Consider the following 922,746-nt stretch of genomic DNA (forward strand, 5'->3'; position numbering starts at 1 on the left):
ATTGCCAAAGGAGATGATGAATATACGGCGGAGTCACTACTAGGCTTATATACAGTTGCAAATATTTTATATTCAGTATTATAAAAAGATGTAGGCATAGTCACACTATACGAAGCTGTAGATGAACCTCCAACTCTGCCCCATTGTACAAGTAATCCATTATTGAATTTTGCATAACCGTTCAAGGATAGGTTTACGCTCATTGCGTTCGATAGATCAGCTAAAGCATACGTAGTCCCGAGAGAACTTAGTAAAGTTTTCTCCGCATCCGTCATGAATTTTCTTGTAGTACTTTCTTCAATCATTGATGCTGGATGAGAAGCCGGATGAGAGTAATTATTAGCTCCGGAGGCTATTCCGCTAAGTTTTGTACGTTCTGCATCCGTCATAAAACGATGAGTCGAATCTTCTTCAACGTCCGTCGCTGTATGTTTATGAGAACTTGCAGCATAACTACCCTTGGGTTGGTATGCTGAATCGTGGTTGTGATTTCCTGCCGCCTTACTATTCCAAGTAGATCTTTCCGAATCTGTGACAAATCTATGTGTAGAATCGTCCGTAATGTCAGTTGCTGCATGTTTATGAGAAGACGGTGCATAGCTACCTTTAGGTTGATATACTGAATCGTGATTATGGTTTCCCGCAGCTTTACTGTTCCAAGTGCTTTTTTCTGCATCAGTAACAAAGCGGTGAGTACTATCCGGAGTAATATCCGTTGCTTCGTGTTTATGCGAACTCGCTGCATAACTTCCTGCTGGCTGATAGACCCCTGTATGAGTATGATTCGACGGGGACGCACCAACCTCGGAAGCTGTATAAGATGGTTTACTTGCAGCTTTCGCCCATGCAGGCACATCGCTTGCTGGCATAGAAGTTGGAAAATCACTTATTTCAGACTTCTTATGAGTATGCGCTTTAGGTGTACGTGCGTCACTTAGTCGACTATCATTTCCTTGGCAAACAGTTCCGGAAGTTGTGCCAAAGTTCTTATTGAAAGCTGTATTTTTTGAGAATACAGGTTCGTATATTCCTGCATGGTTATGTGTATCCAAAGCTGCTTTCAAAACCTTCCCTTGTTCGGCAGAAAGGACCTTGCCAGTACCACCACTTGTTAGGTTGTTGACAATATCGGAAACGTTGATTTTCTTCCCTAACTCTGTTGCCATGGTAGCGGCGAAGTTCGGATCATTATTAAGGGCATTAGCCAATTCAATAAGCGTGTCGAGGGCTTCCGGTGCTCCAGCTACAAGTGCATCCACTGCATCTTTTACTTTAGCATCAACTCCAGAAACTGCGTTATTGGCGGCCTGTGCTGCCGCATTTGCGCTATCTGTGGCAGCTTTAGCAAGAGCTGTTTGCGCTACTGATGCGTTTTTGGCTGTATTAGCATCATCAGTAGCTTTTTTCGCTAAAGCTGTTTGGGCTTCCGATGCAACTTTGGCAGCGTTAGCCTCTTCTGTTGCTTGGTGGGTTTCTTCTTTGGCAGCATTAATACTTATAATTGCTGCGTTAGCGTCATTAGTAGCTTTCTTTGCAAGAGCAGTCTGTTCAACTGATGCGTTTTTGGCAGCATTTGCATCATTCGTAGCTTTTTTTACAAGTTCTAGTTGTGCGGTAGCATCTCCTGTAGCAGATGTCATTTCTTGTATAATACCGCTATACTCTGACTTACGTTGGGATTCGGCTTCTACACGTTCTGTTTCAGCAGAGACACGCCTAGTCTCATTTGAGGAACGAGTATCTTCTGCAGCTTTGCGGGTATCTTCATTTTGCTTTCTTTTATTTTCTTCGGATACCCGGGCTGTCTCCGCTGATTTACGTTCTGTTTCAGCGGACTTTCTTTTGTTTTCTTCTGATACTCGGGCTGTCTCCGCTGATTTACGGTCTGTTTCAGCAGATACGCGTTCAGATTCGACAGTAACGCGATTATCTTCGGCTGTCACACGTGCAGTTTCATTCGTTTCTCTCGTGGATTCGGCTTCTTTTCGTTCATCTTCGGCTGTTACGCGATCTGTTTCAGCTGTAGAACGTGTTGTTTCAGCCGCTTTTCGTTTGTCTTCTTCCTTCACACGTTCCGATTCTGCAGAAGAACGTCCTGTTTCAGCGGTCTTACGTGCATCTTCATTACTTTTACGTGTTTGTTCATCTGACACTCGTTTATTTTCTGTTTCAACGCGGCTAAGTTCTGCAGATACACGTTGCCCTTCAGCGGTCGCACGAGCTGCTTCCTCTGCTTTACGGGTATTCTCATTTATGATACGTACTGATTCTGCAGCTGACCGGGCTTGTTCTTCATTTGAACGATTTCTTTCAGCATCGATACGAGTAGCTTCATTGCGTTGTCGAGTATCTTCATTCGCTTCTATTTGGGTTCGGGAATCATCGGCCGTCTTTGCTGCGTCATTGGCCTTCTTTGTTGCTGCAACTACGTCATCATAGGCTTTCTTTATGAATTCAAGACTAACTTTTACACTTGTTTGTACGCCATTCACCATTTTAACGCCAATAGTGTACAATCCTACCATGCTATCAGCAAGCGTTAATTCGCTGATTTTTTTCTTTTTAATTGGCATAATTTTTTAAGTCAATATAAAATATTCCATCTTCTGTTATGATAAATTCTCCTGCTTCGGATGCAAGCAGGAAGTCTGTTTCTCCAATCCGGAAACTAGTAAATACAAGTTTCAAGGTAAATTCCCACCATACCCCATTATTAAGAAGAAAATTGTTTGTCTGGCAACTCTTATAATAGCAAGGATAGCTTTCACTCCACTCATCACAATAAAATATACGTTCCGCATCGGAATACTCATATCCTTCATTATCTGTCTTAGCAGACAGTTTTGTGAGATCATAGAGTAGGGCATCGCGATTACGCCAGAACGTTTCAATCGTCCCGGCCCGCATCAGGCATTTGAGAGATACTTCTTTGGTTTGGAATTTCACAACTTCACCGTCATAGATTGCTCCATCTTGACGTTTGAAATTCTGTAATAGGTTCTTTTTTACCGTCGGAGCCTTTAGTATTTCAGCATTGCTACCTTGCAATACGACTACGCCATAATCGGATAAGTCTTTGTTATCAATCTCGTAACCTTTAGGCATTGGAAGCTCATTTACGGGCTCCTGGTATTCGTAATCGACTTCTCGGGGGAAGTCGTTACTAAAAATAAATTTAGCAACTTCAAGGCTCGGATTAATAACATAGTTGCTTTGGGAAGACAGACGTAACTTATAACTCCTGCCGATTAAGGGAAAGTAAAATTCATGATAACTCAAGTCAGAAAGTATATCAATCAGTCCACCAATACCCAAACTGCCTATATATGCAAACTCAATGCTTACTTCAGCTGTATTAAGAGTTGGTGTAGTCAGATCAAACTCCTTCCCGTCTTCTTCCGGCCAGTCGTTTTTGTCCGGCTCTTTCATAGCTGGAAATGCTACAAGATTATTGTAACTTCCCCTTGTAACACATATACCCAATCTGGTATAAGCATCTGTTCTGTCTATTAGTAATTGCCCTTTCATCGCTTAAGTGTTATCCCTTTAGTGTTAAGTGAATCAATTCCTAATTTCATAGAATACATGAATTGTCTAATGTCAACAAGATTTGCTGTATACCCTTCAATGTTAGAAAGATGGGCTACGATTATATCATGTCCTCTAACCATGTCGCTCATGTTCTTGTCCATGCTGGTAAGGAATGATAGTTTTTCGGCAATCTTCGCTGTATCCGACTGGATCACTTTCACACCACTGTTGATTTCGTAGGTATGTCCCTGAATGACTGTAAAGCGTCCGTTAAGTTCATCAACAGAATCTTGTGAAGCCGTTGCAACACCCTTCTTTGAAGCTTCACGTGATGATTCAGAACCAGAGCTACCTACTATTTTCTCCCAAGCTTCGCGGTCTGATAATGCACCGTTTACAATGTTATCCCATTTCGTTTTTAAATCATTGACATCATCTGTTGTTATACCTCCTTCCTTATCATTTGCCTTGGCAAAATCCTTATACCAGTTTTCTAACTCTGTTTCATAGTTTTTGGCAAACATTGAAGTAAAAATCGCTTTTCTCATGTATTCTTCGAAATTATCAGCAAAGTCCTGAGAAGAAGCATCCATATCCATAAGAGTATTTACAAAACTATCAAATAGGCTATCAAAAGAAGTCTGGGTTAGTTGTTCATTGATAGATTTAATGATTTCATTTTCGGTATCCCCATACTCAATAATATCATCCAAATACCCCCTGAAATCACCATCCATTTTTGACCATAACCCAGAATAATTGGTTTTTATCCATTCCAACTGTTCTGCTGACATATCAAGCATACTCCACATGCTACTGAAGTCAACACCGCCAAGGGATTTAGATATATCGCCAGCCACATCTTTCCAGTTAGTACCGTTGTAATCATAAGAACCTTTCCACATTCGATAATTCATAGAATGACTACCAGAACTTGCACCTGCATCCAAGCGCGAACTAGCTAGTTCCCTTGTTATTTTCCTCTCGGAATTTAATAAGTCCAATGCCTCTTGTCCGGCTTTTGTCGCTTCTATTCCGTAAGATTCTTTTATATATGCCTTTTTCTTATCTAGTAGCTGATCCCAGACATCTATCAAAGTGTCATACTGCTCAACAAGTTCGTTGTAGTCGTCATAATCAGCACTTTTCATGAAACTCATATCTAGTCCAGTTATGGATTCTGTGTCCCTCGCGAAAGCGTCGGTTACAGTACTTGATATGTTTTCGATAATATCCATACCATATTGAAAAGTACCCACTTCACCTGCAGCATCTATAATAGATAAGATAGCCGAAATGATTCCACCTATTTTGGTTCCTGAAGAGCTTAGGGCATCAACAAGGGCTCCAACTGTATTTCCAATATCAGACAAACTAACATTCTCTTTGCCGAGCTGCACGATGGCATTGGAGATAGCAGTAATATTACTGATTGCCTTGTCTTTAGACTTTTCTACATTTGCCTGTGCATTAGCTTGATTTTGTTCTGCTGCGTTCTTTTTCTTCTTCGCTTTCTCTATAGCAACTTCATCGCCTGATTTCAATGCCTTTTCCAACTCCTCCTGTGCCTCTTTTACTTTATATACAGTGCCTTCATATTCAGTAAGAGAGTCCGTCAATCCTCCAAAGAAACCACCTTTATCAACCAATGCTGTATTTATGTTATTCAAAGCTTCTTCTATCACTTTGATCTGTTCCGGGGTGGAGGTTTTGAACTCAGGAGACCTTTTAAATTCTTGCAACTGTTTCTTTACCTGCTGTAATTGTTTCTTGGTAACTTTACTCATATCACCAAAGATCATCCCCCAATTTATATCCTCTTTGAGCTTACTTAGATCAAGGTTTGCTAATGCTTCATCCCATTCTTTTTGAATTACCCCCTTTCCACCGAATGTTGTTTCTTTATCCATAGCAGCACGGTACTTCTTGTCTATGGCTTCTTTCTTTTGGGAGAACGTACCATATTTCAATAAATATTCATTCATGGCGTCCTCTCGTTTCTGCCATTCATCGATACCTTGTTTAGTTTTGGTGTTCTCAATCACTTCATCATACTTAGAAGTATTAACCTTAACGGTAGAATCGTTGAAGGTTTGTTTTTTATATCCCTTGATTCGTTTTGCTTTCAATTCCTCTTCAGCATCGAACTTTTCTTTCTCCGCTTGGATATAGGCACGGATATAATCTTCCTTTTGGCGTTGGAGGGCTTGGATTTCTTTCTTGTTGTTGAGTTCTCTTTGAGAATATTCTTTGAGGAAGCCGTCAGACATGGCGTCAATCTTGGATTGGGAAAGTTGAGTTTCCATGTCCTCTTGTTGGCGTTGACGCTCTAACCCTTGCTTATCGAGAAGAAGTTTGTATTTCTCTGTTTCTTTACGGAGTTTTTCAGCTTGGTTTTCTTCTTTTGTAAGTTTACTTCCGGTCAGACCACCAAGTTTTTTATACGTCTTTTCAGCCGTTTCTTCCCGTTTTTTTGCTTCTTCATATTGTTTTGAAGTGAACTTGGACTTATCTTTTTCTATCTCAGATAAAGCTTTTTTGGCTTCATCCCATTCTTTCTTGGCTTTTTCATAATCTACTTTGTAGGTAGTCTTACTCCGTGAGTCGTATTCGGATTGAAGGATAGCTATCCTATTAGCTAATTCACTCTCCGTAGTTGAGCCTTTCATTGAGCCAATTCCTACATTTAAAGAATACCGTTTATTGTTTTTTCGAGCTTGTTGGAGTCGTTTCATCTCCTCAAGTTCTGTTTTAATTTGAATATCTGTGGATTTCTTTAAATCAAGTTGCCATTGTGCTAGCTCATCAGAACGAACATCTTCCTGATACAAGTCTCTTGACGGTTTTGCGAGTTCCAATTTTCTTCTTAAAGAAGATTCTGTTTCTCCTTTGTATTTTTCAGCCAATTCGAACTCTTTCTTAGATAGTCTATTTTTGCGATAATAAGGATTTTCACCTAACTTCTTCCATAGTGATAACATCTTCTCATATTCTTCAATCCTCGCTGTAGAGTCACTAAGATTCTTTTTATTTGTCTCTACCTTATTTTTAGTAACTTCCTCATTATACTCTTTCCATAATCCGATAAGGTCTTTAATATGCCCTTTTTCGTCTATGTATTTTTGAAACAGAGAAGGATACTCTTTTTTTATGGCCTCTATAGCCTTCACTCTGTTCATGGAAGAGGTATATTCGTTTTGAATGGTTGCTATTAAGTTCTCTAACCTGGATTTATGTTCTTCTTCTTTCTGTAAAGAATCTGCTTTTGTCTTGTTGTATTTCTTTTGAGCCCTTTCCGCTGCAGTAGTAGAATCATGTAAAGCCCACATTGCGGTTGCTGCGCCAACAATTAAGGTTGCAGCCAAAACATAAGGATTTGCTTTCATTGCAGCATTCAAGGCTAGTTGAGCTACGGTCTGCGCTTTAGTTGCAATAGTCTGTATTCCTTTGGCGACTGCATCAGCTCGTGCAGCTACTGTCCAGCTATGAGTTAATGCAATGTTCGTGATAAGAGCAGTTTTATACACCCCATAGGTGGCAATCATTCCTACAAGCACTTTACCTATAGTTTCATAGTTTTCTATCAGGGAAGTAGTCAATTGAATACCAGACATAATAATACCTTCCGACTTTTGCCCCATCTCATTGAAAGCATTATCCATAGCATCTTGCATCATTGAAAGCTGACCGTTGATAGTCTTAGAGGCGTTTTCGGACATTCCAAAGAACTTGCCACCGGCAGAAGTAGCATCAATAAACGCCTGCTGTACCATTTCAGCGGAGATAGCCCCCTTGGACATTTCATCTTTCAATGTAGCAATAGACTTTCCTGTCTTTTCGGAAATGGTTTGCAGTGGATTAAATCCGGCATTGATCATTTGGTTAAGGTCTTGTCCCATCAGCTTGCCAGCAGCGGACATTTGGGAGAAAGCTAAGGTAAGAGAATTGAACTTATTGGATTCCCCCATGGAAATATCACTAATGGCTTTCAAGTACTTGATAGTGTCCTCTGCTTGAATATTGAAACCCAGCATCATTTTTTCAGCACCTACCATATCAGTCAAAGTAAGAGGCGATATTTTTGCCAATTCTTTAATTTGGGGGATGATTTGACTAGCAACATCTTTTCCAACCATTGTTTCAATTGCTGTCTGCATAGACTGAAACTCACCACGCACTCGGATTATTTCAGAGCCTAATTTCTTCAGAGCTGCAACGCCTCCAATAACACCTAACAATTTCCCGAAAGACAGAGACATCTTTTCATTTGCGTTTACCACTGTTTCTGTTTCTTTCTGATATAGCTTTTGTTCGTCTTTTAATTTACGCACTGACAAACGGGCTTGCGCTTGTTGAGTTTGAAGTTCGAACAATGCGCTCTTTTCCTCCTGTAATGCACTTTTTGCACCTTTAAAATCAGCAAACAAAGCATTTTTCTTAGTTGTGCCTTCTCCTGCTTTTTTATATGCTTCGCCAAGTGTCCGAACATCATGTTCAATATCCTTTATCAAAACCTTCTGTTTGATGATTTTTTCAGTTAAGGTATTGACAGCCTGTGCCCCCTCATAAACCTGTTCTTTCAAGACATTACCAATATTGACATTGCCTGAAACATCGCTGAAAGTAGAGCCTAACTTGCCATTGCCAACACTCGCAATTCTCTGGTTTAATCGCTCAATATGCTTTTCAAGTCCATCAATTTGCCTTTGAAATGATGAAATACCCTGCACTTCATTAGGGAAGTTCTTCATTATTTGTTGCACACGTTCAAGACTTTTCAACGAAATCTTTTCAAATGCTGCATCAATCCTCCGCCCTTGAATTTCAGCCGAATTTCCAAGTTCTACAAAAGCCTTTTGAGACTCACGAATTTTTCGCATTACTTCTTCATTGTTGTATGTCGCATCGAAATGTAAGTTTCCCATATACTCTATTTTATTAATCAAAAATCAACAACCTTTCAAACTTGTTTCAACACAAAGACTTCAACGAAAGATTCGAGATAAAAGTAGACAAATGTGATGTAAAAAGAACTTTTCAAATAGTTTGATATGCAACAAGACAAAGATTGTTGTGAAATAATTGGGAGTAATTAGATTTCTTGGTAGTTTTGCAAGAAAAAAAGTAAGAACATGAATAAAATAACATTTCTATTACTATGTATTGCTCTGCTATGGGGTTGCTCTACAAATCATAATATTGACTCTGCTATAAAAGATATATACGGTTCAAATGTGCCATCCAAAGAAGAGGATGGGGCTTATATTTATGTCTTAAACTATCTTGAAAAAGAAAATAAACAAGACGCAGATTTAGCAAAACTAAAGGATAAAATAGATAAATACACAAATTCTTTATCCGAGAATGTAGGAAACGATGTTTCTTCTAAATCAGATGCTAATACATCTGCAACATGTAAAGACGATTGTTTAAGTGACTTCTATAAATGGGAAACTCCATCTATTCGTGTTGTGCTTATTTCACGCAAGTGTATAGACAATAACGGTAGAGACATTACAATTATAATAACCAATAAAGGGTGATTCACTCACCCCTTACACTTAAAAGCATCTGTGCTGATACAAATTAACTACTTATCTTTAACTTTGAAAGTTATTAAATCAAATAGTGCAATTCCTAAATCATATATTACTTCAAGATAATATATAAATGCAGCGATTACAAAAGAGTCAGAAACAATATTTATCACTGATTCTTCAATGATATTTTTATTCTTAAGAAAGGCGCATAAAGTTTGAATTACGAACAAGCATACCAAAACAACTATTTGCATAATTAATCCATGCTTCAATTCATTAAAAGTTGCCGTAGAATGAATATCCATCTTTTCTTTTATCCTGTTTATTTCTGAAATAATAAGGGTACTTGTAGGTATGTTAATTGCTAGAATTGTGGTAAGTAATGATATAATATTTGAAGAGAATCCTTTTATAAACTCTCTATCACCATTATTTGCCAAATAACTCAATAATGATGCGATTGCTAAGTATGCTATTATTTTTATAGCTCTATTCATCAAACTATACTCTTTAAAATGTCTTTTATATCATTTGGATTTCCTATTATTTGTAGTTCATCCAATTCTATTTCCTTAGTAGTATGACCTGTTCTTATTTTCCTCCTAAATCCTTTGAGTCCAATAGCAACTTCTGATCCACAATCAGCTGCACCATTATTCAACTCTTGAATATCCTTATCGTTTTCATCGATATATAGAGTTTTATCTTTTTCAGCTTCAAATTCAAGCGTAGTTGTAGAACTCCTTGTTCGTGCACTTGCATTTTTCAGCATTTCAGGAATCAACGACCTTACTCTAGGTAAATTAGGATAATCAAATTTAAACTTAATACTTGTGATTTGATCTGAATTCGCATTTACAATATCCCAAAACTCACTTCTACTATACTCCCTTCTAATAGAGATTTGCAGAAAAGCATCCTGTAATACTTGTCGCACAGAATTTGCAATAATACTAGCAACAACATTAGTGTCTGAAAAAGCTAATAAATCTTGCTGAATAGCCATTCGTTGTACTTCTCTATCATTATGTATAATTACATAAGCACTTGGCTCATTCAATTCTTCACTCACTTGAAAAGACTTTTCTATGATAATTTTTCTTGGATTAGATATCTGAAAAATAAAAAAATCATTTGTCTTAACTATGAAGTGAACGTTATGCTTTTTATTTCTGTATGCAAAGATAACATCTTTCAAAGCTTCAGCAAATTTAATATTCTTTTTCTCCATTGCTTTTTTAGCCTCCAAGTCAGGATCGCAAAATAAGGTACGTTCTTGATATATTGGTTTAAATTGGTATGTGTAAATATTGAAAATCATAGTACTTGATTTATATCATTATTTAATCGCGTTTCTTGAAATGTTTATACAATCACAAATAAACACACAATTATGAAGAAAATCAAGTTTTTACTATTTTTTTCTTTGATTCAAGCAACATTTTCTCAAAATACACTCAAATAGAACATGCGCACGTCAATCTAACGACGTGCGCATGTTGTTTAATTCCTACTGTTAAAAAGCTTATGTAAAATATCCATATCTTTGAAGTTTCCTTCAAGTAAGCATGACATATCCTTTCCTATGGAAATTAATTCAGCCTTATTATCTTTAAAATTATCAAGTGCCCTAATCTTTTCTATAATTAACTGGATGGTCTAAAGATGATAAAGAAGCAGTGATAGAAGGTATTTTTATTGGAGAAGTTAAAGCAATTGAAGACTGCACTAATTAGTTCAAATTCTCATAACATAATAAAAGTAATTAAAGCCGGATTTCTCCGGCTTTTACTTTACCTACCATAGTTCTACAAAGTCACCACGATGGTCGAATTGGAGAAAATTGTGGCTGAAATCAAAGAAAAGTAGGAAAATAGTTGATTAGTTAAATATTGTTTCTACATTTGTGTATTGTTTAATATTTAAAACACACGATTATGGAAAATTTTCTGTCCTCACTAGGGTTTGATGTAATCACAACAATAGTATCTGCATTTATTATATTTTTATGTCGTAATTTTATTATGATTACCCTAAGTTATATTATCAATTTGTTTTCTACCGATGATGTTAATATAAATGGAGTATGATATGGACGACCTATTGGAGATGATTACGAGGACCCTAATTACGAGGAGAAGATAATAATTCATCGACTAGGTAAGAATGTTATTGGAACAGTAGAAACGATAAATGGCATTTTTAAAAATAGAAAGTATTACTTTAAAGGCAAATTTTGCAATTTAACTTTTGTAGTCTGGTATAAATCAAAAGATAATAAAAACATGGAGATGGGAAACTACTCTCTTTGCTTCTTAAATTGTGGTAGTGAAATGGAGGGATATGTTACATATTATCGGGATGATAAGAAGGAGATGAAAGCGGCAAAATATATATTGAAGCGCAAAGGTTAGATTCTAATATTTAGTGAATATTTCATTTAACATAATGCAATTTAACGCAGTAGTGGGAGCTATCCGTATAGGAGACAATACTCATGTAGTGAATAGTAAAGAGGATATTAAGAAACTGGCTGAGAAACTTTAAAATTAGAAGAACATGAAAAATAATAAAAAAATAAAATATAAAAATAGATTTCGATGTCAATACCAGAAGGGCGATACATGCATAAGTGAGAATTTCAATAGCAATAATCCAATTTCTGCTCCAGATATTATATTGACATTATCAAAGTTAGCAGTAAAAGTTAAAGAGGAGATTAATTCAGAAGTCGGTGGAAGAGTTGCATTACAAGTACTCAAAATTCACGAATATTTCATTAAAACAGTAAATTTGCAAAAACACGGAAATAGAAAAAACAAGAGTTACTATTTTGACCCCAAAGCAAAAAATAAAACAGATAGGTCTGAAAGGGTCGATTTAGAGATTTTAGGTGATTATGGCTTAGATAACAAAACTCTTACGCTCTCAACTTACATAAAAAGATATAGACAAATTAAAGGATGGGAATAATATTTTAACAGTCCACCCAACGCCTGCAAAGGCCTGCCAATCAATATATGTCCAATAAAGATGATACTATGACAAATGAAGAAATAGAGGAAAGCTTGAAAGAGGCTGATGAAATGATTAATAACTTCAAAGAACAAGAAAAGCAAGGATTACGGGATATTCTCCGGTATTATGATAGAATACATGATAAACTTTTCTCCTTCAACAATATGCTAATTGCTGGATATTTCGTAATTATAGCTATGCCAAATTCTCAGACAAATCCATGGTGGATTTTACTACCCATTTTTAATATGCTAAATTTGGTCTTTGTTGATTACGAAATGATGGAGAAAAGCCGTTTTGAAAGTGCAATAATGAGCAAATCACAGAAAGAGATACAAAATCATGGGAAAAGGATTAGCAAAACAACATGGCGTTCTTTGTTTACCATTATTTCGACATTGATAGTCACATTTGTTTTTGTAATACAATTAATAAAGCTAACATAACAAAGCCACCACGATAGTCGAATTAGAAAAAATGTGGATGAAATCAAAGAAAAGTAGGGATAAATTTGCTTTTGTGTGGTTTTGTATGTTGATTTGTAGAAGTATTAACACATAAAAGCACGATTATGAGTGTACTCAGCGCAAATACTTTGTTTCATTTCACAAAAAGTAAAGAGAATCTTACGAGCATATTAAAAAGTAATTTCCGACCAAATTATTGTAATGAAAGGGCTTACTTTACAGATGAATACCCCAATTGGAATATTCCTATGGTATGTTTTTGTGATATTCCTTTATCCCAAATAAAAGAACACACATCATGGTATGGGGAATACGCCATAGGGATAACAAAAAAATGGGCTATTCAGAATAATGTTAATCCAATACTATATATTAATGATAATATTGAACTGATTAATACTTTAAAAGAAAACCTCAAATTTTTGCTTGATTTAAGAGATAAAGAAAACTGTATAAATAGTAACATACAGCCATATATTACCAATCTTTTTTATCAATGTGCTTATATCAAACCTTATGAAGGAGAACAATATAACCACAAGCAAAAACAGGTAAAGACTAAACGTTTTTATGATGAAAGAGAGTGGAGGTACATTCCATCAAGAGCTAAATTTTCCGAACCCAATTCTATGTTTCGTTTTGGTAATGATTCATTTATTAAAGGTGGATTTAATAGCTATATCACAGATGATTTAGGATTGAGTTTTGAACCTAAATACATAAACTATATAATAGTATCAAAAGAAAAGGAAATATTAGAAATTAAAAGAGAAATCGAAATGATCAAAGGTGAATACTCTCGGAATGATGTTGAATTACTTACTACCCGTATTATTTCAATGGAACGAATAAAAGAAGATTTTTAATATAATGCAAAACACTGTCACCTGCCCCAACTGTGGGAAGAAGTTTAAGATGAAGGAATAATACAATAAAAGTAAAAATACTATGAAACGATTTAGAATACCTTTAATATTGTTAGGCATATTAGTTTTATATTGTTTAGCAATGTACTTCTCAAAAGATGTTGCAACATGGATATATGGAGAAGTTCCAACAGATTGCAACAACGACACCCTCACAAGAACTGGACAATTTGGAGATAGTGCAGGGGCGATAAATGCACTATTCTCAGCGCTAGCTTTCTTTGGTGTTCTTTGGGCCTTAATAATCCAAAGGCAAGATTCTAAAATTACTCGTTTTGAAAACACCTTTTTTCAGATGTTAAGCTTACAACAAGAAATAGTTAAAGACTTATATTTCTCTTACGAAAAAGATGCAATAACGAGAATAGACGGTGACATTTCAGGACCAACTACACAAGAATCAAAAGAACAACGATCAATAATTGGACGAGAGCTCTTTAGGTATGCTTTTGAAGAAGCTAAACAGCGCTTGTATTTTGACGATACCTGGCATTCCTATAAAGGTATGAAAGGATTAATCTATGCAAAAGGAAAAGAGATTTACGAGAATTCATATATCGTTCCATATTTTGACCACTATTTTAGACACTTATACCGAATAATTAAATTTGTCGATGAAACAGATTTATTGCCTAACAACACTGAAATACGTTACAAATATACTAGTATAGTAAGAGCGCAATTATCAAGGTATGAGTTAATATGGATATTCTATAATTGCTTATCGGGTAATGGAATAACGAAATTCAAACGTCTTGTCGAAAACTACTCTCTATTAAAAAATATCCGCATTGAATTATTAGCTACTTCAGAAGATAGAGAACTTTATAACAAAAAATGCGAAGAGAACTATATTGAGCAAACAACAGATTTCAGCAAAGAGTACAAAAGAATAGCTTTTGTTCCAGAAGAACAACCTAAGAAAAAATACAGATATATATTACCTTTCATTTTGGACATTAATATACGAATATATCGCACACTGAAAAAGTAACAAACTCACCAAACGCCCGCACCCAGTTTGCCGACCAGTGCGAGCGTTCAATAAAACACTAATACTATGAAATTATATAAATATAGAGCTGATATATATAGAGATTTGTTGACTCTTGTCAATAATCAAATATATGCGCCAACCGTACAGAATCTTAACGATCCAGCTGAAACTATGGTCAATGATAGTAAGATATATGAAGTTTTTAACCTCATAGAGAAAAGTGGACTTCCTATAAATATAGCAAAAGATAATTATGCAAAGATAATAGCACAAGCTAGAACTAAATTGGGAATATTCTCTTTAAGCAAAACAGTCTTTAATGAATTACTATGGGCATATTACGCTAATGGACACAAAGGTTTTTGTATTGAATATGATTTTGAACAGCTACAAAAATCTTTTCCAGATGGACTCTTGCAAAGTACTTTTGAAGTTCAATATAATAATGATACCCCAGAATTTTCAATAAATAGTATAATTAATTATTTAGAAAATGATGCACAATTTGTAAAATGCATAATTGCTACTAAATCAATGGCATGGGAACGTGAAGAAGAAATTAGAATAACTTTATATTCCTCTGGCTTATTTGAAATATCACCCGAATCTGTCACTGGGATATATTTTGGTCTTCGAATGGCTGAATCCGACAAAGAACTGGTAAAAAACTCTTTGAAAGGTCGAAATATAAAGTATTATCAAATGAAGCTAAAGCCTAATAGCTATCTATTAGAAGCTGAATTAATTAAATAGAGTACTAAAATTAAGATGGAGGAATGAATGATGAATATTGGAATTTTGATAATAGGTATAATCCTGATAATAGGAGAGTTAGTTTTAGGCTTAATCTTATTATTTGGACAATCATATGTAAAAAAGAAAGGAGAACATGTTGCAGATAAAGAAGATTCGCGTGGAATTGCATATGAGCAAGAAAAAGGAAAGCAATTGGCTACACAAGAAGATCTCAAAAAAGTTACTGAACTTATTGAAAACATCAAATCAGAGATTAGAGATATTTCATACAAAAAGCAAGACAAATTTATCCAATTCAAGGAAGCAGTAATTGATTTTAATCTTAGCGTTCGATTGTTGGTTGAATACAATATTAAAGATATTTCTGTCACAAACACGATCTCCCCTAGTTCTGAAAAAATAAGGAATAAGCTTAGCGATTTACAATTTAGATTTGGGGAATCATCACACCTATTAGGAAAAATATCCATTTACTCTGAAAAAGATGACGAAGAATGGGTTGCAAAGATGCACCAAACATTTAATAAAATCCTCCCTCTATATAAGCTAACTATAACTATGCTAGATTCATGCGCATTATGTGCTGATAATATTTTGAAATTTAGAAATGAGAATGTTGATAGCATACATATATACAATGATTACAATAACATAATAAATCAATTCGTTCCGAAGCGAAATGAGATAGAAAAAGATGCCCACAATGCCATCAATGAAATAGAAGCACTGACAAAAGAAAAACTCAATATAAAATACAACTCGTAGACAAAAAATAAGAAGCCGGATTTCTCCGGCTTCTTATTTACTCTCTAATCATCTCCCTGACTAGTTCCCTATTTCTCGGATCATCTGCATTTATCACTTCTCCTGCACCTTTTCCAAGTAGTTTTCGTTCATCCTCACTCAAATAAATAGTAGTGATAGCATCAGCCATGAGCATCTTTAAATTGGCATAGCTGATTCCCCATACGACATAATCCATCGTCCATCCGTAACGCTGACAGGCAAAGTCTATCAATGTTCCATAGGTACTATTGCCCCCGAAAGTAATACTATTATTATCTTTCTTAACTGCAGCTATTCTGTTACGCTCTAAGCGTTCTTTATCTATCCCGAAGAACTTGATAAACTCTTCTGTATTATCTCCGGATAGAACGATTGTAAACATGGTAGCAAGCTCCTCCACTTCCAATTCTGAAAACTCTTTTGTCCGCGCCTCTATCTTAACACTATCAAAGACATCCTCCTTCCGGTTGAACGTAAAGTTAGACAGTATTCGGCAAACGACCTCTTTCTTTTCAGTACATAATCGAATGGCTTCCAAATATGGATTAGTAGATACCAATCTAGCATCAGCTCCCAAACTCTTGAACAATCCTGCAAGGTGATAAGTCATCCCCAACGTAGGAGGATATAGGTAAAATTGCTGACTACCAATATTGAAACCAATAGGTCTCTCAATGATGGTATCAGCAATGTTCATTTCAAGCAATTCTTTATCTTTCATAATGCTGAATAATTAAAGAGTGCTGTTGAAAGCACTCTTTTAAAAACAATATTCTCAACCCTCTGGAGCAGTAGGTGCTGTATATGGTTTTACTTGATTACCCGTAGCTGGTTTCAAGACATCAGCCGTATACTTCCACTTCTTACCTTCAGCCGTGTCAAATGTATCTTCTACTGACACAGTAGAGCGTTCAATCAAGAACCCTTCACATTCAGGATTCTCCGGTGTCAAACGGAAAGCATACTCATCTGCGACTACCCCATCTTCGTCTTCAATAGGCTTAGTACGTCCTTTAGCAGCACGAATTTCGAACTCAAACGTATAAGTGTTCTTTGCATACTTAACAGCTTCATTCTCACCGCCTTCGACTTTAGCTTCTTTCTTCTCACCTTTGGTAGGTGTCAACTTTGTAGAGTTTTCTACCGGATCATACGGTAACTTAGTCCATGTCGTAGGTGCAGCGCCATCAGCACCGCACTTACCGAATTCAATTGAGGGTTTACCCCATGATAATTGTGCCATAATCTTTTATTCGTTAGATATTTGAATTAATAATTTATTATTGATGAAGTGCTCGTCTTTACCGCTCACTTCTAATACACGCTGTTTGGAGCCTTTGGAATCAACCCGAAAGCCAGCACCTCGGCAATTAAACAGAAGTTCATAAGACATCTTGCAAAGCTCGCGCAATCGGATGGTATTCTCTTCTGCTTGACCGTCCCGGATATAATCAGGAACATATATATTCACGTTAACAAAAGCCTTTTGCATCTGACCACTACCGTTGTCGAGAATGGAAATGACAATATCCTCTTTATCAGAGCTGGTAGGGCGTTTTGTTTTCTTCAACTTCCCGGTAACAGCTTTTTCTAAAGAAGAGCCTTTTATAACCGCATAAATCGCGTCCTTTATTTCTATATCCGATTTCATTTCGCAACTTGATTTCTAAGTTTCTCCATCACATTGTAAAATTCTGCATGTGCTAATAGTTCAGCAGATGCAAGAACAGATTTATTGTCTCTGGCTTCTACAAGTTCGGCATAGTTCATTCCAGCAACAACGATAAGAGCATAACCGTTTGAATACTTCTTCGCACGTTCTTCAGCCAAAGCCTTTCCCGCCCTTGAACCTTCCGAGCCATGAAGTACAGTTCCAAAATCAGAGCTTTTAACAATACGACCATGAGCGACAACCACATAACCTACAGAACTTCTTAGATTACCAGTTTGATTGAACCAGCTTTCTTCTTGTGCTCTATCTCTAGCTTCAGCGACACACATATCACCCAAATTTGAGAGAGCCTGAATAGCTATTTTATCTACCCGTTCAGTTTCTGCTTTAATCAAAGCGTCAATTTCACTCATTGATGTAGTAATTCTTATAGCCATAACTTTGCATTTAGTTGCCCTCTGTGGAATCCTTGAACCTGCTTTTCAGCTACAATAGCCCCATTATTCAGAAGTCGGATAATATCGCCACATTTGAACTCTCTACAGTCCTGATTCAAATAGACTACATACTGATACACATAAGTCTTCCCATCTTCGAAGGCTATTGTATTGGCTTTCCCGTTCGGTTCATATCGGCAGGGAATGCTACCTTCAAATGAAGATGTACCGGGATGATAATCACCGTTATTATCTTCGTAACCTCCAGTGTTTACTTGGTATTGCAATATATGAGGTCTGAACTGTATCATAAATAATCTGCTATATCAAGTACTTTAATCCTATTCCCTAACGCATTGGGTAAATCATACTCACGGCATAATACTGTATAGTAATCCTTAATTCCCTGGATATTCCAAGACATAGAGAAACCACTTTCGCTGATTGAAGTGGCACGGAGTAGGAGAGAGGGGATGAACTTTGCGATAGCCACCGACACCCGCATGCGGTTATCCTCATTCATTTCATCCTCTCCGCTTATCTTCGAGTTCAGACACATATCCAAAAGGTCAGCCTCCGACAAGTTAATGCCGAAGGTTTGGAACTTTTGTTTTATGTAGTCTCTTGCTTTCATGTTAATATGGTGTAATCAGTCGGCTATAGGAAGTATTACTATAATGCGTGCAATACTTTGACCTGTATAGATATCGGAACGGACATTTAGGCACTACGGTTGGTTTGTTCTCAATGGTTATAATTTCAATACTGCATAGAGGTGGAGCGATATTTATCGCAAGAACGTTCATCGGAGCAATAGAAATGACACCAGCTTGAACAGTAGGCGTATCAACAAAGCTAATAGGCGCATCTACAGACTTAGACGGGATTGATTCACTGAAACTGGACGCTTGCACACCTAGAGATGTAAACAGCATCATAAACGAGCAAAACAGAAAACAAATAAACTTTTTCATCTTTTCTTGATTTATAAATTATACATTTGTCAGGGTGTAGTCTCCCACACCCTGACCTTTTACTCAATACCAAGAGCAATTTTTAGTTTGGAATTTGCTTCTTCGTCAAGTTCGGCAACCTTATCAAGAAGAGTTTTCTCCCCCATGTTTCCAGTCACTTGAACACCGATACCCTTCAACGCATCAACCAAACCCTTTTTCTCAAATTCCTTTTCAAAGAGGGAGATTTTAACCTCTTTCTTTTCTTCGGGAACTTCGACCCGTTTAGCGAGTTTGCGACTTTCCAAGTCCTGTACACGGGCTTCATCCTTGATGTCAAAGGAATCTCCACAGTTATATAACCGATGAGTGAATTTATCGCGGAAAACACTAGTCACTATTACTTTCATGCCTGTACAGTTTTAGAGTCCATACAATAAATTCTATCAACATTGTCGATTACAGGAACTACCATAGCCTGAGAAGAAGTAAATTCCTGAAGAGGATCGTTCTTCGCATACTTAGACAATAAAATGAAGTCATCAGCTTCCTGATAGACTACCCCGGCAACCGGTCTTGTCTTTTCTGCAAGTGTGGTCCATACCAAAGAGCCTAACTTTTCATCACAAGTAAATACGGCCGTACCATCCTTCCAGGGTTTGTGAGACTGGCGTACGCCATTAATCTCAGTCTTGATCTTGCGGTTAATACGATGGAGGGTAATACTAAACTTCTTCTTTAAAGTTTCAGTGGCAGAATCCAAGTCCAAGGCCGGAACAGAGGTGCCGACAAACTTATTGATAAAGGCCCATTGTTCTCTAGCCTGCTGATTGGTATAGAAAGCATTCAGCCAAGTATCATCAGCCCAAACGTCAGTAATGGTATTGCTGTCTTCGTCTGCCTTATCCATTACACGTTTGATATCATCCACAACTTTAGCATCTGCACTACTCCACAAAGCAGCAACACCAAACTGATTTTCATCCTTATACCCATAAGATAACCTAATCCCGGTTCCGTTATTTCTCGTTGATAGAGCAACACCAGTAGAAAGGCCGGACAAGAACATATCTTCAATACGCTCCCAAACACCTTCAAGACATCGTGGGGTATCAGCAAAGATTTTATTGATAATAAGATTCACTGAAAGTCCCTGTGCAATCATATTATCAATATCCTTCATCTGCTTTTCAGTCAGGTAAAGTTTCATTCCCAACTTGGGAATATCACCTGTGGCAGTGGAAAGAGAATCACGCTTTTTCAGCGGAAGTTCTGAATCTAAAGATACAACATCGGCAGCCACACGGCTGTAATCAGCTAATATGCTGGCCCACTTCCCATCAGCAGAGAAATCTGGATTAAGCAGATTTTTATACATATAAGTCTGCTTAGTCTTGTTTCTTTCATTTATCTTCTCAACAATGGATAACACCAACTGAGGAAAGAACTTTTGAGCGTACTCGAAATAAAATGATTTTTCCATTATGCTTCCTCGTCTTTTCTAAATTCAACCAAAGGCAACGCTGCTTTCAACGCATCCAAAATAGCATTGTAAGGGTACGGAGCTGCTGCCGGATTAACTCTACCTCGTGTCATGATTGCAGCAAAAGGTTTTGCAGTACGGATAGTACCTTTAATAATACCTGCATAGGAATATCCTTCAGGAAGTGCCGCAAATGCAGTTCCTTCTGCATTAAGGGGCATAGGTTTGTATGTCCCGGCACCATCAGTAATGGCAGGAACACCAGCCTTAATTACCTTCAATGGATAACCGGTCACATCCAAAGAACGCCCACCGTCAATACCGTCAAGGTATTTAGCAATAACGATGTTATCATTTCCTGTGATAATCTCGTTCGGTTCATTGTTTAGATTCACTTTTGTCATCTTTCAATTTTTAATGGATTAAAGAATTTGCAATGTCTGAAATCTGTTCCTTAGACGGTTTTCCGTCATCAAGGACGTGTCCCAGTCTATTGCTTGGTAAATTTGCCGTCTTTAGGTTTGTTGCGACTGTAGTAAGGTGTGAGTTGATTGCTGCTTCATCCGCTTCTGCAGAAATAGCAAACCCCTCTTTGATACGCCATTCGGGGATACCTAACTCTTTGGCTTTAGACAAAATCGTATTGGCTCTGGCAGACTCGGCTTTTTCCTTCTCAAGAGCTTCGTATTTTTCTTGCAAAGCCTTGAATTCCTTCTCGCGCTCGACCTCTTTCTTCGAGAACTCTTCGAAGCGTTTGTCCATCTCCTTTTGCCATTCCGGTTTGTCCTTGTTTTCAGCGGCTTTCTTGGCATCTTCCTCAGCTTTCTTTCTCTCGGCTTCTGCTTTCGCTTCGTCTTCGGTCTTTTTAGCGTCAGCTAATGCCTTTTCACGTGCTGTTGTTACTCGTTTGTCAATTCCGCTTTGAAGACCTGTCAAAAAATCTTTTTGAGCGGCAACGACAACACTAAGGTTTTCGTCAGTTACAAGTCCTATTGCTGCAAGTGCATTGGCGTGTCCCTGCAAAATTTCATCACTTAACCCAAGGGCTTTATACTCTTGTTTTAAAGCATTGAAAATCTTTTCTTTCATATTGTATAAATATTAATTTGTTAGAAGTTTAATTTGTGAAAGTAAAAATACCACCAATACAGATAATTAGTTAATATTTAGACATTCCATTCACAACAAGTTGACTATTGTTGTGAATACGGTATAAAAGTAGTGAGTAAGTGGGTGAAAGGGAGATTATTGGATGGTTAAGAATTTACTAAGAAGAGATTGTGAAGAAGTAGAATAAAAAAGGCGTGAAACCAATGGAATCACGCCTATACTTAGATAAAACTATTTATTTCTCCTTCGAACTCTTAATCTAACCATCTCTTTTCTTCCGTATGGAGTTAATATCCAATAGGAATACGGTCCATCAGTTTTTAACAAATCTGTTTCTATCAACCCGAGAGACATGAGTTGAATTAAGATTGTCTGAAAACATTCATCATCTATTGTATCAAAGCCACCTAAGTTTAATTTAGAATGCAATATTTCCATAATTTGCTCTTTAGACTTTGGTGTTAACAAACTATCAGATAAATACAGAAACAATTTGTTCCATGTTTCTTCAATAGTATAATACCCTACATTTAAACAGCTGCAATCAAACGGGTCTTCACTATGAAAATACGCTACATCAAATTTATCCTCACCATGTTCTAAATCCTCAATATCAACTGGTGCACTTGCATCTATTTCCTTAATCCTAGACAATAAATAATCTTTTTCTTTTTTAAGTTGAAGCAATTCTTTATTCGCTTCAGCAGAAGAAACTTCATCTGCTTTAACCCATCCTATACGAGGATGGATTTTTATCTCATTATTTAATCCTAACACTACTTGGGACGCCAATTCATCAGCATTACTCCAAAATTTACAAGACTTCTTTTTTACACATAATTTAAAATTTTCTAGCTTATAACGTTTAGATTGTTCTTGCTCTATTTTGGTGCCAGGCAAAGATTCGGGATTCTTATGCACAAACGAAATGACTGGAACTCCTTGCTCAATTGCATATTCAAACTCCTTTTGGGTATAGCTCTTCCCTGATTCTTCTTCAATAGAACCATAACGACCTGCAACTATAAGAACATAGTAGTCACACTCCCGAATGAGGCTCTTTATAACCTCCCATTGTGATGAATCAGAAGCATTAAAATATTCCATTCCGACAGGAAAACAATTCATTTGTAGAAGAGCCTCCATCACTTTTTTACGTTCTTCCTGTAAATCCTCGTATGTTGAGCTAACAAACACTTGATATTTCTTTTCCATAGTAATTTTATCGTAAATATAAATTTCAGTTACTTTTCTTATTTGTTGATTTCAGTTTTTTTTAATCGAATAATGTTCCTCTTCATACTCAATAACCAACTCAGATAGAATCCTTAACTCTATCAATCTCGGATCAGTCAATGGAGTTTCATCATCTGTCAAAGGAAGAAGTTCTTCTATTCTTTGACAGATTGCATCATGTTCTACCTCATTTTCTATCTTAGCCATCACATAGCTGGAGTTAACTCAACTGTCAATCCCAATGCGGAAGCGATACGATAAAAAGTAGAAACTTTTGGTTCCGTTCTTCCTGTTTCAACACGGGAAATATAAGACTTATTAGTTCCGATCTTTGCAGCAAGTTCCGCCTGTGTCATATTAGCTTTCTTTCTGGCTTCCTCAATTAGTTGACCTGTAAAGAAAGCATTAGCTCTATCCTCAGCAGCTTTACGCTCCGGGGTTCCTTCTTTGCCGAATGCGGCATCTAATTGCGCATCGACATCAAACATCTTTAGTTCTTTTTCGCTCATAATATTCTTTCTTTAATTTTAATGCTTTATCTATTTCTTTATCGGGCGTTTTCTGTGTTTTCTTCTGAAAGCCATTGAATAAAATCACAATCTGTCCTTCATCAAAACAGAAGAAAATCCGATAAATATTACTTTGCCACTCAATTCTTAACTCAAACAGGCCGTCTTTAATAGACTTCACATATTTAGCAGATAGCCTGTCTACGGTCTTTAACATGAGTAAACCGTATAATACCTTTTCTTGCGCACCTTTGTTCAAGGTGTCAAAAAAATCTTTATAGTAGTTTTCGTATGCTATTATCTTTCTGTTCATGTAGCAAAGATAGTAAAAGTTTATCAGTTGAGCAACTTTTGCGAGATGAATTTTAGCCAATAAACAAAAAATAACGGCAACTCTATCGAATCACCGCTATCCAAAAGAAGGCCTAACAGCCTTTACCTTTTTTCTTTGAACCTTTCTTCTTTCCCATGATTAAAATGTTCTATTTATCCTATTAGAAAATTATAACCCTCGTAATTTTTATGACTAAGATGTCGGCTGATGTTCTTTTTCACTGATTTTTTTCTTTTCTGCCGCTTCTCTTAGAATCTTTTCTACCTCTTCATCTGGCTTATCAGTTATACCCAAGAGCCTAACAGCGGTATTCAATGATATTATTCCATTGGAATAAGCACTACCAATAGATGACCACCGAGTTTGTCTGTCTTCTTCAAATGGTTCTTGAAACTCAAACGAGACAACCAACTCGTCAAGGAGCTTCGCTTTATCTGGATGAAGGAATTTCAATACTGATATAATAACCTTTACTTCTCGGTCAACCAAGATGTCATATATCTCAAGATTCTTCAACCGCTTGATATAGCCGATAATCAAAGCCCTCTTTATGGCTTCTCCCGAAAGAGTACCCATACCTTTCATTCCTTCAAAAGACATATCAGGGGTAAGGGAGTCTTCGAGGATAGATGATTTCAAATCTTTCTTCTCGGCTTCACGTGTTTCAGAAGAAAGAGGAGGGTCTATGTATTCAAACTTAGAATCTTTCCCATAGTACTGAATCAATGTACCTATTGCATCCGGATCTTTTAAGTTTTCGATAACATCTGCTGTAGCTGCTGCCATAGGATCAGAGAAATAGTTATTGATATCTCCGGTTTTAGAATCAAGCATTTCCTCTCTTTCTGCCCGATGTTGCACACCCATCCAAGCCTTTTCCTGCTGATAGAATATAATGTTTATCTTTCCAGTAGGGTTCTGGTAAGTCTCCACTTCCCATCCCACTGTTCCCTTTTTACAGTTGAAATAAAAGTCTTTAGTTTGAATATCCCAATGTTGCACGGACTTACCTGATGATTTAACGGAATACCCGAAAGCAAAGGCAACCAATGTGCCAAACTGGTCAAACAAAGGTCTTAGTTTATACCCTGTGGAGCGGGCCAGCACAACCACCTTGACTTCTGCCTGGTTACTTTCGTTCCTGTATAGATGATAAAGCTTTGCACTCTCTGTTTCCGCTCCGGCAAGCCTCTTTACTTTGCGCATGGTGACATTAAACCTCGTTTTATCAATGAAGTCAAGAAACATCTGATAAACATCATCATTGCCGTTTTTCTTTTCCCACTTAATCGGTTTACCAAGAAGAAAGAATAATTCTACTTCATTGATGAATTGCTGCCTGTTCCGGGGAAGCTTCTCGCTGATATACGGGTCTTTGTTCTTTCTGAACTTATTAGGACGCTTCATAACCTTGTGAAGTTCCGGCTTGTACTCACTTAAAGCGATATCCACTTCATCCTCCCTATTCTGCATCAGAGCGATGGCTGTACTAATATCACCATCCTTTATAAGTTGGAATATGTCTCTCTCAACACCCATTGAGTTAAGGGCCTTATTCCTGAATAGTGTTAATAATTCCTGTATATAATTCATAGTCTGTAAATTTACCAAATTCCTAATTCTTCTTTTGAAACTTTTTGTGACTTTATTATCTTACCAAGAAGCTCACCCAAAACCCAGTAACGAGCGGCATCTATTCCGTGATTATCATGGTCTTCCGGCTCGTTGATATAGTTTCCGTCTTTATCCTTTGCCCATACATATTTTCTATACTCTCTTTGTAAGTTATACGAACGTTTGGTTATGTATATTTCATACTCCTTCATCTTATCTATACCCGCTACAACAGAACCGGGGTATTTACTTACAGCATATATCCTCACACCTCCGTTATGAATCTCTTGAATGGTTCTTGGGTCTGCACTATCAGCTATAGTTTTTAATCCCCAAGGGCGTATAGATTTAACAATGTCGGATGACAGCAGTCCAGTTCGATAGTCTACTTCATCAAGATATAGGCGATTATCAATAACTCCACACCGAATTGCTGCCGTTGGATCATTGGTGAAACCAAAGTCAAGACCTAAACCGACTTTTTTGCATTCCTGCGGGAATTCGTCAATAATACCCCACTTCTTGAATACAGCACCCTCTGCCACGTCAGCCCAACGACCGATAACCACGTGAGCATACTTTTCAGGATTCTTCTCTTTCATTTCCTGCACTTCCCGAAGGAACTCAGGAGAAAGGTTCTCTAAGTTGTCAAAGTAGGTAGTGTGAATATGAAGTACATTCGGATGGGTAGAAACCTGAACTTGCACACCGTCAATCTCTACGAGCTTGTGAGTATTCTCGATGTACTTTTTATAAATGAAGTGATTAGAGTCGCAGGGGTTCATTATGATGATAATCCGGTTCTGAATCCCCTTTTTACGGATGGAGAGCATTATCTTATCAAATTCTTCTTCATTCGTCCACTCTTCCGCTTCATCACAGACGAAAGTAGTAATCCCCTGAATAGATTTTAGTTTTGCCGTCTGATTACCGGAAGAAGTCTTGATGCCTCGAAACATGATACGGCTATTAGTCATTTTATTGACTATATCCGTCTTGGTAGTCTTGAAATACTTAGTTGTTCCGTCTAGTTCTATCTTCTCCATCATTTCCGGGATGATAGACATACCAGCGGAAACCATCGTGTAACGGGTGTAGAGAACCTGATGCACTATCTTTTCGGCTTCCGTCATTTCAAAGGTCAGACGTTCAATGAAGGTGGAAGCATTGAAGGATTTCCCCGAATTATGTGTCACAGTGCCATCTGAGTGCAAATAGCGTTGATTTCCATCAAGACAGATACCACACCAATCGCCCATGCCAACTGACTCTATTGAAAGCTGAGATAGATGCCAATCCTTATTTTTACGCACTTCGTCTTTATTGATTTTCTTCCTTGATATCTTGCACGGGATTCTCCATACATCTCCGTTTATGAAAACACGATATACAAAACCGCAATCCTTACCATTACATCTTGCCAGCTTTTTATTGATACTTGTCCTAAACCCAAGTGTGTCGGCAACATATTTTATTTGCTTTGCAAGTTTCTCATTCTTTTGAATAATCTCATACCCATTCCTAAGCATACAACCATCCGTATCTATAAGTCCTGCAAGCAAATCAAGCCTTACATTTTCGCTATTTGATATATAATCTTGTGGAATATGCTTATTACTAATCAAATTATATTCACGCAGAGTGTCCATTAATGGATTTGTCAGACCTCCGTTCTTTGCAAGTCTATAAGTTATGGCATTTCCTCTTATCCCATTTATGGCTAATCTCATATTATTTCTATCCGCATATTCTCGCAAATAGTCTTTTATCTCAAAATCAGCGGTTGTTACTTGAGGAAACATGCTTGTTCCATCACCCAACCACACACCAAGAAGATAAGGCTCAATGTTCACATATTTTTCAATGTATGGTATTGAGTTTGATTTATAGCCACGGAAACGGTCTCTGAAACGCTTACTTTGATTCACAAAGTCGGTAATGCGCATATCCAAAAACTCAGGATAAGCGGTATATCTTCCATCTCTAATTGAATCTCCACTCTTTCTTAAGCTTATTATATGCGCATCATTCACAAAATAATCTTCCGCACTTGTTTGCTGGACACGAAACATTTCACTTTGTCCTCGCATCGTCCCAATTACCTTTCGTGGGCATCCATCATCACCCATGACAAAATCGCCTACTTTAATATCCTTGATTTGCTTTACCGTCAAATCAGACATTATTACTTCTTGCGTGGGTGTTTCACATCCACGACCGCCAGTGATAAGGATAATGAATTTCTCATTATCGGTGTAAAGGGGGTGATATATCGCTTGGGGTTCTATCATTTCAGTTTATCTTTAATCCAGGAATCAATACTGATACCGTGTTTTATGTCGGTAGGAATGTCAGCTTCTTCATCCTGCTTACGTTCAACCTTTCTCCAATCTTCATCGTAATGGTAGAGCCAAACAGACTGCGCCTGCAAACTGGGAGCCAGCTCACCTTCTACAACTTGAACTTCTTCTTCACCTGTCAGATTTCCGTCCCTATCCTTTATCTTTCGTATAGTGGTACTTTTCGTCTTGACACCCCCCAAAGCCATAGCTAGGAACTTTGCCCGGACTGTTGCAGTTATGGTCGCTCGCCCGCGCGTTAATACTTCACTTAATTCAGAGTACTGACTTTTCTTCTCACAAAATGTCTGTGGGGCCAATCCTACAGCAAAAGCAATTTCCTTATCTGTGAATCCCTTTTTTGCATACGATTCTATGAGAGAAAGAAAGTCTTTATTTGTATAGTCAAACTTAGGCTTTCTTCCTCCACGACCTTTTGTATTTTGAGATTCACTATTATTCATAAATTTATCCGTTACTTAATCCCCTGCTCGAGGTTGTTTTTTCCATCCTGCTTCTTGTATTGATAAAAGCGTTTCGTACTCTCAACTCATTCCTTAAAGCATTTCTTCCAAGCATGTGCTCACTGTTTCTCAATCTTTCATATTGATTTTCGAGTTGTTTCACCGTCTTTCTTCTTCTGACTCGGCTTTCCTCCTAATTTTAAGTTATTAATCTATTCTTTCAATTTGCTCATCAAAGACTTCCCCCTTGATAAACTTCATATCCGGATCATAACCGAACCGTTTGCAGAAAGCCGCTTTAGCTTTATAGGAATCAAAGGATAACATTACATAAGCATCCATATTCTCGGCTTGCTTTTGTGCGTTCTCCTTGACTTGTTGCTTGACTTCTTTCATGTGGGCTACTTTTTCGGCACGTTCCAACTGTTTGGCGGCTTTATCGGCTTCTTTCTGTTCGGTGACAGGTGACATCATATCAGACAAAGCATCAGCAATGGAGCTTTCTTCTTCAGTCTGCAACAGATAATCAACACCAATCATGTTTAGGTCAGCATCAGTCAGACCTGCGTCTTTCCAATCAATATCAGGAACAATCTGCGCAAGAGCGTCGAAATCCCAGGTACCTTGTGCATTTGGGTTATTCATCAGAATATTTAGTTCCTTCTCCTGTTTTTCGTCCACGTCTATCACATCGACCCGGATGCGGTAATCGTTATCGGGGAACTTCTGCAATTCATCCATGACAGACAAACGCTGATGTCCGCTGACTACGGTCAATCCAGTACGCTTGTTCACGACAATTCCACCGACCAACCCGAATTTCTTGATACCACGTTTTAATGTCTTTCGTGATTCATCGGAAAGTTTTCGAGGATTATAATTTGCAAAGTGAATGGCAGAACGATTTAGTTCTACCGATTCGCTCTTTATGTACTTACTTAGTTCCATGTTATCCGTTACTTAAACCTAATCCACCACTGCGTCCTTGACGAGCAGACCTTGAATATTGTTGGTACACGCTTCCGTTTCTTGCATAATTTAAACGGCTAAGGTTACGATACATGGCACCGCCAATACTGTTAATTCTTGCCTGCCTTCCTGGATTACCAGCTGCAGCATTACTCAAACGATTGGTTTGTACGCCTATATCGGCAGCACTTTTCATTCTTCCTCTTCTTCTATTTCTGACTCGGCTATTTGTTTTTTATTATTATACTCAAATAAAATTCTTTCACTCATAGGAAATACCCGATAGATTCGTTGTAAATCCTGCGGATAGTTCTCTTTTAACCAAAGCATACAATCAAGATTAAAACCCACTCCTGAACTGGCTTTTAAAGAATATCTAACTGGTTCTGGCAATCCATGTTGTCTCATGTATGCAAGAATATCCATTTGCGTCCAGTCAGCCAAAGGATAACATAAGCCGTTGTTCTCATATCCGTTAGCTTCATACCCTTTCAGCATCAAACGTCTATTCATGCCATCGGCTTTCTTCATCCCCAAGAACGTGTAATAAACTCCATGGGCAAGTTGCATAGCTTTTACCACATCAGCAAGTTTCAGCAGCTTCACCTTTGGATTAGGGACACAATACAACCCGCCACGAAGAATGTAAGTAAGATTCCAGTGAGGCGCTTGCACAAACTCAATCTTTGGATATTTGGCTTTAGTCCAGCCAATCCATCGGTTTATGTGCTCCAAGTCTTTGACGAAGTACATAAACACACAAACGATCCGATCAAACTTTGGATAGATTAAATCAAGTAAGACAAGCGAATCTTTACCCAAGGATAAAAACAGTAAAGCCTCATTCGATTTTACCCGAATGAGGTCTATATACCGGTTCGCTTGCTCTACTTTATTCATAGCTAACCACCAGATAATCCAAATGAAACACGAAGATCACCGTAACGTTGTCTACGTGAACCTAACTGGGTGGCACTTGCCGTACCCCTACGATTAGCAACTAATCTACCACCAGCACCTGCGCCATTCATATTTCTGCGCGGTCCGGCTACTCTGTTTACTCTTCTTGCGACTCAGCAATAATTTTTAAATTAAACAATCAATCTATATGTTTCTCTAATACCTCGCCTAAAGTATAGTCCATTTGGGCTGTAAGGTATTCTTCGCCTTGGTGTTCGTAGACAATATCGTTACCATCTTCATTGGTAAGGATCGAAGCTTCTGCACCTTTAACCTCTACAATAGCATAAGGTCGTTTGCCTTTGTACTCACCAGTGAGAAATTTAATAGCATCGTACTTGATAGGCTTTAACTCGATTTCACCCTCTTCGGGAAGTTCTTCATCAGCTTTATATTCTTTACCACCACATAAGTAGGTTATGTACTTTTTTGCATTGGTAGGTCTGATTTCGCGGTATTCGTGCGTTTTCTTACCAGCCAAAATTTCATCGAAATATATTTGCTTAATACTAAGCGTTAGAATGTTCATAATCGTGTCTTTTAAATTAATAATTAAGTAGTTGCGGAAACAGGACTCGAACCTGTGACCACCGCCAAGTCAAAGCGGTAAGCTAACCAACTGCTCCATTCCGCGATATATTTCTTTTAAGTATATAATTCAATGTGCCTTTGCTACTTATCGAATATTTTTTCATAAGCTCTCTATAATTAGAACCCTTTGAGTATTCTAATTGAATCTGTTGTGCTAATTCATCTGAGTATTTTTTAATTGCCTCTGATGCTTTTTTAGCGCAGCGCATTCTTGTTTCTTTAGCCTTATCCATCGCATTTTCAAACGGTGTACCTATTGCTATATTCTCATACGAATTATCAAAAGAATCACCATTTAAATGTCTAACTTCAATGCCTTTGTCAAAAATAGCATCACCAAATTTTTGATAAGCCTGCAATCTATGTACATAGACCTTGATAACTTTCGTTTCACTCACCCTTATGCCAATATACATATACGGGTCACTGCCACGCGTACCGACTTTTTTACCGCGTGCAGAAAAGGCATTGCCTTGTGAATCGACATAATATCCTTTATCTTTGGCTAATATTTCATATCTGCTCTTCATATTTTAAATATTCACTTCAAAGGTACTATCACAACCAAAGATAACGAAATTTATCTTAGTCTGATACACAACAACTGTCTTATTGTTGTAAACTAAGCCACTTATCACGTTTTTCTCTGCACTTTTCTAAGGTTGCCGCGCAACAGGTAAATAATTCACCACTTTCAGTACGGTAGTCATACTGGTACATTCTCACTCTCTTGCCTTTCAACTTAGCGTTGTAGGTACAGTAGTTCTCTTTACCAGGGGTGCATACACTGCAGCCGTTTTTGTTTATTGAGTTCATAATCGTTTAATTTATTTGTTCGATAAATATGTACTTAGTATAACAATCATAACCATTTGATTTGAAATGGTGTACATAAACACCGTCTACAAATGGATACGGGTAACTCTTAAAAATGCGGTGATATTCTTCTTCGGTGAATACTCTATCTTTATTACGTTCATCTGTAGCAAAAGGTAGATTGTTTAAATCAGGCTGGCAGGCCAAAAATTTAGGGGCATAAATCTGCACCTGTATTGTACCTATTTTCATAAGAGTGTTATTAAAGATTCATATATAAACAAGTCAGATCACATTCTTCATCGTAGTCGTATTCAAGCGATACGGGTGCAAAGTATTGCTGTATCTTCTTTGCTGCTGTTTCATTCTTACCCTCAAAAGAGAAAGTAAAAGAGCGTTTGCCTCTGACTGTTATTTCAACCGGTATACCTGCTACCTTAGTCATGTTGTTTTCAAGTTCTTGTTTTGTCATAATCGTATATTTAAGCCTTAATACCAATTGCATTTCTCATAAAGTCACTCGCTTGCTCTACTGACATATTCAACTTCTTTTGGATCAGAATAAGCATACAGCTTACTTGCTCTTTTGTATTTAAGTTGCCTTGTACAAATTCTGACATGATGAACTTTTCTATTGTTCTTTGTTTAATTACTGATGTTGCCATAATCGTGTGTATTGTGGTAGCCCGAAGGCTACCGGATTAAACCAAACCCAATCTTTTCGCAATGTAAGCGTCATGATTAATCTCGCCATAAGAGGCATATTCATTCGGGCTGTTTCTTTCAAGGGTTCTGCGATACTCATCGCATAATTCTTGCGCCTCAATCTGCGTGAGATTTGATGCTATTAGACACTCTTTGTTGCCAACTATCTCTTGTATGTATACAAACCAAGTATTTTTGCTTTTCATAATCTTCTGTGTTACGCAGGGCTTTTGCCCTGCTGGTTAATACTATTGTTTAATACCGCAAAGTTTTGAAACTTTCAATAGCTCTTTATCGTTCATAAATATGAGGTCGAAGAAAACACCTTCATCAAAAGGTTTATTTTGTAATATAGCTGCTGATTTCATTTCAACCATGATTCTAGTAATCAATTCACCTTTTACCTTATCACTCATTTTTGTTGCCATAATCGTATATTTTTTAATTGTTATTACTTCGTTTTTGATGATGCAAAGATAAAGTAAACTTTATTAAATATAATATATATGATAAAGTTTTATTTATTAATTAAGAATATTTAATAAATTGGACTTTATTAATATTAGGCTGTTTGATAAAGTTTGCATTACTTTGTAGAGTAATCAAAATAAAGTATAGTTTATGGAATTGAAAATAAAAGAAACAATGAATGAGAGAGGTGTTACTTCTGCATGGCTTGCAGAACAAGTAGGCATTTCAAAGGTGGCTGTTAGTAATATCGTAACCGGCAAATCTTCGCCATCACTGGATAATATTCTAAAGATTGCTGATGCTTTGAATGTATCTATAACAGAATTAATAGGAGAAGAAAAAGCTGATAACACTATCACCTGTCCTCATTGCGGAAAGAAAATAAAAATAGAGAAAGGAGAATAATATATGGAAAGTAAAATCTCAAAATTTATGCGTGATGACACGATTGACAAAGACGGGAAGCTGGAAACCATTATGGATTACGTTATATCATGGACGCTAAGAATGGCCCAAAATTCATGCAGTACAGCAGATTCTCTACTATATGAATACTCGCGTGCCATTTTGGGAAAATTACTTCATAGAAATATTGATAATTTGACTAATATAGAATCTGTCAAGGTTGAAAAGCAATGCTATAATATAGATTTATGGGTTAATGTAGTTTTAACTATCAATGAGCAAAAGGAGAAACATGCCATATTAATAGAAAATAAGGCGTATTCTCCTATTCATAATGCAACAGACGAAGATGGAGCTTCTAGGTGTCAACTAGAAGTATATAAGAAAAAATTTAATAGAGACTATGCTAACGATGAAGATGTTATTAAGCACTACTGGTTGATAACATGTCATGAAGAAGAGAAATACCTGAAACCTATTAGAGAAATATGTCAATTGCATGATTTCGAACTTATCCCATTAACCGAACTTCAAGATAATGGGGCTCCGGATACTCAAAGTGACATCTTTAATGAATTTTGGTTAAGGTATTGGTAAACAAAGTATGCCGGAGTTAAGTGCTCCGGCACATTAATTGATTAGCCCTTTGAATTTCAAACGATTTATAATTTCTGTGTAAAGATAGTCTATATCCTCGCTAAAATCACCGTAATTTTGATACAGAAACACAACATCTTCGCAGTTGTTGGAAATTGTACTTTCAGATTGAATGCCAACAACCTTTGCAATTTCCCCTCTTATCCCATAAACAGTCTTTCCACCGGCAAGTGTACTGGGTGAAAACAAGTATAGAATAATAAAGATGAACTTCTTTCTTTGGGTGACATTTTCGAGGCATGGGGGACAATCTCTTTCGTTGAGTATCTCAGCGAATATCTTATAGATTTCATAAATAAGGCTTTTATCAGATAGAATAGGCGTAGATATTGCATTCTCTTCTTCGGAAAGTTCTGATTTCTTGATTCTAATCTTTTTTAAGCGAATAATTCTATCAAAATTCAGTTCCATAACACGATTATTTTAAAAGTAAATAGTATATTTGCATCATAATCGTGTAAGATTTGGGAGAATCAATGCTTGGTCGTGCTGGCAGATTCTCCCTTTCTATTTTAAAGCCCTATTCCTTTTGAGAATGGCTTTATTTTTTTTGTCTACTTCTCTGCTCCATATTGAAGCATTATAGATAGAAGTTGCATATAATCTCAATTCCTCGCTATTAGCAAGAAAATCTACTCGTAATGCCTTTATCATAGATTCAGCATACAAATTTTTGTCAATATTATTATCCATATATCTATTGTTTTAATTAAAGCATAAAAAACCGAATAATCCTTGATAAGAATTATTCGGCATATCAAATTCCTGCTACATCATAGCCCAGAACAAAGAATTAATATATTGTGGGAGAAAGAATGTATACAGAAATGCAACATCAAAATCCTCACATTAGAAATTTAAATGGCTAGTATCTTGCCTTTTATATGATACTATTGTAATTATGGTTAGTTTTATCCAAAAGGTTTATTCTAATTTAATTTCTGTATTATGCGAACAACTACCACATGAGTGTACCTTTTTCTGTGGTTCTCCAAAAAGTCTATTAAGCTCATAGCTATTGATCCATTCCTCAAATTCATCCACTAAATTTTGAACTTTTATAATTCTATGCCCACGCCCTTTTTTTCGAAAATTCAAAAATTTAGTCGGCAAAAATATGGCAGAATCACCAAAATAATAAAAATGTGTTGATAACAAAACATTTATTCCACTTAAATCCCGCTCACTATCACACATATTATGGGCTCCGGCCCTTTGTATAGGAGAATCTCCCTTAGAATAATCATAGATACAATCTCCTCTACGTTCAATTATATCATCAGAATTTATTTGGGGAATTTTAATATGCAACTTAGATCTGCATAGGATATCATACTCTTTAAAAGATAAAACTTCCGTTATTTTCATTGCATAAACCAAAGTATCACCTAAACCTAATTCAAATGATCCAGTTCCAATAACCCAATCACCCACTTGGGCTTTTTTTCTAATGACAGGCTTGCATATTGCCAAAGTACAGACACCACCATAAGGGTTAGGCGCCACTCCATCATCATATCTTAGCACATACGAATAAATTTGACCCATAACACATTTTTTTATAATAATATTATTAAGACATTTTACTTTATAAAGTAATAAGCAGTATTTCCTTCTTATCGTTCCAAATATATACAAAAAAAATCGATATCAGCTTAATAGTACATCATAGTCTATTGAAAAACATATATTTTATTATAAATATATAGTATAAGAAAAAGAAATCTATTTGTTTATGGATTATGTTAGCAAAAACAACAGTTAAACATTTGTTTCTTTTCGGTAAATAGAAAAATAAATCGTTTCATTAAAACAAATTCATTACCTTTGCAACCGTTAATAGATTTCTTAACTAGGAAAATATTAAAAAATTAGAGTACAACATAATATAAAAAACACGGTATCATGATTTTTTCGCTTAGTATGTCAACAATTTTATGCCTTGGCTTAATTATTTTCTGCACACTCATATCCTATGGGTATATCAGAAGATTAAATAGTAAAGGCAAGTTAGTATCAAACCGTCGTTGGGTTGAAAATATCCCTTCAATTATTTCTACATTAGGAGTATTAGGTACATTCTATGGTATCACAACAGGACTTATTTATTTCAATTCTAATGATCTTGACACAAGTATTCCCGAACTATTAGACGGATTAAAAACGGCCTTTTTTACATCAATTGCTGGTATGTTAGGTTCTCTATTTTTGTCTAGAATAACCAACTCATATTTTGATAAAACAGACGGTGGCATTTCAGACGCCAATCATGCAGCATCACAAATATGCCAGGCAGTTCAACAGATGGGCCAAAGTAACATGACCACTCTTAATGCTTTAAGAGAACAAGCTGAAAACCAAGCTAAAGACCAGACTGCATTCTATCGTACTGTAAGTGATATCCTCACCTCCCTTCAAACGTCTTACACAAATACAGAAAATGCAATAAACTCAATGGTTATTTTAGCTCGAAGCCAAGAAGTAGCTCTCAACGACCTTAGAAATAAAGCCGAAAGTGTTACTCTATCTCTGGGCACAGTAGAAGAAAACTCCACCTCTCAAACTGCTGCACTCACAAATATCCAACTACAAACGAAAGATTTATCAAACATTAATCATAACATTAATGAAATGCTTGACGTTCTTTCAGGCATGAGTAGCACCCAAGAAGAAATATCCGAAGAAGTTAAAACGTTTGGAGGAAAACTTCATTCAGAAGTAGTTGAAATTGAGGATAAAATGGATGCCACAAATCATCTTTTAGTTGCTAAATTCAATGAGTTTTCTGAACTATTGAAAAAGAGCAATACTGAAGCCCTTGTAGAAGTAATGAAAACTGTTACAGAAGAATTTCAGAAACAGATGAATGCGCTCATTAATAAACTTATTCAAGAAAATTTCGATCAACTAAACCAAAGTGTAGAGAAACTCAATACTTGGCAACAAGAAAATAAAAACATGATATCCTCTCTTACTAAGCAATATAAAGAAATGGCGAACAATTTTGAAAGTACTTCTACTACACTTACAAAAGTTAGTGATGACACAAAAACTCTCGTCAGTGAAGGTGGCAAGCTCAAACAACTTATTGACTCTCTTAATCAGGTTATTATTGAAGACCAAAAATTTATTGATGTTTCAAATAAACTTCAAGAAACAGCGACTCTCTCAAAAAACAATATGGAACAATTTGACGAATCTACGAAAGTTTTAAATGATTGGGTTCGAAAACAACGTAATTTTGTAGATGGCGTTCAACTTCTTATTGAAAAACTCGACGAACTCAATAAAATCCGTGATTATGGCGAACAGTTTTGGAAAGGTACAAAAGAAAAAATGGAAGAAGGAGTCAGCATAATCACAAAAGGATCTCAAACTCTCAACACACAATTAACTTCACTTGATCGCCAATTTTATAATCGGTTAGGTGCCACACTTGCTGAACTAGACAACTGTATTACTAAAATGGTTGAACACGTCAATAATCGTAGATAATTATGGCTAAGTCTAATGTTTGGATGTCAGTTTCTGACCTAATGACAGGTCTCATGGTTATATTTCTGTTCATAGCAATAGCCTACATCAGTCGTGTAAAACAGAATCAAACTGTACTTACAGATTATATTGAAACAAAAAACGAACTTCACAACAAACTTGTTAAAGAATTCGCTGGTGATACTTTACAATGGCAAATGGCTATTGGCAAAGATCTTTCCATGAAATTCAAGGAACCAACTGTTCTTTTTGCTTCAGGGTCAGCTGATTTGACACCTCGTTTCTGTCAAATCCTCAATAACTTTCTGCCCAGGTATTTCAACATCTTACTCAATGATAGTTTACGAAGCAATATTAGAGAAATTCGAATTGAAGGCCATACAGATAATGTACCGATGCCTAGTTATGATATGGATTCTTATATTGCCAATGTTATTTTATCCCAAAAACGTTCACTTAGTGTATTAAAGTATTTCCGAAAAATGGAAGTTTTCGAAAGATACACTCAAGAGCAACAACGCTTACTTGAATTTTGGTTCACAGCTAACGGGCTTTCTTATGGCAAATCACTTGATAGTAATGGTGATTATACTATTACTACAGGTAAGGAGATTGATAAAGAAAAATCTAGGCGTGTAGAGTTCCGAATAGTTACAAGTGGCGATGATATACTTGAAAACTTCGTGAATAAAAATAAAAACTGATATCTATGAATACTGAAGAGCCTTTTTACCAGTTTGATCGTCTAAAATCGCAACTTAGGACTATGGGGATCGAGATTGGAGAAGCATCACCATGGACCCCAGTAGGAACAATTGAAGTTCTTCCTGAAGATATTGGAACAAAAATAAAGTTTGAAGAAAACGGCATCTTTTACATTGATGACAACAAGATAGAACATCAAGGTTTCATGTATAAGCGTAATTTCTATTTTCATGATTATGGAGAAGCAATGCCAAAATTTCATATAAGAAATTGCGAGGCACTTCAACTCTATGGCAAAGATGCTTATCGTTTTGCAAACAATGAACCTATTAAAGTCTTTGCAAGAGATAGAGCAGTTCGCCATGAAGTAGAAGTTTCCGGATTACAACTATGTAACTATTGTGCCAATATACTTGCTGGAGAATTAACTAATAAAATTCATAATTCCACTGATTTTGTAGAGTTCCTCAAACAAACAGAAGGAATTTTCCCTGATGAAAATGGAGATGTTGATGTTGACATCTTTGGCTATACCAAGAATTGGGAACAAATAAGTCATGCGTATCGTTCTTTACATCAATTTACATGTGAACGATGCGGTTTGCAAATAACTAACCTTTTTGATCAACATTATATGCATACCCACCATAAAAATGGAAACAAAATAGATAATCGAGAGACTAACCTCGAATGTCTTTGTGTTCGTTGCCATTCAGAGGTAGATGATCGGCATAGAAAACGTCTTAGTACTGGAGCAAATAGGATTATACTAGAAGATTTCAATGAGAAGTACCCTTCATATAATAAATATATTTTAGAAGACAATGATTTACCTTTTTAATATGCCAATTCGAATCACCTAAAAAGTTCAAACTCATCTTCCTGACCTATTCGATCAACAGGGAATGTTGCAAAGTTATGAGACAACTTCTTCTCTTTTAATATCAGATACCTTATGTCTTCGAATAGTCAACTCTCTTTGGGGAACTTCTATTTTCCTACGAGTTATATATCTATATTTATCTTTATAATCATTCATATCTTTCTTGTTTTACTCTAATTAAAATGCACCTCCATCACAGGCGTAAAGAATAATTGCTACTATTCTATCACTTTTCATTCTTCCATTTTCGCCTACTCCATCATTATCATCCTTATCAAGTTTCAAGATGTTTAAATTTCCATCAGCAAAGAGAGTTAGATTCTTAGGTCTCTTTCGGATTAACTTCTTCAGCTCCTTAATCCATTCCTCTTCTTTCTTCGTTAGTTTGATTATTTCCATAATGTTCCTTATTGATTTGAGTTGAGTTATTCTTCATCAATAAAAATTTGCCTCTTATTATCGGGCCAGCCTTTTCGGATCATAGTTGATATTTTCTTTTTCTGAAGATTATTGAGAGCTTTTTCTTTAGCTTCCTTCTTATCTTTAGCGGATACTATAAATTCAAAAGTGTCTAATTCAATCGTTACACGATATTTTTTCATTTCTAAATTATTTTACGTTAGTTTATAATGCTAATTTTGGTTCTCGCATAGCCTGTAATACACGTTCACAGGCTGTATAATAATGCTTTCCCAAATTCTCAAATCCGATAAAATGTCTATTAGTGTTTATACAGGCTACTGCAGTGGTACCACTTCCAATACAATTATCCAGGACGGTTTCACCATCATTGGTGTAAGTCATAATTAGGTACTCCAAAAGCTTCACCGGCTTTTGGTTAGGATGAAGCGAAGAGTTCTGTGTGTCTGTTTTGAAGACTTGTATACTACGCGGATACCTTTCTGTTGAATCATAATGGTAATCCTGATTCATTGCTCCGTACACTTCTGTTTGGCAGTTTTTTGATCTGAAAGTTTTTTTTCTTTCATGACCAGATGTTTTTTGAGGATTATAGGTACATTGCTTTTTGTAGAATACACTAATCAATTCATGATTACGGAGAGGTTGCTTCTTAGCATTTAGAAAGCCAACCCCTTTTATCTTATCCCAAACCCAGTCGTATTTGTACCACTCAATATTACTTAGTCTTAAATAGCTGGAAAAGGGTTCCGCACCAAACAATACAATAGCCCCATTGTCTTTAATGATGCGTTTGTATTGTTCCCATAGAGGTTCAAACGGAATTATTATATCCCATTTACTTTGAGTGGTACCGTATGGAAGATCGCATATTATAGCATCGACACTTTTATCTGGAATACGTTTCATTCCTTCGATACAATCTTCATTGTATATTTTATCTAATTCAATCTCGCACATATCCTGTCTATTGAAATAATGTTTGTTGGACTTGCGACAACACTAGCTTATTCGCATCAGCAAAGAACTTTTTCTTTATCTCGAATCCGTATGCTTTGCGTCCTAGTTGGGCGGCAGCTAGTAAAGTAGAACCGCTTCCGGCACATGGATCAATAACTACATCACCTTTATCAGTGAATATTTCTATTAACCTACGAAGTAATGGTACTGGCTTTTGGGTATTGTGAACCTTCGGTGTTTCATTATCCTGTACCCAATCAAAGCAATTGAATATCATCCGTCCGTCGTTGTTAAACTTTGGAAGCTTGTCACGATACAACAAAAGACCATATTCGCAGTTACCAACCACTTTCATGTTTGCTTTTAAAACCTGCGATGAAAAGTTTTTTCTAAATACAAGATTTATGTATTTACCCAAACCGTATCTCTTACCAAGTTCGATATATCGGAACTGGTCTTCAAATTCACAAAAGATTATCATACATGGTGCACTTTTTTTAGTCTTAGGTTCTTTTACAAGCATTTGGCTACAGAAGTGCATAAACTCTGCCGGGCGAAAGTCTTTATCGGTATCAAAGAATTGTTTGCCCGCCTTATCACTTTCTCCGTTCTTATTATCACCATCCACATACCATGAGGGATTAGAGGCATAAGCATTATTTCCTAAATTGTAAGGGACATCAGCTATAATTAGTTGAGCTTTAGGGATTCCATAAACTTTGTAGTTCTGGAAATGGTCATTATATAGTTCGACTTCTTTCATATCTTACTAATCTTGATTTAATTAATATTATCCATCAGGTGGGCCGCTATCGCATAAACCACCAGGTAAAATAAGATGTTTACTCCTAGGAGAAGGAGGATGTTTAGAAGTATTCTCATGACTAATCCGGCTTCTTATTACTTTCGAAAATATGAGCGAATGTACTTTTTTCATCTGATAGATCGAGTTCAAGTTGTGAAGGGTGACGTTTGATGTAATTATAAAATGCGAACATCTTCTTGTCATCGTCACCGCAGCGGTCTACCAACAGCCGGATGAAAGCCAAAAGGCAATCGGAGTCGTTTCCGAAGTTTTCCTGTGTGGATAGCTGGGATTTATCCACATCTTGTTTCAATTTACGGATCGCGGCTATTGCTGTGTTGAAATTGCGTTTTGCATCGTGGCGTAACTCATAGCCTTGCTTTCCCATTTCGCTTCTCAAATCATAGAGAAGGGTTTCTACGACATCTGTCAACACATAGGTTAAGTTGAGAGTCGTATTAAGATTTGTTGTTCCTATTAACATGATTTTATTTATTTCTTATTTGGATAAATCCACGATTTTCTGTCTCTCTAAGGAGTTCAATATCTTCTTCCTTGATATCGCAAGGAGTTTCACCGTTTACGGTAGTATAGTCCGGGATATTAAACTTATCCCTGATTTTCTTTTTGATTCTAGGGATGTCTTTAGGATCAAGATGCTTTGTTTTCCAATAGATAGTTACTTTCATGATTCTTGCTTATTATAAAACTCTTCTAATTGCATTTTCTGCTTTTCAAACTTTCTTTTGGATAGCTCATCCATTAGACTATTAGATATACGCAAAGCATTGATAGCAGATTCATCTCCAGATGCTGCACGCTTTTCAAGTTCTGTTCTATATTCTTCATAGAACATGCCGGATATAGGCTTTAACTCATCCGCTATATGTGATTTATGCTCATTCCAAGACTGTGTGTCGGCAGCAGCACATCGCTCCTTATTATACTCACGAAGCCAACTCATAATCACCTGCCCATCAATACGATTGTATATTCGTCCGTATTTCATCTTCATGGCATTTTTGAAACAGAGTTTCAAGTCGTCCATTTTGAAGTATGGATATTCCTCCATAATCAAATCAACGGTCATAGCTACTTGAATATCAGACATAGTTTCAGTAGCATTGAAAAATTCCAAAGCATCGGCAAGCAAAAGAACAACGGCGGCTCTTGACTTTGTTTCCCCAAGTATCCTTGTAATTGTTCCTATTGCTGGTTCTGAACTTAAAAATACATCTTCAATCGTTTTGGGGCGAAGCATCTTGCAGTATTGCTCCGGCGAGGTTTTTAAGGCGACCAACCGACTCTCTTCTTGTGGCAGCAGTATCAGTTCGTTTTCCATTGTAATTACCTTCTAAAATTTTAGTATAATTTGCTTGTTTAAATATCCAATCAAAATCACATTTCCAATTGCGGTCATTTCCTCCAAGAAGAAAGGGACTCTGAAGAACAAGATTAAAAGCTGTTCTGATGGATTCTTTGCCATATTGGGATATCCGGGCTTTAACGGCTTTCTTTCTAGCCTCGGTCATTGACTTTATCTGCTGAAGTTTGTTCTTGAATGTAGAGTTATAGTATTCCATCAATCCGTTGTAATCAACCTTTTCAGAAAGGGAGGGCGAAGAAAGCTTGTCTTTCTTTGATACTCCGTTAGGAGTATTTTCTTTCTTTTGATTATTAAGAGATATATCTATATACTCTCTTTCTTTATCTTTCTTTGTATTTGTGCCCTCCGTGTGCCCTAATTTTTGTGAAAATTCAGATTGTGGCGGATGATTATTCGTAGGCTGTGCCGCAAGTTGTGCCCTTAATTGTGCCCATTCTTCTTTTAAACTATTGATTTCCATGCCAATATCTGTGCCCTTGTTTGTGTCCTTTGTTGTGCCGGCATCGTTATATTCGTCATATTTGCACAATGTTATGATATTGATACCTTGTGTACATTCAGAAGTTATCATACCTTCTTTCCGTAGATGCTCCAAAAAAGAACGGACTTTCTTTTCTGACCATTGCCAACGTTTTGCTAAAAATCTGATGGATGCTGGGTATTGCCCACGATTATAGACCACCTCTCGACCTCCGATACACTCCTTTCGGGGCGTTGCATCAAATCGTGCAGATTGTATTAAATCTAACCACGCTTCGCAACTGCTAAATGTCCGGGCTTCATTCCACATTATATTCGAGAAGAACCTGCGGCTTAGTTTTATAAATCCTTTATCGTTTTCCATTCGATTAAAATCTCACGTTTGTTAATTGTCTTCCTTTAGAGCAAACTACCCATTTACCATTACCGCTATCAAACAACCGTAAATCAGAGACTTCGCCAAAACGTTTGATGTTCCCACATAAATCTACGATCCAGCCACATTCTTTAGAAGGGTGGGGGCGAATAGCCCGACCGACTATCTGATACCACATAGCAAGTGACATCGTAGGACGTGCCATAACGATTGTATCAAGCTCTGGATAATCAAAACCCGTAGTAAGTACTCCAACATTAGCAACTACCGGAATTTCGCCTGATTTGAATTTATTAAGTATCATTTCACGGGTAGCCATTGGAGTGTCACCCGAAACAATTGCACATCCTGGTATTGACATCGTAAGCCGTTCGGCTTCTTTCAAGAACCGAGTAAATACTAAAATGCCTTTTCTTTTACCACCTGCTTTGGGGGTCATCAGCCTTTGAACGATATGAACGAGATAACCATAGAAGTCTATCCGTTCATATTCTCGTTGAACTGATTTATCGGTATAGTCGGCACCGGTGGTATTTACTTTCAGGTTAAGTTCATTCCATCCTGAAGGATTCATTGGATAATAGTTTAGCTTCGCCAAGTAGCCCATATCTAATAGGGTTGATACCTGTACATGGTAAATGACCTCTGAAAAAACATGAGACTTTGTCCGGGTGATGAATTTCAGCATAGAACCGAAATTACGACTGGATGATAACCGATAAGGCGTAGCTGTCAGCCCAAGAACCTTACACTTCACCGCATCGAAGAAATCCTTATACATTCCTTCTTTGGGGTTTACCAAATGACATTCATCCACAATGATGTTTTTGAAGTGAGTAAAGAGTTCGGGATGAGCTTTCACAGAACCGATGGTAGCAAATGTTATCCGGTTTATCTCCTTTGAGTTGAAGGAAGCAGAATAGATGCTACAGTCGAGAATGCCGTATGAACATAGTTTTTTGAAATTTTGCTCGAGTATTTCCTTACTCGGCTGGAATACTAAAGTATGGCCCTCAAGTCTTGCAGCTATATCCGCAATGATAAGCGACTTTCCCGATCCTGTAGGCAATACCATGATGGCGTTAGTTTTCTTTGCCTTGTTGCTGAAGAAAGAAACGGCTGAATCAGATGCTTTCTGTTGATAATCACGTAGTTTGTACATTGTCTGCTCTTCTTTCTGTAACGGTTCTGATTCTTCCGAGTTTCATTATCTCATCGCACATCCAAGTATATCCACAGAAACCTTTAGATTTCCGCATTATTTTTTTAGATTCGCTTGGTGTAACATATCTGACTTCCACATTTGCTACCCATCCATCGCCAAAATCATAATAGAAGTTTCCTTCTTTTAGATTTGAATAGATTGGCTTTCCACGTCTAAATGCAACCTGCGAATAGGCATATAAATTTCCTTCTCCAGTCCATTTACCATTCCATGAATTGTTTTTGGGCATAGTGAGGATAAATAAAGCTACTGTCTTATTTTCTTTTTTTATCGGTGTGAGTTTATACTCAACTCCTTCAATGATAGTGGATTTCATATTCCTTTCTCCTTTCGTAGTTTCTTATTAAGTGCTTTGTAATACTTGATAAGCTGCTCATAATCAAAATCAGACTTCTTAGAAGTACCGGCAGCTTTCACTTTCAGCAAGTCGAATTTCTGTTGTCCAATTTTGGCTATCAGATTCACCCGATATCCTTCCAGATGATCAGCTTTGAACCTATTGCAGTGACGGCATTCGGCATGGCAGTTATTCTCATCAAACCGTGTCGCCAAATGCGTGCGACTGAAGTAGTGCCCGCAATCGGCTTGCTCAAACGGTTTTATCTGTCCGCAACTGATACAGCGAAAATATCCGTTCGGCATACAATCACGAAGCCGGATAAAGAGAGAGAACTCCTTATCAAGTTTAGCTTTCAAATTCGGCTTCTTCTTTACTGTTACCCCTGCTTTATCAAACAGAGGTAAAGGCTTGTCTTTCTTCTTAGCCTTGGTTCGTTTTATGTAATATGGCATTCTACTATTGGTTTACATAGTTCAATAACTCGCTTACAATCATCCACATCGAACATTCCTATATGGCAAACTTCACGGGGTATATTCAGTTGGTTAGATAGCCATAAGTAAGCTTTGTTTCTGTTCGAGGTATTGGGAATGTGTTTCTTCCAAATCTTATTGATTAGGTCTGTTTTGGCAATCTGGTCAAAATAGAAGTGAGCTTCTTTCTTTGCTTCTCTCAATTCCGCATTTGCTAAACGTCCTAATGCTTGGTTCGTACCCTTATGTACACCAACGTAAGCTCTACAATCACGACACAGATAAATCATGCCGTAGGAACGTCCGTAGATTATGGAACTATCCACGTATTCAGTAGGCTTACCGCAATAGGGGCAAATCTTAGCTGCTATAATTTCATCCATAATTTTCCAATTAAAAGCCCCGAAGCGTATTCTCCGGGGCATTACATACAATTTAGTCTATGCAGTTGAACAGTGCTGCTCACTTTATTACGTCGGGGACACTATCTGTCTGCGCACAACAGAAACATTCATTTGCAACTGAATGCTTTCGTGTCCCCTTTCTCACACAAGTTTGTGGATAAGCCAGGACTCGAACCTGGACGATAGGAGTTATTTTTGCTATTACATTTAAAATAGCTATGCCCGTTACTTTTATGCACTTAGCTTGGGTGCAACCTACCTATAAACATATCACTTTAGCGTCTAACCAATTCCGCCACTTATCCAATTTTGCCTGTACCACGCTTGATACAGGACTTGTCCTAACTTTAAATAATACTATGAAAAACAAAATATACACCCTCACGGGCTTATTCTTTAGTCTCAATGTAAGCCATTGAGAACTCCATCGGAATATATCTACCAACTGGAATAGGTTTAGCAGATTCAACCATAGCGTGAACTTCTTCTTTGTCATACTCACGCCCGGCCTTTCTCGCTTCCTCTTCTCTTTCGTATTGCTTTTTCTTTAGGTAGTCGGTGATAATCATCATTGCACGGTCAACGTTGAAAGTGTGGACCACAAACGTATAGGTTGATTCACTACCACCACTACCGAAGACTATTCTCGATTCAATTTGGTAGAACTTCTTTTCATCCGGCTTTTCATCTTCTTCATTGTCACCTTCTACATTCAAGTTTTTTTCTTCCCAATCAAGAGGTAAAGTATCAATCTTACGTTCTTTCAAAGTGTCAGTAAGGATGATACAAGTATCGAACTCTTTCACCATGACAATAGTAAAGCCGAAAGAGTAATTGAGTTCTATGTAGTCTTTGAGGATAAGCAAGGCTGTATCAAGCGCACTGGCGTAGAATAGAAACTTATGCTTCTTATCTTTGATTTTAGCCTGTGCGATATATGGATGAAGGTAAGTACTTGGCTGTTCTTGGGCGATACGTTTCTGATTGCTCACCTCTACCTCTTTGATTCCATCAGCTTCCATACTAAAGCGAATTTGTGCCAATCGATCTTGGTCGATTAAATCGCCACGCTCAAATAAGACTTCGTTTCGTTCGATTGATACGACTTGTCCCGTATCTTCGTCTACAAAGTCTTCAGTCCACGTTTTTAGGACACGTTTTGCAAGATACATATTGAGCATCTTGTGAGGATCGGATGTTATATAGCGTTCCTCATTTTTCTTGGTTTCTATCATGGCTTATATTTATTGATTGTTGAGAGAATATCTTCAATAGGTAAAGACACCGCTGTTTTGCCTGGTTCTTCGTATTCTTTCAAATACTCATAAGCATCAGGAAATTGTTCTTTTGCTCTTTTAAATGTCCTCAAAGAAAGAAGGGCTGATACAATTGAATTGTAAGTCTTTTCTTTTTCATCGTTTAGTTTATCAATCTTTATCCGCAGTTTATCAAGATGTTCAATGACTTGACTACCAACTTCGATATGCGGATACCAAGATGATGAAGCAGGAAAATATGATAGCTTCTCAATCCTAATTTCATGTTTACCGGAGTAGAGGGTTGCGCAGGATGATTTCTGAAAGCAACTTCTGTGCTTTTTAAAACAATCTTTCAAATCTTTAGGTAGAGAGTTCTGAATCGCTTCCTCTGATATTATTTGTCTTTCATCTGATAGTGACTTTATCTTAGCAACTATCGGGGCTACCATCTTTTCGGCAACTTGTTCAGATATGGTTCTTGTTATATTCATAATTAAATAAATTCTTTGTTACGTTCAATTTCTTGTTGGATATGGATTAGAAACTGATTTTCATTGGGAGCCGGCAGATAAATACCAGCTTGAGCAACAGAATAGTTTCTGAATCTCTCTATGGCTGTTGTCATCTCGCCAGTGGTAAGTTCTGAACTACTACGCATATAAGTGATTTCATTTCCCTGCTTATTGATTTTCTTTCGTTCGAATAAATCACGATTACAGGTCTTTTTGAAGTAGTCAAGCTTAACCTCATCGAGACTGCAGCCAAGTTCACAGGCAAAAAAACTAAGTATCAGATGTAAATAGCTATTTTGCGCTAATGTGCGGTTGGGAAGTCGCTTTTTAACCTCCACAACCGCGCGGTCTTTGAATAGCTTGTTTACATACTCTTTATACTTATCTACTTCGTAGGGGTTACTCAGGTTGAAGATCATCTAAGCCAAAAATTTTAGTATCAGTAATAAGCTCCCTGTTTTCCTCCAAGAACCGAATAAACTCTTCACAATGATTAGTGAGAATTGGTATATCACGTTCGGGAACAAAAACATAGGTTTCAGTATAAGTATCTACCGGGTAGCCCGCCTTACTAAATTCAAGTATATTATACTCGAATGTTCGTATATCATTGCCATTTTGAATCAAAGCATACGGGTAAACGAGGTGTTGAAAGTGACTTTTGAACTTACCAACGCTGTAGCTACCTGTTGTCTTGATGTCGTGAACGGTGGTAGGCATCAGTTCATCAATGAAGCCATAAACCAATACATTGCCGAATGTGGTAGGAAGGATTGCTTCTACTCGTTGCTGAGTTAGAGCACCTTTGAAGTAGTTGGCAAACTCGCGGCAGATAGAGATAGGAAAAGTAAATACCCTGTTGTTGTAAGTAGCCTGATAAGACAAATCATCTGCTGTCCTCTCTACAATTATATCTTTTGGCTTTCTATTCTCTATCAAGGCATCTACCAATTCATTGAAGCAAGTACCCCTGTCCGCTTTCTCGTTATCAAAAGGCTTTCGATTGATACGGTCTATCAGTTCTTGAAACTGCTGTTCGTGAAATTCTTCGGGAGTATAGGGAGGATTTTCACTCCATCCCCAATACTTATCCCAAATTACATCACTATTCAGATAACCCCAAAAGGCATCAAGAATTGTAGCATAAAAGCGGTACTTAAGCTGCATCTGAATAGGTTTTAGTTTCTTTGTCAAATACCAATCCCAAAGAGTTTACTTTGGCTGCAAACAGGCTTCTCGCTTTCATTAGAGAACTACCAACGTGTTCAAACTCATTGATATGTGAAGCGAACTCATTAGCGGAGTTGGCATCGGTGATAAATTCAATGCTTTCTTTTATTTCTTCTATCACCTTGTCATACTTTTCCTGCGCTTCCTTCTTAGCCGCCAGCATACTTAAATATGAATTGATTATCTTAGTGGTGATAAAGTCGTTCTTTGCGGTCGGATTACCGCTCTTATCGACGATAGTAGGCACCTCCATTACAGAAGGTAGATTGCAAGTATTCTTACCGTCATTTCTTGAAGTCGGGTCAAAAGTTATAGTGCGTCTTTGAACGCCTCTTTCGCTTTTCATTTCAAGATAACCGAGCAAATCCAGTTCAGTAACGATGGAGTTGTAGGACTTCTCACGTAAGGCAGGAATGAACACCGTATCATCACCTTCTTTTCTCGTATCACGGTGGGCGACAAAAATGATATGTTTATTCAGACTTGAGAGTGTTCTTGTCATCCAAGAAAATTCCGCATTGATACCACTCCAATCTCTGATAGACGGTTGGCGGCTACCACATTTATAAGTAATGATAAAGTCCATCATCTTACCGATAGTATCAACAACGATTGTCTGATAAGCTGACAAATCTTCTTGCAAGACTTGTTGAACATCACTCCAAGAAGTGACTTGTACTGTGTCTATGTTTTCCAAATGTACCATATTCATACGTTTCACCCCGTTATCGAAATCCAATAACAAAGGTTTCGGAGCACTCAATGCTACCGTACTCTTTCCCATACCGGCTTGACCGTAAATCATCATTTTTACTGTGGTAGGGATTACTAATTCATTACTTTTTTTGATAAGACTCATAATCGTAAAATTTAAAGGGTTAATTATATTCTTTGTTCTTTAGAATCAATAGCGTAAAGAAGCACATCACAAGCATTGATTGCATAAGGAGACATTTTCGTGGTTCCGGTCTTTTCTGCCCGTATTTTCTTTTCTGCTATCAGCTTTTCAAGTCTATAGCGACCGCCTACAAACTCTTTGGCCTGCTCTTTATTGAGAGAAACTCTGCTACCTATTCGATAGAGAGTATTTAGTTTTGCCTCTGCATTCATTCTGACCTCCTTACTCTTTCAATAGTTTCAACTCTTGTTCTTCTTGCCCTTCTCATATCACTCTGTTCGTGATAAAGTGAAAAAGAAAAAAGGCATAAAAAGCAGCAAGCAACTGCAGAACGAGCAATAGGAGAGAAGTCCATAGTAAATTTCATTCCTGTCATTCGTTCATAAAACATTGTCGCCAGCTCTCTTCCGTTTCTAATTCGAAGAATTCTGAAAGCCTCTTGCAGTTGGTTATTTATCGTACTCAACGCCCTGCATTTCATCGAAGCTATCTCCTTCTTCTCATACCCCTGTGCGTACATTCGTGCTGTAACCTCACATTCAGGTGTAAGTTCTGTTAATACTCTTTCCATAATCGTGTAAGTTGATTGGTTACGCAGTTCTGGTAACTATAACAATACCTTTTTCTTTGAATGATTCAGACTTCCATTTCTTGCCTTCGCTGTAATGTTTGGCGTTCAAAAGGGATACATTGTTACGAATTGTCTCTAACGAAGATATTGGCAATTTGATTGTTGCCCCTTTCTTCATGGTTTTCATTTTTTCTTTGCTACTTACTTTTTCCATAAGCTGTTTTTTAAATTAGTGATTGTGGATAAGCCCCGATTCGAACGGGGATGGGCTTTACTGCCAATGAGCGAGAGTCCCGGCATACGTTCCGTGCGTTTTCCAATTCCGCCACTTATCCATATTTGCCACACCAACGCTATGATGTGAACTTGAGGTAAAAACTATAATTACGAATAAAACTTCTGTTCACTCTCACGAGCTACTTTGTTCCCGGATACCGAATCAACGGACACCGGGATAGATGCAGAACATTTAAAAATCAAATAAATACAGGGGCTTAAACCCTACGACGTCCTTTTCGTCGGCATCATTGGTTAAACATAAAATAAACTTTGTGAAGGAACCCGGACTCGAACCGGGAATGCCAAGCTTTATCGTGTCTGCCAATTCCGCCATTCCTTCAAATAAAAAAGGTGCACTATCTTCACAGACCGCGCACCAGTACAACACAAACACAAAATAAAACACGATAAAAACTACTATATTTTTCAGAATCCGCCCGGCTGGTTTCCCTTACTCACAGTACTGACTTATTGCAGGAACCTTATGCCAGATTATCGGTCTACCTTTTTGCGGATGTCTGTTTGGATTTTAGTTGTTTCAATTCTTCAATCATCCTTTCAAGGCGATTGTATTCTTCTCTCCCGGCATCGTAATCAAGTACGATACAGTCACGACAAAACTCTAACCGCTTAATTTGCAGTTCTAATGCTTCATTCATTTCTATTCTTATTTAACGGTTATTATTCTTAAACGTTTGACAAGAGCATTTCCTAGGTGATAAGAATCACCAAAAAGAGTAATACCCTTAAAGGAGCTGTGTCGGATATTCACATTGCCAACTGTTCTTATCAGTCCGTCTGTATGTAAAATAGTGTCTCCGGCTTGAATTGTACTTATATGTACCTCTTCTACCTCATAGTTCATTTTATCTAATTTATATTGAAGATTATTTTTTATCTGCCAAGATCTCGAAACATTTCTTAGGAAGATTCTTTTTGAATTTCTCCCATGCGAGGCGTTTTGCTTCTGTCTCTGAACAGGCTTTTACTTCGTAGTCTATCGACCAACGCATATCTACATTGACCAAATATTCTTTTTTAATTTTATTCATTTCTTATTCTGTTATTAGTCAATTAATTCGGGATTATCATGAATATTACCAAGTACTTTAATTATTCGTTTTGATGAATTCCACCAACCGGGAGATACTTGATGCCAATAACCTGTGTCCATTTTTTCGTCCAGGTCTTTTATGTTGGCTAAACAAAAACAAGCATAATCATCTATATATCTCACCAATTTGGGGTATTTACCGTTTACGCTGATTATATCCCCTTCATAGATTTCGTTGCCGTTTTTGTCGAATAAGCCTGTGAATTGTCCCACAGTTGTAGTTTCTACCTTACTTCTATTAAACATTTCAGTAGCTTCGCATCCATATTGGGAAAGTTTCTTGCTGAAAATAGCCATTTCACCACTTTCGTACTGAATCAAGTCACCAAATATCCATTCGTTATTATATAAGTTTTTACCTCTGAATTTTATTGTTCTCATATTCATTACTTATTTAATTTGAACTTATTCGTGTAATTCTGTATAGGCTATTCTGACAAAGGCGAAAGAACCGATACATATAATACCCATTATAATAATAGATATTAATTTCATGGGGCTAGATGTCGTTATTGCCCCGTATAGCATACCAATAGCACACAAAGCTAAAATTATGGATAAAACAAACTGGATTAACTTCATTTTAATCCTCCTTTTCTACTTTAAAGCCCTTGTCTTCGAGATAACTAATTATGGTATCTTCGTTTATCTGATTTAGGATTTCTGTTTCATCCATTTCAGAAACCAAACTAGATGTATCGAAATACTCTACGCAATCAGATGCATTCACTAGCGATAATAAACTATCTGCATCTACTTTTGAATAATAATGTGACATAATCGTATAATTTAAAATTTGTGCCCGCCAACCTTTTAGACAGTTGTACCCAGAATCGAGACTGGACGGGCAATATATCGTTGAATTTCTACTGAAAGAAAATTTAAAAGTCATACTTACAACTTGAATCTTTCGTTTAGAACCTTGTGAACGTGTCGGTGGTTACTGCCTGTAGCCGATTAACTTCGCTGTCTGCTATGTGCCCGAAGGCTTACCATTATGCGCACGGACGAAAAATCCGTTATATATTGCGCCCGCCATACCTTCTACGGATTGTACCCGGTATCGAGACCGGACGGGCATTGTATAATCGTGTATTATGCGTATCTGCTTAAGCCTTGAATCAGACAAAGGGCATCATAATCCATATCATTATCTTCACCTGTATCTGGCCCTGAAAGGATGGCTTCATAGGTATCAATTTCTTCTTCGATAACTTCTATGATGTCAGCCTTGCAATCCACATTGTAAACTCTACGGACTGTTTCTTCATCCATATTCTGAATATTATCCAAGTCTTTGTATAAGGCATTCAAGCCTTGTTCTAATTCGTAGTGTGTCATAATCATGCAATTTTTAAAAGGTTAGCTTTCTTATAGCATCTGAACTCACCTACTTCTGTATCGAAATAAGTCTGAACGGTGTCGTTCTTAGCCCTTTTATCAGTACCGGTTACTGTGGGCATGTATTTTTCGCAAAGAGTACCGTATGCTTCACGTACAGAACCATCGATTTTCTGAAAGTAGAACTTTACGATCCGTTTTTTCATTTCAGCTTTCAGCTTCGAATTAGTCCAGGCTGTTTTCAAAGCTTCTGACATTGAAAAACCGTTCTTCTTAACCATTTGCCAAGCAAGGCTCATGACCTCTTTCATCTGATTTTTAAAATTCGTGCTCATAATCGTGTATTTTAATATGTATGTACTATTGCATTACTCAACTCAATACGCTACCTTTGCTTCGTGATTGATTGATGATGCAAATATAATGCATTTGCATCATGTTACAAATGATATTGCATTAATTATTCAATGCATTTGCATTATTTAACTATATGAATTTATGAGCACAATCAACGAAAGAATACAATGTATTATCAATGAGAGGTTTGAGGGAAACACGAGCGCATTTTGCAGAAGTGTAGACGTGAAACAACCAACTATGAATACTATTATAGGGGAGCGTCAAAGTAAACCATCCTTTGAAATCATTAGCAGTATAGCAAATGCAGATGCATTAAAAGGTCTAAGCCTTGATTGGCTTATCAGTGGCAAAGGTGTCCCGTTTCCAGCAAATGAACATCTCCCCACAAACACAAACGGCAAAGGAGTTCCATATTTTGAAGATATAGAAGCTTCTTGCTCAATACTATCAATGAATATGGAAACACCAGAAAACCCAACCTTTTATATTGACTACGAGCACTTCAATGACTGCAACGCTTATATTCCGGTCGTTGGTGATTCAATGTACCCACAGTACTGTGCTGGGGAAATAGTAGCTGTAAAGCAAATCTTCAATTTTGATGTGATTCAATGGGGAGAAGCCTATCTCATCGTTACCAATAGTAATGCAAACGATCTACGTACAATTAAGCAAATACATTATAGTGACGATGAAAGTAAAATCATTCTTCGAGCAAGCAACCCTAATTACAAAGGAGATACCAAAATAAACAAGGAAGATATTCTTTCCATGTTTATAATAAAAGGGAAGATTAAACGAAATCAGCTTTAATCATAAGCTAATACTATGAAATTCAACCAATATACATGGAACTTATACAAGCAAACAACCATTGGAAAAGAAATGATACAATTCTTTTCAGATGCAAAAGGATATATCCTGTTTAGTCGTTATTGTCCCCATGCTTATTTTATCTCTGAAGATTTATATAACGATTGGTTGGAGAACATATATTGCTATGGCGTATCTGATTATGACCAACCCACTTCATTGGATGAAGCAAAAGATTTATATATATCACTTGCCACATTAGGTATAAGGCTAGAAGAGAAACAATGGCTTCCAGCTAATGACTTCAAGAATATACTTGGAATCATTCAGCCTATATCTTATGTCCTATCACGGTTCGCATCCGAATATTTCTTTCCGTACCTATTTCTTTGCCGGATATTCGAGTTAAACAAAATAGCAGACTATTTTAATATAGACCTTCCCAATATACCTAACAGGATCAATTATAAAGGAAGGTACATTTATTATTGGGAATTATGTGAAGTCTTTTATGAATTCAGGAAAGAAAATGGATTATCTCCAGAAGAATTATGGGCTTTTCTGTATGACTTTGCCCCCCATAACATCCAAAATGAGAAAACAGATATTCCCAAGCCATCACAAGCATGGTTTATAGGTGGCAGATTATACCCAGAAGATAAATCTTTAGATTCAAAATTTTGGCAATCAAATCCCGATACAGCAAAAGGAGATATTCTTGTCCATTATGAAACATCTCCGGTCAGTGCAATCACATGTATAGAGACATCGTTTACGAATGGTGTAATAGATCCACTATTTCAATATTATGGATGTATCTATATTGGCAATAGAATCGACATTCCTCATATCAGCCTGAAAGAACTACAAGCCGACGAATACTTTTCAAAACATTCACTTATCAGAAAGAAGTTCCAAGGCGTAAACGGGTGGAGGATGAGTAGCGAAGATTATTCCGAACTTCTACGGGTGATAAAGGCAAAAGGATTTGATACTGATACGCTACCGAAACTATATGCTCCCACTATGCCAAAGAATGTAAATATAGAAATAGAACGAGACGTGGAGCAGCAATTGTTAGAACCATTGCTTAACTCTATGGGATGGTACGAAAACAAGGATTTCATTCGGCAATTACCGATACATGCAGGACGCGGGCATCGGATATTTCCCGACTATGCTCTGCATTATAACAATAAGCCGAATGAAGAAAAAGCCAAAGTTCTGATTGAGGCAAAACTTTACATGAAGAATAACCAGGAGATAGAAGAAGCATTTTTGCAGGCTCGCTCATACGCTTGTCTTCTTGAATCTAGTGTAATAGTCCTTTGTGATAAACAATGCCTAATCATCTATGAGAAGAGACAAAGTTTTGACCGAGATAGATATAAAAAATACTACTGGATAGAGCTTGAAAATCCCGATTTATTCAATGAATTAAAAAACAAACTAAATAAATAGACATAATGAAAAAGATTTTATTATTAATGATGGCTATTCTATTAGTATCATTATCGTCTTGTGATGAAAGTGTATCGAATGGTAGAAGAATATACAAAGCGTATTTTAAACATATATTAAAGGACCCTGACTCTTTTACGGTATATGACGAGAAATATACTAAAGATGGAGAATATACAGTGAATTGGGAATTAGATTACGGGGCAAAGAATTCGTATGGCGGAATGGTAAGAGAGCAAGTTTCATTCACTACAATTGGAAATTCCATCTTTATAGATGGAACTAGCTATGATGTAAGGGACTTTAAATAGGATTCAAATTTTATTAGTCAACTTTATAAAATATATTATTAACATTTCAATTCTACCTTAAAAATAGCAATTGTATAGTAGATTGTTTTTTGAAAAGCTTAGAAAAGAGTAGTTAATATGTTAGTAATCAGTATAATAATGGGGCTGCTACACGGGACTTCGTAACGCGTAGGTCGCCAGTTCAAGTCTGGCTAGCGGCTCTCAAATTAGAACGCTGATTATTAATTAATAATCAGCGTTCTAATTTTTACAAAATATCCAGTTTCCTATGAAAGGAAAATCCGGTGTATGTAATAGATGTGAAATATAAAAATGTAATCTATGTTGAGTCGTATTATTGTTTTAGTTGTTGCCGGAGTAGCAGTAGTCTATATCGTTCGCTTTATAGATAACTTTTTCTCCCAGCGTAGAAGATAATCAGCTTTCAAACATTCTGCTGCGTGCTAGCATGCAAGCACCAACAATGCCAGCTTTATCTTTCAATTTGGATGTTATAATGGCTGAATCCTTATTCACCAGATTGAGTGAGTATTTGCGTACAGCTGTTTTTATGGGCTGGGTGATATAATCGCCAGTCAGAGATAAAGTTCCACCTATAATTACCAGTTCCGGGTTGAAGATGTTGATTAGTCCGGCAATCTGTTTTCCTAGTTTCTGCCCGATTTCTTCTACAATTTCAATGCAAAGCAGGTCTTCTTTATTCACGGCAGCAATTATCTCGTCAAGAGTAATCGGATTTTCTTCTGTGGTGACTCGAGTCGATAGTATGGAGCTTTCTCCGCTCTGAATACGTTCCAATAAAATGCGATGCAGTGCTGAACCGGAGGCTTCTGTCTCCAGGCATCCTTTTTTGCCGCAATGGCAGATTATTTCATTATCATAAGCGCTCATGTGTCCAAACTCACCGGAGAAACCGGATTTTCCAGTATAGATCTTCCCATCAATAATAATTCCAATCCCTACTCCCCAGCTCACATTTACAAAAATGATATCTTTTTCTCCTTTTACACAGCCTTGCATATATTCTCCATAGGTCATGGCACGCGTATCATTGTCAACAGTCACTTTATATCCTAATTTTTCGGATAATACATCTGCTAATGGTCTCTCCTCAAAATTAAACTGGCTGAAGCTATATCCTGATTCAGGATTTACACGTCCCGATACATTGACATTAATATTTAAGATCTTCTCTTTATTAATAGTAAGTTTCTTTATAAAATTGAGAATATGTTTGCATAACTCATTCATCCCTTCAATTGAGTTCTCAAATTTATAAGGTATATTCATTTTCAGTTCCACCATATCGCCTTTAAAATTTATCAGGCCGATATTGACGGCGAATCTTTTAATGTCTACACCTAAAAAGTAACCGGATTCGGGATTAAGTCCATAAAGGTTTGGATGGCGTCCGCCGCTAGTCTCCAATTTTCCATAATCATTAATATATCCGTCATCACACATTTCGCCAATAAATTTGGTGACGGTTGGTACACTCAAATCCAGCTCTTTTGAAAGATCGGGAATTGTAGAACTGCCATTATATATATAATGTGTAATAATTCTCTTTTTGACGAGAGCGCTTTTAGAGCCCTTTTCTATTTCTTTCAAGAATTGTTGGTTCATAACTATGCTTATTTGGTAATTCATACAAAGATAATTAATTTTTTTATTAATTTACGGTTTTAGAACCTTGAAAATTAGAATGTCTTGGATGCCATACTATACATATGCTATCTAATGAGTTTACATACAGGGTAATATAGGGGTGATCGATTATGGGTATAATAAATGGAATATGATGATTTATGAACTAATTCCCCCTTCTATTAATTAATTATACTGTCAATACTGATTTTATTAATAAAATATTTTATTATCTATTGTTTATTTAATAAATATAGCTATATTTGTGCCGTGATATTATTAATAAAAGTCTGTATCCTTAAATGAATTTAATATGAGAAACTATTTTTTAGGTTTGTGTCTATTGTTTGCTTTATGTTTTACGGCATGCTCTCGTTCTGATGATTCTGTTGATGTGTTAATTATTGGTGGGGGTGCCAGTGGCGTAACTGCTGGTATTCAGTCTGCTCGAATGGGAGTTGAGACATTGATAGTGGAAGAAACAGAATGGTTGGGGGGAATGCTTACTTCCGCAGGTGTAAGTGCTGTTGATGGAAATTATGATTTGCCGGCTGGTTTGTTTGGTGAGTTTCGCGGACATTTAGCAGATTATTATGGAGGACTTGATTCTTTAAAAACTGGTTGGGTGAGTGGAGTATTGTTTGAACCTTCAGTTGGAAATAAAATTTTCCATGAGATGGTTGGTGTAGAGAAAAACTTAAAAGTATGGCATAATGCTACTTTGGTAAAATTGGAAAGAAAAGATGATTCTTGGATTGCCCAAATTCAGATGAAGGATAATACGATTAAAAAGGTATCTGCTAAAATTTTGATTGATGGTACGGAGTTGGGTGATATAGCAAAAATGTGCGGTGTGAAATATGATATCGGCATGGAAAGCCGTCATGATACTAAAGAAGATATTGCCCCGGAAGAGAAAAATAATATAGTCCAGGATATTACATACGTTGCAACCTTGAAAGATTACGGTAAGGATGTGACGATTCCTTGTCCTGAAGGATACAATAAAGATGAATTTGCTTGTGCGTGCGCCAGTCCTGTGTGTATCACACCTAAAGAACCGGATCGTGTATGGTCTAAGGAAATGATGATAACATATGGGAAGCTTCCTAATAATAAGTATATGATAAATTGGCCAATAGAAGGCAATGATTATTATGTTAACCTGATTGAAATGACTCGCGAGGAACGTGAAGAAGCATTGAAATATGCCAAGCATTATACAATGTGTTTTGTTTATTTCCTTCAACATGAGTTAGGCTTTAATACATTGGGATTGGCTGATGATGAATATCCTACCGTCGACAAACTGCCATTTATCCCTTATCATAGGGAGTCAAGAAGAATCCATGGATTGGTTCGTTTTAATTTAAATCATGTTTGTGAACCGTTCAACCAGTCTCAACCACTTTATCGCACTTGTATCGCTGTTGGAAATTATCCAGTAGATCATCATCATACCCGTTATCATGGATATGAAGAATTGCCTAACCTCTATTTTCATCCGGTACCTTCGTATGGTTTGCCTTTAGGAACCCTGATTCCGAAAGATGTTGAAGGTTTAATTGTTGCTGAAAAATCAATATCCGTTTCCAATATAATTAATGGTACCACTCGCTTGCAACCTATGGTAATGCAGATTGGACAGGCAGCGGGAGCATTGGCAGCTCTTGCAGTGAAAGAAAATAAGAATATTAGTGAAGTGTCTGTTCGGGAAGTGCAAAATGCAATTCTGGATGCGAAAGGATATTTATTGCCTTATTTAGATGTTGCAATGGATCATCCAATGTTTAAATCATTACAGCGTGTAGGCTCTACTGGAATTTTGAAAGGTATAGGTAAAAGTGTTGACTGGGCAAATCAAACGTGGTTTAGAGCAGATACTTTGTTGTTGGCGAATGAGTTGGAAGGGCTAAGAGATGTGTATCCTTTTGTTGATAAGCAAGTTTTTGAAGGTAATAATACCATATCAATTCAGAAAGCGGTAGAGATGATAGAAGGGATTGCTGAAAAAGAAAGTATTGAGTTGAAGAAGGGTAGGGTCGAAGAAATCTGGAATGAATTTGGCTTGAAAGATTTAAATATGAACCGAAATATTCTACGGAGTGAAATGGCTATTTTGATAGATCAGATATTAGATCCTTTCAATAATAAAAAAATAGATATTACAGGACAGTATATTCAATAGGTAATAAAAACATAAATGTTAACAGCTGTTTTAATTAAACTAATATGAAAACATTAGATCGAAGAAATTTTCTAAAAAAAGCTACATTGGCTGGTGCGTCGGCTTTGGCTGTGCCAACATTGTTTGAATCTTGTACTTCAAAAGCTAATGCTAGTACAATAGTGGCAACCGATGGTCTGGAAAGTAAACTCATTGTTCCTAAAAACAATGGATTAAAAATTACCGGAACTTTCCTGGATGAGATATCGCATGATATTCCACATCAGAATTGGGGTGAGAAAGAATGGGACCTGGATTTTCGGCACATGAAGAATATAGGAATTGATACGGTAATAATGATCCGTTCGGGCTATCGTAAATTTGTAACTTTCCCTTCTCCTTATTTGCTGAAAAAAGGTTGCTATATGCCTTCTGTTGATTTGGTGGATATGTTTTTGCGTTTAGCTGAAAAGTATGGAATGAAATTCTATTTTGGATTATATGATTCGGGTAAATACTGGGACACAGGAGATATGACCTGGGAAGTAGAAGATAATAAATATGTGATTGATGAGGTTTGGAAAAACTATGGTTCCAAGTATAAAAGTTTTGGAGGATGGTATATCAGTGGTGAAATAAGCCGAGCAACGAAAGGGGCGATTGGTGCTTTCCATGCATTAGGAAAACAATGTAAGGATATATCTAATGGATTACCGACTTTTATATCGCCTTGGATTGATGGAAAAAAAGCAATCATGGGAACGACAAAAATGACTAAAGAAGATGCCGTTTCTGTACAACAACACGAAAAAGAATGGGATGAAATTTTTGATGGAATTCATGATGTGGTAGATGCATGTGCATTTCAAGATGGGCATATTGATTATGATGAATTGGACGCTTTCTTTTCTGTCAATAAAAAATTAGCAGATAAGTATGGTATGCAATGCTGGACAAATGCCGAATCTTTTGACCGCGATATGCCTATTCGTTTTCTACCCATTAAGTTTGATAAACTTCGGATGAAGCTGGAAGCAGCCAAACGTGCCGGATATGATAAGGCTATTACTTTTGAATTTTCTCATTTTATGAGTCCGCAATCAGCCTATCTGCAAGCTGGTCATTTATATGACAGATATAAAGAATATTTTGAAATAAAATAAATGTTATGAAGTCTACAATCAATTTTGGTTATCTTATATTCCTTTCTGTTGTGGCAGCATTAGGAGGCTTCTTGTTCGGATATGATACCGCAGTTATATCAGGAACAATTGCCCAAGTGACTCAACTTTTTCAATTAGATGCACTACAACAGGGATGGTATGTAGGATGTGCTTTAGTAGGCTCTATCGTAGGTGTTCTTTTTGCTGGAATCTTAAGCGATAAGTTAGGAAGAAAACTTACGATGGTTATATCAGCTGTGTTGTTTTCCACATCAGCTCTAGGATGTGCTCTATCAGCTGATTTTGCCCAATTGGTAGTTTATCGGATTATAGGTGGAGTAGGAATAGGGGTTGTGTCCATTGTTTCTCCTCTTTATATATCAGAACTAGCTGTAGCGCAGTATAGAGGACGTTTGGTGTCATTGTATCAGTTGGCTGTAACAGTTGGTTTTTTGGGAGCTTATTTAGTTAACTATCAATTATTGGCATGGGCGGAGAGTGGTACGCAATTAAGTGTGGATTGGTTGAATAAAATATTTATAACTGAAGTATGGAGAGGTATGTTGGGTATGGAAACATTGCCGGCAATCTTATTCTTCATTATCATATTTTTTATTCCGGAAAGTCCCCGCTGGTTAATCGTACGTGGAAAGGAATTGAAAGCTGTAAATATATTAGAGAAAATATATAATTCGATTACAGAAGCGAAAAGTCAATTAAATGAAACGAAATCTGTGCTGACCTCTGAAACAAAATCGGAATGGTCTTTATTGATGAAGCCTGGAATCTTCAAAGCTGTTATTATCGGTGTGTGTATTGCGATTTTAGGACAGTTTATGGGTGTGAACGCAGTACTTTATTATGGCCCTTCTATCTTTGAAAACGCAGGACTTTCAGGAGGAGATTCTCTTTTTTACCAAGTTCTGGTAGGACTAGTCAATACTTTGACCACCGTTCTGGCTCTTGTCATCATTGATAAGGTAGGCCGCAAGAAACTTGTTTATTACGGAGTTTCGGGAATGGTTGTTTCTCTGATTCTCATCGGCCTGTACTTCCTCTTCGGAGATTCCCTGGGAGTATCCAGCCTCTTCCTGCTCGTTTTCTTCCTGTTCTATGTATTCTGCTGTGCCGTGTCTATCTGTGCCGTGGTGTTCGTGCTCCTCTCGGAGATGTATCCCACCAAGGTTCGCGGACTGGCCATGTCGATAGCAGGATTTGCTCTGTGGATCGGAACGTACCTGATCGGACAGTTAACCCCCTGGATGCTCCAGAACCTTACCCCCGCCGGAACATTCTTCCTGTTCGCCGTTATGTGCGTACCGTATATACTGATTGTCTGGAAACTCGTGCCGGAGACCACCGGGAAGTCGCTGGAAGAGATTGAAAGATATTGGACCCGTTCGGAATAGTAAAACAAAAAGACCTTAATAACTTAATAATAAAAGATGTATGGATTTTAAGAAACTGGCAAATCAATACAAGGATGAACTCTTGGATAATGTTCTTCCTTTCTGGCTTGAGAACTCACAAGACCATGAGTATGGTGGCTACTTCACCTGTTTGGATCGTGAAGGAAGGGTTTTCGATACAGATAAATTTATCTGGCTGCAAGGCCGCGAAGTGTGGATGTTCTCTATGCTTTACAATAAAGTGGAAAAACGTAAGGAATGGCTGGATTGTGCCGTTCAAGGTGGTGAATTTTTAAAAAGATACGGACATGATGGAGACTATAACTGGTACTTTTCACTTGACCGTTCGGGTAGACCATTGGTAGAACCATACAATATCTTTTCGTATACATTCGCTGCCATGGCTTTCGGGCAATTAAGCCTTGCAACCGGTAATCAGGAATATGCTGACATTGCCAAGAAAACCTTCGATATTATCCTTTCCAAAGTAGATAATCCGAAAGGTAAATGGAATAAACTTCATCCGGGCACTCGTAATCTAAAAAATTTTGCCCTGCCGATGATACTATGCAATCTTGCTATGGAAATTGAGCATATTTTAGGCAAGGACTATTTGGAACAAGCGATGGATACTTGTATTCATGAAGTTATGTCTGTTTTCTATCGTCCCGAACTTGGTGGTATCATTGTTGAGAATGTAGATGTGAATGGTAATCTGATAGATTGCTTTGAAGGACGGCAGATTACCCCTGGCCATGCGATTGAAGCCATGTGGTTTATAATGGATTTAGGGAAACGCCTGAACCGTCCGGAATTAATCGAAAAGGCTAAGAACATCACTCTTACAATGCTTGAATATGGTTGGGACAAAGAATATGGAGGTATCTATTATTTTATGGACCGTAATGGCTATCCTCCCCAACAGTTGGAATGGGACCAAAAACTTTGGTGGGTACATATTGAAACACTTATCTCACTGCTGAAAGGCTATCAATTGACCGGAGATAACCAATGTCTGGAATGGTTTGAAAAAGTACACGATTATACATGGACCCATTTTAAAGATAAAGAGCATCCCGAATGGTATGGATACTTAAATCGGAGAGGTGAAGTGCTACTACCACTCAAAGGAGGAAAATGGAAAGGATGTTTCCATGTACCAAGAGGGTTATACCAATGCTGGAAAGTATTGGAACAGCTATAAACAATAATGGATATGTTAACCAATCTATATTAATAATCTAAAAATTAATTCTATGACAGAGTTTAACTCAAAAATCAAGAAGAACTCTCGTATATTGAAAATATTTATGTTTTCAATCTGCGCGCTATTTGCATGTGCTATCAGTAGTCATGCACAGAGTTTAGTGAAAGGAACTGTTACTGATGGTATAGGAGAACCGCTACCAGGAGTAAGTGTTGTCGTAAAAGGAACTACTAATGGCACTATTACAGATGTAAATGGAAAATATAGCATTCAGGCCACCGCAAAAGACATTTTATCATTCTCATATGTTGGAATGTCAGATCAGGAAATAAAGGTAGCAGGTCAGACGACCATTAATGTGGTTATGAAAGATGACGTGGCAGCTTTGGATGAAGTGATTGTGGTAGGATATGGTACTGCCAAGAAGCAATCTTTAACCGGAGCCGTATCTGCGGTGAAAGGCGACGAACTGCTGAAAGCACCGGCAACCAATGTGTCGAGTCTTTTAGGTGGACGTTTGCCAGGTATTTCATCTGTTCAAGTATCTGGTGAACCCGGAGACGATCAGGCTACATTACGAGTTCGTGGCTCTATTTATAATGTTACTTATATAGTAGACGGAATGCCTCGTTCTATTAATGATATTGACCCTAATGATATCGAAAGTGTATCTGTTTTGAAAGATGGAGCTTCTGCAGCTGTTTATGGATTAAAAGGAGCCGGTGGTGTTATTATTATAACTACAAAAAAAGGTCAGGAAGGAAAATCCAAAATCACTTATAATGGTTCAATAGGAGCATCTATGAATGCAAACTTCCCGCAGTTTATGAATGGACCTCAATTTGCATATTATTATAATATGGCTGACATGATGGATAAAATGGCTAATGGAAGCATTTCAAACATTAGTCAATATAATCCCGTTTTTACAAAGGCGAATGTGGAAGCTATGTTGAATGGTGATCCTACTGACGGATGGGATAATGTTAACTATATTGATAAAGTATTCGGAACCGGTATTAATCAGAAACACAATGTAACAATACAGGGAGGTAGTGATAAGATGCGTTACTTTGCTTCTGTGGGTTATTTAGGTCAAAAAGGTAACATTGACAATTTCTCTTACAAGAGATACAATTTAAGAACTAATCTTGAGACTCAACTGGCTAAGAACTTCCAGTTAAGTTTAGGTATTGCAGGAAATGTCGGTAAACGTGAAACTCCGGGATATGCTTCAGGCGGTACGGATTCTAATTCCGAATTGGGTGAACAAGGTTGGTTGTCAGTAGCTCATCAGACTATAATGATGCATCCCTATTTGCCGGAAACATATGACGGACTTTATACTGCTACTACACAGAATAACACAAGTCTGCCCAACAGTCCGTTGGCTGCTATTTATGAATCCGGATACAAGCATACCAATAGCTTTGATTTGCAGACCAACATCTCATTGCAATACAATGTGCCTTGGGTTAAAGGTTTGAGTGTAAAAGTAACCGGAGCTTATGACTATACAACTTCTCATAATAAGAATTTGAATACGCCTTACTCCACATATATACATAAAATGCCGACTTCGACAGCAGATTGGACTTGGTCTAAAGCAGACGATCCTCGCGGCACAGCAAATGGAATAAATTTAGGTGAAGGACAGTATAGTTCTCATCAAATGGTAGGCCAAGGAAGTATAAACTATGCAAGCTCCTTCGGAAAACATAATGTAGAAGCAATGGTATTGGCAGAAATCCGGGATTATAAAGAAAACAGTTTCTCCGGCTATAATAAGAACATGAGTTTCTCTGAACTACCAGAATTGAGCTTTGGACAACCGGCAGACTCTCCAATCTCGGGATACAGTGATGCAAACCGTAGTATTGGTTATGTTTTTCGTTTGAAATATGACTATGACAATAAGTATTTGGCAGAGTTTACAGGTCGATATGATGGTTCTTACAAATTTGCCGGCAATGTTAGTGGGAAACGTTGGGCATTCTTCCCGTCAGCGTCAGTAGCGTGGAGAATATCTAAAGAAGATTTTATGTCTAGTCTGACATTTCTGGATGATATGAAGATACGTGCATCTGTCGGTTTATTAGGAAACGATGCAGTGAGTCCGTATGCTTTCCTTAGTACTTACAATTTGATGGATAGCAACAAAAATGCATACCAGACAATTCTGAATGGAAAAGTAATGCAAGCATTACGCGCCTCTGTAATTGCCAATCCTACTCTGACTTGGGAGAACACTTTAACCTACAATGCAGGTTTTGATTTTACCATGTGGAATGGTCTGTTAGGTGTAGAATTCGATGCATTTTATAATTACACCTACGATATCCTGACAGCAATGGGAGGTGATTATCCACCATCCATGGGAGGATATTATTATACTTATGCCAATTACAATAAGGTAGATAGCAAAGGAGTTGAAGTAACGGTGAGTCATCGTAATAAATTAAATTTGGCAGGTAAGCCATTCTCTTATGGTGCGAGCTTCAATCTGACATTTGCAAGAAACCGCTACCTCCGCTATCCGGATAGTCCTAATACAGTAGAATGGAGAAAACGTACAGGACGCAGTGTAGATGCCTCTGTTGTGTGGATTGCAGATGGTCTATTCCGTTCGGAAGAAGAAATAGACAATTCAGCCTGGTATGGCACCCGTCCTAATGTAGGTGATATCAAGTATAAAGATTTGAATGGTGATGGTAAAATAGACGAAGATGATAGAACACGTGTTGGACGTGGTAATCGTCCGGAACTAACTTATGGTTTGAACTTAAATTGTGCCTGGAATGGATTCGATTTAAGTGCACAATTTACCGGAGGTGCATTGTTCGACGTATCATTGACAGGTACTTATTATAATGGCTATGACGACAACACTGTTTGGACACAAGCATTTAAAGAAGGTGCCAACTCACCATTATACTTGGTTCAGAATGCATATACAGTAGAAAACCCGAATGGAACATTCCCCCGACTTACGCTGGGCAATCAGGGGCATGGAGGAGATAATGGACTAGCTTCCACTTTCTGGCTGCGTAATGGTAGATACCTTCGTCTCAAATCTGCGCAATTAGGTTATACATTCCCCAAAAAATGGATGAGCCCCGTAGGTATTCAGAATCTAAGAATTTATGTAGAAGGTTCCAATTTATTCACGATTTGCGGTCTTCCTGATGGAATCGATCCTGAATCTCCGGGAGTAAATAACGGATACTATCCTCAACAACGCACCATTATGGGCGGTATAACTTTGACTTTCTAAACCTTTAAAAGTTCTATTATGAAAACAAAAGTATTAAGTATCATATTGTTGGGAGCCTCTTTAGGGCTTGGCTCATGTAGCGATTATCTGGACATGACTCCAACAGACAGAGCATCAGATAAACTTGTATGGAGTAAACTTGACTATGCAGAGCAAGCAGTCAACGATTTCTATCGCTATATAGATTATTTAGGAGTCTATCGGGACGGACAATGTTTGGCAGGAATGACAGAAGCTTTGACGGATCAGCTTAAATATGGTTCTTACAACTATATGGCCAAATGTCAAATACCCAGTGAAATTGCTTATGGAGGCTCTGTTCTTACGGTGAATTATGTTAGTACTTATTTAGGTAACTGGGGTACTATGTACGAGTACGTGCGCCGCGTCAATGAAGGTATCAACAAATTAAAGAAGTATGCTTCATTTAATCAGACTGATGAAGAACGCCTGGAAGCTGAAATGCGTTTTTTCAGAGGATATCTCTATACAGATTTATTAAAACGTTATAAAGAAGTTATCATATACGATGAGAACTTGGATAATATCCAAAAGGATATGCCGGTTAGTTCGGAAGCCGATGGATGGAACTTTGTATATAATGATTTGAAGTATGCTGGCGAACATTTGCCTGTCGATAAAACTCCTAACGGACGTCTAACCAGCGGAGCTGCTTATGCAATGTTGTCAAGAGCTATGTTGTATGCTGAAAGATGGGATGATGCTCGCATCGCAGCTGAAAAGGTGATGGCAATGGGCTATGAACTGGAAGCAAAAGAAGACTATTCAAATGCCTTTAAAGCGGGAAGCAAAGAAGCCATTTTACAATATTGTTATGATAAAAGTTCTACTGTGACTCATGACTTTGATGGATATATGACTCCTGGAGGTGATAAAGCATTGGATGGTAACTCCATGACCGGAGGATTTGGTACCCCAACACAAGAAATGGTTGAATCGTATGAATATGCAGATGGCAGTGGCTTCCCTGATTGGAGTGCATGGCATACTACTGAAGGTACTACAGCTACTCCTCCTTACGATAAGCTGGAACCGCGCTTTAAAGCTACCATTCTTTATAATGGAGCAACATGGAAAGGTAGAACTATAGAATCTTTCGTAAACGGCACTGATGGTTGGGCTGCATGGAAAACGGATGCGAAGCCGGAAGGGCGTTCTACCACCGGATACTATTTGCGCAAACTGGTAGACGAGGATCACAACTTTACTTCCATACAAGCCAGTACGCAGCCATGGACGGAAATTCGTTATGCAGAAGTCTTATTGAATCATGCAGAAGCCTGCTATCATTTGAATGGCTATACGGATAAGGCAAATAAAGATATTAAAGATATTCGTAACAGAGTAGGCTTATCTTACACAGACAAAAGCGGTAATGATTTAATAAAAGCCATCCGTCAGGAACGTAAAGTGGAACTTGCATACGAAGGACATTACTATTGGGATATGCGGCGTTGGAAATTATCTGCAACAGCATTTACCGGTATTCGTCTTCATGGAATGAAAATAGAGCAAAATGCAAATGGATCTTTCACTTACATTTATACACAATGTGACGATAAAGATCGTAATTTCCCGACTAAGATGTATCGTTTCCCAATGCCACAGGCAGAGTTGGATAATAACGGTGCAGTAACTCAATATGCAGAATGGCAATAAATCTAAAATGAAAACATTATGAAAAAGAATATACTATATCTATTATTAGGGGTTTTGGCTCTCACGAGTTCTTGCCAAGATCCGGAATATGTGCTTCCTACTGCGGACAGGCAGGGAATCACGAGCTTGACTGCGCTCTTTACTTCTGGACCATACGTAGATAAAGAAGCAGTAGTGTATACCATTGCAGATGCTTCTGTAGATAAGTATGTAATCCCTATGCCATGGTATTATCCTGAAAATAGTGATAATGAAACTTCAGAATATATGAAGGCGATGAGGGTTCAGGCAAAGTTGGCGCCCAACTGTACCATTGAACCGGTCCTTTCAATTCTGGACTTGACTAAAGAAAACTATTTCACTTACACAGACGCTCAAGGATATAAGAAACAAATCTGTATCACAGGTGAAAGAGTTAAGTCTACTAAATGTCAGTTACTAAGTTTCTCAATACCATCAGAGGATATTACTGGTATTATTGATGAAGACCACAAAACTGTATCTTTAATCTCTGCAGAAGACTTATCTTCTTGCTTGGCAGATTATTCATTGTCAGCCCATGCAACCATGTCACCGGATCCTAAAACGGAGCCGCTTAATTTTAACTCGCCTGTGGAACTTACGGTGATAGCTCACGATGGAGTGACAAAACAAACGTATACCATTCAAAAAGCAGTACCGGATAAGATCCCTTACGGATATAGAAAAGGTAGTGAGACAGAATTATTTAAATTGGATATGGGAGTTATCGGCTTACCTTGGACTGGAGCAAATGCACCTTCTTTAGCTGTTTCCGGAAATAATCTGGTAGTTTGCTTGGGAGATGGTGCCACCAATCCTACATATTACAATGCATCTACCGGAAATAAGATTGGTAATGTAACTTTGGGAAGTGTGAGTGTTGCTTCTTTGGGATGTATGACAAGTGATAGTAAGGGAAATATATTATTAGCTACCAAGGCTACTAACGGTAAATCCTTCTCGATCTATAAAACTTCGTCTGTGACAACAGCTCCGACTTTATTGACAACTTATACCAATAGTACAGGTCTGGATATGGGGACGAAAGTGTCTGTTCAAGGAGATATCAATACTAATGCCTCTATTATTGCCACTTGCGACGGAACATCGGGCTCTGGTTCCAACAAGTTTGTCCGTTGGATTATAACGGATGGCGTACTGGGAAGTCCTCAAGTTGTTTCAGTAAACGGTGTAGATAGTTGGGGAGCACCTGTATCAAACACTAAAGTTGTGACTAAAGGAACTACCGCTCAAAGTGATTATTTCTTGTCATATTATGACGCTAACATACTTTATTGGGTGAATGGAGCAAGTAACAATGCAGCCAAATCTTTGGCAGATTCCGACAATGGTAATTCTTGGGCAATGAATAACAACTGTCTGGATGCAAGAAGCTTTAATAATGCACAATATCTAGTATTAGTATGTACAGCTCATTTCCCACAATGGGGTGGAACTCCATGCCTATATATGTATGATGTAACATCAGACGGATCATTCACCGGTACAGTATCTACTTCAGATGCTTTGTCATTCAATCCGACACTTTCTTCGTTCAACTCTGCTGATGGTGTAGCTGCAACAGGCGATGTACTGCTTGCCCCAACGACAGATGGATATAAACTCCGTGTTTACTACGTGGATAACAACTGTAAGGTTATCGGAGGATATGAATTTGATTGTATCGACAAATAATTAATGATCTCTTTATCTCATATATGATGAGAAAATACTCACTCATAATATATGGGATAAAGAAGTCTGTAAATCATTTAAAGGAGTAGCTATATGTCAACAAAGAAAAAAATGTTATGGTTATTATCATTACTGCCTTTTTTCATAGCATGTGGTGATGATAACACTGATATTCCGGACTGGCCATGGGCAGAGCCGGAGACTCCAACCGAACCAGTTGAAGCCAATCCTGATATTGTAAATCAGGGATGGACCAATGTGAAAGACGTTTATGGAACTTTACCTGAACATATCAACGTGTATAAATCACCGGAAACATTGGAAGGCAAAAAGGCGATAGCTTATATTGCTGTGGGTGATATGAGTAAAGCAACATTTGGTGTATTAGGAGAAAAAACAGGATTGAAAAAGCCAAAAGAATTTTATGAAGAGAATAACTCCACAATTGTAATAAATGGAGGCTTTTTCTATGAAAGCTCATTAAGTCTGATATGGCGTAACGGTGAAATGGTGTGTAAGAACAATGATGTAACAGCAGAAGATTGGACTAACGGTCCATTCTGGTATCCTGTATTAGCTGCATTCTGTGAAATGAATGATGGCTCATTTAAATCAATGTGGACTTACACAACACTATCCAATGTTACTTATTGGTATTCGGAACCCTCACCGGTAAAATCAGAAACAACTCCTAACGAAAATTTTCCCTCTACAGGAACTGTCTTAAATGCTAAAACAGGAATAGGCGGTGGCCCCGTACTTCTGTTGGATGGAAACATAAAGAATACATACGAAGAAGAAATCTTATCAGATATTGGCGCCACGGCGAACAGACCTCGTTCGGCTATTGGTATCACCAATGATAAGAAAATGATTCTTTTTGTGTGTGAAGGAGATGGAATGACAACGGGAGTTGCCGGTATGACCACCGAAAATGTAGCTAATATCATGAAAGCACTGGGATGTACGGATGCCATCAATCTGGATGGCGGTGGTTCTAGTTGCATGTTAGTCAACGGGCAAGAGACTATCAAGACAAGTGACTCCAGCGGAGACGAAAGATCCGTAGCATCAGTAGTCACTCTTAAATAAAAAATGTACTGCGGATATATCAGGCAGTATCTACCTAATAAAACAAGTATGATATGAGAAAATTTCTAAAAATACTAATACTGACTTTCTTGGGAGCAGTTACAATAACCTCCTGTAGTGATGATTCTGATGGAATTCCCGGATGGCCGTGGAGTGATAATTCGACAGAAAAGCCGGACGAGCCGGAGGTTACAGAAGCTAAACCACGATATATTTGGATTGATGCGGCTGCTAATTTTCCTGACTATGCCAATAGTAAGGAAAACATAGCCAGAGATATGGAAAAGATAAAAGCAGCAGGATTCACTGATATTATTGTCGATGTACGTCCCACTACAGGAGATGTATTATTCAATACTAATGTTGTAGATCAGGTGAAACGTATGGATGTATGGGGTAATTCCGGATATAGTTATTATGAAAGGACGGAAACTTGGGATTACTTACAAGCATTTATTGATGAGGCTCGTAAACAGGAATTAAAAGTGAATGCATCCATCAATACATTTGTAGGCGGTTATTTATGTCCGTATAATCTGGGGCATGATGGAATATTATTCCGTGATGATTCTAAAAAAGGATGGGCTAGTGTAGCTAATTTGGCTGATGGGTTAACCAATACAATGGATTTGTTGGACGATGAGACTGATTATGGGGCAAAATTCTTCAATCCAGCTAATGATGATGTGCAAAACTTCGTTTTACAATTATTGGCCGACTTGGCTAAATATGATCTGGATGGCATCATACTAGACCGTTGTCGTTATGATGACTATGGTTTAGAAAGTGATTTTTCTGACATTTCCAAGCAGAAGTTCGAAGAATACATCGGTGAAACTGTAGCAAACTTCCCGGCAGATATTATGGCGCCCGGTACGGATGAACTTCCTTCGGAACAACCTGCCTATTTTAAGAAGTGGCTGGAATTCAGAGTAAAAGTAATTCATGATTTCATTGTAAAGGCGCGCGACAAGGTTAAATCAGTCAATAACAATATCAAATTTGGAGTTTATGTTGGTGCTTGGTATTCTACATACTATACATCAGGTGTAAACTGGGCCAGCCCTAAATACAACACCTCTACTTACTATCCGAAATGGGCTACTGCCGATTATAAAAATTATGGATATGCAGATCATTTAGACTATATCTTCTTGGGTGCCTATGCTTCCGTGAACAATATATATGGAAGCGGGGAATGGACCATGGAAGGCTTTTGCAAGAATGGACGCGAATTGCTACAAGGTGATGTACCTTTTGCCGGTGGACCGGATATAGGTAACAGTACCGGATGGACCGACGGAGGACAATCTGCTAAAATTCCGGATGCCATTGATGCTTGTATCAATAATAGCGACGGTTTCTTTGCCTTCGACCTTTGCCACATTAAGATGTATGACTATTGGAATGCTTTTAAAACGGGCTTTGATAAATATCTGGAATCTATCGAAGAATAAAGTTTGAACTAACCAACTAATTATGAAAATATATTTATTACAATTTTTTTTATTAGTAGGTCTGGGCTTGAATTTACAAGCCCAGATTCCTTCTAATCATATTCGCGGGAAAGTAACCTGTAATGGGACAGGAGTCCCGGGGGTAGTAGTTACCGACGGAATAGACTGTACGCTTACTGACCAACAAGGCCAATATACTCTCCTCCCCAATAGAGATGTTCGTTTTATTTATTTATCCACTCCTTCTGGATATTTGCCGAAAGCAGAACAAACAATACCTTTATTCTATCAAAAGCTGAATCCGGCCAAACAAGGTGTTTACGATTTCGAATTGATAAGAAATCCGCAAAATGAAATGAATCATCTTTTTTTGGTGCAGGCAGATGCCCAAGTGACTTCCGAGGATGATGTAAAAGCCTATGCAAAATATTTGCAGGATATGAAAGAATATATTCGTCCTTATATAGGTAAAAAAGAGGTATTCGGTATAGATTGTGGGGATATTGTAGGAGATACACCCTCTTTATATCCTTCATATATAAACACGGTATCATCATTAAATTTTCCCATTTATCGGGCAATCGGTAATCATGACATGACGTATGGAGGACGTACTTTTGAATACTCCTATCGTACTTTCGAAAGTTATTTCGGTCCCATCTATTATTCGTTTAATAAAGGAAATGCACATTACATCGTACTCGATAATTGCTTTTATGTCAACCGTGATTATCAATATATAGGTTACATTGATGAACGTACTTTCCAATGGCTGGAGCAAGACCTCTCATACGTGCCTAAAGACAAACTTGTCTTTGTGGTAATGCATATTCCTTCCAGTCTTCAGAAGAAGTTAAGATATAATACCCTAGATCAGGATGAAACTGTAAATACAGCTGCACTGTACAAACTATTGGAAGGTTATAATGCCCATATCATTTCCGGACATACACATTTCAATTTGAACGTATGCTTTAATGATTCATTAATGGAACATAACACAGCTGCCGTATGCGGTACTTGGTGGCGTGCAGATATTAATGTGGACGGCACTCCGAGGGGATACGGGGTATATGAAGTAGATGGGAACCAAGTGAAATGGCTATATAAAAGTGCAGGCTACCCGAAAGAGCATCAATTACATGTATATCAGGCCGGATCATCTGACGAGTACCCTTCCGATATTATTGCTAACGTATGGAACTGGGATGAACAATGGAAAGTGGAATGGTATGAAAACGGAAAGCGAATGGGAGAAATGCAACGTTATAAAGGGTACGATCCTACAGCCAAAGCAATCTGTTCTGACAAAGAAAAGGTGAAGTATGAATGGATTTCCCCTATTCTTACCGAACATCTTTTTCATGCTACTCCTCACAATAAGAATGCTAAAATGGAAGTGAAAGTAACAGATCGCTTCGGCAATGTATACACTAAAGCTATAGAAAATAAATAAAGATAATATGTTGAGAACCAGATATTTTATATTATTGATATGTTTGTCGTTTCTTTTGAAGGCAGAAGCTAAAGTAACCCTAACTTCCATTTGGGGGAGTAATATGGTGTTGCAGCAACAATCAAAGGTTACTTTCTCCGGAACGGCAACTTCGGGAAAACGCGTGCAAGCTATCGCTTCATGGGATAATAAAAAAGTCCAAACGAATGTTGATACAAAAGGTGAATGGAAACTTACGCTTCAAACACCGAGAGCCGGAGGGCCATACAGTATAACGTTCTCGGACGGAGAGGAATTCAAGTTACAAAATATTTTAATAGGAGAAGTCTGGTTCTGTTCCGGACAGTCGAATATGGAGATGCCTGTAAAAGGATTCCGTGGACAGCCAGTGTTTGGCTCCCAGCCGTACATTGTATCTGCCAATCCTCAACGTCCATTGCGCCTCTATACAGTAAAAAATGCCTGGAGTACCACTCCACAGGAAGCTGGGGTGGAAGGAGAATGGGAAGAAGCCTCTCCGGAAGAAGTTGCTAATTTCAGTGCGACAGCTTATTTCTTTGGTAATCAGCTACAACAATCTCTGGATATTCCCGTCGGACTGATACATTGTTCCTGGAGTATGTCAAAAATAGAGGCCTGGATGGATAAAGAGACTTTGTCGGACTTCCCGGAAATAGCATTACCCTGCGTGGAACAGAAAGAGTTTGAATGGACGGCAGGGACTCCTACATTATTATGGAATGCAATGGTAAATCCATGGAAAGGATTTCCTGTTAAAGGAGTTATCTGGTATCAAGGCGAAGCAAACACATCCGATCCTGGATTATATAAAAGATTATTTCCTGCGATGGTTTCCCAATGGAGAACATTCTTCAATAATCCCCAAATGCCATTTTATTACGTACAGATTGCGCCGTGGAAATCGGAAGGCAATGATAAACAGGATTGGGCTTGGTTCCGTCAATGTCAGTTGGAATTGATGTCAGAAGTTCCTAATGTCGGGATGGTGACAACAGGAGATGCCGGAAGTGAAAACTTTATTCATTCACCTTATAAAATAAAGATCGGTGAGCGATTGGCTTATTGGGCATTGGCAAAGACCTATCATCGTAAAGGTATTCAATATTCCGGTCCTATATATAAATCCCATCGGATAAAAGAGAACATAGTAGAAATAGATTTTGAACATGGTGAAGATGGATTGACTCCTGAAAATCAAAACGTGAAAGGATTTGAAATAGTGGGGACGGATGGTATATTCCGACCGGCCAAAGCGGAAATTATCAGTGGTTCTTCTACTGTAAAGGTCTGGAATGATTCGATCAATGACCCCATAGAGGTACGTTATTGTTTCCGGAATTATATGTTGGGAGAATTATGCAATAATGCGGCTATTCCTGCTTCTCCTTTCCGGATTGTAATCAAGAAGAAACCCGCTTTAATGTGGTTTGATGCCGAGGCTAATTTCGAACGTTTCAGTCATAAAGACTCGATAGACTACTATCTGGAGAAAATCAAATCATTAGGTTTTACCCATGCAATAGTGGACATCCGTCCCATTACCGGAGAAGTACTTTATCAAAGCCAGTTTGCCCCACAGATGAAAGAATGGAAAGGTGCAAAAGCTGGGAATTTTGATTACTTGCAACATTTCATTAAAAAAGGCCATGAATTGGGACTTGAGATTCATGCTTCCTTAAATGTGTTCTGCGCCGGACACAATTATTTCGATCGCGGAATGGTATATAGTGGACATCCGGACTGGGCATCAATGGTGTATACTCCCGAGAAAGGCATTATTCCAATCACGGAAGAAAAACAGAAATACGGTGCTATGATTAACCCCTTGAATGAGGAATATCGGACGCATATTCTGAATGTACTGAAAGAAGTGGTGACCAATTATCCTGATTTGGATGGACTGATGCTCGATCGCGTACGTTATGATGGTATAACAGCCGACTTTTCATCACTTTCGCGTGAGAAATTTGAAGAATATATAGATAAGAAAGTGACCAAGTTCCCCGAAGATATTTTTGTTTGGAAGAAGAATGCTGGTGGGAAGTATATCATGCAACCGGGAAAGTTTTTCCAGAAATGGATTGAATGGAGGACGAAAAACATTACTGATTTTATGGCATTGGCACGTAAAGAAGTTAAAGCTACCAATCCAAAAGTTTCTTTTGGCACATATACTGGGGCTTGGTATCCGTCTTATTACGAAGTAGGAGTTAATTTCGCCAGTAAAAAGTATGATCCGGCTCAAGATTTCAGCTGGGCTACTCCCGAATATAAAAATTATGGATATGCAGAGCTGATTGATTTGTATGCAACTGGAAATTACTATACAGACATAACAATAGAAGAGTATAAGAAAACGAACCGCAGTATCTGGAACGAAACAGACTCACAAGCTCAAGCCGGTACATGGTACTGTGTGGAAGGTTCTTGTCAACACTTACGTCAAATTCTGAAAGATAACAAGTTTATGGGTGGTATCCTGGTAGATCAATTCTACGATAACCCGGGAAAATTATCTGAAACAATAGAAATGAACCTCCGTCGATCGGATGGGCTCATGGTATTTGATATTGTACACATCATCCAAAAGAATCTTTGGAAGGAAGTAGAAAAAGGAATGCGTGAAGGGAGAGCTTTATGAACAACAGAGCTTTAGCTTTAGATGCTTTAAGAGGATATGCAATTATTACGATGGTACTTTCGGCTACCATCGTAACGCATGTTCTTCCCGGTTGGATGAGTCATGCGCAAACGCCTCCGCCAGATCATGTGTTTAATCCGTTGTTACCCGGCATTACTTGGGTAGATCTTGTGTTTCCTTTTTTCTTGTTCGCTATGGGAGCCGCGTTTCCTTTTTCCATAAGGAAACGTGCTGAAAAAGGTGATTCAAAATTGAAGCTTGTTTATGAAGCTGTCAAACGGGGGATTCAGTTGACTTTCTTTGCTATTTTTATCCAGCACTTTTATCCGTACATGTTAAGCTCTCCACAAGATATGAGGGCATGGTTGCTGGCTATACTCTGTTTTATTGTTCTATTTCCCATGTTTATGCGTATTCCTTTGAAGATGCCGGATTGGGCACATACTTCAATAAAAGTTGGAGCTTACATTATTGCTGCCATCATGTTAGCAACCACCTCTTATGCAGATGGTAAGACATTCAGCCTATTCTCCAGTAATATCATCATTTTGTTGTTGGCTAATATGGCTGTTTTCGGCTCTATTCTTTACATTTTCACAATGCATAATCGTTGGATACGCTTAGGAGTTCTGATATTGCTACTGGCAATAATATTAGGGAGTACAGTGGATGGTTCGTGGACACAGAGTGTATTTAATTATACTCCTTTGCCATGGATGTATCGGTTTGATTACTTGAAATACTTATTTATCGTTATTCCCGGCAGTATAGCTGGCGAATATTTAGCGGAGTGGATGAAAACATATCAAAAAGAGACGGATGATTATGCTACATCTCCTTATCGTAAAATGAGTATCATGTTGATGATATTATCCGTCGTTCTTATCATTAGTAATCTTTACGGTCTCTACACTCGTAATTTGGTTATTAATCTGGTGGTTACAGTTTTATTGCTACTAGCAGGCAAATGTATATTTCCACACAGGGTGGATGGAATAGCCCTATTATGGAAAAAGTTGTTTAATGCAGGCGCATACTTACTTCTTTTGGGTTTGTGTTTTGAACCTTTTCAGGATGGCATTAAAAAAGATCCGACAACTTTTAGTTATTTCTTTGTTACTTCTGGGCTGGCTTTCCTGGCTCTTATATTCCTAAGTATTATTTGTGACTATTTCCGGTGTGTCAAAAGTACTCGTTTTTTAGTCATGTCCGGTCAGAATCCAATGATAGCTTATGTGGTCGGCGATTTATTGATTATGCCATTAGCTAACATATTAGGAGTTGCTTCATTGTTATCTTATTTTCAACAAAATGCCTGGCTAGGTTTTCTCCAGGGAGTAATCCTTACTTCTTTGGCTGTGTTAGCAACTATGTTCTTCACTAAAATCAAATGGTTTTGGAGAACATGATTTTCAAAAGAATATTTTCTCGTTTATATTTATGTCTGTTTTGTAACCCTAGGAAATATTGATCATTTGCAACCGATCCTATTCCTCCAGGATGCCATACAATACATATATATATCATTCCTAGTTTATACATAGTAAAGTTACTATTCATTAGATACAAACTTCTTTTGATTAGAGGCTAAAGTTATGTTTGATAGATGGCAAACTTTAATTGCAAGCTTTGATTATATAAATGCAAGTTTCATTTTTATAATCAAAGCTTGCAATTATAAAAACGAAACTTGCATTTAAAGATTGAGATTAGCTAAAAAAAAGTTTACTATGTATGCAAAAGAAGTTTGGACTTCATTGAAAGGAAGTTTTCTATGTATGAACTGGAAGCTACCACCTTTATCGAAGGTGTCAATCTCGCACCACAATCAGTATAACAATTAAGAAAAATGATTATCTTTGTCGCACTCTAGGCAGAAACATGACAGAAGGATTAGCAGTGCTAATCATTGCCAACGTAGCTAATGCAATGAAAACAATAAAGGCAGTGACGGCAAACAAAGGAAAGTGCTGACCGCTGCCGGAATTAAATAGATGATGAAACAATTCTTTCTTTTCACAATGTTGTGCCTGTTCGGCATACAGTTGCAGGCACAACAACTGACGTACTATGATGCGTCATGCTTTCCCCTTTTAGGAAAAGCAACACAAGACACAGGGGCAAGATATGAGAGACTACCGGATTCTCTCAAAAACATTTCTCGTTCCCCTTTATGGAATTTGAGTCGTAATTCGGCAGGAATGGCGATACGATTTCGTAGTAACTCTACCCGAATAGCGTTGAAATGGGAGAATCTCTTTAACAATCACATGAATCACATGACTGATACAGGAGTAAAAGGACTTGATTTATACTGTTGGGAAAGCAACGGAAAGTGGAGATTTGTAAACAGTGCCCGCCCGAATGGAAAAACGAATCAAGCAACGATCATTGCCAATATGCAACCCCAAGAAAGAGAATATATGCTTTATCTTCCTCTTTATGATGGCCTTGTTTCTTTGTCTATAGGAGTGGACTCGTTATCCACCATCGATCAGCCTTTCATTGATTATCCGATCCGCAAAAGGCCGGTTGTATTTTATGGCACCAGCATTCTTCAAGGGGGGGTGCTTCACGTCCAGGAATGGCACATACCAATATCATATCGAGAAGACTGAACCGTGAATGTATCAACTTGGGATTTAGTGGAAATGCACTTTTAGACTTGGAAGTGGCCAAAGTGATAGCCGAAGTAGATGCCAGTGTTTTTGTTTTAGATTTTGTGCCTAATGCTTCTGTAGAACAGATGAAAGAACGGATGGAAACATTTTATCGTATCATTCGTAGTAAACATCCGGATACGCCAGTCATTTTTATAGAAGATCCTATTTTCACTCATACGCTTTATGATGAAAGAATAGCTAAAGAAGTGCAAAGAAAGAATGACACATTAAAGGAAATATTCAACCGGCTAAAGAAAGAAAATGAAAAGAATATCATTTTTATCTCTTCCAAAAATATGCTGGGAGAAGATGGGGAAGCTACAGTTGACGGCATACATTTCACAGATTTAGGTATGATGAGATATGCTGATTTAGTTTGTCCGATCATTAAGAAAGCAATAAAATAATGACGCTATGCCAACAACATGGCGTCATTATTTTAGATCTCATTCTATTGAATTCCTATCTCACTAACAAACATCCAAGGAACAAGAGTAGAGGCCTTTGATACAGAAGCATTTGCTTGAATCTTAACAAAACGTGCCTTTGTAGATTCAAAGTCTAGTTGATGTTGGGATACACTGGCTTCTTTTCCCTGTTTTGCTATTATTCTTTCTTCTTTTACACATTGATAATATTTTCCATCATCAGAAACAAAGACAGAAATTAAATCCGGGTCCAAGATATTATCACTTATCACCGAAAGGTTAGTAAAAAGTAACTTACTAATGCTCGTTTGTTGTCTAAGATCAATGACTGCTTCAAACCCTTTAGGAAAACCTAACCATCGGGCATCGTCAGGACGCGTAGAACCGATAATGCCATCCACTAGCATTGAAGCTCCACCATATACATGCATGCGGCTTAACTCTGAATGTAATGTCACAGGTTTAAATGTCGCTTTATTACAATCAACTTTTAAACTCGAAACCTGTGACATTTGATTATTCCGATATGCCATAGCTTTCAAAGTTACACTACTATCTATTTTCAATACTCCTTTATATAAATAACTATTTCTATCGGGAAGACTTCCATCTAAAGTGTAAAAAATAGAATCATTCCCCAGAGTAGAAAGAGAAACTTCCAAATCTCTATTTTTTATATCAACCTTATCTGTAATAGATACATCCAGAATATGACGCGCGTAGTTATATCCATACAAGTCATATATATCAATGATTTGTGGTAAACGGGATAAAAAATCCAGATAGTTTTTCTTTTCCGGCATTGTCCATTGAACTTCGGAGAGGGCAGCAAGCCGTGGCAGAATCTGATACTGGCGTATCCGTTCGTTAGGCATATACTCGCACCAGACATTGGCTTGAACCCCTATTATATGTTTTTTTTCATTATCTGTCAGTCCTTCAGGTAATGGTTCAAATGAATATACCCTTTCTACATTTATATATCCGCCTACCGGTATTTCTTCTTTACTACTATCTAAGGTCTGGCTATAATCAAAATACATGTGAGTGGCAGGTGCCATGATGACATCATGATTCAATCTCGCAGCTTCTATTCCTCCGGAAATGCCTCGCCATGACATTATAACAGAACCATCCATGGGCATTCCTTCCAATATTTCATCCCATCCAATAACTTGTTTCCCTTTAGAATGCAGGTATTGGGCTATTTCTCCCATAAAATAGCTTTGCAAATAATCCTCTTTAGAAAATCTGGAATCACTTTTTAAATGAAGCTGTTTAATTTTGCCCTGACATTTCGAACATGCCTGCCATCGCTCTTTGACGCACTCGTCTCCTCCTATATGAATATATTTTCCGGGAAACAGCTCGCATACTTCATCCATCACGTCTTTAAACAACTGAAGGGATTGCTCATTTCCTGCACAAATTACATCTTTAATAACTCCCCATCGGTTAGCCACTTTATATTCTTTTTCAATACATCCTAACTCTGGATAGGAAGCTAACACTGCAGATGTATGTCCCGGCAAGTCTATTTCCGGAATGATGGTAATATATCTTTCGGCCGCATACGCAATAACGTCTTTTATTTGGTCTTGAGTATAAAAACCTCCATGACGTTGATTGTCTGTGGGATAATCATTACCACCTATATAGCGTCCCACCACAGTATTATCACGCCATGCGCCTATTTGTGTTAAAAGAGGACGTTTCTTTATCTCCATTCGCCAACCTTGATCGTCTGTCAAATGCCAATGGAATACATTTAAGTTATGCAAAGCCAGGATATCAATCGTTCGTTTCACCATTTCTACATCCGAGAAATGTCTACTCACATCAAGCATCATTCCTCTGTATGCAAATCTGGGATAATCTTTGATTTCCGTTGCCGGAAAATGAACTTCGGAAACTTCTTGCACAGGTATTGATTTAACAAGCGTCTGCATTGCATAAAATGCTCCGGATGGAGTCACAGATTGTATATGAATCTCGGAGGAATCAATATTGATTTGATAAGCCTCTTTATGGGTATGTTTCAATCCCAGTTCAAAGATGACGACATTTGCTCCTTCTTTCTTATCGCCCTGTTCTACTTGAAGATTGAGGTTGGCGTTACGCTTTACTGTCGTGGAAAATTGATTAGCGATACCCTTTAACGCTAAATCTTTAAAGAAAATCCGAGTAGCAGAATTCATAGTAAAGCTTCTCTCTGTTTTCTTTAAACTAATTTGTTGGGGCAATGGAATGACTTTATAAGATGCGTCAGAATATTTCTGCGTACATGCAAAAAGTAAAGAAGAGAATAATAGTGTTATAATTGATTTCTTCATACGTAAAAATAGATAAAAGTCTGCTCTAGTTTTGTTATTAACTAGAACAGACTTCTTAAGAATTTAACAATTAATATTTAATGCAACGTATAGCGTATCCTAAAGTAAATCCTCCTTCTGTTTGCAAAAGGCTACTACTTTCACTGGCATTTAGATTGAATCGTCCTAATCCTTCACCGTAAGTCGTTGAAGACAAATAGAATACATGGGCTTTTATTCCATCTGGAGCCAAAGTTCCGTCTCCATTTCCATATCCTATGCCATAAGCAGAGAAACCGGAGATATTAGTCCCCCCCTTATAGTCATACCAGACATTCCAGTTTTCACCAAAACCCGTAACCTTCAGCTTACTTCCAACATCTACCGTATTTGTCCCTGACAGATAACTAACTAACGAACTCCATTTTTCATTGGAAGGAATAGTAAAACCTTCCGGAGAAATAGCATCAGCAAAGGCACCGCTCAAATATCCACATGCGACGGCATTATATAAAAATCCTGCATCCGGGTTTTCCGGTGAACTAGATTCCCTATAAGCAGCAGTAGTCTTCCATGCATCAGCTCCTGTTATGCCCGTTGCAATGTCACTTCCATTGGCTAGTTTTGTAGTCTTCAGGTTATATTGCATCCAATATTGTGTTCCTATTTTTACTATACCATAATTATTGCCACTGGCATCTGTTGCATAATAAGGCGCAGTGGTTAACGTTTCATCACTAAGTGCTTCTACTGCTTTTATCTCACCGGAATTGCTAATAGATAAGAACTGGGCAGGAGCGGCCTTTGTACCAGCAATATAACTGGATATAGAATTAGCCGATTTGTCAAAGGCCACACTTCCATTATGAATGGGTTCTGAACTTACGTTAAAGACTTCGGTTGGCATATCCTCTTCATATACCTGATCCAAAACAGAAACTACAAATCCGCGAGTTAAATCAGCACTATTGCCTACCATTGGATATACGACGATAGCCTGTTTGTCAATATTGCCAGAAGAACATAAGTACTCGCGACAGATTTCACCTACCTGCGTATTTCCATCCATCAATTTATATACAAAAGTCTTATCTGTCCCTGTAAAGGTAGGAACAGTGAAGGTTTTAGGCTTTGCTTCCGGTGCTGGGGCAGCATCTTGTTTTACACGTATACGACTTCTTGCATCATTTAGTTTCACTGTTAATGTGGTAGAACGCTCTTGTTGGTCTACATTTTCATCCACTACAATTTTTACTGAATTATTTGCTGTGGATACATGGGCCCATGTTTCATCTCCAGTAGTGACTGAAGCCACAAAAGTATTTTCACTTGCCGTTACATTGATTGTTTTAGCCTCTCCTTCGTAAGTGAAAATCAAATCATCTTGCGGTACAGATAAAATCGTTTCGTCATCAGTAGCATATTCATCATTATCATCATCACAAGCAACAAATGCACTTGTGATGAACAAAAGGCATAAAATCGAAAATAAATCTTTAAAATGTTTCATAATATAAGTATTGTTAAGTGAGTAATCTGTTATTTTTCACCTCTGATATGTTGTCTTTTCACAACAATGTCGGCAAACCAATTATATAAATCATTATCTTCTTTATAGGAAGAAGTTGCCAGGTCATAAACCATGCAGTCTCCAATATAATAAGCTAATGGAATATCATAGAGTGCTCCATATTTTTCATAGGCTTCCATGTACTCATGTAGTCTATCCGCTCTATAGTCCGGGCTTTTCTTTAGTGCTCGTTCATCAAACTCGACTTCCAGATACATCCCTTTTTCTTTGGCAAATTCACAAACTGTCTTCAGGTGCATCGAATCTGGTTTTTGCTCATAAAAGAAATAGTTGGGTTGCTGGTAAGCTACATCAAATTTTAGTTCTTTCCATTCTCCATGCCCATCCGACCCCCAATATGGAATCCAATAGAATTTATAACCCAATGAACGCATATATGCGCCTATTTCATTCAAAATTGTCCGGCTATTGGTGGCTTCTTCCGCTATCCAATAGAACCCATCCAGAGATATATTTTCGAATTGAGCCTTCTTAAAGCGGTCTATCGCATAGTCAATATACCATTTACAAGCATTTATACGATCTGCCTCATTAGAGAAATCAAGCTGCCTACCGTTAAGCTCTCCCCAATCTTTTTGGTTAGGGACAGGCTCTGGCAATGTCAGAACAACCTTACGCGCATGCCGGGGAGCTCCTATTTCTTTTTTTACATCGTCAATACAGCTTTCAATAGCATCCAAAGCTTTACCTTTCTGAAAATACTTATCGCACAAGCCTTTCCATTCACTTTTCCTAGCGGACATGGGCTCATAATAGGAAGCAAAACTACGCCCTTTTCCATCCTTGAATTCTAAAAATAAGAAGCCGTCAAACATCCAATGTAAATCACCTTTTTTATCTCTGTAGGCAACATTTTTCATACATTGTTCTTCATTCCATTCTGTCTGGCGATGTGCACCTCCATAGTACATCAGTACCATATCGGCTATAACACCATTTTCTTTTATGATTGGTTTCTTTCTACTGCTGGCACAAGAAATAGCCAGCAGTGTCAAGAAAGAAAACATAACCAAACTTTTGTTCATATAGCCCATATTTATTTCTCTCCTCTAGCCTTTTGCCTTTTAGAAATCATGGTACACAATTCATTATACAAAGCTCGGTCTTCTTCGTATATAGAGCTTTTTAAGGAATACACCATGCAGTCACTTTGATAATAAGCTATAGGGAAAGATTTGATAATTCCATAAGAATCAAAAGCGCGTAAATAATCACGTAATCTGTCAGCCCGGTAATCTTGACTGTTCTTTTTCAATGCTCTTTCATCAAATTCCATTTCCAGAGCCATATTCTTACTTTTCGCATAGCTAATGACTCTGTCGAAATAGCTTGTATAATCAGGCTTTTGAGCGGGAAAGAAGTAATTTGGTTGTAGGAAAGCAGCATCAAATTTCATACTTTCCCATTCTCCCATACCATCAGTGCCCCAATAAGGAATCCAATAGAATTTTAGATTTTTTGATTTTATATAGTCTGCAACTTGAGGAAGATAGTGCCGATTATCCGTTAATTGTTCTGCTACGAAATAAATGCCATCCAAAGATAAATAATTTAAATTGGCTTCATTAAACTTCTGAATAATGTAATCAACATACCATGAGCATGCGCTGACACAATCAAGTGTTAACGAAAAGTCCATAGCTCTTCCTGATATTTCTCCCCAATCTTTCTGGTCTTTATATGCAGCAGGCATACTGATTATAAGCCTGCGCTTATATTTAGGAGCCCCTAAACGCGTAGCCGACTTTGACAGGATAGAATTTAAGCGAGCGATAGGACCGTCTGCCGCAAAATATTTGTCAACCAATCCCTGCCATTCGGTTTTCCGAGCTCCTAATCCGCCCAGGCCATTTTCAAAATTGCGACCCTCTCCTGTATGTGTTTCCAAAAACAAGAAAGAATCAAAAAGCCAGTTCTCTTTTCCTGCTGGGTCTGTATAAGTGACATTTGCCTGCAATTCTTCTTCTGTCCACCTGGTAGCGCGATGAGAACCACCATAATATAGTAGTGATATATCGTGTACAGGTCCATTCTGCATCACTCCGCCACCTATAGATTCCGGGAGATAGTTTCCAACAATGAGATACCGATAATCTTCACCCTTATATTCCAAATAAATAGGAATAATTTCTGTCAAGTCAAATGTGTTAGAAGTAGAAGATGGAGATTTCATCGTAACGCCAGACGCCAATTCAAGTTCCACAGGAATAGCTGTAGGTGTGCTCCCTATTGGAAAATCAATAGATATTTTATTCATTTCGTTATCAATCCGAATGCTAGTAGGACGCAAATCCCCTCCCACTGTGACCCCGGTAACAAAATCGGTAAAATAGTCATGTTTCACTTCCTCCTTATCATCATCTGTACAAGACAAGAATAAAGGAAATAGAGCTAATAGTAATATTATATTTTTCATAAATAATGTGTTCTATCAATTTATTATTTTAAAAGTATACTTTTGTATAAGTAGAGATACCTATTCTAATATGGGAATTAAAATCATTCTGGAAGAAGTCTCATTCACATCCACATTTCCATCAACATGCAACTTCAGTGGCAATACATACTTTTTTTCACCTCTTTGCTGATATCGTTTTATTATATCACCATCAAAAGTAATCAAGCTTTTATACGACACAGTGGAAGTCGAAAAGTCAAAATTTGTTTTGGAAATAGAATAGCATACATCAGGTATGATTTCAAAAGATGTATTTTCCTCCTCGTTGTAAACTTTTAGCGTCTCTTCGTCCACTTCTATCGAAACGTTTGCCGTTTGTTCACCAATACCCGATTTATACACTGTCACTGTATAATCGGCAAAGTCTCTATAATTTACATATACTTCCTGAACTCCGGACTGGACCAGATATACTTTATCTTTCACCATCCCATCCATTCTATTGTCTTCACAAGCTATAAAAAATGATATACTTGTTACGACCATAATTATTTTAATGATTAAATTTTTCATAACTATATCTTGTTTTAGTTCCAGCCTTCATTTTGGGTAAAGTTCTTCATTTCATTCAGTTGGGTTTGGGCAATAGGGAATAAATGATGTTTTCTTTCGAAAACAATGGGTTGACAAATTTTCGAGGTACGTACCCAAGAACTTTCATAATCAGTTGCCAGCAGATTCAAACCATAACGCAAACCGTTCGCTTCTTTATCAGCTACCATCCATGTACGTAGGTCATAATAACGCAGTCCTTCAAAAGCCAGTTCAACCATTCGTTCCTGACGAATCCATTTGCGCAGCTCTTCCTTACTGTCGACCACTGCCGGATATGCATTTTCCAGTTTACCTAATCCAGCTCTTTCGCGTATCTTGTTTATATATACTAAAGCTTCTTTGGCATCTCTGGCAGGCTTTTCATTGCATGCTTCCGCATAATTCAAATAAATTTCAGCCAAACGCAAATAACTCCACGTGAAAGAACCCCATGTGTTTTTACGAGTATCAATATTAGGATCTGTAAATTTAGTAAATACAAAACCTGTTTTTACATAATCACCGCTGCTATGGGCATAGGATGAAGTACCTCCTGTGAAGAAAGTTACAGGGGCATACTGTTCTTTAGTTCCATCCGGATGGATCCAATACATTCCATTAAAAAATATAGATGCGTAAAAACGTCCGTCTCTTCCTTTCATGCTATTATGTACTTTAATACCTTTGTCTCTATGAGTAGGATGCAGCCAACCGTCAGTGAAACCATTTGCTTCGTAACCTGATTTATCATCTATAATCGGGGAACCGTCTGCTTTATATCCTGTGACTGGATATCTGCCTGAAGCCATCATAGGGTATGCATCGACCAATTTCATGGTGGGAGTATAACCACCCAAGCCCACTCCAAATACTCTTGGGGGAACAACCCGTTGATTCCATACCTCACCATCTTTATAATATCTGGCAATAATTAATTCTTCATTCCATTTCTCGGTAAATACTTCTCGATAGGAATTCATCGCTTTAAGTACAGGGTCTGTTTCCGTCTTGTTAAAATGGAGTTTGTAAACATCCAGATCAATAACCATTTTTGCAGCTTCGGCAGCTTTCGTCCACTTATTCAAATCCTCACCTTGAGGGAAGATTGGTTTACCTTCATGATTGACCATTCCTCTGCCATATCCAATACTACCTCCCCCGTTGAATAAAGGGCGAGCGGCAAAGAGCAAAACTCGGGAACGCATACCTAATGCAGCCCCTTTGGTCATACGGCCCATCCAGGTAGTAGGATCTTGGATTGTTTTAGGTAAAATCTGTGCTGCATCATACATCTCTTTTTCGATAAAGCCTACGCACTCATCAACCGTGTTTCTATCTATTACTTCTGATTTAATGGCTAAATCTGCTATTTGATCATACCAAAGATATATGGGACCATATTGTTTGAATAAATTGAAGTAATAATAAGCTCTAAGAAAACGGGCCTCCGCTTTCATAACTTCCCTTTCTTCTCCCGTCAGCTCTTTGCATTCATCAATATGGGCAATAAATGTAGTCGCTTGATTAATTGCTACATAGTATTTTGACCAAGGATTAAATTTAGGTGTCCATTCACCTCTTACTCCTGTTGTCGACTGATTGTAACTTCCACTATTGACCAATTCATAGTCCATCTTTTCCCAAGAAAAATAAGCATCATCAGCGCAAGGGACAAAAGACTGATCGTATGCATTAATCTCTTCTGGTATATAACCGTAAAGTCCTGCCAGAAAGCGTTCTGTTGTAGGACGTTTGCTGAAAACTTCTTCTATTGTCATCTGATCATTAAAATTATGTTCTAAATAATCAGAACAAGAAAATAAACCTAATGACAAAAAAGCAATTATGATATATCTTAGTTTCTTCATAATATATTAGAAATTAAAGTTTAAACCAATATTAAATACACGCATATTAGGATATGATGAACCTTGTGAATTATCAATTTCCGGATCCCACAATTTAAATTTGGAGAATGTCAACAGATTCGTACCTGATACATAAAACCGTACGAGAGATATTCCCATCTTGTGGCACACTTCTTTGGGCAGCGTATAACCAATTTCTGCGCTTTTCAAACGCATAAAACTTTTGTCCACCTGATTGTGGGTTGAGGGTGCTTTATTGTTTTCACTACCACTGATTGCCAATCTCGGATATTTGGCATTAGGACGGTCGGGTCTCCAATAATTCAACGCAACATCTTGATAAACATTCGAGAATAACTGATTCGTATCAGACATATCGATTGTTTCACCACCTATGAATCCGGTAACATTGCCAATACCTTGAAAGAAGAATGCGACATCAAAATCTTTATAACTAATATTGGCACCAAAACCATAGTTTATTTCCGGAATGGCCGTGCGCCCTATTGCTACATAATCATCAGTATCAACAATGCCGTCTCCATTAATATCTTTGTATTTTAAATCTCCTACTCTCGGGTTACCAATTTGTTTAGGGCTATTTTGTATTTCTGACTCCGTTCTGAAATATCCCAATGCTATATAGCCAAACTGTTGATTCCAGGGCTTACCTATTACATCTTTATATGGGTAGTTCGCTGAAGGTTGATCATCATACAATTTTTTATTTCTATTGTATGTGAAATTACCTCTCACTGAAATATTCCAATCTTTATTGATAGTTTTATAATATTCTAAAGAGGCATCAACACCTTTATTCTCCATCTCTCCTAAATTAAGGTATGGATTAACATTTACACCTACTACTGACGGAACAGCACCCCGTTCAATAAAAATACCAGAGCGACGTTCATGGAAATAATCAACATTCAATTTTAATGAATTATATAGTTCCAACTCAACACCTATATTCATTTTCTTTGCTTCTTCCCAAGAAACATAGGGGTTACCCGGATATCCCGTACCTATACCAGAAATCGGATTTCCACCTGTAGTTCCGAAAGTATAGCCATTCACATCCGCCATTTCCGAATTAAAGGCAAATCGTCTGTTTCCACCAATCTGATCATTACCTATAATACCATAAGAACCTTTAAATTTCAGAACACTGACAATATGAGAGATTGGTTCCCAAAAAGCTTCATTACTGATCATATATCCGATAGCAGCCGACGGGAAAAAACCAAATCGTTTTTTAGGGGCAAAATTTTCTGAACCATTGTAACCAAAGTTTCCTTCAATAAAGTAACGGTCCTTATATGAATAGGTGACACGTCCTGCAATACCTTGATTCCTATATGGTAATGACATTATGTATGAATCCGGAAAGTTATCTGTTTTTTCTCTCATGTTGAATAAGAATAATCCCCCCACACGATGTGCGTTAGCAAAAAGATTTTCGTATGTTAGTGAAGCTTCCAGATAGGTTGTCCGATTTCCTTTATTATCTTTATATAACACCAAGTAATCATTCCCATCATTATTTTTCGTATACATCAGGTTTCCATCCTCATTACGTCCGGTAGCATAGTAAGTAGATGGATTTTTGGACCGATTCAGATGAGCATAATTATATGCATCCCATGAAAACTTTATATTGGCTTTTAACCCTTTAATCCACGGACTGAAGTCTTGTGTCAATCCAATCAAAGATTGAGCATTATTCGTGAATAATTCATTGTATCCATTGAGATTCAACAAATTATATGGATTATCGCCAATAGTAGGACGCGCCACAGTCCCATCACTATACTTTTTGGGGATAGCAATAGGTATTGTTTTAAACGTGTATATCCATAAGCTAGCATTATTATTAGGCTGCTTCTTCACATCGTATTGATTGGACAGATTGATGTTCAATACCGTATTTTTGAACAAATTGATATCCAAATTTGACCTGAAGTTAAATCTGGACCAACTGGAGGCAGGATTATATCCTAACCCCTTATCCGGTCTAAATACTCCATTTTCTTTATAATAAGAACCAGCTACATAATATTTTACCTTTTCTGACCCGCCAGTTACATTTATGTTCACACGTTCACTGGTTGTCGAATTTTTATATATTTCATCCATCCAATTAATATTAGGATACAGATCGGGATCTGAACCATTCAAATACTTAGCCATGGCTTCTGGTGAGTAGAATTCTTCTCCATTCTTATTATCAGCGTATGCAAAATTATACATCTCCATGAACTCTTGCGCATTGGCCATTTTCGGCATCTTAGTGGGTTGCAGTATTGAAAATTCTGCTCGTGCGCTGATTACAGGTTTGCTTCCTTCTTTTCCTTTACGAGTAGTAATCAATACAACGCCATTAGCACCTCGCACGCCATAAATAGCCGTGGCTGTAGCATCTTTTAGAATAGAAAAGGTCTCGATATCTTCCGGATCAACCAGGTTTAAATCTCTTTCAATGCCATCCACAAGAACTAACGGACGATTATTAGCACCAAATGTACTAACGCCTCTAATCCAGAAGTCAGACCCTTCACCCGGTTCACCACTGCGCTGCACGGCAACAACACCAGCCATTTGTCCTGCTAAGACATTACTTAATTTGTTGACGGAGCGATTGATCTTACCAACCGGAAGTCCTGTAATGGCACCTATCACACTGGCTTTCCTTTGGGTACCATAACCAACTACCGTAACCTCCTTTAATTCAGACGTCAAAGGTTCCATTTTGATTGGAATATCCTTACGCCCATTTACTAGAACTACATTTTTCTGATAGCCGATGTACGAGAATTCCAGTTTTTCATCCGGCGCAACCTCGATTGAGTAATTTCCATCTATATCAGTAATTACACCCTTTGTTGATTTCACTGCTAAAATAGAAACTCCGGGAAGGGGTTGATTAAATTCGTCTAATACACGCCCCTGAACTCTAATGGTACTCTTTTGTTGCGTTTCATCAGGTGTTTCCATGGCCATCACTTGCAATGCAGGCAACAACGACAGAAAAATAATGAGTAAAACCGCTTTTGTGGAAAGATGCTTTATATCATTAAAGACTTTCCTTTTTCGATTGTCGATACATGTTCTCATATTATTATATTTATAAAAAAAATATTAGATATATTACTTCCATTTCATTTATCAAAATAGGGGTTATACTTTATGTATAGCAAATTGGCAATTCTTATAGGATCCTCTCCTGAAGATTCAGAGTATACATTTGTTTGCAATGTCCACTGGTATTCGAATTCTGTGATTAAATTATAGAAAGATTTTTCGTCTATTTCTTTTCCATGCGACATCTCATCAATAGCATATTGGGTGAAAAGTTCCCATCGTTTCCGATAATAAGAATCAGTAAGCCCTCCCCATCCTCTATTCGCATAATCATTTAATTGAGTAGCCTTCTGTCCCCAAGTGGTCAATATACAACGTGCATTTTGTTCATAATATTCTTTCTCTTTGAGATTCTTACCCCAATCGCGAGCATCTTTTATCCATTTGCCTATAGAAAAACTGGACTCACAAGACAATAATCTATCGACATCTGTAAAAAGCGTGTTCATCTTTTCTGCCCACTCTTTCATGCCTTCTATATTTTTCTGTCGATAACAAGCTGTAAATGAATCCCGAAAATCAGAGAATAGATTTCCTAAGACCTGTCTTCCTATGTTTATTACGTCAAATTTATATCCGGATGAATCCACATTTTTTGCTTCCAGGAATTTTCCCCAAATATGCCATAGTTCCTTGTTATCGTAATAGATATCAGGGTGTGTATTCCAACTGTCAGTTCCTTCAAGCATGGGACGGGCGTTCATCAACACTGCTTGTCCTGCAGTGGCGTGATGGATATATATTTTTTTATATAATTGCTGCCAAGCATCTATAATATGGCTACTTTTACTTCCTCCCCGGCATAATGCCCAATTTTTCATCCAGTCTGCATTAGTGATGGTATGACTCCAGGCCTTCTCTAATACAAATTCATACATGAATGGATTTACATCCAGCCCTTCTAAAGTAGCTCCCACTCCGGATATATTTTTTCCTCCTTCAACAAACAGCCGATTCAGCTTAGCACTAACATCATCCACGTGACCTGCCAACATCGAATTTCCACCAAAATTGCCCAAGTAACACCAAATGTATGGCTTTCCATAATATTGCTGTGTCTCTCTCCAAATCTCAACGCTATCGCAATAGTAATCCAGTAAAATTAGTTTATCATCCGGCACTGAATTTAAAAAAGCCTTAATACGAGGTTGACTCCATTTGTCTTTGCTATGATAAAACATCCACGTCATCTGTATCCAATGTGCCAAACTATCTACCTGCTCAATCGAATGGAATATTTTATCTGATACAGTACGTAAGAAGTCCTCATCCCAATTAGGAGAATCGACTTCATTAAAAGGGTCAATGCCATATATATGGTCTGTTCCATAAAGTTTAGTCTGTTTCTCCAGATATCTTTTTTGGATTTTACCGAATAAAGGATCCATCGGATCAATAAAATGACTCCGATATTTTTTATCATAACCTCCCCATTGGCTCATTTGAGTAATTGCGGCATCCGGATATAACCTTTTGAGCTCTGCGGGAACATGGCCGGAGAAAGCCGGCAACACTGGTGTCATGCCTAAAAGTCTTTCCCGATCAACAATCTGTTTCTGCAACTTTCTTTGATTCTTCAGCCAGGATAAGGGTAATGGACTTTGCCAATAGTCAACATTTGACATCCTATGCCACGGCAGATGTGCAGGTCCTGTAAAATATGACCGGATTTCTTGATCTTTTAAGCCCATTTCTTTCCATACATCATACCATATAGCTTCTTGCCCGGTGATAGCAAGCGGTGTGTTCACTCCATTTAATGCCATCCAATCAATTAAGCGTTCCCAGTCCTTCCATTTCCAATAAGGCATTGAATATCCAAATGTGCAATAGTTCAGAAAAAATCTTGTTTTGCACTTTGCTAAAATGGTTATTTTATCTAACAAAACAGGTAGTTGCCGCGGCATTTCTATTTTATCGGTAGCATACCAAGACACATGTGTATGGCAATAATATTTCAGATAATGATTTAACCCTGTTGCCAATGAATTATTGTTATTCCCCGAGATTTTAATTTTATCATTGATAGATTCGATAGTAAAGAAATCATTCTCTAAGGAATCAGGCGCTAATTCAAAAGTAAAATTGCCTGAATGTTCGGGAAACAACCTATTGCACATATCTTTCATAGCCCTATTTTCAGCAAAAACAGGACTGCACCCAAATGATATTATCAGTAGTAATAGAATGTATCGCATCATTTATAGTTGTTATTGTTTATCATTTCTTCTATAACTTTATTTGCTGTCTTAGAGATATCTTTTCTGTTTGATAGTTCCCATAGCGATGTGTTTTTCTCCATTAGGAATTGAGTGCCTACAATCCAGCTTTGTATCCATCCGGTTAGCGTGCTCCATGCTCCCCAACCTGCATCAGCATTCGCAGCCCAATAATTCCAATCCTGATAATTGAAGGCTCTGAACCAAGCTCCATCCACATTTCTGAATTTGTCACTTTTTACCTGAATACGAATCAGAAAGTCTCTCATTTGATTCACTGCTTTTACATAGGTAGAATCATTGGTGGCCTTTGCCGCTTCGCATAATCCCACAAATGCAAAATTGGTTGTATACAGCATATCCGCTACAGGATCTCCATTGTCGAAAATTAAAGAGGCCTCTGTGCTGCCATACGCTTCATTGGAAGGTGAATGCCCGAATGAACTCTTAGATTCATCTCCCAGCTCTTCGCGGATACCTCCACAAGTTACTTGATTTTTAAGTAACTCATTTGTCATATAATGGAGCCATTTCAAATGTTCCTCTGTTGGTTCTACCCGGTATAACCAAGCCAATGGAAGAATCATACGAGCTCTTTCCTGCTGTATACCATTTGTCCACGACCATTGTTCAGGATAGGAAGCCATCATCATAGATAAGGCTTTTTTAGACCTTTCGAGTAACGGCTCATACTGTGTCTGATTATATAACCAAAGGTAGCAAGCCCAATTCCAAGCCTCAAAATGCGCATGAAGGTTCACTGTATTGTTATCATAGAATGACTTCCATCCTCTTTTTTGTATGTCTGTATCAAGCAATGATCCTCCTCTAAAGCCGTTAATGCCAGTCGTTCGGAAATTCCCGATAATTCCTTCGGCTATTTTCTTGTCCCATTCAGTGTCATTTAATAATGCAGATGAAGCTATGACTCCTAAAAGAAAGCGTGCATTATCGTCACCGTAATAGGTACCTTTATGCGTGTAAGCCCATCCTAATAATCCATACGAAGGAGATGCCGGATCGTTTCTTTCCGAATCCCTGTATTCCTTAAAAGAATAATCTATCAGATTGGTGGCTACCTTAGAATATTCATTATTCTCCAATAGATCTCCAGCCGCCGCAAATGCGTATGACGCCTCTCCTTGGACATCTGCTCTCATCCAATATCGATACAATTGACTTCCATCATAACGGATCTCGGACATGTGCCCTTCCAATACTCCTAAACTTCCATCACCATTTTGAAACTGATCTGGTATACTTGGGCCTATAGGCATTGTGCCATCTCCCATATATTTATCAACCCAATTCTGTTTCCATTCAGAATTCACTAGAAAATGCCCATTGTAAAACCATTCGATTCCTTTTTTTATGCTCTCGTAACCTGCATTTTCTGGCAGCACATCGCTGGGGGTATAAGAGGGGGTTATGTAAGTTATCCATGATGAGAATGTGACTGTATTCTTACTAAGTAACCACCTGAATATATATTCATACAATGATTTTATTTTTTGTTCAGGCATATATCTGTCGGATGCAAAATGACTAATGCAGGTTGTGGATACCAGAAGATGCGGAGTTCTATAATATAAAACAGGTCGGGTCTCTGTATCCTTAAGCCCATACACGGCTTTATCAAATCCTGCAACTTTGGCAGCAACAAGTATCGGATGATTGATAGAATCGCTGGTTTCTTTTAAAATACATCTATTAAAAGATAACAAGCTCATGAAAGGAAGTTCCGTGTTAATTGAATCACAGACTACAATCCGCTCTAAATTTAGTGTGTCAGACTTGCTACTATCAGTAGTTCCTATTCTTTGTGGAAATTCAACAAGAACACGCAATGATTTAGCTTCAATCAGACTTTCGTCTTCCTGACTAATGGATGTCCCTTTTACTGGATATGAATCACTTAACAAAAGGACGCCGGATTTTTCTGGAGCATTCTGCAGAGCTTCACTCACGGATGGATAAAATTTCAGAGTGTATCCTTCCTTTTCCAGAAGTTGTACTAAGTCACTGTCAGATCCTCCATAACATGTTATTTCATCTTTCATTTTACAAGATGCAAAAGTTAGGATCAGACAGCATATATATATGATTCGTATGTTTAGCATAAGTGACTTTTTTCATCAATAGAGTTTAACATTTTCCAGCATTGGTACAGTCCTCTTGGCACATGGAAACAACCTTTCCATTTCCCTCCTTTGAGTGGCAGCAACACTTCTCCTTTTCGGTTTAAGTATCCATACCATTCGGAATGCTCTTTATCTTTGAAGTGTGCCCATGTATAATTGTGTACCTTCTCAAACCATTCCATACACTGTTTATCCCCGGTCAATTGATAGCCTTTCAGCAGTGAGATAAGTGTTTCAATATGTACCCACCAAAGTTTTTGGTCCCATTCCAACTGTTGGGGAGGATAGCCATTACGGTCCATAAAATAATAGATACCTCCATATTCTTTGTCCCAACCATATTCAAGCATTGTAAGAGTGATGTTCTTAGCCTTTTCGATTAATTCCGGACGGTTCAGGCGTTTCCCTAAATCCATTATAAACCACATGGCTTCAATCGCATGGCCAGGGGTAATCTGCCGTCCTTCAAAGCAATCTATCAGATTACCATTCACATCTACATTCTCAACAATGATACCACCAAGTTCGGGACGATAGAAAACAGACATAACTTCATGAATACAAGTATCCATCGCTTGTTCCAAATAGTCCTTGCCTAAAATATGCTCAATTTCCATAGCAAGATTGCATAGTATCATCGGCAGGGCAAAATTTTTTAGATTACGAGTGCCCGGATGAAGTTTATTCCATTTACCTTTCGGATTATCTACTTTGGAAAGGATAATATCGAAGGTTTTCTTGGCAATGTCAGCATATTCCTGATTACCGGTTGCAAGGCTTAATTGCCCGAAAGCCATGGCAGCGAATGTATACGAAAAGATATTGTATGGTTCTACCAATGGTCTACCCGAACGGTCAAGTGAAAAGTACCAGTTATAGTCTCCATCATGTCCGTATCTTTTTAAAAATTCACCACCTTGAACGGCACAATCCAGCCATTCCTTACGTTTTTCCACTTTATTGTAAAGCATAGAGAACATCCACACTTCGCGGCCTTGCAGCCAGATAAATTTATCTGTATCGAAAACCCTTCCTTCACGATCCAAACAGGTGAAGTAGCCACCATACTCATGGTCTTGTGAGTTCTCAAGCCAGAAAGGAAGAACATTATCCAAGAGTTCATCCTTGTATTGATTTGCCAGTTTCTTAAAATCCATACATCTTTTATTATTAAGTTATTAAGGTCTTTTTGTTTTACTATTCCGAACGGGTCCAATATCTTTCAATCTCTTCCAGCGACTTCCCGGTGGTCTCCGGCACGAGTTTCCAGACAATCAGTATATACGGTACGCACATAACGGCGAACAGGAAGAATGTTCCGGCGGGGGTAAGGTTCTGGAGCATCCAGGGGGTTAACTGTCCGATCAGGTACGTTCCGATCCACAGAGCAAATCCTGCTATCGACATGGCCAGTCCGCGAACCTTGGTGGGATACATCTCCGAGAGGAGCACGAACACCACGGCACAGATAGACACGGCACAGCAGAATACATAGAACAGGAAGAAAACGAGCAGGAAGAGGCTGGATACTCCCAGGGAATCTCCGAAGAGGAAGTACAGGCCGATGAGAATCAGAGAAACAACCATTCCCGAAACTCCGTAATAAACAAGTTTCTTGCGGCCTACCTTATCAATGATGACAAGAGCCAGAACGGTGGTCAAAGTATTGACTAGTCCTACCAGAACTTGGTAAAATCAAAGTTTACTGTTTGCATAGTAATATTATAGTAGAAAAGTTTTATCTTTATCGCGTTAAACTAACTAATACCCCCATTATGAGAAGAATTTATTATTTACTTTTCCTTGTCTTATTAGGCTATTCTTTTGACGTAAAAGCTTCAGACACAGTATTTATCCATGAAACACAAATCCCGGTTTTGATAGAGCGGCAGGACAATGTTCCGTTCTATATCCGATTGGATGCAAAGGAAAGTAAGATGCTCGATGAAGTAGTTTTAGATTTCAATAAAAGTACCAATTTAGCGGATGTTCAGGCAATCAAACTCTATTATGGGGGAACAGAGGCCTTACAAGATCAAAACAAAAATCGCTTTGCCCCTGTAGAGTACATATCCAGCCATCGACCGGGTGCGACATTGGCGGCTAATCCTTCCTATTCCATAAAATGTGCAGAGGTCGGACCATCGGAAAAAGTTGTATTAAGAGGTAATTACAATTTATTTCCAGGTGTCAACTTTTTTTGGATCAGTTTGCAGATAAAAACAGATGCCTCTTTGCATACTAAAATAGTCTCTGATTTACGTGCTGTAAAAGTGGATGGGAAAGAACTTTATTGTAAATTTATTTCTCCGAAAGCTATTACTCACCGGATGGCAGTCGGAGTTCGTCATGCTGGTAATGACGGTTCTGCTTCCTTCCGTATTCCCGGATTAGTGACAACCAATAAAGGAACATTATTGGGAGTGTACGATGTCCGATATAATAGTAGTGTCGATTTACAGGAATATGTAGATGTGGGTTTGAGTCGTAGCACTGACGGAGGGAAGAGCTGGGAGAAAATGCGTCTTCCGCTTTCATTTGGTGAGTATGGCGGTTTGCCTAAAGCACAGAATGGGGTAGGAGATCCCTCTATTTTGGTAGATACTCAAACGAATACCGTCTGGGTGGTTGCCGCATGGACACATGGTATGGGTAATCAACGTGCCTGGTGGAGCTCCCATCCGGGAATGGATATAAACCATACCGCACAGCTGGTATTGGCAAAGAGCACAGACGATGGTAAAACATGGTCGAAACCGATCAATATAACAGAGCAGGTAAAAGATCCGTCCTGGTATTTTCTCCTTCAAGGACCCGGACGTGGAATAACGATGAGCGACGGCACATTAGTATTTCCAACGCAGTTTATAGACTCTACCCGTGTTCCGAATGCAGGAATCATGTATAGTAAAGACCGGGGGAAAACGTGGAAAATGCACAATATGGCACGAACAAATACAACGGAAGCACAAGTTGCGGAAATAGAACCGGGAGTATTGATGCTGAATATGCGTGACAATAGAGGAGGAAGTCGGGCTATTGCCATAACGAAAGATTTGGGAAAAACCTGGACAGAACACCCGTCTTCACGTAAGGCACTTCAGGAACCGGTATGTATGGCCAGTCTGATTCATGTCGATGCCAAGGACAACGTTTTGAATAAAGACCTCCTGTTGTTTTCAAATCCGGATACGACTAAAGGGCGCAATCATATAACAATAAAAGCAAGTCTGGATAAAGGACTTACCTGGTTGCCCGAACATCAAATCATGCTCGACGAAGCAGAAGGATGGGGATATAGTTGCCTGACGATGATTGATAAAGAGACAATCGGTATTCTATATGAGAGCAGTGTGGCACACATGACTTTTCAGGCGGTGAAATTAACAGATTTGTTAGGAATGAAATGATAGATATAATAGCGGTTAAACTATCCGATATGATAAAAGAATAAAACCGTATATTTATCGTAGCGTGTAAAAACAACATATTTTGTTAAATTATCAGTGAAATTTGCTGAAAAAATAATATCTTTGAATTCGTTAATATCTAATGCCCCCACTATGATGATTAATTTGATCAGAAAAAAGGCTCAAATGGCATGTGGATTACTATGCTGTTGCAGTATGGCATATGCACAGAGCAATGACAATTCCGAAGTTGTCGTTCTAAATACAGGCTGGGAGTTTTCCCAGGCAGGGACAGAACTGTGGCGACCGGCACAGGTTCCGGGTACCGTTCATCAGGATCTTATCAACCATAAACAAATACCCGATCCTTTTTATGGCATCAATGAACAAAAGATTCAGTGGGTGGAAAATGAAGACTGGGAATACCGGACTGCTTTTACAGTTACCCCCGAACAACTGAAACGGGATGACGCCCAATTGGTTTTTGAAGGTCTTGACACGTACGCCGATGTATACCTCAATGGAGCACTGTTGCTGAAAGCCGATAACATGTTTGTCGGCTATACCATACCCGTCAAGTCCCAACTCCGTATCGGAGAAAACCTTCTTCACATCTATTTCCATTCCCCCATCCGGCAGACACTGCCTCAATATAACTCGAACGGATTCAACTATCCGGCAGACAACGACCATCACGACAAACATTTAAGCATATTCTCTCGTAAAGCCCCTTACAGCTATGGCTGGGACTGGGGAATCCGCATGGTGACCAGCGGCATCTGGCGTCCGGTGACCATCCGTTTTTATGACGCAGCTTCTATCAGTGACTACCACGTAAAACAACTCGCACTGACCGACCAGCTCGCAAACCTGTCTAATGAATTAGAAATAAACAACATACTCCCCCGGCCACTTCAGGCAGAGGTGAGAATCAATACCTCATTCGAAGGAAGTGCAGAAAAAAGCATCAGCCAGGCAATCACCTTACAGCCCGGAATCAATCATGTTTCCATACCTTCCGAAGTGGCATCCCCCGTACGTTGGATGCCGAATGGATGGGGAAAGCCCGCCCTGTATGATTTCTCCGCTCAAATCATAGTAGAAGATAAAGTCGTAGCCGAGCAATCGCACCGGATAGGACTGCGTACCGTTTGCCTCGTTAATGAAAAAGATAAAGACGGAGAATCCTTCTATTTTGAAGTAAATGGTGTACCTATGTTTGCCAAAGGAGCCAATTACATCCCCCAGGATGCACTCTTGACTAACGTCACTACCGAACGCTACCAAACCTTATTCCGCGACATCCGCGAAGCGAACATGAATGTCATTCGTGTATGGGGAGGTGGAACGTACGAAGATGACCGTTTCTATGACCTGGCAGATGAAAACGGAATACTGGTGTGGCAAGACTTCATGTTTGCCTGCACTCCCTATCCGTCCGACCCCACCTTTCTGAAAAGGGTAGAGGCGGAAGCCTGCTATAACATCCGTCGCCTTCGCAATCATGCTTCACTGGCGATGTGGTGCGGCAATAACGAAATACTGGAAGCCTTAAAATATTGGGGATTCGACAAGAACTTCCCGCTCGAAATCTATCAGGAAATGTTTCGAGGCTACGACAAACTGTTCCATCAGCTCCTTCCAGCCAAGGTTAAGGAACTGGATGCCGACCGTTTCTACATACACAGCTCCCCGTATTTTGCCAACTGGGGGCGTCCTGAATCCTGGGGAATAGGAGACAGCCATAACTGGGGAGTCTGGTATGGTCAAAAAACATTCGAGTCACTCGATACAGACCTGCCCCGTTTCATGAGCGAATTCGGTTTTCAGTCCTTCCCGGAAATGAAGACCATCTCCACTTTCGCCGCTCCGGAAGATTATCAGATAGAATCGGAAGTGATGAATGCTCATCAGAAAAGCAGTATCGGCAACGCCCTGATTCGTACCTACATGGAGCGCGACTATATCATCCCTGAAAAATTTGAAGACTTTGTCTATGTCGGACTAGTGCTGCAAGGACAAGGAATGCGTCACGGACTGGAAGCACACCGCCGGAACCGTCCTTACTGTATGGGTACCCTGTATTGGCAACTGAATGATAGCTGGCCGGTAGTATCCTGGTCGAGCATCGACTATTACGGTAACTGGAAAGCCCTGCATTACCAAGCCAAACGAGCCTTTGCTCCAATCCTCATCAATCCTATCCGGCAGAACGACAGCCTCAATATCTACCTGATTTCCGATTGTCCGGACACCAAAGACCACCTGATGTTGGAAATGAAAGTAACAGACTTTGACGGAAAGAAACAAGGCAAGCCGATACGACTCAACACATTGACAGTTCCGGCTAACACTTCCCAATGCGTGTACCGTATAAAAACCGACACCTGGCTATCACCGGAAGAACAGCAACGCTGTTTCATGCAACTGACCCTGAAAGACAAGGCAGGAAACACCCTTGCCGAAACCGTATACTTCTTTAGAAAAACAAAAGACCTGCTTCTGCCTGAAACAACCGTTTCCTGCAAGATGAAACAGAAAGACGGCATGTGTGAACTGACATTGTTTTCTCCCGCTCTTGCAAAAGATGTCTTTATTGAAATTCCTTTGCAGGGAGCCCGTTTCAGCGACAACTTTTTCGACCTTCTTCCCGGAGAACGTAAAACGGTCGTCATCACTTCTCCCCAAATAAAGAAAGGAGAGGAGCTGCCTTTGACAATCAAACATATTCGTGAAACTTATAATTAATCTATTAATAACTTAACACTTAATTTTTTAGTTTATGAAGCAACTCTTTAAATTAACCGGATGTCTGGCACTAGCAGGACTTTTTGCCTCTTGCCAATCGGCGCAACAGGAAGCCAACTACCAGATCATCCCCATGCCACAAGAAATTGTAACCGCTCAAGGAAGTCCCTTCATCCTCAAGAGCAGTGTGAAAATTCTCTATCCGGAAGGAAACGAGAAGATGCAACGCAACGCAAAATTCCTGGCAGACTATCTGAAAACGGCTACCGGAAAAGATTTCGCCATTGAAGCCGGAACAGAAGGTAAAAACGCAATCGTACTGGCATTAGGCACGGAGAACGAAAATCCGGAATCCTACCAGATGAAAGTTACCGGTGACGGAATCACGATTACCGGTCCTACGGAAGCCGGCGTATTCTATGGCATCCAGTCCCTGCGCAAATCATTGCCTGTGGCTGTCGGTGCGGATATTGCCATGCCAGCCGTAGAAATCAATGACGCTCCCCGCTTTGGCTATCGTGGCGCGCATTTCGATACCAGCCGTCATTTCTTTACCGTGGATGAAATAAAGACCTACATCGACATGCAGGCTTTACATAACATGAACCGCCTCCACTGGCATATCACCGACGATCAAGGCTGGCGTCTGGAAATCAAAAAATACCCGAAACTGACTGAAATCGGTGCTAACAGAACAGAAACAGTCATCGGACGTAACTCCGGCGAATACGACGGCAAACCTTACGGTGGATTCTACACCCAGGAACAAGCCAAAGAAATCGTAGATTATGCAGCCGAACGCTACATCACCGTTGTTCCCGAAATCGACCTTCCGGGACACATGCAAGCTGCCCTTGCCGCTTACCCTGAACTGGGTTGTACCGGTGGCCCGTACGAAGTATGGAGACAATGGGGTGTATCCGAAGATGTGCTTTGCGCCGGAAACGACCAAGTATTGAAATTCCTGGAAGATGTCTATGGTGAATTGATTGAAATCTTCCCATCACCATATATTCATGTCGGTGGCGACGAATGTCCGAAAGTAAGATGGGAAAAATGTCCGAAGTGCCAGGCACGTATCAAAGCATTGGGATTGAAGTCAGATCAGAGCCACAGCAAAGAAGAACGTTTGCAGAGCTTTGTCATCAACCATATTGAGAAATTCCTGAACGACCACGGACGTCAGATCATCGGTTGGGATGAAATCCTCGAAGGCGGACTTGCTCCGAATGCTACCGTGATGTCATGGCGTGGTGAGAAAGGTGGTATCGAAGCTGCGAAGCAGAAACACGATGTCATCATGACACCGAACACCTATCTGTATTTCGACTACTACCAAGCTAAAGACGTAGAAAACGAACCGTTCGGTATCGGTGGTTATCTGCCGATGGAAAGAGTGTATAGCTACGAGCCGATGCCGGCTTCTCTTACTCCGGAAGAACAGAAATACATCAAGGGAGTGCAAGCCAACCTCTGGACAGAATACATCGCTACCTTCCCGCATGCACAATACATGGTATTGCCTCGTTGGGCTGCTTTGTGTGAAATTCAGTGGTCCAGCCCCGAAAAGAAAAACTATGCCAACTTCCTGTCCCGTCTTCCACAACTGATTAAGTGGTACGATGCAGAAGGATACAATTACGCTAAACACGTATTTGACGTACAAGCCGAGTTTGACCCGAATCCGGCAGAAGGAACAATGGACGTTACCCTGTCTACCATCGACGGTGCCCCTGTTTACTATACATTAGACGGCACAGAACCTACTGCCGCTTCCCCCGTTTACGAAGGAGTATTGAAAATCAAGGAAAATGTAACCCTGTCCGCCAAAGCCATTCGTCCCAACGGCGAAAGCAAGACAGTGACAGAGAAGATTGATTTCAGCAAATCCAGCATGAAGCCGATTGTAGCCAATCAGCCTATCAATGAACAATACCTGTTCAAAGGAGCTTCCACTTTGATAGATGGTCTGAAAGGAAATAGCAGCTATAAGTCAGGCCGTTGGATCGCTTTCAACGGAAACGACATGGATATGACTATCGACCTCCAGCAACCTACTGAAATCTCAAGCGTGGCAATCTCTACCAATGTAGCAAAAGGGGACTGGGTATTTGATGCCAGAAACCTGTCCGTAGAAACTTCAGATGATGGCAAGACCTTCAAAAAGATTGCTTCCGAAGAATATCCGGAGATGAAAGAGACAGACAAAGACGGAATCGTTGAGCACAAACTAACCTTTGCTCCTGTGACCACCCAATACGTGAGAGTCATTGCTTCACCGGAGAAATCACTTCCGGCATGGCATGGAGGAAAAGGTAAAAACGCATTTTTATTTGTAGACGAAATCAAAATTGATTAATGAATATAAGAAAAGAATACCCTAAAGTTTGTCTTTTCTTATGGATATTGGGGATGTGCTTCCATGCACATCCCATTCTGGCACAGTCCGTCATACCTGTCCCATTAAAAATGGAGCAGGGGACGGGCTCTTTTTTACTGTCAGAAAAGACTAAGCTTTATACAAACCTGCAAGGTGGAGAAGCGGAACTCTGGGAGAATTACCTGAAAGCATTACCTGTTCAGCTGAAAGAAGCGAGAATGAAAGACAGGAAACAGATGCTTTTCTTATTGATAACCCCCAAGACCCCCCAATTGCCATCACCGGAAAGCTATACACTCTCCGTCACCTCTCAACGAATCGAGATCCGGGCAACTTCGGGAGCCGGATTATTCTATGGAATGCAAACCCTGTTACAGCTGATGCAACCGGCAAGCACAGGCGGCTATTCCGTACCCTCTGTCGAGATAGAAGACACCCCTCGTTTTGCTTATCGCGGACTGATGCTGGACGTATCCCGTCATTTCTCTACCAAAGAGTTTATAAAGAAGCAGATAGACGCATTGGCATATTACAAAATCAACCGTTTGCACCTGCACCTGACCGATGCGGCAGGCTGGCGGCTTGAAATCAAGAAATACCCTTTACTGACCGATTTTGCAGCCTGGCGTACAGACCCCACCTGGAAGAAATGGTGGAACGGCGGACGTAAATACCTCCGTTACGATGAACCCGGAGCTTCCGGCGGCTATTACACCCAGGACGATATTCGTGAAATACTGGAATATGCCCGTCAGCATTACATCACGGTGATTCCGGAGATTGAAATGCCTTCCCATTCGGAAGAAGTGCTGGCTGCCTACCCGCAGCTATCCTGTTCGGGAGAACCTTACAAGAACTCCGATTTCTGTGTCGGCAATGAAGAAACTTTCACCTTTCTGGAGAATGTACTGACGGAAGTCATGGAACTTTTCCCTTCCGAATACATTCATGTAGGAGGTGATGAGGCCGGTAAATCGGCTTGGAAGACCTGTCCGAAATGTCAGAAGAGAATGAAAGACGAGCATCTGGCCAATGTAGACGAGCTGCAAAGCTATCTGATACACCGTATCGAAAAGTTCCTCAACAATCACGGACGCCGTCTCTTGGGATGGGACGAGATTCTGCAAGGAGGCATTGCGCCCAATGCAACCGTTATGTCGTGGCGTGGAGAAGAGGGTGGTATCGCTGCCGTCACTTCCGGCCATCATGCCATCATGACACCGGGTGCATACTGTTATCTGGACAGCTATCAGGACGCCCCGTACTCCCAGCCGGAAGCTATCGGCGGCTACCTGCCATTGAAGAAAGTATATACCTACGATCCTGTTCCCGCTTCTTTAACTGCGGAGCAGGCAAAGTTAGTCTACGGCGTGCAGGGCAACCTATGGGTGGAATATATCCCCACTCCCGAACACGTGGAATATATGATTTATCCCCGTATGCTGGCATTGGCGGAAGTAGCCTGGTCGGCTCCGGAACGTAAGTCGTGGCCCGATTTCCATACCCGCGCACTGTCAGCAGTGGCCGATTTACAGAAAAAAGGATACCATCCTTTCGATTTGAGCAAAGAAATCGGCAGCCGTCCCGAATCTCTTCAACCAGTCAGCCATTTGGCGCTCGGTAAAAAAGTGATCTATAACTCCTCCTATAGCCCCCATTATCCCGCACAAGGCAACACAGCCCTGACAGACGGTATACGTGGTGACTGGACTTACGGTGATGGTTCATGGCAAGGATTTATCTCGGACAACCGTCTCGATGTGACGATTGATATGGAAAAAGAAACCCCTATCCATTCCGTCACCGCCGCTTTTATGCAAGTGGTCGGCGCGGAAGTATTCCTGCCGGAGACAGTGATTATTTCCATTTCCGATGATGGGATTAACTTCACGGAGTTGCAAAAACAACACTTTGAAGTGAGCAAAGAAACCCCTATCCGGTTTACGGATATTTCATGGCAGGGAGAAGCCAAAGGAAGATACGTACGTTACCAGGCACAGGCCGGAAGTGAATTCGGAGGTTGGATATTTACGGATGAGATAATCGTGAAATAGACATTGTCAATATCATTTATGAATAAAAGAGGGAATCTACTCAACCAGATTCCCTCTTTTTTTGTTATATTTGTATTATTACCTTAAAAACTAAGAATATGGTACAACACGCTAGACTCATTTTCTACAGCCTTCTTCTTCTGGTAATTCCGTGCGAGAGCACCTTGGCGCAGAAGATTCCCGTCACGCCCATAGACTCATTGATAACTGTTGGATATGCCACCGGAAGTTTGAAAACCCTCTCCGGTTCCGTAGAGAAGATTACGGAGACACAGATGAATAAAGACCAGATAACGAACCCTTTGGAAGCAATCCGCGGACGTGTGCCGGGCTTGACCATCCAACGCGGATCAAACGGTCCGGCAGCCTTAGATGCGGTACGCCTGCGGGGAACCACCTCACTGACCAGTGGCAATGACCCTTTGATAATCGTCGACGGAGTATTTGGCGACTTGAGTATGCTCACCTCTATTTACCCTACGGATATTGAGAGCTTCACCATTTTGAAAGACGCTTCCGAAACCGCACAATACGGTTCACGAGGAGCCTCCGGTGTGATTGAAGTCACCACCAAAAAAGGAATGAGCGGCAGAACACAGGTAGCCTACAACGGTAGCTTCGGAATTTCCACCGTCTACAAGAATCTGAAAATGCTGTCCGGCGATGAGTACCGCCGTGTTGCCTCGGAACGCGGCATTTCCATTCTGGACAAAGGAAATAACACCGATTTTCAGAAAGAGATTGAACAGACAGGACTACAACAAAACCATCACATCGCCTTTTATGGCGGTTCCAGTGAGTCCAGCTATCGCGTTTCTCTTGGTTTCATGGATCGTCAGGGAGTGATTTTGAATGAAGACATGAAAAACTTTACTTCGAATATGAACATGAATCAGAAAATGTTCGACGGCTTCCTGAACTGCGAGCTGGGAATGTTCGGTTCCATTCAGAAGAATCATAATCTGGTGGATTATCAGAAAACATTCTATTCGGCAGCCACGTTCAACCCCACCTATCCCAACCATAAAGACCCCGTCACTAATTCCTGGGACGGAATAACGACTGCCAGCCAAATCACCAATCCATTGGCATGGATGGAAGTGCAGGACGATGATGCCACTTCGCACATCAGCACGCACGCCCGTCTGACTTTCAATCTGCTGGAAGGACTGAAACTAAACCTTTTCGGCGCCTATACCTATAATATCGTGGAAAATTCGCAATACCTCCCCACCTCCGTCTGGGCGAACGGCCAGGCTTACAAAGGAACCAAAAAGCGAGAATCCTTGCTGGGCAACATGATGCTGACCTATAAGAAAAACTGGAAAAAACATTTCTTTGACGTGTTGGCACTTGCCGAACTTCAAAAAGAAACCTACACGGGATATTATACAACAGTAAGCAATTTCAGCACCGACAAATTCGGGTATAATAATCTTCAGGCAGGCGCACTCCGCTTGTGGGAAGGCACTAATTCTTACTACGACCAACCCCGTCTGGCATCTTTCATGGGACGTTTCAACTATACATACGCCGACCGCTACGTACTGACGCTGAACGCCCGTACAGATGCTTCCTCCAAATTCGGAGCGAACCATAAATGGGGATTCTTCCCCTCCGCATCTGCCGCATGGGTGATTAGTGAAGAAGAATTTATGAAGCAGTTGCCGATGGTGGATAATCTGAAATTCCGTATTGGCTACGGTCTGGCAGGTAATCAGAGCGGGATTGACTCATACACTACATTGAACCTTGTAAAGCCGAACGGTGTAGTCCCCGTCGGAAACTCCGCCGTCGTATCTTTAGGAGACTTACGGAACACAAATCCCGACCTGAAATGGGAAGTGAAACATACCTTTAATACCGGTATCGACGTAGCTCTTTTCGGCAACCGCCTGCTGCTTTCCGCCAACTATTACAACTCCCGAACCACAGACATGCTTTACCTTTACAACGTAAGCGTACCGCCTTTCACCTATAACACCTTACTTGCCAACATCGGTTCCATGCGCAACTGGGGTACGGAAATCGCCATCGGCATCACCCCCTTGAAGACCAAGGATATGGAACTGAATATCAATGCCAATATCACTTTCCAGCGCAACAAACTGCTCTCATTAAGCGGTATGTACAACGGCGAAATGCTTTCTGCCCCCGAATATAAAAGTCTTGCCAGCCTTGACGGAGCCGGCTTTCACGGAGGATACAACCACATCGTATATCAGATGGTGGGTCAACCGTTGGGCGTGTTCTATCTTCCCCACAGTACGGGACTCGAATCCGATGGAAACGGTGGATACACCTATGGCATCGCCGATCTGAATGGCGGAGGTGTCAGCCTTGAAGATGGTGAAGACCGCTACGTGGCAGGACAAGCCGTACCTAAAACGATTCTTGGCTCCAACATCAGTTTCCGCTACAAGCGTTTCGACTTGTCTTTGCAGATTAACGGAGCTTTCGGACATAAAATCTACAACGGAACCTCCCTGACCTATATGAACATGAATATATTTCCCGACTATAACGTAATGAAGAAAGCCCCGAAACAGAACATCAAGGATCAAACCGCCACTGACTATTGGTTGGAAAAGGGAGATTATGTCAACTTCGACTATGTGACGCTGGGTTGGAACGTGCCGATTGAGAAAGTGCAGAAACTGAAGAAATATGTCCGTTCCCTGCGTCTGGCATTTACAGTCAACAACCTGGCAACCATTTCCGGTTATTCGGGACTTTCACCCATGATTAACAGTTCAACGGTGAACTCCACTTTAGGCGTGGATGATAAACGAGGATACCCGTTGGCGCGGACGTACACACTGGGATTGAGTATTAACTTTTAATGGAGGAGGAGATGATGAAACAATATATGAAAAATAAAAGTCGTTTTTTGCAGAAAGAAGAACAGCTTTCAAGGATAGCGGAACAGCTTTCAAAGAAGATCTTACCTCCTTCGGGAGTGCTGGTTTTTCTTCTTATAGCGTGCCTGGGTTTATTCTCATGTAGTAAGTTTTTGGAGGAAAATCCGAAAGATAAGTTGCCCGAAGATGACGTTTACAATACAATCTCGGAAGTATATCTCAATGCAGTAGCTTCGCTTTATACATACGTAGGCGGTTATAGTGATAGTCAGGGATTGCAGGGAACGGGTAGGGGAGTCTACGACCTGAACACCTTTACCTCCGACGAAGCCATTATCCCCACCCGTGGAGGTGACTGGTATGACGGTGGTTTTTGGCAAGGACTTTACCTGCACGATTGGGGAATAGAGAATGATGCCATTCAGGCTACATGGGAATATCTCTATAAAGTCGTCATGTTAAGTAACAAATCACTGGAACGGATAGACAAATTCGCCGAAACTCATTCCGCTACGGAACTGCCGGCATACCGTGCCGAAGTACGTGCCATGCGGGCTATGTATTATTATTACCTGATGGATTTGTTCGGACGCATCCCGCTAGTTCAATCCTCTTCCGTAGCAATGAAAGATGTAGTGCAAAGTGAACGGAAAACGGTCTTTGACTTTGTTGTCAAGGAATTGCAAGAGGCGGCTCCTTTGTTGAGCGATGCACATAGCAACCAGTCCGGCCCTTACTATGGCCGTATCACTCGCCCCGTGGTAACTTTCCTACTGGCCAAACTGGCTTTGAACTCCGAAGTTTATACAGACAATGATTGGACGGACGGACAACGCCCGGATGGAAAAAATATAAAGTTCACAGTGAACGGCAGCGAACTCAATGCCTGGGAAACAGTCATCTACTATTGTGACCAACTCAAGACTATGGGCTACAAACTGGAACCGGAATACGAAACGAATTTCTCCATATTCAACGAGCCGTCCGTAGAGAATGTCTTCACTATCCCGATGAACAAAACTCTGTACACCAACCAGATGCAATATCTCTTCCGTTCCCGCCACTATAATCACGCCAAGGCTTACGGCCTAAGCGGTGAGAACGGTCCCAGCGCCACCATTGAAGCCCTCGAAACTTTCGGTTATGAAACCGCAGAACAAGATCCCCGTTTTGATATTTGCTATTTTGCAGGAATTGTCCACGACCTGAAAGGAAACATAATCAAACTGGATAATGGAACGGTACTGGAATATCTGCCCTGGAAAGTATCTCTGGATATAACAGACACCCCATACGAACAAACCGCAGGAGCCCGCATGAAAAAGTATGAAGTCGATCCGACTGCCACAAAAGACGGTAAGTTGATGGAGAATGACATTGTATTGTTCCGCTATGCAGACGCTTTGTTGATGAAGAGTGAAGCGAAAGTCCGGAACGGAGCAAACGGAGATGAAGAACTCAATGAAGTTCGTAGCCGTGTCAACGCTTCTCCCCGCACTGCCACTTTAGAGAATATCCTTGCCGAACGTCAGCTGGAACTGGCTTGGGAAGGATGGAGACGACAGGACCTAGTCCGCTTCGGGAAGTTTACAAGAGCTTACAGCAGCCGTCCGCAACTGCCGGATGAGGCAAGTGGATATACAACTGTATTCCCTATACCGGAGAAAATACGGGTGATGAATGAGAGGTTGAAACAGAATCCGGGGTATTAGGAAGAAATCATAGTGAAAATATGAATACTTCTTTTGGTAGTGTTCATATAATTACTATATTTGTGCAGTGATTAAGTCCGATATAGGAGGAGATATGAAAACAGTAGAAGTAATTGTGGAACACGCAGGAAAGAACTTGAGTGCTTATATTGAAGATGCTCCGGTTATCACTGTTGGCAATGACATGAGAGAAATTGAGGACAACATGCGAGAGGCGATTGAATTGTATTTGGAAGATAATTCCAATCCCTGTGAAGTATTGTCCGGAGAGTTTGAATTAAAATTCAAGATTGATGCTGCTACATTTATAAACTATTATAGCAACATCTTCACTAAAGCTGCATTGAGTCGGATTACGGGTATTAATGAACGGCAATTATGGCATTATGCTGCCGGAGTGCATAAGCCTCGCAGGCAACAACTTGAAAAAATACAAAAAGGTATTCAGGCTTTATCAAAGGAATTATCGGCAATCAATTTATTGTAATATATAGAGTGCTATATATTCAACTTCCAGCTAGTGTGAGATAAAGACGAACCCAAATAAAAAATCCTCGATTTTATCCGGAGAATCGAGGATTTATATTATTTGTTGCAGCAATCGAATTACTCAATCAAATCGAAATCATATTTTTCAAATTCACTCCCATTGATTATTATAGCAATTTGATGAAGCCCGAGATGGAATTTTCTCGTCGTAACCACGCGGAAAGAGTGCTTTCGCGTTATTCGTGTGGTAGAATTCCCGGTATATTCTTTTTCGCTGATTTTATGAACTTTCTTCGTCAGCGTTCCATTTGCTTTTTGGTAATAAATACCATATTCAAGCCGTATTTTGATTGTCTTATTGCTATGATTCAACAAGTTAAAACCAAACTCCAACGAATCCCCGACTTTAACCTTAAGACTTGAAATCTGAAAATCCTCCACACTAATATTATTTCTGATAGAATCAAAGCCAAACAACTCCATCACCTCTGGAATCCCTTGCTTTAAGAGCGTCCGGCAACCGTGTTTAATAATCCAGTCTACCTCTTTCGATTCACCCTTCCATTTCTTTGCCAAATCAATGACAATTTCCGGATTATCTTTCGCAATATCATTCAAATTATTGGCAACGCTCAACCGTACAAATCTTGCCGGATCATTTTTAAGATTCTCCAAAATAGGAATAATAGGTGTCGGATCTTTCTTCAGATTCGGCAAAGCCATCGCCCAAGGCAAACGCGGACGACAACCTTCTGACGCAAGCCGCCTTACTCCCCAATGCTCATGTTTCGACCAAACCAACATCTGCTTCATCATTTCATCCGGATATTTTATAATAAAAGGATGAGTCACAAACTCGCAACTTGTGAACTGTGTGATTTTCTCTATCGCCTTGACAGACGTTTCATAATCATCCAACCCATATTGCTCGACATAATTATCCAGAATCGCCCCATACTCCAGCATCAATCCAAACTTCGTATCATCTATCACCGAAAAATCAGGCCGCGTACTTTTTACATAATCCAACAACTCAAGAATCTTAGCGATTGCCTCTTTGTAATCTGCCGGCAAAAACTTTTTCAGAATGGTAGTGATATGTATGCAGCGCTGTTTAAGTTCCCTGCCTTCCCATTCATCATCCATAACTTGAGAAACAAACCCGTGAGCATCAAAATCATCGATAACAAGTTTCAAATCTTTCGTAAATAGATCGAAAAATTGCTCGTTATACATATTCTTAAAAGGTTCTGCCATACTTGAAGTCTATATTTAGTCTCTATTTATTTGCTACACAAATATATGTCTTTTTTTTAAAAGGACAAGCTCTAAAAACAGAAGTGAGCCACAAAAAAGATTGCAGCTCACTTTTATATGTTAAGTACTTGTCACTAATAAATTACTATCTTTTTTAGGCACGGATTTCACGGATTAACGCGGTTACTTTGCAGCAATGACAACACTAAAAACCGTGAAATCCGTGTAATCCGTGCCTAAATTATTATATTAATCGAAGAAACTCTTGAACTTCTTGAAAATCTTCTCCTTCACCGACGTGTTAGGTTTGAAGTTGTCCGAAGCCTCCATCTTTTCGAGCGTGCTCTTTTCCTCTTTATTGAGCGCTTCCGGCACATAGATACTGATGTTGACGAGTAAATCCCCCGTTCCGTACCCGTTCACATTCGGCAATCCCTTGCCGCGCAAACGAAGCACCTTACCCGGTTGAGTACCCGAATCAATCTTCACTTTCACTTTGCCGTCGATAGTCGGAATTTCCACGGCTCCGCCCAGAGCAGCAGTCGGGAAACTAAGCAACAGATTATAAATCAAATCATTCTCGTCGCGAATCAAGTCCTGATGCGGTTCTTCCTCTACGAGAATCAGCAAGTCGCCTGCCACACCGTTGTGTTTGCCGGCATTTCCTTTGCCACCCATAGAAAGCTGCATACCCTCTGCCACTCCGGCAGGGATTTTCACCGACACCACTTCTTCACCGTAAATGATTCCGTCGCCACCACACTTCTTACATTTGTTCTTGATAATCTTACCCTCACCGCCACAAGTAGAACAAGTGACGCGAGTCTGCATAGTGCCCAGAATAGTCTGCTGGTTACGGATCACGGAGCCGCTACCCTTACAAGTAGGACAAGTCTCCGAACCGCCGTCACCTTCGGCACCCGTGCCATGACACTGGTCACACGGCACATATTTTTTGAGTTTAAATTTCTTTTCTACTCCGGTAGAGATCTCCTTCAGCGTCAGCTTCACTTTCACACGAAGGTCACTGCCGCGATACCGACGTTGCTGTGAACCGCCACCGCCAAATCCGCTAAACCCTCCGAAGCCTCCCCCGAAACCGCCGCCGCGGCCACCGAAGATGTCGCCAAACATAGAGAAAATGTCATCCATTGACATCCCCTCGCCACCGAAACCACCGAACGGACCGCCATTGCCTGCCGCACCGCTCACTCCCGCATGACCGAACTGATCGTAACGCGAACGCTTTTCCGGGTTACTCAACACGTCATAAGCCTCGGCCGCCTCCTTAAATTTCTCTTCCGCCTCCTTATCCCCCGGATTCTTGTCAGGGTGATACTGGATTGCTTTCTTACGGTACGCTTTCTTAATCTCCTCTACTGTGGCTGTCTTCGTCACCTCCAATATTTCGTAATAGTCTCTTTTTTCTGCCATGCTTCTTTAAAAATTATGAGTTTTATGGGTTGCGAATCCTTATTCCCCTACTACCACTTTGGCGTGGCGCAACACTTTGTCGTTCAGTGTATACCCCGTCTGCACACAATCCAGAATCTTACCTTTCTGTGCTTCCGACGGTGCGGGGATTACCGCGATGGCTTCATGGAAATCAGTATCCAGCGGTTGGTCTTTCGTCTCGATGACTTTCACACCATTTTGAGCCAGAACAGCCATAAATTTATTGTAAATCAGTTCCACCCCTTCTTTTACGGCATTGACATCCGTTGCCGTTTCCATCGTCTTGATGGCACGTTCGAAGTCGTCCACTACCGGAAGAATACTGCCAAGACTCTTTTCGCCACCATTCAGGATCAGTTCGGCCTTCTCCTTTAAAGTGCGTTTACGATAATTGTCGAACTCGGCAGACAAGCGCAGATATTTATCCTTTTGCTCTTCAAGCGCTTCTTGAGCCTTTTCCAGTTCCTTTTCCAACTCCTCTTCATGAGTCAGCGGAGCGGTTCCCTCTGCTTGTTCGTTTTGCGGTTGGTCTTCCGCAGGATTGTGAGTTTCCTCCACATTCAGTTCCTCTTCCTTCACTTTTTTTTCTTTCGGATCCATCTTGGTATTTACTATTTTATTATTTACTATTTAGAAACACACGTTATCTATGCAAGATACCGCTTATAAACATACCGGACTGACCGGATGTCACAGATTTCGTCTGCAAAAACTTTGCCAAGTTGGCCGTTTTGCCAAAAAACGCAGCAAAGGTAACACTTTTATGTCAGATTGGCACATATCAGATAGCTCATAATTCATTTTAAATGTCTACCTTTGCACGCTCAAATAGTAAATAGTAACTAGTAAAATAGTAAATAATAAGATGATTACAGTTTCGAACGTATCGGTTCAGTTTGGTAAAAGAGTGTTATTTAATGACGTAAACCTGAAGTTTACGAGTGGTAATTGTTATGGTATTATCGGTGCGAACGGTGCGGGAAAATCTACGTTTCTTCGTACGATTTACGGAGATCTGGACCCGACAACAGGTACGATTGCGCTCGGACCGGGCGAACGTCTCTCGGTGTTGAGTCAGGACCACTTCAAGTGGGACTCATATACCGTCATGGATACCGTCATGATGGGACATACCGTGTTGTGGGACATCATGAAGCAACGCGAAGAATTGTATGCAAAAGAAGATTTCACAGACGAAGACGGACTGAAAGTATCCGAATTGGAAGAAAAATTTGCCGAGTTGGACGGATGGAATGCGGAAAGCGACGCAGCCATGCTGTTGAGCGGACTGGGCGTGAAAGAAGATAAGCATTACGTATTGATGGGTGAATTGAGTGGTAAGGAAAAAGTACGTGTCATGCTGGCGCAGGCATTGTACGGAAATCCGGACAACCTCTTGCTCGATGAGCCTACCAATGACTTGGATATGGAAACAGTGACCTGGTTGGAAGAATATCTTGCCAACTTCGAGCATACCGTATTGGTGGTAAGCCACGACCGTCACTTCCTCGACTCTGTATGTACACACACCGTAGACATCGACTACGGAAAAATTAATATGTTTGCCGGTAACTATAGTTTCTGGTACGAATCCAGCCAATTGGCTCTCCGTCAGCAACAGAACCAGAAGGCGAAGGCTGAAGAGAAGAAGAAAGAACTCGAAGAGTTTATCCGCCGTTTCAGCGCGAACGTAGCGAAGAGCAAGCAGACAACGAGCCGTAAGAAGATGTTGGAGAAACTGAACGTAGAAGAAATCAAACCTTCTTCACGTAAGTATCCGGGCATCATCTTCACTCCCGAACGCGAGCCGGGCAACCAGATTCTGGAAGTTTCCGGATTGAGCAAGAAGACGGAAGAAGGCGTAGTGCTCTTCAACGACGTGAACTTCAACGTAGAGAAAGGTGACAAGGTGGTATTCCTGTCACGCAATCCGCGCGCGATGACTGCTTTCTTCGAAATTATCAACGGAAACATGAAACCGGATGCAGGTACCTTCAGCTGGGGGGTAACCATCACCACTGCTTACCTGCCGGTGGATAATACCGACTTCTTCAATTCCGACCTGAACCTGGTAGACTGGTTGAGCCAGTTTGGAGAAGGCAACGAGGTATATATGAAAGGCTTCCTCGGCCGTATGCTTTTCTCCGGCGAAGAGGTGCTGAAGAAAGTAAGCGTACTCTCCGGAGGTGAGAAGATGCGTTGTATGATTGCCCGTATGCAGCTGCGCAATGCAAACTGCCTCATTCTGGACACTCCGACCAACCATCTGGACTTGGAATCTATCCAGGCGTTCAACAACAACCTGAAGACGTACAAAGGAAATATCCTCTTCTCGTCTCATGACCACGAATTTATCCAGACCGTTGCCAATCGCATCATCGAACTGACACCGAACGGTATCATCGACAAGATGATGGAATATGACGAATATATCACTTCCGACCATATTAAGGAATTGCGGGCGAAGATGTACGGAGACAAATAAGTGATCGGACGAATAAAAGCTCCTGACTCCCCATACATGAAGTCTGATGAATAACCAATTTAACAGCAACCTATTCTCAACAATGGGTTGCTGTTCTTTTTAGCACTATGGAAATAAAATATTTTGAAAACAGAGAAGATTGGCGAAAATGGCTGGCAGACAACTTTGAAAACGCCAATGACGTTTGGTTTGTATTCCCCTCCAAATTTTCGGGCGAAAAAAGTGTTACATACAACGACGCTGTCGAAGAAGCCCTTTGCTTCGGATGGATCGACAGCACCATAAAGGCGCTCGACAAAGAACATAAAATCCAGCATTTCACACCCAGAAACCCTAAAAGTTCCTACTCGCAAGCCAACAAAGAGAGACTGAAATGGTTGCTGGAACATAATATGATTCACCCTGATAGGGAAGAAAATATACGAAAAGTATTGTCAGCCCCTTTTGTCTTCCCGAATGATATCATCGGAAAACTGAAAGAGGATAAAACAGTATGGGAGAATTACCAACAATTTTCCGATGCGTATAGACGTATCCGAATTGCATACATTGAAGCTGCCAGAAAACGGCCCGAAGAATTTGAAAAGAGATTGAACAACTTCATCAATAAAACGAAGGAAAATAAAATGATAAAAGGATTTGGGGGAATTGAAAAATACTACTAGGCATGTCTTCTTGATTCAATTATACCATAAATTCAGGCACGGATTACGCAGAATTACACGGGGGGTAAGTGCGATACATACAAAGCAACCGTGAAATCCACGTAATCCGTGCCTGATAATATAACCTGATAATATAATCTGATTTTACAAGAGTACTGCCGCTTCTCTTACAACTCCAAATTCTTCTGTTCCGCCACCTGTGGCAACACAGAATTCTTATCCCGTTCCTCCTGCGAATATTCCACCACACAGTATTCCGTTACCCTGTTTTTAGTGGTCCGTTTACGGAACCCGTTTTCATCAAGCACCGTGACCAACGTCTTCAATATCTGACTGTTGGACTGAATACGCCCATTCAGACTCAAGGTAGAAAGCAGATGTGAAGCAGGATACCATTTGGCTTCTATATCTCCGGCTTTGCCGGGGCGGAAGTAGAAGAACAAATTCTCTTCCACCGGCTCTTTCTGTCGGAAATTCTCATTCCGACTGTTCAGGTTGCTAATCTCGTCACCCTCATACCAGAACCGGAATCCCTGGCGATAGAGAGCCAACGCCTGCGAATAAATCCCCTCATGGTTCACCGGGCGACGATAATCGATGCTCTTAATGCTGTTGAACAGCATACGTCGGTTTTCTCCAATATCCTGCAGGCAGCGCGGATTGTTGGTGCTTGCCGCGAATGAAGCATGCCGGATAAACGTATGCGATTGCGTGTCGTACACCTTGCGTTCGGTTATTTTTTCCTGCGTGATGATACGTTTCAAATCGGCCAGTCGGTTGGAACTTACTCCGTCAAACTCTTCGAGATTGATAATGAGGCAGGTGGACAGCAGCAACATGTGGTCTTTGTTTTCCGGAGTAATCATACCGTTGCGGTAATAGGTGCGCAGCGTGTCCGGCAGCAGGTTACGGATGAATGTACTTTTTCCTTTTCCCTGCTTGCTATACAACAATAACATTTCCTGATTTTGCTTCTCGTCGTCCAATGCACAAGCCACCATACCTACCAGCCATCGGCGGAGACTGTCTTCCCAGAAGTCCGGATCGTTGGTAGTCACCGTGGCAGCGAGTTGCTTGATATAATCGGTCTTGCCATCCCAGGGACGCAGTGACAGGAAGTAATCGATAAACGGGTCGAAATCGATTGCAAAATTGGAATCGACTACCGCTTTCAGCATAGGCAGCGAGCAATAAATAGACGATAATTGCAAGTGCGTGTAGATGGAATTGAAGTCCTTTCCCCGCATCGCCATAAAGGGCAGGGGAGCTTGAGAACCGGCGAAGCGCCGGAATTCCACCCTGTCCAGAATCGTGTTACGACGGAATTCGTAGTGCTCTTTCAGAAAGTCGATCACTTTCTGTACGAGCGGTTTCTTTAGTTCCTCCTCGTTGGCATCCGTCTTGTTGGTGTAGAGGTAAGCATTGCGCAGAGGCGTCTCCGCGTTAAAATCCGGTTCGCTGCCAAAGTCGTGCAGCGTCATGCATACAGCGTCTTCTTCGCCGATGTGGCGTGTGTAACACTGGTTGCCCAGACAGTAGATAAAACTGTCGCGGCTGTTGGGCTCGAAACGGAATTTCCGTTTCGTGTATTCCACTGCTTTGCGGTATTCCAGTTGCGACAAAGGATCGATGTTGGAGAGAGCCGAGATGCCGGAGGGGGTGGAAACGGCCACTTCCTTTGGTGGTTCAGCAACGGGAAGTGCTGCTTTCTGATGATTTTCTTTTCGTTTCTTAGGCGATGATTCTTCTGCTGTCGGAACCTTGATTTCAATCTGGAGAGAAGATACGTGCTCCAGCCGTTCTCCGGAGAAGAACACGTCCGGGTCATAGGTGGCATACATTCCACGTCCTAAATCACTGCCGCTGGGATCTACTTTGCTATCCAGCAGTTCAGAATAGTAATGCGATGACAGTTCGAACATTCGCTTGTGATACTGCTCCAGTTCGGCATACGTCACACAGCCTTTGGCCTTCAACTCCGTGCGCAGGCGCATTGCCTCCTCCGTTTGTAGGTAAACGAGCAGTTTCAGACCGTGGCGGCGGGGACTAAGTGCACAGGCTATCGTGGCGGGATCTTCCTCGGCGAGACGGCGCAGACACGGAATGTCCTCCTGTTTCATTTCGTCGAAGTCGAGCACCGGCAGGTCGTTGTATGCCGACAAGCTGTGGGGGAGGCGACATTCGGAGTAGTTGGTTGTCAGAGTATAAAAAGGTAATTGGCGTTTGATGCTATCCGCTTTTGTTAAATTATCCTCGTTAAGAGCCATTTCTATTTGTTCGATTTTGCGACGATGAAGATTGCTGCCTATTTGTTCGAAGAATTTGCAGAATTCAATCTGACCGATGACTTTGGAATACCCGCGATAACAGGTTACATAAAATTGATTCATAATAATAAAAAATTAGTGAATGATAAGAACTTGTTTATTAACAGATAGCTGTTGCAGAAAAGGGAAAAAGCGTGTTGTGTCACTTTGTGCTTTAGATATAGCAGTTCTGTTTCGGTGTCAAAGGTATGATTTCTTTTCAGGGCGGTGAAAGACATTTTCCGCCCTGAAAAGAGGCTCCGGATTGTAGCGGAGCAAAAGAGGCTGTGTTATTCTCCGTAAAGAATGAGACGTACCTTTTGAATGCATCTACTTAGTTGGTGTTCAGAAAGATACCCGTCCTTCGCGTTTGCCTTGCGGAAGTCTGCCATCTGCATGGCCATTTCGGCGATGATGTGAGGAGGAGTTTTCTGGGTCAGGAAGGGATTGTCGTCGAAGAATCTGATAATCGGCACGAGAAATTCATTCCGTTCACTGGGGAACACTTCTTTCTTCTGCTTTCTAAGGTGTTCCAACAGCCTTTCACCGGCTTTTACCGATTCGGACAACTCGTTTCTATTGTATAAATCTAACTGTTGTGCGTGTTCGCCTGTTATTTGAAATTCGAACACAAAAACTTTGCTTTTTCCATAATTTAATTTGTTTTTATGGGTTAATAATTATTTATAAAAAGTTGCGAATATAGTACTTTTTAGGTTCCAAATAAAGAATTTTTAAGAAAATATATATTGAAGTCCTGATAACGGATATTTTTCTGTTTTTTTCTCTCTGTCTATATATTATATATTCTTTATATATAAAGTACACGCACACACATTTTATGAAAGAGAGGAGGTACTACCACCACCTCCAATTTATAAAACGTGCGTGTACTTATAAGAAAAGAAACATATTGTGTGTATGTGCGGATGCGTACATTATTATATAAGAGACAATGTATTATTTATGCCACTTCCTTTTCCCAATTCAACTCTATTAGGTTATAGGAAATCTTCTTTTTCATTATAGGTTGCCTTCTTTTTCATCATAGCTACCTTCTTTTTTCATTATAGCTAATTTGGTTATCATTATAGCAAATCCGTTTTTCATTATAGCAAACCGTAATCTCCCTATAACTATCTGAAAGCTCTCCTTGATTTAGTCATCCTCTGTTATAAAGCGTCTCATGGCTCATCGAGATATTTCACGATGAGACGTACCTGCCGGGTACTGTAAGCATGATCGTTCTTCCCTTCGCTTCCGCTGTACATGGCTTCATAAAGTTCCTGATTATTCTTGATCCATCCTCTGAATTTCTGCATGGCGTATATCAGTGGCAAATGAGGATTATACAAATGGGCAAGTTCTGATTTCAAATACGGACGGATGACGAACGGTTCTTCTTCCGCCTCTGTTTTTTCAGCTTTCATATTTTTCTGAATTGGTTTTTTCGTACTCCAAATATACTGAAACGGACTGGAATATACAAATGAATAAGTAAAATAAAATCAATATAAATAAAAGTAGAATCAATCTGAATGAAAGTAAACCCAAATTGAATGAAAGCACACTAAAGTACGATGAAGTACATCTATTGCCGCCACTGCAAAGCCGTACCTTTGATTCGTTGAAAGGAAAGAATAGAGCTCATTCTTCTTATTCAATCCCATTGTGAAACTCGCAATCTGTAATTTAATTTCTAGCTTGTGATCTTTGAATCCCAATTCCTGGCTTTTGACTTCCGGCTTCCGGCCTTTAGTCCCTGGCCTTTGGCTTCCAGCTCCTGGCTTTTAATTTTTAATTCTCAATTTTTAATTGATTATGGCAATACCATTTAAAAGAATCGGTCGTAAAGACCCGAGAAAGGTTGATGGGGTGGTGAAGTATCACCCACAACTTGTGACACAGGGACAGAGTGTTGATTTGGACAATCTCGCTTACAGTATGAAAGAGAAAAGTTCCCTGTCGTTAGGCGATATCCAGAGTGTGCTAACCAATCTTGTTGAAGCGATGCGTGCAGCGCTGTTCGACGGTAAATCCGTCAATATCCGCGACTTCGGCGTATTCAGTCTCTCTGCCACGACGCGGGGAGTGGAAACGAAGGAAGAGTGTACGATGAAGAACATCAAGAGTGTGAATATCAATTTCCGTCCTTCCAGCAGTGTCCGTCCTAATCTGACATCTACCCGTGCCGGTGAGAAAATCGAGTTCCTTGACCTCGATGCACCCAAGAAAAAGAAAACCGAAGGTGGAGATCCCGGCGATGAAGGTGGAGGAGACTCCGGAGGAGGCACCGGTGGAGGCAGTGGTGAAGCTCCGGACCCGGCAGCTTGAGTCATAGAGCGTAGATAATGCTTACAACTGATACGAAAAACAGTGGCACTATGATGAGAAAGATTGATTTGATCGTGATTCACTGTTCCGCCACCCGTGCCGACCGTTCGCTCACCCCGGATGACCTGGAAACGCAACACCGTCGACGTGGATTTAACGGAACAGGATATCACTACTATATCCGCAAAGACGGAACGGTACATATCACCCGGCCGATTGAACGCATCGGCGCCCACGTGAAAGGTTGGAATACCGGCAGTGTCGGCATCTGCTACGAAGGCGGTCTGGATTGTCACGGTCGCCCGGCGGACACACGGACACCGGCTCAACGGGCAACACTCCATTTGCTTGTACATCAATTGCTTGAGACTTTCCCCGGTAGCCGGGTGTGCGGTCACCGGGATTTAAGTCCCGACCGCAACGGAAACGGGGAAATTGAACCGGAAGAATGGATCAAAGCGTGTCCGTGTTTTGAGGTGAAAACGGAGTTTGGAACTTCCAGCCACATAGAGGCTTAGTTTTCAATAGGATAACGAGAAAATGAGGTAAGAGGTTTTTCAGGAAGTGGCTAGTCATTGGAAGTAATTAATCATTTAAAAAGAGCGTGGAAAGGAGGTGTGTAAAGTTATGGCAGTCAAGAAATCTGTTTGGGATATGATTTTGAAAGTAGTCATCGCGGTGGCTTCGGCAGTAGCGGGCGTATTTGGTGCGAATGCGATGAATCTGTAGTCTACAGGAAGTTAGTTCATTTGAAGAGAGGGTGTATAAGTTTTCTATCTTTTTCACCCTCTCTCTCTATTTTTTTACTAATCATGAAATAAATCAGAAAAAGAAATGGAAAAGAAAAATTTTATAAAACAAATGTTGTGCTTTACCCTGCTGTTGTGCATAGGTACACATATACATGCACAAAGCGATTCGGGATTTATTCCGACAGATTTTCAAGGGTACTACTTTTCTCCTCAAAATCTGGGATTCGCCACACCACAGACAGCTGAATTTGTGCAATATGGCAACACAAATGTGAACTATTATAATGGTTTGCTTGATCTGGATATCCCGTTGTTCGATTACAAGGATACGGCTTTTGAGCTGGATATGTCTATCAAGTATGTTTCCGATGGTTTCAAGCCGGGCAGACGTCCATCGATGGTTGGCAATAATTGGATATTGAATGTGGGTGGCTCGATAACACGAAATGTAATGGGGGAGCCTGATGATATTCGTCAGGAACAGAAGAATGGACTGTTGGCCGCCATTCGTGATGGGAAGTTCAAGCAGTATAGCAAAGAGGATTTGCTCAACTTGAATATTCCCCATGCTACGAAAAATCGTCCTTATCCGGAAACTGAATATGACATGGCTCCCGATATCTTCGATTTTAATTTCGGGCGGCATAAAGGACGTTTTATTATCGACAATAACGGAAATGCTAAATGTATATCAGGAGGCGGATATAAGATTGACTTGAGTGAAATGACCGTTCAGGATTATAGCACGACGAATGCTCCTAAATCCTCTGTCATCAAGATCACGACACCGGATGGCTATCTCTACTATTTTGGGGGAGACGTCTCATGTTTAGAATACAGCATACCCAATAATCCCAGTAAATTAAGAAGCAGACCTGTGCAGATTACTTCCTGGTATTTAACCTCTATCCAGGATGAGACAAAAAATCATCGTATCACCTTCTCATACCAGAGTCGTCTGCAAAAGAATAGGTATCATCTTTTTATTAGATCTTATTCGAGTGGAGTGCAATTCATAGATTATAAACCTGATAGTAATGGAAATGTCAAGAATCCGGAGTCTTGGAGTATAAATGATGGAGATAAAGGTCATTTTTTGATGGAAGATAAAGTGTATGCTCCAATTCTGAAGACAATTAGTACTGATGGCATGAAAATAAACTTTATTACTGAAACTTTTCCTGTCAATTTTTTCGGCGATTCGGATGGGAACGATTTAATCTATCTCTCAAGCATAACGATGACCAAAGAGCCAGAGGTTATAAAATCATGCAAATTTGATTATCAGATATCGGGACGGTACTTCTTTCTGAAAAAGGTGACCTTGTATGAGCAAAGTGAAACCCCTGCAATTTATTCTTTTGATTATAATATGAGTAATAATCTGCCGGATCCACTGACTACAAGTATCGACCATTGGGGATTTTGGAATGGTGGTTATGAAAATATAGATAATGTTGATATGTTTCTCAACGACGGTCATTTTGAAGAGAGAAAGGCAGTCAATACTGATGTGGCAAGTTGTACGATGTTGCAAAGGATAACTTATCCTACGAAAGGAGAAGAGGTGATTGATTATGGATATAACCGTTTTAGGGGTTACCAGACTAAAAGAACGGATTCTTTTGCGTGGGATTCTAATACGGCGGCTTATGATACTCCTTTTGGGGGAGTACGTGTTAAGAATTTGACATTACATGATCCTATTACAGGAAAGAATAGGCAACGTTCGTTCAGTTACCTTGACCCTACAACGGGAAGGGAAAGCGGAAGAGTTAATGAGTTACCGCGTTATCATATGCCCGAGGAAAAAATGCAGTATACTTACAATTATATCGACCGTACGGTGACCAATATTCTGTATGTCTATTCGATCAGCAGCAACTGTATCGGTCGGCTAAACAATATATCCGAATATCCGATAGGTTATAGTGATGTCACGGAGACATTCGATGACGGAAGTTTTTGCCGTTATCATTTCTCTTCATTGGCAGATATTCCTGATAATGCGGAATTGGGCAATGGCTACATTAAAACACCTGCCAATTTATTCACTAGGAGTTTTGGCTATTATCAGATATTAGACAAGGCTTTGAACTATGCGCCCAATGACCTTTCTGCTTTCAGAGGGAAATTGTTGTTTAAAAAGACTTATAACAATCGCTTTCATAAAGTGGCAGAGGAAGAGTATCATTATAACGTAGAAAATAAAACTGCCGATTATGAAGTTTCGATAGATACCAATACCGGAGCTTTTCTGGCGAGTAAAATATTTACTGTCCCCTGTCTGCTGATTCAGGAAAAACTGACGGATGAGAATGAAGTGGAAATTCTTCATAATTATGAATATAATTCCAAAGGGTTTGTCACAGAAAAGGAGACTGTCAATAGTAATGGGGATCATGTGTATTTGAAGTATGTGCATCCGGGAGAATCACTTAATTTTCCATATACTGCATATAATGATGATTTAATTAAAGCGAATAGAATAGAGGAACCGTTAGGTATCATAAAGTATTTGAAGAGGCCGCAAGATGAAAAACGGCGAATAGTAGATTTTGTATATTTTTATTGTAGTCCGGCAGTTGGTGGTGCAGGTGTTCAAAAAAGGACTCTGTGGGGTAGTAATCTCACGGAAACATTGCCTGAAGATATAGATTTAACAACTTTGTCAAACATCTATTTGCTAAATGGTATCGAAGCTTATGATAACTATGATAAATATGGGAATATTGTAACTATAAGAAGCTTTTATGATAATGTCACAATTTATCTATGGTCATATCACGGTAAATATCCGATAGCTGAAATAAAAGGAAGTACTTATGATGAAGTTAAATCTGCTTTAGGAAGAAAGCCGGAGTTTCTTTCAGAAGAGAGTGAACCTGATATGAAGAAAATGGAGCAATTGCGTACACTTCTACCTCATGCCCAGATTACGATCTATGATTATAAGCAACAGGTAGGGCTGAAATATATTTCGGAACCCAGTGGAAAAACTTTTTTCTTTCAGTATGACCTTCAAGGGCGTCTGAAGAAAAGCTTTAGAAGAGGGGAAAACGGAGACATTCAATTGATGGAATATAACAAATATCATTATTCTAAATAAAAGATAGTTATGAAAAGGCATTTAATATTTTTCTTATTCTTGTTTGTCTCCCTAATGGAGGTAAGCAGTCATGATACCTCCCAGTATACTGATGCAAAAATACATATTGCAGATATTTATAATAAATCAGCCGTTCTTCATCCTCGAGATAGGCCGTTGAATAAATTCATTGATGGAAAACTTCGTAACTATGTCATTCATACTTTCACGATACATAGTCGTTCTACTTTGTTTATGGCTAATCTAATGGGAACTAAACCTGGATATGATACTTGTTTGGCACTTTATTATAGACCCCTAAACTCTACCCAGATTTTTTCACGCAAAGCTGAATCTGTTAAAAATTCAGATATTAAATATGTTCTTGAAACTCAAGAACGATTTGGCCTTGAATTTGATGAAGATCTGCTCCAAATTCCAGTTTATTGTCCTGTATTATATAGTGTTTTGGAACCTGGTGAATACGAACTTCATAGTGTAGGTACAGATGATATGGGAAATCCTACCCAAATGCTTAGTACCAACGTTTATTTATCTCCGATGGGAGTTGATGAATACACTTTTATCGATGTTGGTCATTTTAAAAAGGGTTTTTCTAAAGAAATAAAGCCTGGAACTTTTAGTGGTGGAGAGATATGCTATAGATTTAGTTTGGATAGCATAAATATGATAAGTGTAGTTCCTTTGGATACTATGGGTGTGCGTCCCCTGCTAAAAATGGCAACTTATTTTCAGCCATTGGTTACTAGTAATGAATATCCACTAAATGAAAATTTGTTACCACAGATTAAAGATTTCAGATGTGGTGTGGGGAATTTTTATATTTATACTTATTATCCGGATTCAGTGTATAGAAAACCTGGATTGCGTGTTACGGGTATTGTTGATAATGCGGGATCGGATTGGGAACACCCTTTAGAAGTAGGCAGTTATTCGGATAGCCTGTGCTATAAAGCTTATTATTATCCACACATGTTTGTTTCTTCAGAATCCTCTTCAAGACCTTGTGTATATCATCGTTTCACGATAAAAGAAACGATGGATATATCCATCATGACAGAAAAATACCTAAATAATATCACTTTATATGATTTTGCTCATCGTATAGTTAGGCAGGTAGGAAAAGATGATTATTTGACAAGCCTTGATGTTTTTGGATTATCTCCGGGGAGTTATTTTTTTGTAACTGAAGGAGGAGACGGTACTATATCTATAAACGTAAAAGGTCAGAAAACTATTGGAAAATGGTCTGATACGAAAAACTATATATCAACGATTAAAGCAACTACCAATACTCCTTTTTCTTCGGATCTGCAAAGTCCATTGCATGCCACCCATGAAATAAATTACCTTGACCCGTTTGGCAGGACAGAACAGACGATACAATATGGTGTGACTCCTGCGTTCAACAGTCTGGTGAGTAGAAAGGAGTATGACAGGATGTATCGTGATAGCTGTTCATGGCTTCCGGCAGTTTGTTCCGGTTCGAGGAATTATGTTTCATCATCCGATTTCAGAAAGCATATCCTTGAATTGTATAATGATGAGTATGCTTGTGAAAAATCTTTTTATGACGGTTCGTCCCTGAACCGATTGACCGAGAAATATAATCCGGGAAAGGACTGGCATACTACGGGGCATAGTGAAAAAGTTTCTTATCAGACGAATTCGGGAACATCACAAGTTCGATTATTTGAGGCGAGCGGAGAGAAAGATAATCCAGTTCTGTCTCAAAAAGGATTTTATGCAACCGGAGAATTGGTAGTGGAAGAAAAGAAAGATGAAGCAGGGCTTCCTACGCTTACTTATACGAATAAATTGGAACAAACCATTTTGTCACGTACCATCAGTGGTGCGGACACACTCGATACTTATCAGGTATATGATGATTTCGGGAATCTGGTTTTTGTTCTTCCACCAATGGCGGTCAGTAGTTTACATACTCTCGGACAGAAAGATGCGTTAGACCTTTATGCCTATCAATATCGCTATGATGGGCTCAACCATTATAATGGTAAGAAACTTCCCGGTGCGGAATGGATAGATATGTGTTTCGACGAGGATGGAAAGTTATTGAGAATTCGAGATGGGGAGATGCGCAAGAGGAATGAATGGCAATGTACTTTTTATGATAAGTTGAGAAGAGAAGTGTTGACAGGCATTTATAAAGGTCAAATGTCATACAACATCTCTGAATCGGTTGAATTTGCTCCGGATAGGCTAAACAACCATTATGGTTATCTCTTTAGTAGTTATTTAAAGATGGATAGCCTGGATATTCAAAAGGTGATATATTATGATACCTATCAATATAAAAAGGATAACTCCCGCTTCACTGCGGCAATGGATTATATAGATAGCAATGATTACGGGCATCGATATGGAGACGACTCTGAACCGCTGAACTGCAAGAATTTGCAGACCGGAATGATGACACGGGTTATCGGTACAGATCAAATGCTTTGCACCACTACCTATTATGATTATTATCAACGTCCAGTGCAAGTGCGCAGTACTGATATAAATGGTAAGGTGCGTGTTCAGAGCATGGCGTATGATTTCTGCGACCATGTCATAGCATCCAGTGATAAAGTGGAGAATATATCACTTGTTCAACACAAGACTTATGACCATGCCGGGCGACTGTTGACAGAAGCTCGTTTGGTTAATGATTTGGCATCTGATACTCTGACGTATAATTACGATGAGTTGGGGCGTATCGCCAGTTTCAAAAGAGGGAATGGAGCCCATTCACTGACTTTGACCAACCGTTATAACTTACGGGGGTGGCTGACTTCTATCGAAAGTCCGTTATTCTCCCAGAAACTTTATTATACGGATGGTATCGGCACACCTTGTTATAATGGAAATATCAGTAGTATGAGTTGGAAGACCGGCGTAGACACGGACGTTCGTAACTATCGTTTTGAATATGATCTGCTATCCCGGCTAAAAAATGCCACTTACGGTGAGGGAGAAAAGCTCTCTCTGAATACCAACCGCTTTAATGAGCAAATAACGGGTTACGACAAAAATGGTAATATCCTGGGGGTGAAACGATATGGACAGACTTCTGCCAATGGTTATGGATTAGTAGATAATCTGGCCATCACCTTGAACGGCAATCAACTGAAAAGGGTTGATGATTCTGTTTCGGGTTCCGCTTTTGGTGATAATTTTGATTTTAAAGACGGAGCAAAACAAAGTACGGAGTACTTTTATGATGCTAATGGTAATTTATTGAAAGATTTGAATAAAAAGATAATTGATATTCAATATAATTCCCTAAATTTACCGAACCGTATAGAGTTTGAAGATGGCAGCTCTATTTCTTACCTTTATGATGCAGCAGGCACGAAACTACGTGTTGTACATAGTATCGCAGGAAATACAACTACTACCGATTATTGCGGTAATGTGATCTATGAAAATGGGACTCCTAAGACTTTATTGACAGATGCCGGATTCGTATCTTTGAATGATAATAAGTATCATTATTACTTACAGGATCATCAGGGTAACAATCGGGTCGTTACAGACCAAGCCGGAGCAGTGGAAGAAGTGAATCATTATTATCCGTTTGGCGGTACGTTTGCTTCAACTTCATCCGTTCAACCCTACAAATATAACGGGAAAGAGCTGGATAGAAAAGGCGGACTGGATTGGTATGATTATGGAGCGCGAATGTATGATGCGGCATTGGGAAGATGGCATGTGGTGGATCCGATGGCGGATAAGGATTATAGTTGGAGCGTGTATGTTTATTGTCAGAACAATACAATTAAATATATTGATCCAGATGGAAAGCAAGTAATACCTGTTCCAATGCCTTATGCACCTCTTCCATTCTATTCTCCGATAACATATCCTCAAAGTTATAATTTGCCTTCGGATCAACAAATAATGAGACATGCGTCAGGAAAGTTTGCAGAAGTTGGACAAATAATAACAGATACTCCTAAGATGTCTTACGCTTTTGGTACTCTTTTATACTATCAAGCGAAGAATGCTATCAGTCCGGAATATGAGCATCAGCGGAATAGAGAAAGGAAAAGTAAAGAAGAACTGGATAGGAATCAGGCGAATGTTGCAAAAAGCATTGATACTAACGTATCGGGGATGATGCCTAATGGTGATCCGGCTCCGAAAATAGATCCTAATGATAAAAGGAGAATAATCAAAGTTGGGAGAAAAGTAATAATAGGTCTAGCTGTAGATAGAGCATATATGGAACTAACAAATCCTGATCCCACTCAAGATGCTTATGAAACTCATACAAATCAAGTTGAAGGTAAAAAAGAGTATTCGACAGATTATGTAGGGAATATTTATAATTGGATAAAAAAAATATTTAAATAAAAATGATATATGGGAGATGCTTTTATACTGATATTTAAGAAGATTACTATTCTAAATAGTATTTTAATGATAGTTCATTGCTTATTTCATCCTGATTTTGGCGAATTTGACTATATGTATATTGTTATAATATTGTTACTGATATCGTGGATATCATGGCTGATAGGCAAGGTACTAAACTTATTATTAAGTAATAAAGGTCAAAAAGAAAAGAATACAAAAACAAACAATATTGTTAATCTTTTATATTTGAAATTTATACAGGATATAGATATGACATATGCCGTTTTTTTTGCAATATATCTAGTTTTCTATAGACACGAAAAAGCAATAGCTTATTTAATATTACTTCTGTTTGGACTATACCTTGGAAAAAAAATAGCAATAAGAGCTAATCGATATATAGTAGATCAAGCAAATAAAAAAAACACTCCTTAAAAAAATCAATATTATATCCCTTGATGTGAATAACCAAGGTATGGTGAATTCACATCAGGGTATATAAGCTACAAGATGTGATGTGATAAATGAACTAGTTTGAACAAATAACTTACTACAATATGAGATATCTATTTATAGCAATATATAAAAAATCACTTTTGTGGTTCAGTTTTATGATGATCCCTTATTGTCTTTTTTCCTCTTTTTTATTTGAGTATCCTACTCTAATATTTATTTTCAGGGTAATACTTGCAATTGCGTTAGCTATTATAGTGATAGGTGGAATGATGAGTTATCTATTTTCTTATATAGAGATTCCCAGACGGTCATTAAAGGGGAAAGGTTTAATTCGGACATTATATTTAAAATCTGATAGAATAATAACACAAGTATATTGTTGGTTTCTTGTGATATACATAACTTTTTCTATTGAATATAAGTCTACATTATACAATTATCTGTTATTGTTTTTAATAGGATTATTTCTTGGATATAGGATAACAATAAGATCAAATGAATACTTATTGGATGAAGCTAGCAAAAAGAAGCAAGCTGTAAAGAAAGAATCTCATACTAGATAAGATGATTGTTTATCCCTGATATGAATAACTAACTAATTATTCATGTCAGAGTAACTTTTTTATTTCTTATAAACCTGCTTACTCGGAGAAAATATTTAACTTGTTGTTCAATAAAAAGTAATTTGTATCATTATGAAATTATTGTTAGTAACAGTATTTAGAAAGACATACCTCTTTGCCTTTTTTTTAGCCATAGTTGCTCATATAGCTTATCCGTATTTATATGATTTTCCATATTTACTGGTTTTAAAAATGATATTGTTATTTATATGGATGGTTGTATTTGTTGGTTTTGTATTATATCTAAAGTATCCACAAATATGTCCTCAAGGAGTTTTGTTGAAACCTAAGTCTAGTCTTCAGACTACTTATCGAATAATCGAAAGATTCTTTTATTATTCGTTGGCGATTTATGTATTTCTACCTAAGAGTTATATATTCCCCAATTATATAATATTATTGATCTTTGGTGTGTTTCTGGGATGTAGAATAGCGATAAAAGCCAATAATTGTTTGAAATCTTGACAATAGGTGAAATTTCACTCTGATATGAATTGATTATAAAGTCTATTCATGTCAGAGTTTGTCGAGGAAGATGTTTTTTGATAAATGAGTTATTAATGTAAACAACTTAGAAATGAAAAGGTCTTTTTTAGCAATAGTCAATAAGGTAGCGTTACCATTATGTTGCATTGTAATCTGCATAGCTATCTTCATTAATGATGTGGATTTGCTGCCTTATCATTTTTTGATAAGATTTGTTGTGTTAATAGGATCAGTAATGGTAGTTGTAGCCAATGTTATGAATTTGAGTAGTAAAGGCTTTTGGGTTAATATTAAAGATATAACTATGGAAAAACGTTTTTATCTTAATTATTACAATGCCATTGAAACCTTATTTTCTTGGTACTTTTTTCTGTATACTTTATTGAAATTATATATGGAGTCAATAATGTTCACTTATGCAATGATATTAGCACTTGGTATTTATTGCGGATGTCGGATGATTAAATGTGAATAGTGTTTTATCTTGGCTTTCTCTAAAACAATCATGCTTTGGAGCATAAAACAAATTTGGAGTCTTTTTTCTAAAAAAAGGGGTGATATACTTCATTTAAAATATTCTAGGTTTGTCGCCAATGCTTTAGTTGATAAATATAATCGATTATTTTTAAACAGAGGAAAATGAAAAAAAAAATAGTTTATGTAATTACAGGACTTCTTCTAGTTATATATAGTTGTAAAAGTCTACCTTCAGGAGGTGGTGATTCTATCGATTATGACTTTAAGTTTGATTTATACAGTCATGTAAAATGGTATTATCGTGCTAACTTGAAATATCCATCTGTAGAGGAATTGAAGAATTTTTGTTGGGAAATGATAGATGATGCTAATGATAACACATTTTCATCATTTAGTGATTTTGAAAAGACTATAAATAACAAAAGAACAGGACGCGAAGATTTGTTACGATATTTATCTTTGCATAAGAATGATATTTTATTTGAAGTAAGAAACAAATCAATGAATGTTCTTTGGAAAGGTAAAAAATGGATGAAATTTAAATTTGATTTATGCGAAATGATAAAAAAGAGAAGTTCTCTTTTTACTTATTTTTATAACTCTTCGGGTTACTGCAGTAAAGATTTTGATTACGAAGAGGATTTTTATATAATAAGAAAAGAAATTCGTGACAAATATGTAACAGATACTGTGCAGCGGAGTGAATTTCAATCATGTCTTTTGAGATATGACAGAGGCAGCGGATATCAGCTATGTTCTCCTTCAAAAAGTAGAATAAAACAAAATGTCTATCTAAATAAATTAGGTTGTGCTTTAGATACTTTTCTTCTAAATAGAGATGTTCAAATGATTCAATTTGTAACAAATTTGCCAAAAGATCTTTTATCTAAGGAATAGTTGATCTTATTTTGTTTCTTAACAGTAAAGTAGTTTGGGATTAGAAGTATCAACAAATTTTCATTCAACGAGGAACGTTAAATGAAAAATACATATCTGGAATTTGAGCTTTTTACTTTAGCGTGCAGTTTGCTGAATTTAACAGTGGAAGGGGCGTCTGAAGCCGGAGTACAGATAGGGAGAAAGTTAGAGTATGTGTTTGGTAAAGCGACAGGAAATCCACATGGGGAATGAAAGGTACAAAGTTTTTGGGAGAATAACCGATTAATAACTATAGAACTATTTGGAGGTAAATAATATGAATATAATTGTAAGAAACTTATATGTAAAAGAGTTTTGTTTTGGCTCATTTCGAGAACAGACATTGTTTTTAGATAATATAAATAGCCCCCAAAAAATAGTATTGGAAAATACATATGGAGAATTATATTATTGTTATGTGTTTTACAATTCAATTGCGCAAGAAAAAGAGTTTATATTATCATTTAGTAGTGATTCTGCTAAAGAAAATATAAATATATGTTTTTGGATAGATAAGAATATTGTAATTATAAGTTTTGATTCTTCTATATATCTTATTGATAATAAAGAATGTAGAGTTATAGAAGAAATAGAGCTAACAAGCCCATTGATTGGTCTTTATCAAATAAATGAAAATAAGATGCTTGTTTTAGAAGAAACTTATGTTAGGACAATTAATCCCAATGGGAAAATTGTTCAAGATATGAAGACTGATTTAATTGAAGACTTTAATTTTCAAGATCATATATTATATGTCTTTGCCGAGGATAATAAATACATATATAAATTATAGCGTATTATTCTGAAATAGTTTAACTTGAAAATTATTTTACTATTTTTTACCATGATGTAGATTGCCTAAAAAATAATTCATATCAGGGTAACTTTTTTTATTTCTTATAAGCCAACTTACTTGAATCTCCTTCGAATCTAAATATGGTGCTTATCTTTCTGTAGAATACTCCTATGATGCTAATGGAATTTTAATCCAAGGTTTTAACAAAAAGATTACTGGTATTCAGTATAATTGTTTAAATTTACCGTGTCGTATAGAAGTTTGAGAATGGTAACAGTATCTCTTATCTCACGAAAAGATATCGGTCTACTATTCGTCAAAACAACCTATTTCTAATGGCTTAACTGTTAAAGAAAGAATGGCTAACTCAAACTTTTCAGAACAATATGATTTTAGAATAAAAATATTAAAGGAATTTGGAGGGAAGCCATGAGAAAAATTAAAAACTTAAAAGAAGCGCTGGAGATCTTTGAAGATGCTGCAATCAAGCAAGCGGATGCAATAATGCAGAAAGGTAGTAGTAAAATAGCCAATCGTAATTATGATAAAATATTATCGGTTGCACAATACTTGAGAGAAAATAAGTTACTTCCTGAATTATCCGTTTTTTACATGCATCCTAATTTGTCCGTACGTTCATGGGCAGCTGCGTATTTATTGCCTGTATATGAGGAAGAAAGCATTAAAATATTAGAAGAAATAGCTAAATTTGAAGGCTTTGGAGCTCTTGATGCAGATATTTTAATCAAAGAATGGAAGAAAGGTAAATTGCGTGATTTCTATACTTTGTAATTTATACTTTGTTTGTCTTATCCTGGTATAAGTTGATTTTAAAGTAAGTTATCGACGGGAATTTGATTAATCATAAATAATATATTATGGAGTTAGCACAGGAAATATTAATAAACCAGTATGCTCAAGGTATTGTCTCGGTTGAAACATTATTGGATAATTACAGGATATTTGATATTGTTGAGAAGGAAATGTATTTGAAATATTTGGTCTTTTTGATTATTCAGTCTAAGTGTACGGATTCGGATATTCTGCCGGCAATAGAAAATAGCCGTTTGAAGAAAACATATACTCCCTGTGTGCTTTTAGAGAAAGGAGGAACGAAATACCATAGTTTAAAGAAAATCACAAGTTTGCCTGACTATGAATTGGATAAGGTCTTAGTCTTATTCTTGAATCTGTTTAAAATAGGATATGATAGGCGATTTCGGCAGGAAAAAAATAATCCGAATAAATGGTGGTATTGGGATTTATCTGATGCGGAAACGCAACTGAAAGTAATTCAAATGCAAAAATAGATACCATTCTTTTCTCTTGTAGACTAATACTTAAATAAAAAACATATGGGAGCTTTTTTTATAAATATATTTAAGAAGATTACTGTTCTGAATAGTATTCTAATGGTTGTCTATTGTATTTTTCATCCTAATTTAGGGGACTTTGAATTTATGTTTATCATAATAATATTATTGCTGGTTTCATGGATAATATGGCTGATAGGCAAGATGTTGAACTTAATATTAAAGAATAAACATCCGGAGGATAGGAATTTAAAAACAAATGGTATTGTTAGAACTATTTATTTACGATTTTGCGAGAATATAGAGATGATATATTCTATCTTTTTTTTAATATATATAGTCTTCCATCGTAAGCAAATAGCAGTTGCTTATTTAATATTACTAATGTTTGGATTATATATCGGAAATAGAATAGCAATGAAGGCTAATCGCTATTTGCTGGATCAGGCAAATAAAGGACAGAAGAAATAAAACTTTCCCCGTTGAGATCACAAGATAGAAACAAATAGCTTTTAATAACCAACTGAATTAATTATATGAGATATTTATTTATAGCAATATATAAAAAGGCAGCAATATGGTTCAGTATTATGATGATTCCCTATTGCGTTTTTTCTTCTTTTTTAGAAGAGTATCCTTCTCTAATTTTTATTGTCAGAGTAATACTTGCTGTTGCAATAGCAATCATTGCAATAGGTGGAATGATGAGCTATCTATTTCCTTATATAGAGACTCCTCGACAGACGTTGAAGAAGAAGGGCGTTATTCGAACATTATATTTGAACTCTGATAAAATAATAGTGCAATTATATTGCTGGTATTTAGTGCTATATATAACTTTTAGTCTGGAATATAAGTCTATATTATATAATCTTCCCATGTTGTTTTTTATTGGGCTATTCTGGGGATATAAGATAACAATGAAAACAAACAAATGTACTTTGATAGAGATTAACAGGAAAAAGCAAGAGCACTCTAAAAAGCAAAAATCAGATAAGGGGTAAAAAAAGAGTTCGGCTTTGCACCGAACTCTATGACTATATTATGAATGTTTTACTCGTACACTTTTTTGGATTATTCCGAGTGTTTCTATCGGATAACCTTTTTTATTTCTTATAAACCAACTTACTCGGAACTCCCTCCCCGAACAAGTTATCTCCCAGCGTTGTAATCTTATCTCCCGTAGCCAATACATAGCGAAGATTATCACATCCCATAAAAGCACCGAATTCGATAGCCGTTACACTGGCCGGTAATTCCAGCGTGCCGCACAGACGACCGCAATTACTAAATACACGCTGTCCGATTGACTTCAGGTTATGAGGTAATTTCATATTCAGCAGATACTTCTTCTGCGAGAAAGTGAAGTCGGGGATAGCCGTTGCATTTGTCTTGGAAATATCAACCGATACGAGATTCGGCATATAATCGCGGATAAGTTTGAAGTCTGCGTTATCCAGTTTCCCTTCAACGGTCAGGAAGTTGATGTCTCTGGGTTGTAGTCCGGCTTTTAGGATTTCTTCTTCCAGTTTACCCATTGCACCCACTTGCAGGGTAGTCTCTACCGGTTCACCTTCGATGAAAGCAAAATTCTGCCATCTGTCTTTGTAGCGGTAAGCGTCGCTGCTGCCCAGAGGGACGAAGATGGCGGTAACGCTGTCTGCCAATGCTTCCGGCAGCAGGTTGGGAGCAGTCTTTTTCCGGATCTGACAGATTTTCAGATTCTCACAGCCTTTGAAAGCAGCATCTTCGATATTCTTCGTTTTCTCGGAGAGGATCACTTTTTCCAGTGTGGCTTTACCTTTGGTCACTCCGCCTACCACATTCGAGAAAGCATAGGCAGGGATGAAGTTCGGCATATAAATGTAGAATTTTCCATTGGGATAAGTACCGGCTTTTCCGCTGTACATCTTGATTTCTGCGTTCGAAATATCCAATACTTTCAGATTGGCAAATTCGTCACGGAGATGCCGGAAGTCCTCTGCATTCAGTTTTCCGGTCAGTGTGAGGTGGGTGACACTGTTGGCTTCCTCTTCAGTCATCATGGAAATCAGCGTACCGGGCTTACTCACATAATACGTCTTACTCACTTGGGCGGCGGCTCCTAATGCATTAGCGACCAGTAAGAAACTTATCAATAGTAGTTTAATTTTCATAATTTTGTAGATTTGTTCTGACAAATATAGGAAAAATAGAGAATACATGATGTTTTTTTATGTTTTATATCTAATTTTGTAGCCGGATTAACAAATTGTAAAAATGGAGGCAGACAACATAGATGGGAAGAAAGAACCCAGAAGACTTCCTGTGTGGGCATGTATCCCGTTGTTTATTGTGGTACTTTTCATATTTATTGGATTGTATGGGACATTGGTCAGCGGAGGACTGTCGTTGGTTCTTGGAGTGGAGGCTCGTCATCCGGGAGTAGTAGGATATATTTTCGTGGAGGCCAGTATGCTTTTGGCTGTTCTTACTGCCGCCATAATCTTGCTTCGTCTCGAACGTCGTCCGTTTTCTGATTTGGGACTTTCCCTAAAAGGACATGCCGGTGGACTGTGGTATGGCCTTCTGATAGCAATCTTGCTCTATTTGCTGGGTTTCGGAATCTCTGTTGTTTTGGGAGAAATAGAAGTCACTGGTTTTCAGTTTAAGCCGTTGGATTTATTGGGGTCGTGGGTGTTTTTCCTGTTAGTGGCGTTGTTTGAAGAAATTCTGATGCGCGGCTATATCCTCGGACGTCTGCTTCATACTAATATGAATAAATTCCTGGCACTCTTCATCTCGTCGGCATTATTTGCGTTTATGCATATCTTTAATCCGGAAATAGCTTTCCTGCCGATGCTTAATCTATTGTTTGCCGGTATGCTGCTGGGTGCTTCCTATCTTTATACCCGGAATCTGTGTTTCCCTATCTCTCTTCATCTTTTCTGGAATTGGATTCAAGGTCCGATTCTAGGTTATCAGGTGAGCGGAAATAATTTCACGACGAGCATGCTGACTTTGCGTATGCCCGAAGAAAACGTACTGAATGGCGGAGCCTTCGGTTTTGAAGGCTCGCTCATTTGCACAGTACTTATGATTGTTTTTACGATTCTGATCGTGTGGTGGGGAGAAAAAAGGGAAGCAATCAGTCTTGCTGTACCCCGATCATACTAAGCTGAATCCGTTTCCGGTCATAATCTACATTCATCACTCTGACCATGACGTGTTGATGGATGGATACCACTTCCGTCGGATCGGAAATGAACCGTTCCGCTAATTGCGAGAGGTGCACCAGTCCGTTCTCCTTAATACCTATATCGACAAACGCCCCGAAATTGGTGATGTTGCCTACGATGCCCGGAAGAATCATTCCTTCGCGCAAATCGGCTATGGTGCGCACGTTCTTGTCGAATTCGAAGACTTTGATAGCCTTACGCGGGTCACGTCCCGGCTTGTCGAGTTCCTGCAGAATGTCCTGTAAGGTGGGCAGACCGACGGTAGGGGTGATGTAGGCGGAGATGTTAATCTTCCGGCGGAGTTCCTTGTCGGCTATCAGTTCGTCGATGGTACATTTCAGGTCTTTGGCCATTTGTTCTACAATGTGGTAGCTTTCCGGATGCACGGCGGTGTTGTCCAGCGGATTCTTGGCTCCGGGGATGCGGAGGAATCCGGCACACTGTTCGAAAGCCTTGGCGCCCATGCGAGGAACTTTCATCAACTCTTTCCGCGAACCGAAAGCTCCGTTTTCCGCCCGGTAGTTGACGATGTTTTGAGCCAGTTGCGGTCCCAGTCCGGAGATATAAGTCAATAGATGGCTGCTTGCCGTATTCAGGTTTACACCGACCAGGTTCACGCAATTCTCTACTGTCTGATCGAGCGCTTTTTTCAGCTTTGTCTGGTCTACATCGTGCTGGTATTGACCTACACCGATGGATTTAGGATCTATCTTCACCAATTCTGCCAATGGGTCCATCAGGCGGCGGCCGATGGAGACTGCTCCACGCACCGTTACGTCATAATCGGGAAACTCGTCGCGGGCAATCTTCGAAGCCGAATAAATGGAAGCTCCCTGCTCACTGACTACAAACACGGGTATCTGACGGTCGAAGCTTTGGCTGTTGATGAAATCTTCTGTCTCACGGCTTGCCGTTCCGTTGCCGATGGAAATGGCTTCTATCTGATAGGCCTCAATCATCTTACGGAGTTTGGATGCAGCTTCTCCTGTTTTGTTCACGGGAGGATGCGGATAGATATTCTCATTATGCAACAGATTGCCTTGTGCATCGAGGCAGACAACTTTACATCCCGTACGGAATCCGGGGTCGATGGCGAGCACCCGTTTTTGTCCCAATGGAGGGGCGAGAAGAAGTTGGCGGAGGTTCTCGGTGAATACCCGGATGGCTTCCTCGTCGGCTTTTTCTTTGGATTGAGCGGCAAATTCTGTTTCGATGGAGGGCTTGAGCAGACGCTTGTAAGCATCGACTGTGGCTTCGTCTACCTGCTGGCTACACTCGTTGTTGCCACGTACGAACTGACGTTCCAGACGTTCGATACATGCCTCATCGTCGGGATTGATGGATACTTTCAGCAGGCCTTCCGACTCTGCCCGGCGGATGGCCAGCAGGCGGTGGGACGTGCAACGTTTCAGTGCTTCGGAGAAATCGAAATAATCCCGGTATTTCGCCGCTTCTTCCTCTTTTCCTTTCACCAATTTGGCACTAATCTCTGCCTGACGGCTGAACTGATTACGTACCGTGTTGCGGGCACGTTCGTCCTCGTTCACTTGCTCTGAAATGATGTCACGGGCGCCTTTCAGGGCATCTTCCACATCTTTCACGTCTCCTTTCACGAAGGCGGCAGCCTTGGCGCTAAGGTTGTTTTCCCTTTGCAACATCAGGATGGTGGCAAGCGGTTCTAACCCTTTCTGGCGGGCTACTTCGGCACGTGTCTTCCGCTTGGGTTTATAAGGAAGATAAATGTCTTCCAGTTCCGTCGGATTCCAGGTGTCGTTGATACGTTTCTCCAGTTCGGCAGTCAGTTTTCCCTGCTCGTTGATGGTGCCGAGAATCGTTTCTTTCCGTTTGGCTATGTCGCACAACTTGTCGTGTTGCTCTTTGATTTGCTCTATCTGCACTTCATCCAGTCCGCCGGTGGCTTCTTTACGGTAACGACTGATGAAAGGAATCGTAGCACCTTCACCCAAAAGATGGAGCGTACTACTTATTTGTTTTTCCGGTATACCCAGAAAACCGGAAATCATCTTGTGAAATAATTCCATAATTTGTATTTTTTGAGAGTAAATGAGCGACAAAAATACATATAAATCTGCTAAACCCGACAAGTTTTACTATATTTGCAACTCAATTAATGAATTAACACATCAAAACTGCATAATTATGCTGGGACGTCTTGGATATCTTTTTATCTGTTTCCTTTGGCTTCTGCAGTCAACGGAAGTATTGGCTGTCTCTAAAGATAAGAAACCTATTCTGATTATTTGCTCTTATAATCCGGCAGCGCACCAAACCTCGGTCACTATTTCCGATTATATGGATGAATATAGTAAGTTGGGAGGACAGCGCGACATTATCATCGAAAACATGAATTGTAAAAGCTTCTCGGAGGCTCCGTTATGGAGCGCGATGATGACGCAGATTCTGGCTAAATATCAGGGAGAAAAGCATCCGGCACAAATTATTTTATTAGGACAGGAGGCATGGGCTGCCTATTTGTCGCAGAGGGATGAAATGCAGGTGAAAGTGCCGGTGATGTGCAGTCTGGTCAGTAGCAATGTGGTGATATTGCCGAAAGATACGGTAGAAAACCTTGATTGCTGGATGCCCGAATCTGTCGATATCTTTGAAGATCATTTGGATATTCCCGAACTGGAATCGGGATTTATCAATCAATATAATATAGAAGGTAATATCTCCATGATTCAAGCTTTCTATCCGAAAACGAAACACATTGCCTTTATCTCGGACAATACTTATGGCGGAGTGACCATGCAATCGTTGGTACGAAAAGAAATGAAGAAGTTCCCCGATCTGGATTTGATTTTGATGGACGGCCGGAGACATTCTATTTATACCATCGTTGAGGAATTGAGACAGCTGCCCGAAAATACGGTTATTTTGGTGGGAACGTGGCGTGTGGATATGAACGAGGGGTATTTCATGCGAAATGCGACGTATGCCATGATGGAGGCTACTCCTACCATTCCGGCTTTTACTCCTTCATCGGTGAGCCTTGGCTATTGGGCGATAGGGGGAGTGCTGCCCGATTATCGGAAAGTGGGAGGAGAAATGGCTATGGAGTCCGTACGGATGGATCAGCACCCGGAGGATGTGGGAAAGCATCTTTCGATCATTGGCTCTAAAGCGGTATTGGATAGCCGGAAGGTGAAAGAGTGGGGGCTGCACCCGAGTGTGTTGCCTTTTAAAGTGCAGCTTGTCAACCAACCGGTTTCGTTCTATCAGCAATATACTTATCAGATATGGTCTGCTTGTGCTTTGTTCGTGATTCTGGTACTTGGCTTATGTATCTCTCTCTTCTATTATTTCCGTACGAAACGTTTGAAAGACGAGCTTCTGAAATCGGAGAAGGATTTGCGTGTAGCGAAAGACAGGGCGGAAGAGTCTAATCGTCTGAAGAGTGCTTTTCTTGCCAATATGAGTCATGAGATACGGACGCCGTTGAACTCGATTGTCGGCTTTTCGGATGTACTGGCAATGGGCGGTAGCACGGAGGATGAACAGCAGTCTTATTATAAGATTATCAAAACCAATTCGGATTTGTTGCTTCGTCTGATTAATGATATTCTCGATCTTTCACGTCTGGAGGCGAACCGGGTGACTTTGACGTGGGAGGAATGTGATGTGGTGCAGTTGTGCAGTCAGGTGGTTGCCTCTGTTAGTTTTTCACGGCAGTCATCGGACAACCAGTTCTTGTTTTCCACTTCTTTTGAAACTTTCCGGATGGTGACGGATGTGCAGCGTATGCAACAGGTAATCATTAATCTGCTGTCCAACGCGGACAAATTTACGAAACGCGGGAAGATTACCTTGGACTTTTCTGTGAATGAGGAAAAGCAAATGGCTATTTTCTCGGTAACGGATACCGGATGCGGTATCCCGAAAGAAAAACAGGGACTTGTGTTCGAGCGTTTTGAAAAGCTGAATGAGTACGCCCAGGGAACCGGATTGGGATTGTCTATCTGTAAATTGATTGTGCATAAATGGAGAGGAAGTATATGGATCGATCCTGACTATACCGGTGGGGCACGGTTCGTATTCTCGCATCCGCTAAATATAGAAAAAGAATGAAACGAATAGGATTTATTTATGGCTTGCTTTTCTGTCTCGTACTGTCTGTTGCGGCGCAGGAAAAGGTGGTGAAGCTGAAGATTGTGGAAACGAGTGACGTACATGGTAATTATTATCCTTACAATTTTATAACCCGCCACGAGTGGAAGGGTAGTCTGGCACGTATTTATTCTTTCGTGCAGAAAGAGCGTGAACAGTATAAAGAGAATCTGATATTGCTGGATAATGGTGATATTTTGCAGGGACAGCCTACTGTCTATTACTATAATTATATAGATACGGTGTCTCCTCATCTTTGTTCGGAAATGATGAATTTCATGAAATATGATGCCGGTAATATGGGGAACCATGATGTGGAAACGGGACGTGCTGTGTTCGACCGTTGGATAGCCACTTGTGACTTCCCTGTGTTGGGTGCCAACATCATTGATACGTCTACGGGAAAAACCCATCTGGCTCCTTATAAGGTGTTGGAACGTGATGGCGTGAAGATTGTGGTATTGGGTATGATTACTCCTGCCATCCCTGCATGGCTTTCTGAAAATCTGTGGAAAGGCTTGCGTTTCGACGATATGGAAGAGACGGCACGCAAATGGATGAAGATTATCCGTGAAAAAGAGAATCCGGATTTGGTGATCGGATTGTTTCATGCCGGACAGGAGGCTTTCAAAATGTCGGGCAAATACAATGAGAATGCTTCTCTCAATGTAGCGAAGAATGTGCCGGGATTCGATATTGTATTGATGGGACACGATCATGCTCGCGAATGTAAGAAGGTGATGAATGTAGCCGGAGATTCGGTGTTGATTATCGATCCGGCCAGCAATGGAATTGTATTGTCTAATGTCGATGTGACCTTGAAACTGAAAGATGGAAAGGTGCAGAGCAAGGACATCAAAGGGGAGTTGACAGAAACGGAAGCTTACGGAATCAGTGAGGATTTCATGAAGCGTTTTGCTCCACAGTATGAGACGGTGCAGAAGTTTGTATCCAAGAAGATCGGTACTTTTACCGAGAGCATCTCTACTCATCCTGCTTTCTTCGGTCCTTCTGCTTTTATTGATTTGATACATACTTTACAGCTCGATATTACCGGAGCTGACATCTCTTTTGCCGCTCCGCTTTCGTTTGATGCGGAGATAAAGAAGGGGGATGTGTTTGTCAGTGATATGTTCAACTTGTATAAGTATGAGAATATGCTGTATGTGATGACGTTGTCCGGAAAGGAGATTAAGGATTTTCTGGAGATGTCTTATTATATGTGGACGAACCGGATGAAGTCACCGGAAGATCATCTGCTCTGGTTCAAGGAGAAACCGCGGGAAGGTGCGGAAGACAGGGCTTCTTTCCAGAACTTCAGTTTTAATTTCGATTCGGCTTCCGGCATTATTTATACGGTGGACGTGACTAAACCGCAGGGGGAAAAGATTACGATTACGAGCATGGCGGACGGTTCTCCTTTCCGTATGGATAAGATATATAAAGTGGCCTTAAATTCTTATCGTGGTAATGGTGGTGGAGAACTGTTGACGAAAGGATCGGGTATTCCGCAGGAGGAATTGAAGGACCGCATAATTTTCTCTACGGATAAAGATCTTCGTTTCTATTTGATGAATTATATCGAAAAGAAAGGTACGATGGACCCCAAGGCCCTGAATCAGTGGAAGTTTGTTCCGGAGAAATGGACAGTGCCGGCTGCCAAACGTGATTCTGAATATTTATTCCGGTCTGTTCAATAAGTAACTAAAAGTGTTCATTATGTCTGATAATACTCTTGAACGGCTTGTATATCTGATTAAATGCTGGTATATTTGTCGCAAAAAAGAGAGAGTATGTATATTCAAAATGTTCCAAAAGTAGGTATTTCTTCGGTAGTTCATTCTAAACATATAGATTCTGACAACATTGATGTTGTTGATAATGATATAGCGCTCTTCGACACGGAGAGCGTTATATCGTTGTATAATGGACCGACTAAACTGGAGGTGTTGACGGTAGGTCTTTGCCTGGAAGGTACTGGTACTTTCAATATTAGTTTACGTGAGTTTCAACTGTTTCCCGGATTAATGGTGATCGCGCTGCCTAATCAGATTGTCGAACAGCGGTGTTTCAGTTCCGACTTTAAAGCGATATTCTTTGCTGTGTCGAAGAACTTGTTGGAGACATTGCCTAAGATCAGTAATGTGCTTTCCTTATTCTTTTATCTGAAAGATTACCCGTGTTTCGATCTTACACCGCAGGAGCAGGAGACTGTGAAGGAATATCATGCATTTATCAGAAAACGGTTGAAGAATAAGGAGGCTTTATATCGTAAAGAAGTGGTAATGGGCTTGATGCAAGGGTTCTTTTTTGAGCTTTGTAATATCTTCACTAATCATGCGCCTGCCAATGCTACTACCATGAAGAATAAAAGCCGGAAAGAATATATCTTCGAACGTTTTTATGAGTCTTTGGTAGAGTCTTACCAGTCTGAACGGAGCGTAAAATTCTATGCTGACCAGTTGTGTCTGACACCTAAACATCTTTCGGGGGTGGTGAAAGAGGTCAGCGGAAAAACGGTGGGAGAGTGGATCGACGAACTGGTGATTCTGGAGGCGAAAGCGCTTCTGAATTCTTCAAGTATGAATATTCAGGAAATTGCTGACCGGCTGAATTTCGCCAACCAGTCGTTCTTTGGAAAGTATTTCAAGCATTATACCGGCATGTCTCCTAAAGAATACCGGAAAAGTCGTTAAAATCATAAAACACCGGAGCGTACACGGCTTAATGTCTCCGGTGTCATCAAAAGGTAAGAGGCGATGTGTGCCAGAGGTGCACGTTTGATGATTTCCGGATGTGTTTCGAGCAGGAGATTATAGCGTTCGCGGGCGGATTCAAAGCGCCAGGAGTCTGCTTTAATCTGTGACACGATCAGGGAGTATTCCAGTATCTTTTGGTAGAACATATTGATTTCCCAGTTCTCTTTTGCCAATTTTTGTATCATGTCGCGAGGGAACAGGTAGATGATGGAAGGTTCGAGGGTTTCCACGATCAGTCGGGTAGGTTCTTGTTTTAGAAAACTTTCAATGCACATCACGATACATCCTTCGTATGAGAAATGTTCGGTCACGTCTTTCCCGTTCTTGTAATAGTACTGCCTAAGCATCCCTTTGCCGACAAATACGATTTCATGAGCTACTTCTCCTTCATTCAGCGCTATTGCTCCTTTGGGAAATTCTTCACGAATCAGTATACTTTCTATCTGTCGTCTTCCTTCTATACTCATTTCCGGAAAGCGGGAATTTACAACAGCATTTACAGTCTCTCTTAATAATGTATCCATGTCTTTTCTGTCTTGATGTGTGCAAAAATACTAAAAACGGTTGACATAAATCAAGTGTGGTATAAAAAAGATGTATCTTTGTCCGCAAAATCAAGAGGTAAGATGATTATGAATAAGATAATAGGCTTGGCAGTGTTGCTGTTCTGTTTGAGTGGTTGTGTAAGGGATAATGATGCTATTTATTATCCGGTTGGCAACGTGGATGTGGAAAGAGGCGGTCCGGCTTTGGAGGCTGGAAAGGGTGATTTAATAGCCCGTAGTTACAATACCGAAGATTATGTACTGGACACGCTTGCACAATATCCGGGTGATCCGACGCTCGGTAAACTGACATTCATGGTCAGTCTGAAAAACCGGTTGGCAGATCAGGAGGTGAGTGGCTTTAATGGTGTCGGTCTATCCAAACTAACGATGAGTCTTGGATATAAAGACGGCAACTATCCGGCAGAAAGCCAGGTTCCTGTTTATACTTCGTCCGACGTGACTGCCAGTTATGCCATTAAACTCCGTTTAAAGGGAGAATTGACTTTAACAGGAGACGAATGGATGATTGACTATATTTATGCTCAATTAGCGGGTTTATTCCAGCCTTATCCCCCTACGTCTTTCCCGGAAGTGTTTATGTGTAAAGGGGGGGAGCAATCGTATGCTACGTTCGATTCTTTCCGTAGAACCTGGACGTTTGATATTACTTATGATCGTTCCAACCTTTCTTTCAGCCAACTGTATTTCAATCTGTTTGTGAATCTGGCAGGACAGAAAAGGGAGGATAGAGTCCGGTTGAGGATTGATAAGGAATCTTATTTCGAGATCTATAAAGAAAAAGAGGAAATGTAGTAAAACTGTATTTCCTCTTTTTCTTTGGTAGTGGGTACGAGAATCGAACTCGTATTACATGCGGAGAGGTGCTTTTGTGTGCCATTTAAAACGCTTGTAACCAATATCTTATAATGCTTATAAAATTCATTAGTATCGAACTTGCATTAAAAAACGGTACTCATACCCTTTTATAAATATCACCTCTTATATTTCATCTTTATCAAAGAACGTTTTAATATAAAATTAATCAATCAAGAATAACAAACATTATTTGCTCGAATTTAAGCGATCTATTTCTAGATTATCCGGCTAGTAGTAAAAATTATCTTATGGACTGGATTATTTGTATTATAGTGTTAGTTTTTTTACCACTTGCTTTTTTTATTTTTGGCTCTGGGTTGTATTTGATTTCTCGGATTGTATCTGATTTATCATCTCAAAAAGCCGAGGAACTTGAACGTCAGAAGCAGAAAGCCGAGTTAGAACAACTTGGGAAAGTTCTAAAAAAGAACGCTCCAGTTGTTTGTCGTGCGATTTTTCCCGATCAATAAGTTCCCAAGAATTAACAATAAGCTTAGCAATATCACTTAATTTTTCAATTGATGCCATTAGTTTCATTAATAAGCTCTCCCGTTAATTTGTTTAGCTTAAAAGATTCTCTTTCTTTATCTCCATTTTTATATACGATATCGAAAATAAAATCTATAGTATCGTCGTTAATGTTTATCGATTTGTCCTTTATTATAAATTCTTCGGAATACCCTTTATGTCGATAATTCCAAATATAAACGCCATTAGTGATATTAACTAAAGACACATATGGGTATGATACTCCCAGACCGCTAATATCATCAATTGGAATTAGATTATTGATGAAATTATATTCTAATGGTATTTTATTTATTTCATCACAATTTTTATCAAACAAAAAGTGATTTTTAAATCCTAATGTGATGAAATATCCGCCATACCAATTTTTAAGATTGGATACTGAATTATCATATCTATTGTAGTAGAGTCTTTTCTCTTTTCCGCCTAGTGTGGAAATAATTTCATTTGGACCACCATAATTCACTAACAAAATAATTCCATCATCTTTCATAATAAAGTTGGTTAAACTAATGTTGTCAATATTTCGTTCTTCAACTTCGCCAAACTCTAAATAAAATTTTTGATTAAATCCTCGGATCATTGATGTTGTATATTCGAATATCTTTTCTTTTCTGTCATTATATGCTGCAAACCACATATCGTCATTAAGAAATCCTGCTATTAGTGCATTTGTAGCAACATTGTTTTCGTACTGCCATCCTAAAGTTGGCTTAGTCACTCCCTTGGGTAAATTATACTCTTTTAAAAACTCATCTTGTTTGTTATCTTCGTCGCTACATGATTGAAAGAATAACACGGAAAAGAGTATTGTAAATGAAAACGTTAATAGTTTAGTCATAATTTTTTTTTTAGTGATTTACTTCTTTGATTATTGAATTACGAATTAAAATGCTTAATCTCCGCCGCTGTAAAGTTGCCCTCATGCGAAGCGCCTCCACCTGTATAGCAACTATACTTTCCATCCTCTGTAATCTCTTTGATTCGCATTTGCCTATTCGTCTTTGTCTCTACTACCAATTCGCCTATACTAAATTCGGTCGATTGAGCAGGTGATATGCTTTTCTTTGGATCGGTCGAAGAAAGATACTTTTCTTTGATTTCTCTAATGTCGTTAGTCATGCCCCAGATTTTGAAAAATAGGATTAATTGTAGGATTCCGAATATGAAAATGATTAAAATAATAAATGTTTCCATGATATTTAGTTTTTAGTGATTGTTTAATTTCTAACTATTGTCTGAACTTCTTCTCAAGGCTATCAATAAACTATTAAGATGTAATATAGGAGAGTATCTTTCAGATTGTGTGTTGCTATTTGCCCCAAAAGAATTAAACGGTAATAGAGTTTGTTTGCTTTTTCATGTTTACTTGTTTTTTGATATTTTGTGCTAAAGGTAATTGAAATATCAAAACCAGCAAAAGAAATTGTAGATAAAATAATAAATAATAGTAATGAGAATGTTATACTCATTCAAGTATAATGAATTCTCGAATTGATTGCTGGTAATTTACGGATGATCGTTATTCAACTTGAAAAAAACAGTAAAATGTTTGATTTGGTGCAAAGAAGTGTTTTTCTTTGCAGAAGTATTCACAAATCAAAACACATAGTTATGAAGAAAGCTCTATTGTTGCTAGTTGTAATTCTTTCAGTGAATGATTTATTAGCAAAAGGTTTTTTCCCTTTTAATGAAGTTAACAAGGAATGGAGCATTGGTATAATAGGCGGATATGTGGGATATGGAAGAGGAATATCAAATGGTGCGGTAGGAGTAAGTTTGGCAATAAAAGGTTTTTATGCTGGTGTTATGGGATGGCCTTCTTCTCATGAAAATGATATGGGAGTAGATAAGTGGTCTGATAAGACATCTGCTGTAGTTCATATAGGCTATCAAATTCCTATTGTGAAGAATTTAAGATTTATTCCAGTTATAGGATATGCGAAAATAGCATATGGCACTACAGATGGAAGTGATTATACCATATCTGATTCCGGTGTAGTACATAATAAGTTTTCAGAGAAAAAAAGTGTTTCGGGGTTAGATTTTGGTGGGGTGGCAGTCGTAAATATAAAAAAAGTAAATATAAATTTGGCTTTTACAAAATATTCTATTTTAGGTGGGATTGCGCTAGAATTTTGATATTAAATGTATTATCGTGATAATAGATTTTAGAAAAATCCAAGTAATCCGAGCTTTTTTTGTTTCCTAAAAAAGTCCCGCAATGGCTCAATTTGCGGGACTGGTGTCAAATAAGAATCTTAACCGAGTTTAAGCGATGTTTGATGAATCATTTCGCTTACATCCTTCAAAGCGTTTAAAAACGTTTGAAGTTCGTTATCAGTAAAGCGAGCCTTTTTCCCGTTTACGATATTGCCATTAATTCTTTGATATAGCCAATTTCTTGACTTGCCGAAATATTTCTTTGCGATATAGCTAAACGAAATAGCTTCCGGCAATTCTCCGAGTTTATCCCGTAATATAGTTTTTTCTGCTCTTTCTATAAAATCATTACAAGCATCTACGGTTGCTTTTAGTCCAGATTCAGACGCTTTTTTGTAGGCTTCTTTCTGGGCTTCTGGCAGTGCATTATATTTGGCTTGTATTTCTTTTTTGAAAGCATCTCTTTCTTCTTTGGTAGATAAGGTTTTGAATCGTTCAAAATCCGCTTTCATTTCGGGTGTAGGTAAGCAGGCGTTTATATCTATCATATTTTTTAAGTTTTAATCCCTCGCCAAAGGGAGGGAGATTAATTACTTTTTTGATTTTTCCTGAATTTCATTCATTCGAGTATGTCATTTATTAATGCTTCTCTTTCTTTTTATTTTCGGGAACCCCATAGGCTTCGTGAAATGAAGCGAGAAGTTTTAAATTCTCATATTCTTGTTCTAATTCCTTTCTTTCTTCATCTTTCATTGGTTAAACATTAAAATTAAGGACTCTTATTTGACTTTATAAAAGTAATAAGCGTCTGCTTATTATACAAGTTCTTGGCGAATTATTTTTAATGAATTAATGTAATCTATTACTTTCCTATTCATGTTATTATCATTTTTAGTATATATACGCAAACAGCGCATTAACGGGATAGCGCGATAATAATGCAAGATGAAAATTTGCATTAAATTTGCATCTTTTCTTTTAAAGATACCCGTTTATAACGCCTAAAAACGATACTTTGATATAGATATAGGGCAATAAAAAAGCCTCTTACTTGTTTGTAAGAGGCTGATAGTCAGGTCGTAGTGGGTACGAGAATCGAACTCGTATTACATGCGTGAGAGGCATGTGTCCTAACCGTTAGACGAACCCACCGGATTTTGATAGATTTAAAAAGAGCCAAGTCTATAAAACTTAGCTCTTTTTTATTTTGAGATTTTGCGGAAGCTGGGGGATTCGAACCCCCGGTACCCTTACGAGTACGTCAGTTTAGCAAACTGGTGGTTTCAGCCACTCACCCAAACTTCCTTGAACCCGCATTCTCTCTCAAATGCGGTGCAAATATAGGGGGAACTTTTGGACTACGCAAATCTTTTAGCAAGATTTTTTTTACCTGTTTTTTGTAAAATGAGATAACCTGCTATGTTTCAAATGTTAAACGGAGGAATTTTTTTTTGAAAGCTTTTAATTTTTATCGATGGGCGGACGACTTGAAACATATTGACGCTATCCGTTCATTATAGTGACGGTATCTTCATGGGATAGGGTAATCATCGGGATTGGATAGTGACGGTATATTTAACCTTGGAAAAGAGCATAAAAAAAGGCTATCTATCCCAGACAGCCAATCTTTTGTTAACCTTAAATCTAATACTATGAAAAACACAGTACAAATATACGGACTTCTGGTGAATTTGCAAATAAAACAAGAAAAAAGAGATGTTTTATAACATTGATTAAATGTTTGATTCCTCAATTATATTTTTATTAAGATTTTCAGCGTTTTGAACACTATATTCCCAATATTTATCACATAATTTCAGATAACTGCTCTCGGCACTTTTGCCTCCTAAAGAAATGGCATACATCTTTGTCTGTTTTGCTTTTGCATGTTCTATGGACTGGGATAACAGTTTATCGACGGGACGCATCTCAAAATCCGATACGGTGATGATGTCTGCTTCCATATATCCTTCTTCGCTGATTTTTCGCAGAGCATGCGTGATGACTGGTTCCATATCTGTGCCACCATGAAAAGATTGGCTTAGAAAATCGACAAGGCGGTCAAAACTACTCCCTAAATCGGTTATTTCAATACACTCGATATCATCGGAAAAAAGGATGACGTAACATTTCCGATGTTGTACTTCTGTCAATTCGGCAATGGCAAGTAGAGTAGATTTCGCAATTCTTTCCCGTTCGCCTGCCATAGAACCGGAAGTGTCCAGACAAACGATGAAAGGGCCTTCAGCTTCTTCGGACACTTCATTTCCTACTGTTTTCTTATCATTGATGGTTTGCTTCTCGTGCGATTGATAATCGATGACTTGTAGTCTCTTCTCTATGAAACGTTCGAAAAATACGGGTTGCAGGCTCTTCTCCGCCAGATAACAGTATTCCAGAGGGAGAAGGCTATTCAAATCATTTCCTTCACAAATGCCTGCAATATCGCTTCGGGTGGCGTGAGATATAATTTGTTCCCGATGAATACCTGCGGTCATTTTGAAACGTTTCCGGCTACTTTGGTGTTTCTTGCCTAAGATTTCTACCAGTTCGCGGATAACGGGATTTCGTTTGATTGTTTCTTCGTATTCTAAAATCTGTTCCGCTATCTGTTTATGATTGCGAAGCAGCCAGACGAGGCGTGAGCCACCGCGTACCGGAAGATTTTTGGCTAATGACAGTTGAATACGGTAGAAATCCTCACAGAGTTGTTCGATATGTTCCATCTGATAGTTGAACTCATTGTTCGAGAGCAGCGTATGCCACTTGTCGAAAAAGAGAGTCCGTAGCGCTTTCCATTCTTTGGAACGCGGGCTGATTGCATCAAAACGTTGGAGATAGTATTTTACGTTGAGGTCTACCAGGTGATATTTCATGGAGAAGGGGTATGCGCTGTTTTTCAGGAATTGAAGAAACTTTGCGTCCGATGCTTCATTCATTTCATGAAAGTATTCCCATTGCGATGCATAACGGGAGTAGAAATCTTGCAGGGAGGGTTGTGTGTGACGAAAATACAGGTGAATGTCCGCATCCAGTTCTTCGGGACGGATAATCAGATTGTGTAGTTGTTCGTCGTACACATCATAGGCTATTCCCTGCAATTTTTCGTAATAAATGTCTTGCAGGTGTTTGAGCCTAATACTCTCTGTTCTCTTGTTCATGGGCATGAGCGATGATGCGAAGTTCGTTCCGGTAGTTTTCTATGATATGTGCAGTCTCCCCTAAGATTCGCTTAATTTTGCTTTTTTGCGATGAGCTTAAGAAAAGATGTTCCTTTGTATATGCTGTTTCCCGCTCGGAGATTGTTTTATATTCTACCTCCATCTGATGAAGTAAATCTATCACTTCCTGCAATGTAAATTCGAACGGAGTACTGCCGTCCTGCTGTGCTGGCAAAGGTTCGCAATTATCATAACATAGTAGTGGATACTCCTGATTGTTGACGAAAACGGATCGTTTCCCTTTCCGGAGGGAATAAATATTCTTTTGTGCGATATTTCTGTTCTTTACGAAATCGTAGGCTTTCAGGATTTTGTTGACCGGACGGAATTTATCCTGTTGGATATAAAACAACCGGTTGCTGTCTTTCCTCAAAGATTGGTAATCCGAAGCAAAGATGAGTAAATTTCCGGCAATGTGGTAACCTTCTATGCGATGATAGAAGGTATCTACGACCTGGATTCCCGGATCACTAAGTTCCCGTAGGCTGTGTTCGGACTTCATGTTTTCTTTCAATGTATCCAGTTTCTGTTCCAGTCGTTTTTCTCCCAATAAATATGTATTGATTCCCCGTGCAATCGACTGTTCCACTATGTTTTCGATGATGGGGAGCTGCGAAACTTCATCCCACAGGCAGGCACTCATCAGCAAGCAGTCGGAGAAGTGAATTCCCGGAGATTCGTTCAGATAGGCCGAGGTGCGGAGCAGACCTACTATTTTTTTCCAACGGCGGTCGGATATGTAGATGGGAGGGGTGTTTTCATCCCGTCCTGTATTATATTGTTCGATTTCTCGTTTGATATTGTGAATCAGCTCGAAGATGGTATAGTGGATACCTACTTTCTCACTTTCAGCTTGTATTTGATTGTATAATTCATCGTCTACCTGGAGTTTTGCCGGGATTTCAGGTTCTACTTCCCGTGTAGAAGAAATCATCTGGTCGAAAGCATATTCCTGTTCAATGCATCCGACAAACTGGCGGATCAGGAAACGGTCGTATAAGGCTTCCAGTCCTTCACCTTTTGCGGGTAGTTCGTTGGACGCGGCAATCAGCGCTTTCAGAGGAACACGCACCGTAAATTGTCCGTTGCGATATATCTTTTCATTGATTACTGTCAAAAGAGAATTTTGGATGGCAGGACCGGCTTTCCATATTTCATCCAGGAAGACAATCGATGCTGTCGGCAAGTATCCTTTTGTAATACGTTCGTATGTATCTTCATCTTTCAATTTTGAGATGGAGACGGGGCCGAATATTTCATCCGGTGTACTGAAACGGGACATCAGATATTCAAAAGCATCCGCATCTTTAAATGCCAGTTTGAGCCTGCGCGCCACTAAGCTCTTGGCTACTCCCGGAGGGCCCAGTAGAAAGATACTTTCACTTGCCATGGCAGATAATAGGGAGAGTGCGATGGTATGTTCTTTTTCGAATACTCCCTCATTGAGGGATTTCAGCAGTTGGGTGATATGGGATTTGATTGACTTCATGCGACAGATGATTTCATGTGTTGTTAGCAGGAGGCAAAGATACAAGAATTCTTTGAAATAGACTTCATTGGGGGGATTTACCCCTAGATTTAGGCAATTTCCTCCCGATAAGTAGGAGTTTTCAGTTTTAGATGGAAAATTCATTCTCTACTTTTGTTCTATCGAAAGATAAATGATAGATAATAATTAGAGAACCGTTAAAAATAAAGGAATATGAAAACGAACACATTTAAATACTTCGGTTTGGCTTTGATGGCTATATTGATGGTAAGTTTTACCTCTTGCGAAGTGGAAATAGACAGTTTCTATGATGATGATAATAATGGTGCAGGGTACTATAATCGTTCGGCTGATTTGTGTAGCCGTACCTGGGTTAGTTTCTACCGGGACATGGACGGTAACTATTGCCGTCAGGAACTGGATTTCTTTTTAGATCGTACGGGAATTGACTATATACGGGTGGAATATCCTAACGGAGCAGTAGAGCAGTATGAATATAATTTCCGTTGGAGCTGGGAGAATTATGCGCAGACTTCCATTCGTATGTCATACGGACCGAATGATGTTTCATACCTGGATGATGTGTACATCGGTGGAAACAGGCTAAGCGGTTATTTGGACGGACGAAATAACTTTGTAGAGTTTCAGGGGAAATGATGAAAGATAAAACGGAAAGAAACAGAGGGAAAAAGATCGTTTGATGGATAACAAGATGCAGGTGAAAAGAGAAGGATAAGATAGTTAAGATAGAAATAGGATAGTTATTAGGAACAAAATAATAGGTAACGAAGTAAAAGGGTAATCAATAAGATTTCAGGATATATGATTCAGGGTATAAATAGGGCGCGAAATGAAAGCTTAAAAGTTTTGAACCGGACTAAATAGTTTTTATCTTTGCGCCCTATTAGTTTTTATATACATGGAGTGGTTATATAGTCTATTTCTCGAACATTCTGCCTTACAGGCTGTCGTGGTACTTTCATTGATTTCTGCCATTGGTCTGGGCTTGGGAAGAGTGCATTTCTGGGGAGTTTCCCTGGGAGTCACTTTTGTTTTTTTTGCAGGCATCCTCGCCGGCCATCTCGGGCTTTCGGTCGATCCACAGATGTTGAACTACGCAGAAAGTTTCGGACTGGTCATTTTCGTTTATTCTCTCGGTTTGCAAGTCGGTCCCGGTTTCTTTAGCTCTTTCCGCAAAGGAGGGGTAACACTGAATATGCTGGCATTGGGAGTTGTTCTGTTGGGAACGTTGTTGACGGTGGTGGCCAGTTATGCGACAGGCGTTTCTCTTCCTGATATGGTTGGTATCCTTTGTGGAGCAACGACGAATACTCCGGCGTTGGGAGCCGCACAACAAACATTGAAACAGATGGGAATGGACAGCAGTACTCCTGCTTTAGGATGTGCGGTAGCCTATCCGATGGGGGTAGTTGGTGTAATCCTTGCCGTTTTATTAATTCGCAAAGTGCTGGTTCGCAAAGAAGACTTGGAGATAAAAGAGAAAGACGATGCGAACAAAACCTACATTGCAGCGTTTCAAGTACACAATCCTGCTATTTTCAATAAAAGCATCAAGGATATAGCTCGCATGAGTTACCCGAAGTTTGTCATCTCCCGCTTATGGCGTGACGGACATGTAAGTATTCCGACTTCTGACAAGATATTGAAGGAAGGTGACCGTTTGCTGGTGGTAACTGCGGAGAAAGATGCTTTGGCCTTGACTGTGCTTTTTGGTGAACAGGAAAATACGGATTGGAATAAAGAGGACATTGACTGGAATGCGATTGATAGTGAATTGATTTCGCAACGTATTGTCGTTACCCGCCCCGAACTGAATGGTAAGAAACTCGGTTCACTCCGGTTGAGAAATCATTATGGGATTAACATCAGTCGCGTTTACCGGTCGGGTGTGCAGTTGCTTGCTACTCCGGGATTGGTACTTCAATTAGGAGACCGCCTGACGGTAGTGGGAGAGGCTGCTGCTATTCAGAATGTGGAGAAAGTACTTGGAAATGCTGTAAAAAGCTTGAAAGAACCCAATCTGGTTGTTGTGTTTATCGGCATCGTACTCGGTTTGGCATTGGGGGCGATTCCTTTCTCTTTTCCGGGTGTCAGTACTCCTGTGAAGCTGGGATTAGCGGGTGGACCGATTATCGTTGGTATCCTTCTGGGAACTTTTGGACCGCGGATACACATGATTACTTATACCACCCGTAGCGCGAATCTGATGCTGCGTGCCTTAGGACTTTCCATGTACCTTGCTTGTCTGGGACTGGATGCCGGAGCTCATTTTTTCGACACCGTATTCCGTCCGGAAGGTTTGTTATGGATCGCTTTAGGAGCCGGATTGACTATTGTTCCAACCGTACTGGTGGGTTTTGTGGCTTTCAAGATGATGAAGATTGATTTCGGCACTGTATCCGGTATGTTGTGCGGAAGTATGGCAAATCCGATGGCACTGAACTATGTAAACGATACAATTCCCGGCGACAACCCATCCGTAGCCTACGCGACTGTTTATCCGCTGTGTATGTTTCTGCGGGTAATTATCGCTCAAGTGTTGTTAATGTTCTTGTTGAATTGAGAATTGAGAATTGAAAATTGAGAAATGATGGATTTGTAAATAAAAAGAAGCCATTTCTTAATCAGGAATCGTTTAAAATAGATAAATTTGTAACAAGAAAAGGAGAGGAATTAATAAATTCCTTTTTTGAGTTACTAAATGGTAAGTTGTCAACTAATAATAAGTTGCCGATTAATAAATTGTAAATAGTAAAATAGTAAATAGAATGACTGCTCAAAGTAACATAACTCCTGAAAGCATTGTGAGTGATCTCCGTTACCTGCAACTGCTTTCCCGAAGTTTTCCTACCATTGCCGATGCCAGTACGGAAATAATCAACTTAGAGGCTATCTTAAATCTACCTAAAGGGACAGAACATTTCCTGACTGATATTCATGGAGAATATGAAGCTTTTCAGCATGTACTGAAAAATGCTTCCGGTGCGGTAAAACGTAAAGTAAATGAAATATTCGGCAACACTCTTCGTGAAGCTGAAAAGAAAGAAATCTGTACTTTGATTTACTATCCCGAAGAGAAACTCCAATTGGTGAAGGCCCGTGAAAAGGATCTGGACGATTGGTATCTGATTACGCTGAACCAACTGGTGAAAGTCTGTCAGAATGTGTCTTCCAAATATACCCGTTCGAAGGTTCGTAAATCACTACCTGCCGAATTCTCTTATATCATTCAGGAGTTATTGCACGAATCGTCTATCGAACCGAATAAGCATGCTTATATTAATGTAATTATCAGCACAATAATCACTACGAAGCGTGCCGACGATTTCATTATCGCTATGTGTAATCTGATTCAGCGCTTGACTATTGATTCTCTTCATATCGTAGGTGATATTTACGACCGTGGTCCCGGTGCACATATCATTATGGATACATTGTGTAATTACCACAACTTCGATATTCAATGGGGAAATCATGATATTCTTTGGATGGGAGCAGCTTCTGGTAATGATAGTTGTATCGCTAACGTGATACGTATGTCCATGCGCTATGGTAATCTGGGTACACTTGAAGACGGATACGGAATCAATTTGCTTCCACTGGCTACTTTTGCAATGGATACGTATGCCGATGATCCTTGCACAATCTTCATGCCGAAAATGAACTTTGCCGATGCTCATTATAATGAGAAGACTTTGCGTTTGATTACTCAAATGCATAAAGCCATTACCATTATCCAGTTTAAGCTGGAAGCTGAAATCATCGACCGCCGTCCGGAATTCGGAATGGCTAATCGTAAACTTCTGGAGAAGATTGATTTTGAACGCGGCGTCTTTGTATATGAAGGAAAAGAATATGCTTTGCGTGATACCAACTTCCCGACTGTAGACCCGGCAGATCCTTACCGATTGACTGAAGAAGAACGTGAATTGGTAGAAAAGATTCATTATTCATTTATGAATAGTGAGAAATTGAAGAAGCACATGCGTTGTCTGTTTACCTATGGCGGCATGTATCTGGTCTCAAACTCGAATCTTCTTTATCATGCTTCTGTTCCTCTGAATGAGGATGGCAGCTTTAAACATGTCAAAATACGTGGTAAGGAATACTGGGGACATAAATTGCTGGATAAAGCCGATCAATTGATCCGTACCGCTTATTTCGATGAAGAAGGAGAGGAGGATAAGGAATTTGCTATGGATTATATCTGGTATATGTGGTGTGGTCCGGAAGCTCCTTTGTTCGATAAAGATAAGATGGCGACTTTTGAGCGCTATTTTGTAGAAGATAAAGAGTTACATAAAGAAAAGAAAGGCTATTATTACACATTGCGTAACCGGGAAGATATTTGTGACCAGATTTTGACAGAGTTTGGAGCTTCAGGGCCTCATTCGCATATTATCAACGGTCATGTGCCTGTGAAGACGATTCAGGGAGAACAACCTATGAAAGCCAATGGCAAGCTTTTTGTGATTGATGGTGGTTTTTCAAAAGCTTATCAGCCGGAAACGGGAATTGCGGGATATACGCTTGTTTATCATTCTCATGGTATGCAACTCGTACAGCACGAACCGTTCCAATCCCGTCAGAAAGCCATTGAAGAGGGGCTTGATATCAAATCGACCAACTTCGTTCTCGAATTTAATTCGCAACGAATGATGGTGAAAGATACCGATAAGGGAAAAGAACTGGTGACTCAAATACAGGATTTGAAGAAATTGCTTGTTGCTTATCGTACTGGTCTGATAAAGGAAAAGATATAAATACTATCTCTTTGCAATATAAAATTCAATAATTTTTAGTGTTTTGAGTGATTCGTTCCACCTGGGTGGGACTAAACAGCGACCTGGGTGGGACGAAAGGAAAACCTTGGTGGAACGAAACAAGCATCCAGGTGGAACGAATTATAATTAGTAAGGCAATGTCTTGATATTAGTGTTTTAATCTGTTCAGCAGTATATCTTGCCTGATTCCTGTTTAGAAAAGAACAATACCTGCTTCTATAATCGCCCCTTTATCGTAATTGCTTGATTTATTATAGAATCTGGTTAACCCATAACCACCTGTTGCAAAGATGCCGAACTTCCTGGTAAATTGATATTCCAGATTGGCACGTGCCTGCAATGCATATAAACGTTTCGGAATTACCTCGTCTTTGTTATCGAACGCCTCGATATGCTGGTAGCCAAGGTCTCCGCTGATGGATAAGCCTTTGTAAAGAGGGAAGGACAAACCGGCACGATAGGATGCACTTGCCGAAAACTTATCATTCAACCCCTGATACATGGAGCCGACTCCCAGAATGGTATAAAACAATTGGTTCTTGAAGCGTACACCTATATTGGCAGGCGTAGCATTTCCACCATACACCATCATTTGCACTCTTGTATCAGGATTCGCATTAACCAATCCGAGTTGGAATCCCTTCATATCTTCTTTGTAATAATTGACAAGGCCAATTTGAAGTCCGCGGGCCTGCGTTGCATAATTACATAATGCTATTTGCACCCCATTTAGTTTCGATGCGGTTATGTTGGCAATTCCTGCAATCTGCAAGCCGTTCATGTGTTCGCCTACTACATTTAAAAGTCCGGAAGCCATCAAGCCGCCGAAGCTCTGCCCTGTAATATTTGCCGCTCCGGAAAAGTGTAGCCCTGAAGCCATATTGCCCGTCACATTCATGAAACCGCTAATCATTAACCCCGAGGTATTATCTCCTCCGATACTGGTTAAACCGGATATGATTACTCCCTGCGTTCTGTCGCCAGTGATATTTACCAGTCCGGCAGCAGAAAGTCCTACGGTGTTGTTACCGCTGATATTACTGATACCGGCCAGTTGGACACCCCTCATTGTTCCGCCTGCCAGGTTGGCTAATCCGGTGATCTGTACTCCGTTCATGTCACCATGTACCACACTTCCCAATGCATTGATACCCACACCGTTCAAGCGATTCATTGTAGACAGGAGACCGATGTTCACATAAGTCGTCTGTGTACTGTCATGCGGTTGCGTACAAATATCTTTCCAGATAGATATATTAATACCTGCACTCTTGTTCTGTGCCGGTAAACAAACGGCAGCCATTAGTATAGCTGCCGTGAATATTGTTTTCTTTATCTTCATTCCTTTCTCTTTTCGGTTTAAGTTATATCTCTATGCAGCTAACTTTATATTAGCCTTTTGCTTCCTGATATAAATAACGTTTGATGCTCTTCTTCGGTGTCTTTTCGAATTCTTCCGGATAGATTTTCATCTTGGATATTTGGCTGTAAGCCGGTAGCGTATCATTCAGTGCCACACGGTTTTCTTCCATTATTTGCTCGATGTCTTCATTCTTCAGGCCATGAGCGAAAGCGTCGTCAAAATCAGGATAAACAAGTCCGACAAGTTTTTCGTTTTGCTGAACGATGATACTTTCAGCCACGTATGGCAGATTGTTCAATTTATCTTCAATTTCTTCCGGATAGATATTCTGTCCGCTGGCACTCAATAACAAGTTCTTGCTGCGTCCTTTGATCGTAACATTTCCTTCGGCGTCCATCAAAGCCAGGTCACCTGTATGCAGCCATCCGTCTTTGTCGATAACTTCTTGGGTAGCTTCTTCGTTTTTGTAATATCCCAACATCACATTTGGACCCTTACATACGATTTCGCCAACAATGTTCTCGGGATCAGATGACAACACTTTCACATCCATACGTGGTACAGCTTTTCCGCATGAACCCGGTTTGAATCTTCTCCAATCCTCGTAACAGATAATCGGACCACATTCCGTCATTCCATATCCTACTGTATAAGGGAAATCAATCATTTTCAAGAACTGCTCTACTTCCTGATTGAAAGCGGCACCTCCTACAATAACAGCTTTGAAGTTTCCGCCAAATGCTTTAATCATTTCTTCGCGTACCGTTGCTTTTATCTTGTCATTGATGATAGGCACTTTTAGTAAGATCTTCATTGCAGGAGTTTCCAATTTCGGAAGCACGCTCTTCTTGATAATTTTTTCGATGATAAGCGGTACGGCAACAATCAGATTAGGTTTCACCTCTTCGAAAGCTTGGAAAATGATTTTCGGACTCGGCATGCGAGTAAGGAAGTAGATGTGGCAACCCACGGAGAACTCATAAAGGAATTCGAAAGCCAGTCCGTACATGTGTGCCATAGGGAGCATGGATACGATCTTATCTCCGGCTTGCAGGTCTAACACTTCAAAAGCAAATTTGGTATTCGACCACAGACTGCGATAGGGGAGCATTACTCCTTTCGAGTAACTTGTTGTTCCTGAAGTATAATTGATAACAGCCAGTTCTTCCGGTTCATCCTTATGATAAGCGATATGCTCTGTGCGGAAATTTTTCGGATATTTTTTGCCGAACATTTCGTTCAGGTGTTCGCGTGCATAAGTCAGTCGTTCGCTGCGTGACACTAGCAGGGTGAAGTCGTTCATCATCAGGATACCCTCCAGTAGCGGCATTGCCGACTCATTCAGGTTTTCCCATACCATGTCTCCTACAAGCAGTAATTTTGCTTCGGAATGGTTGACGATGTTATGTATATTGTCCGCTTTAAATTCATGGAGGATGGGTACAACAACTGCCCCATACGTCAGTGTAGCAAGGAAAGTGACTCCCCAATGTGAGCTGTTTCTTCCGCAAACAGCAATCTTATCTCCTTTGCGGATTCCACTTTCTTCAAAAATGATATGGAGTTTTTCGATCTTGCGAGCTACGTCTTTATACTGTAAAGTTGCACCTTTATAATCGGTCAGGGCATCCAGGTCCCAATTATTTTTGATACTATTCTCAATATAGGCTATAAAACTTTGTTCCATTGTTTTGCACATTTGGTATTAATTTGTGCAAATATAGCAATTATATTAATAATGAAGAATTAAGAGGGAAGAATTTTTGGAAATGGGGGAAGGGCGATGTAGTGAGATTGCGACAGGCTGGTAGGAGGAAAGATTATGCTTATAGCTAATTTCATTATGCTATAACCAAAAATCATTATGCTATAATCAAAAAAAAATATGCTATAAGCAAAAAGATTTCTGCTCATAGCATATTGATTGATTCTTTAAATTCTTATTTCAAGTACCATTCGTACATTCTTTGTACGCCTTCCTCGATTTCAATTTTATGGTGCCACCCCAAAGAGTGCAGTTTCGAAGGATCGGTCAGCTTGCGCATAGTGCCGTCCGGTTTGCTGCTGTCGAAGGTCAGTTTTCCTTGATACCCTACAGTTTCTACAATACGTTCGGCCAGCTGACGGATGGTGATTTCCTTACCGGTGCCGATGTTGATATGGCAGTTGCGGATATCTTTGCTACCTTCTTTATAGGTATCTTTGAAGTCTACGTGCTCCATTACGAAGACGCTGGCATCTGCCATTTCTTCGCTCCAAAGGAACTCGCGGAGTGGAGTACCTGTACCCCAAAGAGTGACTTCCGTTTCGCTGATTCCGTATTTTTGCAGAATAGTCAGGATTTCTTCTTTCGGACTGTCGCCATTCACACCTTCCACCGGACGCAGATTCATATCCTTGCGTACTGCTTCCCAGTTTCCTTCTTTCAGACAGTGTGCCAGATGAATCTTCCGGATCATGGCAGGCAGTACATGACTGCGCTCCAAGTCGAAATTATCATTCGGTCCGTAAAGGTTTGTCGGCATCACAGCGATGTAGTTCGTTCCATATTGCAGGTTGAAACTTTCGCACATTTTCAGTCCGGCAATTTTAGCGATTGCATACGGCTCGTTGGTATATTCCAACGGTGAAGTAAGCAATACATCTTCCTTCATCGGCTGTTCGGCGTCACGTGGATAAATACACGTGCTACCCAAGAAGAGTAACTTCTTTACATGGTGGCGGAAGCTCTCTCCGATGATATTCTGTTGAATTTGCAGATTCTTGTAGATAAAGTCGGCACGGTAGATGCTGTTCGCCATGATACCACCCACAAAGGCAGCAGCGAGGAATACATATTCCGGTTGTTCTTCATCGAAAAAATTACGGACAGCCATGCCATCCAGCAGATCAAGCTCTTTGTGAGTGCGGCCTACCAGATTGGTGTATCCTTTATCCTGCAAATTCTTCCAGATAGCAGATCCCACAAGTCCGCGGTGTCCTGCTACATATATCTTTGCATTCTTTTCCATTCTATCTTTTATTAGTTCACCACAGAGGACACAGAGGACACGGAGGATTTTATTTTTTTCTCTGTGTCCTCTGCGTCCTCTGTGGTGAAATGAAATTCATTTTTTAATGTTTGGTAGCAATCATTCGTCTCACTTTCTCCATATCGTGGCGAACCATGATACTTACCAGTTCTTCGAATGATGTTTTACGCGGATCCCAGCCCAACAGTGTTTTAGCTTTAGTCGGGTCGCCCAGCAATTGTTCTACTTCCGATGGGCGGAAATACTTCGGATCAACTTCTACCAGAGATTTTCCGGTAGCTACGTCGATACCTTTTTCATTTACGCCTTCACCTTCCCAACGAAGCTCGATCCCTGCTTCTTTGAATGCTAACGTTGCGAATTCGCGCACCGTGTGCATTTCTCCGGTAGCAATAACGAAATCTTCGGGAACATCATGTTGCAGGATCAGCCACATACATTCGATGTAATCCTTGGCATATCCCCAGTCGCGGCGTGCATCCAGATTACCCAGGTACAGTTTGTCCTGTTCGCCCTGTGCGATACGTGCGGCAGCAAGCGAAATTTTACGGGTAACGAACGTCTCACCACGGCGTTCGCTCTCGTGATTGAACAAAATACCGTTTACTGCAAACATACCATAGCTTTCGCGGTAGTTTTTAGTAATCCAGAAACCATATTGTTTGGCTACCCCATACGGAGAACGGGGATAGAATGGAGTTGTCTCTTTTTGTGGAACTTCCTGCACCTTACCGAACAATTCGGAAGTAGAAGCCTGATAGATGCGGGTTTTCTTTTCCAGTCCCAGGATGCGTACAGCTTCGAGCATACGCAACGTACCGATAGCATCTGCTTCGGCAGTGTATTCCGGAACGTCGAACGAAACCTTCACGTGGCTTTGAGCTGCGAGATTGTAGATTTCATCCGGTTGCACCTGTTGAATAATACGAATTAACGAACTAGAATCTGTCATATCCCCATAATGCAGATTAATCGTACGTTTCTGTTTCATGTCGCGCACCCACTCGTCAAAATACAAATGTTCAATACGTCCTGTATTGAACGAAGAAGAACGACGGAGTATACCGTGTACTTCGTAACCTTTTTGCAATAGAAATTCGGCAAGATAAGAACCATCTTGCCCGGTGATGCCTGAAATTAGGGCTTTTTTCATACGCTATTATTTAATATAATTGAAAATGTGGGTGCAAATGTCGGCATTTTTTGTGACCTAGCCAAGTGACTTTCCAATTATTTTTCAGCACAGTCATTCAGCACGGTTTTTTCCCATTATTTTGTCGATAATCAAAGCGATAGCTCCGTCTCCCGTCACATTGCAGGCAGTACCGAAACTATCCATCGCGATGTAAAGCGCAATCATCAAAGCCTGTGCCGATTCGTCGAAACCGAGCATGGATTGCAGAATCCCCAGGGAAGCCATGATTGCTCCACCCGGAACTCCCGGAGCGGCTACCATAGTGATACCCAGCATAAAGATAAACCCGGCAAACAGGGGGAAGTCGAACGGCATTCCCTGCATCATCATCAATGCCAGTGCGCAGGCTACAATTTTCAGTGTACTGCCCGATAGATGGATGGTGGCGCATAGCGGAATCACGAACCCGGCTACTTCGGCAGATACTCCGTTCTTTTTGGCTTGTTCCAGTGTCACGGGAATGGTGGCTGCAGATGATTGTGTACCCAATGCCGTGAAGTAAGCGGGCAGCATTTTGCTAAGCAATTTGAATGGATTTCTATGCACAAACAATGCCGCAATGGAATACTGAAAAACCAACAGGAAAATATGAAGAACGAAGATGACTCCGATAATTTTAATAAACACCATCAGGATAGAATATACTTGTCCCGAATGTGTCATGTTGAGGAATATGCCGAAGATATAAAGCGGTAGCAACGGTAGAATGACGGCACTTATCATTCGTACGATAATTTCCTGAAAATCACGTGCCACATTTTTCAATGCGTCGCTGTTGAGTGACGCCAGTCCTAACCCCAGTGTGAAAGCTAAAATCAGAGCTGTCATTACGTTCATCAGTGGCGGAATGGAGACGGAGAAGTAGGGGAGGATTCCCTGTGCTTCGCTTACTTCTTCAAGTGGCGCACCCGGTTCGATGAGCGAAGGAAATACCGTGACCCCTGTGAAATAGGAGAGAAAGCCTGAAAAAAGAGTAGCGAAGTAGGCGATCAAAGCCGTCACGAGTAGCATTTTTCCTGCACCTTTTCCGATGTCGGCAATAGCCACAGTAACCAGTCCGACGATAATCAATGGGATAGAGAAATTGAGAAATTCACTGAAAATGCCATTGAACGTAACAAATATTCGCACTAGCGGAGCCGGGAAAACTGTGCCGATGGCAATACCCAAAATGATGGCGATAACGATGCGTGCCAACAAACCGATTTTGATCTTCTTCATCCTTGATTTTATTTGTAGACTACAAAAATAATATTTTAATCTAAAATATTGCGAACAAATATGCATTTCAAATGTTACTAAGATAAAGAATATTCAAAATATACAAGTTATGGCAAATCAGAATAAAACAGATATCGGACTTATCGGCTTGGCTGTGATGGGCGAGAATCTTGCTTTAAACATGGAGAGTAAGGGATGGCACGTGTCGGTTTATAACCGTACTGTTCCCGGAGTAGAAGAGGGGGTGGTAGAACGCTTCCTGAATGGTCGTGCAAAAGGTAAAAACATCGAAGGATTCACAGATATAAAGGCATTTGTAGATTCGATAGCTATTCCCCGTAAGATTATGATGATGGTTCGTGCCGGAAGTCCGGTTGACGAACTGATGGATCAGCTTTTCCCGTTGCTTTCACCGGGAGACATCCTTATTGATGGCGGTAATTCTAATTACGAAGATACGAACCGCCGTGTCCAACTGGCGGAATCAAAGGGATTTCTTTTCGTCGGTAGCGGTGTGTCCGGTGGTGAAGAGGGAGCCTTGAATGGAGCTTCTATCATGCCCGGTGGTTCGGAAAAAGCATGGCCGGAAGTGAAGCCGATTCTTCAAAGTATTGCGGCAAAAGCACCGGATGGCACTCCTTGTTGTCAATGGGTGGGTCCTGCCGGCTCCGGTCATTTTGTGAAGATGATTCACAACGGTATCGAATATGGTGATATGCAACTGATCGCCGAAGCCTATTGGGTGATGAAAAAGTTGCTTGATCTGACCAATGAGGAAATGGCTGATGTCTTTGCCCGTTGGAACGAAGGCAAACTTCGCAGTTATCTGATCGAAATCACCGCCAACATTTTGCGGCATAAAGACAAATCCGGAGGTTATCTCATTGATAAAATCCTGGATGCAGCCGGACAGAAAGGAACCGGAAAATGGTCGGTTATCAATGCGATGGAACTCGGTATGCCGTTAGGGCTAATTGCCACGGCGGTATTCGAACGAAGCCTTTCTTCACAGAAAGACTTGCGTCACCTGGCTTCCAAGCAATTCCAGTGTCAACATACACAACCTATATATAATAAGGCGGAACTCGTAAAGAATATCTTTTCTGCTCTTTATGCTTCCAAACTCGTCTCTTATGCCCAGGGATTCGCCGTGTTGCAACGTGCTTCCGACGCTTTCGGCTGGCATCTCGACCTGGCTTCCATTGCGCGTATGTGGCGTGGGGGATGCATCATTCGCAGTATATTCCTGAACGATATTGCAGCTGCCTTCGAAGCCACCGACAAGCCTAAACACTTGTTGTTGGCTCCTTATTTTAAAGAAGAAATGAAGACATTGCTTCCCGGATGGAAGAGCCTGGTGGCGGAATCCATGAAAGAAGAACTTCCCGTTCCTGCTTTCTCCTCTGCCCTCAACTATTTCTATTCGCTTACTTCTGCCGATCTGCCCGCCAACCTTGTGCAGGCACAACGCGATTATTTCGGTGCGCACACTTTTGAGCGTAAGGATGAGTTGCGCGGACAGTTCTTCCACGAGAACTGGACAGGCCACGGAGGAGATACGAAATCGGGCACCTATAATGTTTGAGTAAACCTATAATTCATATTTAGAAATTAATAAAGTGGATAAATTTGCAATGATAATTTTCGGTGCGTCAGGTGATTTGACCAAGCGTAAGCTGATGCCTGCCCTTTACTCCCTCTACCGTGAAAAACGGTTGACCGGAGAGTTTTCCATATTGGGTATCGGGCGTACGGTCTATTCTGACGATAACTACCGTTCCTATATATTAGAAGAACTACAACAGTTCGTCAAGTCCGAAGAACAGGACACAGCTCTTATGGCTTCATTTGTCTCCCATCTCTACTATTTACCGATGGACCCGGCAAAAGAAGAAGGTTACCCGCAACTCCGCCAACGTCTGGCTGAATTGACTAATGAGGTAGATCCGGACAATCTGCTGTTCTATCTTGCCACTCCGCCATCACTTTACGGAGTAGTGCCCCTCTATTTGAAAGCTGCCGGACTTAACACTCCCCACTCGCGCATCATCGTTGAGAAACCTTTTGGTTATGATCTCGAGTCGGCATTTGAACTGAATAAAACGTATGCCTCTGTTTTCAATGAGCATCAAATTTACCGTATCGACCATTTTCTCGGTAAGGAAACGGCCCAGAATGTACTGGCTTTCCGTTTTGCCAACGGTATCTTCGAACCTCTCTGGAATCGTAACTATATTGACTACGTAGAAATTACAGCCGTAGAAAATCTGGGTATCGAGCAACGAGGCGGGTTCTATGAAACGGCAGGTGCGCTGCGGGATATGGTGCAGAATCATCTGATACAGCTTGTGGCCCTTACGGCTATGGAACCGCCAGCTGTTTTCAATGCAGACAATTTCCGTAATGAAGTGGTGAAGGTCTACGAATCTCTTACTCCATTGAATGATGTCGATTTGAATGAACATATTGTTCGCGGACAATATACAGCCTCCGGTAGTAAAAAAGGATACCGTGAAGAAAAAGGAGTGGCTCCCGATTCGCGCACGGAAACTTATATTGCCATGAAACTGGGCATTAGTAACTGGCGCTGGAGTGGCGTTCCGTTCTACATTCGTACAGGTAAACAAATGCCGACGAAAGTAACGGAAATCGTTGTGCATTTCCGGGAAACACCTCATCAGATGTTTCATTGTGCTAGTGGCAACTGTCCACGGGCTAATAAATTGATCCTTCGTTTGCAACCGAATGAAGGAATTGTGCTCAAAATCGGAATGAAAGTCCCCGGTGCAGGTTTCGAAGTCCGCCAGGTGACGATGGATTTCAGTTATGCACAGTTGGGCGGTGTGCCTAGTGGTGACGCTTATGCCCGTCTGATAGATGATTGTATCCAGGGCGATCCGACTTTATTTACTCGAAGTGATGCAGTAGAAGCCTCATGGAAATTCTTCGATCCGGTGCTCCGCTATTGGAAAGATAACCCCGATGCGCCTCTTTACGGTTATCCCGCAGGTACGTGGGGACCTTTGGAAAGTGAAGCAATGATGCACGAACATGGGGCTGACTGGACGAATCCTTGTAAGAATTTGACAAATACAGATCAATATTGTGAATTATGAAACTATCAGTTTTTCCCTCATCAATTGAAACTTCACGAGCATTGATACTCCGCCTGGTGGAAATCATGAATGAAGAGCCGGACAGAGTGTTCAATATCGCAGTTAGTGGTGGTAATACCCCTGCTCTGATGTTCGATTTATGGGCGAATGAATATATGGAAATTACCCCTTGGGACCGTATGCGGATTTATTGGGTGGATGAACGTTGTGTGCCTCCCGATGATTCGGACAGTAATTACGGAATGATGCGCAACCTTCTTTTGGGTGTCACTCCTATTCTTTATGAGAATGTATTCCGCATCCGTGGAGAGGAAAAGCCTGCGAAAGAGGCGGTTCGTTATTCGGAATTAGTCCGGCAGCAAGTGCCGTTTAAGCGGGGTTGGCCCGAATTCGATATTATACTGTTGGGAGCCGGAGATGACGGACACACTTCTTCGATCTTTCCCGGGCAAGAAGATTTGCTGACTTCAAACTCTATTTATGTGGTCAGTGCACATCCCCGTAACGGGCAGAAGCGTATCGCAATGACGGGATACCCCATTCAGAATGCCCGCTATGTCATTTTCCTGATTACCGGAAAAAACAAAGCCGATGTAGTAGAAGAAATCTGTAATTCGGGAGACACTGGTCCCGCAGCCTATGTGGCTCATCATGCGCAAAATGTAGAACTGTTTATGGATAAAGGGGCTGCCGCATATATTGAAGATCCTAATAAAAAGATGAGTTAGAACAGAACTATTTCATTGACGAAACTAATAGAAAAAAAAGAAAAATATGAATCCTTATCAACATTCATTTGGTGGTAATATCCCACAAGACGTAGCGGGGAAACAAGGCGAAAATGTTATTTTTATTGTTTATACTTTAAAAGATTCGCCTGAAACTCTTGACAAAGTAAAAGATGTGTGTGCCAATTTCTCGGCCCTGATTCGCAGTATGCGTAACCGTTTTCCTGATATGATGTTCAGTTGTACCATGGGATTTGGAGCCGATGCCTGGAGCCGTCTTTTCCCGGAACAGGGAAAACCCAAAGAACTGAAAACTTTCGAAGAGATAAAAGGCGAGAAGCATACGGCAGTTTCTACTCCGGGCGACTTATTGTTTCATATCCGTGCAAAACAGATGGGATTATGTTTTGAGTTTGCATCTATCATCGATGAGAAACTTCAAGGCGTGGTTGAACCTGTCGACGAAACTCACGGTTTCAGATATATGGATGGCAAGGCTATTATCGGCTTTGTGGATGGAACGGAGAATCCGGCAGTTGATGAGAATCCCTATCATTTTGCAGTTGTAGGAGAGGAAGATGCTGATTTTGCAGGAGGCAGCTATGTCTTTGTGCAGAAGTATATTCACGATATGGTTGCGTGGAACTCCTTGCCTGTGGAAGAACAGGAGAAAGTGATCGGACGTCGTAAGTTTAACGATGTCGAACTGTCTGACGAGGAGAAACCTCAAAATGCGCATAATGCCGTCACTAATATTGGTGATGACCTGAAAATAGTGCGTGCCAATATGCCGTTCGCCAATACGTCTAAGGGAGAATATGGTACTTACTTCATCGGCTATGCAAGTACGTTCACTACTACCCGGCAGATGTTGGAAAGTATGTTTATTGGCAATCCGGTAGGCAATACCGACCGTTTACTGGACTTTAGTACAGCAGTTACGGGAACACTTTTCTTTGCTCCTTCCTACGATTTGCTAGGTGAACTGGGCGAATAAAAAATAAAAGACTGGGGGAGTATTACACTTTAGTAATCTCCTCCACTACATATTGGTCTTTTACTTTCTTGCAGGTACATACGAAGAATTCCGGATGTTTCAGAGCTCCTTGTAAAGTATCAGGAAGAATCATTTCTTTAGTACGACGGTCCATTGCAACCGTTGCATACAGGATACCTTCACTCTCGCATTTCTCTATTAATGCACTTTTTAGTTCTTCTACGCTATATTCCATTTGTGTGATCCTTTGTCGCTGCAAAGTTATGGAAAATATGTATATTTTGTGCAATAATATTCCTGTAATAAATAAAAAATAGCTCCCTAGTTCGTCCGCCGACGAGGGAGCTATTAACACAAAAACTAAACTAGACTTAACTAAACTATTCTATTCTTGGAATTTCACAATCCCTTTCTGTTCGTTGCAAAGGTAGATATAAAACGGAGTTTGACAAACTATAATCGACAAAATTCACTTTTTTACCGATAAATTCATGGATAATCAGCTCCTTTCGTCAAGAAAAGTCTGAAAAACTTGCTTGTAACTATCGCTGATAGGAATATATGTCTTGTCAAAAACAATACGGCCGCGGTCGATCACGCGTATCTTATCTTTTTGTACGATGAATGAGCGGTGCACGCGTATGAAACGGCTGGACGGTAAAAGTTCCTCCATTGCTTTCATACTCATCAGTGACAGAATAGGTTTGGAAGCATCTTCCGTATATATTTTAATATAATCTTTCAGTCCTTCGATATACATGATTTTCTTCAAGTCCACTTGTACCAGTTTGTAGTCACTTTTCACAAAAATACTGTCTATCTCTTCCGGTTTCTGCACAAGTTCGAACCATTGAAGGGCCTTGTTGGCAGCTTGCAGGAAATCGACGTAGGAGATTGGTTTCAGCAGGTAATCGAGTGCATTGACACGATAACCGTCGATGGCATACTGTCCGAAAGCGGTAGTAAACACAATACGGGTGTGCGGATCTACCATCTTCGAAAACTCCAAACCATTAAGCTCCGGCATCTGGATGTCCAGAAACAGGAGATCGACCTCTTCGCCAGGCAATTCTTTCATTGCCTGAACCGCACTGGAATATTTTCCTACGAGTTGCAGGAACGGGGTTTTATTCACGTAACTCTCTAACAAGCTAAGAGCTAACGGCTCATCGTCAACAATTGCACAACGTAACATCATACTATTTTATATCTAACGTTTTTATATCCAATGTTTTGAAATCTATTCTCTGATCTTGATACTTAATCTCGATTCATATACTTTTTCATCTTTTGAGATGCCTTTCGACCAAGTATAAGCCCCGGGATAAAGAATCTCCAACCGGCGGCTGACTTGCTCCAGTCCCACACCCGAGCCACTTTTATCCTTCACTGTCTTTGGATGATTACTGTTGCGGATTTCGCAAATCACCTCCTTATCATTCTCCGAAAGATGAATACTGATGAAACTCGATTCAGTAGGGGAGATGCCATGCTTGAAAGCATTCTCTATCAATGAGATAAAGATAAGCGGAGCAATAAGCGTCTGACTGTCGGGCTGAATATCGAATTTAGTAATCATCTGTACATTGGCCGACAGGCGGATGCGCATCAGTTCAATGTAATTCCGGATAAAATCAACCTCTTTACAGAGAGGAACGTATGTCTGTTGGTTATCATATAACACATAACGAAGCAGTTTGCTCAACTCCTGAACTGCTTGTTGCGCCTTGTCCGAATCAAATGCAATCAGTGCATAGATATTATTCAGCGTATTCAATAGAAAGTGAGGGTTCAGTTGGTTCCGCAGATTTTTCAGTTCCGCTTCCGCACGGTTTCGTTCCGCTTCTTTGCGGGCAGCTTCATTTTGCGTCCATCGCGCGCTCATACGGATAGCGGCACTTAGGCCGATAGTAAATACGAGACTCAACATATCTCTAAGGAAAAACAGCCATCCCGGAGGTATACCCGGTCTTTTGGCTTTGGGTGCAAATGACGGATCGAATGTCAGGCTTTGCCAGAGATGTAGCAAAATGCCGATGACACATAAAAAGATAATATTATAGACGATATATCTTTTGGCCTGACTCTGAAACAGATAACGGGGAACAAGAATGAAATAATTCACGTAGAACGCAATCATGAAAGAGAGTGGCACAGCAAGATGGCGTATATAGGCCATCCAGTTAATGTTCCCGTTTCCACGTTCAACGAAGAAGAACGGGAAACCGAACATAATCCCCCAGCTGATAATGTGTATCAGTATCTCCAGGGGACGACGTGCGGATGTAAAGGTTTGTTTCATAAAGACAAAGATAATTTTTTTAATTGACAACCGACGGTTGTCAATCAATTATTCGTATCTGATGGCTTCTATCGGGTCTAAATCTGCTGCTTTCTTAGCCGGATACCATCCGAAGAAGACGCCCGTAACGGTACATACTGCGAAGGAAAGGAATACACTCCACGGCTGGATATAGATAGGCCAATGCGCTACGCTCTTGACAATCCAGCTGGCCCCGCAACCGATAATCACTCCGATGATACCTCCCGTGATACTAATCATGATGGCCTCGATAAGGAATTGGCTTAGAATATCGACTCCACGTGCACCGACAGACATACGCAGACCGATTTCACGGGTACGTTCCGTAACGGATACATACATGATATTCATAATTCCGATACCACCTACTACCAATGAAATACCTGCGATACAAGCCAGCAGGGTTGTCATCAAATCGGTGGTTGAGTTGAGCATCGTACTCAATTCCTGTTGGGTACGGATGGTGAAATCATCGTCATCCGAAGCTTTCAGCTTATGGTTGCGACGGAGGATCGTACTGATTTCGTCAGTAGCATAATCCGTCATATCTTCGGTAAGGGCAGAGGCAAACACTCCCTGCAAATACGTAACGGCAAGCAGACGTTTCATCACTGTGGTGTATGGTGCAAGCACTACTGCATCCTGGTCTTGTCCCATAGAGTTGTAGCCTTTGGCTTTGAGCACACCTACCACACGAAGCGGTATTTTACTGAAACGAATAATCTTACCTACCGGATCACTTCCGTCCGGAAAAAGATTGTCTACTATAGTCTTTCCAATCACACATACTTTGGCCGAACTCTGTATGTCGGCTTCAGTGAACATCTCTCCGTTTTCAACAGTCAGCTGGCGGATGTCGAGGTATTCTGTTCCGACACCGTTCACGGAAGCTGGATAGTTGTTGTTTCCGGCAATGAGTTGCCCCGATGATGAAACATTGGGACTGATGGCGGATAGGAAACTTGTCTCATCACGCAAGGCTTCGTAGTCGGCAAGCTTCAAAGTCTGCATAGCAGACGGATCTTGCCGGACACCTCCACGCATATCGGCTCCCGGATGAATCATAATCATGTTCGATCCCATCTCGGAAATCTGCTGCTGGATGCTTTTCTTCGAACCTTGTCCGATAGCCAGCATCGTGATGACAGAAGCAACACCGATAATGATACCGAGCATGGTTAGAAAAGCACGCAGCTTATTGTTCGCCAATGCCCGGAGAGCTATCTTAAATAAATTAGTTCCATTCATAATGAATAATTTGCTAATTTGTCCATATACTAATGGGGCAATTTCCTGAAGGTATAGTCACCCAACCTGTTTATTGTACTGCAATCGGCACATTAGTATATCGGCACATTGAATAATTATTAATCCTCGTCGTTTTTCGGCAATGCGGCCAGCGCTTCGGCGGCAGACAGAATTTTCGGATTGGTTGTATCTTCTATAACCTGACCGTCACGCAGACGGATATTCCGGCTGCTATATTGCGAAAGTTCGGGATTATGTGTTACAAAGATAATCGTACGTCCCTCTGCATGAAGCTTTTGAAACAGTACAAGTATCTCGAAAGAGGTACGGCTATCGAGGTTTCCGGTCGCTTCGTCGGCAAGAATCACTGCCGGATTGTTGACCAATGCGCGTGCGATGGCAACGCGTTGCATCTGTCCACCGGACATCTGGTTGGATTTATGTTCCAGACGGTCTCCCAATCCTACAGCCTGTAGGGATTCGATGGCGCGGCGACGGCGTTCGGAAGCGCTCACGGCAGAGTTGTACATAAGCGGTAGTTCCACATTTTCTACAGCCGTCGTTTTAGGTAACAAGTTGTAGCTTTGGAACACGAAGCCAATCTTCCGGTTTCTTAGTACTGCACGTTGAGGCTTGCTCATCGTACGTACAGGAATATCGTCGAGCAGATATTCTCCACTGGTCGGGGTGTCCAGGCAGCCTAATATATTAAGCAGCGTGGATTTTCCCGAACCGGAAGTCCCCATGATGGTAACAAACTCTCCTTCATTGATATTGAACGAAACGCCCCGCAATGCGTGGACGGTTTCGTCGCCTACCTGAAAGTTACGTTTGATATTTTGTATTTCAATTACTTTTTTCATCGTAAATAATGTGTTAATGTGCCAATAACGGATTGGCACATTGAATAATTATTTTTTCTTCTTACTTCCCGGAGGGCCAGGCATGAACGGACTTCTTTCTCCGCCACTTTCCTGATTTCCTTCAGCAGCCACATTTTCACCGGGCATTGCTCCTATGGTAGCTTCGGTCACTACTTTTGTTCCTTCGGAAATGCCACTGATAATTTCTGTAGATATACCGTTGCTGATTCCTACTTCTACCGGATGAGCGGTGAATGTGGTTCCTTCACGAGTCCAGAGTTTATGTTCGCCTTCGCAATCTTTTACGATGTCATTATTACCGATTAACGGTTTTTCAGGTGTGAATCGCAGTGCTTTGTTCGGGACAGACAACACATCCTTTTTATCAAGAATATAGATCGTGACATTAGCTGTCAAACGAGGTTTCAGTTTCAGATCAGGGTTGGGAGCAGAGATTACAACTTCATAAGTAACTACTGTAGTGGTGGTGCTTGTACTGCTCGTACTGCTTGCATCTCCCAGACGAATCTGTGTAACTACGCCTTCGAATACATCATTCGGATAAGCATCTACCGTGAAGCTGGCACGCTGGCCTTCTACTACACCGCCTATATCAGCTTCATCCACATCGGCTACTACCTGCATCTGTGTCAGGTCGGCAGCAATGGTGAACAGTGTCGGAGTTTCGAATCCGGAAGCAACGGTTTGTCCTGCTTCCACATCACGGCTGATGACTACTCCGTCAATCGGTGAGGTGATAGTAGCATAAGCCAGGTTACGTTCCGCTTTTGCGAGTGATGCCTTACTACTGTCATAGCTGCTTTTCGCTTTCTGATAGTTGTAGAGGGCCTGTTCGAAATCCGTATCACTAATCAGTGACTTTTCATGTAAGCCTTTGCTACGTTCATAATTCTTCTTCTGATATTCATATTCGGCTTTTGCACCATCGTACGTTGCCTGTTGTGATGCCAGTTCACTTTGCAATGTGGCACGGTCCATTTCGGCAATCAACTGTCCTTTGGTTACTACCGAGTTGTAATCTACGTAAATCTTGTCGATGATACCGGAAACCTGTGTACCGACTTCTACTTCCGTCACCGGTTCGATGGTTCCGGTAGCAGTCACCGAATTTGAAATATCGCCTTTGCTCACGTTGGCAGTGGCGTAGGTGACTTTGTGCTTGGCCGGTGAACCTGCAAAGAACCAGATTCCTGCACCTGCTACCACAACGACTGCCACAGCGATTAAGATAATCTTTTTCGTTTTCATTCGTTTATTATGCTTTTATTTAGATTGCTAATTGATCTCCCTGATAGAACTTCAGCAACTGCATATTCAGTATAGCCATATATTTGGCTTGAAGCTGTTCCTGCTGTGCTTGCAGCAAGTTGTTCTTTTCAGTAAGAAGTTCTATGGTATTCTTCATTCCCAGATTAAACTGTTCGCTAATCAACTCATAGCTGATTTGTGTACTCTTCAACTTCTCGTTTGCTGCTGCATAACGTTGCTGTGCACTGTTAGCATCCAGCCAGAGTCCTTCGATGGTTTTGTACAGAGCCTTTTGTTCGTCAAGCAAGGATAACATGCTCGTCTCGTATTGCAATTTTGCTTTTTGTACGGCACTTTTAGTTTGACGGTTATTGAAGATCGGCACACTGACAGACAATCCGATCGAATTGTTCCATCCGTTTTTCACTTGCTCTCCGAAAGTGAAGTCGCTGCCGCTGGTGTGGTTGGTTCCGATTCCTGCGCTAAGGCTGATTGTGGGCAAATAACTTGATTTGGCAATACCGATACCCAGTTCGGAAGCCTCTACATTAAGTTTGCTAGCTTCAATCTCCGGGCGAAGACTCAATGCACTAATGTACACATCTTTTTTGGTAGGCAACGGAGCCAGTACATTTTCGTCGGACAGGGCAGGGAGGTAGATATTCATTTCATTCTCCCCATCCAGTTCGAGCAGTTGTTTCAGTTGTAATTTGTAATCTTCAAGAGTGGCTTGCGCTGTGACAAGTTGGTATCGGTCTGTGCTCACCTGTGCTTCCAGTTGGGCGAAGTCGCTTTTAGCAATACTTCCGGCGTTCAGAAGTTCCTGTCCGCGGTCACGCTGCGCAATAGAGACTTGCAGGGTACTTTCGTTTACTTTGACAGACTCGGCTGCATAAAGAATCTGAATATACACTTGGGCGATAGACTCCTGAATGTTGTTTTCGGAAGTCGCTACGTCCAGTTCGGCTACCTGATTGTTCAACTTTTCCTGTTGGATGGTTTTCAGTCTTTTATTACCATTATATAGAGTCCACGACGCATTCAGTCCATAATTACCATTGTAGCTCGTTTTACTATTGCTACTGATAATTTCGCTGCCGCTTACCCGACTACTCGTCTCCTGATACGGACGATTCACCACCTGCTGGCTGGTAGAGAACGAAAGACTGGGAAACAAGGCAGCCTTAGCTGTCTTTACATCAATCTGCGTGCTGGCCGCAGTGATCCGGTTCTTGCGAATCGTGATGTTCTGCTCTTTTGCGTAGTCGATGCATGACTGCAAATCCCATTGAGCCGGAATTTTCGTTTCTTTCAGCGTATCGACTTGCAGCGGAGAAACTTGGGCAGATATGCCGGACAGCATACCTGCTCCAAGAAATGTCATCACTGTCAATCTTCTTACATTTATCATATTCATACTTCTATTGATTTACTGTTAGCGAAGGTACGTACATATTATATATGCCGCAAAAACGATAGACGGATGACGTAATTTCGCCGTTAAATGTTTTTTTTCTGTCGATAGGCAGGTTTTTGAAGAAAAACACAACAAATCGCGCAACTTTTTCGACTAGTTGTTTGTTTTAATTATAAAAAATGTATATTTGTACTCATTACAAATTATAACGTCAACATATGAAGAATACACTGCTTACGATCTGGAACTTCTATTTGGAGGGCTTCCGTAGTATGACCTTGGGGCGTACCCTGTGGGTTATCATTCTGCTGAAATTATTCGTTATGTTCTTCATCCTCAAAATGTTCTTTTTCCCTGATTTCCTCCGTGACCATCCTACGGATGACGACAAGGGAACATACGTGGGAAACGAACTGATAGAACGTGCCATCCCCGGTAAATCTACTGATTTTTAACTCTTAAACTACATAAGATTATGATTGAAAGTATTGACACCTCGCTGATCGATTGGTCAAGAGCCCAATTTGCGATGACAGCCATGTACCACTGGATTTTTGTTCCTCTCACACTCGGACTGGCAGTGGTGATGGGAATCATGGAGACGCTGTATTATAAAACAGGCAATGAATTTTGGAAAAAGACTGCCCAGTTTTGGATGAAACTCTTCGGTATAAACTTTGCCATTGGTGTGGCAACCGGTTTGATTCTGGAGTTTGAGTTCGGCACGAACTGGAGCAATTATTCGTGGTTTGTAGGAGATATCTTCGGTGCTCCGTTGGCTATTGAAGGAATTTTGGCATTCTTTATGGAAGCCACATTTATCGCCGTCATGTTCTTTGGGTGGGACAAGGTAAGTAAGCGTTTCCATTTGACTTCTACCTGGCTCACAGGCTTGGGAGCTACGATTTCTGCCTGGTGGATTCTTGTTGCCAACGCATGGATGCAGCATCCGGTAGGCATGGAATTCAATCCTGATACGGTTCGTAATGAGATGGTAGATTTCTGGGCAGTGGCTACGTCGCCTGTAGCGGTCAATAAATTCTTCCATACGGTATTGTCCGGTTGGGTGCTGGGTGCTATTTTTGTAGTCGGCATTAGTTGTTGGTATCTGCTGAAGAAACGTAATCGTGAGTTTGCGCTTGCCAGCATCAAGATTGGGGCGATTTTCGGATTAGTAGCATCGTTGCTTTCTGTTTGGACAGGTGATGGTTCCGGTTATCAGATTGCCCAGACGCAGCCGATGAAACTGGCTGCTGTGGAAGGTCTGTATGAAGGCGGCACTAATGTAGGTCTGGTTGGAATAGGAGTGTTGAACCCGGAAAAGAAGACTTACAACGATGGAAAAGATCCTTTCCTCTTCCGTTTTGAAATCCCCAGCATGCTTTCTTTCCTTGCAGAACGTAATGTAGACGGCTACGTTCCTGGTATTACAAATATCATCGAGGGTGGTTATCAACAGAAAGACGGATCGACAGCTCTTTCTGCTGCCGAGAAGATAGAACGTGGAAAAACGGCTATCGGTGCATTGGCTGCCTATCGTGCAGCAAAGAGTGCAGGACATGAGGAAGATGCTCAAATTGCATATAAAGTATTACAGGAAAATATTCCATATTTCGGTTACGGATATATCAAAGATGTGAACCAACTGGTTCCGAATGTTCCTCTGAACTTTTATGCGTTCCGTGTAATGGTAATCTTGGGCGGATACTTCATCCTGTTCTTTATTGTCGTTCTCTTCTTTATCTATAAGAAAGATTTAAGCCAGATGCGTTGGATGCACTGGATTGCTCTGCTGACAATTCCTTTGGGATACATCGCCGGACAAGCCGGATGGGTGGTTGCCGAATGTGGGCGTCAACCGTGGGCTATCCGTGATATGCTGCCGACAATGGCTGCCATCTCCAAACTGGATGTAAGCTCTGTACAAACGACTTTCTTTATCTTCCTGCTCCTGTTTACAGTGATGCTGATTGCAGGTGTCGGAATTATGGTAAAGGCTATCAAAAAAGGACCGGAGAATTGATAATTACCTATTACTCATTACTTAATTATTTTAGCTATATGTATATATTTTTGCAACAATATTGGTGGCTTGTCGTTTCCTTGTTAGGGGCCATACTCGTGTTCTTATTGTTTGTACAAGGAGGTAATTCTTTGTTGTTCTGCTTGGGTAAAACCGAAGAACATCGTAAGATGATGGTGAATTCTACCGGACGTAAGTGGGAGTTTACGTTTACTACATTGGTTACATTTGGAGGAGCTTTTTTCGCTTCTTTCCCCTTGTTTTACAGTACCAGTTTCGGCGGTGCGTATTGGCTTTGGATGATTATACTTTTCAGTTTTGTATTGCAGGCTGTCAGTTATGAGTTTCAGAGTAAAGCCGGAAATCTGTTAGGTAAAAAGACATACCGGACTTTTTTGGTGATTAATGGAGTGGTAGGTCCTGTGTTACTTGGTGGGGCAGTGGCTACTTTCTTTACCGGTTCTGATTTCTATATTAATAAGGCCAATATGACAGATACCATTATGCCGGTAATCAGTCATTGGGGAAATGGCTGGCACGGATTGGATGCGCTGACCAACATTTGGAATGTAATTCTTGGATTGGCTGTATTCTTCCTTGCCCGTGTGTTGGGATCTCTCTATTTCATTAATAATATTGATGATAAAGAGTTGACCGATAAATGTCGTCGTGCAGTACGCAATAATACAGTTTTGTTCCTTGTATTCTTTTTGGCATTTGTCATTCGTACATTGGTATCTGATGGCTTTGCCGTTAATCCGGATACACAGGAAATTTATATGCAGTCCTATAAGTATCTCACTAACTTTATCGAAATGCCGGTAGTGCTGGCTTTATTCCTGATTGGTGTGGTACTGGTTCTTTTCGGCATTGGAAAGACATTGCTTAAAAAGACGTTTGATAAAGGAATCTGGTTTACGGGGATCGGTACAGTACTGACTGTTTTATCTTTATTGTTGGTAGCAGGGTACAACAATACCGCTTATTATCCGTCATATACAGACCTGCAAAGCTCATTAACTTTAGCCAATAGCTGTTCCAGCGAATTTACACTAAAGACAATGGCTTATGTCTCTATTCTTGTTCCATTCGTAATTGCATATATTTTCTATGCTTGGCGTAGTATCGATCGTCACAAAATTACCGAGAAAGAAATGGATGAAGGAGGACACTCATATTGATACTTTGTCCACATAGAATTTCGAATTGAGATTCTTGTAGGAACAAATAAACTCCCCTTATTTAATTCTCTATGTCATGGTAGAGAAGTTAAATGAGGGGAGTTTTTATATATAAGCCTTTTCTATCTTTTCGGATAGATCGCTTTTTATTTATTGACTATATTCTCCGGTTTTCCGGCAATGTAAGCCTGAAGGTTACTGATTGCAATATTCATCAGACGTTCACGAGCCTCGATGGTTGCCCAGGCAATGTGCGGAGTGATGTAGCAGTTCTTCGCAGTTAGTAATGGATTGTCGGCACAAGGCGGTTCAGTAGAAAGCACGTCTACTCCGGCTGCATAAATCTTGCCACTGTTCAAAGCGTCTGCAAGGTCTTGTTCGTTGATAAGCGGGCCGCGACCGGTGTTGATTAAAATAGCTGTCGGCTTCATCATACCCAGACGGCGTGCATTTACCATTTCGCGTGTCTCCGGAGTAAGCGGGCAGTGCAAACTGATAATATCACATTCGCTGAACAACTGATCTAAATCCATCTTCTTGATTTCCGGTGGCAACTGGAAGTGAGATTTTGAAGTCAATGCATACACTTGCATACCGAAACCGATAGCAACGCGCGCTGTGGTATATCCGGTATTTCCCAGTCCTACCAGACCGATTTTCTTTTCCCGCAGTTCCATCAACGGAGTATCCCAAAAACAGAAATCCTTGTTGTTAGCCCAACGACCTTTATGCACTTCTTCAGAGTGGTGTTGCACTTGTTGAGTGATGTTCAGGATATGCGCAAATACCATTTGAGCAACGGAAGCGGTGCTGTATGAAGGAATATTAGTAACGACGATTCCCCGTTCTTTTGCGGCAGCTGTGTCTACCACATTGTATCCGGTAGCCAACACACCGATATATTTCAGTTCGGGCAGTGCAGCCATGTGGTCTGCATTGATGATTACCTTGTTAGTCAGAATTGCTTCTGCACCGGCTGCACGTTCTAATACCTCTTCCGGAGCTGTACGATCATAAATTGTACATTCTCCAAGCACCTTCATACCTTCCCAGGATAAATCTCCGGGATTGGCGGCATAGCCGTCTAAAACTACAATCTTCATTTCAATTTCAATATTATTAATATGTTATAATGTTTCCTACTGCTTTATTGTGCTTTTAGCTTCTCTTACAGAAGGGAGTGACTTATTTTACGAACACTTATTTCTTAAATTTGTCTCCCCACAACTGTATCATTCGCTCGGCATGTTTCTGTTCTGCCGGATTGTTTTGCGGTTGCCATATCCGTTTGTCTTTCAGCTCGTCCGGAAGAAATTGCTGTTTGACAAAGTTACCTTCATAACTGTGCGCATATTTATATTCCTGTCCGTATCCCAACTGTTTCATCAGTTTGGTTGGAGCATTGCGCAGATGCAAGGGGACAGGCAGATTACCGGTTGACCGGACTAGCTCTAATGCATCGTTAATTGCACTGTATGCCGAATTGCTTTTAGGACTGGTAGCTAGATATATCGTCGCTTCGGCCAAAGGAATCCGTCCTTCGGGCCAACCGATCTTCATCAATGTATCAAAGCATGCATTGGCGATAAGCAACGCATTCGGGTTGGCAAGTCCGATATCTTCGGAAGCCGAGATTACAAGCCGACGGGCAATGAAGGCAGGATCTTCGCCTCCTTCCACCATACGGGCAAGCCAGTAGATCGCTCCGTCAGGATCGCTGCCGCGGATAGACTTGATGAAAGCCGAGATAATGTCATAATGCATCTCTCCATCCTTATCATAAGCCAGTGGATTCTGTTGCAAGCGTTCGGTCACCATTTCATCGGTGATGACAACTGTTTCCTCCGTCTCCGATTGCACAACAAGTTCCAATATATTAAGCAGTTTGCGGGCATCTCCACCGGAGAAGCGCAGCATAGCTGTTGTTTCTTTCAATTCAATTTTTCGTTCCTTCAGTATGGCATCCGTAGTGATGGCACGTTGCAGAAGTTCCAGCAAATCTTCTTTTTCCAAAGATTTGAGTACATAAAGCTGGCAACGGGATAGGAGAGGGCGGATGACTTCGAACGACGGGTTTTCCGTTGTTGCACCAATCAGCGTGACTGTTCCGTTCTCTACAGCTCCCAACAGTGAATCCTGCTGTGACTTGCTGAACCGATGGATTTCATCGATAAACAGAATTGGGCTGGACTGCGAAAAGAAACGGTTGCTCTTGGCACGGTCTATCACTTCGCGTACATCCTTCACACCAGAGGTCACAGCACTCAAAGTATAGAAAGGCGTTTCCAGTTTGTTGGCGATGATCTGTGCAAGAGTTGTTTTACCTACTCCGGGAGGTCCCCAGAGAATAAAAGAAGAGATGCGTCCTGCGTCAATCATCTTCCGCAAGATGGCTCCCGGTCCAACTAAATGTTTCTGACCGATATATTCATCCAAAGTTTTTGGTCGTAACCGTTCTGCTAAAGGTTGCATAATTTTTTTAGAATACCATTAATACCATGAAACGAATACCGTTTTTGTTGATACCCGGATTATCACGATAAGTGAAACGATGTACATATTCAACGTGCAGCAACTTGAAAATGTTGTAGATACCTACACTTCCTTCAATATAAGGCACTTTCGGGTCCATCACGAAACTGGTGAACTTACCGTCGCGTGTCGGGAAACGGAACAAATCGGGATTGTTGCTCTTAAACGGATTATTCTTATCTGTCAATGTTCCCCACAAAGCACGTACGCGGAACATTTCCCTCCATTTCAAGTTCTTGATAAGAGGAATACGGTTGAATAGTTTTCCATTCATATCATAAGATAATGACATGGAAGCGTAACGGTCATTCAGGAATTCCATGTTATTAATCAAATTGAACGTTTCGCGCTGGGTGATGTAGGACAAGTTAGCTTCCGGCAAGATCAACAACGGGAAAGGAACCGTGTTCCATTCTGCGCCTGCTTTTAAGCTACAATCAATCTTTCCCCAGGAAGCGGGGAGCCAGAAACGTTTCCATACACTTGCTTCCGTACGGTTAAAACTGTAATCTCCACCTAGTACTCCTTTGAAACCCATGGCATGAGTCAGGGTAAAGATAGGAGCATCCAGCGATACAGGTACGCGGCGTTGTTTGGAGTTGACAAATGATTCGCCCGGAGCATAACGCAGTGTCAGACTCGCTTCCGAAGTCGTGACATCATGCACACGGGTTTGCGCGGCATCATTGCGCAGATATTCCAGTTTGCCGGTAGGCTCGTCGTTACGATGGCGCAGCATGGCTTTCACTCCGAATCCTGTCAGCGTTTCAAGTTCATAATTAATGGTGGCATCGCGCATATACGACATCTGGTCTACTGTCGTTGTTTTTACCGACAGGAAGATATTATCTTTATCTGTGAACAGGAATTTATCCATCGGAGACATTACGTCATAACTGTACGATGCCGAAAGATAATGTTTCGGGAATTCCCAGACAACATAATCGCGTTTATTGAACGAATAAGTCACCGTACCGCTATATTTCCAGCGTTCGTCTTTCAGACCGTAAGCTCCGTATCCGTTCAAGAACCAGTGTTTGTGGAAATGAGCTGTCGTCATACCGCTTAACCGGAAACGGGTACCATCAATGTAGTTGCTTGAAATCATGGTGTTGATAGGGCCGATATCCACTTTGCTCGGATGGCCTTTGCTTCCTGTTTCCACAAAGTTTTCAATCAGCGCTTTCGCTCCGAAGATGATGTATTTGAATCCCGGTATCTGTTCGAGGCGGTTGACGAATACATCCATCGAACTTTCTTTTCTCGTCAGCGGTACTTGGCGGACACTCGCCCAATACTCATCGCTTTTCGAAAGCATATCCGCTTCTTTTATCACGCTGCCTTTCAATCGGAACAGCCGTTGTTCGATAGGATCGAATTTATAATTACTATACTTCGTAGTTCGTTCCACCTGCAATCCGCCTGCTGTTTTGTTGGAATTCCAGGACAGGTCTACGGTCATGTCATCATCCGCCAATACCCAGTTTCCGTTAGGGAGTTGCTCGTATTGTTGCACGATGTCCATACGGTTGACGAAGTTTACTCCGGTCTTTTTAGGCAGGTTCATCGTACATTTCTGAACGGCATAAGTGGAGTCGTTCAATACATAAAGATGTCCGGTGAATCCAAAGTCCTGCGAGTTTTGCGGAACAAACGTGAGGTGAACACATTCGCGCTTGTTTACTATCAATGTGTCCATCAGATAATATTTATAAAATGAGATGGCATTGTTACCGATAGGACTAACGAAACGCTGTTGGAGTAACCGGATATCGTCGTCGTAGATATTGATGTCGGCAAATACATCTTTCAATACAGTGCCGAGCATATCTCCTGTGGAGAAGAATTCGTCGATACCGTTGGAGTTTTTACCTTTGATAAGTGTTTTCTTGCTTTCGGGATTTTTGCGATAGATGGTTTGCGAAGCCGTCTCCTGTACGGAAATCGGGAGAATCAATTTGTTGGTTGTTTCCGAAACTTCCACCTGATCTTTTAGGAATGAATATTTCTTGTAGATTCCTTTTTCCAGTTTTTCCGGCGTGAGGTCGTTGATAGACATCTTCATTTTCTCGTACTTGTCGTACTGATAGTATTCATTCACTTCAAGGACTTGTGCCTTTTTGTGTTCGATTACTTTCTTCATGAATTCAACTGCCGGGTTGTTCTTACGGGAGTATTTTTCCTTTTGAGGTTTCACGACAACCTCGTTCAGGAGCACATTATCCGGAGCCAGCTTAACGTTTACCGTCTGATTGTTGGAACCTACTCTAACTGTTTTACTGATATAACCTACTGCAGAGAACACAAGAGTTCCTCCGTTTCTGCGGGCTTCAAGACTGTATTCTCCGTCAATATTGGTGATGGTACCCATATCTCTCTTTTCCTGATAGTAAACAGAGATATACATCAATGGCTCATGGGTAACTGAATCAGTGACTACCCCTTTTATTTGCTGCGCAAAAGCATCTGAAGCTGCCAATACGAGTAAGAACAGTATAAGTATTTTGCTATATCGTTGTATCATAACGTTCGTAGTAGGGCGCAAAGTTAACAAATAACTCTAAGGATAGCAGAATATATAACTTTTTTTACCCATCGTTTTTTGTTGTTTACAAGCTTTGGTTATCCGTCAATGAAAGGGAATAGGGGTAATTCACCTTTCGATAAATTAGTTTCCCGCGTGGATAGTGATTGTTTCTCTACGGGAAACCCTTGTTCCCCCTATGGGGAAACTCTTGTTTCTCTACGGGGAAACAACTGTTTCCTTACGGGGTAAATAAAGTTTTCCGGCATGAAATGGAAAGTAACATGCCGGAAGATGAAATGTATCCTTGTAGCAGTGCTATTTTTTATCAGCCAATATCTGTACGATACGCTCCGCGGTACGTCCGTCCCAACGTTCGGGGAGTTCGCCTCGTTTCCATTCGCCTTGCATCAGGGTATCCATTGCTTTGGCAAGCAGGACAGGATCTTCCCCGACAAGTTCGTTGGTTCCCATGCGCCATGTTTCGGGATGTTCGGCATACGTGTTGAGCGTGATACATGGAATACCCATAAATGTTGCTTCTTCGGCCACGTTGCCCGAATCCGTAATGATTCCTTTTGCCTTGTTTATCAGATAACCGAAGAACAGGTAATTCTGCGGAGGCATTATGTGGAGGTTCGGAGCTTCGATGCCTAATTCTTTGATGGCATTTCGTACGTATGTGTGCAGCGGTGCTACGATAGGCATACCGGCAGATTTTTCAATGATTGTTTTCAGCAACTGACGCAGATTCTCTTTGTTGCTTAGCAATACGCGACGGTTGAGGGTGAGCAGGAGATAATTTTCCTCTTGCAGCCCCAATACGGAAAACCATATCGGTTTGAGCAAACGGTTCCGGTTGTAGCGGATGGTATCTATGAGAATGTTACCTACATAATATACGTTTTCACTTTCCGTTCCTGTCTGGTTCAGGTTGCGGTTGGCAACCATGCCGGCAGTAAACAGATAGTCGGATATTCCATCTGTAATCATACGGTTGACCTCTTTCGGCATCTTCATGTCGAAAGAACGGGTTCCGGCTACGAGATGCGCTACCTTGATTCCTTGTTTCTTGGCAACGATGGCACAACTCATGGTGGCAGTCAGATCGTCTACCACGAGAACTACGTGTGCCGGATTCTCCGTCAGTTCCTGTTCGAAGGCTACCATGATTCCGGCTGTCAAACTCGTTGGATTACTACTCTCCACTCCCAGATAAACATCAGGAGCTTTCATATCGAGGTCCGAAAAGAGAGAAGCATCCAGACTTGTATCGTCTTTCCTTCCTGTATATACCAGTCGGTAAGAGATACTTTTACCCAGCGCCCGTGCGGCTTCAATAGCGCGTGTAATGGGAGCTATCTTCATAAAATTGGGGCGTGCCCCCGCAACAATTGTTATTTTCATATTGTTTCTATCTTATTCGGTTTAATTCGTGAAGCAAAAGTACATTTTCTTACGGAATTTATTCGTTACTTTGCATACAAAATAACAAATATATGCCCACATTCGTTCAAATTCTTGATTTTATAGGCACATTTGCCTTTGCTATTAGCGGCATCCGGCTGGCTTCGGCGAAACGTTTCGACTGGTTTGGTGCTTATGTGGTAGGACTTGCTACTGCTATCGGTGGCGGTACTATTCGTGATGTCCTGCTCGACGTGACACCGGGGTGGATGACCGACCCTATATATCTGATTTGTACGGGACTGGCTTTGCTGTGGGTAATCTGTTTCGGACGTTGGCTCATCCGGCTCAATAATACTTTCTTTATTTTCGATACCATTGGCTTGGCATTGTTTACCGTGGTAGGTGTAGGCAAAAGCATTGCTTTAGGCTATCCTTTCTGGGTGGCGATTATCATGGGTAGCATTACGGGAGCAGCCGGTGGAGTGATTCGTGACGTATTTATCAATGAAATACCTCTTATCTTCCGAAAAGAAATTTATGCAATGGCCTGCGTTGTAGGCGGTATTGCATACTGGCTGTGCGACGTTGCAGGTCTGGAATCATACGCCTGTCAGTTGATTGGCGGACTGGCGGTATTCCTGACCCGCATCTTAGCTGTCAAATATCACATTTGCCTGCCTATATTAAAAGGTAGTGAAGAGCCGGAAGAATAAGGACGGCATTATTTTTCCTCCTTTATATCCAGTTCTCCCTGAAAACTAATGGACTGCCGGTTTTGCATATTGACATCGATACTTGCCGAACCATTGGGAAATACTTTGGCTCTGAATTCATATCTGTCTTCAGGATTACGTGCGACGAACTTGATAACGGCATTCCCTTTTTTATCCATTTCCACATTATATTCTTTGAGGATGGCTTTGAAGTTAAGTCCGTCACCTCCGCCATACGGAATGCTATACGCCCGTCCATAATAAGGCAAGTAAGAAATAACCGAATCATTTCTGATTGTCAGTGAGTAGGAAGATGTCAAAGGGATGGAGCGTCCGCGCATCGGCATGGCAGTGTTGACATCTATCTTATAATTTTCAGATTCAATCAGTTTCATTACTGCTTCTTTCTTCTGTTCCTTCTTTTCCTTTTTACTTTGTTGAGCCGAAAGGGTAGGGATGCCCACTAGCAAGGCTAGTAACAGCATAAAGATTTGTTTCTTCGTTCTCATATCAGTTTGCATTTAGGTTGATGTATATATGTATAACAATCAAATATACAAAAAAGACAGGGATACTTCTGTTTCTTTTAATGAAAATTAAACAGAACCCCCTGTTATTTATGAGTTTAGCCCGATTTAGAACTGTTCCAGTATTTCGATTCGTTTTTCGATGGGAGGATGAGTGGCAAACAATCCGCTAAGTCCGCTGAATATACTTTTAGATGCCTTTTGGGGGTTCTGAATAAATAATTGTGCCACGTCTTTTCTTTCTACTGCCTCGATAGCGGGGTCTGCTGATATTTTGCGGAGAGCGTTGGCCAGTGCCAACGGATTCTTCGTCATTTCTGCCGAACCTGCATCTGCCATATATTCGCGTTTGCGTGAGATGGCAAAACGCATCAGGCTTGCGAAAAGATAACCGATGGCGGCTATCACTAAAGCGATAAGAATAAAGATAACCACACCGCCGCTACCTTTACTGTTACTACGTACGCGCATGTGTGTAATGGCATAAAACGTGATTTCTGTCAGCATGGAGAAGATACCGACAAAGACAATGGAAATAATCAGCAGGCGTACGTCACGGTTGCGGATGTGACTTAGCTCGTGCGCGATGACTGCTTCCAGTTCCTCATCATTTAGTTTCCGGATGATGCCCTCCGAGAGAGTAACGGTGTATGTGCGTTCGTTGATACCGCTGGCAAATGCATTCAGGGAACTGTCATAGATGATATTGATTTTCGGCATTTTCATGCCTTGAGACATACAGAGGTTTTCCACGAGGTTATAAACTCGTTTATTCTCCTGACGGTTCAGCGGCTTGGAACCGGTGGCGGAATTGATAATGCTTGTGTTAGCCCAGTAGGCAATCAGAAACCAGATTAATACGATTCCCATGGTGTATGGCAACGAAGAGAAGAAGAAATGATTGACTATTGGCATCATTTCGACTTCCATATCCTCTTTATATCCCATAAAAGTCAGCAGGTAGCAGGCCAAATAGAGGAGTGCTGCCACGAGACAGGGAAACAGGAATAGTAGAAACGCAGAGCGGAGATTATTCCGGCTCTGCTGTGTTTGGATTCCGACGTATTGCATGCGTGTTCGACTTTTGTAATTGGATGGACGGTATAAATAAAGGTTTTAGAAACTAATTTTGGGTGCCTGCTCCAGATTCGCACGTTCGTTTTTCCCCAAGTCGAACATGATTTCTCTTTGGAATCCGGTCATTCCTGCTACGATATTCGACGGGAATGTCTGTACGGCGTTATTATATTCTTTAGTGGCCGAGTTGAAGTAGCGACGGACGGCAGCCAGTTTATTCTCTACATCAGAAATTTCTTCCTGTAATTGCAGGAAATTCTGATTAGCTTTCAGGTCGGGATAAGCCTCGAGGGTAATCTTCAATCCGGCAAGAGCGGAACTCAACTGATTTTCGGCAGCTATCTTATCGTCGATCGTTTTTGCGCTGACTGCACCGTTACGTGCCTGAATCACCCGGTCGAGCGTTTCTTTCTCATGTGCGGCATATCCTTTCACGGTGTCTACCAGCTGGGGAATGAGATCATGACGTTGTTTCAACTGCACGTCGATGTCGGCAAATGCGTTTTCACGATTGTTTCTCAATTTCACTAATGAGTTGTACATGGAAGCAAAGATAATGCCCAGCAATACAATAATTCCTACAATAATAAGTATGGTCATAGCCTTTTGTTTTATTTAATAATATAAAATCAAAAGTAATCTATTTGGTTCTTTTAACCAAGAGGTAAAGGAAATATTTACTAAATACCACCCAAAAACTATCAGAAAGCACCTAAAATCTGTCATTTGATAGAATTAACCCCCAAGAAATGACAAATTTTCCCCTGCCGGATACACAAAATACCTTTAAACTTGCAAATGTCGAGAAAAAACGAATATTAACCATAAAACCATTAAAGTATGAAAAGTTTAAGTTTCAGGAAAGATTTAATTGGAGTACAGGAAGAATTGCTTCGTTTTGCTTATAAATTAACGGCCAACCGTGAAGAAGCAAATGATTTATTGCAGGAAACATCTTTAAAAGCATTAGACAATGAAGAGAAATATGTTCCGGACACAAATTTCAAAGGATGGATGTACACAATCATGCGTAACATCTTTATTAATAACTACCGCAAAATAGTACGCGATCAGACCTTTGTTGATACTACCGATAATTATTATCACTTAAATCTGCCACAAGATTCAGGATTTGAAAGTACCGAAGGTGCTTACGACCTGAAAGAGATGCATCGCATCGTCAACGCACTCCCGCGGGAGTATAAGATTCCTTTCTCCATGCACGTATCAGGTTTCAAATACCGTGAGATTGCAGAGAAATTAGGATTGCCATTAGGTACAGTGAAGAGCCGTATATTCTTCACACGTCAACGTTTACAACAAGAGTTGAAAGATTTTGTATAAATGAGGATAACACATGCAAACAAGCTTATAAGCAAAAGGAGCAAGGGGATAGATCCTCGTTGCTCCTTTCTTTTTATTTATGATTCAATTATCACTTGCTTTTCTTGTTTTTGCCTTTTTTCTTTTCAACGGCTTTCTTTTCCACAGCTTTCTCTTCAGGTGGAAATTTAGGAACCAGATTCATCAGCCGTAATATCTGATTTTGTCGTTTTAGTATGTATGACGAAGGTTTCGCCGAGTTAAACCGTATCGGATTAGGTAGGGTAGCGGCGATAAGTGCGCATTGTCCCCGGGTCAGCTGGGCAGCTGTTGTTCCGAATTTGATCTTTGCGGTAGCTTGTGCGCCGTAGATGCCATTTCCCATTTCTATAGAGTTGAGATAGACTTCCATGATTCGTTCTTTCGACCAGAACAGTTCGATGAGAAACGTAAAGTAGACTTCGAGTCCCTTGCGTACCCACGAAGATTGCGGCCATAAGAACACATTCTTGGCTGTCTGCTGACTAATGGTGCTTGCTCCGCGTTTCCGTTTGCGTGTTTCGTTCTCTTTCATCGCTTTCTTGATTTCTACAAGATCGAATCCGTTGTGTTCGGCAAAACGGTTGTCTTCGGAGGCTATGACCGCCATCGGCAGGTTGGGAGATATCTTATCAAAAGAAACCCACGTGTGCTTCCACGTGGGTTTATCTCCTGAAAAAATCTGCTGAACGCTTCGGATAACCATCAACGGAGTGACATAAACCGGCATAAACCGATACACAATCACTGCCAACAAGGTGGATGCAAAGAAGAAAATCAGCAGGTTGCGCGTATAGCGCAGAATTTTTTTAATTAGCAGCTGCTTGTGCATCTTTAATCATTTGTTCACTTGCGTACATGTATACTTCTACACGACGGTTCTGTTCGCGACCGGCAGCAGTGTCATTGCTTGCAACGGGATCGCTTTCACCCATTCCCTGTACACCTTTGATCTGATTGGTGGAAACACCACAGCTCAACAAATAACTGGACACGCTCTGTGCACGTTCTTGTGACAAGTTCAGATTTTTCTGCTGGCTTTGTGCGGCAGTGCTGTTTTTCCAGCCCTGGTTGTCAGTGTATCCGTAGATAGACACGTCCATATCCCGGTTCTGATTGAGCACATTGTTGGCAAACTTGCTTAAAGCAGATTTAGCAGCAGCACTTAGATTTGCATTACCGGTAGTGAAAAGAATACCCGAGTCGAATGTTACTTTCACGGCTTGCAATCCGTTGTTGTCTGTTATCTGTTCTACTTGTGCGCCTTCAATTTGTTTTGCTTCTGCTGCTGCTTTGTCCATCTTCTTACCGATAAGAGCACCCGTACCTGCACCTACTGCCGTACCGATAGCAGCACCAATAGCGGCACCTTTACCTTTACCGATAACACCTCCCAGGATTGCACCCAGTGCAGCACCCGAACCACCACCGATAGCAGCACCTTTACCAGTGTTGTTCATACTTCCACAGCTACCAAATATCATGGCAATACTCATGAAGAGAACCATAAATTTCATCTTGTTCATAATGTTGATGTTTTTTTAATTGGTTTATAAATAATGTTTTTATACGAATCGCTTCGTATTATAAATAACAATGCAAAGATACATATTATTTGGCAAGCGTGTACTTTTTAAGTTAAAATAACTCGGATGAATCCCTTTGTTTGTTAATAAAGGAAAATGAATACTATCCTTTTATCGTTGAAGGAATACTTAAACACTTCTTTTTGATAATAATGAACCAACTCAAAAGAATTAACCCTTTGGCAACGGTAGTGACGCTGACTGCCCACCAGATTCCTTCCACTCCCATACCCATCCGTACAAACAGGATAGCAAGCGGAATGCGCATATAGTTGCAGCTGATACTGATAATCGCGGGAGGCATTGTACGGCCGATACCGTAGAAAACTCCCTGCATGGTGATTTCGAGCATCATAAAGAGCTGGGAATATCCGTCGATACGAAGGAATACACCTCCGGCTTCGTAAGCAGCTTGTTCGGGCACGAATATGGCGAAAACTTCATTTCCGAAGAAAACGAATAGCAAAGTACAGAGTGTACCGAAGATTCCCGTCATCCATAGGGTGGTGTACCAGGATTTAAGTACCCGTTCGATTCGTCCGGCAGCATAGTTTTGGGCGATGAAGGCGCTTAGTGCGGTGGAGAATCCCTGTGAGGTGTTCCAGGTAATTGCTTCGATTTGTCCTCCGGTGGTGAACGTCATTAAGCCGATATGTCCTCCCTGTTCGGAAGCGGTGCGGCAGAGGAACATGTTGACGAAGGCAAACAATGTATTTAAAGTCGCTACGGGTAATCCCAGTTTAAGGATTCTTCGCGTGTACTTTTTCTTTAGCCGGGTGAAGAAAGGGAAACCGCCCAGCAGCGCATCCCTGCAACGCAACTGATAGACGAAAATCAGGAAAACACTTGCTTCTGCAATCCAGGTGGCGTACGCAGCACCATTTGTTCCCAGTCCGAAACCGAATATAAAGAGTGGGTCCAGAATAATATTCAATATCAATCCTGTGCCACTGATAAAGAACGGGACTTTGCTGCGCCCTGCTGCATTATAAATTCCGGTGAAGGCAGCGGAAAGGAAAACAAAAGGTAATCCGGTAGAAACAATCCGCAGATATTGAATGGCATTGGCTGTGATATGTTCCTCAAGTTCATAAATACGTATGATAGGTTCTGCAAATATAAAAAGGAGCCCGCCCCAGCAAATGGAAATAACCAGAGCAATCGTGATATTATGAGACGCGAAGCTACGGGCATCTTCCTGACTTTGCGCACCGATGGATTGTCCGACACTCACTTCAGATCCTACCTTATTTAATAAGGAGATAGAACCGGACATCCATGTCAGGATTCCGACAGAACCGATAGCGGCTACGGCTTCACTTCCCAGCCGTCCTACCCATGCCATATCTGTGAGGCTATATGCCATTTGAATAAACGACGTTGCCATGATTGGCATTGCCAGATTAAACAGTTGGCGGTTGATGGGGCCTTTTGTCAGATTCTTTATTCCTTGCATATATTTTTTCTATTCAAAATGAGGTGCAAAGATACGTAAAATTACTATCTTCGCACATCTAATTATTCATTAATCAAAGTATACAGATACTATGAAACAGAAAATTTCTACTATTTTTCTCCTGTTATTTATTTTACTGGCAGGTTCGCAAGTGGTAGCACAGAATGCTCCGAAACCTTTTGATATCGAACAACCCTCACTTCGCGTATTCCTTCCGGCGCCGGAACTGGCAACGGGTCGTGCTGTGGTCGCTTGTCCGGGTGGTGGATATTCGCATTTGGCTTTCGATCATGAAGGTTGTGACTGGGCACCCTATTTCAATAAGCAAGGTATTGCATTGATCGTTTTGAAATACCGGATGCCGAACGGTGATCGTACACTACCGATTTCAGATGCTGAAGCAGCTATGAAAATGGCGCGTGACAGTGCTGGTGTCTGGAATTTGAATCCCAATGATATCGGTATCATGGGCTCATCTGCCGGTGGACATCTGGCATCTACCATTGCCACTCACGCCAAACCCGAACTTCGTCCGAATTTCCAGATTCTGTTCTATCCTGTGATTACGATGGATAAATCTTATACCCACATGGGTTCTCACAACAATCTTCTGGGAAAAGATGCTTCTGCCGAACTGGAAACGGAATATTCCAATGAGAAACAAGTGACGAAAGATACACCACGTGCTTTCATCGTTTATAGTGACGACGACAAGGTGGTTCCACCTGCTAATGGAGTTAATTATTATCTGGCTCTGAATAAGAACAATGTTCCTTCAGTACTTCATATCTATCCTTCCGGCGGACATGGATGGGGGATTCGCGAAGGTTTCCTCTACAAGAGTGAGATGCTGAATGAGCTGACTTCCTGGCTTCGTAGTTTTAAAGTGCCTCATAAAGATGCCATCCGTGTAGCTTGTATCGGCAATAGTATAACGTATGGGGCACGTATCAAGAATCGCGATCGTGATAGTTATCCTGCTGTGTTAGGTCGTATGCTGGGGGAGGCTTATTGGGTAAAGAATTTCGGAGTCAGTGCCCGCACTCTGTTGAACAAAGGCGACCATCCTTATATGAACGAAAAGGCTTATCAGGATGCGCTGGCTTTCAATCCCAATATCGTTGTTATCAAACTGGGTACGAATGACAGTAAATCGTTCAACTGGAAATATAAAGCCGACTTCACGAAAGATCTTCAAACAATGGTTGATGCTTTCAAAGCATTGCCTGCCCAACCGAAAATTTATCTTTGTTATCCTTCCAAAGCCTATCAGACCGGAGATAATATCAATGACGATATAATCTCTAAAGAAATTATTCCGATGATAAAGAAAGTTGCCAAGAAAAACAACCTGTCCGTCATCGATCTTCATACGGCAATGGACGGAATGCCCGAACTATTTCCGGATAAGATTCATCCGAATGAAGCAGGTGCCAAAGTGATGGCAAAAGCTGTTTATCAGTCCTTGAAGAAGTAAAATAGAAACACAATAAATGCAGAATTTCCGGTTGGAACAATCTCTTTATGAGAAAGTTTCACCCGGAAATTTTTTCGTTTAACGACGAATAAACTTCTTATAATATGCTAAAAATATATCTTTCTGAAAGTACGGTTTGTGGGTAATCTGTATTTTTGCGCCCGAAAAAGTGTTAAAATGATAAATAGCGTTATGAATAGACTACAAGATTTCAATTTTTTCTCGCAGTTGATGGCTAACGCTAATATGGGATGGTGGAAAGCCAATTTATCAACTGCGAATTATGAGTGTTCTGATTTTATATTAGAATTATTAGGTCTGGATAAGACCGGAGTTATAAGTTTTGAGGATTTCAATAAACGTATTCTGAAGGAGGAGCAACGTCCTACGACTGTCCATTCTTTTGGTGTGCATCAAAGACCGGAAGCGGTATATTTACTTGATACGGTGAAAGGAACTGTCTGGATACGTAGTAAGATCTGCTTTCAAGAAACGGACGAAGACGGAAATGAAATTGTTTATGGTATAGCCGAAGTGCAGGATGGTCCCGATATGGCATCTGCCTATCAGGCATTGCAGCATAGTGAACGTCTCTTATATAACATTTTCAAGCATTTACCAATCGGTATCGAACTATATAATATGGATGGAATATTGATAGATTTGAACGATAAGGAATTGGAGATGTTTCATGTAGAGAAGAAAGAAGATGTCTTGGGTATCAATATTTTCGAGAATCCTATTTTCCCGAAAGAAATGAAAGAACGGTTGAAGAAGCATGAAGATGCCGACTTTACTTTCCGTTATGATTTCTCGAAAGTAGGCTCCTATTATCAGAATTCCCAAAAGGAGGGCAGGATTGATTTGGTGACTAAAGTGACTACGTTGTATGATAACGAACACCAACCGATAAATTACCTGTTGATTAATGCGGATAAGACGGAAACAACCGTGGCTTATAATAAAATTCAGGAATTTGAAGAGTTTTTTGAACTGGTCGGTGATTATGCCAAGGTTGGTTATGCTCACTTCAATGTTTTGACCGGGCATGGTTACGCCCAAAAGAGCTGGTACAGTAATATCGGTGAGGAGGAGGAAACTCCCTTATCCGAAATTTTTTCTACATACCGGCATTTCCATCCCGACGACCGTGCCCTATTGATTCGGTTTCTAGACGATGTGCGGAAGGGACTTACTGCCAAGCTTAGCAAAGAAATGCGTATCTGTAGAGAAGATGGCACCTGCACATGGACATATATCAATTTGTTGGTTAGGAAATATGCTCCGCAAGATCAGGTTATCGAAATAATCGGCATCAATTATGATATTACAGAACTGAAAAGAACAGAGGAAATGCTTGTCAAAGCACGCGATAAAGCCGAAGCGTCCGATCGTTTAAAGTCTGCTTTCCTCGCCAATATGAGTCATGAAATCCGTACTCCTTTAAATGCTATCATCGGGTTTTCGAGCTTGTTGGCTAGTACGGAGGATGCAGCGGAAAAAGAACTTTATAATTCCCTGATCGGCCACAACAACAAACTTCTGCTTAATCTGATTAATGATGTGATTGATCTTTCTAAGATAGAATCCGGATATATAGAATTGCATCCGGACTGGGTTAATCTAACCGAGCTTCTTAATGAGAGTGTGGCGGAGTATGTTCATCAAGTGCCCTCCGGTGTGAAACTCCTGACCAACTATCCCGAGCATGCTTTTCTGGCAGAGCTGGATAAGCTGCGTATCAAGCAGATAGTAAGTAACTTCCTCTCGAATGCTTTAAAGAATACTACCACCGGATATGTGGAAGTCTTCTATGAGGTAGATCATCAATTTGTCCGAATCGGTGTTAAAGACACCGGCCGGGGTATCCCGCAAAATATGCTTGAAAAGATATTCGAAAGGTTTGAAAAGTTGGATGCCTTTGTTCAAGGAGCCGGTTTGGGCTTATCTATCTGTAAATTGATCGTTGAAAAAATGAACGGGCGGATATTAGTAGATTCCCAACTGGGGATAGGCACTACTTTCGTAATCGAATTACCGTGCCATTCTATTCCTGTTGAATAAGTCTATTGTGAGAAAATAAAAAAGAAAAATCCCTTGATAATAATGATTATCAAGGGATTAATTTTGTTTTCCGTGATCCGCCTGGGGCTCGAACCCAGGACCCCAACATTAAAAGTGTTGTGCTCTACCTGCTGAGCTAGCGAATCGGTCCTTCAGTGCTTTCTTTCGAATGCGGGTGCAAAGGTAGAACATTTTTTTATAACTCCAAAAGAATTCAAACATTTTTCTTATCTTTGTGCCATTATCAACAATATATAATCATACATATGGCTGCTGACGATAAAAAAATTATCTTCTCAATGGTGGGAGTGAGCAAGGCTTTCACCCCCAATAAGAATGTGCTGAAAGACATTTACCTGTCGTTTTTCTATGGAGCGAAAATCGGTATTATCGGTTTGAACGGTTCCGGTAAATCAACGTTATTGAAGATCATCGCCGGTTTGGAGAAATCCTATCAGGGAGAAGTGGTGTTCTCTCCGGGATATTCCGTGGGTTACTTGGCACAGGAACCTTATTTAGACAACACAAAGACAGTAAAAGAAGTAGTAATGGAAGGCGTGCAACCCATTGTTGACGCACTGACAGAATACGAAGAAATCAATCAGAAGTTCGGTTTACCGGAGTACTACGAGGATCAGGATAAGATGGATGCTCTTTTTGCCCGTCAGGGCGAACTGCAAGATATCATTGATGCGACTGATGCATGGAATCTGGATAGCAAACTGGAGCGTGCGATGGATGCTCTCCGTTGTCCGCCTGAAGATCAGCCGGTAGAAAACCTGTCCGGAGGTGAACGTCGCCGGGTAGCTTTATGTCGTTTGTTGTTGCAGAAACCAGATGTGCTCTTGCTGGACGAACCTACCAACCACTTGGATGCAGAATCTATCGACTGGTTGGAACAACATCTTCAGCAATATGAAGGTACGGTTATTGCCGTGACGCACGACCGTTACTTCCTCGATCATGTTGCCGGATGGATTCTCGAACTAGACCGTGGTGAAGGTATTCCCTGGAAAGGTAACTACTCTTCCTGGCTGGAACAGAAGACAAAACGTATGGAAATGGAAGAAAAGACCGTCAGCAAACGTCGCAAAACACTGGAACGTGAGTTGGAATGGGTGCGCATGGCTCCGAAAGCCCGTCAGGCAAAGGGTAAGGCACGTCTTAACTCTTATGACAAGTTGCTGAATGAAGACGTGAAAGAGAAAGAAGAAAAACTTGAAATCTTCATTCCGAATGGTCCGCGTCTGGGTAATAAAGTCATTGAAGCGAAACAGGTGGCCAAAGCATACGGCGATAAACTATTGTTTGACGATTTGAACTTTATGCTTCCTCCTAATGGTATTGTTGGTGTGATCGGTCCCAATGGTGCGGGAAAGACGACACTGTTCCGTCTGATTATGGGATTGGAGACAGTAGATAAAGGAGAATTTGAAGTAGGAGAGACTGTAAAGGTGGCGTATGTAGACCAACAACACAGAGATATTGATCCTAATAAAAGTGTTTACCAGGTAATTTCCGGTGGTAATGAGTTGATCCGCATGGGAGGACGTGACATCAATGCACGTGCATACCTTTCCCGTTTCAATTTCTCCGGAGGCGATCAGGAAAAACTTTGCGGTGTACTGTCCGGTGGTGAAAGAAACCGTTTACACTTGGCGATGGCTTTAAAAGAAGAAGGCAATGTACTGTTGCTCGATGAGCCTACCAATGATATTGACGTAAACACACTGCGTGCTTTGGAAGAAGGTCTGGAAGATTTTGCCGGCTGTGCCGTAGTTATCTCGCACGACCGTTGGTTCCTCGACCGTATCTGTACACACATTCTGGCTTTTGAAGGAGACTCCAATGTATTCTACTTCGAAGGGTCTTATTCAGAATACGAAGAAAACAAAATGAAACGTTTGGGAAATGAAGAGCCGAAGCGTGTTCGTTATAGAAAGTTAATGACTGACTAGTATAAAGTAATAGATTGAAGCATTTCTAATGCTTTCTGTTTCAAAATAAAAGGCTCTGCAAATATTGTAGAGCCTTTATCGTTTTATAACGTGGCGAAACGTTTATCTCTCTTAAAAAATTGTAGTATAATCGTAATGTAGTTCTAAATATTATTAATTATATTTGTGCACAGTTTTTAAAAGCAAACAATTTATATTAACTAATTAACTACATTTATGTTAAAGAAAATGCGATCTTTTTTAGTGCTAGTAATGTTGTTTATTACTGTCACGATGAGCGCGCAGGTTACAACAGCCACGATGAGTGGTAAAGTGACCGCACAAGATGAACCAATCATTGGAGCAACAATCGTTGCGGTTCACGAACCATCAGGTACTCGTTATGGTACAGTGACTAACGTCAGTGGTCAATTTAATCTGCAGGGTATGCGTACCGGCGGCCCTTACAAAGTAGAAATTTCTTATGTTGGTTATCAAACAGCAATTTACAAGGGAATTAATCTTTTACTGGGAGAGAATTATGTTTTAAATGTTTCTTTAAAAGAGAGTTCAGAACTGTTGGACGAAGTAGTAGTGACTGCTTCTAAAGAGAGTAATATGAAGTCTGATAGAGCAGGTGCTATTATGAATGCCAATCGTGATATGATTAATAGTACTCCGACTATTTCTCGTAGTATTAGCGATATCATGCGTCTTTCTCCACAAGGTGCTGATGTTGGTAACGGTTTTGCAGTAGGTGGTGGTAACTATCGTCAGTCATTTGTCACAGTTGATGGTGCTGCTTTTAATAATACATTCGGATTAGGAGGTAATCTTCCGGCTAACGGGTCTCCAATTTCTTTGGATGCTTTGGAACAAGTTACAGTGGCTGTAACTCCGTTCGACGTTCGTCAGAGTGGTTTTACAGGAGGTGCAATTAATGCAGTAACCCGTTCAGGAGATAATCAATTCCGTGGAACTGCCTATATGTATTTTAATAATGAGAATCTAAAAGGAAGCAAGGTTGATGATTATGAACTTTTACGCTCCAAAGCTCAATATTATACTTATGGTGCAAGCTTTGGTGGTCCGATTATAAAAGATAAGTTGTTCTTCTTTGTGAATGGAGAATATGAAGACAATGTAACTGCGGGATCAAGTTATCGTCCTCGTACTGCACTTGGAGAAAGCTATAGCGGTGGTAATGTACATCGCCCTCTTCAAAGTGACATGGATGCTATAAGCAATTTCTTAATAAATAAGTATGACTTTAATCCGGGAAAGTATAATGGCTATTCAACGGATACTCCTGCTTATCGTATTATGGCACGTATTGATTGGAATGCCAATCAAGATAATAAGGTTAGTTTCCGCTTTACCAGAACGCATACTAAAGATTCTAACTTCCCTACTAGTTCAACTAATCCATTGTATTCATCAGATCTTTATCCAGGAGGTAAATCTAATGAAGTTATAGATGGTAAGCCTGTTGGTGACATTGCCAAAGGACAGGGACGTACTTCTAAATATGCCTTGAGTTTCTCGAATTCCAACTACTATCAAGTGCGTGACTTTACTTCTGTTGCAGGTGAATGGAACTCGCGTATGGCTCAAGGAGCAATGAATAATATGTTGCGTTTTGCATATTCCTATCAAGATGAGCCTCGTTCATTTGATGGTCCTCTTTTCCCAACAGTTGATATTTTGCAAGACGGTGCCGTATATGCTAATTTTGGTGCTGACCTTTTCACAGCAGGTAATCTACGTCAGACAAAAGTGTTTACTATTACAGATGAGTTCAACTGGAATGTGGGTATTAATAAGTTTATGGCTGGTTTCCAATATGAGCATACGAAAGCTATTAATGGTTATATGTTAGGAGGTGCTGGCTACTATGTCTATTCAACTTGGGATGATTTTGTAAATGATAGAACTCCGCAGGCTTTTGCTATAACTCACTCAAATTCACCTGATATGTCTCAATTCCTTGCAGAATTGAAATTTCAACAATATTCTTTGTATTTGCAGGATGAGATTTCTGTTTCAGAAAATTTTAAGGTAACAGGTGGACTTCGTTTTGAACTGCCGACTTATCCTTCTTTAAAGAATAATAATAATGAAGAGTTTGCCAAATTAGATTTTGGTGGTCAGCATTATTCTACAGATCAACTTCCGGGTGCAAAAGTATCTGTTTCTCCGCGTGTTGGCTTTAACTGGGATATAACCGGAGACCGTAAGTATGTACTTCGTGGTGGTACAGGTCTGTTTGTAGGACGTATGCCTTTTGTATGGTTGATTTCTGCTGTGGGAAATTCAGGCGTGGGACAAACTACTTATTATTATACGGATGCTGCTACTGCTCAATACAAACCGGGCTTCCATGCAAATCGTGATGAGATATTGAAAGACCTTTATGGCGGTCAGACACATTCAAAAGTAGAGCTTCCTAAAGACCCTACTATTATTGATAAAGATTTGAAGATGCCTTCTACTTGGAAGACTTCATTAGCCCTTGATATGAGATTGCCGGGTGATATTAATTTTACATTAGAAGGAATTTACAGTCGTGACTATAATCCTGTTGTTATAACTAATCGTGGTTATGAGTTACAAGATGCAAAATTGACTCTTTCTCCAAATGACGTTCGTGATACTTATAAGATATATAATAAAGGTCAGAATGTTTATCTTTTAGAAAACTGGAAAAAAGGTGCTTATTATTATTCAATTTCTGCGCAATTACGTAAAAACTTTGATTTTGGTTTAGATTTATCATTTGCTTATACACATTCAAAATCTCGTTCATATAGTGATGGTATTGGTGACCAGGTAACTTCAGCTTATAAGACTAATACTTATTCAGTAAATGGTATTAATGAACATGAATTGGGTTATGGTACTTATGTAGCTCCTGATCGTATATTGGCAACAATCGGTTATAAAAAAGAATACGGTAAGCATTTTGCAACCAGTGTTTCTTTATTGTATGAAGGAATGCAGATGGGATATGCCGGAACATGGGGATATAGCCGTTACTCATATACTTTCTCTGGCAATGTTGTTGGTGATGCAGGTGCAAATAGCTTATTGTATATTCCTGCAACGCGTGAAGAATTGGATAACTGGAAGTTTAGTGATGCTGCTTCTTATCCTGCTACACAACAAAGAGATGATTTCTGGAATTATATTAACCAAGATAAATATCTGAAGAATCGCAAAGGTAAATATGCTGAAAGAGGTGGAGCTGTTATGCCATGGCATCATCAGGTTGATTTTAAATTGAATCAGGATTTCTATTTGAATGTTGGTGGTAAGCGCAACTTGTTGCAAGTAGGAGTTGATATTAAAAATCTTCCTAACTTGTTGAATAATAGCTGGGGACTTTATAAGCAAGTAATCAATTCTAGCTTGTTGCAGTATAAAGACGGAGAGTTTACTATGAATAAGAATGCAGGTGAGACGCTGACAAGCACTTATCGTGATTTCCAAAGCTTTAAATCTACTTATTCAGTTCAGTTTAGTGTACGTTATATTTTCAATTAATAGTAGTTTAATATCATAATAAAGAAAGCCGGGCAATTTTTTAATTGTTCGGCTTTCTTTATTATGATATTGATTGTTTCATCTTTGATTATGAGAATGAATGTGATGCTCTTCTTTTATCTCATTGAGTGAGGATAAGATTTTCTTGTGTGATTTTTATATTATGCTATTTGTATTATAACTTCACCCTCATCACCACCGGATTATGATCGCTATAAGTAAGATCCGGAGAGAAGTAATCCGTACTATTCAGTTCCGGCGAATGGAGAATATAGTCGATTCTTAACAGATGCTTGAAAAACTTGAAAGTATACATATACCCATGACCACTCGTCTGAAAACCATCCTGCAACTTATCACCTTTTACAGTGTGATAAACATACGAAGACGGCAGAGAGTTAAAGTCACCGCAGATGATAGTAGGATAGGGGGAGGCAGCTATCAGTTGCTTTAGAGTATTAGCTTGTGCGGCACGTTTCCGGAAATTCTCATGCAATCCGTCAATCAATCCCACAGCAGCACGTTCCACCCTTTGAGAATCATCCGTGCGGAGTCCCTTTTCCAGTTTGCGCTTGTTCTGGCTCACTTCCGTTGTTTGGAGATGATTGTTGAACAGACGGATAGTACGGCCATTAATCTCAATATCACACCAGAGACTGCAATTTTTCGAATCAGGATAGACGATAAGATTCTCCTCCTTGATAGGGTAACGGCTGAAAACAGCCAGCTGCAACAAATGTTTTCCCTCGGGAGAAATAGGAATAAAATGATACGGCCAATCAGAAAGAACCGCAGCTATACTGTCTACACCAAACTCATCATTAATGCCAAACTCCTGAAAACAGAGAATATCTGCTTGCAGATTTCTCATGTAAGAGGCTATCTCTTTGCATGAATAACCGGTATGCTCATGATTAAAAGCGTCAACATTGTAAGTAGCAACAGTTAGAATACCAGGAGTATACGCGTTCATTTTGACCATTGGAGCCGAAGCCGGGCTGAAAAAAGGAGAATGAATCACACAACTAATATAGCTCCAGTTGCTAAATATAGCAATCAGAGGGATGAAAACCCAACACCGCCAACGAATCGTCCAGTAGATGACAGAAGCAAGATTAGCCAACAAAAGTATCGGTAAAATCAAACCGATGAAAGGCATAAATTTGAAACTATCCGGTACGGCATTACCTACGAAGGCGCCCGCAATGGTAACTCCTGCCAAAATACTGGTCAGCACAATGGATATGTAATAAAACAGTCTGTAAAAGGCTTTCATCTAATCTAAATTATTGGGTGATTATATCACTATTAAATTGTTTTCTATATAATATATACTCTACAATATGTGCCCTTTTATGGAGGCGACAGCCATTTATGAATCATAGCTTTCAGCTTATCATCCGCTATCGGTTTAGCTATAAAATCGTTGCATCCGGCCTCCTTCGCCGCTTTTTGGTCCTGCTCATAGGCAAAGGCACTTTGAGCAATGATAGGAACAGTGGCAGACAGCTCCCGAATGATCTTCGTAGCCTCCAATCCATCCAAATTCGGCATTTTAATATCCATCAGGATAAGATCAGGTTTCACCTCATCGAACATCGTGACAACCTCCATTCCGTCATGTGCACGTATAATCCGGTGCTCCTTACCTAAGATAGCCTCCAATAAATCAAAGTTACTGTCCGTATCTTCGGCAACCAAAATACAGGCATGCCGTGTATTTACAGCACTGCTCATACCTCCGCTCGTCTCATCACCATTCTTTTTCTCCGAATCTACACTAGCAGATTCTGTAACCGTATACGGCAAAGTAAATGTAAACGTCGTTCCCTTACCAAACTCGGAGCTGACGGAAATCCTGCCACCGAGACGCTCAACGATAGATTGACAGATAGATAATCCCAACCCGGTGCCCTGTGCATGATTGTTCAGCTTGGCAAAACGTTCGAACACACGTCCCACTTTCTCCGGCTCAATTCCCGTTCCGGTATCCGTTACGTGGAAAACAATCTGGTTGTCCACCAGCTTGTAACCATAACTGATACTTCCTTCTTTCGTAAACTTAACAGCATTCCCAATCAGATTCGAAATCACCTGAAACACCCGGTTCTTGTCCGTTTCAATCACCAGACTCTCGTCCGAAGGCTCATAGACAAGACTCACTCCCTGTGGCGTACGGAATATATGAGCATCGTGCACTTCCCGGCAGAGATTATGTAAACTGGCAGGTCCGAAAGAAAACTCAATAGTCCCCGATTCAATCTTCGAGAGATCGAGAATCTCGTTGATGAGTTGCAAAAGACGCTCGTTGTTCGCATTTACGATGTTGTAGTACGTCTTTCGTTCTTCCGCATCATCACTTTCGGCAATGAGATGCGAGAACCCCACAATAGCATTCAGCGGAGTCCGTATCTCATGACTCATATTGGCAAGGAAAGCCGATTTCAAACTATCAGACATTTCCGCTTTTTCTTTCGAAGACAGTAACTCCCGCTTCATCATTTCCAGTTCCGTGACATCCCATTCGATGCTGACGATCATGGGCGAAGACAATTCGTCTCCATCCACCCGGATCTTCCGTTTGTCAAGGATAATCAGGTTTCCGTTCCGGTCCTTTCCTTCCACCGTCCAATGCATACCTTTTCCGGTGGTGGCCACTTGAATATCCTCCTGTCTCTTCTTCTCGGCTACGATAGGCGGATAGAAATCGAAGTCATTCTTACCGACAGGATCGTTCTTGTAAAGATCGCGGTTATAAGCCTCCCGATTCCGGTAAATGTACCGGAAATCATTATTGATCTCCTTCACAACAATCCCCGCGGGGAGATTATTGATCGTCGTATCCATGATTTGATTCAGCCGTTTGATTTGGGCTTCATACCGAATCCGTTCGGAAATATCATGAGCAAACGACCAGTAACTTTCTTCACCGGAATCATTGGTAACATTGTACATCGTACCTTCGTAAGCCAATATATCTCTATTGATTTTCGATGGATGGTGAGCCACAAAATTACTGCTACCACCATGTATGGTATCCTTACAACGTTCGTCCCAAGCCTCTTGCGTAGGCATATCTGCGGCGACATTGTAGATTTTCAACTGACTGATATCCTCACTTTCGGGAATACCGTGATTGTGCAGGAAACGGCGGTTGGCAAAGATGATCGTACCATCAGGTCTGGCGGCAAAGATACTCTCTTTGGCATTGTTGATAGCGTGTGTCAGCGTGTTAATGTCGTTTCTGCGATGCTGTATGTCCGTGATATTCTGAATATACCCCTCGATATTGAAACTACCGTCGGAGCGCTCTTCGCGCAAATAAGTCTGGATACGCATATAGAAGATTTCCCCGTTCAGGCGGACACGATAGCTGATGCTCTCCGTGTTGAGTTTCTTTTCGTTCACCCGACACCATTCCTTGAAACTCTGACGGTCTTCTTCTACAATCAGTTCCACATATTTTTCAATGGCGAGATTCTGCACACTTTCCTCACACAAAACGCCTGTATAACCCAAATAATGGAAAACGTTCTGGTTCGTATTGTATGCCCATTGTCCTATCTGGGCAACCTTCTGGATGGCCCTTAAAGTAAGATTCGCCTGCTCTAGCCGACGCTTTACGTTACTTCTCTGCGTGATGTCACGATATTGGCAAAGCACCATGCCGTCATACGGAAACATGAGGCATTTGAAGTAGAAAATTTCGTCATTCAGCACCAGCTTGAAGTTCTTGCTGATGCTTCGCTGCTCTTCGAGCACAATCTGAAAGATGGGCATCACCCTCTCTCTTGTATATTCCGGTAAAAGCTCAAATATATTTTTTCCTAAAAGTATATCCTCTTGCAGAAACCATAGATCACAATGAGACTCAATGTCTACGCAGACGCCATGTCTGTCAACCAATAGCATTGTATCTGCCGTCAGTTTCAATATTCTTTGTGCGTTATTCGCATCATGTAATATTCTGTCCATGTCTGTTTTTTATTAGATAATAGAGACTTATGTCTCTTATAAGGATAACAAAAGATTCCGGCATTTGTTCTTACTTTTCGGCGCGCTTCGCCTTTTCCCAGGCTCCGCTTCCTTTTTTCTTCTTGAGATAGCGGATGCCTTTCAGCACATTGACATTCATAAATAAAAAGTAGTAGGGGATAAAGAGCAACTTGTTTTTTATCTGTTTCGTAGATAGGTAATATCCCCAATATCCCAACCCGTAAAAAAGAACCTGCATGGCAAGCAGCACTCCGTAAAATATGGTAGAACCACCCAACAGCAGAATCGCAATATTCAGCGGGAAGAGCGCAAACAACAGAAACGGAGTAATAGACCATCGCAATACCCGGTGCGACGTATATTGAAAGCTAAGTATCCCGTAACGGAAAGGATTCAGCAACGGACGAAGCCGCCAGATGGACTGCAATCCTCCCGCAGCGATGCGCACTTTCCGTTTTTCTTCTTCGCGCATATCTGCCGAACCGCTTTCGATGGCATAAGCATTCGTACAATAATCGATAGTGTAACCTTTCATTGTGATCCGGAGTGAAAGAATAAAATCGTCGAGCAACGTATCCGGCTCCATCGCTTCGAATAGCTCATTACGCACGGCAAACAATTCGCCTGCTGCTCCTACGGCAGAGTAGAGCCGTGAGTCAAGTGCTTTCAGAGTTGATTCGTATTTCCAGTAAATACCTTCACCACCGGCAGCCGCCCCGTCTTTAGTCTGCACGGCAATCCGTTTTTCACCAGCCACGCAGCCCACTTTCGGATCCTGGAAAGCAAGCACGATTTCCCGTATGGCCTCCCGGTTCACCATCGTGTTGGCATCCGTAAAAACAACGAGCGGAGTATCCACCAACGTCATTCCACGTGCCATTGCAGCCGTCTTACCTTGCCGGAGCGGTTGGAAATGTACGGTCGCTTTCCCCTGCCAACGCGTCTGCAATCGTTCGTTCGTACCGTCATCGCTTCCGTCCGTCACCCATACGATGTGCAGCTTGTCCGCAGGATAATCCAGCTCAAGACTGTTTTCCATCTTCTCGTCCACTACATCTTCTTCGTTGAATGCCGTAATGAAGAGGGTAACTTCAGGCAGGTCTGCGTCCGATGCCGGCAACGAACGCTTCACAGGCTTCACGAAAAGCTCTTTCAACTTGACAAGAATATAAAGCACAATTCCGTAGCCCAAATAAGTGTAGAACACAACGAACAGGGCAAGCCAGAAAATAATTTCAAGACAAAGGGTAATGGTTTCGTTCATAGCTATATTTGTTTATTACTTCTTCTTTCTTTGTTTACACTCAACTCGTTTTAAGTTTTTTTTGTGTCCGGCTTTTATTAACTGTTCACTTGATTCGTTTTTTCAGCTCCTCCTTTTTATCCGAGTCTTTTAGCATATTTACAAAATAGAGGGCATCAGCTTTAGCGGAAGCATCTGTCGGATTCGCTTCATACCTTTTCACGAAGTTCTCGGCGTGTTCCGTCAGATATTTCCGGCAATCGATATTGAGCATAATTCCATTTTCATAGTTACTATAAGACAGTCCTGTAACAGTGCTTCCAGCATCAAGAGAGGTAATATCCTCTTTCTTTATACCAGATAGATTGACCGTAACAGAAGGATAATAAAAGTCTTCCTCACTGGGTAGATGAACGGTCAATCTCAGTTTATGTTCATCTATCTTTGTCACTGCTGTTGTGCCGTGTGTACGATAGAAATTGTATTCATAATATTCTTCCTGGTTGGGTATCCACACGTTGTCCGTTCCCTTTTTGCCGTAGTTATTGTTGATCCAGAGCAACAGGTCAGCCCAAGAAGCATCTGTACCATGAACGCCGACGTTGATAGCCATTCGTTTTTCCGGCGATAATTGTAGCTGTTTGTCGATTTCTTTTTTCAGATCCTCAATGGAGTAGAATCCTCTGTTTAGTATCACCTTTTTTAAATCGTTTTCCGTTTTTGCCGGACATATCGTTTCACCATCATTGGAAGTCATGGTTTGTATAGAAGAATGAATTTGTCCAGCGGTAATATATTCAGCAATTCCGCTTGGTTTGGCCAGCATTTTACATCCTCTGCCAGACAGTTTCTCTTTGATGATATTCAAGGCTATGTCGTAATGTCTAAGTAAGTTATTAACAGTAATTTCTTCATTATCTATATTCACATCATGTATGGAGATACCTATTCCATAGTTCAGCATCTCTTTGACATCTCCCCATGTCAGCCCTGATTTCATGAAGAAGCGATAATATTCTTGCGTCTGTCCTTTATAAATTTGTGTTTTGGCGTCCATCCATTCCCATTCCGGTGAGAGGGTGGTGGTAAATGAAAACCTGACTTCATTCCCGGATCCGTCCGTACTTCCCAAAGTTTCACCAAGATAATAAATATCGGGTGGAAGGTCTTCGTATTGCAAATGACCGAGTTGATAATAATAACCGGCAGTCAAAGGTTTGCCATTGATGGCGGCCCACGTCCACGAGAAGGCAGCTTGTTTGCAGTCGTCTTGGGTAAGCATCAGTAGCCATGACTTATTGTACTTCAATGCAGGAATTACCGTTTTTATGGCCTTTTCTTCGGGCAAAGTATTGCGGGTGTTGATTATAATTTCCGCAGTATAGTTTTGACTTTCATTCCCGAAAGGGTAGAAGAAATCTGTATCTACGATGATGTCTTGCCTTTGGGGAGAATTGTTGTTTCCTGAATTATCTTGTTTTCCATCGTCTTTGTCTCCCTGGTACAAATTGACTTTCTTGATACAGGAAACGTGAATAAGGCAGATTGCTAACAGCATGATGACTGTTTTGGTTTTTCCTAAAAACAATAAGCTGCTGAAGCGTGTCATTTCCAATAGTTTGATAATTCCCATGCAGAGAAGAATCAATAGAATGGAAATAACTGGCGTTATAATAAAGTTGAACATGAAGAAACCGGTGTCCAACAGGTTGAACCGGCTCAATACGTTACCTTCAATCAATATATGTATGGTATAGATGCCAAGTGTATATGTACCCACTTTTTCGATTACACGGAAATGAGGGCGGTAGACTCGTTGCAGCAGCAAGAATATAAACAAGCTTCCCGCGAAACCGATCAAATAGCGATAACAGATAATCGGTAGCCTTTCCCATGGCGGATAGCATACGAACTTTCCTTCCAGATAATCGTACATACTCATTCCGGTGATGTAGATATAATCCTCTTTTTGATAGAAAGGGAGGAGTATGGCGAAAAGGATAAGTGAAGCGATCAGTAGTTTGCCCCGGTGCTTCATGATTACGTCAATATACTTATGTATAAAATATCCCATCCAAAAGAATGGATACATAAACTTGTCGAGGTGTAATCGTCCATTGTCCGGCAATGCAAGGAAAAGCAAAAGTGAGATAATGAAAGCGGCAGTATCTTTTTTGAATATTTTCATACTGACGATGGCGAGTGTGAAACAGATAAAAACAGAGCGCAGGAACCAAAAACGGGTGAATGTTTCCATGAAAAGAGATTTTAAAGTTCCGGCTGGAGATGGTATGATTCCGGCATAGAGCATATATCCGATATTGATAGCGACCAACACTAATGACCAGCCGAAACAGGGAAGTATTAGTTGTTTAAATCTTCGGATTATATTTTGCATGAGTGGTTTTCCGATGGATTTGCTGAAAAAGAAACCGCTGACCAGCATGAATATGGGCATGTGGAAAGAACAGATAAACTCATGTACCGGATTGGTCCAGAAATCGTTACCGTCTCCCAAGTTCTGGATGGAATGCCCCCAGACTACGATGAAAATGCAGATTCCTTTAATAAAGTCGATATATTCTATGCGTTTTCCCATGGCTGTTTACTTATTCTTAATCAGGTTACTATCTTCGTCTTTATATTCTTTCTTTTTAGTAAATATTCCTCCCAACCCTTTCAGGCCTTTTACAACACGTACTTTAAAACTATTGAACAGACTTCCGTCAGTTCCAACCGTTCCATATCCTGTTACGGCACGTGCTTTGCGATTGCGGACAAAAGCGATTTTACCGAACTGCTTGAGTTGGAGAGAGAGGTAGCCGTCTTCACCTCGGATGATGTCGGTACGGATGCCAGTTTTCCGTGCATACTCTGTGTGGTAGGCAAGGACAAGTCCGCGCACGCTAAGTTCCGGACGTTTGAATGATTGCATCCACAGATGTAGGTCACGAGCTGCTTCGTAGACTTTTAGTCCCCATCGTGAGTGATTTTTATCCGGAATATAACTCCATAAGGAGCTGACGGCCACAATGCCTGGACGTTCGAGAGCGTTTACCATTATTTCTACGTATTTCGGAGGATACATGGTGTCGGAGTCAATATTAATATGATATTTGCCTCGGGCGTGGTTCAGCCCGCAAAGGCGGGCAAATCCGCAACTATGTTGAGTTTCTGTATAATAAGGTACACCGCATTTTTGAAATATCTCCGCCGTGCAGTCTTTTGATTCATTGTCTACACCGATGATTTCTACAGGATATTTACATTGCATCTCGCTCAAAGACCAAAGGCAGGCGAGTAGATGCTTTTCTTCGTTGTATCCGATAATTGAAACGCTGACAAGCGGTTCATCACTCTGCAGCTTCGCAATATTCTGCCGTACTTCTTCAATGACAGATGCGGGTGCTTCTGCAAAAGGCTTTTCATAAACCTGTAAATATTTACTATACCAAATCATCACTTTTAAGTTTTAAGTGTCAAGTGTTACTATTTGTTCAAATAGCTTTTTCCATTCTCGGGCAATATGTTCTATCTTAAAACGCTCTACGCTGATGCGGGCTTGTTGCCCCATCTTCCGGCGGACATCTTCGTGTTCTATTAGGTAACAGATGCTGTTTGCCAGTCCTTCTATATCTCCATTTTCCACTAGCAGTCCGTCTTTACCATCGGTGATGATGTCTCGCGGACCGCAGGGACACGTGAACGATACGGGTGGTACTCCGCATGCCATCGCTTCGATGATTACCATTCCGAATCCCTCGAAACGTGAAGAGAGAACAAAAATGGAACTTTCATTATATTTCTCTACAATATCCTGTACAGTGTGTTCTAAGATACAGTTGGAGGTGATTCCGAGTTCGTCAATTTGTTGTTGGAGTTGCCCTCGCATGCCATCTCCGTAGATTCGGAGTATCCAGTCCGGATGCTTCTTACTGACGATACTCCATGCGGGAATGAGCCGGTCGAATCCTTTTTGCGGCACATATCTACCCACTGCGATTACTTGTTTCTGCAATCCGTCGGACTGACGCTCGGGGAAGAAAGGAAGCGGATTATAGATTACTTTTACATTATTCAGTTCCGTCCATTCGGCAGCATCTTCGTGGCTAAGTACAATGAAATTCTGCAGTTGTTTTAATTGGCGGATGAGTTGTCTCCGCCAGTATTTTTTTCCTATTTTCTTGAGAAAATCCGGCAAACGGTTGTTGTCGAAATCCCGATAGTTAGACTTGTTGAAGTGTATTTCTCCAAGTTTGACACTGCCGTCTTTCATTTGGTTGATGAAGTTGATATCACGGCGGAGAAGGGAAATGGTGATGTCCGGACGGATTTTGCATAAACATTCGTTCAACCTTTTTTTGAATAGCCGTTGCTTAGCGCTGTATTCAAAAATCCGTGTCAGTAACGGACGTCCGTATAACGCGTCGTAGTTGATATTGAGTTGGTGTATGGTAATCGACGGATGCAGTTTATAATATGGCTCTTTATCCTTTCCGTCGGTAAGGATGATGTGTATCTCGTAGCCGAAGTGCTCCGTGAAATAGTTTGCCTTTAACGTTAACACACGCTCCATACCGCTGGGGTAATAGAGGGAGGGAATGCAATAGGCTATTTTTATCGTTCTATCCATTAGATATTGTTTGTTTTTTCAGATATATGTATGAGGTCAAATTCCGGTTTCATGAATGACCTTTTGCATTTGCACTGTCCATGACAATCCTTTGACCGTTTCACGTATCTCCGGTGGCGACATATGTTGAGAGCGTTGAAAGTTGATCAATTCGGAAATGTCTATCGGCGATTCATCTGGTGGAACTTTCCATACATAAGGCATCCGGTCAAAATCTTCGTCCATTTCCGAATAAGTGAACGAAAGTCCGCGTGCGGCATATTCACGGTTTTTTAGTGTTTTGATATAGGTAATTCCGCTCCGGTGACGTCCCAGACTGCCCACGGCAAAATCTGCCTTTTCGAATTGTTCATCCAATTCGTTACTGTGTAGGGGACCGTGTAGGATGACGTATGGTTCCAGGTGATTGTCGCGGATAGCAGGAAGAATTTCCTCCTGTTCGCGTATGCCGGACAGGGGACCTACGATATGGAAATAAACTTTGTATTCCGGATTGGTACGGTAGTATTCGGCCAGTCCGCGTATTAACCGGTCGAATCCGTGCCAGTAATGCACTTCGGCCACTCCGATCAGATGGAGTTCGCGTGAGGTGTCGTTCTGCGTACGTTTGATAGGGATTGCTTTAAAGTCTATCCCATTGGAAATTCGTATCGTTTTTCCTCCAAAGATCTTTTCTGCATTGGAAAAAGTGACGATGCCGTCCAGTTCTTTAGCCAACCGGTGGCGAAAACAGCGGTCGATAGCGAGAGTGAATTTCATTGACCATGCCACGTATTCCTGATCGTAGGGATAGGTGGGTATTTCCATTACTACTTTCGCTCCCGCCTGTTTCAGTTTTCTGACCAGTTGCAGAATGAAAGGACTTGCGTTGTGAAAAGAACGCATATATACAAATTCTATTTTCTCGCGGCGTACGTATTCGCTGATCGGGGAGTAGTAGACACGTTTCCATACCTTTGCTGTGAATCCGGTGCCGAAATCGGCGATGATTTCGTCGTCCACTATCCATCGGCGGTCACCGTGGGGAGTCGTTTGATAATAGCAGGTACGAACGTCCAACCCACACTCTTTGAGGGCTTTTACCTGATAATGTATTTTTTTACTAATTCCGTTCGCTTTATCAAAGCCGTGGAACATAAGAAATAAGGCTTTCATTTTTTACTACTGTCTTAAATCTAATCATTGTCTATTCTGTTTTTTTATATACTTGCCAGCCATACTTTGCACTTTGCCAATGATGTCATATTCATGTGTGGCTTGTATATATCCTCCAAAGATAATGAAACTAATCATACTTTTGGTAATAATTGTCACGAAAATGTTCATTTCTTCCATAGCATATTGCACAGGAAGAAGGCAAAATGCCATTAATACGCTGATTGCCAATGGAGAAATAAGCTGACGAACGAACGTCCATACATTTCTCCGGAACGTCACGTGATACATTTGCCAGTAGCATTGTGCGAAATTGACAGTAAACGTCAGTACAATACAGGTTGCCACTGCGGTGAGTGTGCCGAAGTAGAAAATGCCGATCAACATTCCCGTCACGTTGAGAATGGACGAAAACACTCCACACACAAACAAGCTCCGTGTGTCTCCTGCCGCCTGAAAGATGGAGCCGGACGAAGAGAGTATAATCTGAATCCCGACGGAGAGTGACAGTATCCGGAATACGGGTACGGACGGCATCCATTGATCGCCGAAAATAATGAGCGTCACTTCTTCTGCCGTGAAGAATAGCAGCACGCTAAGCGGCAACCCGATGAAAGAGAGTATGCGGATAATGCGTTCATAAGATGTGGCCAGTTTTGCTTTGTCATTTTGGAAATCACTAAAGATGGGGTGCATCACTGGGGTAATCACTTGGGTGATGTTCTGCAAAGGGAGCATCATGAGCCGGTAGGACTTTTCATAATATCCCAGATCGGACATACTCATGTGTTTTCCTATCAGCAGTTTGTCCAGATTGCGGCTGAAATAGTTGATGACGTTGAACAGGAACTGATAAGCGGAATAAGAAAAGATCTTGCGGAGTGCTGTCAGTCCCCATGTGAAATGCAAACGCTGCGGATAGCGTTGGTAGGAAATGACAAATATCAGAATGCTGGAGATGATTGGGGTGATAATCAATGCATATAATCCTGCTCCGCAGAGGGCTGCCGTAACTGCACCCGCTCCTCCGGCTATCTGTATAATGAAGCTGCGGACGGCGATGTATTTGAATTCTTTGTTGCGATAAAACAGAGCTCCGGGTACGATGGTGGCGGAGGCGAAGAATAAGTTGACCGATAAAAGTTGGCACAGGGTGCCCAGGATTTTGCTGTCGTAGTAGCGGGCGATCAGCCAGGAGGCAGCGAAGAAAAGCAGGCTGATGGCCATTCCTGTCCACACGGTGAATGAAAAGATATCCGACAACTCTTCTTTTGTCAGGGATTTGTGCTGCACGATGGCAGGGGAGACTCCCATATCGGTGAACAGGTTGAAAAATGCAATGATTACGGTGGCAATAGCTACGATTCCAAAGTCGTCCGGAGAAAGCAGGCGTGCCAGTATTCCCGCCACGACAAGGGAGATGATGATGCCGCTGTATTTGGCTAATGCCGTATAGAATACACCGGAAAATAGTTGGCGCTTGATGTTATTAGCCATTTATCGCATCTTTATAGGTTTGTGCGTATTCTTTCCCTATTTTCCGGATGTTCATATTTTCCAACGCATAGGCATAGTTCATTTCTCCTTGTCCCCATGCGGACTGTTGGCGTGCTTTTTCAAGTGCTTCCAAGATGTCTGCTCGGTTGTCCGGATGAAATGTAGGGTTTCCGGTTGCGGCCAGTATTTCTCCGATGTTTCCTGTTGCCGGTCCCATTACCACTTTGTGGTAGAGGAAGCCAAGGGGGACATTGCCGGAGTTCAGAATATCTTTCCGTTGTATGAATATCACGTCTGAAGCAGCGATGTAATAAGGCAGGTCGCAGTTGTCTATCAGTTCATCATTGGCTCCGGCTTGTAATCTGAACATACGGTTGAACAATGGCATGGCGAGATAATATCCTATTCTTGAAGCCCAACGCTTGAGGATATTTCTGCCATATTTGTTGTGTCTGGAAAAAGGATAGAATCGGGGAGCTAACAGCAGTTTGTTTTTTTCATTCCATTTGCTGAACGCTCCGGCCACCATGCGTATTTCTTCCCGGTTGCGGAATTTTCCGAAGGCGGTGACGATGAATGCTTCTTGTGGCAGGTTCAGATATTGGCGTGCGCGCTCTATGCTGATATCTTCCTTGTAGGTGTATTGGTAGATGTGGTGCGGGATGATGACATTCCGGCTGTCGGGATATTTCTGTATGAACTCCGTCTGGCTGTAATGTCCCATGTGTACCACGATGTCACTTTCCGATTCGATGATGTCGTAGGCCCGGCTGATGATATCATTTGCATAGTGGGGGCGAATGTTGTGCCGTGTGTATATGAAATGAGCCCCCCGCGAGCGGAAAAAGGCAATGCGTTCTTCCAGCCGACGGATGATGTCGGGGTCTTCGCATGTCCATCCCACTACTTCTTCCGGCCATTGGAAATGGATAATGTCATAAGTTGTGTCCGATTCCCAGAATTCTTTTTGGGAACATCTCACATTGACTCCGGCCATTCTGATAGCATCGCATAAGATAGGAACAAATAGATTGTCGGTTTCTCCGTTTTCTCTGAAAACGATCAGTGCGTTGATTGATTGGCTGTCTGTTTCGCTATCGCTCATTATTTGAGTTTTAAAGACTTTTATTACATCGGCAAATGTAATAAAACTTATGATAAGTTCCTTCTTTTCTGTGTTTTAATTGTAGTTTAAGTTGCTATTTGAGGAAGTCTGAAACAGGTCTAATGTTTTTATAAGCCGTTTTTCTTCCTGGGTATAAGGGATGTGGTGGCTTTCGATATATTGCTTGAGGAAGAGGCAGGCATGTATGAAAATGTCTGTTTTCATATAGCTGGTGAAATTTGCGTAGCGGTAGTAGGAGGCTTCACTGATGTCGATATGCACGCAGAGGTCTGTTGCGACTAGCTTTGACGTTTTCAAGAGTTCTTTTATCAGCATTATTCTGTTCCGATAATGTTCGTTTACTATTTTATTTTCTTCTATTTCTTCCAAAGTCTGGTTGCGTTTTGTATCCATATTGTTTGGGGTTATTAATAATTTTTGGCAAAGGTCTGATAAAAAAGATACAATCCCTCTCTCATTTTTGCGATAGCTGGAATAAAATACATTTCGCACCTTTGCGCTCCGGGAGTATTACCGGAAGATTAAATGTGGAATAATAAATAATGATTGAAAATGAAGAAAGATCAGTATTTCAATTTGGAGGTAAATTTGTTGAATGACGACAATATTGCCAGTATGATGTCGGAGATGAATGCCGCGGAAGCACTCGGAATCTACGTGATGTTGCTGTTGCATCTGCGCACTAAAGATGCTTACGAGGCGTCGTGCAAACCGGTTTTACTGAAGGCCATGGCCCGGCGGTATGATGTAGATGAAGTAGCGGTGGAGCGGGTGCTTCGCGAATTCGACCTCTTCGAAGTGGATGAAGAACGGCAGATGTTTCGCTCTTCTTACTTGGACAGGGTGATGAAAAGCTTGGAAGAGAAGCGGAAAATGAACATCGAAAACGGTAAAAAAGGAGGGCGTCCGAAAAAGGTGGTAGAAAGTGCTGAAACGCCCGTCGATAAAGGGAGAAAAGCCAATGAAAACCAGAAGAGTAGAGAAGAGGAGAGTAAAGAAGAGAAGAGTAAAGGAAGTATTTCTGTTGTAAACAATAACAGTAGTAATGAAGAAACCCCGTCCCTTGTGAGCCGTTTGACGGATGAAGGCAATCATCGTCCGTTACAACCCGTGTTACCTTGGGAAAAGCTGGTGGACCAACTTGCTACTTTCCAGTCATATATGGAGCTGGCCGGGCAACATTCCGGTTTGGGAAAGCTCTTTGTTGACCATCAAAAACTGATTCTGGAAATCTTCAAAAAACATATCCGCCTTTATGACAAAGGAGCCGGACTGCTTTTCCCGGAGGACGTGAAACGGTATTTTTCAAATTATATCGCGGCCGGTTCCGTCACTTGCCGCACGTTGAGGGAAACCTTGCTGAAAGAGCTCGAGAAGACGGTCGACAGGGGCGTAAACCGCTTTGAAAGCGTCGTCGACGGGCGGCGAACGTATCTGGGACATCTCATTCCGGCTGATGCGCCGCCACGTCCCGATGGGTCGGCCGTGTGGGATGATGTGAAGAAACGATGGGCGCATTGATCCGGCAGATGGCTGGCTTCGTCCGGCAGGTGGCTGATGTTCGCCTGATAGGTAACGGAAGCTCGTCCGTCAGGTGGCGGACACTCGTCCGGCAGGTAAGTCCTCTGCGTGTGAATGATTATTTTAAACTATTTTTTAATTAGAAAAAAGAAAAAAATTATGAGAAATTTTGCCAACTATGATGTCGACATCCACGGTAAATCGAGCGGAGTCCTCAAAACAATTTGTGAAAAATGTCTTCCTACCCGCAAGAACAAGCGCGACCGTTCGCTACGTGTCAACGTCGATACGGGACATTGTCACTGTTACCACTGTGGAGCCGATTTCTATGTACCCGATGATGTGGAAGAGCGTAAGAACGCCGAGCGTGCGGAAGCTCGCAAACGTCGTGCGGCAGCCATTCCGCAGCATTTTCAGCGTCCGGTGTTCGATGCCTCGAAAACCACGCTTTCCGAAGACACGGAGCGTTGGCTGGTGGAGACGCGGTGCATCCCGCAGTCCGTCATAGCCGCCCTGCGCATCACCGAACAGGAGGAATTTATGCCGCAATCCGGCAAAAAGGAGCGTTGTATCTGCTTCAACTACTTTGAGGGGGAACAACTGATCAACACCAAGTTTCGCGCTCTCCCGAAACTCTTCAAAATGGTGCAGGGTGCCGAACTGATTCCCTACAACATCGACTCCATTGTGGGGCAGACCTCCTGCATTATCCACGAGGGTGAACTGGATGCTGCTTCCTCCATCGCCGCCGGATTTCAGAGTGTCATCTCCGTGCCGGCCGGAGCCAATTCGAACCTCTCCTGGCTCGACCGCTTCATGGAGACGCACTTCGAGGACCTGGAAGAAATCGTCATTGCCGTCGACGCCGATTCTGCCGGAATCCGGTTGCGTAATGAACTCATCAACCGGCTGGGAGCTGAACGCTGCCGGGTGGTGACTTACGGTCCGGAGTGTAAAGATGCCAACGAGCATCTCTGTAAATATGGTATTGCCAGTCTCCGTATCGCCATCGAACAGGCAGCGGAAGTTCCGCTCGAAGGTATCTTCACCGCTGCCGACTTGCATGATGATCTGCGGGCTCTTTTCGACAATGGTTTCGGTCCCGGAGCGGAAACGGGATGGGAGGAAATGGATAAGATCTGCACGTATGAACGTGGGCGAAGTGTCTACGTCACCGGAGTTCCCGGTACAGGGAAATCCGAGTGGGTGGACGAATTGGTGTTGCGTCTCTGCCTGCGGCATCAATGGAAAATCGGGTTCTTTAGCCCGGAAAATACTCCTATCGTCTATCATCTCCGCAAACTGATTGAGAAACTCACTGGACACCGTTTTCAAAACGGCTGTGGCATGACGGAGGGGCTCCTTGCGAACTCGGAAGATTTTCTCACTGAAAATGTCTCTCATATCTCGCTGAAAGGGAATGTTTCTCCGGATCGTGTACTGGCCAAGGCTCATGAACTCGTTGTCCGCCGTGGCTGTCGCATCATTGTCTTCGACCCGCTCAACCGTTTCGACCACAACCCGCAGCCGGGACAGACGGAAACGCAATATATTTCCAACCTGTTGAATAAATTCACCGAATTTGCCGTGCAACATAATTGCCTGCTTGTGGTCGTAGTCCACCCTCGTAAAATGAACCGTAATCCTGTCACGGGCATTACTCCTCGTGTGGAAATGTACGACATCAACGGCTCTGCCGATTTCTACAACAAAGCGGATTACGGCATCATCGTGGAGCGTGACAAGGAGGTCGGCGTCACCCGCGTATATGTGGACAAGGTGAAATTCAAGCATCTCGGTGTCGGTGGAATGGTTTCCTTCATCTACGATCCCGTAAGCGGACGATACCTGCCCTGTGAAGAATCTCACGACCCTTCTCTCTCCGTTGACCAGCGTGTCCGAAATACGATGTTCGACAACTCCTGCTGGCTACCGGAAAAAGATTTAATGGGGGATAGGTGATAAAGAGAGTGTCAAAACGCAGATTAACGCAAATTATCGCAGATTATTTCAATTATATTGATTTTTTAATCAATGACTTATGGAATTGTTTCTGCGATAATTTGCGTTAATCTGCGTTTTATTATTCATTATGACACACCTTCACTAATTTAAGGTTCTTGGAGTACTTCGATGATGAGTCTTACTTGTGCGGGAGTGTAGTATCTGCTGCGTGGATTCATGCCGGTGGCCAGGAGTCGTTCTTTTAGTCCGGGTGCAGCTTCGATCCATTCGTTGAATCGGTCTACTGCGCTTTGTTGCAGGATATTGGGGAGATATAACGAGGCGAGTTCGCCTTTCCCATAGGTGCGGTATTGAAATGTTTTTTCTTCTTCTTGTTCGGGGAGAATCTTGTTTTTTGTTTTCATTTATAGTTGTGTTTTGGGGTTACTGTATTTGAAGTAAAGTTACTCATTTTTAGTGGGATAGGCAAACTTTGAGAGCAGATGTTCGGGTGTATTTATAAAAGAATTGATAATAATAGAATGCCGATTCTTGAAATTTATTGTATCTTTGTTTATGTTTCACGTTAAAAGCATAGAAAGAGGATGAAAGGAACATTCAGACGCTATCCGATAGGGATACAGAACTTCGAAGATTTACGCAATAATAATTGTGTGTATATTGATAAGACAGAATTGATCTATCATTTGGCTAATTCGACTAAGGCTTGCTTTCTTAGCCGTCCCCGACGCTTTGGAAAGAGTCTGTTAGTTTCCACTCTTGAAGCTTATTTTTCTGGTAAAAAAGACCTGTTCAAGGGGCTGATGATGGAACAGTTGGAGAAAGACTGGACGGTTTATCCCGTGTTACATATTGATTTCAGTATCAGTAAGTATATGGATGCGGGAATGCTGCGCTCTGCTATCAACAATCGCCTGGTGGAATGGGAACGGATTTACGGATGCGACACGAGCGAAGACACTTTCAGTCTTCGCCTGAAAGGTATTATAAAACGTGCTTACGAGCAGAGCGGGCGTCAGGTTGTGTTACTTGTAGACGAATATGACTCTCCTATGTTGGATAGCAACAATAATGAGGAGTTGCAGGCTGAAATACGTGGCATCATGCGCGACTTTTTCAGTCCATTAAAGGCGCAAGGAGAATATCTTCGTTTTCTCTTTCTGACCGGTATCAGTAAATTTAGTCAGATGAGCATCTTTAGTGAATTGAACAATCTTCAGAACATAAGTATGCAAGATGCTTATAGTGCCATTTGCGGTATAACGGAAAATGAATTGCGCACGCAGTTGGAAGAAGATATAAGAAGGATGGCCGAGGCGAACAGTGAAACATATGATGAAGCCTGTATACATTTGAAGCAACAGTATGATGGGTATCATTTCAGTAAGAAATGTGAGGATGTGTACAATCCGTTTAGCTTGTTTAATGCATTTGCGCAGAAAAGTTATGAGAATTTCTGGTTCTCTACCGGTACTCCCACTTTCTTAATAGACATCTTGCAGCAAAGCGATTTCGATATCCGTCAACTGGATGGCATTTCGGCTACTGCCGAGCAGTTTGATGCACCCACTAATGTCATTACAGATCCGCTTCCGGTGCTTTACCAAAGCGGTTATCTCACTATCAAAGAGTATGATCGGGATTTTCAGATCTATACGTTGGCTTATCCTAACAAAGAAGTCCGTAAAGGCTTTATCGAATCATTAATGCCGGCTTATGTACATTTGCCTGCTCGTGAGAATACATTTTATGTAGTATCGTTTATCAAAGACTTACGGGTCGGTAATCTGGAGCAATGTATGGAGCGGATCAAATCATTTTTCGCCTCTATCCCCAATGATATGAATAATAAGGAGGAGAAACATTATCAGACCATCTTCTACTTGCTGTTCCGGCTGATGGGGCAATATGTGGATGCAGAAGTAAAGAGCGCTATTGGCAGGGCTGATGTCGTGATAAAGATGCAGGATGCTATCTATGTGTTCGAATTCAAAGTAGACGGTACTCCTGAAGAAGCGTTGGCGCAGATCAATAGTAAGCAGTATGCGATTCCTTATCAGGCAGATCATCGAAAAGTCGTTAAAGTGGGAGTTAATTTCGACAGTAGTATGCGAACTATTGGAGAATGGATCATTGAAAACTAGGGGATAATCCTAATATATTCCGGTATAATCCGTTTTAATCCGGCATAATCCGGTGTAGTCCGTTGTAATCCGGTGGTTGCTGTTCTGTTGTCGTATCTTTGTTTCACCAACAGAAAAGGAGAATGTACTTCTTTTCGTAGAAACAATTTTTAAATATGGCAACAGTTACAGTTGTGCGCTACAAGCGCAGAAAACGGCTCGGTGATGATAAATCACCGATGATGTATCTTCTCAAGCCCAAGGCTGGGGAGTCGAAAATCTATTCAATCGATTCACTGGCACAGGAAATCGAATCTATCGGGTCGCTTTCGGTGGAAGACGTGTCGCACGTTATGAAATCCTTTGTCCGTGCGATGAAAAAAGTGCTTGTGGCAGGAAATAAGGTGAAAGTGGATGGGCTGGGTATTTTTTATACCACGCTGACCTGTCCGGGTGTGGAACAGGAAAAGGATTGTACGGTGAAAAATATCACTCGCATCAATCTTCGTTTCAAAGTCGACAACTCATTGCGTCTTGCCAATGACAGCACGGCAACTACCCGTGGCGGGGATAATAACATGATGTTCGAATTGTATACGGATAAGAAATCCGCTGCTGGGGATGGCGGTGGCGGCTCTGGTGACGACGGTGAGGGAGACGGAGGTTCCGGTGGTGGAGAAGCTCCGGATCCGGCAGCATAAATTGCTGGGATTGACTCTGTTCTCAATTTATTAATTTATCGTCTCAATCTGTTAAAATGTTAGATAAAATCATCGAAATCATTATGACGATTCTGCCCTTTCTGGGCAGTAGTCGCAAGAAACGCCAGATGATGGCGCAAGAAGTGAAAGAGTTCAGCGAACTGGTGAAAGATCAATATACTTTTCTGATGCAGCAGTTGGAGAAAGTGTTGAAAGATTATTTCGACCTTAGTTCGAAAGTGAAAGAAATGCACGCGGAGATCTTCTCGTTGAGAGGACAGCTGACGCAGGCTGCGGCGCTGCAGTGTAGCAGCAAGGAATGTGTGCAGCGAGTACAGATGGTTGCTGAAACGGAGGGATGAGTTTATGCGAACCATCAACTTGATTGTGATCCACTGTTCCGCCTCAAGGGCGGACAGGGATTTTACGGAAGACGATTTGGAAATCTGTCATCGTCGGCGTGGTTTCAACGGGACGGGGTATCATTTTTATATCCGCAAAAATGGAGATATAAAGACTACCCGCGAGATTGAACGAATCGGTGCACATGCAAAGGGATACAATGCTCATTCAATAGGTATCTGCTATGAGGGAGGACTCGACTGCCATGGTCGCCCTGCCGATACTCGCACCGAATGGCAGATTCATTCAATGCACGTATTGATCCTTACGCTCTTGCGCGATTATCCCGGCTGCCGGTTGTGCGGACATCGGGATCTAAGTCCGGACCTGAATGGAAACGGAGAGATCGAACCCGAAGAGTGGATTAAGGCTTGTCCGTGTTTCGAGGTGAAAAAAGAATGGAACTGATCACTGAAGAATGTCATAATAGACTTCTGTGACCTGCTGTGATACGCGTCGGCTGTCGAAACGTTCCTGAATGACAGACATAGCTGCGTTTCCATAACTTTCTATCCATTCCGGATGATGGAGATATGTCAAATAACATTCCGCTAATTCCTCCGGTTGACCGAAATCTGCAATCAATCCGCTTTCCTGATGTGTGATTACTTCTCTGGTACCGTCTGTAGGGGTCACTACCAATGCTTTTTTCATAGCCATCGCTTCGAGCAATGCAATGGAAAGCCCTTCCCATAAACTTGGTAGACAGAAAACATCGATAGCGTGCAATACATCCGGCACATCATTACGAAATGGTGAGGTCCGGATGTATTTTTCTATTCCGTTTTGCCGGATTGCTTCCTTGGTCTCTTCTTCCATGTCGCCTTCTCCTACCAACAATGCTTTGATTCTGGCATCTTTTTGGTGAGCGAGAGCAATGCTTTTCACGAAATCCAACGGTGCTTTCTGGAGAGTGATCCTACTGACGAAGCCTATCACGAAATCATCCTCTGTAAATCCGAATACCTTACGTAGGTCTTTGCGGTTTTCATCCGGATTGAATCGTTTCAAGTTGATACCATTTTCTATCACGAGTGCATTTTTCAGTCCGAAAGTTTCCTGTCCGGTAATCCGGTTACTTTCGGATACACAGATGACTTCTCGGCTTAATTTACAGATGATTTTTTCGCTCCACGCCCGGAGACTTTTGATTAGAAACGACTGGTCTTGATGAAAGCTCCATCCATGCACGGTGTACACCATCGGAATATGTAACTTTCGGGCAATAAACGCGACATTGGAGGCCGCACGACTTCCGTGAGCGTGAATGAGTTGTATGTTCTCATCGAATATCAACTTTTTGATTCGTTTTGTGATACGTATGTCAAAAGGATGTGAGGTGTTAATGACGTAACATTTAACACCTCTTTGAGTGAGTTCGTCAATCATTTGTCCGCCTGTGAACGCTAGTACAATGGGATTGACGCGTTTGTCAAACCCTGCTATGAGGTCAAGCAGATGGGATTCTCCGCCACCCACTTGGCCTTGTCTGATTACTTCTAATACATTAATGGTCATGTTCGGTATGTACAAATTTTTTGTTTACTCCTTTTAGCTTGAAAAGATTACTTACAATGCCTGCCAGCAGCGAGGGAAGTTGAAGGATGGCCCGTAGCAGTCGTTTGTTGAGCATACGCTGTGGAATTGCCGTAAACAATGCCAGAAAGAGGGAAAAAGACAATATCCACCATTTGAGACTCAAGTGCGGATGGACAATCGTAAATATGATTGTGAAGAAAAATGTGCAGAAAATCAGTATGATACGTGGTAGAAGCGTCCATTGGAAGACCTTGTCGCAGTAATTGATATTACCGCGAAGCAGCTCTCCGGGAAAAGAGGGGAGTGCCCGGCTTAACGAATCGAATTGAGCAGCGATCCAACGTTTACGCTGGTTTTTGATCACTTCTTTCTTTTGTGTCTTTTCATCTTTTACGTGGACGTGTTCCAGATATTCGATATGGATGCGCTGTTTAAGTAGCAGCGATTCCAGTTCTTTGTCTTCTCCTGCAGTCTCTAGTTGATGTACATGTTGGCGGAACCATTGCGCTTCCAGTGCCATGCCGGAGCCGATGAGGGCGGAAGACAGTCCGAGAGCGATATGACCGCTACGAAATATGGAGTTATTGATTTCTTCACTGGCGGCATCGAGAATGGCGACATCTGTATTCATATTTTTGGCGGTACGATGTGTCTGAATGGCTTTTTCACCTGCTTGGAAGGCACGGTTGATTTCGGATAAGAAATCCGGGTTTGTGGTATTGTCTGCGTCCATGATAACAATCATCTCGTAGGGAGTGCCGGTAGTGGCTTTCATGGCAAGATTCATAGCTTTTGCCTTAGAACTTTCAGTGTAGTCGGCTATCAACAGACGAACTGGCAGTTGGCGTAAAGCTTCATTTGTACTTTCTTGCATCTGATCGGAGATCACGATAATGTCATAGGAATCTGCAGGATAGTCTTGTTGCAGAAAGGATTGGATGGCAGGCAGAATGACTTTGTCTTCCTTGTAGGCCGGGAATAGTACAGCAAATTTGCCACGTTTGGGAGTAGCGGGATAACTACGGTGACGGTAGAATTTGGATGCCAGGGCAAACAAAAGCAAATAGCCTGTATTGATGGCTAATATCGTGTAGAGTGCAATTTCTACGATGTATAACAAGACTGTCATAGTTGCTCTTTTTTATGGGGGATGCGAATGAATGTTGATATGCCTTTCAATGTGGCGGATAGTAGTTCGGGGTGTCCTTTCAATAGAAAGCTTATTCCATTTTTTCCGGCTGCCACAGTCATTTGGTAGGCGATAGAGAGAAGTCGTTTGCTGCCGTTAAGGTTCCGCCATGCATAGAGCAAACGGTTGCGTGTCAGATAGTAGGTGCGGAGTGCACTTAACTGTCCTGTGCTCTGACTTTCTTTATGGAAAACAGTGCAACGGGGTTCATACCATAACTCGTAACCGGCACGTGTCATGTGGGTGCACCAGTCGAGTTCTTCATAATATAGGAAGAATATTTCCGGCATCATTCCGGCTTTTTCTACCACTTCGCGTTTCACCAACATAGCTGCTCCATGTAAATAGGGGGTGGTATGAGGGGTGTCAAAGCTTCCGTTGTCCGGACATCCGAAGCCAATTCCTTCATTACGGAGCGTAATAGATGTAAGCGGAGTGTATCCTGCAAACTGTATATTACGCGGGGGAAAGGCAAAGCGTATTTTCGGTGATACACCTCCGATTTCCGGGCGACTTTCCAACCGTTCTATCAGATAGCTGATATTGTCGGACTCAATATAGGTGTCGTTGTTTATCAGGAAAAGATAGCTGCCTTTTGCTACGCGGATCCCGATATTGTTTCCACCCGAAAAGCCTTTGTTTATGTCACTGCGGATAGTGATTACCGCGGGATATAGTGCTTGTATTTTCTCTGCCTCATTTTCATGTGAGGCATTGTCTACCACTATGATTTCATAACTGACGGAATGAATCTTGTCTTGAAGTGACTCGATCAGTTCACAGGTGTCTTTAAAACCGTTGTAGCAAATGGTGATGAATGAAACTGTAGGGGCATTGTTTGTCATTTTTCTTCCTCCACTTCTTCTGGAAATGATATTTGTTTCTTTTCATTGATATTCTTATCTATATATGGAGCTGCAAAACAAAGGGCAAATCCTATATAAATAGGTAGCTGGTTAGGGTATTGCATGACATCACTTACATAGGCGGCGATGAAGAACCCTGCATCCATGCAAACCCAGGCTGCTACTAATCCCCGCAAGCTCTTGTCTCGTATTTTAAACATCAATATCCACGCGCACCAGACAAAAAGGGTACCATGAATGGCGAGATAAAGAATCAGTCCTACAATTCCTGTTTCTACCCATACGCTGATCAACCACGAGTCGGGAGGGTAGGGCATCTGTTCTTTTGAGTTGAAATTGCCAGCTTTTGAAAGTCCGATTCCATAGCCAAACGGCTTTTGGGACATTAACTCTTTTATTAATATTCGGTTCTCCACACGTACCATATAGGAGGCATCTTCAGTAGGGTGGAAAGAGGAACGCATTTTGCGGATATATTGGTTCCCGTTTCCGGCATTAGTATAGTAGAAGAAGCAAAATACGGCTATTGATACAAAAACACCTGCCAGCAAGGCTTTCCAGTTTTTGGCAATAATAGTGACCATCAGTAAGCCGCCCATGATGACGCCCATTGCTGTTCTTGTTCCGGATATTCCTACTCCATAAAGAGCGCAGATTGCGATGAGGAAAAAGTAAACGCGTTTCCATTTTGATCCTGCATAAAAAGAGGAAATGGCAAATACTACTGCTGATAGCGCAGCGTGCACTCCATAATTAGCTGCATCAGAGAAGCATGAGAAGTAACGTATACCGGACCAGATGAGATGAGTACGCCATCCTCCCAACGCATACAGGAAGTACAGGTCTTTATCACTGAAACCGTGGTTCTTCTGCCAATAACCTTTTATTGTAAATATGAGGACAAATATGGACCATACAATCAATAAGAGCTCAATATCTTTCTTTGTACGAATGACAATCGGAACTATGAAGGCGCATATTAACGGTATCAAGGCATAAGGAGTAATACCGATGTTCCATGCTTCCATTACATTATTCGGATTCAGGACTTCAAGGAGATAATAGACTAGCCAGACTATACACATATAGGTCATTATGTTTTGTCCGGGTTTCCAGTTTGTTTGCTTGTCGTTGGCTAATTGTATCAGACAGATGGTTGTAAACATCAATATGACTGCCATAGAGGCTAATCCAGTTTTGGTGTTTACAAACATTCCTGATACGATCACCGCGAATTGGGCGGCAAACAGCAAATGGAAAGTTATTATTCTATTCGTCATCCTCCTCCTCTTCTGTTGATGCTTCTTCTTTGGTTTTCTTTGTTAGGTTGAATCTTATTTTTTCTGTGAGCGACAGTTGACTAAGACGATAACCGATATTTCGCAGTATAGTGTATGGTGGAAGCTGCCCGGTGAAATCTTCAATTGCTGCCCGGGAAGCATTTGTCAAGCATATACGGAACGGAACGTCTGTTTCACCCAGTTGCAGCATGAGTTGTTCGCAAAGTTGCTTATCAATCGTTTTCCACCCACGATTTGCGGGAGCTACCAGGATGTTTGCATTTGCATCATGTAACAAAGCAGTGGGGATGTTACTTTGTGCTAAAGGAGGATAGGCGACGATCAACACATCTTCTCCCTGTAGGGTATAAAAGTCTGTGATGTTTTTGGCAAGTAAATATTGAGTGGAATCTGTGTTGAAATCTGCCCCATAGGTGATAAACCTTGCATTTAGCATACGACTTTGCATATATCCACAAATAAGATTTCCTACTTCTGCTTCTCCGGAATCTTCACAAGTGCTAAATAGGTTGATAATGTACACTCCGGGAGATTTTCGATTGGTCAGGAAACGAAGCAATGAGTTAGTTAGCTCTTTTACAGATAGCTGGACGTAGGTTTTCGTCATTCCGCCATAGCGGGAGGAATACATACTGGGAATAGCACCTATTACTTTGAAATCTGTTACACGTTTGGTGCGAGCTGCGTCACGTAATGTTTTGTCAAACATTTCTACTAGTAGTAAAAAGGCTATAATGAGTATGAAACTGCCTACACAGGCAGCCATTATGATTTGCTTTCTGTTTGTTGCTCCCGGAGAAATAGGATAGGTTGGTTCATTCAGGACCTTCAGTGTAGCAGAAGTCATCTCTAGGTTTTTCCTTCTTAATAATGCTTCATTATAACTTTGTAGAACGGTCAGGTAGTTACGTTCCGTAAAGTTGATGGTACGCTCTTTCTGTTTAATAGTGGTACCTACAGGGGCATAAAACACATAGCGGTCATTAAGTTCACGACGTGCATTTTGTACAACTAGCAGTTCCGCTTTTGCTTTTTCATTAGCCAATGTCTGTTCCAACCATTGTTCTATAATGTTCGTTCGTGAAGTCCCTTCCTTCGTGTACTTATGTCCCACATATGAATCAGTCAAATTATTCAAATCTTTTTGTAGCTCGCTCTGCTGCTTCTTTAGATTTACCAGATTGTCAGTATCTTGCTTCTTGGAGTCGGACATCGCTTCTACTTCAGCAATCTTTCCTGTGACAGTGGATACTTGACGTAACTTGTCAACAAACTCTAGATTTCTTAGTACTTGTTTGGCATTGCTATCCATATGTTTTTCTAGCTCTTCAAGCATGGCACTGCTACTGTTGTATGCGAAAAGGGCATCTTGTTCTCTTAGTTCAAATTCTTTATTAATAGCAGCTATCTCCTTGGTTTCATCAAGATAGTTGATTACACGTTTCTGTACATTGTATTTAGTTAGATCTTCTTCTTCACTGCGGAGTTTACTACCGATTCGTTTCAATTCTTCCTCAAAATATTTGATTACTTTATCCGTTTCTCCATAACGGATACGACGATACTCATCAACGAATTCATCCATTAAAATGCTTACTGTATTATATGCGATACCCGGATCGCTTGAAGCATAGCTTATATCCAGCAGGTCACTCGTCAGACGACGTTGTACTTTGATATTTTTCAAGGTGTTGTAACTGTAAAAAAGAGGATTGTAGTAGAACAACCCGTAGATATAGTTGTCTTTGTGAGGGCGCATGTACTTTTCTAGATTGGCCACTGTCTTATCTTCACTTGTTTTGTCGATTAGTGCCAATATTTCTTTTCCATGCGGACTGTTCTTTAAATGATTGTAAGTGTAATTGTAACTGGAAGGGGTGATTCCGTCTACTTCTTTAATCGGATCTCCTTTGGTAAGAACTCTGGCATACAATCTCAAGGACACTCTCTTGAGGGTACTTTCGGCTTGCATTATGCTTATCAGATTATCCATAGAATTTTGTACCATAGCCCAATCTGTGCGTTTGTCACTCTCAAGATTGTATCCCGAAGCTACTCCTGTATATAAAGTGGCTTTTACTTCGTATCCTCCAGCCATGTGACGGGTGTAATAAATAACAAATAGTGTAAAAAGGACGGTACCTACTAGTATGATCCAGAGGTGACGGAATAGAGTTCGTATAGTAGAAATGATGAAATCCATATTTAGTCTTTATTATTTTCGTATAAGGGGAGTACGTGAAATCACTTCGAGTATCATCAGGCTCTTTGTCAACTCGAATTTACTCTTTTCGTATGCTTCGCGAGCTTGGGATTGGCGCTCTTTGTCTACTGAAAGTTCTGATGATTCGATGGTTCCGTTGGCAAAATTCTTTTCGGAGATCTCATATTGTACATTGGCCAGTACCCAGCCTTCACTTCGCATTTGGAGGACTTTAATTTGTGAAGTGGCCATCGCATACAGCTCAATGATGTTCTTTTTGAGTTCGTCGTATCTCACTTCCCGCTCAAGTTCTGCGCTCCGTAGTGTGAGCTTTTGCCGACTGATACGTCCTTTGAGGTCGAATAGATCGTCTAAGGGAATACTTACACCTGCGCCTATTGTGTAGCCGTTCTGTGCTTGGGTAGAGTAGGTAAGAAAGGGGGCGACTGCCACATCTGTATAGGTGGACTCATTACCGAACATGCCGTATTGATAACTTCCCCGTAAACTAAAGAAACCCAGAAATGCCCATTTCTCTTTTTGGAGTAATTTGCGCTCTATTTTTGCTTTTACGTCCGCCACTTCATAAGTGGGGCTGTTCTTGGCATTTTCGAATAAAACGGATAGTGGAGGGAGAACTATTTTACTATAATCTTCATCACTTAGTTGAGAATAGTCAGATACTTCTTGTGCAACTACACGGGTGGTAGAGACGAATAGAAGTAATAGCCCCGAAAAAAAACATATAAATTGCTTCATAAAAAAATCCTATTATTTGCTCTTGCTGTGTTATAGCTTGCGCAAATATAAGGATTAATTTCATTTATGTGCAGTCTTTTATTATCTATTTTACAATCTTTCGTGTAAATTGTGTACAGATCGTCGCTTAAATGGTATCAGAAGGCTTCTGTCATGTTGAAGTAGAATAAATTCTGCTTGTTCACCATGTCTCTTCCGAAGTCGAGACGTACATTCATACGGGGTTGAACTTCGATACGTAATCCCAGTCCGAGGTTGGGAAGCACGCCTTCTATCTTGCCCGGAGTGGGTCCCATGAATCCGCATCCGCCCCATGCTACGTATCCTATATGACTCAACATCTTTTTTACCCAGGTGCTTTTGTCTGTATTTATCATCTGACGGTATTCGGCCATCATGACATGCGAGGACTTGTCGCGAAACTGCCCCATATAGTAACCACGAAGGTCGAAAGGGGTTCCGCTAAGCATATATTTCGTCAGAGGAACATCTCCAAATGCGTTTTTGCTTTGCACTGTCCAGGCTATCACCTTGCGACGGCCTACTGTTTTGTATTGGCGGTAGTCGATTTCCAAACGGTAAAAGTTATTATCGCTTCCGAATACCTTATTATACATCATTCCCCGGAAGTCGAGGTAGGTTCCGCTATATGCATTTGCAGGAATATCGCGTGTGTCATACGTCAGCAGGAAACCGAGCCCGGAGCTGAAATTTTTGTATCCGTGTTCTGTACCTCCTGCCGCTATATACGAGGATTCGTTAACCATTCCGGCAGCCGGTTTGGTAATTTTATCATAGTTCAAATCGACTTGGGGACCCGCGAAAATGTTGCTCTCTCCCAGACGGAACAGGAACCATGGGTTTACTTGGATGCCGCTGTAACGGTATTCGCTGGTATCTTCTCCACGTTCATAATCTTTATTAGTGGAATAGCCGATGCCATAAAAATTCTCGATTGTATTTTTATATGAGAAAGTTCCGAAGATACGGAAGCGGTCGCCTTTAAAAAAGAGTTGTGGTTTTGTCATCAGGTTCAGCCCGCCTTTGAATATCAAGGCAATGGCCACTGGCACTACCGAACGTCGTTGGGTGGTATCACTCGGATTCATCCGGAACGTCATCAAGGCACTACCGCCTACCAATACACCGAAGTCCGGTGTGTAGCTGGGACCACCTAATATGTTATAGTGCAAATTTCGTTTTGCTACACGCTGGCGGCGCAACTCGCGCTTTGAAAGGGCAGGAATGGTATCTGACGGGATGCCTTCAATATCTGTAGGAGTAGTATCACTGATAGAAGTTGTAGACCTTTGCAGTTCATCGCTCTTTACTGCCGTACTGTCAGCCGCGGCTGACATCATATTGATGGATGGAAGCATCATCAATATTCCTATTATATATTTCTTCATAATTTCTCTGTGAGGAATTCGACTGCAAAGAAAACTCTTTTATTCCGATTAGTTTTGATATTCTTAGATAATAAATCTAAAAAAGAATCGTATTTTTGCGGAATATGATGTTTTTCGATATGCTGATAAATAAAATCGCATGATTTAATCTCATACATTTAAACCGTATTTATTAGTGTATCATGATCCGTCAGCCTATTAATTAATTACTTATATCAATGAATAAACAGATTTTATCAATTTTTGTTTTATGTGCTTTTTCTTATTCTACACAAGCGCAAGAAGTGAAAGGCGGCATCAGCGACTCCATGATGCAACAAATCAAGCAGAGTTACGCAAACACTCCTACCGACAAGGCTATCCGCAATGCTATCGGTAGCAACGACATTCGTAAACTGGCTCTCAATCAGGATAACCTGAAGGGGATGGATACGCATTTCTCCATCAAAGTGCCTTCCAAAGGTATCACCGATCAGAAATCTTCCGGCCGTTGCTGGCTTTTTACAGGTTTGAATGTGATGCGTGCCAAAGCGATCGCCAAGCATGACCTCGGTTCCTTCGAATTCTCGCAAACTTATCCTTTCTTCTTCGATCAGCTGGAGAAAGCTAATCTCTTTCTGCAAGGTATTATCGACACCAGTAGTAAGCCGATGGATGATAAAATGGTGGAATGGCTCTTCCGCAATCCTTTGAGTGACGGTGGAACATTTACCGGTGTAGCCGATATCGTCAGTAAATACGGGCTTGTTCCCAAAGATGTGATGCCGGAAACCAACAGTAGTGAAAATACTTCCCGTATGGCAGGTCTGATTGCCCTGAAACTTCGTGAACAGGGGCTTCAACTGCGTGATCTCGCTGCGCAAGGTGCTAAACCTGCTGTCCTTGAGAAAACAAAAACAGAGATGTTGAGCACCATCTACCGCATGTTAGTGTTGAATCTCGGTGTTCCTCCTACTGAATTTACCTGGACTGAATATAACGCTAAGGGTGAGCCTGTGTCTACCGAAACTTACACTCCGCTTTCTTTCCTGAAAAAGTATGGTGACGAAAAACTGATTGATAATTATGTCATGTTAATGAATGATCCGAGCCGTGAATATTATAAGTGTTATGAGATAGACTACGACCGCCACCGTTACGATGGTAAAAACTGGACGTATGTCAATCTTCCCATCGAGGATATCAAAGAAATGGCTATTTCTTCTCTCAAGGATAGCACGATGATGTATTTTTCTTGCGATGTAGGTAAGTTCCTGAATTCTGACCGTGGTCTGCTGGATGTCAAAAACTACGACTACGAATCTCTTATGGGTACTTCTTTTGGCATGAACAAGAAGCAGCGCATTCAAAGTTTTGCCAGTGGCTCCAGTCACGCCATGACTCTTATGGCTGTCGATCTTGACAAAAACGGGAAACCGACGAAATGGATGGTTGAAAATAGTTGGGGCCCTGCTGCCGGTTATCAGGGGTATCTCATCATGACGGATGATTGGTTTAATGAATATATGTTTCGTCTGGTAGTAGAAACGAAATACGCATCGAAAAAAGCACTCGAAGTATTGAAACAGAAACCTATCCGACTTCCTGCCTGGGATCCCATGTTTGCCGGAGAGGAATAACCACTCTGCATAGGCCTGTATGCCGCAAGGTCTTCCGGCCTACTTTTTTCTCCGTCAAGCGAGCGCCCGTAACGGAGCGTCAAAAAGGGCAGACTGTTTGAGCGTAGCGAGTTTCTGCCCTTTAGCGAAGTGAAGGGAGCGAGTAGGAGAAAAAAGTCAGCCTTGAATTTTTCTTTGCTTCTTTCTTTTGTTTCAAGACAAAAGAAAGATGATTACGTGTGCGACCACGAAAGGAATTACGGATATTTTTCCGTAATTCCTTTCTTTTTTCCTCCCGAATCCCAATCTTATTTATTACTTTTGCGGCAAATTTATGAAACCATTATTTTATCTAGCATGGCAAATGTAATAAAGTTACGTAAAGGCCTTGACATAAACCTGAAAGGTAAAGCTGCTGAAACGTACGCAACAGTAAAAGAACCGGGGTTCTACGCACTCGTACCCGATGACTTTCCTGGAGTGACGCCTAAGGTAGTCGTGAAAGAGCAGGAGTATGTAATGGCTGGTGGACCCTTGTTTATCGACAAGTATCATCCTGAAGTGAAATTTGTTTCGCCGGTGAGCGGCGTGGTGACGAGTGTTGAACGTGGTGCTCGTCGCAAGGTGTTGAACATCGTTGTGGAAGCTGCTGCAGAGCAGGACTATGAAGATTTTGGGAAAAAGAATGTTGCTTCGATGGATGCTGAAGCTGTGAAAACCGCTTTGTTGGAAGCCGGACTTTTCGCGTTTATCAAACAGCGCCCTTATGACATCATTGCTGACCCGACGGTCACTCCGAAAGGAATCTTTGTATCCGCATTCGACACTAATCCGTTAGCTCCGGATTTTGAGTTCGCCCTCAAAGGTGAAGAAACAAACTTCCAGACAGGACTTGATGTTCTTGCCAAACTGGCAAAAACCTACCTGAATATCAGTGTGAAACAGAACGCTGCTGCACTGACACAGGCTAAGAACGTTACAATCACCGCTTTCGACGGACCGAACCCTGCTGGTAATGTAGGTGTTCAGATCAACCATCTCGACCCCGTATCTAAGGGAGAAACGGTATGGACCATCGATCCGCAAGCCGTAATCTTCATCGGTCGCCTTTTCAATACAGGCCATGTGGATTTCACCCGTACAGTAGCTGTGACGGGTTCCGAAGTGTTGAAACCTGCATACTGCAAACTCCAGGTAGGCGCATTGCTCACCAACGTGTTTGCCGGCAATGTAACAAAAGACAAAGACTTACGCTATATCAGCGGTAATGTACTGACAGGAAAGCAAGTATCTCCGAACGGATTCTTGGGCGCATTCCACAGCCAACTGACTGTTATCCCCGAAGGTGACGACATTCACGAAATGCTCGGATGGATCATGCCGCGCTTCAACCAGTTCAGTGCCAACCATTCTTATTTCAGCTGGTTGATGGGTAAGAAGGAATATACGCTGGATGCCCGCATCAAAGGTGGCGAACGTCACATGATTATGTCGGGTGAATACGATAGGGTATTCCCGATGGATATCCTGCCCGAATATCTGATTAAAGCAATCATCGCCGGTGACATCGACCGTATGGAAGCGCTTGGTATCTATGAAGTGGCTCCTGAAGATTTCGCTCTTTGCGAATTCGTCTGCTCTTCGAAGATGGAACTGCAACGCATCGTTCGTGCCGGACTTGATATGCTCCGTTCGGAAATGGCGTAAGAGAATTAAAAATGATAGATTAAAAATTAAAAAATGATAGTTGAGTCTTTATGAAATTGTCTTCCGGTAAACACAGCGTAGCTATTTCTCAATTCTCAATTTTCAATTCTCAATTTAATAAATGAAAGCGTTAAGAAATTATCTCGATAAGATAAAGCCGAACTTTGAAGAGGGCGGCAAATTCCACGCATTCCAGTCGGTGTTTGACGGCTTCGAAACATTCCTGTTCGTGCCCAACAAGACTGCGAAAACGGGAACGCACATACATGACGCAATTGATAGCAAGCGCATCATGTCGATTGTGGTTATTTCGTTGGTACCGGCTTTGCTGTTCGGTATGTATAACGTAGGTTACCAGCATTTCACTCACACGGGTGCTACTGGCAGCTTTATCGAAATGTTTGCATACGGATTCCTGGCAGTACTGCCTAAAATTATCGTATCTTATGTAGTAGGTTTGGGTATTGAGTTCGTGGTAGCTCAATGGAAGAAAGAAGAAATACAGGAGGGATTCCTCGTTTCCGGTATCTTGATCCCGATGATCGTTCCGGTAGACTGTCCGCTGTGGATTCTTGCCGTAGCTACTGCATTCTCTGTTATCTTCGCAAAAGAAGTATTCGGTGGTACAGGTATGAACGTTTTCAACGTTGCGTTGATTACTCGTGCATTCCTGTTCTTTGCATATCCGACTAAGATGTCCGGTGACGCCGTTTGGGTGTCGGGCGACAGTATCTTCGGTCTGGGACAAAGCGTAGACGGACTTACCGTTGCTACTCCGCTGGGACAAGCTGCTACATCTGGTAGTGTTCCTGCATTCAACATGGATATGATTACAGGTCTGATTCCGGGTTCGATCGGTGAAACCAGTGTGATCGCTATTCTGATTGGTGCGGTTATCTTGCTTTGGACAGGCGTTGCTAGTTGGAAGACAATGATTTCCGTTTTTGTCGGTGGTGCATTTATGGCATGGGTATTCAACTCAATCGGCATGGAAAACAATACAATGGCTCAAATGCCTTGGTACGAACACCTCGTTCTTGGTGGTTTCTGCTTCGGTGCCGTATTTATGGCTACTGATCCTGTGACTTCCGCACGTACGGAAAGAGGTAAATATATTTTCGGATTCCTGATCGGTGTGATGGCTATCGTTATCCGCGTACTGAATCCGGGTTATCCGGAAGGTATGATGCTTGCCATCCTGCTGATGAACATCTTCGCTCCGCTGATTGACTACTGTGTAGTACAGGGTAACATCAGCCGTCGCGAAAAACGCGCTATCAAGTCTAACCAATAAATACCGAAAGAAAATGAATACGAATAGTAATAGTTATACTATCATTTATGCTTCGGTAATGGTTATTATCGTAGCATTCCTGCTGGCATTCGTTAGTTCTTCATTGAAATCTACACAAGATAAGAATGTGCAGTTGGACACTAAGAAACAGATTCTCGCTGCACTGAACATTAAAAATGTGGAGGATGCGGATGCTGAATATAAGAAATATGTGAAAGGGGACATGCTGATGAACGTAGACGGTACGCTGACTGAAAATACAGGTGAATTTGCTACCAACTACGAGAAAGAAGCGAAAGAACAACAACGTCTGCACGTGTTTGTGTGCGAAGTGGACGGTCAGACTAAATATGTGGTTCCTGTTTATGGTGCCGGCCTTTGGGGCGCTATCTGGGGATATGTTGCACTGAACGAGGATAAAGATACCGTTTACGGTACTTACTTCTCACACGCTAGTGAAACTCCGGGTTTGGGTGCTGAAATTGCAACCGAAATGTTCCAACAGGAATTTGTAGGCAAGAAGACTTTGGAGAATGGCTCTGTTGCTTTGGGTGTTGTAAAACACGGTAAAGTGGAGAAGGCTGATTATCAAGTGGATGGTATCTCTGGTGGTACAATCACTTCTGTAGGTGTAGATGCCATGCTGAAGACTTGCCTGAATAGTTACTTGAGTTTTTTAACTAAATAATAAGGAGGAGAAAGATAGAATATGGGACAACTGTTTTCAAAGAGAAATAAAGAAGTATTCTCTGCTCCGTTGGGAATTGATAACCCGGTAACCGTACAGGTGCTCGGTATCTGTTCTGCACTTGCTGTTACTGCAAAACTGGAGCCTGCTATTGTAATGGGACTTTCGGTAACAGTGATTACTGCATTTGCTAACGTCGTTATTTCATTGTTGCGCAAAACCATTCCTAACCGTATCCGTATCATCGTTCAGTTGGTAGTGGTAGCCGCTCTGGTAACTATTGTAAGTGAAGTTTTGAAAGCGTATGCTTATGATGTAAGTGTTCAGCTTTCTGTATATGTAGGTTTGATTATCACCAACTGTATCCTGATGGGACGTCTGGAAGCATTTGCTATGCAGAACGGTCCTTGGGAATCTTTCTTGGACGGTGTAGGTAATGGTTTGGGATATGCCAAGATTTTGATTATCGTTGCTTTCTTCCGCGAACTGCTCGGTTCGGGAACATTGCTCGGTTTCAATATCCTGAACTACGAACCTATCCAGAATATCGGATACGTAAATAACGGTTTGATGTTGATGCCGCCGATGGCATTGATTATCGTAGCTTGCATTATATGGTATCAACGTGCACGTCACAAAGAACTGCAAGAAGAAAGTAATTAATTCTTCATTCTTAATTCTTAATTAAAAGATATGGAACATTTATTAAGTTTATTCGTCCGCTCTATCTTTGTGGACAACATGATATTCGCATTCTTCCTGGGTATGTGCTCATACCTGGCTGTTTCGAAGAATGTGAAGACTGCCGTAGGACTGGGTGTTGCTGTGACTTTCGTGTTACTGGTGACGCTTCCGGTGAACTACTTGTTGCAAACCAAAGTGCTGGCTGCTAATGCTATCATTGAAGGTGTCGACCTTAGTTTCTTGAGCTTTATTCTTTTCATTGCCGTTATTGCCGGTATCGTGCAATTGGTGGAGATGGTGGTAGAACGCTTCACTCCGTCACTGTACGCTTCGCTGGGTATCTTCCTGCCGTTGATTGCCGTTAACTGTGCTATCATGGGTGCTTCTCTGTTCATGCAACAACGTATCAACGTCGCTCCGAGCGATCCGAAATACATTGGTGATATCTGGGATGCTCTTTCTTATGCATTAGGTTCCGGTATCGGTTGGTTGCTGGCTATCGTAGGTCTGGCTGCTATCCGCGAGAAAATGGCTTACTCTGACGTACCTGCTCCGTTGAAAGGTTTGGGTATCACATTTATCACAGTAGGTCTGATGGCAATCGCATTTATGTGTTTCTCTGGTTTGAACATCTAAAAAGAAAGGAATAAGACAATGGATATGAATTTAATATTAGCGAGCATTGGGGTATTCCTTGTGGTTATTCTGTTGCTTGTTGTAATCTTGTTGGTTGCCAAGAATTTCCTGGTACCATCAGGAGACGTGAAACTGACCATCAACGGCGAAAAAGAATTGGAAGTGGCTTCCGGTTCTACTTTGCTGAATACGCTGTCTGTGAATGGTATATTCCTGTCATCCGCTTGTGGTGGTAAGGGCTCTTGCGGACAGTGCAAATGCCAGGTGCTTGAAGGTGGTGGAGAAATCCTGCCTTCTGAAGTTCCTCACTTCAGCCGTAAACAGCAACAAGATCATTGGCGTCTGGGCTGCCAGGTGAAAGTGAAAGGGGATATGTCTATCAAGATTGATGAGTCTATACTTGGCGTAAAAGAGTGGGAGTGCGAGGTTATCTCCAACAAGAACGTGGCTACATTTATCAAAGAGTTTATTGTTGCTTTGCCTAAGGGCGAACACATGGACTTTATTCCGGGTTCTTATGCGCAGATCAAGATTCCTAAATTCTCAATGGACTATGACAAGGATATTGATAAGAGTCTGATCGGTGACGAATACTTGCCTGCATGGGAGAAATTCGGTCTGATGGGATTGAAATGTAGAAATGACGAAGAGACGATTCGTGCCTATTCTATGGCGAACTATCCTGCCGAAGGTGACCGTATCATGTTGACAGTACGTATCGCTACTCCTCCGTTCAAACCGAAAGATCAGGGACCTGGATTTATGGATGTAATGCCGGGTATCGCTTCTTCTTATATCTTTACCCTGAAACCGGGTGACAAGGTTGTCATGAGTGGTCCTTACGGAGACTTTCACCCGATCTTCAATTCCGACAAGGAAATGATGTGGATCGGTGGTGGTGCCGGTATGGCTCCGTTGCGTGCGCAAATCATGCACTTGACGAAGACGTTACATACTACCGACCGCAAGATGTCTTACTTCTATGGTGCCCGTGCCTTGAACGAAGTGTTCTACTTGGAAGACTTCCTGCAAATCGAAAAGGATTTCCCGAACTTTACTTTCCATCTGGCACTCGACCGTCCGGATCCTGCTGCTGATGCTGCAGGCGTGAAGTATACTCCGGGATTCGTTCACAACGTAATCTACGAAACTTACCTGAAGAATCACGAAGCTCCTGAAGATATTGAATACTATATGTGTGGTCCTGGCCCGATGTCGAAAGCTGTTGAGAAGATGCTCGACGATCTTGGCGTTCCGGCACAGAACCTGATGTTCGATAACTTCGGAGGATAATTCGCGGAAGAGAACAACCGGTCGGTAAAATGACCGGAAAGAATATATCAAACAGAGCGGGAAATCTGAAAAGCAGTAGTGCTTCTTGGATTTCCCGCTTCTTTTTTTAGGGTATTCCATGATGTCTTTACGCTATGTTTTCTATCTATTTTATGTCTGTTTAAAAGATAGTTCTCCTTTTTTATCTGTACTTATCTATTATATTCGTATATTTGACTACACAATAAAATTATTAAAATACAATAGGTTATGGAATATCATCGTATATCTTTCATTCACAATGATACAGAGTATTCATTTGTTAAAGCAATGAGTTCGAACTTAACGGGATATGCATTAGTAACGGCTTGTAGGGCAGAAGTAACCATTTATATGAAAGAGAACAACCTGAAAGGTTATTATATATTGACCGGTATGGCTAAAGTTTGATTGTATTTTTGTCTCCGTACCCTTTCCTTTTTGTATCTTTGCCTCCATGTTAGAGAAAAATGAAATTATACAAGCGGCTCTCCGCAATTTGAAGATTGAAGAGCTGAATCCGATGCAGGAAGCATCACTTGAACAAGCTACCGGAAGAAAAGACGTTATACTGTTGTCACCGACAGGATCGGGCAAGACATTGGCTTATCTGTTACCTTTGCTCCTTACCCTAAAACTGAATGATGACAGCGTGCAGGTACTGATTCTGGTTCCTTCACGTGAGTTGGCATTGCAAATAGACTCTGTGTTCAAAGCAATGGGGACTTCCTGGAAAACCTGTTGTTGTTATGGTGGACATCCTATCGCTGAAGAAAAGAAGAGTATAGTGGGTAATCACCCTGCTATCATCATCGGTACTCCGGGACGTATCACCGACCATTTGTCGAAAGGAAATTTCGATCCCGAAACCATCGAGACTTTAATTATCGATGAGTTTGACAAATCTTTGGAGTTTGGTTTCCATGATGAAATGGCAGAGATTATCACGCAGCTTCCGGGATTAAAAAAACGTATATTACTTTCGGCTACCGATGCTGAAGAGATTCCTGAATTTACAGGATTGAACCGCACGGTGAAGTTGGACTTCCTTTCGGACGCTTCTGAAGAACAGGAGTCCCGTTTGAAACTGATGAAGGTGCTTTCTCCTTCCAAAGATAAGATTGATACTTTATATAATCTGCTTTGTACATTGGGAAGCAGTTCGAGCATTGTATTCTGTAATCATCGGGATGCAGTGGATCGTGTACATCAGTTATTGGCGGATAAAAAACTGTCTGCGGAACGTTTTCATGGTGGTATGGAACAGCCGGACCGCGAACGTGCGCTCTACAAATTCCGTAACGGCAGTTGTCATGTGTTGATTTCTACCGATTTGGCTGCCCGTGGACTGGATATTCCGGAGGTGGGACATATTGTTCATTATCATTTGCCGGTGAATGAAGAAGCTTTTATGCACCGCAATGGACGAACAGCACGTTGGGATGCTACCGGAACGTCCTATCTGATTTTGCATGCCGAAGAGAAACTTCCTCCGTATATCCCGGAAGATATGGAAACAGTTGTGTTACCTGAAAATCCTCCCCGTCCTCCGAAATCGGTTTGGGCTACCATTTATATAGGTAAAGGAAAAAAGGAGAAACTTAGCCGGATAGATATTGCCGGATTCTTATATAAAAAAGGAAATCTGATCCGCGAAGATGTCGGAGCGATTGACGTCAAAGAACATTATGCTTTTGTCGCTGTTCGCCGGGCTAAGGTGAAGCAACTCTTGAATCTGATTCAAGGCGAGAAAATCAAAGGAATGAAGACTATTATAGAAGAAGCGAAGTAAAGATCTTTTCTGTAAGATACCTTACTTGACATCTATGGATAACAAAATGGTGTATATATCCTGTATAAACCAATAAAAAGAAAGGAAAATCTGCTTTAAAACAGTATTTTTATAAGGAAAGATTTGTGCGGCGGAAATAAATTCGTAAATTCGCAAGGTCAAAAGACAAAAGTAACGAAATTGTTAAACCAAAAACAAACTTCAAATGAAAAAGCATAATTTCAATGCAGGACCTTCCATTCTTCCGCGTGAGGTGATAGAGGATACAGCGAAGGCTATTTTAGATTTCAACGGCTCTGGTCTCTCTTTGATGGAAATCAGCCACCGCGCCAAAGACTTCCAACCTGTGGTTGACGAAGCAGAGGCATTATTCAAGGAATTACTCAATATCCCCGAAGGCTATTCGGTACTGTTCCTGGGTGGAGGTGCTAGTATGGAGTTCTGCATGGTTCCTTTTAACTTCCTTGAAAAAAAGGCTGCATACCTGAACACTGGTGTATGGGCTAAGAAAGCAATGAAAGAAGCTAAAGGGTTTGGCGAAGTTGTAGAAGTTGCTTCCTCTGCTGAAGCTACATATACTTATATCCCAAAAGATTATACAATCCCGACAGACGCAGATTATTTCCACATTACGACTAACAACACAATTTACGGTACAGAATTGAAGAAAGACCTCGATTCTCCGGTTCCGATGGTTGCCGATATGTCTTCTGATATTTTCTCACGTCCGATCGACGTTTCTAAATATATCTGTATTTATGGTGGTGCACAAAAGAATCTGGCTCCTGCTGGTGTTACATTCGTTATCGTTAAGAATGACGCTGTAGGTAAGGTTTCTCGCTACATCCCGTCAATGCTGAACTATCAGACACACATTGATAACGGTTCTATGTTCAATACTCCTCCGGTAGTGCCTATTTATGCTGCATTGCTGAACCTGCGCTGGATCAAAGCACAGGGTGGGGTGAAAGAAATGGAACGTCGTGCCATCGAAAAGGCTGATATGTTGTATGCTGAAATCGACCGTAACAAAATGTTTGTTGGTACTGCTGCCAAAGAAGACCGTTCACGCATGAATATCTGTTTCGTGATGGCTCCTGAATACAAAGACTTTGAAGCTGACTTCTTGAAGTTTGCTACTGAAAGAGGCATGGTAGGCATCAAGGGACACCGTTCTGTAGGTGGTTTCCGTGCATCTTGCTACAATGCTCTGCCGAAAGAAAGCGTACAAGCTTTGATCGACTGCATGCAGGAATTTGAAAAACTTCATTAATAATATTTTCACCACAGATTACACAGACGGACGCAGATTTTTTAATTCTGTGAGAATCTGGGTAATCTGTGGTGAGTCTTTATAAACAGAATTAGATTATGAAAGTACTTGTAGCTACTGAAAAACCGTTTGCTAAAGTTGCAGTAGACGGTATCCGTAAAGAAATAGAAGCAGCCGGATTTGAGCTTGCTTTACTTGAGAAATATACAGATAAAGCCCAGTTGCTGGATGCGGTGAAAGATGCTAATGCCATCATTATCCGTAGTGATATTGTTGATGCAGAGGTGCTTGATGCTGCTAAAGAATTGAAAATCGTAGTTCGTGCCGGTGCAGGATATGACAATGTGGACCTGGCTGCTGCCACTGCTCACAATGTATGTGTGATGAACACTCCGGGACAGAATTCTAATGCTGTTGCCGAACTTGCTTTGGGTATGATGGTATATGCTGTCCGTAACTTCTATAACGGAACTTCCGGTACGGAATTGATGGGCAAGAAACTGGGTATTCATGCTTATGGAAACGTAGGCCGCAATGTAGCTCGTGTTGCCAAAGGTTTCGGAATGGAAGTGTATGCTTATGATGCATTCTGCCCGAAAGAAGTAATCGAAAAAGATGGTGTGAAAGCACTTGATTCTGCAGAAGAATTGTATAAGACTTGCCAGGTGGTATCTCTTCATATTCCGGCAACTGCCGAAACAAAGAACTCTATCAATTATGCGCTGTTGAAAGATATGCCGAAAGGTGCTATGTTGGTAAACACTGCCCGTAAGGAAGTGATTAACGAAGCAGAACTAATCAAACTGATGGAAGAGCGTGCAGACTTCAAATATATCACAGATATTATGCCTGCTGCTAACGCAGAGTTTGCAGAAAAGTTTGCCGGACGTTATTTCTCAACTCCTAAGAAGATGGGTGCTCAAACTGCTGAAGCAAATATCAATGCCGGTATTGCTGCCGCTCAACAAATTGTTGGCTTCCTGAAAGATGGTTGCGAGAAATTTAGAGTAAACAAGTAAGATTCTGAATAAGTCTGCCGGATTTTTCAGGATAACTAGGGTAGTATCTGAATAAAAACAATCCGTTGCAGAATGTCTTTTTTAGAAATAAGTAGTATATTTGAGCCACAGATTTTCAAGAAGTCTGTGGCTTTAATTTTTTACATATAAAATACTAATATCATGGCAATAATCAAACCTTTCAAGGGCATTCGTCCTCCGCAAAACCTCGTAGAACAGGTCGCTTCACGTCCTTATGATGTACTGAACTCTGAAGAAGCCCGCGCAGAAGCGGAAGGTAACGAAAAGTCTCTTTATCATATTATTAAACCGGAAATAGATTTCCCTGTTGGTACGGATGAACACGACGAACAGGTGTATGCTAAAGCTGCCGAGAATTTCCAACTGTTTCAGGACAAAGGCTGGTTGGTGCAGGATAAGAAGGAAAACTATTATATCTATGCCCAGACGATGAACGGGAAAACGCAATACGGATTGGTAGTCGGTGCTTATGTTCCCGATTATATGAATGGTATTATCAAAAAGCATGAGCTTACCCGTCGTGACAAGGAAGAGGATCGTATGAAACATGTACGTGTGAACAACGCGAACATTGAGCCTGTTTTCTTTGCTTATCCTGATAATGAGAAGCTGGATGTTATTATAAAGAAATATACAGCAAACAAGCCGGTTTATGACTTTATCGCTCCGGGTGATGGCTTTGGACATACTTTCTGGATTGTCGACCAGGAGGCAGATATTGCGACCATTACTGCCGAATTTGCTAAAATGCCTGCTCTTTATATTGCTGACGGGCATCACCGTTCTGCCGCTGCTGCACTGGTGGGAGCAGAGAAAGCAAGATTGAACCCAAATCATCGCGGTGATGAAGAATATAATTACTTTATGGCTGTTTGCTTCCCGGCAAATCAGTTGACTATCATTGACTACAACCGTGTAGTGAAAGATCTTAATGGTTTGACTCCCGAACAATTCTTGGCTGCACTTGATAAAAACTTTGTAGTAGAAGAGAAAGGCGCGGACATCTATAAACCGTCCGGCTTGCATAATTTTTCACTCTATTTGGGTGGTAAATGGTATAGTTTGACTGCTAAGGCCGGTACGTATAATGATAACGACCCTATTGGCGTGCTTGATGTTACAATCTCTTCCAACTTGATTTTGGATGAAGTTTTAGGTATAAAGGATCTGCGTTCTGATAAACGTATTGATTTTGTCGGTGGTATCCGTGGATTGGGAGAGCTCAAGAAACGTGTGGATAGCGGTGAAATGAAAGTGGCTTTAGCTCTCTATCCTGTGTCTATGAAACAGTTGATGGATATTGCAGATACAGGCAATATTATGCCGCCGAAGACTACTTGGTTTGAACCGAAACTTCGTTCGGGACTGGTGATTCATAAGTTAGATTAAAAAATATCTGTTAGATGATGCGAAAATCATTGTTGATAGGGACTATATCAGTAGATGTGACGCTTGATTGATGTAGAAAAAATAGTGACGGGATATGCCCGGGATAGTGACGGTATCGTTGTGGTATACCGTCACTATTTTTAATTCCCCCAACTGCCTATCATCGATAAGTGGAACATTAATATTTCCAAATGATAGATTGACTTTTCTCATTAAAGACGTATCTTTGCAACATGACTGCTGAAGATACTTATAAAACCATCATTGAGCCTTCCAAAGGTATTTATACGGAAAAACGAAGCAAGTTCATTGCTATAGCCCTTCCTGTGCGTACTCTCGATGAGATAAAGATGCATCTTGAAACGTATCAGAAAAAGTATTATGATGCCCGGCATGTATGCTATGCTTATATGTTGGGAGCTGCACGAAAGGATTTCCGTGCCAATGACAACGGAGAACCTTCCGGAACAGCGGGTAAACCCATTCTCGGACAGATAAACTCGAATGAACTGACGGATATACTGATTATAGTAGTTCGTTATTTTGGAGGAATCAAGTTGGGGACAAGTGGATTGATTGTTGCTTACAAGGCCGCTGCTGCCGAAGCTATTGCTGCTGCTACCATTATAGAAAAGACGGTAGATGAGGATGTGACGGTAATGTTTGAATATCCTTTTATGAATGATGTCATGCGCATTGTGAAAGAAGAGGAACCGGAGATTCTGAATCAGTCGTATGATATGGATTGTAGCATGACATTGCGGATTCGTCGTTCGATGATGCCTAAGTTGCGTGCACGTTTGGAGAAGGTGGAGACAGCGCGGATTCTTGATGATGAGAATATTTTGTAGGTAAAGTATTAGAAGTAGTAATAGAGATAGAGAGTGGATTGCATGATAAATAAATGTCACATAATTTTTAGTCTGTTTTTAAGTTCCTTTGTATGGATGAGCGTTCAGGCGCAAGCACAAATACAGGAAACTCAAAAACTGGCTCCTAATAATATTCCTGTTCCGTGGTATTCGCAGAAAATCGCAGGATGTCCTTACTCGCATTGCTCTCTGGCTTCTTCGTTAATGGTCTTTGATTATTTTAAGGGAATGACGGCTGATACACAACGTACAGCCCAGGATGCAGAAAAGAAACTGATTGAATATCAGCGGAACTACTTTCTGAAAAAACGTGCTCCTTTCCGTCGCCGTACTTCAATAGGGCAGGGTGGATATTATTCTTTTGAGATTGATTCGTTGACACGTTATTATGAAAACATGATAAGTGCCGAACATTTCCAGCAGAAAGATTACCGGATATTGAAAGATTATATTGATCGTGGCATTCCTGTGCTTGTGAATGTGAGATATACAGGTGCAGTTCGTGGTTTGCGTCCCGGTCCGAGAGGGCACTGGATGGTGCTTCGTGGCATTGATGATAAACATGTGTGGGTGAATGATCCCGGACGTTCGCCGGAGATGCGGACTAAAGGAGAAAATATCTGTTATCCTATTAAGAAACAGCCGGGTAACCCTTCTTATTTTGATGGTTGTTGGACGGGACGATTTATCATAGTCACTCCCAGAGAATGGATACGAAACTCTCTGTTTGCACAAGTAGGCAAGCTCCCTCCATTGGAGGAGGTGACTCATATAGTTCCTCCGGTTGTGTCGTCTGTAATATCAGTAGTAGAATTAAGATAAAACATTTGTAGTAAAATAAAGAAGAACAAAAATATATGGCATTTGAAGCAACCAAAAAAGAATGGTGCGAACTCTATTCTTTCTTTCGTCTCTTAGCAGATGGAAAAGTAGTGTTAGGCACAACAGAAGCAAAGGTGGGAGATACATTTTGGCCTGTTGCAATGATTCAACGGGAAGAACATGATGGAACACGTCAGTATTATATTGAGGAAGATACGATTCGTATAGAAGGAGAGAATGGGAGTAAGTCCATGCCTCGTGAAGATTTTGGTATTGTAGCTGATCTGATATTGCAGGCTGTGAAATCTTCGCCGGAAAATGATGTTGCTTCTCCGGAAGGAGTAGAAGAGTTTTTAGACGAAGCTGCCATTTTCGATTTGGAAGCAAAAACAGAAGATCGCACAGATTTTTCCGTTGCGTTCTGGCATCCGAAAGCTCCGTTAAGAGGTTTCAATGTCCGTTCACGGTTGGGCGTAATGAATCCGTTGTTGGACGGAGGACGTGCAGCGAATCTTAAACTGGAACAGAGTGGAGTCAAATTTGCCACTCCAACAGTGAATAAAATCAATGCTTTGCCTGAATCTCCGAATGAAGTTGCCGAACGGATGATGATGATCGAACGTTTGGGTGGCGTACTTAAATACGCTGATGTAGCCGACCGTGTGTTCCGAAGTAATCTTTTGATGATTGATCTGCATTTTCCACGTGTATTGACAGAAATGGTTCGTATCATGCATTTGGATGGTATCTCCCGTATTAGTGAGTTGACGGAAGTTATCAAACAAATGAATCCGTTGAAGATTAAAGATGAACTCATCAATAAGCATAAGTTCTATGAATTCAAGATGAAACAGTTCTTGATGGCATTAGCATTGGGAATGCGTCCTGCAAAGATTTATAATGGATTGGATTCGGCTGTGGAAGGTATTCTATTGGTGGATGGAAGTGGAGAAGTGCTTTGTTATCATAAATCGGAAAAGCAAATAATGGAGGATTTCTTGTTTCTAAATACCCGTTTAGAAAAAGGATCTTTAGAGAAAGATAAATACGGGTTTCTGGAGAGAGAGAATGGAATCTATTATTTCAAACTGAATGCAAAGATTGGGCTGGTCAAACGGTAGAAAAGTACAATGTATTGATTGCAGTCAAACTAATAATGATGACATACTTATATAAAATACTTGTTATCTATGAAAACAAATGAAGTTTTAGAGAACATTAAAGCACGCCGTAGCGTACGGGCTTATACTGACCAGCAAGTTTCAGAAGAGGATTTGCAGGCTATTTTGGAAGCTGCTACTTATGCACCGAGTGGAATGCATCTGGAAACATGGCATTTTACGGCTATTCAGAATATGGATAAGTTGACAGAACTGAATGAACGGATTAAAGGGGCTTTTGCAAAAAGTGACGATTCTCGTTTGCAGGAACGTGGACATAGTAAGACTTATTGTTGCTATTATCATGCTCCGACTTTAGTGATTGTGTCTAATGAGCCTACTCAATGGTGGGCTGGTATGGATTGTGCTTGTGCCATAGAAAATATGTTCCTGGCTGCCCAGTCTTTAGGTATCGGCTCTTGTTGGATCAATCAGTTGGGGACAACATGTGACGATCCGGAGGTTCGTGAATTTATTACTGCTTTAGGCGTTCCTGCCAATCATAAAGTCTACGGTTGTGTAGCTTTGGGTTATCCTGATTCGAAGATTCCAATGAAAGAGAAAAAGGTGAAGGCTAATACGATAACTATCGTTAGATAGAGTACAGCTTCTTTTCTGATAAAAATAATTCCGGGACTTAACGTATGTGAGTCCCGGAATTATTTTTGTGAGGTGATTCTTTAAGAGACAGTGCTCTGGAAATCTCTTTGGATAGGCCCCTTTTTACTCGAAAGTACCATAGCGAGTGGGTAGTAGCTTACGGTCTCCCAAGGTGTTATCTACGCGAGCTACATTTATCCAGAATTTATTGTCACGTACACTTTCTATAGGATAAGCTGCTTTCTCGCGTGTATATGAGTGTTCCCAACGATCACTTACAATTTCATATTCCGGATGAGGAGCATTAATCAATACATTATCATCTTTATCCGCTTCGCCATTCTTCACTTCTTGAATTTCTTTCCAGATATTCAGCATGACATCTACGAAATTGTCTAGTTCTGCCAGACTTTCACTTTCTGTTGGTTCAATCATCAACGTACCGTGGACGGGGAAGGAGAGAGTAGGAGCATGATAACCGTAATCCATCAGGCGTTTAGCAATATCATTCTCCGAGATGCCTGCTTCTTCATGTACTTTCCGGCATTCCAGAATCATTTCGTGTCCTACGAAACCGTTGGCTCCCCGATAAACAACTCCATACGTATCTTTCAGACAAGTAGCCAGATAATTAGCGTTCAGGATCGCAATTTTAGTTGCCTGTGTCAGTCCTTCTGCACCCATCATGCGGATATATCCGTATGTGATAGGCAGAATACCTGCACTGCCGAATGGAGCTGCCGATACTTGATTTTGTGAATTGCCGAAGATTCCGTGTCCGGGAAGGAAAGGAACCAGATGTTCGGCTACGCAGATAGGACCGACTCCCGGACCTCCGCCACCATGAGGGGAGGCGAATGTTTTATGAAGATTCAAGTGACAGACATCCGCACCGATGAATCCCGGATTGGTTAATCCTACCTGTGCATTCATGTTGGCTCCGTCCATATATACTTGTGCACCATAGGCGTGAATGATGTCGCAAATCTCTTTTATCTCGGTCTCGAAGATACCATGTGTAGAAGGATAAGTAATCATCAGTGCAGCTAATTCATCTTTATTCTCTTCAGCTTTTGCACGTAGGTCAGCCATTTCTACATTCCCCTGTTCGTCGCATGCACAGGTGACAGTTACGAAACCTGCCTGTATAGCAGACGCAGGATTTGTTCCGTGAGCCGAAGCCGGAATCAAGACTTTGTTCCGGTGTCCCTGACCGATACTTTCGAGATAGGCACGAATCACACGAAGGCCTGCATATTCTCCCGCGGCACCCGAATTGGGTTGTAGGCTGACTCCTGCAAATCCGGTGATAATTTTCAAATCTTCACTTAGGTTCTTGATTAATTCACGATAACCTTCTGCCTGGTCTTCCGGAACCAGCGGGTGCATACCCATAAACTCGGGACGGCTTAAAGGCAACATTTCTGCGGCTGCATTCAGCTTCATTGTACATGAACCGAGGGAAATCATGGATTGTGCAAGAGAAATATCTTTGCGGTCCAGACGTTTGATGTAACGCATCATCTCTGTTTCCGTGTGATACTTGCTGAATACTTCATGTGTCAGGAAAGGAGTTGTACGTTTCACTTCTTTGGCGATGTTGCTTCTTTCCGGAATATCGTCTACTTTCTGGTAATCTTTTCCGGCAGCAATGGCAAAAATCGAGAGCAACACATTGGCAGCTGCCACATCTGTTGTTTCGTCAATGCTGAAACCAACATTGCCATTTTCATAATAGCGCAGATTAACTTCTTTGGTAAGTGCTATCGTGCGGATTTGCTGTGCCGAAACGTGCTCGGGCAATTCGAAACGTAAGGTGTCAAAGTATTGAGCGTTGACTTGTGTATATCCGCATTTCTTTAATTGCTTTTCAAGAAATACAGTAATGCTGTGTATACGCGATGCAATTGTAGTGATACCCTCCTGACCGTGATAAACGGCGTAAAAGCCTGCCATAGTAGCTAATAATGCTTGTGCGGTACAGATATTTGAAGTTGCTTTTTCCCGTTTGATATGTTGTTCACGTGTCTGTAAAGCCATTCGGTAGCAGAGTTTGCCATATTTGTCTTTAGACCATCCGATGATTCGTCCCGGCATATTCCGCTTGTATTCATCTTTGGTAGCAAAGAAAGCAGCCGACGGACCGCCATAGAACATTGGAGTACCCAAGCGTTGTGTGGTTCCGAATACAATATCTGCTCCCCATTCTCCCGGAGGAGTTAGCAGGGCGAGACTTAAAATATCAGCGGCAACAGCTACTTTGCAGTCTGCGGCATGTGCTTTTTCGGTAAATTCAGAATAGTCCTCTACGTTTCCATGTGAGTTCGGATATTGCAGAATACAGGCAAACACTTCCGGTGAAGGTTCAAAATCTTTATATTTACCTACACGTAGTTCGATACCTTGAGGTACGGCACGTGTAGTCATGACAGCTAATGTCTGCGGAAAAATATTCTCGTCTACGAAGACTACGTTCGCATTGGCTTTCTGTTGCGCGCGGGAGCGTAAGGCATACATCATGCTTACGGCTTCGGCGGCGGCAGTTGCTTCGTCCAGAAGTGAGCAGTTGGCGAGTGGCATGGCAGTAAGATCACATACGGCTGTCTGGAAATTCATCAATGCTTCCAGACGTCCTTGCGATACCTCTGTCTGGTACGGAGTGTAAGAAGTATACCATACCGGATTTTCGAATACATTCCGCTGGATAACGGCGGGAGTGATCGTGTTGTACCATCCCAAACCGATATATGTGGTATATAGTTTGTTTTTAGCTGCCAGTTCAGCGATGTGTTTTCCAAATTCATATTCCGTCAGCGGACTAGTCAATGCTAGTGGCTCTTTCAGCCGTATATTGGCGGGAATTGTCTGATTAATCAATTCGTCCAGTGAGTTCACGCCAATTTTGCGGAGCATTATGGCTGTATCTTGTTCATTGATGCCGATGTGACGGCTAGCTAACAAATCGGTTTTCATAATAGTCAAGTATTAAATTAAGTATTAAGTATCAAGTATTAAGTATTATTGCGGTTAATGGGCGGTTCGCCTTGCTAATACCTAATACTTGATACTTAATACTTATTTTTTATTATCTAAAAAATGGGTTTTCAGCTTTCTCCATTCCGATAGTCGTGGGAGCGCCGTGTCCCGGATAAACGACTGTTTCGTTGGGAAGAACAAATAAACGGCTGCAAATATGTTCTATCAGTTCATCGAAGTTGCCTCCTGTGAGATCAGCACGGCCGATGCTGCCTTGGAACAGGACGTCACCAGAGAACATGCAGTTGTCTTCTTTGCAATAGTACACCAAGCTGCCGGGTGAATGTCCGGGTACGTGTATTGCTTCCAGTTTGGTATGTCCGAAAGTGATGATATCTCCGTCATGCAGGTATTTGCCCAGTGGTACAGGTTCTTCCTGCAACTGAAAGCCAAACATTCTGCTTTGTTTCGGTGCTTCGTCAATCCAGTACTCGTCTGCTTTGTTCGCTTCTGCTGATAATCCGAATTCTTTCAGCATGAACGGATTTCCGAAGATATGATCCAGGTGTAAATGAGTATTCAGCAGATGCTTTACATTCAGTTCATTGGTAAGAATGAACTTTTTCAGTGCCTGCTTTTCTTCTTCATAGAAACAGCCCGGATCAATTACGACTGCTTCTTTAGTGTCATCCCATAATACGTAGCAATTTACGGGAAACATATTAAATTCAAATCTTTTTATTTTCATGGTTTCTCTATGATTTATCATCTATCAGAACATATAGTCTTGTTTAAATCGGGACATATACCACTTTTTTTGTTTTAAAGAACTCTTCCTCGAAGTTGTCGCTCAAGCTATGAATGACCGTTTTATGTTTGAACGGCATTGTTTCATGCTCCAGTTCACCGCCTTTGAGACAGATAAGTCCGTTGGGCAATGCATTCTGTTGTTTCGAAGAGATATTCTTTTTAATAATCTTAATCAAATCCGCCAAAGGCATTACGGCACGGCTGACAACAAAGTCAAACGTTCGTTTCTCCTCTTCTGCACGGGCATGGCGGAAAGTCACATTTTTCAGTCCGATGGCATTTGCTACTTCGGTTGCTACACGTACTTTCTTGCCGATACTGTCTACGAGGTGGAATTTTACCTCGGGAAACAGGATTGCTAAAGGAATGCCGGGAAAACCTCCTCCTGTACCCAAGTCCATGATGCTGGTTCCGGGGCGGAATTGGATGACTTTGGCAATGCCTAATGAATGGAGCACGTGATGCTCATATAAATTCTCAATGTCCTTGCGGGAGATAACGTTGATTTTTGAATTCCAGTCAGTGTAGAGATCGTATAGAGCTGCAAATTGTTTACGCTGCTCTTCCGTCAGATCAGGAAAATATTTCAGTATGATTTCCACTGTTTGAATTTTGAATTATAAGTTTTGAATGATAGATGTGGATGAATATCCTATTCTGTCACATGAAAGTGATAACAATAGGATATTCATTAGTATTTAGCTTTTTATGATTTTTAATTTTTCAGTTCTCCCAGAATCGGGTTACTGCCTAATAGATGTTCCATCATAGCAAATGGGATTGTTACCTTTACAGGTCCCATAGAATAAGGAGTGATATCATATACATTATAATAGAAGGTGACTCCTTCTTTGCTTAGGTAGAAATTCTCTGTCGGAGTGATGTCACCGGTTGAAGCATATCCCATGTCTTCCAATGCTTCGTGAGTAGTCACTTTGTTATCTGCCATGAGCTGATTCCAGATCAGGTCGGTCAATGCGTCTTTGTAATCTCCGACAAAAATATCATCGAGACGGAGCGGACGCATCAGGGTGAGGTCCATATTTAAATAAGTTGCCATGTAAATTCCATGTGCACCTCCGGTATATTCGTTATAGTCGATGCGATATACAAGTAGGTCTTTATCATACAGTTGCACATGGCTTTCTATACCTTTATAATAAGAATACCAGGCACCGATGGAAGATTCGTCTTCCTTGTCTTTCTCATCCTCGGTATACATAGGTTCGAGATCGCGACGGTATTCGCTGATATAATTCTCGGTATATTGCTTTACAACTTCTTCCGGTTTTTCGCCGATATATTTATCTCCGAAACAAGCCGAAATGAAATAAGTATTCAGACTGTCTTTTAGCATATCATCCGATGATTTTACCGGATAAGCAAAATTAATAATAATATTGCAGGCCGGTTTGGCTGTATCATTGAAGAGGTGAGCTGTCTTATTCACTTGAATGCTATCAAACTGTAACGCACCTGTGTTTTTGTTCATCTTGTCATGACAAGAAAACAAAAAGCCGCTTACCGAAAGTATAATTGCAAGCAGACTGACATATTGTTTTTTCATACCCGTTTTTTCTGTAAATTCAACATTTGTTTTATCATTCACTATTGACAAATATAGATGAAATTCGTGAACCGGGCTAATAAAAACAGAAAAAAATGCAGCTATTTATTCCCTATAATGGGATTGGCGGATATTATCCGCCAATCAATGCTTGCAAACTTTAGTGATATCTACTGTGAATCCATCTTCAGCTGGCATAAATTTCCCTTTCATTTTCAGGAATTCGATAAGGGTATCTACATCCATGTTTTCTGCCGAGCAAGCATAAAAACGTTGCTGTGAGCCAAACTTCTTAATGATTGCTTCCCGCAATGATGATTCCGAGTAGCTATTTCCTTCCATCATGTGGAGGACTTCATGAGCATGTAATTGTTCCATAATCTTTTTTTTCTGCAAAGATAGGGCAGAGATTGCTTAGAAACTGTAACATATGTGACAAAACTGCATAATATTCATTGAAAATTGAAAATAACCATTTCACTATGCGTTCCTATTCTGAAGGGTGGTCCCCAAAGGGACAATCCGGAAGATACATACACATGACTGTTTCCCCATTGGCGATAACCGTGGCTTTGCTCGAAGATATAGTCGGTCACCCAATTAATAGGCCATATTTGTCCGTGGTGTGTATGCCCGCTGAATTGCAGGTCGATGCCGGCAGCTTCCGTTTTTTCCAAATCAAAGGGTTGATGATCCAATAAAATGATAGGTTTGCTTTTATCGACATTCGCCATTAACTCTTGCAGGGAATGACGCATGCGGTTATGACGGTCATCACGTCCTATCAGTTGTATGCCGTTGGGAAGTGTAACTACTGAATCGCGCAATAATTGTATTTGAGTGCTTTTAATATATCGGATACTTTCATCGATACCGCTAATGTATTCGTGATTGCCGAGAACCATATAGATACCCATAGGAGCTTTCAAGTCGCCCAATTCTTCCGCCATATTCTCTGTATAAAGAGGTACAACGCTATTATCAATTAAGTCACCACTAATCAAAATCAAGTCGGGATGCTGCGCATTTATCATTTCCACATATTTTTTTAATGCGGCTTTCCCTGTACCGTTTCCCAAGTGAACATCGCTGATTGCGACGATTTTAATTGCTTGGGGAGTATCTTCATATTGTTTATTGGTTAAAATGCTGACTACATTGGTTTCCGGATGATGATAGTTATATACCCCATATCCCAGCAATCCCAACGTGAACACTAAAGACAGATAGAACCTATATTTGCAGACAACTTTGAATAATTTCAAGAGATCAAACAAAAGCAGGAATAATGCCATGTATAGAGTAAATATCAACCAACTTGTTCCAATGGTGTACATCGAATGGGAGATAAAGACAGGCATCTCAAGGTTACGAGCCAGCATCGTGCCGAAAAAGGATAAAGCACATATCCAGAATAAAACGGTCAGGAATATTTTTACTCCGAGAGATTTAACTTTCAGAGCTTGCTTTGCTCTGCTAAATATGTAGGCATTACCTGCCAGATAAAGAGTGATAATGATGAGTAAATATGTAAGCATAGTGTTTACTTAAAAATCAGAGAATTTATTGGGGCAAAGATAGGTTTTATTGTTGAGTAAAAAGAGTTAATAGTGCTGATATGACTCTAAAATAGCCAAATAAAGGAAAGAGAATGTATCTGTAACGGCTTGATTGAATCTTAATTACGAAAAATTATAGGAAAATCTGTTTTTATTCTTATCTTTGTCCTCTGAAATGAAAAGACTAGCCTACATAACAGCACTGATCCTTTCTCTCCTGATTATCTATTCAGGAGGTGGAGTCTCTCTTGTGCGTTATTGCTGTGCCCGTTGTGAAGCGGTGCAGAGCTGTTGTGATACAGGTTGTCCGAAGTGTAAAAAGACTCATACTTGTGATTCAAAAAAAGGTTGTAAAGATAAAGGTTGTACAGCTACTATTTATAAGCTCGATTTGATGAAACATACTACTGAACTGACAACATCAGCTTTAGTAGTCGATCTTTTGTGTGAGTATTTTTGCTATCTGTTGACTCCGACCTATGCGGATAAACCGGTAGAATATGATAGTCTGACCTCTCCGCCACCTCTCTGTTCGAGGCAGAAGCTGGCGCTATATTCCACTTATATTATTTAGCCACTATTTCTTTCTTATTTATTCCTTTGCTTTCTATTGAATATGGAAGTAAAGTGAAACAGAATGCAACTAAGTTGCATGAGAAATGAATTAATTTTGTATCTCGAAAGTAACTTTAGAAAGAATGAAATATATGATAATAGGACTGTTCCTGTTATTTGCCGGTAATCTATATGCGCAAGTACGGGGAACAGTGAAAGATAGTACTGGGGAGGCTATTCCGGGTGCAAATGTGTTCTGGATGAATACAGGACAAGGAGTGACAACTAAGGAAGATGGTAGTTTTTCTATTGTAAAACCTTCCAAAAGTCACATGTTAATAATCAGTTTTATTGGTTTCCAGAATGATACCATTCATGTGAGCAGTAAAAATCAGCAGTTGGATATTGTGCTTCGTGATGGAGTGGAATTGAATGAGGTGAATATTGTCACTCGCAAACTGGGAACGATGAAATTACGCAGTAGCGTGATGAACGAAGATATGATAAGCAGTGCAGAATTGAGTAGAGCTGCTTGTTGTAATCTGGGTGAAAGTTTTGTGACCAATCCTTCGGTAGATGTGAGCTATTCTGATGCAGCAACAGGGGCCAAGCAGATTAAATTGTTGGGACTGTCCGGCACTTATGTGCAGATGTTGACGGAAAATATTCCGAATTATCGTGGGGCAGCTTCTCCTTATGGATTAGGGTATGTTCCCGGTCCGTGGATGCAGAGTATACAAGTTTCCAAAGGAACATCTTCTGTAAAGAATGGTTATGAAGCCATCACAGGACAGATTAACGTGGAATTTAAGAAGCCGCAGTTGCCGGAAGCCGACTGGGTATCTGCCAATCTTTTTGCAAGCACTACCAACCGGTATGAAGCCAATGCAGATGCTACATTAAAGATTTCCAAACGATGGAGTACTTCTTTATTGGCACATTATGAGAATGAGACTAAAGCGCATGATGGCAATGATGACGGATTTGTGGATATTCCTCAAGTAGAGCAGTATAATGTGTGGAACCGATGGGCATATATGGGCGACCATTATGTTTTTCAGGCAGGTATCAAAGCTCTTTCCGAAACACGTACCAGCGGACAGGCCAATCATGGAGGGGCAATACACTCCGGTGATTTATATAAAGTGGGGATTGATACAGAACGTTATGAATTCTTCACCAAGAATGCGTACATATTTAATAAGGAGAAGAATACGAATCTGGCTTTGATTCTTTCCACTACTTTGCACAATCAGGATGCTACGTATGGACGCAAACTGTATAATGTGGATCAAACCAACGTTTATGCTTCGCTGATGTTTGAAACGGAATTTAATCCGCAGAACAGCTTTTCTGCAGGATTAAGCTTCAATTATGACGCTTACGACCAGCATTATCGTTTGGAGAATAATACGGATAATCCTCTCAAAGCCTTTGAAAAGGAAGCTGTTCCCGGTGCATACGTGCAATATACGTTGAACCTGAATGATAAATGGATGGTGATGGCGGGTTTGCGTGGAGACTACAGTAACGAACATGGTTTCTTTGTGACTCCGCGTGCACATCTTAAATACAATCCGAATGATTATGTGAACTTCCGTCTTTCTGCCGGAAAAGGGTATCGTACCAATCATGTGCTGGCAGAAAACAATTATCTGCTTTCCAGTAGTCGTAAGGTAGAAATAGCTAAGAATCTGGATATGGAAGAAGCATGGAATTATGGTGCCAGTGTATCTACTTATATTCCCATATTCGGCAAAACGCTGAATGTAAATGCAGAATACTATTACACAGATTTCTTGAAACAAGTAATAGTGGATATGGATAGCAACCCTCATGAAGTGGCTTTCTATAATTTGAATGGACGTTCTTACTCGCATGTATTCCAGGTGGAAGCAAGTTATCCTTTTTTCAAAGGATTCACCTTGACAGGAGCTTACCGACTCACGGATGCAAAAACGACTTACAAGGGGGTGCGAATGGAGAAACCTCTAACCAGCAAATACAAAGGCTTGCTCACTGCTTCTTACCAGACTCCGCTGGGGATTTGGCAGTTTGATGCAACACTGCAACTGAATGGTGGAGGTAGGATGTCTACTCCTTATGAATTGGGAGATGGACAGTTGTCCTGGGAACGTCGATATGGTAGTTTTGAGCAGTTGAGCTTACAGGTGACACGTTACTTCCGCCGCTGGTCCATCTATGTAGGAGGAGAGAACCTGACCAATTTCAAACAAAAGAATCCGATTATCGATGCGGCAAATCCTTGGGGAAACAACTTTGATTCCACTATGATATGGGGACCGGTACACGGGGCAAAAGGATATATCGGAATACGTTTTAATTTAGCTAGGAATAGCGAGTAAAAACTAGGAATAGTGAGTTGCGGGACGATCGCATAGAAAATAAAGAATACTAATTTTAAACTGATAGGAAAAATGAAAACAAAAAGATGGATGGCCACTTGCGTGGTGGCTCTTTTGAGTGTAGCAGCTGTATTGGCAAAAGATATTCGTGTAGTTGTATTCAAAGTGTCCCAGATGCATTGTGAGAAATGCGAAAAGAAAGTAAAGGACAATATGCGTTTTGAAAAAGGATTGAAGGATATTGCGACCGAAGTAAAAACTAAAATGGTGACTATCACGTATGATGCTGAAAAAACGAATGTAAAGAACTTGCAAGCAGGATTTAACAAGTTCAATTATGAAGCTGAATTTGTAAAAGAAACAAAGAAAGACGATCAGAAGACTGATAAGAAGTAATTGAACAAATACCTATATTAGCTTGTTTCTATAAACAAACAATGGTTCTTCCCCGACTCCTTTCCGGGAGGAAGGGAAGACCGTAAATAATAATTATATGGGTAACACAATAAAAAAGGCATTTCCTGTGCTTAATATGCATTGTGCAGGATGTGCCAATAATGTAGAAAAAACAGTGAAAAAATTGCCGGGAGTCATTGAGGCTTCCGTTAATTTTGCTACCAATACATTGACCGTTTCTTATGAGAAAGACCAGCTGACTCCCGGGGAAATCCGTGCGGCTGTGCTTGCGGCAGGTTATGATCTGATTGTGGAAGAAGCCCACAAGGAGGAACGCCGGGAAGAGGAGCAGCATAAGCGTTACACTCGTTTGAAGTGGAAGGTGATTGGGGCTTGGATTTTGGTAGTACCGTTGCTGGTATTTTCCATGATACTGATGCATGTACCCTACTCTAATGAGATTCAAATGGTACTTGCTATCCCTGTCATGGTCTTTTTCGGAGGTGGTTTCTTTACCGGAGCTTGGAAACAGGCTAAACTGGGACGGAGCAATATGGATACACTGGTTGCACTTAGTACTTCCATTGCTTTTCTGTTCAGTCTGTTCAATACTTTCTTCCCCGAATTTTGGTATGCTCGTGGATTGGAACCGCACGTCTATTATGAGGCTTCTGCGGTGATTATCGCTTTCGTTCTTACCGGAAAATTGATGGAGGAGCGTGCTAAAGGAAATACCTCGACTGCTATTCGCAAGTTGATGGGAATGCAGCCTAAAGTTGCCTGGGTTCTGCGCAATGGAGTGGAAGAGGAGATTTTGATCGAGAACCTCCAGATAGGTGATATGGTCGTTGTACGCCCGGGAGAACAGATACCTGTGGACGGTCAGCTTTCCGAAGGCGATTCGTATGTTGACGAAAGTATGATTAGTGGTGAACCGGTTCCGGTAGAAAAGAAGAAAGGCGATAAAGTTTTGGCAGGAACGATCAACCAGCGTGGCTCGTTTATTATACATGCCACACAGGTAGGTAGTGAAACGGTGCTTGCCCGCATCATTTCCATGGTGCAGGAAGCACAGGGTAGCAAAGCTCCCGTGCAACGTATCGTCGATCGTATTACTGGAATTTTTGTACCTGTCGTATTGGGCATTGCTATCCTGACATTTGTTTTATGGGTTGCTATCGGTGGTAGTGAATATATCTCTTATGGTATTCTGTCGGCTGTTTCTGTCCTTGTTATTGCTTGTCCGTGTGCTTTGGGACTTGCTACGCCTACTGCATTGATGGTGGGAATAGGCAAAGCTGCCAGTCAGCATATTCTGATTAAAGACGCGGTAGCTTTGGAACAAATGCGTAAAGTGGATGTCGTTGTACTGGATAAAACCGGAACATTGACTGAAGGACACCCTACTGCTACCGGATGGTTATGGGCACAATCGCAGGAACCTCATTTCAAAGATGTGCTTTTAGCTGCGGAAATGAAATCGGAGCATCCGCTTGCCGGTGCTATCGTTTCTGCACTTCAGGATGAGGAGAAGATAAAACCTGCTGCATTGGACAGTTTCGAAAGTATTACGGGAAAAGGAATCAAAGTCTCTTATGAGGGACATACCTACTGGGTAGGTAGTCATAAACTCCTAAAAGATTTCAGTGCGACAGTAAATGATGTGATGGCTGAAATGCTGGTTCGCTATGAATCGGATGGCAATGGTATTATCTACTTTGGATGCGAAAACGAGTTATTGGCTATCATTGCTGTTTCTGACCCGATAAAAGCTACTTCAGCCGAAGCAGTGAAAGAACTGAAACGTCAAGGTATTGACATTTGTATGTTGACGGGTGACGGGCAGCGGACGGCATTAGCTGTTTCTTCCCGTTTAGGAATCGAACGTTTTGTCGCTGACGCTCTGCCGGACGATAAAGCCGAATTTGTGCGTGAGCTTCAAATGCAGGGAAAGAAAGTCGCTATGGTAGGAGATGGTATCAATGATTCGCAGGCTTTGGCACTGGCTGACGTCAGCATCGCCATGGGGAAAGGAACTGATATTGCTATGGACGTAGCTATGGTAACTTTGATGACATCGGATTTATTGCTGCTTCCTAAAGCTTTTCAGCTGTCAAAGCAGACGGTCAAACTGATTCATCAGAATCTTTTCTGGGCGTTTATTTATAATCTGATCGGCATTCCTATTGCTGCCGGTATCTTGTTCCCATTGAATGATTTGTTATTGAATCCGATGTTGGCAAGTGCTGCAATGGCCTTCTCCAGTGTGAGTGTAGTGCTCAACTCATTGAGCTTGGGAAGAAAATGAGTAAGCGACTGTAAAAAGAAAACAAACTGTAAGTAAATAATAAACGGTGAATACTTTGCGGATCATGCGCAATTTGTTCACCGTTCGTTTTTTTTGCAATTCGCTGTTATAATTTTATCCTCTATCGCTCTTCATAAGAATTATCTGTTTCTGAATTCCAATGGCGTCATTCCTACATACCGCCTAAAATATTTACCAAAGAATGAGGCACTGGGGAAGTTTAGAGAATAAGCTATTTCTTGGATAGTCATATTAGTGCCTTTCAGTTTCGCTTTGGCATCCATGATTACAATATAAGCAATGGTGTCCAATACACTTTTACCTGTCACTTGTCTCACAGTTGTGCTTAGATGCTGAAGAGATATTCCGAGTTTATCGGCGTAGAATTGTGCACGACGTTCATTCTTATAATTCTCGGTGATGGCTTGAATCAATTCCCGGCAGATTTCCTTTTTGCGGTTTGAACTGCTGTTCTCACCCGGAAATTTATGATATATCAGTCGTATACTTGTCAGGATAGTCTGAAGGGATAACTCAACCAATTCGGAATCCATTTCGAAGTTCTCATTGCAACTAGCCCGTGATAATAGAGCAAAATAGTCTTTCAGATAACTGGCTACTTCTTCATTAAGAGGAACCACCGGTTGCTCTATCAGTTTGGGATATGCATTACCAATATTCTTCATCAGATTGATTCGTCCGGCACAATAGGCAGAGAAACCGGCAAAGCAAAGACATACTTTTTCTGTTCTCTCCCGAAACTGGATGATTGTTCCCGGTAACAATGTTATCAGGTCATTAGGACGAATTTCATAATCAAGCAGATTGATGGAGGCTTTCATCGAACCTTCGGTGCAGATGGCAACAATACATGCCTGCAACCGACAAGATTGCTTATAAATATTGAGAATGTCTTCCGTAACATTCGTCCATGCTAATACTTCGGTAGGCAAGTCTACCTGTGGAAAGTCCATTTTCATAGTTGTGTTTGTTATATTAGGCCAACAAATGTACACATTTTCTTTTTATTTCTTACCTTTGTTTTTATGAAAACAGTTTTTATTGATTGGAATTTAATCCCATATGCCGAAGCATGGCAACGGCAGACAGAATGGTTTGATGATATTGTCCGGGCAAAAGTTCAGGGCGGGAGTTATGAAAATCGTGTCGTAATGTGCGAGCATCCCCATGTTTATACATTAGGGCGTAGCGGGAAAGAAAATAATATGCTGTTGAGTGATGAACAGCTGAAAGCGATTGACGCTACTCTTTATCATATTGATCGGGGAGGGGATATTACTTATCATGGTCCCGGACAACTGGTATGCTATCCGATACTGAATCTTGAAGAATTTCAGTTAGGATTGAAAGAGTACGTTCATCTGTTGGAAGAAGCGGTGATTCGCGTATGTGCTTCTTATGGCATTGAAGCCGGACGTTTAGAGAAAGCGACAGGAGTGTGGCTGGAGGGTGATACGCCCCGTGCACGTAAGATTTGTGCTATCGGAGTGAGGAGCAGTCACTTTGTCACTATGCACGGACTGGCTTTGAATGTGAATACGGATTTACGTTATTTCAGCTATATCCACCCTTGTGGATTTATAGATAAAGGCGTCACTTCTCTTCGTCAGGAATTAAAGCACGATGTGCCGATGGACGAAGTGAAGCAACGCCTCGAAGATGAGCTTAGAAAACTATTCCAACTCCCAGCTGCCAGGTGCGGTGCATAAAGCAATCCTTATCAGCCAAAGCATAAGAGAAGTCTGCACGTATCGGCCAGAAGTTGATTCCGCAGCCTAAAGTGCCGTAGTTACCTATTCCTTTGTCTTTGTCTCCAAAATGGTATCCTGCACGGACAACTCCATATTTCAGGAAGTTATATTCGGCTCCTACACCGGCCTGTAAATGACGGATTTCAGAAGGAAGCAGGTAATTGAAGTCGAGCGCAACCTGCAAACGATTTTCTATACTGAATGGCAGGTCGATCGTACCTCCTAAGCCTAATCTGGCGGGTAGCTTCTGTCCATCCAGTTTTTTGCCTAAGTTGGCAGCTTGGAAACCAATGCTCCAGGAAGCCATTTCATCCAACAGAGCCATGCTGCGATAGTAAGTCGCACCGAAGTCCAGACAAACACTATTCTTGGTGTCCGCACCTTCTGCGGCTTTGGCTTGCAGGTATCTGAACGTTAATGACATCGATAGATTCTTGGCTATATTTCTGAAATAGGCAGCTTCCAGATCCCATATATGCGGACGGTAATCAAAGACTTTGGGATCTTTGAAATGCCGGAAACCTATAGCAAATCCATGTATGCCTTCCCTTCCGATCCGATAGAAAAGGGAGGCACTATGTAGCGCATAGTCTTTGTTGATATTAGCGTATGAATAACTCGCACCCATTACTTCCTGTGAGAAAGCGATGGTAGAAGCATTATGAAAGATAGCTGTACTACCGTTATCGGTGGTAGCTAATCCTGTACCTGCCATACCTGCCGATTGGGCGTCCGGAGTAAGTTCCAGAAAGTAGGCGTTTGCCATTTCTTGTGCTCCCAGCAAAGTGGGGAATAAGCACGAGACGAGAAGGAAATGTTTTACTCGTTTCATAATCAGTTATTTTTAGAGTGAGACATCCGGACAACACGTATGCCTGTCCACGATTTATTGTTGTTTAGCATGTGATTGAGAGGTTCATCGCTGACAACTACTTTTCCCAATGTAGAAGAAGCGTGTAGCAGATGCAGTTTTCCAAGTCTATATGCTGCTATTCCCACATGAGCTATATCCAATCCGGACACCTTCGTTGTAATGGCAATAATATCTCCATTCATGATCCAGGGCAATCCGGCTTCCGGCAGTTCGCTTTTCGGCAGCCAATGTACAACTTTTCCGGAGATTGCTTTTTCATGTTCGGCCATTTGTAGTACATTTTCCGGCGAATCAGCCATTTTTTTGTATTGCCGGGGGTGAGCGGACATATATGAAAGAGCTAATTTCTTAGTATGTACACTGTTCTTGGCAGTAATATCTGTGAGGAATCCGTGGCGAACGCCGTTTTCAATCCATTCAGAAGTGTAATGCAACCGGGAAGGATATCCGTTGATGATGCCATCCCGATAGCGTATTTTTTGCAGATTGTCAGCAAAGGAAGAACCGAGTGCCTGTGCAAGTGTATATTCTACAAAAGTGAGACAATCTACTGCATCAGTCCGAATCACTAGCGCTTCTTTTTCATCTTGGTCTAATGTGTTGGCCACATATTTGGTTCCCAGGTAAGATTTCCCGATTCGTAACATAGGTTCCGAATCTTCCGGGAATACAACGCCATCACGCAACCATTTCTCCAATTCTTGTGTCCATTGTTGCTTATATTTAAAATGGTCCTGAAATCCCCAGCCATGTCCTCCGGTAGGATAGACATGGAGAGTGGCCGGAACTTTGTTTTTTTGTAAAGCAAGGTAATAGTTTACTCCGTGGTAAGGTGGTACGGAAGGATCGTCGGAGGTAAGAGCTATAAATGCTTGCGGAGTATCGGGAGTTACTTGCAGTTCGGCAGAGAATTTCTGTATCTGTTCCATCGTGGGATTCTTACCGAGCAATGCCTCTCTTGTATTTCCCCGGGTGACTTGCATCATCGTGACCACCGGATAAAGTAATATCTGAAAATCCGGACGTGTTTCCGAATTATAATGAGTGGCGATTGTAGAAGCTAAATGTCCCCCTGCAGAAGCGCCCATTATTCCTACCTTATGCGGATTGACATTCCATTCCTTGGCATGCTGCCGTACTATACGAATTGCTTGTTCGGCATCTGATATGGGGACTTCGCAATGTCCGTTCGGCATCCGGTATTTTAACACAATATAGGTGATACCTTGTCCGCAAAACCAGGGAGCCATATCATACCCTTCTCCATCCATACCAAGTCGACGATAACCGCCTCCGGGGCACATGATAATGGCCATTCCATTTGGCTTTTCCGGATGGTAGACCGTCATAGTGGGGTATGTGATATTTGTGACAAAATGAGGGCGTACTTCCTGCTCTTCTCCGGTTAATCCACTGGAGTTGGGAGCACCGTCGGGCCACAAAGGTAGCTCAACGGGCTGTTGTGCAAATGTTATTGCAGTTATAAGCGATACTATGATGGATAATAGTCTCCTCATAATTAATTATTTAACTTTCATTGAAGCCTTTATAAAGTAAAGAATCAATAATGCATATGCTCCTAATGCCAACACTTCAGACCAAGTATTGTTCAACCATGCTTCATTGACCAGATTGATTCCGCCAAAGCGCATTGCAGCACTGATTACTCCCATCAATGCACCTCCGGCAATGAAACCGGATGCCAACAAGGTTCCTTTTTCCCCTCTTTCCGTATTCAGAGTTGCATCTTTGCTACGGGTTGTCACAAACCAATTAACAGCTCCACCCACTACCAACGGTACGTTCAGTTCCAATGGAATAAACATACCCAGTGCGAAAGCTAATGCAGGAATTTTACAAAGAGTCAGAATAATCGCTAAGACAGCGCCGATGCCATATAACAACCAGGGTGCGCCTACACCACTCATCAACGGTTCGATAACGGCTGCCATTGCATTGGCTTGTGGAGCAGCCAGTGCGCCACTTGTAAATCCGTATGTCTTATTCAGGATAATCATTACACCGCCTACTGTTGCAGCTGATACGATAGTTCCTAGAAACTTCCAGGTTTCCTGTTTGGCGGGTGTACTTCCGAGCCAGTACCCAATCTTCAAGTCGGTGATGAAACCTCCTGCCATTGACAGTGCAGTACATACCACGCCACCCATCACCAATGCGGCAACCATACCCGAAGGACCTTTCAGACCGACAGCTACCATTACTACGGAAGCCAAAATCAGTGTCATCAATGTCATTCCTGAAACCGGGTTAGTACCTACAATGGCAATAGCATTAGCGGCTACTGTGGTAAACAGGAAAGAGATACCTGCAACTAAAACGATAGCTACCAATGTATGCAACAGATTTCCTTGCATAACGTCGAGGTAGAAGAATAATACGATTAGTATCAATGTGATGATCGAACCGATAGCGATAATCTTCATTGAAAGATCCCGTTGCGTGCGGATAATGTTTTTCTCCACATTTCCTTTGCCACCCATCTCTTTAGCAGCCAGTCCGACAGCACTTTTGATGATGCTCCAGGAGCGGATAATACCAATCACACCTGCCATAGCAATACCACCGATACCGATGCTCTTGGCATAATATTTGAATATCTCTTCCGGACTCATCATTCCTACGGTAGATGTAACTTCCGGGTTCCAGGCATTCAATACACTGTCGCCCCAGATAGCGGACATTCCCGGAATGATAATCCACCATACAGCCAATGAACCGGCACAAATGATGGAAGCATATTTCAGTCCGACGATATATCCCAAACCGAGTACAGCAGCACCGGTATTTACCTTGAATACTAACTTTGCCTTTTCTGCGAGCATTTCTCCGGCACTGCAAACACGGGTGGTGAAGTTTTCGTTCCACCATCCGAATGTAGCTACGATGAAGTCATATAATCCACCGATCATACCTGCCATCAATAACGGTTTAGCCTGGCTGCCTCCTTTTTCTCCGGAGATCAGCACTTGTGTAGTAGCCGTTGCTTCCGGAAAAGGATATTTTCCATGCATATCACTAACAAAATATTTTCGGAAAGGAATCAGGAACAGGATACCCAATACACCACCCAGTAAGGAGCTGATGAATACCTGCATGAAAGTAACCGTCATTTCGGGATATTTGGCTTGAAGAATATAAAGAGCGGGGAGGGTAAAGATCGCTCCGGCAACAATGACACCGGAACAAGCTCCGATAGACTGGATAATAACATTTTCTCCCAACGCATTTTTTCTTTTTGCGGCTCCGGAAACTCCTACGGCAATGATTGCAATCGGAATAGCGGCTTCAAATACCTGTCCGACCTTCAACCCCAGATAGGCAGCGGCGGCTGAAAATAGGATTGCCATGGCAATACCCCATGCAACTGACCAGATATTAACTTCCGGATAATTTTTTGAGGGACCCATCAACGGGTTGTACACTTCCCCGGGTTTCAACTCTCTGAACGCATTCTCGGGTAACCCGGTGAATTTGTCTTCTTCTTGTTTCATAGTTTTTATAATTTGCTAATGTGTCAATTTACATTTCCGTCCTCAAAGTAAACAAAAAAAAAGGAGAACCGAAAGATTCTCCTTTATGTAATAGTCTATTTTTTCCTACTTTGCATCTTTTGCTGTCATATCGCCCTCGATATACAATCTTACCATCTCTGTTTTGGCATTGGTACGCAAGGTGATTGATTTTTTGAAATGTCCCGGATATTTGCCTGTTCCGTTATAAGTCACCTTGATTGTTCCCTTTTTGCCCGGCATGATGGGCTCTTTTGTATATTCGGGTACTGTACATCCGCATGAGGCTACAGCTTGATGGATTACCAAAGGAGCATCACCGATATTAGTAAAGGTAAATGTGCAACTGACAACCGGACTATTTTCTGAAAACTTACCGAAATCGTGAGTTGTTTTGTCAAACTTGATATCTGCATTTGTTTGCGCAAATGCAAAACTTACACCCATTACTAACAGGGTCATTAAAAAAAGTATCTTTTTCATTTTTCCTTCTCTTTTTGATTACAAATGCCAAAGATAATGCTTTTTCCCCTAAAATATACTTTATAGAGTGCGAAATAGTATTAAACGGCTCTCTTTTGCTATTTTGAGAGTTGGAATCCCAACATCATTCCGTCGTAATTTTCAGCGAGTGAACTAACTGTTTTTAGTGCGGTACTGTTGCTTTTGCTACCGATGAAAGCCATCAGTTTCAGTAGCTTGTCCGAGTTGAACAGTAACTCCAGTGAACTGGAGCTGCAATTAACTTTTGCATGTAGATTCAGCAGTTTCAGGTATTTCAGGTCTACTTGTTTGGTTGAAGCGTTGTAGGAATAAGTTCCTTTCAATGTTTTTTTACCCACTGTGCTGGTGAAAGTGCTGTCGGCATTGAAGGTGAAGCTCATCTGACCGTCTTTAATACCTATTTTGCTTAATTGCTCGTTCAGTTTGTTTTCAGCCATAGTAGCTGCGGCCGCTCCTCCTGCTTTCATCAGCAAGTTGTCCGATTCGAATTCTACAGCCGAACCTTTGTAGTTCCATGTTCCGGTCATATCGATAGATTCGGTATTTCCTGTTATGGCATTCACTACCTTTGAAATGTTGTCCTTATTTAATAAATCTGACCATGATTGTGCCTGGCTGTTAGTCGCCATTAGCATAAATGCTGCCATAAAGGCAATTGATAAAAAACTCTTTTTCATTTTCATTCTTTTTTCATTTAATATTGAGATCCTTGTTTATGTTTTCGATGTAGTTGAGTATGTCTGTACGCCCCATACGGTCTTCCGAGGAAGAAACGAAGTAAGGCGGGAGCTCTTCCCATTGTTTACTCAACTCACGTAAGTAAGCATTGATATTTATTTTTAAACGTCCACCTTTGAGCTTGTCGGCTTTGGTAAAGATGATAGAGAAGGGAATACCATTCTCGCCCAGCCATTCCATAAACTCCAGGTCTATTTTTTGAGGTTCCAGCCGACTGTCTATCAGGACGAAGAGATTGGTCATTTGCTCCCGTTCCAGGATGTAATCTTCGATTATGGTACGTATCTGGTCTTTTCCTTTTTGTCCGCGCCGGGCATAGCCATATCCCGGAAGGTCGACGAGGTACCAGTTCTTATTGATAAAGAAGTGGTTGATTAACATCGTTTTTCCCGGAGTGGCGGAAGTCATAGCCAGTCCTTTACGGTTAGTCAGCATATTGATAAGACTTGATTTACCCACATTTGAACGGCCTATAAAGGCATATTCCGGGAAAATTCCGGCCGGGCATTTTCTCACGTCCGTATTACTAATCACAAATTCAGCACTTGTTATTTCCATCTTCTTGTCATTTATTTCTTTGTAGCTCCTTTTTAGACATCAACATTAAGCCCGCAAAGGTAAGCGTTCCATTTAACATTAGCAATTCATAGCCGAATTTATATCCGGTTTCTTTTCCAATCCACCAGTCGGCAAGATAACAGAGTAGTGGTGATAGGATGGCTATCAGAGGGACCCACCGGTCATTTGTTTGTCTTCGGGTAAAGAGCCCGAAAGCGAACATTCCGAGTAGGGGACCATACGTGTAGGAGGCGATGATATATATGGCGTCAATTACGCTTTTGTTGTTGAGCATTTCTACCAGGCAAATGAAAAATGCCAATAAGATTGATAGCAGTAAATGTACCTTATTCCTTTTGCGACGCGCTACCTCTTCTGTGTCTTTTTCGGTATTCAGCAGGTCTACACATACGCTGGTTGTCATTGCAGTCAGAGCGGAATCCGAGTTGCTGAAAGCTGCTGCGATAATACCGATTGTAAAGAGTATCAATACGGATTGTCCCAGATAACCTTGCGCTGCAAACATGGGTAGTATATCATCATTCATAGCCGGTAGTTCGAGCTGCATTTGTCCCGCTAGCGTTATCAATAGAATTCCCAGGCATAGAAAAAGAAAATTTAATGGAATGAACGAGAAGCCGTAGCAATACATATTTTTTTGTGCTTCCCGGAGGTTCCGACAGGAAAGGTTCTTTTGCATCATATCCTGATCCAGTCCGGTCATCACGATAACGATGAAGATACCGCTGAAGAACTGTTTGAAGAAGTTTTGCCGCGATACCCAGTCGTCAAATACAAAAATACGGCTATGTTCACTACTTTGGATTGTTTGGACAATACCGCTGAAATCAAGGTCTAATCTTTGGATCGTAAAATAGATGATAAAGATCAGGGCGGCAATCAGGCAAAATGTTTGTAAGGTATCTGTCCACACGATGGTCTTTATCCCGCTTTTATGAGTATAGATCCATACCAGTGTGACAGAGCCGACAGCAATCAGCCAAAAGGGGATGTGCATTTCCTGAAATACATAAGTATGTAGAATGAGGCAGACCAGATAAAGTTTGGCTGCGGTTCCGAGCATGCGTGACAGTAGAAAGAAAAAAGAACTTGTGCGATAAGCACGCAATCCGATACGGGTGCCGATATACCCGTAGATACTTGTCAGATTTAGCTTATAATATAGAGGAAGTAAGACGTGAGCCACAACCATGTATCCGAAAAAAAATCCGAGTACCGTTTGCATGTAAGTCATATCCATTCCGCGCACCATTCCCGGTACAGAAACAAAAGTGACTCCGGAGATAGAGGCGCCAATCATTCCGAAAGAGACTATATACCAAGGTGATTGGTTCTCTCCCTTAAAGAACGCTGCATTCGATCCGCCCTTGCGTCCGGTGATACGGGCTATTAGTAGTAATACCGCAAAGTAGCAAATAATAGTGACAAGTATCATCATAACAGATGCAAAGGTAGCAATTTTTGTAGGTATTAAAAACAATAATCTGTATCTTTGCAAGGTTTTATCGATAGAACAGCAATTATTATCTATGAACCAACAATATCCTTCTATACTGCTTGAAAAGGCAGTCGGCGAATTTTCCAAACTTCCGGGTATCGGGCGTAAGACAGCTATGAGGCTTGTACTGCATCTGCTCCGTCAGGATACGGCTACTGTGGAAGCTTTCGGGAATTCTATCATTACTTTGAAACGTGAGGTGAAGTATTGCAAAGTGTGTCATAATATATCCGATACTGAAACTTGCCAGATCTGTGCTAATTCGCAACGGGATGCTTCCACTGTTTGTGTAGTGGAAAATATTCGTGACGTAATGGCAGTGGAAGCAACACAGCAGTACCGCGGACTTTATCATGTCTTAGGAGGAGTCATTTCTCCAATGGACGGAGTCGGACCGAGTGACCTTCAGATTGAAAGTCTGGTGCAGCGGGTGGCTGAAGGTGGAATTAAAGAGGTCATTCTGGCTTTAAGCACCACGATGGAGGGTGATACTACCAATTTCTATATCTATCGCAAGTTAGATAAGCTGGGCGTGAAACTTAGTGTCATAGCCCGTGGTATATCAGTTGGCGATGAACTTGAATATGCCGATGAAGTAACTTTGGGACGCAGCATTGTAAACCGGACACTTTTTACCGGAACAGTATAATCATTATTAATTATTTAAGAACGAACATGGAAGAACAGATAAAACGAGCTGTTAGAAATTTGAATATTAGTTATGTTTTCTTTTGGGTGCTCCCGGCTTTTTTGCTTGGGGCAGGAGAGTTTGAACTCTTTCCCGTAGGAGGTTTGGTAGATAATGCACAAGCTATCTACTATTTTGAGACAATCGGCATTTTGCTTACAGCTTTGTGTGTACCTCTTTCTCTCAAATTGTTTAGCCTGGTGCTTAAAAAGAAGATAGATCATATGACCATCACGCTTGCTTTGAAGCGATATGTGCAATGGAACATTGTTCGTTTGGGAGTGCTTGAAGTAGCTATTGTAGTGAATCTTTTGTGTTACTATCTGACATTAAGCAGTACGGGTAATCTTTGTATGCTGATCGGTCTGACGGCATCACTTTTCTGTCTTCCCAGTGAGAAAAGATTACGTAATGAGCTTCACATAGCAAAAGACGAGAAACTATGAGACAGTCTTTCTTAATGAACGAACGTATTTATCTTCGTGCAGTAGAACCGGAAGATATGGACATTATGTACGAGATGGAAAATGACCCTTCCATGTGGGATATTAGCAACTTTACGGTCCCTTATTCCCGTTATGTGCTTCGTCAATACATCGAAGGCTCACAGTGCGATGTGTTTGCCGATAAGCAATTGCGGCTGATGATTGTACGCAAATCTGACCAGTGCATACTCGGTACAATTGATATAACAGATTTTGTACCCCTTCATTCGCGGGGAGAAGTAGGGATTGCCGTCCATAAGGAGTATCGGCAACAAGGTTATGCTACTGATGCATTGAAATTGCTTTGTGAATACGCTTTTGATTTTCTGTCTTTAAGTCAACTCTATGCACATGTCATGACGGATAATGAAGTATGTGTAAAACTGTTCACCTCTTGTGGTTTCGTTCAATGCGGATTATTAAAAAACTGGTTGCAGGTGGAGGGTTGTTACAAAGATGCATTGCTTCTCCAATGTTTGAATCCTAAGAAATGAGATATTAATTGAGAGTAGGCACTTGTGGGAAACGTGACCACGTTTCATACTTGCTGCCTAACTTCTCTAAAGCTTTCCGCCACATATCTTTAATATTGTTTTTCATCAGATATGATTTCTCTTCCTCGGACACCAACCAAGTGTTTTCTCTGATTTCGTTGCTCAACTGTTCGCTATCCCAACCGGAATATCCCAAGAAGAAACGAATGCATTCACTGATTTTATTCCCTTGTAATATGTATTTCTTTATTTCATCAAAATCTCCATTCAGATAAAGCCCTTTACTGATAGAAATAGACCCTGGAATGTCAGATAATGTGTGGAGATAAAATAAGGTATCAGTGGCAATAGGTCCACCTTTATATAGAGGAATCTCATCCAGATATTTAAATTCCATGATGATATCATTGAGGAGTAGTGGCAGTTGCTTGTTGATAACCAATCCCATACTTCCTTCGTCCGTGTGATCGACCAGTAAAATTACGGATCTGCCAAACGTTGCGTCACGCAGAAAAGGTTCGGATATTAAAATCCTTCCTCTTGATGGTAACATATTATTCGATTGAATCTTAAATATGTCATAGTCGATATTCATGCCACTAAAGTAATAAAAAAAACGGAAAAACAATCGTTCTTTCCGTTTTTTTTCATTTTAAGAATGGCTTTTATGAATATCTGATGTCAAATAATCACGCTGTCGGATGATTTTCAGCGAATAGTTTCATTCTTTCATCCAGTTGTGCGTATTGATGGTCTTTAATAAAAGAGGTACACGCGCGCAATCCTTCCTGATGGCTTCCTGTGGTCACTAACGAGATAGCGCTTACTCCGTAGTACATCAATTCTTTCGCGAGTTCGCCACTGGTCATTCCCGGATATCCGATGGTGAAATAAAATCCGTCTGCAATCGGATCGCCCAGATCGTTGTCATATACCAGATGGAAACCGTGATGGAGGAAGATTTCTTTTAATTTCTGTGCCCTTTCGCCATATATCTTCACTTCGTTGAGGAAATTATATTGTCCTTCATTCGCTGCTTTCAGCATGGCCGCCATGGCGAACTGTGCAGAATGACTAGTTCCGGAAGAAAGTGCATAAAGTACACGGTGAATGAAAACCGTTCCGAAAGTTCCGCCACCATATCGTTTGGTCAGTCCCGGATAGCTTCGGTGGTATAGTTTATCAGAGATACAGCTTACACCAATACGTTGCCCGGCGTAGCTGAATGCTTTCGAGCCGGAAATCAGCAATACGTAATTGTTTGTATAATGGGCAACCGATGGCTGGAAAGGAGGTTGATACGGCTTGCTTAAATCTTGGCGAAAGTCCATGGCAAAATAAGCCAAATCCTCCAGAACAATCACATCATATTGTGTTGCCAATTCGCCGATAATCCGTAATTCTTCCTCTTTCAGGCAAATCCAGCTGGGATTATTGGGGTTTGAATAAATGATGGCTGATATATTTCCTTTTTTCAGATAGCTTTCCAGTTTCTCTTTGAGTTTTTCTCCGCGGTAGTCATACACATCAAATGTTTCAAACTTTTGTCCCATTACAACCAACTGCTGTTTCTGTACCGGAAACCCTGGATCGATAAACAAAATCGTATCTTTCTTTTCATCACATTGGCTGCAAGTAAGAAATGAAGCGAATGTACCTTGCATGGAACCGGTGACAGGCACACAACCCTCCGGGCTTAAATCTACGTTGATGAATGCTTTGATAAAGTTGGATGCCTCTTTCTTTAGTTCCGGCAATCCGTTGATGTCTGGATATAGACTGGCAATGCCATTTTGTAGCGCTTCAATTTCCGCTTTCACGCCTACTGCGGAAGGAGGAAGTCCCGGAACACCCATTTCCATTTTAATAAATTCAACTCCCGATGCTGCTTCTGCTTTTGAAGCAATAGCTTTCACTTCACGAATGGTAGCTTTGGAAAAATCGACAATTTGAAACTCATTGATGGTTTCATCAATCAGATGTCGTTCAATTGGTGTATTTTTCATTCTATTTTCTATTTTATTAGTAGCTGCAAATGTACACGATAATTCTTAATAAACCCACTTTTTCAGAAAAAAGATACTGAAGCTATTGCAGGTTTCAAAAAAATATCTACCTTTGCATCCGCAATCGAGAGAGATGCTAAAGTGAATATTTTGGTGCGTTAGTTCAGTTGGTTAGAATACATGCCTGTCACGCATGGGGTCACGGGTTCGAGTCCCGTACGCACCGCACTAGGAAATAAAAAATCCTCTGATTTACTAGAAATCAGAGGATTTTTTATTTTGAAGATAGCGATTATCGCTATCTCTTTTTTCCATCATATCCCCATTTCACATAGATGGCTCCCCAGGCAAATCCTGCTCCAAATGCAGTAAGAATTAGATTATCTCCTTTTTTGAGCTTATCTTCAAAATCCCAGAGGCAGAGTGGGAGAGTACCGGCACTAGTGTTGCCGTATCGTTCGATGTTGACCATGACCTTTTCGACAGGAACTTCCAAACGTTGTGTTACGGCAGTGATAATACGTTGATTAGCCTGATGAGGAATTACCCAGTCGATGTTGTCTTTGCTAAGATGGTTTCTTGCAATGATAGATTCACAGGCATCAGCCATGTTGGATACTGCATATTTGAATACAGTACGTCCTTCCTGATAGATGTAATGCATTTGATTGTCTAATGTATAATAAGAAGGAGTACATACAGAGCCCCCCGCTTTAATGTGCAAGAAAGGCAATCCCTTACCATCTGTCCTTAACACGGCATCCATAATACCTAAATCTTCAGTAGTAGGTTCAAGCATGACAGCTGCTCCGCCATCACCGAAAATCGGACAAGTTGCACGGTCGGTATAGTTGATTATTGATGACATCTTTTCAGCGCCTACAACTACCACTTTCTTATAATTTCCGGAACGGATAAAATTGGCTCCAGTCTCCAGTGCATATAAAAAACCGCTGCAAACAGCTTGCATGTCAAAAGCAAAAGCTCTTTTCAGTTCCAGTCTTTCACATAAAATAGAAGCCGTGGAAGGAAAGCGGTAGTCAGGGGTTGTTGTAGCTACAATGATCAGATCAATATCATCAGGATTTGTTTGAGTGCGTTTTATTAACTGTTTGACAGCTTTACGAGCTATGTAAGAAGTTCCCAGTCCTTCCTCTTTCAAAATACGTCTTTCCTTAATGCCAATACGCCCCATAATCCATTCGTCGGTAGTATCTACCATTTTGGAAATCTCATCATTGGTCAAGATGTAATCGGGTACATATCCTCCGACTCCTGTAATTACTGCGTTTATTTTTTCCATTCGTTTTATCTAGTTTTGGTAAATTGAATAAGGAGGTTCATTCGAAAATCAGAAATGCGGGCGCAAATATATGGAAAAGAGACCGAATTCCAATAGTAGTTTGTGAAACTGTAGCCTTTTTAATTAATAAAAAGGAATATTTGACCAAATTTTGTCTAATTTTTGGCAGACGCTTTTTGTTAAAAGTAATGTGCGGTAATAGTCAGTTATTCATAGAAAAAACATTGTGTATGTGAAAATATTTTGTTAATTTTGTAGATATAAATCAAAGCATATCCATCATGAAAGAATTCACAATACGCGCCTATGGCCGTATGGAACTTGCATCACTTTATTCTCCCGAACTTACCGATATCGCTGCATACCGAAAAATGAAGAAATGGATCCAATTATGTCCGGGGCTTTTACAACGCTTGTATGACTTGGGCTACCAGCCTAACTGCCGCTCTTACACTCCTCTGGAAGTAAGAGTCATTATAGATGCATTGGGAGAACCTTGAGACCTGTTAAAAAAGGACAGTTGAAACATGAAAAAAAGAAGAAATCGTAAAGCAGCGCTTTGCATGGCCTAAAGCATAGCTTTACGACCTCTAAAGCTAAGCTTTAGACCTTACAAAGCACTATGTTATTTTGCGGGTTCAGCAGTCGTATTCTTTTTCATCCAATCTATTCCGGGCACGTAATCTTCCAACTTCGTCATACTCGGATCATGTCTGAAATAAAGCTCACGTGTTGCCCCGTTACGATGTTTGACAATATCCATTACGCCCAGCCCTTCGGTAGGGTACGTACTCTTACGGTCTGTAGTACGTCCGGAGAGGGCAGGACGGGAAAGCATTAGTACGACATCAGCATCCTGTTCGATAGCTCCACTCTCGCGAAGATCGCTTAAGTTGGGACGGTTGTCCGGATGTCCTTCTACATTACGGTTTAATTGACTAAGTAGTATCACAGGTATATTCAACTCCTTTGCCAACATTTTGGCTTTACGACTGGCTTGTGCCACTTCCTGCTCACGATTTCGATTATGCTGGTCGCTTTTCATGTCACAAAGTTGCAGGTAATCGATAATGACTCCATCACATTTACCTTTGCTTTGCAGCAGTTTTGCAGAAGAACGAATGTAATCCATGCTTACGGACGGATTGTCATCAATATGGATGGGCAGACGGGAAAGTTCTGTCGATGCTTCATGTACTTGCCGTAGTTCACTAGGAGTCAGTTGCCTACTACGAAGATGGTCAGGGTTTACTCCTGTAGTGGCAGCCAGTAACCAGCGATCTCCCAAACGCTCGCCTAACATTTCAAGACTATACACAGCGATATGATAACCGGCAGAAGCGGCAGTACGTGCCAGATGCAGCGCGAATGCCGTTTTACCTACCGCAGGACGGGCGGCAATAACGATCTCCTCACCGGGTTGCCAGCCGCATGTCAATCGGTCAAGGTCGGCAAATCCTGTGGGTAGTCCCGTAACACCGTTCTTGTTGCCGGCCACGCGGGCTTCTATCAACTTTATGGTATCCTCCATAAGTTGTGACATGGAACGGAGATGTTCGGCAGTACCACATTCATTTTCCAGCCGGTCGAGGAGGGTATGGGCATCTGCCAGCGTATCGTCTATATCAGTTGTTTCATCGGCTGCCAGTGCGAGCAGTTTGTGGAATCCCAGAATTGCTTCACGACGAATATATTTTTGTTTGAGAATCCGTGCGTGATATTCCAGGTGTGCACTTGACACTACGCGTGAACTGATGCGCACCAGCGTATAAAGTCCTCCTATCGATTCAAGCTTGCCACGTCGGGCAAGTTCTTCTTTTATAGTCATGATATCAATGGCCTGACCGGCATGGTACAGACTCTGTAGGGCAGCATAAATATCACGATTCGTTTCTGTATAAAACACTTCCGGTCGCAATATACTTGCAACCAGTGTGATGGCTTTACTTTCCAGCAGGCAGGCGCCGAGTACAATTTCTTCGAGTTCGACGTCCTGCGGGTTTGTTATTTCACTCATTTTCTTTTCTAATAATCATATTCATCCATAAATGCTTTATTTGACAGATAGGAAGCCGCCTGCATACAATATTTGATATCCGTTAGATTATCATAATACGCATCAATGTGATTCAGACTAAGACAACGTTCGTTGACAGATAGCTTTTTCCATTCCCGGCGGGCACGGCCGATATTGGTTTTAGGCTTCCGGGTAATCTCATGATATTTTTCCCAAAACGCATCGAAAGTGATACCATCAGCTTCGGCACGGATACTTTCGCGGCGTTTCTGCCCGACCAGCAGATCGTAGTCGGGTATACGGATATGAGTGATATACGGATTAACCACCCTTTCAATAATACCTTCATCATACATCTTATTGAAAAAATACCGTGTGCGACTGCGTTTCCACCCAAATAGTTCTGCCCAATGGGCAATGGAGATTACAGATTCGCCTCGTCGGCATTGAAAGGTGTAATGGTGGACGTGGCACTCTACAGTGCTATAATTGACATGGGTTAATACCAGAATAAACGCATCGAAATAACCCGTTGCACCTTTAGTCACTTTTATTTGCTCCTCGAATAAGACTTTAGGGAAGAGAAGATAGCCCTTTTTAAGCATTTCTGCTGTAGATTTAATCATGCTTTATATTGTTTTAATTCGGTGCGAAGGTAGCCCGACTGGTTAAACTGTACAATTTTCAGGTTATGAATGGCTAAATATCATAATTTGGGCTCATGTAACGATTATGCTGATTGTGTGCCAATATTTTTGAACCTTCCCGAACGCCCTCCTGCATTCTCTTTAAACGCCCTGCTGAAGGGGGAAGCCGACTTGCTATTTCTGCACATCGACCACCCCTTAGTCCATTAATATATAAATAAGAAAAGAATGTATTAAAATACATTATATCTTTTTCTTCATTTTCGGGACAGCGAGATATGAATTCTTTTTTATCATTTCAGATGCGAATGCAGGCATCCCCCAGAACCTTACAATAATGGCAATTTGCTGCGGAGTGAGTGTTGTAGTATGCGGGGTGAATCCCGCTTCCGTGAGTTGGGACAGTAATACCGCATGTTCTTTGATGGTCCGGCGGAATGCTTTCACCGCTGAACAACTATACCGATAGTTGGGAAAATAAGCTACTGCCACCTCGGACAGTACGTGGCAACCGTGAAGCAGCCAGTCAAAAGATTGATTATCCATTGTTTAAAATATTTTAGTACGCCGCAAAATTAAGACTCGTTTCATTGGATGGAAAAACCGTTTTTCTGATGCTGGTAATTTAAATGTGAAATAAGTATGAATATTTTTAAATAAAAATCTAATTATTTAAACAATCTTCTCTATATTTGCATTCGAGATTAGATTTTATATGGCAATTTTGTCGGTTAATAATCAGTAATATCAAACCATTTATATATAACTAAATTTTATAATTTTGAAAGGATTAGAAATAATAAAAGATCGTTTACAACGAAAGCGGGAACAGTACATTCATCAGGGAGAGAAAATAGAACAAATGAAGTGTACAATGCAAAACACCAGTGAGGAAATTGAGCAACTGGAATATGTGCTTAGTGAGATGGAGCATATAGCAGATGTAAATCGTGTGCCACGAGTGGTTCCAAATGCCAGGGTGGAGGAGGTGTTTGCATATCTCTGCCGAGTGTTTGAGTTTTTGCAGCACCGTTTAAAATTGCATTTCAAATATAAATTGGCATGCGAAGTCATCTTTGCCCGCTATCAGTTTAAAAGTCGGTTGCATACTCCCGGACGGGAATATTTGAGTTTTGCCACTATACTGACTTACTTTAAACGTGAAAGAGGAATGGCGTATGGGTGATTTCAAAAATATCGAAATATAGAGATAATAGTATGAAAAACAAATGTTTTAGGAACAGAAATGACGAATTTGATATTTTTTCCTTATTTTTGTGTGTCCATTTTTGAATGATATGATGCAGATAATACGATTAAAAGGAAAAGACAAACATTTATATCGGCTTTTAGCGCCGATGGTGATGGATCCCGAAGTGATACGCGCAAACAATAATTACCCTTTCAAGACGGGCGAAGAGTATGTGTGGTTCATTGCGATTGAAGACAAAGAGGTAGTGGGTTTCGTCCCCGTGGAACAGAAAAGCCGGAAGAAAGCTGTAATCAATAATTATTATGTGAAGGCAGAAGGCACCGTACGGGAGGAAATCCTGTCGCATCTGTTGCCTGCCGTCGTTGCGGAATTCGGGCCCGAGAGTTGGTTACTCAGTTCGGTCACACTGGTACAAGATAAAGAAACATTTGAAAAGTTTGAATTTGTATCCATGGACAAGAAGTGGACACGGTATGTTAAAATGTATAGATAGCTTATGGCGAAAAAGAAAATAGCAGGCACAAAGAATGTATATGAACTAGCACAAGAACGACTGAAAGTTATATTTAATGAATTTGATAATATATATGTGTCATTTTCCGGAGGTAAGGACAGTGGGGTATTGCTGAATATGTGCATCGATTATATTCGGAAGAACAATTTGAAGATACGTTTGGGAGTTTTTCACATGGATTATGAAATCCAGTATAAAATGACTATTGACTATGTAGACCGGATGCTGGAGGCCAATAAGGATATTTTGGATGTATACCGGGTATGCATCCCTTTCCGTGTGGCTACCTGCACCTCGATGTATCAATCTTTTTGGCGGCCGTGGGAAGACAGCAAAAAGAATATATGGGTTCGTTCCATGCCGAAAAAGGCAATGACCAAAGAAGATTTTCCTTTTTATAATACAACCATGTGGGATTATGAATTTCAGATGCGTTTTGCGCAATGGATACATAATAAAAAAGATGCAGTGCGCACTTGTTGTCTGATCGGGATTCGTACACAGGAAAGTTTCAATCGGTGGAGATGTATCTATATGAGTCGTAAATTCCAGATGTATCATAAATATAGATGGACTTCAAAAGTGGGGAATGATATTTATAATGCCTACCCTATTTATGACTGGAAGACAACGGATGTATGGACTGCCAATGGAAAATTCCAGTGGGATTATAATGTTTTATATGATCTTTATTATCGTGCCGGAGTCAATCTGGAGCGTCAGCGTGTAGCAAGTCCCTTTATTAATGAGGCCCAAGAGAGTTTGCAGCTTTACCGGGTGCTTGATCCCAATACCTGGGGTAAAATGGTGGGAAGGGTGAACGGTGTGAACTTTACCGGTATGTATGGTGGTACTCATGCAATGGGATGGCAGTCGGTGAAACTTCCTGAAGGATATACATGGCGCGAGTTTATGTATTTTTTGTTGTCCACTCTGCCGGAGCGGGCGAGGAAGAATTATCTCCGGAAACTTTCAGTAAGTGTGAATTTCTGGCGGACAAAGGGCGGATGTCTAAGTGATGCCACTATCCAAAAGCTGATTGATGCGAAGGTGCCGATTATCGTTATGGACAACAGTAACTACAAAACGTTGAAGAAACCGGTGCGTATGGAATATCAGGATGATATTGATATTCCGGAGTTTAAGGAAATACCCACGTATAAGCGGATGTGTGTCTGTATCCTCAAGAATGACCATGCCTGCAAATACATGGGATTCTCGCCAACAAAAGAGGAGATGAGTAAAAGAAGTCAAGTTATGGAACAATATAGAATCATAGTATCATGAGTGTAGATAAAAGCCCTGTTTACGAAGTAAAAGCAGTACCTGTAGAAAAAGTATATGCGAACGATTATAATCCGAATGTCGTAGCACCACCTGAAATGAAGTTGCTGGAACTTTCTATTTGGGAAGATGGTTTTACGATGCCTTGTGTATGCTATTATGATAAGGAGGCGGACAATTATATCCTGGTAGATGGCTACCATCGTTATACAGTATTGAAAACTTCCCAACGGATCTATAAGCGTGAAAACGGCTTATTGCCGATTGTGGTGATAGACAAGGACTTGTCTAACCGTATGAGTTCAACAATCCGGCACAACCGTGCCCGCGGAATGCATAACATTGAATTGATGTGCAACATTGTTGCGGAGCTTGACAAGGCAGGTATGTCCGATCAATGGATTATGAAAAATATCGGTATGGATCGTGATGAATTGTTGCGCCTGAAGCAAATTTCAGGACTTGCCGATCTGTTTGCCAATCGCGAATTCAGTATTCCTGATGAGGTGGCTCCTACGGAAACAGAACGCAAAACCTTATAATCTGATAGCTATATATATACAGGAATTGAACATTTTGTCATTTAGGCACAAATTATACAAGTTATCAGACTGCTTTATTGTATAAAATGGTCGTTGATCTTGCTTAATTTGTGCCTGAATTATATCTAAATGACATAAAAAACTATTAGCACATCTTGTTAGTGTGGTTTCAATAAACGAAACTCTTTTCTTTTAAATGGTGCGCATATCGCAAAAAAAACTTCCCGTCAACATTCTTCTTTTATAATGCGTAATCCCTTCGATTGTAAATAGCATTAATAGTCTTACTTCTGGAATCTGATTATCTGTATCAGAAATGAATACAATTTTGTATCTCCTTTAATATTCCGAAATTTGCAATATGAGATTTGGATAAAATTAGGTATCGCCAAGAATGAGGTGTTTAAGAGGTGTTTAAAAGGTAATGAGAGAGAGTAAGAGATATATAACTATTTTTTTCTATTTGATTCTTCTTCTATTTATGGCTGGATGCGAGCATGATGTAAGCACAATAGGTCAAGAGAATGAAGAGGAAGCACTGAAAGAAAAAGTGCAAATAGAGATTTTTGCCAGGGCAAAATCGTACTCTCTGCCTCCGACCAGAGCTTTGGAAAGTGAGGTCGGTAAAACTCCATGGATACTGGTCTTTAAGGGACAGGGTGCGGGAGCCACCTTTATAGAAGCTGTACAGGCTTTTGAAATGATAAACAAGCGATATGTGTTATTGACTAAGCAGCCTGCTGGTAACAAATACCAATTACTGATACTTGCTAATCCGTTGGATCAGTTCTATTATGGAAATGCATCTACGGGATATGATTTTAACCAGGCAGCTTTGCTTTCCAAGTTAACTCCGGGAGTGACTACTTATGGAGAAGCTTGTAGCAAGTTACTGACTAAACCATTGGGTAGTAATCCACTTACTACTGTACCGTATAGTGGAGATGAAGAGACGATTCCGATGAGTCATCGATTGGAAGTGGATCAAATAGACAATACGACGAAGATAGCCAATACTGATGGAAGTTCATTATTGCTTACCCGTGTGGTTGCTAAGATTGTCATTGTCAATAAAGCATCTAACTTTATTTTGAAGGGAGTGACCGCTGTCATGAATGTGCCCCGGCAAGGTAAATTGCATGATGCTGATGGGATATTAATGAATAATACAACCAATTTGACAGAGTATCGGTATGATGCTGCTTACTCACTTCCTGTGGTAAAAGCGGAAACGATTGCAACCGACGTGCAGAGTACAGAGAAATTCCCTATATATATGTACGAGTCCGATGTGCAGAATAATACATATCTTATTATTCAGGGTACTTATGACAATAAAGACTATTATTATAAGATGTCACTGCTCAATAGTAGCCTGCAGGCGATGGATATAGAGCGTAATCATTCATACACATTTACGATTAATAGAGCTAAAGGACCCGGCTATGATACGGTAAGTGATGCAAAAACTGCGAAGCCATCTAATACAGATCTTGATTTTGAGATTATGGTAGATGATAGTGAATCTTATGAGATCCTAGCCAATAATGATTATTATTTGGGTGTAAGCAACTCGGTTTTTATAGCCTATTACAGTGGTGAAAATATGGAGGATTATGATGCTTTTAGTGTGATTACTGATTGTACAAAGGATTTTCAGGATGCTCGAACAATAACAGATAATAAACTGGAAGTATCAGGAGCCTTTCAGTTAAGCGGGCCATTTAAAGTGCCGATAGTAACTTCCAATGGAACAAATCCGGTAATAACACCGGTAACAGTTGGAGTCACTAACCAGTTGATGGGTTATGAAGAGGGAATTGATGATAAGAAAAATGCGTATATAACATTAAAACTTGGAAACTTGGAAAAAAAAGTTCATATCAGACAAAGAAAAGCGATTTCCGCAGGAGGAAGCACACTAAAGTTTATGCCTACTAATAATACCGATCCGGTAGTAAGCGAAATAAACTATTTCTGTCTTACTGGCCAGGTAGAAGAGGGGACTGACAATCCTAAGGAGTGGATTCGTTTATACTCTTCTGTAATGCCGGAAGGACATACAGGAGAAGATCACATTATCGTAGAAGACGGGAGAATATATGTGGAAGTGTTACCTAATACAAATGCAACTCCCAGATCCGGTATTGTGCATCTAACCACCATGGCATCTGTTGGTGGGGTTAGTTTAAACTCTGTGCAACGTATAAAATTAGATATTACTCAATTAGGGCAGTAAACAGTAAATGTGTTATTAATGAAGAAAGTAAGTTTACTCATATTATTCATGCTCGGATGTATTCTTTTCGAGAGTAAGGCACAGAAAGTTGCGCTTAAAAGCAACCTTTTGTATGATGCTACCACGACCATGAACTTAGGAATGGAGCTGGGATTGGCACGTAAATGGACATTGGATATTCCAGTCAACTATAATCCATGGAAGCCTTCCGACGGCAAACGATTACGTCATTGGGGAATACAACCCGAAGTTCGTTATTGGTTTTGTGAACGCTTCCGCCGTACGTTTATTGGAATACACGGACATTATGCGGATTTCAATGTGGGAGGATGGCCTGATTGGTCTTTCATCAGCGAAAATATGCAAAAGAATCGCTATCAGGGACATTTATACGGAGGTGGTTTTTCTGTGGGACATTCCTGGATTCTGAAAAAACGCTGGAGTATTGAAGCATCTGTTGGAGTGGGGTATGCACATATTGTATATGATAAATATCCCTGTACCACTTGCGGTACGAAGGAGAAGGAAAATAGTAAAAATTACTTTGGACCTACTAAAGCAAGTGTGTCGCTTATTTATATAATTAAATAGAATGATGATGAAAAGAAATATAAGTTTTATCGTATGTATGTTAGTGGTTTGCAGCCTGAATATAAAGAATGTGGTGGCACAATCCCGCTCTTATGAGGGCAACATTGCTGTGAAGCCGGTTCAACTGGAACAAAAAGGTAACTTTCTTCATATCGATATAGACTTTAGCTTGAATAATGTGAAGGTCAAATCAGCGCGCGGAGTGGATCTTATTCCCCAACTGGTATCTCCGGAACGTACGTTGAATCTTCCAAAGGTATCTATTAAAGGTCGTGATGAATATCTGGCTTATGAACGTGAACTTGCGGTAATGAGTGCCAAAGAGAAGAAGACCTATGAGAAGCCTTATGTGGTGGAAAAAGGAAGCAAATGGAGAAATGATACGATTCGCTATCGGTATGTGGTGCGTTTTGAGCCTTGGATGGAAGATGCGCGTTTGGATGTGCAGCGTGATGAGTGTGGTTGTGGTGAAACTGCATTGATGGATGTGGAGCAGTTTGATAAGGTTACGTTGGAACGTGTATTGTTGCCATACGTGGTATCACCTCAATTGGCATATTTGCAACCAAAGGCTGAAGAGATCAAACGCCGTGATATACAGGCAGAGTGTTTCCTTGATTTCGAAGTGAATAAGGTGAACATCCGTCCTGAATATATGAACAACCCTCAAGAGTTGGCTAAAATTCGCAAGATGATTGATGAGTTGAAGTCTGATCCCAGTGTAAAGGTTAACCGCTTGGACATCATAGGTTATGCTTCTCCGGAAGGAACATTGGCAACGAACAAACGCCTGTCCGAAGGACGTGCTATGGCACTCCGGGAGTATCTGGCATCCAGATATGACTTTCCAAGAAACCAATATTATATCATTTTTGGCGGTGAGAACTGGGAAGGCTTGGAAGAGGCATTGAATACCATGGAAATGGAATATAAAGATGAAGTGCTGGATATTATAAGGAATATACCTATTGAGAAAGGAAGAGAGACTAAGTTAATGCAACTTCGTGGGGGAATACCCTACCGGTATATGTTGAAATATATTTTTCCGAGTCTTCGTGTAGCTATCTGTAAAGTGAATTATGAGGTTAAGAATTTTAATATAGATGAAGCAAAAGAGGTTATTAAAAGCCGTCCGCAGAATTTAAGTTTAAATGAGATGTTCTTGGTGGCTAATACCTATCCGGTTGGTTCGCAAGATTTCATTGATATATTCGAGACGGCTGTCCGGATGTATCCGAAGGATGAGATTGCTAATATAAATGCCGCTGCTGCCGCTTTATCGCGCAATGACCTGTTATCGGCAGAACGCTATTTAGATATGGTACACTCAAATACTAATTTATCAGAATATAATAATGCCATAGGGGTACTAATGCTATTAAAAGGAGAATATGAGAAAGGAGAAAAGTATTTAAAAATAGCCTCCGAATCGGGTTTGGAAGCTGCCGGACATAATTTGGAAGAATTGGCTAGAAAGAGAACAAATGCAGCTGAAATTGAAAAGAAAAATAGGGATAAATAAATTAATTACAAACGCTTTTATTAAATTGTAAAAAACAATGAAGAAAAAAAACTTTTTTATGCTGGCACTTGCTGCTATTGCATTTGCAGCATGTAGTAATGAGGACATCGTTCCTGGTGGGGAGAACGGGACTGATGTAACGAACTCTGATGGAGATGCATGGGTGGCTTTAACTGTACAATCAACTAAAACACGTGCACTGAACACCCCCAATCAAGAAAATGGTACACCTGATGAAAGTACGATTACTAAGGTTTACGCAGTTTTCTTTGATGGGCATACTGATGCAAGTGTTGTAACGAAAATTGTAGATTTTGGAACAGAGGATATTAATAACCTGCCGAACAGAACAAATGCTTTTAAAGTACCTTCTACTTCTGTAGCTGTGTTGGTTATTGCTAATCCACAGAATTTGGGTCGGATTATTCAAGAAGGTGACACTTATGAAAATGTAAATAAGGTAATAACGCTTACGGCAGAAGCTGGAGTGACTACTGGGGTAGCAAAATCAGGCGGGTTTGTGATGACAAATGCCAAAGGTGACCTGGAACCTTCAAAGGCTAATGGAGATCCGGAAGCATTGACTTTGTACAATACACCAACAGCGGCAACAAGCTCTCCTCTGACTATTAGAATAGATCGTATATCAGCTAAAGTGCGGGTATATGTGAAACCTGATGGTGGTGAAAAACTTAGTGAAACTGCAACTATAGACTCGGATGAGACAGAGTGGTATTTGAATATAACAAACAAGAAATTCTATCCTGCATCAAAAAGAATGAAAACAGCCATGAATACGTGGACTCCTTATGATCAGTATAGTCTTGGTTCATACAGAGTAGATCCGAATTTTGGAGTAATCAATGATATTGGCGCATGGGATGATGATGATCAAACGGTGTATGCTGGAAACTATTTTTATGTGTCATCTGCTACTAAAAAAGAAGATATAGATTGGAATGAAGTAAATACGTCTGTTAAATATTGTCTTGAAAATACCCAGAATCAAACTGATGTTGTAAACTTCAATATGCATGCTTATACAACTCAAGTATTGTTGAAAGTCGGTTATGCTCCTACTACCATTACCAATGAAGATGGTTCAAAAGTGACTTTAGCTAATGGAACAGATTGGTTTAATATGAATGGTATATTCTATACTCAAGCTTCGGTATTGACTTATATCGAAAAGGAATTGACTAATAAATATACACATGATAAGCCGTCTGAATATGCTACGGATATAACAGATGCTTATAATGAATATATAAAGGCACTTCTTAATACCCAAGTTGCTATTCCTGCTGATAAGGATGATGCTAAGACTGCAGCACAAATGGCAGAGGAACTTACACAAGAGTTTAGTGATCTTGCTACTCAAATCTCAACAGCAAGTAAAGGAGGTAAGAATCTGAAAGGTGTTGAGTACTATTCAGAAGGTATTTGTTACTATAAAATCATGATTAAGCATGATGATAGTCCTACCATCATGAATAAGTTAGGTGAATTTGGTGTAGTTCGTAACTCTGTTTATGATATTACTGTAAATAAAATCAATAATCCGGGTTATCCAATCATCCCCGATCCGGATCCTAGTGCTCCGGATGAAGAAGAAGACCGTTACTTGTCTATCAAGATTGAGGTTAATCCATGGACTTGGTACAGTCAAGTTGAACCACTATAATTTGAAATTCATTGTTTTAATATAATTTGAGGTAAGGAGGGGACGCTCTCTTTACCTCCAAAACAAACAATAGAAAACTTTATAGTTTGATAGAATTAGAAGAATAGAAATATGAACCTAAAAAGCCTTGTACGTCATGTCACCTTCGGGATTCTCATCATTAGCTCCTGGATAATGACTTCTTGTGATAACTTTAATGAAGACCTGCCGGAATGCCGTTTGTTTGTAAAGTTCAAATATGACTATAATATGGAATTTGCAGACGCTTTCCATACACAGGTTGATAAAGTAGAGCTTTATGTGTTTAATAAAGACGGAAAGTTTTTATTTAAACAGGCAGAAGAAGGAAGCTCATTATCGACGGGAAATTATCTGATGGAGGTAGCATTGCCTATAGGCGAGTATCAGTTTATGGCATGGGCAGGTGCACGTGATTCATACGATATTACTTCGTTAACTCCCGGTGTCTCTACGATTACTGATCTACGATTGCGGTTGAAACGTGAAGAGGCTCTTATCATCAATAAAGAGTTGGAAACGCTTTGGTATGGTGAGATTATCGATGTAAACTTTACAGGGAAAACTCATCAGACAGAGACGATTAACCTGATAAGGGATACAAAACGGGTACGTTTTATATTCCAGGGTTATACCAATGATTGGGAACTCAACGTGGATGATTATGATTATGAGATTCGGGAATCCAATGGGTATCTGGGGCATGATAACTCTTTGTTGGAGGATGATATGCTTAGTTTCCAACCTTATCGCAGAGATCAAGTGAATTCTTCTGCTGCTTCAGTAGACCTTAATACGATGCGGTTGATGAAGGATCGAAAAACCCGGTTAGTGGTGACGGAGAAATCTTCTGCAAAAAAGGTATTCGATATCAATCTGATTGATTATCTTGCTATGACTAATATGGAGGATAAGAAAATCGGAATGCAGGAATATTTTGATCGCCAAAGTAACTACCATATCGTTTTCTTCATCTCTGATTCATGGCTTGCCATGAGAATCGTGATTAACGGATGGACTGTTTATTCGCAGACAGAAGGAGAACTGTAATATCAACAAATAGGGAGAAATCCCAGAAAAAATACATTAGTATAATAAGGGACAAAAAAAGAACCGGCTAAGTTGATTAACTTAGCCGGTTCTTTTTTACAAGGTATCAATTATACTTTTTTGATTTTGTAGGAATATGATACGCTGTGCTTCTCCGCTTTCCGAGATCAGAGTGGAGTGACGTTTCAAAGATAGAATCCAGTCACGTTGCATCTGACAGATATGCGGGCTTTGTGAATCCATAGAATTGATTGAATATATCCGCAATAGACTAATCTGGTAGTTCAGCTTTTCGATGTAGCTGTAAGTCGCTTCAAAGTTTATATTGGATAAATAGAAATACACTTTCCGTCCTTCGCTAAATTCTCCTTTACTTGATAACGTTTCTATATACGTCAGTAGTTGATATAGCTCTTCTTTTAGGTTCTCTACATCATTCAGTGTAATCATGTGCAAACTGGCAAAGTACTTAATCTCATTGACGAAAGAATAGAAAATACTGGTGTCCCAGATAAAAAAGGTTTTGGGACATTGCTTCACACTTTCACTCAACTTCTTATGCGCCTGCACGATTTTCTTCTCTACGCGCATATCCTCCAAAGAGTGTGGAGTCTTGATTTGTCCATGCTGATAAATCCATCGGCTAAGACGAAACTTAGACAGATTCTCGAAAGAAGAATAAAGCGTAAAAGGTAAAAGATTGGAAGCCGTATATATTTCCGTGCTATTATCTTCTTTTACAAAATCAAATATCTGTAGATAACGATTAAGTATTTCGTAATAGCTATCTATCGCATTAGAAGAATGATGCAGGTTGAGGTCGAAAGTCACCTTGTTAGAATGGTGGTCGCCGACTACCTGATCGATAGAAATTCCCAATTTGTGAGATATGATGGCTACTTCTTCTATCGAAAAAGATACCTCACCCCGAAGTCTGCGGTATACAGCTTCTTTGCCCATACATAGGATATCCGCCAAATTACTGGCAAGATTTTGCCCTTTGGGAACCCTCTCTTTCATAACTGTTATTAATTCATTTAGAATACCATTTTTCATTGTCTGTTCCTCGCATTTAATATTAATAATCACTGTGATACATTTTATGCAAAATTAAAGCTTGTAAGTGAAAGATTAGTGTGGAAAAACGGCTATGAGTTGTGTGCTCATTTTCTGATTGGAAAGAAAAAAAAAGAGTGGGGGCATATAATGAAAAAAAGTAGATAATGTGGTTATCTACTTTCATTTATTGTAATTCTATAATTTACTTGCTTCTGTTTTACGAAAAAATGGAAATTAAAGAGTATCAATGATTTCCCGTTGTTGCTTAAAAAAATGAATACGTTGCATTTCACCACTTTCGGATATCAGAGTGGAGAATTTCTTTAATGACTGAATCCATTCTTTTAAACTATGGAATATCTCATGATCCAGGGTAGTCAAAGAATTGATGGAATAAACACGTATCAGGCTAAGCTGTAGCGAATTGGTTTCCACATAACTGTATGTCGCCTCAAAATTGATGTGAGACACATAGATACGGACCGTATTGCCATCTTTGGTTTTTCCTCGTGTAGCAAGTTCTTCCAGTTCGTCTGTAAGCAGAAACAATTCCTCTTTAATCTGCATTTTTGCTTCATCCGAAATGAGATGAACGTCAGAGAAGTATTGGATGTCATTGATGAGATGCTGGAAAATCATACTATCCCAGATATAATCTATAGAATGAATATGACGGGTCATATCCACATAATCTTTCTGGATATTGAGCAATTTCGCAGGAATCTCCAATTCATCGAAATTGTTACACTGAATATATTTGTTTTGGTACATCCATTTGAAAAAACGGAATTTAGCCAAAAGATCATGTTTCAGATAGAGAGTCTGGGGAATAATATTAGAAGAAGTCCCCATGGTAGACTCCGGATCATCCTGCATTGTATTAATCAATGATACATATTTATATAAGGTATTATAGTAACTTTCAAACGGATCATCATAATCTACGATATTTATGTCGAACATTGCATTCGATTTGAAGCTGGTTCCTATAATCTTATCCAGCGATATGCCAAGTTTCCTTGAAACAAGAGCTGCTTCCTGTAGCGTGAAAGGTACCTCACCACGCAATCTTCTATATACGGCTTCTTTACCTATGTATAGTGTGTCCATTAACATATCTGCCAGTTTACCTTTTGCCGGAAGCTTTTCTTTCATCGCCTCTATCAGGTTTGTATTAGGGTCATTTATCGTCATAATAGTCTAAATAAAATGTACTTTTGTATTATAAACATTTCACTGTGGCAAGTTGTTTCGGAATTTGAAACTATTTAAATCTTCTTTTTTTTAAAATATCCTCTCCGAAAATTGTTTATTTTAAGCAAATCGGTTACATTTGTGTCCATAAACAAAACGAAGGGACAGCGTCTCTTTAGTAAACAATAGAAAAACTTAGAATGAAAAGAATATTGGTAAGTGGCGGAGCCGGTTTTATAGGCTCTCATCTCTGTACTCGGCTTATAAACGAAGGTCACGACGTGATATGCCTGGATAATTTTTTTACGGGTTCGAAAGATAATATCATTCATTTGATGGATAATCATCATTTTGAGGTGGTGAGGCATGATGTCACTTATCCTTATTCGGCAGAAGTAGATGAAATATATAATTTGGCATGTCCCGCATCTCCTATCCATTATCAACATGACCCGATTCAAACAGCTAAAACATCTGTGATGGGGGCTATAAATATGTTGGGATTAGCAATGAGGCTGGATGCCAAGATTTTGCAAGCTTCTACGAGCGAGGTATATGGAGACCCGATCGTTCATCCGCAACCGGAAAGCTACTGGGGAAATGTGAATCCGGTAGGTTACCGGTCTTGTTATGATGAGGGGAAGCGTTGCGCAGAAACGTTATTTATGGATTATCACCGTCAGAACAGTGTGCGTGTGAAGATTATCCGTATTTTTAATACGTATGGTCCGCGAATGTTGCCGAACGACGGCCGGGTTGTTTCTAATTTTATTCTTCAAGCGTTGAATAATGAGGATATAACTATATATGGTGATGGAAAACAAACACGTAGTTTCCAATATATTGATGATTTGATTGAGGGAATGATAAGAATGATGAATACGGAGGACGGATTTACAGGACCTGTGAATTTGGGGAATCCGAATGAGTTCCCAGTGTTGGAACTGGCGGAAAGGATTATTAGTCTGACCGGCTCATCTTCGAAAATTGTATTTAAGTCTTTGCCGGATGATGATCCGAAACAGCGACAACCGGATATTACATTGGCTAAAGAGAAACTGGGTTGGCAGCCTACCGTTGAACTGGAAGAAGGGCTGAAGCGTATGATTGAATATTTTAAAAATGTCTGAAGCATAAAAAAAGAAAATTATGAATATGGAAATTAATCCTTCCGAATATAAAGTCCTTATTGTGGACGATGTAATATCAAACGTCCTTTTATTAAAGGTACTTTTGACCAACGAGAAATTCAAGATTGTGACTGCCGGTAATGGAACACAGGCGTTGGAACAAGTGAAGAAGGAAAATCCGGATCTAGTATTGTTGGATGTGATGATGCCGGATATCAGTGGATTTGAGGTGGCTCAACAAATGAAAGCGGATCCCGAAATGGCTGAAATTCCCATTATCTTCCTGACTGCTCTTAACAGTACGGCAGATATCGTCAAAGGATTTCAGGTGGGTGGTAACGATTTTATCTCAAAGCCATTCAACAAAGAAGAGCTGATTATTCGTGTGACACACCAGATTTCGTTAGTTGCAGCGAAAAGAATCATTGTTGCACAAACGGAAGAGTTGCGTAAGACTATTATGGGACGTGACAAGCTCTACTCTGTGATTGCACATGACTTGCGTTCGCCTATGGGATCCATCAAGATGGTATTGAATATGCTGATTCTGAATCTGCCAAGCGAAACGATTGGTGAGGAGATGTATGAATTGCTAACGATGGCCAATCAGACAACTGAAGATGTATTCTCATTGCTTGATAATCTGCTGAAATGGACAAAGAGCCAGATTGGTAAACTAAAAGTGGTTTATCAGGATATTGATATGGTAGAAGTGGTAGAGGGCGTAAGTGAAATCTTTACGATGGTAGCCAGTCTGAAGAATATTAAGATTGTACAGGATGTACCTGTGGAAAATATGGCTGTCCGTGCTGATATTGATATGATTAAGACGGTGATCCGTAATTTAATCAGTAATGCGATTAAGTTTAGCAATGAAGGTTCGGAGGTAGTGGTGTCACTGGCAGAAGAAGACGGTATGGCAATCGTAAGTGTGAAAGATAGCGGTTGCGGTATCGATGATGAAAATCAGAAGAAGTTGCTGCATACCGATACTCATTTCAGTACATTTGGTACAAACAATGAAGAAGGTTCGGGACTCGGATTGTTATTGTGTCAGGACTTTGTTGTTAAGAATGGCGGTAAACTTTGGTTTACTTCCAAGAAGGGAGACGGGTCTACATTTAGTTTCTCAATCCCATTGTTGGAGAAATAAGATAACTTAGATAATACGACTAGAAATAATAAGGGCACGGTTTGCATGAATATGTAAATCGTGCCCTTATTTAATGGTATATTCTATTTTCGGTCTATCGTTTGCAGATAGCCTTAAAATCGCAATACGAACATTTTTTAGTATCTTCTGTCTGCGTAAAAGGCTCTTCTTCGCTGAATATTTCTTCTAATAATGCTTGTAGGCGTTCACGGAATTCATCTTCAAAGAAAGCGAAGTTGTTTACCGGTATTTTCGGTTTACGGGGTTCTCCCATTTCGATAACAGGCGAATAGTTTTCTGATGCTGCCCGGTGGATGTAGAGCAGGGCAGGAGCTACCATTAACGATTGTTGTCGGCTCATGATAGCGGCATACAGAAAAGTCTGGAAGATATAGTTCGGGCGTGTTTCCGATGGGGTGAACAGTTGTTCGATATTAGCAGGTATTTTAGGACTTCCTCCTGTCTTGTAGTCAACAATCCGCAGGGTACTTTCTTTAGCATCCATACGGTCGATTGTGCCACCCAGACGGAGAGTGAACGGTCCTTGTCCTGTTTGTATAGTTATCTCTTCTGAAACTTTCTTTTCCATAGCGACCATTTCGAAAGGAGTATATTGAAGGTCGTTGCGCAGCAATTGTTTCAGATAGGAAACAATTACTTTGGAGTTAATAAGTTGTATGCCGTTATATTCCGGTTTTTCTTCGGGAGAAACCTTGAATAATTCTTCTTTGAAGGCTTGGTCAACGTAGCTTTGTAGTTTCACATCATTGCGTAATAAGCGTTCAAGATCTTCTTTCTGTATCGTTTTTCCGGCTGCAGTCAGGTCAGTGTATGCCAATTGGGCGGAGAGGTGGAAAATGGTTCCGAATAGAGCGGAATCAATTTCAGCACTAACTTCGTCCGGTGTTTTCAAGCCCGCTACATAGCGGTAGTAGAATCTCAACCGGCAATCCAGATAAGCATTAAGGGCAGAAGGAGAGAGAATCACTGAATTTGGATGAGTGCTATCGTAAGCACGATAGAGTCGTCTTAATACTTCAGGTGTTTTTTCTACTCGTATCTCTTGGGTACTTTGCGGAGATTGTCCGGCTTCCAGATACTCGCGAGTGATATCATGCGGACCTTCTACAAGTAACTGCAGCATGAAACGGGATTCTTCTCCACGGTTGAGACCGTCCGAAGAAGTATTGTAGAGTAGCGTGATATTCTCTGCCCGTTGTATCAGTCGATAAAAGTAATAGGCATACACTGCATTTTTGTGTTCGATAGTGGTCATGCCGAATGCTTTCCGGAGATTATAGGGAATAAAAGAGGAATCTCCTCCGGATTTTGGAAGTTGTCCTTCGTTGAGAGACAATATAATGAGATTCCGGAAGTCCAGATTACGTGTTTCCAATACTCCCATGACTTGCATTCCAATAGCAGGTTCTCCATGGAAAGGAATGTTAGAAGATGTCAGTACTTTGGTAATCAGTCGTTTCAGAGTATCGGTGCGTATATTTAATTCTCCGCTTTCAATCAAACTGTAGAGACGGTTGATTTTGGTATGGCTTTGAAAGAGCGATTCTCTATATAGTTGATTGAAAATATCATTGTATTCTCCTTCTTTCCGATAAATGGTTGAAATGTATTTGATTAATTCGATCAGATAATCGCATAGTTCTCTTATACCATTACGGGGAGTGAAGAGGGTAGTTAGGAAATCATCTTGTTTAAGTTCCGACGGGAGTGGATAAAAACGGTTTGTTTGGGTCAGCTCACGTTCCAGGGGACCGGCATGGGATGATAATTGCTGGGTATAGGGATGTTTCAATATGGCGGATACTGCCTCATAAGTGAATCGGCCGGTGTCGGAGCGGTAACCATTGGTTTGCAGTTCCATTGCGGCATTGATAAAGCTATAAACAGGAGTTTGTGCCAATGGGAATCCCATGGTGATATTGACATTTTTCACTTCCTGCGGAATGGAGTGAAGCACGGGGAGTAGCAGAGCTTCATTGCAAAGCACTACAGCATTTTCTTTTTCCTTTTCTACGGCAATTTGCGAATGATCGTTTGTTATCGCCTTAATCCATTCGGGAAGGAAACGTGCTTGGGCATTCTCGGTAGAAGCGGAGATATAACGTATTTTCTTCGGTTCTTTAAAGGTGTTGAAAAAGCTTTCCGGGAGTTCGTTCGGAAATTCCTCGAGGTTACGTTTCAGAAATTCTCCGGCCTCATGTTTTTTGATTTGTTGGGTATAGAAAATATCATAGTCCCAATAGAAGAGTGCCTTGCCCGCATCTTTCAGTTTTCTGAAAAAATCATTTTCTACCTTGTTCAATACATTGAACCCGACAAATATGTATTTGTCGTATTTGAGTTGGTCGGTATCGAGTTGTTCGATCACGTTCCGGTAGAGCATGCCTTCGTAAGCAATGCCTAACTCTGTCAGGTTCGCCCGATAACGATGGTAGATAGTACCTAGCTTATCCCAAAGGGAAATAAATTTTTCTTTTAGTTCGGTCCGTTTTTCAATGGAGAAATTCTGAAAAAACTGTTGTATGGCTTCTTCCTGCTCTTTGTCGAGGAATTCATAGTCGTCCATCAGGTTTTTCAAATCTTGTAGATTACTGAATAATTTGTCGGCATCGACCATATTTTTATCTACATCATCAAAATCACTAATCAACAACTCTCCCCAGAAGTAGAAATCGTCCAATGTTTCCTGACTCTGTGTTTCCTCTTTGAACACTTTATAAAGTTCGCAGACCAATCGAATAGGATCGCCGCTTTTCTGTGCGGATAGTTTCTGAAACAGGTCGCTGATACTCATGGCAGCTGGTGACCAGATCGGTTGATCGGATTCTCCTGCTAAATATTCATTGAAGAACAAGTTAGCACGTTTATTAGGAAAAACGAGTGCCGTACGTGACAGGTCGTTTCCTATCTTGGTATATAAATCATGGGCGACTAGTTGGAGAAATGATTGCATATTGATTAAGTTTTTTTCTAATTCATATATTTATTGTAGTCGGAACATAACCGGAACGGTGAAATAAACGGCTACTTTAGTACCATCCTCCAGTTCTCCGGGTTTCCATTTGGGCATTTGGTTGATGACGCGTAATGCTTCCTTGTCCAGGTAAGGATCTACGCTGCGTACAACTTTAGGATTGACTACATTTCCTTCTTTATCAACGATGAACTGAATTATAACGCGTCCCACCCCCATCTCTCCTTGTGCTATTGTAGGATACTGGATTTCTTTTGCAATAAATTGCATGAGAGCTTGTTGGCCTCCAGGAAATTCAGGCATAACCGGAGCTATATTCAGAGTATCACTCGCTGACAATGAAGTATCTGATATATCGGGGGAAACAAATCCTACTACTACCTCTCCTCCTATCACATCGTCGGGTATTGGCGCTGGTGGTGGAGGAGGTAGCACATCTTTTATGGTGGCAATGATGGTGTCTTCTGCTAAAGTGGGGGCAGGTTCTCCCATAATAAGATCTCCATAGGAGGTGGTGTCACTAGACATTTCTTTATTCATTCCTTTATTAGCAGAATTGGTGCATGAAGTCATTGGAGTCATGGCTATCAAACCTGCAGATATGCCTAATACTGTGATTGCTTTTCCCGATACCTGCTTTCGCTCAAGTTGTTGCTCCAAATATCGAACTTCAGCTTCGCATTTGGGGCAAGTGCCCAAACAATCTCCCTGATACTGACATTCAGAAGTAATGAATTCAATATCATTCGCTTCGGCTATCTGCCGACGAATCTCTTTTAAGATTTTACAGGTTTGTTTTCCTCGTTTCATGGTATTATCTATATTGAAAAGGAGATATTATTGTTTGGCTCTGAATATGATTGGAACTGTATACCTTACAGCTACAGGTTTTCCCATTTGAGTTCCGGGCTTCCATGCTGGCATTTTTTTTATAATTCTCAATGCTTCCTTATCATAAACCGGATGAATCCCACGAGCAACTTTTGCATCTATAATCTTCCCTTTTTTAGTAATAGTGAACTGAACAATAACACGTCCTGAAATACAAGGTGCGTCTTGAGGATAGTTTGTATTTTTGGCTATATATGTCATTAATGCTTTTTGACCTCCAGGAAATTCAGGCATTGCCTCTACGATCCCAAACATTGCCTCTTCTTTTTTCAACGACAAGGCTTTTAGCTCCTCTGCAGTAATGGTGGTTCCTGCTACCTGATGTGTTTTTTCTGTTTTTCCACCCGTAACTTCAACTTTAGGAAGTGAATCACAACTGTTACTTAGACTGTCCTTTATCGCTTCTTGTCCATATAGAGGAGAAGAAATCAATGCAGCAGATAGCCCAAGAGATACGCCCACTATTTTTACACTTAATCCGGACCTTTGACGGTTGAGAAGTTGTTGTTCCAGAGAACGAACTTCTGCTTCGCATTTTGGGCAAGTGCCCGGACAATCTCCCAGATATTGACATTCAGAGGTGATGAATTCAATATCATTTGCTTCGGCTATCTGCCGACGAATTTCTTTTAAAATTTTACAGGTTTGTTTTCCTCGTGCCATGGCATTAATCATTAGGGGTTTTATAGGTGAATCGGTCGAATTGGGTGATTCCCATTTCTTTCAAAAGCTCTATGCTGTAGTCTACATCTTGCTCCGTATTATAAGAAGGAATGAGCGGTGTTCGAATGATAATTTTCCCGGCTTTGCCTTCTCCGATTAAATACCGGAGATTGCATAAAACCCTTTCATTACCTTTTCCGGTATATCGCTGATAGATGTCATTATTCATGTCTTTGATGTCGACGATATAATTATCTACAATAGAAATCAACTTTTCTATATTCTGTAGTGGAACATTGAGAGACGTTTCGACAGTGATTCTCCATTCCGGTCCGCAAAGTTGGCGAAACTGCCGGATGAACTCGTTTTGCAATAATGGTTCTCCACCTCCAAATGTGACTCCTCCGCAGCTCGCCAGAAAGTAAAGTTCGTCTTTGCGTACTTCCTCATAGAGTTGGTTACAATCGTATCTCTCCCAAACACCATCAGGCTGTAGAGAAGTTGGATTGAGACAATATTTGCAACGCAACGGACAGCCATGGAAAGCAACTAATGTTGTAATCCCTTCACCGTCAATCGTTAGTCGATGGCGGGCAATGCCGATGAGAGGAACAGCTTTCATACTTTTTCTATTTTTTCTTCATCCACATACCACAAATAGCCGGTGATATTTTTATATCCCATCTTGGTAAGAAGTTGCATATATCCTTTCACTTGTTTGTTATATTTAGGATTTTCCTTACCAAACTTGAAATCGACTACAACAACCTGATCGTCTTTCATCATTACACGGTCCGGACGACGGGTTTGCAAAACTCCTTTTTCTTTATAGATAATAGCACATTCATTAAACAGTGTCCATTTTCCAGAATACCAATCTTGAATTTCAGGAGAAGAAAAAGCTTTCTTTGCAACTTCACGAGCCACTTTTTCTTTCTCGTCATTTCTGATAACTCCTTCAAAAATAAGCCGTTCGATGGCCGGATCGATATCTTCTGCTGTTTCGATGACAGAAAATAAAGTATGTAACATACGTCCGCGGTTGATAAAGCGGTCGTCCGAATCTTCTTCTTCAATGCCCTGAATGAAGTCGGCAGAGCGGTTGGACTGACGAAATTCAATATCATGCCACATGGATTCCATTCGGATAGGGAGTTTTTCTGGTTTCTGGGTTAGCTTGTTTGTGGATGTCTTTATTCTTTCTTCTTCGGAAGGGCACAGTTGTCCTTGCTCGTAACAGTCCTCTTCCCAGTCAATCCCTTCTTCTTGGGCTACTATCGGTAGGGTGTTTGCCAATAGTTCGGACATGGTGCCTTTTTGGCTTTTTCTGCTCCAGATAATAAGGTTTTTCCCTGCGCGGGTAAAAGCAACGTATAGTAGATTGAGATTATCTACCCAAAGTTGAAGACGTTCTTGCAGGTAGTCGTTACCATAAATCGATTCTGCCATTTGAGTGGAATAGTTAATAGGAAGAATATCCAATGCATTGAACGGTGCTGTTTGTGGGGCGCACCATACGAGCTGATTATTGGTTTCATTCTCCAGCTTCCAGTCGCAGAAAGGAAGGAGCACGGTATGGAATTCCAATCCTTTGGATTTGTGTATGGAGAAAATCCGGATACCTTCTACTTCTCCACTTGGAATTGTTTTACTGCATAATGTTTCGTCCCAATACCGGATGAATCCGTCCAGCTCGGAAGAATTGCTTTGCAGATAATCGGTCACGGCATCAAAGAAAGCGAATAAATAGGCATCCTGATCTTTGATAAGATTCATCTCGAATATACTGAAAAGTTCTTCTAAAAGCTCATAGAGAGGCATTAGTCTTAGTTCCTTTATCCTTTCAAAAAACGCTGCGGGAAGATAATTCTCGGCAGGGAGGAGTAGGAGAGTATTCCAATCCAGTCCTTTCTGTAAGACCTCGTTTTGATAGGCTACGGCCAGTTGGGCACGAGCTATTTTATTGTTTTCATCGGAAAGGAATCGCAGTGCATCCAGCATCATACAAATGGCAAGAGAGGCGTCCAAGCGGAAGGCTTCGTCTGATACCACTTTATAGTGTAGCTCCTTATCAAAGTAATCGGCGATTCGGGGAATACTTTTATTTTTCCGTACCAGAATGGCTATATCATTTAGTCGTACTCCGGAGGTGAGGAGATGTTTTACTTCTTCTCCCAGACTGATTAATGTCTGTTCGGTATAATCATGTTCTTCGTCGGGTTCGAGAAAAGAGACTTTTACATATCCTTTTTCTGTACTTCGGGGAGATTCCTGCACAACGTCGGCATAGGCTTTCTGCAGATCCTCACAATCCTTGCCTAACTGTTGCTTATATACTCCGTTCAGATAGTTGGTGGCAGCTGTGAAGATTTGGTTATTAAACCGGATCACATTGGTTTCACTTCTCCGGTTGGTAGCTAATGTCTTGACGCGGATCGGGAAATGTTCGATGTGGTCATTCAGGCTGTTGAGAATTCCCCAATCGCCATTTCGCCAACGATAAATGGACTGTTTAACGTCTCCTACAATCAAACTGTCTGCTCCTTGAGACAATCCTTCCAGTAAGAGCAATTTGAAATTTCCCCATTGCATCCGGCTGGTATCCTGAAACTCATCTATCATGACGTTATGGATATTCGTTCCTATCTTTTCGAATACAAAAGAGGAGTCGCCGTCTTTCACCAGCTGATGGAGCAGGGCATTCGTATCTGATAATAGAAAACGATTGTTGTCGTGATTCAATTGACGTACTTCTTCATCGATATTGGCGAGGAGTTGCACTTTGTTGAGATGTTGCAGGGATAATCGGCAACTATTTAGTAACAAATTATTCTTGGAACGTAACTTTTCAGCATCTTCCAGAATTTGCATGAGACTGGAGTTGGCTAAATTAATGATGTCCGCGTAGCGGGGAGAAGTCTTGGTTGCCCAGTTCTTTGCATCTTCCAGACATTTTTCTACTGTGGCATTACGGATATCATTGCCTAAAATACCATTATTAAGTTTACGAAAATAACTTCCGATTCCGCGTGAACCGTTTTTCAGATCATCAGCAGTCAGTGCGTGTCCATCCAGTTCTCCTTCGAATTGGTCGTAGAATCCTTTCATTTGCTCCAGAATTTCCGTTTCCAGCGCTTTCAGTTGCTTGCGATACTCTTTGATGGTATCCGGGTTTCGTAACCGTTGCCGGAGCCCTTCTCCCTTTTCAATATAACCTTCATCGAAAATATTGCGTCCGAAACTTTTTACTTCATCCGATACGTTCCAACGTTTATCATCGGCAATCCGCTCGTTGATATAATCTAGCAACCATGCGAGGACGGGAGAAGTGGGTCCTAGTTTCTCAATCATGCTATCTACAGCGTCACTAAGAACTTCGGTGTTATTTAACTCGATATTCAGATTCGGGCTAAGTTCCAGTTCCCGTGCGAGATTGCGCATGACAGATTGAAAAAATGAGTCGATAGTCTCTACCCTGAACCGGCTGTAATCATGTAGCATATAGCTAAGGGCGACGCCTGCCGCTTCCCGTATCTCCTGTTCGGTTTTTCCTGTCTCTTCTTTAATTCGGTTGAGGTAGGCTTCGGAATCTTTATCGCCTATCTGTATGCCGTAAAGTTGACTAAGAATGCGTTCTTTCATTTCTGCTGTTGCCTTATTGGTAAAGGTGACAGCGAGAATTTGCCGGTAGGCGCGGGGATTGAGAATTAACAGTTTGATATATTCCACTGCCAGGGTAAATGTCTTACCCGAACCTGCGGAGGCTTTATAGACTAAAAGTTCACTCATGTTTCTGTTTATGGGATATATTCGATTTTAGCAACAATGACCCGTATGTCCTCCGGTTCTTTCCCTGCCTTTACCAATGCCTGATGAAAGTTTTTGGGGAAGAACATGAAGAATGTATCCGGAGTGGAATCTACATATTTTATTTTCTTAGCTTTGTAGAAAGTAACATCCGGTTTGTATTCAGTGATAGGCTCTGCATATTCTGCTGAAGTAATTCCGAAACGTTCGGTGCCTTTCACTACATATTGCAGATCAATACCATGGCGGTGTGCTTCGATTTTACGTTTACTGATATCTTGTGTTGTTGCATCCTGTACATTGATGTAACAATGTTCGCCATCCACTTCATATCGTCCGGCAGGCATATTCGCAAGGTCGTGGGTAGCTAACCATTGGAAAGTCTTGTCCCACACTTTCTGGTTCTTATGATATTGTGACGCAAATTCCTGATAATCGGTTGTTTTATGAGGCATTGCCTTCAGCCCGTTTGCCCATTCTTGTTTTTGTGTCCATTGACGGGCTTGTTTAAGAGTCCAGTTATCAGCGGATTCTTGTGAACACACGTTTTCAGTGAAGAAGAAAAGAAAAAGTCCGATAAACAGGCTTGAACTACTAAATACGAATTTTGATTTCATGATTGTTCGAAAAAATTAGGTCCGAAAATAAGTATGAATAAAGGTAGATAGTCTTTTAAAGCTACTCGTAATAACTTTAAGGCTTGTCCGATCCTGTAATTAATCGTTTGTGGAGATACATTCAGCTTCTCGGCAATTTCTTTATGCGTCAGATGTTGATTGCGGTTCATCTCGTAAGCTTCGAGATATTCTTTCGGAAGTTTTTTTAGTGCTTCTTCATATAAACGGAAAAGCTCATCACTCAAATAGAAGTCCGGGTTATTGAACTCACTATCATATTTATCAACGATTTCCTGATGAACTTTTCGTTTGATCTCAAAATGGGAAAGACGGTTGAGAGCTTTGTTCTTGACAATCGTAAAAAGAAGTGTTTTGAGTGTCAGCTCTTCCATAAGAGTGCAACGATTTTCCCACAGCCACATCATCGTTTCTTGTACAATCTCCTCTATTTCTTCCTGCTCACCTACATACTGGGAACAAAAAGCACATAGCCTACGGAAATAATGTCTGTAGACGACGTCAAAAACTTTTTCTTCTCCTGCTTTTAGGGCAGTGATAACGGACTTATTATTATTAATATCCAAATATATCGGAGATTGTGACATTCTCTTTTAATTTATGTAAGACAAAAATAATGAAAGAAGTAGATAAATGAAATAAAAATGCGAGAAAAAATATTTTTTTCTTTTTCTCTTTAGTATATTTGTACTCACAACTGTATTACTACAAAGGTATTATAGTTTTTTTGTAAAAAGATAAAAGAGCATGGATGAAACTATCTTGGTGAATTACCTGCAAGGCGAATGTAATGATGAAGAAGCTGCCCGGGTGGAAGCTTGGTGCGAGGAAGGACCGGAAAACCGGAAAACTTTGGAGCAACTTTATTACACTCTTTTTGTAGGTGAGCGTATAGCGGTAATGAATACTGTAGATACAGAGGCGTCATTGGATCAATTTAAATCAGCTATCAGAGAAAAGGAGAAAAAAGCTAAGCGGAAAAGTATATCGATCCGTTGGGGACGTTATGCTACTGTGGCGGCTGCTTTTCTTACCGGACTCGTTTTTGCCGGTGGAATTGCTTGGGGATTACTTTCTAATAAGCTTTCGGATTATGAGGTGATAACTGCTGCCGGACAGAGAGCGCAGACTGTGTTGCCGGATGGTAGCAAGGTATGGCTGAATGCATCTTCAAAAATAGTTTATCATAATTCTTTCTGGAGTTCGGATCGTCAAATCGATTTGTCGGGTGAAGCCTATTTTGAAGTGTCTCATGATAAACATGCACCATTTATAGTAAATAGTAAGCAAATCAAGACTTGTGTGCTCGGTACGAAATTTAATGTGCGTGCACGCGAAGAAGAGAATAGGGTAGTGACTACCTTGCTTCAAGGACTGGTACGGATAGATTCTCCGCGAACGGAAGAGAATGGCTATTTGCTGAAACCGGGACAGACATTGAATGTAAATACGGATACTTATCAAGCAGAGTTAATTGAATATAACCAGCCTACAGATGTGCTTCTCTGGATTAAAGGCAAGTTGGAATTTAAGCAACAATCTTTATTGGAAATCACCAATATTATGGAGAAGTTGTACGATATCAAATTTATTTATAAGGATGAAGCATTGAAGTCAGAACGGTTTACCGGTGAATTCTCTACTGATAGCACTGCTGATGAAATACTGAATGTATTAATGCATACCAATCATTTCTCTTATAAGAAAGACGGACGGATTGTCCGGGTGATGAAGAAATAAGAGATAGATTCGTGTTTCTAAAAGGCTGTCTAATTAGATTTTGAAAGATTAAGGTTTGTTCGTTATATAAAGATGTGAAGTGCTCCCAAAAGTTAGATACATAACTTTCTGGGGGCATTTCGCATATATGTAGTGGCAAACTGATTGGAATGGGATTTTATTAGATAGTCTTTAAAACGAGAAATCACCCTCACTACATGACTGAACTGCACTCCTTAAGTTTTGTGTTCAACTTTTGGGGTGCAGTTCATTGTAATGAGGGTGATTTTATGAACTTAAGGCCTGTTTGATAGCCTCTATTCTATATTTTATAGTTATCTATTCATAAATACTTACTCACTTTGGGGTTCGTAAACATTAAATTCTGTAACATCCGTACGACCACTTGAAGCAATGGTAATAATCTGATATTTTAGATATCGCGTAGTAATAGGAGAAATGAACGTAATATTTTGTGTGCCCCCAGATATTGCTAGTGAACTTAATGATTTCCAAGTCGTACCATTATCAGATTGTAAAATCTCTACTTCTCTAGGAGCATATGAACTTGAATTTCCCCAATGATTTGTTTTGATGCCTGTTAACACCTTAGTTTCTCCTAAATCAACAGTAAACCAGAATCCTGCACCACTAAGAGCAATATCAGTATTAGTCCTGCCATCAATTAAGTTATTACCTGTTCCTTCTACTCCTTCTTCTAGCTTAATTACCCAACTTGCACGATTACTGATAAGTTGGCTATTGCTAGGAGTACCACTTTTTAGATTGCAGTAGGCAGTTATTAATAATGACAGGTAATGTACTTAAGCTACTACTAATAACTGTGTTCTTATCATTGGTAGTTACATTACTGATTGATATACTGAAAGAGAAACTTGTTTTTTCCATGATACTGGCGAATATCGTCGGATCAACCGTCGCAGTGATTTCTTCAGAAGTCATCTGTCCCTCTTTGAGAGTAACTTGTGAGGAACTTAAAACGATCTGGCTTGCATCAAGCCCTTCTGTTTCACTTTTTGCACTTAATGCGATAACCATATCTGTAGATACTGCTTTTTGCGTTTTTACAGTGAAAGCCATCTTAATTTCATCTCCTCCGATTCCATTCGCATCATGAGTCAGATTGAATTTTTTTACATTCCCTGATAAATAGTCATTTCTCTGTAGAGACACATACGTAGCATTCCATTCGTTAAAAACTTTTTCATCATCGCTACAGGAAGAAATGAACGGGACAAACAAGCCGAGTAGAGTTGCTATTGATAGTGATTGAAATATATTTTTCATATGTACATACGATTAAATTATTACTATTTCCATTCGGTAGATTTATCTGTAGATAAAATACCGTCAATCCAGGTAGGAGTAGCAGAAGTAGTCAAAGTATGACCTTTGCCAGTTGCGTCTTCGAATACATTGCCTTGTCCTTCATTAAATCGCCAATAAGCTTCCAAACCTACAGATTTTGGGCTCACTTGGGTCATGTTATTCTGAATTTGAGAAGCGGAACGAACTACAGACCAGATACGTGCTTCACTCATCAAAATTTTACAGTTTCCCCATCTACTATAAGAATCATCACCTAAGCAGAACCAATTTACATCAGAGAAAGTTGTTGCTCCTGTTGGTATACTCAACACACCCGAATCAACTCCGTTTATGTAAAGTCGATAGTTGGAACCATCACAGACCAATGCTAAATGTTGCCATTCGTTTGGCTTGAAAGAATTACTTGGATTCAAATAAAGCCGGTTACGTCCTACAATCTGTACTAATGAATGTGCCTTATAATTTTCATTATCACTTTGAGGATCCTCAAAACGTAAAAGGATAAAGTTTGCATCATCTCCTCCGTTCTTAAATACTGCACGGTCACGGTCAGCTGTGTTGGCTACCTGGAAACGAACCTCTATAGTATATTGTGAATACGTTTCGGGAGATTCTGTGAATTTATTAGCTTTTAAACTAGGAGCGCCAACAAACATTGGAGCTGAAAATTCGATAATACTTTCTGCCAAAATAACAAAGGTCCCGGTATTTTCCATCGGTGAAATACTTCCATCTTGCAACACTAATTTTACAGGCAGTGCATATGATTCTCCCGATTTCATCATTTCCTGGCTAAAAGCTTTCAAAGCGATAGAGAGGGCATCGGCTGCATATTGTCCTGCTTTTACAGTAATTGTTTCCGGCAAAGTATAATAATCTTTGGGCAACATTATATATCCAGTTCCATTTATATGGTTATAAGTGTCCAGTACTGATTGATCTGTAACCAATTTATAATGATTATCTGTAGAAGAAAGATTACTAAGATGCACATTTAGGGTAGTAAAACTTTCTCCAGTAGCCTGTACGGTCACTTTTTGACTTGTACTGGAAAGAGCTTCTTCAATATAAGCATGTGTATCTAAAGTATCGTATTTGGCATCTCCACAACTTACTATGCTTCCTAGGCCTGTTATGACTGCGGAGAAGCATAAAATTTTTATATAATTCATACGTTTCATAGTTTACATTAATTTTTAAGTAATGAATGTGATGATGGATTCATAATTTGAATAGCACGGCGTATATTTTTATATTCAGGTGAAGTTCCATACTCTGCTTCCATATGATAGGTTCCTGCACCACCTTTACGGAATCCGTTACTTGGTTGCCAGCGTGCCATTCCTTCGAGAGATTTCATTTTGTTACCATAACGATCAGTATAATCATATCCACCGTCCATAGCAGCATCGGTAGCCTCGAAATTCTCGGTCATGATGGTCATCTTCGTGATTTGTTCTTCAGACATGACACTGCTATACGTCTGAACAAGTCCTGCACCTGCTATACCGCCTGTGATAAGGCGTTTATCGAGTTTAGAATCACTGCCGGGACTAGTATTATTGTAAGCCTGAATGATAAAATAGTCGAAATATAATCCGACTTCAGGTCTACCCGTTATGCTCTGTGGTTCGCCGTCAATAACTAATAATTTACCAGTTCCTGATTTCGGACCGAAATATTTGCCTAGTTCATCAACGAATGCAAACATTCTATCATCTTCATCTACGATATTACCGGGATTACCGAAATTGGGTTCATAGTCGATATCAAAGCCGTCATAACCATATTTATTGACTGTATCGGCAATGGCACTTGCATATTTGCGAATAGATGCTTCTATTGCTTCCTTGTTTGATTCATCGGAAGGCCATCCCCAAAAATCATTCACAGCTTCCTTTTCGGATGAGAATCCCATTTCTTCCCAGTTGTCACGAATATTCTGCGGGGTAATCTGATCTCCTACACTTCTGATAATGAAACACATGGTAAAGCGAGTTCCTTTCTCTTGTTGACAAAATTGGAGATCTTTTTTTTGAGCTTCTGTAATGTTCGACCAATTTCCCCAAATAGAAACAATATCTACACTATCAGGAATACCGGCTAAAGAACTTTTCATATAGGCACCTTCACCACTCCAGCCACCAAACCAGCCAAAGGCAACTTGGTGATCTGTCTGTTTATAGGCACGCAAAGCCGCATAATATTCATCCGATACGATCGATTCGGGAAAAGTTTTTGCTTCCGACTCCGTCCAGTCACTGCAACCGATCAATGAGGTTGTTGCCAGTGATATGAGTACAATGTATAATAAATAAATTTTCTTCATAAAAGTCCTTTTTATGCATTATATAAATTAGTTCTTCTTAGCCCACTTTAAGTCAGTAGCTTCATTATCAGCACCGCCAAGTTCTGCTACTCCCAGATCATAATTGGCTTTATTGTTTTGTGCCTCTGTATAAGGGAAGCTTAGACGACGCATACCGCGTTGGCTGCTCACTCCACAATCTGATAGATTGTCGATACAAGGATAAAGTTCCGGATAACCTGTACGGCGATATTCAGCCCATGCTTCCAATCCTAATGGATAATTGGCGATCCATTTTTGAGTAATGACACGTTGGAAATTCTTTCCATTTACGTTATCAGCCTCACTGTCATCCCACATCACACTCACTGTATTGGTAATTGTAGCAGTAGCATTTTGCACAGCATCACTTTCATGTGATACGACAGGAGCTTCGTCAATCTTCAAGTATTCAGTGGCTGAAACCTGATATTGTTCCATTGACAAATTAATACCATCTTCATAATAGGCTTTTGCTGTTTTAGAACCGACATTCCAACCACGCAATTTTCCTTCTGCACGTAAAAAAGCCGTTTCTGCAGCGCAGAAAACCATTAATTTAGAGGTTGCCGTATATGCGGGAATAGAAAATCCTGCAGCGTCTGCCTTTTTAAAATCAGCATCTCCAGTACGCATACCTACATACTTATCTGTTTTCCCAGCAAGGGTAGACTTATTAAAGAACTTCGGCATACGTGGGTCATCATATGCATTCATATAGTCTACAATATTTGCATTCACGCGCAGATCACCCCAACTTACAGCTGCCAGTTGATATGGATTACTCTGTGTGCCACAAGAAAGCATAGCATTATCCGAATTACTTTCAATCAATCCTGCTTTATGTGTTACTGCTGCTTCAGCTGCCTCTTGAGCAATGCTTGGCCATGTTCCGCTGATTCGCATTGCAACACGTAAACGCATTGAATTGGCTAGCTTAGCCCAACCTGAATAATTGCCATCGAAAACCGGATCATTGGCTCCCAATGGTGCATTACCATTTGTTTCTACATAATAGTTGTACAAAACATCAGCTGCATTGGCTAAATCACTTAATATATTAGTATAGACCTGTTCCTGGGTATCATAAGATACATAGAAATTACCCTTCTTTACTTGGCTGTAAGGCATCGGTCCATAACAATCCGCAACGCGAAGCATCGTTATGGCACGTATCATACAAGAGAAAGCATAATAATGTCCGGTAGAATTAGTTGCTTCCTGTATCTGGAAAAAGTTTCCATATATTTTTTCAAACGGAGTGTTCCAAGGGGTAGCATTCCAAGCATCACTCTGATTGAATGTGCTGAAGTTTGTGCCACTCCATGTGTTGGAACAGCATAAATAGCCACCTAATTGTCCCACCATTTGATCCTGCATTTGAGAGTCATTCTGCTGAATATTCACAATTGTTTCAATCATAGACTTCATCAAAGTAGCAGGGTCTGCATCATGAATTTGATATTGATTCGTATTATACTCCTCAAATTTATCGGTACAACTTCCTGCCAGTAACAACAGAACGGCACCGACTGTGATATTTCTTAAATATTTTCTCATAACATTAGCTTTTTCTTTTAGAATTGAACTTTCACATTAAAACCGAAGTTACGCAAGCTAGGTTGCATAAAGTAGTCTACATTCATATAATAGTTACTGGAGGTAGAGGCAGACAATTCCGGGTCGAATGGAGCTTTACAGTAAATCATCCATAAATTACGTCCTACAACACCCAAAGTAACATTGGCCACATTTTTAAACCATCTTTTAGGAAGTGTATAGTTTAGGCTCAATTCCTGCAAACGTACATTGGTTGCACTGTATAGATAATAACGACCGTAGCCACCCTCACCCGTACCAATAGCTTGGTAATACTTTTGGGCATTAACTTTACCGTTATTAATAGGTATGCCACCATTATCACGGGCTGTTGCAGATGTTTCGGATACTCCATAGTAATCTAAAATACCTTGAGTAGCCGAATAAGCTAATCCGCCTACACGGGCTGATAATACAACTCCTAAATCAATTCCTTTGTAAGTGAAATGATTGGTCCATCCGAGGTTGAAATCAGCATCCAGATTACCTACTTTTACCGGAGTGTTTGATGAAGTGATACCCAGATTACCATTCTGATCGACTTTTATATTACCGTTATTGTCTTTTGTCAGCTGGTTGTATACATAGATATCAGTCATGGAGCCTCCTTCTGTCAGGATGACGCGAGGAGCTACATTCTCTTTACCTAACCAACCTACATTCATTTCATCCATTTGGATAGCTTCTCCTGTCACAGGATTCACGCTGCCGCTTGCCAGTCGTTTCACCTTGTTACGGTTTAAAGTGAAAGTAGCATTAGAAGACCATCCGAATCCTGCCCATTTATCACTGAATCCTAAAGCTAATTCAATACCCTGATTTTGCACGTTACCGGCCTGTACAATCGCTTGTTTATATCCGGAAGAAGAGGGGATATCCACTTTAAATGTCTGGTTCAATGTGTTAGAACGATAGTAAGTAGCGTCTAAATTGAAACGATTTCCCCAGAATTTCAAGTTCAAACCGATTTCCCAGGATTTAGTCTTTTCAGGTTTCATATTGTCCATCGGATATACGGTCGGATTCGCCCAGTTATGTGTCTGGCTGTTGTATTCGTAACCCGGATTAGTAAGGAAACGATCGAAAGAAGAGGCTACCACTGTATACGAACCGCGTATTTTAGCATAAGAAATCACCTCTGGTAGTTTTACCATTTCTGATAATAAAGCCGATAAACCGACTGACGGATAAAAGAAAGATTTCTGTTTGGAGAATGCGAGTTTTGAATCCCAGTCATTACGTCCGGTTACGGTTAGATACAGTTGATTTTTCCAACTTAATTCAGCACTGGCAAAAATACTTTGAATTTCATCTTCATATCCGGTAGGATCCGGTTTATAGTTGGCGGAGAAATTAATATTGTTGATCTGGAAGAAGTTGGGAATAACCAGGTCACCTGCAATATATAACTGATCCATTGAAGTATGATATATGGAAGCACCAACATTGGCTGTTAAATGAAAATCACCAAATGTTTTATCTATATTAGCCAGGAAATCGGCATATAAAGAACGTTCCTGACGCATGGCATCTTCAAAACCACCACTTACACCACAGAATGTTGTTAATGTAGAAGCAGATTTCTCATTTTTATTCCGGTAGTCGGAGTTGTCCAGATTGACACGACCGACAACGTTGAGCCAATCTGTAGCCTGCCATTTCAAAGAAGCGTTCATCATATAACGTTTCTTGTTGGAAGTACGGTTGATGCGATTTTGTATCCAATATGGATTTTGTAATGACAAACTTGCATCACCATAAGGCCAATATTGTTCCATATAGCCGTAGTTAGTATTATAACGTTCATACAAACGAATTTCGTCAAAGTTGTCTCCACGAGGGAATAGATACAGTGATGGGAGAGGGTTATAATACTGTCCTTGAGAAACCATGTTTTTGTTGTTCTGAACGATATATTGTGCACCGATATCCAGAGTAAGTTTATCATTCAGGAAATGGGTGGTATTACGTGCCGTAAAATTATAACGGTTATAGGAGTTATTCGGAAGAATTCCACCGGAGTTAGTTGTAGAAGCAGAAAGATAAGTCTGGTTTTTGGTATTTCCTGTAGATAATGCTACCGAATTGATAACATTGGATCCTGTTTCAAAGAAGTCAGATGGGTTATATCGACGGTTTGTCAATTCTCCCCAGCTGAATAATCCGGAACTTGTACCATAACGGTTCTGCATATCCGGCATAATATATGCTTTAGAGAAAGTAGTACTGTTGGATACTGTTATGGTAGTTTTCTCTGTTTGGCCTTTTTTAGTAGTAATTAAAACAACACCGTTTGCCGCAGCAGAACCATATAATGCTGCCGCAGAAGGACCGGTCATCATACTAATACTAGCAATATCATCCGGATTTAAGTCAGCAACAGCATCTGATCCTCCCATCTCTCCAAATAATCCTTCGCCACCGCTTTTTCCTGTATTAAAAATAGGTACACCATCAATTACATACAATGCATTGTTATCTTTAGTCAGAGATTTCATACCACGCATAACAACACGAGTGGCACCACCAGCACCGGTTGCACCACTATTAATCTGAACACCGGCAACCTTTCCTGATAGTGAATTCATAAAATTGGCGTCCTTAACAGCTGTCAATTCGTCACCTTTTACCTCTTGTACATTATAACTTAATGCCTTAGTTGCACGCTTGATACCCAATGCAGTAACAACTACTTCGTCCAATACTTGCGTATCTTCTCCTAAGGTTACTTTAAGAGGTTGAGCATTGGTAAGCGTGATTGCTTGGGAGAAACTGTGCATTATTATGATTAGGAAATAAAATTTATGCCACCTTTATTATTTATCAATAAGTAATTGTTCAAAATTAAACGGCATCATGTGTATGATTGTAGTGTCTTGCCTCTACAATTCACCACCACCAATAATATTTATTATTTTTTCTATCCTTCACCTTTCTTCTGGACTCCCGATAAACAGGACGTTTACGAGTGAAGGGTGACTCTTTCACACACTCTTTCACCTTACTTGGAAATGAAATATGCTTATAGATTATTTTTTTATTAGGGTGTTTTTTTTAAACATTGGGATGATTGTAAAAAACATCACAGTGTTTTTTACAATTAATGCAATGATTTTAGAAAGTACTGTTACAACATTCTTTCGATATGAATGTAATGGTGAAGACTGCTCCTTCACCCATAAACGACCTAGTCATCGGGTGTTCAGAAAAAAGGTGAAGGGGAATGGAAAAAATGTATATCTGTAGGGAAATCAAATATTGTTTTACCAATTCTATAAAGCACAGCTTTAGCCTACTTAAAGCATAGCTTTTCGTTCCCTAAAGCTATGCTTTAAGTAAGTAAAATGTAGAACAGAGCTTATACCTTGAACAAATAGTACAGACTTTATAAACTTTACCATCATGTGAATGGCTTATTTATAAAATTTGACGTAAAACTGTCTAATTGATATATAACATAATTTTCTTGTAACTAAAAATGAATATGGAAAATCCATTTATCTCTTCTGCTTTTTCACAAATTGTAGTATTGAAAAACTAGAGAAAATAAAGGGTGTACATACAATTTGCATGCACTATTCTAATTTAAATATTAAAGTCGGTAAGCAATTGAGCATTTCTTATTCTTTCTTCTTTCTCAAAATAGGCTAGATAGTTCTCTGTGACAGCTAAATTGGAGTGTCCCAAACTTTCTGAAATATAGGAAGTTTTAGCACCTGCACGTTTTAGAACTGTTGCAAATGAATGCCTAGCAGTGTAAGTTGTTAATTGAGAGATCCCTGTATCTTGAGCTATCTTTTTGAGTCTTCTATTGCATTTAGTAACAATACGCCTCACTAGCCTAACTCTTTCAAACGCATTTTCTGTTCCGTCAGCGTATTTAAAGATATATGTTTGTGGATTAATTCTAGGGTTCCCCCATTTATGAATGATATTCCACATTTCCGGAGTTATTATTGCATGTATCTCTCTACTATGTTTAGCTGTCCTCGAAGTTTTAGAACGTACAAAGCATATCTCTCCATCTACAATATTTGAATACTGAAGAAATAGTAAATCCATGAAATTGATACCATTGCATAAATAAGAAAATACCCATAGATCTCGAAATTCTTCTATATCTTTTGTTCCATCTTGATAGGACATTACTTTTTTTATATCAGCAAGGGTGAGTGCTAATTTACGTCCACAGCCTTCAGGAATCTCATATTTATTTTTCCCAAAAGGGAACGATGATTCTTTTAATATGCCATCTTGTATAGCACGATTTAGTATGCACTTTAAAGCTCTGAAATAAATACTAATACTTGAATAGCTCTTACCTTTTGAAAGCCAGAAACGTTCACATCGTTTGAGCCAATCTACTGTAATTCTTTCTAAAGGAATATATGTCCCGCCAAAACTCTCTAAACTTTTTAATGCACTCTGATAACTTAGATAAGTACTTGCCTGCTCATTATCTTTTAGTTCTTTCATTTTCAGACTAAAAGCACTATGCAGATTCATATCTTTCATTTGTCTTCCTAACCTAATACTTAAAGTCTCAATATTAAATTCCCCCTTTTGTATTAGTTCATTAATGTGCTGTTTTACATTAGAAAAGCTACTTTCTATATCACTTCGTATCTCTGTCAATAACCTACTTTTTGCTTTTAGCAGTCTATCCCAATCTTCTTTTGAAAGTTCCTTTCCTGTTGAGTAATATTTTTGTTTTCTTCTGAATACCACTTGAACTTTAATAGGAAACAATCCGCTCTTTTTTACTCTTCTGGTATCTAATATGGTTAATACAGAGACTCCATCTCTTGAATATTTGAACATAAAAATGAATGTTTATATCTATACATTAACTGAAACATACATGAATTGTATGCAAAATGTATGCAAATATAATAAATCAGCCTGATTTTAATAAGTGTATAAGATTCTATTTATCAAATATTTGAGTATTTATTTTTCAATTAGGAATTTACTTCTATTATTTTTTTTCAAAAAAAATCTTATCTTCGTTTAGTAAGGTTACAACATAGAATGTATTACTATTGAATAAGCGCTTATGGAATTTATTTTAAGTGTAACCTTTAAATTTATTAATTATGAGAAACAGAGATACATGAAACCTTTGTGTGAAAACGGTAATTTTAGTTACTGTCCCTAATTAAACTCTCTAAAAACTATTTCTAATTAAAAAGAATAAGATGAAAGAAATTATAAAACACAAGTTCTCATACTTGTTATTCTTCCTTTTGTTGGTTTCGTGTTTTGCTTCAGCTTATGGGCAAGAACGAACGATCACTCTTAATCTATCAAAAGTACCCTTAAACACTGCTTTGAAAGAAGTTGAGAGACAAACTTCAATGTCAGTAGTCTATAACACAAATGATGTCGATATAAATCGCATCGTATCCATCAAGGTAACAAAAGAATCTCTGAATAATGTAATGAATCAGTTATTCAGAGGAGTTAATGTCAGTTTTTCAATAGTAGATAATCATATTGTACTTTCTGCAAAGAGTAATAAAGAAGATCAGCAGAAAAAAACTCCAATTATGGCAAGTGGTACTGTTACTGATTCAAAAGGAGAACCATTGATCGGAGTTAGTATTCTGGTAAAAGGAACTTCAAATGGTACTATCACTGATATGGATGGAAATTTCAAAATACAGGCTGCCAAAGGTGATGTACTTGAAGTATCCTATATCGGTTATGCCTCCCAAGCAATCACGCTTACCAATGCTCAACCTCTTAAAGTAACCTTAGGAGAAGATACGCAAGTATTGGACGAAGTAGTTGTTACTGCATTGGGTATCAAGCGTTCGGAAAAAGCATTGACATATAATGTACAACAGGTGAAAGGTGATGAACTTACAACTGTAAAAAGTACTAATTTTATGAATGCATTGGCTGGTAAAGCGGCAGGTGTACAGATTAACTCTAGTGCATCAGGTCCTGGTGGCGGTGTGAAAGTTGTAATGCGTGGTGCTAAGTCTATTACACAGAATAATAATGCTTTGTATGTAATTGATGGTATTCCAATGTATAACCGTGCCTCTTCCGGTGGTGATGGAGCTATGGCAACACAACCTAGTAGTGAATCAATAGCTGACATTAATCCGGATGATATCGAGAGTATGTCATTGTTGACAGGACCTTCTGCAGCTGCATTATATGGATATGAAGGAGCTAATGGAGTTGTTCTAATCACTACAAAGAAAGGGCGTGCAGATAAGACAACTGTAACTTATAGCAATAATACCACCTTCAGTGATCCGATGATGATGCCTAAGTTCCAAAATACGTATGGTAATCTGGCAGGAGAAACAATGAGTTGGGGCCTGGAAACAGATAAGAGATATGACCCTGCAAATTTCTTTAATACAGGAAGTAACATATCTAATGCACTGTCTCTCTCTACAGGTAATGACAAAAGTCAAAGTTATATCTCTGTAGCTACCACTAATGCAGCAGGCATCATGCCTAATAACGACTACGATAGATATAACTTCTCGTTCCGCAACACCACCAATTTCCTGAATAATAAGTTTATTTTGGACACAAGTGCCAACTATATTATCCAGAATGATAAGAATATGGTGTCTCAAGGACAATACTTTAACCCGTTGACAGCTTTATATCTGTTTCCACGTGGTGAGGACTTTAATGACGTAACTGTATACGAACGCTATGATGACTTATCAGGAGTAAGCACTCAATATTGGCCATACGGTGATTTAGGAGGTGTTTCATCTCAAAATCCTTATTGGATCATGAATCGAATGAATCGTGAAAATGATAGAAGACGTTACAAACTGGCTGCCAGTCTGCAATATAACATCATTGAAGGGCTGAATGTGCAGGGACGTGTGAGCGTTGACAATACCGAAAGCAAATATACTGAAAAATTCCATGCCGGTACTGTCGGTAACTTTGCAGGAACGAAAGGACGATATAAGGAAGAAAGACGTATGGATAGGCAAATATATGCAGACGTGTTGGCTAACTTCAACAAAACGTTCAAAGATTTTAATGTAATGGCCAACCTTGGTGCTTCTATTAAAGACCTTCGCATGGAATCTAGCTCTTTACACGGAGACTTGAACAATGTGACCAACCATTTTACCATCGAAAACCTGACACGTAGTGGGTATTATAAAGTAGATGCTAATGGCCTAAAACGTCAGACACAATCCGTTTTCGCCAATGCGGAAATAGGATGGAGAAGCTTCCTTTTCTTAAGTCTCACCGGACGTGCTGACTGGGATTCTTCACTTGCTCTTTCCGACAGAGGAAATAAAGCGTTCTTCTATCCATCTGTTGGTATTTCAAGCATTCTAAGCGAAGTGATTGATCTGCCCGAATGGTTCTCATTCTTGAAAGCACGTTTCTCTTTCACTTCTGTAGGTAATGCTTATGATCCTTATTTGACTAAAGCACGCTATATCTATGATGATCAGCTTGACCAATACAAAACAGAATCTTTGTATCCGAATTCGGATTTGAAACCCGAAATTACCAAATCTTATGAAGCAGGATTGAATATGCGTTTCTTTAAAGGTGCATTGAATTTTGATATTACTTATTATAATTCAGATACACGTAACCAAACGTTTGCAGCACCTCTTCCTGCAAGTGCCGGATATACCGCTGTTAATATTCAAGCTGGTAGTGTACAGAATCAAGGTATCGAAATGGCTTTAGGATATAATAATGAATGGCGTGATTTCGGCTGGTCTACTAACTTTACTTTTACTTATAACAAGAATAAGATTAAAAGACTCGCAGATGGTGTAACCAACAGAATAACTGGTGAACCCATTGAAATGCCTTATGTGGATAAAGCCAGATTAGGAGGTTCAACTTCACCGGTAGTACGTCTGACAGAAGGCGGTTCTATGGGAGATTTATACATCAACCGTGATTTCAAACGCGACAACAACGGTTATATCTATCTGGATGCTAAAACAGGTTTGCCAAGCATGGTAGAAACTGAATACAAGAAAATTGGCTCACTGCTTCCGAAAGTTAATTTAGGATGGAGAAATTCATTCACTTATAAAGGAGTACGTTTGAATGTATTGTTAAGTGGTCGTTTTGGTGGTTTAGTTGTATCTAATACGCAGGCATTCCTTGATCGTTGTGGCGTTTCAGAATATAGCGCACAACTTCGCCAAGCTGGAGGAGTAACAATCAACGACAGAAATGTGTCTGCTAAAGACTATCTGGGTATAGTAGCAGCTGGTACCGGTGAGGGAGATCACTATGTTTACAATGCAACGAATATCCGCCTGCAGGAAGTCAGCCTCGAATATACGCTTCCTAAGAAATGGCTGTATAACATTGCTGATGTGACATTAGGTTTAATTGGAAACAATCTGGCTATGATCTATTGTAAAGCACCGTTTGATCCGGAATTGGTTGCATCATCTTCCAGCACTTTCTATACTGGTGTGGATTACTTCATGCAACCTAGCTTGAGAAACATGGGATTTAGTGTAAAAGTACAATTCTAATAAAGGAACGAATAATGAAAAGATTCAATATAATCAAGACAGTAAGCGCAGCAGCTTTTACAACTACTCTGCTGTTCACTTCGTGTACCGGGAACTTTGACGAATTAAACATGCATCCAACGGACTTGTATCCCGAAAATATGACTCCAACCGAGCGGGTAGGTACATTGTTTGTGGCTATGACTCGCTTATTGAATGCCTGTCAGGAAAATAACAGCCAGCACACCGAACAAATGGTGGGGCAATATGGAGGTTATTTTGCTACAACTGCTCCCTGGAATGGCACTAATTTCGGAACATTTAATCCTAGTGCAGACTGGGTATCTGTTCCTTACAAAGATATGTTTACTGAATTTTATCCGAATTTTCAAACAGTCAAAGAGTCAACAGGAGGGTCTGGATACATCTATGCATGGGCGTCTATTCTTAGAGTAGGCGTAATGATTCGCGTAGCCGATATCTATGGACCTATTCCTTACTCTGAAATGGGAAAAGGAGAATTTCAAGTAGCATATGACGACGTAAAAACACTCTATCATAATATGATTAGTGATTTGACACGTAGTATTGAGGTACTTTCTGCTTTTGTGCAGGAGAATGCAGGAAAAGAGGTTCCGGTTGCTGAATATGATATCATATACAATGGTGATTTCAGCAAATGGATTAAGTATGCCAATTCTTTGAAACTTCGTATGGCAGTACGTATCGCTTCTAATACTGAAGACACGGAATATGCCAAACAAATCATGGCTGAAGCAATTGAGGGAGGAGTTATAGAGTCTAATGGAGATAATGCTTTCTTCCCCGCTATGCCATACAATCCATTTGAGATTGCTTCCGGCTGGGGTGACTTGGCTATTAACGCAACACTTTCCGCATATATGACCGGATATAGTGATCCGCGCATCAGTAAGTATATGAATACTGCGACTTCATACAGAGACTACCGTGGAGTACGTATGGGTATTAGTGATACAAGCAAAGCCGTAGAGGGTAGCGCAGCAAGATATTCTAAACCTGCTTTTACAGCAGATTCCCCTATGCCTGTTTTCTATGCAGCGGAGACTTATTTCTTGAAAGCTGAAGCTGCTCTGCAGGGATGGATTGCTGGTGGAGACGCAGCGGCCAAAAGCTATTATGAACAAGGTATTCAAATGTCAATGAGTCAATATGGTGTAGAGATTGGTGACTATCTTTCAAGCACTGTTGTTCCACAAGGTTACACAGATCGATTGAATTCAAAGAATAATATCTCATTTACCAGCGTGCCCAGTGTTGCATGGGGAGATGGAACTAATAAACTTCAAAAGATTATTACCCAAAAATGGATTGCCAACTATCCGATGGGGATCGAAGCTTGGTGTGATTATCGTCGTACCGGCTATCCCGAATTGTTTACTGCACGTGACAATCTAAGTTCTGCCGGTTATATCGGTGATATTGATAGCAAACGTATGGTACGCCGCTTGCCATATCCTACAACAGAAAAATCCAGTAACTCTGCCAATGTAGAAGCCGCTATTGCAACTATGTTAGGTGGTCCGGACACCGGATCTACAGATTTATGGTGGGCGAAAAAGAACTGATTTTTAACCTGATAAAACATAGAATATGAAACATATAAAGAAAATGTTAGGATTTGCATTTGCTGCGACATTCTTTGTTGGATGCACGGATGTGGAATCTATTAATGACATAGATTTGAATCAAACAACTAAAACTGATGAATATTATGCTGCTTTGCGTGAATGGAAAGAGACACCGGGACTTCCGCAAGTGTTTGTATGGTTCGACAACTGGACAGGGACTTCTCCTACAGGTGAAAATAGCTTAAGAGGTTTGCCTGATTCTATCACCATTGCGTCCAACTGGGGTGGTCATCCTAAATTTGATTTAACTCCGGAACGAAAAGCTGATATGGAATATATGCAAAAAGTGAAAGGAACAAAGGTTGTCGTTACTCTCTTTTCTCAAAACATTGGTGATGATCTTCCTGATAAAGAAATTTATCACGAAGCCGGAACCAGTAGTGATCCGGAAAAAGTGAGACCTGCAATCAAAGCCTATGCCGAGGATATTTACAAGGCTTGCCTTGAATGTGGATATGATGGTTATGACTGGGATTATGAACCTGGTGGTGGAATGGGAGTAGGTCCGCTCTGGTCAAATAAAGTTCAGAGAACTATATTTGTAGAGGAACTTTCCTACTGGTTTGGACATGGCGCAATGGATCCCAACCGTGATCGTGGAGATCGCGCTATGCCGGAAAAACGCCTTCTCTTCTTGATTGACGGTGAGGTCGGTATTCGAACAGGTATGGATAAGGAATGGCTGTCATATTATGTAGATTATTTTGTATTGCAGGCTTATGGCGGAATGGCAGACTACAGAATGAAAGGGGTTCTTGACGATATGAGCGATTGGATTCAGCAGGGAATTATTACTCCGGATGAAATCGTTCGTAGAACCATAGCCACAGAAAATTTTGAATCGTATGCAAATACAGGGGGAGGATTTCTCGGCATGTCAAATTATGTATATAAAACAACGTATACCACCGGTGGAAAATCGTATGAAATAGATCAGTTGATTGGTGGATGCGGGCTTTATCGTGTAGGCTTTGATTATGCACAGGGTAAGGGTGATTATGATGGTTCACCGGAATACTATTTTCTGCGTCAAGGCATTACGAACATATACAAGAATTTCTATAGCCGTATGAATGCTACTGCGAATGAAGAATAATGGTTAAACGAATTTTATAAGAATGAAAATTATGAAATATATCTATTTATCAAGTCTTATGATCGCATTCTCAACAGTCTTTTTTATGGGATGTGAAAATGCTGAATACAAGGCGCAGACAAACAGTCTTTATATAACGGATGCAGCTGATATAGCCACTGCTGCTACTATCACTATGGATGATGGTGCAGACATTAATGTTGTGGTACGTTTAGCTCAAAAGGTTACGGAAGATGTAGAGGTTGAAATTCAATTTGTTCCCGAATTACTGACCGAATACAATACGATCAGTGGTACAGAATATGAAGTTCTGCCTGCAAACATGCTTCCACAGAACGCTACGGTTACGATTCCGGCAGGTGAAATTAGTGCCAATTATCGGCTTCATGTGAATGATTTTGCAACGAATGGTATTACTTATGCTATTCCCCTTGCATTGGGAAATGTTATCAAAGGTGATGTTACGAAATCAAAAGCTCAAAGCAAATTCATTTATGTATTGGCTAAACCTTTGAATGTTTCTGCTCCTGTATTGCGTGGTAATGCCGGAAATGTATCTACCTTGCCGGCAACAGACTGGGGAATTACGGTAGATGCATGGACATTGGAAGCATGGGTACGTATGGATGGTTATAGTATAAATAACCAAGCTATTTTCACTTCCGGCAGTAATGATCATGAAATCTATATCCGTTTTGGGGATGCCAATAGACCATATAATTATCTACAGATAAAGTCCTTGGGAGGACAGAAACAAACAGCTAGTGATTTGGAGGCAAATACTTGGTATCATTGGGCTTTCGTTTATAATGGAACAACACTTACTATTTATAGAAATGGAAAACAAGATACATTCTTTGACCCTCCTGCGCCGAAAGGTGGAAGCGTTCGTTTTGATTTTATGAAAATAGTTGATAGTGGTAGCTATTTCCGTAATAATTGTACTATGAGTCAGGTTCGTCTGTGGAAAGTAGCTCGTACTGAATCAGAAATTGCAAACAATATGTACTTTGAAGTTAATCCTAAGAATCCAAACTTGATTGCTCTTTGGCCAATGGATGAAGGAGAAGGTACTGCCTTTAGAGATGCAACAGGGAATGGGCATGATGCAACTTCTAATGGTGCTCTTCAGAAGTGGGAACATAATATCAGATTTGATAAATAAAATGTGCTAGACAAATAATTTATATGAAAGAGAAGGATATGTCCATTGCGGCATATCCTTTTTTTATATGTTAAAGTATTCATAATTTTTTAGAACTTCATTCTCCTGAACTGTATTATAATAAATGCTCGTATAAACTTAAATTCTAACAAACATGAAACATTGGTTATTATCTGTTTTGCTGGTGGTGTGTGGTGCCGTTTCAGCACAAGTAACACTAGTAAAAGATGGAAAGAGTAATGCTCGTATCATTGTACAGGACAAGATGCCAGATACTAAGACATCAGCGCAACTCTTACAACATTTTCTCTATCATATTTCGAAAAGCAAGCTTCCAATTGAAAATGATAAAACGCCTCGGAAAGGAGATATACTGATTGGCGGTCAAACTCCGCAAACAGTGACGGAAGATGGTTTCTCTATCTCTACGCAAGACGGTATTTTAAGAATATCAGGAAAAGAAAAAGGAGTTGTATATGGAGTTGTCACTTTGTTGGAACAATATCTGGGAGTTGATTATTGGGGAGAGAATGAATACTCTTTTACTCCTCAAAAGATGGTGATCTTGCCTTTAATTAATAAAGTCGAAAACCCGGCCTTTCGTTATCGTCAGACGCAATGTTATGCCATCCGTACGGATTCTATTTATAAGTGGTGGAATCGTTTAGAGGAACCCAACGAAGTGTTTGCTGCCGGTTATTGGGTACATACCTTTGATAAGCTTCTGCCTTCATCTGTTTACGGGAAAGAACATCCGGAATATTATTCTTATTTCAAAGGAAAGCGCCATCCGGGGAAAGCAAGTCAGTGGTGTTTGAGTAATCCGGAAGTTTTTGAGATTGTAGCTCAACGTGTAGACTCTATTTTCAAAGCTAACCCCGATAAACATATCATGTCCGTCAGTCAGAATGATGGTAATTATACGAATTGCACCTGTGATGCTTGTAAGGCTATTGATGATTATGAAGGGGCACTATCGGGAAGTGTGATTACTTTTCTGAATAAGTTGGCTGCTCGTTTTCCGGATAAGGAGTTTTCTACATTGGCTTATCTGTATACAATGAATCCTCCGAAGCATGTGAAGCCTTTGCCGAATGTGAATATTATGTTGTGTGATATTGACTGCGACCGTGAGGTAACCTTGACGGAGAATGCTTCGGGAAAGGAATTTGTGAAAGCCATGGAGGGATGGTCTAAAATAACCAATAATATTTTCGTCTGGGATTATGGTATTAACTTTGATAATTATCTGGCCCCTTTTCCTAACTTCCATATTTTACAGGATAATATCCGTCTTTTCAAGAAGAATCATGCTACCATGCATTTCTCTCAAATAGCAGGGAGCAGGGGAGGAGATTTTGCCGAACTTCGTGCCTATTTAGTTTCAAAGTTAATGTGGAATCCCGAAGCTAATGTAGACTCTTTGATGCAACATTTCCTACATGGATATTATGGTGAAGCAGCGCCACATCTTTATCAATACATAAAGGTTATGGAAGGTGCATTAATAGGTAGCGGACAGAGATTATGGATTTATGATTCTCCTGTATCACATAAATATGGCATGTTGAAGCCTGCTTTGATGCGTCGTTATAATCATTTATTTGATTTGGCCGAAAAGGCTGTTGCAACAGAGCCGGATTTCTTGAAGCGAGTTCAACGGGCGCGTCTGCCAATTCAGTATTCAGAACTGGAGATCGCACGGACAGAGACAGAAAAAGACTTGGCAGATATAAATAAGAAGTTAGATCTTTTTGAGGAACGTGTGAAAGAGTTTCAAGTTCCTACCTTGAATGAGCGTTCCAACTCACCGATAGACTACTGTAAATTGTATCGGGAACGCTACATGCCACAGAAGGAAAATAGTCTGGCTTTGGGAGCAAAGGTTACTTATATAACTCCTCCTACCGGAAAATATGCAGCGTTAGGAAAGACTGCATTGGTTGATGGTTTGTTTGGTGGAGCAACCTTTGTTGATAGTTGGATTGGTTGGGAAGGAACGGATGGTGCATTCGTTATAGATTTAGGTGAAACGAAAGAAATACATAGTGTGGAAACGGATTTTCTTCATCAAATAGGGGCATGGATTCTTTTCCCTTTAAAGGTGGTTTATTCGTATGCTGATGACGGTGAGCATTATACACACTGGAAAACGATTGATTTGCCGGAAGAGCGTACGGGGGAGGTGAAATTCCGTGGAGTCAAGGCAAAATCAGCAGAACCGGTAAAAACTCGTTATGTAAAAGTAGAAGTCACCGGAACGAAAGAATGCCCGACTTGGCATTACGGCGTGGGACATCCTTCGTGGTTCTTTATAGACGAAGTGATAATAAAATAAAAAAAGTAGGGGGGAGGCGTTAGTAGTTTCCCCCTTTTAGTTGTATTATATATAGATGGGTTAGAAAAATGGATTTTTTCATCTATATACTATGATTTATGCAACAGAATAAAACTGCTTCTCAACGAAACACTATTAGCCCGGCTTGCTGGGTGCCTACCGCTTATTTTGCAATGGGACTTCCTTTCATTGCTATTAATCTGGTTTCAGTTTTCATGTTTAAGGATCTTGGAATTTCGGATACGCAAATTGCATTCTGGACATCTCTAATTATGATGCCTTGGACACTGAAGTTCTTGTGGAGCCCTTTTCTTGAAATGTATAAGACGAAAAAATTCTTCGTATTAATAACAGAATTGTTGAGCGGTGTACTGTTTGGAGTAGTAGCTTTTTCTTTATTCTTCGATTATTTTTTCGCTATAAGTATCTCTACGATGGCAGTGATAGCTTTTAGTGGAGCCACACACGATATAGCTTGTGATGGTGTATATATGGCCGAATTGAACAAAGAAGATCAGGCAAAATACATCGGAGTGCAGGGTGCTTTTTATAATGTAGCCAAATTGGTCGCTAATGGAGGGTTGGTTGCTATGGCAGGAGCATTGGCAGAACATTTTGGAGCGATAGAAGGTGCTTCAATAGATGCTAATAAAGGAGCATATTCATCTGCATGGATGATTATTTTCGGTGTGATTGCTGCAATAATGGTACTAATCGGAATTTACCACATCAGAATCTTACCTTCTACACAAGTACCTGTAACAACTAAAAAGTCGACTTCGGAAATTAAAAAAGAGTTAGTAGCAGTAATAGGGAACTTCTTTACTAAGAAACATATTTATTATTACATCGCTTTTATTATTTTATATCGACTGGCAGAAGGATTTATCATGAAAATAGCTCCGCTGTTTTTGCGTGCTTCAAGAGATGTAGGTGGTTTAGGATTGTCATTAACCGAGATCGGTACGCTGAATGGTATCTTTGGTTCTGCAGCTTTCGTTCTAGGTTCATTGTTGGCAGGAATTTATGTCTCTAAGTTCGGACTGAAAAAGACACTGTTCACTCTCTGTTGTATTTTTAATCTTCCGTTTGTTGCCTATACTTTTTTGGCAGTTGCGCAGCCTACTAATGTGTATCTAATCGGAACTTGTATAACAATGGAATATTTTGGCTATGGTTTTGGTTTTGTCGGACTGACATTGTTTATGATGCAACAGATTGCTCCAGGAAAACATCAAATGTCGCATTATGCATTTGCTTCAGGGATCATGAACCTGGGAGTGATGCTTCCGGGAATGGTGAGCGGTTATCTTAGCGACTTGCTTGGGTATCGAAATTTCTTTATCTATGTATTAATCGCAACTATTCCAGCCTTCCTGATTACTTATTTCATCCCTTTCACGTATGATGATTCAAAAAATAATAATATAAAAAATAACGATTATGAATAAAATTCAAATTCCTTGGGAAGATCGTCCTGTCGGATGTACGGACGTTATGTGGCGTTACTCACAAAATCCAGTTATCGGACGTTATCATATTCCTTCATCTAATAGTATATTCAATAGTGCTGTTGTTCCTTTTGAGGATGGTTTTGCCGGCGTATTCCGCTGCGATAACAAAGCAGTACAAATGAATATCTTCACAGGTTTCAGTAAGGATGGTATTCATTGGGATATCAATCATGAACCTATCCAGTTTAAGGCTGGTAATACAGAAATGATTGAGTCGGAATATAAATATGATCCCCGTGTTACATGGATTGAAGATCGCTATTGGGTGACTTGGTGCAATGGTTATCATGGTCCTACAATTGGTATTGCATACACTTTTGACTTTAAGGAATTTTTCCAATGTGAGAATGCTTTCCTGCCCTTCAACCGTAATGGCGTACTTTTCCCACAGAAAATTGATGGCAAGTATGCTATGTTGAGTCGCCCGAGTGACAATGGACATACTCCGTTCGGTGATATATATATCAGTTATAGTCCGGATATGAAATATTGGGGTGAACATCGCTGTGTAATGAAAGTGACTCCTTTCCCGGAAAGTGCTTGGCAGTGTACAAAGATTGGTGCAGGATCAGTGCCTTTCCTTACTGACGAAGGCTGGTTGCTGTTTTATCATGGTGTTATTACTACCTGCAACGGTTTCCGTTATGCTATGGGAGCTGCCATACTGGATAAAGATCATCCGGAAAAAGTCCTTTACCGTACACGTGAATACCTGATCGGTCCGGCTGCTCCTTATGAACTTCAAGGTGATGTTCCCAATGTTGTATTCCCTTGTGCTGCTTTGCAGGATGGTGAACGTGTGGCTGTTTATTATGGCGCAGCAGATACGGTGGTAGGTATGGCTTTCGGATATATAAAAGAGATTATCGATTTTACTAAGCGAACGAGTATCATTTAATTAAGATATGAAACGTATTATATTAACTTACACACTTGCTTTTTCCCTTCTTTCCGCTTATGCGGGGGAAGGGGGAAGCCCTCCCCTAAAAAATACGGATAAAAGTCTTTTGATAGATTATGTAGATCCTTTTATCGGAACTACTAATTTCGGGACTACCAATCCTGGAGCGATTTGTCCAAATGGTATGATGTCTGTGGTTCCTTTCAATGTGATGGGATCTTCTGAAAATACCTATGATAAAGACGCCCGGTGGTGGTCTACACCTTATGAATATACAAACTGTTTCTTTACCGGATATGCTCATGTGAATTTGAGTGGAGTCGGTTGTCCGGAATTAGGTTCTTTATTGCTGATGCCTACTACCGGAGAACTGAATGTGGATTATAAGGAATATGGTAGTAAGTATAAGGATGAACAGGCTTCACCGGGTTATTATTCTAATTATCTGACTAAATACAACGTAAAAACAGAAGTCTCGGCTACTCCTCGTACCGGTATTGCCCGTTTTACTTTTCCAAAAGGAAAAAGTCATATATTGTTGAATTTAGGTGAAGGATTAACGAATGAGAGCGGTGCCATGCTTCGTCGTGTAAGCGATTGTGAGGTGGAAGGAGTCAAATTGCTTGGTACATTCTGTTATAACCCTCAAGCTGTGTTTCCTATTTACTTTGTATTACGGGTTAAAAAGAACCCTTCTGCAACAGGGTATTGGAAGAAACAACGTGCGATGACGGGTGTTGAGGCTGAATGGGATCCGGACCAGGGAAAGTATAAACTTTATACTCGCTACGGAAAAGAAATAGCAGGAGATGACATCGGTACTTATTTCTCCTTCGACACAGAAGAAGGTGAGCAGGTAGAAGTACAAATGGGAGTTTCTTTTGTAAGTATAGAAAATGCCCGGTTGAATCTGGATCGTGAACAGGCTGGAAAGAATTTCGAGCAGATTCATGCTGAAGCACGCTCCAAATGGAATGATGACTTATCACGTATAACTGTAGAAGGTGGTACGGATGCTCAAAAAACTGTATTTTACACAGCACTTTACCATTTGCTGATTCATCCTAATATTTTGCAGGATGTAAACGGAGAATATCCGGCAATGGAAAGTGATAAGATTCTGACAACAAAAGGAGATCGCTATACTGTCTTTTCTCTTTGGGATACTTACCGCAATGTTCATCAATTGCTGACTTTGGTTTATCCGGAACGTCAGATGGAAATGGTACGTACAATGCTCGATATGTATCGCGAACATGGCTGGTTGCCTAAATGGGAATTATATGGCAGGGAAACATTGACAATGGAAGGTGATCCGAGTATTCCGGTAATTGTAGATACCTGGATGAAAGGTTTGCGTGATTTTGATGTTGATCTGGCTTATGAAGCAATGTACAAATCTGCTACATTACCCGGAGCGGAAAACTTGATGCGTCCTGATAATGATGATTATATGTCTAAGGGATATGTGCCTCTTCGCGAACAGTATGACAATTCCGTATCTCATGCATTGGAATATTATATTGCTGATTTTGCGTTATCTCGCTTTGCAGAGGCTTTGGGTAAAAAGAAAGATGCAGAGATGTTCTACAAGCGTTCTCTGGGATACAAACATTATTATAGTAAAGAATTTGGCACTTTCCGTCCGATTCTTCCGGATGGAACTTTTTACAGTCCGTTTAATCCGAGACAAGGAGAGAACTTTGAACCGAATCCCGGTTTCCATGAAGGTAATTCCTGGAATTATACATTCTATGTGCCACATGATGTATATGGCTTGGCAAAACTAATGGGTGGGAAGAAACCTTTTATTGATAAGCTACAAATGGTTTTTGACGAAGGGCTTTATGACCCGGCAAATGAACCGGATATTGCTTATGCCCATTTATTCTCATATTTTAAAGGTGAAGAATGGCGCACACAGAAAGAGACGCAACGTTTAATAGACAAGTATTTTACTACCAAACCTGATGGTATTCCGGGAAATGATGATACGGGAACGATGTCTTCCTGGGCTATTTTCAATATGATTGGTTTTTATCCTGATTGTCCCGGACTGCCCGAATACACATTGACGACTCCGGTTTTTAATAAGGTAACGATTCGGTTAGATCCGAAATGGTATAAAGAGAAAGAGCTAATTATTGAAACTAATCGCACTCAACCAGGAACTTTATATATTGATAAGGTACTGTTGAATGGTAAAAAGTTTAATAAATATCATATTACACATGATGAACTTGTTCACGGCAAATATTTAAAATTTGAATTGAAATAACACACAGTGTTTCATAGGTATCGTTTTTGGGTTGACAGGGCTGTCGGACTTCTTATGGTCCGGCAGCCCATTTTTTTTACATTTACTTTTATTATTACTTCTCGGAAAATAGCGACGCTATATGCTCGGGATAGTGACGGTATCCGGCTAAGATAGCGTCACTATTTCTCCCGGATACCGTCATTATTTTATTTTCATTAGGCTATACTCTTTCACATATCTAGTTATTCTCTGTATTATAGGTGATTACAAAAATCTTTTTCATACGTCTACTATGTAAATTGTAGGCAATAAGATGAAAACAAGAAGAAAATTATTCAAACATATCCTTTGGATATTAATACTTGCAGAGTGTTTCCCTCTATTAGCGATTGCCGGATCGCAGCAAAAGGAACAACGTTATAAAATAGCTGTATGTGACTGGATGATTCTGAAGCGTCAGAAAATCGGTTCATTTCAATTGGTACACGAATTGAATGGTGACGGCGTCGAACTAGATATGGGTGGCCTTGGCAAGAGAGAAATGTTTGATAATAAATTGCGGGAATCTCATTTTCAGCAGCTATTTCGTGAAACTGCTCAAAAATATCAATTAGAGGTTTCTTCTATTGCTATGTCCGGTTTCTACGGACAGTCTTTTCTGGAACGTGCTAATTATAAAGAGTTGGTTCAAGACTGCCTTCATGCAATGAGAGTAATGAATACTAAAGTCGCTTTTCTTCCTTTGGGGGGGATCGAAACTGGATGGGAAAAGAATTCAGCACTTCGAACAGAAGTTGTAAAACGTTTGAAGGAGGCGGGAGATATGGCTGCTTCTGAAGGAGTAGTTATCGGCATTGAAACTCAACTGGATGCTAAAGGAGATGTAAAACTGCTGAAAGAAATTAATTCTCCGGGAATCAAGATCTATTTTAAATTTCAAAATGCATTGGAGAATGGAAGGGATTTATGTAAGGAATTGAAGATTCTGGGGAAAAAGAATATTTGCCAGATTCACTGTACGGATACAGATGGAGTGACTCTGCCTTTTAATGAACGATTGGACATGAATAAGGTGAAAAAGACTCTAGACAAGATGGGATGGAGTGGATGGCTAGTAGTAGAACGTTCACGTGATAAGGATGATGTGCGAAATGTGAAGAAGAATTATGGCACGAATATTAAGTATTTGAAAGAAGTGTTTCAGTAAAGATAGGAGGATGATTATGATATAGTTAATATTACAAAGAGAGAGAAAAAGCGCAAAATCTATTTTTTATCCTTTTAAGTGATTACATTTTTTTTGATTGTACGTCTTTCCTTAAAAGATCTTTTAGATTTTGAAGATATAATATATTATTTTTGTTTAAATTAAAATTTAATCTATGAAGAGTAAGATGAAGATTAAAAAGACGGTCGTCGGAAGTTTAATTTGCTTGTCGATGATTTTTTCTGTTAGCTCTTGTGCTGGAGATGGTTTTGATAAAGAAACGTTCTCTGGGGGAGTAACAGATACACAATTGCAGTCTCCGGATGCATCTGAAGTGGCGTTTTCCAAACTTCCCGGCACTACTAATGTGAAAGTCACTTGGCCTGTGGTTATGGGTGCGGGAGGTTATCAATTCTCCTTGTATATTGTTGATAATCCCGATAATCCTGTGGCAGTAGTGAAGGATAGCATTATAGACGGATCATCTGTAGTGTGTCCTTATTTGGATGATACCAATTATAAAGCGGAAATTAAAACACTGGGAAACGAGAAATTAAACAATACAGATGCTACTTCGGCTACAGAAACAACTTGGACTACGTTAATTTCGGCGACTTCTATTCCTGATGGAGAAGATTTGGTTGCATGGTTTGCCAATAATCCGGTCACTACAGGGAAAGATACAGAAGTTGCCTTTGAGTTGGAAGCAGGGGGTACGTATACCATTTCTGGAGATTTAGATTTTGGAGTGAATAATGTTCAGTTACGTGGTAATAAATTGAATCATGCTAAAGTGAATTTCACAGGAACTGGAGGTTCCATTATTACGTGTGGTGGAGGATTAGCGTTGAAGTTTATTGATTTTGACTGTAGTGTAGTAGAAGGTGGAACTTTCTTGAAATTTGGTGATGTTCCTGCAGAAATAACGGGAATAGACAGTTATGGAATGGTGACAAATCCTATTATATTCCAGTCTTGCGAAATCAGGAATGTAAAATGTAAATTGGTTAATATTAATAATAAAAAGTATGCTGTACAGAATCTAATTATTAGAGATTGTATTGTAGAGGCTCATCAAGTAGGTGGTGATTCTGGTGATTTTATTGATTTTAACAAACAAAATTCATTCATAAAAGATTTGGAAATCAGTAGCTCGACCTTCTATAGTCATACACGGGTTAATCCGCGTTTTTTACGTTATTCAAATGGAAATGCGACGAAAGCAGGTTGGACAGTTTGTACGATGACATTTAAGAATAATACCTTCTATAATATCTCATATAATGGACAAAGTTTCAACTGCAATAGTTGGACAGGAAGAAATAACTCAATAGTAGTAAGCAAGAATTTGTTCATTGATTCATTCTCTGGCAATTTCAATCGTCGTATAAGAATGCAAAATACCAATGTAGCTGCAACTTATGATAATAACTGCTATTGGTATAATGGAGCATTACCATTAGATGAAACCACAAATCGTGATGATGGCGACAAGAGTACTTCTGCATATGGTGTAGATCCTGTATTTACAAATCCTGCTAATGGGGATTTTACTCCGAGTGCTCCGGAAGTGTTCAGTCATGGTAGTGGTGACCCACGTTGGTTAAACTAAAAAGATTATAAATCTATAATAAGATAAAAATGAAATATAAGAATATACTTGGAATCTGTTTGTGTATACTCTTGGCTTTTATAATGGCGATGCCTGTAATTGCCCAGAATACGAAAACATTTAAAGGTGTTGTTTTGGATGAGACTGAACAGCCTGTTATTGGGGCTTCCGTAAAAGTCGTGGGAACTACTGTTGGGACGATTACTGATTTGGACGGTAATTTCACATTGAATGTTCCAGATGGTAAAGAAGTGGAAATTTCATACATAGGATATTTGCCGCAGCGTTTTTCTGCTCCTTTCAAACTTACTAAAATCATCATGAAAGAAGATGCTCAACAACTGGATGAGGTTGTGGTAGTAGGTTATGGTACACAGAAAAAGGCACATCTGACCGGTGCTATTGCCACCGTTCCTGTTGATGAGATCCAAGATATTTCAAGTGGCGGTTTGGCTAATACGTTGAGCGGTTTGGTCAATGGCGTTTCTGTAAGCGGGGGGGATACACGTCCGGGGCAGAACGCGACCATTTCAGTTCGTCAGACCAGTGATTTGAAAAATATGGGAAATGATAATTTACAACCTTTGTATGTTATTGATGGATATATTTATCCTACGGAGGTAAAAGTAGGAAACTCTTATACAAATCTTGGTGCGGAAGCATTCAATAATCTTGATCCATCAGTAGTGGAAAGTATTTCTATCTTGAAGGATGCATCTGCTGCTGTTTATGGTGCCCGTGCTGCCAATGGAGTTATTTTGGTAACTACAAAGAAAGGTAAATTAGGTACACCAAAGATTTCATATAGTGGAACATTCGGTATTACGGATGAGGTATCTCGCCCCAAAATGTTGAGCGCATATGAATATGGAAAATTGTGGAATGCAGTGCGCATGGCTGATCCGACAGAGACAAGCATTGACCCGTTGAGAGCCATTTTTCAACAGGATGAATTGAATGCCATGAAAAGTTTGAACTACGATTTATTGGATAAATATTGGGAATCTGCATTGACTCAGCAGCATAGTGTGAATTTAAGTGGTGCAACCGAAAGAGCTAGTTATTTTGCCGGTATTTCTTATTTCGACCAAGAGGGTAACTTGGGAAAGCTGGATTATAACCGTTGGAATTACCGTGCAGGTATTGATGTTAAGATTAGCAAATGGTTGAAAGCGAATGTGCAAGTTTCCGGTGATTATGGAAAGAAAAATACTCCATTGAATCAGGTGGGCGGTTCATCGGCCGAGAAGGATTATAATACACTGTTAACTCATCCTTATTATATACCAGAGTACGTGGGTGAATATGCGGTAGCTGCTTACGGTCCTACAAACTCGCAGGTAAGTAATATACAAAATTACAATTTCAATGTTCTCCAGAATAACGGAGATTACAAACGGAATATGTCGTCAAACATGAATGTAAACGCCGGACTGGAATATGATTTTGGATGGAATAAATGGTTGAAGGGCTTGAAATTGAAGTTTACTTACTCGAAGAGTATCAATACAGATAAGACGAATGACTATGGCACTTCTTATGACCTCTATTATTTGGAAACTCGTTCAGGAAGTGGACAGCATCTGTATACTCCGATTGAAGGGGCGGATAACAGTGCATTCGAAAATACAAATTTCTTCTTAGCAAATAGTGGTAAACCTGTAGTAAACTCTAGTACAAGTGATATAACTGGATATTTGTCTCGATCAATGACTCGTTCTGACAATTATCAAATGAACTTTACGGCAACTTATAATAGGGATTTTGGGCCACATTCTGTGGGAGCTTTGTTCTCCATTGAAAAATCAGAATCAGAAACGGAGTATTTGTATGGTATGGTAACTAATCCCTACGAATTTACGACTGGGCAGTCCAATTCGGTAGATTGGAATAGTACACCAAGTACTAATTTTACCCGTTTTGAAACAGGAAATTTATCATATATCGGTCGTTTAAATTATTCTTATGATAACAAATACCTGTTCGAATTTTTGCTTCGTTCAGATTCTTCTACAAAGTTTGCTCCTGAAAACTATTGGGGATTCTTTCCTTCTGTATCAGCAGGTTGGATTGTCTCACAAGAAAAGTGGTTTGCTGATAATGTGAAGTGGGTGGATTACTTTAAATTGCGTGCATCTTTCGGTTTAACTGGGCGTGATAATACGACAGCTTGGCAATGGCTTCAGACCTATGGAACAGACAAGGATAAGGGACCTGTTTTTGGAACAGGTACAACAGATAATGCAGGTAGTCATTTAACTATGAATAAAAATAATGCTGCTATTAATCGGGACGCTCATTGGGATAAGTCTTACAAAGGTAATTTTGGTCTTGATTTCAATGTACTCAATAACCGTTTATCTTTTAATATTGATGCATATTATGAATGGAATCGTGAAATGTTGCTTAGTTATAATGCTTCTGTACCTTCTACAGTGGGTGCTAATTCTGCTAAAGTTAATTACGGTGAAATGAATGCTTATGGTATTGAATTTTCTGCTACATGGAGAGATAAAATCGGTAAGGATTTCAAATATAAGATCCAACTGAATACAGGTCTCAGTGATAATGAGATTTTAGTAAGAGACTGGGACAATCCTGCTACTTATAAGAGCTATAAAAAAGGTGATCGTTTGGACCAGGGGACATGGGGTATGCAGTGTATCGGTATGTTCCGTAATTATCAAGATATAGATGAGTATTTCACCAAATATAATATCACTTCTTATATGGGTTATGCTAAGGAAGATGTAAAGCCGGGAATGCTGATTTATAAAGATGTGCGTGGTGAAAGACAAGCAGACGGTACTTATGCTGCACCCGATGGAGTGGTAAGTACAGAGAACGATCAAGTACGCTTGTCTAACCGGAGCAATCCTTATAGTATGACAATGAATCTGAATGCGGAATGGAAGGGAATCTCACTGACAGCTCAGTTTAATGCAAGCTGGGGTGGCTATAGCTTCTTACCAGACGATGCTATTTCTTTGGGTAATCAAGGTACTTCCGCTAATAAATACAATGATTTGGAATATGCAAATATGCCTTCATTCTGGAATACGGATAATATGTTTGTATACAATGATGTAGTAGATGCAGCTGGAAATATTGTTGTAAAAGCTAATCGCAATGGTAAATATCCGAATTTAAGATGGAGTAGCGTGAATGCAGTTCAGTCTTCCTTTTGGAGAGTAAGTGGTACCCGAATTAAGATGAGCCGTCTGACTTTGGCTTATCGTATACCGTCAAAATATACAAAGATGATAGGCATAGAAAGCTGCCGTTTTAACATAACGGGACAGAATCTATTAAGCTTCTGTAATCCTTATCCAGACAATTTCATAGATCCAATGACTACTTATGGAAATTATCCTACTTTGCGTAAATTTACGGTTGGAGTTAATGTAACATTCTAAAAAGAATAAGATAATGAAAAGAAAAAATATATTTCGTATCAGCATAGCTTTTCTTACAGCAACAGCATTCGCTTCTTGTAGCGATCAGTTCATGGAGGATAAGAAAAATTACGATAGTACTACAGCCGATGCTTATAATTATTGGAGTGGGGCATTGGCACGTGTAGCAGATGTATACAAGGTGTGTTTGCCTGATCCTAAGTCAACACCCAGTTCTATTTACAACAGTACGGGCTTGGCGGATGACCAGTCTAAATCGACCGAAGAATATAGTGGATTTGGAGCTTTTGTAAATCCACTAAGTCCCTTGACTTCCCAAACGGGAAATAACCCTGTACCTGATTATTTTGAGGGGACGAAAGGCGATCCTATTACCTCTGCTTATGGACGTATACGTAATATCAATGATGTCATTGCGGGGGTAGAAGGCAGTACTCTTTCACAGGAAGAGAAGAATGAATTGTTGGGGCAAGTCTATTTCTTTCGTGCATGGTGCTATTATAATCTAGTGAAATGGTATGGTGGCGTGCCTATCATTACAGAAGTACAAGAACCTGTGGAAACTTCAGTTGTTCCTCGTTCTTCTGCAAAAGATTGTTTCGATTTTATTTGTGATGATTTGGAAAAGGCCGAGACATTGTTGGCTCCTTTTACGGGATCTGGTCAATGGATGTCTGGTGATAATTATGGTCGTGTCACTTCGGGTACGGCAGTAGCTTTATTGGGGCGTGTACGCTTGCTTTATGCTAGTCCGTTATTCAATCGTTCAAATGATCTTGCTCGTTGGACACAAGCCTACAACGATATAAAGAGATCTATTGATGTACTGACAGCGGCCGGATATGATTTGGCAAATGAAAGTAATCCCGGTGTGAACGCTTCAGGATGGGCTAAAATATTTGCTGAAGTTCCCAGTACGGAAGCCGTTTTTGTTACACTTCATAATACGCTTACAGAGGGTACACCGGATTATCGCAAGAATAATACATGGGAGCAAGGTATTCGTCCTTCCAATGCTTTAGGTGGAGGAGGTAAGACTCCTTCGGCAATGTTAGTTGATATGTTCCCTATGGCAGATGGAAAAGTTCCTGTTTCTTGTAATACGTATACTACATTGACTAGATCCGAATTAGTTTGCGATCCAAAGTTTCCTTTTGTTGATCGTGACCCGCGTTTCTATCGTACATTTGCTTTTCCTGGTGTTCGTTGGGCGTTTACAGGTGATCCGCGTTTGGCAGAAAATCAAAATCCGTACGATGGTCCCAATTATGAGCTTTGGAATTATACTTGGTATACGGATGCAGCTTATGTAGATGATGTAGAAGCAACTAGTGATGTGACTTATGGAGCAGATGCTTTATTGAAGAATGTAAAAGGCTTTTATATCCGTAAGCGTTCAGATGATATGGATGTGAATGCTACTGCGCGTTATGTTTATGCTACTACTAGTGGTTTTACTCGTTCTGCTGCTCCATATATGGAAATCAGATATGCGGAGGTGTTGCTTAATTATGCAGAAGCAGCATGTAATGCAGGTGATTTAGGTGTCGCTGTTGAACAATTACAAAGAATTCGCGCACGTGTGGGTTATACTGCAGAAAATAATTTCGGGTTAGAGGCTGGTTTAAGCGGAGATCAAGCGAAGTGTATGGCTGCTATTTTGTACGAACGTCAGATAGAACTGGCTTATGAGGGGAAACGTTTTGATGATATGCGTCGTTGGATGCTGTTTGATGGTGGTGCGACTTTGCCTGACGGAGCACCCGTTTCCTGGAAGCTGACTGGCTGGGGAGGAAATACTTGTACATATCTTGGATTCAAACCTTTGAATGGACAGCGTCGTGAGAATCTGGAGTTCCGTGTGAACATAGATGGTGGCAGTGGAGTTGGAGTTGGTGGTACAACCGTTGATTCAGATCCATTGGTAAAAGCTGGTGTTACACGTCCGGCAGCTATGGATTTGAGAAAAGAACTAACCAATGAACAAGAAAGACTGAAGACATTTTATGAAGCTAACTTAACTCGTAAAACAAAGAAAGGAGATTCATATAATGACAGTCATTCAGAATTGTATATTACGTTTCTTCCTAGATATTATTTCCTTGGCTTCAATCAAGGCATTCAGGGTAATAACTCTACGTTACAACAAACTATAGGTTGGGGAGATTACATGAATGGTGGCTCCAATGGTACTTTTGATCCGCTTGCGGAATAAGAGGCGGATACTGGAAAAAGTTCAGCCATGAAATAGGTAAACGCCTACCGAACTTTAAAAGGTACTCTAGCCGTAAAAAACGATAAAAGATCACCGATTCTCTATTCTTTTCCTGAAAAGATAGTGAGGACCGGTGATTTTTTATTGATTTTGAGATTACAAATAGCAAGAATGTCCAAATTAAGGTCAACTATTAGACGTAGTAACTATTTTGAAATGATAAACGGGAATTTTAATAATATTCTGTTAGTTTATCATTGATCGTCTTGAAATAAAACAGATAAGAAACAGTTTTTTTCCCTCTACTGATTACAAATCTTTTTCTCTTTCGTCTTATTATTGTATTTTTGAATTAACAACTTCACTAAACCAAATAAAAATGAAGAAGAAACATGTATTATTAGCAGCTTTTGCTGCTGCAATGTTGACTCCGACTGTTGCATGGGCGCAATACCCACAAATAACCGACGAAGCCAAAGAAAACTATAAAAAGATGATGACTGAAGAGCGGAAGCGCTCTGATGAAGCATGGGCGAAGGCACTGCCAATAGTGCAGAAAGAAGCAAAGGAGGGACGTCCTTATATTCCTTGGGCTAGTCGTCCATGCGATTTGCCACAAGCGAATATCCCGGCATTTCCTGGAGCAGAAGGTGGCGGTATGTATAGTTTCGGTGGTCGCGGCGGTAAAGTAATTACTGTGACTAATTTGAATGATCGTGGACCTGGATCTTTCCGTGAAGCTTGTGAAACAGGGGGCGCTCGTATTATCGTGTTCAATGTGGCAGGTATTATCCGTTTGGAGTCTCCGATTATAGTTCGTGCTCCTTATGTTACCATTGCAGGACAAACGGCTCCCGGGGATGGCGTTTGTATTGCCGGCGAATCATTTTGGGTAGATACACATGATGTTGTTGTGCGCCATATGCGTTTCCGTCGTGGAGAAACAAAGGTTTGGCATCGCGATGATTCTTTCGGAGGTAATCCGATCGGTAATATCATGATAGACCATTGTTCTTGCTCATGGGGATTGGATGAGAATATTTCTTTCTATCGCCATATGTATGATCCTAGTGAAGGTCAATATGAAAGCAAAGATTTGAAACTTCCTACTGTAAATGTGACTATTCAGAATACAATCTCTGCAAAAGCATTGGATACATACAACCATGCATTTGGTAGCACCTTGGGAGGTGAAAACTGTGCATTTGCCCGTAACCTGTGGGCTAGTAATGCAGGACGTAACCCTTCTATCGGTTGGAATGGAATATTCAACTTTGTCAATAATGTAGTGTTCAACTGGGTTCATCGTTCTTCTGACGGTGGTGATTATACCGCAATGTTCAATATGATTAATAACTACTACAAACCGGGACCTGCTACGCCGAAAGACTCTAATGTGGGACATCGTATCCTGAAACCGGAAGCCGGACGTAGTAAATTGAACTATAAGGCATATGGACGTGTATATGCTGATGGAAACATCATGGAAGGTTATCCTGCCATTACAGCGGACAACTGGAAAGGTGGTATTCAGATTGAAGACCAATCAAATACTGACGGATATACTGAAAACATACGGAGCTATCAACCGTTTGAGATGCCGTATATTAATATTATGGGTGCTAATGATGCCTATGATTATGTATTGAAACATGCAGGTGCAACTATCCCTTGTCGTGATATTGTAGATGAACGTGTGATTGAAGAGGTGAAAACAGGCATTCCTTATTATGAAAAGAAACTTCCGAAAGATGCTTATGGCGATCTGACCGGCTTGTCTCCTAAATCAATGGGTGAAGACGGACAGTTCAAATATCGTCGTTTGCCGAAAGACTCTTATAAGCAGGGTATTATTACTGATATTCGTCAGATGGGTGGATTCCCTGAATATAAAGGTACTCCTTATGTAGATACAGACGGTGACGGTATGCCGGATGAATGGGAAATTGCCAATGGCTTGAATCCGAATGATCCGAGTGATGCTAATAAGGATTGTACAGGTGACGGATATACTAATATTGAAAAATATATCAACGGTATCAGCACAAAGCATAAAGTAGATTGGAGAGATATGAAGAACAACTACGATACATTGGCTGAAAAAGGAAAATTAATGTAATCGCCGGTAAGATGCCGGAGCCAAGTTTTCTTTCGGCATCTTACTTTAAAAACAATATCAATGAAAAAGATACTGATACTATCATTGCTTTTTATTTTTGGTTGGATGTCCGCACAGGCAATCGACTTAAATAAAGAGAATCGTGATCCTGAATATGTGAAGTCTATTGTCGGCCGATCCCAGAAGATCGTTGATAAACTTGGGCTTACAGATGCGAAAATTGCCGAAGACGTTCGTAATATCATAGCCAATCGTTACTTCGAATTAAATGATATTTATGAAGTAAGGGATGCAAAAGTCAAGAAGGTAAAAGATTCAGGGTTGACCGGCGATGCTAAAAATGAAGCACTGAAAGCTGCCGAAAATGAAAAAGATGCGGCATTATACCGTTCACATTTCGCTTTTCCTGCCGATTTATCCCTCTTTCTTGATGAAAAGCAAATAGAGGCGGTGAAGGATGGCATGACTTATGGAGTAGTGAAAGTGACTTATGACTCACATCTGGACATGATTCCCACTTTGAAAGAAGAAGAAAAAGCCCAAATATATGCTTGGCTGATAGAGGCACGTGAATTCGCATTGGATGCAGAAAATTCGAACAAGAAACACGCTGCTTTCGGAAAGTACAAAGGACGTATCAATAATTATCTGGCTAAACGTGGATATGACCTGAAGAAAGAACGTGAGGAATGGTATAAACGTGTAAAAGCTCGTGGAGGTTCTCTATAATAAAAAAATAAGATACTATAAAAAGAAGCGAAATTCTTTCCCATTGTAAATGGTTAGTTTGTTTGATGGTGGAAAGGGTGGCTCGGAGAGTCGCCCTTTTATCATATATAAATTTTGAATCTGGTGATTCTTCCGTTATATTTGAGTACAAATTAGACTTATTATCGTCTCCTCTGTATAAAGGATACAATTATAGAATATAGAAATGAAAAAGTTAAGAAATACATTAGCTGCAATAAGTCTTCTGTTTTTGGCTTCTTGTGGAGGTAACAAAGACTACTATATGTTCACTTCATTTCATGAACCGGCTGATGAGGGATTGAGATACTTATATAGTGAGGATGGAATGCATTGGGATAGTATTCCGGGAATCTGGTTGAAACCGGAATTGGGGCAGCATCAACTAATGCGGGACCCTTCAATGGTGCGCACTCCGGATGGAACTTACCATTTGGTCTGGACTACAAGTTGGAAAGGTGATTTGGGATTTGGTTACGCACATTCCAAAGACCTGATTCACTGGTCGGAGCAACAGATGATTCCTGTAATGGCAGACGAACCGACTACCATTAATGTATGGGCTCCGGAGATTTTCTATGACGACGAGAGTGAACAGTTTATGGTTGTATGGGCCTCTTGTGTCCCCGGGCGTTTTGAAAAGGGGATAGAGGAAGAGAATAACAATCATCGTTTATACTATATCACTACAAAGGATTTTAAGACAGTTTCGAAAGCAAAACTTCTGTACGACCCGGGATTCAGCACCATTGATGCTGTCATCGTGAAACGGGCGAAGAATGACTATGTCATGGTGCTTAAGGATAATACCCGTCCGGAGCGCAATCTGAAAATCGCTTTTTCCGATTCTATGACCGGACCTTATTCGCCGGCATCACAGCCTTTTACAGAATCCTTTGTAGAAGGACCGTCTGTAGAGAAGTTGGGCGATGATTATTTAATCTATTTTGATGTGTATAAGAAAAAAATATATGGTGCTATGCGTACAAAGGATTTCCGGAACTTTACAGACGTAACAGAAGAAGTAAGCATCCCTGTGGGGCATAAGCATGGAACAATATTCAAAGCTCCGGAATCACTAGTAAAGGCATTGCTGGAAGAAAAGAAATAAATCCGGAACTAATTTAAAATCAGAAATAAATCATGAACAACTCTGCTAAAATTCTTTTTGTACTGGCTGCCGGATGGTTGACTACTACAGCCTTTGCACAAGATAGAATCCATTATACAGGAAAAGAATTATCAAATCCTGCTTATCACGACGGGCAACTGTCTCCGGTAGTCGGAGTGCATAATATTCAATTGGTACGTGCTAATCGCGAACATCCGGATGCTTCGAACGGCAATGGATGGACTTATAATCACCAGCCGATGCTCGCTTATTGGAATGGCCAGTTTTTCTATCAGTACCTGGCAGACCCTTCTGATGAACACATACCGCCTTCACAGACTTTTCTGATGACTTCGAAGGATGGATATCACTGGATGAATCCGGAAATAGTATTCCCTCCTTATAAAGTGCCCGATGGATATACCAAAGAATCTCGTCCGGGTGTGCAGGCCAAAGATCTGATTGCCATTATGCACCAACGTGTTGGATTCTATGTCTCTAAATCCGGCAAACTGATTACAATGGGGAATTATGGAGTTGCTTTGGATAAAAAGGATGACCCCAATGATGGAAACGGTATTGGCCGCGTAGTTCGTGAAATAAAGAAAGACGGTTCTTTCGGACCGATCTATTTCATTTATTATAATCATGGATTTAATGAAAAGAATACCGATTATCCATATTTTAAGAAAAGTAAGGATCGTGAGTTTGTGAAAGCTTGCCAGGAAATTCTCGATAATCCGCTGTATATGATGCAGTGGGTGGAAGAAGCCGACCGTGAAGATCCTCTCATTCCGTTGAAGAAAGGATATAAAGCATTCAATTGTTATACATTGCCGGATGGACGTATTGCCAGTCTTTGGAAACATGCACTTACTTCTATCAGTGAGGATGGCGGACATACCTGGGCAGAACCGGTGCTTCGTGCAAAAGGCTTCGTAAATAGCAATGCAAAAATCTGGGGACAACGTCTAAGTGACGGAACGTATGCTACAGTATATAATCCATCGGAATTTCGTTGGCCGCTAGCTATCTCTTTGAGTAAAGATGGATTGGAATATACGACATTAAATTTAGTGCATGGTGAAATCACTCCAATGCGCTATGGAGGAAATTATAAATCATACGGTCCCCAATATCCACGTGGTATTCAGGAAGGTAATGGAATACCTGCAGATGGTGATTTATGGGTTTCTTACAGCGTGAATAAGGAAGATATGTGGATTTCCCGCATTCCTGTTCCGGTAGAGATAAATGCTTCAGCACATGCGGACGATGATTTCTCAAACAATAAATCAATTGCAGAACTGACTGACTGGAATATTTATTCTCCGGTTTGGGCTCCGGTTTCTCTGGAAGGTAAATGGCTGAAACTGCAAGATAAAGACCCGTTTGATTATGCTAAAGTGGAACGAAAAATACCGGCTTCTAAAGAGTTGAAAGTATCATTCGATTTGAAAGCCGGGCAAAATGATAAAGGTACCCTTCAGATTGAATTCCTGGATGAGAATGGAATAGCATGTTCCCGTATGGAACTTACTGATGATGGAATTTTCCGAATGAAAGGTGGCTCTCGGTTTGCAAATATGATGAAATATGAAGCAGGAAAGGTTTATCACGTGGAAGCAGTTCTTTCAACTGCCGATCGTAATATTCAAGTATATGTAGATGGTAAAAGAGTAGGACTGCGTATGTTCTACGCACCTGTGGCTGCTGTTGAACGGATCGTATTCCGTACCGGTGTACCTCGTACATTCCCGACTGTAGATACTCCTGCCGATCAGACTTATGATCTGCCCAATGCAGGTGCACAAGATTCATTGGCAGAATATGGTATTGCCCATGTGAAAACATCTTCTATGGATAAAGATGCATCTTCTGCTTTTTTAAAGTATGCTGACTTCAGTCATTATGCAGACTATTTCAATCACATGGAAGATGAGAACATCGTTCAGGCAATTCCTAATGCAAAAGCCTCGGAATGGATGGAGGAAAATATTCCTTTGTTTGAATGCCCGCAACATAACTTTGAAGAGATGTATTATTATCGTTGGTGGTCATTGCGTAAGCATATCAAAGAAACTCCTGTAGGATATGGTATGACGGAGTTCCTCGTTCAGCGTTCCTATTCTGATAAATATAACCTGATCGCTTGTGCGATCGGACATCATATTTATGAGAGCCGTTGGTTACGTGACCCGAAATATCTGGATCAGATTATTCATACATGGTATCGTGGCAATGACGGCGGTCCGATGAAGAAAATGGATAAGTTCAGCTCATGGAATGCGGATGCTGTATTGGCCCGTTATATGGTAGATGGGGATAAAGATTTTATGGTGGATATGAAAAAAGATCTGGAAACTGAATATCAACGTTGGGAACGTACGAACCGTTTGAAGAATGGATTGTACTGGCAGGGGGATGTACAGGATGGTATGGAAGAATCTATCAGTGGTGGACGGAAGAAAAAATATGCCCGCCCGACAATCAATAGTTATATGTATGGCAATGCCAAAGCACTTTCATGTATGGGAATTCTTTCCGGTGACGAGGGGATGGCTATGAAATATGATATGAAAGCAGACACGTTGAGAAATCTGGTAGAAAATGAGTTGTGGAATACCCGTCACCAGTTTTTTGAAACGATGCGTACAGACTCTTCAGCAAATGTCCGTGAAGCAATCGGATATATTCCCTGGTATTTCAACCTGCCGGATACAACAAAAAAATATGAAATTGCCTGGAAGGAGATTATGGATGAAAATGGCTTCTCTGCTCCTTACGGATTGACTACTGCAGAGCGTCGTCATCCGGAATTCCGTACACGTGGAGTGGGTAAGTGTGAGTGGGACGGAGCTATCTGGCCGTTTGCTTCTGCACAGACATTGACAGCAATGGCTAACTTTATGAATAATTATCCGCAGACCGTATTGTCTGACAGTGTATATTTCCGTCAGATGGAATTGTATGTGGAGTCACAATATCATCGTGGTCGTCCTTACATTGGCGAATATTTGGATGAAGTGACCGGTTATTGGTTGAAAGGGGATCAGGAGCGCAGCCGTTACTATAATCATTCTACTTTCAACGATTTGATGATTACAGGACTGATTGGACTTCGTCCGCGTCTGGATAATACAATTGAAGTAAATCCGTTGATCCCTGTCGACAAATGGGATTGGTTCTGCCTGGATAATGTACTATATCACGGTCATAATCTGACGATTCTTTGGGATAAGAATGGCGATCGTTATCATTGCGGAAAAGGATTACGCATTTTTGTTGATGGTAAAGAAGTCGCCCATGCAGATACATTGACAAGAATTGTTTGTACAAATGTTCTTGAATGATAAATTTTAGGCACGGATTACACTGTTGCTTTACGCGATCATATTTCTAAAAACCGTGAAATCCGTGTAATCCGTGCCTAATTTCTCGTTTATCAAACAAATAAAGATATATGAAAGATGAATTTTAGAAATTATTTTCTTTTAATACTGCTTTGTCTCCCCTGTATTGTACAGGCAAAAAATATAACGATCAGCCGTCTTACCTGTGAAATGCAGGAAGGTCTGGTAGTGGTCGAAGGTTCACCTCGCTTGGGATGGGTGATGGAATCGCCGGAAAATGGAACGCGACAATCCGCTTATGAGATTGACATCCGGGAAGCTTTTACAGGACGTTCCGTTTGGAATAGTGGAAAAGTCTATTCTACGCAGAGCCAGCTGGTTTCTATAGAAGGGGCAGATATACGTCCTGATAATCAATTTAATTATAGTTGGCGGGTTTGTGTTTGGGATGAGACAGATGCACCCTCTGAATGGAGCCGTGAAGCAAAGTTCCGCTCTGCTTCCTCAAGACTTTCCGAAGGAAAATGGATTGGAGCTATCACTCGTCAGAATGCTCATTTACCGGAAGGACGCAAGTTTCACGGTGGAGAGTTGAAGAAACCGGAGGTAAAGGCAGCTTGGGAAGCAGTGGACACTTTAGCAAAGAAAAGTATTTGTTTGCGAAGAACATTCCAGGTGGGAGATAGGACAGAAGGGAATACAAACCGTCAATCGGGCAAGAAAATAGTAGAAGCAACCGCATACGTTTGTGGTTTGGGATTCTATGAATTCTCTTTGAATGGCAAGAAAGTAGGCAACAGTGAATTTGCTCCACTGTGGAGTGATTATGATAAAACTGTTTACTATAACACGTATGATGTAACGGAACAATTGCGGCATGGTGAGAATGCCGTGGGAATCTTATTGGGGAATGGATTCTATAATGTGCAGGGAGGACGTTATCGCAAATTACAGATAAGTTTTGGTCCTCCTACACTTTTATTTGAACTGGTTATTAATTACGAAGACGGAACATCTACAACACTCCGTTCTGACAATGACTGGAAATATGATTTTAGTCCGATGACCTTCAATTGCATATATGGAGGTGAGGATTACGATGCTCGTCGTGAGCAAAAAGGATGGAATCAGGTTGGCTTTGATGATAGTCATTGGCGTCCGGTAGTTATACAGGAAGCTCCTAAAGGAATACTACGTCCACAGATGGCTCCTCCGGTGAAAATCATGGAACGATATGATATTCAAAAGGTAACCAAACTAAATGCAGAACAGGTTGCTTCAGCTTCTAAATCGACAAAAAGAACTGTCGATCCTTCTGCTTTCGTGTTGGATATGGGGCAAAATCTGGCTGGCTTTCCGGAAATAACAGTACGTGGCAAACGTGGACAGAAAGTGACTCTGCTCGTAGCCGAAGCATTGACGGATGAAGGTGCCTGTAATCAGCGACAAACGGGACGTCAACACTATTATGAATATACACTGAAAGGTGAAGGTGACGAAACCTGGCATCCTCGTTTCTCTTATTACGGTTTTAGATATATTCAAGTCGAGGGGGCTGTCTTAAAAGGACAAAAGAATCCGCAGAAGTTGCCTGTGTTGAAGAATATTCAATCCTGCTTCGTATTTAATTCAGCTAAGAAAGTTTCCACTTTCGAATCATCCAACCGAATATTTAATGCTGCCCATCGATTGATCGAAAAAGCAGTGCGTAGTAATATGCAGTCTGTGTTTACAGATTGTCCGCATCGTGAAAAACTAGGCTGGCTGGAACAGGTGCATTTGAATGGTCCTGGGTTATTATACAACTATGATTTGACAGCTTATGCTCCGCAGATTATGCAGAATATGGCAGATGCGCAACATGCCAACGGTGCCATGCCGACAACTGCTCCGGAATACGTGGTTTTTGAAGGTCCGGGTATGGATGCTTTTGCCGAATCTCCGGAATGGGGTGGTTCTCTGGTTATTTTCCCATTTATGTACTATGAGACGTATGGAGATGACTCGTTGATTAAGAAATATTATCCGAATATGCGCCGTTATGTGGATTATCTGAAGACTCGTGCAGAGATGGGTATTCTTTCTTTCGGCTTGGGAGATTGGTATGATTACGGAGATTTTCGTGCCGGATTCTCTAGGAACACACCGGTTCCCTTGGTGGCTACCGCGCATTATTATATGACAGTAATGTATTTAATAAAAGCTGCGAAAATGGTTGGCAATGACTTTGACATTCATTATTATACTTCTTTGGCACATGAAATACTTGCTGCATTTAATAAATGTTTTTTCAATAAAGAGACAGCACAGTATGGTACAGGGAGCCAATGTAGTAATGCACTTCCGTTATTCCTCCAGATGACGCAGGATTCAGATGAACAAGGCAGTTATCAACCGGATGCAAAGTTGGATGAGAAAGTACTTATGAATCTGATTAAAGATGTGGAAGCACATGGCAATCGCTTAACGACCGGTGATGTGGGTAACCGCTATCTGATTCAGACACTGGCGCGTAAGGATCAGCACGAACTTATTTATAAGATGTTCAACCACGAAGAAGCTCCCGGATATGGCTTCCAGTTGAAATTCGGTGCAACAACATTAACCGAGCAATGGGATCCCCGCCAAGGTTCTTCCTGGAATCATTTTATGATGGGACAGATTGATGAATGGTTCTTTAATTCACTGGTCGGTATTCGCCCATCTACTACCTATCAAAAGTTTATCATCGCTCCCCAGCCTGTAGGAGATTTGAAATATGTCAAAGCATCGTATGAAACTTTATACGGTACTATTGTTGTGGATTGGACTAGCCAGAACGGGACTTTCACTTTAAACGTATCTGTTCCGGTGAATACGACGGCTGTTGTTTATCTTCCGGGAGAGAAAGAACCCAAAGAGATACAAAGTGGAACATATAAATTGGTTTGTGCAAAATGAAAGAACCTTTTGCATATATTTGTAGCATTAAAAAACAATGTATTCATAGACAAAGTCATGCAGCATCTTTATTTTAATCATATAGCATGTTTGAAAAAAACATCTCAATGATTGTATTCAAACATTGGGAAGAAAAAAAGATTCTATTAGCATGATTTTTTAGAAGACAATGATGAAATATAATTTAATAATATCGATTATGAATTTACGGACAACTCTTCTCGTCTTTCTTTGCTTCTGTGCAACCACAGTTCTTCGTGCCGAGCGTGTGGATATGTTGAAGGCCGGTGCAAAAGCAAATGGTAAGGCTCTTAATACAAAGCTAATCAATTCAACGATTGATCGTTTGAACCGTGGCGGCGGAGGTACTCTTTTCTTTCCTGCCGGGACTTACCTGACAGGAAGTATCCATCTGAAAAGCAACATTACACTGGAGTTGGAAGCCGGAGCTACTTTGCTCTTTTCTGACAACTTCGATGACTACCTTCCTTTTGTCGAGGTTCGTCATGAAGGAGTGATGATGAAAAGTTTCCAGCCTTTGATCTATGCGGTAGATGCCGAGAATATTACCATCGAAGGAGAAGGAACTTTGGACGGACAGGGAAAGAAATGGTGGATGGAATTCTTTCGTGTCATGATTGATTTGAAAGATAACGGCATGCGTGATATGAATAAATATCAGCCGATGTGGGATGCAGCAAACGATACGACAGCCATTTATGCTGAAACAAATAAGGATTATGTAACTACGTTGCAGCGTCGCTTTTTCCGTCCTCCGTTTATCCAGCCCGTCCGTTGTAAGAAAGTAAAGATTGAAGGAGTGAAAATTATCAATTCTCCTTTCTGGACGGTGAATCCTGAATTTTGCGATAATGTAATAATAAAGGGGATAACTATTGATAATGCCCCTTCACCAAATACAGACGGGGTTAATCCGGAATCTTGTCGCAATGTGCATATCAGTGACTGCCATATATCAGTGGGAGACGATTGCATAACAATCAAGTCCGGAAGAGATGCCCAAGCCCGTCGCTTGGGAGTGCCTTGCGAAAATATCACCATAACCAACTGTACAATGCTTTCCGGTCATGGAGGCGTTGTTATCGGCAGTGAGATGAGTGGAAGTGTGCGTAAAGTGACTATTTCCAATTGCGTATTTGACGGAACGGATCGTGGAATCCGCATTAAATCAACCCGTGGAAGAGGAGGAGTCGTTGAAGATATTCGCGTTAGCAACGTTGTTATGAGTAATATTAAACAGGAAGCAGTCGTGCTGAATTTGAAATACAGTAAAATGCCTGCGGAACCAAAGAGTGAACGCACTCCGATCTTCCGTAACGTACATATCAGTGGAATGACTGTGACAGATGTAAAGACTCCGATCAAAATGGTGGGTTTGGAAGAAGCACCGATATCTGACATTGTTTTGCGTGATATTCATATTCAGGGAGGAAAACAGAAATGTATCTTTGAAAATTGTGAACGTATCATGATGGATGATGTGATCGTCAATGGTGAAGAGATTAAAATGTAATCCTGCTCTGCATCTGATGTCTTTATGATGACTTACTTAGAATCAAATAATTAAAAATGAAACGAATCCTTTTTACCATGCTTCTTGCCGCATCTCTTTCGGCTGAAGCGCAGACACAAACATACGAGACGGAATTTGCCCGTCCCTTGAATGAAGTACTGACGGATATTCAAAACCGTTTCGGAGTCCGCCTGAAATATGATATTGATACAGTAGGAAAAGTGTTGCCTTATGCCGACTTTCGTATTCGTCCTTATTCTGTAGAAGAATCCCTGACGAATGTATTGGCACCTTTCGATTATAAATTTGTCAAACAGAAAGGAAATATGTATAAGCTAAAAGCGTATGAATATCCACGTCGTACGGATGCAGACGGAGAAAAAATGCTGGCTTATCTGAATACTCTTTATGCAGATCGACAGGCTTTTGAACTTCGCGTTGATTCTTTGAAAAAAGAAGTGCGTCAACGTTTGGGTATCGATACTTTACTAGCTCAATGTGTTAAATCCAAACCTATTCTTTCGAAGATACGTAAGTTTGATGGCTATACAGTGCAGAATTTTGCACTTGAAACACTTCCCGGCTTATATGTTTGCGGTTCTATCTACACACCTCAATCAAAAGGAAAACATGCGTTGATTATTTGTCCTAACGGACATTTTGGTGGCGGACGTTATCGTGAGGACCAGCAACAACGTATGGGCACTTTAGCACGTATGGGAGCTATTTGTGTGGATTATGATTTGTTCGGATGGGGAGAGTCGGCTTTACAAGTTGGCAGTGCGGCACATCGTAGTAGTGCGGCGCACACTATTCAGGCAATGAATGGCTTGTTGATTCTTGAGTCTATGCTTGCTTCCCGTAAAGATATTGATACCAGTCGTATCGGTACAAATGGTGGTTCAGGAGGGGGCACTCATACTGTTTTGTTGAGTGTATTAGATGATCGTTTTACTGCTTCTGCTCCCGTGGTGAGCCTTGCTTCTCACTTTGACGGTGGCTGTCCGTGTGAAAGCGGAATGCCCATTCAACTTTCTGCAGGAGGAACCTGTAATGCGGAGCTAGCTGCTACTTTTTCCCCTCGTCCACAACTCGTGGTATCTGATGGTGGCGACTGGACGGCTAGTGTTCCTACTCTTGAATTTCCTTATTTGCAACGAATTTATGGATTCTACAACGCAAAAGACAAAGTAACGAATGTACATCTCTCCAAGGAGAAACATGACTTTGGTCCGAACAAACGGAATGCTGTTTATGATTTCTTCGCAGACGTGTTCAAGTTGGACAAAAAGATGCTGGACGAAAGCAAAGTTACCATTGAACCGGAATCTGCTATGTATAGTTTTGGAGAAAAAGGAGCTTTGCTTCCCGAAGGTGCAATCCGGTCATTTGACAAGGTAGCCGCCTATTTTGACAAGAAGGTCTTTGCTGATTTAAAATCAGATGCTTCTCTTGAAAAGAAAGCCATGGACTGGGTAGCTTCTTTAAAGTTGGATGATGAGAAAAAGGCAGGTTTTGCGGCAACAGCTATTTATAACCATCTTCGTAAAGTTCGCGACTGGCACAATGAGCATCCCTATACAACAATTCCCGAGGGTATCAATCCTCTTACAGGAAAACCGCTTTCCAAGCTCGACCGTGAAATGATTGCAGATTCTGCTATGCCGAAAGAAGTACATGAAAGACTAATGAAAGAGTTACGCAGAGTATTGACTGAAGAACAGATAGAACAAATCCTCGATAAATATACGGTAGGTAAAGTTGCTTTTACCTTGAAAGGTTATCAGGCCATTGTGCCTAATATGACAGAGGAGGAAACTACTTACGTCCTGGAACAGTTGAAGCTGGCTCGCGAACAGGCTATTGACTATAAGAATATGAAGCAGATCTCTGCCATCTTCGAAATTTATAAAACCAAATGCGAACAGTATTTCAATGAGCACGGCCGTAACTGGCGTCAGATGTTCAAGGATTATGTGAATAAGCGAAATGCAGAAAAGAAGGCCCAAGGAAAGAAATAAAATGATGATAAATCTTTAATCTTCCTATTTGTCGGAGTATAATTCGGGATAACTAAGAAGAACATAATAGAGCTATGCTTTGCAACTGACAAAGCATAGCTTTATCACTTCTAAAGCTATGCTTTACGTCTCAAAAAGCACGTCATTACTTTTTCTTCACGATTACTAAACATCTTTTTCGCAGAAAATGTGTTATTTTGTGGATGGCTAATAGAAATAGACATGATATGGATAAGCAAAAAGTAGCATTGGTCCTTTCTATGGGAGGAGCACGTGGAATAGCGCATATAGGAGTAATTGAAGAATTGCTCCGTCACAATTTTGAGATCACCTCTATTGCAGGAAGCTCGATGGGAGCTATGGTGGGGGCGATGTACGCTTCAGGAAAAATGGAAGAATGTAAGGAGTGGCTATATAGTTGGGATAAACGTAAGATGTGGGAATTGGCGGATATTACTTTAAGCCGGGATGGATTGGTGAAAGGTGACCGTTTTATCAAAGAACTGAAACAGATTATTCCGGACATGAATATTGAAGACTTGCCTGTCCCTTATGTAGCAATGGCTACGGATATTGTCCGCGATCAGGAAGTGAGGTTTGACAGGGGGAGCTTACATGAAGCTATCCGTGCATCTATTTCTATCCCCATGCTTTTCCGTCCGTTGAGAAAAGACGGTATGGTTTTGATTGACGGAGGCATTCTGAATCCTCTTCCATTGGCTCATGTAAAACGTATTGAAGGAGATATCCTGATAGCTGTCGATGTGAATGCACCCCTCGATTCCGGAAAGAAAAAGAAAATATCTCCTTATAATCTATTGACAGAATCTTCAAGAATGATGATGCAACAAATCACTCGTTACCAGATAGAGCGTTGTCAGCCGGATATCTTAATTCAGATGTCCGGCGATACCTATGATATGTTGGAGTTTCATCATGCAGCCTCGATAGTGAAGACAGGAGTGGAAGTTACCCGAAGCGTGTTGAAAGAATTTCTTGACAATGAATAATATGATACTTTAAATTACTCCAGATAAATCATCTTTTTCGTCATTCCTCCGTCAATCGTGATATTTTCTCCATTGATGAAATCATTGTTTTCTTCACAGAGAAACAAACACATACGGGCAATATCTTCTGGTTTGCCTACCCGTCGCGAAGGATGTTGTGAATGATCTTCCGGCCGGAGTTGGTCATAATCATGAGTTTGTATCCATCCCGGAGCAATAGAGTTGACGGTGATATTCCATTCGGATAACGACAAGGCCAGTGCATGAGTTAAAGAATAGATACCACCTTTCGAAGCTGCATAACCTTCACTTCCTGGTTCACTCATCAGGTAACGTGTGGAGCAGATATTGATAATCCGGCCGTATGGATTAGGAGAAGACTGTTCTTTACGATGTATGGCAAGCAGGCGGGAGGTGATAAATACAGGGCGTAGGTTGATAGAAAGTATTTTGTCGAAATCCTCTACGCTCGTTTCGGTGATAGACGAAAATTGACTGATACCGACGTTGTTGACAATAACATCAATATCATTCCATTCGGAAAGAATACGTTGCATGCAACTTTCAAGCGCATCCTTATCGCTGACATCGACTTTATGGAATATAGATCCGGTTGCTTTTGCAGTCTCTTGTCCCGCTATTTCATTTATATCACAAAAAGCGACTTGATCGCCGGACAGGCAAAAAGCTTCTACTATTGCCTTGCCTATACCTTCCGTTCCTCCTGTTATAAATACTCTTCTTTTGGAGGGATCTGATTTTAAGGCCATTGGAGTACACGAAGCTGATTCAGCCGGATGAACTGTTGTAGATTTCTTCTTTCCATATTTTTGTGCTTGTTTCCAAGCAGCCTTTCTGGCTTCATATTGTTCCTGTTGTCTTTCTATATAATTATCTGCCATCGTTCTTTTTTATTTATTGGCAAATGTAAAATATAAAATGGATAAATACAAAGAATCGACCGCTCTTTTGCGGACAAAGGAGCGGTCGATTTTATTCAGATGACGGTTCAATTTAAAACTTCGTCGGATCTATCTCTGCATATTTAATTCGTTGGCGACGCCAAGTGTAAATGGCATGCAGTTTCCCGTCTTTTCCCTGAATAATACTGGGATAAGAGTACTGACTGATCGGACTGTCTTCCAATGTAAGAACAGGCTTCCAGGTGATTCCATCTTCTGATATGCCCACACAAAGCGGAGTACGCGGACCTTTCGGAGTTCCGGGTAATGTAGAGAAATTATTGTAGATGAGTATATGTCTGCCGTCTTTCATTGTCACAGCATCCGTTCCGGAATTATTATTCGGAACATCCAGCAGTGTTACTTTACTCCACGTATCACCATTATCGCTGCTCCATGCTGTTGCTACTTGTGCGTTACGTGTACGACAGAGTACCTGTAATCTTCCGTCTTTATGCTTCAGAATACTAGGTTGTATCGCATAAACAGGCTTGGATCCTTCTCCTTTGATCGCTTCTCCTCCTTCCTGATCGTCCACATTCATACCACCCTTTTTACGATTTTGGGTGGGGACGGATAATTCGGCATCCAGTGGACCTACCATCTTCCAGGTCTTGCCTTTATCATCGGAAATCTCGAAGTGGACACGCCATCCGTTACTTCCTTCTGTACTGGAAGGGCAGATGATACGTCCATTGATATATTCCGGCTTATTCTTAATAGGTCCAAGAAAACCTTCCGGAAGCGGTTCACGTTTGCTCCAAGTCTTTCCTCCGTCACGTGAACGAACCAGCCATCCTGTCCAATCACTCACTTTCAGACCTATTTTATAGAATAAAATCAAGTCACCTCCGGGAATCTGGAAAAGAACCGGATTCCAACAAGCTTTTCTGCGGGCAATAAGTTTTCCTTTCTCATCTTTCACAGGTGTACAAGTTGAATCGATTCCAGCCAATACAGCTTGTGAATCTTTGATCGAGAACACACCGTCAGCGGCAAGTTTTGGGGCAGTCCATTCTTTGGAACCTTTCGGCTTACGACATACCCAGATGCAACAATCCGGATTGCGTTCTTTGGTTCCTCCGAAGAAAGAGGCTACGAGATCGCCGTTCTTCAGTTCTACAATTGTAGCTCCGTGACATTCGGGGAAAGAAGCTTTTTCGTACAGGAATTCATCACTTAGAATAGCCGTATTCCGGGTGGGGATGTCTACACTGAAGTGATATTTTCCCGATCCGATCTTTTCCTTCCGTCCATCCGGTAGGTGTACTTCACCTGTTGTATTGGCAGGAAGCTCGATGTCCCATTCCAGGTGAGTAGGAGTCTTTGCCCACCGACTGGTTATTTTCCCGTAGATACTCATGTATGATGCATCCACATTGCTTAATTCCTGGATTTCAAAAGCCGGTTGAAAGACGATATGTTTGTAACCGGACTTCCAGCGGTCTGTACGAATACCTGCCAGATTATTGAAGCACCAAGGTAATAAATCGCCTAAAAGCATTACGTGATTACCACTATTCATTTCAGGATTGGCCGTATCACCGTTCCATAATTCCCAAATAGTGGTAGCACCTTTTTCAAGCATATATCCCCAGGAAGGATATGTTTTATTGGTAGCCAGTAAATAAGCTACATCGGCATGTCCACGGCGGCTTAATTCACGTAATAACCATTGCACACCGATTACTCCGGTACTTATATGTCCTTTGTTGGTCGTAATAATAGAAGCTACAGCATTTTGGGCTACTGCATTGATCTGATTTTTAGGAACCAGTCCGAAAGCAAGTGGCAAGATATTGGCAGTAACTGTGTTGTTGCCATAGAAAATACTATCCGGATATAAGGCATGCTCCGGTACGGGAGAGGTACCTTCTTTTACATGCAGAAAACGAGCATTGAATGCATCTTTCATGCGATGTTCCAGATCTTCCCATTCTTCTGCATCAGCTTTCAGCCCTTGCAGACTGGCAAAGCGGTGCATCAGTTGTAACACCTTTAGATAATAAGCGGTGGCGATCAAATCTCCGTCAGTCTTGCGGGAAGGGTCTTTACTATGAATTAACTCTAATGATTCGGGTGGAACGCACCAGTCACCATATTTATCTTTGGTGATGATATATTCCTCTGTCATATAGTATTCACGGATATGAGATACCCATTTTTTGATAGCCGGATAATTCTCCTCGATCGGACGTTTGTCTCCAAAGTTTGTGAAAAGCATGTCGCAGGCCATAGGTAAAGCGGCAGGCCAGGTCACATTATCCGAGTAATAATTCCAGTATGCCGGGGCCACATCAGGAATACAGCCGTCTTCACGTTGTGCTTCGCGAATGTCACGCGTCCATTTGGTGTACATTGCATAATTATCGAAAAGCATACTCTCTCCCCAACACCCCATGGTACGGTCGCCCAACCATGGTTGGCGCTCATTCCGTTGTGGACAGTCTACCGGCATACCTTTATAATTACTCCGGATTCCCCAGAATGCATTACGGATAATCTTATTCAGAGTCTCGTCAGAACAGCTGAAAGTTCCGGTATGTTCCATTTCATCTTCTACTACCTCGGCAACGAAATCTTCAGCCTTCGCATTCGGATAACCGCTAACTTCTACGTAGCGAAATCCATGATAGATAAAACGAGGTGCCCAGGTAGCATCTTTTGTTTCGCGTCCACTGACAACATATACATCTGTGGAACGGGCATCCCTGAAATTTCTGGTGTAAAGTTCACCATTGCTTTGCAGACTTTCTGCGAAACGGAGGCGAATGCTGTCACCAGCCTGTCCTTTGATTCGGAAACGTACCCATCCTGCCATATTCTGACCGATATCCAAGATATATTTATTGCCGAGCTTTTTAATGGAAACAGGTTTCAACGTTTCCGTGACTTTCATACCCGGCATCATTTGCGCACGCAATGTTCCCGAAGGAATGCTTACACGTTGTGCCGGCATCCAACTTTTGTCATCATACCCGGTTTGAGTCCAGTTTCCTAACTCTTTACGGGCGTCGTATTCTTCACCATCGTATTCATTATTGCTACGGATAGGACCGTCAGTAGTCAATTTCCAGGTGGTGTTTGTAGCAATCGTTTCTTTGCTGCCATCTGCATATTCCACGATCAGATTCAACCGAAGTTTAGGATAGCCGAAAGTCGGTATCTTATACGGTTTATAGTTTTGGCGCATCGTATAGAAACGACCATTTCCGAGAGTTACTCCAATAGCATTCTCTGTTTGAAGCAACGATGTGACATCATAGGTGTTGTACAGAATCGTTTTCCGATAGTCGGTAGGAGCAGGAGCCAGAACTTGATTGCCGATACGTTGTCCGTTGATAAACAGTTCATACAATCCCATTCCGGCGATGTGCACAGTGGCACGTTTCACTTCTTTCTTCAATGCAAATTCTTTGCGGAGATAGCGAGCTGCCAAGCGGCTCCATTGTGTTTCGCTGTCTCCGGGAGCAGCTTTATCCAAACCGATCCATTGCCCTTGCCAATCTGCTTCATTAAACAGTCCTGTAGTCCAGAAAGCCGGAGTACTCCAATCTGTTGTCCCTTTGTTGGTGTCTATTTTCACTTTCCAATAGTAGGGAGCATTACGCTTTAGCATTTTTCCCTGATAAGCGATCCATTGGGAAGCGTCAGATTCAATCTTTCCTGAATCCCAGATATCCCCTTTTCCTTGTTCCAATAGCTCCGGGGTAGATGCAACAAGAATGTGATACGCAGTTTGTATCACATTCTGTTCATTCGATTCGATGCGCCAACTCAATCGAGGTTGGCGCACATCAATACCTGCCGGATTTTTCAACTGTTCTGTTCGCAGGTCAGTGATACCTATGGCTGCGTATATGGACCCGGTAAAGAGCAGAAGAGAAAATAGGAATAATATAAATATTCTTTTATTCATGAGCATAAGTTATATAAAAAGAGTAATTGCTTACTTTGGCACCGAATGGAAACTAGGCTCCGGCACCTTGCCGGTCTGGTAACTCTGTCCAGTCCTTTTCCATATAGTTTTTACTGCTGTCCACTACAATCAGGATATGATCGTTTCCACTGCAATAACCACTGTCATGTTGAAATTTGTGCACTCCGTTATCAAATTCTCCGATGTATTCCAGTTTACCATCTTTCGTAGTATACCACCAGGCATTCTTTTTCGCACCGCTAATTTTATTGAAATCAACTTCCATTGGACGTCCGGTGTAGTTGTATACCATCAGATAATCATTACCACGTGTAGCGATGGCGCGGTCATAACGTTCTCCGTTCTGTCCTACGATGACAGATTGATCGGGTATGCGTTCGAAGAACGGGAAAGTCAGCATCAGGTTTTTCAGATACTTCATTTGATTGTAACCCGGATCATCCAGTGCTTCATACCAAGGCTTTTTAGCGCCATAAGCACCACCTACACCCGGTTTGATAAATTGCATGATAGAATTATGACCGTATGTATGTCCGAAAGAACCGGCAAATACCGACCAGTAAGCATACCGGCGTACATCATAGTCTTTCCAGAGCAATTCATTCTCATCATGCAGGCCATGAGGAATTTCTTCGTAAATCGGTTCACCGTCAATCACGGGTTTCATAGGCTTCATGGCCAAGCTACGCTCTACGAAACGCCAGTTATCTTCTTCCGTATTTTCTTCGATAGGATAATCACCGTCTCCGAAACGTTGTCCGTAGCGGCGGTGTCCGCTTTGAAACATGTTGAAATCCAACCAGGAAGCATTGTTAAACCAAGTAGCAGAAGTTGTTCTTCCACGCGGATGGAATGTCATCAGGTGATTCTTGTCGATAGCTTTGATAGAAGTGGCCAGAGCTTCCCATTCAGCGGTTTTCACATCGCCACGGATGTCTCCGCCGATAAACCAGATAATGTTCGGTTCGTCCTTATAACGTTCTGCCAGAAACTTACCGTATGCTTTTGCCTGGTCAACAGTCATTTCACCCCGGTTCACAGGACTTCCCCAAATACAGACCATGCCAATATATAAACCTTTCTTTGCTGCTGTACGGATAATATAATCCATGTGATCCCAATAACCGTATACACCTTTTTGATTGATGTTTTTGAAGTTATATCCGTCAATCATCGAATACTGTCCGTAGATATTCATAGACGGAACATTATTCAATGTTTGAACCTGAATCACATTATATCCGCGGCGTTTACATTGTTCCAGATAATATTCGGCTTCATCCCGGTTCAAGCGTTCGGGTAATAACCATCCCGTTTCGCCTAACCAAAAGAAAGGAGCACCGTTCTCATGTTTCAGGTAACGTCCCTCTTCGGAAACTACAAGCTTTCCGTTGTTCCAGGGAATGTACGTCTTTTGCGTTTTCTTCTGTGCCGCTGCCGGGATAACTAAAGTTAGCAACAGCAATAAGAGAGGAAAAATCTTGAATTTTCTCATTGTATTTTATCGTTTTTAGTTTATTACTTTGTGGTGAGTTTCTCGTATTCAATAGCAGCCAGAATAAATGAACCTACCGATTTCGGATCATTCTCTATGATCGGTTCACTAATATAATATTCAAATGAGCCGTCACGGTATCTTTTCGAGTCTCCGCCCAATCCTGCCACTGCACAGCAGTTAGTGATCGTATAGCTACCATCTTCTTCAAGACGGGTGAATGTCTTTACCATTCCATCAAAAGCTTTCTTTGTCGGTTCGATATATTCGTTGCCAAGATATCCTTTATTGATAGCTTTGGCGAGAGTGTAGACAAACAAGGCAGTAGCAGATGACTCCAGATAATTACCTTCCCGTGCTCTCTGATCGGTCACCTGATACCAGGTTCCGGATTGAGGATCCTGATATTTAACAATCGTTTTTGCCAATCCTTGCATAATCTGTATAATACTATCGCGTCCGGCAGTTTCCTGTGGCAGGAAGTCCAGTACATCTACGATAGCCGCTCCGTACCATCCGATGCTGCGACTCCAGAAATTAGGAGAGCAACCCGTTTCGGGATTTGCCCATTTCTGTTCCCGGCTTTCATCCCATCCGTGATAATACAATCCTGTTGCAGGATCATAAGTCTTACTATTTATTAAAAGAATCTGCTTCTTCGCTTCGTCAAATAAAGCCGGTTCGTTGAAAGTGGCCCCATATTGAACCAGATAGGGAGAAGCCATAAAGATTCCGTCCAGCCACATTTGATGAGGGTATCTCAATTTATGCCAGAACCCTCCTTCACTGGTGCGGGGCTGCTCTGTCATTTGTTTGCGCAAAGTATCCATGGCAATTTTGTAACGTTCGTCTCCAGTCTGTGCATAAAGATCAAAAAGAATCTTTCCGCCGTTGACGTTATCAATATTGAATGAAAGATATTTCATGGTTTTGATACGTCCGTCGGTATCAATCAAGCTATCCGCATAGATCTTGGCATAATCATAATATGTGCTGTCTCCGGTATGTTTCCATTCTTCCAACATGGATTTCACTACCAGTCCGTGGGTATATCCCCAACGGGGTTTCTTAGCTTTTTCAATCATCCAGGGTTCGGGGAAACGTTTCATTTCAGAGCGTGCCATGCGTTCACTCCATTTTTCCGTTTCTACTTTTTGAGGTGCTGTGCATGCCAGGAAACAAACCGTTCCACAAGCCACCATCAGTTTTAATAAGTTTTTGTTCATATCGGTCGAGTTATTATTTTCCAATCAATATATATTCTTGCCCTGCTTTAGTAGGCAGATCATAGATGTAAGTTTCTGCAATTTCCACCTTATTCAGGTTTGCCTTTTCATTAATCAATGGTTCGGGAATAGTGGGAACAGCATAAAGAGGATTCGGATTTTCACCTTTGGCACGCTTCAGCCCCTTGCCTGTTAATGGGTTGAGTGAACGTAAGCGACAGTTACCTCCCTTATGAGATTTCACAACCAGACGGCTTACTTTTCCGTTTTTCCAGCTCAAATCAAGCTCGAAACCTCCACGTGCAATAATTCCTTTGATAGAACCTTCCTGCCAGACGGTAGGAAGTGCAGGAAGTAGATAAATAAAACCATCGTAACTTTGCATCAACATTTCTGCAATACCTGCGGCACAACCGAAGTTTCCATCAATCTGGAATGGCGGATGCGCATCGAACAGGTTAGGGTAGGTGCCTCCTTTTTTCTTCTCATTGCGCACAAGAGTCAACTGATCTGTAATCAGTTTGTAAGCATGGTTACCATCAAGAAGGCGTGCCCAAAGGCAAACTTTCCATCCCATGCTCCATCCGGTCGACGGGTCGCCGCGATGAATCAGAGAAGTACGTGCTGCATCGAATAGTTCAGGAGTACGATAAGGAGAAATCTGATTGCTGGGGAATAGTCCATATAAATGAGAGATGTGGCGGTGCACATCCTTCGGGTCATCCCAGTCGAACATCCATTCCTGTAGTTGTCCCCAATGTCCTACTTGCATAGGAGCCATTTCTTTGAGACGTTGGGCCAGATGAGTGGCAAATTCCTGATCTGTGTCCAGTATTTGAGAAGCAGATATAATTGCTGTCCAAAGATCGAAGACCAATTGGTTGTCCATGGTGCATCCGGCAGCTGTTGTGGCTTTTCCATTACTCCCCGAATGTACATTCTCCGGTGAATTACTGGGGCAGACTACCAACCAGTTGTGTACCGGCTCTTTCACCATGATTTCATCAAAGAAACGTCCGGACTCTTTCAGTATCGGGTAAACAGAACGCAGAAACTCAATATCTCCGGTGTATAGATAACGTTCCCAGAGATGTCGGCAAAGCCATGCACCACCACTGGGCCACATACCTGAAGGAGCTTTATCAACCGCCCCTGTGATGCGCCATATATCCGTGTTATGATGTAATACCCATCCGTTGGCTCCATACATAACCTTAGCCGTCTCTTTTCCTGTATCGCTAACCTCTTTTATCAAGCGGAATAACGGTTCATTCAACTCACTTAGATTTGTTACTTCCGAAGGCCAGTAATTCATTTCCAAATTGATGTTACAGGTATATTTGCTGTCCCAGGAAGGGAATAATTTATTATTCCAGATTCCTTGCAGGTTGGCGGGCTGTCCTCCCGGTTGGGAAGAACAGATCAGCAGATAACGTCCGAATTGGAAATAAGTGGCAACCAGATGGGCATCATTGGTGTTCTTGAAATTTTCCACACGCTTATCGGTTGGCACATTTGCATATTGGTCTTTTCCTAAATCGAGAGAAACGCGTGTCAGGTATTGCCGATAGAAATCAATGTGATTCTTCTTCGATTCGATGAATGGATGAACCATTGCTTTCTCCAAATAGTTCTTTGCCCGTTCTATCTGATTACCCGTGATGTCTTGATAATTATTGAAATTAGTTGCAATAGATACATAGATGATTGCTTCGTCAGCTTTCTCAACAGAAAGTATCCCATCGGCACAAGCTATTTCTCCACCTTTATTTTTAGCAGTCAACCTGCCTTGAAATTCCACTTTCCCTTTCAATCCCTCATGCAAGGAGGATACTCCTGAAAGAGTTACACAGTTTCCTTCTTCAGAAGCGATCATTACGTCCTGGTGAGGCGAAGTCAGTTGAGCGTTAAATGTAATTTGTCCGGGACGATTGGCAGTCAGTCGCACCATTACTACCTGATCGGTAAATGAAGTAATCGTTTCGCGTTGATATTGCACTCCGTCTACTTCATAACGCACTATCACACGGGCTGAATCCAGACTTAACTCCCGATAATAGTTGGAATAACGGGTATGACCGGGAAAGGCAATTCGCAAATCACCGAAACTTTGATATGGCATTCCGGAATTCGTCTTTGCCATCACCTTTTCTGTAGCGAGAGTCTGTGCTTCCAGATATTTTCCGGCAAAAACAAGTTCACGCACTTTGGGAATATACTCCAGCGCGTCCGGATTAGCATTGTTATTGGGGCGTCCTGCCCAGATAGTTTCTTCGTTTAGTTGTATTTGTTCTGTCCCTGGTGTCCCATAAACCATGGCTCCCAGGCGTCCATTTCCCAAAGGTAGTGCTTCTGTCCATACCTGTGCCGGGCAGTCATACCATAGTTTATATTCTTGTGCAGACACATTCGTTTCCTGCGCATGAATGCAGCCCACAGACATCAGTACAAACAAATACCCGATTAATCTCTTTTTATTCATTTCCATCTAACTGCTTTTATACTTTTATAAAAGGACGTTTAATGGGGAATTTTGTACCTAGTAAATAAGTAAAAGAAGTTGGGATAATAAAAACTTCCAAGGTCATTACTTATATTGAACTCTTTCACAGTAATTGCCTTGGAAGTCTCTAATGAATATGATACAAATATACTTTGTATTCAGGTTTATATTTCTACTTCGATATTCAACTTACCACCCAATCCACGTTCAACAATATCAAACAATGTTTTTAGTGTGATATTTCCGCCATCATTTTCTACTTTTGAAATGAATGTACGTTTTTTATCTATACGGGCAGCAAGTTCAGCCTGTGTCATCTCTTTTTTTTCACGGGCTGCACGAATTTTTAAACCAATGCGTAACGCATCTAAATCTCGTTCCAGCTTATCACGTTCAGTTGTACCAACCTTACCATAATATTGGTCTTTGATTTGATCTAATGATTTAGTGTTCATTTCTTTTCCTCCTTTTCTTTTTCATCATAATATTCAGCCATAAGACGGACTGCTTTGTCTATTTCTCCTCTAGGAGTTTTTTGAGTTTTCTTTTGGAAGCCACTAAGTAACACAACCAATTTACCTCCATCAAAAAAGCAAAATATACGGAATATATTATTGCCTAGTTGTATCCGAACCTCAAACAGTCCATTTGTACCCTCTATATATTTCAGGAAAGTCGTCGGAATACGATCAATTTGCTCGATTATATCCAGGACTTTGATGATTTTATCTTTTACTTTTGGTGGTTGTCCTTTAAAAAACTCATCAAAGTACTCTTTATAAGTTATAACTTCCCGAACTTTTTTCATTTTACAAAGGTAACTTATAAATTACATTTTAGCAATTATATCTTCGTTTTTCTCTTAAATTTATATTTTAAATGAAACAAATCGCGTTTTAGCTTGAAGTAAAAATGTTCTTTGGAGATTTCTACTAACTTATTATTCTTTCAGTTGCCATACTTTGAAATATACTTCCTATATTTGTCAGTAGAATATTTAATAAGAAGAAATTATGAAAAGTTTTAATGTTACATCTATGCTAGTGGTGCTGATGTTCTTGTGCTTTACAGGAATACAGGCACAGACCGTTACTCCTAGTAAGAAATATATCACGAAAGAACTGAATAACGTGAGTAATTTCAGTTCAATCAGAGTTCTGGGTAGTCCCGACATTGAGTATCGTCAGAGTAGTGATTCTAAAACAACAGTTTCTATATATGGCTCAGATAATCTGGTTGACCTGTTGGAAGTATCTACGGTAAATGGAGTGCTGCAGGTAAATATAAAGAAAGGCGTTAAGATTCTTAGCGGAGAACGCCGGTTGAAAGTGATTGCCTCTTCTCCTTCATTGGATGATGTAGATATTAAAGGATCGGCCGATGTATATCTGAAAGGTACCCTCAAAGGAGCTGATTTAAATCTGAATATAACAGGTTCCGGAGATATTGAAGCCGAAAATCTGCAATATACCAATCTTTCTGCTTTTGTAAAAGGTAGTGGAGATATTAACGTGAAGAATGTGAAGGCCACTACTGTAAAAACGATAGTTAGCGGTTCCGGCGATGTGGAAATGAAAGGTTCTACTCAAATGGCTATGCTGACTGTGAATGGTTCCGGCGATATCAGTGCCGACAAGTTGACTGCTACTAATGTAGTTGCTACCGTTTCAGGTTCCGGTGATATATCTTGTTACGCTTCCAAACAGTTGGACGCAAAAGCCAATGGCAGCGGAGATATTGAATATAAAGGAAATCCTTCTATTGTAAATAAGCAAGGCAAGAAAGACTCAATTTCCGGCAAGTAAGAAATTAGATCTTTGCAGAAAGCGGGTAAATATGTAACATAGCACATATTTACCCGCTTTTTTGCTATAAACAAACATAATACATGATAATTGGGGGATACATTCCTGGGAGAAGGGTGAAAACGAGTAGAAAAATAAGTTAGCAAACTTAAATACGGTTTTAAAGCCATTAAAATAGATGAATTCCGGCAACAAACAGATATGCTGATTGTTGTGACAATAAATAATTCGTTTTTTTATTCACCTGAAAAAATACAGATTATGGCAAAGAATTCTCCTGATGAAGGAAAAGGTATAAAGATGGTAGAAAAGCAGGTAGACCCCTCTTTTAGTACTCTCAAAGAGTACCAGGCAAAAAGACAATTCAGTGAGACTCCCGAACCGATGGCGGATACCGTGGAAACTCCAAGCCGGATACCTGTTTTTGTTGTCCAAAAGCATGAAGCCAGTCATTTTCATTTCGATTTCCGTCTGGAAGTGGATGGAGTGTTGAAAAGCTGGGTAGTTCCTAAAGGCCCTTCCATGAATCCGAAAGATAAAAGACTGGCCATACAGGTAGAAGATCACCCTTTGAGTTACGCACATTTTGAGGGAGTTATACCCGAAGGCAACTATGGAGCAGGTACAGTGGAAATATGGGATAGTGGAACCTATGCTTATGTCGGTAATAATCGTAACATTTCCGCTGCCATTAAAAACGGAATACTTGAATTCAAATTACATGGTCATAAGCTCAAAGGCCTGTTTACCCTTATCCATACGAATATGGACGACCAGGACAGAGACTGGTTACTAATCAAGAAAGACGATGTATTTGCAGTCACTCATGTCTACGATGCGAAGAACATTCCATTGTATGATGAGGTATTCCTGTAATATATGTTTCTTATCATTAAATGATGCTCACTTACATATATAATTTTCTAATTATATACGTAGCTTTATAATTCAATATACTCTATTGTTTTGATGATTCAATTAACTTTTATGATATTATGACCGTGTTATTTCTAATGAAAATAATTAACTAACTGGGGACGATTGGGTAAAATGAAGACTTGATCGTATATCCCCTTAATATTTCGGTAACAAAAGATGTTGTTACCATTTTTGATAGAAAACACCCATTGTTTTTGTTGGAAACCACCTCCTGTGTGTACGTTGAAAAGTTTATACTTGCATCGGATTTTAAGCACGTTAAAAGATTATCAGGCGTGTTTTACTAAAGGTGTAAAATATTAATCAAATCCGATATTAGTATGAATGATTGTTACCTGAATTTATTAGTAAGCTTCCGAGCTTTATTCTCTGCAGATCCTGGAGCCAATTTAGTAAACAGCAAACAAACTATTGGCATCATTTTACCCGATTTGTCGTTGCTTGGATATGCGGTCCCTGTGGAAAGTTTCGGTATTGGACTGTTTGTGATTCTATTTGCGTATCTTATAATAGAATACAATGTGCAGCTATTATCGCATGAAAAATTTAAGATTGCCATGAACATGCTCCATACAGCACATACACCGTTAATATTGCTGCGGAATCAATTGGAAGAACTCAAAACTGGCAACCTCCCTGAACCTCTTTCCCAACAAGTGGAAGAAGCACTGGGATATGCCGAATGTATCATATATTGTAACCAGAATATTGCAACTCTCAATAAAGTAACTAAGAGAATTCCTCCTAAAACGTCAACGGTAAATTTGGAACTTTCCACTTATGTTACTTCCATTGTCAATCAATGCCGGGCTTATGCCAATTCCCGCCAGATACAGCTAACTGTTGGTGAATGTTCGGATTGTGTCAGTTGCAGGATAAACGAAAACATAATGACTGCAGCACTTCAGCACCTTATCAACAAGATGATTTTGATTTCCGAGTCAGGCTGTTGCATATCGATCAACGTAACCCACACAATGAATTCCTGGCAGTTGCAGATTAGCAATAATGAAATAGCCGGGCAAAGAACAGAGAAAATGTTCCCCTTTATTCCTATTATATTTCCTGTGTATGGATATAGTGATTTATGGACGGTAAGAAAAATCATCCGTCTGCATGGTGGAAAAATAACCGGATGCAGACATGGTAAAGCAGCTACTTTCCAAATCGTCATTCCGACAGACTGCCATTGCCTGAATCAGTCATGCCCGGTGTTGAGACATTCTTCTACAAAAACGAAGACGCCAACAAATGACTCCTGCGAGAATCCTAAGAGCAATAAACAAAATACTAAAACGAGAGAAACTTCCCATATCCTATTAGTAATGGCAGATAAGTTATTTAGTGATTATTTAAAGAAAACCTTATCACGCTATTTTCAGATCTCTGTTCTTGATAATCCGGAGCTGCTGATGGATACGGCTATCAGTCAAAATCCTGATGCTATCATTATTGACGACAATGTGAATGGAATAAGCGGAGATACACTTAGCACTCAAATTAAGGAAGATAAAACGATAGGATACATACCAATCATTCTTCTATTAAGAGCCTTTGATAACGAAAGCTATTTGTCACATTTGGGGAGTGGGGCAGACCGTCTGGGATTACGTACGGAAAGCATTTGTAAACTTAGGGCAGACATACGTATGCTTGTCGAAAACCGCATGGTCTTACGCGAACGGATCAGACTGTTTCTGTCAGATGCCATTTCTCCGATGATCCCCACAAAAGCTGAAATAGAAACAGAAAATGCCGATCGGAAATTTATGGATAAAGTCAATAAAATCCTGGAGAAAAATCTCTCTACTGATAAATATACAATAGATAAATTAAGCATTGATATAGGCATGAGTCGTACTGCTTTTTATAATAAGATAAGAGAGATTACCGGCAACCCTCCCGAAAACTATATCAATTCATTCAAAATGGACAAAGCACTTAAATTGCTGGCCTCCCGGCAGTACAGCATTTCGGATATTGCAGGTATACTGGGCTATTGTGATGCTAAATACTTTGGAAAGAAATTCAAAGACTTCTATCATGTATGTCCGTCTGATTATATAAAGAGTATTGTAGGATAAAAGAGTATAGAAAAAGAGGGTGCTTGTACACCCTCTTTTTCTATACCTTTTTACGCTTTTTCTCTTTGACTGCAAATCTTATTTTATACAGATACAATAAAGTCTGCTTTATTGTATCATAATACTTTTCCAATCCATAGATTCTTAATAATGTCAGTTCAAAGTCGATTCTATCCTTTTGTTCTAATTCCTTTTCAAGAGGTAATCTGTCTCTATTGAAAATAGGTTGAAATGCTTCTATGATTTCTTTCTTTTGCGCATCAGACAGTAACTCCGGATTGAGAACTTTGAAAGCCTTCTTGAACTTAGTTTCTCTAAGGTCAAGTGCTCCCAGTCCCCTGCCAAACCCGAAACTCTCAATGAAAAACATACTCAAAATATTATTCAGTAATGCAAGTAGGAAAATTTTGTTTTCATCTTTGTACTGTTCCTTTATTGAAAAGCCAATCATCCGTTGATCGAAGAAAGAACGTTTATCAAGCATGGCTATAAATAAACTTTTGTCGAAATTAATATTAACGACAAAATCTGCCATGTTTTTTGTGCTCATTTCATACCAAAACATATTTGGTTTACGTAAAGCTATAGGTAATAGCTTCTTATTTGTTTTATCCATTTGGTTTTCAAAAGATCTTATCCAATTCAGAGTCCCGGTATGATTTAAAGTTTCGAGTTCTTCGATACTTTTTGAACAACAGAAAGCCTGCGTCTGACTAGTTGCAATGAATGAAGGTGCTTTCTTTAAGTTTTTTAGAACAGGCTCAATATATTCATCTTCTATTCCGTGTCCTTTTGCAGGATAAAACATACGATTACAACCTCTTCTTTCTCCACGTATAAAATCGAAAAACTTTTTAGAGTCAATAAGCTTCTCGGCTATCGTAGGCAACCAATTCAAATTAGCAAAATATCCGGACCATGGGATTCCGATATTTTCCAATTGTTTGATTTCATTTATTGAATAGGATTGAATATTGACCCAATCAGACTCTTTATTAAGAATGATTTCACTACTTAATTTCTTAATATCTGCTATGTTTTCAAGTTTCTCTTTTAATGTACAGAAAGAAATTCTCCTGTCTAAATTTACCGGATCAGAAATCTCCCTCTTGGTTGCTATTAATAATGTGGTGACAACCTTTGCATTATTGAACCATCGTCCTTTTCCGGAAATAACAACACAGTCAATATTGAAATATTTTTGAATTAACTCTAAGAATATTTCTCCATAGTCTGTTCCAAGCCATGCATTAGAAAGTATTAGTCCAATTTTTCCATTGTCTGAGATAATGTCGTACAAGTAGAAAGGAATATATGCAAATATATCACTCTTTTTACTTAGTGTCTTTTTCGCTTTAGTCTGTTCCTTGATTAATTTATTGATTTCCTTTATATTCGGATTGAGCTTTTTGATCTCTTTCTCTCTTATAAAAGGAAGATTAGATATGACATAATCTACCTTAGGCAGTTGCTTTTCTACTTGATTTCCATTATTGGGATCTTTAAATACAATAGTTTGTCCTGCGTGCAACTCAATTACATCCGACCTGAAGATATGCAGAATTTTTCCAATATTGCCGGGATTGGATAAAGTCAGTGTTGATAGCTGGATGGGAAACGAATGTTTGTCCGAAGCCCAGATACTCTCAATAATTTGCTCTTGACCAATTTCATATTCTTCTTTAAGAGAATAAGCCTGCTTAATAATAGTTCCCGTTCCACAACAAGGGTCGAAGGTAATTCCACCTTTCTTATCTATTGTTAGCCTTGTTAATAAATCGGCTAGTTGAGGAGGAGTCGCAAATTGTCCGGCTACTTTTCTTTTGGCATAGGCGATGGACGATTGCAGTAAGTTTTGCAAGATTTGAATATCAACCCCTTCAATATTAAGGTTTGAAAGAAATACATTTAATTGAACTAGCTGCTTCCATGCATTATTAGATACTAATTCATTTGCGATATTATTCCCAAAAATATTCCAAAAATTACAGTGTTCCGAGATGTTGGCAATTATTTGCAGGGCTTCACTGACAGTTGTATCGAAAGTAATCGTTTCAATAATCTTTGCCTCATTGAAATGCCGTTTGATAATATTGCCAAAAATAATCTTGAAAAACCAGTCGGTCAATATAACCTTTGATAGAGTGGGTAGTTTATGCTTAACGTCTTTTTTAGCTTGCGAGCTAAATCCATATTCTGCTGCAGAAGAGAGCCACCAATTATCTATTTGCGCATCGAGTACTGCACTACTTTTTATATTCTCTTTTATGTTTTCTGCTGTCGAGTCTATATTTTCGAGAACGATATCGATTATTTTATCGATTGCCAATATCTCGGAAGATCCACTTTCTGTTATTTCTCCATGTTCGAAATAATCATTTAAATCTTTCAGGATGGTATGTAGAAGATCTTTCCAAAGATTCTCGTTTTCTTTTACCTCTGAACGCGAATGAAGGTCGATACTATCCCATGATTTCAAGATAGAATATGTATTCCCATTCTTAACATACAAAACTGCGCTTGTCACATTCCAGAGAATGAAACTATTATTGTGCAGAATCTCAGATTTTATCTTGGCGTTATTTATTAATTCTGTGTCGGTTATAGGAGTATCAGGCATTTTGAGTTCCCACCCCTGCAAAATGATCTTTTTAGCAGAGTCTTTGAAGATAAGCACATCCGGAAATAAACTCGATTTTTCATTTCTGATTGTATTCTCTCCTCCGGCACTTTTTACATGCCAACTTTTGTTAGCCAAGTAAAGATTGATTTCGCTAATGACATCAATGGCCCAACTTCTTTCATTATAGTTGATTTGTGGCATCCGTTTCTAAATAGTTTAAGGTGTGATATTTTGTGATTGGTTTTTTGAAAAGTTTGCGAGTCGATGGAGTCACTTCTTCTCTTTTTAGTGTTTCTGAAATCCTATCCATGCAAATCTTGATATAGTCGGTAGGCTGTATCCTGTGCAATAATACATCTTCATTCTTTTCTATTCCGATAAATCTTCTGTTTTCCAGAATGGCCGACAGCAGGAAACTGCCGCTTCCGCAAGCATTATCCAGAATGATATCCCCCGGGTTAGAGAATGTTCTGATTAGATATCTACCCAATTCAACAGGCTTCTGTGTCGGATGATAAACTTCGCCTTCCGATTCGGCCGTTTTCACATATACAAAGTCGTCATGATCCTCTTCAAAGAATACCACATCATTGGGATAACGTTCGCCATCACTTTTTACATGCTGTGGCTTGAACTCCCCATAACTACCTGTATATTGATCTTTTCTGACCCCCTTGTCATACGCTTCCCCTTTAGTCATTTGCGGATTGTATACCGACTGTTTTTTATAGAAAACACAAACATCTTCGTGCTTACGAAGCGGTTGTTTTTTGGCATTTAAAAAGTTGGTCGGTTTTGACTTGATCCAAGTAATCTTGTATTTGAATAATTTCTCCTTGCTTAAAATCAATTTGGCTGTAAAAATACCTTGTGCGGTTAAAACGATCGCCCCATTGTCTTTAATAATACGTTCGTATTCAGCCCAAAGAGCCTGCAAATCAATCACGGAATCCCATTTATTTTGTGTAGTACCATACGGTAAATCACAAAGTATCATATCTATGGATTTATCAGGAATGGATGGCAATATGTTCAGACAGTCGCCCTGAATGACTTTGTTTACAAAAGGTTTGATGTCTTTCTGCTGTTTTTTCTTTTTTTGTATGACTCCTTCTAACAATCGTTTATCTTCCTCTTTTATATCTTTGGATGTAGAACCCATGGTTTGCATATTAAATATTTAAATTGTCATTTTCTGTCAAAAGTAGAAATAATAGGATTATCTCCCAAATTTATTATATGAAATAATGAGATGAATGAATCTTTTTCGTTATCCTTGCCCATTGTTATTAAAAGATATGAAAAAGCATGGGCTTGGCAGGAATAAGAGTGTGGGAATCTGTTTTATATAAAAATACATAAATACAAGAGAGAGTATGGAAAATATGAAGACGTTTTTACCGGAGGCAGACCTTGCGAAATTGAGGCTTGTACTCGAAATAAAGGATGCCTATAACCGTGGGACAATTTCTCTTGAGGAAGCCCGAAAGATGCTTAAAGAGAAAGTCGTGACTTTAAAACCGTATGAGATAGCTTTGGCGGAGCAGGAACTGAAGGAAGTACAGGATGATGAGTGCCGTAAGGAAGACATTCAGCGTATGCTGGAACTTTTTGATGGCATTATGGATACGTCGCGTCCTGATTTGCCGCCCGACCATCCCATCATGTGTTATTATCGTGAAAATGACGAGTTGCGCAAAATCCTGTCCTCAATTGAAGAACTGGCACAATATCCGCTCATCAAGAATCAGTGGCTGGAACTTTATGATAAACTGACTCCCTATCGATTACATCTGTCCCGTAAGCAGAATCAGTTGTACCCTGTTCTTGAGAAGAAAGGCTTCGATCGTCCTACGACCACTATGTGGCTGCTCGATGATTTTGTTCGTGACGAGATAAGAGATGCGCGCATCTTATTGGAGAATGACAGTGATGATGAGTTTATGGCATGCCAGCAGACAATCGTCTACGATATAAGAGATCTGATGGAGAAAGAAGAAACTGTATTGTATCCTACTTCGATCGTTATGATTTCCCCGGAAGAGTTTGAAGAAATGAAATCCGGCGACCGTGAAATCGGATTTGCCTGGATTGGAGAAGATCTGCAACAGAAACCATCATCAACACCCGCAGAAAAAGAAAAAGGAGAAATGCCGGGATTTGCAGCGGAACTGGCCGGACTGCTGAACAAGTATGGTTATGGCAGGGGAGGAGGAGATGAACTGCTGGATGTGGCTACGGGTCGGCTGTCACTGGAACAAATCAATCTTATATACCGCCATCTACCCGTTGACCTTTCTTATGTTGACGAAAATGAACTGGTATGTTTCTATTCCGATACGAAACACCGTGTTTTTCCCCGCAGTAAGAATGTGATCGGGCGTAATGTCAAGAACTGCCATCCCCGCAGTAGTGTACATGTGGTGGAGGACATCATAGAAAAGTTCAGAAGTGGTGAACAAGACCACGCGGAATTCTGGATTAACAAGCCGGGGTTCTTCGTGTATATCTATTACGTGGCTGTAAGAGATGAAAACGGAAAATTCCGGGGCATACTTGAAATGATGCAAGACTGTACGCATATCAGAAGTCTGGAAGGTTCCCGTACACTACTTACTTGGGATGACACTAACACCCCTGCCCAGACGGAGCCATCCTCAGCCGAAAAGCCTGGAGAGGAATCTGCGAAAATAGAAATCACTTCAGCCACTCTTTTAAAAGACTTGTTGGCGGCATATCCTCTTCTGAAAGACAGAATGGAAGAAATCAGTCCTAAGTTCAAGTTGCTCAAGTCGCCTTTGGCACGAGTTATACTGCCTAAAGCCACCATCAAAATGATGAGCGAGAGAACCGGCATACCGTTGGAAGTCCTGATTGAGTCATTGAAATCCAAAATAGAGGAACTCTCCCGATAGCGAGTGACCTTTCTGCATTTTATATAGAATTCCCGCAATTACTTCTTTCTGACAGGAATTGCGGGAATTTGTATGGAATTATTTCTGTATTCTACCTGTTCTTTCATATCTATATCGTATCTTTGTAAGAGTTCTGAAACTTTGAATATAAAGATAACTACGCTTATGTTACAGAAAACATTCTTAGCACGTTGCGACAATAGGGCTTGTTTAGCTAAAACAAATGTAATAAGTGGCTCACCAGAGGATTGGCTGTCCAATGATTTATTATCAGGGTCTAATACGTTTGGGTTGACTTTCGATTTCTTCATTGATTGGGCGATCAATCGGATTTCCCCTTATGTCTGGATTAAAAGAATACTATTGCCTACCTATACTTATGATGAATTTATTGGTAAGTTGGATTCTGAAATGGAAAAAGAATTTGGCAAAGATTATCTATGCAGACTAGGACGGTTCGCAACAGAATATGATATGCAAGTTCAATTTATTGTATTCCATGATGAATTGGATTGGGCTAATGACAGAAGTGAACTGATAATTGTCTCTTTATCCTTCAAGGAAGGGTATTATAGCTTTTCTCCTCAAAAATATAGCTTGTCAGAATTTAAAGAGCTGATAAAGTCTCATTCCGGAGGTCCTGTTTCAATAGGTTCCAAAGGACTTATTTATGGTACATCAAGGTTAGAATGCAGTTTGTCTAAGACAGATAGTTTATATCCGGGTGATGCAGACCTTCTACTTTTGAATGAAGATAATAAAGCGGTTTGCATTCTTGAATTCAAGAAACACACATTATCCAGTCCTGTCTCGGAGCAATGTTTCACAAACTATTATCCACGTCCTGACGGGCGCAAGTATAAACGCTTGGCCTTATTAAGAGATTATTTGGCTTCTAAATCCAATAGTCGTATTTTATTTCTTGTTCTTTATTACCCAACTCAAACATATATTGAGCAACAATGGAAATTGGAGGTTATAGAAGGTAATGCCTTTAGTTTGCGAGCAACTGATAGTTTTATCTTTGAATTACCTGCCGATAAATCAGATAATGAATACAAAAAGGTTATTGAAAAAATATCTCAGGTGATTGCTGCTCGCAGTTAGGTCAATACTTTAAAGATGTCTTATTTGCATTGCTGCGCCATCATCTAATAAAGTAAAGCCATGTCTTTGATAAAATGAGATATTCTGTCTTTCATCAGGCATTATATTGATATAAAGATAGTCTTTATATCTTTTTTTTGTTATTGTCAGTAATTGGGCAGCAATTCCATTACCCTGATAATCAGGACGGACTAATAAATAGTGGAGGAAAGCTACCATTTCTCCGTCATCTAAAGCCCTGATAAGGCCGACCAACTTACTTCCGTCCCATGCCGTTATCACCAGAGAGGATGATTTTAATGCCTTTATAAGACGACTGGGATATTTTCCTGACAGCCAATTGACAGATAAAAAAAGCTCCTCTATTTCTTTTTCTGTGAAATCTTTTGTTTCTCGATATTCAATATTCATAATCAGTGATTTTATATTATTCTCTGAATTCCGCTGGCAAATAACCTGTTTGTCGTTTAAAGAACTTCACGAAATAGGAAGGGTCTTCAAATCCCAGGTAAAAACCTATTTCTTTAATTTTTAGATCAGAATGAAGAAGTTGCCGCTTGGCTTCCAGTATAATTCGTTCATTGATAATCTTTAGAGGGGTGCTATGAGAACTCTCGTAGACGCAGTTCGTTAATGTCTTGGTTGATACATTCAGATGGTTGGCATATTCTTTAACGGTATGCATTTGTCTGTAATGATGTTCTAATATTTGTCGAAACCGTACAAAAGTGCGATTGGAAGAATTATTAATGCACAAAGGAATACCGGTTCCTCTTTCACCTGTACGTTGCACATATATCAAGAACATTTTTACTAAATATTTCAAGTAATCTTTGTGGGCAAAAGCCTTTATGTTTTCCTTTTCTAATTTCATTTCTTCAGCAATATACTCAAGCCGTTGGCTATCTTTGGGCATGATTTTATAATATGGCACAGCATCAAAGGCATTAAATACATTGTACTTGAGAAATACATTTTCACTACTCCCTTCGTCTGAAAGGAAACTTTCATTGAAGTGTATGATAATCCCTTTTGAACTATTATTATCATCGAAATAGTGTATTTGTCCTGGTGAGATAAAGAATAAGGTGTTATCCGTAATTGGATATTCTTTAAAATCGACATAATGAACGCCTGCACCTTGTTGAAACCATATAATTTGGTAGAATGTATGTATATGAGCCTGTTTAGGGGCGTCTCCGTTTTTATGGAAGAAGTCCGGCATCTCCATTATTTCGAATTGTATTTCGTCGGGAGTCTCCTTTTCTAAATCATATTGAGTAAAAACAGTGTTTCGCGCCATATATTCTATAATTTATTGAGTGCAAAGATAGTGCGTAGTTCATTCATGGCAATGGTAAAAAGAAGATATTCAATGGTAAATTTGGGAAAGCCGTTCTTAACTATGAATATATATTCCCAATTTTACCATATATTTTCTCTAATCCACATTGAACGGCAGTCTGAATGGCTCTAACTTTGCAGTGTTAAATTAAAAAATAAAGATAATTATGGCAACAGAAAAAAAAGCAAGTGCTTTCTTGGAAATTACAATGAAAGTAAGTGAAAACGACAGATCCGCTGCTGCGGGAGTATATACAAAGTATCGTCAGCCTTTCTTGGATACAATTACCGGTGCAGTCAGCAAACAATTACTTGTAAGAGAAGACGATGTGCAGGTGCTTCATGGTTTTGCATCTGTAGCGGAAGCAGAGGGATACTTAAAATCTGATTTATTTAATCAAGATGTGGTTGTAGAACTGAAACCGTTCTTTCAGGCAGAACCCGAAATCAGAATTTACAGTGTAGTTGGTTAAATACCAAATCATATTAAGTAACAGGCAGGAAGATAGCTATTCTTTCTGCCTGTTCACATAATATAAATCCGACTTTCTTTCCTGATATTAATGAATAATATCGCAAACATAAGATTGTTTTAGAAATTCAATCATCTTATCCTCGTGTTCTTTAGCTAATTTCATTGTCCAATTTTGATAGTTGAAGTCAGCTAGTTTACACATTAAAAACATCTTAATGCTTTGCAGTGATTTGTTGCTGATTTGCTCATGGATTCGAGCAAACTTTATTTGTATATGGTCATTACTTTGTTGTGAATTGAAACTTTGAGAAATCATGGCAAGATTGCCAAATGAATGTACAGCTTCTTCCTCCCATTCTTCATTGTGTGATTCGTCTTGAGGATGCAGATGTTCAATAGAACGATTTCTTCGAAATACATAGTGCTCTACAATCTTCTGTTCTTCTTCATTGAAGAAAGTGCTGCGCTGTTCCCAAAGGTAATAGTCTAAACGCCAAAACCAGTACCTAATGTTACCGGATGCTTTATATGAAAGATCTTTTCTGGCAGGTAATACGCCGTGACGTTCATTATCTTCTTTTTTAAGGAATGCGAGCATCTCTGCACAGGACTGGAGTTCATCTTGCTCTAATTTTCTCAAATAAGGTTTGAGCCAATTGTAGAAAGCCTCCGTTGAAACGTAAAGCATCGATTGGTATTGCTTTAATTTATCATTATCATCCTTTGGACCTTTCAGGATTAAACTGTAGTTACCCTGCCCATCCTTGATATCTCTTCTAATCGTATAATAATCAAGCAGTAGCCGGTAATAAAGCATTTTTTCGTAAAATTCCCCTGCAGTGAAATGCGTTTTCAGAGCATCAAACTTCTCTATCAGTTTATCCGGTTGATAATGACTGGCTGGTTGCTCGCCGCCAGTACATACATCAAGCACCAAAAGAAGAAACTCCGGAAATGATATAATACTGTTTTCGCCATCTTCATAGCTATTCTGTTTAAACTCTATTTTTTCAGGTTGGATCACATCTATAGAATACTCCTCCTCGTCATCGAGAGACGTATATCTGCACTTTTCTAAAGCTTCATGAAATCGTTTCTGACGACAAAGACTTATAGCTTCTTCATAAAATTGACGGTAACAAGCCTCGTCTTGGTTTTCTTCCTTCGCAATGATAGGATGATCCATCATGGAGGCCAGATTCCAAATATGCGTCAAGTAATCCTGTTCCTTTTCTCCTCGCATCAGTTGCACTTTGAGAATCTCATGCTGTTCTAGTCCTTTTCCTTGTGCATTCATCGCTTCAAAATATTTATTCAGCGAAGTGGTATCTGCAAGATAGCTTGATGGCAAGTAAGAAAAGAAAAATGTCAATCGTGTGAAAACCTGTTGCACAAACTCAATCCGTTCCTCCTGAGTATTAAAATTGGATTCTAAGAAACCAGTTATAGCGGCGAGTCCCTCTTCCATATTCTTATTGACATACGTTTTAGTCGGATAACCTTTGATCTTGCTCTTTATATATGCCTTATCATCGCTTCTCGCTATGAAATTAAGGCGATTACCATCCATTAAGAAACCGGACCATTTATCATCATATTCCTTAAAAATGATGGCAAAAAGAGTCATGACAGTAAATCGTTGCTGACCGTCAATTAAGTCATAATGATTTTTCATATCAATACAAGTAAGCATACCGAGATAATATGGCTCATCGGCAGGCATCTTTGCAAAATGCTCTTTAAGATCAAAAAGAAGTTTGATAACCTCTTTCTTTTTCCATGCAAATAAACGTTGGTAAAGCGGAATAGAAAACTTAAACTGACTTGTAGCAATAAGTTCCGGCGTATATTTATTCTCCATATTCATTGTTTCTCTTTTCGATTATTGTTTTATCCGAAAAATCATTCAGCTCACAGAAGATACGTCTTAAACATCTATAGAATCGCTCTTTGATGTCACCTTCTTGCTCCAATCCACTAATCCTGATATAAGGAATGGCCTCGGCAAGAAAAAATGTAGGCGAAGATGCCTGATCTATCATCATTATAATTTCTGAGTCTTTTGCGAATTCACGAATCTTATAAAAGATCGCACGCGTGGCACTATATCTATGCTGCGCCATGATTCCGGCAATACAGAACAATGCTTCAGATAAATATTGATGCCCGAATTTTATAAAATAACCGAACATGAGGCTTTCTATAATATCGGCATATTTCCAATGAGATTCCCATTGAAGATGATTCCTTAGTAGCTGTATTTGCCTGGTACGGATAAACTCCTTGTATTTATCTACAAAAATAGAAGTGTATGCAAAGAAATGCGAACCACCTTGGATTTTCTCATAGAAATAGAATTTTTCTCCAAAAGCAGGAATACTGGACATAATACGGGCAGCCGAAAACTCTTCTTTTACCTTGCGTGGCTGAAATTCCTCCACATTATGCTTTCGCATCCATTTTCTTAATCTGAAGAGATGTACTCCCAAAGTATGGGTAAGATAATAATCTCCATTGTTGTCACATTCTAATGAGAGATCATTCCACCGCATAGCAAGATGCTCTGCCTGATCCTCAATGTTTAGATAGCGTAGATGGTGCGCTTTTAGCAAATCATAGTCTGAAAGCGATACACCCTTTGAATTCTGATTTGAGAAGAATGTATATGCCAGATCAAGATTGCTGTCATTAAGAATAAGTACAGAGAAAATCAGGTGATGAGACAGACGTTCCAACATGGCTATGTCTGTATTCCTCTGATTGAGAGTTCTAATCAGTGCTTTGTTATTGGCCACATGGAGACGTGCGTCTTTTGATATGAATTTTTGTTTAAGCAAAGGCATCTGCCCCGTATATCCTAACTCGCGCATAATAAGCGTTAAAGTGACAAGGCGTTGTTGTCCATCAATTATGTTGTAAAGAGTGCAATCATCCACAGTTCTTCTTTGTAAGATGATAGATCCTAAATGATAGTCACTGTTGCGAGGCATTTCAAGTAAATTATCCCAAAGGTCTGTAACATTTTTATCTTCCCAGCAATAGGTTCGCTGATAATCGGGAATAACCAAATTGGAAGAAAATAAATCTTGCAAATTTTTGGTTTCCAAAACGACCTTTTCTTGAGAATTGGTAAGTTCTTTAAACTCTAATTCCCGTGTATATGGGCTGGAAATCTCATTTTTTCTGTGAAGATTGAATTTATCAATACAATCTGTCAGCAACGGATCGAAAAACATTATCAGCTTCTGGAATGCATTCTTTATGTCCTCCCAATTATTGATTGTAATTTCAATACTGCATCGTCCTTTACATTTTCCCCATTGATGCCATGATAAATCCGGATTGGTCTCTGTCTGCTTCTGTAAATAACGTAAAAAACGCATATAGTCGGTTTGAGTATAGCGTCCTTCTATATGAAGTTCAACTAATCCATTCCATTCATTATCTATACGATATTCATAATGAATAGAAGAGTCATTTACTGGAGTTGAGATTTGGATATATCTGTTATACTGCCAGGTTCTTGAAGGAAATACTCCATGGAATTTTTTATCTACCCAACAACCTTTCAGATAATTATATAAGTATTGGTCTATGTTACAATAATTAGCCATATTTATTTAATCGCTTGCTTCACAAGGCTCATGATATATTCTAAATATTTAGTATCCGAGATTTTGAGTTCATAATCTCCATTGCCAAAATGTCCGACAGTTGAAATATCCCTTGTTAATTGCTTACTATCTTCTAAATGTCCTTTAGCTACATTTATAGTAAGCTTTATTCCATTTTTCTGGATTTCAAGTGCACAAATATGGCTGTTGGCCTTTTTGAATGAAATATACCACTTTTGTGGTTTAACTTCAATTTCTGTATTCAAATTAAGAATTGCATTCTTATAACTCTCGTATAATTCTACAACATCGTCAGATTTTCCTTTTAATAAATTTTCCTCCGAATACTCTTTAATTTTCTCTGTCACTTCTTTAAATTCCGGACTATTCTGCATCACTGTTTTAATGCTTGCCGATGCGTGACTTTTGCGAATAGGAGTAATGGATACACTATCATTCTCATAGCGCTTCACTTCCCATAACTCAATGGATAAATCTTTGAAATTGACAGCCTCTCGTTGGTTAGGCGTAAACCCTTGTGATACAAACACGACTTTTGTCTGCGACCAGTCCACATCATTCCGTTTCAAATTCCCTGCTTGTGTTTCATTATATTCCAGAATAAAATCAGCCTGATTTTGCAGCATTAGGCTTAGGTAAGTAAACCCTTGATCTATGACACTGGAGTTTCTTTCCCTCTTATATTCAATGATAACAAAAGCCTTTGATTGAGGATCAAAGGCAAGCGTATCAATACGGCGGTCTTTAATCGTAAATTCGGACTTTATCATTTCAAGTCCCATGATTTCGGACATATTAGTTTCAAACATGCGTTGAATATCTCTTTCCAATTTAAAAGGCTTTTCTTTTATTTCAGAAAAGATGCCTGAAGTATTATATTTGTAAAGTGCCATAATCTTATTTTGAATTGTTTATTGCTGTAAAGGTAAGAATTCTTTTGATATTACTATTTTAGATTTTTGTCAGTTTGATTAAACCGATTGATAAACAAACTTTTAGCGAATTGTTTGAGAAGTGGCGGTAACGAGTTAGCGACCGTACGAATTTCAGCGCTTTGCGTTGCTATGCTGTCAAATAACTCTTTCAGTTGCAAATATAGGTACTTTTTCCAAAAGTACCCAATGTCTTTTGTAAGAACAGCTTTTTAAGCGCATTTTTCCCCCTGCCCGTAAAGTGGTGATGTTTCGTGAAGCTATCTCAATACGGGTAGCTACAAGAATCCGGTAAGTAGTAGAGTAATCATTTCCATAACTCACGGTTCTAATCTGTTCGATAGATTCGTCATAGACTTCCTGCATTTCTTTGTTACTTACTTGTTGTGAGGTTCCAGACAATAGCCCGAATATCCTCATTTTCATTAAATCATTCATAACTATAACTTTTTAGGTTAATATATTTATTGAAGCATTTGCTTTGCTATTGAATGATTCTATTTATCTGCTATAACTCAGATGGTTTTTTATTTGTTAGACATTGAGACTCTTTTGCAAAATGAGAGAAGTCTGTATATCCCAACTCATCATACGAATTGCTACTTCCTTTAGAGCGGTAATTCATCAAAGCAATTTTAAACCTCAAGGCTCTAAAGCATTGTTTGGGTGACATACCTAATACCTCTTTAAAGTATCTATTTAGTGTAGGTGTTGATACCCCTACTATCTTACTAACCATATTCGATTTGAAGTCACCACAATGAGTAATGTAATAAACTGCTTTAATTACGGTCTCTAATTTATAATCAGACTTGAAGATATCTATATTTGATAGAAGATAGTTTTCTGCATAGCTAACACGTTCATCAAAGGTCTTTTTAGATTTTAGCTCTTCAATAATTATGTTATCTATATAATTACTCAATGGTTTGTAGCTGTCCAATAAGCAAGGAATATCATCCTTCAAGAACAGATATAACACACCCGGTTTGAATTTAATTGCAAATTCATGTGTTCCCGGTGCATGTATTATGGTTATTGCATCTGTAAGACTACCACATAATTTATCTCCCGTAGTATCTTTGATACCGAGTTTTCTATCCACTTTTAATGTCTGACTTTTATCTGTAAGATTCACAGAGGCGACAATATTTACATTGGGAAGAGCAACTATTGAGAATGGAGTTATTAAATTGCTTTCCGTTGTAATTTCAAAGTAATACTCAACAATATCCCTCAACTCAAAACAGGGGTATTTAATCCTTACATGATCGTTTACTTCATCTTCGTATATAACTTTAGATATCAACATATTATTTTCTGAATAGGTGTAACAACTGTATTCCTAACCCCATAGTTAGCATACGTTCTTTTTTATTTGCTAATAATTTTTGAGTCCAATCAAGTAATCCTCCATCGCCAATTTCATATTCTACACCATCAGCTATAATTTTGACTTTAATTCTCATACCGTAGTAATAGTTATTTTGTGAATCTGATTCGGCAATACGAACATCAAAACCACTATTTTTAATATGTGATAAGCTATTAGATATTAATGGACTGTTACTGTCATATTCTTTACAAGGAATAATCTCAAAAAACAGATTATTAAACCCAAAAACACTTTTGCATACATCTTGAGTTATAGCAAAGTGTTTATGTATCTCTGTTTTCTCAAACTCAAAACTACCCGTATCCATACCGCAGGAAATTAGACACAGAATAGGGAAATGGGGTGTAAAGTTGGGATTAGAGAAAACCTGAGTCCGTATAACTCTCGACACATTGCTGAAATTATATGTTTTCTCCGACAACTCGTTGTTTTTCTTCAATGAAGCGTAATGTAAAGCTATTGAATTTGTTGGGTCTGACTGAACTTCTGTATTTCGGAGTGCTGTAAGAACTTTCTTTTGGTTTACAGTTGCCATTATACTACTTGTACCTAATTGAGCAACAGGAGATAACTCGATTAATTCAAAACTGCTATTTGCTACTATTTTACAACACTCTAACTCTTCTTCTTTAAATTTTAGAAAGTCTAATTGTGCAGGTTTAACGAGTTTGTTTTTAGTATATTTGCCTAATAGTGAAGAGGGAGTTTCTTGCATAACTCGTCTTTCAAACACCTCTAAAAGCAAAGAATTTAACTCTGAACCACTCAATTTATTAGACAGTATATCAACAATTTCATTTAAGTTGTATCTGTCGATTATATGTTTTATTGCTTCATCTTTCATGTTTTCCTTATACTATATATATGTTCATCAAATATTTGTCCTTTTTTTATCACAGACGATTTAATAACAGCCTCTTTCTCAAAACCAACTTTTTCTAATACCTTCATTGATGCCATATTATATTCAAAAATATTTGCATATACTCTTTGCATTCCTAATTGATTAAAAGCTATTTCAACTAACAGTTTAACAGTTTCTGTTGCATATCCATTTCTCCAATATGGTTCGCCAATCCAGTATCCGACTTCTGCATTAATTCTATATACATCGCTTTGAGGATTCAAGCTACAACAGCCAATAAATTCATTTTCTGAATATATTCCAAACACGAGTCCTAATTCTCCTGTCTTAGCTAATTCAATAAAAGAAACTGCATTATCAATCGTGTAGGGATGAGGAAATATATCACGTAAGTTTTTAGCAATCTCATAGTTATTTGCTAACTGAGATATTACCCAAGGTGATTCATTTTCTATTTTACGCAACTGTATCATATCTATACTTTTATCTTTTTACAAAGATATGCCTATTTATGAGATGATTAGGTGTAAAAATGAATCAAATTTCATATTTGCACCTAAAATTGAGAGTTTTGCAAGAGAAATATATTTTATTTAGCAATATAGATTAACCGATTATTTATATCTTTGTAATCAAGTTATTTGAAGCGATGGAAAAACACAGCAGACTAAAGTGGTTCGCCCATTTCTATATAAATTGTCTATGACTATTTTTTTTTATGATGGGGCATAGGGTGGCAAATTCTCATTCCGAAATGCTGTCTTTCAATATGATAACCAAAGATAATTCTGCACAATATTTGATTAGTAGTGAAACTATTATCGATAATTCAAAGGATTGTTTATTTCCCACTCTAATCAAGGTTAAAACAGATGAAAGTATTTCGTTTGTGTATCCAATTATTGAAGCCTTTTCAATAGCTACTTAAAAGGGATGTCTGCTGTTTCATCCCGACTACACCACTCGGTTGTCATAAATCGTAGCTTATTGTGCAGACCAACTACATTTATATGCAAATTATTTGGGAGACTTGACTAAAAAGGAGATAGGTTCATCTGCACAAGAATATGTATTAGCAAAAACAATGGATACAGCAAAGGAGTTGCTTGCTGATCCTATTAAATCAGTCAGTAATGTTGCCTACGCTTTAGGATATCAATATCCACAGTATTTTAGTAAAGCCCTCAAACAATACCGATATTTGTTTTCGTAGTCGGTATTCACAGAGGTTACATTGAATATAATGCAATTTTCCCCCATTTTTCTCTTTTCAGAAGAAAAAACGGGTACATCGACATTCATATTCAACTCGTTAGTTATATGATATTATTTCTCCTCCTTCACCATCTTTCTCCATCTCTGAAATGCTCTCATCAAGCTTTCTTCTTCCACCAACTCTACCATATTATAATGTGCGACAAAAGTTTCCATTGATTTTTTGAACATGATGCCGTGGCAGTATTTATTTTCCAGGAGAAATTCATAAAGTTCGGCCTTCATTTCTACTTCCATTGCTTTTTCAATGATAAGTGCACTGTCATGACCTATATAATTATATACATTTGGATTTTTGCCGTTTCTAGGGTGGGGGAGAGTGAAGGTGATATTTCCGGTTTCGTGCCATGAGGCATTGGGAGGGTGTGGGATGGAAAGTTGGTGGAGGAAGTGGTAGATAGGCTGGGTGTCGAGAAGATGGATGGCGGAAAGCGAGGAAGAAAAGCGGTCTGGAGGTACATCGAGGTGATTTTTATAACGCACGTACATGTAAGCCGCTAGATAGGGCTTAATTTGGAAAGTAACTGTAACCATTGTTTTTTAGATTTTATTTGTAAAATATTTATCAGAGGAGTACTGCTTTTAGTATTGGCATTTGCATTATTGTGTTGAGAAATTTCTTATAAAAGGAAGGTACGATAGACTGCTTGTGCAATGATTTGGTTTTCAGATGGTTACATAAGTGTTTTTTGGTTTAAAACCAACGGGTCGTTCCTTTAAAAGGAACGGCCCGTTGCACACCGAGGAACACCCCGTTGGTTTTAAAGCAACGAGGCGCTCCTTAAAATCAAGAGATAAAACTATAGTAAATATCTCAAAAATTGAAATCATGAAATAATCTAATCTTTTTCAATGTAAAGAAATTGTATCGCTATGTATTTGAGTGTTTTTATCTGTATAAAGAAACATACCGAGTGTCATATATGAAGAATTTTCAGATAATAGCTATTTAACATAGTTTAAACGAGACTCTTTTATAATTCTGATTTTATTTTATGTTTAAGGTAAATTTGAAATTTAATTATAATGTTGATGAAAGGTTTAATAGGAGGCTAATTGAGGTAAAATGGCTATAGATTGCTTCATTAAAAGAAAAATCACCAAGTTCTATCAGAACTTGGTGATTTTTCGTACTCTATTTATATTAAAATAAATATATAGTTATTAAAATAAAAATTATCAATCTTTTTCAGATTCTATTTATTAACAATTCCTTTTTGGTATTATATAATGGAACAAAAGTATATATTCTTTTTGCAAAAAACAACGAAAAGACATATTTTTTTTGTGAAATCGTTATATGGATTGATCGAAAAAGTAAAATCAAGCAACATTTCCTCCCTAGATGACATATTTGATGCAAAAACACAACAAAAGCAATGAATCGTAATTAAGTTCTGATAGAACTTATCGAAGTGTGAAAAGTGAGTTTAATTGTTTTAGGGCTATTTAATAATTTAAAAAGAGATTTATGAAGAAAAAATTAGCGCTGCTATTTGGATACCTTTTTATAGGTATCGGGCTGATAACAGCTCAAACGCAGAAAGTCATGGGAACGGTGATTTCCGATGATGACAAACAACCTGTTGTAGGGGCTTCAATTGTCGTAAAGGGCACTAACTTAGGTACAATAACAGACATAGACGGGCATTTCACACTATTGAATGTGCCAAATTCAGCAAAAATATTGCAAATTTCATATATAGGTATGAAAACGGAGTCGGTTCCTGTTCAGCCGACTGTTAGAGTTATTTTAAAATCTGATACACAATTGATGGATGAAGTTGTTGTAGTTGGCTACGGTTCTGCCAAGAAGCTAGGTTCGGTAGTCGGTTCGGTGACAACAGTAAATAACAGTAAGATAGCCAACAGACCTGTGGCTAATGCCGGAGATGCATTACAAGGTCAAGTTGCCGGTTTACAGGTATTTACTCCCAGTGGGGAACCAAGTGGAAGTGTTGTAATGCGATTGCGTGGAGTTAGTTCGATCAATTCAAATACAGAACCTCTTTTTATTCTCGACGGTTCACCCATTTCTTCCGGAGCATTTACAGCATTGAATCCAAACGACATCGAAAGCATGACGGTATTGAAAGATGCTTCCTCAACAGCTATATATGGCTCCCGTGCTGCTAACGGGGTCGTGATAATGACTAGTAAGAAAGGAAAAATGGGACAGAAAGCCCGTGTTAGCATCAATGCACAATATGGCTGGTCGAAAATGACAGGAGATAATATAGAGATGATGAACACTGAACAATGGCTTAACCTGCAGGAAATGCTAGATCCGGGAAAAGCATACGACACTACATTTCAAAAACGGAAGAAGTTCTATATAGATAATGGTATATCTACCGACTGGGCGGATGTATTCTTCGGAGATGCAGCTCCTACCCAACAGTACGATGTAAATGTGGTTGGTGGTTCCGAAGGTATCAACTACTATATTTCATTTGGACACTATGACACGGATGGAATTATGGACGACTCCTCATTGCGTCGCGAGACTTTACGCAGTAATGTAGAAGTAAAGGTGACCGACTGGCTGAAAGCCGGGATTAATGTGAACCTTTCCTATCAGAAATATAATACGACAACCTTTGGAACGGAAGCCAACAGCGTTTATAACAAAGCGTATGCCGCACGTATTTATCGTCCCGACCAGACGATGAACGAGATATTGACCGACGAAGAAGGTAATTTCACTGGTTATGGCAAACGTCTGGATTATTTAAACGATATGGGATATTATAGTCCGTATTACCTGGCAGAACTTCAACCCAACAACCGGAGTACGGTGCGTATCAATGGCAATACCTTCTTTAATATAAATCCGATAAAAGGCTTGAACATTCGTACCTCACAGGCAGTCGATGCTTTTGATTATCGTAACTCACATAAAGCCTATCCGGAAGGACCGTTTGAAGGGGCAGGAGTGGCATCCGAGTCGTTTGAACGTTATTATTCCTTCACGTTCACCAATACAGCGGAATATAAGTTCAGTCTGTCTGGTAAACATCATTTTACTGTATTGGCTGGGCAGGAGTCCATTATCACAAAGAATGAGAATTTCTCGGCAACTTCTAAAAAAATGGTAGACACACGAATGATGCTAATGGCAGCAGGGGCAGAGTCAGAAGTGCCGTTACATACCATGTATGACAAGGTTTTCAATTCTTATTTCGGTACAATCAGCTACAGTTTCGCTGACCGCTACTACATCGATCTGGCAGCACGACGAGACGGTTCTTCGTTGTTTGCTAAAAATAACCAGTGGGCAAACTTTTATTCGATGGGAGCCATGTGGGATATGAGAAAAGAAAATTTCCTGCAGGACGTTTCATGGTTGAACAGTCTGCAGTTGAAGGTGAGCTATGGAACAACAGGTAATTCCGGTATCAGTGCCTATAATGCGTTGGCATTGGTCGGCTCCGGTTTGCTGTATAACGGGCAACCGGGAATTGCTCCTTCTACCGTCGGCAATGATAATCTGACATGGGAAAGCATGAAGACATTGAATATAGGAATCAGTACCAAAGTCTTTGACCGCTTTTCAGTAGAATTGGAGTTTTATAACCGTCAGACGGACGATATGCTGATGGGTTATCCGCTGTCGTATACTACCGGACATGGCAGTAGTGTAGAAAATGTAGCAAGTATGCGCAACCGCGGTTTTGATATTACATTGGGGGTGGATATTCTAAAAATGAGAGACTTCTCATGGAGTGTTTCCGGAAATCTGAATTATAATAAGAATGAAATAACCAAACTGTTTAACGGACTGGATGAATATACCTTACCTGATACCGGTTTGAAAATGAAAGTTGGCAAACCTTGGGGAGAATACTACTATGTAAGATGGGCAGGGGTTGATCCGCGTGACGGATATAATACGTGGTATGGTAAAAATGGAAATCTGACGAAAAGTTATTCGGAAGAAGATGCCGTTTTTGTAGGCAAGCAACGCTATGCTCCATGGTCCGGTGGTTTTGGTACCCAGCTAGGATGGAAAGGAATTTCCGTCAGTGCCGATTTCTCCTTTATGCTCGGCCAGTATATGTTGAATAATGAACGCTTTTTCACAGAGAACCCCACTTTCGCAGGCTCGGACAATCAGACGGTAGAAATGCTTACCATGTGGCAAAAACCGGGAGATGTAACCCGAATTTCTACTCCCGACTCTCCAATGCAGTTTGATACGCATTTGCTGGAGAATGCTTCATTCATGCGTATGAAAAACCTGACTGTCGGGTATACTTTCCCTGCCAAACTGATTCAGAAAACAGGGGTAATCAGTAATGCCAGAGTCTATTTTGTGGGACGTAACTTACTCACGGTAACTAAATATAAAGGATATGACCCGGAAGTGGACAGTAATATCCAGCTGGGTAACTATCCCAATACCAAGCAATATTCTTTCGGGGTCGAACTAACTTTCTAACAATATAAAGAATGGTGAATATGAAGAAAATATCTATGATAGTATTGACTGTACTGACATTTGGAATGACTTCCTGTGATATGGATAAAATGCCTTACGATGCTATTCCGGCAGAGGAAGCATTAACAACCATAGTCGGTTTTGAAGAAGCGCGTGCCGGTATCTATTCCGTATATTTAGGACTGACGGGAGGAAGCTATGTACTGGCTCCGGAAGTTCAGGCGGATGCCTTTAATGCAGTAGCGGATTTTTCTAATAAATATGGTGAGCTGCACCGTTGGACTTTCGAGAGCACCAACTCTACCGTAGAAACAATCTGGGCAAATTGCTATGCTGCTATCGGACGTGCCAACTTCTTTATTGACGGGGTAGGCAAGATCGATGAAAATCCGGAGATAGAGTTGACGGAAATCCAAAAACTGCAGATTAATGTATATGAGGGGGAAGCTTATTTTACAAGAGCATACTGCTACTTTTATCTGGCTACCTTATTTTGCCGCGATTATGATGTAGCTACCGCAGCAAACACTCCGGGACTGCCTCTTCAGGTGAAATATGAACCCAAGCTTGCTGCTACCCAGTATCCGGGACGATCCTCACTGGAAGATACCTATAAACAGATATTGGAGGACCTTGAAGAAGCCGAGGTGCGTATAGAAACAGCCAAAAATGGTATTGCTGATTATGACAGATATATCAATGGCGCATACGTGACGGTCAATACTGCTCCCAAGAACTGTGGAAATTATATCACAGTAGATGTAGTGACTGCCCTGAAAGCGCGTGTTGCTCTGCAAATGGATGACTATGAAAATGCTGCCAAATATGCAGGTGACTTGATTAATTCGAACAAATATCCATTATCGAACACAGCAACAGATTTTGAAAGCGTATGGAAGAATGACAAGGGAACGGAAACCATCTGGCAGATTGCGATGACTAGTGCCGACGATGCTGGCGTACCCTTGGGAACTATTTTTATTGGTTATCCGACAACAAAGAAGGATTATATTCCTACACAAACACTGATTGACCTATACAATGAGAAAGATGTCCGGCTGACTACTTATTTCGGAAAGTATCACTTAGCCGTTTCGTCCGGTAATGCTGCGGATATCTATTTCTTTAATAAATATCCGGGTAATGAATATTACAATGCATTGGGGAGCGAAACACGCTATTTGAATCAGCCGAAGCCATTCCGTATTGCAGAAATGTATCTGGTTGCCACGGAGGCTAATGCCAGAATCGGGAGTGCAACTTCTGTGGAAAAAGGCAATAATGCCTTGAATGCATTAAAGAAAGCGCGAATTGAAGGATTCACCAATGCAACCTACGATAAGGAAGCTTTGCTAAATGAGGTTATGAATGAACGGGAGCGGGAACTTGTAGGTGAAGGCTACCGCCTGATGGACCTGAAACGCTGGGGAAAAGGTGTGAAACGCGGAAAACCGCAAAGTAAAGGATTAGTGCTTTTTCCGGGACAGGCAAGTACTGACGGACTGGATAAGCCCGTTGATGACCAGCGAATACTTTGGCCTATTCCAAAAACGGAAATGGATGCCAACCCTCAATTGGCAGGTCAGCAGAATCCGGGATATTAATAAATGAATAATGTAAATCATCAAACACTTGAGTAAAATGAACTATCTGAAAATATACACCCTTCTTCTGTGCACCGTCCTGACCACTGCCTGTTCGGACGATGAGGAACAGTTTAATTCCGGAGCGGCTACGGTAAATTTACAGGAGACAGTAATGACGGTGAAGGAGTCTGCCGGTTTATGCACTGTGCCCGTTGTAGTGACAGGCGAACATACCGGAACTATCCGCGTGACATTCGAATTAATTGATCATACAGCAAAAGAGGACGAAAACTATATTGTTACAACAAAAACATTGCTTATCCCTGCCGGACAAGAAACTATAAATTTTGAATTTAAAACCGTTGATGACAAGCTTGTCAATGACGACCGCTCTTTTGATATTGAAATAGCCGATGTGAAAGGAGCCTCTATCGGTGAGAATAAGCGGTTGGCAGTGACTATCAAAGACAATGATTCCAGTTTATATGAGACGCTTTCGGGAACCTGGGTGTTTACCGGAACGGCTTCTACTAACCAAGTTACTAATGCGCCGGTGGGATTTTCCGTGAAGGTAAATACAGTGGAAGAAGGTACGGAAGCATATGGGCACTATCTGGTTTGTTCGAATAAAAACGGATTTGATCCGGATAACGATATTGAGTGGGAATTCAGCTGGCGGTTACATTATGAATATGATTCGGCAACACAGAAAACTTACATATCCCTTGTGCCGGATGAAGATGTCGCTTCTTATGGCCCGTACACCATTCGATTCAGGAGACTGGCTTTGGACGGAAGTATTTCCGACGTGTATCGGGGAGAGTATGATGCTGAAACTAGCACAATTACATTTGAGAATGCCAATCTGATTGGTGATATGTATAAGGACGGTCTGATACAAATGCAAAAATTCAGACTATTTGGTTGTAAGATGGAATACATCAGATAAGAATCAAATTATTAACATAACAAATATATAAGAATTTATGAGAGCATTAATTGTCTGCATTACCCTGTTGTTTGCTTTTCTAACCTGTGCCATGGCACAGATTCCATCAGTCAAGGTCGAAGATACTAAAGGAGCACAGGTTAACACCGCCTCCCTGGTTAATCACAAGACACCTATGATTATTTCTTTTTGGGCAACAACCTGCAAACCCTGTATTCGTGAGTTGGATGCTATTAATGAACAATTGCCCGATTGGCTGGAAGAAGCCAAGTTCCGTGTGGTGGCTGTTTCTACAGATGACAGCCGTTCTACGGCTAAAGCACGTGCATTGGCGGAAGGACACGGATGGGATGATTTTATCATGCTGTATGATAAAAATCAGGAATTTATGCGGGCTATGAATGTGAGCCTGACTCCACAGGTATACGTGGTGGATGCGGATGGAAAGATCGTTTATTCACACACCGGGTATGCTCCGGGTAGTGAACTGGAACTACTGAAAGCGATAAAGAAACTGCAGAAATAGAGAAGTATTATTATTCATAGATAAACGCAATGACATGACTAGAATAAGAATTCAGGTGTTGGCTTTATTAGCGTTGGCATCAACTCTGGCCCATGCGCAGGATGATAACAAGAAAGGTTATCTGACAGGGAGCTTTGAAACAAATACGATTTATTACCGGGATGACAGCAAGACGGAAGCAGAGTCACCGGAAGATCATTTCGGCTCGAACAATTATCTGAAGTTGGATTACTATCAGGGGAAATTTGCCGTAGGTGTGCAATTGGAAGCCTATGAACCTGTACTGGTAGGGTATCCCGCAGAACTGGAGAAAGCAAAACTGACCAACTATTATGTATCTTGGGCAGATAAAGACTTCTCCGTAACAGCGGGTACATTTTATGAGCAGTTCGGGAGTGGACTGTTATTCCGTAGTTGGGAGGACCGTATGCTCGGATTGAATAATGCGGTGATGGGAGCACGTTTTACCTACAATTACAAGAATATTGTAGGTGTGAAAGCTATTTGGGGAACTCCACGATTCGGTATGGATTTTTCTGATACGCAGGTACGTGGTGTAGATGTAAGTTTCTCCCTATCTGACTTGCTTCGTTGGCAAAACTCTTCTTTGAGTATCGAAGGAGGAGCATTAAACCGATATGAGAAAATAAATATCGACCTGAAAGAAGAGGGAGGAAAACCTTATTCGAATGGTTTCTCGGGACGGGTAAATTTTGAACGTTCCGGATTTACAGCGAAGGGTGAGTATGTAGACGGGGGTAATAAGTATTATAATTTCATTCACGACGACAAGCTTTATGCAAAGAAGCGTGCCAATGCACAATTGCTGGAACTGGGATATAGCGGCAACGGATTAGGGATAAACCTGACCGGACGTCGTTTGGAATGGATGAGCAGTGAAATTATTGCCGGTAATGGCTCCACTTCGAATCTGTTGAATTATGTTCCGGCTATGAGTACGCAATATACCTATATGTTGACCAATTTACATCCTCACACTCCACAAATAGGAGATGTGACAAAAGCAATCAGCGGGGAGATGGGCGGACAACTGGATGTTTTTTATCATTTCAAAAGAGGAACGGTTATCGGAGGCAAACGCGGTTTGAAATTACATGCTAACTTTTCTACCTATTATGCTTTAGAAAAAGAAGGTACAGCACAGATAGGCAACTTGTCATTCCGTGATTTTAGTATTGATGTGGAAAAGCAATGGACGAAGTCATTCAAAATGAATTTGCTTTACTCCATGCAAGAATATAGTCCTTCGTACGGAGCGAGTAAGACGACCAACCTGTCGAATATTTTTGTGGCAGACTTACAATATAAGTTTACCCCTTCTTTCTCAACCCGTATGGAGTTACAATATCTTACTACACAGGAAGATAAGAAAGATTGGATGGCCGCTTTGCTGGAAATAAACTTTGCTCCTGCATGGAGTATTTATGGAAGTGACATGTATAATCACGGTAAAGATAAAATCCATTATTACAATGTGGGAGCCAGTTATGCCAAATCCCGTACACGTGTCGCTTTGAGTTATGGGCGTAATAAGGAAGGGTATGTCTGTTCAGGTGGAGTTTGCCGGACGATTCCTAAATATACAGGTGCTAACCTGACGATAACTACTTCTTTTTGAGTGCAGCGAATCATTTATTAATTAGAATATAGAATATGAGAAAATTTACAATGTTTTTTATGTCAAGCCTGATATGCCTATGCGGATGTTTTATGGCATGTAGTGGCAATTCTGACGACAATGAAGTGCCGGATAACGGTGAAGTGACGGGACCTATTACTCTGACTGTGGATAAAGCCAAGATTGAAGCCAATGGAACAGATATGGTGACTTTTACGGTGACGGATGCTAATGGGAAAGTACTGACAACTTCCGAATATATTAAAAACGTATATTTTGAAGATCTTACTACCGGTGATTATCTGGAAAGACGTACCTGTACATTCTCGGCAGTAGAAAACGGGACTCATAAGTTTAAGGCGTATTATTTGGACTGGGAGTCGGATGAAGTTTCCGTAACTGTACAGAATCGTAAGAATTATGAGCTTTTTTACCGCAAGGTGGGTGTTTTTAAGATGACCGGAACTTGGTGTACTTATTGTCCGGCTATGACTTCATCATTGAAGAAAGTGGAAGAAAAGATACCGGGACGTATGGTGAAAATGGCTTTTCACTCTTCCAGCAGTTCTGACACCGACCCGTTCCACCTGTCACAAACAAGCACAATTATGAGCCGTTTCGGAGCATCCGGTTTTCCTACTTGCATCTATGATTTGAAGGTGATGTCGATAGATAGAAATGTTAGTGTAATCAAACAGACCTTACAAGATCAGATTAGAAAATATCCGGCTACATGCGGAATCAAGGTGAATACATCTTATAATACTTCTATTGGTGAGATAACGGTAAATGCAGCATTGAAGTCAAGCCAGGGAGGAGAATATGATCTGGTGTATGTCTTGGTTACTGATGGTTTGACCGCATCCGGAGGAAATGAATCCTCGTATGACTATACAGTCAGAGCTATCTCCAATAATTACCTGTCAATGTCAACAGACGGACGATTCACTGTAAATGCAAACGAAGAGCATACTGCCGCAACTTTCATTATTTCTAATGCCAAGAACCTGAATCCTGCAACATCGCGGGTAGTGGTTTATGCATTGCGGAAAGTTGATGATGCATATATGGTGGATAATATAACCGAATGTTCTATCAATGGTAGTATAGACTATCTTTATAATGATTAGATCCTATGAATAAATTATACTCGACAATTCTACCAATTGTAATGATCCTTTGTTTATCAATGCTGTCATCCTGTTCCGGCAGTTCGGACGAAACGGAGAACGGAGGGACGGATGACGGCATTCTGCGTATTACGGCCGATAAAACGGCTATACAGGCAGATGGGGTGGAGAAGGTGACTTTTACAGTTAAGTTGGGCACAAAAGATGTAAGTAACGAGAGCACCATGAACCTGATTTTAGTAAAGGAATCGGGAGAGGAAAATATGGATTACAGTGTTCGTGCTTTCAGTACTTCAGTGCCGGGTACATACGTTTTTAAGGCCCGTTATTATGAAGGAAAGTCAATAGTCAGTGAAAATGAAGTTAGCGTTCAGGCTACCTCCGTATCAGGGGGAGTCAGCTATTATCATAAATTGCTGGGGATGCAGTTTACCTCTGTCGGGTGTCAGGCCTGTCCGGCACTTAGTACTACATTGAAAGCCATTCAGACTGAACAACCGGGACGATTAGCGGTGGCTTCTTTCCACATGGACTTCGGTGGGGTGACCGATCCTATGAGTACGGCAGCTACTAACAACTACCGGACTAATATTCTCGGTAATTTCTCGGGACTGCCCCGTTTCTTTTATAATATGCGAAAAGGTACGAAAGAAATGATCAGTATTAAGAGCCAGATTGAAAAAGAACTTCAAAATGAGTTGAGTAACTATCCCGCCTCTTGCGGTGTGGCCATTGAATCAGTGCATAATGCTGCTGACCGTACAGTAATGGTTACCGCCAAAATAACTTCTAACGTGACAAATACCTATCGTTGCCTTATCTATCTGGTAGAGGATGGAATTAAATATACCCAAATGAATGGAGGGAATGATTATACGCATAACAATGTGGTTCGTGCGGTGGTATCTACGTCATTGAACGGTGACCGTTTCAATGGGGAGGTAAAGGCAGGAACAGAAGCTACCATGCAACGGTCTTGCCAATTGGAACCGGGATGGAATGTGGATAATATGCGTGTTATTGTGTCGATGCTGACAACGCTGGATGGGGGAAAAACTTATACATGTAACAATGTAAATGAGTGTAAGCTTGGAGAATCGGCAGATTACCTGTATAACGAATAAAAAAGAACTATGTATATAAATGTTTATAAAATACTATTGTTGGTCTGCATGTGCGGCATAGGTATATGCTGGATTTCCTGTTCAGGTAATTCTGATGATTCGGAAGAGACAGAAGTGCTTTTGAATGTCAGTAAGAATACGCTGATTGCTGATGGAAAGGATGTTATAACCTTTACGGTAACACATGCCGGAGTAGACATCACTGCTGATGCAGTCATCCGTTCCGTAATGGACGGGCAAATTTTGGATGGAAGCACATTTTCTACTTCCAAAGTCGGGATGTATGCTTTTGAGGCATCTTACGGCAAGTATGTATCCAAATTGATAACGGTGATTGCGCGTGAAGCACCTGGCACGCCCTCCAAGTTTGTAAGGCGCATTTGTGCAATGGAATTTACCGGGACGTGGTGTGCTATGTGCCCGGCTGGAATGACTCGTTTGAATTATCTGATAAGTTCTAGCTATGAAGGTATTGTTTATATGATGGCTTTTCACGTCAATGGTTCGCCTGCTGATCCGATGGTTATCGATCAGTCTTCTATCCTGTCCAATAAATTTGGTTTATCTGCTTACCCCTCGTGTGTCGTTGATATGCGTGGAAAAATGGGATTGTCTGAAAACTATGATGTCATGAGGTCTGTGTTCAATGAATCACTGGATAACTACCCTGCCCATTGTGGAGTGGGTATCCAGTCGCAATATGATGGACAAGCAACCGTTACAGTGAAAGTTAAATCGGAAAAGGATGCTGAATATCGTTTAATCTTATACGCAGTAGAAGATGGATTGAAATATCAACAGAATGACGGAGGAATCTATCGTGATTACACACATAATCATGTAGTACGCAAATTACTGTCTGCTAGTGTCGATGGCGATAAGTTGGGGCAGATAGCAGCAGGTATGGAAAAAGGCATAGAGTATACTGTAATTATGGACGAAGGATGGAAAGCAGAGAATATTTCTTTTTATGCACTGGTTACTGATAAAAACGGCTATGTAAATAACCTAGCAGTTTGTAAGGCAATCAATGGCGATACCGATTATGAATATGTAAATGATTAGTCATATTTATCACTTTTAATTATGAAGAAAAAATTATTTAGTTTATTACTCATGTTGGGATTTATTTTAGTTGTAAGTCCCATGGTCTTTTCGTGTTCGGATAGTGACGAACCGGGCGTAGAACCTGATGTACCGGTAAATCCGGACCCATCGCTTCCTCCCAACCCTACACCTATAAAATGGGGTGAAAATGAAGTGGATGGCGGTGAGCGTGGAGTAGGTATTAAAGTTACTAGCAATACCGAACATAATTTTGTATTTGAGTGTACTCCGGGAGCTAAAGTCCAGTCTTATCGGTTGGACGTATATCCTTTATGCCGTATGTATAATTATTTGTTTGAAAGTGTAGGCAAAGGGGTACAAGCAACAGAGGAAGAAGTGGAAGACCTGATAATAGAAGCTCTCTACAATTCTGAAGGAGCGGGGGCATATACATTTAGCCGGTCGACTTTAGGAGATAGTTATCCGAATGCGGAATTCGATTGGGCTAACTCAAAATATTCCCAGTCGGAAATTGTGCCCGGTGCAGAATATTTGATTATTACTATTGGCTGTAATGATGAAGGTGGACAGAATCCGGCGGATATGAAAATATGTCATCTGAAGACACCGGTTCAGAGTGTGGTAGGCAGTCCTCGTGTGGATATTGATGTAACTACAGGTTATCGTGCAGTTGGTATTCAATATCGTCCTAATGAGGATTGTAAATACTTCTATCAGTTTTGTGGAGATGCGGAGCCTATTGATGCATTTATAAATACGTATGGTAAACCATTGTATATAGATTTTATGAGACATTGGATTAAGGCCGCAGAAGAGGCACAGGTTCCTCAAGAGGAATTGTATTATACGGTAAACTTTGGGTATACGGCTGATCCTAAGAGAATGGTAACTGCTACCAGTATCGGGTTGGATGAGAATAAGACTCCGGGTGAATATGTTCGTCAGGATTTTCATCTGAAGGAAATAGATCAGAATGCAGAAAAGCCGGAATGTAGCTTGGCTGTTAGTAGAGCCGGTGCATCCATGGTTGATATGAATGTGGAAATGAAAAAGAATTGTGTTGCTATGTTCTACCGTATATTCAGCGCCTCGGATTGGGCTCCTTATGAAAATGGGGATGAAGCAACCATGACTGCTTTAGCACAAGCTCTAGATCAAGAAGGATGGGGTGTGAAAAACACAAATTTTGCACATGAAGGTTCATTTAAAGGCACACAATTCCAATATGATTTGGCTCCTAATACTTCTTATGTAGTGGCTTACGTTGGTCGCAATAAATATGGTCAGCTATCTGGAGTGAAGCATGCTTCTTTTTCTACTATAGCGCGCATTACGGATACTCCGGATGCATCTGAAGCTGATATTAATATAACAATCAGCGATCCGGGACGTACAAGCTTGAGATTGAATTATTCTTACAACCAGAACACTGCAGTATTCTATCATCAGTATATTATGACACCGGATTTGCTGGAAGATGGTAATAAAGCGGAGTTGATAAAATATCTGTTATCTGCAGATTCAAATGTATGGCCTGCCGAAGCGACAGGAGGAGTGGAGAGCTTCACTTGGACAGGACTGAATCCGGCTACCGAATATACGTTTGCATATCTGGCAGAAGATTGGAACGGTGTATTGACAGATGTAAAGATTGTGAAAGCTAATACAGAGGCAATTATAGCAGGTCCGAATCCAACAATGGAGCTGGATGGGTATATGAGTGAAATCGGTAATTTCACTGTACATTTCTCTATTGTAAAGGATGTGGCCAAGGTTTATCATACAATTCTTGAGGACAAATATTCTGCCAGTGGTGACTATACTTATCAAGAGTGTATGGACGTATGGAAAGAATATTGTTTGGATTATGGTTTGACAACAGTGAACTCCACTACTCAATCATACGACAAGACAAGTGAAGCCAAACGTTTAGTTGCTTTATGTGTGCCTATCGGTGCTGATAGTGACGGTAATGAAGTTATCGGTGACCTTTATACAGTATTCTATGATAAGGACAAAGGTATAATAACAGATCCTTCCGTATTGTTCCCGGATGCTCCGAAATCAGCAAAGGGGATGATAGGAACGGCAAAACCACAGGTTATCAAGAAAGATAAACGGATTCCTGCCAATATGATCATTAAGGAAGAAGTGAAAAAGAATACTCCGGGGGCGATGATGAGTGGAAGTACTATTTATCTTGATCTGAAAAAACTGGGTAAACATCCTCATGCTAAATAGGGGTTGCTAAAATAAATTATTCCGCACGATGGTGTGAAAGTCTGTCGTGCGGCTTTTCTCTAATCATCAAAAAAATATGGATATGAGAAGAATTCAATTTTTTATGGAGTGCAGGAAAAAGATGTTTTTCCTGATGGCTGTATGTATAGTAATGTTTTCGTCATGTTATAACGACGATGATCTAAAAAACTCTATTTCCGGTCTGGAAGATCGCATGGATAAATTAGAAGCTTCCTTGCAAAATGTACAAAGCGATATTTCTACGTTGAAGACACTGACTGATGCTCTCTCACAAAATAAATCAATAGCTTCTGTATTGGAGAATGAAGATGGTAGTTATACTATTAAATTTTCGGATAAGACAGAGATTACCATTCGGAATGGAGGAAATGGGGAAGATGTTCCACAAATAACCGTGATAAAAGATGAAGATGGCATTTATTACTGGGGAATGACCGGTACGGATGGTAAGAAAACGTTTTTAAAAGATGATGAAGGCAATAAAATGCCTGTGACGGGTACTGCTCCTAAGATTCGTATCAATACAAAAACGAAGGAGTGGGAGATTTCTTCTGATGGTGGAAAGACTTGGGAATCTACTGGTGTGTATGCCTCCGGTGAATCTACGGGAGATACTTCTCTTTTTAGTGGAGTAAGTGAGGACGATGATTATGCTTATTTCACACTGAAGGATGGTACGGTATTGAAAGTCTTGAAATCTAAAGATTTGAAATGCGAGATGTTGTCAGGAAAGCAATATTTTGCGAACGGTGAAGAGAAACTGATACCGGTTGAGATGAGTGGTATTTCAAAATATACTGTAACGAAACCCGACGGTTGGAAAACTTCGTTAACAGGAAAAGGACTGACCATTATTGCTCCTGTGAAAGAAAATCAGTATGCAGAGAGTGGTGGTAAGGTTGCTATAGTAGCTGTTGCATCTAACGGAAAGAGTATTATTTCGGAAATTCCGGTAGTGATAGGTGAAGCTCCTGTGAATATATCAGTTGAGGGGCAGATGGTTTCCACCACTTTGGCAAGTGGAATAGAAGTGTATTATCTGGGAGTGTTGGAAATCAGTGAATATAGTGCAGAATCTGTAGCTGAACTGGTAAATGGATATTCTGCCCGTATGTATATGAAAACAAAAGCTCTTGATAAAGTTGCGTTGGCAGAATTACTGGGCAAGGATCCTGAAGCCGGAATGACATATATGATCTGGGCAGTGCCATCACCAGAAATGGATGAAGCGTGTTTGCCTGATGATGTGATTGCAACTGTGATAAAGACTGCTGCGACTGTAGAATTGAAGGTATCGGATATAACATTTGAAGGTGCAACGGTTTCTGCGACTAGAAAAGGCTGTGAGTCTTATTATACCGGGATTACGAATAAAGCCAACTATTCACCCGATATGGTAATAGAAGATCTTGCTTTTGGTGGCGGAACCAAACAGTCTTCTGATTATAATGGACCATTAGAAGGTAAGGTGTTGGATTTTTTGCCAAGAGTTATACCGGGAACAACTTATGTACTTTGGGCTATTCCTTATAAGATAGAAAAGGGATATACAACAGAAGAGCTGGCAGCAGTGGAGATTTCAATTCCTGCACTGACGTATGACGGAACTGCTACAGTGAATATAGGGACAATAAAATCTACGGTAACTAGTGTTAACGCTCCCATCACTCCGGGGACAAACTGTTACAAATTTTATTACTCTTATATGACAGAACAGGCTATAACCCACTATGCTACAGAAAAAGAGATTATTTCGTATCTTATCGAGAACGGAAATTTATCTAAAGAGGCTGTTGATTTTGAAAGGGCTTCTTTAGAACCGGGTACAAAAGGATTTTTGGTTGCGGTGGCTTTGGATAATAAAGGACAATTGGGCTCATTAATTAAAGTACAGGCCGATTCAAAAGAAATGTCGTATAATTCTTCTATTTCGGTTGATGTATCTATCGAAGCGGGAACCTTATCTACTACTTTGACATTGACACCGACTGGTAACCCTGTGAAATACCGATATATTCACATGAAAATGAGCGAGTTCAAGAATTATCCGTATTGGGGAGATGAAGAAATGGTAAAGCAAGCTTTGATAATGAACAATGAAGTGACTGAAATTGCGGTAGCTGACTTGAACAACCATCAATTGCTCATTGAGGATATACAGTTTAATACAGAATATGTACTCTATATGATAGCGGTTGATGCTGACGGTAATCCGTCTACAACAATGGTTAAAAAGGAATATACGAGCAAAAAGGCAACCTATGTCCGGATAAAAGATACGGACTTGTGGAATGCCAGTGTTCCGGAGGTGAAGATTGATAAGATAGTGAAAGATAAGTTTTATACAATCTCGTATACTGTAATTCCTAAAACTGTATGTAAGATGTTTTACATATGTGTGGCACCTGCCGACTATCTGACTGGTATGTATGATGAACAAATCAGATATGTGATGGCACATGGTGAGAAGCAAACATCTACTTATTCAGGTTCTAAATATACTTCATTACCAACGAATATTAATGTAACCTGGATAGATGAAGAAGGACGCTTTTATGAAGTTTCCAAAACTGTCGTGGAAGCCCCGGCAGAATAATTTTTTAGTTTTCCAATTTAATAAAAAGATAAATGAAAAATATATTTTATAGTTTTTATAGTGTAGTATTACTTGTCTTGTGTCTGTTTACGTTCAGTAACTGTTCGGATAGTGACGACGGAGAAGTGGGAGATAATACGGATAACGGGATTACCGCAATCAGCAATGAAACGGAAAAAGCGGTTTCTCAATATGGAGAGACGGTTGATATTTCATTTACTGCTGTAGGTAAATGGACTCCTTCCCTGCAATATTCTACGGGATCGGATTGGGCCTCGATGACTAATATTAGTGGCAATTCGGCTGCTGGTAAGGGAGGATTTAGAGTAAAGGTTGATAAAAATGAAACCGAAAAGGAACGAATACTGACAGTAGTCGTACAAGTGGAAGGATATAAAACTCCTGTTACTGTTTGTACTATTACACAAAAAGGAGGCTCCGGAACAGCAGTAGATCTGGCTCTTAATGAGTTTATGGATAAATATTTGAAGGAGCATTATCTCTTTAAGGATGAATATAATACATTGGATATAGATTATAAATCAGTATCTTATGATAAATTTCTGTCAACTTATCTTTTACCGATGAAAACCAACATGGAGGATGGAGGTACTTATCGTGCATTCTCTGTCAATGCCGGCAAGCGTTATATCTATTCTTATATTACGGAAACTACTGGTTCCGGTAGAACGCGTGCAAATACTCGTGCAACAAGTGTCGTAGGATCGGGGCTTGGTACGTTTTTCTCTTCTTATATGCCGGATAGAACAACTATTGGGTTATCCATTGGATATGTGTATTTAGAATCTCCTGCTACCAAAGCCGGATTGAGACGGGGTGACGTGATTGTTTCTGTTGATGGGGTTACTTTGAATAAGAACAATTACCAGCAATATATGAGTACTTTGTTTTATGCAGGTGGAGGTGAAACTTTTAAGATCGGCTATAGACGCAAAATCTTTGATGAAAAACAGGGTGGTTATGATTTAGTGGATGGAACGACTACATTAACTACCGGTGCTTACAACAATAGCCCTATCTTGAATTCGATGTTTATAAAAGATAAAAAAGAGAATAAATTCAACATCGGTTATTTGGTTTATCTAAGTTTTGATTTGAACTTTGAGGAAGACTTGAAATATGTAATTCAACAGTTCAAAGCAGAAGGTATCACAGATTTGATTTTAGATTTACGTTTCAATAATGGAGGTTCAGTTGAATTAGCCCGTTATTTAGCAGCTTCCATCGCTGGTACATCACATCGTTCGGATGTATTTATGAAAATGCAACGTAGTTCCGGTGCGGATGAATATATCCGTTTTGGAGATGGTGATGATCTAAATCTTAATTCTGTAAGAATCATCTGTTCTGAAGAAACGGCTTCCGCTAGTGAATTGATAATTAGTGGATTAAGAGGAATTGATTTCCCTGTGAAATTATTTGGTAGCCGCACGGAGGGAAAGAACGTGGGAATGGAAGTGCAAGAGTATAAATATGGAAATAAATATTATGAATTTGCTCCGATTACTTTCCGTTCTTTCAATGCTAAAGATTGGGGTGATTATGCTGATGGCATTGATCCGGATGTCATGTTGAACAATCAAAACTCAAGCTATGAGGATGATATTGATAATGTATTTCCTTATGCTTTCGGAGATTGGGATAATTTTGATTTCAATTATCCATTATATTGGGCACTATGTGATGTTCAAGGAGTGGATCCGACTACAGGAGAACCTGTGAAACGTAGCGGAAGATCAGGAATGACCCGCTCGCAACAAGATGAAATCATTAGAGTACCATCTGTACCTTTGAAACGCCCTGTGGGAACTTTTGGCTCGCTCATTTATAACAAGCCGGAAGTGGAAAACTTATATTAGTAAGACTAAATCTCTTGTGAAATAAATTTTCTCTTAAGTTTAAGGGGATGCTTCTCGGTAAGGTGTTAGTGAGGGCATCCCCATTTTTGCTCTATAAATAAATAGAAATAAAATGGGATACTATGATGAATAAATCGTTATATAAATTAATCATATTCATTGGAATGTTAGGATTAATAAGTAGTTGTTCGGATGATGATTCTGAAAGTAAATCAGAATATGAAGTGGTGGATAATGTAGTAACTAGCTGGGATATTATACTTTCAAATTATTACGAAAAAACACTACCTTTAAGTGAAAGGTTATGTATCGGGGAGAGTGATAAATGTCCTTTGTCGAATACATACATATCAATAGTAAATTATGATTCTGAATATCCGATAGTCATACCGAGAGGTGTCTATCAATGGAATGAGTATGGATTTTGGATAGATAGACCTGTACCTGCGAGTGAGTCTATAAAGGAAATATTTAATTCTGATTGGTATACGACTGTTGTAGTACTATATGGCGGTGAAGGAACATATAATTTTGCTGTAAGAATTTACAATCCTACTTTAAACAAATATTTTGTAACCAAGCCATATCAATTGAAAATATGGAGAGAAGGAGCAGAGGGGGAGTATAAGTGGTTTCGTTCTATTTCACTGGTAAATAATTAATTAACTTTAAAAAAAGAATACTATGAATGATAAAAATATGATGAGTTTGTTAGAACCTATGCAGTATATGGAGCTGCTGTATTTTCTTACAATGCTAGTTACGACTTGAGTAGTTATGGGACTGTAAGTGATGGGAAATCACAATTCATGGAAAGCTTCCGAAAAATAGAAGAAACGGGTTTGCCCGGTGTAGGTGATGCTTACTCTATGATAAATTATGCAGTAGGGACATATACCGGAATAAAAGCTTATTCGCTTGTACATGATGGAATGTGGCGTGGAATGGATGGTAAATGGTATAAAACATCTTGGGGAGGTAACCAATATACAGGGACTCGTGGTACTGTGACGAAAAAGGCTCTACGCTTAGAAAAAATAGGAAAATATATATTCGGTCTTGATGCTATAATTAATGGAGTTGTAATTTGGAACAATATTTCTGAAAAAGATTATCAATTTATATCCCAATCTTCGGCAAATATTGTTTTTGGATATATTTCTACTTATGGTGGACCATATAAAAAATATATTGAGAATGAAAATACTTAAACAAATATATGAATATCTATTTTATCGAACATATATATGGCAGCTTAGATTGTGGGGAGAAAAGAGGTCACCGGAAGTAGCAGGGCTATTACTACCGACCTCATTGTTTACTTTTGTTTTTGTTGGCCCAATAGTTGGAGTATTACATTCATTGGAAGTACAAAACAATGAAGAGTTAGGTATACTTTTGGCTGTTATATTCGCTTTTGTTGCTCATAGATTATTTGTTAGCAATGGACGATATTTGTCTATTGCTGATAAATATCGTAATGAAACTAAAGAAAAACAACGACAACGCATGAAACAAGTTTGGATTTTTTTAGCAATAAATCTTATTTGGGTAATATTTTGCATCTTTTTATTGATCAAAGTGATACCTCCGCCATCAAATGCAGATACCTCTAATAAGAATCCTTCTCAAGAATATATAGAGATGCTGAAAGATATAAGGAACCGACGAGCACAATAGAATATAAACAGTGAAATAAATTTGTTGTATAATAGATTATAATTTTGAACTTAGAAAAATGAGAATTATTTTATTTTTATTATTAGGTTGGTACACTATTGGAAATATACAAGCGCAAATCAAAGAGCCTGTAAAGTTTAAAAATGAGTTGAAAATAACTTCGGAAACAGAAGCCGAAATCGTATTTACAGGATCCATTGAGAAAGGATGGCATGTATATTCGACTGAATTGGGAGATGACGGTCCTATTTCCGCCACTTTCAACCTAGATACAAGTAATCATGTGGAAATAGTAGGTAAACTGCAACCTGTTGGAAAAGAAATCAGTATTTATGATAAGATGTTTGAGATGAATGTACGCTATTTTGAAGATACGGTACAGTTTATCCAAAAAATAAGATTTACAGGAAGTGATTACTTTATAGAAGGATTTTTGGAGTTTGGGGCTTGTAATGATGAGAGTTGTTTACCTCCGACTCAAATCCCTTTTCAATATGGAACAAAAGCAGAAGCGAATATCGCAGTTATAAAAGAGGAGGAAGCGACTCCGGTAAATGTAGTGGAGAAGCAATCGGAAAATGATCTTTGGAAGCCGGTTATTAATGAACTGCAAGAGTTGGGTGAAGAACATTCTCAAGAGGATAAATCCTGGCTGTATGTATTTGTCACCGGATTTCTTGGTGGGTTATTGGCTTTGTTCACTCCTTGCGTATGGCCGATTATTCCTATGACTGTGAGCTTCTTCCTGAAGAGAAACAAAGACAAGAAGAAGGGAATTCGGGATGCATGGACTTATGGCGCTTCGATTGTGGTGATTTATGTGACCTTGGGACTGGCAATTACTTTAATTTTCGGTGCCAGCGCATTAAATGCCTTATCAACGAATGCCATATTCAATATTCTCTTTTTCCTGATGTTGGTTGTTTTTGCAGCTTCTTTCTTCGGGGCGTTTGAACTTACTCTACCGTCTAAATGGAGCAATGCGGTGGATAGTAAAGCGGAAGCGACTAGTGGATTATTAAGCATTTTCCTGATGGCGTTTACACTTTCTTTAGTTTCCTTTTCTTGCACAGGACCTATTATCGGCTTTTTGCTCGTACAGGTTTCTACAACTGGCAGTGTAATTGCTCCTGCTATCGGAATGTTAGGTTTTGCCATTGCTTTGGCTTTACCTTTTACACTATTCGCCCTTTTTCCTTCGTGGCTGAAGTCAATGCCCAAATCAGGAGGATGGATGAATGTGATTAAAGTGACACTGGGCTTTCTGGAACTTGCTTTTGCACTGAAATTCCTGTCTGTGGCCGATCTTGCATACGGCTGGAGAATCTTGGACAGGGAAACTTTTCTAGCATTATGGATTGTGATTTTTGGTCTGATGGGCATATATCTGTTAGGGAAGATCAAGTTTCCGCACGATGGTGATGAAAATAAAGTAGGCGTTACACGTTTCTTTCTTGCACTTGTCTCTTTAGCATTTGCTGTGTATATGATTCCCGGACTTTGGGGAGCTCCCCTAAAAGCTGTCAGTGCATTTGCCCCTCCTGTAATGACACAGGATTTTAATCTGTATTCGAATGAAGTCCATCCGAAGTTCAGGGATTATGATGCCGGAATGGAGTATGCCCATCAACAGGGAATGCCTGTAATGGTTGACTTCACAGGATTTGGTTGTGTGAACTGCCGGAAGATGGAGGCTGCAGTATGGACTGATAATCAAGTAGGCCGTATTATTAATGACAACTATGTGCTTATCTCTTTGTATGTGGATGATAAGACTCCGTTGGACAAGCCGCTTAAGGTTACGGAAAATGGGACGGAGCGTACCTTACGCACGGTAGGGGATAGATGGAGCTATCTGCAACGTGTGAAGTTTGGAGCAAATGCACAACCTTTTTATGTATTGCTGGATAATGAAGGTTATCCGTTGAATAAGTCGTACGCATATAATGAAGATATTACTTCCTATATTGAGTTTTTACAGAAAGGATTGGAACATTACGTAAAATGAATTTAGTCATTTATTTTCTTTTTAACCTGGACTCGTGATCGATAGGGTTAGAAAAAGAAATTGTTTTTAGGTAGTAAGACCGGCATACAAAGCGTGACTTTGTTTGCCGGTCTTTTTTATGTTCCCTTGCCTCCCTGCTTGTCGTTTTTTTCAAGGTATTGGGTTGATTATTTGCTATAAATATTGTTTGTAGGCTTTGTAGTGCCGATAATCGCTTGTCGTTTCATGTCCGTTGAATATGCCGCATCTTTGCATCGTTAACGTTAGCGAAATAATTATTAAACAGTATTCATTTAAAAAAGAAAAGTATTATGGCAATTAGATTTAAAAGAGTTCAACGTCTGTGTGATCCGACAAACAAAGAGGCAGGAAAGAAAGTGTATCCGGTGATTTCTTATCAGTATGATACGAGTGCTACACTGGACGAGTTTGCGAAAGAAATCTCTTCTACTTCCGGTGTCAGTGAGGGTGAAACGATTAGTGTATTGAAAGATTTTCGTACACTTCTACGTAAGACATTACTTTCGGGCCGTTCAGTGAACATTAAGGGATTGGGTTACTTTTTCCTTTCAGCTCAAAGCAAGGGAACGGAAAAGGCGGAAGACTTTACTGTATCTGACATTAGCGGTCTGCGGGTTTGTTTTCGTGCGAATTCGGATATTCGTCTCTTTACGGGAACTTCGACGCGTTCGGATGGATTGAAGTTTAAGGATTTGGATCATATCAACGACTCAAGTATCATTGACGGTGATTCAGGTGAAGGAGGCGAAGCACCGGATCCTGACGGAGGTGCGGGAGGCAATGGTGAAGCACCCGATCCGGCAGCTTAATAAACGGGAAGTCGGGAATTAGCGACTTTGTTTGGAATGGGGCTTCGGCCTCATTCTTTCTTTATAACTACATAAATAGATCAATATGCAAATAACTACAATCCTTGCTTTCATTACTGCTATGGGTGGTTTGGAAGCGGTGAAATGGATGGTGAGATATATCTCTTGCCGGAAAACGGATGCACGGAAAGAGGAGGCAGACGTAAGCAGTCTGGAAGAAGAAAATCGTCGTAAAAAGGTGGATTGGCTGGAAGATCGCCTGACACAGCGGGACGAGAAAATAGACGGGCTTTATATCGAGCTTCGCAAGGAGCAGGAAGAGAAGATCAACTGGATACATAAATGCCATGAAGTAGAGTTGGCACAGAAAGAGTCGGAGGTGAAAAAGTGTGAGATCAGAGGGTGTGTGAAGCGCATTCCTCCTTCGGAATATTAATGAGGTTAGTTGATAAGAATAAAATGTCATGAGAAAGATAGATTCTATTATAGTGCATTGCTCGGCTACAAAAGCCGGACAGGATTTTACCGCCGCAGATATTGACCGTTGGCACCGGGAACGTGGGTTCAACGGTATCGGTTATCATTATGTTATCCGTCTGGACGGAAGACTGGAGAAAGGAAGGGAGATTGATTTGGCAGGAGCGCATTGCAAAGGTTGGAATGAGCGAAGTGTCGGGATCTGTTATATCGGGGGACTGGATGAGAATGGACATCCGGCGGATACCCGGACAAATGCTCAAAAACGGGTGCTTTATCAAGTAATAATGGATTTACAACGGCAATATACTATTCTTCAGGTATTGGGACACCGGGATACTTCGCCGGATTTGAATGGAGACGGGGTGATCGAACCTTATGAATATGTGAAAGCGTGTCCTTGTTTTGATGTGAGGGAGTTTATGAAGAGTGGGAGGGAGCTGCTGTTTGTTTTATTGCTGATTCTTGTTCTTCCGGGGGTGTTGTCGGGATGCAGGAGTAAGAAGGAAGTTATCAGTAGGAGCAATGAGGTGCAGATGGATTCAAGTTCTTCCGGGCATTCTTCCCATGTGGCTTCGTATGATGTTAATCAGGAAAAGAAGATGCTGGAACGGATGGAGGAGTCTACCGAACAAATATTGGTAGTATTGGGGAAAGATACTGCGACAGGGGATTTCTCTTCCACCTGTTTTATTTCAGGTAGCAGAAAGACGGTGAATAAGGTTTTTGAAAAGAAAGAGAGGATAGATGAGAAAGAAGATACTCAAATATCATCTTTCATCGACACGAATCATCATAAAGTGGTTTGTGAGGAGGAAGAGAATAGCTTATATTATAGGAAAAATATAAGTTGGATGCTAATAATTAGTATATCGGCATTGATGTTACTTTACTTTATTTATAAAAAGAGGAGAATTCTTTTTTGAGGATTTGCATAGAAATATATAGAATAATACTATCTTTGTAGAGGTATCTCGGGCTTAATGGAGTGATTGTTCAATAATATTCATATTCATCATCGGGATATACAATGAGAATGAGGGCGAAATTTTTTATTGTGATAATTGGAATTGTGTAGCCCTAAATGTGCGAATAACGTAAAAGTGGTAGCTTTTGAGTTTGAATTTTGCATATATTGAAACAGGCTATTTATAATATTTGCTATTAGTCTTGTTTGTAAACAGATATTGTTCTCTTAGACATGAATATAATTTGCCGTATTTGTGATTATACGGACCTTTGCAGAAGGTAACTAACAAACAATATTAGGGATTAATGATTATATATAATAGTCGATTAGCAAAATGTCTTCTCGATAAAAAGAAACATTCTTTTATGATTTTTGGGTGCTACTTTACCCGTTATAAGCAATTAGAATTTTGGGAGGAAATGGAAAACCGGATTCATGTAAGGCAATACACGGAATGCTTTTTGCCTACATTGGTGCCGGCAGTAGGAGTATCGCTGTGGATATCATGGTGGTTTATGTTGATACCTTTGTCCGCATATCATTTCCTGTATTGGGTGGAACGGATGTTCCGGAATCACTCCATTTTCGACTGGGAAGCGTCGATACATTGTGGAGATTCACTTTATCTAAGGAAAAGAAAATCTTATGCTTGGATAAAAAAATATGGTAAAAGAAAGCTGCCATCGTCAAGATGGGCTGACTAAGATAAAGATCCCTCGTGGATCGGCTGCCTGTGAAGGTCGCTCTATTGTTTGTTTTGTTTGTGTTTTGGTGCACCTTTATTCTGTTGAAGAATAAGGTGCACTCTTTTTATGGTTATATCATAGATTAAATATATCTTTGAAGAAAAAAGAAGATGGGTGAAAAGGCTTCAATGTGGAATCTCTGGCACGGCTGTCACAAATTGAGTGAGGGCTGCCGCCATTGTTATGTGTACCGGACGGATGGTAAATATGGAAAAGACAGTTCGGTGGTGACAAAGACGGAGAAGTTTGATTTACCTTTGCTTCGGAAAAAGAACGGTACGTATAAGATACCTTCGGGAAATCTGGTATATACCTGTTTTACTTCGGATTTTCTGATAGAAGATGCCGACGAATGGCGTGCCGAAGCATGGGAGATGATGCGGATACGGCAGGACTTGCATTTCCTTTTTATCACCAAACGAATCGATCGATTACAACAGTGTCTGCCTCCGGATTGGGGTGATGGGTATGAGAACGTTACAATCTGCTGCACAATGGAGAATCAGGATAGGGTGGATTATCGCCTACCTATTTATAGAGAAAACCCTATTAAACATAAAATTATTATCTGCGAGCCGCTTCTTAGCCGGATTGATTTTAGAGGTGAGTTAGGGGATTGGGTGGAACAGGTGGTTGCCGGAGGAGAGTCGGGAAAGGAAGCCCGAATGTGTGACTACGAGTGGGTGCTGGATATCCGGCAGCAATGTATAGATGCGAATGTCGGCTTTTGGTTCAAGCAGACTGGAAGTTTTTTGCTGAAAGAGGGACATGAATACAAGATTGCCCGACAGTTTCAACATTCGCAGGCGAGGAAGGCTGGATTGAATTATACGCCTGATAAACAAGAAATAAAAGGTTAGTTCAGATCTTTTTTATTGAAAGCGAGGGTTGCTTGGCAATCTTCGCTTTTTTGTTTTATTGAGTACAAAATACGGATAATCACGTCTTTTTATAAAGATATTGTGTAAATTTTAAATTATCCATATTAATGAAACAGATAAAACTGTTACTTCTTTTAGCTTCCGCCTCCGTTACGGGAGCACTTGCGCAAAGCAATGGATTGACGGATATGAGTCAGAGCCGTTTTGCGAAGATGGCGAATACCGGAATCGGTGCCGTACATTGGACGGATGGATTCTGGGGAGATCGCTTTCAGGTATTTAGCCGGACTTCCCTGCAAAGTATGTGGAACACTTGGAACGCGCCGGAGATCTCTCACGGTTTCCGTAATTTTGAGATTGCTGCCGGGGTATGCAAAGGAGAGCATTGGGGACCTCCATTTCATGACGGAGATATGTATAAATGGATGGAAGGTGTGGCTTCTGTCTATGCAGTTAATAAAGATCCGGAGTTGGACAAGTTAATGGATAACTTTATTACTTGTGTCGTAAAAGCCCAACGTGCAGACGGTTATATACATACGCCTGTTGTTATCGAAGAACTGAATAAAGGGATTGACTCTCATGCATTGGAGGATCAGCATAAACAAACGGTCATTGGAACGAAAGTAGGTGACGAGGATGAAAAAGGAGCTTTTGCGAATCGGCTGAACTTTGAGACTTATAATCTGGGACACTTGATGATGGCGGGTATTGTGCATCGTCGTGCCACCGGAAAGACTACTCTTTTTGATGCTGCTGTGAAAGCGACGGATTTCCTCTGTCATTTTTATGAAACGGCTTCTGCCGAACTGGCTCGCAATGCTATTTGTCCCTCTCATTATATGGGGGTAGTTGAAATGTACCGGGCTACCGGAAATCCCCGTTATCTGGAACTTTCAAAGAATCTGATTGATATCCGTGGTATGGTGGAGAACGGTACGGACGATAATCAGGACCGTATTCCTTTCCGCGATCAATATCGTGCGATGGGACATGCCGTACGCGCCAACTATCTGTATGCCGGAGTAGCGGATGTATATGCAGAAACCGGTGAGCAGCAATTAATGAAGAACCTGACTAGTATCTGGAATGATATCGTGACCCGGAAAATGTATGTGACCGGTGCTTGCGGTGCTCTTTATGATGGTACATCGCCTGATGGAACGTGTTATGAGCCGGATAGTATTCAGAAAGTGCATCAGAGTTATGGACGTCCCTATCAGTTGCCGAATAGCACTGCTCACAATGAAACGTGTGCCAATATCGGTAATATGCTGTTCAACTGGCGGATGCTGGAGGTGACAGGGGATGCGAAATATGCTGATCTTGTGGAGACTTGTCTTTATAACAGTGTATTGAGCGGTATTAGTCTGGATGGAAAGAAGTATTTCTACACGAATCCGCTTCGTATCAGTGCCGATCTTCCTTACACGCTTCGTTGGCCGAAGGAACGGACGGAATATATCAGTTGTTTTTGCTGTCCTCCGAACACATTGCGTACGCTGTGTCAGGCACAAAACTATGCATATACATTGAGTCCGGAAGGGATTTATTGCAATCTGTATGGGGCAAATACATTGACAACGACTTGGAAAGAGAAGGGAGAAGTAGCTCTGACGCAGGAAACGGATTATCCTTGGGATGGAAATGTACGCGTAACGTTGGATAAAGTTCCTCGTAAGGCAGGTACTTTCTCGCTCTTCTTACGTATTCCTGAATGGTGCGAAAAGGCTACGCTTACGGTGAATGGACAGCCGTTGCAAGTCAATGCGAAGGCAAATTCGTATGCGGAAGTAAATCGTGCATGGAAGAAGGGGAATGTAGTGGAGTTAGTGATGGATATGCCTGTACGTTTGCTCGAAGCTCATCCGTTGGCAGAGGAGATTCGTAACCAGGTGGTCGTGAAGCGCGGACCGTTGGTTTATTGTCTGGAAAATATGGACATAGCGAATGGAGAGAAGATTGATAATGTATTGATCCCTGCTGATATAAAATTGACTCCGAAGAAGATCACGATTGAGGGTAGTCCGGTTGTAGCGCTCGAAGGTAAAGCGCGTCTGGCATCTGCAACTTCTTGGGAAGGGGTACTTTATCGTCCGGTGGTTCAGGTAGAGAAGACGGTGGATATTCGTTTGATCCCTTATTATGCCTGGGGAAATAGAGGAAAAGGAGAGATGACCGTATGGATGCCTCTTGCCAGATAAATCATGATACAGAAATGAAGAAATGAGGATGAGAAAGTTATTTTTAACGGCTATATGTATTTTGTGCAGTCATTGGTTATGGTCCGGTGAGATATGGGTTTCTCCCAAAGGTAATGACTTTAATGATGGAACCCGCCAGTCTCCCAAAGCAACGCTGACTGCTGCTTTACGGCAGGCGCGTGAGTGGCGGAGGACGGGAGATGATCGTGTACAGGGAGGAATCACTGTTTATATGGAGGGTGGAACGTATGCTCTGTATGAGCCGGTTTTTATTCGTCCGGAAGATAGTGGGACAAAGGAATCACCGACGGTGATCCGTTCGGCAGCCGATGAAAAGGTGGTGTTGAGTGGAGGAGTCCGTATCAAGAATTGGAAGAAACAAGGAAAGCTCTGGGTGGCAGATGTGCCGGCATTTAATGGGCGTCCATTGGATTTTCGTCAGTTGTGGGTGAATGGAGAAAAGGCTGTCCGTGCCCGTGATGTAGAGGATTTCGAAAAGATGAACCGTATTTGCAGCATGGATGAAAAGAATGAAGTTCTTTATGTTCCTGCGGTTGCGGTACGCAGACTTATTGATAATAAGGGAAAATTGAAGGCTGAATATGCCGAGATGGTGATCCATCAGATGTGGTGTGTGGCTAATCTTCGGATTCGGTCTATTGAGGTGCAGGGAGATAGTGCGGCGGTACGTTTTCACCAGCCAGAAAGCCGGATTCAGTTTGAACATCCTTGGCCGCGTCCAATGGTGACGACAGACGGACATAATTCTGCTTTTTATCTAACGAATGCTCGTGAGCTATTGGATGTACCGGGCGAATGGTATCACGATATGGATGCCCGTAGAGTGTATTATTATCCACGGGAAGGAGAGAAGATGCAGGAGGCGGAAGTGATGGTACCTGCCATTGAGACGTTAGTACAGGTAGAAGGTACTTTGGATCGTCCTGTGTGTCATATTCGTTTTGAGAAAATTACTTTTTCTTATACTACGTGGATGCGTCCGTCGGAGAAAGGACATGTGCCTCTTCAGGCAGGTATGTATCTGACGGATGGGTACCGGATTGATCCAAAGATGCAACGGGATTATCTGAATCATCCGTTGGATAATCAAGGATGGTTGGGTCGTCCTGCGGCTGCTGTCCGGATAGCTGCTGCCAGGCAGATTGATTTTGAGCGTTGCCGATTTGAACATCTGGGTTCTACCGGACTGGATTATGAAGAAGCGGTGCAGGGTGGTATTGTTCGTGGTTGTCTCTTTCGCGATATTGCTGGAAATGGTTTGCTGGCCGGTAGTTTTTCTCCGGCTGCTCACGAAACGCATTTGCCTTATGATCCTGCTGACCGCCGGGAAGTATGTACACACCAACAAATCAATAATTGCTATTTCACGGAAGTAGGTAATGAGGACTGGGGATGTCTCGCCATTGCTACGGGGTATGTGAGTGATATTAATATCGAGCATAATGAAATTAGTGAAGTTCCTTATAGTGGCATCAGTCTTGGTTGGGGATGGACACAAACTGTGAATTGTATGCGTAATAACAGAGTTCATGCAAATCTGATTCATCATTATGCGAAACACATGTATGATGTAGCTGGTATTTACACGCTTGGTTCACAGCCAAAAAGCTATGTAACGGAGAATTGTGCGCATAGTATCTATAAACCGGGGTATGTGCACGATCCTAATCATTGGTTCTACCTTTATACAGATGAGGGTTCTTCTTTTATTACTGTTCGTGATAATTGGACGGAAGGGGAGAAGTATCTGCAAAATGCCAATGGCCCCGGAAATGTATGGGAGAATAACGGTCCGAAAGTGGATGATGCTATTCGTGAACGTGCAGGATTGGAAACAGAATACAAGGATTTGCTGAATGTCCGATAGTGATTAGTCGGTTAATAATAGAAAGAATAATGAAAAAGAAATATATGATATTGCTTGGTGCCTTGTCTTTGGCAAGTAGCACATTTGCCCAGACCTGGATTTGGTATCCGGGAGATTATGAAATCTGGCTGGGAAATCAAATGAACAACCGTCGTACGGAACGGGGTGCATTTTTCCCTCCTTTCTGGAAAACGGACAGTCATTATGTAGTTGTTGAATTCAGCAAGCAACTGAATCTTTCCGAGCCGGAAGAGATTTTTATTGCTGCAGAAGGAAAGTATAATGTCAAGCTGGATGGAAAGCTTCAATTCGGTATGCCGGAGACGATGACTCTTCCTGCCGGTAAGCATAACCTGAACATCAAAGTCTGGAATCAGGCTACTCCTCCCACCATTTATGTGAAAGGGAAGACGGTGAATTCTGATTCCTCCTGGCGAGTGACTTACGAAGATAAAGAATGGATTGATGAGAGCGGAAAAGCCAGTGACACATCTGCTACGATCTATATGGATGCCGGATGTTGGAACTTTGACGGGGCTACCCAGCTTCCTTCCCAATTCAGTCTGATGCGTGAACCACAGCAACCTATTGCGAAGACAGAACAGGCTGAAGGAGGTATTCTTTATGATTTTGGAAAAGAGACGTTCGGATTCATCACATTGAAGAATCTTTCCGGAAAAGGAAAAATAGAGATTTATTATGGCGAAAGTCCGGAAGAAGCAAAGGATAAAGCATATTGTGAAACTTTGGACAAACTGTTGTTAGAACCGGGACAAGTGACTGACCTCGCCATCCGTAGCACTTCTCCCTTAAATAGTTCTGATAACGAATATACGTTGGAGAACAGTAAAGCTTTTCGATATGTCTACGTTACCCACGAACCGGGTGTACAAATAGGAGAAGTATCCATGCAATATGAATATCTTCCTGAAGAGTATCGTGGAAGTTTCCGTTGCAATGATGAAGAATTGAACCGTATCTGGGAAGTGGGGGCCTATACCATGCATCTCACTACCCGCGAGTTCTTTATTGACGGTATCAAACGCGACCGCTGGGTATGGAGTGGGGATGCTATCCAAAGTTATCTGATGAATTATTATCTTTTCTTCGATAGTGAATCCGTGAAACGTACAATCTGGCTGCTTCGTGGCAAAGATCCTGTGACCAGCCATAGCAATACGATTATGGACTATACTTTCTATTGGTTCCTTAGCGTATATGATTATTATATGTATAGTGGCGACCGCCACTTTGTCAACCAACTGTATCCACGTATGCAAACGATGATGGATTATGTATTGGGACGTACAAATAAGAATGGTATGGTGGAAGGTATGACCGGTGACTGGGTATTTGTGGACTGGGCGGACGGCTATCTGGATAAAAAAGGGGAACTTTCTTTTGAGCAAGTTTTATTTTGCAGAAGTCTGGAAACAATGGCTTTGTGTGCTGATTTAGTTGGGGATGAGATTGGGAAGCAGAAGTATGAGAGGCTGGCCGCTGCTCTGAAAGCAAAGTTAGAACCTACTTTCTGGAACAATCAGAAACAGGCATTTGTGCATAATCGTGTGAATGGTCGGCAAAGTGATGCTGTGACGCGTTATGCCAATATGTTTTCTGTATTCTTCCAGTATCTGAACGCAGATAAGCAGCAAGCTATCAAGAACTCTGTTCTTCTGAATGACAGCATTCTGAAAATCACAACGCCTTATATGCGTTTTTATGAATTGGAAGCTCTTTGTGCTCTGGGTGAACAGGAGGCTGTTATGAAGGAAATGAAAGCTTACTGGGGCGGCATGTTGAAGGAGGGTGCTACCTCTTTCTGGGAAAAATACAACCCTGAAGAAACTGGAACGCAACATCTTGCCATGTACGGCCGTCCTTATGGCAAGAGTCTGTGTCATGCCTGGGGAGCAAGTCCTATCTATCTGCTCGGCAAATATTATTTGGGTGTGAAACCTGTGAAAGAAGGATATAAGGAGTTTGCTATTGCTCCTGTATTGGGAGGACTGAAATGGATGGAGGGTACTGTACCCACTCCGAATGGCGATATCCATGTTTATATGAATGGCAAAACGATGAAAGTGAAAGCTACAGAAGGGGAAGGCTATTTGACAATCAATAGTCGGCGTCCACCCAAAGCAAATATCGGAATACCGGAGAAAGTATCGGAAGGAGTGTGGCGTCTCTGGATTGATTCACCCGAAGAAAGAATTGTTACCTATCATTTATAATTCATTGTTAATTAGTTAGTGGAGTAGTCCTTGATTAACGGATCCTCTTTTATAGTGAGGATTGTTAATCAGGGACTTTTTTTATTAGGAATATGCATTACCTTTTCTAAATTTTACTACTTTTGTTTTGTGAAAGACACATAATTGTAATACGCCTTTTGTTCTTTTGGAAAAACAATTAAACAAAATCCAAGGAATGTTAGATAAATCAGCTCAATATACTAATACAGATGACGAGAAGCTCTTTTCCTTCATAGAAAAAGGAGATAAAGGAGCTTTTACACAGGCTTATGGCAGATATCATAAGCTGCTATATGTATTAGCTTACCGTTATTTAATGAATGCAGACATGGCAGAAGATGTAGTGCAACATGTCTTTGCCCGTTTATGGGAATTTAGGTCGGAACTACATGTAGGAATCAGCCTTAAAAACTATCTGTTCACTATGACGAAAAATCATGTCTTAAATCTGATTCGTAATGAGAATAGTGCAATCAGTAAGAACTATGAGATAGCACAATCGGCGCCTGTCTACGAAGATAATCTGATAGAAAATCTGGAGAAGAAAGAATTGATGGCCTCTTTTTATAAAGCGGTAGATATGCTTCCGCCACAGAAACGCAGTATTTGTTTGATGAAAGTGAAAGAGGAACTAACGAATCAGGAAATAGCCGAACGGATGAATCTGTCTGTTAATACAGTCAAAACGCATTATACGGAAGCATTGAAAATGCTACGTATTCATTTAAGTAAAATGCTAATAATTGTTACTTTTGTCACACTAATGACATATTTGAGTGTCCACTATTTAAGATAAAAAGAGAATGAATCGACCCACTGATAAACAAATAGAAGAAGTGCTTGCCGGAGTTGCTACGCCGGAGGATGCAAAATTTGTGGCGGAATGGTTTGCCACAGAAGAAGGGAACACTTATCTGGATGCTGTGATGACCCGGGAGGCGGAATGTTTAAATGCCGAAACGGCAGAAATATATGTGGACCATATTATACCTTCAGAAAAGATGTACTATCAGATCCAAAAGAACATATCACGTAAACAAATCAAACGTATCTGCTTCCGTGTGGCTGCAATCTTGATTCCCGTTATTTTCCTGATAGGTCTTTATTTACAGATCAATTCCCGGGTGGATTTATTCGGTACTACGGAATATGAGGAAATTCGTGTTGCCAAAGGGGAGCGGATACAGATGATGTTTCAAGACGGGACACGAGTTTATATCAATTCGGATTCCTGGTTGAAGTATCCTAAAAAGTTCGGATTGAGTAAACGGGAAGTTTTTCTGGTGGGAGAAGCCTATTTCGTGGTAGCCAAGAATAAAAAACGTCCGTTTATTGTTAATCTGAACGGACCTTCGGTTCATGTTTTGGGAACTTCTTTCGACGTGCAAGCTTACCCCGAAAACAAAGATATTGTGATCTGTCTGGATGAAGGCCATGTAAACCTGACTCTCTCCTCTGCAAAAGAATATCCGTTACTACCAGGCGAAAAGCTGATCTATAATAAAGAAAGTGACCGATGTCAAATCATCAAGAACAATTATTCAAAGCAAGTCTCGATGTGGAAGGACAATGTGATTTCTTTTAAAGATACTCCTATGACAGAAGTAATCAAGGTATTGAACCGATGGTACAATGTAAACTTTAAGATAGAGGATGAGCAGGCATCGAAATATGTATATACTTTAACCTCGGATAATACAATACTGGAAAAAGTGCTTCAGGATTTGGAAAAGATAGCGCCGGTAAGATTTGAATATGATGAAGTTCGGAAAGAAGTGACAGTCCGAATGAAACAGGACGGAAAGAAGTAAGAATATACTGGATAGGATAATAGAATGAGAACAGGCTGTGTATATACGCAGCCTTTACTGTTTTAGAATAAGAATGTTATGAAATAAATTAGGCTTATGCAAAAAAACTCTTTTTTCTCTCACCCGCTTTTTTGACTTGTGTGTCTACTAAACATAAATGAGATTTTAAATCTAAGTTTAACTTTAATCAAAGCAAGTAGTATGAAACACAAAGTTCTGCTCGTATTGTTGCTGGGGATAATCATAAGCGTGTCCGCTTCTGCCCAAAAGGTGACAATGAATCTTAAACAAGTAAAGCTGGAGAAAGTATTCTCTGCTATTACACAGCAAACTGGTCTTACGGTAGCTTATAGCCGTACGATCGTCAATCCGGATCGAATAGTAACGGTAGAAGTAAAGAATCAGGAACTATCCAAAGTTCTGAATGATTTGTTTCTCGGTACTAACGTAAACTATGAGATCGGAAAAACAAAAATTTATTTGAAGGAGAAAGTTACGGATTCTGAACAACAGGCCAGTAATGCGAACAAAAGAAATATATCCGGCCGGGTAGTCGATGAGAAAGGAGAGCCGATTATTGGCGCCAGTGTGATGGTGAAAGGCAGCTCTTTGGGTACAATAACGAATGTAGACGGACGTTATACTTTGGCTAATGTTCCCGAAAGCAGTACGATTACAGTCTCATACATCGGATATATTACGGTCAATTATGTTGCTACCAGCAGAAATCTGTCCCAAGTAGTTCTCCGCGAAGATAGTAAGACACTGGAAGAAGTGGTAGTAGTGGGATATGGTACACAAAAAAAAGTAAACCTGACTGGTGCCGTTGCTATCGTTTCGGGTGACGAATTAACGACTCGTTCTGCTGCCAACTTATCACAGCTTCTGCAAGGTTCTGTACCGAATATGAACGTAAACTTTAGTTCGGGACGTCCCGGACAAGGGGGAAGTTTCAATATTCGTGGTGTCAACTCAATTAGTGCGGATGCGGCACCACTGACTATCATTGATGGAATTGAGGGAGATATAAATAAGGTAAATCCCAATGATGTAGAATCCATCAGTGTTTTGAAGGATGCTTCGGCTGCTGCCGTATATGGTGCCCGTGCTGCTTATGGGGTTATTTTGGTTACAACAAAGAATGGAAAGGTAGGCAAGACCAATGTCAGCTACAACGGACGTTTTAGTTTTGGGGAAACGACGACTTCTACGGATTTTGAGACGCGTGGTTATTACTCGGCCGGTATCAATGATATGTTCTATAAGACATATCAAGGGGTTCCTTATACACATTATACCCAGGAGGATTATCACGAATTGTGGATTCGTCGCAATGACAAGGTGGAAGATCCTTCCCGTCCATGGGTAGTAGAAAAGAATGGAGAATATAAATATTACGGTAACTTCGACTGGTATAATTGTTTGTTTGATAATACCCGTCCTACTTGGGAGCATAACTTAACAGTTTCAGGAGGAACTGAAAAGGTGAAGTACATGCTATCAGGTAACTACTACAATCAGAAAGGAATTATCAGAATAGATCCTGACCGCTTTAAGAAATATACGTTCCGTTCGAAAATCATTGCCAATATCACTTCCTGGTTTGAATTAAGTAACAATACTTCCTATTACCATTCTGAATATACCTATCCGGGACTATCGGGAGTGAATGATATTTTCAACAGAGCCGGGCGGCACGCTTTGGCAAGCATTGTACCAATGCATCCGGATGGAACCTTGGTTTATAGAACTGGTCTGACAGATACAGGAGAAGTGGCAGATGGTGTTAGTGCCGTATTATTGAATGGCGGCCACCATAACCGGGATCGTGAATATGAGTTTGTTACTACGTTCGAGGCCGTATTGAAACCCATCAAGCATTTTGAGGTTCGTGCAAATTATAGCTGGGCGCATTACAACCAGCAGAATTTGAATCGTTCCGTAGATGTATTATACTCCAGAAATCCGGGAGAAACAATCACAATGGATAACGGACGTACCAGAGGCAATTATTTGTCGGAAATACAAAACAACCAGATACGCCAAACTTTCAACTTATACGGAACGTATGACAATACCTTCGCAAATGTACATTCTGTAAAGGTCATTGTGGGAGGTAACTATGATTATAAGTATTTCAAGAAATTGGGAATGAAACGTAACGGGTTACTCTCTGAATCTCTCGATGATTTTAACCTGGCAAAAGGTGATGATATATCCATAACCGGAGGACAAGAGGAATATGCGATTCTTGGTTTTTTCTATCGTTTGAATTATGGATATAAAGACCGCTATCTATTTGAAGCCAGCGGACGTTATGACGGTAGTTCCCGTTTTCGTCGAGGACATCGTTTCGGTTTCTTCCCGTCATTCTCTGCCGGATGGCGTGTCAGTGAAGAGGCCTTCTTTACACAAGCCAAAAATTATGTAAGCAATCTGAAACTAAGACTGTCTTACGGATCATTGGGAAATCAGAAAACAGTAGGCTATTATGACTATCTGCAACTGATTAATACCGGAGCGGTATTGAACTATGCTTTCGGAGATACTACAAAAGGTGATTATGCCTATGAGTCAGCTCCGAACTCTACCGATTTGACCTGGGAAACTGTAATCACAAAAAATATAGGTTTGGACTTGGGCTTTCTTAATAATCGCTTGAATGTATCTTTTGATGCATATATTCGTGATACCAAAGATATGTTGATGGCAGGAAAGACTTTGCCTGGCGTATATGGTGCCTCTTCTCCCAGAATGAATGTGGCAGACTTGCGTACGAAAGGGTGGGAAGCATCTATTACTTGGGGAGATAGTTTTACCTTGGCAAGCAAGCCTTTCAACTACCGGATAATGGCTGGTATCGGAGATAATACCTCCAAAGTAACGAAATATGATAATCCCAACCGGACGCTGACTGATCCTTACGAAGGACAGCAGTTAGGCGAAATATGGGGATACGTAGTAGATGGATATTTTAAAACGGATGAAGAAGCAAGGAATTATAAAGTGGACCAATCGTTCGTTAACCAGATGATTAATGCGAGTGCACTAGATAACGGTCTCCATGCGGGTGATCTTAAGTTCGTTGATTTAGACGGTAATAATAAGATAGAGCAGACAACATCGGCTAATGACCGGAAGGATATGAAAGTGATCGGCAACTCATTGCCGCGTTATAATTATAACTTAGGAATTTCTGCAGATTGGTATGGCATTGATTTCTCTGTTCTTTTTCAAGGTATCGGTAAACAAAACTGGTATCCCGGTGCTGAAACTTCCATGTTCTGGGGACCTTATTCCCGGCCTTATGCCAGTTTTATTCCGTCTGATTTCATGAGTCAGGTATGGAGTGAAGAAAATTCGAATGCTTATTTTCCACGTCCCAGAGGATATGTGGCACTTGGTAGTAATCGTGAGTTAGCAGTGGTTAATACGAAGTACTTGCAGAATCTGGCTTACTGTCGGTTGAAGAACCTTTCTATAGGCTACACATTGCCGGATAAATGGCTTTCAAAGATCGGTTTCGAGAAGATACGTGTTTACTTTAGCGGTGAAAACTTGCTGACATTCACTAAGCTACATTCCGATTATATTGACCCGGAACAGGCATCAGCAAGCAATAGCTGGAAAACAAGTAAAAGTGATGCGAACATTTATCCCTGGGCAAAAACATACTCTTTTGGTGTAGATATAACGTTTTGACAATAACGAATATAAAGAAGATATAGTATGAAAATCATGAAATATACATTGTGGGCGACTGTTGGTTTGTCGTTGTTATTTGCTTCTTGTGAAAGCATACTGGATATAAATCCGAAAGATCGTTTAACGACTAAGGATTATTTTACGAATGAAGAACAATTACAGTTGTACAGTAATCAGTTCTATTCAAACAACTTCCCGGGCGACGGTGATATTTACAGGGACGATGCCGATATGCTGATCGTATCTCCTTTGAGCGATGAAGTAAGTGGGCAGCGTGTCATTCCGGAAACAGGTGGAGGATGGAATTGGAGTGCGCTGCGTTCGATCAACTTTTTATTGGAGAATCTGGAAAACTGTAAAGACCAGAAAGTACGCAATAAATATGAGGCAGTGGCACGGTTCTTTCGTGCTTATTTCTATTTCGAAAAGGTAAAACGTTTCGGAGATGTACCTTGGTATGATAAAGTGTTAGGATCGGATGATGCTGATTTGTATAAAGCCAGAGATTCACGTGAATTCGTGATGGGAAAGATTATGGAAGATCTTAATTTTGCCATAGAGGTTTTTAAAGAAACCAACCGGACCAAAGAGCTTTATCGTATTACCTGGTGGACTGCCCAAGCATTGAAATCACGTGTAGGGCTATTCGAAGGAACATATCGTAAATATCATGGATTGGGAGATTATGAGAAATATCTGAATGATTGTGTGACTGCATCTAACGAAGTCATGACTGCATCGGGAGGATATTCCTTATATCAGTCCGGTTCTCAATCCTACCGTAATTTATTTAAATCGGAGAATGCGATTGATGCGGAAATCATATTGGCAAGGGATTATAATAATGATTTGAACCTGGTTCACAAGGTGCAAGCATTTGAAAATTCGCCGACCTTAGGACGTCCCGGACTCTCTAAAAAGTTAGTAAACTATTATCTAATGAAGAACGGAGCCCGTTTCACCGACCAATCCAACTATGCAATAATGGAATTCAAGGATGAAATCGTGAATCGCGATCCGCGTTTGGCTCAGACAATTCGTACTTCCAATATAAATATGAATGTCACCATGACCGGATACCACCTATTGAAATATGCTAATGACAATATGAGTTATACGGGGGATTCAAGTAATGATCTTCCTCTATTCAGGTTGGCAGAAGTTTATCTGAACTATGCTGAAGCAAAGGCTGAATTAGGCACGTTGACACAAACTGATATTGACAATACAGTAAACAGACTGCGAACACGTGCAGGAGTAATAGGGAAACTGAATATGAACGCAGCAAACCTAGATCCGGACCCTTACATGTGTGATCCAAAGACTGGTTACGTGAATGTCACAGGAGATAATAAGGGAGTGATTCTGGAAATTCGACGAGAACGTGGTATAGAACTGGTTATGGAAGGTTTCCGCTATTATGACCTGATGCGCTGGAAAGAGGGACAATGCATTGCCCAATCTTTTCAAGGATTTTATATTCCTGCCACAGCTATCAACAAAGCGTATGATATCGACGGGGACGGAACAAATGATGTCTGTTTCTATACAACATCTTCACAACCCAATGTAGGAAGCGTGACGTATGTGAAACTAGCATCTGATGGAAGCGGCACCTCATTGTCAGAAGGTAATTATGGTAATTTGCTGTGTTATAGTTGGATAGACCGTACTTGGAATGAAAACCGAGATTATCTGTATCCGGTACCAAGACAGGAAATAACACTATCTGACGGTGTCGTAACCCAGAATCCGGGATGGAATGAATAAAAAGTATGAAAAAGATAAATTATAAATTATGAAAAAGATAATAATATATACACTGATTTCCTTCATATTCTCTGCTTTTGCCAGCAGTTGTGAAAATAATAAAGACAATTCATTGTTCTATCCCGATTTTACATGGGATACAGGGGATGATGAGGAAGATGAAGATCCTATGACAGAAACTTCCATGCGAGTGGCAACTTACAATTTACTGGTAGAAACCGGTGCAGGATGGACTAACCGTCGTGAACGCGTGGCACAATTAATCAAAGACTATGACTTTGATATCTGTGGATTTGAGGAAGCAAGCTGGGAACAACGTTCTTATTTAGGAACGCAGCTTTCAAATGATTATGAAATTCTAGCTTATGGACGCGACACCGGAAATGATGATAATAAAGCAGGAGAGATGAGTGGTATCTTATATAAAAAAGGCCGTTACACATTAGTAGATAAAGGCCGTTTCTGGTTTTCCGAAACTCCGGAGATTCCTTCCAGCGGATGGGATGAGACCAACTTCAAACGTTTCTGTGTATGGGGTAAATTTAAGGATAATAAAACCCAAAAGGAGTTCTTCCTTTTCGAAACACATATGCCTTTGGCCGATAATGCCAGAAAAAATGCGTGCCAAATGCTGGTAGATGCAGTTTCCGATAAGATAAAGGACAATACCCCTGCATTTTGCACCGGTGACTTTAATGCTACTCCAGATGCTCCTGAAATAGCCACTACGATTTGTCAAAGCGGCATACTGAAGGATTCGTATCGGGAAGCAGCTGTTCAACATGGAGCTCTCTTTACATTCCCTTCCAAAAAAACTAGAATCGACTTTATTTTTGTGAAACATGCTACAGTTCTTTCTACCCGCACTATTGTGAGTTCTTTATCCGATCATTATCCTTTGGTGATTGTTGTGGAAATCTAAAACAAAAAATGACGATTATGAAAAACAATTTTTATTATATAAGTGTGATCTCGGTAATGAGATGCTGGACCATTTTATTGATGGCTATTGTGTCTTTCTCGTGTTCTGATTTTAATCCGATGGATTCATATAGCCGTATTCCGCCGGATAGGAACACAGACATAGATGACGGAGATGAGGGCGATGGAGCAGGAGGTCTTTTCGAAAAAGGGTATGGCACGGTGAATAAACCTTATCTCATTATGGATGTGATGCAGATTCAGAATATGAGTGAAGTGTTAGTGAAAGGAAAGATGATTTATTTCCAGTTGGGAGCTGACATCGATATGAAGTCTGTATCTAATTGGGACCCGTTGAACCCTGATGGCGATCTCTATATTCATTTTGATGGGAATAATCATATTGTAAAAAATTTTACTTGTACGGATAAGAGCTATGCTAGTTTCTTCGGTATTTTAGCCGGAGTGTGTAAAAATGTAGGTTTTTATAATGCACATATAGAATCTGCTGTCAACAGTGGGGCAGGGGTCATCGGTGGTTACATCGGTGTGAAAGCTCCGAATGCTGTAGAGAAGACAGGACAGGTGGAAAACTGCTATGTCTCTGGAAGCGTGAAGGGAAAATATGCCGGTGGAATAGCTTCACGTATGGGAAGACCGTATGGAGGACAGATTTGTTACATCAAAAACTGTTATTCCACTGCAGAAGTAATATCAACGGGAGATGAGTGTGGAGGAATTGTCGGTTCTATGTATGAAAATAGTGAAGTGTCATACTGCTATTCTACGGGAGTATTGATAGGGGCCAATTCTGTGGGAGGCATTGCCGCTCTCCCTTCCGAAGGAGCTAAAATAACTGCTTGTGTGGCTTGGAACTGGAAAATAACCGGGCCTGCTGCCAGATCGGGACGTATTAGTGGCATGCTATCGCAAGGTGAAAGCGGACATCAAGCAGCCCCTGTTGCATCTGAATGTTATGCATGGGAAGATATGATTTGCTCCGGATTTACTCCGGAAGATAATGCCGGTAGTATTTCGACCGGGCAATATAATGGAGTAGGTGAGAACACGCAGAATTTACAGAATAGCATTGCTAATTGGGGAACTCCATGGTATAATGTAGGAAATATAGATATGGGATTCCCAATTTTGGAATGGCAGTTTGATAGAGAAGATTATGCAAATTATGGTGGGCATGATAACGAACCTGAAGGAGATTTTGCTAATGGAGACGGAACTCAAAACAACCCTTATGTGATTGCTAATGCTACTCATATTCAGAATATGAGTAAAGCTCTTATAGAAAAACAAACTATCTATTTTGTATTAAGCGCAGATATTGATATGCAGGGAATCAGTTGGCAACCTTTGAATGACGCAAATGGTTATCACAAATGGATTAATTTTGACGGACGCAACCACGTGATTAAAAATCTGACTTGTGAATCGGGTACATATAGAAGTTTTTTCGGGGTATTGTGCGGAGAATGTAGAAATGTAGGATTTGTAGATGCAAATGTTTTTTCTCCCGATACTGGTATTGGCATTATTGCCGGTTATGTTGGATTAGCTGCCGGTGCGGAAAACTACACAGGAAAGGTTACAAACTGCTATACTTCCGGAGTACTGAAAGGGTCGGGTGCAGCAGGTGGAATTGGTGGTGTATTAGGTGGTTCGGGATATATCAAGAATTGTTATTCCAGTGCTACCGTTATTGATCAGATTACCAATAATACAGGCAAGGCCGGTGGAATCATCGGAAGGGTGAATGGTAATGCTAATGGAAGCAGTATTGAAAACTGTTATACTAGTGGCGATATCAGTGCTATAGGTGGAGGAAATGTCGGAGGTATAATAGGCAAAGTCGATAATGGCAAGCTCGTCGTTAAGAATTGTATTGCTTGGAATAGTACATTGACTAGCACTGATAAAACAAAGGTGGGACGTATAGTAGGAGGTACTGCCAATACTACTTATGAGAACTGTTATGCTCATGAGGGTATAATTCTGAAAGCAGGAGAGACTACATTTACTGTTTCGGATGAGACATCACCATCTGGTAGTTCTTTCCAGGGAGTCGCTAAGTCTGCTAACGAACTGAAAGGTACCGTCATAAACTGGGATTCTTCTCTTTGGAAAGAAGGTAGTAATGGTTATCCAGTATTTAAATGGAGTAAATAAACAAAGTAATAAATGAAAAACAAATGAAGTTGTAAAGGTCGTTTATTGTTTTAAATGTATAGATATATTTGTGTCTATCTCATCAATACTATTTCTATCTTTGCACTATTTTCTTTTTCTTATACAAGACGCTAATAAACTCATGAGACGTTTATAATAAAAAGTAAAACAGTTTATTATAAACGTCTCATATATTTATAATAAACGGCATTCACGGCGATTCGGTAAATGATACCGAATATATTAAACAAAACGGGGTGAAATCTTTGCAGATTCCACCCCGTTTCTATTCTTTCCGACACATATTTACATGTCTGAATATTCTCTTTATGTCCTTATTTTTGTATGTATCATTTTTGTTGTTAGCTAATTGGTTATTGCAAATATACAAAATTAAAAGAGCAAAGTCAATAGCTTTTTAAAATTAGGGGAATAAAAAGACCACAAAGTAAAAGTGATAGTGTCATTGGAATATTGATTAAAGGATAAAGTTTCAAAAACAACCAATTTATAGATTTTATTTCACAATTATTCGTAGGAATAAAAAGATTCCTCTATCTTTACATTGTAATCATGATAATTCATTTAGTATGAAAAAGTATGATATTTATTTCTGTTATTCACGGAAGGATTCCTCTATTGTTCAAGTATTTGCAGACAGACTAAACAAAGAGGGATTGACCTTATTTTATGACGTAAATAATTTAGCGACAGGAGATATCTTTGCTGATACTATCACAGATGCTATTCGCAATTGTAAAGTGCTCTTGTATTTTCACAGCGAAAATACGGTGCAATCTAACTGGATTGTAAAAGAGATCACGTTTGCTTTGGATTGCAGGTGTAAGATTGTGCCAATTAACATAGGGAATCATAGAAGTGATGATAGTTCTATCAGACGCTTGCTTTTCAATCGTCATTGGTTAGAATTTGACTCCCATGCTCTTGATGGAAAAGAACAATTTGAGAAGGTTATATATAATATTCTTCGCAGTGGACTGTTCTCTAATTTTCCGGAATCTTCTATTGGTGGTATACAACAACCTGTGCCAATTTCCCCTATTATGCCTCAAGAGGATGAGAGAGAACAGGCTTCTCCAATATCTCCTACAAAAAGTTCGGGTGGGAAAAAAGTTTTGTGGATTTTCTTGTTCATTGCACTTGTATTTGTTGTAGGAGGATGGTTTATTAATATGGTCAATTGTTGGCTATTGATATTAGGTGTACTATCTATACTAATCATTATCATAGTCTATTATAAAAAGTCAAGACTATATATCATTCGGCTCCATAATACCGAACGTAAACATAGAGTAAAAGTTTGCATAGACGGAAAGAAGGAAGCAGAGATTGCGCCAAGTGATGTTATACGAATAAAGCGTAGAAAAGGCGAATATGTTTTATCTATGCAGATAGAAAATGATGATGATAAATTTGTTTGTATTAACCAGAAATTTGATAAAGTACACCATAACGAAATTATTCCCATTGTCTTTAGCCAAATAAAGAAAGTCGCAGCCGATGATGAGGGAGTCAATAAATTAGATTTCATTAAATATCGGTGTTTCATTGGAGGATCTACAGCTATTACGAATGAGCGAAATGCAACGCGTGCAGTGTTAAGCATCCTTTACAATCAGTATGAAAAATATAATTTTTTCATAACCTCCCATACGTTTGAGGATTTTAGAAACAAGCATAAAATTGATGGGCATCAGTATGAATATGATGAGTTCATCAGAGAAAAAGCAGATTGTACCATCTTTATTATCTGTAAACATGTGGGAGAGAAAACATTGAATGAATATAAGCTTGCTGTAGAGACTTATGAAAGTACTAAAGAGAAACGTCCTGCTATTTTTGTGTATAATGATATTTCAGACATAGAAGACAAAGATGGGAATTTAGTAGCTGGAGATGAGAGTGTTGCCAAATTTCATCAGTTGGTTGATAGCAAACGGGCTTATTGGAGAGATTATAGGGATATTGATATGCTGATGCTCCAGATTAAAGATGATGTAAGCGCAGAATTGGCTGATGTGTTGGAAATGCGTCCTCAATTAAGAAAGAAAAATGCATACTTATAATTCGGGAACTTAATAAAATGTTTGTTATAATGTAAAAGTAAAAATTGATTCCGGACGATGAAAATATTCTTAAGTTATGGACATGATTCAAATGTTCCTTTAATAAAAAAAATAAAAGAGTACCTGTCAAAAGATGATAACGGAAAGTTGCGACATGATGTTTGGATTGACACATCAGAAATAAAGGCTGGAAAAAATTGGCGGAACTGTATAACAGAGGGAATTATGAGTAGCGATGTTGTTCTTGCAGGTTTATCAAAACATTCTACTCGAAATCCGGGGGTGTGTCGTGACGAAATTAATATTTCCATTGGAGTAAAAGGAGGGAACATCAAAACTATCCTATTGGAACCTGTAGATGTTGTTGCACCACCAGCAATGCTCTCTCATATCCAGTGGCTTGATATGAGCGATTGGAAAGAGCATATTAATGAAGGGTTTGATAGTATCTATTTTCAAAAGAAATTTAGAGAGATAGTAGAACTTGTAGAAACACCAGAAAACGAACGTTTTAATGGTGAAATAACAAAACTGAAAGAAGTATTTGAACCAATTTCTTCTATCGGTCGTATTAAATCTTTGACACAAAAGGAAATGTATGGTCGTAAGTGGTTGTATGATAAGATTAGAGAATGGGATAAGATTCCTGAACAACGCATCTTTTGGATAATGGCAGGTCCAGGTTTCGGCAAAAGTATGTTTGCTGCCAACTTGCATCTACAATATAATGCTCATATTCCTGCTGTTCAATTTGTGGAATGGGGGAAACCAGATCATTCAAATCCTTGTTGCATTTTGAAGAACCTTGCTTTTCAATTGGCTGTTAGATTTCCTGAATACAGAAAGTTTGTGCTTCAACTTCCTGAAGTCGTAGACAATAAACTTTGTAATAAGAATGAACATGAATTGTTTGACCTTTTATTTTGTGAAAGCACTTGGTTGAAGATTGATGGGAGTCTGGAAAATATATGGATTTTAATAGATGCCCTCGATGAAGCTAACGATGAATATGATAATAAAATAGCGCAAACACTTGCCAGACACATCAATCGTATGCCCCATTGGATTCGTTTTATTATAACGAGTAGGAATGATAGTAAAGTAAGACTTCCATTACAACAGTATAATCCGCAAGTTCTTGATTTGGATAGGTTCATTACAAATAAAAATAAAGAAGATATGATTGAATTCTTAAAGGGAGAATTATCAGACTTCAGTCCGACAGTAGAACAATGTCTCAAAATTGTCGAAAAGAGTGAAGGTGTTTTTCTTTATCTTCAATTAACCACAGAAGAGTTAAATAAAGGACTATATTCATTGGACAAATTGGAAGATTTGCCTAATGGTATAAATGATTACTATTATAATTTGTTTACTAGAATATTTCAAAAAAATCATCAGTTCTATCAGGAACAAGTGGTTCCTGTATTACAAATTATCTTGTCGTCCACGCAGGCGATGGATGTTCAACTTCTACAATTTTGTTCTGATTTAGAGTCAGAAACTAATTTTTATAAAGTATTGGACAGTCTGGAACATATATTGAGGATCCAAGAGGGTAGGTATGTGTTTTTTCACAATTCTATTCAAAATTGGTTAACGGATCATTCTAAATCAGGTCAATTCTTTATATCTAAGAATGATGGTAAGAGAAAGATATCATGTAAATTTGTAGATTGGCTGGGGGCAGGTAATGCGGCATTAGACAAATCTTGGGAGAATTATAAATATGGTTTTGAAGATTGTTTACAATACAATATAACCTTACCATATCGTATTCCTAAAGAAAGAGCTATAATTTTGTTGACGACAACATGTCCTAGTGGTTCATATGGCCTTGGTGGAATACTTAGATTTTATGATGAATGTATGACATCTATTCATTTGTATATAGATAGATTATTAGAACAGCATAACGACGATTTCTTATTATCCTTTTTTATTAGCTTATTTGAAGCAACAAAAGATTTATATATTGAAATAGGTATTGTCTCAAAGGTAACAAGAGCTTTTGGGTATAGTGAAGTACCTATTAATAGGGAAGCTATATGGAAGGCTGTTAAATATTCAGCATTTATCGGTGCCATGGGAAAGCATATCGCAAATTCTACTATATTATGTCCATATAAAACATATGCTATTATTACGCAAATAATAGCAGTCCTTGCGTTCTATGATAGAAGAGTCGGGGAGATACATTCTGGGTCTTTAAGCGATCTTGGGGATTTTACTGCATATGAATTGGATGAAGTAGTCTCTTTATTAAAACAAAACAAGACTTCTTCTGTATCAGAAAGAGTACATTATGATGATGGAGAACTTTATACCAACGCTTTAGTCCAACTAAATCCGTCACTGTACCCCAATCATATGAATTATTGACAGAATCAAACGAAGTAAGTTGCAGCATTTGAATTTTCAGGAGATCATTATGTCGAATGCAGAAGGTTCTTCTTGGTATATCAGAAAGGAAAACATTTAGAAACATCGGCGAATCCTGTTCATTTGTGCCGTTGTGGGCAGTCGTTCAACAAACCTTTCTGCAACGGGACACATGCCAGTATGCATTTCTGTGATAATATTCCGCTGGAAAAAATACAAAGAGAGTACTAAAAGAGAATCGGCTACAGGATCCTACAGCCGATTCCTGTTGGAGGTTATTCATTATTATTAGTACTAACCATCATTAATTGAATATCCCCTTTCACATATAGTCAGTCTAGTCAGCAGCGTGGTACGGATGTGTAAACCAGAAGCAGGAGCCTACTCCTTCGGTTGAATCCACGCCAATTTCTCCTCCCATTTGAGAAACGATACTTTTGCAAATAGAAAGTCCTAAACCTGTACCCTGAACAAAAGTATTCAGTTTCACAAAACGTTCAAATACGCTCTTTTGCTTTTCTTCCGGTATTCCCATTCCTGTGTCGTGCACATAGAATTTTATTTTCTGATGGGATATTTGTTCGTAGCCAAGGGTGATAGTGCCTTGCCGGGTGAACTTTAATGCATTATTTATAAAGTTACTGATTACTTGGGTGAATCTATTCTTATCTGTGTAGATATAACATTCCGGCAGTATCTCCTCAAAAATCAGTTCAACGCCTTTACCCACTTTCATACCCATTGATTTGATGATTTCAGAACAAGTCTCGTTTACATCTACATTGGTATATACAAAATTAAATGTTCCGGCTTCAATTTTCGAAAGATCGAGAATGTCCGATATCAGTTGCAAAAGAAGTTCATTATTCTCTTGCACGATTTTGATATATTCCTGCCGTTCGCTTCTGCTGTCCGTTTCAGCTAACAAGCTGGAAAAACCGACAATAGCATTGAGAGGAGTACGGATCTCATGACTCATATTGGCTAGGAAAGCCGACTTCAGGCGATCCAGTTCTTCTGCTTTATCGCGAGCAATAATCAATTTCTGTTCAGTCTCTTTCAAAGGCGTGATGTCGTAATTGATACATAGCATCTCAATAACGCCGTCTTGCGGACGATAATCTCTGACCATTACATTAATACTGGTCCATGTATATTTACCATTTTCCCTGCAGACACGAACTTCTTTGCGCAAACTGGTTGCTTTTCCTTCTTTCACTTCGCGCACAAAGTTCTTCAGAACCGCCTGATCTTCAGGAACCACATGAGCATATACTCCGATAACCTCCGGCATAGGAATACCTTCCTTTTCTCCCAAATTCCTGTACCATGTATCCTGGGCATACCCGTCTCTTGTCAGTACATTGAAATGGGCAAACCCTACCTTGGCATAATCACCGATCAGAAGAAACAGATTCTCAAATTCCTGTATCTTAGTGTATGCATTGGTTGTCTCTGTCGTATCTATATTGATAAACAGATAGTTGATAAATCGGTTTTGAGAATCATAGAGAGCGGTAACTTTAGTAGTAAGATTGATAATCCCTTCCCTCTCGCTTTCTACATACTGATTTATTTTTGCGAAATCATAATTAATGGAGAAATTTACATCTTCTTTGGCTTTCAACTTTTCTTTTACCTCTGTGGGGATATTAGGATTGTCGAACAAGTTAATTCCTAGTGCCTCATTCTTGTCAGATAAACCAAATATTTCAAGTTCTTTATCATTGATGTCTACCAGATAGCCATCTTTATCATAAAGTTCGACACCTGCCGGAAGATTCTTGTATATGTTTCTCAATATCTTTTCGCTGTTGTCCAAAGCAATACGATCTTCTTGGGCCTGCAACTCCGATTTTCGTAATTCGATGCAAATACTGATAATATTAGCGAGAGAAGAGAAGCATTGATAATCCACATTGCTCCAGTTGCGTTGTGTTCTTACCATATCAATTCCCATGTAACCCCATACTTCCTCTTTAGATATTAAAGGAACTACCATCAGTGATTTAATATCCTGCATTTCTAATGTACGGCGATATTCTTCTGCTTCTTCAGGCATATCATCCAGTGTGTTCAGAATAATTGCTCTTCTTTCGCCTATCTGATGATTCCACCAGGTAGATGGGTCCCAAGGGATATTACTTAAAAAATCCTGCTCTTTGGAGATGCCTTCGGCTGTGGCTTCATAAGTACAGTCCTGACGTTGTTCTTTTCTGTTTATTTCGAAGATATAAATACGGTCACCTTGGAACTGTTTGAGGAGATCTCCTAATGTCTCATTTATCACTTGAGTCACATCATCACATTGCAGAAACGCAAGCAATGAATATGAAATATTATTCTGCTGATAGAGTAAACTGCTGACTTGAAGAAAATCAATGTTTCCATTTGAATTATCGATAGGTCTGTCAATATATTGCAGAAAGCCGGTCATGTTCCTGTATCCCTCTTTATCAGGTTTCTGGAAACTGATTTTGGAGTACACCCAGATTTCCCCGTCTTTTGCCCGGATAGGAAACATTTGCTCGTAAGTCTGTAAATTGGATAAGGACAGATATTCGTTTTTAAGACGCAACCGATGGTCTTCACGTATTCTTTGGTGGAACTCGGTGAAACTAATGCGATTACCTTCAAGGCCGAGTAAGTCTACAATAAAGTCGGAACAAATATATTCCTGATTCTTCAAATCTGACTCCCACCATCCCATTTTGGCCATTTGTGCTATCTGAACGTATTTTTCATAGTCATAATTTGTTTGTTCTTTCATATTGTTTGCTCTTGTTTTCTGTTTTATATTCTAAGACATTAGCCAACAAAGATAAGCATAACTTTTAAATAATGAGGCGTTTGTGTATCACCGCGGGAGGAAAATGAAAGTCTGGTGCCGAAAAGTGGAAAAAGAGACGAATGAGTACAAACAAGAGATTATTTCGTCTTCTTCTTAGTTAAGAAGTGAATTATATAATCTATAATATATATCAGAAGAATGAAAAATATCAGATTATTCATGTTTGCGGCATGCACACTTTTTTTAGCAGCGTGTGGCAGGCAAACCGTGAAGATTATGACTCCGCCGGATGCGTCAAATCGTGTTTTGTTTGGTGCGGAGCAGTTACAGGCTACCTTGGATAAAGCCGGTTATCAGGTAATGATGCAGCAGGGAGATACTACATTCTCCGATCCCGAAATCAAAACAATCTTGCTGACGGAAGTGAATGACACGACACTCAAGAAAGAAGGTTTTCACATTACGACGACCGGCAATCTGACCAGAGTGTCCGGCAGGGATGGGAGTGGCGTCATTTACGGATGTCGCGAACTGATAGACCGTGTGAATGACTCGGATGGTCGGTTGAATTTCCCGGAAGAATTAAAGGACGGTCCTGAAATGGTATTGCGTGGAGCTTGTGTAGGATTACAGAAGATGACCTACCTGCCGGGACATGGTGTATATGAATATCCGTATACTCCGGAAAGTTTCCCTTGGTTTTATGATAAAGAACAGTGGATTAAATATTTGGATATGCTGGTTGCCAATCGCATGAATTCATTGTATCTCTGGAATGGACATCCGTTTGCTTCTTTGGTGAAACTGGAAGATTATCCGTTTGCACTGGAAGTAGATGAAGAAACATTCAAAAAGAATGAAGAAATGTTCTCTTTCCTCACAGAAGAAGCGGACAAGCGCGGTATCTTTGTGATACAGATGTTTTATAATATTATTCTTTCCAAACCTTTTGCTGAACATTACGGGCTGAAAACACAGGATCGTAATCGTCCTATTACTCCTTTGATTGCCGATTATACACGCAAGAGTATTGCCGCTTTCATAGAAAAATATCCCAATGTAGGACTACTTGTTTGCCTGGGTGAAGCGATGTGTACGGTAGAGGATGATGTGGAATGGTTTACAAAAACAATTATTCCCGGAGTGAAAGACGGATTACAGGCATTGGGACGTACGGATGAACCGCCTCTTTTGTTGCGTGCACACGACACGGACTGTAAACTGGTGATGGATGCTGCATTGCCGCTTTATAAGAATCTTTATACGATGCATAAATATAATGGTGAATCGTTGACAACTTACGAACCTCGTGGCCCCTGGTCGAAAATACATACGGATTTGAGTTCATTGGGTTCCATCCATATCAGTAACGTACATATCCTGGCCAATCTGGAACCATTCCGCTGGGGATCTCCGGATTTCGTACAGAAAGCGGTAACTGCCATGCATAATGTACACGGTGCCAATGCACTGCATCTTTATCCGCAGGCTTCTTATTGGGATTGGCCCTATACGGCTGATAAATTGCCGAACAACGAACGTGAGTTCCAATTGGATCGTGACTGGATTTGGTATCAGACATGGGGACGTTATGCATGGAATTGCCATCGCGATCGTACAGATGAGATGGGCTACTGGAACCATCAGTTAGGGAAGTTCTATGGAACATCTGACGAGAATGCAAGCAATATCCGCGTAGCTTATGAAGAAAGTGGTGAGATTGCTCCAAAGCTATTACGTCGTTTCGGTATCACAGAGGGAAATCGCCAGACATTATTGCTGGGTATGTTTATGAGCCAACTTGTCAATCCATATAAATATACCATCTATCCGGGATTCTATGAAAGTTGCGGACCGGAAGGGGAGAAGCTGATAGAATATGTAGAGAAAGAATGGAAAAAGCAACCTCATGTAGGTGAAATGCCTTTGGATATTGTTGCTCAAGTAATAGAGCACGGGGATAAGGCAGTAGCGGCTATTGATAAGGCGGCTGCCTCCGTATCTTCAAATAAGGACGAATTTGCCCGTTTACAAAATGATATGCATTGTTATCGTGAATTTGCGTATGCGTTCAACCTAAAAGTGAAAGCCGCCAAGCTGGTATTGGATTATCAATGGGGCAAAGACATCAAAAACCTTGAAGAAGCTATTCCTTTGATGGAACAAAGCTTGGAGCATTATCGTAAATTGGTGGAATTGACAGACGAACATTATTTGTATGCCAACAGTATGCAGACAGCTCAACGTCGTATTCCTATCGGTGGAGATGATGGAAAGAATAAGACTTGGAAAGAATTGCTGGTACACTACGAAAAAGAATTGGAGAACTTCAAAGCTAATCTCGCCCTGTTGAAAGAAAAACAGAATGGAAATGCGGTGGCTGAAACTGTAGAGATTGCTGCCTGGGCTCCTGCAAACGTAAAACTGATCTCTAATTATCCGGCAGTGAAAGTGGAGGAGGGTACTTCTTTATTTGTCGATCTTCCGGGTAAGATAGAAGCAGTAGCTCCTGAATTGAAAGGAATGAAAGCGCTTCGTTTCAATGGAAACGAGCAGAGAGAGAAAGGCACGAGTATCACTTTCGAAACAGATGCTCCGGTGAAATTATTAGTAGCCTATTTCAAAGATGACCAGAAAAAGTATGCAAAGGCTCCGAAACTGGAAATCGATGCATCAGCCAATGATTACGGTCAGGCGGAACCTGTGTTGACGAATGCTGTCCGTATCAACGGAATGCCTTTGGCAAATGTACATGCATATAGTTTTCCGGCCGGAAAGCATACGCTGATGTTACCCAAAGGTTATCTGCAAGTGCTAGGATTTACTGCTGCAGAGATGAAGGTGCGTAATGCCGGACTTGCCGGGGATGAAGAAACAATGGATTGGTTATTTTACTAATCTCATTAGATTATAGATGAAAAATATTATGAAGAAGTTATTGCTGGCTGTTTTTAGTATAACCACAACTTTCTCTCTGTATGCGCGACGCGAAGTTCCGCAGGAACGGATGGAGCAGATTTATGAAGAGGTGAAGACACCGTATAAGTACGGTCTTGCCATCGCACCGGCAGACAATCATCATAAGATCGATTGCCCTACCGTTTTCCGTCAGGGAGACAAGTGGTTGATGACCTACGTCGTCTATAACGGTAAAAGTGGAACGGACGGACGCGGATACGAGACATGGATAGCGGAAAGCGACAATTTGCTTGAATGGCGTACATTAGGACGAATTCTTTCTTACCGGGATGGAAAATGGGACTGTAACCAGCGTGGCGGCTTTCCTGCATTACCGGATATGGAATGGGGTGGAAGCTATGAACTTCAAACTTATAAAGGCCGCCATTGGATGACGTATATCGGTGGCGAAGGCACCGGCTACGAAGCAGTGAAAGCTCCGCTTTACATCGGACTGGCATCAACAAAAGGAGATATTTCCACTGCCCACGAATGGGAATCTCTGGACAAACCGATCTTGAGCATCCATGATAAAGATGCCCAATGGTGGGAGAAACTGACTCAATATAAGAGTACTGTTTATTGGGATAAGGATAAAACGTTGGGCGCTCCGTTTGTAATGTATTACAATGCAGGTGGCCGTCATCCGGAAACGGATTTAAAAGGAGAACGTGTTGGCATCGCTCTTTCCAAGGATATGAAGACCTGGAAACGTTATCCGGGAAATCCGGTCTTTGCACATGAAGCGGATGGAACGATTACGGGAGATGCACATATCCAGAAGATGGGAGATGTGTATGTGATGTTCTATTTCTCTGCTTTTGAACCTTCGCGTAAATATAAGGCATTCAATACGTTTGCCGCCAGCTATGATTTGGTGAACTGGACTGACTGGAAAGGAGCCGACCTGGTTATCCCTTCCAAGAACTACGATGAATTGTTTGCTCATAAGAGTTATGTGGTAAAGCATGATGGAGTGGTTTATCATTTTTATTGTGCGGTAAACAACGCAGAGCAACGTGGCATTGCCATCGCTACCAGTAAGCCGATGGGACGTTCGGCGGTTCGCTTTCCGAAACCGGAAATTAAAGATCGGCGGTTAATCACTACATTGAATGAGGGTTGGAAGACCTGGATTACAGAAGCAACTCATTTGAAAGGTAATTTTATGATGCCTGCAAAGACGGTGAATATCCCTCATAATTGGGATGATTATTATGGATATCGCCAGTTGACACATGGAAATATGCATGGAACCGCCATGTATGTAAAAGACTTCACAGCCGATATAAAATCCGGGAAACGATATTTCCTTCGTTTTGATGGAGTAGGTACATACGCTACCATTAAAGTAAACGGAACGGACTTCGGTCGTCACCCTGTTGGACGTACTACATTAACCTTGGACGTTACAGATGCAATGAAGCAGGGAACAAATCGCCTGGAAGTAAAAGCCGAGCATCCGGAAATGATTGCCGATATGCCTTGGGTATGTGGTGGATGTTCATCGGAATGGGGATTCAGTGAGGGGTCACAGCCCTTCGGTATTTTCCGTCCTGTGGTGCTGGAGGTGACCGATGAAATTCGTATAGAACCTTTTGGTGTACACATCTGGAATGATGAAAAGGCTGTTAACGTATTTGTTGAAACGGAGGTTAAGAATTATGGTAAGGCAACAGAAACGATAGAGTTGGTCAATAAACTAAGCAATGCCGATGGAAAACAAGTTTTCCGTTTGGTGGAGAAAGTAACTTTGGCTCCGGGAGAAATGAAAGTCGTTCGCCAGCAAGCTCCTGTCGAGAAACCTGTTTTGTGGGATACAGAAAATCCATATCTCTATAAACTAGCCAGTATGATTAAGCGTGATACAAAAACTACGGATGAAATCTCAACACCGTTTGGTATCCGTACCATTAGCTGGCCGGTTAAACGGAATGATGGAGACGGACGTTTTTACCTGAACGGAAAACCGGTGTTTATTAATGGGGTATGCGAGTACGAACATCAGTTTGGACAGAGCCATGCATTCAGCAATGAACAGGTGGTTGCAAGAGTAAAACAGATACGTGCGGCCGGGTTTAATGCATTCCGGGATGCTCATCAGCCCCATCATCTCGACTATCAGAAGTATTGGGATGAAGAGGGAATCCTGTTCTGGACACAATTATCTGCTCATGTATGGTATGATACTCCGGAGTTTCGCGAGAACTTCAAGAAGTTACTTCGTCAATGGGTGAAAGAACGTCGCAATTCTCCTTCAGTGGTAATGTGGGGATTACAGAATGAAAGTACTTTACCTCGTGAATTTGCACAGGAATGCAGTGATATTATTCGTGAGATGGACCCGACTGCAAAGACAATGCGCGTCATTACAACTTGTAATGGCGGTGAAGGTACAGACTGGAATGTGATTCAGAATTGGAGCGGTACGTATGGGGGAGATGTGACTAAATATGGTCGGGAACTTTCTCAAACTAACCAATTATTGAATGGGGAATATGGAGCATGGAGAAGTATCGGTTTGCATACGGAACCGGGAGATTTCCAAGTGAATGGTGTGTGGAGTGAAGACCGTATGTGCCAGTTGATGGAAACCAAAATCCGTTTGGCAGAGCAGGTTAAAGATAGTGTTTGCGGACAGTTTCAGTGGATATACAGCAGCCATGACAATCCCGGACGTCGCCAACCGGATGAAGCATATCGCCAAATAGATAAAGTCGGTCCGTTCAATTACAAAGGACTGGTTACTCCATGGGAAGAACCGTTGGATGTGTATTATATGTATCGTGCCAACTATGTTTCCGCAGCCAAAGATCCGATGGTCTATCTCGTATCCCATACATGGACTGACCGTTTTGAGAAAGGACGTCGCCGTGCTACTATAGAGGCTTACAGTAATTGTGATTCTGTGTTGCTTTACAATGATATGACAAATGAAAAGGCAACCTTCCTCGGACGTAAAAAGAACAATGGAGTGGGCACTCATTTTATGTGGGAAAACCGGGATATTCGTTATAACGTACTTCGTGCTGTGGGATATTATAAAGGCAAACCGGTAGCGGAAGACCTGATAGTGTTCAAGGGTTTGGAACAGGCCCCGAATTTCGAACTTCTTTATCAGGACGATAAAAAAATATTGAAAGGAGAGGCAGGATATAATTATCTATATCGTCTTAATTGCGGAGGAGATGATTATACGGATAGTTTCGGACAGTTGTGGTTGCAGGATAATACGAACTATTCTCATTCATGGGCAGAAAACTTCAAGGATCTGAATCCATATCTTGCCAGCCAACGTACTACCAATGATCCGATTCGTGGCACTCGTGACTGGAAGTTATTCCAACATTTCCGTTTCGGGCTTCATCAGTTGGAATATCGTTTCCCTGTGGCAGATGGAACCTATCGTATTGAACTGTATTTCACAGAACCCTGGCATGGCACAGGCGGAAGTGCTTCTACCGACTGTGAAGGGCTGCGTATCTTCGATGTTGCCGTGAATGATTCTGTCGTATTAGACGACTTGGATATCTGGGCAGAAAGTGGTCATGACGGAGTTTGCAAGAAGGTGGTATATGCCACTGTAACAGGGGGAATGTTGAGAATTCATTTCCCGGAAGTGAAAGCTGGTCAAGCCTTGATTTCGGGTATCGCTATTGTTTCCACAAATGAAGAACTGAAACCGACGGTATTCCCTGCATCCGATTGGAGTTGGGAAAAGGCAGATAAAGAAGTGATGGAAAAGACTCCAAAAGAGTTGCTTCCTGAAGATAAGAACGCCCGTGTCAGTATATCATATGAAGCGGAAACGGCTACACTAAAAGGTAAATTCAAAAAGAAAGAACATCGTAAACAGATGGGAGTATTCTTTGATAAAGGAAAAGGGAACAGCATTGAATGGAATGTTTCTACCGGACTGGCTCAAGTGTATGCTCTTCGCTTTAAGTATATGAATACTACCGGAAAACCAATACCTGTCATCATGAAGTTCATAGATTCGAAAGGTGTGGTATTGAAAGAGGATATATTGACCTTCCCGGAGACACCGGATAAATGGAAAATGATGAGCACCACTACCGGAACCTTTATCAATGCCGGACATTATAAAGTATTACTTTCGGCAGAAAAGATGGATGGGCTCGCTTTTGATGCGTTGGATATTCAATAACAAAATAGAGGTGTGTCAAAAACTCCCTTTCAATTTATAAGAGTTTTGACACACCTCTATTCTATTTCTCTACTTACTAAGTTTTATCCCATTTATTTGCCAGTCGTTTTGAGCTGTTCCTTCCGTGAAATTAAATAATTTTGTTTCGAGAGGTAATGGTTTGAATGTCAGAGAAAATTCGGCTTCTCCACTTTCCGGTAGAAAGAAATGCTCACCGGGAGTAATGCCGTCTGCTTTTTGTAATGTGTATGATGCACCCTTCTCATCTACTAGTTGAGTATTCTTACTTACTTGTATCCAATATTTAGGTATATAATATGCATTGAAATGTACGATGGTAGCAGTATCTGTTAGTTCCACCTGCTTAACTTCAAGAATATCGGTATTGGTTGATTCTGACGTCGGATAATTAACGACTTTAGTGTTTCCTTGTCGGGTGATACTCATCTCGCGCTTTGTCGCATCCAAATATCTACGCATTTTTAATTTCAGACTGCCTTTACCATATCCCGACCACATTTTCATAATCTTTCCTTCCGGTGAAATAAGGACATAATTAGGGATACCATTGACACCATATTTAGCATATAGTCCTGCGCTTTGTTTCAGATCACTCAAATTCTGCCAAGTCATTTCATGTTTTGCCGAGGCTGCCTTCCATCTGCTTTTCGTATCGGAACTTAAACTAATGACAGTAAGACGCTCTTTATATTGCTCCTGAATCTCCTTCATCTCTGGTAAAGCCATGATGCAAGGACCGCAGCCACTACTCCAAAAATCGAGTAATATATATTTTCCTTTGAAATCGGTCAGATGATGAATCTTTCCATCCAAATCGTAAAGTTCGGTATCTGCCATTTCATCTCCCTCTTTCACAACTACAGGCGGAAAGAGATTAACAGTAATTTCCTGTCCTTTTATAGAAGCTTTTTGTGCTTCATTCATTCTATTATACAAAGCCAGCGTTTCATCTTTATAAGAGAAGTTAGGATTGTATTTTACCGACATACTCAATCTATGCAATCTGTCTATCCAGATGTTTGATACAGGAAGTTCTTGCATCAGTTGCATTTCACGTTTGCTGATTAAGGCTGATATACTGTCTGCTTTCGCACGCATAGCTTTACGTTCAGCTTCCGGGGCGGAACGCAGGCTTCTTGCTTTAATAGACAAACGTTGGTATTCATCCCATAAATCGCGTGAATTTTCAATAAATCTATTATGTTCTATTTGTTCTTTTACGGGACTGTCTACTTTCCATGTATGTATCAAAGTATTCGTTCCGGTTACTTTTATTCTAGCGTTGGGAGTTGCATAAATCTCCAGGGACATAGAAGGAAAATCATCATTACGGGTACACATCAGGGATAATTTGTCCATACCACTTTCTCCGGCATTTCGCTTGAAGAAGAAGGTTCCGTTTTGTATGCTGTCCAAAGCCACTGTACTTCCTACATTCCCGTCAAGCAGGAAAAGAGAAACGAGAGTCCCGTCTTTTACACCTTCCACTTTGCCTTCAATCGTGTATTCCTGTTGTGCTTGCGCACCCATGTAGCCCATCAAAAGAAGGCTGCCGAATAGTAGTTTTTTCATTATATTCCTATTAAAATTACAAATTACTGCACAAGGTAAAGTTTTTCTTTATAGACTGTTCCAATCATTATTATTCTTTAATATTTCAATCAAAGAAAGGGTACAAAATGCCCTTTCGTCCGTCTACTTGATATGAAGAAAAAAGAACGAATGAAAATATATACTTTACTGCTTGGTGTCTTGTTTGTTAGCCCAATACAGGCACAAACAATACTTGATTGGGAGAATCATCATGTTCTTCAGATTAATCGTGAACCGGCAAGAGCCGCTTTTATCCCTTTCTCTATCCAGAAAGGAGACTGTTCGATGTCTTTGGATGGAACTTGGAAATTCCGCTGGACTCCTGTTCCCAATGAAAGGGTCCTGAATTTCTATCAGATAAACTTTGATGATAAAAGCTGGACAGATTTTCCTGTTCCGGCAAACTGGGAAGTGAACGGATATGGTACGCCTATTTATGTTTCAGCAGGTTACCCGTTCAAAATAGATCCCCCGCGAGTGATGGGAGAACCCAAAACTGACTATACCACGTATAAAGAACGAAACCCTGTCGGACAATATCGCCGTACATTTGTTTTGCCAGCCGGATGGGAAGCAAACGGGCAGACTTTTCTACGGTTTGAGGGCGTAATGAGTGCCTTTTATGTTTGGATCAATGGCGAACGGGTAGGGTATAGCCAAGGCAGTATGGAACCGAGTGAATTCAACGTCACGAAGTATCTGAAATCCGGAGAAAATCAGATTTCATTGGAAGTTTACCGGTATAGCGACGGTTCCTACCTGGAAGATCAGGATTTCTGGCGTTTTGGAGGTATTCACCGCAGTATTCACCTGATACATACTCCGGACATTCGTATCCGTGATTATGCTATACGCACTCTGCCTGCATCTGCTGGTAATTATAAAGACTTTATTTTGCAGATTGATCCGCAATTCAGTGTGTATAGAGGAATGACCGGTAAAGGTTATATTCTGCAAGGAGTATTAAAAGATGCTTCAGGCAAAGAAATTGTTGCATTGAAAGGCGATGTGGAAGATATACTTGATTTGGAGCATAAAGCAAGCCGGATGAATGAATGGTATCCGCAACGGGGACCTCGTAAAATGGGACGTTTATCAGCCGTTATAAAATCACCGGAAAGATGGACGGCAGAAACGCCCTATCTTTATAAGCTGCGCTTAACCTTGCAAAATGAGGAAGGAAAAGTATTGGAACAGATAGAACAAGCTGTGGGTTTCCGTTCTGTGGAAATCAAAAAAGGACAACTGTTGGTGAATGGCAGTCCGGTTCGTTTTCGTGGAGTAAATCGCCATGAACATGATCCCCGAACGGCACGTGTCATGAGCGAGGAACGAATGCTTCAGGATATTCTTTTAATGAAGCAGGCGAATATAAATGCAGTACGTACCAGTCATTATCCGAACGTCAGCCGTTGGTATGAGTTATGCGACAGCTTGGGACTGTATGTAATGGACGAAGCGGATATAGAGGAACATGGATTGCGCGGAACATTGGCAAGCACTCCCGACTGGCATGCAGCATTTATGGACCGTGCAGTTCGTATGGCGGAGCGTGATAAGAATTATCCAAGCATCGTCATGTGGAGCATGGGAAACGAGAGTGGTTATGGACCGAACTTCGCCGCTATCTCTGCATGGCTGCATGATTTTGACCCGACTCGTCCTGTACATTATGAAGGAGCACAAGGAGTGGATGGCGATCCTGACCCGAAAACTGTCGATGTTATCAGTCGCTTTTATACCCGGGTGAAACAAGAATATTTGAATCCCGGTATTGCCGAAGGAGAGGATAAAGAACGCGCTGAAAATGCACGTTGGGAACGATTGCTGGAGATTGCGGAACGTACCAATGACGGCCGTCCGGTAATGACAAGTGAATATGCACATTCCATGGGAAATGCATTGGGAAATTTCAAGGAATATTGGGATGAGATATATAGCAATCCTCGTATGCTGGGTGGTTTTATATGGGATTGGGTAGATCAAGGAATCTACAAAACTTTACCCGATGGCCGTACCATGGTGGCTTATGGTGGTGATTTTGGTGATAAACCGAATTTAAAAGCGTTCTGCTTTAATGGATTGCTGATGAGCGAGCGTGAAACTACGCCTAAATATTGGGAAGTAAAGAAAGTGTATGCACCCGTCGAACTAAAAATGGAAAACGGGAAACTGAAAGTGACGAACCGGAATCACCACACAGGTTTGTCTCAATATCGTTGCCTATGGACTGTGTCAATCGATGGAAAACAGAAAGAGCAGGGAGAAATTACCTTACCGGAAATAGCTCCCGGAGAGAGTCAGACGATAGATTTGCCGACTTTCCGCTCATTGAAAGGCTCCGGTTCTTTGAGTAATCAAACAAAGAGAGGTCAAGGGAAAGCTCTGTCTGATTGCCAGCTAAAAGTAAGCATCGTTTTGAAATCGGATGCCCTTTGGGCAAAAGCAGGGCATGAGGTGACTTGGGAACAATTCTGCTTGCAGAAAGGAGATTTGATCTCTACTGATCTAGTCAATAAAGGAACACTTCAAGTGAAAGAGGATAATCAGTCCTTATTGATTAGCGGACGCGGTTTTTCCGTTCAGTGGGAAAAGAAAATGAACGGAAGCATGACTTCCCTTCTATATAATGGCAAAGAGATGTTGGCTCATTTAGATGATTTTCCTGTTCAACCCGTCACTCAAGTTTTCCGTGCTCCGACAGACAATGACAAGAGTTTCGGGAATTGGCTGGCTAAAGACTGGAAATTGCATGCAATGGATAGTCCGCAGATAAATTTAGAATCTTTCAACCATGAAGTACGTGCAGACGGGGCGGTAATTGTACGGATTCAAACAAGCAATTTATATAAAGAAGGAAAAGTGACCACAACTTCTGTTTATACTGTTTCTTCAGATGGAACGATTGATTTAAAGACGACTTTCCTACCACAAGGAGTTCTTCCCGAAATCCCCCGTTTAGGAATCGCATTCTGTCTGGCACCTGCTTACAATACATTTACCTGGTATGGCAGAGGACCGCAGGACAATTATCCTGACCGTAAAACATCTGCCGCTATAGGGCTTTGGAAAGGGAATGTGGCGGAACAATATGTGCATTATCCCCGTCCGCAGGATAGTGGAAATAAAGAAGAAGTACACTATCTTACCCTGACTGACAAACAGAATAAAGGTATTCGTGTTGATGCGGTAGAAAATGTGTTTTCCGCATCTGCTTTGCACTATACTGTGCAGGATATCTATCAAGAAACTCATGATTATAATTTAAAACCACGTGCGGAAGTCATTCTAAGTATGGATGCTGCCGTGCTTGGATTAGGAAACAGTAGTTGCGGACCGGGTGTATTGAAGAAATATGCCATAGAGAAAAAGGAACACACGCTGCATCTACGTATCAGTAAGCAATGAAATAAATAACTAACACAATTATAAAAGTAACAATGAAAAAAGTAACCACTTTATTATCAACTTTAGCGTTGGCAACTACCTTGGCTGCTCAAAACCTTCCACAAACGGAAAGGCAATATCTCTCCGGTCACGGATGCGACGACATGGTTGAATGGGACTTCTTTTGTACCGACGGACGCAATTCCGGGAAATGGACGAAAATCGGTGTACCTTCCTGCTGGGAGCTGCAAGGATTCGGCACCTATCAGTATGGAATCACTTTCTATGGTAAACCATTCCCTGAAGGCGTTGCCAATGAAAAAGGTATGTATAAGTATGAGTTTGAAGTTCCGGAAAAATTCCGCAGCAAACAGGTGAATCTTGTATTCGAGGCTTCAATGACGGATACGGAAGTTAAAGTGAATGGACGCAAAGTGGGTTCCAAACATCAGGGGGCTTTCTATCGTTTTTCATATAACGTCACGGATTTCCTGAAATATGGTAAGAAAAACCTGTTGGAAGTCACTGTTGCCAAAGAGAGTGAAAATGCCAGTGTGAATCTGGCTGAACGTCGTGCTGATTATTGGAATTTTGGAGGTATCTTCCGTCCGGTATTCCTGGAGGTGAAACCTGCTGTAAACCTGCGACATATTGCTATTGATGCAAAGATGGATGGATCTTTCCGTGCCAACTGCTACACCAATATCTCCAATGACGGCATGAGTATTCGTACACAGATTCTGGATAAAAAAGGAAAGAAGTTAGCGGAAACCACTGTACCTGTAAAAGCGGGTGGCGACTGGACTTCTCTGCAACTGAATGTCTCTAACCCTGCACTATGGACTGCGGAAACTCCGAATCTTTATAAAGCTCAATTCTCCCTGTTGGATAAGGACGGTAAAGTGCTGCATAGTGAAACGGAAAACTTTGGTTTCCGTACCATTGAAGTACGTGAAAGCGACGGACTTTATATAAACGGAGTACGTATCAATGTACGTGGTGTCAATCGCCATAGCTTCCGTCCTGAAAGTGGCCGTACATTGAGTAAAGCGAAGAATATCGAAGATGTTCTTTTAATGAAAGACATGAACATGAATTCTGTTCGTTTGAGCCACTATCCGGCTGACCCGGAATTTCTGGAAGCTTGTGATTCTCTCGGACTTTATGTGATGGATGAATTGGGAGGCTGGCATGGCAAATATGATACGCCCACCGGAGTACGTCTGATTGAAGGCATGATAGAACGTGACGTGAATCATCCGTCTATTATCTGGTGGAGCAATGGTAATGAAAAAGGATGGAATACCGAATTGGACGGAGAGTTTCATAAATACGACCCGCAGAAACGTCCGGTTATTCACCCACAAGGCAATTTCTCCGGTTTTGAAACAATGCATTACCGCTCTTACGGAGAAAGCCAGAACTATATGCGTTTGCCGGAAATCTTTATGCCTACAGAATTCTTGCATGGTTTGTACGATGGAGGTCATGGTGCCGGATTATATGATTATTGGGAAATGATGCGTAAGCATCCCCGTTGTATCGGTGGTTTCCTTTGGGTATTGGCAGACGAAGGTGTGAAGCGTGTGGACATGGATGGCTTCATTGACAATCAGGGAAACTTTGGAGCAGACGGTATTGTAGGACCACATCATGAAAAGGAGGGTAGCTACTATACTATCAAGCAGTTATGGAGTCCTGTACAGATTATGAATACTTCTATCGACAGGCAATTTGACGGCAAATTCTCCGTAGAAAACCGTTATGATTATCTGAATCTGAATACCTGTCGTTTCCTTTGGAAGCAAGTGAAGTTTCCACAGGCAACGGATGCTTCTAATACCGCTGCTCAAGTGTTGAAAGAAGGAGAAGTGCAGGGTAGTGACGTGGCTGCTCATTCGGCAGGTGTCTTGGATATAAAAACAAATATCCTCGCCAATACAGATGCTCTTTACCTGACAGCTATTGATAAATACGGTCATGAACTTTGGCGTTGGACTTTCCCGGTTGATAAACTGAACCAGCGAACTGAACCGATCTCCCTCTTATCCATCCGTCCTACCTATACGGAAACTGAAAATGATCTCACAGTGAAGGCGAACAAGCGTACGTTCATCTTCTCAAAGAAAGACGGACAATTAAAAGGAGTATCTGTAGATAATCGTAAAATTAGTTTCGCCAATGGTCCCCGCTTCATTGGAGCCCGTCGTGCAGACCGCTCATTGGATCAATTCTATAACCATGATGATGAGAAAGCAAAAGAAAAAGACCGTACATATAGCGAATTCCCCGATGCTGCCGTATTTACGAAACTGGATGTAAAACAAGATGGAGGTGATCTGATTGTTACCGCCAATTACAAACTGGGTAATTTAGATAAAGCTCAATGGACAATCAGCCCGAGTGGGGATTTGGTATTGGATTATACCTACAATTTCTCCGGTGTGGTGGATTTAATGGGTATTTGTTTCGATTATCCGGAAGATCAGGTAATCAGTAAACGCTGGTTGGGAGCCGGACCATATCGTGTATGGCAGAATCGTATTCATGGCACACAATACGATGTATGGGAAAACGACTATAACGACCCTATTCCCGGTGAAACTTTCACTTATCCCGAATTCAAAGGATATTTTGGCGATGTTTCCTGGATGAATATCCGGACGAAAGAGGGCATTATCAGCCTAACAAACGAAACTCCTGATGCTTATGTCGGAATATATCAGCCTCGTGACGGTCGCGACCGTTTGCTTTATACTCTTCCCGAGAGTGGAATTTCTCTTCTGAATGTGATTCCTCCGGTACGTAATAAAGTAAACTCCACCGATTTGTGTGGTCCTTCTTCACAACCAAAATGGGTAAATGGTCCACAAACCGGACGGATCGTTTTCCGGTTTATGTAAATAAATGATAAAGAGGTACTCATGTTATATTGAGTACCTCTTTATCATTTTATGCATATCAGTGAATTAAATGTTATACAGGTATTAGCCTCTTCGTGCCTGCTGCTGAAGTTCAAGTATAGCGTTCAATGCTTGTTCTGCTCTTTCTTTAGGCACAAAAATATGATCGTGATAATACGCTGCTACCACATTTGCACTAATGTTTTTCTCTGCAAGTTTAGCAGAGAAGGCGGCTGTTAAACCTACCGCGTCCAAACTTGAATGTATATTGAGAGTAATAAGTCGATATACAGATTGGTAATCTATACCTTTGTTTATAGCATCTTTTTGATTAAGAATAAAAGTCATACCTTCTTTCTCCTGGAAAAATCCGATCGGGGTTAATTCACGAATCTTGTCCCAATCAAATAGTGGGAAAGAACAAAAGACAAAGTCACGTTCATCCAATACGGGTTCTATGTTGGATAATAATATCTCTAATTTTTTAATACCTGACATGAGCTCAAATTGTGATGATAGCGCAAATATAACAAATATAAAATGGTTACAAGGTTCTTTCCTATGAAATGTGGTCTATACATCTATTCTCACCGATTTTTCAAGGAAAAAGACTATAAGTTAGGAATAATCATTATTTTTGTTTCGTTTTATATATCCAGATTAATGAATTCTTTCCTATGTACACAATACTAATAATAGAAGATGAACCCAGAGTTGCAAGTTTGCTGATGAACGGGCTGGAAGAAAATGGTTATCAGGCAATGGTGGCTTATGACGGATTGATGGGGTTACGGCTTTTCCAGGCCCATACATTCGATTTGGTCATATCTGACATTGTTCTGCCCAAGATGGACGGATTTGAACTGGCGAAAGAAATTCGCAAAACCAATCCCCATATCCCTATATTAATGTTGACGGCATTAGGATCAACGAATGATAAACTGGACGGTTTCGATGCCGGTGCAGACGATTACATGGTGAAACCCTTTGATTTCAGAGAGTTGAATGCCAGAATCAAAGTACTATTGAAACGTGTGGCGGGCAATACACAGGAATTGCCACAGGAACTTGTTTATGCAGATTTACGTATTGATCTTCAACGTAAGGACGTAGAACGAAACGGCATATCCATAAAACTTTCTCCTAAGGAATACAACTTGCTGTTATATATGGTAGAAAATGCTGAAAGAGTATTGAGCAGGGTTGAAATAGCAGAAAAAGTATGGAACACCCATTTTGATACAGGAACGAATTTCATAGATGTATATATCAACTATCTCCGTAAGAAGATAGACAGGGATTTTGAACCAAAACTTATTCATACCAAAGCGGGAATGGGTTTTATACTGACTGATAAGTTATGAAAATCAGAACAACACTGACCCTACAATATGCAGGGCTGACAGCTGCGGTATTCTTCATATTTGTCATAGCCGTCTACTATGTGAGTGAACATTCGCGTAGTAATGCTTTCTTTCGTAATCTTCAAAGTGAAGCTATAACCAAAGCACATTTATTCCTTAAAAATCAAGTAGATGCGCAAACTATGCAGTCTATTTATCTAAATAATCAGAAGTTTATTGATGAAGTAGAAGTTGCTGTCTATACAACCGATTTTAAAATATTATATCACGATGCACTGCAGAACGATATTGTCAAGGAAACACCGGAGATGATAAAGCGAATTCTGAAACAGAGGGATATCAATTTCTATGTGGACGAATATCAGGCAGTAGGATTGGTGTATCCATTTGAAGGCAAAGATTATGTTGTCACCGCTGCCGCCTATGATGGTTACGGATACGCCAATCGGGATGCGCTAAGAAATATCCTCATCCTGTCATTTATAGGAGGATTGAGTGTATTGGTGATTGTGGGTTATATCCTGTCTCGAAGCACTTTAAAACCAATACGCAGCATTGTCAAAGAAGCGGAGAAAATCACCGCATCGCGTATCGATAAAAGACTGCCCGTAAAAAATGAACAGGATGAACTGGGAGAATTAAGTACGACATTCAATGCTCTACTGGAACGCCTGGAGAAGTCTTTCAACTCACAGAAGATGTTTGTCAGTAATGTATCTCATGAATTGCGTACTCCCATGGCGGCCCTTACAGCCGAATTGGATTTAGCTTTATTGAAAGAACGTACCTCCGAACAATATCAGATGGCTATTGGCAATGCTCTTCAAGACTCCCACCGAATTGTAAACCTGATCGACGGACTATTGAACCTGGCAAAAGCCGACTATCAGCCAGAACAGATAACAATGGAGGAGGTCCGTCTGGATGAACTGTTGCTGGATGCCAGAGAACTGGTATTGAAAGCGCATCCGGATTATCATATCGAATTAGTCTTTGAACAGGAAGCCGAAGAGGATAATGTACTGACAGTCATCGGAAACAGCTATCTGCTGACTACCGCCTTTGTAAATCTGGTAGAGAATAACTGCAAATATTCTTCCAACCGGACTTCATCAGTCCTGATCGCCTATTGGGAACAATGGGCAATCATTCGCTTATCCGATAATGGTGTAGGAATGTCCGATGCAGATAAGGAAAACCTGTTTAAACTGTTTTATCGTGGAGAAAACAAGAATATTGCTCCCGGAAATGGTATAGGCATGACCCTGACACAAAAGATTATTCACCTTCACAAAGGCGAACTTACCGTATCTTCCCATAAGGATGAGGGCACTACCTTTGTGGTAAAACTCCCGCATATCTAAGAAATTCTAATCGTTTTCTAATACCACTCTAATCATTCTCTAACAGCTTCCTTGTGAAGTCCTTCTTACTTTTGCATCGAATTAATAAATGCAGTTAGTAACTTAAAAAAAATTAGAGAGTATGGTATGGAAGAAAAAACTGCGTTCATCACAGTACACATTCAATTCAGAGAAAGTATTTTTGGTTGCCACACAACCCGGTAAGTCAATCTATTCATACTTGCAGACAACAAAGCTTGGATTAACGCTGGGAGAAGTGCAAGAGCGACAGTCCATCTATGGAAGAAACGAAGTGGTCCATGAACAAAAAAAGAACCCGTTTATACTGTTTATCAAAACGTTTATCAATCCTTTTATTGGTGTTCTGACCGGACTTGCCATTATATCCTTGTTTCTGGATGTACTGATGGCCGAACCCGGAGAACAGGAATGGACAGGAGTAATCATTATCTCATCCATGGTGATATTCAGCGCTATCCTGCGTTTCTGGCAGGAATGGCGAGCAAGTGAAGCTACGGATTCTTTAATGAAGATGGTAAAGAACACCTGTCTTGCCAAACGTGCCGGTGAACAGGAAGAAGAGATTGATATCACGGAACTCGTTCCGGGGGATATTGTGTATCTGGCTGCCGGGGATATGGTTCCCGCTGATATTCGGATCATCGATTCAAAAGACTTGTTTATCAGTCAGGCTTCATTGACAGGAGAGTCCGAGCCGATAGAGAAGTTTCCGGAGATACAGAGCCAGCAATTTCGGAAAGGAAGCGTCATAGAGTTGGACAATATTTGTTATATGGGTTCCAATGTGATAAGTGGCGCAGCAAAAGGTATTGTTTATGAAACAGGGAATAAAACATATCTGGGTACGATTGCAAAAAGTCTGGTTGGACACCGTGCCACTACAGCTTTTGATAAAGGTATTAGTAAAGTCAGCTTCTTGTTGATTCGCTTTATGCTGGTAATGGTTCCATTTGTGTTTTTCGTGAATGGTTTCACGAAAGGAGACTGGTTCGAGGCTTTCATTTTTGCCATATCCGTTGCAGTGGGGCTTACCCCGGAAATGTTGCCAATGATTGTGACTGCCAACCTTTCTAAAGGAGCGATAGCCATGTCCAAAAAGAAAACAATAGTAAAGAATCTCAATGCTATTCAGAATTTTGGAGCAATGGACATACTCTGTACTGATAAAACCGGTACATTGACTTGCGATAAAATCGTGCTGGAGAAATATATCAATGCAGATGGTAGTAACGACAACAGTAAACGTATTCTTCGTCATGCCTACTTTAACAGTTATTTCCAGACCGGTTTAAGAAATCTGATGGATAAAGCGATTCTTTCTCATGTAAGAGATCTGAATCTGGAACATTTGAAAGATGACTACACCAAAGTGGATGAAATACCTTTCGACTTTACACGCAGAAGAATGTCTGTTGTGATAGAAGACAAGCAAGGAAAACGGCAGATCATTACTAAAGGAGCGGTAGAAGAGATTCTCGACGTCTGTTCCTATGCCGAGTTCAACGGGCAGATTCATCCCTTGACTGATGCTTTGAAAATCAAAGCAAAGATGATTAGTGAAGAAATGAATCAGCAGGGAATGAGAGTATTGGCAGTCTCCCAAAAAAGTTTTATCGAGAAAGATTGTAATTTTGCCATCGAAGATGAAAAAGAAATGGTACTGATCGGGTATCTTGCCTTTCTTGATCCTCCGAAGCCTTCTGCTGTTGAAGCCATCGAACAATTATATGCACATGGAGTAGCAGTTAAAATATTATCGGGAGATAATGATATCGTGGTAAAAGCCATTGCCCGGCAGGTCGGAATTGACACCAGTCATTTTCTTACCGGGATAGAAATAGAGAATATGGATGAAACGGTATTGAAAGAAGCGGTAAAGAATACCACTTTATTTTCAAAACTAACTCCATTGCAGAAGACACAAATCATCTCTCTATTACAGGAACAGGGCAATACAGTAGGATTTTTAGGAGATGGAATCAATGATGCGGGTGCCTTACGTCAGTCAGACATTGGCATATCTGTCGATTCTGCAGTGGATATAGCGAAAGAAAGCGCAGATATTATCCTGTTGGAAAAAGATTTGATGGTATTGGAAGACGGAGTGCTCGAAGGGAGAAAGACATTTGGCAATATCAATAAGTATATAAAGATGACTGCCAGTTCCAATTTTGGTAATATGTTCAGTGTGATGTTCGCCAGTGCATTCCTGCCGTTTCTGCCTATGATGCCGATACATCTGTTGATTCAGAACTTACTGTATGACATATCGCAGACAACCATTCCATTTGACCGTATGGACCCGGAGTTCCTGAAGAAACCCCGTAAATGGGATGCGTCCGATCTAAGTCGTTTTATGATTTATATAGGGCCTATCAGTTCCATCTTCGATATTATTACTTATCTGGTCATGTGGTATGTGTTCAGCTGTAACAGTCCCGAACATCAAACACTGTTTCAGACCGGATGGTTTGTAGAAGGTTTGTTATCACAGACATTGATTGTCCACATGATACGTACCCGTAAGATACCGTTCATACAAAGCCGCGCCACATGGCCTGTAATGGGGCTGACATTCTTAATCATGGCAATAGGTATTCTTATTCCTTTCACCGCTTTCGGACGTTCCATCGGGTTGACAGCTCTTCCTTTGAGCTATTTCCCCTGGCTGATTGGAATTTTGCTTTCTTACTGTATTCTGACGCAAATAGTAAAGAACTGGTATATCAGGAAGTTTGTACGTTGGCTATAAGAGAATCAATGCAGCATAAAGAAAAAGGGTCTGTAACATAGGAAACTCTATGTTTACAGACCCTTTATTATGAATTAAGTCCGGAAAACAGACAATTACAAATCATCCTCAAGAGCCGTACTCTTGGCATAAGCTGTACTTTTGGCTTCAAAGAAATCTGTTTTCACCATATTGGCATTTGAATATTGCGATACCCAACGCATACTTTCAGGTTCCTTTTGATTGTCTTCATACAAGATGCCATACCCCAGACTGCTCCAGCGAAGATTACCCAGATAATGGATATAATCAGCAATCATTTGCTCATTAAGTCCCTGAATATGATTACCTATCACATATTGTCCCCAGGCAATTTCCTGTTCCACTCCCTCACGCATCATTGCTTCATATACCTTTACTCTGTCCGGAGTGAACAATTCGGGTTCTTCTTTTTTCAGTTCCAGGATTATATTACGGAAAAGCCAAAGATGAGTATTCTCATCCCGGTTGATGTAACGGATTTCCTGTGCCGAACCGGACATCTTTCCGTTACGACTCAAATTATAAAAGAACATGAAGCCACTGTAGAAATAGATACCCTCCAAAATATAGTTGGCAATCAACGTTTTCATGAGCGTATATCCATCCTGGCTTTCCTGAAACTCATTATAGCAGTTACCTATGAAAGTATTCCTTTTCAATAGATGCTCGTCAGTTTTCCATTGATAGAGAATTTCATTCCGTTTTTCGGGACTGCATATCGAATCGAGCATATAGCTGTAACTCTGACTGTGCACACACTCCTGAAAAGCTTGTATATGCAGACAAAGGTTCACCTCATTGGCCGTGATATATTCACTGATAGTTGGCAGGTTGTTGCTCTGCAAGGAGTCCAGGAATACAAGAAAGCTCAAAATCTTATCATAGGCAGTCCGTTCTGTCTGATCCAGACGCGGATAATCTTTAATATCCTGCGTCAGATTGATTTCTTCCGGTATCCAGAAGTTATTCATGGCTTGGCGATACCAGTCGCTTACCCATTTATACCGCATATTATTGAAATCATTCAGATTTGTTGTATTTCCACCAATCATTTTTCTAAGGCGGGTTTCAGTATCGCCCGACGGATTGAATAAGGCGTTCTTTTTTAGTTTTATAGTTCCCATTTGTTTTTATTTATTTTTGATTTCTTATGATGCACAACTTTCACATTCTTCCACTTCCAAGGATTTACTGCGGACATAATAGACCGTTTTCACTCCACATTCCCAAGCTAATAGGTAGAGATTAAGTACCTGTTTCATTGTAAAATCATTGGTAATATAAAGATTTAGACTTTGTGACTGGTCAATGTGCAGCTGACGAATACCGGCAGCACGAATACTCCATGTCTGGTCAATCAGATATGCACCTTTGTATATCCAGAATGTCTTGTCCGACAAGGACGGAGCTACCCGTGGAAGCATGGCCCCTTTCTTCTCTTCCAGAAAGAAACGTTTCATCACCGGATCGGTTCCGGCAGTGGTTCCGGCAATAATACTGGTACTGCTGGTTGGAGCAATAGCTAATAGATAAGCATTGCGCATGCCGTAATTAGCCACTTTTTCCGATAGTTCCTTCCAGGCAGATGAAGTATAGCCGCGTTTGGTGAAATAATCTCCGGTCTGCCAATCACTTCCCTCGAAATAGGTATATCTTCCTTTTTCTTTTGCCAGTTCTGCACTGGCTTCTATCGCGGCATAATTGATACGTTCAAACACTTTATCTATAAAGTTAAGATGTTCTTCACTTTCCCAACGAATTCCCCGTATGGCAAGTGCATGGTGATAACCGCTAACTCCAAGACCGATACTACGATAACGATGATTGGTTATTTGAGCATAAGGAATAGGGTAGAAGTTCAGGTCGATAACATTGTCAAGCGCACGAACCACTGTTGCTACCTTTTCTTTCATCAATTCTTCATCCTCCAACGGTAGATGCCCGAGAGAAAGACTGGCAAGATTGCACACGACGAAATCTCCGGGGCGAACCGTCTTTACTACTACCGTGTCACCATCTTCAGTACGAACTTCGGTAGAAACCGATTCAATAGCCGACATGTTCTGTGCGATTTCCGTGCATAGGTTTGAGCAATAGATAATCCCCTGATGAGCATTCGGATTGGCACGATTCACTATATCCCGGTTGAATGTAAAAGGAGTACCTGTTTCTACAGCCGATCTCAATACCAGTCTGACTATATCCTTGATGCTAATAGTTCGTCTGGAAAGACGTGGATCATTCACGCAATCCCAATACCTCTTTTCCCATTCTTCCCCGTAATAATCTTCCAGACAATATTCTTTGATAGTCATAATCTCATTCGGACAGAACAAATACCACTGCTTATTCAAATCTTCTTTTGCCATTTGCCAGAACAAGTCCGGATAGCATACGGAGGGAAATATATCATGAGCTTTCATGCGGTCATCCCCATTATTCGTACGGAGTTGAAGAAATTCCGGCAAGTCTTTATGCCATACATCCAGATATACAGCTACAGCCCCCTGACGCATTCCTAACTGATCGACGGCTACGGCAGTATCATTCACGAGTTTCATCCATCGGATTACTCCACCTGCCACACCTTTGAAACCTCGGATGTTTCCACCCGCAGCACGCACCTTCCCGAAATACATTCCCATACCTCCACCAAACTTGCTGACCATGGCAAAATTGTCTATACTGCGGTAAATGCCTTCCAAACTGTCAGGCACCGTATCAATAAAACAACTGGAAAGTTGATGATAAGGTTTACGGGCATTGGAAAGGGTAGGAGTTGCCATTGTTACTTCCAGCTTGCTCAATAAGTCATAGAACTTTCTTACCCATTGCAACCGATCGCGTTTCTCCGGCATGGCAAGATGTAAAGCTATCCCCAAGTACATTTCCTGCACAGACTCCATAGGTTCGTGTGAGTGAGTACGGATCAGGTAACGTTTGGAGAGCAGGTCCAGCCCTGAATAATTAAACAGTTTATCCCTTTCCGGACAGATAAATCCTGCAGCTTCTTCTATTTCCTGTTGTGAATAAGAATCCAGGATATAGCTGCCATATAAACCTTCATTCGTTAGATAACGTAATTTCTCATAGAATGAATGTATATCTGAAATTCTTGCCTGTTTTTCCTGCTTTTCTGTCAGTTGAAAGTTGAGTAACCGTGCGGCTATAAACTCCCAGTCCGGTGCTTCCTGCGTGGTCAGTTCTACCGCAGCTTTGACGAGTGCCGACAAGCGTTCGTCTGACGACATTTCCGGTTTGCAGAAACTGGAGAACTTTTCCGCCAACACAGTCAGACTATATTCATTACTGGTAAAGTCTTTCTGTATTTCCTTTAGCACATCCATTATTTGTGGATTGCCCGTCCCTGTGGTGATATCGTTGATCGCTTTTCTGCGCTCCGTGCGTTGCCAGCGATAGAGAATATAGTTTTTAGCTTCTGCATAAAAGCCATGCTCCATCAGGCAGCGTTCCACTTCATCCTGTATGCGCTCCACATTGCAGTTTGCACTATTACTATGTACAAACTGTTCTACTTCATTCACCATTTCCTGAATGGTTTCTTCTATTATTTCCTGGCCTGTACTGGCGAAGCTTTTTTTAATTGCAACGGCAATTTTCTCCCTGTTATAGGATTCCGTCGTCCCATTTCTTTTGGTTATTTGCATGAGAACTTTATAAAATATGTTGTTGTATAGTTTCGAACTGTATCCCTAATCCCACGAGTAGAAACAGTCTTTAATGAATGGCAGGTCTTCTGACTAACTCCCTTCCTGATCCCTTCCCGGCCTACAATTCACAGCCAGTGGCAAAAGTCTTTATCAGAAAGTTATAGAGATTCACAGCAGCGGGACTGTCCGGGATTTACACCCGGTTCCCTTTTAATCCAAAACAACCGAAAGGTCATCCGGAACCGATTCGGAAACAAAGATAATAAAAATTGTAATTAATACAATATTGTTTCCGTTTTATATAATATCATTTTGCATTATCTGCTAATTGTGTAGTAAAGGTTTATTTAACAGGATACGATGTAAAATGCTGAATTTAATGACTATATTCGCAAAGTAAGTATTTATTAATACACAAATAACACCCTATGAGAATGAAACACTGCCTATTCGTTTTTTTGCCGATATTTATATTATTTATTAGTTGTCGGCAAAAAGTGCAAAGTAACTTTCAGCCGGATATTTCCAATCAGACAGAAACCGTTTATGATTTTCCGGAAGAATATGCTGAAGAGATTATTATCACAGGTAAAGTTTTGAACCGTGAATTTTATCCACAAGAAAAAGAACTGACACTTATTATTCCATTTTTCAGAGATATGGAAAATCAGTACCGTACTCCCATTCAAGAGGATGGTTCTTTCTATTTTACTTTTCCTGTTTATGCTAAAATACGGGAGGTTTCTATTCGTAACTATGCAGAGCATTTATATGTGCATCCGGGTGACAGTATCCATTTAGAGATTGATTTCAAGGATATGTTTCATCCTAAAGTAACAGGTGATGCGGAAAAATTGAATCAGGAGATATTGGCTTTTACAGAAAGCGGATATTATTATATGCGTGACTATGGTATCAGGAATGATTTGAGTGTCGAGGATTTTGAAGCAGAGCTAAAGAAAGAATATAATACACGTTTAGAACGCAGGGCCGAATATTTGCAGAAATACAAGCCTATGCAAGATGTCGTCATGTTTACGGAGGAATTACTGAAACAGGATTACTATTATACGATCCTGGTTTATGCGAGCCAATGTCAATATCGAACAAGAAAAGAGTTCGCACGATATCACACGCTGTTGCCCGAAATCAATAAATTATATAAAAAAGGAATATTATCAGCCCGCTTGTTTGATATAGTCGATTGGATAGAAAATTATATTCCTACAGGAATGGTTCTTAAAAACAAAGAATACCCAACGATAGATGATATTATGTCCGAAATAGGAGAAAATGAATTGAATCAATATCTATATACTAAAGTTACAGCTAATAGCCTTGAAGCTAATGATACAATTTCCCTCTCAAGGAAGCGTTCGCAATTTGACTCAATCGTAAAAATACCTCATTTGCAGGGACAAATAGCACAGATGTACAGGCAAACTAAAGCGTTCTTGGAGAATCCACAGTCTGTTTCTGATAATTTGTTGTATGGCAAATACAATGAAAGTTCAAATACGTTAACTCCAATGTCGTATATGGAGAGCATATATAAGATACTTGAAGAAAACCGGGGAAAAGTTATTTATTTCGATTTTTGGGCTACAACTTGTCCGCCTTGCTTGGCAGAGATGGAACCCTTGAAGAAGTTGCGCAGCCAATATTCTACGAAGGATTTGATTATTTATTCCATTTGTTCCGGCGGTAATGATACCAAAAAGCAATGGGAATTGTGTTTAGATAAATACTCGATGAAGAATCATGATATAGAATGTGTCTATGCTACTGATTATATTGGACTAGAGAATTATCAGAAGATTACCAAACAGTTCAAAATTAATAGATTGCCATATTATATCTTGATAAACAGAAAAGGACAAATCATTGATTATGGCACTGCTGCTCGTCCAAGTAATCCTAACCTGTTATTGAGAATTGAGGAAATTGTTAAGCAGTAGATGGATAATATTCCTTTTGTATAATTAAATACGCTGTTTATATTGGATATGCGTGTATTTCTCCAGATACAGCTTAATTTAACCATAGTTTTTTAAATCTTTGTAATAAAAAAGTCTGTATAAATCGTCCTTTTAAGTTTTAAATTCTATTTTGAATGTTGAGAAAAATTTCCAGGTTATCGATACGGAATTCTTTTTTTGTAATAAGTTGATATACAACACTTTATTTTTACTGTTTTTGGTTTAAAACCAACGGGTCGTTCCTTTAAAAGGAACGACCCGTTTCTCACCGAGGAACAACATGTTTCTTTTAAAGAAACGGATGATTCCCTAAAATCCAGAGACAAAACTGGTAGTAATATTCTGATCTTTCAATATTGATGGTTGATGTGCTGAATGATATATGTAAAAACAAACAACCATTCTTCTACATCTTTTCTAATCTCAACTACAAATAGTGAGTACAAAACAGTCCTTTTTTCGTCTTCATTATAGAAAAAATATAGTATTGGAATGAAAAGCCGACTGAAACAACAAATATTTGCATTCTCTTTATTGGCATGGACAGCTGTATGTCCCGCTGATGCACAACAAACACGCTCCCTTCGCGACCAATTTCAGAATCCGTCTGACGAAGCGAAGCCTTGGACCTTTTGGTACTGGATGTATGGTGCTGTATCCAAAGAAGGAATAACTGCCGATTTGGAAGCGATGAAACATGCAGGACTCGGAGGTACTTATCTGATGCCGATCAAAGGGGTTAGTGAAGGTGCACAATATAACGGCAAGGCACAGCAGTTGACTCCTGAATGGTGGGAAATGGTGCGTTTCAGCATGGAGGAAGCCGACCGTTTAGGGTTGAAACTGGGAATGCATATTTGTGACGGTTTTGCATTGGCGGGAGGTCCCTGGATTACTCCGAAAGAATCAATGCAGAAAGTTGTTTGGAGCGATACAATCGTTGATGGTGGAAAGCTCAATGCATTACGTCTGCCACAGCCGGAAGCTTATGAAAACTATTATGAAGATATTGCGCTATTTGCTTTACCGGTAGAGGATACAGCAGACGAAATGCCCGCAAAGATCACTTGCGTAAACTTAGCAACAGCGAACAATGTAAAATCTGCTCAAACAGTGAATATGGATGCGGCAGGCGTTATCCGTTCTTCGTATCCATGCTATATTCAATATGAATATAAACAGCCTTTTACCTGCCGAAATATAGAAATCGTTTTAAATGGCAATAATTATCAGGCACATCGCCTGAAAGTAATGGCAAGTGACGATGGCGTAAATTATCGTTTCGTGAAACAGCTAGTCCCTGCCCGTCAGGGATGGCAAAATACAGATGAAAATTCTACTCATAGTATTCCCGCAACTACAGCCCGTTATTTCCGTTTCTACTGGACACCCGAGGGAAGTGAACCGGGAAGTGAAGATATGGATGCCGCAAAATGGAAACCTAATCTGAAGATCAAACAATTGCGCCTACATCAGGAAGCCCGTTTGAATCAGTGGGAAGGAAAAGCCGGACTGGTATGGCGTGTTGCTGAATCTACCAGGGAAGAGGAGGTAGGAAAGGAGGATTGCTATTCACTTTCACAGGTTATTAATCTGACGGAACAATATAAGAATGCCCCGGCTAGTCATTCTAAAGAGAAAACAATCACAGCTGTTCTCCCTAAAGGTAAATGGAAATTGCTCCGCATGGGACATACAGCTACCGGACATACCAATGCAACAGCTGGTGGCGGAAAGGGCTTGGAATGTGATAAGTTCGATCCGAAAACGGTGCGAAAACAGTTTGATAACTGGTTTGCACAAGCATTTGTAAAGACGAATCCGGAAGTAGCACGCCGTGTATTGAAATATATGCATGTAGATAGTTGGGAATGTGGAAGCCAGAACTGGAATCCAAATTTCGCTGCAGAATTTCAGAAACGTCGTGGTTATGACCTGATGCCTTATTTACCACTATTGGCAGGTATTCCTATGGAAAGTGCAGAACGAAGCGAAAAGATTCTGCGAGATGTCCGTACAACGATTGCCGAATTGGTGGTGGATGTATTCTATCAGGTATTGGCAGATTGTGCCAAAGAATATGATTGTCAGTTTTCAGCGGAGTGTGTAGCACCGACCATGGTAAGCGATGGCTTGCTGCATTACCAAAAGGTAGATCTTCCTATGGGAGAATTTTGGCTGAACAGCCCTACCCATGATAAACCGAATGATATGCTGGATGCTATTAGCGGGGCACATATCTACGGAAAGAACATCATTCAGGCTGAAGGATTCACCGAAGTACGCGGCACGTGGGACGAATATCCTGCTATGTTGAAAGCCTTGCTGGATCGTAATTACGCATTAGGAATCAATCGTCTTTTCTATCACGTATATGTACATAATCCCTGGCTGGATCGCAAACCCGGCATGACATTGGATGGCATCGGACTTTTCTTCCAACGCGATCAGACTTGGTGGGATAAAGGTGCAAAAGCATTTTCCGAATATGCTACCCGTTGTCAGGCATTATTGCAATATGGACATCCGGTGACAGATATTGCAGTATTTACAGGTGAAGAAATACCAAGACGTTCGATATTGCCGGAACGATTGGTTCCGTCCCTTCCGGGAATTTTCGGTGCGGAACGTGTAGAAAGCGAACGCATTCGTTTGGCGAATGAGGGACAACCTTTGCGTGTGCGTCCGGTAGGCGTCACACATTCAGCCAATATGGCTGATCCCGAAAAATGGGTGAATCCACTTTGCGGATACGCTTATGATAGTTTTAATAAAGACGCATTACTACGTTTGACCAAAGTGGAAGACGGCAGAATGACACTGCCGGGTGGAGCCAGCTATAAAGCATTGGTAATTCCTCTTGCACGTCCGATGAATCCCGAACCTGTATTATCTTCGGAAGTGCAGAAGAAGATCAATGAATTAAAAGAAGCGGGTGTATTGATACCTTCTTTGCCTTATACAGCGGATGATTTCTCCGTATATGGGTTGGAACGTGACATGATTGTACCGGAAGATATTGCCTGGACACATCGTCGTGGTGAACTTGGCGAACTTTACTTTATCGCCAATCAAAGAGAAGAAACACGCACATTTACCGCAAGTATGCGTATCAACGATAGAAAACCGGAATGTTGGAATCCGGTGACGGGTGAAATGAACAGCCGTCCTTCTTACCGTATCAACGGAAATCGGACGGAAGTTACTCTCACATTGGCTCCTTATGAGTCCGTATTCATCGTATATCCTATGGAGGGAGCGCATGAAGGTTATGGAGAGGACTCCTCAAGACTACAGAAAGAGAAAAAGGAGGTAGCCAAAGAGCCTTTAAATATAGCTCTGGAAGCAGAGGAATATACGATAACTTTTGCAGCTAACAAGAAAACGCTCACACGGAAAGAACTTTTCGACTGGAGCAAAGAGTCGGACGAACAGATACGTTATTATTCGGGGACAGCTACTTATAAGACGACTTTCCGCTGGAAGAACAAACTAAAAAAAGGCCAACAGATTTATCTGAATTTGGGTACGGTTTGTAATTTGGCAACTGTCCGTGTGAATGGCATAGACTGTGGTACCATTTGGACAGCTCCTTATCGTGTTGATATTACAACTGCTCTAAAAAAAGGAATCAATACACTTGAAATAGAGGTTACGAACACTTGGGCGAATGCACTGAAAGGAGCTGATGAAGGAAAAGCACCATTTGAAGTCATTTGGACCAATGCAAAATACCGGAAACAGGAAAACGAGCTGCTTCCGGCAGGATTACTCGGCCCTTTGAGTTTCACCATAGATTAACACAGGTTAGCACGGATTAAAATAAGAAGATATATGATAATGAGAAGTTTAAGATTCAGAACAAGTACGATATTAGCAGGTTTTCTATTGTTTGGTAGCTTGTCGATACAGGCAGAAGTAAAACTGCCGGCTATTTTTTCTGATGGCATGGTGATGCAGCAACAGACAAATGCGAATCTTTGGGGAACTGCCACTCCCAACAAGAAAGTGACCATAACTACCAGCTGGAATGGAAAGCAATACGTGGCAGCTGCCGATAAGAACGGGGCATGGAAACTTTCGGTTTCTACTCCCAAAGCAGGAGGTCCTTACACTGTCACCTTTGATGATGGAAGTAAAAAAACACTGAATAACATATTGATAGGTGAATTATGGCTATGTTCCGGACAGAGTAACATGGAAATGCCAATGAAAGGATTCAAGAATCAGCCTGTAGAGAATGCCAATATGGATATTCTTCACAGCAAGAATCCGAAAATTCGCTTGTTTACCGTAAAACGTACTTCTACATTGACTCCGCAGACCGATGTTATCGGTTCATGGAAAGAAGCAAATCCGGCCAGCGTTCGTGATTTCAGTGCTACGGCTTATTATTTCGGGAGATTAATCAATGAAATAATAGAGGTTCCGGTAGGATTGGTAGTTGCAGCCTGGGGTGGATCGGCGTGCGAAGCATGGATGACCGCTGACTGGTTGAAAGCTTTTCCCGACGCAAAAATTCCTCAATCGGAAGCCGATATAAAATCAAAGAACCGTACTCCGACCGTACTGTACAACGGTATGTTACATCCCCTTATCGGCATGACGATGAAAGGAGTGATTTGGTATCAGGGCGAAGATAACTGGAATCGGGCACACACGTATGCGGATATGTTTACTGCATTGATAAACGGCTGGCGCGCTGAATGGAAACAGGGAGATTTTCCTTTTTATTATTGCCAAATAGCTCCGTATGATTATGGAATTATCACAGAAAAAGGTAAAGAAGTGATAAACTCCGCCTATCTTCGGGAAGCACAGGCAAAAGTAGAACACCGTGTCCCCAACAGTGGCATGGCCGTATTACTGGATGCAGGAATGGAAAAAGGAATCCACCCGGCAAAAAAGCAAGTTGCCGGAGAACGTTTGGCACTTCTCGCCCTGACTAAAACTTACGGGGTGGAAGGCGTGAATGGCGAAAGTCCATACTATAAGAGCATTGAAATAAAGAATGATACAGTAGTCGTTAGCTTCGAACGTGCAAATATGTGGATTAGCGGCAAGAACTGTTTTGAGTCGAAAAACTTTCAGGTAGCCGGCGAAGACAAGGTGTTTTATCCGGCTAAAGCATGGATAGAACGTAGTAAGATGCTGGTGAAAAGCGATAAAGTGCCGCACCCGGTAGCTGTTCGATATTGTTTTGAAAACTATGTGGAAGGAGATGTATATGGTGACGGATTGCCTTTAGGATCTTTTCGTTCGGATGATTGGTAAACTGCTAATGAAATTATAAATTATGAATCATTTGCGTAGAGTTTTTGTTCTCTTATTCATATTTGTTGGCGTGTCGGCTCTATGGGGCCAACATGCCAATGTCATTTGGAATACCCCCAGCCGCAATTCATCGGAATCCATGCCCTGTGGTGGCGGAGATATCGGAATGAATATATGGGTAGAAGAAGGTGACATTATGTTCTATGTGAGCCGTAGCGGCACATTCGATGAAAACAACTGTCAGCTAAAACAAGGACGCATACGTCTCCGTCTGTCACCCAATCCTTTTAAAGATACGAAAGATTTTCGTCAAGAGTTGAAACTGAAGGACGGATATGTAGAAGTTGCAGCAGGAAACACGCAGATACAATTCTGGGTAGATGTTTTTCATCCGGTTATACACGTGGAGGTAACCAATACACAAGCGTTACAAACTGAAGTTTTTTATGAGAATTGGCGCTATCAAGAACGGCCTATCAGGAAAGGAGAGGGGCAACAATGTTCTTACAAATGGGCTCCTCCGAAAGGTTCTGTGACAGCGGCTGACTTTATTTCTTTGGGCAAAACCAATCATTCTGCCAATCAACTCCTGTTCTACCATCGCAATCCCAAACAGACTGTTTTTGATGCCGTTGTGGCTCAACAGGGAATGGACGAGGTAAAATCCGAAATGATGAATCCCTTGAAAAATCTAACTTTCGGAGGAACTCTGTTCGGAGAAAACCTTGAATTTGCAGGTACCACGGATGGCGTGTATGCCGGAACAGACTACCGCGCCTGGAAATTCCGTTCTTCCAAAGCGTCCAGAAAAGAACATTTCTGTATTGTATTGCATACAGCCCAAACAGAAACAATAGAACAGTGGGAGCAGGGACTGCAAACTGCTTTGCAAAGAATAGCCCCGCAAGGCAAAATCTCATCGAAGATTGTCATACAGGATAAAAAGCAAACCCGTTCGTGGTGGAATGCTTTCTGGCAACGCAGCTTCATTGAAGCGGAGGGAGAAGCAAAAGAAATAACCAGAAACTACACTCTTTTCCGTTATATGCTGGGTTGTAATGCCTACGGTAGCGTACCAACCAAATTCAATGGCGGACTGTTTACTTTTGATCCTTGTCACATCGACGAAAAACAATCCTTTACTCCCGACTACCGGAAATGGGGAGGTGGCACAATGACAGCACAGAATCAGCGCCTGATTTATTGGCCGATGCTGAAAAGCGGGGACTTCGATATGATGCCTTCCCAGTTTGATTTCTATAACCGTATGTTGAAGAATGCAGAATGGAGGAGTCGTGTATATTGGCAACATGACGGAGCTTGCTTCTGCGAACAAATAGAAAATTTCGGTCTGCCCAATCCCGCAGAATACGGTTTCAAACGGCCGGACTGGTTCGACAAAGGGTTGGAATATAATGCCTGGCTGGAATATGAATGGGATACGATTCTCGAATTCTGCCAGATGATACTGGAAACAAAGAACTATGCGAACGCTGACATTACCCCTTATTTACCTTTGATTGAAAGTTCACTGACATTCTTCGACGAACATTATCGGCAACTTGCTTCCCGTCGGGGACGGAAGGTGCTGGATGGCAACGGACATCTGATTCTTTTCCCAGGTTCCGCCTGTGAGACATATAAAATGACCAATAATGCCAGCAGCACCATCGCTGCTCTAAAAACAGTATTGGAAACTTATGGAAAGAAAGAAGAGATGCTAAAGACAATCCCTCCGATTCCATTGCGGTACATAGAAATAAAAGATACGTTGAATCCTACTCTTGCTCCGGCCTTGAAGCAAACAATTTCGCCCGCCGTGAGTTGGGAACGAATTAACAATGTCGAAACGCCACAACTTTATCCGGTATTTCCATGGCGCATTTATGGAGTAGGAAAGGAGAATCTGGACATAGCACGCAATACCTATTTTTATGATTCGGATGCCATCAAATTCCGTTCGCATATCGGATGGAAACAGGACAACATTTGGGCGGCTTGCCTGGGACTGACCCAAGAAGCGAAAAGGTTATCCCTTGCCAAACTCTCTAACGGGCTGCACCGTTTCCCTGCTTTTTGGGGACCGGGCTATGACTGGACACCCGACCATAATTGGGGAGGCAGTGGCATGATAGGACTTCAGGAAATGTTATTGCAAACAAACGGAGAACAAATACTTCTTTTCCCCACATGGCCGAAAGAATGGAATGTACATTTCAAACTACATGCTCCTAGTGAAACAACAGTAGAAGCTACTCTGAAAGACGGGAAAGTAACAAACTTGAAAGTTCTACCTGAAAGTAGAAAGAAAGATATCATTATAATGATTGAAAAATAACCAAATACCCAATAGAAACCATATTCCAGCACAATGCAGGGTTTAACTAAAGAAATAAATAAAAGAACTATGAATAAAAGACCGTTTATCATCTTATCAACTTTTCTGTTACTGTTCTTAGGAATCGAAAAAGGACAGGCGACAGAAACTTACCGTCCCGAAACATCGGTTGCCGGATTTATCCAGCTTCCCGGTAGTGGGCGACAAGTTTATAATTTCAATCCGGGATGGCTCTTTTTCAAAGGCGATGTCCGGGGAGCAGAAGCAGTAAACTTTGATGACCGTTCCTGGAAAGTAGTTTCCACTCCCCATACTGTAGAATTGATGCCTGCCGAAGGAAGTGGATGCCGTAATTATCAGGGGCCAGCCTGGTATCGTAAACATTTTGTTCTCCCTGCCGAAACAAAAGGTCAACGGGTTGTTCTTCATTTTGAAGCAGCCATGGGTAAACAGATTCTTTATCTGAATGGCAAACGCATCCAGGAACATTTGGGAGGTTATCTGCCTTTCACTCTGGATTTAACAGCCAATGGCGTACAAGCCGGAGACTCCTGCCTGCTTGCTGTTTTCACAGACAACAGTGATGACAAATCCTATCCCCCCGGAAAACGCCAATATACACTAGACTTCGCCTATCATGGCGGCATCTATCGTGATGTATGGATGATTGCCAAATCTCCGGTAGCTATCACCGATGCTATTGATTCACAAACCGTTGGCGGTGGAGGTGTATTCGTGCATTTTGATAAGATCAGTGAAAAGAGTGCACAAGTATATGTAAATACGGAAATTCAGAATGAGGATGTGCGTTCCGAATCGGTCACTGTAGAAACGACTTTGACAGATGCTGACGGAAAAGTAATCAAACGCTGTTCAGGAAAGCTGTCTTTAAAGCCTGGAGAGAAGAAATCCATCCAGCAACAGATGGAAGTGAAGAATCCAAAACTCTGGTCACCGGATACACCTTATTTATATAGAGTACAATCCCGTATTAAAAAAGGAAATAAATCTATGGATGGCGGCATTACCCGTGTCGGTATTCGCCTGGCAGAATTTCGTGGTAAAGACGGTTTTTGGCTGAATGGAAAACCTTTCGGCCAACTGGTAGGAGCCAATCGCCATCAGGATTTTGCCTATGTAGGCAATGCTTTACCGAACTCACAGCAATGGCGTGATGCCAAACGTCTGCGTGATGCCGGATGCACCATTATCCGTGTAGCACATTATCCGCAAGATCCTGCCTTTATGGATGCTTGCGATGAACTCGGCCTGTTTGTGATTGTCGCTACTCCGGGATGGCAGTACTGGAACAAAGATCCGAAATTCGGTGAGTTGGTTCATCAAAATACCCGTGAAATGATTCGTCGCGACCGTAATCATCCTTCCGTATTGATGTGGGAACCCATATTGAATGAAACTCGTTATCCACTTGATTTTGCTTTAAAGGCTCTTGAAATTACCAAAGAGGAATATCCTTATCCGGGACGTCCGGTAGCTGCTGCCGATGTTCATTCTGCAGGAGTGAAAGAACACTACGATGTTGTTTATGGCTGGCCGGGTGATGACGAAAAAGAAGACAGACCGGAACAATGTATCTTCACCCGTGAATTTGGAGAGAATGTGGATGACTGGTATGCCCACAATAATAACAACCGTGCCAGCCGTAGTTGGGGAGAACGCCCGTTATTGGTGCAGGCACTTTCCCTGGCAAAGAGTTATGATGAGATGTATCGTACTACCGGTTTATTTATCGGTGGTGCGCAATGGCATCCGTTCGACCATCAGCGCGGTTATCATCCTGATCCTTACTGGGGTGGCATCTACGATGCTTTCCGTCAGAAGAAATATGCATACGAAATGTTCCGTAGCCAGTCGTCTGCCAGTCTTCAGCATCCATTGGCAGCATGTGGCCCGATGATATTCATTGCTCATGAAATGTCGCAGTTCTCCGATAAAGATGTAGTTATATTCACCAACTGTGATTCTGTACGTCTTTCTATTTATGATGGAACGAAAAACTGGACGAAACCGGTAGTCCATGCCAAAGGACACATGCCGAATGCACCGGTTGTATTTGAAAATGTCTGGGATTTTTGGGAAGCACGCGGATATAGCTATACTCAAAAAAACTGGCAAAAAGTAAATATGGTGGCCGAAGGAATCATCAACGGAAAAGTGGTATGCACGCAAAAGAAAATGCCTTCCCGACGTTCCACCAAACTACGCCTCTATGTAGATACTCAAAAAGTGAACCTGGTAGCTGACGGCTCCGACTTTATCGTTGTTGTTGCCGAAGTAACCGATGATAGTGGAAATGTACGCCGTCTGGCAAAAGAGAACATTGTTTTCACCATAGAAGGTGAAGGAGAAATCATCGGAGATGCTACTATCGGCGCCAATCCCCGTGCAGTGGAATTTGGTTCTGCTCCCGTGTTGATTCGCTCCACCCGGAAAGCAGGAAAGATTAAAGTGAAAGCTCGTGTACAGTTTGAGGGAACTCAAGCTCCAACAGCAACTGAAATAGAGCTGGAAAGCATTCCGGCAGAACTTCCTTTCTGCTATGAGGAACAAACTTACGCAGAACGCAGAACTGCATCGTCCGTTCCGGAAGCAACTTCCTTTAAAGAATCATCTGAAGGAAAAGTACAACTGACAGAAGAAGAACGCCAAAAGGTGTTGGATGAGGTGGAACGCCAGCAAACTGAATTTGGAACGGAAAAATAGCACAATAAAAGATATTGAAAACAATGATTTAGAGCACTATTCAAAAAAAAAGACTATCTTTGAGTACATTTAATTCCAATTATAGCCATCAATGAGAAAACGGAATACCCTAATACTATTACTATCCATGATAGGCATTTATGCTTTTGCCTATCCGAATATGATTGTAGAACACTACACGGCTGAACGTGGTTTGCCCAATAATATTGTCAACTGCACTTTAAAAGGACAAGATGGGTTTATCTGGTTCGGAACGTGGTATGGACTATGTAGTTTTGACGGGAGTAAATTCCGTTCCTATGATAATCACGACGGTTTTTATTCCACAGACATTCCACCACGTAAGATTCAGCGTATCGTGGAAGATAAAAATGGTTTTCTGTGGATTAAGACCATCGACCGTAAACTCTACCTGTTCGATAAAAGGCATGAGAGTTTCCATGCTGTCTATGATGATGTGAAAGAATATTCAGAGAACATCCAGATTATCAAGATTCAGACAACTGAAGACGGAGATGTACTGTTATTGACAAAAGATAAAAGTCTTTTGCGTGCATATACCGACAAGGAAGGTAAAATAACGATGAAACAGCTGCACGATTCGCGTCCCAACGTGAACGTGTACGATATGCGTCTAAAGCATAACATCTTCTGCGAAACTGCAGAATTTATCAACTGGATTGGCATGGACTATCAGATTCTGTCCCTCCGGAAAGGGGCAGCTCTGAAAGATAAGCCTGCCGACTTTATACAGAAAAAGGTATCTGCCAATCCGGATCAGTTTACTTGTGCTTCCTATAATTCCAAATTCTTATGGTTGGGCGACAAGAAAGGTCATATTTATAGCATTGATCCGCAAAATGGAGTCGTCAACCGTTATGAGATACCGGAAATCAAACAACCGATTTCTAATCTATTGGTAACGGAATCCGGCCTGATGTACATCACCACCAATGAAGGTGCATACGAGTACAATATCGGCTACAAGCAGTTGACCAAGCTCCCCTTTACCATCCCTCAAAAAGACAACGGGGTTATATTCTATGATAAATATGATAAGATCTGGTTTCAGGAAGGGAACCAGGCATTGACCTATTATGATCCTCTGAACAGAAGCCACCACCGCTTTACATTCCCCAATCAGAATGCCATTGGCAATTTTGAAATGCAGGATGCCGGCGAACAAGGTATGTTCTTTATGACTCCGGGAGGAGAAATTCTTCTATTCGACAGGGAAAAGCTGGAAATGACCCGTATCAATCAATTGAAGCCTTTCTCCGATGATCTTCCCAACCAGCTTTTCTTCCATCTTCTGTTGGATAAAGATGGAATCCTCTGGTTAGCATCTACGAGTAGCGGGGTATACCGACTTAACTTCCCCAAGAAACAATTCCAACTATTGACAGAAGTTTCCCCCTCTCCGCTAGTATCCGAGAAATCGACTTCCTGGAATCAGGGGATACGTGCTCTCTTTCAGGCGCAAAATGGAGACATCTGGGTAGGAACCCGGTGGCAAGCTTTGTACCGTCTGGATCGCAACGGACAGGTGAAACAAATCTTCTCGGATAAGAATTATCTGCTGGGAGCCGTATATCATATTATGGAAGACAAAGACGGTAATCTTTGGTTTTCTACTAAAGGAAATGGGCTTGTCAAAGCCGAACCGGATATGAATTCTCCTCACGGATTGCGTTTTACCCGTTATATCAATGATCCCAAGAATCCAAATTCTATCAGTAACAATGACGTATATTTTACCTATCAGGATAGCCAGGGACGCATCTGGGTGGGATTATTAGGAGGAGGACTAAATTTGATTTCCGAAGAGAACGGAGCTATCACCTTCATACATAAATACAACGGATTGAAACAATATCCTGCCTATGGTCTTTATATGGAAGTGCGTACCATGACGGAAGATGAAGACGGGCGTATCTGGGTAGGAACCATGGATGGTTTGATGTCTTTCGACGGACATTTTACCACTCCCGAACAGATTCAGTTTGAAACGTACCGCCAGGTTAGTGAAAATTCGAACGTAGCGGATAACGATATTTATGTACTCTACAAAGACACCGATTCGCAAATCTGGGTAAGTGTGTTTGGAGGCGGTTTGAATAAATTAGTTCGCTATGATAAGGAAAAGCATGAACCGATTTTCAAGTCCTATGGTATCCGTGAAGGTATGAATAACGACGTAGTCAAGTCTATTGTAGAAGACAAAAACGGCAACTTATGGTTTACAACGGAAATCGGTTTGTCTTGTTTCAATAAAGCTACCGAGCAGTTCCGCAACTATGATAAATACGACGGTTTCCTAAATGTGGAGTTAGAAGAGGGTAGTGCACTCCGGACATTGAATGGAGACTTATGGATTGGTACCCGTCAGGGAATCCTGGCATTCTCTCCTGACAAATTGGAAACACTGCATACGAACTACGATACACGTATCGTTGATTTCAAAGTATCCAATCGCGATCTGCGTAGTTTCCGCGAATGTCCGATCCTAAAAGAATCCATCACATACGCCAAAGCAATCCGGCTGAACTACAATCAATCCATGTTCACGATTGAATTTGCGGCATTGAATTTCTATAATCAGAACCGGGTGTCATACCGTTACATACTTGAAGGTTATGAAAAAGAGTGGCATTATAGCGGAAAGAATCGCATCGCTTCTTACACCAATGTGCCTCCCGGAGACTATACTTTCCGTGTAGAAACAATGGATGAAGCCAATCCGGAACTTGTTTCCAACTGCACGCTGGCCGTCACCATTCTTCCGCCCTGGTGGTTGAGCTGGTGGGCAACTCTTATTTACGTGATATTGGGTCTGGCAGCCCTCTATTTTAGTTTGCGTCTGGCTTTCTTCATGATTAAAATGAAGAATGATATTTATATCGAACAAAAGGTTTCAGAGATGAAAATCAAGTTCTTTACCAATATTTCCCATGAATTGCGCACTCCTTTGACATTGATAAAAGGCCCGATACAAGAATTAAGGGAACGTGAAAAGCTGTCTCCGAAAGGATTGCAATATGTGGATTTGATGGAGAAGAACACCAATCAGATGCTGCAATTAGTGAATCAGATACTTGATTTCCGGAAGATTCAAAACGGGAAAATGCGTTTGCATGTGTCGTTGATTGATTTTAATGAAATGATAGCCTCTTTCCAGAAAGAATTCCGCGTGCTTTCCGAAGAAAATGAAATCAGTTTCACTTTCCAATTACCGGATGAACCGATTATGGTATGGGCGGACAAGGAGAAAATGAGCATTGTGATCCGCAATATCATATCCAATGCATTCAAATTCACTCATTCCGGTGGAAGCATTTATATAACTACCGGATTGACAGACGACGGAAAACGTTGTTATGTGCGGGTGGAAGATAACGGAGTCGGTATTCCACAAAACAAACTGACCGAGATTTTTGAGCGTTTCTCACAAGGAGAGAATGCGAAAAACTCCTATTATCAGGGTACAGGTATCGGATTGGCACTTTCAAAGGAGATAGTCAATCTTCATCACGGACTGATTCGTGCTGAAAGTCCTGAAGGACAGGGAGCAGTATTTATTGTAGAACTCCTGATGGATAAGGAGCATTATCGCCCGTCGGAAGTTGACTTTTATGTGGGAGGTACGGAAACAGTTCCTGTTTCTGTAGAACAGGAACCTGTTGCCAATGCCATATCTGAAGAAGATACGGAAGAAGAACCGGAAATTGATGCTTCATTGCCAACTCTTTTGTTGGTGGAAGACAACAAAGACCTTTGTCAGTTGATAAAGCTTCAGTTGGAAGACAAGTTCAATATCCACATTGCCAATAACGGAGTAGAAGGTTTGAAGAAAGTGCACCTGTATCATCCCGATATCGTAGTGACCGATCAGATGATGCCTGAAATGGACGGCCTTGAAATGTTGCAATCTATTCGCAAAGATTTCCAGATCAGCCATATTCCTGTTATTATCCTGACTGCAAAGAATGATGAGGGCGCCAAGACCAAAGCTATTACTTTAGGAGCAAATGCCTACATCACCAAACCTTTCAGTAAGGAATATCTGTTGGCACGTATTGACCAGCTGCTTGCCGAACGGAAATTGTTCCGTGAACGAATCCGCCAGCAAATGGAAAACCAGACAACGACCGAAGAAGACAGCTACGAACAATATCTGGTAAAGAAAGACGTGCAGTTCCTTGAAAAGATACATCAGGTCATTGAAGAAAATATGGACGACAGTGATTTTAATATTGACACCATAGCATCCGGTATCGGATTAAGTCGTTCGGCATTCTTCAAGAAACTAAAGAGTCTTACCGGTCTGGCTCCTGTAGATTTGGTAAAAGAGATCCGTTTGAATAAATCCATCGAGTTGATTAAGAATACGGATTTAAGTGTTTCTGAAATTGCTTTTGCTGTCGGATTCAAGGATTCAGGATATTACAGCAAGTGTTTCCGGAAGAAATATAATCAAACCCCTCGCGAATATATGAATGAATGGCGGAAAGGAGAGAGATAACCGATTACAAAATGCTTTCTTAATCGTCCTTTTAGAAACCTATTAAGATTCGAAAGAATGAATAACATTAAGAAAGTATTATCAGCGTGGATGCTGGTTGCCTGTGTACTACCTGTGGCAGCCCAGTATCCTGTAATTCCGGACTCGGTAAAAGAAAGAGGAGCAAAACAAGAAGCGGAGTTCGAACGGAAATCCGACGCGGCATGGGAAAAAGCTTTGCCGACAGTTTTAGAAGAAGCAAAGAAAGGCCGCCCTTATAAGCCATGGGCCTCCAAACCCGAAGATTTGATAAAGAGCAATATCCCGGCCTTCCCCGGTGCGGAAGGCGGAGGTATGTACACTCCCGGTGGACGTGGAGGAAAAGTGATTGTTGTCACTTCTTTGGAAGATTCCGGTCCCGGAACATTCCGCGAAGCCTGTGAAACAGGAGGTGCACGTATCATTGTGTTTAATGTTTCGGGAGTGATTCGTCTGAAAAGCCCGATTAGTGTACGTGCTCCTTATGTAACCATTGCCGGACAAACAGCTCCCGGAGATGGTATCTGTATCACCGGACAATCTTTCCTGATCGATACACACGATGTCGTGATTCGTCACATGCGCTTCCGTCGTGGTGCGCAGGACGTAGCTTTCCGTGATGATGCGGTAGGAGGGAATGCAGTAGGAAATATCATGGTAGACCATTGCTCTGCCAGTTGGGGATTGGATGAAAATATGTCTATCTACCGTCATGTATATAACAGAGGGGCAGACGGACACGGTCTGAAACTTCCGACAGTAAACATTACCATTCAAAATTCTATTTTCTCCGAAGCACTGGATACATACAACCATGCTTTCGGCGCAACCATCGGTGGTCACAACAGTATGTTCTGCCGGAATCTCTTTGCTTCCAACATCAGTCGGAACAGTTCGGTGGGTATGGACGGTGATTTTAACTTCGTCAATAATGTTGTCTTCAACTGGTGGAATCGTTCTGTAGACGGAGGTGACCACAACAGTTTCTACAATATGATAAACAACTACTTCAAACCCGGCCCCATCACTCCGCTAGGCAAGCCAATCTCTTATCGTATTCTCAAACCGGAAGCAGGACGTGACAAAAGCAAACCTCTCTCATTCGGAAAGGCTTATGTAAACGGGAATATTATTCATGGCAATGCCAAGGTCACAAAAGATAACTGGGACGGAGGCGTACAACTGAAAGAAGATGTGGATGCCGCAAAGTTTTTACCATTAATTAAATCGGATGAAGCTTTCAAAATGCCTCCGGTTACTGTGATGGATACCAAAAAAGCTTATACCTTTGTATTGGATAATGTAGGAGCCACTTTCCCCAAACGGGACGCTGTGGATGCCCGTGTTATAAAGACCGTGCAAACAGGAAAAGCCATTTATGTGAAAGATGCACTGGAGTTTGTCTCTCCTTATGTGAAAAGACGGTTACCGGCTGATTCTTATAAGCAGGGCATCATTACAGACATTCGTCAGGTAGGCGGACTTCCCGAATATAAAGGAGAAGCAGTAGTGGACTCGGACGGCGACGGTATGCCGGATGCCTGGGAAATAGCTAACGGTCTGAATCCGAATGACCCGACCGACGCAACTATGGACTGCAATGGTGACGGATATACCAATATTGAAAAATACATCAATGGTATAGACACTAAAAAGAAAGTGGACTGGACAGATTTGAAGAACAATTACGATACATTGTCTAAACGGAAAAGTCTGTTATAAGCAGATGAAAAAAGATTAAAGATGATTGGATTGAATATACAAGTAAGAACTATCCTTCTGGGATTATTAAGTATTGGGTTTGTGCAAAGTTATGCGCAAACCTTTGCTTTACAGGTTAAGAATGACCAAATCACTTACCTGAATGATGATCGGGGAAACCGTATTCTCGATTTTTCTACATGCGGATATAAATCCTCCGAACAGGATATTCCTTCTGTCCGTAATGTTGTGTTTGTCCCCTGGAAAGCAGGAGATAACACTGCACGTATTCAACGTGCCATTGATTATGTAGCCTCGCTGTCTCCCGATGCTTCCGGTTTTCGTGGAGCGGTTTTACTCGATCAGGGAGAGTTTGCCCTGTCCGGCAGTATTCGTATCTCCACCTCCGGAATTGTATTGCGGGGAACGAATAAAGAAAAAACAATACTGCTGAAGAAAGGCGTAGACAGAGGTGCCCTTATTTATATGGAAGGAATAGACGACTTGAATGTACAAGACACTTTGCAGGTACTTTCAAACTATGTTCCGGTAAACACACGAACATTGGAAGTGGCTTCAGGCATTTCTCTGAAAAAAGGAGATCGTGTAATGGTTGCCCGTCCTTCCGGCAAGGAGTGGATTGCCTCTTTGGGTTGTGACATCTTTGGAGGAGGTATCAGTGCGTTAGGATGGAAAGAAGGGGATATGGATCTGACCTGGGACAGAACAGTCAGTGAAGTAAATGGCAACCAGATAACATTGGATGCTCCGCTGACCGTAGCTCTGGATGCTAAATATGGTGCTTCTTCTCTATTGACTTATCAATGGAACGGACGTATCTACGATTGTGGAGTAGAGAATATGACACTGATCTCTGATTATGACAAGCGTTATCCTAAAGATGAAGATCATTGCTGGACAGGTATTTCCATTGAGAATGCGGAAAACTGTTGGGTAAGACAACTCAATTTCAAACATTTTGCAGGAAGTGCCGTGATTGTTCAGCGTACAGGTTCCAAAATCACTGTCGAAGACTGTATCTCAAGAGAACCTGTTTCAGAAATCGGAGGAATGCGTCGTTGCACTTTCCACACACTGGGACAACAAACTTTATTTCAACGTTGCTACTCGGAACGAGGTATTCATGACTTTGCTGCCGGATATTGTGCAGCCGGTCCCAACGCTTTTGTACAATGTGATTCATACGAATCTTTAGGATTCAGCGGCTCTATTGATGCCTGGGCATGTGGACTGTTGTTCGATGTAGTAAATATCGACGGTCATAACCTGACTTTCAAGAATTTGGGACAAGATAAAAGTGGAGCCGGTTGGAATACGGCAAATAGCTTGTTCTGGCAATGTACTGCAGCAGAAATCGAATGTTATGCTCCGGCAAAGGATGCGATGAACCGTGCATACGGCTGTTGGGCGCAGTTCTCCGGTGACGGTGAATGGGAACAATCCAACAATCACGTACAACCTCGCAGTATCTTTTATGCCCAATTGGAAGAACGATTGAATAAAGAATGTGCAGAACGTGCACGTATCTTGCCTAGAAATACAAGTGCAACCAGTAGTCCTACAGTTGAAGTGGCTATGGAACTGGCTAAAGAGGCTTATCATCCACGATTAACGTTGGAACATTGGATAGGCGATCATAAATTTGCTCCTTCGGTGGAGTCAGCCGGAGTGAAATCAGTTGATGACATTAAAGAGAAAAGGGGGGTATCATTAGCCGCAAATTCTTCTACTACCCAATCACCCACTCAACCGGAAGTAACTATCACTAACGGACGTATCCAAATGGATGGTATTTTATTGGTTGGAAACAGTCATACCACCCCTTGGTGGAATGGAAAGCTTAAAACCAATTATCTGAAAAAGGCAAGTCCGGCCATTACCCGCTTTGTTCCGGGACGCGAGGGACTGGGATTGACAGACCGCATTGATTCTGTTATCAATTTTATGAAACAGAAAAACATACTTGTTTTCGATCAGAACTATGGTCTTTGGTATGACCGCCGTCGCGATGACCACGAACGGATTCGCCGTCGGGATGGTGATGTTTGGGGACCTTTCTATGAACAGTCATTCGGACGCAGCGGTCAGGAAACAGCGTGGGAAGGATTGAGCAAATATGATTTGAAACGTCCCAATGCATGGTACTGGAGTCGCTTAAAAGAGTTTGCGGAGAAGGGAAATAAAGACGGGCTGCTTTTGTTTCATGAGAACTATTTCCAGCACAATATTCTGGAAGCCGGTGCACATTGGGTAGATTCTCCGTGGAGAAGCAGCAATAACATCAATCAGACCGGATTTCCTGAACCTGCTCCATTTGCCGGTGACAAACGAATCTTTGTAGCAGATATGTTCTATGACGTCAGCCATCCTGTTCGTCGTGAACTGCACAGGCAATATATACGTCAATGCCTGAATAACTTCGCAGACAATTCGAATGTAATTCAGTTGACAAGTGCTGAATTTACAGGACCGTTGCACTTCGTACAGTTCTGGTTGGATGTGATAGCCGAATGGGAAACTGAAACCGGAAAGAAAGCAAAAGTGGCATTAAGTACCACGAAAGATGTGCAGGATGCTATCCTTGCAGACCCCAAACGCGCTGCCATAGTAGATATCATTGATATCCGTTACTGGCATTATAAGACGGATGGGATCTTTGCGCCGGAAGGTGGAAAGAATATGGCACCGCGTCAGCACATGCGTAAGATGAAAGTAGGAAAGGTCACTTTCAATGAAGCATATAAAGCTGTCAATGAGTATCGACAGAAATTTCCCCAGAAGGCAGTGACGTTCTACGCACAGAATTATCCGGCTATGGGATGGGCTGTATTCATGGCTGGTGGTTCATGTCCTGTAATTCCATGCACAGATAAGGCATTCCTGAAGGATGCAGCAGCCATGGAAGTGGAAGAAACGAATACGGATGAGTACAAGAAAATGGTAAAATCTGATATTGGAAGTATCATTTATTCCAAGTCCGGAACAGAAATTCCTGTTCAATTATCGTCCGGGAAGTATGCATTAAAGTACATTCACCCTGCTTCCGGAAAGATTGAAACGATAAATAAATCATTGAAAATAAATGGATTATACAACCTAAAGGTGCCTGATAAGAAAGAAGGCATTTACTGGTTCCATAAGCTATAAAACAGAAAATCCCGTTGAAGAGTCTTCAGCGGGATTTTTGGTTTTTATAGGTAAATTCTAGTAAAAGAGTGTTATAAAACATGATACTTGTTTTTTCAATCCACAAACCAGATTTTACCCAAGGTTGCGGTCGATACTGCTTAGTTTTGCAACATCAAATCAATCGAATTAATGCTATGATGGAACAGACTAATCATTCAACCGAAACTTTACTCGCTTCTTTTCAAGCGGGAAACATGGCAGCTTTTTCACAGCTGTATAATTTGCACATCAACGTCCTTTTTAATTACGGATTGAAGTTGACCATTGATAGAGAGTTGCTGAAAGATTGTATTCATGACATCTTCGTGAAACTCTATACAAAGAAAGATGAATTAGGCACCATTGATAATTTGAGATCATACTTATTCATCTCATTAAAAAATAAACTTTGTGATGAACTTCGCAAACGCATGTATATGTCTGATACGGCAGTAGAGGAAGTTAGCGTGGCTACTCCTACAGATGTAGAAGATGATTATATGGAAGAAGAGCAGCGCAAGAATGAATTTTCATTGGTTAGACGTCTGCTGGATCAATTATCTCCCCGCCAGCGTGAAGCGCTTACCTTATATTATATAGAAGAAAAGAAATACGAGGATATTTGCGAGATTATGAACATGAATTATCAGTCTGTACGCAACTTGATGCACCGCGGATTGACAAAGTTGCGTACTCTGGCAAGTTAATTTTAGTAAAAAGATAAACTGGTTGAGTACATATACAGGATAACGTCGTCCTATTTATGTAAACGCTTAAAAAGGATGCGATATGTGCTCAAAGGTAAAGGATTTTTTGACGGATGATGATTTTATCAACTATGTGCTGGGTGTAACTCCGCAATCAGCTTCCCAATGGGAAACTTATTTCAGAGAGCACCCGGAAGAGATGGCAGATGCAGAAGAAGCTAAAGCTGTATTACTGGCTCCGGCAAATGTAGCCTGTGACTTCTCCATAGTTGAAAATAACGAATTAGAAGATAGGATTATTAGTAGTATAAAAGATTTTTCGGGTATTTTGTAGATAGGTTAGATAGTTAGATAAAGTAGTTAGGTTAGTTAAGGCATTAAAAGATTGACGCAGTCTTTCACAGGAGGTTTAGCTTTAAACACTGTGAAAGACTGTGTTTTTTATTGGTCTTGTCCGGGCTTCTCGGCGGATTTCTGAATATTGAAAGCACTGCTGAAGCTGACAATTAGCACAATGCATCCACCCAATATGCCAATAATCATATAAGCGATACGGATGTCGAACGCCTGTGAAATGGCACCGATAAGAAGAGGAGCAACCAGTGAACCTATAAAACTGATACTTGACAGAATGGTAAGTGCAATGCTGACCGGTGTTTTCGATTTGGCTCCAACAAAGCTATACAAAGTAGGTACAATACAAGATATTCCCAAACCGACCAACATAAAACCCAATGAATTGATGATGACTTTCATAGCCATAGATTCAAAAATACCTCCTAATAAGGCAGAAACAAAAAAGCCGATACAAATAAAGCTACCTGCCAATTGCAGAACTTTCTTCTTTCCCCAAAGCTGATAAGCGTAGTTAGTTAAAAAACGCCCTGTTGCCATCATAATCATAAACACAAGAAAGCCGATCTGCAACGATTTAGGTACGTGGACGACTGATTCGAAATAAACGGCGCTCCAATCGAACATCGCACTTTCTACAATCAGTGCAAACAGCCCGACAAGTCCTAACTGCAAAAGCAATATTTCCGGTTTTTGAAACAATAACCGGAATCCATTGGGAGCTTTGGCCGTATTTCTTTCCTTCGTTTCAGAAACCTCCACTTCCTGCGGTGCGCTCTCCTGCAAATAGTTCCGTCCGGAAAGCACTATTATAAAGATGATTATGAATATAAGTGTATAATGCCAGATAGGGGAGACTCCTGCCAGAATCATCACAAAACCGATAAGTGCCCCGGCACATGCTCCTAAGCTCCATCCTCCATGAAAAGTTGCCATAATGGTTTTACCATACAGGCGTTCCACCTCAATCCCTTGTGTATTGAATGATATATCGCACAAATTCCAAAACACACCAAAGCAAAATAGTAAAAAGCCCAACAGATAGACTTCATGAGCCAGTCCGATGCAGAGCAGGGAAAAAGCATATCCCAGAATACTGACCTGTACCATACTCCGACTTCCCAACTTCGAAACAAGGTAGCCCGCCAAAGGTATCGCCACAAATTTGCCTACAGGAATCATAAATAAGATCAGTCCCCAATAAAAAGCATAATTTGCAGCAAAAACATCTTTGAAATCAGGGATTCGACTAGCCCAACTTGACATACAAAGTCCTTGAGCGAAGAAAAAAGTCAATATGGCAAAACGTATTCTCTCTTTGGGATGCGTAAATTGGTTATTCATGCATTTTTTATTTTTAATCGCGGCAAAGGTATCCATTTTTTTTGTACTTTTGCGCCCGATTAAAAAATATCATATTCATGAAGACAGGCGAATCTTTATTATCGGTAGGTAAATTTATAGCAGAATATTCAGCCCATTTAATGGGAGCCGGAGTACACACCTCGCGGGTAGTACGTAATACAAAGCGTATCGGAGAGGCTTTCGGGCTAGATGTCAAGTTAAGCGTGTTTCATAAAAATATCATTCTGACCATTATAGACAAAGACACAAACGAGGCTTGTAATGAGGTTATAGACATTCCTGCACACCCGATCAGTTTTGAACATAATTCAGAATTAAGCGCATTGAGTTGGGAAGCAGTAGACAATCATTTGTCATTGGAAGAATTGAAAGATAAATATAAGAAGATTATTTCTGCTCCGCGGATACATCCTCTTTTCGTTTTATTATTAGTAGGGTTTGCCAATGCTTCTTTCTGTAAATTGTTCGGTGGTGATTTAATTTCTATGGGAATTGTGTTCTCGGCTACAATTACAGGATTCTACCTGAAACAACAAATGCAGATGAAGAAGATAAACCATTACGTTGTATTTATCGTCTCGGCTTTTGTTGCTTCCCTGTGTGCTTCCACTGCGCTGATTTTCGATACGACCTCGGAGATTGCAATGGCAACCAGCGTACTTTATCTCGTGCCCGGTGTTCCTTTGATTAATGGCGTGATTGATGTAGTAGAAGGATACGTATTAACAGGATTTGCCCGTCTGACAGAAGCATCTTTGTTGATTGTCAGCATCGCGATCGGACTTTCCTTCACATTATTAATGGTAAAAAACAGTTTAATTTGATATGATAGCACTTGACATTCTTACTGATGGATTTTTTGCAGCAGTAGCAGGTATAGGATTTGGTGCGATTTCCGATCCTCCTTTGCGGGCATTCAAGATGATTGCCATACTGGCAGCATTGGGACACGCTTGTCGTTTTTGTTTAATGACTTATTTAGGTGTGGATATTGCCACAGGTTCTTTGTTTGCCGGATTGGTCATCGGCTTCGGTAGTTTATGGTTGGGTAAAAAAGTATATTGTCCGATGACGGTACTTTACATTCCGGCATTGCTTCCCATGATTCCGGGTAAGTTTGCATACAACATGGTATTTTCACTTATCATGTGTCTGCAAAATGTGAATGATCCGGATAAGCTGGACAAGTTCATGTCCATGTTCTTCTCTAATACTCTGGTAGCAAGTACAGTGATTTTCATGTTGGCGGTAGGAGCTACTTTCCCGATGTTCCTGTTCCCACATAGAGCCTTTTCATTAACAAGACATTAAAAACTACTTTTATGGAGATTTTTTGGAGAACAATTGCATATTATAATTCAGCTACCTGGCTTTTACAGATAGTTATCATTCTGATTGGTATTGCATTGACCGGATTGCTTATCGGCAAACCACGCCCGTGGGTGAAAATGACAATGAAGGTCTATATGATAGGTCTTTATACATGGATTTCTGTGGTCTACTATTATATCTATTGTGAAGAGCGCAGTTATAATGGGGTGATGGCAATGTTCTGGGGCGTTATGGCTGTCATTTGGCTATGGGATGCAATCACAGGATATACGACTTTCGAACGTACCCACAAATATGATCTATTGTCTTACGTCCTGTTGGCAATGCCTTTTATATATCCTCTGGTTTCACTGGCACGCGGACTCTCGTTTCCGGAAATGACTTCTCCGGTAATGCCTTGTTCAGTAGTTGTGTTTACCATCGGATTATTACTGCTGTTTGCGCAAAAGGTCAATATGTTTCTGGTATTGTTCCTTTGCCACTGGTCATTGATCGGATTATCCAAAACTTATTTCTTCCAGATTCCGGAAGATTTCCTGTTGGCAAGTGCCACAATTCCCGGATTGTATCTTTTCTTCAGAGAATATTTTCTGAACAATCTGCATGCCGACACCAAGCCGAAAGCCAAATATATCAATTGGCTATTGATAAGCGTTTGCGTCGGACTGGCTGTGTTGCTGACTACTACCATGTTTTTAGAATTAGTTCCGAAGAATTGATCCGGAACACATAGAAGATATTCAAATCAAAAAAGTCTTTCTAGCTTTAATGGCTATGAAAGACTTTTTGCATTATATCACATTTACTTAATTGCGTAGAATATCCGCAGAGCATACTGCATCACCGCATCAGGCAACCACTTTTTACTCTTTGCAAACAACACCTGTATCCAGGGACCTACTTTCGTTCGGAAAGGAGGATTTGTACGCTCCACTATTTTACAGATTGCAGCAGCCAACTTCCGTGGATGGCACCCATTACGTTCCTCTTTTTCTATGATCTCCAATGATTTCCGGAAGCTTTCTCCATAATCGGTATCCAGTCTTGTCTGTTCGGAGATATTCCGATTATCAGTAAATCCGGTGTTGAAGTCTCCCGGTTCTACCACGCAAACCTTTATATTGAACGGATGGACCTCTAAAGCCAATGCTTCGCTATATCCTTCCACCGCAAATTTGGAAGCAGAATAAAATCCCTGATAAGGGATGCCCATTACGCCACCAATAGAGCTGATATTGATGATCTTCCCTTTTCGGTTTTTACGCATGACAGGCAATACTTCCCGGCACATATTCACTACACCAAAGAAATTGGTATTCATCTGTATGTTTACTTCCTTTTCCGTAGCAAGTTCCAATGCACCGCCAATACCCATCCCGGCATTATTAATCAGTACGTCAATCCGTCCCTGTTCCGATAGAATCCTATCAATAGCTTGACGGATAGAAGGTGAATTGGTAACATCGACAACCAGCATTTTCACCTCATTCATGTCTTCGGAAAGTTTCCGACTTGTCCCATAAACGATGTGTCCTTGTGCTGATAACATTTGAGCAGTAATCTTTCCAAACCCGGAAGATGCTCCGGTGATAAGTATAACTTGTGGTTGCATATATCTTGTATTTCTAGCAAATATAAAGAGAATATCTGAATGTTTAGTTTCATAACATGCAATTCCTGTCTAGAAGCAATAAAAAAGTGGAGGCATACGATGTTAAACGTAGTTAAAAACAATTCAGATAAAGAGCGTATGACTACAGTATCCCCTTTTTTATTACTTCTTTTGTATATGTTTAAATCTAATAAATACACAAACTAAAATTTTAGATGATGAAGAAATGCATTTTTACACTCTGTTTGATTATGGTTTCTGGATTTCTTTCAGCGCAATCTGTAGATCGTAAAATCATCGTTAAAATGGGAAAGAGTAGGCATTTGTATGCTAATCTTATCTTGCAAAATAAACTTCCGATGAGGGGAATGATAGAATCCGGCGTCCCTGTCTTGGTTTTGGATAGCACCTTTGTGTTTACTCATTTAGACGACTTAAACATTTCATTGGTTGAATCAAAAGCAACTTTGAATTTAGCGGGAAACAAGTATAAATGTACACATATAACCAATGATACAATTTTTGTAAATGGTCTATTTTATAAAGGCAAAACTGTCATTGCTAATATGGCTTCTAAAAAGATAGATATTATGTATCCCATTCATCTGTTTGGAGATCTAAACGATGCTAATAGTAAGATTATGGAACTAAATATTTCATCTAAATACATGATGCCACTAACCCGACAAGAATTGGAACTGAAAAAAAGTAAATATAAGAAATACCCAATGAGGAATGATGGATATGGAAATATGTATGCAATCGATTCTGAATTAAAAGTAGCTTCCAATTCTAAATATTATTACTCTCTCGAGGGAGATTTTCTATTAGACCTGGGAAACGCTTCATTTCTATTTCTTTTGGAACAACACCCTGCCTATAAAGAATTTATCAATAATTCTAATATAGAACTTCGGCAAGGAAATGATAATCAGGGAAGAAAGATACCAGTGAAGGGATTTCTAGCAAAAAAATGCTATATGGCTGATGTGCCTTTTTATGATGTAACTATAGCAATAACCCCACAACTTCCCAAGTTTACTACGGTGGGTGTTTTAGGATTGAAGTTTTTCGAAAAATTTAATGTTATATTTGATTTTGGCGAAAAAATTCTCTACCTGAAATAAAATAGAGAGAAAATCAGTATATATGATAGTAGCACGCCATTATGATACTATCATATATACACTATAAAAAATTAGTAACCAATAAGGTTATTTCTCTAAAATAGCAGTCATTTTCTCCCGCCAATCTTCACCATTCTTCGGCTGGAAAGTTTCAAATCCCAGTTCTTTGCCGATTTGGATATTCGAGGCGCCGTCATCTACAAATAAAGTTTCAGAAGGAATGATATTGCAATCATTCACCATATAATCGAATATTTCCGGTGCAGGTTTTGTGTGACCGACCTGATAAGACAGATATAGTTTATCACAGTAATCATTCAACGGCTTTTTCCTTGACGAGAAATCAGGGCTGCATGCCCATGACATAACGAAAGGATTAGTATTACTTAAAATATACACATGATATGATTTTCTCAATTCTAATATATAATCGAGTTTATTTAGATTCACTTCATTGAAAAAGCCCAGCCATGCCTGTTTGGTTTCCTCCATCGTCAATGAACGGCCACATAAATTCTCCAGTTGTTTCCGAAACTCATCCGCACTTAGCTTACCTTCTTCCAGTTCTTGAAAGATGCCGGTCTGGTGATATTTATCCAGACGGGTGTCGGCATCTGCCAGTCCCAGTTTGATAAATGCCTGAACCGCTTTATCGCGATCAATATCTACAATCACCCCTCCAAAATCAAATACAATGTTTTTAATCATGATATATAATTTTTTTGTTTGCTACAAAGATACGGCTTATCTTCTTAATTAGCAGTGCACAACGGCTTGATATTTGTCAAAAAAACATAGTGACGCTATCCTTGCCAAATAGTGTCACTATCACACCCGGATAGCGTAGCTATAAGGAGAGGATAGCGTCACTATACTTTTTGTATGACTTAGGGAAGGGTAAATACCGATTATTTTTTATATTTGCAAATCCAATCAATCCTTTGTAAAGACAAAAATAGAGTTATGAATAACCTTCGAATTTTATTGTATATGATGCTCCTTTCATTGGCTGCATGTCATCCGGAAGGAACGAGTGTGAAGCAAGGGTTAGACAAAGCCGCACAACTCATGGCACAGGACCCGGATACGGCATCTATTATTCTTGAGACTATTCAGACAAGTCAAATGAATGAAGCTCAACTGGCAGAATATAATTTATTGTGTACCCAACTCAACGAGGACAAAAGTATTCCTCATTCTTCTGATAAGCAGATCAGGCAGGCGGCATCTTATTATGAGAAGAATGGCAATGAATATCAAAAATCAAAAGCATATTATTATCTTGCCTGTGTAGAAAGTGATCTGGAACAGCAAGAGGAGGCAGAAATCCACTTTAAGGAGGCAATCAAACTTGCCAAAGAAACAGAGGAATACGATCATCTGGCAAAAATCTGCAAACGATGTAGTCTTTATTATCAGAAATACGGTAACTTTGATGAAGCACTGGAAATGGAGAGAAAGGCATACGCCAGTCAGTTGATGTTGAATGACGGTAAAAGCGATTCTTCAGTAATTCTTTCTTCTGCTTTAGGAATGTTCGGTGTGATGTCTTTGTTGCTTGGACTACTCTGGAAGAAAAATCGGCACGCACTTTCCCAATTGGATCTTTTCAAAGAAGAAATACTGAAAAAAGATGTTGAATCGGATAAGCTGATCTTGCAATGTAACCATCTCGAAGAGAAGTATCAGTCTCTTCAACTACATATCTATGAAAGTTCCCCCATTGTCTCAAAAGTACGACAGTTTAAAGAACGGAATGTTTTGTCTTCTAAAATCCCTTCTTTCTCCGAGAAAGACTGGACAGAGTTACTGCGACTTCAGGAAAACGTCTATGGACTTGTATCTAAATTGAAAGAAATAGGTCCGAAGCTCACAGAAGAGGATTTAAGGGTATGTGCTTTTCTGCGGGAGGGAGTCCAACCTGCTTGTTTTGCTGATTTAATGAAACTGACTACAGAGACGCTGACCCGGAGAATCTCCAGAATAAAAACGGAGAAACTGATGTTGGCAAATTCTAAAGAGTCACTGGAAGATATTGTGAAATCATTGGGGGATCTTTCATTTTGTGCAAGAAATTAATTATTATCTGGTAATGATTCATTATCTCCTTACTACATTTAAGGATTTTCGTTGCAGAGATTAATGGTTTTTAGTACAGAAATTAGTAATCTTTTATGCAGTCGGGTAGTTGTCCCGTTATAACGGGACGATGGTCATCCTATAGGGTGACAAATGTCACTTTATAAGGTGATATTTGTCATTCTGTAATATGATTATCTGTCTTTAGAAGAATGAAAATCATTAAAGATACGAAATTAAATAGCAAAAAACAAGAGTGGCACTTGTTTTTCCTAATATCCCAATAGTTTTTTCATAGTTGATACATTGTCATTTTTATGCCATTTACCTTACTATGCCATTATTAATTTGTACCTAATTTATCCTCTGTCTGTTTTTGTCTATCTCTTCACTTTTATTATTGTTGATTATCAACATATTATCATTGACGACCGTCCGTATCCGTCCGGTAAAAAATGCCTGTTTTAGCAGTATGTCCTGTAACTTTGCAAATAAAAAAGTACAGAACAATGAGCAACTTATTATTTAAAAGATGGAATGATTTCGGTGGGTGGCTGGTCTTTCTGATAGCAGCATTTGTGTATGGGATGACCATCGAACCAACCGCAAGTTTCTGGGATTGTCCCGAATTTATTTCTTGTGCTGAAAAATTACAGGTAGGGCATCCGCCGGGAGCACCTTTCTATATGCTTGTCGGCAACCTGTTTACCCAGTTTGCTTCCGATGCTTCGCAAGTGTCGGGAATGGTCAACTTTTTAAATGCACTATTGAGTGCCGGTTGTATCTTGTTTCTTTTCTGGAGTATTACCCGATTAGTGAGAGCCTTGCTTGTGGGCGATGAACGGAAATTATCTGTTATGGATGTTATTATCATTCTGGGAGCGGGTTTTGTGGGAGCTTTAGCTTATACTTTCAGTGATACATTCTGGTTTAGTGCGGTAGAGGGTGAGGTATATGCCTTCTCTTCTTTCCTCACAGCCTTGGTATTTTGGATGATTCTTCGCTGGCAGGATGAAGCAGATTCTGTGTCCGGTGACCGCTGGATTATCCTGATAGCCTATATTATAGGGCTTTCAATCGGAGTGCATTTGCTTAATCTGCTTTGTATTCCTGCCATTGTATTAGTGTTCTATTACCAAAAATATCAGACTCTATCATTCAAGGGAGTTATCGGGGCCATTGCATTATCCGGTATTCTTATTGTATTGATTCTTTTTGTTTATATACCCGGAATGGCTGATGTAGGAGGATGGTTCGAATTATTCTTTGTCAATGTGATGGGATTACCCTTCCAGTCAGGATTGATCGTCTTTCTGGGTTTGGTCCTGTTTTTACTGATAGGAGCCATTTATCGGTTTAGAAAACGCATCGTGAATACCGGTTTGTGGTGTTTACTCATGCTCACCATAGGATATACCACCTATGCGGTCATACTCATTCGTGCCAATGCTAATACGCCGCTCAACGAGAATGCACCGGATAATATTTTCACACTCAAAAGCTACCTGAATCGCGAACAGTATGAAAGTGCTCCTTTACTTTATGGGAGAACCTATGCATCCGAACCGGAGTATGTGCCCGAAGGAGACTATTACAAGGTAAAAACAGAAAAAGGGACTGCCATCTATCGGCCGGATAAGAAGGAAGGCAAGTATAAAATTATCCGCTATAAAGAAGACGTGTGCTACACTCAAAATATGTTGTTTCCACGAATGTGGAATGATCGTTCGGCCGCTTCTTACAAAGGATGGTCCGGAGGAGGTACGAAAGAGACTCCCACACAAAAAGAGAATCTGACTTATTTTATCACATACCAACTCAACTACATGTACTGGCGCTATTTTCTATGGAATTTTGTCGGACGACAAAATGATATTCAAGGAAGTGGTGAACCGGAACATGGTAACTGGATTACAGGAATTTCATGGCTTGATAATCTGCGACTGGGGGATCAAAAACTTTTGCCGGAATCTTTGCGTGAGAACAAAGGTCACAATGTATTCTATGGCTTACCATTATTATTAGGATTACTCGGTATCTATTGGCAATGGACACGCGGGAAAAAAGGCAAGCAGCAATTCAATGTCTTATTTTTCCTTTTCTTCATGACAGGATTGGCTATTGTGCTCTATCTGAATCAGACTCCCGGACAACCTCGTGAACGGGATTATGCGTATGCAGGTTCGTTTTATGCGTTCGCTATCTGGATTGGAATGGGAACCGCCGGATGCTGTGACATGTTTCGCAGAAAACAGGCAAAAATCCTCCCGGTCAGCTTACTCATGCTGCTTTGCCTGTTTGTCCCCATACAAATGGCAAGCCAGACTTGGGATGACCACGATCGAAGCAACCGATATACCTGTCGTGACTTTGGAGCTAACTATCTGATGACACTTCCCGACAAAGGAAATCCGATTATATTCTGTAACGGGGATAATGATACGTTCCCCTTGTGGTATAATCAGGATACGGAAGAAGTACGCAGAGATGTACGTATCTGCAATTTAAGTTATGCGCAGACCGACTGGTACATTTATCAGCAACAATGTCCTTTGTACAATGCTCCCGGACTGCCGATCAGTTGGGATCAAAATCAATACCAGGAAGGGAAGAACGAATATGTGGCTGTTCGTCCGGAATTGAAGAAACAGATAGAAGCATTGTATCAGAAACATCCCGAAGAAGCCCGTGATAGTTTTGGAGATGATCCGTATGAAATAAAGAATATCCTGAAATATTGGGTGTTCGCGGAGAAACAGGAATTCCATGTGATACCTACCGATACAATAAATATCCATATTGATAAGGATGCAGTACTCCGTTCAGGAATGATGTTGCCTGAAGCCATTCGTCATTTAAAAGGGGAAGAGCTAAGAGATGCAATACCGGATAAACTGTCTATTTCTCTAAAAGATATACGTCTATTGACTAAAGTGGACTTACTCATGCTCGAGATCCTGGCTAACTGTAACTGGGAACGTCCCCTGTACATGGCTATCTCGGTAGGCAACTCCAGTAAACTGAAGTTTGATGACTACTTTGTTCAGGAAGGGGTAGCATTCCGGTTTACTCCTTTCAACTATAAAGAATGGGGAGACGTAGAAGAAGGCAACGGATATGCCATAGATACGGAGAAACTCTACGAGAATGTGATGAACAGATATAAATACGGAGGATTGGATACTCCTGGACTTTATCTGGACGAAACAACCCTGCGCATCTGTTATTCTCATCGAAGGCTTTTTGCGCAACTGGCTAAAGAATTGGTGAAACAAGGAGACGACATCCGTGCCAGAAAAGTATTGGAATATGCTGGGCAAGCTATTCCGGCATATAATGTTCCCGAAGTATACGAGAGCGGTTCGTATGATATAGCCGCCGCTTATGCTTCCATAGGAGAAACGCAGAGAGCGACCGATCTATTGAATCATCTGATAGCAGAATCGGAAAATTATATCGACTGGGCTTTCTCGTTAGGAGAGAACCGGATAGAGATGGTTCAACGGGATTGTTTGTATAGGTTCTGGCAATGGAATCAGTGTAATGAATTACTGAAGAATATGGATAAAGAGAGATATGAACAGAGTAATCAGCAATTTGAAAAGAAATATATGCGACTCACTCAACTAATGAATTATCACAACTAAACTCAAAGAATATGAAATCGAAAAGAATAAGAGAAGAAGAAATAAAAACAGTATTGGGCAAAAGAAATTACGTTATCTTAATTATCGGCTCTATATTGATTATCATAGGATATATATTAATGAGCGGCGAGGGGAGTACCCTTGCCGCCTATAATCCCGATATATTTAGTGGAACACGCATACGTATTGCCCCATTATTGTGTTTATTGGGGTATCTACTGAATGTATTCGGTATTCTTTACCGTCCTCGTCAAAGGGGGATTTAATCTTTCAATAGAGGTAACTGATTGAGCATATTTCTAAGTTTGATTGCCACTCGTGGCATAGGTTCGGCAACTGTAAGTCCTACCAGATCATATTCGGAGGATATATCATTAATGATACGAACTACTTCTTCAATCTTCATGCCGTTAGGCTCAACGCCTACGGCAGCGATTATCTCTGCCGGGTCCAATACATCCATATCGAAATGTATAACCACCTTCGAAACCCCGGTACTTTTCAGCCATTCCATAATCTTTGTACGATCATTGGCAACTTCCTGTGGAGATAATCCTTTAATTCCCAGCTTTCTTTGTCGTTCCTGCATACCTTCATCCCATGAGCGGAGTCCGACAATCAGGGCTTTGGAAGCATCTGTTTTTCCCGGAAGTAATTCCATTATTTCTTCATCTCCCATTCCCAAACAAGCTGTTAGTGCCATTGCATGATAACCCTTATATTCATCATAAGGCAGATTGATGTCGGGATGTGCGTCTATCCAGATGATAGCTACATCATCCGGGTATCTATTGATTAAATAAGTAAACGGAACAACACTAACGGAACATTCTCCTCCTAAAGTGACAATCCGATCCGGATGATTCTCTTTAAGCAGATCGAGCGCAGCTCTAGTTTGTTTCAGTATGACACTGCGTGCACTAATACCTTTTTCCGTCACTCTGTCATTGATATCCAGTGAAACCGGAACTTCGACGGTCTTCTGACCGGTCTGTGGGGCTAAATAGTTCAATAACTGTGCTCCCAGATAGTAGCCTCTGGATGAATCTTCCGCCGGAATATCAGGCATCCAATGATCTACAATTCCTCCTTGCCATTGAGGATAGATAAAACGAAGAGTTGATTTTTTATTTTCCATATTTACTTGATTTTTTCATTTCCGTTTTTACTATATGCTTTGTACAAAAATAGAATAAATCTTTCTAATATCATTAATATTTCAAAAAAGACCATCTATCTAAAATAAATTATTGCTTCTTTTGTCCCAATGAAATGAAAGTTGGGAAATAGTATGAATAACAACATTGATATAAAAACGTTGGAGGCCTTTCAGGATGGGAATCACAAGGCCTTTGAGACTATTTTTATTACATACTACAACAAAACCAAAGCATTTATTGACGGATATATAAAATCGGAGCCTGATGCAGAAGAGCTGACAGAGGATTTATTTGTCAATCTTTGGATCAACCGCCATTCGATTGATACGTCCAAATCATTCAATTCTTATTTGCACACCATTGCAAGAAATGCAGCAATCAACTTTCTGAAACATAAATATGTGTGTGATGCCTACCTGAACCATAATCTAGAAACAGGATATAGCTCTACTTCCGAAGAAGACCTTATTGCCAAGGAATTGGAAATGCTGATTGACGAACTTGTCGGAGGAATGCCCGAACAACGGAGAATGATTTATACATTAAGTCGTAATGAAGGATTATCCAATGCCGAGATTGCCGAACGACTGAACACTACCAAAAGAAATGTTGAAAGCCAGCTAAGCCTCGCTTTAAAAGAGATACGGAAGGTTATTTCATGTTTTCTGTTATCATTATTGTAACTTTATTTTCTTCTTTACTTATTTTTTCTCCAAAAATATTCATTTTCTTATTGAGCTTTTCGCCACCTAACTGTATATATAGTAAAGTGCAGTAAAAATGGAGAAAAGTAATATCACCAAAATCATCAGAATGTTCCTTTCCGCCCGCTTTCCATCCGAAACGGAAGAGAAAGTGCAAAAGTGGATCATTAAAGATAAAAACCAGCAGGCGAAAGCAGAAGCTTCATTGGATTATTGGAATGAATTGGACGTAAAAGCCGATTCGAACACTTATGCCTCACTGGAACGGGTGAATTTAAGAACCGGATACAACAAAGAACATCTGACGGGCATCGCTTCTTATCAGAGGTTTGCCCGTGTTGCCGCAGTTGTTGTTCCATTGCTTTTATTAGCAGGAGGAATGTTCTGCTATCTTTCTCCCCAAAACGAGATGATAGAGGTATCCGTTGCTTATGGAGAACAGAAACGTCTAATCTTGCCGGACAGCTCGGAAGTTTGGTTGAATGCGGGAAGCACCATTTTATATCCGGAAACTTTTGCTAAAGATAAACGTTTGGTCATTCTTAACGGTGAAGCTTATTTCTCTGTCCAAAAAGATACTGCAAGCCCCTTCATCGTGGAAGTTCCCCAGCTTTCCGTAAAGGTTCTTGGAACCAAATTCAACGTGAAAGCCTATCCTGGTGATGAAAAAATAACAACTACACTGACGAGCGGCAAGGTAGAAGTGAGCGTCCAGTCCCAACCTCCCCGGATACTTAAACCCAATGAACAGCTTACATACGATAAGAAGTCGTCAGACATCCATATATCAGTGATAGATACTCATGACACCAACAGTTGGGTAGTGGGAAAACTGATCTTTACCAATGCTACTGCCGGAGAAATATTCCGAACCCTCGAAAGACACTATAACACCACGATTGATAATGAGGCAAATATCCCTGCGTCCAAACGATATACAGTCAAATTTCTGAAAGATGAAGATCTGGATGAAATACTGAATATATTGAAAGATATCATCGGCTTTGATTATCAACAACATGAAAATAAAATAGTATTAACCCAACCATAAAAGAAACAGCCTATGAACAAAAAGAACCGGGAAGCAGCTTGAGACCCTCTTCCCAGTTCTGAAATGTCTATCCTCATTCAACAAGTGACGTAAAATGAAGTATCAACATACAAATATAGAATAATGAATCGAATTAATACGAATAAACGGGCAGCTAAGCTCGCCATTTTTTTATTTTTTACTTTTCTCTCTCTTACAACTGTCGCACAGAATAAAGAAAAAAAGATTACCATACAAAATAAAAGAATCTCATTAAAAGAAGCCTTTGCTCAAATTGAATCACAAACCGGATATAGCATCGCTTATGAACAATCGAATCTGGATATAGACAAAAAGCAGTCTTTATCTCTTAAAAATGTAGCTGTCGTCAAAGCGATGACTCAACTTTTAAAAGAAACCGGATATGTATATAAAATAAAAGGATATCATATTATTATTTCTTTGCAAGATAACCGACAAAAGCCTGCCAATGATGATACACAAAAACTGACTCAAACCATAAGAGGAATCGTTGTTGATTCCAAAACCAATACGCCAATAGAATATGCCTCCGTCTGTATAGCAGAGAAACCTTCACTGGGAGGCTCAACTGACAACCGGGGAAATTTCCGGATTAATAACGTCCCGATAGGACGTTATAATATTCAGGCATCTTTTATGGGGTATCGCCCAAGTATCATTAGCGAAGTGTCTGTCACTTCATCCAAAGAAGTATTTGTAGAAATCCCTATGGATGAAAATGTGCAGGATTTGGCTGAAGTGCTTGTCAAACCGGAAATAAAAAAAGACCGGACAGTCAACCCGATGGCTATTACGGGAGGACGTATGATTAGTATTGAAGAAGCGTCCCGATTTGCCAATGGGTTTGATGATCCGGCACGGTTAAGTTCTGCATTTGCTGGAGTGGCAGGAGATGTCGGTACCAATGCAGTGGCTATCCGGGGAAACGCTCCGCAATTTACCCAATGGAGACTGGAGGGCATTGAAATACCTAATCCGACTCATTTTGCCGATTTAGCAGGGCTGGGAGGAGGATTTCTGTCTGCTTTAAGCACGCAAGTTATCGGAAACTCCGATTTCTACAATGGAGCTTTCCCAGCAGAATACAGTAATGCCTTATCCGGTGTTTTCGATATGCATTTGCGCAATGGTAATAATCAGAAGTACGAACACGCCTTTCAGGTCGGACTCATGGGCATAGATTTAGCTTCGGAAGGTCCTATCAGTAAAAAACGGGGAAGTTCCTATCTGGTGAATTATCGCTTTTCTACTACTTCACTGGCATCGGGTAATGACATCAACCTGAAATATCAGGATTTAGCCTTCAAACTAAATTTTCCCACACGTAAAGCCGGAACCTTTTCGATCTGGGGATTAGGATTGATAGACAGAAATAAAGCAGATGTTTTGGAACGTTCCGAATGGGAAACGATGGGAGACCGGTCGTCAGGATATAATAAACTGGATAAGCTGGCAGGTGGCTTAGCGCACAAATATGTACTGGATGAAAATACTTATATCCGTTCTTCTCTATCCGCTACCTATTCCAAAGACCGTTCATTGGCAGACTTACATACCGACGACGCTATTATTAATGTAGCAGATATTCAGAATAGTAGATGGAATTTAGTATTCAATTCATATCTGAATAAGAAATTCAGTCCGAGGCATACCAACAGAACAGGGATTACCATTACGGAACTTAAATATGATCTTGATTACAAAGTCAGCCCTTATTTGGGATTAAACAAACCTATGGAGCAAATATCGAAAGGCAGTGGAGAAAGCACAGTCCTCTCGGCATATAGTAGTTCCGTAATAAACTTGAGCAACAATCTGACAACCAGTTTAGGGGTTACCGGACAATATTTTACTTTAAACAAGAACTGGTCGATAGAACCGAGAGTTGCCCTTAAATGGAAAATAAATCCTGCACATTCTTTAGCAGCTGCTTACGGCTTGCATAGCCGTCGGGAAAGGCTCGACTATTACTTTGTTGAACAGATAATCAATGGTAAAAAGGAATCAAACCGGTACCTGGACTTCTCAAAGGCACATCATTTCGGATTCACTTATGACTGGAATATCAATCAGACCCTACATCTGAAAATAGAACCCTATTATCAATACTTATTCCACATACCAGTTGAGGAAAACTCCTCCTTTTCGATTATCAATTATGAAGAATTCTATTTAGACCGCATATTGACAAACACCGGAATAGCCAAAAACTATGGAATAGATATAACACTGGAACAATACATGAAAAACGGCTTCTACTATATGATTACAGCTTCATTATTCAAATCGAAATATAGGGGAGGAGACCGTATCTGGCGAAATACGAGACTGGACAAAAGTTTTTTAGTGAACCTGCTCGCCGGAAAAGAATGGATGGTTGGCAGACTCAAACAGAATGTATTAAGTGTAAACAGCCGCCTGTTCTTTCAGGGAGGAGGACGCTATACACCTGTGGATGAAGAAAAAAGTCAGGAAGAAAAAGACATCGTCTTTGACGAGAGCAAAGCCTATACTAAACGATTCAATCCATCTATAAACGGTGATGTTTCCATCAGTTTCCGGATCAATAAGAAAAGAGTATCCCACGAGTTTTCTCTGAAAATACTGAATGTGGGTATGCGTACCGGAATGCATTTCTATCAATACAATGAAAGAACGAGCGTAGTAGAAGAAAAAGACGGAGCGGGGCTGATTCCGAACATCAGCTACAAAATTTATTTCTAAATAACTGAACAAGAAAAGGGTTTGTTCACACAATAGACTGACACCCAACAGGCAACTGCTTTCAGTAATTATGGTATAACAATCTGTAATATATATACTAACAAGCTCTCTGAATACCTGTATATTTGCTGCGTGAAATAATTTAGTTATGAATTATATGCGTATCATATTCAAGAAATTCAAAGCACGTATGATTATAGGATGTATATTAGCTGTAATAGCATTGCTGGCGGTGTCAGTCATTGTTTTTATCAATCAAGCCAGTTTCGGCAGAACTCCCCGTGGGGAACGGCTGGAAAGAGTCATGAAATCTCCTAATTACAGAAACGGAGAATTTAAAAATCAGCATGAAACTCTATTGATGACTTCCGACAGGGGACGTTTTAGCGGAATCTGGGAGTTCATTTTCAGAAAGATAGACGGTTTGCGCCCCGAACAGGCTGTCAAAGCAATAAAAACGGATTTACGCAAGATTGACCGTAATGAAGAAATATTGGTATGGTTCGGACATTCATCTTACCTGATTCAAACGGGAGGAAAGCGAATATTGGTTGACCCGGTATTTTGTATGGCTTCTCCCGTATCTTTTGTCAACAAGCCATTCAAAGGTACGGAACTTTATACACCGGATGATATGCCGGACATTGATTATCTCGTGATTAGTCACGATCATTGGGATCATTTGGATTACAACACAGTCAAAAAATTAAAAGACCGGATTGGAGCAGTGATTTGTCCGTTGGGTGTTGGCGAACATTTCGAATATTGGGGATTTGATAAAGAGCGTCTGATAGAACTTGACTGGAATGAAGACGCAAACCTCGCTCCGGGCTTTATGATACATTGTTTGCCTGCCCGCCATTTCTCCGGTCGCGGACTTACTGCCAACCAATCACTTTGGGCTTCCTTCCTGTTAGAAACTCCTTCACAAAAGATATACATCGGCGGAGACGGAGGATATGATACGCATTACGCAGAAATAGGTAACCGATTTCCGGACATCGACCTTGCAATCCTCGAAAACGGACAATACAACGAAGAATGGAGCTTGATCCATTTGATGCCCCAGTATATGGCACAGACGGCCAGAGATTTAAAAGCGAAAAGAGTTCTGACCGTACATCATTCTAAATATGCGTTGGCCAAACATCGTTGGGATGAACCTCTCAAAAATGCAGAAGAAATGAAGAATAAAGATTCTCTGAATGTATTGATTCCGGAGATTGGAGAGGTCGTGGCATTAGAAAAATAGTGCTTTACCCAATCGGCTAAAGGTTTTCCCGTCTGTTATCAGTAAAATTGGTAAAACATTCTGTAATTTGTATAGTTGAAAAACAAATTTCCCTGATTAACTTTGCAAAGTTGAAATATAGATGGTTCAATCCTGACAGTTTTAGACATTTAGATATAACTACTATAAATTGAAAATTAATTAGTTTATGCTACGTACTATCAGACTTACAACCGCCATTGTGTGCTTTACACTTATTACCCTGCTCTTTCTCGACTTCACGGGTACATTGCACACATGGTTCGGATGGTTGGCGAAAATTCAATTTCTGCCGGCTTTATTAGCCTTGAACATAGGTGTCGTATTGTTTTTAGTTGTACTTACATTCCTGTTCGGACGTATCTACTGCTCTGTTATTTGTCCGTTGGGAGTGTTTCAGGACATTGTTTCGTGGGTATCCGGCAAACAAAAGAAAAACCGGTTCCGTTATTCACCAGCAATGAAATGGTTGCGGTATGGCGTTTTAGGAGTATTCATTATCATGATGGTTGCAGGATTGAACTCTTTGGCTATCTTGCTGGCACCGTATAGTGCTTATGGCCGGATAGCTTCCAGTCTTTTTGCACCGGTCTGGCAATGGGGAAAGAACCTGTTGGCGTACTTCGCCGAACGAATGGATAGTTATGCTTTTTATGAGGTAGATGTATGGATGAAGAGTCTTTCGACGATGCTGATTGCCATTGTTACCCTTGTTGTTCTTTTCATTCTGGCGTGGCGCAACGGACGAACCTATTGTAATACGATCTGCCCCGTAGGTACTGTATTAGGGTTTATATCCAAATATGCGATATTCAAACCGGTAATTGATACTTCCAAATGCAATAGTTGCGGTTTGTGTGCCCGCAATTGCAAAGCATCGTGTATTAATCCGAAAGCTCATGAAATAGATTATAGCCGTTGTGTGACTTGTATGGATTGCATCGGAAAGTGTAAGCATGGAGCCATTACATACACAAGACGGAAACCTAAGAACGAAACAGGTACGAGCGAAGATACGAAAGCAAAGTCTGTCACTACTGAACAGGTAGACAATGCCCGTCGTAGCTTCCTTTCAGCATCGGCCATTTTTGCAACAACTTCTGTACTGAAAGCACAAGAGAAAAAAGTAGACGGAGGATTGGCTACTATCGAAGATAAAAAGATTCCCCAAAGAGAAAATCCGATCTATCCTCCCGGTGCTTTAAGCGCACGCAATTTCACTCAACATTGCACAGCCTGCCAATTATGTGTCTCTGTTTGTCCCAACCAGGTATTGCGCCCATCGGACAACCTATTGACATTGATGCAACCGGAAATGTCATACGAACGTGGATATTGCCGTCCCGAATGTACTAAATGTTCGGAAGTTTGTCCCGCCGGCGCTATTCATCTCACCAGTCTTGCCGAGAAATCAGCTATTCAGATCGGACATGCCGTATGGATTAAAGAGAACTGTGTACCTTTGACAGATGGAATGGAATGTGGCAACTGTGCCCGCCATTGTCCGACAGGTGCCATACAGATGGTAGCTTCCGATCCTGAAAAAACAGATTCTCCAAAGATTCCGGTAGTAAATGTAGAAAAATGTATCGGTTGTGGGGCGTGTGAGAACCTTTGTCCGTCCCGTCCTTTCAGCGCTATTTATGTGACAGGACATCAGATGCATAGAATTATTTGATCTAAATCAGTATAAGATTATGGAAGATAAAAATAAGAAAGATATAAATAGAAGAGATTTCATTAAGATTGTAGGTATTAGTGCAGCCACATCGACAGGGCTATTATACGGATGCTCCTCAAAAGGTACTTCCTCTTCAAGCAGCGCAACAGGAGAAGGAGAGGTGCCTACCGATAAAATGACTTACCGCACGTCTCCGACTACCGGTAACCGTGTTTCACTCTTGGGATATGGTTGTATGCGTTGGCCTCTCAAACCTGCTCCCAACGGTAATGGTGAAGTAATCGACCAGGATGCCGTGAATGGACTGATTGATTATGCAATCGCTCACGGAGTAAACTATTTCGATACATCTCCGGCATACGTACAGGGCTTTTCCGAAAAGGCAACGGGTATTGCATTGAGCCGTCATCCCCGTGACAAATATTATATCGCCACCAAGTTATCCAATTTCTCTCCCGATACATGGTCTCGTGAAGCATCGCTCAAGATGTACCACAAATCGTTTGCAGACCTGCAGGTAGATTACATTGATTATATGCTGCTTCACGGCATCGGCATGGGAGGAATGGAAGCCCTTAAAGGACGCTACCTGGATAACGGAATGCTTGACTTTCTGGTGAAAGAACGGGAGGCAGGACGTATCCGCAATTTGGGATTCTCCTATCATGGGGATATCGAAGTGTATGACTATCTGCTTTCACGGCACGATGAATTCAAGTGGGATTTCGTACAGATACAATTGAACTATGTAGACTGGAAACATGCCAAAGAAACCAATACCCGGAATACGGATGCTGAATATCTGTATGGAGAACTGCATAAACGAGGAATTCCATCTATCATCATGGAACCGCTTTTAGGAGGTCGTTTGTCTAAATTGAATGACAACCTGGTGGCACGGCTCAAACAACGCCGTCCGGAAAGCAGTGTCGCTTCCTGGGCTTTCCGTTTTGCCGGTTCATTTCCGGACATTCTGACTGTGTTAAGTGGCATGACTTATATGGAGCATCTGCAAGATAATCTCCGCACTTATTCTCCTTTGGAACCGTTGACAGATGAAGAAAAAGAGTTTCTCGAAGAAACGGCACAATTAATGTTGAAATATCCAACGATCCCTTGCAACGACTGCAAATATTGTATGCCATGTCCTTATGGGTTGGATATACCTGCTGTGTTGTTACATTACAACCGTTGCGTCAATGAAGGGAATGTCCCCAGGAACGGGCAGGATGAGAATTATGCAAAAGCCCGGCGTGCTTTTCTAGTCGGATATGACCGTAGCGTGCCAAAACTTCGTCAGGCAAGCCATTGCATCGGTTGTAACCAGTGTGTGGCACACTGTCCGCAGAACATTGATATTCCGAAAGAGCTGCATCGGATAGATCAGTTCGTAGAACAATTGAAACAAGGTACTTTATAAAAGAAAAGATGGAAGAATTAATCAATTTACTACATACGGGAGGATATTCCTGTACTATTGCCAACAAAGGAGAAATCCGTACTTTCACTCAACGCGGTGTGGCTGATATCTATGATTTACTGACCCAGGAACCGGAGTTTCTTAAAGGAGCCTCGATTGCTGATAAGGTGGTTGGAAAGGGAGCTGCCGCCCTGATGATTCTGGGAGGAATCAAAGAGTTATATACTGATATTATCAGTACCAAAGCTCTGGAGTTGCTTCAGAAATCAGATATAAAAGTTGGTTTTACAGAGGAAGTACCTTTTATCTGGAACCGTAACCATACAGGAGGATGTCCTGTAGAGACAATGTGCAGCGAAGTGGAATCAGCAGAAGAAATATTACCACTGATCCGCGATTTTCTGGAAAAGATCAGAAATAAGAAGTAAAAAGAAGAAACTTGAAACACGAAATAAAGTATGAAAAGAAATACAGCTTGTTTATTCCTGTTCGGTAGCTTGCTTTCCATCTCGGGAATGGCACAGACTAAAAAGGATAGCATACAGGCCGGAAGAAATTATATGATTGATGAAGTCGTAGTCACCGGAACACGTAATGAAACCGATGTGCGTCATCTTCCGATGACCATTTCCGTAGTCGGCAGGCAACAAATTGAGAAAAGATATGAGCCTTCTCTTTTGCCGTTGTTAACGGAGCAGGTACCGGGATTATTCACTACCAGTCGTGGCATCATGGGATATGGCGTATCTACCGGAGCTGCAGGTGGCATGAGCTTGCGTGGTATCGGTGGTAGTCCGACAGCGGGATTATTGGTACTGATTGACGGTCATCCCCAGTACATGGGTTTGATGGGACATCCAATAGCGGATGCTTATCAATCTATGATGGCAGAGAAAGTGGAAGTTTTACGTGGTCCTGCATCTGTACTTTATGGTTCGAATGCCATGGGTGGTGTGATTAATATTGTTACCCGTCGGCAACAGGAAGAGGGTGTGAAGACGAATATGCAAGTTGGGTACGGTTCATATAACACGTTGCAGACTGAATTTTCCAACCGTGTCAAGAAGGGACGTTTCAGTAGCGTCGTAACCGGATCATATAATCGTACAGATGGACATCGTCCCGATATGGGATTCGAGCAATATGGTGGATACGCAAAGTTAGGTTATGATATCAGTTCTTTCTGGAAAGTATGGGGAGATGTGAATGTAACCCATTTTAATGCTTCCAATCCGGGGACTATCCAAGTACCACTGATTGACAACGATTCCCGTATCACTCGTGGAATGACATCGTTCGCTTTGGAAAATCATTATGAAAAGACTTCAGGAGGTTTGAGCTTTTTCTATAACTGGGGACGGCATAAAATCAATGATGGCTATCAGATAGGAAAAGAACCGCAAAAATCACATTTCAACTCTAAAGACAAAATGCTGGGTGTATCATGGTATCAGAGTGCCACTTTCTTTACCGGTAATCGCTTGACCGTAGGATTTGATTATCAACACTTCGGAGGTGAATCATGGAACAAAGTACTGGCTACGGGTGAACATACTCCGGGAGTAGACAAGCAAATGGATGAGTTTGCCGGATACGTTGATTTCCGTCAGGATATCAGCAGTTGGTTCTCACTGGACGCAGGTATTCGTGTAGACCACCATTCACACGTAGGTACAGAATGGATTCCACAAGGCGGACTGGCTTTTCATTTACCCAAGAATGCAGAACTTAAAGCAATGGTCAGCAAAGGATACCGTAATCCGACCATTCGTGAGATGTATATGTTTCCTCCTGCCAACCCGGAACTGAAACCGGAAAAACTAATCAACTATGAACTTTCCTATTCACAACGTCTGCTGAAAGGGGCATTGTCCTACGGAGTCAGCCTTTACTATATCAATGGCGACAATCTGATTATGTCAAACGGACTCTTTCCTCCATTGAATATCAATTCCGGAGAGATAGAGAATTGGGGAGTTGAAACGAATATAGGCTACCACATCAATTCACACTGGAATGTGAACGCCAATTATAGCTGGCTGCACATGGAGAATCCCGTTCTTGCTGCTCCCGAACATAAATTGTATGCAGGGGCGGACTATACTTCCGGACGTTGGAGTATATCGACTGGAGTACAATATGTGAAAGAACTTTATACTTCTGTTGTAAAGGGTAGCGAGCAACAGGATCATTTTGTTTTATGGAATCTTCGTGGGAATTATCGTGTCTGCCGTTTCGCTAACCTCTTCATAAAAGGAGAGAACCTGCTGGCACAGCGTTATGAAATAAATGCAGGTTATCCCATGCCCAAAGCTACGTTTATGGGTGGTATTAATTTGAACTTTTAAATAATAAAATGATATGGAATCAACTACTGTAAAACTCTATTCGCTGAATTACGGCAATGTGAGAACTTATCTGGCAGCCTCGTTATTCATCGTTGGCAACATCCTTTTTCCCCAATTTTTTCATCTCATACCGCAAGGAGGAATAACCTGGCTGCCTATCTATTTCTTCACTCTGATCGGAGCTTATAAGTACGGATGGAAAGTTGGTCTGCTGACTGCTGTTCTTTCCCCTATTATCAACTCCTTACTTTTTGGTATGCCGATGCCGGCGGTGCTGCCTGCTATTTTATTAAAGTCCGTATTGCTCGCCATTGCTGCCGGTTGGGCCGCACAACGCTTCGGACGTATCTCCATCCCGGTATTGGTTGGCGTGGTACTTACCTATCAAGTTGTAGGAACATTGGGAGAGTGGATGTATATAGGTAATTTCTACAATGCCATCCAGGATTTCCGCATTGGAATTCCCGGAATGTGCCTGCAAGTATTCGGAGGTTATTTATTCATTAGATATTTGATTCGCAAATAACTTCCTTATCAATAACCGCTTTTCCCGGAAAAGAGTTATAAGCCTTGAAAAAGAAAGTTCTCCTCTGTTATAGATACCCATAACAGAGGAGAACTTTTTTAAATACAACGTATCTATTCGCTTTTTATTTATCAATCTTCTTCGTCGTCATCTTCCAGATCAGTAGCAGCGGGATTACCTCCTTCTTTAGCATACCTGCTCGGACTCATCTTATAGTATTTTTTGAATACTTCCCGGAAATATTTAGTTTCAGAAAATCCAACCATGTCTGAAATCTCATTAATAGCATATCTACCCTCTTTCAGTAATTCGGTAGCACGTTTCAAACGCATCACCCGAATAAACTCTGTCGGAGACTGTCCCGTCAATGCTTTCAATTTACAATAGAAACTGGTACGGCTCATACCACTTGATTCACAGAGCACATCAACGGAAAATTCAGGGTTGTTTATATTCTCATCCACGATTTTCTTAGCATTTGATATAAACTTCCAATCAAGGCTGTTAGTGCCGTTTGCAGACGGAACCATCGTTTTTTCTATATCCAGATTGGCATATCTCATGCGCAACAGTTCCCGGTTTGCCAGTAAGTTAGCAATATTTGCCCGCAGAATTTTCACGCTGAAAGGTTTGATGAGGTATTCGTCCGCACCAATGGACAGACCGTCAAGAATATTATTTTCATCTCCTAAAGCTGTGAGCAACAATACAGGAATATGTGAAGTCTCAATATCGCTTTTAATAGCGACACACAGTTCGTCTCCTCCCATCTCCGGCATCATAATATCAGAAAGTACCAATTCCGGCCAAAATTCTTTTATAATAATCAATGCTTCCTTTCCATTGGCACAGGCTTGCACATTATAGATGGAAGATAATGAACTGACGAGATAAGAGCGTAACTCATCATTGTCTTCTACAACCAGAATCCGTCGTGAATTTGGATTATTCACAGTGACAGTTGTATTTGCAGGTACATTCGGAGCGGGGAGTACAGGAGCCAACGCTTCAAACTTAGAGTGCGTTTCCTCCCCGGTATTTTGAAAGTTTTTATTGCTTTTCGGAAAGACAATTTTGATTGTCGTACCTTGATGTTCAACACTCTCTACACTAATCTTACCACCATGAAGGCTGACCAGTTTTCCTACCAGCATTAATCCTATACCACTACCTGTCACTTTGGAGTTAATGGCATTGCTGGCACGAAAATGTAGCTTGAACAACTTACTTTGTTCACTGGCAGGAATACCTATACCTGTATCCTTGATAATCACTTTCCATGAATCGTTCGTATCAGATACGGAAATGCTGACCTTTCCACTTTCCGGAGTATATTTTAGCGAGTTCGATATTATATTCTTCAAAATAGAATCCATCTTCTCCTTATCAAACGATACATTCATATAGCTGAAAGTACTCTCGTATGTATATTCAATGCGCTTAATGGCTGCATAAGAAGAGAATGTATCATATATTTCATTCATATAAGTATTCAGCTCATACTCGGAAACACTCATTTTAGAGGAATATACATCCGTTCGTTCAAAATTAATCAGATTGCTGACCAACCGCAGAAGAACTTCCACATTCCTCAATGCAATGTTCGTACGGGTTATCCCGTTGTCAGTAAGATTCTCTTCTTCCAGCAATTCCTCCAAAGGTGCTTTTATCAAAGTTAATGGAGTACGTATATCATGAGCTGTATTAATGAAGAATTGCGTTTTTTCATCAGATACATTCTTTTGTTTTCTTAGATTTATCACACGCAAAACGAAATAAAATCCTCCGATCACAAACAAAATATAGCACAAAATAGCCCACCAACTCGACCAGAAAGGTTGTGTGATGATGATTTTCATACTACGTTCCTGAAAGACAATATCATGTTCTTCTCTGGATACTGCACGTACATGAAGGGTATATTTACCTGGAGGTAAATTGGTGAAACGAATCAAATTATTAGTTCCCGGTTGTGTCCATTTCTCATAAAATCCTTCCAGTCTCCAAGAGTATAATGCATTCTCTGGAGAATCATAGTTGATTGTAGAGACTTCGAATGAAAACGTATTCTCATCATATTTGAGTTCCAATACATCCGTTTCATCAATACTTTTCTGTAAAGGAGAGTCCTCAACACCCGGATAAATAGGTTGATATGAAAGATAAAAGTTACTGAATATCAGTCTGGAAAACTCATACTTTGGAAACTTTACATCCTCCGGAAATTCAATCGCCCCATCCGCACTTCCAAATACAAAGCCTTTATTTTTACGCACTGCTCCTGCAGATGCATTAAAATAGGCAGGTAACAATCCTTCTCCTCTGGTCCAGTTAGTGAATATCTTCTCTTTAGTATGAAAACAGGTAATTCCATTCTCTGTACTCATCATTATACGCCCGTTCACTTCCGGCAGTATTGTAAATATCCTGTTTGAAACCAAGGCGGAATTATCAGAAAAATAGTGCTCGAATGTTTTATTTTGATGATTGTACACAAATACTCCCACACCATTTGTTCCGATATATAGCAAGCCATCATCTGCCTGATAAAGCGTATTGATATAAGCAGCTCCTATTTCCATTTCAATAAACTGATATTCGCCGGTATTTCGATTTAATAAATACAATCCTCCAACGGTTCCGATCCACATATTGTCTTTGTCTTTTTCAACAATCGATGTGATAGAATTCAATCCCGGATATAAACGAACACTGTTAGTCGCCAGATTAAAACATTTTAGATTATAGTACCCTCCCGACCAGATATATCCTCTCGAATCCTTAACTATATCACGAATATACTTATCCGGGCGCATATTGACGTGGGAAAGCAGGTAAGGAGAGAAGTATTCAACCGACAATGTATTCTTGTTTATTTTATAAATGCCGGAAGTAAATCCCCCTGCCCATATAATACCGGGAGATACTTCACATAAAGTAATAAAGATATGGTTTTTATCTTTTATCTGTTGGTCAAAAGAACTTAAGAACGAGTGCCATTTACCAGTTTTTGACTGATAAAGACTAATACCATTACTGGTTCCAAACCATAAATCGCCATCCTCGTCTTCAATAACCGCATGTACCTGATCGTTGATTAGCGATTGGTGATTACCCATGGAATGTTTCATCCAATGATAATTTTCATAGCGGTTATCCATTATTGTGATCCCGGTAGGATAATTGGCGAGCCATATTCGCTTTTCTTCATCTACAAAGACATCATTGATGTTATTTCCGTTCATTTCATTATAACTCTGATAGTTGGCTACAATGTAATGTTCCAGTTTACACGTGTTTACATCAACTTTATATACTCCCATCCCTTCGGTTGCAATCAACAGTTCCGTTTCATTCAAAGGGCTGATACGAGCTATGTTTACGTCACTAAGGTCAGCGTCCGGCCGTATAATTTCCTGCGTATTCGTATCATACACAAAAACTCCTCTTTCAAATGAACCGATAAACAGTCTTTTTAATTGCTGGTGAAAATACAGTTCACTCACCTGAGCATGGAAATAGTCTAATGTTTCAACAGGTATAATCTCTAAAACATTATTTTCCTGTTTGACATATCGTACGCCTGTCTCCGTTGCTATAAAGAAATGGTGCTCATCTACTTGCTCTATTGCCGTGATACTACTGTGAAGCACATTAGGGAATTGGAAGATACGAGCATCTTTAATATTATAAAGCAATACAGTATCCTTGCGACATAACCAAATATTATTATTCCGGTCCAAATAACCACAGCTAATTGTTTCAGAAGTATCCGGTAATCTATATACCATTCTGAAATCATCTTTATTAGCGTCATATTGAAAAATTCTCCCTTGCTTGCCAATCACCCAGATGCCTATATGCGGTTCTGTATACAGCCATCCCAGACGTATGGGAGCGTCTAAAGTGTTACCTTCTTTATTTAATTTATAGTGTTTTATATCTTTACCGTTGTATCGGTCCATCCCTTCATTTGTAAGGAACCACATATAGCCCTGGGCATCTTTCTGAATATTGAATATCCGGCGATTGCTCAAGCCATCTTCTATTCCTATATATTTGTATGTTTGTGCTGTAACCCAAACAGGAAAAAAGAGAAGAATATATACAATGTATTTCATATAAACAGTTGTTTTTTAGACTACTTCTAACGATCATATAAACATAACAGTCAACGAAACTAGACAAAAGCAATGACAAATGCAAAGAAATAGGAGAGATTCTACAAGAAAACATCTATTTAGAAACATTTTTATTTCCAAAGTTGATTATTTACTTTGCGAAGTTGATTTATCTGAAAGTGTTCTTTTGCTATATGTTATAATTAGCGCATGTTTTGTTTTTGTTAATTTAACTAATCAAATTTGATTCCAGTTTCTTCTTATAGACCCATATACTTATTGTAAAATAAATAAGTGCCTGTATCCAGAGAGTTATATATTCCGGTCTGATATCGGCCATACTGGCTCCCATAGAATTCAGTTTCACAAAAGCGAGTGTGCCTGGTGCAGCTGGGAAAATGTAATGAGCCACTTTCCAATACCAAGGCATTAGTTCCATTGGATAGGAAACGCCGGAAAGAAAGATTAATCCTACGGAGAAGAAGGCGATCATGAGTAGGGGAGCCTCAGAATCCGTAAAATACCTGGACGCAGCTAATCCCAGGAAAGAAGTTGCCATCAAATATGGAATCAATAATAGTACGATGTACAATCCGTTTCCAATATTGGGGATGCTGAAAAAGTGAGGGAGCAAGCCTAATAGAAAAAAGGCAAAGATGGCATAAAGAGCACAGTACACGGACGTTTTTCCTGCCACTATACGAATGGCAACTCCCCAGCCATCCCCAAAAGGAGTATATGCGCGGATTCCTTTACTACTGTATTCTTCTCCGGTCACCATGCCAATAACCATCAGCAAGGTCTGGAAAATTATAATCATCATGACTGCCGGAATAAGATAGGAACCATACCCTTCGGTATAATTGTAGAGTGCAGTGCCTTCCACATTGATCGGTTTCGCCATAGCTACGGCAAGCAATCCTTGTGGTGGAAGAAACACCGCTTCATCTGGCCGGTATTTATCATTAATAGCCAACATGACACGTGAAGAAGCACCTTGCAAAGCTTCGAAATACAAGAAGGCATCAGTAGTTGCATAAAGGGAAAATACGGCTTCATCTCCCCGGAACACCCGTTCCTCAAAGTCATGAGGCAGATAGAGTATTCCCTGTACTTTGCCTTCTTTCATCCATTCTTTTGCTTCATGATAATCCATAGCCTGACTGGAAATCTCTGCCTGGGGAGTAGCATCCAGCCAACGGATAAAATCACGGCTCAATTCACTGTGCGAATTGTCGACTACGGCAACAGGTACATCGGTTACAATATTCGGTGCATACATATAATTGTAGAGCAACCCGTAAACGAAGATTCCTCCCATCAACACCAGTAAAACCGCATAACTGGTACTGATAGCTAGAAATTCACGACGAATGATGAATGACAACTGTTGTAACTTACTTAATGTTTTCATACTTATGACTTTCTATAGCTCGTTTTAAATGAGGAAGCAGCGACAGGGCCAGCAACGGGAAGATACAGAGTATCACAGCCGACGGCCACAGATGGATAAACCCACCGCCTCCATAGAGCATGGTTTGCATCATTTCCGTAAAATGACGGACAGGGAACAAATTGGAAGCATCCCTCACCAACGGATACATATTGGGAACCGGAAAGGTTACTCCGGACAAAGTAGCCCCCAGAGAACCTACCATAGAAACTACGCTTATAACCAACGATATTGCCGGAAACAGCGAGAATAAAAACAGCCCTAAAGCCTGTGTTGCAATGATGAAAAGCACAGTCATGATATTCATTAACCACCAACTCCCCTGAAAAGGAATATGCAAAATACCAAACATGACGTAATTAGCCAACCACCCTATCAGTATATATATAATGGTATAAGGTAATAATTTACCTAAAACAGCTGTCACTATATTGCCTTTTGCAGTCGCCAGCCAATCGTCTGCTGTGCGGAACTTAATTTCAATGCCAACCGCATACACGGTAATCAACAGAATCAAAACCTGAAACAGCACAAAGAAAAAGGGCTGACTTAAATATACCGAATAATCCAGACTAGGGTTATATATCGGATGGTTATTAGCCTGTACGGGTAATAAAAAGGTGGTAATCTGATCCTGTTCTACTCCGAGTGCCACCGCTTGCATCACCACAGGAGAAAGAGCCACCGGAGCTAAGGAAGTTTCGAATGCCGCCATCAACTCACCACCTACCGACATTAATGCATAATGATAATAGTAGGAGAGTGTTGCATTCTTTCCGGTAATCGCATTCTGTTCAAATTGGGGAGGTATGGAAAGATATCCATAAATCTCTTTCTTTTGCACAGATTCACGGGCAGCTGCTTCATTTACAAAATGCTTTGTCACTTTAAAAGTTGGTACGGCAGAAATGTTCCTGACTATCGTCCGGGAAGTAGCAGTATTATCCTGATCGACAATACCAATAGGAATGTTTTCCATCTGTCCGTTACCAAAGATCGTAGCCATAAAGAAAAGGGTGAACAATGGCAAGACAATGCAGACACCAAAATAAAGGCGCCGTGAAGTCATTCGCCGCCACTCTCTGAGCAGTACGGAACGAAAAGGGGAATATGTTTGTGATTCATCCATTCTCTGGTTTATTTGATGTCGATTAATCTAAAGTCAATAACACGGACATGCCGGGACGCAAGTCATCCACCTTTTGGGTTGGACGGGCATGAATCTCAAAGGTACGTAAGTCATAACTTCCGGTTTGCTTGGTTGATTTCCAGGTAGCAAAACTGCCTAGCGGACTAATATAATAGATTTTGAATTCAATATTTTTTTTACCGATAGCGGGCACGTCCGCAACAAATGTTCCGTCCATTTTAAATTGCGGCATCAGATCTTCCCGCACGTTAAGAACAACATGTATATCATCCATCACCACCAAATTCATAATGGGAGTTCCCGGTGCAACCAACTCTCCACGTTTAGGGAAGATTGTTGCTATCTGACCGTTTTCCGGAGCGATTAACCGAGCATCGACCAGCAAAGCCGAGACTTCATCCACTGTGCTTCGGGCAGCATCCACCATGCTGGCAGCAGACGCTTTATCTTCTTTTTGTGCACCATCTACAGCCATCTGATACTGTTCATAGGCAGCACGTTCGGCTGCTACAGCCGCTTTATACATAGCTTCCACTTCATCCTTTCTTTGAGAAGTAACAACACTGTCCTTATATAAAGTAAGAATACGGTTATAAGTTGTCTGGGCGAGAGTTAGATCGCTCTTCGTTTTATTCCATAATTGCAGTGCAGTAGCCACAATCTGACGACGGGTTCCGGCATCTATTTTCTTGTTCTGTTGCACTGCCACCTGTTCCAAGGCATTCACTTGTTGATACTTGGCATGTACTTCAGGGCTATTAATGACGACAAGAGTATCTCCCTGGTGTACCCAGTCTCCCTCCTGAACGAAGAAAGTGTCGATACGGCCGGGAAGTTTCCCGCTGATACGGATTTCTGTTGCTTCAGCTTGTCCTTGCAAGACCAGCGGCTGTTTATGCATTAATATAACTCCCAGGCCGGTGAAAATACCGACAGCCAGAAGAATGATGACAAAAGCCCATGATAGGGTTTTACTAGTTGGTTTCATTGTTTGTTACGGTTTAGGTTGATAGTTTGCAAATTGTTCCGGTGTGCCACAAAGCGAGAGTAGATTCATTAGTGCCACATCATATTCATAATATGCTGCCAGGCGAGCCACTTTTACACTGGCAAGCATGGTTTCAGCATCAATAACTTCGGTAGAAGTTGCCATCCCTTCTGTAAATGATTTCTTTCGGATGCGTACCAATTCTTCACTTAAAGCAATCGTTGCATTTAAAGCTTTTACATTATCCTGTGCCTTTTCCAGCTGCGTATAAAGCTTATCTACCCCAACAGCCAGATCATCACGGGCCTTCATCTGGCCTAAAGCCAGAGTTTGTTCCGTTAATTTCGATTGCCGCACTCTTTTTTCACGATCCAGTCCGTCAAAGAGGTTCCATGTAAAACCAATGCCTACCATGGTACGCGGTAATAAATTACTCTGAATACCATGCGAATACAAGGTCTGTTTTCCAAAAAGGGCTATATTCGGCAAATAGCCACTTTGAGCAATCCGCACTTCTTGTTTGGCAATATGCTGCTGCAGCTGTAATTGGTTGAGTGTATAGTTCCCACTGTTTACTGAAAGATCAAATAGCATTTTAGGTGGCAATGAATCATTCATAAAAAGGGGAGAGGTAGGAATGATATTGGCATCTGCATCCTTTTTATTCAGCAAAACCTTTAAGGCACTTTGCACTACTGTTTCTTCTTTTCGCGCAGCTTCCAATGCACGTTTGGCTTCATCCATATTTACCTGGGCAAAAAGCCTTCCTGCTTTGTCAATCATTCCTGCTGCCTCTAATTTCAAGGCATTTTCATAATGTTTCTTCAATCCGTTGTAGGTTTCTTCACGAACCGTCACAATTTGTTGTGCCAGTCGAAGCCCATAATAGCTTTCAACCAATAAACTTTGCTGATTGGCCGATACCTGTGCCCGACTTTCCCGTGCCAGATCGACCATCGTTCTTCCGATGTTGGTGGCATGAAAACGCTTACCACCGGAAAAGAGTACCCACTCGGCTGATAAATCAACAGTTGTCAAATTTCTTGGAGTCAAAGGAAATATAAGGGTATTTGCCCCAATTTGATCCAGTATAGACGAAATGATCTGGTCATCCGGAATAATCGAATGTACAAAGTCTTTAGCCGGATCGGTAAACTGCGATAAAGGCTGTTTAACTTCGATCTTCTCCGACATGTGTACAAACGCACCTGTAGACTGAAGACTGGGATACCAGAAAGCATTCAACTTATCACGTTCAGCCTTCGCAATCTCAATACTCTTATCCGCTATTTTCAGACTCTGATTTCCTTGATTCAACAGATGCAGTGATTCTTCGAAACTTAATGGTGTCTGTGCATCTATCTGACCGATGGAAAAATACAAAGTCAATAGTATACAAAGTCGCTTATTTTTTTTCATACTGGTTAGGTTATATCTGAATTTGAGATATTCTAACAGATGAAAAGAGAGGTTTGTTCATCAGAAAGAATATAGCAATACAACAAAAGAAGGTTTCAGCGCTCTTTTATAAGATGTTCTATTTTTCATCTTCTCTTTGAATCATGCTTGTGTCATTTCTATCAGATAGAAAAAATGATGCATAAAATAATGCAAGTATATGCAATAAACGTGTTGTTTATGGATATAAACTACTGGAATATACAAAATATAAATGCATATTGGAGTTGTTTCTTTAAATGAAAAGCTCCGTTCCTTTAAATGGAACCAACCGTTGGTCGGTGAGAAACGTGTTTTTCCTTTAAAAGCAAGCTCCCAAACAGCTCATAAAGCTTCCGTTTGTTTCCAAATCTTGTTTATTTTGCTAGAAACTAAATATGTCAATTTGAAATAATATAAGCAACTTTGTTCTCACATATTCAATATTCACGCTCTATTTAGAACCTAGTGATAGATTATCCACTAAAATAGTTTATATCTGAATCTTATTAACCAGAAATCCTGAAGTTTTTTCTATAGTGACTATCGTCAATCTGTATATTTTTAATTATACGGGTTACTAATATGCGTTTTTTCATATCCGGTTGTTTTTTCATCAAAACAAAAGAATTGAAGAGACTTTGATTTCACTTTTTTCTTGCATTAAAATTTCTGCGATTTTATTTGAGATATAAAAATTATGTTTACCTTTGCATCACCATTTCATAAGGCTTTTGAGTCGAGAAATGCAGTAAATATGCGGTAATAGCTCAGTTGGTAGAGCACTAGCTTCCCAAGCTGGGGGTCGCGAGTTCGAGCCTCGTTTACCGCTCTTTTGAAAATCAGGTGGTTATCTTAAATAAACTGCCTGATTTTTTATTTTTCAAGTCCCCTTTTCTATGGTTTTATCTATTATCGGACAAAACCTAAACTGAACATATTGTAGAATAACCCCAATTGAATAACCAATATGGCTAAAAAAATAGAGAAATATCTCCCCGTAGATTACAGTGACAGTTTTTCCATAGAAGTTACAGAAAACCATCTGTCTCCTAAAAATATTATTTTAAAAGTCTTTGCTCATAACCCCGCTTGGCTCCGAATGTTGTATGCAATAAGGGCCTGTTTAGTCAAACCTTTCGGTATAGAAACTAAAGCTATTGAAAGTGAAGAACTTATTATAGAGGAAGACAAGCAAGAAGCAATTATGAGAAAAGACGATAAACATTTATTGTTTTATGTCGATATTTTCATTACGCCATTGGAAACAGGAAAACAAATGATTGAGGTCACCACATTAGTAAAATACCATAATTGGGTAGGAAAAGCTTATTTCTTTTGTATAAAACCTTTTCATCGGGTCATAGTACCTTTAGTTCTCAAAAAGGCGCTATGCTGAACAACCACAGTCGCGGATGCAACTATATAACGAATATGAAAAATGAGATATGTAATATAGAAGCACATGACTTTAGAAAATTAATGCATGAAGAATAGGGCAGTTCATGCATTTTTCGTATTTTTGCACCCTGTTTTAACACTCAAGAAAACTTTAAATAGAAAAATATAATGGCAAAAGAACTGAAAGACCTTACCAAACGTAGTGAAAACTACTCACAGTGGTATAACGATTTGGTGGTAAAAGCTGATTTGGCAGAACAGTCTGCTGTGCGCGGATGTATGGTGATTAAGCCTTACGGATACGCTATCTGGGAGAAAATGCAACGTCAATTGGACGACATGTTCAAGGAAACAGGACACGTAAATGCATACTTCCCGCTATTAATCCCGAAATCATTCTTAAGCCGCGAAGCAGAACACGTAGAAGGGTTTGCGAAAGAGTGTGCCGTAGTAACACATTATCGCTTGAAGAATGCAGAAGACGGTTCAGGAGTTGTAGTAGATCCTGCAGCTAAATTGGAAGAGGAATTGATTATCCGTCCGACATCAGAAACAATCATCTGGAATACTTATAAGAACTGGATTCAGTCATACCGTGACCTGCCTATTCTCTGCAACCAATGGGCGAACGTTTTCCGTTGGGAAATGCGTACCCGTCTTTTCCTGCGTACTGCCGAATTCCTGTGGCAAGAGGGACATACCGCTCATGCTACCCGTGAAGAAGCAGAGGAAGAAGCAATCAGAATGTTGAATGTATATGGTGAATTTGCAGAAAAATATATGGCTGTTCCCGTTGTAAAGGGAGTGAAATCAGCCAATGAACGTTTTGCAGGTGCACTTGACACTTACACAATAGAAGCCATGATGCAGGACGGAAAAGCATTGCAAAGTGGTACTTCCCACTTCCTGGGACAAAACTTTGCAAAGGCATTCGATGTTCAGTTCGTTAACAAGGAAAACAAGATGGAGTATGTTTGGGCTACTTCATGGGGTGTTTCTACTCGTTTGATGGGTGCATTGATTATGACTCACTCGGATGACAACGGATTGGTATTACCTCCGCATTTGGCTCCGATTCAGGTAGTAATCGTTCCTATCTATAAGAATGACGAACAACTGAAACAAATCGATGCTAAAGTAGAAGGCATTGTAGCTAAGTTGAAAGCACTGGGCATCTCTGTGAAATATGATAATGCAGATAACAAACGCCCGGGCTTCAAATTCGCTGATTATGAATTGAAGGGTGTACCTGTTCGTTTGGTTATGGGTGGTCGCGATCTTGAAAACAACACGATGGAAGTGATGCGCCGTGATACACTGGAAAAAGAAACAGTTACCTGTGAAGGCATTGAAACATACGTTCAGAACCTGCTTGAAGAAATGCAGGCTAATATCTACAAAAAAGCATTGGACTATCGTAATTCCAAGATTACAACAGTAGATACCTACGACGAATTTAAAGAAAAGATCGAAGAAGGCGGATTTATTCTGGCTCATTGGGACGGAACTACTGAAACAGAAGAAAAGATTAAGGAAGAAACCAAAGCAACTATTCGTTGTATTCCGTTCGATTCATTTGTTCCGGGCGACAAAGAACCGGGTAAATGTATGGTTACAGGTAAACCATCTGCTTGCCGCGTCATATTTGCACGTTCTTATTAAATAGAAATTGTATATCATTATAAAAAGGATGAAAGCGATTGAATCGCTTTCATCCTTTTCTTTTTTCCTTCCATTTCAGTTTTATTTCAGAAATATCCCTTTTCTTTGCAGTATGTAAAAAAGAAAGGAGAACAAAATTATGAAGATATTGATTGTAGAAGACGAACCCTCTTTGAGAGAACTGATTCAATGTTCGCTTGAAAAAGAACGTTACGTGGTAGAAACAGCCAGTGACTTCAATTCTGCTTTACGCAAAATAGAAGATTACGACTATGATTGTATCTTATTGGACATCATGCTGCCGGACGGAAGCGGACTTGATCTTCTTGAACGATTGAAAGCGCTCCATAAACGGGAAAATGTGATTATTATTTCCGCCAAAGACTCCCTGGAAGACAAAGTCTTGGGATTGGAGCTCGGGGCGGATGATTATTTGCCGAAACCCTTTCATCTGGTTGAATTAAACGCACGTATTAAAAGCGTGATTCGCCGTCATCAGCACGATGGAGAAATTGATATCCGCCAAGGCAATGTACGGATAGAACCGGATAAATATCGTGTCTTTGTGAATGATCTGGAAGTGGAACTAAATAGAAAAGAGTATGATATCCTATTATATTTCATCAACCGCCCCGGAAGATTAATCAATAAAAATACCTTGGCCGAATCTGTATGGGGAGATCATATCGATCAGGTTGATAATTTTGATTTCATATATGCGCAAATCAAGAATCTTCGCAAAAAGCTCAAAGATTCCGGTGCAACGATTGAAATCAAAGCGGTTTATGGATTTGGATATAAAATGGTGGTAGAATAAAAAAGAAAGAGATTATTGTCCATGAAATTAATATATTACATCATTCTTCGTATTACACTTGCTCTGACCCTTATACTGACGGTCTGGGCTATCTTCTTTTATGTTACGATGATCGATGAAGTCAACGATGAAGTGGATGACGCTTTGGAAGATTATTCGGAAACCATCATTATACGGGCATTGGCAGGAGAGGAGCTACCTTCTAAAACCAATGGATCCAACAATCAATATTATATGATGGAAGTAAGTAAAGAGTATGCGGAAAGCCGGGAGGATATTCAGTATAAAGACTCTATGGTATACATTGAAGAAAAAGGAGAGACCGAGCCGGCACGTATTCTTACTACTATCTTTAAAGACGATGAAGGACGATACCACGAACTGACAGTATCGACCCCCAGCATTGAAAAAGATGATTTGAGAGATGCCATCCAGGTGTGGATTATATTTCTATATGTAGCTTTATTATTCTGCATTATTATCATTTCCGTATGGGTATTTTACCGGAATATGCGACCGCTCTATGTACTTCTACACTGGCTGGACGGTTATCAAACAGGAAAAAGAAATAAACCTTTGAGTAACGATACTCAAATCACAGAATTCCGGAAATTAAACGAGGCTGCCATTCGTTATGTGGAACGTACAGAGCAGATGTTCGAACAACAAAAACAGTTTATCGGAAATGCTTCACACGAGATACAAACTCCACTTGCTATCTGCCGTAACCGATTGGAAATGTTGATGGAAGATGATTCGCTATCAGAAAAACAACTGGAAGAACTGATGAAAACGCATCAGACTTTAGAATACATCACTAAATTAAACAAATCCCTGTTATTGCTTTCCAAGATTGATAATGGTCAGTTTACGGATACCAAAGAATTGGAACTTAATGTACTCCTCAAACAATATCTGCAAGATTACGAAGAAGTTTATGATTATCGCAACATAGAAGTCACGATAGATGAACAAGGCGTTTTTAAGGTGAAAATGAACGAATCTCTGGCTGTTGCTTTACTCACTAACCTCCTGAAAAATGCATTTGTACATAATATTGACGGGGGACATATCCGAATCACCATTACTAAGAACGGTATTACTTTCCGAAATTCGGGAGTGGAACATCCGCTAGACAAGGAACATATCTTCGAACGTTTCTATCAGGGTAGTAAAAAAGAAGGATCTACAGGGCTGGGATTAGCTATAGCCGATTCCATCTGTCGTTTGCAACATCTGAATATAAAATATTACTTCGAGCAGAATGAACATTGCTTCGAGATTTCCCAATCATAAGATTCACCCTGAAAACAAACACAGAGGACACGGATTTAAAGTGAACGACCTGTCGGTTATCATAAACCAATTTGTCAGGTATATCCATTCACCTGTTTCTCCGTGTCCTCTGCGTCTTTTATAGTGAGCAAGTTATCGGGATCGTATTTCTCTCCTCATAAACATGATATAAGAAATAGCGAAGCAAATAACCGTTGCCGCAATCAATCCGGTCAGTTGTGGCCATACAACTAAAAGACTTTGTCCCAATGGGAGCGGACTGGGGATAGCTCCCTGTACCTGTTCCATAGTCAATGGCCCCAAACTTCTGACAGAAGGCATCAATAATGTGGTGGTAGCTTCATTAAACAGTTCACTCGGCGCCAAACGCATCAACCCTAGAATAAACTTCTGATAACTGATAATCTGATAAGGTGATGCCATCTGTGACGGACTCAATCCTTTTGCCACCAAATTAACAATCATGGTATAGAATACGCTAAAAAACAGCCAAACGGCCACAGATGCTAATGCAGAAGTCGCTGCCTGACGGAAACGGAGCGAAAACAGAATAGCCAGATTCAACCAGAATGCTACATAAAAGATACTGGTAATAATGAAGAAAACAATTCTCCAAAACTCTTCTGCCGTAGGAGGAATGCCAATAGCAATCAGCCCACATCCCATCACCAGAAAGCCCAATACAAACAACATGATACCTATCACAATCAAAGCAGCCACAAACTTCGCATTGATAATGCAATCGCGATGAATAGGCTGGGACAGCATACGGCTCAATGTTCCTTTATTTTGTTCGGAATTGACTGCATCAAATCCCAAAGCGATTCCCAATAGGGGCCCTAAGAAGTTAATAAACAGCACAAAAGAGGGGAGAGTCCCATCTGAAACCGTAAACAACTTCAAGAAAAGAAACGAACCGTCCGGATCATTAGGTTTGATGGCTTCACTAATATTGGTGAGTGCTGTATATAGCGACCCCATACAGGTAAGTGCTATAATACCTATTAGTATAATAAAACGCCAACTTTTGACATGATCGGAAATTTCCTTGTTGACGATAACCCAAAAAGGATGATTGACTTTATTCATGTCTTTCTCCTCCTTCCTCAAAATAATGGTTATAAATATCAGACAATTCCTGCTTCTTATCTTTCAATTCTGCCATATCAATCAAAGCAAGTAATTGGCCATTACTGAACAAACCTACCCGGTCGCACACTTTCTGTACCTGATCCAGATGATGGGAAGAGAAAAGTACAGTCAGTCCCTCTTCTTTACTCAACCAGCGAATCAGTTCGATAAATTCCTGAACACCTGCAGGGTCAATCCCTGAAGTCGGCTCATCGAGAATAATAATCTCCGGATTTTTAATAAGTACATCAGCCAATCCCAACCGCTGTCTCATACCACGAGAGTATTTCCCGGTCTTTTTGGCTAACTGATCTTCAAGGCCTACCCGCTTCATCAGTTCCATAGCCTTGGTTTTTGCCTCTTTATCAGAAATACCATTTAATCGCGCTGTATAGATCAAATTCTCCGGTCCTGTCATATCATCATAGAATCCTACATCTTCTGGCAAATACCCAATTTTCCTTTTTACCTCAATGGGGTGTGTAGTAGAATTGATTCCACAAATTTCAACTGTTCCCGAAGTAGGCTCTGTCAATCCCAACATCATTAAGATAGTAGTTGATTTTCCAGCGCCATTCGGTCCCAGCAATCCGAAAATTTCTCCTTTCCGGATATTCAGGCGAATATGATCTACAGCAGTGAAATTACCGTATTGTTTGGTCAAATCGGTAAGTACGATCACTTGTTCGCCCATAATTTACCTCCTTCCATATTTACGGAACAGATAGTAAACCACGCCGATGGTGGCAATAATGATAAGAACGCCTACCCATCCCCATATCATCGGAGTTTTTACTGCAACTCTGAACTGCGCATCGGCATTTACTTCAGGAGTTTTTGCCATGATGGTAGTCACATAGTCGCCTGGCAATGCTTTTTTAGAAGCTTTCAAAGTAGCCATAACCGTTGATGTCTCTCCGGCTTTTAGTGCATCGATTTTTGAAGGTTCGAAAGTTACTTCCCAGTCAGCAGGTTTATTGGCAGACAGCTGAATATCTTTCAGTAATGAAGAGCCTGTGTTTCTGACTTCCAGTTCTATTTTCTTTATATCACCTGCTGTGACATCTGTACTCAATAACCCACGGGGAGTAGTCAGTTCCATTTGATAAGAGCCGGTAACAACCACTTCCAGTTCCAATTCAGCGGAAGTGGTACCTGTAGCGGCACGTACCGGAATTTTGTAACTGCCGGCTTCTACATTGGCAGGAGGAGTAATATCTATACTTACATTTTGAGTACTGTTGGCTTCCACTTGTGCAGAAGTGGCTTGCTTATAATTAGGTTTAAAAACTACATTCCAACCTCTGGGTGCATTAGCCATCAAAGCATATAGCTGCTGGTCGGCAGTCTGATTCTTTAAAGTGGCGCTGAAAGTGAAGGTTGATTTAGAATTTCCCTGCATGTTGGGTTGGTCGGTAGTAAATTCAGTCTGGTATGTTCCTTTTTGAGCAACCACCACATCCAATGGAAGTTTGGCGTTTCCGGCATATACCACAAAGTGATAATTACCTTTATTCACCTTTAATGGGACTTCGACTTTTAAATTGAAAGTCTTTTTCTCTTTGGGAAGTACCGATAGTTGGCTAAGGCTCCAGCCACCGGATTTCATTTCGTGTTTCCAACTGGCGGACAATCCGCTGACAGAAAGATTCGCATTCGTCAACTGGTCTGTGTTGTTGATAAGATCAATACTGTAGTCAATTGACGCTCCGGGAGATACGGAGATTTTTGTGTAAGGTGTGTACAGAATCACGCTCTTAGGTATTGAATCATTGGCGTGCGTGTAACTCATAGGGATCATCCCCAATAGAATAGCTAATAATAAAAAATAATTTGTTCTCATAGTCATACAAAAGTTCTTATGGTTGTTTAATATGAATATTGTCAAATTTGTGTGTGCAAAAATAAACGATGTATCTATTAGTAGTTTTAAAAGAATCCTAAAGAATCTAATTTCAGGAAGAAATTATAGTGACACTATCCCTATAGGATGGTGACGGTATCCTTTATATATAGTGATGCTATGTTAACCGGATAGCGTCACTATATTTTTTCGATTTTTTTTCGGAAATTCTCAAAATTCCCAAATCTTTTCAGATTCTCCTCTCATCTTTGCATTATCAAATTAATAATAATAGTAAAAACCAATATTAAAAAAACAACGATTATGAAAAAGTTAGTATTCTTATTAGTGTGTCTTTTCACTTTGCAAACAGTAGCTCGTGCAGATGACGACAAACCAATCCAGGTAACTCAAATGCCACAACCGGCACAGCAGTTTATCAAACAGCATTTTGCCGACAGCAAAGTAGCATTAGCCAAAATGGAGAGTGATTTCTTTTATAAAAGTTATGAAGTGATTTTCACGAATGGCGATAAAGTGGAGTTTGACAACAAAGGCAACTGGGAAGAAGTGAACTGCAAATATAGTTTTGTACCTACAGCAATTATTCCGGCAGCTATTCAGAAATACGTAACGACCAATTATCCTGATGCTAAAATTCTAAAAATTGAGAGAGATAAGAAAGATTATGAAGTAAAACTGTCCAACCGTACGGAACTGAAGTTTGACCTGAAATTTAATTTGATTGATATTGATTTCTAAACCTATTTAAATTGAACAAAGATGAAGCTAAAGATTTATACACTTTTACTGGCACTAAGCGTCGCATGGAGTCTACAAAGTTGCGACAACGATGACGATGGTTCAATAGCTGTTCCTGCCGAACTTCAAAGTGCATTCTCATCCAAATTCCCTAATGCTGCAAATGTGAAGTGGGAAACTAAGTCCGGATATTATGTAGCAGATTTCTATGACGGATATGAAGCATCTGCATGGTTCACCCAAGATGGTAAATGGCAAATGACAGAAACGGACATTCCTTACAATGCATTACCACAAGCAGTAAAAACGTCTTTTGAGAGCAGCGAATATGCCTCATGGAAGCGGGATGATATAGACAAACTGGAACGGACAGGCGTTGAAACTGTTTTCGTAATTGAAGTCGAAAAGCAGAATCAGGAGGTAGATTTGTATTATTCTGCTGATGGAACTCTGATTAAAAGCATTGTAGACACTGATAATGATAACACCGAACATCTTCCTGTACAATTGACTGAAGCTATGAAAAACTTCATCAATGAAAAGTATCCGAATGCAAGAATCATGGAAGTAGACGTTGAGGATGATAGGAATGATTGGGATTTCGGATATACAGAGGTAGATATCATTCATAATGGAATCTCAAAAGATGTATTGTTCAACCAGACTGGAAATTGGTATTCTACTTCATGGGAAATACGTCAGAATGAATTGCCTGAAGCAGTAAACAATACTCTCAATAATCAATATGGAGAATATCGTTTTGACGAAGCGGAGTATATTGAAAAAGCAGATGGTAGCATATATTATCGAATTGAACTTGAGAAGGGGAATGTAGATAAAGTAGTAAACATAGGCGAGAACGGTACTGTCCTTTCATAGGTCAAAGTGTATAATTCTGAAACCTAATTCTCACAAACAACAAACGATGACATAATTCCTGATGGATATGTCATCGTTTATTATTTTTTACTATTCTTGTGCACGTTTTCTTTTCACCGCCGATTTAGCAGTTTTATCAGTGATGCTGTCTGTTTGTTGCGGTTTCACCTTTTCAGTTTCTTCCCGTTTCCGCTTATTGCGTAACCGCCATTTATTCCAGAAATATAGATCACTCCATTTATTGAAATCCTTTTTATACATAATACCTACACCTTGCGTAGTCAAATTTGTTTTTGTGTAATAACGGTCATTTGTCTCATTATAAGCCTTCAAACGGATATCTCCCGAACGGGTAATCAGCCATTCTGCTTCAAAGTCTCCTACAAAGTTAGTATTAGCCATCGGATTATCCCGATAACCGAAGTTTCCGTTTATCAATAAACGGTTATTCAATAATTGTCCCGACAAGATACCTTCTACTTCCATATCTGTCCAACCCTTATCACCCGTACTCAAATTCGTACCGATATTCCAGTTATTCGTTTCAAAGACCTGTGAAAGTGCATTGTTCAACTGGCCGGAAAGAGTAGATGAGAGCACCGATGACATCACATTCGAATTCTGATTATTATTACGGGCATCTTCCGTATAGAACTTGCCAATACCCAACAAATAAAGAATCTGCATATTCATTTGCTCTTCCGTACTGATATAATTACGTACCAATGTTTGTATTTCATCTCTTTCATTCGGAAGCTCAATACCCAGTTTGATAGTCGGTCGTACCAGCATACCACTTAGATTCATGATACAATTTACACGCACATTGGGTTGTTGTATAATAGCCGAAGCATCCGGTATCAAATCATTCAAAGAGGCAGAGTTCACTGTATATGAAGCTTGTATGTCCATATTAGCATCCAAAGGTGCACCATTGAACGTTATTGTACTTCCATCTTTGATAATAAAGTCTTTACGGATCACTTCCTGCAAACTAAATTTATATACTCCTTGATTGATCCGGTAATTACCGAACATTTTCACATCGCCCTTATTATAAAATTCCGTCCGGATATTTCCCGTACCTTTTCCGCTGATATAATCTCCGGCAATAGGGTCCATAATGATTCGCATGGTGGCATCGGGAGTTGCATCCACCAGAATATTCAAACGGATATCCGTTTTCTGCTCTTCCTCCTCCTGGCGTTTTTGCTGTATTTGTTCGTAATATGAGATTACTTGAACAGAATCCTGGATAGTACGGCGAGGTGTTTTATCTACAAATTTGATAAACTGATTGCTAGTAGCCGATGCTACACTACCATTAATATAGGTAAAGGTAGTATTTCGATTTGTAGTCATGGCCACATTTACGTCGAGCCCCTGTATGGCGTTTCCAGAGAGCAATACATTCCCGGTACCATATACCGTACCATAGAAAGGCATATCTGTCGATTCTTTTGTGTTCATCACAAGCATATTATTTGCCTGTATCTCGAAACGATAGTTTAGGTTCTTAAAATGCTGGAAATGCAAATATCCATTCATTCTCCCCGAATGCCCTTCCATATCAGAGATATGTATATTATTGAATGTCAATCCGGTAGGAGCCAGATGAATAGTATCTTTTACTGCAAAATGCGTGTTTAAAATATCAAAATTCATAGATGCGTCTGTCATAACTGCACCATCCAGGTTCAATCCTTTAAATTTTCCATAGAAATGTACTTTTCCTGTTCCTCGCCCTTTAATATCATTGGCAATAGACTTCATATAATGTTCGAGGAATTTCAGATTCAATTCATTTGCTTCAATATTTAAATCAAGTCCGCTCTCGGGTTTTAATGGATAAATAATACCCGTGACACGCGACGGAGAAGGAGATATATCCTGAATGGATGCATCCAACCGGATACCTCTGTTTTCATTATCCCACTCACCATATATATCCAGTTCACCCAAACGACCGTGATTGAGTGAGAAATTCTTTATAAATAAACGGGTATTCATGATAGGCTTTTTAAGCACTCCGCTTGCATAAGCCGTTCCTGTTGCATCGCCCTCAAAATTTACATCGTCGGATATACTTGCAATATCAAATACATATCCCATATTTATATCCTTTAGATCAACCTTTACAGTATCTTTAGGATTCTCGGAAAGCCGGCCGTTAATACGTACATATCTATCCTGATGACTAAAGTAGAAGTTATTCACATCCACTCGTCCGGAATCGACCACCACCTGCGAAGAATGTATCTTCCAAAGAGTATCATTTAAAATAACGTCAGTAGGTTTCACATCCACCATCGCTTTCAACAATGACTTTTCTCCGCTTGTACGTAGAAATTTGGCAACAGCTGCTAATTTCCCGCTATATGTTGCTGCAGCATTATTTCCCCAATCCAAAGTCGTACTGACATTGTCATCTTTAGCTTGTGCATCCAGAGATAGATTGACTGCCCCTTTCTTTTTCAAATTAGTCAGACGAACCCGTGCACGAATATGATCTGCCGGATTCTCGCACAGAATCATGCCTGACTCAATAAAGTTATTCTTATATTGCAGACGGGGAAAATATCCCTCTACACGCAAGCGTTGTAAAGCATCATTAAAATATCCCTTCAACGTAGAATGAGTATACACCGTTAACGGTATATCAAATATCGTAGATAAAATGTCCGTATTATATATATGTATATCAAACAAAAAGTTATTATGGGTTTCAATCGGCTTCTTGGGAGGTAATATCAAAGACGGCACATATTTCCGCATAATATTCAGAATACTGGCAGGTAATGTGTGATATTGGAATTTTCCCTCTATGCTTGCTTTCAGGAATTCAGAAGTCAATCTAAGCTGATTTTCTCCATTTTGTTTGGTTGCCCGGATATTCATATTCTGCATGAAATATGCTTTATCCGGAGCTGTAAATTCCAAGCTATCCACATTGATTTCTCCAATCATCTCATCCACTGATCCACCTGTAAAATTAGCTTTCAGTTTTAAAGAGAACTCTGCATCAGGATATTTGGTCGTAAGATTCAAGTCATGTGGGCGTACTTTATTGACTACTGCAAGAAAATTAAAAGTAGGAACTTTGGATGCAACATTTACGTCTCCATTCAGATAAATAGAGCCATTAGGATCATCCAACGCTATCTTTCCATTAAATCCGCCTTGTTTGTATTCTCCGTCCAGTGTGATATTCTCATATCTATATCTGCTATAATCTATCGAAGCAATCAGTCCTTTCAACTCTACGGCAGGCAAGTGGTCAGCAATATGCCGGCCATGTACATCCAGATTGAAAGTAATTTCTCCCAACTCCTCATTATCCAATAATTTACCTAGTTGAAAGTCCTCTGTTTTGACAGCTCCGGAATACGCAAATAATCCTTTTGTCTTATCAGAACTCAATTTTAAGTCGGTCTTTACATTTCCAAGACTCGTTTGTAATTGCCCATAAGTAACTAAGTCCGTGAAGTATCCCGAAATTTCTCCCTGGAAACTCACGTTTCCCAAACGTTCGAGAAGAGGAGGAACTCCATTATAATTATGGCTCAAATTACGCACTAAAAAACCGACTCCACGCGTATTGGCCGAAAGTTCGGAAAGAGTTCCATATACATACGCATCTTGTGGACGCGATAAGTCCTGAAGCGATACATCTCCTCGCAGACGGAACTGACGGTCATCGGCTGTAATCTCCAGATGCGAACAAGTCAACTGATCCACAGTTCCCTTCACCTCCATGTCCAACGTCACCGGTTCCTTAAAATGCGAGAGGATAGGGACAAAAGGGGAAATATCTTTTAAAGTAACTTGCGATGGCAAAGTACGGAAAGAGAAATGCACCTGTTCTGTAAAACGGTCAAAAGCTTTCAAACTATCATACTCCAAATGAATAGTATCGAGCTTGAGAGAGGTTTCGGGCAATTCTATTGTAAAATTATCAATGTTTGTCTGCTTGTTATTGGCAACCAGTTTCAAACTCATTTTTTTCAAAGAGAAGCCGGATGCTTTTTCATCAAGGCTCAATCGCTTGATCCCTAAATTCAAAGAGTCCTTACTTAATGCCTTCAGCGATATATTAGCGATGATATTTTGAAGCTGAATATGCTTAGCGTTAAATTTCCCCGGTGTTTCTTCTTCCGACAACACATGATAAGACATCCTTCCACGACGAATCAGGATGGAATTAATACGCAAATCAAGAGAGTTTTCTTTCTTCACGGTATCTTTGGAAGCAAAAGCATCCAAAACAAACTTAAAATTAGGAGGGGAATCCGGAGTCTCTTTCCGGAGATTGATATTAAATCCGAAAAGCTGGACACTGCTAATGGATATCTTTCCTTTAAAAAAAGGCATAATATCGAACTTGGCAGACAAACGTGTGACTTTGAGCATTTCCTGACCACTCTGATCGTCAAGCAATACATCATCAATAATAATACGGTTCAATAGACCGATATTAATTCTACCAATTACTACCTTTGTATTTAAAACTTCGGAAAGTTCTTCAGCTACAAATACACTCATTGCTTGCTGAATGTTTGGTATATTCAGCAAAACAATAGTCCCGATATATACTCCCAGTACAATACCTACTACCCAGCGTACAGTCTTTTTCAGCGTTCTGATATGCGATAACTTTTATTTTGCGAACAAAAATATAAAATAGTTCGTTACGAATCGTAGTTTTATGATTACTTTTGCACCGTTTAATAGTTTAAATACTTATGAGTGCAATAATTTTAGGAATTGAATCCTCCTGTGACGATACGTCGGCAGCCGTAATCAAGGATGGTTATTTGCTGTCAAATGTGGTATCAAGTCAAGCCGTACATGAAGCATACGGCGGAGTAGTACCCGAATTGGCTTCACGGGCACACCAACAAAACATCGTACCGGTAGTACATGAAGCATTAAAACGTGCCGGCGTCACCAAAGAAGAGTTGAGCGCAGTAGCTTTCACTCGCGGACCGGGATTGATGGGGTCTTTGCTTGTTGGAGTCTCCTTTGCAAAAGGATTCGCTCGTTCTTTAAACATTCCAATGATTGATGTTAATCATTTGACCGGACATGTTTTAGCTCATTTTATTAAAGCAGAAGGAGAAGAGGAGAGGCAACCTGTTTACCCATTTCTCTGTTTGCTGGTATCCGGAGGAAATTCACAAATCATACTGGTCAAAGCCTATAATGATATGGAGATTCTTGGACAGACTATTGACGATGCCGCAGGTGAAGCTATTGATAAATGCTCTAAGGTGATGGGACTTGGTTATCCCGGCGGACCGATCATTGACAAACTGGCTCGTCAGGGAAATCCGAAAGCTTTTACATTCAGCAAACCGCATATCCCTGGTCTGGATTACAGTTTCAGTGGATTGAAAACTTCCTTTTTATATTCATTACGCGACTGGTTAAAGGAAGATCCCGATTTCATAGAGCACCATAAAGTAGATCTTGCAGCATCATTGGAGGCTACTGTAGTGGATATTCTGATGGATAAATTACGAAAAGCCGCTAAAGAGTATAAGATTAATGAAATAGCTGTGGCCGGAGGAGTTTCTGCAAATAATGGATTGCGTAATGCTTTCCGGGAACATGCCGAGAAATATGGCTGGAACATTTTTATCCCTAAATTCAGTTATACGACTGATAATGCAGCCATGATCGCCATTACCGGATATTTCAAATATCTGGATAAGGACTTTTGTTCTATTGATCTTCCGGCTTATTCTCGTGTGACGTTATAATTGGGTATACCTTATTATATATAATAGGATAAAAACTAAGAAGTATGTTTGCCGAAATAATAACCATTGGCGACGAACTGTTGATAGGACAGGTTGTCGACACTAATTCAGCCTGGATGGGGCAAGAATTAAATAAAATAGGCATCGAGGTTCTTCGTATTGTTTCAATCCGTGATCGGGAAAAGGAAATCTTGGAAGCGATTGATAATGCGATGGAAAGGGTGAATATTGTTTTAGTAACCGGAGGACTCGGACCTACCAAAGACGATATCACCAAACAAACTTTATGCAAATACTTTCATACGGAACTGGTTTTCAGTGAAGAAGTATTCGAAAACGTAAAACGGGTACTGGCAGGGAAAATCCCAATGAATGCACTCAACAAAAGCCAGGCAATGGTTCCGAAAGATTGTACTGTGATAAATAATCCTGTAGGAAGTGCTTCTGTCAGCTGGTTCGAAAGAGATGAAAAGGTACTTGTTTCCATGCCGGGCGTTCCGCAAGAGATGACTGCCGTAATGACAGAAAGTGTATTACCTAAACTGCACGAGAGATTTCAAACGGATGTGATTATGCATCAAACATTTCTTGTACAACACTATCCGGAATCCGTATTGGCAGAAAAACTGGAACCGTGGGAGAGTGCTCTGCCGGAATGTATCAAATTGGCATATTTACCTAAGCTGGGGATTATTCGTCTTAGACTGACAGGGCGCGGACAAAACAGGGAAGAAGTAAAAGTTCTTCTTGAACGTGAAAAGGTAAAATTAGAGGAAATACTTGGTGAAGACATTTTCAGTGAAGAAGATACGCCTTTGGAAGTTATAGTCGGTGAACTTTTAAAAAAGAAGAAATTGACCGTTTCCACCGCAGAAAGTTGTACAGGAGGCAGTATTGCCGCACGTTTGACCTCCATTGCCGGTAGTTCTGAATATTTTAACGGAAGCGTAGTAGCCTATTCAAATGAAGTAAAAATGGGACTTTTACACGTTTCCTCCGAGACATTGGAGCAACATGGGGCCGTCAGCGAAGAAACTGTGATTGAAATGGTAAAAGGTGCGATGAAAGCACTAAAAACCGATTGCGCCGTTGCTACTTCAGGGATAGCAGGCCCTGGAGGGGGTACTCCCGAGAAGCCGGTGGGAACTGTTTGGATAGCTGCTGGTTATAAAAACGAAATTCGTACTTACAAACAGGAAACGAACCGCGGAAGAAGCATGAATATCGAAAGAGCAGGCAATAATGCACTATTAATGCTCTGTGATTTACTCAAATAAAGAAAAATAGGTGCCTGGAAGTGAATTATTTTAGGAAATTCTTGTTTTATACGGATAAAAGTGCTTACTTTGCGTCCTGTTTGAAAGAAGTATAGATATAAAACTATAAAAATAAGATAGAAATGTCGAAGATTTGTCAAATTACCGGAAAGAAAGCCATGATTGGCAACAATGTTTCACACTCAAAGAGAAGAACTAAAAGAACCTTTGATTTGAACTTGTTTAACAAAAAGTTCTATTATGTAGAACAAGATTGTTGGATCAGCCTTAGCATTTGTGCTAACGGGTTGCGTATTATCAACAAAAAAGGACTGGATGCTGCGCTGACTGAAGCAGTGGCTAAAGGTTATTGTGATTGGAAAAGCATTAAAGTAATCGGCTAAACGTAGAGGAGAAAACTTACAATGGCAAAGAAAGCAAAAGGTAACAGAGTGCAAGTGATTCTGGAATGTACAGAACACAAAGACAGTGGAATGCCGGGAACATCTCGTTATATCACAACTAAGAATAGAAAGAATACTACAGAAAGACTTGAGTTGAAAAAATACAACCCGATTCTGAAGAGAGTAACAGTACACAAGGAAATTAAATAATAAAGTAGTATAACCCATGGCAAAGAAAACAGTAGCAAGTTTGCACGAAGGTTCTAAAGAAGGTCGTGCTTATACCAAGGTTATCAAAATGGTAAAATCTCCGAAAACTGGAGCATACGTTTTTGATGAACAAATGGTTCCTAATGAAAAAGTACAAGACTTTTTCAAAAAATAATCGAAATAGCATATACGCTATAACTGCAAAATCCTCTCATTGGCGAACAATGAGGGGATTTTTTATTGCTTCTTTTTTTACTTTTCCAATCCTTTGTTATATCTTTGTAGCAAATGTATTATACAAACAAGTGTAAATATGGGATTTTTTAGTTTTTTTTCAAAGGAGAAGAAGGAAACTTTAGATAAAGGATTATCTAAAACCAAAGAGAGCGTATTCAGTAAAATAGCTCGTGCTGTGGCTGGCAAGTCAAAAGTAGACGATGAAGTATTAGATAATCTGGAAGAAGTACTGATTACATCTGACGTAGGTGTAGAAACAACTTTAAATATTATCAAGCGCATCGAAAAACGTGCTGCTGCAGATAAGTATGTAAATACTCAGGAACTGAATCTTATATTACGTGACGAAATAGCAGCTTTGCTTACTGAAAATAATTCGGATGATGTAGCTGATTTCGACGTACTCATCGCAAGAAAACCTTATGTCATTATGGTTGTGGGAGTAAATGGGGTAGGTAAAACTACAACCATTGGTAAACTGGCTTATCAATTCAAGAAAGCAGGTAAATCCGTTTACTTGGGAGCCGCTGACACTTTCCGCGCTGCAGCTGTGGAACAGCTAATGATTTGGGGAGAGCGGGTAGGAGTTCCCGTAGTTAAACAGAAAATGGGAGCAGATCCCGCATCTGTGGCTTATGACACTCTTAGTTCGGCCGTTGCCAATAACGCAGATGTGGTTATTATTGATACAGCCGGTCGTCTGCATAATAAGGTAGGCTTAATGAACGAACTGACCAAAATTAAGAATGTGATGAAAAAGGTAGTGCCTGATGCACCGGATGAAGTTTTATTGGTACTGGACGGTTCCACCGGACAAAATGCATTTGAGCAAGCCAAACAATTTACTTTGGCGACGGAAGTTACCGCTATGGCCATCACTAAGCTTGATGGAACCGCCAAAGGTGGTGTTGTGATTGGTATTTCCGATCAATTCAAGATTCCTGTTAAGTATATCGGACTAGGCGAAGGCATGGAAGACCTGCAGGTATTCCGTAAAAATGAATTCGTTGATTCCTTGTTTGGAGAAAATGCATGAAAAGAAAAACAATAGATATTATTACTTTAGGATGTTCTAAAAATCTGGTTGACTCCGAGCAGCTAATGCGCCAATTGGAGGAAGTCGGATACAGCATAACTCATGACACTGAAAATCCGCAAGGGGAAATTGCGGTAATCAATACATGTGGGTTCATTGGTGATGCCAAAGAAGAATCCATTAATATGATTCTGGAGTTCGCTGAAAGAAAAGAAGAAGGGGATTTAAAGAAACTTTTCGTGATGGGTTGTCTTTCCGAACGCTATCTCAAGGAATTAGCTGTTGAGATACCGCAGGTAGACAAATTTTACGGGAAGTTTAATTGGAAGGAGCTTTTGCAGGACTTGGGAAAGGTCTATCACGATGAATTATATATCGAACGGACATTGACAACTCCCCAGCATTATGCTTACCTGAAAATTTCAGAAGGATGTGATCGTAAATGTTCTTATTGTGCTATTCCCATTATTACAGGACACCATATTTCCAAGCCAATAGAAGAAATTCTGGACGAAGTACGATACCTGGTATCGCAAGGCGTGAAGGAATTTCAGGTGATCGCACAAGAATTGACTTATTATGGGATCGACCGGTATAAGAAACAAATGCTTCCGGAATTGATTGAGCGTATTTCTGATATCCCCGGGGTGGAATGGATTCGCTTGCATTATGCTTATCCAGCACATTTTCCAACAGATTTATTCCGGGTTATGCGCGAACGTGACAATGTATGCAAATACATGGACATTGCCCTTCAGCACATCAGTGACAATATGTTGAAGTTAATGCGCCGACAAGTGAGCAAAGAGGATACTTACCAATTGATCGAACAATTCCGTAAAGAAGTGCCGGGTATTCACCTGAGGACGACTTTAATGGTAGGACATCCCGGAGAAACAGAGGAAGACTTCGAAGATCTCAAAGAATTTGTACGTAAAGTACGTTTTGATCGAATGGGTGCTTTCGCATATTCCGAAGAAGAAGGGACTTATGCTGCAGAAACATACGAAGATTCTATTCCACAAGAGGTTAAACAAGCCCGACTTGATGAATTGATGGATATCCAGCAAGGTATTTCGGCAGAGTTAAGTGCAGAAAAGATCGGCAAACAGATGAAAGTTATCATCGATCGCCTAGAAGGAGATTATTATATCGGACGGACAGAATTTGATTCACCGGAAGTAGATCCGGAAGTATTGATTGATCGTTCAGAGAGAGAACTTAAGATCGGACAGTTTTATCAGGTAGAAGTGGTGAATGCGGACGATTTTGATTTATATGCAAAGATTATAAATGACTATGAATAATAAGGAATTTACATCCGAACTAGCGGAAAGATTGGGATACACAATCAAGGATACTTCCGAATTGATGAATTCTTTGTTGTCCAGTATGACACAAGAATTGGAAGAAGGTAATGTGATTGCAATTCAAGGATTCGGTTCTTTTGAAGTGAAAAAGAAAGCGGAACGGATTTCAATCAACCCGGCAAGCAAACAACGCATGCTGGTTCCACCTAAATTGGTATTATCGTATAGACCTAGCAATACATTGAAAGATAAGTTTAAATAAATATTTCCCGTTATGAATGAAAGACTAACAATTCAAGACCTTACTGACTTATTGGCAGCCAAACATAGCATGACCAAGAAAGACGCCGAAGCGTTTGTTAAAGAGTTTTTCCTCTTGATAGAACAAGCCTTGGAGAACGAAAAGACTGTAAAAATCAAAGGATTGGGAACTTTCAAACTTATTGATGTAGATAGCCGGGAAAGTGTCAATGTCAACACAGGAGAGCGTTTCCAGATAAAAGGACATACGAAAGTCTCATTTTCTCCGGATGCAAATCTAAGGGATACGATAAATAAACCTTTTGCACACTTTGAGACTGTTGTATTGAATGAAAATACAATTCTGGAAGATACTCCGATAGAAGAGACTGAGGAAGAAGAAACAGGAGAGGAAGCGTCAGCACAGGCAGTCTTGAATGAGATAGGTGATGACTCTGAAACTACTGTGATAGAAGAAAATGAAGGTACTGATGATGGTCTTTCGGAAGAAGAGCCGATTCAGGAAGAGCAAATAGCCAGTCAGCCACTTGTGGAAGAGTCCATTGAAGAACCTGCTATTACTGAGGAATCTGCAATAGCACAGGAATCGACAGAACAGACGTCTCCTAAAGAGCCCGAAGAAGCCATTACAGAGACTGATATCGAAGAAAAGGTAGAACAGCTGGAAGATGAAGAGGTTCCGGAAGAGGAAATGATAATCGATGAGCAGCAAGCAGCATCTATTGAAGAAGAAAAAGAAGAGATCACTGCCGAAAAGATTATAGAACAAGAGCTTCTAAAAGCAAATCTACAACCTGTGACTCCCATAGTGCCTCCTGCTGAAAAAGAAACGATAAAACCGGTCCAACTGGAACAAGTATCCCAACCGGTTTCTAAAAAGACAGCCCCAGTGAAGGAAAAATCTCCTGTACCTTATTTAATAGCTGTTATTGTAGTCGTTTTGTTATTATGCGGAGGTGTCATTCTTTTTATTTATTATCCGGATTTATTCTCTTCTTCATCTGACAAGAATGCACTGGATATGCCGCCTGTGACCACTCAACCCGTTCAACCGGAAGCACAGCTTTCTGATACGATTGCACATAAGGATACCACAAAGGTAATAACGCCTGATGTATCCAAAGTCGCTACCACGACACAACCGGTTGCCAAAAAAGAAGAAGCTATTCCTGTCAAAGCAGAACCTCAAACGGTTACACAACAACCTGCTACTTCTGCCTATCTGGATTCAGCATCTTATAAGATTACAGGAACCAAGACAAAATATACAATCAAAGAAGGAGAAACTTTGACTAGGGTTTCCTTGCGTTTTTATGGTACAAAGGCAATGTGGCCATACATTGTGAAACACAATCCGAAGGTTATTAAGAACCCCAACAATGTACCGTATGGCACAACTATTGAAATACCGGAACTTACAAAAGAATAAGTAGTTATAATCCATTCACCCGACCATGCAAATCCTGTATTGGTCGGGTGAAGTGTTATGGATGTACAAAAGCGTATGAAAGTACCTTAATCTAAAGATTTCGCATTGTTTTTTAATAAAAATTAGTTGCAATCGTTAATTATATGGCGTACTTTTGGGGCAAAATAAAAAGCCTTATGACACAGGCAAGGCTTACATAAAATTAATGGGATTTAAATAATAAAATATTAAGTATTTATGGCTGAATCAATTGATATCCGCGAGCTAAATGAGCGGATTGAAAGACAAAGTGCTTTCGTTACCAATCTTACGACAGGTATGGACCAAATCATTGTTGGTCAGAAACATTTGGTTGAATCACTGCTTATCGGATTACTTTCCGATGGCCACGTCCTCTTGGAAGGTGTGCCTGGTTTGGCGAAAACTTTGGCTATTAAGACACTCGCTTCTCTGATTGATGCGAAATATAGCCGTATCCAGTTTACGCCGGACTTATTGCCTGCAGACGTTATCGGTACAATGGTTTACAGTCAGAAAGATGAATCTTTTAAAGTGCAGCGCGGACCTATTTTCGCAAACTTTGTATTAGCTGATGAAATTAACCGTGCTCCTGCAAAAGTACAAAGTGCTTTGCTGGAAGCAATGCAGGAACGTCAGGTTACTATTGGTAAAGAAACATTCATGTTACCGGAACCTTTCCTTGTATTGGCAACTCAGAACCCTATCGAACAGGAAGGTACTTATCCGCTTCCTGAAGCACAGGTTGACCGTTTCATGCTGAAAGTAGTCATTGATTATCCGAAGTTGGAAGAAGAAAAATTGATTATTCGTCAGAATATCAATGGTGAGAAGTTCAATGTGAAACCTATTCTAAGAGCGGATGAAATTATTGAAGCACGTAAGGTTGTTCGTCAAGTCTATCTGGATGAGAAGATCGAGCGTTATATTGTAGATATCGTATTTGCAACTCGTTTCCCAGAAAAATATGACCTCAAGGAACTGAAAGATATGATCGGATTCGGAGGTTCACCTCGTGCGTCTATCAATCTGGCTTTAGCTGCTCGTACGTATGCATTCATCAAACGTCGCGGCTATGTTATTCCGGAAGATGTACGTGCTGTAGCACATGATGTTCTTCGTCACCGTATCGGATTGACATACGAAGCTGAAGCTAACAACATGACTTCGGACGAAATCATCAGTAAGATTCTGAATAAGGTTGAAGTGCCCTAATTTGTAGTTATAATACAGTCAATAAGTAGTCATAAGTATCTATGCATGACTACTTAACTACCTACTAATTAACTACTGTATAAATGGAAACAAGTGAAATACTAAAAAAAGTTCGCCAAATTGAAATAAAGACACGAGGATTGTCTAACAATATCTTTGCAGGCCAGTATCATTCGGCTTTCAAAGGTAGGGGTATGTCATTTTCGGAAGTCCGTGAATATCAATTCGGTGATGATATACGTGACATAGACTGGAATGTGACTGCGCGCTTCAATAAACCTTATGTGAAAGTGTTTGAAGAAGAACGTGAACTGACAGTTATGTTAATGGTTGATGTTTCCGGAAGTTTGGAATTTGGTACGATCAAGCAGTTAAAGAAAGATATGGTGACGGAAATCGCTGCTACTCTTGCTTTCTCTGCCATCCAGAATAATGATAAAATAGGTGTGATTTTCTTTTCAGACCGGATAGAGAAGTTTATTCCTCCCAAGAAAGGACGTAAACATATCTTATATATTATCCGTGAATTGATTGATTTCCAACCGGAAAGCCGTCGCACAAATATTCGTCTTGCCTTGGAATATTTGACAAACGTAATGAAAAGACGTTGCACTGCATTTATCTTATCAGATTTTATTGACCAGGAAAGCTTTAAGAATGCGCTGACCATTGCTAACAGGAAACATGATGTAGTAGCATTGCAAGTATACGACAGGAGAGTCAGTGATCTCCCTCCAGTAGGACTGATGCGAATCAAAGATGCAGAAACTGGACATGAACAATGGATTGACACCTCTTCCAAAGCTGTACGCCGGGCACATCGCGACTGGTGGATACAAAAGCAGACTGAACTGAACGATACTTTTACCAAAAGCAACGTAGATGCTGTATCCGTCAGAACCGATCAGGATTACGTAAAGGCATTGTTGAATTTATTTGCCAAACGAAATTAATGGAATCAAAGATGAATAGAAATATTATTCTGATAGCATTATTAGGTCTATTGTTTGTCAGTAAAGCAGTAGCACAGTCTGTTACAGTAGAAGCAAAAATTGATTCACTGCAGATACTGATCGGCGAACAGGCGAAAGTGCAATTGCAAGTAGCCATGGATGCCAAACAGCGTGCTATTTTTCCTGCTTACACTGATACACTGATAAGAGGTGTGGAAATTATAGAAACAGTCAAACCAGATACACAATTCCTGAATGATCGTCAGCGGATGGTGATTACGCAGGAGTACATTATCACTTCTTTTGACTCTGCTCTATATTATCTGCCGCCAATGCCGGTTACCGTAGATGGGAAAGTGTACAACTCCAAAGCTTTGGCATTAAAAGTATATTCAATGCCGGTTGACACCTTACATCCGGACCAGTTCTTCGGACAAAAACCTGTGATGAAAGCTCCTTTCGCATGGGAAGACTGGTATGGATTGATCGCTTGTTCATTCTTGGCTTTACCTTTGCTTGGCCTGCTGATCTATCTGATTGTTCGTATACGTGATAATAAACCGATTATCCGTAAAATTAAAGTTGAACCTAAATTGCCGCCACATCAGGCTGCAATGAAAGAGATAGAACGTATCAAGACAGAGAAGGTATGGCAGAAAGGGCAATCGAAGGAGTACTATACCGAACTTACCGATGCTATTCGTACATATATTAAGGACCGTTTCGGATTTAATGCATTGGAAATGACTTCTTCTGAAATAATCGATCAGTTACTGGAAATGAATGATAAAGAAGCCATATCAGACCTAAAACTATTGTTCCAGACTGCTGATTTAGTGAAGTTCGCCAAACATAATCCTCAGATGAATGAGAACGATGCCAATTTGATTAATGCCATTGATTTTATCAATGAGACCAAGCAACCGGAAGAGGAAAATCAGAAGCCGCAACCAACGGAAATCACAATCATTGAGAAACGCTCTTTACGTGTTAAAGCCATGCTGATTTGTGGAATTGCATTGTTATCAGCAGCATTGATCGGTACCTTTATATATATAGGTCTACAGTTATACAATCTTTTTGTATAAAGGATGTATAGCTTAATACTAAATAGTAAACTGTTAAATCATAAATAAAATGGTTTTTGCCAATATTGAATATCTGTTTTTGCTATTATTGCTTATACCGTATATTGTATGGTATATCCTCAAGCAAAAGAAAAGTGAAGCAACTCTTCAAATTTCAGATGCCCGGGTATATGCACATACACCTAAAAGTTATAAGAATTATTTGTTGCATGTTCCATTTCTATTACGCTGCCTTGCTTTAGTACTGGTTATTTTGGTTCTTGCACGCCCGCAAACTACTAATAAGTGGCAGAACAGTGAGATAGAAGGAATTGATATTATGCTGGCTATCGACGTTTCTACCAGTATGCTGGCTGAAGACTTGAAGCCGAACAGACTGGAAGCTGCTAAAGACGTAGCTGCAAAGTTTATCAATGGACGTCCCAATGATAATATCGGTATTACATTATTTGCAGGAGAAACTTTCACCCAATGTCCGTTGACTGTAGACCATGCTGTATTGTTGGATATGATACATAATATCAAATGTGGTCTTATCACTGACGGTACTGCTGTCGGTATGGGTATTGCAAATGCTGTAACCCGCTTAAAAGATAGCAAAGCGAAATCCAAAGTTATTATCCTATTGACGGATGGTACTAATAACAAGGGAGATATTTCGCCTATGACAGCGGCAGAAATAGCAAAAAGCTTCGGTATTCGTGTATATACCATCGGAGTAGGTACCAATGGAATGGCTCCTTATCCTTATCCAGTCGGAAATACAGTGCAATATGTAAGTATGCCGGTAGAAATTGATGAAAAGACATTGACAGAGATCGCCGGAACGACAGATGGTAACTATTTCCGGGCTACGAGCAACTCGAAGCTTAAAGAAGTATATGAAGAAATTGATAAACTGGAAAAGACGAAACTGAATGTAAAAGAGTATAGTAAGCGGGACGAAGAATATCATTGGTTTGCTTTAGCAGCTTTCCTCTGTGTCTTGTTGGAAGTACTATTACGTAATTCGGTACTCAAGAAAATTCCATAAGGATGTTTGTCAATCGTTATTTGCCAATCATAAAATAGTAAGAAGATGTTTCGATTTGGAGAACCTACATATTTATATTTATTGCTGCTATTACCTTTTTTAGCAGCTTTCTACTTGTATTCCAATTACAAGAGGAGAAAGAATATCCGACGTTTCGGAGATCCGACTTTGTTGGCTCAGTTAATGCCTGACGTATCCAAATATCGTCCGGATGTAAAATTCTGGATTATTTTTGTTGCTATTGGTTTGTTCTCCGTATTACTGGCACGCCCTCAATTCGGTTCAAAACTGGAAACGGTTAAACGCAAGGGAGTAGAGGTAATTATTGCTTTGGACATTTCAAACTCTATGTTAGCGCAGGATGTACAGCCTAGCCGTTTAGAAAAAGCAAAAAGATTAATATCCAGATTAGTAGATGAGCTTGATAATGATAAGGTAGGTATGATTGTATTTGCCGGTGACGCTTTTACACAGCTGCCAATTACAAGTGACTATATTTCTGCTAAGATGTTCTTAGAATCCATTAGTCCTTCGTTGATTTCTAAACAGGGTACAGCTATTGGGGAAGCAATCAATCTGGCAGCCCGTAGTTTCACCCCGCAAGAAGGGGTAGGACGGGCCATTATTGTTATTACTGATGGTGAAAATCATGAAGGTGGTGCAGTAGAAGCTGCCAAAGCTGCGGCAGAAAAGGGTATTCAAGTAAGTGTATTGGGAGTAGGTATGCCTGATGGCGCTCCAATACCGGTGGAAGGAACGAATGATTACCGCCGCGACCGGGAAGGTAATGTGATTGTTACCCGTTTGAATGAAGCTATGTGTCAGGAAATTGCAAAAGAAGGAAAAGGTATATATGTACGAGTAGATAATTCTAATTCAGCCCAAAAGGCCATCAATCAAGAAGTGAATAAAATGGCGAAATCTGATGTAGAGTCGAAAGTATATACGGAGTTTAACGAACAATTCCAGGCTATTGCATGGGTTATTCTACTATTGTTATTGGCAGAAATCTTAATTCTGGATCGCAAAAATCCTTTATTTAAGAACATTCACCTGTTTTCTAATAAGAAATAGTTATACGTATGTTAAAAAGTAAATATATTCTATTCGCTGTATTTCTGTTAGCGGCAGCTGGTGTATCGGCTCAGAAAGCAGAACGCGACTATATCCGTAAGGGAAACCGTCTGTTTAATGATAGCGTATTTGTTGATGCAGAGGTGAACTACCGGAAGGCCTTGGAAGCTAATCCCAAGTCTACGGTATCCATGTATAATCTGGGAAATACCCTTTCGCAACAGCAAAAGTTTCAGGATGCCATGGAACAATATGTATCGGCCAGCAAAATAGAAAAAGATAAAATGAAACTCGCCCATATTTATCACAATATGGGGGTAATTTTCCAGGCTGGTAAAGACTATGCCAAAGCTGTAGATGCATATAAAATGTCACTGCGTAATAATCCTACCGATCATGAAACCCGGTACAATTTGGCTCTTGCACAGAAAATGCTGAAAGACCAACAAAATCAGCAGAATCAAGATCAAAATCAGGACCAAAACAAAGATCAGCAAAAACAAGATCAGAAACAGGACCAGAATAAAGACAAACAGAAGGATCAGAAACAAGATGAAAAGAAAGATCAGCAGCAACCACCGAAATCTGAAAAGAAACAAGATAATCAGATGTCAAAGGAAAATGCTGAACAATTACTGAATTCTGTCATGCAGGACGAGAAAGATGTGCAGGATAAAGTGAAGAAGCAACAAAAAGTTATGCAAGGCGGTCGCTTGGAAAAAGATTGGTAATATAAAGTTGATGATATAAATTTCATAAGCAATGAAAAAACTGATTATTATATTGATGGCATTGATAGCATATAGCACTCATGTGTTTGCTGATAAGGTGTCTTTTACTGCTTCTGCTCCTGATGCAGTGGTAGTAGGCGAACAATTCAGGCTGTCGTATATTGTAACTACACAAAAAGTGAAAGATTTTCGGGCACCATCAATCAAAGGTTTTGATGTATTGATGGGTCCAAGCCGATCACAACAAAGTAGTACTCAAATAGTGAATGGTAATGTTACATCTACTAGCAGTATTACATTTACATACATATTAATGGCTAATAATGCCGGAGAATACACAATACCCGGTGCCTCCATTGTTGCCGATGGTGACCAAATGGTGTCAAACTCAGTAAAGATTAAAGTATTGCCACAAGATCAAGGTGGCAATAGCGGACAAAATAATAGTAGTAGTGGTTCTATACATTCCTCATCTGGTACAAGTGTCTCTAATCAGGACCTTTTTATTATGGCAAGTGCCAGTAAAACAAATGTGTATGAACAGGAGGCTTTTGTCCTAACCTATAAAATATACACCAGAGAATCCAACTTACAACTTAATAATGCGAAATTGCCCGACTTTAAAGGTTTCCATTCTCAAGAAATAGAAATGACAACCAATGCAAGATGGACTCCGGAGCATTATCAGGGACGTAATTACTATACAACGGTTTATCGCCAGTTTGTTCTCTTCCCGCAACAATCAGGAAAGTTATATATTGATCCGGCACAGTTCCAGATGACTATCGGAAAACCTGTGCAATCAGATGATCCTTTTGATGCCTTCTTCAATGGAGGAAGTAATGTCATTGAAATTAAAAAAAATATTTCCACTCCTAAGATAGCAATCAATGTCAATCCGCTTCCTACAGGTAAACCTGCAGATTTTTCAGGTGGAGTGGGAGAGTTCAATATATCTTCTTCTATCAACAGTAAGGAACTGAAAACCAATGATGCTATTACTATTAAACTGGTAATATCCGGTACAGGTAACCTGAAGTTGATTTCTAATCCGGAAATTAAATTCCCGGATGATTTTGAAGTATATGATCCCAAAGTAGACAATCAAGTCAGATTAACCCGGGAAGGACTCACAGGCAATAAAGTTATTGAATATTTGGCAATTCCGAGACATGCCGGAACATATAAGATTCCGGGAGTATCTTTCAGCTATTTTGATATTCGCTCCAAGTCTTATAAAACACTGAAAACAGAAGATTATGTAGTAGATGTTGAGAAAGGTGCAGGTAATGCGGATCAAGTAATTGCTAACTTCACGAATAAAGAGGACTTGAAAGTATTAGGTGAAGACATCCGTTATATCAAACAGAATGAAGTTACTCTCCAACCTAAAGGAAGTTTCTTCTATGGTTCAATGACATATTGGTTGTTCTATATCATTCCGGCTCTTGCCTTTATTATTTTCTTTATTATTTATCGTAAGCAAGCTGCTGAAAATGCAAATGTTGCTAAAATGCGTACGAAGAAAGCAAATAAAGTGGCAACGAAGCGTATGAAGCTTGCAGGAAAATTACTCTCCGAAAATAAAAAAGATGCTTTCTACGATGAGGTATTAAAGGCATTGTGGGGATATATAAGTGACAAACTGAATATTCCGGTATCTCGTTTATCTAAAGATAATATTGAAGAGAAACTAAGAAATCACGGAGTAAATGAGGAACTAATCAAAGAATTCCTGAATGCATTGAATGATTGTGAATTTGCCCGGTTTGCTCCAGGTGATGAGAATCAAGCTATGGATAAAGTTTATTCTTCTTCAATAGAAGTAATAAGCAAAATGGAGAATTCAATAAAACATTAACCCAGAAGAGATTATGTCATGAAAAAGATATTATTTTTTATATTATTATCAATGTCGCTTACTTGTTTCGGACAAGATTCGTTAAGCATTGATACTAGACAAACGAATGGAGTTGATTCTATCCACGCTTCGCATACCACATTTTCCAGTAATACACTGGAAGATGCAACAAAAGCTGAAGGAGATTCCGCATATATAAAAGAAGATTATGCAGCAGCTATTCAGATATATGAAGCATTACTGAAAAATGGAGAAGCTGCCGACGTCTATTACAATCTGGGAAATAGTTATTATAAAATAGGGGAGATAGCGAAAGCTGTTTTAAATTATGAGCGTGCTCTGCTATTACAACCAGGAAATGGTGACATCCGTGCTAATCTTGAAGTGGCACGTGCAAAAACAATAGACAAGGTTGAACCTGTTCCTGAAGTATTCTTTGTTTCATGGATCAAATCTCTGACAAATAGTATGAGTGTAGATGCATGGGCCACATGGGGTATTGTCTCCTTTATTCTATTGATTATCGCTCTCTATTTCTTTATATTCTCCAAACAGATTATGTTAAAGAAAATAGGATTCATATCAGGAATCATTTTGCTGATTGTCACCGTTTGCTCTAATCTTTTTGCTTCGCAACAAAAAGAGCATTTGATTAATCGAAGTGAGGCGATAGTAATGAATCCGAGTGTAACAGTACGGAGTACTCCAAGCGAGAGTGGAACTAGCTTGTTTATTCTCCATGAAGGGAGAAAGGTAAGTGTCAAAGACAACTCTATGAAAGAATGGAAAGAAATTCGACTGGAAGATGGAAAAGTCGGGTGGGTACCAGCTTCTGCTATCGAGGTGATATAAAGGTCATTAATAGATTTTATATATTCAAGAAAAAAAGATAAGCAAATAATTTGTTTTATCTTTTTTTTTGCTTAAGTTTATAGCGTGATAAAAAAATCACATAGTATTAACCATTAAATTTATGAGACATGAGAACAATAACGTTTAATGAACTTCGTAAAATTAAAGATTCATTGCCTAGCGGTAGCATGCATAGAATAGCAGACGAACTTGGTTTGCACGTAGATACAGTGCGAAACTTCTTCGGAGGACACAATTTCAAGGAGGGAAAAAGCGTCGGAATACATCTTGAGCCCGGTCCAGATGGTGGGCTTGTAATGTTGGATGACACGACCGTTCTTGATCGGGCTTTAAAAATCCTAGATGAATTGAATATGAGTATGCAAAAAGAACAGGCTACCGAATCTGTGCAAGTTTAAAATATAACAAACTGAATCCCAATTGAATCAAACAATTGGGATTTCTTATTTGTTTTCACCTTATAAAATGTACATTTATGGAAGACAAATTAGTAACCCTGGCCATTCTGACATACACCAAAGCGCAGATCTTAAAGAATGTCTTGGAAAATGAAGGTATAGAAACCTACATTCATAACGTTAATCAAATACAACCGGTTGTTTCATCGGGAGTGCGTTTACGAATTAAAGAAAGCGATCTGCCACGTGCTTTGAAAATAACAGAAAGTTCTACATGGCTGTCTGAAAGTATAGTGGGAGAGAAGGAGCCCAAAGTAAAAGATAAATCAAATAAGATTTTAATTCCCGTCGACTTCTCTAATTATTCGATGAAAGCATGTGAATTTGCATTCAACCTGGCAAAAACAGAAAATGCAGAAGTCATCCTGTTGCATGTCTATTTCACGCCTATTTATGCATCGTCGTTGCCTTATGGGGATGTTTTCAATTACCAGATTGGAGATGAAGAATCTGTAAAAACGATTATCCAAAAAGTCCATTCTGATCTCAATGCTTTATCAGAGAAGATAAAAGAAAAAGTTGCATCAGGCGAATTTCCCAACGTTAAATATAGCTGCATCTTACGTGAAGGTATTCCAGAGGAGGAAATCTTAAGATATGCTAAAGAACAGCGTCCTATGGTTATCATTATGGGTACCCGAGGCAAAAATCAGAAAGACATTGATTTAATTGGTAGTGTAACCGCTGAAGTTATTGACAGGAGTCGCACGGCTGTATTGGCTATTCCGGAAAATACACCATTTAAACAGTTTAGTGAAGCAAAACGGATTGCCTTTATTACCAATTTTGATCAAAGAGATCTAATTGCTTTCGAGGCATTCTTTAATACTTGGAAATCATTCCATTTTTCTGTATCTTTGATACACCTTACAGATTCTAAAGATACCTGGAATGAAATAAAACTAGCAGGTATAAAAGAATATTTTCACAAGCAATATCCGGGGCTTGAAATTCATTATGACGTAGTGATGAATGATAATTTATTAAAAGGACTTGATCAGTATATCAAAGATAATCATATAGATATAATCACTTTGACTTCTTACAAAAGGAATATATTTGCTCGATTATTTAATCCAAGTATTGCCAGAAAAATGATTTTTCATTCAGATACACCATTGCTTGTTATTAACAGCTGATCAAATCAGGCAAAAAATGAGCATCCAAGATAAGGGAATAATAAGTATTATGTTTAATAGAAAAAGGAGTAATATAATGACCTTACTCCTTTTTCTATTTTTATTTAAATGAAGAAATTTACCTGTTCCACTCAAGTCCATATCAAATATAAGATTTTTCAATTACTACTTTAAACTATTGAATAAAAAAAGAAGACTACTATTTCTAATAGCCTTCTTATATTTTTTCAGAAAACGATCTTACTTCATCATCTTATCGATTTCTTCGAATTCAGGTCCCATATTCAAGTTATAGTAAACTCTGTAAAGACCTTGCAACCATAAATCCTGTTGATCGGGTTTTAAAGCTCTGGCTTTTTCATAGAATGGTTTAGCTTCTTCGTAGAATTTCTTAACCACAGCTTGTGCTTCAGCGTACTTAGGATCATTGATATCTGTTGTTGCTTTATCAGCATAATCCTGTGCTTTCATCAAATATACCAAACCTACATTAGAGTATGCTTCTGCATATTCCGGATCAGCAGCAATAGCTTTTTTGTAGTATTCGATTGCATTATCATATTCTTTCATATTATGATAAAGATATGCTTTTACATACAAATACAACTTGTTATTCGGATCATTAGCTAACATTCTATCAGCAAACTCCATAGCTTTAGAAGCTTGATTAGAGCTATTATAATAATCAACCAAATTAGCGAAGAAATAATCATTTCCAGGGAACTTAAGGATACCCTCTTCCAAAGACTTAATCCATGCAGCAGTATCACCTTTAGCCTTGTAAGCATCAGCCATCAACTGCATAGCAAATTTACCACCATCTTTATCAGATAAAGCTGCAGGAGCATATTTAATGATTGCATCTTTATCACCTACTCTATCAGCAGCTAATGTTGCGTAATAAGCAATTTGCGGAAGAAGAGTATCGTTTTTAGCCAATTCTTTATCAGCTAACATTGGATAAGAAGCTGACTCTACATAGGTTGCAAAGAACTTCAAAGCTTCTTTATTCTTGTCCAGGTTGAAATACTGAATACCACCATTAATCAAATTAGGACGTTCAGCCAACATACTGGAAGCATTAGCCTTCCGATATTTGTTTTTAACTTTTCCCTTTTCATTAGGTATTTCCGCTAATTCATCACACTTATTATAGTACTCATACATTTTCAGAATACTATTGTATACTTTCAATGTATCATACGGTTTCTTCAAAAAAGCATTTTTCATTTGCTCCTCGTTGATACGTCTCTGAATAAATCCAGCAACGTCCCATGTGTCAGCAAGATCCTTTGTTTCAGGATTCTTCATAGCCTCCTTAATAAGCTGTTCAGCCTGCTTAAAATTAGGTTTTACGTCATTAGCCATACTCTTTGCTTCTTTCACATTCTTCATCTGAGCGAATGAGAAGCTAACAGCCATCAATAAAACCATAGAAAATAATACTCTTTTCATGATTGTTGTTTGATTAATTATTAATATTATGTCTATTCCTCAATTTCGTTATTGCTTTCGTTTTCATTTAGGTCCGCTGCATCATCAATATCAGGAGCATCAGCATTCGGATCACTCACGATTGTACCCTCTGCCTCTTCTGCCGGAATTTCATCTTCAAGACTTTCTGTCATAACCTTACATACCGAACCAATCTGGTCGTTACGTTTTTCAAGATTTATCAGACGAACGCCTTGAGTAGCACGGCCCATTATACGAACATCCGCTACCTTCAAACGAATAGTGATACCAGACTTATTGATAATCATCAAGTCATTTTCATCAGTTACCGACTTGATTGTTACCAACTTACCTGTTTTTTCGGTAATATTCATGGTCTTCACACCCTTACCTCCACGGTTCGTTTTACGATAGTCTTCAATTTCAGAACGTTTACCATATCCTTGTTCGGAAACTACCATTACAGATTCTGTCTCCAAATCTTTGATACAAATCATTCCTACTACTTCATCCTGACCATCATTATCCAACGTAATACCACGTACACCTGTTGCTGTACGTCCCATTACACGAACTGCTGCCTCATGGAAACGAATTGCACGACCATTGCGGTTTGCAATGATGATTTCATTATTTCCATTCGTCATACGAACTTCAATTACGCTATCATCTTCGCGGATAGTTATAGCATTTACACCATTCTGACGAGGACGAGAATACTGTTCAAGCAATGTCTTCTTTATTACACCTTTCTTAGTACAGAATAATACATAATGGCTATTGATGAACTCGGAATCCTCTAAACTCTTCACACGCAAGTATGCAGTTACATTATCATCCGAATCAATATTCAACAAGTTCTGAATAGCACGGCCCTTAGAATTCTTCGTTCCTTCAGGTATTTCATATACTTTCAGCCAATAACACTTACCCTTTTGTGTAAAGAACATCATGGTATTGTGCATGGTAGCAGGATAAATATGCTCTACAAAGTCTTCATCACGGGTTTCCGTACCTTTCGAACCTACTCCACCACGATTTTGTGCACGGAATTCGGTCAACGGTGTACGTTTAATATAACCCATATGAGAAATTGTAATAATCATCTGATCATCTGCATAGAAGTCTTCCGGATTAAATTCTTCTGAAGAATAAACAATTTCAGAGCGACGTACATCTCCATATTTCGCTTTGACTTCTAACAATTCCTCTTTCATTACCCGACGACATACTTCATCATCAGCCAGAATACTTTCCAAATAAGCTATCTGCTTCATTATTTCTTCGTATTCCGCATGAAGCTGATCCTGCATCAGACCAGTTAACTGACGCAAACGCATTTCTACAATTGCACGAGCCTGAATTTCTGTCAGGTTAAATCGCTCAATCAAGCCTGTTATTGCGTCATTCGGAGTTTTTGCAGCACGAATAATACGAATTACTTCATCAATATTATCTGAAGCAATAATCAAACCTTCAAGAATGTGCGCACGCTCTTTCGCCTTACGAAGATCGAACTGAGTACGACGAATAACAACTTCGTGTCTATGCTCAATGAAATATTTAATTAAATCTCTTAGATTCAACGTTTTTGGACGTCCATGAACCAAAGCCACATTGTTAACGCCAAAAGAGGTCTGCAAAGCTGTCATTTTATAGAGTTTATTCAACACTACACTTGCATTTGCATCACGTTTTATGTCAATAACAATACGCATACCATCACGGTCAGACTCATCGTTGGCATTTGAGATACCTTCTATCTTCTTATCATTTACAAGATCAGCAATATATTTAATCAGTTCGGCCTTATTTACATTATAAGGAATCTCTGTTATTACGATCTTGTCATGTGTTTGTCCGCTTTCAATTTCAGCTTTCGCACGCATAATTACACGTCCGCGACCTGTCAAATATGCTTCGCGTACACCACTCACACCATATATATATCCGCCAGTAGGGAAATCCGGTGCTTTAACAAATTCCATCAGTTCCTCTACCGTAATTTCCGGATTATCAATATATGCATCACATGCTTCAATCACTTCCGAAAGATTATGAGGAGGCATATTGGTAGCCATACCAACAGCAATACCGGATGCTCCGTTCACCAGAAGGTTCGGGATACGCGTCGGCATCACCTTAGGTTCCACCAGCGTATTATCAAAGTTAGGCTCAAAATCAACGGTTTCCTTATACAGGTCATCCATCATTGCTTCACCCAACTTATTGAGACGAGCTTCTGTATAACGCATAGCAGCAGGGCTATCACCATCCACAGAACCAAAGTTTCCCTGTCCATCTACCAAAGGATAACGCATTGCCCATTCCTGCGCCATACGTACCATTGCAAAATAAACAGAAGAATCCCCATGAGGATGATACTTACCAAGTACCTCACCCACGATTCTCGCTGACTTTTTATAAGGTTTGTCTGAAGTATTGCCTAATTCCATCATTCCGTATAAAATTCTACGGTGAACAGGCTTAAATCCATCTCTAACATCCGGAAGGGCACGCGAAACGATGACCGACATGGAGTAGTCAATGTACGATGACTTCATTTCCTCCTCGATGTTAATCTTTATAATTCTGTCTTGTTCAAGCATTTAAAATGATTATTAATTATACATTCTACGGTTTGTGAAAAACCACGCTAAAGTACTACTTTTCCCCGATATACGAAAGTTTTTAGAAAGAAAGTTTTATCATGACCGGGACGATAACCCGCCAAACTTTAAAATACGAAAATAAAAAGATAAAAACGATAAATATAATATGGAAAGATAAATAACATCGGTAAAAAAGAGCCTGTTATTTGTTATACCTTATATATATAATACAAATACACTGTTTTTATGGCACGCCATTTGTAGATATAAGAAATAAAGCAAATATTGCAATACAAACTTGATTAAATGCGTATATTTGCCAGTGAATAACCCTTAGAAGAAAAGGAAAAAAGTATGAATAATCAATTCTCACAAAGAGTTTCCGACATTATCGTCTATAGTAAGGAAGAAGCGAATCGGTTGAGAAGTAGGTATATAGGTCCCGAACACCTGCTTCTGGGAATACTCCGTGACGGTGAAGGAAAAGCTATCGAGATATTGTCTAAACTCAACACCAATCTGGCTGCTATAAAGCAACAGATTGAAGCTCAGCTGAAGGCAGAAGCTGATGAAATGTTATTGCCTGATGCAGAGGTGCCGTTATCTAATGATGCGGCAAAGATATTAAAAATGTGTATTTTAGAAGCTCGTGGAATGAAAAGTAACATCGCTGATACAGAACATGTATTATTGGCTATTTTAAGAGAAAAAAACAATATGGCGGCTTCCGTACTTGAAGCAAACGATATAAACTACGTGAAAGTACTGGAGCAAGCTACATTGCAGCCGGATATCAATTCCGGCATGGGCTTTTCGGAAGACGATGAGGATGACGAAGAAATGTCTTCTCCTCGTTCCGGCAGAGGTGGCTCGGATGAACGCCAGCAGGCACAAACCGCTTCCAAGAAGCCGTCTAATGATACGCCGGTACTTGACAATTTTGGTACTGACATGACAAAAGCGGCAGAAGAAGGACGGTTGGATCCTGTCGTGGGCAGAGAAAGAGAAATCGAACGTTTAGCGCAGATATTAAGTCGACGCAAAAAGAATAACCCAATTCTGATTGGTGAACCCGGTGTAGGAAAATCAGCGATTGTTGAAGGTCTTGCATTGAGAATCATTCAGAAAAAGGTTTCGCGTATCCTGTTTGATAAACGAGTCGTTGCTCTTGACATGACTGCTGTTGTGGCAGGAACAAAGTACCGTGGACAATTTGAAGAACGTATCCGTTCCATTCTCAATGAATTGCAGAAGAATCCGAATGTTATATTATTCATTGATGAAATTCACACGATTGTAGGCGCAGGCTCTGCAGCAGGCTCTATGGATGCCGCCAATATGCTAAAGCCAGCATTGGCAAGAGGAGAAATACAATGTATCGGCGCCACCACTCTTGATGAATATCGTAAGAATATTGAGAAAGATGGCGCATTGGAACGTCGTTTCCAAAAAGTAATCGTAGAACCGACTACTGCTGCCGAAACTCTGCAGATTTTGCGTAATATCAAGGATAAGTATGAAGATCATCACAATGTGTATTATACGGATGAAGCATTGGAAGCATGTGTCAAGCTGACAGACCGCTATATCACAGATCGTAATTTCCCTGATAAAGCCATTGATGCTTTAGATGAAGCCGGCTCACGTGTACATCTTACTAATGTCAATGTACCCAAAGAGATAGAAGAACAGGAAAAGCTGATCGAAGAAGCTAAAAACAAGAAAAATGAAGCCGTAAAATCGCAGAATTTTGAACTTGCAGCCAGCTTCCGTGATAAGGAGAAAGAACTTTCTATCCAATTGGATGAGATGAAAAAAGAATGGGAAGCCAATCTAAAAGAAAACAGGCAAACTGTTGATGCAGAAGAAATTGCTAATGTTATCTCAATGATGTCAGGCATTCCAGTACAACGAATGGCACAGGCCGAAGGCATCAAGCTAGCAAGTATGAAAGAAGATTTGCAAGCTAAAGTCATCGCACAAGACACAGCGATAGAAAAGCTGGTCAAAGCCATTTTGCGAAGCCGTGTAGGACTCAAAGATCCTAATAAGCCCATTGGCACGTTTATGTTCTTAGGTCCGACAGGAGTTGGTAAAACTCACTTAGCAAAAGAGTTGGCCAAGTATATGTTCGGTTCTGCCGATGCACTGATTCGTATCGATATGAGTGAATATATGGAAAAGTTCACTGTTTCACGCTTGGTTGGAGCACCTCCGGGATACGTAGGATATGAAGAAGGTGGCCAGCTGACAGAAAAAGTGCGCCGTAAACCATACTCTATTGTATTGCTTGATGAAATAGAAAAAGCACATCCGGATGTATTCAATATCCTACTTCAGGTAATGGATGAGGGTCGTCTGACTGACAGTTATGGCAGAATGGTAGATTTCAAAAATACCGTTATTATCATGACTTCCAATATCGGAACCCGCCAGCTGAAAGAATTTGGACGTGGTGTTGGTTTTGCGACACAAAGCCGCCTGGATGATAAAGAATTCTCGCGAAGTGTAATACAAAAAGCTCTAAATAAATCATTCGCGCCTGAATTCATCAATCGTGTAGATGAGATTATCACGTTTGATCAACTTTCTCTGGAAGCGATAACAAAGATTATAGACATAGAGCTAAAAGGATTGTACGATAGAATAGAATCTATTGGTTACAAGCTTGTTATTGAAGATAAGGCGAAAGAATTCATCGCTAGCAAGGGATATGACGTACAATATGGCGCCCGTCCTTTGAAGCGCGCAATTCAAACCTATCTGGAGGATGGTTTATCCGAGCTCATCATTTCCTCGTCTTTAAAAGAGGGAGATACTATTCAAGTAACCCTTAATGAAGAAAAAGGCGAATTGGAGATGAAAGTTGTTTCTCCGGAATAGAGTTATTTCCTGAATAAGAAAATAATTTAATATGCCATAATGTCAGACCTTCGGGTCTGGCATTTTTTTTGTCTCTATATGGGCAAATATCAATTAAAATTAATCAATAGATAAACTAAAAAAATATACGTATTATGCAAAAAGGTAATATTGGGGTTACAACAGAAAACATTTTCCCTATCATTAAAAAGTTTTTGTACAGTGACCATGAGATTTTTCTGCGCGAGTTAGTATCCAATGCGGTAGATGCCACTCAGAAGCTGAATACGCTTGCTTCTATTGGCGAATTCAAAGGTGAACTGGGTGACTTAACTGTTCACGTTGAATTAGGCAAAGATACTATTACCATTTCTGACCGTGGTATCGGTTTGACTGCAGAAGAAATAGAGAAGTACATCAATCAAATAGCTTTCTCTGGAGCTAATGACTTCCTGGAGAAGTATAAGAACGACGCAAATGCCATTATCGGACATTTCGGACTTGGCTTCTACTCTGCCTTTATGGTTGCAAAGAAAGTGGAGATTATCACTAAATCATACAGAGACGATGCAAAAGCCGTAAAATGGACTTGTGATGGCAGCCCTGAATTCACTATTGAAGAAATAGAAAAAGCCGACCGTGGATCAGATATCATCTTATACATTGATGACGACTGCAAAGAATTCCTCGAAGAAGCACGTATCTCCGAACTTCTGAAGAAATATTGCAGCTTCCTTCCTGTTCCTATTGCATTTGGAAAAAAGAAAGAATGGAAAGATGGCAAACAGGTAGAAACGGCTGAAGATAATATAATCAATGATACCACTCCTTTGTGGACACGCAAGCCTAGCGAACTTTCGGATGAAGATTACAAATCATTCTATAGCAAGCTATATCCGATGTCTGATGAACCACTCTTCTGGATTCACCTGAATGTGGATTATCCATTCCATCTGACTGGTATCCTCTACTTCCCGAAGGTAAAGAGCAATATTGAATTAAATAAGAACAAGATTCAGTTATATTGCAATCAAGTATATGTAACAGACTCTGTTGAAGGCATTGTGCCGGACTTCCTGACTTTGTTACATGGAGTAATAGATTCTCCGGATATTCCGTTGAACGTTTCCCGTTCATACTTGCAAAGCGACTCAAACGTGAAGAAGATTTCAACTTATATCACTAAGAAAGTTTCCGACCGTTTGCAGTCTATATTCAAGAATGATCGTAAGCAGTTTGAAGAAAAGTGGAACGACTTGAAAATATTTATCAATTATGGAATGCTCACACAAGAGGATTTCTATGATAAAGCGCAAAAATTCGCCCTTTTCACCGATACAAATGACAAACATTACACATTCGAGGAATATCAGACCCTTATTAAAGATAACCAGACAGACAAAGATGGAAATCTAATCTATCTGTATGCAAATAACAAGGACGAACAATACAGCTATATTGAAGCTGCAACCAATAAAGGTTACAATGTCTTGCTCATGGATGGCCAGTTAGATGTAGCTATGGTAAGTATGTTGGAGCAAAAGCTTGAGAAATCCCGTTTCACGCGTGTAGACAGTGATGTTGTTGACAATCTGATTGTAAAAGAAGACAAGAAAGGTGAAACTCTGGAAGCCAACAAACAAGATGCAATCACAACAGCCTTCAAGAGCCAATTGCCTAAAATGGATAAGGTTGAATTCAATGTGATGACGCAAGCGTTGGGAGAAAATTCGGCTCCGGTCATGATTACTCAAAGCGAATATATGCGTCGTATGAAAGAAATGGCAAATATTCAAGCCGGAATGAGCTTCTACGGCGAAATGCCTGACATGTTCAATCTGATCCTGAATTCAGACCACAAGTTGATAAAACAAGTATTGAATGAAGAAGAGAATACCTGTCAAGCAGAAGTAGCTCCGATACTCTCCGAAATGGATAACGTCAACAAACAACGTAATGAGTTGAAAGACAAACAGAAGGATAAAAAGGAAGAAGACATCCCAACAGCTGAAAAAGATGAATTAAACGATCTCGACAAGAAGTGGGATGATCTGAAAAGCAAGAAAGAAGCTATCTTTATCGGCTATGCAAGCAATAACAAAGTTATCCGCCAGCTTATCGATCTGGCCTTACTTCAAAACAATATGTTAAGAGGTGAAGCTTTGAATAACTTCGTAAAACGTAGCATTGAGCTGATTTAATATCGCCCCTTTAAACATTACACATACTTCAAGAAAGAGCATTCAACGTTAAATACACGTTGTAATGCTCTTTTTCAATTTAAAACGATCGGCAAAATATCGATTAATTGAAAAGTATTGTATATATTTGAACACTTAATAGACAAAAAATTCAATTGTTTGATTTGGGTTATGAGAAAGATTTTTTTAGTGTTCATTACTTTATGGCTGATTATCCCGGCTATCCATGCCCAAAAAGTAGGACTTGTATTAAGCGGTGGTGGCGCCAAAGGAATGACGCACATCGGCATCATTCGCGCATTGGAAGAAAACAACATCCCTATTGACTACATTGCTGGTACTTCCATGGGAGCCATTATCGGCTCCTTGTATGCCATGGGATACTCTCCTGATGACATGGTAGAACTACTCAAATCGGAGGACTTTAAACGATGGTATTCCGGAGAAGTGGAAGAGAAATACGTATATCATTTCAAAAAGGATCTTCCCACTCCCGAATTTTTCAATATTCGTTTTTCATTCAAAGATTCACTGAAGAGTTTAAAACCTCAATTCCTGCCTACCAGTGTTGTCAACCCGATTCAAATGAATCTCGTGTTTGTTGACCTATATGCACGTGCTACGGCGGCTTGTAAGGGAGATTTTGATAAACTTTTTGTTCCTTTCCGTTGCATTGCGTCCGATGTGTACAATAAAAAACAGTTAGTCATGAAGGAAGGAGATTTAGGAGATGCCGTCAGAGCTTCCATGAGCTTTCCTTTCATGTTTAAACCCATTGAAATAGACAATGTACTGGCCTACGATGGAGGTATCTATAATAACTTTCCCACGGACATCATGAGAGATGATTTTCATCCGGATGTCATTATAGGAAGCGTTGTATCCACCAATCCCACTAAACCCAAGGAAAATGACCTCATGAGTCAAATTGAGAATATGGTGATGCAGAAAACCGACTATTCTATTCCGGACTCTATGGGGATTTTAATGACGTTCAAATATGACAACGTCAACCTGATGGATTTTCAACGCATCGACGAATTACATGATATAGGATATAATCGAACCATCAGCATGATGGATTCTATCAAAAGCCGTATCCATCGGCGTGTGAATCTGGACAATATTCGTTTAAGGAGAATGGTATACCGTAGTAATTTCCCGGAACTACGTTTTAAAAATATCATCATTGATGGAGCTAATCCACAACAACAGGCATATATGAAGAAAGAATTTCATAAGTCGGATAACAAAGAATTCACCTATGAAGATTTAAAGCAAGGTTATTTTCGATTGCTATCAGATAAAATGATTTCAGAAATCATACCGCATGCAATTTATAATCCGGAAGATGACACCTATGATCTGCATTTAAAAGTCAAACTGGAAAATAACTTTGCTGTACGGCTGGGAGGTAACATATCCACTTCCAATTCGAATCAGATCTACCTGGGACTTAGTTATCAGGACTTAAACTACTATGCCAAAGAGTTTATTCTTGACGGGCAACTTGGAAAGGTATATAACAACGTGCAATTTATGGCAAAAATAGACTTTGCCACTGCCATTCCTACCTCGTATCGTCTTATAGGTTCGATCAGTACTTTCGACTATTTTAAAAAGGACAAACTTTTTTCGCGAAATAACAAACCGGCCTTTAACCAGAAAGACGAACGTTTCTTGAAATTACAGGTTGGATTACCTTTCCTTTCGAGCAAGCGAGCAGAGTTTGGAGTAGGAATTGCAAGAATAGAGGATAAATATTTTCAAAAAAGTGTCATTGACTTCGGAAATGACAAATTTGATAAAAGCCGCTATGATTTATTTGGTGGATCAATTAGTTTTAATGGAAGTACTCTTAATTCCAAACAATATCCTACACGTGGATACAGAGAAGCCCTTGTAGCCCAGATTTTCGTTGGAAAAGAACGATTCTATCCGGGCGAAGGAAGTACGACCAGTAACAACAAAGATCATCACTCCTGGCTGCAATTATCTTATATGAAAGAGAAATATCATAATATGAGTGAACATTGGGTTTTAGGATGGTATTTGAAAGCCCTGTATGCCTCCAAAAACTTCTCCGAGAACTATACGGCCACAATGATGCAAGCTGGAGAGTTTTCTCCTACATTACATAGCAAATTGACTTACAACGAAGCCTTTCGTGCCAATCAATTTGTCGGAGCCGGCATTCGGCCTATTTACCGTTTAAGCCAGATGTTCCATCTTCGGGGAGAATTTTATGGTTTTATGCCTATTTATCCAATCGAAAAAAACTCGTTGAATAAAGCATATTACGGAAAAGCTTTCTCCAAGTTTGAATATTTAGGAGAAATTTCTGTTGTATGTCAATTGCCTTTTGGAGATATCTCTGCATATGTAAATCATTATAGCTCACCGAAAAGGGAGTGGAATGTCGGACTAAGTATAGGTTTACAACTATTCAATTATCGGTTCATAGAATAATTTTCTACAAAAAAAGTCGGTGAAAAGCTTGCTAATTCGGGAAAAGTCCGTATCTTTGCACCCGTTAAAACAAAATAACGGTCGCGTAGCTCAACTGAATAGAGTAGCTGACTACGGATCAGCCGGTTACAGGTTTGAATCCTGTCGCGATCACTTTTTTGAATTAACAGAATGGCCGCGTAGCTCAACTGAATAGAGTAGCTGACTACGGATCAGCCGGTTACAGGTTTGAATCCTGTCGCGGTCACTGAAAAATTTACAAGTTATATTATTTGAGGTCGCGTAGCTCAACTGAATAGAGTAGCTGACTACGGATCAGCCGGTTACAGGTTTGAATCCTGTCGCGATCACGAAATCCTCTGCATTTGATGCGGAGGATTTTTTATTTTCCCCCATTTCATCGAAGAAATTAGCTATAACTAAACTAAAAGATTCAAAAGTCAGCCATTATAAACAAGCGATACATTCCCTCATATCTTTTATTTTCAATTCCCCCTTCACCTTCACCTTTCTTCCGGGTTCCCTATAAATAAGTCGTTTACGGGTGAAGGGCAACTCCTACACAGCCTTTTTCACCTTGCTTGAAAATGAAATATGTCAATGGCTAGTAGAATTTCTTATCAAGCCCTCAAATAGCTATGCTTTAGATAGGCTAAAGCGTAGCTTTCCGTTCCCTAAAGCTATGCTTTAGAAAGGTGAAAAACCTGTATCGAAAAACGTAATTAATAAGAAATATACCCCTTTCATAATAGACAGCGGCCGTTTAAAAATAAATCATAGGCTGATTTAAAATAAATATCCCAATGATTGAATTCAATCATTGGGATATTTATTTTAAACACTTAGATGTTTATTATGAATTCCTCGCTGAAGAAGCATCAACATTTAATATTCAACTCATTCAAAACCTTGCGTATTGCCTCAAATGTGGTAATGCGAGTAGGAACTAGTGGCAACCGAAGTTTATTCTCGATCATACCCATGGCATTCAACATTGATTTTACTCCTGCCGGATTTCCATCAACAAACAATAAATTGAATAATTCCGTGAATCGATGGTGAATGGTTAATGCATTGGCAAAGTCTCCTTGAAGCGCCAGGCGCGTCATACGGCTAAATTCACGAGGAAAAGCATTGCCGATTACTGAAATCACACCAACGGCTCCCAATGTAATAAGCGGAAAGGTTATACCATCATCTCCGGAGATTACATTGAAATTTTCCGGTTTATTTTTAATAATATCATCCATTTGCGTAATATTGCCGGATGCTTCTTTGATAGCAACTACATTCTTAAAATCACGGGCAATCCGCAAAGTAGTTTCAGCAGTCATATTTACCCCCGTACGTCCCGGAACATTATACAATACGATGGGGAGCTCCGTAGCTTCCGCAATCGCTTTATAATGCTGATAAATACCTTCTTGAGAAGGTTTATTATAATACGGCACAACAGACAATATGGCATCAACTCCTGTGAAATCATCATTTTTCAATGTTTCTACAATAGCACGAGTATTATTACCACCTACACCCAACAGAATAGGAATTCTTCCGTTAACGCGGTCAATTACCATCTTTTTTATAGTTTTCTTTTCTTCCTCGGTCAGAGTCGGTGTTTCAGCTGTAGTTCCCAGCACACACAAGAAATCCGCATTATTCTGTAATAGATAGTCCACCATACGCATCAACGCGTCATAGTCAACGCTCTCATCCTCTTTGAAAGGAGTAATCAGTGCTACCCCCATTCCTTTCAATTTAGTCTGTATCATGAGTTTTAATTATAATCTCTAATTTATTTAGCCGCAAAAGTACGAATATTTTTCTTATCTTACGATATAAGTTTCAGAAATTCGTCTTCGCTTAATATGGTTATTCCAAGTTTTTTTGCTTTTTCAAGCTTTGCAGGTCCCATATTGTCTCCAGCCAGTATAAAACTTGTTTTCGCAGAAATGCTTCCTACATTTTTCCCTCCGTTTTTCTCGATAAGCTCTTTATATTCGTCACGTGAATGATGAACAAACACACCGCTGATAACGATAGACTGTCCCGCTAACTTATCCGTATATCCGCTTAAATCTTCTTCGGTGCGATAAAGCTGCAGTCCGGCCTCTTTTAGCTTGGCAACTAACTCACGATTAGACTCATTCGCAAAATATGCAAGTATACTCTGGGCTATTTTTTCTCCGATTTCATCGATACTTACCAATTTTTCAAGATCTGCCTGTTGCAGATCATCTATATTCTCAAACGATTTTGCTATCTTTTTGGCCACAGTCTCACCAACAAAGCGAATTCCCAAAGCAAAAATAACACGTTCGAAAGGAACGGTTTTGCTTTGTGCAATCCCCGTTATAATGTTCTCTGCCGATTTTTCTCCCATACGATCCAAACCTTTGATATCATCAGCTGTGAGTTTATATAAGTCGGCCGTATTTTTAATTAATCCCAAACGATAGAACATATCCACGGTTTCCGGTCCCAATCCATCAATATTCATAGCCTTTCGACTAATAAAATGCTCGATTTTGCCTTTGATTTGAGGAGGACACGCTGTTTCATTGGGGCAATAATGAGCGGCTTCCCCTTCATACCTGACTAATTTACTACCACATTCGGGACAATTGACGATGAATCGAACCTTCTCCCCAAGCATAAAACTACGTGCATCTTTATCTACTCCCGTAATCTTAGGAATAATTTCACCACCTTTTTCCACATAAACCATGTCTCCGATATGCAAATCAAGTCCTTCGATGATATCCGCATTATGTAAGGATGCACGTTTTACGACAGTTCCCGAAAGCTGTACAGGGTCCAGATTAGCTACCGGAGTGACTGCTCCGGTTCTTCCTACCTGATAGGTCACCTTATTCAATCGGGTCAATGCACGTTCTGCCTGGAATTTATAGGCAATAGCCCATCGAGGAGACTTAGCCGTAAAACCCAAATTTTTCTGTTGTCTCAAACTGTTCACCTTTAAAACAATCCCGTCTGTGGCAACCGGTAGATTTTTACGTTCTACATCCCAATAGTTGATAAATTCAAAGACCTCCTCCAATGTCTGGCACTTACGCGTCAAATCAGAGATTTTAAAACCCCATTTTGCCGCTTCCTGAAGATTTTCATAATGTCCGTCACAAGGCAGATTATCTCCCAATAAATAATATAAATAAGCATCCAGCTTGCGAGAAGCTACAATAGAAGAATTCTGCAACTTCAATGTACCGGATGCCGCATTTCTGGGATTGGCAAAAAGCGGTTCTTCACGTGCCTCTTTTTCCCGGTTCAACTCTTCAAACACTTCCCATGGCATAAGAATTTCCCCACGTATCTCAAAAGAAGCGGGATAATTATCACCATGTAATACAAGCGGGATAGAACGGATTGTTTTCACATTATCCGTCACATCATCGCCTTTTTCTCCATCTCCACGGGTGACGGCACGAACCAACTTCCCATTTTCATAGGTCAACGAAATAGAAGTACCGTCATATTTCATTTCACAACAAATCTCGAAATCCTCATTTAGCGCTTTACGGACACGATCGTAGAAGTCCGTCACTTCCGCTTCCGAATATGTATTTGCCAATGACAGCATAGGATATTTATGGGCCACTTGCGTAAAATTCTTGTTCAAGTCGCTCCCCACGCGCATAGTGGGTGAATTTTCATCTTTATATTCCGGATGTGCTTGTTCCAGATCCTGAAGTTCACGCATCTTATCGTCAAACTCTTTATCCGAGATTTCAGGAGCATTCAACACATAATAATTATAATTATGCCGATGAAGTTCGGCACGCAATTCCTCTATTTTTTCTTTTATATCCATATTTCTTCGATTGTTTAAGGCAAAAATACATGTTTATCTTTGAATATTTGTACTTTTGCGAAAAATTAAAAGATTATGCGCATTGATATTATAACAGTTTTACCCGAAATGATTGAAGGTTTCTTCAATTGTTCTATCATGAAACGAGCTCAAGATAAGGGACTTGCAGAAATACACATTCATAATTTACGTGATTACACCGAAGATAAATATCGTCGTGTCGATGATTATCCTTTTGGAGGATTTGCCGGAATGGTGATGAAAATAGAACCTATCGAACGCTGCATCAATGCTCTAAAGGCAGAACGTGACTACGATGAAGTTATCTTCACGACCCCTGACGGAGAACAATTCAACCAACCGATGGCCAACACTCTCTCTCTGGCACAGAATCTCATTATTCTTTGCGGACACTTTAAAGGCATCGATTACCGTATTCGCGAACATCTGATTACTAAAGAAATCAGTATCGGCGATTATGTATTAACAGGAGGAGAACTGGCGGCAGCAGTGATGGCAGATGCTATCGTACGTATCATTCCCGGAGTCATCTCCGATGAACAATCCGCACTTTCCGATTCTTTCCAGGACAATTTGCTGGCAGCACCTGTATATACACGACCTGCTGATTATAAAGGCTGGAAAGTTCCCGATATTCTATTATCCGGGCATGAAGCAAAGATCAAAGAATGGGAACTGCAACAATCCCTGGAACGCACCAGAAAACTTCGTCCCGACCTATTAGGGGAGTAAAATAAAGTGTAAATAAAAACGACGATGAAGATTACGTAAATCCTCACCGTCGTTTTTATTTTATCTTCAATCTAAAGATTCTGTCCGTAGACAATTCCTCTAAACACGAACTTCTTTTTCATCTGCCACTACCTGCTTGTTTATCCTTTCTTTATTTAAAAGAGAAATAGCATTTTTCTTGCAGACTTAATGCGAAGGGTTATTGTATGTTTTCAATTATACCTCAAGCGCACCGATTATTTCCTTTACAGACTTACATCCGTGTCTTTCCAGGTAATTATTTATACCATCTTCTACTTTAATAGTCACAGCAGGATCTATAAAATTTGCCGTACCAATTTGGATGGCCGTCGCACCTGCAAGCATGAATTCAACAGCATCTTTCCAGTCCATAATACCTCCCAATCCAATGACAGGAATATTTACCGCCTTGGCAACTTGCCATACCATACGTAATGCGATAGGTTTTACGGCTGCTCCCGACATTCCGCCTGTTATAGTTGACAAAATAGGGCGTTTACGTTCCGCATCAATCGCCATACCCAGCAATGTATTGATTAATGACACGCTATCCGCACCACTTTCTTCTGCTGCACGAGCTATTTCAGTGATGTCCGTAACGTTCGGGGAGAGTTTTACGATAAGTGTCTTTTTGTAAGCTGAACGCACTGCTTTTACTACTTCTGACGCCCCTTTTGCTGACACACCAAAAGCCATACCACCTTGCTTTACATTAGGGCAAGAGATGTTTAGCTCTATAGCAGGAATTTTGTCAAGTTCATTAATGATTTCAGCTGTTTTTACATAATCTTCGATGGCAGATCCCGAAACGTTTACAATCATATTCGTTTGGATGTCTTTTATACGGGGATATATATGCTCCACAAAGTAATCAACACCCTTATTTTGCAGTCCTACAGCGTTTAACATCCCAGAAGGAGTCTCTGCCATACGCGGATAAGGGTTTCCTTCACGTTTGTGAAGGGTAGTTCCTTTTACAATAATACCACCTATTCGCGCTATATCAATGAAGTCGGAGAACTCTTCACCATATCCAAATGTACCAGATGCTGTCATCACCGGGTTTTTCATTTGTAATTCACCAATGTTTACACTTAAATCTGCCATAGTAGTTTATTTATATTAAAAACAGGACCTTCTTTACATACACACAAATGACCTTCTGTCGTATTTTCCACACAACATAAGCATGCTCCGATACCACAAGCCATTGTATTTTCCAAAGATACTTCACATTCTATCTGATTACTTTTGGCATATTTTGCCACAGCCACCATCATCGGTTTGGGACCACAAGTGTAAATCTGCTCAAATCGTACCTTATTTAATATAGAATGTTGGGTAACATATCCTTTTTCTCCATGGCTACCATCTTCCGTAGTGGTATATACCTCTCCATATTTGGCAAACTCTTCCAGCTGCAACAGATCTTTGTCGCTACGGGCACCTAACAGGAACGTAGGTTTATGGCCTTTTTTAGCCAACTGCTCACCTAAATAAAGCATAGGGGCTGTTCCGACACCTCCACCAACTAATAAGAGCTTATCAGAAGCCTCCAGAGGCATTGTATATGCATTTCCCAGTGGAAGCACTACATTTATTGTTTCACCGGGATGAACCTCTGCCAAACGTCTTGTTCCATCACCAACCAGCTGGATCAGAAACCAGACCTCATTTCGCTGTTTATCTACAAAATTAATAGAAATGGGACGCCGTAAGAACGTAGTAGGCGAACCGTCCACCCGGAGTTCGGCAAACTGCCCAGGTAACATTTCGGGCAGTAATGACTGAGAGGTCAATTTTAGCAATACATAGTTTGCATTCAATCTGATATTCTCGGTCACTGTCAGATCTAAAATAAATTTCTTCATGTATGGATATAAAAGTATAAATTCGTATTCCGGGTGCAAAGATACAGGAAATTGCTCAAACCACCGATTTTACTCTTCATTTTTCAGGTCGAAACGTCTCATAGGTATTATCATCAAAAAATATTCTTATTTCCGTGATTTTCCTGGCAGGCTTTTCTATATACCTAATCTCTTGTTTTACAATCTCTTTGGGGGTATTTTCGGCGTTTCTTAACGGCGTTTCCTTGCGATTTTCCGGAAGAGTCGGCTCTTTGAACGGATTTACGGGATTCTCGTCAAATAAAGAAGGCAGATAATCGTGATTAGAAGAAGAAAAGGAAGTTCCTTCTTCAGACACCATCATTTCGCCCTTACCATAAAGCAACCATTCAAGATTTACATAGTCATACTTTTGATGAACCTTCATAACGACCTCTAAGCTGGGTTTATTCCGATCATTTAAAATATGAGAGAGAGTAGATTGTTGCACTCCAATTGTTTCAGCAAAAACTCTAGGAGGAACTTTTTCTCTTTCCATTATCATTCTGATTCTGTCTTTTATTTCCATACTACCTTCTTTTTATTACAATTGTATGTGTTATGCACCTATTTCACAAAAATACGCACTATCTCATTGATTATACAAAGGTAAATATTTAGATTCACAAAAGCAAATTACAAATATAAAAATATCAATATTACAAAAGTATACCACGTTATACAAATCGAATATTACGCTTGTATATAGAATAAAACGAGTTATTATAAACATATAGCTTTAGTTTAATTATATAACATAAAATGCAGATATACAACCACATATATAGCACAAATGAAACTCAAATAGAGACATTCACAAATATACATACCACATAGAGAAGGCTCTTATAGCACAAATTGATATAATAAACTATATAATATTGATTTATAATAAAATAATAGAGATAAAAGTATTTGTTAATGCCTGAAAAACTACATTTGTATATAAGGTATTATTATTGTAAACACATAAATATATTATTGTAAACACTATCTTCTAATTACATTTGGAATCTGTTCACATAAGTATACAGCATATTTGTAACCACATAAATACACAAAAGTAAATATTGATAGTTGCAAAAGCAATAAAAGGAAGGGATCAACTCATACTTTACCAATGTATATTGCTATTTTTTTCTAATCATCCTTTACAATCTTCTCTAAAAAGAAAATCCTTGCAATATTTCCGTACCGATCTCCACTTATTTATTTTTTTCCGATTCTAGGAGGCTCTTTTTTTGCATAAACAAATGAAATACAAAGACTTACCCCTATAATTCTGATTCTATTTTTCTATTAAACTAGAAAAAATAGGCTTATAGTAATCAAATATACTCTGGATTATCAAAATGACACTAATGGATGATTATAGAGAAAAGAAAAAATCTCCATTCTCACTATAAAACGATCCCTTTAAAATCCAAAATGTTTTTTTGATAAACTCAAGAATAAGTAAACTTTTCTCGTTTAAAAATTAAAGCTCCTATTTAAAAGAAAAAATTTCCTTGAAGGCAGATCAATACAAAATTTTAAAAATATACTTTGTGTAGTTCGTTAAATGGGTAACTCTATAAAACTACAAAAGGAGTAAATCTATTTGTAAAATAATCACTGGCATTGTGAAAGTCTTTTTTATAATGGAAGTAATTGCGAGAATACAAAAAAGACATATACTTCCCGTTTCTATCTACGGTAAAAGTATATGTCTGATTATATAAGTAATTATTAATCCTACTTAATGCAAAATTTTGAACACTAATTCACGAAGAATATCTCCATCTGTCATAGAACTATTTTGGACTCCTTTGGATTTTGCATCAGCATATCGTATTTCTCCAACAATTTGCATGGTCTTTACTCCGCTATATTTTCGCATTGCTGCCATATAATCCCGAGCCTGCCAAGGAGTTCTTAACCCTAGCATATTTGCAATCCCTTGCTCTGATTTATCCGGTGCATAATAAGTCAACATTAGGTTGGAGTAAAAGCTGAATAATAAAGACAGCGTCATTTGGATCGGATTAGTTTTCGGATTTTCCTCAAAATATTTTATTATCTTATTGGCTTTCAATATATCCTTTTCCACTAAAGCGCTGCGCAATTCAAAGTTATTATAATCTTTGCTTATGCCTATGTTTTTTTCTATCTGTTCAGGAGTTACACGTTTTTGCCCGGCAGGTAAAGTGATAATCAACTTTTCAAGTTCTCCGGTCAGACGACTCAAATCTGAACCTACAAAATCAGCAAGCATAGCAGTTGCTTTAGGTTCCATATCAACTCCTTTCCGTTTCATATAGGAGGCTATAAAACCGGGGAGTTGTGCATCCTTTATTTTTTTAGATTCAAACAGCACACCAACTTTGTCCACCTCGGCAGCCAGCTTCTTTCTACGATCCAACGTTCCATGCTTATGGCATATCACTAAAATGGTGGAAAGCAAAGGCTTTTGAAGATAATACGACAACTCTTCCATATTACGTACCGCCTGCGCTTCCTTAACTACTACTACTTGGTGTTCCGACATCATGGGATAACGCTTTGCAGCATTTATAATCGTTGCCACATCCACATCAGCCCCATACACAACAGTCAGGTTGAACTCTTTTTCCGTCTCACTCAACACATTATCCGTTATGTAATCTGCAATCAAATCGATATAATACGACTCTTCTCCCATCAGGTAATAGATAGGGCGATACTGCTTTGCTCTCAATTCCTTGAGGATGTCATCACAGGTCAGTTCTTGTTTTGCCATATATAATTTTCAGAAAGACCGGATTACCAGTCGAATTTCAAGTGTTTAACAGTTTTCTTTTCATCAATAATCATACGCAAAGAAGCAATACCAATTTCAACATGCTCTTCTACATAATTTCTGGTAACCAAACTATCACTTCTATCTGTTTTTACTCCGTCGGGAGTCATTGGCTGATCGGACACTAATAATAATGCGCCGGTAGGAATATGATTGGCAAAGCCACAACTGAACAAAGTTGCAGTTTCCATATCAACTGCCATAGCCCGGGTCTTTTTCAGATATTCTTTGAATGCATCATCATGTTCCCAGATACGGCGGTTGGTGGTATATACGGTACCGGTCCAATAGTCACGACCTTTGTCACGGATGGATGAAGAAACGGCACGCTGCAACATAAATGCAGGTAATGCAGGAACTTCGGGAGGAAAATAATCGTTAGAAGTTCCCTCTCCACGGATAGCTGCAATGGGGAGAATCAAGTCGCCAAGCTGGTTTTTCTTGTCGATACCACCACATTTTCCCAGAAACAAACAAGCTTTGGGTTGAATAGCTCCCAGCAAGTCCATGATGATGGCAGCGTTGGGACTTCCCATGCCAAAGTTAATCATAGTGATACCTTCGGCAGAAGCAGAAATCATATTTGCATCCCTTCCTAAGATGGGAACATTAAACTGATTTGCGAAAATCTCGACGTACTTGTTGAAGTTAGTCAACAGAATATACTCTCCAAAATCCTCCAGGTTACGTTTTGTGTAACGGGGCAGCCAATTAGCTACGATTTCTTCTTTTGTTTTCATAATTATCTATTAAATTTGTGCTCCCAATAATGGGAACCATTATTTAACTTACAAAAATAATAAATGTTATCGTTAAACCTACCAGTATTCGACACTAAAATAAACGTACGAAACGGAAAAAATGTAATTTTCGACGTAATTCGTAAACGATATGTCGCCCTTACCCCTGAAGAATGGGTACGGCAACACTTTGTTCACTTTCTTATTGCACACAAAGGATATCCGACTGCCCTTCTGGCCAATGAAGTAATGGTAAAGTTGAACGGTACTACCAAACGATGCGACACCGTACTTTATCGGAGGGATTTATCAGCCCGGATGATTGTGGAATATAAAGCACCACATATCGAAATCACACAGGCTGTTTTCGATCAGATCACCCGGTATAATATGGTATTGAAAGTAGATTATCTGATTGTCAGCAACGGAATGCAACATTATTGTTGCCAGATGGATTATGAGAATCAGAGTTATACGTTCCTTCAGGATATTCCAGATTACAAATCTTTATAAAAATGATCCGCTTCATTCGCCTTAAAAAACATACTTACCTGCAAGAATAAAATAGCGTCACTATCCGTTCAAGATAGTGACGCTATTTGCTTACTATGGTGACACCATCCCAAACAGATGGCGTCACTATACCAACTCCCCTTTCAGATAGTCTTCAAACAGCCTTTTCTATACGGCAACATCTTTCTCACTATCCTCATTTCCTTTCTTTTTGCTGAATCGCTCTTGCAATTTCTGCATGAATTCGTAGAAATTAGGAATATAAATGGTAGCCAATAAAGTGTTCATGGCCATACCAAATACCACAGCGGCACCCAATGCTATACGACTTTGTGCACCTGCGCCGGTGGCGAACAACAAGGGCATCACTCCTAATACAAAAGCAAAAGAAGTCATCAGGATCGGACGCAAGCGGACATGCCCCGCTTCAAAGGCAGCTTCCCTAATTGAATTACCCTCGGCACGGAAATCACGGGCAAATTCCACAATCAAAATTCCGTTCTTTGCAGAAAGTGCAACCAACAGGATTATACCGATTTGCGTATAAATACTGACTGGAGTTCCCATAATCAGACAGCCAATCATGGCACCTAATAAGGCTACCGGCAATCCGATGACGGCTGCTACCGGGCTGGTCCAACTTTCATACTGTGCAGCAAGTACCAGGAAAGCAACAATTAACGCCATAATCAGAACAATGGTAGTCGTATTCCCAGCCTGGGTTTCCTGATAGGCAACGGAAGTCCATTCATACCCAAACTCATCTCCCAGCTGTTCCTTAAACAATGCTTCCACTTCTTGAATAGCCTGCCCGGTACTACTTCCCGGAGCAACATTACAAGTCAGAGAAGCAGTCGAGTACATATTATAGCGGTTAATCTGGTCTTGGCCTAACTGTTCCTCCACTTTGGTGAAAGAAGAAAAAGGCACCATCTCTCCTGCCGAATTCGGCACGCTTAGCTTCAAGACATCATCAATTACCCGCTGTGCTTGATCGCGCGCCTCGATTTTCACCTGGTAAATACGGCCGAATTCAACAAAATCATTCACATAAGCCGCTCCCATATAATAGCCCAATGTAGAGAAAACATCGTTCAAGGCAATTCCCATAAACTGGACTTTGTCACGGTCGATATTCAAGAAATATTGCGGAACATTTGCCTGATACTGGCTGGATACAGATGCTAAAGCCGGTTTTGAATGATAAGTAGCAAGCAAGGCATTGATGGCCTGCTGCATTTCCGTCGGTCCCAGATTACGCCGGTCTTCCAACTGAAGCTGTAAACCACCGGATGCACCCAACCCCGGAATAGCCGGAGGAACCATGGCAAATACTTCCGCAGCCTGAATAGTCATATACGCTTCACCATTAAAACGGTTGACTATGGCAGCAGCCGTATGCTCCTTCCCTTTCCTCTCACTCCAGTTTTTCAGAACCACAAAATAAGTTGCCGAGTTACTCTGTTCGCCACCACCCATGATAGAAAAGCCGGAAATACCAATATAATTCTTTACCTCCGAATAAGAATCCAGAATACCGTTTATCTTTTCTCCCACTGCTTGCGTACGCTCAAGGCTGGCGGCAGGCGGAAGTTGAACAACAGCAATAAAATATCCGTCATCCTCGTCCGGGATAAAAGTTGACGGCCAATGCATAAAAAGCAATAGAGCAATAACAGTCAAAGCGCCATAAGAAGCGAGAGCCATTCCCGGACGTTGAAGCAACCATTTGACAATTTTGTCATATACCCCTTGTATCTTGTCATAAGCCTTATTGAAACCTTTGTATATAAAGAAGTTAGAAGGTTTACTCTTTTCAAGAAACAGTGCGCAAAGTGCAGGAGTCAATGTTAACGAATTGAAACCGCTCAATACGGTAGAAGCGGCAATAGTCAGTGCAAACTGCTTATACAGCTGACCTGAAATTCCACTAATCATCATTGTTGGAATAAACACGGCGAGCAATACGAGAACCACCCCGACAATCGGACCCGTGATCTCTCCCATCGCTTTTGTCACCGCTTCACGAGGTGAGTACTGCCCGGTTTCCAATAACCTCGAAGCGTTCTCCACCACCACTATCGCATCATCCACCACAATAGCAACTGCCAAAATCAGTCCGAACAATGTTAATGTGTTGATAGAGAAACCAAATGCCGCCATTACGGCAAATGTACCGATCAGCGATACCGGGATAGTGATACAAGGAATAATCACTGCCCGCCAATTCTGCAGGAACAAGAAAATAACGAGTATCACCAGCAAAGTCGTTTCAAAAAAGGTGACCATCACTTCATCAATGGAAGCATGGATGACATCAGTCGTATCCAAAGTGACATTATAGGCCACTCCTGACGGGAAACTTTCCGCCAGTTCCTCCATCTTAGCTTTCACTCCTTTTGAAACATCCAGCGAATTGGAACCCGGTTGCTGGTAAATAGCAATAGCAGCCGTAGGTTTTCCATTCAATCGCGACACTACACTGTATGAAGCAGACCCCAAATCAATGCGTGCAATATCTTTCAGACGAAGCATCGCTCCGTCCTGCTCACGGCGAATAATAATATCTCCGAACTGTTCAGGAGAATTCAATCGTCCCTGAACATTCAAAGTATACTGAAAAGCATTATTATTATCCTGTCCGATAGGTTGACCGATATATCCGGCGGATACTTCCACATTCTGCGACTGGATGGATTGATAGACTTGCTGCGGTGAAATATTCCGTATACGCATAGCCTCCGGATCGAGCCAGATGCGCATCGAATAGTCCCCTGCTCCCATCACATTCACAGCACCCACTCCGGGCACACGTGTCAGCTGGTCCACTAAATTCAATTTGGCATAATTAGTCAGATACAGGCTGTTGTACACAGAGTCCTGCGAAGTCATTGTCAAAAACATCACAATGTTTGAAGATTGTTTCTGCACAGTGACCCCTTGCACCACCACCGGTTCCGGCAGCGATGATTGTGCGATACTTACCCTGTTTTGTACCTGCACAGTTGCCATATCGATGTCCGTACCAACAGCGAATGTAATAGTCAGAGAATATGCTCCCGAAGATGAAGAATTGGAAGACATATAAAGCATGCCGTCCACACCATTCACCTGCTGTTCGATAGGAATACCCACTGTTTGAGCAACAGTTTCAGCATTTGCCCCGGGATAAACGGCAGAGACCTGCACCGTTGGCGGTGTGATCTCCGGAAATTGCGCCACAGGCAATATATTGAGTGTGACCAGACCGGCTACTACAATAAGCAGGGCAAGGACAGTAGCAAATATCGGTCGGTTGATAAAAAACTTAGAAAACATAATGTATAGGTTTAAAAGATTTCATTTGTTAATCAATCAGTTATCCAAAAGACCTTATTTCCCTCTTTTAGGGAGGGAATCAGGAAGTGGCTTTACTTTCATTCCGTCTCTGACTTTCATCAAAGCCTCCGTGACATACTGTTCCTGCGGGGAAAGTCCACCCAATACCTGCCGTAAAGTGCCGTCGACCAACTGCCCTATTTCAATATGCCGGTAATGAACTATATTCGAATCATTTACAACATATAAGTACTTGCCTAACTGGTCGGTTCCGATAGAGCCCTCTTTCACCAGCATGGCATTTTTAGCTTCTCCATAAGGTAAAGTTATGCTTACATATAATCCGCTCTTCAATATCCCTTTCGGGTTATCAAAATTGGCACGAACCATCAGTGTTCCTGTATTCACATCTACATTTGGTGAAAGATAATCGAGTGTAGCCGGATAACTTTCAGTTCCCCCCTTTCCCAGTTGAACCATTATTTTTTTAGGAAGATCAGTCGGTAACTGCTGGGTATCCATCGTCATTGCCAACCATTGATTATCAGCAACATTAAAGTAAGCATACATCTGATTATCTTTATAAATAGTAGCCAATGTGACTGGTTGCAACGAACCGCCTACATAACTTCCTATATCTACAGTCGCCTTACTGATGGTGCCGTCAAACGGTGCACGGACATAACAATATCCCAAGTTTGTACGGGCGGTGCTCAAAGCTGCTTCCGCGTTGCTGACAGCTGCAACACCCTCTTTCACAGAAGATTCAGCCTGAAGTACCTGTATCTGACTGACCGCATCACTCTTTACAGCCTCTTTCATACGGCTATAATTATTACGAGCATATTCCAATTGCGCTTGGGCAGTTTTCAGTTCTGCTTCTGCTTGCTCCACCTGATCTTTATATAAGGTTGGTTCGATGACAAACAACAGTTGCCCCTGTTTCACCCGTCCACCTGCGACATAAGAGGTAGACTGCAAGGTTCCGTTCACCCTGGCTACAAGATTCACCGTCTTTTCTGTTGTCAGATAACCCGGATAATCTTTCGTCAAAGTAATATCCTCCACTATGGGTTTGGTCACACTAATTTCCGGAGTTGGCATACCTCCCATCGCTCCTGTACTTTTCTTCTCCTTGCAACCCGTCAATATAGGCAGTGCAAGAAAGATATACATCAGTTTTTTCATATCTGTTAGGTTATATATTTTATAGATTGATTTTTATTCTCTCCAACCACCCCCTAAAGCCTTGTAGAGGGCTATCAGTTGCAAAAGCGAACTACCTTGTGCCTGTACCAGCTGATTCTCATAAGATAACAGAGAACGTTGTGCATCAAGTACGTTTTGGAAAGGCGAAAGTCCCTGTTTATAAAGTTCCAGTGAAAGTTTCAATGTCTCAATTCCTTGATTGCGTACTTCCCGCAGGGCTACAATCTGTTTGATTGAATTCCGGTAGGAATTCATAGCATTGTCCGTTTCCTGTACGGCAGTTAAAACCGTCTGATTAAACTGGTTGATTGCTTCATCCAGTTGCGCTTTTGCCAGCCGGGTTGCATTCACCAGCTGTCCTCCATTGAAAATAGTCCAGTTCAATGACGGAGCAATTTCATAAGTCATACTTTTACTTTTGGTGAGATCCTTCAGGTCACGGGCGGCATATCCAAATGAACCTTTCAAGAAAACTTTCGGCAACCAATCCGCTTTCGAAGCTCCGAGCAATGCTGCCTGCGCATTTACGCTCAATTCCGCACTTCGTACATCAGGCCGTCGCAGTAATAAATCGACAGGCATTCCCACTCCGATAGGTTCCATATAATCGGGCAATGTGCCACTGGATTCAAGAGCAGGACGAATGTCCTGGGGATACATTCCCAATAAGACAGCCAATGTTGTGATATACTGATTGATACCCGCTTCCAACTGGGGAATGGAGGCTTTTGTGCTATATAATACAGACTTGGCCTGTGCCACATCGAGTTTGGCAACCAGCCCGGTGTTATAGCGTACTTCCGTGATTTTCAGGACTTCTTCCTGCGAAGCACTGTTTTTCTTCACCACTTCAAGCTCTTGTTGCAACTCCCTTAGATTGATATAAGCCGAGGCTACTTCTGCAGCTAATGAGACCATGACTCCTGTGTATTCTTCCTTGCTGGCGGCGAAATTCTCTTTCTGCGCTTTTACCCGTTTACGGATACTGCCGAAAATATCAAGCTCCCAGCTCATGCTTAGCGAAGCATCATAATAATGATCGGTTGTTTGGGGCAGTGAACTTGTATTTCCACTGGTTTCCTGACGGGTCCATCCTGCATTCAATCCGATGGAAGGAAAGAAGTTACTGCGTTCTATCCAAAGATTGGCACGAGCGGCAGCTATACGGTTGATTGCCATGACAACGGAGTAATTACGATCTACTGCCAGAGCTATCAAAGAGTCCAGTTTGGTGTCTTGGAATGACTTCCACCAATGGTCATCCACTGGAAGTATCTGTTGAAACACTTCCCCGCTCTCTTCCCAATCTTGAGGAAGCGGAGCTTTCAAATAACGGTTTGCGGTCTGTCCAACCGCGGTCACAGTTGAAAGAAACATAAGGAGCGATGTGCCCCACACTCGTATATTCATATCAGTTCAGGTTTTTATGAAATGAAAAGATAACAACTAAAGGGTAAGTTTGTTTATCGATTCTTTTTTATACGAGCACTTGCTAAAACAAAAAAAGCCCCGCATTGCTGCAGGGCTTATTATATATCAAAAAAGTAACTTTACTTACTTCACTACTCTTCTTATTCAGCAGTTTTTCTTCTGATAGCTCTTTTGGTAGTAGCTACCGGAGCTTCTTCCACCTTGTGTTCGATTTGTACGCCAGCCAATTCCGGGTCAATCATAATACGTCCGCAATATTCGCAAACGATTACTTTCTTACGAGAACGGATATCCAGTTGTCTCTGGGGCGGAATCTTGTTAAAGCAACCACCACAAGCGTCACGCTGTACGTATACAATACCCAATCCGTTGCGAGAGTTCTTACGGATACGTTTGAAAGACTGCAACAGACGCGGTTCAATCTTAGTTTCCAGATCTTTAGCTTTGTCTCTCAATTTCTCTTCTTCCTGTTTGGTTTCAGAGATAATTTCGTCCAGTTCGCTCTTCTTCTGCTCAAGGTCTTTCAGTCTTTCGTTAAGAATCTGATCGTTCTTCGTTACTTCGGCCTCTTTTTCTTCTTTATCAGCAGAATATTCCTTGATTCTCTTTTCGCAAAGTTCGATTTCCAATGTCTGGAATTCGATTTCTTTCGTCAAGAAATCATATTCACGGTTATTGCGAACATTGTCTTGTTGTGACTTATATTTTTCTACTGAAGCCTTTGCTGTTTCGATTTCTACTCTCTTGCCGGCAATAGCAGATTTCAGTTCATCCACTTCAGCTTTGATCTTGTCGATACGGGTACTCAAACCAGCAATTTCATCTTCAAGGTCTTGCACTTCCAACGGAAGTTCACCTCTCAATGTCTTGATTTCATCAATCTTAGACAACATCGTTTGCAGTTGGAACAGTGTCTTCAGTTTCTGTTCTACTGTCAACTCATTCGGATCTTTTTTTGCTTCTCTAGCCATTTTACTTATAAATATTTTATGGGATTCGTATTTATTTTACTCAATTGGAGTGCAAAATTAGGAAATAAATCCCGGATTATGGAATAAAAAATTTCTTTTGTATATTGTTCGCTTTCGTAATGACCAATCTCTGCCATCAGAATATCACCCTCATGGCCGAAATAATCATGATATTTGATTTCTCCCGTAATAAAGACATCCGCCCCCGTCCGAATTGCCTGTGGAAGCAGGAAAGCTCCGGCACCACCACATAAGGCAACCTTCTGTATTTCTCTCCCCGTCAGTTTGTTATGACGTACACAACCCACTTCGAAGATTTTCTTGATGCGTTTCAGAAACTCGAGTTCCGTTTCCGATTCATCCAATTCACCTACAATTCCCGAACCTGCCTGCAACCAGTCATTCTGCAACGGATACAAGTCGAATGCCGGTTCCTCATAAGGATGTACAGACAATAAAGCCTTTATAACTTCTGCTTTCTTATATACAGGAAGAATGGTTTCAATCCTTACTTCATTTTCATGATGCAGTTCACCGATTGTTCCACAGAAAGGATGCGTTCCCTCTTTTGCCCGGAAAGTTCCCTCTCCTTTCAGATTGTAACTGCATGAATCATAGTTACCTATATTTCCGCATCCGGCTGCAAACAATGCTTCACGCACACTATCGGCTTGTGCATCCGGCACGAAAGTCACCAGCTTAATCAGACTGTTCTCTTTCGGTTCGAGCACTTTCAGATTCTTCAACCCTATTTTCTCTGCTATCTTATAATTGACTCCACCTTGTGCATTATCAAGATTAGTATGTGCTGAATAGATCACAATATCATTCTTTATTGCTTTCAGTATGCAGCGTTCCACGTAATCTTTGCCCGTGATAGATTTATAGCCCTTGAAAATGAGCGGATGGTGCGATATAACGAGATTGTACCCCAGCGCGATAGCTTCATCCAACACAGCTTCGGTAACGTCAAGACACAACAAAGCCCCTGTTGCTTCCGCTTCTGTCAATCCGATTTGCAGGCCGGCATTATCAAATCCGTCTTGCAATGGCAGAGGCGCGAATCGTTCAAGGGCGCTTACTATTTCCTTAATTTTCATTATTGGTAGAAAATTTGGTTGCAAAGATAATAAATAAAATAGGAATTAACATACTAAGTGATCGTTTTTTAGAGAATTTATCGTTATCCATTTTTTGAGATCCCCGTAAAAGATATAAAATACCACCCAGAAACTATCAAAAAGGACCTAAAAACTATCTGTTGATAGAAATTCCCCTAAATTACGTCTGATTCTCCCCTACCAAGGTTGACAAAATATCTTAAACTTGCATCATCAAAATTTTTACAACGAATACTCACATTTTAAAAACAACACATATGAAAAGTTTAAGCTTCAGAAAAGATTTGGTAGGAGTTCAGGAAGAATTACTACGTTTCGCATACAAACTGACAACAGACCGCGAAGAAGCAAACGATTTGCTGCAGGAAACCTCATTGAAAGCATTAGATAATGAAGATAAATATACACCCGATACAAATTTCAAAGGATGGATGTACACCATCATGCGCAATATCTTTATCAATAATTATCGTAAGGTAGTTCGCGACCAGACATTTGTCGACAAGACCGATAATCTCTATCATCTTAATTTGCCGCAAGATGCAGGGTTTGAAAGTACTGAAAGGACATACGACCTAAAAGAGATGCACCGTGTAGTCAATGCTCTTCCGAAAGAATACAGGGTTCCGTTCGCTATGCACGTTTCCGGATTCAAATACCGCGAAATAGCAGAAAAATTGAATCTTCCGTTGGGTACCGTAAAAAGTCGGATCTTCTTTACCCGTCAGAAATTACAGGAAGAACTGAAAGACTTCCGCTAAACCATAACTATATCCATATAAATTTTAGATTAAACAGTTAATTTCATTTTTCAGTTTTATCAATAGGCAAAAGGCAAAAAGAGTTTATATTCTTTTTGCCTTTTGCCTGTTTTCATCGGATAAATTCGGATAAAAATCGGCTCCGGAATAAAAACTAATTATAAATTTTCGCCTAAAACTTCCGTTATTTATTGAAATTCTGTACTTTTACTTCATCTAAATAATGAATACGATGAAAACAAATTTGACTTTACTGTTCCTGTTAGTTATGATGATTTCTTGCCAGCCCAAGAAAAGTGATAGTATCGAAATGTCCGTAGCCGAGGCTGCAAAGATTAACAATATCGAAGATTGTGCGGCAGATACGGTCAAAGCTACCGCTATCTTCTGGATTGATAAAGTAGAAACCAAACACTGCAAAGAGTACGGTTTTCGCACAATCAAAGCTAAGGTGCTCATTCGCGAAGACGGGAAAGTTGATTTGCTGTCATTCGTCAAGAAACAATCGCCTGATGTAGAGAAGTATATACGCCATCACCTCTCCAAATTTCAAGTAACGGAAAAGATGTTTGAAGGCGGTTATGTGCAACCCGGAGAACAATTCGTGCAGCTTCGCTGCTTATGGGGAATGTTGAAAGGCAAATAATAAACACGCTAATAACCGGTTAGCTTTTGCTTTTCATTTGCACCTCATTTTTCATTTGTACCTTGTTTTTCAGTGCATACCGTTCGTCTACGACTCTGTCCGTAGGGAAGAAAGTGAAAATAAGCCGCCACTCTCCTTCCTTATAGATAAATTTACGTCCACTGGCTCCACGAAGAATTGCTTCGTATTTTTCCTGCAGGAAAGCCTCGATATGTTCCGGCATTTCTGTGCCGGATGCTGAAAAATCCACTGTTATAAAGAAATGTGGAATAGCTATTTCAGCTACTTTATGGAATATCTGGTCAATAACAGTCATTTCCTGGGTTCTTTTGTTACCTCCAGCAGTTTTCCGTATGCATCAAAAGATCGACGCGAAGCCAATGAAATAGTAATCATTAGCGATAGCATAGATGCTGTGAAAGTAATCACCATAATCATCATCTGATACTTGATAGCGACATTCGGGCTGCTTCCTCCCAGAATTTGTCCGATCATCGTGCCCGGAAGAGCCACCAATCCCATCACGGCAATGTTTGCAATCAGGGGACTAAACGATTTAATGATGGCCTGCCGGATAAATGGAGCCTGTGCTTCCTGCCTTGTTGCTCCGTTTCCCAATAAATACCGATATAGTTGCTGTTCACGTTTCAATCCACTATAATAAGTATTCAAAGCTATTACATTGCTCGACAGCATATTACCCATCAGAATTCCAAATATTGGAATAAAGTATTGGGCGCTAAATATATTATCCAGTTGGAGAACAATACCGATAAAATAGATGCCTACCAATACAACACTACAAAGAAATCCTACCGTAATAGGGATTAATAAAACACTACGTTTCAACTGGGTACGTACCAATGCGGTCTGCCCGGCCACGAATACCATAATTATCACCCAAAGAAAATTAATCCAGGGATTGTTCCATAAAAAGAGATATTTCAGATACATGCCGATAAAGAACAGCTGGATAATCATCCGTAATGTACCAATCACGGCAGGTTTCAGCAATCCCGTTTTAAATTTCCAAAGGTAAAAAAACGGAATGGCAAGCAATAGCAGCCCTATAAAGAGATTATAATATGATATATCAATCGTTCCCACAATATATTCTTAACAATTCTATCCGATTTGCGTTACAGTTCAATTAATTACAGTTCTATTAAATAATGACAGCCCGAAGCAAAGTCCTTATCATGTGATACGGCTAACACAGCCGTTCCCCTTTCCGCCTGTCGCCGGAAAAAAGACAGGACTTTACCGGTTGATCCGGCATCCAAAGCAGAAGTCGGTTCATCTATGATAATGAGAGGTTTGTTGAGCATTGCAGCCACAGCCAACATAATACGTTGGCGTTGACCACCCGATACTTCATTCACCCTCTTTGTATATAATTCGTGTTCCAGCCCCAATTCATCGAAACAAGTGAAAAGTCTTTCTTCCGAAAAAGGAACAGAACGATTCACTTTCAGTCCGAACGGGAGAGCCACCATCTCTTTGACCCATTCAAAAGGTAGTGCCAATTCTTGAGGAATCCATGCAATCTGTCTGCGGACACTATCAATAGTCGATATATCAAGCAATGTTTCCCCTACCTGTATAGATCCTTCTTTCAAAGGCACAAACCCCATTACCGCATTCAGCAACGAAGTCTTTCCACAACCGGATTGACCGACAATGCAAGCCGTTTCTCCCCTTTCCAACTTCATACTGAAACCGGAGAAAAGCACTTCCGTACCAAAAGCAATACAGGCATTATTAATATGTAACATCTATTTGTTCTCTTGAAAATCTTACCAAAATTGTTCTGTCATCTTAAACATTCAAGTATGATTCTACGGCATTTATATTGGCATAAAAAGGCATGAGATATTTCACAAAACCTTCCTCCACTTCACGATTGGGAAATCCCAGGCGATAAGTTTCAAATTCACGATCGTAGCCTTTTATGGTAAGATAACCGCTCTGATAAATCACAGGGATAGGATTGTCGGAAGTTGAATCAATACTATTCAGTACGTCGGCACTGGTTTCTTCATGAGCCATCCGGTGAAGATCGTAATGATGTTTTTTTAGTAATTCGACCAGATAAGTAGGTGTGCCCGTTTCAAACCAGTAGTTGCCAAACACATTGTATTTAAGGGTATTAAGTACACTGAACGGATTATACATACCTATAGAATCATGAGTGAAATGATAACCATCATATCTTTCACGCATTTCTGTGCAAATTTCATCATACGTCAAACCTTGCGCATCGGCAAATTCATGCAATTCAGTTTCAAAGTTCTCATGCAACTCACGATCACTGATTCCGCAGATTTCTATATACTGCTGACGCATAGAAATATCCTCCAGATTATTCAGATCGCTGAATACACTTACCTTTCCGAATTTTGTAACTCCCGTAAGCATACCAAATTTAATGCAGCCATCCTTGCTTTTTAAAGCTCCATAGAAAGCCTTCAATGTATCACGAAAACTCTTCTGGAGTTCATCATTACCAATCGCCTGTAACATAGGCTTATCGTATTCATCCACAAGAATAACGACACTCTGGCCCTCTTTCTCACAAGCACGCTGAATAATACCTTGAAAGCGGGAAGCGAATGTTTTCTCATAATCCTGTGCACCATAGAGAGCTTCCCACCCCCGTAAAGCACTCTCTAAAACCTGGTCGAGTGCTTCAGGAGTCGTATATTTCTCTGCATTCAGATCTAAATGCAGAATGGGATATTTGATCCAATCTTTTTCCAGTTTCTCTATTGCCAATCCTTCGAAAAGTTCTTTCTTCCCCTGAAAATAGGCTTCCAAAGTAGATAGTAACAAACTTTTCCCAAAACGACGTGGACGACTAAGAAAATAATAACTGCCAGTTTTCACCATTTGATATATCCAAGCAGTCTTATCTATATAGCAATAACCTCCTTTGCGAATTTTCTCGAAGTTCTGTATGCCGATAGGATAAATTTTATTACTCATATACTCATAACTTTATAAGTTGACAGATACAAAGATAGCCTTTTCCACCCAATAACACAAAGTCCGATACGAAAGTTTTTTCATATCAAACTCAAATGATAGGTATCAAAACCCCTTTTTTCATATAAAAATTTCTTAGAACGACATGTTTTGTCGTCACGTGACATTATCTTTGCTCTTGATAATTAAAATTAATAACAAATATGGGCAAGAAACGGGAAGGAATGCAACGAATGCTGGTCATTATCAATAAATTGAAAGGATCGCAACGGTATGTGCCGCGTAAAGAATTAGAGAACTACGTGACACATCGCATGGAAGAACGAGATGGAACACCTGTAGATATAAGAACTTTGCAGCGGGACTTCAAAGATATAGAAGATCTATTTGGTATCCGCATCTGTTTTGATAAGAAACAAAACGGTTATTACATCAACGAAGAAGATGATTTAAAAAAGGAGCAATATGAACGGCTCCTGCTAAACTTCGACCTATTAAATGCTTTGGACAATACTTCCAACCTACACACCTATGTTCTTGCCGAACATCATCGTCCAAACGACAATGAATGTCTTCCGGCATTGATGAAAGCCATTAAGTTCTTTCACCCGGTAGAATTCAGTTATATTTATGTACGTGAAGGAAACAAAGTACGAGAAAAGAAAGTCTTACCTTATTATCTGAAAGAAGACCAGCAAAGATGGTATCTCCTCGCCTATGACAACAACATATTAAAAACTTTCAATATTGATTGTATCCGCAATCTCAAAATCCTTTATGAGGAAACCTTCAAAAGGAATATGAATATTGATGCAAACAACTTATTTAAAGACAGCTACGGTATCTGGAACCAGACAGATATTCCAGTAGAAAATATTGAACTAAGCTATAGTGTATTGGATGGCAGTTTCTTGAAATCGAATCCTTTACATCATTCGCAAGAAATCATTACGGATAATGAGATGGAATTTCGAATCAGATTACGCCTTCGTATTACTAATGATTTTGTCATGGCATTGCTCTCACGTAGTAGTTCACTTACAGTAATCAATCCATTACATCTTCGAGAACGGATACGGAAAGTTTATGAGGAAGCGATAAAAAGACATTTATAATATAACGCTTAACATTAAAGCTATGAATTTATTTAAAGCATTATTTGGTAACAGTTTTTTTCAGCAACAAATGCAACGCAATCAACAATATCGCAACAACTACGCCTGCTGCGATAATATTGACGTAAACATTGATCTCGCAGAAGAAATTGAAGATGAAATACAGAATGAAGAACTGTTTTTATCTGACTGTATACCCGAATCTTATTCATATAACGATGAGAATGGAGAAATGAATGATGAGATAGATTTGATAGAATAAGAGATTGATTGTTAACGAAGACTATACTTAAAACTAAAAAAAACAATACCCTAGAGTGTTATATTGCAAAATATATCTATATTTGCATTGTCATCATAAGCAATTATATGACATTACATTTTATTAGATGAAAGTGTTTTGCTTTTATCCTTATTCGGGAAATCTGGTAAATTTCAAAAGGAACAGGGATAACAATAACACTCATCACTTGTATTTTCGTATGTGTTATCTATACGCATATTTATACAAGTGTGGGGTATTGTTTATTTGTTCCTTAGGTTTACCAGAACCTCCCGATAGATAAATAGACGACTCCACACTTTCTTTTTTATGTATAACCGCATTTTAGGGAGTCGAAATGATATTATAAAAGGATGTTTATGGAAAAGATTTTGGCAATTCCCAAACCTAAAATTGGAGTTAGGATTCTCCTTTCTCGGAAAATTGGTGTAAAAAAGCACGATGAAGACTTTTTAATTCTAACAGTGTTATTCTGTTTATTCATGTCATGTTGGATATTGGCATTTCTAAATTTTATAAGAATGAATGTTTAATAATATAAATTTTGATTATATGGAAAACAATAATGAAATAAAAAATATTGATTATTCAATGGTTGAATGTCCCTTTTGTAGGAATGCAATAGAAGCTCCTTCTAAACCGGATATTATATTCAAATGTCCCCAATGCCATAAAGAATTGATTACATATAATATAACTCAAAGTAATAAGACACTAAATACCAAAGATAATATGTCACTTATTTATTGTAGAGAGTGTGGTAAACAAATTTCAAGTCATGCTCAAAACTGTCCTTTTTGCGGATATCCTCAAAATGAACAAAACTTAAATAGTAAAGGAATCAGTTTAGGCTATTTATTTATAAGTTTCTTAATTCCACTTATTGGAATAATCTTATGCTGTATTTCATGGAATAATGATGACAGAAAAGCAAAATCTGCCTTAATAGGTACATTAGTAGGAGTACTATTTACTGCTGTGATTTACTCTATTCTTTTAGAGTATGCTCTATTCTAAAGTAATTTCAGCAGTATAATAAGCTCAAACTATTCAAGCTAATAGAAAGGAATAAAAAAATCAAATTTGAGATAATACGAAAACATATGGAGAATAATAAATTTAAAGAGATTGAAAATACACTTTTAGATAAAGCAAAATTTAGAGATCCCGTAAAAAGCATAGAAGATGCGCCACCTTGTTTTGGCATCTATTGTATTAGAATCAAAAACGTAGATCAACTTATCGAACCGTGTAGAATAGCACTTAAAGATAGGCAGCATGATATTATATATATATTGGTATCGCCAATAATTTACAAAAACGTTTGAAGCAAGAACTTATAGCAAAAGGTCATGGCACATTCTTCAGAAGTATTGGAGCTATTTTAGGGTTTACACCACCTAGGGGATCTTTAAAGGATAAGAAAAACAAGTATAATTATAAGTTTAAGAAGGTAGATGAAAACGATATTATTCAGTTTAATAGCGACAACTTACTAGTTAATTATATCATCACAAAAGAAAGAGATGAAGCATGTGAAGAATATTTAATTCAAAAATACCGTCCTATTATCAATATTGATAAAAATCCGGAAGTCCTGTCTATTGTTCGTGAAAAAAGAGAACTTTGTAGAGAAATCGCTAACAGATAACAAAAACAACTAAGAATAATTTTTAACTTAGTTATTGAGAATATTAAGCGCATTAATAAACTCAATCTGCTATATACCAGATAACTGAATAAAACATTTACAATGAACATTTATACATAAACTATCCCCTCCATCTGCCTCATAGTATAAATGGAGTAATTATATAAACAGAATGATAGCCCCTATTTATTTCATCATCTAGTGTAATTTTGCCAATTTTCATTTATCTTTGCCTTACTAATTAATTCAAGAAAGTTATGATACTGAACGAAAGAGACGCTCGTCACGAGCATATATTGCAGGTAGCACGTCAGATGATGACGGCTGCGCGCACTGCTCCGAAAGGAAAAGGAATCGATATTATTGAAGTGGCCCTAATCACTGATGAAGAGATTAAACAATTATCGGACACTATGATAGCTATGGTAGAAGAACACGGAATGAAATTCTTCCTTCGTGATGCCGACAACATCCTAAGTGCCGAATGTGTTGTACTGATAGGAACACGCGAGCAGACACAGGGCTTGAACTGCGGCCATTGCGGATTTGCCACCTGTGCCGGACGTACTGATGGAGTTCCCTGCGCATTGAACAGCATAGATGTAGGTATCGCAATAGGTTCCGCGTGCGCCACGGCAGCCGATTTACGCGTAGACACACGCGTCATGTTCTCCGCCGGATTGGCAGCACAACGCCTGAACTGGCTGAAAGACTGCAAGATGGTAATGGCAATCCCCGTTAGCGCATCCTCCAAGAATCCGTTCTTTGACCGGAAGCCGAAACAGGAAACCAATGCATAACAGTCACATCGATGCAGAAAACAAACTGACTTTAGATGCAGACAATAAACTGATTTTATAAATAACTAAATATATATAGTCTAATGGGAATCATGGTTGGACTCCCCAGCCCAAGCGGCTCGGAGAAAGATTTGCAGTTGAACTTCGGCAAAAACATGACCGTACAGGTAGAAATGAGAGCATCTCATTTGCCTGCCGAATGGCACATGCAGAGCGGTATACAGTTAACATGGCCACATGCCGGTACAGATTGGGCCTACATGCTGGCGGAAGTGCAAGAGTGTTTTATCAATATTGCCAGAGAAATAGCGAAGCGTGAATTATTATTGATCGTCACTCCCGAACCGGAAGAAGTGAAAAAGCAGATAGCTGCTACTGTCAATATGAATAACGTCCGCTTTCTGGAATGTGCCACCAATGACACATGGGCCCGCGACCACGGAGCCATAACAATGATAGATACCGGCACCCCTTCCCTGCTCGACTTCACCTTCAACGGCTGGGGACTGAAATTTGCTTCCGAACTGGATAATCAAATTACTAAACATGCCGTAGAAGCCGGAGCCTTGAAAGGCCAGTATATAGACCACCTCGACTTCGTACTCGAAGGAGGTTCTATCGAAAGCGACGGAATGGGTACATTGCTTACCACTTCCGAATGTCTGCTCTCTCCCCAACGGAACAGACGACTGAACCAGGTAGAGATAGAAGAATACCTGAAATCAACCTTCCACCTGCAAAAGGTGCTTTGGTTAGATCACGGTTATCTGGCCGGTGATGATACCGACAGCCATATCGACACTTTGGCACGCTTCTGTTCTACCGACACCATCGCTTACGTGAAATGCGAAAACAAAGAAGACGAACATTACGAAGCACTGCTCGCAATGGAAGAACAGCTGAAAACATTCCGCACCTTAGCAGGAGAACCCTATCACCTATTGGCCTTACCCATGGCAGACAAGATAGAAGAAGACGGCGAACGCCTGCCTGCAACTTACGCCAATTTCCTGATTATGAACGACGTTATTCTTTACCCGACATACAATCAGCCGGCGAATGACAAAAAAGCAGGAGAAGTATTGCAGCAAGCCTTTCCAAACCATCAAATAATTGGAATAGACTGCCGTGCCCTGATTAAACAGCACGGTTCCCTACACTGTGTCACCATGCAATATCCGCTGGGCGTTATAAAGGAGTCATAAAAGAATTACAAAGGATCCTATAAAGGAATTATAAAATAATGAATGAATCAACCCACTAATTATTCATCATGAGAAAGATAAAAGTCGGAATCATCCAACAATCCAATACCGCAGATATTAAAGCCAATCTAATGAACCTCGCAAAGAGTATCGAGGCTTGTGCCGCTCACGGCGCACAACTGATTGTGCTCCAGGAGTTACACAATTCACTTTATTTTTGCCAGACAGAAAACACTAACCTGTTTGATCTTGCCGAACCGATTCCCGGGCCTTCCACAGGCTTTTATTCCGAGTTGGCAGCAGCTAATAAAGTAGTCCTTGTCACCTCTCTTTTTGAGAAACGTGCTCCCGGACTTTATCATAATACCGCTGTCGTATTCGACCGCGACGGAAGCATTGCAGGAAAATACCGGAAAATGCATATTCCCGATGATCCGGCTTACTACGAAAAGTTCTATTTCACTCCGGGAGACATTGGTTTTGAACCGATTCAAACTTCTTTAGGAAAACTGGGCGTATTAGTATGCTGGGATCAATGGTATCCGGAAGCTGCCCGCCTGATGGCACTAAAAGGTGCGGAACTTTTAATTTATCCTACCGCCATTGGCTGGGAAAGCAGCGACACGGACGATGAAAAAGCCCGCCAACTCAATGCCTGGATTATTTCACAGCGCGCTCATGCCGTTGCCAATGGACTTCCTGTTATCTCCGTCAACCGTGTAGGGCACGAGCCTGATCCTTCCGGACAGACAAATGGTATCTTATTCTGGGGAAACAGTTTTGTAGCAGGACCACAAGGGGAATTTCTGACACAAGCCGGAAACGATCACCCGGAAAACATAGTAGTGGAAATAGATATGGAACGTTCGGAAAACGTTCGCCGTTGGTGGCCTTTCCTTCGTGATCGTCGGATTGACGAATATGATGGACTTACCAAACGCTTTCTGGATTAAAGGCTTACCCACATACCTTCATTGCAGGAGGTTTATCTAATAAAGAAAAAAGAAGGGCACAGAGTTCAAATCTAAATTTAGAACTCTGTACCCTTTCAATATATCATCATAAATAACTATCTCATTGAAACGTTATTTTTTTGTTGGCTAGGAAATTAGCCCCTCCATAAATAAACAATCCCAAGAATTGAGCCAGATATTCATTCATGTCCAGTCCTTCTACCAATAAGATAAGAAATAAAAACTGTGCGGTGTAAGCCACGGCAAAAGCAGAACAAAAGAGCAGTATCTGTTTCCAGATACTATTCTTTTTATTTTCTACGGGGAATATCCAGTATTTGCACCAGAGAAAGTTATGGATTTGAGCTATCAGATACGCTGTTATATTAGCCACCATATAGTCGCCGTCAAATGACATTTCTTTCATCATTAACCATACAACCAACGCCATAATCAAAGCGTTCATTGTACCGATGACTATAAAACGGAATATGCGTACAGATTCTTTCACTCGCCCTCTTTCAAATCTACAATCAAATTCAGTTCATCAAGCTGGCTCTGGTCGATTGCAGAGGGTGCGTCCAACATCACATCACGTCCGGAATTATTTTTCGGGAACGCAATACAGTCGCGTATAGAATCCAATCCTGCAAACAAAGACACCCAACGGTCGAGTCCGTATGCCAAACCACCGTGAGGAGGCGCACCATACTTAAAGGCATTCATCAGGAAGCCAAACTGTGCCTCTGCCTTCTCCGGAGTGAATCCAAGAATCTCGAACATCTTCGCCTGCAATTTCGCATCGTGGATACGGATAGATCCGCCGCCAACTTCCACACCGTTGATTACCATATCGTATGCATCTGCACGTACAGCTGCCGGATCAGTGTCCAACATCGGAATATCTTCCTCTTTCGGATGAGTAAACGGATGATGCATAGCCATCAGACGGCCTTCCTCCTCGCTCCATTCGAACATCGGGAAGTCAATCACCCAAAGGCAAACAAACTTATTCTTATCACGCAATCCCAGTTGAGCACCCATTTCCAGACGAAGCTCGCAAAGTTGTTTACGTGTTTTCATTACATCGTCGCCAGACAGAATCAGAATCAAATCACCCGGTTTAGCTCCGAATGCTTCTTTCATTTGCTGGAGCACCTCCTGCGTATAGAATTTATCTACACTCGATTTCACCATTCCGTCGGCTTCCACACGGGCATAAACCATTCCTTTCGCACCAATCTGCGGTTTCTTTACAAATTCGGTCAATGCATCCAGTTGCTTACGGGTATAAGTCGCAGCACCTTCGGCACAGATACCGCCCACATAAGCCGCATTATCGAATACAGAGAATCCGTGACCTTTCATGATATCCATCAGTTCCACGAATTTCATGCCGAAACGCAAATCCGGTTTATCGCTACCATAATATTTCATGGCATCCGCCCAAGACATACGTTGGAATGGTTCATTCAGTTCCACACCACGAAGAGTCTTAAACAAATGTTTAGCCATTCCTTCGAAAGTAGAGATAATATCTTCTTGCTCAACGAAGCTCATTTCACAGTCGATCTGTGTAAATTCTGGTTGACGGTCGGCACGTAAGTCCTCGTCGCGGAAACATTTCGCAATCTGGAAATAACGGTCGAAACCGGAAACCATCAACAACTGTTTCAAGGTCTGCGGAGACTGCGGAAGTGCGTAGAACTGTCCCGGATTCATACGTGACGGCACCACGAAGTCGCGTGCGCCTTCAGGAGTAGAACCGATCAAAACGGGCGTTTCCACTTCGATGAAACCCAGACTATCCAGATATTTGCGAACTTCAATTGTCATTTTATGACGCAGTTCCAAATTGGAACGTACAGCGTTACGGCGTAAATCCAGATAACGGTATTTCATGCGGATATCATCACCCCCATCCGTGTTATCTTCGATAGTGAACGGAGGAGTCATGGCAGTATTCAGTACGTTCAGTTCGGAAACAATGATTTCAATGTCTCCGGTAGGAATGTTTGCATTCTTGCTGAAACGTTCATTAACCGTTCCTGTCACTTGAATGACGAACTCACGTCCCAATTTATTAGCACGTTCACAGAGTTCAGCATTAATTTCTTCATTAAAAACCAATTGGGTAATTCCGTAACGGTCGCGAAGGTCAATGAAAGTCATCCCTCCCATCTTACGGCTGCGCTGTACCCATCCGGACAGCGTGACTTGCTTGTTTACATCAGAGATTCTAAGTTCTCCACATGTGTGCGTTCTAAACATATATTTTTTATTTAAACGATTATCACTCGCGTTTTTATTTTGATCGAACCAAAACTGCGCAAAAGTACGCAATAATTTGTAATTCGGTGTCAGTAATCCGTTATTTTATCAGACTTTCTTTGTCAGCTTTTTCAATATTTTCTTGTTTTTATCCGTTATATTGTCGACGATGGCTTCATTCATCAATTTGATGCCATTCATATATTCCTGCGCTCTTTGGAGCACATTGGCTGCGTCCTTTTCCGATGCTCGTGGCACTACCACGCGCAATCCTCTTTGAATCAGTTGAATATTTACATTGGCATCCGTTTCCATGGGGTCACCATCAAAATGCACGACGCCCGGAGTAGTCCGGCGGATGCACAACTGTTTGCAGCGGAAAGTCTTGATACGGCTATTCTGATCGATTGTTTTATTGAATAATTGAAAGGCCAATGAAGGAACGTCCAATACGGTGAACGGTTCGAGAATGGTCACATCCAGCAAACCATCTGTCAGAGTGGCTTGTGGTGCGATATAAGCATTGTTTCCATATTGCGACGCGTTTCCGCAGGCAATCAGGAAGGCTTTATACTTGGAGACTCCGTTTTCCGTTTCCAGTTCATACGTTTCCGGCTCATATTTAAGACTTTCCTGCAGGGTTTTCTCCAGATAAGTCAATACCCCCCGTTTACCGGCATGCGCAAACTTCAGACTGACAAACGCGTCGAATCCCACTCCGCAAGTGCAGAAAAAATCCGTACCGTTGATCTTACCATAATCTATCACATCCATGCAACCTTCGTTCAGCACTTCCAATGCTCTCTTCGGTTCCATCGGTATATGCAGATGCCTCGCCAGTCCATTGCCCGATCCGCAGGGAATAATTCCCAGTGCAGTATCAGTATGCACCAACGAACGAGCTATTTCATTGATTGTTCCATCCCCACCAATAGCCACTACTATATCTGTTTTCTCTTCGGCAGCTTTGGCAGCTATTTCTACTGCATGACCGGCTCTTTCCGTATACACTACTTCCCAAGAGTATCTCGCCTTGTCTATTTTTTCGTCCAGCAAGTTAAGAATCAATTCTTTACTTTGTGTTCCCGAAATAGGATTGACGACGAATTTTATTTTTTTCATTCTTTCGTTCATGCTATTCTTGTCGATTATAGACGACAAAAGTAATATAAATATCTTAAATTTTAATCTATTAGAGGTTTCTAATCATACGAGAGCAACTTTTTTCTCTTAAAAAGAACAGATAAAAGCAAATTTTGTTATCTTTGCCCCCTGTTTTTAAACACTTGTTAAGATAAAAGGATGTAAGATCGTCAGCGAACGATCTGAGTATGAGTATAAAAATTATAATTCATGGGATTATTACAAGAGAAGTTAGCTAAGTACGACCTGCCACAAAAGTTTATGGCACAGGGCGTTTACCCATATTTCCGTGAGATAGAAGGAAAGCAGGGTACAGAGGTAGAAATGGGCGGACACGAAGTGTTGATGTTCGGTTCCAATGCATACACTGGCCTTACGGGAGATGAAAGAGTGATTGAAGCTGGTATCAATGCCATGCATAAATATGGTTCCGGTTGCGCAGGCTCGCGCTTCTTGAATGGTACGCTTGACCTGCATGTTCAGTTGGAAAAAGAACTGGCTGCCTTTGTAGGCAAAGATGAAGCGCTCTGCTTCTCAACCGGTTTTACGGTGAATTCCGGAGTTATCCCTGCTTTGACAGACCGCAATGATTATATCATTTGCGATGACCGCGACCACGCATCTATCGTAGATGGCCGTCGTCTCTCCTTCTCTCAACAATTAAAATATAAGCATAACGATATGGCGGATCTGGAAAAGCAACTTCAAAAGTGCAACCCGGATTCAGTGAAGCTCATCATAGTAGACGGTGTGTTCTCTATGGAAGGCGACCTGGCAAACTTGCCCGAAATCGTACGCTTGAAACATAAATACAACGCTACTATCATGGTAGACGAAGCTCATGGCTTGGGTGTATTTGGAAAACAAGGACGTGGTGTTTGCGACCATTTCGGTCTGACTCACGAAGTTGACTTGATTATGGGTACTTTCAGCAAATCATTGGCTTCTATCGGTGGATTCATTGCTGCTGATTCTTCTATCATCAACTGGTTACGCCACAACGCACGTACTTATATATTTAGTGCGTCCAACACTCCGGCTGCTACTGCATCTGCTCTTGAAGCTCTCCACATCATCCAGGATGAACCGGAAAGACTTGAAGCGCTGTGGGAAGCTACCAACTATGCATTGAAGCGTTTCCGTGAAGCAGGATTTGAAATCGGTGCAACAGAATCACCTATCATTCCTCTTTATGTACGTGACACGGAAAAAACATTCATGGTCACTAAATTGGCTTTCGACGAGGGGGTATTTATCAATCCGGTTATTCCTCCGGCATGTGCACCGCAAGACACTTTGGTACGTGTGGCATTGATGGCTACTCATACAAAAGATCAAATTGACCGTGCTGTAGAAAAGCTAGTTAAGGCATTTAAAGCATTGGATCTTTTATAATCTACGAGAAATATATCACTCTTATCGGGTGAATAAAAGAAAAGTCTGACACAAATCAATGTGCCGGACTTTTATTTTATCTTATTCACCCTTAAGTACTTCCGCCGGATTTTGCTGGGCGGCTTTCCATACACGCCAGATGATGCTTAGGAAAATGACAAATCCCATTCCTATGAATATGACTGCATAGAGCCACCATTCTATCGGTGTTTGCTTTATATAATTTTCTAGCCAATGTTTCATCATGACATATCCCAACGGAAAAGCAAAGAACGATGAAAACACAAGTAAAAGTAAATATTCTCTAAAGAATAGATTCAGGATTATTCCTATATTGGCTCCATTTACCTTGCGTATAGCTATTTCTTTACGCCGTTGCTGGCAGGATAAAGTCACCAATGAAAATATGCCGAATACGGCAATCGCTATACATATAAAAGAAACTATGCTCAACAATTGACACAAAGTTCTCTCTGATTTCATATAAGTGTCATAAACCTCTTCCATATTAGACAACATCAATTCTGCATTTGGATTAACTTTATTCACTTCCGCTTTTATCTTTTCAGAAACAACGTTCCAAGTCCCTTCTTTCACTTTGAATATAATACCTCCTCTGCCTGTATTATCCGGCAAAAAAAACATAGCAGGGGCTACCGGGTGTATTGGGGCATTATATGAAATATTTTTAATAACCCCTTTCACTATATAATGCCTTCCTAATTTATCAATTTTCTTTCCAACCGGTTGTGTCCATCCGAAAGCTTTCACAGCAGCTTCATTTATAACAACCATATTTTTTCCATCCTTTTCATCCAGCATGCTTCCCTCCAGCACCTCAACTCCAAAGAAATCGGCATACTCTTGATTGATCGTCTCATCTTCTAGATCTATATATTGCTCACTATCAGTTGCCTTTCCTTCCCACTCCTTTATCCTGAATGTTGAAAAATACATTTTGGGAATAGGTGTCTGAAAGCCACTCAAATACTTTGTAACATCGGGCATCTGTTCTAATATTTCTTTAAAAGGAACATTTTCAGAGCAATAAACAACAGCTCCCACATTATGCCGTTCTATTCCAAGTTCTTTGGTATTCAACAAGAAGTTAAGTTGCTTCATCATCACCAAAGTACAAAAAACAAAGGCTATACCAATAAACAACTGAAATAAAATGCTACTCTTATAAAACCAACCGGAGAGATGAAGATTAGATTTTTTGTTTATATTACTAAGTAGAGTTCGCTTGCTAATGTATCGTATAAGCAGAGATGCAAAACCAACTGTCACGGCAATCAATGATAGTATATAAACAAATACTTCGATATAAAAAAATGAAACACCCTCATTGATTTGTGACAAACGTTTAAAAGTCGGCAGGATGAGTTCTATCAATACCAGCCCTATTCCTGAAGATAAAATTAGTAACAAGACAAGTTCTGTAAGAAGTAAAGTGAGTAACCCACCATTTGATGAACCATTGACTTTCCTCAACGCTAACTCACGTTTACGCATCCGGATACGAGTTATCAACATTGTTAAATAATTACATATTCCACAAATTATAACCAAACCGCTAATACATGCAAAAAGACGAATATGATTCAACTTCACATTCACATCTTCCCTCGGATGACTACTCCGCAATGTGGATAATGGAGCAATAAGCGTAGAATTTGGATATTTATGACCATCTTGTTGTACTTCATATTCTGACAACCTCTGTTTCAATGCTTCTATATCACAGTTGGGATAAATACGAAAAAGCGTTTGGCATCGTTGGTTCCCCCAATTGGGGTTTGTATCATGAAATGGCAATAATATATCAAATGAAAACAAAGAGTGTCCTTCCCATGACTTTACAACTGCAACGATTATTTTTTCTTCGTTACTTTCCTCTAAAATCAAGTGTTTACCTATCGGAGATTCTTTCCCAAATATTCGCTTTGCCGTATTTTCTGTTATAGCAATTTCATCCTTTTTTAGCTGTAGATGGTTATCTCCATCCAATACTTTAATATTAAACATTGAAATGAAATTTGAATCTACCTCTATACGTCGTACCACAAACTCAACATCCTCATTCTTAATCTTTTTTTCATTCCAGTCATAAAATATACGACATACTTTCTCTATCTCCGGACAATTCTTTGCCAAATAATCAGCTAGAAAACTAGATGAATTATAGGTAAATCCGTCTCCATAAAGACGAAAGCTACTGCCTGCCAGATAAATGCGATCGGCTCCCTCATGAAAATTATCATACGTCATTTCATAACGTATCCATAATACCGACAGCGCAAAACAGGTAAAGCCGACTGCTAATCCGATAATACTAACAAGACTTTGTGTTTTATACTTTATCAGATTACGAAAGGCTACTTTCAGATAATGTTTTATCATGATATACTTTTTATTGATAGCTTGTGCTTACATACTAACTTCGGTCACCACCTGTCCATCAAACAGGTTTATGATACGGTCGGCATAACCGGCATCGTGTTGTGAGTGGGTCACCATGACAATGGTGGTTCCCTCTTTATTCAGTTCGCTCAATAGCCCCATCACTTCTTTACCGTTTTTGGAGTCCAGGTTACCGGTTGGCTCATCGGCCAAAATCAGTTTAGGGTTGGCCACGACGGCACGGGCAATGGCAACACGTTGCTGCTGACCACCGGAAAGTTGTTGCGGAAAGTGTTTACTACGATGAGTAATGGCCATTCTCTCCATAGCTGACTCTACCCTCTTTTTCCGTTCGGCAGCGGAAATACCCATATAAAGCAAAGGAAGTTCGATATTTTCGTATACGTTCAACTCGTCTATCAGGTTAAAGCTCTGAAATACGAAACCTATCACGCCTTTGCGAAGACTGGTGCGTTGCGACTCGGTATACCGGGAGACTTCCGTTCCATTCAGATAATACTCTCCTCCTGTCGGGTTATCAAGTAGCCCCAGAATGTTGAGCAATGTTGACTTACCACAGCCGGAGGGACCCATGATGGCTACAAATTCACCTTGTTTCACTTCGATACTGACGTTATTCAACGCCCAAGTTTCTACTTCTTCCGTTTTGAAAATCTTCTGTAAGTCAATGGTCTTAATCATAACTGTATTGTTTTTAGAATTATTAATTTTATTCGTTTTTGATTACTTCTGCGGGATTGAGACGTGCAATCCTCAATATTTTAAAGATAATGGTAATTACTGTCAATAAGGTTACTCCCCCAAATATGCTTCCCCAATATAATATTCCATCATTAAAAAATACGGTGTACATTTGTTTCCACAGTTGCAATACCACGTAAATGAGCGGAAAGGTGATGGCGGCAGTCACCATCAGCAAAATCAGGTACAAACGTGCAAACAGCCAGATGATGGAACGTATTCCGGCTCCGTTCACTTTGCGAATGGCAACCTCTTTCTGACGGCGTTCTGTATCGAGCGTAATGCTGGAATACACTCCCAACAGGGTAATGATGATGCTTACAATTGCAAAAAACGAGATGATATCTTTCAGAATATATTCCACTGCCTGCACTTCGTACAAATCATCCTGAAATGTACGTACTTGGGAAGAAATATTCTCCGGCAGCACTTCACGACGGATGGTTTCCATCCATTTCATGACTTCTTTTTGCTGTTCAGGGTAACATTTCACATAGCAGTGACCTATGTATTCGGAAGAATCATAAAGTGTGAAAGCATATCCGCCATTATGGTTATGTACATCTTGTTTGAAAGGGGGCACATACTCCACAAACGGTGAAATCACTGGTCTGGTCGTAAAAGTTCATTCCGATGATATCTTTCTTTTGTCTTTTCTGCCAGACTTCATCCATTACGAGATCCTTTTTTGTCCGGATCGTCCTGCCCTCCGTTATCGGAATATTCATAAAGGTGAAGAAATTCAATGGTACACACATTACATTAATATCAATCCAAGAGTTATCATTTCCTTTCTCCGTCATTAACAAGTTTCCGGATATTCCATGAGTATAAGATATATCAGATAACAAAATATCTTTCACACCGGCATGCTGCCTGAAACGTTCTACCATTTCCTGTTTTTCTTTGTTTTCCAGAAATGGATAGTCCAGCGGGATACTTAGAATCGCTTCTTTATCTTCCTGACTTAACGTATGAAATAAGGTTTCAGTCATCTTTCCTGATTGCAAAAACAGGCTGACAGTCAGCGTTACGAATATCCAGCAAATAAAGAACTGGACGCCGAGCATAAAGTTACGTCCCCACTGTTTCCCGCGACGTTTTTGACCTCCATAGATACCTGTCTGTATGGAAGACCTGCGAATACGGACGGATACCAGCAGACAGACTGCCACGCAAAGCAATGCAAGAAAAACAATGTATTGCAGAATATGCTTTAATAGTATTTCAGGAGGGAAAGTCATTGTGAGGCCTGGCAAAGAGAAATCCATTCTATCTCCAATTAGTTCGATACCCCATATCACCAAAAATGAGGATGCAAATACAATCATCAGTGACTGTGTTAATAACAGGCAGAACAGCCGTTTCCAATCAGAACCAAGCATTTTCATTATGGCGTATTCCTTAGTGCGATTCAGGAAAGAGCCGATGAGAAAATGAAAGAAATTAATCAATCCGACCAACAATATCAATATGCCGACAATTCCGGTGACCCATCCCAGAATATAAATACCTTTCTCCTGCGACCGGTCTCCTATATAACGGGCAACAACGGTATAAGTCTCGTTATATAGGCTATAAGTATAGTCGCGCTTGGAAAATTGTTTTTCCAAACCAGTAATGCCAACCTGCGGAGATAACAAAACGTATGTCCGGGCTCCCGTTATATCGCGACGTTTCGGACTCTGAAAAAGTCCCTCACTGTCGTTGATAACCAATGCATCGGTATGACACATAAAATTAAAATCATTGTTCAGTGGAAGATCTTCCATCACTGCTTGGATTGTGTACACAATACCTCCTGTCTTTGGTGTACTGTCCGGAGAAGTATAAAGCCGTCTTGTAAGAGTCAGGTGTTTGCCAATGGCAGTCTCCACCTGACCAAATATCTTTATGGCAGTGGACCGGCTTATAATAACCGCGTTGGGCATCCGGCTTGCTGTCCGCCAGTTACCAACTACCATTTGCGGAGTAAAGACTTTATTGTATAGGGTATCGACTTCTATAATTTCAAGATCGTATGGCAATGATTTATCCGGAGACAGTTCAACCTGAAAAGAGCGTTCACGGGGATATGCCATACAAGAGATCGCTTCCACTTCACCCATAGCCCAAGTACGGAGTTCTTCGGATAATGCTACTTGTGTGCCGGAAAAATAGTCACCAGTCTGTTCATTATAGAGATTTAACTCGGCTATGCGGGAATAATTGTCAAAGCAATGATTGGTAGATTCTACAAAACGACTGCAATACATACATATACTAAAACACAGTAGTCCTACTGCCAATCCGATGGTGGAAATTATATTCTGTGCCTTGTACTTCCACAAGTTTCTAAATGCTACTTTGAAATAGTGTTTTATCATAATATCTTAGATTCATTCAGTTTTTATAATTTTAGCAGGATCAATATGCGCAATCTTGTTTATTTGCCAGAATAGAGTCCCTAAAGAAATACCACCAACCAATAACAAAGCTATCAAAAAGATTCCTATACCTATAGGAGCTTTCACTACAAAATCCTTTGTGTATTCATATATCAGATACCAGGATAATGGAAGAGCTACTGCAAAAGCCCCACCTAATATGACAAGATACTTGCGTCCTAGTAAAAGATATAAATCTTTCAGTGATGCTCCATTCACTTTGCGAATTGCAACCTCATGGGAACGCTGCCTAATGTCAAACAATGAAATACCAAACAAGCCAAGACAAACTATTACAATAGCTATACAAGCGAAAAGAGCATAAACAGAAGCTATCTGGCGATCATTTTTATAAAGTTCAGCCACATCGTCCTTCAACAAAGAATATTTAAAATCCTCTGTACCATACACTTTCTTTTGAATACTTTTCAAATAGTCAATAACTGCCTGTTCTTTGCCGGAGTGGCAATATATCTGATATAAATCACCGTCTAATTGACTACCAACCATAAAGACCATCGGATGGACACCTGTACTAATATGTCCGTCATAATAATCGTCTATTACAGCAACAATAGGTTGAGCCGGAAAATCCGGGACGTTTCTTTTCATCATTTCATCAACCAGCATAGCTCCCTCACATTGCGTATATCCTAAGGCTTTCAATGCCGCACGATTTACAACGGCCACTCTATTTCTTGAGTCTTCATCCATTTCCGGCAGACTTCCATCCACAAACGCAAGATTGAAAACTTTAAAGAAATCAGGAGTAACATAAGATTGCAACAACGCAACTGTTTCTCCTTTTACACTTTGAAAGTTTGTAGAATAATAGTCTCCCAAAATAGATGAATGTCCCGTCGTCCAATACTGAATATCCGGACAACTCTTCATGAGTTGGTCTATTTCAGTAATCCTCTCTTGCCGTTGTTTGATAGTCTCCATAGTGTAAACTGCGAAATCTCGTGATTCATATATCAAGTTTGCTTGAATTACAGACTCTACACGAAAACCAGGATCGGTATGTAACATAAAATTCAGTTGCTTGCTGAAATAGATTGATAATACCACTAACAGGAAAGTAATCATATATTGCAGAAAAAGAAAGATCATACGTGAACGAACCGAATGGTTATCTGTACCTACCTTCCGGATTGAAACAGCCAACAAAGAACGTTGGCACTGCACAAACGCATAAATAGATACTAACAGAGGCAAAAACAACAAAATAGAGAATGATAATATCCCATCAAATGCAGTATACATCAGCTGACTGCCAAACATAGATGATACAGGAATATTTGTCACCTCTACAATGAGCCAGGCTACTATCATGGAAGCAGCGATCAATAAAAAGTTTTCTATGAATATTTGCTTAAACAACGCTTTTCTATCAGCTCCAAAAACTTTCCGCAAGCTATACACCTTACCTCGTTTCACCATCAATACCAGATAAAGATTGATGAAATTCATCACACCTGCAAGTAATATCAACAGGCAAATTCCTCCTAAAATAAATAGTTGGGAACGGTTTCCGCTAACTAGCATATCTGGTCCGGATCGACCAATTAAAGCCCGATCCCAATACATATCACTTATAGGAACTAGAGAGAAAGTGTATTTCCGACTATCCCCGCTACGAGCATCCTGATTGATAAACCGGGGATAACTCCCGGCCTTATTGGCTTTCATTACTTCCGTTTCTGAAGTGAAACGGATAAAATCCAAAGGCATACGCTCCCATAATGATGATAGTTTTGAAGAGAGGACCAAGTCAAAATTAAACATCCGCTTATTAATTGGTTCCTCTAATATGCCTGTCACCCTAATCTCCTTTCCATTCGAATAAGTGAGAATCTTGCCAATAGGATTTTCTTTGCCGAAAAGTTTTTTAGCAAAACCCTCCATTAACAAAACTGACGCCGGATCTTCCAAGGACACTGAACCTTGTAACACACGGTAAGGGAAAAGTTCAAAATAAGCACTATCTGCTGCCATAGCTTGAACAGGAATACGATTTGACTGATAGGTCAAATAATCATTTTCGAGCAACACGATGCGTGAACGCGTCACTATGCCACTATTATCAATGTAAACACTATCCCGGCTCCCTATTTCAGCCACACTTAATACCCGATTTCCTTCAAACGTTGTCTGTACACCATACACTTGATTACGATCAATGCAATGTGTGTCTACTGTAAGCTCACGATGAATATAACGAAGCAAAATAATGCAACAAGCTAAACTAAAGGCTAACCCGAGCAAATTAATAATAGTATATGATTTTGTACGCAACAAAAAGCGTATCGCATAGTACAATGTTTTCATGTTTTATCTATTTGTTATTTTTCATTCATTTCAAGATCAATTCTTCCGCATCGCCAAAGGTATCATATCCGGTGGTAATAACCCAATCTCCCGGCTGTAAACCTTCTACTATTTCATATTGTTGCGGATTCTGTCGACCAATATTCAATGGCACGCGAACTGCTTTTGTCTTTGATGCATTTACTTTATAAATCCATTGTCCGCCTGTAAACTGATAGAAGTTGCCTCGCGGAATAATGAGCGCTTGCTCCGGCTGTCCCAATTCAATCTGTACCCGGAAGCTCTTGCCGACTCTTACATTATCGGGCATATCTCCGGTAAAAATAAGATCAATATCAAACATACGATCTTTCACTTCGGGAACCACTTTTGTTATTTTCAGCGGATATTTGTTTCCTTGATAGTTCACGGTAGCCGGTAGTCCGGTGGTGATCCGGTCGATATAATATTCGCTAAGTGAAGTATGGATTTTGTATTGATCGAGCACTTTTATTTCAGCAATGCTTTCACCGGAGGAAACCTGCTGCCCCGGAGTGACCTTTACGAAACTAAGCTGACCTTTCAGTGGAGCTGTGACCACCAAGCTATTCAGTCGTTCGCGAGTACGTTCGTACTTTTTCCGTTCCCGCTCCCGGTCGTTACGAATCAATTCCTTACGTATCATCGTGACAGCAGAATCATGTCGCAAGCTCTCTTGTTGCAGGGCTGCGTTTTTCTGTTTGTAACAATATTCATCTTCAGCTACCTGCAACTGCGCCTTACTCTTCACTCCCATCTGAAATTCTTCGCGGTCGAGAGCGATGCTTTTTTTCAGGCGTTCCAATTCGTAGCTATTTGTCAGGGCTTGCTGTTTCAAGTTCAGACTTTTTTGTTCCATTTCAATCTCCTGCTCCTGATAGGTAATCATTTGCTTTTCCCATTCGTCACGCTGGTCTTCAATATTGCGGAGCAAATCGGGATTGGAAAGAATAAGAATGGTGTCTCCCTGCTGAAGCAAACTTCCCTCTTCACCGACAATCCTTTCCACGCTTCCAGTTTCACGAGTATTGATCTTGATGGTCAGTATAGGCTGAATGAGCCCTTCCACATCTACATATTCCATGAAATCAGACTCTTTCACTTCTGCAATCTGTATATTTTCGGCATCTATCCGTAGTTTTCTGGGACCTAAAGACAAAGTAATCACATAAATCAAAAAGGCGGCAAATAAAAGCCCTCCTATCAGATAGTATCTGTAACGAATGTACCACGGTTTCTTTTCTAATTTTATATCCATGAGATTATCTGGTGTTTTACAAGTTTCTATTAATTAGGGTTCCATCACTATTCTTTACTGACTTTTCGTTGTTCTCTATTCAATCAGAAGATGGTAGTCTTCTGTCAGTATCGTATTTCGCTCAAAATCATATAGTGTCATGCTACGGAGTGTATAATATAAACTCCAATAATTATATAAAGCCGAAATATAGTTACGGCGGGCACTATCTTTCTCTGAAATGGAAGCATTCAAGTCAAGAATGGTAGATTTACCTAATAGATAGAGTTTGCGGGCCACTTCACTTCTTCGTTGGGCTGTCTCATCCGTGCGGGCAGCGATCCGGACACGTTGCGTTTGCAGATTGAATTGTTTGACGAGTTTACGAACGTTCAGTTCAAAGTCCGTCCGGCTCTGTTCGACTTGTGTGTAAACCAGATCACGATTGGAACGGGCTACTCGCACCTGTCCTTTTCCACGTCCCCAGTCTAGGATAGGAAGAGAAATGCCGATACTTACGTATTGCTGGTCCAACAAATTTCGATAAGCGTCGGGCAGTTTGTCAGCAGTCTGCGTCAATCCGAAACGGAGATAGATATCTGCTTTCAGGCCGGCATTGGCGCGGGCTTTCGCCACAGCACTCTCACTTTCCAGTTTCCGCCTTTCCATCGTCTGTATATCCGGACTGTTTTCGTAAGCCAGTGCCAGTGCTTCATTCAGGTTCACACTGAAATCCGGAATTTGAGGACTGACAAGGACACGTAATTCCCGATCTTCGTGAATACCAAGATAGGAACGGAGTTCCTGCATACAATTATCCATTTCAATAAGGGCATTCATGCGGTTTGTCTCTTCCGTCAAACGGTTAAGTTCCAGTTGCAGCATTTCATTTTCTGTGATGGTACCTATGTTATAGCGGCCTTGCGCATAACGGTAAAGTGTATCGGCATTGGCGTAATTAAAGGAAGCAATATCGTAATCGCTCTGGGCGGTGGCCAAGGCAAAGAATTTATTAATCGCATTGGCTGATACGAGTTCAAGCGTCTCTACGTAGCTTTTCTTTGCCTCCTGATAGCGCACGGGCTCTATCCGTCTATCCCATTTCAAACTATTGTAGCCAAAAAGAGACTGGCGATAACCGATCATTATGGGGGAAGTCTGCCATGAGTATTTATGTTCGCTGAACAGATCCATGCGTTGAGCGGAGGTTTCGAGAAAGAAAGAGCCACCGGTCCAGGATAAGTTCTGTGAAAGATTCAGGGTTAAATCTGTATTCAATAGATTTTGTTCGACAAACTTTACCGAACCGTCTCCCATCGTTATCTTGTTAATGGCACGGTTCAGATTCGGATCGGATGTCAGGCTTAAAGACGGCAGATAATCGGCACGATAATATTTATAGTTCCAATACGCAGAACGGAAACTGTGGCGTGCCGTCTGTGCATCGGGAGATTCCATACGGGCAATCTCTATGACTTGCTTCAATGACAGCTCTGTGGTTTGATCTTGAGCAGTCAATAGTTCTGTCAACAATAGTCCGAGAGATATGAAGATTAATTTCAGATTCATTCGTTGGTTATATTTGTTATTTATCATTCAAAAGATGTGCCATTCAGATAAACAGTTATCATTCAATAATATAGTAATATTCCTTTCATTCATTCAGTGTGCATATACGCACAAAATTAGTGCGCAATCGCACACACAACACATGAGATTTATCCATATCTTTGCTCCCGGAGTTTAAATGGATAGAAGATATGGAAGAAGTCAACAAATTAGGAAAGATACTCATAGTAGATGATAACGAGGACGTGCTCTTTGCCCTCAACCTCCTACTGGAACCGTATACGGAGAAAATAAAGGTGGCTACTACCCCCGATCGGATCGAGCATTTCATGACCACCTTTCATCCCGATCTTATCTTATTGGACATGAATTTCAGCCGGGATGCCATCAGCGGACAAGAGGGATTTGAAAGTCTGAAGCAGATATTGCAGCTTGACCCACAAGCTATTGTTATTTTTATGACTGCCTATGCGGATACGGACAAGGCCGTCCGGGCCATCAAAGCCGGTGCTACCGATTTTATTCCCAAGCCTTGGGAAAAGGATAAATTGCTGGCTACGCTTACTTCGGGTATGCGACTGCGTCAGTCACAGCAGGAAGTCAACATGCTGAAAGAGCAAGTAGAAATTCTTAGCGGGCAAAATGCTTCGGAAAATGATATTATTGGAGAGTCACCGGCCATGCAGGAAGTGTTTGCCACGATAAATAAACTAAGTAATACGGATGCCAATATACTGATTCTCGGAGAAAACGGTACGGGAAAGGATGTGATTGCCCGACTATTATATCGTTGTTCTCCACGATACGGCAAACCTTTTGTCACGATTGACCTGGGAAGTATACCCGAACAATTGTTTGAGAGTGAACTGTTCGGTTTCGAAAAAGGCGCTTTCACCGATGCCAAGAAATCAAAAGCGGGACGAATGGAAGTGGCGACCAACGGGACTTTGTTTTTGGATGAAATTGGCAATCTTTCACTTCCTATGCAGTCTAAATTACTGACTGCTATCGAAAAAAGGCAAATCAGTCGTTTGGGAAGTACGCAAACCATTCCCATCGACGTCCGTTTAATATGTGCCACCAATGCTGATATCCGTCAGATGGTGGAAGACGGGAATTTCCGTCAGGACTTATTATATCGTATCAACACGATTGAAATACATATACCTCCACTCCGTGAACGCGGCAATGACATCATCCTGCTTGCCGAACACTTTCTGAACCATTATGCCCGCAAATATAAAAAAGAAATGCACGGACTGACACGGGAAGCCAAAAACAAACTGCTGAAATATGCATGGCCTGGAAATGTGAGAGAACTTCAACATACGATAGAACGTGCTGTAATCTTGGGAGACGGCTCCATGCTAAAACCTGAAAACTTCCTTTTTCATGCGACACCTAAACAGAAAAAGGACGAAGAAATGGTACTGAATCTCGAACAACTGGAACGGCAGGCCATTGAGAAAGCGCTCCGGATCAGCGACGGAAACATCTCCCGTGCTGCCGAATATTTAGGGATTACCCGTTTTGCATTGTATCGCAAACTTGAAAAATTAGGCTTATGAAACGATTTGAGTTCAAAGTAGCATTGCACATCTTAATTATTTTTCTGCTTTCTATCGGCAGTTGTCTGCTGTATCAAAGACAGTTATGGTTCAGCACTACCGTCTGTATTCTCTTTTTGATAGGTGCCGGTATGCATCTCTACCGAATACAGTTCAAGCAAATCACCTTGTTACGACGATTGACGGATGGACTTCGCTACAACGATATGACGCAGAATCTTCATCCGCCTTTCAAAAATAAGATGATGGATGAGTGGGCACAGGAGCTTTCTAATGCATTGAAGGACTTTCGGGGAAAGTTATTGGCAGAGGAAGTCAAGCATCAGTATTACGAGAGTTTATTAAATAAAGTAGATACTGTCGTACTCGTAACCGATGCTTCCGGGCACATTGAATGGATGAATCAGGCTGCAGTGGCCCATCTGGGGCAAATATCACAACTACCGGACGTACTTCAGGAGGCTTCTATCAGCAATGATATGTCCATGATCCGCATCGAGCAGAATGGTATCGTTCTGGAAATGGCTATTTCCTGCACCACATTTGCTACACAGGGGAAGAAACAGCGGTTAATCAGTCTGAAGAATATTCATTCTGTACTGGAACGTAATGAAATGGAGGCCTGGCAAAAGCTGATTCGTGTATTAACACACGAAATCATGAACTCCATCACTCCTATTATTTCTCTTTCGGAAACGTTAAGTGAAAGGGGAATCCCCGAATCACTCGGAGAAAAGGAGTATTCTGCTATGTTGCAAGCTATGCAGACTATTCACAGAAGAAGTAAGGGATTACTAGGATTTGTGGAGAATTACCGGCGACTGACACGAATTCCGATACCTGTCCGTACTAAAGTATCTGTTGCAGAATTGTTTATGGACTTAAAGAAATTATTCCCGGAAGAGTATATTCATTTCGAAATGCCTGCATCTGATTTATTTTTATATGTAGACCGGGCACAGATAGAGCAAGTGCTTATCAACTTGTTAAAAAACGCCCGCGAAACATGCGAGCGAAAAATAGATAAAGAGATACAGATAAAGTTTTTCTCTAAAGACAACCCGACATTAACAATATCTGATAATGGCGAGGGAATTCTAACAGATGTTTTGGACAAGATTTTCGTTCCTTTCTTCACCACCAAAACATCCGGTTCGGGCATCGGATTGAGCCTGTGCAAACAGATCATGACTTTGCATGACGGAAGTATTAACGTAAAATCAGAAATAGGGAAAGGAAGCTGTTTTATTCTTACTTTCCCTAAATGAGAACCACCGAAAGCCTCCCGAATCCTTTAATACGATGATTAGTCTGGGTAGTAGAGGAATTACTTATCCTCTACTACCCAGACTATTTGTATCGGGATTTAACTCCTTAACCGCCTCTTTGACCGCTTTATTAGTTGGCTTGCGATATGCTTCCGCTTGTTGAACGGGGACAATCTCATTCACCATTCTTTCATATCCTTTTTGCTCTAACAAGTGCACTTCTTTTTCACCTGTTTCTTTTTGTTTTCTTGTTTTCATAAGGCTTTTCATTTTAAAATTCTTATTTATAAAACAGCAAACATCGAAAGATAGTTCATACTCACAGATAATTTATGTACGGGGCAACCACCCCCAATATACCATTATGAGCTTGTTCACTCCGGTACAGTTATGAACAATTTAATATTCTTTCTCTATAATAGGCACAATTCTTCCATCCCCTTCACTCTTCCTCTGTATCACCGATTAACAGGGAGTTTGCAGGTGAAGAGCCGTTCTTTCACCTTCTTTTCATCGGTAAGCGTCTCCGCGATTCTATCTTGTCGCCCTTTTTTCATTCTTATATTTTTGCTATGTATAAAAATGAAGCATTATGGATTTAGCAGAAAATCGATTTGGAAAAACTTGGAAACATTTCCTTGAAGTATTGAAAGTAGACTACAATTGTTCTTTAGCCGATGTTTGCCGCGATCAGCATACCACTTTTGGTGGTATGAGTTCCTGGATGTCCAGACGGGGCTATAGCGTTAAACAAGCCAAGGCAGATGTGGTCCGTGATTATTATGGCGGCGTTGAACCCTCCCAACCGACAACTTCCTCTCCTTCATTCACTCAAATAGCACCCGCCATGTTGTCGGAAGAAGAGTTTAGTCTTGCCGGGATCACAATCACCTTTAACAGTGGAACCACCATTTCGGTCAAACGGGCCACACCCGGTGGTGTGATTAAAATGTTGCGCGATTACGAAAGAAAGGAGGGAGATCCATGTATTCTCTAACATCAGCCAATCGATACTATCTGTACCAGGGCTTTGTTCGTATGAACCTTGGCATTGACGGTTTATTCAAAATTATACGATCGGAAATGAAGGACTTGTCTCCCGTTTCCGGAGATATCTTTTTATTCTTTGGTAAAAACCGACAAAGTGTAAAAATACTGCGTTGGGATGGCGATGGCTTTCTTCTGTACTACAAGCGCCTCGAAGGTGGAAGTTTTGAGTTACCGACATTTAACCCCAATACAGGCAATTACGAGATTTCTTATCAGGTTTTGTCTTTTATCTTAAATGGAGTGTCATTAAAGTCTGTACGGTTGAGAAAACGTTTTAGGATCTAATACAACATTTTGATTATTAGTTATTTGTGCTAAAGATATCATCCGGTTTATTTGGCTAATTTGTTGATTTTTTATATCTTTATGCCATGAAAAAGGATGAGATCATAGAGTTATTGAAGGAACAAATCAAGGGATTACGAGATGACAACAACAGACTCTTGGACCAAATAGATGCTTTGATAAAGGAGGTTTCTTCCCTTAAAGAGGCACTCCTTCAAAAAGGCGAATCTCTTAGCAAGCAACAGCGCCTTACTAAGGGACTCGCCAAACTTGTATCCAACACATCCGAACAGCAACAGGCTCCCCAATCTGCCATATCCGAAGAAGAGCGGCAGAAGATAGAAGCGGAAAAAGCAGATAAGCGTAAAGCAAGAAAGAACAATGGGGCCAAACGTGACATGCATTATGAGATGGAGGAAGAAGAACATGTCGTTTATCCCGATGATCCCGATTTTGACATCAATAAGGCCCGGTTGTTTACCACTGTTCCCAGAATATGCGTCCGCTATGAATGTATACCCATGCGCTTCATCAAGCATGTCTACAAGATACACACCTATACGCAAGAAGGTCGCCTGTTTGAGGGAAAAACACCGGCTTCGGCCTTCTTGAATTCCAGCTATGACGGTTCATTTATTGCCGGATTGATGGAATTACGTTATATACAATCGCTACCTGTTGAAAGAATCATCAACTACTTCGAGGGTTATGGCTTTACGCTGAAGAAACCTACGGCTCATAAGTTGATAGAAAAAGCCTCAAGCCTCTTCGAAAATCTTTATAAGTGCATCCGGCAGACAGCTTTGAGTGATCCTTATAAGGCAGCCGATGAAACCTATTACAAAATACTCGTCCCGGAAAAGAACAGCAAGGGAAAAAGAGTCAGGAAGGGATACCTTTGGGTGGTTGTCGGCATAAACACCAGGATGATATACCTGCTCTATGATGACGGCTCCCGGTCTGAAAGAGTTATTCTTAACGAATTAGGCGGTTGCAAAGGTATTATACAAAGCGATGGCTACTCACCTTACCGGAAGCTTGAAAGCGATGCTTATCCCAATATCACACGCATCCCGTGCTTGCAACATATAAAACGGAAATTTATAGATTGCGGTGAGAAGGACCCGGATGCAAAAAGAATCGTGGAGCTGATAAACGCACTTTATCAAAACGAGCATAAGCATAAAGTTGGGGTTGAGGGATGGACGGTAGAACAGAATCTTATGCATCGAAAAAAGTATGCGCCGGACATACTCGGAGAAATAAAAGATATGCTTGATGAAATAGAAGAACGGGGGGATTTATTACCTAAGAGCGAACTGCAGGAAGCCATTACCTATCTTCGCAATGAGTGGAATGCAGTGGTGGACATCTTTAATTATGGTGACACTTATCTGGACAATAATATGGTTGAACGGATGAACCGGTACATATCCTTATCAAGAAAAAACTCATTGTTCTTCGGCAGCCATAAGGGGGCCGAACGAGGCGCCATACTCTATACGATAGCACTCACTTGTAGGATGCATAAAGTGAATTTATTTGAGTATCTCACGGATGTGATAAACAGAACAGCCGAATGGCAACCGAACACACCAATTGAAAAATACAGGGAACTGCTTCCTGACAGATGGGAAAAGGCTAATGACTAAAAAGGGATCATTAGCCTTTTTATTTTAATACACTATATAGAATCGCGGAGACGCTTACTTTCATCGTGAACAAAATCAAATAGCCGCTTACCCTGATTACATCATTGAGCAAGATTAGTCAAGCTATTTCGTTATTAGTTTCAACCCCATTTGAAACTAAAAGTTTCACGCCTTGAAACAAAGTGTTTCTCCTAATGAAACAAAGTGTTTCACACCGAGAAACGATATAGGGCTCCGTGTGTCCGTAGGACATTTGGAGCCTTTGTTGTACGCTCTCCTTATTATGGGTATTCATCTCTCTTTTCTCTTTTTCGTATAATCTAATATTTTTGTTCGTTCTTTGTTTTTCAGTGTTTTTTGTTCATCTTCCTAGCTTCCTCCAGTCTTGTTCTTCCTTCTTTTGCCGTTTTTTCTTTCGTTTCCGTTCACTATAAGCACTAGTAATCTTCCCCCGCCACCCATTAGATTTCAGAGGTATCCTTTAAATGCTTAAAATACAGATTCTTGAAGTTTTGCTTCGAACCTGTTTGGTGGTGCTCTTGTACGGGCAAATACCTCTACAGTCACCATCTGTGCCTTTCCACAATGCTTGCACAGATTATATTCTTCCCAATTCTGCTTGCACACCTCCGTCCATATCTTCTTTCCCCTCTTCATTGAAGAAGGCGTAACATCCATCTGTATCTGTATGTTTCTTAGTTTCTCCCTGTTACAGCCAGCCAGAAACCCATAATGGCGTATACGTACAAATCCATGCGGAAGGATATGCAGACTGTATTGATGCAGAAACTCTTCTCCTGTGAGCTCACGCTCTTTGTGCTTACCTGCCGCCCGGTAATCTTTGTAATCAAAGGTCACAGTCCTGTCCGTCACATTCTTAATCCGGTTGTTACTGATAGCTACCCGGTGTGAGTACCTCCCCAAGTATTCCAACACTTTGCCCGCTCCACAAAAAGGCGATTTACTGTAAACGATCCATTCCGTACGGAATAGCTTCTTTCTGATCTGTGGCGTGACATCCGCCTGTCTGGTGAGTGCCGCCATAAATTTAGCTCTGAACACCTTGCTCATAGCTTTGACCGGAAACAGGAACGGGCTCTCTTTACCGGATGAGGAAAGTTTCTTCCACATACCGTTATTGTCCAGTCCCCCACAGGGAACAATGCAATGCAAATGGGGGTGATAATGCAAATTACTTCCCCAGGTATGCAGTACGGATATCATTCCCCCCTGTACCCCTTTGTTGCGGGCAAAGGTGCTCAAAGTATCCCAAGCGGCACTGAACAGAGAGTTGTAGACAGTTCTCATGTTGCCCAATGATACCGGATCCAATGCATCGGGCAGAGTGAAAACCACATGAAAGTATTTTACCGGAAGCAGGTCTTCCTTGCGGGCTTGTATCCATAACTCACGTTCCACTCCCTGACATTTGGGGCAATGCCGGTTGCGGCAGCTGTTGTAGCTGACACGTATGGCACCACATTCAGGGCAGGCATCCACATGACCTCCCAGTTCAGCGGTACGGCATTGTTCCAGATGGCCAAAAACTTTGCGAACTTGTGGGCAGGGGGCATATTTCTCATAAAACAGAGCTTTAAAGCGGGAGATTATCTGCGCAACTTCAAACTTCGTTCTCATCCTTGTGGGGCTGATTCACTCCAGCTATTACCCTGTCAAGTGGACTAAAGGACTTTCCACCTTGCTCAAGCCGGCTTATATGAAGATAAGTCATGGTTGTAGTAATGTTCGTATGCCCCAAAAGATCCCGGATGCGTAGGAGGTTTTCACCAAACTCCAACAAATGAGTGGCGTAACTGTGACGCAGGGTATGCAAAGTACAGGGTTTACGGATACCGGCAAGCAATACGGCTTCACGAAACAAAGTGCGGATGACTTCCTCGCTAATTGGATGCCCCGGTGTGCTGTTAAAGAGATAGAACTTGGGCTGATATCTGGAAAAGTATGCGCGCAAATCCAACAGGGTTTGCGCCGATAAAGGAACATACCGGTCCTTTTTTCCTTTGCCCTGATAAATCAACACTTGCATGCGACGGCTGTCAATATGGGAGATTTGCATATGACGAAGTTCGCTTACCCGAAGACCGCACGAGTAAATAAGAGAAAAAATAGCTCGCGAACGAAGACCCTCACAACTAGAGAGAAACAGAAGAATCTCCTCGCACGAAAAAACGACAGGGAGCTTCTTGGACTTGCGGATACGCGGAAGAGAAAAATGCCAGGCGGAAAGAGACATCATCTTGCGGTAGCAACGAAGGCTATAAATGGTGTGCTTGAACTTACTGATTTTACAGGAATTGCCAGAAGAAAGACAACTCAAGTAATCACGAACCTCCTCCTGACTCAAGTCTTCAGGAACTTTCTTGAAATGGAAACAAAGCGTAGCTAACTGGTGACAGTAACCGGTAATGGTACCCGAAGAATACTGTTGAACATGAAGTTCTTTACTAAACTTTTCGTACTTTTGCCTAAACTCTGGAATAGAGTCACAGGCACGCTCAATTATACTTGCCATAATGAAAATGTTTTTTTGTTGGAAAATTGATTGTTACTCCAAAGTACAACAAAAAAACGATCCCGCATGCAGAAAGCGAAACTTTAGCTATTACGTATGCGGGATTTAGTACAACGAAGTGTTTCAAGGATTGAAACTATTTTTGAAACCTAATCGCTTACAGGTGAAGAGGTGGTGAAGTTGTTGCCCTTCACCCGCAAACTCCCTATTCATCGAAGAGACAGAGAAAAGGTGAAAGAGGAGATGAAAAGATGAATTACGATGTCCGATGATACTTCTAATCTCTGACAAGAAAAAAAAGTGCGGTCGCAAAGTGATGAGATTCAAGGTATTGAGAAATAATAGGTAAAAAACATTCGTTTAGCTATTGTTAATTAAAAAATACTCCCTATCTTTGCACCGCTTTTGAAAAGAACAACCCTTCAAAAAAGTAGCGGGGTGTAGCGCAGTCCGGTTAGCGCACCTGCTTTGGGAGCAGGGGGTCGTGGGTTCGAATCCCGCTACCCCGACTACAAAAAAGAGGGTTATTAAGTTAAAAGTTTTTCGGGGTGTAGCGCAGTCCGGTTAGCGCACCTGCTTTGGGAGCAGGGGGTCGTGGGTTCGAATCCCGCTACCCCGACGAAGAAAATCAAGTCAAGATTCACAAAATAAAGCCAGTACAATTAGTATTGGCTTTTTTATTATATATAGGATAAGTGTAATTATCCCCGTTTGGGGGCAAATAAAAAGGGCAATTCTTTGAACTATCTTTGAACAGGTTTCTAGCATTATCCTCATTTTCTTATTTAATTTAGAGTAAAAATCTATTTTGTTAACTTTACTACCCTTTTATTTTGGCGTTATCAATGTTTTGCGTTAACTTTATAGCGGAAATACAAACATTGTTTATAGAGAAAACGATAACAAACAAAATACTTAAACACATGAAGAAAACTCTGCTGATGCTCGTTGTTATTTTCATTTCACTATATTCGCATTCACAAAGTCCCTTTCTGAATTTTAGAATTCCAGAAGAATCAAATAAGCGTATCATTGGATATTCTTCAAGTAATAAAATAAATGTTTTTTTGAATATAAAATATCAATCTTGTAATACTCTAATACAGTATTACAAACAGGATTCTAATAAATTGATTGTGTAACAAAAATAACGATATGATGAAAAAGTTTTTTTATTTGAGTGCGATACTAGCCATAGTTTTGGTTTCATGTAATTCAGAAAAGGAGTATATAGCAAAACTCTCTAATACCGCTTCTATGATTGAGAAAGAAGCTGATTTAAGTGAAGCAATAACTCTTCATTATTGTGATACTTGGAGAAAAGTAATTTACGATCATGAATACAATGGAGAATATTGCACTGATTTCAATGAAGCCTTAGCGAAGCATCAGGAGTTTATTATCACAACAGATACCTATAAGAGACTAAAACAAAAGAGAGATTCAATCGAGGCTATAATGCCACAACTAAATGATTATCCTTCCAGTTGTAAAGATGCTTATAATGAGTTAGTATCAATATATGCAGATACAGATGAATTATTCAGATTCGCAGATGAGCCTAGGGGCTCTTTATCTACATACTCAACAAAAACAACAGACCTTTATCAAAAGATAGAAAAGTCACTGAAAGAATTTAAAATAAAGCATATACAAAACAAATAATTTAAAAGAGTAGTATAGTTATTGTAGCAGCTTATTGAATTTAAGACTATCAAAAGACAAAATAATAATTTCACTTCAAGAGCAACTTCAGAAAGTACTGCTAGAAAATAGTGTTCAAAAGCTAGAAATTACTCTTTTGAATTATGAGTTAGAAAGGAATAGAACGAAGATCTCAAAATAGCGTTTTTGAACTAGCTTTGAAATAGTGACGGTATATGACAGCGATACCGTCACTATCGCAAGCATATACCGTCACTATCTTTACCGGATAGCGTCACCCTTTTACATGTTCAAATAATAATCCCGGGTTAGCGTCATATATTCCTCACTATATTGATGACGAGCCAGTTCTGTCAATAGTTCTTCTACAATGCACTCTTGATTGGAAAAAGAAAAAGTAATCAAAACACGTTTCGGAATACCGCCGGGTTTAGTGATTACATTCAGTTGACGGACTGCATATAATTTCTTTATAGAAGCTATCTTTTTTACCCGTTCAGCTACATCTGCCGGAATCACCACTGTAAAAAATCCGTTTTCTGTCAATAATCCGCTTACTCCTTCCAACAAATCTTCATAGCTCAAAGAATTATTGTGACGCGCCGCGGTTCTCTGACGATCCGGACATTCCAGCGAATCGACAAAATAAGGAGGATTAGAAACAATTACGTCGAATTTATCCGAAGACCTGTATTTCCTAAAATCAGCCTGCACCACCTCTACCCGCTCCTTCCAGGGCGAACGAATAACATTTTCCCTGGCTTGCCCGACAGCCGCTTCATCTATTTCCAACGCTACAATATTTGCATCCGGCAAACTGCGTTGCGCCAACATTAAAGCTACCAACCCTGTTCCCGTCCCAATGTCCAAAATCCGGTGCGCACTTTCAACGGAAGTCCAAGCTCCCAGAAGCACCCCATCCGTACCGACTTTCATGGCACATTTATCATGCCATACCGTAAATTGCTTAAATTGAAAATAAGGATTCGACATTTTATCCGTTTATCTTAAAGCCGTTTTATACTATTATTTTATTGCAAATCGCCAAAAATAAATAATAATTATGGAATACTCCCTTTACAAGCCGATATTTTGGCATTGTTTTTGTGTTTTTATTCTACGCAGTGCTTTATTATTAGAGAGAATCAATTAACTTTGCAAACGATTTATGCATATCAGTATGGCATAAACTAAATTAAAACGAAAAGATGAAAGAAAGATATTTATTGGAAGATGGAGGCGATAACAGCTTCTCGCTAATCACAGACTATGATGGGAACGATGAACAAGCATTTGATGTAAATGTGAAATCTGGTGAAATTCTTCCGGTACTCCCCTTACGTAATATGGTATTGTTTCCTGGAGTATTCCTGCCGATCACGGTAGGCCGTAAGTCTTCACTGAAACTCGTACGAGATGCTGACAAGAAACATAAAGATATTGCAGTAGTATGCCAGAGATCGGCACATACAGAAGATCCGAAACTGGAAGATTTACACAATATCGGTACCGTAGGACGAATTGTGCGGATATTGGAAATGCCCGATCAGACAACAACTGTCATTCTTCAGGGAATGAAACGTTTAAGTCTGACTAGCATCATCGAAACTCATCCGTACCTGAAAGGTGAAATAGAACTTTTGGAGGAAGATGTCCCTGGCAAAGATGATAAAGAGTTTCAAGCCCTGGTGGAAACTTGCAAGGACTTGACAATGAGATACATCAAATCATCAGATGTGATGCATCAGGATTCGTCGTTTGCTATTAAAAATATCAACAACTCAATGTTCCTGGTCAATTTCATCTGCTCAAACCTGCCGTTCAAGAAAGATGAGAAGATGGACTTGTTGAGCATCAACTCATTGCGTGAACGCACTTATCACTTACTGGAAATTCTGAACCGTGAAGTGCAGTTGGCAGAAATCAAGGCATCCATCCAAATGCGTGCCCGCGAAGATATCGACCAGCAACAACGCGAATACTTCCTGCAACAGCAGATCAAGACCATCCAGGATGAACTGGGTGGCGGCGGTCAGGAGCAGGAAATAGAGGAAATGCGCCAGAAGGCAGAAAGAATGCGCTGGAATTTAGAAGTCAGAGACACGTTCATGAAAGAACTTGCCAAACTGGAACGCACTCATCCGCAATCTCCGGATTACAGCGTACAGCTCAACTATCTGCAAACGATGCTCAATCTCCCATGGGGTACTTATACAACTGACAATCTGAACCTTAAAAACGCAGAAAAGACGTTGAACAAAGATCATTACGGACTGGAGAAAGTAAAAGAACGTATTTTAGAACATCTAGCCGTATTGAAGCTGAAAGGTGATATGAAATCACCGATTATCTGTTTGTATGGCCCTCCGGGAGTGGGTAAAACATCTCTTGGAAAATCCATCGCATCTGCGCTCAAACGGAAATATGTACGTATGTCTTTAGGCGGTGTGCATGACGAAGCAGAGATTCGCGGTCATCGTAAGACTTATATTGGCGCTATGCCGGGACGAATCATCAAGAGCTTGATAAAAGCCGGTGCTTCTAATCCTGTTTTCATCTTGGATGAAATAGACAAGGTCAGTGCTGACCGTCAGGGGGACCCTTCTTCTGCATTACTGGAAGTGCTCGACCCGGAACAGAATACATCTTTCCATGATAACTTCCTGGATGTAGACTATGACCTCTCCAAGGTATTGTTTATTGCAACAGCCAATAACCTGAATACAATCCCCGGCCCGTTGCTCGACCGTATGGAATTGATTGAGGTAAGCGGATATATCACAGAAGAAAAAGTAGAGATTGCCCGCAAGCATCTGCTCCCCAAAGAATTGGAAGCCAACGGACTTAAAAAGACAGATATTAAACTTCCCAAAGATACACTGGAAGCCATAATCGAGTCATATACCCGTGAAAGCGGTGTTCGTGAGCTGGAAAAGAAGATCGGTAAGATTCTTCGCAAATCAGCCCGTCAATATGCTACGGACGGTTATTTCGCCAAGACGGAAATCAAACCGACAGATTTGTATGATTTCCTTGGAGCACCGGAATATACACGCGACAAGTATCAGGGAAATGATTACGCAGGTGTAGTCACCGGATTGGCATGGACAGCTGTCGGAGGCGAAATCTTATTTGTAGAAACCAGTTTAAGCCGGGGCAAGGGCGGACGTCTTACATTGACCGGTAACCTGGGAGATGTGATGAAAGAATCTGCTATGCTGGCACTTGAATATATCAAGGCGCATGCTTCTGTCCTTAGTCTGAATGAAGAGATTTTTGATAACTGGAATATCCATATTCACGTTCCTGAAGGGGCTATTCCGAAAGATGGTCCGTCAGCAGGTATCACGATGGCCACTTCACTGGCTTCTGCCCTGACTCAAAGAAAAGTGAAAGCCAACATTGCCATGACGGGAGAAATCACTCTTCGCGGCAAAGTGCTTCCTGTGGGTGGCATTAAGGAGAAGATATTGGCAGCCAAACGTGCCGGAATCAAGGAAATCATCATGAGTGCCGAGAACAAAAAGAACATAGATGAAATTCAGGATATTTATTTGAAAGGACTGACTTTCCACTATGTAAACGATATAAAAGAGGTATTCGCTATTGCATTGACTAACGAGAAAGTAGCGGATCCTATTGATTTATCTGTTAAGAAACCCAGCCAGGAATGACATTTGAGTTACAATATACAGACACTAAAAGTAATGCCCGTGCCGGTCTGATAACAACGGACCACGGGCAAATACAAACACCTATCTTCATGCCGGTGGGCACACTGGGCACTGTGAAGGGAGTACATCTGACCGAATTGAAAGAAGATATTCAGGCACAGATTATTCTGGGTAATACCTATCACCTCTATTTGCGTCCGGGACTGGACGTGATCGAGAAAGCAGGCGGGCTGCACCGTTTCAACGGTTTCGACCGCCCCATGCTGACTGACAGCGGTGGTTTTCAGGTATTCTCATTAGCCGGAATCAGAAAGCTGCGTGAAGAAGGAGCCGAATTTCGTTCGCATATCGACGGAAGCAAGCACATCTTCACTCCGGAGAAGGTGATGGACATAGAACGTACTATCGGTGCGGATATTATGATGGCTTTTGACGAATGTCCTCCGGGCGACTCGGATTACGAGTATGCCAAAAAGTCATTAGGATTAACCCACAGATGGCTCGACCGTTGTATACAACGTTTTAACGAGACAGAACCTAAATACGGTTACAATCAGTCTCTCTTCCCCATCGTGCAGGGATGTGTTTATCCTGACCTGCGCAAGCAATCTGCAGAGTTTGTAGCGTCCAAAGGTGCTGACGGGAATGCTATCGGCGGTTTGGCGGTAGGCGAACCGGTAGACAAGATGTACGAAATGATCGAGATTGTCAATGAAATACTCCCCAAAGACAAACCCCGTTACCTGATGGGTGTCGGAACTCCTGTCAACATTCTTGAAGGAATAGAACGCGGTGTGGATATGTTCGATTGCGTTATGCCTACAAGAAACGGACGAAATGGCATGTTGTTCACCAAAGATGGCATTATCAATATGCGGAACAAGAAATGGGAAACAGACTTTTCTCCCATCGAAGCCGACGGAGCCTCTTGCGTGGATACATTGTACAGCAAGGCTTATTTGCGCCATCTTTTCCATGCGCAAGAGCTACTGGCTATGCAAATTGCCTCCATACATAATCTGGCATTCTATCTGTGGCTGGCAGGGGAAGCTAGAAAGCACATTATCGCCGGAGATTTCTCGACCTGGAAGCCGATGATGGTCAAAAGAGTATCAACTAGATTATAAGAAATGAAAAGCAATCGATTTATAAAACGGCTGGACTGGTATATCATCAAGAAGTTCTTGGGGACATACGTATTTGCTATTGCACTAATCATTTCTATTGCAGTGGTATTTGACTTCAACGAAAAGATGGACAAACTAATGGAGCATGAAGCTCCATGGGATAAAATTATCTTTGAATACTACATGAACTTTATCCCCTATTTCTCCAATCTGTTCAGTCCGTTGTTCGTATTCATTGCTGTTATTTTCTTTACCTCCAAACTGGCAGAAAACTCCGAAATTATCGCGATGTTCTCCACCGGTATGAGCTTTAAGAGGATGATGCGCCCTTATATGATTTCTGCCGCTATCATCGCCCTCGTCACTTTCACACTAAGTTCGTATGTGATTCCGAAAGGAAGTGTTACGCGTCTGAATTTTGAAGACCGGTATATCAAACCAAAGAAACAAAACTCGGTAAGCAATGTGCAGCTGGAAGTGGATAGCGGAGTGATTGCATATATCGACAACTATAACAACGCAATGAAAACCGGTAACCGCTTTTCATTGGACAAATTTGTGGATAAAAAGCTGGTTTCACATTTGACTGCACGACGGATTACCTACGATACCACCACCGTTCATAAATGGACGATCCACGATTATATGGTACGCGAACTGGATGGTTTAAAGGAAAAGATCACTAAGGGAGACCGGATAGACTCTATCATCAACATGGAACCTTCTGACTTTCTTATCATGAAAAACCAGCAGGAAATGCTGACCAGTCCCGAGTTAAGCGATTATATCGCCAAACAGAAACGAAGAGGATTTGCCAACATCAAGGAGTTTGAGATTGAATATCACAAACGAATCGCTATGTCGTTCGCCTCTTTCATCCTTACTATCATCGGTGTATCGCTTTCGTCCCGAAAAACGAAAGGCGGTATGGGGCTTCATCTGGGTATCGGATTAGGATTAAGTTTCTCTTATATCCTGTTCCAGACGATTACTTCCACCTTTGCCGTGAACGGAAATGTGCCGCCTGCCGTTGCAGTCTGGATTCCTAATATCCTTTATGCGGGTATCGCATTCTTCTTGTACCAGAAGGCACCTAAATAAAAGGTAGGCAAGCCTTCCGCAGTCTTCACGGATTCTATCCATAGATTGCCCTAAGGTTTTGGATGCACCGGATAAACGAAGAGTATAAAAGTAGAAGTTCCGCCTATTCTTGCTAATGCAAGTGTAGGCGGAACTTTTTTGTTGTATCCATTTCCTCTTTTGTCTATTCTCCATTATTTTCACCTGACGGTGATTTGGAAAATCCCTCTTTCTCCTTACATTCTTAAAATCGTTAACCGACTTCTTTTACATAAGCAGAAAGATCTGCAGCAGAGATGTTTTTGGCTATAATTACACCATTTCCATCCAATAAATAGTTAGTAAATCCCCGGTTTAAACGGTACTTCTTAAATAAGCCGGAATCCTCGCCTTCTGTTTCCACGAAACAAGTGGGCGTAACTATTTGATCCTTACGAACGGTTTCCTTAAATATTGACTGATATTCGTCAAATGAAATAGAAACCATTTCCACATTATGAGAAGAACGAAGCGCATTGCTCAAACTTACATTTTGCATCCGGGACTGCGCGTCATAACTTGCCCAAAAACTTAGCAACACGTATTTACCTTTCAAATTTCCCAATTTAAAGGCGGGTTGCCCGTTTGACGTAGATTCGATTTTAAAATCAGGGGCTACGTCACCCTCACTCAAACCTCCGGTAGGTTTGTCTTTCTCAACGAAAGCGGTCAAGGAACAAATCAGTAATACAACAAAAATCCATTTTACATGCTTCATGTAATTCGGTTTTAGTTAATACTATCCGGGACTGTCCTTAAACAGTGGTTTCTTCCCGAAACGTTGTCTTTTCAGGCATCAGGCGAAGAGGAATCCGCTGATTATCAGAGCCTTTATTTTTGAAACCGGGTGCAAAGGTAAGTAAATATTAAATTAACTTCCAAGCAAATAAGCAAAAATCTTACTTTTGGGGTATAACTTTTTATGTTATTTAGCATAAAAACGAACTTTTTTCTCTACTTTTGCAGCGTTAAAGTCTATTTTTTATGCAACCATCAAATACTGAATTGATTCTGATTCGAGTTACCGGCGAAGATCGCCCGGGACTGACTGCTTCCGTGACCGAAATCCTTGCCAAATATGATGCCACGATTCTTGATATCGGCCAGGCAGATATTCATAATACATTATCGCTGGGTATCCTGTTCAAGAGTGAAGAAAGACATTCCGGATTCATTATGAAGGAACTGTTGTTCAAGGCTTCTTCTCTGGGAGTAACCATCCGGTTTGAACCTATCACCACCGAGCAATATGAAAACTGGGTAGGTATGCAAGGGAAAAACCGTTATATCCTGACGGTTCTGGGACGCAAGCTTTCCGCCCGACAGATTTCTGCCGCTACAAGCATATTAGCCGAGCAGGGCATGAATATTGATGCTATCAAACGTCTGACAGGTCGTATCCCGTTGGATGAATGTCAGGCAGATACACGTACCAGGGCTTGCATCGAATTTTCAGTGAGAGGTACTCCGAAAGATCGCATTGCGATGCAGGAGAAGCTGATGAAGTTGGCCAGCGAACTGGAAATGGATTTTTCTTTCCAACAGGATAATATGTACCGTCGTATGCGCCGTCTGATCTGTTTTGATATGGACTCTACATTAATCGAAACAGAGGTGATTGACGAACTGGCTATCCGTGCCGGTGTAGGCGACGAAGTAAAGGCCATCACAGAAAGCGCCATGCGTGGAGAAATAGACTTTACAGAGAGCTTTACCCGCCGTGTAGCACTATTGAAAGGGCTGGACGAATCGGTCATGCAGGAAATAGCCGAGAGCCTGCCTATCACGGAGGGCGTAGAACGGCTGATGTATGTATTGAAGAAGTACGGTTACAAAATCGCCATCCTTTCGGGAGGATTCACTTATTTCGGCCAGTACCTGCAAAAGAAATACGGTATAGATTACGTCTATGCCAACGAACTGGAAATTATTGACGGCAAACTGACCGGACGTTACCTAGGAGATGTAGTAGACGGAAAACGGAAAGCCGAACTGCTCCGCCTCATTGCACAAGTGGAAAAGGTGGATATTGCACAGACCATCGCCGTAGGAGACGGAGCTAACGACCTCCCTATGCTAGGGGTTGCCGGACTGGGAATTGCTTTCCACGCAAAGCCTAAAGTGGTGGCAAATGCCAAGCAATCGATCAACACCATCGGACTGGATGGAGTGCTCTATTTCCTCGGATTCAAAGATTCTTACTTGAATATGTAATTAGACCAAAAAATAGATTATCTTTGCTGACAAATTAAATAAAAGAATGAAGTTTTCCGAACTACAATTAAATGCAAATGTGCTTGAGGCGCTTGATGCCATGCGATTTGACGAATGTACGCCTATACAGGAGCAGGCAATTCCAATCATACTTGAGGGTAAAGATTTGATCGCAGTAGCACAGACAGGAACAGGTAAAACGGCCGCGTTTCTACTGCCTGTATTGAATAAATTATCTGAAGGTAAACATCCGGAAGATGCGATTAATTGTGTCATCATGTCTCCTACCCGGGAATTGGCCCAACAGATCGACCAGCAAATGGAAGGGTTTTCCTATTTCATGCCGGTATCGAGTGTTGCCGTATACGGTGGAAATGATGGAATATTGTTCGAACAACAGAAAAAAGGACTCACTTTAGGAGCTGATGTTGTTATTGCTACTCCCGGACGTCTGATCGCCCATTTAAGCCTTGGATATGTAGATCTTTCCAAGGTTTCTTATTTTATTCTGGATGAAGCGGACCGGATGCTCGACATGGGATTCTATGAAGATATCATGCAAATTGCGAAATATCTGCCGAAGGAACGACAGACAATCATGTTTTCTGCAACAATGCCTGCAAAGATTCAGCAATTGGCAAACACAATCTTAAATAATCCGTCAGAGATAAAGCTCGCAGTTTCCAAACCTGCAGAAAAGATTATTCAGGCAGCATACGTTTGCTACGAAAATCAAAAGCTGGGAATCATACGCAGTCTTTTTATGGATGAAGTTCCGGAACGTGTGATTGTCTTTGCATCTTCTAAAATCAAGGTCAAGGAAGTAGCCAAGGCTTTGAAATCCATGAAACTGAACGTAGGAGAAATGCATTCGGATCTGGAACAGGCTCAACGGGAAACTGTTATGCATGAGTTTAAAGCCGGACGAATCAATATATTGGTAGCTACGGACATCGTTGCACGTGGTATAGATATCGATGATATCCGCCTGGTTATCAACTTCGACGTGCCTCACGACAGCGAAGACTATGTACACCGTATCGGACGTACAGCACGTGCCAACAATGATGGTGTAGCACTTACGTTCATCAGCGAGAAAGAACAAAGTAACTTCAAAAGTATTGAGAACTTCCTGGAAAAAGAGATTTATAAAATTCCTATTCCTGAAGAATTGGGAGAAGCTCCGGAATACAAACCGCGTTCTTTTAGCAAGGGCAAGGGTGGCAACTACAAAAGAAAAGATTTCCGGGGAAAAAGGAATAATAATAACGGAGGAAAGAGAAATAACCGTCCGTCTCCCCCCAGACAAAATTAAAGCAAGGCTTTTTTAATCCGGCACTATACGATCTGAATGTATGGTGCTTTTTTATTTGGATGAAGTGATAGTCAAATCTCCTTTAAAACTTACTTCCATATTTACAATGCTATATATGGAAGTTTCCGGAATGGCCAGGACAGCTTGATAATGAAAACCGTTCCGGTCTACTTTCATAAACTTTGTATCTGACAGGATGGATTGCTCCAGAAAATCGACAGGAAGTACTTTGTCAAACATCTGTTTGGTAACATCGCTGGCAAACAGGCTCTTTTTACCTTCATACACACAAATGTGCATCACATTATCATAGTATACATTATCCATGCTAATCCCGTCTTCGGAATAAGTCGTCTTGATGACTCTCATTTTAGAAGGATTAATATATACGTATGCGCGATAGCGAGTGCCATTATAGGTCACTACACTATCGCGTTTGGTTACTTCCGTATATGCCGGAATGACTAATTCCTGACGGACAAAATAGATTGAATCATTGGCATCTTCGGATTTATGCAACTTAATTACATCATCCGTTATGGAATGAAACCAGAATATATGTTCTGCCTGCTTATCAATCTTGTAATAAGTAGTATCATTTCCATAAGTATAAAGAGTATCCCGTATTATTTTAAATGCAATGGGAGTACTTTGTACATCTGCATAGTAGATAGTATCTCCTTCTACACGCATCAACGGGCTCTCCGTTTCATCGTCCAGCCAAATTCCCTGCAGTAGTCCTTTTGCACTAAGATCCTCTTTCTCTTGTTGAAGAGAATGGGGACTCTTATTGCCGCTACATGCCGCGAAAAAGATTGCCATTAACGATACAGCCACATTTTTCATCATCTATTTTAGTTTTTATATAAAGATACTCTTATTTTTTTATTTACCAATACAGTGATAAATAAATCCGAGTTCTTCCATCTCTTTTTTATCATATATATTACGTCCGTCCAACACAATCTGCCGGGACATCGTTTTCTTGATAACGGCCCATGAAGGCAGACGGAATTCTTTCCATTCGGTAACCAACATCAACACATCAGCATCCAGTACGGCATCATACATATCGCAAGCATAATAGATAGTATCACCAATCCTGCGCTTACATTCTTGCACGGCAGCCGGATCGTATGCGCGTACTTTACAACCTGCTTTCAGCAATTTATCGATCAGGACTAATGCCGGAGCCTCACGCATATCATCCGTTTCCGGTTTAAATGCCAATCCCCACAAAGCAACAGTCTTACCCTGCAAATCACCATTAAACTGTTTCATTAACTTTTCGAACAAGACGCTTTTTTGGTTCTCATTCACTTCTTCCACAGCCGTAAGTACCCGCATGGTATAACCATTCTGTTCTGCTGTTTTAATCAATGCCTTCACATCTTTGGGGAAGCAGGAACCACCATATCCGATACCCGGGTACAGAAACTTACGTCCGATACGAGTATCCGAACCTATCCCACTACGCACCATATTCACATCCGCACCAACAATCTCGCACAAGTTTGCAATATCATTCATAAAGCTTATACGGGTTGCCAGCATCGAATTTGCCGCATATTTAGTCATTTCCGCAGACGGAATATCCATGAAAATCACACGGAAATTATTCAATAAGAATGGTTTATATAGTTTGGACATCAATTTCTCCGCACGTGCCGACTCCACTCCCACTACCACGCGGTCCGGGCTCATAAAGTCACTGATAGCATTTCCTTCTTTAAGGAATTCCGGATTAGAAGCCACATCAAAATCAACCGTCACGCCTCTCTTATCCAGTTCTTCCTGAATAACCGCACGAACCTTACTGGCAGTGCCTACCGGAACGGTACTTTTGGTAACTACCAATTTATACTGTTTCATATTGCGACCAATGGTACGGGCCACCTCCAATACGTATTTCAAATCAGCGCTGCCATCTTCATCCGGAGGAGTTCCAACTGCACTGAATATAACTTCCACTTCATCCAGACAACTTTCCAATGAGGTAGTAAACTTCAATCGCTTTGCTTTCATATTACGGAGTACCATCTCTTCCAATCCATTTTCATAAATTGGAATGTTCCCCTTTTGCAAAGATTCGATTTTCTCTTTGTTCGTGTCTACGCACGTTACATTCACGCCAATTTCGGCAAAACATGTGCCTGACACCAGACCCACATACCCTGTTCCCACGATTGCAATTTTCATACTTAATCTATTGTTTGTTTAGAAATTCATTCAAAATAAACGGCGTCCTTGAAAGCAGTTCCCTCTCTGTCTTTCGCAGATAATAACATTTGCGACTCTGCCAACGGCCAGTCGATCCCCAATGCTTCGTCATTATATAAAATAGAGGCTTCTGCCTGCGGAGCATACTTGTTATCTACCTTATATGTAAAAACAGCTTCTTCACTCAAGACAGCAAAGCCATGAGCAAAACCACGGGGAATAAAAAATTGTCTCTTGTTTTCTTCACTAAGCAATACACAAACATGCTTTCCAAACGTAGGCGATGATTTACGCAAATCAACGGCAACGTCGAGCACTTCTCCTTTAAGAACACGAACCAGTTTCGCCTGACTATGTTCTCCTTTTTGATAGTGCAATCCACGCAATACACCAAAAGATGATTTCGACTCGTTGTCCTGTATAAAGTTTACGGGACCAATATTGGCTTCAAACTCTTCTTTCTTATAGGCTTCCATAAAATAGCCCCGTTCATCGGAGAAAACTCTAGGCTCGATCAGCCATACTCCGTCTATTTCTGTCTGTATATAGTTCATTATTGATAGTGATAAATAAAACGATGCAAAAGTAGTGAATTTTTCGAAGTTTTCTGGGATATATTCAATTTATCTCTTAATTTTGCAGACATGATTGAATTGGCACAACATATAGAGACTTTACTACTGGAAAACGACTGCGTCATTGTTCCGGGATTTGGTGGTTTTGTAGCACATTATTCGCCCGCAACCCGCGTAAAGGAAGAAAATATATTTTTACCTCCTACCCGTATAATCGGTTTTAATCCTCAATTAAAACTGAATGACGGCGTACTGGTGCAATCTTATATGTCAGCATACGACACAAGTTTTGCTGACGCCAGCCGTATAGTAGAAAAAGAAGTAAACGAATTTATCGGTCTCCTTCATGAGGAAGGGAAAGCCCATCTGGATAATATAGGTGAGATTCATTATAACATTTATGGTAACTACGAGTTCGTTCCTTATGATTATAAGATAACAACTCCTTCATTGTATGGTCTCGACTCTTTTGAAATACATGAACTTTCGGCTCTGCAGCAGAAAGAAAAAGTATTGGTACCGACTTATCAGGAAAAGGAAAAGAAGACTTTTGAAATTAGTATCAACCGCGCGTATCTCCGCAATGCTGCAGCAATGATTGCTGCCATCGTACTGTTCTTTGCCTTTTCAACTCCGGTAGAGAATACCGACGTTCAAAAGAACAATTATGCACAGTTATTGCCCAGCGAGCTTTTTGAGCAAATAGAAAAGCAATCAGTTGCAGTAACTCCTGTTTATGTTAAGAACGATGCTGCGCAACAAGCAAAGAAGCTTTCTGCTTCTTCCGCTTCAACCAAAACTTCATCTGCTAAAAAGCATACAACGGATAAAGCCAAGACTTCCAAACCGATCGCAGTAAGAGAAGTGAAAGTGGTAAAACAGGAAACAGCGGCTCCTGCTCCTGCGGTGAAATCTCAAGAAAGTGCAAATCATCCTTTTCATATCATTGTGGCAGGAGGAATCAGCCTGAAAGATGCAGAAGCTATTGCGAACCAATTAAAATCAAAAGGATTTGCAGATGCAAAAGCTTTGAGCACTGATGGCAAAGTACGTGTCAGTATCAGTTCATTCAACAACCGTGATGAAGCGACCAAGCAATTACTTGAGCTAAGAAAAAACGAAACTTATAAGAATGCCTGGTTACTGGCTAAATAAAAATCCCTTTTAAAAAGCATGAAACGAGTTCTTTGTCCTAAATGTGAGAATTATCTTTATTTTGATGAAACCAAGTATAGTGAAGGCCAATCACTGGTATTTGAATGCGAACATTGTGGCAAGCAATTCAGTATCCGGCTAGGAAAAAGTAAAGTTAAGGCTCTTAGAAAGGAAGAAAACCTGGAAGAAGAAGCTGAATCTCATAAAGAAGAGTTCGGATATATCACTGTAATCGAAAATGTATTTGGTTTTAAACAGTTACTTCCCTTGCAAGAAGGTGACAATGTCATAGGCCGCCGTTGCGTAGGAACAAACATTAATACTCCCATTGAAAGTGGTGATATGAGCATGGATCGACGCCATTGCATCATTAATATAAAGCGTAATAAGCAAGGAAAGCTAGTCTACACATTACGAGATGCTCCTAGTCTCACAGGTACTTTCCTTATGAATGAAATTCTGGGAGATAAAGACCGTGTACGTATTGAAGATGGCGCTATTGTGACAATTGGAGCTACCACATTTATTTTGCATACGGCTGAATGAACTTATAACTTATTTTGATACTCTCGCATGAATTCATCAGCGATATAGAGATTACCATAAAGATAAAGCCCTGTTTCCTTGTCATGCAAGTCAGCGCAAGTCTTACTTTCATAAAACAATTGCAATGCTCTGACTGGAGCAATTTCCAAGCGTTTTGAAAGTTCGGCAGCAATGACACCGATACGATTACTTAATATTATCTCTTGAATTTCAGGAGACTTTACAGGATCATTCTGCCAGTTCTGTTCCATCATAAATAAGGTATTTATCCGTAATATTTTGGTTTAACAAACAAATCTGATTATTTGGTTGGTGTTGAGCAAGACGCTGTAATGCTACATCAGCACTCATCAAACCAGACATATATAAATTTACCGTATCAATTACCCGGTCATTCGCGACACCTCCCTCTATATAATCATAATTTGCCGCTGGATTCAGTCCACGACGACTGGCTACAATAAATTCCAACCATTCCGAATCGTAAGCTTTGAACACCTTACAACGAGCCTTTTCCAAAACAAGTTCTCTATCAAGTTGGTAAATATTAATAATGGCTTGGGTGTTGCGTCGCTTAGCCGTTGCAATAGCCCAACGACAAGCCTGCTCTTTGATGTCTGTAACATAGAATCCACGACCAAAATCAAGATTCTCCCTTCCTAAACGACAAATAGGAACATCAACTCGTTCCGTTCCTCCATGATATACTGTTATTTTCATCGTTTTGCCTCCCAAGTTGTCAGACATTCTATCATATTATCAGTCACATGCTCGCGACTCTCGGTATGTAATACATCATAGCAAGGCAAGATGTAATTCTCAATCATGCCTACACGCTTCATGCGGGTAAAAACTTCTTGATATGATTTACCTAATCGGCGTGCCGTACTTTCAATGCAGGACGCTACAAATGCTAATGTCACTTCAGTATGTGATAATTCAATCAGATTTTCCATATTAAATCCTGTATAAAGCTAATTTGAGCTAATTACAAAGTTAATGAATATATCTGGAAACAGATAAAGTTTAATCTTCTTTTTATTGTTTTTGAATCATTCGATCCGTAGGAAGCACAATTCTAGTTCATATTAAATGGCATTACTAATATGAACAGAAATAAAAAAGGATAGGAATCTACATATTGGTAATATTCCTATCCTTTTTTCATTGTTTTATGTTCAAGCTATATCCAGATGTTCCGAAGAATACAATTTATGAGCTTTCCCATAAAGGCAATATCCAATTATAGCCGTAAGAAGTGAATAACCGAAAGAGGGAATCCACCAATAATAGTCTACAAATCTCCAAAGAAAAACAGAGCTTGCTATCCACATTAAAATAACACTCCATACAAACCATTGAGTTACTTTTTGAGTTGAGATAAACTTGGGCAGCATATTATTAGGTACACTTCTATCCGGTTCTCTCATTACTTTTCCATATACAAATATTTCAGATGAAGCCGGTGAGATATTGGATGGTTGACTTGAAGTTGTTTCAAAGAAATCAACCTCTCTCTTTTTCACGATTCGTGTCCAACTCTTCATCCATTCATAATGCCCAATAATACTAGCCAGCCAACACATAGAAGCAAGCCATCCTAAGGTAATAATCAAAAGTGGTAGCCATATACTATCTAAAAATGAAAAAATAGTTCCACTGCAAGGACTGTATTGAACATTTTCTGATTGCGGTATAATGTTATAAAATGCCACAAACAAAGCACCAACAAAAATGGCGTAATAGTTAACCCATGTGTGATAACGTTGTACATGGAACTGGTAGGCTTCAACAGCCTTGTCATATGCAGCTTGCTACTATATTTGAAAACAGGATTCAAGTATAAAACTCGAATCCTCTAGTTTTCTATTTACACAAAATCGTGGACAGTGCCTTTTGATAGTTGTATACTCTACCAAAATGCCCTCTACTTTTACCAACCTTAGGTTATATCTTATATCTTACAGAATACCTTTAACGGTCTCAAGCATTCCTTTTTCCTGGATAGAATCCAAATCAGCTTTTACGGCTTCTGTCAATCCCGGGATCTTATTCAAATCTTCTCCCCAGATAAAATCTGCAGCCAGAACACCTTCGGCAACTTTCTTTGTGCAACCTGTTGCCCAAAGTTCTTTCAGCAGGTTCATGATTTCAGGAGCATCATTCGGAACAATTTCAGCACCATCAGCACGTACACCACCTTTATAATAAGTAATGATAGCAGCTAATCCAAGCACCAGTCCTTTAGGAAGTTCACCTTTACGTTCCAGATAAGTCTTCAATCCCGGCAAATCACGAGTTTCGTATTTAGGGAAAGAATTCAGCATGATACTGGTTACTGCATGATCCACGAACGGATTGTTGAAGCGTTCCAATACATCATTTGCAAATTTCTCCAACTCATCCTTCGGCAAGTTCAAAGTTTCCATCAGTTCGTCAAACATTACCTTGTGAATATATTTACCAATCACTTCGTGCTGGCAAGCATCACGCACAATATTCACTCCCGAGAGATAAGCAACCGGAGAAAGAACTGTATGCGGGCCATTCAGCAAAGTAACCTTACGTTCGTGATAAGGAGCTTCTGACGGTACAAACAATACATTCAAGCCTGCCTTGTCAGCCGGGAACTCTTTTGCAACTTCCTGCGGAGCTTCAATCACCCACAAATGGAAAATTTCAGCCTGAACAACCAGATTATCATCATATTGCAGTTTTTCTTTGATAGCAGCAATATCCTTGCGCGGGAATCCCGGAACAATACGGTCTACCAATGTTGCATATACACCACAAGCTTCTTCAAACCAAGTTTTAAACTCGTTTCCCAGGTCCCACAATTCAATATATTGATAAATTGTTTCTTTCAACTTATGACCATTCAGGAAAATAAGCTCGCAAGGGAAAATAATCAAACCTTTTGTCTTATCACCATTGAATGTTTTAAAACGATGATAGAGTAATTGAGTCAGCTTACCCGGATAAGATGAAGCAGGAGCATCTTCAAGTTTACAGGCCGGATCAAAAGCAATACCAGCCTCTGTAGTGTTTGAAATAACAAAACGCATTTCAGGTTGCTCTGCCAACTTCATAAACTCGTCATTTTGAGTATATGGGTTTAAAGCGCGGCTGATTACATCAATCATTGTCAAGCTGTTAACTGCCTCTCCTTTATCCAATCCTTGAAGGTTTACATGATAAAGATCATCTTGTGCATTCAGCATATCGACCATCCCTTTATCAATCGGTTGAACCACTACTACACTGCTGTTGAAATCAGCTTTCTGGTTCATGTTATAAATAATCCAATCTACAAATGCACGCAAAAAGTTACCTTCGCCAAATTGGATAATACGCTCCGGACGTTGTGTTTTAGGAGCAGTTTCTTTGTTTAATGCTTTCATGTTAGTTGTAATTTATAAAGTTGATATTATACAAATTCAAAATAAAAATCAATGTTTTCCTTTATCAGGATATCAATAGGCATGTATTTTACAGGTTCAACAGACTTCTTAAACACGACATGATCGCACAAAGCCTTCACCCCACAATATCCTTGCAAACCCGGACGTTGCCCGATTAAATAATGCACATCACCGGATTTTAATAAATCTACGTTTGCTTTCAGAAGGTCATATCCTATCAGTCCTTTCATGCTACGTCCCGCATGACGAAGATACTCTCCCAACTGATACACTCTGGAATTAAATACAACTCCCAGTAAAGCCTTCGGATGTGCCTGAAAAAACTCATCCAATGTCTGTTGGTTACTTTCCTGATCGGATTTATTAAGTACTACCTCATGGATTACCAAGTTATTATATTCTTCGGCAATGTAACTCATAAAACCATCCAAACGGCGTTGCATCTGTATTTCAGCCGGATTATCTTTATTGTTACTTAAAAACAAAACCAACTCCTGGCCTTCTCCTGCCGAATAATTGCGCATCAATATTTTCGCTGCGATATATCCGCTCTTATATGAATCCTGCCCGATATATGTCAATGCTTTCGCTTCTTCCATATTGAAATCGACAAAAGCATAAGCAATCTTATTTTCCTGTAAATAAGCTGTCAACGCCAGTGTCTCTTCCCGGAAATTCGGAGAAATCAATACCGCATCCACATTCTTTTCTTTTATGGAAAGGCAGGCTTCCTGATAACTCTTCTCATCCCCATGGTGATAGCACAGATAATCTATACTCACATTAAAAGGACGCAACTCTTGCCGGGCACGCTCAATCCCCCCTACTACCGAATGCCAATAATCATGTTCTATATAATAAGGTATCAAACAGAGGAAAGAATATTTCTTTTTAGCAGCCAAACCGATAGCAAACACATTGGGCTGATAATGAATCTCATCCAACACCTTTTGTACTTTGGCTTTGCTTTTGGGAGACACATCACCGCGATTGTGCAACACCCTGTCAACCGTTCCGGCGGAAACACCGGCCATACGGGCAATGTCTTTAATGGTATAGTTCTGGTCCTCCATAGTGCTAAAACTTAAATATTATAAATAATCGCTGCAAATATACGAATTATTTTGTTACTCCAAGTAAATTTTCTATTTTTGTGTTCGATAACGGTTAATAAAACTAAAACAAGATTTACGCCTATTAGCTTTAAAATCAATACTATATAGGTATAAATACAGAAAGTAATAATTTTATATACTTAAAACACAGTAATAATGAAGAACTTCATGGACGAAAACTTCTTGCTGCAAACAGAAACTGCGCAAAAGTTGTATCACGAGCATGCGGCTAAAATGCCGATCATCGACTATCACTGTCACCTTATCCCTCAAATGGTAGCTGACGACTACAAGTTTAAATCACTGACTGAAATCTGGTTGGGCGGTGACCACTACAAATGGCGTGCAATGCGTACAAACGGTGTAGACGAACGTTTCTGTACGGGAAAAGATACCACAGACTGGGAAAAATTTGAAAAATGGGCGGAAACAGTACCTTACACTTTCCGCAACCCATTGTACCACTGGACTCACCTCGAACTGAAAACGGCATTTGGTATCAATAAAATATTGAATCCACAAACCGCACGTGAAATTTACGATGAATGTAACGAGAAACTGTCTCAACCCGAATATTCAGCTCGTGGAATGATGCGTCATTATCATGTAGAAGCCGTTTGCACAACGGATGATCCTATCGATTCATTGGAATATCATATCAAAACACGCGAAAGCGGATTTGAAATCAAGATGTTACCAACATGGCGTCCTGATAAGGCTATGGCTGTAGAAGTCCCTGCAGATTTCCGCAGTTATGTAGAAAAACTAGCAGAGGTAAGTGGTGTTACCATCTCCAACTTTGATGATATGATCGCTGCTTTGCGCAAACGTCATGACTTCTTCGCAGAACAAGGCTGCCGTCTGTCTGACCACGGTATTGAAGAATTCTACGCAGAAGATTATACAGATGCTGAAATCAAAGCCATCTTTAATAAGGTATATGGTGGCGCAGAATTGACCAAAGAAGAAATTCTGAAATTCAAATCGGCAATGCTTGTGATTTTCGGTGAAATGGACTGGGAAAAAGGATGGACTCAACAATTCCATTACGGCGCTATTCGTAACAATAACACGAAGATGTTTAAATTACTGGGTGCTGATACAGGCTTCGATTCTATCGGTGAATTTACAACCGCCAAAGCAATGGCTAAATTCCTTGATCGCCTGAACACTAATGGCAAATTAACTAAAACAATCCTCTACAACTTGAACCCATGCGCCAACGAAGTGATTGCAACAATGCTGGGTAACTTCCAGGATGGTTCTATCCCGGGAAAAATCCAATTTGGTTCCGGATGGTGGTTCCTCGATCAAAAGGATGGTATGGAAAAACAAATGAATGCTTTGTCAGTGCTCGGTCTTTTGAGCCGCTTCGTAGGTATGTTGACAGACTCCCGTTCCTTCCTATCCTACCCGCGTCATGAATATTTCCGCCGTACATTGTGTAACCTGGTAGGGCGTGACGTAGAAAACGGAGAAATTCCGGCATCTGAAATGGATCGTGTAAACCAAATGATTGAAGATATCAGCTACAACAATGCCAAGAACTTCTTCAAGTTCTAATAAATAGTAGTTACACTATAAAAATACCGCTACCAAAGTCGAATATAGCTTTGAGTAGCGGTATTTTTAATGTTGAATGATAAATCATTTATGAATATAGAAATGCACTCTAATCATGCCAGATAAGAGTGCATTTTTATTTATTAGTTTGAGATTTATCAGCTTTTTAGAAAGGCAGCCATCTTTTCTTCTTTTTCAGGGATGTTTTTTCTTCTTCTCCGCTTTGGCTATAGATATCTGCAAACGTCTTTTTCTCTTTAATCATTTCGTAAATGACTCCCCAGTCCGGTAAACCACCCAGATTTCGATCGTCAATGAACATGTCGGCTTTCAACTTTCGAGAGAATCCCTGATGGCCTTTCTGCTCTTCAGGATAATCCTTATTAACGGCATAAAATTCTAAACCTCTGGCTTTACACCATTCGACAGCCTCGTCCAGAAGTGCTCCTTCACGCACACTCCACAGTATTAAACGATGCTTTTCTTGTTGCAATAACTTCAATGTGTCAACAGCGAATGGAATCTCCTCACCAATGCGTGGATAACGATGTTCTACAATCGTTCCGTCAAAATCAACAGCTATAATCATAGTTTTTAATTACCTAATTTGGAACAAAGATACGGACAGTAAGCCAAAAAAAACGTATCTTTGTCTCAAATTAACATTTTAATAAAAATATAAATACATGAACAATTCCCCTCAGCGTGCTGCTAAAGGCTTTACGAGAGCTTTTTGGGTCAGCAACACAGTCGAACTGTTTGAGCGTATGGCATATTATGCCGTTTTTATCGTTCTCACTATTTATCTATCTTCCATTTTAGGTTTTAATGATTTCGAAGCAAGTATGATTTCCGGGCTTTTTTCCGGTGGATTGTATCTGCTTCCTATTTTTTCCGGTGCTTATGCTGACAAGATCGGTTTCCGGAAATCAATGATTATAGCATTTTCCTTATTATCCATCGGATATTTAGGGTTGGGTGTACTGCCCACTTTACTGGAAGCTGCCGGTTTGGTTAGTTATGGTGCCACTACTCAATTTAATGGTTTGCCTGATAGCTATACCCGGTGGATCATCGTGCCGGTTTTGTTTGTGCTTATGGTGGGAGGTTCTTTCATTAAGTCCATTATCTCCGCTTCTGTGGCTAAAGAAACAACGGAAGCAACCCGTGCCCGTGGTTATTCCATATTTTATATGATGGTAAATGTGGGTGCTTTCACCGGTAAAACGATTATTGATCCTTTGCGTAATGTCATTGGTGAACAAGCGTATATCTATATTAATTATTTCTCCGGTGCGATGACAATAGTTGCTTTACTTGCTGTTATTCTTCTTTATAAATCGACGCATACGGCAGGTGAAGGAAAAAGTCTCCATGAGATTGGACAGGGATTTATGCGAATCATCACAAACTGGCGTTTATTGATTCTTATTTTGATTGTTACTGGTTTCTGGATGGTGCAGCAGCAGCTTTATGCCACTATGCCTAAATATGTGATTCGTATGGCTGGCGAGACGGCAAAACCGGGTTGGATTGCCAATGTGAATCCGTTTGTGGTGGTTTGCTGCGTTAGTTTTATCACCCGTTTGATGGCCAAACGCAGTGCGATTACTTCGATGAATGTGGGAATGTTTTTGATTCCTATTTCGGCATTACTGATGGCATGTGGAAATTTGTTGGGTAATGATCTTATTACAGGTATGAGTAATATTACTCTGATGATGATTGCGGGTATAGTTGTGCAGGCGCTTGCCGAATGTTTCATTTCACCGCGTTATCTGGAATATTTCTCTTTACAGGCTCCTAAAGGAGAAGAAGGAATGTATTTAGGATTCAGTCATTTGCATTCATTCCTTTCTTCCATTTTCGGTTTTGGTCTGGCGGGAATTCTGCTCACTAAATATTGTCCGGATCCGGCTTTGTTCGAGACGCGGGAAGCATGGGAGGCAGCTAGTGGAAATGCCCATTATATATGGTATTACTTTGCTGCTATAGGCCTGATTGCCGCTGTAGCGCTACTATTATTTGCAAAAATCACCGAATCCATCGACAAAAAGAAGGAGGCTTCTCGGTAATTCTCTGCTTTTTTATGTATATTTGCCGTCACTTTGCTGTAAAAGTTGACGGCATTTTGCATTTTAATAAAGAGGATAAAACATGAAAGTAAAATTTATAAGCCTGGCGAGTGGCAGTAGTGGGAACTGTTATTATCTGGGCACTGAAACCTATGGGATACTGATAGATGCCGGAATCGGCATACGTACTATCAAAAAATCACTGAAAGATTATAATATCTTGATGGATAGTATTCGTGCGGTATTTATAACGCACGATCATGCTGACCATATTAAAGCAGTGGGTAATCTGGGAGAAAAAATGAATATTCCTGTTTATACAACCGCACGTATTCATGCTGGAATCAATCGTAACTATTGTATGACGGAGAAACTTAGCTCGTCAGTTCGTTATCTGGAAAAGCAAGAGCCTATGACGCTGGAAGATTTTCACATCGAATCTTTTGAAGTGCCACACGATGGAACGGACAATGTGGGGTATTGCATTGAAATTGATGGCAAAGTCTTTTCTTTCTTAACCGACCTTGGAGAGATTACTCCTACAGCTGCTCATTATATCAGTAAAGCCCATTATCTGATACTTGAAGCCAACTACGATGAGGAAATGCTCAAAATGGGGCCTTATCCTCAATATCTGAAAGAACGGATTGCAAGTAAAACCGGACACATGAGTAACTCTGATACTGCAGAGTTTCTGGCGGAAAATATCACTGAACATTTGCGATATATCTGGTTATGCCATTTAAGTAAAGACAATAATCACCCGGAGCTGGCTTATAAAACGGTGGAATGGAAATTAAAGAACAAAGGTGTTATTGTAGGCAAAGATGTGCAACTACTTGCTTTAAAGCGAAATACGCCTTCCGAGCTTTATGTGTTCGAATAAAGACGAAAAAAAGATAGTAAAAAAGCTGCATGATTGTTTGGTCAAATAAAATAAAAGACCTACTTTTGCAACCGCAAACGAGGAATTAAGCACTCTTAGCTCAGTTGGTAGAGCAACTGACTCTTAATCAGTGGGTCCAGGGTTCGAATCCCTGAGGGTGTACAAATTCAACGTTGCAATAAAAATAAAATGTTGCACTCTTAGCTCAGCTGGTAGAGCAATTGACTCTTAATCAATGGGTCCAGGGTTCGAGTCCCTGAGGGTGTACTAAGATTATTAAAAGGAGAACTTAAAAGGTTCTCCTTTTTTGTTAAGAGCCTTTTTTGTTGTTACAGTTCAGCTGTAGGAATAAAAAAACAAATCACAATTTACTACGCTTCTTTATTTTCCCACTTTTCCCTAAACTCCCATAATTGCTCAATAGTAGGATGAAAAGTCGGATTTTCCCAGTTTCTGGAAATCATTGCAATCAAAGATTCCAAATACGATTTACCATCAATAATGGTAGTACATTTATTGACCTGATATCTTTCTGTTGGATAATTCTTTGTCTCAATCATCTTTTTTGCCCAGTTCAATAATTCCTGAACAGCTTCATTGTCATAAGTATGTTGTGCCATATCTTTAGAATTTTCCGCAAAGATACAAAGTTTATTTATTCATAAATAAAGTTGTTCGTTTCTTTTTACTATAAAGATTCCATTTTAAATTTATACCTTTACGTCCAATATACTCAATTAGACTAACTAATAGAAGCAATAATTATGAAGAAAATTTTCATTTTAGTATGTTCATGTGCTCTTTTGGCAGCATGCAACAATAGCGCGAAAACAAACAAGAGTGCCGGTGCAGACAGTACCTCAATCGAAGTAACTGATATCCATAATGCGGAAAATTCACTTGATTACGAAGGAACTTATAAAGGAGTTTTCCCCGCTGCCGATTGTCCGGGCATTGAAACAACCCTGACATTAAATCCGGACAAAACATTCAGCCTCCATTCCGTATATATCGATAGAGACAGCTCATTTGACGAAAAAGGTACATATACTTTAAAAGACAACCTGTTGACTCTTAAAGAAGAAGGCGGAGAACTTTCTTATTATAAAGTAGGAGAAAATCATTTACGCAAACTAACAATGGATAAACAAGAAATAACCGGAGAACTTGCAGACCATTATGTTTTAAATAAAGAATAAGGTCTAAACAAATTTTGCTATCAATAGAGAACAAATTCAAGATTTTTTATGTTTATATAAATAGATATAAACTTAAAAATAGAACAACTTATGATTTATAGTTTTTTATTTCCCACAAAATCGAATACAACGAAAGTATCTTTGTTGCTATTGGCTACCCGGATCATCTTCGGTATATTATTAATGAACCACGGTATCCAGAAATGGAGTAACTTCCAGGAGATGTCAGCAGTATTTCCTGATCCGCTTGGAATAGGAAGTCCCCTATCTCTCGGATTAGCAATTTTTGGCGAACTTGTATGTTCGATGGCATTTATCATCGGATTCCTGTATCGCTTGGCAATGATCCCAATGATTTTCACAATGATAGTAGCCTTCTTTGTAGTTCATGCAAATGACGTATTTGCAGTTAAAGAGCTAGCTTTCATCTATTTAGTTGTATTTATATTGATGTATATTGCCGGTCCCGGTAAATTTTCAATAGACCATATCATAGGAAACGAATTGTCACGGCGGAAGTCAAGAGCATACAAAAATTAGAAATAATAGCCCCGATTAATTAAAAAATATTATATTTGCATACACATAAGAGAGAAATTATCAATATTTTTTATTAATCAAAAACATTTTAACATGAAAAGAGGGAAACTGACTTTAGTCGCAGTAGTACTTAGTGGTAGCTTATTATTCAGTTCTTGTGTAGGATCATTTGGTTTATTCAACCGCCTGTCTTCCTGGAATCAATCAGTTGGAAACAAGTTTGTAAACGAACTCGTATTCCTTGCTTTCAACATTGTTCCGGTTTATGGTGTAGCTTACCTGGCTGATGCTTTAGTTATCAACTCAATCGAATTCTGGAGTGGCTCCAATCCGATGGCTAATGTAGGTGACGTAAAGAAAGTAAAAGGAGAAAACGGCAACTACATGGTGAAAACTCTTGAGAATGGATATTCCATTACTAAAGAGGGCGAAACTGCTTCAATGGACCTGATCTACAACAAAGAAGCCAACACATGGAATGTCGTTGCAAACGGTGAAAGCGCTGAATTAGTAAAAATGAACAATGATGGCACTGCTGATTTGTTCTTGCCAAATGGCGAAAAGATGAATGTAACGCTGGATGCTCAAGGCATGCTGGCAGCACGCCAGGCTACAATGAGCAATTTTATGTTTGCCGCCCGCTAAAAATAAAAACAAATACGAAGGAGATGAAACATCATATAGGAGTTTCATCTCCTTTTTCAATCTTATCTTCTTCTATCAAGAATCTTTTGTACTATGAATAAACTACATACACTTATCTATTCTGTTCTAATCTTCACCTGTCTATCTTGTCAGCAACAAACTCCTCAAACTCAAATAGAACAGACAGCCATTGATTTCTGCGAAGCCTTTTATAATTTCAATTATCCGGTTGCCAAAGAATGGAGCACGCTTTCTTCCCAATCTTATCTTAGTTTCTTGGCATCCAATGTCGGTCAAACCCATCTGGAGCAACTCAAAACACGAGGCGCTGCAAAAGTTTCTGTTATTTCAAGTGAGATAGATGCTAATTTAGAAGAAGCGTCGGTTGTCTGCCAAATCAAAAATGCATTCGTCATTCATCCTATCGGAGGAAAAATGGAATACGTAAGTTCCCTGCAAGATACGCTCGAGTTAGTAAGAGTAAATAATAAATGGCTGATTAGAAAGGATATCCCACAGCAAAATGGAAAGCAAAGTCACGACTGAATTTAGGATGAATGATGGGGAAATGCTCTTTCCTCGTTTCATAGGCAGGATTGACAGCTTTCATACCTCCATCAAAGCGCAGAATAAAGAAATCCAAATCCAGGCGGAGACCTAATCCGTAGGCCACTGCTATTTGCTTATAAAACTTATCAAACTTGAAAACTCCTCCCGGTTGATTGGCATAACTCCGGATGGTCCAGATATTACCAGCATCAATAAATACCGCCCCCTGAAACTTCCAGAATAGCTTGCTTCGGTATTCAATACTGGCATCCAGTTTAATATCTCCGGATTGATCGAGCAAATTCCCATTTCCTGCAAAAGAGCCCGGTCCCAAATCGCGAACACTCCATCCGCGGACACTATTGGCTCCACCGGAGAAATATTGTTTCTCAAACGGAATAGTCTTCGCATTTCCATAAGGTACAGCTATTCCCACACCAGCATGAAACGCAAAAGAGTTACGATAATCGATTCTGATATTCTTAGCAAAATCAAACTCCCCTTTCAGATATTGAGCATAAGGAATTCCCAGAATAGCGTATTCACCATTACTGTTCTTCCGAATGTTTGCAGCCTTTGACAGAGCATACATTACATTTCCCGCCGATTCGAAATTAAAACGGATGGAGTATGAATTAGAAGCAATCGTATTATTGATAATCGATCCTCCCACGCTATTATAATTATAGCTATATCCCATATTTATAATCAGTCGATCCTGATAATTATACTGGAATATATGGTTCTGTCCTTTATTTATATAGTCTTCTTTAAACCTTTCAGAGATACGGGGCAAATAAAGGAAAGCAATATTTATCAAATCAATACGGTGTTGTATCTTCTGACGCTGTGTCCACTTGTAACTCCAGTTAGCAGAAGCCATCGTACGCAAGAACTCCGGTCGCAACTGATAATTATACTGTAAACCAAACTCGGTTGTAGCCCTGATTTTCCGTTTAAAATCAGAAGAAATGAATGGGAACAGGAAATTAGGAAAGTTGATACTCGTTTCCACTCCATACTCCGTATAGTTATTATTTGAATAGCCTGCCTGAAGCCCGGAAATAACCTCATACGCTCCACGGAATTTTATCATAAACGTTTCCGATCCGCGAAAGAGATTCCTATTCTGGAAAGAAACGGAAGCTGCCGCTCCCAAGTCACCGGCAGAATTGGTTCCCTCTACCTCGAAAGATACCGATTTATGTTTGCTCTTAGTCAACATCACGTAACAATCGAGCATTGTTGAATCTCCAACTTGAGTCTCGATAAAACGGATATTTGTATATTTCAATGCAGACAAACGCCCGAAGCTGGAATAAGTTTGTTGCACATCACGCTCATTAAACAAATCACCGGAAGCAAACCGGAGGTTATCCGTAAGCACTTTAGGACGTAAATAGAGCTTATCCTTATAGTAAATCGGATATCCCTTATAGTGAACCGAATCATTAATATCCACACTACTCAAGGCAGAAGACTGCAAAACGTCATAATCTGTAATAAAATTAATCTTATTGATCCAATATTGCTGATGTGCCCTTGCCGAATCACTCGCATGCGCTTTATACATCTGCAAATGTTGAGTCAGATCTACATTATAAGTATTACGAACCGTATCGGCCGTATATCCGATATAATCCTTATTAAATTTATAATAGCCATTCCGAAGCAACCTATTCGTGATACGTTGTCTGTCCGCATCCAATACATTCACATCCAAATACATTCCTTCCTTCAACAAGCTTCTGGCAGAATCCTGTTTGAGAAGAGAGGCTATTTTAGGATCATAAATATCATATTTGATAGATTGAACAACGTAGGGTTTGCCGGCCGTTACATCATAATACAGCTTAATCTTTTTCTTTTTTATTTTAGTCGAACGCTTCACAGTTGCCGCCATATATCCCATATTATGCACAGCCTTAGTGATCTCTTCTTCAGAGCGTTTCGCTTCATCCTCGCTATATATTACAGGAGCATCCCCTATCCTTCTTAAAAATTTGTTTCCCCATTTGGTTGAATCACGTCCCGACAGATTGTAGACATAAAGTTGAGTCTTTATCAGGCTGAACCACTTGGCATTAGGATTTTGACGAACATACATACGTAAGGAAGAAGGCCGTATGTTTTTCTGGTCCGTACGAATTTTAACTTCATCCAGCAAATAAGAACCATCCGGCACAAACTTAGTGGTAGTACACGAAGCAAGTGACAAGACAGCAGCAGAAGCAAGTAAATAAAGAAAATTTCTCCTCATACGGTTTTACATCGATAGCATAAAAAATGCGCTTACAAAGATAAATTATATTTTCCGACGGGAAAAATAAATTAAGAAAAAGAGAGGAAAGTAAGGATAGATTGGAAATATCTTTATAGCTTTGCAAAAGAATATCAAATTTATGGCATCACTAAGTAAAAACAAAATAAAGTATATCCACTCGCTGGAACTGAAGAAAATACGCAAAGAAGAAGGAGTATTTCTGGCTGAAGGTCCTAAATTGGTAGGTGATTTACTCGGACATTTTCCTTGTCGTTTTTTAGCAGCCACTTCTTCCTGGCTTCAGGAACATCCCGATATAGATGCAAGTGAACTGGTAGAAGTTTCACAGGAAGATCTTTCACGGGCCAGTTTATTGAAAACTCCCCAACAGGTACTTGCCATTTTCGAACAGCCATCCTATACGTTGAATCCGGAAGTCGTGCACCAATCACTTTGCCTTGCATTGGATGATGTGCAAGATCCCGGAAACCTCGGTACTATTATCCGCTTGGCCGATTGGTTTGGCATCGAGCATATTATCTGCTCACAAAATACGGTAGACGTATATAACCCTAAAACCATACAAGCCACAATGGGAGGAATTGCCCGGGTGAAAGTGCATTATACTTCCCTCCCCGATTTTATCCGTTCACTCGGAGACACTCCTATATTCGGAACTTTCCTGGACGGAAAAAATATGTATGAGCAACCATTGTCTGCCAATGGCCTGATAGTAATGGGAAATGAAGGAAATGGTATAGGAAAAGAAGTCGCTGCATTGATTAACAGAAAATTATATATTCCTAATTATCCGGAAGGTCAGGAGACATCCGAGTCTCTTAATGTAGCCATCGCTACCGCAGTAATCTGTGCCGAGTTCCGTCGACAGGCTGCATGGAAGTAAAATCAAAAGGATAAAATAAATAAGGAAATAGGGCTTCCCCCTTCCTTTCCGCTTCATGCAGATACTCCATCAAACATTGGGAAGATTGATTCGGAACATTGGGAAGATTGGATGAAAACACTGGGATGTTTTTAAAAATCATCCCAGTGTTTTTTATTTCTTCCATTTGATTTTCAGAAAGCAGTGCAATCACTCCCGGCATCCATTCGACCGATTCAATCTCTTCAGTCAGTGGAAATACATCTCGAACAATTCCCTCACCGGTGATCTCCACCACCTGCTGCTTCATAAATCCTGCAGCAGGTATCAGCAAATAATGAGAAGCAAAACGTTTCATTACGATCAGCGATTTTGGCGTCTTTGTTGTTGCTGCCTGCGTTGATTCATCTGCCGTTCCTTTCTTTGCTCCATTCTCTCCTTCTGGATATGTTGTTCCACTTCAATCTGTTCCGGTTTCTTCTCGCGATGAGTCCCCGTACGACGACGGTTCATTTCTTCCGGTGTCAGACGTTGCATATCATCTTTCTCCTTGTCTATCATCTTATGCAAAGAGTCGGCATTTTCTTTAGCAGATATCTTCTTCAAAGAATCCGCCTTCAAAGCTTTTATCTTGTTCAAAGAATCGCGGACAGCAAACGAAACTGTGTCCGTACAATGATAACGAGTCATCATGAAACGGTCAGCCAGTAATGCTCCACCCTTTTCCAGACTATCTGCCGGATAATAAATGAAGCCTTTTATCTCTTTCATTGGACCTAATGTATCTGCAAACAAACGAATCTGTTGCACACCCGGTTCAGTCACCGTTTTCCAATGATTGATCGTATCTTTCTCATAAATCACCAGCATGGCCATCGTAACGCCTCTTAAAGAGTCGGCAAGCATCGGTTCGAGGAATCGATAGCGTACTTCCCATACCAGCGTATCACGGTCTTTGTAGTTAGAGTCGGTCGGCAAAGTAAATACATATTGATTATTCATCATTTCACCGGTCAAACGAATCATACGCTGCCACGGCCAGACATCAATACTGTCACCCTGCTTAGTCATTTTCGGTTTCTTATCACGTTTGGCTATCAGGTCACCCACAAGTTCCTGTTCGTCTTTCAAACGCTTTTTCACCTTATCATAAATTTTCGATAAAATCTCTGTGTTACGTGTATACCAAACCATGGATGAGTCAAATGCAGCCTGCGTAGTCCCGTATTTCTTAAAAACGGCGTCGATATACAATGCCTTCTTATAATTCTCACTATAAGGCAAATTATCTCCCATAGACTTTGCCACATGATAATCATACAGCAAATTCTCCATCTTCGATTCCGAGATTACATCACTGGGCCTTTTCACTTTACACCCGGCTACTGCAAAAGCGAACATGCAGATGAGACACAGATGAAACCGAAATTTACTTTTCATGATCCGTAGCTTCCTTTTTATCTTTATCCAGCGAATGATATGACTCATTCAAATATTTACTATAAAAAAGTAACAAGGCGATGATACCACAACTGATAGCGGCATCTGCAAAATTAAAGATCGGACTAAAGAATATAAAATGCTCTCCGCCCACAAACGGCATCCATGTAGGCCAGTTTGTATCTATAATCGGAAAATAAAACATATCCACCACTTTTCCATAAAACCAGGTAGAATATCCACCACCTTCGGGCATAAAGCTGGCAATCTGCGAATGAGTGCTTTCATTGAAGAAAACCCCATAGAACACACTGTCTATGATATTTCCTAAGGCACCGGTCAGAATAAGAGCCACACAGACAATGTAGCCTGTTTTGAATCCTCTCTTTATTATTTTATAAAGATACCATCCTATCAATGCCACCGCAACAATGCGGAATGTTGTCAGGAACAGCTTGCCGAATATTTCCATACCGAAAGCCATTCCGTTATTTTCGGTGAAATAGATATAAAACCAATCTGTCACACGTATGCTTTCATGCCAGTACATGTGAGTTTTAATCCAGATTTTGATGATCTGGTCAATAATCAATACGGAAAAGATAACGAGAAGGGCGATTCTCCCCTTCGTGAATAGTTTCTTCATGTGTTTATTATAAATTAAACATAACGAGCTACAAGTGCCGTGCGTAAACTTTGCGCAGCTACTTGTAGCTCGTTACCTGTAGCCTACTTGCTATCTGTTATTTTTTACCACTGTTCTTTGCTTCAATACTTAATGTAGCATGAGGAACAGCACGCAGACGCTCTACCGGAATCAATTTTCCGGTTTCACGGCAAATGCCGTACGTTTTGTTCTCAATACGTACCAAAGCAGCTTGTAATCCTTGGATAAACTTCAGCTGACGTTGTGCCAGGCGGGTTGTTTCTTCCTTGGAGAGCGTGTTAGCTCCTTCTTCCAATACTTTATACGTAGGAGATGTATCGTCGGTATCATTACCGTCCAGTCCCATCAAACTTTTCTTCAACTGTTCATAGTCACGTTGTGCCAATTCCAGTTTCTCCATAATAATGGCACGGAATTCCTCGAGTTCCGCATCCGAATATCTAGTCTTTTCTGCCATAATTTTACAATTTTAAAAAGGTTAATCAATATAGTATTAGTCTTTTATCACGTTTACAAACAGTGAGAAGTCATCAAACTCCAGCATTGTTCCGTCTTTCACTTCATCTACAAGTTCCAGAGATGTGCCTAAAACTTGGTTACAAATATAAGTATTATATTCATTTACCGCATCATCTGTTTGCGTATTTTTCGAGATTGTTATTTTTATTTTGTCTGTAATCTCGAAGCCGCTTGACTTACGTATATTCTGAATACGGTTCACCAATTCACGGGCAATACCCTCACGACGCAATTCCTCGGTAACAGTAACTTCAAGTGCTACAGTCAGTTTACCTTCGTTGGCAACCAACCATCCCGGAATATCCTCACTAAAGATCTCGACGTCTGATGCTTCGATAACAGCTTCCGCACCATCCAGATTTAATGTATACTTTCCGTTCTTCTCCAATTCACCGATTGCTTCCTGTGACATTTCTGCAACCGCAGCGGCTACCGCTTTCATTTGCTTGCCGAACTTCGGACCCAGTTTCTTAAAGTCACATTTCACTTTCTTCACCAATACACCGGCCGCACCATCAACGAATCTGACTTCTTTCACGTTCACTTCGTTCATAATCAGGTTCTTCACAGCTTCGATATGAGCTTTCTGCTCTTCATCTACTACCGGAACCATGATACACTGCAGTGGTTGGCGTACCTTGATATTCACCTTACGACGCAATGCCAACACCATAGATGTAACATCCTGTGCCATTTGCATGCGGGCTTCCAATTCCTTGTCTATCATTTCTTCCTGATATTTCGGGAATTCGGCAAGGTGGACAGAAACGACACTGTCGCGTCCTGTTGCTGTAATCAAGTCCGTATACAACCGGTCTGCATAGAACGGAGATATAGGAGACATCAATTTGGCAACTGTTTCGAGACAAGTATACAATGTCTGATAAGCAGACAATTTATCCTGTGTAAATTCACCACCCCAGAAACGTTTACGATTCAGGCGGACATACCAGTTGGACAAATTATCATTCACAAAATCAGAAATCAAACGTCCTGCCTTTGTCGGCTCATATTCATTATAGCAAGTATCTACCTCCTTTATCAATGTATTCAATACAGACAAGATCCAACGGTCGATTTCCGGACGTTCTGCCATCGGCACATCCGCTTCTTTATATTCAAATCCGTCTACATTTGCATAAAGTGCAAAGAATGAATACGTATTATATAAAGTGCCGAAGAATTTACGACGCACTTCTTCCACTCCTTCAACGTCGAATTTCAGGTTATCCCACGGAGAAGAGTTGGTTATCATGTACCAACGCAACGGGTCGGAACCATACTTCTCAATCGTAGTAAACGGATCGACAGCGTTATTCAGACGTTTAGACATCTTGTTGCCGTTCTTATCGAGCACCAGACCGTTAGAAATAACAGCCTTGTATGACACACTGTCAAATACCATCGTAGCGATAGCATGCAAGGTAAAGAACCAACCACGTGTCTGGTCTACCCCTTCTGCGATAAAGTCAGCCGGATATACCTGACGGCTATCCAACAGTTCTTTATTTTCGAACGGATAATGTATCTGCGCATAAGGCATAGCACCCGAATCGAACCATACATCAATCAAGTCTGATTCACGTTTCATCGGTTGGCCATCTTTTGATACCAATATGATGTCGTCTACATAAGGACGGTGAAGATCAATTTTATCATAATTTTCTTCCGAATATTGGCCCGGCACGAAACCTTTATCCTTGTATGGATTGGATTTCATAAATCCGGCTGCTACCGATTTCTCGATTTCATTATAAAGTTCTTCTACAGATTCAATGCATATCTCATCCGTATTATCTTCCGTACGCCAGATAGGCAATGGAGTACCCCAATAACGGGAACGGCTAAGGTTCCAGTCATTCAGATTTTCCAGCCACTTACCGAAACGGCCGGTTCCGGTAGATTCCGGTTTCCAGTTGATGGTCTTATTCAATTCCATCATTCGTTCCTTGCAAGCGGTTGAACGGATAAACCAGCTATCCAACGGATAATAAAGTACCGGTTTGTCTGTACGCCAGCAATGCGGGTAGTTGTGGACATGCTTCTCTATCTTGAAAGCCTGATTGTTTGCTTTCATCATCATAGCAAGAGCGATATCCAAAGATTCGGCTGCCTGTGCAGCTTTCTCATCAAACTTACCATCTACCATGAATTCAGGATTGTAGGCGTTTTTCACCCAAGCACCCTGATATTCTTTGTATTTATCTACATCAACACATTCTTTTACAAAGGTTTCATCCAATTCATCCAATAGATAGAATTTACCTGTCAGGTCTACCATCGGACGAGTTTCACCTTTCTTATTAATCATGAACAGTGACGGGATTCCTGCAGCACGTGCCACATTCGCATCGTCCGCACCAAAGGTAGGTGCAATGTGAACGATACCTGTACCATCTTCTGTAGTTACATAATCTCCCAATATCACACGGAAAGCCTTATCACTAGCCTTCCAGCTACCATCTTCCGCTACTTCAACCGGTTTCACCCAAGGGATCAACTGCTCATATTCCATACCTACAAGATCCGGACCTTTATATTCGGCAATCACCTTATATGGAACGAGCTTGTCACCCGGCTTATAATCTTCCAGCTTCAAATCAGCAGCTTTTGCATTAAAGTGCGCATTCAATAAAGCCTTTGCCAGAACCACCGTTATAGGTTCTCCGGTATAAGCATTATAAGACTGCACAGCCACATAATCAATTTTCGGTCCTACGCAGAGCGCCGTATTTGAAGGCAATGTCCACGGAGTAGTTGTCCAAGCCAGAAAATAAGGAGTTCCCCATTCCGTCATTTCCGGTTTAGGATTCTTCATTTTAAATTGGGCAACGGCCGTTGTATCTTTTACATCGCGATAACAGCCCGGTTGATTCAACTCGTGAGAGCTCAATCCTGTTCCTGCAGCCGGCGAATACGGTTGGATCGTATATCCTTTATATAATAAACCTTTTTTATGCAGTTGCTTCAATAGCCACCACAGTGTTTCAATATAACGATTATCATACGTGATATAAGGATGCTTCATGTCCACCCAGTATCCCATCTGATGAGTCAGGTCTTCCCACTCCTTGGTATATTTCATCACGTCCTTCCGGCAAGCCGCATTGTAGTCGGCAACAGAGATTTTCTTACCAATATCTTCTTTTGTGATACCTAATGCTTTTTCTACACTTAGTTCCACAGGCAGTCCGTGCGTATCCCATCCGGCTTTACGCTTCACCTGATAACCCTTCATCGTTTTGTAGCGGCAGAAAATGTCCTTAATGGTACGAGCCATTACATGGTGAATACCCGGCATACCATTAGCCGAGGGAGGTCCTTCGAAAAACACGAACGAAGGACAGCCATCACGTTCTGTCATACTCTTGGCGAAAACCTGGTTCTCGTCCCATTTCTTCAGCACATCTTTGTTTACCTGCGAAAGGTCAAACTGCGAATATTCAGTAAATCTCTTACCCATAGCTGTCTACGATTTTACTATTTACAATTTACAATTTGAGGGGTATCCCCATTTTTAAGGGTGCAAATTTACAAAAACATTTGTTTAGTTGAGCAAAAAGCTAAGACTTTTAATCGGATTCGTGTGAAGTTAACGATTATAAACCGCCTACAGCCTAAACAAAACAGATATCTCCTTGTTTTAGTGGGAAACCTAAAAACACTTAACTTATGAATTATGGAATTAGTATTTTATTCAGGGCAATCCCTTTGGTGATGGCTATTTTTTGCTTCGGATACGGAGCGTTCATTTATGGTTATGGAGATGCTGGCGGTCGTGTTGTAGCGGGCCCTGTGATATTCTCATTAGGTATGATATGCATTGCGCTGTTCTGCACGGCTGCCACTATTATCCGGCAAATCATACATACATATAACCAAGCTGCGAAGTACGGTTTACCGATACTCGGTTATCTGGCAGCTATAGTGACTATAATCGGAGGTATCTGTGTTTTCAGTAATGCCGACGGTACTTCAGCTTTTGTGGCAGGCCATGTAATAACCGGTGTAGGTTTTATTACAGGTTGTGTAGCCACTGCTGCCACCTCCTCTACCCGTTTTTCTTTGATTCCGGGAAATTCCAGAGGCACGGGCAATGAAGTTCCTGAAGGCGCATTTTCTTTAGGTCAGGAACGGACATTGGAAATCATTGTCATTCTCATTTCTCTTATCGCATGGATATGGGCATTTGTTTTATTGGCTAACAGTCACGTGCATCCGGCTTATTTTGTAGCTGGTCATGTAATGGCAGGGCTTGCCTGCATTTGTACCAGTCTGATCGCATTGGTAGCTACCATAGCCCGTCAGATACGCAATGTATATTCGGAAAAAGAACGTTCACAATGGCCCAAACTCGTTTTATTGATGGGTTCCATTTCTTTTATCTGGGGATTTTTTATAATCTTAGCCGATTCAGGCAGCGCCAACGGTACTACCGGATATATCATGCTTGGACTAGGTTTAGTCTGTTACAGTATTTCCAGTAAAGTCATTCTTTTGGCTAAAATCTGGCGACATGAGTTCAAACTCGCCAATCGTATTCCTTTAATTCCGGTATTGACTGCATTGGCTTGTCTGTTTTTGGCGGCTTTTGTATTCGAGCTTGCCACCGTAAATGCAGATTACTTCATTCCGGCACGTGTTTTATCAGGGCTCGGAGCGATATGCTTTACGCTGTTTTCTATCGTTAGTATATTGGAGAGCGGCACGTCTTCCAAATAAAAAATATTCTATAAAAAGGGCGTCACTATATGCCCCGGATAGTGACGCTATCCAAGGCACATAGTGACGCTATCTTGACAGCATAGCGTCACTCTTTTATTTTTTGAATCTAACCTCATAGAGGTCATTCCTGCGGTCTTTCAAGTTACGTACACTACCATACGTATGCAGTTCGTTCAACAAATCCAGATCAACATCCGATACCAAAATCATTTCTGTGTTAGGAGTTGCCTCTGCCCTCTTTCCGTCCGTTGGAAAAGCAAAATCGCATGGGGTAAACACACCCGATTGAGCATATTGAATATCCATATTGTGCACACGGGGAAGGTTTCCGACACTTCCGGCAATGACTACAAAACATTCATTTTCAATAGCACGCGCCTGTGCACAAACACGAACACGGGAGTAGGCATTCTGGGTATCTGTCAGGAAAGGAACAAATAATATCTGCATTCCCTGATCTGCCATCAGGCGGGAAAGTTCGGGGAATTCCACATCATAACAGATTAAAACTCCGATCTTTGCACAATCCGTATCAAAAGTGTTCAGAAGTTTGCCACCGTTCAGTCCCCAGCTTTTTATTTCATCGGGGGTAACGTGTAATTTCTCGTACATTTCGTAGGTTCCATCCCGTCGGCAAAGGAAACCTACATTATAAAGTAGCCCATCCTCTTTTACGTATGGCATACTTCCTGTTATAATGTTAATATTATAGCTAATAGCCAGATTCATAAACCGTTCCCGAATCTCATCGGTATACTTTGCCAATCCGCGAATAGCCTGTGATTCTCCTTTATCATTATACTTCGACATCAAAGGAGCATTGAAATATTCCGGGAAAAGAACAAAATCGCTTTTATAATCAGATACTGCGTCCACGAAGAATTCTACTTGTTCGAACAGGTCGTCCAACGTTTTATAGCTACGCATCTGCCATTGCACTAATCCTACACGAACCGTAGTTTTAGGACTGATATATTCTTGCGTAGGTGGTTGATAATAGATATTATCCCATTGAAGCAAACAGGCATAATGTTTCGATTCTTCGTCATTCGGCAGATAATTGGTCATCACCTTTCGCACGTGAAAATCATTCGATAGCTGAAAAGTTAATACCGGATCATAAATCTCGCGTTGACGCACTCGTTCGATATATTCTTTCGGACGCATTTTGTCAGCATATTTATGATAATTCGGGATACGTCCGCCAAACATGATAGCTTTCAGGTTCAATGTTTCGCAAAGCTCCTTACGATATTCATACATACGACGTGCCAGACGCAAACCGCGATAACCCGGATGAATGAACACTTCAATGCCGTACAAGATATTTCCTTCAGGATTATGTGTATTGAATGTTTCCTTCCCTGTCACTTGTGCATACGTATGATCGTTCTTTACTTTATCATAATCAACAATGATGGAAAGAGCACAACCAACTATTTTATCATCGACTACTGTAACGATCTGACCTTCCGGAAAAATTTTAATTAACTTCTGGATCTGCTCACGAGTCCAAAACACATCGCTACCATCAGAATAGACGCGGGTAAACGACTGGGATAACTGTACATAATCTTCTATTTGCAGATTGCGTATCTGCACTTTATTAATTTTTATCGGATGTTGTTCCATAACAATACGTGTTTTATAAAAGATAGTGTAAAGGTATAGCTATTCCTTTAATTGTGTTTTCAAACCAAGAAATAATTAACAATACTATCTATTTTATGCACTCTTTTTGTAAGCGTCTCCGCGATTCTATATAGTGTATTAAAATAAAAAGGCTAATGATCCCTTTTTAGTCATTAGTCTTTTTCCATCTGTCAGGAAGCAGTTCCCTGTATTTTTCAATTGGTGTGTTCGGTTGCCATTCGGCTGTTCTGTTTATCACATCCGTGAGATACTCAAATAAATTCACTTTATGCATCCTACAAGTGAGTGCTATCGTATAGAGTATGGTACCTCGTTCGGCCCCCTTATGGCTGCCGAAGAACAATGAGTTTTTTCTTGATAAGGATATGTACCGGTTCATCCGTTCAACCATATTGTTGTCCAGATAAGTGTCACCATAATTAAAGATGTCCACCACTGCATTCCACTCATTGCGAAGATAGGTAATGGCTTCCTGCAGTTCGCTCTTAGGTAATAAATCCCCCCGTTCTTCTATTTCATCAAGCACATCTTTTATTTCTCCGAGTATGTCCGGTGCATACTTTTTTCGATGCATAAGATTCTGTTCTACCGTCCATCCCTCAACCCCAATTTTATGCTTATGCTCGTTTTGATAAAGTGCGTTTATCAGCTCCACGATTCTTTTTGCATCCGGGTCCTTCTCACCGCAATCTATAAATTTCCGTTTTATATGTTGCAAGCACGGGATGCGTGTGATATTGGGATAAGCATCGCTTTCGAGCTTCCGGTAAGGTGAGTAACCATCGCTTTGTATGATACCTTTGCAACTGCCTAATTCGTTAAGAATAACTCTTTCAGACCGGGAGCCGTCATCATAGAGCAGGTATATCATCCTGGTGTTTATGCCGACAACCACCCAAAGGTATCCCTTCCTGACTCCTTTTCCCTTGCTGTTCTTTTCCGGGACGAGTATTTTGTAATAGGTTTCATCGGCTGCCTTATAAGGATCACTCAAAGCTGTCTGCCGGATGCACTTATAAAGATTTTCGAAGAGGCTTGAGGCTTTTTCTATCAACTTATGAGCCGTAGGTTTCTTCAGCGTAAAGCCATACCCCTCGAAGTAGTTGATGATTCTTTCAACAGGTAGCGATTGTATATAACGTAATTCCATCAATCCGGCAATAAATGAACCGTCATAGCTGGAATTCAAGAAGGCCGAAGCCGGTGTTTTTCCCTCAAACAGGCGACCTTCTTGCGTATAGGTGTGTATCTTGTAGACATGCTTGATGAAGCGCATGGGTATACATTCATAGCGGACGCATATTCTGGGAACAGTGGTAAACAACCGGGCCTTATTGATGTCAAAATCGGGATCATCGGGATAAACGACATGTTCTTCTTCCTCCATCTCATAATGCATGTCACGTTTGGCCCCATTGTTCTTTCTTGCTTTACGCTTATCTGCTTTTTCCGCTTCTATCTTCTGCCGCTCTTCTTCGGATATGGCAGATTGGGGAGCCTGTTGCTGTTCGGATGTGTTGGATACAAGTTTGGCGAGTCCCTTAGTAAGGCGCTGTTGCTTGCTAAGAGATTCGCCTTTTTGAAGGAGTGCCTCTTTAAGGGAAGAAACCTCCTTTATCAAAGCATCTATTTGGTCCAAGAGTCTGTTGTTGTCATCTCGTAATCCCTTGATTTGTTCCTTCAATAACTCTATGATCTCATCCTTTTTCATGGCATAAAGATATAAAAAATCAACAAATTAACCAAATAAACCGGATGATATCTTTAGTACAAATAACTAATAATCAAAATGTTGTATTAGATCCTAAAACGTTTTCTCAACCGTACAGACTTTAATGACACTCCATTCAAGATAAAAGACAAAACCTGATAAGAAATCTCGTAATTACCTGTATTGGGGTTAAATGTCGGTAACTCAAAACTTCCACCTTCGAGGCGCTTGTAGTACAGAAGAAAGCCATCGCCATCCCAACGCAGTATTTTTACACTTTGTCGGTTTTTACCAAAGAATAAAAAGATATCTCCGGAAACGGGAGACAAGTCCTTCATTTCCGATCGTATAATTTTGAATAAACCGTCAATGCCAAGGTTCATACGAACAAAGCCCTGGTACAGATAGTAGCGATTGGCTGATGTTAGAGAATACATGGATCTCCCTCCTTTCTTTCGTAATCGCGCAACATTTTAATAACACCACTGGGTGTGGCCCGTTTGACCGAAATGGTGGTTCCACTGTTAAAGGTGATTGTGATCCCGGCAAGACTAAACTCTTCTTCCGACAACATGGCGGGTGCTATTTGAGTGAATGAAGGAGAGGAAGTTGTCGGTTGGGAGGGTTCAACGCCGCCATAATAATCACGGACCACATCTGCCTTGGCTTGTTTAACGCTATAGCCCCGTCTGGACATCCAGGAACTCATACCACCAAAAGTGGTATGCTGATCGCGGCAAACATCGGCTAAAGAACAATTGTAGTCTACTTTCAATACTTCAAGGAAATGTTTCCAAGTTTTTCCAAATCGATTTTCTGCTAAATCCATAATGCTTCATTTTTATACATAGCAAAAATATAAGAATGAAAAAAGGACGACAAGATAGAATCGCGGAGACGCTTACCTCTTTTTCTGCAAATTCCAAAGGTGAAGAAGCACTCCTTCACCTACAAAATACTTATTCACAGGTAATTCAGAAGAAAGATGAAGGAGTAGATAAAAAATGTTTCTTATATATAGAGAATGCTGCTTAAACAGAAAGAGAAAAAAGCAGTGTTTTAAGAGAAGGAAAGCGATGCTTTAAGTAGGCTAAAGCAATGCTTTAGTTGCGGAAAATAGCTGCTTTTATTTGATTCTGCTTCTTCTATCCACTTCTCTCTAGTCTGGAAAATTCTAAAGGCAAAACAATTAGATTTTCCAAAGGAATCTTTTTTAAGCCAGAAACAGATATGAGAAATCATAAAATCAACTTTTGAATCATTTTCATATAGGATGCGTATATAAATACTATCTTTGCGAATATCAATCATAAATAAAAGAGTACCCCAAAAGGTAAAGAAAAGATATGAATTCCAACAAATTCTCCTATCAAGGACAAATCGAGACAATTCTTCATTATCTAAATTCCATGATACAAAAGAATTGGACAGGTAAAACTGCCGATGAGTTCAATCGTTTGATATCCATACCTGAATTAGCTAAAATGGCATGTATGTCTGTTCGTAATCTTCAGCTGATGTTTAAAGCTTACACTAGCGAAACATTACATCAATATATCATTCGTACACGCATGGAATATGCCCAGCAATTACTCAAAGATAATAAAAAAAGTATAGCTGAAATATATGAATATATTGGATTTGCTAACCAGTCAGCTTTAAATAATACACTTCAAAAAAAATACAATCTCACTCCTCGAGAACTACAAAAGAAATTATTGGAAACAAGTCATACTTATCCTTCATATATTTCTCCTTACCGCATAGTGGAATCAGAAACAATACCTGTCTTATTTTTATCTTATATTGGCAATTATGACACTTGTAGCACAGTTGCTTTTGAGACATACACTTGGGACTACCTATATGAATATGCAAAAGAAAACTCTTTATTGCCAGATAAAGAAGATTATTGGGGGATAGCTTATGATGACACGGACATTACCTCATTAGAAAAATGCCGTTTTTACGCTTGTATAGCTATTCAAAAAGGAATAGAACCCAATCCCCCTCTTACTAGTCCAATAAAACACATGGATTTACCTCAAGGTACATACGCAGTTTATATCCATCAAGGAGATTATGCATTGTTAGATGCCTTTTATGAGACAATATTGAAACAATTACCGCAATTTTATAGCTTAGGAGAAACTCCAATCCTGGAACATTACTTGAACTCTCCCACCGACACAGATGTGAAAGAGCTTCTTACTGAAGTTTGGATTCCAATCGTTAAATAATTTTGTATAAGGGCGATATTTCACCCTTATACAAAATTAGTAGCTATCATGCCTGATATACACTTTCTATCAAAGACTTAGGACAATATCCGAGGATGTCAATAGAAATCTTCTCGGCTTCTTCTTTTGAGATGTTATCATTAACGATATAGTTCCTGAATACATTTTCCTTTTCTTTATATGCATAAGATGAAAGCAGCGGTCCTACGATCGTTCGTAATTGCAAGTTTTTAAAATCGTCACTTTGCTTGTCACTTAGACCAACACGTGTAGAATGCATGATGATTGATTTACTTTCTCCATCACGGCAATCTTTAACAGCTTCTTTTAAAACAGATTCTTTTTCCAAAGTATCATAATCTACATTCTTATCCTCAACAATAAATTTTAAAATATTATTCGGTCCAAATTTAATTGTGCCATCATCAAACTTAGCACTTCTTATTAAGATGCCATAATATGCATTAACGTCATCAGATAAACAAATATCAAGCCCTCCTCTTGTTCCACCTTTAAATTTTGAATTCTTTGTTATACCTGTACGATGAACATAAAATCTTCCATAATTATTTTTTTGCAGTTCATTTCCATGCACAAACTCATCATTAAATTTTGCATCTTTAAAATAAGCTTCTACTTCAATTGGGTAAATCCGTAGCCCACTATTTAGTTCAAACATATAGTTTGTGACTATTAGTTTATTAATTACTTGAAGTTGTTTCTCTATTTCCTTAAAATCACTACATTGCATTAAAACTGCAATTTCCTTTTTCAAAGTATCCATAATTATTATAGTATTAATATTTCTTTGGGTAAAGATAATCTTTCTAGTAAAGAGTTGTGCCGAATATATCATTTTTTTTACTTCTCACTTAGATGATATCAAATAGTCAACAACGGAGTCCCAATTCGGATACTGTTCCGAACCAAATAAGATCAATTCACCACTAAAATTTTCAGCACCATTTTTTAGGCGATCATCTATCAAAAAGTCTCCTTTGTTCAAATTTTTATGATGACTAAGAATTAATCGTTTATAACCATCTGTACCTAACCATTTTCTCACCCATATTAGTTTATCTGACCAGGCAGAAGGATTATTCCAAGGTGCCGTGGAAAGAATATACACATCATAAAAACGCGCTAAATGATGGTAGGCATTAATTGCTCCTTCATACGGACTCATTCTTGCAAAAATATCAGGTACCTCATCATATCGTCCTTCATACTCTCTCTTTTCGTATTCACTCAACTTGTTAATACCTGATTGAAAGTCAACCAGAACATTATCCATATCAATATAAAGTATAGGTTTGGAAATCGGTAATGCTGATATCATATAATTTCTATAATTTACTCACAGTCCAAGACAAACAATTCAATGCACCTCCCCATTTCTTTACAATCGGAGCCATATTAATTTGGTAAATTCGCCCCTCATAGGAAGGATATAATTCTTTTATCTGTTCCAAAGCCTCTCCATCTGTAGGTAATCCAAGTCCGGGGACAATGATTATATCACGTGTCTGAAGCATATTTATGTATGCCCAACTATTCTCATAATACTTACTAAGTTTTAAATCCACAACTGCAAAAACGTCATTCAATCTACATCTCATCTCCCGTTCTATCTTTTGAGGATATACTTTCAAGTTGACCAAAATCTTACCATCGCCAATATTGTGAACAATCCCATCTGTATGACCACAGATATCGTATCTATCCCATGGTAGAAATATAATATCTGCTCCATGAAAGTTTGCCTTCAATATTGCCAGTACTTCTCCCTGATCGATCTGCGAATTTTCTTGGAACACCTTTTCTGTCATGATAATAATTGGTTTCCGCTCTCTTATACATGATCCCATCCACTTAGAATTTCCCTCACACACAACAACATTCCCTCCATCAACTATAAGTGGCGATTGAATAATATCCATCTTACTACTCATGGCTTTAAGTACGGGAGCAATATTAGTTTTATACTGTGGTTTATCCGTCAAATAATCAGGTTCATAGCGGAATTGAATATAAGTATTAGCTCCCCACTGTATTGGCATATAATCTCGGCACCAATAATCTTTAGTGTGCATCAAAGTCCCATGTGCTATATGATGGCGAGAAAGAATATTAGATAATTCTTCATAAACTTTAGGGTAGTGACGTACAAAAAGGTTCGAAAAATAAACGGTATCTTTATATTGCTCTGTTATCATACTTCAATTTTTATAATGCAAAGATAAGCGCATCATTGGAGAACATATTTACTCAAAAATGCAAAAACATTAATTGTAACACCAACGATAAAACAATTAATGCAAAATAAAAGATTGATTTACTGTACGATATGTATATAAACAATTATGACACCATACCATTGGTATGATGTCATAATCTCAATAGAATCATGTCAGGAGGCCAAAGTCATAATGACATGATGAAATTACACTAACCTAATTTATTTATCTTTTTTCCAAAGTTTGCTCATATCTTCCAGTGTCTTACCTTTCGTTTCAGGTACCCAACGCCAAACGAAGATGGCAGCAGCTACGCAGATAATGCCATATAAACTATACGCAAACATCGGGCTGAAATCGTACAATGCCGGGAAAGTAGAAGATACAATATAGTTGAATATCCATTGGAAAGCCACAGCGATTGCCACTGCTTTACCACGGATAGTGTTCGGGAAGATTTCCGAGATCAATACCCAGCAAATCGGTCCCCAGGACATCATAAAGAATGCAGCATACACAATCACTGAAAGTACCGGAAGGATACCCTTTATTGCCATGCTGTCACACATTGCTACTGCAAATGCACCAACAGCCATACCGATAGAACCGATTATCAACAACGGTTTACGTCCGAAGCGGTCTACAGTGAAGATAGCAACCAGTGTAAAGACAATGTTTACAACGCCCATAATAACCGTTTGCATCATACCACCTCCTTCTGCACCTGCATTTTCAAAAATACGAGGAGCATAATATAGTACGGCATTAATACCGATAGCTTGCTGGAATACAGAAAGCAAAATACCGATTACAATTACTGCCACTCCATAGGTAAAGATCTTCTCTGTCTTTTCATGAGCAGTAGCTTTAATATCATTAAGGATTTCCTGTGCTTTTATCTTACCATTGATCTTTTCCAGAATTGAGTAAGCCTTTTCATCCTGCTGTATCAATACAAGATAACGAGGAGTCTTCGGAACAAAGAACAACAACAGGCCAAAGAAAGCGGCTGGGAAAGCTTCCGAACCGAACATGTAACGCCATCCTTCATAAACAGTCCACATATCAGATTCAGGACTAACAGACAGCACACCGGCTGCATCTTTCAAAATAACAGGATTCTGATGGTCGCCCATAATCAGGTAATTCACAAAGTACACTACCAACATACCGAAGATGATAGCAAACTGGTTACACGATACAAGCGTTCCACGAATATTAGAAGGGGCTATTTCAGCAATATACATCGGACAGACTGCAGAAGCCAGTCCTACTCCGATACCGCCCAAAACACGATACAGATTAAAAGCAATCAGCAAATCCATGTTCGGCTTTCCATATTCGAAGAATAAGAATTCCGGATAATAGGAACCTAATGCTGAAAGGAAGAAGAGTACGGCAGCAAGCCTTAAGGAATTACGACGTCCCAAACGGGAAGCAAATATACCGGAGATCGCACCACCCAGTACACAGCCAATTAATGCACTGGAAGAAGTGATTCCATGCATTACTTTATTGTATTGAAAATCAGAGGCCGAAAGGAAAAAAGCTTCCAAGCCTTTCTCTGCACCGGAAATAACGGCTGTATCGTATCCGAAAAGCAGTCCTCCCAAAATGGCGACAGAGGTGATCGAATATAGGTAGAGTTTACTACCCTCGTTCGTTGTATTAATCATGGTTATAAGTAGATAAAGTAGTGTTGTAGTAGTTGGAAATCTCACCACAGAGTGACACAGAGTTTCACAGAGAAATACAATATTGAATGAAAATGAACTCTGCGAGACCCTGTGCTACTCTGTGGTGAATTAATTATTAGCAATACATATTCAGAATTGCTTCATAAAGTTCTTGTTTACCGCTAGTTTGCTTCGGTTCACCGTTTGCTTTAGCATAAGCAACTACGTCTTCCAAAGTCAACTTGCCATCTTCAAATTCTTTACCTTTACCACCATCGAATGAAGCGTAACGGTCAGACAACATTTTCTTATATGGAGATTCGTTCAACAAAGCAGCTGCGCTTTCCAATGCACGAGCCATAGCATCCATACCTGCGATGTGAGCAATGAAGATATCTTCCAGGTCGGTAGAGTTACGACGAGTTTTAGCGTCGAAGTTTGTTCCACCGTTACCCAAGCCACCATTACGGATAATTTGCATCATAGCTTGTGTCAGTTCGTAGTTGTCAATCGGGAACTGGTCTGTATCCCAACCATTCTGATAATCACCACGGTTAGCGTCGATAGAACCCAACATACCGTTATCTACTGCTACTGCCAATTCGTGTTCGAAAGTATGGCCAGCCAAAGTTGCGTGGTTTACTTCAATATTCACTTTGAAATCTTTATCCAAGCCATGAGCTTTCAGGAAGCCGATCACAGTTTCTGTATCTACATCATACTGGTGTTTAGTTGGTTCCATCGGTTTCGGTTCGATCAAGAAAGTACCTTTGAAGCCACGAGCACGAGCATAATCACGAGCCATAGTCAGCATTTTTGCCAGGTGTTCTTTTTCACGTTTCTGATCTGTGTTCAAAAGAGACATATAGCCTTCACGGCCACCCCAGAATACATAGTTTTGACCACCCAGTTCAATAGTGGCGTCGATTGCATTCTTGATTTGAACAGCAGCACGAGCTACTACGTCAAAATCAGGATTAGTAGCAGCACCGTTCATATAACGTGCATGACCAAATACGTTGGCAGTACCCCACAACAGTTTGATACCAGTTTCAGCTTGTTTCTGTTTTGCATAAGCTACGATTGCTTTCAGATTAGCTTCGTATTCTTCGATACTTGCACCTTCAGAAACCAAGTCTACATCGTGGAAACAGTAGTATTCGATACCCATTTTCTGCATGAATTCGAAACCTGCATCCATTTTATCTTTTGCTGCTTGTATAGCGTCAGCACTACTATTCCAAGGGAATTGTTTTGTTCCGCCACCGAATTGGTCACCGCCTTCAGCACACAAAGTATGCCACCATGCCATAGCAAATCTCAACCAATCTTTCATCTTCTTACCGTTGATTACCTTTTCAGCATCGTAGTAACGGAATGCCATCGGATTCTTACTATCTTTACCTTCGAACTTAATCTTTTCAATTCCTGGGAAAAATTCTTTTGTTGCCATAATTCTTTTATTTTTAAATGGTTATTATTTAAATTGTTAATTATTTATCTGAAGAAAGAACCGGAGCCGGTATGTTACCGGTCATCGACTTTTCAAGGCGGTATTTCCATTTTGCATAGGCATCAGCATATTCCTGACGTTTCGCCACATTAGGCTCGATCACATCCAGTTTGTCAAGCGTAGCAAATGCTTCATTGTTATCTTTGTAGATACCTGCACCAATACCTGCACCTTTCGCAGCTCCTACTGAACCGTCTGTATCATAAAGCTCGATAGTGGCTCCTGTAACTCCCGCCAACGTATCGCGGAAGATAGAACTCAAGAACATATTAGCATGTCCGGCATGAATCATCTTCACGGGAATTCCCATCTGCTCCATGATATCAATGCCATATTTAAAAGAGAATACGATACCTTCTTGAGCGGCACGGATAATGTGGTGTTTACCATGTGCATTGAAGTCCAATCCACGGATGCTGCAACCAATTTCTTTATTATTCAACATGCGCTCGGCACCGTTACCAAAGGGTAGAATACTGATTCCCGCACTACCGATAGGAGCTTTGGAAGCCAACACATTCATTTCATTATAAGATATTCCTTCGGGAGCAATGTTGCGTTTTACCCATGAATTAAGAATACCTGTTCCGTTGATGCAAAGCAATACTCCCAGACGTGTCTGGTCTATTGTATGATTGACATGGGCAAAGGTATTGACACGTGACTGCGGATCATAGTTCACTTCACCGTTCACACCATAAACTACTCCTGATGTTCCCGCCGTAGAAGCAATCTCGCCCGGATTGAACACGTTCAGAGAGAGAGCATTGTTAGGCTGGTCACCTGCACGATAAGTAATAGGTGTTCCTTCTTTCAATCCAAGTTCTTTGGCAGTCATTGCACTGACGCGTCCTTGTTCTGCGAAAGTCGGTTTTATATCTGCGATCAAAGAAGAGTCGAATCCGTAATAATCCATTAGGAAGTCAGCCACCCGGTTGTTCTTGAAATCCCAGAACATACCTTCCGAAAGTCCGGAAACGGTTGTGCAAATCTCTCCACTCAACTTCATGGCAATATAATCACCCGGCAGCATTATCTTGTAAATCTGTTCATAGATGGCAGGTTCGTTTTCTTTAATCCATGCCAACTTGGAAGCTGTAAAGTTTCCCGGCGAGTTCAACAAATGAGAAAGACATCTCTCCTCTCCGATTATTTCAAATGCTTTCTGGCCGTATGGCACAGCACGGGAGTCACACCAGATAATAGCAGGACGCAATACACGCTGATTCTTATCGACACATACCAATCCGTGCATCTGATAAGAGATACCGATAGCCTTTATTTCAGCAGCACTCACTCCGGATTCGGTCATAATAGCCTGTGTAGCCAACTTTAAGTTTTCCCACCAACTTTCCGGATCTTGTTCCGCCCATCCGGGATTCACTGCAATAATATTCGCTTCTGTTTTCGGAAAAAATGCCGATGATACACATTTGCCTGTTTCAGCATTTACCAAACTCGCTTTTACAGACGAGCTACCTATGTCATAACCTAATAGAAACATAATTTTATTTACGATTAAACGATTTACTATTTACGATTTAACGCTCAATGCCCGACAATTAATACTATAACATTCAACGCCTAATACTTGATACTTAATGCTTGAATAAAGTCTACCTTCTCACCTTATTATATATCTTCTTATCAAATTTATAATAACGGGCAGCACGGTGAGCCACTCCTTGTTGTTTTTCTTCCAGAGGAACTACATATTCCATCATGGCTATTTTCTTATGGAAGTTGCGTACATCCACAGCTTTGTCGTATACTAATTCAAAAAGGGTTCTTAATTGTGCAGCTGTAAATTTGCGCGGAAGCAGTTCGAACAGCATGGATGGATTGAATTCTACAAACTGACGAATATAAGTCATTGCTTCCTTAATAATCAGATTATGGTCGAAAGCCAATGTTTTCACATCTTTCAAAGCAATCCAGCAAGCCTGATGATCGTCCAGATTCTTATCCAACGTACGGTCTATCTTCACCATTGACAGATATGCAATGGTAACAATACGTTCCACTCTTGACTGCATGGCTCTTTCCAGCCAACGTACATCTTTCGGATTACTTGTTCTGTTTTTAGAACCGAATGCTTTAAACTGCATCAGATTCACATTTTTAAGTCCTGTCAGTTCATACAAAACTCGTTGTGCTGCTTCATCCAGGTCTTCATCCATATATATAAGACTTCCGGGAAGTTTCATATCGTGATATACTTCTCCATTATCTTCACCTGCACGTTTTACAAGCAACACTTTCAGTTGTTCTCCGTCAAAACCAATCACTACACAGTCCACTGATATATGATTGTTTGCTAAAGGTGTATTTTTCTGTAAATTTTGCATATCCATTTCTTTAAGACGGTGCAAATATAGAGGCTAAAACTCATCAAAACAAAAATAAGAACTATGCTATAAAACATTGTTTTTCATATAAATACATATCATACATTCTACAATATGAATAGTTAGTGTTATCTTACGAATTACAATATGTATTTTAGTATTTCCACGAGTGAGTAATTGTATAAAGTACAAAAACTAGATGGACGCTTTATTATCAGTACTTTTCATATCATTTCCAGCAGATACCGGTAAAGGTACTTATTGTATTTTAAACGATATGCCATTTTGTACCTTATCGTTTTTATTCTATCTTTGTCGGGTAAATATTAAAAAAACTAAAATGGAACGTCATCCAGTCATTTTATCCATTGCCGGCTCCGATTGTTCGGGAGGCGCAGGTATTCAGGCAGACATAAAAACAATCTCCGCTTTAGGTGGCTATGCGGCATCGGCTATTACTGCCATCACCATACAAAACACACTGGGAGTACGTGCTGTACAATCTATCGCCCCTGACATTGTTCGTGGACAAATAGAAGCAGTGATGGACGATCTGCAACCGGTTGCCATCAAAATAGGAATGGTAAATGATATTCAGATTGTTCGTGTGATTTCCGACTGTTTACAAAAATATTCACCTGCATACGTCGTTTACGATCCGGTAATGGTGTCTACCAGTGGAAAGAAACTCATGACAGATGAAGCAATAGGAGAAATAAAAAAAGAACTTTTGCCGCTTGTGACATTAATCACTCCCAACATCGACGAAGCGAAGGTGCTTACAGGCAAAAGTATTCACAATATTCAGGACATGCAGGCAGCCGCCAAAATGCTGACGGACGATTATCACACTAGCATCTTGTTAAAAGGCGGACATCTGGAGGGAGACAATATGTGCGACCTTTTGCACACGTCCGAGTCTATCTACCATATATATGAGGAGAAAAAGATAGAAAGCCATAACCTGCATGGAACCGGGTGCACCCTCTCCTCTGCCATTGCTACTTATCTGGCCAAAGGATACCCCATGCGAGAATCCATCCAGCACGCTAAAACGTATATCACTCAAGCTATTATCGCAGGAAAAGAATTGAATGTCGGACACGGCAACGGCCCTTTATGGCATTTTCCGGACTCCGTTGCACAAATGTGTACATTTTGTGCGGTTGTATCATAAAAATACGTAACTTTGCACCCGCAATTAAAAATCAATTAAATAATAAAAATATGAAAGCATTTGTATTTCCCGGTCAAGGCGCTCAATTTGTAGGAATGGGTAAAGACCTGTATGAAAACTCAGCTTTAGCAAAAGAATTGTTTGAAAAAGCAAATGATATCCTCGGATATCGCATTACAGATATCATGTTCGATGGTACAGACGAAGATCTCCGTCAGACAAAGGTTACTCAGCCTGCCGTATTCCTTCACTCTGTTATCTCTGCTCTTTGCATGGGTGATGACTTCAAACCGGAAATGACTGCCGGCCACTCACTCGGCGAATTCTCTGCATTGGTAGCTGCCGGTGCATTGAGTTTTGAAGATGGTTTGAAACTTGTTTATGCACGTGCAATGGCTATGCAGAAAGCTTGTGAAGCTACTCCTTCTACTATGGCTGCCATTATAGCATTGCCTGATGAGAAAGTAGAAGAAATCTGCGCAGCAGTAAATGCAGAAGGTGAAGTTTGCGTACCGGCTAACTACAACTGCCCGGGACAAATCGTTATCTCCGGTTCTGTACCAGGGATCGAAAAAGCTTGCGAACTGATGAAAGCTGCCGGAGCTAAACGTGCCCTTCCGCTGAAAGTAGGTGGTGCTTTCCATTCTCCATTGATGGACCCTGCTAAAGTTGAGTTGGAAGCTGCTATCAAGGCTACGGAAATTCATACTCCTAAATGTCCGGTATATCAGAATGTAGACGCACTTCCTCACACTGATCCTGCAGAAATCAAAAAGAACCTGGTTGCTCAGCTGACTGCTTCCGTACGCTGGACGCAGTCTGTTAAGAATATGGTTGCCGACGGTGCTACTGATTTTACAGAATGTGGCCCGGGTGCAGTACTTCAAGGACTTATTAAGAAAATTGACGGTACTGTCAACGCTCACGGTATTGCATAAGCATCCGTAAGAAAGACTTTATCTTTAAATATATGAAGCGTGTTGGTAACTATTGCCAACACGCTTTTTTATATTAAGCCTATTCATAGCATACGGATTAACATGTTGTATAACACCCCGTTACTTTTCTTTTCCGGCAAACTTTCCGTATCTTGCTATTGTTTTTATTACAGGAATCATTTACTCAAATTTATGAGCCATGAAAATACATGAATATCAAGCGAAAGAGATTTTCTCCAAGTACGGAATACCTGTCGAGAGGCACACTTTATGCCGTACAGCCGCAGGTGTCATAGCCGCTTACCGGAGGATGGGAACAGACAGGGTGGTTATAAAAGCACAGGTATTAACCGGAGGCCGGGGAAAAGCCGGAGGAGTGAAACTGGTAAACAATACGGAAGATGCTTATCAGGAAGCTAAAAATATTCTCGGAATGAGTATTAAAGGACTTCCGGTCAATCAAGTACTGGTTAGTGAGGCGGTAGATATTGCTGCCGAATATTATGTCAGTTACACCATCGACCGAAATACACGTTCTGTCGTTCTGATGATGAGTGCATCCGGCGGTATGGATATCGAAGAGGTAGCCCGTCAAACACCGGAGAAAATCATCCGATATTCAATCAATCCATTTATTGGTCTTCCCGACTATCTGGCAAGGCGTTTTGCTTTCTCCCTCTTTCCTCAAATGGAGCAGGCGGGTAAAATGGCGGCCATCCTTCAGGAACTTTATAAGATCTTCATGGAAAATGATGCATCATTAGTGGAAGTAAATCCGCTGGCACTAACCAAGAAAGGTACGTTGATGGCTATTGACGCAAAGATTGTTTTTGATGACAATGCGCTCTATCGCCATCCGGAGGTACATGCTTTATTTGATCCGACGGAGGAAGAAAGAATAGAAGCAGACGCTAAAGATAAAGGATTCAGTTATGTCCACATGGATGGTAACATCGGTTGTATGGTAAATGGTGCCGGACTCGCTATGGCTACTATGGACATGATTAAACTTTATGGAGGTCAGCCAGCCAATTTTCTCGACATTGGTGGTAGTTCCAATCCTGTCAAAGTAGTTGAAGCTATGAAACTTTTATTGCAGGATGAAAAAGTGAAAGTGGTCCTGATTAATATTTTTGGAGGAATCACCCGCTGTGATGATGTAGCAATGGGGCTTCTTCAGGCATTCGAGCAGATAAACAGTAATGTACCTGTTATCGTACGGCTTACAGGCACTAATGAGCATATCGGACGGGAACTGTTACGGAATTACAGCCGTTTCCAAATAGCCACAACGATGAAAGAAGCTGCTCTTATGGCTCTGAAAGCATAATAAGTACCCAAATCATTAATAAATAAAGCAATTATGAGCATATTAATAGATAAATCCACCCGCCTGATTGTACAGGGAATTACTGGGAGAGACGGACTTTTCCATGCCAAGAAGATGAAAGAATACGGAACCCATGTTGTTGGGGGAACTTCTCCGGGCAAAGGAGGAACAGATGTAGACGGCATCCCCGTATTCAACACTATGTATGACGCGGTTGAACAAACGAAAGCCAATACTTCTATCATTTTTGTTCCGGCACGTTTTGCCGCAGATGCCATTATGGAGGCAGCAGATGCGGGCATCCGGTTAATCGTCTGCATTGCGGAAGGAATCCCCACGCTGGATGTAATTAAGGCGCACCAGTTTGTCGAACAAAAAGGTGCTATGCTGATCGGCCCCAACTGTCCGGGACTGATCTCTCCGGGAAAAAGCATGGTGGGTATTTTACCGGGACAGGTCTTTTTAGAAGGAAATGTCGGAGTTATCAGCCGTAGCGGAACACTTACTTACGAAATTGTGTATCACTTAACGGCGAATGGCATGGGACAATCCACTGCTATCGGCATCGGGGGTGACCCTGTTGTAGGTCTTCATTTCCGTCAACTGCTGGAGATGTTTCAAAATGATCCGGAAACAGAAGCGATCGTCCTGATTGGAGAGATTGGAGGAAACGCAGAAGAACAAGCGGCTGAATATATCCGCAATAATGTAACCAAACCTGTAGTGGCATTTATTGCAGGACAATCAGCTCCTCCGGGGAAGCAGATGGGACATGCAGGAGCTATCATTTCGGGAAGTTCCGGTTCGGCAAAAGAGAAGATTGAATCTTTAGAAGCTGCCGGTATCCGGGTAGCACAAGAACCTTCGGATATACCGAAACTATTGAAAAGATAAACTCTAAAAGAGAAAGACAATACAAAAGTAGTCATATCATAATAGATGCAGATTCACTCCCTCAAATAAGTAATTACATACTTATCGTTTAGAGTAAATCTGCATTTATTTTACATACCTTTCTTTATACCTAATTTTATAAGAAGAGCATTCATAGGATATGCACAGAAGAAGCCGAAAAGCATAGCCAACTGCATCATAAACCAGAATATCCATGTGTCTTTGGGTAACGGTTCATTAATGAACAATACAAAATAGACAATCGCCATCCAGCCATACATTCCTACCTGCCAGGACAAAAGAGAAAAGAAATCCGCTTTGAAAGCACGAGCCAAGGCATTACCTACCGATTTTTTTTCCATCTCCCGAATAGCATAGAATTGGAAATAAACACCAATCATCAAAGCCAGAATAAAGTCAAGTACCCAATTACCAAAGAGCTGACTTCCTGCCACAGTTACAGGAACGTAGTTTGTAAACCACTCTCCTATGATATCTGCCAATGTACATCCTGCACCACAATGAAGCGCCGACAAAGCTACCGATTGCCAATAAGGACGTTGCATTCCTTTCATCGACATTTCTCCCGGCATGGCCATATCCATCGCCATATTATCTTTCATACCGGACATATCCATTTTCATCCCATCATCCTCCACTTTCATCGGAACACTCCGTCCAAACTTATTATACGCCCATAAAGCTAAATAACTTCCCCATAATGCAGATAATATCCAGACTGCATTCATTATCTTCATTGATTGCGGACGATGTGTCAGGTCTATGGCAATATGTACTGCAATTCCGATACCTGAACATACTAAGAAAACGGCTATTAAATTGAGCATGACTGTATGTTTTTAAAGATTCAGATTACAAAACATCCTTTATTTGTGAATAGTTCACCCCATTACTTTTAATTTTATCCCGTCGAACTATTCCCCACACAAGTTGTTATCATTTTATAATCAAAACAATAGAAATATGAGCAGACGTAGACAATTAGAGCATGAAGTATCTGTTGCTCAAGAAAGAATAAAGAAAGCTGCAAAAGATACACCGAAGAATATCCTGAAATTATGGGAACAAGAGCTGGTAGACCTGGAATTGGAACTCAATAATATGGTGGATGATGAAGAAGATAACAATGAGGATTAACAGAAGAAAGGCGCGCTAGTTACCTAGTGCGCCTTTCTCTATTACTGTATATGTATTCAGTATTAATTCTTTGGCAATGCTTCTTTTACTACCATTGAACGACCTACATATTCTGCACCGTTCAATTGTTCGATAGCTTTAGCAGCTTCTGCATCATCCGGCATTTCGATAAACGCAAAACCTTTTGATCTTCTAGTTTCACGATCTGTGATTAACTTTACTGAAGCAACTGTTCCATACTCTTCCATTACATGTCTCAAATCTGATTCCTTAACATTATAGCTAAGATTTCCAATGTACAAATTCATAAAATACAAATATAAAAAATTAATAATTCAATAAGAAAGTTTTAGGAAGATCTTAATTAGAGATGGATATGCTCAAATAAATGAGAAGATTCATGTAAAAAAATCAAATCGTAATAAACCTCTTTATTGTTGTTGATGCAAAGAAAGGCATTATTTGGGGATATTGCACTATATTCTCTCCTTTTTCTTTCTGCAAAACATCTTTTTTATGAAAATAGGCCAATACTTAACGTTCTTATTCTTTTTATACCAAGCCATTCCATGTAAACTACCGGATTAGTCTTTCTGCAAATTCTTCGCTACAAATTCCTCAAAAAACGTTTTCTTATAGTTTCCACCTCCTATTCCTATCTCATAAGACTTAATAAAAATATCATTGGTATCAAAAGAGTCAATCCGTGAGGTATTGACAATATAGGACTTGTTTATCCGGAGAAACTGTTTAGCGGGCAGTTGCTCATGAATATTTTTCAGATTCATCTTAGTAATCACCCGCTGATCTTCCAATTGGAGAATGGAATAATCCTTTAGTCCTTCAATAAAAAGAATATCACTGAAGTTTATCTTGATATAGCGTCGTTCCGATTTGATGAAGATATATTCTTCCTGTATCTCCTCCACTCTTTCGGCTGTTTCCGACAATAACAGTTTATGATATGCTATTGTCTTATTGACTGCTTTCAGAAAACGGTTCATTTCAATGGGCTTCACCAGATAATCAATGGCACTTACTTCATAACTATCGAGTGCATATTCCGCATACGCCGTTGTAAAGACAATCAACGTATTCATGGGAATGCTTTGCGCAAATTCTATTCCGGTAATTCCCGGCATCTGAATATCAAGGAAAATCAGATCAACTGTATATTCATTTATATAAGCGGACGCTGCGATAGCATTATTAAAGCTACCCACCAATGTCAGTTGTGGAATCTGCTCCACCAATGCCTTCATACCTTTGCGAGCTACCGGCTCGTCATCAACAATAATACAATTCATAAGTTTAGATGTAAGTTGACATTATAAGTTGTTTCTTTATCTTCTATCTGTAGCGTATACCGTGATTCATAAAGTAAATCCAGTCTGCGTTTCACATTGGCCAACCCTATTCCCCCTTCCCGCTTAACAGGCACACGGGGCTTAGAATTCTCGCAACGAAACGTCAACTGTTTATTATGCACAGAAAAATACAGGTGAACATAAGATAAATTGTCGCTATCCAAATTATGTTTCACCGCATTCTCTACAAAAGGAATAAACAATAACGGAGGAATACAGATATTCTCCATATTTCCCTCTTGAAAGATTGTATATTCAAAATGATCCCTTCTCACCTTCTCCAATTCAAGAAAGCTGGTGAGAAACTGTATATCTGCAGTAAGAAATACTTCTCTTCTTGTACTGTCATTCAACTGGTAGCGAAGTAGATTGTCCAGTTTCTCCAATATCTGTGAAGCCTCATCCGGAGCATCCTTTACCAAAATATTGGCATTATTCAGCATATTAAAAAGAAAATGCGGATTGATCTGTTTCTTTAATTGTTGCAATTCTGCCTGCTTAGTCGCCTTCTCCAATTCAAGAATCTTTTTATCGGAGACAACCCAACGGCGGAATAGTTCAAAGCTCGTACAGCCACCTGCACTTAATAGCAGTACTAATACTCCATAAGCAATACTATCAAAAGAAACAGCATGGTTATCCTGTATACAAAACCCACGAATACCGTATCGTTGATATAATGGAGACAGAAATATAAATCCTAATAATACACTCACTAAATTGACTCCGAGAAACGAAATCCAATAAAACCATAACTTGCGCTTGGCCTTATACAGGAAACGGGGCACTAACCAATATATATTCAGATAGATAGGAAACGCAAAAACCAATATACTAACCGGATATGCATATAGGAAACCTTCTCTAGTAAAATCTCCATATACATTCTGAAAGCCCAAAAAGAGTATAATAAATAGCAATAGTAAATTACTGATAAGCCTGAAACGGTCATTTACCAGATTCTTCCCCCAATCGTATACATTCCAGGTATCTTTCATAATTCCAACATTAAACCAATGGTACACAGTGCCTCATCATTATAGCCACTTTTTAATTGATAACCTCCCGGATATAACAAGTCCAATCGTTGCCGTAACTTGTCAAAAGCAGGTGCCACTTGCAGACTTTCCTTTTTTCGCAGACAGTATGTACAAATGAATCGAAGCTGATTCTCTTCCATTTGAAAATCGATCCTTATATTTTCTCCCTTTCCATTCTCTCCACATACAGTTGTCCGAATCACATATTCTATCACAGGCATAAACAATAAAGGAGGAACTTGTATATAACGCACTTCATTCAGGATGTTGACTTCAAAATTAAACTCCGGATTACATAGTTTCTCCAACTTCATATAATCAGTCATAAAATCGATATCATCTCCCAACAATACCTGTTGCCGTTCACTTTCATAAAGTTGGTATCTAAGCAACCGACTTAATTTAAAGATAAGCAATGACGCCTTTTCTCCATCTTCTCCCAGCAAGGTTCGTACCTTATTCAATATTCTCGAAAAAAACTCCGGTTGGAGTTGATCCTTCAAATGATTTAGATCAGTCTGTATGTTAATATTCTCCAATTCATTTAATCGTTGTTGATAGGCCACCCAACGATGCAGAAAAATAGTAAAAGAAAAAGCCAGGAAATAGAGTATCAGTGCCAATGCATTTATCAACAGAAAGAAAGGGAGATCACTGTTTAGTCTTTGCATCTGTTCGGGTATAACATAATATTGCCCTAGAAAACAAATAGCACCAACCATGGCGGTCAGCATAAATCCAACAAGGCAACTCAAATATATGATATACTTTTTATATCTACGCTGAAACAGATAACCGGGAATTAACCAGTAAGTATGCAGATTTATGATTCCCCATAGAATGACAGAAAGTAAAAGACTAACTCCCGTAGAAAGATTTAGCCCTAAACTATCGCTTTCGACAAAAGTGCCTCTGAACACTAAAAAGGAGACTACAAGAAATATCCCAATTTGCTTCAGTAACGTATATAATAGTATCTTAACTGACATCAGGCGATAAAGTTACCATTTTTTAGAACTTATACTTCATTCCCACCGAAACATACATTGCCGGTTTAAAATATGGATCAGTATCTTTAGACATATCTTCGAAGAAAGCCTTTAAAGTGCGGGTAGTGTAATAAGCTATTCTGCTACACGACACACCGGCAGTAGCAGTGATTGAAAAAGAATTCCCCATACTTACTTCCGGTTGTAAACCTACAATAATGAATTGCTGGGAAAACATAGTATCTTTTCCTTCTCTTTCCAACAATGCCAATGACCCGTTCATTTCTGCCACTAACCTTAGATTCAGATATTTATTCATTTTCATTCCTGCCGATACTTCCATGGCATTCAGCATCGAAACTTTAATCTGATAACGTCCTTCGGTGCTCCAATCAAAATAAATAGCAGGAAATACCATCGGATAACCAAACGTGTTATTTATAGCCAATCCGGCTCCAAGAGATAAATTGGACTTGAACTGCCGGATGAAAATAACTCCTCCCTGTCCCAGGACATTCTTCAGTTTTACATCAGAAGAGGTATAAACACCTGCACCAACTGTCGTCAACAAGAGCCATTTTTTGCTGATAGGGCGAATATTGGTTACGCTCAACTGCATATTTATGATTTGATCTATGTCTATGTAAGATTGAAGATTCTTATTATTCATTGCCGTATAGCTTCCTCCTGCCGAAATCATCCAAATTGTGGGCTGATTTCTTTCATTCATTTTCTGTGATACGGGAATATTGACGTTCCCTTCCACAAAGCACATATCCCCTTTCCCGGGATACTGTCCGTTTTCATCTTTATATCGGGAAGAAGATATATACCCGGTTTTCACACTAACCTGTGCCTGTATATTTTCAGGAAGTAATAGAAACAAGGCGAACGCACTTAACAAAATAATCCTCATTCTTTTATCTGTTTTAGGGTTTGAATGAGACAAAAGTAGAGTTTTACCGATCTGCGTAGAGAGTTTGTAGACCAAACCCGGTATTAAGTAGACCAAACCTGTAAATTTGTAGCCTATTTGGTCTGAATGTATTATATAAAAAAATAAAAGACTATCTTTCAACCGAAGATAGTCTTTTATCCGTATATCATTTTTTAATTATCCACAATGGAAATACTTATGTACGAGATCTAACATCTCCATCGGCTTTCCTTCCAGATCCGCACGCAATGTTTTATCTTCATAACCACGAAGTCTGCGGATGATACCATCAATCATTGCCGGGCTGAATACATTATATTGTTCAAAGATTGCCCGTTGTTGTTGCAGGCAATCGGCAGAAGCTTCACAGCTATCCGGCAGTTGCGCCAGTGATTTCAGCTTATCTTCGTTTTCTTTCTGATGGATATTCACATTTACATAAGTTTTTTCAGCAATGTCCAGCGCATTTTCAATCTCAAAACCATGACGGCAGGCAACAGCCAAACCAGCCAACAGTTGATACAAATCTGCCGAACCATCCGGAGAACGCATTTCTACAGTCTGCTTCTGGCTGGTGTCAAAATGACTTTCAGCTTCCAACGGATTTGCCAATGTACACATATCTGTTTTTGCAGCCCATCCCAGAGGTACACGCACTAATACAGAGCGGTTACGATCTCCCCAACAAACATTGGTAGGTGCTTCCTGATGAGGAACGAGACGAAAATAAGAAGTAGGATTGGTATTTCCAAAAGCAGTAATTGACGGAGCAAGCACCATCATTCCGGCAATTGCTTTGCGTGCTGTTTCCGACAAAACACCGTCTTTCAGCATCTGGTTCTTTCCGTCTTTCATGATACGCATGTGGACATGCAAGCCCGAACCTGCTTTACCTGCCGTAATCTTTGGAGCAAAGGTTACATTGTATCCATATCTAAATCCCAGGTTACGAATCACCCATTTGGCAATCATTAATTGATCTGCTGCCTGCGATACGGGAACCGGCAGGAATTCTATTTCATTCTGCTCATAGATATAACCATCCAGCGTAAAATTACCTACTTCAGAGTGTCCATACTTTATTTGTCCGCCTGTCTGTGCGATGTAAGACATACATTGGGTACGGAATTCATTGAATTTAGCATAAGGGCCCGATTCATGATAACCACGTTGATCGGTTGCCTGGAACATACCGGTGTCCGGAGCTATTACATAATATTCCAATTCGCCCATTGCCTGAAATTCCATTCCAGTAACTTCTGTAAAAGTCTTGCTTGCTTTGTAAAGGGTATGTTCTGGTGCACTTTCAAGTGGTTCACCGTCTTTATTGAAGAAAGAGCAAAGCATGGACAGCGTCGGAATCTCGGCAAACGGATCAACGAATGCTGTGCAAAAACGGGGAATCACATAAAGGTCACTACTGCCCGCTTCTATAAATGAGAAAAGGCTGGAACCGTCTACCCGTTCTCCACATGTGAGAATAGCTTCCAGATAAGCTTGATTGTTGATGACAAAGTTCAGAGTTTTCAGACGCCCGTCTCCCGCCGGATACATAAAATTAACCATGCGGATATCTTTTTGCTGGATAAATGAGATAATGTCAGCTTTTGTAAACTCTGAAGTTGGTTTCTGAAGGAATGCCACCAACTGGTTAGCATTCATTGATAAATCATAATTCATAATCGGTTGTTTTTCGTTGTTGTATGATTAAAACGGTTTGTTGAATGCCAAAGATAAGGAAAAGATGGAAAATCAAGTAAGAAAAGATTTAATTATTTCTTTGCTATGTTGCATTTATGTCTATTATCCTATTTAAAACGCTTCAGGTCTTTCTTCTCAAAAATCCATTCCGGAGTGTATAGTTTCCCAGTATCCGTTTCGGTCAGCTCGTACCAAGGAGAAAGGTTTCGGCTGGTTGGATTGACCAGGATATGAATCTGTTGGGCAGGCATATAGCTTTGTGCCAGGAGAAATACTTTCTTCCCGGTATTCGGATGAATGGCAACATCCATAACAATCACAGCATGACCGGGTGAACCGCCTTTAATAAAGACATCCCCGGGTTGCAAGGAAGTATAAAGCACAGCTGGGAGTTCACGAGATAAAGAGGCAGTTCCGGCATACATAAAAACCATATCGAGATAGTTACGGAAAGTTTTATAGGAATAATCCACTCCCTTGCCCGAAGCATACCATTGAACCTGATTACCATTGACTTTTATTCGATTTCCCTCCGCCCATTTCTTATATTCGGCAGTAAATCCACTTGTGAAGTTGAATTTTATGTCTGCATACCGTTTATGTTTCCACAGATATTCCGCCCGCAAGCGTATCACTGCATCGGCACACTGCTGCAAATCACGATTGCCTATCTCCATATCTACGACTGCAAATGCGGCTGCCTGATTGGCTTTTTCTTTTCCATTGTAAAGTAACACTTTACTGCCTTTAGGCAATAATGGCAAATTGCGCAAATAAGTTGTAAACGAATTATCGGAGCAGGTCTCTCTGACATATCCTGACGGAGGAGCGATTCTATCCGCAAGCCTCTCCTGTCCCCATGAGTGAAAGACTATGAGAAGCAAGCCTGCACATATTAACAAATACTTCATATCGGTTTTTCTTATTCCATATCCGGACAAATATAAGTAATTATTATTGAAAACGAAGATGAATGTCTGTTTTTCTCCCGATTGAAAAGTCTCTTTCTCATGAAAAAACTCAAACATACTGATTATAAAAACCAATTGACTGCCTCAACTGTTTTATTTGAATAGAACTATTAAAACTACCGTCACATGAAAAAGGATATTCTAAAAGACCTGCTGGCAAAGCCCGGAAAGAAACATTCGGTATCGGATTTTGACTCGTCATTCACTGGCGATTTATCCAAACAAGACGCTAAAGAGCAACTGGCAAAGGATATTGAGAAGCTTTCGGAGCTGCAAAGTATGCTTTATGCACAAGACCGGTATTCAATCCTGATTATCTTTCAGGCGATGGATGCTGCAGGAAAAGACGGGACTATCAAGCATGTGATGTCCGGCATTAACCCACAGGGATGCCAGGTGTATTCGTTCAAACAACCGTCTGCTGAAGAACTGGACCATGATTATCTCTGGCGTATCAATCGCTCTCTCCCGGAAAGAGGACGAATCGGTATTTTCAACCGTTCGCACTACGAGGATGTACTGATTGCCAAAGTGCATCCGGAAATTATTCTATCCAACAAGTTACCAGGTGTCGAAACCGTAAATGACATTGATCCCGACTTCTGGAAGCGTCGTTATCGACAGATCAACGATTTTGAACGCTATCTGACGGAGAATGGAACGATTGTCCTGAAATTCTTTCTCAATGTATCGAAAGCCGAACAGAAAAATCGATTCATGGAGCGACTGGACGATGCATCTAAAAACTGGAAATTCTCTTCGGCGGACATCAAAGAGCGTCAATTCTGGGAGGACTATATGAATGCTTATGCCGATGTACTGACGGAGACATCGACGGACTTGGCTCCATGGTATGTAATCCCTGCCGATAATAAATGGTTCATGCGTTACGCAGTAGGACGAATTATTTGTGACCGGATGCAGCAATTGGATTTACATTACCCCAAACTGTCGAAAGAGGGATTGGAAAAGCTAGAAGAGTGTAAGAAAAGTGTATCAAACATTAACTTTTAAATCACTTGCGCTTATCCTTTTTTATTCTAACTTTGTAGAAAGACCTACATACAGAACTAAAATTGATAAGCTTATGGACATCCAAACTTTTATTCAAAATTTCAAAGAGGCATTCGGAGAAAATGCTGAATTGCCTCTTGTTTTCTGGTACTCGGACGAGCAAAAAGGAGAAACAGAAAAGATAAACGGTTGCTTCTTCAAAGGTATGAAGACGGTAAGAGATGGTGGTATTATCAGCCTGAATGCCGAAAACATCGGTTGTGGCGGCGGTAAATTCTATACTGGCTTCACCGAAATGCCGGAACGTGTGCCGACTTTCGTTTCGCTCAAAGAGAAATACAAACAGACTCCCGAAATGGTCATCGACTTTATACAGCAAATCGGAGTTCCCCGAACAGAAAACAAGTATCTTCATTTTGCACGTATAGATAAGGTAGAAAGCCTTGAAGAAATAGAAGGTGTCGTATTTCTGGCAAATCCGGATATGCTTTCGGGCTTGACCACTTGGGCTTTTTATGATAATAACGCAGAAGATTGCGTCGTTTCTACCTTTGGTTCCGGCTGTAGTGCTGTAGTGACGCAAGCCACGATAGAGAATCGTAAAGGAGGCAAACGCACTTTCCTCGGTTTCTTCGACCCATCGGTTCGCCCTCATTTCGAAGCTGACAAACTAAGCTATACCATACCTATGTCCAGATTTAAAGAGATGTATGAGACGATGCGCCAAAGTTGTCTATTCGACACGCATGCATGGGGAAAGATTAAAGAAAGAATGAACGGATAATTTCCCATAACGAAATTGCATATCATTATACAATTATCGGGACATTAGGTATCTTATTCCGAACATACAAGGCTTCTCTTTCGTTGTTATAGAAAGAAACTGCCACTTGATACTGACAATTCATTATCAAGACAGATATTTTCTGAATATCAATCCTTGTTATACGAACCAATATGACTAAAAAAATAGATTATATATCCTTGTTTGCGCGCCTTGCGCTTGCTATCGGATTCTTGTCGGCAGTTGCAGACCGCTTAGGTTTATGGACTCCTTTGTTGGGAAGCGAAAATGTAGTTTGGGGCAATATGGAAAGCTTTACTGCTTATACCGGAGTTTTGTTGCCATGGGTCCCCAAATTGCTAATACCATTATTGGCATGGACGGCTACCATAGCAGAAACGATTCTCGGTATATTGCTATTAATAGGTTTCCAGAAACGTTGGGTCGCTCTTCTTAGCGGCATTCTATTATTGACTTTTGCATTCTCCATGTCGTTCTCCTTGAATGTGAAAGCCCCATTCGATTATAGTGTATTTGCAGCTGCTGCGTGTGCTTTCTTACTTTATAAAGAAAGTAAGGTAAAACAGGAAGAATATTCATAATATATAAAGTGAAAACAGGAAGTATAACAGAAAAGCGTAAATCAAAACCTGCGCGCTGGCGCCCTGCTTGTCTTTGAAGGTTTCCCGTAGGGCAACTGTTGTTTCCCCGTAGGCAAACCATAGTTTCCCCTGCGGGGGAACAACAGTTTGGCTACGGGGAAACTATGGTTATCTACGGAGGGATGAATTCTTTTCCTGCCGGATTAAAAAAAAGATGTCGGCAGGATTAAACCTTTTATCAGGAGAAAAGTCTTATTATTAATATATTATCGTTCTATTCAACATTAAAGTATCAACGAAAATGGAAACATCCGTCAAACTCTATTCGCTGAAACACAGCAATGTGAAAACCTACCTGTTTGCCTTACTGTTCGTAGCGGGTAACATTGCACTTCCACAATTATGCCATCTTATACCTTATGGTGGTCCTACCCTGTTACCTATTTATTTTTTCACGCTGATTGCGGCTTATAAATATGGTTTTCTTGTAGGATTATTGACTGCTATTCTTTCACCAGTCATCAATCATTTATTGTTTGCCATGCCCTCGGAGGCGGTACTTCCCATCCTATTAATCAAATCGTCCTTACTCGCCGGAGCTTCAGCTCTTGCAGCACGTACTATAAAATCGGTTTCATTACTGGCCATTCTTGGTGTCGTACTCACTTATCAGGTCATAGGCGTTGCATTTGAATGGGCCATCGTCGGAAGTTTCTACGAAGCAGTACAGGACTTCCGTATCGGTATTCCGGGAATGTTACTGCAATGGTTCGGCGGATACGCCCTCCTGAAAGCAATTGCAAAACTCTAAACTAATATAGAAAGATGGACAGAAGGGATTTTTTAAAAACAGTAGCTATCACCGGAGCCGCCTTGACTATACAGCGTTCGGAGGCTATGGAGGTGTTAACTCAAACAATCAATAAAGCAAACGGAAGCAATCCTGATCTGGTGGCCGTTATGGGCGGAGAACCCGAAGAGATGTTCCGCCGTGCCATAAGCGAACTGGGGGGTATGAAGCAATTCGTGAAACCGGGACAGAAAGTGGTTGTAAAACCTAATATCGGTTGGGATAAAGTGCCGGAACTGGCAGGAAATACGAATCCGAAACTGATTGAAGAAATCGTCAGACAATGTTTTGCCGCCGGAGCTAAAGAAGTGGTCGTGTTCGACCATACTTGTGACGATTGGCAGAAATGCTACAAAAACAGTGGTATTGAAGCTGCTGCCAAAAAAGCCGGAGCCAAAGTAATGCCGGCACATCTGGAGTCGTATTACAAACCAATTGATCTGCCAAAAGGCAAAAAGATGAAGAAAGCCAAAGTGCACGAAGCGATTCTGGATTGTGATGTATGGATCAATGTTCCTATTCTGAAGAATCACGGAGGTGCCAATCTGACTATCTCCATGAAAAATCACATGGGGATTGTGTGGGATCGCGGATTCTTCCACCAGAACGATTTGCAACAATGCATCGCAGATATCTGTACATTACAGAAGAAAGCTGTACTCAACGTAGTAGACGCCTACCGGATCATGAAAACAAACGGTCCCCGGGGACGCTCTGCATCCGATGTTGTACTGGCAAAAGGATTGTTTATCTCACCGGATATTGTAGCCGTGGATACGGCTGCTGCCAAGTTCTTCAATCAAGTACGTGAGATGCCACTGGATACAGTAGGACATCTCGCCAATGGGGAAGCATTGAAAATAGGAACCATGAACATTGACAAATTGAATGTCAAGCGAATTAAGATGTAAAACAACCATGTTAAGAAGGCTACGTATTGGAATATCAGCATTTTTATTTGTGCTGATTTCTTTCTTTTTTCTCGATTTCGCAGAAATATTACCGAACAGTTTTCATCGGCTGGCACATTTGCAGTTTGTTCCAGCCATCCTTTCACTAAGCATAGGTATCTTATTACTTCTCATTGTGTTAACGCTTTTATTCGGGCGTGTATATTGTTCTACAATCTGCCCTATGGGTATCTTGCAGGATGTGATTGCACGAATTTCCAAAGCAACGGGAAAAAAGAAAAAAAGATATAGTTACAGTCCTGCAAAAAACAAATTGCGCTGGGGTGTGCTCGGACTGACAGTGGTCGGGTTTCTATGTGGATTTACATTTATTGTTGGTTTACTCGATCCGTACAGTGCGTATGGACGTGTAGTAGTGCATATATTCAAACCTATCTATATGCTGGGGAATAATCTGCTGGAATCACTCTTTGCCAGATTTGACAATTATACATTTTATCAGGTAGACACCTCCATCTTGAGCATTTCTTCCCTTCTCATCGCTATTATTACTCTTGCAGTCATCTTTGTAATGGCATGGAAACATGGACGGACATGGTGCAATACGATTTGTCCCGTAGGAACAATATTGGGGTTATTGAGCCGCTTTTCATTATTCAAAGTCCGTATTGATACTGCCAAATGTAATGGATGCGGGCTTTGTGCCACCAAATGCAAAGCAGCTTGCATCAATAGTAAAGAACACGCTATTGATTATAGTCGTTGTGTAGATTGTTTCAACTGTTTGGGAGCATGCAAACAAAAAGCATTAGTTTACGCCCCTTCTTTAAAAAAACAGTCTGACGTAGAAACTCCTGCACCATCATCACCGGATTTGGATTCATCCAAACGCCGTTTTTTGGTCGCCGGTCTTGTTACTGCCGGAGCAACCCCCAAACTCATCTCCCAAGCCAAGGAATCTGTAGCAAGCCTGGAAGGTAAGAAGGCATACAAAAAGGAGAATCCGATCACTCCTCCGGGGTCTATCAGTCGGGAACACTTCCAACAGCAATGCACATCCTGTCATCTTTGTGTCAGCAAATGCCCTTCTCATATCTTGAAACCGGCTTTTATGGAATATGGCTTGGCAGGCATGATGCAACCTACTGTTAGCTTTGAGAAAGGATTTTGTAACTTTGACTGTACTGTCTGTGGAGATGTCTGTCCCAATGGAGCAATTCTTCCCATAAGTGTAGAGCAAAAACATCTTACACAAATGGGATATGTTGTTTTCATCGAGGAAAATTGCATTGTTTATACTGATGGAACCAGTTGCGGAGCCTGCTCCGAACACTGCCCCACACAAGCTGTGGCAATGGTGCCGTATAAGGATGGATTGACAATTCCTCATGTAAATAAAGAAATATGTGTAGGTTGTGGAGGATGTGAATATGTTTGCCCCGCCCGTCCATTCCGTGCCATCTATATCGAAGGAAATCCCGTACAAAAAGAAGCAAAACCATTCAAAGAAAGCGAAGAGCACAAAGTTGAGATAGACGATTTCGGATTCTGACCGGCATGGTGCCGGAGCAGAGTTTCCATCCGTGTTTTATGTTCTATGCCGGTTTATTTCAAATGTGAATAAGACAGATGGTATGGATTTAAAAAAAACTATCCATTATATTCCTCCTACTTTCAATAAATTCACTAAATTCGTGGCGAACTAAAGAAAGCAATTCATGGAGGTATTCACAAATAACTGGAATAGCCGGAAATATCAGATTGGCTATGCACTAAGCGGAGGATTTATTAAAGGATTTGCCCATTTGGGAGTCATGCAAGCTCTTCTGGAACATGATATTAAACCGGAAATCATCTCTGGAGTAAGTGCAGGGGCACTTGCAGGTGTCTTTTACGCGGACGGCAACGAGCCACACAAAGTACTTGATTATTTCTCCGGACATAAATTCCAGGATTTAACGAAATTGGTGATTCCCAAGAAGGGGCTATTTGACCTCTGTGAATTTATTGATTTTCTCCGGACTAACTTAAAAGCAAAAAATCTGGAAGAACTACAACTTCCCCTGATTATCACAGCAACTGACCTCGATCATGGTCGCATGGTTCACTTTCATCGGGGAAACATAGCGGAACGGGTCGCCGCTTCCTGCTGTATGCCTGTCATGTTTTCTCCGGTCAACATAGAAGGCACTAACTATGTGGATGGAGGATTGATGATGAATCTTCCGGTCTCTACCCTGCGCAGGGTTTGCGATAAAGTGGTAGCTGTCAATGTAAGTCCCATCATGGCACAGGATTACAAAATGAATATTGTAAGCATTGCTATGCGCTCATTTCATTTCATGTTCCGCGCCAATACCTTTCCCGAAAGAGAAAAATGTGATTTATTAATCGAACCATACAACCTATACGGATACAGTAACACCGAACTGGAAAAAGCAGAAGAAATCTTTGGGCAAGGCTATAATACAGCTAACGAAGTACTTAATCAACTGTTGGAAGAAAAGGGAAAAATATGGAAATAACCTCCTATCCATCAGAAATAAGAATGAATACGAATATTAATAATCTACTCTATATGAATGACGAAAATAAAATAATTATCTACCAAGTATTCACCCGCCTGTTTGGAAATAACAATAACCACTGTGTCTACAATGGAGACATTGCCACCAATGGTTGTGGGAAAATGGCTGATTTCACTCTCAAAGCACTTAGTGAAATCAAGAAACTGGGTACTACGCATATATGGTATACAGGCATCATCGAACATGCCACTCAAACGGACTATCGCCGTTATAACATCAGACCAGATCATCCTGCTGTTGTAAAAGGAAAAGCGGGTTCTCCCTATGCTATCAAGGATTATTATGATGTAGATCCTGACTTGGCTAACGATGTGCAAGGACGTATGAAAGAATTTGAGAATCTGGTACATCGCACACATCGCACAGGTCTGAAAGTAATTATTGATTTTGTACCTAATCACGTAGCACGCCAATATCACTCGGATGCACAACCGGACGGTACGACCGAATTGGGAGCTAACGATGACTCCAGCCAATCTTTCAGCCCATATAATAATTTCTATTATATTCCGCAAGCGGAACTTCATGCCCAGTTTGATATGAAAAACGGTGCAGCAGAGCCTTACCGGGAATTCCCGGCGAAAGCTACCGGTAACAATCGTTTTGATGCTACTCCCAATATCACCGACTGGTATGAAACAGTGAAATTAAACTATGGAGTGGATTATCAGAATGGCGGTACTTGCCACTTCTCCCCGACTCCGGATACTTGGATAAAGATGCTGGACATTCTTCTTTTCTGGGCATCAAAAGACATTGATGGTTTCCGTTGCGACATGGCCGAAATGGTTCCTGTTGAATTCTGGGAATGGGCTATTCCTCAAGTAAAAGAGGCTTATCCTGAAATACTTTTCATCGCAGAGGTTTACAATCCAGGTGAATACCGTAACTATCTGTTCCGCGGCAAGTTTGATTACCTGTATGATAAGGTAGGGCTATATGACACGTTACGCAATGTAGCTTGTGGATATGAATCTGCATCCGCTATCACTCATTGCTGGCAAAGTCTGAATGGAATAGAGAAAAAGATGCTCAACTTCCTGGAGAATCACGACGAGCAACGCATCGCTTCTGATTTCTTTGCCGGCAACCCGCGTAAAGGAATTCCCGCACTGATCGTTTCCGCCTGTATGAACACTAATCCTATGATGATCTACTTCGGTCAGGAGTTTGGAGAACTGGGCATGGATAGTGAAGGATTTAGCGGAAGGGACGGACGGACTACTATATTTGATTATTGGAGTGTAGACAGCATACGACGCTGGCGCAACGGAGGTAAATTTGACGGGAAGATGCTTACTGAAGAGCATAAACACCTCTACTCTATCTACCAAAAAGTACTGACGATTTGTAATGAAGAGCAGGCAATCAGCAAGGGAGTATTCTTTGATTTAATGTATGCCAATATAAACGGATGGCGTTTCAATGAGCATAAACAATATACTTTTATGCGAAAATATAAAAATGAGATTCTGTTTTTCATTATTAATTTCGACAGTCAACTGGTAGATGTTGCTATCAATGTGCCTTCACATGCTTTCGACTTTTTACAGATTCCTCAAATGGAATCTTATCAGGCCACTGATTTGATGACGGGCGCTAAAGAAGAAATCAGTCTATTACCTTATAAACCCACGGATGTTTCGGTAGGAGGCTATAACGGAAAGATTTTAAAGATTACTTTTTAAATAAAAAGACTAAGATCTGTACACTCTTCATCCCTCGGTCACTTATGAATGACCGGGGGATTATTTTATGCACATCACTCAAACAAATATTCTCAAAGGCTGTTTAGGTAGATAAATAATCCTCTAAACTCAAAGCTTATGAAGAAATTTATGATTTGTGCAATCGCATTGTTTCTGCTATTATCTACATCTGTCTTTGGAGATACCCCTCCCGGCAATGTACAGTCGACTTTCAAGAAAATGTATCCTAAAGCAAATGGTGTCGCCTGGTCACAAGACGATGGATATTATTGTGCCAACTTTGCAATGAACGGATTTACTAAAAATGTGTGGTTCAACGTTCGGGGACAATGGGTGATGACGCAGACTGATCTTGTCAGCCTCGACCGGCTGACCCCAACAGTCTATAATGCCTTTGTATCCGGCCCATACGCAAATTGGGTGGTAGATAATGTGACAATGGTGGAGTTTCCCAAATGGCAGGCTATTATAGTAATTAAGGTAGGGCAAGATAATGTCGACATCAAATATCAGTTATTCTATACTCCACAAGGGGTATTGCTCAAAACGCGCAACGTTAGTGATATATATGATATTCTCGGACCAAGTACCTTTCTGGAAAACTAGGAACTGAATTATAGAATAGGATAATAAACGAGAAAGCCCCCGCAGATATTCAATAATATTTGCGGGGGCTTCTTGATTTAAAGATAAAATTATTTTTTCTTTCTAAGTACTACAGCGGTACGGGCAGGAATATAGAGTTTCAGCCACTCTTTCTTTTCCTTCTTGTACAGCGGATCGGCAATAGTGAAGTGCACGACAGAGTCGTCTGCCAAACCATTTCCTCCAAATGCTACATCGTCGGTGTTCAGTATCACTTCATAAGCTCCCGGAGTTACCAGGAATCCATAATCAGTGAATGACTGCTTCGGATTAAAGTTAAAGACAAATATAAGGTCTTTCCGTTCGTATGCCAATACCTGATCGCCATCATTATGCCATATTTCCTGAACAGGTGTTGCCTGGAAATCTTTCACACTCTTGAGAACTTTCAGCATTTCTTTATCAAAATCACCCATATAGTGATAGGTCAGATTTTTGTTGTCCACCAAATCCCATTGGCGGCGGGCATATTTGCACGACCATCCGTTACCTTCACGCGGGAAGTCAATCCATTCGGGATGCCCGAATTCATTTCCCATAAAGTTCAGATAACCTCCGTTGATAGTCGAAGAGGTCAGCAGGCGGATCATTTTATGCAAAGCAATACCACGGTTGACAACATAATTTTCGTCTCCCTTCTGCATGTGCCAGTACATATCGGCATCAATCAGGCGGAAGATAATCGTCTTATCTCCTACTAATGCCTGGTCATGACTTTCTGCATACGAAATGGTCTTTTCATCCTGGCGACGGTTGGTTACTTCCCAGAACATGCTGGAAGGTTTCCAGTCTTCATCGATCTTTTCTTTGATTGTCTTGATCCAGTAGTCCGGAATATTCATGGCCATACGATAATCGAAGCCATAACCGCCATCTTCTACTTTGGCAGCCAGTCCCGGCATACCGGAAACTTCTTCGGCAATGGTTATCGCCTTCGGATTTACCTGATGAATCACTTCATTAGCCAGTGTCAGGTAACAAATCGCATTATCATCCTGATGACCGTTGAAATAATCTCCGTAGTTACAGAAAGCTTCACCCAGTCCATGGCTGTAATATAACATAGAAGTCACTCCATCAAAACGGAATCCGTCAAATTTATATTCTTCCAGCCAGTACTTGCAGTTTGATAACAGGAAGTGGATCACTTCATTCTTGCCATAATCAAAGCAGAGAGAGTCCCAAGCCGGATGTTCGCGACGAGCGCCCGGATAAAAATACTGATTCGGATCACCGGCAAAGTTTCCTAGTCCTTCTACTTCATTCTTCACTGCATGTGAATGAACGATGTCCATAATCACAGCAATACCCATCTCATGAGCAGCATCAATCAATGCTTTTAGTTCATCGGGGGTACCAAAACGCGAAGAGGCAGCAAAGAAACTGGATACATGATAGCCGAAGCTTCCATAATATGGATGTTCCTGAATAGCCATAATCTGGATACAATTATATCCTTCTTCAGCAATACGAGGAAGTATTTTCTCGCGGAATTCGTTATATGTGCCCACTTTTTCCTCCTGCTGTGCCATTCCGATATGACATTCATAAATCAACAGCGGATTCGTGTCGGGCTTAAATGTTTTCTTCTTGAATTTATAGGGGTTCTCCGGAGCCCAGACTTGTGCACTGAATATTTTGGTCTGTTCATCCTGTACCACACGTGTAGCCCACGCAGGAATACGTTCGCCTTGTCCGCCTTCCCAATATACATTCAGTTTGTAGAGATCGCCATGATGAATGGCATCCGCCGGCAGGTTGATTTCCCAAATCCCATTCTTTTGTTTTTTCAGCTTGTAGGCAGCTTTTTCCTCCCAATTATTAAATGTACCCACCATATAAATATGAGTAGCATTAGGAGCCCATTCACGGAAAGTCCACCCCTTATCGGTGCGATGCAATCCAAAATAAAGATACCCCGATGCAAAATCTGAAAGGGTTTGTTTTCCCTTATTCGTCAATTCAGCTTCTTTGTCTAATACATGCTGATGGCGTCCGGTGATAGCACCGACAAAAGGCTCCAGCCAGGGATCGTTTTTTACGAGATTAAGTGTCTTTTCCATATCAGAATTGAATTAGGATTATGCTTTTACTTTTACGATTACTTTCTTCACACCATCCGGAGTGATACCGGGAGCATGACCGTCTTGCGGGAAAAAGATAGCAAACATTCCCGGTTTTACGGCAACGTATGTTTCTGCTAATCCTTCGAAGAAAGTAATATCTTTTTCTGCGTTATAAGGTGCATCTGCCGGAACACAGTCTTTAGCAGCAGTATACCCCATTATTTCTGTTCCCGACAATGGGATTTGAATATCAATAAATTCGTTATGAGTTTCCAGTTTGGCTTCCTCTTTTGTTTTAGGTTTGGTTTGTGCAATATTCACCAACAGATCTTTTCCTTTCAGTTCTGTCTTACCAACTTCCATGGCTTGGAGGTCATGAGACTTCAAGAATTCAATAGCTTGTGCAAACAGAGGGTTTAAAGACGCATATTTCTCCAGATTTTCTAAAGTATCTACTACCATATAAGTTAAATTTTAAAGTTTATATTCTAGGCATTATTTATTCAAAATCATCAATCGTATAATTTATAAAATCGGCAAACCGTTTGAATTGCCGAAACACTTTGTCTATCTGTTCCAACATATCCGGTCGGGTAAAGAAATCATCGGGAACATTATAAGAGCAAACATATTCTTTACATTTCAAATAATCAATGTACTTGAAATCTTTCGGAAAACCTTTCGGAGCTGTTTTCAGAAAATCCTCTCCTATCACCGGGAAGTATTTCTTAAACTCCGGGTCTTCTACGATCGCAACAAACTCTTCGATATTATCATAGATAGATTGTCGCACTGCTTTCAGGATATTGGTAGGCAGACACAGGCTTCCTCCGGCAAGCATTGAACCATCCGGCTGCAAGTGTACATAATATCCACAATGATCGGACTTCTTTCCTTTGGCATTGATATAACCTCCGAAATGTATTTTATAAGGTGTTTTATCCGCAGAGAAGCGGGTATCCCGGTAAATACGATAAGTACAGTCTTTGGGCTGAATCCCCCGGATAGTTTCATCAAACAGGGAAATACGGGCGATCACTGTTGCCAAAAAGTTGTCGAACTCGGCACGGGCTGTTTCATATTCTGCCTTATGCTCATTAAACCACTCACGATTATTATTCGCGGAAAGATCTTTTAAAAACTGAAAGATAACGGGTATGTTCATCTTTATCATTTTCTATTATTACTCTACAAACGTACAAATTTTATTTCATATAAACTACAAAAGGGGGTAAAAGGACATAAAAAAAGCATCGGCCTGGTAAAACCGATGCTCTAACACATTTATCAAAAAAACAGACTCTTCTGTCTCTGACGTACTTTAGCTTTCACAAGTGAAGTACAATCTCTTTAATTAATCTTATATCTAATACTATGAAAAACACATAAATATAACAGTACAAAAGAGACATTTGTTCAGCAGTTCTATGTATATTTCAGTTAATTATAGTTTATAGAATTAAATGTTTCTCATTTATAGGCAATATAATGCGTTTCCAGTCAATCATTGCGTTGAATAACATGATATGGGAATAGTCTTTCAAACATATTTGCGGAATGTCTTTCTCAACAATGAGCTGTCTGTCCAGAAATTCGCTTCGTTTCGTCCCCCGGAGTAACGGATGAGCCGGTGTGAACCAGGTATCTCCGTCATAGAGAGCAACATTAGCTATAGAGGTATCTGTCAGATAGCCATTTCTTACAATTAAAATATCATCCGCCATTCCTCTTTGAGCATACAAGGCATTCAGTTCTTCCCGATGCGCACTTTTATAAGTATAATCAATGGTATCGGACACAACCAAATGCAAAGAAGATACCTGTCGCATCTGATAGGGCGCATACGTAACTTCTTCCACTTCTTTTCCATATACAATCCGGCATTTATGAATTCCATTTAAAGTTGGCGGAGATATAAATTCCCGTAAATCCAGCGGAGTGCTGTCTTTCCAAAAAGCTGCACGGGTTTCATTAAAGCGCTCTGTGTGATAATCAAGATTATAAATCTGTCCATCCTCTATCCGGATAGTCTCAATAAATGGGTACATATACTTTTTGTTTCATTTCATTATACTCGCTTTCCACATCACTCTGGCAGGTGATCCCACCTCCACTTTTAAAATACATCTTCTCTCCTTCCTGTTCTACAAAACGTATCATAACGGCACTATCTAAATCAATGCCATCAGAATATCCCATAACTCCTGTATAAAATCCTCTGTCGTAGGTTTCAGCTTCCTGGATAATCTGCATCGTCTTTTTCTTTGGAGCACCGGTAATAGAACCGGCTGGCAGTAATCTGAAAATAATATCTCCCAAATGCTCCTGATAATTTTCGGGCAATATACCCTGAATTTCAGAACTCGTCTGAAAAATAGCTCCCCGATTAGTCTGTAACCTATCCATATACCGATACCGGGAAACTGACACTCGGTTGGCAACCATACTTAAATCATTACGAATCAGATCTACAATGGTAGCATGTTCGGCAGTCTCTTTTGGATCATTCATCAATAATTGAGCAGCAAAGGGAATTGAAGCATCAATGGTTCCCTTCATCGGATATGAGCTAATTTTTCCCTGATGAATTCTAACAAATATTTCAGGAGAGAAAACCGTAAAACGGTCTTTAATCCATAGCTTATAAATCGCTTTTGAATGAAAATAAATATCATTCAGAGTAAGATTGGTTTCTACTGGAGTACGACACGTCAAATTAGTAAGGAAACTATTTCCTGCCAGAATGTTCTGTCGCACGATATTAAACGAGCGTTGATAGGAAGAGAAAGATTCTGCGAAAGGCTGCCAATGTAGTGAAGGCATTGTTTTTGCAGAGTAAGTGGCTATATTATCTTCTGCTGATATAATCTGATTGGTAAATCCATTCAGATTATATAAAACTTCAGTAGAATCAACAGCAGCGACCTCCTCTATATAAGATACATCTTGTAGATAATTTATAATGAAAATGAAAGGACGATGGAGTTGTCCCAACTGATTCATTCGTTTGATAGCCTGTTCCTTATTATATAAGTGCATAAAATACTTCTACGTTTAGGGAAGGCAAATGTACGCAAAAAGTATAGATTAGAAAAAGATAGCAATAAAAAAGGGTTGCCCGATGTGTCATATCGGCAACCCTTTATCATTTATAAGATTGGTCAAATTACTTCATAACAGCTTTTACTTGAGGAAGCATCTTCTTCACATTTTCATTTTCCGGAGAGATCTTAGCAGCTTCTTCCAGATAGTCTAATGCTTCTTTAAATCTACCATCAGCTTTTTCTTTTTCTGCAGCATATTTATCTGCATCAGAATTTGCCAAAGGAGCAGCTTTCTTCAGGATATTAGCGCCATCATTATAGCACAGAACTCCTAAACTGTACAATGCATTTGTTTTATACTGCTTGTGATCCAAAGGAATTACTTTCTTGAAACAGTCTTCTGCTTCTTCTGCTTTTCCGGCTTTCTGTGCAGCAAGTCCTGCTTTCAGATAGTGAAGGCTATAATTCTTCACCATTGTTGTATTCTTAGGATCTACTTTCAATCCTTCTTCCAGTGTAGCTACATATTCAGCAGTCTTCTTTTGCGCATCTAAAGCCAAAGCTTTGCGAGCATAGGCATTTCCGATATTGAACTTCTTTTGAATTGCTATATCAAAAAAAGTCACAGCTTCCGGATATTTCTTCACAGCATCAGCAGCTATACCACAATAATAAGCGGTTGCAGAATCTTGATTATTCGTTTGTTTCAAATATTCACTGAATTTCGCATACGCTACAGGATAATTTTTAGCATTAAATGCATCATTTCCTTCTTTTTTCAATTGCTCTGGGTCGGTTTGTGCAAAAACATTAGTCACTACAATACAAAATGCAAATAAAAAAATCAATTTCTTCATAACTTTATGTGTTTTTTAGTTGTTTATCGCTCAAAAGTAAAAGTTATAATAGAAAAACACAACCCTATTTTATTTTTTTGAGCTTTTTGAAACCTATATAACGTTCGTTATTCTTCGTAAAAATGGCGTTTTTCTATTCATTCTTCTCAAACCATATAAATAAACAAAATTCTATCTCTATTATAAACTACTGATTCATAGCCACAAAGAAATATATGAATAAAAAAATGCCGGAAAGTTTTTGAGTTTTCATAAAAAGCACTACCTTTGCATCCGCAAATAAGGCTGGTTCCGTAGCTCAGCTGGATAGAGCAACGCCCTTCTAAGGCGTGGGTCAAGCGTTCGAATCGCTTCGGAATCACTTAAATAAAACGCTGATTATCAACAGATAATTAGCGTTTTATTTTTCTAAAAAAGTTCATTTCTGAATAAAAAAAACAATCTGCATAGACTCCCTATTCTAATCTGTATTTCACAAAAAAGATCGTTCTTACATCAAAACAGAACTATCTTATGACATAAGTATACTGCTGATTAATGTAAAATAGCCACTCAAAAAAAGAAGGGAGAGATTCTTTTTCACATAAAATTCATTTTAACTTGGTGCATTAAATTATAAAGTATATATGAAATATTCCTTTGATAATTTGGAGAAAGTTCTGAAAATGAAAAAGGAATAATTCCTGAAAATACAGTTCTAAGCCCAATTTGTTGGCGTAAAATTTGCTAATACATGGTTTTGTGTGTTCCTTTGTACTATAATCAATAAATTAGACATGAAAAAACTTCTATTTTTAATTATGACTGCACTGATAGTAGTTGGATGTAGTAAAAGTGATGAAGAAAAAAGTGATATTCAGGAAATTTGGCTAAATGGATACAAAGCTCTTACTCCAGAGTCTGATTACGAAAATATTTCCACCACATTCTTATTATTTAAGGCTGACAACAATGAGGAATTTGATGTGAAAAAGCAAACTTTTTCAGGGAATATACTTGATTATCAAAAAATACAAGATGAAACTTGGAATTTGCTGTCAAAATCAAAAATTAAAAAGAAAGATGGTAGCATAGTTGATGCTACTTATTCTATATTTGCCTCATCAATAAAGGAAACATATACTTCCGCTAAAGTAAAGATTGGTAAATATTTTATGGTAGCAATATATAGCGACTCTAAAACAGGATATCATTGGCTATATTCAAATAAATATGCTTGTCAATATGTTGACATACCATATCGATATAATCCATGGGACTATTCTGTGGTTTTCCCATGTGATTTGCATAATTATGGAAAGATAGAATGGGTTTCATGGAATCAAACTCCTTATCCATATGAGTTTGAATTTTCAAAATAGGTCCATCTGTCGAAAACATTTTAAATCAGCAATGCTCATTTCAAATCGGACTCTCTATAAAATTGAGCAATTTCTCAAGCTCTAAAAATAAAATATAGATACCTCTAACACTTTACTGTATCTGTTTCAAATTGCTAATAATAAAGCGATGAATTTGAATTCATCGCTTTATTATTAGCCCTAGATGGAAATATTTCCTTTACTCTTTTGTATTCTCATCCCCCACTATACCTGATGAAGAATTATCAGGAGCCTGATCTATCAAATCCATAAACTGATCCAGTTTAGGAGTTATAATAATCTCGGTCCGGCGGTTACGAGCTTTTCCTTCTGCCGTATCATTACCGGCTACCGGATTAAATTCACCTCGACCGGCAGCAGTCAGGCGTTTGGGATTTATACCATAAATATTCTGTAATGCCTGAACAACAGATGAAGCACGCAACGCACTCAAATCCCAATTATTACGTATATTCGTACGAGATATCGGATCGGTATCTGTATTTCCTTCTACCAGAACATCATAATCTTTGTAGTCCTGAATGATTTTGGCTATTTTACTAAGCACAGCCTCTGCTTTATTGCTAATTTCATAACTTCCTGATTTATAAAGCATGTTATCTGCTAAGGAAATATATACAACACCTTTCAATACCTTAATATCCAAGTCACGCATCTCTTCACGGGTAAGCGAACGGGTAAGTTTATTGACCATTACGAGATTCAAAGAGTCTGATCTATTCTTTTCTTTAACCAAATGCTGGATGAAACGGTTTGAAGCATTGATCTCATCTATCAACTTACCCATATTCATATTCCCTTGAGAGCTCTGTGTAAGACTCTTATTCAAGATGCTTTGCATATCGGACAAGCTCTTGCGTAACTCACTATTATTCCGCTGCGCTTCGGCAAGTCTCTCCTCAAGACTTGTTGAACGTGCCTGATTTTCTCTTAGCTGCAATTGACTTTCCTGATATTCTGTTTGCAACTTTGTATAATCAGTTTTTAAACCTTTAAATTGCTTCTGACTTACACAACTCGCCAATACTATACATCCTGTCAGTACTAACAACGGTCGAAAAAGATTCTTCATAACTCTATTATTTTAATTACTAACTTTTTAAGTGACCAACTGCAGCCGTTTCCACAACAATTGCGTAAATCGGTTGGTTATGAACACATTTATCGAGATAAAGCTCGAACGACCTTATAACATTCCAAAAGAACGAAAGGTTTAGTATGTAAATAAAATCTGTTTTTATCAGAGTTTGATCCATCCTGCCAAGTTATCCAACTTAATTTTATAAATTTGCACCATACTAAAACATTACTGCGTGAAAAACAAACGTTGGATTTATTTAGCAATTACTTTCGCAATTATAGTGTTAGGATTGGCTTCCCGAAAACATAGTGATATATTGCCCGAATTTATTGCAGAGTATTCAGGCGATACGCTTTGGGCAGCCATGGTTGTGGAATACGCTTTCTTTTCCCGTCATTATCTATACTCAAGACCATTGTTATTTCCTTATTATTTTCTTATTGTATAGAAATTAGCCAACTATACCAAGCAGACTGGGCAAATACTGTACGAAACACCACACTTGGAGCATTAATCTTTGGACATGGTTTTCTATGGTCAGATATGATCTGTTATACTGTTGGAGTATCATTATCCGCTGTTATAGATTCAGGAAGGATTATTATCTCCCAAAAGAGAACCCCCTAGAAAAAGAGCACTGCAAACCTACTTTGTTTACAGTGCTCTTTCCGATTATCATTTAAACTACCTATCACAATCTACAATGAAAACTATCGCTCAAAGGTAACTTCTTATTAGTGGAAACAACCTTTATTTCATTTTCACCAGGTTCTAGTTCCACATTTTTCCATTCCAGAATAGCATACGAATCCGGTATTGCTTTACCATAACTCTTACCGTTTACAAACAATTCGGCTCCTGACAGATTCGTGAAAGCAGCAATTGTTTGCAAACGTTGTGTACGTATTGTGTTACGTTTGCCTGTTAAATAAAGCATTGGTTCTTCCCTATTCCAGTTGGCCTTATAGAAGTAGAAAGCATCTTTACGAACTTTCCGGTCGAAGGTAACCAAACCTTTATCATTAATTCCGGGACGGTCTCCTTCAGTGCGATGTGCAGCACCAAAATCAAACATATTCCATACAAAGCTCCCCCATACATAAGGACGAGAAGAGATTGTTTTCCAGTTTTCAATGTGATAATACGTCTGCCAGTTTTCAGGATGCCACCAGCTGGTTGGTACAGTTTTAACCAACGAATCTTGTTGATGGTAAATACTTGCACCGGCACCATATTCACTGATAGCGATACATATTTCCGGATGATCCTTATGCATTCGATCCAACCATTTCCCCAAATCAGCGGGAGTGCCACCATACCATCCATCATAACGGTTCCAAGCAATAGCATCCGTTATGAAATTCAAATCTCCCATTTGATTACTTGCGGAGGTCGTAGGCCGGGTAGGATCTTCCTGATGTGCCAACACATTTAATTCTTTGATGTACTCAACCGGATTATCTCCCAACTCCGTCAACTCATTAAACACTCCCCATACACAAATAGAAGGATGATTATAATGTTGACGAATCAGTTCTTTGAGCTGTTCCTTTCCGTTGGCACGGAAAGCAGATAAATCCACAAAACCCTTATCATTATATCCACCAGGCCCCACAAAAGGTATTTCAGCCCATACAATAATACCATTCTTATCCATCAGATCATAAAAATAAGTAGCCTGCGGATAATGCGCCAGACGAACAGCATTCACTCCCATCTCCAACATCAATGCCGCATCTTCCTCATGGTGTTGCGGACGCAGCGCATTGCCCACCTCACTCCTATCCTGATGACGGCAAACGCCTTGAAGAGGCAAGTGTTTTCCATTCAAGAAAAAACCTTTATCAGGGTCAATCCGGTAAAAACGAAGTCCCAACGGTTGTATGACACGATCTACCATCTGACCATTCCGGGAAAGAATCACTTCCGCCTGATAAAGGAAAGGATCCTGGCGACCATTCCACAAATGAGGTTGATCGATTTCAAATGTAAATTCCTGCTGCATTGCTGCGTTTCCAGAAAGATTCACTTTCTTTGTTCCTTCTTTCACCACCCTTTGACCATCTAACAGGCGTACATTAAGCTCTACTTCCCGATTACTACTACCTCCGTTTGATAAATCAACAACAGCACGCACCTTAGCATACTTATGGCTCACACTATCCTGTATCAGACGTACTCCGGGAGAAGCATAATTCAAAGGAGAAATACACGTCTCATCAATAATCAGTAAATGTACATCCCGATAAATACCTCCATAAAAATTAAAGTCACCGACCAAAGGCATAATATCCAACTGTTCACCATTATTCACTCGTACCAATATAGAATTTTCTTTTCCATATTCCACCTTTCCAGTGATCTCAAAGATAAAAGCCCCATATCCCCCACGATGCTCACCTATATGACGACGATTGACAAACACATCCGCAATGTTATTCACTCCTTCGAAACGAATAAAAAGACGTTTTCCTTTCCATTCGGAACGAATAAATAAATTCTTCTCATAATTGCCAATTCCCCGTTTATAGTCTATCTTACCGGACAAAGCATCCTGCGCATTCCAAGTATGAGGCAAATCAACTCTTACCTCTGTTCCCTTTTGTACCTGATGCGAAAACCGGAAATTCCAATCATTATTTAGCAAGATATCCTGTCGCTGGGCAAATATCGACATACCCCAAAGCATGAATAAAACAACCGATACCAAACGACTGGACTGTAAAAAAACTGTTCTCATATTATTTCTTTAATGATGACTTCTTTATTCTGATAAAAGAAGATAATGATTCGACCTTATTCTTATATTTTTTCTCATCTACCCGATTCTTGTTTTCCTTCTTATCAATCTGATGATCAAACAACATACTGGCTTTCTTCACGTCGCCTTTCATCCATTCCGCATAACTATAACGCCGGTCAACAGCATTATCTCCTCCTTCCCACTGAATATAGACTTCACCTTTCGTCTTAGCTTTCAGATTCTTGAAAACCCCGGCAAAGCTTTGCCCGCTTAACTGTTCAGCGGGAACAGGAAGTTTACAAAGTTCACATAAAGTCGGGTACAAATCAACAAATTCCACCATCGATTTTGTTTTTCCCTTTTTCATTCCCGGCACACAGACAATCAACGGTACATGAGTAGAAGTATCCATCAGATTATGTTTACCTATAAAATCATGTTCTCCCAGATTCCAGCCATGATCCCCCAACAAAACCACAATTGTATTATCCGATAATCCCAGTTCATCCAATGCATCCAATACCTTGCCGATCTGTGCATCCACATAACTCAAACAAGCATAATATCCATGTTTTACCTCTCGTTGGAAGTCAATATCACTCGTATCCGTAACCCGTGCATACGCATATATCTCGCTCGAATTACGAACCTGCTCCGGTAATCCTTCAGGCCGGAAACGATTGGTAGCCAAAGGTATTTCCTCTCGTTTATATAAATCCCAATATTTCTTTGGAGCATTGAACGGCAAATGAGGTTTCCAGAAACCACAAGCCAAGAAGAAAGGTTTGCCGGTCTCCTTCATCCTTTTTAAGTCACGAATAGCCCGGTTTGCAAGTTTTCCATCATCATAGGCAGTATCAGGAACATCAGCAGATTCACAGAAAGGTCCCCTCATCGTTTTCGGATTAATCGTTTTTCCCGATTCCGAATTCATCCAAAGTTCCCATTTATTATATTCCGCCCAATATACATCATATCCATCCGGATGATTCCGGTAAGGAGGCTCGCTCCACGAATCTGCATGATCGCTGATATGATGAAACACCTTGCCGTCCGAAATAGTATGATAACCATTCCGGGTAAACCATCCCGAAATAGGTATTGCTTCGGGGCAATCTTTGCTGGCATAGGCGGAAAAACTAATAAAGCGATCGGGATAATGAGGATATACCCCCGTCAATAAACTAGCCCGGGATGCCCCACTCACAGGAATATTACAATACGCATTCTGAAACAAGACACCACTTGCCGCCAAACGGTCCATATTAGGAGTTTTCACTACATCTACCCCGTAACACCCCAGTTCGGGACGCATATCATCAGCCATTATAAAAAGCACATTCATTTGGGATGCATCCTGTTGTGCACGTAGTGTAGATGAGATGCAGCAAGCTGTTCCACAAAAAAACGCATATTTTATCGATATTCTATTTTTCATTTTCTACCTTAAATTTTCAAGACCTGCAATATACTAAAATATTACAGGTCTTGTGCATCATTTCAATTTAAAATTACTTTGTCCATACCGGATTTTGTTCCAGATTCGTATTTAAAGCCAATTGCTTCAAAGGCAACGGATACAGATAATAATGTTCCTGCCATCCAAGCGGGGTATCAAAGAAATAAACATATCCTTCATCAGCACCTGCACCACCCGTTACTTTCAGATTCTTGGCCGAAGCCCCTGTCACATAAGCACCCAGCGGTTGTTTGTTAACATAGTCTCCTTTCTTCCATCTGCGCAAATCATCCAGACGGAAACCTTCGCCCATCAACTCAACTCGTCTCTCCCTACGCACTTCCCACAAGAGAGCAGGAACGGAAGGATCACGCTTCGGATCAAAAGCATCATTAATATCATTCACCACCATTTTCGCCACATTAGCTCTTGCCCGAAGTTTGTTAATAGACTTATCCGCAGCAGCCTGGTCTAGCTTATTCAATTCGCACATCGCTTCGGCATAATTTACCATTACCTCACCTATACGGAACAGCGGGGCATCTGTTGTATTCACCCCATTCGCGTTGGTAGCTACAGTATGTGTATTATAATATTTCCATACCCAGAATCCCATTTGGGAAGCATTCCAGCCCTGTCCCCAGTTCATATTCTTAAAGTGAGGTTGTCCTTGCACAGTGAATCCTTTAAAGTTGGAAGACGGCAAACGATGATAAGTTTCACCGGAAATCGTAGCCATTAAATCTATAAATTCTCTGTCCTGCGCATTATCCGTATATTTCCAATCAGCCGTACTAGGTCCGTTTTCTTTCTTCACCATATATGGAGGACAGATCGTCAAATACAACCGGTAATCACGATCACGGAATTGTCCATACATATTCTTATCACCCCCATAATGACTAGTTGTCGTGCTAACCGGTCGTCCATCCGTACAAAGATAACTGTCTACCGCGTCTTTCGTTGCCTCAATATAAGATTCACCTGTACGCACCATACGAGTCAAACCATGCATTAACTGTCCGGTTTCATAAGCCTTATACAGAAGAATACCTGCCACCCCATCCAGTGTTTCCGAATTAAACAACTCATCATATTTAGGATGCACATTCGGATATTGCTTAATCACCTCTTCAGAAGCACGGGCACATTCTTCCAGATAAGTATCTGCCCCCGACAAACCATGATATTTTCTCCAAGTTCCTTCAAATAAAGCAAAACGGGAAATAAGAGCTTTCACCACATACATATTAATTGTATTTTTCCCATCCGCTTCGATATTACTGCCAATATGTGTTTCCGCATATTTCAAATTAGACAGAATATTGGAAGCCACCAAGTCACGACTATCACGTTTTCCATAAAGCTCGGGACTTTCCTCTGTCAAAGCATGCTCTACCCAGGGAATATCACCAAATTTGGAAAGCATCTGAAAGTATTTATAAGAACGGAAGAAATATCCCACACTTCTCCAATGCTCCCTCTCGGTCTCACTCATTTCCGAATGATCGATATTATCGAGCATCAGATTGACACGACGGATATAATCATAATCCCAATCTTTAGACTCATCTGTAGCCTTTGCTTTGCGATATGCCCACTGACCTTCATATCCATCCAATCCTTTTATCATGTTATCCGATTCAAAATCACCACGGAAAATCTCATCCGTTTGCCCTGTATCATACGTATATCCGAAGAACACGTTATACAATCCCCATGTATACGTTTTAAAGTTGTCATAGGTAGTAAAGACCGATGCTTCTGTTTGCTGTCCTTTGGGATAAACCTCCAGAAATTCGTCATTCAGACAAGACGACATCAACAAACAAAGACTAACGCTTACACATAGTATATATTTATTCATAATAATTACTCTTTAAGTTGTGAAACAATCAGAATGAAAGGTTTATACCGAACGAATACTGTCTCATATACGGATAGGTAAAACCACGTTGTCCTAAATCATCCGTAACAGAACGTTCCGGATCAAGTCCCTTCGGCAAGTGGTCGAACGTATAAAGATTCTCACCACTGAAGAACACAGCCAGATTATTAACTCCAATCTTACTCATCCACTTAGACGGGAAATTATAAGAAAGCGTTATATTACGAATACTTAAATACGATCCATCCTGTAGATAACGAGTTTGTACACGTGTATTGGCATCTGTATTTCCGGCCGCTTTCTCATAAATACGGGGGAAATAACTATTCGTATTTTCCGGAGTCCAGTAATTCAACTGTGAATCATAAACGGTAGTCCAAGCATCATAATGCGGATAAAACAGATCGTTCATCACCCACAAATCCCGTTTACCAACTCCTTGCAGCAAGAATGACAGAGAAAAACCGTTCCAACTTGCACTACCATGAATACCATACTGATAACGCCGGGTATTATTACCGATGATTTTACGGTCTCCCGGATCTTTCGTTGTACTGGTACCGCTGTTGATTATATTATTACCATCCAAATCCTTATATAATATATCTCCCGGATTCGGATTATATCCTTCCACTTTAGCAATACCCGGTTTCAATTTACCGTCCGCATCAAAATCATCCACTGTATACAAACGATCAGTTACATATCCCCAGATTTCACCCAGCTCCATTCCTACACGATATGTTTCATTATTATTCTTATCCTTACCAAATAATCCCGTTTCATTATTGTATTTGGTAATCTTAGTTTTTGCATCGTAAAGATTGAAACCTATACTATATTTCACTTTTCCGATCTGATCGTTCCAGTCAACCGAGATTTCCCAACCTTTAGAACGAAGGTCAGCCGTATTCTGTAAAGGAGCACTTGCACCTAATACACCCGGAAGTTCAGAGCCCGGAGCAAGCATGCCCTTGGTATCTCTGCGATACCAGTCGAACACCATATTCAATCTGTTATCCAATAGTCCAAGATCGAATCCGACATCAATTGTCGTTACTTTTTCCCAAGTAAAGCTATTGCTAACCAAAGCAGCTGGTTTCAAAGTAGTAACTTTAATACCTGAAACAGTCCAATAAGCTTGCTCTGCATCCATGCCAGGGATATATGCATAAGGACTAATACTCTGATTCCCGATATTACCCCAAGAACCACGCAATTTCAAGTTAGAAAGAACAGAATTCAAAGGTTTCATAAATGCTTCCTCGCTGATACGCCATCCGGCGGAAACCGAAGGGAAGAAACCGAAACGGCTATTCTTCGGGAATTTGGAAGAACCGTCATAACGTCCGTTCGTTTCAAGCAAATACTTGCCGGCAAACGAATAGTTAATGCGATAGAACAACCCTCTTACCGTATAACGTTCAAATTTGTCTTTAGCAAAATAATCACCTGTCGACTGCGAAATAGACGGCAGATCTTCATTAATCATATTCATACGCGACATCTCAGCATAACGATAGTCACTACTCTCCTGATTGAAACCTCCCATCACCGTTACATCATGTTTGCCCCATGAATTGTTATAGTTAGCATAGAAGTTCAATGCATTATAATCCGTAATACCATTGGAGTATTCATACTTGGAATTGGCAGTGGAAACCTCTTTCACAAAGTTACCTCCATGTGCATAATAGAACTTCTTCTCAAATTTCGTTTTCTCGTTACTTAGATGATTGAATGTATACTCACCAATCAACTTCACATTCTTCAAAGGACTGATTGTAACCTTTCCGAAAATACGAAGATTATTCTTTTGAATAGTTGTCGGATATGCCAGGTCAATCAAGTTACGAGGAGTATTGATCGGTAATTCTTCACCATCGATATTCATTGTTCCAGTAGGGAAATAAGAAGGGAATGCGACTGCTGCTCCCCATATACCATATCCTCCGGAAGTTTCCGGCAGAGAAGAGTTAGAGTTCGTATATTTAATATCCAATTCCGGAGTAATCCATGAAAACACATCTGAACGGAGATAAGAAGACACATTGTAACGCTTGTACGTATCTTTATCCGAAGCCAGTACCCCATTTTCATTCACCATACCGAAGGAGAAACGATAAGAAATATCTTTCGTACCGCCACCTACCGAGATATTATGAGTTTGCTGGAAACCAGTCTCCATCATATCATCGAAAAGATCAGTTTCTGCCAAGCTATAACGCAGCCCGTCCACCATTGCATAACCATCCGGATATGCAGACGGATTAGCATTATATTCCTTCAAAAGTCCCAACCAGGTATCTACGTTCTGACCACTTTGATAATTGATTGTCCCCATGTCCTTATAAGCCTGTACCGTTTGGAGCGGAGTAGCCTTATGAGGCATATTGGCAGGTCTGCTAAAAGAAAAGTTATTTGAATAATTAATAGAGAGTTTAGTTGCATCCGAGCCTTTCTTTGTAGTAATCAAAATCACACCGAAAGCTGCCCGTGCTCCGTAAATAGCAGAAGATGCCGCATCCTTCAAAACAGTCACCGATTCAATATCGTTCGGATCGAGCATATTAATATCCATCTCCACGTTATCCACCAGCACCAGCGGTTTCCCATTCTTATCCAGACTGTTGACACCACGAATGTTGAAACTCATTTCTTCACCGGGTCTTCCTGAATTACCTGTAATCTGCAAGCCGGGCATTGCCCCTTTCAAAGCGTCACTCACAGACACCACCGGACGGTCACCTAAAACATCATCCATCTTCACACTGCTCACCGCACCTGTCAGGTTCGCTTTCTTTTGTACGCCGTAACCAACAACTACTACTTCGTCTATTAACCGGGTATCTTCTTTCAAAGTTACATTGAGAGGACGTTGATCTTTCACCACCACTTCCTGTGTGGCATAGCCGATATACGATATGGATAAACGGGCATTCGGAGTAACCATCAAAGAAAAATTGCCATCCATATCCGTAATGGTACCTTCCGTAGAATCTACCACTTTCACATTTGCCCCAATCACCCCTTCACCTGTAGGATCAGTGATTCTGCCTTTTAAGACAAACGCTTTTTCCTGTTCTTTCTGCGGTGTCACTGCATGGAACATAATCACCCGGGTTCCGTTCACTTCATAACTGACGTCCGTACCGGCCAGCAATTGTCCCATCACATCATTAATAGTACCGTTATTTATATTCACAGAGACTTTCCTATTCAAATCAATGTCATTATTACGAATCAGGAAAGAGTAATTGCCTTGCTTCTTTATTACTTCAATGGCTTCTTTTAAAGTAATATTATCTACTTTCACACTGAATCGCTTACTTTGTTCCTGTGCCGATAGCTGGAAACCACCAGTCAAAACGTTTCCTACAGACAAAAGCAGAAGCATTAATAATATCCTTTTTACTATTAATCTCATATTTTTCACTATTAAAGGTTAACATAATATCTTTCTATACAACGCTGAACCGCCGATATATCTATCGACTAAGTTCCCAATCATACTTTACTTTTTCTTATTTTACCTCCTTTTTCTTGTCAGTTATAAAGATAGTGTCTCCACTAACTTTCCATGTATATTGCTTCTCAACGTTGATTTCTCCCAATATATCATTGATACTTTGATTACTATCGAAACATCCGGAAAAGCGTTCCGCCTTCAGACGTTCACTCTCTAAACTAATCTTCACCTGGAATTTGCGCTCCAGACGGTGTGCGATGTCGGCAAACGGAGCATCCTCAAATGTCAGGCCACCATCCAACCAGTCACAGGCAGAACTAGCATTTGATTTCATTTTCTCCATGCGCCCCGTATTCTTATCGTAAAAAGCCTGTTCGCTAGGGAATAGTTTCATTACCGAACCGGACAAAGTGGCTAAATTGACACGACCTTCCAACAAAGATACCATTACATAATTATCGTCATCATAAGCGCGTACATTAAAAACAGTCCCTACCACCTTTACCTGTACACCATTCGTATTTACAAAGAAAGGAATCTTCTCATTTTTCGCCACCTTGAAATATCCTTCACCATCAAGCATAACATCACGTTCACGAATACCGAACCCACGGCAATAACGTAACACAGAACCCGCATTCAATGAAACCTCTGTTCCATCCGGAAGCACAATATTCGTCCGCGAACCGGCTGGCACTTTAATTTCATAAGGAGAATCCGCATTCGTATATACTTCCGTAAGATTTTCAGTATAAGTGTACCAGAAGTAATTGCAGCCCAACAACAAAATAATTGCAGCAGCTACCTTCAGCCACACAGGAACTATCTTCCGCGAACGGACAGGTTTCATCTCAGCAGCGGCTATTTTTTCTTTTATCTGTGATAAATTAGCATCCTCTACTTTGGCAAATGCAGGCACAGAAGAAACAGCCCATACTGCGGACATCTCCCGGAAAATTTTAGCAGCATCTTCATTGGAAGCCAGAGAAGCGAACAGAGCTTCTTTCTCTTCTTCGGTGCAGTTACCGGACAGATAGTTGCTTATCCGGATTTCCAATTCTTCTATATGATAAGAGTCATTCATAAACGTACTTTTTCTATGGGTGTATATAACTAGATACGCAATAAAAAAAGAAACGTTTAAAAGAAAAGTGATTTTTTTTAGAGAAACATCAAAATAGCTATCATATAAGGAGTACCCAGTGATTCGCGCAGTTTAGTCAATGCTATTTTCATCTGTACTCTTACAGTGGTCACATTAATATTCTGCTCCTCGGCAATTTCACTGTATGTCTTACCCTCATACAAACTTGCTTTAAATATGGCACGGCATTTGGCAGGCAATTCCTCCACCTTCTTCATGATGATGGTATTCATTTCGCTATGCTCCAATGCCTGCAAAGGATTATCGGAAGAAAGAATATGATTTTCGAGAAAAGCCCAGATTTCTTCCATCTGTTCCGTCATCTGTTTTTCGTTGAAATAAGAAGAGCGCAGATAACTGATACTTGCATTTTGAATGGCACGCCGCAAATACGGAAGAGCCGGATAAGTGATGTGATGGCGATTCTGCCAGAAAGCAACAAAGACATCATTCACAATCTCCCCTGCCACCCTCTTGTCATGCACATAATAAACAGCTATCGCACACAAATAAAGGTAGTAGGTATGATAGATTTTATCAAATGCTTTTGTATTACCGTAATTTAACTGTTCAATTAGATTTTCAGAGATTTCTGGTAGATTCATTCGTTGTCTTTCTTTAAGGAACGGTGCAAATATAGCGATTAATTCAGAAAAACAAAATTCCAATCAGATAAACCGGAGCCCGGCAATCATTCCTTAGCCCTACAATCCCATCGGTATTTTCAACAAATACCAAACAATAAACAGCAATGTCCAGACAACCAGGATGCCTAATGAATATCTCCAAGTATATTTCAGCAATGAGCCATACGTAATCTGCTTATCATACTGCCGCATATAGGTAAGCACCAGAGGCATATAGAATAAGAAAGGAGTAATGGCATTCGTCGAGCTATCTCCGATACGAAAAGCACATTGTGCTATATCCGGAGCAATTCCCATCTGTGCAAACATAGGAATAAAGATAAAAGACATAAAAGCCCATTTGGAGGTAGCAGATACCATAATCAGATTTATCAATGCCGTAAACAGAATAAACAGGACAAGAGCAGACAAAGGAGCCGGTTCAAACGAAGAAAGCAGATCAGCACCCATGATAGCCAAACATTTGTCCAGATGAGAATATTCAAAACAGGCAAACATCTGCGCAGCGAAGAAAGCGATAACGAAATACACCCCAAGAAGCTTCATTGGCTGCGTAAGTCCTTCAATTACATCATTGTCAGTGCGATACCGTCCGGAACTGAATCCATAAGCCATTCCCGTAATACCTGCTCCCAAAGAAAGCAAAAACAAAATACCGGCAATAAAAGGCGAATGCATCAAACCACCATTCACACCCCGCAAAATTCCATAAGAAGAAAAAGTAAGCCACAAGATAAGAGCCACATAGGTAGCTGCCACAACAATGGAAATCATAATGGCACGCCGTTCTTTACGAGACAGAGGATGGTAAGCCACCACCTTCATACTGCCTTCATACTTACCTAACGTAGGAAGAAGCCATTTTTGAGTAATCCAATACACAATAGCCGTAATGGCCACCGTTGAAGCACTCATAAAAAAGTAATTGCAAAGAGGTTCCGTATTCCCCTGATAACCCGTTTGTGCCAGTGCAGCCTCTTGCGTGGTATGCGCCAACAACGGGTCCATCGTACTCAATACAATATTAGCACTATACCCGCACGCAACGGAAACATAAGCCGTAACAATCCCTGCAATCGGATGAAGCCCCACCCATTGAAACAGCATAGCAGCAATAGGCAATAAAATGATATATCCACCATCACCAATGGCATTCGACAACAAGCCAAGCACAATCACCCACAAGATGATCTTCCTCTTTTCCTGCCGGTTTCCCACCCCCATGCGGATACAAGCATCAATAAAACCGGAATGTTGTGCCACTCCCAATCCGAACATAGCAATAATCACCATGCCCAATGGAGCAAAACCTGTAAAGTTCTTAATAGCATTCCGCAACCACCAGCGGATTCCTTCCGGGCTCAACAGGCTTTGTACACGGATATCCTCACCTGTCTGCGGCAATGTCACTTTCAATCCATAGATATCGCATATCCATGAAAGAAAGACCACTGCCATTGTCAGCAGAAGGAACATCGTAGCGGGATGGGGCATGCGCCATTTATTCTTCATCATTTTCCGACTAAGCAAGAAGCTACCGTTAATACTTAATTTACTCTTCGTCAGGCTCCAGATTATCCAGATCAATAATACGCAATTCCAATGCACGTACTGCCAACCGGGTAGCATTCACTCCCACCCGTTCACCATTCGGAAAAAGACGTCCGATAAGATCATTCTGCCGTTTCTCCAATGATTTCACACCAAAAGGCATTCCTTTCAGATTGGCAATCATCTCTTTCGTATAACCCAAAGCCAGATGACGGAGAAAACGTTCATCGTATTCATCAATATCATAACTGATGACAGCCTCCCGACGCTTGGCATCATTGGCTACCGATTTTTTGAAACGATCTACAATCTTTTCCAGAATCGGATAGTTAAATACCAATTTCTTTCCATCCATCACAGCCTGTACATCTGTTTTCGTCAGTAGCTCACCCGTTTTGAGGATGATTCCATCGGCACCGGCATTCAATACGTCCACCCACAACTTTTCGTTCAGAATCTCACCCGTGAAGATCAATACCCGAACTCCTTTGTAACGTTTGAATATATTCTTGCAAATATCAACGCCAATGGTCGTAGAACCTCCTAGTCCTAAGTCCAACAATACCAGATCGGGAAGCTGGGCCTCCATCAACGGCCAAAACTCACTTTCCGTCATTGCCGTGCCGATCACTTCTGCATTCGGTATTTCATGACGGAATATTTCTTCTGTTCCTTTCAACTCCAGTTTTACATCCTCTACAATAATAACTTTAAACTTCTGTTCTTCCATGTTCCTTATCTAATAACTTTTATGTGTTTTCCTTTTATCGGCGCGGAATAGTGAAATAAACCGTAAACCCGCCGCCTTCAGCCGGCTCGGCATTGATACGACATCCCCTGCGCCCCGCAAATTCGTCGTGGTCGCGGATAATCTGCTTACATACCAGATATTCCGTTCCCCTCAACTCCCCTTTTTCACCGGAAGTCATACGTGCCAGATTCGGATAAAATAGTTGATTCAACTCTTCCACACTCTTCTCACGTCTCGTATCCGTAAAGAGGAAACGAATATATTCATTATCCTTGCGCGCTTGCAGACGTATCACTCCATCTTCACGCACAGTCAATGCTTCATCAATCAAATTCTCCAATAGAAAACGCAACTGATTCACGTCTCCTATCACCTTCGCCTCCATCGGCTCTATTTCCAATTCTATCCTCTCCGGCCGATTCTTCATCAACTTCTTGAAATATTTTCCGGCAGCATCCAAAAGTTCCTGTACCGGAATCACCGTACGCCGGAAAGTGACCTCCTCCAATTGACGGGAAGCACACGAACTCAAAATCGTAAAGATTCCCTTATAGTATTCAATCAATTCCGTCATAGTCTCCACCGCTTCACGCTCCTCCGTTTCCGAAAGATTCTGCGCATTCAACCGCCCTACAATCTGTTTGATCTTATTCGGATAATAAATCGTCTCATGTTTAATCGTCGACAGACAGTTGTCAAGCACCATATTCTGAACATGCAACATGCTGTCTTCCCAGGAAGCCCGGCGTGTTTCTTCGTGTGCCGACTCGATATCCCGGTATTTTGTAGCCAATTTCACCACTGCGTTAAACACAACAATAGCCACATAACGAGCTACCAGTTCAAAAAGCAGTCGATCCGTCTCCTGTTCCGTTCCTTCTCTGCGCTCCAGATAAAGCACACCGACACATTGATGCTCGCCCCCTGCTTCCACCATCAGCGGAATTGCCTGAAGATGCTGTTCGGAAAGATATTTCCCGGAACTAAAACACTGCTCTACCATTTCCGGCATTTCCTGTCCGGGACGAGAAGCATATTCCAGCCGGTGTGTCGTTTCATTATAAACGGCAATTCCCATCCGATCAATCGTCAGTAATTCATTAACAGAACCGAATGCTTCATCCACAATCCGCTGCGGAATTTCTTTAAGCGTACTCTCTTCCCGTTGAAGTGCCTCTGCATTTTCCTGTTCCTGCGGTCTCACCAAAGATGCAGCAAACACCTTCTGGTTAATCTCAAGTACCTGTTCGAGATTCAAACGATTCTGCAAACGTTTTCTCATGTACAGAAAATAATATCCGACCAACGAAACAATCAATAAAACAAAGCATAAAATAATTCCTACCGTCTTATTGGTATTCGAACGCTCCAACTGCCGGCAATATGCTTCGAGAGTTTGATCCTCTCCCTGCAACTTATACAAATCCGTAAATGCCGAATTATTATAACTATATGCATCCAACTGTTTCAAAGCCAGAAAAGCAACTGACGCCTCATTCCTGATATCCAAAATTACATGATAATCCGAATCAAACAGTTCGTTCCACCAACTGATTTCAGCAGGCGTTCCCTCACCTACCAGCTTCATATACCGATGTGGGCGATCCGGACGCGCATATTTTTCATAATGCTCATTCAGAAAAAGCATCGCAGAATCTATATATTGCAAAGCCAACTCATAATTTTCATCCACATTAGCAAAATAGGCAGCATTTGCATAATCCGATGCTACATCCAGCAAATCCTCATACGCAGAATCCGTAACTACTACAATCGAATCGCCATCCTGCAACATGGGAGGAATCGGATCATGCAGACAAGAAACCATCCCCAACGGAAGCAACAAGCAAAGCAACAATACCCCCATCGCTTTACGCACTCCCGAAGGCAAACGAAAATAGAAACGGCTTCCCTTCCCCAGCTCACTCTCCACATCAAAGACACATCTCCGGAATAAATCATTCGTTTTCTTATACTTCTCAATGATTCCCTTACAATTCATCAATCCGAAACCACTACCTTTGTTTTCTTTCAACACTTCCGGATCGGCTGCATTCTTCATTCCGATCACACGGGAATCATACACCTTCTCACCAATGATATGCGCCACATCCTCTTCGGAAATACCTCTTCCGTTATCCTCCACAGAGATCTCGACATAAGCATCCTCCGTAGTACGGGCATACACTTTAATTGTTCCTCCTTCCGGAGTATATTTACGGGCATTTTCCGCCAGCGTATTAATCATAAACAAAGTTAGTGCCCGGTCGGCCTTCACCATAACCGTAGTCGGTTCAATTTCCAACTTCTGATTTTTCATTTCAAAAGCACGTCTTCCCTTGCCTAGCAACTCAAACAGTTCATTGAGACTGAAAGTTTCAATATTCAGGCTAAGCGTTCCTTGCTTCATCTTAATCCAAAGAGCCAGAATATCGTTGTACTCATTAATCGTAGTTACCAGCTCATCAATGTATTGATACTTCTCTTTCTTAATCTTCGCATTATCAATATACCCCCGCTCCGTCAACTTATGCACCTCGTTCAAGATACGGTCGATATAAGGATTAATACCATTGACAATGGCCAGACAAGCCTTCTTTATAAGATTCTGACGTTTATTTCCCGCAATATGTTGTTCGTAAACATACCGTTGCTTTTCCAACTGCATCCGCTCGTCACTCAACGCTTCCACCATCTGCTCATTGTCCGCAGCCCAAACAATATACGGTTCAAGCACATGCACCAATGCTTTTTCATCACGGTTCAACCGATGCAGAGGAACCAGTGCCGCTTTTCCTTCCTCCGGAATTTCCAGTTGAAGACGTCCTTTCCCAAATAGTTGATCGATACCTTGTTGAATTAATGGAACATTCATCGGAATGGACGAAGTTATATCCCGGCAAAGAGTCAGAATCCGTTGCAGACGCTCCACGTCTACCTGATTCCTTATTTTAGACCGTTTATTGAAAAACCACCAAAGAATAACCACCAATACAAGTCCGACAATAACCAAAGAAAGTACAAGCGTCATTTGTCGTGAATCGGCTTCCAATGAAAGATAGCGGCTCTCCAACTCCTTATCCTGACGGGTATAATTTAAAATATCCAAATATATATTCCGGTTGTAATCAGAAGCATACTTCATCCCGAGCCCCGCATACGACACACTCAATTGCTCCCGAATCCTTGAGATCCATTCAGGTACCGTTCTCACATCTTCCTGCATGATCCATGGAACCCCGGTATAAGTCGTATCTCCCTCCACAAAAACATGTAGTTTATCCAATGTATCCGCCGCATGGTGATAATAGAGCATGTGATGTTGATTCACACAATCCAACGCTTTTGCAAGCGTATCCAATGCCTCCGTATAACGTCCGTGCTCATTCATATATTTACCGATAGACACATACGCACCGGCAATCTGATACAAATCATTGTACTCACGAAATTTTTCAAGCGCACGCTGTGCCATTCGCAAAGGCAAAAGCGAATCTACAGGAAACCCAAACTGATCCAGCGCATATCCCCTTCTCGTCCGGAAAAGTTCGAAATTATTGGGTGAAACCATCAGATTAGCCAATCCTTGCAGACCATTTCCTTCGAAATAAGGATGATTAGTCTGAACAGCCGTCCGCCAGGTAATATAGAGTTGGTCGAACTCACGCATTTTCCGGTCTTCCGGCTTGGTTGCTTCCACCAACGAAGCCGAACCTTTAATATAATGATAATAAAGCAACTGATTAGTATCTGTCAAAGCTTCATCTTCCGGAATCCGGTTGAGAGATGTGATGGCCTCCTGCCGTTGCTGCAGATAGTAGTAATAAATAGAAGAAACAATAAAAAATTCGGTGAATGCATAATCCAGGCGTAGCGCCTCGTGACGGTCGGCAAACAAATCACTCTCTTCACGAATACGTTTCATGCGCTTGAGCGCACTATTACGATAATCATAAAATTCTTTGTTCATAGCCGTTCGCTGACAGATTTTCATCAGTCCGATGTCGGCAATCAACAGTTCGAGTTCATTTTTAGTCAGTTTATATACTTCCTTATGCAGCGCTTCCGCCCGGTCAAAGTCCATAGCCATAAAAGCACAGAACCCCAGGTTGTTGGATGCTTCCGCTTTCCCCGACTTGTAGAAATTCACCTGCCGATAGGCTTCATTGGCATATTTATAAGAAGAATCCAGGCTTCGATAACGATAAGCATACGCTTTCCCGTTTAATGAATCAATCAGGCGCACCTCTTTGGTCGGCACCATATCAGTGCACGAAAAAAAAGAGGCAAACAACACTATACCTATTATATATAAAGGAAAGCGTGAACTCATTTTTGACTATTAACTGTTTTCAGAAAGCAAATCTACAAATATTTCCGATAAGTTGGAGAGAAAAATATTTTTTATACAATAAGTCCTTCTAAATAATAAGAGAAATTCCTACCTTTGCAGGCAAATTAACAAATAGGTAACATCTATTACAAAATGAGCGAAAAAGCACCCTTTATGGTATTCTCGGGAACGAACTCGAGATATCTTGCAGAAAAAATCTGCGCAAGCCTGGATTGTCCTCTGGGAAATATGAACATTACCCATTTTGCCGATGGCGAATTTGCAGTTTCATATGAGGAGTCAATTCGTGGCGCACACGTATTCCTGGTTCAATCCACTTTCCCTAACTCAGACAACTTAATGGAACTTCTCCTGATGATCGATGCTGCAAAACGCGCGTCTGCAAAGAGCGTTGTAGCTGTAGTCCCCTATTTCGGATGGGCACGTCAGGATAGAAAAGACAAACCCCGTGTATCTATCGGCGCTAAGTTGGTAGCCGACCTGCTGTCTGTTGCAGGTATCGACCGCCTGATTACGATGGACTTGCATGCAGACCAGATTCAGGGATTCTTCAATATCCCGGTAGATCACCTGTACGCATCAGCTGTATTCCTCCCTTACATCCAGTCATTGCAACTGGAAAATCTGGTTATTGCTACACCGGACGTAGGAGGTTCAAAACGTGCCAGCACTTTCTCCAAATACCTCGGTGTACCATTGGTACTCTGTAACAAATCACGTGAAAAAGCCAATGAAGTAGCATCTATGCAAATCATCGGTGACGTAGAAGGTAAAAACGTCGTATTGATCGACGATATCGTTGACACAGCAGGAACAATCACCAAAGCAGCCAACATCATGCTGGATGCCGGTGCCAAATCTGTACGCGCCATCGCCAGCCACTGCGTAATGTCTGATCCGGCTTCTTTCCGTGTACAAGAGTCTGCCCTAACCGAAATGGTATTTACCGACAGCATCCCTTACGCAAAGAAATGCCCGAAAGTAAAACAGTTAAGCATTGCTGATATGTTTGCAGAAACAATCAAACGAGTAATGAATAACGAATCTATCAGTTCACAATACATCATTTAATAGATGATAGGTGACAAATGATAATTGATAGTTGAAGTTACTTTCAACAGGAAATTATAAAATGGATAATGACCGCTTTTGGTTATTATCCATTTTTCTTTGTACCATAAAAAAGAGGCCACGCAATGCGCAGCCCACTATCATTTATCATCTATCACCTATCATCTATTGAAGTCTTCCGAATTTATAGGTTCCTTTTTTAATCACCTTTCCATCTTTATCTGTTTCTACAAAAGGACCATTTTTCTTTCCTTGTTTGAAAAATCCGTCAAAGCGATTACCATCTTTATCAATTTGTACGCCCTGTCCATCTTCCAATCCGTCAACAAAGCCACCTTTATATTGCATTCCAGCAACGGTTTTTAGAGTACCCTGTCCATTGGGACGGTTGTCTTTCCAATCACCGTCATAAACATCGCCATTGCTCCATTTATAGACTCCTCTGCCATCACGTTTATTGTTTTTCCAGCTTCCTTCGTACACAGCACCATTCGCCCAGGTAAAAGTACCTTTTCCGTCTTGCATGCCATTTTTGAAATTACCTACATACTTGTCGCCGTTAGCATGATAATAAACTCCTTCACCGGTGCGTTCACCTAAGAGATAAGAACCTTCATAACGATCGCCCGTGTGAAAGTAGTAAGTACCTCTTCCGTGTTGAATATCATCCGCCCAGTCACCATCGTATTTATCTCCATTGGTATATTCAAATACCCCTTTTCCGTGACGGACATCATCTTTCCAATCTCCTTCATACTTACAGCCATCGTCCCAGTTCATGATACCTTTGCCGTTCTTCTTATCATTTTTCCAGTGACCGGTATATTTGGCTCCATTCGCCCAAGTGTATGTACCTTCGCCTTCACGCTTATCATTCACCCATTTACCTACATACAAATCCCCGTTATGATAATACATTGTTCCTTCACCATGCTGATAATCCTGATACCACATACCGTCGTAACGGTTATTATTCATAAAATAATAGATACCTTTTCCGTGCTGCTGGTCCTGAAACCACTGTCCTTCGTATTTTTCTCCATCGGGAAACATATAAATTCCATATCCTTCACGTTTCCCCTTCACATATTCTCCTTCAAAGACATCACCGTTTTTAAAGACTGTTTTTCCTTTTCCATTCGGTTTTCGTCCTTTCATTTCTCCCGTATAAACACTGCCATCCTTAAAAGTATAGTTGCCAATCTTTATTTCAGTGGAGAATGTATCTTTAATTTTTCCGAAAAATCCGCCTTTTTTTCCTTCATTTTCTTGTGCCATCACTCCCTCTTGTGCAAGAAGAGCCAGCAAAAGTGTAGTATATAGATATTTCCTCATTGGTTTTAGTCGTTACTCATTTTAGAATTACAATTTGGACAAAGATACAATTTCTATCCCAAACAGCCCACTTTCGGAAAGCAAATTATGACAACTTTTTACCTGCAATGACCTCTTTTAATGTCTCTTTGCACAAATAGCGCTGTGCCAAATCTTGTATTTCCATCGGAGTAACCTCATTCACAGCCAGCAGAGAACGTGAAAAGTAGTCATCATCCAGACCGGAAGTAGCAATGAAGATCCACGCATCCGAAAGTGAGAAAGGCGACTCATAACTACGGCACATTTCTCCCAACATATAGTTGCGTACAATAGTCAATTCTTCGGCTGACACAGGTTCCTGATGCAGGCGGTCTATTTCATGATACACTTCCTGTATCAACGGTTCCACATATTCATTATCCGTTTCTGTCGAGATAGCCAATAGTCCGCTATCCGGATAAAACATGATTCCTGCTGAAATACCATAAGTATATCCCTTCTCTTCACGAATATTAGACATCAGCCGACTACCGAAATAACCTCCGAATAAAGTCATCAATACCCGAAGTTTCAAATAATCAGGATGATTACGAGTAATAGTCGTATATCCCATCTTCACAGCACTCTGCATGGCATCTTCACGCTCTGTAAAAATTCTCTTTCCGGGAACAGCACTAAAAGGAAAACTTAATCTCGACACCTGCTGCTGATGCTGGCCGAAAGAAGTGCCGAATGTATCTGTCACCCGGCTGATAATATCCTCCGTCACCTTACCGGACAAAAAAATAGAGCAATTACCCGAATGATAATACCGTTCATAAAATTCACGGAGCACTTCCGGAGTGATGGCATGATAATCTTCCTCCACCACTATTTTACCACATGGATGCTGTTCGCCGTAAAGCGACTGCAACAGACTGCGGTGTGCCAAAAAATCAACTTTGGAAGCATTGACCTGGTATTGTTGGATATTGGTATCGAGAATGGTATGCAATTCCTTCTCCGGGAAAAGCGGTTCTTTAATCATGGATTCCACCACCTCCAATGTTTTCGCCAAATACTTATTCAACGAATAAACAGTGATATATGCATATTCCGACGAGCTGGACAATTCGAGCCATGAGCCGTAGTAATCCAGTTTTTCGGCAATGGTGGCAGCCGTATATTTTTTCGTGCCTTCGCGCAGCATCCGGTTCGTAAACAGAGCTTGCAGTTTCTGCGATTGCTGCCAGCGTCCCCCGGCAAAAAGCACATCTATGCGTACTACTTCCTGTTCACCCGCATTAATAACAGTCAACGGAATACCGTTTGGCAACGTCATTCGAACGGGAGGAAGTATACGAAAATTTTTCAGGGTTTGTATTTCAGGTTGTATCGTACGATCCATAAGATTAGATTCTATTCTTCAAAAATTCTTCTGCCCGTTCCAAGTCTTGTGGGGTATCAATTCCAATAGTTTCCACTTCACTGATACCGACCTTTATTTTGTATCCGTTCTCCAGCCAGCGAAGCTGCTCCAAAGATTCGGCCAACTCCAAAGAAGACTGTGGAAGCATGGTAATCTCTTTCAGCACCTCTGTACGATAAGCATACAATCCGATGTGCTTGTAGTAGGTATGTCCCTTCAACCAGTCCTGTTTCTCGGCATTACGCTGATAAGGAATGATAGAACGGCTGAAATAAAGTGCGTTCCAGTTCTTGTTGACTACCACTTTCGGTGAATTCACGTTTTCCAGTACAGCAAACGGTTCATCGGCAGTAAAAGGCTTCACCAACGTAGCAATCTGCGTGGTTACATCTTCAAAACAAGCCTTTACCGCATCCAGTTGTGAAGGCTGAATAAAAGGCTCATCTCCTTGTATATTCACTACGACGTCAAACTCACCTCCAATCTTGGTACAGGCTTCATAACAACGATCCGTACCACTTTTGTGGTGAACGGAAGTCATCACAACCTTTCCCCCGAACGCCTTAACAGCAGCTTCAATACGTTCATCATCCGTAGCTACATAAGCGTCATCCAAAACGCCTGCCACTTGTTCGTATACGCGTTGTATGACTGTTTTTCCGCCCAACATAGCCAACGGTTTCGCAGGAAAACGAGTGGATGCATAGCGGGCAGGTATAATTCCAAGAAATTTCATCTACTTAATAAATAATGAAGAATGGAAAGCAGATAATGACTGTTGTATATATCCCCTTTGCCAATCCTCCGGTTTTAATATTTTGTTATCATATAAAAGCATGTCAATATCCAGACATACTTTTTCCTCTTTCTTATCCTCCGAACGACGTCCGGACCTCTGTTCTATATCTTTCAGCATTTTCCTCACCGTCTCTTCATCCTTATCGGAATAGAACAGAACCACTTGGTTGGAAAACAGAGCCGGATTCTTAAAAAACAAAGGTTTAGTTTCCAGTTCGGGAGCAAAACATATAGAAGAGAACGATTCAGTCAACTTCTGTCTGGCAAAAGTCAGGTTCTCTTTCCTATTGTAATTACTCCCTATGCAAACAATATACTTGTGCATTAAAATTAAGTATTAGGTATTAAGTATTAAATAGCACTATACTTAATACTTAATTAAACAGATCGTCCAGTCCTCTTTCTTCCACTTCGCCATCAGGAGTTTCCGAACCGGCACACGGGTCAAACCCTTCAGGGAGTTTGAATCTCTCCTGCTGGTCATATCCCAAAGTCGGATCGTCATACACTTTCTTCATATACATCGCCCAGATAGGCAAAGCTGCAGCAGCACCCTGTCCATAGGTCATTCTACCGAAGTGAATATCACGTTCGTCACCTCCTACCCAACAACCGGATACCAGTGAAGGAGTGAATCCCATAAACCAGGCATCGGAGTTATCATTGGTCGTTCCTGTTTTTCCACCCATATCGGCGGTAATTCCATATCGACGAACACGTCCACCCGTTCCTTCATTAATAACGGCACGCAGCATAACCAACATTTTGTAAGTGCTCGACGCGCTTATCACTTCTTCCATTTGCGGCGCAAAAGTAGAAATGACATTGCCATCACTATCCTCAATACGGGTAACGAACAATGGAGCCACCCGGATTCCTTTATTGGCAAAAGCCGTGTATGCGCTGACCATTTCACCGACAGAAATTTCACAAGGTCCCAGACAAAGTGAAACCACTGGATCAATTGCTTTATTGCGTACACCGAAACTATGGATCAAGCGTACCAAATCATACGGATTCAGCTTACCCATCAGGTATGCAGAAATCCAGTTATCGGAGTTTGCCAATCCCCATTTCAGAGTTACCATTTCTCCATAACGCTTATCATTTGCATTACGTGGTGTCCAGGGAGTTCCATTCTCATCAATCAAAGTCTGCTCTACGTGGCGTGCCTGATCGCAAGGAGAAAATCCGTTCTCCATTGCCAATGTATATAAATACGGTTTAATAGTAGAACCTACCTGACGACGTCCCACCATCGCCATATCATACTGGAAGTATACATAATTCGGTCCGCCCACATAAGCTTTCACGTGTCCGTTTGCCGGATCCATTGACATAAATCCTGTCCGCAAGAAAGATTTGTAGTAGCGGATGGAATCCATCGGTGTCATAATCGTATCTTTATCACCCTTCCAGGAAAAGACAGTCATTTCTTCCGGCGTATCGAACGCCTTACGAATCTGTTGTTCCGAAGCTCCCGCCTCTTTCATGAGGCGATAACGTTCCGTTTGTTTCATTGCTTTCGTCAACAACTCTTCCACTCGTTTTTCCGGTAGTGATCTTGCATACGGGGCATTCTTACTTCCCTCTTTTTCCTTGAAGAATACAGGTTGCAGATAATCACCCAAATGCTCTTTTACAGCATCTTCGGCATACTGCTGCATACGTGAATTGATAGTTGTATAAATCTTCAATCCATCTGTATAGATGTTATAATTTGTACCGTCTTTCTTCTTGTTTTTCGCACACCAGCCATATAACGGGTTAGTTTCCCAAGCGATAGAATCTTCGTAGAATTTCTGCATTTGCCAACCACGATAATCACTTCTTACCGGTTTCGGTGCTGTCATGACGCCGCGGAGATATTCACGGAAATAAGTAGCCAATCCCTCTTTGTGGTCAACACGGTTATAAGTCAGTTTCAACGGAAGAGCCTGCAATGAATCACATTCTGCATCTGTGATATATCCGGCTTTACGCATCTGCTCGAGCACCACATTACGACGACCACGTGAACGTTCGTTGAAACGAACCGGATTGTAGAGAGACGGATTCTTACACATACCCACCAATGTAGCTGCTTCTTCAATCTTCAAGTCCTTCGGTTCACAGCCAAAATAGGTATATGCAGCAGTTTTGATACCAACAGCATTATTCAGAAAATCAAATTTATTGAGATACATACTCAATATTTCCTCTTTGGTGTAGTAACGTTCAAGTTTCACCGCAATCACCCATTCAATCGGTTTTTGGAAAAGACGCTGAAGTGTATTTCTCGCCACATTTTCCGTAAACAACTGTTTAGCTAACTGTTGCGACAAGGTACTACCCCCACCTGCATTTTTCTGAAACATCAAACCACGTTTCACAAACGCACGGAACAATGCTTTGGCATCAATCCCGGAATGCTCGACAAAACGAACGTCTTCCGTTGCAATAAGAGCATTGATAATACTGGGTGACAAATCCTTGTATGCCGTGTACACCCGGTTTTCCTTGCTGTAAGACCATGTACCAAGCACTTTCTCATCTTCAGAAAAAATCTCCGTTGCAAATTTATAGCTCGGGTTCTCGAGTTCCTCTACAGGAGGCATATAGCCAATCCAGCCCTTTGAAATGGAGACAAAGACTATAACAATAGCCAATACTATGACTGCCAAGAATATCCAAAGAGCTTTTATTATTTTTCGAATCATGTTTTTTCTCGCTTAAAATGACGCATTTAATTAAGATGCAAAGGTAGATAAAATCCGCTATTCAGCCAACGAGTTTGATTATAATTTCTATTTTGTTAAAATATAGAGCGATACTCCTAACAAATAGCACGAAACAAAAAGAAAGAACGTTTGTTTGGGAAAATAGCGGAAAGAAAGTATCTTTGTATACACTTATTCAAAGTGCATTCATATAAAAGACATTAATTATGAAATACGTATCATCAGACAGGAAGTTATTACCTTATGGTATGATGAACTTCGAGGACATCCGTTTGGACAATTATTATTACGTGGATAAGACCTCTTTCATCCCCTTGATAGAGCAATCAGATCGTTTTTTCTTTTTTATCCGCCCACGCCGATTCGGAAAAAGTCTGACTTTGAATATGCTTCAACATTATTATGATGTACGTGCCAAAGATAAGTTTGACGCTTTGTTTGGCGATCTTTATATTGGAAAGCATCCCACAAAGGATCGTAATAGCTATCTGGTAATAAAATTAAATTTCTCGGGAATAAGTGGAGATTTACACAGCTACCGCAAAGGTCTGGACGAACATTGCAGAATCGTATTTGACTATTTCTGTGATGTTTATGCTGACTATTTACCTGAAGGAATCAAAGAAAAAATGGACGAAAAGGACGGGGCCGTCAGCCAATTCGAATATCTGTTTACGGAGTGCGCCCGTGTAAATCAAAAGATTTATCTCTTCATTGATGAATACGACCATTTCACCAATACAATACTCTCTGATGTCGACAGCTTAAACCGTTACACTGATGAGACACACAAAGAAGGTTATTTACGTGCTTTCTTCAATAAAATAAAATCCGGCACAGACTCCAGCATTAAACGTTGTTTTATCACCGGTGTCAGTCCCGTGACAATGGATGACTTGACCAGCGGCTTCAATATCGGTACTAACTACTCACTGTCACCAAGATTCAACGAAATGATGGGATTCACAGAAAGTGAGGTTCGCGAAATGTTAACTTATTATTCTAATACAGGGCATTTCAATCATACCATCAATGAGTTGATAGAAATCATGAAACCATGGTATGACAATTACTGTTTTGCACAGGAATGCTATGGTAAAACTACGATGTACAATTCCAATATGGTGCTTTATTTCGTCAAAAATTATATCGAATATAACGGTGAAATACCGAAAGATATGGTAGAAGACAACATCCGTATTGACTACGAAAAATTGCGTATGCTCATTCGTAAAGATAAAGAGTTTGCGCACGATGCATCCATCATACAGACCTTAGTAAGCCAAGGATACATCACTGGAGAAGTGAAAAAAGGATTTCCAGCCGCCAGTATTATTGATCCAGACAATTTCATAAGCCTACTCTATTATTTTGGCATGCTTACTATTAGTGGCGCACATGAAGGAAAGTGCAAACTCACCATTCCCAATCAGGTAGTGCGCGAACAACTTTACACCTATTTGTTGAACACTTACAATGAAGCCAACTTAAGCTTCAGTAATTATGAGAAAAATGAATTATCCAGCTCGCTTGCTTATCGAGGTACCTGGAAAGCTTATTTTGACTATATAGCCGATTGTCTGAAACGCTATGCCTCCCAACGCGACAAGCAAAAGGGAGAATTTTTCGTACATGGTTTCACATTAGCCATGACTGCACAAAACCGGTTCTACCGCCCTATTTCGGAAGCAGATACACAAGAAGGATATGCTGACATCTTCTTATCTCCATTATTAGATATTTATCCGGATATGAAACACAGTTACATAATCGAGTTGAAATATGCTAAATACAAAGATCCGGAAAATCGTGTGGATGAATTACGATTAGAAGGAATCGCTCAAACCAACCGTTATGCTGATACAGATACAGTAAAAAATGCTATTGGCACCACACAGTTGCATAAGATTGTTGTAGTATATAAAGGAATGGAAATGAGAGTATGTGAAGAAGTGTAGCTCTCTTATTATATCTAAACACAAACACCAGATATAAGATAATCACTTATAAAGTTGTTGCCTGCATTATAGTTTATCCGTTTGGAAGAGGTATATCCCAACTTGGAAGATAAAAACTATTAAATGATGTACCTTCTGTCTTCACATGTAATACCCCCCTTAAAGTATCATACGATATTTGTTGCAATTTTTTAAGCACGCTTGGATTTATTATAACTTTATCCTTTTCGCCCGTTACTATTTGCTTCACATCGTCCTGATGTATTTCATAAGTAACCATTAGCGCAACTTTTAAAAATGAATTCTCAAAATCTACATTTGATATTTGAAAAATACATTCTACACATACTAAATGTGACTCCTCTATATATCTGTTTTTAAAAGAGATTTTCATCTTTACAGGAGTTCCACTTTGGTATACATCTGTATTTATATTGAAACCCAATGTTTCAACTTTACTTATCCTATATTTAAAAGTTATACTTGAATTCATAATAGTTATCTCCTTTCTTTTCTTTCAAATCCAATGTCTCAAACTTAATGCTATAATCTTCGTATGCTAATTGTTGTACTTCTTTTTCCGAATTAATTATATTCCATTGAGAAGAAGCATCAAGGACTAAATCAGAAGTTATCATTACTTTACAATGTTGGTATCTTCTAGCAAGATCTATATTTTTTATAGAAATAATTTCTTCACCTAAAGCATCCTGAATAGCAATCATCGTCTTTAAATCAAGATTTACTTTCCCTTTCAATATTTCAGCCAATTGTTTCTCATCCAAATTAGCTTTCTCAACCAAATCCTTTTGATTTATTTTATCAAGACGGAGAATACGCATCACTGCTATAGAAAATTTAGACGCATACTTTCTCCATGCCTTTTCTGATTGATCATAACGTACTTTCTTGATCCAATTGTAGCTGTTATATATCTCGTTATCTATTTTTTCCATAATTATATTGTGTTTATATACTCCTTTAGAGACTCCTCATCATACACAGAATATCCATTTAAAATAATCTTATAATTACCAAGTTTATCCAACTCCTGCCGAGTATGCTCCCTATCTCTCATCTCACGTGTCAACTTGATAGTACCACCTGTAATAGAGATAATAGTCGTACCTATCCGAAGTCCATATAGCCTTAACCAATCGCAAATATCTTCATCATTTTGCATACGAGTAGATATCATTGATTCAACTTTATAATCGAATTTATTCAGATTCTTAAATAAACAATTGATATCACCTCCATTCTCACAACAATCCAAAACCAATTGAAAAAAGGTTTCGGTCATTTCTTGCGTCAAGATTATAGCATCAGTTATATTATCAACTTTCCCTTTATAGAATCCATAAAGCAAATCTCTTTCATTTTCCTGATTTGAAAAAAAATCTTCCAGAAAAACTAAATCCGTTAATTTATCATAAGCATATTCCCATTCAGTTCTTCCATTCTTACTAAGAAATGAATATAGAATATCAGGATAAACATTACATATAATTGGATTGCTCATCATTTTATTTTTTATAACGAGCAAATATAACAATAAAAAACGAAATAGAAAAATCATTCGAACAATAGAAAGTATTATATGGCAAATTTACAAGCACTCATTTATCGATAAACACTAAAAAAACAGGTGGGATTTTTCCCGCCTGTTATTCATTCATAAATATACCTATTTATAAGATAATCAATTACAAGGTTGCTGCCTGCACACCTACCACTCCGGCAATCGCACCGGCAACAGCAATAATCACTTTCAAAATAATACTCCACGTTTTTTTCATAGACATTTCTCTTTTTAAATTAAACACTAAATGAACACTCTAACCGTCAGCTATTAATCAACAAGACATTAAGCTGCGGGATCCGGTGCCTCTCCGCTACCGCCACCTTCATCTCCGCCACCTTCGCCTTCATCCGGTTTCTCGGGATCTTCCGGAGATACAGTAACGCTAATTTTCTTCAGATATTCATCCAGACTGATCAGATCTAACTTCTCATCTGCACGGGTAGCAGTTTTGGTGACACGCAACTCTTTATTAGCTTGGAAAAAGATACGAACACTATCCACACTCTTAGCATTAATATCCTTCGCCAACTCCGCACCTTTTGAACGGGCAGTCAACATAAACACACCCAAACCTTCGATATTCACAGACTTACCTTCCAACAACTGCTCCTTCATTTTTTCCACAAAATTCTGGATTACACTCTTGATGTCACCGATAGACAGCGAAGAACGATCCTGCATTTTCTGTGCAATATATTTCAGGTTGACGGACTGACCTAAAGTGATCAGATGCGGATAATATCTCTTAGGAGAATTGGGAACACGCGGATCTGTTGGCCGCGTAATGACTTTGTAAATTACACTCATACTACGTTTTTTTAAAGATTTAAATTCAAGTTTATTTATTCACGTTTTGTTGATCAACAATGCAAAGGTGAAACTTTTATTCCGGATAGAAAAGAAAAAAGCTCCTTGCGGAGCTATTTTCATTTACCTAAGTATATAATAAACTATAAATCAACAACATAATCAGCATCCTATAATCTCCCAGTCCCCAATCGTACACCGTTCGCTATCAAAACAGACAGCCACCTTTACGACAGGCAATCCACATAAAGCAAAGCGTTCCGGATAATTCTTCAAATCAATTTGCTCCATCGCTTCACCCGCACTTTTATCCAATTTCAGTTCCATCACATACAATGTAGTCTTCGTACGAAGTACTATATCTACCCGTCCACGAGGAGTACGAACCTCCACATCCACGTAATATCCCAACAAACTGAATATGATATAAAATACCTGCTGATAGTGTCCTTCGAACTTTGTATTGTCACAGTAAGGAATCGTAGACAGAAATTCCTGCAAACGGTGTAAAGCAGCATCCATATCACCATTCTGAATATCATAAAAAAGATATGCCACCATGGTAGTTGCTTCAGGTGTCTTGTTATCTACATAATGAGGAAGAAGGCTCTCCATAAGTCCCAGTCTTACTTCTTTATTGGGAATATCCAGCGTATAAAGATCTAGCATCTTATTATAATCCTTAATAGTGATATAACCACTTTGGTATAATAAAGGCACTGCATCAGTCATCGTTTCAGTAGGAGCGTCGAAAGCAGAAGACTTTAGTTGTTTACGTCCTATTTCAGAAGGTTTCACACCAAACTTATCCAACATCTTTATTAGATACGTAGGCGTACCGCTACCAAACCAATATGAGCCAATCTTACCCTTTTCCATAGCTGTAAGCAAACTAAAAGGATTATATATATCAGGTGACGGATAAGTAAAGTGATACCCATCATAATTTTCTTTCAGTTTCATCAAGGCTTCTTCCAGTGTAACCTCCAAATTCTTCGCCAATCTGTCCACGTCCTCTTCCATTTGAGAACGTATTTCATCCTCACTAATTCCACAGATAGCAGCGTATGGCTCATCCATACTGATATTCTCAATATTATTCAGTTCGCTGAAAATACTAAGTTGGGAGAATTTGGTAATACCGGTCAGAAATACATATCGCAAATAAGGATCACAAGCTTTCAAAGGGCTGTAAAAGTTACGCATGATATTACGCAATACATCCAGGTTTTCCCGTTCGTGCACTACATCCAGTAGAGGAGCATCATATTCATCAATAAGCACGACCACTTTCTTGCCGGTTTGCTCATAAGCACGTTTTATCAATCCCATCAAACGTTGATTGGGATTAACCTCCTCATCCAGCCGTCCATAATTCTGCTCATAGCCATACAATTTCAGATTTAACTCTTGGAGCAACTGTTCACTATCCGCATGCTTGGCGGTACTCATATCGAAGTGAAGTACCGGATATTCCGTCCACTCTTTCTCCAGTTTCTCCATAGCCAATCCGTGAAACAGGTCCTTGCGTCCGGAAAAATAGCTATGCAGCGTAGAAGTAAGTAATGATTTCCCAAAACGTCGTGGACGGCTCAAGAACATATAACTGGAAGCCGAATGAGTCATCCGATAAACATATGCTGTTTTATCAATATAGAGGTAATTCCCCTCCCGTATCTTCGAGAATGTCTGAATCCCGATAGGATATAATCTTTGCAAATCTTCCATATCAATCATATTTTTCACAAAGCTACTAAAAATTATCCATCAGTCATTGCTTTACAAAAAAAATATCAACTATCTTCACAGACAGTTGATATAATAGAAATCACATCGGATTTACACCGACATGAGGGCGTTGATCAGGAATACACCGCTGTATATTTCCTGACCACAAAATGTAGGGGCTTCATGTGTGTAGCATGAAGTTAGGGACCTACATGTTCCATCTCACTTTCTTGTAAAGTATTAAAAGTACTCTATGACATTATTAACTTAAAAAATATCAGCCATTAATGACTTTAGTCTTCCTCGGTATGAGATTGTTCTCCATATCCATAACCGTAGCCATATCGCTTACCATAGCCATAATACTTGCCATATTTGCCATAACCGTAATAATAACCGTACTTTCTTTTCTTCAGATCCAAACCATTGATTACAGTACACAGGCTAGGTAATTTATCTTTTTCAGCAAGTTCGTTGATCAAAGTATACTCATTTTTATGAGTATAGTCTGCACGGCAGACATAAACAGATAAATCAGCCACACGCCCTATCAATAAGGTATCAGTTACCATACCAACAGGAGCTGTATCCAGAATCACATAATCAAAATTCTTCTTGAGCGTTTCAATAGCTTTATCCAATCCATCACGAGCCAGTAATTCGGTCGGATTAGGAGGAACTGTTCCACCAGGAAGAATATAGAGATTCTTACTAACATCGGAAAGCTGTACCAAATCCATCAAACTCTTTTCCGGATTGGCTAAATATTGAGTTATACCAACTTCTTTTCTCGGAATATTAAATACCTTATTCAAACCCGGTTTACGAATATCAAGACCCACGATTACTACTTTCTTCCCCAATAAAGAAAGACTGATAGCAAGGTTGGCAGAAATGAAAGATTTGCCCTCACCACTAACCGTAGAAGTAACCAGAATCACCTTCTTGTCATTTTCAAGCATAAACTGAAGATTCGTTCGGATATTACGGAAGGTTTCACTCATCAGATTATTTTGATTCTCAAATACAGCAATAGCACCCTGCTTTTCATCAGTCAATGGGATATCACCAACAATAGGTACACTGGTAAGTTTTTCTACATCAGAACGACCTTCAATCTTGAATTTAGTCAATTCGAGCAGATAAATAACCCCCACCGGAATTCCGACTCCTAACACTAAAGCAATCAGGTAAATCATTTTACGTTTAGGAGATACAGGAGCATCATCTGCTATCGCGTCATCTATAATCTTTGCATTGTTGGCTGTAGCAGCCAGAGTTATAGCATTCTCCTCACGCTTCTGAAGCAACATCAAATAAAGTCCGGCCTTTATCTCCTGTTGGCGAGCAATACTCACAAACTCACGCTCTTGACCAGGTGCCTCACTAATGCGACGGGAATAACGGTTCGCCTCACGATCCAAATCCGCCTTCGTGATAAATAATCCACGTAACACTCTGTCTAAAGAGACTTGTACATTCTCTTTCATTGCACTAATGCTGGTATCCAGATTTATAATGGTAGGATTATTCTCTGTTGATGTACGTAATAAACGTTTCCTCTCAACAAGAACATCATTATAACGGTTGATAGCAGCAGCAAGATTCAAATCCTGCAATCCGATATTACTAGGTAGAACCTCATAACCTTCATTTTGCATATATTTCTGCAAATCCTGCAGCAAATTAATCTGGGTTTGATTCTCCACACGCTTCTTTTCATATTCAGCACTACCAGTTAAAGCTATCTGAGCATCACTGGTCAAATCCGTAATACCTGCCCCACGTTTGAAACTCTCCAGATCCTTTTCCGTACTACCCAGTTCTTTGGAGATAATACTAATACGTTCATTGATAAATTCTGCTGTTTTCTGCGCCACTTCATTCTTATCATTATTCGTATTGATATTATACATCTCCAATAACTTATTGATAAAATCCTTGCCTCGTTGTACATTTGAGTTTTTCAATGATATGACAGCTACAGAAGTAGTTTTGGAAGTGGGCTCAATAGTCATATTCTTGCAATACGCTTTCGCTACAGCCAAAGGCTTATTTATTGTTGCTGTTATATTGCGTGTAGTCTTTTCCGAATCCGTAGTTTCTTCCAATGTTCTTTTAGAAGACAATACAGAATCCGGTGTCAGAAAGAAGGCCAATGTTCCCCGTTCGGTGGGAAAAACTGCCGGCAACTTTTCGAAATGCTTCTGATATTCATCATCGCCTATCTTCACATTCACATCCATACTTCCCTGTGGTTGCAATGCCATCTCCACAATCATCGGCTCCTCCAACAAATCAGCTTCCTGCGGAGTCAGGCTCACTTGTACTGGTGAAGTCTTATACATGTTTCTGGAAGGGAATTCATCTTCATCCGTATAGGAAATATAAAGCCCCAAATCTTCAACCACCTCTTTGACGATAGTCTTGGAACGGAGAACTTCAATCTCATTATCAATATTCTGCGAAGAAGAGACCATGCCATCCAATCCCAGACTCTCCAACCCGGAAAGCATTCCGGCACTACCACCTTTCTTATCATCCTTTATTAGAACCGTAGCGGAAATATTATATACGGGAGTGGACATATAAAGATAGACCCATGCCGCAATCAAACACACTACAACCGTACCCACAAACCAAGGCCAGTGGATCAAATACTTAAAAAGCAGTTCCTTGACGTCTATATTTTCTTCCTTAGATTCTTGTGCTTCGTTGAAATCTGTTTCTTTCATTGCAAATCATTATTTTAATATATTTACTAATAGGCTGACAATAGATACCAAAATAGAAGTAGCAGAGAACCAAAGACTGGTACTGTTGCCCACATCCGAATTTCGAGCCTTTGCTTTATTGGGGGTCACATAGACAATATCATTCTGCTGTAACCAATAGTAAGGCGAAAGAATGGTTTCGGCCTTATTCAAATCCAAGGTTACAATTTGCTGTTTACCGTTTGCGTCTTCACGAATCAACTTTACATTATCACGAAGACCGTAGACCGTCATATCACCAGCCATGGCCAATGCCTCCAACAGATTCACTTTCTCATTAGAAATAGTGAAAGTACCGGGACGGGTAACTTCGCCGATAACAGATATTTTATAATTTACCATACGCACCGTTACAATGGGAGTCTCCTTCATGTAAGGCTTCAGTTTATCTATAATCAGCTGTTCCGCTTCCCTTTTCGTTAAGCCTCCTAACTTCAATTCTCCTAACACCGGAAAATTTATGTTTCCTTCATTATCTACCAAATAAGGTTGTAATACAGGTTGAGTAGTCACATAAGACGAAGTACTCACAGCTATTCCGGCATTGCTGGCAACTGTCAGGTTAAAAGGTATCGCAAGTTCAGGATTAGTACACGATACCACAATAGTCAACAAATCCTTGGGCATGATCTTGGCATCATACAGTTTTTCCTGTTGTTCTGCCTCGTTCACAACTTCCACATTTTGGAAATATGGAACCTTTTTATAAGACTGACAGGCAGTCAATAGGAATGGCAACAACAGTAGCCACAAATTTCTTTTGTTAAGTCTTCTCATCATAATTCGTAAATTCATAATTAAACGCCCTTTAATTCCTAAGTTTTAAGGCAAGCGCGCCTACCTTTTAATTTTTAATCTTTAATTTTCTAATATGCTTCTTTTTCACCACGTATAGCATTATACACCGTCTTATACATGATATATAAATCCAATAAAAACGTCCAATGTTCTATATACCAGATATCACGCTGCACACGCCCCTCCATCTGCCAGAGCTCTTTCGTCTCACCACGATAACCCGTCACCTGCGCCCATCCAGTTATTCCAGGTTTTACAAAGTGACGAACCATAAACTTATTTATTAGATTGGAATATTCCTCCGTATGCTTCAACATATGAGGACGGGGACCGACAATAGACATATCACCCTTCAACACATTAATGAATTGCGGTAATTCGTCCACACTAGTCTTTCTCATTATTTCTCCGATACGTGTTTTACGAGGATCGTTTTCCGTAGCCTGAAGAGTATCACACTGCGCATTAACCTTCATCGAGCGGAATTTGTAACACCAGAATTCACGACCATCTTCACCACTGCGCTTTTGTTTGAAAAAGACAGGACCGGGAGAACTTAGTTTTATTGCAATTCCGAAGAATATATAAACGAACGGAAAAACCGTAATAAGAAATAAACCCGAGCAGACAATATCAAAAGCACGCTTGATAATACGGTTCTCCAATGATTCCAATGGTTCACAACGGATGGAAAGTACAGGAACATTACCCAATAATTCAAAATGCATCCTACGTTTCAAATAGTTACGGACATTAGGAACACTAAAAAAACGAACCAGATGGTTTTCACAGTAATTTATGATGGGAACAATCTCCGCACTGCGCACAGAAGGAAGGCTACAATAAAGCTGGTTGATCTTTCCCGCATGTTTTTCTAAAAAAACACTTACTTCATTGGGTTGTCCCAAATATGGAACATCCTGCGGATACCGATCCGAAGGAAAATCCTCGAAATACCCCAGTACACGATAACCGGACGTAGGATCATCCGTCATCGCATGATAAAGTTCCTGCATATTCTCATGACTCCCAACTAATACTACCTTGCGAACATTTCCGCCCTTTTTTCGATAAATCTCCAGTAAGTGACGGGAAATTAAGCGGTAGCTAATAATGACAATTATCAGTGCAACATAAAACAGTCCGAAATATCGGGAATGAGAAAAATGAAAATGAAAAACAAGCAACGTACAAACCGATAAAAAGACAAAAGGAACCATGTTACGTAAAACACGGATCATGATCTGTTCAGGACGCACCAAAGGACGATGAAGAATAACACCTGAATGCATGTTACAAAGTAAATAGCATAGAGTGATAAGAGTCATACCCTGAAAGATAGAACCGCAATGAATACACCAGAAACGGGTACCCAGAAAAAAATTAAATCCCCATAAAAGCAGGTTCAGCAAAATAAGATCCCCCAAAAGGACCAAAGACTTTAGGACTTTGTTAAAACGTTGGATTTCCTGCATAAATTCATTTATTAATATTTTAAACCACTCCCCGATATACCGCTAATACTTGCTCTGCAATTGTATCCCAATTGTATTCATCCATAGAATAAGATACCGGAACAAAATCTTTTGATAACGCTTTTTGCAATTTGTCTTTTAGCTCTTTTTCATCGTCAGTCTGAAAATAACAATCATACGCTAATCCTACCTCCAGGTTAGCAGGGATGTTACTTACGATTACAGGTAGGTCATAGCTCATAGCCTCCAACAACGCGATAGGCAATCCCTCGTGAGAAGAAGGCAACACAAAACAACAGGCATGAGTCAACAATTCATGCAATTTCTTACCTTTAATAAATCCCGTAAGAATTACCCCATTTTCCTTGGCCAGTTTCTTTAAATTTATCGAATAATCATCTTCAAAATCGCTATCACCGGCTAATATGAGTTTATAGTCAAGTCGTTTTAAAGCCGAAAACGCATGAATCAAATGATGAAAATTCTTTTCGGGCACAAAACGTCCCATGGCAAATACATACTTATGAGATTCCACACCCAGACTCTCCAGATAATCCGTATCTGCAATTTTATCAGGCGCAGGCACTCCATTGTAAATAAGACGACAGTCTCTCCGTCCATATTTGCGCACCAGAATATCATTTATCACTTCCGAAATGACAATTACCTCATTTGCAAACATTACACCCATTCGTTCCCCCAGCTTCAACATCGTTTTAGCCGCAAGCCCCCATTTATCCCTGTCATAATCCGGACCATGGTGAGTAAAAACGACTTTCATTCCCAACAGACGCGCCAGGGGAGTCAGCAATGCCGGACCAATAGCATGGATATGCACAATATCCGCATGCAGACTTCTTGCTTTCAAAATCGCCTTGAACGTATGAATAACGGCTTCCAGTGATTTTTTCTTCGGGGTTGTTATATCCACCAATTTCACTCCCTGATATTCCGTAAGTGAATCATGAACATAACTTTTACGACGAACAATAGTTATATCAATATCTTTTTGTGCCATACGAGGAAAAAGTTCCTCGCAGTGTGTTTCGACACCACCTAGGATATTGGGTATTCCCCGGGTACCGGTTACTACAATTTTCATAGTATCAGAACTTTTCTCTTAGGTCCCCTTGACAAGGATCCTGCCCTACATTATACCAACACTTATCAAGACAGGCAGACTTCCCTTGCATACTACGAAGTTTATTTGCTATAGCCCACTTTAACGGATGTTTGATATATTTGTGCATCACCGGAGAAGCAGTACCCACCATCCAGCAGTTCTTCGGACATTTGCGTACCATATCACGTACCTGCTGTGCTTGTTCACTTTCCCAAATAGTCATAAAGTTCAGAGTTTCACGAATATTACCCATTTTCTTCATCCAGTATTTTTCCTCCAAACCATTACATGGATACACATCACCATAAGGTTCAATAAAGAAATTGGCAGAACCGGCTTCGCATGGCAGCATACGGCGACCTCCTTCTATATAGTTAATCAACCCCATATTGAAGAAAGCACGAAACCAACTTTTCGGATGATTCTCCTTCAATTGCCATTCTATCAACTGTTCAAAGTTTTTGCAGACTTCGTCTTTATTCGTTATCACATTATCATCTTTATGAAAATAATACGAATTATGAAAAGCGGCTGTAGCAAACTCCATTCCCAATGACTTACTCAATTGATAAAGCGAAAGCATGTCTTTTGAGTTATTATTGGATACTGTACATCCAAAACCGATGTCTTTCAGTCCCATACCTTTCAGCGTCAATAACGTACGCAACCCTTTATCAAAGCCACCCGCATGACCACGCAACTCATCATTCTTGCAACTTAATCCCTCGATAGAAATACGAATACCGATATTAGGGAATTTCTTAGCCAATGCTACCACACGGTCTTCAAACCATCCGGAAGTGGAAATCACAATACGATCCGTATGTTTATAGCATTCTTCAACAATCTTATCCAAATCCTCACGAATGAAAGGCTCGCCACCTGTCAGATTTATAAATTTCAGCTTCGGAAGTGTACGTAACTCCTCTGGCTGTATTTCTTTACTCTTTTCTGTGGGATACTGCCACACATTACACATCTTGCAACGCATCGGGCAACGATACGTCAGAATAATGCTCGCGTCCGTAGGACACGGGATATTATTTGTAGTCATAATATAATAAGATTTTAAATATATACGAAAGAAATATGTTTCCTCATCACTTGGTGTAAATCTTCATCAGCTGTTTATAGTAAGTATCAGCAGAGTATCTTTCTTGTGATTTTTTGGCCAATGATTCGTAATCAAACGTATATGTGAACATCATCTCAATTTTCTTTTTTAAGTCCACTATATCTTTTGATTTGAACAACATTCCACTTTTTCCCTCTTCTACCAATTCGGGAATACCTCCAATGCACGCTCCCAAAACTGGAGTTCCTAAACATTGTGCTTCAATCACTGAAAGTGGATTATTTTCGTTACATTCCGATGAAATAACACTAAAACGAGCGCATCCTAATAGTTCTTTTATTTCCGGCCATTGTTTATAGCCTACAAGTTCGATATTTGTTCCTTTGCACAGTATTTTCAACTCTTCCATCAGGGGGCCTTCACCAATAATTTTCAATTTATATGGCAACTGACGAGCTGCTTTTACCAATGTAACCACCCCTTTTTCATTAGATAGACGACCTATAAAACAATAATAATCCAACTTATTATACTCTTGCTTCCTTGTTTTTTCTATATCTATAAAATTACAGAGTGTACACATTTTTGTTTTATCAAAGCCTCCTTGTATCATCTTATTCGCTATAAATAAACTTGGGCAAATAAATATATCTGTACATTTCTCCAAACGCTCACGATTCCATGATACTGCTTCCTTATAAGCTAAGAAACTAGCAACAATAGAGTTCTTCATACATTTATACTCAAGCACCTTACGTTTATCCATAAAACATTCTTCACAGGCTATTTTTCCATTACGAAGACAATCATAACGAGGACAAAGAAGCTTCAAATCATGTAGAGTCCATACAACTTTAATTCCTCTTTCATGTGCTAGTTCAGCAATTATGGGAGAAAGTTGCGTATGAATATTATTCAAATGTACTACGTCAGGTTTGAATTCATCTAATAATGCACAGAAATTTCTTTTTACTTCATTTGTTCCCAATGGACGCAGAAAAGCTTCCAACATTCCTAATCCGGGTTTAAACTTCACTTCACTCGGAAAATATTTTCTCCATGGAGTTTCCAAATTATCAGGATAATCCATTGCAAATATCGCTACCTCATGTCCATACTCTCGTAGCAATAACTCCAGGTTAAGCATATAGATACAATCACCGCCACGACGGTAATAAAACTTGTTTGCCAATAATATTTTCATAAGAAATAATTGAGTATTTTTCTAGTCATACTATTTAGTTATCTAAGCCTCTCCCATTCTTTACTTTCAAAGTTATACCTTTTAAGCACTTTTGCAGGACTACCTGCTGCTACACAATAATCCGGTATATCCTTGGTCACTACAGAGTTTGCCCCTATTACGCATTGCTTGCCAATATGGACATTGCCCACTACGACTACATTTGTTCCAAGCCAAGTGCCATCATCTATCAGTACACGATCATCCTTACCAGCCCTACATCCTTGTTTATAAATATAAACATCCGGATTTCTATATTCATGATTATGGTCTGCTATAAATACATAAGGACCGGTTAGCACTCCTTTTCCTATTATCACAATGTTATGTGCTGATATTGTGGAATGATTGCCTATCTCTGTGTGGTCTCCTATAGACAAAAGAGCATTCCGACTTATATAAACATCCAACGAAGGCCGGAACTTTACATTATCTCCCAATTTAAAATTCCCCTTATTGATTATATTTAAATTAATCCCAAGATAACAGCAATCTCCACACTCGATGTGATTAAATCTGCATTTAAGCCATCCAATCAGATACTTGACTAATAATTTGATTCGCATAAGTCCACGATTTTTTGAATGCCAGAATCAAAATTATCTCTTCCACAAACATCTTTTAGAAACTTGTGGAGTTTGAGTGCCTTATCATTACGTTCTTTCTCATTCAATAAATAATAACGAATAGCATCTTTCCATTGCTTTACATCACGCTCCAAAGCACACCCCCGATCAGAAGTAATATATGCTCTTGTTGTAGCGGTTGAGGAGGTAATAACAAATCTCTTACTTCCCGCTGCTTGAAACAACACCAATAATCCTGCCTGAGCTTCGGTTGTCAGTGGCATTGCTACTATGGCGGAATTAGCCATCTCTTGTAGAAACTGATTAAAGGGCAGATTACATTTCACCTTAATGTTCTCTGTTATATATTCTTTATACATATGATAGTCTAAGCTATTCATTACAAATAAAAATTTCACATCAGACATTTGTTTTGCCACTTCTAGCATAAAAGACCAATCTCTTGAATTTCCTCCACCTACAAATATATCATGATTCAACGATTCACATTTTCTTTCCCATTTTTCATGATAAGGGTCATGAATTACAGTATAATTAAAATCAAGACACAACCACTCTTTCAACAATTCTCCATAATGAGAAGAAGTTACACTGGCATGGAAATATTTCGACATTAAAGCCTTGCGATACATTTTCGACACAATGCGATTTTGTATAGTATCTTTCTTTTTTAAAAGAATATTGAGACAACCAATATTTCTACGCTGGAAAGTCAAAAGACACATCCAATAAAGTAATACAGCTTGAAAATCATACCAACAAAACACTGTTTCCCCTTTTCGGGAACAACATAGAGCTCGAAAACAGCCTATCGTCCAACCCACGATACGTTTCTTAGTACGAGGCGATTCAATATAGTGCACCTCTTGTCGCAAATTTCGGGGCTTAAACTCACTATCCACATTAGAAAAGCCATGTAATATGTGTATCATCTTACTATCCTTATTTTAAAACATTACGCAAAAAGTCAATTGACCGTTCTCTATAAATAGCCAATATACTGTCTACCCTCTCATAATCAATCGGACGCTGAAGCACCTCCATGTTCTTTTCCAACTCCTCCTGTGAAGTAAACACATGATTTTCTAGTCCTACTAAATCAAGCAAATCAAGCAGACGGCTCGATAATCCATTCGCTATAGGAATCACAGCAAACTGACGATGATAAAGCAAGCTAAACACTAATCCATGGAAGGAATCTGTCACTACAACCTCCGCTCCACCAATCTGCTCTATCCATCCTTTTATAGCAGGAGGATAACAATATTCAAACCCTCTCAAAGGATATCCATTAAATATCATACGAGCCGGTATACCCATCTTGTATGAAAGATAACGTGCCATATCAAGCTGACAATCATTACGATTCAAGAGATAACAGACAATGCGATGATTGGGAGTAATAGATGAAGTAATTTCCACATAAGAAGAATGTAACATTGTAGGATCAAGCACTAAGCTACTATCAAGGCTAAATTGCTGCTTTAATATATTTTGGCCCGTAACTTCTCTCACAGATATGCCCGAAAAACGATGAAGAAGTTTATCTATAGTAGGCAGTAGCTCTTTATGGCTCTCCGGCCACATATTCACCCCAAAGCTCGAAGCAAACGACACTCTGCGAACCTGCTCCCCTCCAAAATCAAGAAAATAGGCTAAACATTGTTCACGACTAATTAAAGGATTCCATGTTTGGTCACTTCCTACCAATAAACAATCATAATCCAACTTTGCCTTTTTAAGCTCCTCCACTGTCTTATAATGCCGTGTAAGCGATGGGTAAAACTTTTTGCAAAACCTATAAAATTTAATAAAGCGAGGAATAAAAATCAATTGTCTCAACTTTATAGGTTCTGGCTGCCTAAGGTCTATCAACTCTACTTCATGTCCCAATTCCTTAAGAAGCCGACATGTGGCATAAGTTTGCAACACTGCTCCACAATTATACGACTTATGATATGTTAATAATCCGATTTTCATTGCTTATGTCCTATTCTATCTATAATATTTACTACTATTCCGTAAACTTTCCGAATCACTTTCAACAGTATCCATGGACTTTTATTTGAAAATGTATTTGCATATATTTTTGAAAATGTGCTGTCACTTAATTGTGAAGAAAGGAAAGCCAACAACTTTCGTTCTAAAAAATATTGCTGAATCGAATGTCCTGTTACCAATCTATGATTATGAGATATGGCTAAGTTCATATCAGCCTTATCATAAAATAAAGAATCTCTTAATGACGAAAGGAACTGCCTCGCTTTATCAGTATGAGCTATAATCAACGATATACCATCAAAATGTTCTTCATCATATTTAATACATCCCCAATAATCCCCTATGGTAAAGTCTGATTTGCGATTTTTTCCAACGAAAGGACAGTCATAACAAGAATACCTATTCGTTAATTCGAGACTAAACCCAGTAGTAATTAAATTATTTTTATTTGCATAATCATAAATTTTACCATTTTCATCTTCGACTTTTAAATTATAACGAAATCCTCTAGGTTTCCATCCTGTTTCCTTTGTACGAAATGACAAAACACGCTTCACTTTATACGGTGCCTGACTAATAAATTTATCAATTAAAATTCTAGAAGGAATTCCACCACAAATTAAATCCACCGTAACCAGATTCCCTTTATAAGTTCTATCTTTCAAAAAAGATAATAGTCCAGCAATTTGACAACCTGTACCCGAGAAAAGAACCATTCGACCTTCCTTCAAATATTTCAAAGCGAGTTTATAATTTCCAGATGTATTGCTATGTGTATATTTTGACCCCTGCAAACAACTCAATTCTTCCTTAGTCTCAATTGCCTGATGATGAACATAACAAGGTGATTCTATTTTCGCACCAAACACAATTCCCCCTTGTTCTATTACAGAAAACGCCATTGCATAAAAAGCGCCACCTGAAGCACTAGTCTTTCGATGTGTTCTATTTTTTGCCCAAGCTGCATAGAAATCTGAATATTCACTTTTCTGATATTCGAAATTCGAGACGATCGGACAGATTTGTTCACACATGCCACAACCAACACATTTACTTTTATCTATCTCTACATACCGATGCCCATCATAATGTTCAACTATATTTATAGCATTTTTATTGCACACATCTATACAAGCAAAACAGCCTGTACATTGTTTATCTGTAGCCAGTCGAGGTACAAAACTCATAAATTTACAATTTAGAAAAGAAGTCTTTATATTTCGCAACAATACTGGTTAGCGAAAGCTCCTTATCTACAAAATTCTTTTGATTAACAGAAAGTTCTTTTAAAAGCACATCCCTGTTTTCTATACACCACTGCATTTTATCCGCTAAATCACCTGCATTTCCTGATTGGAATGCTAATCCCGTCACTCCATCTTCTACAAACTCCTTAAATTGAGGAATGTCAGAGACCAATGTAACGACATTATATCTAAATGCTACCGTTATAGCCCCACTTTGGGCTATATCTTGATAAGGCATAACAAAAACATGACTATCTGCAAACATATTAGCTACATCCTCGTTAGGAATTCGTTTAATCATTAGTTCAAACACATCTGGACACTTTATAAACGATGCATAGTTTTGTTCCCAATTACAATTACAGCTACCAGCAATCCTTACTTTGAAGTTTTCAATACCTCTATCATGCAAAATATTTGCAGCTTCAATCAATAAATCAACCCGCTTATATGCAACAATATTTCCAAAAAATAAAAATCTAAAAGTCCGTTCTTCCTTTTTATTTACTTCAATAGTAGATTCTCCATAATCCTTTAAAGCCAAATGTGCCATTAGAATATTCTTTCCATGAACTTTCTCTTTGAGAATTACTTCCTGGCTTCTTGAGAAGACCTGAATATTCTTAAAACTACGAATCCACATATTAGTTAGTTTTTTAGCCCATTTTTCCGAATTAGCTCCTCTTGGAGTAGAAACATTGTGACATGCGATAACGACATTTCTTTTAGGAAGCATTAAACGATACATCATAGTGCCATAAGGATGCATAGCTGCTGAAATATAATACAAATTTGGAAGAAATGCTCTAGCTCTTTTAATAATACGTATTAAATCAATTATATTATGAGGGCTCCTAAGTCGATACGTTAAATAGAAAAAATAGACCAAAACATTAGGATTGTCTTTCAGTACAGATCTTACATATAACTCATAATCGATCTCCTGATTATTTTCTACCACTATTTGCCAATCAATAGAATAATCTTTGGCTAAAAGATTTATAATTGGCAAATCAACATCAATGAAACAACTTGGAGTTATCCAAGATATTTTTTTCTTATTCATATAAAAAAGGTATATATCGTAAGTATCCAGCCCCTATAACAATAATCCTTAGCCCAGTATTCCTGGTTTTTGGGAGCTATAGTTTACATTATTTCTCAAAATCTTCACTACTATGCATGACTATTATTTTTTTAGACCATGCAAAGTTTGAACAACGGCCAACTATTGACAAAACGTGAAACCTTACTCCTCACTCCAAAATTTGTAAAAGCGCTCAATCTCTTATAAAGATTTATTCCAAGCCTTTATTTAAAGCTTTTTTTAAAGCTTCTATATATCCTTTACCATTTTTCAAATCAGGTTCCATATAGTTCCCTTCTCCCCATTCATTCCAAGACTTCAACAGAAGAATTTGTTGATTTTGAGGTTTATTTTTTATTGCATCTAAGGCTTCCAATACATGTTTATAAAAGAAATATGGAGTTGAATTAACCCAAAGACTACCATTCCATCCACTACGCGGAGTATGATCCCATTGTGGTACAATAGAAGGTATTACATCTACAGATTGATCATCTTCCGTTATTAATGAATGATAATACTTACTATAATCGATCATTCTAGGAGGACGTTTTAAAATAAAGCCTTTTGCATATTGATATATTTTAAAAAGTCCTCTCCCCACCTTACCCAACTTATGAAGTTGTGGATTTACCATTCCACCTAACCTCTGGTAAGTGACTACATCGAACCCTTTAGCTAATAGTTCTTTTTTACTAATAGATGAAGACGTTATATTTGCCACCAAATAAAGCCCATCAAATCCGGCTCTTTCAGTCCAACATTTAAAGTTCTGAATATATTCTTCAGGAATTGAAATTGGATCAAAAATAAGCAAAAAAGGCTTGTTGTCTATTTTTACATATCTAGGATCCTTAAATGCCTTTAATAAAAATGTAAAATGCATTTTTTCATCATCAATTCCTGGATACATTTGTTCTATCAACAGTTTATTAGTTGAAGTACCATCACTATTCCAATTCTTTGCATACCAAGAATGATTTGCCCAACCTAGACAAAATGGGAAATCAGGTTTCCCTGTATTTAAGACTTCATTAAAGATATCTGCCATCAAGCGTTTTCCATTTCCAAACCAATAATGCCAATAACAGAACGCTGTAACTCCCGCCTCCTTAGCTAATTCAACTTGCTGTTCTCGTACAATAGGTAATCTTAAATCATAATATCCTAAATCAGCAGGAACTCTGGGCTGATTGTGCCCTTTAAATAAAGCTTTTGCTTTACCAACATTTGTCCACTCAGTGAAACCTTTTCCCCACCATTCATCATTATCCGGTATTGGATGGAACTGTGGCAAATAGAATGCTATTATTTCAACTTTATTTCCCATTCGTTTTTCGTTATAAATTATATAATTTAGCACCAATTGTAAACATCTCTAATCTAAAATACGGTACTATAGTAAGTACTCAATTAAAGGCATCTCCCTTTGAAAGGGCATATAAATGTGCCCTAAACCGAGTTTTGTTAATAAATTTAGTTTTGAATTTAACACTGGCTTGTAACCAATGTAATTTCGTCAGTGCCCATGTTATTTTGCATGAGACATACATGCTTAGTGTACAGTATCTTTAAACTGGGCTGCCTTCAACTCATCACTAATAAAAACATAAGCATTAGCCAATAGCCTGAAGAAACTCTGGAGTGGCTTTTCGTCCCTTCGAATTTGGTTACTACCTCAGGATGCCCCACAGTGGGGAAATATCCCCATTTAGGCTTCTTACCAGAACGTTCCTGATTCGCATAATCAAACTTTTCCTGAAGGGATTTTAACTTGCGTTCCGCTGATTTACGAAGTTTACGCTCTTCGGACAATACTAATGTTTTCTCTTCATACCAAAATTGGAATAAAGCCCATTGCTCCTCCAAAGCCTTTTGCTTGGCTATGAAACCCTCAAAAGTAAGACGCATAGCTTTCTCTGTCAAACGTAAGTCTTGACTCTCCTCGGCAAGGTATTAAATATATCGGTCTTTTTGATCTTCTGCCATACCTTCACTATAATTTATAGGAGCACGTGAGTAGTTTTCCCTACTCAACAACTCCCGTTTTAATTCAATTACAAGTTGCAGTTCGTTCATATTTAAGCCTCTGATTTACAGCATTAAAGATAGCAAAACATTCTCCAAGCCCGCAAATAACATAGTCATATAATTATCTGATTATCAAGGCTCTAATAATCAGATTCTCAAGAATTAAAACTACATTCTTTCAGTCAATCCGATAAATTGTATCAACCCCTTTTCGCTCCACTTTCATGAATTGATAGCCTGATACAAACTTCTTTTCAAACACACTGTAGGAACGGTTATCGAATGAAAACATATGGACTATTCTACGTTTTCGAGACATGACTATAAACACATCCCTATCATAGGATTAGCGGTGAAGCCGCTCGCGCATGATGGACAACACGCGGCTGTGATTGCAACGCACATCCGTAAAATCACGAACATAATAGAAATGGTTAAGACCGATTACACTTAACATAAAGTTTCCAGTTTCTCTACCAGCAGAACTAAATCCTGATAGCTTAAATTCTTTCTAGATGAATGAAGGCCATTGCTCATGCGAATATCAATCCAAATACAAACAGAATTCACATTGCTTCCTGATAAAGTACCAGGATAGCAGTTGGATCAGGGAGATTCCTCGGCTTTAGCAACAGGTACGCCATCAACTTTAACTTCAACTACTCGGTTACGGGTATCCTGATACCATTTATGAAAGAGGTTATAAGGAATTTTATGCTTCACACAAAAGAATTGGAAAGATTCGCCATGAGGCAAAGCCTCGGTTTGGTACGAAAGTAAAATCTTTCAAGATCTGTACTGCTATACATAATTTTATTATTTTGTTTACAGCAATGATAGACCTTTAGCGACTAGCAAGTTTTTGACTGCTTACATGTTCTCTACCTATAAATATTTTCGAGTCTATTAATAATAGCGTATAGAAAATAATAAAATATTTCATATAACCATATTCTCCTGTAATAGTCGAATAAGCGATGTAATAAACAGCTAATGTAATCACAAACAATGTTACATTAACATTCTTGTTCATTCTATATACCCCCCTAAATAACCAAACAAATGTAATGAACCACACACACAAGCCTACTATACCACTATTACAAAGTACAACGAAAATAAGAGACTCGAAAGCTAATAAAACAGGGTGAAGATCATGAATAGACATGTAATAGCCACACCATTCATATCCCTTTCCAAAAATTAAACAATTTTGTATTTCCCTTAAACAACCATTCAGTTGCTCCATACGCATATCAATAGAAGAGCCTTCCACATTCGTTTTGCGACTATCCTTAATAAAAATTGAATCTACCATTGCTGATAGTTCTGGTATATTTTCAATAATAACATAACCAATAAATCCTATAACGGCGACATATATCATCGGTTTAATTCGATGTAACATTAATAGATAAAAGAAAACAGTCAGAAACATGGCAGCTATCGGAGTACGGATGCCACAAAGAAAAATACAGACAACAATAAAAAACATCAATAAATATATAAATAATGGTTTTATTTTATCTTTCAAAGAATAAAGATATACCATTGCTAAGCCTAAAAATAGACCGAAAATCATAGGGTGAGTGAACACTGATGATATTTTGATCATAAGCCGAGCCATTTGCTCACCAAATTGAGCCTCACGCAATTCTGCATTATTAATCTGTGCCATAAAATAGACATAAGGATTTAATCCATTCAAGGTCAACAAGAAAATTCCATATATAACGATGACAATAATTACAATAACCATACAGTTTCTACTATATCTAATGATTTTAGGATCATATCTAGACACATTCCACATAACTATTGGTAATACTAAATTAGTCATCATATTTGCACGCCATGAATTCAATGCAATATCTGTTGGAACAAACTCTTGAAAAGGCATCATAATAAGCATCATAGCATAGAAAAAAATAAATGGATAGAATGGACGTAAATCCAACCTAACTTTACCGTGATGTTTATAATAATCTATGACAAAAGCAATAAGAAGTAAAATATTCGCAAAATTCCAGCTCAGAGAAATCCCTAAAAAATTTATATTAAAATATGGAACCAAAAAAAAGTAAACGAGATACAAAACCAGACCTATTCGCAACTTTACGAAAAAAGCCACAAGAATGATAATGGTTAACCAAGATTGAATAAATGCCATAGAGCGGATATTGTAATATAGGCTAAAATTAGTCCAAGCTTTTATATTTTGTAACTATTCTCTCTACTATAGCATCTGCTTCCTTTTCACCGATATCATTTATCATGGCTGTACTATCATAAATGCCATTTGCTTCAAATGCTCCTTGAAATTTATAACTATATGCTAACCCAAACAATGGTACTCCTGTATACATAGCTGCAAAATTAGCATGCATACGTGTACCAATAAAAAACTTCATTTGAGATATAATAAACTTTATTTGGGGCGAAATCAAATCTTGATCAATAAGTATAATATTGCTCTTATCATGCAATTTAGAATAGACATCACGTGCAGCTTCCAAATCGTCATTTGCAACTTCTACTTTCTGATAATTATATGAATGAGGTATTAAATAAATCGCAATATTCTTCTGTTGGAAATAAACAATAAGTTTATTTATGAGATATGGATACGTAGAGAATTGCCCTGAAAGAGTTCTAAATTTATTGCTATAAGCCAATCCGCTTATATTAATACCTATTGCATTAGCCTTAATTTCAATGTTAAAAGGTTCCGGTTTCATATAGTATGACAAATCCCTCGTTTGTTCATACTTCAATCCCATTGCCTCCAAATCAGAAGCATATTTATCATCACGAACAAAAATTTGACTAGCGTAACAAAGTATACGGTCAGCTATAACTTTATTCTTGCTCTCTCTAAATGGTCCTAATGTTTGAGGAAGAATAATAACAGGAATATTAAATTTCATTGCTAAATTGATATCAGGCAACCGATTGAGAAAAGAGGTAGTATTATAAATATCTGAAAAGCCATCTCCTCCATTAATTGCAGCAACGTACTCGACTTGCTTTATCATTCGTCCTAAATTAGTAAAAGGTAAACAAACATGCAAATATTTAAACAACAAAGCTTCTACAAAAAAAACATTAACCGTTAAACATTCCCATTTCACACCTGCTATATCAATCTTTTGAATATTAGTTCCCCTATTTTTTGATTTAAAAAGATTTTTCACAAAACGAAAATTTAGAATTTTCGTCTCCTTTGATAACAATTCTCTCTCATTCAGAAAAGAAAGTGAGCCATAGCTTAAAGCTGCTGTTCCTCTATTATTATCTCTAAAATTAAGTCCTGAAATGATAATATATGGTTTCATTGTATTTTTATTTAACAATTTTATAAACAATTCGAATTATAAGCATATGAAATCTAAGCATGAATGGAGATAATGTCATGATTTTCTTATATAATATATTATTCCCCATTTTTGATAATATATTATTAAACTTTTTTTCTAGCGATGCTTTATCTTTGGCCATTATAGTATGTCCTTGAGCTTCTATATAGTCTTCCACAGAAGAATCTATTAGCCGCAATAACGACTTATTTTTCATTTCTTCAATAAAAGCTAATCCCTTCTCTGTATTGATTAAAAACATTGTATGACCTATTTTGTCACTAATTTTATATTTTCCCAACCAAGGATCTGCTAATGATACATCCGCCTTATAGCTAATATCTTCTTTGCACATGAGGCAACGTTTGGGACGGAATAATTTTGACTGATGCATTAATCTCCAAGGATTAGTATAATTATTTTTATATATTTTTTTACCATCAAACAATTCTATTTGTATCCCACTTGGCCACCCATTTCCCCTATATTGCATATTAATCACCTGACTTTTATCAATACCCATATACCGATAACAAAGCCATGTTCCCTCAAGAGTAGTTTGTCCTGAACAACAGAATGATATAATAAAATTATTAATATTATTCCTATCCAACACGGACCGTATTCCTTGAACTTGACAAGGCATACAAGTCACTATAATACCATTTTTAATACTCGATATATTCTCCTTTAAAAAAGAGAATATATCGATATCTTGATAAACACTACCACAGATATTTATTTCATTAAAGTCATATATCAATTTTGGAATATAGCCGCACTTTTCTTTATCATAAACAAAAGTCATAGAGGTATCATATTCAGACGTTGAAAGGAGATATTTAATGATAGATGTTCCTATACCGCCCGAAGATGCTTTATAACGAATCAGGTCATCTGTTGAATATCCGATATAATAAGCTAATGCTTTATTTATATTAGAATTTTCTTTCATATCTCTTATTAAATTTATTCTTGATATATGTTATAAAAAACGTGCGTTCATCCTTAGACATTCCACTAAAAAATATAAAGATACATGTAGCTACCAATGACACTAAGGAAAGTATTATAAAACGTTCTAATCCTTGCGTCATGAAACTAATTATAATATATGGAGATATCAATGAAAATATAGAAACCAATATAACCCTTACTATAACATCCTTAAAAAATATTCGTATAGACAACCCTATAATCCTATGTAGCATTATTAAACGAACAACAAGGCAAAGAATAGAAATAAAAATAGTTGCATAATAGCAATATGCTGGCTCAAATCCCATTTTAAAAAGACCATATGAAAGCGGAAATGCCATCAAAGCTAATCCTCCCACAATTATTTGGTAATTCCGTATGTTGCCAGTGGCTAACATTGCAGTAAATAAAGTATTTGAGAGAGATTGACATAACATATATATCAAAGATAACTGTACAAAAATAACTGTATATTTTGGTGTATTTTTCAGCCAACATGCAAGAATATATTCTGTTTCGAAAAGAATGGGTATTACCATAATCAACAAAAGATAAAAAGAATAACGCGAACCAGTCATTACAAGTTTCATCATATATTCTCTATTTCCAGATGCATAAGATTTTGTTATTTGCGGATTAAGTGCCATGACAAAATTGCTTACAAACTGATTTAAAGCATTATCAACTTGTGTCGTAATTCCTCTAGCCGCATTAACTGCTACACCAAAGAATATATTTAAAAGAATATTAATTCCATAGTTAGTCAAAACGACCGATGAGGACCCAATTATATTCCAGCCAGAGAATCCTAAAATTTGTTTATAATAAAAACGTTCTTTTACCAATTTGAATTTACATTCAATAAAATTTTTCGAACAATACACCCCATAAATCATACGAATAGCTAAAGAAACCAGCAACATTAAAGCTCCATATATTATCAACTTATCAAAAGTGGATAATATCAATAGATAAACGATGAGTAATTTCAGAATAGACTCTATTAAAGTGATATAAGCAAAAGCAGCCATCCGTTCATGTGCAATTATAGTTGAATTATATGGGATGCTAATAATATTAACAACAAATGTTATTAATGAAAACTGAAACACCCAGTTAGCAGCCGTTAATCTTGATATAGGGATATTCATTTGATTATTCAAAAAATATACACCTACGCTCTCTGCAAGTACGATTATTACGAGTGCTATAATTATATGTATTAATACAGCTGTCGAGAAAATCTCCTGACTATGATTTTCATCTTTTTTTCCTAATTCATATGTAATGAAGCGTTGTGTAGACGATGTTAATGTAGCACTAATTAAAGCGAACATTCCAACAAATCCACCTACAACATTATAAATTCCAAAATCATTTATACCTAGAACTTCTAAAATCACACGTGAAGTATACAAACTTATGGCCATTGTAATGAATGTCCGAATATAAAGAAGTAATGTATTCTTCGCTATACGTTTAGAATTATTTTGTGTAATATTTTCAGTCAAAATAAAAAATTATCCGTTAATTATTAATGTTTATAGAAAACTTTAATAATTCATTTTACCAATATAAAAATGCTCTTATTAAAGAGATTTATCATCTCTATCATTGTCTTTTTGATAATCACCACTTGTCACATTATCCATCCAGTTCTGATTATCCAAATACCATCTAACAGTTTTCTCTATCCCTTCTTCAAACTGTAAACTTGGTTCCCAACCTAATTCATTCTTTAATTTATTCGAATCAATTGCATAACGCAAATCATGTCCTTTACGGTCTGTTACATAAGTAATCAAATGATCTGAAGTACCCTCCGGATTACCTAACAAACGATCAACTGTCTTTATGATTACTTTTATAAGATCAATATTCGTCCATTCATTAAAACCACCAATATTATAGGTATCAGCCGTGTTTCCGTTATGGAAAATCAAATCTATCGCCCTAGCATGGTCAACAACATACAACCAATCTCTTACATTTTCTCCCTTACCATATACAGGCAAGGGTTTGCCCTGACGGATATTATTTATAAACAATGGAATCAGTTTCTCCGGAAACTGATAAGGACCATAATTATTGGAACAGTTTGTCACAATGGTAGGCATACCATAAGTATCATGAAAAGCCCTCACAAAATGATCGCTACCTGCCTTGCTAGCTGAATAAGGACTATGGGGCTGGTATTTAGTTTCTTCCGTAAAGAAGGTGCCATCGAATTCCAAAGCGCCATAAACCTCATCTGTAGAAATATGATAAAAACGCTTACCTTCGTAACATTCAGGAAGATATTCCCAACTCAACCGGGCAGCCTGTAATAAAGAAAGGGTACCGATGACATTAGTGTGAGCAAAAGCAAATGGATCCCTAATACTACGGTCTACATGACTTTCAGCGGCCAGGTGAATAACTCCATCAATACGATACTGCTTGAAAATTTCTAGCATTTTATCAAAGTCACAGATATCAGCCTTTACAAAGGTATAATTAGGCTGATTCTCAACATCTTTCAGGTTAACCAGATTACCGGCATAAGTCAGTTTATCCAGATTGATAATATGATATTCAGGATATTTATTGACGAACAAACGTACAACGTGTGATCCGATGAAGCCTGCTCCACCTGTAATCAGTATATTCCGTGCAAAATTCATGTCTATTTTAATAAGCTGATTGTTGTTTCAATTCATTTATACATTTCTGTAGAGAGTCCTTCCAGTAGGGAACAGTGATTCCAAAAGCAGATTTCACCTTTGTTTTATCCAGTACAGAAAAATGAGGACGCTTTACCTTACTGGGAAATTCATCGCTGTGGCAAGGTTGAATATCACACACATTGCCACTCAAGTCACAGATTTCCTTCGCAAAGTCATACCATGAACACACACCTTCATTACTAAAATGGTAGATGCCTTCTTTATAGAGTTGATTCTCCTCAATCACTTGATAGATAACAGATGCTAAATCTCCGGCATAAGTGGGAGTACCAACCTGATCAAAGACTACTTTCAGGGTATCTTTATCAGCTGTGAGTTGTCGCATCGTTTTTACGAAGTTCTTCCCATAAGGGGAATAAAGCCAGGCGGTACGAAAGATAAGATAATGACAGCCGGTCTCTTGTATGCTATGCTCACCGGCCAGCTTCGTTTTACCATACACACCCAAAGGATTAGTTTCCCAATCTTCCCGACAAGGGACATTTCTGTCTCCCTGAAAAACATAATCAGTAGAGACATGTATTAAGGTAGCATCAGCTTCTTTTGCTACAACAGCCAGATTCTCCACTGCCTTATTATTCAATAAATCAGCAGTCGCGAAATCGTCTTCCGCCTTGTCTACATTGGTATAGGCAGCACAATTAACGATGACATGAATTTGGTTGTCATTGACCATTTTACGGATAGAATCACGACTGGTTATATCCAACTCTGCCACATCGGTAAAAATATATTGGTTGGAGCTGGTTGACGACACACGGCGCATCTCATTACCAAGCTGACCGTTAGCTCCTGTCACTAGAATATTCATTGAGCTTAATACAGATTTTCGTTATAATCAAATAACCAGCCGGCTTCTTCCAGACGTTCGTGATGTTGGTCTTTCCCGGAAAGGATTATTTTATCAGCAGGAACCTTCCAGTCGATTTTCAATGCGGGATCATCCCAAGCCAGGGCACCTTCACATTGGGGAGCATAGAAGTTGTCACATTTATATTGAAAAATAACCTCTTCCGTCAGGACAACAAAGCCATGGGCGAATCCACGCGGAATAAAGAACTGACGATGGTTTTCTTCAGTCAATTCCACTGATACATGCTCTCCAAATGTTGGTGAGCCTTTACGAATATCGACAGCCACATCAAGGACAGAGCCTTTAATGACACGTACCAGTTTACTCTGGGCATAAGGTGGCTTCTGAAAATGAAGGCCACGTAAAACACCATAGCTGGATTTACTTTCATTATCCTGGACAAAATCTACCTTACGGACCTTTTCTGCAAATTCACGTTGAGAGAAAGATTCGAAAAAGTAACCACGGTCATCTTTAAAAAGGCGGGGTTCAATGATGACAACGCCCTCGATAGCAGTTTTGATTATTTCCACTGTGATTAGTGTTTGTTAGTTATTTAAATTACCGGAAAGAAATATGGCATTATTCCAGTCCCAGTTCATTTATTACTTTTAAAAGGTACTGGCCATATTGGTTCTTTAGCATGGGCTTGGCCAGTTCACGCATTTTATCCGCTGTTATCCAGCCATGACGCAGGGCAATACCTTCAAGACACGCGACTTTCAATCCCTGACGCTTTTCAATCACTTCAATAAAAGTACTGGCTTCGGAAAGAGAATCGTGCGTGCCGGTATCAAGCCAGGCAAAGCCACGGCCTAATAGTTGGACCTTTAATTGGTGGTCATTGAGAAATTCCTGATTAACGGTAGTGATTTCTAACTCTCCACGGGGAGAGGGTTGTATATGTTTGGCTACATCCACCACTTTATTGGGGTAGAAATAGAGTCCCACTACAGCGTAGTTAGATTTTGGATTTGTAGGTTTCTCTTCGATGCTCAAAACATTTCCATCCTTGTCAAAGTCAGCAACTCCATAACGTTCGGGATCGGCAACCCAATAACCGAATACGGTTGCTTTCTGCTCCTCCTCGACTGTACGGACAGCCTCCTGCAACATGCGGGTAAAGCTTTGGCCATAGAAGATATTATCACCTAATACCAGGCAGACGGAATCATTCCCGATGAAGTCTTCACCGATAATAAAGGCTTGTGCCAGACCGTCCGGAGAGGGTTGTTCGGCATACTCAAACCGTACTCCATAGTCGGAGCCATCGCCTAAAAGACGTTTGAAGCCCGGAAGATCATAAGGAGTGGAAATAATCAGGATCTCACGGATTCCAGCCAACATAAGGACTGAAATCGGATAATAAATCATGGGCTTGTCAAAGACAGGAAGCAACTGCTTACTCACTCCTTTGGTGATAGGATACAGACGAGTGCCTGAACCACCGGCTAAAACGATTCCTTTCATAAAAACTTATTTCAATTTTAGAAAATAAGTAAGCTGTTTTGAGATGGACACAAAGTAGCTTTTATTCTGTGTTTATTTAAACAGTTCCACATACCCTCTCGGCATATCCGCACAAGCACACCCCAGCATATTTAACCGGACAGCAATCTTACTCCTGCCATCCACCATAACAAGCTCTCCTACAAGACCAGTCAAGGGACCTTTAATGACACGCACTTTTTCACCACGTGCCAAAGGAGCACTATTCATACAGATTGCCTCTTCGGAATAGTCGAGCATAAAACGGAAACGGGCCATTTGTTCATCAGGAATGATAGTCGGACTGCTCTCACCGCGCATTACCATATAACGACTAACGGTAGAAAAGGAAAGAACCTCTTTGCGTTCCTTAGGATCAGCATGTACAAAAACCATCATGGGAAGCAACACGGATTCAACCACTTTACGGCGGTCACTCCATTGATGGACTTCTTGCTGGACCGGTACAAAATTTTCAATCCCCATTTTGTCTAAACGTTCGGCTACCTTCTTCTCATGATGCATACGAACCAGAGCGACATACCAGCGTTTAGAGTGTGCTACGCCTTCCCCTGTCCCAATTTTAGGCCCAGCACTTAAAGTTTCTTTCGTTAGAATCATACTTTTTTACCCCTTAAGTTTCCGTTACTTCTTAGGTAACGGAAATTATAGAGTACTGGACACCTACCACAAAAAGAAGAAGAAATACGTACGAACAAGGGAGTTTAGATACATTTTGCCTGATATACAGAGATATTTGAAAAGTATAGGCAGTCGAATTCATAGAACATGAAATAGGAATGTTTCATGTCCCGATACATTTTTACTGTATATTTAAATAAAAAGAGAAAAAAAAGGAATTTTGCTTGTATGTTATTAACAAATTTGTCTATATTTGCACCGAATAATTTCCGTTACCTAAGAAGTAACAGAAACATTTCGCCCTTGATTTCTAATACTTTATCGTCAATTATCTACCTAAACGATAGTTTCTAATGTAAGATAAATTCCCTTTATTTACCTCTGTACGTTCTCTTAGCTCAAAACCTTTTAAATAGATTTGTGTGGTTTTTATAGATTTATGTCCCAATGATTCACTAATCATTTCAATTGGCACTCCACGATACTTGGCTGTCGTTGCCCAGGAATGGCGAAGTGTGTAAGAAGAAACGGGAGAATTCAAACGTAGAGCTCTCGCCAAATCCTTCAAACGATTATTGAATCTCCGAAGAGCCGACTGATATTCACGGTATGCCCTTTCATCCTTCCGTTTCTTGTTACCGCAAAGTATATCGAACAGATAGTCAGGACAATCAGGAATGGGTTCCTGATTATTCCGGAGTTGATTAATCATTCCCCTGGCAGTATCAAGCACTTCCACGCTCATGGGAGTTTTCGTCTTGATTCGATTATAACGTAATACACTCTGATCTAAAGCAGATTTTTCCAGATGAGCTAAATCAGCAAATGACATTCCACCAAACTGGAACATCAGGGCGGCAATAGTTTGTGTACGACGTAAACGCTCCGATTTGGGATCTTCATACAGAAGTTTATGCAATTCACCGGCAGGCAAAGCTTTCTTTTGTCGGACATCCACGCCTGTATAAACATCATGAAATAATCGGGGAACATAAGGGGCACTACCCGCTTCCACTCCCCGATTGTAAATACTACGAAGCATACGCATATACGTAGAAATCGTATTGGGCTTCAAACCACACTCATAAAGATACTGACCATAACGTCGTAAACGTTCTTTGGTGACCTGTCTGAACGACATATTCAACGTACCGCAAAACTTACTGAAAGAATAAAGGGCATTCTTATAGACGTGCGCAGTAGAATAGCGCCCCTCCTTTCGTAAACGATTGATGTAGTTCTCACCACATCGACTAAATCCATTTTTATTCATCATTTGCATCACTAGTTATTTTATATATATACTATTTGGCAAGCGACAAAAGAACAAATCTTTTTGCACGTTTAATTCCGCTTTCCAGATATTATTTTCTAATTAACATTCATTAATATTGCAAAAATTAATTAATTATGAGCAGTAAAAAAACTAAAAAAGGTAGTAAAAGCGACAAAGCAAAAAGAAATGTTCAAACAGTGGGAAAAGCCCCCGGAAGACATTCAAAGGAAGAAATCATCAGTGAAGAAGAGCTGGATAACAGAATAGCAATCGATGGAGATATCCGCCTTTATCTCACCATGTATTTAAAAATCTTTATCGATGGACATTTCCGCCATCCCAAGAAAAAAAAGTTGATAAATATGGCCCAATATATCTATGACCAAAAAGTATTATACATTCACAAACACGATGGCTATAAGTTGATGGAATTTAGCAGTATACATGCTGAATTGGCGGCATTGAAAAAGCCTGTCGAAGAAGAATACATGAAAGAGAAAGAGGAAAAAAGGAAACAGGCTGAAAAGGTCAAAAGCAAGTACTAAGAAAAAAATAATGGGACAGTTGAAATATAAGGCTTACCTTCGCCGCCGTTTTCAACCGGTCGAAAAACAAAAAGTATTTCTCTTGAAAAAATAGTGACGGTATACTATTGTTATAGTGTCACTATAATGAGAGGATAGTAACGCTATGACAACAACATACCGTCACTATCCATAAAGGGGAGATTTACACTTAAACAGAAATTTATTTTTCAAAATTAAAAACAGAAAAAAATGAGACAAAAAATCAGGAAGAGCAAGTTAGAAATTTGCAAATTAGTATGGAAAAACGTATTACTGCTGAAAAGGGAATTTCGGATAAATGTGCGGAGAGAATTGTACAAGAGTGCATTAAACTAATAGAACACATGTTGTATGGGAATGTAATGATAGCTTTTCACAAGCAGGATGGTACGTTCTGCTTGGAAAGAGGAACGCTGGTGGGATATGAAAAATTCTTTCATAGAGAATTCAATATCACAGCAAAACAAGAGTCTATCGTGTATTGGAGTGAAGAACAAAAAGGATGGAGAAGATTTATGATCGGGAACCTGATGGAGTGGAGAGCTATTGTATAAATCAGATTAAAATATATTTAACAATGAATATGATTAACAAAGGGATACCTTATTTCCCGACACCGGCAAACTTCTTTGACGAAGAAGTGATGGAACTATTAGAAGCTAAATTTGGAGTGTTAGCTTCTTACATTGTCATGCGATTGCTTTGTAAAATATATAAAGAGGGATATTATATCTCTTGGGGAAAGGAACAAAACCTGATTTTTGTCCGCAAAGTAGGCGGCGGGATTAAAGAGGATATGATGGAAAAGATTGTCGATCTGTTATTGGAGAAAGGATTTTTCCATAAGGAAACCTACGAAAAATACGGCATACTCACTTCGGAACAGATTCAAAGGGTGTGGTTCGAAGCCACTACACGAAGGAAAATAGATTTCTCCCAACTACCTTATTTATTAGAGACCAAGAAGAAAAAAGGGATGCAAAAAGAAGAGTTGAACGCGGAAAATGCAGACATTTTTGAAACTCAAGAGGAGGTGAGTCAAGAAAATGCAGACATTTCCCGACAAACTAAACTAAAGGAAACTAAACTAAATCATGAAGAAGAAGAAGAAACCAACGTTGTTTCGATTGAAATTCCGGGGTATGCCTACAATCTGGCTACACACAACATAGCAGGATTGATGGAGAGCCTGGACAACCATAAAGTGACTGACCAGAAAGAGAAACAGACGATTCTCCGGCTATCGGACTATGGCAGGAAAGGGACCCAGGTGTGGAAACTGCTCTCCAATACGGCCTGGAGCAAAATCGGAGCACCGGGGAAATATATCATTGCAGCGTTAGCCAGCGGACGGAAATAAACCGACTGATTAAAAGCTGATAAAAAAGGTACGAAAAATCTGTGCTTTTCACAAATTCTTCGTACCTTTACGCTCCGGTAAAACAAGTTCTATCCACATAAAAGATAACAAAATGGAAAACAGAAGTTTAGTAACCATTGCCGAACATTCTAAAGAAAAAATCCTCTACATGCTCGAAATGGCGAAGCAGTTTGAAATGAACCCCAATCGCCGGTTATTACAAGGAAAGGTTGTAGCAACCCTGTTCTTTGAACCTTCCACTCGTACCCGCTTGAGTTTTGAAACAGCTGCCAACCGTCTCGGTGCACGAGTAATCGGATTCTCTGACCCCAAAGCTACCAGCTCTTCGAAAGGGGAAACACTTAAAGACACGATCATGATGGTGAGCAACTATGCAGATATTATCGTCATGCGGCATCATCTCGAAGGAGCTGCACGGTATGCCAGCGAAGTAGCTCCGGTGCCCATTGTCAACGCAGGTGACGGAGCCAACCAGCACCCGTCGCAAACGATGCTCGACCTCTACTCTATCTACAAGACACAAGGAACGCTGGAAAATCTGAACATTTTCCTGGTGGGTGACTTGAAATACGGTCGCACTGTACATTCATTGCTGATGGCGATGCGACACTTTAATCCGACTTTCCATTTCATCGCTCCCGAAGAGCTGAAAATGCCGGAAGAATACAAACTTTACTGTAAAACTCACCAAATAAAATACGTTGAACATACGGACTTTACCGAAGAGATTATCGCTGACGCCGATATTCTGTACATGACCCGTGTGCAACGCGAACGTTTCACCGACCTGATGGAATATGAACGGGTGAAGAATGTATATATTCTCCGTAACAAAATGCTGGAGAACACACGTCCGAACCTGCGTATCCTGCACCCGCTTCCCCGTGTCAACGAAATTGCTTATGATGTGGATGACAACCCGAAAGCATATTATTTCCAACAGGCACAAAACGGTCTGTATGCCCGCGAAGCAATCCTTTGCGATGTATTAGGTATCACATTAGATGACGTTAAAAACGATATTTTATTATGAGCGAAAATAAACAAGAATTGCAAGTAGCTGCCCTGAAAAACGGGACAGTGATTGACCATATCCCATCCGAAAAGCTCTTTACCGTAGTGCAATTGCTCGGTGTGGAACAGATGACTAGCAATATCACTATCGGATTCAACCTCGACAGCAAGAAGCTGGGTAAAAAAGGGATCATCAAGATTGCAGATAAATTCTTCTGCGACGAAGAGATTAACCGTATTTCAGTAGTTGCCCCGCACGTTAAGCTGAATATCATCCGCGATTACGAAGTAGTGGAAAAGAAAGAGGTGAAAATGCCGGATGAACTTCGTGGCATCGTGAAATGTGCCAATCCGAAATGTATCACCAACAACGAACCGATGGCCACTATCTTTCATGTGATAGATAAGGATAACTGTATCGTAAAATGCCATTATTGCGAGAAAGAGCAGAAACGTGAAGAGATTACAATCCTCTGAATAAACGTATAGGCCTATGAAACAGGACTGGAAACCAGGAACGATGATCTATCCGCTGCCGGCTGTACTGGTCAGCTGCGGAAAAGAAGAAAGCGAATATAATATTATCACAGTAGCATGGACGGGTACGATTTGTACAAACCCGCCCATGTGTTATATATCCGTACGTCCGGAACGCCATTCTTATGACATTATCAAAAAAAACATGGAGTTTGTCATCAACCTGACAACGAAAGATATGGCTTTTGCCACCGACTGGTGCGGAGTTCGTTCGGGACGTGATTATCATAAATTTGATGAGATGAAGCTGACACCCGGACAGTGTACGGTGGTCAGTGCTCCGTTGATTGAAGAATCTCCCCTTTGCATTGAATGCCGTGTGAAAGAAATCATCTCCCTCGGCTCACACGATATGTTTATCGCCGACGTGGTAAATGTGCGTGCGGACGACCGGAACCTGAATCCTGAAACCGGAAAGCTGGAACTGGCAGAAGCCAATCCGCTGGTATATGTGCATGGAGGATATTATAATCTGGGAGAGAAAATCGGTAAGTTCGGTTGGAGTGTAGAAAAGAAGAAATCATAAAAAGTGCGATATTGCCATGAATATGCTGCGTAAATTCATCCTTCCCGGTTTGTTAGCCATAGCCTGCACGGCTGTCGGCCAGAACTATAACGCAGAAAAAGTAGACCGCCCCAATACAAAAAAAATAAATATCGGTATCAAGGCGGGATTCAACTCTTCCATGTTCATGGTGTCTGAACTGAAAATTAAGGATGTGACTATCGATGAGGTGCAGAATAACTACAAGATAGGTTATTTTGGCGCTCTCTTTATGCGTATCAACATGAAGAAGCATTTCATTCAGCCGGAAGTATCCTATAATGTAAGCAAATGTGAGATCACTTTTGATAAGCTCGGTTCACAGCATCCTGCCATCGAACCTGATTATGCTTCGGTGCAATCGGTGTTGCACAGTGTGGATTTCCCCATTCTATACGGCTATAATGTGGTGAAAAAAGGGCCTTACGGAATGTCTATCTTCGTAGGCCCCAAACTTCGCTACTTATGGGGAAAACACAATGAAATCACTTTTAAGAATTTTGACCAGAAAGGGATTCATGAAAGGCTGTATCCGTTCAATGTCAGTGCAGTGATCGGCGTAGGCGTCAACATCTCCCGTATCTTTTTCGATTTCCGCTACGAGCAAGGCATCGGAAATATCTCCAAGTCCATCATTTACGACAATATCAATTCCGACGGCAGCACGGGAGTGAGCAACATTATTTTCCGTCGCCGTGACAGCGCGTTAAGTTTTTCGCTGGGATTCATCCTTTGATAAATTGAGAGTTGAAAATTGAGAATTGAAAAATAAAGAGTGGCGGTTCAAAGGGTTGAATGTTTAAAGATTGTCAATTGTCAGGGGGCAATTGTCAATTATCCTTTGATTTCATTAACTTTGTGCGCTTAAAATAGGTATCTCGAATTAGAAATTTAATCTTACTTATAAAAGAATGAAAAGAGACGACATCATTTTCGACATTATCGAAAAAGAGCATCAACGTCAGTTGAAAGGAATCGAGCTTATTGCATCAGAAAATTTTGTGAGTGACCAGGTTATGCAGGCAATGGGTTCTTGCCTGACTAACAAGTACGCAGAAGGTTATCCCGGCAAACGTTACTACGGAGGTTGCGAAGTAGTAGACCAAAGCGAACAAATCGCTATCGATCGCCTGAAAGAAATTTTTGGCGCTGAATGGGCAAACGTACAGCCACACTCGGGAGCACAAGCTAATGCTGCTGTTTTCCTAGCAGTTCTGAATCCGGGCGACAAATTCATGGGACTAAATCTTGCACACGGCGGACACCTTTCTCATGGCTCACTGGTAAACACTTCCGGTATCATCTATACTCCTTGCGAATATAACCTGAATCAGGAAACTGGACGCGTTGACTACGATCAGATGGAAGAAGTCGCTCTGCGCGAGAAACCGAAAATGATTATCGGTGGTGGTTCTGCATACTCTCGTGAATGGGATTACAAACGTATGCGTGAAATCGCTGACAAAGTAGGCGCTATCCTGATGATCGACATGGCTCACCCTGCCGGTCTGATCGCTGCCGGAGTGCTCGAAAACCCGGTTAAATATGCACATATCGTCACTTCTACTACACATAAAACACTTCGCGGACCTCGTGGTGGTGTCATCATGATGGGTAAGGATTTCCCCAATCCGTGGGGTAAGACCACTCCGAAAGGTGAGATCAAGATGATGTCTCAATTACTGGATTCTGCCGTATTCCCAGGGGTTCAAGGTGGACCGTTGGAACATGTAATTGCTGCTAAAGCAGTTGCTTTCGGTGAAATCCTGCAACCTGAATTTAAGGAATATGCTAAACAAGTACAAAAGAACGCTGCTGTACTTGCACAGGCTTTGATTGACCGTGGCTTTACTATCGTTTCCGGTGGTACAGACAACCACTCTATGTTGGTCGACCTGCGTAGCAAATATCCTGAACTGACAGGTAAAGTGGCAGAAAAAGCATTGGTTTCTGCTGATATTACCGTTAACAAGAACATGGTTCCGTTTGACAGCCGTTCGGCTTTCCAGACTTCCGGTATCCGTTTAGGTACTCCTGCCATCACTACCCGTGGTGCAAAAGAAGACTTGATGCTCGAAATTGCTGAAATGATCGAGACTGTATTGTCTAACGTAGAAAATGAGGAAGTTATTGCACAAGTACGTGCACGTGTCAATGAGACAATGAAGAAATATCCTCTTTTTGCTTATTAAAAAACGATTTTAAAGCTAATAGCTTCAAGCTGTTATCAGCTTTATCTCTTATTTATAAGGTCTGCTCTTTGTGAAAGGAGCAGGCTTTTTTTATTTATTAACGGTCCCGCCCGAACCATCTGTCCGGATTTTCGTTTTTCTTACTATAAAAGAAATATATGATGTCATATATCACTCATAGCAAGGACGAATTCAACCGTACAGTGTGCAAGAAGAGAAAACGGAAGCACACTGGACTCTATATACAGTCATCCCCGTCTTTCCACATTTTATTTCATAGGGAAAGACGGGGATTTATTTTAGCTCAATCCTTCTATTTCTCCATCCACAATATCGATGTGCAATGCTTGCGGCTCCTTGGGTAATCCCGGCATACGAAGAATTTCTCCGGCAATGGCTACAATCATTTCAGCTCCGTTATTGATAACAATATCTTTAATATGAAACTCGAAGTTGTTTACCGCACCATAAATCTTCGGATCGGCAGAAAATGAATATTGTGTTTTCGCAATACAAACCGGATAATGAGTAATTCCCATTTTCTCGATCAGTTTGATACGGTTGCGGGCAATACTGCTATAAGTAATAACGCTGGCTCCATAAATATTAGTGGCTACCTTTTCGATCTTCTGCTGTATGCTATCTTCTTCTTTATAAGTGTAGCGTAAAGATTCGGACGGATTATTCTCTATGGTATCTACCACCAGACGGGCCATATCTACTGCTCCCTCTCCTCCTTCACTGAACGCATTGTTGATGGCGAAGCCCACTCCCAACTGTTCGCAATGTTCGCGCAACAATTCCATTTCTTCATCCGTATCGGATGCAAACTTATTGAAAGCTACGATGATGGTCTGACCGAATGAGCGAAGGTTACGAACGTGTTTGTCGAGATTACGCAATCCTTCTTTCAAGCCTTCCATATTCGGCTCTTTGATACGGTCGAGACTGACACCTCCGTGCATCTTTAATCCTTGTGCCGTAGCGACAATCACAGTGAGACGCGGTTGGAGTCCGCTCTTGCGGCATTTGATATTGTAGAACTTCTCTGCACCAAGATCGGCACCGAATCCGGCTTCCGTAATTACATAATCGCCGAAAGACATTGCCAGTTTAGTGGCCAGAATAGAGTTACAACCATGTGCGATATTAGCAAACGGACCGCCATGTACAAAAGCAGCGGTTCCTTCGGTAGTCTGCACTAAATTAGGATGGATAGCATCTTTCAATAACACGGTGATGGCTCCTGCCACTCCCAAATCTTTCACGGTGAAAGGTTGGTCGTCATACGTAAAACCCAACAGGATGTTTTCAATACGGCGACGCAGATCACTCACATCTTTAGAAAGGCAAAGAATTGCCATAATTTCCGAAGCAGGAGTAATATCGAAACCGGACTCCTGGGTAATCCCGTTGGATTTAGGTCCGAGACCGACAACGATGCTGCGCAACGAACGATCGTTCACATCGAGCACTCTCCGCCAAAGGATTTCTTTCAATCCGAAACCTTTTGCCTGGTTCTGATAGAGATAATTATCGAGCAGGGCGGAAATCATGTTATGGGCAGAAGTGATGGCATGAAAATCTCCGGTAAAATGGAGATTAATTTTGTCCATCGGAAGCACTTGTGCATATCCTCCACCGGCTGCTCCTCCCTTCATTCCGAAACATGGACCGAGCGACGGCTCGCGAAGAGCGACAATCGCATTTTTTCCAATTTTATTCAATCCCAGAGCGAGACCGATAGATACTGTAGTTTTGCCAATGCCCGCTTTGGTTGCTGTGATAGCAGTGACCAGAATGAGATTGCTTTTCTTCACTTTCTCTTCATCAATCAGTTGTTCGGGGATCTTTGCAATGTAGCGGCCATAATTCTCCACTTCCTCGCGAGGGATTCCGATGCCTTCGGCAACTTGCTTAATCTTCTTCAGCTCAATGCTGCGAGCAATTTCTATGTCTGATTTCATACAGAATATGATTAGTTTTATTTTTGAAGGAACAAAAGTATAACAAAAAAGCGAAATAGAGAAATTTAAAGTTCACCGGATATTTATCATAACACAACAAACTCTTTTCACGCGATAACTGTTGTAAATAGCATAACCTAAAACAACAACTTAATTATGGAATGGATTATTAATCAACTAAGGGTACATCCTGAACTTGCTATTTTCCTTACGCTCTTTGCCGGGTTCTGGCTTGGCAGACTCAAAATAGGGAAATTCTCCTTGGGGACAGTCACCAGCGTTCTTCTGGTCGGAGTATTGGTCGGACAACTGAATATCACTGTAGATGGTCCGATGAAAGCTGTGTTCTTTCTGCTTTTCTTATTTGCCGTTGGCTATAAGGTAGGTCCGCAGTTTTTCCGCGGATTGAAGAAAGACGGTCTGCCACAAGTGGGATTTGCCGTACTGATGTGTATTGTCAGTCTGGTAGCCCCGTGGATACTGGCCAAAATCATGGGATATCATGTAGGAGAAGCTGCCGGACTGTTGGCAGGCTCACAAACAATATCCGCCGTTATCGGCGTGGCAAGCGATACAATCAACCAGCTGGGAATCAGCGATGCACAGAAAGCCACGTTCATCAATGCAATCCCGGTAGCGTATGCCGTAACTTATATTTTCGGAACGGCCGGTTCGGCGTGGATTCTAGCCTCTCTCGGCCCTAAAATGCTGGGTGGACTGGATAAGGTGAAGGCCGACTGCAAGGAACTGGAGGCTCAAATGGGAACATCGGAAGCTGATGAACCCGGATTTTCCCCGGCTCTTCGTCCGGTTGTGTTCCGTGCTTATAAAATCACCAATGAATGGTTTGGCAAAGGAAAAAAAGTCAGTGAACTCGAAGCTTATCTATGTAAAAATGATAAACGGCTGTTTGTAGAACGGATTCGTCAAAAAAGAGTGGTGAAGGAAGTAGATCCGAACCTGATTCTTCATAAGAATGACGAAGTGGTACTTAGCGGACGCCGTGAATTTGTGATTGGAGAAGAAGACTGGATCGGTCCGGAAGTGATTGATGCACAATTACTCGACTTCCCGGCAGAAACTCTTCCTGTAATGGTGACCCACCGGACTTTTGCCGGAGAAACGGTTTCCAAAATCAGGGCGCAGAAGTTTATGCACGGGGTTAGCATCCGGAATATCAAACGTGCCGGAATCAATGTTCCGGTATTGCCTAAAACAATCGTAGATTCGGGAGATATTCTCGAACTTACCGGTCTTAAACATGAAGTGGAAAGTGCTGCCAAACAAATGGGCTATATTGACCGGCCTACCAACCAGACGGATATGATCTTCGTTGGATTGGGTATTTTGCTCGGTGGTCTTTTCGGTGCACTGGCTATTCATCTGGGAGGTGTTCCTATCAGTCTTTCTACCAGTGGCGGCGCATTGATAGCCGGACTTCTATTCGGTTGGCTACGCAGCAAGCATCCTACTTTCGGAGGTATCCCCGAACCTTCTTTATGGGTATTGAATAATGTAGGACTGAATATGTTTATCGCAGTGGTCGGTATCGCTGCAGGTCCCAGTTTCATTGCCGGATTCAAGGAAGTAGGCGTCAGCCTGTTTATCGTCGGTGCATTAGCAACGGCCATCCCTCTCCTCGCCGGATTGCTGATGGCGAGATACTTGTTCAAATTCCACCCTGCCCTGTCATTGGGATGTACGGCAGGAGCACGTACTACAACAGCTGCATTGGGAGCTATTCAGGATGCAGTGGAAAGCGACACACCGGCATTAGGATATACGGTGACGTATGCAGTCGGCAATACGCTCCTGATTATCTGGGGAGTCGTCATCGTACTACTTATGTAAAACTAACTAAATAAATATCATTATGGAAAAGAAAACAAATAACCCTGCCATTACCAAAAGTTATGCCAAGAAAATGGAAACGATCAGCCCGTTCGAGCTGAAAAACAAACTGATCGATATGGCAGATGAAAGTATCAAGAAGATAGCACATACGATGTTGAATGCCGGAAGAGGTAACCCGAACTGGATTGCTACCGAACCACGCGAAGCCTTTTTTCTGCTGGGACAATTCGGCCTTTGCGAATGTCGTCATGCGTTTTCACTGGAAGAAGGAATAGCAGGTATTCCGCAAAAGGCGGGAATTGCTGCCCGTTTCGAGGCTTTCCTGAAAGAATACGAGAAAGCTCCCGGTGCTAACCTGTTGAAAGAGGGCTATAATTATATGCTGATGGAACATGCTGCCGATCCGGATACACTTATTCACGAATGGGCGGAATCGGTGATTGGCGACCAGTATCCTGTGCCCGACCGTATTTTACATTTTACGGAGTTAATCGTACAGGATTACCTGGCACAAGAGATGTGTGACCGCCGTCCGCCGAAAGGAACTTTTGACCTTTTCGCGACTGAAGGAGGTACGGCAGCCATGTGTTATCTGTTTGATTCTTTGCAAGAGAATTTCCTGTTGAACCAGGGGGATGCCATTGCTTTGATGGTTCCTGTGTTCACTCCTTATATAGAAATCCCGGAACTGCGACGCTATCAGTTCGACGTTACCGAAATTTCTGCCGACCAGATGACTCCTGAAGGTTTACATACCTGGCAGTATAAGGATGAAGATATAGACAAGCTGAAAGATCCGCGGATCAAAGCGTTGTTTATCACCAATCCGAGCAACCCGCCCAGCTATGCACTTGGCAAGGAGACCACCGAACGTATCATCAACATTGTGAAGAATGATAATCCGAATCTGATGATTATCACGGATGATGTGTACGGAACGTTTATTACTCATTTCCGTTCATTGATGGCAGAGTTGCCGCACAATACGCTTTGCGTTTATTCGTTCTCCAAATATTTCGGAGCTACAGGATGGAGAACCGCTGTTATCGCTCTACACGAAGACAACATCTACGACAAAATGATTGCCCGCCTGTCGGAGGAGCAGAAATCAATCTTGAACAAACGTTATTCCAGCCTTAGCCTGCAACCGGAAAAGATGAAATTTATTGACCGCATGGTGGCTGACAGCCGACAAATTGCGCTGAATCATACTGCAGGGCTTTCCCTGCCCCAACAGATACAGATGAGTTTGTTTGCCCTCTTCTCGCTCTTGGATAAAGAGGACAGTTATAAAGCCAAGATGCAGGAAATTATTCATCGCCGCCTGCATGCATTGTGGGATAATACAGGTTTCACACTGGTAGAAGATCCGCTGCGTGCCGGATATTATTCGGAGATTGATATGCTGGTATGGGCGAAGAAATTCTATGGGGATGACTTCGTTGCCTATCTGCAAAAGACATACAATCCGTTGGACGTAGTTTTCCGTTTGGCAAACGAGACTTCACTCGTATTGTTGAATGGCGGTGGTTTTGCGGGACCGAAATGGAGCGTACGGGTGTCATTAGCCAATCTGAATGAAGCCGATTATGTAAAAATCGGACAAAGTATCAAGTGTGTGTTAGAGGAGTATGCCAAAGCATGGAAAGCTTCCATACACTGAAAATAACCATTCATTATAAGCATTGAAAATATCCGAAAGTCAGTAGCTATCACCTCATAATCACTACTGGCTTATCGGATATTTCTGATTTTATTTCTACCTCAAAAGTTTTTCGTTTAACAAGCTGGATTTAATAAAAAAAACAGTAGCTTTGCAAGCAAACAAAACAAGATATGCCATGCGACATCTGCTATTCATTATAATTATAAACCCACTTTATTTTACAATAAGTGCTTCGCAACATCCCAGTGACAGTCTTTTACATCTTCTGAATTCAACAAACTCTTCCCCCAAAAAGATTCTGATATACAGAGATCTCGCGGATATATACCTGGATAGTCCGGAAGCCAAAATGTATCTTCTGAAGATGTATCATGAAGCTCTAAAGATTAATGATAAAGAAAATGCGCTAAACGCTCTCAATGATATTATCATAGAAGAATTAAATACCCTGAATAAAGATTCGCTTTCTAAATATATTAATTACACAAAGAAGGTTGCCAGCCCGGAAGAGCTGAAGCATATACTGCCTTTTTATCATATGCGCATTTTCGAAGCACAATGTTTTTCTGATCAAAGAGATGAAGCTATTGAAAAAGAATTAGACTTAATGGATTCTAAAGAAAACACAAACAATATTTATAAAGAAATTACAACAGCCTACACAATAGGGACAAGTTTTTACATCAACCAGAAATATAAAGAGGCTACTCCTTATTTGGAGAAAAGTTTGAAATTGACAGAATCGCTTCCTGCCAAAGTGAAGAATATTTATCAGAAAAGAATTATTTGGAAATTAAGCATGGCATACGCTAAAAGTGGAAAGAAACGAGAAGCTACCCAACTAACGAAAGATCTGATTAATACGGTAGAACAGGAATACAAAAGAGACTATCAAAAGCAACGACCGTTTTATAATATAGACGCCTATCGGATTCAATATTATTCGTTTCTGATAAGTAACCTGGAACAGCTGACACCGGAAGAAGAAAGCTATTATTGGGGAAGAATTCTGCAGATTGGCAAAAAGCTGACCAACGATTTTGATAAGTACAATTATTATCTTTGTACCTGTAATTATTATACCAACAGTCATACCCAAAAAGACCTGTCAAAAGCTATTACTGCAGGCGACTCTCTTATCAGAATCGCCAAGATTTTGGCTCCGCAAAACTTACCGGGTTTGTTTAACACGGTTTCTCAGCTTTATGAAAAGAAAAAAGATTATCCGAATGCGCTGAAGTATTACAAGAACTCGTATTACATACAAGATTCGTTAAGCACTAATGACGCACGTCAACAGTTGAATGAACTTCAGGTAAAATATGACGTAAACACGCTTAACAGCGAAAAAGCTGCACTGGAAATAAAAAACAAAAAGACGTTAATTATCTCCCTAAGCACTTTATTAATCCTTGTAATTGGAGTTTGCAGCTATCTTTACTTCTCCTTGAAAAAAGAAAAGAGAATGAAAGCGGAATTAAAAGTGCTGAACCGTAAAGCACAGGAAAGCGAAAAGATGAAGCAGGCTTTTATCAACTCAATTTGCCACGAGATACGCACGCCGCTTAATTCGATTGTCGGGTTCTCTGATTTAATCATGAATGAGGACATTGACGAAGAGATGCGCCGGGAATTCCCCGCTGAAATTCAAAAAAGCACTCTGCTGCTTACAGGGCTTGTTAACAGTATGCTGGAAGTGGCGAATCTGGACGTTTCTGAAGATAAGCTGCCTTGCGGACCGACTGACATAAGAAATATCTGTATTCAGGAAATGGAAAAGATTTCCCCCAAACCGAGAATAAAATATCAATTGGATATTACAGAAGATACACTGTTTATTCCGACAAATGCCCAATATCTCACTATGGTGATCGAACATTTACTGAATAATGCCAATAAGTTTACAGAAGAAGGGTTTATTGCGTTAGGGTATAAGGTCAATCTTTCGAAGAACCAAATATGTATCAGTGTCACCGATAGCGGTTGCGGTATCCCGAAAGAAAAACAGGAAGAGGTATTCAACCGTTTTTCGAAACTTGATACTTTCGTTCCGGGCAATGGGTTGGGATTGTATCTCTGCCGTCTCATCGTGAAACGACTTGACGGAGAGATTAAAATTGATCCGGAATATACGGATGGTACAAGGGTGGTTGTCAATTTACCGATGAATGAATAGAACCATGAGTTATTTCCCGCTTATTTAAAGCGGGAGGTATCGACTTCTTCCCTCTTCTTCTCTTTGTATCCTCCGAATTTATAGTTAAACGAAATACCGAATGTACGGGTAGTGCGCATATAGTGGTTTTTCACATTCTGCAATCCGTAACGGACTTGTGTCGAAATGGTGGAGGTATTGAACAGGTCGTCACACTTCAGCGTCAATTGTGCTTTTCCTTTTGCAAAGGTGTAACGAAGCGCTGCATCCAGATTTCCCGAACGAGGAAGATCGAAAATTCCCTGTATAGCTCTATTTTGATAGAATCCGGTCAGGGTGAATTTTAAGTCGGGTTTGGTGGAAAGGGTAAATGTGTTGTCCATCGTCAAGACGAATGTATATAGTTTACGGTCAAACGGGATATCCCAGAAGTCACTATCTTTCTGGCGATAACGAAAACCGATGGCGGTGAAATGGGAGTCGAGCCATTTTTTCACCTTAAAGGGAACTGTCATTACCAATCCGGCTTGTGATGAAAAATCAAAGTTGAAGAATTTGTAAATCTCTACTAAGCGTTCCGGTGATTGGTAGAGGGTTTGCATTTGCTTGTTTTTGGTATAGCTATAAAAGGCGGAAAAAACATACTTGCCTTTTAGTATATAATTAAGGCTGGTTTCATAGTTCGTGGCAGGTTTGAGATAGGGATTTCCTTGAATTTCAGAGTATGCTCCCATGTAAGAGATTGCATTCTGTACGCTCCAGTATTCGGGATATTCCTTGTCACTACTCAATGAGAATTGCAGGACATGTCCGGCAGCGGGCATATAAGTTAGATTGGCTACCGGGTACAGGCTCCATTCATTCCAGATATTTGTATGATATTGCTCTGCTGCCAGAGAAACATCGGCCGAGAGTTTTTCACCGAAGCTTTTGCTTAGTCCGGCATACACATTCAGGGTTTGTTCGCGACGGCGGGAGTTCATGTTATTATCCGGTAACAGGTTATCTGTTTCCGGGTCATAATATCTTTGATAGCTATGGTCTAAAGCGGTCGTATAGGTTATACCATAATTCAATCCCCAGCCTTTACCTAAGGTATGTTCTTGCCCGGCATAAAAACGCCATTGATTGATTTGCTGTTTATCCCGGCTCAAGAAATTCATTGTCTCTGTTCCCATCGTGCTATATAATAATTGGCTGCCGGGAGAATGATAGGATGTAAATGCCACTCCGGCTTTCAGCCCGAAAGGGGTTTGATAATCTAACTTTGCATTATGGAGCTGGCTGTCTCCCTGCGAGTCGGTAACAGAATTTTGCGCACCGGTAGCTATGGAATAATGTTTGGAATCGGTAAAAGCTGTTGTGTAGACCAGGCTTAACAGATGATCTTTTGCGAGGGAGTAATCCATTCCGAGGCGTATCTGATGACTGTTGGTACGGGAAGTCATTATTTCATCCATATCCATCTGATGTACCGAACCATCGGCTAACGTGTGAAGTGCTTCTTTCTCCGTTATCCTTCGGTCGCGATCATAAGAGTAAGAGTAAAGAAAATCTGCAGAGAATTTACGTCCGGAGTACAGAAGACTTCCACGTTCTGCCAAAGATTCGTAGTGATGTTGGTTAAAAGCTGTATAGAGTTCTCCTTGAAGGGAAGATGCTTGTCCTGTGCCGGGTGCTAATATCAGGTTAATCATCGGTCCGCGTACCTGATAGCGTGCCGGAGCGGAATACATCACTTCCGCCTTTTCAATCCGGCTGACAGGAATCGATTTTAATAAAGCATCCAATTGTTCGGCAGACAGTGTGGTCACTTTTCCGTTGATGACAACGGTAACTTCCTGTCCTCCCAACATCAGACTATTATTCATATTTACTATACCCGGAAGATTTTTCACAACATCATAGGCATTATCCACAGGCAGGTTGCCCACCAGTCTCGGCACGTCATACACGAGTTTGCCTTGTTCGGCTTTCACGATAGGGCGTTCACCTATAATCATCACTTCGGGCAGTTCCTGAAACAAACTATCCATATAACCTATATTCTTGATACTGTCGACAGGTTCCTGTGACTGTTGTCCGACTTGTGCTGTAGCGGATATCCACACACATAGAAGAGACATAAATAGTAAATTAATCCGTTTCATTTCGTCTTTATTTTTGGAATACGACAAAATACGGTAGAAAAAATGGAAATTTGCGTTATCACTGGCTTATCTAGTGTTATTTAGTCTTATCAAAGAGAAGAATAAGAATAGTTTCCTATTATCTTTGTCAGTATGAAATTACCACTAAAACATATTGTCATACTGGTTATCTGCTCGTTAATCGGAATCTTTGTTTATCAAGCTTATTGGTTGACAGGGCTTTACCGGTCTATGAAGATGGAAATGGAGAGCAATATCAGAGATGCGATGCGGACGAGTGACTTTAACGAGGTCGTGCTCCGGGTAAATGATTTGCAAAAAGATAATGTGGAACACGGTTCGCTGACGGTATCAGCCGGATATGATGCGGACGGCAATTCATTAGTGACTAAACAAACGATTTCTTATACGGATAGTAGCCGTCAGGATACGATACACTCCCGGACAGAAACTACTACGGATACGGTAAAGGCCGTTGGTAACGCTCCGGAAGATTCTACACCTGTTGCAAGTAGCGAGAACGGGCTGGATGTGTTATTGAAAAAGCAAGATTCGCTAAAGGAGCTGTTAATGAGTATTCAGCAGGGTATTCATTCGGGTGTGGACACTTATATAGATGTCAACCTGCAGCGATATGACAGTTTGCTCACCCATGTGATGAAAGAGCATAATCTCTCTATTCCTCATCACACTCTTTTGATTTATACCGGAATCAGTGCCGATTCTTCCATTGTATATACCGATACATTAGGTATTGCGGGAGATAGCAGTTATATTCCCAGTCCCAAGGCAATCCGCTATGACTATGAATTTAATATGCATCACAGCCAACGCTACCAACTGGTGTTCGAGCCGATCAATTCATTGGTGTTAAAGCAGATGACAGGTATTCTGGTCACTTCATTTGTAATTCTTCTGATTCTCGGATTCTCTTTCTGGTTCCTTATCCGGACGCTTCTGAAACAGAAAACGCTGGATGAAATGAAAAGTGATTTTACCAATAATATCACGCACGAATTAAAGACTCCCATTGCCGTAGCCTATGCGGCTAATGACGCATTACTGAACTTTAACCAGGCGGAAGAGAAAAGCAAGCGCGACCAGTATCTACGCATCAGTCAGGAGCAGTTGCAAAGGCTTAGCGGGCTGGTGGAACAGATTTTATCCATGGGAATGGAGCGTCGCAAAACGTTTCGTTTGCATCCGGAGGAAATCAACCTGAAGGAGTTGATTACTCCGCTCATGGAGCAGCACCAGCTAAAAGCGGACAAGCCTGTACATATCGAATTGGATATTCAACCGGAAACGCTTGTCATTGTAGGCGACCGTACGCATTTCAGCAACATCATCAGTAACCTGATAGATAATGCAGTGAAATACTCGAAAGAGGAAGCCGAATTGTCTATTTCCTGCCGACAGACTGGGGGGACAGTAACCGTCAGCGTTACCGACCGGGGAATCGGGATTCCACTTGATAAACAAAAGCACATATTTGATAAATTCTACCGGGTCCCGACGGGTAATCTTCATAATATAAAAGGTTACGGACTAGGACTGTTCTATGTCAAGAGTATGGTCGAAAAACATGGAGGAACTATCACCGTAAAAAGTGAACCGGACAAAGGAAGCACTTTTACCATTACTTTATAAACCCATAAAATCATGAGTAAAAACAAAATTACCGTATTACTGGTAGAAGACGAACAGACGCTCGCCATGATTATCAAGGATACACTTGAAGAAAATGATTTTATCATTCATACGGCGAATGACGGCGAGGAAGGGCTAAGCCTTTTCTTCGAACTTCATCCGGATGTACTTGTAGCCGATGTGATGATGCCGAAAATGGATGGCTTTGAAATGGTACGTCGCATCCGCCAGACGGATAAACAGACTCCTGTCTTATTCCTGACTGCCCGTTCGGCCATCAATGATGTGGTGGAGGGGTTTGAACTCGGAGCGAACGATTACCTGAAAAAACCTTTCGGTATACAAGAGTTGATTATCCGAATCAAAGCACTGATGGGAAAGGCTTTTCTCTTCACTGAGAATAAGGTTGCCAATCATTTTGAGATAGGAAGTTATCTGTTTGATCCTGTTGCACAAACTTTATTACACGCAGGAACGAGACAGGAACTCTCTCATCGTGAATCGGAAATCTTGAAACGGCTTTGCGAGAACCGGAATCAGGTGGTCAACACGCAGGATGTCTTGCTCGAACTTTGGGGAGACGACAGTTTTTTCAATTCCCGAAGCTTGCATGTGTTCATTACCAAATTGCGGCATAAACTCTCGCAAGATGAACAGATACGTATTGTCAATGTACGGGGAATCGGTTATAAACTGATTGTCAACTAAACTCTTTAACACCGCAAAGTGCCATGAATAAAAGACAATTCACAGGATTTATGTTTTTACTTTGTACCTGTACCGCATTTGCGCAACAGGTGGAAGTGAAAAAGGATAGCATCGGCCGTGCGGTTCTTCTGCCACCGGAGCAAAAGCAGCCATTAAATATGGATAAGGAGGGCTTCATCTTACCCGATATGAATATAACGCCGAACGACAGGAAGCCAACCATTCAAACGGATAGCATGACGCTTCATATATCTCCTCCCGAATTTATAGATACTCCCTGGCCTACTCCCAGACTGGGTACTTCTTTCGATCCTTTCAGCCGCGACTATAATCGGTCGGATATTTTCGGGATCAATGCTAACAGCTATTTAAGTACGTATAGTTTGCATAATACGTATCCTACCATGGGGACGCATATTCAGGTAGGTGCCATTTATACGTATGCCCCTAATGAACGATGGGAGCTTTCAGGTGGGCTGTTCAGTGCCAAGTATACAATGCCTTCTTTCCAACATGGTGCCAGAAATGATTTTGGTTTTAGCGGTTCGGCCGCTTACCGGATTAATAATTTTCTGCGTATACGGGCTTTCGGCGAATATTCTGTGAATGGCGAACGAAATGCTTCGCAGGGGTATCTCACTCCTATCTATCCGCAAAGCGGTTATGGCATGATTCTTGAAATCAAGTTCAACGATTATATCGAACTCCATGGAGGTATGGAACGTTCATACAACCCGATGAAAAGGAAATGGGAGACGGCTCCTGTCGTTTATCCGGTGATTAAATTGAAAAGATAAGTTTTTTTCTAAGAAAACATAACGGAAGCGGATAGTCAGGTGGAAATTATCTATCTTTGTGGTAAATCAACCTTTACGAAGATGAAAAAACTGATTCTATTTCTTTCGCTGATATTATCGGTCGGTTTTGCATCCGCACAGTCGGAAATTCCTTCCGATAGTATTCGTCGTGCTCCATCTACCAATATCAAAGAGTTTGGTGGTTTTCTACTGGATATGGGGTTAATGAACGTAGCAACTCCCGAACTTCCCAAATTTAATTTAGATATGCCTAATATGACGAAAGATTATAATCAGCTCTTTCGTTTAAACACGGATATTACCTATTCTCAAGGATTCACCGACTCTTTTTCTTCGTCTTCTTACTCCGGGTTTGCCGGTTTTGGATACGGATATGGTTGGGGATTGTCTTCTTCTCCACAGTTTATGCAGATGGGATCTTTCAAACTGAAAAACGGAATGAGAATCAATACTTACGGAGATTACAACAAGGATGGCTGGCGGGTGCCTAACCGTAGTGCTATGCCTTGGGAAAGGAATAATTTCCGGGGAGCGTTTGAACTGAAATCTGCCAATGGTAATTTCGGAATACGAATTGAGGTGCAGCAAGGAAGAAATGTTCCTTATTAAATAATAATTAGGCACGGATTACACATATGTCACGGTCTTTAGGGTTATCATTGCTGAAAAATAACCGCGTTAATCCGTGTAATCCGTGCCTAAAAAATAGCAATTAATTAGTGGCAGGTACTTATTAAAATCAGGAAAATCAGAAGGCTTTGTCTGCCGCACTGATTGCATTGGCTATACGGTCACACCACGAATCAAATTCCGGATCGGGTGTTTGAGTTTCCGGATGGGAAAGCATATAATGTACAGCTTGCCGCAATCCCTCCGCCATGGAGATATGACATATAAAATCCGGGACGAGCCGCTTTATCTTCGAATTATCGAAAACAACCGTAGCTGCTTTATCTCCTAAGAGTTCACCCCTGAAATCATAATGATCGCTATGTTTGGCAAGGAAATCGGATGCTACGTGCAATGCATTCAGAGGTTTTCCTAACGCATCGGCGATTGTCTGGTAAATCTGATTCCAGGTCATACTTTCATCGGTAGTGATATGAAAAGCGTTCCCAATGGCATGTGGATTCGCCATCAGTCCGACATAGCCTTTGGCAAAATCTTTGGAGTGAGTCAGTGTCCACAAAGAGGAGCCATCACCGGGAATAATGACAGGTTTGCCGTCAAGAATCCGTTTGAGAATCTGCCAGTTTCCCTTATCTCCATGTACGGCTACGGGAGGTTTGGTTCCGTTATAGGTATGGCTGGGACGAACGATGGTCACCGGAAAACCACTTGTCCGGTAGGCTGACATCAATACCTCTTCCGCTTCTATCTTGTTTCTGGAATACTGCCAGTAGGGATTGACCAGAGGGGTGCTTTCGGTAATGCGATAATCGGTCAATGGCTTTTGATAGGCAGAGGCACTGCTGATAAAGATGTATTGCCGAGTTTTGTTCTGAAACAGGCGGATATCACGCTTTACGTCTTCTGCCGTATAACCGATGAATTGCGCAACCACATCGTAATGTTCAAGTGCGATGGCTTTTGCCACAGCTTCTTCATCATTAATATCCGCAATGATACTGTGAATTCCTTCCGGCATTTTTTTTGAGCCGCGGTTAAGGAGAGTAATCTCCCACCCTCTCTGTTGCGCCAATGCAACTACATCTGTACTGATAGTACCCGTTCCTCCAATGAATAATGCTTTCATAAAACCTGTTTTTTTATATTCTCCGGAGCAAATATATCAATTCCATGACTTACTTCCAGCAATCATTGCCATTTATTTTTCCGCCCGCAAGTTTATGTAGTATACAGATTACTGATTCTTGTACCCTTATTACTGATTTGAGGTATGAAATAAAAAAGATACCTCCAAATGTTTTATCTTTGTATCAGATTAATAACAAAGCATATGGATGAAATAACAAAAATTGAAACCGTCGATCAGTATGACCAGTTGTTTGGACTGGAGACATTGCACCCTTTAGTTAATGTAATCGACTTCTCAAAAGCTACCAAGTCGGTTGAGTATATCCGTATGAACATCGGATTCTATTGTCTGTTCCTGAAAGATGCCAAATGCGGGGATCTCACATACGGACGTAAGAATTACGATTATCAGGAAGGAACGGTTGTCTGTATGGCACCGGGACAAGTGAGCGGAATAGACAACCGTAACCGAACGGCTCCCCGTACCAAGTCGATTGGCGTTTTATTCCACCCCGATTTAATCCGTGGAACTTCATTAGGACAGAATATCAAAAACTATACTTTTTTCTCTTACGAGGTAAATGAAGCATTGCATCTTTCAGATCAGGAAAGAGAAATCGTAACCGATTGCATACATAAAATCCGGCTCGAACTGGAGCATACTATCGACAAGCATAGCAAGCAACTTATCGTGCGAAATATCGAACTGCTACTGGATTACTGTATGCGTTTCTACGAGCGGCAGTTCATTACACGCAATCAGACGAATAAAGATATAGTCGTTAAATTCGAGCAATTACTGGACGAATATTTCCAAAATCAGGTGGCAATGACCGAAGGACTGCCATCCGTGAAATACTTTGCAGACAAGGCATGCCTCTCTCCTAATTATTTCGGGGACCTGATAAAGAAGGAAACCGGAAAAACTGCACAGGAATATATCCAGTGCCGGATTATCGAACTGGCCAAAGAAAGAATACTGGAAGGTGTTCAAACTGTCAGCCAGGTAGCTTATGAACTGGGATTTCAATATCCACAGCACTTCAGTCGGTTATTTAAAAAGCATGTCGGCTGCACCCCGAACGAATATAAACAAAAAAACTAGACGTATTTTAGATACAGGAGTCTCAACATCATGGGAGATAAAGTACTCAAAATAGGAACCGTGCATCAATGCAATTGTTGCCTGGGGAGTAAGACACTACACCCGCTGGTAAGTGTCATCGATCTCTCAAAGGCTGACTTGTCAGCTCATACGGGCATCAAGTTCGACTTTTATACGATTCTATTGAGTGAGTGTAAATGTGAAGCGTATATGTATGGTCACCAGTATTATGATTTTTCGGATGGTACTTTGCTCTTCCTTAGTCCCGGAGAGTCTATCAATATGAAGGAAAACAGTAAGAATTTTCCTTCCAAAGGATGGATATTGGCTTTTCATCCCGATCTGATTTGTGGCACTCCGCTCGGACTTAATATACATAACTATACTTTCTTCTCTTATCTGCCTGAAGAAGCATTACATATATCTTTGCGCGAGAAGCAAATCATTCTGGAGTTTATGGATAAAATAAACCAGGAACTCGAACGTTGCATTGACCGACATAGCAAGAAGATAGTTTCCAAGTATATAGAACTATTGCTGGATTACTGTATCCGTTTCTACGAACGCCAATTCATTACACGTAATGAAGCGAATAAAACGATTATCAAACAATTCGATAAAATCATAAATAACCATTTTGAAACGAAACAGGTACCGACTGTCGATATACTTTCACATAAGTATTGTGCGAACCTGCTTCATTTGTCTCCTGAATATTTCAACGACTTACTGAAGTATGAAACGGGGAAATCATTTAAAGAGTATATCGAGTTCAAACGCTTCGAGATTGCCAAAGATTGGTTGGTGAATACTGATAAAACAATCAATCAGATAACGCAAGAGCTGGGTTTTCAGAATCCACAGTATTTCAGCCGATTATTTAAGAAAATCACAGGTTGTTCTCCGAATGATTTCAGGATACCTAATTGAAAGTATATGTCAAAGGGATTAGAGGAAGATAAAGCAATCAAAAAGTCTTAATAAAATTTGAATTGGAACATCAAATTCTTAATCTATGTTATGAAACATACTTTTTTTCTTGGAATATTTGCTAATTTCGCAATAGTCCGTATCTTTGCAATGTGTTTTTCATAGTATTAGATTTAAGGTTAACAAAGGTTGGAGCAAGGCGTTGCTCCTTTTTTTATGTCCATACGCTAGATACTCCTTTAACATGGCATGACATTATCCCTTAATCACCGCCATTGGAGCCAGCTCCACCAACGGTTTCACCAAGTCCCGCTCATTCGCTATCACTTGTGCAATATCTTTATAAGCTCCCGGTGCTTCATCCAGTTCGTTCTGCGAACGAAGTCCGTGAATGATACCTTGCTGATCCATTCTCTCTTTCTCTTCATCCAGTGACAAACGGCGACAGGCATCCTTTCTTCCCATTAATCGACCTGCACCATGCGAACAGCTTTTGAAACTCTCCGGGTTACCCAGTCCCTCAACAATATAGGATTTAGTACCCATAGATCCGGGGATAATACCAATCTCACCCTCATAGGCACGCGTAGCACCTTTTCGGTGTACAATCACATCCTGATCGAAGTGATTCTCCCAAGCGGCATAGTTATGGGCAATATTAATCATAGGCTCAAAGTCCGTTTCAGGTTTCACCGCCTGAATAGATTCACAGATACGGTTCATCATCAACTGACGGTTGGCAAAGGCAAAAGCCACACAATAATTCATTTCACGGAAATAATCCTTTGCCATCTGTGTCTCCATTGGCAGGTAAGCCAGTCCCGGTACCATTGCAGAATACCATTTCTCATTCCAATACTGTGCAATCTTATTATAGTGATTGGCAACCTTCAAACCAATGTTACGGCTTCCGGAGTGAATCATCACCCAAACGTCAGATGTCTCTGTATCTTTCTGAATCTCTATAAAGTGATTTCCTCCTCCCAAGGTTCCTATCTGCTTCAAACAAGCCTCGTACTGATTCTTCAAAACAGGCATCTCTTCAAAGTCGAATCCTTGCGGAAGCAATTCCTGATCCTGCTTTTTATTCTGATGATCGAATCCCAAAGGAACAACTGCACGAATCTTCGACATAATGGAAGTCAAATCCGTATAACTAAAATCTTCCGCTTTTAGATTTGTCTTAATCGCACACATACCACAACCGATATCCACTCCCACAGCATTGGGAACAATCACGCCATTGGTAGCCAACACACCGCCAATAGGCATTCCTTTTCCTGCATGCGCATCAGGCATGATGGCAATATGTTTAAATGCAAAAGGCAGTGAAGTCAAATCCATGATCTGCGACATACAAGAGTCCTCTACTTCATCCAACCAAAGTTTAGCGGGTAAACGTGTTCCCATAATTACTTTTTCCATACATTTTTTCTTTTATCAATTCATATAAATCTCGTTATCGGGAGCAAAGTAAGAAGGGAAGTACGAAATCTATTTGCGTAGTTGATATTATTTTTTATTTTTGTAGAAATAATCTATAACATCTATATATAGAACCTAATGAAGAAGATATTAATTATCGGTGCCAACGGATTCACCGGACGCCAGATTTTAAACGATTTGTCTGCTTGTAAACAATACAAGGTGACGGGCTGCTCCCTGCATCCGGATATTCTTCCCAATAACGCGGAGGATTATCGTTTCATCGAAACAGATATCCGGAATGAAGCGGACGTTAAGCATCTCTTCGAAGAGGTTCAACCCGATGTAGTCATTAATTGCTCCGCCCTGTCCGTGCCGGACTATTGCGAAACGCATCACGAAGAAGCCTATCTTACCAATGTTACCGCAGTGGGCCAACTAGCCGATTTATGCGAAGAATACAAAAGCCGGTTCATTCATTTATCCACGGACTTTGTTTTTGATGGAAAGATAAACGAAGCTGCCGGGCTGTTATATACAGAAGAAGATCTCCCCGCTCCGGTCAACTACTACGGATATACCAAATGGAAAGGAGAAGAGAGAGTGGCAGAAACTTGCAGCAGTTATGCCATTGTCCGTGTAGAAATCGTTTATGGCAAGGCACTGCCGGGACAACACGGTAATATTGTGCAGCTGGTAATGAACCGTTTGAAAGCCGGACAAGAAATACGTGTCGTATCCGATCAATGGCGGACACCAACCTATGTTGGAGATGTTTCGGATGGAGTACAACGTTTAATAGAACATACGACGAATGGCATCTTCCACATCTGTGGCGACGAATGTATAACCATTGCAGAGATTGCCTATCAGGTAGCAGATTGTATGAAACTCGACCGTTCTCTTATCCATCCTGCCACCACAGAAGAAATGAATGAAAGCACTCCCCGTCCCCGCTTCAGTGGGATGAGTATTGATAAAGCCCGGACAATGCTCGGATACAGGCCCCAAAAGTTAAAAGAGATTCTTGCGAACTGGAATAATTTATAAGGGAAAGAGCACATAACCAACTTTTTACAACCATCTATCTCGTTCCGGATATTCCTTTCTCTTCATTTATTGCATATTTATTTTGAAAATATGCAATAAATAACTATCTTTGCACCAAATTCAAAAAAGACCAATGATGAATCAAACATTACAATTACATAACGCTACTCTTTTTCTTGCAGGAATACCAATTTTCTGTAAGTCCTGTTGCGTGCATGTGCATTGGTTCAGTGGATTCATCTAAATTTCCCAACTATTTCTTTACAGGAATTACCTGCTGACTTGTTTTGTTAGTCACAGCAGTATTCCTTTCTGATTTTCAAGCAGATGTAACATCTTCTTTGAAAATTCTTTTGTATGTTGTCAATCATCAGTTTAACCTAACCCAAAATATATACAATTATGTTCTCTATTATATCTACCATGTTTTTAGGAATCGGCATCGGCTATGTATTGCGTAACTGGAGTATTCTGCAGAAGACAGAAAAGACAATTTCTCTTACAATATTCCTGTTGCTCTTTATTCTCGGTGTATCTATCGGTTCTAATAGCCTGATTGTGAACAATCTTGGTAAGTTCGGATGGCAAGCCATTGTTCTTGCTGTGTCCGGTGTATTGGGAAGCCTGATTGCTGCCCGTTTGGTACTACAATTATTTTTCAGGAAAGGAGGCGAACAATGAAAGGAAGTCTGATCGTTATAGTATTCTTTTGTGTAGGCTGTATCATGGGAGCTTTCAATAAGTTCGAGTTCGATACACACACAGTTTCCATGTACATACTTTATGCATTAATGCTACAAGTAGGAATCAGCATCGGTTCCAATAAGAACCTGAAAGCCATTGTTTCACATTTGCACCCTAAAATGTTGCTGATTCCATTGGGAACAATTATCGGTACGCTGTTATTCTCCGCCCTGGCAAGTTTGCTATTGCGTCAATGGAGCGTGTTCGACTGTATGGCAGTGGGAAGTGGATTTGCCTACTATTCACTCTCTTCCATCCTTATCACCCAGTTCAAAGAACCCTCCATCGGACTGCAACTGGCTACGGAACTGGGAACCATTGCCCTACTGACTAATATTTTCCGTGAGATGATGGCACTTCTTGGTACTCCGATCATCAAGAAGTACTTCGGGAAACTCGCTCCTATTTCAGCAGCAGGAGTCAACTCGATGGATGTACTGCTGCCTTCCATCACCAGATATTCAGGAAAAGAAATGATTCCCATCGCCATCCTGCACGGCATTCTGATTGACATCAGCGTTCCCGTTTTCGTTTCTTTCTTCTGTAATCTTTAACCCTGTCCGGGAATAATAACCTTATTTATTAATGCCCGGAAACAGCCAATACAAACTTGATATCAGCATAGGAGACAGCGTCTCCTAATGCTACCTTTATAGCGAATATTCCCATGTATTCATGTTCATCCAAATACTTGCGAATCTTCGCTATATTTTCAGCTTTCACCACCTGCTCCACTTTGATCTTTCCCGAACGGACATAATGCTCCAGATGTCCGGCAATGGTTCCGGATACCAAATCACGAGCCTTGGCTATTTCATCTATATTCATTCCCTGACGGAACATTTCATAGCTAACCAACTTCGTATCTTTCTTCGCCTCCTTCTCTTTCTCCTTCTCCGCCTCCTTCTCCTGTTTCTCTGCCTCTTTCTGCAACTTCGTCTTTCGTTGCCTTACCGTATCATCGCTATTACCGGAGGAGATTAACATATCCGTTATCTCCGGCCTCTCCAATTGATTCTCCGCCATATACTTGCGGATAATACCCAGAATCTCAAGCCCGTATCTCTCTACTCCTTTCGCTCCAAAATAAGGTATCGCCTCCAAAGCTCTTGGACTATCCGGTAGCAGATTCACAATTCCCATCAATGCTTTCTGTTGCATAATCACATAAGCAGGGACATTCATCTCCCTTGTTTTGGCTGTTCTCCATTCAGACAGGGCACGATAAAGCTCCGGATGCAGAATATCCGTAGGAACCTCCACCTTTACCTTTTCAGCACTGCGTGTACGCTCTTTCCGTTCCTTACGTTCTTTCTTCTCCTTCAAAGCCTTCGAAGAACCGGAAGACGTAGAATCATCTTCAAGGCTCAACATTACTTTAGCCTTCAACTTCAAATAATCCGTAATGGCAAACCTCCCTCTTGTAGACACAGCTTCCAACAGAGACTCCTTAATCCACAACGCATCATCCAGCGCCTGCATACGCTCTGCCAACAGCTTTCTCAACTCTTTATTATCAAGAGGCATATTAGTCTTATCATACAAAGCCCGAACCGGTTCCAACTCCTTATGAAAATATCCGGCACCGGAACGAATCCGCTCCTGTAACTCCTCATTCGCCGCATAATCCTCACTCTCATGTATCAACCGGGTATACTGATTGCGGAAACGTTGAGACACCTCCACAATCTTCTCTTTAACATGGGGAGCCAACGCCTTATATTCAGCCAACTGCTTCGGAAAGAGCTTATACAAATCCTCATCCATAAGACGAAGCAACCGTTTATAAGCCTGATCGATTGAATAGAAATTAAACAAATCACTCAACAAATCAAAGAAATACGCCTTTTGCATATCATTCAACTGCTGGCTGCCCGGCTTATTTTGCTCCACCGCTTTGGTGAAATTATCCACCGTAGCATCACTTATTATGGCTTCCCTGCGCAAAGGAGACTCCAACACCATACCCTCCAGCGTCTTGCAACGACTCAAAGCCACATAAGTTTGCCCATGTGCAAAGGAATTCCGTGCATCAATAATAGCACGTTCAAACGTCAAACCCTGGCTCTTATGTATCGTAATAGCCCACGCCAAACGAATAGGATACTGGCGGAACGTCCCCTCTATCACTTCAGTGATTTCCTTCGTCTCCTCATTCAACACATACTTATAATTCCCCCACTCTTCCGGCAACAACTGAAATTCGGATCGATCCCCTTTACCACGCACCACAATACCCGTTTCATTAACCGCGACCACCTCACCAATCATACCGTTATAATATCGTTTCTCGGACGATGGATCATTCTTCAGGAACATAATCTGTGCTCCCTCCTTAATTGTCAGAAGTTTATCCGCAGGATACGAATATTCTGGAAAATCCCCCTCTATCTCGGCACTAAAATGATACGCCTTGCCGGGCAACGATGCCAATTCGCGATCATTAACCCTCTGTGCCTGATTATTATGTGTTGTCAGACGAATATATCCCTCTTCTTTTTGCGGCTGAAAGCCGGGCTGATAACGACGGTTCAGTTCATTCAACACTTCATCATCCGCCTTATTCTCCCGAATTTTATTTAATAAAGAAAGGAAGAACGTATCACTCTGACGATATACTTTCTTGAGTTCAATCGTCATATATGCCGTTTCTTTCAATGCATGACTTGCAAAGAAATAAGGAGTCTCATAATGCTTTCTCAACAACTCCCACTCATTGTCTTTCACGACAGGCGCCAGCTGTTGCAAATCTCCAATCATCAACAGCTGCACCCCACCAAAAGGTTTCTCCCTATCGCGATACCTCCGCAGAGTTGCATCCACCGCATCCAACAAATCAGCACGCACCATACTGATCTCATCAATAACCAGCAAATCCATACTACGGATGATATTCCGCTTTTCTTTACTATAACGATAATGCGTCTGGGAAGAATTAAAAGTAGTTTCGGGCACAAAAGGAGCAAAAGACAACTGAAAGAAAGAATGAATCGTTACGCCTCCCGCATTGATAGCTGCAATCCCTGTCGGAGCCAATACGACCATGCGTTTGGGCGTATGTTCTTTCAATCGTCTAAGAAATGTCGTTTTCCCGGTTCCAGCTTTTCCGGTAAGAAATAAATGGGTGCCTGTATTTTCAATGAACTGCCAAGCAAGCTGCAGTTCCGGATTATTTTCCATGCTTTTCCAATTTTCGGTAAAGTTACTGAATATTCTTTTTCTTTCGTCTTGATACGAAAGAAAAAGAACCAAAAAGAAAGAATCAAGGCACGTGTGGAAGCCTTACAATGTGGAAAGCTTAATAGAATAAAAGGCCAACAGAATGATAACCGATATAGCCTATATAATATAAAGAGACTTATGAAAAGTTCAAAAAAAGCTTTGCCATATAAAAGCCGCAGACGTTATACGACTCAATATAGCAAAGCAGAACAATATATAATAAAACTATAAACGATATAACAGCGGCTCACCAAAACAATACCAAGCATATCGCACGGCTTCCCCGCACCTCCATCCAGAACAGCTTCCCCGCAAACCTACCCCACAATACCAGCAGCAACGCCCACCCCGCCAGCTTCCCCGGCCTACTTTTTTCTCCGTCAGGCGAGCGCCCGTAACGGAGCGTTAAGAAGGGCAGACTGTTTGAGCGTAGCGAGTTTCTGCCCTTTAGCGAAGTGAAGGAAGCGAGTAGGAGAAAAAAGTCAGCCTTGAATTTTTCTTTGCTTCTTTCTTTTGTTTCAAGACAAAAGAAAGATGATTAATTACTTCATGGATCCCCCTACAATATCCAGCAATTCATTTGTAATCGCCTGCTGACGAGTCTTGTTGTATTGCTTCGTCAAATCCTGAATCAGCTCATTTGCATTGTCCGTAGCCACTTGCATAGCCAGCGTACGTGCAGCATGTTCCGAAGCATTAGAGTCGACAGCGGCGGTAAAAATCTTCTGGCTCAATACAGTGGGGATTAAGCTCGCGATTAATTCCTCCGCGTTCGGTTCGATGATATAATCATTGGCAATCTCGTGCTCCTGTGCCTCTTCCTCTTTCTTTCTGTCCTCTTCGCTAACCACGTTCGTCAGATTAATGGGGAGATACGTCTCACGGAGAAGGATCTGTACCCCCATTGATTTGAAATGATGATAGATTATTTCCACACGGTCTACTTCGCCTGCTACATACATATCCATCAGTCGGTGAGCCAGTTCGGCAGCCTCCTGATACGTTGGTTTGTCGGAAAGCGTTGGAGAAACCTCCTGCGGTTTAAAACCCATCCGTTTGGCGGCTTCATCCACCTTCTTGCCTACCGGGAATATCAAGATATTATCCTGTCCTAAAGTACGGAATTCCCCGATAGTCTGCATCATCATTTTGATGACGTTGGCGTTGAAAGCACCACAAAGAGAAGTGTTCGAAGAAAAAACAACGATTGCTACACGCTTCACTTCACGCTCCTGCACATAAGGAGATTCGATAGGCAGGTCCGCGCTTAGGAAGTTAGTCAGAATCTTGTTCAACTTCTTCTGATAAGGCAGCATATTCTCAATGGCTCCTTGTGCCTTGTGTAATTTGGCAGAAGCCACCATCTTCATTGCTGAAGTGATTTTTCGGGTACTCTTGACCGAATTTATTCTGGTTTTTACTTCTTTCAGTGAAGCCATAGTGATAATTAAAAATTAATAATTAAAAATTAAAGGGCGATCTGATTTATAAAAAAGCCAATTAGATAAATTGTTTAGTGACCATGGCGGCAGTCTCTTCAATAGCCTTAATCACATTATCATCAATCACACCCGTTTTCAATACATCCAATACATCCTCCTGATGATTCAGTTGCAGCGATTCGATGAAGCTACGTTCAAAGTCCTGCACCTTATCCAGAGGAACATCATGGAGCAGTCCGTGTGTACCACAGTAGAGAATAGCAATCTGCTGTTCTACGGGCATCGGGCTGTATTGAGGCTGAATCAACAGCTGGCCGTTCTTACGTCCCTTGTCAATCGTCAATGCGGTAATCGGGTCCATGTCGCTGCTGAACTTAGAGAACGCTTCCAGTTCACGATACTGTGCCTGGTCGATCTTCAATGTTCCCGCCACTTTTTTCATAGCCTTAATCTGCGCGTTACCACCTACACGGGATACAGAGATACCGACGTTGATAGCCGGACGCGTACCCTGGTTGAACAAGTCAGTTTCGAGGAATATCTGTCCGTCGGTGATAGAAATCACGTTCGTCGGGATATAAGCCGATACGTCACCAGCCTGCGTTTCGATGATAGGCAATGCCGTGAGAGAACCACCGCCTTTGACAATTCCCTTCAGACTTTCCGGAAGATCGTTCATTTCGCGAGCCACTTCCTCCTGACTGATAATCTTGGCAGCACGTTCCAACAGACGGGAGTGCAGATAGAAGATATCACCCGGATAAGCCTCACGACCTGACGGACGGCGAAGAATCAGAGAAACCTCACGATAAGCTACCGCCTGCTTGGAAAGGTCATCATAAACCACCAATGCATGACGACCGGTATCACGGAAATACTCGCCAATGGCAGCACCCGCAAAAGGAGCGTAATACTGCAATGCAGCCGGATCACCAGCCGTAGCAGCCACCACAATCGTGTAGTCCAGTGCTCCGTACTCACGAAGCGTATTAACGATAGAAGCAACGGTAGAACCCTTCTGACCGATAGCCACATAAATACAATATACAGGATCACCTGCCAGGAAGTTACTGCGCTGGTTGATAATCGTATCAATAGCGATGGCAGTCTTTCCCGTCTGGCGGTCGCCGATAATCAACTCACGCTGTCCGCGACCGATAGGAATCATGGCGTCTACCGCCTTCAATCCCGTCTGCAACGGTTGGTTCACAGGCTGACGGTAGATTACCCCCGGAGCTTTCCGTTCCAATGGCATATCATACAGTTCGCCGCCAATCAGCCCCTTGCCGTCGAGCGGTTCGCCCAGCGGGTCGATCACACGTCCCAGCATGCCCTCTCCTACACGGATGGAGGCGATACGTTTGGTACGCTTCACGACGAATCCCTCTTTGATCTTGTCCGTCGGACCCAACAGCACAGCACCCACGTTGTCCTCTTCGAGGTTCATCACGATTGCTTTGATACCATTGTCAAACTCCAGCAATTCATTGGCTTCGGCATTTCGCAATCCATAGATACGCACTACGCCGTCGCTCACCTGGAGCACCGTACCGATTTCGTCAAGTTGCACATTGGCGTTGATTCCTTCGAGCTGCTTGCGCAATATATCAGATACTTCGCTTACTTTTATATTTTCAGACATTATACAATTCTCCTATTCTTATCAATAAATTGTTGTTTCACTCGCTTCAACTGCGTGGCAACGCTTGCATCCAGTCGGTAGTCGTTGACATCGAAGATAAATCCGCCTTCGATCGAAGGATCTATCACCGTTTCGAGTTCCATCTGGGCGTGCAAGATATGCTCTGCTGCGGAACGAATCCGGTTTTCCGTTTCCTTATTGACGGGAACGGCTGTAATGAGCTTACCCACTCCGATATGCTTCAACTTCCGGTAAAGATCCAAATACATCAGGCTGATAAATTGCAGATAGCCTTCACGCCTGTTTCGCAGTACCAAAGTGATAAAACGGACAAACTCTCTGGTCGATTTCCCGTCACCGTCGGCAGCCGTGCATACCAGTGCCAGCTTCTCTTTGAATGAGATGACAGGGTTATCAAGTGCTTCGCGCAAACCGGGCTGTTCACAAAAACTGTGCGACAGCGTCAGGAACTCCTGATATAACCTGTCCTCCAGACCTTTTTCCTGTGCATATTCAATGATGGCTTTTGCATAACGCATTGAGAGTATTCCGACTTCCATCTTCCTTAGTTCTTATTCGGGGTTAGTACTTCATCCAGCATACGGTCGATCATGCCCATCTGTGCTTCCTTGTCCTCAAGACTCTTGCGGAGCACTTTCTCGGCGATGTCCACAGAAAGCACGGCTACCTGGCGACGGATGTCGCGGATGGCTTCGTCTTTCTCTATCTGGATTTGTTGTTTCACCGCATCCAGTTCTTTTTGTGCGGCAATTTCGGCTTGTTTACGGGCCTCGTGAACAATCTTGTCACGTTCTTCCATTGCTTCCCTCAAGATGCGTCCTTGTTCTTTGTTGGCGGCAGCCACCAATGCGTCGCCTTCCTCTTTCAGTTTAGACAACTGGGCATTAGCCTCTCTCGCCACCTCCAAAGACTGGTCGATATAGGTCTTACGACCCTCCACCATCTTGATGATGACGGGGAAGCCGTATTTCGCCAATATCACGAACACAATCCCGAATGAGAGAAACATCCAGAACAGCAGGCCACTATCAGGTAATAGTAATGACATATCTTTTAATTAAAAATTAAAGACTATAAATTAAAAGCTGGGGTGGGTTCTCCCTTTTAGAGGAAGAACACCAACAGACAAACTACTACCGCCAACAGAGCCACACCTTCAATCAAGGCGGCGGCGATAATCATGTTCATACGGATGTCCCCTGATGCTTCCGGCTGGCGTGCGATTGCTTCCATTGCCGAACCACCAATCTTACCAATACCCAAACCAGCTCCGATTACTGCAAGACCTGCACCGATAGCTGCACCTAATTTACTAACTCCTACTGCTGCTGCAGTGGCTTGTAACAATACTGATAGTAACATAATTTTCAGTTTTAAAATGGTTTATATTTTCTCTTGTTTATTATTTAATCATTCATTCCGCGCGTTTATTCCGTATTCTTTTTATCGACGTTTTCACCGCGTTTCATTTCAATCTTCTTCAGTTTTCACTTTGGCCCCTTCCTGTGCCAGACCGATAAACACTGCCGACAACATCGTAAATACGTAAGCCTGGATGAAAGCAACCAACAACTCAAGCGCATTCATAAAGATGTTGAACAATACAGAAGCCACCGTCAGCGTGCCGTTCAGTGCAGGCCCCATGCTTGCCGAGATAAAAATCAGGCAGGTAAGCACCAACATCGCCATGTGTCCCGCCAGCATATTGGCAAAAAGACGAATCATCAAAGCAAACGGTTTCGTAAAGATTCCGAAGAACTCGATGAATGGCATCATCGGTATAGGCACTTTCAGCCACCAAGGTACATCAGGCCAGAAAATATCCTTCCAGTAATGTTTCGAACCGAAGATATTCACTGCCAGGAACGTGCAGACTGCAAGCACCATAGTGATAGCGATATTTCCCGTCACGTTCGCACCTCCGGGGAAGAACGGAATCAATCCCATCATATTATTGATAAAGATGAAAAAGAACGCTGTCAGCAGATACGGTGCAAACTTCCGGTAGTTGGGTCCTACACAACTCTTGATAATATCGTCGTTCACCATCATGATGAACATCTCCATGAATCCGATAAATCCTCCCGGCGCTTTCGCTCCTTGCGGACGTTTTCTGTACCAGTGTGACACGCTCAATACGATGATGAGCAACAACACGCTGTTGAACAGCAAAGCAAACGTCACTTTCGTGATGGAAATATCCCACGGGCGAACCTGTTCGCCTGCCGCATTATACTCTACCAGTTTGCCCTCGTACTTACTTCCTTCGGGAGCGATGGAAAGTCCTTCATAAGTCCCTCCATTCTCTTCGAGACGGGAAGAAAGGAACGTGTGCCAACCTGTAGTACTACTATAAACAATAATAGGTAATGGTATAGTAATGTGCGTGTTACCCCACGTCGTAATATGCCATTCGTAGGAGTCGCCGATATGACCGAACACAATTTCTTTCACATCCACCGTGTTCTCCTGTTCCTCTTTCGGAGTAATCTCGTCCTGCGTCTGTTGTGACACCGCTTCCCCCTCCTGTTCCTGTGCAAGAACCGGCAAGCTGACTGCTGCCATGAGGCAGAACAGAATCAACGGAGCTACTATGTTATGCAACTGTTTCATTTTTCTTCTTATTTTTCTTTTTCCGTTTCTGATTCAACTCAAAAGAGAAGAAGAACCAGGTTTCGAATACCAGATATATCAAATAGAACAAGATAAACGTCAGCAGAAAGGCTCTGGCTTCTTCGCGAACGGCAAGACAATAAATCAATACCAGAATCAGCGAAAGAATCATTTTTATCATCTTCGTTGCCAGATACAACAGTAACATTCTCTGTGGAGCATGCCGGCGGCAAGCGTCGAAAGCATAAATGCTAAACAGCCCGAAGAAGTAAAAATAGATCGGAATAAACGGATACCCTCCGAAATAATGCCCCGGCAAAGCGAAGTGTAGAATGACAGCTCCGAGTGCCCCGCTAATTACCGCAAATAAGGTATGCCACCAAATAAAATTCCGTTTAGTTTTACTAATATTCACCATGTTACTGTGTTTTTCTGTAAGGTTATAATCTCGTTTTTTTCAATCTTTTGATGCTTAGTCTTTGTGCCGGTGGGGAGCTTCCGTCAGGAAACACAGGCGGAAACCGTACCGTCACTCATTTCGACAAAACCGCCCTGAATATCCATCGTGTGCTCTTCTCCGTCCATCGTCGTGTAACTCAACGTTCCCGCTTTCAACGACGAAACAATGGGCGCATGCCCGGGGAGAATAGAAAACGAACCGATCATTCCCGGCAATGTGACAATCTTCACATTTCCGTCGAATATGCTCTTTTCGGGCGATACTATACTCAAATGCAGTTCTTTCATCATGCTATCTTTTTATTTTTTTGCTGCCTGTTCCAGCAATTTCTTACCTTTCTCTATTGCCTCCTCAATGGTTCCGACATTCAAGAAAGCCTGTTCGGGAAGATAATCCACTTCTCCTTCCAGAATCATCTTGAATCCCTTGATAGTGTCTTCAATACCCACCATCACACCCGGAACGCCTGTAAACTGTTCGGCTACGGCAAACGGTTGTGAAAGGAAACGCTGCACGCGACGGGCGCGGTTCACCACCATCTTGTCTTCTTCCGAAAGTTCCTCCATACCGAGGATGGAAATAATGTCCTGCAATTCCTTGTTACGTTGCAGAATTTGTTTCACCTGCTGCGCTATGTCGTAGTGTTCCTGGCCAACAATGTGCGGGTCGAGGATACGTGACGTAGAAGCCAACGGGTCTACCGCCGGATAAATACCCAGCTCCGTAATCTTACGGTCGAGCACGGTAGTGGCATCCAAGTGGCTGAAAGTCGTTGCAGGAGCCGGGTCGGTCAAGTCATCGGCAGGCACATACACCGCCTGTACGGAGGTGATAGAACCTTTGCGGGTAGACGTGATACGTTCCTGCATCGCACCCATTTCCGTAGCCAACGTAGGCTGGTAACCAACGGCGGACGGCATACGTCCCAAAAGGGCGGACACTTCCGAACCTGCTTGCGTGAAACGGAAGATATTATCAATAAAGAACAGAATATCGCGTTTCTCGCCTTCTTTTCCTGCGTCGCGGAAAGATTCCGCCACCGTCAGTCCGGACAATGCCACAGAGGCACGTGCGCCCGGAGGCTCGTTCATCTGACCGAAAATCAGAGACACTTGCGATTTCTCCAGTTCGTTATAATCCACTTTCGAAAGATCCCAGTGACCTTTCTCCATTCCTTCTTTGAATGCTTCGCCGTAACGGATTACACCGGATTCAATCATTTCGCGCAGCAAGTCGTTACCTTCACGGGTACGTTCACCTACTCCGGCAAATACAGAGAATCCATTATGTTTCTTGGCGATATTATTGATAAGTTCCTGAATCAATACAGTCTTTCCTACACCGGCACCGCCGAACAAACCGATTTTACCACCTTTGGCATACGGTTCGAGCAGGTCGATCACTTTGATACCTGTGAAGAGCACCTCTTGCACAGTGGTCAAATCCTCAAACTTAGGGGGTTCGCGATGAATGGAATATGCACCTTTGCGGTCGAGTCCTTTCATACCGTCGATCGAATCACCGACTACGTTCATCAGTCGTCCTTTAATCTGTTCGCCAATCGGCATCGTGATCGGGCCTCCGGTGGGATACACTTTCATGCCTCTCTGAAGTCCGTCAGTACTGTCCATCGCTACGGTACGCACCGTATTTTCGCCGATATGTTGCTGAACTTCTACAACCAGTATTTTGCCGTTTGGCCTCTTTATCTCCAGTGCGTCGTGGATGCTTGGCAGCACCAATTCTGCATCCGTACCCTCAAAGTACACATCGACCACAGGGCCGATCACCTGCGAGATATGTCCGATAATCTGTGACATAAGCAATCTCTTTTATTTATATTATTCTTTTCTCTCCTTTTTGACTTTATAATATGAAAGGAATGCACATTTTTCGCGTTTTACCTATTTCATTATTATAATAAACAGTTGAGTTCAGTTTTTGTTCAACTATTTTCTATATCCCATAAACTTCTGTCCTTAGAAATAGTTAAAGAAACAACTGCGCAAATGTAGAAACAATTCCGTGTCGTTGTGCTTCCTTTTTCATAATTTGTCGTTCGATAACACTTATTAGACCTACAATGACTACAGATTGACCAATTCAGGCAAATTTCTGCTACAAATCAATAGCAAAACAAGTTTGGGGGCAATAATCTATCAATAAACTAAATTAACCCATCGAGTTTCCTGCCTCTTTGTTAAAAATCAATGGATTAGCAATTTTACAAAATAGTGGCAATGACAACTAGTTTTGTGTTCGAACACAATAAATCCCATTTTTCGGGCATTCCTTAATAAAGTTTAAAGGCGGAATTCCCTATTTTTCGACTATCCATTTCTCTATATTTCGCATTTCCGCACTAAAGTTCACTCCAATCTTAAAGAGCTTACGATCATCGTTTTCAAACGGTTGCGCATAATGCTTTTCGTTGATTTGTAGCAGAGCTTCTTCAGCCGTACCATCCAACTTAAATTCCATCACATAGATAAATTTATCCGTCTGCAAAAGAAGATCAATGCGTCCTGCACTTGTGTGATACTCTGCTTTGACGTAAAAACCAACAAGTTTGAAGACAATAAAAAGAACATTCTGATAATGTAATTCCAAGTCGCGGACTAATTCATAAGGTGTATCTGCAAAGAAACTTTGCAGACGGCGGAAGAAAGAGTCATAATCTCCGGATTCCACTTCACGAACAAACTTCTGTATTTCAAACTGCGATTCCACAGCGTTGGTATTAGCATAGAAAGGAAGCAGAAAGTTGATGAACCCCTCTTCCACTTCACGGTTCGGAAATCCCAGGCGATAAATGCCAAACCGTTGATCGTATCCCTTTATGGTAAGATAACCGCTTTGGTAGATTACCGGAATAGGATTGTCTGATGTAGAATCAATGCTGTTCAATACAGTGGCAGTCGTTTCTTCGTGCGCCATACGGCGAAGATCATAATGATGTTTTTTAAGCAGTTCTACCAGATAGGTGGGAGTACCGGTCTCAAACCAATAACTACCAAATTCATTGTATTTAAAAGTATTGAGCAGACTGAACGGATTATACATACCGATAGAGTTGTGCGTAAAATGATAACCATCGTAATACTCCTGCAATTTTGCGCAAATTTCATCATACGTCATTCCTTGAGCACTGGCCAGACTATGAAGCTCATCCTCCAGATTGTCATGCAATTCCTGCTCATTAATGCCACAGATATCTATATACTGATTCCGCATCGAGATATCATCCAGATTATTCAGATCACTGAATACACTGACCTTACCGAATTTGGTTACTCCCGTCAACATACCAAACTTGATGCATCCATCCTTACTCTTCAATGCTCCGTAAAAAGCCTTCAATGTCTCACGATAGCTTTTCTGAAGCTCGTCATTACCTATGGCTTGCAACATCGGTTTATCATATTCGTCTACAAGCACCACCACCCGCTGTCCGGTCTTATCACAAGCACGCTGAATGATACCTTGAAAACGGGAAGCAAATGTTCTTTCATAATCCTGTGCGCCATAGAGAGCTTCCCATCCACGCAAAGCACTTTCCAGAACCTGATCGAGCGCTTCGGGAGCAGTATATTTCTCCGCATTCAAATCCAGATGCAATATGGGGTATTTTATCCAATCCTTTTCCAGTTTTTCCATTGCCAATCCATCAAAGAGTTCTTTCTTTCCTTGAAAATAGGCTTCGAGCGTAGAAAGCAGAAGACTTTTACCAAAACGACGAGGGCGGCTAAGGAAATAATAACGTCCAGTCTTCACCAATTGGTAGACTAAAGCCGTTTTATCAATATAAAAGTAGCCGTCATTACGTAAGCTCTCAAAATTTTGTATTCCGATAGGATATATTTTATTTTCCATACACTCCACTCTTTTTAAATTGCAATACACAAAGATACGCTTTTCGATTAAAGAAAACATAAAATCCGGCATGAAAGTTTTTCGTACAAGATTCACTTTCTCCTTTTATTTATAAAACAAAAATTTAAATACGCCGATAATCTATATATTATCCATTTTTTGCTGTAATTTTGCACCACTAATATAAAACACTCAAAATGATGAAGAAAATACTGTTACTCGGTTCCGGCGAACTAGGAAAAGAATTTGTAATTTCAGCTCAACGTAAAGGCCAGCACATCATTGCTTGCGACTCCTATGCAGGAGCACCGGCTATGCAAGTGGCCGATGAATTTGAAATATTCGACATGCTGAACGGTGAAGAACTGGAACGCGTGGTGAAGAAACATCGCCCGGACATTATCGTTCCGGAGATTGAAGCAATCCGTACGGAACGTTTATACGACTTCGAAAAAGAAGGGATTCAGGTAGTTCCCAGCGCTCGTGCCGTGAACTTCACCATGAACCGTAAAGCCATTCGCGACCTTGCCGCCCAAGAACTCGGACTGAAAACAGCCAAATACTTCTATGCCAAAACCCTGGAAGAACTGAAAGAAGCTGCCGACAAAATCGGTTTCCCTTGTGTCGTTAAACCGTTGATGTCCTCTTCCGGCAAAGGACAATCGCTCGTGAAGAGTGCCGACGAACTCGAACACGCCTGGGAATACGGATGCAGTGGCAGCCGTGGCGATATTCGCGAACTTATCATTGAAGAATTCATCAAGTTCGACAGCGAAATCACCCTGCTCACCGTTACCCAAAAGAACGGTCCTACCCTCTTCTGCCCTCCCATCGGACACGTGCAGAAAGGTGGCGACTATCGTGAAAGTTTCCAGCCTGCACACATTGATCCCGCCCATTTGAAAGAAGCGGAAGAGATGGCCGAGAAAGTAACCCGTGCATTGACAGGCGCAGGACTTTGGGGAGTTGAATTCTTCCTAAGCCACGAGAACGGAGTCTATTTCTCCGAACTTTCTCCTCGTCCGCATGACACAGGTATGGTGACACTGGCGGGCACACAAAACCTGAATGAGTTCGAACTCCACTTACGTGCCGTACTTGGCCTGCCCATTCCCGGCATCAAACAAGAACGGATAGGCGCAAGCGCTGTGATCCTTTCCCCGATTGCCAGCCAGGAACGCCCGCAATATCGTGGCATGGAAGAAGTGACAAAAGAAAAAGATACCTACCTCCGCATATTCGGCAAACCGTTTACCCGCGTCAACCGCCGTATGGGAGTAGTGCTTTGCTATGCTCCGCTGGATGCCGATTTGGATGCCCTGCGTGATAAGGCAAAGAGAATTGCCGAGAAAGTAGAGGTATTCTAAAGCCAGACAACAATTCTAAATCTAATGACAAAACACTTGAAAACCGTCAATTTGTACGGAGTCGCCATGCTGTTGCTGATGACTGCCTGTTCGCCCAAAGTGGTGACCCACATTTCGAAAGTCTATCCGGATATTATTCCGACAGATTCGGTCTATGTCATCGAACTGGGAGATAAAGTACCTAACACAGCCGAAACCATAGGCCGCATTTCAGTGGTAGACCGGGGCACTTCGTCCAAATGCCGTTACGATCAGGTGTTACATCTGGCGCAAGAAGCTACGGGAAAGAATGGCGGCAACGGACTTGCCATCACCGACCATCTGAAACCCTCCTTTTGGGGAAGCTCCTGCCATCAGATATCCGGCTTGATGCTTCGCCTTTCGGACCGTCAGGTGGACACAATGAAAGTCAATCCGGTGCAAGACATGATCGAACTCGACCATGTAGTGACTAAAGAACGGGCAGAGAACAGACGGGCTCCGTCCAGCACTTTCGAAGGGAGTATAGGATACGGATGGGTGACCAGCAAACTCTATGACGTCGATGGCCGCTCTTTGGGAAGCAAAGGCGGTGTAGATTGGAAACTCTCTTACGAATACACCTGGAGCAGTGGCTGGGGTATCGGAATGCAATATTCCGGTTTCAGAGCCTCTTTCCCCGGCGGAAACATGATGTTGTCCTACATTGCCCCCGAATGGGTGGTACGTTCCAGATGGGATAAATGGATACTAAAAGCCGGGCTAGGCTTGGGATTATTCCTCTACAACGAACCGGGTTACCATTCCAGCGGACTGGGAGCACACGCTACGGTAGGCTTAGAATACATGATTACCAACCAATGGGGAGTAGGTATATCTGCAAACACCATCAATGGCAGCCTGCCGGATCGCAGCGAAGTAAAGCTAAAAGACAACGAACGTACCGGAATTACCCGCTTCAACGTTCTCGGAGGAATACGCTGGTATTTCTGATGCATGCTTGCTTAAAAAGAAAACTCCAACCAATACGACTGATACAGTCTCATTGATTGGAGTTTTTTTCTTATTTATCCCTGTCCCACTCGGTTTCAGCGTTAAAACAAGGACACGCTTTCACCCACTCTTCCGGCTCTATCTCGCCATTTCCGTTGAGGTCGGGACTAAGATCGCGATGTCCGCACACCCTGCAACCCGGATAATCCCGCAACAGCGTAAGAATCAATACCCGCAGCGAGTGCTTCTGCCATTCGGTACGGGTGTCTTTGGGCTGCCCTTTGCAGTCGAGCCCGCCCTCATAACAAATGCCGATACTCTCCTTGTTGAAACCTTTGGCGTGTGCCCCGATTTTCTCTACCGCCCGCGTGGATTTAATATCTCCGTTTTTGCGGATATAAAAATGATACCCCGCCCCGTTGAATCCCCGCCTGCGGTGGCAGTCGTCCAAATCAAATTCCGTAAAACTCTTGTCCTCACGCGTGGCGGAGCAGTGCACCACAATCAGATTGATGTTTCTCATGGCCTCACTCTCTGTATTCTTTGACATTACTACGCTGCACGCACTCCTTATTAATACATTGCAAAGCAGCAGCCTGTGCCAGCTGCCCTCTCAATGAGAACATCTCTGTATGCATCTCTTTCACTTTCGAGCTAAGGTCGAAATAATCCTTCAATACCTTTTCCAACTGCTGCATCAGAAATGTATATTGGTCTTTCACCAGTTCGCTGAACTCTTTGACTTCCTGCGCCATTGCCTGACGTTTTTTGCGATTGCTACCCAGAAAAGGGAGAATCGTCATAACGATTTCAATAATTTTATCTAGCATGATTTTTATTCAATTAAGAGAATGAAGAAAAATGAAGAGAATAAGAAAAGAGAAATAGAAAAAAGAAAGAACGGAAAAAAGAAGAATCATAAAGAGAAAGAGGGAGCAGCCGGAAAGCCGGACACTCCCTCTCTTCACTCATTATGCTGCAGGGTCCGGAGCCTCGCCGCTACCTCCGCCGGTTCCGCCTCCGGTATTTCCACCTTCGCCGCCGGAACCCTCGTTTTCAGCTTCTCCCTTTCCAGCCAGAACGAAATCCACATTATTCTCGCTGCGGGTGGAGGTATGACTGGTATTCACCAAGCGGAGCGCCTTATCTGCCACAAACCGCACATTCACCCTGCGGATGCTGCGCACCGTGCAATCTTTCTCTTTCTCCGTCCCCTCACTGCTCAATGTGATATGAAAGGTTCCCAATCCATCAATCTTCACCTTGTCGCCTTGCGTGAGCGACAGGCGCAACTGCTCCACAAAAGCCTCGATAGAATGCTTCACATCTCCCGCCGTGAGCGAAGAATTGGCCTCGATAGCGTCCGCCAACTTATTGACGTCCATCACTCTCACTGTACCCGATTTCTGGCGTACATAATACAACATCTGTGAATTTTCCTGATTCACATACTTTCTGCGCTGATAGCGCTCCACTAATACGTTCATAATTGAAAAAAGTTAAGGTTTAGGTAATTACATTTTCTGTCCTTACGACATTACAAATATACAAAATTTGGAAGGCAAAGTCAAGCATTTTGCCATTTATTTATTCAACAAATTGAAATAAAAATAGGAAAATATTCAAGACATAGATGTCATAAAATATCACGAACGTAACCATCTCATATCCGCCCTTATTTAGCATGCTTCAACAAATATTCCAAAGTAGGAACATAATCCGTGATTTTCGTCAGTTCCGGATTGTGGTGGAAATAGGCATTCCCCGTCTCCCCGTTGCGTTGCTTGGCTACGATCACCACTCCCAGCCCATCCGTCTGATAACCGCTCTCCTTGTCCGTCACAATCCGCGACAGCGCCGGCCGGTAGAGCAACATCACAACGTCCGCATCCTGCTCGATAGCACCACTCTCGCGCAACTGGCTCAACTCCGGACGCCTGTCGATATGCCCCTCCGCCAACCGGTTCAACTGGCTTAACAATATCACCGGCACATTCAGCTCTTTGGCCAGCAGCTTCGCCTTTCGGGTGGCCTGCGCCACTTCCTGTTCGCGGTTACGGTTGTTTTGCCCCGTCGTCATATCGCAAAGTTGCAGGTAGTCGATAATAATCAGGTCACACGCATTTTGGCTTTGCAGCAACCGTGCGCTCGAACGCACATGATCCATGCTCACCACCGAACCGTCGTCCACGTGTATCTGCAAGCGAGCGAGTTCCGCTGCTGCGGCACGGGCTTCCACCATCTCCTGCCCGCTGGCCGTTCCCGTCCGCCAATGCCGGGCACTTATCTCGCTGGCCGCTGCCAGCCAACGATCCGCCAACCGTTCTCCCTGCATCTCAAGGCTATATACCACCACTGCACGCCCTGCCATCGCTGCGCTACGTGCCAGGTGTAACGCTAAAGCCGTCTTTCCCACCGAGGGACGGAAGGCCATCACCACCAGTTCCCCGTTCTGCCATCCGGACGTCATACGATCCAGATCCGCCAATCCCGTCGGGATGCCCGTCACCCCGTTCACACTCTTGGCCATACGCGCTTCGGCTTCTTTCATGGTGTCCGTCATCAATGCATCCATGCCACGCATCGTATCATTATGCCCGAATTCCCCCTCCAGGCGGTCGAGCAGGTTGTGGGCGTCTACAAGCGTATCGGCAATGTCAATCGTTTCGTCCAGCGAGCAGGCAAGCAGCTTGTTAAGTCCCAGAATCATTTCACGTCGCAGATACTTCTCATGCACGATCTTTATGTGATATTCGATATGCGCGGAACTTGCCACCTTGCTGCTAAGCAACGTCACATTATAAGCTCCTCCCGCATCTTCGAGCGTCCCCCTACGGGCAAGTTCCTCTTTTACGGTGAGTATATCTATTTTCGTACCCGCCTGATACATCGCCATCATGGCGGCAAAAATCAGCTGATGGCGGACTACGTAGAACATTTCCGGGCGTAGCTTGTCGGCTACCAGCGGCAGAGCCTCCTGTTCTATCAGGCAGGCTCCTATGATGGCTTCCTCTACTTCGGGAGCCTGTGGCGAAACTCTATTTTCGGTATTCATATTTCTTTTCCGGGGGTTAATATTCGTTGAGGAATGCTTTGTTAGACAGATAAGTGGCGGCGTGCAGCAGGTAGTTGGCATTGGTCTGATGGAAATAATAATCTTCAATACGTTCCAGAGCGAGCTTCTGCTCCTTTCCGCTTAGTTTTTTCCATTCGCGCTGCGCTTTGGCTATGTTTTCTTTGGGAAGCAGGGTGATTCGGTGATATTCTTCCCAGAAAAAGTCAAATTGCTCCTTGGCGGCTTTCCTTTGCAGTTTCAGGTCGTCAGGGCTGGCTTGGGGGATACTCACCCAATTTTCATAATTCACCACACGAATATGTAGTATAACTGCATCTTTATGCGGAATAATTTCAATAATCCCTTTTGCACACAATCTTTGCATAAACCGATATGTTTTGCCTGCCGACCAGTGGAAAACGTCCCCCCAACTCCGGTAACTACGCAGGCTCTCTCCTCTCTTGCACACGCTTTTATTGTGCCAATAATCAGTGTATTCCGTTTCGGAATAGTTCACTTTGAGAAGAAGTTTTATGAAAGCCTCCACATCGCCCTCGTGGCGGTCACAACTATTCATATATTCTGTAAACATCAGTTTAGAAATCACAATATAACCGTTTCCGGCCATTTGTTGCGGATTTACATTTTGCATACTTGTCACTTTTTTAAATTTTCAACAAAAATAGCCTATACACTGGGGCGCTCCTAAATTTTCGATTCCTTTCGACCGTGTACGGCTCTAAAGAATTGTATAGACCTATCCATGATTCCTCCCTGTGCCCGAATAAGACAGAAAGAAGCGAGAGCAAAAAAACAGAAGCTCCGTTTGCCTGAAACGGAACTTCTGAATGTATCAAATGGAGGCTCTTTCGCATGGATTTAGAGCCTTCATTTAGGGGACAAAAAAGCGTCTTTTTGCCGAACGCATAGTGGAACGGTCTCCGAAAGCAGATAACTCGCTATATGACAAACGGTTACACCTACCTAAAAAAAGACCCTTGAAACACTAACCGTATTATTATAAATATATAAATAATAAACTATATATATTAAAATATATAGTTCGATTTTTCTATTTTTGAAGATTAATGTTTCATTTCTTCGGGTGCGTTCGGGTAGATGATTGCCATCACAATTTTGGGAGGTCCCCAGCATTGAACAATGATCTCCTGCATCTTCGGAGTCAGGTAGGTGGTGTGTTCGGTGTAGCCGGCAGCTTGCAGCTCGGCGGTGAGTGACAGATTTTGGTCAATCTTGTCACGCATTCTTTTTCTAGACGCGGTAACGCCCGAAGGACACGGAAAATATTCCATCGCAAGTTGCGAGAATGGTTTGAAACCATTGATAATGTAGGTTTCCGTGACTGTTTTGTTTTCTTTCATTATTATAAAATTAAGTTGTATATCAAACCTATTTTGTCGGTTTAATTTCCCACAAAAGTATGAAAAGGAATTGAATTACAACTATAAAATAAATTGAATTTTTAGGACGTAATTTACGTGTGTCAAAATCTATTTGTAGTTTTGTCTGATCGAATAAATTCGGCTGTTAAATCAGTAAATAATAATTATTAAAAAAAAGTTGATGAAGAAAGAAGATTTGATTTCATTTATGAAAGAAATCGCTGCCGAGTTGCAGCGAAGGGGAAATTTAGGGACTGCTCATGTGTACCGGAGCAGCTTGAATGCAATCCGCACTTTTCTAGGTTCGGACAAGATGCCGTTTCGGCAACTGACGCCCGAATGGTTGAAGCGTTTCGAGAATAGTCTGCGGGAACGTGGATGCAGTTGGAACACAGTGTCTACTTATCTGCGCACCTTGCGGGCGGTCTATAACCGTGCGGTTAGCCAGCGGAAAGCAACGTATGTGCCTCATTTATTCCGTTCGGTTTACACGGGTACAAGGGCGGACCATCAGCGGGCATTGGACAATGAGGACATGAAGAAAGTGTTTACCCGCCTAGCGACACAATCCTCCGCCACTACTGCCATGCGTACCGCACAAGATTGGTTTATCCTGATGTTCCTGCTCCGCGGATTGCCGTTCGTCGATCTGGCTTATCTACGCAAGAATGATTTGAAGGAGAATGTAATCACGTATCGACGCAGAAAGACAGGCCGCACATTGTCCGTGACACTGACAACGGAAGCGATGTTTCTGTTGCAGCGCTATATGAATCGGGATGTCGCTTCTCCCTATCTGTTTCCCATCCTGCGGAGTGGTGAGGGAACGGAAGAGGCATACCGGGAATATCAGTTGGCATTGCGGGGATTTAATCACCAGCTGGCTTTGTTGGGTGAACTGTTGGGAATCAAAGGCAAGTTAAGTTCTTACGCTGCGAAACATCATACAATCTCTATCTAATTGAAAATTAAACAGTTATTTCTGTTTAATTAATATCAGGTAACGATTTAGAAACGAGCGAATTACAATATTCTGTTTTCTTTTGCCTCTGTCAAAGAACGATTCTTTCAATGCAAATATACACTTTACTTGTGACAAAAGCAATCTTTTTCTACATTTAATCGACTTACAGTCAGCCTTAAAGAGGGTATCTGGTCTCATTCCATCTTCTTCCTCAAAAATAACATAGCAGTCTAAATTGGTTTATGTATGGGATAGGTCTTGTTCATTCGATCCGGTAGACTACTATACATAAAAGTATAAAGGCGAGATACGACAAGGAGATGCCATGCTTTTGTGTAAGGGGAATCTCTCTTAGCTTATCGCAGACCATGTATAGCTAAGTGTTTTGAGAATAAACAGTCTGTAAAAAACGGAAAGACACCGATTATGGGCCGTATCACCATCAATGGAACCCAAGCCGGTTTCAGTTGTAAGAAAGAAGTGTCCCTCGCTTTGTGGGACGTCAAAACCAACCGGGCCAAAGGCAAGTCCGAGGAGGCCCGTACACTCAATCAGGAGCTTGACAATATCAAGGCGCAAATCACCAGGCACTACCAGTACATCTGCGACCACGACAGTTTTGTTACAGCCAAGAAAGTCTATAACCGCTATGTCGGCTTCTCAGAGGAATGCCACACCCTTATGAACCTTTTCAGGGAACAGCTGGAACCGTATAAAAAGAAAATCGGCATAGAGAAAGCCGAAAGCACCTACTGCGGTCTGGTTGCCGATTACAAGAGTCTCCTGCTTTTCATGAAAAGCAAGAAGAATGCAGAGGATATTGTCATCGAAGAACTTGAGAAATCATTCATCGAGGATTACTACAACTGGATGCTCGGTACATGCGCTTTGGCAAACTCCACTGTCTTCGGGCGTGTCAATACCTTGAAGTGGCTGATGTATATCGCGCAGGAAAAAGGCTGGATACGGGTTCATCCGTTCGCATCATTCGAGTGTATGCCCGAATACAAGAGGCGTTCTTTCCTTTCCGAAGAGGAACTGCAAAGGATAATCCATATAGAACCGAGATACAAACGCCAGCGTGCCATGCGCGACATGTTCCTGTTCATGTGCTTCACCGGTCTTTCCTATGTGGACTTGAAAGCCATAACATACGATAATATCCATACCGACTCCGACGGCGGTACATGGCTGATGGGCAACCGTATAAAAACGGGAGTGGCGTATGTCGTAAAATTATTGCCCATTGCTATCGAACTGATTGAAAAATATAGGGGTACGGATGAAAAGAAAGACTCCCCGAATGTGTCTTTCCGGTAGGTGAATACAATGCCATGCGGCTCAGTCTTGGAATCATAGGCAGGAAATGCAACTCCGGGGCGAGGTCACCCCGCACATCGGACGCCACGCATTTGCCGTTCTGGCCATACTCAAGGGGATGCTGCTGGAAACTCTTCAGAAAGTGTTTGGGCATAAGTCCATCACATACGTCCTGCGCATCCATTCACTTGTCCGGCGCAGGCGGGGCAATCTTTTTCTGGAAGTCGCCCATCTGTACGACCAGCGTGCTGACCAGCTTTCTCAACTCCTAATACGCGCTTGTTTCAATAATTGTCAGTTCCATACTAAAATTCTTTTTAAGATTCTGAATATGCGACAAAGTAACGCACATCCTATATCCTTTCCAAACAGATAATATCAGAGTCTTCCGTTGGCGTGCATTGGCGTATCCAACGTTAAAAGAGAAGGTCCTTCACCTGCATCCATGCGGCAACGGAACTTCCATTCCCTTACTTGTTTTCCATAAATTTATAGGATTAATTTCTGGTGCATGATATTAATAGTCATTATTCTGTCTGCTTTTTTTGCTTGCATAATTGCAGCTAACAGTTATCTATTCCAGAACGCATTGTTATGGAAAATGGCAAGCTGTTTTGTTGGTTTATGGATATTGTGTATGATAATTACCGTCTTCGTTTGTCGTAAACTTGAATGCTCTAATTAAAACAGTACGGTTGTCATGCTTTGTGTGTTTTATTATAAATATTATGAATTATTTGGAATTGATATGTAATATAGATAATTTTGCAGTCGGGAAATGGTTTCGGGAGGTTTACGCCTTCCGAATGAAAAGGGAACCCGGTGAAAATCCGGGACAGTACCCGCTGCTGTGAGTCCACAAAAACGGACATCGAACTTTTGCCACTGGTGTAATACCGGGAAGGCACGATGACCGGGACGAGTCAGAAGACCTGCCATGACCGGAATGAGATTTACACCTGCGGGATATACGGGTCGTAATCAAATAAGGAATAGCTCATCGGCCATTCAATATTTGAAGACAGACATATTCCCGTTCGTGTAAGTCCGCACGAACGGGAATTTTTTGTGTTTGTTAATAATATGTTTTACATTAAAATGAGTGACCTATGAAAAGAAAATTACGCTTTCTGGCAGGTGCCTGTCTATTTACCGCAACCGCCTTGTTCTCTGGCTGTAGCTCGGACGATGACTTTTTGATGGACCCGGTTGATTCCGGAACTTCGCAAACCCGTGCTGTGACAAATTCGGACGGTACTTTAACTATCACTTTCGATGATTTCGATCCCGGCATGTTAGCAGGACCTACCTCGGCCGGAGAAAATCTTTATTCGTACCAAGGGTATCCTCAAGTAACCACCATTTACGACAATACTCCGGAAGAATATCTCTTCCTTTCAATGTTTAATACTGTAGGTGGAAGCACAGAGTATTCCAGCGGCGGCATCGCACTTTCCAACTGGAACATCCGCTCCAATCAGTCGGGAAATACCGGAGACTGGTGGTATTCTTATCTAAACCAATGTTCTGTCTATAACACTGCGGTGGAAGCGGAAGGACAGAATAAGGAAGCCGGGCACAGCGGTTCCAATTTCGGTGTCGTTTACGGATATGTGGATGCTTACAATCAGGCATGGATGGCTAAACCAGAATTTTATTTCAATGTTCCCCGGAAATTGGTCGGCCTGTGGATCTGCAACACCTCATACACTTATGGTGTCATTACTTATGGTAATCAGTTCGGTTCTACGGGGGTAGCGACTCCTCTGAAAGAGATGAAAGGGTATTTCCAAGTGAATCTGGAATGTTATGATGCGAATGGCGGTCTGATCCGCACTTACAAACGTCTTTTAGCCGATTATCGTAACGGCCAACAACAGGTTGATCCTATCACGACATGGGATTATTGGGAAATCAATGCCGAAGGGGTGCAAAGTGTGAAATTCAACTTCGAGGGTTCGGATTCGGGAGCATACGGTTTGAATACTCCGGCTTATATCTGTATTGATGATATCACCATACAATAAAAAGAATACAAGGATATCCCTTCTGTCGGGGGTATCCCTGTTATTTTTCTAAAATCCACACATCATGCATCGTTTTCACTATTTTATTATTTCTGCCTGTATGCTGTTCACCTCCTGCAACAAGGATGAAGTCATTACCGAAGAAGTAGGAGGACAACCTATAATAGAACTTGACAGCGAGACCGGTATTTACACGGTCAAGGTCGATCACGAATTGACTATCGCCCCGACATACCAGAATGTTGAAGATGCTCTTTTTGCTTGGACGATAGACGGTACGCTGGTTTCTTCGGGTCCGTCTCTTCAACGTACATGGAATGAATGCGGGGATTTTTATGTCAAACTAAGAGTAGACAATGCGGAAGGCTATGCCGAAGAGGAACTGAAAGTAGAAGTGAAAGAACTCACCCCTCCGGTCATCTCACTGGCACTACCTTCGCAGGGGCTAAAAGTCGTCCGGAATACCGATTACACATTTACTCCCGATATTCAGCATTCGGATGTCGAAGGGTTCAAAATCGAATGGGTACGGGAAGGAAAAATCGTTTCCACCGAGAATACTTATACTTTCAATGAAAAAGAACTCGGTGTTTATACGGTGACAATCAACGCTTCCAATATAGATGGGACAACAACGAAAGACGTAAGCGTAGAGGTCGTGGAAACGATGCCCTACGTTGTCAAATTCCCGACCCCGTCTTACCTGCAAACATCCACGGACAGGTACACTTTTGCCGACCGTCCTGTTTTCCTGCGTCCGTTGTTGGAGTATTTCGACAATCCCCGTTTTGAGTGGAGTGTGGACGGTCAGGTCATGGAAGGAGAAGTGGAACGCATGTTCAAGTTCACGCCGTCCGCACCCGGAGAATACACCGTCTCCTGTACTGTGTCGGAAGACACACCGACGGAAAAAATAAGCAGGAATATCGACAAAGGGAAAACGGCTGTCACTGCCACCGTAAAAGTCGTTTGTGTGGACAAAAAGGAACAAGACGGCTTCCGGGCTTCGGGAAGTTCCAAGCTCTGGAATAAAGTCTATGAATATACCCCAGCTCCCGGCCAATTTATCAACGAGACGAGCACGATAGGCGGTATGACCGGCAACGAAACATCCCCTGAAGCGGCTGTCGCATGGGCAACACAGCGTTTGAAAGACAAACTGCACGTCTCTTTAGGTTCTTTCGGGGGTTATATCATCGTCGGCTTCGACCACAGTATTCCCAATTCGGGTAACCAATATGATTTCTGTGTTCAGGGGAACGCCTTTGACGGCAGTTCCGAACCGGGTATCGTATGGGTCATGCAAGATATAAACGGAAACGGATTGCCGGATGACGAGTGGTACGAACTGAAAGGATCTGAAGCAGGCAAGGAAGAAACAATACAGAATTTTGAAGTGACCTATTACCGTCCGGAAGGCAAAAAAATGGATGTCCAATGGATCAGTTCCGACGGTAGAAACGGCTGGGTAGACTATCTGTCCGCTTATCATACACAAGACTATTATTATCCGGCTTGGATTTCGGAAAACAGTTATACCCTGACAGGCACTTGTCTGGCCGCCCGCAACACCCAAGATTCTCAAACCGGTTATTGGGATAATCAGAGTTATGACTGGGGGTACGTGGATAATTTCGGAAACGACCAGATAGAAGGCGGCAGTACGGTGGATGGAAGCGGACAAAGGAACGGTTTCAAAATTTCCAATGCCATCCATGCCGATGGAACGGAAGCCAATCTGCAATATATTGACTTTATCAAAATACAATGCGGTGTTCTGGCCAAAAGCGGCTGGCTGGGCGAAGTTTCTACGGAGGTATTTTCTTTTGAGGATCTAACCAAATAATAAAAATTACAAGTATGAAAATTTATTTTCTTCCCATGCTCCTATCCTTGTTCTTTTTGGGAGCGTGTGACAAAAACGATGAAATTATACCTGAAGATGCAGATGAAAATTTCATCACATCGGTCGTGATGACCGTGGACGGGAAATCGTACACGGCCGACATTACGGACAATACAGTAACAATAACCGTTCCCTATACGGTATCGCTGAACAACGCCGAAGTGGAATTCAAGTACACAACTTCTGCAACAATCATACCTGATCCTGAAACGGTAACGGACTGGGATAACGAACGAACCTTCCGGGTGACATCCTATAACGGAGATGCCCGCGAATATACCTATAAGGTCGTGAAAAGCGAGATAGAATCTGACGGAGATGTGGAGTTGAAGACCACCGAGGAGGTAGCTTCTTTTGCCGCAACCAAAACAACCGTTGTCAAAGGGAACCTGATTATCGGCTCTGATGCGGAAGAGGCAGAAAAAATCACTGACATATCTGCATTGGCATCTTTGAAAGAGGTTACTGGCAACATTGTCATTCGTAACAGTTACAACGGTGCAGACTTGACAGGGTTGGATAATATCGTTTCTGCCGGAGGTTTACAGGTAGGTTCGACCGATGTCGCCTCGAAAGCTACGGAACTTCACATGATTTCCATGAAAGCATTGGAAACGCTCTCCGGAGACATATCGGTATATAACGACCAAGTGACGTATGTCCTATTCGAGAAACTGGCAACTATTGAAGGAAGCGTGATGTTCAATGCGTCGTCGTTACAGAGTTTTGAGTTTCCGGTTCTGACTACTGTAGGTCAGGATCTGAATCTTCAAGGACTCAATGAAGAGAACACAGCAGCCGGTTCGATTGCGTCTTTGGAAATACCGGAACTGACAAGTGTCGGAGGGGTCTTGTCCGTAAACAATCTTGCCAAGCTGACTTCCATGAGCTTCCTTAAGCTGAAAGAGACCGGTGGCCTTGATTTCCATACCGTCCCCGTGATGTTGGAAACCATCAACCTTCCGGAAATCGAAACAGTAAACGGAAGTATTATTATGGAAGCCAATATGGAAGCTCCTCCTACCGGTAGTTTTGTTCCCCAACGAAATGACGTGCTTCAGGCTTTCGGTGGAATGGACAAACTGACAACGATAAAGGGACAGATAAAGATAAAGAATTTCACGGCACTCAAACAACTTCCCGACTGGAGCAAGATCACCACACTTGGAAGCATCACGCTGGATTATCTTGAAGATGTGAGCGGAACACTGCTGTTGCCGAACGCCCGATTTGAAACCTTCGGAGAAACAGCGCCCCAGATTGAAATTATAAACAAGGTGCAGCTCTCCAAAATTGAAACAGCCGAAGATTTGTCAAATGTAAATTTTGTCATCACCAGTCTCACGAATAATAAGTTCCCTGAAATCACGTTCAAGAATATCAAAGACTTCACTTGTAAGCCAACCACCAACAATACCGATTATACCATATCGACAATTCAACATGTATATGGAAATCTAAATGTGACAGGCCAAATGCGAAGCAATGCCAAATTTCCCGACTTGGAAATCATAGATGGATATGGATATATCCAAATACCCATGTTTGCTTCAATCACAATGCCAGTCTTGAAAGAAGTGGGAGGACAGTTCTATTTATCTGGAAATTTTACCAGTTGTAACTTGCCCTTACTATCCAAAGTTTGTTGTTCAGCTTCTCCTGTATATTATAAAGAGGGAGAGGGTTCGTTAGCAATATCTTTACAAAGTAAATCGCTGGATATTCCGGAATTGCTTCACGTAGGAGGTGAAGGGTTGTTCGTTAATAAAGCAACAGGCATTACTTGTGATAAATTACAGACTATAGATGGTACGCTACAGATAAAAAGTGCGACTTCTCTTTCTCAGGAAACACTTTCCATGGAGAAGTTGGAGACCTTGCATGGGGTTGTTTTTGACGGTTTGACGAAATTTACCGACTACACTTTCTTCGGCAAGTTTATAGAAAACGGAATGATTACGGGGGAAAGTTGGAGCGTGACGAAATGTGGGTATAACCCAACCTTCCAAAATATGAAGGACAAACAATATACGCAGCAGGATTAAACCTTATACCTTAACCAGAGTACCCGTAATGATTCGGGTACTCTTTTTTATCCGAATGACAATGAGCAGAACAATACAACGGATTTGCCTTTTTCTTTTCTGCCTGCCAGTTTTCGGCAGTTGCATGAAATGGGATTACGGAGAGATGGAAGATTTCTCTGTATCGGCCTCTGGTCTTTTCATTACCAACGAGGGGAATTTCCAGTACAGCAATGCCACGCTTTCCTACTACGATCCCGCCACGTGCGAAGTGGAGAATGAAGTGTTTTACCGTGCCAACGGGTTCAAGTTGGGCGATGTGGCCCAGTCTATGGTTATCCGGGACGGTATAGGCTGGATCGTGGTGAACAACTCGCATGTGATTTTCGCCATCGACATCAATACTTTCAAGGAAGTGGGCCGTATCACAGGTTTCACCTCACCCCGGTATATCCATTTTCTGTCGGATGAGAAAGCCTATGTGACGCAGATATGGGACTACCGTATCTTCATCATCAACCCCAAGACATACGAGATTACCGGCTATATCGAATGTCCAGACATGGACATGGAATCGGGTTCCACCGAACAAATGGTACAATACGGCAAGTACGTCTATGTGAACTGCTGGTCGTACCAGAACCGCATCCTGAAAATCGACACGGAGACGGACAAGGTCGTGGACGAACTGACCATCGGCATACAACCTACTTCGCTGGTCATGGACAAATACAACAAGATGTGGACCATCACGGATGGCGGTTACGAGGGCAGCCCATACGGTTACGAGGCACCGTCTCTCTATCGTATAGACGCCGAGACTTTCACCGTAGAGAAACAGTTCAAGTTTAAGCTGGGCGACTGGCCTTCGGAAGTCCAGCTCAACGGTACACGGGATACACTTTACTGGATCAACAACGATATTTGGCGAATGCCGGTGGAAGCCGACCGTGTTCCCGTCCGGCCTTTTCTGGAGTTTCGGGACACCAAATACTACGGCCTTACGGTCAATCCCAACAACGGGGAGGTATATGTGGCCGACGCTATTGATTACCAGCAACAAGGTATCGTGTATCGCTATTCGCCGCAAGGCAAGCTGATCGATGAATTTTACGTGGGAATCATTCCGGGAGCTTTCTGCTGGAAATAACGAGGAAGGAGGACAAAAATGAAAAGACATCTTATTCTATTGTTCGTGGGGGTAAGCCTGCCCTTTCTGCTTGCCGCCCAGCAGAAAAATTCCGTCAGCATTACCAAAAGGGTACTACGTATTCCGGAGGTTACGGTGGTGGGCAAACGACCTATGAAGGATATAGGCGTGCAACGAACCCGTTTCGATTCCATCGCCATGAAAGAGAACATCGCCTTGTCTATGGCCGATGTGCTGACATTCAACTCATCCGTTTTTGTCAAGAACTACGGACGCGCCACGTTATCCACCGTGGCTTTCCGGGGTACCTCTCCCTCGCATACCCAAGTGACGTGGAATGGTATGCGCATTAACAACCCGATGCTGGGCATGACGGATTTTTCCACCATCCCTTCTTACTTTATCGATGATGCCTCGCTGCTGCACGGAACGTCATCGGTAAACGAAACGGGCGGCGGCTTGGGTGGTCTGGTCAGGCTCTCCACTTCTCCGGCCAACCATGAAGGGTTCGGGTTGCAGTACGTGCAGGGAGTGGGGTCGTTCAGCACGTTCGACGAGTTTCTCCGCCTGACCTACGGTGACAAACACTGGCAGTCCTCCACCCGTGTGGTGTATTCCTCTTCCCCCAACGACTACAAATACCGAAACCGGGACAAGAAGGAAAACATCTATGACGAGGACAAGAACATCATCGGTTCCTATTACCCGACGGAACGCAACCGCAGCGGGGCTTATAAGGATCTGCACGTCTTGCAGGAAATTTATTATAACACGGGCGAAGGCGACAAGTTCGGGCTAAACGCCTGGTATATCAATTCCAACCGGGAACTGGCGATGCTCAGCACGGATTACGGGAACGACATGGACTTCGAGAACCGCCAAAGGGAGCAGACGTTTCGCGGCGTCCTCTCGTGGGATCGCGTGCGGGAGAAATGGAAGGTCGGTGTAAAAGGCGGCTATATACACACATGGATGGCCTATGATTACAAGCGGGACAAGGGAAACGGCGAAATGGCTTCGATGACCCGCTCACGCAGTAAGATTAACACGTTCTACGGAAGTGCGGACGGGGATTATGCTCCTTCAGAGAAATGGCTGTTCACGGCCGGTGTTTCCGTACACCAGCATTTGGTGGAAAGCGCGGACAAAAATATCATCTCGCAGGAAGGTAACAAGGCTGTTGTCGGGTATGACAAGGGACGTGTCGAGTTTTCCGGTTCCGTTTCTGCGAAATGGCGGCCTGTCGATCGTTTTGCCGCCTCGCTTGTCCTTCGCGAGGATATGTTCGGTACGGAATGGGCCCCGGTTATCCCGGCTTTCTTCATCGACGGGGTACTGTCGAAAAAAGGCAATATCGTGGCGAAAGCATCCATCTCCCGGAACTACCGTTTTCCCACGCTGAACGACCTCTATTTTCTGCCGGGCGGTAATCCCGACCTGAAAAGCGAGCACGGCTTCACATACGACGTGGGGTTGTCGTTCTCGGTGGGGAAAGAAAATGTATATGCTTTGAGCGGTGGTATCAACTGGTTCGATTCGCACATCGACGACTGGATCATCTGGCTACCCACAACCAAGGGATTCTTCTCCCCCAGAAACCTCAAAAAGGTACATGCTTACGGGGCAGAGACCAACGCCCACCTTGATATAATGCTCGGAAAGGACTGGAAACTGGATATGAACGGAACTTTCTCGTGGACTCCCTCGATCAACGAGAGCGAACCGATGAGTCCGGCAGACCAATCCGTCGGCAAACAGTTGCCATACGTGCCGGAGTTTTCCGCAACGGTGACCGGACGTCTGTCATGGCGGACATGGAGCCTGCTTTACAAATGGTGTTATTACAGCCAGCGTTATACCATGTCGAGTAATGACTATACCCTGACGGGCTATCTGCCCCCTTACTTCATGAATAACGTGACACTGGAAAAACAGCTCTCTTTCCGATGGGCCGATCTGTCGCTAAAGGGCAGCATCAACAACCTGTTCGATGAAGAATACCTTTCCGTATTGTCCCGTCCCATGCCGGGCATCAATTTCGAGATATTCATCGGCATAACACCCAAGTTCGGAAAAAACAAAAATAGTAAACGATAATCTGCATCAATATGAACGCATTAAAGAATTTAAGCCTGATTTTGTTGCTTTCTCTGGCATTTACAGGCTGCCACAACAAAAGCTCAAAAATCAATGATTTCAACCTGCTGCTTTATGCTCCCGAATATGCCTCCGGCTTCGACATCAAAGGGGCGGGCGGGAAGGAAAGCGTACTGATAACCGTCAGGAATCCCTGGCAGGGAGCGGACAGTGTAACCACATGGCTGTTTATCGTCCGCAACGGTGAAGAGGTTCCCGAAGGGTTTGCAGGACAGGTACTCAAAGGAGACGCCAAACGTATCGTGGCGATGTCTTCCACTCATATCGCCATGCTTGACGCAATCGGTGAAGTCCGGTGTATAACCGGCGTTTCGGGAATCGACTACATTTCCAACCCAGACATCCAAGCCCGCCGCGACAGTATTGGCGATGTCGGCTATGAAGGGAACATCAACTACGAGTTGCTGCTCTCGCTCGATCCCGACCTCGTTCTGCTCTATGGGGTGAACGGCGCAAGCGCAATGGAAAGCAAACTCGAAGAACTCGACATACCGTTCATGTATGTCGGCGATTATCTTGAAGAGTCGCCTCTCGGCAAGGCCGAATGGATGGTAGTGCTTTCAGAAGTCACAGGAAAACGTGAGAAGGGTGAAAAAGCCTTTGCCGCAATCCCGGTCAGATACAACGCCTTGAAAAAGAAAGTGGCCGACAGTACCCTCGGCACTCCTTCGGTTATGCTTAATGTTCCCTATGGCGACTCGTGGTTCATGCCTTCAACCCAAAGTTATGTAGCCCGCTTGATTACTGATGCGGGAGGCCGCTATATCTACCAGAAGAACACGGGAAACGCTTCTATCCCCATTGACTTAGAAGAAGCATATCTGCTCGCGTCGGATGCGGACATGTGGTTGAACGTGGGAATGGCGAACTCCCTTGACGACTTGAAGGCATCATGTCCGAAATTCACCGATACCCGATGTTTCAAAAATGGAGAGGTGTATAACAACAACGCCCGTACCAACACAGCCGGGGGTAACGACTATTACGAGTCTGCCGTCGTGAATCCTGACATCGTGCTCCGCGACCTCGTGAAGATATTCCATCCTGAACTGGTGCAGGAAGAGTGTGTGTATTACAAGCAACTGAAATAGATGCGTTCCCGTTCGACTATATTATTCTCCATATTGATTACGCTCACGGTCGGTCTTTTTTTACTGGACTTGGCCGTGGGAGCTGTCAACATTCCGATCCGCGATGTATGGGCAGCACTGACCGGGGGAAATTGTTCCCGTGCCACGGAAAAAATCGTACTCAACATACGCCTCATAAAAGCTATAGTGGCACTGTTGGCCGGGGCTGCCTTATCGGTCAGCGGTCTTCAGATGCAGACCCTCTTCCGTAATCCTCTTGCCGGTCCCTATGTCCTTGGCATCAGTTCCGGTGCAAGTCTCGGTGTGGCACTTGTGGTACTTGCCGGGATCGGTTCATCAATAGGCATTGCCGGAGCAGCGTGGGTGGGTGCGGCTGTCGTGTTGCTCGTGATAACTGCCGTCGGACAGCGAATAAAAGACATCATGGTAATCCTGATTCTGGGCATGATGTTCTCATCGGGCGTAGGTGCTGTCGTGCAGATATTGCAGTACCTCAGCAAAGAGGAATCGCTGAAAGCCTTTGTCATTTGGACGATGGGGGCTTTGGGTGACGTCACCTCCGGACAACTTCTGATTCTTGTTCCATCGGTGTTTGCCGGACTGCTGTTGGCTGTACTGACCATCAAACCGCTTAACCTCCTGCTGTTCGGAGAGGAATATGCCGTAACAATGGGACTGAATATTCGGCGTTCACGCAGCCTGTTGTTTCTCTCGACAACGCTGCTCGCCGGAACGATAACCGCTTTTTGCGGTCCGATAGGTTTCATAGGTCTCGCTATGCCTCATGTCACAAGAATGCTTTTCCAAAATAGCGATCATCATGTCCTTCTGCCCGGAACAATTCTTTCGGGAGCATCGATATTGCTTCTTTGCGACATCATTTCTAAAATATTCACCTTGCCGATCAACGCCATTACAGCTCTATTGGGAATCCCAATCGTCGTATGGGTGGTTTTACGCAACAAATCCATCACCGCATGATAGAATTACAGCATTTTTCCATAGGTTACAAAGAAAACTCGTTGCTCCACGAGGTAAATGCCACGATAAAAAAAGGTCAACTGACAGCCCTTATCGGAAGAAACGGGACAGGAAAATCGACGTTGCTCCGCGCCATAGCCGGTCTGAACCGGTGTTATTCCGGAAAAATCATTCTCGACGGGCACGACATCGCCTGCATGAAAACCGAAGATATGGCAAAAACGCTGGCTGTCGTCACGACCGAGCGCACGCGCATCGCCAACCTGCGGTGCAAGGATGTCGTAGCCATAGGCCGTGCTCCTTATACCAACTGGATAGGTAGGATGCAAGAAACAGATAAGGAGATAGTCATGCAATCGCTCATTTCGGTGGGAATGGAGGCTTATGCAAACCGCACGATGGATAAAATGTCGGATGGCGAATGCCAGCGTGTGATGATTGCTCGTGCATTGGCACAGGATACTCCTATCATTCTCCTTGATGAACCGACTTCCTTTCTTGACATGCCTAATCGCTACGAACTTGTGGCGTTGCTTCGTAGGCTTGTCCACGACGAGAAAAAATGTATCATGTTCTCGACACATGAACTTGACATCGCGTTGTCCATGTGCGATTCGATAGCATTGTTAGATACCCCGAATTTAAGTTGCTTGACCGCGTCTGAAATGCAGAAAAGCGGATACATTGACAGACTTTTCCAAAATGAAAACATCCGTTTCGACTCCTTATGCGGTACAATGATTTTGAAACAATGAGTATATACACTGTAGAAAATTTTACTTCAGACATCACTGTTGAAGGATACATCGCCGAATTCCGTGACGAACCACATTTTCTTGAACTTTGCAAACAATGTACCAATTACGGTAAAAGTTGGGGGTGTCCTCCATTTGATTTTGATACGGAATCGTTTCTCCGACAATACAAGTATGCACATCTTATGGCAACGAAGATAATCCCTGAAGACAAAGATATTCCGATTGAATATACACAAAAACTCATTTTACCGGAACGGATACGAATCGAGAGCGAATTATTGGATATGGAACGGAAATATGGAGGGCGTTCATTTGCCTATATAGGTAAATGTCTTCACTGCTCAGATAACGAGTGTACGCGTAACTGCGGCACACCATGCCGACACCCGGAAAAAGTGCGTCCGTCACTCGAAGCCTTCGGATTTGACATAGCCAAAACGCTTTCTGAACTTTTTAACATCGAACTTCTTTGGGGAAAGGATGGCAAATTACCTGAATATCTTGTTCTCGTAAGCGGATTTTTTCATAATGAATACGAACTTTGCAACATAGCATACTAATGATTCGGACATGAAATAAACAGACAAACTAACCACATTCGGTTCAATCTGTTTTGTGATTTCAAATGAATTATAGTTAGATATGTAAAAAGCGACGCTGGAGCTTGAAATAAGTAACGGTTTATCGGTGTATTCTCCGTTAAACCGTCCTGTTTTCGTTAAACGAAAACACAACTTGCTGTCCGCAGGAGCGGACCACATTTATCCAATAATTATTGTGTATTAGCCCATTGTATGGCTATTCTCCTGTGATTTACGAGGCATTTCCATCAGGTGTTTGCCGGCTGCTCTCCCCATAAAAGGGTGGATATCTCTCCATAATCATATGACTTACGTCCATAATTCGGGAATAAGGAGGCGAATATACGGGAAATCTGCCCTTTACATGCCCTATTGTCCATTAATGGATTGTTACTTCTACACATCTACAAATGGAGAGCGGCAGTGAGCCGTATATGGTTTATGGTTTTTCTGCATTATCTTCATTAATGGATTACTACTTCTACACTTCTGCAAATGGAGAATGTAGCCGTGTACACCTTATGGTCTTCCTTCATAATTCTCCATTAACGGATTAATACTTTTACACTCCCATAGACCGATAATTTAAGAATCCGTATCCGGACGGATGCGCGCTCTCACGCCTGCCCATAAGGATTAAAAAGGAACGGTGGACAAGGAAACGGAATCCCGCTCGCTTTTCCACACCACTACGGGCCTCTGATGTCGCCTCCGCATAGGAAGAACCGTCCGAACGGAACGGCATCTCCGTCCCCCCCGTCATGTGTATCATGACAATAACTGACTTTGGATGACTATAAGTGACAGGTGGTTTCATCCTGTTCTCTTCTTCCTTTATTTTGTATTCCGAGACAATACCAGTTGTGTAATTTAATAATTTAAGATTTTAAAATATGGATTCAGAAAAGGAAAAGAACCGGCTTTCCGATATCGTTCTCGAGAGGGTCGGACTCACGGGGAACCTTCTGTCAGCTCCCGTTTCCCCATCCCTGGAACCAGTGGTGGAGATACCAAGTCATGGAAGTCAGGTCCGGGCAGGGAAAGTGACAGGTCCGGAGGAATACAAGAGGAGGTTTCTGGTTCCCGCTCCCAGAGCCGCTGAGTGGAAGACCGCCTACATTGATGGGAGACTGCACCGCCGGATCGCCATGCTGGTCAGGGCCGCCGGCTGCGGCAGCATCTCCGGTTTTATCATCCGGTTGTTGGAACTCCATATGGAGGAACACAGGGAGGACATCGCCTCCCTGCTCGGTGAGGTCTACCGTCCCTGGGATGAGGACGGACAGCCGGGAGGAACACCTCGCCGATAAAACGTTGTCATTGTCCAAGAAGGCATATCATGACAGGAAAGAACGTAAAAGAGCGGATTGGTCTTGGCGGGATGGACGCGGACCGCATCCGTGAGATCATGGGGGAAGCGCCTGCCTGTCCCCGGAAGAGACGTGGAACGTCCGGTAACGACATTATACGTCCCGCAAGGAAAAATGGCCCCATGCAACCGTCCGTCTACGGGGAGGAATACCTGCATGGCATTGCGGGCGTGCAGCGTCGGTCGCTGCATATTCCCGCCGCCCTGCACCGGAAACTGTCCATCCTGGCGGGAGCCTCGAGAAACGGAAAGGTCACTCTGGAGGGGTTCATCAACCACCTTGTCTCGCGGCATCTGGAAGAATACAGGGAAACGACGGACATGATTCTGGAGGAGTCCCTGCCCGGCCCGGTCATAAAGGCTCGTCCCCCATGACAGGGGATCTCCCCCGATGGGAGCATTATTTTTGTTTCTGAAACAATAGTGTTTAACTTTTAATGAAAAAGAAGTATGATGAAAAAAGAAAAAGAGTTGTTGGTTGCCATCGCCAGCCAGAAGGGTGGCGTGGGAAAATCCGTCTTTACGGTACTGCTGGCCAGTGTCCTGCATTACCGCAAAGACGTGCGTGTGGCGGTTGTGGACTGTGACTCCCCGCAGCACAGCATCGCCCTGATGCGTGAGAGGGACATGGAGAATGTCATGAAAAATGACGACCTGAAGGTGAACCTGTACCGGCAGTACGAAAGAATCCGTAAGCCTGCCTATCCGGTCATCAAAAGCGACCCGGAAAAGGGGGTGGAAGACCTGCGGCGTTATATGGACGAAAAAGGGGAGACTTTCGATATCGTGCTCTTCGACCTTCCCGGAACGCTCCGCAGCGAGGGGGTGGTTCATACCGTTGCCGCGATGGACTATATCTTTGTCCCGCTCAAGGCGGACAATATCGTCATGCAGAGTTCCCTGCAGTTTACCAAGGTGCTGGAAGAGGAGCTGATCGCCAAGGGGAACTGCAACTTGAAAGGAATCCGGCTGTTCTGGAACATGGTGGATAGAAGGGGACGGAAGAATTTGTATGATGCCTGGAACCGGGTCATCCACAGGATGGGGCTGCGGCTGCTGTCCTCACACATTCCGAACACCCTCCGCTACAACAAGGAGGCGGACCCTGTCTGTAAGGGTGTCTTTCGTTCCACGCTGTTTCCACCCGATCCCCGTCAGGAGAAAGACTCCGGCCTTCCTGAACTGGTGGAGGAGATATGCCATGCCATCGGTCTGGAGGAATCCGATACCGAGCGGTAGCGGATGATAGGATACAGACACCTTGAATAAGGGCTTTTAGCCTAAGATAAAGTAAGATAATTGCATGATAATAAGTTTTTTACAGATGTGACTTCTCCTATAAAAGCATTACCTTAGTAGTGTAATGTGCGCCAAGAGGTCACACAAGTAATTGTTCAGCATCGTGTCTGAACCTATTGTTCCATCAATAGTAGCCTGAAGAGGCGTACGTGACTGGCAACGGTCGGGTGCGAAGCCCTCTTGACAACGACGTTCCAACCTAAGCATCATAGGCGAAGAATGTCAAAGCTGACTGATATGAGTAACCTAAGTGAATCGCCGTACCATCGTGACTATGAATTAGCTCACGGATATTTATGGGCCATTCCAAAAGGCAAGCAGTCAGGATAGTACGCTGTTACATCGTGCTACACGGATGTCGCACTGCTGGTGGATAGGCGGAGTCTAAGTCGGTCGTCAGTTATTTGTGCGAAACTTGGTAAGCCCGTATCTCTCCCGTCAGCCAATAACCGATGGGTGGCCAATTGTAAGAGCGGCCGAATGAGGTGCGGGTAAAGGATTGTGGAGAAAGCGAATGCCATGGTGTAATGCCCTGGATAAAGGTTTCAACGTCACCCTACGCGAAAGCGGGCAGACTTCCACAGGGTAATTCTTTGTGAAACGAATTGTAGAACTTCAAGTATAAAGAAACAGCAAAGGAACAAGGCGCAAGCCGAGTGTGCATCTTCAGCCGGACGCAAAACCGTGTGGAAAGGAATAGACTTCGCACGATGCGAACGTAAGGTATCAATCGTTCACTGACTGCTATGTTCGGTATTAATGCAGACTGAATCCTTAATCATTTATCCAAACTCTTGAAATATCAAAGCCTGATTTAAGTGCAGATAACTGATAGAGTTTGGATAAATGGAAAGTTTGAATAAAATACATTATTATCAATTTCTACAGATATTTTTCCTTGCGCTCACACCCCACTGCATATTTGAGAAAACAGAATGATTTAACATACTATTTTTCATATCCAATCTTTTTTAATACTCCCCATGATAATACTCACTATAAAAAGTCCAATCGAATAATTTTACGCGGTGATAAATGAAATTAATAGAAAGCGATTACCTTTGAAGAAAAAGTCTGTAATTTGGTCAAGAGAAAAGTACAATAGGTCAAAACATGGATATTATAATTCGCTTTATTTGCACTACCATTTTAAATCTAATTGTATTAATCCTTATTATAAACTTTAATATCTGCACTATGAAGAGAAAAGTACTATTAAGCACATTGTTTCTAATACTACATTTCACTGTAGCATTAGCACAGCAAGTAACTATTTCAGGGCAAGTGTTGGATGAGAAGAGTGAACCTCTTATCGGTGCCACGATAAATATCGAAGGTACCACCAATGCAGTAATCACCGATTTAGAAGGAAAGTTCACGATAAAAGTACTTCCTTCTGAAAAACTGGTCATCAGTTATCTGGGATATAAGCCCAAAACTATCACTATCGGAAAGAACCGAAGATTTGATATCATTCTAGACCCTTCAGTCACAGAGATGGATGAGGTGGTTGTTGTAGGCTATGGTAGCCAGCGAAAAAGTGATATTGCAACCGCCGTTGCTTCTGTGAATATAAAAGATATTGTAAACAGTAGTTCTACGCAGACGTTGCAAGCACTACAAGGCAAAATCAGCGGAGTACAGATTATCCCCACAGACGGTTCATTGTCAAGCGGAATGACTTTCAGAATCAGAGGTGTCAACTCCGTCACAGGAGGAACCCAGCCTCTCTTCGTCATTGATGGTGTACCAATGCCTACTCAACAGATCACCAATGAAGATACCGAAACGGTAAACAATCCTCTGCTGGGACTGAATCCAAATGATATTGAATCCAATTTGAATTATTGGAATCCTCGTCCTATCAAAAAGGATAATCCATATTTGACCGTCCAAAGGAAGCTCTCTCCACAGACTGTGGAGGATTTCGCCAATAGACTGTTCATCTACCAGGTAGGAAAAAACAATCATATCGGCTTTCCATTCCGCAAACCCTCCCAGATGGAAATCCTTAACTTTGAAATGAGGAACTATTTTGCAGAGACCAATACCAATTATAAAGCCTTTGCCACGGGTGGTGACAAGGCACAAAGCTGTTGGATGGCCAATTTTGTTCCTTTTGACAAGGTTACAGACATATATCTCTTTGAATCCGCTATTGACGCAATGAGTTTCTACGAAATAAACCATTATACTAAAGAAACCACATGCGCATTCATAAGCACGGGGGGATATGTCACCAAATCCCAAATAGAGAATATAAGCCGTATATTCCCATCTGATAAGGTAAAGTGGAATTGTTGCTATGACAATGATGCCAGCGGTAATGGTTTTGACATCACCACAGCATATTATCTCAAAGGTGAGGAATGTAAAGCTTTTGCAAGGACCAACACTGGAGACACATATAAGACCATCTATTTAAGTTTCCCGGATGGAAACACACAGACCTTCAAAGAAGATGCATTTTCCTCCGGCGAGTATCTTAAACAACATGGTATAGACAATGTAAATATCATCAAACCTTCACGGTACAAAGATTGGAATGAGCTTCTTGTCTATTACAAAAGATTTGATTTGAACCTGGGTCCAGGAATGAAATTCATCCCGGCTATCGAAAAGACCATATCCCAACTGAATCTAAGAGGATATGAACAATTGGCCAATAGTATCAGTTCTTCCACAAAAGAACTGGTGGATTCTCTGCTTGAGCAAGCCAATTACTGCATTTCCGCACCTCTTGCCGAGAGCGGCGCTTATACTCTTATGGTAGACTGTAATATCTTCATGGGGCTGGACACGATGGTACCGGTACCAAGCAACTTATATGTTATAGAAAAGTGCACGCAAAAAAAGATATCGGCACATGCCATAAATGAATTTCTTAAAAAAGAATATATAAACATTTTTAGAGACATGAGTTCATCTGATTTCAAAAATTTTCTAGAGAAAGACATCCTAACTTATACAAAGGGTGCTGTAGAAAAGAATTTTGAGAAAGTGATATTGACTTTCGGATGGAGCCTTAAACCTTCAATTCTAAAAAAAAAGAGTTTTGACTTAGAACATGGTATATAGCATAACAATACAGCATGATACCATAATAGTAGCTGTTTCAAGCAGACATGTTGTCACAATTCCTGCCAGGTTTAATGGAATGATTCTCGGGCTTTGGAACTTGATACAGATTTTCGTTGCCTACTGTAATGAGAATCCGAATTGGGTGAGTAATGTCCGGTCACTGTGGGGTGACCGATTCAAATAGGGACAGGTATGGAACGGATGCCTATTCATGCCCCTATTATAGCTGACACATGGACTTTTATACATTCTTGCACTTTTTAAGTGGGTAAAAAAGTACTATTTGTATTTTATACAAAAAATTGTTTGCTTAATGAAATGGAACATACATTGCCAATGATATTTAATACCTATATATAGGTATTAGATGCGTTTTTATACCCAAAAAATGGTATTTTTATAATCTTTTGTAATATCTAATTTTGCGTCCTAAAATAGATCTTTTATCGAAGAGAGATACAGTTTCCTTATATTTGAACTGGGGCTTCTGTAAAGTGCGATAAATATGAGGCTGGAACGGAGCTATCAGAAGAATTTTGGAGAAAATCCGTTTTTTAACTTAGTTAGATCTATCAATGAAAATATAAGTATTTATCTGCGTTGTATTAAGATATAGCATATCAGAACTACAACCATCCCGTTTTTTATTTAGATTTGCAGTTTGCTTTTAATCACTCAAGATCCGTATTACTATGTATGGAACTTAAATAAAGTACTAATATATATTGGATTTTCCTAAATATAATGCAGTTGCTATATTGTTAGACAACAGACGGTTGAGGTCTGTGAGATTATGCAACGGCACCAACAAAAACAACATGTATTTTTAATAATTTTAGTTTTGTTACACACAATGGTTTGTTTTAATTTAAAATTTACATATAATTTTGCATTATTAATAAATATGATGTTACTTATGAAAAAAGGTATTTTGGGGTGTAATATTATATACTTGTTTATACTTATTTGCATAGGAATTGCCCTCCCTATCAAATCGCAAAACAATTACAAAGTAAAACTTACAGGCACTGTTTATGAGTACGACCACAACAACAAGCGTTTGCCTTTAGAATTTGCAGCTGTGTCTATTCCTGAAATTGCACTAGGGACAACCTCTGATGAAAATGGTAGATACATACTGGAAAACGTACCTACTGGTAAAATTCGTATGCAAATTCAATATTTGGGCAAAGTCTCCATTGACACCTTAATAAATGTAAATAAGGATTTGGTTCTTAATTTTACAATGAGGAATGAGGATTTTAAGTTGAAAGAAGTTACAGTAACTGCAACCAACAGCCGTTCAGGCAAATCCACATCTTCTCACATTTCCCGCTCTGCTATGGACCATATGCAAGCGACCAGTTTATATGATGTAATGTCATTGATGCCAGGTGGAATTTCACAGAATCAAGATATGAGTTCGGCACAACAGATTAACATCCGTCAAGTTTCCAGTTCCAGTGGTCCGGAAGCTCCGATGAATGCTATGGGCACCGCAATAATTCGTGATGGTGCCCCCATCTCAAATAATGCTAATCTATCTGCGATGAGCCCTACGGTATTAAGTGGTACGGAAACACCCGCTTCATTGGCCGGAGGTGCCTCGCCGGCTGGTGGAACCGATGTTCGTAGTATTTCTACTGAAAATATAGAGTCTATACAAATCGTTCGTGGTATCCCTTCTGTTGAATATGGTGATCTGACCTCAGGAGCAGTAATTATTAATACAAAAGCTGGTCGTGAGCCGCTACGTGTCAAAGCAAAAGCCAATCCCAATATCTATCAGGTGTCTATGGGAACCGGTTTTGAACTTGGAAAAAAGAAAGGCGCTTTAAATGTAAGTGCAGATTATGCTTATAATACGAATAATCCAATATCCAGTTACCAGCACTATCAGCGTGCCACAACAAAGTTGCTCTATTCAAATACTTTCTTTAATAATAAGTTACGTACCAATTCCAGCTTTGATTTTATTTATGGTAAGGATCAACGTGAACGTAATCCTGATGATGAACAAACTAAAACAGCTTCGGAAGGCCGCGATATAGGTTTTACTTTGAATACCAATGGTACATGGAATATAAATAAGGGCTGGTTAAAAACACTACGCTATGTATTGTCAGGTACGTATATGGATAAAGACAGTTATTATGAAACCGTATACAGTTCTGCTACATCTCCTTATTCCATGACCACTACAAACGGTGCGGTACTTAGTAACTTTGCAGGTCAGCATATCTATGATGCCAATGGTAATCAAATTACTAATTTTGGACCGGAAGACATAAATCATTATGCTGTTTATCTACCAAGCAGCTATTTGGGACACTATGAGATCGATAGTCGTGAAGTTAATTTGTTTGCTAAAGTGACGAGTTCTCTATTCAAGGCGAGCGGTCATGTAAACAACCGCATCTTGATTGGTGCGGATTTCCGGAGTGACGGTAACGTTGGTAAAGGAAAAACTTATGACCCAAGTACTCCTCCTTATCGTAGTCAATACGGTCATAATTCATCTTTCCGTCCACGTAACTATAAGGATATTCCTTTCATTAACCAATTTGGTGCATATGTGGAAGATAATTTCAAATGGTCCATAAGCGGTACGCATGATTTGAACATTCAGGCTGGTGTGCGTTATGATCATACCTCAGTAGTAGGAGGCATTTTCTCGCCACGTGTAAATGCATCCATTGATTTGATTCCGAATCTATTAAGTCTTCAGGGAGGTTACGGTATTGCTGCAAAGATGCCTTCTCTTCTCTATTTATATCCAGAAAATGCATATTTTGAATATATCAATATAAATGAGCTTACCAATGAAAATATTCCGGAAAGCCAGCGCTTGTTTATGACTACCACAGAAGTTCGGCAAGTAGATAACTCAGATTTGAAGATTGCCCAAAATCATAAAGCAGAAGTCGGTTTTAATTTACGAGTGGGTAAAACCAATCTGAATGTAATAGCTTATAAGGAGCGTCTGAAGGATGGTTATGTAATGAGCCAAACCTTCAACACCTTCAATACATTTATCTACAATGAATACCAGCGCACAGAAAACGGGATAGAGCTTAGTAGTAGCCTACCGGTATTGTCTACTTATGCAAAACCAACTAATAATTTAAATATAGAAACTAAAGGTTTAGAATTTGATTTGAATATCGGACGTATTGATGCTATCCGTACGGCCTTCCAAATAAATGGCTCATGGATGCGTACTAAGAGTTGGCGTCAGGGTTATAGCTTCTATGACAATAGCGAAGATGCTGCTTCAGCCCGTAAACCGGTGGCCATTTATTCTCAAGAAGGCAATGCAAGTTACAAACAACAATTTGTAACGACTTTACGTGCCACTCACAATATCCCGCGTATCGGTTTTGTTGTTACGATGACAGCACAAGCTATTTGGCAGCAGTCTAATTGGAATACATTTGGAAACGATTCTATACCTGTGGGCTATTTAGCATTGGAAGATGCGTCTGTAAATATGTTTCCCAAGGGGAAATATACCACTACCCAGCAAGTAAAGGATGCAGGATATGGATATATGTTGAATAATGTAAGTCATAATAATGCTATAAAAGAATCATACAGTCCTTATTTTTGTTTTAACTTGAATGTAACTAAAGAAATTAGCAATATGCTACGTGTTTCTTTCTTTGCCAACAATATGTTCAGAAGTTATCCGCGCAGAGAATCCAAACGTAATCCGGGTTCATATATTCAATTGAATAACCGATTTTTCTTTGGGCTGGAATTATCACTCACTTTATAATGTTTAGGAAGTTATGAAAAAATATTTAATATATTTGTTTACATTGGCAAGTACCCTTTTGATAGGATGCGATTCGTTCAGGGACATGTCTGGCACAGCAGAAGTGAATCCTATCACAGTGGATGTATATTTGGATATTACCGTTGAAAATATATCCACACTGAAAGATCTGACTGTAAAGTTCGACAATTACGATGAAGATTTACATTATGTAAAAGAAGTAACTGATAATAGTGTGAAAGTTGACGGAATTATCCCCGGAATTTATTCGGTAACAGTATCCGGTACAGCGATCGATACAGAAAACAATGAATACTACATCAATGGCAATTCTGTAAATGCGGCATTATTTAAGCATGGTAGCGCATTGAATATTGAAGTACAAGGGCTTAAAGTGAGCCCATTAATATTCAAGGAGATTTATTATTGCGGTAGCCGTCCGGAAAAAGGAGGAGTCTATTTCCGAGACCAGTTCTATGAGATATACAATAACTCTGCTGACATTTTGTATTTGGACGGTATTTATTTCGCAAATTTAACTCCGGGTACAGCTACCACTAAATTACCTATTTGGCCGGAAGCGGACGGTAATAATTATGCATATGGAGAACGTGTGTGGAAATTTCCAGGAAATGGAACCGAATATCCGTTAGCGCCAGGTGAATCTTGCATCATTTCTCAATTTGCCGCTAACCATCAGTTGGACATCTATAACCCTCAAAGTCCTATAGACGGCAGTAGTTCTGAGTTTGAGTTTAATATGAATAATCCAAACTTCCCTGACCAGGCAGCTTATGATATGCAACATGTTTTCTACCAAGGAAAAGCAGAGATGGGAAGTATACCACAATATTTGACATCCGTATTCGGAGGTGCTTATGTGATTTTTCGTGTTCCTGAAGGAGAAGCTTGGGATCCGGTCAACGATGAAAATATGAAGACAACAGATCTTAGCAAACCGAACAGCAATGTTTATTATGCAAAAATACCTATTAAATATGTATTGGATGCTGTTGAAGCAGTAAACAATGAGTCAAAGATGAATGCAAAACGTGTCCCCGGTGTACTTGATGCAGGTATTACTTGGGTAGGAGCTACTTATTGCGGTTTAGGTATTGCTCGCAAATTGTCCACAGACGAAGAAGGTAATCCTATTATTCGCGAAGAAACAGGTACATATATATATCAGGATACAAACAACAGTACGGATGACTTTGAACGTGGCGTTGTTCCTGTAATGCGTCGTAATGGAGCAAAAATGCCTTCATGGAATCACACATTGTAATAATTAACTAAAAAGACAGAACAATGAAAAAACAATATATGAACTATATGAAAAGCTGCCTGCTGGTAATGATAGCCTGCCTTGTAAGTATGGTGGGAGCGGCACAGGGCTTCTCTCCCGCCGCTATGGAACAATTGAAAACAAGACGACTATGGTCTCATTCACAGAATGCTGCCGGTATGCCATTCGATGATATTCAGAATTATTCGAATGTTATATTGGGATATGACTTACAGGACGGAAACTATTGCCGTCCGCAAGAGGGGCAGAAAGAGGCTATCGTAGGTGTATCCAGTGAAGGCTTTATCAATCTGAAAAATGCATATGTGTGGGGAGCATTTAATTTTGCACAAAAAAATCTGACAGATGCCGGATATAACGCCTCCATTGCCGATCCATTCAGGGGAATGCCTTACTATGTCGCAGACCAGCACTTAAGCAAATGGAGAAATCAATATTACGATCTGAAGTTTCGTGCAGCTACTCCTTTACTTGGTAATCATTGGGCATTGGGGTTGGAAGGTAATTATGTAGCTACATTAGCTGCCAAACAGCGCGACCCGCGTGTGGATACCCGTTTTTATACGCTGGGACTGACGCCGGGGATTACTTACAAGTTGAATAATTCACACAAGTTTGGTGCAAGTTTCAAGTATAGTTCTATCAAGGAAGACTCAAGAATGAGTAATGTCAACTCTTATGTGGATCAGGACTATTATATATTATACGGTTTGGGAACAGCCATAAAAGGAATAGGCAGCGGTGTAACCAGCAATTATATTGGAGACCGTTTCGGTGGAGCTCTCCAGTACAACTTCAGTATGCCCTCTTTCAATTTACTGCTTGAGGGCAGTTACGATGTAAAAGCGGAAACTGTTCAGCAGAGCTATACGACTCCTAAAAAAATAGCCGGTGTAAAAGATAAAACTGCTCATGTTTCTTTAACGATGATTCAGGAAGGAAAGGACTATACCAATTATATGAGAACCACATATACAAATCGTAACATCGATGGTATTCAGTATATTTCTCAACGCGATAACTCTGAATCACAAAGTGGCTGGGTGGAATTATATAATAACATCCGTTCTACGTACAAGGCACAAACCGCTTCTCTTAATTATGCATTAAGCAGAAACCGCGGGAATGAATATAGTTGGAAAGCAGAATTAAATGTGAATTATACCAAGCAAGACGATGAATATTTAATGCCTAATTCTGTACAGAATGCAGAAAATTTATCTTTAGGCTTAGGTGGCAAAAAAAATTTTGTTTTAGGCAATAGTTTGAATCGCAGGCTTTTAATAGATGTTCATGTTGCGTATAACAATAATCTGGGAGGTGAATATGTATATGGTGGCAGCCATGCAGACTATCCAACTGTAACCGAATTACAACAAGGGCTGACTAATTATTATACCTGTGATTACTATCGTATTGGCGGGTCGATAACGTATTCGCAACAAGTCAGAGAAAACAGACGTATGAACTTATTTGCAAAAGTTGTATTCGATCGTGTAAATACCTCTGACTATGATTATGATGGGCGTACTCATTTATCGATAAGTTTAGGATGTAATTTTTAATGCTACATAACGAAATCTATATTACAAAACATGCGTAAATTAATAACTGGAAGTTTGATGCTCTGCAGCATATTATCTCTGCGGGCACAGACATTTGTTAAACCGGCTGTGAAAGTAAAGGACACCTCTTTTGCTGTAATTACAGATAAAGGGACATTTCAGGCTTGTGAAGCCGAGCTTAAAGCCTATCAGGAGATTCTAGGAATGGAAGGGTTGCCTACGTTCATCGTATACAATGAATGGAATAAACCGGAAGATGTAAAGAAAGTTATTGTTAAGCTCTACAAAAAGGATAAATTGGAAGGAGTGGTATTTGTCGGTGATATCCCTATTCCAATGCTCCGCAAAGCCCAGCATATGACTTCCGCTTTTAAAATGGATGAGAAAAACAATGACTGGAGAGATTCTTCAGTGCCCAGCGACCGTTTCTACGATGATTTCGACCTACAATTCGATTTTTTGAAACAGGACAGTGTCGAAAATAATTTCTTCTATTATAATTTGGCTATAAAATCTCCACAGCAAATTCGGTGTGACATATATTCTGCACGTGTCAAAGCTGTTGATAACGGCGAAGAACCGCATGCGCAAATCAGCCGCTATTTTAAAAAAGTGGTGGCTGAGCACCAGATAAACAATAAATTAGACCAATTCTTCTCCTATACAGGTGATGGCTCTTACTCTAACTCATTGACTGCATGGACACCGGAAACCTTTACTATTCGCGAACAAATGCCGGGCGTATTCGATAAAGAGGGACGGGCCCGTTTCATCCGTTATAATTTCAGCGATTATCCCAAGGACGATGTCATTAATATGCTGAAACGCACAGATCTGGACTTGTCTATTTTTCATGAGCATGGTATGCCCGAACGTCAATATCTTTCCGGTAGTCCCGCTACTAATAGGTGGAATGCTCATGTAGATGCAATGAAGTACTATTATCGTGGTTTAGCGCGTAGAAAGCAAAACAACAAAAAGTCTTTCGACGAAATGCTGGATATGATGAAAAACACATACGGTTTGGACACTACTTGGATTGCAGGCTATGATGATCCCAAAGTAATTGCAGAAGATTCTTTACTAGACCTGCGCACCGGTATTATCCTGTCGGAAGTTACAGAGTTTAAGCCTAATAGCCGTATGGTAATTTTCGATGCATGCTATAATGGTGATTTCCGGGAAAAAGATTACATTGCCGGACGTTATATCATGTCGGAAGGAAAATGCGTAACTACTTTTGCCAATTCAGTCAATGTACTGCAAGATAAAATGGCAAACGAGATGCTCGGCCTGTTAGGTATGGGAGCACGAGTGGGGCAATGGGCTAAATTGACGAATATTCTCGAATCGCACATTACCGGTGACCCTACTCTACGTTTTCAATCTATCAATGAGGTAGATGCCAATGCTTTGTTCAAAGAACCATATAGCGAGTCCCGCATGTTGGAGTTATTACAGTCGCCCTATGCCGACATACAGAATTTTGCTTTGCACAACCTTTATCGCAATGACTATCCGGGTATTTCTGATTTATTAAGAAAAACTTTTGAAACTTCCTCGTTCATGATGGTACGTTTCACCTGCTTGGCATTGCTTGAGAAGATTAGTGACAAAAACTTCCGGGAAGTCTTACACTTGGCCATTACGGATTCCTATGAATTTATTCGTCGCACCTCTGTTCGTATGATGCAACATGTGGGACTGAACGAGTATGTTTATCCGCAAATCAAAGCCTATGTAGAAGACAACCTATCCGAGCGTGTGGCATTTAATGTGAGTTTGGGGCTTCAAGTCTTTGATCAGGCAGCCGTACAGGCGGCAATTGATAAAGTAATGGCTGAGACCTATGTGTTGCAAGACAAGGAGGAGATGCGTAAGGTTTTGGAGAATGCCAATAATAGTCGTAGCATGCAAAAAGAGTTATTAAGCAAAGAAACTTCCGAACGTTGGCGCATCCTTTATTGCAATTCTCTGAAAAATCATATGGCACATGCCTGTGTAGACGGCCTCTTGGCTTTACTTACCGACTCCAGTGAAAGTGAAAAGCTAAAAACCTGTTTATTGGAGGCTTTTGCTTGGTTCACTCATTCTTATCGGAAGCCTGACATCCTTCGGGTATGCGATCAACTGAGAAAAGATAAGAGCTTATCCGAGAACCTTCGTGAAGAAGCCGACCGTACATATTACAGACTTAAAAATTAATTGGCCATGATTAAAAAAATAATATATCTGGCATTTCTTTTGCCATTGGCAGGAAATGCACAAACAACAGTCATAAAGCCATTGGTCAAACAACCTACCGCTTTTGCTATCATAACAGATAACCAAACTTATGCAAATACCAAAGATGCCATGCATCAGTACAAAACTGCGGTTGAAGATGATGGTTTGGCAACTTATCTGATCAGCGGTGACTGGCAAAATCCAGATCAAGTCAAACAGATAATCATCAAAACATATCAAGAATGCCCTTCATTGGAAGGTCTGGTTTTAATCGGCGATGTGCCTGTCGCATTGGTACGTAATGCGCAACACATGACTACTGCATTCAAAATGAATGAGAAAGCCTTTCCTTGGGATCAGTCTTCCGTACCTACCGACCGCTTTTATGATGATCTGAACTTAAAGTTTGAGTTCATCAGGCAAGACTCAGTAAATCATCAGCATTTCTACTACAAATTGACAGAAGACAGTCCCCAGCGGCTAAATCCTACTTTCTATTCAGCTCGTATCAAGTATCCGGAAAAAAAGGAAGGGGATAAATATGCGGCCATTGCCTCATATCTGAAGAAAGCTGCTGCTGCCAAGGCAGATAAGCATAATCAATTAGATCGGGTATTCTCATTCAATGGTGCTTCTTACAATTCCGATTGCCTGATTGTATGGATGGATGACGAAAAAGCTTATATGGAGAACTTTCCATTAGCTTTTGGTCGTCAAATGGGATTCAAACATTGGAACTTCCGAATGAAACACCCTATGAAATATAAGTTATTCAGCGAATTGCAACGAAAGGACCTTGACTTATTTATGTTTCATGAACATGGAATGCCAACAGGGCAGCTTATTAATGATGAATTGGCATGCACTGATTTCAATAATCGTTATAAAATGTTGAAGAGTACACTTTATAATGCAGTCATGTCCCATGTTGGAAAACGTGACAAAGACACCTTACGTATTCAGATGCAGGAAAAACGACAAGTGAATGAGGTGTTTTTTAAAGACCTGGACAATCCTAAGTTCTGGGAAGCAGACTCTCTTCACTACGCTGATGAACGTATCGTAACGGAAGATTTAATGAAGAGAAATCTTTCCACTAATCCGAAGATGATAATGTTTGATGCGTGCTACAACGGTTCTTTTCACGAAAACGACTATATAGCAGGACAATATATCTTTAATGACGGTCAGACATTAGTAGCACAAGGAAATACCCGTAACGTATTGCAAGACCGCTGGACTATTGAAATGATTGGTTTGTTGTCCCATGGTGTACGAGCCGGGCAATACAATAAGCTAATCGTATCACTTGAAGGTCATTTGTTTGGTGATCCCACTTTCCGTTTTGCTCCTATCGAAGCCAATACTTTAAGTACCGATATAACAATACACAAAGATGACAAAGCCTATTGGAAGAATTTGTTAAACAGCCCATACGCTGATGTACAAAGTTTGGCCATGCGTATGCTGGCTGACGCCGATACCCAAAAGGAATTATCTCCGTTGCTCCTGAAGAAGTACCGGGAAAGTGGCTTCAATACGGTTCGTATGGAAGCTATCAAGTTGTTGAGCCGTTATCAGGACGACAACTTCATCGAAGCATTACGCGAAGGTTTGAACGATACTTATGAAATGGTAGCTCGCCAAAGTGCCATTTATGCTGGATTTGTAGGTGACGATTCCTTATTGCCCGCTATTGTGGAAGCATTGGTCGAACATAATGAACGCTTACGCGTACAAATGAGTGCCAACAAGGCTTTAAGCCTTTATCCGAAAGAGAAAGTAGAAAAGACAATAGAAGACTTTTATGCAAAAGTTGACCGTTTGAATGAAAACGAAGAGAAAAAACGATTACTAAGAAGCCTGGAAAGAATGTTTGTACAAGAAGCAAAAGTCCATCAGACCTTGATGGATGTAGCTGCACCGGAAGCAAAACGTATCAGTGCAATCCGCAATGTGCGTAACTATACATTCCATTTCCACGTGGATGATTATTTGAATGTAATTCGTGATGCCGGTAATCCACAGGAAGTACGTGTAGTAATGGCCGAAGCATTAGGTTGGTTTACTAATTCTGTACAACGGCCACACATTCTTGAAGAAATAAAGAAGATGCAACAAACAGCCAATCTTCCGGAAGATTTAAAAGCAGAGCTTGAACAGACAATCAAAAGATTAAGTTTATAAATATGAATAAATACATCCTTTTGGCAATTACCGCTTTGTGCTTACAGGATATGCAGGCGCAAACAGTTGTACATCCTAGTATAAAAACAAAGACTACTTTTGCAATTGTAGTCGATCAGAAAAGTTATGATGAAGCGAAAAGTGAAATTGATGCTTATCGTACCAGTATAGAAAAAGAAGGTTTAGGTACTTACTTGCTAATTGATGATTGGAAAAGGCCCGAACCTATTCGTGAGCAACTTGTCAAATTGCATGAGAATGAGAAAACGCCTTTGGAGGGTTGCGTATTTATAGGTGACATCCCTATTCCAATGATTCGTGATGCACATCATCTATCTTCGGCTTTCAAAAGGTCTCCCAAAGCCAATTGGCAGAAATCAAGCGTTCCTTCCGACCGTTATTATGATGACTTCGGATTAAAATTTGATTATATTAAACAAGACAGTTTGATACCTGACTATCATTATATGACATTGCGTGCTGATTCTAAACAGTATATTTCACCGGATATTTATTCGGCCCGTATCCGTCCATTACATTTAGAAGGTGAGAACCGTTATCAGATGCTACGCGATTACTTAAAAAAGGCAGTTGCCGAAAAAGCAAAGCAAAATGCATTTGACCAACTGACTATGGCCCGTGGCCATGGTTACAATTCTGAAGATCCTTTGGCATGGAGCGGTGAGCAAATAGCCTTACGTGAGCAATTGCCGCAAATATTCAAATCGGGTAATACAGTGAAGTTCTATGATTTTAACATGCGCTATCCGATGAAACCATTATACTTGAACGAGATTCAGCGCGAAGGATTAGATGTCATGCTATTCCATCACCACGGTGGCCCCACCATGCAGTATATCAATGGCTATGAAAATGGTTCCGGTATTAATTTGAGTATTGAGAATGCCAAAATATTCTTGCGAAGCAAAGTGCCTTCATACGCCAAGAAACATGGGCGTGAAGCTGCTATCAAAGAATATGCCAAGCAGTATGGGGTGCCTGAAAGTTGGTGTGCGGAAGCTTTCGATGAGGAGAAAATAAAATCGGATTCCATTGTAAACCGTAATATGGATATCTATACTGAAGATATTCGTCTTTTGACTCCTAATGCGCGTTTTATATTGTTCGATGCTTGTTTCAACGGTTCTTTCCATTTGGATGACAACATTGTAGGCTCTTATATATTCAATAAGGGTAAGACCATTGCTACTATGGGATGTACGGTTAACACCATTCAAGATAAATGGCCGGATGAATTTCTCGGCTTGTTAGCTGCCGGTATGCGCATCGGGCAGTTCACTCGTTTTACCTGCTTCTTGGAAAATCATCTGATCGGTGACCCGACTTTTCACTTCACCAATAATGCCGGGCTGGATATGGACATCAACCAAGCTTTAGTTGCGCAGGAAGGAAATGTTACATTCTGGAAAAAACAGCTGAATTCCCCTATGGCTGACATGCAGGCAATGGCGCTCCGTCAATTGTCAATGGCAAATTATAGTGGTCTCGTTGAGTTGCTGAAGAAAAGTTACCACGAATCGAACTATTTCGTTGTGCGGTTGGAAGCATTACGCCTATTAGCTTTGAACTATCCGACAGAGGTTGCCGATGTATTGCAGACAGCCATGAACGACAGTTATGAACTGATCCGTCGTTATGCGGTGGAATACGTTGAAAAGAATTGCAATCCGGAATTGTTGCCGGCATGGATAGAAAGCTATTTATTACGCGGACATGAAAACCGCCATCGTTTCAGAATTTTTAGTGCTATCAACACGTTCGACCATGATATGGCTTTGAATGAATTGAAGAAACAGGCTGCCGATTGGTCTTTCTACGATTCTTCCTATGTGAATGAATTGTTAGAATACCTTCCTCGCCAAAAGAAAGGACTTGAAAGAGATTTTGCACTTATTGACAGTCCGGAAAGTACTACCAAACAGATACAAAGCGAAATAAGTAGGTTCCGAAATAAACCTATTGCTAAAGCTATTGAGCCATTACTGAACATTATAAAAAATGAAAGCCAAGAAGAAGAACTTCGCATATTGGCTGCTGAAACATTAGGCTGGTATAATTTATACTATAATAAAGCAGATATAATCAAAGAACTTAACACATTTAGAACTTCCAATCAAAAGCTAATGAACGAAGTTACCAAAACAATTAATAGGCTGAAAAGTCAAAATAGGTAGAATCATCCAAACGATGAGATAGACCGGATCCAAAGGGCGGTTCTGCCATTCCTGAGCAGCCTGGTTGACTTTGTTCGTGATGATGGAAATAGCTGATGTGGACAGTTCTATCTCATAGATTTCACGCATCTCCTCTTCTATGTCTGACACGCTCATTCCTTTGGCATATAGGGAGATAACAAGTTTTTCTTTAATATTATCGACACTATACAGGGACATTCAGTAAATGTCTATAGTATAACTCCTCAACCAGTTCCAGACACCAATCATTAAAACAGGGATATTCCTAAAATAATAAAATTTAAGGCAACTAATTCATTGCGAGTTAGTTGCCTTTTTTGTATCTTTAAGCATTCCCCCCAAAAAACGGTTTGACGGCCAAAACGGGGGTAATCTAAAATAAAAACACATGGTAAAGATACAAAAAATCTCAGAAATCGAACCTCGTTTAGGTTTTACCGAGTTCGATATGCTAAAAAAATATCGTCAAAGTTTTGCAACGAGTGAATTAGGTCGCCTCCATGCTCTGTTTCCTTTCTCGGAACTGACCCGACAAATGCATTTGAAGTCCTCTGCTTTGGGTCGTAAAAGTTATTTTTCTCCCGAAGGTAAAATAGCCTTGATGGTCTTGAAGTCCTATACCAACTTTTCCGATGCACAACTGATTGAGCATTTAAACGGTAATATTCATTACCAGTTGTTTTGTGGTGTTCAGATTGATCCGCTTCATCCACTAACCAATCCTAAAATCGTTAGTGCAATTCGTCAGGAACTAGCGCATCGCCTTGACGTTGAGCCCCTCCAGCTCATTCTTGCCGAGCATTGGAAACCTTATCTTGAGAACCTTCATGTCTGTATGACCGATGCCACCTGTTATGAAAGTCATCTGCGTTTTCCTACTGATACCAAACTCTTATGGGAAGGTATTGTATGGCTTCATCGTCATCTGTGCAAACATTGCCAGACCTTGCACATACAACGTCCCCGTAACAAGTATCTTGATGTACGCCGTGCCTATCTTGCTTATAGCAAACTGCGTAAACGCAGGAAATCACAGACTCGTATGATTACACGAAGGTTACTTCAGTTATTGGAAAATTCAATACTGCCAACAGATAATCCAAATGATCGCCTGTCATAATATAACAGGCATTGTTCATTACATAATTGTTGGCATCATATGCAAAAGCCATTTGGTTTCCGATTATTTTCCATACAATTTTTGGCTTAGAAAAATCCTCCCAATAACTGATGCTATCTTGTGTTTCAAACCACTCGTTACTAGTTTTCTTTCGGGCTTTTATTTTTTTGCCATTAACAATATGAGTTTCTCCTGTTTGTTCTAAACGCTCTATGCCAATTGACAGAAGATAATTTTTCACCGCAGGATAACTTTCTATATCATAATGCCGCGAAGGAAATGTGGCTATAATCCACAAGTCCGCCCATTCATATTCATATCTCTTGATATCCCTGCCACGAAGAATCGGTCGTATAAGTTCAGCCGTCCGAACACGTTCATCTTCTGTTTGACAATTCGCTAGTATCTCATCACGCTTTTCGGTAGAAATGATAAAAGCATCATTGAAACCAGTTTTTATCCCATAGTTGATTTGGATGTTCCAATCCTTCAAGGGTATTCCCACAGACTCAATCTTCTGCTTGATGCTCTGTTCAATGGGAGACAATATCATCCATGGGATAGAATCTGCAAAGTTACACTTCACGCCTTGTTGCTGCACGAAATCGCTCAAATTATTCAAGCCATTCGAATCTTGTACCAAACAAGCTTGTGTGTTAAAAATATTTGCTGCTTTTTGAGATAAAAGAATATTTGCTTCTACCGTTATTGCATCGAATATTTTTATACCTGCAAAATCTACCAACATAATAGGATTGGTCTTGCTTGCGAAATAACCTCGCAAGGCTTCACCATACCCTGCACGCATCCATTTATTAGACGTGATATAGCAAAGAAAACCATTGGGAGTAAGCAGGTTCATACCCAACTCATAGAAGAGGCAGTAAATATCACCAGTGCGTGCATAAGTTATGTAACCCATGCATTCTAATACATCGGCACTCTTACCCATAGATTGTAACTGAATGTAAGGTGGATTGCCAATGATACAGTCAAATCCCAAGAAGTTGCCTTCGGCATCAAGTACTTCTGGAAACTCTATACGCCATTCGAATGCACCAAGATAAATTTTGTTGGAGCGTATTTCCTCAAATATATTTTCTAAAGTCGCAATTTCTTTCTTTAAATCGGCAATGCGCTTGTCCGACGCTTTCTTTTCCTTTTTTGTCGGTTCAAACAGTTGAGGCGCTTGTAAGTTTGCCAACTCAGAGCGGCGTTTGTTCAATCTAACCAATCGTGCATCCCGGCGGTTGATCTCTGTTTTCAGTTTCGACTTGATTTCTGTTATAAACGTTTCCAAATCCTGCTTTTCGCTTTTACTTTGGGCATTTTTATATTTAGCTACAGCCTCCTTATATTGGCTGATGCTGATACTAGACTCTCGCAGTACGGTCTGAATACTGTCTGTCAAAGCGAATCGGTGAAGCAAAGAATTTCCACATTTGATGTTAATGTCGATATTTGGTAAGGTTTCTAAATAAGTGTAATTACTTTCAGCCGTATAGTAAGCATTCTTCAACAATTCAATCCACAGTCGTAGGCGGCAAATCTTCACAGAGTTGGGGTTAATATCAACGCCAAATAAACAGTTCTCAATGATTTGACGCTTCTCCTTGAAAAGAGTTTCCTGCATGCGGCGACTTTCCGCATTGAGTGGGTTGTAAGCAAATAAATTACCTTCGGTATCGGTAACAATCAGCTCGTCATTTTCAATGGCAAGTTGATAGTCCGCTTTGCGGATACGCTTACCGGTAGCATCTACCAAAATACCTAATTCGTATTTCAAGAGTATCAGTTCATTGAGAGCAGACACAAGAAAGTGACCCGAACCAACAGCTGGATCACACAGTCGCAAACTGTTAATTAGTTCATTAGCTTCGACTATATTGTCAATATGGTTGTATAGTTCTATACGGGTGGTACAATTCCAGCCATAATAACCATTAAACTTTTGCAACACGGTCTTGGTGATTGCTTCACGGCACATGAACATAGTGATAAAGCCTGGAGTGAATACTGAACCATCCTTGTGACCATTTATTTTCTCGAATATAAGCCCTAAAACAGAAGCATTGATGAGTGTTTTAGCCTCTTCTTGCACTTCTTCACTGCCTTCGCTCGCAAAGTTATAAGCGTCGAGAAAAGCAAACAAATATTGCAGGGTGGGTAATGCGTTGACTTGTAGATTGCGTTTTTTATTTCGTAATACGCTACTCGCCAAGACAGGAAGTACCGTACGTTGTGAAAGGCTGTTTATCTTAATTGTTTTACTTTCCAAATCTGTCACCTCGAAAAGAGAACTGTTAAGATAGGGAACGTAAGCAAAATCACGCATAATGGAGTGTGTGCGGCTGCCCATGTCACGTGCAAGCACTTGGAAAAAGAGTGTGTTGAGATCATCATAGTCATGAATCTTAGTTATTGAAAGAAATTTATAGATTGCATCTCCATTGTGGTATTTCAACATCTGAGCCTCCAACAGTTTCAAGAAAAGGATACGATTCATCCAAGTAATACACAATTCCATTGCAACATTGAATAACCGTTCCTCATAATCATTCCCATACAAACGACCATTTATGTGACGCAAACAATCTTCTGCATCCAGTTGGTTAATAGTATTCTCTAGTAATGAAGCCTCGTCACGCCGTTCCACAGCTTTGCGTACAATCACGGTTTTATTATTCTCTTTGCGTTCCTCAATACCAATAATGTGTAGCAGCTCAGTGTAGAATCCACGGTTGAGCGAATTGCTGTCATTTTGGAACGATAGCTTCAAAAGATGTGTATCGCTGAATATCTTATAAAGTTCGATAAGTTTGCGTGAAGCGCTACTGTCTGTTCTATCAAGCAGGTGTTGATAGTCTTGTAAGTTGAAGTAAGTGTATTCAAGGCTATCTTTCACCTCCTCAATATAGGTTGTTGCAATTTCAGTATAGAAGAAATCGGTTTTGTTACTGGTTTTGCGTCCATCCACAAAGTCTTGAAACTCACGACGTAATTGTTTGTTCTGATAGAATTTGCGTTCAAACTCATGGGCATCAAAAATAAAGAATTCATGAATATTAGTAGCGATGAGATATTTAATATCATTGTTCTTCTTATTGACACGTTCTTTAAGATAGTATAGCAATAATTCCTGCAAAGCCTTACGATTAAGATTGTCATTAGAAATCATCTCACCTTTGTTGGTGGTACTCTTTACTTCAATCAATAACCCTATATTGGACTTGATAGTTTTATCCAATCGGATAGCCAAATCAATATCTTCTTCGGGAGCCATGTAGTATGGCTTGTAGAACGTTTCACTCAGAAAATTACGTAAATGTTCTTTTTGCGTGTGTTCTCTTTGCCCATCCACAATATTGTCTCTCAATGTGCGAAGGGCATTTTTGAATAAGTCAAAATCTGTTGTTTCAATCGCAACCTGTCTATATGCTTTGTTCAAAACTTGATTCGGTTTGAGTAGTCCCATAATGTTTGGTAAATGAGTTAATAAAATACAAAGGTAGTCTAAAAACTTGATAATAAAGAATGAACGTATTGGTTTAACGAAAGTTTGTTCTACTGCCAGCCATTATCAACAAACAATAGCAGCAGTAGATTTGACATGATTCTACTTATTATATTGTAATAGCCAGCCAAAGTAATCTTTTCACATCCGGATCTATCACAGGTTGGATAAGTTGTTAACCTGAAGGTAACCGACCTGATGGTATAGGAACAGGAAGAAGTCTGTAATCATGGCATTTACCCGGATAGAGAAGCCACATTTTTTATTGCCGGACTTCCGGCATTGCCTCATCCATGTGTGAAAAGGAGTTTTTTCTTTCACCACAACGTTCCTTTCACATACCCAAAGGGGGTAGTGGATCCAGACCTGCTTCGGCTTTCTTTTTCCTTCCCATATGACAAAAACCGACTATCCATGACTATTCCTGCCAGTGTGCCGGTCGTGCTTGCCTCTCATGGTTTCTTCCCTTATATTCGCACTGATATTTAAACGAGTTGAAAATATGGAAATATGCTACATCGAGGCCGGTGTCCTTGAGAGGATGCTGGCGCGCGCCGAGAACCTGTCCGCACGTGTGGACAGATTGTATGAGAGAAACCGCTGTAAGGAACCCGGAGAGTGACTGGACGGCCAGGATGTCTGCCTGCGCCTTGACATCTCGCCGCGTACCCTGCAGACTCTCCGCGATACCGGACGGCTGGCGTTCACCCGCCTCCAGCGCAAGTTCTATTACAAGCCCGGGGATGTGGAGAAGTTGATGGTCTACGTCGGCATCAGACGCAAGGAGAAGGAGGTGAGAGAAAGAAGGAAGAACGGAAACCTTTAAAGAGCGGAAGAGATGGAAGGCATTATCGACAAGGAGAACGAACGTGTCCGCAGGTTCTTTGCCCTGCTGGACGACATGGAGAAAAAAGTGGAACGTCTTGCTCGTGACAACCGTCCTCCCTTCAACGGGGAACGGTTCCTGACCGACAGGGAGCTTTCCGGGATGTTGAAGATCAGCCGCAGGTGCCTGCAGGATTACAGGGACCAAGGACGGATTCCCTATATCCAGCTTGGCGGGAAGATCCTGTACAGGCAGTCGGACATCGAGAGGCTGCTGGAGGAGAACTATCACCCTGCATTGGTATAATATCGTATTTAAGTTTAAGGATTGTCGCCGGAATTGCATTTACGATTCCGGCGGCAGTTTTTATTTAGCCTGCGGCTTCCTTGCCGGCCGCGGGCTTTCTTCTTTCCATCAGCCGGTTCATGTCCGAGGATATCTTCCGGTCGGTGACCTGGGCGTAGACCTGCGTGCTGTCGATGTTCGTGTGGCCCATCATCCTGGCGATGCTCTCTATCGGAATACCTGCGGTCAGTGTCAGGGTCCCGAACGAATGCCGGGCCATGTGGTAGGACAGGTTCTCTTTCATGCCTAATGCCACGCCCATTCCATGTACCTCATACCAGAGGACGTCGCGGACCGGCAGCGGGAATACCGGCCTGTCGTCATCCGTGGTGTTGTAAAGCTCCAGTATCTGTCCGGCTATGGGATGCAGCGGGATGAACGCCTCCACGTCCGTTTTGGCGCGGCGGATGCGGATATACCTTCTTCCTTCCGAAGTCGTTCCGATGTGACGGGGATGGAGAGCCCTCGTATCCGCGTAGGCCAGACCGGTCAGCGAGGAGAAGATGAACGTCCTGCGTGCCAGCTCCATCATCGGGTCGGGCAGCGGGGTTTCCATCATCCGCTTCAGTTCACTGCGGCTGATATGCCTTAGTTTAGGTGTTTCTTTCCTCTCGTATGCCACGTCCTCTATCGGATTGGCTCTTAGTATTTCCCGGTCCACGGCGATGTAGATGAGCCGGTTGAGCCAGCACAGGCAGTGGTTCACGTGTCCGTTCCTGTGTCCCAGCTCCTTCTTGAGAAAGACCTTGAACGATTCGGCGAACTCCTCGGTGATGTCCGAAAAGGCGATGTCCTTCATCCCGCGGGATTCGATGAACTGCCTGAGGTTGAGCTGGGTGGTCTTCGACTGGCGGTAGGTGGAAGTGGAGTTGATCTCCTTGGAGCGGACCCTGAGCCGTTCGCGTTCCACCTCTCCGGCCTGCAGGAGGTATTCCGGTACGGAATTGGCGCCTGACACGGTGGTCTTGAGCAGTTCGGCCGTGACCACTCCCTGGTTCCTCAGCAGGTTCCCGTACGCCTCTTCCAACCGGCTGCGGAAGGCGGCAAGGCGGTTGTTCTCCCTGGCTGTTTTGATTTCACACTTCTTGCTGTCCCAGTCCCCGGGTTTGCAATAGACGCCTGTCGTGACTGCCGATTTCTTTCCGTCGATGCTGATCCGGCAGAGGACGGCGGTCGTGCCGTCCGATTTCACCTTGTTACGGTTGATGTAGAATAAGAGCTTGAATGTACTGCGCATGATAATGATTGTTTAGGGATTAAAGGATAAGTTTCAAATCGCGGGTTGCCTCGACGAACCTGTCCATGTCCTCGAACAGCTTCTTCGGGGTTACGCGCGCGTATATCTGGGTGGTCTTTATGTTGGAGTGTCCCAGCATTTTGCAGATGGTCTCTATCGGCACTCCCTCCTCGAGCGTGACCAGCGAGGCGAAAGAATGCCGTCCCATGTGGTAGACAAGGTCCTGGCTCAGCCCTGCCATCAGGCGCAGGGATTTCATATTGGCCCTGAGCGTGTGGTAGTCCTGCGGCGGGAAAAGAGTCTCGCGGGTATCGTCCCGGTATTTCTCAATCAACGCGACGGCTTCCGGAAGCAGCTTGACACGTCCGAGGTAGTCGGTTTTCTTTCGCTGGTATTTCAGCCAGAGGCTGCCCTCGTCATCCCGGAAGAGGTTCTTCCGGGTGATGCTTACCGCATCGGCATAGGCGGTGCCGGTGTAACAGGCGAAGAGGAAGAGGTCCCGGGTGATGACATGTGACCTGCGTTTTTCCGGTATCTCCAGATCACGCAGCTTCTCGAAATTCTCACGGCTGAGTGCTTTCGGTGTTGTCTCCTTCTGCTTGGGCAGCTTGAAGTGGCAGAAATGGTATTTCTCCGAGTGGCCCTCCTTGTAGGCGATGCGGCAGATCTTTTTCAAGATGGCCAGGTAGCCGCGAAGCGTGTCCACGGCATATCCCTTTTCCAGAAGGATGAAATCCTGATAGTCGCGGATGAACTGCTCGTTGAGCTGCCCGAAGACAAGGTCCGGAACCTTGAATTTCGCCTTGATGAATTCGGAAAGCGTGCGGTAGGTGAAGAGGTAGGTCGAGAGTGTGGTGGGCGCACGGTCCACACCGACACGGGCCTTCATTTCCCCGTTATGCCGGTCGAGAAGTTTGAGCAGGGTCATCTGCATGCCCGCATTGCCCTGGAACATGTCCCTGACCGCGGCGGCATCGAAATCCCTTTTTCTTTCCATGAGGGAATTGAAGGCCGAGTGTACGGCAAGCAGCAGTCTTTCTATTTTTTCATTGGTCTCCACCGCTTCCCGGCTCTTGCCGTTCAGCCGGCTCTCACGCGCGTTCCACAGCCCGGGGGTGCAGGAGAGCTTGCAGCTGAACTGCGCCATCGTGCGGTTGAGGGTGATCCGTCCCATGATCGGGGCTTTGCCGGTCTTGTCCGGCTCGCTCTTTTTCAGGTAGAGCAGCACCTTGAATTTTTCCACTTTCATAACGCTCTTTTTTAGGTTGTAAAAATACTCCTTTGAAAAGCGTCCTTTGGCATGCAAAACATTGAGAAACAGTGAATACAAATCCGCTTTGTTCTTATCGGTAAAAATTCGGTTACCTGCCGTCGTTTCCGAAACAGGCGGCTAACAGTCTGGTAACTGAAACGTCGCAATATTTTGTTTTCTTTTGCAGGTCTGTCTGTTCTGCAATTCTCGCAAAATGCTTAATTATAAACGTTTTACGTTTAATTATCGTCATTCTGTTTTTTATTGCATTTCTAAATATTACTTACACCGCACGCCATACGTGGGCTACGACTGCTTATTATTGCGAAATCCATCCGGGAGTGATCTCCGAAGCAATGGGACATTCGTCCATCACGGTAACAGAAACCTACCTGAAGCCATTCCACAGCAAGAAAATAGATGATGCGAACAGGAGGATTATTGATTTCGTAGAGCGGTCGATAGGGAAAGCAATCGCTTGACAAATAGAACGTTACTTCGTAGGTAACGGGATTTTGAATATGCAGCAAAAGTATGCATATTTACTAAAATAAGTACACACATCATTCTCTTTTGTGGAGCGGTCATGTTGACGACGTCTTGCGTAAAGGATGATATTTATAACACTCCGCATCCATCACAGGGAGCAGTAATGATAACCACAGACTGGAGTAAGCGTTCGACTGAAGCCACACAGCCTGTATCGTACCAACTCCGTATCTCCAATCAGTCAGGGCAGACCGACGAGCAGGCTGTGAAAGGCAGCATTAATCTTTTCCATTCATTGCTGGCTCCGGAAACTTACGAATTATTGGTTTACAACTCTCCCGAAGCGATGACCGTTTCCGGTGATGTCGCTACCGTAGCTTCAACGGACGGAAAGAATTTGGAAGCCTTACCCGGCTATCTCTTTTCGGCAGCACAAACATACAAGTATTAATGATTGGACCTCTGCAGTGTTACCGGATAATGGAGAAGTAGTAGCTGGTCAATAAGGAGCAAACATAAATACGTATATATAAAGTAAAGTCCCATTTTGTTACAAAACAAAACGGGACTTTACTTTTTTAAACTACCATATAAACTCTACCATACTATCATTTCTTACTCAAAAAAAACGTTTATGTATTGGCCATCATACAGATATACGAGTCGCCTTTTGGATTATTTTATCCTTCTCCTTGACCGTATTCAACAAAAAAGCGCTATCTTTGTTTTGTAATTGAGACACAACATACAATGGGAAGATTTATCAATCCCTTTACCGATTTTGGCTTTAAGGTGCGACGTGTTAAGTTGTATAAATAATTGTTTTACGTTCATAGAGATAAAACCTGCTATTCCGTTAGCAGTTGCCTATCGGCATATGCATCACTAGTAATGGTTTTGTATAAAGCTGTCGAGACAATGTAATCCTCCTTAAAAGAAAGAACTGCTTGTGAGAGTATTTCAATGATTGGGAGTGTAACCCAGTCGGGATGCTAGGCAGAGTGGTATGATTAACAGAAGTGAACTTCCGTAGGTGTCGTTACGAAAGAACAAGCCAAAAGCACTGATAGGCTTGAACCAAAAGGTGGGCAGTAGGCTATTCTCTCCTTTGAATGGGAATACACGGACATAAACTCTGTCGGCATAAGAGGAAGAATCTAACCCACTCATTTTGTTATTTATACAAAACACGGTAAACCGGTACTTCTCTATCATCTGATAGTCCGCCAACTGCAAAGAAAGCTAATGGAAGTGCCGGCAGAAGAATGTGGAAAAAGCAAACGGCACTTGGTAATAAAGTGCATAGAAGTTAATACTTCACGCGAAAGCGGGCAGACTTCCACATGGTGACTCGTTACAAGAAAACTTACAGAACTTATGAAGGAAGAAAAGCAAATGAACACGCAAGTGTGTGCCTCTACCTGCACATCGACATCAGATTGGTCCTCTATCAACTGGGACCTTTGCCGTCAATATGTAAATAAGCTGCAAGCCCGTATTGTAAAGGCTCAAAAAGAAAATCGTCCAGGAAAAGTAAAATCCTTACAATGGATTCTTGTACATTCTTTCTACGCCAAAGCATTGGCAGTAAAACAAGTGACCTCTAATAAAGGGAAGAGGACATCAGGAACTGACAAACAGAGATGGATCTCTCCTTTATCAAAATGGAAAGCGATTTTCATGTTGAAACGAAGAGGATACACTCCCTTTCCACTGCGCAGAATTCACATCAAAAAGAGTAACGGAAAACTTCGTCCTTTGGGTATCCCAACGATGAAAGACCGCGCTATGCAGGCATTATACTTAATGTCGCTAGCACCTGTTTCAGAATGTATGGCTGATACAGATTCGTACGGATTCCGCAAAGAACGAGGCGTTTGGGATGCGGTTGAACAATGTTTTAAAGTTCTCTCAAAACCTTGCTTTGCCCAGTGGATATTGGAGGGAGATATAAAAGGCTGTTTTGACCACATCAGTCATGAATGGATACTTTCTCATATACCAATGGATAAAATAATCCTCGGTAAATGGCTGAAATGTGGTTTTCTCTTTCAAAACAGAATCTATCCCACAGATGAAGGAACTCCACAGGGCGGTATTATTTCTCCAACACTTGCTAATATGGCATTAGATGGGTTGGAAAAAGAATTGGCTGTGAAATTCAAAACACGTAGTATAAAAGGAAAGGACCACTGTTTTAAGGTCAATCTGGTTCGCTATGCAGACGACTTCATCATAACGGGAGAAAGCCGAGAATTATTAGAAGAACAGGTAAAGCCGATAGTCAGCAAATTTCTAAAAGAACGAGGGCTGGAACTATCCGAAGAAAAAACTCGGATAACCCATATTGATGAAGGATTTGAATTCCTTGGGTTTCGTTTACAAAAGCATAAGGGTAAACTGATTATTAACCCATCCAAAGATAAAGTCAAAAAGTTTTTGGCAGATATAAAACTTGTTATAAAGAAGAATCCTTCATGCAGACAGGATTATCTGATAAATCTGTTGAATCCCAAAATCAGAGGATGGGCTAACTATTATCAATATTGTTGTGCTTCACGTACATTTGACAATGCAGATAATCAGATATATCTCAAACTTCGAAAATGGAGCTGCCGTCGTCATCCCAATAAGAAGAAAAGTTGGGTTTTCAATAAATACTATCATTGTATAAATGGAAGAAAATGGAATTTTTCATATTGGAATGGGAACAAAGCCAAAGGCTTGGATGGATATAGCACTCTGCGACATCTCACAGACACTAAAGTCAGTAAGTACCTCAAAATAAAAAGAGAGGCGAATCCATATGACAAAGAATGGGCACCCTACTTTGACAAAAGAGAGACTTATAAGATGTTACAGCATTTGCATGGAAGAAATAAGTTATTAACTTTGTGGCAGAAACAGGAAAGGAAATGCCCATACTGTCAGGAACCGATAGACAGGAGCCATTCATGGAACATCCAAAGGAAAGAAACTGAAGATGGGAAAATGAGGATTTTGCTGGTTCATGACTCTTGTAGGAGAAGTCAAGACCAAAGAAGACGAAATAATAAGCCGGGGTTAGTTGATTAACCTTTAGGAGTTGCTTGAGCCGTATGAAGGGAAACTTTCAAGTACGGTTCTTAGAGGAGAAAGCGGCAGTGATGCCGCTGACTTACTCGATTTTTTATTCGGCAGAGAGGTAGAAAAGGAGTTATTAATTGACTTCTTGAATGATTTGCTCGTAGGAGAGCACATAATTACCGACATCCAGTTCCTCAACAACGAACAGCAGCCGGAAGTAAAAACAGAGCGAGGTATTATCTACGACATATATTGCGTAACCGACACAGGTGAACGTATTATCGTAGAAATGCAGAACCGGGAACAGCCTTACTTTAAAGACCGTGCCCTCTTCTATCTCTCACGAGCCATCACGCAGCAAGCAAAAAAAGGTGTTTGGGACTTCCAGTTGGATGCAGTGTATGGAGTGTTCTTCATGAATTTCGTGATGGACAAGGATATGCCCGCTAAAATCAGAACGGATATTATACTTTCTGATAGGGATACTGGGAAGCTCTTCAACAACAAGTTCCGGCAAATCTTTATCGAACTGCCGAACTTCAGCAAAGAAGAGGATGAATGTGAAAATGATTTTGAACGCTGGATTTATATATTAAAGCATATGGACACACTTGACAGAATGCCTTTCAAGGCTCGCAAAGCCGTCTTTGAACGACTGGAGAAGTTGGCTTCCAAAGCGAATATGACCCAGGAAGAGAGAGCGCAGTACGAGGAAGAATGGAAAATTTACAACGATTATTTTAATACGTTGGACTTTGCTGAACAGAAAGGCCGACGGGAAGGACGGCAAGAAGTTCTTATCGAGACCGCTCGTAAATTCAAAGAAATGGGATTTACTACTGAAATGATTGCCAAAGGCACCGGACTTTCAAAAGAAGAAATAGAAAAGCTATAAAATCGACTTATTACGATTAGTACCTCCTCGGAGGAAAACAGGAATACATATCAGAAAAATAAAAGTCCCGTTTTGTCTTGCCAGACAAAACGGGACTTTCTCTATAAAAAAACTACTACCTATCGTTTCTTGCTCAAGAAACGCTTTGCCAAATACTTGCGTAAAGGTTCATCATAGAATTTCAAGCTTAGATAAGCCAGTACAATGCACAATGCGTAAACACATAAAGCTACCTGCCAAGTCTCGCCCAGCGTATAGAGTTGATTCTTAATCAGCCATGCATAGAACAGATACATCAACGGATAGTGTATCACGTAGATCGGATAAGATATATCCCCCAAGAACTTACATATCTGCGTTGACCGCTTATCCGTCGTACTTCCCGACGCACCCAACCACACAAGGATAGGGAAAGCAACGACAATGCAAAACGCTTCATATACACCGTTCGTACAAACCGGCTCTGCACCCTCCAAATAAGGAACGGAAAACAGGGCAATCAATACAAGGGTACATATCCAGAAAGCACCTTTCACTTTCACTGGTTTGAAGTTACGGGATAAAAGCATACCCAAAGAGAAAGGGAAAAGCATTCTCAATGATCCGCCCAGAAAGTTTACACCATCCAACGTCCATCCTACCCCAATGTTTCCATAAGTGGAGACATCGAAGATGGCGAACAACGTCAACGCCACTCCCAGCAATACCACCATCACAGCCAACGCTTTATTAGACAGACGGCGAATGAACAACGCATAAAGGATATTGCCTATATACTCGAAAAACAACGACCAGCATGGCCCGTTCAGCGGAAACATCTCGCCATTGCCACGAACCTCATAGCCCGCACCCGGCAGGGCAGGAATAAAAAATATGGTGCAAAGAAGAGACAACATCACCATGGATATGGCAACGTGCGTTCCATCCCATTGCACAGAACCCTGAATGCAGAACGTGATAGCCCCCAGAACAGCCCCCAGAACAACCATAGGATGAAGACGTATCAACCGGCGTTTAAAGAAATCTTTCATGGTGAGACTCTTACCCCAACGGTCGTCGTAAGCGTAACCGATCACAAAACCCGAAAGGATAAAAAAGAAATCCACGGCTAAATATCCGTGATTCAGAGTTTCAATAGCACTATTACTGGCAAAAGCGAAGCCCTCGAATACGTGATACCATATCACCATAAGAGCCGCCACACCGCGAAGTCCGTCAAGAAGATCATAATGCGCCTTGGTGTCTGAAAAGGCTGAAGCAGAAATGTTCGACATTTGTTTTTCTATTAGTAAGTTAGTATTTTCAGAGGGCAAAGATACGGTTTGCATTACGAAGTTTCTTTGCTTTAAAGCAAAAAAAAATGTAAATTTCTATCTTTAGCACATTCCAACTAAGTACACAAACAAAATTAGCTTCCAAAAACATCAGAGTTATTTAAGGTATATATCTTAATATAGGAGTTGTATGTAAAGACGACTATCTATAACACATACAAAAGATGAGTAAGTAGAGTAAATATCTAAAATGAATATAATCTGTTTGCAAAAAAATACGCGGAGATCTATCGATTCCGCGTATCAAATAATAAAAATAGATAGAATTTTATCAATCACCTACACGTAAAAATTTAAATGGAGACGACTCTTTAAAATCTTTTATGGTATTACCACTATAAATCTGTCCCTCTGATATAGACAATTTTTTAACAGGAGCACCTTCGGAAAAATTAGCATCTTTTAGGTTTACCCAAAAAGTGTTGGGAGTAATAGCAGATTCGAAAAAATAAACTAGGTTTTTGCTATCTGACACTGTCCTCCATTGAGTTGTAGATATTTCAGGACTTCCAGGCACTGAAATGCCATAAGGAACCGACACATTTCTCATTACACTGAAAACACTGGCTACAGCTATCTGTTGGTCGGCTGTTTTAGGCAGAACACCAATATAAAAGCTTGCTCTTGCAAATCTGTCTGGAGACTTATTAGTTCCAGGTAAAAATGCAAGCCCTCCCACAGACTTCCAGTAATCGTTCAGTGACAATTGTAGAGGATAAGCAGGCGAGTTTGTCATCACAACATACTCTTTGCCATGATAGATATTCATTTTATTATCTATAAACTCAAATATAGCATTGTCTCCTGTTGCATCCGATATAGCAAGATGTAAGGTTGCCATTCGCGAGCCATCAGGCATCATGTCAGAAACCAGTTGGAAATTTCCACGCTGTACTTCAGCCACAGCTTCATCGACAGTAGCAAAATTATCGAGAAAATATTGTGTCCATGCAGCTATAGTTAATCCCGGCTTATTTTTATCTCTATCTTCATATTGAGACTCTGGAAGCCACAATAAATTGGCAACTAGACCTTTTTCATTTATACCATCAGTACTCGAAAATTCATAGGCAGAAGTAACAATACTACCATACTTCGATTTCCATTTTAAAGAGTTTCCTCCCACTTCTCCATCCCGTTTCATTCCACGAGGGAATAACCAAATGTTACTGTGCATGTTCTCATTCCAGTCCATAGTGCGTCCAGTAACTACAGTATTATCTTCTCCTACATATACAGCTCGCGTACAAGCTTCCGATTTCAAGGCACTAATAAATATAAGCGCAACAATGAATAACACTTCCTTTTTCATATAACTTAAATAGATTAAATAAACAATCATCAAACTGATATAGATTGCATAAACAATTAAATGAAAAAAAAGTTTTCAATAATAATAAAAAGTTTGCTAAAAGTTTTGCTATTAAATTATTATCTAATTCACTAAACAATCTCAAATTGCACTTTCTATTTTTTACAATTTATTTCACCGTAATCAAGCCAAGTAAAAATGCATTTTTCTTATATATAAGTATGTAAAAAAAAGAATCAAATAGTATCATGTTTGAGTAGATACGACCTTATTCTTTAAGGTTAATGACGTACTTTAGGATATTTATTATTAAAACGGAAACCAAGACCGAGCATCAGATAATTAGGGGTCTGGAAATCCTGAAGATTGTAGCCGATGTGAAGGAATGAACTCCGGGTGACGTTGATCTTCAACGCAAAGACCTGATACAGTCCGCGCAAATCGCCACGTCCCAGCACATTCGTTCCCAAGCCGACACCGATGGTAAAAAACGGCATCACGTATTCGGCCCGTCCGGAAAGTCCCAACGCAAGCTGATGCTGGATGCCCGGCACAAGAAATTTACGACGGGAGGAACCGCTGCCTGCATCGTACTCCACCAGCGCATCTTCGGTGTACACATTGGCACTGCCGTCATAGACACCATCCAGCGAAACTCCGAAACGCAGCTTATAGTTGAAATTGTACATCGGAGCAAAGTTGAACCCCGCTACGGGATAGCTGCCCGGTGATGCAATCTGTTTTTCACCTACATAGACACCTTTGCGACGCCACGAGCCGAACAACACAAGGTCATAACTGATGTGTCGCGGAAAACGGGGAACGTAGGGATGAACCAATGATTTAGTGAGGTCGGCTTCTTCTCGGTTGAAGTTGTACACCAGTCCGATTTTCGCTCCGGTGGTGTTGATACCTGCATTGGGAAACTTGGTGTTGCCGTTGGAGAAATGCGTGAAGTCTCCGCCGATGATAAAGTCGAAATAACGGGAAAGCGACCAGTTAAGGTAGATACCTGCATTGAGGTAGGCATTCACCCGTGAGCCTACGGCTCCGTTGTAGGAGTTGTAATCGTTGTCATAAGGTTTCCATCCGGCAGAGATACCGAAGTTCCACTCGTAATTGAGCGAAAGGCGGGGATGAAAACGGGCAATGCGTGCACCTTGAAAGACGTAGAACGTCATCGGATCACCCAGCTGTTTTTTATCGCCAAAGGTGGTAAAGGCCAAGCCGAAACCTTGATAAGCTCCGCCATAGATGCGGTCGGCACAGGTGTTGGGACGAAACTTGAAAGAGTATTTCAGATGAGCGGCAAATGAACTCTGGATGGGTTTCCACCGTTCGTTCTCGCCTTGCAGGAAAGGATTGGTGGGGAACACGTATTGCGGCCGCGCCTCTATCCCCAACCGGTGAATGAAATGGTGGGGAACGTAGGGAGCTACGGTGTCGGCTCCGCATTGCGGGAAGCTGTTGTGCCGGAAGCCATGAATTTCTTCCTGCAATCTCCGCACTTCTTCACGAAGTTGGCGGACATCCTGCTGGAGCTGTTCCACGTCTTGCCGCATTTCCTTCACCTCTTTCTCTTCCTGCCCTACCTCCTGCGCACAAAGCGAAGTGCCGGGGAAAAGCAAAGCGGAACAGATTACGGCGATTTCCCATCTGGGTATCTTTACTCTCATATAATAGTCTGGTTTGTCTTTTCAGAACGGAAGTTACAAATGGAGCTTCTCAATGAACTGTGCCACATGATAGCCGTCCATCAACCCATGATGGCAGGTTACGGAAACGGGCATCATCAGTCTTTCTCCGTCGCGGAAGTACTTTCCGGTGGAGATTTTGGGAACACTGTCGCCCGAACGCATATTGGTGGGGTGCTTCATGTCGGTGAATGAGAGCCACGGCACTGCCGAATAATGTATGGCATTGGGATGGAAAGTACCTCCTTTGTTGAGTCCCGTAGTGGCTTGCAAACGTTCCATTTCTGCTTTTGCCCGACGGATAAAGACGAGTTCGTCCGGATCGTATTCAAAGGCGGCAAAAGAAAAGGTATGGTCGTCACGGCCTACGGTGGCTTCGGGCAGAAGGCTGTCATAGCACACTACCTTATCGCCCTCGATGCGGTAACGGAATTCTTCTACCGCAGCAGCGGCAGTCGTTATCCGGTGGAGGACTAACAGGGAAAAGGATATACCTTTGGCTTTGGCTTCCTGATACGCGCGCGTACAGTCTACCTGAACGGTCACTCCGAAAAACGGATCGTCAAAAGCACTGAAATGTTCGTAATGTTCTCTTCTGTTCCAAGTAGCAATATCGATAATCTTCTCTATCTGATTCATTCTAAACACTCTTTTTTATTTTAGAAACGCAGATTAACGCAAATTATCGCAGATTTAACCTATTTCCTTTGCGTTAATCTGCGTTTCTAAATTCAGTCTCTTTACTGATGTTGCTCACGCAACAGGTCGTTCACTGTTTTTACCGGGTTGAAAGTAGAAAGCGGCACTTCTACAAAGACGGTATTCCAATCGCTCATCGCTCCGTTCCACAAGCCGGGAAGTTCGAGAGCTTTCAGGTCTTTGCCGTTCTTCGATTTGTAGGAGATGAAGCCTGTTGCTTTATCTACGTACTTCACCAGGTCGAACTTATGTCCTTTATAATCGCGCACGGCACATACGAGGTCTACCGGATTGAAGTGTGTGCCTTTCTCGAACATTTCTTTCTTCTCCGGATCGTCCATGTCGATCTGTGAGCTTTCGAGGATTTGCAGGGAGATGGTTCCGTCGCTGTTGTAAGCAAGGAACGGGCCGCCACCGGGTTCGCCTACGTTCTTCACCATTCCGCAGACACGCATCGGGCGGTTGAACTTGTTTTTCAGGTAGATGGCGAGTACGGAATCTTCGAGGTCTTTCGTCTCCGGATTTTTGCAGAAGAGTTTCTTTTGCAGGAATTGAAGCATTTCCATCATCTGGTCGTGGGTGTATTTACCGCTGTCGAGCAGGGTAAGGTATTCGAATACTTGTTTTTGCAAAGTCACGAGCACTCCGGCAATCAGTTTCTTATAAGTAACGGTGTCGGCTTTCAGTCTGTCGGGCACTACGTTGTCGATGTTCTTGATGAAGATAATGTCTGCATCGAGGTCGTTCAGGTTCTCAATCAGTGCGCCGTGGCCACCGGGACGGAACAGCAGTTTGCCGTTGTCGCGGAAAGGTTGGTTGTCCATGTCGGCGGCAATCGTGTCGGTACTCGGCTTTTGTTCGGAGAAAGTGATGTAATAGTCCACTCCGTAGCGTTTGGCAAAATCCGCCACTTTTTCGGTTACCAGCTTCTTGAAGAGTTCACGGTGTTCGGTAGATACCGTGAAGTGCACATTTACTTTACCGCTCTTTCCGGCAGCATACAGGGCTCCTTCGGCGAGATGTTCTTCCATCGGCGTGCGTGAACCTTCGGGATACTTATGGAATTTGAGCAGACCTTTCGGCAGTGCGCCGTAATTCAGTCCGGCTGTTTCGAGCAGGGCGGATACCACTGCTTTATAGTTGCCGTCTTCGATCAGTCCGGGAATATCTTTTCCGTCGATACGCTGGCAGGCTACATTCAGGTCGTCATAAAAAGCAAAATCCTTGATTCCGTCGAAGAATGCGTGTTCGAACTTGGTTGTCGGCCGGTCATAGTCGGCGGACAGGAACTCGAACAGGTTCTTGAACATACGACTCGCTGCACCGGAGGCGGGAACGAACTTCACGACAGTCTTATCTGTGTTTGTATATGCATCCCAGGCGGCCAGATAAGCCTTCTGTTCTTCTGCATCGGGAGCTAATATTCCCTTTTCGATGGAGGCTGCCGCATCCAGCTTCAAAAAGGGGAAACCCGTCTGGAAACATGCTAATTGTTCTGCAATTTGCTCTTCCGTGATGCCTTTCTTGGCAAGCAACTCTTTGTCCTGTGTCGTTATCATAATATCTTATTTTATTAATTGATGCCCAAAAATACAAAATGTTATTTACTTCTTGCCGAATAACCGGGAAAAAAACTAATTTTACATCGAATTAACAAGATTGAATATGGACGACTTTTTTACATCGGAGGAAAAAAAGGAGCTTTTTTCACTCTACCGGCATTTGTTGCAATCTGCAGGAGATAGCATTTCCTGGAAGGATTGCCTAAAGTTAAAGAGACATCTTATCAAAGCGGCCCAGTGTAACGGTCTGCAACGCAATAACTTCGGGATGAATCCCGTCATCAGAGATTTACAAACGGCAGTGATCGTTGCCGAGGAAATCGGTATGAAAGGTTCGTGCCTGATCGGTATCATGTTGCACGAAATCGTGAAGGGGCATGTATTGTCTATCGACGAAGTGAACGCCGAATATGGGGATGACGTGGCAAGTATCATCAAGGGATTGGTGAAAACGAACGAGCTGTATGCGAAGAGTCCGGCTATCGAGTCGGAAAACTTCCGTAATCTGCTGCTTTCTTTTGCGGAGGATATGCGTGTGATCCTGATTATGATTGCGGATCGTGTGAACGTGATGCGCAAAATAAAGGATACGGGCAACGAGGAGGACCGGCTCAAGGTAGCAAACGAGGCTGCGTACCTGTATGCTCCGCTGGCGCACAAGCTGGGATTGTATAAGCTGAAATCGGAACTGGAGGATTTGTCTCTCAAATATACGCAGAAGGAAACGTATTATTTTATCAAGGATAAGCTGAACGAGACGAAGGCGTCCCGCGACAAGTATATCGCTGCTTTTATCGAACCGATCCAGAGGAAGGTGTCGGAAGCGGGATTGAAGTTCGACATCAAGGGGCGTACCAAGTCGATTCATTCGATATGGAACAAGATTCAGAAGCAGAAAACGTCTTTTGAGGGGATCTATGACTTGTTCGCCATTCGTATCATCCTCGATTCGGAACCGGACCCGGCTAAGGAGAAGCAGGAATGCTGGCAGGTTTATTCGATTGTTACGGATATGTACCAGCCGAACCCGAAGCGTCTGCGCGACTGGCTCTCTATCCCGAAAAGCAATGGTTACGAGTCGTTGCACATCACTGTGATGGGTCCGGAAGGGAAATGGGTGGAAGTGCAGATACGTACCCGCCGCATGGACGAGATCGCGGAACGCGGATTGGCTGCTCACTGGAGATATAAAGGTATCAAGGGTGAAACGGGTCTGGACGAGTGGTTGACTTCTGTGCGGGAGGCGTTGGAGAATGCGGACAATGATTCGCTGAAAGTGATGGATCAGTTTAAGATGGATCTCTACGAGGATGAAGTGTTTGTCTTCACGCCCAAGGGGGATTTGTTCAAGCTCGCCAAAGGGGCTACGGTATTGGATTTTGCTTTCCATATCCATAGTAAGTTGGGATGCAAGTGTATCGGCGCGAAAGTGAACGGCAAGAATGTGCAGCTCAAACAGAAACTGAACAGCGGCGATCAGGTGGAGATCATGACTTCAAATACCCAGACGCCGAAGCAGGACTGGCTGAACATCGTGACGACTTCCAAAGCGCGCACCAAGATAAGGCAGGCTCTCAAAGAGATGGTGGCACGCCAGCATGCTTTTGCCAAGGAGACGCTGGAACGGAAATTCAAGAACCGTAAGTTGGAATATGATGAAGCGACCATGATGCGCCTCATCAAGCGTTTGGGCTTCAAGAATGTGACGGAGTTTTATCAGCGGATTGCCGACGGTGGACTGGACGTTAATGAGATTCTGGATAAATATGTGGAGCAACAGAAGCGGGACAGTGATACGCACGATGAAATTGTGTATCGCAGTGCCGAAGGGTATAACTTGCAGGCTGCGCAACAGGAGGAAACGACGTCTAAGGAAGATGTTTTGGTGATCGATCAGAATCTGAAAGGGTTGGAATTCAAGTTGGCTAAATGTTGTAATCCGATTTACGGGGATGATGTGTTTGGTTTTGTTACGGTAAGCGGTGGTATCAAGATACATCGGGCGGACTGTCCGAATGCCAATCAGATGCGCGAACGTTTCGGTTATCGTATTGTGAAGGCTCGTTGGGCGGGGAAATCGGTGGGTACGCAATATCCTATCACGCTGCGGGTTGTAGGGCATGATGATATTGGTATCGTGACTAATATCACTTCTATTATATCCAAAGAGAATGGTATCACGCTGCGCTCCATCGGTATTGACTCGAACGACGGTTTGTTCTCCGGAACACTGACGGTCATGGTGGGTGATACGGGACGTTTGGAGGCTCTTATCAAGAAATTACGTACTATAAAGGGAGTAAAACAAGTTAGCCGGAATTAATTCCGGCTACTCTCCTATCTTACTTTCTTCTTTATATAATAAGGATAGGTAATCAATACAAAGAAGAGTAAAGCAATGGATGCTACTATCTGTCCGGTATGTAGCATCTTATCTGTATCCAATTCCATGTAGCAGGCGGTAGCGATTCCCAGCGAAATGCCGATTTCGGTTGCCAGCAGATGGGTGGTGTTGGCTGTTCCGCGTTGGCAATGGTGGGATAGCTTTACGAACATCACCAGAAATTCCGGCAGGATAAAGCCTAAGCCCAGTCCTAAGAGTACGGAGGAAATGCCTATGGAGATGTCTGTATTCAGTAGGGACATGGCTACGATTTCCAATCCGAGTCCTATAATGACCAGTCGCAGTGTTTTCTCTTTCAGGAAAAACAGACGTGCAAAGAACAGGGAAACGATGTATCCGAGGGCTGTTCCTACAAAGAACGGTACGGGGATTCCTGTGTTTCCGAGTACGAAATCGTTTAGGAAAGGGTGTACCATGGGAACCAGCAGTCCCGGAATGAAGGTTATCAGGATCAGATTGATGGCAGGAATCCATCCACGAAGCAACAAGAAGCGGTCGAAGGAATAGAGTTTGGTGACAATCGGCGCACGGAAAGGTACGTAGACTCCTGATAACATGAGGATTCCGACAGCTCCGGTTATGACAGATACAGTGAGCAGGGTTTGGAAGGATTGGCTTTGATAAAGCCATACTCCGAGGATAATGCCTGCGATCATTCCCATACGTGCCATCCAGGAGAAACTGACGTTTCCCGCACTGCGCAGTGTGGAGTTGGTGATGTCGATGGCCAATGTGATGCCGGCTGTTGTGCCTATGCCAAAGGCGAGCCCTTGCACGGTGCTCAACAGAATCAGTTCTGTGAGGTTAGTGACAAAGGCGTATCCGATGGTCGCCACTACCATCAGGGCAGCAGCAAACATACAGACGTACTTACGCTTGTATGCATCTACCAGATAGGCATGGAAAGGGCCGATGAGGAACATCCCCAAGGTGAAAAAGAGAAAGATTACTCCTGTCTGTGCAGCCGGCACTCCGAGACGGTCGGCCATCTCTACGGAAAGCACCGGAAATAACACATACAAGGATATAAACAACAGCAAATTAGCTACACATATCCGCATAAAATGAACTGTCCACAATTTAACTGCCATATACTATATTTAATATTGTTCCTTCTCGTTGGGGAAGTAGCAATTCTTCACGTCAGAAACGTAACGGCTGATGGCATCGGTCATCACCGTGTACAAGTCAGCGTAACGACGCAAGAAACGCGGACGGAATCCGTTGTTCATGCCAAGCATGTCCTGAATCACCAATACCTGACCGTCTACGTGGCCACCGGCACCGATACCGATAATAGGTATGGTCAGTTCGGATGCTACGCGTTCGGCAAGGGTTGCGGGGATTTTTTCGAGTACAATGGCAAAACAGCCTGCTTCTTCTAACAGATGGGCGTCGCGAATCAGTTTTTCGGCTTCGGCGTCGTCTTTGGCACGCACGGTATAGGTGCCGTATTTATTGATGGATTGAGGCATGAGGCCCAGATGTCCCATTACCGGAATGCCGGCGCATACGATGCGTTTCACCGTGTCTATGATTTCTTCACCGCCTTCGAGCTTCAAAGCGTCAGCGTGGCTCTCTTTCATGATACGGATGGCAGAAGCAAGTCCTTCCATCTCGTTGCCCTGATAGGATCCGAAAGGCATATCAACCACTACCATCGCACGTTTCACACCGCGTACCACGGATTTGGCATGATAGATCATTTGGTCGAGTGTGATAGGAAGTGTTGTCACATTACCTGCCATTACATTGGAAGCAGAGTCGCCTACCAGAATTACGTCCATTCCTGCACCATCTACAATCTGTGCCATTGTGTAGTCGTAAGCTGTCAGCATAGATACTTTTTCGCCTCTCTGTTTCATTTCAACCAGGCGATGAGTAGTCACCTTTCTTGAGTCATCTGATATATAACCAGCCATGTCTTTTTAAATTAAAAATTAATGATTAAAAATTAAAACGACGTCAAGCGCCTTCAAAAATCGCGGCAAAGTTATAACATTTAATTCATAACAGAGAAGGAAATGCAAAAAATCCTTTCAAACACCTCGCTTGGATAGCTGGGAGGCGGTTGGAAGGATTCTGTGAGGTATAATAAAAGCTCCTTAACAATATAAGGAAGCGATTTATCAAGTGCAATAATGCGTTTCGGATTTATTCTTTCTCTTAACGATGCAGGGTCAGGAGCTTGTCGTAAGTCATGTCGGTGAAGTCGTCTATTATATAATGTGCTTTGCCAGTGATGGCTTCGCGTGTATTGGTGGTGGCAAGTCCGATCACTGTTGCCCCGGAAGTCATTCCGGCTTGCAGGCCGTGGAAAGAATCTTCAAAGACGTAGGTGTTTTCGGGAGTGGCTTCAAAGATTTCCATTCCGAGCAGGAAGCAGTCGGGAGCCGGTTTGGAACGGGCAAACATCTCTCCGGTCAGGATGCGGTCTACCATTCCTTTAAATTCGGGGTGGGCATTGTAGACGTTGGCCATCTTCTCTTCGTTGGAGCTGGTGACTACGGCTATCTTTGCACCGTTACGGCGAAGATCGGCTATATAGGCTTCTACTCCGGGGATGTACTCGTAGGACATCTTTTGCTCGTAAACGTAGAGTTCGGCGCTTATTTCAAGCTGGGCTTCGGGTTGGTCCGAGAAATACTTTTCATAGATTTGCAATAATGTCTGTCCCTTAATACGGCGGCCGAAATCTTCTTCATTCAGATATTTCCGTCCCTGCTCGTCCCAGAAGACTGTGTACTGCGTTTCTGTATCCATAATGACACCATCAAAATCGAAGAGTGCCGCAATCGTTTTCGTTGTATTCATATATAAACTTTCTTTTTACCTAAACGTTAAACCTTGTGTATCCGTCGCTGCAAAGTTCCGAATAATCATCGAATCAGGCAAATAATTCGTACCTTTGCAAAGCTAAAAAAAACGTAACATACGTTTTTATCCAACAAAATCTACTAGCGCATGAGCAAGAACGACCCACATATCTTAGGCAAAGAAAGTATCGGCAAATTGCTGTTACAATATTCCATTCCTGCAATTATAGGAATGACAATTACTTCTATCTATAATATTATTGATAGTATCTTCATCGGACATGGCGTAGGCCCGATGGCGATTGCCGGACTGGCCATCAGCTTTCCGCTGATGAATCTGGTGGTGGCTTTCTGTACATTGGTGTCGGCGGGCGGTTCTACGCTGGCGTCTATCCGTCTGGGACAAAAGGATATGAAGGGGGCTACGGAAATCTTGTCACACACGTTGATGCTCTGTATCACTAATTCGTTCTTCTTTGGTATTTTGTCTTTCATCTTTCTGGATGATATATTGGTTTTCTTCGGGGCCAGTAACGAGACGCTTCCTTATGCGCGGAGCTTTATGCAGGTAATCTTATTGGGTACTCCTATCACTTATACGATGATTGGGTTGAACAACGTGATGCGTGCTACCGGATACCCGAAAAAGGCGATGTTGACTTCGATGGTGACGGTGGTGGCGAACATTATCCTCGCTCCTATCTTTATTTTCCACTTTGAATGGGGAATGAGAGGGGCTGCTACGGCAACGGTGATTTCACAGTTGATCGGTATGGTGTGGGTGGTGAGCCACTTTGTCAAGAAAGACAGTACGGTGCATTTTGAGGGGAATATCTGGAAGATGAAACGGAGGATTGTGGAGAGTATCTTCGCCATTGGTATGTCTCCTTTCCTGATGAATGTGTGTGCGTGTGCCATTGTGATTATCATCAATAACAGTCTGCAAAATTACGGGGGTGATATGGCGATTGGTGCTTATGGGATCATTAACCGTTTGCTGACGCTTTATGTGATGATTGTGTTAGGTCTGACGATGGGTATGCAGCCTATTGTGGGGTATAACTTCGGAGCACAGAAGATAGACCGCGTGAAACAGACATTGCGACTGGGGATTATCTCCGGGGTTGTGATTACCAGTAGCGGGTTTATTATCTGCGAGTTCTTCCCTCATGCCGTATCGGCTCTTTTCACGGATAGCGATGAATTGATTGATTTGGCCGTAGACGGTATCCGGCTGGCTGTATTGATGTTCCCGTTTGTAGGGGCGCAGATTGTGATTGGTAACTTCTTCCAAAGTATCGGGAAGGCTAAAATAAGTATTTTCCTTTCGCTGACGCGGCAGTTGCTTTATCTTTTGCCTTGCTTGTTACTCTTTCCCAACTGGTGGGGATTGGAAGGTATCTGGATTAGTATGCCGGTATCGGATGCATTGGCGTTTATTACGGCGGTTGTCAGTCTGATGATTTACATTAAGAAAGTGTCTAAACAACATCCGGAAACGGTAGCGGAATAAAGCATTAACTGCTTTACTCCGCCTGTTGGTTTTTATTCTTTATTCTGCTTTGATGCTCTTTACGGGGTTTTCATTGGCAACGTGCCAGGCTTTCACTACCACGCAAGCCACGATAACCAATAATACCAGCAGGGCTATTCCTATAAAAAGTAACAGATCCATATCTATTCGTTCGCTAAACTGTTCCAACCATATTTGGCCTGTAAAATAGGAAGCGGCAGTACCTATCAGCACAGAGATTACGGAGATATTCAGAATGTCGTATATCAATAATTTCAGGATGCCGGAGGCTTCTGCCCCGTTCACTTTACGTATGGCTATTTCCTTGCTGCGACGTTGAGTTTCTCCATTCACATAACCAATCAATCCCGTGATGACAATAAGCAGGATGAAGCAGGATGAAATCCAGACTGCGTTACGGAAACGGTATACGCTCTTATAGCCTTCGCGGATCATGCTGTCTACTGAATTGAAGTTCAGGGCTACATTCGGGAATGTTTTTGCCACACATTCGTTCAAGCGTTTCAGGTTCTCGTCATAGGGTTCTTTTAGACGGACATTGATGGTGTGATTGGCCGATTCTTTATCGGCAATCAATACGATGGGAGACTGACTGGAATAGAAACTTCTATTACGAATATCATCAAACACTCCTACGATGGTACCTTCTACCCCACTCACTGATTTTCCTACGGCACCATCGGTCCATTTCATCAAACGAACGAGTTCTTTATTTACCAATAGATCGCCTTTTTTCTTGATGGTGGTGCCTTCTGTTATTCTGATTCCCATCACATTCGGATAATCATAGTCGCACATATTGAAATTAAGGGTGGCAATGCGTTTGCCGTCGTTACCTATCAATCCACGTGTCCAATATTCTCCCAGTACGCTGTGTGTGGATGCCGATACCCCCTCCACCATCGGTTGGCGGAGCAACTCGTCTTTTATATGTTCTACTGTTTCGCCTGACATCCAGGTTTCAGCTTCTACCAGTCCCGGAATCTTGATTCCCATATCTCCATTCATCAGGTGAGAATATTGTAACAGGGTAACCAGCAATAGTCCGAGTACAAAGGAGGTGCCCGTGAACTGGACAAATAGCAATGAACGTTTCCATCCTCTTTTTCCATCTGTATAGTGCCGGAATACCTGCGTGACGGGAATACGTGAGAACAGTTTTCCCGGTATGCCTCCTGCCAGAAGGAAAAGGACTACTACAGTGAGCAAGGGTATCCAAATGATGTCCCAGGCAAACAGTGAGGCAAGGCTGGTTCCCAGCAGGTCTTCGATCAATTCGCCCATGTTGATTATCAACAGGAAGCTAAACAGAACGGATAGTAGAACCAATACTCCGGTTTCTGCCAGAAACATGCCAAAGATGTTTCCGGAACTGGCTCCACTGCATTTATGCACTCCTACGCTTTTTGCACGACGACTGATAGTGGCTATTGAAATCAACATATAATTCATGATGGCTACAAAAAACACTGAAAAGCCGAGGAAGCCGAATATCATCAAACGTTTCTGGGTATCGGCAGAATCCAGATGGCGTTTCGAAAGAGGAACAACGCTGTATTCCAACTTCCAGTCATCCCATTGCAAGGGACTGTATTTTGCCATCACTTGTTGGATTTTGCTGTTCACCTTATCTATATCCGACGCATGACGCAAGCGTGCAAAGGCATAAAAGATATCATTCCCATTCCAACCGTTACCACTCGCATAGCGACCATCGCGGTGGATGGTAATCACAAAGTCACGGGAGAGCATCGAATTTTCGGGTATGTCTTTATAGACGCCGCGAATTGTGAGCTCCAACTGCTTGTCGGCCGAAAGGGTTTTCCCAATAGGGTCTGCACTGCCGAATGTTTCACGGGCAAAATGTTCTGAAACAAATATGCTATTCGAGATGATGAGATCTTTCGCGTTCCCTTTTAGTACGGGTATACCCATCGTTTCAAAGAAACAGGTGTCGACCATCATGTAATTTGCTTTTGACAGCAGTTTATCCTCCTTATAAATATGATAAAACTGGGAAGGAAGTACACAGGTGGCTGATTCTATTTCTTCAGGCATATCCTGCGCCAGGGTAAAAGCTACCGGATCGCAGACGGTATAGTCATAATTCATTCCGTCATCGCCCTGCACTTCGCCGGTCGTCATATTCTGTGCCGCTATTCTCGCCATTATCAGATTCTCCGCTTCCGGGTAACATTTCTCATAGCTCATCTCAAAAGCTATTTGCGAGAAAAGCAAGATGCCAACTGTTAGTCCTAAAGAAAGGGAGAGCACTCTTACAATATTCAAAGTACGCTCATGCAGTAATGTACGTATACTATAATAGATTTGTCTCATATCCACTTCTAATCAGGTTTATACTATCACACTGGCTACTACACTTCCGTCGAACAAATGAACTGTACGATGGGCAAAGGATGCATCATGTTGTGAGTGTGTCACCATGATGATGGTTGTCCCCTCTTGATTCAGTTCGGTCAACAGGTTCATCACTTCTGCCCCATTCTTTGAATCGAGGTTACCTGTCGGCTCATCGGCGAGAATCAGTTTCGGATTGGTCACCACGGCACGGGCAATGGCCACACGTTGTTGCTGACCACCAGAAAGTTGTTGCGGAAAGTGTTTGGCACGGTGGCTGATGTTCATCCGTTTCAGAATGTCTTCTACCATGCGGCGGCGTTCGGATGCTTTAAAGCCCAAGTATGTCAGAGGAAGTTCTACATTCTCGTAAACATTCAGTTCGTCGATCAGGTTAAAACTCTGGAATACGAATCCGAGTTTGCCCTTACGCACATGGGTACGTTCTTTCTCTTTCAATCCACCCACTTCTTCACCCATCAAGCGGTAGGAGCCTTCGGTGGGGTTATCGAGCAGCCCCAGAATGTTCAACAAAGTGGATTTACCACAACCGGAGGGGCCCATAATGGCTACAAACTCTCCCTCTTTTACTTCAAGGTTTACGTGATTCAAGGCAACTGTCTCCACCTCGGAAGTACGGAATACTTTACTGATGTTGTTTATTTCAATCATAATCTTTTTATTTATGTTTTTAATTATTCACTTTTAAGGCTATTCACGGGATTTTCATTGGCAATCCGCCACGATTTCCAAAGTACGCAGGCTACGATAACGAGAAGATTTACAATCGCTATCAGTACATACGCCGCCCAACTGACGGGCACGTGTTCGGCAAACATATCCATCCACATATCATTGACGTACCATGATGCCGCCACACCGATTACAACGGCTGCAACCGCCACATAGAGCACATCTTTCACCAGCATTTCCAGAATGCCGGAGGCTTCGGCGCCATTGACTTTGCGTATGGCAATTTCTTTGGAACGGCGGCGGACTTCATCGGTTGTATAGCCTATCAATCCCATCATCATCACAAAGAACATGGTAACCGCCGCCAGTATAGTAGCATTGCTGAAGACGCGGATGGAGTTATAACTCTCTTTTATCATCTGCTCCATCGAACGGAAATCGACCGTTTTATCGGGGAAAGCATCTGCCGATACTTTATTCAGTTTCTGAAGATTCTCTGCAAAAGGTTCTTTCAGCCGGACATGAACGCAGTTCCCGAAATTCTTGGTACTCATCAGGATGAAGGGGGTTTGCGGGTTGGTGAAATTACCGATCCGGAAGTCTTTAATCACTCCCACTACTTTACATACGTAACCTGAATTATAGACGGTACGGTTCAATAGTTCGGTTCCCCAGTGCATCCATTCGCCGTATGTTTCATTGATGACTACTTCGTCTTCATTTCGTGGCATACGTCCCTCCTTCATCACCATACCCATCATCTTGGGATAGTCTTCCATCATTTCGCAAAAACGGGAGGAGAAAAGTGATTGTCCACTTTCATCCTGAATCATCGTTCCGCTATAGCTATATACGGGATGGGAATCGGCACTGGACACGGACTCTACATAAGGCAGGCCGCGGAAGAAAGTCAGGGCATAGTCTTGGTTTTCTTTATTGCCGAAACCGGTATTGGCTACGACAACGTGCTTCGGATTGTATCCCAGGTCTTTGTTTAAGACATAGTAGTATTGCAGCATCACCACATACATCAGTCCGCAGATGAAAGCTACGCCGGCAAACTGCACGAATAATAGCGGGCGTTTCCAGCCTTTCTTTCCTTCTGTGTAGCGGCGGAAGACTTGTGAAACGGGGATTTTGGCAAAGATACGTCCGAGCAGTACTCCTCCTATGAGGAACAGGATAGCTACCGTCAGTAGGGGTACCCAAAGACGGTCTAAAGAGAACAGGGCTCCGAGTTCAACGGCGGTTGTGTCTTCTATAAAGTCGCGGAAGTTCAGTAAGATTAATCCCATCAGTAGTAAGGCGAAGAGAATAATGATAGCTGTTTCCAATAGGAACATTCCCAGAATTTTGCCGCTGCCTGCACCGCTGCACTTATGTACGCCGATGGCTTTGGCGCGGTATGAGAGTGAAGAGATGGAGATCAGTACGTAGTTCAAGGTAGCGATGAAAAGGATGATTATTCCCAAGATAGACATGATGTTACGCATCCGCTTCACGTCCGGTTCTTCCCTGTATACATCACAGATCGGCTTTACAAAAGCGGTATAACCTACCACTTTCTGGTCTTCCGCAGGACGATATTTCTTTATCAGGTCATTCAACCGGGCATTCACCACGGATTTGTCTGCTCCGGGACGGAAACGGATAAATGCGATCCAGCTATCGCCTCCTCTCCAGGAGTAGTTTCCCCATCCACGGCTCCATACGGTAGGCAGAGAAATCACTGCATCCGGTCTGACGGTGGCATTTTCGGGTATGTCGGCGTATGTGCCTTTCACCGTCAGTTCTATTTCTTTATTATAGGAGATTACTTTGCCTATCGGGTTTTCTTGATCGAACATCTTACGCGCCAACCGGTCACTAAGAAAGACAACATCTTTCTGCATCAGTTCTTTTTCCGGAACACCGCTCAAAACGTCGATACCCATAGTTTGAAAGAATAGTGAATCGGCTGTCACTTTGTTAGCTTCAAAACGGACACTTCCATGATAAAGAGGGGCACTCATCCAGACACAATAGCTGGTGGCTGCTTCCACTTCTTTAGGAAAATTCTCCAGTATGGCACCCGCCACCGGTCCGCAGTTCATTTCCTGCGGCTCAAAGGTTTGGCCATTGGCGGAAAAGACGGAGAAGATCTGATACAGGTTATCATAATCTTTGAAGCATTTGTCAAAGCTCTGTTCGAAAGCCACGCGGGCAAACAACAGGATGCTCATCGTCAGCCCCAACGCCAAGGAGAGGATTTTGATAACGTTGGAACCATGCCCCCGCAATAAAGTACGGATCACATAATAGATTTGTTTCATATTATATTTTATTTCTGTTTTTTCTATTTTCAAGAATGCAGAAAGCATGCCAAAAAAGAATAACAATTCATTATCAGGTGTTTATCATTTCAACCTTTCTGAATATTGTCTAATTATTAGACAGTACCGTCTAATTTTTAGACAACCGGGGGACTATTCCATTTCTCCTTTAAATTGTTCCAACAGTCTCTATTATCCATGGGGAGATTGTTCATCCCGGTAGAAAACTTTATCTTTGCATCCAGTTTTCTAAACTATTAAAGTAATGATGAAGAGGAAGAATTTATATGCACTGTTTTCGTGCTTGTTCCTTTCGGGATGCGGTATGATAGACTATCATCCGTATGACGTCCGCATCAGCGGAGAAACAGAGGTCAACGCACACAACATCGAAAGAATAGAAGCGAATTGCCAGGGTAAAACTACGATACGGTTCGTGACAATGGGCGATTCACAACGATGGTATGACGAAACGGAAGATTTTGTAAAAGCGATCAATCAACGGAATGATATTGATTTCGTCATCCACGGAGGGGATATGAGTGACTTCGGACTGACCAAGGAATTTCTTTGGCAAAGGGATATCATGAACGGACTTCATGTGCCTTATGTGGCTCTGATCGGAAATCATGACTGTCTGGGAACGGGAGCGGAAACCTACAAGGCTGTATTCGGCCCCACAAACATCTCTTTCATCGCAGGAAATGTGAAGTTTGTCTGCCTGAATACCAACGCTTTGGAGTATGATTACTCCGAACCTGTACCGGACTTTACCTTTATGGAAAATGAGATAACGAACAGGAGGGACGAGTTTGAAAAGACGGTTATTTGTATGCACGCGCGTCCCTATACGGATGTGTTCAATGATAATGTGGCAAAAGTATTTCAGCACTATGTCAAACAGTATGCAGGAATACAGTTCTGCACGGCCGCCCACACCCATCACCATCAGGACGATGTGATTTTTGATGATGGAATACATTATGTTACCAGTGATTGTATGGATTACCGTACTTATCTGGTATTTACAATAACTCCGGAAAAATACGAATATGAGCTGGTTAAATACTAATTATATCTTACGCGCAGGAGTACTGTCTGTGCTTCTCCTGCTTCCCGGTCTGATGTCTGCTACCTGCAAGAGGGATACGATTATCAACAACTACAAGGATAATTCGCTCCATTTTATCATCAAGGATGATTCAATTATCACCTTTCGCACCGGGGAGTCTTCATTCACCATTATCAAAGCGGACTCCGTGTTGCCTGCCACACCGAAGCGCACCAAACATACCCGCTATGATAATCGGGTTCACCGTTTCCGCAGAAACTGGGAGCGGATTATCCCGACTCATTCCAAAATACAATATGCCGGAAATATGGGATTACTCTCTTTCGGTACAGGATGGGATTATGGAAAGCGTAATCAGTGGGAAACGGATGTATTGCTCGGATTCATCCCGAAATATTCTTCGAAGAAAGCAAAAGTGACCATGACGCTCAAGCAGAACTATATGCCCTGGAGCATTAATATTGGAAAAGGATTCTCGACAGAGCCTCTTGCCTGTGGTCTTTATGTGAATACCGTATTTGGAAATCAGTTCTGGGTGAACGAGCCGGAACGTTATCCGAAGGGGTATTATGGTTTCTCAAGCAAAGTGCGTTTCCATGTCTTTATGGGGCAACGCCTGACCTATGATATTGACCCGCAACGCAGATTTATGGCCAAGTCTGTAACCTTTTTCTATGAAATAAGTACGTGTGACCTTTATGTGATTAGTGCGGTAAACAATAGTTATCTCCGTCCACGTGATTACCTTAGTTTATCATTCGGATTAAAGTTCCAGTGGTTATAGATGGAGGCACAAGGAGTATAAAATCAATTTTGAATTACGATTCTTGAATTATCACATCCTTTTTTCGTAAGTTTGCGCTTTACAAACTTGAACGAAAATGAGTAAATCTGGAACAATCATCATTGTAGACGACAATAAAGGGGTGCTGACTGCCATACAAATCCTTTTAAAAAGTTATTTCTCAAAGGTCGTTGCACTCTCCTCGCCTGTCACCCTGACGAGCGTCCTGCGGGAAGAAATGCCGGAAGTGGTATTGCTGGACATGAATTTCACATCGGGCATCAATACCGGCAACGAGGGATTATTCTGGTTACATGAAATAAAAAAAGTACGTCCGGATCTTCCGGTCGTACTTTTTACGGCTTATGCCGATATTGAACTGGCTATCCGAGGTATTAAAGAGGGAGCAACGGACTTTATCGTCAAACCCTGGGACAACCGGAAACTGGTGGAAACGCTGCAAACCGCAGCAACCTCTACGCACAATGACAGGAAAACGGCAAGTAAAGAAAAGCCTGTTCACTCGCCTATGTACTGGGGAGAAAGCAAGGTTATGCAACAACTACGCACTTTGATCGAAAAGGTTGCCATCACCGATGCCAACCTCTTGATAACGGGTGAAAACGGAACGGGAAAAGAGATGCTGGCACGGGAAATACATGCGCTTTCCAACCGCAAACATAAAGAAATGATTGCCGTGGATATGGGAACCATCACGGAATCTTTATTCGAGAGTGAGCTTTTCGGACATGTAAAAGGATCGTTCACTGATGCACACGCCGACCGGACAGGTAAGTTCGAGGCTGCCGAAAAGAGTACGCTGTTTCTCGACGAAATAGGAAACTTGCCCTACCATCTGCAAGCAAAGCTACTAACTGCCATCCAACGGCGAAGCATTGTGAAAGTGGGAAGTAACACGCCAATTCCTATTGATATCCGACTGATATGTGCCACGAACCGGAACCTGCAGGAGATGGTGGCGAAAGGCGAATTCCGGGAAGACTTGCTCTACCGTATCAATACCATTCATGTGGAAATTCCTCCCCTGCGCGAACGGAAAGAGGATATTATCCCATTGGCCGAACGATTTATGGCTCACTTCTGCAAGCAATATGACAAGTCGTTGATGAAGTTCACTCCCGAAGCAGAGGATAAATTGACTGCGCATCCCTGGTATGGCAATATCCGCGAATTGGAGCACGTTATCGAAAAGGCGGCTATCATCAATGACAGTCCGCTGATTCCTGCTGAATTGTTCCAATTATCCGTACCACGGACAGCTATTCAGGAACAGAGTATCTCCACTCTGGAAGAAATGGAAGTGCAGATGATACGGAAAGCGCTCGATGCCTGTGCGGGAAATCTATCGGCAGTAGCCGCTCAACTGGGAATAACCCGGCAGACGCTCTATAACAAGATGAAAAAATTCGGATTATGAGCTCACAGATCCAACAACTGGGGAGTCGGTACTGGTTCAGAGTTTTGCTGACTGTACTTTTCTGTATATCGACCGTCTGGTTCGGTATTCATCAGTCATACGGTTGGTTGGGGGTTAGTCTTTGTCTGCTGGTACTTAGCATCATCTGGCAAATCCGCCTGTACCAGCTTCACACCAAGCAGGTGCTTTTCATGATTAACGCGCTTGAGAATAATGATAACACTTTTCATTTTCCCGAAGAAAACGGTACTCCCGAAAGTCTAAAGATCAACCGGGCACTCAACCGGGTGGGGCATATCTTATATAATGTAAAAGCGGAAACCGCCCAACAAGAGAAATATTACGAGCTGATTCTGGATTTTGTCAGTACAGGATTGCTGGTACTCAATGACAATGGGGCTGTTTATCAGAAGAACAAGGAGGCACTCCGTCTTTTGGGGCTGAATATATTCACGCATATCCATCAGTTGAGTAAAGTAGACACTACACTCATGGAGAAAATAGAGAACTGCCGTCCCGGAGACAAACTGCAAGTGATATTTCACAACGAACGGGGAACCGTTAATCTATCCATACGTGTATCGGAAATCAATGTGCGCAAAGAACATCTGCGTATTCTGGCTCTGAACGACATCAATACCGAACTCGATGAAAAGGAAATAGATTCATGGATTCGCCTGACACGGGTTCTGACGCATGAAATCATGAATTCGGTCACGCCTATCACTTCCCTTTGTGACACTCTTCTTTCCATGTCCGAGGGCAAAGATGAAGAGATCAGTCACGGGTTGCAGACCATCAGCACCATAGGAAAAGGGTTGCTCTCTTTTGTAGAATCTTACCGGCAGTTTACACGCATACCTACACCGGAACCGTCATTGTTCTATGTAAAAGCGTTCATAGAAAGGATGATTGAACTTGCCCGCCATCAGAATCCGTGTGACACCATTTGTTTCCACACGGAGATTTCTCCTGCGGACTTAATTCTGTATGCGGATGAAAACCTCATCGCCCAGGTGGTTATCAATCTTCTGAAGAATGCCATTCAGGCAATCGGCAGCCAGCCGGATGGTAGAATCGAGCTTCGGGCTTATTGCAATGACATGGAAGAAATATGGGTCGAGATCAAAAATAACGGTCCTGAAATCCCGTCGGAAATAGCAGAGCATATCTTTATTCCTTTCTTCACCACCAAAGAAAATGGTAGCGGAATCGGACTTAGTATTTCACGGCAGATCATGCGTCTTTCGGGCGGGAGTCTCACTTTGCTTCGAGAGAAAGAAACAACGTTTATTTTAAAATTCAAATAACTATTGATATATGATACCTGCACTCGTCAACAATCCCTTATTCCGGGGGATCACTCCGGAAAGACTTTTTGCCGATCTGGAAGAGATCAGTTTCCATACACGTTCTTATAAGAAAGGGGAAATCCTGGCTCAACAGGGGGCTGTGTGTAATCGCCTCGTCATCCTGACCAAAGGAAGCGTGCGTGGAGAGATGATTGATTATTCGGGGCGTCTTATCAAAGTGGAAGACATCGCTGCTCCAAGAGCGATTGCCCCTCTGTTTCTATTCGGTGAGGAGAACCGCTATCCGGTGGAAGTGACTGCCAACGAACCGACAGAGGTTATCGAACTTCCTAAATCAAGTGTATTGAGTTTATTCCGTAAAAACGAGCAGTTTTTAGAAAACTATATGAATCTTTCTGCCAATTATGCACGGACTTTATCGGATAAACTTTTCTTTATGTCGTTTAAAACGATTCGTCAGAAACTTGCTTCGTACCTGCTCCGATTATATAAACAGCAGCAACAGACGCATATCACCCTCGACCGTTCACAACAGGAATTGAGTGATTACTTCGGGGTATCCCGTCCTTCCCTCGCCCGTGAACTGGCGCACATGCAGGAAGATGGATTATTGATAGCCGATCGCAAGCATATCACTATTTTACAGAAAGAAGAACTGGTACGGCTTATCCAATAATAGGAACTGTTTTAAGGATTTATGAATTGAATAATGAGTGTTTTAGATAAAAAATATTCATTGTTGTAACATTGGTTACAGAATTAGCTGAAACCTTTCTTCTACTTTTGCGTTCAATAAATAAAATATTGGACTAATTAAAAACGTAAAAGTTATGAGTATGTTCTGTTATCAATGTCAAGAAACCGCAATGGGTACCGGTTGTACCTTGAAAGGTGTATGCGGTAAAACATCTGAAGTGGCTAACCTGCAAGACTTACTACTCTTCGTAGTACGTGGAATTGCTGTCTACAACGAACATCTGCGTAAAGATGGACATCCTTCCGAACAAGCAGACAAATTTATCTATGATGCTTTGTTCATTACCATCACCAACGCCAATTTTGATAAAGTGGCTATCACTGAAAAAATCAAAGAAGGACTGAAACTGAAAAATGAACTTGCCAACAAGGTAAAGATTGAAAATGCTCCTGACGAATGTCTTTGGAATGGAAGCGAAGATGAGTTTGAAGAGAAATCAAAAACTGTCGGTGTGCTTCGCACTCCCAACGAGGATATCCGCTCACTGAAAGAACTTGTACACTATGGCCTGAAAGGAATGGCTGCTTACGTAGAGCATGCGCATAACCTGGGCTACGAGTCACCGGAAATATTTGCTTTCATGCAACATGCCTTATCCGAACTGACCCGCAATGATATTACAGTGGAAGAACTGGTTCAGCTGACTTTGGAAACAGGAAAGCATGGAGTATCGGCAATGGCACAGCTGGATAAGGCGAATACCAGCAGCTACGGAAATCCGGAAATCTCACAAGTGAGTCTCGGTGTACGCAATAATCCGGGTATATTAATCAGCGGACATGATTTGAAAGACCTGGAAGAGTTATTGGAACAAACAGAGGGTACAGGAGTAGATGTATATACTCACAGCGAAATGTTGCCTGCACATTATTATCCTCAACTAAAGAAGTACAAGCATCTGGCAGGAAACTACGGAAATGCCTGGTGGAAGCAGAAAGAGGAATTTGAAAGTTTCAACGGTCCTATCTTGTTCACAAGTAACTGTATCGTTCCGCCACGTGCAAATGCCAGCTACAAGGATCGTATTTACATCACAGGAGCCTGCGGCTTGGAAGGGGCACATTACATCCCCGAACGTAAAGACGGAAAACCGAAAGATTTTTCTGCACTGATTGCTCATGCTAAGCAATGTCAGCCACCGGTAGCCATTGAAAGCGGAACGATTATCGGAGGATTCGCGCATGCACAGGTGACAGCCCTGGCAGATAAAGTGGTGGACGCCGTGAAGAGCGGAGCTATCCGTAAATTCTTTGTAATGGCAGGATGCGACGGACGTATGAAGAGCCGTGAATACTATACGGAATTTGCTCAAAAATTACCTGGTGACACCGTGATTCTTACTGCCGGTTGTGCCAAGTACAGATATAATAAACTGGCTTTAGGTGATATCAACGGCATTCCGAGAGTGTTGGATGCAGGACAATGTAACGACAGTTACTCACTGGCCGTCATCGCTTTAAAACTGAAAGAGATCTTCGGATTGGATGATGTGAATCAGTTGCCTATCGTATACAACATCGCCTGGTACGAACAAAAGGCGGTCATTGTTTTATTGGCATTACTGGCTTTAGGAGTGAAACATATTCATCTGGGTCCTACTCTCCCCGCTTTCCTTTCACCGAACGTAAAGAACGTATTGATCGAACAATTCGGAATCGGAAGTATCAGTACAGTAGATGAAGATATTGTGAAGTTCCTATCCTAAATAACAATCAATCAAGCGGGGATTTGGAGATTCCCGCTTGATTTACAGAATATCAATCCTCTCTAGGCAATATTAAATTGAGAAGCACTCCCACTAAAGCTGCCAGTCCAATGCCGGACAATGAAAAATCGCCCCAATTAAAGGCAGCGCCACCAATGCCGACAGTCAGTGTCAAAGACACAATGATTATATTTCTGGTACGACTCAAATCAATGCAATTATTCACAAGATTACCAATGCCCGCGCAAGCAATCGTTCCGAAAAGTAATAACATGATGCCGCCCAGTACCGCACTTGGAATGGATCTTAGTAATGCACTGATTTTACCGATAACAGAAAATAAGATAGCGGAAATGGCAGCTATTCTTATCACTTGCGGATTGGTTATCTTTGTCAGAGACATGGCTCCGGTCACTTCCGAATAAGTTGTCACAGGAGGACCACCCAACAATCCGGCACAGAAACACGCCAGACCATCCCCCAATAAAGTACGGTGCAACCCCGGATCTTTCACGAAATCTTTTCCGGTGACCGTATTAACGACATAAATATCACCAATATGTTCTATCACCGGAGCAATGGCTACCGGAATCATAAACAACACAGGTTCCCATGAGAATTTAGGAAAGACAAACTGCGGCAATCCAATCCAGGCAGCATCCCTGACACCGGACAAATCTAAATCGTAGAAAAGCCATGCAGCCAGATACCCTACTACAATTCCACAGAAGATAGGAATCAGTTTCAAAAGCCCTTTGGCTTTCATTGAAACAACGACTGCGGTAACCAACGAAAGCAGTGCCAATACCCAGTTCTCTTTTGCCATATTCACTCCCGTTCCCGCCAGTGACAAACCTATCAGAATGATGACAGGTCCTATGACAACAGGAGGAAACAGCCGCTCAATCACCCTCACTCCCTGCCATTTGACAAGCGCACTCATCACAAAGTAAACTAATGCTACTCCAACCATGCCGGATAAGGTGCCGGGCAACCCATAAAGTTCTGTCGCTTTAATGATAGGCGCAATAAATGCGAAACTACTCCCCAGAAAGATAGGAACCTTTCCACGCGTGACCGCATGAAAGATAAGCGTACCAATACCTGCTGTAAACAGAGCTGTAGAAGGGTCAAGCCCCACCAATAACGGCACGAGTACCGTAGCACCGAAAGCTACAAACAAGAATTGTACCCCCACCACCCCTTTCCTCAAAGGTGTAAGATTATTTGAATCCATAAGTATAATGTAGATTATTCTTTGCAAAATTAGTCTTTTTAGACAATTTAACTCCCTTTTTTCACAAAAATACATCCAAAAAGGGTTTTTATTTGTTGTTAATAATGTGTAACTTCGCACGGTGAGAATTAATACGACAATTTTATAACTTTATAATATATTGCCTATGATATTTACAGCAGAAAACACCCTACTTATCGGTTCTATCTTACTTTTCGTCAGCATCGTTGTTGGAAAAACCGGATACCGCTTTGGAGTACCTACCTTATTATTGTTCCTCGTAGTAGGAATGTTGTTTGGAAGTGACGGCCTCGGCCTGCAATTCCACGACGCGAAAGACGCCCAATTTATCGGTATGGTGGCCCTTAGTATTATCCTTTTCTCGGGAGGTATGGATACGAAATTCAGAGAAATCAAACCTATTCAAGGTCCCGGTATCGTGCTTTCCACTGTCGGAGTACTACTTACAGCTCTTTTCACCGGACTCTTTATCTGGTGGATATCAGGTATGAGCTGGTCGAATATTTATTTACCTATCACTACTTCCCTGCTTTTGGCCTCCACCATGTCGTCTACGGACTCGGCTTCGGTGTTCGCCATTCTCCGTTCACAGAAGATGAACTTGAAACATAACCTTCGTCCCATGCTGGAACTGGAGAGCGGAAGTAATGACCCGATGGCCTATATGCTGACCATTGTCCTGATACAATTCATTCAATCTGCAGGTATGGGAGTCGGAGCTATCGTGGGGTCTTTCGTCATCCAGTTTATCGTCGGTGCAGCCGCCGGATATGTACTTGGAAAGCTGGCCATCCGCATGTTGAATAAGCTCAACATTGATAATCAGGCCTTGTATCCCATCTTATTACTTGCATTTGTATTTTTCACGTTCTCCATCACCGACTTACTGAAAGGTAACGGATACCTTGCCGTATACATCGCCGGTATCATGGTAGGAAACAATAAAATCATGCATCGTAAAGACATCTACACCTTTATGGACGGACTGACCTGGTTATTCCAAATCATCATGTTCCTTTGTCTGGGATTGCTTGTCAACCCGCACGAAATGCTCGAAGTAGCTGCCGTGGCATTGTTGATTGGTGTTTTCATGATTATTATCGGGCGCCCGTTAAGCGTGTTCCTTTGTCTGCTTCCATTCCGGAAAATCACGATGAAATCACGTATTTTCGTATCCTGGGTAGGATTACGCGGTGCAGTTCCTATCATCTTTGCTACCTATCCGGTAGTGGCGGGCGTAGAAGGTTCGAACCTCATTTTCAACATTGTATTCTTTATTACCATTGTCTCATTGGTCGTACAGGGAACAACCATTTCTTTCGTCGCCCGGATTTTGAATCTTTCCAAACCGCTGGAAAAAACCGGTAACGACTTCGGAGTGGAACTTCCGGAAGAAATTGACTCTGACCTTAGTGACATGACTATCACCAAAAGTATGCTGGAAGAAGCAGACACATTGAAAGATATGAATCTCCCGAAAGGCACGCTGGTAATGATCGTGAAGCGCGGAGATGAGTTCCTGATTCCCAACGGAACGCTGAAACTGCACGAAGGAGATAAACTGTTACTTATTTCCGAAAAATCCAAAGAAGAAGATACTGATTCAGAATAACATCAGAAAAGAGTTATTCAGCACACTATAACTGATTCGTCTCCACGCATGGAACCTCTTGCCTTGGCAAGGCATTCGTTTCATCTTCATGCGTGGAGACGAAATGTTTTATATAGGCCAATGAACTAGTTCTAAGGAAGAAACACGAATGACCTTTATCCGGCTGGTAAAATTGTTCGCTCCCCCTCCGTTAATTAACCGTAAAACTTGAATTTAAAATTCGGTTTACATCTACGAAGTATTAATTTTGCGCAGTTTTAAACTAAATGTGCAAAAATCGAATGGAACAAGAACATCAGTTCATTGATTATATTGAGCAAAGCATCATCAAAAACTGGGACAAAGATGCCTTAACTGACTATAAAGGAATTACCCTCCAATATAAGGATGTAGCGCGTAAAATCGCTAAATTTCACATCGTCTTGGAAAGTGCCGGCATCCAGCCGGGAGATAAAATAGCCGTTTGCGGACGTAACAGTGCTCACTGGGCAGTTACTTTCTTGGCGACTATCACTTACGGGGCTGTTATTGTTCCCATCTTGCATGAATTCAAGGCAGATAATATTCATAATATCGTCAACCATTCCGAAGCCAAATTACTTTTCGTCGGCGACCAGGCATGGGAGAACCTGAATGAAGATGCCATGCCTTTGTTAGAGGGCATTGCTTCGCTGGCTGATTTCTCGGCATTAGTGTCCCGGAACGAAAAACTGACTTACGCTTTTGAACACCGGAACGCTATTTACGGCCAACAGTATCCCAAGAACTTTCGACCGGAACATATTTGTTACCGGAAAGATCGACCGGAAGAACTGGCTATCATCAATTATACTTCCGGTACCACAGGTTACTCTAAAGGAGTGATGCTCCCCTATCGCAGTCTTTGGTCGAACGTGGCTTATTGCTTCGAAATGCTGCCCGTTAAACCGGGAGACCATATCGTTTCCATGTTGCCTATGGGACACGTGTTCGGTATGGTATATGATTTCCTTTACGGATTCTCTGCAGGTGCACACATCTATTTCCTGACGCGTATGCCGTCTCCGAAAATCATTTCCCAATCTTTCTCCGAAATCAAACCCAAAGTGATTTCTTGTGTACCGTTGATTGTGGAAAAGATTATCAAGAAAGATATTCTTCCTAAAGTAGACAGCAAAATCGGCAAGTTATTGCTGAAAGTGCCTATTGTGAATGATAAAATCAAATCATTGGCACGACAGGCTGCCATGGAAATCTTCGGTGGAAACTTTGACGAGATCATTATCGGAGGTGCTCCTTTCAATGCGGAAGTAGAAGCTTTCCTTAAAAAGATAGGGTTCCCCTACACCATCGCTTACGGTATGACGGAATGTGGTCCGATTATTTGTTCCAGTCGTTGGGAAACACTGAAACTTGCTTCCTGCGGAAAGGCAACCAGCCGGATGGAAGTCCGCATCGACTCACCGGATCCGAAAACGCATGCCGGAGAAATCGTATGCAGAGGAATGAATATGATGCTGGGGTATTATAAAAATCCGGAAGCTACGGCACAAATTATTGATGCTAACGGTTGGCTGCATACCGGCGACCTCGGTACGTTGGATGAAGAGGGTTATGTGACAGTCCGCGGACGTAGCAAGAACCTGCTTCTCACCTCTAGCGGACAGAATATCTATCCCGAAGAAATTGAAAGCAAGCTGAACAACATGCCGTATGTTTCGGAGTCACTGATCGTCTTACAACACGAAAAACTGGTAGCCCTGATCTACCCGGATTTCGACGATGCTTTCGCTCATGGATTGCAGCAGACGGATATTCAGAAAGTAATGGAGCAAAACCGTATCGAATTGAATCAACAGCTTCCTAACTATTCTCAAATAAGCAAGATTAAAATCCATTTTGAAGAATTTGAAAAGACTGCGAAAAAGTCAATCAAGCGCTTTATGTATCAGGAAGCAAAGGGATAAACAAATATTTAAACGCAGATTAACGCGGATTATCGCAAATTAATTTATCTTTTAAAATCTGCGATAATCCGCGTTAATCTGCGTTTAAATATAATCTATTAATTAAGTGTCATAAATGAAATAGCCTGTCCGCCTCCGGCAGCCATTCGTATGTTCAACGTATTTTCAGAAGTAACCGTTTGTTCCGTTATCTGGTAATCCGTAGGATTTGATTTCCAATCCGCATTCTCTCCATCCGCATAGATGACAGCTTTATACTGTTTGCCCGGTTCCAGGAAATCCAGTTTTATTTCCAGTGTACGGGGTTTCTCGTTCGTTGCCGCTCCCAAGAAATAGTTGCCTTTTGCTTTACGCACGATGGCTACAAATTCCCCCGGTTCTCCTGCCAATGCTTTCGATTCGTCACAATCCGGATCAAAATCGCGGAAGAACTGGAAAGCCGGATGGCCTTCATAATTTTCAATCATATCAGATGCCATCTGCAAGGGAGAATACAAAATCACCCAGTTAGCAAGCTGTTTCGCCAATGTTGTATTCACACGGCTGTTTCCTTTATCCTGATCGTTCCATTTCTGGCGACGGGGAGAATCTTTGGTATTCAGAAACAAAATATCAAACGTACCCGGTGTATAATCCAGCGGACCGGACAGCATACGGGTGAACGGCAACATGACATGATGAGACGGAGGATTTCCTTCGCTCCATGCATTCCATTCCATCCCTCTCACTCCTTCACGTGTCATCATATTAGGCCATGTACGACGGATACCGGTATCTTTAATAGGTTCGTGCGCATCCAGCGTCATCTTGTGACGGGCAGCTGTTTCCACCACTTTCTGATAGTGGTTGACTCCATATTGGCTGTGATGAAGATAACCATTCGGGAAAGCTCCCGCATATCCTGTCTTCAGGACATGGATACCGTGGTCTGTGTACCATTGCATAGCATGATCCATCTGGCGCTCATAATTGGGAATATTCCCTCCGGTCTCGTGATGGCCGATAACTTCAACTCCTTTTTCCTTTGCATAACGAACCACTTCATCAATGTCAAAGTCAGCATACGGTTTCGTAAAGTCAAAGTTTTGCATACCACCCCAGCTTTCCCAGCCTTCATTCCAACCTTCAAACAAAACGCCTTCAATCTGATTGGCAGCGGCAAAATCAATGTATTTCTTGGCATTGACAGTAGTGGCTCCATGACGTTCATCCATCTTCCAGGTTTCTACGCCGAGATGCATTCCCCACCATACACCTACATATTTCATCGGACGAATCCAATCGGTCGTTTCTATTTTACTTGGTTCATTCAGATTTAAAATCATAGCCGAATTAATCAGACTAACGGCATCCGGAACAATCTGAATAGTACGCCAGGAAGTAGTGAAATGATTACCTTTACGCACTTTCACACCATCAGGCCATGGAGCAAGTTCAGCTTTCAACGTATAGTTTCCTGCCTGCTTCAAAGTCATTTCCGAAAAATCGTACAATGCCGCTTCATGAATACTTCCGTAGACACCATCGGCAGTTTTAAAGGTGAAAGGAGTATTGGCTGTCTCCACCTCGGAAATGGGACGTTGCGCATAAAGCAATTCATAAGTTTCGGCGCTGGCAGGAATAGACCATGATGTACCGTCCTGACGAAAACGGAAAGTTGTCAATTCATCCGTAATCAATAGGGAATCCGCTGCGGGCACATTATATTCATAACGGAACCCTACCCCATCATCAAACACACGGAAACGAAGCGTTAACTCCACCTGATCTTTATTGACCAGATTTACTGCCATCTCATTATAATGATTCCTATTGGTTTTATTTTCACCCCATGGTTGCGTCCATGTTTCATCCTTACTGTCGAAAGTCGTGTTTTTTATCTGAAATCCTCCGCCCAGGTCGATACCGTTTTTCTCCGTAAATCCCAAAGTCGAATTTTCAATCAACAATGAGTCACCTACTAAAACGTTATACAACGGTTTGCCGTTGTCGTCTACTGTTAAAGCCATTTTGATATGACCGTCCGGCGATTTCACTTCTGTTTTCGGACTGCTACACCCGTAACATCCCAGCACACACAGAAAAGCTCCAATGACATAATTTATTTTCATAGCATATCTATTGTTTGTATATAGTACAACTCAAAAAGAAGAAACACTTAAATGTAGGGCGGATTTCTTTCTCCGGATGCCGGGAAAAAAGTATCTTTGCACATAAACAATCTGAATTATGGCAAAGATACTATTGGTTGAAGATGAAATTAACATCGCCTCTTTCATCGAACGGGGACTCAAAGAATTCGGGCATTCGGTAACCGTCTGCCATGACGGGAATACGGGTTGGAAAATCCTTCAGGACGAACCTTTCGACCTTTTAATACTGGACATTATCATGCCTAAAATAAATGGTTTGGAGCTTTGCCGACTTTATCGCCAAATGTTCGGGTATCAAATCCCGGTAATCATGCTGACAGCTTTAGGAACAACCGAAGACATCGTCAAAGGACTGGATGCGGGAGCAGATGATTATCTCGTCAAACCTTTTAGTTTCCAAGAACTGGAAGCACGCATCAAAGCCCTGTTGAGACGCAACAAAGAAGTCCCTTCCAATCTATTGACATGCGATAACCTGGTATTGGACTGCAATACTCGAAAAGCCAAAAGGGGGGACATAGACATCGACCTTACCGTTAAAGAATACCGCCTGCTCGAATATTTCATGACTCATCAAGGGGTTGCCCTCTCACGTATCACCCTGCTCAAAGATGTATGGGACAAGAATTTTGATACCAATACCAACATCGTAGATGTTTACGTAAACTATCTCCGGGTAAAGATTGATCGTGACTTTGATAAAAAGCTGATCCATACAGTCGTAGGATTAGGATATATCATGAATACTTAAACTCCCAAGCACACCGGCTATGAAAATAGGTTCTAAAATAGCTCTCTTCTATACATTAATCAGTGTACTGACCACTGTCATCATCATTGCTGTATTTTATATTTTCAGTACGCAGTACATCAATAAACTTTATGCTTCTTACCTGCGTGAAAAAGCCTACCTGACCGCGCAGAAGCATTGGGAAAAAGATGAAGTAGACGAACAGAGCTACCAGATTATCCAGCGCAAATATGACGAACTCCTGCCCGAAGCCCATGAGATTCTTTTAAATATGGACAGTCTCTCCGAAGTACGTGATACGCTGAATAAATACCTCACACAACACCAGCAAGCTCTTCTGCTGGCAGGACAGGACAGCATCCCCTTCTCCTTCAAATATAAGGATCAACTGGGAGCCGCCCTTTATTATCCGGATAATGAAGGAAACTTTATCGTACTCGTCATGTCACGGAATGCCTACGGAACAGAAATCAAGGAACACTTATTATTGCTTTCCATATTTCTCATCTTAGCCAGTTCCGTCCTGATCTTTTTTATCGGAAAAATATATTCCGGCCGTATTCTGGTTCCCCTGCAACACATACTAAAGGAATTGAAAAGAATACGTGCCAACAGTCTGAACCGCCGATTAAAGACCACTGGCAATAATGACGAGCTGGAGGACATGATAAAGACATTAAATAGCATGCTCGACCGTCTGGACAGTGCATTCAAGGCAGAGAAATCCTTTGTCAGTCATGCTTCACATGAGTTGAACAATCCGATTACTGCCATTCAGGGAGAATGTGAAATCAGTCTGCTGAAAGAAAGAAGCACGGGGGAATACATTGAATCTCTCCAACGAATTTCTTCGGAAAGCAAACGGTTATCCAATCTGATCCGGCATCTTCTTTTTCTTTCACGACAAGAAGAAGAACTCCTGAAAAACAATATTGAAGAGATTATTCTGGCCGATATATTAAAAGAGTTGACAGCTTCCGATGAGAGAATCCATCTTCATTTGGAAGAGACAGACCGCCAGATGACTGTAAAAGCCAATCCGTATCTGTTGAAGATAGCATTAAAGAATATAATAGATAACGCCTGCAAATACTCTGATAAAGAAGTAAATGTGACTCTCTACCGGGAGCAACAACAAGTCATTCTTGATATAGAAGACCGGGGAATCGGTATTCCACAAGAAGAAATAGAACACATATTCCAGTCTTTCTATCGGGGCAGTAATACCCGGGACTATGCCGGACAAGGCATCGGACTTAGCCTGACCCTGAAAATCATCTCTGCTTATCACGCAAAGTTGGATATATTTTCAGAAATAGAAAAAGGAACAAAAGTACGGGTGATTTTTTAATTCACCTTTCTTTTATTCCTTTCTCCCTCTACCTACTGAAAACCTACAAATTTAATCTATGAGAGTTTTTTTCACAGGATAGAAATGAACTAAATACGTCTTTGCAATAACTTTCCATTTTTATCATATAACATTCGTTCATATACCACTTCCACAATAAGAGGAAAGACAAACAGAGCAAAGAAAGTCGCTCCTATCAATCCACCGATAATGACAATAGCCAACGGACGCTGTGATTCCGAACCAATTCCATGACTCATGGCAGCGGGCATCAAACCGATAGCTGCCATTGCCGCTGTCATAATCACAGGGCGGATACGCGAGCGCACTCCTTCCTTAGTGGCTTTCTCCAAGGGCGAACCGAGTTTTAGATTCGCCTTTATATCGGAAATCATAATCACCCCATTCTGAATACAAATACCAAACAAGGCAATAAAACCGATACCGGCAGAAATGGAGAAGTTGAACTGCGTTATCAGAAGAGCCACAATACCACCCACGGCGGCAAACGGTACATTCAACAATACCAGTCCCGCATCCCGCGCATTAGAGAATAGAATAAACAGGATGATAAAGATAATAGCAATACTGATAGGAACAACCTGTGCCAGACGTTTCGTTGCACGTTGCTGGTTCTCAAAATCGCCCGTCCATTTCAACGAATAGCCTGCCGGCAGATGTACGGAAGCATTCACCTTTTTCTGCGCCTCGGCAACTGCCGTACCCATATCACGACCTCTCACCGAGAATTTCACCGCACAGAAACGAGCGTGATTATCACGGAATATCAATAATGGTCCCGTAATCGTCGTTATATCTGCCAATTCTTTGATAGGTACCATCGTTCCATCCATCGCCGGAACCAATATCTTACCTATCTCCTCTTCATTCTGGCGGAATTGTTCACTGTATCTTACCATGATATTGAACTTCCGCTCATCCTCATACAACAGTGAAGCCGATTTTCCGCCAATAGCCATTTCGATAATTGATTGCACATCTTCCTTAGCAACCCCATAACGCGCCAACTGGCGTTCATTCAACTCTATGCGAAGCTCCGGCTGACCGATGTTCCGAATCACACCCAAGTCTTCAATTCCCTGAACCGTACTAAGAATCTTATCTATCTGAACCGCATATTTCTCCGACTCATACAAGTCTTTACCAAACACTTTCACCGCAATAGATCCTTTCACACCGGAAGCAGCTTCCTCCACATTATCGGTAATCGGTTGTGAGAAATTGAAGTCAATACCGGGATAAATGGATAAATCATCCTGCATCTTATCAATCAGTTCCAGTTTTGTCAACTTGCTCTCCCATTCCTTTTCGGGATAAATATCAACGTGGAACTCGATATTATAAAATCCGGTAGCATCTGTACCGTCATTCGGTCGTCCGGTTTGCGACAGCACTTGCCGCACTTCCGGAAATGTTAATAGTTTCTTTCTCATTTTATTGGCAAGAGTCACCGATTCATCCAACGAAATGCTCTGTGGCAAAGTAGCACGAATATAGATAGATCCCTCATTCAACTGCGGAAGGAACTCCGTACCCAGGAAAGAGAAAAGCCATAATCCGACACCTGCTATTACGGTTGCCATTCCGATGGTCAGTTTTCTGTGCGCATAGAATAAATCAAAAAGAGCCGAACACTTTGCATTGATAAAATGGACAAAACGGTTGTTTTTCTCACGGACATTCTTCTTCAGTAACATGGAAGACATCACCGGAACCAATGTCAATGTAAAGATCAAAGCTCCCAACAGTGCAAAGCCCAACGTGTATGCCAAAGGAGAGAACATCTTTCCTTCTACCTTCTGGAAAGAGAAGATAGGAATCAATGCAGTGATGATAATCAATTTAGAGAAGAAAACCGCTTTCGCCTTGTCTTTTGCCGTGTGACGGATCAGTCCCATTTTAGACATCACATTAAAAGCAGGCATCCCCACTTCCCTCGCTTTCTTGTCCAAAGCCACAAACACTCCTTCCACCATCACCACGGCCCCGTCAATAATAATACCGAAGTCTATGGCTCCCATAGAAAGCAGATTGGCGGACATTCCCATCACCCGTAAACAGATAAATGCGAACAAAAGGGCTAATGGGATAACGACAGCAACAATCACGGTAGTCCGCCAATCTGCCATAAAGATCAATACAATAAACGTAACCAATAATATTCCTTCAATCAGGTTATGCGTCACAGTCTTTACCGCCAGATTCACCAAGTCCTCCCGGTCATAGAATGCCACTATCTTCACATCTTTCGGAAGCACATTCTGATTCAAGTCTTCTATTTTATCTTTCAGGTTTGCAATCACCTCACCCGGATTCTCTCCTTTCCGCATGACTACAATCCCCTGTACAACATCATTCTCATCCATTCGGCCCACTTGTCCCAGACGAGGCAGACAGGATTCGTGTACATCGGCAAGATTCTTCACCAGAATCGGAGTGCCATTGATGTTTTTCACTACGATATTTCTCAATTCATCCAGATCGTTAATCAAACCGATTCCACGAACCACATAAGCTTGCGAACTTTTAGTGATAACATCTCCTCCTACATTAATATTACTTTTAGCTATCGCATCATACAGTTCCAAAGAGGTAATGCCATAATTAATCAACTGGTGAGGATTCACACTTACCTCAAACGTCTTCACCTCTCCGCCGAAGCTCACAATATCCGCTACGCCGGACACCGAACGGAGATTACGTTCAATCACCCAATCCTGAATCGTTTTCAGTTCCCGCACACTGCGCTTGTCACTACGCAGCGTATAACGGAATATTTCTCCCGTCGGTCCATACAGAGGTTGTACTTCCGGAGTTACCCCGTCCGGAAGGTCAGCATCATTCAATAAATTATATACCTGTTGACGTGCGGTGAAATCATCGACACGATCTTCAAACATTACATTGATGACAGAAAGCCCGAAAAGAGTGGTGGAACGAATATCCGTTTTCTTCTGAACGGGATTCATCGCAATCTCAACAGGAATGGTGATAAACTTCTCTACCTCTTCGGCACTACGCCCCGGCCATTGCGTGATAATCGTCACTTTCGTATTCGTCACATCCGGGAAAGCATCTATCGGAGTATGTTTAAAGGAAACAGCTCCGGCTATAACGGCAATCGCTGTACAGAAGAAAATAAAGAATTTATTCTTCAGCGAGAAAGCCACTATATTATCTATGAATTTGTGCATACTATTTTCTGTTTTTAATCTGCATTCAACGCATTATATACCAACAATACATTATTATTCAGCACTCTGTCTCCCTCGGAAAGTCCGGAACGGATATAGCACTCCTTGCTCAACTGCTTGTACACATCCACCTCTTTCACCTGCAAACGCTGATCCGGCTCCACCACGACTATATAATTCTTTCCTCCTTCAAATACCAGTGCATGAGCATCGATACGAGGCATGGAAGTTCCATCCGCTTTACATTTCACACTTACATTCGTAAACATCCCCGGTTTCAACAAATACTCTTCATTCTTCAATTTGATGCGGACATTCATCGTTTTACTTTCACTATTCAACAAATGATACACCTTATCAATCGTACCGGCAAACATCTTATCCGGATAAGCCAACGTAGAAATGCGTACGGAAGCACCTTCGGAAACCTTACTGATATCGCTTTCATACACATCCGCCATCACCCATACGTCTGACAACCCCGAAATCGTGAACAGTTCTTCACTCTGATCCGGACGCAACTGCATATCCCTGCTGATTTGTTTCTCCACAATAAACCCCGAAACGGGAGATTTCAGCTGATAATAAGCATTTCCGGAGAAATTATAAATAGAGAAAACATCCTTTATTCTTCTTTCTTCGGCTTCGGCACTTGTCAACTCCTGCTTCGCCTGAAGTACATCTTTATCCGAAGCCATGCCGGAAGCATACATATCCTGCGTAGCATCCATATTTCTGCGTGCCAGCAATAATTGTTGTTCCGCCTCTTTCAATTGCTTTTCATAATCTGCCACTTCTCCACTGCGGATGACTGCCAATACATCTCCCTTACGAACAAAGTCTCCTATTTCAGCCTTCAGTTCTGTTACCGTACCTCCAAACATCGGATATACATGTGCCACCTGATTCTCATTAAAAGTGACCCGCCCGTTCAACGTCAGTTCGTCAATCACCTCTTGAACGTGAACCGTATCGACAGATACAATTCTCAACAAGCTATCTGTCAGGCATAAGGCAGTCGGTTCAACATTCGTTTGTTCTCCTTTACCGGAGCATGCTCCCAATATGGTAGTAAGCAATATGCAAGAAAGGAATTTATTCCAGTTCATAGTCTTTGATAATTTATGAATATTAGTAGTTCAATATAGTTTGTCCGATAGTTGTATTCAGGTTTTCCATCGCCAGGAAAACATCTTTCTTTATTTCATGTAACTGAATACAAGTTTCTTTATAGCTGTCATAGTAATCGATAAACTCCAACAAGCTGATATTTCGTTTCTTAAAGTTTTCATTCACTCCTGCTATCAGTTTTTCGAAGTTACGTTCCAGTTCCATATTGGTAGATTGATAAAGCTGAACAGCTTTATCCAACGAAGCATAAGCGGTATAAAGCTCCATATCCGCACGGTTAGCCGCATTTTCCTGTTCCGCTCCTGCCTGCTGGATACTAAAACGGGCAGCTTTCACATTTCCCTGGTTGCGGTTGAAAATAGGTACTGACAAGCTCACTCCTATTGCAAAATAGTTATTGATAAAGTTTCCGGCACGGTCATAACTACCATTCACCGAAAATTCCGGAAATGCCATTGATTTCTGCAATTTCAGATTTGCACGGGAAGCACTGACCGTACTCCGGGCAATCTTGAGATCCGGCCGTTCATTCACCATCGCTTTCAAGTCGGCGAACGATAGTTGAGACAAATCCAATTGCTTCAACACCTCTTCATCCAGTGATAACTCAACCATCGTGTCTCCCGGAAGATTTAACAAGACATTAAGTTCCCCTCTAAGGGTCAACAACTCATTTTCCCGTTCATTCTTCTCTTTCTTCAAAGAGAACAACATAGATTCCAGACGGGACATTTCCATCAATGAAATATTTCCTTTCTCCTGTTGCAGTTTCATTCCGGCAAGTAACTCTTGCAGAGAATTCACTTCCTTCTCATAAATGGATATGGATTTCGAGAGAAAATAGACTTGTACAAACTTCTCATTCAGCTCCTGACGAAGTGTTCTCATCACCTCTTCAAACTGATATTCTGCTATTTCTTTATTGATTTTCTCCAGTTTCACCTGCTTATTCCGTTGTCCGGCAAGACGAATTACCTGTTCAATCCCCACAACCATTTCGCCCTCCTTACCAAAATCAAAATACTTTCCGTTCAGGCGGTTATAAACATTCTGTTCTAACGAGATTACCGGATTCTCAAATAATTTGGCTTGCAGCACTTGTGCCTGTGCCATATCAATGTTGTACCGTTCGGCTATCAGCGATAAGTTACGTTCCAGAAAACGTTGTTCCGCCTCTTTCAGCGTTAATGTTCCTGTGGTAGCCTGTTGCGCGCATATTCCTCCTGTCAGCAGAAGAAAAAAAGAAATTAGAAATACTCTGTTCATTACTATATTTATCTTTATTACCTTATTGTAGTTGTCGCGGCAAAATTACAATTCTATAGCCGGAGAGACGGGAAAAAGCCATTATAAGCCTCTCATATCAGATTAGAATTTGATTAGAAAATAGCCATAAAGGAAGAATTGTAAACACAACAGGAAAAATGGCTATCCTTCTTTTATCACAGTTCCCCTATCTTTGCAGTAGAGAAAATGAAATGAACCATTAAAAATAGAATATATGAAAATAATAGATTTAACCAAAGATAGTTTTGTAGAGAAGGTAGCTGATTATCAATCTTATCCTGATAACTGGAACTTCAAAGGGAATAAACCTTGCCTGGTCGATTTTCATGCCCCGTGGTGCGTCTATTGCAAAGCGTTATCGCCTATATTAGACCAACTGACTAAAGAATACGAAGGGAAATTAGATATTTATAAAGTAGACGTCGATCAGGAACCGGAATTGGAAAGTGCATTTAAAATCCGCACCATTCCCAACCTGTTACTTTGCCCGCTGAACGGCAAACCGACAATGAAGTTAGGTACAATGAATAAAAACCAATTGAAAGAACTGATAGAAAGCAGTTTGCTTTCAGAATAGAAATACATTAAAAGTCCGGAAAGCTTCTGATGATGATAAACTACGGGGCTCTTAATATCATACAGAACATTTGCTTTTACAATAGGGAGTATGTCAAAACGCAGATTAACGCAAATTATCGCAGATTATTTCATTTATATTGATATATTAATCAACGACTTATAAAATTATTTCTGCGATAATTTGCGTTAATCTGCGTTTTATTATTTATTATGACACACCTCTTTTGGGATTATTTCAACTATTCTTTATGCAACAGAATATCAGTTCCCGGGACAATCTTTCCCATCGACCATACACATCGCACATTCAGTTCCTTATCAAGAATCACAATATCAGCATCCTTGCCCTTTGCCAACGCCCCTTTCCGGTCACTCGCTCCTATTAAACGGGCAGGAGTTTCAGAAGCCATACGCACGGCATCTTCCAAAGGTATATTCGCTTTCTTCACCATGGTGCGAACCAACACATCCATCGTAGCCAGGCTACCGGCCAATGCAGAATGATCTGCCATCTTACATACGCCGTCCTCTATGATATAGCGAGGATCAATCGGTTCATTCCCTTCATAAGCAGCATAAGCCAAAGCATCGGTAACGAGGCACGTATTCTCTACACCTTTCAACTTATAAACCAATTTTAGAATCGTGGCAGGCAAGTGAATACCATCTGCAATCACTTCCACTGTCATCCCATCCGTCAAATATACACTCTCCACCGTACCCTCATATTTATATTCACGACGTTTATGGAAACCCGGCATCGCATTATAAAAATGGGCAGCATGAGAGAAACCCACTGCATACGCAGCCTTGATTTCATCATATTCGGCTTCCGTATGTGTTACGGCAGTCATAATTCCTTTCGAACGGGTGTACTTTGCAAAATCATGTGCACCGTGCAGTTCAGGACTGATGTCCCAACGTCTGATACAAGAGGTATGCTCCAATAAAGGAATATATTCGTTTTCATCCGGAGTTTTCAGAAAACCGTCGTACTGGGTTCCCGCCATCTTCGGATTCAGGTAAGGACCTTCGATATGCAGGCCAAGAACAGGAGAGTCCTTCTCTTTCATCAGGTTTTCACAGACATCGACTGCCTGGTAGATTCTTTCGAACGAGGTAGATGATAATGTAGGAAATATCCCGGTAGCACCATGTTTTAGGTGTGCAGTAGTTGCCGTGCGGAATGCTTCTTCCGTTGCTTCCGTATAATCATGTCCGCCACCTCCATGTGCATGCATACTTACAAATCCGGGCACAATCGTCATCCCTCTGGCATCAATAACCGTTGCACCGATAACCGCCAAATCACTGTTGGTCACCTCTAATATTTTTCCATCACAAATCAATACGGAACCATCTTTCAACCAGCCTTGCGGGGTCAATATTCTTCCATTTATTATTTGAGTCAACATAGTTTTCGTTATTTATTAGATTTAAAACAGTTTATTGGTGCCTTCCACCAGTTCTCCCATTGCCCATACAGCTCTCACATTCAAGTCTCTGTCTAAAGCAATCATATCGGCATCCTTGCCACGCTCCAGCGTTCCTTTACGGTCGAGTACTCCCATAATCCGGGCAGGAGTTTCGGAGGCCATTCTCACGGCATCCTCCAAAGGTATTTCCGCCTTCTGCACCATGGTACGAATCAGTCGATCCATCGTTGCAATACTTCCCGCCAGTGCTGAATGGTCTGCCAGCTTACATACTCCGTCCTCGATAATCACACGCGGATCAAAAGCCACCTGACTATCGCTGGCCGCACAAGCTAATGCATCCGTTATCAGACAAGTGCGTTCCACTCCTTTTATCTTGTATACAAGGCGCAAGATTGTTGGAGGCACATGAATACCGTCTGCCACCACTTCCACTGTCATATCATCAATCAGATAAATACTTTCTACCGTACCTTCATACTTGTACTCTTTCCGTTTATGGAATCCCGGCATTGCATTATAAAAATGAGTGGCATGCGTATATCCCGCCTCATAGGCTGTCTGTATATCCTCAAATTCGGCCTGGGTATGTCCTACCGAAGCCAATACCCCTTTCGCTGTGATATATTTACCAAATTGCATGGCTCCGGGGAGTTCCGGTGCGGCATCCCAACGTTTGATACAATGAGTTTCTTCCAGCAACGGAATATATTCTTCGGGATCGGGATCTTTGATATTTTCGGGAATCTGTCCACCTGCCATCGCCATATTGAAATAATGTCCTTCCAGATGAAGTCCGAGCACAGGGCTATTAGGCTCCGCCATCATTTTCTCTGTAGTTTCCGCGGCTGCACGGATCATTGGAATGGTAGAAGAAGAAAGAGTAGGAAAAATACTGGTAGTGCCATGCTGCATATGAGCTTTGATTGCTGTCTGGAAAGCCTCTTCGGTGCCTTCCATAAAGTCTCTTCCACCGCCACCGTGAACATGGATTTCTACACCTCCCGGAACAATATACATTCCTTTGGCATCAATCAGTTTGGCTCCGATAATTGCAAGGTCACAATTAGTTACTTCCAGAATTTTATTGTCACGAATAAGAACTGACCCATCCTTCAACCAGCCTTGCGGGGTGAGGATGCGTGCATTAATGATCTGTGTTAACATATCACAAATAGTTAAATTAATTAAAGGTCTGTGTGAATCAATGACGCTCTTTTTTGGGGGGAGTACATTGATTTTTTCGTTTGCAAAATTACGCTTTTCCGTTCAATCTATCGATACAATCGTCCGGTAAACTTCCAATATTATACAAAAAAAGGTTGCCAATCTTATCGACTGACAACCTCATCTTATATGGAGCGGAAAACGAGACTCGAACTCGCGACCCTAACCTTGGCAAGGTTATGCTCTACCAACTGAGCTATTTCCGCAAACTAAATTTCGTCATTCAGAAATCTGAAAGATTGGTGCCCAGAACAGGACTCGAACCTGCATGCCTCGCGACACACGCACCTGAAACGTGCGCGTCTACCAATTCCGCCACCTGGGCAAAACTTAGTTCCATTATTTCAAAGAAACAAGAGCGGAAAACGAGACTCGAACTCGCGACCCTAACCTTGGCAAGGTTATGCTCTACCAACTGAGCTATTTCCGCATTTCACTTTCATAAACTGTGAAGAGGAGGAGACTCGAACTCCCACAACATTTCTGTCACTACCACCTCAAAGTAGCGCGTCTACCAATTCCGCCACCTCTCCATAATTTTAAAGTTTAACCTTTGTGCCCAGAACAGGACTCGAACCTGCATGCCTCGCGACACACGCACCTGAAACGTGCGCGTCTACCAATTCCGCCACCTGGGCAAAGATTATTGTTCCAACATTTCAAAGAAACATGAGCGGAAAACGAGACTCGAACTCGCGACCCTAACCTTGGCAAGGTTATGCTCTACCAACTGAGCTATTTCCGCATTTTTTCGTTTGCGGTTGCAAAGGTAGGGATTTTCCGTAAACATGCAAACATTCTGCCTACTTTTTTCACAGAAATCTGTTCACTTTGCACCTACCGCAAAACAATCATTTTGATTATCAACTCATTCGGTCACGATAATCTTCATAAGAAAATTGCTTGTATATTTCAGCTTTCCCCTCTTTTGTCCAAATGGCAATGGCAGGATGATGAATTCCGTTAAACATATTTGTCTTGACCATCGTATAATGAATCATATCTTCGAACACGATACGCTCTCCGATTTGCAACTCATGATCGAAGCTCCACAGTCCCATATAATCACCGCTCAAACAGGAATTTCCTCCGAGACGATAAATATATTTTCCTTCATCTCCCATCTCTGCACCACGCACGGCAGGTTGGTATGGCATTTCCAGACAATCCGGCATGTGGCAAGTGAAACTAACATTCAAAATAGCCGTCTTGATACCACGACTTTCCACAATATCCACCACTTCGGAAGTCAGCACTCCCGTCTGCCAGGTAAAGGCCGAACCGGGTTCCAGGATAATGCGCAAATGAGGATAGCGTGCTTTTAATCCTTGCAACAGTCTTATCAAATGTTCGGTATCATAGTCCTTACGAGTCATCAGGTGTCCACCACCCAGGTTCAACCATTTAATCTGTGAAAACCAATGGGCAAATTTAGCTTCAAGATGTTCCAATGTACGTTCCAGCTCATAAGAAGAAGATTCACAGTGACAATGACAATGAAAGCCTTCAATACCTTGCGGTAATGCTTCGGGCAACAAATCGGCTGTTATCCCAAAACGTGTGCCGGGTGCACATGGATTATAAAGTTCGGTTTCCACTTCCGAATATTCAGGATTTACGCGGATACCACAAGAGATGCCACTTCCTTCTGCAACCACCATCGGATAGAAGCGTTCAAACTGCTGCATTGAGTTGAATGTGATATGACTGCTGCAACGCATGATTTCCGGGAAATCCTGTTCCGTATAAGCAGGAGAATATGTATGCGCCTTGCTGCCGAACTCTTCCAATGCCAAACGGGCTTCATACACCGAACTTGCCGTAGAATGATCTATATATTCACGGAATATGGGGAAAGAGCGCCACATGGCAAATGACTTGAAAGCAAGAATGATCTCCACTCCCGCCCTGTCGGCCACGCTTTTTATCAAACACAGGTTCTTTCTTAAAAGCTCTTCTTCCATGATGTAACAAGGAGAAGGGAACTGATTAAAATCTATCATATATAAATTATTATCTAAAATAACGCCTTACGAACGTGGATGCAAAAATACAAATTCAAAAGCAAAGAGGGATTGTTTTATTTTTAATTAAGATATTGGTTTTCGCGAACTTTTTCTTATTTTTACACCTTTATAATCTATAAGTAGTTATATCATCCTAAATACCTGATTGAATATGAATAAAGATTTAAGAAAAGTAGTGATCCTGCTGGCACATCCAAACATGAAAGGATCTCAAGCAAACAAAGCATTAATTGATGCCGTTGGTGACATTGAAGGAGTAGCCGTATTCAACCTTTACGAATTATCGCCTGACATCGCTTTCAATGTAGACGAATGGAGTAAAATCATCTCTGATGCCTCTGCTGTGATCTATCAGTTTCCTTTCTATTGGATGTCTGCACCGTCATTACTAAAGAAATGGCAGGATGAAGTCTTTACTTTCCTATCCAAGACTCCGGCAGTCGCCGGCAAACCGCTGACAGTGGTAACAACTACCGGATCTGAATTCGATGCTTACCGCAGCGGAGGAAGGAATGGTTTCACTACGGACGAACTTTTACGCCCTTATCAGGGCAGTGCTATCCATTCAGGTATGGTGTGGCAGACTCCTATCGTTGTTTATGGAATGGGAACAGCGGATGCGGGAAAGAATATCGCTGAAGGAGCAAATACATACAGACAGCGGGTAGAGATGCTGGTCAATAGCAGTAACGCCGGAAATAATTGGTAAGACTATGAAAAGCGTAGCTTTAGATTAGATAAAGCTACGCTTTACAGATGCTAAAGCATAGCTTTAGGTTTCGCCAAACACTTCTTTTTCAACGTCAGTAGCGGCAAGCCCCCCGATTACAGGACATTATTAATCCGACAATATTACCTTAAAAGGAACACATCGTTATTCAGACGAATATCTACCACGGATATTTATCTTTAGCAACAGCATTTTTCATATCATCTTCCTATTTTATGATCCACTGCCCCAAAGTCCGTGTTGTACTATCAAAATTCACTCCAACCTTGACAACCTTGCGATGATCTATCTCGTAAGGAATAGCATATTGTTTACTATCAATTTGAGCCAATGCTTCTTCGGGAGTTCCATCTACCTTAAATTCAAATACATAAATTGCATCGGACATCTTAATTACCACGTCAGCCCTGCCAATAGCATTCTTTACTTCTACGTCTACATATTGGCCCATTAAACGGAATAATAAATAAAAGATAGTCTGATAATGTTTCTCCTGATTGTTCTCCAAATCATAAGGTATGGAAGAAAAGAAAGAACGAGTACGAAGAAGACACTGCTCAATATCACCTTTCATCAGGTCTCTTACAAAAGAGACTACATAAAAGTTGCTTTCTCGTGTCGGTTGATTAAGATATGAAGGGATCAACGTCTCAATAAAGCCTATTTTAACTTCTTCGTTGGGATAACCTAATGTATATGTACGAAAAAGAGGTTCATATCCTTTAATTGTCAAATAGCCACTCTGATAAAGTACGGGAATCGGATCGGTAATAACCTCTGTCGCTTTATCAAAGTCTTCATCTTTCACTTCCATCTTTTCCAATAGATTAAGACTGAAATCCATTCGCTGTAACATTTCAATCAAGAAAGTAGGTGTACCGGTAGAGAACCAAAAGCTCTTATATTTCCTTTGAGAAAAAGCATTGAAAAGACTGAACGGATTGTAAATATCTTCACAATTTTCACTAAAATGATAACCATCGTACTGCCGTTTCAAATGCCGACAAGCTTCTTCATAGGTTTCATTATTCGCTTGAGCTATCCTCTCAATATCCGGTTGCATCTGACTTAGCAACTCTTGCTCTGTAATACCACAAATAGCACTATAATCATCGCTCATACTGATATTCTGCAAGTTATTCAACTCACTAAATATACTCATCTGACTGAACTTGCTGATTCCTGTCAGAAACAAGAAACGAAGATATTGCCCTTGTGCTTTAAGAGGACTGAAAAATTTCCGCATTTCAGTTCGTAATTGTCCTTGTAAAACAGAGTCACTATTACTATCCAATAAAGGTGCATCATATTCGTCAATCAATACGACAGCCTGCTTTCCTGTCTGTTGGTAGATTCGTTGAAGCAAACCGGTTAAACGGGCTGCATAGCTCATTTCTTCTTCATTTTTCCCATAAGTCCTCTCCCATTCGCTTAGATAAAGATTCAATTGCTCTTGCAAATCTTCGATTGTGGTGTATTTCGTTCTGCTAAAATCAATATGCAACACAGGATAAACAGTCCATTCTTTCTCTAACTGTTCCATAGCCAATCCTTCGAACAACTCTTTCTTTCCGGAAAAATAAGCTTCAAGAGTAGAGACTAGAAGACTCTTTCCAAAGCGGCGAGGACGACTAAGGAAATAAATCTTATTTGTATGGGTCAAATGATAAATTAATGCAGTTTTATCAATATACACACAATCATTATTACGTAAATCCTCAAAATTCTGTATTCCGATAGGATATCTTCTAAATGTCTCTTTCATACCACTCTAATGCTTTTATTGGAAATATGAACAAAGATACGAAATAAAATGATTACATGACACTTAATATTATTATAAAACCCTACAATATCATTCAATTTCATTGTTCGATTCATTTAAACTTATCTAAAGAACTACCTTATTAATAGCTATTAAAAGAGTGACGCTATCCCACCAACATAGTGACGGTATATGCTTAGGATAGCGTCACTATTCCAAGCATATACCGTCACTATGTTTAAACCGGATATTCGGGCTGTTATTTCTAGTTTCCGCGCTGTGTAGGCAGGGTAAATTCTTGCGAATCACAAATCACTCCATTCTCGTCCGCCACTGCGACACGGAATGTCACTTCACCGTCTTTCAATTTTTCACCTGCGTGAATGGAAGCGGTATAACGGATGCCTTCACCCGGAAGAATCTCCTCCACCATCACGGAAGGAGAAATGCCGAGATGCTTCACCTTCCCCACCGTTTCTACCACAGGAACTACATTATAAACAGGATTTCTCCCTTCATTCATAATCTCAAAAATTATCTTGCTATTTTCTCCCGCATCAATCACATGACTGCGATTATCATCTATAAAACGGATCTTGCGCAACTTCAGTTGAGAAATAGGCTGCTGCACCGGCTGCTTCTTATATTTTTGCACACGGACTTCCCTCACTTCAGGAATATACGCATCTTCCTCTATTTGCTCTTGTCTCGGCGCCGTCAACGCGTTTCCAATAGCCGCACCGGCAATGGTTCCCACAATATTCCCAATAGCAGAACCACGGTAACCGCCTCTCCAGCCATGATTATTATCTCCGATAAGTCCGCCTATCGAACTTCCCAGACTACCTCCGATAGAAGCACCTGCCATGATAGCTCCCGGATTTCCCATACGCCCCGACGCACATCCACTCAAAATCAAAGCGGAAAGCAAAATTACTGTTAGTTGTTTCTTCATGAGTCTCTCTATTTAGTGTTATTATTTATTCTACCACTTTAAAACGAGCGAAACGTAATAATAGTTGTTTGTCTCCCGCATTTTTAAAATGAATAGTTGCTTTCGCATTGTCTCCCGTTCCTTCTACTTTAATCACTTCACCCAATCCGAAACGTTCGTGCTCTATCATCTGTCCGACCTGTACTCCTGCTACCGATGCCGAAGTGGAAGAGGTTGCCTGTACACCGTTACTTGGGCTAACAGTACTAACTTTCTTCAAATTTCTCGGTACGCTGGGAGCAATGATCTGTGCTTTCGGACGTTCACGCTGTTCGGAAGATGTACTTCCGAAAGGGGCACGCGACGGAGAAGCTGAACGGGTGAATCCTCCTTCAATCTCTCTACGGAAACGTCCTGCACCTTCATCGACAGCCCGGCTCACTCCTGCCTCATGCGGCAGTTGCAAGTAATGAACATCGATATCACGCAAGAAACGACTGGGGCTTCCAAATTCCATCTTTCCATAACGGAAACGGGTTTTGGCAAAAGACAGATAACAATGTTCCTCCGCACGAGTAATAGCTACATAGAACAAACGACGTTCTTCTTCCAGTGCCCGGGGAGAATCTCCTACCATCCCACTGGGAAACAGGTTTTCTTCCAGACCAACCACAAATACATTCTTAAACTCCAATCCTTTAGCCGAATGAACTGTCATCAACGTTATCTTTTCCCCATCATCCGCCTTGTCGGAATCCTGATCGGTAAGCAATGCAATCTCCGAAAGGAAATCGGTAAGAGACACATTCGGGTTACCCTCCTCCTGCCGCAAAGCGCAGAAGTCATTCATTCCATTCACCAACTCTTCTATATTTTCCTTACGGCTTAGGTTCTCGGGGGATGTGTCCTGGCAGACATCGTTGATAATGCCGGACTGACGGATGATATTCGTTCCTATTTCATAAGCGTTCTTATCTGCCTGATCGACAATGAAACCTTCTATCAATTCACGAAAGCCTTGCAGTTTTGCATGCGTTCCTTTATTTATATCCAGTCCGTAACTCAATGGTTCACAGAGTGCCGCCCAAAGACTTACACCATGATCGGTAGCCGCCGATATAATCTTCCCGACTGTCGTATCTCCAATACCACGAGCCGGATAATTAATGATTCGCTTGAATGCTTCTTCATCATTCGGATTCACTACCAAACGGAAATAAGCAATCACATCTTTTATCTCTTTTCGCTGGTAGAACGAAAGTCCTCCGTAAATCTTATAAGGTATACTTCGTTTCCGAAGAGCCTCTTCAAAAATACGGCTTTGTGCATTCGTACGATACAGGATGGCAAAATCAGCATATCCGTAGCGATACTCCCGTCGTAGCTCTGCAATCTTATTAGCTACAATATCTCCCTCTTCCACATCGCTATACGCCTGAAATACACCGATAGGTTCCCCCTTTTCTTTCTCCGAAAACACGGCTTTCCGTATCTGACGTTCATTCTTCTCAATCAGGCTGTTGGCAGCACAAACAATGGTTTGTGTGGAACGGTAATTCTGCTCCAGTTTAAAGACTTTCGTATTGGGGTAGATTTTTGTAAAATAGAGAATATTGTCAATATCCGCCCCACGGAAAGAATAGATACTTTGCGCATCGTCTCCCACGACACAGACCCGTTGATTTTCTTTAGTCAGTTGCAAGACAATGCTATGCTGCGCATAATTCGTATCCTGATACTCATCTACCAGCACATAACGGAACTGATCCCGGTAGCGTGCCAACACTTCCGGAAAGTCACGGAATAAAATATAGGTGTACACCAGTAAATCATCGAAATCCATTGCACCTGCCTGACGACATCTGTCCCAATAACGGGTATAGATATCACGGATAGCAGGCATCTTGGCAGCCATATCTCCTTCGTAAGCCTCTTTATTGGCAGCATACCCCGTGGGAGTGACCAGATGATTCTTGGCATTGGAGATACGTGCTTGTACCGCTCCCGGTTTATAAGTTTTCTCGTCCAATCCCATCTCTTTAATAATGGAACGAAGCAGACTCTTACTATCAGCCGTATCATAGATGGTGAACTGGGAAGTGAACCCGATAAATGTTGCTTCGGCACGAAGAATCCGTGAGAAGATGGAATGGAAAGTCCCCATCCACAAATAACGTGCCCGTTCCATACCTACCTGACGGGCAATACGCTCTTTCATCTCGCGCGCCGCCTTATTCGTAAAGGTCAGTGCAAGGATATTCCACGGATTGTAGCCGTTCTCCTGTTCCAGCAAGTAAGCGATTTTATAAGTCAATACGCGCGTCTTCCCCGAACCTGCACCGGCTATCACCAGCGAAGGACCGTCATTATAAGTCACTGCAGCACACTGACTCTCGTTCAATTCATCTATATAATTGGTATTCATAACAGCATTATAAAAACAATGTGGATTTTTAACAAACCCTTGGCATTCAAATTTGTTCTCAATACAAAAGTATAATATTCATTCGAGAATGAAGGTATTTTTATGAATTTTCATCACTAACTATTTTAACCTAACACCAAAAAGCAATGAAAAGAAGTATATTTTTATCGATTATTTTGAGTTTGTTTCTGGTCGCCTGCATTCCACAGGCAATGGCACAAAAGCAGAGTCGCCTGGAAAAGCTGCTAAGGTATCTGAACGATAATGACGCCGACAAATGGCAGAAAAACCGTGATAAGATAGATGACGAGACACAAACCTATTATGCCGAGGAACTGGCATTATTGGATGTGCTCAACGGATTGTGGAACGAGCAAAGCGAACAGGCTGCCATCAACTATTTCGGATGCTACGAAAGGGCAACGAAAGCTTATTTTCCCAATATCTGTGAAGAAGAGAAAATACAACTTTCCAACGTACAAAACAAAGCAGAACTGGCCGTTATCTCCATTCTGGAAGCTTCGAAAGATCAAATTCCTTTTAGCAAGACGTTGATGGACAGTATCCGGTCAAGCGGTTATCCGGGAGATTCTGCCATCTTGCAAAAGGTGCGGGACATCCGTGAAATGGCTTTACTGGAAGGTATGCTGAAAACACCTACGCTGAATATTTATCAAACGTACATCACGGAATATCCGAACGGCAAATTTATCTCTCAAATCAACACTGCGGAAAACAAACGGCTTTACCAGATTGTAAAGAGTAATCCGACATCAGCGAATTTCAAGGCATTTTTTGATAACGCCAACATGCAGAAATTCTTCACGGATAAAGATACGCGTCCATTCCTTCCGGAAGTCCGTGCGTTATACGATGATTTTCTGTTTCAAGGGATCGACAGCCTCCGGGAGAAAGGAAACGCAACAGACATTCGGCAGATTATTGACGAGTATAAGCAATCACCTTACCTGACTTCCACAGCACGTACTCATCTGGATGACCTTGAATATCTTAGTGAAAAAGCTGATTTTGAGCTTTTAAAAGCTGCCATTGTCAATTCCGAATCTTTGAGTATGCTGCAGGATTTTCTTTGCACACACAGGTATAAGGAATTTCGTGACCAGGCCAATGCACTACGGACACCGTTTATTCTGCAAACAATCATATCCACTCCTACTTCCGTGAAATACTATAATGGAGGACGATTGATTAAGTCTGCGGAAAATGACAGTACGGGAAATACCTCGACCACTTATTCGTATGACGATAAGGGGCAGCTCATTTCTACATTGTCGCTTACCGTAAAGAACGGTCAGCTAAGCAATGAAATACAAACGAACAGATTATACGATCCGCAAGGTCACTGCATCTTTGAAGTGCAAACGAATCCGAAAACCAAAACGGATCTATACCGGCGGACACGCCGTATCGGCACGGACGGAAGTATCGAGAGTGATTCGCTCAAGTATACAGATGGAAGAGTCATCATAAGTTCCTATAATAAACAGGGGTTATTGACCGAAACCAAAGAGTATAATAAGAATGGAGAACTTCAGGCGTACACCGCAAACAAATATGATGATAAAGGCAGATTGATTTCATCCCAACATCAAAACCTGCTTTTTGCTAATTCTTCGGATCAGATTATTTCACAAAAAGATGCTTATGAATACGATAAATACGGTTATCTGACACAGATCGTTTACCAACGGATTTTAGGCAATAACCAGAAAACATCGGGATGCCTGATCTGCCTGTACGATAAATACGGAAACCAGATCGATAGCAATTCTTATTATGAATATGATAATACGGGCCAATGGATCTGCCGGACCGACCGTGAGCATCCGAAAGAAGTGAAACGTATACAGTACATTTACAAATAAAGTAAGATGCTGTGAACATTTTGCAAAGGGCTTCTGTTATTATAGTATAACAAGCCAATTAAAACTTGTAACATTATGAATACTATATTAATGTCTTTAATTATGATGACCATGACTTACGAAATGCCTAAACTTCCTTACGCTAACAATGCGTTGGAACCTGTAATCAGTCAGCAAACAATAGATTTCCATTACGGAAAACATCTACAAACGTATGTAAATAATCTGAATAGCCTCGTGCCCGGAACAGAATATGAAGGTAAAACGGTAGAAGAAATCGTTGCAGCCGCACCGGATGGAGCTATATTCAATAACGCCGGACAAGTATTGAACCACAACCTGTACTTCCTGCAATTTGCCCCGAAACCTTCGAAGAAGGAACCCGCCGGTAAACTAGGAGAAGCCATCAAACGTGACTTTGGCAGCTTTGAAAACTTCAAGAAAGAATTCAATGCAGCAGCAGTCGGATTGTTTGGTTCAGGATGGGCTTGGCTATCCGTAGATAAAGACGGTAAACTGAAAATCACTAAAGAGGGGAACGGCAGCAATCCAGTACGTGCCGGTTTGAAACCACTTCTCGGATTTGACGTTTGGGAACACTCCTATTATCTGGATTACCAGAACCGCCGTGCCGACCACGTAAACGCCCTGTGGGATATCATCGACTGGGATGTGGTTGAAAAAAGAATGTAATTAAATTTACAAGCTAAACTATACTTATGGAAAAGGTTGTTGTGTTTTTCACAGCGACCTTTTTTACAGATTAAAAAGAACAGACTTTTATTGTATATCAGATGCATTAGTTGTATTTTTGCAACTCATAAAACAACATAACAAACAATTATGATACTGTATAAAAGAAAAAAAATACGATTTATTGTCTCCATTGCTGTACTCCTTTTCCTCCCCCTTTTCGGCAATGCTGCCACCACAGAAGAATCTGAGGAAGAAATTCTGTTTATCACCTCTTATAATTCTGACACTAAATATACCTACGATAACATCAGCACATTTGTAGAAACCTACACCCAATTGGGAGGAAGATATTCGACCATGGTAGAAAATATGAATGCAACAGACTTAACGCAGGCGCATCAATGGAAAAAAACATTAACTGATATTCTGGACAAACATCCGAAAGCCAAATTAGTTATTCTCCTGGGTGGTGAAGCATGGAGCAGTTTTCTTCATCTCGAAGATGAAAAGTACAAGCAGCTTCCTGTTTTCTGTGCAATGGCATCACGCAACGGTATCCGTATTCCGGAGGATTCGACCGACATCCGAAGCTATAATCCTGAAAGCATCAACTTAATGGAACGCATGAAGGAATACAACGTAAGATATTGTAGCACATACGAATATGATATCAAAAAAGACATTGAAATGATACAGAATTTCTATCCGGAAACAGAACACCTTGTATTTGTATCGGATAACACATACAACGGACTTGCCGAACTGGCATGGTTCAAGAAAAACCTGCAACATTTTCCACAGTTGTCTATCACCTACGTCGATGGCCGCATCCATACACTCGATATGGCTGCCAGTCAATTGCGCAATCTTCCCAGAAACACAGTCATGTTGCTTGGCATCTGGAGAATCGATAACCGGGGTATTACTTACATGAATAACTCCGTTTATGCTTTTTCCAAAGCCAATCCTCTCCTGCCTATGTTCAGCATGACTTCCACTGCAATAGGTTACTGGGCTATCGGAGGATATGTCCCGCAATATGAAGGAGTGGGACAAAGCATGGGAGAATATGCCTACCGCTTTTTAGACCAGAAGGAAACTGATATCAGCAGTATCAATATCTTACCCAACAGATATAAATTTGATGCGAAGAAACTAAAGGAATGGGGATTTGAAAACAAGAAGTTACCTGTTAACTCAATGGTAATCAATCAGCCCATTCCGTTCTTTGTGGCCTATAAGACAGAAGTGCAATTCATCCTGATTATATTTCTCGTATTAGTAGGAAGTCTAATGATTTCGCTGTATTACTATTACCGGACTAAAATCCTGAAGAATCACCTTGAAAGAACTACGAAACAACTACGGGAAGATAAAAAGAAGCTGGAAGAGTCTGAAGTCGAATTGCGTGATGCTAAAGAGCGCGCTGAAGAAGCTAATCAGCTGAAAAGTGCCTTTGTTTCGAATATGAGCCACGAGATACGGACTCCGCTAAATGCTATTGTCGGTTTCTCCAGCCTGATTATCGGTTCGGTAGAGCAGAATAACGAACTGAAAGAATACGCAGATATTGTCCAGACCAACTCTAATCTGCTGCTCCAACTGATTAGTGATGTACTGGATATATCACGCCTGGAATCAGGAAAGCTGCAATTCAAATATGAATGGTGTGAGCTGGTGAACCATTGCCAGAATATGATTACCCTGACCAACCGAAACAAGACAATGGATGTAGACATTAAACTGCAAATGCCTAAAGAGCCTTACATGCTCTACACAGATCCCTTGCGCCTGCAACAGATTATTATCAATCTGCTGAACAACGCCTTGAAATTCACTCCTGCCGGAGGAAGCATTACGCTGGATTATGAAGTGGACGAAGAAAAGCAATGTATGCTGTTCTCGGTAACTGATACCGGCACCGGAATCCCCGAAGATAAACAGGAGCTGGTATTCCAACGTTTCGAAAAGCTGAATGAATTCGTGCAGGGTACAGGATTGGGACTGGCTATCTGCAAACTGACCATCCAATATATGGGAGGTGATATCTGGATTGACAAGAATTACAAAAATGGCGCCCGGTTTATCTTTTCTCATCCTATCAAAAAACAGGAATCAACAGAAAAATGAAAAAAAATCGACTGATTTAGTGTTTTTCTGTTTCTTTTTCACTTACTTTGCCCCCGTAAAGACAAAGGGGTGCCCCATGAGGGGCTGAGATTATACCCTAGGAACCTGAGGCAGTTAGTACTGACGTAGGGATTGTGTTTCTTCTTATCGCCTTTCCATTCAAGCACGCTCTTTGTATTTACTTTCAACTTATTTATTCTGATAGGACAATGAAAGTACAAGTGAACAACAAAGAGGTGGAAATTACTCCCGACTCTACCCTTACACAACTGACAGCACAGCTCGAACTTCCGGTTCAAGGCATTGCTATCGCCGTAAACAACAAAATGATTCCCCGTACCGAATGGGAGGGTTTCATATTGCATGAGAACGATAACCTGGTGATTATCAAAGCTGCTTGCGGAGGATAAGGGAATGGTCAGTCTACAATTTATCACGCATCAGACCGAACGGTACTCGTACCTCGAATCGGCACGTATGGCACTCGAAGGCGGGTGCAAATGGATCCAACTACGCATGAAAGAGGCTCCTCTCGAAGAAGTGGAGGCAGTAGCCCTGCAACTGAAACCGCTTTGTAAAGAGCACGAAGCAATCCTGGTTCTGGACGATCACGTTGAACTGGCGCGAAAGCTGGAAGTGGACGGTGTGCATCTGGGCAAAAAGGATATGCCTATCGACCAGGCCCGCCAAATTCTTGGAGAGGCTTTCATTATCGGCGGCACTGCAAATACATTCGAAGATGTTGTACAGCACTATCGTGCCGGTGCCGATTATCTTGGCATCGGTCCTTTCCGGTTTACTACCACCAAAAAGAATTTAAGCCCTGTACTGGGATTGGAAGGCTATTCCTCCATCCTTTCACAGATGAAAGAGGCGAATATCGAAATCCCCGTAGTAGCGATTGGAGGAATCACTTATGAGGATATTCCTGCCATACTTCACACAGGAGTAAACGGGATAGCCCTATCGGGAACCATTCTCGGAGCGGATAATCCGGTAGAAGAGACACGTAGAATCATTGAAAGTGATTAATGGAAATTTATAGAAACGCAGATTAACGCAAATTTTCGCAAAAAATTAAGTTCTCCAACATAGCGTAGCCCTCTAATAATCTGCGAAAATTTGCGTTAATCTGCGTTTCTATAATTGTCTGCAAAATTAGCATTTAAATAATCAACTAAAATATAGAGAATGGAAAAGTTAGTAATTGCGGGACGCGAATTTAACTCCCGTCTTTTCCTGGGAACAGGAAAATTCAATTCCAATGAAATAATGGAACAAGCTATTCTGGCTTCAGGTACGGAAATGGTTACTGTTGCCATGAAACGAATCGACATGGACAACAAAGAGGATGACATGCTGAAACATATTATTCATCCGAATATTCAGCTATTGCCCAATACTTCCGGTGTACGTAATGCAGAGGAGGCTGTTTTTGCAGCACAACTGGCTCGTGAAGCCTTTGGAACAAATTGGCTGAAACTGGAAATTCACCCGGACCCACGCTATCTGCTCCCTGACTCTATCGAGACACTGAAAGCTACAGAAGAACTGGTAAAACTGGGTTTTATCGTATTGCCTTATTGTCAGGCTGACCCTGTACTCTGCAAACGTCTGGAAGAAGCAGGCGCAGCTACTGTTATGCCGCTCGGTGCACCAATCGGTACCAATAAAGGATTGCAGACCAAAGAATTCCTGCAAATCATTATCGAACAGGCAGGTATCCCGGTAGTCGTAGATGCAGGTATCGGTGCACCCAGTCATGCTGCCGAAGCAATGGAACTGGGAGCTTCCGCTGTATTAGTTAATACCGCAATAGCCGTTGCCGGAAATCCGGTAGAAATGGCAAAAGCATTCAAAGCGGCTACAGAAGCCGGCAGACAGGCTTACGAAGCAGGATTAGGATTACAAGCCGTCGACTTCGTGGCAGAAGCAAGTTCACCTCTAACGGCTTTTCTTGATTAAAAACGAATAAACTATGGAACAAAAAATAAAATTCCCCCGCTCGCAGAAAGTCTATTTACCCGGTAAACTTTATCCGAATATCCGTGTAGCGATGCGGAAAGTGGAACAAGTGCCCAGTGTCAGCTTTGAAGGCGAAGAAAAGATAGCAACACCGAACCCGGAGATATATGTATATGATACCAGCGGACCGTTCAGCGATGCAGATATGAGCATTGATCTTAAAAAAGGACTGCCCCGTATGCGTGAAGAATGGATTGTAGGCCGTGGTGATGTGGAACAACTTCCCGAAATTACTTCGGAATACGGACAAATGAGAAGGGACGATAAAAGTCTCGATCACTTACGTTTCGAGCACATCGCTCTGCCCTATCGCGCTAAAAAAGGAGAAGCAATCACTCAAATGGCATACGCCAAAAGAGGGATTATCACCCCTGAAATGGAATATGTGGCAATCCGCGAGAACATGAACTGCGAGGAATTGGGAATTAAGACCCACATTACTCCAGAATTTGTCCGTCAGGAGATTGCAGAGGGACGTGCTGTATTACCGGCCAATATCAACCACCCGGAAGCTGAACCGATGATTATCGGACGCAACTTCCTTGTGAAAATCAATACGAATATCGGAAATTCAGCTACTACCTCAAGCATAGATGAAGAAGTGGAGAAAGCATTGTGGAGCTGCAAATGGGGTGGCGATACCTTGATGGATCTTTCCACAGGAGAAAATATTCATGAAACACGCGAATGGATTATCCGTAATTGTCCCGTACCCGTCGGCACGGTTCCTATTTATCAGGCACTTGAAAAGGTGAACGGCATAGTGGAAGACCTCACCTGGGAAATCTACCGGGATACATTGATTGAACAATGCGAACAAGGTGTAGATTACTTCACCATTCATGCGGGGATCCGCCGCCATAATGTTCATCTTGCCGATAAGCGGTTGTGCGGTATTGTCAGCCGTGGAGGAAGCATAATGAGTAAATGGTGTCTCGTACACGATCAGGAAAGTTTCTTATACGATCACTTTGATGATATTTGTGATATCCTGGCACAATATGATGTAGCCGTTTCTTTAGGCGACGGACTTCGTCCGGGTTCCATCTACGATGCGAACGATGAAGCGCAGTTTGCCGAACTGGATACCATGGGAGAATTAGTGCTTCGTGCCTGGGATAAGAATGTTCAGGCATTTATTGAAGGCCCCGGACACGTTCCGATGCATAAAATCAAAGAGAACATGGAACGTCAGATTGAAAAATGCCATGACGCCCCATTCTATACACTCGGCCCGTTGGTGACGGATATTGCTCCCGGATACGACCATATCACTTCTGCTATCGGTGCCGCACAAATCGGATGGCTGGGTACGGCTATGCTTTGTTATGTCACTCCGAAAGAACACCTTGCCTTACCCGACAAAGAGGATGTACGCGTAGGAGTCATTACCTACAAGATAGCCGCTCATGCCGCTGACCTGGCAAAAGGACACCCGGGTGCACAGGTACGGGACAACGCATTGAGTAAAGCTCGCTATGAGTTCCGCTGGAAAGATCAGTTCGACCTGTCTCTCGACCCGGAACGGGCGCAGACCTATTTCCGTGCAGGACATCATATCGATGGAGAATATTGTACGATGTGCGGACCTAATTTCTGTGCAATGAGATTGTCACGCGATTTAAAGAAAAGCGCTAAAACCAACAAATAATGAGTGGGGAGAAACAGAAAGTCAGCCCACTGACCGAACCTGCCCTCCCCTCATTTCAATTTTCAATTTTTAATTTTCAATTCTCAATTTAATAAGAATGTTCTCCGACGAATTAGAAAAAATATCCTGGGAAGAGACGACAAAAGCCATCTATTCCAAAACAGATGCCGACGTACGCCGTGCATTGGGTAAAAAAGAGCATCTGGATGTCAACGACTTTATGGCGCTGATTTCACCTGCCGCCACTCCTTATCTGGAAGTGATGGCACGCCTTAGTCAGAAATATACGATGGAACGGTTCGGTAAGACTATCTCCATGTTCGTACCACTCTACCTGACTAATTCATGTACCAACTCCTGTGTCTATTGCGGTTTCCACATCAGCAATCCGATGAAGAGAACGATACTGACAGAGGAAGAGATTGTCAACGAATACAAAGCCATCAAACGACTGGCTCCTTTTGAAAATCTACTGCTCGTAACCGGTGAAAACCCGGCCGCAGCAGGTGTTCCCTACATTGCCCGGGCGCTGGATTTGGCAAAACCTTATTTCAGCAACCTGCAAATTGAAGTAATGCCCCTTAAAGCAGAAGAATATCAGGAACTGACTAATCATGGTCTGAATGGAGTGATCTGTTTTCAAGAGACTTACCATAAAGCAAATTACAAGACATATCATCCGAGAGGCATGAAGTCTAAATTCGAATGGCGTGTAGATGGCTTCGACCGCATGGGACAGGCAGGTGTACATAAAATTGGCATGGGTGTCCTGATCGGTCTGGAAGAATGGCGGACAGACGTAACGATGATGGCTTATCATCTGCGTTATCTGCAGAAGCATTACTGGAAAACAAAATACAGCGTAAATTTCCCGCGTATGCGCCCGTCTGAAAATGGCGGATTCCAACCGAATGTAGTCATGAACGACCGGGAACTGGCTCAACTTACATTCGCGATGCGAATCTTCGACCACGACGTAGATATCTCCTATTCCACCCGTGAAAGTGCAGAAATCCGGAATCACATGGCAACGCTCGGTGTTACAACCATGAGTGCGGAGAGTAAAACTGAACCGGGAGGATATTACAGTTATCCTCAAACCCTGGAACAATTTCACGTAAGTGATGAGCGAAAGGCGGTTGAAGTGGAACGTGACTTGAAGAAACTGGGTCGCGAACCGGTTTGGAAGGATTGGGATCAGTCTTTTGATTTTAAAAGATAGGCAGATGCGGTACGACAGACAAATCATACTTCCCGAAATCGGAGAAGAAGGTCAGAAGAAACTGCAGGAAGCCAAAGTGCTTATTGTAGGTGTGGGAGGGCTAGGCTCTCCCATCGCTCTCTACCTGGCAGGCGCCGGTGTGGGATGTCTCGGACTGGTAGATGACGATTTGGTAAGCATCACTAACCTGCAACGACAAGTTCTCTATTCCGAAAAGGAATTAGGTAAACCGAAAGCCATCTGTGCAGCGGAACGGCTCTCCGCTCTCAACAGCGAGATCAGAATACATCCCTACTCTACCCGGTTGACAAAAGAAAATGCTTATCATATCATTCAGGAATATGATATAGTAGTCGACGGCTGTGATAACTTTGCCACCCGCTACCTGATTAACGATATCTGCATTGAACAGAAAAAGCCATACGTATATGGTGCTATCTGCGGCTTTGAAGGACAAGTTTCTGTATTCAACTACGGAAACCAGAAAAAGAACTACCGGGATCTTTATCCCGACGAAGAAGAAATGCAACGAATGCCTCCTCCGCCTAAAGGTGTGATGGGAGTTACTCCTGCTATTGTAGGAAGCGTTGAAGCTACGGAAGTGCTGAAAATAATCTGTGATTTTGGAGATGCTTTAGCCGGCGAACTATGGACAATCGACCTGCGGACATGGCAATCTAACAAATTTTCACTATAAAGGTTGGTTTCTGACATAGTTAATTAGTAACTTTGCTAAGCAATCCAATTTTAACAAAAGAAATGAAACTAATTGTAGTTACCACCCCTACCTTCTTCGTCGAAGAAGATAAGATTATTACCGCTCTTTTCGAAGAGGGGCTGGACGTCCTACATCTTAGGAAGCCGGAAACTCCGGCAATGTATTCGGAACGGCTATTGACACTTATTCCGGATAAATATCACCGCCGTATCGTCACGCATGAACATTTCTATCTGAAAGAAGAATTTAATCTGATGGGTATCCACCTGAATGCACGTAATCCCAAAGAGCCGCATGATTATTATGGTCACATCAGCTGTTCGTGCCATTCAGTGGAGGAGGTAAAAAACAGAAAGCATTTTTACGACTATGTTTTTATGAGTCCTATTTATGACAGTATCTCTAAAGTGAATTACTATTCAACATATACTGCCGAAGAATTGCGTGAAGCACAAAGAGCCAAAATTATCGATTCGAAAGTGATGGCATTGGGAGGTATCAATGAAGATAATTTGCTGGAGATTAAAGATTTCGGTTTCGGAGGAGCCGTCGTATTAGGAGATCTTTGGAACAAATTCGACGCCTGTCAGGATCAGAACTATTTAGCCGTAATCGAGCACTTTAAAAAGTTGAAAAAGCTATCAGATTAATAAAAAGCCGATAGTAAACTGACTGTACATTCCTATTGTATATCCAATAAAAGAAATGACTTTCTCAATCATAAAATAAAAAAGCCGCTGTGAATTGTTTTCTGCAACGGCTTTCTGTATTTTCGGTGTTTTCTTATCAGAACTTATATCCCACGATAATAGAGAAGTTCATGTTTTTAGGATTACCAACTTTTTGTACGTCAACCAGACCAAATTGACCATCCAAGCCTGCAATGATCCTACCAAATTCCAATGCAACTCCTACACCAAGACCGGCATCAAAACGCTTCAAAGCATCATCACCAAAAGTGTCGACTTTACGTTCCGTATCATTACCTAAGTCAAACTTTGTTTTACCGGCAATACCACAAGCAAAATAAGGACCTGCATTCACCACCAAATTAGTATTATCTGCTACATTAAAACGTGCAGCAGCCATTACTGGCAATTCCAAATACATTGCATTAATGCTATTGCCATCTTTCTTTGCACCTTTACTAGTTAAGAATAATGAAGGTTGCAGCGACCATGTATCAGTAAAAGCATATTCAAAACCTCCACCAAGTTTGAATCCAACTTTTGCATTCAGATCAAGATCACCGGTGTAATTACTAAAGTTCATACCCACTTTGGCATTCCAACCTGTAATTTGAGAGAAACCTGCCACTGAAATCAGTGCAAATAAAACAAACAAAACACTCTTCTTCATAATTTTAAAGTTTTAAATTAATACTAAAGGTTTTTAGTAACCTCCTTGTTTAACAATACAAATGTATAATTGTAATTCGTATTAAACAACTTTTTCGTTAATAAGTGCGTAAAGTATAGAGATTATACATAAAAAAAGGGAATTCCCTATTTTTGAGAACTCCCTTTCCTATTTGTTGAATTGTTTTCTTCTTATTAGAATGCGTAATGGAAACCAATTGAAAGATCTTCACTGGTAAGTTCAAGACCAAAAGAATCTCCTAGCGTATTTATATTTCTACGATATCCCAGGAAACCATACTTGGCAATGAAAGAAAAGTGATCGTTCAATTTAACAGCAATACCCGGTCTAAGTCCTACTTGTCCGGCTTTAGTAGTGTCTCCGTCTTTAACCTTCACGAAGCCGAGAGCAGCAGTTCCGTCCAGGAACAAGCGAACCGCACCGGTTTCACAGTAAGTCCAACGAATGTATGGAGCAACAATTACTGAATTCTTTGTTAACCCTCCATTATAATTATGTGAATAATCCAATTCAGCACCCAATGCCCATGTTTCATTAAAGTTGTATCCAACTTCCGGAGCAACTTTAAAAGAAGTAGTGTTGCCTGTGCTGTTACGCCAAACGTTCAAAGATCCGCCTACGTAAATGTCTTGTGCTTTTACAGCGATAGTTGCCAACATTACAACTACCAATAATAAACCCTTTTTCATTTTCTTTGTTTTTTAAAATTAAACGTTAGACCCCAATTCGGTCGATTTCTGGGGTGCAAATGTAAAGCTGTTTTTAAGATTAAACAAACATTTAGTTAGTTTTTTATAATAAATACCAAATAAATACTGGTTAGTAAGCGGACAGCAATGCCCAACAGCCATAAAATAAAATAGACTGCAAATACTTTCACAAGTATTTACAGTCTATTTATCAGATAGTTAAGTACCTAACCAGCGTATTTGACTATCCTTCTATTGCACCTTGGGCGGCCGCCAATCTGGCAATAGGCACTCTGAATGGAGAACAACTAACGTAATTCAAACCTACCCGGTGACAGAATTTCACAGAAGAAGGCTCACCACCATGTTCACCACAGATACCACATTTCAGATCCGGACGGATAGCACGTCCCTTTTCTGTAGCCATACGTACCAACTGCCCCACACCATTCTGGTCGAGCACCTGGAACGGATCTACTTTCAAAATCTTCTTTTCCAGATAAACAGGAAGGAAAGAAGCTATATCATCACGAGAATAACCGAAGGTCATCTGCGTTAAGTCATTTGTACCGAATGAGAAGAACTCGGCAGAAGAAGCGATACGGTCGGCAGTCAAAGCGGCACGCGGAATTTCAATCATTGTACCCACTTTGAAGTCAATGCTATCTCCTACTTCCTCAAACAACTTCTTAGCTTCCGCACGGATTACATTTTCCTGCTCCTTGAATTCATACAAGATACCAGTTAATGGAACCATGATTTCCGGATGAGTTTCCACTCCTTCTTTCTTCAATTCGAGTGCAGCACCCAAGATGGCACGTGTCTGCATCTGCGTAATTTCAGGATACGTATTTCCCAAACGGCAACCACGGTGACCCAACATCGGGTTATGCTCACACAATGATTCTACACGTTGCTGGATATATTGCAGGCTCACACCCATAGTATCTGCCATTTCCTGCTGTCCCTTCAAATCATGAGGAACGAACTCATGCAAAGGAGGGTCGAGCAAACGAACAGTTACCGGGCAACCAGCCATTGCTTTAAAGATGCCCTTAAAGTCTTCCTGTTGGTATGGAAGAATCTTAGCCAATGCTTTACGACGTCCTTCTGCATTTTCCGCCAGAATCATTTCACGCATTGCCTTGATCTTTTCACCTTCGAAGAACATGTGTTCCGTACGGCAAAGACCAATACCTACTGCACCGAAGTTACGAGCCACTTCCGCATCATGAGGAGTATCCGCATTTGTACGTACCTGCAGACGAGTATACTTATCAGCCAGCGTCATTAATTCGGCAAAGTCACCGGAAAGTTCTGCAGCCTGTGTTTCTACCTTACCATTATAAACTACACCTGTACTTCCGTTCAGAGAGATATAATCGCCTTCTTTCAACACAACACCGTCAATTTCTACGGTACGGTTTTTATAATCGATATTCAATGCACCTGCACCCGATACACAACATTTACCCATACCACGAGCCACAACAGCAGCGTGAGAAGTCATACCGCCACGAGCCGTAAGAATACCTTCGGCAACTGCCATACCGGCCAAGTCTTCCGGAGAAGTTTCGATACGAACCATTACCACACGTTTACCGGCAGCATGCCATTCAGCAGCGTCGTCAGCAAAGAACACAACCTGACCGGTTGCAGCACCCGGAGAAGCCGGAAGACCACGAGTCAACACTTTGGCTTTCTTCAAAGCATCCTTATCGAATACAGGGTGAAGCAATTCATCGAGTTTATTCGGTTCCACGCGCATCAAAGCAGTCTTTTCGTCAATCATGCCCTGACGGAGCAAATCCATAGCGATCTTCACCATAGCAGCACCTGTACGCTTACCGTTACGTGTCTGAAGGAACCAGAGTTTACCTTCTTGTACGGTGAACTCCATGTCCTGCATATCTTTATAATGATTTTCCAGTTTAGTCTGGAGAGCATCTAATTCTTTATAGATTTCCGGCATTGCCTCTTCCATGGAAGGGAACTTCGCTGCGCGAACATCTTCGGTCACGCCAGCCAATACAGCCCAACGTTGAGAACCAATCTTGGTGATCTGTTGCGGAGTACGGATACCGGCCACTACGTCTTCACCTTGTGCGTTAATCAGATATTCACCATTGAAAAGGTCTTCACCCGTACCGGCATCACGTGAGAAACAAACACCAGTAGCCGAAGTTTCACCCATATTACCGAACACCATAGCCTGTACATTGACAGCTGTACCCCATTCATCAGGTATACTTTCCATCTTACGGTAAAGGATAGCGCGTTCATTCATCCATGAATCAAATACGGCACATATAGCTCCCCAAAGTTGTTCGTATGCACCAGTCGGGAAATCTTTTCCGGTCTGTTCCTTTACGGCAGCTTTAAATTTCTTTACGAGTTCCTGCAAGTCTTCCACTTTCAACTCGTTATCCAGTTCTACCCCTTTCTCTTTTTTCACCTCTTCGATGATTGCTTCGAAAGGGTCGATATCTTCTTTATTGGTAGGCTTCATGCCCAATACTACGTCACCGTACATCTGCACAAAACGACGATAAGAGTCCCATGCAAAGCGTGCATTACCTGTCTTACGGATAATACCTTCTACCACTTCGTCATTCAATCCCAAGTTCAGAATCGTATCCATCATACCCGGCATAGATGCGCGCGCACCGGAACGTACAGACACCAACAAAGGATTTTCAACGTCACCGAATTTAGATTTCATCAAGGTTTCCACGTGAGTGATTGCTTTTACCACTTCATCTTTCAGCAGTTCAACCACTTTATCACGTCCTAACGTATTGTATTCCGTACAAACATCTGTAGTTATTGTGAATCCGGGAGGGACAGGAATTCCGATTAAATTCATTTCTGCAAGGTTGGCTCCCTTACCACCGAGCAAATTCTTCATGTCAGCCTTTCCTTCTGCCTGACCATTACCAAAGGTATAAACTCTTTTTTTATCCATAATATTGTGTTTAAAGTTACATTATGATTTTTTTCTGTTCGCAAATCTAAGGATATTTCGCAAACTTGAAAACTTTTTGCGAAAAAACTTTCTATCAAAATGCAATTTCGACATTACAATCCGGAATATTTCTGTATACCTGAATTTTTTCCAAAAAAAATACCTACTTTTGCAAAGTAATTATTAGACTGGTGTAAAAGTGGCAAGAAAGAAAAAAGAGCTTCCCTTATTGGAGAAGGTAACAATCATGGATGTGGCTGCCGAAGGAAAAGCCATCGCAAAAGTAAACGACCTGGTGATTTTTGTTCCCTATGTAGTGCCGGGTGATGTCGTAGACCTGCAAATCAAGCGTAAAAAGAATAAATATGCCGAAGCTGAAGCGGTGAAGTTTCACGAGCTGTCGCCCAATCGCGCTGTTCCTTTCTGCCAACACTATGGCGTATGCGGTGGCTGCAAGTGGCAAGTGCTTCCCTATTCGGAGCAGATCAGATATAAGCAAAAGCAAGTGGAAGATAATTTGAGACGTATCGGAAAGATCGAACTTCCCGAAATTTCTCCGATTCTCGGTTCTGACAAGACGGAATTCTACAGGAACAAACTGGAATTCACCTTCTCAAATAAACGCTGGTTGACAAACGAAGAAGTTCGTCAGGATGTGAAGTATGACCAGATGAATGCGGTGGGTTTCCACATCCCGGGAGCTTTCGACAAGGTGCTGGCTATTGAGAAATGCTGGTTACAGGATGATATATCCAACCGTATCCGCAACGCTGTACGTGACTACGCTTACGAGCACGATTACTCTTTTATCAATCTGCGCACACAGGAAGGTATGCTGCGGAATATGATTGTACGCACCTCTTCAACAGGCGAGCTGATGGTGATCGTTATTTGTAAGATTACGGAAGATCACGAAATGGAACTGTTCAAGCAGTTACTCCAATTCGTAGCGGACTCTTTCCCAGAAATCACTTCTCTTCTATACATTATTAATAATAAGTGCAATGACACAATCAATGATTTGGATGTGCATGTATTTAAAGGGAAAGATCACATCTTTGAAGAAATGGAGGGACTGCGTTTCAAAGTAGGACCGAAATCATTCTATCAGACCAACTCGGAACAGGCTTATAATTTATATAAAGTGGCCCGTGAATTTGCCGGATTAACAGGCAACGAACTGGTATATGACCTCTATACAGGAACAGGAACAATCGCCAACTTCGTATCACGCCAGGCTCGCCAGGTAATCGGTATCGAATATGTGCCGGAAGCTATCGAAGACGCAAAGGTAAATGCAGAAATCAATGATATCAAGAATGCATTGTTTTATGCCGGTGATATGAAGGATATACTGACGCAGGATTTCATCAATCAGCATGGACGCCCGGATGTAATCATTACTGATCCTCCTCGTGCCGGTATGCACCAGGATGTAGTTGATGTCATCTTGTTTGCCGAACCGAAACGGATTGTGTATGTAAGTTGTAATCCTGCCACTCAAGCACGGGATTTGCAATTACTCGATGAGAAATACAAGGTGAAAGCCATTCAACCGGTAGATATGTTCCCTCACACCCACCACGTAGAAAATGTGGTGTTGCTGGAACTTCGATAATCCGTGGTGATAATAGAATTTCAAAAGAAAAAAGAAATGGGAAAAAGACCTAGAAAAACTCCTGCTGAAAAAGCACGTGCTCAATATACCAATTATGCAGTGAAAGAACCCATGGAACTAATGGAGTTTCTGGCTGCCAAAATGCCGGATGCGAGTCGCACAAAATTAAAATCATTATTAAGTAAGCGGGTTGTATTTGTTGATAATGTGATAACCACACAATTCAACTTTCCCCTTGAAGCTGGCATGAAAGTGCAAATCAGCAAACAAAAGGGAAAAAAAGAATTTAATAACAGACTGCTGAAAATCGTGTATGAAGACGCATATATCATTGTTGTCGAAAAGATGCAAGGACTTTTATCAGTCAATACAGAAAGACAGAAAGAGCGCACAGCCTATACAATACTTAACGAATACGTGCAACGTTCCGGACGTCAATTCCGTGTGTTTATCGTTCATCGCCTGGACAGGGACACTTCCGGCCTGATGATGTTTGCTAAAGACGAAAAAACACAACGGACACTACGTGATAACTGGCACGATATCGTGACTGACCGTCGATATGTAGCTGTGGTGGAGGGAAGTATGGAAAAAGATTATGATACAGTCGTTTCCTGGCTGACTGATAAAACGCTTTATGTAAGTTCCAGTGAATATGATGACGGTGGATCAAAATCTATTACCCACTATAAGACCATCAAACGTGCCAACGGATATTCTCTGTTGGAACTCGATTTGGAAACCGGCCGAAAGAATCAGATTCGTGTACACATGCAGGATTTAGGACATCCTATTATCGGTGATGGAAGATATGGAAGAGAAGATGCTCCCAACCCTATCGGACGACTGGCACTCCATGCTTTCAAACTCTGCTTTTATCATCCGGTAACGGGAGATTTGATGGAGTTCGAGACGCCATATCCGGCGGAGTTTAAGAAGTTGTTTTTGAAAAAATAAATTCCTATATTCAAAAATAAAGCCAGAATCATCATTGACTCTGGCTTTATTTTTAATCTTTATCACTATTTTATTGACGACGCATATAGAATGGCTGTCCATCTATTCTATCTCTAAAATCCCGCCAATTATTATACCATGTTCCACTAAAAGTCCTGTCAGTAGCTTCCGCCCCCCAAATATAGGCATAAGTGTCATCACCATAAAAATACAATTCCATTGAATTATATCCTTCATCAATCCATCTCCACTCAAAAACCAAGTAATTCGGATCACCAGCAGAGCCAATTGTTCCTTGATTTCTCGCATTAAATGTCATGAGCGTACCTCTTCCCCAGGTATATGCCCCGAAATCAATTTCTTCATTAGTATACCACTCGCCAGGCAGATTAAATTCTGTCTCGTCTTCACTTTCACACGAAGTAAAGCCAACCAATAAAGTCAGCATCATCAAGATACCTGCATATCTTTTTATCATTTTCATAATTCTCTAGTTTATTGCGTTTATTAATACAAAATTAGCATTTTATATTTACTATACATCACAAGCCACAAGTTTTTTGTACCTTTGCAAAGATAATATTAAATTTTCCACATGAAACTTCTTTGGCTTGATTTAAATAGTTCGTACGCTCATTCTTCGCTGGCATTGCCAGCCTTACATGCCCAGATAGCAAATAATACAGACATTGAATGGTGTACGGTCTCCGCCACTATCAATGAAAATACCGGTAGTGTCGTCAATCAAATCTACCGCCATCAACCGGACATCATTGCAGCTACCAACTGGCTATTTAATCACGAGCAACTCCTGCACATCGTTTCACGCGCAAAAGCGTTACTACCTCACTGCTGTGTTATACTCGGAGGTCCCGAGTTTTTAGGAGATAATGAAGCTTTCTTATATAAAAACAAATTTGTAAGCGGAGTGTTTCGCGGAGAAGGCGAAGAAGTATTTCTTTTATGGTTAAAAGTGTGGAATCAGCCAAGAAAAGAATGGAAATCAATCACAGGACTCTGCTATCTGGATGAATCGGAAGCATACCATGACAACGGGCTCGCCCGTGTCATGAACTTTTCCGAATTAGTCCCTCCTGAAGAGAGCCGTTTCTTCAATTGGAGCAAACCCTTTGTGCAATTAGAAACTACCCGCGGATGTTTTAACACCTGTGCCTTTTGTGTCAGTGGAGGTGAAAAACCGGTTCGCACCCTATCTCTTGAAGCAACCCGGAAACGTCTTGACGTGATACACCAACACGGAATCAAGAATGTACGGGTACTGGACCGCACTTTCAATTACAACAACAAACGGGCAAAAGAATTACTAAATCTATTCCGCGAATACCCGGATATCTGTTTTCATCTGGAAATTCATCCTGCACTCCTTTCTGATGAACTCAAACAGGAATTAGCCACCCTTCCTAAAGGACTGCTGCACCTGGAAGCCGGAATTCAAAGCCTTCGGGAAAACGTGCTTGAACAAAGCCGGAGAATAGGAAAACTCTCCGATGCTCTGGCCGGACTCAAGTATCTATGTTCACTTGAAAACATGGAAACCCATGCCGACTTAATAGCAGGGCTCCCACTCTACCATCTATCAGAAATTTTCGATGATGTCCGTACTTTAGCAGAATATGGCGCAGGAGAAATCCAACTGGAATCCCTCAAATTACTTCCGGGCACCGAAATGAAAAGAAGAGCGGACGAATTAGGCATACAGTACTCTCCACTCCCTCCATACGAAGTTCTTCAAACTCGTGAAATCACCGTAGATGAATTACAGACAGCACATTATCTGTCCCGCCTGTTAGACGGTTTCTATAATACCCCAACTTGGCGAAGCATCACACGGATACTCATTCTCGAAAACCCTCATTTTATACATGAGTTACTCGATCATTTAGTTCAAACAGATGTGATTGACACCCCTCTTAGCCTGGAAAAAAGAGGATTAATCCTCTATGACTTCTGCAAGAATCATTATCCCGACTACCTGACACAAGTCAGCATTGCATGGATAGAAGCGGGTATGTCATTAAAAAAAGCTCCGGCAGAAAAAGTAAGAACCAAAAGACAGCTACCACCTGAAAGCTGGGAAATAGAATACGGAGCATATCGCGAGAATCTACGATTATGTTTCCTTCCCACCGATGAAGAAGGACATGGTTACTGGTTTGGTTTTGAGTCGGAGATTCAGAAGATACAACCGGTTTTCAAGGCTAAAAAACGATCATAAATAAAAGAAAAGTATTCTCATATTATGTGAAATTATTATTAGTCGCTAATCGTTTAGAGCAGCATTTCCTGTTTTCCACCGTCCATACAATAAACTTTACTAGCACAGTGTATGGACATTCGAAAATATCAATTCAATATTTTTTGCCTATTATTGTTTCCCTTATCCGCAACAGGACAAGAATGGAACAAACAAGACTCATTGAGACTTCAGCAAATGCTGGAATCCGGTCAGGAGATCAAGATAAATAGAAAGTTTATCGAAAAAGTAGAGCAAAACATGTACTCTCGAAAACCGTTCGTAGATTTTGATCCCACACTACCGACTTTAAAATCTTCCATGATTTTTTCGAAACCTTCCATTCGCACTTATCAGACATTCCTAAAACCGGGTTCCACCTTTTTACCCACTTACTCCTGGTTAAGAATAAACAAGAATCTTGTGCTGCACAGTAAAAGTAATTTTGCAGAAAATTCCAGTTGCTTTCATATCCAAAGCCAAATAGAATATAATTTATCTCCCAAATGGTCTCTCAACATATATGGCGTACAAAACCTTGATACCCGAAAACACCGGGGCCTCCCTTCCGAAGTGGAACCCACCCAATTGGGTAGTAATGTTGTTCTCAAAATAAATAAAAACTGGAAAATAAAAACAGGGGTACAATACCAATACAATGTCCTCCGCAAAAGATGGGAATGGATACCTCAAATTAGTGTTTCATACGAATGGTAACCCGTGCCGACAATCAGGAATCGAAAAGTTTTAGAAAACAAGAAAGCATATTTTCCATTTATTCTCGTACCTTTGTCATACGATTAAATATGCTATAATAATGAAGAACTTTATCAAGGGATTCCGGTTTACCCCCTCTAATTATCCGGCAGAAGTAGAAGCAAAAATACAGAAATACAGAAAGCAAGGTTATAAACTTCCACCGCGCAAAGTACTCCGTACTCCCGAGCAACTGGAAGGTATCCGGGAAAGTGCCAAAATCAATACTGCACTGCTGGACTATATTTCAGAGAATATCCGGGAAGGCATGTCCACCGAAGAAATTGATGTGCTAGTGTATGATTTCACTACCAGTCACGGTGCCATCCCTGCCCCACTCAACTACGAAGGCTTTCCCAAAAGTGTTTGCACCAGCATCAACGATGTAGTGTGCCACGGAATACCCAATAAAAATGAGATTCTGAAAAGCGGAGATATTATCAATGTAGATGTTTCCACCATTTACAAAGGATATTTTTCCGATGCATCCCGTATGTTTATGATTGGAGACGTCAACCCTGATATGCAAAAGTTAGTACAGGTAACCAAAGAATGTATGGAAATAGGAATTGCTGCCGCACAACCCTGGAAACAGCTGGGTGATGTAGGCGCCGCCATCCAGGAACATGCAGAAAAGAACGGATTCAGCGTAGTCCGTGATCTCTGCGGACATGGCGTAGGGATGCAATTCCATGAGGAACCGGACGTAGAACATTTCGGACGCCGGGGCACAGGCATGATGATTGTGCCGGGCATGACCTTCACCATCGAACCCATGATCAATATGGGAACCTACGAAGTGTTTATAGACGATGCCGACGGATGGACTGTCTGTACCGACGACGGACTGCCTTCCGCCCAATGGGAAAATATGATTCTGATTACTGAAACCGGAAACGAAATTCTGACATATTAATGGAACTGATTCTACTTATTGTTATTGCCGTGTTAATGATAGTCCTACTTGTATTATCACTAACCAAAGGCAACAATCAAACTCAAGCAGAACAATTACAAATAGCCTTGCGCCAGCAAATGCAGGAAAACCGGGAAGAACTGAACCGCAGCATCCGGGAACTTCGCATGGAAATGACGCAAACGCTGAACCAGAATATGCAACAGCTCCAAGATGTTCTGCACAAGAATATGATGACTACCGGAGAACTGCAACGACAGAAATTCGACATGATGGCCCGCCAGCAGGAAGCATTACTGAAATCCACCGAGAAACGACTGGATGATATGCGCCTGATGGTGGAAGAAAAGCTCCAGAAAACCCTGAATGAACGTATCGGTCAATCATTCGAAATCGTCCGTTCGCAACTTGAGAACGTGCAAAAAGGACTGGGAGAAATGAAATCTCTTGCTCAAGATGTCGGCGGACTAAAAAAGGTATTGAGCAACGTAAAGATGAGAGGAACGTTCGGCGAAGTCCAACTGGGTGCACTCTTAGAACAAATGATGAGCCCCGAACAGTACGACGCCAATGTCAAAACAAAAAAGAGCGGAACCGAATTTGTAGAATTTGCCATCAAGCTTCCGGGAAAAGATGACGCCAACAGCACCGTCTACCTCCCCATCGACGCCAAATTTCCGAAAGATGTATACGAACAATATTACGATGCATTCGAAGCGGGAGACGCAGCATTGATGGAATCGTCCGGCAAGCAATTGGAAAATACAATCAAAAAGATGGCAAAAGACATTCATGATAAGTATGTGGACCCGCCTTTTACCACAGATTTTGCCATCATGTTCCTCCCGTTTGAAAGCATATATGCCGAAGTAATCCGACGTACCAGTCTCATCGAAACACTCCAAAAGGAGTATAAGATTGTAGTTACAGGTCCGACAACATTAGGCGCCATCCTCAATAGTCTTCAGATGGGATTCCGCACGCTTGCTATCCAAAAACGTACCGGAGAAGTCTGGACCGTATTGGGAGCTGTCAAAACAGAATTCAGTAAATTCGGAGGATTACTTGAAAAAGTACAAAAGAACCTGCAAAGCGCCGGTGACCAACTCGAAGAAGTCATGGGAAAACGAACACGTGCCATCGAACGCAAACTGCGGCAAGTGGAACAGTTGCCACACGAAGAAAGCCAAAAGATTCTCCCTATTGACGTAGAGGACGATTTGACAGATTACTAACTGATATTATTTAGGCACGGATTACACGATAAACACGGAAAGAAAATAAACTTATCCGTGCAATTCGTATAATCCGTGCCTAAAAAATCAAAGAAAGTGTTTCGACACACCTCGACACTAAACAGAAAATGCTCTACAACATTTCCATATCACGTCAATCCGCATAACTCCGCAAAGCCAAATTCTTCACCCAAAGAACGAAGATACCCGTCAGAATCAGATTCAATACCAGAGTAAGCACTGAAATAACCAATGCCGGGCCACCCAAGTTATATCCCAATGCAATGAAAATGATTCCGGCCCCTACCTCACCACGGGTAAACATACCGATGGAAAGAGCCAGTCGCTCACTTAATTTCCGGTCACGATAGAAGAACATCGGACAAAGTTTTCCTATATTCGACAATAAAGAGACAATCACCACATGAAACATAATCATTCCCCACGACATCATCTCCTGTGATCCCGTTACAGAATAAGAACCTGCATGAGTCTCCGCAAAGTTCACTCCGATAAAATGCGGCATACTCATTCCCACCAGAAACATGAAGAAAAATGAAATCCCGGTAGCCACCTTTCGTTCCACAGGTGTGTCATGTTCCTTATGTTTCATAATCATACCCAGAACAAATGCCGGCAACAGGACTTCAATATGAATACTTCCCTCGTCCCCATACAATTCTTTACTCCCCAGATACAGTATTTGAGTAGCCAGAAATATAATCACTGAATAAAAGAGGATAGCCTTCCAATCCTGACGCCAATCATACTTATTCAATCTTTGCCAGCCGATCGACAATAACAAGAACACAATCACCACCACAATAATCAACTGCCAGCGCAGCCCGATCATCATAATCTGAAGAGGAATCATTAAAAGAATCGTATCCAAGTCATCGAAAATTGCCAATACCTGTATCTTCTTATAAATCCAACTGGACTTCAGTCCGATAGCCGCCAACATCGTAAACAGAATACCGGCTGATGTAGGTGCAGCAAAACGGCTTAACAATAAATTCTCCTTCCACGCTTCCCAACTATTCCAAAACTCGGGCGGAAGCAAAATAAACACATAATAAATGGCAATCATAAACCACGGTAAAGCAGCCGTAGCCATTGCAATAAAATAATCTTGAGCGTAACTTTTCCACCGCGTTTTATCAAGGACGAACTCACGGCCTACATTAATCATTATAAAACTAAGACATACATAGAGTAGTACATTCGATATGGATTTAACAGCTCCATACCCATCTCCTGCCATCATCGGCAGGAATTGCGAAACCACGAGCCCCAACATCAGGAAGCCCGAAAAAGACAGAACTTTTCTCATATTTATAGTTGTTTGTTGCTAAAAAGTAATTGCCAAGGAAAGCTCTGCAGACAGAAGGCAATCACCTGGTGTATTAAAAACTAACCGCAAGTCAATTTGTTCAGAACAGATCTCTGAAAAATTGCTTGCGGCAGTATTTTTAATCCAGCTTCAGTACGGCGAGGAAGGCTTTTTGCGGCACTTCCACGTTACCGATTTGTTTCATTCGTTTTTTACCTTTTTTCTGCTTTTCAAGCAGTTTACGTTTACGGCTCACGTCACCACCATAACACTTCGCTGTCACATCCTTACGAACAGCCTTAATCGTTTCACGGGAAATAATCTTAGCCCCGATAGCTGCCTGAATGGCAATATCAAACTGCTGGCGCGGAATAAGCTCTTTCAGCTTCTCACACATCCGGCGTCCCATATCGTAAGCATTGTCAATATGTGTCAAAGTAGAAAGTGCATCCACAGGCTCACCGTTCAACAAAATATCCAGCTTCACCAGCTTCGAAGTACGGAAACCATTCGGATGATAATCAAACGACGCATACCCTTTAGAAATACTCTTCAACTTATCATAAAAGTCAATCACAATTTCTCCCAAAGGCATATTGTAATAGATTTCCACCCGGTTACCGGAGATATATTCCTGTTTAATCAATTCACCGCGTTTACCCAGACAAAGCGTCATAATCGAACCGATATAATCGGTAGTGGTAATAATAGACGCCTTGATATACGGTTCTTCGATATGGTCAATCATCGTCGGGTCGGGCATACCACCGGGGTTGTGCACCTCCTTCATATTGCCCTGCTTATCATATATATGGTAGGACACGTTCGGTACCGTAGTAATCACATTCATATCAAACTCACGATCCAGGCGCTCCTGCACAATCTCCATGTGGAGCAATCCGAGGAAACCGCAACGGAAACCAAAACCCAAAGCCAATGAAGACTCCGGCTGGAAAGTCAACGACGCATCATTCAGCTGCAACTTTTCCAAAGACGCGCGAAGATCTTCGAAATCTTCCGCCTCAATCGGGTACACTCCAGCAAACACCATCGGCTTCACCTCCTCAAACCCGGCAATAGCCTTGTCACACGGACGGGCAATATGTGTAATGGTATCTCCCACCTTCACCTCTTTGGAAGTTTTGATACCGGAAATTATATATCCTACATCCCCCGTACGAAGTTCGTTACGAGGCACCATATCCATTTTCAAC

Annotated in this window: 733 protein-coding genes, 21 tRNA genes, 16 pseudogenes and 3 riboswitches (2 of these 773 only partly in view); of the genes and pseudogenes, 382 read left to right on the forward strand and 388 right to left on the reverse strand. The window is 40.9% G+C overall.

The annotated features are described in order from the left end of the window. The 3 genes in view from H8796_RS15975 to H8796_RS15985 are tightly spaced (each overlapping or abutting the next) and all read right to left on the reverse strand, a layout consistent with a single transcriptional unit that may run on beyond the window. Positions 1-2,573, reverse strand: the 5' portion of a protein-coding gene (locus H8796_RS15975; RefSeq protein WP_187343829.1) for a hypothetical protein. It extends 109 nt beyond the left edge of the window; 2,573 of the gene's 2,682 nt are visible here — the first part of the coding sequence; the start codon lies at positions 2,571-2,573; its stop codon lies off the left edge, out of view. Then, complete coding sequence (locus tag H8796_RS15980) at positions 2,563-3,528, reverse strand: hypothetical protein (RefSeq protein WP_118299728.1); 966 nt, start codon at positions 3,526-3,528, stop codon at positions 2,563-2,565. Before H8796_RS15980 ends, H8796_RS15975 begins: the two co-directional genes overlap by 11 nt. Next, positions 3,525-8,456: a tape measure protein gene (locus H8796_RS15985; RefSeq protein WP_118299729.1), complete on the reverse strand. Its 4,932-nt coding sequence runs from the start codon at positions 8,454-8,456 to the stop codon at positions 3,525-3,527. The genes H8796_RS15980 and H8796_RS15985 overlap by 4 nt, the downstream gene beginning before the upstream one ends. A gap of 207 nt (positions 8,457-8,663) precedes the next feature. Here H8796_RS15985 and H8796_RS15990 point away from each other — a divergent pair, with 207 nt between their 5' ends. Then, the gene (locus H8796_RS15990; protein WP_055167973.1) at positions 8,664-9,074 is read left to right on the forward strand and encodes a hypothetical protein; all 411 of its coding nucleotides are present in this window, start codon (positions 8,664-8,666) and stop codon (positions 9,072-9,074) included. Positions 9,075-9,121: 47 nt separating this feature from the next. On the opposite strand, the gene H8796_RS15995 is transcribed toward H8796_RS15990, so the two are convergent. Together H8796_RS15995 and H8796_RS16000 are read right to left on the reverse strand one after the other, a co-directional pair. Continuing rightward, on the reverse strand, positions 9,122-9,568 hold the full coding sequence (locus H8796_RS15995; RefSeq protein WP_055167975.1) for a hypothetical protein: 447 nt from the start codon (positions 9,566-9,568) through the stop codon (positions 9,122-9,124). Next, positions 9,568-10,392 (reverse strand): hypothetical protein, encoded by an 825-nt coding sequence (locus H8796_RS16000; RefSeq protein ID WP_118299730.1) that lies wholly within the window; start codon positions 10,390-10,392, stop codon positions 9,568-9,570. The genes H8796_RS15995 and H8796_RS16000 overlap by 1 nt, the downstream gene beginning before the upstream one ends. 1,238 nt (positions 10,393-11,630) lie before the next feature. Between H8796_RS16000 and H8796_RS16005 the strand changes: the two genes are divergently transcribed. The 6 genes from H8796_RS16005 (at position 11,631) to H8796_RS16030 (ending at position 16,000) form a co-directional block, all read left to right on the forward strand. Further along, positions 11,631-12,044 (forward strand): hypothetical protein, encoded by a 414-nt coding sequence (locus tag H8796_RS16005; protein ID WP_118299731.1) that lies wholly within the window; start codon positions 11,631-11,633, stop codon positions 12,042-12,044. A gap of 68 nt (positions 12,045-12,112) precedes the next feature. Continuing rightward, complete coding sequence (locus H8796_RS16010) at positions 12,113-12,535, forward strand: hypothetical protein (protein WP_134856068.1); 423 nt, start codon at positions 12,113-12,115, stop codon at positions 12,533-12,535. Positions 12,536-12,660: 125 nt separating this feature from the next. Continuing rightward, positions 12,661-13,422 carry an abortive infection system antitoxin AbiGi family protein gene (locus H8796_RS16015; RefSeq protein WP_118299733.1) on the forward strand — a complete coding sequence of 254 codons (762 nt, stop codon included), beginning with the start codon at positions 12,661-12,663 and terminating at the stop codon, positions 13,420-13,422. Between the two features lie 82 nt (positions 13,423-13,504). Continuing rightward, positions 13,505-14,476, forward strand: a complete 972-nt coding sequence (locus tag H8796_RS16020) for a putative phage abortive infection protein (protein WP_118299734.1) — start codon at positions 13,505-13,507, stop codon at positions 14,474-14,476. Positions 14,477-14,542: 66 nt separating this feature from the next. Continuing rightward, the gene (locus H8796_RS16025) at positions 14,543-15,232 is read left to right on the forward strand and encodes a DUF2971 domain-containing protein (protein WP_118299735.1); all 690 of its coding nucleotides are present in this window, start codon (positions 14,543-14,545) and stop codon (positions 15,230-15,232) included. 27 nt (positions 15,233-15,259) lie between these two features. Continuing rightward, the gene (locus H8796_RS16030) at positions 15,260-16,000 is read left to right on the forward strand and encodes a hypothetical protein (protein WP_118299736.1); all 741 of its coding nucleotides are present in this window, start codon (positions 15,260-15,262) and stop codon (positions 15,998-16,000) included. Positions 16,001-16,037: 37 nt separating this feature from the next. Here the strand turns inward: H8796_RS16030 and H8796_RS16035 are convergent, their stop codons facing one another. From H8796_RS16035 to H8796_RS16175, 30 genes and pseudogenes are all read right to left on the reverse strand, one after another. Next, positions 16,038-16,742, reverse strand: coding sequence for a hypothetical protein (locus H8796_RS16035; RefSeq protein ID WP_118299737.1), 705 nt, complete (start codon positions 16,740-16,742; stop codon positions 16,038-16,040). Between the two features lie 54 nt (positions 16,743-16,796). After that, positions 16,797-17,264 carry a hypothetical protein gene (locus H8796_RS16040; protein ID WP_118299738.1) on the reverse strand — a complete coding sequence of 156 codons (468 nt, stop codon included), beginning with the start codon at positions 17,262-17,264 and terminating at the stop codon, positions 16,797-16,799. Positions 17,265-17,270: 6 nt separating this feature from the next. After that, entirely contained in the window at positions 17,271-17,672 is a 402-nt protein-coding gene (locus H8796_RS16045; protein ID WP_118299739.1) for a hypothetical protein, read from the reverse strand. Continuing rightward, the gene (locus tag H8796_RS16050) at positions 17,669-18,130 is read right to left on the reverse strand and encodes a hypothetical protein (RefSeq protein WP_118299740.1); all 462 of its coding nucleotides are present in this window, start codon (positions 18,128-18,130) and stop codon (positions 17,669-17,671) included. Before H8796_RS16050 ends, H8796_RS16045 begins: the two co-directional genes overlap by 4 nt. Further along, on the reverse strand, positions 18,121-18,441 hold the full coding sequence (locus H8796_RS16055; RefSeq protein WP_118299741.1) for a hypothetical protein: 321 nt from the start codon (positions 18,439-18,441) through the stop codon (positions 18,121-18,123). The genes H8796_RS16050 and H8796_RS16055 overlap by 10 nt, the downstream gene beginning before the upstream one ends. Beyond that, a complete protein-coding gene (locus H8796_RS16060) occupies positions 18,438-18,764 on the reverse strand; it encodes a DUF6706 family protein (protein WP_055167998.1) in 327 nt (108 codons plus the stop codon). Before H8796_RS16060 ends, H8796_RS16055 begins: the two co-directional genes overlap by 4 nt. 399 nt (positions 18,765-19,163) lie before the next feature. Beyond that, entirely contained in the window at positions 19,164-19,493 is a 330-nt protein-coding gene (locus H8796_RS16065; protein WP_118299743.1) for a hypothetical protein, read from the reverse strand. Then, positions 19,490-20,566 (reverse strand): major capsid protein, encoded by a 1,077-nt coding sequence (locus H8796_RS16070; protein ID WP_118299744.1) that lies wholly within the window; start codon positions 20,564-20,566, stop codon positions 19,490-19,492. Before H8796_RS16070 ends, H8796_RS16065 begins: the two co-directional genes overlap by 4 nt. Next, positions 20,566-20,970, reverse strand: coding sequence for a hypothetical protein (locus H8796_RS16075; protein WP_055168006.1), 405 nt, complete (start codon positions 20,968-20,970; stop codon positions 20,566-20,568). Before H8796_RS16075 ends, H8796_RS16070 begins: the two co-directional genes overlap by 1 nt. A gap of 10 nt (positions 20,971-20,980) precedes the next feature. After that, positions 20,981-21,655, reverse strand: a complete 675-nt coding sequence (locus H8796_RS16080; RefSeq protein ID WP_118496667.1) for a hypothetical protein — start codon at positions 21,653-21,655, stop codon at positions 20,981-20,983. Positions 21,656-21,907: 252 nt separating this feature from the next. Beyond that, a complete protein-coding gene (locus tag H8796_RS16085; RefSeq protein ID WP_118299746.1) occupies positions 21,908-22,891 on the reverse strand; it encodes a DUF4062 domain-containing protein in 984 nt (327 codons plus the stop codon). 51 nt (positions 22,892-22,942) lie between these two features. Further along, positions 22,943-23,119 (reverse strand): XRE family transcriptional regulator, encoded by a 177-nt coding sequence (locus H8796_RS16090; RefSeq protein WP_118299747.1) that lies wholly within the window; start codon positions 23,117-23,119, stop codon positions 22,943-22,945. Then, complete coding sequence (locus tag H8796_RS16095; RefSeq protein ID WP_055168012.1) at positions 23,119-23,421, reverse strand: helix-turn-helix domain-containing protein; 303 nt, start codon at positions 23,419-23,421, stop codon at positions 23,119-23,121. The genes H8796_RS16090 and H8796_RS16095 overlap by 1 nt, the downstream gene beginning before the upstream one ends. Then, entirely contained in the window at positions 23,393-23,734 is a 342-nt protein-coding gene (locus H8796_RS16100; protein WP_055168014.1) for a type II toxin-antitoxin system RelE/ParE family toxin, read from the reverse strand. Before H8796_RS16100 ends, H8796_RS16095 begins: the two co-directional genes overlap by 29 nt. 213 nt (positions 23,735-23,947) lie before the next feature. Continuing rightward, positions 23,948-25,348, reverse strand: coding sequence for a phage portal protein (locus H8796_RS16105; RefSeq protein ID WP_055168039.1), 1,401 nt, complete (start codon positions 25,346-25,348; stop codon positions 23,948-23,950). A gap of 11 nt (positions 25,349-25,359) precedes the next feature. After that, a pseudogene (locus H8796_RS25445) lies at positions 25,360-26,553 on the reverse strand (PBSX family phage terminase large subunit); the annotation flags it as partial. 192 nt (positions 26,554-26,745) lie between these two features. Continuing rightward, positions 26,746-27,606: pseudogene (locus H8796_RS25450) on the reverse strand (Hint domain-containing homing endonuclease); the annotation flags it as partial. Between the two features lie 50 nt (positions 27,607-27,656). After that, positions 27,657-28,172: a hypothetical protein gene (locus tag H8796_RS16115; protein ID WP_118299749.1), complete on the reverse strand. Its 516-nt coding sequence runs from the start codon at positions 28,170-28,172 to the stop codon at positions 27,657-27,659. A 207-nt stretch (positions 28,173-28,379) separates the two neighbouring features. Further along, positions 28,380-29,120 (reverse strand): ParB N-terminal domain-containing protein, encoded by a 741-nt coding sequence (locus H8796_RS16120; RefSeq protein ID WP_118299750.1) that lies wholly within the window; start codon positions 29,118-29,120, stop codon positions 28,380-28,382. Between the two features lies 1 nt (position 29,121). Further along, the gene (locus H8796_RS16125; protein ID WP_055168021.1) at positions 29,122-29,337 is read right to left on the reverse strand and encodes a hypothetical protein; all 216 of its coding nucleotides are present in this window, start codon (positions 29,335-29,337) and stop codon (positions 29,122-29,124) included. Further along, positions 29,334-30,041 (reverse strand): phosphoadenosine phosphosulfate reductase family protein, encoded by a 708-nt coding sequence (locus H8796_RS16130; protein WP_118299751.1) that lies wholly within the window; start codon positions 30,039-30,041, stop codon positions 29,334-29,336. The genes H8796_RS16125 and H8796_RS16130 overlap by 4 nt, the downstream gene beginning before the upstream one ends. Before the next feature lie 199 nt (positions 30,042-30,240). Next, on the reverse strand, positions 30,241-30,630 hold the full coding sequence (locus H8796_RS16135; RefSeq protein WP_118299752.1) for an ASCH domain-containing protein: 390 nt from the start codon (positions 30,628-30,630) through the stop codon (positions 30,241-30,243). A 31-nt stretch (positions 30,631-30,661) separates the two neighbouring features. After that, positions 30,662-30,735 (reverse strand) — tRNA-Val (locus tag H8796_RS16140). Continuing rightward, entirely contained in the window at positions 30,713-31,222 is a 510-nt protein-coding gene (locus H8796_RS16145) for an HNH endonuclease (protein ID WP_118299753.1), read from the reverse strand. Before H8796_RS16145 ends, H8796_RS16140 begins: the two co-directional genes overlap by 23 nt. Before the next feature lie 79 nt (positions 31,223-31,301). Further along, positions 31,302-31,508 carry a DUF3873 family protein gene (locus H8796_RS16150; protein WP_118299754.1) on the reverse strand — a complete coding sequence of 69 codons (207 nt, stop codon included), beginning with the start codon at positions 31,506-31,508 and terminating at the stop codon, positions 31,302-31,304. A gap of 6 nt (positions 31,509-31,514) precedes the next feature. Next, a complete protein-coding gene (locus tag H8796_RS16155) occupies positions 31,515-31,760 on the reverse strand; it encodes a hypothetical protein (protein WP_118299755.1) in 246 nt (81 codons plus the stop codon). A gap of 10 nt (positions 31,761-31,770) precedes the next feature. Continuing rightward, a complete protein-coding gene (locus H8796_RS16160) occupies positions 31,771-31,980 on the reverse strand; it encodes a hypothetical protein (protein ID WP_118161096.1) in 210 nt (69 codons plus the stop codon). Positions 31,981-31,990: 10 nt separating this feature from the next. Beyond that, the gene (locus H8796_RS16165) at positions 31,991-32,173 is read right to left on the reverse strand and encodes a hypothetical protein (RefSeq protein WP_118299756.1); all 183 of its coding nucleotides are present in this window, start codon (positions 32,171-32,173) and stop codon (positions 31,991-31,993) included. A gap of 36 nt (positions 32,174-32,209) precedes the next feature. After that, positions 32,210-32,419 carry a hypothetical protein gene (locus H8796_RS16170; protein WP_118299757.1) on the reverse strand — a complete coding sequence of 70 codons (210 nt, stop codon included), beginning with the start codon at positions 32,417-32,419 and terminating at the stop codon, positions 32,210-32,212. A gap of 42 nt (positions 32,420-32,461) precedes the next feature. Next, on the reverse strand, positions 32,462-32,641 hold the full coding sequence (locus H8796_RS16175) for a hypothetical protein (RefSeq protein WP_118299758.1): 180 nt from the start codon (positions 32,639-32,641) through the stop codon (positions 32,462-32,464). Positions 32,642-32,834: 193 nt separating this feature from the next. Here H8796_RS16175 and H8796_RS16180 point away from each other — a divergent pair, with 193 nt between their 5' ends. Together H8796_RS16180 and H8796_RS16185 are read left to right on the forward strand one after the other, a co-directional pair. Next, on the forward strand, positions 32,835-33,089 hold the full coding sequence (locus H8796_RS16180; RefSeq protein ID WP_118299759.1) for a helix-turn-helix domain-containing protein: 255 nt from the start codon (positions 32,835-32,837) through the stop codon (positions 33,087-33,089). A 3-nt stretch (positions 33,090-33,092) separates the two neighbouring features. Further along, entirely contained in the window at positions 33,093-33,686 is a 594-nt protein-coding gene (locus tag H8796_RS16185; RefSeq protein ID WP_118299760.1) for a hypothetical protein, read from the forward strand. A gap of 33 nt (positions 33,687-33,719) precedes the next feature. On the opposite strand, the gene H8796_RS16190 is transcribed toward H8796_RS16185, so the two are convergent. The 3 genes from H8796_RS16190 to H8796_RS16200 form a co-directional block, all read right to left on the reverse strand. Beyond that, on the reverse strand, positions 33,720-34,157 hold the full coding sequence (locus H8796_RS16190) for a hypothetical protein (protein WP_118299761.1): 438 nt from the start codon (positions 34,155-34,157) through the stop codon (positions 33,720-33,722). A 96-nt stretch (positions 34,158-34,253) separates the two neighbouring features. Beyond that, positions 34,254-34,439 carry a hypothetical protein gene (locus H8796_RS16195; protein WP_118299762.1) on the reverse strand — a complete coding sequence of 62 codons (186 nt, stop codon included), beginning with the start codon at positions 34,437-34,439 and terminating at the stop codon, positions 34,254-34,256. A 231-nt stretch (positions 34,440-34,670) separates the two neighbouring features. Next, on the reverse strand, positions 34,671-35,294 hold the full coding sequence (locus H8796_RS16200; RefSeq protein ID WP_118299763.1) for a hypothetical protein: 624 nt from the start codon (positions 35,292-35,294) through the stop codon (positions 34,671-34,673). A gap of 357 nt (positions 35,295-35,651) precedes the next feature. Here H8796_RS16200 and H8796_RS16205 point away from each other — a divergent pair, with 357 nt between their 5' ends. From H8796_RS16205 to H8796_RS16215, 3 genes are read left to right on the forward strand one after another with little or no spacing between them, the layout of a single operon-like run. Further along, positions 35,652-37,241, forward strand: coding sequence for a hypothetical protein (locus H8796_RS16205; protein WP_255502040.1), 1,590 nt, complete (start codon positions 35,652-35,654; stop codon positions 37,239-37,241). Positions 37,242-37,243: 2 nt separating this feature from the next. After that, positions 37,244-37,945, forward strand: coding sequence for an OmpA family protein (locus H8796_RS16210; RefSeq protein ID WP_118299764.1), 702 nt, complete (start codon positions 37,244-37,246; stop codon positions 37,943-37,945). A 5-nt stretch (positions 37,946-37,950) separates the two neighbouring features. Continuing rightward, positions 37,951-38,787 (forward strand): HNH endonuclease, encoded by an 837-nt coding sequence (locus H8796_RS16215; RefSeq protein WP_118299765.1) that lies wholly within the window; start codon positions 37,951-37,953, stop codon positions 38,785-38,787. Positions 38,788-39,006: 219 nt separating this feature from the next. Here H8796_RS16215 and H8796_RS16220 read toward each other — a convergent pair whose 3' ends face one another. The 27 genes from H8796_RS16220 to H8796_RS16350 form a co-directional block, all read right to left on the reverse strand. After that, the gene (locus H8796_RS16220; RefSeq protein ID WP_118299766.1) at positions 39,007-39,228 is read right to left on the reverse strand and encodes a hypothetical protein; all 222 of its coding nucleotides are present in this window, start codon (positions 39,226-39,228) and stop codon (positions 39,007-39,009) included. Positions 39,229-39,254: 26 nt separating this feature from the next. After that, on the reverse strand, positions 39,255-39,431 hold the full coding sequence (locus H8796_RS16225; protein WP_182423824.1) for a hypothetical protein: 177 nt from the start codon (positions 39,429-39,431) through the stop codon (positions 39,255-39,257). A 22-nt stretch (positions 39,432-39,453) separates the two neighbouring features. Further along, entirely contained in the window at positions 39,454-40,209 is a 756-nt protein-coding gene (locus H8796_RS16230; protein ID WP_118299767.1) for a site-specific DNA-methyltransferase, read from the reverse strand. A 7-nt stretch (positions 40,210-40,216) separates the two neighbouring features. Then, on the reverse strand, positions 40,217-40,972 hold the full coding sequence (locus tag H8796_RS16235; protein WP_118299768.1) for a site-specific DNA-methyltransferase: 756 nt from the start codon (positions 40,970-40,972) through the stop codon (positions 40,217-40,219). A gap of 121 nt (positions 40,973-41,093) precedes the next feature. Further along, on the reverse strand, positions 41,094-41,498 hold the full coding sequence (locus tag H8796_RS16240) for a hypothetical protein (RefSeq protein WP_118299769.1): 405 nt from the start codon (positions 41,496-41,498) through the stop codon (positions 41,094-41,096). A 4-nt stretch (positions 41,499-41,502) separates the two neighbouring features. After that, the gene (locus tag H8796_RS16245) at positions 41,503-41,703 is read right to left on the reverse strand and encodes a hypothetical protein (RefSeq protein WP_118299770.1); all 201 of its coding nucleotides are present in this window, start codon (positions 41,701-41,703) and stop codon (positions 41,503-41,505) included. Beyond that, positions 41,700-42,356 (reverse strand): DUF6633 family protein, encoded by a 657-nt coding sequence (locus tag H8796_RS25455; RefSeq protein WP_255502041.1) that lies wholly within the window; start codon positions 42,354-42,356, stop codon positions 41,700-41,702. The genes H8796_RS16245 and H8796_RS25455 overlap by 4 nt, the downstream gene beginning before the upstream one ends. Then, positions 42,253-43,245, reverse strand: a complete 993-nt coding sequence (locus H8796_RS16255; RefSeq protein ID WP_255502042.1) for a hypothetical protein — start codon at positions 43,243-43,245, stop codon at positions 42,253-42,255. The genes H8796_RS25455 and H8796_RS16255 overlap by 104 nt, the downstream gene beginning before the upstream one ends. Before the next feature lie 4 nt (positions 43,246-43,249). Next, positions 43,250-44,419 carry a DEAD/DEAH box helicase gene (locus tag H8796_RS16260; protein WP_118299771.1) on the reverse strand — a complete coding sequence of 390 codons (1,170 nt, stop codon included), beginning with the start codon at positions 44,417-44,419 and terminating at the stop codon, positions 43,250-43,252. Beyond that, on the reverse strand, positions 44,403-44,798 hold the full coding sequence (locus tag H8796_RS16265) for a hypothetical protein (protein ID WP_099147150.1): 396 nt from the start codon (positions 44,796-44,798) through the stop codon (positions 44,403-44,405). The genes H8796_RS16260 and H8796_RS16265 overlap by 17 nt, the downstream gene beginning before the upstream one ends. Continuing rightward, entirely contained in the window at positions 44,795-45,274 is a 480-nt protein-coding gene (locus H8796_RS16270) for a recombination protein NinG (RefSeq protein ID WP_118299772.1), read from the reverse strand. Before H8796_RS16270 ends, H8796_RS16265 begins: the two co-directional genes overlap by 4 nt. Then, on the reverse strand, positions 45,259-45,678 hold the full coding sequence (locus tag H8796_RS16275; protein ID WP_118299773.1) for a zinc-finger-containing protein: 420 nt from the start codon (positions 45,676-45,678) through the stop codon (positions 45,259-45,261). Before H8796_RS16275 ends, H8796_RS16270 begins: the two co-directional genes overlap by 16 nt. A gap of 410 nt (positions 45,679-46,088) precedes the next feature. Continuing rightward, entirely contained in the window at positions 46,089-46,934 is an 846-nt protein-coding gene (locus H8796_RS16280) for an RNA polymerase subunit sigma (RefSeq protein ID WP_118299774.1), read from the reverse strand. Beyond that, complete coding sequence (locus H8796_RS16285) at positions 46,931-47,449, reverse strand: Nmad5 family putative nucleotide modification protein (RefSeq protein WP_118299775.1); 519 nt, start codon at positions 47,447-47,449, stop codon at positions 46,931-46,933. Before H8796_RS16285 ends, H8796_RS16280 begins: the two co-directional genes overlap by 4 nt. A gap of 2 nt (positions 47,450-47,451) precedes the next feature. After that, positions 47,452-47,889 carry a hypothetical protein gene (locus tag H8796_RS16290; RefSeq protein ID WP_055167884.1) on the reverse strand — a complete coding sequence of 146 codons (438 nt, stop codon included), beginning with the start codon at positions 47,887-47,889 and terminating at the stop codon, positions 47,452-47,454. Further along, positions 47,870-48,637: an HNH endonuclease gene (locus H8796_RS16295; RefSeq protein WP_118299776.1), complete on the reverse strand. Its 768-nt coding sequence runs from the start codon at positions 48,635-48,637 to the stop codon at positions 47,870-47,872. Before H8796_RS16295 ends, H8796_RS16290 begins: the two co-directional genes overlap by 20 nt. Further along, entirely contained in the window at positions 48,627-49,559 is a 933-nt protein-coding gene (locus tag H8796_RS16300; RefSeq protein WP_118299777.1) for an ATP-binding protein, read from the reverse strand. Before H8796_RS16300 ends, H8796_RS16295 begins: the two co-directional genes overlap by 11 nt. A gap of 23 nt (positions 49,560-49,582) precedes the next feature. Beyond that, a complete protein-coding gene (locus H8796_RS16305; protein WP_055167878.1) occupies positions 49,583-49,810 on the reverse strand; it encodes a hypothetical protein in 228 nt (75 codons plus the stop codon). Continuing rightward, complete coding sequence (locus H8796_RS16310) at positions 49,807-50,169, reverse strand: response regulator transcription factor (RefSeq protein WP_118299778.1); 363 nt, start codon at positions 50,167-50,169, stop codon at positions 49,807-49,809. Before H8796_RS16310 ends, H8796_RS16305 begins: the two co-directional genes overlap by 4 nt. Before the next feature lie 19 nt (positions 50,170-50,188). Then, positions 50,189-50,383 carry a hypothetical protein gene (locus tag H8796_RS16315; protein WP_118299779.1) on the reverse strand — a complete coding sequence of 65 codons (195 nt, stop codon included), beginning with the start codon at positions 50,381-50,383 and terminating at the stop codon, positions 50,189-50,191. Between the two features lie 338 nt (positions 50,384-50,721). Beyond that, positions 50,722-50,788: transfer RNA gene (locus H8796_RS16320), tRNA-OTHER, on the reverse strand. A gap of 160 nt (positions 50,789-50,948) precedes the next feature. Next, entirely contained in the window at positions 50,949-51,107 is a 159-nt protein-coding gene (locus H8796_RS16325; protein ID WP_182423825.1) for a hypothetical protein, read from the reverse strand. Positions 51,108-51,335: 228 nt separating this feature from the next. Continuing rightward, complete coding sequence (locus H8796_RS16330; RefSeq protein ID WP_182423826.1) at positions 51,336-51,500, reverse strand: hypothetical protein; 165 nt, start codon at positions 51,498-51,500, stop codon at positions 51,336-51,338. 14 nt (positions 51,501-51,514) lie between these two features. Further along, entirely contained in the window at positions 51,515-51,943 is a 429-nt protein-coding gene (locus tag H8796_RS16335) for a YopX family protein (protein WP_118299790.1), read from the reverse strand. 202 nt (positions 51,944-52,145) lie between these two features. After that, the gene (locus tag H8796_RS16340; protein ID WP_118299782.1) at positions 52,146-52,340 is read right to left on the reverse strand and encodes a hypothetical protein; all 195 of its coding nucleotides are present in this window, start codon (positions 52,338-52,340) and stop codon (positions 52,146-52,148) included. Positions 52,341-52,657: 317 nt separating this feature from the next. Then, the gene (locus H8796_RS16345) at positions 52,658-52,903 is read right to left on the reverse strand and encodes a hypothetical protein (RefSeq protein ID WP_118299783.1); all 246 of its coding nucleotides are present in this window, start codon (positions 52,901-52,903) and stop codon (positions 52,658-52,660) included. A 2-nt stretch (positions 52,904-52,905) separates the two neighbouring features. Beyond that, positions 52,906-53,238, reverse strand: coding sequence for an SH3 beta-barrel fold-containing protein (locus H8796_RS16350; protein WP_118299784.1), 333 nt, complete (start codon positions 53,236-53,238; stop codon positions 52,906-52,908). 262 nt (positions 53,239-53,500) lie between these two features. Here H8796_RS16350 and H8796_RS16355 point away from each other — a divergent pair, with 262 nt between their 5' ends. From H8796_RS16355 to H8796_RS16365, 3 genes are read left to right on the forward strand one after another with little or no spacing between them, the layout of a single operon-like run. Further along, on the forward strand, positions 53,501-54,076 hold the full coding sequence (locus H8796_RS16355) for a S24 family peptidase (RefSeq protein WP_182423827.1): 576 nt from the start codon (positions 53,501-53,503) through the stop codon (positions 54,074-54,076). A gap of 15 nt (positions 54,077-54,091) precedes the next feature. Further along, a complete protein-coding gene (locus tag H8796_RS16360) occupies positions 54,092-55,537 on the forward strand; it encodes a type I restriction endonuclease subunit R (RefSeq protein ID WP_118299786.1) in 1,446 nt (481 codons plus the stop codon). 5 nt (positions 55,538-55,542) lie between these two features. After that, a complete protein-coding gene (locus H8796_RS16365; RefSeq protein WP_055167860.1) occupies positions 55,543-55,848 on the forward strand; it encodes a hypothetical protein in 306 nt (101 codons plus the stop codon). A gap of 417 nt (positions 55,849-56,265) precedes the next feature. Here H8796_RS16365 and H8796_RS16370 read toward each other — a convergent pair whose 3' ends face one another. Further along, positions 56,266-57,474, reverse strand: coding sequence for an ROK family transcriptional regulator (locus tag H8796_RS16370; protein ID WP_117936936.1), 1,209 nt, complete (start codon positions 57,472-57,474; stop codon positions 56,266-56,268). A gap of 334 nt (positions 57,475-57,808) precedes the next feature. Here H8796_RS16370 and H8796_RS16375 point away from each other — a divergent pair, with 334 nt between their 5' ends. The 13 genes and pseudogenes from H8796_RS16375 (at position 57,809) to H8796_RS16435 (ending at position 79,848) form a co-directional block, all read left to right on the forward strand. Continuing rightward, positions 57,809-59,683, forward strand: a complete 1,875-nt coding sequence (locus tag H8796_RS16375; RefSeq protein WP_117936897.1) for an FAD-dependent oxidoreductase — start codon at positions 57,809-57,811, stop codon at positions 59,681-59,683. A 44-nt stretch (positions 59,684-59,727) separates the two neighbouring features. Continuing rightward, positions 59,728-60,825, forward strand: coding sequence for a DUF4434 domain-containing protein (locus H8796_RS16380; RefSeq protein ID WP_117936895.1), 1,098 nt, complete (start codon positions 59,728-59,730; stop codon positions 60,823-60,825). A gap of 5 nt (positions 60,826-60,830) precedes the next feature. Beyond that, positions 60,831-62,234: a sugar porter family MFS transporter gene (locus H8796_RS16385; protein ID WP_187343830.1), complete on the forward strand. Its 1,404-nt coding sequence runs from the start codon at positions 60,831-60,833 to the stop codon at positions 62,232-62,234. A gap of 40 nt (positions 62,235-62,274) precedes the next feature. Continuing rightward, positions 62,275-63,438 carry an AGE family epimerase/isomerase gene (locus tag H8796_RS16390; protein ID WP_187343831.1) on the forward strand — a complete coding sequence of 388 codons (1,164 nt, stop codon included), beginning with the start codon at positions 62,275-62,277 and terminating at the stop codon, positions 63,436-63,438. 52 nt (positions 63,439-63,490) lie between these two features. Further along, entirely contained in the window at positions 63,491-66,715 is a 3,225-nt protein-coding gene (locus H8796_RS16395; RefSeq protein ID WP_117937994.1) for a TonB-dependent receptor, read from the forward strand. A gap of 18 nt (positions 66,716-66,733) precedes the next feature. Then, on the forward strand, positions 66,734-68,395 hold the full coding sequence (locus tag H8796_RS16400) for a RagB/SusD family nutrient uptake outer membrane protein (RefSeq protein WP_117937996.1): 1,662 nt from the start codon (positions 66,734-66,736) through the stop codon (positions 68,393-68,395). 18 nt (positions 68,396-68,413) lie between these two features. Further along, entirely contained in the window at positions 68,414-70,111 is a 1,698-nt protein-coding gene (locus H8796_RS16405; protein ID WP_117937998.1) for a DUF5018 domain-containing protein, read from the forward strand. A 93-nt stretch (positions 70,112-70,204) separates the two neighbouring features. Beyond that, entirely contained in the window at positions 70,205-71,203 is a 999-nt protein-coding gene (locus H8796_RS16410; protein ID WP_117938000.1) for a phosphodiester glycosidase family protein, read from the forward strand. Positions 71,204-71,256: 53 nt separating this feature from the next. Continuing rightward, positions 71,257-72,660: an alpha amylase family protein gene (locus tag H8796_RS16415; protein WP_074559369.1), complete on the forward strand. Its 1,404-nt coding sequence runs from the start codon at positions 71,257-71,259 to the stop codon at positions 72,658-72,660. 22 nt (positions 72,661-72,682) lie between these two features. Further along, the gene (locus H8796_RS16420) at positions 72,683-74,116 is read left to right on the forward strand and encodes a calcineurin-like phosphoesterase family protein (RefSeq protein ID WP_117938002.1); all 1,434 of its coding nucleotides are present in this window, start codon (positions 72,683-72,685) and stop codon (positions 74,114-74,116) included. Positions 74,117-74,123: 7 nt separating this feature from the next. Next, positions 74,124-76,778 carry an alpha amylase family protein gene (locus H8796_RS16425; protein WP_117938004.1) on the forward strand — a complete coding sequence of 885 codons (2,655 nt, stop codon included), beginning with the start codon at positions 74,124-74,126 and terminating at the stop codon, positions 76,776-76,778. Continuing rightward, positions 76,775-78,187, forward strand: coding sequence for a DUF5009 domain-containing protein (locus H8796_RS16430; protein WP_117938006.1), 1,413 nt, complete (start codon positions 76,775-76,777; stop codon positions 78,185-78,187). Before H8796_RS16425 ends, H8796_RS16430 begins: the two co-directional genes overlap by 4 nt. A 612-nt stretch (positions 78,188-78,799) precedes the next feature. Continuing rightward, positions 78,800-79,848: pseudogene (locus H8796_RS16435) on the forward strand (SGNH/GDSL hydrolase family protein). 44 nt (positions 79,849-79,892) lie between these two features. Here H8796_RS16435 and H8796_RS16440 read toward each other — a convergent pair. The 11 genes and pseudogenes from H8796_RS16440 to H8796_RS16490 form a co-directional block, all read right to left on the reverse strand. Then, positions 79,893-82,202 carry a beta-N-acetylhexosaminidase gene (locus tag H8796_RS16440; protein ID WP_008022017.1) on the reverse strand — a complete coding sequence of 770 codons (2,310 nt, stop codon included), beginning with the start codon at positions 82,200-82,202 and terminating at the stop codon, positions 79,893-79,895. Positions 82,203-82,272: 70 nt separating this feature from the next. Next, positions 82,273-83,691, reverse strand: a complete 1,419-nt coding sequence (locus H8796_RS16445; RefSeq protein ID WP_004319065.1) for an FISUMP domain-containing protein — start codon at positions 83,689-83,691, stop codon at positions 82,273-82,275. A gap of 29 nt (positions 83,692-83,720) precedes the next feature. Further along, positions 83,721-84,797, reverse strand: a complete 1,077-nt coding sequence (locus H8796_RS16450) for a DUF4855 domain-containing protein (protein ID WP_004319062.1) — start codon at positions 84,795-84,797, stop codon at positions 83,721-83,723. 11 nt (positions 84,798-84,808) lie between these two features. Continuing rightward, positions 84,809-86,188: a DUF4855 domain-containing protein gene (locus H8796_RS16455; RefSeq protein WP_004319058.1), complete on the reverse strand. Its 1,380-nt coding sequence runs from the start codon at positions 86,186-86,188 to the stop codon at positions 84,809-84,811. Between the two features lie 60 nt (positions 86,189-86,248). Further along, a complete protein-coding gene (locus tag H8796_RS16460; protein ID WP_004319047.1) occupies positions 86,249-86,743 on the reverse strand; it encodes a DUF1735 domain-containing protein in 495 nt (164 codons plus the stop codon). 14 nt (positions 86,744-86,757) lie between these two features. After that, on the reverse strand, positions 86,758-88,632 hold the full coding sequence (locus tag H8796_RS16465) for a RagB/SusD family nutrient uptake outer membrane protein (protein ID WP_004319046.1): 1,875 nt from the start codon (positions 88,630-88,632) through the stop codon (positions 86,758-86,760). Positions 88,633-88,638: 6 nt separating this feature from the next. Then, positions 88,639-91,746, reverse strand: a complete 3,108-nt coding sequence (locus H8796_RS16470) for a TonB-dependent receptor (protein ID WP_004319044.1) — start codon at positions 91,744-91,746, stop codon at positions 88,639-88,641. A gap of 44 nt (positions 91,747-91,790) precedes the next feature. Then, positions 91,791-93,971: an alpha-N-acetylglucosaminidase gene (locus tag H8796_RS16475; RefSeq protein WP_117938010.1), complete on the reverse strand. Its 2,181-nt coding sequence runs from the start codon at positions 93,969-93,971 to the stop codon at positions 91,791-91,793. Beyond that, positions 93,971-96,112 carry a hypothetical protein gene (locus H8796_RS16480; RefSeq protein ID WP_004319033.1) on the reverse strand — a complete coding sequence of 714 codons (2,142 nt, stop codon included), beginning with the start codon at positions 96,110-96,112 and terminating at the stop codon, positions 93,971-93,973. Before H8796_RS16480 ends, H8796_RS16475 begins: the two co-directional genes overlap by 1 nt. Beyond that, positions 96,106-97,290: an AGE family epimerase/isomerase gene (locus H8796_RS16485; protein ID WP_117938008.1), complete on the reverse strand. Its 1,185-nt coding sequence runs from the start codon at positions 97,288-97,290 to the stop codon at positions 96,106-96,108. Before H8796_RS16485 ends, H8796_RS16480 begins: the two co-directional genes overlap by 7 nt. 40 nt (positions 97,291-97,330) lie before the next feature. After that, positions 97,331-97,828: pseudogene (locus H8796_RS16490) on the reverse strand (MFS transporter); the annotation flags it as partial. Positions 97,829-97,908: 80 nt separating this feature from the next. Here H8796_RS16490 and H8796_RS16495 point away from each other — a divergent pair. From H8796_RS16495 to H8796_RS16525, 7 genes are all read left to right on the forward strand, one after another. Then, on the forward strand, positions 97,909-99,543 hold the full coding sequence (locus tag H8796_RS16495; RefSeq protein WP_117932954.1) for a sialidase family protein: 1,635 nt from the start codon (positions 97,909-97,911) through the stop codon (positions 99,541-99,543). A 153-nt stretch (positions 99,544-99,696) separates the two neighbouring features. Further along, positions 99,697-102,291 carry a glycoside hydrolase family 2 protein gene (locus H8796_RS16500; RefSeq protein ID WP_117932956.1) on the forward strand — a complete coding sequence of 865 codons (2,595 nt, stop codon included), beginning with the start codon at positions 99,697-99,699 and terminating at the stop codon, positions 102,289-102,291. Positions 102,292-102,325: 34 nt separating this feature from the next. After that, complete coding sequence (locus H8796_RS16505) at positions 102,326-104,650, forward strand: family 20 glycosylhydrolase (protein WP_117932958.1); 2,325 nt, start codon at positions 102,326-102,328, stop codon at positions 104,648-104,650. Next, positions 104,650-106,725: a family 20 glycosylhydrolase gene (locus H8796_RS16510; RefSeq protein WP_117932960.1), complete on the forward strand. Its 2,076-nt coding sequence runs from the start codon at positions 104,650-104,652 to the stop codon at positions 106,723-106,725. Before H8796_RS16505 ends, H8796_RS16510 begins: the two co-directional genes overlap by 1 nt. 98 nt (positions 106,726-106,823) lie before the next feature. Beyond that, positions 106,824-109,568: a SusC/RagA family TonB-linked outer membrane protein gene (locus tag H8796_RS16515; protein WP_117932962.1), complete on the forward strand. Its 2,745-nt coding sequence runs from the start codon at positions 106,824-106,826 to the stop codon at positions 109,566-109,568. An 11-nt stretch (positions 109,569-109,579) separates the two neighbouring features. Then, on the forward strand, positions 109,580-111,298 hold the full coding sequence (locus H8796_RS16520; protein ID WP_117933213.1) for a RagB/SusD family nutrient uptake outer membrane protein: 1,719 nt from the start codon (positions 109,580-109,582) through the stop codon (positions 111,296-111,298). A 94-nt stretch (positions 111,299-111,392) separates the two neighbouring features. After that, positions 111,393-111,785 (forward strand): type II toxin-antitoxin system HicB family antitoxin, encoded by a 393-nt coding sequence (locus H8796_RS16525; protein WP_004297896.1) that lies wholly within the window; start codon positions 111,393-111,395, stop codon positions 111,783-111,785. A gap of 119 nt (positions 111,786-111,904) precedes the next feature. On the opposite strand, the gene H8796_RS16530 is transcribed toward H8796_RS16525, so the two are convergent. The 3 genes from H8796_RS16530 to H8796_RS16540 form a co-directional block, all read right to left on the reverse strand. Further along, positions 111,905-113,044 carry a DNA alkylation repair protein gene (locus H8796_RS16530; RefSeq protein WP_117932963.1) on the reverse strand — a complete coding sequence of 380 codons (1,140 nt, stop codon included), beginning with the start codon at positions 113,042-113,044 and terminating at the stop codon, positions 111,905-111,907. Positions 113,045-113,293: 249 nt separating this feature from the next. Beyond that, the gene (gene dnaJ, locus H8796_RS16535; protein ID WP_004307195.1) at positions 113,294-114,478 is read right to left on the reverse strand and encodes a molecular chaperone DnaJ; all 1,185 of its coding nucleotides are present in this window, start codon (positions 114,476-114,478) and stop codon (positions 113,294-113,296) included. 39 nt (positions 114,479-114,517) lie between these two features. Next, the gene (locus H8796_RS16540) at positions 114,518-115,099 is read right to left on the reverse strand and encodes a nucleotide exchange factor GrpE (protein WP_004297892.1); all 582 of its coding nucleotides are present in this window, start codon (positions 115,097-115,099) and stop codon (positions 114,518-114,520) included. Between the two features lie 265 nt (positions 115,100-115,364). On the opposite strand from H8796_RS16540, the gene H8796_RS16545 reads away from it, so the two are divergent. Both H8796_RS16545 and H8796_RS16550 read left to right on the forward strand, forming a co-directional pair. Beyond that, on the forward strand, positions 115,365-116,984 hold the full coding sequence (locus tag H8796_RS16545) for an ABC-F family ATP-binding cassette domain-containing protein (RefSeq protein WP_117932965.1): 1,620 nt from the start codon (positions 115,365-115,367) through the stop codon (positions 116,982-116,984). Between the two features lie 107 nt (positions 116,985-117,091). Continuing rightward, entirely contained in the window at positions 117,092-117,649 is a 558-nt protein-coding gene (locus H8796_RS16550; RefSeq protein WP_117932967.1) for a YdeI family protein, read from the forward strand. A 167-nt stretch (positions 117,650-117,816) separates the two neighbouring features. Here the strand turns inward: H8796_RS16550 and H8796_RS16555 are convergent, their stop codons facing one another. The 3 genes from H8796_RS16555 to H8796_RS16565 all read right to left on the reverse strand — a co-directional run bounded on the left by H8796_RS16555 (position 117,817) and on the right by H8796_RS16565 (position 121,385). Then, positions 117,817-120,039: a VapE domain-containing protein gene (locus tag H8796_RS16555; RefSeq protein WP_117932969.1), complete on the reverse strand. Its 2,223-nt coding sequence runs from the start codon at positions 120,037-120,039 to the stop codon at positions 117,817-117,819. A gap of 206 nt (positions 120,040-120,245) precedes the next feature. Continuing rightward, on the reverse strand, positions 120,246-120,587 hold the full coding sequence (locus H8796_RS16560) for a hypothetical protein (protein WP_008775976.1): 342 nt from the start codon (positions 120,585-120,587) through the stop codon (positions 120,246-120,248). A 552-nt stretch (positions 120,588-121,139) separates the two neighbouring features. After that, on the reverse strand, positions 121,140-121,385 hold the full coding sequence (locus H8796_RS16565) for a DUF4248 domain-containing protein (RefSeq protein WP_117932971.1): 246 nt from the start codon (positions 121,383-121,385) through the stop codon (positions 121,140-121,142). A gap of 391 nt (positions 121,386-121,776) precedes the next feature. Here H8796_RS16565 and H8796_RS16570 point away from each other — a divergent pair, with 391 nt between their 5' ends. The 11 genes from H8796_RS16570 (at position 121,777) to H8796_RS16620 (ending at position 136,585) form a co-directional block, all read left to right on the forward strand. Continuing rightward, positions 121,777-122,289 (forward strand): HU family DNA-binding protein, encoded by a 513-nt coding sequence (locus H8796_RS16570; RefSeq protein WP_117932973.1) that lies wholly within the window; start codon positions 121,777-121,779, stop codon positions 122,287-122,289. A gap of 50 nt (positions 122,290-122,339) precedes the next feature. Further along, positions 122,340-122,807, forward strand: coding sequence for an N-acetylmuramoyl-L-alanine amidase (locus tag H8796_RS16575; protein ID WP_117932975.1), 468 nt, complete (start codon positions 122,340-122,342; stop codon positions 122,805-122,807). 109 nt (positions 122,808-122,916) lie between these two features. Further along, positions 122,917-123,018 (forward strand): smalltalk protein, encoded by a 102-nt coding sequence (locus H8796_RS16580; RefSeq protein ID WP_149968995.1) that lies wholly within the window; start codon positions 122,917-122,919, stop codon positions 123,016-123,018. Positions 123,019-123,123: 105 nt separating this feature from the next. Then, on the forward strand, positions 123,124-126,150 hold the full coding sequence (locus H8796_RS16585; RefSeq protein WP_117932977.1) for a hypothetical protein: 3,027 nt from the start codon (positions 123,124-123,126) through the stop codon (positions 126,148-126,150). 9 nt (positions 126,151-126,159) lie between these two features. Beyond that, positions 126,160-130,509, forward strand: coding sequence for an RHS repeat-associated core domain-containing protein (locus tag H8796_RS16590; protein ID WP_117932979.1), 4,350 nt, complete (start codon positions 126,160-126,162; stop codon positions 130,507-130,509). A gap of 560 nt (positions 130,510-131,069) precedes the next feature. Next, entirely contained in the window at positions 131,070-131,531 is a 462-nt protein-coding gene (locus H8796_RS25460; RefSeq protein WP_117932983.1) for a hypothetical protein, read from the forward strand. Between the two features lie 1,185 nt (positions 131,532-132,716). After that, the gene (locus tag H8796_RS16600; RefSeq protein ID WP_117932989.1) at positions 132,717-133,451 is read left to right on the forward strand and encodes a hypothetical protein; all 735 of its coding nucleotides are present in this window, start codon (positions 132,717-132,719) and stop codon (positions 133,449-133,451) included. Between the two features lie 298 nt (positions 133,452-133,749). Then, positions 133,750-134,265, forward strand: a complete 516-nt coding sequence (locus tag H8796_RS16605) for a hypothetical protein (RefSeq protein ID WP_117932991.1) — start codon at positions 133,750-133,752, stop codon at positions 134,263-134,265. 432 nt (positions 134,266-134,697) lie between these two features. Further along, positions 134,698-135,060 (forward strand): DUF2019 domain-containing protein, encoded by a 363-nt coding sequence (locus tag H8796_RS16610; protein ID WP_117932993.1) that lies wholly within the window; start codon positions 134,698-134,700, stop codon positions 135,058-135,060. 86 nt (positions 135,061-135,146) lie between these two features. Further along, positions 135,147-135,578: a DUF5958 family protein gene (locus tag H8796_RS16615; RefSeq protein ID WP_117932995.1), complete on the forward strand. Its 432-nt coding sequence runs from the start codon at positions 135,147-135,149 to the stop codon at positions 135,576-135,578. A 539-nt stretch (positions 135,579-136,117) separates the two neighbouring features. After that, positions 136,118-136,585, forward strand: coding sequence for a hypothetical protein (locus tag H8796_RS16620; RefSeq protein WP_187343833.1), 468 nt, complete (start codon positions 136,118-136,120; stop codon positions 136,583-136,585). Between the two features lie 102 nt (positions 136,586-136,687). Here H8796_RS16620 and H8796_RS16625 read toward each other — a convergent pair whose 3' ends face one another. Continuing rightward, positions 136,688-137,737 carry a leucine-rich repeat domain-containing protein gene (locus H8796_RS16625; RefSeq protein WP_117933216.1) on the reverse strand — a complete coding sequence of 350 codons (1,050 nt, stop codon included), beginning with the start codon at positions 137,735-137,737 and terminating at the stop codon, positions 136,688-136,690. A gap of 103 nt (positions 137,738-137,840) precedes the next feature. On the opposite strand from H8796_RS16625, the gene H8796_RS16630 reads away from it, so the two are divergent. Continuing rightward, positions 137,841-138,737 carry a CPBP family intramembrane glutamic endopeptidase gene (locus tag H8796_RS16630; RefSeq protein ID WP_117932999.1) on the forward strand — a complete coding sequence of 299 codons (897 nt, stop codon included), beginning with the start codon at positions 137,841-137,843 and terminating at the stop codon, positions 138,735-138,737. Here the strand turns inward: H8796_RS16630 and H8796_RS16635 are convergent. Further along, positions 138,709-140,841: a Tex family protein gene (locus H8796_RS16635; protein ID WP_117933001.1), complete on the reverse strand. Its 2,133-nt coding sequence runs from the start codon at positions 140,839-140,841 to the stop codon at positions 138,709-138,711. The genes H8796_RS16630 and H8796_RS16635 overlap by 29 nt on opposite strands. Before the next feature lie 118 nt (positions 140,842-140,959). On the opposite strand from H8796_RS16635, the gene H8796_RS16640 reads away from it, so the two are divergent. From H8796_RS16640 to H8796_RS16650, 3 genes are all read left to right on the forward strand, one after another. After that, on the forward strand, positions 140,960-142,888 hold the full coding sequence (locus H8796_RS16640; RefSeq protein WP_117933218.1) for a HAMP domain-containing sensor histidine kinase: 1,929 nt from the start codon (positions 140,960-140,962) through the stop codon (positions 142,886-142,888). Then, entirely contained in the window at positions 142,885-144,627 is a 1,743-nt protein-coding gene (locus H8796_RS16645) for a bifunctional UDP-sugar hydrolase/5'-nucleotidase (RefSeq protein ID WP_117933003.1), read from the forward strand. Before H8796_RS16640 ends, H8796_RS16645 begins: the two co-directional genes overlap by 4 nt. Before the next feature lie 93 nt (positions 144,628-144,720). After that, positions 144,721-145,623: an AraC family transcriptional regulator gene (locus H8796_RS16650; RefSeq protein ID WP_117933005.1), complete on the forward strand. Its 903-nt coding sequence runs from the start codon at positions 144,721-144,723 to the stop codon at positions 145,621-145,623. Positions 145,624-145,625: 2 nt separating this feature from the next. On the opposite strand, the gene H8796_RS16655 is transcribed toward H8796_RS16650, so the two are convergent. Beyond that, the gene (locus tag H8796_RS16655) at positions 145,626-146,210 is read right to left on the reverse strand and encodes a Crp/Fnr family transcriptional regulator (RefSeq protein WP_008999267.1); all 585 of its coding nucleotides are present in this window, start codon (positions 146,208-146,210) and stop codon (positions 145,626-145,628) included. A 15-nt stretch (positions 146,211-146,225) separates the two neighbouring features. On the opposite strand from H8796_RS16655, the gene H8796_RS16660 reads away from it, so the two are divergent. Beyond that, a complete protein-coding gene (locus H8796_RS16660; protein ID WP_117933007.1) occupies positions 146,226-147,047 on the forward strand; it encodes a DUF3845 domain-containing protein in 822 nt (273 codons plus the stop codon). A 311-nt stretch (positions 147,048-147,358) separates the two neighbouring features. Continuing rightward, positions 147,359-147,580 (forward strand): hypothetical protein, encoded by a 222-nt coding sequence (locus H8796_RS16665; RefSeq protein WP_117933009.1) that lies wholly within the window; start codon positions 147,359-147,361, stop codon positions 147,578-147,580. Positions 147,581-147,624: 44 nt separating this feature from the next. Here H8796_RS16665 and H8796_RS16670 read toward each other — a convergent pair whose 3' ends face one another. Continuing rightward, entirely contained in the window at positions 147,625-148,479 is an 855-nt protein-coding gene (locus tag H8796_RS16670; protein WP_117933011.1) for a hypothetical protein, read from the reverse strand. Positions 148,480-148,517: 38 nt separating this feature from the next. After that, the gene (locus H8796_RS16675; RefSeq protein ID WP_233530299.1) at positions 148,518-148,760 is read right to left on the reverse strand and encodes a hypothetical protein; all 243 of its coding nucleotides are present in this window, start codon (positions 148,758-148,760) and stop codon (positions 148,518-148,520) included. 492 nt (positions 148,761-149,252) lie between these two features. Here H8796_RS16675 and H8796_RS16680 point away from each other — a divergent pair, with 492 nt between their 5' ends. After that, entirely contained in the window at positions 149,253-149,780 is a 528-nt protein-coding gene (locus tag H8796_RS16680) for a hypothetical protein (protein WP_147340094.1), read from the forward strand. Between the two features lie 119 nt (positions 149,781-149,899). On the opposite strand, the gene H8796_RS16685 is transcribed toward H8796_RS16680, so the two are convergent. The 5 genes from H8796_RS16685 to H8796_RS16705 form a co-directional block, all read right to left on the reverse strand. Beyond that, entirely contained in the window at positions 149,900-150,349 is a 450-nt protein-coding gene (locus H8796_RS16685; protein WP_117933017.1) for a DUF5053 domain-containing protein, read from the reverse strand. Positions 150,350-150,881: 532 nt separating this feature from the next. Continuing rightward, positions 150,882-150,953 (reverse strand) — tRNA-Glu (locus tag H8796_RS16690). Positions 150,954-151,019: 66 nt separating this feature from the next. Further along, positions 151,020-151,106 (reverse strand) — tRNA-Ser (locus tag H8796_RS16695). Positions 151,107-151,534: 428 nt separating this feature from the next. Beyond that, positions 151,535-152,962 (reverse strand): VWA domain-containing protein, encoded by a 1,428-nt coding sequence (locus H8796_RS16700; RefSeq protein WP_187343834.1) that lies wholly within the window; start codon positions 152,960-152,962, stop codon positions 151,535-151,537. Next, positions 152,937-154,511, reverse strand: coding sequence for an AAA family ATPase (locus H8796_RS16705; RefSeq protein ID WP_117933021.1), 1,575 nt, complete (start codon positions 154,509-154,511; stop codon positions 152,937-152,939). The genes H8796_RS16700 and H8796_RS16705 overlap by 26 nt, the downstream gene beginning before the upstream one ends. 213 nt (positions 154,512-154,724) lie before the next feature. Between H8796_RS16705 and H8796_RS16710 the strand changes: the two genes are divergently transcribed. The 3 genes from H8796_RS16710 to H8796_RS16720 all read left to right on the forward strand — a co-directional run bounded on the left by H8796_RS16710 (position 154,725) and on the right by H8796_RS16720 (position 159,295). Beyond that, positions 154,725-155,168 (forward strand): hypothetical protein, encoded by a 444-nt coding sequence (locus H8796_RS16710; protein WP_008647198.1) that lies wholly within the window; start codon positions 154,725-154,727, stop codon positions 155,166-155,168. Between the two features lie 262 nt (positions 155,169-155,430). Beyond that, complete coding sequence (locus tag H8796_RS16715; RefSeq protein ID WP_004297845.1) at positions 155,431-157,095, forward strand: putative transporter; 1,665 nt, start codon at positions 155,431-155,433, stop codon at positions 157,093-157,095. Positions 157,096-157,300: 205 nt separating this feature from the next. Beyond that, positions 157,301-159,295, forward strand: a complete 1,995-nt coding sequence (locus H8796_RS16720) for a fructose-1,6-bisphosphatase (protein ID WP_117933023.1) — start codon at positions 157,301-157,303, stop codon at positions 159,293-159,295. A 214-nt stretch (positions 159,296-159,509) separates the two neighbouring features. Here the strand turns inward: H8796_RS16720 and H8796_RS16725 are convergent, their stop codons facing one another. From H8796_RS16725 to H8796_RS16745, 5 genes are all read right to left on the reverse strand, one after another. Further along, on the reverse strand, positions 159,510-160,658 hold the full coding sequence (locus H8796_RS16725) for an LA_2272 family surface repeat-containing protein (RefSeq protein ID WP_117933025.1): 1,149 nt from the start codon (positions 160,656-160,658) through the stop codon (positions 159,510-159,512). Positions 160,659-160,707: 49 nt separating this feature from the next. Beyond that, positions 160,708-162,366: an AMP-binding protein gene (locus H8796_RS16730; RefSeq protein WP_004297838.1), complete on the reverse strand. Its 1,659-nt coding sequence runs from the start codon at positions 162,364-162,366 to the stop codon at positions 160,708-160,710. A 253-nt stretch (positions 162,367-162,619) separates the two neighbouring features. Next, the gene (locus H8796_RS16735) at positions 162,620-163,690 is read right to left on the reverse strand and encodes a GDP-L-fucose synthase (RefSeq protein ID WP_117933027.1); all 1,071 of its coding nucleotides are present in this window, start codon (positions 163,688-163,690) and stop codon (positions 162,620-162,622) included. A gap of 103 nt (positions 163,691-163,793) precedes the next feature. Then, positions 163,794-164,864 (reverse strand): GDP-mannose 4,6-dehydratase, encoded by a 1,071-nt coding sequence (gene gmd / locus H8796_RS16740; protein WP_117933029.1) that lies wholly within the window; start codon positions 164,862-164,864, stop codon positions 163,794-163,796. Positions 164,865-164,957: 93 nt separating this feature from the next. Beyond that, entirely contained in the window at positions 164,958-166,127 is a 1,170-nt protein-coding gene (locus H8796_RS16745; RefSeq protein ID WP_117933031.1) for a dicarboxylate/amino acid:cation symporter, read from the reverse strand. Between the two features lie 109 nt (positions 166,128-166,236). Between H8796_RS16745 and gnd the strand changes: the two genes are divergently transcribed. From gnd to H8796_RS16765, 4 genes are read left to right on the forward strand one after another with little or no spacing between them, the layout of a single operon-like run. Continuing rightward, a complete protein-coding gene (gene gnd, locus H8796_RS16750; protein WP_032846467.1) occupies positions 166,237-167,712 on the forward strand; it encodes a decarboxylating NADP(+)-dependent phosphogluconate dehydrogenase in 1,476 nt (491 codons plus the stop codon). Positions 167,713-167,746: 34 nt separating this feature from the next. Beyond that, positions 167,747-169,243, forward strand: a complete 1,497-nt coding sequence (zwf, locus tag H8796_RS16755) for a glucose-6-phosphate dehydrogenase (RefSeq protein WP_117933033.1) — start codon at positions 167,747-167,749, stop codon at positions 169,241-169,243. Next, on the forward strand, positions 169,240-169,971 hold the full coding sequence (gene pgl / locus H8796_RS16760; protein ID WP_187343835.1) for a 6-phosphogluconolactonase: 732 nt from the start codon (positions 169,240-169,242) through the stop codon (positions 169,969-169,971). Before zwf ends, pgl begins: the two co-directional genes overlap by 4 nt. A 46-nt stretch (positions 169,972-170,017) precedes the next feature. Beyond that, entirely contained in the window at positions 170,018-170,968 is a 951-nt protein-coding gene (locus H8796_RS16765) for a Dyp-type peroxidase (RefSeq protein ID WP_008647212.1), read from the forward strand. A gap of 22 nt (positions 170,969-170,990) precedes the next feature. Here H8796_RS16765 and H8796_RS16770 read toward each other — a convergent pair whose 3' ends face one another. From H8796_RS16770 to H8796_RS16800, 7 genes are all read right to left on the reverse strand, one after another. Continuing rightward, a complete protein-coding gene (locus H8796_RS16770) occupies positions 170,991-171,203 on the reverse strand; it encodes a hypothetical protein (protein WP_004310918.1) in 213 nt (70 codons plus the stop codon). 264 nt (positions 171,204-171,467) lie between these two features. Continuing rightward, on the reverse strand, positions 171,468-172,166 hold the full coding sequence (locus H8796_RS16775) for a LytTR family DNA-binding domain-containing protein (protein ID WP_004300327.1): 699 nt from the start codon (positions 172,164-172,166) through the stop codon (positions 171,468-171,470). A 42-nt stretch (positions 172,167-172,208) separates the two neighbouring features. Next, a complete protein-coding gene (locus tag H8796_RS16780) occupies positions 172,209-173,270 on the reverse strand; it encodes a sensor histidine kinase (RefSeq protein WP_117933034.1) in 1,062 nt (353 codons plus the stop codon). 48 nt (positions 173,271-173,318) lie between these two features. Continuing rightward, entirely contained in the window at positions 173,319-174,539 is a 1,221-nt protein-coding gene (locus H8796_RS16785) for an ABC transporter permease (RefSeq protein ID WP_004300329.1), read from the reverse strand. A gap of 119 nt (positions 174,540-174,658) precedes the next feature. Further along, positions 174,659-175,402, reverse strand: a complete 744-nt coding sequence (locus H8796_RS16790) for an ABC transporter ATP-binding protein (protein WP_004300330.1) — start codon at positions 175,400-175,402, stop codon at positions 174,659-174,661. 48 nt (positions 175,403-175,450) lie between these two features. Then, entirely contained in the window at positions 175,451-176,671 is a 1,221-nt protein-coding gene (locus H8796_RS16795) for an efflux RND transporter periplasmic adaptor subunit (RefSeq protein WP_004300331.1), read from the reverse strand. 19 nt (positions 176,672-176,690) lie between these two features. After that, positions 176,691-178,088, reverse strand: coding sequence for a TolC family protein (locus H8796_RS16800; protein ID WP_187343836.1), 1,398 nt, complete (start codon positions 178,086-178,088; stop codon positions 176,691-176,693). A 218-nt stretch (positions 178,089-178,306) separates the two neighbouring features. Between H8796_RS16800 and H8796_RS16805 the strand changes: the two genes are divergently transcribed. The 3 genes from H8796_RS16805 to cydB are packed head-to-tail and all read left to right on the forward strand — an operon-like array spanning position 178,307 to position 181,292. Next, complete coding sequence (locus tag H8796_RS16805; protein WP_004300334.1) at positions 178,307-178,543, forward strand: DUF4492 domain-containing protein; 237 nt, start codon at positions 178,307-178,309, stop codon at positions 178,541-178,543. 20 nt (positions 178,544-178,563) lie between these two features. Beyond that, complete coding sequence (locus tag H8796_RS16810) at positions 178,564-180,111, forward strand: cytochrome ubiquinol oxidase subunit I (protein WP_117933038.1); 1,548 nt, start codon at positions 178,564-178,566, stop codon at positions 180,109-180,111. A gap of 38 nt (positions 180,112-180,149) precedes the next feature. Then, positions 180,150-181,292, forward strand: coding sequence for a cytochrome d ubiquinol oxidase subunit II (gene cydB, locus H8796_RS16815; protein ID WP_117933223.1), 1,143 nt, complete (start codon positions 180,150-180,152; stop codon positions 181,290-181,292). Between the two features lie 146 nt (positions 181,293-181,438). Here the strand turns inward: cydB and H8796_RS16820 are convergent, their stop codons facing one another. The 4 genes from H8796_RS16820 to wecB all read right to left on the reverse strand — a co-directional run bounded on the left by H8796_RS16820 (position 181,439) and on the right by wecB (position 187,755). After that, a complete protein-coding gene (locus tag H8796_RS16820; protein WP_008999364.1) occupies positions 181,439-182,395 on the reverse strand; it encodes a D-2-hydroxyacid dehydrogenase in 957 nt (318 codons plus the stop codon). Between the two features lie 97 nt (positions 182,396-182,492). Next, positions 182,493-183,764 carry a replication-associated recombination protein A gene (locus tag H8796_RS16825; protein WP_117933040.1) on the reverse strand — a complete coding sequence of 424 codons (1,272 nt, stop codon included), beginning with the start codon at positions 183,762-183,764 and terminating at the stop codon, positions 182,493-182,495. Between the two features lie 7 nt (positions 183,765-183,771). Further along, a complete protein-coding gene (locus H8796_RS16830) occupies positions 183,772-186,348 on the reverse strand; it encodes a DUF5686 and carboxypeptidase-like regulatory domain-containing protein (RefSeq protein ID WP_117933225.1) in 2,577 nt (858 codons plus the stop codon). A gap of 318 nt (positions 186,349-186,666) precedes the next feature. Further along, on the reverse strand, positions 186,667-187,755 hold the full coding sequence (wecB, locus tag H8796_RS16835; RefSeq protein ID WP_187343837.1) for a non-hydrolyzing UDP-N-acetylglucosamine 2-epimerase: 1,089 nt from the start codon (positions 187,753-187,755) through the stop codon (positions 186,667-186,669). Between the two features lie 92 nt (positions 187,756-187,847). On the opposite strand from wecB, the gene H8796_RS16840 reads away from it, so the two are divergent. Then, complete coding sequence (locus tag H8796_RS16840) at positions 187,848-188,471, forward strand: trimeric intracellular cation channel family protein (RefSeq protein ID WP_004300342.1); 624 nt, start codon at positions 187,848-187,850, stop codon at positions 188,469-188,471. An 8-nt stretch (positions 188,472-188,479) separates the two neighbouring features. Here the strand turns inward: H8796_RS16840 and H8796_RS16845 are convergent, their stop codons facing one another. The 3 genes from H8796_RS16845 to H8796_RS16855 form a co-directional block, all read right to left on the reverse strand. After that, complete coding sequence (locus H8796_RS16845; protein WP_004306358.1) at positions 188,480-188,980, reverse strand: DUF4251 domain-containing protein; 501 nt, start codon at positions 188,978-188,980, stop codon at positions 188,480-188,482. A gap of 126 nt (positions 188,981-189,106) precedes the next feature. Further along, positions 189,107-190,069: a M48 family metallopeptidase gene (locus H8796_RS16850; protein WP_117933044.1), complete on the reverse strand. Its 963-nt coding sequence runs from the start codon at positions 190,067-190,069 to the stop codon at positions 189,107-189,109. Positions 190,070-190,114: 45 nt separating this feature from the next. After that, complete coding sequence (locus tag H8796_RS16855; protein ID WP_004300345.1) at positions 190,115-190,675, reverse strand: LemA family protein; 561 nt, start codon at positions 190,673-190,675, stop codon at positions 190,115-190,117. Between the two features lie 240 nt (positions 190,676-190,915). Here H8796_RS16855 and H8796_RS16860 point away from each other — a divergent pair, with 240 nt between their 5' ends. Continuing rightward, complete coding sequence (locus tag H8796_RS16860; protein ID WP_004300346.1) at positions 190,916-191,419, forward strand: RNA polymerase sigma factor; 504 nt, start codon at positions 190,916-190,918, stop codon at positions 191,417-191,419. Positions 191,420-191,510: 91 nt separating this feature from the next. Here the strand turns inward: H8796_RS16860 and mtgA are convergent, their stop codons facing one another. The 3 genes from mtgA to H8796_RS16875 all read right to left on the reverse strand — a co-directional run bounded on the left by mtgA (position 191,511) and on the right by H8796_RS16875 (position 194,479). Continuing rightward, entirely contained in the window at positions 191,511-192,269 is a 759-nt protein-coding gene (gene mtgA, locus H8796_RS16865) for a monofunctional biosynthetic peptidoglycan transglycosylase (protein WP_117933046.1), read from the reverse strand. Next, positions 192,247-192,963, reverse strand: a complete 717-nt coding sequence (locus H8796_RS16870; protein WP_004300348.1) for an OmpA family protein — start codon at positions 192,961-192,963, stop codon at positions 192,247-192,249. The genes mtgA and H8796_RS16870 overlap by 23 nt, the downstream gene beginning before the upstream one ends. A 163-nt stretch (positions 192,964-193,126) precedes the next feature. Then, a complete protein-coding gene (locus tag H8796_RS16875; RefSeq protein WP_117933048.1) occupies positions 193,127-194,479 on the reverse strand; it encodes an MATE family efflux transporter in 1,353 nt (450 codons plus the stop codon). Positions 194,480-194,570: 91 nt separating this feature from the next. On the opposite strand from H8796_RS16875, the gene H8796_RS16880 reads away from it, so the two are divergent. After that, positions 194,571-195,956: a GDSL-type esterase/lipase family protein gene (locus tag H8796_RS16880; protein WP_117933050.1), complete on the forward strand. Its 1,386-nt coding sequence runs from the start codon at positions 194,571-194,573 to the stop codon at positions 195,954-195,956. Between the two features lie 192 nt (positions 195,957-196,148). Then, a complete protein-coding gene (locus tag H8796_RS16885; RefSeq protein WP_117933052.1) occupies positions 196,149-198,020 on the forward strand; it encodes a PAS domain-containing sensor histidine kinase in 1,872 nt (623 codons plus the stop codon). 73 nt (positions 198,021-198,093) lie between these two features. Here H8796_RS16885 and H8796_RS16890 read toward each other — a convergent pair. Next, positions 198,094-198,166 (reverse strand) — tRNA-Lys (locus tag H8796_RS16890). Positions 198,167-198,286: 120 nt separating this feature from the next. Here H8796_RS16890 and ettA point away from each other — a divergent pair. Next, positions 198,287-199,978, forward strand: a complete 1,692-nt coding sequence (gene ettA / locus H8796_RS16895) for an energy-dependent translational throttle protein EttA (protein WP_004300352.1) — start codon at positions 198,287-198,289, stop codon at positions 199,976-199,978. Positions 199,979-200,194: 216 nt separating this feature from the next. After that, complete coding sequence (locus H8796_RS16900; protein ID WP_117933079.1) at positions 200,195-203,500, forward strand: TonB-dependent receptor domain-containing protein; 3,306 nt, start codon at positions 200,195-200,197, stop codon at positions 203,498-203,500. A gap of 175 nt (positions 203,501-203,675) precedes the next feature. Here the strand turns inward: H8796_RS16900 and H8796_RS16905 are convergent, their stop codons facing one another. From H8796_RS16905 to H8796_RS16950, 10 genes are all read right to left on the reverse strand, one after another. Next, entirely contained in the window at positions 203,676-204,776 is a 1,101-nt protein-coding gene (locus H8796_RS16905; RefSeq protein ID WP_117933081.1) for an endonuclease/exonuclease/phosphatase family protein, read from the reverse strand. A gap of 77 nt (positions 204,777-204,853) precedes the next feature. Continuing rightward, positions 204,854-207,475: an ATP-binding protein gene (locus H8796_RS16910; protein WP_117933083.1), complete on the reverse strand. Its 2,622-nt coding sequence runs from the start codon at positions 207,473-207,475 to the stop codon at positions 204,854-204,856. A gap of 70 nt (positions 207,476-207,545) precedes the next feature. Continuing rightward, a complete protein-coding gene (locus H8796_RS16915; RefSeq protein ID WP_117933085.1) occupies positions 207,546-208,760 on the reverse strand; it encodes a glycosyltransferase family 2 protein in 1,215 nt (404 codons plus the stop codon). 85 nt (positions 208,761-208,845) lie between these two features. Then, positions 208,846-211,338, reverse strand: a complete 2,493-nt coding sequence (locus H8796_RS25665) for an acyltransferase family protein (RefSeq protein WP_117933087.1) — start codon at positions 211,336-211,338, stop codon at positions 208,846-208,848. Positions 211,339-211,344: 6 nt separating this feature from the next. Next, complete coding sequence (locus H8796_RS16925) at positions 211,345-212,199, reverse strand: glycosyltransferase family A protein (protein WP_187343838.1); 855 nt, start codon at positions 212,197-212,199, stop codon at positions 211,345-211,347. A gap of 12 nt (positions 212,200-212,211) precedes the next feature. Next, complete coding sequence (locus H8796_RS16930) at positions 212,212-213,372, reverse strand: glycosyltransferase family 4 protein (RefSeq protein WP_117933091.1); 1,161 nt, start codon at positions 213,370-213,372, stop codon at positions 212,212-212,214. A gap of 36 nt (positions 213,373-213,408) precedes the next feature. Further along, positions 213,409-214,527: a glycosyltransferase family 1 protein gene (locus H8796_RS16935; RefSeq protein ID WP_117933093.1), complete on the reverse strand. Its 1,119-nt coding sequence runs from the start codon at positions 214,525-214,527 to the stop codon at positions 213,409-213,411. Between the two features lie 24 nt (positions 214,528-214,551). Beyond that, on the reverse strand, positions 214,552-216,024 hold the full coding sequence (locus H8796_RS16940; RefSeq protein ID WP_117933095.1) for a lipopolysaccharide biosynthesis protein: 1,473 nt from the start codon (positions 216,022-216,024) through the stop codon (positions 214,552-214,554). Continuing rightward, positions 216,017-217,129 carry a glycosyltransferase family 1 protein gene (locus H8796_RS16945; RefSeq protein WP_117933097.1) on the reverse strand — a complete coding sequence of 371 codons (1,113 nt, stop codon included), beginning with the start codon at positions 217,127-217,129 and terminating at the stop codon, positions 216,017-216,019. Before H8796_RS16945 ends, H8796_RS16940 begins: the two co-directional genes overlap by 8 nt. Before the next feature lie 75 nt (positions 217,130-217,204). Next, on the reverse strand, positions 217,205-217,543 hold the full coding sequence (locus H8796_RS16950) for a hypothetical protein (protein WP_117933099.1): 339 nt from the start codon (positions 217,541-217,543) through the stop codon (positions 217,205-217,207). 159 nt (positions 217,544-217,702) lie between these two features. On the opposite strand from H8796_RS16950, the gene H8796_RS16955 reads away from it, so the two are divergent. The 3 genes from H8796_RS16955 to H8796_RS16965 are packed head-to-tail and all read left to right on the forward strand — an operon-like array spanning position 217,703 to position 220,633. Further along, positions 217,703-218,671, forward strand: a complete 969-nt coding sequence (locus H8796_RS16955) for a Lin1244/Lin1753 domain-containing protein (protein WP_074636577.1) — start codon at positions 217,703-217,705, stop codon at positions 218,669-218,671. Further along, on the forward strand, positions 218,659-218,814 hold the full coding sequence (locus tag H8796_RS16960; protein ID WP_176817070.1) for a hypothetical protein: 156 nt from the start codon (positions 218,659-218,661) through the stop codon (positions 218,812-218,814). The genes H8796_RS16955 and H8796_RS16960 overlap by 13 nt, the downstream gene beginning before the upstream one ends. Before the next feature lie 16 nt (positions 218,815-218,830). After that, positions 218,831-220,633 carry a bifunctional DNA primase/helicase gene (locus tag H8796_RS16965; protein WP_117933101.1) on the forward strand — a complete coding sequence of 601 codons (1,803 nt, stop codon included), beginning with the start codon at positions 218,831-218,833 and terminating at the stop codon, positions 220,631-220,633. Between the two features lie 149 nt (positions 220,634-220,782). Here H8796_RS16965 and H8796_RS16970 read toward each other — a convergent pair whose 3' ends face one another. Then, complete coding sequence (locus tag H8796_RS16970; protein ID WP_117933103.1) at positions 220,783-221,040, reverse strand: DUF4248 domain-containing protein; 258 nt, start codon at positions 221,038-221,040, stop codon at positions 220,783-220,785. A gap of 180 nt (positions 221,041-221,220) precedes the next feature. On the opposite strand from H8796_RS16970, the gene H8796_RS16975 reads away from it, so the two are divergent. The 4 genes from H8796_RS16975 to H8796_RS16990 all read left to right on the forward strand — a co-directional run bounded on the left by H8796_RS16975 (position 221,221) and on the right by H8796_RS16990 (position 224,270). Beyond that, on the forward strand, positions 221,221-222,780 hold the full coding sequence (locus H8796_RS16975; RefSeq protein WP_117933105.1) for an ATP-binding protein: 1,560 nt from the start codon (positions 221,221-221,223) through the stop codon (positions 222,778-222,780). 155 nt (positions 222,781-222,935) lie between these two features. Then, complete coding sequence (locus H8796_RS16980) at positions 222,936-223,460, forward strand: HU family DNA-binding protein (RefSeq protein WP_117933107.1); 525 nt, start codon at positions 222,936-222,938, stop codon at positions 223,458-223,460. Positions 223,461-223,516: 56 nt separating this feature from the next. Then, positions 223,517-223,822, forward strand: a complete 306-nt coding sequence (locus H8796_RS16985; protein ID WP_032852146.1) for a hypothetical protein — start codon at positions 223,517-223,519, stop codon at positions 223,820-223,822. A 4-nt stretch (positions 223,823-223,826) separates the two neighbouring features. Then, positions 223,827-224,270 (forward strand): N-acetylmuramoyl-L-alanine amidase, encoded by a 444-nt coding sequence (locus H8796_RS16990; RefSeq protein WP_117933109.1) that lies wholly within the window; start codon positions 223,827-223,829, stop codon positions 224,268-224,270. Here the strand turns inward: H8796_RS16990 and H8796_RS16995 are convergent, their stop codons facing one another. From H8796_RS16995 to H8796_RS17025, 7 genes are all read right to left on the reverse strand, one after another. Further along, entirely contained in the window at positions 224,271-225,380 is a 1,110-nt protein-coding gene (locus H8796_RS16995) for a glycosyltransferase (RefSeq protein WP_117933111.1), read from the reverse strand. It lies immediately after the preceding gene. Then, positions 225,370-226,530, reverse strand: coding sequence for a glycosyltransferase family 2 protein (locus H8796_RS17000; protein WP_117933113.1), 1,161 nt, complete (start codon positions 226,528-226,530; stop codon positions 225,370-225,372). Before H8796_RS17000 ends, H8796_RS16995 begins: the two co-directional genes overlap by 11 nt. Next, positions 226,527-227,435, reverse strand: coding sequence for a glycosyltransferase family 2 protein (locus H8796_RS17005; RefSeq protein ID WP_117933115.1), 909 nt, complete (start codon positions 227,433-227,435; stop codon positions 226,527-226,529). The genes H8796_RS17000 and H8796_RS17005 overlap by 4 nt, the downstream gene beginning before the upstream one ends. Continuing rightward, the gene (locus tag H8796_RS17010; RefSeq protein WP_117933117.1) at positions 227,432-228,736 is read right to left on the reverse strand and encodes an O-antigen ligase; all 1,305 of its coding nucleotides are present in this window, start codon (positions 228,734-228,736) and stop codon (positions 227,432-227,434) included. The genes H8796_RS17005 and H8796_RS17010 overlap by 4 nt, the downstream gene beginning before the upstream one ends. Beyond that, on the reverse strand, positions 228,726-230,960 hold the full coding sequence (locus tag H8796_RS17015; RefSeq protein WP_117933119.1) for a hypothetical protein: 2,235 nt from the start codon (positions 230,958-230,960) through the stop codon (positions 228,726-228,728). Before H8796_RS17015 ends, H8796_RS17010 begins: the two co-directional genes overlap by 11 nt. 12 nt (positions 230,961-230,972) lie before the next feature. After that, on the reverse strand, positions 230,973-231,719 hold the full coding sequence (locus H8796_RS17020; RefSeq protein ID WP_117933121.1) for a TolC family protein: 747 nt from the start codon (positions 231,717-231,719) through the stop codon (positions 230,973-230,975). A 137-nt stretch (positions 231,720-231,856) separates the two neighbouring features. Continuing rightward, positions 231,857-233,128, reverse strand: coding sequence for a BamA/TamA family outer membrane protein (locus H8796_RS17025; RefSeq protein WP_187343839.1), 1,272 nt, complete (start codon positions 233,126-233,128; stop codon positions 231,857-231,859). Positions 233,129-233,346: 218 nt separating this feature from the next. On the opposite strand from H8796_RS17025, the gene H8796_RS17030 reads away from it, so the two are divergent. From H8796_RS17030 to H8796_RS17105, 16 genes are all read left to right on the forward strand, one after another. Beyond that, a complete protein-coding gene (locus H8796_RS17030) occupies positions 233,347-234,747 on the forward strand; it encodes a C1 family peptidase (protein WP_117933125.1) in 1,401 nt (466 codons plus the stop codon). A 336-nt stretch (positions 234,748-235,083) separates the two neighbouring features. Then, entirely contained in the window at positions 235,084-236,433 is a 1,350-nt protein-coding gene (locus H8796_RS17035) for a Na(+)-translocating NADH-quinone reductase subunit A (RefSeq protein WP_008647277.1), read from the forward strand. A gap of 121 nt (positions 236,434-236,554) precedes the next feature. After that, positions 236,555-237,727 (forward strand): NADH:ubiquinone reductase (Na(+)-transporting) subunit B, encoded by a 1,173-nt coding sequence (locus H8796_RS17040; RefSeq protein WP_004306321.1) that lies wholly within the window; start codon positions 236,555-236,557, stop codon positions 237,725-237,727. A gap of 13 nt (positions 237,728-237,740) precedes the next feature. Next, positions 237,741-238,415, forward strand: a complete 675-nt coding sequence (locus H8796_RS17045; protein ID WP_074636550.1) for a Na(+)-translocating NADH-quinone reductase subunit C — start codon at positions 237,741-237,743, stop codon at positions 238,413-238,415. A gap of 21 nt (positions 238,416-238,436) precedes the next feature. Next, positions 238,437-239,078 carry an NADH:ubiquinone reductase (Na(+)-transporting) subunit D gene (locus H8796_RS17050; RefSeq protein ID WP_117933127.1) on the forward strand — a complete coding sequence of 214 codons (642 nt, stop codon included), beginning with the start codon at positions 238,437-238,439 and terminating at the stop codon, positions 239,076-239,078. A 30-nt stretch (positions 239,079-239,108) separates the two neighbouring features. After that, on the forward strand, positions 239,109-239,735 hold the full coding sequence (gene nqrE / locus H8796_RS17055; RefSeq protein WP_008999403.1) for an NADH:ubiquinone reductase (Na(+)-transporting) subunit E: 627 nt from the start codon (positions 239,109-239,111) through the stop codon (positions 239,733-239,735). A gap of 18 nt (positions 239,736-239,753) precedes the next feature. Beyond that, positions 239,754-241,028 (forward strand): NADH:ubiquinone reductase (Na(+)-transporting) subunit F, encoded by a 1,275-nt coding sequence (nqrF, locus tag H8796_RS17060; protein ID WP_117933129.1) that lies wholly within the window; start codon positions 239,754-239,756, stop codon positions 241,026-241,028. A gap of 249 nt (positions 241,029-241,277) precedes the next feature. Beyond that, positions 241,278-241,457, forward strand: a complete 180-nt coding sequence (locus H8796_RS17065; protein WP_074557187.1) for a hypothetical protein — start codon at positions 241,278-241,280, stop codon at positions 241,455-241,457. 46 nt (positions 241,458-241,503) lie between these two features. Next, positions 241,504-242,838: a DEAD/DEAH box helicase gene (locus tag H8796_RS17070; RefSeq protein ID WP_117933131.1), complete on the forward strand. Its 1,335-nt coding sequence runs from the start codon at positions 241,504-241,506 to the stop codon at positions 242,836-242,838. A gap of 205 nt (positions 242,839-243,043) precedes the next feature. Next, complete coding sequence (serC, locus tag H8796_RS17075; protein ID WP_117933133.1) at positions 243,044-244,111, forward strand: 3-phosphoserine/phosphohydroxythreonine transaminase; 1,068 nt, start codon at positions 243,044-243,046, stop codon at positions 244,109-244,111. Positions 244,112-244,209: 98 nt separating this feature from the next. After that, a complete protein-coding gene (locus H8796_RS17080) occupies positions 244,210-245,130 on the forward strand; it encodes an NAD(P)-dependent oxidoreductase (protein WP_008999406.1) in 921 nt (306 codons plus the stop codon). Positions 245,131-245,292: 162 nt separating this feature from the next. After that, complete coding sequence (locus tag H8796_RS17085; protein ID WP_117933135.1) at positions 245,293-246,540, forward strand: DUF1015 domain-containing protein; 1,248 nt, start codon at positions 245,293-245,295, stop codon at positions 246,538-246,540. A gap of 233 nt (positions 246,541-246,773) precedes the next feature. Further along, positions 246,774-247,391, forward strand: coding sequence for a YigZ family protein (locus H8796_RS17090; RefSeq protein WP_117933137.1), 618 nt, complete (start codon positions 246,774-246,776; stop codon positions 247,389-247,391). Positions 247,392-247,487: 96 nt separating this feature from the next. Next, positions 247,488-248,234, forward strand: a complete 747-nt coding sequence (locus H8796_RS17095; protein ID WP_117933139.1) for a C39 family peptidase — start codon at positions 247,488-247,490, stop codon at positions 248,232-248,234. Positions 248,235-248,269: 35 nt separating this feature from the next. Continuing rightward, the gene (locus tag H8796_RS17100) at positions 248,270-249,355 is read left to right on the forward strand and encodes an HpaII family restriction endonuclease (RefSeq protein WP_117933140.1); all 1,086 of its coding nucleotides are present in this window, start codon (positions 248,270-248,272) and stop codon (positions 249,353-249,355) included. Between the two features lie 69 nt (positions 249,356-249,424). Continuing rightward, entirely contained in the window at positions 249,425-249,994 is a 570-nt protein-coding gene (locus tag H8796_RS17105) for a nitroreductase (protein WP_117933142.1), read from the forward strand. Positions 249,995-250,117: 123 nt separating this feature from the next. On the opposite strand, the gene gcvP is transcribed toward H8796_RS17105, so the two are convergent. The 6 genes from gcvP to H8796_RS17135 all read right to left on the reverse strand — a co-directional run bounded on the left by gcvP (position 250,118) and on the right by H8796_RS17135 (position 256,831). Beyond that, positions 250,118-252,967, reverse strand: a complete 2,850-nt coding sequence (gene gcvP / locus H8796_RS17110) for an aminomethyl-transferring glycine dehydrogenase (RefSeq protein ID WP_117933144.1) — start codon at positions 252,965-252,967, stop codon at positions 250,118-250,120. Between the two features lie 112 nt (positions 252,968-253,079). After that, positions 253,080-253,718 carry an MBL fold metallo-hydrolase gene (locus H8796_RS17115; protein ID WP_004311627.1) on the reverse strand — a complete coding sequence of 213 codons (639 nt, stop codon included), beginning with the start codon at positions 253,716-253,718 and terminating at the stop codon, positions 253,080-253,082. Positions 253,719-253,761: 43 nt separating this feature from the next. Then, on the reverse strand, positions 253,762-254,382 hold the full coding sequence (rsmG, locus tag H8796_RS17120; protein ID WP_004300406.1) for a 16S rRNA (guanine(527)-N(7))-methyltransferase RsmG: 621 nt from the start codon (positions 254,380-254,382) through the stop codon (positions 253,762-253,764). A gap of 113 nt (positions 254,383-254,495) precedes the next feature. Continuing rightward, a complete protein-coding gene (locus H8796_RS17125; RefSeq protein WP_074557205.1) occupies positions 254,496-255,347 on the reverse strand; it encodes a DUF3298 and DUF4163 domain-containing protein in 852 nt (283 codons plus the stop codon). Between the two features lie 144 nt (positions 255,348-255,491). After that, entirely contained in the window at positions 255,492-255,725 is a 234-nt protein-coding gene (locus H8796_RS17130) for a YecH family metal-binding protein (RefSeq protein WP_004306297.1), read from the reverse strand. Positions 255,726-255,799: 74 nt separating this feature from the next. After that, complete coding sequence (locus tag H8796_RS17135; RefSeq protein ID WP_366512985.1) at positions 255,800-256,831, reverse strand: metallophosphoesterase; 1,032 nt, start codon at positions 256,829-256,831, stop codon at positions 255,800-255,802. On the opposite strand from H8796_RS17135, the gene H8796_RS25670 reads away from it, so the two are divergent. The 5 genes from H8796_RS25670 to H8796_RS17155 all read left to right on the forward strand — a co-directional run bounded on the left by H8796_RS25670 (position 256,811) and on the right by H8796_RS17155 (position 262,531). Continuing rightward, entirely contained in the window at positions 256,811-256,873 is a 63-nt protein-coding gene (locus H8796_RS25670) for a hypothetical protein (protein ID WP_366512986.1), read from the forward strand. The genes H8796_RS17135 and H8796_RS25670 overlap by 21 nt on opposite strands. A gap of 208 nt (positions 256,874-257,081) precedes the next feature. After that, the gene (locus H8796_RS17140) at positions 257,082-257,480 is read left to right on the forward strand and encodes a hypothetical protein (protein WP_117933231.1); all 399 of its coding nucleotides are present in this window, start codon (positions 257,082-257,084) and stop codon (positions 257,478-257,480) included. 124 nt (positions 257,481-257,604) lie between these two features. Next, positions 257,605-259,827, forward strand: coding sequence for a TonB-dependent receptor (locus H8796_RS17145; RefSeq protein WP_117933148.1), 2,223 nt, complete (start codon positions 257,605-257,607; stop codon positions 259,825-259,827). A 72-nt stretch (positions 259,828-259,899) separates the two neighbouring features. Beyond that, a complete protein-coding gene (locus tag H8796_RS17150; protein ID WP_117933150.1) occupies positions 259,900-260,223 on the forward strand; it encodes a heavy-metal-associated domain-containing protein in 324 nt (107 codons plus the stop codon). Positions 260,224-260,320: 97 nt separating this feature from the next. Next, entirely contained in the window at positions 260,321-262,531 is a 2,211-nt protein-coding gene (locus H8796_RS17155; protein ID WP_117933152.1) for a cation-translocating P-type ATPase, read from the forward strand. A 140-nt stretch (positions 262,532-262,671) separates the two neighbouring features. Here the strand turns inward: H8796_RS17155 and H8796_RS17160 are convergent, their stop codons facing one another. Next, positions 262,672-263,511, reverse strand: coding sequence for a helix-turn-helix domain-containing protein (locus H8796_RS17160; protein ID WP_008999414.1), 840 nt, complete (start codon positions 263,509-263,511; stop codon positions 262,672-262,674). Positions 263,512-263,577: 66 nt separating this feature from the next. Between H8796_RS17160 and lipB the strand changes: the two genes are divergently transcribed. Further along, the gene (gene lipB, locus H8796_RS17165) at positions 263,578-264,261 is read left to right on the forward strand and encodes a lipoyl(octanoyl) transferase LipB (RefSeq protein ID WP_117933154.1); all 684 of its coding nucleotides are present in this window, start codon (positions 263,578-263,580) and stop codon (positions 264,259-264,261) included. Here the strand turns inward: lipB and H8796_RS17170 are convergent. The 7 genes from H8796_RS17170 to H8796_RS17200 form a co-directional block, all read right to left on the reverse strand. Further along, entirely contained in the window at positions 264,218-265,135 is a 918-nt protein-coding gene (locus tag H8796_RS17170) for a PorV/PorQ family protein (protein WP_117933156.1), read from the reverse strand. The two genes, lipB and H8796_RS17170, sit on opposite strands and share 44 nt — an antisense overlap. Positions 265,136-265,137: 2 nt before the next feature. Next, positions 265,138-266,694 (reverse strand): N-acetylmuramoyl-L-alanine amidase-like domain-containing protein, encoded by a 1,557-nt coding sequence (locus tag H8796_RS17175; protein WP_117933158.1) that lies wholly within the window; start codon positions 266,692-266,694, stop codon positions 265,138-265,140. A gap of 6 nt (positions 266,695-266,700) precedes the next feature. Beyond that, complete coding sequence (locus tag H8796_RS17180; RefSeq protein WP_117933160.1) at positions 266,701-268,689, reverse strand: OPT family oligopeptide transporter; 1,989 nt, start codon at positions 268,687-268,689, stop codon at positions 266,701-266,703. Positions 268,690-268,794: 105 nt separating this feature from the next. After that, entirely contained in the window at positions 268,795-269,190 is a 396-nt protein-coding gene (locus H8796_RS17185; protein ID WP_004300420.1) for a DUF1573 domain-containing protein, read from the reverse strand. A gap of 98 nt (positions 269,191-269,288) precedes the next feature. After that, on the reverse strand, positions 269,289-269,888 hold the full coding sequence (locus tag H8796_RS17190; protein ID WP_117933232.1) for a DUF4923 family protein: 600 nt from the start codon (positions 269,886-269,888) through the stop codon (positions 269,289-269,291). Between the two features lie 13 nt (positions 269,889-269,901). Beyond that, positions 269,902-270,507, reverse strand: a complete 606-nt coding sequence (gene yihA / locus H8796_RS17195) for a ribosome biogenesis GTP-binding protein YihA/YsxC (protein WP_117933162.1) — start codon at positions 270,505-270,507, stop codon at positions 269,902-269,904. A gap of 7 nt (positions 270,508-270,514) precedes the next feature. After that, complete coding sequence (locus tag H8796_RS17200; RefSeq protein WP_117933164.1) at positions 270,515-271,966, reverse strand: sodium:solute symporter; 1,452 nt, start codon at positions 271,964-271,966, stop codon at positions 270,515-270,517. Positions 271,967-272,057: 91 nt separating this feature from the next. Here H8796_RS17200 and recR point away from each other — a divergent pair, with 91 nt between their 5' ends. The 3 genes from recR to H8796_RS17215 are packed head-to-tail and all read left to right on the forward strand — an operon-like array spanning position 272,058 to position 273,693. Then, positions 272,058-272,675 carry a recombination mediator RecR gene (recR, locus tag H8796_RS17205; RefSeq protein WP_117933234.1) on the forward strand — a complete coding sequence of 206 codons (618 nt, stop codon included), beginning with the start codon at positions 272,058-272,060 and terminating at the stop codon, positions 272,673-272,675. A 26-nt stretch (positions 272,676-272,701) separates the two neighbouring features. Beyond that, positions 272,702-273,160, forward strand: a complete 459-nt coding sequence (locus H8796_RS17210; RefSeq protein ID WP_008999423.1) for a hypothetical protein — start codon at positions 272,702-272,704, stop codon at positions 273,158-273,160. Then, the gene (locus tag H8796_RS17215; RefSeq protein ID WP_117933166.1) at positions 273,157-273,693 is read left to right on the forward strand and encodes a GNAT family N-acetyltransferase; all 537 of its coding nucleotides are present in this window, start codon (positions 273,157-273,159) and stop codon (positions 273,691-273,693) included. The genes H8796_RS17210 and H8796_RS17215 overlap by 4 nt, the downstream gene beginning before the upstream one ends. A gap of 4 nt (positions 273,694-273,697) precedes the next feature. On the opposite strand, the gene H8796_RS17220 is transcribed toward H8796_RS17215, so the two are convergent. After that, positions 273,698-274,288, reverse strand: a complete 591-nt coding sequence (locus H8796_RS17220) for a YqgE/AlgH family protein (protein WP_117933236.1) — start codon at positions 274,286-274,288, stop codon at positions 273,698-273,700. 94 nt (positions 274,289-274,382) lie between these two features. Next, positions 274,383-275,699 (reverse strand): pyridoxal phosphate-dependent aminotransferase, encoded by a 1,317-nt coding sequence (locus H8796_RS17225; RefSeq protein ID WP_117933167.1) that lies wholly within the window; start codon positions 275,697-275,699, stop codon positions 274,383-274,385. 152 nt (positions 275,700-275,851) lie between these two features. Here H8796_RS17225 and H8796_RS17230 point away from each other — a divergent pair. Then, positions 275,852-275,925: transfer RNA gene (locus H8796_RS17230), tRNA-Asp, on the forward strand. 72 nt (positions 275,926-275,997) lie between these two features. Here H8796_RS17230 and H8796_RS17235 read toward each other — a convergent pair. Next, positions 275,998-277,002, reverse strand: coding sequence for a beta-ketoacyl-ACP synthase III (locus H8796_RS17235; protein ID WP_117933169.1), 1,005 nt, complete (start codon positions 277,000-277,002; stop codon positions 275,998-276,000). 281 nt (positions 277,003-277,283) lie between these two features. On the opposite strand from H8796_RS17235, the gene H8796_RS17240 reads away from it, so the two are divergent. Continuing rightward, complete coding sequence (locus H8796_RS17240) at positions 277,284-277,502, forward strand: DUF4248 domain-containing protein (protein WP_117933171.1); 219 nt, start codon at positions 277,284-277,286, stop codon at positions 277,500-277,502. A gap of 125 nt (positions 277,503-277,627) precedes the next feature. Here the strand turns inward: H8796_RS17240 and dnaB (H8796_RS17245) are convergent, their stop codons facing one another. From dnaB (H8796_RS17245) to H8796_RS17255, 3 genes are all read right to left on the reverse strand, one after another. Then, positions 277,628-279,019 (reverse strand): replicative DNA helicase, encoded by a 1,392-nt coding sequence (gene dnaB, locus H8796_RS17245; protein ID WP_117933173.1) that lies wholly within the window; start codon positions 279,017-279,019, stop codon positions 277,628-277,630. Positions 279,020-279,027: 8 nt separating this feature from the next. Then, entirely contained in the window at positions 279,028-279,645 is a 618-nt protein-coding gene (locus H8796_RS17250; protein WP_117933175.1) for a hypothetical protein, read from the reverse strand. A 264-nt stretch (positions 279,646-279,909) separates the two neighbouring features. Beyond that, the gene (locus tag H8796_RS17255; RefSeq protein WP_117933179.1) at positions 279,910-280,212 is read right to left on the reverse strand and encodes a DUF4248 domain-containing protein; all 303 of its coding nucleotides are present in this window, start codon (positions 280,210-280,212) and stop codon (positions 279,910-279,912) included. 232 nt (positions 280,213-280,444) lie between these two features. Between H8796_RS17255 and H8796_RS17260 the strand changes: the two genes are divergently transcribed. From H8796_RS17260 to H8796_RS17300, 9 genes are all read left to right on the forward strand, one after another. After that, positions 280,445-280,852: a hypothetical protein gene (locus tag H8796_RS17260; protein ID WP_117933181.1), complete on the forward strand. Its 408-nt coding sequence runs from the start codon at positions 280,445-280,447 to the stop codon at positions 280,850-280,852. 112 nt (positions 280,853-280,964) lie between these two features. Then, positions 280,965-281,372 carry a hypothetical protein gene (locus H8796_RS17265; protein ID WP_117933183.1) on the forward strand — a complete coding sequence of 136 codons (408 nt, stop codon included), beginning with the start codon at positions 280,965-280,967 and terminating at the stop codon, positions 281,370-281,372. A 3-nt stretch (positions 281,373-281,375) separates the two neighbouring features. Then, positions 281,376-282,680 carry a DUF3440 domain-containing protein gene (locus H8796_RS17270; RefSeq protein WP_008999483.1) on the forward strand — a complete coding sequence of 435 codons (1,305 nt, stop codon included), beginning with the start codon at positions 281,376-281,378 and terminating at the stop codon, positions 282,678-282,680. Then, a complete protein-coding gene (locus H8796_RS17275) occupies positions 282,677-283,219 on the forward strand; it encodes a ParB/RepB/Spo0J family partition protein (RefSeq protein WP_008999484.1) in 543 nt (180 codons plus the stop codon). Before H8796_RS17270 ends, H8796_RS17275 begins: the two co-directional genes overlap by 4 nt. A 424-nt stretch (positions 283,220-283,643) precedes the next feature. Beyond that, the gene (locus H8796_RS17280; RefSeq protein WP_117933185.1) at positions 283,644-285,458 is read left to right on the forward strand and encodes a DUF4906 domain-containing protein; all 1,815 of its coding nucleotides are present in this window, start codon (positions 283,644-283,646) and stop codon (positions 285,456-285,458) included. Between the two features lie 18 nt (positions 285,459-285,476). Continuing rightward, positions 285,477-286,049, forward strand: coding sequence for a DUF3575 domain-containing protein (locus tag H8796_RS17285; protein ID WP_117933187.1), 573 nt, complete (start codon positions 285,477-285,479; stop codon positions 286,047-286,049). 4 nt (positions 286,050-286,053) lie between these two features. Beyond that, on the forward strand, positions 286,054-287,571 hold the full coding sequence (locus H8796_RS17290) for a DUF3868 domain-containing protein (RefSeq protein ID WP_187343999.1): 1,518 nt from the start codon (positions 286,054-286,056) through the stop codon (positions 287,569-287,571). Positions 287,572-287,608: 37 nt separating this feature from the next. Next, a complete protein-coding gene (locus H8796_RS17295; RefSeq protein ID WP_187343840.1) occupies positions 287,609-289,255 on the forward strand; it encodes an Mfa1 family fimbria major subunit in 1,647 nt (548 codons plus the stop codon). Between the two features lie 111 nt (positions 289,256-289,366). Next, a complete protein-coding gene (locus H8796_RS17300) occupies positions 289,367-290,323 on the forward strand; it encodes a FimB/Mfa2 family fimbrial subunit (RefSeq protein WP_117933191.1) in 957 nt (318 codons plus the stop codon). 96 nt (positions 290,324-290,419) lie between these two features. On the opposite strand, the gene H8796_RS17305 is transcribed toward H8796_RS17300, so the two are convergent. Together H8796_RS17305 and H8796_RS17310 are read right to left on the reverse strand one after the other, a co-directional pair. After that, positions 290,420-291,379 carry a hypothetical protein gene (locus tag H8796_RS17305; RefSeq protein ID WP_117933193.1) on the reverse strand — a complete coding sequence of 320 codons (960 nt, stop codon included), beginning with the start codon at positions 291,377-291,379 and terminating at the stop codon, positions 290,420-290,422. Between the two features lie 237 nt (positions 291,380-291,616). Next, positions 291,617-292,576: a hypothetical protein gene (locus H8796_RS17310; RefSeq protein WP_008999491.1), complete on the reverse strand. Its 960-nt coding sequence runs from the start codon at positions 292,574-292,576 to the stop codon at positions 291,617-291,619. 200 nt (positions 292,577-292,776) lie between these two features. Here H8796_RS17310 and H8796_RS17315 point away from each other — a divergent pair, with 200 nt between their 5' ends. Then, on the forward strand, positions 292,777-293,706 hold the full coding sequence (locus tag H8796_RS17315; RefSeq protein WP_008999492.1) for a UDP-glucuronic acid decarboxylase family protein: 930 nt from the start codon (positions 292,777-292,779) through the stop codon (positions 293,704-293,706). A 19-nt stretch (positions 293,707-293,725) separates the two neighbouring features. Further along, positions 293,726-294,859: a hybrid sensor histidine kinase/response regulator gene (locus H8796_RS17320; protein WP_008647350.1), complete on the forward strand. Its 1,134-nt coding sequence runs from the start codon at positions 293,726-293,728 to the stop codon at positions 294,857-294,859. 94 nt (positions 294,860-294,953) lie between these two features. Here H8796_RS17320 and H8796_RS17325 read toward each other — a convergent pair whose 3' ends face one another. From H8796_RS17325 to H8796_RS17355, 7 genes are read right to left on the reverse strand one after another with little or no spacing between them, the layout of a single operon-like run. Then, positions 294,954-297,833, reverse strand: a complete 2,880-nt coding sequence (locus H8796_RS17325; protein WP_117933195.1) for a PD-(D/E)XK nuclease family protein — start codon at positions 297,831-297,833, stop codon at positions 294,954-294,956. Positions 297,834-297,863: 30 nt separating this feature from the next. Beyond that, positions 297,864-298,664, reverse strand: coding sequence for an energy transducer TonB (locus tag H8796_RS17330; protein ID WP_187343841.1), 801 nt, complete (start codon positions 298,662-298,664; stop codon positions 297,864-297,866). A gap of 27 nt (positions 298,665-298,691) precedes the next feature. Next, positions 298,692-299,408, reverse strand: a complete 717-nt coding sequence (locus H8796_RS17335) for an energy transducer TonB (protein ID WP_117933240.1) — start codon at positions 299,406-299,408, stop codon at positions 298,692-298,694. A 4-nt stretch (positions 299,409-299,412) separates the two neighbouring features. After that, entirely contained in the window at positions 299,413-300,030 is a 618-nt protein-coding gene (locus H8796_RS17340; RefSeq protein ID WP_117933199.1) for a radical SAM protein, read from the reverse strand. Continuing rightward, positions 300,027-303,197 (reverse strand): exodeoxyribonuclease V subunit beta, encoded by a 3,171-nt coding sequence (locus H8796_RS17345; RefSeq protein ID WP_117933201.1) that lies wholly within the window; start codon positions 303,195-303,197, stop codon positions 300,027-300,029. Before H8796_RS17345 ends, H8796_RS17340 begins: the two co-directional genes overlap by 4 nt. 8 nt (positions 303,198-303,205) lie before the next feature. Next, the gene (locus H8796_RS17350) at positions 303,206-303,832 is read right to left on the reverse strand and encodes a YhcH/YjgK/YiaL family protein (protein WP_117933203.1); all 627 of its coding nucleotides are present in this window, start codon (positions 303,830-303,832) and stop codon (positions 303,206-303,208) included. Beyond that, on the reverse strand, positions 303,829-304,437 hold the full coding sequence (locus H8796_RS17355; protein WP_004300457.1) for an RNA polymerase sigma-70 factor: 609 nt from the start codon (positions 304,435-304,437) through the stop codon (positions 303,829-303,831). Before H8796_RS17355 ends, H8796_RS17350 begins: the two co-directional genes overlap by 4 nt. Before the next feature lie 160 nt (positions 304,438-304,597). On the opposite strand from H8796_RS17355, the gene H8796_RS17360 reads away from it, so the two are divergent. Next, a complete protein-coding gene (locus H8796_RS17360; RefSeq protein WP_117933205.1) occupies positions 304,598-305,590 on the forward strand; it encodes a FecR family protein in 993 nt (330 codons plus the stop codon). Between the two features lie 332 nt (positions 305,591-305,922). Here the strand turns inward: H8796_RS17360 and H8796_RS25675 are convergent. The 6 genes and pseudogenes from H8796_RS25675 to H8796_RS17390 form a co-directional block, all read right to left on the reverse strand. Continuing rightward, positions 305,923-306,877: pseudogene (locus H8796_RS25675) on the reverse strand (DUF4999 domain-containing protein). A 23-nt stretch (positions 306,878-306,900) separates the two neighbouring features. Then, positions 306,901-308,100 (reverse strand): DUF1735 and LamG domain-containing protein, encoded by a 1,200-nt coding sequence (locus H8796_RS17370; protein ID WP_004300461.1) that lies wholly within the window; start codon positions 308,098-308,100, stop codon positions 306,901-306,903. An 8-nt stretch (positions 308,101-308,108) separates the two neighbouring features. Then, on the reverse strand, positions 308,109-309,248 hold the full coding sequence (locus H8796_RS17375) for a glycoside hydrolase family 18 (RefSeq protein ID WP_117933207.1): 1,140 nt from the start codon (positions 309,246-309,248) through the stop codon (positions 308,109-308,111). Positions 309,249-309,275: 27 nt separating this feature from the next. After that, entirely contained in the window at positions 309,276-310,826 is a 1,551-nt protein-coding gene (locus H8796_RS17380; protein ID WP_117933209.1) for a SusD/RagB family nutrient-binding outer membrane lipoprotein, read from the reverse strand. A 17-nt stretch (positions 310,827-310,843) separates the two neighbouring features. Further along, positions 310,844-313,645: a SusC/RagA family TonB-linked outer membrane protein gene (locus H8796_RS17385; RefSeq protein WP_255502047.1), complete on the reverse strand. Its 2,802-nt coding sequence runs from the start codon at positions 313,643-313,645 to the stop codon at positions 310,844-310,846. Positions 313,646-314,450: 805 nt separating this feature from the next. Further along, positions 314,451-315,686, reverse strand: coding sequence for a site-specific integrase (locus tag H8796_RS17390; protein ID WP_008999507.1), 1,236 nt, complete (start codon positions 315,684-315,686; stop codon positions 314,451-314,453). 377 nt (positions 315,687-316,063) lie between these two features. Here H8796_RS17390 and H8796_RS17395 point away from each other — a divergent pair, with 377 nt between their 5' ends. From H8796_RS17395 to H8796_RS17490, 20 genes are all read left to right on the forward strand, one after another. Then, positions 316,064-319,375, forward strand: coding sequence for a TonB-dependent receptor (locus H8796_RS17395; protein WP_187343843.1), 3,312 nt, complete (start codon positions 316,064-316,066; stop codon positions 319,373-319,375). A gap of 14 nt (positions 319,376-319,389) precedes the next feature. Beyond that, positions 319,390-320,961 carry a SusD/RagB family nutrient-binding outer membrane lipoprotein gene (locus H8796_RS17400; protein ID WP_117933576.1) on the forward strand — a complete coding sequence of 524 codons (1,572 nt, stop codon included), beginning with the start codon at positions 319,390-319,392 and terminating at the stop codon, positions 320,959-320,961. Positions 320,962-320,986: 25 nt separating this feature from the next. Continuing rightward, positions 320,987-322,120 (forward strand): glycoside hydrolase family 18, encoded by a 1,134-nt coding sequence (locus H8796_RS17405; protein ID WP_117933578.1) that lies wholly within the window; start codon positions 320,987-320,989, stop codon positions 322,118-322,120. Positions 322,121-322,151: 31 nt separating this feature from the next. Next, on the forward strand, positions 322,152-323,285 hold the full coding sequence (locus H8796_RS17410; RefSeq protein ID WP_117933839.1) for a DUF1735 and LamG domain-containing protein: 1,134 nt from the start codon (positions 322,152-322,154) through the stop codon (positions 323,283-323,285). A 154-nt stretch (positions 323,286-323,439) separates the two neighbouring features. After that, positions 323,440-325,623: a DUF4838 domain-containing protein gene (locus H8796_RS17415; RefSeq protein ID WP_117933580.1), complete on the forward strand. Its 2,184-nt coding sequence runs from the start codon at positions 323,440-323,442 to the stop codon at positions 325,621-325,623. A gap of 98 nt (positions 325,624-325,721) precedes the next feature. Further along, positions 325,722-327,074: an MFS transporter gene (locus tag H8796_RS17420; RefSeq protein WP_117933582.1), complete on the forward strand. Its 1,353-nt coding sequence runs from the start codon at positions 325,722-325,724 to the stop codon at positions 327,072-327,074. Beyond that, positions 327,067-328,035 (forward strand): 1,4-beta-mannosyl-N-acetylglucosamine phosphorylase, encoded by a 969-nt coding sequence (locus tag H8796_RS17425; RefSeq protein WP_117933585.1) that lies wholly within the window; start codon positions 327,067-327,069, stop codon positions 328,033-328,035. The genes H8796_RS17420 and H8796_RS17425 overlap by 8 nt, the downstream gene beginning before the upstream one ends. Before the next feature lie 7 nt (positions 328,036-328,042). Beyond that, positions 328,043-330,316: a GH92 family glycosyl hydrolase gene (locus H8796_RS17430; protein ID WP_117933587.1), complete on the forward strand. Its 2,274-nt coding sequence runs from the start codon at positions 328,043-328,045 to the stop codon at positions 330,314-330,316. Between the two features lie 295 nt (positions 330,317-330,611). Continuing rightward, a complete protein-coding gene (locus H8796_RS17435) occupies positions 330,612-331,505 on the forward strand; it encodes a sugar phosphate isomerase/epimerase family protein (RefSeq protein WP_117933588.1) in 894 nt (297 codons plus the stop codon). A gap of 175 nt (positions 331,506-331,680) precedes the next feature. After that, the gene (locus H8796_RS17440; RefSeq protein WP_117933590.1) at positions 331,681-333,117 is read left to right on the forward strand and encodes a DUF4992 family lipoprotein; all 1,437 of its coding nucleotides are present in this window, start codon (positions 331,681-331,683) and stop codon (positions 333,115-333,117) included. Between the two features lie 29 nt (positions 333,118-333,146). Then, a complete protein-coding gene (locus H8796_RS17445; protein ID WP_117971583.1) occupies positions 333,147-336,533 on the forward strand; it encodes a TonB-dependent receptor in 3,387 nt (1,128 codons plus the stop codon). A 13-nt stretch (positions 336,534-336,546) separates the two neighbouring features. Beyond that, a complete protein-coding gene (locus H8796_RS17450) occupies positions 336,547-338,748 on the forward strand; it encodes a RagB/SusD family nutrient uptake outer membrane protein (RefSeq protein ID WP_117933594.1) in 2,202 nt (733 codons plus the stop codon). 379 nt (positions 338,749-339,127) lie between these two features. Beyond that, positions 339,128-340,867: a thrombospondin type 3 repeat-containing protein gene (locus H8796_RS17455; protein ID WP_117933595.1), complete on the forward strand. Its 1,740-nt coding sequence runs from the start codon at positions 339,128-339,130 to the stop codon at positions 340,865-340,867. Between the two features lie 60 nt (positions 340,868-340,927). Next, positions 340,928-341,596, forward strand: a complete 669-nt coding sequence (locus tag H8796_RS17460) for a DUF3826 domain-containing protein (RefSeq protein WP_117933597.1) — start codon at positions 340,928-340,930, stop codon at positions 341,594-341,596. A gap of 205 nt (positions 341,597-341,801) precedes the next feature. Next, on the forward strand, positions 341,802-342,725 hold the full coding sequence (locus H8796_RS17465) for a glycoside hydrolase family 43 protein (protein ID WP_008999527.1): 924 nt from the start codon (positions 341,802-341,804) through the stop codon (positions 342,723-342,725). Positions 342,726-342,757: 32 nt separating this feature from the next. Further along, positions 342,758-346,078 carry a glycosyl hydrolase family 65 protein gene (locus H8796_RS17470; protein WP_117933599.1) on the forward strand — a complete coding sequence of 1,107 codons (3,321 nt, stop codon included), beginning with the start codon at positions 342,758-342,760 and terminating at the stop codon, positions 346,076-346,078. A gap of 117 nt (positions 346,079-346,195) precedes the next feature. Next, positions 346,196-349,018, forward strand: a complete 2,823-nt coding sequence (locus H8796_RS17475; RefSeq protein ID WP_158570818.1) for a glycoside hydrolase family 78 protein — start codon at positions 346,196-346,198, stop codon at positions 349,016-349,018. Positions 349,019-349,217: 199 nt separating this feature from the next. Then, positions 349,218-350,552, forward strand: a complete 1,335-nt coding sequence (locus H8796_RS17480; RefSeq protein ID WP_117933841.1) for a glycoside hydrolase family 28 protein — start codon at positions 349,218-349,220, stop codon at positions 350,550-350,552. Between the two features lie 56 nt (positions 350,553-350,608). Beyond that, complete coding sequence (locus tag H8796_RS17485; RefSeq protein WP_117933603.1) at positions 350,609-352,573, forward strand: DUF3826 domain-containing protein; 1,965 nt, start codon at positions 350,609-350,611, stop codon at positions 352,571-352,573. A 203-nt stretch (positions 352,574-352,776) separates the two neighbouring features. Then, positions 352,777-353,583, forward strand: coding sequence for a patatin-like phospholipase family protein (locus tag H8796_RS17490; protein WP_117933605.1), 807 nt, complete (start codon positions 352,777-352,779; stop codon positions 353,581-353,583). Between the two features lie 14 nt (positions 353,584-353,597). Here the strand turns inward: H8796_RS17490 and H8796_RS17495 are convergent, their stop codons facing one another. The 7 genes from H8796_RS17495 to H8796_RS17525 all read right to left on the reverse strand — a co-directional run bounded on the left by H8796_RS17495 (position 353,598) and on the right by H8796_RS17525 (position 364,517). Then, entirely contained in the window at positions 353,598-354,485 is an 888-nt protein-coding gene (locus H8796_RS17495) for an SDR family NAD(P)-dependent oxidoreductase (protein ID WP_117933607.1), read from the reverse strand. Between the two features lie 112 nt (positions 354,486-354,597). Next, a complete protein-coding gene (locus H8796_RS17500; RefSeq protein ID WP_117933843.1) occupies positions 354,598-358,464 on the reverse strand; it encodes a family 78 glycoside hydrolase catalytic domain in 3,867 nt (1,288 codons plus the stop codon). Positions 358,465-358,516: 52 nt separating this feature from the next. Beyond that, positions 358,517-359,980, reverse strand: a complete 1,464-nt coding sequence (locus H8796_RS17505) for a glycoside hydrolase family 140 protein (protein ID WP_117933609.1) — start codon at positions 359,978-359,980, stop codon at positions 358,517-358,519. Between the two features lie 23 nt (positions 359,981-360,003). Further along, complete coding sequence (locus H8796_RS17510; RefSeq protein ID WP_117933845.1) at positions 360,004-361,206, reverse strand: glycoside hydrolase family 105 protein; 1,203 nt, start codon at positions 361,204-361,206, stop codon at positions 360,004-360,006. A gap of 13 nt (positions 361,207-361,219) precedes the next feature. Further along, a complete protein-coding gene (locus H8796_RS17515; RefSeq protein WP_187344001.1) occupies positions 361,220-363,688 on the reverse strand; it encodes a glycoside hydrolase N-terminal domain-containing protein in 2,469 nt (822 codons plus the stop codon). 185 nt (positions 363,689-363,873) lie between these two features. After that, positions 363,874-364,164, reverse strand: coding sequence for a helix-turn-helix domain-containing protein (locus H8796_RS17520; protein ID WP_117933613.1), 291 nt, complete (start codon positions 364,162-364,164; stop codon positions 363,874-363,876). Beyond that, positions 364,161-364,517 (reverse strand): type II toxin-antitoxin system RelE/ParE family toxin, encoded by a 357-nt coding sequence (locus H8796_RS17525; RefSeq protein WP_117933615.1) that lies wholly within the window; start codon positions 364,515-364,517, stop codon positions 364,161-364,163. The genes H8796_RS17520 and H8796_RS17525 overlap by 4 nt, the downstream gene beginning before the upstream one ends. Before the next feature lie 205 nt (positions 364,518-364,722). On the opposite strand from H8796_RS17525, the gene H8796_RS17530 reads away from it, so the two are divergent. The 3 genes from H8796_RS17530 (at position 364,723) to H8796_RS17540 (ending at position 368,537) form a co-directional block, all read left to right on the forward strand. Then, positions 364,723-365,514, forward strand: coding sequence for a head GIN domain-containing protein (locus H8796_RS17530; RefSeq protein ID WP_117933617.1), 792 nt, complete (start codon positions 364,723-364,725; stop codon positions 365,512-365,514). 261 nt (positions 365,515-365,775) lie between these two features. Further along, positions 365,776-366,390 (forward strand): DNA polymerase ligase N-terminal domain-containing protein, encoded by a 615-nt coding sequence (locus H8796_RS17535; RefSeq protein ID WP_117933847.1) that lies wholly within the window; start codon positions 365,776-365,778, stop codon positions 366,388-366,390. A 383-nt stretch (positions 366,391-366,773) separates the two neighbouring features. After that, positions 366,774-368,537 (forward strand): helix-turn-helix domain-containing protein, encoded by a 1,764-nt coding sequence (locus tag H8796_RS17540; RefSeq protein WP_117933619.1) that lies wholly within the window; start codon positions 366,774-366,776, stop codon positions 368,535-368,537. Between the two features lie 40 nt (positions 368,538-368,577). On the opposite strand, the gene H8796_RS17545 is transcribed toward H8796_RS17540, so the two are convergent. Both H8796_RS17545 and H8796_RS17550 read right to left on the reverse strand, forming a co-directional pair. After that, on the reverse strand, positions 368,578-371,361 hold the full coding sequence (locus tag H8796_RS17545; RefSeq protein WP_117933621.1) for an N-6 DNA methylase: 2,784 nt from the start codon (positions 371,359-371,361) through the stop codon (positions 368,578-368,580). Next, a complete protein-coding gene (locus H8796_RS17550) occupies positions 371,342-372,331 on the reverse strand; it encodes a site-specific DNA-methyltransferase (RefSeq protein WP_085938544.1) in 990 nt (329 codons plus the stop codon). The genes H8796_RS17545 and H8796_RS17550 overlap by 20 nt, the downstream gene beginning before the upstream one ends. Positions 372,332-372,536: 205 nt before the next feature. Between H8796_RS17550 and H8796_RS17555 the strand changes: the two genes are divergently transcribed. Together H8796_RS17555 and H8796_RS17560 are read left to right on the forward strand one after the other, a co-directional pair. Continuing rightward, positions 372,537-374,075 carry a PAS domain-containing protein gene (locus H8796_RS17555; RefSeq protein ID WP_117933624.1) on the forward strand — a complete coding sequence of 513 codons (1,539 nt, stop codon included), beginning with the start codon at positions 372,537-372,539 and terminating at the stop codon, positions 374,073-374,075. Between the two features lie 165 nt (positions 374,076-374,240). Then, positions 374,241-375,182 (forward strand): hypothetical protein, encoded by a 942-nt coding sequence (locus H8796_RS17560; protein WP_117933626.1) that lies wholly within the window; start codon positions 374,241-374,243, stop codon positions 375,180-375,182. Positions 375,183-375,191: 9 nt separating this feature from the next. On the opposite strand, the gene H8796_RS17565 is transcribed toward H8796_RS17560, so the two are convergent. After that, positions 375,192-375,593: a GNAT family N-acetyltransferase gene (locus H8796_RS17565; RefSeq protein ID WP_117933628.1), complete on the reverse strand. Its 402-nt coding sequence runs from the start codon at positions 375,591-375,593 to the stop codon at positions 375,192-375,194. A gap of 16 nt (positions 375,594-375,609) precedes the next feature. Next, positions 375,610-376,485 (reverse strand): AraC family transcriptional regulator, encoded by an 876-nt coding sequence (locus tag H8796_RS17570; RefSeq protein ID WP_117933630.1) that lies wholly within the window; start codon positions 376,483-376,485, stop codon positions 375,610-375,612. Positions 376,486-376,693: 208 nt separating this feature from the next. Between H8796_RS17570 and H8796_RS17575 the strand changes: the two genes are divergently transcribed. Further along, positions 376,694-376,999, forward strand: a complete 306-nt coding sequence (locus H8796_RS17575; protein ID WP_117933632.1) for a hypothetical protein — start codon at positions 376,694-376,696, stop codon at positions 376,997-376,999. Between the two features lie 87 nt (positions 377,000-377,086). On the opposite strand, the gene H8796_RS17580 is transcribed toward H8796_RS17575, so the two are convergent. The 7 genes and pseudogenes from H8796_RS17580 to H8796_RS17610 form a co-directional block, all read right to left on the reverse strand. Continuing rightward, positions 377,087-378,868, reverse strand: a complete 1,782-nt coding sequence (locus H8796_RS17580; RefSeq protein WP_117933634.1) for a DUF262 domain-containing protein — start codon at positions 378,866-378,868, stop codon at positions 377,087-377,089. Next, positions 378,852-380,615, reverse strand: coding sequence for a DUF262 domain-containing protein (locus H8796_RS17585; RefSeq protein WP_117971580.1), 1,764 nt, complete (start codon positions 380,613-380,615; stop codon positions 378,852-378,854). The genes H8796_RS17580 and H8796_RS17585 overlap by 17 nt, the downstream gene beginning before the upstream one ends. A 2-nt stretch (positions 380,616-380,617) precedes the next feature. Then, a complete protein-coding gene (locus tag H8796_RS17590) occupies positions 380,618-381,529 on the reverse strand; it encodes a DUF5655 domain-containing protein (RefSeq protein ID WP_117933638.1) in 912 nt (303 codons plus the stop codon). A gap of 251 nt (positions 381,530-381,780) precedes the next feature. Continuing rightward, positions 381,781-382,006, reverse strand: a pseudogene (locus H8796_RS17595) (hypothetical protein). A gap of 70 nt (positions 382,007-382,076) precedes the next feature. Then, positions 382,077-382,880: a helix-turn-helix domain-containing protein gene (locus H8796_RS17600; protein ID WP_117933640.1), complete on the reverse strand. Its 804-nt coding sequence runs from the start codon at positions 382,878-382,880 to the stop codon at positions 382,077-382,079. Between the two features lies 1 nt (position 382,881). After that, positions 382,882-383,808 (reverse strand): hypothetical protein, encoded by a 927-nt coding sequence (locus tag H8796_RS17605; RefSeq protein WP_117933642.1) that lies wholly within the window; start codon positions 383,806-383,808, stop codon positions 382,882-382,884. Next, on the reverse strand, positions 383,805-384,302 hold the full coding sequence (locus tag H8796_RS17610; RefSeq protein WP_117933644.1) for a GNAT family N-acetyltransferase: 498 nt from the start codon (positions 384,300-384,302) through the stop codon (positions 383,805-383,807). The genes H8796_RS17605 and H8796_RS17610 overlap by 4 nt, the downstream gene beginning before the upstream one ends. Positions 384,303-384,808: 506 nt before the next feature. On the opposite strand from H8796_RS17610, the pseudogene H8796_RS17615 reads away from it, so the two are divergent. Then, a pseudogene (locus tag H8796_RS17615) lies at positions 384,809-385,042 on the forward strand (helix-turn-helix domain-containing protein); the annotation flags it as partial. 113 nt (positions 385,043-385,155) lie between these two features. On the opposite strand, the gene H8796_RS17620 reads toward H8796_RS17615, so the two are convergent. Further along, the gene (locus H8796_RS17620) at positions 385,156-385,638 is read right to left on the reverse strand and encodes a hypothetical protein (protein ID WP_117933646.1); all 483 of its coding nucleotides are present in this window, start codon (positions 385,636-385,638) and stop codon (positions 385,156-385,158) included. Between the two features lie 937 nt (positions 385,639-386,575). Between H8796_RS17620 and H8796_RS17625 the strand changes: the two genes are divergently transcribed. The 32 genes from H8796_RS17625 (at position 386,576) to H8796_RS17780 (ending at position 433,332) form a co-directional block, all read left to right on the forward strand. Further along, on the forward strand, positions 386,576-389,545 hold the full coding sequence (locus H8796_RS17625; protein WP_117933648.1) for a TonB-dependent receptor: 2,970 nt from the start codon (positions 386,576-386,578) through the stop codon (positions 389,543-389,545). A gap of 20 nt (positions 389,546-389,565) precedes the next feature. Beyond that, positions 389,566-391,149: a RagB/SusD family nutrient uptake outer membrane protein gene (locus H8796_RS17630; protein WP_233530341.1), complete on the forward strand. Its 1,584-nt coding sequence runs from the start codon at positions 389,566-389,568 to the stop codon at positions 391,147-391,149. A 37-nt stretch (positions 391,150-391,186) separates the two neighbouring features. Then, positions 391,187-392,080: a Calx-beta domain-containing protein gene (locus H8796_RS17635; protein WP_117933652.1), complete on the forward strand. Its 894-nt coding sequence runs from the start codon at positions 391,187-391,189 to the stop codon at positions 392,078-392,080. A gap of 37 nt (positions 392,081-392,117) precedes the next feature. Beyond that, complete coding sequence (locus H8796_RS17640) at positions 392,118-392,606, forward strand: TlpA disulfide reductase family protein (protein WP_117933654.1); 489 nt, start codon at positions 392,118-392,120, stop codon at positions 392,604-392,606. A 34-nt stretch (positions 392,607-392,640) separates the two neighbouring features. Continuing rightward, complete coding sequence (locus tag H8796_RS17645; RefSeq protein ID WP_117933656.1) at positions 392,641-394,245, forward strand: DUF6029 family protein; 1,605 nt, start codon at positions 392,641-392,643, stop codon at positions 394,243-394,245. A gap of 35 nt (positions 394,246-394,280) precedes the next feature. After that, entirely contained in the window at positions 394,281-395,375 is a 1,095-nt protein-coding gene (locus tag H8796_RS17650) for an Omp28-related outer membrane protein (protein ID WP_117933658.1), read from the forward strand. A 5-nt stretch (positions 395,376-395,380) separates the two neighbouring features. Further along, a complete protein-coding gene (locus H8796_RS17655) occupies positions 395,381-396,499 on the forward strand; it encodes an Omp28-related outer membrane protein (protein WP_117933660.1) in 1,119 nt (372 codons plus the stop codon). A gap of 9 nt (positions 396,500-396,508) precedes the next feature. Further along, complete coding sequence (locus H8796_RS17660; protein ID WP_117933662.1) at positions 396,509-397,564, forward strand: Omp28-related outer membrane protein; 1,056 nt, start codon at positions 396,509-396,511, stop codon at positions 397,562-397,564. 21 nt (positions 397,565-397,585) lie between these two features. Further along, positions 397,586-399,808: a hypothetical protein gene (locus H8796_RS17665; protein WP_117933664.1), complete on the forward strand. Its 2,223-nt coding sequence runs from the start codon at positions 397,586-397,588 to the stop codon at positions 399,806-399,808. Positions 399,809-399,890: 82 nt separating this feature from the next. Next, the gene (locus tag H8796_RS17670) at positions 399,891-402,425 is read left to right on the forward strand and encodes a PL29 family lyase N-terminal domain-containing protein (RefSeq protein WP_233530340.1); all 2,535 of its coding nucleotides are present in this window, start codon (positions 399,891-399,893) and stop codon (positions 402,423-402,425) included. A gap of 32 nt (positions 402,426-402,457) precedes the next feature. Next, complete coding sequence (locus H8796_RS17675; protein ID WP_117933667.1) at positions 402,458-404,305, forward strand: S41 family peptidase; 1,848 nt, start codon at positions 402,458-402,460, stop codon at positions 404,303-404,305. Between the two features lie 122 nt (positions 404,306-404,427). Then, on the forward strand, positions 404,428-404,967 hold the full coding sequence (locus H8796_RS17680) for a hypothetical protein (protein WP_233530339.1): 540 nt from the start codon (positions 404,428-404,430) through the stop codon (positions 404,965-404,967). 147 nt (positions 404,968-405,114) lie between these two features. Next, a complete protein-coding gene (locus H8796_RS17685; RefSeq protein WP_117933669.1) occupies positions 405,115-405,516 on the forward strand; it encodes a hypothetical protein in 402 nt (133 codons plus the stop codon). After that, entirely contained in the window at positions 405,503-405,985 is a 483-nt protein-coding gene (locus tag H8796_RS17690) for a hypothetical protein (protein WP_117933671.1), read from the forward strand. Before H8796_RS17685 ends, H8796_RS17690 begins: the two co-directional genes overlap by 14 nt. Positions 405,986-406,043: 58 nt before the next feature. Further along, positions 406,044-407,993 carry a cytochrome c biogenesis protein CcdA gene (locus tag H8796_RS17695; protein WP_117933673.1) on the forward strand — a complete coding sequence of 650 codons (1,950 nt, stop codon included), beginning with the start codon at positions 406,044-406,046 and terminating at the stop codon, positions 407,991-407,993. Positions 407,994-408,304: 311 nt separating this feature from the next. After that, entirely contained in the window at positions 408,305-408,823 is a 519-nt protein-coding gene (locus tag H8796_RS17700; RefSeq protein WP_004296078.1) for an HU family DNA-binding protein, read from the forward strand. An 85-nt stretch (positions 408,824-408,908) separates the two neighbouring features. Further along, complete coding sequence (locus H8796_RS17705) at positions 408,909-409,259, forward strand: hypothetical protein (protein ID WP_117933675.1); 351 nt, start codon at positions 408,909-408,911, stop codon at positions 409,257-409,259. A gap of 28 nt (positions 409,260-409,287) precedes the next feature. After that, on the forward strand, positions 409,288-410,226 hold the full coding sequence (locus H8796_RS17710) for an N-acetylmuramoyl-L-alanine amidase (RefSeq protein ID WP_117933677.1): 939 nt from the start codon (positions 409,288-409,290) through the stop codon (positions 410,224-410,226). Between the two features lie 349 nt (positions 410,227-410,575). Continuing rightward, a complete protein-coding gene (locus H8796_RS17715) occupies positions 410,576-410,974 on the forward strand; it encodes a hypothetical protein (protein WP_074558326.1) in 399 nt (132 codons plus the stop codon). A 152-nt stretch (positions 410,975-411,126) separates the two neighbouring features. Next, the gene (locus H8796_RS17720) at positions 411,127-411,876 is read left to right on the forward strand and encodes a DUF5131 family protein (protein WP_117933679.1); all 750 of its coding nucleotides are present in this window, start codon (positions 411,127-411,129) and stop codon (positions 411,874-411,876) included. A gap of 128 nt (positions 411,877-412,004) precedes the next feature. Further along, positions 412,005-414,101 carry a glycoside hydrolase family 127 protein gene (locus H8796_RS17725; RefSeq protein ID WP_117933681.1) on the forward strand — a complete coding sequence of 699 codons (2,097 nt, stop codon included), beginning with the start codon at positions 412,005-412,007 and terminating at the stop codon, positions 414,099-414,101. 28 nt (positions 414,102-414,129) lie between these two features. After that, the gene (locus H8796_RS17730; RefSeq protein ID WP_117933683.1) at positions 414,130-415,989 is read left to right on the forward strand and encodes a right-handed parallel beta-helix repeat-containing protein; all 1,860 of its coding nucleotides are present in this window, start codon (positions 414,130-414,132) and stop codon (positions 415,987-415,989) included. Positions 415,990-416,018: 29 nt separating this feature from the next. Beyond that, the gene (locus H8796_RS17735) at positions 416,019-418,223 is read left to right on the forward strand and encodes an alpha-L-rhamnosidase C-terminal domain-containing protein (protein ID WP_187343844.1); all 2,205 of its coding nucleotides are present in this window, start codon (positions 416,019-416,021) and stop codon (positions 418,221-418,223) included. A 196-nt stretch (positions 418,224-418,419) separates the two neighbouring features. Next, complete coding sequence (locus H8796_RS17740; protein ID WP_117933685.1) at positions 418,420-419,040, forward strand: RNA polymerase sigma factor; 621 nt, start codon at positions 418,420-418,422, stop codon at positions 419,038-419,040. Between the two features lie 7 nt (positions 419,041-419,047). Beyond that, on the forward strand, positions 419,048-420,055 hold the full coding sequence (locus tag H8796_RS17745; RefSeq protein WP_117933687.1) for a FecR family protein: 1,008 nt from the start codon (positions 419,048-419,050) through the stop codon (positions 420,053-420,055). Positions 420,056-420,256: 201 nt separating this feature from the next. Further along, complete coding sequence (locus tag H8796_RS17750) at positions 420,257-423,757, forward strand: TonB-dependent receptor (RefSeq protein WP_117933689.1); 3,501 nt, start codon at positions 420,257-420,259, stop codon at positions 423,755-423,757. 27 nt (positions 423,758-423,784) lie between these two features. Continuing rightward, positions 423,785-425,530: a RagB/SusD family nutrient uptake outer membrane protein gene (locus tag H8796_RS17755; RefSeq protein ID WP_117933691.1), complete on the forward strand. Its 1,746-nt coding sequence runs from the start codon at positions 423,785-423,787 to the stop codon at positions 425,528-425,530. A gap of 28 nt (positions 425,531-425,558) precedes the next feature. Next, positions 425,559-426,452, forward strand: a complete 894-nt coding sequence (locus tag H8796_RS17760; protein ID WP_117933693.1) for an endonuclease/exonuclease/phosphatase family protein — start codon at positions 425,559-425,561, stop codon at positions 426,450-426,452. Between the two features lie 17 nt (positions 426,453-426,469). Further along, positions 426,470-428,632: a hypothetical protein gene (locus H8796_RS17765; RefSeq protein ID WP_117933853.1), complete on the forward strand. Its 2,163-nt coding sequence runs from the start codon at positions 426,470-426,472 to the stop codon at positions 428,630-428,632. Between the two features lie 590 nt (positions 428,633-429,222). Then, positions 429,223-430,719 (forward strand): toll/interleukin-1 receptor domain-containing protein, encoded by a 1,497-nt coding sequence (locus tag H8796_RS17770; RefSeq protein WP_117933695.1) that lies wholly within the window; start codon positions 429,223-429,225, stop codon positions 430,717-430,719. Positions 430,720-430,776: 57 nt separating this feature from the next. Beyond that, positions 430,777-433,101: a toll/interleukin-1 receptor domain-containing protein gene (locus H8796_RS17775; protein ID WP_117933697.1), complete on the forward strand. Its 2,325-nt coding sequence runs from the start codon at positions 430,777-430,779 to the stop codon at positions 433,099-433,101. Positions 433,102-433,173: 72 nt separating this feature from the next. Next, on the forward strand, positions 433,174-433,332 hold the full coding sequence (locus H8796_RS17780; protein WP_117933699.1) for a CDGSH iron-sulfur domain-containing protein: 159 nt from the start codon (positions 433,174-433,176) through the stop codon (positions 433,330-433,332). A 106-nt stretch (positions 433,333-433,438) separates the two neighbouring features. Here the strand turns inward: H8796_RS17780 and H8796_RS17785 are convergent, their stop codons facing one another. Continuing rightward, the gene (locus H8796_RS17785; RefSeq protein ID WP_117933701.1) at positions 433,439-435,871 is read right to left on the reverse strand and encodes an ATP-binding protein; all 2,433 of its coding nucleotides are present in this window, start codon (positions 435,869-435,871) and stop codon (positions 433,439-433,441) included. Positions 435,872-436,090: 219 nt separating this feature from the next. On the opposite strand from H8796_RS17785, the gene H8796_RS17790 reads away from it, so the two are divergent. Both H8796_RS17790 and H8796_RS17795 read left to right on the forward strand, forming a co-directional pair. Next, a complete protein-coding gene (locus tag H8796_RS17790) occupies positions 436,091-438,790 on the forward strand; it encodes a hypothetical protein (RefSeq protein ID WP_187343845.1) in 2,700 nt (899 codons plus the stop codon). A gap of 28 nt (positions 438,791-438,818) precedes the next feature. Then, on the forward strand, positions 438,819-443,018 hold the full coding sequence (locus tag H8796_RS17795) for a malectin domain-containing carbohydrate-binding protein (protein WP_117933703.1): 4,200 nt from the start codon (positions 438,819-438,821) through the stop codon (positions 443,016-443,018). A 69-nt stretch (positions 443,019-443,087) separates the two neighbouring features. On the opposite strand, the gene H8796_RS17800 is transcribed toward H8796_RS17795, so the two are convergent. Continuing rightward, the gene (locus tag H8796_RS17800; RefSeq protein ID WP_117933705.1) at positions 443,088-444,611 is read right to left on the reverse strand and encodes a TlpA disulfide reductase family protein; all 1,524 of its coding nucleotides are present in this window, start codon (positions 444,609-444,611) and stop codon (positions 443,088-443,090) included. 132 nt (positions 444,612-444,743) lie between these two features. Between H8796_RS17800 and H8796_RS17805 the strand changes: the two genes are divergently transcribed. Both H8796_RS17805 and H8796_RS17810 read left to right on the forward strand, forming a co-directional pair. Then, positions 444,744-448,040, forward strand: a complete 3,297-nt coding sequence (locus H8796_RS17805) for a glycoside hydrolase family 2 TIM barrel-domain containing protein (RefSeq protein ID WP_117933707.1) — start codon at positions 444,744-444,746, stop codon at positions 448,038-448,040. A gap of 32 nt (positions 448,041-448,072) precedes the next feature. Next, positions 448,073-450,922 carry a glycoside hydrolase family 2 TIM barrel-domain containing protein gene (locus H8796_RS17810; RefSeq protein WP_117933709.1) on the forward strand — a complete coding sequence of 950 codons (2,850 nt, stop codon included), beginning with the start codon at positions 448,073-448,075 and terminating at the stop codon, positions 450,920-450,922. Positions 450,923-451,006: 84 nt separating this feature from the next. Here the strand turns inward: H8796_RS17810 and H8796_RS17815 are convergent, their stop codons facing one another. Next, positions 451,007-451,420, reverse strand: a complete 414-nt coding sequence (locus tag H8796_RS17815) for an ACT domain-containing protein (protein ID WP_117933711.1) — start codon at positions 451,418-451,420, stop codon at positions 451,007-451,009. A 179-nt stretch (positions 451,421-451,599) separates the two neighbouring features. On the opposite strand from H8796_RS17815, the gene H8796_RS17820 reads away from it, so the two are divergent. The 3 genes from H8796_RS17820 (at position 451,600) to mgtA (ending at position 456,423) form a co-directional block, all read left to right on the forward strand. After that, on the forward strand, positions 451,600-452,286 hold the full coding sequence (locus tag H8796_RS17820) for a response regulator transcription factor (protein ID WP_029425865.1): 687 nt from the start codon (positions 451,600-451,602) through the stop codon (positions 452,284-452,286). Further along, the gene (locus H8796_RS17825) at positions 452,283-453,650 is read left to right on the forward strand and encodes a HAMP domain-containing sensor histidine kinase (protein ID WP_007760251.1); all 1,368 of its coding nucleotides are present in this window, start codon (positions 452,283-452,285) and stop codon (positions 453,648-453,650) included. Before H8796_RS17820 ends, H8796_RS17825 begins: the two co-directional genes overlap by 4 nt. A gap of 121 nt (positions 453,651-453,771) precedes the next feature. Further along, the gene (gene mgtA, locus H8796_RS17830; protein WP_117933713.1) at positions 453,772-456,423 is read left to right on the forward strand and encodes a magnesium-translocating P-type ATPase; all 2,652 of its coding nucleotides are present in this window, start codon (positions 453,772-453,774) and stop codon (positions 456,421-456,423) included. Positions 456,424-456,518: 95 nt separating this feature from the next. Here mgtA and H8796_RS17835 read toward each other — a convergent pair whose 3' ends face one another. Both H8796_RS17835 and H8796_RS17840 read right to left on the reverse strand, forming a co-directional pair. Further along, positions 456,519-457,568 carry a ribonucleotide-diphosphate reductase subunit beta gene (locus tag H8796_RS17835; protein WP_117933715.1) on the reverse strand — a complete coding sequence of 350 codons (1,050 nt, stop codon included), beginning with the start codon at positions 457,566-457,568 and terminating at the stop codon, positions 456,519-456,521. 24 nt (positions 457,569-457,592) lie between these two features. Further along, the gene (locus H8796_RS17840; protein WP_117933717.1) at positions 457,593-460,112 is read right to left on the reverse strand and encodes a ribonucleoside-diphosphate reductase subunit alpha; all 2,520 of its coding nucleotides are present in this window, start codon (positions 460,110-460,112) and stop codon (positions 457,593-457,595) included. Positions 460,113-460,173: 61 nt separating this feature from the next. Beyond that, a riboswitch (cobalamin riboswitch) is annotated at positions 460,174-460,377 on the reverse strand. A 172-nt stretch (positions 460,378-460,549) separates the two neighbouring features. Between H8796_RS17840 and H8796_RS17845 the strand changes: the two genes are divergently transcribed. From H8796_RS17845 to H8796_RS17890, 10 genes are all read left to right on the forward strand, one after another. Continuing rightward, positions 460,550-462,073, forward strand: coding sequence for a TlpA disulfide reductase family protein (locus tag H8796_RS17845; RefSeq protein WP_117933857.1), 1,524 nt, complete (start codon positions 460,550-460,552; stop codon positions 462,071-462,073). Between the two features lie 513 nt (positions 462,074-462,586). Further along, the gene (locus tag H8796_RS17850; protein ID WP_117933719.1) at positions 462,587-465,895 is read left to right on the forward strand and encodes a glycosyl hydrolase; all 3,309 of its coding nucleotides are present in this window, start codon (positions 462,587-462,589) and stop codon (positions 465,893-465,895) included. Positions 465,896-465,934: 39 nt separating this feature from the next. Then, the gene (locus H8796_RS17855) at positions 465,935-467,368 is read left to right on the forward strand and encodes a sialate O-acetylesterase (protein ID WP_117933721.1); all 1,434 of its coding nucleotides are present in this window, start codon (positions 465,935-465,937) and stop codon (positions 467,366-467,368) included. Positions 467,369-467,390: 22 nt separating this feature from the next. Then, the gene (locus H8796_RS17860) at positions 467,391-469,706 is read left to right on the forward strand and encodes a DUF5703 domain-containing protein (RefSeq protein ID WP_370449175.1); all 2,316 of its coding nucleotides are present in this window, start codon (positions 467,391-467,393) and stop codon (positions 469,704-469,706) included. A gap of 69 nt (positions 469,707-469,775) precedes the next feature. Beyond that, positions 469,776-472,430, forward strand: coding sequence for a glycoside hydrolase family 2 protein (locus H8796_RS17865; protein ID WP_117933861.1), 2,655 nt, complete (start codon positions 469,776-469,778; stop codon positions 472,428-472,430). Between the two features lie 91 nt (positions 472,431-472,521). Beyond that, the gene (locus H8796_RS17870) at positions 472,522-476,952 is read left to right on the forward strand and encodes a two-component regulator propeller domain-containing protein (RefSeq protein ID WP_117933723.1); all 4,431 of its coding nucleotides are present in this window, start codon (positions 472,522-472,524) and stop codon (positions 476,950-476,952) included. A 57-nt stretch (positions 476,953-477,009) separates the two neighbouring features. Then, positions 477,010-478,692, forward strand: coding sequence for a polysaccharide lyase (locus H8796_RS17875; protein ID WP_117933725.1), 1,683 nt, complete (start codon positions 477,010-477,012; stop codon positions 478,690-478,692). Between the two features lie 30 nt (positions 478,693-478,722). Beyond that, positions 478,723-481,839 (forward strand): DUF6298 domain-containing protein, encoded by a 3,117-nt coding sequence (locus H8796_RS17880; RefSeq protein WP_117933862.1) that lies wholly within the window; start codon positions 478,723-478,725, stop codon positions 481,837-481,839. Between the two features lie 176 nt (positions 481,840-482,015). Next, on the forward strand, positions 482,016-482,567 hold the full coding sequence (locus H8796_RS17885) for an RNA polymerase sigma factor (protein WP_187343846.1): 552 nt from the start codon (positions 482,016-482,018) through the stop codon (positions 482,565-482,567). Positions 482,568-482,649: 82 nt separating this feature from the next. Continuing rightward, positions 482,650-482,901, forward strand: a complete 252-nt coding sequence (locus tag H8796_RS17890; RefSeq protein ID WP_117933727.1) for a hypothetical protein — start codon at positions 482,650-482,652, stop codon at positions 482,899-482,901. Between the two features lie 107 nt (positions 482,902-483,008). Here H8796_RS17890 and H8796_RS17895 read toward each other — a convergent pair whose 3' ends face one another. Next, positions 483,009-484,265 (reverse strand): MFS transporter, encoded by a 1,257-nt coding sequence (locus H8796_RS17895; RefSeq protein ID WP_117933866.1) that lies wholly within the window; start codon positions 484,263-484,265, stop codon positions 483,009-483,011. Between the two features lie 77 nt (positions 484,266-484,342). On the opposite strand from H8796_RS17895, the gene H8796_RS17900 reads away from it, so the two are divergent. The 3 genes from H8796_RS17900 to H8796_RS17910 are packed head-to-tail and all read left to right on the forward strand — an operon-like array spanning position 484,343 to position 486,337. Continuing rightward, positions 484,343-485,110: a threonine/serine exporter family protein gene (locus H8796_RS17900; protein WP_117933729.1), complete on the forward strand. Its 768-nt coding sequence runs from the start codon at positions 484,343-484,345 to the stop codon at positions 485,108-485,110. Position 485,111: 1 nt separating this feature from the next. After that, complete coding sequence (locus H8796_RS17905) at positions 485,112-485,597, forward strand: threonine/serine exporter family protein (RefSeq protein ID WP_117933731.1); 486 nt, start codon at positions 485,112-485,114, stop codon at positions 485,595-485,597. A gap of 11 nt (positions 485,598-485,608) precedes the next feature. Beyond that, positions 485,609-486,337 carry a DUF6064 family protein gene (locus tag H8796_RS17910; RefSeq protein ID WP_117933733.1) on the forward strand — a complete coding sequence of 243 codons (729 nt, stop codon included), beginning with the start codon at positions 485,609-485,611 and terminating at the stop codon, positions 486,335-486,337. Between the two features lie 83 nt (positions 486,338-486,420). On the opposite strand, the gene H8796_RS17915 is transcribed toward H8796_RS17910, so the two are convergent. Next, positions 486,421-487,230: an SDR family oxidoreductase gene (locus H8796_RS17915; protein ID WP_117933735.1), complete on the reverse strand. Its 810-nt coding sequence runs from the start codon at positions 487,228-487,230 to the stop codon at positions 486,421-486,423. Between the two features lie 215 nt (positions 487,231-487,445). On the opposite strand from H8796_RS17915, the gene H8796_RS17920 reads away from it, so the two are divergent. After that, entirely contained in the window at positions 487,446-488,357 is a 912-nt protein-coding gene (locus H8796_RS17920; protein ID WP_117933737.1) for a hypothetical protein, read from the forward strand. Positions 488,358-488,444: 87 nt separating this feature from the next. Here H8796_RS17920 and H8796_RS17925 read toward each other — a convergent pair whose 3' ends face one another. Beyond that, positions 488,445-489,065, reverse strand: coding sequence for an HAD family phosphatase (locus H8796_RS17925; protein WP_117933739.1), 621 nt, complete (start codon positions 489,063-489,065; stop codon positions 488,445-488,447). Positions 489,066-489,320: 255 nt separating this feature from the next. Here H8796_RS17925 and H8796_RS17930 point away from each other — a divergent pair, with 255 nt between their 5' ends. The 3 genes from H8796_RS17930 (at position 489,321) to H8796_RS17940 (ending at position 494,349) form a co-directional block, all read left to right on the forward strand. After that, on the forward strand, positions 489,321-490,436 hold the full coding sequence (locus H8796_RS17930; RefSeq protein WP_117933741.1) for a tetratricopeptide repeat protein: 1,116 nt from the start codon (positions 489,321-489,323) through the stop codon (positions 490,434-490,436). Between the two features lie 509 nt (positions 490,437-490,945). Further along, positions 490,946-494,083, forward strand: a complete 3,138-nt coding sequence (locus H8796_RS17935; protein WP_117933743.1) for a DUF2723 domain-containing protein — start codon at positions 490,946-490,948, stop codon at positions 494,081-494,083. A gap of 11 nt (positions 494,084-494,094) precedes the next feature. Beyond that, entirely contained in the window at positions 494,095-494,349 is a 255-nt protein-coding gene (locus tag H8796_RS17940) for a DUF3098 domain-containing protein (RefSeq protein WP_004325939.1), read from the forward strand. Here the strand turns inward: H8796_RS17940 and H8796_RS17945 are convergent. Then, a complete protein-coding gene (locus H8796_RS17945) occupies positions 494,346-495,221 on the reverse strand; it encodes an arginase family protein (RefSeq protein ID WP_117933745.1) in 876 nt (291 codons plus the stop codon). The two genes, H8796_RS17940 and H8796_RS17945, sit on opposite strands and share 4 nt — an antisense overlap. A gap of 153 nt (positions 495,222-495,374) precedes the next feature. On the opposite strand from H8796_RS17945, the gene H8796_RS17950 reads away from it, so the two are divergent. The 9 genes from H8796_RS17950 to H8796_RS17990 all read left to right on the forward strand — a co-directional run bounded on the left by H8796_RS17950 (position 495,375) and on the right by H8796_RS17990 (position 506,988). Then, the gene (locus H8796_RS17950) at positions 495,375-495,926 is read left to right on the forward strand and encodes an RNA polymerase sigma-70 factor (RefSeq protein ID WP_117933747.1); all 552 of its coding nucleotides are present in this window, start codon (positions 495,375-495,377) and stop codon (positions 495,924-495,926) included. Positions 495,927-496,023: 97 nt separating this feature from the next. After that, a complete protein-coding gene (locus H8796_RS17955) occupies positions 496,024-496,998 on the forward strand; it encodes a FecR family protein (RefSeq protein ID WP_117933749.1) in 975 nt (324 codons plus the stop codon). Positions 496,999-497,121: 123 nt separating this feature from the next. Beyond that, positions 497,122-499,743: a carboxypeptidase-like regulatory domain-containing protein gene (locus H8796_RS17960; protein WP_117933751.1), complete on the forward strand. Its 2,622-nt coding sequence runs from the start codon at positions 497,122-497,124 to the stop codon at positions 499,741-499,743. 148 nt (positions 499,744-499,891) lie between these two features. Then, a complete protein-coding gene (locus H8796_RS17965; RefSeq protein ID WP_117933753.1) occupies positions 499,892-500,995 on the forward strand; it encodes an MBL fold metallo-hydrolase in 1,104 nt (367 codons plus the stop codon). Between the two features lie 187 nt (positions 500,996-501,182). Next, positions 501,183-502,691, forward strand: coding sequence for a 4Fe-4S binding protein (locus H8796_RS17970; protein ID WP_117933754.1), 1,509 nt, complete (start codon positions 501,183-501,185; stop codon positions 502,689-502,691). A gap of 19 nt (positions 502,692-502,710) precedes the next feature. After that, complete coding sequence (locus H8796_RS17975) at positions 502,711-504,114, forward strand: aldo/keto reductase (protein ID WP_117933756.1); 1,404 nt, start codon at positions 502,711-502,713, stop codon at positions 504,112-504,114. Positions 504,115-504,122: 8 nt separating this feature from the next. Further along, positions 504,123-504,542: a DUF1893 domain-containing protein gene (locus tag H8796_RS17980; protein ID WP_008999621.1), complete on the forward strand. Its 420-nt coding sequence runs from the start codon at positions 504,123-504,125 to the stop codon at positions 504,540-504,542. A gap of 30 nt (positions 504,543-504,572) precedes the next feature. Continuing rightward, positions 504,573-506,462: a TonB-dependent receptor gene (locus H8796_RS17985; protein WP_187343847.1), complete on the forward strand. Its 1,890-nt coding sequence runs from the start codon at positions 504,573-504,575 to the stop codon at positions 506,460-506,462. Between the two features lie 13 nt (positions 506,463-506,475). Then, a complete protein-coding gene (locus tag H8796_RS17990) occupies positions 506,476-506,988 on the forward strand; it encodes an ECF transporter S component (RefSeq protein WP_117933758.1) in 513 nt (170 codons plus the stop codon). A 131-nt stretch (positions 506,989-507,119) separates the two neighbouring features. Here the strand turns inward: H8796_RS17990 and H8796_RS17995 are convergent, their stop codons facing one another. The 5 genes from H8796_RS17995 to H8796_RS18015 form a co-directional block, all read right to left on the reverse strand. Continuing rightward, positions 507,120-511,109, reverse strand: coding sequence for a two-component regulator propeller domain-containing protein (locus H8796_RS17995; RefSeq protein WP_117933760.1), 3,990 nt, complete (start codon positions 511,107-511,109; stop codon positions 507,120-507,122). A 229-nt stretch (positions 511,110-511,338) separates the two neighbouring features. Beyond that, positions 511,339-512,523 (reverse strand): ABC transporter permease, encoded by a 1,185-nt coding sequence (locus H8796_RS18000; protein WP_117933762.1) that lies wholly within the window; start codon positions 512,521-512,523, stop codon positions 511,339-511,341. After that, complete coding sequence (locus tag H8796_RS18005; RefSeq protein WP_117933764.1) at positions 512,507-513,691, reverse strand: ABC transporter permease; 1,185 nt, start codon at positions 513,689-513,691, stop codon at positions 512,507-512,509. Before H8796_RS18005 ends, H8796_RS18000 begins: the two co-directional genes overlap by 17 nt. A gap of 22 nt (positions 513,692-513,713) precedes the next feature. Beyond that, on the reverse strand, positions 513,714-514,700 hold the full coding sequence (locus H8796_RS18010; protein ID WP_117933765.1) for an HlyD family secretion protein: 987 nt from the start codon (positions 514,698-514,700) through the stop codon (positions 513,714-513,716). A gap of 6 nt (positions 514,701-514,706) precedes the next feature. Beyond that, positions 514,707-516,119: a TolC family protein gene (locus tag H8796_RS18015; protein ID WP_004318253.1), complete on the reverse strand. Its 1,413-nt coding sequence runs from the start codon at positions 516,117-516,119 to the stop codon at positions 514,707-514,709. Between the two features lie 777 nt (positions 516,120-516,896). Between H8796_RS18015 and H8796_RS18020 the strand changes: the two genes are divergently transcribed. The 5 genes from H8796_RS18020 (at position 516,897) to H8796_RS18040 (ending at position 521,313) form a co-directional block, all read left to right on the forward strand. Further along, a tRNA-Gly gene (locus H8796_RS18020) sits at positions 516,897-516,969 on the forward strand. Between the two features lie 138 nt (positions 516,970-517,107). Next, on the forward strand, positions 517,108-517,536 hold the full coding sequence (locus H8796_RS18025) for a DUF2867 domain-containing protein (protein WP_117933769.1): 429 nt from the start codon (positions 517,108-517,110) through the stop codon (positions 517,534-517,536). 170 nt (positions 517,537-517,706) lie between these two features. Beyond that, entirely contained in the window at positions 517,707-519,200 is a 1,494-nt protein-coding gene (gene proS / locus H8796_RS18030; RefSeq protein ID WP_004306082.1) for a proline--tRNA ligase, read from the forward strand. A gap of 139 nt (positions 519,201-519,339) precedes the next feature. Next, on the forward strand, positions 519,340-520,017 hold the full coding sequence (locus tag H8796_RS18035; RefSeq protein ID WP_117933771.1) for a response regulator transcription factor: 678 nt from the start codon (positions 519,340-519,342) through the stop codon (positions 520,015-520,017). Between the two features lie 21 nt (positions 520,018-520,038). Continuing rightward, a complete protein-coding gene (locus H8796_RS18040; protein ID WP_117933773.1) occupies positions 520,039-521,313 on the forward strand; it encodes a HAMP domain-containing sensor histidine kinase in 1,275 nt (424 codons plus the stop codon). Between the two features lie 132 nt (positions 521,314-521,445). Here the strand turns inward: H8796_RS18040 and H8796_RS18045 are convergent, their stop codons facing one another. From H8796_RS18045 to H8796_RS18055, 3 genes are read right to left on the reverse strand one after another with little or no spacing between them, the layout of a single operon-like run. Then, positions 521,446-522,402 (reverse strand): ABC transporter permease, encoded by a 957-nt coding sequence (locus H8796_RS18045; protein ID WP_004295992.1) that lies wholly within the window; start codon positions 522,400-522,402, stop codon positions 521,446-521,448. Further along, positions 522,395-523,138, reverse strand: a complete 744-nt coding sequence (locus H8796_RS18050) for an ABC transporter ATP-binding protein (protein WP_004295990.1) — start codon at positions 523,136-523,138, stop codon at positions 522,395-522,397. The genes H8796_RS18045 and H8796_RS18050 overlap by 8 nt, the downstream gene beginning before the upstream one ends. A gap of 3 nt (positions 523,139-523,141) precedes the next feature. Beyond that, on the reverse strand, positions 523,142-524,293 hold the full coding sequence (locus tag H8796_RS18055) for an NEW3 domain-containing protein (protein WP_117933775.1): 1,152 nt from the start codon (positions 524,291-524,293) through the stop codon (positions 523,142-523,144). Positions 524,294-524,611: 318 nt separating this feature from the next. On the opposite strand from H8796_RS18055, the gene H8796_RS18060 reads away from it, so the two are divergent. Together H8796_RS18060 and H8796_RS18065 are read left to right on the forward strand one after the other, a co-directional pair. Further along, entirely contained in the window at positions 524,612-525,049 is a 438-nt protein-coding gene (locus H8796_RS18060; protein ID WP_117933777.1) for a PepSY-like domain-containing protein, read from the forward strand. A 21-nt stretch (positions 525,050-525,070) separates the two neighbouring features. Further along, positions 525,071-525,928 (forward strand): PepSY-like domain-containing protein, encoded by an 858-nt coding sequence (locus H8796_RS18065; RefSeq protein ID WP_117933779.1) that lies wholly within the window; start codon positions 525,071-525,073, stop codon positions 525,926-525,928. A 90-nt stretch (positions 525,929-526,018) separates the two neighbouring features. Here the strand turns inward: H8796_RS18065 and H8796_RS18070 are convergent, their stop codons facing one another. Continuing rightward, positions 526,019-530,470: a translocation/assembly module TamB domain-containing protein gene (locus H8796_RS18070; protein WP_117933781.1), complete on the reverse strand. Its 4,452-nt coding sequence runs from the start codon at positions 530,468-530,470 to the stop codon at positions 526,019-526,021. 200 nt (positions 530,471-530,670) lie between these two features. Between H8796_RS18070 and tsaD the strand changes: the two genes are divergently transcribed. The 19 genes from tsaD (at position 530,671) to H8796_RS18165 (ending at position 548,276) form a co-directional block, all read left to right on the forward strand. Then, the gene (tsaD, locus tag H8796_RS18075) at positions 530,671-531,690 is read left to right on the forward strand and encodes a tRNA (adenosine(37)-N6)-threonylcarbamoyltransferase complex transferase subunit TsaD (protein WP_004306076.1); all 1,020 of its coding nucleotides are present in this window, start codon (positions 530,671-530,673) and stop codon (positions 531,688-531,690) included. Positions 531,691-531,734: 44 nt separating this feature from the next. Beyond that, positions 531,735-532,967, forward strand: coding sequence for a competence/damage-inducible protein A (locus tag H8796_RS18080; protein WP_117933783.1), 1,233 nt, complete (start codon positions 531,735-531,737; stop codon positions 532,965-532,967). 122 nt (positions 532,968-533,089) lie between these two features. Further along, positions 533,090-533,350: a 50S ribosomal protein L28 gene (gene rpmB / locus H8796_RS18085; RefSeq protein ID WP_004295983.1), complete on the forward strand. Its 261-nt coding sequence runs from the start codon at positions 533,090-533,092 to the stop codon at positions 533,348-533,350. Between the two features lie 21 nt (positions 533,351-533,371). Continuing rightward, on the forward strand, positions 533,372-533,560 hold the full coding sequence (gene rpmG, locus H8796_RS18090) for a 50S ribosomal protein L33 (protein ID WP_002560155.1): 189 nt from the start codon (positions 533,372-533,374) through the stop codon (positions 533,558-533,560). Positions 533,561-533,576: 16 nt separating this feature from the next. Continuing rightward, positions 533,577-533,735 carry a DUF4295 domain-containing protein gene (locus H8796_RS18095; RefSeq protein WP_004295982.1) on the forward strand — a complete coding sequence of 53 codons (159 nt, stop codon included), beginning with the start codon at positions 533,577-533,579 and terminating at the stop codon, positions 533,733-533,735. Positions 533,736-533,873: 138 nt separating this feature from the next. Further along, positions 533,874-534,833: a signal recognition particle-docking protein FtsY gene (ftsY, locus tag H8796_RS18100; protein WP_117933785.1), complete on the forward strand. Its 960-nt coding sequence runs from the start codon at positions 533,874-533,876 to the stop codon at positions 534,831-534,833. Next, positions 534,830-536,140, forward strand: coding sequence for a 30S ribosomal protein S12 methylthiotransferase RimO (gene rimO, locus H8796_RS18105; protein WP_117933787.1), 1,311 nt, complete (start codon positions 534,830-534,832; stop codon positions 536,138-536,140). Before ftsY ends, rimO begins: the two co-directional genes overlap by 4 nt. Continuing rightward, positions 536,133-536,405, forward strand: coding sequence for an HU family DNA-binding protein (locus H8796_RS18110; protein ID WP_004306073.1), 273 nt, complete (start codon positions 536,133-536,135; stop codon positions 536,403-536,405). Before rimO ends, H8796_RS18110 begins: the two co-directional genes overlap by 8 nt. A 12-nt stretch (positions 536,406-536,417) precedes the next feature. Further along, a complete protein-coding gene (locus tag H8796_RS18115; protein ID WP_117933789.1) occupies positions 536,418-537,833 on the forward strand; it encodes an HU family DNA-binding protein in 1,416 nt (471 codons plus the stop codon). Between the two features lie 237 nt (positions 537,834-538,070). Then, complete coding sequence (locus H8796_RS18120) at positions 538,071-539,066, forward strand: MoxR family ATPase (RefSeq protein ID WP_004295977.1); 996 nt, start codon at positions 538,071-538,073, stop codon at positions 539,064-539,066. A gap of 83 nt (positions 539,067-539,149) precedes the next feature. Continuing rightward, complete coding sequence (locus H8796_RS18125; protein WP_004295976.1) at positions 539,150-540,019, forward strand: DUF58 domain-containing protein; 870 nt, start codon at positions 539,150-539,152, stop codon at positions 540,017-540,019. Positions 540,020-540,030: 11 nt separating this feature from the next. Beyond that, positions 540,031-541,107: a hypothetical protein gene (locus tag H8796_RS18130; RefSeq protein WP_187343848.1), complete on the forward strand. Its 1,077-nt coding sequence runs from the start codon at positions 540,031-540,033 to the stop codon at positions 541,105-541,107. 49 nt (positions 541,108-541,156) lie between these two features. Further along, positions 541,157-542,140, forward strand: coding sequence for a VWA domain-containing protein (locus H8796_RS18135; protein ID WP_117933793.1), 984 nt, complete (start codon positions 541,157-541,159; stop codon positions 542,138-542,140). A 45-nt stretch (positions 542,141-542,185) separates the two neighbouring features. Continuing rightward, the gene (locus H8796_RS18140) at positions 542,186-543,214 is read left to right on the forward strand and encodes a VWA domain-containing protein (RefSeq protein ID WP_004295973.1); all 1,029 of its coding nucleotides are present in this window, start codon (positions 542,186-542,188) and stop codon (positions 543,212-543,214) included. 8 nt (positions 543,215-543,222) lie between these two features. Then, positions 543,223-543,945 (forward strand): tetratricopeptide repeat protein, encoded by a 723-nt coding sequence (locus tag H8796_RS18145; protein WP_004295972.1) that lies wholly within the window; start codon positions 543,223-543,225, stop codon positions 543,943-543,945. 31 nt (positions 543,946-543,976) lie between these two features. Continuing rightward, entirely contained in the window at positions 543,977-545,806 is a 1,830-nt protein-coding gene (locus tag H8796_RS18150; protein ID WP_117933795.1) for a BatD family protein, read from the forward strand. 18 nt (positions 545,807-545,824) lie between these two features. Further along, positions 545,825-546,658: a tetratricopeptide repeat protein gene (locus tag H8796_RS18155; protein WP_117933797.1), complete on the forward strand. Its 834-nt coding sequence runs from the start codon at positions 545,825-545,827 to the stop codon at positions 546,656-546,658. Between the two features lie 128 nt (positions 546,659-546,786). Next, positions 546,787-547,077 carry a hypothetical protein gene (locus H8796_RS18160; RefSeq protein ID WP_004295969.1) on the forward strand — a complete coding sequence of 97 codons (291 nt, stop codon included), beginning with the start codon at positions 546,787-546,789 and terminating at the stop codon, positions 547,075-547,077. 77 nt (positions 547,078-547,154) lie between these two features. Next, on the forward strand, positions 547,155-548,276 hold the full coding sequence (locus tag H8796_RS18165) for a universal stress protein (RefSeq protein ID WP_004306068.1): 1,122 nt from the start codon (positions 547,155-547,157) through the stop codon (positions 548,274-548,276). Between the two features lie 240 nt (positions 548,277-548,516). On the opposite strand, the gene H8796_RS18170 is transcribed toward H8796_RS18165, so the two are convergent. Beyond that, complete coding sequence (locus H8796_RS18170; RefSeq protein WP_008999638.1) at positions 548,517-549,731, reverse strand: lipopolysaccharide assembly protein LapB; 1,215 nt, start codon at positions 549,729-549,731, stop codon at positions 548,517-548,519. A gap of 32 nt (positions 549,732-549,763) precedes the next feature. Continuing rightward, on the reverse strand, positions 549,764-552,340 hold the full coding sequence (gene gyrA / locus H8796_RS18175) for a DNA gyrase subunit A (protein WP_117933799.1): 2,577 nt from the start codon (positions 552,338-552,340) through the stop codon (positions 549,764-549,766). Positions 552,341-552,697: 357 nt separating this feature from the next. Between gyrA and H8796_RS18180 the strand changes: the two genes are divergently transcribed. From H8796_RS18180 to H8796_RS18205, 6 genes are all read left to right on the forward strand, one after another. Then, the gene (locus H8796_RS18180) at positions 552,698-555,226 is read left to right on the forward strand and encodes an ATP-dependent Clp protease ATP-binding subunit (RefSeq protein ID WP_117933801.1); all 2,529 of its coding nucleotides are present in this window, start codon (positions 552,698-552,700) and stop codon (positions 555,224-555,226) included. A 134-nt stretch (positions 555,227-555,360) separates the two neighbouring features. Further along, positions 555,361-557,406: a molecular chaperone HtpG gene (htpG, locus tag H8796_RS18185; protein WP_117971768.1), complete on the forward strand. Its 2,046-nt coding sequence runs from the start codon at positions 555,361-555,363 to the stop codon at positions 557,404-557,406. Positions 557,407-557,577: 171 nt separating this feature from the next. Next, positions 557,578-559,875 (forward strand): patatin-like phospholipase family protein, encoded by a 2,298-nt coding sequence (locus tag H8796_RS18190; protein ID WP_187343849.1) that lies wholly within the window; start codon positions 557,578-557,580, stop codon positions 559,873-559,875. Positions 559,876-559,954: 79 nt separating this feature from the next. Beyond that, positions 559,955-560,028 (forward strand) — tRNA-Arg (locus tag H8796_RS18195). Between the two features lie 20 nt (positions 560,029-560,048). Next, positions 560,049-560,122 (forward strand) — tRNA-Arg (locus tag H8796_RS18200). Between the two features lie 29 nt (positions 560,123-560,151). Continuing rightward, positions 560,152-560,225 (forward strand) — tRNA-Arg (locus tag H8796_RS18205). Positions 560,226-560,753: 528 nt separating this feature from the next. Here H8796_RS18205 and dapA read toward each other — a convergent pair. Next, a complete protein-coding gene (gene dapA, locus H8796_RS18210) occupies positions 560,754-561,647 on the reverse strand; it encodes a 4-hydroxy-tetrahydrodipicolinate synthase (RefSeq protein ID WP_004303039.1) in 894 nt (297 codons plus the stop codon). Positions 561,648-561,706: 59 nt separating this feature from the next. Beyond that, positions 561,707-563,707, reverse strand: coding sequence for an NAD-dependent DNA ligase LigA (ligA, locus tag H8796_RS18215; RefSeq protein ID WP_004310411.1), 2,001 nt, complete (start codon positions 563,705-563,707; stop codon positions 561,707-561,709). Positions 563,708-563,782: 75 nt separating this feature from the next. Here ligA and trmD point away from each other — a divergent pair, with 75 nt between their 5' ends. Next, positions 563,783-564,460, forward strand: a complete 678-nt coding sequence (gene trmD, locus H8796_RS18220; RefSeq protein ID WP_004295953.1) for a tRNA (guanosine(37)-N1)-methyltransferase TrmD — start codon at positions 563,783-563,785, stop codon at positions 564,458-564,460. A 216-nt stretch (positions 564,461-564,676) separates the two neighbouring features. Here trmD and H8796_RS18225 read toward each other — a convergent pair whose 3' ends face one another. The 5 genes from H8796_RS18225 to H8796_RS18245 form a co-directional block, all read right to left on the reverse strand. Beyond that, entirely contained in the window at positions 564,677-565,588 is a 912-nt protein-coding gene (locus H8796_RS18225) for a dihydroorotate dehydrogenase (protein WP_004295952.1), read from the reverse strand. Next, on the reverse strand, positions 565,576-566,352 hold the full coding sequence (locus tag H8796_RS18230) for a dihydroorotate dehydrogenase electron transfer subunit (protein ID WP_117933805.1): 777 nt from the start codon (positions 566,350-566,352) through the stop codon (positions 565,576-565,578). Before H8796_RS18230 ends, H8796_RS18225 begins: the two co-directional genes overlap by 13 nt. A 76-nt stretch (positions 566,353-566,428) precedes the next feature. Further along, positions 566,429-566,899 carry a helix-turn-helix domain-containing protein gene (locus tag H8796_RS18235; RefSeq protein ID WP_117933807.1) on the reverse strand — a complete coding sequence of 157 codons (471 nt, stop codon included), beginning with the start codon at positions 566,897-566,899 and terminating at the stop codon, positions 566,429-566,431. Positions 566,900-568,108: 1,209 nt separating this feature from the next. Further along, positions 568,109-569,128, reverse strand: a complete 1,020-nt coding sequence (holA, locus tag H8796_RS18240; protein WP_117933808.1) for a DNA polymerase III subunit delta — start codon at positions 569,126-569,128, stop codon at positions 568,109-568,111. A 23-nt stretch (positions 569,129-569,151) separates the two neighbouring features. Continuing rightward, positions 569,152-569,928, reverse strand: coding sequence for an AMP nucleosidase (locus tag H8796_RS18245; RefSeq protein WP_004318231.1), 777 nt, complete (start codon positions 569,926-569,928; stop codon positions 569,152-569,154). Positions 569,929-569,991: 63 nt separating this feature from the next. Here H8796_RS18245 and H8796_RS18250 point away from each other — a divergent pair, with 63 nt between their 5' ends. Beyond that, complete coding sequence (locus tag H8796_RS18250) at positions 569,992-570,441, forward strand: type I restriction enzyme HsdR N-terminal domain-containing protein (protein ID WP_008647554.1); 450 nt, start codon at positions 569,992-569,994, stop codon at positions 570,439-570,441. Between the two features lie 168 nt (positions 570,442-570,609). Here H8796_RS18250 and H8796_RS18255 read toward each other — a convergent pair whose 3' ends face one another. From H8796_RS18255 to H8796_RS18275, 5 genes are all read right to left on the reverse strand, one after another. Further along, positions 570,610-573,759 (reverse strand): efflux RND transporter permease subunit, encoded by a 3,150-nt coding sequence (locus H8796_RS18255; RefSeq protein WP_117933810.1) that lies wholly within the window; start codon positions 573,757-573,759, stop codon positions 570,610-570,612. A 54-nt stretch (positions 573,760-573,813) separates the two neighbouring features. Next, positions 573,814-574,947, reverse strand: coding sequence for an efflux RND transporter periplasmic adaptor subunit (locus H8796_RS18260; protein WP_074558530.1), 1,134 nt, complete (start codon positions 574,945-574,947; stop codon positions 573,814-573,816). Between the two features lie 33 nt (positions 574,948-574,980). Continuing rightward, the gene (locus H8796_RS18265; protein ID WP_117933812.1) at positions 574,981-576,378 is read right to left on the reverse strand and encodes an efflux transporter outer membrane subunit; all 1,398 of its coding nucleotides are present in this window, start codon (positions 576,376-576,378) and stop codon (positions 574,981-574,983) included. Positions 576,379-576,539: 161 nt separating this feature from the next. Further along, positions 576,540-577,370: a zinc ribbon domain-containing protein gene (locus H8796_RS18270; RefSeq protein WP_004295942.1), complete on the reverse strand. Its 831-nt coding sequence runs from the start codon at positions 577,368-577,370 to the stop codon at positions 576,540-576,542. A gap of 5 nt (positions 577,371-577,375) precedes the next feature. Beyond that, entirely contained in the window at positions 577,376-578,470 is a 1,095-nt protein-coding gene (locus H8796_RS18275; protein WP_117933814.1) for a Nif3-like dinuclear metal center hexameric protein, read from the reverse strand. 278 nt (positions 578,471-578,748) lie between these two features. Between H8796_RS18275 and H8796_RS18280 the strand changes: the two genes are divergently transcribed. Together H8796_RS18280 and H8796_RS18285 are read left to right on the forward strand one after the other, a co-directional pair. Next, a complete protein-coding gene (locus H8796_RS18280) occupies positions 578,749-579,252 on the forward strand; it encodes an RNA polymerase sigma factor (protein ID WP_004303051.1) in 504 nt (167 codons plus the stop codon). A 232-nt stretch (positions 579,253-579,484) separates the two neighbouring features. Beyond that, entirely contained in the window at positions 579,485-579,898 is a 414-nt protein-coding gene (locus tag H8796_RS18285) for a DUF4891 domain-containing protein (RefSeq protein WP_117933874.1), read from the forward strand. A 19-nt stretch (positions 579,899-579,917) separates the two neighbouring features. Here H8796_RS18285 and H8796_RS18290 read toward each other — a convergent pair whose 3' ends face one another. The 4 genes and pseudogenes from H8796_RS18290 to H8796_RS18305 all read right to left on the reverse strand — a co-directional run. Then, positions 579,918-580,214 carry a hypothetical protein gene (locus tag H8796_RS18290; RefSeq protein WP_117933816.1) on the reverse strand — a complete coding sequence of 99 codons (297 nt, stop codon included), beginning with the start codon at positions 580,212-580,214 and terminating at the stop codon, positions 579,918-579,920. Next, positions 580,211-581,005, reverse strand: coding sequence for an ABC transporter permease (locus H8796_RS18295; protein WP_004308919.1), 795 nt, complete (start codon positions 581,003-581,005; stop codon positions 580,211-580,213). Before H8796_RS18295 ends, H8796_RS18290 begins: the two co-directional genes overlap by 4 nt. Before the next feature lie 47 nt (positions 581,006-581,052). Then, positions 581,053-581,673 (reverse strand): ATP-binding cassette domain-containing protein, encoded by a 621-nt coding sequence (locus tag H8796_RS18300; protein WP_004308918.1) that lies wholly within the window; start codon positions 581,671-581,673, stop codon positions 581,053-581,055. Between the two features lie 58 nt (positions 581,674-581,731). Further along, positions 581,732-582,883 (reverse strand): annotated as a pseudogene (locus H8796_RS18305) (AAA family ATPase); the annotation flags it as partial. Positions 582,884-583,086: 203 nt separating this feature from the next. Here H8796_RS18305 and H8796_RS18310 point away from each other — a divergent pair. The 8 genes from H8796_RS18310 to H8796_RS18345 all read left to right on the forward strand — a co-directional run bounded on the left by H8796_RS18310 (position 583,087) and on the right by H8796_RS18345 (position 588,890). Continuing rightward, positions 583,087-583,998: a YafY family protein gene (locus H8796_RS18310; protein WP_117933818.1), complete on the forward strand. Its 912-nt coding sequence runs from the start codon at positions 583,087-583,089 to the stop codon at positions 583,996-583,998. Between the two features lie 22 nt (positions 583,999-584,020). Next, positions 584,021-584,260: a hypothetical protein gene (locus H8796_RS18315; protein ID WP_117933820.1), complete on the forward strand. Its 240-nt coding sequence runs from the start codon at positions 584,021-584,023 to the stop codon at positions 584,258-584,260. A gap of 573 nt (positions 584,261-584,833) precedes the next feature. After that, positions 584,834-585,298, forward strand: coding sequence for a hypothetical protein (locus tag H8796_RS18320; protein WP_233530380.1), 465 nt, complete (start codon positions 584,834-584,836; stop codon positions 585,296-585,298). Between the two features lie 86 nt (positions 585,299-585,384). Beyond that, positions 585,385-585,609, forward strand: coding sequence for a hypothetical protein (locus H8796_RS18325; protein WP_117933826.1), 225 nt, complete (start codon positions 585,385-585,387; stop codon positions 585,607-585,609). Continuing rightward, entirely contained in the window at positions 585,606-585,932 is a 327-nt protein-coding gene (locus H8796_RS18330; protein WP_117933829.1) for a GIY-YIG nuclease family protein, read from the forward strand. Before H8796_RS18325 ends, H8796_RS18330 begins: the two co-directional genes overlap by 4 nt. A gap of 257 nt (positions 585,933-586,189) precedes the next feature. Next, positions 586,190-586,732, forward strand: coding sequence for a ferredoxin domain-containing protein (locus H8796_RS18335; protein ID WP_004295932.1), 543 nt, complete (start codon positions 586,190-586,192; stop codon positions 586,730-586,732). A gap of 83 nt (positions 586,733-586,815) precedes the next feature. Continuing rightward, a complete protein-coding gene (locus H8796_RS18340) occupies positions 586,816-587,937 on the forward strand; it encodes an agmatine deiminase family protein (protein ID WP_117933831.1) in 1,122 nt (373 codons plus the stop codon). Between the two features lie 68 nt (positions 587,938-588,005). Beyond that, positions 588,006-588,890, forward strand: coding sequence for a carbon-nitrogen hydrolase (locus tag H8796_RS18345; protein ID WP_004295930.1), 885 nt, complete (start codon positions 588,006-588,008; stop codon positions 588,888-588,890). A 121-nt stretch (positions 588,891-589,011) separates the two neighbouring features. Here H8796_RS18345 and H8796_RS18350 read toward each other — a convergent pair whose 3' ends face one another. The 3 genes from H8796_RS18350 to H8796_RS18360 form a co-directional block, all read right to left on the reverse strand. Further along, positions 589,012-589,401, reverse strand: a complete 390-nt coding sequence (locus H8796_RS18350) for a GtrA family protein (RefSeq protein WP_004312886.1) — start codon at positions 589,399-589,401, stop codon at positions 589,012-589,014. Further along, positions 589,398-591,161, reverse strand: coding sequence for an aspartate--tRNA ligase (aspS, locus tag H8796_RS18355; RefSeq protein WP_117515445.1), 1,764 nt, complete (start codon positions 591,159-591,161; stop codon positions 589,398-589,400). Before aspS ends, H8796_RS18350 begins: the two co-directional genes overlap by 4 nt. Before the next feature lie 108 nt (positions 591,162-591,269). Continuing rightward, positions 591,270-592,295 carry a diacylglycerol kinase family protein gene (locus tag H8796_RS18360; RefSeq protein ID WP_187343850.1) on the reverse strand — a complete coding sequence of 342 codons (1,026 nt, stop codon included), beginning with the start codon at positions 592,293-592,295 and terminating at the stop codon, positions 591,270-591,272. Between the two features lie 219 nt (positions 592,296-592,514). Here H8796_RS18360 and H8796_RS18365 point away from each other — a divergent pair, with 219 nt between their 5' ends. Then, positions 592,515-593,699 carry a pyridoxal phosphate-dependent aminotransferase family protein gene (locus H8796_RS18365; protein WP_117933833.1) on the forward strand — a complete coding sequence of 395 codons (1,185 nt, stop codon included), beginning with the start codon at positions 592,515-592,517 and terminating at the stop codon, positions 593,697-593,699. 81 nt (positions 593,700-593,780) lie between these two features. On the opposite strand, the gene H8796_RS18370 is transcribed toward H8796_RS18365, so the two are convergent. The 6 genes and pseudogenes from H8796_RS18370 to H8796_RS18395 all read right to left on the reverse strand — a co-directional run bounded on the left by H8796_RS18370 (position 593,781) and on the right by H8796_RS18395 (position 604,445). Continuing rightward, positions 593,781-596,102 carry an ABC transporter permease gene (locus H8796_RS18370; protein ID WP_117933835.1) on the reverse strand — a complete coding sequence of 774 codons (2,322 nt, stop codon included), beginning with the start codon at positions 596,100-596,102 and terminating at the stop codon, positions 593,781-593,783. Positions 596,103-596,129: 27 nt separating this feature from the next. Continuing rightward, on the reverse strand, positions 596,130-596,804 hold the full coding sequence (locus H8796_RS18375) for an ABC transporter ATP-binding protein (protein ID WP_004295924.1): 675 nt from the start codon (positions 596,802-596,804) through the stop codon (positions 596,130-596,132). 28 nt (positions 596,805-596,832) lie between these two features. Further along, positions 596,833-599,230, reverse strand: a pseudogene (locus H8796_RS18380) (ABC transporter permease). Between the two features lie 12 nt (positions 599,231-599,242). Next, positions 599,243-601,621, reverse strand: a complete 2,379-nt coding sequence (locus H8796_RS18385; RefSeq protein ID WP_004295922.1) for an ABC transporter permease — start codon at positions 601,619-601,621, stop codon at positions 599,243-599,245. A gap of 25 nt (positions 601,622-601,646) precedes the next feature. Continuing rightward, positions 601,647-602,897 carry an efflux RND transporter periplasmic adaptor subunit gene (locus tag H8796_RS18390; RefSeq protein ID WP_004295921.1) on the reverse strand — a complete coding sequence of 417 codons (1,251 nt, stop codon included), beginning with the start codon at positions 602,895-602,897 and terminating at the stop codon, positions 601,647-601,649. 75 nt (positions 602,898-602,972) lie between these two features. Next, positions 602,973-604,445 carry a TolC family protein gene (locus H8796_RS18395; protein WP_117933837.1) on the reverse strand — a complete coding sequence of 491 codons (1,473 nt, stop codon included), beginning with the start codon at positions 604,443-604,445 and terminating at the stop codon, positions 602,973-602,975. 191 nt (positions 604,446-604,636) lie between these two features. On the opposite strand from H8796_RS18395, the gene H8796_RS18400 reads away from it, so the two are divergent. After that, complete coding sequence (locus tag H8796_RS18400) at positions 604,637-606,013, forward strand: sigma-54 dependent transcriptional regulator (RefSeq protein ID WP_004318225.1); 1,377 nt, start codon at positions 604,637-604,639, stop codon at positions 606,011-606,013. After that, positions 606,010-607,281, forward strand: coding sequence for a PAS domain-containing sensor histidine kinase (locus H8796_RS18405; RefSeq protein ID WP_004295918.1), 1,272 nt, complete (start codon positions 606,010-606,012; stop codon positions 607,279-607,281). Before H8796_RS18400 ends, H8796_RS18405 begins: the two co-directional genes overlap by 4 nt. A 63-nt stretch (positions 607,282-607,344) precedes the next feature. On the opposite strand, the gene H8796_RS18410 is transcribed toward H8796_RS18405, so the two are convergent. Continuing rightward, positions 607,345-607,539, reverse strand: coding sequence for a hypothetical protein (locus tag H8796_RS18410; protein ID WP_004303066.1), 195 nt, complete (start codon positions 607,537-607,539; stop codon positions 607,345-607,347). A gap of 334 nt (positions 607,540-607,873) precedes the next feature. On the opposite strand from H8796_RS18410, the gene H8796_RS18415 reads away from it, so the two are divergent. The 3 genes from H8796_RS18415 (at position 607,874) to H8796_RS18425 (ending at position 610,268) form a co-directional block, all read left to right on the forward strand. Further along, entirely contained in the window at positions 607,874-608,278 is a 405-nt protein-coding gene (locus H8796_RS18415; protein WP_004307670.1) for a hypothetical protein, read from the forward strand. Continuing rightward, positions 608,266-608,616, forward strand: a complete 351-nt coding sequence (tnpB, locus tag H8796_RS18420) for an IS66 family insertion sequence element accessory protein TnpB (protein ID WP_004296723.1) — start codon at positions 608,266-608,268, stop codon at positions 608,614-608,616. The genes H8796_RS18415 and tnpB (H8796_RS18420) overlap by 13 nt, the downstream gene beginning before the upstream one ends. An 86-nt stretch (positions 608,617-608,702) precedes the next feature. Continuing rightward, a complete protein-coding gene (locus H8796_RS18425) occupies positions 608,703-610,268 on the forward strand; it encodes an IS66 family transposase (RefSeq protein WP_187343851.1) in 1,566 nt (521 codons plus the stop codon). A 489-nt stretch (positions 610,269-610,757) separates the two neighbouring features. Here the strand turns inward: H8796_RS18425 and H8796_RS18430 are convergent, their stop codons facing one another. Further along, entirely contained in the window at positions 610,758-611,906 is a 1,149-nt protein-coding gene (locus tag H8796_RS18430; RefSeq protein ID WP_187343852.1) for an IS91 family transposase, read from the reverse strand. Beyond that, complete coding sequence (locus H8796_RS18435; protein ID WP_187343853.1) at positions 611,890-612,801, reverse strand: tyrosine-type recombinase/integrase; 912 nt, start codon at positions 612,799-612,801, stop codon at positions 611,890-611,892. Before H8796_RS18435 ends, H8796_RS18430 begins: the two co-directional genes overlap by 17 nt. 434 nt (positions 612,802-613,235) lie before the next feature. On the opposite strand from H8796_RS18435, the gene H8796_RS18440 reads away from it, so the two are divergent. From H8796_RS18440 to H8796_RS18450, 3 genes are all read left to right on the forward strand, one after another. Continuing rightward, positions 613,236-613,310: transfer RNA gene (locus H8796_RS18440), tRNA-Pro, on the forward strand. 35 nt (positions 613,311-613,345) lie between these two features. Further along, positions 613,346-613,420, forward strand: a tRNA-Pro gene (locus H8796_RS18445). 536 nt (positions 613,421-613,956) lie between these two features. Then, the gene (locus H8796_RS18450; RefSeq protein ID WP_004295913.1) at positions 613,957-614,466 is read left to right on the forward strand and encodes a hypothetical protein; all 510 of its coding nucleotides are present in this window, start codon (positions 613,957-613,959) and stop codon (positions 614,464-614,466) included. 282 nt (positions 614,467-614,748) lie between these two features. Here H8796_RS18450 and H8796_RS18455 read toward each other — a convergent pair whose 3' ends face one another. Next, the gene (locus H8796_RS18455) at positions 614,749-615,459 is read right to left on the reverse strand and encodes a tRNA1(Val) (adenine(37)-N6)-methyltransferase (protein WP_004295912.1); all 711 of its coding nucleotides are present in this window, start codon (positions 615,457-615,459) and stop codon (positions 614,749-614,751) included. A gap of 215 nt (positions 615,460-615,674) precedes the next feature. On the opposite strand from H8796_RS18455, the gene lon reads away from it, so the two are divergent. From lon to H8796_RS18470, 3 genes are read left to right on the forward strand one after another with little or no spacing between them, the layout of a single operon-like run. Next, entirely contained in the window at positions 615,675-618,140 is a 2,466-nt protein-coding gene (lon, locus tag H8796_RS18460) for an endopeptidase La (RefSeq protein ID WP_004295911.1), read from the forward strand. Beyond that, positions 618,137-619,267, forward strand: coding sequence for a tRNA guanosine(34) transglycosylase Tgt (tgt, locus tag H8796_RS18465; protein WP_004295910.1), 1,131 nt, complete (start codon positions 618,137-618,139; stop codon positions 619,265-619,267). Before lon ends, tgt begins: the two co-directional genes overlap by 4 nt. 3 nt (positions 619,268-619,270) lie before the next feature. Next, positions 619,271-620,368 carry an LptF/LptG family permease gene (locus H8796_RS18470; protein WP_004295909.1) on the forward strand — a complete coding sequence of 366 codons (1,098 nt, stop codon included), beginning with the start codon at positions 619,271-619,273 and terminating at the stop codon, positions 620,366-620,368. A 232-nt stretch (positions 620,369-620,600) separates the two neighbouring features. Here the strand turns inward: H8796_RS18470 and H8796_RS18475 are convergent, their stop codons facing one another. Next, positions 620,601-621,104 (reverse strand): thioredoxin-like domain-containing protein, encoded by a 504-nt coding sequence (locus H8796_RS18475; RefSeq protein ID WP_004295908.1) that lies wholly within the window; start codon positions 621,102-621,104, stop codon positions 620,601-620,603. A gap of 266 nt (positions 621,105-621,370) precedes the next feature. Here H8796_RS18475 and serB point away from each other — a divergent pair, with 266 nt between their 5' ends. Then, entirely contained in the window at positions 621,371-622,600 is a 1,230-nt protein-coding gene (gene serB, locus H8796_RS18480; protein WP_004311666.1) for a phosphoserine phosphatase SerB, read from the forward strand. A gap of 46 nt (positions 622,601-622,646) precedes the next feature. Then, positions 622,647-623,915: a DEAD/DEAH box helicase gene (locus tag H8796_RS18485; protein WP_004295906.1), complete on the forward strand. Its 1,269-nt coding sequence runs from the start codon at positions 622,647-622,649 to the stop codon at positions 623,913-623,915. A gap of 51 nt (positions 623,916-623,966) precedes the next feature. Here H8796_RS18485 and H8796_RS18490 read toward each other — a convergent pair whose 3' ends face one another. From H8796_RS18490 to rfbC (H8796_RS18500), 3 genes are read right to left on the reverse strand one after another with little or no spacing between them, the layout of a single operon-like run. Next, positions 623,967-624,764, reverse strand: coding sequence for a DUF4738 domain-containing protein (locus H8796_RS18490; protein ID WP_004295905.1), 798 nt, complete (start codon positions 624,762-624,764; stop codon positions 623,967-623,969). Between the two features lie 36 nt (positions 624,765-624,800). Next, a complete protein-coding gene (locus tag H8796_RS18495) occupies positions 624,801-626,114 on the reverse strand; it encodes a UDP-glucose/GDP-mannose dehydrogenase family protein (protein WP_004295904.1) in 1,314 nt (437 codons plus the stop codon). 26 nt (positions 626,115-626,140) lie between these two features. After that, on the reverse strand, positions 626,141-626,689 hold the full coding sequence (rfbC, locus tag H8796_RS18500) for a dTDP-4-dehydrorhamnose 3,5-epimerase (RefSeq protein ID WP_004295903.1): 549 nt from the start codon (positions 626,687-626,689) through the stop codon (positions 626,141-626,143). A 90-nt stretch (positions 626,690-626,779) separates the two neighbouring features. Here rfbC (H8796_RS18500) and H8796_RS18505 point away from each other — a divergent pair, with 90 nt between their 5' ends. Together H8796_RS18505 and H8796_RS18510 are read left to right on the forward strand one after the other, a co-directional pair. Next, complete coding sequence (locus H8796_RS18505) at positions 626,780-627,865, forward strand: SPOR domain-containing protein (protein ID WP_117937918.1); 1,086 nt, start codon at positions 626,780-626,782, stop codon at positions 627,863-627,865. Between the two features lie 18 nt (positions 627,866-627,883). Then, positions 627,884-628,411 (forward strand): FHA domain-containing protein, encoded by a 528-nt coding sequence (locus tag H8796_RS18510; RefSeq protein WP_117937916.1) that lies wholly within the window; start codon positions 627,884-627,886, stop codon positions 628,409-628,411. A gap of 2 nt (positions 628,412-628,413) precedes the next feature. On the opposite strand, the gene H8796_RS18515 is transcribed toward H8796_RS18510, so the two are convergent. The 6 genes from H8796_RS18515 to H8796_RS18540 form a co-directional block, all read right to left on the reverse strand. Next, entirely contained in the window at positions 628,414-628,665 is a 252-nt protein-coding gene (locus tag H8796_RS18515; RefSeq protein WP_044656573.1) for a hypothetical protein, read from the reverse strand. Beyond that, positions 628,640-629,158 carry a DUF3990 domain-containing protein gene (locus tag H8796_RS18520; protein ID WP_004315339.1) on the reverse strand — a complete coding sequence of 173 codons (519 nt, stop codon included), beginning with the start codon at positions 629,156-629,158 and terminating at the stop codon, positions 628,640-628,642. The genes H8796_RS18515 and H8796_RS18520 overlap by 26 nt, the downstream gene beginning before the upstream one ends. Further along, on the reverse strand, positions 629,128-629,367 hold the full coding sequence (locus H8796_RS18525; protein ID WP_008017560.1) for a DUF3791 domain-containing protein: 240 nt from the start codon (positions 629,365-629,367) through the stop codon (positions 629,128-629,130). Before H8796_RS18525 ends, H8796_RS18520 begins: the two co-directional genes overlap by 31 nt. A 222-nt stretch (positions 629,368-629,589) precedes the next feature. Next, on the reverse strand, positions 629,590-630,027 hold the full coding sequence (locus H8796_RS18530) for a hypothetical protein (protein ID WP_233530415.1): 438 nt from the start codon (positions 630,025-630,027) through the stop codon (positions 629,590-629,592). A 345-nt stretch (positions 630,028-630,372) separates the two neighbouring features. Then, positions 630,373-631,812 carry a tagaturonate reductase gene (locus H8796_RS18535; RefSeq protein WP_117937914.1) on the reverse strand — a complete coding sequence of 480 codons (1,440 nt, stop codon included), beginning with the start codon at positions 631,810-631,812 and terminating at the stop codon, positions 630,373-630,375. Between the two features lie 26 nt (positions 631,813-631,838). Continuing rightward, a complete protein-coding gene (locus H8796_RS18540; protein ID WP_004303151.1) occupies positions 631,839-632,906 on the reverse strand; it encodes a substrate-binding domain-containing protein in 1,068 nt (355 codons plus the stop codon). A gap of 198 nt (positions 632,907-633,104) precedes the next feature. On the opposite strand from H8796_RS18540, the gene uxaC reads away from it, so the two are divergent. Continuing rightward, positions 633,105-634,511: a glucuronate isomerase gene (gene uxaC / locus H8796_RS18545; RefSeq protein ID WP_117937912.1), complete on the forward strand. Its 1,407-nt coding sequence runs from the start codon at positions 633,105-633,107 to the stop codon at positions 634,509-634,511. Positions 634,512-634,677: 166 nt separating this feature from the next. Here the strand turns inward: uxaC and H8796_RS18550 are convergent, their stop codons facing one another. Further along, a complete protein-coding gene (locus H8796_RS18550; protein WP_117937911.1) occupies positions 634,678-635,100 on the reverse strand; it encodes a BT0820 family HAD-type phosphatase in 423 nt (140 codons plus the stop codon). 97 nt (positions 635,101-635,197) lie between these two features. Between H8796_RS18550 and H8796_RS18555 the strand changes: the two genes are divergently transcribed. The 4 genes from H8796_RS18555 (at position 635,198) to H8796_RS18570 (ending at position 637,739) form a co-directional block, all read left to right on the forward strand. Then, complete coding sequence (locus tag H8796_RS18555; RefSeq protein ID WP_004295896.1) at positions 635,198-636,586, forward strand: peptide MFS transporter; 1,389 nt, start codon at positions 635,198-635,200, stop codon at positions 636,584-636,586. Between the two features lie 82 nt (positions 636,587-636,668). Continuing rightward, on the forward strand, positions 636,669-637,472 hold the full coding sequence (locus tag H8796_RS18560) for an MBL fold metallo-hydrolase (protein WP_117937909.1): 804 nt from the start codon (positions 636,669-636,671) through the stop codon (positions 637,470-637,472). Between the two features lie 89 nt (positions 637,473-637,561). Then, positions 637,562-637,634 (forward strand) — tRNA-Lys (locus H8796_RS18565). 32 nt (positions 637,635-637,666) lie between these two features. Next, a tRNA-Lys gene (locus H8796_RS18570) sits at positions 637,667-637,739 on the forward strand. A gap of 104 nt (positions 637,740-637,843) precedes the next feature. Here H8796_RS18570 and H8796_RS18575 read toward each other — a convergent pair. Then, positions 637,844-638,092, reverse strand: a complete 249-nt coding sequence (locus H8796_RS18575; RefSeq protein WP_004295894.1) for a hypothetical protein — start codon at positions 638,090-638,092, stop codon at positions 637,844-637,846. A gap of 144 nt (positions 638,093-638,236) precedes the next feature. On the opposite strand from H8796_RS18575, the gene H8796_RS18580 reads away from it, so the two are divergent. From H8796_RS18580 to H8796_RS18595, 4 genes are all read left to right on the forward strand, one after another. Further along, positions 638,237-638,671 carry a copper resistance protein NlpE gene (locus H8796_RS18580; protein ID WP_008998265.1) on the forward strand — a complete coding sequence of 145 codons (435 nt, stop codon included), beginning with the start codon at positions 638,237-638,239 and terminating at the stop codon, positions 638,669-638,671. A gap of 90 nt (positions 638,672-638,761) precedes the next feature. Further along, positions 638,762-639,211 carry a DoxX family protein gene (locus H8796_RS18585; protein WP_117937907.1) on the forward strand — a complete coding sequence of 150 codons (450 nt, stop codon included), beginning with the start codon at positions 638,762-638,764 and terminating at the stop codon, positions 639,209-639,211. A 93-nt stretch (positions 639,212-639,304) separates the two neighbouring features. After that, the gene (locus H8796_RS18590; RefSeq protein ID WP_004295891.1) at positions 639,305-639,856 is read left to right on the forward strand and encodes a DUF3332 domain-containing protein; all 552 of its coding nucleotides are present in this window, start codon (positions 639,305-639,307) and stop codon (positions 639,854-639,856) included. A gap of 93 nt (positions 639,857-639,949) precedes the next feature. Further along, the gene (locus H8796_RS18595; protein WP_117937905.1) at positions 639,950-640,402 is read left to right on the forward strand and encodes a hypothetical protein; all 453 of its coding nucleotides are present in this window, start codon (positions 639,950-639,952) and stop codon (positions 640,400-640,402) included. On the opposite strand, the gene H8796_RS18600 is transcribed toward H8796_RS18595, so the two are convergent. Further along, the gene (locus H8796_RS18600) at positions 640,356-642,665 is read right to left on the reverse strand and encodes a BamA/TamA family outer membrane protein (RefSeq protein WP_117937903.1); all 2,310 of its coding nucleotides are present in this window, start codon (positions 642,663-642,665) and stop codon (positions 640,356-640,358) included. The two genes, H8796_RS18595 and H8796_RS18600, sit on opposite strands and share 47 nt — an antisense overlap. A 142-nt stretch (positions 642,666-642,807) precedes the next feature. Between H8796_RS18600 and H8796_RS18605 the strand changes: the two genes are divergently transcribed. After that, complete coding sequence (locus tag H8796_RS18605; protein ID WP_117937901.1) at positions 642,808-643,572, forward strand: RNA methyltransferase; 765 nt, start codon at positions 642,808-642,810, stop codon at positions 643,570-643,572. Here H8796_RS18605 and H8796_RS18610 read toward each other — a convergent pair. The 5 genes from H8796_RS18610 to ileS all read right to left on the reverse strand — a co-directional run bounded on the left by H8796_RS18610 (position 643,523) and on the right by ileS (position 649,640). Then, a complete protein-coding gene (locus tag H8796_RS18610; RefSeq protein ID WP_117937899.1) occupies positions 643,523-643,909 on the reverse strand; it encodes a hypothetical protein in 387 nt (128 codons plus the stop codon). The genes H8796_RS18605 and H8796_RS18610 overlap by 50 nt on opposite strands. Positions 643,910-643,914: 5 nt before the next feature. Continuing rightward, entirely contained in the window at positions 643,915-644,991 is a 1,077-nt protein-coding gene (locus tag H8796_RS18615; protein ID WP_117937897.1) for a DUF4296 domain-containing protein, read from the reverse strand. Further along, positions 644,981-645,637: a lipoprotein signal peptidase gene (locus H8796_RS18620; RefSeq protein WP_117937895.1), complete on the reverse strand. Its 657-nt coding sequence runs from the start codon at positions 645,635-645,637 to the stop codon at positions 644,981-644,983. Before H8796_RS18620 ends, H8796_RS18615 begins: the two co-directional genes overlap by 11 nt. Positions 645,638-645,734: 97 nt before the next feature. Beyond that, positions 645,735-646,115 (reverse strand): TraR/DksA C4-type zinc finger protein, encoded by a 381-nt coding sequence (locus H8796_RS18625; RefSeq protein WP_099147030.1) that lies wholly within the window; start codon positions 646,113-646,115, stop codon positions 645,735-645,737. Between the two features lie 36 nt (positions 646,116-646,151). After that, on the reverse strand, positions 646,152-649,640 hold the full coding sequence (ileS, locus tag H8796_RS18630; protein WP_117937893.1) for an isoleucine--tRNA ligase: 3,489 nt from the start codon (positions 649,638-649,640) through the stop codon (positions 646,152-646,154). Between the two features lie 209 nt (positions 649,641-649,849). On the opposite strand from ileS, the gene H8796_RS18635 reads away from it, so the two are divergent. Next, positions 649,850-650,899, forward strand: coding sequence for a DUF2776 domain-containing protein (locus H8796_RS18635; RefSeq protein ID WP_117937891.1), 1,050 nt, complete (start codon positions 649,850-649,852; stop codon positions 650,897-650,899). A 96-nt stretch (positions 650,900-650,995) separates the two neighbouring features. Here the strand turns inward: H8796_RS18635 and H8796_RS18640 are convergent, their stop codons facing one another. The 4 genes from H8796_RS18640 to H8796_RS18655 form a co-directional block, all read right to left on the reverse strand. Next, entirely contained in the window at positions 650,996-652,534 is a 1,539-nt protein-coding gene (locus H8796_RS18640) for a carbon-nitrogen hydrolase family protein (protein WP_074558559.1), read from the reverse strand. Positions 652,535-652,700: 166 nt separating this feature from the next. Next, a complete protein-coding gene (locus tag H8796_RS18645) occupies positions 652,701-654,266 on the reverse strand; it encodes an IS66 family transposase (protein ID WP_187343854.1) in 1,566 nt (521 codons plus the stop codon). Between the two features lie 86 nt (positions 654,267-654,352). After that, positions 654,353-654,703, reverse strand: coding sequence for an IS66 family insertion sequence element accessory protein TnpB (gene tnpB / locus H8796_RS18650; RefSeq protein ID WP_004296723.1), 351 nt, complete (start codon positions 654,701-654,703; stop codon positions 654,353-654,355). Next, entirely contained in the window at positions 654,691-655,095 is a 405-nt protein-coding gene (locus H8796_RS18655; RefSeq protein ID WP_117971908.1) for a hypothetical protein, read from the reverse strand. Before H8796_RS18655 ends, tnpB (H8796_RS18650) begins: the two co-directional genes overlap by 13 nt. Before the next feature lie 35 nt (positions 655,096-655,130). On the opposite strand from H8796_RS18655, the gene H8796_RS18660 reads away from it, so the two are divergent. Together H8796_RS18660 and H8796_RS18665 are read left to right on the forward strand one after the other, a co-directional pair. After that, positions 655,131-655,301, forward strand: coding sequence for a hypothetical protein (locus H8796_RS18660; protein WP_158570835.1), 171 nt, complete (start codon positions 655,131-655,133; stop codon positions 655,299-655,301). A gap of 374 nt (positions 655,302-655,675) precedes the next feature. After that, positions 655,676-656,506, forward strand: a complete 831-nt coding sequence (locus H8796_RS18665) for a GyrI-like domain-containing protein (RefSeq protein WP_233530431.1) — start codon at positions 655,676-655,678, stop codon at positions 656,504-656,506. Positions 656,507-656,552: 46 nt separating this feature from the next. Here the strand turns inward: H8796_RS18665 and H8796_RS18670 are convergent, their stop codons facing one another. The 7 genes from H8796_RS18670 to H8796_RS18700 all read right to left on the reverse strand — a co-directional run bounded on the left by H8796_RS18670 (position 656,553) and on the right by H8796_RS18700 (position 664,280). After that, complete coding sequence (locus H8796_RS18670; RefSeq protein WP_117937992.1) at positions 656,553-657,290, reverse strand: hypothetical protein; 738 nt, start codon at positions 657,288-657,290, stop codon at positions 656,553-656,555. Positions 657,291-657,374: 84 nt separating this feature from the next. Continuing rightward, entirely contained in the window at positions 657,375-657,845 is a 471-nt protein-coding gene (locus H8796_RS18675; RefSeq protein WP_117937982.1) for a hypothetical protein, read from the reverse strand. Between the two features lie 7 nt (positions 657,846-657,852). After that, positions 657,853-658,722, reverse strand: a complete 870-nt coding sequence (locus H8796_RS18680) for an agmatine deiminase family protein (RefSeq protein ID WP_117937980.1) — start codon at positions 658,720-658,722, stop codon at positions 657,853-657,855. A gap of 242 nt (positions 658,723-658,964) precedes the next feature. Then, positions 658,965-660,419 carry a D-xylose transporter XylE gene (gene xylE / locus H8796_RS18685; protein ID WP_117937978.1) on the reverse strand — a complete coding sequence of 485 codons (1,455 nt, stop codon included), beginning with the start codon at positions 660,417-660,419 and terminating at the stop codon, positions 658,965-658,967. A gap of 136 nt (positions 660,420-660,555) precedes the next feature. Next, positions 660,556-661,872 (reverse strand): xylose isomerase, encoded by a 1,317-nt coding sequence (xylA, locus tag H8796_RS18690; RefSeq protein ID WP_117512938.1) that lies wholly within the window; start codon positions 661,870-661,872, stop codon positions 660,556-660,558. 40 nt (positions 661,873-661,912) lie between these two features. Beyond that, positions 661,913-663,436: a xylulokinase gene (locus H8796_RS18695; RefSeq protein WP_117937976.1), complete on the reverse strand. Its 1,524-nt coding sequence runs from the start codon at positions 663,434-663,436 to the stop codon at positions 661,913-661,915. A gap of 112 nt (positions 663,437-663,548) precedes the next feature. Further along, positions 663,549-664,280 (reverse strand): NUDIX domain-containing protein, encoded by a 732-nt coding sequence (locus tag H8796_RS18700; RefSeq protein ID WP_117513002.1) that lies wholly within the window; start codon positions 664,278-664,280, stop codon positions 663,549-663,551. A 340-nt stretch (positions 664,281-664,620) separates the two neighbouring features. Here H8796_RS18700 and thiD point away from each other — a divergent pair, with 340 nt between their 5' ends. The 4 genes from thiD to sucD all read left to right on the forward strand — a co-directional run bounded on the left by thiD (position 664,621) and on the right by sucD (position 668,619). Further along, positions 664,621-665,457: a bifunctional hydroxymethylpyrimidine kinase/phosphomethylpyrimidine kinase gene (thiD, locus tag H8796_RS18705; RefSeq protein WP_117937974.1), complete on the forward strand. Its 837-nt coding sequence runs from the start codon at positions 664,621-664,623 to the stop codon at positions 665,455-665,457. A 50-nt stretch (positions 665,458-665,507) separates the two neighbouring features. Beyond that, complete coding sequence (fabD, locus tag H8796_RS18710; RefSeq protein WP_004295871.1) at positions 665,508-666,395, forward strand: ACP S-malonyltransferase; 888 nt, start codon at positions 665,508-665,510, stop codon at positions 666,393-666,395. A gap of 199 nt (positions 666,396-666,594) precedes the next feature. Further along, complete coding sequence (gene sucC / locus H8796_RS18715) at positions 666,595-667,725, forward strand: ADP-forming succinate--CoA ligase subunit beta (RefSeq protein WP_117937972.1); 1,131 nt, start codon at positions 666,595-666,597, stop codon at positions 667,723-667,725. A 33-nt stretch (positions 667,726-667,758) separates the two neighbouring features. Then, positions 667,759-668,619, forward strand: a complete 861-nt coding sequence (gene sucD, locus H8796_RS18720; protein ID WP_004303312.1) for a succinate--CoA ligase subunit alpha — start codon at positions 667,759-667,761, stop codon at positions 668,617-668,619. Positions 668,620-668,729: 110 nt separating this feature from the next. On the opposite strand, the gene H8796_RS18725 is transcribed toward sucD, so the two are convergent. After that, positions 668,730-669,467: a DUF4396 domain-containing protein gene (locus H8796_RS18725; protein WP_117937970.1), complete on the reverse strand. Its 738-nt coding sequence runs from the start codon at positions 669,465-669,467 to the stop codon at positions 668,730-668,732. Between the two features lie 136 nt (positions 669,468-669,603). Between H8796_RS18725 and H8796_RS18730 the strand changes: the two genes are divergently transcribed. Further along, positions 669,604-669,777 (forward strand): hypothetical protein, encoded by a 174-nt coding sequence (locus H8796_RS18730; protein WP_004316403.1) that lies wholly within the window; start codon positions 669,604-669,606, stop codon positions 669,775-669,777. Between the two features lie 62 nt (positions 669,778-669,839). Here H8796_RS18730 and H8796_RS18735 read toward each other — a convergent pair whose 3' ends face one another. The 7 genes from H8796_RS18735 to H8796_RS18765 form a co-directional block, all read right to left on the reverse strand. Continuing rightward, positions 669,840-670,085, reverse strand: coding sequence for an RNA-binding protein (locus H8796_RS18735; RefSeq protein ID WP_004295865.1), 246 nt, complete (start codon positions 670,083-670,085; stop codon positions 669,840-669,842). A 276-nt stretch (positions 670,086-670,361) separates the two neighbouring features. Beyond that, the gene (locus H8796_RS18740; RefSeq protein WP_117937968.1) at positions 670,362-671,084 is read right to left on the reverse strand and encodes a LytTR family DNA-binding domain-containing protein; all 723 of its coding nucleotides are present in this window, start codon (positions 671,082-671,084) and stop codon (positions 670,362-670,364) included. Next, entirely contained in the window at positions 671,081-672,142 is a 1,062-nt protein-coding gene (locus tag H8796_RS18745) for a sensor histidine kinase (protein WP_187343855.1), read from the reverse strand. The genes H8796_RS18740 and H8796_RS18745 overlap by 4 nt, the downstream gene beginning before the upstream one ends. Beyond that, on the reverse strand, positions 672,139-672,855 hold the full coding sequence (locus tag H8796_RS18750) for a histidine kinase (protein WP_233530366.1): 717 nt from the start codon (positions 672,853-672,855) through the stop codon (positions 672,139-672,141). The genes H8796_RS18745 and H8796_RS18750 overlap by 4 nt, the downstream gene beginning before the upstream one ends. A gap of 340 nt (positions 672,856-673,195) precedes the next feature. After that, the gene (locus tag H8796_RS18755; RefSeq protein WP_117937963.1) at positions 673,196-674,089 is read right to left on the reverse strand and encodes a DUF6268 family outer membrane beta-barrel protein; all 894 of its coding nucleotides are present in this window, start codon (positions 674,087-674,089) and stop codon (positions 673,196-673,198) included. A gap of 198 nt (positions 674,090-674,287) precedes the next feature. Further along, positions 674,288-675,790, reverse strand: coding sequence for a glutamine synthetase family protein (locus H8796_RS18760; protein WP_022200158.1), 1,503 nt, complete (start codon positions 675,788-675,790; stop codon positions 674,288-674,290). Positions 675,791-675,918: 128 nt separating this feature from the next. Next, positions 675,919-676,722, reverse strand: a complete 804-nt coding sequence (locus H8796_RS18765; RefSeq protein WP_117937990.1) for a DUF4846 domain-containing protein — start codon at positions 676,720-676,722, stop codon at positions 675,919-675,921. Positions 676,723-676,908: 186 nt separating this feature from the next. Here H8796_RS18765 and H8796_RS18770 point away from each other — a divergent pair, with 186 nt between their 5' ends. The 9 genes from H8796_RS18770 to H8796_RS18810 all read left to right on the forward strand — a co-directional run bounded on the left by H8796_RS18770 (position 676,909) and on the right by H8796_RS18810 (position 685,846). Then, entirely contained in the window at positions 676,909-677,796 is an 888-nt protein-coding gene (locus tag H8796_RS18770; protein WP_117937961.1) for a polyphosphate kinase 2 family protein, read from the forward strand. A 73-nt stretch (positions 677,797-677,869) separates the two neighbouring features. Continuing rightward, positions 677,870-678,580, forward strand: a complete 711-nt coding sequence (locus H8796_RS18775; protein ID WP_117937959.1) for a DUF169 domain-containing protein — start codon at positions 677,870-677,872, stop codon at positions 678,578-678,580. Between the two features lie 173 nt (positions 678,581-678,753). Further along, positions 678,754-679,182, forward strand: a complete 429-nt coding sequence (locus H8796_RS18780; protein WP_117937957.1) for a MauE/DoxX family redox-associated membrane protein — start codon at positions 678,754-678,756, stop codon at positions 679,180-679,182. 301 nt (positions 679,183-679,483) lie between these two features. Further along, positions 679,484-679,993 (forward strand): ECF transporter S component, encoded by a 510-nt coding sequence (locus tag H8796_RS18785; protein ID WP_117937955.1) that lies wholly within the window; start codon positions 679,484-679,486, stop codon positions 679,991-679,993. Positions 679,994-680,007: 14 nt separating this feature from the next. Continuing rightward, positions 680,008-680,943 carry a DUF362 domain-containing protein gene (locus tag H8796_RS18790; protein ID WP_004295850.1) on the forward strand — a complete coding sequence of 312 codons (936 nt, stop codon included), beginning with the start codon at positions 680,008-680,010 and terminating at the stop codon, positions 680,941-680,943. 7 nt (positions 680,944-680,950) lie between these two features. Further along, the gene (locus tag H8796_RS18795) at positions 680,951-682,495 is read left to right on the forward strand and encodes a 4Fe-4S binding protein (RefSeq protein ID WP_117937953.1); all 1,545 of its coding nucleotides are present in this window, start codon (positions 680,951-680,953) and stop codon (positions 682,493-682,495) included. Between the two features lie 166 nt (positions 682,496-682,661). Continuing rightward, a complete protein-coding gene (locus H8796_RS18800) occupies positions 682,662-683,468 on the forward strand; it encodes a patatin-like phospholipase family protein (RefSeq protein ID WP_008998281.1) in 807 nt (268 codons plus the stop codon). Between the two features lie 53 nt (positions 683,469-683,521). Then, the gene (locus tag H8796_RS18805) at positions 683,522-685,219 is read left to right on the forward strand and encodes an alpha-amylase family protein (RefSeq protein WP_117937988.1); all 1,698 of its coding nucleotides are present in this window, start codon (positions 683,522-683,524) and stop codon (positions 685,217-685,219) included. A 138-nt stretch (positions 685,220-685,357) separates the two neighbouring features. Continuing rightward, complete coding sequence (locus H8796_RS18810) at positions 685,358-685,846, forward strand: PepSY-like domain-containing protein (RefSeq protein ID WP_117937951.1); 489 nt, start codon at positions 685,358-685,360, stop codon at positions 685,844-685,846. An 89-nt stretch (positions 685,847-685,935) separates the two neighbouring features. On the opposite strand, the gene H8796_RS18815 is transcribed toward H8796_RS18810, so the two are convergent. From H8796_RS18815 to H8796_RS18840, 6 genes are all read right to left on the reverse strand, one after another. Next, on the reverse strand, positions 685,936-687,948 hold the full coding sequence (locus H8796_RS18815) for an alpha amylase C-terminal domain-containing protein (protein WP_117937949.1): 2,013 nt from the start codon (positions 687,946-687,948) through the stop codon (positions 685,936-685,938). Between the two features lie 18 nt (positions 687,949-687,966). Further along, positions 687,967-688,413, reverse strand: a complete 447-nt coding sequence (locus tag H8796_RS18820; protein ID WP_004295843.1) for a YhcH/YjgK/YiaL family protein — start codon at positions 688,411-688,413, stop codon at positions 687,967-687,969. A gap of 37 nt (positions 688,414-688,450) precedes the next feature. Further along, entirely contained in the window at positions 688,451-689,125 is a 675-nt protein-coding gene (locus H8796_RS18825; RefSeq protein WP_004303345.1) for a DUF2461 domain-containing protein, read from the reverse strand. 277 nt (positions 689,126-689,402) lie between these two features. After that, the gene (locus H8796_RS18830; RefSeq protein WP_008998284.1) at positions 689,403-689,999 is read right to left on the reverse strand and encodes an aminotransferase class IV family protein; all 597 of its coding nucleotides are present in this window, start codon (positions 689,997-689,999) and stop codon (positions 689,403-689,405) included. Beyond that, on the reverse strand, positions 689,983-690,990 hold the full coding sequence (locus tag H8796_RS18835) for an aminodeoxychorismate synthase component I (protein WP_008998285.1): 1,008 nt from the start codon (positions 690,988-690,990) through the stop codon (positions 689,983-689,985). Before H8796_RS18835 ends, H8796_RS18830 begins: the two co-directional genes overlap by 17 nt. Before the next feature lie 127 nt (positions 690,991-691,117). After that, the gene (locus H8796_RS18840; protein ID WP_008998286.1) at positions 691,118-691,852 is read right to left on the reverse strand and encodes a M48 family metallopeptidase; all 735 of its coding nucleotides are present in this window, start codon (positions 691,850-691,852) and stop codon (positions 691,118-691,120) included. Positions 691,853-692,139: 287 nt separating this feature from the next. On the opposite strand from H8796_RS18840, the gene H8796_RS18845 reads away from it, so the two are divergent. Together H8796_RS18845 and H8796_RS18850 are read left to right on the forward strand one after the other, a co-directional pair. Beyond that, positions 692,140-692,213, forward strand: a tRNA-Arg gene (locus H8796_RS18845). 415 nt (positions 692,214-692,628) lie between these two features. Further along, entirely contained in the window at positions 692,629-693,213 is a 585-nt protein-coding gene (locus H8796_RS18850) for a hypothetical protein (protein WP_008998379.1), read from the forward strand. A 199-nt stretch (positions 693,214-693,412) separates the two neighbouring features. Here H8796_RS18850 and H8796_RS18855 read toward each other — a convergent pair whose 3' ends face one another. Then, a complete protein-coding gene (locus tag H8796_RS18855; protein WP_004325852.1) occupies positions 693,413-694,306 on the reverse strand; it encodes an OmpA family protein in 894 nt (297 codons plus the stop codon). Positions 694,307-694,547: 241 nt separating this feature from the next. On the opposite strand from H8796_RS18855, the pseudogene H8796_RS18860 reads away from it, so the two are divergent. Continuing rightward, positions 694,548-694,942: pseudogene (locus H8796_RS18860) on the forward strand (DUF2809 domain-containing protein). A gap of 64 nt (positions 694,943-695,006) precedes the next feature. Here the strand turns inward: H8796_RS18860 and H8796_RS18865 are convergent. The 9 genes from H8796_RS18865 to H8796_RS18905 form a co-directional block, all read right to left on the reverse strand. Then, the gene (locus H8796_RS18865) at positions 695,007-697,004 is read right to left on the reverse strand and encodes a glycoside hydrolase family 2 TIM barrel-domain containing protein (RefSeq protein WP_370449202.1); all 1,998 of its coding nucleotides are present in this window, start codon (positions 697,002-697,004) and stop codon (positions 695,007-695,009) included. Positions 697,005-697,056: 52 nt separating this feature from the next. Beyond that, a complete protein-coding gene (locus H8796_RS18870; RefSeq protein WP_187343856.1) occupies positions 697,057-698,496 on the reverse strand; it encodes a sulfatase in 1,440 nt (479 codons plus the stop codon). 73 nt (positions 698,497-698,569) lie between these two features. Then, the gene (locus H8796_RS18875) at positions 698,570-700,384 is read right to left on the reverse strand and encodes a RagB/SusD family nutrient uptake outer membrane protein (protein WP_099146671.1); all 1,815 of its coding nucleotides are present in this window, start codon (positions 700,382-700,384) and stop codon (positions 698,570-698,572) included. A gap of 28 nt (positions 700,385-700,412) precedes the next feature. Beyond that, positions 700,413-703,802 carry a TonB-dependent receptor gene (locus H8796_RS18880; RefSeq protein ID WP_008998384.1) on the reverse strand — a complete coding sequence of 1,130 codons (3,390 nt, stop codon included), beginning with the start codon at positions 703,800-703,802 and terminating at the stop codon, positions 700,413-700,415. 127 nt (positions 703,803-703,929) lie between these two features. Continuing rightward, positions 703,930-704,958: a FecR domain-containing protein gene (locus tag H8796_RS18885; protein WP_117937629.1), complete on the reverse strand. Its 1,029-nt coding sequence runs from the start codon at positions 704,956-704,958 to the stop codon at positions 703,930-703,932. A 77-nt stretch (positions 704,959-705,035) separates the two neighbouring features. Beyond that, entirely contained in the window at positions 705,036-705,623 is a 588-nt protein-coding gene (locus H8796_RS18890; RefSeq protein WP_117937627.1) for an RNA polymerase sigma-70 factor, read from the reverse strand. 99 nt (positions 705,624-705,722) lie between these two features. Beyond that, on the reverse strand, positions 705,723-707,177 hold the full coding sequence (locus H8796_RS18895; RefSeq protein ID WP_117937625.1) for an AbgT family transporter: 1,455 nt from the start codon (positions 707,175-707,177) through the stop codon (positions 705,723-705,725). 40 nt (positions 707,178-707,217) lie between these two features. Next, a complete protein-coding gene (locus H8796_RS18900; protein WP_117937624.1) occupies positions 707,218-707,946 on the reverse strand; it encodes a DUF5932 domain-containing protein in 729 nt (242 codons plus the stop codon). 34 nt (positions 707,947-707,980) lie between these two features. Continuing rightward, a complete protein-coding gene (locus H8796_RS18905) occupies positions 707,981-712,300 on the reverse strand; it encodes a DUF5113 domain-containing protein (RefSeq protein WP_187343857.1) in 4,320 nt (1,439 codons plus the stop codon). Between the two features lie 153 nt (positions 712,301-712,453). Between H8796_RS18905 and H8796_RS18910 the strand changes: the two genes are divergently transcribed. Beyond that, complete coding sequence (locus H8796_RS18910; protein WP_004295826.1) at positions 712,454-713,392, forward strand: ribose-phosphate pyrophosphokinase; 939 nt, start codon at positions 712,454-712,456, stop codon at positions 713,390-713,392. A gap of 165 nt (positions 713,393-713,557) precedes the next feature. On the opposite strand, the gene H8796_RS18915 is transcribed toward H8796_RS18910, so the two are convergent. From H8796_RS18915 to H8796_RS18935, 5 genes are all read right to left on the reverse strand, one after another. Beyond that, positions 713,558-714,727, reverse strand: a complete 1,170-nt coding sequence (locus H8796_RS18915; protein WP_004308900.1) for a phosphatidylinositol-4-phosphate 5-kinase — start codon at positions 714,725-714,727, stop codon at positions 713,558-713,560. A gap of 85 nt (positions 714,728-714,812) precedes the next feature. Beyond that, positions 714,813-716,096: a pitrilysin family protein gene (locus H8796_RS18920; RefSeq protein WP_117937622.1), complete on the reverse strand. Its 1,284-nt coding sequence runs from the start codon at positions 716,094-716,096 to the stop codon at positions 714,813-714,815. Between the two features lie 4 nt (positions 716,097-716,100). Then, positions 716,101-716,853 (reverse strand): 3-deoxy-manno-octulosonate cytidylyltransferase, encoded by a 753-nt coding sequence (gene kdsB / locus H8796_RS18925; RefSeq protein ID WP_117937620.1) that lies wholly within the window; start codon positions 716,851-716,853, stop codon positions 716,101-716,103. Next, positions 716,854-717,240, reverse strand: coding sequence for a 2-amino-4-hydroxy-6-hydroxymethyldihydropteridine diphosphokinase (locus H8796_RS18930; protein ID WP_004318143.1), 387 nt, complete (start codon positions 717,238-717,240; stop codon positions 716,854-716,856). A gap of 49 nt (positions 717,241-717,289) precedes the next feature. Beyond that, a complete protein-coding gene (locus tag H8796_RS18935) occupies positions 717,290-719,614 on the reverse strand; it encodes a transglycosylase domain-containing protein (RefSeq protein WP_004318142.1) in 2,325 nt (774 codons plus the stop codon). 227 nt (positions 719,615-719,841) lie between these two features. Here H8796_RS18935 and H8796_RS18940 point away from each other — a divergent pair, with 227 nt between their 5' ends. Further along, positions 719,842-721,593: an AAA family ATPase gene (locus H8796_RS18940; protein ID WP_004318141.1), complete on the forward strand. Its 1,752-nt coding sequence runs from the start codon at positions 719,842-719,844 to the stop codon at positions 721,591-721,593. Between the two features lie 73 nt (positions 721,594-721,666). On the opposite strand, the gene H8796_RS18945 is transcribed toward H8796_RS18940, so the two are convergent. The 30 genes and pseudogenes from H8796_RS18945 to H8796_RS19085 form a co-directional block, all read right to left on the reverse strand. After that, the gene (locus tag H8796_RS18945; RefSeq protein ID WP_117937618.1) at positions 721,667-722,086 is read right to left on the reverse strand and encodes a hypothetical protein; all 420 of its coding nucleotides are present in this window, start codon (positions 722,084-722,086) and stop codon (positions 721,667-721,669) included. Then, entirely contained in the window at positions 722,064-722,549 is a 486-nt protein-coding gene (locus H8796_RS18950; RefSeq protein WP_117937616.1) for a helix-turn-helix domain-containing protein, read from the reverse strand. The genes H8796_RS18945 and H8796_RS18950 overlap by 23 nt, the downstream gene beginning before the upstream one ends. A gap of 2 nt (positions 722,550-722,551) precedes the next feature. Further along, positions 722,552-723,118, reverse strand: coding sequence for a hypothetical protein (locus tag H8796_RS18955; RefSeq protein ID WP_147340111.1), 567 nt, complete (start codon positions 723,116-723,118; stop codon positions 722,552-722,554). A gap of 181 nt (positions 723,119-723,299) precedes the next feature. Continuing rightward, positions 723,300-723,392, reverse strand: a complete 93-nt coding sequence (locus H8796_RS18960) for a smalltalk protein (RefSeq protein WP_004295819.1) — start codon at positions 723,390-723,392, stop codon at positions 723,300-723,302. A gap of 68 nt (positions 723,393-723,460) precedes the next feature. Continuing rightward, positions 723,461-723,985, reverse strand: coding sequence for an HU family DNA-binding protein (locus tag H8796_RS18965; protein WP_004295818.1), 525 nt, complete (start codon positions 723,983-723,985; stop codon positions 723,461-723,463). Between the two features lie 162 nt (positions 723,986-724,147). Continuing rightward, positions 724,148-725,722, reverse strand: coding sequence for an ATP-binding protein (locus tag H8796_RS18970; RefSeq protein ID WP_117937612.1), 1,575 nt, complete (start codon positions 725,720-725,722; stop codon positions 724,148-724,150). Positions 725,723-726,006: 284 nt separating this feature from the next. Beyond that, the gene (locus H8796_RS18975; protein WP_117937610.1) at positions 726,007-728,448 is read right to left on the reverse strand and encodes a polysaccharide biosynthesis tyrosine autokinase; all 2,442 of its coding nucleotides are present in this window, start codon (positions 728,446-728,448) and stop codon (positions 726,007-726,009) included. 9 nt (positions 728,449-728,457) lie between these two features. After that, positions 728,458-729,282 (reverse strand): polysaccharide biosynthesis/export family protein, encoded by an 825-nt coding sequence (locus tag H8796_RS18980; protein WP_004325833.1) that lies wholly within the window; start codon positions 729,280-729,282, stop codon positions 728,458-728,460. A 71-nt stretch (positions 729,283-729,353) separates the two neighbouring features. Further along, complete coding sequence (locus H8796_RS18985) at positions 729,354-730,760, reverse strand: undecaprenyl-phosphate glucose phosphotransferase (RefSeq protein ID WP_117937608.1); 1,407 nt, start codon at positions 730,758-730,760, stop codon at positions 729,354-729,356. A gap of 19 nt (positions 730,761-730,779) precedes the next feature. After that, a complete protein-coding gene (locus tag H8796_RS18990) occupies positions 730,780-731,862 on the reverse strand; it encodes a glycosyltransferase family 4 protein (protein ID WP_008998393.1) in 1,083 nt (360 codons plus the stop codon). 4 nt (positions 731,863-731,866) lie between these two features. Further along, the gene (locus H8796_RS18995; protein ID WP_008998394.1) at positions 731,867-732,937 is read right to left on the reverse strand and encodes a radical SAM/SPASM domain-containing protein; all 1,071 of its coding nucleotides are present in this window, start codon (positions 732,935-732,937) and stop codon (positions 731,867-731,869) included. 46 nt (positions 732,938-732,983) lie between these two features. Further along, positions 732,984-734,162, reverse strand: coding sequence for a glycosyltransferase (locus H8796_RS19000; RefSeq protein ID WP_008998395.1), 1,179 nt, complete (start codon positions 734,160-734,162; stop codon positions 732,984-732,986). A 38-nt stretch (positions 734,163-734,200) separates the two neighbouring features. After that, positions 734,201-734,767, reverse strand: coding sequence for an acyltransferase (locus tag H8796_RS19005; RefSeq protein WP_117937607.1), 567 nt, complete (start codon positions 734,765-734,767; stop codon positions 734,201-734,203). After that, the gene (locus H8796_RS19010; RefSeq protein ID WP_117937605.1) at positions 734,749-735,720 is read right to left on the reverse strand and encodes a glycosyltransferase; all 972 of its coding nucleotides are present in this window, start codon (positions 735,718-735,720) and stop codon (positions 734,749-734,751) included. The genes H8796_RS19005 and H8796_RS19010 overlap by 19 nt, the downstream gene beginning before the upstream one ends. 10 nt (positions 735,721-735,730) lie before the next feature. Beyond that, positions 735,731-736,768, reverse strand: a complete 1,038-nt coding sequence (locus H8796_RS19015; protein WP_008998400.1) for a polysaccharide pyruvyl transferase family protein — start codon at positions 736,766-736,768, stop codon at positions 735,731-735,733. After that, entirely contained in the window at positions 736,765-737,976 is a 1,212-nt protein-coding gene (locus tag H8796_RS19020; protein WP_008998401.1) for a Coenzyme F420 hydrogenase/dehydrogenase, beta subunit C-terminal domain, read from the reverse strand. Before H8796_RS19020 ends, H8796_RS19015 begins: the two co-directional genes overlap by 4 nt. 4 nt (positions 737,977-737,980) lie before the next feature. Next, entirely contained in the window at positions 737,981-739,102 is a 1,122-nt protein-coding gene (locus H8796_RS19025; RefSeq protein WP_008998402.1) for a glycosyltransferase family 4 protein, read from the reverse strand. Between the two features lie 232 nt (positions 739,103-739,334). Then, entirely contained in the window at positions 739,335-740,453 is a 1,119-nt protein-coding gene (locus H8796_RS19030; RefSeq protein WP_008998403.1) for a glycoside hydrolase family 99-like domain-containing protein, read from the reverse strand. Positions 740,454-740,745: 292 nt separating this feature from the next. After that, a pseudogene (locus tag H8796_RS25485) lies at positions 740,746-741,202 on the reverse strand (hypothetical protein); the annotation flags it as partial. Positions 741,203-741,604: 402 nt separating this feature from the next. Continuing rightward, positions 741,605-741,963: pseudogene (locus H8796_RS25490) on the reverse strand (hypothetical protein). 35 nt (positions 741,964-741,998) lie between these two features. Further along, positions 741,999-743,324, reverse strand: coding sequence for an O-antigen ligase family protein (locus H8796_RS19040; RefSeq protein WP_008998405.1), 1,326 nt, complete (start codon positions 743,322-743,324; stop codon positions 741,999-742,001). 28 nt (positions 743,325-743,352) lie between these two features. Then, positions 743,353-744,489 (reverse strand): polysaccharide pyruvyl transferase family protein, encoded by a 1,137-nt coding sequence (locus H8796_RS19045; protein WP_187343858.1) that lies wholly within the window; start codon positions 744,487-744,489, stop codon positions 743,353-743,355. 7 nt (positions 744,490-744,496) lie between these two features. Beyond that, positions 744,497-745,465, reverse strand: coding sequence for a Coenzyme F420 hydrogenase/dehydrogenase, beta subunit C-terminal domain (locus H8796_RS19050; RefSeq protein WP_187343859.1), 969 nt, complete (start codon positions 745,463-745,465; stop codon positions 744,497-744,499). Continuing rightward, positions 745,449-746,999 (reverse strand): oligosaccharide flippase family protein, encoded by a 1,551-nt coding sequence (locus H8796_RS19055; protein WP_117971896.1) that lies wholly within the window; start codon positions 746,997-746,999, stop codon positions 745,449-745,451. The genes H8796_RS19050 and H8796_RS19055 overlap by 17 nt, the downstream gene beginning before the upstream one ends. Before the next feature lie 78 nt (positions 747,000-747,077). Next, complete coding sequence (rfbB, locus tag H8796_RS19060; RefSeq protein WP_117971894.1) at positions 747,078-748,151, reverse strand: dTDP-glucose 4,6-dehydratase; 1,074 nt, start codon at positions 748,149-748,151, stop codon at positions 747,078-747,080. Positions 748,152-748,158: 7 nt separating this feature from the next. Continuing rightward, positions 748,159-749,025 carry a dTDP-4-dehydrorhamnose reductase gene (gene rfbD, locus H8796_RS19065; RefSeq protein ID WP_117971893.1) on the reverse strand — a complete coding sequence of 289 codons (867 nt, stop codon included), beginning with the start codon at positions 749,023-749,025 and terminating at the stop codon, positions 748,159-748,161. A 5-nt stretch (positions 749,026-749,030) separates the two neighbouring features. Next, positions 749,031-749,600, reverse strand: a complete 570-nt coding sequence (gene rfbC / locus H8796_RS19070; protein ID WP_087321251.1) for a dTDP-4-dehydrorhamnose 3,5-epimerase — start codon at positions 749,598-749,600, stop codon at positions 749,031-749,033. A 49-nt stretch (positions 749,601-749,649) separates the two neighbouring features. Further along, positions 749,650-750,537 (reverse strand): glucose-1-phosphate thymidylyltransferase RfbA, encoded by an 888-nt coding sequence (gene rfbA, locus H8796_RS19075; RefSeq protein ID WP_004325813.1) that lies wholly within the window; start codon positions 750,535-750,537, stop codon positions 749,650-749,652. Positions 750,538-750,609: 72 nt separating this feature from the next. After that, a complete protein-coding gene (locus H8796_RS19080) occupies positions 750,610-751,176 on the reverse strand; it encodes a UpxY family transcription antiterminator (protein ID WP_187343860.1) in 567 nt (188 codons plus the stop codon). Between the two features lie 349 nt (positions 751,177-751,525). Continuing rightward, positions 751,526-752,479 carry a tyrosine-type DNA invertase cluster 3b gene (locus H8796_RS19085; protein ID WP_115484226.1) on the reverse strand — a complete coding sequence of 318 codons (954 nt, stop codon included), beginning with the start codon at positions 752,477-752,479 and terminating at the stop codon, positions 751,526-751,528. Between the two features lie 128 nt (positions 752,480-752,607). On the opposite strand from H8796_RS19085, the gene H8796_RS19090 reads away from it, so the two are divergent. The 8 genes and pseudogenes from H8796_RS19090 to glyA all read left to right on the forward strand — a co-directional run bounded on the left by H8796_RS19090 (position 752,608) and on the right by glyA (position 758,707). Beyond that, a complete protein-coding gene (locus tag H8796_RS19090) occupies positions 752,608-753,018 on the forward strand; it encodes a DUF4119 family protein (RefSeq protein ID WP_115484227.1) in 411 nt (136 codons plus the stop codon). A gap of 231 nt (positions 753,019-753,249) precedes the next feature. Continuing rightward, a pseudogene (locus H8796_RS19095) lies at positions 753,250-753,593 on the forward strand (SH3 beta-barrel fold-containing protein). Between the two features lie 23 nt (positions 753,594-753,616). Continuing rightward, positions 753,617-754,399: a DUF4373 domain-containing protein gene (locus H8796_RS19100; protein WP_117935604.1), complete on the forward strand. Its 783-nt coding sequence runs from the start codon at positions 753,617-753,619 to the stop codon at positions 754,397-754,399. A 112-nt stretch (positions 754,400-754,511) separates the two neighbouring features. Further along, a complete protein-coding gene (gene pyrB, locus H8796_RS19105) occupies positions 754,512-755,453 on the forward strand; it encodes an aspartate carbamoyltransferase (RefSeq protein WP_004318108.1) in 942 nt (313 codons plus the stop codon). After that, a complete protein-coding gene (gene pyrI / locus H8796_RS19110) occupies positions 755,450-755,911 on the forward strand; it encodes an aspartate carbamoyltransferase regulatory subunit (protein WP_032843517.1) in 462 nt (153 codons plus the stop codon). Before pyrB ends, pyrI begins: the two co-directional genes overlap by 4 nt. A gap of 16 nt (positions 755,912-755,927) precedes the next feature. Next, positions 755,928-756,497: a flavin reductase family protein gene (locus H8796_RS19115; RefSeq protein WP_117935606.1), complete on the forward strand. Its 570-nt coding sequence runs from the start codon at positions 755,928-755,930 to the stop codon at positions 756,495-756,497. A 16-nt stretch (positions 756,498-756,513) separates the two neighbouring features. Further along, positions 756,514-757,251: a porin family protein gene (locus H8796_RS19120; protein ID WP_117935608.1), complete on the forward strand. Its 738-nt coding sequence runs from the start codon at positions 756,514-756,516 to the stop codon at positions 757,249-757,251. Between the two features lie 175 nt (positions 757,252-757,426). Continuing rightward, complete coding sequence (glyA, locus tag H8796_RS19125) at positions 757,427-758,707, forward strand: serine hydroxymethyltransferase (RefSeq protein WP_004295787.1); 1,281 nt, start codon at positions 757,427-757,429, stop codon at positions 758,705-758,707. A 299-nt stretch (positions 758,708-759,006) separates the two neighbouring features. On the opposite strand, the gene H8796_RS19130 is transcribed toward glyA, so the two are convergent. Next, positions 759,007-760,674, reverse strand: coding sequence for a formate--tetrahydrofolate ligase (locus H8796_RS19130; protein WP_004295785.1), 1,668 nt, complete (start codon positions 760,672-760,674; stop codon positions 759,007-759,009). A gap of 156 nt (positions 760,675-760,830) precedes the next feature. Here H8796_RS19130 and aspT point away from each other — a divergent pair, with 156 nt between their 5' ends. The 3 genes from aspT (at position 760,831) to H8796_RS19145 (ending at position 766,370) form a co-directional block, all read left to right on the forward strand. Then, entirely contained in the window at positions 760,831-762,525 is a 1,695-nt protein-coding gene (gene aspT / locus H8796_RS19135) for an aspartate-alanine antiporter (RefSeq protein WP_004308876.1), read from the forward strand. A gap of 22 nt (positions 762,526-762,547) precedes the next feature. Then, the gene (aspD, locus tag H8796_RS19140; protein WP_117935609.1) at positions 762,548-764,191 is read left to right on the forward strand and encodes an aspartate 4-decarboxylase; all 1,644 of its coding nucleotides are present in this window, start codon (positions 762,548-762,550) and stop codon (positions 764,189-764,191) included. Between the two features lie 352 nt (positions 764,192-764,543). After that, entirely contained in the window at positions 764,544-766,370 is a 1,827-nt protein-coding gene (locus H8796_RS19145; RefSeq protein WP_229107736.1) for a sensor histidine kinase KdpD, read from the forward strand. Between the two features lie 20 nt (positions 766,371-766,390). Here the strand turns inward: H8796_RS19145 and H8796_RS19150 are convergent, their stop codons facing one another. Next, positions 766,391-768,499: an outer membrane beta-barrel family protein gene (locus H8796_RS19150; protein WP_117935703.1), complete on the reverse strand. Its 2,109-nt coding sequence runs from the start codon at positions 768,497-768,499 to the stop codon at positions 766,391-766,393. A 132-nt stretch (positions 768,500-768,631) separates the two neighbouring features. Here H8796_RS19150 and H8796_RS19155 point away from each other — a divergent pair, with 132 nt between their 5' ends. From H8796_RS19155 to H8796_RS19170, 4 genes are all read left to right on the forward strand, one after another. Further along, a complete protein-coding gene (locus H8796_RS19155) occupies positions 768,632-770,149 on the forward strand; it encodes a sensor histidine kinase KdpD (protein ID WP_187343861.1) in 1,518 nt (505 codons plus the stop codon). Positions 770,150-770,161: 12 nt separating this feature from the next. After that, entirely contained in the window at positions 770,162-770,857 is a 696-nt protein-coding gene (locus tag H8796_RS19160) for a response regulator transcription factor (RefSeq protein ID WP_004295780.1), read from the forward strand. A gap of 23 nt (positions 770,858-770,880) precedes the next feature. Next, positions 770,881-771,654 (forward strand): hypothetical protein, encoded by a 774-nt coding sequence (locus H8796_RS19165; protein WP_004325802.1) that lies wholly within the window; start codon positions 770,881-770,883, stop codon positions 771,652-771,654. 81 nt (positions 771,655-771,735) lie between these two features. Next, positions 771,736-772,284: a hypothetical protein gene (locus tag H8796_RS19170; RefSeq protein ID WP_004295778.1), complete on the forward strand. Its 549-nt coding sequence runs from the start codon at positions 771,736-771,738 to the stop codon at positions 772,282-772,284. Between the two features lie 139 nt (positions 772,285-772,423). Here the strand turns inward: H8796_RS19170 and H8796_RS19175 are convergent, their stop codons facing one another. Beyond that, entirely contained in the window at positions 772,424-773,431 is a 1,008-nt protein-coding gene (locus H8796_RS19175) for an SDR family oxidoreductase (protein WP_117935611.1), read from the reverse strand. 204 nt (positions 773,432-773,635) lie between these two features. On the opposite strand from H8796_RS19175, the gene H8796_RS19180 reads away from it, so the two are divergent. Together H8796_RS19180 and H8796_RS19185 are read left to right on the forward strand one after the other, a co-directional pair. Next, complete coding sequence (locus H8796_RS19180; RefSeq protein ID WP_117935707.1) at positions 773,636-774,538, forward strand: AraC family transcriptional regulator; 903 nt, start codon at positions 773,636-773,638, stop codon at positions 774,536-774,538. Between the two features lie 30 nt (positions 774,539-774,568). Continuing rightward, entirely contained in the window at positions 774,569-775,468 is a 900-nt protein-coding gene (locus H8796_RS19185; RefSeq protein WP_004295774.1) for an AraC family transcriptional regulator, read from the forward strand. Positions 775,469-775,723: 255 nt separating this feature from the next. Here the strand turns inward: H8796_RS19185 and H8796_RS19190 are convergent, their stop codons facing one another. Then, positions 775,724-776,893 (reverse strand): RtcB family protein, encoded by a 1,170-nt coding sequence (locus H8796_RS19190; protein WP_008998427.1) that lies wholly within the window; start codon positions 776,891-776,893, stop codon positions 775,724-775,726. Positions 776,894-777,031: 138 nt separating this feature from the next. On the opposite strand from H8796_RS19190, the gene H8796_RS19195 reads away from it, so the two are divergent. From H8796_RS19195 to H8796_RS19205, 3 genes are all read left to right on the forward strand, one after another. Further along, a complete protein-coding gene (locus H8796_RS19195) occupies positions 777,032-777,943 on the forward strand; it encodes an SDR family oxidoreductase (RefSeq protein ID WP_008998428.1) in 912 nt (303 codons plus the stop codon). A gap of 402 nt (positions 777,944-778,345) precedes the next feature. Continuing rightward, the gene (locus H8796_RS19200; RefSeq protein ID WP_004303461.1) at positions 778,346-778,624 is read left to right on the forward strand and encodes a LysO family transporter; all 279 of its coding nucleotides are present in this window, start codon (positions 778,346-778,348) and stop codon (positions 778,622-778,624) included. Then, a complete protein-coding gene (locus H8796_RS19205; RefSeq protein ID WP_004295766.1) occupies positions 778,621-779,241 on the forward strand; it encodes a lysine exporter LysO family protein in 621 nt (206 codons plus the stop codon). The genes H8796_RS19200 and H8796_RS19205 overlap by 4 nt, the downstream gene beginning before the upstream one ends. Before the next feature lie 28 nt (positions 779,242-779,269). Here the strand turns inward: H8796_RS19205 and H8796_RS19210 are convergent, their stop codons facing one another. The 11 genes from H8796_RS19210 to H8796_RS19260 all read right to left on the reverse strand — a co-directional run bounded on the left by H8796_RS19210 (position 779,270) and on the right by H8796_RS19260 (position 791,960). Then, the gene (locus H8796_RS19210; protein ID WP_008998429.1) at positions 779,270-781,867 is read right to left on the reverse strand and encodes a helix-turn-helix domain-containing protein; all 2,598 of its coding nucleotides are present in this window, start codon (positions 781,865-781,867) and stop codon (positions 779,270-779,272) included. Between the two features lie 584 nt (positions 781,868-782,451). Next, positions 782,452-783,348: a F0F1 ATP synthase subunit gamma gene (locus H8796_RS19215; RefSeq protein WP_008998430.1), complete on the reverse strand. Its 897-nt coding sequence runs from the start codon at positions 783,346-783,348 to the stop codon at positions 782,452-782,454. Between the two features lie 61 nt (positions 783,349-783,409). Beyond that, complete coding sequence (atpA, locus tag H8796_RS19220; RefSeq protein ID WP_008998431.1) at positions 783,410-784,993, reverse strand: F0F1 ATP synthase subunit alpha; 1,584 nt, start codon at positions 784,991-784,993, stop codon at positions 783,410-783,412. Then, positions 784,993-785,553, reverse strand: a complete 561-nt coding sequence (locus tag H8796_RS19225) for a F0F1 ATP synthase subunit delta (RefSeq protein ID WP_008998432.1) — start codon at positions 785,551-785,553, stop codon at positions 784,993-784,995. The genes atpA and H8796_RS19225 overlap by 1 nt, the downstream gene beginning before the upstream one ends. A 5-nt stretch (positions 785,554-785,558) precedes the next feature. Beyond that, entirely contained in the window at positions 785,559-786,062 is a 504-nt protein-coding gene (gene atpF / locus H8796_RS19230; RefSeq protein ID WP_004295759.1) for a F0F1 ATP synthase subunit B, read from the reverse strand. 56 nt (positions 786,063-786,118) lie between these two features. Beyond that, positions 786,119-786,376, reverse strand: coding sequence for an ATP synthase F0 subunit C (gene atpE / locus H8796_RS19235; protein WP_004295758.1), 258 nt, complete (start codon positions 786,374-786,376; stop codon positions 786,119-786,121). Between the two features lie 108 nt (positions 786,377-786,484). Further along, entirely contained in the window at positions 786,485-787,627 is a 1,143-nt protein-coding gene (atpB, locus tag H8796_RS19240) for a F0F1 ATP synthase subunit A (protein ID WP_008998433.1), read from the reverse strand. Further along, complete coding sequence (locus tag H8796_RS19245; protein ID WP_004303466.1) at positions 787,611-788,045, reverse strand: hypothetical protein; 435 nt, start codon at positions 788,043-788,045, stop codon at positions 787,611-787,613. The genes atpB and H8796_RS19245 overlap by 17 nt, the downstream gene beginning before the upstream one ends. An 83-nt stretch (positions 788,046-788,128) precedes the next feature. Continuing rightward, the gene (gene atpC / locus H8796_RS19250; RefSeq protein WP_004303467.1) at positions 788,129-788,374 is read right to left on the reverse strand and encodes an ATP synthase F1 subunit epsilon; all 246 of its coding nucleotides are present in this window, start codon (positions 788,372-788,374) and stop codon (positions 788,129-788,131) included. A 12-nt stretch (positions 788,375-788,386) separates the two neighbouring features. After that, entirely contained in the window at positions 788,387-789,907 is a 1,521-nt protein-coding gene (gene atpD / locus H8796_RS19255; RefSeq protein ID WP_008998434.1) for a F0F1 ATP synthase subunit beta, read from the reverse strand. Positions 789,908-790,406: 499 nt separating this feature from the next. Further along, on the reverse strand, positions 790,407-791,960 hold the full coding sequence (locus H8796_RS19260; RefSeq protein WP_117935709.1) for an ATP-binding protein: 1,554 nt from the start codon (positions 791,958-791,960) through the stop codon (positions 790,407-790,409). Between the two features lie 200 nt (positions 791,961-792,160). Between H8796_RS19260 and purT the strand changes: the two genes are divergently transcribed. Together purT and H8796_RS19270 are read left to right on the forward strand one after the other, a co-directional pair. Then, a complete protein-coding gene (gene purT, locus H8796_RS19265; RefSeq protein WP_117935711.1) occupies positions 792,161-793,327 on the forward strand; it encodes a formate-dependent phosphoribosylglycinamide formyltransferase in 1,167 nt (388 codons plus the stop codon). Positions 793,328-793,351: 24 nt separating this feature from the next. Beyond that, complete coding sequence (locus tag H8796_RS19270) at positions 793,352-794,299, forward strand: outer membrane beta-barrel protein (RefSeq protein WP_187343862.1); 948 nt, start codon at positions 793,352-793,354, stop codon at positions 794,297-794,299. Positions 794,300-794,369: 70 nt separating this feature from the next. Here H8796_RS19270 and H8796_RS19275 read toward each other — a convergent pair whose 3' ends face one another. From H8796_RS19275 to H8796_RS19300, 6 genes are all read right to left on the reverse strand, one after another. Next, the gene (locus H8796_RS19275) at positions 794,370-794,822 is read right to left on the reverse strand and encodes an N-acetylmuramoyl-L-alanine amidase (RefSeq protein ID WP_117935713.1); all 453 of its coding nucleotides are present in this window, start codon (positions 794,820-794,822) and stop codon (positions 794,370-794,372) included. A 4-nt stretch (positions 794,823-794,826) separates the two neighbouring features. Further along, positions 794,827-795,129: a hypothetical protein gene (locus tag H8796_RS19280; RefSeq protein ID WP_117935615.1), complete on the reverse strand. Its 303-nt coding sequence runs from the start codon at positions 795,127-795,129 to the stop codon at positions 794,827-794,829. Between the two features lie 141 nt (positions 795,130-795,270). Continuing rightward, the gene (locus H8796_RS19285) at positions 795,271-795,786 is read right to left on the reverse strand and encodes an HU family DNA-binding protein (protein WP_117935617.1); all 516 of its coding nucleotides are present in this window, start codon (positions 795,784-795,786) and stop codon (positions 795,271-795,273) included. Positions 795,787-795,974: 188 nt separating this feature from the next. Next, positions 795,975-797,354 (reverse strand): replicative DNA helicase, encoded by a 1,380-nt coding sequence (dnaB, locus tag H8796_RS19290; RefSeq protein ID WP_117935619.1) that lies wholly within the window; start codon positions 797,352-797,354, stop codon positions 795,975-795,977. 16 nt (positions 797,355-797,370) lie between these two features. Further along, positions 797,371-798,006, reverse strand: a complete 636-nt coding sequence (locus H8796_RS19295; protein WP_117935620.1) for a hypothetical protein — start codon at positions 798,004-798,006, stop codon at positions 797,371-797,373. Positions 798,007-798,439: 433 nt separating this feature from the next. Beyond that, a complete protein-coding gene (locus H8796_RS19300) occupies positions 798,440-798,736 on the reverse strand; it encodes a DUF4248 domain-containing protein (RefSeq protein ID WP_233530304.1) in 297 nt (98 codons plus the stop codon). Positions 798,737-798,938: 202 nt separating this feature from the next. Between H8796_RS19300 and H8796_RS19305 the strand changes: the two are divergent. The 12 genes and pseudogenes from H8796_RS19305 to H8796_RS19355 form a co-directional block, all read left to right on the forward strand. Next, positions 798,939-799,700: pseudogene (locus tag H8796_RS19305) on the forward strand (tyrosine-type recombinase/integrase); the annotation flags it as partial. Positions 799,701-800,147: 447 nt separating this feature from the next. Further along, complete coding sequence (locus H8796_RS19310) at positions 800,148-801,041, forward strand: phage integrase SAM-like domain-containing protein (protein WP_004289225.1); 894 nt, start codon at positions 800,148-800,150, stop codon at positions 801,039-801,041. A 46-nt stretch (positions 801,042-801,087) separates the two neighbouring features. Continuing rightward, on the forward strand, positions 801,088-801,417 hold the full coding sequence (locus tag H8796_RS25495; protein ID WP_004289226.1) for a hypothetical protein: 330 nt from the start codon (positions 801,088-801,090) through the stop codon (positions 801,415-801,417). Between the two features lie 386 nt (positions 801,418-801,803). Then, positions 801,804-801,996: riboswitch (cobalamin riboswitch) on the forward strand. A 154-nt stretch (positions 801,997-802,150) separates the two neighbouring features. Beyond that, a complete protein-coding gene (locus H8796_RS19315) occupies positions 802,151-803,068 on the forward strand; it encodes a DUF4465 domain-containing protein (protein WP_004289228.1) in 918 nt (305 codons plus the stop codon). A gap of 64 nt (positions 803,069-803,132) precedes the next feature. After that, complete coding sequence (locus H8796_RS19320; RefSeq protein WP_004293827.1) at positions 803,133-804,914, forward strand: PKD-like domain-containing protein; 1,782 nt, start codon at positions 803,133-803,135, stop codon at positions 804,912-804,914. A 14-nt stretch (positions 804,915-804,928) separates the two neighbouring features. Beyond that, entirely contained in the window at positions 804,929-807,019 is a 2,091-nt protein-coding gene (locus tag H8796_RS19325) for a lipoprotein (protein WP_004311297.1), read from the forward strand. 28 nt (positions 807,020-807,047) lie between these two features. Then, entirely contained in the window at positions 807,048-808,148 is a 1,101-nt protein-coding gene (locus tag H8796_RS19330; RefSeq protein ID WP_004293828.1) for a YncE family protein, read from the forward strand. Between the two features lie 18 nt (positions 808,149-808,166). After that, the gene (locus H8796_RS19335) at positions 808,167-810,245 is read left to right on the forward strand and encodes a TonB-dependent siderophore receptor (protein WP_004311295.1); all 2,079 of its coding nucleotides are present in this window, start codon (positions 808,167-808,169) and stop codon (positions 810,243-810,245) included. 11 nt (positions 810,246-810,256) lie between these two features. Next, positions 810,257-811,396 carry an ABC transporter substrate-binding protein gene (locus H8796_RS19340; protein ID WP_004289233.1) on the forward strand — a complete coding sequence of 380 codons (1,140 nt, stop codon included), beginning with the start codon at positions 810,257-810,259 and terminating at the stop codon, positions 811,394-811,396. Then, the gene (locus H8796_RS19345; protein ID WP_004311292.1) at positions 811,397-812,377 is read left to right on the forward strand and encodes an iron ABC transporter permease; all 981 of its coding nucleotides are present in this window, start codon (positions 811,397-811,399) and stop codon (positions 812,375-812,377) included. Continuing rightward, on the forward strand, positions 812,374-813,132 hold the full coding sequence (locus H8796_RS19350) for an ABC transporter ATP-binding protein (protein WP_004289235.1): 759 nt from the start codon (positions 812,374-812,376) through the stop codon (positions 813,130-813,132). The genes H8796_RS19345 and H8796_RS19350 overlap by 4 nt, the downstream gene beginning before the upstream one ends. Continuing rightward, a complete protein-coding gene (locus H8796_RS19355; protein WP_004289236.1) occupies positions 813,129-813,695 on the forward strand; it encodes a DUF2284 domain-containing protein in 567 nt (188 codons plus the stop codon). Before H8796_RS19350 ends, H8796_RS19355 begins: the two co-directional genes overlap by 4 nt. Positions 813,696-814,278: 583 nt before the next feature. Here H8796_RS19355 and H8796_RS19360 read toward each other — a convergent pair. After that, positions 814,279-814,533, reverse strand: coding sequence for a hypothetical protein (locus tag H8796_RS19360; RefSeq protein WP_008650625.1), 255 nt, complete (start codon positions 814,531-814,533; stop codon positions 814,279-814,281). Positions 814,534-814,609: 76 nt separating this feature from the next. Here H8796_RS19360 and H8796_RS19365 point away from each other — a divergent pair, with 76 nt between their 5' ends. The 3 genes from H8796_RS19365 (at position 814,610) to H8796_RS19375 (ending at position 816,324) form a co-directional block, all read left to right on the forward strand. Further along, on the forward strand, positions 814,610-815,026 hold the full coding sequence (locus H8796_RS19365) for a DUF3408 domain-containing protein (RefSeq protein WP_004327094.1): 417 nt from the start codon (positions 814,610-814,612) through the stop codon (positions 815,024-815,026). A 29-nt stretch (positions 815,027-815,055) separates the two neighbouring features. Further along, positions 815,056-815,460, forward strand: a complete 405-nt coding sequence (locus tag H8796_RS19370; protein WP_004315818.1) for a DUF3408 domain-containing protein — start codon at positions 815,056-815,058, stop codon at positions 815,458-815,460. A gap of 75 nt (positions 815,461-815,535) precedes the next feature. Then, positions 815,536-816,324: a ParA family protein gene (locus H8796_RS19375; RefSeq protein ID WP_004311277.1), complete on the forward strand. Its 789-nt coding sequence runs from the start codon at positions 815,536-815,538 to the stop codon at positions 816,322-816,324. Positions 816,325-816,432: 108 nt separating this feature from the next. Here the strand turns inward: H8796_RS19375 and H8796_RS19380 are convergent, their stop codons facing one another. After that, positions 816,433-816,594, reverse strand: coding sequence for a hypothetical protein (locus H8796_RS19380; protein ID WP_153862836.1), 162 nt, complete (start codon positions 816,592-816,594; stop codon positions 816,433-816,435). A gap of 987 nt (positions 816,595-817,581) precedes the next feature. Here H8796_RS19380 and H8796_RS19385 point away from each other — a divergent pair. The 7 genes from H8796_RS19385 (at position 817,582) to H8796_RS19415 (ending at position 832,722) form a co-directional block, all read left to right on the forward strand. Next, a complete protein-coding gene (locus tag H8796_RS19385) occupies positions 817,582-819,462 on the forward strand; it encodes a carboxypeptidase-like regulatory domain-containing protein (protein WP_004327093.1) in 1,881 nt (626 codons plus the stop codon). A 910-nt stretch (positions 819,463-820,372) separates the two neighbouring features. Then, positions 820,373-823,243: a TonB-dependent receptor gene (locus tag H8796_RS19390; protein WP_004311273.1), complete on the forward strand. Its 2,871-nt coding sequence runs from the start codon at positions 820,373-820,375 to the stop codon at positions 823,241-823,243. A gap of 13 nt (positions 823,244-823,256) precedes the next feature. Next, on the forward strand, positions 823,257-824,528 hold the full coding sequence (locus H8796_RS19395; RefSeq protein WP_004312956.1) for a DUF4876 domain-containing protein: 1,272 nt from the start codon (positions 823,257-823,259) through the stop codon (positions 824,526-824,528). A 23-nt stretch (positions 824,529-824,551) separates the two neighbouring features. Then, the gene (locus H8796_RS19400) at positions 824,552-826,114 is read left to right on the forward strand and encodes a DUF6850 family outer membrane beta-barrel protein (RefSeq protein WP_004327091.1); all 1,563 of its coding nucleotides are present in this window, start codon (positions 824,552-824,554) and stop codon (positions 826,112-826,114) included. Positions 826,115-826,144: 30 nt separating this feature from the next. Then, positions 826,145-828,319: a HEAT repeat domain-containing protein gene (locus tag H8796_RS19405; protein ID WP_005651733.1), complete on the forward strand. Its 2,175-nt coding sequence runs from the start codon at positions 826,145-826,147 to the stop codon at positions 828,317-828,319. Positions 828,320-828,325: 6 nt separating this feature from the next. Further along, positions 828,326-830,527, forward strand: a complete 2,202-nt coding sequence (locus H8796_RS19410; RefSeq protein ID WP_004311266.1) for a HEAT repeat domain-containing protein — start codon at positions 828,326-828,328, stop codon at positions 830,525-830,527. Positions 830,528-830,529: 2 nt separating this feature from the next. Further along, a complete protein-coding gene (locus H8796_RS19415; RefSeq protein WP_004311265.1) occupies positions 830,530-832,722 on the forward strand; it encodes a hypothetical protein in 2,193 nt (730 codons plus the stop codon). Between the two features lie 3 nt (positions 832,723-832,725). Here the strand turns inward: H8796_RS19415 and H8796_RS19420 are convergent. Continuing rightward, positions 832,726-832,899, reverse strand: a pseudogene (locus H8796_RS19420) (transposase); the annotation flags it as partial. Positions 832,900-833,131: 232 nt separating this feature from the next. On the opposite strand from H8796_RS19420, the pseudogene H8796_RS19425 reads away from it, so the two are divergent. After that, positions 833,132-833,818: pseudogene (locus H8796_RS19425) on the forward strand (transposase); the annotation flags it as partial. Here the strand turns inward: H8796_RS19425 and H8796_RS19430 are convergent. Both H8796_RS19430 and H8796_RS19435 read right to left on the reverse strand, forming a co-directional pair. Further along, positions 833,790-837,338: an Eco57I restriction-modification methylase domain-containing protein gene (locus H8796_RS19430; RefSeq protein WP_004327088.1), complete on the reverse strand. Its 3,549-nt coding sequence runs from the start codon at positions 837,336-837,338 to the stop codon at positions 833,790-833,792. The pseudogene H8796_RS19425 and the gene H8796_RS19430 overlap by 29 nt on opposite strands. A gap of 195 nt (positions 837,339-837,533) precedes the next feature. Next, positions 837,534-837,698, reverse strand: coding sequence for a hypothetical protein (locus H8796_RS19435; RefSeq protein WP_005651720.1), 165 nt, complete (start codon positions 837,696-837,698; stop codon positions 837,534-837,536). Positions 837,699-837,999: 301 nt separating this feature from the next. Between H8796_RS19435 and H8796_RS19440 the strand changes: the two genes are divergently transcribed. Beyond that, positions 838,000-838,203, forward strand: a complete 204-nt coding sequence (locus H8796_RS19440) for a helix-turn-helix domain-containing protein (RefSeq protein ID WP_032849094.1) — start codon at positions 838,000-838,002, stop codon at positions 838,201-838,203. Positions 838,204-838,215: 12 nt separating this feature from the next. Then, the gene (locus H8796_RS19445) at positions 838,216-838,509 is read left to right on the forward strand and encodes a helix-turn-helix domain-containing protein (RefSeq protein WP_004311261.1); all 294 of its coding nucleotides are present in this window, start codon (positions 838,216-838,218) and stop codon (positions 838,507-838,509) included. A 64-nt stretch (positions 838,510-838,573) separates the two neighbouring features. Here the strand turns inward: H8796_RS19445 and H8796_RS19450 are convergent, their stop codons facing one another. Together H8796_RS19450 and H8796_RS19455 are read right to left on the reverse strand one after the other, a co-directional pair. Continuing rightward, a complete protein-coding gene (locus H8796_RS19450) occupies positions 838,574-839,785 on the reverse strand; it encodes a site-specific integrase (RefSeq protein WP_004311260.1) in 1,212 nt (403 codons plus the stop codon). A 19-nt stretch (positions 839,786-839,804) separates the two neighbouring features. Continuing rightward, complete coding sequence (locus H8796_RS19455; RefSeq protein ID WP_004311259.1) at positions 839,805-841,034, reverse strand: site-specific integrase; 1,230 nt, start codon at positions 841,032-841,034, stop codon at positions 839,805-839,807. Between the two features lie 206 nt (positions 841,035-841,240). On the opposite strand from H8796_RS19455, the gene H8796_RS19460 reads away from it, so the two are divergent. Together H8796_RS19460 and H8796_RS19465 are read left to right on the forward strand one after the other, a co-directional pair. Continuing rightward, positions 841,241-841,519 carry an integrase gene (locus tag H8796_RS19460; protein ID WP_317127765.1) on the forward strand — a complete coding sequence of 93 codons (279 nt, stop codon included), beginning with the start codon at positions 841,241-841,243 and terminating at the stop codon, positions 841,517-841,519. Positions 841,520-841,623: 104 nt separating this feature from the next. Next, positions 841,624-841,977 carry a hypothetical protein gene (locus H8796_RS19465; protein WP_117935630.1) on the forward strand — a complete coding sequence of 118 codons (354 nt, stop codon included), beginning with the start codon at positions 841,624-841,626 and terminating at the stop codon, positions 841,975-841,977. Positions 841,978-842,486: 509 nt separating this feature from the next. Here H8796_RS19465 and H8796_RS19470 read toward each other — a convergent pair. Then, a complete protein-coding gene (locus H8796_RS19470) occupies positions 842,487-842,696 on the reverse strand; it encodes a hypothetical protein (RefSeq protein WP_147340095.1) in 210 nt (69 codons plus the stop codon). Positions 842,697-842,903: 207 nt separating this feature from the next. Here H8796_RS19470 and ltrA point away from each other — a divergent pair, with 207 nt between their 5' ends. Then, positions 842,904-844,601, forward strand: coding sequence for a group II intron reverse transcriptase/maturase (ltrA, locus tag H8796_RS19475; protein ID WP_117935632.1), 1,698 nt, complete (start codon positions 842,904-842,906; stop codon positions 844,599-844,601). Positions 844,602-844,611: 10 nt separating this feature from the next. Then, entirely contained in the window at positions 844,612-845,487 is an 876-nt protein-coding gene (locus tag H8796_RS19480) for an Rpn family recombination-promoting nuclease/putative transposase (RefSeq protein ID WP_117935634.1), read from the forward strand. 119 nt (positions 845,488-845,606) lie between these two features. Here H8796_RS19480 and H8796_RS19485 read toward each other — a convergent pair whose 3' ends face one another. The 5 genes from H8796_RS19485 to H8796_RS19505 all read right to left on the reverse strand — a co-directional run bounded on the left by H8796_RS19485 (position 845,607) and on the right by H8796_RS19505 (position 852,085). Further along, on the reverse strand, positions 845,607-846,761 hold the full coding sequence (locus tag H8796_RS19485) for an acyltransferase (RefSeq protein ID WP_117935636.1): 1,155 nt from the start codon (positions 846,759-846,761) through the stop codon (positions 845,607-845,609). Positions 846,762-847,092: 331 nt separating this feature from the next. Further along, the gene (locus tag H8796_RS19490) at positions 847,093-848,133 is read right to left on the reverse strand and encodes a linear amide C-N hydrolase (protein ID WP_117935715.1); all 1,041 of its coding nucleotides are present in this window, start codon (positions 848,131-848,133) and stop codon (positions 847,093-847,095) included. 281 nt (positions 848,134-848,414) lie between these two features. Next, on the reverse strand, positions 848,415-849,809 hold the full coding sequence (locus H8796_RS19495; RefSeq protein ID WP_117935638.1) for an acyloxyacyl hydrolase: 1,395 nt from the start codon (positions 849,807-849,809) through the stop codon (positions 848,415-848,417). Between the two features lie 33 nt (positions 849,810-849,842). Continuing rightward, on the reverse strand, positions 849,843-850,466 hold the full coding sequence (locus H8796_RS19500) for a chloramphenicol acetyltransferase (protein WP_008998438.1): 624 nt from the start codon (positions 850,464-850,466) through the stop codon (positions 849,843-849,845). A 101-nt stretch (positions 850,467-850,567) separates the two neighbouring features. Then, positions 850,568-852,085: a DUF4301 family protein gene (locus H8796_RS19505; protein ID WP_117935640.1), complete on the reverse strand. Its 1,518-nt coding sequence runs from the start codon at positions 852,083-852,085 to the stop codon at positions 850,568-850,570. Between the two features lie 106 nt (positions 852,086-852,191). On the opposite strand from H8796_RS19505, the gene H8796_RS19510 reads away from it, so the two are divergent. Then, positions 852,192-854,411: a bifunctional (p)ppGpp synthetase/guanosine-3',5'-bis(diphosphate) 3'-pyrophosphohydrolase gene (locus H8796_RS19510; RefSeq protein ID WP_004325787.1), complete on the forward strand. Its 2,220-nt coding sequence runs from the start codon at positions 852,192-852,194 to the stop codon at positions 854,409-854,411. Between the two features lie 14 nt (positions 854,412-854,425). Here the strand turns inward: H8796_RS19510 and H8796_RS19515 are convergent, their stop codons facing one another. The 3 genes from H8796_RS19515 to H8796_RS19525 form a co-directional block, all read right to left on the reverse strand. Further along, a complete protein-coding gene (locus H8796_RS19515; protein ID WP_117935642.1) occupies positions 854,426-855,583 on the reverse strand; it encodes an MFS transporter in 1,158 nt (385 codons plus the stop codon). A 9-nt stretch (positions 855,584-855,592) separates the two neighbouring features. After that, the gene (panB, locus tag H8796_RS19520; RefSeq protein ID WP_117935644.1) at positions 855,593-856,414 is read right to left on the reverse strand and encodes a 3-methyl-2-oxobutanoate hydroxymethyltransferase; all 822 of its coding nucleotides are present in this window, start codon (positions 856,412-856,414) and stop codon (positions 855,593-855,595) included. 244 nt (positions 856,415-856,658) lie between these two features. Next, on the reverse strand, positions 856,659-857,306 hold the full coding sequence (locus H8796_RS19525; RefSeq protein ID WP_117935646.1) for an HAD family phosphatase: 648 nt from the start codon (positions 857,304-857,306) through the stop codon (positions 856,659-856,661). Positions 857,307-857,456: 150 nt separating this feature from the next. Between H8796_RS19525 and H8796_RS19530 the strand changes: the two genes are divergently transcribed. Further along, on the forward strand, positions 857,457-858,821 hold the full coding sequence (locus H8796_RS19530) for an MATE family efflux transporter (RefSeq protein ID WP_004325781.1): 1,365 nt from the start codon (positions 857,457-857,459) through the stop codon (positions 858,819-858,821). A gap of 39 nt (positions 858,822-858,860) precedes the next feature. Here H8796_RS19530 and H8796_RS19535 read toward each other — a convergent pair whose 3' ends face one another. From H8796_RS19535 to H8796_RS19545, 3 genes are read right to left on the reverse strand one after another with little or no spacing between them, the layout of a single operon-like run. Continuing rightward, positions 858,861-861,179 carry an ABC transporter permease gene (locus tag H8796_RS19535; protein ID WP_117935648.1) on the reverse strand — a complete coding sequence of 773 codons (2,319 nt, stop codon included), beginning with the start codon at positions 861,177-861,179 and terminating at the stop codon, positions 858,861-858,863. A gap of 18 nt (positions 861,180-861,197) precedes the next feature. After that, the gene (locus H8796_RS19540; protein ID WP_117935650.1) at positions 861,198-861,872 is read right to left on the reverse strand and encodes an ABC transporter ATP-binding protein; all 675 of its coding nucleotides are present in this window, start codon (positions 861,870-861,872) and stop codon (positions 861,198-861,200) included. A gap of 23 nt (positions 861,873-861,895) precedes the next feature. Then, on the reverse strand, positions 861,896-864,205 hold the full coding sequence (locus H8796_RS19545) for an ABC transporter permease (protein ID WP_187343863.1): 2,310 nt from the start codon (positions 864,203-864,205) through the stop codon (positions 861,896-861,898). A gap of 268 nt (positions 864,206-864,473) precedes the next feature. Between H8796_RS19545 and H8796_RS19550 the strand changes: the two genes are divergently transcribed. The 6 genes from H8796_RS19550 to hcp all read left to right on the forward strand — a co-directional run bounded on the left by H8796_RS19550 (position 864,474) and on the right by hcp (position 871,274). Next, positions 864,474-865,277, forward strand: a complete 804-nt coding sequence (locus tag H8796_RS19550) for a metallophosphoesterase (RefSeq protein WP_117935717.1) — start codon at positions 864,474-864,476, stop codon at positions 865,275-865,277. After that, the gene (locus tag H8796_RS19555; protein WP_117935654.1) at positions 865,258-866,061 is read left to right on the forward strand and encodes a hypothetical protein; all 804 of its coding nucleotides are present in this window, start codon (positions 865,258-865,260) and stop codon (positions 866,059-866,061) included. Before H8796_RS19550 ends, H8796_RS19555 begins: the two co-directional genes overlap by 20 nt. Positions 866,062-866,158: 97 nt before the next feature. Next, positions 866,159-867,499, forward strand: a complete 1,341-nt coding sequence (locus tag H8796_RS19560) for a sigma-54 dependent transcriptional regulator (RefSeq protein WP_117935656.1) — start codon at positions 866,159-866,161, stop codon at positions 867,497-867,499. Further along, a complete protein-coding gene (locus H8796_RS19565; protein WP_117935658.1) occupies positions 867,496-868,809 on the forward strand; it encodes a PAS domain-containing sensor histidine kinase in 1,314 nt (437 codons plus the stop codon). Before H8796_RS19560 ends, H8796_RS19565 begins: the two co-directional genes overlap by 4 nt. Before the next feature lie 10 nt (positions 868,810-868,819). Then, positions 868,820-869,488 carry a Crp/Fnr family transcriptional regulator gene (locus H8796_RS19570; RefSeq protein ID WP_004303519.1) on the forward strand — a complete coding sequence of 223 codons (669 nt, stop codon included), beginning with the start codon at positions 868,820-868,822 and terminating at the stop codon, positions 869,486-869,488. A 154-nt stretch (positions 869,489-869,642) separates the two neighbouring features. Further along, a complete protein-coding gene (gene hcp, locus H8796_RS19575; protein ID WP_187343864.1) occupies positions 869,643-871,274 on the forward strand; it encodes a hydroxylamine reductase in 1,632 nt (543 codons plus the stop codon). A 52-nt stretch (positions 871,275-871,326) separates the two neighbouring features. Here the strand turns inward: hcp and H8796_RS19580 are convergent, their stop codons facing one another. Continuing rightward, entirely contained in the window at positions 871,327-872,511 is a 1,185-nt protein-coding gene (locus H8796_RS19580; protein WP_117935661.1) for a uracil-xanthine permease family protein, read from the reverse strand. Positions 872,512-872,677: 166 nt separating this feature from the next. Here H8796_RS19580 and H8796_RS19585 point away from each other — a divergent pair, with 166 nt between their 5' ends. Then, positions 872,678-874,144, forward strand: a complete 1,467-nt coding sequence (locus H8796_RS19585) for a potassium/proton antiporter (RefSeq protein WP_117935663.1) — start codon at positions 872,678-872,680, stop codon at positions 874,142-874,144. Between the two features lie 281 nt (positions 874,145-874,425). Further along, positions 874,426-876,090 (forward strand): long-chain fatty acid--CoA ligase, encoded by a 1,665-nt coding sequence (locus H8796_RS19590; protein WP_004295728.1) that lies wholly within the window; start codon positions 874,426-874,428, stop codon positions 876,088-876,090. A 98-nt stretch (positions 876,091-876,188) separates the two neighbouring features. Here the strand turns inward: H8796_RS19590 and H8796_RS19595 are convergent, their stop codons facing one another. Then, a complete protein-coding gene (locus tag H8796_RS19595; RefSeq protein WP_117935665.1) occupies positions 876,189-878,201 on the reverse strand; it encodes a glycoside hydrolase family 97 protein in 2,013 nt (670 codons plus the stop codon). A gap of 118 nt (positions 878,202-878,319) precedes the next feature. Between H8796_RS19595 and H8796_RS19600 the strand changes: the two genes are divergently transcribed. Both H8796_RS19600 and H8796_RS19605 read left to right on the forward strand, forming a co-directional pair. Next, entirely contained in the window at positions 878,320-878,994 is a 675-nt protein-coding gene (locus H8796_RS19600) for a response regulator transcription factor (RefSeq protein WP_117935667.1), read from the forward strand. A 19-nt stretch (positions 878,995-879,013) separates the two neighbouring features. Beyond that, the gene (locus H8796_RS19605; RefSeq protein ID WP_117935669.1) at positions 879,014-880,345 is read left to right on the forward strand and encodes a HAMP domain-containing sensor histidine kinase; all 1,332 of its coding nucleotides are present in this window, start codon (positions 879,014-879,016) and stop codon (positions 880,343-880,345) included. An 89-nt stretch (positions 880,346-880,434) separates the two neighbouring features. On the opposite strand, the gene H8796_RS19610 is transcribed toward H8796_RS19605, so the two are convergent. Genes H8796_RS19610 through H8796_RS19620 form a run of 3 tightly spaced genes read right to left on the reverse strand, consistent with a single transcriptional unit; the run spans position 880,435 to position 885,957 of the window. Beyond that, positions 880,435-883,560, reverse strand: a complete 3,126-nt coding sequence (locus H8796_RS19610; protein WP_004303525.1) for an efflux RND transporter permease subunit — start codon at positions 883,558-883,560, stop codon at positions 880,435-880,437. Positions 883,561-883,574: 14 nt separating this feature from the next. Then, complete coding sequence (locus H8796_RS19615) at positions 883,575-884,669, reverse strand: efflux RND transporter periplasmic adaptor subunit (protein ID WP_117935671.1); 1,095 nt, start codon at positions 884,667-884,669, stop codon at positions 883,575-883,577. Positions 884,670-884,691: 22 nt separating this feature from the next. Continuing rightward, positions 884,692-885,957: a TolC family protein gene (locus H8796_RS19620; RefSeq protein ID WP_004295722.1), complete on the reverse strand. Its 1,266-nt coding sequence runs from the start codon at positions 885,955-885,957 to the stop codon at positions 884,692-884,694. 235 nt (positions 885,958-886,192) lie between these two features. On the opposite strand from H8796_RS19620, the gene H8796_RS19625 reads away from it, so the two are divergent. Beyond that, entirely contained in the window at positions 886,193-886,555 is a 363-nt protein-coding gene (locus tag H8796_RS19625) for a co-chaperone YbbN (protein WP_117935673.1), read from the forward strand. Between the two features lie 241 nt (positions 886,556-886,796). Here the strand turns inward: H8796_RS19625 and nagA (H8796_RS19630) are convergent, their stop codons facing one another. The 9 genes from nagA (H8796_RS19630) to nspC all read right to left on the reverse strand — a co-directional run bounded on the left by nagA (H8796_RS19630) (position 886,797) and on the right by nspC (position 891,223). Beyond that, positions 886,797-887,972, reverse strand: a complete 1,176-nt coding sequence (nagA, locus tag H8796_RS19630; protein ID WP_117935675.1) for an N-acetylglucosamine-6-phosphate deacetylase — start codon at positions 887,970-887,972, stop codon at positions 886,797-886,799. A 21-nt stretch (positions 887,973-887,993) separates the two neighbouring features. Beyond that, on the reverse strand, positions 887,994-889,160 hold the full coding sequence (gene nagA / locus H8796_RS19635; protein WP_117935677.1) for an N-acetylglucosamine-6-phosphate deacetylase: 1,167 nt from the start codon (positions 889,158-889,160) through the stop codon (positions 887,994-887,996). A 190-nt stretch (positions 889,161-889,350) separates the two neighbouring features. Further along, a tRNA-Gly gene (locus H8796_RS19640) sits at positions 889,351-889,426 on the reverse strand. Between the two features lie 34 nt (positions 889,427-889,460). Further along, a tRNA-Leu gene (locus H8796_RS19645) sits at positions 889,461-889,545 on the reverse strand. A 32-nt stretch (positions 889,546-889,577) separates the two neighbouring features. Further along, positions 889,578-889,650: transfer RNA gene (locus H8796_RS19650), tRNA-Gly, on the reverse strand. A gap of 19 nt (positions 889,651-889,669) precedes the next feature. After that, positions 889,670-889,753: transfer RNA gene (locus H8796_RS19655), tRNA-Leu, on the reverse strand. A 23-nt stretch (positions 889,754-889,776) separates the two neighbouring features. Beyond that, positions 889,777-889,858: transfer RNA gene (locus H8796_RS19660), tRNA-Leu, on the reverse strand. A gap of 34 nt (positions 889,859-889,892) precedes the next feature. Beyond that, a tRNA-Gly gene (locus H8796_RS19665) sits at positions 889,893-889,965 on the reverse strand. 118 nt (positions 889,966-890,083) lie between these two features. Beyond that, positions 890,084-891,223: a carboxynorspermidine decarboxylase gene (gene nspC, locus H8796_RS19670; protein ID WP_117935679.1), complete on the reverse strand. Its 1,140-nt coding sequence runs from the start codon at positions 891,221-891,223 to the stop codon at positions 890,084-890,086. A gap of 175 nt (positions 891,224-891,398) precedes the next feature. On the opposite strand from nspC, the gene H8796_RS19675 reads away from it, so the two are divergent. Further along, positions 891,399-891,956 carry an NAD(P)H-dependent oxidoreductase gene (locus H8796_RS19675; protein WP_117935681.1) on the forward strand — a complete coding sequence of 186 codons (558 nt, stop codon included), beginning with the start codon at positions 891,399-891,401 and terminating at the stop codon, positions 891,954-891,956. Between the two features lie 229 nt (positions 891,957-892,185). Here H8796_RS19675 and H8796_RS19680 read toward each other — a convergent pair whose 3' ends face one another. From H8796_RS19680 to H8796_RS19690, 3 genes are all read right to left on the reverse strand, one after another. Further along, the gene (locus H8796_RS19680) at positions 892,186-893,742 is read right to left on the reverse strand and encodes an ATP-binding protein (protein ID WP_117935683.1); all 1,557 of its coding nucleotides are present in this window, start codon (positions 893,740-893,742) and stop codon (positions 892,186-892,188) included. Between the two features lie 265 nt (positions 893,743-894,007). Further along, entirely contained in the window at positions 894,008-894,697 is a 690-nt protein-coding gene (locus H8796_RS19685) for a hypothetical protein (protein WP_004295713.1), read from the reverse strand. A gap of 25 nt (positions 894,698-894,722) precedes the next feature. Then, on the reverse strand, positions 894,723-897,101 hold the full coding sequence (locus H8796_RS19690) for an ATP-dependent helicase (protein WP_117935685.1): 2,379 nt from the start codon (positions 897,099-897,101) through the stop codon (positions 894,723-894,725). A 146-nt stretch (positions 897,102-897,247) separates the two neighbouring features. Between H8796_RS19690 and H8796_RS19695 the strand changes: the two genes are divergently transcribed. From H8796_RS19695 to H8796_RS19740, 10 genes are all read left to right on the forward strand, one after another. Then, positions 897,248-898,987: an RHS repeat protein gene (locus tag H8796_RS19695; protein ID WP_117935687.1), complete on the forward strand. Its 1,740-nt coding sequence runs from the start codon at positions 897,248-897,250 to the stop codon at positions 898,985-898,987. 75 nt (positions 898,988-899,062) lie between these two features. Then, positions 899,063-899,680, forward strand: coding sequence for a superoxide dismutase (locus H8796_RS19700; protein ID WP_004295710.1), 618 nt, complete (start codon positions 899,063-899,065; stop codon positions 899,678-899,680). A 150-nt stretch (positions 899,681-899,830) separates the two neighbouring features. After that, positions 899,831-901,813 carry a HAMP domain-containing sensor histidine kinase gene (locus H8796_RS19705; RefSeq protein WP_183042735.1) on the forward strand — a complete coding sequence of 661 codons (1,983 nt, stop codon included), beginning with the start codon at positions 899,831-899,833 and terminating at the stop codon, positions 901,811-901,813. A gap of 55 nt (positions 901,814-901,868) precedes the next feature. Beyond that, a riboswitch (TPP riboswitch) is annotated at positions 901,869-901,962 on the forward strand. A gap of 60 nt (positions 901,963-902,022) precedes the next feature. Continuing rightward, on the forward strand, positions 902,023-902,223 hold the full coding sequence (thiS, locus tag H8796_RS19710; RefSeq protein WP_004303537.1) for a sulfur carrier protein ThiS: 201 nt from the start codon (positions 902,023-902,025) through the stop codon (positions 902,221-902,223). A 4-nt stretch (positions 902,224-902,227) separates the two neighbouring features. Next, entirely contained in the window at positions 902,228-902,845 is a 618-nt protein-coding gene (locus H8796_RS19715; protein WP_117935691.1) for a thiamine phosphate synthase, read from the forward strand. A gap of 159 nt (positions 902,846-903,004) precedes the next feature. Continuing rightward, positions 903,005-903,778 carry a thiazole synthase gene (locus tag H8796_RS19720; RefSeq protein WP_117935693.1) on the forward strand — a complete coding sequence of 258 codons (774 nt, stop codon included), beginning with the start codon at positions 903,005-903,007 and terminating at the stop codon, positions 903,776-903,778. Positions 903,779-903,791: 13 nt separating this feature from the next. Continuing rightward, positions 903,792-905,489 (forward strand): phosphomethylpyrimidine synthase ThiC, encoded by a 1,698-nt coding sequence (gene thiC / locus H8796_RS19725; RefSeq protein ID WP_004303540.1) that lies wholly within the window; start codon positions 903,792-903,794, stop codon positions 905,487-905,489. Positions 905,490-905,586: 97 nt separating this feature from the next. Further along, on the forward strand, positions 905,587-906,711 hold the full coding sequence (thiH, locus tag H8796_RS19730; protein ID WP_004295704.1) for a 2-iminoacetate synthase ThiH: 1,125 nt from the start codon (positions 905,587-905,589) through the stop codon (positions 906,709-906,711). A 4-nt stretch (positions 906,712-906,715) separates the two neighbouring features. Further along, on the forward strand, positions 906,716-907,408 hold the full coding sequence (locus tag H8796_RS19735; protein WP_117935695.1) for a HesA/MoeB/ThiF family protein: 693 nt from the start codon (positions 906,716-906,718) through the stop codon (positions 907,406-907,408). Between the two features lie 62 nt (positions 907,409-907,470). Next, complete coding sequence (locus H8796_RS19740; RefSeq protein WP_004295702.1) at positions 907,471-908,079, forward strand: thiamine phosphate synthase; 609 nt, start codon at positions 907,471-907,473, stop codon at positions 908,077-908,079. A gap of 136 nt (positions 908,080-908,215) precedes the next feature. On the opposite strand, the gene H8796_RS19745 is transcribed toward H8796_RS19740, so the two are convergent. The 3 genes from H8796_RS19745 to ppdK form a co-directional block, all read right to left on the reverse strand. Then, the gene (locus tag H8796_RS19745; protein ID WP_117935697.1) at positions 908,216-908,788 is read right to left on the reverse strand and encodes a porin family protein; all 573 of its coding nucleotides are present in this window, start codon (positions 908,786-908,788) and stop codon (positions 908,216-908,218) included. Between the two features lie 194 nt (positions 908,789-908,982). Then, positions 908,983-909,498 carry an outer membrane beta-barrel protein gene (locus H8796_RS19750; RefSeq protein ID WP_074557033.1) on the reverse strand — a complete coding sequence of 172 codons (516 nt, stop codon included), beginning with the start codon at positions 909,496-909,498 and terminating at the stop codon, positions 908,983-908,985. Between the two features lie 244 nt (positions 909,499-909,742). Further along, entirely contained in the window at positions 909,743-912,463 is a 2,721-nt protein-coding gene (gene ppdK, locus H8796_RS19755; RefSeq protein WP_117935699.1) for a pyruvate, phosphate dikinase, read from the reverse strand. Positions 912,464-912,710: 247 nt separating this feature from the next. Here ppdK and rlmD point away from each other — a divergent pair, with 247 nt between their 5' ends. Together rlmD and H8796_RS19765 are read left to right on the forward strand one after the other, a co-directional pair. Beyond that, positions 912,711-914,081, forward strand: a complete 1,371-nt coding sequence (gene rlmD / locus H8796_RS19760; RefSeq protein ID WP_217622112.1) for a 23S rRNA (uracil(1939)-C(5))-methyltransferase RlmD — start codon at positions 912,711-912,713, stop codon at positions 914,079-914,081. Between the two features lie 36 nt (positions 914,082-914,117). Then, the gene (locus tag H8796_RS19765) at positions 914,118-915,038 is read left to right on the forward strand and encodes an RluA family pseudouridine synthase (RefSeq protein WP_052587797.1); all 921 of its coding nucleotides are present in this window, start codon (positions 914,118-914,120) and stop codon (positions 915,036-915,038) included. Positions 915,039-915,108: 70 nt separating this feature from the next. On the opposite strand, the gene H8796_RS19770 is transcribed toward H8796_RS19765, so the two are convergent. Next, the gene (locus H8796_RS19770) at positions 915,109-915,522 is read right to left on the reverse strand and encodes a hypothetical protein (protein WP_074636109.1); all 414 of its coding nucleotides are present in this window, start codon (positions 915,520-915,522) and stop codon (positions 915,109-915,111) included. A 111-nt stretch (positions 915,523-915,633) separates the two neighbouring features. On the opposite strand from H8796_RS19770, the gene H8796_RS19775 reads away from it, so the two are divergent. The 4 genes from H8796_RS19775 (at position 915,634) to H8796_RS19790 (ending at position 920,199) form a co-directional block, all read left to right on the forward strand. Beyond that, the gene (locus H8796_RS19775; protein WP_117937218.1) at positions 915,634-917,274 is read left to right on the forward strand and encodes a B12-binding domain-containing radical SAM protein; all 1,641 of its coding nucleotides are present in this window, start codon (positions 915,634-915,636) and stop codon (positions 917,272-917,274) included. Positions 917,275-917,385: 111 nt separating this feature from the next. Beyond that, positions 917,386-918,009, forward strand: a complete 624-nt coding sequence (locus H8796_RS19780; RefSeq protein WP_004295608.1) for a DUF4858 domain-containing protein — start codon at positions 917,386-917,388, stop codon at positions 918,007-918,009. 100 nt (positions 918,010-918,109) lie between these two features. Beyond that, positions 918,110-918,964, forward strand: coding sequence for a type I methionyl aminopeptidase (gene map / locus H8796_RS19785; protein WP_008648157.1), 855 nt, complete (start codon positions 918,110-918,112; stop codon positions 918,962-918,964). Continuing rightward, positions 918,964-920,199, forward strand: a complete 1,236-nt coding sequence (locus H8796_RS19790) for a DNA recombination protein RmuC (protein WP_004303563.1) — start codon at positions 918,964-918,966, stop codon at positions 920,197-920,199. The genes map and H8796_RS19790 overlap by 1 nt, the downstream gene beginning before the upstream one ends. A 154-nt stretch (positions 920,200-920,353) precedes the next feature. Here the strand turns inward: H8796_RS19790 and H8796_RS19795 are convergent, their stop codons facing one another. Next, positions 920,354-921,532, reverse strand: a complete 1,179-nt coding sequence (locus H8796_RS19795; RefSeq protein WP_004317960.1) for a hypothetical protein — start codon at positions 921,530-921,532, stop codon at positions 920,354-920,356. A 139-nt stretch (positions 921,533-921,671) separates the two neighbouring features. Continuing rightward, positions 921,672-922,746, reverse strand: the 3' portion of a protein-coding gene (gene lepA / locus H8796_RS19800; protein WP_004295604.1) for a translation elongation factor 4. Its footprint extends 707 nt past the window's final position; the window shows 1,075 of its 1,782 coding nt (coding positions 708-1,782); its start codon lies off the right edge, out of view; its stop codon occupies positions 921,672-921,674.

It is taken from the genome of Bacteroides sp. M10 (assembly GCF_014334015.1).
In the GTDB taxonomy this organism is placed as follows: domain Bacteria; phylum Bacteroidota; class Bacteroidia; order Bacteroidales; family Bacteroidaceae; genus Bacteroides; species Bacteroides intestinigallinarum.

What these genes read in the sequence shown, in the direction of transcription:
- H8796_RS17115 (WP_004311627.1), bottom strand. Translation starts at nt 253,718, where the DNA reads ATGAAAATAAAAAGATTTGAATTTAATATGTTTCCCGTAAATTGCTAC.
- H8796_RS17920 (WP_117933737.1), top strand. Translation starts at nt 487,446, where the DNA reads ATGATGAAGAAATGCATTTTTACACTCTGTTTGATTATGGTTTCTGGA.
- H8796_RS19310 (WP_004289225.1), top strand. Translation starts at nt 800,148, where the DNA reads ATGGGCCGTATCACCATCAATGGAACCCAAGCCGGTTTCAGTTGTAAG.
- H8796_RS17125 (WP_074557205.1), bottom strand. Translation starts at nt 255,347, where the DNA reads ATGAAAAAACAATATGTCAGTCTGCTTGCAATTATACTTTCGGTAAGC.
- H8796_RS19025 (WP_008998402.1), bottom strand. Translation starts at nt 739,102, where the DNA reads ATGAATAAGAAAAAAATATCTTGGATAACTCCAAGTTGTTTCATTGAT.
- H8796_RS18405 (WP_004295918.1), top strand. Translation starts at nt 606,010, where the DNA reads ATGAAACGATTTGAGTTCAAAGTAGCATTGCACATCTTAATTATTTTT.
- H8796_RS18060 (WP_117933777.1), top strand. Translation starts at nt 524,612, where the DNA reads ATGAAAAAGTTAGTATTCTTATTAGTGTGTCTTTTCACTTTGCAAACA.
- H8796_RS19000 (WP_008998395.1), bottom strand. Translation starts at nt 734,162, where the DNA reads ATGAAAATATTATTGGCAAACAAGTTTTATTACCGTCGTGGCGGTGAT.
- H8796_RS17370 (WP_004300461.1), bottom strand. Translation starts at nt 308,100, where the DNA reads ATGAAACGTATGAATTATATAAAAATTTTATGCTTCTCCGCAGTCATA.
- tsaD (WP_004306076.1), top strand. Translation starts at nt 530,671, where the DNA reads ATGAGTGCAATAATTTTAGGAATTGAATCCTCCTGTGACGATACGTCG.
- H8796_RS16095 (WP_055168012.1), bottom strand. Translation starts at nt 23,421, where the DNA reads ATGAGCGAAAAAGAACTAAAGATGTTTGATGTCGATGCGCAATTAGAT.
- H8796_RS19160 (WP_004295780.1), top strand. Translation starts at nt 770,162, where the DNA reads ATGAGTAAAAACAAAATTACCGTATTACTGGTAGAAGACGAACAGACG.
- H8796_RS16020 (WP_118299734.1), top strand. Translation starts at nt 13,505, where the DNA reads ATGAAACGATTTAGAATACCTTTAATATTGTTAGGCATATTAGTTTTA.
- nspC (WP_117935679.1), bottom strand. Translation starts at nt 891,223, where the DNA reads ATGATAGATTTTAATCAGTTCCCTTCTCCTTGTTACATCATGGAAGAA.
- H8796_RS18985 (WP_117937608.1), bottom strand. Translation starts at nt 730,760, where the DNA reads ATGCAGGAAATCCAACGTTTTAACAAAGTCCTAAAGTCTTTGGTCCTT.
- H8796_RS18525 (WP_008017560.1), bottom strand. Translation starts at nt 629,367, where the DNA reads ATGGAAAATCTGATTGAATTATCACATACTGAAGTGACATTAGCATTT.
- H8796_RS19515 (WP_117935642.1), bottom strand. Translation starts at nt 855,583, where the DNA reads ATGGCAGTTAAATTGTGGACAGTTCATTTTATGCGGATATGTGTAGCT.
- atpA (WP_008998431.1), bottom strand. Translation starts at nt 784,993, where the DNA reads ATGTCTGAAAATATAAAAGTAAGCGAAGTATCTGATATATTGCGCAAG.
- H8796_RS16295 (WP_118299776.1), bottom strand. Translation starts at nt 48,637, where the DNA reads ATGCAGCTTAAGTACCGCTTTTATGCTACAATTCTTGATGCCTTTTGG.
- gyrA (WP_117933799.1), bottom strand. Translation starts at nt 552,340, where the DNA reads ATGCTTGAACAAGACAGAATTATAAAGATTAACATCGAGGAGGAAATG.
- H8796_RS19280 (WP_117935615.1), bottom strand. Translation starts at nt 795,129, where the DNA reads ATGCTAGATAAAATTATTGAAATCGTTATGACGATTCTCCCTTTTCTG.
- H8796_RS19330 (WP_004293828.1), top strand. Translation starts at nt 807,048, where the DNA reads ATGATTCGGGTACTCTTTTTTATCCGAATGACAATGAGCAGAACAATA.
- H8796_RS17810 (WP_117933709.1), top strand. Translation starts at nt 448,073, where the DNA reads ATGAAAAAAGTAACCACTTTATTATCAACTTTAGCGTTGGCAACTACC.
- H8796_RS16975 (WP_117933105.1), top strand. Translation starts at nt 221,221, where the DNA reads ATGAAAGGAACATTCAGACGCTATCCGATAGGGATACAGAACTTCGAA.
- H8796_RS18990 (WP_008998393.1), bottom strand. Translation starts at nt 731,862, where the DNA reads ATGAAAATTGTAGTAACCGGTACCCGGGGAATACCCAATATCCTAGGT.
- H8796_RS19605 (WP_117935669.1), top strand. Translation starts at nt 879,014, where the DNA reads ATGAAAATAGGTTCTAAAATAGCTCTCTTCTATACATTAATCAGTGTA.
- H8796_RS16540 (WP_004297892.1), bottom strand. Translation starts at nt 115,099, where the DNA reads ATGGATCCGAAAGAAAAAAAAGTGAAGGAAGAGGAACTGAATGTGGAG.
- H8796_RS19375 (WP_004311277.1), top strand. Translation starts at nt 815,536, where the DNA reads ATGATGAAAAAAGAAAAAGAGTTGTTGGTTGCCATCGCCAGCCAGAAG.
- H8796_RS18250 (WP_008647554.1), top strand. Translation starts at nt 569,992, where the DNA reads ATGTTATCGTTAAACCTACCAGTATTCGACACTAAAATAAACGTACGA.
- H8796_RS18585 (WP_117937907.1), top strand. Translation starts at nt 638,762, where the DNA reads ATGATTTATAGTTTTTTATTTCCCACAAAATCGAATACAACGAAAGTA.
- H8796_RS17130 (WP_004306297.1), bottom strand. Translation starts at nt 255,725, where the DNA reads ATGGAACAATTACATGCTCATGAAGTCCTCCACATGATGGAAGGAAAT.
- rpmB (WP_004295983.1), top strand. Translation starts at nt 533,090, where the DNA reads ATGTCGAAGATTTGTCAAATTACCGGAAAGAAAGCCATGATTGGCAAC.
- H8796_RS19370 (WP_004315818.1), top strand. Translation starts at nt 815,056, where the DNA reads ATGACAGGAAAGAACGTAAAAGAGCGGATTGGTCTTGGCGGGATGGAC.
- H8796_RS17900 (WP_117933729.1), top strand. Translation starts at nt 484,343, where the DNA reads ATGAAGACAGGCGAATCTTTATTATCGGTAGGTAAATTTATAGCAGAA.
- H8796_RS18415 (WP_004307670.1), top strand. Translation starts at nt 607,874, where the DNA reads ATGGATTTAGCAGAAAATCGATTTGGAAAAACTTGGAAACATTTCCTT.
- H8796_RS16840 (WP_004300342.1), top strand. Translation starts at nt 187,848, where the DNA reads ATGCCCACATTCGTTCAAATTCTTGATTTTATAGGCACATTTGCCTTT.
- rpmG (WP_002560155.1), top strand. Translation starts at nt 533,372, where the DNA reads ATGGCAAAGAAAGCAAAAGGTAACAGAGTGCAAGTGATTCTGGAATGT.
- H8796_RS16255 (WP_255502042.1), bottom strand. Translation starts at nt 43,245, where the DNA reads ATGGAAAACGATAAAGGATTTATAAAACTAAGCCGCAGGTTCTTCTCG.
- H8796_RS19365 (WP_004327094.1), top strand. Translation starts at nt 814,610, where the DNA reads ATGGATTCAGAAAAGGAAAAGAACCGGCTTTCCGATATCGTTCTCGAG.
- H8796_RS18390 (WP_004295921.1), bottom strand. Translation starts at nt 602,897, where the DNA reads ATGGATATAAAATTAGAAAAGAAACCGTGGTACATTCGTTACAGATAC.
- H8796_RS18035 (WP_117933771.1), top strand. Translation starts at nt 519,340, where the DNA reads ATGAAGATATTGATTGTAGAAGACGAACCCTCTTTGAGAGAACTGATT.
- rfbD (WP_117971893.1), bottom strand. Translation starts at nt 749,025, where the DNA reads ATGAATATTCTAGTGACAGGAGCTAACGGTCAGCTTGGTAATGAGATG.
- H8796_RS18875 (WP_099146671.1), bottom strand. Translation starts at nt 700,384, where the DNA reads ATGAATAAATATATACTATGTGTAAGCGTTAGTCTTTGTTTGTTGATG.
- H8796_RS17385 (WP_255502047.1), bottom strand. Translation starts at nt 313,645, where the DNA reads ATGCACAGTTTCTCCCAAGCAATCACGCTTACCAATGCTCAACCTCTT.
- H8796_RS18620 (WP_117937895.1), bottom strand. Translation starts at nt 645,637, where the DNA reads ATGAAGAAACTATTCACGAAGGGGAGAATCGCCCTTCTCGTTATCTTT.
- H8796_RS19175 (WP_117935611.1), bottom strand. Translation starts at nt 773,431, where the DNA reads ATGAAAGCATTATTCATTGGAGGAACGGGTACTATCAGTACAGATGTA.
- H8796_RS17940 (WP_004325939.1), top strand. Translation starts at nt 494,095, where the DNA reads ATGAAATCGAAAAGAATAAGAGAAGAAGAAATAAAAACAGTATTGGGC.
- ppdK (WP_117935699.1), bottom strand. Translation starts at nt 912,463, where the DNA reads ATGGATAAAAAAAGAGTTTATACCTTTGGTAATGGTCAGGCAGAAGGA.
- H8796_RS19275 (WP_117935713.1), bottom strand. Translation starts at nt 794,822, where the DNA reads ATGAGAAACATCAATCTGATTGTGGTGCACTGCTCCGCCACGCGTGAG.
- H8796_RS17190 (WP_117933232.1), bottom strand. Translation starts at nt 269,888, where the DNA reads ATGAAAAAGAGTTTTTTATCAATTGCCTTTATGGCAGCATTTATGCTA.
- H8796_RS18230 (WP_117933805.1), bottom strand. Translation starts at nt 566,352, where the DNA reads ATGAAGAAATTTATTTTAGATCTGACAGTGACCGAGAATATCAGATTG.
- H8796_RS18795 (WP_117937953.1), top strand. Translation starts at nt 680,951, where the DNA reads ATGTTAAGAAGGCTACGTATTGGAATATCAGCATTTTTATTTGTGCTG.
- H8796_RS16785 (WP_004300329.1), bottom strand. Translation starts at nt 174,539, where the DNA reads ATGAATGGAACTAATTTATTTAAGATAGCTCTCCGGGCATTGGCGAAC.
- H8796_RS16505 (WP_117932958.1), top strand. Translation starts at nt 102,326, where the DNA reads ATGAAGCAACTCTTTAAATTAACCGGATGTCTGGCACTAGCAGGACTT.
- H8796_RS19085 (WP_115484226.1), bottom strand. Translation starts at nt 752,479, where the DNA reads ATGCAAATGATGAATAAAAATGGATTTAGTCGATGTGGTGAGAACTAC.
- H8796_RS17980 (WP_008999621.1), top strand. Translation starts at nt 504,123, where the DNA reads ATGGAAGAATTAATCAATTTACTACATACGGGAGGATATTCCTGTACT.
- H8796_RS19010 (WP_117937605.1), bottom strand. Translation starts at nt 735,720, where the DNA reads ATGATACACATATTACATGGCTTTTCTAATGTGGATAGTGAGTTTAAG.
- H8796_RS18900 (WP_117937624.1), bottom strand. Translation starts at nt 707,946, where the DNA reads ATGGAAGAACAGAAGTTTAAAGTTATTATTGTAGAGGATGTAAAACTG.
- H8796_RS17340 (WP_117933199.1), bottom strand. Translation starts at nt 300,030, where the DNA reads ATGAAAGCTGTTCCTCTCATCGGCATTGCCCGCCATCGACTAACGATT.
- H8796_RS19470 (WP_147340095.1), bottom strand. Translation starts at nt 842,696, where the DNA reads ATGAGTGGGTTAGATTCTTCCTCTTATGCCGACAGAGTTTATGTCCGT.
- H8796_RS17570 (WP_117933630.1), bottom strand. Translation starts at nt 376,485, where the DNA reads ATGGCGCGAAACACTGTTTTTACTCAATATGATTTAGAAAAGGAGACT.
- H8796_RS17535 (WP_117933847.1), top strand. Translation starts at nt 365,776, where the DNA reads ATGGCAAAGAATTCTCCTGATGAAGGAAAAGGTATAAAGATGGTAGAA.
- H8796_RS15985 (WP_118299729.1), bottom strand. Translation starts at nt 8,456, where the DNA reads ATGGGAAACTTACATTTCGATGCGACATACAACAATGAAGAAGTAATG.
- serB (WP_004311666.1), top strand. Translation starts at nt 621,371, where the DNA reads ATGCAACCATCAAATACTGAATTGATTCTGATTCGAGTTACCGGCGAA.
- H8796_RS19390 (WP_004311273.1), top strand. Translation starts at nt 820,373, where the DNA reads ATGTTACTTATGAAAAAAGGTATTTTGGGGTGTAATATTATATACTTG.
- H8796_RS17930 (WP_117933741.1), top strand. Translation starts at nt 489,321, where the DNA reads ATGAATAACCTTCGAATTTTATTGTATATGATGCTCCTTTCATTGGCT.
- H8796_RS17280 (WP_117933185.1), top strand. Translation starts at nt 283,644, where the DNA reads ATGAGAGAGAGTAAGAGATATATAACTATTTTTTTCTATTTGATTCTT.
- H8796_RS16220 (WP_118299766.1), bottom strand. Translation starts at nt 39,228, where the DNA reads ATGGAAATAATCAAACTAACGAAGAAAGAAGAGGAATGGATTAAGGAG.
- H8796_RS18255 (WP_117933810.1), bottom strand. Translation starts at nt 573,759, where the DNA reads ATGTTTTCTAAGTTTTTTATCAACCGACCGATATTTGCTACTGTCCTT.
- H8796_RS16790 (WP_004300330.1), bottom strand. Translation starts at nt 175,402, where the DNA reads ATGAAAAAAGTAATTGAAATACAAAATATCAAACGTAACTTTCAGGTA.
- atpD (WP_008998434.1), bottom strand. Translation starts at nt 789,907, where the DNA reads ATGTCACAGATTATCGGACATATCTCGCAGGTGATCGGCCCTGTGGTC.
- H8796_RS18655 (WP_117971908.1), bottom strand. Translation starts at nt 655,095, where the DNA reads ATGGATTTAGCAGAAAATCGATTTGGAAAAACTTGGAAACATTTCCTT.
- H8796_RS19675 (WP_117935681.1), top strand. Translation starts at nt 891,399, where the DNA reads ATGAATAAAGATTTAAGAAAAGTAGTGATCCTGCTGGCACATCCAAAC.
- H8796_RS18920 (WP_117937622.1), bottom strand. Translation starts at nt 716,096, where the DNA reads ATGGATCGTACGATACAACCTGAAATACAAACCCTGAAAAATTTTCGT.
- H8796_RS16485 (WP_117938008.1), bottom strand. Translation starts at nt 97,290, where the DNA reads ATGGATTTTAAGAAACTGGCAAATCAATACAAGGATGAACTCTTGGAT.
- H8796_RS17575 (WP_117933632.1), top strand. Translation starts at nt 376,694, where the DNA reads ATGGCAACAGAAAAAAAAGCAAGTGCTTTCTTGGAAATTACAATGAAA.
- H8796_RS17395 (WP_187343843.1), top strand. Translation starts at nt 316,064, where the DNA reads ATGAAAGAAATTATAAAACACAAGTTCTCATACTTGTTATTCTTCCTT.
- H8796_RS18025 (WP_117933769.1), top strand. Translation starts at nt 517,108, where the DNA reads ATGGCTAAAAAAATAGAGAAATATCTCCCCGTAGATTACAGTGACAGT.
- kdsB (WP_117937620.1), bottom strand. Translation starts at nt 716,853, where the DNA reads ATGAAATTTCTTGGAATTATACCTGCCCGCTATGCATCCACTCGTTTT.
- H8796_RS18675 (WP_117937982.1), bottom strand. Translation starts at nt 657,845, where the DNA reads ATGATATCAGCATTACCGATTTCCAAACCTATACTTTATATTGATATG.
- H8796_RS18735 (WP_004295865.1), bottom strand. Translation starts at nt 670,085, where the DNA reads ATGAATTTGTACATTGGAAATCTTAGCTATAATGTTAAGGAATCAGAT.
- H8796_RS16015 (WP_118299733.1), top strand. Translation starts at nt 12,661, where the DNA reads ATGAGTGTACTCAGCGCAAATACTTTGTTTCATTTCACAAAAAGTAAA.
- H8796_RS16115 (WP_118299749.1), bottom strand. Translation starts at nt 28,172, where the DNA reads ATGAATAATAGTGAATCTCAAAATACAAAAGGTCGTGGAGGAAGAAAG.
- H8796_RS16050 (WP_118299740.1), bottom strand. Translation starts at nt 18,130, where the DNA reads ATGGCTATAAGAATTACTACATCAATGAGTGAAATTGACGCTTTGATT.
- H8796_RS17555 (WP_117933624.1), top strand. Translation starts at nt 372,537, where the DNA reads ATGGAAAATATGAAGACGTTTTTACCGGAGGCAGACCTTGCGAAATTG.
- H8796_RS18485 (WP_004295906.1), top strand. Translation starts at nt 622,647, where the DNA reads ATGAAGTTTTCCGAACTACAATTAAATGCAAATGTGCTTGAGGCGCTT.
- H8796_RS19765 (WP_052587797.1), top strand. Translation starts at nt 914,118, where the DNA reads ATGGGAAAAAGACCTAGAAAAACTCCTGCTGAAAAAGCACGTGCTCAA.
- H8796_RS16545 (WP_117932965.1), top strand. Translation starts at nt 115,365, where the DNA reads ATGATTACAGTTTCGAACGTATCGGTTCAGTTTGGTAAAAGAGTGTTA.
- H8796_RS17270 (WP_008999483.1), top strand. Translation starts at nt 281,376, where the DNA reads ATGGCGAAAAAGAAAATAGCAGGCACAAAGAATGTATATGAACTAGCA.
- H8796_RS18835 (WP_008998285.1), bottom strand. Translation starts at nt 690,990, where the DNA reads ATGCACTTATATAATAAGGAACAGGCTATCAAACGAATGAATCAGTTG.
- H8796_RS19320 (WP_004293827.1), top strand. Translation starts at nt 803,133, where the DNA reads ATGCATCGTTTTCACTATTTTATTATTTCTGCCTGTATGCTGTTCACC.
- H8796_RS17865 (WP_117933861.1), top strand. Translation starts at nt 469,776, where the DNA reads ATGAATAAAAGACCGTTTATCATCTTATCAACTTTTCTGTTACTGTTC.
- H8796_RS18540 (WP_004303151.1), bottom strand. Translation starts at nt 632,906, where the DNA reads ATGGAGGACCAGAACTATACCATTAAAGACATTGCCCGTATGGCCGGT.
- H8796_RS17965 (WP_117933753.1), top strand. Translation starts at nt 499,892, where the DNA reads ATGAATTATATGCGTATCATATTCAAGAAATTCAAAGCACGTATGATT.
- H8796_RS16640 (WP_117933218.1), top strand. Translation starts at nt 140,960, where the DNA reads ATGCTGGGACGTCTTGGATATCTTTTTATCTGTTTCCTTTGGCTTCTG.
- H8796_RS16580 (WP_149968995.1), top strand. Translation starts at nt 122,917, where the DNA reads ATGGCAGTCAAGAAATCTGTTTGGGATATGATTTTGAAAGTAGTCATC.
- H8796_RS19430 (WP_004327088.1), bottom strand. Translation starts at nt 837,338, where the DNA reads ATGGGACTACTCAAACCGAATCAAGTTTTGAACAAAGCATATAGACAG.
- H8796_RS18115 (WP_117933789.1), top strand. Translation starts at nt 536,418, where the DNA reads ATGAATGAAAGACTAACAATTCAAGACCTTACTGACTTATTGGCAGCC.
- H8796_RS17805 (WP_117933707.1), top strand. Translation starts at nt 444,744, where the DNA reads ATGAAGAAAAAAGAACGAATGAAAATATATACTTTACTGCTTGGTGTC.
- H8796_RS16005 (WP_118299731.1), top strand. Translation starts at nt 11,631, where the DNA reads ATGAAAAATAATAAAAAAATAAAATATAAAAATAGATTTCGATGTCAA.
- H8796_RS17150 (WP_117933150.1), top strand. Translation starts at nt 259,900, where the DNA reads ATGAAAACAAAAAGATGGATGGCCACTTGCGTGGTGGCTCTTTTGAGT.
- H8796_RS19185 (WP_004295774.1), top strand. Translation starts at nt 774,569, where the DNA reads ATGGGAGATAAAGTACTCAAAATAGGAACCGTGCATCAATGCAATTGT.
- H8796_RS18975 (WP_117937610.1), bottom strand. Translation starts at nt 728,448, where the DNA reads ATGAAAGAAACAGATTTCAACGAAGCACAAGAATCTAAGGAAGAAAAT.
- H8796_RS16280 (WP_118299774.1), bottom strand. Translation starts at nt 46,934, where the DNA reads ATGATAGAAACCAAGAAAAATGAGGAACGCTATATAACATCCGATCCT.
- H8796_RS17105 (WP_117933142.1), top strand. Translation starts at nt 249,425, where the DNA reads ATGAAAACAAATGAAGTTTTAGAGAACATTAAAGCACGCCGTAGCGTA.
- H8796_RS16730 (WP_004297838.1), bottom strand. Translation starts at nt 162,366, where the DNA reads ATGGAACAAAGTTTTATAGCCTATATTGAGAATAGTATCAAAAATAAT.
- H8796_RS18890 (WP_117937627.1), bottom strand. Translation starts at nt 705,623, where the DNA reads ATGAATCTACCAGAAATCTCTGAAAATCTAATTGAACAGTTAAATTAC.
- H8796_RS16145 (WP_118299753.1), bottom strand. Translation starts at nt 31,222, where the DNA reads ATGAAGAGCAGATATGAAATATTAGCCAAAGATAAAGGATATTATGTC.
- H8796_RS18055 (WP_117933775.1), bottom strand. Translation starts at nt 524,293, where the DNA reads ATGACTATGAGAACAAATTATTTTTTATTATTAGCTATTCTATTGGGG.
- H8796_RS18600 (WP_117937903.1), bottom strand. Translation starts at nt 642,665, where the DNA reads ATGAGGAGAAATTTTCTTTATTTACTTGCTTCTGCTGCTGTCTTGTCA.
- H8796_RS18155 (WP_117933797.1), top strand. Translation starts at nt 545,825, where the DNA reads ATGAAAAAGATATTATTTTTTATATTATTATCAATGTCGCTTACTTGT.
- H8796_RS17645 (WP_117933656.1), top strand. Translation starts at nt 392,641, where the DNA reads ATGACTAGAATAAGAATTCAGGTGTTGGCTTTATTAGCGTTGGCATCA.
- thiC (WP_004303540.1), top strand. Translation starts at nt 903,792, where the DNA reads ATGGAACAAAAAATAAAATTCCCCCGCTCGCAGAAAGTCTATTTACCC.
- H8796_RS18865 (WP_370449202.1), bottom strand. Translation starts at nt 697,004, where the DNA reads ATGCTTTGGGGTATGTCGATATTTGCCCAGCGACAGGATATCTTGCTA.
- wecB (WP_187343837.1), bottom strand. Translation starts at nt 187,755, where the DNA reads ATGAAAATAACAATTGTTGCGGGGGCACGCCCCAATTTTATGAAGATA.
- H8796_RS18450 (WP_004295913.1), top strand. Translation starts at nt 613,957, where the DNA reads ATGATGAAAAAGTTTTTTTATTTGAGTGCGATACTAGCCATAGTTTTG.
- H8796_RS19790 (WP_004303563.1), top strand. Translation starts at nt 918,964, where the DNA reads ATGGAACTGATTCTACTTATTGTTATTGCCGTGTTAATGATAGTCCTA.
- H8796_RS16245 (WP_118299770.1), bottom strand. Translation starts at nt 41,703, where the DNA reads ATGAAAGTAACTATCTATTGGAAAACAAAGCATCTTGATCCTAAAGAC.
- H8796_RS16090 (WP_118299747.1), bottom strand. Translation starts at nt 23,119, where the DNA reads ATGGCTAAGATAGAAAATGAGGTAGAACATGATGCAATCTGTCAAAGA.
- H8796_RS19610 (WP_004303525.1), bottom strand. Translation starts at nt 883,560, where the DNA reads ATGCACAAATTCATAGATAATATAGTGGCTTTCTCGCTGAAGAATAAA.
- H8796_RS17460 (WP_117933597.1), top strand. Translation starts at nt 340,928, where the DNA reads ATGAAAAAGATACTGATACTATCATTGCTTTTTATTTTTGGTTGGATG.
- H8796_RS18315 (WP_117933820.1), top strand. Translation starts at nt 584,021, where the DNA reads ATGAATTTATTTAAAGCATTATTTGGTAACAGTTTTTTTCAGCAACAA.
- thiH (WP_004295704.1), top strand. Translation starts at nt 905,587, where the DNA reads ATGTTCTCCGACGAATTAGAAAAAATATCCTGGGAAGAGACGACAAAA.
- H8796_RS18575 (WP_004295894.1), bottom strand. Translation starts at nt 638,092, where the DNA reads ATGGCACAACATACTTATGACAATGAAGCTGTTCAGGAATTATTGAAC.
- H8796_RS15995 (WP_055167975.1), bottom strand. Translation starts at nt 9,568, where the DNA reads ATGAATAGAGCTATAAAAATAATAGCATACTTAGCAATCGCATCATTA.
- H8796_RS17185 (WP_004300420.1), bottom strand. Translation starts at nt 269,190, where the DNA reads ATGAAAAAGATACTTTTTTTAATGACCCTGTTAGTAATGGGTGTAAGT.
- dapA (WP_004303039.1), bottom strand. Translation starts at nt 561,647, where the DNA reads ATGATACAGACTAAATTGAAAGGAATGGGGGTAGCACTGATTACTCCT.
- H8796_RS17020 (WP_117933121.1), bottom strand. Translation starts at nt 231,719, where the DNA reads ATGAAGCAATTTATATGTTTTTTTTCGGGGCTATTACTTCTATTCGTC.
- H8796_RS17080 (WP_008999406.1), top strand. Translation starts at nt 244,210, where the DNA reads ATGAAAGTACTTGTAGCTACTGAAAAACCGTTTGCTAAAGTTGCAGTA.
- thiD (WP_117937974.1), top strand. Translation starts at nt 664,621, where the DNA reads ATGGAACGTCATCCAGTCATTTTATCCATTGCCGGCTCCGATTGTTCG.
- mgtA (WP_117933713.1), top strand. Translation starts at nt 453,772, where the DNA reads ATGGTATGGAAGAAAAAACTGCGTTCATCACAGTACACATTCAATTCA.
- H8796_RS17455 (WP_117933595.1), top strand. Translation starts at nt 339,128, where the DNA reads ATGAAGAAGAAACATGTATTATTAGCAGCTTTTGCTGCTGCAATGTTG.
- nqrE (WP_008999403.1), top strand. Translation starts at nt 239,109, where the DNA reads ATGGAACATTTATTAAGTTTATTCGTCCGCTCTATCTTTGTGGACAAC.
- H8796_RS17995 (WP_117933760.1), bottom strand. Translation starts at nt 511,109, where the DNA reads ATGAAATACATTGTATATATTCTTCTCTTTTTTCCTGTTTGGGTTACA.
- trmD (WP_004295953.1), top strand. Translation starts at nt 563,783, where the DNA reads ATGCGCATTGATATTATAACAGTTTTACCCGAAATGATTGAAGGTTTC.
- H8796_RS17665 (WP_117933664.1), top strand. Translation starts at nt 397,586, where the DNA reads ATGAAGAAAAAATTATTTAGTTTATTACTCATGTTGGGATTTATTTTA.
- H8796_RS18425 (WP_187343851.1), top strand. Translation starts at nt 608,703, where the DNA reads ATGAAAAAGGATGAGATCATAGAGTTATTGAAGGAACAAATCAAGGGA.
- H8796_RS19550 (WP_117935717.1), top strand. Translation starts at nt 864,474, where the DNA reads ATGAAGAGGAAGAATTTATATGCACTGTTTTCGTGCTTGTTCCTTTCG.
- H8796_RS18110 (WP_004306073.1), top strand. Translation starts at nt 536,133, where the DNA reads ATGAATAATAAGGAATTTACATCCGAACTAGCGGAAAGATTGGGATAC.
- H8796_RS19270 (WP_187343862.1), top strand. Translation starts at nt 793,352, where the DNA reads ATGACAAAACACTTGAAAACCGTCAATTTGTACGGAGTCGCCATGCTG.
- H8796_RS18065 (WP_117933779.1), top strand. Translation starts at nt 525,071, where the DNA reads ATGAAGCTAAAGATTTATACACTTTTACTGGCACTAAGCGTCGCATGG.
- H8796_RS17945 (WP_117933745.1), bottom strand. Translation starts at nt 495,221, where the DNA reads ATGGAAAATAAAAAATCAACTCTTCGTTTTATCTATCCTCAATGGCAA.
- H8796_RS17040 (WP_004306321.1), top strand. Translation starts at nt 236,555, where the DNA reads ATGAAAGCGTTAAGAAATTATCTCGATAAGATAAAGCCGAACTTTGAA.
- H8796_RS19245 (WP_004303466.1), bottom strand. Translation starts at nt 788,045, where the DNA reads ATGGTGAATATTAGTAAAACTAAACGGAATTTTATTTGGTGGCATACC.
- H8796_RS17550 (WP_085938544.1), bottom strand. Translation starts at nt 372,331, where the DNA reads ATGCAAACCATGGGTTCTACATCCAAAGATATAAAAGAGGAAGATAAA.
- H8796_RS17835 (WP_117933715.1), bottom strand. Translation starts at nt 457,568, where the DNA reads ATGGGAACTATAAAACTAAAAAAGAACGCCTTATTCAATCCGTCGGGC.
- H8796_RS18765 (WP_117937990.1), bottom strand. Translation starts at nt 676,722, where the DNA reads ATGAAGTATTTGTTAATATGTGCAGGCTTGCTTCTCATAGTCTTTCAC.
- H8796_RS17860 (WP_370449175.1), top strand. Translation starts at nt 467,391, where the DNA reads ATGAATCATTTGCGTAGAGTTTTTGTTCTCTTATTCATATTTGTTGGC.
- H8796_RS16630 (WP_117932999.1), top strand. Translation starts at nt 137,841, where the DNA reads ATGGAGGCAGACAACATAGATGGGAAGAAAGAACCCAGAAGACTTCCT.
- H8796_RS18535 (WP_117937914.1), bottom strand. Translation starts at nt 631,812, where the DNA reads ATGAAAGCATTAAACAAAGAAACTGCTCCTAAAACACAACGTCCGGAG.
- H8796_RS17265 (WP_117933183.1), top strand. Translation starts at nt 280,965, where the DNA reads ATGATGCAGATAATACGATTAAAAGGAAAAGACAAACATTTATATCGG.
- H8796_RS17840 (WP_117933717.1), bottom strand. Translation starts at nt 460,112, where the DNA reads ATGCAAATAACCAAAAGAAATGGGACGACGGAATCCTATAACAGGGAG.
- uxaC (WP_117937912.1), top strand. Translation starts at nt 633,105, where the DNA reads ATGAAGAACTTCATGGACGAAAACTTCTTGCTGCAAACAGAAACTGCG.
- H8796_RS18370 (WP_117933835.1), bottom strand. Translation starts at nt 596,102, where the DNA reads ATGATAAAACATTATCTGAAAGTAGCCTTTCGTAATCTGATAAAGTAT.
- H8796_RS16510 (WP_117932960.1), top strand. Translation starts at nt 104,650, where the DNA reads ATGAATATAAGAAAAGAATACCCTAAAGTTTGTCTTTTCTTATGGATA.
- H8796_RS18325 (WP_117933826.1), top strand. Translation starts at nt 585,385, where the DNA reads ATGGAGAATAATAAATTTAAAGAGATTGAAAATACACTTTTAGATAAA.
- H8796_RS19165 (WP_004325802.1), top strand. Translation starts at nt 770,881, where the DNA reads ATGAATAAAAGACAATTCACAGGATTTATGTTTTTACTTTGTACCTGT.
- H8796_RS16450 (WP_004319062.1), bottom strand. Translation starts at nt 84,797, where the DNA reads ATGAACAAAAGTTTGGTTATGTTTTCTTTCTTGACACTGCTGGCTATT.
- H8796_RS18490 (WP_004295905.1), bottom strand. Translation starts at nt 624,764, where the DNA reads ATGATGAAAAATGTGGCTGTATCGTTAATGGCAATCTTTTTCGCGGCA.
- H8796_RS16345 (WP_118299783.1), bottom strand. Translation starts at nt 52,903, where the DNA reads ATGACACACTACGAATTAGAACAAGGCTTGAATGCCTTATACAAAGAC.
- rfbA (WP_004325813.1), bottom strand. Translation starts at nt 750,537, where the DNA reads ATGAAAGGAATCGTTTTAGCCGGTGGTTCAGGCACTCGTCTGTATCCT.
- H8796_RS18495 (WP_004295904.1), bottom strand. Translation starts at nt 626,114, where the DNA reads ATGAAAATTGCAATCGTGGGAACAGGGTATGTGGGTCTGGTGTCAGGC.
- H8796_RS19360 (WP_008650625.1), bottom strand. Translation starts at nt 814,533, where the DNA reads ATGAAACCACCTGTCACTTATAGTCATCCAAAGTCAGTTATTGTCATG.
- H8796_RS17750 (WP_117933689.1), top strand. Translation starts at nt 420,257, where the DNA reads ATGAAACACAAAGTTCTGCTCGTATTGTTGCTGGGGATAATCATAAGC.
- H8796_RS16860 (WP_004300346.1), top strand. Translation starts at nt 190,916, where the DNA reads ATGAAAAGTTTAAGTTTCAGGAAAGATTTAATTGGAGTACAGGAAGAA.
- H8796_RS19690 (WP_117935685.1), bottom strand. Translation starts at nt 897,101, where the DNA reads ATGAATACCAATTATATAGATGAATTGAACGAGAGTCAGTGTGCTGCA.
- H8796_RS17450 (WP_117933594.1), top strand. Translation starts at nt 336,547, where the DNA reads ATGAAAAGAAAAAATATATTTCGTATCAGCATAGCTTTTCTTACAGCA.
- H8796_RS17955 (WP_117933749.1), top strand. Translation starts at nt 496,024, where the DNA reads ATGGAGAAAAGTAATATCACCAAAATCATCAGAATGTTCCTTTCCGCC.
- H8796_RS18775 (WP_117937959.1), top strand. Translation starts at nt 677,870, where the DNA reads ATGGACATCCAAACTTTTATTCAAAATTTCAAAGAGGCATTCGGAGAA.
- H8796_RS19260 (WP_117935709.1), bottom strand. Translation starts at nt 791,960, where the DNA reads ATGGAAAATAAAATATATCCTATCGGAATACAAAATTTTGAGAGCTTA.
- H8796_RS16710 (WP_008647198.1), top strand. Translation starts at nt 154,725, where the DNA reads ATGAAAACGAACACATTTAAATACTTCGGTTTGGCTTTGATGGCTATA.
- ltrA (WP_117935632.1), top strand. Translation starts at nt 842,904, where the DNA reads ATGAAGGAAGAAAAGCAAATGAACACGCAAGTGTGTGCCTCTACCTGC.
- H8796_RS17590 (WP_117933638.1), bottom strand. Translation starts at nt 381,529, where the DNA reads ATGGCACTTTACAAATATAATACTTCAGGCATCTTTTCTGAAATAAAA.
- H8796_RS19750 (WP_074557033.1), bottom strand. Translation starts at nt 909,498, where the DNA reads ATGAAAAAGGGTTTATTATTGGTAGTTGTAATGTTGGCAACTATCGCT.
- H8796_RS16215 (WP_118299765.1), top strand. Translation starts at nt 37,951, where the DNA reads ATGAATACTGAAGAGCCTTTTTACCAGTTTGATCGTCTAAAATCGCAA.
- H8796_RS18170 (WP_008999638.1), bottom strand. Translation starts at nt 549,731, where the DNA reads ATGAAAAGAGTATTATTTTCTATGGTTTTATTGATGGCTGTTAGCTTC.
- H8796_RS18805 (WP_117937988.1), top strand. Translation starts at nt 683,522, where the DNA reads ATGAATGACGAAAATAAAATAATTATCTACCAAGTATTCACCCGCCTG.
- H8796_RS18280 (WP_004303051.1), top strand. Translation starts at nt 578,749, where the DNA reads ATGAAAAGTTTAAGCTTCAGAAAAGATTTGGTAGGAGTTCAGGAAGAA.
- H8796_RS19005 (WP_117937607.1), bottom strand. Translation starts at nt 734,767, where the DNA reads ATGCGAATCAAATTATTAGTCAAGTATCTGATTGGATGGCTTAAATGC.
- H8796_RS17855 (WP_117933721.1), top strand. Translation starts at nt 465,935, where the DNA reads ATGAGAAGTTTAAGATTCAGAACAAGTACGATATTAGCAGGTTTTCTA.
- H8796_RS18245 (WP_004318231.1), bottom strand. Translation starts at nt 569,928, where the DNA reads ATGAAAACAAAAGAAGAAATCGTAGCTAATTGGCTGCCCCGTTACACA.
- yihA (WP_117933162.1), bottom strand. Translation starts at nt 270,507, where the DNA reads ATGGAAATAACAAGTGCTGAATTTGTGATTAGTAATACGGACGTGAGA.
- H8796_RS19720 (WP_117935693.1), top strand. Translation starts at nt 903,005, where the DNA reads ATGGAAAAGTTAGTAATTGCGGGACGCGAATTTAACTCCCGTCTTTTC.
- fabD (WP_004295871.1), top strand. Translation starts at nt 665,508, where the DNA reads ATGAAAGCATTTGTATTTCCCGGTCAAGGCGCTCAATTTGTAGGAATG.
- H8796_RS19680 (WP_117935683.1), bottom strand. Translation starts at nt 893,742, where the DNA reads ATGAAAGAGACATTTAGAAGATATCCTATCGGAATACAGAATTTTGAG.
- H8796_RS18040 (WP_117933773.1), top strand. Translation starts at nt 520,039, where the DNA reads ATGAAATTAATATATTACATCATTCTTCGTATTACACTTGCTCTGACC.
- H8796_RS17650 (WP_117933658.1), top strand. Translation starts at nt 394,281, where the DNA reads ATGAGAAAATTTACAATGTTTTTTATGTCAAGCCTGATATGCCTATGC.
- H8796_RS16830 (WP_117933225.1), bottom strand. Translation starts at nt 186,348, where the DNA reads ATGATACAACGATATAGCAAAATACTTATACTGTTCTTACTCGTATTG.
- H8796_RS17400 (WP_117933576.1), top strand. Translation starts at nt 319,390, where the DNA reads ATGAAAAGATTCAATATAATCAAGACAGTAAGCGCAGCAGCTTTTACA.
- H8796_RS19170 (WP_004295778.1), top strand. Translation starts at nt 771,736, where the DNA reads ATGAAAAAACTGATTCTATTTCTTTCGCTGATATTATCGGTCGGTTTT.
- H8796_RS18635 (WP_117937891.1), top strand. Translation starts at nt 649,850, where the DNA reads ATGAATTATGGAATTAGTATTTTATTCAGGGCAATCCCTTTGGTGATG.
- mtgA (WP_117933046.1), bottom strand. Translation starts at nt 192,269, where the DNA reads ATGCACAAGCAGCTGCTAATTAAAAAAATTCTGCGCTATACGCGCAAC.
- H8796_RS18825 (WP_004303345.1), bottom strand. Translation starts at nt 689,125, where the DNA reads ATGATAAAGATGAACATACCCGTTATCTTTCAGTTTTTAAAAGATCTT.
- H8796_RS18145 (WP_004295972.1), top strand. Translation starts at nt 543,223, where the DNA reads ATGTTAAAAAGTAAATATATTCTATTCGCTGTATTTCTGTTAGCGGCA.
- H8796_RS19695 (WP_117935687.1), top strand. Translation starts at nt 897,248, where the DNA reads ATGAAAAGAAGTATATTTTTATCGATTATTTTGAGTTTGTTTCTGGTC.
- H8796_RS19020 (WP_008998401.1), bottom strand. Translation starts at nt 737,976, where the DNA reads ATGAGTTTTGTACCTCGACTGGCTACAGATAAACAATGTACAGGCTGT.
- H8796_RS19585 (WP_117935663.1), top strand. Translation starts at nt 872,678, where the DNA reads ATGATATTTACAGCAGAAAACACCCTACTTATCGGTTCTATCTTACTT.
- H8796_RS19525 (WP_117935646.1), bottom strand. Translation starts at nt 857,306, where the DNA reads ATGAATACAACGAAAACGATTGCGGCACTCTTCGATTTTGATGGTGTC.
- H8796_RS17475 (WP_158570818.1), top strand. Translation starts at nt 346,196, where the DNA reads ATGAATTTTAGAAATTATTTTCTTTTAATACTGCTTTGTCTCCCCTGT.
- H8796_RS16950 (WP_117933099.1), bottom strand. Translation starts at nt 217,543, where the DNA reads ATGGATACAAAACGCAACCAGACTTTGGAAGAAATAGAAGAAAATAAA.
- H8796_RS16185 (WP_118299760.1), top strand. Translation starts at nt 33,093, where the DNA reads ATGGAAAGTAAAATCTCAAAATTTATGCGTGATGACACGATTGACAAA.
- H8796_RS17300 (WP_117933191.1), top strand. Translation starts at nt 289,367, where the DNA reads ATGAACCTAAAAAGCCTTGTACGTCATGTCACCTTCGGGATTCTCATC.
- H8796_RS16000 (WP_118299730.1), bottom strand. Translation starts at nt 10,392, where the DNA reads ATGATTTTCAATATTTACACATACCAATTTAAACCAATATATCAAGAA.
- H8796_RS17655 (WP_117933660.1), top strand. Translation starts at nt 395,381, where the DNA reads ATGAATAAATTATACTCGACAATTCTACCAATTGTAATGATCCTTTGT.
- tnpB (WP_004296723.1), top strand. Translation starts at nt 608,266, where the DNA reads ATGTATTCTCTAACATCAGCCAATCGATACTATCTGTACCAGGGCTTT.
- H8796_RS18880 (WP_008998384.1), bottom strand. Translation starts at nt 703,802, where the DNA reads ATGCTTCTGCTTTTGTCTGTAGGAAACGTTTTGACTGGTGGTTTCCAG.
- H8796_RS16915 (WP_117933085.1), bottom strand. Translation starts at nt 208,760, where the DNA reads ATGAACGAAACCATTACCCTTTGTCTTGAAATTATTTTCTGGCTTGCC.
- H8796_RS17310 (WP_008999491.1), bottom strand. Translation starts at nt 292,576, where the DNA reads ATGACGATAAATGACCCTAATACAAACCTGATAGAGGCGATGAAAGAA.
- H8796_RS16265 (WP_099147150.1), bottom strand. Translation starts at nt 44,798, where the DNA reads ATGAAATCCACTATCATTGAAGGAGTTGAGTATAAACTCACACCGATA.
- H8796_RS16465 (WP_004319046.1), bottom strand. Translation starts at nt 88,632, where the DNA reads ATGAAGAAACTAAGATATATCATAATTGCTTTTTTGTCATTAGGTTTA.
- H8796_RS16325 (WP_182423825.1), bottom strand. Translation starts at nt 51,107, where the DNA reads ATGAATGAAGCATTAGAACTGCAAATTAAGCGGTTAGAGTTTTGTCGT.
- H8796_RS16240 (WP_118299769.1), bottom strand. Translation starts at nt 41,498, where the DNA reads ATGTTAATAGGAACAACAAATCTTAATACGACTCTCAACTTAACCTAT.
- H8796_RS18910 (WP_004295826.1), top strand. Translation starts at nt 712,454, where the DNA reads ATGAGCGAAAAAGCACCCTTTATGGTATTCTCGGGAACGAACTCGAGA.
- H8796_RS17790 (WP_187343845.1), top strand. Translation starts at nt 436,091, where the DNA reads ATGAAAAATATCAGATTATTCATGTTTGCGGCATGCACACTTTTTTTA.
- H8796_RS16120 (WP_118299750.1), bottom strand. Translation starts at nt 29,120, where the DNA reads ATGGAACTAAGTAAGTACATAAAGAGCGAATCGGTAGAACTAAATCGT.
- H8796_RS19700 (WP_004295710.1), top strand. Translation starts at nt 899,063, where the DNA reads ATGAATACTATATTAATGTCTTTAATTATGATGACCATGACTTACGAA.
- H8796_RS17010 (WP_117933117.1), bottom strand. Translation starts at nt 228,736, where the DNA reads ATGACGAATAGAATAATAACTTTCCATTTGCTGTTTGCCGCCCAATTC.
- H8796_RS16300 (WP_118299777.1), bottom strand. Translation starts at nt 49,559, where the DNA reads ATGAGTCTTATCAAAAAAAGTAATGAATTAGTAATCCCTACCACAGTA.
- H8796_RS16985 (WP_032852146.1), top strand. Translation starts at nt 223,517, where the DNA reads ATGTTAGATAAAATCATCGAAATCATTATGACGATTCTGCCCTTTCTG.
- H8796_RS18700 (WP_117513002.1), bottom strand. Translation starts at nt 664,280, where the DNA reads ATGCAAAATTTACAGAAAAATACACCTTTAGCAAACAATCATATATCA.
- H8796_RS25665 (WP_117933087.1), bottom strand. Translation starts at nt 211,338, where the DNA reads ATGGGAAAACGCATAGAATATATCGACTTTATTAAAGGAATCTGCATT.
- H8796_RS17695 (WP_117933673.1), top strand. Translation starts at nt 406,044, where the DNA reads ATGAGAATTATTTTATTTTTATTATTAGGTTGGTACACTATTGGAAAT.
- H8796_RS17760 (WP_117933693.1), top strand. Translation starts at nt 425,559, where the DNA reads ATGAAAAAGATAATAATATATACACTGATTTCCTTCATATTCTCTGCT.
- H8796_RS16825 (WP_117933040.1), bottom strand. Translation starts at nt 183,764, where the DNA reads ATGCAACCTTTAGCAGAACGGTTACGACCAAAAACTTTGGATGAATAT.
- H8796_RS18290 (WP_117933816.1), bottom strand. Translation starts at nt 580,214, where the DNA reads ATGACTGTTATTGACCAGATATTCCATAAAGTAGCTGAAATAGCTATT.
- H8796_RS16775 (WP_004300327.1), bottom strand. Translation starts at nt 172,166, where the DNA reads ATGATGTTACGTTGTGCAATTGTTGACGATGAGCCGTTAGCTCTTAGC.
- H8796_RS16620 (WP_187343833.1), top strand. Translation starts at nt 136,118, where the DNA reads ATGAGATATTTATTTATAGCAATATATAAAAAGGCAGCAATATGGTTC.
- nagA (WP_117935675.1), bottom strand. Translation starts at nt 887,972, where the DNA reads ATGTTGACTCAAATAATAAATGGAAGAATATTGACCCCGCAAGGCTGG.
- pyrB (WP_004318108.1), top strand. Translation starts at nt 754,512, where the DNA reads ATGGAAAACAGAAGTTTAGTAACCATTGCCGAACATTCTAAAGAAAAA.
- H8796_RS18475 (WP_004295908.1), bottom strand. Translation starts at nt 621,104, where the DNA reads ATGAAGCATGTAAAATGGATTTTTGTTGTATTACTGATTTGTTCCTTG.
- H8796_RS17440 (WP_117933590.1), top strand. Translation starts at nt 331,681, where the DNA reads ATGAAGAGTAAGATGAAGATTAAAAAGACGGTCGTCGGAAGTTTAATT.
- H8796_RS17225 (WP_117933167.1), bottom strand. Translation starts at nt 275,699, where the DNA reads ATGAAAAATACACCAATTGAACGACATCTGATTGATGAAACCATCAAT.
- H8796_RS16995 (WP_117933111.1), bottom strand. Translation starts at nt 225,380, where the DNA reads ATGACCATTAATGTATTAGAAGTAATCAGACAAGGCCAAGTGGGTGGC.
- H8796_RS18725 (WP_117937970.1), bottom strand. Translation starts at nt 669,467, where the DNA reads ATGCTCAATTTAATAGCCGTTTTCTTAGTATGTTCAGGTATCGGAATT.
- H8796_RS16980 (WP_117933107.1), top strand. Translation starts at nt 222,936, where the DNA reads ATGGCAACAGTTACAGTTGTGCGCTACAAGCGCAGAAAACGGCTCGGT.
- H8796_RS19205 (WP_004295766.1), top strand. Translation starts at nt 778,621, where the DNA reads ATGAAAGGAAGTCTGATCGTTATAGTATTCTTTTGTGTAGGCTGTATC.
- aspS (WP_117515445.1), bottom strand. Translation starts at nt 591,161, where the DNA reads ATGTTTAGAACGCACACATGTGGAGAACTTAGAATCTCTGATGTAAAC.
- H8796_RS16605 (WP_117932991.1), top strand. Translation starts at nt 133,750, where the DNA reads ATGAATATAATTGTAAGAAACTTATATGTAAAAGAGTTTTGTTTTGGC.
- H8796_RS18915 (WP_004308900.1), bottom strand. Translation starts at nt 714,727, where the DNA reads ATGAGGAAATATCTATATACTACACTTTTGCTGGCTCTTCTTGCACAA.
- H8796_RS17635 (WP_117933652.1), top strand. Translation starts at nt 391,187, where the DNA reads ATGAACTATCTGAAAATATACACCCTTCTTCTGTGCACCGTCCTGACC.
- H8796_RS17890 (WP_117933727.1), top strand. Translation starts at nt 482,650, where the DNA reads ATGTGCTCAAAGGTAAAGGATTTTTTGACGGATGATGATTTTATCAAC.
- H8796_RS19380 (WP_153862836.1), bottom strand. Translation starts at nt 816,594, where the DNA reads ATGATGCTTAGGTTGGAACGTCGTTGTCAAGAGGGCTTCGCACCCGAC.
- H8796_RS18815 (WP_117937949.1), bottom strand. Translation starts at nt 687,948, where the DNA reads ATGGAAAAGACACTTAATCTCGTAAAAAACGATCCCTGGCTGGAGCCT.
- H8796_RS17960 (WP_117933751.1), top strand. Translation starts at nt 497,122, where the DNA reads ATGAATCGAATTAATACGAATAAACGGGCAGCTAAGCTCGCCATTTTT.
- H8796_RS17425 (WP_117933585.1), top strand. Translation starts at nt 327,067, where the DNA reads ATGAATAAAATTCAAATTCCTTGGGAAGATCGTCCTGTCGGATGTACG.
- H8796_RS19555 (WP_117935654.1), top strand. Translation starts at nt 865,258, where the DNA reads ATGAGCTGGTTAAATACTAATTATATCTTACGCGCAGGAGTACTGTCT.
- H8796_RS19600 (WP_117935667.1), top strand. Translation starts at nt 878,320, where the DNA reads ATGGCAAAGATACTATTGGTTGAAGATGAAATTAACATCGCCTCTTTC.
- H8796_RS16305 (WP_055167878.1), bottom strand. Translation starts at nt 49,810, where the DNA reads ATGAATGCAGAGGCAAAACTAAATACTCTCTATCGAATAGGTAGCAGA.
- lipB (WP_117933154.1), top strand. Translation starts at nt 263,578, where the DNA reads ATGAAAACAGTTTTTATTGATTGGAATTTAATCCCATATGCCGAAGCA.
- H8796_RS19685 (WP_004295713.1), bottom strand. Translation starts at nt 894,697, where the DNA reads ATGAAGAAACAACTAACAGTAATTTTGCTTTCCGCTTTGATTTTGAGT.
- H8796_RS19745 (WP_117935697.1), bottom strand. Translation starts at nt 908,788, where the DNA reads ATGAAGAAGAGTGTTTTGTTTGTTTTATTTGCACTGATTTCAGTGGCA.
- H8796_RS16610 (WP_117932993.1), top strand. Translation starts at nt 134,698, where the DNA reads ATGAGAAAAATTAAAAACTTAAAAGAAGCGCTGGAGATCTTTGAAGAT.
- H8796_RS17560 (WP_117933626.1), top strand. Translation starts at nt 374,241, where the DNA reads ATGTTACAGAAAACATTCTTAGCACGTTGCGACAATAGGGCTTGTTTA.
- atpF (WP_004295759.1), bottom strand. Translation starts at nt 786,062, where the DNA reads ATGTCATTACTATTACCTGATAGTGGCCTGCTGTTCTGGATGTTTCTC.
- H8796_RS17700 (WP_004296078.1), top strand. Translation starts at nt 408,305, where the DNA reads ATGGCAATTAGATTTAAAAGAGTTCAACGTCTGTGTGATCCGACAAAC.
- H8796_RS16705 (WP_117933021.1), bottom strand. Translation starts at nt 154,511, where the DNA reads ATGAAGTCAATCAAATCCCATATCACCCAACTGCTGAAATCCCTCAAT.
- H8796_RS19580 (WP_117935661.1), bottom strand. Translation starts at nt 872,511, where the DNA reads ATGGATTCAAATAATCTTACACCTTTGAGGAAAGGGGTGGTGGGGGTA.
- gmd (WP_117933029.1), bottom strand. Translation starts at nt 164,864, where the DNA reads ATGAAAAAAGCCCTAATTTCAGGCATCACCGGGCAAGATGGTTCTTAT.
- H8796_RS17170 (WP_117933156.1), bottom strand. Translation starts at nt 265,135, where the DNA reads ATGAAACGAGTAAAACATTTCCTTCTCGTCTCGTGCTTATTCCCCACT.
- H8796_RS19455 (WP_004311259.1), bottom strand. Translation starts at nt 841,034, where the DNA reads ATGAAAGTGGAAAAATTCAAGGTGCTGCTCTACCTGAAAAAGAGCGAG.
- H8796_RS17765 (WP_117933853.1), top strand. Translation starts at nt 426,470, where the DNA reads ATGAAAAACAATTTTTATTATATAAGTGTGATCTCGGTAATGAGATGC.
- H8796_RS17155 (WP_117933152.1), top strand. Translation starts at nt 260,321, where the DNA reads ATGGGTAACACAATAAAAAAGGCATTTCCTGTGCTTAATATGCATTGT.
- H8796_RS19780 (WP_004295608.1), top strand. Translation starts at nt 917,386, where the DNA reads ATGGACATTCGAAAATATCAATTCAATATTTTTTGCCTATTATTGTTT.
- H8796_RS16460 (WP_004319047.1), bottom strand. Translation starts at nt 86,743, where the DNA reads ATGAAAAATTTAATCATTAAAATAATTATGGTCGTAACAAGTATATCA.
- H8796_RS16190 (WP_118299761.1), bottom strand. Translation starts at nt 34,157, where the DNA reads ATGGAACTGAATTTTGATAGAATTATTCGCTTAAAAAAGATTAGAATC.
- H8796_RS17970 (WP_117933754.1), top strand. Translation starts at nt 501,183, where the DNA reads ATGCTACGTACTATCAGACTTACAACCGCCATTGTGTGCTTTACACTT.
- H8796_RS19395 (WP_004312956.1), top strand. Translation starts at nt 823,257, where the DNA reads ATGAAAAAATATTTAATATATTTGTTTACATTGGCAAGTACCCTTTTG.
- H8796_RS18625 (WP_099147030.1), bottom strand. Translation starts at nt 646,115, where the DNA reads ATGGCAGAAAAGACTAGATATTCGGATGCGGAACTCGAGGAATTCCGT.
- H8796_RS18830 (WP_008998284.1), bottom strand. Translation starts at nt 689,999, where the DNA reads ATGTACCCATTTATTGAGACTATCCGGATAGAGGATGGACAGATTTAT.
- H8796_RS18870 (WP_187343856.1), bottom strand. Translation starts at nt 698,496, where the DNA reads ATGAAAAATAGAATATCGATAAAATATGCGTTTTTTTGTGGAACAGCT.
- H8796_RS16590 (WP_117932979.1), top strand. Translation starts at nt 126,160, where the DNA reads ATGAAAAGGCATTTAATATTTTTCTTATTCTTGTTTGTCTCCCTAATG.
- H8796_RS19215 (WP_008998430.1), bottom strand. Translation starts at nt 783,348, where the DNA reads ATGGCTTCACTGAAAGAAGTAAAAACCAGAATAAATTCGGTCAAGAGT.
- H8796_RS17285 (WP_117933187.1), top strand. Translation starts at nt 285,477, where the DNA reads ATGAAGAAAGTAAGTTTACTCATATTATTCATGCTCGGATGTATTCTT.
- H8796_RS16905 (WP_117933081.1), bottom strand. Translation starts at nt 204,776, where the DNA reads ATGAAAGCCTTTTACAGACTGTTTTATTACATATCCATTGTGCTGACC.
- H8796_RS18505 (WP_117937918.1), top strand. Translation starts at nt 626,780, where the DNA reads ATGATTGAATTGGCACAACATATAGAGACTTTACTACTGGAAAACGAC.
- H8796_RS18740 (WP_117937968.1), bottom strand. Translation starts at nt 671,084, where the DNA reads ATGAATTGTATTATTGTTGATGACGAGCCGGTAGCTCGCAAAGGTATG.
- H8796_RS17275 (WP_008999484.1), top strand. Translation starts at nt 282,677, where the DNA reads ATGAGTGTAGATAAAAGCCCTGTTTACGAAGTAAAAGCAGTACCTGTA.
- H8796_RS16075 (WP_055168006.1), bottom strand. Translation starts at nt 20,970, where the DNA reads ATGACAAAAGTGAATCTAAACAATGAACCGAACGAGATTATCACAGGA.
- H8796_RS17215 (WP_117933166.1), top strand. Translation starts at nt 273,157, where the DNA reads ATGAGACAGTCTTTCTTAATGAACGAACGTATTTATCTTCGTGCAGTA.
- H8796_RS16475 (WP_117938010.1), bottom strand. Translation starts at nt 93,971, where the DNA reads ATGCGATACATTCTATTACTACTGATAATATCATTTGGGTGCAGTCCT.
- H8796_RS16765 (WP_008647212.1), top strand. Translation starts at nt 170,018, where the DNA reads ATGAATCCTTATCAACATTCATTTGGTGGTAATATCCCACAAGACGTA.
- H8796_RS18560 (WP_117937909.1), top strand. Translation starts at nt 636,669, where the DNA reads ATGAAAGTAAAATTTATAAGCCTGGCGAGTGGCAGTAGTGGGAACTGT.
- H8796_RS16055 (WP_118299741.1), bottom strand. Translation starts at nt 18,441, where the DNA reads ATGATACAGTTCAGACCTCATATATTGCAATACCAAGTAAACACTGGA.
- H8796_RS18400 (WP_004318225.1), top strand. Translation starts at nt 604,637, where the DNA reads ATGGAAGAAGTCAACAAATTAGGAAAGATACTCATAGTAGATGATAAC.
- H8796_RS16025 (WP_118299735.1), top strand. Translation starts at nt 14,543, where the DNA reads ATGAAATTATATAAATATAGAGCTGATATATATAGAGATTTGTTGACT.
- H8796_RS17825 (WP_007760251.1), top strand. Translation starts at nt 452,283, where the DNA reads ATGAAAATCAGAACAACACTGACCCTACAATATGCAGGGCTGACAGCT.
- H8796_RS16405 (WP_117937998.1), top strand. Translation starts at nt 68,414, where the DNA reads ATGAAAAAGAATATACTATATCTATTATTAGGGGTTTTGGCTCTCACG.
- H8796_RS18130 (WP_187343848.1), top strand. Translation starts at nt 540,031, where the DNA reads ATGAATAGAAATATTATTCTGATAGCATTATTAGGTCTATTGTTTGTC.
- H8796_RS18050 (WP_004295990.1), bottom strand. Translation starts at nt 523,138, where the DNA reads ATGGGCGAACAAGTGATCGTACTTACCGATTTGACCAAACAATACGGT.
- H8796_RS18455 (WP_004295912.1), bottom strand. Translation starts at nt 615,459, where the DNA reads ATGTCGAATCCTTATTTTCAATTTAAGCAATTTACGGTATGGCATGAT.
- H8796_RS16810 (WP_117933038.1), top strand. Translation starts at nt 178,564, where the DNA reads ATGATTGAAAGTATTGACACCTCGCTGATCGATTGGTCAAGAGCCCAA.
- H8796_RS16165 (WP_118299756.1), bottom strand. Translation starts at nt 32,173, where the DNA reads ATGGCAACATCAGTAATTAAACAAAGAACAATAGAAAAGTTCATCATG.
- H8796_RS16395 (WP_117937994.1), top strand. Translation starts at nt 63,491, where the DNA reads ATGACAGAGTTTAACTCAAAAATCAAGAAGAACTCTCGTATATTGAAA.
- H8796_RS15980 (WP_118299728.1), bottom strand. Translation starts at nt 3,528, where the DNA reads ATGAAAGGGCAATTACTAATAGACAGAACAGATGCTTATACCAGATTG.
- H8796_RS16570 (WP_117932973.1), top strand. Translation starts at nt 121,777, where the DNA reads ATGGCAATACCATTTAAAAGAATCGGTCGTAAAGACCCGAGAAAGGTT.
- H8796_RS18730 (WP_004316403.1), top strand. Translation starts at nt 669,604, where the DNA reads ATGAGCAGACGTAGACAATTAGAGCATGAAGTATCTGTTGCTCAAGAA.
- H8796_RS18790 (WP_004295850.1), top strand. Translation starts at nt 680,008, where the DNA reads ATGGACAGAAGGGATTTTTTAAAAACAGTAGCTATCACCGGAGCCGCC.
- dnaB (WP_117933173.1), bottom strand. Translation starts at nt 279,019, where the DNA reads ATGAGTGAAATAACAAACCCGCAGGACGTCGAACTCGAAGAAATTGTA.
- H8796_RS17045 (WP_074636550.1), top strand. Translation starts at nt 237,741, where the DNA reads ATGAATACGAATAGTAATAGTTATACTATCATTTATGCTTCGGTAATG.
- sucC (WP_117937972.1), top strand. Translation starts at nt 666,595, where the DNA reads ATGAAAATACATGAATATCAAGCGAAAGAGATTTTCTCCAAGTACGGA.
- H8796_RS19355 (WP_004289236.1), top strand. Translation starts at nt 813,129, where the DNA reads ATGAGTATATACACTGTAGAAAATTTTACTTCAGACATCACTGTTGAA.
- H8796_RS18345 (WP_004295930.1), top strand. Translation starts at nt 588,006, where the DNA reads ATGAGAAAGATAAAAGTCGGAATCATCCAACAATCCAATACCGCAGAT.
- H8796_RS17250 (WP_117933175.1), bottom strand. Translation starts at nt 279,645, where the DNA reads ATGATTAAATCTACAGCAGAAATGCTTAAAAAGGGCTATCTTCTCTTC.
- H8796_RS18905 (WP_187343857.1), bottom strand. Translation starts at nt 712,300, where the DNA reads ATGAGTTCACGCTTTCCTTTATATATAATAGGTATAGTGTTGTTTGCC.
- H8796_RS17235 (WP_117933169.1), bottom strand. Translation starts at nt 277,002, where the DNA reads ATGGAAAAAATAAACGCAGTAATTACAGGAGTCGGAGGATATGTACCC.
- H8796_RS18965 (WP_004295818.1), bottom strand. Translation starts at nt 723,985, where the DNA reads ATGAGTGTAATTTACAAAGTCATTACGCGGCCAACAGATCCGCGTGTT.
- H8796_RS17175 (WP_117933158.1), bottom strand. Translation starts at nt 266,694, where the DNA reads ATGAGGAGACTATTATCCATCATAGTATCGCTTATAACTGCAATAACA.
- H8796_RS18885 (WP_117937629.1), bottom strand. Translation starts at nt 704,958, where the DNA reads ATGAATGACTCTTATCATATAGAAGAATTGGAAATCCGGATAAGCAAC.
- H8796_RS19040 (WP_008998405.1), bottom strand. Translation starts at nt 743,324, where the DNA reads ATGGCATTTATTCAATCTTGGTTAACCATTATCATTCTTGTGGCTTTT.
- H8796_RS17470 (WP_117933599.1), top strand. Translation starts at nt 342,758, where the DNA reads ATGAACAACTCTGCTAAAATTCTTTTTGTACTGGCTGCCGGATGGTTG.
- H8796_RS18140 (WP_004295973.1), top strand. Translation starts at nt 542,186, where the DNA reads ATGTTTCGATTTGGAGAACCTACATATTTATATTTATTGCTGCTATTA.
- H8796_RS17050 (WP_117933127.1), top strand. Translation starts at nt 238,437, where the DNA reads ATGGGACAACTGTTTTCAAAGAGAAATAAAGAAGTATTCTCTGCTCCG.
- H8796_RS18365 (WP_117933833.1), top strand. Translation starts at nt 592,515, where the DNA reads ATGGGATTATTACAAGAGAAGTTAGCTAAGTACGACCTGCCACAAAAG.
- H8796_RS18275 (WP_117933814.1), bottom strand. Translation starts at nt 578,470, where the DNA reads ATGAAAATTAAGGAAATAGTAAGCGCCCTTGAACGATTCGCGCCTCTG.
- H8796_RS19080 (WP_187343860.1), bottom strand. Translation starts at nt 751,176, where the DNA reads ATGATTCTAACGAAAGAAACTTTAAGTGCTGGGCCTAAAATTGGGACA.
- H8796_RS17360 (WP_117933205.1), top strand. Translation starts at nt 304,598, where the DNA reads ATGGATGAAACTATCTTGGTGAATTACCTGCAAGGCGAATGTAATGAT.
- gcvP (WP_117933144.1), bottom strand. Translation starts at nt 252,967, where the DNA reads ATGAAAACCGATTTGTTAGCTAGCCGTCACATCGGCATCAATGAACAA.
- H8796_RS18615 (WP_117937897.1), bottom strand. Translation starts at nt 644,991, where the DNA reads ATGAAAAGTAAATTTCGGTTTCATCTGTGTCTCATCTGCATGTTCGCT.
- ettA (WP_004300352.1), top strand. Translation starts at nt 198,287, where the DNA reads ATGGCTGCTGACGATAAAAAAATTATCTTCTCAATGGTGGGAGTGAGC.
- H8796_RS18010 (WP_117933765.1), bottom strand. Translation starts at nt 514,700, where the DNA reads ATGAAACCAACTAGTAAAACCCTATCATGGGCTTTTGTCATCATTCTT.
- H8796_RS18645 (WP_187343854.1), bottom strand. Translation starts at nt 654,266, where the DNA reads ATGAAAAAGGATGAGATCATAGAGTTATTGAAGGAACAAATCAAGGGA.
- H8796_RS18680 (WP_117937980.1), bottom strand. Translation starts at nt 658,722, where the DNA reads ATGATAACAGAGCAATATAAAGATACCGTTTATTTTTCGAACCTTTTT.
- H8796_RS18360 (WP_187343850.1), bottom strand. Translation starts at nt 592,295, where the DNA reads ATGAACGAAAGAATGAAAAAAATAAAATTCGTCGTCAATCCTATTTCG.
- H8796_RS19405 (WP_005651733.1), top strand. Translation starts at nt 826,145, where the DNA reads ATGCGTAAATTAATAACTGGAAGTTTGATGCTCTGCAGCATATTATCT.
- H8796_RS17985 (WP_187343847.1), top strand. Translation starts at nt 504,573, where the DNA reads ATGAAAAGAAATACAGCTTGTTTATTCCTGTTCGGTAGCTTGCTTTCC.
- H8796_RS16040 (WP_118299738.1), bottom strand. Translation starts at nt 17,264, where the DNA reads ATGGCACAATTATCATGGGGTAAACCCTCAATTGAATTCGGTAAGTGC.
- H8796_RS18520 (WP_004315339.1), bottom strand. Translation starts at nt 629,158, where the DNA reads ATGTCTGACAACTTGGGAGGCAAAACGATGAAAATAACAGTATATCAT.
- H8796_RS16940 (WP_117933095.1), bottom strand. Translation starts at nt 216,024, where the DNA reads ATGGCTAATAACATCAAGCGCCAACTATTTTCCGGTGTATTCTATACG.
- H8796_RS19120 (WP_117935608.1), top strand. Translation starts at nt 756,514, where the DNA reads ATGAATATGCTGCGTAAATTCATCCTTCCCGGTTTGTTAGCCATAGCC.
- H8796_RS16275 (WP_118299773.1), bottom strand. Translation starts at nt 45,678, where the DNA reads ATGGATGAAATTATAGCAGCTAAGATTTGCCCCTATTGCGGTAAGCCT.
- H8796_RS16655 (WP_008999267.1), bottom strand. Translation starts at nt 146,210, where the DNA reads ATGGATACATTATTAAGAGAGACTGTAAATGCTGTTGTAAATTCCCGC.
- H8796_RS19530 (WP_004325781.1), top strand. Translation starts at nt 857,457, where the DNA reads ATGAGCAAGAACGACCCACATATCTTAGGCAAAGAAAGTATCGGCAAA.
- H8796_RS18410 (WP_004303066.1), bottom strand. Translation starts at nt 607,539, where the DNA reads ATGAAAACAAGAAAACAAAAAGAAACAGGTGAAAAAGAAGTGCACTTG.
- H8796_RS16035 (WP_118299737.1), bottom strand. Translation starts at nt 16,742, where the DNA reads ATGAAAGATAAAGAATTGCTTGAAATGAACATTGCTGATACCATCATT.
- H8796_RS17515 (WP_187344001.1), bottom strand. Translation starts at nt 363,688, where the DNA reads ATGAATAAAAAGAGATTAATCGGGTATTTGTTTGTACTGATGTCTGTG.
- H8796_RS17375 (WP_117933207.1), bottom strand. Translation starts at nt 309,248, where the DNA reads ATGAAGAAAATTTATTTATTATACATTGTACTCATATCACTGGCAACA.
- H8796_RS18660 (WP_158570835.1), top strand. Translation starts at nt 655,131, where the DNA reads ATGAAAAAAGGACGACAAGATAGAATCGCGGAGACGCTTACCTCTTTT.
- H8796_RS17565 (WP_117933628.1), bottom strand. Translation starts at nt 375,593, where the DNA reads ATGAATATTGAATATCGAGAAACAAAAGATTTCACAGAAAAAGAAATA.
- H8796_RS17485 (WP_117933603.1), top strand. Translation starts at nt 350,609, where the DNA reads ATGAAACGAATCCTTTTTACCATGCTTCTTGCCGCATCTCTTTCGGCT.
- H8796_RS18935 (WP_004318142.1), bottom strand. Translation starts at nt 719,614, where the DNA reads ATGATTCGAAAAATAATAAAAGCTCTTTGGATATTCTTGGCAGTCATA.
- H8796_RS17815 (WP_117933711.1), bottom strand. Translation starts at nt 451,420, where the DNA reads ATGTCAGGTATTAAAAAATTAGAGATATTATTATCCAACATAGAACCC.
- H8796_RS19500 (WP_008998438.1), bottom strand. Translation starts at nt 850,466, where the DNA reads ATGAATCAGATAGAGAAGATTATCGATATTGCTACTTGGAACAGAAGA.
- H8796_RS19445 (WP_004311261.1), top strand. Translation starts at nt 838,216, where the DNA reads ATGGAAGGCATTATCGACAAGGAGAACGAACGTGTCCGCAGGTTCTTT.
- H8796_RS17925 (WP_117933739.1), bottom strand. Translation starts at nt 489,065, where the DNA reads ATGATTAAAAACATTGTATTTGATTTTGGAGGGGTGATTGTAGATATT.
- H8796_RS18285 (WP_117933874.1), top strand. Translation starts at nt 579,485, where the DNA reads ATGAAAACAAATTTGACTTTACTGTTCCTGTTAGTTATGATGATTTCT.
- H8796_RS16175 (WP_118299758.1), bottom strand. Translation starts at nt 32,641, where the DNA reads ATGGCAACAAAAATGAGTGATAAGGTAAAAGGTGAATTGATTACTAGA.
- cydB (WP_117933223.1), top strand. Translation starts at nt 180,150, where the DNA reads ATGTATATATTTTTGCAACAATATTGGTGGCTTGTCGTTTCCTTGTTA.
- H8796_RS17030 (WP_117933125.1), top strand. Translation starts at nt 233,347, where the DNA reads ATGAATAAACAGATTTTATCAATTTTTGTTTTATGTGCTTTTTCTTAT.
- H8796_RS17295 (WP_187343840.1), top strand. Translation starts at nt 287,609, where the DNA reads ATGAAGAAAAAAAACTTTTTTATGCTGGCACTTGCTGCTATTGCATTT.
- H8796_RS17065 (WP_074557187.1), top strand. Translation starts at nt 241,278, where the DNA reads ATGGAATATCATCGTATATCTTTCATTCACAATGATACAGAGTATTCA.
- H8796_RS19540 (WP_117935650.1), bottom strand. Translation starts at nt 861,872, where the DNA reads ATGATTGAAATAAACAACATCAGTAAAGTATTCCGTACTTCCGAGGTG.
- H8796_RS16955 (WP_074636577.1), top strand. Translation starts at nt 217,703, where the DNA reads ATGAAGAAAGATCAGTATTTCAATTTGGAGGTAAATTTGTTGAATGAC.
- H8796_RS17520 (WP_117933613.1), bottom strand. Translation starts at nt 364,164, where the DNA reads ATGAACACTAAATCATTAGATCAAATCAAAGACCAATATTATGGTAAG.
- H8796_RS16065 (WP_118299743.1), bottom strand. Translation starts at nt 19,493, where the DNA reads ATGAAAGTAATAGTGACTAGTGTTTTCCGCGATAAATTCACTCATCGG.
- H8796_RS16900 (WP_117933079.1), top strand. Translation starts at nt 200,195, where the DNA reads ATGTTAAAGAAAATGCGATCTTTTTTAGTGCTAGTAATGTTGTTTATT.
- H8796_RS16315 (WP_118299779.1), bottom strand. Translation starts at nt 50,383, where the DNA reads ATGGAAAAAGTAAGTAGCAAAGAAAAAATGAAAACCATGAAGAAAGGG.
- H8796_RS16440 (WP_008022017.1), bottom strand. Translation starts at nt 82,202, where the DNA reads ATGAAGAAATCAATTATAACACTATTATTCTCTTCTTTACTTTTTGCA.
- rimO (WP_117933787.1), top strand. Translation starts at nt 534,830, where the DNA reads ATGAAAAGAAAAACAATAGATATTATTACTTTAGGATGTTCTAAAAAT.
- H8796_RS16500 (WP_117932956.1), top strand. Translation starts at nt 99,697, where the DNA reads ATGATGATTAATTTGATCAGAAAAAAGGCTCAAATGGCATGTGGATTA.
- H8796_RS18340 (WP_117933831.1), top strand. Translation starts at nt 586,816, where the DNA reads ATGGGAATCATGGTTGGACTCCCCAGCCCAAGCGGCTCGGAGAAAGAT.
- H8796_RS19620 (WP_004295722.1), bottom strand. Translation starts at nt 885,957, where the DNA reads ATGAACAGAGTATTTCTAATTTCTTTTTTTCTTCTGCTGACAGGAGGA.
- H8796_RS18590 (WP_004295891.1), top strand. Translation starts at nt 639,305, where the DNA reads ATGAAAAGAGGGAAACTGACTTTAGTCGCAGTAGTACTTAGTGGTAGC.
- H8796_RS18235 (WP_117933807.1), bottom strand. Translation starts at nt 566,899, where the DNA reads ATGGAAATAAAAGACAGAATCAGAATGATAATGGAAAGAGAAAAAGTT.
- H8796_RS18970 (WP_117937612.1), bottom strand. Translation starts at nt 725,722, where the DNA reads ATGATTGATATGGAAGATTTGCAAAGATTATATCCTATCGGGATTCAG.
- H8796_RS18895 (WP_117937625.1), bottom strand. Translation starts at nt 707,177, where the DNA reads ATGAAGAATAAATGGCGCATGCCCCATCCCGCTACGATGTTCCTTCTG.
- H8796_RS16430 (WP_117938006.1), top strand. Translation starts at nt 76,775, where the DNA reads ATGAACAACAGAGCTTTAGCTTTAGATGCTTTAAGAGGATATGCAATT.
- H8796_RS17675 (WP_117933667.1), top strand. Translation starts at nt 402,458, where the DNA reads ATGAAAAATATATTTTATAGTTTTTATAGTGTAGTATTACTTGTCTTG.
- H8796_RS17025 (WP_187343839.1), bottom strand. Translation starts at nt 233,128, where the DNA reads ATGAAGAAATATATAATAGGAATATTGATGATGCTTCCATCCATCAAT.
- H8796_RS18555 (WP_004295896.1), top strand. Translation starts at nt 635,198, where the DNA reads ATGAACAATTCCCCTCAGCGTGCTGCTAAAGGCTTTACGAGAGCTTTT.
- H8796_RS16365 (WP_055167860.1), top strand. Translation starts at nt 55,543, where the DNA reads ATGAAAAAGATTTTATTATTAATGATGGCTATTCTATTAGTATCATTA.
- H8796_RS17950 (WP_117933747.1), top strand. Translation starts at nt 495,375, where the DNA reads ATGAATAACAACATTGATATAAAAACGTTGGAGGCCTTTCAGGATGGG.
- H8796_RS16965 (WP_117933101.1), top strand. Translation starts at nt 218,831, where the DNA reads ATGAGAAATTTTGCCAACTATGATGTCGACATCCACGGTAAATCGAGC.
- H8796_RS16285 (WP_118299775.1), bottom strand. Translation starts at nt 47,449, where the DNA reads ATGAATATAACAAGAACCATATCTGAACAAGTTGCCGAAAAGATGGTA.
- hcp (WP_187343864.1), top strand. Translation starts at nt 869,643, where the DNA reads ATGAGTATGTTCTGTTATCAATGTCAAGAAACCGCAATGGGTACCGGT.
- H8796_RS17035 (WP_008647277.1), top strand. Translation starts at nt 235,084, where the DNA reads ATGGCAAATGTAATAAAGTTACGTAAAGGCCTTGACATAAACCTGAAA.
- H8796_RS16770 (WP_004310918.1), bottom strand. Translation starts at nt 171,203, where the DNA reads ATGGAATATAGCGTAGAAGAACTAAAAAGTGCATTAATAGAGAAATGC.
- H8796_RS18320 (WP_233530380.1), top strand. Translation starts at nt 584,834, where the DNA reads ATGGAAAACAATAATGAAATAAAAAATATTGATTATTCAATGGTTGAA.
- H8796_RS17315 (WP_008999492.1), top strand. Translation starts at nt 292,777, where the DNA reads ATGAAAAGAATATTGGTAAGTGGCGGAGCCGGTTTTATAGGCTCTCAT.
- H8796_RS18045 (WP_004295992.1), bottom strand. Translation starts at nt 522,402, where the DNA reads ATGAATAAAGTCAATCATCCTTTTTGGGTTATCGTCAACAAGGAAATT.
- H8796_RS16070 (WP_118299744.1), bottom strand. Translation starts at nt 20,566, where the DNA reads ATGGAAAAATCATTTTATTTCGAGTACGCTCAAAAGTTCTTTCCTCAG.
- H8796_RS16205 (WP_255502040.1), top strand. Translation starts at nt 35,652, where the DNA reads ATGATTTTTTCGCTTAGTATGTCAACAATTTTATGCCTTGGCTTAATT.
- H8796_RS16160 (WP_118161096.1), bottom strand. Translation starts at nt 31,980, where the DNA reads ATGACAAAACAAGAACTTGAAAACAACATGACTAAGGTAGCAGGTATA.
- H8796_RS17430 (WP_117933587.1), top strand. Translation starts at nt 328,043, where the DNA reads ATGAAACGTATTATATTAACTTACACACTTGCTTTTTCCCTTCTTTCC.
- H8796_RS16820 (WP_008999364.1), bottom strand. Translation starts at nt 182,395, where the DNA reads ATGAAGATTGTAGTTTTAGACGGCTATGCCGCCAATCCCGGAGATTTA.
- H8796_RS18940 (WP_004318141.1), top strand. Translation starts at nt 719,842, where the DNA reads ATGAAATACGTATCATCAGACAGGAAGTTATTACCTTATGGTATGATG.
- H8796_RS17610 (WP_117933644.1), bottom strand. Translation starts at nt 384,302, where the DNA reads ATGATACAGTTGCGTAAAATAGAAAATGAATCACCTTGGGTAATATCT.
- H8796_RS18580 (WP_008998265.1), top strand. Translation starts at nt 638,237, where the DNA reads ATGAAGAAAATTTTCATTTTAGTATGTTCATGTGCTCTTTTGGCAGCA.
- H8796_RS16400 (WP_117937996.1), top strand. Translation starts at nt 66,734, where the DNA reads ATGAAAACAAAAGTATTAAGTATCATATTGTTGGGAGCCTCTTTAGGG.
- rlmD (WP_217622112.1), top strand. Translation starts at nt 912,711, where the DNA reads ATGGATGTGGCTGCCGAAGGAAAAGCCATCGCAAAAGTAAACGACCTG.
- H8796_RS18385 (WP_004295922.1), bottom strand. Translation starts at nt 601,621, where the DNA reads ATGAAAACATTGTACTATGCGATACGCTTTTTGTTGCGTACAAAATCA.
- H8796_RS18760 (WP_022200158.1), bottom strand. Translation starts at nt 675,790, where the DNA reads ATGAATTATGATTTATCAATGAATGCTAACCAGTTGGTGGCATTCCTT.
- H8796_RS19570 (WP_004303519.1), top strand. Translation starts at nt 868,820, where the DNA reads ATGATACCTGCACTCGTCAACAATCCCTTATTCCGGGGGATCACTCCG.
- H8796_RS16060 (WP_055167998.1), bottom strand. Translation starts at nt 18,764, where the DNA reads ATGAAAGCAAGAGACTACATAAAACAAAAGTTCCAAACCTTCGGCATT.
- H8796_RS18375 (WP_004295924.1), bottom strand. Translation starts at nt 596,804, where the DNA reads ATGATTAAGACCATTGACTTACAGAAGATTTTCAAAACGGAAGAAGTA.
- H8796_RS17720 (WP_117933679.1), top strand. Translation starts at nt 411,127, where the DNA reads ATGGGTGAAAAGGCTTCAATGTGGAATCTCTGGCACGGCTGTCACAAA.
- H8796_RS17585 (WP_117971580.1), bottom strand. Translation starts at nt 380,615, where the DNA reads ATGGCTAATTATTGTAACATAGACCAATACTTATATAATTATCTGAAA.
- H8796_RS16925 (WP_187343838.1), bottom strand. Translation starts at nt 212,199, where the DNA reads ATGATTTGGTATAGTAAATATTTACAGGTTTATGAAAAGCCTTTTGCA.
- H8796_RS17180 (WP_117933160.1), bottom strand. Translation starts at nt 268,689, where the DNA reads ATGAAACAAGAAGAAGACAAATTCACCGGGTTACCCGAGAATGCGTTC.
- H8796_RS16010 (WP_134856068.1), top strand. Translation starts at nt 12,113, where the DNA reads ATGACAAATGAAGAAATAGAGGAAAGCTTGAAAGAGGCTGATGAAATG.
- H8796_RS16960 (WP_176817070.1), top strand. Translation starts at nt 218,659, where the DNA reads ATGGGCGCATTGATCCGGCAGATGGCTGGCTTCGTCCGGCAGGTGGCT.
- H8796_RS19595 (WP_117935665.1), bottom strand. Translation starts at nt 878,201, where the DNA reads ATGAAAATAAATTATGTCATTGGAGCTTTTCTGTGTGTGCTGGGATGT.
- H8796_RS17145 (WP_117933148.1), top strand. Translation starts at nt 257,605, where the DNA reads ATGAAATATATGATAATAGGACTGTTCCTGTTATTTGCCGGTAATCTA.
- H8796_RS17510 (WP_117933845.1), bottom strand. Translation starts at nt 361,206, where the DNA reads ATGAACAAAAACTTATTAAAACTGATGGTGGCTTGTGGAACGGTTTGT.
- H8796_RS18820 (WP_004295843.1), bottom strand. Translation starts at nt 688,413, where the DNA reads ATGGTAGTAGATACTTTAGAAAATCTGGAGAAATATGCGTCTTTAAAC.
- H8796_RS17670 (WP_233530340.1), top strand. Translation starts at nt 399,891, where the DNA reads ATGAGAAGAATTCAATTTTTTATGGAGTGCAGGAAAAAGATGTTTTTC.
- H8796_RS17990 (WP_117933758.1), top strand. Translation starts at nt 506,476, where the DNA reads ATGGAATCAACTACTGTAAAACTCTATTCGCTGAATTACGGCAATGTG.
- H8796_RS16720 (WP_117933023.1), top strand. Translation starts at nt 157,301, where the DNA reads ATGACTGCTCAAAGTAACATAACTCCTGAAAGCATTGTGAGTGATCTC.
- H8796_RS18515 (WP_044656573.1), bottom strand. Translation starts at nt 628,665, where the DNA reads ATGATGGAACAGAACTGGCAGAATGATCCTGTAAAGTCTCCTGAAATT.
- H8796_RS17525 (WP_117933615.1), bottom strand. Translation starts at nt 364,517, where the DNA reads ATGAAAAAAGTTCGGGAAGTTATAACTTATAAAGAGTACTTTGATGAG.
- H8796_RS19770 (WP_074636109.1), bottom strand. Translation starts at nt 915,522, where the DNA reads ATGAAAATGATAAAAAGATATGCAGGTATCTTGATGATGCTGACTTTA.
- H8796_RS18605 (WP_117937901.1), top strand. Translation starts at nt 642,808, where the DNA reads ATGGCATCACTAAGTAAAAACAAAATAAAGTATATCCACTCGCTGGAA.
- H8796_RS19615 (WP_117935671.1), bottom strand. Translation starts at nt 884,669, where the DNA reads ATGAACTGGAATAAATTCCTTTCTTGCATATTGCTTACTACCATATTG.
- H8796_RS19210 (WP_008998429.1), bottom strand. Translation starts at nt 781,867, where the DNA reads ATGGAAAATAATCCGGAACTGCAGCTTGCTTGGCAGTTCATTGAAAAT.
- H8796_RS16290 (WP_055167884.1), bottom strand. Translation starts at nt 47,889, where the DNA reads ATGATCTTCAACCTGAGTAACCCCTACGAAGTAGATAAGTATAAAGAG.
- H8796_RS16415 (WP_074559369.1), top strand. Translation starts at nt 71,257, where the DNA reads ATGAGAAAATTTCTAAAAATACTAATACTGACTTTCTTGGGAGCAGTT.
- H8796_RS18470 (WP_004295909.1), top strand. Translation starts at nt 619,271, where the DNA reads ATGAAAAGCAATCGATTTATAAAACGGCTGGACTGGTATATCATCAAG.
- H8796_RS16600 (WP_117932989.1), top strand. Translation starts at nt 132,717, where the DNA reads ATGAAAAAAAAAATAGTTTATGTAATTACAGGACTTCTTCTAGTTATA.
- H8796_RS18120 (WP_004295977.1), top strand. Translation starts at nt 538,071, where the DNA reads ATGGCTGAATCAATTGATATCCGCGAGCTAAATGAGCGGATTGAAAGA.
- H8796_RS16665 (WP_117933009.1), top strand. Translation starts at nt 147,359, where the DNA reads ATGGACTGGATTATTTGTATTATAGTGTTAGTTTTTTTACCACTTGCT.
- H8796_RS18750 (WP_233530366.1), bottom strand. Translation starts at nt 672,855, where the DNA reads ATGCAAAGACTAAACAGTGATCTCCCTTTCTTTCTGTTGATAAATGCA.
- H8796_RS19545 (WP_187343863.1), bottom strand. Translation starts at nt 864,205, where the DNA reads ATGAAACAAATCTATTATGTGATCCGTACTTTATTGCGGGGGCATGGT.
- atpB (WP_008998433.1), bottom strand. Translation starts at nt 787,627, where the DNA reads ATGAAACAGTTGCATAACATAGTAGCTCCGTTGATTCTGTTCTGCCTC.
- H8796_RS16170 (WP_118299757.1), bottom strand. Translation starts at nt 32,419, where the DNA reads ATGAAAAGCAAAAATACTTGGTTTGTATACATACAAGAGATAGTTGGC.
- tnpB (WP_004296723.1), bottom strand. Translation starts at nt 654,703, where the DNA reads ATGTATTCTCTAACATCAGCCAATCGCTACTATCTGTACCAGGGCTTT.
- H8796_RS17710 (WP_117933677.1), top strand. Translation starts at nt 409,288, where the DNA reads ATGAGAAAGATAGATTCTATTATAGTGCATTGCTCGGCTACAAAAGCC.
- H8796_RS16370 (WP_117936936.1), bottom strand. Translation starts at nt 57,474, where the DNA reads ATGAACCAACAATTCTTGAAAGAAATAGAAAAGGGCTCTAAAAGCGCT.
- H8796_RS16340 (WP_118299782.1), bottom strand. Translation starts at nt 52,340, where the DNA reads ATGTCACATTATTATTCAAAAGTAGATGCAGATAGTTTATTATCGCTA.
- purT (WP_117935711.1), top strand. Translation starts at nt 792,161, where the DNA reads ATGAAGAAAATACTGTTACTCGGTTCCGGCGAACTAGGAAAAGAATTT.
- H8796_RS18095 (WP_004295982.1), top strand. Translation starts at nt 533,577, where the DNA reads ATGGCAAAGAAAACAGTAGCAAGTTTGCACGAAGGTTCTAAAGAAGGT.
- H8796_RS17085 (WP_117933135.1), top strand. Translation starts at nt 245,293, where the DNA reads ATGGCAATAATCAAACCTTTCAAGGGCATTCGTCCTCCGCAAAACCTC.
- H8796_RS19715 (WP_117935691.1), top strand. Translation starts at nt 902,228, where the DNA reads ATGGTCAGTCTACAATTTATCACGCATCAGACCGAACGGTACTCGTAC.
- H8796_RS16910 (WP_117933083.1), bottom strand. Translation starts at nt 207,475, where the DNA reads ATGGACAGAATATTACATGATGCGAATAACGCACAAAGAATATTGAAA.
- H8796_RS16350 (WP_118299784.1), bottom strand. Translation starts at nt 53,238, where the DNA reads ATGAGCACGAATTTTAAAAATCAGATGAAAGAGGTCATGAGCCTTGCT.
- H8796_RS18550 (WP_117937911.1), bottom strand. Translation starts at nt 635,100, where the DNA reads ATGATTATAGCTGTTGATTTTGACGGAACGATTGTAGAACATCGTTAT.
- H8796_RS17220 (WP_117933236.1), bottom strand. Translation starts at nt 274,288, where the DNA reads ATGAATATCGACTATGACATATTTAAGATTCAATCGAATAATATGTTA.
- H8796_RS17015 (WP_117933119.1), bottom strand. Translation starts at nt 230,960, where the DNA reads ATGGATTTCATCATTTCTACTATACGAACTCTATTCCGTCACCTCTGG.
- H8796_RS19345 (WP_004311292.1), top strand. Translation starts at nt 811,397, where the DNA reads ATGCGTTCCCGTTCGACTATATTATTCTCCATATTGATTACGCTCACG.
- H8796_RS16550 (WP_117932967.1), top strand. Translation starts at nt 117,092, where the DNA reads ATGGAAATAAAATATTTTGAAAACAGAGAAGATTGGCGAAAATGGCTG.
- H8796_RS17785 (WP_117933701.1), bottom strand. Translation starts at nt 435,871, where the DNA reads ATGAAAGAACAAACAAATTATGACTATGAAAAATACGTTCAGATAGCA.
- H8796_RS19495 (WP_117935638.1), bottom strand. Translation starts at nt 849,809, where the DNA reads ATGAGAGTAAAGATACCCAGATGGGAAATCGCCGTAATCTGTTCCGCT.
- H8796_RS18980 (WP_004325833.1), bottom strand. Translation starts at nt 729,282, where the DNA reads ATGAATTTACGAATTATGATGAGAAGACTTAACAAAAGAAATTTGTGG.
- H8796_RS16970 (WP_117933103.1), bottom strand. Translation starts at nt 221,040, where the DNA reads ATGAAAACAAAAAACAAGATTCTCCCCGAACAAGAAGAAGAAAAAACA.
- H8796_RS19090 (WP_115484227.1), top strand. Translation starts at nt 752,608, where the DNA reads ATGAGCAGTAAAAAAACTAAAAAAGGTAGTAAAAGCGACAAAGCAAAA.
- H8796_RS17160 (WP_008999414.1), bottom strand. Translation starts at nt 263,511, where the DNA reads ATGAAAATGGACTTTCCACAGGTAGACTTGCCTACCGAAGTATTAGCA.
- H8796_RS16850 (WP_117933044.1), bottom strand. Translation starts at nt 190,069, where the DNA reads ATGCAATACGTCGGAATCCAAACACAGCAGAGCCGGAATAATCTCCGC.
- H8796_RS19145 (WP_229107736.1), top strand. Translation starts at nt 764,544, where the DNA reads ATGTATCTTCTGAAGATGTATCATGAAGCTCTAAAGATTAATGATAAA.
- H8796_RS16155 (WP_118299755.1), bottom strand. Translation starts at nt 31,760, where the DNA reads ATGAAAATAGGTACAATACAGGTGCAGATTTATGCCCCTAAATTTTTG.
- H8796_RS16470 (WP_004319044.1), bottom strand. Translation starts at nt 91,746, where the DNA reads ATGAGAACATGTATCGACAATCGAAAAAGGAAAGTCTTTAATGATATA.
- H8796_RS19225 (WP_008998432.1), bottom strand. Translation starts at nt 785,553, where the DNA reads ATGGAAGTCGGAATACTCTCAATGCGTTATGCAAAAGCCATCATTGAA.
- H8796_RS19115 (WP_117935606.1), top strand. Translation starts at nt 755,928, where the DNA reads ATGAAACAGGACTGGAAACCAGGAACGATGATCTATCCGCTGCCGGCT.
- H8796_RS19465 (WP_117935630.1), top strand. Translation starts at nt 841,624, where the DNA reads ATGTTGACGACGTCTTGCGTAAAGGATGATATTTATAACACTCCGCAT.
- H8796_RS17910 (WP_117933733.1), top strand. Translation starts at nt 485,609, where the DNA reads ATGGAGATTTTTTGGAGAACAATTGCATATTATAATTCAGCTACCTGG.
- serC (WP_117933133.1), top strand. Translation starts at nt 243,044, where the DNA reads ATGAAAAAGCATAATTTCAATGCAGGACCTTCCATTCTTCCGCGTGAG.
- H8796_RS17410 (WP_117933839.1), top strand. Translation starts at nt 322,152, where the DNA reads ATGAAATATATCTATTTATCAAGTCTTATGATCGCATTCTCAACAGTC.
- H8796_RS19150 (WP_117935703.1), bottom strand. Translation starts at nt 768,499, where the DNA reads ATGAAACGGATTAATTTACTATTTATGTCTCTTCTATGTGTGTGGATA.
- H8796_RS17545 (WP_117933621.1), bottom strand. Translation starts at nt 371,361, where the DNA reads ATGCCACAAATCAACTATAATGAAAGAAGTTGGGCCATTGATGTCATT.
- H8796_RS16235 (WP_118299768.1), bottom strand. Translation starts at nt 40,972, where the DNA reads ATGAAAGAAGTCGAACTATATAATGACCATTTCCAGAACTACAAAGTT.
- H8796_RS16330 (WP_182423826.1), bottom strand. Translation starts at nt 51,500, where the DNA reads ATGAATAAAATTAAAAAAGAATATTTGGTCAATGTAGATATGCGTTGG.
- thiS (WP_004303537.1), top strand. Translation starts at nt 902,023, where the DNA reads ATGAAAGTACAAGTGAACAACAAAGAGGTGGAAATTACTCCCGACTCT.
- H8796_RS18015 (WP_004318253.1), bottom strand. Translation starts at nt 516,119, where the DNA reads ATGAAAAAAAATAAGCGACTTTGTATACTATTGACTTTGTATTTTTCC.
- H8796_RS17820 (WP_029425865.1), top strand. Translation starts at nt 451,600, where the DNA reads ATGTACACAATACTAATAATAGAAGATGAACCCAGAGTTGCAAGTTTG.
- H8796_RS19285 (WP_117935617.1), bottom strand. Translation starts at nt 795,786, where the DNA reads ATGAACGTATTAGTGGAGCGCTATCAGCGCAGAAAGTATGTGAATCAG.
- H8796_RS16945 (WP_117933097.1), bottom strand. Translation starts at nt 217,129, where the DNA reads ATGAGCGATAGCGAAACAGACAGCCAATCAATCAACGCACTGATCGTT.
- H8796_RS16515 (WP_117932962.1), top strand. Translation starts at nt 106,824, where the DNA reads ATGGTACAACACGCTAGACTCATTTTCTACAGCCTTCTTCTTCTGGTA.
- H8796_RS17000 (WP_117933113.1), bottom strand. Translation starts at nt 226,530, where the DNA reads ATGACAGTCTTGTTATACATCGTAGAAATTGCACTCTACACGATATTA.
- H8796_RS16625 (WP_117933216.1), bottom strand. Translation starts at nt 137,737, where the DNA reads ATGAAAATTAAACTACTATTGATAAGTTTCTTACTGGTCGCTAATGCA.
- H8796_RS19705 (WP_183042735.1), top strand. Translation starts at nt 899,831, where the DNA reads ATGATACTGTATAAAAGAAAAAAAATACGATTTATTGTCTCCATTGCT.
- H8796_RS16645 (WP_117933003.1), top strand. Translation starts at nt 142,885, where the DNA reads ATGAAACGAATAGGATTTATTTATGGCTTGCTTTTCTGTCTCGTACTG.
- H8796_RS16680 (WP_147340094.1), top strand. Translation starts at nt 149,253, where the DNA reads ATGAAGAAAGCTCTATTGTTGCTAGTTGTAATTCTTTCAGTGAATGAT.
- H8796_RS16935 (WP_117933093.1), bottom strand. Translation starts at nt 214,527, where the DNA reads ATGAAAGCCTTATTTCTTATGTTCCACGGCTTTGATAAAGCGAACGGA.
- H8796_RS19775 (WP_117937218.1), top strand. Translation starts at nt 915,634, where the DNA reads ATGAAACTTCTTTGGCTTGATTTAAATAGTTCGTACGCTCATTCTTCG.
- H8796_RS17540 (WP_117933619.1), top strand. Translation starts at nt 366,774, where the DNA reads ATGAATGATTGTTACCTGAATTTATTAGTAAGCTTCCGAGCTTTATTC.
- H8796_RS18670 (WP_117937992.1), bottom strand. Translation starts at nt 657,290, where the DNA reads ATGGATACTTTGAAAAAGGAAATTGCAGTTTTAATGCAATGTAGTGAT.
- H8796_RS16080 (WP_118496667.1), bottom strand. Translation starts at nt 21,655, where the DNA reads ATGAAAGAAAAGATTTTCAATGCTTTAAAACAAGAGTATAAAGCCCTT.
- H8796_RS18995 (WP_008998394.1), bottom strand. Translation starts at nt 732,937, where the DNA reads ATGACTACAAATAATATCCCGTGTCCTACGGACGCGAGCATTATTCTG.
- H8796_RS18595 (WP_117937905.1), top strand. Translation starts at nt 639,950, where the DNA reads ATGAATAAACTACATACACTTATCTATTCTGTTCTAATCTTCACCTGT.
- H8796_RS16125 (WP_055168021.1), bottom strand. Translation starts at nt 29,337, where the DNA reads ATGAAAAGTGCTGCCGATATAGGCGTACAAACCAATCGTTTGAGTAAT.
- tgt (WP_004295910.1), top strand. Translation starts at nt 618,137, where the DNA reads ATGACATTTGAGTTACAATATACAGACACTAAAAGTAATGCCCGTGCC.
- H8796_RS16530 (WP_117932963.1), bottom strand. Translation starts at nt 113,044, where the DNA reads ATGGCAGAACCTTTTAAGAATATGTATAACGAGCAATTTTTCGATCTA.
- H8796_RS18840 (WP_008998286.1), bottom strand. Translation starts at nt 691,852, where the DNA reads ATGAAGAAATTGATTTTTTTATTTGCATTTTGTATTGTAGTGACTAAT.
- recR (WP_117933234.1), top strand. Translation starts at nt 272,058, where the DNA reads ATGAACCAACAATATCCTTCTATACTGCTTGAAAAGGCAGTCGGCGAA.
- H8796_RS19535 (WP_117935648.1), bottom strand. Translation starts at nt 861,179, where the DNA reads ATGAGACAAATCTATTATAGTATACGTACATTACTGCATGAGCGTACT.
- holA (WP_117933808.1), bottom strand. Translation starts at nt 569,128, where the DNA reads ATGGCAAAACAAGAACTGACCTGTGATGACATCCTCAAGGAATTGAGA.
- H8796_RS17415 (WP_117933580.1), top strand. Translation starts at nt 323,440, where the DNA reads ATGAAACATTGGTTATTATCTGTTTTGCTGGTGGTGTGTGGTGCCGTT.
- H8796_RS19795 (WP_004317960.1), bottom strand. Translation starts at nt 921,532, where the DNA reads ATGAGAAAAGTTCTGTCTTTTTCGGGCTTCCTGATGTTGGGGCTCGTG.
- H8796_RS16555 (WP_117932969.1), bottom strand. Translation starts at nt 120,039, where the DNA reads ATGAATCAATTTTATGTAACCTGTTATCGCGGGTATTCCAAAGTCATC.
- xylE (WP_117937978.1), bottom strand. Translation starts at nt 660,419, where the DNA reads ATGATTAATACAACGAACGAGGGTAGTAAACTCTACCTATATTCGATC.
- H8796_RS16715 (WP_004297845.1), top strand. Translation starts at nt 155,431, where the DNA reads ATGGAGTGGTTATATAGTCTATTTCTCGAACATTCTGCCTTACAGGCT.
- H8796_RS17770 (WP_117933695.1), top strand. Translation starts at nt 429,223, where the DNA reads ATGAAAAAGTATGATATTTATTTCTGTTATTCACGGAAGGATTCCTCT.
- H8796_RS18950 (WP_117937616.1), bottom strand. Translation starts at nt 722,549, where the DNA reads ATGGAAAAAATAGATAACGAGATATATAACAGCTACAATTGGATCAAG.
- H8796_RS16700 (WP_187343834.1), bottom strand. Translation starts at nt 152,962, where the DNA reads ATGAACAAGAGAACAGAGAGTATTAGGCTCAAACACCTGCAAGACATT.
- H8796_RS16310 (WP_118299778.1), bottom strand. Translation starts at nt 50,169, where the DNA reads ATGGAAAGAGTATTAACAGAACTTACACCTGAATGTGAGGTTACAGCA.
- H8796_RS16230 (WP_118299767.1), bottom strand. Translation starts at nt 40,209, where the DNA reads ATGTGCGAGATTGAATTAGATAAAATATACAATGAAGATTGTATCGAA.
- H8796_RS16380 (WP_117936895.1), top strand. Translation starts at nt 59,728, where the DNA reads ATGAAAACATTAGATCGAAGAAATTTTCTAAAAAAAGCTACATTGGCT.
- H8796_RS16805 (WP_004300334.1), top strand. Translation starts at nt 178,307, where the DNA reads ATGAAGAATACACTGCTTACGATCTGGAACTTCTATTTGGAGGGCTTC.
- H8796_RS16885 (WP_117933052.1), top strand. Translation starts at nt 196,149, where the DNA reads ATGAATAGACTACAAGATTTCAATTTTTTCTCGCAGTTGATGGCTAAC.
- H8796_RS17320 (WP_008647350.1), top strand. Translation starts at nt 293,726, where the DNA reads ATGAATATGGAAATTAATCCTTCCGAATATAAAGTCCTTATTGTGGAC.
- H8796_RS17330 (WP_187343841.1), bottom strand. Translation starts at nt 298,664, where the DNA reads ATGAAACGAGGAAAACAAACCTGTAAAATCTTAAAAGAGATTCGTCGG.
- H8796_RS16565 (WP_117932971.1), bottom strand. Translation starts at nt 121,385, where the DNA reads ATGAAAGCTGAAAAAACAGAGGCGGAAGAAGAACCGTTCGTCATCCGT.
- H8796_RS17850 (WP_117933719.1), top strand. Translation starts at nt 462,587, where the DNA reads ATGAAAAGCCGACTGAAACAACAAATATTTGCATTCTCTTTATTGGCA.
- ileS (WP_117937893.1), bottom strand. Translation starts at nt 649,640, where the DNA reads ATGGGTAAGAGATTTACTGAATATTCGCAGTTTGACCTTTCGCAGGTA.
- H8796_RS19300 (WP_233530304.1), bottom strand. Translation starts at nt 798,736, where the DNA reads ATGAAAGAAAACAAAACAGTCACGGAAACCTACATTATCAATGGTTTC.
- H8796_RS17580 (WP_117933634.1), bottom strand. Translation starts at nt 378,868, where the DNA reads ATGAATATGGAGAATAAATATACGCCGGAACTTATTGCTACAAGTCAG.
- H8796_RS16520 (WP_117933213.1), top strand. Translation starts at nt 109,580, where the DNA reads ATGATGAAACAATATATGAAAAATAAAAGTCGTTTTTTGCAGAAAGAA.
- rfbC (WP_004295903.1), bottom strand. Translation starts at nt 626,689, where the DNA reads ATGAACTATATACAGACAGAAATAGACGGAGTATGGCTGATCGAGCCT.
- H8796_RS19410 (WP_004311266.1), top strand. Translation starts at nt 828,326, where the DNA reads ATGATTAAAAAAATAATATATCTGGCATTTCTTTTGCCATTGGCAGGA.
- H8796_RS19100 (WP_117935604.1), top strand. Translation starts at nt 753,617, where the DNA reads ATGAATATGATTAACAAAGGGATACCTTATTTCCCGACACCGGCAAAC.
- H8796_RS17095 (WP_117933139.1), top strand. Translation starts at nt 247,488, where the DNA reads ATGAGCGTTCAGGCGCAAGCACAAATACAGGAAACTCAAAAACTGGCT.
- H8796_RS18810 (WP_117937951.1), top strand. Translation starts at nt 685,358, where the DNA reads ATGAAGAAATTTATGATTTGTGCAATCGCATTGTTTCTGCTATTATCT.
- H8796_RS19560 (WP_117935656.1), top strand. Translation starts at nt 866,159, where the DNA reads ATGAGTAAATCTGGAACAATCATCATTGTAGACGACAATAAAGGGGTG.
- H8796_RS19350 (WP_004289235.1), top strand. Translation starts at nt 812,374, where the DNA reads ATGATAGAATTACAGCATTTTTCCATAGGTTACAAAGAAAACTCGTTG.
- H8796_RS17090 (WP_117933137.1), top strand. Translation starts at nt 246,774, where the DNA reads ATGACTGCTGAAGATACTTATAAAACCATCATTGAGCCTTCCAAAGGT.
- H8796_RS16420 (WP_117938002.1), top strand. Translation starts at nt 72,683, where the DNA reads ATGAAAATATATTTATTACAATTTTTTTTATTAGTAGGTCTGGGCTTG.
- H8796_RS19625 (WP_117935673.1), top strand. Translation starts at nt 886,193, where the DNA reads ATGAAAATAATAGATTTAACCAAAGATAGTTTTGTAGAGAAGGTAGCT.
- H8796_RS16385 (WP_187343830.1), top strand. Translation starts at nt 60,831, where the DNA reads ATGAAGTCTACAATCAATTTTGGTTATCTTATATTCCTTTCTGTTGTG.
- H8796_RS17685 (WP_117933669.1), top strand. Translation starts at nt 405,115, where the DNA reads ATGGAAAGCTTCCGAAAAATAGAAGAAACGGGTTTGCCCGGTGTAGGT.
- H8796_RS18960 (WP_004295819.1), bottom strand. Translation starts at nt 723,392, where the DNA reads ATGAAAAAAACGTGGAGTATTATTTTGAAAGTGATTATTGCTGTTGCC.
- H8796_RS16990 (WP_117933109.1), top strand. Translation starts at nt 223,827, where the DNA reads ATGCGAACCATCAACTTGATTGTGATCCACTGTTCCGCCTCAAGGGCG.
- H8796_RS19510 (WP_004325787.1), top strand. Translation starts at nt 852,192, where the DNA reads ATGGACGACTTTTTTACATCGGAGGAAAAAAAGGAGCTTTTTTCACTC.
- H8796_RS18770 (WP_117937961.1), top strand. Translation starts at nt 676,909, where the DNA reads ATGAAAAAGGATATTCTAAAAGACCTGCTGGCAAAGCCCGGAAAGAAA.
- H8796_RS19490 (WP_117935715.1), bottom strand. Translation starts at nt 848,133, where the DNA reads ATGAAAAAGGAAGTGTTATTCATTGTTGCGCTTATATTTATTAGTGCC.
- H8796_RS17975 (WP_117933756.1), top strand. Translation starts at nt 502,711, where the DNA reads ATGGAAGATAAAAATAAGAAAGATATAAATAGAAGAGATTTCATTAAG.
- H8796_RS16880 (WP_117933050.1), top strand. Translation starts at nt 194,571, where the DNA reads ATGAAACAGAAAATTTCTACTATTTTTCTCCTGTTATTTATTTTACTG.
- H8796_RS17405 (WP_117933578.1), top strand. Translation starts at nt 320,987, where the DNA reads ATGAAACATATAAAGAAAATGTTAGGATTTGCATTTGCTGCGACATTC.
- H8796_RS17530 (WP_117933617.1), top strand. Translation starts at nt 364,723, where the DNA reads ATGAAAAGTTTTAATGTTACATCTATGCTAGTGGTGCTGATGTTCTTG.
- H8796_RS17725 (WP_117933681.1), top strand. Translation starts at nt 412,005, where the DNA reads ATGAAACAGATAAAACTGTTACTTCTTTTAGCTTCCGCCTCCGTTACG.
- H8796_RS17350 (WP_117933203.1), bottom strand. Translation starts at nt 303,832, where the DNA reads ATGAAATCAAAATTCGTATTTAGTAGTTCAAGCCTGTTTATCGGACTT.
- pyrI (WP_032843517.1), top strand. Translation starts at nt 755,450, where the DNA reads ATGAGCGAAAATAAACAAGAATTGCAAGTAGCTGCCCTGAAAAACGGG.
- atpC (WP_004303467.1), bottom strand. Translation starts at nt 788,374, where the DNA reads ATGAAAGAACTGCATTTGAGTATAGTATCGCCCGAAAAGAGCATATTC.
- H8796_RS17305 (WP_117933193.1), bottom strand. Translation starts at nt 291,379, where the DNA reads ATGAAAAATGGTATTCTAAATGAATTAATAACAGTTATGAAAGAGAGG.
- H8796_RS16270 (WP_118299772.1), bottom strand. Translation starts at nt 45,274, where the DNA reads ATGCCATATTACATAAAACGAACCAAGGCTAAGAAGAAAGACAAGCCT.
- H8796_RS18225 (WP_004295952.1), bottom strand. Translation starts at nt 565,588, where the DNA reads ATGGCAGATTTAAGTGTAAACATTGGTGAATTACAAATGAAAAACCCG.
- H8796_RS18125 (WP_004295976.1), top strand. Translation starts at nt 539,150, where the DNA reads ATGGAAACAAGTGAAATACTAAAAAAAGTTCGCCAAATTGAAATAAAG.
- H8796_RS18930 (WP_004318143.1), bottom strand. Translation starts at nt 717,240, where the DNA reads ATGCACAAGTATATTGTTTGCATAGGGAGTAATTACAATAGGAAAGAG.
- H8796_RS16150 (WP_118299754.1), bottom strand. Translation starts at nt 31,508, where the DNA reads ATGAACTCAATAAACAAAAACGGCTGCAGTGTATGCACCCCTGGTAAA.
- H8796_RS16780 (WP_117933034.1), bottom strand. Translation starts at nt 173,270, where the DNA reads ATGAAACAAACCTTTACATCCGCACGTCGTCCCCTGGAGATACTGATA.
- H8796_RS19015 (WP_008998400.1), bottom strand. Translation starts at nt 736,768, where the DNA reads ATGAAAATCGGATTATTAACATATCATAAGTCGTATAATTGTGGAGCA.
- H8796_RS17420 (WP_117933582.1), top strand. Translation starts at nt 325,722, where the DNA reads ATGCAACAGAATAAAACTGCTTCTCAACGAAACACTATTAGCCCGGCT.
- H8796_RS16685 (WP_117933017.1), bottom strand. Translation starts at nt 150,349, where the DNA reads ATGATAGATATAAACGCCTGCTTACCTACACCCGAAATGAAAGCGGAT.
- H8796_RS19045 (WP_187343858.1), bottom strand. Translation starts at nt 744,489, where the DNA reads ATGAAACCATATATTATCATTTCAGGACTTAATTTTAGAGATAATAAT.
- H8796_RS18785 (WP_117937955.1), top strand. Translation starts at nt 679,484, where the DNA reads ATGGAAACATCCGTCAAACTCTATTCGCTGAAACACAGCAATGTGAAA.
- nagA (WP_117935677.1), bottom strand. Translation starts at nt 889,160, where the DNA reads ATGTTAACACAGATCATTAATGCACGCATCCTCACCCCGCAAGGCTGG.
- H8796_RS16525 (WP_004297896.1), top strand. Translation starts at nt 111,393, where the DNA reads ATGAAAACAGTAGAAGTAATTGTGGAACACGCAGGAAAGAACTTGAGT.
- H8796_RS16210 (WP_118299764.1), top strand. Translation starts at nt 37,244, where the DNA reads ATGGCTAAGTCTAATGTTTGGATGTCAGTTTCTGACCTAATGACAGGT.
- htpG (WP_117971768.1), top strand. Translation starts at nt 555,361, where the DNA reads ATGCAAAAAGGTAATATTGGGGTTACAACAGAAAACATTTTCCCTATC.
- H8796_RS17600 (WP_117933640.1), bottom strand. Translation starts at nt 382,880, where the DNA reads ATGTTGATATCTAAAGTTATATACGAAGATGAAGTAAACGATCATGTA.
- panB (WP_117935644.1), bottom strand. Translation starts at nt 856,414, where the DNA reads ATGGCTGGTTATATATCAGATGACTCAAGAAAGGTGACTACTCATCGC.
- H8796_RS16670 (WP_117933011.1), bottom strand. Translation starts at nt 148,479, where the DNA reads ATGACTAAACTATTAACGTTTTCATTTACAATACTCTTTTCCGTGTTA.
- H8796_RS16635 (WP_117933001.1), bottom strand. Translation starts at nt 140,841, where the DNA reads ATGGAATTATTTCACAAGATGATTTCCGGTTTTCTGGGTATACCGGAA.
- H8796_RS16225 (WP_182423824.1), bottom strand. Translation starts at nt 39,431, where the DNA reads ATGAAAAAATATCGTGTAACGATTGAATTAGACACTTTTGAATTTATA.
- H8796_RS16410 (WP_117938000.1), top strand. Translation starts at nt 70,205, where the DNA reads ATGTCAACAAAGAAAAAAATGTTATGGTTATTATCATTACTGCCTTTT.
- proS (WP_004306082.1), top strand. Translation starts at nt 517,707, where the DNA reads ATGGCAAAAGAACTGAAAGACCTTACCAAACGTAGTGAAAACTACTCA.
- H8796_RS17735 (WP_187343844.1), top strand. Translation starts at nt 416,019, where the DNA reads ATGAAAAAGAAATATATGATATTGCTTGGTGCCTTGTCTTTGGCAAGT.
- H8796_RS19385 (WP_004327093.1), top strand. Translation starts at nt 817,582, where the DNA reads ATGAAGAGAAAAGTACTATTAAGCACATTGTTTCTAATACTACATTTC.
- H8796_RS16585 (WP_117932977.1), top strand. Translation starts at nt 123,124, where the DNA reads ATGGAAAAGAAAAATTTTATAAAACAAATGTTGTGCTTTACCCTGCTG.
- H8796_RS17240 (WP_117933171.1), top strand. Translation starts at nt 277,284, where the DNA reads ATGAAAGAATTCACAATACGCGCCTATGGCCGTATGGAACTTGCATCA.
- H8796_RS16030 (WP_118299736.1), top strand. Translation starts at nt 15,260, where the DNA reads ATGATGAATATTGGAATTTTGATAATAGGTATAATCCTGATAATAGGA.
- H8796_RS16795 (WP_004300331.1), bottom strand. Translation starts at nt 176,671, where the DNA reads ATGAAAACGAAAAAGATTATCTTAATCGCTGTGGCAGTCGTTGTGGTA.
- H8796_RS17730 (WP_117933683.1), top strand. Translation starts at nt 414,130, where the DNA reads ATGAGAAAGTTATTTTTAACGGCTATATGTATTTTGTGCAGTCATTGG.
- ftsY (WP_117933785.1), top strand. Translation starts at nt 533,874, where the DNA reads ATGGGATTTTTTAGTTTTTTTTCAAAGGAGAAGAAGGAAACTTTAGAT.
- H8796_RS16085 (WP_118299746.1), bottom strand. Translation starts at nt 22,891, where the DNA reads ATGGAAAAGAAATATCAAGTGTTTGTTAGCTCAACATACGAGGATTTA.
- H8796_RS17630 (WP_233530341.1), top strand. Translation starts at nt 389,566, where the DNA reads ATGAAGAAAATATCTATGATAGTATTGACTGTACTGACATTTGGAATG.
- H8796_RS17325 (WP_117933195.1), bottom strand. Translation starts at nt 297,833, where the DNA reads ATGCAATCATTTCTCCAACTAGTCGCCCATGATTTATATACCAAGATA.
- H8796_RS17380 (WP_117933209.1), bottom strand. Translation starts at nt 310,826, where the DNA reads ATGAGAAAATATTTAAGAAATATCACAGTCGGTGCCGTTCTGTTGTTA.
- H8796_RS17800 (WP_117933705.1), bottom strand. Translation starts at nt 444,611, where the DNA reads ATGAAAAAACTACTATTCGGCAGCCTTCTTTTGATGGGCTACATGGGT.
- H8796_RS19315 (WP_004289228.1), top strand. Translation starts at nt 802,151, where the DNA reads ATGAAAAGAAAATTACGCTTTCTGGCAGGTGCCTGTCTATTTACCGCA.
- H8796_RS17005 (WP_117933115.1), bottom strand. Translation starts at nt 227,435, where the DNA reads ATGACAAACAATGCCCCTACAGTTTCATTCATCACCATTTGCTACAAC.
- H8796_RS17680 (WP_233530339.1), top strand. Translation starts at nt 404,428, where the DNA reads ATGATGAATAAATCGTTATATAAATTAATCATATTCATTGGAATGTTA.
- H8796_RS19130 (WP_004295785.1), bottom strand. Translation starts at nt 760,674, where the DNA reads ATGAAATCAGACATAGAAATTGCTCGCAGCATTGAGCTGAAGAAGATT.
- H8796_RS17715 (WP_074558326.1), top strand. Translation starts at nt 410,576, where the DNA reads ATGATTATATATAATAGTCGATTAGCAAAATGTCTTCTCGATAAAAAG.
- H8796_RS17210 (WP_008999423.1), top strand. Translation starts at nt 272,702, where the DNA reads ATGGAAGAACAGATAAAACGAGCTGTTAGAAATTTGAATATTAGTTAT.
- H8796_RS17660 (WP_117933662.1), top strand. Translation starts at nt 396,509, where the DNA reads ATGTATATAAATGTTTATAAAATACTATTGTTGGTCTGCATGTGCGGC.
- H8796_RS18135 (WP_117933793.1), top strand. Translation starts at nt 541,157, where the DNA reads ATGGTTTTTGCCAATATTGAATATCTGTTTTTGCTATTATTGCTTATA.
- H8796_RS25460 (WP_117932983.1), top strand. Translation starts at nt 131,070, where the DNA reads ATGAGATATCTATTTATAGCAATATATAAAAAATCACTTTTGTGGTTC.
- H8796_RS18610 (WP_117937899.1), bottom strand. Translation starts at nt 643,909, where the DNA reads ATGAAACGTTTTGCTTCTCATTATTTGCTGATACCTGCTGCAGGATTT.
- xylA (WP_117512938.1), bottom strand. Translation starts at nt 661,872, where the DNA reads ATGGCAACAAAAGAATTTTTCCCAGGAATTGAAAAGATTAAGTTCGAA.
- H8796_RS19295 (WP_117935620.1), bottom strand. Translation starts at nt 798,006, where the DNA reads ATGCAAAATGTAAATCCGCAACAAATGGCCGGAAACGGTTATATTGTG.
- map (WP_008648157.1), top strand. Translation starts at nt 918,110, where the DNA reads ATGAAGAACTTTATCAAGGGATTCCGGTTTACCCCCTCTAATTATCCG.
- H8796_RS17935 (WP_117933743.1), top strand. Translation starts at nt 490,946, where the DNA reads ATGAGCAACTTATTATTTAAAAGATGGAATGATTTCGGTGGGTGGCTG.
- sucD (WP_004303312.1), top strand. Translation starts at nt 667,759, where the DNA reads ATGAGCATATTAATAGATAAATCCACCCGCCTGATTGTACAGGGAATT.
- H8796_RS16675 (WP_233530299.1), bottom strand. Translation starts at nt 148,760, where the DNA reads ATGACTAACGACATTAGAGAAATCAAAGAAAAGTATCTTTCTTCGACC.
- H8796_RS16105 (WP_055168039.1), bottom strand. Translation starts at nt 25,348, where the DNA reads ATGAATTATATACAGGAATTATTAACACTATTCAGGAATAAGGCCCTT.
- H8796_RS18945 (WP_117937618.1), bottom strand. Translation starts at nt 722,086, where the DNA reads ATGAATTCAAGTATAACTTTTAAATATAGGATAAGTAAAGTTGAAACA.
- H8796_RS18265 (WP_117933812.1), bottom strand. Translation starts at nt 576,378, where the DNA reads ATGAATATACGAGTGTGGGGCACATCGCTCCTTATGTTTCTTTCAACT.
- H8796_RS18160 (WP_004295969.1), top strand. Translation starts at nt 546,787, where the DNA reads ATGAGAACAATAACGTTTAATGAACTTCGTAAAATTAAAGATTCATTG.
- H8796_RS18310 (WP_117933818.1), top strand. Translation starts at nt 583,087, where the DNA reads ATGGGCAAGAAACGGGAAGGAATGCAACGAATGCTGGTCATTATCAAT.
- H8796_RS18180 (WP_117933801.1), top strand. Translation starts at nt 552,698, where the DNA reads ATGAATAATCAATTCTCACAAAGAGTTTCCGACATTATCGTCTATAGT.
- H8796_RS18190 (WP_187343849.1), top strand. Translation starts at nt 557,578, where the DNA reads ATGAGAAAGATTTTTTTAGTGTTCATTACTTTATGGCTGATTATCCCG.
- H8796_RS19485 (WP_117935636.1), bottom strand. Translation starts at nt 846,761, where the DNA reads ATGTCGAACATTTCTGCTTCAGCCTTTTCAGACACCAAGGCGCATTAT.
- H8796_RS18335 (WP_004295932.1), top strand. Translation starts at nt 586,190, where the DNA reads ATGATACTGAACGAAAGAGACGCTCGTCACGAGCATATATTGCAGGTA.
- H8796_RS16870 (WP_004300348.1), bottom strand. Translation starts at nt 192,963, where the DNA reads ATGAACAAGATGAAATTTATGGTTCTCTTCATGAGTATTGCCATGATA.
- H8796_RS16375 (WP_117936897.1), top strand. Translation starts at nt 57,809, where the DNA reads ATGAGAAACTATTTTTTAGGTTTGTGTCTATTGTTTGCTTTATGTTTT.
- H8796_RS18005 (WP_117933764.1), bottom strand. Translation starts at nt 513,691, where the DNA reads ATGGATGAATCACAAACATATTCCCCTTTTCGTTCCGTACTGCTCAGA.
- H8796_RS18510 (WP_117937916.1), top strand. Translation starts at nt 627,884, where the DNA reads ATGAAACGAGTTCTTTGTCCTAAATGTGAGAATTATCTTTATTTTGAT.
- H8796_RS17200 (WP_117933164.1), bottom strand. Translation starts at nt 271,966, where the DNA reads ATGATGATACTTGTCACTATTATTTGCTACTTTGCGGTATTACTACTA.
- H8796_RS18165 (WP_004306068.1), top strand. Translation starts at nt 547,155, where the DNA reads ATGGAAGACAAATTAGTAACCCTGGCCATTCTGACATACACCAAAGCG.
- H8796_RS19195 (WP_008998428.1), top strand. Translation starts at nt 777,032, where the DNA reads ATGAAGAAGATATTAATTATCGGTGCCAACGGATTCACCGGACGCCAG.
- H8796_RS16660 (WP_117933007.1), top strand. Translation starts at nt 146,226, where the DNA reads ATGTGTGCAAAAATACTAAAAACGGTTGACATAAATCAAGTGTGGTAT.
- H8796_RS16930 (WP_117933091.1), bottom strand. Translation starts at nt 213,372, where the DNA reads ATGGATAGAACGATAAAAATAGCCTATTGCATTCCCTCCCTCTATTAC.
- H8796_RS17795 (WP_117933703.1), top strand. Translation starts at nt 438,819, where the DNA reads ATGAAGAAGTTATTGCTGGCTGTTTTTAGTATAACCACAACTTTCTCT.
- H8796_RS17445 (WP_117971583.1), top strand. Translation starts at nt 333,147, where the DNA reads ATGAAATATAAGAATATACTTGGAATCTGTTTGTGTATACTCTTGGCT.
- H8796_RS17500 (WP_117933843.1), bottom strand. Translation starts at nt 358,464, where the DNA reads ATGAATAAAAGAATATTTATATTATTCCTATTTTCTCTTCTGCTCTTT.
- H8796_RS17140 (WP_117933231.1), top strand. Translation starts at nt 257,082, where the DNA reads ATGAAAAGACTAGCCTACATAACAGCACTGATCCTTTCTCTCCTGATT.
- H8796_RS19200 (WP_004303461.1), top strand. Translation starts at nt 778,346, where the DNA reads ATGTTCTCTATTATATCTACCATGTTTTTAGGAATCGGCATCGGCTAT.
- H8796_RS17355 (WP_004300457.1), bottom strand. Translation starts at nt 304,437, where the DNA reads ATGTCACAATCTCCGATATATTTGGATATTAATAATAATAAGTCCGTT.
- H8796_RS19735 (WP_117935695.1), top strand. Translation starts at nt 906,716, where the DNA reads ATGCGGTACGACAGACAAATCATACTTCCCGAAATCGGAGAAGAAGGT.
- rfbB (WP_117971894.1), bottom strand. Translation starts at nt 748,151, where the DNA reads ATGAATTTTGCACGGAATATACTGATTACAGGTGGAGCAGGCTTCATC.
- H8796_RS17775 (WP_117933697.1), top strand. Translation starts at nt 430,777, where the DNA reads ATGAAAATATTCTTAAGTTATGGACATGATTCAAATGTTCCTTTAATA.
- H8796_RS16480 (WP_004319033.1), bottom strand. Translation starts at nt 96,112, where the DNA reads ATGCTAAACATACGAATCATATATATATGCTGTCTGATCCTAACTTTT.
- H8796_RS17625 (WP_117933648.1), top strand. Translation starts at nt 386,576, where the DNA reads ATGAAGAAAAAATTAGCGCTGCTATTTGGATACCTTTTTATAGGTATC.
- H8796_RS19050 (WP_187343859.1), bottom strand. Translation starts at nt 745,465, where the DNA reads ATGAAAGAAAATTCTAATATAAATAAAGCATTAGCTTATTATATCGGA.
- H8796_RS17255 (WP_117933179.1), bottom strand. Translation starts at nt 280,212, where the DNA reads ATGGATAATCAATCTTTTGACTGGCTGCTTCACGGTTGCCACGTACTG.
- H8796_RS16725 (WP_117933025.1), bottom strand. Translation starts at nt 160,658, where the DNA reads ATGAAGATAAAGAAAACAATATTCACGGCAGCTATACTAATGGCTGCC.
- H8796_RS17335 (WP_117933240.1), bottom strand. Translation starts at nt 299,408, where the DNA reads ATGGCACGAGGAAAACAAACCTGTAAAATTTTAAAAGAAATTCGTCGG.
- nqrF (WP_117933129.1), top strand. Translation starts at nt 239,754, where the DNA reads ATGGATATGAATTTAATATTAGCGAGCATTGGGGTATTCCTTGTGGTT.
- H8796_RS25495 (WP_004289226.1), top strand. Translation starts at nt 801,088, where the DNA reads ATGCAACTCCGGGGCGAGGTCACCCCGCACATCGGACGCCACGCATTT.
- H8796_RS16180 (WP_118299759.1), top strand. Translation starts at nt 32,835, where the DNA reads ATGGAATTGAAAATAAAAGAAACAATGAATGAGAGAGGTGTTACTTCT.
- H8796_RS19325 (WP_004311297.1), top strand. Translation starts at nt 804,929, where the DNA reads ATGAAAATTTATTTTCTTCCCATGCTCCTATCCTTGTTCTTTTTGGGA.
- H8796_RS15990 (WP_055167973.1), top strand. Translation starts at nt 8,664, where the DNA reads ATGAATAAAATAACATTTCTATTACTATGTATTGCTCTGCTATGGGGT.
- H8796_RS17915 (WP_117933735.1), bottom strand. Translation starts at nt 487,230, where the DNA reads ATGCAACCACAAGTTATACTTATCACCGGAGCATCTTCCGGGTTTGGA.
- H8796_RS16260 (WP_118299771.1), bottom strand. Translation starts at nt 44,419, where the DNA reads ATGTACAAACTACGTGATTATCAACAGAAAGCATCTGATTCAGCCGTT.
- H8796_RS19505 (WP_117935640.1), bottom strand. Translation starts at nt 852,085, where the DNA reads ATGATAACGACACAGGACAAAGAGTTGCTTGCCAAGAAAGGCATCACG.
- H8796_RS19180 (WP_117935707.1), top strand. Translation starts at nt 773,636, where the DNA reads ATGGATGAAATAACAAAAATTGAAACCGTCGATCAGTATGACCAGTTG.
- H8796_RS17290 (WP_187343999.1), top strand. Translation starts at nt 286,054, where the DNA reads ATGATGAAAAGAAATATAAGTTTTATCGTATGTATGTTAGTGGTTTGC.
- H8796_RS17505 (WP_117933609.1), bottom strand. Translation starts at nt 359,980, where the DNA reads ATGAGAAAATTCAAGATTTTTCCTCTCTTATTGCTGTTGCTAACTTTA.
- H8796_RS16745 (WP_117933031.1), bottom strand. Translation starts at nt 166,127, where the DNA reads ATGAAGAAGATCAAAATCGGTTTGTTGGCACGCATCGTTATCGCCATC.
- H8796_RS17490 (WP_117933605.1), top strand. Translation starts at nt 352,777, where the DNA reads ATGGCTAATAGAAATAGACATGATATGGATAAGCAAAAAGTAGCATTG.
- H8796_RS19565 (WP_117935658.1), top strand. Translation starts at nt 867,496, where the DNA reads ATGAGCTCACAGATCCAACAACTGGGGAGTCGGTACTGGTTCAGAGTT.
- H8796_RS16445 (WP_004319065.1), bottom strand. Translation starts at nt 83,691, where the DNA reads ATGAAACATTTTAAAGATTTATTTTCGATTTTATGCCTTTTGTTCATC.
- H8796_RS19190 (WP_008998427.1), bottom strand. Translation starts at nt 776,893, where the DNA reads ATGGAAAAAGTAATTATGGGAACACGTTTACCCGCTAAACTTTGGTTG.
- atpE (WP_004295758.1), bottom strand. Translation starts at nt 786,376, where the DNA reads ATGTTACTATCAGTATTGTTACAAGCCACTGCAGCAGCAGTAGGAGTT.
- H8796_RS16425 (WP_117938004.1), top strand. Translation starts at nt 74,124, where the DNA reads ATGTTGAGAACCAGATATTTTATATTATTGATATGTTTGTCGTTTCTT.
- H8796_RS16200 (WP_118299763.1), bottom strand. Translation starts at nt 35,294, where the DNA reads ATGGGTCAAATTTATTCGTATGTGCTAAGATATGATGATGGAGTGGCG.
- glyA (WP_004295787.1), top strand. Translation starts at nt 757,427, where the DNA reads ATGAAAAGAGACGACATCATTTTCGACATTATCGAAAAAGAGCATCAA.
- H8796_RS17740 (WP_117933685.1), top strand. Translation starts at nt 418,420, where the DNA reads ATGTTAGATAAATCAGCTCAATATACTAATACAGATGACGAGAAGCTC.
- H8796_RS17640 (WP_117933654.1), top strand. Translation starts at nt 392,118, where the DNA reads ATGAGAGCATTAATTGTCTGCATTACCCTGTTGTTTGCTTTTCTAACC.
- H8796_RS16355 (WP_182423827.1), top strand. Translation starts at nt 53,501, where the DNA reads ATGAATACTATTATAGGGGAGCGTCAAAGTAAACCATCCTTTGAAATC.
- H8796_RS18800 (WP_008998281.1), top strand. Translation starts at nt 682,662, where the DNA reads ATGGAGGTATTCACAAATAACTGGAATAGCCGGAAATATCAGATTGGC.
- H8796_RS19335 (WP_004311295.1), top strand. Translation starts at nt 808,167, where the DNA reads ATGAAAAGACATCTTATTCTATTGTTCGTGGGGGTAAGCCTGCCCTTT.
- H8796_RS17875 (WP_117933725.1), top strand. Translation starts at nt 477,010, where the DNA reads ATGAATAACATTAAGAAAGTATTATCAGCGTGGATGCTGGTTGCCTGT.
- H8796_RS16360 (WP_118299786.1), top strand. Translation starts at nt 54,092, where the DNA reads ATGAAATTCAACCAATATACATGGAACTTATACAAGCAAACAACCATT.
- H8796_RS17885 (WP_187343846.1), top strand. Translation starts at nt 482,016, where the DNA reads ATGATGGAACAGACTAATCATTCAACCGAAACTTTACTCGCTTCTTTT.
- H8796_RS17345 (WP_117933201.1), bottom strand. Translation starts at nt 303,197, where the DNA reads ATGAGTGAACTTTTAGTCTATAAAGCCTCCGCAGGTTCGGGTAAGACA.
- H8796_RS16495 (WP_117932954.1), top strand. Translation starts at nt 97,909, where the DNA reads ATGAGAAGAATTTATTATTTACTTTTCCTTGTCTTATTAGGCTATTCT.
- pgl (WP_187343835.1), top strand. Translation starts at nt 169,240, where the DNA reads ATGAAACTATCAGTTTTTCCCTCATCAATTGAAACTTCACGAGCATTG.
- H8796_RS17070 (WP_117933131.1), top strand. Translation starts at nt 241,504, where the DNA reads ATGTTAGAGAAAAATGAAATTATACAAGCGGCTCTCCGCAATTTGAAG.
- lon (WP_004295911.1), top strand. Translation starts at nt 615,675, where the DNA reads ATGAAAGAAAGATATTTATTGGAAGATGGAGGCGATAACAGCTTCTCG.
- H8796_RS16045 (WP_118299739.1), bottom strand. Translation starts at nt 17,672, where the DNA reads ATGAAATCGGATATAGAAATAAAGGACGCGATTTATGCGGTTATAAAA.
- H8796_RS16100 (WP_055168014.1), bottom strand. Translation starts at nt 23,734, where the DNA reads ATGAACAGAAAGATAATAGCATACGAAAACTACTATAAAGATTTTTTT.
- gnd (WP_032846467.1), top strand. Translation starts at nt 166,237, where the DNA reads ATGGCAAATCAGAATAAAACAGATATCGGACTTATCGGCTTGGCTGTG.
- H8796_RS18000 (WP_117933762.1), bottom strand. Translation starts at nt 512,523, where the DNA reads ATGAAAACATTAAGTAAGTTACAACAGTTGTCATTCATCATTCGTCGT.
- H8796_RS18430 (WP_187343852.1), bottom strand. Translation starts at nt 611,906, where the DNA reads ATGAGAACGAAGTTTGAAGTTGCGCAGATAATCTCCCGCTTTAAAGCT.
- H8796_RS18150 (WP_117933795.1), top strand. Translation starts at nt 543,977, where the DNA reads ATGAAAAAACTGATTATTATATTGATGGCATTGATAGCATATAGCACT.
- H8796_RS16130 (WP_118299751.1), bottom strand. Translation starts at nt 30,041, where the DNA reads ATGAATAAAGTAGAGCAAGCGAACCGGTATATAGACCTCATTCGGGTA.
- H8796_RS25455 (WP_255502041.1), bottom strand. Translation starts at nt 42,356, where the DNA reads ATGGAAAACGAACTGATACTGCTGCCACAAGAAGAGAGTCGGTTGGTC.
- H8796_RS19155 (WP_187343861.1), top strand. Translation starts at nt 768,632, where the DNA reads ATGAAATTACCACTAAAACATATTGTCATACTGGTTATCTGCTCGTTA.
- H8796_RS16575 (WP_117932975.1), top strand. Translation starts at nt 122,340, where the DNA reads ATGATGAGAAAGATTGATTTGATCGTGATTCACTGTTCCGCCACCCGT.
- H8796_RS19340 (WP_004289233.1), top strand. Translation starts at nt 810,257, where the DNA reads ATGAACGCATTAAAGAATTTAAGCCTGATTTTGTTGCTTTCTCTGGCA.
- H8796_RS18850 (WP_008998379.1), top strand. Translation starts at nt 692,629, where the DNA reads ATGAAAAAACTTCTATTTTTAATTATGACTGCACTGATAGTAGTTGGA.
- H8796_RS18745 (WP_187343855.1), bottom strand. Translation starts at nt 672,142, where the DNA reads ATGAAAGATACCTGGAATGTATACGATTGGGGGAAGAATCTGGTAAAT.
- H8796_RS17745 (WP_117933687.1), top strand. Translation starts at nt 419,048, where the DNA reads ATGAATCGACCCACTGATAAACAAATAGAAGAAGTGCTTGCCGGAGTT.
- H8796_RS16650 (WP_117933005.1), top strand. Translation starts at nt 144,721, where the DNA reads ATGTATATTCAAAATGTTCCAAAAGTAGGTATTTCTTCGGTAGTTCAT.
- H8796_RS16845 (WP_004306358.1), bottom strand. Translation starts at nt 188,980, where the DNA reads ATGAGAACGAAGAAACAAATCTTTATGCTGTTACTAGCCTTGCTAGTG.
- H8796_RS16855 (WP_004300345.1), bottom strand. Translation starts at nt 190,675, where the DNA reads ATGACCATACTTATTATTGTAGGAATTATTGTATTGCTGGGCATTATC.
- H8796_RS18080 (WP_117933783.1), top strand. Translation starts at nt 531,735, where the DNA reads ATGTTTGCCGAAATAATAACCATTGGCGACGAACTGTTGATAGGACAG.
- H8796_RS16875 (WP_117933048.1), bottom strand. Translation starts at nt 194,479, where the DNA reads ATGCAAGGAATAAAGAATCTGACAAAAGGCCCCATCAACCGCCAACTG.
- aspD (WP_117935609.1), top strand. Translation starts at nt 762,548, where the DNA reads ATGGAAAAGAAAACAAATAACCCTGCCATTACCAAAAGTTATGCCAAG.
- H8796_RS18300 (WP_004308918.1), bottom strand. Translation starts at nt 581,673, where the DNA reads ATGTTACATATTAATAATGCCTGTATTGCTTTTGGTACGGAAGTGCTT.
- H8796_RS16135 (WP_118299752.1), bottom strand. Translation starts at nt 30,630, where the DNA reads ATGAACATTCTAACGCTTAGTATTAAGCAAATATATTTCGATGAAATT.
- H8796_RS16335 (WP_118299790.1), bottom strand. Translation starts at nt 51,943, where the DNA reads ATGAGAACAATAAAATTCAGAGGTAAAAACTTATATAATAACGAATGG.
- H8796_RS17705 (WP_117933675.1), top strand. Translation starts at nt 408,909, where the DNA reads ATGCAAATAACTACAATCCTTGCTTTCATTACTGCTATGGGTGGTTTG.
- H8796_RS18070 (WP_117933781.1), bottom strand. Translation starts at nt 530,470, where the DNA reads ATGAGTGTATTTGTAGCTGAAGAACTTTCCGAAGTTTTAAATACAAAG.
- H8796_RS18665 (WP_233530431.1), top strand. Translation starts at nt 655,676, where the DNA reads ATGATACAAAAGAATTGGACAGGTAAAACTGCCGATGAGTTCAATCGT.
- H8796_RS17845 (WP_117933857.1), top strand. Translation starts at nt 460,550, where the DNA reads ATGAAACACTGCCTATTCGTTTTTTTGCCGATATTTATATTATTTATT.
- H8796_RS17870 (WP_117933723.1), top strand. Translation starts at nt 472,522, where the DNA reads ATGAGAAAACGGAATACCCTAATACTATTACTATCCATGATAGGCATT.
- H8796_RS18435 (WP_187343853.1), bottom strand. Translation starts at nt 612,801, where the DNA reads ATGGCAAGTATAATTGAGCGTGCCTGTGACTCTATTCCAGAGTTTAGG.
- H8796_RS18270 (WP_004295942.1), bottom strand. Translation starts at nt 577,370, where the DNA reads ATGGCTAGAGAAGCAAAAAAAGATCCGAATGAGTTGACAGTAGAACAG.
- H8796_RS17905 (WP_117933731.1), top strand. Translation starts at nt 485,112, where the DNA reads ATGATAGCACTTGACATTCTTACTGATGGATTTTTTGCAGCAGTAGCA.
- H8796_RS18955 (WP_147340111.1), bottom strand. Translation starts at nt 723,118, where the DNA reads ATGATGAGCAATCCAATTATATGTAATGTTTATCCTGATATTCTATAT.
- dnaB (WP_117935619.1), bottom strand. Translation starts at nt 797,354, where the DNA reads ATGAATACCGAAAATAGAGTTTCGCCACAGGCTCCCGAAGTAGAGGAA.
- H8796_RS19740 (WP_004295702.1), top strand. Translation starts at nt 907,471, where the DNA reads ATGAAACTAATTGTAGTTACCACCCCTACCTTCTTCGTCGAAGAAGAT.
- H8796_RS17390 (WP_008999507.1), bottom strand. Translation starts at nt 315,686, where the DNA reads ATGTTCAAATATTCAAGAGATGGAGTCTCTGTATTAACCATATTAGAT.
- ligA (WP_004310411.1), bottom strand. Translation starts at nt 563,707, where the DNA reads ATGGATATAAAAGAAAAAATAGAGGAATTGCGTGCCGAACTTCATCGG.
- H8796_RS16195 (WP_118299762.1), bottom strand. Translation starts at nt 34,439, where the DNA reads ATGGATAATAATATTGACAAAAATTTGTATGCTGAATCTATGATAAAG.
- H8796_RS18695 (WP_117937976.1), bottom strand. Translation starts at nt 663,436, where the DNA reads ATGTTTCTATTAGGTTATGACATAGGTAGCTCGTCTGTAAAAGCGAGT.
- H8796_RS18395 (WP_117933837.1), bottom strand. Translation starts at nt 604,445, where the DNA reads ATGAATCTGAAATTAATCTTCATATCTCTCGGACTATTGTTGACAGAA.
- H8796_RS18780 (WP_117937957.1), top strand. Translation starts at nt 678,754, where the DNA reads ATGACTAAAAAAATAGATTATATATCCTTGTTTGCGCGCCTTGCGCTT.
- H8796_RS19400 (WP_004327091.1), top strand. Translation starts at nt 824,552, where the DNA reads ATGAAAAAACAATATATGAACTATATGAAAAGCTGCCTGCTGGTAATG.
- H8796_RS17690 (WP_117933671.1), top strand. Translation starts at nt 405,503, where the DNA reads ATGAAAATACTTAAACAAATATATGAATATCTATTTTATCGAACATAT.
- H8796_RS17895 (WP_117933866.1), bottom strand. Translation starts at nt 484,265, where the DNA reads ATGAATAACCAATTTACGCATCCCAAAGAGAGAATACGTTTTGCCATA.
- H8796_RS16390 (WP_187343831.1), top strand. Translation starts at nt 62,275, where the DNA reads ATGGATTTTAAGAAACTGGCAAATCAATACAAGGATGAACTCTTGGAT.
- H8796_RS17465 (WP_008999527.1), top strand. Translation starts at nt 341,802, where the DNA reads ATGAAAAAGTTAAGAAATACATTAGCTGCAATAAGTCTTCTGTTTTTG.
- H8796_RS17100 (WP_117933140.1), top strand. Translation starts at nt 248,270, where the DNA reads ATGGCATTTGAAGCAACCAAAAAAGAATGGTGCGAACTCTATTCTTTC.
- H8796_RS19450 (WP_004311260.1), bottom strand. Translation starts at nt 839,785, where the DNA reads ATGCGCAGTACATTCAAGCTCTTATTCTACATCAACCGTAACAAGGTG.
- H8796_RS17480 (WP_117933841.1), top strand. Translation starts at nt 349,218, where the DNA reads ATGAATTTACGGACAACTCTTCTCGTCTTTCTTTGCTTCTGTGCAACC.
- H8796_RS16735 (WP_117933027.1), bottom strand. Translation starts at nt 163,690, where the DNA reads ATGGAAAAGAATGCAAAGATATATGTAGCAGGACACCGCGGACTTGTG.
- H8796_RS17495 (WP_117933607.1), bottom strand. Translation starts at nt 354,485, where the DNA reads ATGGCAGATAATTATATAGAAAGACAACAGGAACAATATGAAGCCAGA.
- H8796_RS19590 (WP_004295728.1), top strand. Translation starts at nt 874,426, where the DNA reads ATGGAACAAGAACATCAGTTCATTGATTATATTGAGCAAAGCATCATC.
- H8796_RS17435 (WP_117933588.1), top strand. Translation starts at nt 330,612, where the DNA reads ATGAAAACAAGAAGAAAATTATTCAAACATATCCTTTGGATATTAATA.
- H8796_RS18855 (WP_004325852.1), bottom strand. Translation starts at nt 694,306, where the DNA reads ATGAAGAATCTTTTTCGACCGTTGTTAGTACTGACAGGATGTATAGTA.
- H8796_RS18640 (WP_074558559.1), bottom strand. Translation starts at nt 652,534, where the DNA reads ATGGAACAACATCCGATAAAAATTAATAAAGTGCAGATACGCAATCTG.
- H8796_RS17755 (WP_117933691.1), top strand. Translation starts at nt 423,785, where the DNA reads ATGAAAATCATGAAATATACATTGTGGGCGACTGTTGGTTTGTCGTTG.
- H8796_RS16455 (WP_004319058.1), bottom strand. Translation starts at nt 86,188, where the DNA reads ATGAAAAATATAATATTACTATTAGCTCTATTTCCTTTATTCTTGTCT.
- H8796_RS17620 (WP_117933646.1), bottom strand. Translation starts at nt 385,638, where the DNA reads ATGGTTACAGTTACTTTCCAAATTAAGCCCTATCTAGCGGCTTACATG.
- H8796_RS19415 (WP_004311265.1), top strand. Translation starts at nt 830,530, where the DNA reads ATGAATAAATACATCCTTTTGGCAATTACCGCTTTGTGCTTACAGGAT.
- dnaJ (WP_004307195.1), bottom strand. Translation starts at nt 114,478, where the DNA reads ATGGCAGAAAAAAGAGACTATTACGAAATATTGGAGGTGACGAAGACA.
- H8796_RS16800 (WP_187343836.1), bottom strand. Translation starts at nt 178,088, where the DNA reads ATGAATATGATAAATGTAAGAAGATTGACAGTGATGACATTTCTTGGA.
- aspT (WP_004308876.1), top strand. Translation starts at nt 760,831, where the DNA reads ATGGAATGGATTATTAATCAACTAAGGGTACATCCTGAACTTGCTATT.
- H8796_RS16615 (WP_117932995.1), top strand. Translation starts at nt 135,147, where the DNA reads ATGGAGTTAGCACAGGAAATATTAATAAACCAGTATGCTCAAGGTATT.
- H8796_RS18260 (WP_074558530.1), bottom strand. Translation starts at nt 574,947, where the DNA reads ATGAAAAAACTGATGTATATCTTTCTTGCACTGCCTATATTGACGGGT.
- H8796_RS19030 (WP_008998403.1), bottom strand. Translation starts at nt 740,453, where the DNA reads ATGGGAAATAAAGTTGAAATAATAGCATTCTATTTGCCACAGTTCCAT.
- H8796_RS18755 (WP_117937963.1), bottom strand. Translation starts at nt 674,089, where the DNA reads ATGAGGATTATTTTGTTAAGTGCGTTCGCCTTGTTTCTATTACTTCCT.
- H8796_RS17605 (WP_117933642.1), bottom strand. Translation starts at nt 383,808, where the DNA reads ATGAAAGATGAAGCAATAAAACATATAATCGACAGATACAACTTAAAT.